This is a genomic window from Streptomyces syringium (genome assembly GCF_017876625.1).
Taxonomy (GTDB): Bacteria; Actinomycetota; Actinomycetes; order Streptomycetales; family Streptomycetaceae; genus Streptomyces; species Streptomyces syringius.
The window spans coordinates 3,846,087-4,754,344 of the sequence record NZ_JAGIOH010000001.1 but is presented as its reverse complement, the minus strand read 5'-3'; the positions used below and the strand labels follow the sequence as shown (position 1 = coordinate 4,754,344).

The following is a 908,258-nucleotide window of genomic DNA, read 5'->3' as shown; positions in this document are numbered from 1 at the left end:
TGCCGGGCCTGCGGCCGCTGCTGCTCTCGGAGTTCGGCGTCCCGGCGGAGATCGTGCCGGCCGAGGTCTTCACCAAGGTGCTGGCCGAGCTCTGTGACGCCACCCCGCTGGTCGAGGCCCCCGAGGGGGCCGCGCTGCTGCTCGGCCAGTACCTGTCGGCGATCGACATCCTCACCCCCGAGGAGGAGGAGCGGCTGCATGTGCGGATGCTGCGCGGCGCGGCCGCCCTCGGCCACCGCGAGCTGGTGTTCAAGCCGCACCCGAGCGCCCCGGCCCGCTGGTCGCGGATGCTGGAGACGGAGGCCGGACGGCTCGGTGTCGCGCTGACGGTCCTGGGCACCCCCGTCCTGGCCGAGGTGGTCTTCCGCCGGTCGCGCCCCGCCCTCGTCGTCGGCTGCTTCTCCACCGCGCTGCTCACCGCGAGCACCTTCTACGGGCTGCCCGTGGCGCGGGTCGGCACGGATCTGCTGCTGGAGCGGCTCAGCCCGTACCAGAACAGCAACCGTGTGCCCGTCACGCTCGTCGACGCGCTGCTGCCCGACCTCGAACGGCCCGAGACGGTGGCGGGCTGGACGCCGGGCAAGCTGCCGGGCGAGCGGCTGTCGGGGCTGCTGGCCGCCGTGGGCTTCGCGATGCAGCCGCAGATCCACCCGGCGCTGCGCCCGGCCGCCGAGCGCTATCTCGCGGACCACCTCGACGCCGGCACCCGGCGCTACTTCAAGCGCCGCCGGCTGACCGCCCTCGCCCTGCCGGGCGCCGTCCCCTCCCAACTGGCCTTCCTCCCGCGCAATCCCACCGTGCGGAAGGTGGCCCGCCGGGCGCGGTCCGTGCAGCGGCGCCTCGCGCTGCGGCTGCCCGGACAGCGTGCTGCCGTGGCGGGCCGGACCCGGAACGGAAACGGGCGGTGACGTCCGAAGCGGTGCTGCCCGCCGCACCGCCGGACGCCCGGACGGCCCGCCCGGCCCCACCGGCAACCGCCTCCCCGCCCGCTCGCGGCAAGGGCCGCCTCCGGGCCCTGGACGGTCTGCGGCTGCTCGCCGCCCTGATGGTGGCGCTGTACCACTACGGCGGCCGGGGCGGGGAGGTCGAGCAGGCGTGGGGGGCGTCGCCGCGCCGGGAGTTCCCGACGCTGTCGGGCGTCTTCGCGTACGGCTGTCTCGGGGTGCAGATCTTCTTCGTCATCAGTGGCTTCGTGATCTGCATGAGCGGCTGGGGGCGCCCGCTGCGCTCCTTCTTCGCCTCGCGGGTCTCTCGGCTCTACCCCGCGTACTGGGCGGCGATCGCGCTCGTCACGCTGGCCTTCGCGCTGCCGTGGGTCGCGTACCGGACGGTCTCCCCGAGCGACCTCCTGGTGAACCTCACCATGCTGCAACAGCCGGTCGGCGCGCAGCGGGTGCTCGGGGTGTGCTGGACGCTCTGGGCGGAGCTGCGTTTCTACGCGCTCTTCGCGCTCTTCGTGGTGCTGCCGGGCGCGACCCGCCGCCGGGTGGTGCTCTTCTGCGCGGTGTGGACGCTGGCGACGGTCGTCACGACCGCTTCGCACGTGGAGGTGCTCCGGGTCGTCGTCATGCCCGAGCACTCGTCGTTCTTCATCGGCGGCATCGGACTGTATCTGATCCACCGGTTCGGGCACGACGCCCTCGCCTGGGGCATCGTGGCGGTCAGTTTCCTGATCGGCCAGCACTACGCGGTCACCGGCCTGTGGCATCCGCCGGGCCCGCAGTACTTCTCCTACCGCTCCCCGTACGTCATCATCGCCGTCGTCGCCGTCGGCTACGCGGCCGTCGCCGCCGTCGCCGTGGGCAGGCTGCACTGGGCCAACTGGCGCTGGCTGACCGTCGCGGGCGCGCTGACGTACCCCTTCTACCTCGTGCACGAGCACCTGGGGTGGGTGGTGATCGGCGGCCTCCACCGGGGCCTGCGGATCCCCTCCTACGCGGCCTTCCCGCTGACGATCGCGCTGATGCTGCTGGTGGCGTGGGTGCTGCACCGCTGGGTGGAACAGCGGCTCACACCCCTGCTGCGCGGCTCACTCCTGCCCGGCCGGAGCCGGTAGCAGCGTCACCCCGACGCCCGCGATGACGGCGCGCAGCCCGTCGTCGAACCCCGCTTCGAGGTCGTCGAAGAACTCGTGCCCCGCCTCGACGGCGAGCGGGGAGTCGCCGAGGCGGCCCTCCCGCAGCGCCTGGTCGTAGGCGGGGTCGCGCTCCCCCGGCACGGGGTGGACGGACTGCTCCTCGATGACGTAGCCCATCGTGTAGGTGTTCACCGTGAACCAGGCGCGGGCGGCGCCCCGTGAGGTGAAGCCCGCGTCGAGGCAGGCCTGGAGGAACGACTCCAGGGTCCCGGCGTAGGAGTCGTCGGTGAAGCGCGTGCCGCCGAAGACCTTCGCGCCGTCGCGGTAGCCGAGCAGCTCACGGCGCAGCACGTGGGCGGCGTGCGCCATGCCCTCCTGCCAGGGCGCCCCTTCGGGCAGCGCCAGCTTCGGGAGCATCCGACGGAACATCTCCGTCGCCATCTCGTCCAGCAGCTCCTGCTTGTTCTTGAAGTGCCAGTAGAGGGCGGGAGCCTGGACGTTCAGATCCTTGGCGATCCTGCGCAGCGTAAGCCCTTCGAGGCCCACCTCGTTCAGCAGGCGCAGAGCGGTGTCCGCCACCAGGGCGCGGTCGATTCGAGTTGCCACCTTGACAGCTTAACGCCGTTCAGTTCAGGCTTGGGGAACAGCGAACTTAACGACGTTAAGGAGGCTCTCATGGGCCTGCCCCCGACCAGCCCCGCCACCGAGGTCCTGATCTCCGGTGCCGGGCCGACCGGTCTCGTTCTCGCCATCGACCTCGCCCGGCGCGGCGTCCGGCACCGCATCGTCGACCGCTCCGAGCGCGGCTTCCCCGGTTCGCGCGGCACCGGCATCCAGCCGCGCAGCCAGGAGGTGCTCGACGACCTGGGCGCGATCGACGCTCTGTGGGCCGCCGGGGGCCCGTGCCCGATCGTGCGGATCTGGGACGGCACCACCCGCGTCGGAGAGCAGCGGATCGTCGAGCCGGCCGAGCCGTCGCCCGGCGTGCCCTACGGCGAGATCCTGATGATCCCCCAGTGGCGCACGGTGGAGATCCTCACCGCGCGGCTCGAAGAGCTGGGCGGCCGGGTGGAGTTCGGCACCGAGCTGACCGGCTTCGAGCACGACGCGGACGGCGTCACGGCCACCCTGCGGGACGCGGGCGGCGCCGAGCAGACCGTACGGGCGGAGTATCTGGTCGCGGCCGACGGCGGGCGCAGCACCGTCCGCAAGGCGCTCGGCATCGCCTTCACCGGCGAGCAGGTCGACGCGCGCGCGGTGCTGATCGCCGACGTGATGGTGGAAGGGGAGCTGCTGGACCGCGACCACTGGCACATGTGGCCCCGCGCCGAGGGCGGCATCCTCGCCCTGCGCCCGCTGGAGAACGTGGAGACCTGGCAGGTCATGGCCGGCTTCAATGACACCTCCCACGAGCCCGACCCGTCCCGCGACGCCACTCCCGAGGCCCTGGCCCGCCTGATCACCGAGCGCACCGGGCATCCGGGAGTGCGCACCGGCGAGGTGCGGTGGGCCTCCGCCTTCCGGGCGCGGGCCGCCATGGCCGAGCGGTTCCGCACCGGCCGGGTCCTGCTCGCCGGGGACGCGGCGCACGTCCACTCCCCGGCGGGCGGCCAGGGCCTGAACACCAGCGTCCAGGACGCGTACAACCTCGGCTGGAAGCTGGGCGCGGTGCTGCGGCTCGGCGCGCCCGACGCGCTGCTCGACACCTACGACACCGAGCGGACGCGGGTCGCCGCCGACGTGCTCCGCCTGTCCACCAGCGTCCACCAGGCCGACCAGACCGGCGGCGGCCCGAGCCTGCGCGGCCGCGAGACCCACCAGCTGACCCTCAACTACCGCGAGAGCCCCCTCACCCGGGAGTTGCGCCGGGGCCTGCCCGAGGGCGCCCTGCGGGCGGGTGACCGCGCCCCCGACGCGCCCTGCGTGGACGCCTCGGGCACGGCCGTCCGCCTCTTCGATGCCTTCCGGGGCCCGCACTTCACGCTGCTGGCGGTGGGTGACGTGGAATGTGCGGCGCCGGACGCCGCGTGGATACGCACGTACCGCGTGAGCGGCGGCCCGGCGGCGGACCTGCTGGACACGGAGGGGCACGCCAAGGCGGCCTACGGCTCGGGGCTGTTCCTGATCCGCCCGGACGGCTACGTGGGCCTGGCGACGGACGACCCGGCGGACGTCGCGCCGTACCTGGCGCAGGTGTCGGAGGTGTCGGGCTAGGCGACACACCCAGCCCGTCCGGCGCCTGGGGACACGGCACACCCAGCCCGTCCGGCGCTTGGGGACACGGCACACCCAGCCCGTCCGGCGCTTGAGGACAAGAATCGGGAAGGGGCGGGGAGGGGCAATCCCCCCCGCCACCTACCCCCTACAACACCAGCGACAGCAGCATCACGAAGCCGATCCCGACGACCGAGATGATCGTCTCCATCACCGACCACGTCTTGATCGTCTGGCCGATGTCCATGCCGAAGTACTCCTTCACCAGCCAGAATCCGGCGTCGTTGACGTGGCTGAAGAACAGCGAGCCCGCGCCGACGGCCAGGACGAGGAGGGCGGAGTGGGTCGTGCTCATGTCGGCGGCGAGCGGGGCGACCAGTCCCGCGGCGGAGATCGTGGCCACCGTCGCCGAGCCGGTCGCCAGCCGGATGCCGACCGCGATCAGCCAGGCCAGCAGCAGCGCGGAGACGGACCAGTCCTCGGAGAAGTCCAGGATCATCTGCCCGACGCCCACGTCGATCAGGGTCTGCTTGAATCCGCCGCCCGCGCCGACGATCAGCAGGATGCCGGCGATGGGCACCAGCGACTTCTCGACGGTCCCGGCCAGCCGGTCACGGCCGAAGCCCGCGGCCCGGCCGAGGGTGAACATGCCGACGAGAACGGCGGCGAGCAGCGCGATCATCGGTGATCCGATGACGTCGGTGACCCGCTGGACGTGGTTCTTCGGGTCGTCGACGACGATGTCGACGAGCGCCTTGGCCAGCATCAGCACCACCGGCAGCAGCACGGTCGCGACGGTGGCCGCGAAGCCCGGGCGGCGTTCGAGGTCCTCCGAGGGCCGCTGGGGTATCAGCTTCTCGGGCGGGGTGATGTCGACCCAGCGGGCGGCGACGCGGGAGAACAGCGGGCCCGCGATGACCGCGGTCGGCACGGCGACGAGCACGCCGAGCGCGAGCGTCACCCCGAGGTTCGCGCCGATCGCGTCGATGGCGACGAGCGGGCCGGGGTGCGGCGGCACGAGGCCGTGCATCACGGACAGCCCGGCGAGCGCGGGGATGCCGATGCGCATCAGCGAGTAGTTGCCGCGCTTGGCGACCAGCAGCACCACCGGGATCAGCAGCACGATGCCGACCTCGAAGAAGAGCGGCAGCCCGATGACGGACGCGATCAGCACCATCGCCCACGGCATCGAGCGGCGGCCCGCCTTGGCCAGGATCGTGTCCACGATCTGGTCGGCGCCGCCGGAGTCGGCGAGCAGCTTGCCCAGGATCGCGCCGAGCGCGATCAGCACGCCGACTCCCGCGACCGTGGCGCCGAGCCCGGTCGTGAAGCCCGTGATGACCTTGTCGAGCGGTGCGCCCGCGACGGCGCCGAGCACCAGCGATCCGATGGTCAGCGACAGAAAGGCGTGCAGCTTGAAGCGGGTGATGAGGAGGACGATGACGGCGATGCCGACGAGGACGGCGATGCCCAGCTGTGCGTGACCTGCCGAAGTGATCGGTTCGGCGGGGGCCGCGGCCAGCATCTCGACGCTGAGAGTGCTCACGGGGCTTCCTGAAGAGGTGGGAGGGGAAGGGGGGCCGAAAAAGATGTCAGAGGTGCCGCAGTGCGGCCGTCGCCCGGCGGGCGATGGCGTCCGGGTCGGGCGCGACGTCGACCGCGACGCCCACCTCGTCCGCGTCCAGCGGCTCCAGGGCCGCGAACTGCGATTCCAGCAGCCGGGTGGTCATGAAGTGCCCCTTGCGGGCCTCCATCCGCTCGGCGATCAGTGCCCGGTCGCCGGTGAGGTGGAGGAAGACGATGCCGGGGGCCGCGGCACGCAGCCGGTCGCGATAGGCGCGCTTGAGGGCCGAGCAGCTCACCACTCCCCCTCGTCCGGCGCGCCCGTGCGCCCAGGCGCCGATGGCGTCGAGCCAGGGGGCGCGGTCGGCGTCGTCCAGCGGGGTGCCGGCGCTCATCTTGGCGATGTTCGCGGGCGGGTGGAAGTCGTCGCCCTCGGCGTAGGGGACGCCGAGGGCGTCCGCCACCAGCGGGCCGACCGTGGTCTTGCCCGTGCCGGACACGCCCATGACGGCCACGACAGGGGGATGGGGGGCCTGCATCGCTACCTCGCTGTCCTCGTTGACCTCGACGCCTTTGGCGATGCGGACACTCAAGCCCATAAGTACGACGTATTCAAGACCCCGTGACTTAAAAGTCATACTTAATTGGCTCTCGCGATATCGCACGCGCGGCCGGGGCCGGCCGGCGGAAACCGTAGGCTGAGCGCATGGAGAACCAGGGGCAGGGGTTGCACGCGCGCGTGCTGCAATCCCTCGGGCCCGCGATCACGGCCGGCGAGTACCCGCCCGGCAGCGTGCTGCGCACCGACGAGCTGGAGCAGCGCTTCGACGTCTCGCGCACGGTCATCCGCGAGGCGATACGCGTGCTGGAGTCCATGCGGCTGGTCGCCTCCCGGCGCCGGGTCGGGGTGACGGTCCTGCCCACCGAGGAGTGGAACGTCTACGACCCGCAGGTCATCCGCTGGCGCCTCGCGGGCGCCGACCGCCCGCGCCAGCTGCGCTCGCTGACCGTGCTGCGCTCGGCCGTGGAACCCGTCGCGGCGGGCCTCGCCGCCCACCTCGCGACGCCCGGGCAGTGCGCCGAGCTGACGGACCACGCCCTGGGCATGGTCGCCACCTCGCGCGGCCAGCAGCTGGACGCCTATCTGGTCCACGACATCGCCTTCCACCGCGTCATCCTGCGCGCCTCCGGCAATGAGATGTTCGCCCGGCTCGGCGACGTCGTCGCCGAGGTACTGACCGGCCGCACCCATCACCAGGTGATGTTCACCGACCCCGACCCGGCCGCCGTCACCCTGCACGTCCGCGTCGCCGAGGCCGTACGGGAACGGGACGCGGCCCGCGCCGAGGCCCTGACCCGCGAGATCGCCAGCGGAGCGATGGCCGAACTGGACATCCTCGCGCCGTAGTCGGCCACGCGCGGGGCGCCCGCGCATGATGGCGCTGTCCCCGCTCCGTGACGGCCTTGCCACAAGCCACCGGCCCGGCCGTAAAACTGACGCATCATCGAACAGGCGTCCGTAGGCTGATCCCATGAGTCGCCTGAGTCGCCACCACGACAGCGAACCGCTCCTGGTCCGCCAGCGGTACGGAAACCGCTGGGTCTACCACCACCGCAATCCCGGGGGCCTCGCGCTCGTCGTCATCACCCCGATCGTCGCCGTCCTCACGCTGTGGGCCCTGTCGAGCGGCATCCCGCGCTGAGCGGAGCGCTCCGCCCGGCCACGTCCGGCCACCGCTCGTACCACCGCTGGTCCGCCTCCAGTTGCGCGGCGAGCGAGATCAGCAGCGGCTCGCTGTTCGCCGGGCCGAGGAGCTGTACGCCCAGCGGCAGCCCGTCGGGGGTGAAGCCCGCGGGGACGTTCACCCCCGGCCAGCCCAGCACGTTCCAGGGCCAGGTGTAGGGGCAGGCCGCGATCATCGTCGCGTCCGTCCGGTGGCTGGACAGCTCCGCCAGCTCCCCGGTCCGCGGCGGCGGCACCGCCGTGGTGGGGGTCAGGACCACGTCGAACCGGCCGAAGAGCTCCCCCGCCCGCCGCCGCAGCGGCCCCTCCGCGGCCCTCGCCACACGCAGCACCCCGCCGCCGAGCAGCAGCCCGCCGCGCGCGTTCACCCGCGTACGGGGATCCAGCAGCGACGGATCGGGCACCCGCCCGACCCAGTCCCGGATGCCGGCCATCGACCGCGGCACGAACGACAGCCCGATCAGCCCGTAGCGCGGCTCCTCCTCCACGACCTCGTGCCCGAGCGCCGCCAGCCGCTCCCCGGTCCGTACCGTCGCTGCCCGGACGACCGGGTCGAGCCGCTGCCGGACCACCGCGAAGGCGGGCCGCAGCGAGAGCGCGATCCGCAGCCGCCGCGGCTCGCGGCCCGCCGCCGTCAGCAGGTCGACGGCCGGCGGCCGGTGCAGATCACCGGCGTGCGAGCCGCTCGCCGAGTGCAGCAGGAGCGCCGCGTCGGCGACCGTCCGGGCCAGCGGACCGTCACAGGTGATGCCCCGGAACGCCTCCGCGTCCGGCCAGGTGGAGATCCGGCCCCGCTGCGGCTTGATGCCCACCAGAAGCGTCCAGGCGGCGGGGATACGGATCGATCCCGCCCCGTCCGACCCCAGCGCGGCCGGTACGAGCCCGGCGGCGACGGCCGCGGCGGAGCCGCCCGACGACCCGCCGGGGGTGTGCTCCAGTTGCCACGGGTTGCGCGTCACCCCGAAGGCCGGCCCCTCGGTGACCGGCCACTGCCCCAGCTCGGGAGTGTTCGTCTTGCCGACGATCACCGCGCCCGCGGCCCGCAGCCGCCGCACCGCCTCACTGTCGGCCCGCTTCGGCGGAAACCGCCCGGGGCACCCGAACGCGGTCGGCTCGCCCGCCACGTCCATGTCGTCCTTGACCGCCACCGGCACGCCCAGCAGCGGCAGCCGCTCCCCCGCCGCCAGCCGCCGGTCGGCCGCGTCGGCCTCCGCCAGTGCGGCCTCGGCCCGCACCCTGCGGAAGGCGTTCACCGTCGCCCGCGTCCGCTCGATCCGCTCCAGCGCCCGCTCGACGAGCATCCGCGAGGACACCTCCCCGTCGGCCAGCGCACGGGCTTGATCCGCCAGCCCGTCGGTCATGAACCCGGTCACCCGATCCCCCTCCCGTCGGTCGAATACACGGTAGGGGAACGCGAGTTGGTCGCACATCCGTCTTGAGACGGTGGGGGGTCCGGAGACCGACGGGCACCGGGGGCTACCCCCACCCCCAGGGGAACGGCTGGCCGGATGGGCAGGGCGCCGGGCGTCAACCACCCTTTCCCCATGCCACTTTCGAACCGGACGCGCCGCAAGGCCCTCCTGCTGACTCTCGCCACCACGGCGGTCACCGCGACGCTCACCGCCCCCGTGCAGGCAGCCCCCGCCGCACGTCCCGCCGCACCCGCCCTCACCTGGAAGCCGTGCCCGAGCCCGGCCGGCGCCACCGAGTGCGCGACGCTCTCCGTCCCGATGGACTACCGCGACCCGGGCGGCCAGCGGGTCGACCTCGCCGTCTCCCGGCTGCGCGGCGCCGACTCCCCCGCCAGGCGCGGCACCTTGCTGGCCATCCCGGGCGGCCCCGGCGGTTCGGGCGTGGCCCGCCTGGCCGCCAAGGGCGCCGAGCTGCGGAAGCAGACGGCCGGGGCGTACGACCTCGTCGCCTTCGACCCGCGCGGCGTCGGCGGCAGCACCCCGGCCGACTGCGGCGTCTCCGAAGACGACCGCGAGCTCACCCACCTCCGCCCCTGGCCGGGCCCCGACGGCGACATCACCGCGAACGTCGCCCGCGCCCGCCGCGTGGCCGCCGCCTGCCAGACCAACGGCGGGGCCATGCTGCGCAACATCTCCACCGCCAACGAGGTCCGCGACATCGAGAGCCTCCGCCGGGCCCTCGGCGAGGAGAAACTGTCGGCGTGGGCCACCTCCTACGGCACGTACGTGGCGGCGACGTACGCGCAGAAGTACCCGCACCGCACCGACCGCCTGGTGCTGGACAGCAACGGCGACCCCGACCCGGAGCGGGTCGCCCGGGGCTGGTCGGCGAACATGTCCGTCGGCACGGACGACCGCTTCCCCGACTTCGCCGCCTGGGCGGCCGACCCGGCCCGCGACCGCGCACACCGCCTGGCCGAGCGCCCCGAGGACGTCCGCCCGATGTTCCTGAAGCTGGCGGCCGAACTGGACGCGGCGCCCCGGAAGTTCAGCGATCCGGCGCACTTCCCGCTCACCGGCAACCGCCTGCGCCAGGCCCTGCAGCAGACGCTCTACAGCAAGAACGCCTTCGAGCCCCTCGCCGAACTCATCCTGGCCGCCCGTGACACGGCCGGCCCCCTGACGGTCCGCGACGTCCTGCCCGGCGGCCCGATCAGCGGGCGTGAGACGGCGGTCATGGTCGGCACCATCTGCAACGACGTCAGCTGGCCCCACGACCTCCGCACCTACGCCCGCGCCGTCACCGCCGACCGCGCCCGCCACCCCCTCACGGCGGGCATGCCGGCGGGCGTCATGCCCTGCGCCTTCTGGAAGACCGCCCCCGCCGACAAACCCGTTCGCATCACCCCCCGCGGCCCCTCGAACATCCTCATGATCCAAAACCTCCGCGACCCCGCCACGCCCCACCACGGCGCCCTCAAAATGCGCGAGGCCTTCGGCGACCGCGCCCGCCTCGTCACCGTCGACTCCGGCGGCCACGGCGCCTACTTGGCAAACGGCAACACCTGCGGCGACCGCACGGTCACCGACTTCCTGACAACGGGCCGCCGCCCGACGGGGGACGTGGTCTGCCCGAAGGAGTGACGTGATCTTCCCGGTTGCGGCTGCGAAATCGCGCGTGCGAGCATCCCGGTCATGACCATGACGGGGGATCAGACGGCAACGCGGACCGACGAGGGGGGCGCGGCGGCGTTCGACGCGGCCCGCCGCGAGTTCGCGGCAGCGCTGGGCGGCTTCCGCCGCTCCCCCGTGCTGGTCCCGCTCGACGACCGGGGCGGGCTGTGGACCACGTCGTACGGGGGCGTGTGGTGGATCCACGCCTTCTCCGACGAGGAGGCCCTGGCCGACTTCGCCCAGGCGCTGGACGAGTACGCCGGGCGGCAGTGGGACTACGTCACCGTCCTCGGCGCACGGCTGCTGGACGTGGTGATTCCCGGCATGGGAGAACCCGCGGGCATCGCCCTCGACCCGGGAGGGGACCACCCGGCGCTGTTCCCGCCGCTCGTGGGGGTCGTACCGGACCGTGCCGCGGTCGACGGCGACGCGCACGCGCATGAGGAGGGGGCGCGGTGAGCGACCAGCCGGACCTGAAGGCCCACGCGCACGACCTGTCCCTGATCGCGAAGGGGCTGACGGACGCGCTCTCCGAGCTGGGCGAACTCAGTCCCATGGGCGGGGCCGCCGCGGGCCGCGGCTTCGAGGACATCGCCCTGACCGGCCTGGAGCTCGGACACACAGGCCTCGCGGCGCAGTTCAAGGAGTTCTGCGAGCGGTGGGAATGGGGGGTACGCACCCTCGTCCAGGACGGGAACGAGTTCGCCCGGCGGGTGGGACTGTCGGCCGGCACGTACTACGAGCAGGACAAATACGCTGAGGGAACGATGAAGGTGGCCGGTGCCGCGTTCGGCGCGAACCCGAACCTCAAGGACGAGGACGTCGAGAACATGTCCTGGGACGAGGTGAAGGCGAACGGGAACTTCGCGGGCGTCGACTACAGCGGGAAGTCGTTCGAGAAGGCGTGGGACCACGGCAAGGAGACGTGGGACGGCGTCACCAAGGACATGGAAGCCACCCGGAACGAAAGGCTCCGGATGTTGCTGGAGCAGGCCGGGCAGCACGCGCCGCGATCGGCCGGCCGGCAGCCGGGTGACCACTGATGGGCACCTACGACATGTTCAAGGACGTCGTCAACGCGGCGGCCGACAAAGCCGGCGACCTGGTCGACAAGGGCAAGGAGAAAGCCGGCGAGGCCGTCGACTGGGGCACCGAGCAGCTCGCTGCCGGCCTGGACCGGGTGGGCCTGCACGACGCGGCCGACGTGATCGAGGACGCCGGTGACTTCCTCGCGGACCGGATGGGCGCGAAGGTCGCCGAGCAGCAGCTCGGGCAGACCGAGCAGGCCTCCGAGCTCATCCACGGGTCGCCGGGGAGGATCCGGGCCGCGGCACTGCACCTGAAGGATTTCCACGCCGCGTTCGACCGCGTCGGACAGGGGATGAAGGGCCTGGACTCCGGCAACTGGCGCGGGGAGGGCGCGGACGCGTTCCGCAAGAAGTTCGCCATGCACCCCCAGCAGTGGCTGAAGGCGGCGGACGCGTGTGAGGAGGCCTGCAAGGCCCTGGAGTCCTACGCGGAGACCGTGACCTGGGCCCAGGGCCAGGCGAAGGAGGCCATCGCCGCGTACAGGGCCGGCAAGGAGGCCACCAAGAAGGCCGTCGCCGCGCACAACGCGGCCGTCCACGCCTACAACGCGGCCGTCGACGCCTACAACGCCCGGCTGGGGGCGGGCAAGGACCCCGGCGCGAAGCCGACGGGCGCGCCCGGGGCGTCAGCGACCCCGGCACGGCCAAGATCAAGGAAGCGCGGGAGATCCTCGCCCGGGCCCGTTCGCAACGCGATTCCGCCGCCGAGAAGGCGCGGGAGACGGTCGGCGGGGCACTGGCCCACGCCCCGGGGAAACCCGAGTTCACCGACCGTGTGCCGGACGACTTCGCCGACTTCCGCACGGCGTCCGCCGACACCGGCCTCCATGTGGTGGGAGGCGCGACCAAGGGGGCCGCGGGCGTGGTGAAGTTCGCCCGCGGCGTCTTCCCCCTCGACCCGTACAACGTGACCCACCCCGCCCTCTATCTGGACCACCTCAACTCCAGCGTGGCGGGTCTGGTCACGCTGGCGAACCATCCGGACCGGGCGCCGCAGGCACTGCTCGGCGACGGCTGGGGCAAGGACCCGAGGGAGGCGACCGGACGCCTCGGCTTCGACCTGACCTCGGCACTCGCGACCGGCGGCACGAGCGCGGCGGGCAGTGCGGGACGGCGGGCCGTCGCCGCCGGGGCCAGGGAGACGGGCAAGGAGGGCGCGGAGAGCCTGGCCCGCAGGGAGCTGGGCGGGGACGCGCGCGAACCCGCGCGCACGGACGGCACGAAGTCGACCTGTGAGACCGACCCGGTGGACCTGGCGACCGGCAAGATGTTCCTCTCCCAGACCGATGTCGCGCTGCCCGGCACGCTGCCCCTGGTGTTCCGCCGGCGGGTCCAGTCGGGGTACCGGCTGGGGCGGTGGTTCGGCCCCTCCTGGTCGAGCACGGTCGACCAGCGGCTGGAGATCGACGCGGCCGGTGTGGTCTTCGTCCACCAGGACGGCCTGCTGCTGGACTATCCGCACCCGGCGCCCGGTGTCCCCACCCTGCCGGTCGAAGGCCCTCGGTGGCCCCTGGAGAACGCGGCGGACGGCGGGTACGTCGTCACCGATCCGGTCGGCGGTCGCACCTGGCACTTCACACCCCACGGCGACGGACTGGCGCTGCTGGACCAGATATCCGACCGCGGTGGCCACTGGATCACCGTCGAACACGACACCGACGGCACCCCCACGGCCCTCGTGCACGACGGCGGTTACCGCGTCCGCGTCTCCACCGAAGCCGGTCGCGTCACCGCCCTGCACCTCGTCGGCGCGGGGCCGGGCGGCACCGACACGGAGATCGTCCGCTACGGCTACACCGACGGTGATCTGACCGAGGTCACCAACTCCTCGGCTCTGCCACTGCGGTTCACGTACGACGAGCACGGCCGGGTCACCTCCTGGACGGACCGCAACGACAGCCGCTACGACTACGCCTACGACCACGAGGACCGATGCGTCCACCAGACCGGCGTCGCGGGCCATATGCGCAGCACGGTGGAGTACGGGCCGCGCGACCCGGCGAGCGGACTGCGGGTCACCCGCGTGACGAACTCGCTGGGCCACACCAGCCGTCTCACCTTCAACGCGGCCCATCAACTCCTCGCCGAGACCGACCCGACCGGTGCGACCACCCGCTACCGGTGGGACCGCTACGACCGCCTCCTGTCGCGCACCGACCCGCTCGGCCGCACCACGCGCTTCCGCCACGACGAGGACGGGCGGCTGGTCGCGGTGGTCCGCCCCGACGGGCGCGAGGCGACGACCACCTACAACGCGCTGAGCCGGCCGGAGACGGTGACGCACGCGGACGGCACGACCTGGCGGCAGACCTTCGACGACGCCGGCCGCCGGACATCGGTGACCGATCCCTCGGGTGCGACCACCCGCTACGCCTACGACGCGCTCGGCCATCCGGCCTCGGTCACGGACGCCCTGGGCAGCACCACCCGCGTGCGGTGCGACCGGGCGGGGCTGCCCGTCGAGACCACCGACCCCCTGGGCGGCGTGACCACCTACCTCCGTGACGCCTTCGGCCGCGTCACCACCGTCGTCGATCCGCTCGGGGCGACGACGAGGCTGTCGTGGTCGGTGGAGGGCAAGCTGGTCCGCCACGTCGCTCCGGACGGTTCGGAGCAGTCCTGGACGTACGACGGCGAGGGCAACTGCACCACGCACACCGACGCCCTCGGCGGCGTCACCCGCTCCGAGTACACCCACTTCGACCTGCTCAGCGCCCGGACGGGCCCCGACGGCGTACGTCACGAATTCACCCACGACACCCGGCTGCAACTGGTGGAGGTCACGAACCCCCAGGGCCTGAAGTGGAGTTACACCTACGACCCGGCGGGCCGCCTCGCCGCCGAGACCGACTTCGACGGACGCACGCTCACCTACGCGCACGACGACGCGGGCCGGCTCACCGCCCGTACCGACGCGTCGGGGCGGACCATCGCCTACGAGCACGACGAACTCGGGCGGGTGGTCGCCAAGGACGCGGACGGCCAGGTCACGACGTATGCGCACGATCCGGTGGGCAGACTGCTGGAGGCGTCGGGGCCGGACACGACACTGCTGTACAGCCGTGACCGCCTGGGCCGCATCACGTCCGAGACGGCAGGCGGCCGCACGACCGTCTTCACCCACGACGCGCTGGGCCGCCGCACGCGCCGTGTCACCCCCACGGGCGCCGTCAGCACCTGGACCTACGACGCCGCGGGCCGCCGCACCTCACTCACCGCTTCCGGCCGCGCCTTCACCATGGAGCACGACGCGGCGGGCCGCGAGATCGCCCGCCACTTCGGTGAAGCGCTCACGCTGTCGCACGGCTGGGACGCGACGGGACGCCTCAACTCGCAGACGCTGACGGGCGAGGGCGTGGGAACGGTCCAGTCCCGGACCTACACCTACCGCCGCGACGGCAATCTCACGGCCGTGCACGACCACCTCTCCGGCCTCCATGCCTTCGACGTGGACGCGGCCGGTCGCGTCACCGCCGTATCGGCACCCGGCTGGTCCGAGCGCTACGCCTACGACGAGGCGGGCAACCAGACCGAGGCCACCTGGCCTGCCGGACACACGGGCCCGGAGGCCCTCGGCTCCCGCTCGTACACCGGCACCCGCATCCACCAAGCGGGGCGCGTCCGCTACGAACACGACGACCTCGGCCGTGTCATCCTGCGCCAAAGGCCCCGCCTTTCCCGCAAGCCGGACACCTGGCGCTACGCATGGGACGCGGAGGACCGTCTCATCGCCGTCGTGACCCCGGACGGCACGCGCTGGCAGTACCTGTACGACCCGCTGGGCCGCCGCATCGCCAAACAGCGCCTGACCGACGCCGGGGACGTCGCCGAGCGGGTGGACTTCACCTGGGACGGCCCGACGCTGATCGAACAGACCACGACGACGTCGGGCCTGCCGAACCCGGTCACGCTCACCTGGGACCACGACGGCCTGCGCCCGGTCTCCCAGTCGGAACGCATAACGACTGCGGACGCGCCCCAGACGGAGATCGACAGCCGCTTCTTCGCCATCGTCACCGACTTGGTCGGCACGCCCAGCGAACTCGTCGACGAATCCGGGACGATCGCGTGGCGAAGCCGCGCGACGCTGTGGGGCACGACCACGTGGGCGGCGGACAGCACGGCCTACACGCCCCTGCGTTTCCCGGGCCAATACTTCGACCCGGAATCGGGCCTCCACTACAATTTCCACCGCCACTACGACCCGGAAACGGCGCGCTACGCATCGCCGGACCCGCTGGGCTTGGCGCCGTCGCCGAACCCGTCGGCGTATGTCCATAATCCGCTGACGTGGGCGGATCCGCTGGGGTTGGCGCCGTGCAAACCTGGGATCGTTGATCGCCTGAAGGGCATTTTCAACAGGCAATCAACAACAAGCCCGTCCTTCCCGGAATCGACGAACACCCAAAGTCCGCTGGCGCTAGGAGCTGCCCCGCCCGGAATCGGCGATATCGCACAGCTTCATGGCCCATTCCATAGGCTGGGGTCACCAACTCAAACAAGCGGCGTGACGGAGCAAGTGATGAGTTCAGGGGAGCTGTGGGGACGCGAGTCACGCTGGGGCGGAGATCCGATGGTGCAGGCACACCGTGGACCGATTCCCAGTACCGCAACGCCCGGTAGCTTCGAGTTCTACACATCCATCGAGCCCAAACCAGCAAGGAACACACCGCCCGGATACGCGGCATGGGAGTTGGGTCAACAGCCGGGCGTCAGAGGTTTCAATCAAGGCGGCGACGAATTCGCCTCGATTCCCGTATTCGTAACGGAGGTAAGGTAATTGTGAGGCGTATCCAGGCATCCGACTTCCATGGACGCCCACAGAAGTACGTGGCACAACTCGACATCACCACCGAGTATGCCGAGTCCCTGTGGGGCGAACATGAACTGTCCACAGACGACCTCGGACCGTGGCTGACTTTCGCATTCACCCTTGAGGACGGAACCCTGGCAGCCTTGGTTCGCGAGGTCCACAACGCGCCGAACCCGGGCTACATCCTGACAGTGATCGGCCCCAAGGAGTCGCGCGACGCTCTGACAGAATTCCTTACGGAATCAGGGCTCAGCCCAGAACGCGTGCTACATGAAGGATTCGACTGATCCTCACGCCCCATACAGCGCCCGCGCCCGATCCCCGTCCACAAACCCGTCGTCCCCCGGTACAGAAAGGAAGTACCGCGTCTGCCACCTCTGCGTGCCGCCCGCCTGGCGGTTCGTCGTTGTGACCCACGGCGGGTAGACGCGGAACGCGCGCTTCCCGCCGGCGCCGTCCGTCGATACGATGTCGCGCTCGCGCAGCACCTCCCGCGGGAAGACGAACTGCCCGAAGCGGTCGCCGTCCCGCACGCTGATGACGAAGAGGTCGACCGGGTCCGCCGCGTCGAAGGGCTGGATCGGGCCGCCTCCGATGCGCTTCCACACCGTGACGAACTGGCCCACCTTCGTGGGCGTCGTCTTCGCCACCCGGAATCTGACCGACCGGCCGCCGACCGTGAATGCGTGCGCCGCGTACTCGGCGCTCTCCGCTTCGGGTACCGGCTCCGAGCAGGTGAGCCCGTTCGGGTGGTACACCAGCGTCTTCGCCGCGAGCAGCTCGTCGTGGGGCGTCGTCATCACCTCATCCTGTCATCCCGCCGAAAGCGCGAAAACGCGCAAGCGCGCAAACGCGAGATGCGGCCCGTGGCCCGTCGTGTCAGCCTTTCCGCGAGACCGATCCGCGTCACCCGTCAGGGAGTGATCGAGCATGGGCAATGAAGAGAATGCGCGGGACAAGGCGCGGCAGACGTCCGACGACGCCACGTCCAAGGCTTCCAAGACCTCCAAGGCCAAGGAGCAGGCCGAGGAGCGGGCCCGCAAGGCCAAGCTGAAGGCCGACGAGGAGGACCAGCGGGCCCGGGAGACGTTCGACCGGGACTACGACGCCTGATACGGCGCCCGCACCCCCCTTATGCGACCGTTCGGGTCGATTTTATGTAAAGAATCCCGCCCGGCCGCGTGCCCCGCCCCGCATTCGCCACGATCCCTGGCGCCCTTTTCTCAACAGGAGCGTCAAGAAGGGGCTGATCGCAGTGTTGATGTACAAGGTCAGGATCGCCGTCGCCGACATCAACGAGGCCGGCACCGACGAGAAGGTGCAGGCGCGCCTGGTCTTCCGGGACGGCTGCTCGACGGTGTGGACCATGCTCGGTACGTTCCAGCGCGGTACCAGCCCCGCCTTCGACATCGTCCTCGAGCAGGACCTCGGCACGCCGACGGGGATCGAGCTGATGAAGAACGGCCCGGACAACCTCTGTCTGACGGCGATCGAGGTGATCTGCCCCGGCGGGGCCGTCGCCCGGTGGATCGGGGACGGCGGGGCCCGCGAGTGGCTGGCCCACGAGACCAGCGACCGCTACGACACGTACTTCGGCGTCCGGAGCCTGTTCGACCTCAGCCCGCCGGACGCGACGACCGCCATCGCCCGGCCGGCGGCACAGCCCGTCGCACAACCCGTCGCACAACCGGCCACCCCACCGGCCGTGCGGCCCGCCGCGCGCGCCGCCGCCGTGCACGCCGTGCTGCCCGTCCCCGACCATCAGCGCGTCGACGGCAGGAGCCGCTTCTGGGCGTTCAACGGCGACCACTACCGGCTGATCGAGATCTCCGACGGCCCCGACCGCACCGCCACCATCGTGGCCCGCGACCGGCCGATCTCGCAGTGTCCGGCGCTCGTCGGGCTCCCCGCCCTCGACACCATCTGGCCCGTCCCCGACCGCCAGCGCATCGGGCCCCTGGACGGCGGGGAGGGCACGGAACCCACGAGCGAGTTCTGGGTCTTCTCCGGCGACCGGTACCGGAAGATCTCCATCGAGGACGGGCCCGCCCACACCAACCGGGCGCTCGGCGAGGACCACCCGATCCGTGACTGGTCGGCCCTCGACGGGTTCTCGTTCCTGGACGCCGTCCTGCCCGTCCCCGGTCACCAGCGCGTCAACGGCACCAGCCGCTACTGGGTGTTCTGCGGCGACCGCTACCGGCTCATCGAGATCGAGGACGGCCCCGCCCACACGAACACCATCATCACGCCCGACCGCGCGGTCTCGCAGTGGGCGGCGTTCGAGGGCTGGACCCACGTGGACACCTTCCTGCCCGTCCCCGACCACCAGGGCGTGGACGACAAGAGCCGCTTCTGGGCGTTCAGCGGCGACCATTTCCGGATCATCGAGATCGACCACGGCGTGGGACACGCCGACAACCTCGTCTCCGGCGACCGGCCCGTCTCCCAGTGGGCGACGCTCACCTGATGGACGGCGTGGGGGCGAGCCACCCGCGCTCGCCCCCCCCTCACCCCTCCAGTACCGCCCTGAGCTGGTCCAGCCCCCAGTCCAGGTCCTCCTTGCTGATCATCAGCGGCGGCGCGATCCGGATCGTCGAGCCGTGGGTGTCCTTGACCAGCACGCCCCGGTCCATCAGCCGCTCCGAGATCTGCCGGCCCGTGCCGTGGGAGGGGGCGATGTCGACGCCCGCCCACAGGCCCCGGCCGCGGACCGCCTCGACCGCGCCGGTCCCCGCCAACAGGCCCAGTTCGTGGTGGAGGTGCTCGCCCAGCTCCGTCGCCCGCTGCTGGAACTCGCCGGACTTGAGGATCGCCACGACCTCCAGGGCCACCGCGCACGCCAGCGGGTTTCCGCCGAAGGTCGAGCCGTGCTCGCCCGGGCGGTAGACGCCCAGGACCTCCCGGGAGGCCGCCACGGCCGAGACCGGCACCACGCCGCCGCCGAGCGCCTTGCCGAGGATGTAGACGTCGGGCACCACGTCCTCGTGCTCGCACGCGAAGGTCTTCCCGGTGCGCCCCAGCCCCGACTGGATCTCATCGGCCATGAACAGCACGTTCCGCTCGGCGGTCAGCCGTCGTACGCCCGCGAGATAGCCGGCCGGCGGTACGAGCACCCCGGCCTCGCCCTGGATCGGCTCCAGCAGCACGGCGACGGTGTTCTCGTCCACCGCGGCCTCCAGCGCCGCCAGGTCACCGTAGGGGACGATCTCGAAGCCGGGGGTGTACGGGCCGTAGTCCGCGCGGGCCTCGGGGTCGGTGGAGAAGCTGACGATCGTGGTCGTGCGGCCGTGGAAGTTGTTGTCGGCCACGACGATCTTCGCTCGGCCGTCCGGCACGCCCTTGACGCGGTAGCCCCACTTACGGGCGGTCTTCACGGCCGTCTCGACCGCCTCCGCCCCGGTGTTCATCGGCAGCACCATGTCCTTGCCGCACAGCGCGGCCAGCTCGGTGCAGAATTCGGCGAACCGGTCGTGGTGGAAGGCGCGCGAGGTGAGCGTCACCCGTTCCAGTTGTGCCTTCGCCGCATCGATCAGCCGGCGGTTGCCATGGCCGAAGTTGAGCGCCGAGTAGCCGGCGAGCATGTCCAGATAGCGACGCCCCTCGACGTCGGTCATCCACGCGCCCTCCGCGGTCGCCACGACGACCGGCAGCGGGTGGTAGTTGTGGGCGCTGTGTTCCTCGGCGGCCGCGATGCTGTCTTGCGTGAAGGTCAACGTGTGCTCCGTTCGGTGTCGGGGCATGCTGCTCCTCACTTTCTACACCCCCACCCGTACCGCCGGACCGAGTCCGGTTCCGCACCTGAGAGAATGTGTGCATGGCCCTTGATCGTCCGCGCGCTCTCTCCGGTATCCAGCCCACCGCAGGCTCGTTCCACCTCGGGAACTACCTCGGTGCCGTCCGGCAGTACGTGGCGCTGCAAGAGACCCACGACGCCTTCTACATGGTCGTCGACCTGCACGCGATCACCGTGCCGCAGGATCCGAAGGAGCTGCGGGCCAACACCCGCATCGCCGCCGCCCAGCTGCTGGCCGCCGGCCTCGACCCGGACCGCTGCACCCTCTTCGTCCAGAGCCACGTGCCCGAGCACGCCCAGCTCGGCTGGGTGATGAACTGCCTCACCGGCTTCGGCGAGGCCTCGCGCATGACGCAGTTCAAGGACAAGTCCGCGAAGCAGGGCGCCGACCGCACCACCGTCGGCCTGTTCACCTACCCCGTGCTCCAGGTCGCCGACATCCTGCTCTACCAGGCCGACTCCGTGCCGGTGGGCGAGGACCAGCGGCAGCACATCGAGCTGACCCGCGACCTGGCCGAGCGCTTCAACACCACCTTCGGCGAGACGTTCACGATGCCGTCGGCGCACATCGTCCGCGAGACCGCGAAGATCTACGACCTCCAGGACCCGACGGCGAAGATGAGCAAGTCGGCGTCGAGCACCAAGGGTCTGATCAACCTGCTCGACGAGCCCAAGGTCTCCGCCAAGAAGATCAAGAGCGCGGTCACCGACACCGACACCGTGATCCGCTTCGACGCGCAGAACAAGCCGGGCATCAGCAACCTGCTCACGATCTACTCCACGCTCACCGGAACGGGTGTAGCGGAATTGGAGCAGAAGTACGAGGGCAAGGGTTACGGTGCGCTGAAGGTGGATCTGGCCGAGGCCATGGTGGAGTGGGTCACCCCGTTCCGGGCCCGCACCCAGGAATATCTGGACGACCCCGAGACGCTGGACTCTGTCCTGGCCAAGGGCGCCGAGAAGGCCCGCGCGGTGGCGGGCGAGACCCTCGCCCGGGTCTACGACATGGTGGGTTTCCTGCCCGCCAAGCACTGACAGCACCGGTCAGCGGGCCGGTGGTGACCGGCCCGTACCACCGGTGACGGGACGGTCACGGAGCGCGCGGGGTCTTCCGGTCCCGCGCGCGAAGGACCGAGTGACCTGGCGACAGGTGTGGCTCAGCCGCCACACTGGCCACGGGGACGTACAGGCTGCACAGGAGGGAGAACGCAATGGGGACCGTAACGCTCGGCGTTTCGATCGCGGTCCCGGAGCCGTACGGCAGCTTCCTCCAGAAGCGGCGCGAGGGCTTCGGCGACCCGCACGCACACGGCATCCCCACGCACGTCACCCTGCTGCCGCCCACCGAGGCCGACGACTCCTGCCTGCCCGCCATCGAGGCCCATCTGGCCGAGGTCGCGGCCGCGGGCCGGCCCTTCCCGATGCGGCTGTCCGGGACCGGTACGTTCCGCCCCCTGTCGCCCGTCGTCTTCGTCAACGTGGTCGAGGGCTCCGCCGCCTGCGCCTGGCTGCAGAAGCGGATCCGGGACACCGCCGGCCCCGTCGCCCGCGAGCTGCTCTTCCCCTACCACCCCCACGTCACCATCGCGCACGGCATCGCCGAGGAGGCGATGGACCGGGCCTTCGAGGAGCTGGCGGACTTCGAGGCCGCCTGGGCCGTGGGCGGCTTCGCGCTCTACGAGCAGGGCACGGACGGCGTATGGCGGCTGGAGCGTGAATACCCTTTCGGGCAGAGTGAGCAGGACGCGCCGCCCATGGCCACCGGCGTACCTCATCAGGGTGTGGTGCGCCCTTCCGCGCCCTCCCACTGACGGCGCCCTCCCACTGACGCGACGCCGACGCACCCGCCCGGACTCCGGCCCGCGCTTCTTCCCGCCCCTCCCCCGCGCCCCGCTCCACCGTCACACCCCCGGGATGCTGCCCGCTCACGCTTTCGGGGGACAGGGGTGTCCGGCCGTGAAGTGGTTAGGTGTCGTCCATGGACTGGTTGACCCGGCTGCCGTGGATCGGACCCCTGATCGTCCGGCTGATGCGCACCCATGTGTGGCGCTCCTACGAGACCCTCGACCGGGCGAATTGGGCCCGGCTGGCCGCCGCGATCACCTACACCAGTTTCCTCGCGCTGTTCCCTCTGATCACCGTCGGCGCGGCGATCGGCGCGGCCGTCCTCGACGACGCGCAGTTGAAGAAGCTGGAGGACAAGGCCGCCGAGCAGGTGCCCGGCATCTCCGGCCAGCTCGATCTCAGCACCCTCGTCGACAACGCGGGCACGGTCGGTCTCGTCGCCGGTGCCCTGCTGCTGGTCACCGGCGTCAACTGGATCGGGACCCTGCGCGAGTGCCTGCGCGCCGTCTGGGAGCTGGAGGAGGCCCCCGGCAACCCCTTCCTGCTCAAGGGCAAGGACGCGGCCGTGCTCGTCGGCCTCGGCGGGGTGGCGCTGCTGTCGCTCGGCTGCTCGGCGTTCGCGTCGGCGGCGGTGGGCTGGGTCGTCGAGAAGACCGGGCTCGCCGACGGCGGGGCCGGTGCGCCGCTGCTGACGGCGGCGGGCTTCGGCGCCGCCGTGCTCGCCGACTTCGTGATGATGCTCTACGTCCTGTCGCGGCTGCCCGGCGTCCTGCCCGAGCGGCGCCGGCTGCTCGTCGCCGCGCTGCTCGGCGCGGTCGGCTTCGAGCTGCTCAAGCTGCTGCTGAGCGGCTATCTGCAAGGGGTGGCCGCGAAGAGCATGTACGGGGCGTTCGGCACCCCGGTCGCGCTGCTGCTGTGGATCAACTTCACGGCCCGGCTGGCGCTCTTCTGCGCCGCCTGGACGGCCACCCCGCACGGCGAGGTGCCCGCGGCGCAGGACGGGGCCGAAGAGGTCTCCCCCTCCGGCCCCGGCTCCTCCCGCCCCGACTCCGACAGGAAGGTCAGCCCTGGCGCCGGCTCCGGTCCGGCAGCGGCCAGCGACGGTGCACGGCGAACCCCGCAACCGCCACCGCCACCAGCGAGGCCAGCGTAATCCCGACCGCCGTCCACATTCCGCCGCCCGATCCGGCGACCGAGGCCTGCGAGCTGTCCGCCGTGCCGGGGACACCGCTCCGGCCGGTCTTGTCGGCCACGCCCGGCGGCGGCACCAGATGGCCCACCGGCTTGACGTGCCCGGCCGCCTCGAAGCCCCAGTCCAGCAGGCGCGCGGTCTCCTTGTAGACCTCGTTGGCCTCCCGGTTCTCCGGGTTCATGACGGTGACCAGCAGCTTGCGGCCGTCGTGCTGGGCGACGCCGGTGAAGGTGTTTCCGGCGTTGGTGGTGCTGCCGTTCTTGACGCCCGCCATGCCCTTGTAGGCGGCCATCCCGTTCGCACCGGTCAGCAGCCGGTTGGTGTTCATGATGTCGAACGTGTCCCGCTTGCCGTCCTTCTTCGTCTCGCCGGGGAACTTCGCGTACGCCGTGGCGCAGTACTCGCGGAAGTCCGCCTTCTGGAGCCCGGAGCGGGCGAAGAGGGTCAGGTCGTACGCGCTGGAGACCTGGCCCTCCGCGTCATAGCCGTCGGGGCTGACGACGTGGGTGTCCTTCGCCTGGAGCGCCTCGGCGTGCGCCTGCATGTCCTTGACGGTCTGCGGGATGCCGCCGTTCATGGAGGCCAGCACGCGCACCGCGTCGTTGCCCGAGCGCAGGAAGACACCGAGCCACAGATCGCGGACGGAGTACGTCTGGTTCTCCTTGACCCCGACCAGGCTGCTGCCCTCGCCCATGCCCTCCAGGTCGGCGGGCTTGACCTTGTACTGCCGGTTCTTGGGGAACTTCGGCAGCACGGTGTCCGCGAAGAGCATCTTCAGGGTCGAGGCGGGCGGCAGCTGCCAGTGGGCGTTGTGCGCGGCGAGCACTTCGCCGGACTCGGCGTCCGCGACCAGCCACGAGCGGCCGGTGAGCTCCTTGGGCAGGGCGGGCGCCCCGGGGCCCAGCCGCACCTGGGTGCCCGGCTTGCCGAGCAGCTCACCGCCGACGGTGGACATCCGGGCGGGCGGCTGGGCGGGCGGGCGGCCCTTGTCGTCCTTCTTCTCGTCGGCCAGGGCCGGGGTGGCGGTGAGTGCGGGGAGCAACAGGGCTGCGACCAGAGCGGCGGCGCGGCGGCGCGGCGTGGCGCACCGCGGGGAGTGTGATGTCGTCGTCGGCACGTTCGTGAACGTACCTCCAGGTCCACGCCCACAGGAGGGCGCCTCACCGGCGCGTGCCCCCGGCGTGGACCCGATAGGACTATTGCGCGGGGCCGAACGCATACTGAAACCCATGCCGAACTCTTCCGAGGACTCCCCGCGCGCGGGTTTCACCCTCTCGCGCCCCGTGGCCTGGTTCCTGCTCGCCTTCGGGGTGTGGAGCTGGTTCATCTGGATCACTTTCGTCAAGAACCTCTGGAAGGACGGCAGCGGGCTCGCCTTTGACGACGCGGGCGATCCGACCGCGTACTTCTGGGTCCATCTGCTGCTCGCGATCACCTCGTTTCTTCTGGGGACGGCTGTCGGGGTCATCGGGTTGCGTGGCGTCAGGGCGTTGCGGCGCAGCTCATAGCCGACCGCCCGGGAGCACTTGACGATCACTTGGCCGATTCCCGGGACGTACGTCCGTTCGTGTGTTTAGGTGATGCGCATCACTGGGCGGAGGGGGCACGGGGTGCGCGGGGTCCGGGTTCGGACGGCTACAACGAGTGCGGTGGGCGTTTTACTGCTGGCGGTCGGCCTCGGAGGCTGCTCGCTCTTATCGCCGGAGGCGAAGAAACAGGAGCCGATCTCGGTCGGCACGACCGACACGGTCAGCTCGCTGGACCCGGCGGGAGCATACGACGCGGGCTCATGGGCGCTGTACAGCAACGTGTATCAGTCACTGTTGACCTTCTCGGCGGGCTCCAGCTCCCCGGTGCCGGACGCGGCGGAGCGCTGCGGCTTCAAGGACCAGTTACGCACGTACGAGTGCGTGCTGCGGCCCGGGCTGAAGTTCTCGAACGGGCGGGGGCTGACGGCGAAGGACGTGAAGTTCTCCTTCGACCGCATCCTGCGCATCAAGTCGGACCAGGGTCCCCGGTCGCTGCTGGAGACCCTCCGGTCGGTCGAGACCTCGGGCGACGCCCGGGTGACCTTCCGGCTGAAGGTGCCGGACGCCACCTTCCCGTTCAAGATAGCCACGGGCGGCGGGGCGATCGTCGACAGCACCCGCTACCCCGCCGACCGGCTCCGCACGGGTGACGAGGTGGACGGCTCGGGCCCGTACGTCCTCAAGAAGTACCGGCCGGGCGCGAGCGCCGAGCTGGCCCCCGCCGAGCACTACCGGGGCGGCATGAAACGCAAGGGCTCCCCTGTCGTCGTGCGCTACTTCGCCGATGCGGAGCGGATGAGCCAGGCGTGGCAGCGGCGGTCCATCGAGGTCGCCACGCGCTCGATGCCGCCGACGGACATCGCGGCGCTCTCCCCCGCCGACTCGGACGTGAAGGTCATGGAGTCCGCCGCGGCCAGCACCCGGAACCTGGTCTTCAATCTGCGGGACGGCTCGCCCGTGAAGGACGTCGCGGTACGCCGGGCCGTCGCCTCGGTCGTCAATCGCGAGGCCCTCGCCCGTGACGTCCACCGCCGGACGGTCGAGCCGCTGTACTCCCTCGTCCCCACGGGCCTCACGGGCCACACCACGTCCTTCTACGACCGCTATCCCCGGCCCGACGCGGCCAAGGCCCGGCAGTTGCTGCGGGAGGCCGGGATCAAGGTCCCCGTCCGCTTCGACCTCGCCTATTCGCAGGGCGCCGCCACGGACCAGGAGGCGACGCTGCTGAAGAAGCAGCTGGAGGCGAGCGGACTGTTCGAGGTGACCACCCGGCGCGTGGGGTGGGCGGAGTTCCAGAAGGGCTATGCCCGTGGGGCGTACGACGCGTACTGCGTCAGCTGGGTCGCCGACTTCCCCGACCCGGACACCTTCACCAGCCCCCTGGTCGGTGCGGGCAACGCCCTGCACTCGGGCTACTCCAGCCCCCGCGTCGACCGGCTGATCGAGGCGGGCCAGCGGAACGAGCAGCGCGGCCGGGTCGCGGGCACCTTCCGCGACATCCAGAAGATCATCGCCGAGGACGTGCCCCTCCTGCCGCTGTGGCAGAAGAAGGACTACGCCCTCAGCGACTCCGCCATCTCCGGCACGCAGTACCTCTCGGACGGCACGGGAACGTGGCGGCTGTGGCAGCTGGGACGCATCTGACGCACCTGAACGGCCGTCAGAGCGCCTGTCACAGGCCGTGCTTGTCCAGGAAGCTCGTGATGAGCTGCTGCCACTCCTCGGGCCGCTCGGCCATGGGGATGTGCCCGGTCTCGATCTCGGCGTACTCGGCGCCGGGGATCCGCTCGGCGAGCACCCGGGAGTTGGCGGGCGAGACCAGCGTGTCCAGGGTGGTGGCGATGACGAGGGTGGGGACGGAGATCCCGGCGAGGTCCCCCGTGGTGTCGGCGACCTGTACGACGCCCGCCTGGTCGGCGGCACCGTCCGGGACGCCGGCGGCGAGCATCCCGTAGAAGGAGTCGAGCTGCTCGGTGGGCACGGCGTTGAAGAACGGCTCACCGAAGCCGCTGAGGGCGACGAAGCGCGCGAACGTCTCCCGGTCCCCGTCGGCCAGCAGCTTCCGCCAGATGTCCAGGGAGGCCAGCAGCCGGTTGTCGGCCTTGGCCGTACCGGCCGTCAGGACCAGTCCGCGCACCCGGTCCGGGTACCGGGCGGCCGCCCGCACCGACACCAGGGTGCCCAGCGAGTAGCCGACCAGGGTGAAGGTCTCCAGGCCCGCCTCGGTGGCGGAGGCGACCACGGCGTCGGCGAGGCCGTCGAGGGTCAGCGGCTCGCTCGCGCGGGGCGTGCCGCCGGAGCCGGGGTAGTCGGGGGCCACCACGGTGTGCCGCTCGGCGAGGGCCGGGATGATCGGCAGGTAGTTGCCCTCGATGCTGCCGCCCGCGCCGTGCGCGAGCAGGAGGCCGGGGCCGGATCCGTGGACGGTGGTGGCGAGGGGCGTGAGAATCTGTGTCTGTGTCATGGGCGAGAGGTTGCCGTATGACATCAGTGTCAAGGTCAAACGCGGTGGGGGAAGTCGCACGATGCGGATCGGTGAACTGTCACGGCGTACCGGGGTGAGCCCCCGGCTGCTGCGCTATTACGAGGGCCAGGGCCTGCTCGTCTCCGAGCGGGACTCCAACGACTACCGGCGCTACGGGCCCGACGCGGTCGAGCGGGTGACCCGCGTCCGTGAGCTCCTCGCCGGCGGCCTGACGACGGAGGCCATCCGGGACCTGCTGCCCTGCACGCAGGGCGGGCCGGGCCTGCTCGCCTGCGAGCACTCTGTGCAGGTGCTGGATGGGCAGCTGTCGCGTGTGGAGGAACAGATGGCGGAGCTGTTGCGTAAGCGCGAGGCGCTGCAGGGGGTGGCGTCGGCCATGCGGCCGGAGTAACCGGGGCTCCGCCCCGGACCCCGGTCCTCAATCGCCGGACGGGCTGCTGTGCCTTGTCCTCAATCGCCGGACGGGCTCAAAAGTTGAGGGCCCCGCTCCAAGGATGGAGCGGGGCCCTCGTCTACAGCGGACCGCAGGTCGGAGGTCAGAACCGGCGCGTGATCAGCGCGCGCTTGACCTCCTGGATCGCCTTCGTGACCTCGATGCCACGCGGGCAGGCGTCCGTGCAGTTGAACGTCGTGCGGCAGCGCCACACGCCGTCCTTGTCGTTCAGGATCTCCAGCCGCTGCTCGCCGGCCTCGTCGCGCGAGTCGAAGATGAAGCGGTGGGCGTTGACGATGGCCGCCGGGCCGAAGTACTGGCCGTCGTTCCAGAACACCGGGCAGGACGACGTGCACGCGGCGCACAGGATGCACTTGGTGGTGTCGTCGAACCGCTCGCGGTCCTCCGCCGTCTGCAGGCGCTCACGCGTCGGCTCGTTCCCCTTGGTGATGAGGAACGGCATGACGTCGCGGTACGCCTGGAAGAACGGCTCCATGTCGACCACGAGGTCCTTCAGGACCGTGAGGCCCTTTATGGGCTCGACCGTGATCGGCTTGGCGGGGTTGATGTCCTTGATCAGGGTCTTGCACGCCAGGCGGTTCTTGCCGTTGATGCGCATCGCGTCGGAGCCGCAGATGCCGTGCGCGCAGGAACGCCGGAACGTCAGCGTGCCGTCGTGGTCCCACTTGATCTTGTGGAGACCGTCGAGGACCCGCTCCTTGGGGTCGATCTCCAGCTGGAAGTCCTGCCAGGTCGCCTGGTCGGAGATCTCCGGGTTGAACCGGCGGATCCGGAAGGTGACCGTGATCAGGTGCGCGGGGGCCTCGGACTCGGCCGAGGCCGCGCTCTTCTCGAGCGTCGTGGTGCTCATCAGTACTTACGCTCCATCGGCTGGTAGCGGGTCTGGACGACCGGCTTGTAGTCGAGGCGGATCGAGTCCTTGCCGTCCGCGTCGACCTCGCGGTACGCCATGGTGTGCCGCATGAAGTTGACGTCGTCGCGGTTGGGGAAGTCCTCGCGGTAGTGACCGCCGCGGGACTCCTTGCGCGCCAGCGCGGACACGGCCATGACCTCGGCCAGGTCGAGCAGGTTGCCCAGCTCGATGGCCTCCAGCAGGTCGGTGTTGAACCGCTTGCCCTTGTCCTGGACGGAGACGTTGAGGTACCGCTCGCGCAGCTCAGCGATCTTCTCGACGGCCGTCTTGATGGTCTGCTCGGTGCGGAACACCATCACGTTGGCGTCCATGGTCTCCTGCAGCTCCTTGCGGAGCTCGGCGACCCGCTCGTTGCCGGTGGAGTTGCGCAGCCGCTCGACCTGGTCGGCGACGAGCTGCGCCGGGTTCTCCGGCAGCTCGACGTAGTCGGCCTTCGCGGAGTACTCGGCGGCCGCGATGCCCGCCCGCTTGCCGAAGACGTTGATGTCCAGCAGCGAGTTGGTGCCGAGGCGGTTGGCGCCGTGCACGGAGACACAGGCGACCTCGCCGGCGGCGTACAGGCCGGGGACGACGGTGTCGTTGTCGGCCAGCACCTCACCCGCGACGTTGGTCGGGATGCCGCCCATGGCGTAGTGCGCGGTGGGCTGGATCGGGATCGGGTCCGTGTAGGGCTCGATGCCGAGGTACGTGCGCGCGAACTCGGTGATGTCCGGGAGCTTGGCGTCGAGCTGCTCCGGCGGCAGGTGGGTGAGGTCGAGGTAGACGTGGTCGCCCTCGGGACCGCAGCCACGGCCCTCGCGGATCTCCGTGTAGATGGAGCGCGAGACGACGTCTCGCGAGGCGAGGTCCTTCATGACGGGCGCGTACTTCTCCATGAAGCGCTCGCCGTCCTTGTTGCGGAGGATGCCGCCCTCACCGCGGGCGCCCTCCGTCAGCAGGATGCCCATGCGCCAGATGCCCGTCGGGTGGAACTGGAAGAACTCCATGTCCTCCAGGGGCAGACCGCGGCGGTAGCAGGCGGCCTGGCCGTCACCGGTCAGGGTGTGGGCGTTGGAGGTCACCTTGAAGAACTTGCCGGTGCCGCCGGAGGCGTAGATGACGGCCTTCGCCTGGAAGACGTGGATCTCGCCGGTGGCGAGCTCGTAGGCCACCACGCCGGCCGACTTCTTGACGCCGTCGACCTCGGTGATCAGCTGGTCGAGGACGTAGAACTCGTTGAAGAACTCCACGCCCTCCTTGACGCAGTTCTGGTACAGCGTCTGGAGGATCATGTGGCCGGTGCGGTCCGCGGCGTAGCAGGACCGGCGGACCGGGGCCTCGCCGTGGTTACGGCTGTGACCGCCGAAGCGGCGCTGGTCGATGGTGCCGTCCGGGGTGCGGTTGAACGGCAGGCCCATCTTCTCCAGGTCGAGGACCGCGTCGATGGCCTCCTTCGCCAGGATCTCGGCGGCGTCCTGGTCGACCAGGTAGTCACCGCCCTTGATCGTGTCGAAGGTGTGCCACTCCCAGTTGTCCTCTTCCACGTTGGCCAGCGCGGCGGCCATGCCGCCCTGCGCGGCACCCGTGTGGGAGCGGGTCGGGTAGAGCTTCGTCAGGACCGCGGTGCGGCTGCGCTTGGTCGACTCGATGGCCGCGCGCATGCCGGCGCCACCGGCGCCGACGATGACGGTGTCGTACTTGTGGATCTTCATGGTCGCGTCAGCCCCGGGCTCTAGCGGATGTTCGGGTCGAAGGTGAAGATCACCAGCGTGCCCAGCAGGACGGTGAACACCGTGGCCGCGTACAGCAGGTTCTTCAGCCAGAAGCGGGTCTTGGGCCGCTCCGCGTAGTCGTTGATGACCGTGCGCAGGCCGTTGGCGCCGTGCAGCATGGCCAGCCACAGCATGAGCAGGTCCCAGCCCTGCCAGAACGGCGAGGCCCAGCGGCCGGCCACGAAGGCGAAGCCGACCTTGCTGACGCCGCCGTCGAGGACGAGCTGGATCAGCAGATGGCCCAGGACCAGGACGACCAGCACGACGCCGGACAGCCGCATGAACAGCCAGCCGTACAGCTCGAAGTTGGTGCGGGTCGCCTTCGGGGTCTTCTTGGTGCGCTTGCGGGGCGGCTCGATGACCGGCGCCGGATTGTCCACGTCGTACAGGCTCACGCCCTCGACGGGATCGACCGCGGAAGAGGTGTCAGCGGACATCAGACGTCAGCTCCCGAACAGTTCGCGTGCGGCGTGCCCGAGGACGGGGTAAATAGCCCCGACCATCAGCACGATCCAGATGGCCATGACGGACCAGAGCATCTGCTTCTGGTACTTCGGGCCCTTGGACCAGAAGTCCACGGCGACGACGCGGAGGCCGTTGAGCGCGTGGAAGAGGATGGCGGCGACGAGGCCGTATTCCATCACGGCGACGATCGGTGTCTTGTACGTCGCGACTACCTCGTCGTAGGCCTCGGGAGAGACACGGACGAGGGCGGTGTCGAGGACGTGCACGAACAGGAAGAAGAAAATGAGGACGCCGGTGACTCGATGAGCCACCCAGGACCACATGCCTTCCCGGCCGCGGTACAGCGTTCCAGCCGGCACGGAAAACCCTCCGGGAGCGGGGATTGGGGCCTGCCGGCTTCACTGTCAGCGGGCCCGGCCGGGTACGGTCCACCGGCCCTGGCCATCGTAGCGACGCCTTGTCGGTTCGGTCTCGCGGGGTATGTCAGGTGTGATCAAACAGGCACGTACGGCCTAGCTACCGGGGGGCCGATGCCTCGTCGAGGCGTCCGGTCCGTCCCAGCGTGTCCGATACGGGTGGGGCTTTTGTCAGGATAGATGCGACTTCCGTCTTCCGCTCATACGAGTCCGATCTTGCGGCCAAAACGTCACTGACGGCTCCCCTGACACTCCCGTAGATCCCAGGCCGGTCCCCCGCAGCCGGGCACGAGGGTGCCTTCGGCCAGTCGGGTGAGGCGGCCGCGGGCGATGCGGCGGAGCTCTTCGCAGGCCGTGGCGTGCTCCTCGGGGAGGGTGCCGGCGAGACGGGCGGCCAGGGCCGGAAGCAGTCGGCCGAGGGCGTCCTCGGGGCGGCAGCCGTCCAGACAGATCACGAAAACGTGGCCGAATCTGCGCTCGTAAGCGGCGTGCGCGGCTCGTAACGCACCGGCGGCGCGCGCCTGCGAGGGGGTGAATGCCGCGGCGGCCTCCGCGGCGAAGGCCTCACAGAGGTCGGCGCGGCCGAGGGCGCGGGCCGCGGTGTCGGCGGCGGCCAGCAGGGCGTCCGGGGCGGGGTAGGGGCGGTGGGCCGCGACCCGCCTGGCCCAGCGGCGACTGCCGCAGCAGGCGAGGAGGGCGGCCTCGGCGTCGTCCGGGTCCGCGGCGTTGAGCCGGTCGAGTCCGTCGAGCCGGTCGAAGCGGTCGGGGTCGTCGTGCAGCGTGGGCTCCTCGAAGGACACGGGCGAAGAGGGGACAGGCGGGGCACACGGACAGCGGAGGGCTGGCGAGAGGCGGCGCAGAGGAGTAACGAGAAGGGGGCAGATAACGACAGGACCGGGCAGTACGGGGCGGGAGTGACGAACTGCGGCGGGAGCGACGGCCGGGACGCCAATCTGAGACGCCATCGACGCCAACCCGAGACGTCACGACGTCAAGGTTTACGCCACGGTAACGATGCATCTCAGCCACTGTCCGACGGATGCGCGAATTTCATTCGGACGAGAGGGGTTTCGGGCGCGTAGTCGACGCCGGGAGGGGCAAAGGGCAATACCTTCGCCCCAGAGTCGCACCAAATAGGAGATTTGCTCCATGGGACTACCTGGCAGGATCACCCGCGCTCAGCTCATCCGCACTCCGATCGCCCGCACTGCCCTCGCACGGGGATTCGTGGCGAGCCTCTCCCTCATCGCCACCCTGAGCCTCATGGGCTGCCCGGGGAACGGCGGCGGCGCGAAGGACGTCCCGACCAGGCTCGACTCCCGCTCCCCCGCCGGCACGGCGAGCTCCCCCGGCACCTCCGCCGCCGCGACCTCCTCCGCCCCGGCCTTCGCCGCCGTCCCGGCCGGGCCCCCGCGCACCATTCCCTCCGTGCGGTCCTTCACCGCGGGCAGCGGCCCCGGCTGGCGGCCCACGACCGGCGCCCGGGTCGTCACCGACCCCGGCGGCCCGCTCGCCGACGAGGGCCGCCGGCTCGCCCAGGACCTCAATCTCGCCTCCTCCGGCGGCCCCGCCCGCCCGGGTGACGTCGAGCTGGCCCTGCGCCCGGGCCAGAGCGGCGGCTCGGAGGGGTACGAGCTGACCACCCGTGACCGCAAGGTCCTGATCACCGGTGCGGCCGAGGCGGGCGTCTTCTACGGCACCCGGACCGTCGTCCAGGCCGTGCGCTCCGGCGGCGGGGTCCCCGAGGGCGTCGTGCGCGACAGCCCCGACCGGCCGCAGCGCGGCCTCAACCTCGACACCGCGCGCAAGCACTTCCCCGCCGAGTGGATCGAGGCCCGGCTGCGCGAGATGGCCGACCTCAAGCTCAACATGCTCGGTCTGCACTTCTCCGACGACCAGGGCTTCCGCATCGCGAGCGAGTCCCACCCCGAGGTCGTCTCCGCGCAGCACCTCACCAAGACCGAGGTCCGACGGATCGTCGCGCTCGCCGGTGAGCTGCACATCACCGTCGTCCCCGAGCTGGACTCCCCCGGCCACCTGGGCGCGGTGACGGACGCCCACCCCGCCCTGGAGCTGCGCAACCGGGCCGGGACGCCCGCCGAGGGCGCGGTCGACGTCACCAAGCCCGAGGCCGCGCGCATCGTGGACGACCTGCTGCGCGAGTACGCGCCGCTCTTCCCCGGCCCCTACTGGCACCTGGGGGCCGACGAGTACCGCGCGCTGCTCGCGAAGGACCCGCAGGCCTCCTATCCCGGCCTGGCCGAGCGGGCACGGGCGAAGTACGGCCCCCAGGGCCGCGTCCAGGACCTGGCCACCGGCTGGCTGAACGACCGGGCCGCCGTGCTGCGCTCGCTGGGCAAGAAGGCCAAGGCCTGGAACGACGGCTTCTTCCGCGGCGGCGTGGTCACCGCCGACAAGGGCATCGAGGTCGAGTACTGGACCGGCAAGGAGCTGGGGGCCCGCGAGCCGCTGGAGTACCTGAACGAGGGACGGCCGGTGGTCAACCTCAACGACGAGTACCTCTATTACGTCCTCGGCGAGCCCAATGAGTTCCGCTACCCCACCGGCGAGCGGATCTACGAGCAGTGGTCCCCGGCGGTGCTGCGCGGCACGGCCGCCGTACCGGCGAACCTCGCCGGGCCCTCGCGGATCCTCGGCGGCCGGCTCGCCGTCTGGTGCGACCGGGCGGGCGCGCAGACCCCGCAGCAGGTGGCGAACGGCATCCGGCTGCCGCTGGCGGCGCTCGCCCAGCGGCTGTGGGACCCGCGCCCGCCGACCCTGCCGTGGAGGGACTTCTCGGCACTCGCCGGGCGTGTCCGGGCACCGGGGGCTTAGCCTCCGGGGGTGAACCACGTGGGCCGTCCCTTCGTCGCACGGATACGGAAGGACAGATTCGGGATGCCCGCGTACTCTCCACGGCGGAGTGCGCGCACGCGCGCCCGCGCATCTGAACGAGGGCCCGATGAAGATCGAATTCCTGCTTCACAACGCGTACGGGATCGGCGGCACGATCCGCTCGACCGTCAACCTCGCAGCCGCCCTCGCGGACCGGCACGAGGTGCGGATCGTCAGCGTCAACCGCCCCGTGGACGACCCAGAGCTGGCCATCGATCCACGGGTGCGTCTGACTCCCCTCGTGGATCTGCGCGAAGGCACCGAGGGCGACGAGTACGCGGCCCCGCGGAACCAGCTGCCGAGCGAGATCTTCCGTGACGAGCGCATCGACAACGGCCGGATGGCCGCGACCGCCCTCACCGACGAGCGCGTCGCCGCCCACCTCGCCGCCACCGACGCCGACGTCGTCATCGCCACCCGGCCCAAGCTCATCGGCTACCTCGCGAAGTACGGCAGCGACCGCTATCTGCGCCTGGGCCAGGAGCACCTGACCCACGAGGCGCACGTCCCCGAGCTGCACGCCGTGATGGACCCGGCGATCGCCGCGCTGGACGCCTTCGCCACCGTCTCCGAGGCCGACGCCGGGCACTACCGGGACGCCCTCCCCGGCGCCCACGCGAAGATCCTCTCCATCCCCAACGCCGTGCCGGCCCCGGCCGCCGAGCCCTCCACCGGCGACTCCAACACGATCGTCTCGGCCGGCCGCCTCGTGGGCGTCAAGCGCTACGACCGGCTCATCGCCGCCTTCGCGAAGATCGCCGCCGAGCGCCCCGAGTGGAATCTGCGGATCTACGGCCGCGGCCCCGCCAAGGCCAAGCTGCGCAAGCAGATCGAGGAGCTGGGCCTGTACGAGCGGATCACGCTCATGGGCGCCCGGTCGCCCATCGAGACCGAGTGGTCCAAGGGTTCCGTCGCCGCCGTCGCCTCCGACGCCGAGTCCTTCGGGATGACCATCGTCGAGGCCATGCACGCGGGCCTGCCCGTCATCGCCACCGACTGCCCCTACGGCCCGCGCGAGATCCTCACCGACGGCACCGACGGCGTGCTCGTCCCGCTCGACGACGCGGACGCCGTCGACGCCTACGCGGGCGCCCTGCTGAAGCTCACCGGCGACGCCGGGCAGCGCCGCCGCCTGGGCGCCGCCGCGCGCGAGACCGCCCACCGCTACGAGCCCTCGCGGATCGCCCAGCGCTACGAGGACCTCTTCGAGGAGCTGCGCCCGGGGTCGACGGCCGAGAAGAAGAAGGGGCTGCTGCGCGGGCTCTTCGGCGGCGGACGCCCCAAGGCCGCCCCGGCCCCCGCGCCGCAGGCCGACATCGCCCACCCCGTGGCCCGCTGCGCCGTGGAGGCCGACGGCACCCTGACCGTCCGGCTGCGCGCCGAGCAGCTCACCGCCGCCGACACCCATGTGCTGCTCCGGCACCGCGGCACCAAGGGCAAGGAGAGCGTGCGCGCGGAGCTGTCGGGCCGCCGTGAGCCGGGCGGCTGGGCCGAGGCCCGCTTCGCGTGCGCGCCCCTGGCCGAGGGCCGCTGGGACAGCTACGTCGAGCGGCCGGGCGACAAGTCCCGCCGCCGGCTGGCCGCCGGGCTCGTCGAGCAGAAGGCGCTGCTGACGCTGCCGCTGGCGGCGACGGCGGACGGCGTCGCCGCGCGCGTCCCGTACGAGACGAGCGACGGCTTCCTCGCCGTGCGCACCTGGCTGCGTCCCGAACACGCCGAGGTCACCGAGGTGCGGGTCGGTGAGGACGGCGTCACGCTCACCCTCGCCGCCCATGGCACGACGTTCGGCGAGGGCGCCGAGATCGTCGCCCGGCTGCGCGGCGGCGACGGTTCGGTGGGGGACGTGCGTGCGCCGCTCACGGGCGGCACGGGCTGCCTGCCGTACGGGCCGATGGAGACGCGGCGCGGTGCCGAGCAGGACCTGTGGGACCTGTGGGTGCGCCCGGCGGCGGGGGCCGCGCTGGTGCGCGTCGGCCGGATCGGCGGGGACTTCGCGGACCGCAAGGGGATCGACACCTTCCCGGCGGCGACCCGCGGCGCAGCGGGCGGGGTGCGCCTGCGCCCGTACTTCACGGTGACCAACGACCTGACGATCACCGTCAAGGACGTCACCGACGAAGCGGCCGAATAGCGCGGGGGCGGCTCCGGACGGAGGACGGCCGGAGCCGCCACCCCCCACAGGAGAGGCTCCGGCCGCCGTCCGGTGCGAACCATGGAGTGGCCCGCACTACCTACAGCGCCACGACCCGCGATTTCGTCACACCCGCCGTCGGAATCGGTCGCGCCGGGGAGGCGGGGGGCGGTGTGGACGCGGCCGGGCCCCAGCCCGTAACGTGCCCTTTTCCGCGCCTGGTGGGCGCGATCGTCACTGCCTTTTCCCGGTGGCCGGGGTCACGGCCACATCCCCTGGGGGCTGAAGAAGATGTATCCGTGCGGTCACTGCCGCGCTGTCGCCGTGGGTCCGGACGGCCGCTGCGCGGCGTGCGGCTCCTTCCAGCAGGCGCAGCCGATGGGCATGCCGGCCCAGCCGTACCCGTACGCCGGGGCGCTGCCCGTCGGCGGCGTGGACCTGCGCCGCGGGGTGCGTACCGCGCTGACCGTGCTGCTGTGGGTGAACGTGCCGATGCTGATGCTGGTCATCGGGGCGCGCGGCAAGCACCGGGCGGCGATGCAGGACTTCCTCGACTCGGGCCTGTCGATGTCGGCCGGGCGCGAGCTCGACGACGCGGAGGCCTTCGCCGTCGGCATGGACCTCCTGTACCTCCTGGTGTTCGCCGCCACGGCGGTGCTCTGGGTGATCTGGTTCCGGCGGGCGCGGCTGAACGCGGAGTACTTCGCACCGGGCACGCACCGGTTCTCCTCCGGCTGGGCGGTGGGTGCGTGGTTCACGCCGGTCGTCAATCTCTGGTTCCCCAAGCAGATCGCCAATGACATCTACCGGGCGAGCTCCCCGGCGGGCCCGCAGAACGTCCGCAAGGGGCTGCTCAACTCCTGGTGGACCCTGTGGATCGCGACCATGGTGATCAGCGTCATGGGGTCCGTCACCTACTCGGGCGCCGAGGCGAAGATCCGGGCCCGGGGCTACGACGCCTCCGATGTCGAGGGCGATGTCCACACCCTGATGACGGGCGTCTCCCTCCACGTCCTCTCCCGGCTGCTGCTCCTCGTCGCCACGGTGCTCGCGGTGCTGCTCGTGCGGCAGCTGACGAAGATGCAGGAGCAGCGCGCGCTGGCCGGGCCGCAGGCCGGGTTCCCCCAGCCCGGATACCCGCAGGCCGGTTTCGCGCAGCCCGCCTTCCCGCAGGCCGGTTTCCCGCCCGCGGGCCCGCCCGCCGGCGCCCCGCAGCCCGGATTCCCCGGTTACCCGCCCGCACAGCCCGGTCCGCAGCCTGGTTCCCCGTACGGCCCCGGCGGCCCTGCGCAGAATCCTTTCGGCAGCGGTCCGGCGGGCTACTGAAGTTCGGTTTCCGCCAGTGGGGCAGGATGAGGGCGTGCAGGGGGACGACGCTGAGCTGACCGTCGCGGTGCGTGCGGCGCAGGACGGGGACGAGACGGCATTCCGTACCGTCTACCGGTCCGTGCACCCGCGGCTGCTCGGATACGTGCGATCGCTCGTCGGTGACGCGGACGCCGAGGACGTGGCGTCCGAGGCGTGGTTGCAGATAGCCCGGGACCTCGCCCGGTTCTCCGGGGACGCCGACCGCTTCCGCGGCTGGGCGGCCAGGATCGCCCGCAACCGTGCCCTCGACCACATCCGGATGCGCGGCCGGCGCCCGGCCGTCGGCGGCGACGAGAGCGAGCTCGCGGCCCGTCCCGCCGACGCGGACACCGCGGGCGAGGCCCTGGAGTCCCTCGGCACCGGCCGCACCCTCGCGCTGATCGCCCAGCTCCCGCAGGACCAGGCCGAGGCCGTCGTGCTGCGCGTCGTCGTCGGACTCGACGCGAAGAGCGCGGCGGGCGTGCTCGGCAAGCGCCCCGGCGCGGTGCGCACCGCCGCGCACCGGGGCCTGCGACGGCTGGCCGAGCTGGTCACGGCCGGTCCCGGCCAGCAGTCGGCCGACCAGATCCCCGGACAGCGGCAGTCGTCCCCCGGAGCCAACGGTTCTGCGGGTGTGACGCAATTGCGGCCGCGGACGCAGAAGGACATGTGATGGCGGACGACCACCGGTACGACTGGCTGGATGACGACGCCGTGGAGCGGTTGCTGCGCGGCGGAACGGTCGACTCCGCAGCTCTGGACGAAGACACCCGGCCCGCCGCCGAGCGGCTGGCCGCGAGCCTCGCCGACCTGCGGACCCCGGTGCTGCCGGAAGCCGGGGCCGACGGGCCGCTGCCCGGCGAGGAGGCGGCGCTCGCCGCGTTCCGCGCGGCCCGGGCCGAAGGCGCCCCGGGCATACGGGCGACGCCCCTGCGCGCGGTGCGCGGCGGTGCGTCCGGTGCTGCCGCGGAGAACGACGAGCCCGTCGTGCGGCTCGCCACCCCTGCCCGGAACCGGTCGTTCCTGCGCCGCCCCGTCAAGGGCGCGCTCGCCCTGGCCCTGGCCGGGTGCGCGCTCGGCGGGGTCGCGGTCGCCGCCGGAACGGGCGTGCTGCCGGGCCCCTTCGGGAGCGCGGGCGGCGCACCGGCACCCGCCACCAGCGTCTCGGCGGCCGAGGACCGTGACACCCGGACCCTGGCCCCCGGCATCGGCGATCACGGCGCCACGCCCTCGCCCGGCGCCACCGGCACCCTGCGGCCGAGCGAGAGACCCTCGGCGTCCGGCTCCGCGACGCCGGGCCACGGTTCGCCCACCGGGCGGGACGGCAGGCACGACGGCCCCGGCGAGAGCCCCTCGGCCACGACCGGGCCGGGCGACGACCGGGCCGGGACCGGCAAGGACGGCGGCGCCGAGCAGGACCCCAAGGCGTACGCCCGGGTGTGCCGCCTGCTGCTGGCCCGTCAGCGCGTCGACGAGGACGAGGTCCGCACCCTGGAGCGCGCCGAGGGCGGCGCGGCGCAGTTGCGCGCCCTGTGCGAGCGGATCCTGAAGAGCGGCACCGTGCCCGACTGGGACGAGGTCCGCCGCACCTCACGGCCGGTGCCGCACTCGCGCAGCGGCTCGCACACCCGGCCGCCGACGCTTCCGGTGCCCCTGCCGCCGGCGCTCCCGGCGCCCACCGCGGCGACGCCGGTGCTCGACCTCCTGGCCCGCTGACGGACCCCGCCTCCCCACGGATTCGCCGGATTCTTCCGACGGTGTGACGTTCGGTGTGACGTTTTTCGACCCGGTGGCGCAGTAGGAAGTGGGCCGACTGGTCATCGGCCGCGCATGAGCTGGAGTTCCCCCAACAGCTGGCTCTGCGCACCCGGCGCGGGCGGGGCTCTTTCCCCCGGCCCTGCCCGCGCCCCCCTCCCTCCCCCGGGCGGGGTGCCGTGCGCGCCCCCGCCCCCGCCCGCTCCCCCGCCGCTACAGTCGCGTTGCACAGGCTCTGGTGGTTGCCGGTGAAGCGGCGGGAGGCGTGAAGACATGGCACGCGAGTCGGACGGCACGTGGCGGACCGAGTCCCGATTGCCGGTGGAGCCGGTCTACGGGCCGGGGGCGCTGGACGGCTGGGACCCCGCCGAGAAGCTGGGCGAGCCCGGGGCGTTCCCCTACACCCGCGGCGTCTACCCGACGATGTACACCGGCCGCCCGTGGACCATGCGGCAGTACGCGGGCTTCGGCACGGCCGCCGAGTCCAACGCCCGCTACCGGCAGCTCATCGACCACGGCACGACGGGCCTGTCGGTCGCCTTCGACCTGCCCACCCAGATGGGCCACGACTCGGACGCCCCGCTCGCGAGCGGCGAGGTCGGCAAGGTCGGGGTCGCGATCGACTCCCTCGAGGACATGCGGACGCTGTTCGACGGCATCCCGCTCGACAAGGTCTCCACGTCGATGACGATCAACGCCCCGGCGGCCCTGCTCCTGCTGCTCTACCAACTCGTCGGCGAGGAACAGGGCGTCCCGGCCGAGCGGCTGAACGGCACCATCCAGAACGACGTCCTGAAGGAGTACATCGCGCGCGGGACGTACATCTTCCCGCCCAAGCCGTCGCTGCGGCTGACCTCGGACATCTTCCGGTACTGCGGTGCGGAGATCCCCCGGTGGAACACGATCTCGATCTCCGGTTACCACATGGCCGAAGCGGGTGCCTCGCCCGCGCAGGAGATCGCCTTCACCCTGGCCGACGGCATCGAGTACGTCCGCACCGCCGTGGCGGCGGGCATGGACGTCGATGACTTCGGCCCGCGGCTGAGCTTCTTCTTCGTGTCGCGGACGACGCTGCTGGAGGAGGTCGCGAAGTTCCGGGCGGCCCGGCGGATCTGGGCGCGGGTGATGCGCGAGGAGTTCGGCGCGCGCGACCCCAAGTCGCTGATGCTGCGCTTCCACACCCAGACGGCCGGGGTGCAACTGACCGCGCAGCAGCCCGAGCTGAATCTGGTGCGGGTGGCCGTCCAGGGCCTCGCCGCCGTCCTCGGCGGCACGCAGTCCCTGCACACCAACTCCTTCGACGAGGCCATCGCCCTGCCCACCGACAAGTCCGCCCGCCTCGCCCTGCGCACCCAGCAGGTCCTCGCCCACGAGACCGACGTCACGGCGACGGTCGACCCCTTCGCGGGCTCGTACGCGGTCGAATCGCTGACCGACGACGTCGAGCGGGCGGCGCTGGGCCTGATGACCCGCGTCGAGGACCTCGGCGGGGCCGTCGCCGCCATCGAGCACGGCTTCCAGAAGGGCGAGATCGAGCGCAACGCCTACCGCATCGCCCGGGAGACCGACAGCGGCGAGCGGGTGGTCGTGGGCGTCAACCGCTTCCAGCTCGCGGAGGAGGAGCCGTACGAGCCGCTCCGCGTGGACCCGGCGATCGAGGCCCGCCAGGCCCGGCGTCTGGCGGAGCTGCGCGCGGGGCGGGACGGCGGGGCGGTCCGGACGGCACTGGCGGACCTCCAGCGCGCGGCACAGGGCACGGACAACGTCCTCTACCCGATGAAGGAGGCCCTGCGCGCGCGGGCGACGGTCGGCGAGGTGTGCGGCGCGCTCCGCGAGGTGTGGGGCACCCACGTGCCGACGGAGTCGTTCTGACGCGCCCGCGCGCCGGTGGCGGCCGGGCGTCGGCTCGCGGGGGCGTGGCCGTGCTGCGTCACACTGGTGGCATGTCCTCTCCCCGCCGTACGTGTCCCGTCTGTGCCCGTGAGATCGCCGTCGTCGGCGGTCGCTTCGCGCGGCACGATCCGCCGGGCCGTCGTTCCTCCTTCGAGCTCATCTCCTGTCCGGGGTCGCGGAAGTCCGCGCCCCTGCTGTCGACGGCCCCCCGGCTCTTCGACCCGGACGAGCCGCCGACGCCGGGGCAGCAGCAGCTGTTCTGACGCCGCGGGCGGCCAGGGCGACCGGGGCGGTCAGAGGATCACGTGGGGCAGGAAGCGCGCGTAGCCGTCCGTGACCAGGCCCGAGGACTCCCGGATGCCGAGGCCGGCCGCCTCGTCCTCGACGACCCACGCGCCGAGCACCACGCGGTTGCCGTCGAAGTCGGGCAGCGGCGCCAACTCCTGGTAGCAGCACGCCTCGTCGCGGGCGGGCGCGGCGGAGCCCGGTTCGTGGACCGTGACGCCCGCGCCCTCGCGGCCCAGCAGCGGCTTGGCGACGTAGCCGCGGCCGTGGGCCAGCTCGCGGGGGCCGTCGAGGTAGGCGGGCAGCAGATTCGGGTGGCCGGGGAACAGCTCCCACAGGACCGCGAGCAGGGCCTTGTTGGACAGCAGCATCTTCCAGGCGGGTTCGATCCACAGGGTGGAACCGGTGCCGCCACCGTTGTCGAGGGTGTCCAGGACGTGCGGGCCGAAGCGGTCCGTGGCCAGCCACTCCCACGGATACAGCTTGAAGCAGGCCCGTACGAAGCCGTACCGCTCGTCGACGAAGCGGCCGGAGAGCCGGTCCCAGCCGATGTCCTCCATGGAGATGGCCCGCGTGTCCAGGCCCGCCTGTTCGGCCGTCTCGCGCAGATAGGCGACCGTCATCAGGTCCTCGCCCAGCTCGTCGTCGGCCGAGTGCGCGAAGTACAGCGGCGCGCCGGGCGGCAGCAGCGGGGCCTGGCGCTTCCAGGAGTCGACGAGCCGCTCGTGGAGGGAGTTCCACTGGTCGGCGTCGGGGAAGCGGTCCTCCATCCAGAACCACTGCGGGCTCGCGGCCTCCACGAGCGAGGTGGGGGTGTCGGCGTTGTACTCCAGCACCTTGGCCGGGCCGTCGCCGTCGTAGCGCAGGTCGAACCGGCCGTAGAGGGACGGCAGTTCGGCGCGCCGACGCCAGGACTCGGCGATCAGGGCCGCGAGGCGCTGGTCGGTGACGCCGAGGTCGGCGAAGCGGCCGGTGTCCACGATGTGCGCGGCGGCCGTCAGGCACATGCCGTGCAGCTCCTCGACGACCTCTTCGAGCTCTTCTATCTCCGCCAGGTCGAAGGAGTAGTACGCGCTCTCGTCCCAGTACGGGCGCAGGGAGCCGTCCGGGTAGCGGGTGAGGGGATAGATGAGCCCCTGCTCCTCGACGGTGGCCTGCCAGCCGGGCCGGGGCTCTGTGCGATGGCGGCGCATGCTCGCTCAGCCACCGCCCGAGCCGGAACCGGAGCAGCCGAAGCCGCCGCGGTCGACGGCCTGGCTCTTGCTGAACGTGCCGCGGTCGGAGAACCCGCCGGACTTGTTGCCGTCGTAGTACCAGCGCCCGGACGAGGAGCCGCCGCTGCTTCCGCTGCCGCCGCCCTTGCCGCACGCCTTGGAGTCGACGACCTTGTAGCCGCGCGAGACGTCGTAGCTGTTCGGGTCGACGCAGCGCTTGTCGGGTTCGGAGCCGCAGGAGGTCAGGGCGGTGGCGAGGACGCCCATTCCGCCCAATACGACCGTACTGGACCGCAGTCGCCGTCGTTCCTTCGCTGCCATGTGGCTGACCCCCGTCAACTCGGACCGATTGAAGTCCGTTCACCCTAAGGGGCGCGTCCCGGCTGCGGAACTCAGGGCGTTCTACAGTCGGTATGTGCTTTTGGGGATGATCTGCGCACTTGGTTCGGCGGTCTGCTTCGGCACCGCGTCCGTCCTCCAGGCCGTCGCGGCCCGAGCCGTCGCGCCCGGCAGCGGCTCGGGCGTGGACACGGCACTGCTGATGCGCGCGCTGCGCCAGTGGCGGTATCTGGCGGGTCTGGCCCTCGACGCCCTCGGCTTCGCGCTGGAGCTGTTCGCCCTGCGCCACCTGCCCCTCTACGCCGTCGGCGCCGCGCTCGCCGCGAGCCTCGCGGTGACGGCCGTGGTGGCCTCGTGGATGCTGCGGGTGCGGCTCAGCGGCGTGGAGTGGGCGGCGGTGGGCGTGGTGTGCGGGGGCCTCGCGATGCTGGGCCTGGCCTCCGGTGCGGAGGGGGCCGAGACGGGCTCCCTCGCCCTGCGCCTGGGCACCCTGGGTGTCGCGGCCGGGGTGCTGGGCCTGGGCGCACTGGCCGGACGGCTTCCCGGCCGGGCCCGGGCGGCGGCCCTCGGCCTCGGCGCGGGCATCGGCTTCGGGGTGGTGGAGGTCGCGGTCCGGCTGACCGACGACATCTCGCCGGGCGCGCTGGTCACCGACCCCGCCGCCTATGCCGTACTGCTCGGCGGCGGCGCGGCGTTCCTGCTGCTGACGTCGGCGCTCCAGCGCGGTTCGGTGACGGCGGCCACCGCCGGCATGGTCATCGGGGAGACGGTCGGCCCGGCGCTGGTGGGCGTGGTCTGGCTCGGCGACCGCACCAGGCCGGGCCTCGCCCCGCTGGCGGTGGCGGGCTTCTTCCTGGCGGTGCTGGGCGCGCTCGCGCTGGCGCGGTTCGGCGAGGCACCGGTGGTCGAGGAGCCCGGGCCGTAACGGGGGCTCACATCATTTCGGCGAAGGTCTCCACGACCTGCGTCCGGCCGGTGACGATGATGATGTCCCCGGGCCGTACGACCGTCTCGGCCGTGGCGTAGGTGAAGTCCTCACCGGCCCGCTTGATGCCGACCACCGTGATCCCGTACGTGGAGCGGACCTTGAGTTCGCCGAGCGGCCGTCCGGTGGCGCACGCGGGGGCGACGGTCTTGGCCAGGGCGTAGTCGTCGTCGAACTCGATGAAGTCGAGCATCCGCCCGGTGACGAGGTGGGCCACCCGCTCCCCCATGTCCTGTTCGGGCAGCACCACGTGGTGGGCGCCGACCCGCTCCAGGATCCTGCCGTGCTGACGGCTGACCGCCTTGGCCCAGATGCGCGGGACGCCCGCGTCGGCGAGGTTGGAGGTGATCAGGATGCTGGCCTCCAGGGCGTCGCCGATGCCCACCACGGCCCTCGGGAACTCCGGCACCCCGAGCTGCGCCAGGGCCTCGGGGTCGGTGCAGTCCGCGGCGGCCGCGTGCGTCAGCTCGTCGCGCAGCCGCTGCACGAGGGCGGCGTCGCTGTCCACGCCCAGGACGTCCCAGCCGCGGCGCATCAGTTCGGTGCCGAGCGAGATCCCGAAGCGTCCGAGCCCGATGACCGCGACCCGCAGGTCACCGGCGCCGGAGCCGTCGGCGGCGCCCCGGCGGTGCGTACGGCGGAGGCGGCGCGGGCCGCGGCGCGGTCGGTCCATGTGACTAGCCAATGACGGGTCGCTCCTCGGGCAGCTGGTAACGGCGGCCGCGCACGCGCAGCGCGAGCGCGGAGGCGAGGGTGATCGGGCCGAGGCGGCCGAGGAACATCAGCGCGATCAGGATCAGCTGCCCGGCGGCCGGCAGCTCGCCGGTGATGCCCGTGCTGAGCCCGCAGGTGCCGAACGCCGAGGTGGCCTCGAAGAGGACGGCTTCCAGGGGCTCGTCGGTGATGGTCAGCAGGACGATGGTGGCGAGCATGACCGCGCCCACGCCCAGCAGTGCGACGGTCAGCGCCTGGCGCAGGACCGAGGGCGCGATCCGGCGGCCCATCACCTCCGCCGCGAGGTCGCCGCGCGCCTCGGCGAGGATCGCCACGGCCAGCACGGCGAAGGTGGTGACCTTGATGCCGCCCGCAGTGCTCGCGCTGCCGCCGCCGATGAACATCAGCACGGTGGTGCCGAGCAGGGTCGCGGGCTCCATCTCCCCGACGTCGACGCTGTTGAAGCCCGCCGTGCGGGCGGTGAGGGCGTTGAAGAAGCCGTTGGTGAGCTTGTCGGGCCAGGACAGCGGGCCGAGGGTGCCGGGGTTGCCCCACTCCAGCAGCAGGGTGAAGGCGCCTCCGGCGGCGAGCAGCACGGCGGTGGTGAGGAGGGTGAGCCGGGTGTGCAGCGACCAGCGGCGGGCGGACCGCAGGAAAGCGCCCGAGCGGGCACCGCGCAGCAGTTCGAGGAGCACCGGGAAGCCGATGCTGCCGAGGAAGCAGGCCAGGGCGATCGGCAGCATGATCCAGAGGTCCGTGGCATGGCCGACGAGATTGTCGGAGCGCAGCCCGAAGCCGGCGTTGTTGAACGCCGACACCGCGTGGAACAGCCCGTGGTACGCCGCTTCCCCGAGGGGCCGCCCGAGGCCGAAATGGAAGCGCAGCGTCAGCCAGAGGCCGATCGTGATCTCCACGGCGGCGGTGATGACGGCCACCCCGCGCAGGACCGTGCGGACGTCCCCGATGCCGAGGCTCTGCGTCTCGGCCTGGGCGGTCAGCTGGAGGCCCAGCCGGAGCCTGCCGGAGACCAGAAGCCCCAGGAGGGAGGCGAGGGTCATGATGCCGAAGCCGCCGAGCTGGATCATTCCCAGCACCACGACCTCGCCGAAGACGCTCCAGTACCGGCCGGTGTCGACGATGGGCAGTCCGCCGGACACCGCGCCGGTCGCGGCGAAAAGGGCCGTCAGCGCGCTCGTGGCGCGGCCGCTCTCGGCCGACACGGGCAGCATGAGCAGCCCGGCCCCGAGCGCGATGACCACGACGAAGGCACCGACCAGCACCCGCGCCGGATGGGCCAGCAGCGCTGCCCACCGCGTGCGGTCCATGCCGTGCCCCTTCGCCTCCGACGCCGCGCACCAAGGTACTGGCATGACGGGGCGAAAGGGGCATATGACGCCGTCGCGTCAGGGGAACATCACGGGGGCGCCACGGGGACGCCGCGAGGGCTCCCCGCGGCGGACGACAAGGGGCCCGAAGGAGGGCCGGCCGCCGCCCATTACCCGGATACGCCTTTCCGAATGAAGACTATTTCAGCAGCCACGCAATCGGCTGCACGGCTTCATTGCCGCGCATAAGCGTTGAATAAAGGGCCCACTCATAACGTATCACCAGGACGTCCCGACACATAATCAAGTTCGTTGCACCAGACGGAATTTCACCTTCCATATTTAGCCGGTTGACGGCCCCTCACCAGCGCTTATGCTCAGCCAGCCATACATGGCATCTCACAGCACGTTGGAAAGGCCGACTCGGTGAAGAGAAGTGTCTACTCCGCGAGAGCGAGAAGACAGACGAATACCGGCATGCGCGGTGCGTGCCTGACCGTGGTGTCCCTGGCCCTTGTCGCGGGATTGCTCGGTACGAGCCCCGCGGCGGCCGACGCGGCGGATGACGTCACCATCGTCAATCCCGTCCCGGCGACCGAACGCGGCCGAATAGTCGACCTGTGGAAGACCGGCGGTCCGGGCGTCAAGGCGGCCGCCGAAGCGGCCCTGTTGGGCAGTGACGCGGATGTCCGTCGCTTCCTCGACAGCGAGAAGGAACTCGCCGAGCTGCACGACGACCGCGTGGCCTCCGTCCAGGTGTTCACCCTGGGCGGCCGCGGGGTGCGCGAGGCCGCGAAGCAGGCCCTCGCCGGCACCCGCGAGGAGCTGCGGACGTTCCTGCGGAGCGGCTGGCAGGCTCCGATGGAGCAGGACCAGCGGGTCCGGGTCATGCAGATCGTCAGCGCGGGCGGCAGCGGCGTCCAGGAAGCCGGCAAGGCCGCGCTGGGCGGCACGCCGGAGGACGTCCGCAGGTTCCTCGACGAGGGCCAGTACCCGGCCCGGGAGGCCGACGACCGGGTACGGCTCATGCAGATCATGAGCTCCGGCGGCCCCGCGACGAAGGAAGCCGCCAAGGTCGCACTCGCCGGCTCCATCGACGACGTCCGGGAGTTCCTGGAGGTCGGGCAGAACGTCGCCCGCGCCCGGGACGAGGAGCGCGCCACGGTCGCCCAGCTGGCCGAGCGCGCCAAGGAGGCCGGGAAGCTCGCCAAGCGGGAGACCGAAGCCGCCAAGGAGGCCTCCGAGCGCGCGGTGATGGCCGCGAAGCTGGCCAAGGAAGCCGCCCAGAAGGCGGCCAAGGAGACCGACGAGGCCCGTAAGGACTCCAAGCGGGCGGCGAACGCGGCGGGCCGGGCGGCGGAGGCCGCGACCGGTGCCGCCGAGGCCGCCCAGGAGGCCATCGGCGCGGCCCGCGCGGCCAACTCCTCGGCCCGCATCGCGGCGAGCGCCGCCTCGCAGGCCGCCGAGGCCGCCGCGGGTGCCGCCCAGGCCGCCGCCCGCGCACGGGGCGCCGCGGCGAACGCGGCGACCGACGCGGGCCAGGCCGCGGCCGCCCGCAAGGCCGCCGAGGACGCCCGCAACGCCGCCAAGGGCGCACGGCTCGCGGCCGACGCCGCCGTGGCGGCGGGCGAAGCGGCGACCCAGGCCGGTGAGGCGGCGGCAGCCGCGGCCGGTGCGGGCGCCAACGCCACCGCCGCCGCGGACGCGGCCGACGAGGCCGGCAACTACGCCGACGCCGCCGGTGCGCAGTCCGCCGTCGCCAGGTCGGCCGCGGCAGCGGCCCGCCGCCACGCGCGCGAGGCGACCCGCGCGGCCAACGCCGCCCAGTCGCTCGCCCAGCAGGCCGCGGGCGCCGCCTACCAGGCGCGCGACGCCGCCATGTCGGCTGCCGAGCACGCGGAGAAGGCGGCGGCAGCCGCCGAGGAGGCCGCGAAGCACGCCGGTGAGGCGGCGAAGGCCGCCAAGGAGTCCACCGCCCACGCGGAGGCCGCCAAGAAGGCCGCCGACGTGGCGTCCGGCGCCGTGGACAAGGCCCGTACCGTCCAGGAGATCGCCCGCAAGGTCGAGGACGAGGAGCTCAAGTCCCGTACCGCCGGGGCGATCGAGCAGGCCAAGGACCTCAAGGCCGCCGACAACGAGCGCAAGGCCAAGGCCGCCGAAGGCGTCAAGGAGGCCAAGGCGCTCGACGAGGAGGCGACCCGTCTCGCCGCCGAGGCCGCCAAGCCCGGCACGGACACCAAGCAGGTGGCCGAGAAGGGCCGCCGGGTCGCGCTGCTGGCGATGAAGACCCGTGGCCCCTGGAGCCGCACCGCCGCCGAGGCGGCGCTCGCCGCGTCCGACGACGCGGTCCGCGCCTACGTACGGTCGGGCTGGAGGACGGCGGCGCAGCAGGACGAGCGCGCCCGTGTCGAGCGCCTGGTCGACGAGGCCGACTCGGAGTCCGTGCGCAAGGCCGCGGCGGAGGCCCTCAAGGGCGACGCCGCGAAGATCAGCGAGTTCCTGCGGACCGGCCAGCACCAGGCGGCGGTCGACGACTACCGCGTGAGCGTGGTCCAGATCGCCAACAACAGCAAGCGGGGCATCCAGGAGGCGGCCAAGGCGGCGCTGAAGGACGGCTCCCCGGCGAAGCTGCGCGAGTTCCTGGGCGAGGGCCAGTACGCGGCCCGCGAGGCCGACGAGCGGGTCGAGGCCGTACAGCTGCTGAGCACCGGTGGCGCCGAGGTCAAGGCGGCCGCCCGGGTCGCCCTGGAGTCCCCGCCGCTGCTGCTGCACGCGTTCATCCAGAACGGCCAGTTCAAGGCCGCGCGCAAGGACCAGCTCACCGCCACCCACGTGGCCGAGGTCAAGAGCCTCATCGCCGGGGCCTCCGTGGTCGCCGCGACGGCCCAGCAGAACGCGGCGGAGGCGGCGCGCGTCGCGGCCCTCGCCCGTAAGGCGTCCGCCGAGGCCGACGGCTGGGCCAGGCAGGCCGCGGACTCCGCCAAGCAGGCCAAGGGCTACGCGGTGGACGCGCTGAACTCCGCCAAGCAGGCGGCCGCCTCGGCCGCCGACGCCGCCAAGTCCGCCAAGGTCGCCCGGGACGCCGAGGCCGCCGCCAAGCGCGACGCACGTGACGCGGAGAACTCCGCCGCCCGCGCGGCCGTCTCCGCTTCCTGGGCCCGCGGGTCGGCCGACGAGGCCTACGCCGCCGCCGACGAGGCCCGCGCCTCCGCCACGGCGGCGGGCAAGGACTCCGACGCCGCGAACAAGGCGGCGGAGGAGGCCTACGAGGTCGCCGTCGCCAAGCAGCGCGCCGAGGACGAGGCCCGCCGCCGCGAGGAGCAGCTCCGCAAGGAGCGCGAGGAGGAGCTCCGCAGGCAGGCCGAGAAGGAGGAGGACGACGGCTGGGGCTGGGGCGACTGGGGTCACCTCGCGCTCGACGTCGTGGGCGCCGTGCCCGGCATCGGCACCATCGCCAACGGCGTCAACTGCGCCTGGTACGGCGCCGAGGGCGACTACGGCAACGCCGCCCTCTCCTGCGCGGCCGCCATTCCGATCGCCGGTGAGGCCGCCACGGCGGCCAAGCTCGCCAAGTACGGCGACAAGGGCCTCGGATTCATCAACGGCCTGCGGAAGGCCTGCAAGAACAGCTTCACGCCGGGCACGCCCGTGCTGATGGCCGACGGTTCCGTCAAGCCCATCAAGGACGTACGGACCGGCGAGAACGTCCTGTCGACCGACCCTGCGACGGGCCGGACGGAATCACAGCCCGTCGACGGCGTCATCGTCGGCAATGGTGTGAAGCAGCTGGTCAACCTCACCGTCGACACCGACGGCGACAAGGGGGACGCCACCGGCACGGTCACCGCGACCGCGGGCCACCCCTTCTGGCTCGCCGACAAGCGTGCCTGGGTCAAGGCCGGCGACATCGAGCCGGGCGGCATGCTGCGGACGGCGACGGGTGCGACGGTCGAGGTCACGGGCACCGACGCGCGGACGGCGACGCAGCAGGTCTTCAACCTCACCGTCAATTCCATCCACACGTACTACGTGCTCGCGGGCCGGACCCCGGTCCTCGCCCACAACGCCGAATGCAAGATCGACACCATCGCCAACGACTGGGCCGCCAAGGGCTTCCACGTGAAGCTGCCGGGCAAGGGCAGCGCGGGCGAGGTCTCCGTCGCCGCCGACAAGTCCGGGGCGATCACCTACCGGTCCACGTTCTCCGGCAAGGCGGGCAAGGAAGCACTGGCCGCGGCCAAGAAGAGCTTCGCGAACGCCGCGTTCCAGAAGAAGGCCCTGGAGGCGGCCGAGAAGGGGCTGAAGTACCTCAAGGAGAATCACAGCTTCAGCAATGAGATCCCCGGCCTGGAGCGCCTGGTGGAGACACTGAAGAAGCTCACTACTCCGTGAGCGGGGACCGATGAGTTCCGACGAGTTCCGACGAGTGAGGAGCGACCCTGATGAATGCCCTCCTGCGCTTCATGCGCACGGGAGAGCTGGGCGCCGCCGTCCCCGGCACCGACTACCGCGACATCGTCGCGGCCTGGGGCGAGCCGGACGGCCTCGCCAGCGAGGACCCGGTCTTCTGCCTGTACGGAGACGTACAGCTGGGGTTCTCCACCGAGGGCTCGCTCACCCACATCGCGGTCGAGCCCGACGGGGACACGGTCTCCGTCCCCGGTGACGGGGACACGTTCTCCGACGAGCGGGTCCCCCGCCTGTCGGAGGCGCTGTCCCGGCTGGCCGAGGACGGCTACGGCGCGACGAAGTGCGCGCCGTTCGTCCCGGACGAGACGTGGTGGCGGATCGACCGCTCGGGCGTCCTCGTCCCGGACGACCCGGACGACCGCCTGACAGCGATCCACCGGACGCTGCCGTAAGTCTGTCGTCTGTCCCGTATCTCACCCCGCAGGCCCTGCCGGTTTTTCCGGCAGGGCCTGCGGCCTGCCCGCCTGGCCGTCAGCTCGTCGATCATCCCGTCGGGGTGACCAGGACCAGGGGGATCTCCCGGGTCGTCGCGGTGCGGTAGTCCGCGTATGAGGGCATCGCGGCCACCACCGCCGGCCACAGGCGGGCCGACTCAGCCGCCGTGGCCGGGCGGGCCGTCGCCGGGAGGGTGGCCGCGCCGACCTGGAGGGTGACCTCCGGGGTGACCAGCAGGTTCAGGTACCAGGCCGGGTGACGGTCCGCGCCCGCGTTGGACGCCGTCAGGACGTACGCGTCCCCGTCCCGGACGTACGCCAGCGCCGTGCGGCGCAGCAGGCCGGACCTGCGGCCCCGGGTGGTCAGGAGCAGGTCGGCCACCCCGGGGCGGGGGCGGCCGCCGGTCTCCTCGAAGCGGCGGATGTGGTCGGCGACCCAGGGGGTCGGGTTGTCGTGGATCGTGTCGGTCATGCGGCGGACACTCCCGCGTGGGTCCGGTGCAGCGTCGGGGCCTCGGCCTCGTCCAGCAGCGCGCGGGCGAAGTCTCCGGGCGTGATCCGGCTGTCGGCGGCCGCCGGGGCGGGCACGTACCCGCCCGTGGGCTCGCCCTCGTGGTCGAAGTCCCCCGCCGGGCTCAGCACCACCCAGTCCAGCGCCTCCGGTGCGGCCGCCCGCAGGGCCTCGGTGCCGGCGCCGTGGCCGACGTAGAACTCCCGCCACTCCTGCGGGTACCCGGGGACGTCCATCAGCAAGTCACCGGACTCGGTCGGCAGTACGGACGCCAGCCCGACCGACACCAGCCGCTTCACCCCGGCCGCCGGGAGCCCCTCCGCGAGGGCGCGGGCGACGGCGGGGAAGAACTCGCCGGGCCGCGCCCCGGGGTCGTACACGGCGACGATCGCCGCATCGTGCCCGGCCGCGAGCCGTGCCACGGCCGCCGGGTCCGTCACGTCCCCGTCGGCCCGCCCGGCCGTCGTGACCTCGTGGCCCCGCCTCCGGGCCTCCGCCACGGCCGCCCGGCCGACCCGGCCACCCGCCCCGAACACGATGATTTTGCTGCTCTTGGCTTCCATGGGCCGGAGCGTAGGGCGAGGGCTGGTTTCCGATCGGATACCGCCCTACGGTGTGGATCATGACGAAACCGCAGGCCGGACGGGCCGAACGGGTCCCCCTGGACCCCGAGATGTTCGACCCCGTCTGCCCGTCCCCGCTGGTGCCGTTCCGCGTGGGCGACAAGTGGGCCACGCTGATCCTGCGCTGCCTGCAGGACGGCCCACGCCGGTTCTCGGAGCTCAAGGTCCCGCTGCGCGGCATCACCGCCAAGTCACTGAGCCAGTCCCTGCGCAGGCTGGAACGGGACGGTTTCGTCGTCCGGGCGGAGTACGAGGGCGCGGAGCGCCGCGTCGAGTACGCCCTGACCCCGCTCGGCCGGGGCCTGCTGGGCCCACTGGACGCGGCCTGCGAGTGGACGCGGGAACACTGGGACGAGCTGATCGACGCGCAGGAGGCGGGGCTTGCGGGGGCGGCGGATCCGGGGGACTAGGGCCTGTCCGACGGGTCAGCACAGGCCCTGCGGACGCTCCCCGGCTACCGCTGGGAGTGTCTCAACACCGGACACCGCAGGTCCCGCACGGGGGCATCATGCATGCCCTACCCGAGACCGAGGAGAGCCGCCACGGTGCTGACGATGCCGTTCAACGGAAGAAGGACGGGGCGAGAAGCATGAAGCCACCTATCTTGGGCAACAGTTGTCAGCCGCAGGATGCCCAGGCGCAGAGTCAGTACTCGCCGTGTCCCTCGGACGAGGCCAGGCGTATCGATTCCCCGCCTCCTCGTTCGGAGACGATGACCGCCGCAGCTGTGTGCAGCCGACGTCAGGGATCGGTCTGCTCCGGTTGCTGTTCGTGCTCCGCACCTCGCCCCATGCGGGTGGCCGCGATCAGAGTCGTCACGATGCCCGCGCCGCAAGCGACGCCTTGGACGAACCCGGAGGGCAACGCAAAGCTCAGTACCAGGAGCGCAAGGCCGACGGTCAGATAGCCGGCTGCGGTGTTGAGTGTCGAAAGTCCCCGATGCATGCCCTTAGCGTAAAAGGGCGACAAACCATCATGATCAGCGGGTATCCGTACGAGGCCGGCCGGAGTACGAGGGCGCGGAGCGCCGCATCGAGTACGCCCTGACCCCCGCAGAGAGAGGGATTTTCATGGAGATTGCCGATATTTCGCACAATCTATCCGCGTCGGGGTTGCGGCTGTGCGGGATAGAAGGCCCGGGCACGCACCTGCCCACATGGGGCGCGTTCGTCGCCACCGGCTGCCGCCCCGACGAGGGGAGGCATGGCGTCACCGTCACCAAGGACGACCCCGACTTCCTGAACTCCGCGAATTCTGCGTGGTTTCACCTGGCGGAAGACGAGGGGTTGTTCGACGAGAACGGCGAGTTCCTCCTCGCGGTCCCGGGCGGACCGGGAGACAAAGCGTCCAGAACGCAATGGGCGAGGGTAAGCCTCATGGACAGCTGGGACATATTTCGCAACCACTCCGCTGCCGGGTCTGAAATCTTCGGCCCGGAAGGGTTTCCAGAATTCGTCATGATGTCCATTGACGGGACCTTCGTCCTGCGGGCAACCGTCTGGGGCAACGGCTCCATCGGCCTAGTGGCGCTGCCGAATCCTCGGCGCGTGGAGACGATCAGTCGTTACGTCGAGCGTCGCAGCGTCAACCCGAAGACGCCTCCGCACGAGCGCGCTGAGGGTATGAACTGGCTGAGTTCGCCGGGGCTGCTCGCTGCCCCACAACCAGTGCCCACGGGAAGGGACTCCGTGAAGTTCATCGTCGTCTCATATCTGAAGGACTCCGATCGTCCGGATGGCGAGACGGATGTGTCGGAGGTCGGGGTCGAAGCTCTCGCCGACCTGGTCGGTATCCCGGCCGTCAACCTCGTCGACGTCTACCCCCTGAGCGAGGGCCAACTGGCCGCCCTTCACCGGATCACCGGGCTCAGTTTCGATCTGAGTTCCCACGAATACTTCCTGGAATCGCAGGCTTCTGGGGGGAGAAGACGCCCAGCAGTCACTTGGCTGGCCGACGGGTGCCATGGCCGCCGGCACTCGCGTCACGGTCATCCGAGACAGCTCTTGGGACGGGCCGTGGCAGGCTGCATTCCAAGGGACGATTGACGACCTCCACGCCCCCGAACCTGTGCGGCATTCCATGGCGCGGGAAGGCGAGTTGGCGTACTGGGTCGTGTTCGACGAGCCGCAGTACGACAGCAGTGGGGACGGCCCGTACCGAGGGGCACAGATCTGGGACCGCTACCTGAAGCGGGCTCCCGAGGCGTAGCCGCTGCCGTTCCGGACGGCGGTGACGAAGCGTTGCCACGCGGTGGGGTGGAATATGAGAGCGGGGCGGTGTGGGTGCTTGCTGTCGCGGACAGCCACGATGCCGGTGGGTATGTTGTCGGCGACTTCGAGACAGTCTTCCTGGTCGTCGCTGTACGTCGATTTACGCCACTGGACGTTGCTTAGGCTCACTCGTATGGCTGGCATGTTCCGATCTCCTCCATTGCCTTCTCGATCCATCTGACAGAGGCGGCTGGCGAGAGCGCCATGGCGTGCACCCGATCGTACATGTGGGAATACCGAGCCACCCGTTTGCGATCCTTCACCAGGTCCGTCAAGGCACCACCTTCGAGGTAGACCAGGTTCGGACCGGTATCGAAGGACAACACGGTCACCGAACTACCCATGGCGGCATGGCTGCCAGCAGCGAAGGGCAGAACCTGCACCTCGATGTTCGGAGCGGCTGACGCCTCCAACAGGTACGCCAACTGTTCACACATGATTGACGGGCCACCCACCGGCCGCCGAATGACCGCCTCGTCCAACACCACCCACAGCAGCGGCGGAACGGATTTCGCCAGCACGTCCCTCCGGGCGAGTCGTGCGGCTACCTTCTCCTCGATTTCGTCCGCAGTGCACCATGGCAACGCGTGGCTCATCATCTCGCGCGCATACGCCTCTGTCTGCAACAGACCCGGCACGGAGTGCGCCAGGTACTTGTGCATAGCAGCAGCCTTGGCCTCGAGCTCCTTGAACTTGAGGTATGCGTCCGTGTGCGGGAACCGCTCCACATGGACCCACAGGTCCGACAGGTCACCGTCCGCACCCAGGAGCTTGTCCATGAGGTCAGAGATGTCCTTGGACGGCGTCTCGTTGCCGAGTTCGTACTTGGCGATCTGGCTGTGGTGGACCGGGATCTGGTCTCCCAGCTCCCGCTGGGTCCAACCGGCCCGGATGCGCAGCTTGCGGAGCTTCACGCCGTAGAGGGCGGCCAGTGAGGCCGAGGGGTCAAGTTCCTTTGGTGGAGGCACCGTTGTCACCAGGTTTCACTTTGACGCGCCGAAATCAGCTACTCCTGGCGAGCGTAGCTCTGCCGTCCGAAGCCCGTAACCGAAAACGGGACAACCACCCTGAACGAGTGTTGGAGCCCCGAATCCGCCTTCCCGGGCCCGCCCGCACGGCTAGCGTGCCGTAAACGAAGCGACCCCCGACGGTGCTACGAACACCGACCGGGGGTCTACATCCCCCAGGAGAAAAGGGCTCCCCGAGAATGCTCAGGCATGTTATCGCTCCCACGCGCTTCTTCACCCAGGTATCGAACGAGATCATCCGTCACCCCCGCCTGTCGGCCGAAGCCGTACGCCTGCTGACCTGGCAGATCTCCTTCCCCGACAGCGTGGATGAACCCCTGGGCGCAACGGCCGACCGAGCCGAGATCAAGAAGACGGCGTTCACCCGCGCCAAGGCCGAGCTGGTCGCCGAGGGGTACCTGCACGAGTGGAGCGAGCAGGTCGAGAAGGGGCGGTGGGTGACCATCCAGCTCATCTCGAACGTACCGCTGACGGCGGAGCAAGCAACGGCCGTGCGGAACCCGGGCGTTTCACCGACTGTCGCCGAACCAACCGTCGACGAACCGGCCGTCGACGCACCGACTGCCGCCGAACCGACTGTCGGCGAACCGACCGTCGGTGAGCCGACCCCTCGGTCCGTCGGCCGCTACCAAGAGAAAACAACGGGGGCTAACACGCCCCACCCTCCCCACCCGCTGGCTGAACGGGGCGCTCAAGCCCTCGCCGCCGTCTCGCGCGGCGAACGCAAACTGCGGCTGGCTCCTCGCGACATCGCTCAACTCGCGCCGCTGGCAGCGGAATGGCTGCTGCGCGGGGCCACCTTGCGGGAGCTGCGCGAGGCGCTGACCTCCGGGCTTCCGGACCGGATCAACTCACCGGCGGGCCTGACGCGTGACCGGCTGGTGCGCAAGATGCCCGACCCGCCGTCGTTCGCGGATCAGCGGGCCGTAGAGCCCGTAGAGCCCACCACGCCCCGTGTGGCAGGCATGCGGGAGTGCCGGGGTGATCACATGCATCCGTACCTGTTCCGGCCGGTGGACGGGGAGACACTGTGCCGCGACTGCCGCCAGGAACAGGCAGCCGAAGCCCAGAACGACGCCTCCGGCGCCATCGGCGCCGCGCTGCGCGGCGGCAGCCTCGTACGGGCGGCACTACGCGGCGGGCAGCGGTAGCCCTCGCGGCCCACAGGCGCAGCCGGACCGCTCGCCGCGCGACCGAGGTGGCACAGGCCTAGCCTGGTCCTGATGCGTGCTGATGCACTGGTTCCTCGTACGGCAGGAGGCCATGCCGTGAAACCGTCCCGCATTCGGCTGCGCCGGTCCTGCGTGGCCGTTGCCGCCGCAGGTGCGCTCATCGCCCCGGTGGCCGCCGGGGGCGCCGCGTCCGGGGCGACCGCTCCGGCGCTGATCGTCCCCGCAGCCGCCGCCACGGACCATGACAAGGACTTCCGGCACCTCACCCCGGCCGTCGCGGCCAGGCTGGACGCGGCCGTGCGCGACCTGATGCGCGAGACGCAGGTGCCGGGCGTGACCGTGGGGCTGTGGACGCCCGGCAAGGGCAGTTACGTGCGCACCTTCGGCCTTGCGGACAAGGCGACCGGCGCGCCCATGGCGACCGATCTCTACACGCGCATCGGCAGCGAGACCAAGACGTTCACGGTCACCGCCCTGCTTCGGCTGGTCGACCAGCGGAAACTCGGCCTGGACGACCCCATCGGCAAGTACGTCAAGGGCGTTCCGAACGGCGACCGCATCACCCTGCGCGAACTCGCGGGCATGCGCAGCGGGCTCTTCAACTACAGCGAGGACGAGGACTTCATCAAGGCGCTCGAAGCCGATCCCAGACGCCCGTTCCCGCCGCAGGAGTTGCTCGACTACTCCTTCAAGCACCCCGTGCAGTTCGAGCCGGGGGCACAGTTCGCGTACTGCAATACCAATCTGATCCTGCTCGGCCTGGTGGTGGAGAAGGTCACCGGGCGTCCGCTGCACGAGGTCGTCAAGCAGGACGTCCTGAAGCCGGCCGAGCTGCATCGGACGATTTTCCCCACGGGGGCGGAGATCCCGGATCCGCACGCGCACGGGTACACGAACCAGACGCCCTCGGGCAAGATCGAGGACGCGACGGACTGGAACCCCACCTGGGCCTGGGCGGCCGGGGCGATGATCTCCGACCTTCAGGATCTGCGCCGCTGGGCCCGCATCCTCGCCACCGGGGCGCTGCTGTCGCCCGCGACCCAGGCGGAGCGCCTGAAGACCACCCCGATGGACATCCCGGGTGACGGCTACGGGCTGGGCATCTTCAACATCCAGGGCTGGATCGGCCACAACGGCTCGCTGCCCGGCTACGAATCGCTGACCGTCTACCTGCCGGAGGCGCGGGCGACCCTGGTCATTGTCATCAACACCGACGTCCTGCACGACGGGCAGGAGCCCAGCACGCTCTTCGGCGAGGCAGTCACCCGCATCGTGAGCCCCGACCACGTGTACCCCGGCCACAAACCGGTCGCACCCCGGCAGGGCTGACGACTTCGCCCGCCCCCCAAGGAGTGATCCCTGATGAAGCCTCCCGCCATCGCGCCGTGCCTGGGCGTTCCCGACACCCAGGCGACCGTCGACTTCTACGAGAAGCTCGGCTTCAGCGCCCTGCCCGCCGGTGACGACCCCGACGACGACCTGCGCATCCTCCTCTTCGAGGGCGACTTCGCGCTGATGGTCTACCGCGACGAGCACCTGCGGGGCTGGCTGCCCGTGCTCAAGGACACCCCGGTCGGCGCGTTCGGCATGTTCTACCTGGCCGTCGACGACTTCGACACCTATGTCGAACGCATCAGGCCCCTGGTCACCGTTCAGAAGGAAGTGGAGCACCACGGAGACAAGATCTTCTACTTCACCGACCTGAACGGTTACGTCATCGGCGTGAACCAGAAGCGGACCCGGTGACCGCCATGGCGAAGAGCAGCAGCAAGGCCACCGTGGGCGGTGTGAAGTGCGCGGCCTTCTGGGGTCACGACGGCAAGGCGCTCGCCGACTTCTACGCCGCCGCCCTGGGCTGGGAGGTCACCCAGACCTTCGGCGACGCGGCAGCGATGATCAGTGACGGCACGACGGCGTACGTCTTCTACACGGCCGAGTCCTTCAAGGCCCCGAACTGGCCGGACGACGAGCTCGTCTTCCACCTCGATCTCGTCTTCGACGACGTCGAAGACGCCGAGCAGCGCCTCATCGGCCTCGGCGCCACCAAGCCCGCCCACCAGCCCGGCGGCAAGCACTGGACCGTTCTGCTGGACCCCTCCGAACAGCCCTTCTGTATCAGCGCCAGGGGCTAGAAGGGGTGACCATGCGGGCCTCGACAGGCACTGCCTTCCGAGGTCGCTACCCGGCGGCGGCGAACGCCCCGTTCGTCAGGACGGGGACCGCCCCGCAGGCATCCAGCTCCGTCGCGATGGCGACATCGTCGGCATAGCCGTCGTCGATGAGTTCCCGGCCCGAGGCGCTGGTCGCGACGGTCGTGCCGACGTCCGTGACACCTGCGAAGGCTGCCGCTGCCACCGTCGCCTCGGGCGAGAGCCGGTCTCTGCCGTGGCGGCACAGTGAGGCGATCACCGCTCCGGCTCCGAGGAGATCCTCGAGCGCCGGCCTGAGACTGCCGTCGGGCCAGCGCTCGCCCGAGGCGATCACGGCGACGGGCCGCTCGGACGTTCCGTAGCCCCGATCCACCAGCCACCGGCCCACGGCGGTCGCGTTCCGCAGGGATGCGGCGACCACGGTGGATTCCCTGGCAGCGGCGGCGATGGTGGATCCGTTGGGCGAGGGCAGCACCAGACGCGGAGTGAAAGGCGCCCGCCGCAACGCGGCGGGCGACAGCGACCACGGGGATGTCGTGGTGGCCATGCGCCGCCCTACGGCCAGCTCGGCGCCCATCTGCTCGGCGAAGGTCGCGGCTGTCTCATCACGCCAGCGGTAGGGAATGACGTGGGTCCCCGCCTCCACCGCCACCGTCACGGACGTGGTGAACGAGAGCACATCGACGACGACAAGACAGGCGACGTCTTCCGCGAGACGCGCCGCGCCGACGGGGCCCCACTCGAACCGCACTCCGTGGTCTGTCTGCATGAACCAATCCCCCATGACCGGTGATCATGCCATCAGTCGCATCGGGTCCGCCTCCAGAACTGTCCGAGTTGTCACGGCACATGACTTGCTTCTGCCTTAGCGCCACGGCGTCGGGCGCATAGCCTGACACATCGTCACTGCCCGGCTTTGCCTTGGAGGCCTTGGTGCGAAACTTCATGTCCGGCTCCTCCCTACGTCGCGTCGGAGCACTGACCGCCATCGCGGCCACCATCGGCCTGGGCCTCGCCGCCCCGGCCCAGGCAAATCCCGGGCCCATCCCGCCACTGACCGCATCCGAGCAGGCTCTGCTCAACTCCAGCGCCCCCAAGGCCGTCGAGCTGGACCCGGCCACCGGCCGGATCCTCTCCGTCAAGCCGCAGTCGACCGACCAGGGCATCAGCCAGCGCAGCGGCTGCAACTCGGGTGACGGCTGCTACCTCAGCGGGCGCGTCCCCTACGCCCACCGGGGCTTCTACGGCTCACGGGGCACCGCGCGCGGCAGTTGGCCCTACCGCAGCGCCTACGACACCGGCCGGTACACCGCGTCCGCCTGCTGGACGCAGGCCTGTTCCCAGCGTTCGTTCCCCCCGAACACCTATGTGGGCTTCAACGGCGCGCTCGTGACCGGGACGTCCTTCCGCATCCACTGAGACACGATCCGCTGAGACACGCCCGAAGGCCCTCCAGACCAGGCGGCACACGGGGGCCGTCACCCGGATGGCGTAGCCGACATGCCGAATGGAGTAGACCACCCTACGGTTGTGGGTCCAGATGTCCGATCCATCGAACGTCTGGTCCCCCTCGTGGAGGTGACCATGAACCGTCTTCGTACCCACGCCATCGCCCTCGCGGCGGCCCCCATCGCCCTGGTGATCGGCCTGGCGGGCCCAGCGGCAGCTGCGGACGACCCGGCGGCGACCACGCCCACGGCCCCGCGCGCGGTCTGCGACACACCCGCAACCGACGCCGTCCTCACCAGCCAGGAAGGCATCGAGCTCAGGAAGTGCACCACCTCGAAGGCCGCCCAGCCCAAGACCTGGCACTGGATGGGCAACTACGGATCGGTCTACGACGTGGCCAACGCCGCCAACGGCGGTGGAATCGGAGCCGGTGAGGTCATCACGCAGTACCTCAACGGGCTGTACCCGACGTTCATGTTCTACTGACCGACAGTGGAACACGGACGGGCCCGACCGCCCTCCCGTACGACCGGGCAACGCTCGTCACCCGCACGCCGGCATGGCGTGCGGGTGACGGCGGTCGCGGCCCCGCGTTCACACTCGCGGGAGCCCGGCCTTGAGCGCGGGGTCGGCGCGGCGGGCTCGGCGGGCGCCGATCAGCAGCAGGGCGCACGCGAGCACGAAGAGCGGCCAGGGCGTGAACGGGAGGACCACGGCGTCGACGACGGTCCACACCCCCAGCGTCCAGGCGATGAACGCCGGCGGGGTGATGCCGCGGCGGGGCCGGGCCCGTCGACCCGGCGATGGCCCACCTGCTGCTGCTCGGCTCCCTGGCGTCCGCCCTGTACATCCTCAACCTGCCGGTCGATGACGCGATGGTCACCGACCTCGCCACCGCTGCCGCGGCAGGAATCACCGCCCTGGCCGACCGGTCGGATCCGATGCGCTGAGCCGTTGCCAACCTTGCGATCAGTGGTTAACGAAGCATGACGCGCATTTCGATTTTCCGGACGGCCAAGAGCAGCCGTCCCTTTCGTCGGGCCGTGCGGTCACTGGCGGCGCAGTGGCATCGCGTCGTCGACCGCCCGGTGGCCGACATCCGCGCGCGGCGGATCGCGGCCGTGCCGCTGACGTTCGTCTCGCTGCTGCTGCTCGCCTTCTTCCACGCGGCGGCGCTGCACCACGCGGGGGCGCGGCTCGTCTGGCTGGTCGGAGGCATCCGGGCCGACGTGCCGCCGGCCCTGGCCGCGGCACGGCTGCCCCTGTCGATGTTCGTCCCGGCTCCGGACCTCCCCTTCCTGGGAGCGCTGGTGCAGGTCGCCGTGGTCTTCGCGCTCGCCGAACGGATCCTCGGCGCGGGGCACACCGCCGCGGTCGCACTGCTCACCACCCTCGCGGCGAGCCTTGCCGTCCGTGTCATGAGCCGCCTCGGGCCCGGCCACCCCCTGGGCCTCCCCGCCGACGAGACACTCGCCCTGGACACCGGGCCGTCGGCCGCCGTGGTGGGGCTGCTCATCTGCATCGCGTGGAAGTGCCGGTCCCCGGTCCTGCTGACCGGCACGGTGGCGGCCATGATCCTCGAAGTCGTCACCGTCCCCAACATCGCCAGCCGCGGACACCTGGTGGGCATCACGGCGGCACTCGCCTACGCCGCGGCGGTGTTCAGCCTGGCTGAGGGCGCCCGAAGAACAGGTCATAGCCCGGCGGAAGCTGGAACAGGATGCGATTCATCAGGTCCTCGCCCGCGAGGTCGGCCACGACGCTGAGCACGGCGCTGACGTCCCATGTCGCGGTCTTCTCGGTGGCGCCTTCGATCCAGGCCGCGGTGGCCCGGATGAATCTCTCGGGCGCGAGCGGCTCATGCGCCTGGAGGGGGTTGAGCAGCACCAGTGCCAGCGCTTCGGGCAGCCGGGCGGCGAGCTCGGACCGTACCCCGCCCACCAGATGAGCGCCCAGCAGGGCGAGAACGACGCGGGCGGATCGTTCGGCCTCCGCGGGTGAGGCGTATTCACCGCGTTCCTGCACCGCGTCGAGGAACGCGGACCACTGCATACGCATGACGTCCTCCGAATGCCTGCCGCCCGGCCGCCGCCGAGGCGGGCCGCCACGCGGGCGGGAGCCCGCCCGGGCTCCCGCCCTCTTCGGCCGCGGACTCAGCCGCTGATCTGCTTGCGCGCGTCGCCGCCACTGATGGCGATCTTGCGGGGCTTGGCCTGCTCGGCGACCGGGATGCGCAACCGCAGCACACCTGCCTCGTAGGAGGCGTCGATGCGCTCGGTGTCCAGGGTCTCACCGAGGAAGAGCTGGCGGCTGAAGGACCCGGTGGGCCGCTCCGCGATCACCACCTCGCTGTCCTCGCCGACGCTCGACCGGCGTTCCGCCTTGACCGTCAGCACGTTGCGCTCGGCGTCGAGGTCGATCGACTCCGGGGCCACCCCGGGCAGGTCCAGTTCGACGATGAAGGTGTCACCGTCGCGGAAGGCGTCCATCGGCATGGCCGCAGGCCTCGTCGCAGTGCCGAAGACCTGTTGGGTGAGCCGGTCCAGCTCGCGGAAGGGGTCAGTTCGCATGAGCATCATCGGTCACTCCTCTCCCGAAGACGGGATGCACATGTCGCCGACAACTCCTATATACCTCGCCTCAGTAAAGTTGACAAGAGGCGGCTCACCCCTGGTGGGGGCGGCGGAACGGCCACCCGACGAGCCCCCGGTACACGACGTAGAATTACTGCACGGTGTTCAGTGGCAACGCGGCGGAGAGCAGCTCAACGCTGTAAGGAGCCCACCGTGGAAGACCAGACGCAGAACCGACGGGCCAGGCTCCGGACGGAAACCGCCCAGGAGATCAAGACGATCGCGCTGCGGCTCATGGCGGAGGGCGGGCCGGACGCGATCTCGCTGCGCGCCATCGCCCGCGAGATGGGCATGACGGCCGGGGCCATCTACGGCTACTACCCGACCCGGGACGACCTGGTCACGACGCTGATCTCCGACGTCTACACCTCACTCGTCGACCGGGCGGAGGCAGCCGTCGCGCCCCTGCCCGCCGCCGACGTGGCCGCCCGCACCCTCGCCTGGGCGCAGGCCTTCCGTGCCTGGTCCGTGGCCAACCCCGAGGGTTTCCGGCTCATTTACGGCGACCCCGTCACCGGCTACCAGCCCCCCGAGGGCGGCCCCGCCGCCGAAGCCGCGCAGCGCGCGTGCGCGGGGCTGACCGCCCTCGTCGCCGGGGCCTGGCCCCGCGCCGAGAGCCTGGAGGCGGCGGACGGCCACCTGTGGTCCGACTTCCAGCCCGCCTTCGCCGCCGACATCCGGGAGCGCTTCCCCGAACTCCCGCCCGCCGGGGTCGCGCTCGCGATCCGCGTCTGGGGCCGGATGCACGGCCTGGTGGCCCTGGAGATCTACGGCCACCTCCGCCCCCTGACCCACGACCCGGCGAAGCTCTACCGCGCCGAAATGCTCGACCTGGTGCGGTCGTTGGGGCTCACCCCGCACTCATAGGGCCGGCATCCGTCACTGCTTGCCCGTCCGCACCGCGCCCACGCTCGCCGCGACCACCATCGCGATCGCGACGCACTGCGACAGCGACAGCCCCTGGTCCAGCACCAGGTAGCCCGCCGTCGCGGCAAGGGCCGGTGACAGGCTCGTCAGCACCGCGAACGTCGCCGTGGGCAGCCGTCGCAGGGCGAGCAGTTCCAGGGTGTAGGGCACGCCCGAGCTCATCACCGCGATCGCGAGTCCCAGAACGAGCACTCGCGACTCCAGCAGCGTCCCGCCCGCCGCCCCGACGCCCAGGGGCAGGCTGACCAGCGCGGCGACGGACATCGCGACGGCCAGGCCGTCCAGCCGGGGGAAACGGGCGCCCGCGCGGGCGTTCAGCACGATGTACGCCGCCCACATCGCCCCGGCGCCCAGCGCGAAGGCCACACCCGCGACGTTGAGTTCACCGAAGCCGCCGCGGCCCAGCAGGAAGACCCCGGCCAGCGCGAGGGCCGCCCACAGCAGTCCGGCGGCGCGGCGCGCGGCGACGACCGACAGCAGCAGCGGGCCGAGCACCTCGATGGCGACCGCCGCCCCCAGCGGTATGCGGTCGATCGCCTGGTAGAAGAGGAGGTTCATGCCGCCGAGCGCCAGGCCGAACCCGCCGGCCACCGCCCAGTCGGCGCGCGTGTACCCGCGCAGCCGGGGCCGGGCGACGACGAGCAGCAGCACCGCGGCGAACGTGACGCGCAGCGCGACCGTGCCGAGCGCACCGGCCCGGGGGAACAGCAGTGCCGCGAAGGCCGACCCGAACTGGACGGACACCGCCCCGGCCAGCACCAGGCCGACGCCACCGAGGGTGCCGCGCCCCGGGGCGCGGCGGAGGAGAACGGGTGCGGCCGTCGTCGTGGACGATTCGTGCACCGTGGATGTCATGCGGAATGTCATGCGCTTTACGCTAGGCAGCCGACTACGCCCTGTGAAATGCCGATCGCGGCACGGTTATGCTCCCAAGGCATGACCATCGAGCTGCGGCACCTGCGCGCTTTCCTCGCCATCGCCGACGCCGGCAACGTCACCCGCGCCGCGGCCCGCCTCCACCTGAGCCAGCCCGCCCTCTCCCGCACCCTGCGCCAGCTCGAGGACCACCTCGGTGCCCGCCTCGTGGACCGCTCCACCCATCACCTCGCACTCACCACCGAGGGCCACACCTTCCGCGACAAGGCCGCCGCCGCCCTCGCCGCCGTCGAGACCGCCCTCGACCCCCGAGGCCTGCGCGGCTGGCCGCTGCGGCTCGGCCACACCTGGGCCGCGCTCGGCGACCACACCATCCCCCTGCTGCGCCGCTGGGACGAGACCCACCCCGGCACCCCGCTGGAGCTGCTCCGCGTCGACGACCGCACGGCGGGACTCACGCGGGGCAGGGTCGACGCGGCCCTGCTGCGCGGCGCGGTCACCTCGCCCGGACTCCGCACGGAGCCGCTGCTGTCGGAGACGAGGGTGGTGGTCATGCCGGCGGACAGCCCCCTGGCGGCGCTCCCCCGGGTCACCCTCGCGGACCTCGCCGGCCACCCGATCGCCGTCAACACCGTCTCCGGCACCACGACAATGGACCTCTGGCCGCCGGCCGCCCGGCCCGTCGCGACCATCGAGGTGACCAACACCGACGAGTGGCTCATGGCCATCGCCGCGGGCCGCGCCCTGGGGGTCTCCACCTCGGCCACCCCCAGCAACCACGCCCACCCCGCCCTGGTCTACCGCCCGCTCGCCGACGCACCGGCCGTTCCCGTCGTCCTCGCCTGGCGCGAGGGACCGGGGCACCCGGCCATCCCCGACCTGGTGGCCCTCGCGCACGAGGTCCTCGCGAGCAAAAAAGCCCGAACCGCGCCGTGCCCCTCACGGCCGGCCGGCTCGTCACCCTGACGCACCAAACCTCCAGCGGGGCTCGTCCCCACCGGTCGGGCACGATGTGGGTTCACGCAGTCGACCGGCCGTCAGGATCCCCGGCGAGGAGGACGACCGATGGACACGGAAGAGGGACCCCTGCCGCCTCGCGGGCCGGACTGGCGGATGTTCGACCCCGCCCCCGTCGCGGTGGCCGTCACCCGCGGACCGCGGCACACCCTGGCCTACACCAACCGCACCTACGGCGAGCTGTTCGGTGACCGGCCCGTCGGGCTACCGGTCTCCGAGGCCTTCCCCGACCTCCGGGAACGCGAGTACTTCGACCTCTTCGACCAGGTCCTGCGCACCGGTGAGGCGGTGACCATCACCGCCGCGCCCGTACGGATCGGCTCCCCGGACCCCGGCGAGACCCGCTTCTTCACCTTCAGCCTCTCCGCGACCCCCGGCGACGCGGACGAATCCGGCGTTCTGGTCGTGGCCGTCGAGGTGACCGAACAGGTCAAGGCCGCCGAACGGGCGCGGCTGCTGTCGGAGGAGCGGCTGCGGGCCCTGCGCCGCTACGAGAGCCTCGCCGCCACCGGCCCCCGGATGATGTGGGTCACCGCCGCCAAGGGCGGAACCATCGAACCGAGCCCGGGATGGGAGGAGGTGACGGGCCAGACCTGGGAGGAGTTCCGCGGTGACGGCTGGCTCGACGCCCTCCACCCCCACGACCGCGCCCCGATGATGACCGCCTGGCGGCGCGCCCTCGACGAGGTGCCCGACCAGTTCGAGTACGTCTACCGGCTGCGCACCCGCGACGGCGGCTACCGGCACTACGACGTCAAGGCCGTACCGGTCCGTGAACACGGCACCGTCGTGGAGTGGGTGGGCACCTGCACCGACATCGAGCAGCAGTGGCTGGAGCAGCGCCGCAAGGACCTCCTGGCGCGCGCCGCGGCCGTCCTCGCGGAGGCCACCAAGCCGCGCGCCGCGCTCGCCGCGCTCGGTGACGTGATCGTTCCCGCGCTGGCCGACAAGTGCGGGATCTACCTCCTGCCGGCCACGGACGGCCACGTCGCCACCGACGGGCCGATCACCGTCGAGCGGATCTCCTCCCGCATCCGTGAGGGCCTCCCGTCCGACCTTCCGGCGCGCCGTGAGGAGCTTCTCGAAGCGGGCAGCGCGCTCGCGGCGGCCGTCCGGGAACGGCGCGTCATCCACGCCACCTTCACCCCCGACACCATTCCCCCGGACACCGCCCCGGCCGCCACCCTCTCCTGGCTCCGCCGGGCCGGCGCCCACAGCATGGTGATCGTGCCCATCGTCATCGACGGCACCCTCGCCGCCGTCGTGGACGCCTTCGCGTGCGGGGACCGCGAGCCGATCGGCCCGGCCGACGTGGCCCTGATGCACGAGTTCGTCGAGCAGGCGCACGAACCCCTGCGGCACATCGCCGAGTTCCAGCGCACCCGGCGCGTCGCCCTCGCCCTGCAGCACAGCCTGCTCACCGACCCGCCGAAGTACGACGGGCTGCGCATCGTCGCCCGCTATCTGCCGAGCCCCACCGCCGCCGAGGTCGGCGGGGACTGGTACGACTCCTTCGTCCTGCCCGACGGCGCCCTCATCCTCGTCATCGGTGACGTCGCCGGCCATGACATCGCCGCCGCCGTGACCATGAGCAAGATGCGCAACATGATGCGCGGCCTGGCCGCCGACCGCCAGGAACCGCCCGGCGACATCATCCGACGCCTGGACGTGGCCACCCAGACCCTCAACCCCGAGGAGGGCACGGCCACCTGCGTCATCGCCCGCCTGGAGAAGGGCGACGACGGCGGCTGGCAGACCCACTACAGCGTCGCGGGCCACCCGCCGCCCCTGCTCGTCACGGAGGACGGCTCGACCCGCTTCCTCGACCGGGCCGCGTCACCGATGCTGGGCCTGCCCATGCAGGACGACTGGCGCGACAGCGCCGTCGACCCCCTGCCCGCCGGGAGCACCCTGCTGCTCTACACCGACGGCCTGGTCGAGCGCCCCGACGAGGACATCGACCAGGGCCTCGACCGCCTCTGCCGCACCGCCGCCGTCCTCGCCCGGGAACCGCTCGACGTCTTCTGCGACACCCTCCTCGCCGAACCCGCCGCCACCGGCCGCGACGACATCTGCCTCATCGCCCTGCGCGTCCCCGCGACGGAACCGGCGGGCGGCTGACGGACCCGGGAGCTCACGCCGGTGGCAGCGCGCGCAGGAGGGCTTCCAGGACGGACGGGAAGGCGTGGTCCGCAGCGGTCCCGTAGGCGACGACCAGGGCGTCGGGGGCCCCGGGCGCGCCGGTGGCGTCGGGGTGGCGGAAGCGGCTCAGGCCCTCCAGGGCGAGGCCGTCCCACGCGGCGGCCTGCAGGGCCGTGCGTTCCGTGCCCGGCGGGAGTTCGAGCACGGCGTGCAGTCCGGCGGCGATGCCGGTGACACGGACGTGCGGGGCGTGTTCGGCGAGGGCGGCCACGATCTGGTCGCGGCGGCGGCGGTAGCGCAGCCGCATCGCGCGGACGTGACGGTCGTACGCGCCCGAGGTGATGAACTCCGCGAGCGTGAGCTGGTCGAGGACGCCCGATCCCCACTCGCCCGTGCGCTTGAGTTCCAGCACGTCACCGACGAGGTGTTCCGGCAGCACCAGCCAGCCGAGTCGCAGGCCCGGGGCGAGGGACTTGCTCACCGTGCCGCAGTAGACGATGTGTTCGGGGGCGAGGCCCTGGAGGGAGCCGACCGGCTGTCTGTCGTAGCGGAACTCGCCGTCGTAGTCGTCCTCCAGGATCAGCCCGCCGGTGCGCGAGGCCCAGTCGACGACGGCGGCCCGGCGGTCGGGGTGGAGCGGCGCCCCCGTGGGGAACTGGTGGGCCGGGGTGAGGAGCACCGCCCGGACGTTCCTGTGAGCGTCCAACTCCCCGACGTCCGCCCCGCGTTCGTCGACCGGCAGCGGCCGGCCCCGCAGTCCGGCGCGGGCGATGACATCACGGTGGAACCACAATCCGTACTCCTCGACACCCAGCTCGCGGATGCCGCGCTGCCGCAGCACCCTGCCGAGCAGGGCGAGCCCCTGCATATAGCCCGCGCACACCACGATCCGGGCGGGGTCCGCGCGGACGCCCCGGGCCCGCGCGAGGTAGTCCGCGAGTGCGGCCCGCAGTTCGGGCCGGCCCATGCCGTCGCTGTAGCCGAGCGCCTCGTTCGGCGCCTTGGCCAGGGCGCGGCGGGCGGCGGAGAGCCAGGCCGCGCGGGGGAAGGCGGAGACGTCGGCCGAGTTGGTGCGCAGGTCGTACGTGGGGCGGGCGGCCGGCCGGGGCGGGGTGGTGCGGCGCTCGGGGGCGCGGGGCGCGGCGCGCCGGGCGACGCGGGTGCCGGAGCCCTGGCGGGCGGTGAGCCAGCCCTCGGCGACGAGCTCGCCGTACGCGTCGGCGACGGTGTTGCGGGCCAGCCCCAGGTCGACGGCGAGCGAGCGGGAGGAGGGCAGCCGGGTGCCGGGCGCGAGACGGCCCGTACGGACGGCGTCGCGCAGGGCGCGGATCAGATTGGCCCGTACGCCGCCCGGCCCGGTGAGGTCCAGATGCAGATCGGCGCCGGCACCGTCCGGTGTGGCGTCCGGTGTGCCGTCCTGAGAAGTGGCCCATGATTCCCGCATGGAAATGGACCATACCCGTGGGCTATCCCGACCGTAGTGTCATGGGTATGACGAACAACGCCGCTCCCCACAGCCACGGTCCCCGGATGCACTTCCACAAGCTCGCGCCCGAGGTCCAGAAGGCGATGTACGGCCTGGAAATGGCCTCCCGCAAGGGCCTCGAACCGACCCTGATCGAGCTGGTCAAGATCCGCGCCTCGCAGCTCAACCACTGCGCGTTCTGTCTCGACATGCACATCAAGGACGCCCGCAAGGCGGGCGAGACGGAGGAGCGCATCTACCTCCTGAGCGCCTGGGAGGAGGCGGCCGGCTACTACACGGAGAAGGAGCAGGCGGCCATCGCCCTCACCGAGGCCGTCACGGTCCTCACCGACGGCTTCGTCCCGGACGCGGTCTACGACCGGGCCGCCGCGCAGTTCGAGGAGCAGGAGCTGGCCCAGCTCATCGCCCTCATCACCACCATCAACGCCTGGAACCGCATCGGCGTCACCACCCGCATGACACCGGGCCTGTACGAGGCCTGACGGCACCGAACGAGGACGGCCCCGGCCGCCCCGACACGCGAGTGTCCGGTGGGCCGGGGGTTCGTCTTTTGGAGTGAAGGCGACCTCTTCCCAAAGGGGCGCGCGCGACGGCCGCTCACCATGTGGACTGTGCCTCGACCACTCAACCGGACCCGTCGTCGGACCGTCCGGAACACCTTGCTCGCCGGCCTGGTCACGCTGTGCGTGGCCGGAGGCGTATGGGTCTGCACGGCGGCCGACGACGGCAGCCGGTTCATGGCCGTGTGCGGCTTCTTCGTCAGCGTCGCGGCGCTCGCCGTGGCGGTCGCCGACTACTTCCGGCCGGAGGACGAGCCGACCGATCCGGGCGCCCTCGCGGACGACCTGGCCGGCACGGTCGAGGACCAGTGGTCGGAGGAAGCCGTCGCCCGCAGCCTGCGCGATCCACGGGTTCTCCCACTGAGCTGGTCGGCCAGCACCCGTCCGGTCGGGGACGCCCCCGAGCAGGTGACGTCGGCGGCGGGCCAGATCATCCGGCTACGGCTCGACGGCCGGCTGGCCGACCGGTTCGACGACGCCATCACCCAGCTGGCCGAGGGATACGGCCGAGCGCCCAGTGGCCGGCTGGTCGTGCTCGGCGAGCCGGGCGCGGGCAAGACGGTCCTGGCCATCCTCCTCGCCCTGGGCCTGCTCAAAGGGCGTTCCCGGAGAGGCCCGGTGCCGGTGCTCCTGGCAGCCTCGTCCTGGGACCCCGTGTCCGAATTGCTGGACGACTGGATCGTGCACACCCTGGCGTCCTCCTACTACAGCGGCCGCCACGACATTCCGCGCAAGCTCCTGGACCGTGGGCTGCTGCTGCCGATCCTGGACGGGCTCGACGAGATCCCGGAATCGGCCCGGCGCGCCGCGATCCACGCCATCAACCGGGCGCTCGGCGGAGACCGCCCGATCGTGGTGACCTGCCGCTCGGCCGAGTACGAGGACGTCATCGAAGGCGGCGCCCCGGTACTGCGACGGTCACCGGTGGTGGAGGTCGAGCCGGTGGCGGTCGATGACGTCATCGCGTATCTGGGGGATATCGACTGGCCGGAGGGCACCGACTGGAGCCCGGTCTTCGCTCATCTGCGGGCCCCCGGCAACGGGAACAGCGCCGTGACGACCGCGCTGTCCACACCCCTGGTGGTGTCCCTGACCCGCTTGGTCTACCGGCGAAGTGGCGGGAACCCCGGCGACTTGCTCGATTCCGGGCGGTTCGACTGCCGACACGCGGTCGAAAACCATCTGCTGGCGCGGGTGATCGATGCCGCGTACTCGCCGGAGCTCCTGCCTTCGGGGCGTCCCGTAGCGGGCGACGAGCCGCGCTGGGACGCGGACAAGGCCCGGCGTTGGCTGACCTTCCTGGCCACGTACCTGCACCAGCACCGCGAGCGGGACCTCGCGTGGTGGCTGATGAGCCAGCGGCTGCTGTCGCCCTGGATCGCCCCCGGCATCGGCATGGGGATCGGCACGGTGCTGATGATGACCGCTGTCGGATGGGTGTCCGCCGCCGGCCGGCCTGACAACGACCCCGAGGATGCACTGCTCTTCGCCACCGTGATCGGCATCGGTTTCGCCATCGTCGCGATGGTCATCTGGTATGCCACCGCGGGCCGTTCGCCAGGACGGCTGTCACTGACGCTCCGGGGGTCGGCCCAGCGGCTGCGCCGCGGATTCCTCCTCGGTCTGGCTCTTGTCATGGTCCCGGCCGCACCGTTCCTCGCTGCCGCGTACTTCTACATCCCGCAAGCCGACATCGACAGGTACGGACGGCCCTACGACTGGTCACTCCCGGAGGTCAAGGACTACGCGATTCTCCTGGCGACCAGCATCACGCTGGCCATGGTGATCGGCCTCGCGGTGGCGGTGCACAACTGGCTGGACGCTCCTCCGAGCCGTTCCGCCCAGGCCAGCCCGCCGGCCTTCGTACGACAGGACCGTCAGTCCTCGCTGGCCGGGGCACTCGGAGCCGGGGTCGTGGTGAGCGCGACGTTCGCTCCCGCGCTCGCGATGGGCAGCTTTCTGGCGCTCTTCGGCATGCAGTCCATTGCCCGGTGGGAGCACGGGAATTGGTTCAGCATCGCCGCCACGGCAAGCATCGCGGCGGCCGGCTACCAGGACATCAGCGGCTTCTCACCCGGGTCACCCACCTTGCTGATCGGGGCACTCTACGTCCTGCCCGGGGTGACGGTGGCCCTCCTGGTGCTGCTGAGCAGGGCCTGGACGCGCTTCCTGATCGTCCGTGCCGTGATGGCCCTGCGGGGACAATTGCCCTGGCAGTTGCTGGCGTTCCTCTCCGACGCCAGGGATCGCGGCCTGTTGCGTCAGTCCGGTGGCACGTACCAGTTCCGGCATATCCGCCTTCAGGAGCAGCTCGCCCGGCAAGGTTCCGCCATTGCGTCACCTGCGCACCTGCCGCATGTGGGTGCCGTCGGCACGACACGGCGACGGGTCGTTCTGGGGGCCTCGGCGACAGTCGTACTCGGGGTCGTGGGACGGTCGGCCACCGACCTGCCGGACGATCTCTCGCGTGTCGTGCTCAACGACGTCGATCCCCGAGGGCGCGACCGCATGTACGCCGCGACGTGCATGGCGTTCAGCCATGACAACAGGCTCGTCGCCACCACCAGGAACGACGGAACCCTCCGCGTCCATGAATGGCGCCGGGAGGAACTCATCGGGGACTTCGCCCTGCCCGACTTCGAGCACTGCTGGGAAATCACCTTCAGCGCCGACAACCGCGGTCTGGGTCTCAATCGCGCCTCCGCCGGCGGCAGGCGGAGGGCCTTCGAGCGACGGGACATCGACAGCGGACGCGTCCTCCCCCTCCCCCACCTGGAAGAACGCTGCTGCGTGGCAGCCAGTGGCGACGGCCGCGTTCTGGCCGCGGCCGAACCCGCCGGGCCGGTCCGCCTCTGGGACCGCACCGGGCTTCGCCGGCTCCCCGACCTGGCCAACGGCGGCCCGGTATGGGGCATCGCGGAACTCCATACGCTGGCCTTCAGCCACAGCGGCCGCTACCTGGCGGCGGGCGACAGGAGCAGAACGGTCTGCCTCTGGGACAGGGAGAAGCACACCCGCGTAGGCACCACGTTGCCGACCGTCGTGCACGTGGTGTCGGTCAGCGAGCTCGGCTCTGTCGTGAGCATCACGCCCGGCCTGGTGGCCATGTGCCATCTGTGGAACGCCAAGACACATATGCACAAGGAGATCCCGCTCTCCCATCACTGGGCGGTCAGCGGCGACGGAACAGTGCTGGCGACCGCCGAAGAGGAGTCCGACGACCAGTACGTGGTCCGGCTGTGGGACACCCGCACCGGCCGGCCGCGCGCCCGCACCACCGGCCGCTCCATGCATCCGAACGCCGTCCTGGCCCTCAGTCACAACGGCGGTGTACTCGCCACCACGTCCATCGACGGCAAGCTGGAGCTATGGGCCGCACGTGACGGCAGGCTGCGCGGTCACTCCGCCCCGGGGCACATCGGTGCGGTGTCCAGCGCCGCGTTCACCCGTAACGGCCGCTTCCTCGCCACAGGCGGCGATGACGGCACCGTCCGCATCTGGGACGTGCCCCGGATCCTGTGAGGACACCCGATCCAACGCGTCGACACCCGACAAGCACACTGTGTGACCAATCGCCTTCCCGCTCGCCGTTCCGCGCGGGGGGCGATTTCTCATGTCCGGCACTGGTACGTGGCGCATCATGGTGACAAGCCCCTCATGGCAGTCCGGCACATGTACCCAAGGCCAGAGAAGGGGGCCCGACATGGGAGGTCTCGCGATGACGGCGCCGCTGCCCGACCACGAGCTGGCACACCTGCTCGAGGCCTACGAGCACCTTGAGGTGCCCGAAGGCCACCGAGCGGAACTCATCGGGGGGGAGATCGTCATCTCACCGTCACCCACGAACTTCCACAACTGGCTGTACGGCAAGCTGCACCGCCTGATCGACCGGGCCACGCCGGACGACTGGGCAGTCACCAACACCACCACCGTCTTCCTCCCCGCCACCGACGAGAGGTTCATCCCCGACCTCCTCGTCTGCCCCGCGGACGCGCTGCTCCGGGATCCCGATGAGTGGCGGTTCGCCGCCGAGGACGTACTGCTCGCCGCCGAGATCACGTCGCCGTCGACCGCCCGGCGCGACCGCGGGCCCAAGATCTGGGGCTTCGCCCACTCCCAGGTGCCCATTTATCTCCTCGTGGACCCGCACGACGGCGACGGGAACACCACGGTGCACTGGAACCCGGACGGTGAAGGCCGCTACCGGGACGTGCGCCGCGTGGGGTTCGGGGAGAAACTCCACCTCCCCGAACCCTTCAGCCTCGACCTGGACACCTCGGTCTTCCTCAAGCCGTAGGGATTTCCATCCCTACGGCAGCCACGCCTTCCAGACGTCCGGGTGCCGCTGCACCCACCGCTTCGCGGCCTCCTCCGCCGGGAGCTTCTCCTCGGCGATCATCTGCGAGACCTCGTTCTGGTCCTTCTTCGACCAGGTGAAGTTCTTCAGGAAACGGGCCGCCTTGCCGCCCTTCTCCGTGAACTCCGCGTTGAAGAACTTCTTCAGCGACGACGTCGGATAGGCGCAGTCGACCGTGTCCGGGTCGGCCGTGCCCTTCTCGGCGCACGCGTCCGTGTACTTCGGCAGCTTCACCTCGACCATCGGCACCTCGTTGAAGAGCCACTGGGGCTCGTACCAGTAGGTGAGGAAAGGCTGCTTCTTCTTGGCGAACTGCTTGATCTGCGTGATCTGCGCCGCCTCGGAGCCCGCGAAGACGACCTGGTAGTCCAGGTTCAGGTTCTTCACGAGCGCCTTGTCGTTGGTGACGTACGACGGGGAGCCGTCGAGCAGCTGGCCCTTGCCGCCGCTCTCGCCCGTGCGCAGCTGCGACGCGTACTTGTTGAGGTTCTTCCAGTCCAGGACGTCCGGGTGGGCGTCGGCGAAGTACTTGGGGACGAACCAGCCGATGTGCCCGGTGACCCCGAGGTCACCGCCGGGCGCGATCGTCTTCTTGTCCTTGACGTACCGCTGTTCCTGTTCCGGGTGGCCCCAGTCCTCCATGATCGCATCCACGCGGCCCTGGCTGAGCGCGTCCCAGGCGGGCACCTCGTCGACCTGGACGGTGTCGACGCGGTAGCCCAGCTCGTGCTCCAGCAGGTACTGGGCGACGGCCGTGTTGGCGCGGGCGCCCACCCACGACTGGACGGACAGGGTCACGGTCTTCGCCCCGGCCGCGTTGGCGTAGGGCGAGGCCTGCTTGGTCATGTCGGCCGCCCCGCAGCCGGTGGCGGCGAGGAGCCCGAGGCTGCCCGCCAGGGCGGCCCCGATGGTGATGACGCGTTTGCGAGCCATGTCAGGCCCCCTTTCCGGCACGGGCCTTCGTCGGCTGGGTGACCCTGTCGAGCATCAGGCCCAGGCAGGCGATGGCCACACCGGCCATGAGCCCGGTGGCCAGGTCGCCCTGGGCGAGGCCGAAGACGACCTCGTAGCCGAGCGCGCCGCCACCGACGAGACCGCCGATGATGACGACGGACAGCACCAGCACCACGGCCTGGTTGACGGCGAGCAGCAGCTCCGGGCGGGCCAGCGGGAACTGCACGTGCCGCAGCTGCTGGCCGCTGGTCGCGCCGAGCGAGCGGGCGGACTCCATCGCGCCCGGGTTCACCTGGCGCAGGCCCTGGCTGGTGATGCGGACGACGGCCGGCAGCGCGTAGACGATCGCGGCGGCCGCCGCCGGGGCCCGGCCCACGCCGAACAGGGCGACGACGGGGATCAGGTACACGAACTGCGGCATCGTCTGGAAGACGTCCAGGACCGGGCGCAGCAGCCGCTCCGTGCGGCGGCTGCGCGCGGCGCCGACGGCGATGGCGAAGCCGAGGACGAGTGTCACGGCGACGGCCGCGAGCACCTGCGAAAGGGTGTCCATGGAGCTTTCCCAGCGGCCGAGCACACCGATCGCGCCCATCGCGAGGACGGCCGTCAGTGCGGTCCGCCAGGTGCCGATCAGCCACGCGAGGGCGGCGACGATGACCAGTGCGCCCCACCAGGGCAGGCCCAGCAGACCGTCGCGCAGCGGGTCCAGGACCCAGCCGGTGTAGTGCGCGGCCCAGTCGGCGGTGCCGCCGATGCCGGGGATGCCGGAGTAGAGGTGGTCGACCATCCAGTCCTTGGCGTCGTTGACCGGCGCCGCGATGGCCACGGTCCAGCCGTCCGGCCAACTGAGGGCCCCCATGGCGCGGGTGATGACGGCGACGGCCGCGGTGGCCACGGCGACGAGCGCCCAGCGCTGTCCGCCCTTCCCCCGGGTCTCGGTGCCCATGCGCTCGCCCGCGGCGGCGGTCGTCCGGTCCAGCACGATCGCCAGCAGCACGATCGGGATGCCCGCGGCCAGGGCGCTGCCGACGTCCACGGTCGACAGGGCCTGGTAGACGCGGTCACCGAGGCCGTCGGCGCCGATGACGGAGGCGATGACGGCCATCGACAGGGCCATCATGATGGTCTGGTTGACGCCGAGCAGCAGCTCACGGCGCGCCAGCGGCAGCCGCGCGGTCAGCAGCCGCTGCCGCCCGGTGGCGCCGAGCGACGTCACGGCCTCCAGCACCCCCTTGTCGGTGCCGCGCAGCCCCAGCGCGGTGAGCCGCGCCATCGGCGGGGCCGCGTAGACGACCGTGGCCAGCACGGCCGGGGCCACACCGATGCCGAAGATCAGCACGATGGGCAGCAGATACGCGAAGGCGGGCAGCGCCTGCATGGTGTCGAGGACGGGCCGCAGTCCGCGGAACATCCGGTCCGACAGCCCGGCGGCGAGGCCCAGCAGCGCGCCGATGACGACGGACGCGGCGACGGCCACGGCCATCAGCGCGAGCGTCCGCATCGTCGGCACCCACATGTCCAGCAGCCCGCACACGGCGAGCGACGCCAGGGTGGTCGCGGCGACCTTGACCCCGGCGACCCGCCAGGCGAGCAGCGTCGCGGCGGCCGTCACACCCGCCCAGCCGAGGGCGAGCAGCACGACGTAGACGGCGTGCACGGAGGTGACGATGGCGTTGCTGATGTGGCCGAAGAAATACAGGAACACCCAGTGGCTGTCCCGGTTGTCGATGATCCAGTCGCTGACCTTGCCGAGCGGCTCGTCCAGGCCGACCGTCAGCGCGCCCGGCCAGCTTCCGCTGCCCCAGCGGGCGTGGGCGAGCGGCACGAGCACCGCCGCGGCGATCGCGAGCAGCAGGAGCTTGCGGACGACGGGGTGGGTGCTGAGGAAGCTCAGGACATTACGGCTGCCCGACGCCGCCGGAGCCTCGGCAGCGGTGGCTCTGCCGGGCGCGGGAGCGGAGGCGCGGCCGGCCTGGGCGGGCTTGGCCGTCGAGACCTTCGTGGCCTTCGTGGCCGGCTTCGCCGGAGAAGTGGCGGCACTCATGCGAGCCCCCCGTCCGGTCGGGCGGGACGGCCCGTGGGGCGCGCCACCGCGAGCGGGGCCGCGGGGGCCGTCGTGCGATACGTACCTGCGCTCATGCCGCCGCCCTCTCCACTCGGTCCAGCCCGGCGACGACGCGCAGCAGGCTCTTGTGGTCGACGACGCCCAGGCAGCGCCCGGCGTCGACGACGCGGGCCGGGGAGCCGGTGCGGGCCACGGCCTCGATCGCGTCGGCGACCGTCGTGGCGGGGGCCAGGGCGGGGCCCGACTCGGCCTCGCCGCCGGTGGCGGGGCGCATCGCGCGGCGGACGGTGATGACCTGCTCGCGGGGGACGTCCCGGACGAACTCGCGGACGTAGTCGTCGGCCGGGGAGCCGACGATCTCCTCGGGGGTGCCGCACTGCACGATCCGGCCGCCGCGCATCAGCGCGATGCGGTCGCCGACGCGCAGCGCCTCCGACAGGTCGTGGGTAATGAAGACCATGGTGCGGCCCTCGTCCTCGTGCAGCCGGACGACCTCTTCCTGCATGTCCCGGCGGATCATCGGGTCGAGCGCGCTGAACGGCTCGTCGAACAGCAGGACCTCGGGGTCGACGGCCAGGGCGCGGGCCAGGCCGACGCGCTGCTGCTGGCCGCCCGAGAGCTGGGTGGGGCGGCGGCCCTCCAGGCCGGCGAGGCCGACCTTCTCGACCATCTCCATGGCCTTGGCGCGGCGTTCGGCCTTGCCGACGCCCTGGATCTCCAGGCCGTAGGCGACGTTGTCGAGGACCGTGCGGTGCGGGAGGAGACCGAAGTGCTGGAAGACCATGGCGGCGCGGTGCCGGCGCAGATCGCGCAGTCGGCCGCGGTCCATGCCGACGACGTCCTCGCCGTCGATGGCGATGGCGCCGGAGGTCGGCTCGATGAGCCGGGTCAGACAGCGGACGAGGGTGGACTTGCCCGAGCCGGACAGGCCCATGACGACGAACACCTCGCCCTGCCGGACGTCGAAGGAGACGTCACGGACGGCGACCGTGCAGCCGGCCTCCCGGCGCAGGTCGTCGGGCGACAGCTCGGCCAGCGGGCCGTCCGGGACGCGGTCGGCCTTCGGACCGAAGACCTTCCACAGGTTGCGGACGGAGAAAACGGGCGGGGCCTCGGTACCGATGCCGGCCTCCATGGTCTGTATACCGTCGGCGCTCATCACGCATCACCACCTAGGCTCGTGGCCGCACCGAGCAGTTCGGCGCACTTCTCCCCCACCATCAGTACTCCGATCATCGGGTTCACCGCGGGCATCGTCGGGAAGACGGACGCGTCGGCTATGCGTACGCCGTCGAGGCCGCGAATCCTCAACTCGGGGTCTACCACGGCCAGTTCATCGGTGACAGCACCCATGCGGCAGGTGCCGGCCGGGTGGTAGACGGTGTGCGCGACCTTCCGCGCGTACTCACTGATCTCCTCGTCCGAGGTGATCTCCGGGCCGGGGCACACCTCGCGCTTGAGCCACTTCGCGAGCGGCTCGGCCTTGGCGATCTCCCGGGCGATCTTGATGCCGTCGACGAGCGTACGGGCGTCGTAGTCGTCCTCGTCCGTGAAGTACCGGAAGTCCAGGGCGGGCTTGACGGCCGGGTCGGCGCTGGTCAGGTACAGCCGGCCGCGGCTGTGCGGCTTGGGGATGTTCGGGGTCATCGACACGCCGTGCTCGGGCTTCTCGTAGCCCAGCCGCTCGGGGTTGTCGGTGAAGGGGATCTGGTAGAAGTGGAACATCAGATCGGGCCCGTTGGCCGCCGGGTCGCGGCGGATGAAGAGCCCCGCGTCGGAGTCCATCGCCGAGTTCTCGGGGATCGGCCCGTCGGTCTCCCAGACGATGACGGACTCGGGGTGGTCGAGCAGGTTCTCGCCCACGCCCGGCAGGTCGTGCCTGACGGGGATGCCCAGCGCCTCCAGATCGGCCTTGGGGCCGATGCCGGAGTGCAGCAGCAGCCGCGGGGTGTCCACCGCGCCGGCGCACAGCAGGACTTCCCGCTCCGCCTCGACGATCATCTCGGTGCCGTCCGCGGTGCGGACCCGCACGCCGGTCGCCCGGTTGCCGTCCAGCTGCAGCTCGTAGGCCCAGGTCTCCAGCAGGATGCGGAGGTTGGGGCGGTCACCGGCCTCCATGTGGGGGTGGAGGTAGGCGACGGACGCGGAGGAACGCTTGTTGTTCTCCGGGTGGTACGCGAGGTCGAAGAAGCCGACGCCCTCGTGGAAGGGCTTCTTGTTGAAGCCCTCCACGCGCGGCACGTCGACCGCCGCCTGGGCGGCCTCGACGAAGTCGCGGGCGATGGCGTTACGGTCCTTCTCGTCCACCGGCACGATGTTGTTGCGCAGCCGGGCGAAGTACGGGTCCATCGACTCCGCGTCCCAGCCCTCGGCCCCGGCGGTGGCCCACTCGTCCCAGTCGCCGGGCAGCGGCTTGAAGGAGATCAGGGTGTTGTGCGAGGAGCACCCGCCGAGCACCCGCGCCCGGCTGTGCCGGATGTGGGAGTTGCCGCGCGGCTGCTCGGTGGTCGGGTAGTCGTAGTCCAGCTCGCCGCCGAGCAGACCGAGCCAGCGGCGCAGGGTGAGCACCTCGGGACGGTCGACGTCGGACGGGCCGCCTTCGATCACGACCACGGACAGGCCCGGGTCCTCGGCGAGCCGGGAGGCGATCACCGATCCGGCGGTGCCTCCGCCGACGACGACATAGTCGGCGGTGATCTTCTCAACTGCGGGGGGCATGGGGGTACTCCTCGGGGGCGGGAAAGTTCTTCGCTCGTACGGCACCGGCCCCATCGGGCAGGTGGCCGCGGTCATCGGCCGTCGGTATCGGTCGACCGGCTGCGCGGGGCTCAGCCTCCGAACCAGCGCACCGGCTTCGGCGCGAGGTTCTGGTAGATGTGCTTGGCCTCGCGGTACTCGGCCAGTCCGGACGGCCCCAGCTCGCGCCCGATGCCGGACTTGCCGAAGCCGCCCCACTCCGCCTGCGGCAGGTAGGGGTGGTAGTCGTTGATCCATACGGTGCCGTGGCGCAGCCGGCCGGCGACGCGGCGCGCGCGGCCCGCGTCCTTCGTCCAGACGGCACCCGCGAGCCCGTACTCGGTGTCGTTGGCGAGGGCGACGGCCTCGTCCTCGGTGCGGAAGGTCTCCACGGTGAGGATGGGACCGAAGGTCTCCTCGCGGACGACCTTCATCGTGCGGTCGCAGCGGTCCAGGACGGTCGGCGAGTAGAAGTAACCGGCCGCCGGGCGGACGGCGTTCGGCTCGGGCTGGGATCCGCCGCAGCGCAGCGCGGCGCCCTCGGCCAGCGCGGAGGCGACGTACGCCTCGGTCTTGTCGAGCTGCTGCGCGGAGACGAGCGGGCCGCACTCGACGCCGTCCTCCGTGCCCCGGCCGAGCTTGATCTTCTCGGCGCGGCGGGCCAGTTCGGCGACGAAGCGCTCGCTGACGGACTCCTCGACGATGAGGCGGGAGCCGGCCGAGCAGACCTGGCCGCTGTGGATGAACGCGGCGTTGAGGGCCTGGTCGACGGCGGTGTCGAAGTCCTCGTCGGTGGCGCAGGCGTCGGCGAAGACGACGTTGGGGTTCTTGCCGCCGAGTTCGAGGGCGACCTTCTTCACGGTCGGCGCGGCGGCCTGCATGACCTTGGTGCCGCTGGCCAGTCCGCCGGTGAAGGAGACGAGGTCGACGTCGGGGTGCTCGGAGAGGCGGGCACCGACCGGGTCGCCCGCGCCGGTGACGAGGTTCGCGACGCCGTCGGGCAGGCCCGCCTCGACCAGCAGCCGGACCAGCTGCACGGTGGTCAGCGGGGTGACCTCGCTGGGCTTGATGACGAAGGTGTTGCCCGCGGCGAGCGCCGGGGCGATCTTCCAGCTGGCCTGGAGGAGCGGGTAGTTCCAGGGGGTGATCAGTGCACAGACGCCGACCGGCTCGTGCACGACGACGCTGTGGACGTCGGTGGTGCCCGCGTCGACGACGCGACCGGGGCCCTCGCCCACGACGAGGTCGGCGAAGTAGCGGAAGGCGTCGGCGACGCAGTCGACGTCGGTGCGGCCCTCTTCGAGGGTCTTGCCGGTGTCGCGGCTCTCGGTCAGCGCGATGGTCTCGCGGTCGCGCCGGAGGAGGTCGGCCACGCGGCGCAGCAGCGCGGCGCGCTCGGCGACGGGCGTGTGCGGCCAGGGGCCGAAGTCGAACGCGCGCCGGGCCGCGGCGACGGCGGCGTCGGTGTCCTCCGTGCCGCCCTCGGACACCACGGCGAGTGTCTTGGCGTCTGCGGGGTCGAGGACCTCCCGCTGCGCGCCGGACGCGGCGGCGCGCCACGCCCCGTCCACATGGATGGTCTCGACTGACGACATGTCTCTTCTGCCTTCCGATTTCCGAAACGTCCCGTTACCGACCGAGCAAAGTCGGACTCGGCAACGGGACGCCCCTAACCGGAAGGGGAAAACCTATGCCACTTCCTTCACAAAGAGTGACCCGAGTCACTCCGGTCGGGACTCTGTGTGATGACTGCGGGTCACTCCGTGAGCTACCGGCGCGAGCTACGACGAGCAGTAGCCGGCCGGGCAGAACGACCGCAGGACCACCTTGAAGATCTCCAGGTGCGCGTCCCAGACATGCACGGGCCCGGCGACCAGCAGCGCGTACTGCCGCCGGTCGGGCCCGGTGAAGGCGTGGACGATGATGTGCCGCACGCTGCCGTCGTCCCGCTCGTAGGTGTACTCCAGCTCCGCCGTGTCACCCACCCTTCCACTGACCCTTGCCAGGCTCAGCCGTCGGTAGTCCTTGTTCTTGGAGACCGTCTTCTCCGTCGCCACCAGCGATTCGTACGGAGTGCCCTCCGGGCCGTTCAGCGTGAAGACCTGGATCAGGCTCTTGGTGTCCGGCGTCTTGTAGAAGACGCTGGCGCCCTCCGTGCTGCGCCGCCAGTTCCGGGGCACGTCGAGACGGAACCCGGCCGGGTCGTCGGTGCGCAGATATCCCGGCGGCGCTCCGGGGGTGCCCGACAGGGTGCCGGGACTCGTGGGCGACGGGGTGTACGGATAGCCCCCGGTGCCGCCCGTCGTGGTGCCCCCCGAGGTGGTGCCCCCGGTCGTGGTGCCGCCGGTGGTGGTGCCCCCGGTCACACTCGAACCGTCGGACGTGGGGCCCGGGGTCGCCGGGGCGCTCAGGCTGGGCACGGACTCGCCGGTCGAGGAATCGCCGCCGTCGTCGTCCCGCAGGAGCGCCCAGGCCCCGATGCCGATCCCGCTCGCCAGCAGCACCCCGGCCATCACTCCGGCCAGGATCGACGCGTGGGAGGGGCCGTCGGGCAGGCCCTCCGGCTCGTCCGGGTAGTACGGCTCCTCCGGCGGCAGCCCGTCCGGGGGGAACCCGTCCGGGGGGACCGGGCCCATGCCGGTCTCGGTCTCGGCCTCCGGCGAGGGCCGGCGGGCAGGGCGGGCCGGCAGTGGTGTGGGCGGTAAGCCCTCGACCCATTGCTGCCGGTCCGCGTCCCAATAACTCATGTTCCCCGCCCCCTCACCCGAGCAGCCCGCTGATCGCCTGGACGACGGCTATGGCCGACGCCAGTCCCCCGGCGGTCGTGGCCCCGCCGGTCAGCAGCGCCCGCAGCCGCACCAGCCGCCCGCGCTCGGCCCGGCCGGTCCGCACCACCTCCTCCTCCAGCTCCGCCAACTGCCCGTCACAGCGGTCGAGCCCGTCACCCTCCGCCCGCGCGAGCAGCGGCAACTGCTGCCGCAGCATCCGCACGGCCGCCAGCAATTCAGGGGACGCGGACAGCAACTCCCGGGAGGCGTACACCGCTTCGGCATCGGTGCCCGTGGCGACGGCGCCGCCCGCCATCTCCCCGACGGCCACCCCGCCGTCCTCCGGCACCGACTGCGGTACGGCCACGGGACCGGTCTCCCGCTCGGCGCCCTGCCCGACGCGCTCCGACCGGTCCTCGGCACGGGAGCCGTGACCGGTGGTGATGGCACCGCCGGTGAACCGCCCCACGGCCACCCCGCCGACCTTCCCGCGCCCCTCGCGCCCCTCGCGTCCCTCGCGCTCGCGCTGTTCGCGCTGATCGCGCTGTTCGTCCGTCATTGGCCGACGCCTCCCGCCACGTGCTTGGCCTGCGCGCCACTGCCCGTGGCCACCGCACCGCCGCTCATCGAGCCGATGAAGACACCGCCCTCGCTGATCTGCACGATCTGCTGCTCGAACTGATCCGTCTCATATCCCTTGGAACGCAGCGCGTCCCGCACACCGCTCGCGATCCGGTCCTGGACCGTCTTCACGTAACGGCTGATGTCCATCTCCTGGAACAGCGAGACGGTGCGCACCCCGGCCAGCTCCCGCACCGACCCCGCCGGACCGTCCGGCACCGCGCGCCGCGGATCCGCCAGCCAGGTCCGGAAGAGGGTGATGCCCGTACGGACCGCCGAGACGGCCGCGGCGAACCCGGCGGCGGGACCGGTCAGCAGCGCCCGCGCGCCGTCGCGCAGGATGTCCTCCTCGCCGCGCGCCGCGATCACATCGACCGCGCGGAACTCCGGCCGGATCGGCGTCAGGACGTGCGGCACCACTTCCAGCACCAGCATCCCGCCCTGCGTGTGCACCCTGACCAGCACGGACACCACGATCTGCTCGTCCCACGCACCGACGCGCACCCGCAGGAAATGCCGCCGCGCCTCGCCGCCCTCGTCGACGGATTCACGCAGATGCGCCCGCACGGTCGGCTCGTCGTAGCGCACGGCGGGCCGCTGCGGGCCGACGGGCAGATAGACGAACTCCTCGATCTCCAGGTCCTTGAGCCGGTCGCGGCTGGTCTCGGCGGCCGAGTCGCGCAGCGCCTCCAGCCGGGGCCGGATCAGCTCCACGACGGTGCGGCCGGTGAACGGCTCGTCGTCGGACTTGGCGAGCCCCGAGCGCTTGAGCTCCAGGGCGAACGACCACGGCTCGTACGGCTGGCCCATGCCGATGAAGGGCCGGAAGGGGTCGTAGATGGTCAGCCCCGCGTACTGCTCGCGGTCGATGGAGACCCCGATCCGCCGATAGCGGCCGGCCGGCACGGCCCGGGGCCGGTGGTGGAAGGCCTCACGGCCCAGCTCCATCCGCATGACGGCCGCGACCCGCGAGCGGTGCAGCCACACCGGCAGGACCAGCAGCAGCGGGAAGAGCACGGCCACCCAGTCGTTGCCGCCCTGGAAGAGCGCTACGACGGCGAGCAGCCAATAACCGATCATGAGCACGGGCGGGGCGACGGGCAGCAGCCTCTTCAGACCGCCGCTGCCCTTGAGGGCCTGGCGGAGGGTCGACTTGTCGACGACGTACACCGCCGTCCCGCGCCCGGCGGCGGCCCGCGCGGACCAGGCGCCCAGGCAGACCACGGCGTACATGAACGCCCACACCCCCGGCACCCCCAGCACCCCGCCGGTGCCGGTGGACAGGTCGACGGCGAAGAAGGCGACCCACAGAGCGAGCAGAAGGAGCGCGGTCAGCACCTCCTGCCCGCGGGCTCTTAAGGCGTGGGCGAGCACCGGCACGACGTCGATGCCGAGCGACGGTGCGATGGGTCTTTCCTCGTGTTCCACCAGCTCTTCGATGACGCGGCGGCGGAAGTCCGCGTCGAGATAGACACCCGCGCACAGCAGCCGTGTGGCCTCCGTGCGGGAGTCATGTGGACCGGACTGGGTCATGCGTCCCCCGATCGTCGAACTCACCTGCGAAGGTGCAGGAGTTGACGGATTTTCGGAGAATCCAGAATAAGCCAGAAGGCCCGCCATCGACCCCCTGCCGGAGGCAAATGACGGGCCGAAAAGCACCCCGTACGGACGTACGTCAGTACGCCCGTACGAAAAGCGGGTTGATCAGATCAGGCGCGGCTCAGATGAGACCGAGACCGCGGACAGCGTCGCGCACTATGCCCGACGCTCCTCTCGCACCGCTCGGCCCCGGAGGGCCTCACGGGCTTCGAGAGAGCTGCGCCGGCCTCCGGCCGACGGAGTCGGCGTCAGATGAGGCCGAGACCGCGGACCGCGTCGCGCTCCTCCGCGAGCTCCTGCACCGAGGCGTCGATGCGGGCGCGGGAGAAGGCGTTGATGTCCAGGCCCTGGACGATCTCGTACTTGCCGTCCTTGCAGGTGACCGGGAAGGAGGAGATGAGACCCTCGGGCACGCCGTAGGAGCCGTCCGAGGGGATACCCATGGAGGTCCAGTCGCCGGCGGCGGTGCCGTTGACCCAGGTGTGGACGTGGTCGATGGCGGCGTTGGCGGCGGAGGCGGCCGAGGACGCGCCACGGGCCTCGATGATCGCGGCACCGCGCTTGGCGACGGTCGGGATGAAGGTCTCGCCCAGCCACTGCTCGTCGTTCACGACCTCGGCGGCGTTCTTGCCCGCGACCTCGGCGTGGAAGATGTCCGGGTACTGGGTGGCGGAGTGGTTGCCCCAGATCGTCAGCTTCTTGATCTCGGAGACCGGGACACCGGTCTTCTTCGAGAGCTGCGAGAGCGCGCGGTTGTGGTCCAGGCGGGTCATCGCGGTGAAGCGCTCGGCCGGTACGTCCGGGGCGGCGGCCTGCGCGATGAGCGCGTTGGTGTTGGCCGGGTTGCCGACGACGAGGACCTTGATGTCGTCCGCGGCGTGGTCGTTGATGGCCTTGCCCTGGGGCTTGAAGATGCCGCCGTTGGCCTCGAGCAGGTCGCCGCGCTCCATGCCCTTGGTGCGGGGGCGGGCGCCGACGAGGAGGGCCACGTTCGCACCGTCGAAGCCGACGTTCGGGTCGTCGGTGATCTCGATGCCCTGGAGGAGCGGGAAGGCGCAGTCGTCGAGCTCCATGGCGGTGCCCTCGGCGGCCTTGAGGCCCTGCGGGATCTCCAGCAGCCGCAGCTTGACCGGCACGTCCGCGCCGAGGAGGTGACCGGAGGCGATGCGGAAGAGCAGCGCGTAGCCGATCTGACCGGCCGCGCCGGTAACGGTGACATTGACGGGAGTGCGGGTCATGGCGGTCTCCTGCTGCGAACTGGGGTTGGGTGTCCCTGCCCATTTGTGGGGATCTCTCTCGGTGTCAAGAGACCCGGCGTCAGGCTATCCGACCGCGCCCCCCGTGAACCGCCGACCCTGTGTGGGACGCCTCACGAGTGCGTAATCCGGCGGATCTTTCGGTTAGGGGCCGTCCCGCGGGCCGCGGGTGCCGCCGGTGCCGCCTGCGGCGGCAAGCGCCCTGCGGGCGCGTCCTCAAACGCCGGACGGGCTGGAATCGGCTGAGCTCAGCCACATCAAGCCCGTCCGGCGTTTGAGGACACCACCGCGCAGCGGAGGTGCACCCACCACAACCCCCGAGGGGCAAGGTCGGCGTCCTAGCCGGCAGCGGACGCCGACCGCGGGACGGTGCACCCCTTGCGCCCCGTCGTCAGCGTCGCGCAGGCCGAGGCCCGCTCGGGGCCGGCGACCGTGACCATGCGGGTGTAGCCGTCGGCGTCCCGGTCGACCCGGCCGTCCTCCGAACGGGCCGCCACCCCACCGCCGGCCGCCGCGCTGACCCGCAGCGTGTCACCGGGGACGGCCTTGGTGATGCGGGCCCAGGCCGCGCCGCAGACCTTGCTGTAGCGGACCTCCAGATAGGAGGTCCCTATGGTCGCGGAGCCGGCCGTGGTGGCATGACGGCCGCCGCAGCCCATGGTCTCCGGGTCCTTGCCCGCGCAGTCCGCTCCCGAGCACTTCACCCCGGCGGGCAGCCCGACGACGCTGCCGCTCGGCGACGTGCCCGGCCCGGCCTGCCGGCCCGTGTCGTCGTCGTCCATACCGAAGAGCAGCAGCGCGGCGGCGACGACGAGCAGGGCGCCGAGGACACCGGTCAGGAACAGGGCGACATGGGCGCGCGGCCGCCGGTCGTCCGGGATGGCGGCCGAGCGCACGTCGGGCGACTGCCCGGCCCTCGCCGGAGGCAGCGCCGCGGCGGATCGTATCTGCTCCGGCCTGCCCTGCCGCGGCCCTATGTGCGGTTCTATCTGCGGGCCTATCGGGTCCGCGTGGTAACCGCCGGGCTCGCGGGGCACCGGGCTCGCGGCCGGCGGGCCGAACTCGCCCAGCGCGGCACGGGCCTGGGCGACCCGCATCCCGTCGAGGGTCGCGTCGTGCCGCAGCTCCGCACGGCTCCAGGAGCGCTCGGCCAGCTCCCACATCGTGCTCAGGTGGCCGACGTCGGTGCCCGTCGCCTCGGCCAGCGCCTCGGCCGCCGCGCGCGGCGGCAGCAGCCGCCCGTTCAGATAGCGCTCCCACGACGACTTGCTGTAGCCCGTGCGGTCCGCGACGGCGGCGACGCTCAGACCGCTGCGTTCGACGAGTCTGCGCAGCTGCTCGGCGAACTCGCGCACCTGCGGGTCGAGTTCCTCCGGTAGCGCCTTCCAGCGAGGCATTGCCCTCCCCTGTCCCCCGGTGTCTACGGTGAACCTTGCCCTGCCCTTCCGGTTACTTTTCCGTGCCCTTTCCTACCCCTTACGCGCCCACTCCACAGCTTCGGTGCTGACTGCCCACAGGGATGCCACGACTCGGCATATCAGTTCCCAACGCCGGGGCGCACGGGAGTATTTGCGGTTGATCACATGCGTCACGCGCACGGGCGCACGCCCCCTTGACGTCGCCGGAACACTCCGCCCCGGCGTGCGCCGCACTGCGCTTTCGTCACATCCCGCGGACATCCGGTACGCGATGGGGACCTCGTACCGAAACGGTCACCTCCGCGCCACAGAGCGCCATCGGACCTTGATCGGGACCGGCACGGTCATGATCCTCAAAAAAGGCGACGGCCGGTCCTCCCACGGGGGTGGAGGACCGGCCGTCGCCTTGCGCGCGTCTGCGGCTGTGCCTGCGTCTATGTCTGCGTCAGCGCACGGTGAAGTGCAGGATGTCGTCCAGGAACGGGATCTTCAGCCACGCCTTCGGCTGCGCCATCAGGGCGAGCAGCACGATGGACACGCCCAGGCCGCCGTACGTGAACATGTCGGTGAACCGCGACCGTACGGCCAGCATGCCCACGGACGGCAGCGCCCAGCGCAGGGCGGCGCCGCCGATCATCGCCAGGCCGATCAGGAGCGTGCCGACCCGGAACGCGTCGAACGCGACGAGCAGCAGCCCCAGTCCCGTCGCGCCCAGCACGGCGAGCAGCGGCCACTGCCGCGCCGGGGCGGGCGCGTCCCCGGGCGCGGCCCGGCCGCCGCCCTCGGGACGCGCGGTGTCCCGCGTGACCGCCTGGAAACGACGCGACTTCCCGGGCCCCGAGCCGTGGCCTTCGGCGGCCTCGGAGGACTTGCCCGACCCGGGTCGCCCACCGGGCCCGGTGCGCGTCGCGGCGACGGCACGGCCCGAAGCGGCGGCCTCTCCGGTCGCGGGACGCTTGGCGGACCCGGCGCCGTTCACGGCCCCGGCACCGTTCGCGGACGCAGCACCGTTGGCGGCCCCGGCGCCCTCTCCTGCCTCGGACCGCTTGCCGGGCTCCGGACGACGCTCGGGCCCGGACCGCTGCCCGTCCTCGGACCGCGCCCCGGACTCGGGGCGCCGTCCGGATCCGGAACCGTTCGCGGACTCAGGGCCGGGACGTGCCCCGCCCGCAGGGCGCGACCGCTTCCCGGAAGCCGAAGGCCCGGGGTGGTCACCCTCGGAACCACGTGCCGACCCGGAGGGTCCCCGCTCAGGACTCATCGGCGCTTCCGGCCGCGCGACCGGCGGCCTCGGCCGCCTCCGCGGCCTCCACCACGTTCACCAGCAGCTGCGCCCGCGTCATCGGGCCCACGCCGCCCGGGTTCGGGGAGATCCAGGCCGCGACCTCGGCCACGCCCGGGTGGACGTCACCGACGATCTTCCCGTGCTCGTCCCGGCTGACGCCGACGTCCAGGACTGCTGCGCCCGGCTTCACATCCTCCGGCTTGACCAGGTGCGGCACGCCCGCCGCGGCGACGATGATGTCGGCCTGGCGGAGCTGCGCGGACAGGTCACGGGTGCCGGTGTGGCAGAGGGTGACCGTGGCGTTCTCGGACTTGCGGGTCAGCAGCAGGCCGATCGAGCGGCCGACGGTGACACCGCGGCCGACGACCACGACGTGCGCGCCGTTGATCTCGACGCCGTGGTGGCGCAGCAGCTGGATGATGCCGTACGGGGTGCAGGGCAGCGGGCCCTTCTCGTTGAGCACGAGCCGGCCCAGGCTCATCGGGTGCAGCCCGTCCGCGTCCTTGGCCGGGTCCATGAGCTCCAGCACCCGGTTGGTGTCGATGCCCTTGGGGAGGGGGAGCTGGACGATGTAGCCCGTGCACTCGGGGTTGTCGTTCAGCTCGCGGACGACCGCCTCGATCTCCTCCTGCGTGGCGGTGTCGGGCAGCTCGCGCTGGATCGACCCGATGCCGACCTGCGCGCAGTCGCGGTGCTTGCCGGCCACGTACCACTTGCTGCCGGGGTCGTCGCCGACGAGGAGGGTGCCCAGGCCGGGCGTGACACCCCTGGCCTTCAGCGCCTCCACGCGGACGGTGAGTTCGGACTTGATCGCGGCGGCGGTGGCCTTGCCATCGAGAATCTGGGCGGTCATGGGTTCATCCTCCAGGATGGGGCGGCCCTCGTTCCAATCCGGGCGGGGCCCGCCCCGGTGATGTTCACGGTGGTTTTCACTGACCGTGGTCCTTGTACAACGCATACGGGTATCGGCTGGACAAATGTCAAGAGCCCAACAACGATGATCCGGCAGTGCCGCGGGCTGTGACGGGGGGCGGACCGCTCTGCAATCTCTCCTCCTGATGTCCGCGCCGTCCCCGCACGACTACGGAGGAACTCCCTCACCATGAGCTTCGGCGACCAGAACAACCCGTACGGGCAGCAGCCCCCGCAGGGCCAGCCCGGCTACGGCTACCCGCAGCAGGCCCCTCAGGGCATCCCGGGCCAGCCCGGCCAGCCGTACGCCCCCTTCCCGCAGGATCAGGGCGGCGGGTACAACGGCGCGCCCTACGGCCAGCCGTTCGCGATGCCCGGCCTCACCAAGGCCGCCCGCGTCCTGATGTACGTCATCGCCGGCGTCCACGTCGTGCTCGCGGGCCTCTTCGCCACCGCGATCGCCGCGATCGACGACGCGGTCGAGAAGGAAGGCTCGGGGGGCACCGTCCGCACCGCGAACGGCGAGGAGGTGGACGTGGACACGGTCATCGACGCCGGAAAGGGCGTCATCGCCTTCTTCGTCCTGCTGGCCGCCGTCTTCGCGATCATCGGCATCATCCTCGCCGCACGCTACGGCAAGGGCCGCAACGGCGTCCGCGTCGGCTCGATCGTCTACTCCTCGTTCGGCATCATCAGCGGTCTGATCACCTCGGTGATGTACGGGCTCGGCCTGGTGACCCTGGTCGCGTCGATCCTGGTGATCGTCTTCGCGGCCAAGCGCGCGTCGTCCGAGTGGTTCCAGCGTCCTCGCTACTGAGCGCCGCGGACCGCCGGAGCCGGAGGCCGCACCCCGCACGGGGTGCGGCCTCCGGTCGTATCGGCGGCTCTGCAAGCCGTGGCGCGATTGAGGACGCGCCCGCAGGGCGCCCGCCGACGCAGGCGGCAAGACGAACCACCGGAGGCCGTGGCGGCACACGCGAACCGCCGGAGGCCCTAGTGGAAGAAGTGGCGGGTACCGGTGAAGTACATCGTCACGCCCGCCGCCTTCGCGGCCTCCACGACCTGCTCGTCACGGACCGAACCGCCCGGCTGGACCACGGCCTTGATGCCGGCGGCGGTCAGCACCTCCAGCCCGTCCGGGAAGGGGAAGAAGGCGTCCGAGGCCGCGTACGCGCCCTGGGCGCGCTCCTCGCCCGCCCGCTGGACGGCCAGCTTCGCGGAGTCGACGCGGTTGACCTGGCCCATGCCGACGCCGACGGTCGCGCCGCCCTTGGCCAGCAGGATCGCGTTGGACTTCACCGCGCGGCAGGCGCGCCAGGCGAAGGCCAGCTCGGCGAGCCCGTCGGCGGACAGCGCCTCGCCCGTGGCGAGCGTCCAGTTGGCCGGGTCGTCGCCCTCGGCCTGGAGCCGGTCCTTGACCTGGACCAGGATGCCGCCCTCGACGGGGCGGGTCTCGCCGAGCGCCGCGGGGGCGTCGGCGCAGCGCAGCACGCGGATGTTCTTCTTGCGGGCGAGCACCTCGACGGCGCCGTCCTCGTAGGCCGGGGCGACGATGACCTCGGTGAAGATCTCGGCGACCTGCTCGGCCATGGCGACCGACACGGGGCTGTTGACGGCGATGACGCCGCCGAACGCGGACAGCGGGTCGCACTCGTGGGCCTTGCGGTGGGCCTCGGCGACGTCCGAACCGATGGCGATGCCGCACGGGTTGGCGTGCTTGATGATCGCGACGCAGGGGTCGGTGTGGTCGTACGCCGCCCGGCGCGCGGCCTCGGTGTCGACGTAGTTGTTGTAGGACATCTCCTTGCCGTGCAGCTGCTCCGCGTACGCGAGGCCCTTGCCCGTGCCGTCGGTGTAGAGCGCGGCGGGCTGGTGCGGGTTCTCGCCGTAGCGCAGGACCTGCTTGCGGGCGTAGGTGACGGCGGTGAAGTCCGGCCAGGGGCCCTCGTCGGCCGCGTAGTCGTCGGCGAACCAGTTCGCCACGGCCACGTCGTAGGCGGCCGTGTGCTGGAACGCCTCGGCGGCGAGCCGCTTGCGCTGCGTGAGGTCGAAGCCCCCGTCGGAGGCGGCCTTCAGCACATCGGCGTAGCGGTCGGGATTGACGACCACGGCGACGGAGGGGTGGTTCTTGGCGGCGGCGCGGACCATCGACGGGCCGCCGATGTCGATCTGCTCGACGCACTCGTCGGGGGCGGCGCCCGAGGCGACGGTCTCCCGGAACGGGTAGAGGTTGACGATCACCAGCTCGAAGGGCGCGATGTCCAGCTCGGCGAGCTGCTCACGGTGCGAGTCGAGCCGCTGGTCGGCGAGGATGCCGGCGTGCACGCGCGGGTGCAGGGTCTTGACCCGCCCGTCCAGGCACTCGGGGAAGCCCGTCAGCTCCTCGACCTTGGTGACCGGGACCCCGGCCGCCGCGATCCGGCCGGCCGTCGAGCCGGTCGAGACGAGCTGGACGCCCGCCGCGTGCAGCCCGCGGGCCAGCTCCTCCAGCCCCGTCTTGTCGTAGACGCTGACCAGCGCGCGCCGGATGGGCCGCTTCGTACCTTCGGCGGTCGTACCTTCGACGGTCACGGGATTCTTACCTTTCGTCCCTCTATGCGGTAGCCGTTACGGGCCAGGCGCCCCACGACATCGACGAGCAGCTCTCGCTCGACTTCCTTGATCCGCTCATGCAGCGCGGATTCGTCGTCCTCGTCCCGGACCTCGACCACGCCCTGGGCGATGATCGGTCCGGTGTCGACGCCGTCGTCGACGAAGTGGACGGTGCAGCCGGTGACCTTCGCGCCGTAGGCGAGCGCGTCGCGCACGCCGTGGGCGCCGGGAAAGCTCGGCAGCAGGGCCGGGTGGGTGTTGACCACGCGGCCCTCGAAGCGGGCGAGGAACTCCTTGCCCACGATCTTCATGAAACCGGCGGAGACGACGAGATCGGGCTCGTACGCCGCCGTCGCCTCGGTCAGCGCGCGGTCCCACGCGTCCCGCGTCGGGTGGTCCTTCACCCGGCAGACGAACGTGGGCAGCCCGGCGCGCTCGGCCCGCTCCAGCCCGGCGATGCCGTCCCGGTCGGCACCCACGGCCACCACCTCGGCGCCGTAGCCGGCCGGATCGGCGGCGATCGCGTCGAGCAGGGCCTGCAGATTCGTCCCCGAACCGGAGACGAGCACGACGAGACGGGCGGGTGCGGGGTGCCGCCGGGAGCCGGGAGACGCGGGAGGTGGGGAGGCCACAACGGGGCCCTTTCTCGCGGGTGATGCGGTTTGTATGGTCGTACGAGATGGAGGGGTCCCCGAATACGGGGGACTCTACGAAGCCGCCGACCGCCAGCAACGATACCGGCACTCCGAACGGCCCCCACGGGACGGGGGCGCGCGCGGAAGGTAGCGTCTGGAAGCAGCGCACGAAGTGATGTGCGGAGGCGATGTACGGATTCGGCACCACGCGGTCACCACGCGGTAAGGGCGTGCGGCCGCGACGCGCCGGGGCGACGCGCGGAATCCGGGCGCGGAATCCGGGCACGCCGCCGTACGTTCGATGTGCGGGAGTCGCGGGACCTGCGGTGTGCGGGGCTCGCGGAGCCCGCGGGGTCCGCCGGGACGTCGGCGGACGCCGAGGGATCCGACACATCCGACACCGCCGACGCAGAAGCCGACACGCCGACCGGCGCGACGGACGGCGACCGACCTCAAGCCGACCGACGCCGACACCGCCCGACACAAGGGGAAGACACACTCCACATGCCGGACCGACGCCGCCACGCGGCTCACCGCCTCTCGCTGCCCACCGCGTCACCCGCGTCCGCCGCGTCCATCGGAGGGCAGTGATGAGGAACGCCCGCATGTCGCACGAGCGCGATGCACAGCCGCCGTCCTCGCCGTCGCCGTCCGACGAGCAGCGGGACAACCCTTTCGCCGCGCCGCCGGAAGGCCGGCCGGACCGGCCGTGGCAGCCGCGGCGCGGGCCCGAGGGGGACTCCTCCGGGTCCGGGGAAGGATCCGGGTCCGGGGAAGGACCCGAGGAGGGCCGTGAGGACGGCCGTGAGGGTCAGGAGCCGCCCCCGGCCTGGGGCAGCGAGTGGAGCAGCCGCCAGCCGGGCCGCCAGGGCGGCGGCTTCGGCGGCGGCAAGGGCCAGGGCGGCCCGAACCCCTCCGGCGGCCCGGGCGGGGGCGGGCTCCGCTGGGACCCCACCGACCCGGCCCAGCGGCGGGCCCGCTACGCCCTGCTCGCCGGCATGTGGGGCTTCTTCTTCGCCCTGTTCAGCATCCCCCAGGTGGCCCTGCTCCTCGGCGCCCTCTCCCTCTACTGGGGCATCAGCGCCCTCCGCGCCAAGCCCAAGCCCCAGCGCACGGACCCGGACATCCCGCCCCCGCCGAACGGCGGCCCCACCGCGACCGCCTCCCGCCCGCAGACGACGGCGGCCGTGAGCGGCCTGGTCACGGGCGGCCTCGCACTGGCCATCGTGGCGGCGACGTTCACCTTCCAGTTCGTCTACAGCGACTACTACACCTGCGTCGACGACGCCCTCACTCAAACCTCCCGCCAGGCCTGCGAGAACCACCTCCCGAAGCAGTTGCGTCCGCTCCTGGGCGAGAAGGACTGACCGCCGCCGGCCCGGCGGGGCCGGGCGGGGCCGGGTCGGCCCGACCCGGCTTTCGGGCTGCCGCCGCGGTCCCGGCCGGAGCCGGGCGCAACCAGGCGCCGCGCCGGGCGCGGAGGCGAGCTCGGCGCGCGGGCCGCGCCGCGGGCTGCCCCGGAGGAGCCGGGCGGGTCGGCCCAGGGGCCCGGCCTTCGGGCTGCCGCCGCGTCGGCTGGAGCCGGGGCGTAGCCCGGCGCCGCGCCGGCGCGGAGGCGAGCTCGGCAGGGCATCGGCTCGCGCCGCCGCGTCGACTGCCCGGCTGGTGCCGGGGCGTAACGCGCCGCCGTGCCGGGCCGGAGGCACACTCGGCAGGGCGCCCACTCGCGTGGACGCGTCGGCTGCGGACAACGGCCACACCTGCCTGGACAGGCGGCTGCGGCGGGAGCCGGGCCGTAGCGGAGAGAGCCGGCCCGGCTGGGCGAGCCCGCGGCGCAGCCGCTTCGGCTACGGCCAACCAGCCGCCGACGCCCCGGCCGGAGCCCTGCCCCGAGCGGGGACAGGGCAGGGGCGACCGCGCGAGGCCAGGCCCGGGAGCCCGGCGTTCGGGCTGCTACCGATCCCTGCCCTGGGCGGCCACGGGACACCGGCCGTGCGAGGCCAGGGCGGGAGCCGGGCCGTGGTGTGGGCCGCGCCGGAGAGAGCCGGCCCGCCGGGCCGGTTGCGCCACCCGTGCCGCTCGCCGCAGGCGAACGTCACAGGCCGTCGGTCGGCTTCGTCAGGTCGCGGGGTTCGAAGTCGGGGACGAGGCCGCCGCCGGTGTCCTTGAGGGCGGCCCAGCGGCGTTGCCGGGCGCGGGTGTCGTGCCAGTCCGGGGTGCCCGGGTGCGTGGGGGAGAACGTCGGGGTGGGCGGCGCCGCGTGGCGGGGCCCGCGCTTCTTGCGGTCCCCCCGCCCCTTGCCGCCCTCCTCCTTGGTCTCGCGGTCTCCCCCGCCCCTGCGGTCCGCCCGGCTCCTGCGCCCGGCTCGGACCTCACGGCCCACGCGCTCGGCCGGATCCGCCCGGCCCGCCCGGACCTTGGCGTCCCCGGCGGCGGCGTCCTTGCCGCCTTCCCGCGTCTCGGGGCCCTTGCCGTTCCGGCGGCCGGTCCTGGCATCGCGGCCGAAGCGCTCGGCCAGACTGCCCCGAGGCGCCCGAGCCCTGTCGCCGTCCTTGGGAGACTTCCCTTCGGCCGCGTCCTTGCCGCCGTTCGCGCTGTCCTCGCCGCCCGCCGTCGTCTCCCCCTCCGTACGGACCCGCCGACGCTCACGGTCGGCCTGCTCACCGCGCTTGCGCTCCTTGCGGCTCGGGCGGCCCTTCCCCGGCAGCATGCCGGGCCACCACGACCGTTCGGCCGCCACCTGCTGCTCCGGTTCGCCTTCCGGTTCCGATCCGGGCCCGGCGGCGCGGGCCGGGCGTACCGGCAACGCCGCCACCAAGGCCTTCGGCTCCGCCGGCTTCGGTGGCGTACCCACCGCGGGGACCACAGGCGCCGCGTCCTCCCGGGCCGGCCTCACGCCCGGCAGGGCCAGCGCGGGCAGCCCGGGGCCGACGACAGGGGTGACGACGGGCTTGGCCTTCTTGCCGTCGCCGTCGACGTCGTCGCCGCCGCCGCCGGCAGGCTGCGCACCGAAGCCCAGCCAGCCCGCCGCACCCCGGACGAGCGCCCCTCCCGTCCACCACCGGGGCTTCGTCTCCGGGGCGGTCTCCTTGCCGGTCGCCGGCACGGGCCGGTCGGTGGTCGCCGGAACGGGCCGGTCGGCGGCCGGGGGGCGTGGCGGCCGGAGCCGCTGCGCCACCGCACCCCGCCGGAGCCAGCGCAGCACCAACGCCCCCGGGACGCCGATCAAGAAGGTCCAGGCCAGTGCCGCCCCGCCGGAGAGCCACCACGGCGGGCCGAAGGTCGCGAGCGTGGCCGCGCCGAGGGCGCCGGAGGCGGCGAAGGCCAGGGCGGCCGTCACCGCCGCGCAGACGACGGCGGCGAGGGCGGCGATCGCGGCCACCTCCCGCACGCCCACCACGGCGGGGGGCCGTGGGACGGTGAAGCGGGCGACCGCCGCGCCCGTCGCGACCGATAGCAACGCCGCCACCACCAGCATCAGCGGCCCCGCGTCCCCCGGCGACGGAACGGCCACGAGCAGCGGGAAGCTCGGCAGTGCGGGGTAGGCGACCGCCCCCAGCGGAGCGACCACGCTGCCCGCGCCGACCGTGAAGCCGGGTCCCAGCCCGTAGGCCGCCGCCCAGACGACCGCGTTCGGCAGCAGCGCCGCGCACAGCAGCAGCACCGCCACCCGCCCCGACCAGTCCTCGGTCAGATGGACCAACGCTTCCTGGGCCTCCGCCGCGTGCCACGCGAGCGAACCCGCCAGCAGCAGCGCGGCACCGCCGAACAGCACGGCCGTCGCGGCCGTTCCCGCCCGTACCGCCGCGACCGTCCGGCGACGGGTGAACCACCGGCGCAACCGCGCGGGCAGCACGTTCACCACCCGGCGCACGGGCCCCGACCGGGGCCAGCCGGGGCAGCCCGCAGCCGTCCACACACCCGCCGCGACGGTCACCACCGCGAACACCGGCAGATGCAGCAGCGCGCTCCAGGGCGCGACCCGCACGGTCCCCGAGGAGGCGAAGAGCACGGCACACGCGCCCACCAGCAGATAGCCGCCGGCCATGGCCAGGATCGCCGTGCGCGGTGTGAGCCCGGCGGACGGGCCCGGCCCGTCAGAGGCCTCCGAAGCATCCGAAGCATCAGAGGTGTCCGAGGCGTCCGAGGCGTCCGAGGCGTCCGAGGCGTCCGAGGCGTCCGGCGAGCCCGAGGCCCCGGGCTCGTCCACGAGCTCCGTCACGTCCGGCACCCCCGGCACCGTCGCCGCCCGCGCCTCGTCGTCCCCGCACGGGAGGTCCAGCGCGTGCCGCGCCGTTCGGTAGAGCAGCCAGCACGGCAGGGCCGTGAGCAGCAGCGGCGTCAGGCCGAGCGGCGCGGGCGCCCCGGAGAGCGTCTCGGTCCGTACGAGATCGGCGCCGTGCGCCAGCAGCCACAGGTCGGCGGCGATGCGCAGCGCCGCCGCGGGTCCGCCGTCGGGGTACGGCGACGAGATCCACAGCGCCAGGACGCCCACGGCGAACGCCCCGAGGCCCAGGCCCGCGGCGATCATCCCGTCGAAGAAGGCGGTGCCCACGACGGGCGGAACGCTTGCCGCGGGCCGGCCGCGCGTCGGCGACGACGTGCTGCGATCGGCATGTTGGGTCACGGTGCCATGCTGCCAACAACAGGGCTTTCGTCCTGGTAGCAGGCAAATAGCCGTCGTGTCGCCCAAGATACGCTTATGCACCTTTTCGAGCGGAAGAGCCGAAAAGTCGCTGTCTCTACGCCGTCAGCACACCGTCAGCGGCAGGGAAAACAGGCGTGGGCCCGCACCCCAAGGGGTGCGGGCCCACGGCCGGGGATCCGTGAGGATCAGGCGCTGAGCGCGGCGCGCGCGAGGCGAGCCGTCTCGGACGGGGTCTTGCCGACCTTCACGCCCGCGGCCTCGAGGGCCTCCTTCTTCGCCTGCGCGGTGCCGGACGAACCGGACACGATCGCGCCGGCGTGGCCCATCGTCTTGCCCTCGGGCGCGGTGAAACCGGCCACGTAGCCGACGACCGGCTTGGTGACGTTGGCCTTGATGAAGTCCGCGGCCCGCTCCTCCGCGTCGCCACCGATCTCGCCGATCATGACGATCAGGTCGGTGTCGGGGTCGGCCTCGAACGCGGCGAGCGCGTCGATGTGCGTGGTGCCGATGACCGGGTCGCCACCGATGCCGACGGCCGAGGAGAAGCCGATGTCACGGAGCTCGTACATCATCTGGTAGGTCAGCGTGCCGGACTTGGACACGAGACCGATGCGGCCGGGCTTGGTGATGTCGCCCGGGATGATGCCGGCGTTGGACTGGCCCGGGGTGATCAGACCGGGGCAGTTCGGGCCGATGATCCGGGTCTTGTTGCCCTTGGCCTTCGCGTACGCCCAGAAGGCGGCGGAGTCGTGGACCGCGATGCCCTCGGTGATCACGACGGCCAGCGGGATCTCGGCGTCGATCGCCTCGACGACGGCGGCCTTCGCGAAGGCCGGCGGCACGAAGAGCACCGACACGTCGGCACCGGTCTTCTCCATCGCCTCGGCGACGGAGCCGAAGACGGGCACCTGGGTGCCGTCGAAGTCGACACTCGTGCCGGCCTTGCGCGGGTTGACGCCACCGACGATGTTGGTGCCGTCGGCCAGCATGAGCTTGGTGTGCTTCATGCCCGTGGCGCCGGTCATCCCCTGGACGATGACCTTGCTGTCCTTGGTGAGGAAGATAGCCATGGTTGTGGAGTCCTCGTCCTTTACTTAGCCGCAGCCAGCTCGGCGGCCTTGTCGGCCGCGCCGTCCATGGTGTCCACGCGCTGCACCAGCGGGTGGTTGGCGTCGGAAAGGATCTTGCGACCCAGCTCCGCGTTGTTGCCGTCGAGGCGCACGACCAGCGGCTTGGTGACGGCCTCGCCCTTGGCCTTGAGCAGCTCCAGCGCCTGGACGATGCCCTTGGCGACCTCGTCGCACGCGGTGATGCCACCGAAGACGTTGACGAAGACGGACTTGACGTCCGGGTCGCCGAGGATGATCTCCAGGCCGTTCGCCATCACCTCGGCGGAGGCGCCGCCACCGATGTCGAGGAAGTTGGCGGGCTTGACGTTGTCGTGCTTCTCACCGGCGTACGCGACGACGTCGAGGGTGCTCATGACGAGACCCGCGCCGTTGCCGATGATGCCGACCTGGCCGTCGAGCTTGACGTAGTTCAGGCCCTTGGCCTTGGCGGCCGCCTCGAGGGGGTTGGCCGCGGCCTTGTCCTCGAGCGCCTCGTGCTCCGGCTGGCGGAAGTCGGCGTTCTCGTCGAGCGAGACCTTGCCGTCGAGGGCCAGGATGTCGCCGTTGGCGACCTTGGCCAGCGGGTTGACCTCGACGAGGAGCGCGTCCTCGGCGACGAAGGTCTTCCACAGGGTCACCATGACCTCGGCGACCTTCTCGGCAACCTCGGCCGGGAACTTCGCCTGGGCGACGATCTCGCGGGCCTTCTCGATGGTGACACCGGTGTTGGAGTCGACCGGGACCTTCGCGAGGGCCTCGGGGGTCTTCTCCGCGACCTCCTCGATGTCCATGCCGCCCTGCACCGAGGCCATGGCCAGGAAGGTGCGGTTGGTGCGGTCGAGGAGGTACGAGACGTAGTACTCCTCGAGGATCTCGGGAGCGGTCTCGGCGATCATCACCTTGTGGACCGTGTGGCCCTTGATGTCCATGCCGAGGATGTCCGTCGCGCGAGCGACGGCCTCGTCCGGGGTGGCAGCCAGCTTCACGCCGCCGGCCTTGCCGCGGCCGCCGACCTTCACCTGCGCCTTGACGACCGAACGGCCGCCCAGCTTCTCGGTGGCCTCGCGCGCCGCCTCAGGCGTGTCGATGACTTCACCGGCCAGCACCGGTACACCGTGCTTGGCGAAGAGGTCCCTCGCCTGGTACTCGAACAGGTCCACGCGCGTCAGTCCCTTTTCCATGGATATCGCGGTTCGTTGTCTGCGCGGGCGTGCCGCAGGCAGCGTGAGGACGCGATCTTTGACGAGGGCGGCACACGTTCACCGTTGACGCGGCATGTCCGTCTCGCAGGTTATCCCCGAGGGAGGGAGGTCCCTAAATCGCAGGTCACACTCGGGCCGTGATTACGCTCACAGATCGCGACAGCGCCCGTACTCATATGGGTATACAGGGGTCCGCCCGGCGGGGCCGCGTACCGCCCGCCGACACCGCGCGTCCTCGTCAGCCCGCCGCCCCCGATCCGCCGTGCGGGGCAAAGGATTCGGGCACGGGCAGGGGCCTCTTCTCCAGGGCCGCCGCCATGACCTCCGGGAAGAGATCGGGCGTACAGGCGAAGGCGGGCGCCCCGAGGGCGGCCAGCGCCGCCGCGTGATCACGGTCATAGGCGGGGGCGCCCTCGTCGGACAGCGCGAGCAGCGTGACGAACCGGACGCCCGACGCCTTCATGGCCGCGACCCGCTTGAGCATCTCGTTCCGGATGCCGCCCTCGTAGAGATCACTGATGAGGACGACGACGGTCTCGGCCGGCCGGGTGATCCGCGACTGGCAGTAGGCGAGCGCACGGTTGATGTCCGTGCCACCGCCGAGCTGGGTGCCGAACAGCACGTCCACGGGATCGGACAGCTGGTCGGTGAGGTCCACGACAGCGGTGTCGAAGACGACCAGACGGGTGTCGAGGGACCGCATCGAGGCGAGGACGGCGCCGAAGACCGAGGCGTAGACGACGGAGGCGGCCATCGACCCGGACTGGTCGATACAGAGGATCACCTCCTTCTTCACCGACTGCGCCGCCCGGCCGTAGCCGACCAGGCGCTCCGGCACGACGGTGCCGTACTCGGGCAGATAGTTCTTGAGGTTGGCCCGGATGGTGCGGTCCCAGTCGATGTCCCGGTGGCGGGGGCGGCTGATGCGCGCCGAGCGGTCGAGGGCGCCGGCCAGCGTGGCCCGGGTGCGGGCCGTGAGGCGCTTCTCCAGGTCCTCGACGACCTTGCGGACGACGGCCCGCGCCGTTTCCTTCGTGGTCTCGGGCATCACCTTGTTGAGGGACAGGAGCGTCCCCACCAGGTGGACGTCCGCCTCGACGGCTTCAAGCATCTCCGGCTCCAGCAGCAGGGCGGACAAACCCAGCCGGTCGATGGCGTCCCGCTGCATCACCTGAACGACGGACGTCGGGAAATACGTCCGGATGTCCCCCAGCCACCGTGCGATCTGCGGTGCCGACCCGCCGAGCCCGGCCGCGCGCCGGCCGCCGCCGGGGCCCCCGCCCGCGCCCTGGCCGGAGCCGGGTCCGGAGCCGGGACCCGAGCCGTAGAGGGCCTCCAAGGTGCGGTCCATGGCGGCGTCGGTGCCCCCGAGCGCGCACCCGGTGCCGTCACCGCCGCCCTCCCCGCCGAGCACGAGCCGCCATCGCCGCAAGCGCTCGGCGGCGGGGTCCGTGCTCTGGCTCTCCTGGGCCGCGTGGCTCGCGCCGGGCACCCCGGCCGTCCCGTTCGCCGGTGTCGCCGTCGTCGCTGCTGTCGCCGTTGTCGCCGTTGTCGCGGTCGTCATTGCCCAGCTCCCCCTGCCCGCGCCATGGCGGGCGTCAACGCGTCGATGTCCCTGCCCGTCACGGCGCCCGTGTCCCCTCCTGTCTCCAGCCCCAGCAGCAGACGCATCGTCGGCAGCACGGCCGCCGCCCGCTCGGGGTCGAGGTCCGGGCCGAAGCCGGGGGCGCCACGCGCACCCCGGGCCGCCGTGCCGTCGGCCGCGCCGCCCCTGCGGACGAGCTCACCCAGCGTGCGGCGCACACTCGCGTCGTACGCGGAGAAGGTGCGGCGCAGCAGGGGCAGGACGTCCGTGAACGCCTCGGCCGGCACCCGGACGAGCCAGTCGTCGACGAGGGCGAGCAGGCGCTCGTCATGGATCAGCAGCATGCCGCCGGAACCGCCGCTGCCGACGAATCCCTCGATCCAGGCCGCCGCCTCCGCCGGCTCGGTGCCGACCGACAGGGCGAGGCCCATGAGCCTGGCCGCCCGGTCCTCGGCGAGCCGCCCGTCGTCCAGCAGGAGCCGCGCGGCCCGCCCCCGGATCACCCCGGGCAGCCCCTCCCGCTCGGCGAGCACCCCGAGCACACCGGCCCAGCGCCCCCGTAGCCCGGAGGGGTCGGGCCCGGTGGGGCCGTTCGGGGCGATGGGGTCGTCGGTGGGGCCGGGCTCGTCGGTAGGGGCCTGCTCGTCGGTGGGGGCGGCCGGGGCCGTTTCCGTTTCCGTTTCCGTTTCCGTTTCCGTTTCCGTTTCCGCCAGAAGGGCCACGGATCGGTGCACAGCGTCCAGATGCCCCCGCATCTCCTCCGCCGCGTCCGTGTCGAGCCCGGCGCAGGCCGCCGGGAGGCCGACGAAGACGCGCTCCGCGAGGCCCGTGGCCACATCGCCGAGGGCGGCGGTGCCGGTACGGCGGACATCGCCGTAGCGCACGGAGCGGACCAGCGCGGGCAGGGCCTGCGCCAGGTGCGCCACGTCGGCGTCGAGGGCGGCGCGGTCGGCGAGAACGCGCATCACGACGGGGAGGGCGTCGGGCAGGTCGGCCAGCAGGCAGCGCTCGGCGAGGGTGGTGACCTCGGCGAGGGCCGAGGACCCGACGGCCTCGGACTCGGCCTTGGCCGTGGCCGCGCCGATCACGGTCGTGCCCCACACACCCGCCTCGGCGAGCCGGACGGACAGCTCCGGCTCCCAGCGGAGCCGCCATGTCTCCCGGAAGGTGCCCAGCCCGCCGCGCGAACGCACCGGTTCGCCCCAGTCGATGCCGAGCAGCCGCAGCCTGTGCAGCAGCCGGCTGCGCGCGGCGTCGGTGTCCTTGCGCAGATCGAGCTCCCAGTCCCGCTCCTGGCCCTCGGGTTTGAGGCGCAAGGTGCGCTGGAGGCGGGAGAAATCGCGCTGGAGGGGGGTGGCCGGCGCCGATTCGGGGACCTCGCCGAGCACGTCGCCGACGACGAGCCGGTCCCGGACGAGCGCGAGCGGCACGTCGGAGCCGTCGCACATCACCGCGCGGACCGCGTCGGTGGTCTCGGTGAGTCCGGCCAGGGGGCGGCCCCGCATGGCGGCGAGGGTGCCGGCGAGCCGGACGGCCTCGATGACGTGCGCCGAGGAGACGGGGTGGTCCTCCTCGCGCAGCAGCCGGGCGACGGTGGTCATCCACCGCTCGACGGGCCGGTCCGGGGCGCGGAAGAGATGGCCGTACCAACCCGGTGAGGCGATGCCCGCCCCGTATCCGCTGTGGCGGGAGAGCCGATGGTTGGTCCACGGCACCCAGCTGAGCTGCGCCTTGACCTTCGGCAGCCCCTTGAGGGCCTGCCGGTCGGCCGTGACGGTCCGCTTCTCGGTGAGGGCCGGCACGTGCCAGGCCCCGCAGACGACGGCGATCCCGTCCCCGAACTCGCGTCGGGCTTCGCGCAGCTTGAGCCGCATGTGCGCCTCGCGCGCGGCGTCGCTGCCACCTCCGCACCCGCCGTCGCAGCCACTGCCGCCGTCGCCGTCGCATCCGCCGTCACATCCGCTGTCGCTGTCGCCGAAGGTGGCGCGCAGCTCGCCCATGGCCTCGGCGACGGCCTGGAAGGGCGCGAGCGCGTCGCCGCCTGTCGGGCCCCCGGTGCGGCGGTGCTCGACGGCGTCCTCCCACCACAGCTCCGCGTCGTCGTATCCGGCGGCCGCCGCGAGTGCGGCCAGCGGATCGAGGCGGGGTGCCGGGCAGGGGCCGGGGGGCCGGTCCGGGGAGCCCGGGGCGTCGTCGGCGGGCACCGGCGAAGGGCCGCCCCGGCCCGCACGGTTCAGCGCGAGCGAATGCGCGGCGGGCAGGTCGATGAAGCGGACCGGCACGTCATGGGCCAGGGCCCACCGGATGGCCACCCACTCCGGGGAGAAGTCGGCGAACGGCCAGAACGCGGCCCGTCCGGGGTCGTCCGTGGCGTGGGCGAGGAGCGCGACGGGCGGGCGCATTCCGGCATCGGCCGCCAGGTGCACGATCGCGTCCGCCTCGGGCGGCCCCTCGATGAGCACCGCGCTCGGCGCGCACTGCTCGAGCGCCGCCATCACGGCCCGCGCGGAGCCCGGGCCGTGATGGCGCACGCCCAGCAGCGCCGGGGCGGTCCCGCTCATACGGAGACCTCGCGGCACGCGCGGTAGAAGTCCTTCCAGCCGTCCCGCTCGCGGACGACCGCCTCCAGGTACTCCTGCCAGACGAGCCGGTCCGCCGCCGGGTCGCGGACGACCGCGCCGAGGATCCCGGCCGCCACGTCGCCCGCGCGCAGCACGCCGTCGCCGAAGTGCACGGCGAGCGCCAGGCCACCGGTCACGACGGAGATCACCTCGGCGGTGGAGAGCGTGCCCGAGGGCGACTTGAGCTTCGTACGCCCGTCGGTGGTGACGCCGTCGCGCAGCTCGCGGAAGACGGTGACGACGCGCCGGATCTCGTCGAGCCCCTCGGGGCCGGCGGGCAGGTCCAGCGACCGGCCGATCTGGTCGACGCGGCGGGCGACGATGTCGACCTCGGCATCGGCGGTGGCGGGCAGGGGCAGAACGACGGTGTTGAAGCGGCGGCGCAGCGCGCTGGAGAGTTCGTTGACGCCGCGGTCCCGGTCGTTGGCCGTGGCGATCAGATTGAATCCGCGCACGGCCTGCACCTCCTGGCCCAGCTCGGGGATCGGCAGGGTCTTCTCGGACAGGATGGTGATGAGCGTGTCCTGCACGTCGGCCGGGATCCGGGTCAGCTCCTCGACGCGCGCCGTCCTGCCCTCGGCCATGGCGCGCATGACGGGGCTGGGCACGAGCGCGTCCCGGCTGGGGCCGTGGGCGAGGAGCCGGGCGTAGTTCCACCCGTAGCGGATCGCCTCCTCCGGTGTGCCCGCCGTGCCTTGGACGAGGAGGGTGGAGTCGCCGCTGACGGCGGCGGCCAGGTGCTCGGACACCCAGGTCTTGGCGGTGCCGGGCACGCCGAGCAGGAGCAGCGCCCGGTCGGTGGCGAGCGTGGTGACGGCGACTTCGACGATGCGGCGCGGGCCGACGTACTTCGGTGTGATGACGGTGCCGTCGGGCAATGTGCCGCCGAGCAGATACGTGGCGACGGCCCACGGCGACATCCGCCAACGCTCGGGCCGGGGCCGGTCGTCGGCCGCCGCCAGGGCCCTCAGCTCCTCGGCGAAGGCGTCCTCCGCGTGCGGTCGCAGGGCTTCGGTCTCAATTCCGGGCACGGTCACAAGTCCCCCTCGTCGTGCGGCTCCGGGATACGTGAACCACCTTGCACCCACCCACTGACAATCGGCCTCGGCAGCGGGAATCCGCTGGTCAGAGCGATTGTCAGTGGGTGGGCCTAGCGTCGTCGACATGAATCCGCAGGGGGAACGCTGGACGGCGGAACAGGTGCTCGCGCTGGCTCCTGACGCCGCATCACGCAAGGCAGGCGCCAAGCTCGCGGCGCCCGGCCCGTGGTCGGCCGCGGGGGCGCGCACGACAGGGGACGCGGGCGCGGTCTGGGGGGAGTGCGCGGGCAGTGGGAGCAAGCCGTACCGGACGGTCGTGGATCTGTCCGGGCACGGCGGGGGGCCCGGCTTCCACTGCTCGTGCCCGAGCCGGAAGTTCCCGTGCAAGCACGCGTTGGGCCTGCTGTTGCTGTGGACGGAGGGCGAGGACGCCGTCCCCGCCTCGGGCGCCGAGCCGCCCGCCTGGGCCGGGGAGTGGCTGGAGCGGCGGCGGCAGCGCGCGGAGCGTGCCGCCGAGCCACCGACACCGGCCGACGGCCCGGCGGCCGTGGACACCGAGGCGGCCCGCCGCCGCTCGGAGCGCCGCGCGCAGCGGATCGCCGCGGGGGCCACGGAGTTGGAGCAGCGGCTCACCGACCTGCTGCGGGGCGGCCTCGCCGCCGCTGACGGCGGCTCGTACGGGCCGTGGGAGGAGACGGCGGCCCGCATGGTCGACGCGCAGGCCCCGGGGCTGGCCGCGCGGGTACGGGAGTTGGCGTCCGTGACCGGTTCCGGTGCCGACCGGGCGGCGCGGTTGCTGGAGGAGTGCGCCTTGCTGCACACCCTCAATCAGGGGTATCTGCACCTCGACCGGCTGCCCGAGGCGCTGGCCGCGACGGTGCGCACCCGGGTCGGCATCACCTCGGACGCGGCGGCCCTGCTGGCCTCCGCCGCCCCTGTCCGCGATCTCTGGCTCGTTCTGGCGCAACAGGACAGCGACGACGGCCGGTTGATCACCCGGAAGATCTGGCTCCACGGCCGGTCCACGGGCCGGACGGCCCTGCTCCTGTCCTACGGGGCGGGCGGACGGGCACCCGAGCTGTCCCTGCCCACCGGGCTCGCTCTGGACGCGGACATCGCCTACTACCCGGCCGCGCGGCCCTTGCGTGCCGTGCTGGGCACCCGCCATGCGGCGCCCGCGCCCAGTCCGGAGGCGCCGGCGGGCGGCGACGCCGCGGCGGCCCTCCGCGCCTACGGCGAGGCCCTGCGGGACGATCCGTGGCTGGAGGCATGGCCCGCGATCGTCTCGGCCGTGACCCCGGTTCCGGGCCCCGAGCAGGGCTGGCAGTTGGCCGACGCGCACGGCGGATCGGCGCTGCCCGTCGACCCCCGGTGCGGTGACCGCATGGGCCTGTGGCGGCTCGCTGCGATATCCGGCGGCTCCCCGGTGACGGTCTTCGGCGAATGCGGCCACCGGGGCTTCACCCCCCTGACCACCTGGGCACCGGAGCCGGTCGCGCTCTGACGACGCCCCACCCGACCGGACCACCCGGCGGTCGGCGACATTCCAGGCGACATTCCACAGGAAGGGCAAGCTCATGATCAGCACCTGGGACGAGCTCGTCACCGCGGCCCTGCTCGGCACCGAGCGGCGCACTCCGCCCACCCGGCCGCGCCCCGGCCAGGACGCCGCCGCGGCGCTGCTGGACGCCGCCGCGCTGCGTACGGTGCAGCGGCGCGCCGGGCTGTTGCCGGTCGCCGCCAGGGAGCTCCCCGAGGCCGCGCCCGAGGACCCACGGCCGTCGCTGCCGCCCGCCGCCCGGCGGCGCCTGGAGCTGCTGCTCGCCGACCGGGCCGGACCCGGCGGCGGTGCCGGGCGGCGGGGCTCCGCGCCCGACCTCCTGGAGTTGCTGCCGCAGTGGCTGGCCGCCGCCAACGGCCACGGGTACCGGGCGCCCGCCGCGCTGCTGCCCGCCCTGCTCGACGCGGCCCGGGCCCGCTCGGACCTGCGCCCGCAGGCGCTCGTGCTCGCCGGGCCCCGCGCGCTGTGGCTGGCCCGGCTCAACCCGCAGTGGAAGTACGCGCTGCGCGGCGGCCCGGCGCCCGCACCCGGCACCCGCCCCTCCGACGTGGGGGCGGTGCAACGGGTCTGGCAGGAGGGGCTGTTCTCCGAGCGGGTCGCCCTCCTGTCGTCCGTACGGCGCCACGATCCGGCCGGTGCACGGGAGCTGCTCGCCACGACATGGCCGAGGGAGCGGGCCGAGGACCGGTTGATGTTCCTGGACTCCCTGCGCGAGGAACTGTCCCTCGCCGACGAACCCTTCCTCGAACAGGCCCTGTCCGACCGCAGCCGCAATGTGCGGGCCACCGCCGCCGAGCTGCTGTCCGCCCTCCCCGGCTCCGCGCTCGCGGCACGGATGGCCGAGCGGGCCCGCTCCTGCGTCGGCCTCGACCGCACGGGGGCCGACGCGCCGCGCATCGCCGTCGAGGCTCCGCACGAGTGCGACGGCGGTATGCAGCGGGACGGCATCGTCGCCAAACCGCCGTCGGGGCGGGGCGAGCGGTCGTGGTGGCTGAGCCAGCTGGTGGAGGCGACACCGCTGGACACGTGGTGCGAGCGGTTCGGGGTCACCGGCGCGGCCGAGGCCGTGGCGCTGCCCGTCGCCGACGGCTGGCAGCCGGACCTGCACGCCGCGTGGTGCCGGGCGGCGGTCCGGCAGCGGGACGGGGAATGGTCGCGGGCGCTGCTCGGCCCGGCGACGTCACCGCCCGCCCCCGAGGGCTCCTCGTGGCGGGACCCCGCGAAGCTGCTGTCCGCGCTGCCCCCGGCGGAACGGGCGGAGTGGGTGGCGGAGTTCATCGCCACCCACGGGCTGTCGGAGGCGTTCCGGCTGCTCGGGGTCTGCGCGGTGCCATGGGCGGAGCCACTGGGAAGGGCGGTCGTCGACGCCCTCGACATCGCCCGGGACGCGGGCAGCTACCCCTGGAGCTTCAGCGGCGTGATGGGCCTGGCCGAGCGCTGCCTCGACCCGGCCGAGGCCGACCGTCTGGAGGTCCTCACCGCCCTCCCCGACGACCCCGAGGACGGCACGGGCGCCCCCGGCGCCGTCGGCTACTGGGCCGAGGCCTTCCAACGCCTCGTCGGCACGCTGCGACTGCGCGCCACGATGCGGGCGGAGCTCGCGGGGTAGCGGGCTTGAGCGCCCGCCCCCGCCGCGCGGGGCCGGGCACCCGTCAAAGCCGAACGGTCCGGATGATCAGACCGGCTGGCGGACGTTCGCGTTGACCCACTCGACGATCGACGTCGTGGTCGCGCCGGGGGTGAAGATCTCCGCGACCCCCTGTGCCTTGAGCGGAGCGATGTCCGCCTCCGGAATGATGCCGCCGCCGAAGACCTTGATGTCCTCCGCTTCACGCTCCCGCAGCAGCTCGATCACCTTCGCGAACAGCGTGTTGTGCGCGCCGGAGAGGATGGACAGGCCGATCGCGTCGGCGTCCTCCTGGATCGCGGTGTCGACGATCTGCTCGGGCGTCTGGTGCAGCCCGGTGTAGATGACCTCCATGCCGGCGTCGCGCAGCGCACGCGCGATGACCTTGGCGCCGCGATCGTGGCCGTCGAGCCCCGGCTTGGCCACCACTACGCGGATCGGACCGGTCACTCCCATCACTGCCTCCATCTACGACTGCCGTCACCGGCCGAGGTCCCGGGCCCGGAGGCCGGGGAAGTGAACGAACGTTATCGCCAGCATCCCGCAACCCGCCGTTTCACGGAGGAGAGCGAGGGGGAAATCACACGTGGGACATCACGTTCGACAGTTCGACACGTTCGCTACGCACCGCGCCCGCGTCTCCGCGTCCGGTGGGCCGTCCGGCCGCACGGGTCGCCGGGACCGCCGGGCGCGGTGGTCGCGACGGTAGCCGCGGTGCGGTCGCAGTGGTATCCGCCCCGCCCGGCCGCACGGCGGGCGGTGCGACGAGCGGCGCCGCGCAGCCGCCAGGAGTGCACACGGGGGACGGAGCCGCCTGCTGTGCGCAGTTCAGGAGGTCGGCCATGGGGGCCCTGCCCTTTTTCTTCCCCACCCTCGTTCGCCCTTCGGCGGCGCTGGTGCGGTCCACGGTGTGGGAGCTGCTGATCCTCGCGGGTCATCTGCTGCTCTATCCGACCGGCCTGACGCAGGAGCGCCGCCCGCCTCCCCTGCCCGTACCGCCCGCGCCCCCACCCCCCGCACCACCCTCACCGGCACCCCCACCGACAACCGCACCGTCACCAGCGACCGCACCGGCCGAGCCGCACCACCCACCCGTGCTCCTTCTGCACGGCTTCATCGACAACCGCTCGGTCTTCGTCCTGCTGCGCCGTTCGCTGCGGCGGCACGGCTGGTCGCAGGTCTCCTCCCTCAACTACTCGCCCCTGACCGGCGACCTCCGCACGGCGGCCACGGTGCTCGGGGGGCACATCGAGGAGATCTGCGGGCGCACCGACCAGGAGCGGATCGACATCGTGGGGCACAGCCTCGGCGGTCTGATCGCCCGCTACTACGTCCAGCGGCTCGGCGGGGACACCCGGGTCCGCACCCTCGTCACGCTCGGCACTCCGCACCGCGGCACGACCGTGGCGCCTCTGATGTCCGCACACCCGCTCGTGCGGCAGATGCGGCCCGATTCGGAGGTCATCGCGGAGTTGTCCCGGCCCGCCCCCGATTGCGGTACGCATTTCATCGCCTTCTGGAGCGACCTGGACCAAATCATGGTCCCGGTGGAGACGGCGCGAATCGATCATCCGGACCTGTCGGCGCGCAATGTCCGGGTGAGCGGCGTCGGGCATCTCGCGCTGCCGGTCCACTGGGCGATCGCGGCCGGCATCCGGCAGGCGCTGGCCGCCGAGGAAGCGGTGGCCGACGCCACGGGAACGTCCTCGGTCGCCTGACCCCCTGACCCGGATCACCCGGCCGACCGGCAGTTTCCTCGCACAATCGGCCCATCATTTCGAACATATATCGAACGTCAAACCTATTACTCGGGGTTCAGTCCACCGAAAGGCGGCCAAATGCCCGGACCCCGAGGGATCGAAACGTGACGAAGATTGTCGCCGTCCCGTACCGCCGGGTACAGTCGCCGCTAATTCACCTGCTGCCGAGGCGAAATGGAAGTGGTGGTGAACGACCGTCACCCGTCGGCGGGCCCAACCCCGACCGTTCCCACTCCCGAGCCTTACGGGCATTACCCGGCGTATGAGCAGCAGGGCACCCAGCAGGGTTATGCCCCCTATGGCGGCTATGACACCGGGCAGTGGGACACCACAGGCCAATGGGACACCACCAGTCAGTGGGGGGTCACCGGCCAGACCCAGACCTGGGACTTCAGCGGCACCGCGCAGCAGACCGGGCAGTGGGACACCACCACGACCGGCCAGTGGGACGCGAACGCCTGGGGTGCGGGCAGCTCGTACGACACCTCGGGTCAGTGGGACACGGCCGGGCACACACAGGACCAGTTCCAGCCCCAGTCGGCGTTTCCGGGCCAGGAGCACCCCCAGACCCAGACGTGGGACACGTCCGGGCAGTTCCAGGGCTGGGACGCCTCCGGCCAATGGGACATGAGCGGTCAGACGCAGACGTGGGACACCAGCGCCTACACGAACCCTGACGCAACGCACGGAGCCGGCCTCGATCACGGCCACGAGGCCCCGCAGCAACAGCCGCACGAGACCCCGCACGACGCGACCGTCATGACCGACCTCGGTCTCGCGGACCTGACCGCGCCGGGCGCCGACAGCGGCTACGACACGGGCTTCGGCGACGGGTTCGACGAGGGCTTCGGCTCCGGCACCCCAGCGGGCACGGAGCCCGGGCCCCGCGTCGTCGCCGACGCCGAGACCCGGACCATGGAAGCGGTGACCGCACCGCCGCGCCGGGACGACCGGCCCGAGGACGCACCCGAGGAGACGCGGAGCGGCCAGGGCCGCAGCCGCCGCAAGGGCGCGCCCGCCAAGGCCGGTTACCGACCGCGCCGCAAGGCGCTGCTGACCGTCGCCGTGCCCTCGGTCGCCGTCATGGGCGTCGCGGGTATCGCCGCCGCCTCCGTCTCCACCGGCGGACAGAGCGACACCAAGCAGACCCAGGCGGCCACCGCCCCGGACCCCTCGGCCATCAAGCCCGCCATGGCCAACAACAAGCTGGACACCCAGCTCGCGAGCCTCAGCAAGGGCGCCGACGACTTCGCCAGCCGCGCAAGCCGCACCCAGGAGCGCATCGACCTCAAGGCCCGCCAGGAGGAAGAGCGCAAGCGCAAGGCGGCGGAGGCGGCCCGCAAGGAGGCCGAGCGCCCGAAGTTCGCACTGCCCGTGGCCCAGCACGGGCTCAGCGCCTACTACGGCCAGGCGGGCATCAACTGGATGTCGACGCACACCGGCATCGACTTCCCCGTCGGCTACGGCACCCCCGTCATGGCCGCCACCGACGGCACCGTCCGCACGCAGTACAACGTGGCCTACGGAAACATGGCCATAGTGACCTCACCCGAGGGCGTCGAGACCTGGTACTGCCACCTGAGCAGCACCAAGCTGCGGTCCGGCCCGGTCAAGGCCGGGGACGTCATCGCCTACTCCGGCAGCTCCGGCAACTCCACCGGGCCGCACCTGCACTTCGAGGTACGGCCGGGCGGCCACGCCGTCGACCCGCTGCCGTGGCTGCGCGGCCAGGGCCTCGACCCGACATAGCCGCGACAACCCGTCCGGCGTAACCGACACGCCCGGCCGGCCGACCGATTCCGTCGATCGATCAAGGGGCCCGTACGCACGTACGGGCCCCGTCATCGTGTGCCCCTCCGGGCCCGGAGTCCGTGGCTAGAGCTTCTCGACCGGTGCATAGCGCAGCAGGAGCCGCTTCGGCTTCTCCTCGCCGAAATCGACCGTCGCCTCGGCGTTGTCACCGCTGCCCTTCACACCGACGACCGTGCCGAGCCCGAACGAGTCGTGCGTGACCCGGTCCCCGATGGTGAGGGCCACCACCGGCCGGTCCTTGGTGCGCCGCGTCGCGAAACCGCTCGGGCCCGCCTTCGCACCACCGCCACCGCGCGAGGACGAGAACCCGGACGTCAGACCGGAGACCGCGCCCATCGACGCCGACGGTGTCGCCGGGCCGGTGCGGCGCCACTGCACGTACTGCTCCGGGATCTCCTCCAGGAAGCGCGACGGCGGGTTGTACGCGGGCTGGCCCCACGCGCTGCGCATGCTCGCCCGCGTCAGATACAGCCGCTCGCGCGCCCGCGTGATGCCGACGTAGGCCAGCCGCCGCTCCTCCTCCAGCTCCTTGGTCTGGCCGAGGGCCCGCATGTGCGGGAAGACGCCGTCCTCCATGCCGGTGAGGAAGACGCAGGGGAACTCCAGGCCCTTCGCCGTGTGCAGCGTCATCAGCGTGATGACGCCGGTGCCCTCGGTGTCCTCGTCGGGGATCTGGTCCGAGTCGGCGACCAGCGCGACCTTCTCCAGGAACTCCGCCAGCGTGCCCGGGCTCTCGGCGCCCTCGACGGACCGCTCCTGCTCGAACTCCAGGGCCACGGCGGCCAGCTCCTGGAGGTTCTCGATGCGGGTCTCGTCCTGCGGGTCGGTGGACGCCTGGAGCTCGGCGAGATAGCCCGTGCGCTCCAGGACCGCCTCCAGCACGGTCGCGGGACCGGCCCCGGACTCGACGATCGTGCGCAGCTCCTCCATCAGGACGTTGAAGCGCTTGACCGCGTTGGACGAGCGGGCGGCCATGCCGTACGCCTCGTCCACCCGCCGCAGCGCCTGCGCGAAGCTGATCTTCTCGCGCAGCGACAGCGCGTCGATCATGGCCTCGGCGCGGTCCCCGATGCCCCGCTTGGGCACATTGAGGATGCGGCGCAGCGGCACGGTGTCCTCGGGGTTGGCGAGCACCCGCAGGTAGGCCAGCACATCGCGGACCTCCTTGCGCTCGTAGAAGCGCACACCGCCGACGACCTTGTAGGGCAGGCCGACGCGGATGAAGATCTCTTCGAAGACACGGGACTGGGCGTTGGTCCGGTAGAAGACGGCGACGTCCCCGGCCTTGGCGTCCCCGGCGTCGGTCAGCCGGTCGATCTCGTCGGCGACGAACTGCGCCTCGTCGTGCTCGGTGTCGGCCACGTAGCCGGTGATGCCGGCGCCGGCGCCGGCCTCGGTCCACAGGTTCTTCGGGCGGCGGTTCTGGTTCCGCTCGATCACCGCGTTCGCCGCGGAGAGGATCGTCTGCGTGGAACGGTAGTTCTGCTCCAGCAGGATCGTGGTGGCGTCCGCGTAGTCCTCCTCGAACTGGAGGATGTTGCGGATCGTGGCGCCGCGGAAGGCGTAGATCGACTGGTCCGCGTCACCCACGACGCACAGCTCGGCGACGCCCTCCTCGGGGGCGTTCTCCGCGGTGCCCACCAGCTCGCGCACCAGGGTGTACTGCGCGTGGTTGGTGTCCTGGTACTCGTCGACCAGCACGTGCCGGAAGCGGCGGCGGTAGTGGTCGGCCACGTCCGGGAACGCCTGGAGGAGGTGGACGGTGGTCATGATGATGTCGTCGAAGTCGAGGGCGTTGGCCTCGCGGAGCCGCGACTGGTACATCGCGTACGCCTCGGCGAGCGTCTTCTCAAAACCGTCCGCGGCCTGCGCGGCGAAGTCCTCCTCGTCGATCAGCTCGTTCTTCAGGTTCGAGATCTTGGCGCTGAACGACTTCGGCGGGAACTTCTTCGGGTCGAGGTCCAGATCGCGGCAGACGAGCGCCATGAGGCGCTTCGAGTCGGCCGCGTCGTAGATCGAGAAGGAGGACGTGAAGCCCAGCTTCTTGCTCTCCCGGCGCAGGATCCGCACGCACGCGCTGTGGAAGGTCATGACCCACATGGCGTTGGCCCGCGGGCCCACGAGCTCCTCGACGCGCTCCTTCATCTCGCCCGCGGCCTTGTTGGTGAAGGTGATCGCGAGGATCTGCCCCGGGTGGACGTGGCGGGAGCCCAGCAGATGAGCGATGCGGTGCGTGAGCACCCGGGTCTTGCCGGACCCGGCACCCGCGACGATCAGCAGCGGCGAGCCGGTGTGCACCACGGCGGCACGCTGCTGGTCGTTCATCCCCTCCAGCAGGGCGACCGGGTCCACGACAGGCCGGGCCGCCCCGTCGCGGTAGTACGCGTCACGGGGTACGGGGGCGTCGAACGCGCCCCCGAAGAGGTCGTGCGGCACCGGCTCCGGGGCCGCTTCCTCCGGGGGCGGTGGGTGCTCCTCGCCCGAGGGGCCGAGATCCGCCAGGAAGCTGTCGTCAAAGAGGCTGCTCATCGCCTCCCGAGTCTAGGCCGCCCCACTGACAGCCGGTCCCGCTTCCGCCGAGCCGGGCGCCCCCGGGGCTGTGACGTACGTCTACGTCCGCCGCGTCCGGGGCCCGGCACCACGCGCCCGCGCCCGTGCCCAAGACCGCGTCGCTAGGTCCGTCCCTAGGTCCGTCCCTACGTCCGTCCCTACGTCCACAGCACGGCGACGAAGACGTTCGCCGTGGTCAGCGCGCCCACGGTGCCGAAGGCGGCCGCCGGGACCTTCTCGTCGTCGCGCTTGACGTAGACCAGGCCGAGGATCACGATCAGCAGCGCCAGCTTCACGCCGATCTTGACGGTGTTGACGGTGTTGTCGTCGGCCTGGTTGAGGCCGACCAGCGCGACACCGGTGACCAGCATGGTCAGCGCGCCGTGCAGCATCGCCGGAACCATGCGCGCCTCGCCCTTGCCCATGGCCTTCATCTGGGTCATGAAGCCACCGAGCAGGGCGGCGATGCCGATGATGTGCAGGCCGACGAAGGCGTGAATCAGTACGTCCATGGTGTCCGACCCTAGCTGCGGCCATAGCACCCGAGTGCAGCCAGGTAGGGCGCTATCGCCACATCGGTCACACGCTGGCCGCTTCCTTCCGTACGAGCCCGAGCCGCACGGTCACCGGCGGTCGCTGAATAGCTGATTCCGGGCATTACCGGTCAAGCCCGTATCCACGTGACCCCGCGGTTTAGCGTCCTCCTCCAGACGGCGGTGGTCCGCTCACTCTCCCCCCTCGCGCGGGCCACCGTCGTCCGGAACAGCGCACCGCAGGCTCCGGAAGGAAGTGACGACCGACGTGGCGTCGCACCGCAAGCCCAAGCAGCATCCGCTGGCCGGGAACACCGCCCGGACGGCAGCCACCCTCGCCCTCGCGGGCGTCGCCACCGCGACCGCACTCGACGGCACCGGCAACGCCACGCCACCACCCACCAAGGACCAGGTCAAGGCGCGGGTCGGCCAGTACTACCGGGAGGCCGAGGTGGCCACCGAGCGGTACAACGGCGTGCGGGAGAAGGCCGACCGGGCCCGGTCGGCACTGGACGGGCTGCAGGACGAGGCGGCCCGCAGGACCGAGCGGCTCACCGCCGCCCGCAACGCCCTGGGGTCCTTCGCCACCGCCCAGTACCGCGAGGGCGGCCTCCCGCCCGCCGTGCGACTCCTGCTGTCCTCCTCGCCGGACCGGTATCTGGAACGGGCGTCGCTGGCCGACCGCGCGGGCAGCCTCCAGGCCGTCGCGCTCACCCGGGTGCGGAGCGAGCTGCGGGGCGTGGAGCGGGTACGCACCACCGCGGCGGCCCGGCTCGCCGAGCTCAAGGACGAACAGGCCGCGCTGTCCCGGCACAAGCGGACCGTCGAGGCGAAGCTCGACGACGCCCGGCGGCTCCTGGACCGGCTCACGGCCGAGGAGCGCGCGGCGTTCCACGGCGGCGGCGAAGCGGCCGGCGCCCCGGCGGGCGGCTCCTCGGCGGGCGGAGCCGAGCGGGGCACCGCCGCGAGCACGGCGCCCCTGGGGGAACGGGCGGGCCGGTCGGCCCCCCGCGGCGGCGCGCAGGCCCCCACGGAGCGCGCCGCGCGGGCCGTGGCCTTCGCGTACTCCGCGCTCGGCAAGCCGTACGTATGGGGGGCGACCGGCCCGTCCGGATTCGACTGCTCGGGGCTGACGCAGGCGGCCTGGCGGTCGGCGGGAGTGTCGCTGCCGCGCACGACGTATACGCAGATCAATGCCGGGCGGCGGATCGGACGGTCCCAGCTGGCCCCCGGCGACCTGGTCTTCTTCTATTCGGGCGTCAGCCACGTCGGCCTGTACATCGGCGGCGGGAAGATGATCCACGCCCCGCACCCCGGGGCGCCGGTGCGCATCGCCCCCGTCGACCAGATGCCGTTCGCGGGCGCGGCCAGGCCGGTCTGACGGGCTACGGCAGCCGGATCTGCCGGGTGAGCCAGCGGAAGACGTCCGGGACCTGCCGCTTCCACACCGCCGTGCCGTGCCCGCCCGCGCCGGCGGGGATCATCGAGACGTGAACGGTCGTCGGCGCCTTCGCCGACTGCTTGATCGCCAGCCCGCCCTGGTAGCCGTCGCCCTCCGCGCCGGAGAGGAAGAGCGCGACGCGCGGCGGGGTCTTGGCACGCTGGAGCATCTTCCAGGGATTGTTCGCCTCGCGCAGCTCCGGGGTCTTCGCGGTGAGCGAGGCGGGCTCGCCGATCGGGTCGTTGTAGCCCGACAGGCTCACCCCCGCCCGGTAGCGGTCGGGGTGCGCGACGGCCAGCTTCGCCGCGCAGTGCGCACCGGCCGAGTAGCCGGCGACGGCCCAGCCGTCGGCCTTCTCCTCCGCCCGGAAGTTGTCGACGACCATCTTGCGGACGTCGACGCTCAGCCAGGTGTCGGCGTTGACCTTGCCGGGGATGTTGGCGCAGCCCGTGTCGACGTTCCCCAGGAGCGTGGTGCGCGGCGCGACGATGATGAAGGGGGCGACCTCGCCCTTCGCCATCATCGGCTTGAGCTGGGTATTGACGTTCAGGCTGCCGAACCACGCCTTCGCCGACCCGGGGAAGCCGGGCAGCACCTCGACCACCGGGAACTTCTTGTCCTTGTACGCCGGGTCGTCGTACTGCGGCGGCAGCCAGACGTAGACCTCGCCCTCCACGCCCGATATCCGGCCCTTGAGCTGCGTCTGTTGGACCCCGGGCCCCATCCGCCCGTCCGAGGCGGGTGTGAACTTCTGCAACACCTTCGGCTCACGGTCCAGCGACTTGCCGCCGGTGCCGTCCGGTCCGAGGTCGGCCGCCTCGGTCACGTGGTCGCCGGTGCCGAGCAGGTCGTCCCAGTTGTCGAAGAGCGCGTTGGAGTTGTTGACGATCACGAAGACCATGACGATCGCGGTCACCTGCGCGAAGAGGATCATGAACAACCGGGTGACCAGGCGTACGACCTTCGGGCCGCCGATCCTGCTCCACAGTGCGAGCGGCAGCACCAGGGCCACCACGACCAGGACGATCGTGGTCAGGAAGAAGGGCGTACCCGTCAGACTCATCGGGCTCTCGTTTCCGGATCGCGGGCCCGGCGGGCCCCGGCCCTGCGCAAGTGAGAGCCTCTCGTCCGTTCAAGATGCCATGCGCGGCGCGAAGGTTCCGCCGGTCCCGGGACCGGCCCGTCAGACCAGCCTGCGGGCCGTGGCCCACCGGGTCAGCTCGTGGCGGTTGGACAGCTGGAGCTTGCGCAGCACCGCCGAGACGTGCGACTCGACCGTCTTGACCGAGATGAAGAGCTGCTTGGCGATCTCCTTGTAGGCGTACCCGCGGGCGATCAGCCGCAGCACCTCGCGCTCGCGCTGCGTCAGCCGGTCGAGGTCCTCGTCGACCGGCGGGGCGTCCGTGGACGCGAACGCGTCCAGCACGAAGCCGGCCAGCCGGGGCGAGAAGACGGCGTCGCCGTCCTTGACCCGGAAGATCGCGTCGACCAGGTCCGTGCCGGTGATGGTCTTGGTGACGTAACCACGGGCGCCGCCGCGGATGACACCGATGACGTCCTCGGCGGCGTCGGAGACCGACAGGGCCAGGAAGCGGACCGGCGACTCGGGGTCGGCCATCATCGCCGCGCTGCGGCGCAGCACCTCCACCCCGCCGCCGCCGGGCAGATGGACGTCCAGCAGGACGACCTCGGGGCGGGTCGCCGTGATGACCGTCACCGCCTGGTCGACGTCGGCGGCCTCGCCCACGACCTCGACACCCGTCCGCTCGGTGGCCCCGATCTCGGCCTGCACCCCGGTGCGGAACATCCGGTGGTCGTCCACGAGCACGACCCTCGCATGGCGCTCCGTCACTTCTTCGGTCGTCATGACGCCTTCTCCGCCCTCTCCATTTCCAGCTCCACTTCGGTTCCCCCGTCGGGCGCGGAACGCAGTCTCGCCGTACCGCCGTTGCGCTGCATCCTGCCGATGATCGACTCGCGGACGCCCATCCGGTCCTCGGGAACGGCGTCCGGATCGAAGCCGGGCCCCCGGTCCCGTACGGAGATGAAGACCGTACGCCCCTCGACCTCGGCATAGACCTGGACGGCGCCGCCCTCGCCACCGTACTTGGCGGCGTTGACCATGGCTTCCCGGGCGGCCTGCTGCTGCGCGGCCAGCCGCTCGTCCAGCGGGCAGTCGCCGACGACGACGACCTCGATCGGCACCCCGTGGTAGTCCTCGACCTCGGCGGCCGTGGCCTTCACGGCCTCGGCCAGGGTGGTGGGCTCCTCGGACTCGTCCTTGCCGCGCCCCTCGGGCCTGTAGAGCCAGGCGCGCAGCTCCCGCTCCTGGGCGCGGGCGAGGCGGGCGACCTCGCGGGGGTCGTCGGCGTTGCGCTGGATGAGGGTGAGGGTGTGCAGGACGGAGTCGTGGACGTGCGCGGCGACCTCGGCGCGCTCCTGGGCGCGGATGCGCATCGTCCGTTCCGCCGAGAGGTCCTGCGTCATCCGGACGACCGAGGGGCCCGCCAGCAGCGCGATCCCCACCACGACGGCCAGCGAGGCCTGGAGGACCGTGCCCAGGTGCCGGGCCGAGCCCTGGAGGACGACCATGCCGGTGACCCCGGCGCCGACCAGCAGCACGCCCGCCGCGCCGCGCGCGAGCGGCAGGACCCGCTTGCGGCGGCTGACCTCCATCCAGTGGGCCCGCCGGGCGTTGTCGGCCTGCCGCCAGACGAGGGCGACCCCCGCGCCGATCAGCAGCAGCGGCCAGATGTAGGCGTTGGCACGGCCGAGCTGAAGGGTGTCGACGAAGATCGCGACGCCGATGATGACGGCGATGAGCGCGAAGACCTGGCCACGGTCGGGCTTACGGGCGAAGCGCCGTCTGCGCCCGTCCGGGAGGGCCTCGGTGGCGGTCGCCGCGCGCGGTGCCTCGACCCCGCCGACACCGAGCGGCACGACGAACCAGAACACCGCGTAGAGCACGGCCCCCATGCCCTGCACCATGAACAGCGCGCCGAACGCGACCCGCACCCACGACACCGGCATGCCCAGATGGCCCGCGAGCCCCCGGGCCACGCCGCCCAGCATCCGCCCCTCGGCGCTGCGGTACAGCTTGCGCAGCGGACGGACGTCGGGGTCGGGCGGCGCGTAGGCGCCCCCGGCACGGGGCGGCGTCGTCGATGCGCTGGTCATGCTCCGATCGTCACATGCCCGTGCCCGCAGGGGTATCAGGGTCGTCCCTGACCGGACCCGGGAAAGAACCCGCGGGGCGCCCGAGGAAGCGCCCGGGGAAGAGCCCGCCCCCTACGAGCCCGGTCCGCCCGGCCCCGGCCGGAAGCCGTCACGGAGCACGTTGAAGACGGAGACGTGCCGGTTCCACTCGTCCTTCGGCGCGGAGAGGTAGAGGGCGTACTCGTTGCCGCCCTCCCGGCCGAACCCGAGGTCGATGGCCCGGAACTCACGGACCCGGCCCTTGAAGGTGAACTCCCACACCGCCGCGGGCTCGCCCCGGAACTTGGTCTCCTGCATCCGGCCCAGCCGGTAACCGTCGACCTCCGTCTTGAGCTGCTCCTCGACCTCCTTCCAGTGCCGGAGGTGGTCGGGGCTCGCGAAGTCGAGGACGTTGACCTTGAGGCCGACGAGCCCGCCCGGGGCGATGTAGTCGACCTCGACGGGCGACTTCTCCTTACGGGTCCAGCCGTTGGGCACGGGGAAGGAGACGCCGAGCCGCTTCTCCTCCACCAGGTGGTAGCCCGCCGGGACGGGCGGTGGCTTCCAGGCGGCCGGAGACGGGTCGGCGGGCCGGCCGGTGCGCCGCTCACCGCCCTGGGAAGCGGCCGCCCTGGGGTCGGTGTCCTGGCCGGGTCCGGCGTCCCACGTCATGAAGAACGCGCCCGCCGCGAGCCCGGCGGCGACGACGGTGGCGGTCGCGCCCCACAGGAGCCTGCGGGTCCGGCGGCGGCCGTCTTCGCGCGCGGCACCCGCTGCCCGCTCCCCCGCCGTGCCAGAGGCTTTTGACGGAGCGACCGTCCCCGCTGTGTCCGCGGCCTCGCGCGGCTCCGGCGGCTCGGCCGACTCGTCGCGCCCGGAAGGCTCGACGGCCGTGGGCGCACAGGTGGTGACCGTCGTGCGCTCGCCCTGCTGCTCCGGTATGCGCAGATACGCCGTCTCCACCTCGGCCACCGGCTCGCGCAGGATCTGCTCGGCCAGCTCGGCCGGCGGGCGCAGGTCCGGTTCCTTGGCGAGCAGGGTCTCGATCAGCCGGGTCAGCGGCCCCGCCTGCAGGGGCGGTTCCAGCGGGTCCATGGCGATGGCGTAGGCCGTCTCGACGGCGGTGTCCTTGCGGAACGGCGGTCGCCCTTCCAGCGCCTGATACAGCGTCGCGCCGAGCGCCCACAGGTCGGACGCAGGGCCCGGCTTGGCTCCTTTGACCCGCTCGGGCGCGATGTAGTCGATCGAACCGACCATCTCGCCCGTCTTGGTCAGCGTCGACGTGCCGGTGGACTGGGCGATGCCGAAGTCCGTGAGCACGACCCGCCCGTCCTCGCCGAGCAGCACATTGCCGGGCTTGACGTCGCGGTGCAGCACCCCGGCCGCGTGGGCCGCCCGCAGCGCCGCGATCATGCCGCGCCCGATACGGGCCGCCTCGTCCGGCGAGACGGTGCCCTGCCGGAGCACGTCACCGAGCGTCCTCGACGGCACGTACTCCATCACGATGCACGGCAGTCCGTCGTGCTCGACCACATCGTGGACGACGACCACATTGGGGTGGTTGATACGGGCCGCGCTGCGCGCCTCGCGGCGGGTGCGCTCGTAGAGGGTGGCGAGCTCGTCCTCCTCCAGATACGGGGAGACGTGCAGCTGCTTGAGCGCCACCTGACGGTCCAGCAACTCGTCCTCGGCACGCCAGACGGTGCCCATGCCGCCGCGGCCCACACGCTCCAGGAGCCGGTACCGCCCGGCGATCAGCAGACCGCGGTCCGGCCGCGGTCCGGCCGCCTCGGGCCACCCGGACGCAGCCCCGGACACTGACTCAGACACCGTGCGCCCCTCCGGTTCCCCCATGCGTGTTCGATGCGCCACGATATCCGCCACCGTCTCAGGGGAAATCTCAGGGAACGAGCAGGGTCCCCACGGATGCCGTTCGCACCGCCCGGTTGACACCATGTCCGTATGACCGACGCACCAACCGCCCAGGGCTCCCGGCCCGCGGACCCGGCGGCCGACCCGCCGCCGGGCGCCAGGCCGCCCTTGCGGCGCAGCCGTGAGCACAAGGTGCTCTCCGGTGTCTGCGGGGGCCTCGGCCGCTGCTTCGACCTGGACCCGGTCGTCTTCCGGGTGGTGCTGGGCGTGCTCGGGGTCACCGGCGGGCTGGGCCTGATCGTCTACGGGCTGGCGTGGCTGCTCATCCCGCTGGAGGGCGAGGAGGAGAACGAGGCCCGCCGGATGCTGTCGGGCCGGGTCGAGGGCCCGGCCCTGACCGCGCTGCTCTGCGCACTGGTGGGCTGCGGCCTGTTCCTGTCGATGCTCAACAACAGCGGGGCGATGGCCTTCTCGCTGGCGCTGACCGTCGCGATCGTCGGCGCGGCCTATTGGTCGCAGCACCACCGGCCCGCCGACGGCGAGGAGGACGCACCCGCCACCCAGAAAACGGTGGAGGCCCCGCCGGAGACGAAGGCACCGCCCACGCCGGGCACGCCCTCCTGGTGGCGCGACCCGATCGTCAAGGACGGCATGACGGGCCCGGCCCCCACGAGCACGGGCTATTTGTGGGGTCCCGACGACGGCCCGGACACCGGCCCGGCCCCCGCCCGAAGCCACCGTCACGGCCTCGGCCTCGGCCACGGCCTGCACGGCGGCCACGGCCCGTTGGGCGGCCTGCACAAACCGAAGGCCGCGGCCGCCCGCCCGCCCTTCCCCCCGGCCTCCTCCGCGCCGCAGCCGGCCGGGCGGGCGCTGGGCGGCTGGGTCTTCCTGCTGGCGCTGGCCGCCTTCGCGCTCGGCACCGGGCTGACCCGGCACGACCGGGCGCTCGGCACCTCCCTGGAGATCGGCCTCGCGTGCGCGCTCGGCGTCTTCGGCCTCGGCATCGCGACGAGCGCGCTGTACGGGCGCACGGGCGGCGGGACCGTCTTCGCGGCCATGCTGACCGGGGTTCTGCTCACGGGCGCCGCAGCGCTGCCGGAGTCGGTGACGGCCGACTGGACCCACAGGACCTGGCGCCCGGCCGGCGCGGCGGAGGTCCGGGACCACTACGCGGTGGGCAGCGGCGTGGGCGTGCTCGACCTGTCGGGTGTCGCCTGGCCGAAGGACAAGGCGATCGGCACGAGCGCCGAGGCGGGCGCCGGGCAGCTCAAGGTCATCGTGCCCCCGGACGTCACGGCCCGGCTCGACGTCAAGGTCGGCCTCGGCGACATCCAGCTGCCCGGCGAGCAGCGCGACGACATCGACATCAGCCCCGGACAACGCAAACGGATCACCCTGCCGCCGCCCGCCGGACACACCTCGCGCGGCACGCTGGAGATCAGGCTCGAGGTCGGTATCGGCCAGGTGGAGGTGACCCGTGCGACGCCATGACTTCGAACCGGGCAAGCTCGTCATCGGACTCGTCCTCCTGGGCGGCTGCGCGGCCTATCTGGCCGCGGCCGCGGGCCGGTGGCACTTCCCCGCCTACGTGCTGCTGCCGGCCCTGGGCATCTCCCTCTGCGTCTCCGGCATGGTCTCCGCTCTCGCCGTCTCCGTGCGCCGCCGCCGTGAGCTCGGCGCGGAGCCTGGCGACCGGGAGCCCGGACGGTCGGGGTGACCGGGATTGAAGCGGTGGAGTGCGCACCTCCGCTGCGCGGCGGTGTCCTCAATCGCCGGACGGGCTGATTCGAGCCCGTCCGGCGATTGAGGACGCGCCCGCAGGGCGCTCTCCGCGCAGGCGGCAAGACAGCCGGATCAGGCCGGCAGCCCGCCATGCCGACCGCGCCGTCCCCGGAAGGCCCGGCGGCCCCGGCGACCGCGCAACGCGGCATCGGCGGAAAATATGGGCGCGCCCGCGAGGACCAGCGGCAGCCAGGCCATCAGATAGGCGAGGTCGTTGCCGTAGTAGTAGGGCGTGGTCGCCCAGCTCACCGTCAGCCACAGGCTGAGGGAAATGAGGGCGCCACCGACCGCCGCCACCCGGGCGAACAGCCCCAGCAGGGTGGCTATGCCGACCGCCAGCTCGCCGATGCCGATGGCGTAGCCGAAGCCGACGGGGTTCTTCAGCGCCAGGTCGACGAGGCCGGGGATCGCGGCGCTGCCCCGCACCGCGCGCATGAGCTCACCGAGGGAACCCGGGCCGCTGCTCGCCAGGAAGGCCGAGTCGGTGAGCTTGTCGAGCCCGGCGTAGACGAACGTGACGCCCAGGAAAATACGCAGCGGCAGCAGCGCGTACCGCGAGAGGGCGGACCGCCGGTCCGCGCCGCCGCCGACCGTGTCCGTACGGCCTGTGAACGCCATGCCACCCGCCACCTCTCCGCCCTCGCCCCGCCCATTGCCCTCGCCCCGACCATACGTACGTCGGGCGGAACGCGTTCAGCCCTGTGGACAACCACAGGGCTGTGGACAACCCCGTCACCCGTGTCAGGGACGACGAGCGGGCCGGTCAGCCGGTGCGGACGCCGAGCGCGCTGCCCTTCAGCCACTGCTCCCAGCTGAGGTTCCAGTCGCCGTAGCCGTTGCCGAAGGTGTCCATGGGCTTGCCGGAACTGCCCGTGACCTGCACGACGTCGCCCTTGAGGCTCAGCCCGTACAGCCACTTGGCGTCGGCCGTGGACATGCCGATGCAGCCGTGGCTGACGTTCTCCTTGCCGAAGGACTCGGCGTTGTCGGGCGCCGCGTGCACGTACTCGCCGCTGACCGTCTCGCGCATGCTGTAGTCGTACGAGCCGTAGAAGCCGTCGGGGTGGTTGCGCGGGATGCCGATGGAACGCGAGTCCATGACGACCCGGCCCTCCTTGGCGAGGATGGTCTTGATGCCGTCGCGGGTCTTGAACTTCTTCTCGTCGCCGCCGCTGACGGGGATGCTGCGCAGCGTCCTGCCGTCGCGGACGACGGTCATCCGGTGGGCCTTGAGGTCCACCGTGCTGATCATCGCGGCGCCGATGGTGAAGTTGATCTTCCGGTCGCGGTCGACGGCCGTGCCGGGGGCCAGCTTGACCTTGCCGAGACGGGCGTCGAGGGAGACCTCGGTCCCCGCCGGCCAGTACTTCTCGGGCCGGAAGTGGACGAGGGTGTCGCCCTTGGACTCCGCCCAGTGCCAGGCCCCGGCGGTCTTCGTCGAGGTCCGGACCTTCAGACGTCCCTCAATGCCCGCGCGCAGCTCGGGCGAGACCTTCTGCTGCTTGAAGACGATGGCGACGGGCTGGCCCACGCCGACCTTCTCGCCGTTCGCGGGGGCGATCTCGGGCCGTACGACCTTGGCGGCGCCCGGCAGCTCCACGGCGGGCGGGGCGGGCTTCTCCGGGGCGGCCACGGAAGCCGGCGCGGAGGGCCCTGACGAGGCCGCCGAGCCCGCCGAGGACGGCTTGCCGGAGCCGGGCCGCTCCCCGGTCTCGGCGCCGCATCCGGTGACGGCCAGGCCGGTCAGGGCCAGGGCGGCGGACAGCCCGATGCAGCGGGAGAGGCGCATGTTCCTACCAGTCTTCTTCCGAATCGTTTCTTCCGGGCGTGACAATGCCGAGGCGGCGAGGCCTCGGCACTCATTCATCGTAGGCAGCGCGAAAGCGCCGCGAAGGCGCCCGGAAGGACGAGCCACCCCCGCCTCCGGGCGGGGGTGAGGGCCCGGCTCGGGCGGGCCGGAAGTCACCCCGGCCCAGCCCGGGGCTCAGCCCAGCAGCTCCGGCTCGCTGCGGGTGATCTGCTGGTAGAGCGGCTGGTAGTTGATCCACGCCACCAGGTCGTTGCCGAGCTGCTCGCGGGTGTGCAGCGCGCTCTCGGGGTCGATGAGCACCGGCTTCCCGGCGGCCTTCGCGACCAGCTGCACCTGGCAGGAGCGCTCCATCGTGATGAACCACCACGCCGCCGCGTCGACGGAGTCCCCGACGGTCAACAGCCCGTGGTTGCGCAGGATCACGGCCTTGTGCGGTCCGAGGGAGGTCGCGATCCGCCGCCCCTCCTCCTCGTCGAGGACCACGCCCGTGTAGTCGTCGAAGACCGCGTGGTCCTGGTAGAAGGCGCAGACGTCCTGCGTGATCGGCTCCAGCGGCTCCCCCAGCGCGGCCAGCGCCCGCCCGTACGTGGAGTGGCTGTGCGCGGCGGCCACGACGTCCGGCCGGGCCCGGTGGACCTGCGAATGAATCGCGAACGCCGCCTGGTTGACGTGGTAGCGCCCCTCGACGACCTGCCCCTGGTGGTTCACCAGGATCAGGTCGGAGACGGTGACGTGCTTGAAGGACATCCCGAACGGGTTGACCCAGAAGCAGTCCGTGAACTCCGGGTCCCGCGCGGTGATATGACCCGCCACGCCCTCCTCGAACCCGAGCCGCCCGAACAGCCGCAGCGCGGCCGCGAGCCGCTCCTTGCGGTGCTGCCGCTCGTCCTCGACGGTCTCGTGCTGGGGCGGCATCGCGAAGTGGAGCCGGTCGGTGGGTACAGGCTCCGGCGGGGTCGGCTGCGGCATGACGGTCTCCTCGGGCTGTTCCGTGGCTACGCAACGGAAGCTACCGCCGGGTACCCGAGGAGAACAGGGGTGCGACGACTCAGTCGGCCTGAGCAGGCCCGCGGCGCCGCCGGTTGATCGCGGTCAGGTCGATGGAGACCGGGAACGGGTAGTCCACCTCCAGCACCTCCCTGTGGACACCGGTGGGCCCGTAGGAACGTGTCGCGGGATCGAGCTCATACGTGTAGACGACGGGGAGGCCGTCGCTCTGCTCCACGCGCCAGAAGTACTGCACACCGGCCGCCGCGTACTTGCGGGGCTTGACGTCGCGGTCCCGCGCCTCGGAATCCGGCGACACGACCTCGACGGCCAGGAGGACGTCCTTCGGTTCGTACCAGGTCTGGTCCGGCCCGGTATCGGCTTTCGCATGGACCACCAGCAGGTCGGGCTCGGGGCGATTCCACTTGTCCACCTTGATCGTCATCTCACGGTCGACATCCAGGTCGTCCGGCATGTGTGCCAAGAACGCGTTCTCCAGCAGCCACATGGTGCGCGTGTGGAATTTCCGCTGCGGACTCACGAAGACAAGGCTCCCGTCGATCAGCTCGGTATGCGCTGGGAGGCCCGGGATCCGATCGAGGTCGTCCGCCGTCCAACCGCCCGGGGGCGGGATCGGCCACGCGTACTGCTGCTGTTCGACCTCGTCCTCAGGTGCGGCGCTCATGATTGCTCCCATACGACGGAGTCTCGCCTGTACGGCCAGCGTACCCACCGCAAACGCCGATGCCGCCGCTCAAACGAATGAGCGACGGCATCGGCGTTGATCGCGCAAAAGGCCTATTGGAAGGCCGGTGGGATCACTCCCACTCGATCGTCCCCGGCGGCTTGCTCGTCACGTCGAGCACCACGCGGTTGACGTCCTTGACCTCGTTGGTGATGCGGGTCGAGATCTTCGCCAGCACCTCGTACGGCATCCGGGTCCAGTCCGCCGTCATGGCGTCCTCGGAGGAGACCGGGCGCAGCACGATCGGGTGACCGTAGGTGCGGCCGTCGCCCTGGACGCCGACGCTGCGGACGTCCGCCAGCAGGACCACCGGGCACTGCCAGATCTCGCTGTCCAGACCGGCGGCCGTCAGCTCCTCGCGGGCGATGGCGTCGGCCTCGCGCAGCAGGTCCAGGCGCTCCTTGGTGACCTCGCCGACGATGCGGATGCCGAGACCGGGGCCGGGGAAGGGCTGGCGCTGGACGATCTCGTCCGGCAGGCCCAGCTCGGCGCCGACCATGCGGACCTCGTCCTTGAACAGCTGGCGCAGCGGCTCGATGAGCTTGAACTCGAGGTCCTCGGGGAGGCCGCCCACGTTGTGGTGGGACTTGATGTTCGCGGTGCCGGTGCCGCCACCGGACTCGACCACGTCCGGGTAGAGCGTGCCCTGGACGAGGAACGCGACGTCCTCGCCGTCGGCCGCGCCCTCGGCGACGATCTCGGCCTGGGCCTGCTCGAAGACGCGGATGAACTCACGGCCGATGATCTTGCGCTTGGTCTCCGGGTCCGAGACGCCGGCGAGCGCGCTCAGGAAGCGCTCCTGCGCGTCGACGACCTTGAGCTGCACACCGGTCGCGGCGACGAAGTCCTTCTCGACCTGCTCGGTCTCGCCCTTGCGCATCAGGCCGTGGTCGACGTAGACGCAGGTGAGCTGGGAGCCGATGGCCTTCTGGACGAGGGCGGCGGCCACGGCGGAGTCGACGCCGCCGGACAGCCCGCAGATGGCGCGCTTGGTGCCGACCTGCTCACGGATCGAGGCGATCTGCTCCTCGATGACGTTGCCGGTGGTCCAGGTGGGCTCGATGCCGGCGCCGCGGTAGAGGAAGTGCTCCAGGACCTGCTGGCCGTGGGTGGAGTGCAGCACCTCGGGGTGGTACTGGACGCCGTAGAGCTTCTTCTCGTCGTTCTCGAAGGCGGCGACCGGCACGACGTCCGTGGACGCGGTGACGACGAAGCCCTCGGGGGCGGCGGAGCAGGCGTCGCCGTGCGACATCCACACCGACTGCTCGGCCGGGGTGCCCTCGAAGAGGGTGGAGCTGAGCTTGGAGACGGTCAGCGGGGTGCGGCCGTACTCGCGGGCGCCGTTGTCGTCGACGGTGCCGCCCAGGGTGGTGGCCATCAGCTGGAAGCCGTAGCACATACCGAAGACGGGAACGTCGGCTTCGAAGAGGGAGCGGTCGATGCTCGGGGCACCTTCCGCGTAGACCGACGACGGACCGCCGGAGAGGATGATCGCCTTCGGGTTCTTGGCGAGCATCTCCTCCACCGGCATGGTGGACGGGACGATCTCGCTGTAGACCCTGGCCTCGCGGACGCGGCGGGCGATGAGCTGGGCGTACTGCGCGCCGAAGTCGACAACGAGGACGGGGTCCGCGGCGTTGTCGTGGGCGGCAGCAGGGGACGCTGATGGCACTTCGGCGGCCTTCCGGCGGTGAAACGGGGGGTTGGACTTTCCATTCTAACGGGCTCATACTGAGCCCCATGTTTAAGCAGCTCACCTTCGCGTTTACCTATGGCACCGGCCCGACCGGCTGCCATGGTTGTGCTGCTTGAAACACTGATCAGCGACTTCCCAGGCGCCCCGGGCCGACAAGGCCCGGGGCGTCCTGCGTTTTCCGGGTCCGATGACCGGCCTGGGGGCTCCAGAACCCCCGAGACCCCCTCAGACCCCAGGAGACACGGACATGAGCACCCCGACCGCCGCACCCCTGACCGCCCCGGCCCCGACCGCCGCCGAGACCGGCGCCCGCACGGACGAGGCCGTCCATCTGATCACCGACGCGCGCGGACGGATCGATGATCTCGACGGGCGGATCATCGGGCTCGTCCAGGAGCGGATGGCCGTCTCGGCGGTGATCCAGCGCGAGCGGATCGCCTCGGGCGGCCCCCGGGTGAGCCTCGCCCGCGAGATGGAGATCCTCACCCACTTCAGCGACCAGCTCGGCAAGCCCGGCACCACGCTGGCCATGACCCTCCTGGAACTGTGCCGGGGACGGATCTGACGCGGACCTGACGCGGATCCGAGTTCGGGCGCCGTCACCCGTACGGCGCGTGACCGCGTCCCGACGCCCTTCGTTGGACTCGTTGTCCGCGCCAGCCAGGAGCGGCCCACTTGAAATCCACGCGTGGCTTCCGTCCCTGTTCACCTGGGCGCCCGGCAACGACAGGGCGGATCCACCGGAGTGTGAGACGTACGAGCACGTACGTCGTGGGACCTCACTCCGGTGACACGGCGACCGGTCAGCAGGGGACAGCAGCCCGGCCGCCACCCAAGATCGGTCGGTTCCAGGGACGCCTGGAACCGACCGTATCCGGTCGAAACGGTTGCGCCCGGCGAGGGACATCCCCCACGATGCCAGAGGGACACCAAATCCCTTGGCCCGCACCGTCATTGGTTGAACCAGTGACCCGGGCCGATACGACCTCACGAACCTGCGGCGCTTCCCCCGGCGCCGCTCCGCGGCACCGACCCTGCCCTGACTCCGGTGCCGGCAGTCAAGGGCCCCGTGACCGCCCGCGCCCCCCGCGGAGGCGGCCACGGGGCCCTTCGCCGATCTCCGCGCCCCCTGTGACATCAATCACGGGCGCCGGCCTGACAGGGTCGCGCAACCATTCGAGTCGATCACGGGTCATGTACATGCAATCGCACGGGCCATGACCGCGTTCCACCCCCCACCGCGACGGCCCCTTCACTTCGGACCCCGAAGAGGTCTCCATGAAGCTTCGCCGCGCTCTTGCGACCGCCGCCGCCACGGCTGTCATCGGCCCCACCGCACTGCTCGTCGCCCCGTACGCCTTCGCCACCGGCGAGTCACCCGCGCCGAGCGCCTCGCCGGATCCCTCGGTCACGCCGTCCGCGTCGTCGACCCCCAGCACCTCGCCCTCGCCCGTCGTGGAGCCGCCCGCCTCCTCCGCTCCCCCGAGCCCGGCCGCGCCGTCCTCGGCCACCACCTCGGCCACCACCTCCACCTCGACCGGCGAGCCGGGGCCGTCGGCCACCTCCGGCTCCCCGACCACAGGCCCTTCGAGCACGTCGACGAGCTCCCCGGACGCCTGCGAGGAGTACTCGGACGAGGCGCGGATCAGAACCGAGCTCCTCGGCCTCCCCAGCAAGATCGTGGCCGGCTCCGGCTGGCAGAACTTCACCTACCGGACGACCAACACCTCCGACAGGGAACTGCGTTCGGTCGTCGCCTACATGGACGTCTGGACCTGGGACGGCAGGGGCGAGGGGAAGGAGACCAGCCAGTACCTCACCGTGCAGTGGTACGACGCGCAGAAGCGGGCCTGGCAGCCCCTGCCCGAGGACTTCGGCGACTTCGCCGAGACGGAGAACCTCGGGCCCCGGCAGTACGCCGACGCCAAGCTCCGGCTGAAGATCGACGCCAAGGCCCCCTCCGGCTACGGCTCGGCCTTCCAGGCCGGGTCCTACACCGGTCACGACGGCAAGTGCGGCGACGCGGAAGGCTCGATCTTCTCCTTCGACGTCCTTCCCGTCGGCAGCAAGCCCGGCAAGGTCGACGACGCCAAGGGCACCACTGCCAGGCCGGGCCCGTCCCGGCACGCCAACAGGCCCGCCGCGCGGGGCAGTCTGTCCACCCTGCCCGTGACCGGTGAACTCGCCCGGACCGGTTCCTCGTCCGGGCTGCCGACGATCGCCGCGCTCAGCGGGGCGGCAGTGGCCGTGGGAGCGGGCGCGGTCTTCGTCGTGCGCCGCCGTAAGGCGGACTCCGCCGAATAAACCCGGGAACACAGACCCACGTGCGCGCGTGGGTCTACACCTGCTCGACACCCCGCTCGGCGCGCTTCGGCACCTCCGGCACCGCCAGGAACGGCAGCCGCAGCGCCCCGAAGGCGTCCTCCGGGACCACCGGGCTGCGGGGCTCGACGGCGGCCACGCGCGCGTACGCACTGCCCTGCTCGGGCCGGGGGTCCTCCTCGCCCTTGTTCGGCCAGAAGGACATCGCACGCTCCGCCTGGGCCGTGATGGTCAGCGACGGATTGACGCCCAGGTTCGCGGAGACGGCGGCGCCGTCGACGACGGAGATGCCCGGGTGCCCGTACAGCCGGTGGTACGGGTCGATGACCCCCTGCGTGGCGTCGGAGCCGATGGGGCAGCCGCCCAGGAAGTGGGCGGTCAGCGGGGTGCCGATCAGCTCGCCGACGTTGCTGCCCGCGAAGCCGTTGATCTCCCGCGCGATGAGCGTCGCCGCCTCGGCCGCCTCGGGGATCTGCTTCGGGTTGGGCGCGCCGTGCCCCTGCCGGGCGGTGAGCAGGCCCTTGCCCGGGCCGCTCCGCTTCCGGTACGTGGTCAGGGAGTTGTCCAGTGACTGCATGACCAGGCCGATGATGGTGCGCTCGGACCAGCGGCGGTTGGAGAGCGACCGCAGGGCCACCAGGGGATGCCGCGCACAGTGCGCCGCGAAGGCCACCACGCGGGGCGCGCGGGTGCCCACCGGCACCTGGCTGACCGACAGGAGGCCCATCGCGTTGGAGCCCTTGCCGTACCGCACGGGTTCGATGTGGGTGTCGGCGTTGGGGTGGACGGAGGACGTGATCGCGACGCCGCGCGTGAAGTCGACCTCCGGCACCCCGTGGGCCTTGCGGTAGCGCCGGTTGTCGGTCATGGCGCCGACGAGGGCCTCGGAGTTGGTACGGGTGAGGTGCCCGAGGCGGTCGGGGATCCGGGGCAGCAGGCCCTTGTCCTTCATCGTGTGCAGCAGCGTCTGGGTGCCGTACGTACCGGCGGCGACGACCACCCGCTCCGCGCGCAGCACCCTCGGCCGGGCCTTGCGCCGCTGATCGGTGGGCACGGTCACGACCCCGAACCCGCCGCCCGGGTGCTCGGTGACGGCCACGACCGTGGTCATCGGGTGGATGACGGCCCCGGCCCGCTCGGCGAGGTGGAGGTAGTTCTCGGTGAGGGAGTTCTTCGCGCCGTGCCGGCAGCCGGTCATGCACTCGCCGCACTCGGTGCACGCCCTGCGGGCCGGGCCCGCGCCACCGAAGTACGGGTCGGGCGCCTCGGCGCCCGGCTCGGTCCGCGCGGCGCCCGCCGTGCCCCCGGCGTCCTTCCCGTCCCCGAAGAACACACCGACCGGTGCCAGGTGGAAGGTGTCCCCCACGCCCATCTTCTCGGCCGCCGCCTTGAGGTGGACGTCCGAGGGCGTCATGGTCGGGTTGAGCCGGACGCCGAGCATGCGCCGGGCCTGGTCGTAGTACGGCTTCAGCTCCTCCTGCCAGTCGGTGATGTGCGCCCACTGCGGGTCGTCGAAGAACGGCTTCGGCGGCACGTACAGCGTGTTGGCGTAGTTGAGCGAGCCGCCGCCCACGCCGGCGCCCGCGAGCACCATCACATTGCCGAGGAGGTGGACGCGCTGGATGCCGTAGAGGCCGAGGGCCGGGGCCCAGAGGTAGTTGCGCAGGTCCCAGGAGTTCCTGGGCAGGGTGTCGCGGGTGAAGCGGCGGCCCGCCTCCAGCACGCCGACGCGGTACCCCTTCTCGGTCAGGCGCAGGGCGGACACCGAACCGCCGAAGCCCGAGCCGATGACGATCACGTCGTAGTCGAACTCTGCCACCGGTACCTCCGTAGGGGGGTGCGGACCGTGGACGCGGACCCGTGGAGGCGGACCCGTAGAGCGTTTGCGGGGTTCGGCGTTCAGCGCAGGCGCAGGGCCTTCATCGCGCGCAGCCCGTGGGACATGAGCGTCGCGTACTGCTCGTCGTCCAGCCCGAACGCCGGGGCGAGCGGCAGGATCCGCTGCTGGGCGACGGTCTGGGCCTCGGTGTATTTGAGGATGCCCTCGGAGCCGTGGCGGCGCCCCAGCCCCGAGTCGCCCATGCCGCCCATGGGTGCCCGCGCGCTGCCGTAGGCGGCCGCGTAGGCCTCGTTGACGTTGACGGTGCCCGCGCGCAGCCGGGCCGCGACCGCGCGGCCCCGCCGCCCGTCCCGGCTCCAGACGCTGGCGTTGAGCCCGTAGGGGGTGTCATTGGCCAGGGCGACGGCCTCGTCCTCGTCACGGAAGCGGTAGACGGAGACGACCGGGCCGAAGGTCTCCTCCGCGCACACCGCCATGGGCGCCTGGACGCCTTCGAGGACGGTCGGCTCGTGGAACAGCGGCCCGATGTCGGGCCGGGGGCGGCCGCCCGCGAGGACGGTGGCGCCCTTGGCGACGGCTTCCTCGACGTGCCGGGTCACGGTCTCCAACTGCCGGCCGGAGACGAGCGAGCCCATGTCGGCGCCGTAGGCGAGGCCCGTGCCCAGCCGCATCGCCTTCGTACGGGCGACGAACCGCCGGACGAAGTCGTCGGCGACCGACTCGTGGACGTACAGCCGCTCGATGGAGATGCACAGCTGGCCGGCGGAGGAGAAGCAGCCGCGGATCGCGCCCGCGGCGGCCTTCTCCACGTCGGCGTCGCGCAGGACCAGCATGGCGTTCTTGCCGCCGAGCTCCAGCGAGCAGCCGACCAGGCGGGCGGCGGCGCCCTGCGCGACCTCACGGCCGGTGCGGGTCGAGCCGGTGAAGGAGACGTAGTCGGCGTGGGCGACGACGGCCGGGCCGACGACCGGGCCCTCACCGAGCACGACCTGCCACACGTCCGCGGGCAGGCCCGCCTCGATCAGCAGCTCACGGGCCCACAAGGCGGTCAGCGCCGTCTCGGTGTCGGGCTTCATCACGACGGCGTTGCCCGCGACGAAGGCGGGGAGGGCGTCACCGACGGACAGTTCCAGGGGGTAGTTCCAGGGGGCGATCTGACCGACGACGCCACGCGGCCGGCGCAGCTCGGTCACCTTGGTGAGCGTCGGGATGACACCCGTGTGCCCCTTGGGCCGCAGATACGCCGGTGCCTTGCGCCCGTAGTGGCGGGCCGCGATGGCGACGGCCTGCACCTCCTCGTGCGCGTGCAGCCGGGCCTTGCCGGTCTCCAGCTGGATGAGGTCCAGGACCTCGGCCTGCCGCGCGAGCACCAGGTCGTGGAAGCGCAGCAGCACCGCCGCGCGCTGCCGGACGGGCACGGCGGCCCAGCGGCGCTGCGCCTCGCGGGCCCGGTCGAAGGCGGCGGCGACGTCCTGCGGGCTCGACTCGGGCAGATCGGCCAGCTTCTGCCCGGTGAACGGCGTGTGGTTGGCGGTCGTACCGCTGCCGACGACACCGGCGGTGAGCCGGGCGACGAGCGCGGGGGTGACGACGTCGGCGGCGGTACGGGCCCCCGCCGGGGCAACGGGGTTACCGTCGCGCCCAGTTGACACCGTTGACGCCACTGACTCCGTCGTCGCCTCTCCCGTCTCCGCTGTGCCTGCTATCTCTGCTACGCCGCGCCGCGAGTCCGTCATGAGGGCGAGCGTAGGCGTGGGCCGACACTTTGGGTACCCACAAGTAACCTGTTTTCACCCGCCCGGGGCGTTACTTCTCCTGGAGCTTCAAATACTGGCGGACGTTCTCGAAGAGCTTGTCGCCGTCCTTGCGGGACTCGCCCTTCTCCGGCATCCGCACTTCGAGCTGCCAGGAGACGTTCCTGTCCTTGTTGACGATGATCTGGGTCCGGATGAGCCGCTTGGGATCCGCCTCGTCGCTCCCGGACCTGCGGTAGACGGTCTGGACCTCCGCCGAGTCCATGCCCTGGTAGGCCGCCTTGTTCTTCTTCGCCACGGGGTCGTTGATCCCCGAGGCCGTACCGCCCTCGTAGTAGGCCTTGAGCTTGTCGGCTTCGGCGTCGGCCGAGCCGATGTCGGGCTTCTTCTCGGAGGATCCCGGCTTGGGTTCCTCCGACGCCCGGGTCAGATAGATGATGAATACGCCGCTGGGGTCGCTGAAGCCGACCCATCCCTTGTCGGCGTCCGTTGTCTTGATGTAGTCCTCGGGCACCGCCAGGGACGCCCGGACGATCTCCGGCTCCTCGCGCACCTTCCAGTGCAGGGGGATCGCCGGTCCGACCGCGAACGGGTTCACGATGAGGAGCGCCACCGCGACACCCAGGGCGAGCACGCCGCCGCCGAGCCCCCACTGTGCCTTGCGGTTGCCCTGGAGCACGGGCGGCACCCAGCGGCTGCCGGTGCCGGACGCCGCGGGCGGGGCGAACGCCGTCGGCTGCGGGGCCGTCGGACGGGCCACGGACTCCAGCGTCTGCCGGGCCTCGGCGCTCGTCGGGCGGGCCGCCGGGTCCTTGCGGAGCAGCTGCATGACGAGCGTTCCCAGCGCGCCCGAACCGCGTGAGGGGGTCTGCGGCTCGGCGGACAGGATGCTCTGGAGGGTGGCGGGGGTGTTGGTGCGCCGGAAGGGGGACACGCCCTCCACGGCCGCGTAGAGCACGACGCCCAGCGACCACAGGTCCGACTCGGGTCCGGGCACCTGGCCCAACACGCGCTCCGGGGCGACGAATTCGGGCGAGCCGACGAAGGCGCCCGTCTCGGTCAGGCCCTGCTCACCCTCGATCTGCGCGATGCCGAAGTCGGTGAGGACCACGCGCTCGTCGGGGCCGATCAGCACGTTGTCCGGCTTCACATCGCGGTGCAGGACGCCCGCCGCGTGGGCGGCGGACAGCGCGCCCAGGACCGAGAGTCCGATCCGGGCGGTCTCGCGCGGGTCCAGGGTGCCCTCGGCGAGCCGGTCAGCGAGGGAGCGCCCGCGCACCAGTTCCATGACGATCCACGGGCGGCCGTCCTCGATGACCACGTCGTGGACGGTGACGACCGAGGGGTGGTCGATACGGGCAGCGGCGCGGGCCTCGCGCTGCATGCGCTGGTAGACGGTCTGCCGCATGCTCTCCGGCAGGTGGTCGGGGACGCGCGGCTCCTTCACGGCGACGTCGCGGTCGACGACCTCGTCACGCGCCTTCCACACGGTGCCCATGCCGCCGTGGCCGAGGCGGGAGACGAGCCGGTAGCGGCCGCCGATCCTGCGGACGACGCCCGTCCCGTCCGTGCCCTGGGGGGACGCGGGCTGCGGAGGCGGGGGCGGGGTGTGATGGGCCGTCGGCTGATACGTGCTGTTCGCCCCGTTCACCCCGTTCATGCCGTTCGGTGCCGCGAATTGGCCGGAATAAGGATTGGTCGGCGCGCCGAACGCGGCCGGAGCACCCGGCGGCTGGAGCCCGTAGCTGGTGGGCTCGTCGGCCCGTCCCCCGTGGTTCGTCATGTACCAATCATTACCAACCGGGGGCCCGTGGGCGCACCTCGGCCACCACGGCCGGGCCCGGGGCGCCCCAGGTCAGGGCGACGAAACGGGCCGGGTCCGCACAAAGGTGTCCAGGGCGGTGTCGAAGTGCCGACGCCCCTCGACCGACTTGGCGGCCGGGCCCGACACCCACACGTCGTACATCTTCCCGGCCTCGTCCCAGCCGAGGTCGAAGGTGTGGCGGGGTCCCGCGTCCTGCTCGAAGCCGTTCCAGGTGAACTCCCACGACGCGGCCGGGTACCCCTTGTGGGTCGTCTTCTCGACGCGGCCGTCGCAGTAGCCGGGGTAGCGGTCCGGGGCCTGGGCGGCGGAGTCGCGCATCGCGCCGATCGGACCGCCGGGGCGGGCGTCCTGGATGAGGATGCCGATCCGGAACTCCTTGCCGGGCGAGTAGTAGAAGACGCGCGGCGGTTCGAAGGAGCGGGTGTAGCCGTCGGGCACGGCGAGCGCGAAGCCGGCCGGGTCCCGGACGACCTGATACCCGGCGGGTGCCTTGACGCGCGGCGTACTGGGCGGCGCGGAGGCCACGGCCTGGTTCGAGGGCACCGACGCGCGTCCCGGCTTCGCGTCCGCCGGCGTCGACTCCCGGTCCATCAGGACGACGGCGAGACCGGCACCCATGCCGGCCAGGGCGATGAGGGCGACGGTCGCCACCATGACGGTACGCACGCGCCCGCCCCGGGCGCTTCGGGGCGGGGGCGGGCAGGTGGGCGACGGATCACCGCTCGTACGCTGCGGCGTCTCGTCCGGGACCGGGGCGGGCGGGGGGACGGGCACGCTGCGCTGCGTCGGGGTGTAGCGGGCGGACGGCGCGAGCCGCCCGGTGTCGAGGTAGCCGCGCAGCAGCCGCTCCGCCTCGTCCGCGCTCATCCGGCGTGCCGGGTCCCGCTCCAGCAGGCCGCGTACGACCGGCAGCAGCGGGCCCGCGTCGGCGGGCGGCCGGATCTCGTCGTAGACGACGGCGTGCAGGATCCCGCCGAGGGAGTCACGGTGAAAGGGGGACGCACCACTGAGCGCGGTGCACAACAGCACCCCCAGGGACCACAGATCGGATTCCGGCCCGGCGTGGCCGCCCGACATCCGCTCCGGCGCGGTGTACTCGGGCGAGCCGACGAACGCCCCGGTCTCGGTGATCGTCGTCGCCCCCGACACCTGGGCGATGCCGAAGTCCGTCAGCACGACACGACCCGTGCCGGCCTCCAGGAGGACGTTCGCGGGCTTGATGTCCCGGTGCAGCACCCCGCGCGCGTGGGCGGCGCGCAGCGCCCCGAGCATCGCGACCCCGATCCGGGCCGCCTCCCGCGCCGGAACCGGCCCCTCGGCCGACAGCCGGTCGGACAGCGCCCGGCCGTCCACCAGCTCCATGACGATCCAGGGGCGCCCGTCCTGCTCGACGATGTCGTGCAGCACGATCACGTTCGGGTGCTTGATCTGCGCGACCGTACGGGCCTCGCGCAGCGTCCGGTCGCGGTGTGCCTGCGCCTCGGTGGCGCTCAGCTCGTCGTCGACGTGCAGTTCCTTGACCGCGACTTCACGGGCCAGCAGCTCGTCATTGGCACGCCAAACGGTGCCCATGCCGCCACGCCCGATCCTCGGCCCGAGCCGGTAGCGACCGGCGATCAACCCTTCGGGTGCAGCGAAGGTCCCCATGGCCCCATCTTGCCCCACGCCTCCGGCCCGATACCGGCGGCGTCCCCCATCCAACAGCCCGAATTCAACCGGCCCGGCCTCGTTCGATCACCACCAGCACCCCGTGACTCCCCCGTCGCACGGCATGCGAGGTATTGGGCGGTACGACATACAGCTCACCTGCCCGGACGGCCACGGGCACGCCTTCCACGGCGAGTTCGAGGCACCCGTCGAGCACGAACAGCGCCTCGGCTGTGTCGTGTGCCTCCTCCTCCAGCCCGCCGTCGTCCATCCGCAGCACCTTCACGCAGGCCCCGCCGGCCTGGCCGAGGATGCGTGAACTCCAGGCTCGGGGAAGGCCTGCGGCCACGTTTCGTACGTTGATCGTTTCCATGGACAGTGACGCTAGCGGCGCGGAGCGCCGGGTTGACTGACCGTTGGGTAAAGCTTCGCGGGGACCTGTCGCGAGTACCGCAGCAGCTCGTTCACGAGGCTCGCGAGCGGCCCTACGGGCACGCTGACCAGCGATTGCCACGCGCGTGCCCGCGCGATGGTTGCGTTCACGTACCGCCGGGCGGCATCACCGGGGGCGAGGCTGTCGCGGTGACGGGTGGCGCAGGGCAGCAGGGCGGCGACGGCGGCGCGCAAGGCGAGGCGGGTGGCGGGGGTGGGGGCCTGAGTGGGGTCCTGGGCGCGTCGGACGACTGCCTCGATGCGGGCGGGGTCGTAGGCGGGGGTCGCTGATGGGGTGGGCGTAGTCATGGCGCAACCTCCGGAAGTCGATGAGCGGAGGCCCCAAGAGCCCTGGCCGCAGCGCTCTCGAGGGCGCAGCGCAGAGCGTCAGGGCAGGTCAAAGTGTCGTCAGCGGGCAGTTCGCACCAACGGCCGAACCACTCGTGGGATCGGCAAGGGCTCGGCGCGACGAGCCACGAGCCCCTGCCCAGCACTCGTACGGGCAGGCCGTGCCACATATCCTCAGTGGCGGTTGGAACGGCGTAATACAGCTGCTGGCCTCGTCGGTCATGCAGGACGGGGCCGATCCTGTCTTCGGTCACCCGTAGCCGGTCCAGCGCCGGAAACCCGACCGCATTCGGTACGCGCACCACATCCCACCCCTCGCCTACGGCAAGCAGGTGTAGACCGGGAACGCCGCTGATGAATGGGGCACCACGCAGTGCTTGACGGACGGGCGTCGATTGTCTGCGGACATGGGTGCTGCTGACCGCGCTTCGATCCGGGAGGAGTCGCATACACCAACCGTCGCTGCGCCTGCTCGGCCGCGAAATGACCGGCTGTTGCACCTATGTTGCACTTCCCGGCCCATCGTCGGCACCGAGCGTGCTTCGATAGGTGACGGAGGGAGTACCGACTGTGGCCAGCGTTCATCATTGGACCGGCAGAGAAGCGAGCGCTCTGCGCACCGCACTCCGGATGAGCATGCGTGGATTCGCCGAACAGTTGGGTATCGCGCTCCGCACTGTGGCGAAGTGGGAGAAGCTGGGTTCGGCCACGCACCCGCGTCCCGACACCCAGGCCATCCTTGACACCGCGCTCGCCCGTGCCACCCCACAGGCGCAAGAACGCTTCGAGGCTCTCCTTTCCCGACCCGACCGGCGTACAGAAGCACGTACGCCGGACCACGAAACGTGGGCAGAGGACATCGACCGTGCCCTTGTCTGCCTCAGTCATCAGAACTTCACCTTCGCCCAGGACCTCCTGAACCGGTGGCTCAGCCGTCACGATCCGACCGGGATCGACGACAGAAGCCGGTATCTGTACGCTCGCTCGCTCGCGCTCTTTGGCGACCTGCAACGCGACCGAGGGACTGTGGTCGGCCCGCTGTCTGCACATCACTCGTACAACAAGGCTCGCCGACTATTCAACGAACTCGGTTTCTCTCGGCGGGTGGCACAGGTCGACTTATCCCTCGCAGTCATCACTGAGATGTCCGGGCAGCTCGGGAATTCCGCACGGCAGTACGAAGGGCTGGCTGCAGACCCACGCCTGAGTCTCCGGGACAGGGCACGCGCTCGACTGTGGGTCGGCACAGCGCTCAGCAAGGAGGGCAACAGCCACTACGCCACGCGTGTCATCACGATCGCAGCCCAAGAGTTCGAGGATCTCGGAGAGCCTGAAGACTGGTCGGTGGCCCACCAGAAGCTCGCTCTCGCACACCTGGGTACAGGCGACATCACCCGCGCCCTCCACTGCATCGATATCGCTCGCCAAAGCAGTACGGCCGACACCCCTATGCAACGAGTGCGGCTGGACACCGCCCACGGACACATCCTTCTGTCGGACCGGGGGACCCAGGACGACGGGATGTCCGTCCTCAAACAGGCTGCGCGGACAGCTGACCACTACGGCCTGAACCACCAGCTGCGCAGCATTGAACGGATCCGGCGAACGTACGGCGGTCCACCGGCCACTCGGTCGACGCGTGGAGGCCGACGAGGATGAAATCAGGGAGTGCCAGTGCAGAATCACGAGCGGCTCACGATCACCACTGGGCAGTGGGACGACGCCAAACTGATCTGGGACTACCACCAAATGGGACACGAGGTTCGCCCGTGCTCGGTGGCGATCGGTCTCGGCAGTCATGATCTCGGAGTGGCCGCAACCGGAGCCGAGCTGTATCACGCCGGACTCTTCCCCCTGATCGTCTTCAGCGGCGGAAACAGTGCGACCACCGCAGCCCGCTTTCCCCAAGGTGAGGCAGTCCATTTCCGCTCGCATGCACTCGACTTGGGCGTGCCTGACGAGGCGATCCTTCTCGAACCGAGCGCGCGCAACACCGGCCAGAACATCACGTTCTCACGCAAGGTATTGGCCAAGGCTGACGTCAAGGTCAGTTCCTTGCTCCTGATCTCAAAGCCCTACATGGAGCGCCGTTCGTACGCCACGTGCCGAATGGTCTGGCCGGAGGTCGATGTTGTCTGCGCCTCCGAGCCTCTCGAATTCGACGACTACATGAAGTCCATCGGGGACGAGAAGCTCGTTGTGGACATGCTCGTCGGCGACCTGCAACGGATCGTCGAGTACCCGAAGCACGGCTTCGCGATCGAGCAGGACGTCCCGGATGACGTCCACGTCGCCTACGAGCGCCTCGTGCGTTCCGGTTTCGACAGCCGACTTCTGCGCGCCTCGCAGTAAGGAGGGTGCTCCCTCCAGCCCCGAAGCGCGCGCGTCACCACGCGCCCCCCGAACGCGCTCTCGGCGCACGCAGTGAACTGGCTCCACACCAGCACCCCAGGCGCCCGGTCGTTCGCCCTGTGCACACGGGTGACGTGAATACACACTGAAAGCCGTAGGCCATTGGTTCACGCCCACAGCCGGGTGTGTACGCCGGGTGTGCACGGGGAGGGGTCCGCCATGCGGGTGAGTGAGGGCGACGTCGCCGGGCTGGTCCGGTCGCGGTGGGGTGGGCTGCTGGCGGAGATCGGGGGCGGGGCGGTCGAGCGGTACGCCGAGGGCGTTCCCGTGCCCAAGAAGTGGTTCGCCGACGCCGGCGCCTTGGGGCTGCAGGCCTTCCCGCTGCCCGCCGCCGTGGCCGGTGCGGACGCCGATGCCGTGACCTGGGGGCGGGCGCTGGAAGAGATCGGGTATCTGTGCGCCGACCCGGCGTTCCCGGTCGTGGTCAGCATTCACACCGGCATCGCGAGCCTGCTGTGTGCGACAGGGAACGCGCACCTCGTGCACACCTACGCGCTACCGATCAGCCGTGGGGCGTGCCTGCCCGCGCTCGCCTTCTCCGAGGGCACCGATCTGCTCTCCATGCGTACGGAACTCACCGCGACCGGAAGTGATTTCCGGCTGTCCGGCAGGAAGGAGTTCATCACCGGCGGGCTGCTCGCGGACGTCTTCCTCACCTACGCCTCCGACCGGCACGGCGACTTGGTGGCATGTCTGGTGCCGGCGCACGACGACGGTGTGGAGGTCGTCCCGGCGCGCAGTGCCGGCTTCCGGACGGCGGGCGCGGCGTCCGTCACGTTCAAGGACGTGCGCGTGCCGGCCGACCGCGTCATGACGTCGGCCGACGGGCTGAGCCATGCGCAGCAGTACCTGAACTCCCGTCGCGCCGTCATCGCGTCGTTCACGACCGGCCAGATGCGGAGACTGCTGGAGAGCACGGTGACACGGCTCCAGGACAGCGTTCGTTACGGACAGCGGCTCATGGACCTGCCCAATGTGCAGGCTGCCGTCGGCCGGATGTACGTCTCCGTCGAGGCCTCCCGCTCGATCGTCCACCGGGCACTGACCCGGCTCGACGCGGGAGACGGCGACCCCTTCTTCGATCCGGTGGTCTCCGCCGCCAAGCACCACGTCACCGAACAGGCGCTGGCCGTCCTGAACGAAGCGTTCCGCGTCCTGGGCGGGCACGCCTACTACGGCGACCCCCACTACGGCATGTTCCTCCGGGAGGCCTTCGGGCTGCTCGCGGGTGCGGGCACCCAGGACCTCCTTGAGATCAACCTCGGCATGTGTGCGGCACAGAAAGGCAAGAACCTCGCGTGATCCTCCGATTCAGCGGCATCATGCTGCGTCTGGTGAACTACGAGCGCACCGTCCAGGTAGAGGCCGACACCCTCGGCGCGGCCCTGGAGCAACTCGAGAGCCGTCACCCGCAATTACGGCACGTCCTGCGCGATGCGAACGGGCAAATCCGCCGGACCCACCAGCTCTTCCTCAACGGCGAACGGGTGGCCGCCCCGGATCTCGGCATGCCGCTGGAGGACTCCGACGAGGTGGAGTTCCTGACCGCCATCGCGGGTGGCTGACGTGATTCTTGACGCCGCCCGTGAGACCACCTTCCGCGAGCCCCTGTACACCACCCAGTTCAGCCCGCTGCAACTACGGCCACGCGCCCTGCTCGACCTGGCCGCCAACGGGTTCGCCCGCTGGCTCGCCGAGCATCTGACGCCGTTCCCGCATCTCCTGCACGAGCACCGGACCGCGGTCGTCGTCCGCATCGCCCGCATCGACTACGCAGCGCCCGACCTGCGCTTCGCGGACGCTTCCTGGCTCGACGTCCAGGTGCGCGTGACCACCGGCGGTTCCGGGGAGTGGCTCGTGCTGAGCATGGACTATGCGGCCGGGGGCCGCGTCGCCGCCCGGGTCCGTCTCGTCATGCGCGTGCTCAGCGTCGCCGAGCCCGAGAGCCTGGCCGCTCAGCCCGGCGTGCTGCCGCCGGCCCTCCTCGCGGAGTTCACCGGGGCCGAGCGCCTGCCGTCGGACGAGTTCCGGGAACAGTCCCGCATCCGACAGCCCTTCGATCTCGGGGCGGAGCTCATCACCCCGCAGGAGTGGGAGACCACCCTCTCCCGCAGCCAGTGCGAGGTGGCCGACCAGTGGTCGTTCGTCGAAATGATCGAACTCGCGACGAGCGCCCGTGAGCGTCTCTTCACCGCCGCCGATTCCGCCCTGCCCGCCGACACCGTGCGACCCGCCGTGCGAGCACCGGTCCGCAGCCTCGTCGCGTTCTTCCAGCGCCCCATGTTCGTCTTCGACGCCTGCCGCACGATCACCCGTGCCCATCACGCCCGGCAGGGTGGCGGGACGGTCTTCCGGCACGACATCGGCCACGCGGGGGCTGCCCGGACGGCGGGGCTGCGGGTGTGGGAGCTGCTCGACGCGACCTGAGGCCGACGCCCCCCTGCCGGATGCGGGCCGCGTTCGCGGGTGTGCGAATACCCGGAAAAAATCCTGTAAGGTTGCTCCCGCAACGCCCCGCACTCGTAGCTCAACGGATAGAGCACTTGACTACGGATCAAGAGGTTGCAGGTTCGAATCCTGCCGAGTGCACAGACCGAGAGGCCCCTTCCGACACCGGAAGGGGCCTCTCGCGTATGCCCGCCGGCCCCGCCCGGACGGGCTACGGCCGCCAGACGTAGCGGACGTCCGGCTCGCGCTCCTCGTTCGTCGTGCCGTCCGTGCGCTCCGCCTCGGTGAAGCCGTGGCGCTCGTAGAAACGGTGGGCCGGGGTGTTGATCTGGAAGGTCCACAGGTCCAGGCCGGACGGGGAGCGCTCCTTCGCCAGGGTCATCAGGCGGTCGCCCAGGCCCCGGCCCCGCCAGCCGGGGGCGAGGTAGAGCTGGTCAAGCCACTCCTCGTGCAGGACCATCATTCCGACGATCTCCCCGCCCGCCTCCGCGACCCAGGTCTCGCGCTCCGGGATCACCACATAGCGGAAGTAGTCGCGGACCTCGTCGTCCGTGTGCGCGCGGCGCACGGACGGCAGGGCCGCGTCGTACGAGCGGAGCCACGTTTCGGCTGTGCCGGCCGCGTCGGCGGGGGTGGCGCGGCGGATCAGAATCTCAACGGCAACGGCAGCGGCAGGGGTGTCCATGGCGCGCAACCTCTCAGCAAAGTGATCCCCCCGCACCCGAATATCGCCTCATCGAGGACAGGATTCGACCTACACCGCCCCTACCCTCTCCCCCATGAAGAGCCTCCGTATCAGCGACGAGCAGCGCCGCACCCGCCTCGGGCGGCGGCATCTGCTCGCCCCCGGCCATCGGGCGACGACCGTCGAGGACGTGGCGGACGCGCTCGTCGCCCTGCACGCCACCGACGCCGCGACCGTGTACCTGTCGGCGTGCGCGCGGCTCGCCGAGCCGTCGACGGCGGAGGTGGAGCGGGGGCTGTACGAGGACGTGACGTTGATCAAGCTGCTGTCCATGCGGCGCACCCTCTTCGCCGTGAGCCGGGAATTCGCCCCCTATGTCAGCTCCTCCACTGCGCGGGCCATCGCCGTGAAGGAGCGGGCCACGTTCGTGAAGTTCCTGCGGGACGGCACCGACGGGGGCTGGGACGAGGAGCGGCTCGCGCGGACCGAGGCCGAGGTGCTGGAGGCGCTCGACGCGCGGGGCGAGGCCACGACGGCCGAGCTGGCCAAGGACGTGCCCGCACTCCAAGAGACGATCGTGGTGTCGCCCGGCAAGCCCTACGAGGGGCGGCAGAGCGTCGGCAGCCGGCTGCTGCGGCTGCTGGCCTCGGACGGGCATGTGCGGCGCGCCCGGCCGCGCGGCTCGTGGACCAGCAGCCTCTACCCGTACGCGCGCGTGCCGCAGCTGCCGGAGATCGACGTCCGGGAGGCCAAGGCCGAGGTGGCACGGCGCTGGCTCGCCGCGTACGGGCCGGCCACGGAAGCGGATCTGAAGTGGTGGACCGGCTGGACGCTCGGCGATACGCGCAGGGCGCTGGCCGATGTGGGGGTGACGGGCGTCGAGTTGTCCCACGGGGCCGGGGTCGCCCTGCCGGACGATCTCGACGACGAACCCGCCGCCGAGCCCTGGGTCGCGCTCCTCCCCGGGCTGGACCCGACCTCCATGGGGTGGCGCGGCCGCGGCTGGTACCTCTCGCCCGATCACGTACCCGCCCTGTTCGACCGGGCGGGCAACGTCGGCCCGACCGTCTGGAGCGACGGGCGCGTCGTGGGCGGCTGGGCGCAGCGGGCGGACGGGGAGGTTCGCTGGCGTCCGCTCGCGGACGTGGGCCGCGAGACGGCCGCCGCGATCGACGCGGAGGCCGCCCGGCTGGCCGCCTGGCTGGGCGGGGTGCGGGTCACGCCCCGTTTCCGCACGCCCTTGGAGCGGGAGCTCAGCGCGTGAGCGTCACGCCGGCGTCGGCCGCGACTCCGGCACCTCGGCGTACGGCTTCGTCATGAACTCGATCGCGCAGGTGCCGCCCGGGTCCAGGAGGTAGATCGAGCGACCGCCGTAGGCGAGGTTGATCTGCCCCTCGGCCTTCATCGCCGGGTCGGCCCAGAAGCGCACCCCGCCCTTCTCGACCCGGCCGAAGATGGCGTCGAACTCCTCCTCGGTGACCAGGTACGCGAGGTGGCTGAGGTTGATGTCCTCCGGGGCCACCATGTGGTCCGCGAAGTCGACGCCGACGCCGTTGGACGACGTGAGCTGCGTGAAGTGCGCCCAGTCGACGGGTGCGTCGGCACCCAGCAGTCCGGCGAGGAACTCGGCACTCTCGTGCCGGTCCTTGACGTGGACGATGATGTGGTTCAACTCCAGTGCCATGACGTTCCTTCCTTGAGGACAGGACGAGCTCAGGATCGTTCCGTGCGGTTCCTGCCCGGCAGGGCCAGCGCCCCGAGCGCCGCGCACGCGGTGAACACGGCGGCGATCAGCAGCGCCCTGCCGTAGCCGTCGGTCAGCGCCACCCGCATGTCGTCGTGGGCGGCCAGCCGGGCGGCCGTGGTGTGGGAGGCGACGGTGGCCAGCAGGGCCAGGCCGATCGCGCCGCCCACCTGCCGCGAGGTGTTGACGAGGCCGGAGGCGAGGCCGGCCTGGGACCGGTCGGTGCCGCTCGTGGCGGCGACGGTGGCGGGCATCATCGCCAGGCCCGCGCCGAAGGTCGCCAGGGTGAACGGCACGACCACGTCGCTCGCGAAGCTCCCGTCCGCGCTCAGCCGGGAGAGCCAGACGAAGCCGACGGTGCTCAGCGCCATGCCGGTGACCAGCAGCGGCCGCGGTCCGGTGCGGGTGATGACCCGGGTGGCGACCTGCGCGCCCACGATGATCGCGATCGAGCCCGGCAGGAAGCACAGGCCGGCCTTCACGGCACTTTGACCGAGGATCTGCTGGAAGTAGAGGGAGAGCACGAACCACATCGAGAACGTGGCCGCGCCCATGCCCAGCACCACCAGGTTGGCGACGGCCAGGGTGCGGCGGCGCAGGATGCCGAGCGGTACGAGCGGGTGGGCCACCTTGGCCTCGATCACGAGGAAGGCGGCGAGCAGTACGGCCGCGGAGGCGAGCGGAGCCCAGACCGCGGCCTCGCCCCAGCCGTGGGTCTCGGAGGAGATGATCCCGTAGACGAGGGCGGTCAGGCCCCCGGTCACGGTCACGGCACCGGGCAGGTCGAGGCGGCGCAGCCCGCCCTCCCGGGCCGTCACCCGGGGGACGTAGACGAGGGCGGCGGCCAGCAGGGCGACGCCGATGGGGACGTTGACGAACAGCACCCAGCGCCAGCCCGCGTACTCGGTCAGCACTCCGCCGACGACGGCGCCCGCCGCGCCGCCGGCCGCCATGACGGCGCTCCAGGCGCCCATCGCCCGGGTACGGGCGGCGGGTTCGGTGAACGTCGTCATGATCAGCGTGAGGGTGGCGGGGGCGAGGATCGCGCCGCCCAGGCCCTGGACCGCGCGGGCGGCGATCAGCAGGGCACCGCCCTCGGCGAGGCCGCCCGCGAGGGAGGCCACGGTGAAGGCGGCGAGGCCGGTCAGAAACGCCCGCTTCGTGCCCACGAGGTCGGCGGCCCGGCCGCCGAGCAGCAGCAGCCCGGCGAAGGCGAGTGCGTAGGCGTTGACGATCCACTGCTGGCCGGCGGCGCTGAGGTGGAGCTCGGCGCGCATGGCCGGCAAAGCCACGTTCACGATCGACACGTCGAGAACGACCATGAACTGGGCCGCGCAGGCGATGACGAGGACCGCGGCGGCGGACCGCGGCGTGCGGGACGACGGGGGCGGGGCGTCGTCGGCGGCAGCGGGCGCGGGTATCGGATGCGGTGGTGGCTGGGCGGCGGCTGTGCGCATGGCGGGGCGTCCTCACAACGGATGGCGGCACCCGAAAGTAGAGGTGCTCTAAAAATGTAGCACCTCTAATTCTGTTGAGGGGGCGGTTATCCTGAACGCATGACGACGGCCCACCCCCACACCGCCACCGACGCCACGCCGTGCACCGCGCCCCCGGCCGGGCTGCGCGGCCGCAAGCGGGAGCGCACCCGGCGCGCGATCTCCGAGGCCGCCTTCCGGCTGTTCGCCGAGGAGGGGTTCGAGGCCGTCACCCTCACCCGCATCGCGGCGGCGGCCGACGTGGCCCCCGCCACCGTCTTCACGCACTTCGCCTCGAAGGAGGACATCTTCTTCGGGCGCGGCAGCGAGTTCGACGCGGCGCTGCCGGAGGCCGTCCTGCCGGCCGCCGACAGCACCGAACTCCTCGACCGGCTGCACCGGTTCTACGTCGACTGCTACGGGATGGTGCTGACCGAGGAGAACGACTCACTCGGCCAGGCCCGCGTCTTCGCCCGCATCCTCCTGGGCAGCCCGGCACTCCGCCGCAGCTATCTGCCCGTCTCCCGCGCGCGGCGGCGGCGCCTGCTGGAACTCCTCGTCGAACGCGCCGGGCGGAAGGCGGAACGCCCGGACGTCCGGGCCGAGCTGGAGCTGTTCGCGTCCTTCGCGAACGCCGTCCGGGAGCAGGCCTTCGAGGCCCTGCACGCTTCGCTGGCCGCGGGCGAGCCGGCGGAGCGGACGCATGAGGTGATCTCCACGGCGCTTGCCTGCGGCTTTGAGCGGCTCGCCCTTGCGTATGGCGGCTGCGCCGTCCTGGATGCGGGTTAGGGTCTGACCTGCCGATCTTCGACTGCGGCCCGTCTTTGCCGCCTGCGGCGGCGAGCGCCTCTCGCCTGGCCGGCGGATCTTCGGCTACCGGCCCGTCTTGCCGCCTGCGGCGGCGAGCGCCCTGCGGGCGCGTCCTCAACCGCCGGACGGGCTTGATTGGGCTGAGCTTCAGTTCAGCCTTCAGCCTTGACACCGTCCGGCGATTGAGGCCCCGGATCGGCCCTTAACCCGTCACCTTCCACGTCAGTGAGCCCGACAGCCGCTTGCGCAGCTCCGGGTCCACCACCGCGTCGGTGCGGTCGACGGCCTTGGCCGTCAGGGTGTGGGTCTTGCCGTCCGGCTTCACGCCCAGGGAGCGCGGCGTCACGCTCGTGCGGCCCCGGCCCGCCTGGACCTCGCGGCCGTCCACGTACCAGCGCACGGTCGTGGTCGCGGCGGGCAGCCGGACCGTGACCTTGTCACTGCTGCCGACCTTGCCGGACGTGCTCGTCGTGCTGGTCAGCACCTTCGCGTGGCGGTAGAAGCCCGCGATCATCGCCTCGCGGCCCGGGAGGTTGAACTCCCGCCCGAGCGAGCGCATGATCGAGTCGTCGGTGGGACGGTAGAGGCCCTTGGGGTAGTAGCCGGCGCCCTCGAACGCGCCGACCTTGCCGCCGTCCGGCGAGGTCTTGCCGATCCAGCGGTACCACTTCTTCTTCTGCGCGGAGAGCTGCGCGGCAGTCAGCTTGCTGGTGTTGACGCTGCCCGGCTCGGCGCCGGTGTACGTGCCGTACTCCTCGTACTGGTACTCGTCGGCGAGCTTGCCGAAGGAGTGACCCGTCTCGTGCACGGCGACCTGGTCGGAGTCGTCGTTGTCGGACGAGGCGGTGGCGATGCCGTCGTAACCGACCTTGGAGACGATGTCGTTGTAGCCCGCGCCGCCGTACTTGGTGGAGTTGGACAGCACCACGACCAGGTCCGCGGCGGGCGCCTTCGCGGCGTACGACTCGACGAGGCCGGTGTCGACGCACAGCAGCCGCTCGATGCCGTCGCAGAAGAAGCGGGACTTCAGCGCGGTGTCCTTGACGACGCCCTCGCCCGGGTCGCCGGAGACGCCGGACTGCCGCGAGACGGCGTCGACGGCCCAGACGTTGAAGAGCTTCTTGTACGAGGCGTAGGGCTCGACGGCCGACATCTTCGCCCACTTGGCGCGTACGTCTGCGTGGAAGTCGCCCTGCTGGGAGGCGGTGTAGCCATCGCCGATGAAGACGACGTCGACCTTGGAACGTACCGTTCCGTTGCCGATGACCTTGGTGACCGCACCGTCACCCGCGGCCGAGGGCCGGAGCGTCTGCGGCGGGGTCTTGGAGGCGGGGATCTTGGTGTGGCGGGGGTGGCCGCCGGGGCCGGTGAAGTACTCGACGTGCTGGGTACGTTCGCCCTTCGGCTCGGGTGCCGCCGCCTTCGCGGACGTCTTGGTGGACGTCGTCGTGGCCGTCGCGGTCACCGTCGTCGCCGTGGCGGCCAGCGCGGCCGTGAGGGCCGCACCGGCCGCGAGGGATATTCGTCTGCGCATGGGGGGTTCCTCCCTGAGCCCGCCACTTAAATGGCGGGTTAAGTCGCATTGAGGTGCGGCTCAACGTAGGGGCTCAGAGGGACCCAAAGCAATGGATGAGGCTGAAGTTACCAGTGTGACGAACTATGTGACGAACCGTGAAACCGACCGCGCGACGAATCACTTTCGGGCCGCCACACCCGCCCCGGACCGCGTCACACCTCGTCCCGCACCAGCCTCAACAGCCGGTCCAGCACCGCGCGTCCACCCGCCCGGACGCCGTCGTGTTCGTACTCGTCCGTGACCCACGTCCGCAGCCCCGCGATCGCCCGCGCGGTGCGCAGCGAGTGCGCGGTGTCGACGTAGAGGTCGTCGTGGTAGATCGCGGCCGCCACGGGAACGGTGTTGCGGGCGAGGCGCTCGGGGTCGTAGAGAGGGGTCCAGCCCCGGCGTTCGGCGAGCAGTTCGGCGGTGTGGCGCAGGGGGCGCAGGGCCGGGTGCGTCCGCAGCATCCAGGGGTGAACACTCTCCCCGGTGAAGAGGAAGCGCGCTCCTGGCTCGATCCCCCGTTCGAACTGCGGGTATTCGCCCCTCACCCGATCGGCTGACCAGTGCGTCGCGCGCTCGTCCTGGGCATAGATGGCCTCATGGAGGATGGCGTAAAGAGGGCAGTCGGCGTGGGAGAGGACCGCCGCGACCTGTTCGGCGAAGGCGTCGGACAGCCGCGGGCCCGCGACGGTGTCCACGAAGGCGTCCTCGAGGAGGTAGTGCAGTCGGTGGGAGCCGTCGCCGGTGCCGAGGAGGATGCCGAGTTGCTGGAAGGCTTGGACCGTCAGGAGGGTGCCGTCGGGCAGCACCTCCTCGTGGTCGGCGAGGTGGCGCGCGATGCGGCGGGCGGCGGCCTCGTCGCCGGGGTAACGGGCGTAGTGCGCCAGCGTCTTGCGTTCCATGCGCGGGTAGGCCGCGCGGTAGACGGTGTCCGCGTCGGCGTCCAGGGACGGCAGACCGCCGGTGATGAGGACCTCGGCGAGCCCCTCGGGCGCGTACGAGAGGTAGGTGACCGCGCAGAAGCCGCCGAAGCTCTGCCCGAGCACGGTCCACGGCCGGCCGCCGGTCAGCCGGGCGCGGATCAGCTCGCAGTCGCGGACTATGGAGTCGGCGCGGAAGTGCGCCAGATAGTCGGCCTGTTCGGCCGGGGTGCCGCGGAGCGGGAGGGTCTGCCGGGTGGCGGGCGTGGAGCGGCCGGTGCCGCGCTGGTCGAGGAGGAGGACGCGGTAGTCCTCCAGCGCCCGGTCGAGCCAGCCCTCCCGGCCCACGGGCCGCCCGGCGGAGCAGCCGGGTCCGCCCTGGAGATAGACCAGCCACGGCAGTTCGTCGTGCGCGCGGCGCGTGGCGACGACCTCGCGGGCGTAGACGCGTATGTGTTCGCCGTCGGGTATGCGGTGGTCGAGGGGGACGTCGAAGAAGTGGTCCGTCATGACGAGACCGGGCTGACGGATCACCCCCGTACCCGTGGTATCTATCGAATCCGCCGGTCGGACCGTCCGCGCGGCAGCAGCCGCCTTCCCCAGGGCTTCCGGCATCATCCGTCCTCACGTCAACTCAAACAGATTTAACTCACGACTTAAGTCACGGCGTAACTTACCGAGGGGCACAAGTGGCCGAGAACAGCACCCACGGCATACGGGCCGACGAACCCGCCGACATCGGCCGACGCGTGCTCCGGATGCGCACCGAACGTGGTCTGACCCAGAAGCAGCTGGCCGAGCCCGCCTACACCGCCGCGTACGTCTCGACCCTGGAGGCCGGGAAGGTACGCCCCTCCGAGACCGCCCTGCGGCATCTCGCCGGGCGTCTCGGCATCACCCTGGAGGAGCTGGCCACCGGCCGTCCCCCGCACCTGGCCACCGAGCTGCGGCTGCGGCTGACCGACGCCCGGCGCGTCCTGGCCACCGGCGAGGCCGAGGACGCGGCCGTGCGCTACCGCGCCCTGCGCGAGGAGGCCGCCGGGCACTCCCTGGTGTCCGAGGAGGCCACCGCCGTGCAGGGGCTCGGCGACTGCGCCCTGGAGACCGGCGATCTCGTCGCCGCCCGGGACCACTTCGCCGAGGTCGAGCGGCTGCTGGCCGACGAGCCGCTGCCGCGCCGCGTCCCCGCCGTCCGCGGCCGCGCCACCGCCCATCTGCTCGCGGGCGAGCTGCGCTACGCCTGCTATCTGCTGGAGTCGACCGTCGACGAGCTGAACGCCGCCGGACTGCACGACCCCGACGCGCTGCTGCTCCTCTACACCGCCGTCATCGCCCCCTATATGGACATGGGGGCGCACGCGCGGGCGGCACACGCCGCCGAGCTGGCGCTCGCGCTCGCTCCGAAGGTGGACAACCCGGCGCTCATCGCGAGCATGCACCGCGGGGTCGCCCGCACCCTCATCGCCGAGGGCAGGATCGCCGAGGCCGACGCCTCGCTCGCCAAGGCCCAGGAGCTGTACCAACAGCTCCACATCCGCACCGAGCTGGCGCACTGCCACTGGATGCGCGGCTACGTCTACGCGCAGGACGGCGATCTGCGGAAGGCCGAGAGCGAGCTGCGCATCGCCCGCGACATGCTGGCCTCCAAGAAGGCCCCGCTGTTCACCGTGCAGGTCGAGGTGGAGCTGGCGGACGTGCTGCGGCGGCGCGGCAAGGCGGCCGAGGCGGAAGAACTGCTGCGCCCGCTGCTGGCGCCCTCGGCGCTGGGCGCCGAGCGCGGCGCGGTCCACGCGGGCGGCGCGCACCGGCTGCTGGGGCTGATCGCCGAGGAGCGCTCCGACACCGAGGCCGCCGAGGAGCACTACTGCGCCGCGCTGTCCCTGCTGGAGCGCACGGGCGCCGCGGGCGATCTCGCCGATCTGTGCCGGCTGCTGGGCGACCTGCTGCGGCGCACCGGCCGTACGGACGCCGCCCTGGACGCGTACCGCACCGGCCTCGGACACCGCGCGGCGCCGGGGACGACGACGCTGGGCCCCGCCCCCGCCGCGCCGCCGCTGTGGCGGCCCTGATTCCGGCGCCGGGCCTTCGATCCCGCGCCGCTGACCGGCCCTCCCCTCCAGAGGCCGGTCAGCGGTCGGTCTTGTACGGCGCGAGGAGGCTGCCCCAGCCGCGCCGCAGATCCTGGTACTCGTCGGCGCACAGCTCGGCGCGCTCCTTGGTGAGCAGCGTGCCGTCGACGAGTTTCGCGCTCTTCTTGGGCGCGGCGCCGTAGAGGTAGCAGCGGTAGTTGGCCGAGCGGGTGGCCTCCGGGGGGTGCTCGGCGGAGAAGTCGATCTCCTGGGGGTCGGTCTCGCGCGCGTACTGGGCGTAGTTGTCGGCGGCGGCCAGCACCGCGGCCCGGCCCTTGGCGCCCTGCGGGATCAGGCTGTACGCCGCGAACTGGTCGGCGACGTCCTCCTCGCGGCCGGTGGTCGCGAGGCGCAGCGTGTCCTTCAGGGCGTGCGCGGCCTCGTGGTAGAGCGTCTCGGTGATCACGCCCGCGGTGTGCTCGTCCGGGTCCGGGCTCCTGGCGTCCTCGAACATCGACCGGACCTCGCCGACGAAGTCGTAGCAGAGCTCGATGCGCCGGGTCTCCTGGTCGTAGGCGGGGACGTCGTCCTTCTCGTCGCAGGTCCGGCCGACGACATCGATGGTCCTGGGCAGCCGCAGGGTGTCGTTCAAGTGCTCGGCGACCCGCTCCGGCAGCCGCCGGTCCTTCAGGAACGACCGCTCGTCGGCGCCGCCGCGCCGGGGAGCCTCGTAGGACACGGACAGGCCGCCGCTTGTGGGGGACGCGGCGGCCTGAGACCGGGTACAGCCGCACGTGGCCGCCAGGGCGACGCAGACGCCGGTCGCGACGAGGGCGCGGGCGCGCCACGCGCGATCGGGCGTCCGGGGGTGAGCCCCGGCATGGTGCAGCATGGACACACTCTGCCGGTCGGGGTAACCGGAACGGAATCCCCCGTGGGTCCCGGGCGACCCCCGCCGATCGGCGGGGGTGTCCCCTCCCGCAGGGTGGAGCGCCTGGCTCCGCTTTCGCCCGGGCCGTACGGCAGGCTGGAGGGCGCCGGGGGCCGACAGGTGGCACCCGGCTTTTGAACAGGGAAGAGGGAGCGGCCCGTGATCCGTGTTGCGGTGGTGGACGACGAGCAGCTCGTCCGGTCCGGGCTCCGGATGATCCTGGGCACGGCCCAGGACATCGAGGTGGTCGCGGACTGCGGGGGCGGCGCTGCCGTGGACACCGTGCGCGGCTGCGCACCCGACGTGGTGCTGCTCGACATCCGGATGCCGGACGTCGACGGGCTGACCGTCCTCCGCGCGCTCCGCCGCCTCCCGCACCCGCCCGCCGTCGCCATGCTCACCACCTTCGACGCCGACGAGTACCTCGCCGCGGCGCTGCGCGCCGGAGCCTCCGGGTTCCTGCTCAAGGACACCGACCCCGAGCAGCTCGTGCGGGCCGTGCGGACCCTCGCCGCCGGTGCCAGCGTGCTGGACCCGGGCGTCACCCGTGCGGTCATCGGCGGCTATCTCGCCGCCGAGGCCGAGACGACCGCCGCCTCGGCGGTCCAGGCGCTGACCCCCCGCGAGCGCGAGGTGCTGGCCCACCTCGGCGCGGGCCTCGCCAACCCCCAGATCGCCGAGCGCATGGGGCTGGCCCCCAGCACGGTCAAGGACCACGTCCGGGCCGTCCTCGGCAAACTCGGCGGCGTCAACCGCGTCCAGGCCGCCGTCGTCGCCGACCGCGCGGGTCTCGTCGCCACCCGCCGCCCCGCCGATGCCACCCCGCCGAACGGCGGCGCCCGATGAGCGTGACCCCCCGGCCCGCGCGCCGTTTCGCGGCCGTCCGGGCCGGCCGGCTGCCCGCGGCCCTGCCCGTCGTGGTGCCCGTGCTCTTCGCGGTCATGGACGCGCTGCTCGTCAACGGCACCGGGCTGGGGCTGGAGCTCGGGGTGTCGCTGCTCGCCGCGGTCGCGCTGCTGTGGCGCCGGCGGTTCCCGCTCACCGTCTTCGCGGCCACCCTGCCCGGCATCTACATCGGCTACATCTGGTTCGCCCCCATGGTCGCGCTCTACACGATCGCCGTCCGCCGGCCCGACCGGCGGCTGCTCGTCGTGTGCGGGGCGCTGCTGGCCACCGCGCACTTCCTGCCCTACCCGATCTCCGACCTGTCCTTCGACGACCGCCGCGAGACGGCCCTCTTCCTCGTCGACGCGCTCGTCACCGCGGCCACCCCCATCGCCGTCGGCCTGCTCACCCGTACCCGCCGCGAACTCGCCGCCCGCCTCGACGAGCTGACCCGCAGCCGCGCCCGCGAGGACCGGCTGCTGTCCGACCAGGTCCTCGCCACCGAGCGCGCCCGGCTCGCCCGCGAGATGCACGACGTCGTCGCCCACCAGGTCAGCCTCATCAGCCTGCAGGCCGGGGCCGTGCAGATCAGCACGGCCGACAACGAGGCCCGCGCCGGGGCCCGCACGATCCGCGAACTGTCCGTGCGCACCCTGGACGAGCTGCGCCACATGGTCGGCATCCTGCGCGCGGCGGGCGCCGACACCGAGGAGCTGACCCCCCAGCCGCGCCTGGCGGACCTGCCCCGGCTGATCGAGCTGAGCGCGCTGAACGTCGACTACGAGGACACCTCCGACCGCGGGGCCGAGCGCTCGGAGGCCGTGGAACGCGCCGCCTTCCGCACGGTGCAGGAGGCACTGACGAACGTGCGCAAGCACGCGCCCGGGGCGTGGGTGCGGGTCAGGGTCACCGAGGAGGCGGGACGGGGCCTGCGGGTCGAGATCCGCAACGGCCCGGCGGACGCGGCCGTACCGGCACCGGAACTGCCCGGCGGGGGCCACGGTCTGGTCGGGCTGCGGGAGCGGGCGCAGAGCCTGGGCGGGACGCTGACCGCGCACGGGACGGACGACGGCGGCTTCCTCGTACGGGCGGAATTCCCCTCGGCGGAGTTTCCCTCGGCGGGGTGACACCGGCCCGCCCGGCGCTCGAGGACACGCGCCCGCGGGGCGCTCGCCGCCGCGGGCGGCAACGACGGGCGCGCGGCGAGGATCCGCCTGCCGGGCCTACGCCGACAGCGGGTTCGCCCGTTCGTCGGTCGCGCTGTCCAGGTCGGGGAAGACCTCGAAGAGGCGGCGCACCCCGAGCGCGCCCAGCACGCGGTTGACGTGCGAGCCGTCCACCGCGCCCTGCGCGGGCAGGATCAGCCGCAGCCGCCCCTGGCAGGACCGCATCAGCCGCCGGGCGGCGATCAGCACGCCCACACCGCTGGAGTCGCAGAAGCGGACCTCACCGAGGTCGAGCACCAGGGAACGCCGCCCCTCGGCCACCGCGTCGTGCACATGCTGCCGGACCGCCGGCGAGGTCACGAGGTCCATCTCTCCGGAGACCCGGAGCACGGCCCAGTCGCCCCGCTCACCCTCCGTCACCTTCAGTGTCACGTGCCCGCAGCCCTTCACTCGGTCCCGCGCTCCCACGGACGTCTTCCTCGGTGGCCCCTGCCCGGCCGCTCCTGCGTGAAACACCACCTGGCATACGCCGACCGCCAAGGAGCCTATGCCCGGTCCGAAGCCGCCTCGCCCACAGATCCGGTCACACCCGCATAACACATCGGCACATTCGCGCACGTACGATCTGTACCGATCGGCGAAACATGCACAAAGTGAACGTACCCATATCATCCATGGCCGTTCCCGGACGGTGATTTGCCGCAAAGGCGACTGCGCCATCGGGCCCGGCCACTACATTCGACGAGTATGTGACGGTGGGCACAAGCAGTTTTGGGCAGCAGTACGACGTACGCGCGTACGGACACGTGAGTGAGGCGCCACCGGGGGCCACCTGCGTGGCGGTGCGCACGGAGGGGGCCGCATGACGAACGACGCACCACCCCGGTGGGACCGGAAGATGCAGCAGCGCCTCGCGAGCGGCGAGGCCGCCGCGCTCGGTGAGCTGTACGACCGCTTCGCCTCCCTCGTGCACGGCCTCGCCCACCGTGTCCTCGGTGACGAGGCGGGCGCCGACCGCGTCACCCGCGAGGTGTTCGGCTACGTCTGGGAGCACCCCGACGCCTACGACCCCAAGCAGGGCCCCTTGCGCTCCTGGATCGCGACGGTCACCCACCGGCAGGCCGTCAGCAGGCTGCGCCAGTCGGAGAGCGAACGGGAGAGCGCGCCCGAGGAGATCGAGGAGAAGGTCCGCGCCGCGTCCGCCGCCGCCCGCGCCGACTACATCGTCACGTCCATGCCCGCCCCGCTGCGCGCCGCCCTCGACCTCGCCTACATCCGCCGCCTCGACTACCGCAGGGCCGCCGCCGACCTCGGCGTCACCGAGGACGAGGCCCGCCGCCGGCTCCGCCTCGGCCTGCAACTGCTCTCCACGGCCCACCCCGGTCCCCGCGCGATGACGCCGCCCGCCGGCGGAAGCGGGAGGGCCGGCCGGTGAGCGGCACGAACGACCCCGCGGACCCCGGCCGCCGGCTGCCGGACGGCGGGAGCGGCCATCCGGGCAGCCCGCCGCGCATACCCCCGCCCCGCTCACCCGCCGAGGACGCGCCGCGCTGGCCGTACGCACCGGACCCGGCACCGCGGCCGTCGTCGCCACCGTCGTCACCGTCGTCACCGCCGGCCTCTCCCCCGGCCTCGCCGAAGGCCGATCCCGAGCCTCCCCCGCCACCGGCGCCGCCGATGTCCCACGGGTTGCTGAAGTCCCTGCTCGGCGCCTGGGCGTTGGCCGCCTGTTCCGCCGAGGAGACGGCGGCGGTCGAAGCGCATCTGACGGACTGCGCGAGCTGCGCGGAGGAAGCCGTCCGGCTGCGCGACGCGGTCGCGCTGCTGCACCCCGAGGACAATCTCGACCTCGACCCCACCCTGCGCTCCCGCACCCTCGCCACCTGCCTGACCCGCCGCCCCGCCCGTATCCCGGTGCCCGACTGGGCCGCCCCCTACGACGCGGAGACCGCCCGCCTCGACGCCCTGCTCCGCGACATCGGCGAGGCGGAATGGCGGGCCCCGGTCCGGCTGGGCTGGTTCGACGGCCGGCGCCCGGCCGGGCGGGACACCACCGTGGCCGAGGTCATCGGCCATCTGATGGCCGTGGACGGCATCGTCGCGGACGCACTCGGGCTGCCCACCCGACGGGGCTGCGAGGGACCGGGGACACCGGCGGAACGCACGGAGGCGTTCTGGGCGTCGGCCGCCGCGGAACAGGAGCCCGGGGAAACGCGGGCCGCCTGGCGCTCCCAGGGCCACTCGCTGATCAGGACCGTGTCCTTCGCGGGCGGCGGCGCCGCCGAACTGGACGTCCCGTACGGCCCGTTCACCCTGCCGCTGCGGGATTCCTTCCTCGACCGCGCCTTCGAGTGCTGGGTGCACGCCGGGGACATCGCGGAGGCCGTCCACTACCCCTACGCCCCACCGGCGGCCGGCCACCTCCACCACATGATCGACCTCGCGGCCCGGCACCTGCCCGCCACGATCGCGCGTGGACGGCATCGTCGCGGACGCACTCGGGCTGCCCACCCGACGGGGCTGCGAGGGACCGGGGACACCGGCGGAACGCACGGAGGCGTTCTGGGCGTCGGCCGCCGCGGAACAGGAGCCCGGGGAAACGCGGGCCGCCTGGCGCTCCCAGGGCCACTCGCTGATCAGGACCGTGTCCTTCGCGGGCGGCGGCGCCGCCGAACTGGACGTCCCGTACGGCCCGTTCACCCTGCCGCTGCGGGATTCCTTCCTCGACCGCGCCTTCGAGTGCTGGGTGCACGCCGGGGACATCGCGGAGGCCGTCCACTACCCCTACGCCCCACCGGCGGCCGGCCACCTCCACCACATGATCGACCTCGCGGCCCGGCACCTGCCCGCCACGATCGCGCACCGCCGCCGCACGGGCCTCTCGGGCCCGCCCCGCACCCTGGTCGCGGCGGGCACCCCGGGCCGCACCCTCCACCTGGAGATCGAGGGCGACGGCGGCGGCCACTGGCACATCCCCCTCGACTCCCCCGCGGCCCTGCCCTCACCGGACGAGGAGGTCGCCCACGTCGCACTGGACGCCCTGGAGTTCTGTCGCCTCGCGGCGGGACACGTGCCGCCGGAGGAAGCGGCGGCGGGGCAGCTCGGTGACCGTGAGGCGATCCGGGATGTGCTGCGCGCCACGGCGTCGCTTTCGCGGTTGTGACGACGTCGGGTTCATGTGACGTGGGGCCCCGCATCCTCGGATGCGGGGCCCCACGGGGATGAGAGGCCCGCGGCAACGGGTGGCTCCCGAAAGCTGCGACAGACCGTCCGGACAGAACAGGTATCTGGACCGCAGTTCTTGAATGAGTTCTCCCACGCGGCCGGGCGTTGCAGGAAGGGTTGCAACACCCGGCGGACGGATCCGGACGCCCACTGAACAACCCCATGGCGCTGATCAGGCATGAGACCGACGCGGCCGCCGTTGTTCACTCGCCTTCCGGAAACTCGGCAACAATCCGCGTCATTCCTTGCTCCCTGACAAGGGAGGAAGTCCCGGAATCCAGGAAACAACGAGACCTCCGGAGCGACTGACTTCTCGCCACGCGAGCTGGGACAGTGAAGCTGTGTCCCGGGCGGCAAACCGTGACACGCCGTCAATGACCGTCTGGACAAAGGGAAGTGGTATCAGTGGCGATCGATACGCACACACTGTGCGTCAGTCTGCCGGGAGGCAGGACCCTCACAGTGCCGCCGGTTGTTCCGGTGCTGGTGGTCGTCGTCGTGCTTGTCGCACTCGGCTACGACGAGACCGCCGCGCTCGCGACCATTCTGGCCGCCGGTACGGCGGCACGCGAGCTCCAGCGCACGTCCTGACCCCTGTCGGCAATCCAGGGGGTGCCGCGACAACGCGGCACCCCCTGGACCACCCGCAGGGAGGCGGGAGTGGCACGCCCGGAAAACCCCATCGATCCCACGGCCCCGTACGCGACGTTCGCCCGGCAACTGCGGAAGCTGCGACAGTCCTCCGGATCCCCGACCTATACGACACTCGCCCGGCGGGCGAAGTACTCGGTGTCCGCGCTGTCCCAGGCAGCGGCGGGCCGGAAGCTCCCGAGCCTCGAACTCACCCTCGCCTATGCCACGGCCTGTGGTGGCGGCCGCGAGCACTGGACCGAGCAATGGCTCATCGCCCAGCACCCGACCGGTCCGGGTCCACTCGACGGCCCGGCGGCCGCCGAGGTGCGCCCGTGGTCGACCGAACCACCCGTCCCCGCCTTGGCCGGGACCCCTCAGGAGTTCATCGCCTGCCTGCGGGAACTCAAGCTCTGGGCGGGCAATCCGTCCCTGTCCCGGCTCGAGGCCGTAGCGTTCGGCAGGGGCTGCCGGCTGCCCCGCAGCACCATCGGTGACGCCCTGAGCCGCAGCCGCGCCTCGCTGCCGAACGCGTTCGTCGTCAGATCGCTCGTGCTCGCCTGTCTGACCGTCGCCCAACGACAGAGCCGCATCCACGCGGAGGAAACCCGTCCGGTGGCCGAGGAGTGGCAGGAGCACTGGCTCCGCGTGCACAGGAACTGTCAGCGACCCCCACGGCCCGTATCCGCGCCCGCCGCCTCGCGGGTCCTCGCCGAAACCGTGCAGACCGTCGTCCTGCCCCCGCGCCAGGATCACGCCCTGAACCCCATCGGCGAGGTACCGCACGAGCAGCGCCTGCTGGCCCAAGCACTGCGGGAACTCTTCGACAAGCTCGGCGTCTCCCTGAGACGATTCGCCGCGCGTCACCACGTGAACCCGAGCACCCTCTCCCGGTATCTCTCGGGCAGCCGCATCCCACCGCGGGATTTTCTCCGGGTGCTGGTGCGGGAGGCGTCGCTGTGCCGAGGCCAGGAGCCGGCGCCGGAGGCGCTGCGGCGCCTCCAGGCATTGCATCTGGCCGCCCTGCGTGCCCGGCCCACGCTGCCCGCGCCACTGCCGGAGGCCGACCGGTTGGACGAACTGCGCCAGGCCCTCGACGACGCCCATGCCCAGCTACGCCGGAGCATCGAGCTGGAGGCAGCGCTGAAGGCGCAGCTGCGGGAGCTCCAGGGCCCCCGCAGCCCGCAACCAGCCTGACCTCGCGGGACGCGACTACGCGAAAACGACCGTCCGCCGCCCGTTCAGCAGCACCCGGTGCTCGCTGTGCCACTTCACCGCGCGCGCCAGCGCCTGGCACTCCACGTCGCGGCCGATCGCGACGAGCTGGTCGGGCGTGACGCCGTGGGCGACGCGCTCGACCTCCTGCTCGATGATCGGGCCCTCGTCGAGGTCGGCGGTCACGTAGTGCGCCGTGGCGCCGATCAGCTTCACGCCGCGCGCGTGCGCCTGGTGGTAGGGCTTGGCGCCCTTGAAGCTCGGCAGGAAGGAGTGGTGGATGTTGATGATCCGGCCCGACAGCGCCTTGCACAGGTCGTCGGAGAGCACCTGCATGTAGCGGGCCAGCACGACCAGCTCGACGCCCTCGGCGCGGACCAGCTCCAGCAGCTCCGCCTCCGCCTGCGGCTTGTTCTCCTTCGTCACCGGGATGTGGCGGAAGGGGATGCCGTAGGAGCCGACCAGCTCGGCGAAGTCGGTGTGGTTGGAGACGACCGCCGCGATCTCGACCGGCAGGGCGCCGATCCGGGAGCGGAAGAGCAGGTCGTTGAGGCAGTGCCCGAACTTGGACACCATCAGCACGACGCGCATCTTCTCGTCGGAGCGGTGGATCTGCCAGTCCATGTGGAAGGTGTCGCCGATGGCCGCGAAGCTGGCCCGCAGCTTCTCCACCGTCACCGGCGGGTCCGCGGTGAAGTGGACCCGCATGAAGAAGAGCCCGGTGTCGTGGTCGCCGAACTGCTGGCTGTCCTCGATGTTGCAACCGGTCATGAAGAGGTAGCTGGACACCGCGTGCACGATGCCCTGCTTGTCCGGGCAGGAGAGGGTGAGGACGTACTGTTCGGGGGCCCCTTCGGAGGCGGGGAGCTGCGAGGCGTTCATAGCCCAATAGCGTCGCATACCCGCCGGGCCCATCGGACCGCCCGCCTCCGCGAGACCCGGGGCGAGGCCCGGAGTGAGCCCCCGAACCGGGCTCCGCGCGCGTCAGGCGATGCGGGTGAGCTGCGCCAGCACGTCGAGCGGGCGGGGCGGTACGTCCGGTTCGTCCCCGTCGTTCGCCGCCAGCCGGACGTGTGCCTCGCGGGCAGCCCGTACGGCCTCGGGCCAGGCGTGGTGCTCCAGGTACGCCGAGACGGGCGCGTCGGCACCGACCTGGTGCATGATCCGCAGCACCCGCAGAACGGCGACGTCGACGAGATTGGCCTCGGCCGGGTCCCGGAAGATCGTCCCTATGTACTTCTCCGCCGACCAGTTGTCCAGCCAGGTGTCCTCGACGAGCCGGTAGACGGCGTCGGTCACATCCCCGTACCCCGGGAGCCCGGTCAGCCAGCACTCCCGCTGGAAGACGGGGTCCGAGAGCATGTGCAGCGCGGAGCGCACGTTCACGCGCCAGCGCCACCACGGCATGTCATTGAGCGGCATGCCGTCCATGGTGGTCGAGCGGCGGCCGCGACGGGAAGACTTCTCCGAACCTTGCACAGCACTCGATCGTACGTTCCCCATCGGCCGTCCACATCAGGCCCCCGCAATTCACTCCGGCGTCACCCGTCGTTGCGCCGCGATCACACATCTGTTCCCCGGCGGCCGGGAGAGTGCGGGCCATGACCGGACGGCGTCGCCTGACCACCCGCCCCTTACGGACCACCGCGGTGTCCGCGGTGTGCGTGGCGGTGAGCGCGGCACTGCTCGCCGGTTGTGATGGGCTCCCCGGGGCCAGGGGGGACTCCGGGGACCCCATCACCGTCATGACCTGGGCCCCGGAGGGGACCCGCGCCACCAACATGCCGGGCATGCCCGCGATGGCCGCGGCGTTCGCCCGCTGGGTCAACGCGCGGGGCGGCATCCACGGCCGCGACCTCAAGGTCATCACCTGCAACGAGCGCAATGAGTCCGTCACCGCCTCGCGCTGCGCGCGGCGCGCCGTCGAGGAGGGGGTCGTCGCGGTCGTCGGCTCCTACAGCCAGCACGGCCGCGCGATGATGTCGCCCCTGGAGGCGTCCGGCACCCCCTTCATCGGCGGCTACGGCCTGACCGACGAGGAGCTGAGCAGCCCGCTCTCCTACCCGGTCAACGGTGGCCAGGCCGCCCTGCTCGCGGGCAACGGCCGCCAGTTGGCGGGCGTCTGCAAGCGCGTCGCCCTCGTGCGGCCCGACACGATCTCCGGCGACCAGCTGCCCGGGCTGCTCGACGCGGGGCTCGCCGCCGCGGGCCGGCCGCCGGCCACCGACCTGCGCGCGCCGGAGGACGCCACCGACTACGAGCGGACGAGCACGGAGGCCCTGAAGGCCGCGGGCACCGACGGCGGGGGCTGTGTCACCGCGGCGCTCGGCGAGCGGACGGACACGTTCTTCGATTCCTTCCGGCGGCAGCCGGAGGCCGGTGCGAAGGTGCGGATCGCGTCCGTGCTCGGCAGCGTCAAGCAGTCCCTCGTCGACAGCACCGGCGGTGCGAAGAGCCCGCTGGAGGGCGCGTTCGCCACCGGCTGGTACCCCGCCGCGGACGATCGCCGCTGGACGTCCATGCGCGAGGTCATCGACCGGCACGCCTTCGGCGACAACCGGGTCGACCCCGCCGACCCCGGCGTCCAGACCACATGGGTCGCCTACACCGCCCTGCGGTCGGTGCTCATGGCGCTGGACGCCGACGACATCAGCGCCCACTCCGTCCGGACCGCGCTCGACCGGGGGCACCGCGTCGGCACGGGCGGGCTCACGCCGCCGCTCTCCTGGCGCTACCAGGACCTGCTGGCCGTGCCGGACTACCCGCGGATCGTCAACGCGAACGTCACCTATCAGGTGGTGCGGGACGGCCGGCTCGTGGCCGTGCGCGAGGGGTTCACCGACGTCACCAGGACGCTGGAGCACCGCCGCAAGCACCCGTGATCCGGGTGCCGCTCAGAGCTGGGACCAGGTGTGCTGGCTCAGCCCGTACTTCTTCGCGATCGGGTTCCACAGGGCCGCCGCCTTCTTCTTCGCGGCGGTCGCGTCGCCGCTCGCCCGGTCGCCGGCGGCGCTCTCACGGGTCGGGCGGGCGTGGCCCTTGATGCACCCGCGCTTGCTGTCGACCTGCTTGGCCCACTTCGCGTAGTGGCTGTCCGCCGAGGCGGACGACTGCCAGGCCTTCTTCAGCTGCGCCGACAGCTCCGCGTGGTCGGGGAGCTTGTCGATCGGCGTCCGGTCGAGGCGGGTCACCAGGCCGTTGCGCTGGGTCGCGGCGGCGCGCAGATCACTCGCGGAGGAGTCGAGGTTCTTGCAGCTCTTCGTGGAGTCCACGGCCTTGATGACCGACTCCCGGCTGTTGTTGCTGTCCTTGAGCAGCGCGTCCAGCGCCTTCGCCTGCGCCAGCGCCGGGTCGGCGGACGGGGACGGCGGCGGGCTCGTCTTCTTGTCGTCGTCCTTCGCCGGCTCGCTGGGGGCCGTGCTCGCGGAGGTGTTCTGCTTGTCGCTGTTGTCCTCGCCGCCTCCGCCGCTGAGCAGCGCGCCCGCGCCGAGGCCGGCGATCGCGCAGACCGCCACGACCGCGCCGATCAGGACGGCCGGGGACTTCTTGCGCCGGGCCGGCGGCTCGTACGGGTCGTACGGCTCGGGGGTGTGGGGCGCCCGCCGGCCGGGGCCGCCGGGGCCCTGGTGGGACGGCGCGGGCCCGTGGCCGGGCGGCGGTGTCTGCTTGCGGATGGGCGCCTGGACGGGCGGCAGTTGCGCCGTCGGCTCGGCCGCGCGGAAGAGCCCGTCGAACTCGGCCGGCGGCGGCCGCTCCGCCTGCCCCGGCCGCATCGCGAAGACCGGCGGGCCACCGGCGGCGGGCTCCTCGGGCCTGGCGGCCGGTGCCGGGGACTGCGCGGAAACGGGCGGCAGATGACGGGTGGCTTCGGCGTCCCCCGGGGCGGCCGGCTGCGGGGACAGCAACTGCGTGGCCTCGGCGGCCGATTCGGCCGCGTGCCGCCCGTAGGACTGATCGGCCCGGTCGGCGCCCGCTGGACCGGGGATGCCGGTGCCGGACGTGCCGCCGGGTATGCCGTCGGATATCCCGCCGACCGGCGGCAGGTACTGGGTCGCCTCGGACGGCGAGTCGGGCGAGCCTCCCGGCTCCAGGTACTCGGGGGTCACGGCCGACGGATCGGCCGCCCCGCGCGCGAAGGACGCGGTCGGCGTGGACGTGCCGGGCAGGGAGCCGGTGCCCATGGACGGCAGGTACTGCGTCGCCTCGGACACCGAGTCACCGGCACCGGGTGCGGGGCCGCTGGCGGCCACCGGCGGCAGGTACTGCGTGGCCTCGGACACCGGGTCGGAGGCCGGCTGCGCGAAAGGCGCGGGCGGGACCGGGGCGCCGGGGATGGGGCTGTTGCCCACGGGCGGCAGGTACTGCGTCGCCTCGGACGCCGAATCACCCCCGGGCATCGGGCCCGGCGGGACGGGCGGCAGGTACTGGGTGGCCTCGGAGCCCCCCTGACCGGGCGGGGTGCCCGGCGCGTGCGCGGGCGGCGGCGGCACGCTCACAAAGGCCTCGGTGATCTGCGTGACCGGCATGGGCGGCTGAACCGGCGGGGTCTGAGGTGCCGCCTGAGGTGCCTGCGGCGCGTGCTGAGGACGCTCCGGGGGCAGCGGCGCGCGCTGCCCCTCGGCACTCCAGGGCTCGCCCCAGGACTGGTCCGATGCCGCGTCCCGCTCCCGGTCGGCCGACCACGGCGCGCCGTGGCTCCTGCGTGAGGGCAGCACGACGCCCTCGTGCACGGGCTGCGCGGGCGGGGCCGCAGGGAACTGCGGCTCGTCCCCCTGTCCGCTCTGCGTCACCGGGACTCCTCAAGCTGTACGGGACTGACTCGAACCGGCGGCTCACGCTACCGGTTCGCACTGGCGGTCGGCCATGCACCGCCCGCCCAGCCCCGTACGACGCTCCTGTCACCCGGTCCGGTTCCGCGCCGCACCCCGCCCGTTCAGTGGGCGGGTTCCGTCGGTGCGGGCAGCGCGGACGCCTTCGTGTGCTGGGCGGGCAGCCGGGTGCCCAGTGCGGCGGCGGCGCGCCCGAGCGGCGAAGTCATGATCCCCGCGACGCTGGTACGGCCGGCGATGTAGGCGTCGAGCCGGCGCCACGCCGGGGGCAGACGGGTCAGAGCCGTGTGGACGAGGCCCGGGTTGCGGACGAAGACGTTCATCAGCGAGGCGCTGGCGCGCATTTCGACGCCGAGGATGTCATCGACCTGCTGCCGGTAACGGTCGGTGGCGGTGGCCGCTTCCTGCGCACCGGCGGCGGTGACGATGCGTGCGGCGGTGCGGCCCGCGAGGTCACCCGAGCGCAGGGCGTAGGAGATGCCCTCGCGGGACCAGTGGTCGACGAGGGCCGCGGCGTCACCGGCGACCAGGACGCGCCCGCGGGCCAGCGGCGAGTCGGGGTGGCGGCACCGGGTCAGATGACCGGTGTCGTGGAGGGGGCGGGGCGTGAGCAGCCCGTGCCGGGCCAGGAAGTCGTCCTTGTAGGCGCGCAGGGCGGCGGGGTTGCCGCGGGCGGCCACGACTCCGGCGGTGCAGACGTCCCCCTTGGGGAAGACCCAGCCGAAGGAGCCCGGCAGCGGCCCCCATTCCATCAGGACCCGGCCGCGCCACCGGTCGGCCGTGCGGGCGTCGACCGGCGTCTCGACCTCCAGTGCGAGGTCGACCTGCGCGCACCGCACTCCCACGTACCGGGCGACTCTGCTGGCGCTGCCGTCGGCGCCGATGACGACGCGGGCGCGCAGGGCCTCGCCGCGGTTGGTGCGCACGGTGACGGTGTCGCCCTCCTGCTCCAGGGCGGTCAGCGCGGTGCTGTCGCGGACGGTGGCGCCCGCGACGGCGGCGGCGTCGGCCAGTGCCGCGTCGAGTTCGCTGCGGTAGACCAGGGTGCAGGTCGGGGTCCGGGAGGCGAGGGTGCGTTCCCTGCGGCCGTTGAGAGCGAAGGTGAACTCCCCGGCCGTGTCGTAGACCTTCAGGGGCAGGCCGGGCGGCAGGGCGGCCAGCGACGCTCCAATGAGGCCGCCGCCGCAGGTCTTGTACCGGGGGATGGCGGCGCGCTCCAGCAGCAGCGTCTCGCAGCCGTGTTCGGCGGCGATCCGGGCGGCGGTGGTGCCGGCCGGACCGGCACCCACGACGATCACGTCCCAGGTACCGGGCGTGCGGATGGGAGCGGAAGGAGGTGGCATGAGGTGGTCACCTAGAGGTCGGGGAGGGCGGGTGGTGTCCGTCAGCTGACGGCGGGTGAGGTGGCCGCGGTGTCCGGCTCGGCGGGCGCGCCGTCCTGTTCCCGCGTGGCCTGCCCGGGGTCCAGCCGGGCCAGGAGGTAGCGGGTGAGCGCGGCGGCGGTCGGGTGGGTCCACATCACCGTGGTGGGGATGTCCAGGGCCAGTTCGCGCTGGAGGCGGTTGCGCAGGGCGATGGCCATGAGGGAGTCCAGGCCGAGCGTGACCAGGGACGTGTTGGCGTCGAACCGGTCGGTGCCCAGCCGCAGGACGGCGGCGATGTGCCCGACGACCTCGGATTGCAGCAGTTGCTGACGCAGTTGGGGGCTGTCGGCCTCCCGCAGGGACTCCAGCAGGGCGCTGCGGGTGCCGGTGGGGTGCGCGCCCGTGGCCGAGGCGGTCAGCTCGGCGAAGAAGGCGGTGCGGGCGGTGGCGGGGTAGGACTCCAGCCACCGGGACAGGTCGGCGGGCGTGTAGGCGGTGCGGTCGCGGTCGTGGGAGAGGAGGCGTTCCAGGGCGGCGATGCCCTCCGCGGGATCGATCATGGTGTAGCCGCGTTCCGCCATGCCGACGCCGCGGCCGACCTCCGCCCACGGCCCCCAGTTGATGCCGGTGGCCGGCAGGCCCTGGGCGCGGCGCCAGGAAGTGAACTCGTCCAGCCAGGCGTTGGCGGCCGCGTAGGCGCCCTGTCCGGGGTTGCCCAGCAGGGACGCGGCGGAGGAGAAGGTGACCCACCAGTCCAGGTCCTGGCCGTCGACGGCCCGGTGCAGCAGCCAGGCGCCCGTCACCTTGGGCCGCCAGACCTTCTCCAGGAGGGCGGCGGAGAGATGGGCGACGGTGGCGTCCTCGACCACGGCCGCGGCGTGGACGACACCGCGCAGCGGGTGGCCCGTACCGAGCGCGGCACGCACGAGGGCGTCGGCGGCGCCCGGCTCGGCGAGGTCCGCGTTGACGATCTCGACGCGGGTGCCGAAGTCGGCGGTGAGGGCGTCGAGGGCGGCACGGGCGGCCGCGGTGGGGGCGCTGCGGGAGGTGAGCACGACGGCTCCGGCGCCCCGTTCGGCCAGCCACCGGGCGACCAGCAGCCCCAGCCCGCCGAGCCCGCCGGTGACCAGGTAACTCGCGTCGGGCCGGACGACGGCGGCGTCCTCGGGCCGTACGGGCAGGGTGTCGGTGCCCTGGGTGGGCCAGGTGAGGACGAGTTTGCCCGTGTGCCGGGCGGAGGCCATGGTGTGGAAGGCCGATGCCGCCTCGGTGACGGGGTGCTCGGTGACGGGCAGCGGGGGCAGGGTGCCGTCCGCGAGCATGCCGGTGAGTTCGCGGTAGCCCTCGGCGAGCAGTTCCGGGTCCTGCCGCATCATCATCAGCACGTCGACGCCGGCGAAGGTGACGTTGCGGCGGAAGGGCAGCAGCCCCAGCCGGGTGTTGGCGTAGATGTCCCGCTTGCCGAGTTCGATGAACCGGCCCCGGTGGGCCAGCAGGCCGAGCCCGGCGGACTGCGCCGGACCGGGGAGCGAGTTGAGGACGACGTCGACGCCGCGGCCCCCGGTGAGGTCGCGCACGCACCTGGTCGGCGAAGTCCAGGGTGCGCGAGTCCATGACGTGGCGGACGCCCAGGCCGCGCAGGTACGCCCGCTTGGCCTCGCTGCCCGCGGTGGCCCAGACCTCCGCGCCGCACGCCCGGGCGAGGTACAGGGCGGCCAGACCGGTGCCGCCGCTCGCCGAGTGGATGAGCACCTTCTCCCCCGGCCGGAGCCGGGCCAGGTGCCGCAGGGCGTACCAGGCGGTCAGGTAGGCGCACGGCAGGGCGGCGGCGTCCTGCGTACGCATCCCGTCCGGCACCGGCAGCAGGCAGTCGGCGCGGACGGTCACGAAGGAGGACATGACGGCGGTCTGCCCCTCTTCCACGAACATCGCCGCCACGCGGTCCCCCGCCCGCACGTCCCGGACGCCCTCCCCGACGGTGGTGACGACGCCCGCGCCGTCGAACGCGCCGGCGCCCGGCTGCTCGTCACCGGTGCTGAAGCGCTGGTAGACGCCCATGGCCTGGAGCACGTTGATGAAGTTGACGCTGGTGGCGTCGAGGCGGACCTCGACCTCGCCCGGCCCCGGCCGACGGCGGGACTGGGCGACCAGCTCGAAGGAGTCCAGGTCGCCGGCGTGCGCGAGGTGCAGGGCGACCCGGTCGCGCCCGCGGTCGACGGTGACCCGGCGGCGCTCCTGCTGGTCCAGTGGTGTGTTGCGCAGCCGCGCCAGGTGCCGCGTCCCGTGCCGGTAGGCGACTTCGTCCTCCTCGTCGGGGCAGGACAGCAGCTCGGCGGCCACGTCCTCGACCGGCGTGGGCCGGTCGGTGTCCAGGACGCCGGGGCGCAGTTCGGGGTGCTCGTAGCTCAGCACCCGCATGAGCCCCCGCAGTCCGGCCTGCGCGAGGTCCGGCCCGTCCCCGGGCGTGACCTGCTGGGCGGTGCCGGTGACGGTCCACAGGCGCGGCCCCGCCGCGCCGTCCGCGGCCGCCGCCAGGGCGCGGGCCACCTCCACCAGGCGGGCGACGTGCTGCCGCGCCTGCCGGTCGGGGGACGCGCTGTCGCGTGCCGTGCCGGACGCCGGCAGGTACACCACGGCCTGCGGCGCCGGGCCGCCGTCCTCGGACGGTGTCAGCGGTACGCCGGTCCCCTCCGGGGAGAGTACGCGGATGTCCACCGTGGCGCCCCGCTGCTCCAGGGCCTCGCCCAGTGCGGCCGCGTACGCCTCCCTTCCGGGTTCCGCCAGGAGGGTCCACGGCCCGCTCGCCGTTTGCGTCGCGGGGCGTTCGCAGGGTTCCCAGGCCGCGTGGAGCAGACGGCGGTCGAAGCGCTCCTCCGCGGTTTCGGCGGGGACGTGGCGGAACTCCACCCCGGTGGCGTCCGCGGCCACGGCACCGTCGTCGGTCCACAGCCGGAAGTCCGCCGTCCAGCGGTCGTCGTCCACCGACTGGAGGGTGACCAGGCAGTACCCGCTGAGCGGGACCGTGCCGTACAGCCGCAGCGACTCGATGCGCCGCGGCAGGATCCCCCCGGCGGGCACGGCGTCGGTGCGCAGCACGGCGCCCGCGACGGCCTGGAGGCAGATGTCCAGCGCGACCGGATGACAGTGGAGCGCCGGCGCCCCGGCCCGGCCCTCGTCGGGTACGCGCACCCGTGCCAGGAGGCGGCTGCCGGCCGGGGGCACGGGCTGCTGCGGTGCGCTGTCGGTGTACAGGGCCTGGAGGCCGAGGAACGGCGGGCCGTGGTGCACGCCGCGCTCCTCGCGCATCTGCCGGTAGACGTCCGAGGCGTCCACGGCGTGCGGGAACCGGGCCAGCAGCCGCTGCGGGTCGCAGCCCTCGGGGAGGGGCTCTTCCGCCGGCGTGCGGTGCAGGCACGCCTGTGCGTGCGAAACGGACGTGCCGTCGGCCGCCGCGCTGACCACCCGCCAGCGGGCGGCGTCCGGGCCGGCCGCCTCGGCGGTGGCGGTGACGGACGTGCCGTCGGCCGCCGGCAGCAGCAGCCGGTGCAGGTCGATGCCGGTGAGGCGCACCCGCTCCGGCCCCGTGGCGTAGAGGTCGGTGGCCGCGGCGACGGCCATCTCGCACAGGGCGGCGCCGGGCACCACGACCACGTCGTCGACGCGGTGCCCGGCCAGCCAGGGCAGCGTCTCGGGGGTGATGCTGGTCTGCCACAGATGCCGTCCTTCACCGTCGGGATCGGCGGTGTGCGGTCCGGTGAGCGGGTGCTGGGCGGGGGACGCGTGGGCCCCGGCCGACTCCCGCAGGGGGGAGGGGTCGACGACGTACCGGGTGCGCTCCCAGGTGGTCGGCGGGACGTCGGCCAGCGAGCCGTCGTGGTAGCGGTCGGCCCAGTCCAGCGGGTGGCCGGCGCAGTGCAGGGCCGCCACGTGGGTGTGGAACGCCAGCGTGTCGTCGGTGTCGCGCAGCAGGGTGGGCACGACCGCGGTGTCGGTGTGGCCGTGCGCGGCGAGCGTGGCCTGCACCGGATGGGCCAGCACCGGGTGGGGGCCGATCTCCACGAACAGCCGGTGCCCGTCCTCGGCCGCGGCCCGTACCGCGTCGGCGAAGCGCACCACGCGGCGGAGGTTGTCCGACCAGTAGGCGGCGTCGAAGAGGGTGTGCTCGCGCGGGTCGTCGGTGACGGTGCTGTAGAAGGCCGTCGCCGGTGATCCGCCGGTGACGTCGGCGAGCGCGTCGGCGAGGTCGGACAGGATGGGGTCCATGTGGGCGGTGTGCGAAGCGACGTCCACCTCGATCACGCGGATGCCCACACCGCCCGCGTCCCACTCCCGGGCGAGACGGCGGACGCGGTCGGCGTCGCCGCCGATGACGGTGTTCTCCGGGGACGCGACGACCGCGACGGTCACCCCCCGCACGTCCTGTTCCGCCAGCAGCCGTTCGACCTCGGCACGTCCCAGGGCGACCGAGGCCATCAGGCCCTGCCCGGCGGTCCGCAGGATCAGACGCGACCGCCGGCAGATGACCCGTGCGCCGTCCCGCACGCTCAGCGCGCCCGATGCCACCGCGGCGGCCACCTCCCCCATGGAGTGGCCGATCACGGCCGCCGGCTCGACGCCGTGGGAGCGCCACATCGCGGCCAGACCCAACTGGATGGCGAAGATCACCGGCTGGACCCGGTCGAACCCGGTCACCACCTCGGGCCGGCCCAGGGTCTCCCGCAGGGAGAAGCCGGACTCCTCGGCGACCAGGGGTTCGAGTTCGTCGATGACGCGTGTGAACTCCTCGTCGCGGTCGAGCAGTTGCCGGCACATTCCCGCCCATTGCGAGCCGTGTCCCGAGAAGACCCACACCACGCCCTGCCCGGCGTCCGGCACCGCCCTGCCGGTCGCAGCTCCGGCGCCCGGCACGGTCCCGTCGGCCAGCTGTTCGAGCCGTGTCACCAGCTCCGGGCGGTCCAGGGCGACGACAGCGGCACGTTCCCGGGCGGGCGAGCGCCGCACGGCCAGCGTGTGCGCCACATCGGCCAGCGGGACCTGCGACCCTTCTCCCCGCAGCCAGCGGGCCAGTCGGGCGGCCGAGGACCGCAGCGCCACGGGCGTGCCGGCCGACAGCGGGAACACACGCGGCACTTCGTCGCCCCCGGCCGTGGGCAGGCCGCCCTGCGGCAGCGGACGGGCGGCACGCCGGGCGGGCGGAAGGGCGGGAGGCTGTTCGAGGACGACATGGGCGTTGGTGCCGCTGATGCCGAAGGAGGACACCGCGGCCAGCCGGGTGCCGCCCCGCACCGGCCACTCGGTGGTGTCGGTGGGCACGAAGAGCCGGGTGCCACTGGGGTCGATCTGCGGATTCCAGTCGTTGAAGTGCAGGCTGGCCGGCACCAGGCCGTGCCGCAGGGAGGCGATGGCCTTCAGCAGACCCGCCACACCCGACACCGGTTCGGTGTGGCCGATGTTGGTCTTCACCGAACCCAGCGCGCACCGGTCCCGGCCCTTGCCGTAGACCGCGGCCAGGGCGGCGAACTCGATGGGGTCGCCCACCGCCGTGCCCGGGCCGTGCGCCTCCACCATGCCGACGTCACCCGCCTCGACGCCGGCCCGCTCCAGCGCCAGGCGGTAGAGGTCGATCTGCGCGGGCTCCGAGGGCGCGCTCAGCCGCGTGCCCCGGCCGTTCTGGTTGACCGCCGTGCCGCGCAGTACCGCCAGCACCCGGTCCCCGTCCCGCATCGCGTCCGTCAGACGCTTGAGCACGACCACGCCGCAGCCCTCCCCGCGGACATATCCGTCGGCGGCGGCGTCGAAGGCGTGGCAGCGGCCGGTGGGGGAGAAAACGCCCCACAACGCGGGGGCGATGACCCCCTCGGGTCCCAGAGTCAGCATGGCCGCCCCGGCCAGGGCGACGTCCGTCTCCCCGGTCCGCAGGCTCTGGCAGGCGGTGTGCACGGCGACCAGTCCGGAGGCGCAAGCGCTCTCCATGACGACCTGAGGACCCTTCAGGTCGAGCATGAACCCCACCCGGCCGGGGCCGATGCTGTCGAAGCCGGTGTACATCGCGTAGGCGTTGACGTCTTCCAACGGCCGCTGCACGCGCAGCATGTAGTCCTTCTGGTAGATCCCGAAGAACATGCCCGTCGGTGTGCCCGACAGCCGTTGGGCCGGGATTCCGGCGTGCTCGACGGCCTCCCAGACCACCTCGGACAGCAACCGGTGCTCCGGGTCCACCCACGGCGCTTCCTGGGCGTTGATCCCGAAGAACTCCGGCTCGTAGGCGTAGACGTCGTCATCGAGGAAGCAGCCGTAGCGCAGCCGGGCCGCCACCCGGTCGGGCAGCCCGGCCAGCTCCGCCTGCTCCCACCGATCGGCGGGCACCTCCCGCACGGTGTCGCGGCGGGCCATCAGCAACCGCCACAACGAGGTGAGGGACCTGACCTCACCGGGAAAGCGGCAGGCGGCTCCTACGATCGCGACCGGTTCGTCCTGCCCCGCCCCGAGCCCCTCGATGCCGGGTTCTGCGTGCATGCGCTGTCCGTCCTTCACCACGAGCAAGCCGGGAGGCGGCAGGCCGCCGGCCCGCCCTCCGTCGTGCCTTCTGTTCGATCTTGAGAGGTACCGGACTATTTCGGCATATGCATGTGTAAATCCTGTGGAGGCAAGACGTGCGGACGGTCGCGTGTCGAGGACCTCGCATGCACCCGCGCACCGGAATCAGTCACTTGGGCGGGTTCTTAGCGGATCATCACCGTCCGGGCTCGCCCGGCCGCGCGACGCACACGAGGGTTGCGACCGCGACGACCAGGATGTCCTGATGCGTGACTTTTGCCCACTCGGGGGTGTTGTCTGGAAGCGACGGCCGTCATGCGCCCGCATGTTCATCCCGCGTCAGGGCCGCCGCCGTCCGCGGGTGGACTCTCCCGAGTGACATGAAGGTGGGGACGTGCAGCACCACGAGCACCACGCGGCACTCCCGGGCGATCTGCCCGCCGTGGCCGCTTACGGCCTGCAGGTGCAACGCGCGGGCCACACGCTGCTGGACCGCATCACCTTCACGGTGCCCCGCGGCGTGATCGTCGGGTTGCTGGGGCCCAGCGGCTGCGGCAAGACGACGCTGCTGCGCTCCATCGTGGGCGTCCAGAAGCCCACCGGCGGCCATATCCAGGTCCTCGGATACCCGGCCGGGGCGGCGCAGCTCGCCTCCCGCGTCGGTTACGTCACCCAGGCACCGTCCGTCTACGCCGATCTGACGGTGCTGGAGAACCTGCGCTACTTCTCCGCCGCCCTCGGCATGCGCGGCTGGCTGCGCGAGGACGCCGTCGTGCGCGTGATCAAGGAGGTCGACCTGTCCTCCTACGCCGACAAGATGGTCGCCAGCCTGTCCGGCGGCCAGTACTCACGGGTGTCCCTCGCCGTGGCGCTGCTGAACAAGCCGGAGCTCCTGGTGATGGACGAACCGACGGTGGGCCTGGACCCGATGGTGCGCCGCGAGCTGTGGGCGGCCTTCCAGCGCCTGGCCGGCGAAGGCACGACACTCCTGATCTCCAGTCACGTCATGGACGAGGCCGACCGCTGCGACCGGCTGCTGCTGATGCGCTCGGGCCGCCTCCTGGCGAGCACGGGCCGGATGGAGCTGCTCCAGCACACGGGCTGCGCGGATGCCGAAGGCGCCTTCATGCACCTGGTCACCGCGGCCGCCCGGGCCGAGGAACACGCCCGCCGCCGCGCCGCGCAGTCCTCCCCGGACACGATCCCCGGGTTGTTCGGGCAGGGGGCCGGCGCCCCGCTGGAAGCGGACTTCTTCGTGGACGGCCGCCAGTGAGTGCCACCGCGCGACTGACCGAGCGGTTGCCGTTCTCGCCGACCATCACCCTCGCCACCGCGGTGCGCGTGCTCCAGCAGATCGCCCGCGACCGCGGGAGCACCGCCCTGCTGCTCGGCATCCCCTGCATGCTCATGCTGCTGCTCAAGCTGATGTTCGACGACGCGGAAGCCACCTTCGAGCGGGTCGGCCCCCGGGTCTTCGGCATCTTCCCGGTCATCGTCATGTACCTGGTCGCGTCCGTTTCCACGCTGAGGGAGCGCACCTCGGGCACCGCGGAGCGCCTGCTGACGATGCCGGTGCGACGCCTGGACCTCATCCTCGGCTACAGCCTCGCGTTCGCCCTGCTGGCTCTGCTGCAGGCCGTTCTGTCGACGCTGCTGTCCATCGGGCCGCTGGGCCTGGACATCGAGGGCCCACCGTATCTGCTCATGATCATCGCCATGCTGGGCGCCCTGCTGGGCCTGGCCCTGGGGCTGCTCGTCAGCGCCTTCGCCCGCAACGAATTCCAGGCCGTGCAGTTCCTCCCCGCCGGAGTCCTGCCCCAGTTCCTGGTGTGCGGGCTTTTCGTCCCGCGCGAGGACATGCAGGGGGCGCTGGCGGCCGCCGCCAAGCTGATGCCGATGACCTACGCGGTGCAGGCGGCCGGTGAAGCCGCCGACCACTCCGGTGTCACCGGAATCTTCATTCGGGACGCTTTCCTCATTCTGCTCTGCGTCGTGCTGGTCCTGATTGCCGCCGCCACCACCCTCAAGCGTTGAACTCGGCAGACCTTCCGCAGCCGGTAAGTGAGGGGGCCGTCGCGACGACGGCCCCCTCACTTACCGGCAGGGCATTCTCAGTGCGGCAAGTTCCAGGCGAAACCGCCGGACACGCTGCCGAAGCGGGGAACCTCGAACGGCCCGAAGTGCACCGGCGGCCCACCATGGTGATGCCTTTCGCCCCACTCGTGACCGTCGTTGGACGGTTCCGCGGAAGCAGCGGTGGCCAGGGCACCGCCGCTCAGGCCCAACATGAGAGCGGTCAGTGCCACAACGGCGGCACGGCGGATCAAGGACGCCATGGAAAAGCCTCCAAACAGAGGAAAGGACGGGAAACTCCGTCAGCCTCTCATTCCCGGAGTATGGGGTGGGCCATACACTCCGGAATTCCCCCGAACGCCCCGCTTCCCGAACGGCCGGGAAAGATCCGGCAGCTATATGCGCATTCTTTGATCATCACACTCTTCGCCGCCAACCGATTCCGTCAGGACTTTTCCCCCGCCTGGGCCGGCAGAAAGGAAAAGGAGAAATACGTGAAGCTGCGCATCGCAACGGTGACAGCGATCGCCCTCGCCGTCCTCCCCACCGTGGCCGTCGGCTCCCCGTCGACGCCTGCCGATCCCCCCGTACCGAGCCCGCCCCCCTACTACCAGGCGCCGCCCTGGCCACTGCCCCCGGCCCCCGGCGCCAAGCCCGTCCGCCCCGCGCCACCGCGGATCCACAGGCCGCGCACCGGCCGGCCCCACGCGGCCCACGGCAGCCGGACCGTGCGCGTGGCCTCCGCCCGTGTCCACACCCTCAAGGCCGTCAACGACCGCCGCCGCGCAGCCGGCTGCCCGCCCGTACGCCTGCGGCGCGCGCTCAACCGGGCCGCCCAGCGCCACAGCGTCAGCATGGCCCGGCAGCACCGCCTCAGCCACAGCGAACCGGGCGGCAGCAGCCCGGCCCGCCGCATGCGTGCCGCCGGCTACCACCCCCGGTACGCCGCGGAGAACCTCAGCTCCGGGCACACCACCGCCCGGGAGGCCGTCGACGCCTGGATGCACAGCCCACGGCATCGCGACGTCATCCTCACCTGCCGCTACGCCCACGCCGGCGTGGGCGTAGCGGCAGGTGAGGGCGGCCCTTGGTGGACGCTCCTGCTGGGCAACGGCCACTGACCGCTCCCGCGCAGGTCGATGCCGGGCCCGCCGGTCACGTCCCCACGGCACCAGGCCCTCCCCGTGCCGGTGCCATGGGTCGTGACTCCCCTCCGATCGGCGGCGCCCGTACGACCGGGCAGCGGTCCCCTAGGCCGCCTGCACCTCCATCCTGGCCCCGAACTCCCGCACCACGGACTCCTCCCGGTACGGCGCCAGGCGCTGCTGGAAGTCCTCCAGGTACTCCGCGCCCCGGTTCGAACGCAGTGAGCCGAGGAGCTCCAGGGCACGGGTACCCGTGGCGCAGGCCTCTTCCACCTCGCGCTGCTGGACGTGGGCGGTGGCCAGCAGCAACAGACCGATGGCCCGGCGGCGGACGCGGCCCTCGGGGTGACCGGCGACGGCCGCCTCGGCCTGACGGCGGGCCGGCTCGGCCTGGCCGAGGTCGCGGTGGCAGTGCGCCAGCTCGTCCGCGAGATAGGCCTGGTCGAAGTGGCGGATCCACGGCGGGTCGTCCCCCGAGTCCCCGTCGCCCTCGGCCTGTTCGAGGCAGGTCACCGCCCGGGTCGCGACGGACTGGAAGGCCCGCGCGTCACCGAGCAGCGCGTGGCCGCGCGCCTCGGCCGCGCAGAACATCGCCTCGGCCCGCGGGGTGACCTGCCCCCGCGCCCCCTCCTGTGCGGCCTTCGCGAGCTGGGCGATCTCTCTGGGGTTGCCCAGCGACGCGGCGAGGTGACTCATGCTCGCGGCCAGGACGTAGCCGCCGTAGCCGCGGTCCCCGGCGGCCTGGGCCAGCCGCAGGGCCTGGATGTAATAGCGCTGGGCGAGGCCCGGCTGGCCGGTGTCGACCGCCATGTATCCGGCCAGCTCTGTCAACCTGGCGACCGCCGCGAACAGTTCACGGCCGACCACCTCGCGATACGAACCGGCCAGCAGCCCCGAGACGACGCTGTTGAGGTAGTGGACCACCACCGGCCGGACGTGCCCGCTGCCGTACCGGTGGTCGAGCTCCACCAGGGCATCGGTCGTGGCCCGTACGGCCTCGACGTCGGAGACCCCGACCCGGGCGCCCGCACTGCGCGCGACCTGCGCGTCCGCACTGGTGATCAGCCAGTCCCGGCTGGGCTCGACGAGCGCGGAGGACGCCACGGACGTGCCGCTGAGGAAGTCCCGGCGGCCCACGTCACTGCGCCACAGCTCACAGACCTGCTCGATGGCACCGAGCACGGTCGGGGAGAACTGGAGCCCGACGCCGGAGGCCAGGTTCTTGCCGTTGGCCATGCCGATCTCGTCGATCGTCACCGTGCGGCCCAGCTTGCGGCCGAGCGCCTCGGCGATGATCGCCGGGGCGCGGCCCCGCGGCTGCTGGCCGCGCAGCCAACGGGCTACGGACGTTTTGTCGTACCGAAGGTCGAGACCGTGCTCGGCGCCGCACATATTGACCCGGCGTGCCAGACCGGCGTTGGAACAGCCTGCTTCCTGAATGAGCGCCTGCAGCCGTTCGTTCGGCTGCCGCGCCACGAGTGGCCGTGCGGCCATGCTGTACCCCCTGAAACTGCTATGCCTTCGCGACGGCTGCCGCGAAGCGCGGAGAAGCTGAGCCAACTGTGAACGCGTTCTCCTGTGATCTTTGCCCCCTGGTGTCCGGAGAATGCGGGACTTGCCGGTAATGACCGGCAATTGCGGTCATGACGCGGTGACGTCTGCGGTACGTGAAGCGATGACGACCGTGTCCGCGACCGCCAGGCAGGTGGCTACCCCTTCGCGGCGGCGAACCCGCGCCTGCGCCCCCGTACATGCTCCCGTGCGCCCCATATGCATGGGCGGAGTCCGGCGAGGAGGCTGTGCCCGAGCCGTAACCCCTGGTGACAAGGGGAGTTGTGATGAACGTGGAAAAGACCATCGGAGTAGGAGCCCCGCTTATCCCCCAACAACGCGGCGAGCAGGTCCTCGACGCCGCGGTTCGGTACGCGGAAGAGCGGCACTGGGACGTATTCGCCGGGACCTGGCTGGAAGTCGACGCGGGCAGGGAACGCTGCTCGTGCGGCGACCTCGACTGCCCGTCGCCCGGCGCGCATCCGGCCCGTCCCGACTGGGCCACCCAGGCCACCGGCAGCGCGGTCGCCGCGCGCCGGATGTGGGCGAAACAGCCCAACTCCTCGGTTCTGCTCCCGACCGGCCGCACCTTCGACGCGCTCGACGTCCCCGAGAGCGCCGGCTGCCTGGCGCTCGCCCGCATGGAGCGGATGGAGATCCAGCTCGGGCCGATCACCTCCACCCCGCACCGCAGGATGCTGTTCTTCGTCCTGCCCGGCGGCGCCCTGAAGGTCGCCGACCTGGCCCGGAAGCTGGGCTGGCCGCCCTCCTCCCTCGACCTGGTCGCGCGCGGCGAGGGCGACTACGTGGTCGCGCCGCCGACCCGGATGGGCGCGCGCGGCGCGGTCCAGTGGGCCCGCCAGCCCACCGCCGCCAACCGCTGGCTCCCCGACGCGGAGGAGCTGGTCAGCGCGCTCGCCTACGCGTGCGGACGCGAGACCGCGGACGCCCGCGGGCGCTGACCGGACCGCTGACCGGTTCGCTGCGCGCGGGCGTAGCGACTGCGAACGGCTGGCCTTGCCGTGACCGGCACGTCAGGCGAACGCCCTTGCGGACCGCGTCCGCCGCCAGCCGGGCCGGCTCAGCCACGTCAAGCCCGCTGGGGGGGCACCTCCCAGCGGTAGCTGGGGGAGTTTGAGGACGCGCCCGCAGGCGCCTGCCCGCCGCGGGGGCCGGAAGCCTGGCCGGCCGAAGATCCGCCGGCCAGGCGAGAGGCGCCTGCCGCCGCAGGGGGAAGGGGCCGTCCCGGGTGTGTACCCCCGTCTCACACCCGGGACGGCGGGACGGCACCGGGCGGCGGCACGGCCCCGGTGGCGCCGTCGTCGGAAGCCCAGGCCACGTATCCGTCGGGCCGCACCAGCAGGCTCTGCTGCCGCGCGTCGGCGCGCGTGACGGTGATGACGTCCCTCTCGCGCTCCGCCACCGGATCCCCGGGAGCCGCACCGCGCGGCAGGACCTGGACGTAACGGCCCGCGCGCAGCGCCTCGTAGAGACGCGTGGGGCCGTCGGGGACCTCGACCAGGGGCAGGTCGGGGGCGCGGCTCCCGGTGAGGGAGTGGGCGCCGGGCGGCGCGGGGTAGCGGATGCCGAGGCCGGAGACGAGCAGCGCGGGACGGCGGGTCATCCGCGGCACGTACCGGAGGACGGCGGCCGCGCCCCGCCGCAGCCCCCGCACGACGGTCGAATCGGCCACCGCCACCCGCAGGAGGGCTCCGCTGAGGCGCACGACGAGGGCGCCCACCGGGTGCCGCTCGTCGTGGTAGGTGTCGAGGAGGGCGTCGTCGGCGCGCCCGGCCAGCACGGCGGCGAGCTTCCAGCCGAGGTTGGCGGCGTCCTGCAGGCCCGCGTTCATCCCCATGCCGCCGGCGGGCGAGTGGACGTGCGCGGCGTCGCCCGCGAGGAAGACCCGGCCGTCGCGGTAGCGCGGCGCCTGGCGTTCGTCGCTGTGGAAGCGCGAGGTCCAGCGGGCGTCGTGGGCCCCGAAGTCCGTACCGAACGCGGCCCGGGTGATGGCCCGCAGGTCCTCCAGCTCGACGGGCGCGTCGGCGGGCACGTCGCTGTGGCGCTCCCAGGCGATGATGCGGTACCAGCCGTCACCGAAGGGGAGGATGAGGCAGATGCCCTCGGCGACGTTGCCGAAGACGGGCATCTCGCGGGGAGGGGCGGCGAGGCGCACGTCGCCGAGCATGATGGACCGCAGGACGGACTTGCCGGGGAAGGGGATGCCGAGCGCCTGTCGCACGGTGCTGCGCACCCCGTCCGCTCCGACGACATAGCGGGCGCGGAGGGTCGCCGTCCCGCCGCTGCCGGAGGCGTCGCCGGAGGGCTCGTCGGTGGTGTCCGTCCGGACGTCCACGTCGACACCGTCCGCGTCCTGCCGCAGGCCGAGGACCTCGGTGCCGCGCCGGATCTCGGCACCGAGCTTGACGGCCCGCTCCTCCAGGACCCGCTCGGTCTCGTACTGCGGGGTGATGAGGACACCGGGGAAGCGGCTCGGCAGTCCGGACAGGTCGAGCCTGGCCTTGCCGAAGAGCCGCGCGGAGGAGACGAGCACACCGGTGGCGAGCAGCTGCTCGGCGACCGAGCGCATGTCCAGCATCTCCAGGGTCCGCGCGTGGACGGCGAAGGCCCGGGTGAGGTTCGACTCCCGCGCCCGGCGCTCCAGCAGCACGACCCGCACCCCGGCGGCGGCGAGATCGCCGGCCAGCAGAAGTCCAGTGGGTCCGGCGCCGATGACGAGGACGTCGGCGGTGGGATCGGTACGAGAAGTCATGGCAACTCCAGGTGTCTCGGTCCTTCCAGTGCACACCCGGTCCGGGGTTATGTCAACGGTCGTTGAATTAATTCGGGCCATGCCGATCCGCCGCGGGACGGCGGGGGCGGTGACCGGGAGGAGGCGCCGGCCGCCTGCGGTCAGACCGGCAGGACCGAGGCGAGGAACGGCTCGACCACGCGGCGCCAGCCGTCGGGCTGGTCGTAGTGGACGAGGTGACCCGCGTCCGGCACCTCGGCATAGACGCCGCGCGGCAGGACGCGGACCATCTCCTGGGCCTCGGCGCGGCCCAGCTCGCCGTCGAGACCGCGCACGACGAGGGCCGGGCACTCGACGAGGGCCAGCTCCTCCCAGTGCGCGTCATGGACGTAGGTCTCCCGGGCCAGCAGCATCTGGCGGCGGGAGAACAGCGGACGCCAGCCGTCCGCGCGCTCGGCCGCCACCTCGGCGTAGAAGTCGCCGCGGGCCGGGTTGGGCCGCTCCAGCGTGGGGTCGTCCTCGCCGAACCACTTCCGTACGTCCGCGAGCGTGGCGAACGGCACCGGCCAGGACCTGAACCACTCCCCCCACTCCCGCTGCGTCGCCGCGCCGAGCGCGGAGGCCCGCATGTCGCAGACGACCAGGGCGCGGACGAGGTCGGGGCGGCGGGCGGCCAGCTGCCAGGCCGTCAGGGCGCCCATGGCGTGCCCGACGAGGGTGACGGGACCCAGCCCCAGCTCCTCGACGGCCGCCTCCGCGTCGGCCACATAGGCCTCGCGGGTGTACGGGCCGTCGGCGGGCTTCTCGCTGCGCCCGTGCCCCCGCTGGTCGAGGGCGACCGCGCGGTGGCGCGTGGAGAGCCAGCGGGCGGTCGCCGCCCAGTGGGAGGCGCGGCCCATCAGCCCGTGGAGCAGCAGAACGCCGCTCGGGCCGCCGCCGGCGAACGGACCGCCGGCCTTCGGGGGGTCGGCGAACTCCCAGGCCGCCAGCCGCACTCCGCCGCTTCCGCTCACGTCGATACGCCGCACCATGAGTTCTGGCACCCCCACTTCTCCCCCGAGCAGCCCTACTTTATAGAACTTGCATTCGAACGAACCGCTTTCGCGCGCAACACCCCTCGTTCGAGTGACCATGCAGCAGGATTGGCCGCCCGCCCCCAGGGGAGACATCGATCTGGGCGCGGACCGCTCGGGGAAGAAGGTCCGCGAGGCGCACCCTGGGAGCTCGGGGCTCCGGGTCGCCGCGGGGGAGCACGGGGAGGTGGGGCCCCGGCGGTCCGAAAGGCCGCCGGGGCCCTTGTCATGGCCGTCGCGCCGGCTGACACCACGACAGGCGCCACGACGGGCACCGGGGTGCCACGTGGTGGCCGTGCGGCCCGCTGGCCCCATCGAGCCCCTCCCCAGGTCGGTGGCGCGTGGGCATATGCGTCAGCGCCAGCGTGGCACGCCGAGGGGCCGGGCGTATCGATTCCGCTAACTCCGGCCGGAACGGTGGGAGTTGCCACGGCCTGTCTTGCCGCCACTCGCCCGGCCGACGGGTTCTTCGCCTACCGGCCCGTCATGCCGCCTGCGGCGGCGAGCGCCCTGCGGGCGCGTCCTCAAGCGCCGGACGGGCTTGATATGGCTGGGCTCAGCCATATCAAGCCCGTCCGGGCACATGAGGTCACTGATCCGCCGGAAGGGCTACCTCTTCGCGACGAAGACGTGCGCCGCGATGTCCGCCTCGAGCTCCGCGGCCTCGCCGCCGCTGCCGACCAGGACTCCGCCGGCCGACTCGGTCACGCTGACCACCGCGCCCGGCTGGACGCCCGCGCGCCGCAGGGTGTACATCAGCTGGGCGTCCGTCTGGATCGGCTCGCCGATGCGCCGGACGACGACCGTCTTGCCCTCGGTGCCCGGCTCCAGGTCCATCAGGCTGACCATGCCGGCGTTGAGGAACGGATCGGCCTCGGACTTCTCGCCCAGCTCCTCCAGGCCCGGGATGGGGTTGCCGTAGGGCGACTCGGTGGGGTGGCGCAGCAGCTCCAGCACGCGGCGCTCCACCGCCTCGCTCATCACGTGCTCCCAGCGGCAGGCCTCGGCGTGCACCTGCTCCCACTCCAGGCCGATCACGTCGACCAGCAGGCACTCGGCCAGCCGGTGCTTGCGCATGACGCGGGTCGCCAGCCGGCGGCCCTCCTCGGTCAGCTCCAGGTGGCGGTCGCCGGCGACCGAGACCAGGCCGTCCCGCTCCATGCGGGCCACGGTCTGGCTCACCGTCGGGCCGCTCTGGTCGAGCCGCTCGGCGATGCGGGCGCGCATGGGGACCACGCCTTCCTCTTCCAGCTCGAGGATGGTGCGGAGATACATCTCCGTGGTGTCGATCAGTCCGGACATGTGTGCCCCTCGATATGTCGTGCGCTGGCCCTGGACTCAATTCTGACGCATACCACCGACAACGGTGCCGCGTGCGGCGTCGGCGCGGACGCCGTATTGACAGGGCGCTGGTCAAGACCGCAACGTGATCCGCGCCACGAGCGTACGCACCGACCGTGCGCACTCCCCCCGCACCACCGGATTCCGAGCTAAGGAGCCCCGCAGCGATGAGCGAGAACAAGCTGGCCGGGCAGTTCTTCGACGCCGCGATCGGGCTGCTCCAGCGGGCTCGCGACGAGGAGGCCGACCACATCACCGCCGCCGGGGCCATGCTCGCCGACACGGTGGTGGACGGCGGCCGGCTCTTCGTCTTCGGTGCCGGGCACTCCTCCCTCCCCGCCCAGGACGTCGTCTACCGGGCGGGCGGCCTCGCCCTGATGAACCTGCTCGCCGTCCCCGGCGCCGTCGGCATCGACGTCATGCCCGCCACCCTGGGCAGCGCGCTGGAGCGGGTGAACGGCCTGGCCGGCGCGGTCCTGGACTCCAGCCCGGTGCAGCCCGGTGACGTCCTGATCGTCATCTCGCTGTCCGGCCGTAACTCCCTGCCGGTGGAGATGGCCATGAACGCCCGGGCCCTCGGCCTGAAGGTCATCGGCGTCACGTCCCTCGCCTACGCCGAGCAGACCAGGTCACGGCACGTCTCGGGCACCTTCCTCAAGGACCACTGCGATCTGGTCATCGACAGCAAGATCCCGCCCGGGGACGCGGAGCTGACCGCCGACGGCATCGCCGCCCCCTTCGCCCCGGCGTCCACCGTCGTCACCAGCGCCCTGCTCCAGGCCGTCGTCGCGACGGCCGCCGGTGAGCTGGCCGCCCGGGGCATCGACCCGCCCATGCTCCGCTCCGGGAACGTGGACGGCGGCCACGAGTGGAACGGCCGGGTGATGGCCGAGTACGGGGACCGCATCTTCTTCCGTCACTAGGACAGGCCGCGGCCGTGAGGCGGGGACCGCGCCCCCGGCCCACCGGTCAGCCGACGGGCTTCCCGCACCAGCCGACCGTCCCGGCCTCCGCCTCCGCTTTCGCCGCCGCCTCGGCCGTCACCGCCAGATCGATCGACGCGGCCACCCGTGAGGCGACGTCCTCCGCGTAGGTCGCGTCCGCCCGGTCGAACGGGCGGCGGGAGGGCCCGCGCAGGAAGGTGACCGCCCCCAGCGTGCGGCCCCGGCTGCGCAGCACCGTGGCCAGGGCGTGCTCGGTGCCGTCCGGCCACTTGCGGGCCGGCGCCCAGTTGTCCGTACGGTCCGAGCCCGCCCGGACCGAACCGCAGCGCTCGACCGCCTGCAACGCCGGGTGGCCGTCCGCGTAGGGCACCGGCAGCCCGCTCAGCGCCGCCACCGGGCACGGTCCCGGCGCCCCGGCGGGCGTCGCGGCGGCCCGCAGCAGCCGGACGGGCCCCTCCGGGGCGGCCACCGGCGCCGGCAGCAGATCGATCACGGCGTGATCGGCGAAGCCCGCGAGGGCGAAGTCCATGTAGAGCGCCGCACCCTCCATCGGGTCCTCGCACTCCGCGACCGCCCGGCCCGCGCGGTGCAGCTGGTTGCCCCGGAACCGCAGCCGCGCGCTCTCCTGTTCGGCCAGCCGCGTCTTCGTCACGTCCAGGAACAGCCAGGCCACACCCAGCGGCACGGGCTCCTCCGCAAGAGGGGAGGCCAGCCGCAGGAAGCCGCTGCGCCAGCAGCGCCGCTCCGACGCCGCGCCGGTGGCGTCCCGCAGCGTCACCCACAGGTCGGTGGGCGCGGGCGGGGCACCGGCGGCCAGCACGTGCTGGAGGGCGCCCTCCAACTCCTCCACGCCCTGGTCCAGAAGATCGCCCAGCGGCCGGCCGAGGAGTGCCGTCCGGCCCGTGCGCAGCGCCCGCGCGGCGTGCGCGTTGGCGAGGGCCGGGCGCAGATCCGCGTCGACCAGCACCACACCCCAGGACGCGTCCCCGAACAGCCCTTCGCTCAGTGCGATCGACCGCTCCAGGTCGATCTGCGTGTGCACCTCGCTGAACGCGCAGTACGCGCCCGCCGGCCTGCCGTCCGGGCCGGGGACGGCCGAGGTCTGGATGCGGACGAGGACCCGGCCGCCGTCCTTGGTGAGCAGCGCGAACTCGTGCACCTGCCGTCCGGGCGTCTCCATCACGCCGAGCAGCCGCGCGGTGACCTCCTCGGCGTCGGCCGCGCGCACGGCCCAGCCGGCCAGCCCGTGCCGCCCGACGGCCTCCTCGGCCGACCAGCCCAGTATCCGCTCGGCCTCGCGGTTCCAGTGGGTCACCGTGCCGGCCGCGTCGAACGCGCACAGCGCGGCGTCCATACCGTCGAGGAGCGCCGCGAGGAGGCCGGAGTCGTCGCTGTCGGCGGCGGCCCCGTCCCCGGTGCGGGTTCCGCGACGGGCAGGGCCGGACGGGTGTGGAGCGGTCACGAGGTACCCCCTGCTGGACGCGTCTGCATGTCCTGCACGACGGGTCATTCAACTCGACCGTGCCCGGCACCACACCGTCTTCGGCGAAATCGGTGCCACGGGAAATTCGCTTGTCGTCCCGGGGACCGTTTTTTACGCTGGGGGTACACGAGAAGGGAGGTGGTTCGGGACATGATTTCAGTCCGGACGCGTGAGGTGACTGCGGGCTAGCGCCCGTCGTCGCGCACAGCGCAGCGCCGGCGTAGCCGGCCAATCCCAAGCAGTCACCCGATCCGTGGGCCGCCGAGTCGTCCGCTCGGCACCGCCGCGCCGCCAGGCGCGGCGGTAAAGGGCCCACGGATCGTCTGCGTTCTCCTGCCGCTACGGGCAGAGCCGCTCCACCCGCCAGCCCGGGCCCTGGGCGGCCCGCAGATACCGGAGCCGGTCGTGCAGCCGGTTCTCCCGGCCCTGCCAGAACTCCACGGCCTGCGGTGTCACCCGGAAACCGCCCCACCCCGTGGGCACCGGCACCGGCTCGCCCTCCGGGTAGCGGGCCGCCAGCCGCTCGTACACCTCGTCGATCTCGGCGCGCGAGGAGACCACCGTCGACTGCGCGCTGGCCAGGGCGCCGAGCTGCGAGCCGTGCGGGCGGGAGCGGAAGTAGGCGGCCGTCTCCTCCGGCCCGACCCGCTCGGCGGTGCCCGTGACGATGACCTGGCGGGCGATGGGATGCCAGGGGAAGAGCAGCGAGATGTTCGGGTTGACCGCCAGTTCGACGGCCTTGCGGGAGCCGTAGTTGGTGTAGAAGACGAAGCCGCGCTCGTCGTAGCTCTTCATCAGCACGGTCCGCGAGCTGGGCCGCCCGGCGGCGTCCGCGGTGGAGACGACCATCGCGTTCGGCTCGTGCAGCCCGGCGGCGACCGTCTCCGCGAACCAGCGTGCGAACTGCCCGTACGGGCTGTCGGCGAGGTCCGTCTCCAGCAGACCGCCGAAGCGGTACTGCGCGCGCATCGCGGCGGGGTCGAGATCATCGGCGTGGGACACGCGGCCATCTTGCAACACGGGCCGCCCGCGCGGATACGGCGCACGGGAGCGGAAGGCGCGGCCGAACCCGCTCATCCTCCCCCGCACCGGGGTTCCCTAACCCTGCGGCGGACGAAACCCGCACTGTGCCGGACATCACCCTTCCCCGCATCTGTTGAACCCACCAAAATCACTTCCCAGGAAGCTGTGGCGCCCACACACCACCGGCTATCGTGTCCGGCCTGAGCGGACCCCGGCTTCCCACCGAAGCCCGGTGCGCCGGCCGGGCGGGTACCGGGCGAAGAACCGGGCATCGAGCCGGGTGAAGAACAGCCGCACGGGGCATGACCGGGTTGACCGAATCGGACCGCGAGCCGCGCCGAGCAGCCGCGTAACCGCTTTCGGGGCCGCCAACAGCAGCCGTAGGAGCAGTGACGGTCACCACCGTGGCCGGCAGCCGCTTGTCACACATCATGAGGAGCCGCCTGATGTCCGACTTCGTACCCGGACTCGAGGGAGTCGTCGCGTTCGAGACGGAGATCGCCGAACCCGACAAGGAAGGCGGCTCTCTCCGCTACCGAGGCGTCGACATCGAGGACTTGGTGGGCCAGGTCTCCTTCGGGAACGTCTGGGGCCTGCTGGTCGACGGCTCGTTCAACCCCGGGCTGCCGCCCGCGGAGCCGTTCCCGATCCCCGTCCACTCCGGTGACATCCGGGTCGACGTCCAGTCGGCGCTCGCGATGCTCGCGCCCGTCTGGGGCCTGAAGCCGCTCCTCGACATCGACGAGGCCACCGCGCGCGACAACCTGGCGCGGGCCGCGGTGATGGCGCTGTCGTACGTCGCCCAGTCGGCGCGCGGCCAGGGCCTGCCGATGGTGCCGCAGAAGGAGATCGACAAGGCGGAGACCGTCGTCGAGCGCTTCATGAAGCGCTGGCGCGGCGAGCCGGACCCCAAGCACGTCAAGGCCGTCGACGCGTACTGGACCTCCGCCGCGGAGCACGGCATGAACGCCTCCACGTTCACCGCCCGCGTCATCGCCTCGACGGGCGCGGACGTGGCGGCGGCCCTGTCGGGCGCGGTCGGCGCGATGTCCGGACCGCTGCACGGCGGGGCGCCGTCCCGCGTCCTCGGCATGATCGAGGAGATCGAACGCACGGGCGACGCCACGGCCTATGTCAAGCAGGCCCTGGACCGCGGCGAGCGGCTCATGGGCTTCGGCCACCGCGTCTACCGCGCCGAGGACCCCCGCGCCCGCGTCCTGCGCCGCACGGCCAAGGAGCTCGCCGCACCGCGCTTCGAGGTCGCGGAGGCCTTGGAGAAGGCCGCCCTGGAAGAGCTCCACAACCGCCGCCCGGACCGGGTGCTGGCCACCAACGTCGAGTTCTGGGCGGCCATCGTCCTGGACTTCGCGGAGGTTCCGGCGCACATGTTCACGTCGATGTTCACCTGCGCCCGCACGGCGGGCTGGAGCGCCCACATCCTCGAACAGAAGCGCACGGGCCGCCTGGTCCGCCCGTCGGCCCGCTACGTGGGGCCGGGCACCCGGGACCCGCGCGAGGTCGCCGGCTACGAGGACATCAAGGGCTGACGCCACGGCCCGCTCCCCAGCCCGGGGAGCGGGCCCTTCGCGTCAGCGCAGGACACCGTCCAGGATCCGCGCCCACTGCTCCACCACCCGGTCCCGCCGCGCCGAGTCGTCCGTCAGCAGATTGGCGAGCCCGAGCCCCCGCGCCATGTCCAGCAGCCCCTGCACCGTCTCGCGCACCCCCGGGCGGCCCTCGTCCGCCCCCAGCAGCTCCACCGCCATCCGGTGCGACTCCCGCCCCACGCGCGCCTCCAGCGACGTCACCCGGGGCCGCAACTGCTCCTCGTGCGCGGCAGCCGCCCACAGTTGCAGCGCCGCACGGAACAGCGGGCCGGTGTAGAGGCCCACCAGTGCGGTGACGACCGCCCACGTACGGTCCGGTCCACCCCGCGGCATCAGCGTCCGCAGCGCCGCCGAACGCTCCTCCGCGACGTACTCCACCGCCGCCGTGAACAGGTCCTCACGGGTGGGGAAATGATGCTGCGCGGCGCCCCGCGACACCCCGGCCCGCTCGGCGACCACCGCCACCGTCGACCCCGCCCACCCGTACTCCGCCAGGCACGCGATGGCGGCCTCCAGCAGACGCTGCCGCGTGGCCCGGCTGCGGTCCTGCTTGGGCAGGCTCACCGTGCCCATACGGGGTCCCGCCGCTCCAGGAACGCCGTCACGCCCTCCCGCGCCTCCGCCGACGCGAACAACCGCGCCGACTGCTCGGCCAGAACCTCCGTGTCGCGGTCGAAGGCCCGCACCACCTCGGCCGTCACCAGCCGCTTGGACTCGGCGAGCCCCTGCGGCGAGGCCCGCCGCAGTCCGTCGAGCACCGGAACAAGGAGCTCGTCCGGGTCCCCGGCCAGGGTGATCAGCCCGATCCGGGCCGCTTCCCCGGCGTCGAACCGCTCGCCCGTCAGGTAGTACCGGGCGGCGGCCCGGGCGTCCAGGCGCGGCAGCAGCGGCAGCGAGATGACGGCGGGCGCGAGCCCCAGCCGCGCCTCGGTGAACGCGAACGACGCTCCCTGCCCCGCCGCCGCGATGTCGCACGCCCCCAACAGCCCGAGCCCTCCCGCCCGCACATGTCCCGTGACCCGGGCGACGACCGGCTTCGGCAGTTCGACCACCGCACGCAACAGCCGCGCGAGCCCCAGCGGGGCCGTCGCGTCCGACCCGGCCTCGCTGAGGTCCGCGCCGGCGCAGAAGGTGTTGCCGGTGTGCGTCAGGAGCACAGCACGGGTGTCCGCGTCGTCGGCCGCCCACGCGAGTCCCTCGTGCAGTTCGCTCACGAGCCGGGCCGAGAGAGCGTTCCGGTTGTGCGGGGAATCCAGGGTCAGGGTGGTGATGCCGTGCTCGTGCGAGCGGCGAACCAACATCCGTGAATCACCTTTTCCTCAGTACGACTTGGGCAGGCCCAGCGTCTGATGCGAGACGTAGTTGAGAATCATCTCCCGGCTGACGGGCGCCACCCGCGCCACCCGCGCCGCGGTGATCAGTGAGGCCAGTCCGTACTCCGACGTCAGCCCGTTGCCGCCGAGGGTGTGCACCGCCTGGTCCACGGCATGGACGGCGGCCTCCCCGGCCGCGTACTTCGCCATGTTGGCGGCCTCCCCCGCACCGGCGTCATCACCCGCGTCATAGAGCGCGGCGGCCTTCTGCGTCATCAACCGCGCCAGCTCCAGCTCGATATGTGCCTGCGCCAGCGGATGAGCGATCGCCTGATGCGCGCCGATCGGCCGGTCCCACACCTCACGGGTACGGGCGTAGTCGACGGCCCTCGCCACCGCGTACCGGCCCATCCCGATCGCGAACGCGGCCGTCATGACGCGCTCGGGGTTGAGCCCGGCGAACAACTGCAACAACCCCGCGTCCTCGTCACCGACGAGCGCGTCGGAGGGCAGCCGCACATCATCCAGCACCAGCTCGAACTGCTTCTCCGGGGCGGCGAGTTCCATGGCTATCCGCCGACGGGAGAACCCGGGCGTGTCACGCCCGACGATGAACAGACAGGGCTTGAGCCTGCCCGTCCGGGCATCCTCGGTCCGCCCGACGACAAGGGTCGCATCAGCGACATCCACACCGGAGACAAAGACCTTACGGCCGGTGAGAACCCAGTCGTCACCATCCCTACAGGCGGTCGTGGTCAGCCGGTGGGAGTTCGACCCGGCGTCGGGCTCGGTGATGCCGAAGGCCATCTTCGTCGTACCGGCCGCGAGCCCCGGCAGCCAGGCACGCTTCTGCGCGTCCGTACCGAACCGGGCGATCACCGTGCCGCAGATGGCGGGCGAGACGACCATCATCAACAACGGCGAGCCGGCGGCGCCCAGCTCCTCCAGCACGATGGCGAGTTCGGTGATGCCACCGCCACCACCCCCGTACTCCTCGGGCAGGTTCACCCCGAGATAACCGAGCTTGCCGGCCTCCGCCCACAGCTCGTCGGTGTGTTTGCCGTCGCGTACGACGGAGGTGAAGTACTCGCGCCCGTAGCGAGCGCCCAGGGCGGCGACGGCGGCGCGCAGATCGCGGTGTTGCTCGGTCTCGACGATGGCATGGCTCATGGCGTGGTCTCCTCGGTGGTGACGACGGCGAGCAGGGCTCCGACCTCGACCTGACGACCGGGGACGGCGTGCAGGGCGGTGAGCGTGCCGTCGGCGGGCGAGACGACGCGGTGCTCCATCTTCATCGCCTCCAACCACAGCAACGGCTGCCCGGCCTGTACGGGCTTCCCCACCGCGACCCCGTCCGCGACCCGCACGACGGTGCCGGGCATGGGGGCGAGCAGTGACCCGGGCGCGGTGCGGGTGGTGGGGTCGGGAAAGCGGGCCAGGGCGGTGAGGGCGAAGGCACCAACAGAGGAGTCGACGTAAACGTCTCCACCGGAGTGGACAGCCACCTCGAAGGCACGCCGAACCCCACCCACGTCGAGAACGACACACTCGGGCGCGGCGGCCACCAGCCGAACCCCGTCGAACCCGTCCGCGACGAGCCCGTCGCGCCCCAGGCGATACCGGATCTCGATCGCGTCATCGCCGACGCGATAGCGCTTGACCTGCGGCTGTGAGGGAACGTTGCGCCAGCCGCCGATGCGGTGCGGTACGGACGTCTCTCCCACCCACCCGCCCTTGTGATCCGGGGGTTGCACCCCCGGGCCCCCCACACGCCGCGCGGCCGCATCGGCGAGGGCAGCGGCCAGGGCGGCGAGCCGCCGGTCCGCCTGGCTGTCAGGCTCGGTCAGGGCCGGGAGATGCCGCTCGTAGAACCCGGTGTCCATCTCCCCCGCAAGGAACTCCGGGTGCCGGAGGGACCGCACGAGCAGCGAGCGGTTGGTCACGGGCCCATGAATACGGGCCCGCTCCAGCTCGTGGGCGAGACGCCGAACGGCTTCGTCCCGCGTGGGAGCCCAAGCAATGACCTTGGCGAGCATGGAGTCGTAGTGAACACCGACAACATCCCCGTCCTCGACACCGGAATCAACACGCAGACCAGTGGCGCCGCCAAGGGCCGAGGGAAGGCCCGTACGATCGATCTGGCCGTCCAAGCGGGGCTCCACGCCACCGGCAGTCGGGACACCACGGGAGGTGACGGGGTCGCAGGGGTGGGGGTCCGGGACGCTGACGTGTATTTGCGGGCCCAAGTGCGGGGTGCTCGACACATTTTGGCTCGCGGGCCCGTAAATATACGGTCCCGGACCCCCGCCCCGGAGGCCCCGGCGCCGGACCCCGGACGCACCGGCCCCCACCGACAGCCGGTGCACCACACCCGCCCAAGGCCGCCACGACCGCGCCGGATCCTCCGCGTACAGCCGAGCCGACACCGCATGTCCCACCGGCGAAGGCGGCGCACCCAGCGCGTACCCCTCCGCGACCCGGATCTGGAGCGCCACCAAGTCCACCCCGTACACGCATTCCGTCACTGGGTGCTCGACCTGAAGCCGGGTGTTCATCTCCAGAAAGAACGCCCGCCCACCCGGCGCCACAAGAAACTCAACCGTCCCGGCCCCCCGATAATCGACGGCCAAAGCCGCCGCAACAGCAGCCGAGCGCAAAGTCTCCCGCAGCCCCTCCGACAGCCCGGGCGCCGGCGCCTCCTCCACCACCTTCTGATGCCGGCGCTGAAGCGAGCAGTCACGCGTCCCCAACGTCCACACCGTCCCGTGCGCGTCGGCGAGGATCTGCACCTCCACATGCCGCCCGCCCTCGACGTACGGCTCGACGAAGACAGAACCGTCACCGAACGCAGCAGCAGCCTCGCCCCGAGCGGAGTCCAACTCACGCCCCAACTGACCGACTTCACGAACAACCCGCATCCCCCGCCCACCCCCACCGGCGGAGGCCTTCACCAGCAAAGGCAAATCCGCGGCGGAGACCGAAGCCGGATCCACGGACGAAAGCAACGGCACCCCCGCCGCCGCCATCAGCGACTTCGCCCGCGTCTTCGACGCCATCGCCGAGATCGCCGACGGCGGCGGCCCGATCCACACCAGCCCCGCGTCGGCCACCGCCGCCGCGAACCCCGCGTCCTCGGACAGGAACCCGTACCCGGGGTGCACCGCGTCCGCCCCCGCCGCGAGCGCGGCCCGTACCACCAGCTCGCCCCGCAGATACGTATCGGCCGGCGCCGCCCCCGGCAGCCGGACGGCGGCGTCCGCCTCGCGGACATGCGCGGCGGACGCGTCGGCGTCGGAGTACACGGCCACCGTGCCGATGCCGAGCGACCGGCAGGTACGGAAGACACGACGGGCGATCTCGCCACGGTTGGCGACGAGCACAGAGCGGATCACGGGCACGAAACCTCACATCCGGAAGACACCGAAGCCACCGCGCGCACCTTCGACGGGCGCCGTGTGGATCGCGGACAGGCACAGCCCCAGCACGGTCCGCGTATCACGCGGGTCGATGACCCCGTCGTCGTACAGCCGGCCGGAGAGGAACATCGGCAGGGACTCCGACTCGATCTGCGCCTCGACCACGGCCCGCAGCCCGGCGTCGGCCTCCTCGTCGTACGGCTGCCCCTTCGCGGCGGCGGACCCGCGCGCGACGATCGACAGCACCCCGGCGAGCTGCTGCGGTCCCATGACGGCGGACTTGGCGCTGGGCCAGGCGAAGAGGAAGCGCGGGTCGTAGGCCCGCCCGCACATCCCGTAGTGCCCGGCCCCGTAGGACGCGCCCATGAGGACGGACAGGTGCGGCACGCGCGAGTTCGACACCGCGTTGATCATCATCGCGCCGTGCTTGATGATGCCGCCCTGCTCGTAGTCGCGGCCGACCATGTAGCCGGTGGTGTTGTGGAGGAAGACCAGCGGAATGTCCCGCTGGTTGGCGAGCTGGATGAACTGCGCGGCCTTCTGCGACTCGGCGCTGAAGAGGACGCCCTGGGCGTTGGCCAGCACGCCCACCGGGTAGCCGTGCAGGCGAGCCCATCCGGTCGCCAGACTGGCTCCGTACAGGGGCTTGAACTCGTCGAAGTCCGAGCCGTCCACGATGCGGGCGACGACTTCGCGGGGGTCGAAGGGAACCTTCAGATCACCGGGCACGACACCAAGCAGCTCCTCCTCCTCGTACCGGGGAGGCTCGACAGGACAACCCGGATCAGGATGAGCCTTACGCCAGTTCAGCCTGGCCACCACCCGCCGGGCCTGCCGCAGCGCGTCACTCTCGTCGACGGCGAAGTAGTCGGCGAGGCCCGACACGCGCGCGTGCATGTCCGCTCCGCCGAGCGATTCGTCGTCGGACTCCTCGCCGGTCGCCATCTTCACCAGCGGCGGCCCGCCGAGGAAGACCTTCGCCCGGTCCTTGACCATGATCACGTGGTCGGACATCCCGGGAACGTACGCCCCGCCCGCCGTCGAGTTCCCGAAGACCACCGCGACGGTCGGGATCCCGGCGGCGGACAGCCGCGTCAGGTCCCGGAACAGCGCGCCACCGGGGATGAAGATCTCTTTCTGGCTGGGCAGATCCGCGCCGCCGGACTCGACGAGGCTGACGCACGGGAGCCGGTTGGCGTAGGCGATCTCGTTGGTGCGCAGGGCCTTCTTCAGCGTCCAGGGGTTGCTGGCGCCACCGCGTACGGTCGGGTCGTTGGCCGTGACGACGCACTCGACGCCTTCGATGACGCCGATGCCGGTGACGAGGGCCGCGCCGACGGCGTAGTCGCTGCCCCAGGCGGCGAGGGGCGACAGCTCGAGGAAGGGCGTGTCGGGGTCGAGGAGGAGCTCGATGCGTTCGCGCGCGAGGAGCTTGCCGCGCGCGCGGTGCCGGGCGGCGTACTTCTCACCTCCCCCGGCGACGGCCTGGGCGTGCGCGGCGTCGAGCTCGGCCAGTTTCGCCAGCATCGTCGTGCGGTTGGCCGTGTACTCGGGGCTCGACGGGTCGAGCCCCGACGCCAGCAGGGTCACAGCAGCACCTCCGGTATCTCCAGATGGCGGGAGCGCAGCCATTCGCCCACCGCTTTGGCCTGCGGGTCGAAGCGCGCCTGGGAGGCGACGCCGTCGCCGAGCAGCCCGTCGACGGTGAAGTTGAGCGCGCGGAGGTTCGGCAGCAGATGCCGCGTAACGGCGAACCGGCCCACTTCGGGGAGCAGTTCGACGAATCGCGGCACCGTCAGCTCGTGCACGAGCCACCGCCAGGCGTCGTCGGTGCGCACCCACACTCCGACGTTCGCGCTGCCGCCCTTGTCGCCGCTGCGGGCCCCGGCGACGAGCCCGAGGGGGGCACGGCGGGTGGGGCAGGCGGGAAGAGGAGGAGGAAGCGTCGCTTCACCCAGCACAGTGGCAGGAATGACGGCAGGCGCAGGCGGCAGAACGGGAACACACGTCCCGTCCGGAAGGACGGCGGTGTGCGGCACATCGCCCGCGTCCACGTACGCGGCCTCGAAGACGCCGTAGGGCGCGCCCTTGCCGGGCGGGGCGGTGAGGTGGAAGCCGGGGTAGCTGGAGAGGGCCAGTTCCACGGCGGCGGCGACGGCCCGGCCCACGGCCTCCGGGTCCCGGTCGCGTACGACGAGCCGCAGCAGCGCGCTCGCCTCCTCCTGTACGGGTGCGTCGGCCCGGTCCGTACGGGCGAGGGTCCACCGGGCCTCGGCGGGCCGGGCCTTCGCGAAGACGGCCTCGAACTGGTCGCGCACCAGCCGCGCCTTGGCCTCGATGCCGAGGCCGGTCAGCACGAAGACGACCTCGTTGCGGAAGCCGCCGACCCGGGTCAGCCCGGCCTTGAGTGTCGGCGGCGGTGCCTCGCCGCGCACCCCGCAGATCCGCACCCGGTCCGGGCCGTCGGGGGTCAGCCGGACGGTGTCCAGCCGGGCCGTGACGTCGGGCCCGAGGTAGCGGGGGCCGGACGTCTCGTACAGCAGTTGCTCGGTGACCGTGCCGACGGTGACGGCACCGCCGGTGCCGGGGTGCTTGGTGATGACGGCCGAGCCGTCGGCGTGGATCTCGGCGAGGGGGAAGCCGGGGCGGCGGCCGTCGTGCTCCTGGAAGAAGGAGTAGTTGCCGCCGGTGGCCTGCGCGCCGCACTCGAGTACGTGCCCGGCGACGACCGCGCCCGCGAGGGGGTCGAGGTCGGCGGCGGTCCAGCCGAAGTGGGCGGTGGCGGGCCCCGTGACCAGGGCGGCGTCGGTGACCCGGCCGGTCACGACGACATCCGCACCGGCCCGCAGACACGCGGCGATCCCGGCGCCGCCGAGGTAGGCGTTGGCGGTGAGCACACCCGTACCCCAGTCGCGCTCCCCCAGCAGATCGTCGCCGGTGACGTGCGCGACCCGGACGGGCACACCGACGCGTTCCGCCAGCTCGCCGATCCGCCGGGCGAGACCGGCGGGGTTGAGCCCGCCCGCGTTGGTGACGATCTTGACACCCCGGTCGGCGGCCAGCCCGAGCCCTTCCTCCAACTGTGCGAGGAAGGTCTTCGCGTACCCGAGGCCGGGGTCCTTCAGCCGGTCCCGGCCGAGGATGAGCATGGTGAGTTCGGCGAGGTAGTCACCGGTCAGCACGTCGAGCGGACCACCGGTCAGCATCTCGCGCAGGGCGTCGAAGCGGTCGCCGTAGAAGCCGGAGGCATTGCCGATGAGGAGGGGGCGCGGCACGATCACCGGCCGCCTCCCCCGGGCTCGCGGACAGCGGACTCGCGGCCCCCGGGCTCGCGGCCGGCGCCCGGCGGGCCCGCGAAGGCCTGGGCGATGTCCAGCCAGCGGTCCGCGTCGGGGCCGGTCGCCCGGAGGGCGAGGTCGGCGCGGTGGGCGCGCTGGGTGGCCAGCAGACAGAAGTCCAGGGCGGGGCCGGTGACGCGCTGGGCCGCGTCGCCCGGCCCGTACGTCCACAGGGTCCGCCCGTCGGGGGCGAGGAGTTCGACGCGGAATGCCTCCGTCGGCAGCGGGAGCCCGCGCACCGCGTACGCGTAGTCCCGGGCCCGCACTCCCATCCGCGCCACGTGCCGCAGCCGGTCCGTCGGGACGCGCCGGGCGCCCAGCGCGTCGGCGACGTCCTGGCCGTGCGCCCAGGTCTCCATCAGCCGGCCGGTCGCCATGGAGGTGGTGCTCATGGCCGTCCCGTACCAGGGCAGCTTGGCCCCCGTCGGCATCGCCGCCAGCGTCCGGGCCAGCTCGGCGCGCCCGGCGCGCCACCGCGCCAGCAGCTCGCCGGGCGGCGCCCCGGCCCCGGCCCGCGCGGCCTCGTCGACGAAGGTCTCCGGCGACGCGAGGGCCTTCTCGGCCTCCCGGGCGAAGCCCTCGGGGGCGGCGGCGGACCGTGCGGCCCGCTCGTCGGTCCACGCCAGGTGGGCGATCTGGTGCGCGACGGTCCATCCGGGGGCGGGCGTCGCCCGCTGCCAGTCCCCGGCGGCCAGCCCGCCCACCAGTGCGTCCAGCTCCTCGCCTTCCGCCCGCAGGTCCGCGAGTACGTCCGCGAGCACTTCCGCCGGGTCGACCACACCGCGCTCCCCTCGAAGGGCATGTTCGTGCGTTTGCCCTTGCGGGCAGGGCGAGTTGGCGGACCGGTAAACGATCCGGCGTGCCCGGTCAGAGCGTGGCAGCGGCCAGAGAAACAAGCAAGCGTGCTTGCATTATTTTCGGCCGCCCTCACCGTCGGTCGCGCCGAGCGCCTCCGCGAGGACCTCCGCCAGGTGACGTCCGCGCCGCCCGGCGAGCTGTTCGAGCTGGGTCCGGCAGGAGAACCCGTCCGCCAGCACCTCCGCCCCTTCCGGGGCCTCCCGCACCGAGGGCAGCAACTGCTCCTCCGCGCACGCGACCGACACCTCGTAGTGCCCCCGCTCGAAGCCGAAGTTCCCGGCCAGACCGCAGCAGCCGCCGCTCAACTCGCCGGTCAGGCCGGCGCGTTCCCGCAGTCGGCGCTCGGCAGCGTCGCCCAGGACCGCGTGCTGATGGCAGTGCGTCTGCCCGACCACGGGCCGGTCGAGACGCGGGGGCTCCCAGTCGGGTGTGTGTTCCTCCAGGTACTGGGCGAAGGTGCGGACGGACGCGGCGAGTTCGGCGGCGCGCGGGTCGTCGGGAAGCAGTTCCGGGAGGTCGGTGCGGAGAGTGGCCGCGCAGCTCGGTTCGAGGACGAGAAGGGGGAGCCCCAGGGCCGGTCCGACGCGGTCCAGAGTTCGGCGCATGACCTTGCGGGCGTGATCCAGCTGACCGGTGGAGACCCAGGTCAGCCCACAGCACAGCCCCTTGGATCCGGGCAGCACGATCTCCTTGCCCGCCGCCTCCAGCACCCGGACGGCGGCCCGCCCCACGGACGGGGTGAGGTGGTTGGTGAAGGTGTCCGGCCACAGGACGGCCACCTGATCGCTGGAGCGGGCCTCGGGCCGGTCGCCGTGCCGGGCCCGTACGCGCCCGGCCAGCCAGCGGATGAACGTCTCCGGAGCGAGTTCCGGCAGCTCCCGCTCCGCAGCGACACCCGCGACCCGCTTGGAAAGGGCAGCCAACGGGCCGACACGAAAACCCGCATTGATCACTGAACCGAGCCGGGCAGCCGCCACCGTCCGCAGCCACACCGGCAGCCACCCCATCGCATAGTGCCCGGCGGGCCGTAGCCGGCCCGCGTAGTGGTGGTGGAGGAACTCCGCCTTGTACGTGGCCATGTCCACCCCCACCGGGCAGTCGCTGCGGCACCCTTTGCACGACAGGCACAGGTCGAGCGCCTCCCGCACCTCCTCCGAGCGCCAGCCGTCCGTGATCACCCCGCCCCGCTCGCCCGCGAGCATTTCGTGCAGCAGGCGCGCGCGCCCGCGCGTGGAGTGCCGCTCCTCGCGCGTCGCGCGGTACGACGGGCACATCACCCCCGTACCGGCCGCCGACGTCTCCCTGCACTTGGCCACCCCCACGCACCGCCGCACGGCCGCCGTGAAGTCCCCGCCGTCGTGCGGATAGCCGAACTCCACCGGCACCGGCCGCCTGGGCAGCACCGCGAACCGCAGATTCTCGTCCAGGCGGTGCGGGCGGGCGAGGATGCCGGGGTTCAGACCGCCCGCCGGGTCCCACAGGTCCTTGACGCGCTCGAAGAGGGCCACCAGCTCCGGCCCGTACATCCGGGGCAGCAGTTCCGCCCGCGCCTGGCCGTCGCCGTGCTCGCCCGAGAGCGAGCCGCCGTGCGCGAGCACCAGATCGGCCAGGTCGCCGGAGAAGTCCCGGAAGCGGCGCACCCCCGCCTCGCCGAGCAGATCGAAGTCGATGCGTACGTGCACGCACCCGTCACCGAAGTGCCCGTACGGCGCACCCCGCAGCCCGTGCTGAGCCAACAGGGCCCTGAATTCCCGCAGATACGCGCCGAGCCGGGCGGGTGGTACCGCGCAGTCCTCCCAGCCCGGCCAGGCCTCGCTGCCGTCGGCCATCCGGGTCGCGATGCCGGCCGCGTCCTCCCGCACCCGCCACAGGGCGCGCTGCCCGCGCGGGTCCGTGACGACGGTGTGCCCGGCCGCGCCGTCCGCGACCGCCGCCCGGCTCAGCGCGGCTGCGTGGGCCGCCGCCTCGTCCGGCGTCGCCCCGCCGACCTCGACGAACAGCCACGCGCCGCCCTTCGGCAGCCCGGGGACGTCGCCCACCAGGTCGGCCGCCATGCCCTCGACGGTCAGCGGCCCGTACGGCAGCAGCAGGGGCGCCGCGTCGGCGGCGGCACTCTCGTCGGCGTACCCGAGCACCGCCAGCGCCCGCGCGCCGGGCGCCTCCACGAGCCGGAGCGTCGCTTCCGTCAGCACCCCGAGCGTGCCCTCGCTGCCGGTGAACGCCCGCGCCACGTCGGTGCCCCGCTCGGGCAGCAGCGCGTCCAGCGCGTACCCCGAGATGCGCCGGGGCAGCTCGGGAAAGCCGGTCCGCAGCCGTGCCAACCCGCCGTCCACCAGCGCCCGCAGGCCGTCGGCGAGCCGTGCCGGCAGGCCGTCCCACCCCTGCCCGAGCCGGACCCGTTCCCCGGCGTAGGTGAGCACGTCCAGCGCGCGTACGTTGTCGGCGGTGGTCCCCCATGCCACGGAATGGGCGCCGCACGCGTTGTTGCCGATCATGCCGCCGAGCGTGCAGCGGGCGTGCGTGGACGGGTCCGGCCCGAAGGTCAGCCCGTGCGCGCCCGCCGCCGTCCGCAGCGCGTCGAGAACCACGCCGGGCTGCACGACGGCCGTACGGGCGTCCGGATCGATACGGACGATCGCGTTCATGTGCCGGGTGAAGTCCAGCACCACCCCCACGCCCGTGGCCTGCCCGGCGATCGACGTCCCGCCGCCGCGCGCCACCACCGGCACCCCGTGCTCCCGGCACACGGCGAGGGCTGCGGCGACGTCGTCGGCGTCCTTCGGGGCGACGACGCCGAGCGGGACGCGGCGGTAGTTCGACGCGTCCATGGTGGTCAACGCACGCGCGGTGGTGCCGAAGTCGACGTGACCACGGACGGTGGCGCGGAGCGCGGCCGGCAGTCCTTCGTGATCAACCAGGGGATCAGCCATGGACTCAGCCTGCCCGAGAGGAACGCCGGGACACGGGAACGAACGCCCCGTCCGCCTCTCTGGCCCCCGCCGTTACCTGCGTCTCATCCGCCGGACAGCCTCCCGTGACCCGCGCCGCGACGGATTAGGCTGCCCCCGTGGCTGATATCCAGATCCCCGCTGACATCAAGCCCGCCGACGGTCGCTTCGGCGCGGGCCCGTCCAAGGTGCGTACGGAGGCGCTCAGCGCCCTGGCTGCCACCGGAACCTCTCTCCTCGGCACGTCCCACCGCCAGGCCCCGGTCAAGAACCTGGTCGGCAAGGTGCGCGACGGCGTCCGGGACCTCTTCTCCCTCCCCGAGGGCTACGAGGTGATCCTGGGCAACGGCGGCTCCACCGCCTTCTGGGACATCGCGACCCACGGACTCATCGAGTCCAAGTCGCAGCACCTCGCCTTCGGCGAGTTCTCGTCCAAGTTCGCCAAGGCTGCGAAGCTCGCCCCGTGGCTGGCCGAGCCGACCGTGATCTCCTCCGAGCCGGGTACGCACCCGGAGCCGGTGGCCGAGGCGGGCGTCGACGTCTACGCCTTCACCCACAACGAGACCTCCACCGGTGTCACCGCGCCCATCAAGCGCGTCGCGGGCGCCGACGAGGGCGCGCTCGTCCTGGTGGACGCGACGTCCGGCGCGGGCGGTCTGCCCGTGGACATCACCGAGAGCGACGTCTACTACTTCGCTCCCCAGAAGTCCTTCGCCTCCGACGGCGGCCTGTGGCTGGCGGCCTTCTCCCCGGCGGCCCTGGAGCGCGCGGCCCGCGTCCACGCGTCCGGCCGGCACATCCCGGAGTTCTTCTCGCTGCCCACCGCGATCGACAACTCCCTCAAGAACCAGACGTACAACACCCCGGCCCTCTCGACGCTCTTCCTGCTCAACGAGCAGCTCGAGTGGCTCAACGGCCAGGGCGGCCTGGACTTCGCGGTGCGCCGCACGGCGACGTCGGCGCGCACCCTCTACGGCTGGGCCGAGGCGTCCAAGCACGCGAACCCCTTCGTCGCCGACCCGGCGAAGCGCTCGGCCGTCATCGGCACGATCGACTTCTCCGACGACGTCGACGCGGCGGCGATCGCCAAGGTGCTGCGCGCCAACGGCATCGTCGACACCGAGCCCTACCGCAAGCTCGGCCGCAACCAGCTGCGCGTGGCGATGTTCCCGGCGATCGACCCGGCGGACGTCGAGGCGCTGACGGCGTGCGTCGACCATGTGATCGAGCGCCTGTAAGCAAGCACGACGTAGGCCCGGGCCCTGTGGACCCGGGCCTACGTGTCTCTCCCGGTGCCTACCGTCGGCGGAACACCCGCCGCAGGGCCAGGACCAGCAGCGTCGCGACCGCGAAGGTGCCGGCGCCGATGGCGAGGTTGCGGTTGCGGTCGTCACCTCCGCCGTCACCCAGACCGCTCTCGGTCCGGCCGTCGTTCTTGTCGTCGGCGGGCGCCTTCCCGGCGTGGTCGGGCAGCAGATCGCCCTCCAGCGGGACGGGCGAGACCTGGCTGCGGACGCCCTCCGTGCCGTACATCAGCGTCCGGCCGTCCGGAGTGAACGTGACGGACTCGCCCTGCCGTTGCAGCGGCACGTTCGGCCGCCCGATCTCCTTCGGCCGGCCGTCCTCCCAGCGGTACTCGCGCACGTCGAAGTAGCTGCGCACCACGAGCCGCGTACCGTCCGGCGAGAAGGCCCCGTCGGTCGCCCAGAGTTTGAGGTCGGCGACGCGCCGGAAGACGTTGGTCCCGGTCGCGGACAGCTTCTCGGGACCGGCGAAGAGCCCACCGCCCGAGCGGTGCTTGCCGGCGATGTAGACCCGCCCGGTCTTGGGGTGCACCATCAGCGATTCGGCGTCGCGCGGACCGCCCTCGTACTGGACCGCGTACCGGACCGGAGTGACGGTGACGTCCTTCAGCTCCTTCGGCTCGGCAAACCTGTAGATCCACACCTTGGGCCAACTGCCCCCGAGGTTGTCACCGATGTCGCCCACGTAGACGTTCCCGTCGGGCCCGATCGAGATGGCCTCCACGTCACGGGGGTCGATCCCGCTGAGCGTGACGGTCGCGACCGTACGTCCCGTCCGGCTGTCCACGGCGTAGACGTACGGGCCGTCGTCGCTGTCGTTGTGCGTCCAGTACACGCCGGGGTGCGCGCGGCTCGCCGCGAGACCGCTGGACTCCTTGATCCGCGGGTCCTGGACGGTGAACGCGGAGGGCGTGCCGCTGTCGGCCACGGCGGGCGTGGCGGCGGGCAGCACGGTGAGTGCGGCGAGCGCGGTCAGCGCGGCGATTCCGGGGGCACACAGGAGCGGACGCATGGCCCAAGCCTGCCATCACGGACGGCGGAGGTGGGGAGGGCACCCGGGGGCGAGCTCGTGGCTCCCGGAAAAACGATCGCGCGCCGGGCGGGCGGGTCGCTACGATCGCCGCCATGAAGCGCGCTGCTATGTGCATGACGACGACGCCGGAGAGTGTCCCGGCGCGCTGACAGCTGTTTTGTCCGAAGCCCCGGGGCGAGTGCCCCGGGGCTTCGCCGTGTGGTCACTCGCCTCACCGCTCGCGAGGAGATCACGATGCCCGACCGGATGCATGACCGGATGCACGACCACCGCAAGCTCGGCCGCGAGCTGGACCTGTTCGACACCGATCCGCTGATGGGCGCGGGCCTGCCGTACTGGCTGCCCGACGGCGCGGCAGTCCGCCACGCCCTGGAGGAGTACGTCCGCGACGCCGAGCGGCGCGCGGGCTACCGCCACGTGTACTCGCCGGTCCTGGGCAAACGGGAGCTGTACGAGATCTCGGGCCACTGGGCGCACTACAGCGACGACATGTTCCCCCCGATGGACCTCGGCGGCGAACAGGTCGTCCTCCGCCCGAGCCTGTGCCCCCACCACGCCCTGATCTACCGCTCCCGGGCCCACAGCTACCGCGAACTGCCCCTGCGAATGGCGGAGCTGGGCGGCATGTACCGCTCCGAACTCTCCGGCGTGCTCGGCGGGCTCACCCGCGTCCGGTCGATCCAGCTCAACGACGCGCACATCTTCTGCACCCCCGACCAGGCCGCCGACGAGGCACGGGCGGCCCTGGAACTGATCCGCGAGGCCTACGCCGCCCTCGGCATCCGCCCCACCCGCTACCGCCTCTCCCTCCCGGGCGCGGGCGGGAAGTACGTGGCCGACCCCGCGATGTGGCGCCGGGCCGCCGACCTGCTGACCGAGGTCCTCGGCGCCTCCGGCGTGCCGTACGAGGCCGCCGAGGGGGAGGCCGCGTTCTACGGCCCCAAGATCGACGTGCAGATCACCGACGGCGCCGGCCGTGAGTTCACCCTGTCCACCGTCCAGATCGACTTCCACCAGCCCGAACAGTTCGACCTGCACTACATCGGCCCGGACGGCGCCAAGCACCGGCCGGTGATGGTCCACCGCAGCGTCGTCGGCAGCGTGGAGCGGGCCGTGGCCCACCTCATCGAACTGCACGGCGGCGCCTTCCCCGCCTGGCTGGCCCCGACCCAGCTGGTGGCCGTCCCCCTCTCCGAGGCGGAGGTCCCGCAGGCAGCCGCACTCGTACAACGCTGCGTCGAGCAGGGCCTGCGCGCGGAGCTGGCAGGCCCGGAACACGGCACCCTGGGCGCCCGCATCCGCGCCGCCCGGCTCGTCCCCTACCAGGCGGTGATCGGCGCCCGGGAGGCAGCGGACGACCTGGTCGCCTTGCGGCTACGCGACGGGCGACGACTGGACGCGATGCGTGTGGCGGAGGCGCTGGCCGGGATCGGTGCGGTGGTCGCGGCCCGCAGCGACGAACTGTGGGGGGTGGGTGCGTAGGGCGCCCAGCTGGGTCGGCGGGGCGCAGGGGACCCGATCTTTACATCGTCACACGCTTGACCTCAATCATGCTTGAGGTGCGACGGTGGTCCACATGACCACGGAATCCACATCCCACGCGGCGGACATCGAAGCGATCAGCAGCCTCGTCGCCACCGTCGAGCACTCCCAGCAGAACAAGGACCCCGAAGAGTTCCTCGGCCTCTTCCACCCGGACGCGGTCTGGACGACAGCTCACGGCAAGGTCCTCATCGGCCTTGACGCGATCTCGGAGTTCACCCGCAAAGTCCTTCCCGCGGCGAGCTGGGACGGCAAGGTCACCTACGAGGTGGTCCACGTGCTCTTCATCCGCCCCGACGTCGCGGCGGTCAAGGTCCGTCAGCGTTACCTGTCTCCGGGCGAGGAGAGCGAGGGCGCCCCGCTGTACGTGGTCTCGAAGCAGGCCGACGGCCGGTGGCTGCTGACCGCCTGCCAGAACACGGCGGTCGTCGCCGACTAGCCTGCCCGTCAATCATGTTCGGAGCCAGATCGTGAGGGCTGCTGCGGTCGCGGTGCCGAGGAATACGTAGCCGCGCTTGTCGTATCCGGTGGCGATGGCCCGATGCTGCTTAGCCGGTTGATTGCACGTTCGACGGTGTCGCGCTTCTTGTACCGCTCCTCGTCGAAGCCGGGTGGCCGTCCGCCGCGTGAGCCTCGGCGCCCGTGAAACCGAGGTGCCTCGATTGGCATCGGTCGGATACCGTGCGGGGCATGTCGAGCCCCGAGTCGGACGCGGTGGGGGCTTTCGGTCACGCCGTCAGCCCCCTGAACCACTGAGTTCGTAGCCCTGCCGCCCCGCCGCGTTCCGCGGCCGGACGCGTGTGCCCCGGGTGCTGACCGCGGTGACGAGATGCCCTTCCTCGTGCTTCTCCTCGCCTCGGAGTCATTCGATGCCTCTTCCGCTGTACCTGCTCGCCATGGCGGTCTTCGCCATGGGCACCTCGGAATTCATGCTCGCCGGCCTCCTGCCGGACATCGCCTCGGACTTCGACGTCCCAGTCGGAGCGGCAGGCACGCTCACCCCGGCCTTCGCGATCGGAATGATCGTCGGCGCACCACTCATGGCCGGGCTCGCACGCAACTGGCCGGCGCGGACCAGCCTGTTGGGGTTCGTCTTCGTGTTCTCGGCTGCCCACGCCGTGGGCGCCGCCACCTCGGCCTTTCCAGTTCTGTTCGCCACCCGGGTGGTCGCGGCGCTCGCGAACGCGGGGTTCCTCGCCGTGGCTCTGACGACTGCGGCCACGCTGGTCACTCCCGACAAGAAGGGGCGCGCTCTCGCCGTGCTGCTGTCGGGCACCACGATGGCCACGATCGCCGGTGTCCCAGGGGGGTCGGTACTCGGCGCACTGCTCGGCTGGCGGGCCACTTTCTGGGCCGTCGCCGCGCTCTGCCTGCCCGCAGCCATGGGCGTCCTCAGGGGAATCCCGGCACGGCCCGCCAGGGGAGAAACACGTGGACCCGCCATGCGAGCAGAGCTCGCACAACTGAAACGTCCGCGGTTGCTCCTGGTCATGCTGCTCGGCGCACTGGTGAACGCGGCAACCTTCGCAAGCTTCACCTTCCTCGCCCCGGTCGTGACCGACGTCGCCGGGCTGGGCGAGCTGTGGATCTCCGTCGCTCTGGTGCTCTTCGGCGTCGGCTCCTTGGCCGGGGTCACCGTCGCCGGCCGGATGTCGGACCAGCAACCGGGCCGGGTGGTCGCAGTTGGCGGTCCGCTGCTGCTCATCGGCTGGCCGGCCCTGGCTGTGCTGGCCGACAAGCCGGTCGCTCTGCTCACCCTTGTCTTCATCCAGGGCGCGCTGTCGTTCGCGCTGGGCAGCACGCTGATCACACGGGTCCTCTACGAGGCAGCGGGAGCCCCCACCATGGCCGGCTCCTACGCGACCGTCGCCCTCAACGTCGGCGCCGCCGTCGGACCCCTCATCGCCGCGACCACCCTCAGTACGACGGCCCGGGACCTCGGGCCGCTCTGGGCAAGCGGACTCCTCATCGCGCTCGCACTGCTCGTCGCGTCCTGCTGGCGCGGTGTGCTCACAGCCGGACGGGGCAGCGAGGTGCTCCGGTGACACTCGCGCGAACGCCCTGTTGCCGGCGGCGCTCCGGGCCGCTGCCCTGGGTTTCGGCGCTTGCCGTCAAGGCGGTACTGGGAGCGCGCGTTCCGTGAGTTGGTGTCAGGTTCGTCGTTGCAGTGGTTCAGCGAGGGCGGCGCTGGGCGAGGCGGCGAACGAGCAGGGGCATGACGGTTCCTGCCAGGAGGGCGGCGAGCGGTACGGCGACATTCACCCAGGGGGCTCGGAGGGGTTTGTAGGTGGCGGTGCCGTCTTTGATCTCTATGTAACCGCGGGGGCGGGCGCCGACTCCGCCCCCTCCTGTGCCGGTGTCGGCGGCTTCGGGGCCCGCGCCCCCGGCGAACCCGAAGGCGACTTCGGCGACCGGAATGACGGTGATTCCGCCGCTGGTGACCGGTTCGCCGAAGACGGCTGACACCGAGGCCCGGCTACCGAGCTGTTCGGCCAGGCGTTCCATCAGGGCTATGGCCGTGCCGGCCTGTGGGACGGGCTGGTCCGGTGTGTCTGAGCCGGTCATCGGATACCTCCGGGCAGGCGGGTGCGGTGGTGCCGAGGATATCGGTGGTGCCTGGCATAGACCACGTGTGGATCGGTTGCCTGGCGGGGAGTTGGGCACACCCACGGCCCCTTCGAATGACCGGCACCGAGCCGGTGGACCTCGCCGTGTAAGGGCGGGCTACCAGGCCGGCCGACGCCCAGGACGGCTCCTGCGCCAGGAGGTCACCGGGTCCGCGTCGTCACTCCCCGGCGGGCCGGTAGTCGAGGATCAGGGCACCGGAAGCGAACGTGGTGGTGCCGTCCAGCTTCCACGTCGACGTCGGGGCGCCCTCCGGGAAGAGCCGCTTGCCCTTGCCGACGACGACCGGGTGCACCCACAGCTTCAGCTCGTCCACGAGGCCCTCGGTGATGAGCGAGCGGATCAGGGCACCGCTGCCGTATATGAGGATGTCCCGCTCGTACTTCTCCTTGAGCACGGTGACCTGCTCGCCCAGGTCTCCCTTGATGACCTCGGCGTTCCACTCGGCCGACTCCAGGGTGGCACTGGCGACGTGCTTGGGCATCGCGTTGATCCGGTCGGCGAAACCGTCCTCGTCCGTCATCCCCGGCCACGCCTGGGACATGCCCTCGTACGTCTCGCGGCCCAACAGCAGCGCGTCGGCGGCGAAGAGCGCCTGGTGCGCGTACTGCCCGTGCTCCTCGTCGAAGTAGGGGGCGGTCCAGGCCGGGGCCTCCATGACGCCGTCCAGCGACACATAGACCAGTGCGACGATCTTCCCCATGGCAACCCCCGTGGTGTCTGTTCCATCAACGCAACTTGAGCGCGGGCACGGCGACCTGGCAGGAGCCGTGCCGTGAAGGCGCCCTACTGCTGATGAACTTAGGGCACACCACTGACAACGGGCCGGGTCACGGTGCCGCGCAGGGGGCAGCCCTCGCTTCAGTGGGGCGCCAAGAGTGCGGAGCCACCCCACAGTTCATCTGAAAGGTGGGTTTGTCGCGCTGGGGCCCGGAGCGCCTGATGCCGCCGTCTAGGCTCTGAATGTGGCATAGCCGTGCGGCTGGTGACATCTCTCCCTGAGGAGGCACTGATGCTCGCGCAAGGAACCACCCGTTTCGCAACCCCGGCCGAGACGTCTGCGGTCGGGGACCTGATGGTGGAGCCGGAGGCCGCTGTCAGCGGTGCTCCCGTTCCTTCCCCGGAAGCTTCAATGATCTTGCTCGTCAGCCTCCTCCTGTCGCCCAAGGAGCCGAAGGAGCCCAAGGGCAAGTGAGCGCCCGGGCGGACTTCGCTGCTGCGGCGGATGATCTCGCGGGCCGTGTCCTCAGCGCCCTGCGCGGCGCTGAGGGTGTGGCGCTGGCTGCGTGGTCCGCCGACGGCACTCCCGATCCGATGACGTCCTTCGCTGCCGTCCGGGTCATCGGAGCGGATACCTTCGCTCCACAGGCCCTGGCCGGCGCTCCTTTCGACGCGGAGGGCGCGGCCGTCGTGGCCCGGTCCTTCGAGATGCTCCCGTTGCCGGGTGCTGGGCGTTCGGGGCGTCAGGACGAGCGGACCATGGCCTGGCGTGACTGGGCGACCGCGCAGTTCCTGGCCCGGTTCGGCGGGACGAGCGCCCCGGGCGTGAACGCCGCGCCTCCACAGGACGGTCTCGCCGACACCGTCAATTGGCAGCGGTGGTCGGTGCGGATGGCTCAGCTTGGGACCCTTGCCGCTCCTGGTCTGGACGGGCCGGTGCACGAGGCGGTCCGCAATGCGGCGCTGCCTCTGTGCCAGGGGGTCACCCGCTCGGTGCTGCGCCGTGACTTTCCTACGGCTGTGCGGCTGGCCCGCTGGCTGGCATGGCTTCACCGTGAGGGTGTCGCGCTGCCGCTGGACCCGGTGGCGGTGACGGAACATGTGCGGCTACTGGGTGGGGGTGGCCCGCGTGCCGCCCTCGATCTGGCCATTGCAGGCTGCTTGCTCGGCAGGAAGCCGGATGCGGAGGCAGCAGACGCATGACGGTCACCGATGCGGTGGTTGTGGCGGCGCGGAGCTTGGCAGACCGGGCGCTTTCCTGGTTGCACGCGAACCGCGCCCACGGCACCTTCCCCGGTGGTTCCCTGGAGACAGCCGCCGGTCTCGACGGTTTCTACAAGCCTCTGGGCGAGACCACGCTGGCCGCTTCGCTCATCCTGCGGGACGGCATCCTGGGCCCAGGGCAGCTTGCCGCGGCTCAGGACTTGGCAGACTTCGCCTGGGAGCAGTTCCGCCGCGGTGACGTGCTCTATGAGCGCCAGCTGAGACACATGCTGATGACCGATCCGCTGGAGACGTACGTATCCTTCGTGCGGTGCGGCTTCCGCCACGTCGGCTTGGACCGGTTGCTGACTCACTCTCTCCAGTTGCGCTCGGTGCACGGCGTCGAGCTGCTGCCGAACCGGCGGCTCGCCGTGGCGAATGCCGCCCGCGTCACCGGCCTGGACCGCTCGTTCGACTGGGCGGCACTCGCCCGCGCCACCTGGCTCGGCGCGGTCCCCGAGCCGTGGGCCATCGACTGGATGACCGCCTACTCGATGACCCACACCGTCTTCCACCTCACCGACTGGGGAGCGCGGCCGGGCGGCCTGGCGCCCGAGTACACCTCGTACCTGCGGGCCTGGCTGCCGGTGTGGATCGACATCTGGCGCGAGGTCGAGCAGTGGGACCTGGTCGGTGAACTGCTCATCGTCGGCGCCTGCCTGGACGAGCCCTACTGCGACCCCTCGGACTGGGACGCCATCGCCGCCCTGCAACACCCGGACGGTTTCATCCCGCGCGACGGCGACCCCGTCGACGACGATCCTGTCCAGCGTTTCAAGGACCACCAGCACACCGTCATCGTCACCGCTATCGCGGGCTCCATCGCGCTCGCACGGGCGGCACAGGCGCGGTGACGGGGGCGTCGCCCGGAGACCGCCTGTCGTCCCTGCTCCGCGCCCCCAAGGGAGCGACCGCGGTGGCCATCGCGGTCGTCCACGGAGATGAGCGCACTGTGCTGTGCGCGGGCACCGCCGAGCCAGGGACCCGGTTCGAAACCGGCTCCCTCACCAAGACGTTCACCGCCTTGCTCCTGGCCGAGCTCGCCGCACGCGGGGAGGTGGGCTATGACGACCCCCTCGACCGCTACCTCCCCCACCGACTCCCCGGCCCCCCGATCACCCTGCTCCACCTGGCCACCCACACCTCCGGCCTGCCCCGCATGCCCCTCGGGCTCATGCGCCGCTCGCCGATTCACAGCTGGTTCAGCAACCCCTACGCCACCTTCACCTCATCCGACGCCCTTGCGGCACTCACCCGCACCCGTCTGCACCACCGCCCCGGCACCCACGTCCGCTACTCCAACTACGGGGCCGGGCTCCTCGGTCACGCCCTGGCCCACGCCGCCGGAGGCCACGGCAGCGACTACGCCAACCTGCTGAACGAACGTGTCCTGGCCCCGCTCGGCCTGACCGACACCGACTGCGACCCGCACCGCCCCCAGGCAGTGGGCCACTGGCACGGCCGCCCACGCCCCGCCTTGCTGATCCCCGGCCTGCCCGCCGCGGGCGCCCTGCGCTCCAGCGCCCGCGATCTGCTCCACTACCTACAGGCCCTGCTGGTCCCGGACACCGCCGGGTCCCCCAGCCTGCGCGCCGCACTTGCCGACGTCCAACGCCCCCGGCTGGCCCTCCCCCGCACCGGCAACCGCCACTGCCTCCTCTGGAACCTCCGCCCCCGCAACGGCCGCCCCCTGCTCCACCACTCCGGCACCACCCGCGGATTCACCGCCTTCGCCGGCTTCCTCCCCCGCTCCGGCACAGCCCTCGCCGCCCTGGCCAACACCACCCCTGCCCCGACCGGCTCCTTCGTCCAGGCCGCCTACGAAACGCTGTGCTACTTGGAGAAGACAGCTCCCCGAAGTCATCACACCGGCATGTGCTGACTCGGCCGCCCTCCAGCGGGCTGGGCAGCTGGAGATGAGCGACTGAGCCGCCGAATGGCGGGGGCCTGCCTGTGCCGCTACGCGCATCCGAGGCGCGCTCTCGACGGCGGTGGGTCAGGACTGGGGAGCGACGAACGAACCCATGCCGTGGGTAGTGACGATCAGGCCCTCTTCGCGCAGCTTCGCTGTCACCTTGCGCACGGTCACTCGTGCGACGCCGAACTCCTGCTCCAGCTTCGTCTCCGAGATCAGGTGATTCACCGGGTACTCGCCGCTGGCGATGCGCTGCCGAATGACGTCGGCGATCTGGGTCCACTTGGGGAGCGTCGGGTCGAAATCCATCACGGCCGTGACTGTAGGTATTGACACCCACTCGAACATAGTAGCTGGCGTCAGCATACGCCTATAGACATGTGCAGCAGACCCGCTCTAATGTGGCGCTCAGCGCAAGACCCCCGCGACCGTGCGACCGGTCCGGGGGCATGGCCACCAGCCTCAGGAGCTGACGACATGAGGAACCCTATCCCCCGCCTCTTCGCATGGATGAGGGCACATTTCCCGTCCAGCGGCCACACGCCCCAAGCCGCCACCGCCCCCGCCCCGACGCCGTCGGAACCAAGACTCGACGGCTCCCTCACCGGCGGCGACGCCGCCCTCTGGGTCACCCCACACGGCATCGACATCCGCCCCCGGCATTCGCCCCGCCCCCAAGTGGCAGCGAACCCCAGGAAGGTGGTCGAGGCCGAAGCCTTCGACATCGCACCCGGGACCATGGTGGTCGACACCGTCACAGGCGGCATGGGCAGAGTCCGAACCGTCGGCGCCAACGGGATGATCAGCGTCGAGCACCCCAACGGATACACCTGGAAGACCTGCGCCGTCCGAGCCGCCAACTCCATCGAACGACTCAACCTCCTCGCCGCGGACGCCGCCCAAGCCAGCCGAACACACTGACGGGCGGATGCACCAACGGAACGGCGGACCGGCTGCGGCTTCAAACCCCCGCCCCGCCCGATCGACCCGATCGACGGAGGCTGCGACGATCCCGCCGTGGGCGCCCCTGCCGGGCGCGTAGCTTGCCCTTCACGGACCGCTGAGACGCGAAGAGGCGGAGGGAACATGGATGAAGCCGTGTCGACTTGGCGGGGAGTTCCACGCCGTGACGTGCTCCGTTACGGAGCTGCCGCAGCGGGTACGGCGGGGCTCGGGGTCGGCCTCGGCGTAGGCGTGGCCGGGCCCGCGGCGGCCCGTGGGGCCGGGCGCGGCAAGGGGCGGGGCGGGCGTCGGGTGGCCGTCCTCGGTGCGGGCGTCGGTGGCCTGACCGCCGCACACGAGCTCGCCGAGCGTGGCTTCGAGGTGACGGTCTACGAGCGCCGTTCCGTCGCCGGCGGCAAGGCGCGGTCCCTGTACGTCCCGCACAGCGGCACCGGCGGCCGACGCGATCTGCCGGGCGAGCACGGCCACCGGGGGGTGTTCGGTTTCTACCACAATCTGCCCGACACCCTGCGGCGCATCCCGCTGCCCGGCGGCGCCAGCGTCTTCGACAATCTCACGCCCGTGACCCGGATCGAGCTGGCCCGGGCCGGGAACCGCCCCGACATCCACCTCCCCGTCAGACCGGGGACTCTCTCCCTGTCGGGCGTGGAACTGCTGGTCGCCTCGGCCGCCGGGCTGCTGGCGGAGTCCCTGCGCCTGCCGTCGTGGGAGGCGGCCTTCTTCGCCAAGCAGGCGGTGATGCTGTTCACCAGCTGCACCGAGCGCCGGTTCGGCCAGTGGGAACACGTGAACTGGTGGGACTTCATCAGGGCCGACCGGATGTCGGAGGACTACCAACGGCTTCTCGGCGGCGGCGTCCAGCTCATCCAGGCCCTCAAACCCCCGACCGCCAGCGCCCGCACGTGCGGCCAGGGGCTGGAGGCCATCGTCTACGACCTCATCGGGCGCGGCAGCGACGGCCCCGCCGACCGCATCTTCAACGGCCCCACGAGCGAGATGTGGATCGACCCCTGGGTCGCACATCTGCGGACCCTTGGCGTCCGCTTCGCCTTCGACCGGCAGGTCGAGCATCTGGAGCTGCGCGCCGGCCGCCTCGAGTCGGCCCACGTCCGCACCCCGGGCGGCACGACGGACCGCATCGACGCCGACTGGTTCATCGCCGCGGTCCCCTCGGACCGCGCCGGCACGCTCTGGAACGGTGCGCTCCGCGCGGCCGATCCACGGCTCGCGGCCATGGACGGGCTCCAGCAGACCTGGTCCAACGGCATCCAGTACTTCCTGCGCCGCCCGGCTCCGGTCATCGCGGGCCACATCGTCCACGTCGACTCCCCCTGGAAGCTGGTGTCGATCAGCCAGTCCAAGCTCTGGCGCGCCCCGTTCTCCCGCACCTGGGGTGACGGCGGGGTACAGGAGTCGCTGTCCGTGGTCATCTCCGACTGGGAGACGCCGGGCATCCTCTACCGCAGACCCGCCAGACGGTGCACACGGGCCGAGGTCGCCCGCGAGGTCTGGGCACAGATGCAGGCCCACCTGGGGAGCGCGGGCCGGCACGGACTCGACGACGCGCTGCTGCACTCGTGGTACCTCGACGAGGCGATCGGCGAGGGCGCCGACGGACTGCACAACGACGACCCGTATCTGCTCAACTCGGTCGGCTCCTGGGAGCTGCGCCCGGACGCCTCGACCGCCGTCGGGAACCTCTTCCTCGCCGCCGACTACGTACGGACCTACAGCAACGTCGACTTCACCTCGATGGAGACCGCGAACGAGGCCGGGCGGCGGGCGGCGGCCTCGGTACTGGCGGCCGCCGGAGCTTCGGACGTCCCCGAGGTCCGGACGTTCAAGGGGTACGAGGCACCGGAGTTCGCCGCGGCCAAGGTCGAAGACCTGCGGCGCTGGCGGCGCGGTCTCCCCCACGTCCTGGACACCGAACGGCGGTGAGTTGGGGGCCGATCGGCGCCCCCGCCCACCCGGTCGGACGAACCAACCGGTTCGCAGCCCGGTTTTCCCTCCCCGAGGAAGAAAACTCGTACCGCGAGCGACCGACCGACAGCGGCACGAGCGACGGGAATCCGAACATGTTCACGAACACCAGGGCGTTCAGCAGCTTCGCGGTGGACGACATGCAGAAGGCCAAGGGCTTCTACGGGCAGACGCTCGGCCTGCGCCTCTCCGAGGAGTACGACATGCTGACGCTCCACCTCGAGGGCGGCGGGGAGATCCTCATCTACCCCAAGGCCGACCACGTACCCGCGTCGTTCACCGTGCTCAATTTTCCCGTGACCGACATCGACAAGGCCGTGGACGAGCTCGTCCAGCGCGGGATCACCTTCGAGCGGTATCCCGAATTCACCCAGGACGAGAAGGGCATCATGCGCCAGGAGGGCCCGTACATCGCCTGGTTCACGGACCCGGCGGGCAACACGCTGTCCGTGCTCCAGGAGCGATAGGAAACGCCCGACGCGCCGTTCAGCGCCGGGGCCCTTGCCTCGAGCGCGCTCCAGGGCCTTTGCTACGGGCATGGAGTACACGCAGCTCGGACGCACGGGACTCAAGGTCAGCCGGATCGTTCTCGGGACGATGAACTTCGGGCCTCAGACGGACGAGGCCGACAGTCACACCATCATGGACGTCGCGCTCGGCGCGGGCGTCAACTTCTTCGACACCGCCAATGTCTACGGCTGGGGCGAGAACAAGGGCCGTACCGAGGAGATCATCGGCACCTGGTTCGCCAAGGGCGGCGACCGGCGCGACAAGGTCGTCCTCGCCACCAAGGTCTTCGGCAACATGGGCAGCGACGGCGCCGACTGGCCCAACCAGGACCGGCTGTCCGCCCTCAACATCCGACGCTCCGTCGACGCCAGTCTCCGGCGGCTCCAGACGGACCACATCGATCTGTACCAGTTCCACCACGTCGACCGGACGACGCCGTGGGACGAGATCTGGCAGGCCGTCGACGTCCTCGTCCAGCAGGGCAAGATCCTCTACGCGGGCTCGTCCAACCACGCCGGCTGGCACATCGCCCAGGCCAACGAGGCCGCGCGCCGACGGGGCTCGTACGGGCTCGTCAGCGAGCAGTGTCTGTACAACCTCGCCGAGCGGCGCGCCGAGATGGAGGTCATCCCGGCGGCCGAGGCCTACGGGCTCGGGGTCATCCCCTGGTCGCCGCTTCAGGGCGGGCTGCTCGGCGGGGCGATCCGCAAGGAGCGGGAAGGCACGTCGGGGCGGTCGGTGGAGTCGCTCGCGAGCACGAAGGTCCGCGAGCAGGTCCAGGCGTACGAGGACCTGCTCGACAAGCACGGTCTCGCACCCGGCGAGGTCGCGCTGGCCTGGCTGCTGACCCGGCCCGGCGTGACCGGGCCGATCGTCGGACCACGGACCCCCGACCAGCTCGGGTCCGCGCTCCGCGCCGTCGAGCTGAAGCTGTCCGACGAGGTGCTGGCCGGGCTCGAAGGGATCTTCCCCGGGCCGGGGCCGTCCCCCGAGGCGTTCGCCTGGTAGGCCGGGAACGCGCGCGTCAGGGCGTCACTTCACCGCCGCGACGACAGCGATGACGACGAGCATGACGGCGAGCACACCGGACACGATCCGGTTTCTGGTCTTGGGGTCCACCCTTCGAGCGTAACCGGCCCCGAGGAGTGCGGACGCGACCGGATCAGTGGCCGAGCCCCCAGGACCGGATCACCTCGTAGCGCGGACGCTCTCCGGGGACGCCGGAGACCGGCGGGTGGCTGCGCATGAGCGCCAGCCGGTCCACCGTCCACGCCGTCCCGTGGAAGTCACCGAGGGCCGCCGCGTACGGCTTGAGGTCCACCCCGCCCGTGGCGCGGGCGAGGGTGAGATGGGCGTGGAAGGTGTGCGTGCCGTCCACGTCCACCCCGGCCCTGCGGGCCCCGGCCGCCGTCGAGCGGGCGAGGTCGCGCAGCGTGGCGCGGTCGCCTTCGGCGCCCACCCACAGGATGCGGTCGCCGAAGCGGCCGCCGCCCGCGAGCCGCAGCTCGTGCGGCGGGTGGCGGCGCGCGGCGCGCTCCAGCCGTTCGGACAGCTCGGGGAGCAGGCCATCGTCGACCTCGCCGAGGAAGGCGAGCGTGAAGTGCCATCCCTCGTGCTCGGTCCAGCGGAGCCGGTCCGCGCCCGGCAGGTGCCGTAGGGCGCCGACCACGGCCGTGAGTTCGACGAGGGCGGATTCCGGCGGAATGATCGCGGCGAACAGTCGCATGTGGCTAGTCTCACCCGGATGGAGACCAGCCGGTTGGAGATCAGGAAGGGCGGGGAGGACGACGTCCCCGCGATACTCGCCATGCTCGACGGCGCCGTCGAGTGGCTCGTCGCGCACGGGCGCACGGGGCAGTGGGGCACCGAGCCGTGGTCGGCCCGGCCCAAGGCCGTCGACCGGGTCGGGGAGATCGTCCGCTCGGGCACCCCGTGGCTCGCGATGATCGACGGCGTCGTGGCGGGCGCGGTGACGCTGACGCCGGACCCCGCGCCGTACGTCGCCCGGGCCGACGAACCCGAGGTGTACGTCCATCTGCTCGTCACCGACCGCCGCTTCGCGGGCCGGGGCGTCGGCGCGGCCCTGCTGGCCCACGCGGTCGAGGAGACCCGGCGCCAGGGCATCTCCCTGCTGCGCGTCGACTGCTACGCGGGCAGCGAGGGGCGGCTGGTGGACTACTACCGCCGCAACGGCTTCACACCCACGGAAACGTTTCTGGCGGGCCCGGAGGGCGACTGGCCGGGCCAGGTACTGGCCCGGCGGGTGTGACACCCGCCGGGTAGGCCCGGAATATCCGGCGGACCTTCCACTACCGCCCCGTCCTGCCGCCTGCGGCGGCGAGCGCCCTGCGGGCGCGTCGCGTCCGCAGGGCGCCGGACAGGCTTGACCGGGACGACGGCGGAGGGCGACGGGGTCGCAGGGGGCGTCCCGGAATGCTGCCGGATATTTGTGGGCGGAAGTGCCGGGCGCCGATGCGCTCGGGGGTTCCCGCCCGTAAATATCCGATTCCGGGATGCCCCCGGAGGCCCCGGCGCCCGGCCCGGACCCACCGGCCCGCGCCACCACGCCGGAGCCCCGGCCACCGGCCTCAGGCCGTAGCCGCCAGCTCCTCCCGCTGCGTCGCAGACTCACGCGCAGACTCACGCGGAACGAACTCCACCCGCCGGTGCCCACGCCGCAGGTCTATCCGCAGGCGCAAGCCACCCACCCGGGCCAGCGTGAAGCCGATCGCCGACGCCGCGAGCAGCGACACCACACCACCGGCGAGGAAGCCGACTCTCGCGCCGTAGACATCGGTGACCCAGCCCACCAGCGGCGCGCCCAGCGGCGTGCCGCCCATGAAGACCATCATGAACAGGCTCATGACCCGGCCACGCATCGCCTGGTCCGTCGCCAGCTGCACACTCGAGTTGGCGGTCACGTTGATCGTCAGGCCGAACATGCCGATCGGCACCAGCAGCGCCGCGAACACCCAGAACGTCGGCGCCAGCGCCGCCGTGATCTCCAGCAGGCCGAACAGCGCGGCCGCGCCGACCAGCAGCCGCAGCCGGGACGTGCCCCGGCGGGCGGCGAGCAGGGCGCCGATCAGGGAACCGGCCGCCATCAGGGTGTTGAGCAGGCCGTACGTGCCGGCGCCCGCGTGGAAGACGTCGTTGACGAACGCCGTCAGCCAGATGGGGAAGTTGAAGCCGAACGTGCCGATGAAGCCGACCAGCACGATCGGCCAGATCAGATCCGGCCGCCCGGCCACGTAGCGCAGGCCTTCCCGCAACTGGCCCTTGCCGCGCGGCGCCCGGTCGACCTTGTGCAGCTCGCTCGTGCGCATCATCAGCAGCCCCGCGAGAGGGGCGGCGTAGGAGAGTCCGTTGAGCAGGAACGCCCAGCCGCTGCCCACGGCAGTGATCAGCACGCCCGCGATGGCGGGGCCGACGAGCCGGGCCGACTGGAAGTTGGCGGAGTTGAGGCTGACGGCGTTGCGCAGGTCGGCCGGACCGACCATTTCGACGACGAACGCCTGGCGGACGGGGTTGTCCACGACCGTGACGAGGCCGAGGGCGAAGGCGGTGAGGTAGACGTGCCAGACCTGGACGTGACCGGAGAGGGTGAGGACCGCGAGCGCCAGGCCGGTGAGGCCCATGGCGAGCTGGGTGATCAGGAGCAGCCGCCGCTTGGGGTAGCGGTCGGCGATGACGCCGCCGTACAGCCCGAAGAGCAGCATGGGCAGGAACTGCAGCGCCGTCGTGATGCCGACGGCGGCGGAGGAGCCGGTCAGGCTGAGCACCAGCCAGTCCTGGGCGATGCGCTGCATCCAGGTGCCGGTGTTGGAGACCACCTGTCCGGTGGCGAAGAGCCGGTAATTACGGACCTTCAGTGAGCTGAAGGTGCCTCCCTTGGGCTTCAGGGAGGTGGTGCGTGCGTCGTCGTGGGTGTTCGGTGCGGGTGCGGAGTCTGCTCCGGGTCCCGAACTCAAAGTGCGTTCGCCTCCTTCTGGGCGGGCCTCAGGCCGTCCTTATGGCACCCACGGGCGACTGCGTATCCGCGTACGCCTACAGGTGCGCGAGTTTCTCCAGTACGGGCGCGGCGGCGCGGAGCGTCGCCCACTCGTCCTCGTCGAGCTGTTCCACCAGCTCGGCGAGCCAGACATTGCGCTTGCGCCGGCTCTCTTCGAGCATGGTCTCGGCCCGCTCGGTCTGGGTGACCACCTTCTGGCGGCGGTCCTCCGGGTGCGGTTCCAGCCGGACGAGGCCCTTGGCCTCCAACAGCGCGACGATGCGGGTCATCGACGGCGGCTGCACATGCTCCTTGCGAGCCAGCTCGCCGGGGGTGGCGGAGCCGCAGCGGGCGAGGGTGCCGAGCACCGACATCTCGGTCGGGCTGAGCGACTCGTCGACCCGCTGGTGCTTGAGCCGCCGTGACAGACGCATCACGCCGGACCGCAGAGAGTTCACGGCGGCTGTGTTGTCCGGGGTTTCCAGCATGTTAGTTAGTTTATCTTATTACCCGCGCTAAATAAAGTGGAGGGGTAGGACACGGACACCTGCCCCGCCAACGACGAAGCCGCCCACGCCGGGAAGGCATGAGCGGCTCGTCGAAGCCAGAAATCGGGGCCAGAAACCGGGGCCCTGCTACTTCACACCCAGCGCCTGCTCGATCGGGTCGAGCAGGAAGTAGACGAGGAAGCACAGCCCGACCACGTTGAGCAGCCAGGGGATCTCCCGGGCCCGCTTGTCCGCGATGCGCAGCAGGATGAAGGCGAGCACGCCGATGCCGATGCCGTTGGTGATGCTGTACGTGAACGGCATCGAGACGATCGTCAGGAACGCCGGGATCGCGATCGTGAAGTCGCTCCAGTCGATCTCCTTGACGTTGGCCGCCATGATCAGGAAGCCGACGACGAGCAGCGCGGGGGTGGCCGCCTGCGAGGGGACGATCTTCGCGAGCGGGGTGAAGACGAGGGCCAGCAGGAAGAGCCCGCCGGTCATCAGGTTCGCGAGGCCCGTACGGGCGCCCTCGCCGACACCTGCCGTGGACTCCACGAAGCAGGTGTTCGCGGAGGCCGAGCCGACGCCGCCCGCCGCGACGGCCACGCCGTCGACCATCAGGATCCGGCCCATGTTGGGCAGCTGGCCCTTGTCGTCGGTCAGCCCGGCCTCCTCGCCGACGCCGATGATGGTGCCCATCGCGTCGAAGAAGCCGGAGAGCAGCACGGTGAAGACGAAGAGGCAGCCGGTCAGCAGGCCGACCTCGTGGAAGCCGCCGAAGAGGCTGATGTCGCCGACGAGTCCGAAGTCGGGCGAGCCGACGATGCTGTCCGGCACCTGCGGGACGCTGAGGCCCCAGTTCGCGTCGGGGATGTCGGCGAGCGAGTTGATGACGATCGCGACGAAGGTCATCACGACGATGCCGATGAGGATCGCGCCCCGTGTCTTGCGTACGAGCAGGATGAAGGTGAGCGCGAGGCCGATCACGAAGATCAGCACCGGCCAGCCCTGGAGCTGGCCGCCCTGGCCGAGGCCGAGCGGGACGGTGGTGTGCGCGGCGTCGGGGTTGCGGGTGACGAAGCCGGCGTCGACCAGGCCGATCAGCGAGATGAACATGCCGATGCCGATCGCGATGGCACGGCGCAGTCCGCTCGGGATCGCGTCCATCACGCGCTGCCGCAGACCGGAGGCGACGAGCAGCATCAGCACCAGACCGGCGAGGACGACCATGCCCATCGCGTCCGGCCAGCTCATCTTGGGGGCGAGCTGGAGCGAGACGACGGCGTTGATGCCGAGGCCGGCGGCGCAGGCGATCGGCACATTGCCGATGACGCCCATGAGGACGGTGCTGAGGCCCGCCATCAGGGCGGTGGCCGTGACCAGCTGGCCGTTGTCCAGCTGGTGACCGAACTTGTCCTGGCCCGCGCCGAGGATGATCGGGTTCAGCACGATGATGTAGGCCATCGCAAAGAAGGTGGCCAGACCACCGCGCATCTCGCGGGAGACGGACGAGCCCCGCTCGGAGATCCGGAAGAACCGGTCGAGGGCGTTGCCGGGGGGCGGCGTGGGGGACGGCTGCTGGGCGTCGACCGGGGAGGTGGCCGAGGGGGGCATGCGGGACCTCAGTCGTACGGGCCTGCGGGAGGCGAGCGGGGGGTGCGGGGGGGCGATGCAGAGGGTCGGGATGACCGTCCGCGAGGGCCGTGCGGGTGATCGACGGTGATCGACAGGCCGGGACGCGGACGAACAGCTCATGAACGCTGGATCATGAACGCTGGCTCATGAACGACATGAAAGCGATCATGGACGGTGGATCATATTTGGATGATCAGACGAAACATCGCAGTCAGATCCGGTCGGTTTCAGTATGAATAAACAAGACGTGAATTGCTATCTCCGCGCGTAGACCCCTATGGGACAAGGGCCCCGACCGGGAACGCGGCACCGGGGGCGCACGGACTAGGCTTACGGCCATGACGAAGTGGACACCCCGACACGAGGCACCGGAGCCCCTGGAAGGCCCCGTCGTCGCCACCATCACCGGCGGCACGATCCTCTGGTTCGTCCTCTTCCTCGCGCAGCTCCCCTTCTACGGCTGGTTCGAGGACCACGGCCACGCGTGGTGGGTGTGGACCTGCCTGGCCGGGGCCGGTCTCGGTCTGATCGGCATCTGGTACGTCCGTGGGCGCGAAGCGGCCATCCGACGCCACGCGGCGAACGCCGGCGAACGCTGAAGCGTCATTTCGGAAGGTGAACCGGGCTGACCGCCCGTACCGTCGGAGGCATGAGCGATCCGGCGCACACCGCAGTCGAGGAGCCCGTACCGCCGGCCGCGCACTCCGGCCTGACCGCCCGCGAGGTCGCCGAGCGCGTGGCCCGGGGCGACGTCAACGATGTGCCCGTACGTTCCTCGCGCTCGATGACGGAAATCGTCCGGGCCAACGTCTTCACCCGCTTCAACGCCATCATCGGCGTGCTGTTCTGCATCATCCTGGTCGTCGGCCCCATCCAGGACGGCCTCTTCGGCTTCGTCATCGTCGCCAACACGGCGATCGGCATCATCCAGGAACTGCGCGCCAAGAAGACCCTCGACTCCCTCGCCGTCATCGGCGAGGCCAAGCCCACCGTCCGGCGCGACGGCGTCCCCACCGCCATCGCCACCGGCGAGATCGTCCTCGACGACGTCATCGAACTCGGCCCCGGCGACAAGTGCGTCGTCGACGGCGAGGTCCTGGAGGCCGACGGGCTGGAGATCGACGAGTCGCTGCTCACCGGCGAGGCCGACCCCGTCCTCAAACAGCCCGGCGACCCCGTCATGTCCGGCTCCTTCGTCGTCGCCGGCGGCGGCGCCTTCACCGCGACCAAGGTGGGCCGCGAGGCCTACGCCGCGCAGCTCGCCGAGGAGGCGTCCCGCTTCACGCTCGTCCACTCCGAGCTGCGCAGCGGCATCAGCCAGATCCTCAAGTACGTGACGTGGATGATGGTCCCGACCGCCATCGGCCTGATCATCAGCCAGCTCGTCGTCGAGAAGGACGACTGGAAGGAAGCGGTCCGGCGGATGGTCGCCGGCATCGTCCCGATGGTGCCCGAGGGCCTGGTGCTGCTCACCTCCGTCGCCTTCGCCATCGGCGTCATCCGGCTCGGCCGCAAGCAGTGCCTCGTCCAGGAACTGCCCGCGATCGAGGGCCTGGCCCGCGTCGACGTGGTCTGCCTCGACAAGACGGGCACGCTCACCGAGGGCGGGATGGACGTCAAGGAACTGCGGCTCCTCGACAGCGCGGACGAGAGCTACGTACGCCAGGTGCTCGGCGCCCTCGGCGAGTCCGACCCCCGGCCCAACGCCAGCCTCCAGGCCATCATCGCCGCCTACCCCGACAGCGCCGACTGGCGCTGCACGGAATCGCTGCCCTTCTCCTCCGCCCGCAAATACAGCGGCGCCGCCCTCAACGGCCCGGACGCCGAGAGCAGCCGCTGGCTGCTGGGCGCCCCCGACGTGCTGCTGGCCGAGGGCGACGCGGCGCTCGCCGAGGTCGAGGACCTCAACGCCCAGGGCCTGCGCGTCCTGCTCCTCGCCGGCGCCGACCGGGAGCTGGACGACCCGCGCGTCACGGACGGCGTCCGCCCCACGGCCCTCGTCGTCCTGGAACAGCGGCTGCGGTCCGACGCCGGTGACACCCTGCGCTACTTCGCCGAACAGAACGTCGCCGCGAAGGTCATCTCCGGCGACAACGCCGTCTCCGTCGGCGCGGTCGCCGGGAAACTCGGCCTGCCCGGCGCCGACGCCCCCGTCGACTCCCGCCGGCTGCCCGCCGAGCGGGACGCGATGGCCGAGGCCCTCGACCGTGGCGCGGTCTTCGGGCGGGTCACCCCGCAGCAGAAGCGGGACATGGTCGGCGCGCTCCAGTCGCGCGGCCACACCGTCGCGATGACCGGCGACGGCGTCAACGACGTCCTCGCCCTGAAGGACGCCGACATCGGCGTCTCCATGGGCTCCGGCTCCGAGGCCACCCGGGCCGTCGCCCAGATCGTGCTCCTGAACAACAGCTTCGCGTCACTGCCGTCGGTGGTAGCGGAGGGCCGCCGCGTCATCGGCAACATCACGCGCGTCGCCACCCTGTTCCTGACGAAGACCGTCTACTCCGTCCTGCTCGCCGTCCTCGTCGTCTGCTCCCAGGTGCCGTACCCGTTCCTGCCCCGCCATCTGACGCTGCTGTCGACCCTGACCATCGGCGTCCCCGCCTTCTTCCTCGCCCTGGCCCCCAACAAGGAGCGCGCCCGGCCGCACTTCGTGCGCCGCGTCATGCGGTACGCCGTCCCGGCGGGGGCCATCGCGGGCCTCGCCACGTTCGCGGCGTATCTGCTGGCCCGGCAGCACTACGGCGGGACGGGCGCGCTCGCGGCGGAGACGAGCGCGGCGACGCTGACCCTGTTCCTGATCTCCATGTGGGTGCTCGCGATCATCGCCCGGCCCTACACGTGGTGGCGGATCGCCCTGGTGCTCGCGATGGCGCTGGGCTTTGTGATCGTGCTCGTCACCCCCTGGCTCCAGCACTTCTTCGCCTTGAAACTGGTCGGCACGACGATGCCGTGGGCCGCCGTCGGCATCGCGGTGGCGGCCTCGGTCGCGCTGGAGCTGGTGTGGCGCTGGGTGGGACGCCGGTTCCCCGCGTGATCCCCGGCCGGGGGGCCGGGGTCAGGCGTTGGCCTTCTCGTCCTCGAGCATCTCGCGGATCTGCTCGCGCAGCGCCGGGCTGTCCATGTGGTTGTGGACGGAGACGGCGTGCTCGGTGGCGGCGCGGATGACTTCGTCCTCTTCACCGGTGATGGTGAGGGAGCAGTCGGTTTCGCTGGGGAACCGGCGGCAGTCGGCGACTTTCCTGGTCATGACGGCCTCCTCGCTTCCAGGATAAGGCGACCGGGTCCCTCGCCGGGCGGGATCGATGACCCCGCCCGGCGAAGGAACGGCTAATCGAACCAGCGGGCCCGCGCCAGCTCATCCGTGCGGGACGGGTCCTCCAGGAGGGCCGCCGCCTCGAAGCGGCGGGACCAGTGGCCCGCCGCCCAGGCCAGGCCCGCCGCCACGCCCTCCAGCGTCGTCGCGTGCAGCACGCCGTCCGGCCCGTAGCGCCAGTCCAGCTCGATGCCGCCGACGACGAGCTCGCCGTGTTCGACGTACGACGACGGCGCCCCCGGCAGCAGCACCCGCACCCCGTCCGGGACCTGCCGGACCTCGCCGTCACCGGCGGGCACGACCACCGGGAAGACCTCGCTGACCCGGCGGACCTGCAACAGCTCCGCCAGCTCCGCCGCCCGCTCCGGCCGTACCGGCAGCACCGGGTGGCCCTCGGCCAGCGGCATCAGGTCCGGCGCGTCGGCGACGAGCGCCTCCGCCGCGTCCACGACCGTCACCTCGCCGTCGACGACGGCCCGCAGCTCGTCGGGCAGCGTGACCTGGTCCGGATCGAGGTCGGCCAGGGCGCCGTACAGGGCGTGCAGCTGCGCCTCACCCACCGGCAGGCGGTCGTCGGCCAGCCGCGCGAGCAGCTCCGCGGCGCCGCCCGGCTCGTCCAGCAGGGCGGCCACGGACGTCCGTACGCCCAGCGCCCGCAGCACCTGCTCGTCCGCGAGCCCGGCCGCGTCGGCCGCCTCGTACAGGCCCGCCAGCAGCGGGTCCCCGCCCGCGGCACGCAGCCCGGCGGGGCGGCGGCCGCCCAGGACGGGGTGGCCGCGCAGCCACCAGGCGGTGTACGGGCGCACCGACTCCGTCGTGCCGTCCGGCAGCAGGATCCGTACGGGCGTGGTCAGCGCGTCGCGCAGCGGCGGGCGGGACAGCAGGGCGAGCGCCTGCGGCCAGGCGTCGTCGTCGACGAGGTCCAGGTCCCGTACGGCCACGATCTCGGTCGCGACCGGCGGCACGGGGGTGTCGGGCAGCTGGTCCAGCACGTCCTCGCACCACACGTCGACGGCGTCGAGCAGGCCGACGTCGTCGGGCTCGGCGTAGTCGCCCTCGCGCGGGTCGAGCTCCTCGGGGTCGAGGACGACGTCCGTGGCGCGGACGAGGGCGAAGTCGGCGAGGACGCCGCACGCGGTGAGGGGCTGCTCGCCCCAGTGGTCGGCGAGCGCGGCGTCGCAGGCGGCGAGTTCGCCGGGGCGGATGACGCGCTCGAAGGGACTGCCGGGCAGGACGAGTTCACCGGCCGGGGCGAGCTCGCCGTCCTCGTCGGGCAGCGCGAGCGCGCCGAGCCAGGGCTCGTCACCGGGCACCAGGCCGGCGTCCCGGACGAGCGTGAGGACGGTCTCGGCCAGGGCGTCGGCGTCGAGGGCGTCCTCGTCCCACACGTCCTCGGCGTCGAGGGAGTTCGCGACGGCGGCCCGCACCTGGGGGGTCGTCAGGATGGCGCGCGGCGAGGCCGGGGTGGCCCCGAGCTTCTCCAGCAGGGGGTGGGCGGCGTCGGGGTGGGCCACTTTCAGCCCAAGGCGGGAGAGCCGCTCGGTCTGCTCGGGGTCCGTGCCGTCCGGCGGCGGCAGCAGCACCTGCCGGGGGCCGATGGCCGTGCGCCCGTCCGCGAGCGGCACGGGCAGCCCGCTCAGCCGGTCCGGGTCGACACCGGCGAGGCTGTCGTAGAGGCGGTGCCACCACGCGGCGGACCGCTCGACGCCCGCCAGGCGGTCGATGGTCTCGCCCAGCGACACCCGGGCCACGCCGAGCGCGCGCAGCTCCTGGCGGCGCTCCAGCCCGGCGGGCAGCAGGCTCGGGAACAGCTCGCCCAGCACGGCGACGGTCTCCGCGCCCGCGCCCTCCACGATCTCGGCCTCGACGGGCCGCAGTGCGTGCGTCTCGCCGCCGGGGGCGGTCGCGAAGGCGTCGTCCCAGGTGTCGGCGGGGGCGCGGCCGGTGGCCGGGGCGGGCTGCGCGGTCTGGGTGGAGGCGTCGGGGCCCTGGGTCCAGGGGATGCCCTCGATGCCACCGGAGGGCGCGGGCTCTTCGGCGCCGCCGGTGGAAGCCGCGCTCGGGAGGAAGGGGACGCGGGGCAGCCGGTCGAGGACGAGCCTACGGAGCTCCGCGTCCAGGGCGCCCTGCGCCAGCGGGGCCGGGACCAGATCGAGGGTGCCGGTGCCGACGGGGTGCCAGTCGCGCAGCAGCGCGGTGTACGCCTCGGCCGCGCGCTCGACGAGGAAGTCCGTGAGGGGGCCGGGCGCGGCGTGCCGGCGGGTGGGTTCGAGCGGGAACGTGGCGATGAGCAGGGCCGGCAGGCCCAGCGGCTCGTCGGTGGGCGTCGGGGCGTGCACGACCGGCGCGGTCCGGGGCCGCTCGGGCGCGCCGTCCGTGCCCACCGGCACCGCCCACGTCACCGCCCACGCCGGGCGCAGCCGCTCCTCCACGGGCCGGTCGGCGAGCAGCGCGGCGTCCAGCCGGCCACCCGCGCGCTCGACGCGCCAGCGGGTGGCCGCCGCGCGCGCGGAGTCGTCGACGATGACGTACGGGCCTTCCTGGCGGCGCGTCAGGGTCCGTACGGTGCCGTCCGCCGTCTCGATGACGACCTCCGTCAGACCCGGCAGGGTCAGCAGCAACGCGTCGTCGACCCCGGCCAGCAGACGGGCGGTCAGGTCCTCGGCCGCGCCGTCGCGCAGCGGCAGCACGACGACGGTGTCGTAGCCGTCGGGTGCGCTGCCCTCGGCGGGCAGCGGGAGCCGCAGCAGCGGCACGTGACCCTCGCGGCGGCGGATCTCCTCGCCGAGCGCGGGGGCGGCTGCCGCCGTCTCTTCCGCGAGCGTCCGCGCCTCCGCGAGCGACCACCGGACGCCGCCGGTACGGGCGATGACGGCGGGTTCGTCACTCACGGCCAGCACGGCCGAGAAGCCGACGCCGAACCGGCCGACGGCACCGTCCCCGCCGTCCCCGCCGTCCGGTCCCCGTCGCGGCTCGTCGTCGCGCTTGGCGGAGGCACGCAGGGTGGCCAGGGACTCGACGCCCGCGGCGTCGAGGGGGGCGCCGGTGTTGGCGGCGGCCAGCACGGCGGGCTCACCGGCCCGCGCGGGGTGCAGGGTCAGCCGCAGCCGGCCGGGGACACCGGCGCGCGCGGCGGCGTCGGCGGCGTTCTGGGCCAGCTCGACGACGAGACGGTCGCGGTAGCCGCCGAGCGCGAGGTCCTCCTCGGCGTTGGCGTCCTCCCGGAACCGGGCGGGCGACGCCGCCCAGGCGTCGAGCACGCCGCGCCGCAACCGCGCGGTCCCGAACGGATCCGCCCCGTCGGCCGTGCCCCGCACCATTGCCGTGCCGCTCACGTGTGTCTCCCTGCGCTTTCGCCGGCCGCTGTGGCTTGGCCGTGTCACTCGCCTTGCCTTTGCGGCGAACGTACCCCCCTGTGGGGGCGCTCCGCGCCATGGGGTGCGTACCGGCGTCCGCCGGGGGCCGCGTTGCCGCCTGCGGCGGCGAGCGCCCTGCGGGCGCGTCCTCAAACGCCGGACGGGCTGCTGTGCTGTGTCCTCAAACGCCGGACGGGCTGCTGTGCTGTGTCCTCAAACGCCGGACGGGCTGGAATGAGCTGAGCTCAGCCCCGTCAAGCCCGTCCGGCGCTTGAGGACACCGAAAGATCAGGCGTGCCCGAGGTCGTCCTCCGACGACTCGTCCTCCGAGGACTCCGCCTGCCGCAAAGGCAACGGGTCCACCAGCGAATCGTCGATCACCGGCTCCGACGGCCGCGGCGGCTTCGGCATGACCGCGGCCTCGGAGTGGCCTCCGCAGCCGTAGGCGAGGGAGACGACGTGGCCGTCCGCCGGGCCGAATTCATTGGCGCAGACGCCGAACGCCTGGCCCAGGGAGCCGCCGATACGGGCCAGGAAGCCGCAGCTCTCGCAGGACGCGGGGGCCGCCTGGGCCATGGGGGTCTTGGCGCCGTGCGTCTCGTCCCAGCGGTCGGCCGCGGTGTGCAGGCCGTAGCGGGAGAGGACGCGGGCACGGCGCAGGCCGAGCTCCTCGGCGACCGACGCGATCGTGCCGCGCAGCGGCGTGGTGGGCTGCGCGGAGGGCGGGCCGGCCGTGACGTCGGCGTCCTCCGCCTCGGCGAGCTCGGCCATCTCCTCGGAGACGGCGGAGTTCGGCGGCGGGACGTCCTCACCGGTCCAGCCCGGCTCCAGGCGCAGATCGTCGGCCTCGGTGGGCAGCAGGTCGCCCGGTCCCATGTCGCCGGGGCGCAGCCGCTCGCTCCAGGGCACCCATTCGGGTGCCAGGAGGGCGTCGGGGCCCGGCAGCAGCACCGTCTCGTCGAGGGTGACGGCCTTGGCGCGGGAGGCCCGGGTCACGGTGACGGCCCAGCGCCAGCCGCGGTACCCGGGGTCCTTGCAGGCGAAGTAGTGGGTGACGACGCGGTCCCCGTCGGCGGCGACCTCGACGTGCTCGCCGACCATCCCGGGCAGCGCGGCCTCCTCGGCCGCCGTACGGGCGAGTTCGACCGCCTCGGCGCACAGGCGGTCCGGGGTACGGCTTCGCATCGCAGCACTCACAAGAATCTTGTCTCTCTTCCACGCCGTCTCACGAGTGCGCCAGCCGAACGGCCGGGTCGGCGGACGGAGCGGACCGCAGGACCGCGTCGACGTCCGCGCCCGAACGGCCTCGGGCGCACCTAGTCACTCCCATTCTGCGGGATCGAGACTCGGAGCGCGGCCAAGAACGACCGCCGGTGGCGCGCTACGCACGCTACCCCGCGCGGCCGTGCGGGGGATAGCCGGGCTGCGGCGAGCCTCGTGCCGGTCTGCCCGGAGGTCGGCCCGGCGGGGCCCGGAGGCGAGCCGTAGATGCGCCGAAAGTGCCATCGTCGGTGTGAGTTGGGGCAGTATGGCGTGGTGGGAGCCATCCGGTCAGCCGAAGGCGGTCCGCTCCGCCGTGCCGGCCGGGGCGTCGGCCGGGTGCTGCGCAGCCCTTTCACGGGGGCGGCCCGCGGGGTCCGTAAAGCCACGCACGCGCACGGCGCGGGCGAGTCCGGGCTCGGCAAACTGATCGAGCTGCACGCGGTGAACTCCGCCGGCGACATGATGATCACGATCGCGCTGGCGTCCACGGTCTTCTTCTCCGTCCCCACCGACCAGGCGCGCGGGCGGGTGGCGCTGTACCTGGCGGTCACCATGGCGCCGTTCGCGCTGCTCGCCCCGGTGATCGGGCCGCTGCTGGACCGCGTCCCGCACGGCCGCCGGGCGGCGATGGCGGGCGCGATGCTGACTCGGGCGCTGCTCGCGCTGACCATGTCGGGCGCGGTGGCGACGGGCGGTCTGGAGCTGTATCCGGCGGCGCTCGGCGTGCTGGTGGCCTCGAAGGCGTACGGGGTGGTGCGCTCGGCGGTGGTGCCCCGGCTGCTGCCACCGCGCATTTCGCTGGTCAAGGCGAATTCCCGGGTGACGCTCGGGGGCCTGCTGGCCACGGGACTGGCGGCCCCGCTGGGTGCGGGGCTGCATCAGCTGGGGCCGGAGTATCCGCTGTACGGGGCGTGCGCGGTGTTCGCGCTCGGCACCTTCCTCTCCTTCTCGCTGCCGCACAAGGTCGACTCGGCGAAGGGCGAGGCCCGGGCGCGTCTGGTGTCGGGCGAGCACCGGCCGATCTCGATCCGCCACCCGCGGGCCGGGAAGCCGGAGAAGAACGGGAAACAGGGGAGGAACGGGAACGGGAAGCAGACAAGGAAAGAGAAGAAGCCCGGGCTGCGCACGGTGGGCAGCTCGGTGCTGCACGGCCTCCAGGCGAACAGCGCGATGCGCATGCTGTCGGGCTTCCTCACCTTCTTCCTGGCCTTCATGCTCCGCGTTCACCCGCTCGGCGGCCTGAGCCCGGCCATGTCGCTGGGTGTCGTCGCGGTCGCGGCGGGCGGGGGGAACGCGCTGGGCACGGCCATCGGCGCGCTGCTGCGCTCGCGCGGGCCGGAGGCGATGATCGCGCTGGTGCTGTCCGTGTCCCTGGCGACGGCGGTCACCGCGGCCGTGCTCTACAGCCCGGTCGCGATCGGTGCCGTGGCGGCCGTCGCGGGCATCTCCCAGGCGCTCGGCAAGCAGTCGCTGGACTCGCTGATCCAGCGGGACGTGCCGGAGGAGGTGCGCACGTCGGCGTTCGCCCGTTCCGAGACGCTGCTGCAGATGTCCTGGGTGGTCGGCGGGGCGATCGGCATCCTGCTGCCGCTCAATGGCGTACTGGGCATGTCGGTCGCGGCGGGGTTCCTCGCGCTCGGCGTGGCGACCGCCGTGCGGGGCCTGCTGACGGCCGCCCGGCGCGGCTCGCCGCACCCGCGCGTGGCGTGAGCGGGCGGGCCCGATAGCCTGCCCGTATGACCGCTGCGTTTATCCGAGGCAAGCGCCGCCGTGCCGCTGCCGCCGTCGGTGCCGTGACCTTCGGGCTCGTCGCCCTCTCCGCCTGCGACAAGCCGACGCCGCTGGCGACCGTGACCGTGGGTACGAACACGGTGACCACCGAGGCCGTCTGCCTCGACGAGGGCACCAAGCTCGACGAGGCCGCGCTGAGCAAGTGCCTGGCGAGCAAGGCACCCAAGACCATCAAGGTGAAGCCGGGCGACAAGGTGCGCATCGGCGTCGAGCCGAAGATCGCCGACGAGGGCTGGATCGTGGCTGCGGGCGGTGCGCAGAAGACCGCGCAGACGAAGCAGACCTACACGTCCCTGGACGGCCAGTCGCTCTTCGTCAACCAGCAGGCCCGGCGCATGGAGGAGACCACCGTCCTCTCCGTGGTCACGAGCGACGGCGTGTGGAACGTCAAGCTCGAACTCGACAACGACTGAAGTCGCCGGGCCCGCTGATGCGCGTACTCGTGGTGACGGCCGTACCCGCCGAGCGTGACGCGGTGACGGCCGCTTCGCCACGCCACACGGAGGTCCCGCTGCCGGGCGGTGCGACCCTGCACCGCACGGCGCGCTTCGACGTGCTGGCCGCCGGTGTCGGTCCCGCCGCCGCGGCGGCGGGGGCCGCGACCGCGCTGACCGCCGCCGAGCTGGCCGGGGACCGCTACGACCTGGTGGTGTCCGCGGGCATCGCGGGCGGTTTCCAGCCCGGCGCGCCGCTGGCCTCCCTCGTCGTGTCCGAGGCGATCGTCGCCGCCGATCTGGGCGCGCAGACGGCCGAGGGCTTCCGGTCGACCGCCGAGCTGGGCTTCGGGGCGACCGGTCACCGGTCCCCCGAGGCGCTCGTACGGGCCGTGGCCGGGGCGACCGGGGCGGCGACCGGTGAGGTGCTGACCGTGTCCACGGCGACCGGGACCGCCGAGCGGGCCGCAGAGCTGACGGCACGCCATCCGCAGGCCCTCGCCGAGGCCATGGAGGGGTTCGGCGTCGCCGAGGCCGCCGCCGCGCACGGCGTGCCGGCGCTGGAGCTGCGTGCCGTCTCCAACGCGGTCGGGCCGCGCGACCGGGCCGCCTGGCGGATCGGGGACGCGCTGGCCGCGCTCACGGACGCGTTCCGGCGGCTCCCGTCCGCGCTGGACGTGCCACCCGTCGAGAAAGCCGAGGTCACCCGATGAGCGAGCCGCTGAAGATCGCGTATTCGCCCTGCCCGAACGACACCTTCGTCTTCGACGCCTGGGCGCACGGCCGGGTGCCGGGCGCACCCGCCCTGGACGTCACGTTCGCGGACATCGACATCACCAACGGCATGGCCGAGCGCGGCGAGTTCGACGTGCTGAAGGTGTCGTACGCGGTGCTGCCGTGGGTGCTGGAGGAGTACGCGCTGCTGCCGTGCGGCGGGGCGCTCGGCCGGGGCTGCGGGCCGCTGGTGCTCACGCGGGACGGCGGGAGCGCCGCCGATCTGGCCGGGAAGACCGTCGCCGTGCCGAGCGAGCGCTCGACCGCGTATCTGCTCTTCCGGCTGTGGGCCGCCACCGAGGTGCCCGGCGGTGTCGGCGAGGTCGTCGTGCTGCCGTTCCACGAGATCATGCCCGCGGTCCGGGACGGCAAGGTGGACGCGGGTCTCGTGATCCACGAGGCGCGGTTCACGTATCAGGACTACGGGCTGGCCTGCCTCGCCGACATGGGCGAGCACTGGGAGTCCACGACCGGGCTGCCCATCCCGCTCGGCGCGATCATCGCCAAGCGCTCGCTGGGTGCCGCGCGACTGCGCGAACTGGCCGAGGCGGCGCGGACGTCGGTGCGCATGGCCTGGGACGACCCGCTGGTCTCCCGGCCGTATGTGCTGGAGCACGCGCAGGAGATGGATCCGGCGGTCGCGGACCAGCACATCGGGCTGTACGTCAATGAATTCACGGCAGGCCTCGGCGAGGCCGGCTACGCGGCGGTGCGCGGACTGCTCACGCGTGCCGCGGCCGAGGGACTCGTACCGCCCCTCGGCCGTGACGCGCTCGCTTTTCCGTAAGCCTCTGTCCGTACCGCTCAGACGTCCATCTGGTCGGCGACGGCGCGCAGCATGCCCGCGATCTTGGCGCCGTGCGCCTTGTCCGGGTAACGGCCGCGCTCCAGCTGCTGGGTGACGTTCTCCAGGAGGGTGGTGAGGTCCTGGACGATCGAGGCCAGTTCGTCGGGCTTGCGTCGCTGCGCGGCCGCTACCGAGGGGGCGGGGTCGAGGAGCGTCACGGTGAGCGCCTGGTCGCCGCGCTGTCCGGCCACGACACCGAACTCCACCCGCTGGCCGGGCTTGAGGGTGTCGACCCCGGCCGGGAGCACCGAGGAGTGGACGAAAACGTCCTCGCCGTCGTCACGGGAGAGAAAGCCGAAGCCCTTCTCACTGTTGAACCACTTGACCTTGCCGGTAGGCACGTCTGTCCTCGTCCTCGTATCTCGTCGGGAAACGCCGGAAACTGCAAAAAACAACGGCAAAACAGCTCTGGATAGCACGACAGCGGGTCGCAAGACCCGCTACCCCCAAGGCTAATGGTCCCGGGCCCGGTGACAAGACGTCCCCGGGTGGTACCTCTGCGCATCTGGCGTCTGTCCGGTGCGTACGGCGATGGAGTCCACGCCGACCGGTAGGGATCTACCCTGGTCGGGTGAGCAACGAAACGCCCCGAGCCGGGGATCTGCTGGTACGCGTCGGCGCCATCGTCTTCTTCGTGGGCGCGGTCGCCACGCTGGCGACGGTCGCGCCGCTCTTCCTGGGCGCCGATCCGCTGCCCCCGGCCGCGTACTTCGTGTGCATGCTGATGGGCGTCGGTTTCCTCGTCGCCGGGGCCGGGGTGCTGCGGTCGATCGCGGAGCAGCGCCGTCAGGCGCGGGAGGCCGCCGGGTCCGTCTCCGCCCGGTAGCCGCGCAGCCAGGCCGGGAAGGCCGTGAGATCGGCGAGCAGCACATCGGCACCCGCCGCGCGCAGTTCCTCCACGTCGCACGGCCCGGTCGCGACCGCCACGGACAGCGCACCGGCCGTACGCGCGCCGCGCACATCACCGACGTGGTCGCCGACGTAGACGCTCGCGCCGTGCTCGCGCAGCGCCAGCGCCTTGTCCTCGGCCCACAGGTCGCCTATGAGGACGTCGGGCGCGAGGCCCAGGTGGTCGAGGTGGAGCCGGGCGTTGACCGGGTACTTGGCGGTGACGACGATCGCCCGCCCGCCCAGCTCCTGGACCGCGGCGATGGCCTCGCGGGCGCCGGGCATGGCGGGTGACGGGACGATCCCGAGCTTCGGGTACGCGGTCCGGTAGATGTCGGCGGCCCAGTCGACCTTCTCCGCGGGGAACCAGTTGAGCAGCTCGTGCTCGAGCGGCGGACCGAGCCGGCCGCAGACGAGGTCGATGTCGATGGGCGTCCCGGTGGTGGCGACCAGGGATTCGTACGCGGCTCTGATGCCGGGCTTGGAGTCGACCAGCGTGAGATCGAGGTCGAAGCCGACCGTGAACCGATGCGTGCGCGGGAGCGAGGTCATGCCCCACATTCTGCCGCCGGCCCCACCCGTACACTAAGCCTCGCCTAAGTTGGGGCCTCGGTCCGCCCGCCCTCAGCGTTGTCGGCATGTACGACCGCGAAGTTCATGGACGACGCGAAGTTTTCGAGCGCGAAGTGGAAGCGATGTCAGCCGCCGTCCCGATCAGCAGCCCCGGATCTCCCATGATCCGCCGCCGCGTCGGCTGGACGGCGGCCGCGGCCGTCGCCCTGCTGGTCGCGGTGGCGCTCAGTCTCGCCGTGGGCGCCCGCCCGACCCCGCCGTCCGAGCTCCTCGACGTGCTGCTGCACGGCGGCTCGGACACCACGGCCACCGTCGTCCGGGAGATGCGGCTGCCCCGCACCCTCATCGGCCTGATGGTCGGCGCCGCGCTGGCCGTGGCGGGCACGGCCATGCAGGGCCTCACCCGCAACCCCATCGCCGACCCCGGCATCCTCGGCATCAGCCAGGGCGCCTCGGTGGGTGTCGTCCTGGCCCTCTCCGTCGCCGGGGTGCACTCCCTGACGGGCTTCGTGTGGTGGGCCTTCGCGGGCGCGGGCATCGCGGGCGTCGCCGTGTACGCCATCGCCTCCCGCGGCCGCGGCGGCGCCTCGCCGGTGAAGCTCGCACTCGCGGGCGCCGCGATCAACGCGCTGCTGGTCTCGGTCATCCACGCGATCCTCACCACCCACGCGCGCGTGCTGGACGACTTCCGCTTCTGGCAGGTCGGCTCGCTCGCCGGCCGTAAACCCGAGATCGTCGAACAGATCTGGCCGTTTCTGCTGGTGGGCCTGGTGATGGTGGTGTCCGTGGCGCGCGGGCTCGACGCCCTGGCGCTCGGCGAGGACGTCGCCAAGGGCCTCGGGCAGAACGTCGCGACCGTACGGATCGTCGGCGGTCTCGGCGCCACCGTCCTCACCGGCGTGGGCGTCGCCGCCGCCGGGCCGATCGCCTTCATCGGCCTGGCCGTGCCGCACATCGCCCGCGCGATCGTCGGCTCCGACCACCGCTGGGTGCTGCCCATGGCCGCGCTCATCGGCCCCGTCATGCTGCTCGTCGCCGACGTCATCGGCCGGATCCTCTTCCCGCCGAGCGAGGTCCCCTCGGGCGTCATGACGGCCCTGATCGGCGTGCCCTTCCTCGTCACGCTGGTGCGCCGCAAGGCGGTGGCGGCATGACGTACACCGTGTCCCCGGCACCGGCTCCGGCTCCGGCTCCGGCTCCGGCGAAGGCGGGACAGCGGCCCGCCGGCTATCTGCTCGTACGGGCCGGTCGTGGCTCGTTCCTCGTCCACCGGCGGGCCGCGGCCGTCGCGCTCGGCCTCGCGGCGCTGCTCGCCGCCGTGTGCGTCGCCTACCTCTGCGTCGGCAAGACCTTCGTCACCCCCCTGGAGGCCGTGAAGGTCGTCCTCGGGCAGCCGTCGTCCGACGAGCTGGTCGTGGGCACGCTGCGGCTGCCCCGGATGACCGTCGGCCTGCTGATCGGCGCGGCCTTCGGCATCGCCGGGGCACTCATCCAGACCGTCTCCCGCAACCCCCTGGCCAGCCCCGACATCATCGGCATCACCCAGGGCGCGAGCGCCCTGACGGTCGGCGCGATGACCTTCGGCGTCACCTCGTACGCCTTCCTGCCGTACCTGTCCGTCATCGGCGGGCTGCTCGCCGCCGCCCTCGTCTACGCCTTCGCGTGGCGGCGCGGGCTGCACGCCGCGCGTTTCGTGCTCATCGGCATCGGCTTCGCGGTCGCGCTGCGCTCGGTCACCCATCTGTTCATGACCAAGGGCGACTACCTCGTCGCCCAGCAGGCCCAGGTGTGGATGACCGGTTCGCTCAACGGGCGCGGCTGGGGCGAGGCCGCACCGCTGTCCTGGGCGCTGCTCGCGCTCGTCCCCTTCGTCCTCTGGGCGGCGCGGGCGCAGCGCACGGTGGCCATGGACGACGACACGGCCACCGCGCTGGGCGTACGGCTGGGCCGGGTGCGGTTCGGGCTGGTGCTGCTGGGCGTGGTGCTCGCCTCGATCGCGACGGGCGCGGCCGGTCCCGTGGACTTCGTGGCGCTGCTCGCCCCGCAGATCGCCCGCCGGATGACCCGTACCGCGCAGATCCCGCTGCTGTGCTCGGCGCTGCTGGGCGCGGTCGTCGTCGTCCTCGCGGACCTGCTGGCCCGCAAGCTCTTCGAGCCCACCGAACTGCCCGTGGGCGTGCTGACCGCCGCCGTCGGTGCCCCGTATCTGATCTGGCTGATCATTCGCAGCCGCACCGGAGGCAAAGCATGACGACCGAGAGCAGGAACGCGACGGAGAGCGTGGCCGGGAGCACGGGTGTGGCCGGGAGCAGGCTCACCGCCCGCGGGCTGACCCTCGCCTACGAGGACCGCACGGTCGTGGACACCCTCGACCTCGACGTCCCCGACGGCGAGGTGACGGTCGTCGTCGGCCCGAACGCGTGCGGGAAGTCGACGCTCCTGCGGGCGCTCGGCCGGCTGCTGAAGCCGAAGGGCGGGTCGGTGCTGCTGGACGGCGAGGAGCTGGCCCGCATCCCCACCCGGCGGATCGCCCAGTCGCTCGGGCTGCTGCCGCAGACGCCCGTGGCCCCCGAGGCCATCACCGTCGCGGACCTCGTCGCACGCGGCCGGCAGCCGCACCAGCGCTGGTGGCAGCAGTGGTCGGAGACGGACGAGCGCGCCGTCACGGACGCCATGGCCCGCACGGACGTGTCGGCCCTGGCCGAGCGGGCCGTCGACGAGCTGTCGGGCGGCCAGCGGCAGCGGGTGTGGATCGCGATGGCGCTGGCGCAGGAGACGGATCTGCTGCTGCTGGACGAGCCGACGACGTACCTCGACATCGCCCACCAGGTGGAGGTGCTGGACCTGGTCCGCCAGCTCAACCACGAACGCGGCCGCACGGTCGTCGCGGTGCTGCACGACCTGAACCAGGCGGCGCGCTACGCCGATCACCTGGTGGCGATGAAGGCGGGCCGCGTGATCGCGCGGGGGCGGCCGTCGGAGATCGTCACGACGGAGCTGGTGCGGGAGGTCTTCGGCCTGGACTCGGTGGTCGTACCGGATCCGGTGACGGGGAGCCCGCTGGTGATACCGGGCACTCCGTGGGCTCCCGGGGGAGCCGCCTCCGGCGGCGAGCGCCCTGCGGGCGCGTCCTCAAACGCCGGACGGGCTTGATTCGGCTGAGCCCGGCCCCATCAAGCCCGTCCGGCGATTGAGGACACCGCCGCGCAGCGGAGGTGCAGCCGACAAACACGGAACGCACCGGACAAGGCCTCAGGCAGAGCGTCTGGCCCGCCACACCACGAACAGCGCCGACGCGACGGCAGCGACCCGGACGACCACCGGCCAGGTGGCGGAGAGAGCCGTGCCCAGCTCGCCCGCCGGTATCGGGTCGCCCCAGCGGCCGTTCGCGCGGCCCCACAGCCAGGCGATGCCGCCGGCGACGGTGAGGCCGGGGACGACCATGACGGCCATCTGCGACTCGGTGTGCGAGAGCCGGCGGGTGACGTAGGCGAGCGCCCAGCCCGCGGCGAGCATGAGCCAGTTGCCGAGCATGGCCCCGACGAGCAGCAGCGCGGCGACGAGGATCAGCAACGGACTCATCGCGGTGCCGTCCCCGGCGCGCCACAGCCCGGGGCGGCCCGCCCCGGAACCCTCGCTCCCGTCCCCGTCCCTCCCGACGCCTTCCGTGTCCTGTTCCGCCCGCTCGACCGCCGGCCGGGCGGACGCGTCGCGCCGCGCCAGTTCGGCCGCGGTGGGCGGCGGCTTCAGCATCTCGGGGATCTCGATGCCGCCGACGAAGCCGTGCACCCGGTCCCCGGCCGTGAACGGCCCGGGGCCGGCCTGCTGCCACCCGTCGACCTGGTCGCCACCGGCACCGCGGCCCAGCTCCTCCTCGGTCGCCAGGTGCGGGGGCGCCGCGGCGGGGAACCGGACGGGCTCGCCCTCGCGGCGCGGCATCGGCACCCGGCCCTGGTCACCGGTACCGCCACCGGTACCGCCGCCGCCCGGGGCCTCCGCGTCGGCGACGGCCTCGTCGGGCGAGCCCAGATCGTCGAGGATCCGGCGCACGGCGGCCGGGGAGTCGGCCCCCTCGGCGGATCTGCGCCGCTCGATCTCCGTGCGCAGCCGGGAGACCAGCCGCATCCGCTCGCCGGAGGTGAGCGGTCTGCGCTGAGCGAGGTCCCCGACCTGGCTCAAGTAGTCGTAAACAAGCTGATCACTCTCGATCCCCACCGAATCCCCTAAAACCACCAGCCAAGACCCACCAGCCGTTACCCCCCGAAGGTACCGGTTCCGCACCGGGCCGACGGAGGGAACGCGATGAGGCACCCGACCGCGCCACGACCACCGGCGGAGCCCGGGGCCCACCCCCCGGGACCCGGTACCGTAAACAGAATGACCACTGCGCGGCGGGAGACAGGGAAGACGGGCAAAGCGCCCCGCGGAGGCGGCGCGCCCCGCAAGGGCGAAGCCGGCCGCGGAGCCCCCCGCACGCTCGCCGACGAGCTGCGCACCCGCCCCGACGAGGACCTCGCCGCGCTGCTGCGCGCCCGCCCCGACCTGCTCAACCCGGTGCCCGGCGACCTCACCCAGCTCGCCACCCGGGCCGGCACCCGCGCCTCCGTGGTGCGGACGCTGGAGCGGCTGGACCGCTTCGCCCTCCAGGTCGCCGAGGCGCTCGCCGTGGCGCCCGACCCGTGCCCGTACGACACGCTCCGCGCCCTGATGACCGGCGACGCGGACGACGACCCCCGCATCGGGCGCGAGCTGCCGCGCGCGGTGGCGACACTGCGGGAGCAGGCCCTCGTCTGGGGCGGCGAGGACCGGCTGCGGCTGGTGCGCACGGTCCGCGAGGTGCTGGCGCCGAGCGCCGCCCACCCCTCCCCCACCGGCCTCGGGCCGACGGTCGCGGAGACCACCGCCGGAATGTCGCCGGGCCGCATCCAGCAGATCGTCGCCGCGGCGGGGCTGCCCGCCACCCATGACCCGGTGACGGCCGTCGCCGCGCTCAGCGCGCTGTTCAGCGACCGCAAGAGGATGGCGGCGCTGCTCGCCGAGGCGCCCGCCGAGGCCACCGCCGTGCTCGGCAAGCTGCTCTGGGGGCCGCCGCACGGCACCGTGACCGCCGACCCCGCCTCCCATCTGCGCTGGCTGCTCGACCGCGGGCTGCTGCTGTCCACCGGCCCCGGTGGGGTGGTGCTGCCCCGCGAGGTGGCCCTGCACCTGCGCGCCGGGCGCGCCCACCGCGCGCCGGAGCCCGTCGCCCCGGAGCTGGCGCCCGTCACCGAGCACTCCCCGCGGGTGGTGGACGCGACGGCCGCCGGGCAGGCGTACACGGCGCTGACGGTCGTCGAGGACCTCCTCAAGGAGTGGGAGAGCGGCAGCCCGCTGGTCCTGCGGGCGGGCGGGCTGAGCGTCCGCGACCTCAAGCGCACCGCGGCCGCCCTGGACACCACCGAGTCCGCCACCGCGTTCTGGATCGAGCTGGCCTACGCGGCGGGGCTGCTGGCCTCCGACGGCGAGGTGGACGAGCGGTACGCCCCGACGCCCGCGTACGACGACTGGCTCCGGCTGCCCGCCGAGGAGCGCTGGACGCGGCTGGCCACGGCCTGGCTCGCGGCCACCCGCACCCCGGGCCTCGTCGGGGAGCGGGACGCCAAGGCCCGTACCCTCGCGGCCCTCGGCCCCGACCTGGACCGCAGCCCGGCTCCCGAGGTACGCCGCCGGGTGCTCGCCCTGCTCGCCACCCTGCCCCCGGGCGCCTCCGTCACCCCGGGGACGCTCCTGGACCGGCTGCACTGGGAACGTCCCCCGCGCACCTCCGCCGACCCGGGCGCCGAGGACCTCCGCACCCGGCTCGCCCGCTGGGCCCTGGCCGAGGCGGACCTGCTGGGCGTCACCAGCCGCGGCGCCCTCGCCGCCCACGGCCGCGCCCTGGCGGGCGCGGTGCCGGACGCGGCCGCCACGCCCGTCGAGACGGCCGCGGCCGCGCTCCTCGCGCCGCTGCTGCCCGAGCCGCTGGACCACGTGCTGCTCCAGGCCGATCTGACCGCCGTCGCGCCCGGCCCGCTGGAGCGGCCCCTGGCGCAGACGCTGGGGGTGCTCGCCGACATCGAGTCCAAGGGCGGGGCGACCGTCTACCGCTTCACCCCCGGTTCGGTGCGCCGCGCGCTGGACGCCGGGCAGACGGCCACGGACCTCAAGGCGTTCCTCACCACCCACTCGCGCACGCCCGTGCCGCAGCCGCTGGCGTATCTGATCGACGACGTGGCCCGCCGTCACGGCCATCTGCGGGTCGGCGCGGCCTCGTCCTACCTGCGCTGCGACGACGAGGCGGTCCTCGCGGAGATCCTCGCCGACCGCCGCTCCGCCCCCTTGCGGCTGCGCCGCCTCGCCCCGACGGTCCTGGCGGCGCAGATCGCCCCGGACGCCCTGCTCGACGGCCTGCGCGGCATGGGGTACGCGCCCGCCGCGGAGTCCGCGGAGGGCGACGTCGTCGTCACCCGCGCCGACGCCCGCCGCACCCCGCCCCGCACGGCCCCGGCCCCCGTCCAGGACGGCCCGCCCGCCCCGACCCCCACGCTGCTGGACGCCGCGGTACGGGCGATCCGCGCGGGCGACATGGCCGCCACGGCCGAGCGCAAGCCCACCGCCGCCGCCCCGGCCCCCGCCGACGGCGGTCTGCCGCGCACCTCCTCCGCCGACACCCTCGCCACCGTCCAGGCCGCCGTCATGACCGGCGCGGCCGTCTGGATCGGCTACGTCAACGCCGAGGGCGCCGCGAGCCAGCGGGTCATCGCTCCGATCCGGGTGGAGGGCGGCTTCGTCACGGCGTACGACCACACCGCCGACGAGGTCCGTACCTATCCCCTGCACCGCATCACCGGCGTGGCCGAACTCGTGGACGACTCCGTCTGATTCCTCACCCCTGCGGGTGATAAAGCGCATTGTCGCGCCGCGACAGGGGCAGCCATCCCGACGCCGCGTCACGGCACGTCATCGGACGACCGCAGAAAGTAGGTCCTATGGGTCGCGTCGCCACCGTCCTCTCCACCACCGCCCCGGCGGCCCCCGTCACCTTGTAGCCGCTCAGGCGGTCGGGGACGGGCCGGTACCAGCCGCACCGGCCCGCCCCCGACCGCCGCCCCGCCCGGCCCCCGCCCGCATTTCGCCGCATGCGGCACACTGGAGGTTTGGCCGTACGGTTCCGCCCGGACCCGCACCGGCCGACCGCTAGCGGAAAGGGCCCAGCGCGTGACCGGACCTCTGATCGTCCAGAGCGACAAGACACTCCTGCTCGAGGTGGACCACGAGCAGGCGGACGCCTGCCGCCGCGCCATCGCGCCCTTCGCGGAGCTGGAGCGGGCTCCCGAGCACATCCACACCTACCGCGTCACCCCCCTCGGCCTGTGGAACGCCCGTGCCGCGGGCCATGACGCCGAGCAGGTCGTCGACGCCCTCGTCGCCCACTCCCGCTACCCCGTGCCGCACGCCCTGCTCGTCGACATCGCCGAGACCATGGCCCGCTACGGCCGTCTGAAGCTCGTCAAGCACCCCATCCACGGGCTCGTCCTGGAGAGCACCGACCGGCCGGTGCTGGAGGAGATCCTGCGGTCGAAGAAGGTGCAGCCGCTGGTCGGCGCCCGGATCGACCCCGACACCGTCGCCGTGCACCCCTCCGAGCGCGGTCAGATCAAGCAGACCCTCCTCAAGCTCGGCTGGCCCGCCGAGGACCTCGCGGGCTATGTCGACGGCGAGGCGCACCCCATCGAGCTGGACGAGAGCGGCTGGTCGCTGCGCCCGTACCAGCGGCAGGCCGTCGAGGGCTTCTGGCACGGCGGCTCCGGCGTCGTCGTCCTGCCCTGCGGCGCGGGCAAGACGCTCGTCGGCGCGGGTGCCATGGCCGAGGCCAAGGCCACCACGCTGATCCTGGTGACCAACACCGTCTCGGCCCGCCAGTGGAAGCACGAGCTGGTCAAGCGCACCTCGCTGACCGAGGAGGAGATCGGCGAGTACTCCGGCACCCGCAAGGAGATCCGGCCGGTCACCATCGCCACGTACCAGGTCCTGACGACGAAGCGGAAGGGCATCTACCCGCACCTGGAGCTGTTCGACTCCCGCGACTGGGGCCTGGTCGTCTACGACGAGGTGCACCTGCTGCCCGCGCCCGTCTTCAAGTTCACCGCCGACCTCCAGGCCCGCCGCCGTCTCGGCCTGACCGCGACGCTCGTCCGCGAGGACGGCCGCGAGTCCGATGTCTTCTCCCTGATCGGGCCGAAGCGGTTCGACGCGCCGTGGAAGGAGATCGAGGCACAGGGCTATATCGCGCCCGCCGACTGTGTCGAGGTCCGCGTCAATCTGACCGACTCGGAGCGGCTCGCCTATGCGACGGCCGAGACGGAGGAGAAGTACCGCTACTGCGCGACGACCGCCACCAAGCGGAAGGTCACCGAGGCGCTGGTCGCCAAGCACCAAGGCGAGCAGACCCTGGTCATCGGCCAGTACATCGACCAGCTCGACGAGCTGGGCGAGCACCTGAACGCGCCCGTCATCAAGGGCGAGACGACCAACGCGCAGCGCGAGAAGCTCTTCGACGCGTTCCGGCAGGGCGAGATCTCGGTGCTGGTCGTCTCGAAGGTGGCGAACTTTTCCATCGACCTCCCCGAGGCCACCGTCGCCATCCAGGTCTCGGGCACGTTCGGCTCCCGCCAGGAGGAGGCCCAGCGCCTCGGCCGGGTCCTGCGTCCGAAGGCCGACGGCCACGAGGCGCGCTTCTACTCCGTCGTCGCGCGCGACACGGTCGACCAGGACTTCGCGGCGCACCGCCAGCGGTTCCTGGCGGAGCAGGGCTACGCGTACCGGATCGTCGACGCGGATTCGCTGCTCACGGGCGAGGACGCGTAGGGCAGCCCCACGGCCCCGGCGGGGGCGTCACCGCCTGCCGTTGTGCTCCCCGAGGAGGACGACGCTGACGGCCGTCCCCGCGAAGACCTTGATCGCGCGGATCGTGCTGCCCAGCAGATGACGCTGGTGGCCGGGGGACGGGTGGAGGGCGGTGGCGTCCTGCCGGGCGCCCTCGGCGGTGGGGGTGAAGGTCGCGGTGGTCATGTGTCCATGATGGTTTTCCCGACCGGGCCGGACATCGTTCTGCCGGTGTAATCGCCCCTGCCCGCCCCTAGGACTCCAGGCCCATGCCGTCCCCTACGGGAGGAGGACGGCGACCCTGAGAAGGCACGGAAAACCATTCGCGCCCCGATTCCGTGCTGACTACAATCGCCCGTCCTGCCGCCTCCCGAGTCCTGGGAGCGCCGCCGTCCGGACGGAAACCGGCCGGCCTCCCGCTCGCCCCTCGCACCCACCCCCGGAGGCACCGCCGTGTCCGCGCCCGTCCCGCACACCGCCCCTGACCCCCTTGAGCGCGAGCGCGCCCACCTCTCCTCCTCCCGGTCCGCGCTGCGCGCCATGCGCGCCGACGTGGAGTCCCTCGACATCAAGGACGTGACCGCGAACTGGGTCAACGCCGCTGTGCTGCAAAGCCAGATCGAGGACCGCATCACCGCCCTCGCCGACCTGGCGCACACCCCGCTGTTCTTCGGGCGCCTGGACTATCTGCACGCGCCCGGCGCCGAACAGGCCGAGGGTGCCGAGGGAGAGCAGTTCTATATCGGCCGCCGCCATGTGCACGACGCCGACGGCGACCCGATGGTCATCGACTGGCGCGCGCCCGTCTCCCAGCCGTTCTACCGGGCGTCCAAGAAGCAGCCGATGGACGTGCGGCTGCGCCGCCGCTTCGGCTACACGGGCGGCGAGTTGACGGCGTACGAGGACGAGGACCTGACCGACGCCGCCGGTGACGAGCACGCCAGCCGGCTCCTCCAGAGCGAGATCGAGCGGCCGCGCGTCGGCCCCATGCGGGACATCGTGGCCACGATCCAGCCGGAGCAGGACGAGATCGTCCGCGCCGGGATCGGCGGCTCGGTGTGCGTCCAGGGCGCCCCCGGCACCGGCAAGACCGCCGTCGGCCTGCACCGCGTCGCCTATCTGCTGTACGCCCACCGCGAGCGGCTCGCCCGCACCGGCACGCTCGTCATCGGCCCGAACCGGTCCTTCCTCCAGTACATCGAGCAAGTCCTCCCCGCCCTCGGTGAGTTGAACGTCGCCCAGGCCACGGTCGACGATCTCGTCGCCCACGTCGAGGTGCGCGGCACGGACACCGCCGCCGCGGCCCGCGTCAAGGGCGACGCCCGGATGGCGGAGGTGCTGCGGCGCGCGGTGCGGTCGGGGGTGACGATGCCGGTGGATCCGGTGGTCGTCGTGCGCGGCTCGCGCCGCTGGCGGGTCCCGGCGTACGAGATCGAGGAGATGGTCCGCGAGCTGCTGGCCCGCGACATCCGCTACGGCGCGGCCCGCGACGCGCTCCCGCAGCGCATCGCGCACGCCGTGCTCGTACGGATGGAGGAGGCCGGCGAGGCCCCCGACGACCGGGTGCAGGACGCGGTGGCGCGCAACGCCGCCGTGAAGTCGGCGGTCAAGTCGGTCTGGCCGCAGGTGGATCCGGCGAAGCTGGTCCTGCGGCTGCTGTCCGACGCGGAGTTCCTGGCGGCGCACGCCGAGGGGATCCTGGACGCCGAGGAGCAGGCTGAGATCCTCTGGGACAAGCCGGCCCGCGGCGTGAAGTCCGCCAAGTGGTCGGCGGCCGACGCGGTGCTCGTCGACGAGGCGGCGGACCTCGTCGCCCGCACGCCCTCGCTCGGCCATGTGGTCCTGGACGAGGCGCAGGACCTGTCCCCCATGCAGTACCGCGCGGTGGGCCGCCGCTGCACGACCGGCTCGGCGACGATCCTCGGCGACCTGGCCCAGGGCACGACCCCCTGGGCCACGAGCAGTTGGCCGGAGGCCCTGACCCACCTCGGCAAGCCCGAGGCCACGGTGGAGGAGCTGACGATGGGGTTCCGCGTGCCGCGCGAGGTCATCGCGTACGCGTCCCGGCTGCTGCCCACCATCGCCCCTGGCCTGGCCGAGGCGACCTCGGTCCGTGAGGCGGCGGGCGACTTCACGGTACGGGCGGTTCAGCCGTCGGAGCTCGACGCGGCGGTGCTGGACGCCTGCGTGTCGGCTCTCGCCAAGGAGGGGTCGATCGGGCTGATCGCGGCCGACGCGCGGATCGCCGCGCTGGCGGACGTGCTGACGGCGGCGGGTCTGCCGTTCCTGTCCCCCGGCGAGGAAACCTCCGCCGAGGCCCGCCTCACCCTCGTCCCGGCCACGCTGGCCAAGGGCCTGGAGTACGACTACGTGGTCCTGGACGAGCCGAGCGCCGTCGTGTCCGGCGAACCGGACGAGCGCACGGGGCTGCGCCGGCTGTACGTGGCCCTGACCCGGGCGGTATCGGGACTGACGGTGGTGCATGCGGCGCCCTTGCCGGGGCAGTTGGGGTAACGGGCCATTTGGGGGTTCCCCGCCGCCCCCTCCCCTGGGGGTGGCGGAAAAACCCGTGACCTACCGCCCCATCGCCGTCAGCAACGCGTCCGTGAGGCCGGGGAACCTCGCGTCGAGGTCGGCCTTGCGGAGCTGTACGAGGCGGTTGCGGCCGGCCACGCGCGTGGCGGTCACACCCGCTTCGCGCAGCACCCGCATGTGGTGCGACACGGTCGACTTGTGCAAGTGGTCGAGCCCGAGGCCCTCGAGGCCGCAGCCGTGCTCCTTGCCGTCCAGAAAGACCGACAACAGCTGCATCCGCACCGGGTCGCCCAGCGCGTGCATGACCTTGACCAGCTCGATCTCGTCGGTCGCAGGCTGCGGAAGCCACTCGTCCACCACGTTTCCCTCTTCCTTCGCACCCCACCCGGATTTGTTTGACAATCATCCACCCTTCCCTATTGTTTGACGAGCATCAAACGATGATCATGGGAAGGGAACCCGTGCGTCTCCGCCTGCTCCTGCTCGCTCTCGGCACGTTCGCCGTCGGCACCGACACGATGGTCATGGCCGGCATCCTCGGCCGGGTCGCCGACGACCTCGACGTCTCCGTCGCGGCCGCCGGCCAGATGGTGTCCGTCTTCGCGCTCGCCTACGCCCTGCTCGCGCCCGTGCTCGCGACACTGACCGCCCGTTGGCGCCGTCGTCGGCTGCTGCTCACCGCGCTCGCGGTCTTCACGGCGGCCAACGCGCTCAGCGCGCTCGCCCCCGACTACCCGACGCTGCTGGCCACCCGGGTGCTCGCCGCGGCCGGTGCCGCGCTCTACACGCCCACCGCCAACGCCGTCGCCACCGCGCTCGTACCGCCGGAGCGGCGCGGCCGGGCGATCGCGACCGTCCTCGGCGGGATGACCGTCGCCACGGCCCTGGGCGTGCCGCTCGGCACGTACGTCGGCCGCGCCGACTGGCGGCTCACGATGTGGCTGGTCGTCGTGCTCGGCGCCGTGGCCCTGCTGGGCCTGGCCGTCTTCCTGCGCGAACTCCCCGCTCCCGCCCCGGCCGTGGGGCTGCGCGAGCGGCTGGCGCCGCTGCGCGAGGGACGGATCGTGGCCGCGGTGGCGACGACCTTCGTCTTCTTCGTCGCCTTCCAGGCCGTCTACATCTACCTGGCTGTCGCGGTGCGCCCCGCGACCGACGGCGAGGCGGGCCGGCTCACTCTGATCCTGCTGGTCACGGGCATCGCCTCGGTCGGGGGCAGCTGGCTCGGCGGTCGCGCGGTGGACCGCTGGGGCGTGCGGGCCGTCCTGCTCGTCGCCGGCTCGGTGGCGGCGCTCGCCTTCGGCGCCCTGCCCTGGCTCGGCCTGACCATGAGGGGCGCCCTGCTCTACGCCACGGTCTCCCCGCTCGCCGGCTGGGCCATCTCCGTCGCCCAGCCCCACCGACTGGCCTCCCTCAGCCCGGCCCACGCACCGCTACTGATCTCCCTCAACAGCAGCGCCCTCTACCTGGGCATGGCCGCGGGCGGCGGCGCGGGCAGCCTGGCGATGACCCTGCTGGGCGAGCGCTGGTTCCCCCTGGCCTCCACAGCCCTGGCCCTGGCGGTCCTGGCACTGGTGGCAACCACGACCTCCCACCCCCAACGAGAGGTGGCGGGTCGGAGCGGGCCTCTTGTCGGGCGTAAAGCGAAGCAGCCCGGCAAGAGGCCCGCGGAGGCCCGACACCGCACCACATCAAGCCCGTCCGGCGATTGAGGACGCCCGCGCAGCGGCAACGGCGGGAAACCCGGGAGACGACCGAACGCCCGCGCAGCGGACTACCCCCCGAGGGCCTCCCGCCAAACCCCCACCGCACCCGCCGAGACGGGCGCAGCCCACCCCGCAGGGCGAGCCGCTCCGCCGATGTGAAACGCGGAAATACCCGCATCGAGCAGCACCGGCACATGCTTCAACTGGAGCCCGCCGCCCACGAGGATCCGCGGCTCGTACCCCGGCTCGTCCCCGCGTGCCGCTTCCGTGACGAGCGTCGCGAGGCCGTCGTCGACACCCGAAGGGGATCCCGCGGTGAGGTAGGTGTCCAGACCGGGCTGGTCGGCGAGCTGCTTGCGCACGGCGTCGCGGTCGGCGGCCCGGTCGATGGCGCGGTGGAACGTCCACCGGGCGCGGGGGCCGACGGCCTCGGCGAGGCGGGCGACGGCCGGCAGGTCGGCCCGGCCGTCGTCGGTCAGGAAGCCGAGCACGAACTCGTCCGCGCCTTCGGCGGCCAGCGCCCTGGCGTCGTCACACAGCGCGTCGAGCGCCGCGGCGCCACCCGCGGAGAAACCGTCGGTGGCACGCAGCATGACGCGCACAGGGATGTCGACGGCGGCCCGTACCGCCGTGAAGGTCTCGAGGGCTGGCGTGAGGCCGTCGGCGGCCATGTCACTGACCAGTTCGAGGCGGTCAGCCCCTCCGGCCTGCGCCGCCACCGCGTCCTCGACGTCGAGCGCGATCACCTCAAGAATTGGTCTAGACATGTAGGACAGCCTGCCATATCCGCCGTGCACGTCGAAAGCCGTGCTCCACAATTGGCCTATGTCAGCTACGCCCGTACACCCGTCCGGCCCCGCCCTGCGTGTCCGCTGGCGACAGACGGTGGCGAGAGCCCGCGCCACGGTGGGCCCGCACACAGCGACCCCGCACGTGGCACACCCCGACCCCGACCCGTACGCCGACGACCTCCTGGCGCGCTGGTCCGAGCCGCAGCGCCGCTATCACACGGTCGACCACCTGCTGGCGGTCCTCGACCGCGTCGACGAGCTGGCCGAGCACGCCGACGACGCCGACGCCGTCCGCTTCGCCGCCTGGTTCCACGACGCGGTCTACCGCCCCGACCGCTCCGAGAACGAGGAGCGCAGCGCCCATCTCGTCGAGCGCGCGCTGCCCGAGCTGGGCATCGACCAGGCCCGCACGGCGGAGGTCGCCCGGCTCGTACGGCTCACCGTCGGCCACGACCCGGCCCCCGGCGACTGGAACGGCGAGGTGCTGTGCGACGCGGACCTCGCCGTCCTGGCAGGGTCGCCGGAGGACTACGCGGCCTACGCGGCGGCCGTCCGCGAGGAGTACGGCTTTGTGCCCGACGACGCCTTCCACGAAGGCCGCGCCGCGGTACTGCGACAGCTACTGGAGCTGCCGCGGCTGTTCCGCACCCCGCACGGGCAGGCCCACTGGGAGCCGGTCGCGCGCCGGAATCTCACCACCGAACTCGGATTGCTGGGCACAGCATCCGAGGGGCGCTAGGACGTGTGCCGGGAGCGCAGGACCGCGAGCATCCAGGCACGGATGCTGCGCACCAGCTCCCGGCCCGGGGCTATGGGCGCCGATTGCAGCACCTTGGAGAAATACTCGTCACTGGACGCTTCACCGGCCATCCAGCGCCGCCCCGACTCAATGATCTCGCCTTCGCGCACGATCATGCCAACCCCCACCTATGCGTAGCCGTACGTCGACGATAGGGACACCGCCCTCCGCGGCGTCCGTTTCGCCCACAACTTCACTGCTTCTACCCGGTACTTGCGGTAGTTTCACCTGGACGAATGCCGTAATCCCCCGGCAGCACCCGTTCAGGAGTCGTCAGGACTCCATCGCCCGACGCGCCAGGGCGTGCGCGGTGCCGAGCATTCCGGTAATGACCAGTACATATGGCTTGCGCACTTTCACCTCGGGCAGATCCCCCGCCTTGGGTGCGTCGATGATCAGCACGCCCTGAGGTTCACTCCCGGCGCACACCGGAGCGACGATGGCGGACTGGTAGTCGTCCCCCAGGTTGATTTTCAGATTTCCGTTCGTATGCCGGTTGTCGTGGATATAGATGATCTGCCCCTGGTTCAGGACGTTGAGCAGGGCCTGTTCGGTCCTCGTGTCGAATTGCACCGGAGGCGTCGCCTGCCCATGGGTCACCTCCAGCCTGAAGTGCTCGCCCTCCAGCCCGTAAAAGGCGGACCGCGCCTTGGGGCTCGCACCGTTGGCCACCACGGTGATGAGCCGGTCGTGAATCTGCCCCGAGATCTTGAGCACCTGGGTGGGCGTGGCACCCACCAGAGTTCCCATGTGGTCGACGATCGCCGACATGGCCGCCTCGAATTTAATGCCCGCAATACGTCGATAGCGCTTCCGCAACAGGGACGAGAGGAAGGGAGCCGACATCGCCGAGAGTGCCGCCGCGACAAAGAGGAGAATTTTGGCGGAACCGGCGGACGCATTGGCCCAGGCGCCGAAGCCGATGGTCAATCCGGGAGAAAGGACGGGCATCACATAAAAGGCGAAATCCTGCAATTTCTTTTTCAAAGACATGGCACCTGCTTTCGACGGACCGAAACGCACCGTGACAGCAGCGATTATCCCGGCGTTCACCCCGGCGTCGACCCACTCGGACCACACGTTCCCCACGAACCCCGAGCGCATCGGAGCAGGCTGCGGGGCAACTCACGGCCGGGGCGCCGCCACCGCGACTCAATACGCCCCTCGACAGATGTATCCGCGCTTTTATCCGGGCGGCCAGCAAGGGCAGGAATCGGCAATATAGCCCCCATCGTCCCGCCGCCGGACGGTAATCGGCGGACTTCCCGCCGAAAGCGTGCGGAACAACGCCGCAAATCCGGATATCGCGGACCCGGCGACGGCACGCACCGCCTCCCACCACCGTCTTCCGCTCCGTGAGACGGGCCCCGCCCGCGGGAATACCGTGGCCGGAATGCGCGCTGGCACCGGACATGCCCTCCGCCAGCCCGAACCGCATGCCAGTCGCCGTCTACGTCCTCGGTTTGTCTGTATTCGCCCTCGGAACATCCGAATTCATGCTGTCGGGGCTGCTGCAGCCCCTCGCCCGCGACATGGGCGTCTCCATACCCAAGGCCGGGCTGCTGGTGTCCGCCTTCGCGATCGGCATGGTGGTCGGCGCACCCCTGCTCGCCGCCGCGACGCTGAAGCTGCCGCGCCGTACGACCCTCGTCGCCCTGCTCGCCGTCTTCGGGCTCGGTCAGGTGGCGGGGGCGCTCGCCCCGTCGTACGGGGTGCTGTTCGCCTCCCGGGTGGTGAGCGCGCTGGCGTGCGCCGGGTTCTGGGCGGTCGGCGCGGCGGTGGCCGTGTCGCTGGTGCCGGTGACCGCGCGGGCGCGGGCCATGGCGGTGATGGTCGGCGGGCTGTCCATCGCCAACATCGCGGGCGTGCCCGCCGGGGCGTTCCTCGGGCAGCACGCGGGCTGGCGGGCGGCCTTCTGGGCGGTGGCCGGGCTGTCGGCGCTGGGCCTGGTCGGCGTGCTCGCGCTCGTCCCCGGCACCAAGCCGCCGACCGGCGCCGACGCACCCCGGCTCCGCACCGAGCTGGGCATCTACCGCGACCGGCAGGTCTGGCTCGCGCTCGTGACCACCGCGCTGAACGGCGCCGCCGTCTTCTGTCTGTTCTCCTACCTCGCCCCGCTGCTCACCGACACCGCCGGGCTCGACGAGGGCTGGGTGCCGACCGTGCTGGGGCTGTTCGGCGTGGGGGCGCTGATCGGCACGGCCATCGGCGGCCGGATCGCGGACGCCCATCTCTTCGCCACGATGTACGGCGGCATCGCCGCCTCGGCCACCGTGCTCGCCGTGCTGGCGCTGACCGCGCACACCCCGGCCGCCGCCGTGGGCATGGCACTGCTGCTGGGCGTCACGGCCTTCGCGACGGCACCGGCGCTGAACGCCCGGATGTTCAACGTCGCGAACGCCGCGCCGACGCTGGCGGGTGCCACGACGACGGCCGCGTTCAACATCGGCAACACGGTCGGCCCCTGGCTCGGCGGACTCGTCATCGGAGCCGGCTGGGGCTATCCGGCGGTCGCCTGGACGAGTGCGGGCCTCGCGGCCCTGGCCGTGGGCACCACCGCGATCGCCTCCCGGCTGCACCACGCGACGGCCGGCTCGCGGGTGATCGCGGGGTCCAGCGGGGCCGTGCCGACGGCGTCGGCGTCGGCCGAGGCACCGGCGCGCGCCGAGAGCTGAACGCCTCGGCGCCCGGCCTTTCCGCGCGCCGGTGGGCGCACCGATCCGCCCCGGCGCGCTGCCTTCAGTAAGCGCCCTACGGGCGCGTCCTCAATCGCCGGACGGGCTGCAAATGCAGCCCGTCCGGCGATTGAGGACACCACCGCGCAGCGGAGGTGCACCCACCACGGCCCGCAGGATCCTAGACGCCGCCAGGCCGCTCATGCTTTGGCCGACGCAGTCCCGCCGACGTCAGCAGCCGCACCAGCTCCTTGGTACCCACCTCCACCGCCCCCAGCCGGACGGCTTCCCCGTACGACGACGACGGCACGTCGTAGTGGTCCCGGTCGAAGGCGCGCGCCGGAGCGCCCAGCCGGGCCGCGAAGGCGTGCAGTTCCTGGTAGCTGACGTCGCTGACCAGGTGCGACCACATCCGCCCGTGTCCCGGCCAGGTGGGCGGGTCGATATAGAGGGTCATCGCAGCGCCGTCGCCAGGGATCCCACCGGGGCCAGCAGCACCGCCTGCTTCGCGCACGCCCAGTGCGGGTCCGGGCCCAGCTCCGGCTCGACCTCCAGGGCGTGCGGGTCGCCTTCGCCCGTGCACAGCGGGCACAGCGGCCAGCGGCCGTGCCGCTCCAGCAGCGCGTCCTGGACGTCCTGGGCGACGAGACCGGGCAGGAAGGCGGCACCCTGCGGCCACTGCTCGACCCACCACCGCCGGTGGGTGACCGCGTCCTCGACCAGCGAGACGACCTCCGCCTCCGCCACGTCCCCCGCCGCCAGATCGGCGAGGACGAGCGCGCGTGCGATGTGCAGTGCCTGTTCGAGCTCCATACGGTCCATTGTCGGGGACCGTGAGGGTTGACGGTTCACCGGACCGAAAATACCTTTCAAAAGGTGAGCAGCAAACTGAAGGAAACTTTCGACGCCGCGTCATCGCCCGTCACCCCGGTTCCTCCCGCTCCCGCGGCCCTCGCAGCCAAGGTCCGCACCCTCGCCCCCTCCATGACCCGTTCGATGCAGCGCGTCGCAGAGGCCGTGGCGGGCGACCCGGCGGGTTCCGCCGCGCTCACCGTCACCGGACTCGCGGAGCGCACGGGCACGAGCGAGGCCACCGTCGTGCGCACCGCCCGCATCCTCGGCTACCCCGGATACCGCGATCTGCGGATCGCGCTGGCCACGCTGGCCGCGCAGCAGGCGGCGGGCGCGGCCCCCGCCGTCACCGCCGACATCGCCGTGGACGACCCGCTGCCGAGCGTCGTCGCCAAGCTCGCCCAGGAGGAGGCGCAGTGCCTGGCGGACACGGCCGCCGCCCTCGACACCGCCCAGCTGGAGGCCGCCGTCGCCGCGCTGGCTTCGGCCCGGCGCATCGATGTGTACGGCATCGGCGCCTCGCACCTCGTCGGCCAGGACCTCGTCCAGAAGCTGCTGCGCATCGGCCTGATCGCCCACGCCCCCGGCGACCCGCACCTGGCCGTCACCAACGCCGTCCAGCTGCGCGCCGGCGATGTGGCGATCGCCATCAGCCATTCGGGGCGGACCACCGACGTCATCGAGCCGCTGCGGGTCGCCTTCGAGCACGGCGCCACGACGCTCGCGATCACCGGCCGCCCCGACGGCGAGCTCGTCCAGTACGCGGACCACGTCCTGACCACGTCCTCCGCCCGGGAGAGCGAGCTGCGCCCGGCGGCCATGTCCAGCCGCACCAGCCAACTGCTCGTCGTGGACTGCCTCTTCATCGGCGTCGCGCAGCGCACGTACGACAGGGCCGCCCCCGCGCTGTCCGCCTCCTACGAGGCGCTCGCCCACCGGCACACCCCGCGGAGCCGGCGCTGACCGCCCAGCCGCACGGAAGGAGCCGCCCGCCCATGACCTCGTACGCCGCCTACGCCGCGCTCCGCGCCCAGCTCGCGACCCTGACCACCGAGGCCTTCCGCCCCGAGCTCGCGGACATAGACCGGCTGCCCACCCTCGACCTCGCCCGGCTCATGAACGACGAGGACGCCACCGTTCCCGCCGCCGTCGCCACCCGGCTCCCGGAGATCGCCGCCGCCATCGACGCGGCGGCCGCCCGGATGGCGGGCGGGGGCCGCCTGGTCTACGCCGGCGCGGGCACCGCCGGCCGGCTCGGGGTGCTCGACGCCAGCGAGTGCCCGCCAACGTTCAACACCGACCCCGCCGAGGTCGTCGGGCTGATCGCGGGCGGCCCGTCCGCCCTCGTCCGGGCCGTCGAAGGGGCCGAGGACAGCGCGGAGCTGGCCGCCGCGGACCTCGCCGCGCTCGGCATCGGGCCGGCCGACACGGTCGTCGGCGTCTCCGCCTCCGGCCGCACGCCGTACGCGATCGGGGCCGTCGAGTACGCGCGGCGGGCCGGGGCGCTCACCGTCGGCCTGGCCTGCAACGCGGACTCGGCGCTCGGCGCGGCCGCCGAGCACGCCGTCGAGATCGTCGTCGGGCCGGAACTGCTCACCGGCTCGACGCGGCTGAAGGCCGGCACCGCCCAGAAGCTGGTGCTCAACATGTTCTCGACCATCACGATGATCCGGCTCGGCAAGACGTACGGGAATCTGATGGTCGACGTCCGCGCCTCGAACGAGAAGCTGCGGGCCCGTTCCCGGCACATCGTCGCGCTCGCCACGGGGGCGTCCGACGAGGAGATCGAGGCGGCGCTCGGCGCGACCGACGGCGAGGTGAAGAACGCGATCCTCGTCCTCCTCGGCCGCGTCGACGGCCCCACGGCCGCCCGCCTGCTGGCGGAGTCCAAGGGCCACTTGCGCGCCGCGCTCGACGCGACGCGGGGCTGACGTCGCCCGCTGCCGGAAAACGCCCGAGGGCGGCACCCCCGCGATGGGGGTGCCGCCCTCGGCACGTACTGCTGGAACAGCTGATCCTCGAAAGGATCAGAAGTCCATGTCACCGCCCGGCATGCCGCCCGGAGCGGCCGCGGCGGCCTTCTCCGGCTTGTCGGCGATGACGGCCTCGGTGGTGAGGAACAGCGCGGCGATGGACGCGGCGTTCTGCAGGGCGGAACGCGTGACCTTCGCCGGGTCGATGATGCCCTCGGCGATCATGTCCACGTACTCACCGGTCGCGGCGTTCAGACCGTGGCCGACGGGGAGGTTGCGGACCTTCTCGACGATGACGCCACCCTCGAGACCACCGTTGACGGCGATCTGCTTGAGCGGGGCCTCCAGGGCGAGCTTCACGGCGTTGGCGCCGGTCGCCTCGTCACCCTCGAGCTCGAGCTTCTCGAAGACCGCGGAGGCCTGGAGCAGGGCCACGCCACCACCGGCGACGATGCCCTCCTCGACGGCCGCCTTCGCGTTGCGAACGGCGTCCTCGATGCGGTGCTTGCGCTCCTTGAGCTCGACCTCGGTCGCGGCACCGGCCTTGATGACGGCCACGCCGCCGGCCAGCTTCGCGAGGCGCTCCTGGAGCTTCTCGCGGTCGTAGTCCGAGTCGCTGTTGTCGATCTCGGCGCGGATCTGGTTGACGCGGCCCTGGACCTGGTCGCTGTCACCGGCACCGTCGACGATGGTCGTCTCGTCCTTGGTGATGACGACCTTGCGGGCGCGGCCGAGCAGGTCGAGACCGGCGTTCTCCAGCTTGAGGCCGACCTCCTCGGAGATGACGGTGCCACCGGTGAGGATGGCGATGTCGCCGAGCATGGCCTTGCGGCGGTCACCGAAGCCCGGGGCCTTGACGGCGACGGACTTGAAGGTGCCACGGATCTTGTTGACGACCAGGGTCGACAGGGCCTCGCCCTCGACGTCCTCGGCGATGATCAGCAGCGGCTTGCCGGACTGCATGACCTTCTCGAGGAGCGGCAGCAGGTCCTTGACCGAGCCGATCTTCGAGTTGACGATCAGGATGTACGGGTCGTCGAGCGACGCCTCCATACGCTCCATGTCGGTGGCGAAGTACGCCGAGATGTAGCCCTTGTCGAAGCGCATGCCCTCGGTGAGCTCGAGCTCGAGCCCGAAGGTCTGCGACTCCTCGACGGTGATGACGCCTTCCTTGCCGACCTTGTCCATCGCCTCGGCGATGAGCTCGCCGATCTGGGTGTCGGCGGCGGAGATGGAGGCGGTGGAGGCGATCTGCTCCTTGGTCTCCACGTCCTTGGCCTGCTCGAGCAGGGCGGCGGAGACGGCCTCGACGGCCTTCTCGATGCCACGCTTCAGCGCCATCGGGTTGGCACCGGCGGCCACGTTGCGCAGACCCTCACGGACCAGCGCCTGGGCGAGGACGGTCGCGGTCGTCGTGCCGTCACCGGCGACGTCGTCCGTCTTCTTCGCGACCTCCTTGACCAGCTCGGCGCCGATCTTCTCGTACGGGTCCTCGAGCTCGATCTCCTTGGCGATGGAAACACCATCGTTGGTGATCGTGGGGGCGCCCCACTTCTTCTCGAGGACGACGTTACGGCCCTTGGGGCCGAGGGTGACCTTGACGGCGTCGGCGAGCTGGTTCATCCCGCGCTCGAGACCGCGCCGTGCCTCCTCGTCGAACGCGATGATCTTGGCCATGTGAAGTGGTCCTCCCAGGACGGGGTGGATTGCTCCGGACCGCGCTGGCGCCCGCGACGGACGGCCTGCACACCTGGCGGTTCCTTGCCCCGCCTGGCCTGCGGACCTCACCGACGGTCCAAATCTGTCACTCTCACTCGGAGAGTGCTAAGCCCAATGATTAGCACTCGACCCCCCCGAGTGCAAGCGCCCCGGGCCAAGAGCTACCCACACGAGCGGCGGTCACACACGGGGCTCGGCCACGCCCCCGGGACGGGTGCGCCCGGGGAGCACGAAGGGTCCGTACCTCCCCCTGGAGGTACGGACCCTTCGGCGAGCCGATTGAGCCTAGGTGGTCGATGCGCCGAGATCAGCCGACCGCCAGCTTGACCATGTCCGCCTGCGGACCCTTCTGACCCTGCGAGATCTCGAACTCGACTCGCTGCCCCTCCTCGAGGGTGCGGTAGCCGTCCATCTGAATCGCGCTGTAGTGGACGAAAACATCCGCACCACCGTCGACCGCGATGAAGCCGTACCCCTTCTCCGCGTTGAACCACTTGACGGTGCCCTGAGCCATGCCTAACTCCCCTATTACTGGCCCTTGCGCAGGACCGCACTTCGCGGACCCGGGTCAGACCTCACCCCCCGGCAGTCCCCTGATCTTCGACATGGGGAACCCCGGAAGATGTGCGCCGGAACGCGTCGACCGCGGCTGAATGTATCTGCACGGATGCCGTCTGCAACAGGTCACTCGGACGAGAATTCCGGGCGCGGCCGATTGGCGATAAGCGGTGAATTCCGGGGATTCCCGGGCAAGTCGGGCCGGACATAACGCAACCAACCCGACAATTCGTGCACACGCTCGGCACGCAACTTGACGGGTTCTCATATGCGTACGGCACTGACGCAGGAGGGGGAACGCCCCAACTGTATCGCGGTTCAACAGACGGAATCGCCCCGTCCGTTTTCCGGCCGGGGCGATTCACGGGACTTCCGCAGGAAACCTTCGAAAGGGTCAGCCGCCGGCGACCGCAGGAATGATCGAGACACCGGCGCCGTCGGGCGTCACCGCATTCAGGCCGCCTTCGAAGCGCACGTCGTCGTCATTGACGTACACATTCACGAAGCGGCGCAGCTTGCCGCTCTCGTCCAGCACGCGGGCGGCGATGCCGGGGTGGTTCTTCTCCAGGTCGGCGATCACCTCGGCGAGGGTCCCGCCCTCGGCGGGGACCTCCGCCCGGCCGCCGGTGTAGGTGCGCAGGATGGTGGGGATGCGAACGTTGATGCTCATGCGAATGCGCCTTCCGGCTAGAGAGACGTGAGGGGCCGGCACCGGCCGTCGAGGTGCCGGGGGCAGGGGCCTGAGGGGCAGGGGCGGCAGGCTCAGTTGCCGGCCAGGCCCGCCGCACGGAACGCGTCGAGGCTCGGGCGGATGGTCGCGGAGGGACCGGTGGTCGGGGCCACGGCGTCCAGCGTCTTCAGCCCGTCGCCCGTGTTGAGCACGACCGTCGTCAGGGACGGATCCAGCACTCCCGCTTCGATCAGCTTCTTCGTGACGCCGACCGTCACCCCGCCCGCGGTCTCCGCGAAGATCCCCTCCGTACGGGCCAGCAGCTTGATCGCGTCGACGATCTGCGCGTCGGTGACATCCTCCACCGCACCGCCCGTCCGCCGCGCGATGTCGAGCACGTACGGCCCGTCGGCCGGGTTGCCGATCGCGAGGGACTTCGCGATCGTGTCCGGCTTCACCGGCCGCACCACGTCGTGGCCGTCCTTGAAGGCGCGCGAGACCGGCGAGCAGCCCTCGGCCTGGGCGCCGAAGATCTTGTACGGCCGGTCCTCGACCAGACCGAGCGCGATCAGCTCCTTGAGCCCCTTGTCGATCTTCGTGAGCTGCGAGCCGGACGCGATGGGGACGACGATCTGGTCCGGCAGCCGCCAGCCGAGCTGCTCGCAGATCTCGTACGCGAGGGTCTTGGAACCCTCCCCGTAGTACGGGCGCAGATTGACGTTGACGAAGCCCCAGCCCTCGCCGAGCGGATCGCCGATCAGCTCGGAGCAGAAGCGGTTCACGTCGTCGTAGGTGCCCTCGATGCCGACGAGGTCGCCGCCGTAGACGGCGGCCATGACGACCTTGCCCGCCTCCAGGTCGTGCGGGATGAACACGCAGGACGCAAGGCCCGCGCGGGCGGCCGCGGCGCCGACCGCGCCCGCCAGGTTGCCCGTGGAGGAGCAGGAGAGGGTGGTGAAGCCGAAGGCGCGGGCGGCCTCGACGGCGATGGCGACGACGCGGTCCTTGAAGGAGTGCGTGGGGTTGCCTGAGTCGTCCTTGACGTACAGACCGCCGCTCACGCCCAGCTCGCGGGCGAGGTTGTCGGCCTTGACGAGCTTGGTGAAGCCGGGGTTGAGGCTCGGCTTGTCCGCGACGTCGGCGGGGACGGGCAGCAGCGGGGCGTAGCGCCAGATGTTCTCCGGACCGGCCTCGATGCGGCGGCGCAGCGCCTCGGGGTCGCCGGTGGGCAGCTCGTAGGCGACTTCGAGCGGTCCGAAGCAGACGGCGCAGGCGAAGATCGGTCCGAGGTCGAAGCGCTCACCGCACTCGCGGCACGAGAGGCCGACGGCGGGTCCGAGAGCGACAGTGGTGGCGACGGTGTGCACAGCCATGAGGCGAGGCCCTTTCTCCTCATCTTCCCCGCGGCGAACGTCGCCACGGGACGGAATTGGCACCTTCCCCACCGGGAGCCTCGCGGTGTACGCAAGACCGGCGGGAGGGTTGCCGGGGCTTCAACGGGCCGTATCCCTCTGCCCCTCTGGATGAGCGGTATGGCACTGGGCACAGCCCAGGCGTTTGTTCGCGCGACGACCCCGACATGCGATGGCCGTCCGCGTTGTTCAAGACTGTAACGGAAGGCATGGGCGCCGGAACCAGGCGTCCGTACCGCGAGATGGGTCACATCCCCCGAGCCCGCTGAAGGAGTCGTACACGTGCTGGAAGAGGTGGAGCGCTGGCTGGCCCGGCGGTCCTGGTCCGCCGCAGACCGTCCGCTCGACCGGATTCTCGCCGCCAAGCGCGGCGCCGGCACCACCGTCAGTGTCGTCCTGCCGGCGCTGAACGAGGAGGCGACGGTCGGCGCGATCGTGGCGACGATCCGCCGGGAGCTGATGACCGAGGCGGTGCCGCTGGTGGATGAACTGGTGGTGCTGGACTCCGGTTCCACCGACCGCACGGCGGTGGTCGCGGCCGCGGCCGGGGCGCGGGTCGTGCACCGGGACGAGGTGCTGCCGCGGCTGCCCGCGCTGCCCGGCAAGGGCGAGGTGCTGTGGCGGTCGCTGCTGGTGACCGAGGGCGATGTCGTCTGCTTCGTCGACGCCGATCTGCGGGACTTCTCGGCCGACTTCGTCTCCGGCATCGTCGGGCCGCTGCTGACCGAGCCGGACGTGCACTTCGTCAAGGCGATGTACGACCGCCCGCTCGGCGAGGCCGTCGGCCAGGGCGGCCGGGTGACCGAGCTGGTGGCCCGTCCGCTGCTGAATCTGCACTGGCCGCAGCTGGCCGGTTTCGTCCAGCCGCTGGGCGGTGAGTACGCGGCCCGCCGCTCGCTGCTGGAGCGGCTGCCGTTCCCCGTCGGCTACGGCGTCGAGCTCGGGCTGCTGGTGGACGCGCTGCACACGGTGGGCCTCGACGCGCTGGCCCAGGTCGACGTGGGGGTGCGCAAGCACCGGCACCAGGACGGCCGGGCGCTGGGCCGGATGGCCGCCGCGATCTACCGGACCGCGCACCTCCGACTGGCTCGCGGCCATCTGGTGCGTCCGTCGCTGACCCAGTTCGAGCGCACCCCGGAGGGCTTCGTTCCGCGGACGTACGCGGTGGACACCGAGGAGCGGCCGCCGATGGCCGGGATACCCGAGTACGCACAGAGGCACGCCGCGTAACCGTCCCTCGTGCGTACGTTTGAGTGCTTCCCGCACTGGCAAGGCTGGCGACATGGTCGCTGAGCACGCCGCCCCGATTCTCGTCGCCTCCAACCGCGGACCCGTCTCCTACAAGCGACGCGAGGACGGCTCGCTCGCGGCGGGCCGGGGCGGGGGCGGGCTGGTGTCGGGGCTGAGTGCGATCGGCACCGGCTCCGGGGCCCTGTGGGTGTGCTCCGCCCTCGGCGACGGCGACCGTGAGGCCGTCCGGCGTACCGGCGGCAGGCTGGATCCGGCCGACACCGGCGGGATGAGCGTGCGGATGCTCGACATCGCCCCCGAGATCTTCACCGCGGCGTACAACGGCATCGCCAATTCCGTGCTGTGGTTCGTCCACCACCTGCTGTACCAGACCCCCCTGGAGCCGGATTTCGACGCGGACTTCCGCGCCCAGTGGGCGGCCTACGAGGCGTACAACGCCGCCTTCGCGGATGCCCTCGCCGAGGAGGCCGCTCCGGGTGCCGTGGTCCTCGTCCAGGACTACCACCTGACCCTGGTACCGGGCCTGCTCCGCGAGCGGCGCCCGGACCTGCGCGTCGGTCACTTCTCGCACACTCCCTGGGCCCCGCCGGACTACTTCCGGATGCTGCCGGACGACGTGGCCGGGCAGGTGCTGCGCGGCGTGCTGGGCAGCGACCGCGCCGCCTTCCTCACCCGCCGCTGGGCCGAGGCGTTCGCCGCGTGCTGCGCGGACGTGCTGGGCGCGGAGGTCGTGCGCGAGGGTGGCGGGGCCGACGGGACCGACGGCGCGCTGTCGGTGCTCTTCGAGGGCCGGACGACCCGGCTCGGTGTGCACGGGCTCGGCGCCGACGCCGACTTCCTGCGCGAGCGGGCGCACCGCGCGGACGTCGAGGAGCGGATGGCCGCGCTGCGCGAGCAGATCGGCCCGGACCGCAAGGCGATCGTCCGCGTCGACCGCACCGAGCTGTCCAAGAACATCGTGCGCGGTCTGCGTGCCTACCGCAGGCTGCTGGAGGACCGGCCGCAGTGGCGGGGCAAGGTGGTGCACATCGCCTTCGCCTACCCCTCACGGCAGGACCTGGCGGTCTACCGCGACTACACGGCCGCGGTGGAGCGGGTCGCCCAGGAGATCAACTCCGCCTTCGGCACGGAGGATTGGCTGCCGGTCGTCCTGCACGTCAAGGACGACTTCGCCCGCTCGCTCGCCGCCTACCGCCTCGCCGACGTGGCCCTGGTCAACCCCATCCGCGACGGGATGAACCTCGTCGCCAAGGAGGTGCCCGTCGTCTCCGACCGCGGCTGCGCGCTGGTGCTGTCCCGGGAGGCCGGGGCGTTCGCGGAGCTGGGCGAGGACGCGATCACCGTCAATCCTTTCGACGTGGAGGCCACGGCCCGGGCGTTGCACGAGGCCCTGCTCATGGAGCCCGCCGAGCGCGCGGAGCGCACCAAGCGGCTGGCCTCGGCGGCGACGGCGCTGCCGCCCGCGCGCTGGTTCCTGGACCAGCTGCGAGCTCTGGAGGTGTAACGGGGGCACAGCGGAGGCGCGGCGGCGTACGCCGGAGCACACGCTCCGCGCGGGGGACCGGCCGGACGACGCGGCGCGCTTCCGCACCCCGGCGGGAAGGGTAACGGAAGTGGGTATGGCTCCGGCATGCCGATCGCCCACCGCTGGGCCGCACTTGTGCTGACCACCGCCGCTCTCGCCGCCACGGCCACCGGCCCCGCGCACGCCCTCTCGTCGGCTATAGGCAGCTCACCCGCCCGGCACCCCCACGGCCTGCCCCTGCGCCTCTGACGACCCGAGGCATCTGCGGCACTCGATCACCCACAAGCGGCACCGGCGGTGAGCCGGTCCGGTGGGCTCAGGAGGCCCGGCCGTCCAGGCGGTCCGCGAGGGCGCCGAGCAGCTCCACGACACCGCTCGGGCCGTCGACGACGAGGTCCGCGCGCTCGGCGAGCTCGGCGACCTCCGAGCTGCCGCTGCACACGAGCGTCCCCGGCAGCCCCTCGGAGCGGAGCTTCTCGACCGCCGCGAAGGCCGCGAGGTCACCGAGGTCGTCACCCGCGTAGAGCACGGCGGACGCGTCGACCTCCCGGAGGTACTCGGCGAGGGCGACGCCCTTGTCCATGCCCGGCGGGCGCAGCTCCAGGACCATCCGGCCCGGCTCGAGGATCAGCCCGTGCCGCTCCGCGAGCTCTTCGAGCGGCCCGCGCAGCGCGTCGAAGGCGGCCTGCGGGTCGGGGGCACGGCGGGTGTGGACGGCGATCGCGCGGCCGCCCTTGTTCTCGATGTGCGCGGTCTCGACCCAGGTGCCCCGCCAGCCACCGGACCGGTCCAGCACGCCGGGCAGCTCCGCCTGCACGGCAGCGACGCCCGGGTGCGGCGCGGGGGCGTGCACGGTCCCGGTGACCGCGTCCCAGCGCTCGGCGCCGTAGTGGCCCAGCACGACGAGACGCTCCAGACCGGGCACCCCGGCGAAGCCGCCGTAGCGGACCGCGACCCCGGCCGGGCGGCCGGTGACCACGGCGACGGAGCCGAGGACGGGAGCGAGCCGGGCGAGGGCGGGCACGGCACCGGGGTGGGCGCGGGCCTGCTCGGGGTCCGGCACGATGTCGGCGAGCGTGCCGTCGAAGTCGAGCGCGACGACCGCGCGGCCGGGCCGCGCCAGCAGCGCGGCCAGTCCGTCGCGGCCGGCGGGCGTCACGGGATCGGGAAGGGGACCCATACGACCGACCCTATCGGTGCGACCGCCGCGGGGTGGTCAGTTGTACGGTCCCGGGGGGCCCGGAGGCCGACCCCGCCAGGGCCGGTCCGGCGGATCTTCGTGGATCAGCGAGCCCGGTCGCACTCGGGCGGCTTCTCCCCACGCCGCGAGCGCGCGTACCGGGCGTCGGGAGCCCACACGAATCGCCGGACAGGCCCTAACGCCGCCCCCGGCGGGCGTCCCGGACGCGGCGCAGCCGGTTGACGGTGACGGGGTCGTGGGCGAGGGCCCGCGGGTCGTCGAGGAGGGCGTTGAGGAGCTGGTAGTAGCGGGTGGGGGTGATCCCCAGCTGCTCCCGCACGGCCCGCTCCTTCGCGCCGGGGCCGGGCCAGGTCCGTCGCTCCAGCGCGAGCAGGGCGCGGTCCCGGTCGGAGAGCCCGGCGGCTTCCGGCGCGGGCTCCGGACCGTCGTCCGGGGTCGGCTCCTCCGGCGGGCTCACGTGCTCCAACCTAACGACCCGCGTTCTCCGTCGCCATGGCCTCGCGCTGGATCTCGCCGAGCACCGCGGCCGGGTCGCCGCCCTTCTGCACGGTCGAGCCGATCTTCTCCTTGATCGACTTGCTGACCTTCGCCCAGGACGTCTTGTCCGCCGGGTAGAACTCGGCGTTCGGCAGCTCCTTCAGGAACGGCCGGAGCTGCTTGTGCTCCTCGTCCTTGGCCATCGCCGCGGACGCGGGCGTGGTCACCGGCAGCAGGTCGTACTGGCTGGTGAAGTCCAGCACGTTCTCCTTGCTGTAGACGAAGTCGAGGAAGGCACCGATCTGATCGCGGTGGCCGTTCTGCTTGAAGCCCATCATCCAGTCGGCGACGCCCATGGTCGCCCTGGCCTTGCCGCTCACGCCGGGCAGCGGAACCATCGTGTACTTGATGCCCTTGGCATCGGCCTGCTGCATCAGCGTCGGGTGGCCGTTGAGCATGCCCACCTCGCCGCGCGTGAACGCGTCGAAGACTTCCTGCCGGTTGGTGCGGGCGGGATCGCCGCTGCCGGTGAGGCCCTTGCCGACGAGCTCGTCGCGCAGCCACTCGAACGTCTTGATGTTCTCGGGCGAATCGATGGTGTACACACCGATGTTGTTGGTGTAGCTGCCGCCGCCGCTGAGCATCCACATCATGGTCTCGGCCGGTGCCTCCTCCGGGCCGAGCGGCAGCCCGTAGGGCATCTTCACGCCGGAGGCCTGGAGCTTCTTCGCGGCGGCCTGGAGCTCGGACCAGCTCTCGGGGGCCTTCGCGATGCCGGCCTTGTCGAAGAGCTTCTGGTTGCAGAAGAGCAGGCGCGTGCTGGAGACGAACGGCAGGCCGTACTGCACCCGGTGCACCTCGCCCGCCTTGGCGATCGAGGATATGAAGTCGGCCTGGGTGGGGATGGAGAGCAGCTGCTCGGCGCTGTAGAGCTTGCCGACCGCGGCGAAGTCGGCGTACGCGCCGATCTGGGCCAGGTCGGGGGCCTTGCCGGCCGCGACCAGGTCGGCGACCTTCTTGTCGACCTCGGTCCAGCTGTAGACGCTGACGTCGACCTTGATGCCCTTGTTCTTGGACTCGAACTCGCGGGCCAGGGAATCCCAGTACTTCTTGGAGCTGTTGGTCGGCTTGTCGCCGTAGTCCGCCGCGATCAGCCGGATCTTCTTGTCACCGCCGGTCGCTTCGCTACCGCATGCCGTCAGTGCGGGCGCCAACGCCGCCGTGGCGGCACCTGCCGCCGTCAGACCCAAGAAACGCCGCCGCTGCACTACTGCTTCCCACCCTTGAGGTTGGTGATTTGTCCGCTGGAGACCGTGAGTCTCTCCCGCTCGCCACCTTACGGTCTACCCGACCGGCATCTCGCTTCGGTATCGCCCTTCCCCCCATGTCACAGGGGGTGCTATCCACGGTGCTGACCGTTACCCGCACACACCTCGCAAGGAGCACCCGCGCATGGAACAGTCCGCTCGCAGTACCTCCCGCACCGCCGTGGAGATCGCCACCCAGCCCGACTGCTGGCGCCGCGCGGCCGGGGCCGCGGCCGGGGCGCCGGGACTGCCGCTGCCCGGCGAGCGGGTGGCCGTCACGGGCTGCGGCACGTCCTGGTTCATGGCCCAGGCCTACGCGGCGCTGCGGGAGGCCGCCGGGCAGGGCGAGACGGACGCCTTCGCGTCGTCGGAATTCCCCGCGGCCCGCGCCTACGACCGGGTCGTGGCGATCACCCGCTCCGGCACCACGACCGAGGTGCTGGCCCTGTTGACCGCGCTGCGCGGCCGGACGCCGACGCTGGCGCTGACCGCCGACCCGAAGACGCCCGTGATGGAGGCGGCGGACACGGTGGCGGTGCTGGACTGGGCGGACGAGGAGTCCGTCGTCCAGACGCGCTTCGCGACGACGGCCCTGGCGTACCTGCGCTCCGGCCTCCAGACGCACGGCCCGCTGCCGGCCGGGGTGCGCACGGTCGCCGAGGCGGCGGCGGACGCGGAGACGGCCGTCGCCGAGCCGCTGCCGCCGGCGGTGCTCGCAGCGGAGCAGTGGACATTCCTGGGGCGCGGCTGGGCGTACGGGCTGGCGCAGGAGGCGGCCCTGAAGATGCGGGAGGCGGCGTGCGCCTGGACGGAGGCGTACCCGGCGATGGAGTACCGCCACGGCCCGGTCGCGATCACGGCCCCGGGCCGGGTGGCGTGGATCTTCGGCCCCCGCCCGGAGGGCCTGGCGGCCGACATCACCGCGACGGGCGGCACGCTGATAGCGGACGGCTCCCGACTGGACCCGATGGCGGACCTGATCCGCGCGCAACGCCTGGCGGTAGCGGTGGCCGAGTCCAAGAACCACAACCCGGACGACCCCCGAAACCTCACGCGCAGCGTGATCCTTCCGTCCTGACCCCCAGGGGCGGAGGCGCCGCAGGCCCACCGGCGTGAGGGCCCGGGACGCGCAGGTGGGTCGCGGGGCGTAAAGCGAATGCCTTGGGCGGCGGGCATGACCGTCCACTGACGTGATGGCGTGCCGGGTAACCAGCCCCTCCCCCCAGGGGCGGAGGCGCCGCAGGCCCACCGGCGTGAGGGCTCGGGACGCGCAGGTGGGTCGCGGGGCGTAAAGCGAAGCGGCCCCGGGACCCACCGGAGCGGCACGGGCCCGCCCCCAACCAACCCGCGGCGGCGCCGACGGCCCGAACCCCACCAGCCCGCCGCAGGCGAACCCGCACCCGGCAACGAACAAGAGCCACGACACGCAGGGGCAGCAGCCTGCCCACGAGTGGACTAGACCTTTCACACGCAATCGCGCGAGACTGTTCCCGTGAGACACGTCATCGCGCTCGATGTAGGCGGCACCGGCATGAAGGCCGCCCTGGTCGGACCGGACCACGAGCTTCTGTACGAGGCCAGGCGGCCCACCGGTCGTGACCGGGGGCCGGACGCCGTCGTCGCCGGGATCCTCGACTTCGCCGCCGAGCTGCGCGCCCTCGGGTCGGAGCGGTACGGGCGGCAGGCCGAGGCGGCGGGGGTCGCCGTGCCGGGGATCGTCGACGACGCGAACGGCATCGCCGTCTACGCCGCGAACCTCGGCTGGCGCGACGTCCCACTACGCGACCGCTTGAGCGAGCGCCTCGGCCACGTACCGGTCGCCCTCGGCCATGACGTACGGACCGGCGGTCTCGCCGAGGGCCGGATCGGGGCCGGGCGGGGTGCCGACCGGTTCCTGTTCGTGCCGCTCGGCACGGGCATCGCCGGGGCGATCGGCATGGACGGGCGGATCGAGGCCGGGGCCCACGGCTACGCGGGCGAGATCGGGCACATCGTCGTCCGGCCCGGCGGTCCGGTCTGCGGGTGCGGCGGGCGCGGGTGTCTGGAGACCATCGCCTCCGCCTCGGCCGTCAGCCGCGCCTGGGCCGAGGCGTCCGGCGACGCGGACGCCGACGCCGCGGACTGCGCGCGGGCCGTCGCGGCCGGGGACGCCACCGCCCGCGCGGTGTGGCAGGAGGCGGTCGACGCGCTCGCCGACGGCCTCGTCACCGGCCTCACCCTGCTGGATCCCCGTACGTTGATCATCGGTGGCGGGCTCGCGGAGGCGGGGGAAACCTTGTTCACACCGCTGCGCGCGGCCGTCGCCGAGCGGATCACGTTCCAGAGGCTTCCCGGCATCGTCCCCGCGGCGCTCGGGGACACCGCCGGGTGCCTGGGCGCCGGCCTGCTCGCCTGGGACCTGCTCACCGCCGAAGCAGCCGGAACGGCCGCGAGGACCCCCGCGCCCCGCCCCACCCCGTCCCCCGAAACCCCGTCCCCCGAAACCACGGAGGTATCCGCCTGATGGTCGAACGAACGGTTCTCACCGGCGCCCGCGTGGTGCTGCCGACCGGCGTGGTCGACAACGGCCGCGTCACGGTCGAGGGTCGGCGCATCGTGAACGACGTGGCGCGGGAGGAGCCGTCCGTCGATCTCACCGGTCACTGGATCGTCCCCGGCTTCGTGGACGTCCACGTGCACGGCGGCGGCGGCGCGTCGTTCTCCGCCGGCAGCGCCGAGGAGGCGCTCACCGCCATCGCGACGCACCGCGCGCACGGCACGACGACCATGGTCGCCTCGACCGTCACCGGGGACCTGGACGACCTCGCCCGGCAGGCGGCCGTCCTGGCCGAGCTGACCGAGCAGGGCGACCTGGCGGGCATCCACTTCGAGGGCCCGTTCATCTCCCCGCACCGCTGCGGCGCGCACCAGCCGGGGCTGCTGCGCGACCCCGACCCGGCGGACGTGCGCAAGCTGGTCGACGCCGCGCACGGCGCGGCCCGCATGATGACGCTGGCGCCGGAGCTGCCCGGCGGCCTGGACTCCGTGCGGATGCTCGCCGACAGCGGCGTCATCGCGGCGGTGGGGCACACCGACTCCACGTACGAGGCCGCGCTGGAGGCCATCGACGCGGGCGCGACGGTCGCCACCCACCTCTTCAACGCCATGCCGGGGCTGCTGCACCGCGAACCCGGCCCGATCGCCGCGCTGCTGGAGGACGAGCGGGTCACCGTCGAGCTGATCAACGACGGCACGCATCTGCACCCCGCCGTGCTGGAGCTGGCCTTCGCCCGGGCGGGCGCGGACCGGGTCGCGTTCATCACCGACGCGATGGGCGCCGCCGGCATGACCGACGGCATGTTCCCGCTCGGGCCGATGCGGGTCGAGGTCAAGGACGGTGTCGCGCGGATCGCCGACGGGCCCACGGCGGGCTCGATCGCGGGGTCGACGCTCACGCTGGACACGGCGTTCAAGCGCGCGGTGACCGTCGACGGACTGCCCGTCGAGGACGTCGTGCGGGCGCTGTCGGTGAACCCGGCCCGGCTGCTGGGCCTCGCCGACCGGGTCGGCTCGCTGGAGCCCGGCAAGGACGCGGACCTGGTCGTGCTGAACGGTTCGTACGACCTGGTCGGCGTCATGCGCAAGGGCGAATGGCTGATCCATCCCGAAGTGAAGTAATTTGCACCGCCCTTGAGCGGTGGCGGAACAGCGGCGGCGGGTCCCCAGGTCTGGGCCTGCCGTCGCTGTTTTGGCATGATCGCTCGCGCCGGGCGTCCACGAACCCCCGGTACGGACAGCAGGGTTGCCGTCACACGGTCCCGCACGACGTTCCCGTACGACGGCCCCGGGAGGGAGACGCCGGTGATCCTCACCGTCACGCTCAACGCCGCGCTCGATCTGACCTACCGCGTCCCACGGCTGCGTCCGCACACCTCGCACCGCGTCACCCACGCCGCGGAACGCCCGGGCGGCAAGGGGATCAACGTCGCCCGGGTGCTGGCCGCGCTGGGTCACGACACCGTCGTGACGGGCTTCGCGGGCGGCGCGACGGGCGACGTCCTGCGGCGGCACCTCGCGGACGGCTCGGCGAGGATCACCGACGCCCTCGTCACGCTCGCCGGCGACACCCGCCGCACGGTCGGCATCGTCGACGAGTCCACCGGCGACTCGACGCAGCTCAACGAGCCGGGACCGGACGTCGCTCCCGAGGAGTGGGCCGCGTTCGGCGATGCCTACGGCCGGCTGCTGCGCGACGCCCGGGCCGTCGCGCTGTGCGGGAGCCTGCCGCCGGGCGTGCCGGTGGGGGCGTACGCGCAGCTCGTACGGGCCGCGCGGGCGGCCGGGGTGCCCGTGCTGCTGGACACCGGCGGGGAGCCGCTGCGCCGCGGCATCGCCGCCCGGCCGGACGTGGTCAAGCCCAACGCCGCGGAACTCGCCGCGCTCACCGGCTCCACCGAGCCGCTGCGCGCGGCGCACGACGCCCGCCGGCGCGGCGCCCACGCCGTCGCCGCGTCCCTCGGCCCGGACGGGCTGCTGGCGCTCACCCCGGACGGCGCCTGGCGTGCCGCGCCGCCCCGCCGGCTGACGGGCAATCCGACGGGCGCCGGCGACTCCGCCGTCGCGGGCCTGCTGTCCGGCTGGGCCGAGGGCCTGTCCTGGCCGGACCGCATCGCCCGCGCGGTGGCCCTCTCGGCCGCGACCGTACGGGCCACCGCGGCGGGCGAGTTCGACCGCGCGACGTACGAGGGCCTGCTGCCGCAGGTGAAGGTCACCCCGGCGTGACGGCACGGGCGGCACAGGCGGCACGGCGGGCCGGGGCCGGGCGGGCGCGGCCGCCCGCCACCATGGGCCCGCGGCGCGGCACCACCCGGCGGACGCCGCCGGCACCGGACCGGCCCCGCCGCCGCGCGGGGTCACGAGGGCCGTTACGGCCGGAGGGTTGAGGCAGCCATGCCACTCGTCAGCACCGCCGAACTCGTCACCGCAGCCCGCGCCGCCGCCCGCGCGGTCGCCGCCTTCAACGTCATCACCGTGGAGCACGCCGAGGCCATCGCGGCGGGCGCCGAGGCCGCGGGCACGGGCGCGGTGCTGCAAGTCTCCGAGAACGCGGTGAGGTTCCACGGCGGCGACCTCGCGCCCATCGCCGCCGCCACGGCCGCCGTCGCCCGCGCCTCGACCGCACGGCTCTCGCTCCACCTCGACCACGTCGAGGACGTGGCGCTCCTGCACGCCGCGCACGCGCACGGCTTCGGCTCGGTGATGTTCGACGCGTCCCGGCGCGGCTACGGCGAGAACGTCAAGGCGACGGCGGAGGCCGTGCGTTGGGGCCACGAGCGCGGCATGTGGGTGGAGGCGGAGCTGGGCCGGGTGGGCGGCAAGGCGGGCGAGCCACCACCGGACGCGCACACCCCGGGCGTACGCACCGACCCGGCCGAGGCGGCCGCCTACGTGGGTGACACCGGCGTCGACGCCCTCGCCGTGGCCGTCGGCAGCTCCCACGCGATGACCGAACGCACGGCGGCCCTCGACCACGCCCTGATCGCCCGGCTCCGGGACGCCGTGCCCGTGCCCCTGGTCCTGCACGGCTCGTCGGGCGTCCCGGACGCGGAACTGCGCCGCGCGGTCGCCGCCGGCATGGTGAAGATCAATGTGGGCACGGCCCTGAACACGGCGTTCACGGGCGCGGTCCGTGCCTTCCTCGAAGCCCACCCGTCCACCGTCGACCCGCGCAGGTACCTGGCACCGGCGCGGGAGGCGATGGCCCGGACGGTGGCGGGCTTCCTACGGACCGTCAGCGGCTGACAAGGCGGCCAGCCGCACGCTGACCGCCGCGAGACGTCAGCCGGTCTTGGGCGAGATCCACAGCTGGTCGAGGTGCACGTCACAGGAATTGCCGGCCTCGCAGGACAGCCTGAGGATGTTGGTGCCCTTGTTGAGCTTGACCAGGGACCAGGTGGTCTTCCACCCGTTCTCCCAGTCCTTCGTGCCACCGAAGTTCTTCATGTTGATGGCCCGGGAGTCGGCCTTGCCGTTGGCGGAGATCGTGAGGGCGGCGTCCGTGCCGGGCACGCCGTAGCGCGCGTTCAGCCGGTAGTCGCCCGCCTTCTCGACGTCGACCTTCCACTCGACACCGGCGCCCTGCTTGTTCATGCCGGCGATGTAGAGACCACCGTCGCCCTGCGCGCCCGGCACGGTCTTCTCCGTGACGGCACCGCCGCTGAGCCGCAGGCTCGCCGCGTCCTCCTTGGGCAGCTTGGCGGGCTTGCGCTTCTCCGGCTCGTCCTTCTTCGGCTCGGTGGGCTTGTCGTCCTCCGCCGGGGCCGGCTTTTCCTCGCCGCCGCCGTTCGCGGTGTTCTGCTGTTCCTTCTTCTCGTCCGAGCCGTTGGCGAAGATCGCCGCGCCGATGCCGGCCACGACGACCGCGACGACGGCCACGGCGGCGATGAGCGGCCCGCGCCGCTTGGACCGGGCGCCGCCGCGCCCGCCCGGGGCGGGGTGCTGGGGGGCGCCGCCGGGGAGGGTCTCGGGGGCGGCGTAGTGCGGCGCCGGACCGGTGCCCGGGGCCTGCTGGCCGTAGGTGACCTGCTGCTGGGGCTGCTGGCCGTACTGGCGCGAGCCGACCGGGCGGACCTGGTTGTACGACGTACGGGGGACGCCGGGCTGGTGCGCCGGCTGACCGCCGTCGGTGTTCCCGTCGCCGCCTTCCGAGCGGTACAGGTAGCCGAACGGGTCGTCGCCCTCCGGCGTGCCCTGGCCGTTATTACCCGCCGTCATCCCCTGTCACTCCCAACATGGTGTTGCCCATCGGCGCCCACCTGCGTACGCGCCTGAACCCGCGGCCGTGGAGGCCGGGGCGGCCCGGCCGGCTACCGCGGGTTCGGATGGCCAAAATTCATGATCGATTCACGGTCGGCGTCGGTGCCGCATCGGCGCAGCCTACCCCGATCGGGGGAGACCACGCCGTGGTCTGGACCTCAGCAGGCGCGCCGCCCGGCCTTGGACCGGGACCGCTTCTCGACGTACATCCGCTGGTCGGCGGAGGCGAGAACTTCCTCCGCGGACATTCCGCACGCGGCCCAGCCGATACCGAAACTGGCCCCGACGCGGACCGCCCGGCCTTCCACCCTTATGGGCGGAATGATGGCATTGCGCAGCCGGACGGCCAGATCCTCCGCATCCGCCAGCCCCAGCCCGTCGGCCAGGACGACGAACTCGTCACCCCCGAGGCGGGCCACCGTGTCGCCGTCGCGCACGCCGTTGCTCAGCCGGCGGGCGACCTCGATCAGCACGGCGTCCCCGGTGTGGTGGCCGAACCGGTCGTTGATCGACTTGAAGCCGTCGAGGTCGCAGAAGAGGACGGCCAGGCCCTTGATGCCGTCGTCGGTCTCCTCGTCGGGCGCGATGGTGTGCACATGGTGGTCGTAGCCCGCCTCCGGCCCGCCGCGGTACTCGTCGGGGGCGCTCTCGCCGCCGCGCTCCGGCGCGTAGTCCGGGCCGACGTCGGCGCCGAAGCCGTGCCCGTAGGCAGCGCTCTCGACCTCGGCGAAGCCGTCGAGACAGCCGTACGGCCCGACGGCCGCCGCCGCGTGGGTCTCGCTGCCCGCCGGGCGGTCGCAGAGCCGGCTGCCGAGGCGGGCTCTCAGCTCGGCGCTGTTGGGCAGCCCGGTCAGCGAGTCGTGGCTGGCGCGGTGGGCGAGCTGCAGCTCGTGGCGCTTGCGCTCCTCGATGTCCTCGACGTGGGTGAGCAGGAAGCGCGGCCCGTCGGCGGCGTCGGCCACCACGGAATTGCGCAGCGATACCCAGACGTAGGTGCCGTCGCGGCGGCCGAGGCGCAGCTCGGCCCGGCCGCCCTCGGCGGAGGTGCGCAGCAGGGTGCCGACGTCCTCGGGGTGCACGAGGTCGGAGAAGGAGTAGCGGCGCATCTGCGAGGCGGACCGGCCGAGCAGCCGGCACAGGGCGTCGTTGGTGCGGTGCAGCCGGCCGTGCTGGTCGCCGCCCATCTCGGCGATGGCCATGCCGCTGGGCGCGTACTCGAAGGCCTGGCGGAAGCTTTCCTCACTGGCGCGGAGCGCTTGCTGTTCGCGCTCCAGTCTGACCAGGGCGCGCTGCATGTTTGCGCGCAGACGAGCGTTACTGATCGCAATCGCGGCTTGGAAGGCGTACATCTGGAGCGCCTCGCGTCCCCAGGCGCCGGGGCGGCGGCCGTTGCGCGGTTTGTCGACCGAGATGACGCCGAGGAGCTCGCCGCCCGAGGCCCCCGCGGTGTACATCGGGGCGAAGAGGCGGTCCATGGGGTGCCACTCGTCGGCGAAGCGCGGGGCGGGTCCGGTGGTGTGCCACTGCGGGACGTCGTCGTCGTCGAGGACCCAGCCCTCGGTGTACGGGATGAAGCGCAGATCGCCCCAGTGGTCGCCCATCGCGAGCCGGCGCTCCCAGGACACCCGTGAGCCGACCCGGCCCGCCATCAGGGCCTCCGCCCCGGCGCTGCCCGCGACGGCGGCCACCACGAGGTCCCCGTCGGGGCGTACGAGATTGACGGCCGAGAGCTCGTAGCCGAGCCCGGCGATGATGCCGTCCGCCACGGTCTGCAACGTGTCCGCGAGGCTGCGCGCGGTGTTCAGATCAGCGACTACTTGATGCAACTGCCTCAAGGTCGCCAGGCGGACATACGGCTCCGACTCGGTCTCCATAGCTCGCTCTCCCCCGAGACCCCGACAGCAACTCCAGGCTTCTTGTCGTCCGCTTACCCCGGCCACTGAATCACAGCGAGCTGACCACTCGGTACACAGGGTCAACAATTACCGCCCTCTGTGACCCATGTCACAGAGGGCGATGGAGTCCTACTACTGGCGTTCGAAGGCGTTCTTATGCTTCCTGAACGCAAATACGGAACCCTCACGACCTAGGACCCCCGATCGGCCCGGACTGGTTCCCCGGTCCGATGCGGCACGCCGGACGGGACGGCTAGCGTGCGGAGTGTGTTGCAGACGACTACGCCCCTCGAGACCGCCATAGCCCATCCTGATGGGGTGAGCGCCGACGAATTCCGTGCCGCCCTCGCCCGCCTCGCCGCCGGCGTGGTGCTGGTGACCGCGCACGACCCGGAGGACGGCCCACGCGGCGAGGACGTCGGCATGACGGCGACGGCCTTCCTGTCCGTCTCCCTCGATCCGCCGCTGGTCATGGTGAGCGTTCGCAACGGCTCACGGATGGACGATCTGCTGGCGGAGCAGCCGCTGTGGGCGGTGTCCGTACTCGCCGAGAGCCAGCGGCACGTCGCGGGGCGTTTCGCCATGAAGGGGCGCATCAGCGACCGGCTGCTCTTCGAGGACATCGCCTACACCCGCGGGGAGGCCTCGGGCGCGCCGCTGGTCGGGGGCGCACTGGCGGTGCTGGAGTGCCGGACCGAGCAGCGGGTCGTGGCCGGGGACCACACGCTGGTCATCGGCCGGGTGCTGACGGCATCGGCCCCGACGTCGTCGGAAGCCGGGCCCCTGACGTACTTCCGGGGCCGGTACCGGACGCTGGCCTGAACCGGACGCCGCCCCGGGCCCGGCCGTGGCCGGAACCGGATGCCGGCCCGGACCGCCACCCCGTCCGCCCGGCGCGGCGCTCAGGACCAGTCGCGTCCGGAGCGGCCGCGCTTGGTGTCGCTCCGCTGCTTCTTGTTCCGCAGCCGCCGCTCGTTGATCCCGCGCGGGATCTTCGTCGCGCGCCGGGGCCGGGGCGGCGGCGCGGTCGCCTCGGCCAGCAGCGCGGCGAGCCGCACGGCGGCCGTCTCGCGGTTGCGCCACTGCGAGCGGTGCTCCGAGGCCCGCACGGTCACGACGCCGCCGACCAGCCGGCTCTCCAGCCGGGCCAGCGCGCGCTCCTTCCACACCGGCGGCAGCGCCTCGGTGCGGGCGAGGTCGAACCTCAGCTCGACCTGACTGTCGCTGGTATTGACGTGCTGGCCCCCCGGGCCGGAGGAGCGCGAGAAACGCCACATCAGCTCGGCCTCCGGCAGGGAGACCGAACCGCGGATGACGTGTGGACCGGACATGACACCCATGATCCCGTGCCGGAGCCGGGTGCGTCACCTCGTTTTGCGCCTGCCCTCACGACGCCCGCATCAGGAATTGGCAAAGAAAGTAAAGAGGGCTGGAACCCTTCGGTCCCCTGCTCGCGTTAACGGGGGTGACGGTAGCTTCGTGCGCGGACCTTCGTTCGTACCTCGCGAGGCCCGACGAATCGATAGAAAGGGACCTATCCCATGGCTGTAAGCCTGTCCAAGGGCGGCAACGTCTCCCTCACCAAGGAGGCCCCGGGCCTGACGGCCGTCACGGTCGGCCTCGGCTGGGACGTCCGCACCACCACCGGCACGGACTTCGACCTCGACGCGAGCGCCATCGCGGTGAACCCGACGGGCAAGGTCTACTCCGACGCCCACTTCGTGTTCTTCAATAACAAGTCCACCCCGGACCAGACCATCGTGCACACCGGTGACAACACCACCGGCGTGGGCGAGGGCGACGACGAGCAGATCAACGTCAACCTGGCGGGCCTGCCGGCCGACGTCGAGAAGATCGTCTTCCCGGTCTCCATCTACGACGCCGAGTCCCGCAGCCAGAACTTCGGCCAGGTGCGCAACGCCTACATCCGCATCCTCAACCAGGCCGGCGGCGCCGAGGTGGCCCGCTACGACCTGAGCGAGGACGCGGCCACCGAGACCGCCATGGTCTTCGGCGAGCTGTACCGCAACGGCGCGGAGTGGAAGTTCCGCGCGGTCGGCCAGGGCTACGCCTCGGGCCTCGCGGGCATCGCGTCGGACTTCGGCGTCAACGTCTGAGACCGCCGTAGCGCGCGGCCGCCGAGCGGCTGAGCGCAGGGCCTGTCCGGCGGACAGGCCCTGGAGAGGGTCACCCCGCCGCGGGTGACCCTCTCTTCGTACCCTTTCGCGGCCGCGTCCCCACCGCGGCCGCCCGGGTGCGTCCATCCGGCGCATTTCCCCTATTGCCGCGCGCCGCCCGGCCCGTACCATCAGAGCCGCCGGGGGGCGTGGAACGCCCGACTGTTGATGGGTGAACGGCCACTACCGGTGTCGGCAACCGGCTGACATCATCGCTCGGGAGACGCACATGACCTGTCCCGCATGTGAATCTGCAGACATGAGGCAACTCAACAATGGAAACTGGCAGTGCGGAAACTGCGGCGCAGTCACGTCTGGATAGAGCGGCGTGGGATGCGCTGGACCCCGAGACACGGGAACGGCTGGCGGCGTTCATGTCGCCCGAGGAGTTCACGGTGACGGCCGGCAGTGCGGAGTCCGCCGAGAGCTTCCAGCGCTTCATGGACACTTTGGACCGGGCCGAGCAGCACACGATCCTCTAGCCCCGGGGGCGGCTACTGCCGCAGGACGAGCGAGAGCACCTCGGAACCGATGCGCGCGCTGTCCAGAAAACGTTCCACCACGACGGGCTCGTCCTTGAGCCGCATACGGCCGGTGATGCACTCCGCGGCCGTCGCCTTGCGGAAGACGATGACGTAGTTCCACGCCTGCTCGTCGCCGTACGAGGGCTCCTCGTCCTGACCGGACCTCAGCGCCTCGGTGAGTTTCGCCCGGTGCTCCTTCAGCAGCCCGCGGCGCCAGTAGTAGCAGGGCGGCGGCTTGCCGCCCTCGTCCTCGTCCTCCGGATCCGGTGGGATCGTCAACCCGTGCTGAATGACGTCAAACAGGCTTTCTACGAGCACTCGGCCGCAACCATAGAGATCCTCGCAGGCATTGATGCTGAGTAAGTAGGGTCGCTGCACCGCTCTTTTATAGCGCAGCGCCCCGCACGCCTCAGGCGTACTTTCAAGGCGTCAATCCCAGGTGACGGCGGGCGGTATCAGGATCCAGCAGGGTCCTGCTGCCGTCGTCATCGGGCAACGGCGCACGTCCGGCGATGCTTTGGATCGCCGCGTCGATGGTGACGTCCTCCAGTGGAGCGATCGCGGCGAGGAACTTGCCGTGCCGAGTGATGAGCGCAGGCTGACCCGATTGGCAGATCTCCTGGACCACCTGGGACGTCCGCTGCGACAGCTCACGCATCGTGACGATCCGGGCCTCACTCAAGCTGACCTTGGTCATACGTCTCTCCTCATACCTCGGGTGCGCCCGCCCCAGTGTGCCGCAACTTGTCCATCAAGATGTAGTACATCTGTGGAGCGAAGATGCTGCAAGTTGGATACCCGCCAAAGGGTGGGCGCATCCTCGAACTGCGCCAGAACACCTTCCCCGTACGGTAATTGAGCCTGTTGAACACTGCGCTGGAGAGAAGAGGCCAGGTGTCGCTGCCCCAGGGCACACCCCCTGTCACAGAGACCACGCCCGACCGCGGTACCTCCATCCGCGAGGCCGCCCGCTGGCTGACCACGGCGTTCGCCGCCGTCGGCACGGTGCTCGTGGCCGGGCTGCAGCTGGGGTCGCTGGGCGGGCTGGGCACCGAGGAGCCCTGGCGGCTGCCGCTGGCACTGGGGGCCGTGTTCGTCGCCCTCCTCGGCACCGGCTGGATGATCGTGCGAGCCGCTCATGTGCTGATCACACCCGACCTGACCTGGACCGACATCTTCGTCAACCACGAGATACCCGCGATCAGACGCCGCGGCAGGGCACAGCCGCTGCTGTCCGCCGGCCGCAGCCACCTCTCCTACGACGCGCTGCTGCAACTGCTCAAGGAGGCCAGCTCCACCGAGGCCGTGCCGTTCGAGGGCACCGCCGCCATTCGCCGGAAGCTCGAGAGCGCCCGCGCGCGGGCGGCGCACACCCCGACGGACACCGAGGCCCAGGAGCACGTCGCCGCCCTGGAACACGCCGTCACTCTCTGTCTCACCCGGGCCAACGCCTGGCAGTCCCAGCAGCTCTATCGCGCCCTGATCCGCACGCTGTTGCGCACCGGCGTCCTCACCGCGGCCTGCCTCGTCGTCTACGCCTGGGCGGCCAACCCGCCACCGGAGAAGTCACCGCAGGTCAAGCAGCCCGTACCGGTGGAGATCCATCTGCGCGCCACCGCCGACAAGCTGCCCGGCACGGAACTGGGCAAGCAGTGCCACCGTCGCACGATCACCGGCGTCGCCGTCGGCGGGCGGCTCGACGAGCCCGTCGTCGCCGTCCCCGCCACCGAGGACTGCGCGGCCGCCCGGTTCACGGTCACCCCCGAGCTGGGCGTGGCCGTCCCCCTCAGGAAACCCTGAGCCGGGGCTTCCGCACGCCGCCCGAGGGCCCCCGCGCGCCCTCCCCCGCGGATGCGGGCCGGGCCGAATGCGGAGATGCTGAGGTACGTCAGACATCCCACGAGGAGGACCACCATGTCCATGCTCGACAAGCTCAAAGGTCTGATCAAGGGGCACCCGGACCAGACACGCCAAGGCGTCGAGAAGGCCGGTGACGCCTTCGACGCGAAGACGCAGAACAAGTACCAGAGCCAGGTGGACACGGCCCAGCAGAAGCTCAACGACCAGCTGGGCAACCGGCCGACCGACGAACCGAAGTAGACGCCAGTCACCAGAGCGGGTCGATCTCGCCCGGGTAGAGCCCGATGCGGCAGTGCCGGAAGGCCGCCGCGTCGCGCTTGCCCCGCGCCGGCCCTCGTGTACCCGGCCCTTCGGCCGATCAGCCCAGTGCGGCGACGCCCGCCTGGGCGAACTTCTCGTCCAGGTCACCGCTCGGCGCCCCCGCGACCCCGATGCCCGCGACCGGCGCGCCCTGCGCCTGGACCGGGGCGCCGCCCGGCAGGAACAGCGTGCCGGGGATGTCCTTGAGGTTCGGCGCGCTCTGGAGGCGCTTGACCAGCTCCGAGGTGGGCGCGTTCCAGGACACCGCAGTGAAGCCCTTGCGCACGGCGGACTCGTACGACTGCGGGCCCGCGCCGTCGCCGCGCAGCGTGACGAGCGTGTTGCCGTTGCGGTCGACCACGGCGACCGAGACCTTCTGCCCCTCCTTCTGCGCGGCGGCGAGCGCGCCCTGCGCGGCCTTGGTGGCGGCGGCCAGCGACAGGTGCGTCGACTGGTTGAGGCTCTTGCCGACGACAGCGCGCACCGGGGTCTGCTGCCCGGCGGCGGGCGAGGCGGTCGCGGAAACGGCACCGAACGCACCGGCCGCGACGGCGGCGGCAGCCGCGGCACCGGTGAGTACGCGGGCCCGCTTGGACAGGGTGGGGATCTGCATCATGCGCTCCTCGTGAGATGAACCGTGTCTCCATCCTCGAGCCGCCACGCCCCCCGGACATCGCCGTCCCGGCTGTCCCCCGTGTCAACCGATCGGCCGATGCGGGGTGCGCTCCGCGCGGGTTAGAAGTGTGGTGGCCGTCGGCGCCGACGGCCCGATCCCCACCAGCCCGCCCGCAGGCGAAACGGCAAACTGAGGCCCGCCCGCAAGCGAAAACTACAGACGGCAAGGAGAAGCGTGCAGCACCAGCCACAAGCCGCGCCCGACCCGGACGCCCCCTGGCTGGAAGCCGTCATGCACGCGGCCTTCTTCCTCCTCCTCGGCGCGTCCCTCGTCCGCTTCCTCATCCGCCACCCCGGCGAACCCCGCACCCCCTGGATCATCGCGTTCAGCGTGGCCCTCGCCCTCCTCTATGTACTCGGGCCCGTGCTGGGGGGACCCGGCACGGGCCGGCGGTTCACCTGGCTGGGGGCCGTCGTCGCGTCATGGGTCGTGCTGGTCGTCCTCGCGCCGAGCTTCGCGTGGTGCGCGGTTCCCCTCTTCTACACGGGCCTGCGCACCCTCCCCGCCCGCGCGTCGCTCGTGCTGGTCGCCCTGCTCACCACCCTGGTGGTCGCCGCGCAGCTGCGCCTCGCCGAGGGCTTCGACCCCAACCTCGTGTTCGCCCCGCCCGCCGTCGCCGCGATCGCCACCGCCGTCTTCGTCCACACCCAGCGCCAGGCGGCCCGGCAGCGCGCGCTGATCGACGATCTGCTCCGTACGCGGCGCGAACTCGCCGCCACCGAACGGCGCGAGGGCACCCTCGCCGAGCGGCAGCGGCTCTCCATGGAGATCCACGACACCTTGGCCCAGGGCCTGTCCAGCCAGCAGATGCTGCTCCAGGCAGCGGACCGCACCTGGGATTCGGATGCGGAAGCGGCGCGTCGGCATGTGCGTACGGCGGCGGACATCGCCGCCCGCGGGCTGGCCGAGGCACGGCGGTTCGTGCACGATCTGGCGCCGCCGCAGTTCGACGGGGGCGCGGGGCTGGAGGACGCGCTACGGGCGCTCGCCGCGCCGGAGTCGACCACCGTCTCCGTGCGCTTCCACGTCGAGGGCGTCCCCGTCCCGCTGCCCGACCGGGTGCGGTCGGCCCTGCTGCGCATCGCCCAGGGCGCGCTGGCGAACGTGACCGAACACGCCGCCGCGACGACGGTCGCCCTGACCCTCAGCTATCTCGGCGACCAGGTGGTCCTGGACATCGCCGACGACGGGCGCGGCTTCGACCCCGGCGCCGCCCCGCCCGGCGGGGCCCGCGGCCACGGGCTGCCCGCGATGCGCGCCCGCGTCCGCCAGCTCGGCGGCACCCTGACGATCGAATCGGCGCCCGGCGAGGGCACCGTACTGTCCGCGTCCGTTCCCCTGGAGACCCCGTGACCCCGACCGATCCCACCGGACCGGCCCCCGTCCGCATCCTGCTCTGCGACGACCACGCCGTCGTACGGGCCGGACTGCTCGCGCTGCTGGGCAGCGCACCCGGCATCGAGGTCGTCGGGGAGGCGGGCGGCGGCGAGGAGGCGGTCGCGCTGGCGGCACGGCTGCGGCCCGACGTGGTGCTGATGGACCTTCAACTCGGCGCGGGAATGGACGGGATCGAGGCGACCCGCCGCATCGTCGCGGACGCGGCGGCGGTCACGGAGACCGGCGGCGGAAGAAGCGCGCACGGCCCGTACGTTCTCGTCCTCACCACCTATGACACCGACGCCGACATCACCCGCGCCATCGAGGCCGGGGCGACCGGCTATCTGCTGAAGGCCGAGCGGCCGGAGGAGTTGTTCTCCGCGATCCGCGCCGCCGCCGAGGGGCGCACCGCGCTGTCGCCGCCCGTCGCGGGCCGCGTGATGGCCCGGATGCGCGGTGCGGGCCGGCCCGCGCTCACCGAGCGGGAGCGGGACATCCTCGGTCAACTCGCCCGCGGGCTGGGCAATCGTGAGATCGCACGGGCGCTGTTCATCAGCGAGGCCACGGTGAAGACGCATTTGGGTCGGATCTACGACAAGCTCGGCGTCGACACGCGCGCGGGCGCCGTGGCGGTGGCGAAGGAACAGCGGTTGCTCAGTTGAACGCTCCGGTAGGCCGTCAAGTGCAGACCAATCGGGCGCAGTTCACCGCATAGCGGATCCAATCAACCGCTGTTAAGAAAACGCTAGATCAAATCCTTGTTGCGCCCCTGTCAATGACAGGGAAGTGATGGCACTCTCTCCTCAATTCGCTCTTGCACCACTCCTGCACCAAACGGGCGGTCTCCACCGGCTGCCCGAACCCCCCTCATTCGGCCGCGTGTTCGCGGCCATGCATTAGGAGCAGAGTTGAGACTCATCACCTCCACCTCCCGCAAGCACACCCTGCGCGCCGCAGCGCTGGTCGCCTCCGCCGCCATGGTCGCCGTCGGCGTCCAGACCGGCTCCGCGACCGCCGCGGCCGACCGCGAGAACGGCGCCACGGCGCTGGCGCTCTCCGCCGGTCAGCGGGTGTCCGCGCTCAAGGACGCGCAGGCGGGAGCCTCCTCCACCGCTGCCAAGCTGGGCCTCGGTGGCAAGGAGAAGCTCGTCGTCCGGGACGTCGTCAAGGACGCGAACGGCACGGTGCATACGCGCTACGAGCGCACCTACGACGGCCTGCCGGTGCTCGGCGGCGACCTGGTCGTGCACCAGGCGAAGAGCGGCTCGCGCAGCGTCACCAAGGCGACCGAGGCCGACATATCCGTGCCCACGACGTCCGCTTCCCTCGCGCCCGCCGCGGCGAAGCAGAAGGCGCTCGGCGTGGCCGCCGCGGAGAAGACCGCCAAGGCCGACGGCCAGGCCCCGCGCAAGGTCGTCTGGGCCGCGGGCGGCAAGGCCGTCCTCGCGTACGAGACCGTCGTCAAGGGCGTCCAGAAGGACGGCACCCCGAGCAAGCTGCACGTGGTCACCGACGCGGCCAGCGGCAAGACGCTGTTCCAGCGCGAGGCCATCGAGACCGGCAGCGGCACCAGCACCTACAGCGGCACGGTCCCGGTGACCACCACCAAGACGTCCTCCGGCTACTCCCTCACCGACGGTGAGCGCGGCGGCCACAAGACGTACGACCTGAAGCAGGGCACGTCCGGCACGGGCACGCTCTTCACCAACTCCAGCGACGTCTGGGGCGCCGCCCGCCAGGCCGCCGCCGTCGACGCGCACTACGGTGCGGCGGTCACCTGGGACTTCTACAAGAACGTCCTGGGCCGCAGCGGCATCAAGGGCGACGGTGTCGGCGCCTACTCCCGCGTCCACTACGGCAACGGCTACGTCAACGCCTTCTGGGACGACGACTGCTTCTGCATGACCTACGGCGACGGCGAGAACAACGCCAACCCGCTGACCTCCCTCGACGTGGCCGCCCACGAGATGACGCACGGCGTCACCTCGGCCACCGCCGGGCTGAACTACAGCGGCGAGTCCGGTGGCCTCAACGAGGCGACCAGCGACATCTTCGGCACCGCCTCGGAGTTCTACGCCAAGAACTCCACGGACGCCGGTGACTACCTCATCGGCGAGAAGATCGACATCAACGGCGACGGCACCCCGCTGCGCTACATGGACAAGCCGAGCAAGGACGGCGCCTCGAAGGACTACTGGTCCTCGAACCTCGGCAACTCCGACGTCCACTACTCGTCGGGCCCGGCCAACCACTTCTTCTACCTGCTGTCCGAGGGCAGCGGCGCGAAGACCATCAACGGTGTGAGCTACAACAGCCCCACCTACAACAACTCCAAGGTCACCGGGATCGGCCGGGACAAGGCCACCAAGATCTGGTACAAGGCCCTGACCACGTACTTCACCTCCACCACCAACTACAAGGCGGCCCGCGCCGGCACCCTGAAGGCCACCGCGGACCTCTACGGCTCCACCAGCACGGAGTACAAGACGGTCGCCGCCGCCTGGACCGCCATCAACGTGAAGTGACCCCCCTCGTGACGTGACCGGGCCCCGGCCCGGGACACGGCACGGCGGACGTCCCGGAAGTGATCACCGCACCCGTAGTGCTCACACACCCACGCGGTGATCACCCTCCGGTGACCGGCCCGTGCCCTTGCCACCGACGGTGGCGGGGGCACGGGCAGGCGCGTTTACGCACCCGGCCGACGCCCGTGACACCATCGAGGCGTGATCGACCTCGGCTATTCGCTTTCGCACCGCTTCCCCGACCCGCCGCAGACGGACTACCGCACGGCGGATGTACGGGCGCTGCGGCACGACCTCTTCTGCGGTGACGTCTATCTCGCCGACGTGAAGACGGACCGGGAGCTGTCCACAGGCTGGGGATGGGTTCCCGTGCTCGACTTCGCGTGGGCGCTGTGCGACGTCCTGGAGCAGGTCGACCGCGACCCCCGGGGCAATCGCGCGTCCATCCCGCAGTACGCGGAGCTGGACTTCACGGAGTCGACCGACCGGCTGATGTTCGAGCGCCGCTTCGGCTGGGTGGAGGTCACCGCCGACTGGCAGCCGGCGGACGAGCCCCCGCTCAGCTTCAACCACAGGGCACTGCGCCGCGAGGCGCGGGACTTCCTCCACGACCTGATCGCGGACCTCTCCGACATGCACGAGGGTCTCGCCGACAACCCGGTCGTATGGAACCTGCAGAGCCGCTTCCCGCGGGTCTGACATCGCCGGGCGCCCTGCGGGCGCGTCCTCAAGCGCCGGACGGGCTGGATTCGGCTGAGCTCAGCCAAACCAGCCCGTCCGGCGCTTGAGGACACAGCACAGCAGCCCGTCCGGCGCTTGAGGACACAGCACAGCAGCCCGTCCGGCGCTTGAGGACACAGCACAGCAGCCCGTCCGGCGCTTGAGGACACCGCCGCGCAGCGGAGGTGCGTACGTCACAGCTCGCGGCCGGCGACCCGTACGCCGATCTGCGCAGCAAACACGGGGGCCAGGTCCAGCAGTTGGGGCGGGCTGATCACCGCGCCCGCCAGCTGATCGATCCCCCGGGCGATGTCCAGCTCGGTCACCGCCCGTAGATCCACGTCCTTCATCCGCACGGCGGTGAAGTCGACCCGGCGCAGCACGCAGTCCCGGAAGACGACCCGCTCCAGCCGCGCCCCGCCGAAGTCGGCCTCGGCGAGCACACAGCCCTCGAAGGTGACGTCCTTGAGCGTGGCCGTGCGCAGATTCAGATAGTCGATCTTCCCGCCGCGCACCAGGACCCGCTCCAGCACCGCGCCGTGCAACTGGGTGCCGCCCAGGCGCGCGTCCCGCAGCTCCACGTCGCGCAGCGTCGCCTCCGCCAGATCCGTGCCCACCCCGTGCACCCCGTCGAGCACGCAGTCCAGGAGCCGGGCCCGGGTCAGCCGCGTCTCGTCCAGCGCGCAGCGCGAGATCCCGCAGTCCATGAAACGGGCGCCGGAGGCGGTCTGACCGGCGAGATCGGCCCCGGTGAAATCGACGCCGTCGTAATCCCCCTCCCGCTCCAGCTCCGCCCCCTCCCACGGCCGCAGCGGCGGCAGCCGTACCTCCGGGAGCCGGGCCGTCGGCTGGTCCTTGCCTGGCTTCTGCCTGCCGCGCGTCGTCATACCGCCACCGTGGCACACGGCACTGACAACGCCCCTCGGCACGCACCGCCGCAGCCCTTGACCTCAACCATGGTTGAGATTGAAGACTCAAGGAGTCCACCGGAACATCGCTCGAGGAGAACCCATGCACGCCGTCCGGCTGCACGCCTTCGGTCCCGCCGAGAACCTCACCTACGAGAGGACCGACGACCCCGAGCCCGGCCCCGGGCAGGTCCGGGTCGCCGTCGCCGCCGCCGGTGTGCACCTCGTCGACACCACTCTGCGCGCCGGCGACCCGAACGGCCCGTACCCGCTGCCGGAGCTGCCCAGCGTCCCCGGCCGTGAGATCGCGGGCACCGTCGACGCCCTCGGGGCGGGCACCGACCCCCGCTGGCTCGGCCGCCGTGTCGTCGGGCACCTCGGCACCGCCCCCGGCGGCTACGCCGAGCTGGCCGTCATCGACGCGGAGAAGCTGCACGAGATACCGGCCGGGCTGCGCGAGGACCAGGCCATTGCCATGATCGGCACCGGCCGCACCGCACTCGGCGTTCTCGGCTACACCGAGCTGACCGGCAAGGACGTCGTGATCGTGACGGCGGCGGCCGGGGGCATCGGCTCACTGCTCACGCAGTACGCCAAGAACGCGGGCGCGAAGGTCGTCGGCCTCGCCGGCGGCCCGGCCAAGGTCCGGCGGGTGCGCGAGCTGGGCGCGGACCTCGCCTTCGACTACACCGCCGAGGACTGGGCCGAGGCGGCCCGGACCGCCCTCGGCGGGCGCACCGCCACGGTCGTCTTCGACTCCGTGGGCGGCCCCGCCGCCCGCGCCGCCGTCGACCTGCTCGGCCCCGGCGGCACGCACCTCGTCCACGGCTGGTCCTCCGGCGGCCCGCTCACCCTGGACCCCGAGGAGCTCGCCGAGCGGTCCCTCACCTCGCAGTCGGCCCTCGGCCCGCCGATGCTGGCCCGGTTCGGCGGCGGGCAGGTGGGGCTGCGCAGGCTGGAGGAGGAGTCGCTGGCCCAGGCCGCGGCGGGCAACGTCGTCCCCACCGTGCACCGCTTCCCGCTCGCCGACGCCGCCGCCGCGCACGTGGCACTGACCTCGCGCGCCACGATGGGCAAGGTCGTCCTCGTCCCCTGAGGCGCCCGGCTCGAGAAGCGGCCCCGCGCCATCGCACCTACGCTGGACGGGCGCATCAGACGCCGTCGTCGGCCGTCGGAAAACCGGCCGCGAAAGGCAGGTTCCGATGAGTTCGAGTCCGACGAGCCCGGATGGCACGCGGGCGCCGGCCGAGCCGCCCGACTCCCGCCGCCGCTGGTGGGGCCTGGTCGTCATCGCGCTCGCCCAGCTGATGGTGGTCCTCGACGCGACGGTCGTGAACATCGCCCTCCCCTCCGCCCAGCGCGAGCTCCACATGTCCGACGGCGACCGCCAATGGGTGATCACCGCCTACACCCTCGCCTTCGGCGGTCTGCTGCTGCTCGGCGGCAAGGTCGCGGACCTGGTCGGCCGGAAACGCACCTTCACGGTCGGGCTCGTCGGCTTCGCGGCGGCGTCCGCGCTGGGCGGCGCCGCCCACACCTCGACGCTGCTGTTCGCCGCCCGCGCCCTCCAGGGCGTCTTCGCCGCGCTGCTGGCGCCCTCCGCGCTCTCTCTCCTGACCACGACGTTCACGGACGTGCGGGAGCGCAGCAAGGCCTTCGGCATCTACGGCGCCATCGCGGGCGGCGGCTCCGCGATCGGACTGATCGCGGGCGGGCTGCTGACGGAGTACCTGAACTGGCGCTGGTGTCTCTACGTGAACATCCCGATCGCGCTGGGCGCCCTCGCCGGTGCCCTGTGGCTGCTGTACGACCACCGCCCCGCCCACCGCCCGCGCCTGGACATCCCCGGCGTGCTGCTCGGCTGCGGAGGTCTGGTCGCCGTGGTCTACGGCTGCAGCGAGGCCGAGCCGCGCGGCTGGGGCGATCCGCTCGTCCTCGCCCTGCTGACCGGCGGGGTGGCGCTGCTCGCGGTCTTCACGTGGTGGCAGACCCGGGCCCGCAGCCCGCTGCTGCCCCCGCACATCATTCGCGACCGCAACCGTGGCGGTGCGTTCCTGACGATGGGGCTCGCCGTCGTCGCCATGTTCGGAATGTTCCTGTTCATGACGTACTACCTCCAGGTCGTGCTCGGCTACTCCCCCGTGCGGACCGGCATGGCGTTCCTGCCGCTGACCGCCACGATCATCCTCACCTCGACCCAGATCTCGGCCCGGCTCATGACCCATGTGCCGCCGCGCACCCTGATGGTGCCCGGGGCGCTGCTGGCCGCCGTCGGGCTGTTCCTGCTGACCTTCCTGACCGTCGAGCCCGCCTACGTCTCGCACGTCCTGCCCGCCGAGATCCTCGTCGGGCTCGGCATGGGCCTGATCTTCATGCCCGTCATGGCCACCGCGACGGCGGGGGTCGCCCCGACCGAGTCCGGTGTCACCTCCGCCACGGTCAACACGGCCCAGCAGGTCGGCGGCTCCGTCGGCACCGCGCTCCTCAACACCATCGCCACCACCACCAGCGCCGGCTACATCGCCGCGCACCTCGAGTCCGCCGCCGACGACGGCCCGCTGACGCCCGCCGTCCGGGACGCCGTCACCAAGGAAGGCGTCGTCCACGGCTTCCACGTCGCGATCGGCTGGGGCTCGGGCATCATGCTGCTCGCCGCCGTCTCGAGCGGCCTCCTCGTCACCGCGCGGGCGCCCAAGCACGGCACGCCCGCGGGCGACCCCACCCGGGCCGCCGAGGCCGTCGCCCGACGCCAGGCCTGACGCCTTCGTCCGACGTCATCGCCCGCCCCCCGGGAGCGGCGGGAGGGCCCCTCCCGCCGTCCGCCGAGCGCCGTCCAGCGAGGCCGGATCAGCCGCCGAGCACGCTCAGATCGATCCGCGCGAGACGCTCGGGGTCGGTGAGGATGTCGAGCGTGGTGATCCTGTCGCCCTGGACGGTGAACGCCATGACCGAGATCGCCCGGCCCTCCGCCACCGCGACCACGCCGGGGGTGCCGTTGACCAGCGCCGGGTGGGCGGCTTCCGCGAACCGGGCGAAGGTGATCGCCTGCGAGGCGACATCGGCCGCGCCGCGGCGGATCACGCCCGGACGCAGCGTCCCACCGTCGGAGCGCGCCACGATCTCCGGATCGAGCACGGAGACGAGGGCGTCGAAGTCCCCGCCGCGCGCGGCCGCGAGGAAGGCGTCCACGATGCGGCGCCGGTGGGCCAGACCGGTGTCGGGAGCGGGCGCCGCGCCCTGGACCCGGCGGCGGGCGCGGCTGGCGAGCTGCCTGGTCGAGGCGGCGGTGCGGCCGAGCACGGGGGCGATCTCGTCGAAGGGCACGGCGAACATGTCGTGCAGGACGAAGGCGAGACGCTCGGCGGGAGCGAGGGTCTCCAGGACCACCAGCAGGGCGAGGCCGACCGAGTCGGCCAGAAGTATCTCCTGTTCGGGGTCGAGGCCGTCCGGACCGCTGACGACCGGGTCGGGAAGACGGATCTGCCCGTCGTCGTCGTGCAGCGGGCTCTCGCGCCGCGTGGTGCGCGAGCGCAGCATGTCCAGGCACACCCGGCCGGTCACCGTGGTCAGCCAGCCGCCCAGGTTCTCCACCCCGGTGACGTCCGAACGGCTCAGCTTGAGCCAGGTCTCCTGGACGGCGTCGTCCACGTCACCGAGCGAGCCCAGCATCCGGTAGGCCACCGCCCGCAGATGGGGCCGGTGTTCCTCGAACCGTCGCGCCAGCAAATCCTTCTCGCTCACCCGTCACATCCCCGTCCGCTGGTCCGTCAGTGCAGTGCAGGACGATATCCGGCCGGTGCAACCGGCAACGGCAGCACGCGAGATGGTGGCGAGGACCCTGGAGGACCCTGAACGCGGCACCGCGCGGTGCCGCCGCCACCGCCACGAAAACCTGTCGCGCGCGCCCGCCCGGGCGGTCATGCTGGGGCCCATGAAGATCGGAGTCGCCGAGGCTGCCGATTGGCCCGCCATCTGGCCCATCGTCCGCACCGTGGCCTCGGCGGGCGAGAGCTTCACGTTTCCGCGCGACATCGGCGAGGACTTCGCCCGTGAGTGCTGGATGCTGACCGCGCCCGGCCGGACGGTCGTCGCGGTCGACGACGCGGGAACCGTGCTCGGCACGGCCAAGATGAACCCCAACCACATGGGCCCGGCCGCCCACATCGCCAGCGCCAGCTACATGGTCGCCCCCGAGCACGCGGGCCACGGCATCGGCCGCGCGCTCGGTGAGTACACCATCGAATGGGCCCGCGCCGAGGGCTACCGCGCCATGCAGTTCAACGCCGTCGTCGAGACCAACGTCCGCGCCGTCGCCCTCTGGCGCTCACTCGGCTTCACCGTCATCGGCACGCTCCCCGAGGGCTACCGCCTGCCCGGCGGCACGTACACCGGGCTGCACATCATGCACCGCCCGCTGTAGCGCGGGCCCCCGGGCCAGGGGGCCAAGAGGGCCGTCAGGCCACCACGCGCAGCTCGCGGTCCGTGTTGTTCAGCCGTCGGCCGCCCGTCTCCGTGCAGGTCACGATGTCCTCGATACGGACGCCGAACCGGCCCGGGAGATAGATCCCCGGCTCGATCGAGAAACACATCCCCGGCACCAGCGGCAGGTGCTCCCCTTCGACCAGATACGGCGGCTCGTGCGTGGTCACCCCGATGCCGTGCCCGGTGCGGTGGATGAAGTACTCGCCGTACCCGGCCCGCCGGATGACCTGCCGCGCCACCCGGTCGATCTCCTGGCACGCCACCCCCGGCCGCACCGCCTCGAAGGCCGCCTGCTGCGCCTCGCGCACCAGGTCGTGCACGGCCCGCTCCTCGCGCGTCGGCTCCCCCACATGGACCGTGCGGGTCGTGTCCGAGCCGTATCCGTCCTTCAGTCCGCCGAAGTCCAGGACGACCATGTCGCCGTCCTCGATCACCCGCTCCCCCGCCTCGTGATGCGGGTTGGCGCCGTTCGGCCCGGAGCCGACGATCGTGAAATCGACCTGGCTGTGGCCGTGTTCGCGCAACAGCCGCGCCAGGTCCGCCGCCACCTCGTGCTCCCGGCGCCCGGCGAAGCGCAGGCCCACGATCTGCTCGTACGTGGCGTCCGCGGCGGCCCCCGCCGCGGCGAGCCGCTCCACCTCGTAGGCGTCCTTGACCGCGCGCAGCATCGGCAGCACCTCCGTGAGGGCGCCGTACGCCACCTCCGGGCGGTTGCGCTGCAAAGCCAGCAGATGCAACGCCCAGGCATTGTCGGAGACCCCGTAACGGCCCTTCGGCTCCAGGAGCTTGGCCATCAGCGCGTACGGGTCCTCGCCGTCCGTCCAGCCGCTGACCGCCAACGCTCGAGCTCCCGGGGCACGTTCGGCATCAGGCCGCTCAAGGGCGGGCACCAGCAGCTGCGGCCGGCGTCCCGGAGCCAGCAGCAGCACCGTCAGCCGCTCGGTGGTGGGCGGCCGATAGCCGGTCAGCCACACCAGATCCGGGCCCGGTGTGACGATCAGTCCGGCCAGTCCGGCATCGGCGGCCGACAGCGCGGCACGCTCCATCCGGGCGGCGTAATCCTTCGGGTCCACCGGGTCATCGGACGACCCCGGGGCGACAGCGGCGGCATCGGTCATGGGGGCAGCGTAATCCGGACGAAGGCGGTCGGCAGGAACTTCTCTACCTCACGGGTGAGAGCCCCTCCTACCGGCGGATGAGTCCTACCCCGACCCAGGACCGATTTCCCCCTGAATCCGTTGTGCGCAGGCAACCCCGCTGCCTAGCGTGTTCATGCCCGTACACACACTCGGCCATACAAACACGCGACAGGTCGGCGGGCCGCGCAAGATTAAACCTTTTAAAGGAGCACCATGTTCCGACGAGTAGGTCGGTTCGCCGTCCACCGCCCCTGGCTCACCATCGGGGGCTGGATCATAGCCGCCGTCCTCCTGGCCGTGTTCGCGCCCGGGCTGAAGTCCACCACCGATGAAACGGAGTTCCTCCCTTCGCACTATGAGTCGGTCCGGGTCGGCAAGCTCCAGGAGGAGGCCTTCCCCAAGACCGAGCAGCCCGCGGCCATCGTGGTCTTCCAACGCAAGGACGGCGGCAAACTCACCGCCGCCGACCGCGCCGACGTGATCAAGGTGTCGGCCGGTCTCGAGGGCAAGCACCGCGAGAAGATCGCCAAGGTGGTCACCGGACCCCAGGCCGTCTCCCCCAACGGTGAGGTGGCCCTGGCCAATATCATCGCCACCACCAAGAACGCCTTCGACGAGAAGCTGCCCAAGTCCGTCAAGGACCTGCGCAACGACGGCAAGTCGCTGCTCGACGGCACCCAGCTGAAGATGGGCATCACCGGTCAGGCGGCCAGCGCCCTCGACTCCCAGGAGTCCTCCGGCGACACCGACGCGATGATCATGATGGCGACCCTGGTCCTCATCATCGTGCTGCTGCTCGTCATCTTCCGCAGCCCGCTCATCGCGATCCTGCCGGTCCTCATCATCCTCGTGGTCGCCGCGGTCGCCAACGGCCTCATCGGCACCGCCGCCGAGCTCGGCGGGCTGAAGGCGGACGCCTCCATCTCCGCGATCCTCATCGTCGTCCTCTTCGGCGTCGGCACCGACTACATCCTCTTCCTGCTCTTCCGCTACCGCGAGCACCTGCGGCAGGGCCAGGAGCCGAAGGAGGCGCTGTCCGACGCCGTCGCCAAGGTCGGCGAGACCATCGCCTCCGCCGCCGGCGCCGTCATCGTCGCCTTCCTCGCCCTGCTGCTCTCCACCATGGGCATGATGCGGGCGATGGGCCCCTCGCTCGCGATCTCCGTCGCCGTGACGCTGGTGGCCGCGCTCACCCTCGTCCCCGCCGTGTTCTCGCTGCTGGGCACCAAGGCCTTCTGGCCGTCCAAGGCGTGGAAGAAGACCCCGAAGAACCGGTTCGCCAACGGCGTCGGCAACCTCGTCGCCCGTCGCCCCGGCATCGTCGCCTGCCTGTCCACCGTGGTCCTCGCCGTCCTCGCCGTCGGCGCGTTCAGCTTCAAGGCCGAGTTCGACACCTCCAGCCAGATGCCGCAGAAGCTCGAGTCGGTCCAGGCGATGAAGGACATGCAGCGCGGCTTCTCCGCCGGCCAGTCCGACCCCGCCATGGTCTACCTGAAGTCCAAGGACGGCGCCAAGCTCAACCAGGCCGACCTCGCCGCCTTCCGCACGAAGCTGGCCGGCATCGAGGGCGTCGGCCAGGTGGCCCCCGCCGTCGGCAACCCGGACGGGACCGTCGCCCAGTACGCGGTCGTGCTCAAGTACCGGCCCACCGAGGACAAGTCCATCGAGCTGGCCGGCGGCGACCTGCGCGACACCGCGCACGCCTCCGCGCCCCAGGGCACCGAGGCCCTCGTCGGCGGCACCTCCGCGGTGCTCTCCGACATCCAGAAGGCCGTCAGCCACGACTACAAGCTGGTCTTCCCGGTCGCCGGTCTCGCCATCATGGTCATCCTGGGCCTGCTGCTGCGCAGCCTCGTCGCCCCGGTGTACCTGATGATCGCGGTCGCGCTCGGCTTCAGCGCCACGCTCGGCGCGACGGTCTGGCTCTTCCAGGACATCAAGGGCGAGTCCGGGCTGCTGTTCATGCTGCCGGTGATCGTCTATCTCTTCGTGGTCGCCATCGGCACCGACTACAACATCCTCATGGTCGCCCGGCTCCGCGAGGAGGTCCGCCGCGGCGTCCCGCCGAAGGAGGCGATCCGCACCGCGGTCGCCCAGTCGACCCCGACCATCACCTCAGCGGCGATCATCCTCGCGGGCACCTTCGGCGTCCTGATGCTCGCCGAGAACTCCATGCTCCAGCAGATGGGCTTCGCGGTCGCCTTCGGCATCCTCCTCACGGCCTTCGTGATGGCCATGCTGCTCGTCCCGACCGTGACCTCCCTGCTGGGCCACAAGGCCTGGTGGCCGGGCCACCAGGACTCCCCCACGGAGCCCGCCCTGGCCCACCACGACGACACGGGCACGGCCCCGCAGTGGTCGGCGGGTGAGGGTGCCCGCCGGTAGGTAACCGGCCGGCACACGTCCCACCACAGACGAAAGGCCCTCCGGGAAGCTTCCCGGAGGGCCTTTCGTCTGCGCTGACCAGCGCTTTCCTTGAGCCGCCTGTCGGATTCGAACCGACGACCCTCGCTTTACAAGAGCGACGCTCTGGCCAACTGAGCTAAGGCGGCAGCCGTTGCGGGACCTCGCCCGCGAACGCGGCACCACTCTACACAGCGCCCTGTTCCGACAGCCACAAACGCCGGGGGCTGACAACCGCCCCCCGCCCGGGTACCGTCACCCGCAACCCCGTCCAATTGGACTGGACCACTCCTTTTACTCGGATCGTCCGGCACGTTCCTGCCGGTGAAGGGACCGCATCACCATGGCCACGGTCACGTACGACAAGGCGACCCGCATCTACCCGGGGTCCGACAAGCCCGCCGTCGATCAGCTCGACATCTCCATCGAGGACGGTGAATTCCTCGTCCTCGTCGGCCCTTCCGGCTGCGGGAAGTCCACCTCGCTGCGGATGCTCGCGGGGCTGGAGGACGTCAACGGCGGCTCCATCAGGATCGGCGACCGCGACGTCACGCACCTGCCGCCCAAGGACCGGGACATCGCGATGGTGTTCCAGAACTACGCGCTGTACCCGCACATGACCGTCGCCGACAACATGGGCTTCGCCCTGAAGATCGCCGGGGTCAACAAGACGGAGATCCGGCAGAAGGTCGAGGACGCGGCGCGGATCCTCGACCTCACCGAGTACCTGGGGCGCAAGCCCAAGGCCCTGTCCGGCGGGCAGCGGCAGCGGGTGGCGATGGGGCGCGCGATCGTGCGCGAGCCGCAGGTGTTCCTCATGGACGAGCCGTTGTCGAACCTCGACGCCAAGCTGCGCGTGCAGACCCGCACCCAGATCGCGGGCCTCCAGCGCCGCCTGGGCATCACCACCGTCTACGTCACGCACGACCAGGTCGAGGCCATGACCATGGGCGACCGGGTCGCGGTGCTCAAGGACGGGCTGCTCCAGCAGGTCGACTCCCCGCGCAACATGTACGACCGCCCCGCCAACCTCTTCGTCGCCGGCTTCATCGGCTCGCCGGCCATGAACCTGGTCGAGGTGCCGATCACCGACGGCGGCGTGAAGTTCGGCAACAGCGTCGTGCCCGTCTCGCGCCAGGCGCTGACCGCCGCCGCCGACCGGGGCGACCGCACGGTCACCGTCGGCGTGCGGCCGGAGCACTTCGACGTGGTCGAGCAGAACGGCGCCACCGCCAAGACGCTCTCCAAGGCGGCCGACGACGCCCCGGCCGGCCTCGCCGTCACGGTCAACGTGGTCGAGGAGCTCGGCGCGGACGGATACGTCTACGGCACCGCCGAGGTCGGGACCGAGCAGAAGGACCTCGTGGTGCGCGTCAACGGCCGCCGGGTGCCGGAGAAGGGGTCGATCCTGCACGTAGTGCCGCGCCCCGGCGAGCTGCACGTCTTCTCCACCTCCTCGGGCGAGCGCCTCAGCGACTGACGCCCCGCCCCGCGCACGACCACGGCCCCGCACCGAGCACCACCGGTGCGGGGCCCGGTCGTCCCCGCGCCCCCGGTGAGCGCATTGCACAAGTGGACATCCGCTTCGCACCCGCTGCCGATAAATACCCGCCCAGACCGTGCTTTTCGAGCCCCGTGCGTCAACATCGATACCGCATTCACGCGCTGTCGCGTCGCTCAACCGGGTGACTAAATGTCGCCATATCATTACCCCTCGCTACCATCTGCGACATGAACCAGGCCGCCCGCCACATCGGCAGAACTCTCGCCTTCGTCCTCCCCGTCGTTCTCGTGCTCTCCGGGACCCTCGCGGTCACCCGCGTCCCGTGGGCGGCGCCGAGCGACCGGACGCAGGTGCTCACCGCTTCCTCCCATACCGCCTCCACTCAGGCCAAGGCCGCGCGCGCCCCGCACGAGGTGCTCCGCGACCGGCTGCTCACCGAGCTCCAGGAGAAGAACCCGGGCGTCGCGCTCACGCACCTCCAGCAGGCCGCCGAGGGACGCCCCTCACTGGCCCGCCACTGTGCCGACATCGCGCGCGCCCTCGGACGGGCCGCGGTCGCCAAGTACGGCTCCGTGAGGCAGGCCCAGGCCTTCTCCCGGCCCGTCTGTGACACGTCCTTCGCCACCGGCGTCGCCCAGAACCACTGACCGCCCCCCGCGGGCGTTGCCGTGGCACCGGTCGCCGGGCGACCGGTGCCACGGCATATCGTCGTACGCATGACCGGCATCCACGCCCATCCGCACCCCACGCAGGCCGTCGTCCTGGCCGGCGGCCAGGGGTCGCGGCTGCGCCCGTACACCGACGACCGTCCCAAGCCGATGGTCGAGATCCCCGGCACGGGGACCCCGATCATCGGCCATCAACTCGCCTGGCTGGCCGCCGAGGGCGTCACCGATGCCGTGGTCTCCTGCGGCCATCTGGCCGAGGTGCTCCAGGACTGGCTCGTGTCGGCCGACCTGCCGCTCCGGGTGACCACCGTGGTCGAGAAGGAGCCCCTCGGCCGAGGCGGCGGCCTCAAGCACGCCGCGGCGTCGCTGCCCCACCCGGACCAGCCCTGGTACGCCACCAACGGCGACATCTGGACCCGCTTCTCGCTCCGCGAGATGGCCGCCTTCCACCATGAGCGCGACGCCACGGCGACCCTGGCGCTGGCCCGCCCGCGCATCCCGTGGGGCGCGGTGGAGACCGACGAGTTCGGGCACGTCCTCGACTTCATCGAGTCGCCGCCCTCGCCCTATCTGATCAACGCCGGTGTGTACGTCTTCTCCGCCGGCTTCGCGGATCTGCTGCCCGAGCGCGGCGACCACGAGCGCACCACCTTCCCGAGGCTCGCCCGCGAGCGCCTGCTGGCCGGCTTCCCGCTCCCGCACGGCGCGTACTGGCGCGCCATCGACACGGCCAAGGACCTGACCGAGGCGGCCAAGGAGCTTGCCGCTCAGCGCGGTTCCTAGGGCGTGTCCCTAAGAAACGCCGAACGGGCTGGATGTGGCTGAGCTCAGCCGCATCCAGCCCGTCCACCGCCGGTGGGTGTCAGCCCAGCAGGCCGCCCAGGGCGCCTCCGCCGCGGGAGCTGCCGCCGGTCGAGCCGCCGGACGAAGTGCCCGTGCCGCCCGTCGTGCCACCGGTGGTACCGCCCGTGGCCGAAGAGGGACTGCGCGGGGCGGCGGGGGCCGCCGGCTGGCGCGGGCTCTGCGGTGCGGGACGGACGCCGCCCGGGGTGTTGCCGGGCTGCCCCGCGGTGCCCGCCGAACTCGTCGGCGTACGGACGCCGCCCGGCGCGGCCGGGCCGGTGGGGGTGGGGGTCGCCGTCTTCCGGCCGGGCGCGGTGGGCTTGGGGGTGCCGGGCGGCACCGCGCTCTGGGAGCCGCGCGGGCTGGCCGGGGCTCCCGGCTTCCGCGGCAGCGGCGAGCCGGGGAGGTGGTTGGTGGGCGGGTCGGCCGGGCCGGGCATCCGGGCGACCTCGGAGGAGCGTACGGCCCCGCCGAGCGTCGAGCCGATCAGCAGCGAGAGGCCGATCAGGACGGTCGCCATGATCGTGCCGCGGCGCAGTACGCGCCGTCGCAGCTCCCACAGTTCGGCGCGCGGGCCGAGCCGCCGCCAGGCCTCGCTCGCGAGCCGGCCGTCGATGGAGTAGAAGGGGGCGCCGGCGATGACCAGGGGGCTCCACGCGGCGAGGTAGATGATGTCGGGGGCGTCGTACGCCGGAACGCTCCGCCAGCTCACCGTGACCAGCAGGGTCGCGGACAGCAGGACGCCGATGGAGGCGGCGACGCGCTGCCAGAGGCCGAAGATGGTGAGCACGCCGACGACGACCTGGAGGAAGGCGACGGTCAGACCGGCGCCGACGGGGTGGCTGAGCGCCAGGTCCCGCAGCGGCGAGGCGACGGGCCAGGGGTGCAGGGAGGTCAGCCAGGTGACCATGGAGCCGCGGCGGCCGCCGTCGAAGTAGACGGGGTCGCAGAGCTTGCCCATGCCGGCGTAGATGGAGATGAAGCCGAGGAAGACGCGCAGGGGGAGCAGGACGACGCCGAGGTTCATCCGGCGGCCGGGGTAGTAGGCGTGCCGGACGGAGTCGCCGGGGCGGCGGGGTGTGCCGTCCTCGTCGTACGTCTCGTCGCGGCCGTCCCGGCCGTCGAACTCGGAGTGGTCGTACGCCTCTTCGTCGTACGCACTGTGGGTCGGGCGTACGCCGTGCAGCAGTTGGGTCCCGGGTCCGGTGGGACTGCGGGTGCCGGTGTGGCCCGTGGGCTCGGCGGGTCCACGGGGGCCGATGACGGTGGTCGGGGCGTCGTCGACGCGGACGCGCGGCAGCACCTGGGTGGAGCCCGCGTCATGGCCCCCGGCGGTCACCGGATCCGGGCCGGCCGCGCCGGAGTCTCTTATGGCTTGGAGGAGTTGGGTGGGCGCGGACTCGCCGGGCTCGGTCCGCCCGCTCCACACCACCGGGGCGCGCCGCTTGGCCGCGCTCCTGACGGTCGGCAGCTGCGCCGTGTCGGCGATCCCGGCGAACTGCCGGGCGGCGCGCGGGGGCCGGGCGAGCTGCACGCGGAAACTCACATGGTTGACGACGACCTGCGCGGGGTCGGACGGAACTTTCACCGTACTCAGCGCGGGCTGGTCGTCGTACCCCGAAGAGCTTCCCCCCGTAGGTGTGCGGGGTGTTCTGGTGTCCACACTCATCTAACCGAGTGACCGGAGATTAGGACACTGCCTTGACCGACCCGAACTGTCCGAGACCCGTCAAGATCACCAACTGCCCCGCAGGGGCACGCCGGAATGATCCACCACCGCCCCGGAATGACCTGGTGGCGACGGTTTCGTCCGGCCCGGCGGGAAGAGCCCGGCGGGCCGGGGCGGGGGCGGCGGCGGATGCCCCCGCGGTCCGTCCCGGCCCGCCGGTCACGGCTTACGCGCGGCGGCGGGAGGCCTCGTAGAGCACGACACCGGCCGCGACACCGGCGTTCAGCGACTCGGCGCCACCGGGCATCGGGATGCGGACGCGGAAGTCGCAGGTCTCGCCCACGAGGCGGGACAGGCCCTTGCCCTCGCTGCCGACGACGATGACGACGGGACCGGCGAGGGCCTCCAGCTCGTGCAGCTCGACGTCGCCGTCCGCGGCGAGGCCGACGACCGTCAGACCGGCCTTCTGGTACGACTCCAGCAGCCGGGTCATGTTGGTCGCGCGGGCCACCGGGGTGCGGGCGGCGGTGCCGGCGGAGGTCTTCCAGGCGCTGGCGGTCATGCCGGCCGCGCGGCGCTCGGGGACGACGACGCCGTGGCCGCCGAAGGCGGAGGCCGAACGGACGACGGCGCCGAGGTTGCGCGGGTCGGTGATGCCGTCGAGCGCGACGATCAGCGGGTCCTCGCCGGCGTCGAAGGCGGCGGCCGTGAGGTCGTCCGGGTGGGCGTAGTCGTACGGCGGCACCTGGAGCACGAGGCCCTGGTGGTTGAGGCCGTTCGTCATCCGGTCCAGCTCCGGGCGGGGCGCCTCCATGAGGTTCAGGCCCTTTTCGGAGGCGAGCTGGATGGCCTCGCGGACGCGCTCGTCGTTGTCCAGGTACTGCTGGACGTAGAGCGTGTTCGCGGGGACGCCCTCGCGCAGCGCCTCGACGACCGAGTTACGGCCGACGACCAGCTCGTTGGTGCCCTTGGGGCCGCCGCGGCGCGGGGCCGGACGCTTGGTCTCGTGCCGCGCCTTGGCACTGGCGAGGCGGTTCTTCTTGTGTCCCTTGCGCTCGGACGCGGGCGGGGTCGGGCCCTTGCCCTCCAGGGCCTTACGTCGCTGGCCTCCGCTGCCGACCTGCATGCCCTTCTTGTTGGACGTGCGGCGGTTCCTGCGCTGAGTGTTGCCGGCCATGGGTCACCTTGTTTCTTCTACTGCTCAGGGCCGATGGGGACGGCTCAGAAAACGTACGTACGAAAAGTGTCTCTCAGGACGCCCGGCGGTGCCGGGCGTCACTGATCAGGACAGCGACCAGCGGGGGCCGGACGGGGTGTCCTCGATGGCGAGACCGGACTGCTGGAGCTGGTCGCGGATGGCGTCGGCCGTGGCGTAGTCCTTGCGCCCCCGGGCCGCCTGCCGCTGCTCGAGCACCAGCCTGACCAGCGAGTCCACGACGCCGTGCAGATCGTCACCGCGGTCCGCGCCGGAGCCGGCCCACTGCTCGTCCAGCGGGTCGAGGCCCAGCACGCCGAGCATGGCGCGCACCTCGGCCACCCGGGCGACGGCGGAGTCCTTGTCGTCGGCGGTCAGCGCGGAATTGCCCTGCCGGACCGTGGTGTGGACGATGGCGAGCGCCTGCGGGACGCCCAGGTCGTCGTCCATCGCCTCGGCGAAGGCGGGCGGCACCTCGGCGGCGGGCTCGATCTGCTGGCCGGCCAGCTCGCAGGCCCGCTGGATGAAGCCCTCGATCCGCGCGAACGCGGACTCGGCCTCACGCAGCGCTTCCTCGCTGTACTCGATCATCGAGCGGTAGTGCGGGGTGCCGAGGTAGTAGCGCAGCACGATCGGGCGCCAGTGCTTGACCATCTCGGAGACGAGCACCGAGTTGCCGAGCGACTTGCTCATCTTCTCGCCGCTCATGGTGACCCAGGCGTTGTGCGCCCAGAAGGCGGCGAAGTCGTCGCCGAAGGCCTTGGCCTGGGCGATCTCGTTCTCGTGGTGCGGGAAGATCAGGTCGAGGCCGCCGCCGTGGATGTCGAAGGACTCGCCCAGGTACTTGTGCGCCATGGCCGAGCACTCCAGGTGCCAGCCCGGACGGCCGCGGCCCCAGGGCGTCTCCCAGCTGGGCTCGCCCGGCTTGGACGCCTTCCACATGGCGAAGTCGCGCGGGTCGCGCTTGCCGGCCTCGACGTCGCCCGCCGCGCGGAGGTCGTCCAGCTGCTGGTTGGAGAGGGCGAGGTAGCCGGGGTAGGAGCGCACGTCGAAGTAGACGTTGCCCTCGGCGGCGTAGGCGTGGCCGCGCTCGATCAGGCCGCGCATCATCTCGATCATCTCGGGCACGTGGCCGGTGGCGCGCGGCTCGTAGGTCGGGCGCAGGCAGCCGAGCGCGTCGTACCCCGCGTTGAAGGCGCACTCGTTCTCGTAGCCGATCGACCACCAGGGGCGGCCCTGCTCGGCAGCCTTGGCGATGATCTTGTCGTCGATGTCCGTGACGTTGCGGATGAAGGTCACGTCGTAGCCGCGGTAGGTGAACCAGCGGCGCATGATGTCGAAGTTCAGGCCCGAGCGGATGTGGCCGATGTGCGGTGCGGCCTGCACGGTGGCACCGCAGAGGTAGATCGAGACACAGCCCGGTGTGAGCGGGGAGAAATCACGGATCTGCCGGGCGCTGGTGTCGTACAGGCGAATGGTCACGGAACCAGGGTAGTGGGCGTGAGGGAGTGCCCCGGGCAGTAGGTGCTTTCCGGCCGGGGGGAAGACCGCGTCCGGACAGAGATTACGCCTGTCAGCGGGGTGGCGGAGGCACTCGTACCGGTTTCGCCGGGTGCCGGATCCGGACCCTCGCGGCACGTTTTGCCCGTTATTTGCCTTTTGCGTCAAAAATACAAATACCCGTGGTAGCTTCCCCGGCACACCTCATCATCTTCTCGGTGAGGTGCCGCGGAACCCAGGAGGGGCGTTGCACTCCACTCTGCCGGTACAGCAGGAGCATCCGGAACCCCCGGCCCCGGTCCGGCCCCTGCCGGAGCCGGACCGGGCACCCGGCAGGCTGGCCGCGCTGGACGGGCTGCGGCTGCTGGCGGCGCTGATGGTGGTGGCGTACCACTACATCGCGTTCGGCAGCGGCGCGTGGGAGGGGCCGTCGCGGTCGCTCTTCCCGACGGCCTATCTGCCGGCCTCGTACGGCTGGCTGGGTGTTCAGCTGTTCTTTCTGATCAGCGGCTTCGTGATCTGCATGAGCTGCTGGGGCAAGAGTGTCGGACGCTTCGCCGCCTCGCGGGTGACCCGGCTCTACCCCGCGTACTGGTTCGCGGTGCTGGCCGTTTCGCTCGTCCTCTATCTCTGGCCGGTGGTCAATGAGACGCCCAGGCCGCAGGACGTCGCCGTCAACCTCACGATGCTCCAGGACCCCCTGGGGGTGGCTCCCGTCGACGGCGTCTACTGGACGCTGTGGATCGAGATGCGCTTCTACCTGCTCTTCGCGCTCGTCGCCTGGAAGGGGCTGACCTACCGGCGGGCGGTGGGCTTCTGCGTCCTGTGGGCCGTCGCGGCGGTGATCGCCAGGGGTGTGGACGACCGGACGCTCAGCGAGATCCTGCTGCCGCAGGACTGCTGGTACTTCATCGCCGGAATCGCCTTTTATCTGATGTACCGATTCCGACCGAATCTGGTGCTCTGGCTGATCGTCTCGGGCAGCTTCCTGATCGTGCAGCACGATCTGTTCGCCGCCCACGCCCGAGCGGAGAGCCATATGGGGCACAGCGTCCCGCAGTGGCCGACCCTGCTGCTGATGGCCGTGTTCTTCGCCGCGGTCATGGCCGTCGCGCTCGGCTGGACACGGCGCCTCGACTGGCGCTGGCTGGCCACGGCCGGGGTGCTGACCTACCCCCTCTATCTGCTCCACGAGCGCATCGGCTGGGTGGTCATCAAGCACGCCGACGGACATGTGCCGCGCTATGTCCTGTTGCCCGCGCTGGTCCTCGGGATGCTCCAGGCCGCCTGGCTGACGCACCGCTATGTGGAACGACCGCTGGCACGGGCGATCAAGCGCGGTCTCGAACGCGCGATGACGGACATCCGAGGAGGTCAGGCGACCATCTTGGGGAATTCAAGTGTGCAGAAGTGAAGGAAGTGAAGAGAGTGATCGCGAGAGAACCGTCACGGCGACGCGGACAGGTCCCTATGTCAACATGCCTGCGAATAGCCCCTGCATACTATGAACCGACTGCACAACGGGAGAGGACGACATGCGTTTCGCCAGCCGAGGTGATCTCGATGGCGGCCGGGTAGCCGTCCGGCGCTCCACACCCAGGCTCTACGTCCTGGACGGGCTCCGTCTGATAGCCGCCCTCATGGTGGTGCTGTTCCATCTCGTCTCACTGCGCGGCGGCTGGGACCGGCCCGCGGCCGAGATATTTCCCGCCGCGGAACCCATCGCCCGCTACGGCTGGCTCGGCGTCGAGGTCTTCTTCCTGATCAGCGGCTTCGTGATCTGCATGAGCACCTGGGGGCGCTCCCTGGGTGATTTCGTGGTCTCCCGGGTCTCGCGGATCTATCCCGCCTACTGGGTCGCGATATTCCTGACCGCCGGCGTCATCACCATGTGGCCGCAGGTCCGCGACGTGAAGAACTGGGACGTCGTCCTCACCAACCTGACGATGCTCCAGCAGGGGATGGGGGTCTGGGATGTCGACGGCGTCTACTGGACGCTCTTCATCGAGCTGAAGTTCTACGTACTCTTCGCGATCGTCGTCGCCACCGGTGTCACCTACCGCAAATGCGTGCTTTTCTGCGGAATCTGGACGGTGCTCTCGATCACCGCCCCCACGGTCGACAACAAACTCCTCGACATGTGGGCGATGCCGATCTATTCGCCCTATTTCATCGCGGGCATCGCGTTCTATCTCATGCACCGCTTCAAGCCCACGGCAGTGCTCTGGGGCATCGTGGTCATGTCCCTGCTGCTCGCGCTGCACCAGGTGCCCCGGCGGGTCTCGGACAACTCCAGCGAGGTGATTCCGACCTGGCCGGCCACGCTGATCGTCTTTATCGCCTTCGTCCTGATGGCGCTCATCTCGCTGGGGTACTGCGACCGGTTGCAGTGGCGCTGGCTCGCGACGGCGGGCGCGCTGACCTACCCGCTCTATCTGATCCACCAGTACATCGGCATGACGCTGACCTACTGGCTGCGCCATACGGTCCCCGCGCCGCTGCTCGTCCTCGGGATCATCGTGCTCATGCTGGGCGCCGCCTGGGTCCTGCACCGCTGTGTGGAGCGCCCGCTGGGCAAGTGGCTGCGCCGCGTGCTGCAGAACGGCATGGAGGAGATGCGCCGGCAGTCGGCGCCCGACGCCGACCGGCGCGAGCCGGCACCGGAGGCACCCCTGCGCAGCACGGTGGACGTTCCTCCGGCGGCGCGAGCGCAGCGCCCGTACGAGCAGAAGGAGCCCGACCGCGTCGGCGTGGGAGCTCCGGGCGCGCCCGACGGCCCCTGACGGCCCGTCCCGCCGCTGCGGTTCCGGAGCGGCGGGACGGCCTCGGCTCAGAGCGAGCCCACGACCTTGCGCGGGGTCACCCGGACGACGACGCGCTCGGCGTCGTCCTTCGCGGCCGGGTTGAAGTCCGCGTAGGCCTTCCCGGTGTACTTCCGCGACAGCTCATTGATCAGCTCCTGGCCGCCCTCGGTCGTGAGGGTGGCGCTGCCGCGGACCTCGGCGTAGGTGTAGGGCGCGTTGGACGGGTTGATCATGACGGTCACCCGGGGGTCGCGGCGGAGGTTCTTCTCCTTGCGGCGGCCGACGGTCGTCGAGATCAGCAGGTCGTCACCGTCGCGCTTGACCCAGGTGACCGTCAGCTGAGGGCTGCCGTCGGGCTGGACGGTCGCCACGGTCGCGAAGACGGGGCTGTCGTCGATGAGCTTCTTCAGGTCGTCGGAGAGTGCGGCTGACACGGTGGGGTCCTTCCCTCGGTGACGGCGTCGATTTCACCGTATTCGCACCGGGCCCCTGCGGGGGCGCAACGGGCGACGGCCGGCCCGGCGGGTCTCCGGCTGCGGGCCGGTTCTGCCGCCTGCGGCGGCGAGCGCCCTGCGGGCGCGTCCTCAAACGCCGGACGGGCTGGTTGTGGCTGAGCGCCCGGCCGACATCAGCCCGTGTGGGCTGGAAACAGCTGAGCTCGGCCAAATCAAGCCCGTCCGGCGATTGAGGACACCACCGCGCAGCGGGGGTGCGGAGGAGACGGCCTCAGGCCGAAGAGGGATTCCGGACCACCAAGGCCGTGGCAATGGCCGCCAGGCCCTCCGCCCGGCCCGTGAGCCCCAGACCGTCGGTGGTCGTGCCGGAGACGGACACCGGGGCGCCGATCGCCGCCGAGAGGGCCTTCTGTGCCTCCTCGCGCCGCTTGCCGATCTTCGGCCGGACGCCGATCACCTGGATGGCGACGTTGCCGATCTCGAAACCGGCCGCCCGTACGATCCGGGCGGCCTCCGCCAGCAGGGTGACACCGGCCGCGCCGGACCACTCGGGGCGGTCGGTGCCGAAGTGGGCGCCGAGGTCGCCGACACCGGCCGCGGAGAACAGCGCGTCGCACGCGGCGTGGGCGGCGACGTCACCGTCGGAGTGCCCGGCGAGGCCGTGGGTGGCGTCCTCCCAGAGCAGGCCCGCGCACCACAGCTCGCGGCCCTCCTCGAAGGCGTGCACGTCGGTGCCGATGCCCACCAGGGGCAGCAGCAGGGGCTCAGAAGCCATCGTTGGCCCTCCTGCGGGCGAGTACGGCCTCGGCCAGGACCAGGTCCAGCGGCCGGGTCACCTTGAAGGCCTCTTCGTGGCCGGGCACGACGACGACCTCGGTGCCGAGCCGCTCGACCAGGCCGGCGTCGTCCGTGGCGCCCTCGCCCTCGCGGGCGGCGGCGGCGAACTTCTCGTGGGCGGCCACCAGCGTGGCGCGGTCGAAGCCCTGCGGGGTCTGCACGGCCCGCAGGAGCGCCCGCTCGGGCGTGCCGACGACCGGCTCGGGCTCGCCCGCGGCGTCGCCGGTGCGGGGTTCGACCTGCTTGACGGTGTCCGCGAGGGGCAGCGCGGGGACGACGGCGGGCGCGCCGTCGTGGACGGCCGCGACGACGGCGTCGACCGTGTCGACGGGCACCAGGGGGCGCGCGGCGTCGTGGACGAGGACGGTGGTGATGTCGTCGGTGAGGGCCCGCAGGCCGAGCCGCACGGACTCCTGACGGGTCCCGCCACCGGGGACGACCAGCACCTCGGTGGGGTCGTGGTCCGCGAGGGGGTGCTCGTCGAGGAGGGTGCGGACCTCGGCGGCGCCGTCCGGCGGGGCGACCACGACGACGAGCGAGACGGCACGGGAGGCCGCCATCGCGCGGACCGCGTGGATCAGCATGGGCGTGCCGTTGAGGGCGCGCAGCGCCTTGGGCGTGCCGGGGCCGAGCCGCACCCCGCGACCGGCCGCCGGAATGACGGCGGCGGTGCGTCCGGATGCGCCGGCGGTGACTCGATCGGACATTGCGTTGGCGTTCAGGTTTGCTTCCTCGGCCGAATTGGGTATGGCCTCAGCGTGCCGGGCACGATGCCCCGACCAGCCCCTTCCGTGACGACTGGTCGGGCCGGCTGCCCGGGCCCGGCACACCAAGTACGGCGTGAACGTACGGCGCGAACGACGTCTGCGCCATAAAAAACGCCGCCGGAGCAGAGATGCCGCAGCGCCCGGCGGATGACTTTCGTCATCACGCGGGCACCGCGGCACTTCTTTACGTCCAGCACCTGCTGTGGATCCAGCGCGCGGATCCCGCACTACGTCAGGACGCGAGAACCTCGTCGAGCAGGGCCTCGGCCTTGTCTTCGTTGGTGTTCTCCGCGAGGGCGAGCTCGCTCACCAGGATCTGGCGCGCCTTGGCGAGCATGCGCTTCTCTCCGGCGGAGAGTCCGCGCTCGCGCTCGCGACGCCACAGGTCGCGCACTACCTCGGCGACCTTGATCACGTCACCCGACGCGAGCTTCTCGAGATTTGCCTTGTAGCGACGGGACCAGTTCGTCGGCTCTTCCGCATACGGTGCGCGGAGCACCTCGAAGACCCGGTCCAGCCCGTCCTGGCCGACCACATCGCGCACGCCGACGAACTCCGCATTGTCCGCTGGCACGCGAACCGTCAGGTCACCCTGGGCAACCTTCAGCACCAAGTAGGTCTTGTCCACGCCTTTGATCTGGCGAGTTTCGATGGCCTCGATCAGCGCGGCCCCGTGATGGGGATAGACCACGGTGTCGCCAACCTTGAACGTCATGTGACAGGTACCCCTTCCGTGACTATCCAGTCTAACACGAGAAGAGGGCGTTCTGAATGGCGTTTTCGCAGGTCAGGGCATATCTCGGGGCTTGACAACAGCAACCGGAACGTGCTGCGGGAGGCTTCCGGAAGCGGGTATTCGCAGGTCGGAGCGGTTGTCCGGGCGGGGCGAAACGGGCACGTTACACCCGTCCGGCAGGCCCCGCGAGCGACTGAACGTCCCGGTTTGCCGGGGTCCGGTCGGCGGACTTCCCCTACTCCGTTCGGGGTGCACCCACCTTCTGTGCGCGTAATCCCGAATTGATCACTTGGAACTTGATCAATTAGGGAACGCCTTCCGCGACCCCTCGCATTCCTTAACCGATAATCCTCCGTACCGCTCCGAAGCCGGTTCCGGACGCGCGCACGGGCGATATTCGGCCGGTCACACAGAGAGTGCGTGATCGACTACGACGACCGGGTGAGTGACGGCGGGTAACGACGCGTAACGGGCCCCGTGACCCGGTCGAGTGGACCAGCCGAGTGGCACCGAGTTGACCATGGGGGCGGGTCGGGTGCGGAGGCTCTCCGACGGCTCGGTAACCTAAGGCCCGCTGACACATCCTTTACTTCGTCCAAGGAGATGCCGCCGCCGTGAGCAGCAGCCTTCGACGCGGCGCTCTCGCCGCTACCGCCCTCGTGCTCTCGATCGCCTCGCTCTCCGCCTGCGCGGCGGGCAACGATGCCCAGACGCTCGAGGTGAAGCCGGACAACGCCGCCACCTCGGTGGGTGACATCAAGCTTCAGAACATCAACGTCATCACCCAGCCGAAGCAGGAGGCCACCGGCCCCGCCGTCATCACCGGCAAGGTCTTCAACAACGGCCGCAAGGACCAGACGCTGACCGCGATCTCGCTGCCCGGCAAGGGCGCGACCGTGAAGCTCTCCCCCGCCAAGGGCACGGGTCCGCTCGTCATCCCGGCCGGCGGCTCCGTGACGCTCGGCGGCCAGGGCAACCCCTCCGCCGTCCTGCCGAACGGCCGCGAGGCGCTGAAGGACGGCGACTCGCAGCCGCTCACGTTCGACTTCAGCTCGACCGGTGACGTGAAGATCTCCGCGTTCGTCTTCCCGGCAAAGAGCTACTTCAAGGAGTGGGGCCCCGCCGAGCCCGCCCCGGCGAAGCCCGGCAAGCCGGCGCCGGGGAAGCCGAGCGGCACCCCGAGCGGGACGCCGTCCGGCGTCCCGTCCGGTACCGGCACCCCGGGCACGCCCGGCACGGACGCCGGCCAGCAGTCCGGCCAGCAGTCCGGCGGCAACACCCCGCCCGCGGGCCAGCCGACGCGGCCCGACGGCCAGCAGCAGCACGGCACGGGGCACTGAGTCGCTGAGACGTGTGACATACGCCGAGGGCCCGGAAGCGTGAAGCTTCCGGGCCCTCGGCGTATGCGAGCGCCGTGCGGGCGCGTCCTCAAACGCCGGACGGGCTTGATTGGGCTGAGCTCAGCCACAACCAGCCCGTCCGGCGTTGGAGGACACCGCCGCGCAGCGGGGGTGCACACGCCACGGCCCGCAGGGGCCGGCGCATGACCGTGAAGATCTGCCCGACAGGGCCTACGGCTCGAACTTGTAGCCCAGACCCCGGACCGTCACCAGATAGCGCGGCGCGCCCGGGTCCGGTTCGATCTTGGCGCGCAGACGCTTGACGTGGACGTCGAGCGTCTTGGTGTCGCCGACGTAGTCCGCGCCCCAGACGCGGTCGATGAGCTGCATACGGGTGAGGACCCGGCCCGCGTTGCGGAGCAGCATCTCCAGGAGGTCGAACTCCTTCAGCGGCAGGTCGACCTTGCCGCCGGAGACGGTGACGACGTGCCGGTCGACGTCCATCCGGACCGGGCCGGCCTCCAGCGCCGCCGGGGTGACCTCCTCCGGCTCGCCCCGGCGCCGCAGCACGGCCCGGATCCGGGCCACCAGCTCGCGCGAGGAGAAGGGCTTGGTGACGTAGTCGTCGGCTCCTATTTCCAGACCGACGACCTTGTCGATCTCGCTGTCCTTGGCTGTCACCATGATGACGGGCACATTGGAGCGCCCCCGCAGCTGCCGGCAGACCTCCGTGCCGGGCAGGCCCGGCAGCATCAGGTCGAGCAGGACCAGGTCGGCGCCATTGCGCTCGAACTCGTCCAGCCCGTCGGGCCCGGTGGCGGCGATGGCCACCTCGAAGCCTTCCTTGCGGAGCATGTAGGACAACGCGTCGCTGAACGATTCTTCGTCCTCGACGACGAGCACACGGGTCACGGATGGACCTCCGGTCGGGTCTCTTGGTCGCTCGGGGCGGAGTGGCACGGGCTGGTGGGGGTCACGGAAGGACCTCCGGGGTGGAAAGGCGGTCGTCGGTGTAGGAGTCCTCGGCACGGACGTCGTCGTGGGCGGCCGTGCCGCCGGTGCGCTCGATCAGTGTGCGCCCCCGGTCGCGGTCGCGGACCGCACCCGCCTCGGGGAGCCGCAGGGTGAACGTCGAGCCCTGGCCCTCGGCGCTCCAGACCGTGACCTCGCCGCCGTGCGAGGCGGCCACGTGCTTGACGATCGCGAGGCCCAGGCCCGTACCACCGGTGGCGCGGGAGCGGGCGGGGTCGACGCGGTAGAAGCGCTCGAAGACCCGCTCGCGGTCCTTCTCGGAGATGCCGATGCCCTGGTCGGTGACGGCGATCTCGATGAGGTCGCCGCCGGGGGCGGTGATGTGGCGGGCGGCGATCCCGACGCGGGTGCGGGCCGGGCTGTAGTTGACGGCGTTCTCCACGAGGTTGCCGAGGGCCGCGGCGAGCTGGCCGCGGTTTCCCCAGACGTGCAGGTCGGCGGTGCCGCCCGCGGCCATCGTGATCTGCTTGGTGCCGGCCTGGTGGCGGCAGCGGTCGATCGCCTCGGCGACCAGTTCGTCCACCCGGACGGGCTCGGAGTCCTCCAGCGGGTCGTCGTTCTGCACCCGGGAGAGGTCGATGAGCTCCTGGACGAGATTGGTGAGCCGGGTCGCCTCGATCTGCATGCGGCCCGCGAAGCGGGTGACGGCCTCGGGGTCCTCCGAGGCGTCCATGACGGCCTCCGAGAGCAGGGACAGCGCGCCGACCGGGGTCTTGAGCTCATGGCTGACGTTGGCGACGAAGTCACGTCGCACGGCCTCGATGCGGCGGGCCTCGGTGAGGTCCTCCACCAGGAGCAGCACCAGCCGGGAGCCGAGCGGCGCGACCCGGGCGGAGACCGCGAGGGCGTCGCCGCGGCCGGTGCCCCGGCGTGGCAGGTCGAGCTCGACCTGGCGTATCTCGCCGTCGCGGCGGGTGTCGCGGGCCATCTGGAGCATCGGTTCGACGGCGAGCTTGCCGCCCCGGACCAGCCCGAGGGCGTACGCGGCGGAGCTGGCCTTGACGACGGCGTCGCCCTCGTCGAGGACGACGGCGGAGGAGCGCAGGACCGACAGCACGGTGTCCACACCGGGTGGGAGTACGGCGTCGGTGTGCAGGGAGCTGCGGCTCGGGCGGGCCTGGTCGCGTTCGCTCCAGCGGAACGCCAGCATGGCGATCACCCCGGTACAGACCCCGGCGATGGCTGCCGCTGCGGCGACGGCCGCGTCCACGTTCATGAGTCAAGGTTATGCGCGTCCCACGGCCGTTCCACAGCCAAATGGGGGGCGCCTCGAACACACGTTGCCGAGAGTTCACCTTCATGTCGGTGCCGGTTCACTCCGGAGGCCGTTCGCCGTCGCGTTCCGGCCCGAACGTGGGACCGTGGGCGGGCGGAGAATCCCCCCGGCCAGCGTTACTCGGAGTGAGAGAAGGTCAGGCAATGCGGGACGCGTACCACGAGGAGCTCGATTCGATCGGCGAAGGACTCGTCGAGATGGCCCGGCTTGTCGGCTCCGCGGTCGGGCGCGCCACCACGGCGATCCTGGACGCGGACCTCAAGCTCGCGGAGTCCGTCATCGCGGCGGACGCCAAGGTGGACGACCTCCAGCGCGACCTGGAGGCGCGGGCCATCGCCCTGCTCGCCCGCCAGCAGCCGGTCGCCACCGATCTGCGGATCGTCGTCACCTCCCTGCGCATGAGCGCGGACCTGGAGCGCTCGGGCGATCTCGCCCAGCACGTGGCGAAGCTGGCCCGGTTGCGCTTCCCGGAGACGGCGGTCCCGCGCGATCTGCACTCCACGGTCCTGGAGATGGGCCAGCTGGCTCAGCGGCTGATGGCCAAGGCGGCCGAGGTGATCATCACCAAGGACGTCGACCTCGCGCTCCAGCTGGAGCACGACGACGACGCGATGGACCTGCTGCACCGCGCGCTCTTCCAGCACCTGATGGACGACCGCTGGAAGCACGGCATCGAGACGGCCGTCGACGTGACCCTGCTGGGCCGCTACTACGAGCGCTTCGCGGACCACGCCGTGTCCGTCGCCAAGCGCGTGGTCTATCTGGTGACCGGTGAGCACGCCGACGAGCTGACCCAGGCCAACACCCAGTCCGGCCCGGTCGAGGGCGCGTAAGCCCCGGCGCGTGCGTCCGTACGTGCTTCCGCGCGCCCTCGATGCGCCCGTACACCTGTGCGCCCCGGCATTGACGGCCGGTGCGCCCGGTCCTTGACTGGGGGCAGGCAGACCAACCTTCGAGGAGGTACCGCATGGCAGACGCTTTTGAGACCCCTCCTGCGAACTTCGCCGAACGCGCGTCCGCGCCCGCGCTGAGCGGTTGTCAGTGCGGCCCCGGGTGCTCGTGCGGTTGCCAAAGCGGCGGATCGTGCCAGTGCGGCGGCGGTTGCGGCTGATTGACTCACGCGCGTCACTCACAGGAAGGGCCCCCGACCGGTCACCGGTCGGGGGCCCTTTCGTGGGTGCCGCATGTGGGGGTGCCGCATGCGGGGGTGCTCACGTCGCCTTGCCGGTCAGATAGGCGGAGACGACGACGTTGGCGGTGTACGTGCGCTTCTCGCGGTCGTAGGTGCCGCCGCAGGTGATCAGGCGGAGCTCGGCACGGTCCTTCTCGCGGGGCTCGTAGACCTTCGCGGCGTCGAAGCGGTCGTTCTCGACGACGGCGACGTCCTCGACGGTGAACTCGGCGGTGGAACCGTCCGTGCGGGAGACCCTGACCGTCTCGCCCCGTTTGAGGGTGCTGAGGTCGTAGAACACGGCCCGCGTCTGCGGGGTGTCGACGTGCCCCACGAGGACGGCGGCCCCGGCGCTGCCGGGCTGGGGGCCCTCCATGTACCAGGCGACCGCGTTGGGCCGCTCGTACGGGGGCGGTTCGACGCCGCCCGCCTGGTCGAGCCCGTGGCCCTCGATCGGGGCCTTCAGGCCCCGGTCCTTGATGACCAGTTCCTTGGGGCCTGCCCCCGGCAGTGGTTCATGTGCCGGGGGCAGGCCGTGCGCAGGGGGGCGGCCTGCGGCGACGCCCTTCTTCGGAGCCTTGGCTGCCGGCTCCTCGATGGTGTCGCTGCCGCACAGGCACAGGGCCAGCAGCAACGCCACCCAGGCCACCCCTGTCAGCAGACGGCCGAGGCCACCTCTGCGCTTGTCTGACATGACGCCCGTTCTCTTCCCGTCACTGCTTCACGGTGCGGCGGCGGTACCAGAACATTCCACCGGCCAGGCCGGCCGTGGCACCCGCGGCGAGGAGAATGATCGGGACGTCGGACGAGGACTCCGTCGAGGACGAGGCCAGCTGCGCGGTGGCGCCACCGCCCGCGTGCGCGGGAGCGTGCGGCTTGCCGTGCCCGTCGTGACGGCCGTCGTGGTCCTTCTTGTGGCCGTCGTGACGCCCGTCGTGGTCGTGACGGCCGTGGTCCTTCTTGCCGTCGTGGTCGTGGCGGCCCTCGTGGTCGTCGCGACCGTCGTGGTCGTGGCGGCCGTCGTGGTCGTGACGCCCGTCGTGGTCCTTCTTGTGACCGTCGTGACGCCCGTCGTGGTCGCCGCGGCCGTCGTGGTCGTCGCGCCAGTCGTCGTCGCGCCAGTCGTCGTCGTGGTCACCACGGCCGTCGTGGTCCTTCTTGTGGCCGTCGTGGTCACCGCGGCCGTCGTGGTCCTTCTTGTGACCGTCGTGGTCCTTGCGACCGTCGTGGTCGTCCCGGCCGTCGTGGTCCTTCTTGTCGTGGTCCTTCTTGTAGCCGTCGTGGTCACCACGGCCGTCGTGGTCCTTCTTGCCGTCGTGATCCTTCTTGTGACCGTCGTGGTCGTTGTGACCACCGTGGTCCTTACGCCCGTCGTGGTCGTGGCGGCCGTCGTTGTCGCAGTCGTCACGGCCGTCGTGATGCTTGCCGTGATCGTCGTGGTCGTCGTGGTCGGTGGCCGGGTTCTCGCCGGTGGCCACGACGGGGGCCGTGACGGGGCTGTCGACGGCGTAGGCGGGGACTGCGGAGACGCCGCAGACGGCGACTACGGTGGCTGCGCCGCATATGACGGAGCGGATTGAGTGCATGGTGTTACCTCCTTGCTTCGAGGCTGACCCGCACATCCGTTCCTCGCATCCGGAGCGTATTCGCACTACTCCATTCGGTGACCGATCCACTGCGCCCACCGGGCCCGCCAGGGCCTTTCCCGGGGCAGCACAAAGCCCCCTGGCCGCGGCAAAAGCGCAGGCAGGGGGCTTGGCGGTGCGTGAGGGGCGTTACTTCTTCTTGCCCTGGTTCTTCACGGCCTCGATGGCGGCCTTGGCGGCCTCCGGGTCGAGGTAGGTGCCACCGGGCTTGACCGGGTTGAAGTCGGCGTCGAGCTCGTAGAAGAGCGGGATGCCGGTCGGGATGTTCAGACCCGTGATGTCCGCGTCGGAGATGCCGTCCAGGTGCTTGACCAGGCCGCGCAGGCTGTTGCCGTGGGCGGCGACCAGGACGGTACGGCCGGCCAGCAGGTCCGGGACGATGCCGTCGTACCAGTACGGCAGCATCCGCTCGACGACGTCCTTGAGGCACTCGGTGCGCGGACGCAGCTCGCTCGGGATCGTCGCGTAGCGCGGGTCCTCGCTCTGCGAGAACTCCGTGCCGTCCTCGAGGACCGGCGGCGGGGTGTCGTACGAACGGCGCCAGAGCATGAACTGCTCCTCGCCGAACTCGGCGAGGGTCTGCGCCTTGTCCTTGCCCTGCAGAGCGCCGTAGTGACGCTCGTTCAGCCGCCAGGAGCGGTGGACCGGGATCCAGTGACGGTCCGCGGACTCCAGCGCCAGCTGCGCCGTGCGGATGGCGCGCTTCTGGAGCGAGGTGTGCAGTACGTCGGGGAGCAGGCCGGCGTCCTTCAGCAGCTCACCGCCGCGGACTGCCTCCTTCTCGCCCTTCTCCGTCAGGTTCACGTCCACCCAGCCGGTGAACAGGTTCTTCGCGTTCCAGTCGCTCTCGCCGTGGCGGAGGAGGATCAGCTTGTACGGTGCGTCGGCCATGCCCAAGAGCGTAATCGACGCCCGAGACCGCCCGGACCCCCGCCGCGCCTGGCCGCCCGGACGCCCCGGAGGCGGTGGACGGTTGACGATGATCGTCAATTCAATGGCGCGGACACGCCAAGCGTGTGTAAGTTGCGTCGACGGATTAAGACACTTACACATCGGGGGTCGCGGGATGTCGGTAGCGAGCATGAGGCGGGCGGCGAGAGACAGCGTCTCGGGCCTGCCCCGGGAGTTCTGGTGGCTGTGGACATCCACCCTCGTCAACCGGCTCGGCGCCTTCGTCGCGACGTTTTTGGCCCTCTATCTCACCCTCGAACGCGGCTACTCGGCCTCCTACGCCGGTCTCGTCGCCGCCCTGCACGGGCTCGGCGGCGTGGTCTCCTCGATCGGCGCGGGCGTGATGACCGACCGGCTCGGCCGGCGTCCCACCCTCCTCATCGCGCAGACCTCGACCGCCGCGTCGGTGGCGGTGCTCGGCTTTATGCAGCACCCGGTGGCCATCGCGGGCGTCGCGTCCGTGGTCGGCATGGCGAGCAACGCCTCCCGGCCCGCGGTGCAGGCGATGATGGCGGACATCGTGGCCCCGGAGGACCGGGTGCGGGCGTTCGCGCTCAACTACTGGGCCATCAACCTCGGCTTCGCCTTCTCCTCGCTCGCCGCCGGACTCATCGCCGAGCACAGCTATCTGATCGGCTTCCTCGGCGAGGCGGCCATGACGCTGGCGTGCGCGATCCTCGTCTTCCGCAAGATCCCCGAGTCCCGGCCCACGGTGGCGCCGGGCGCGGCCGGCGCGGCCGAGACCGAGATCGGCATGGGGACGGTGCTGCGCGACCGGCGCTTCATGGGCGTCGTCGGGCTGTCCTTCCTGATCGCCCTGCTCTTCATGCAGAGTTCGGTGTCCCTGCCGGTGGCCATGGGCGCGGACGGCTTCTCCAGCAGTGACTTCGGCATGGCCATCGCCGTCAACGGCGTACTGATCGTGGCGCTGCAGATCCCCGTGACCCGCTTCATCGAGCACCGCGACCCGCAGCGGCTGCTGGTGATCTCCGCGCTGCTGGCCGGCTACGGCTTCGGGCTCACCGCCTTCGCCGGGTCGATCGCCGTCTACATGCTGACGGTCTGCGTGTGGACCCTGGCGGAGATCATCAATTCCCCCACCCAGATGGGCCTCGTCGTCCGCCTCTCCCCCACCCACGGCCGCGGCCGCTACCAGGGCGTCTACACCCTGTCGTGGTCGGCGGCCGCGCTGGTCGCCCCGCTGGCGGGCGGCGCCGTGATCGACCACTACGGGGCGGACACGCTGTGGGCCGGGTGCGCGGTGATCGGCACGATCGCTGCCGCGGGGTACTGGCTGCTGATGCGGAATCTGCCGGCGGCGGAGCGGGGGGAGACGGCGGGGGTGTCTTCGGCGTCTCCGGCGGGCGCGGCCCCGGCGGGCGCGGCCCCGGCGGGCGCGTCTTCAGCGGGCGCCCCGGAGGCCGAGCCGACGGCGGCTGCCTGACCGGTCGTCACGCGGGCGCCGGCTCCGGCCCGGCCTCCCACCCTGTTCGCCGTAGCCCGCCTGCCGCTCTCTCTGTGGCAGGCGGGTGCGCCTACGAGGTCAGCACCGGCGCGGGAGGTATTTCCCCCTCCTTTCTGCCGTCCGACCGGGTACGGGAGGACGACCGGGGCCGCACGCGATGACGGACGGTGGCCCTCACCGAGGGCTGAGCGTGTTGGCCGGACGGCAGCTGAACCACCGCGTCGCGCGGGACGACCAACACCTCGATCGGTTCGTTGTGGCACCAGCAGCGGTACCTGACCCCGGGGACATCGGTCGGGGGCGGCATCAGCGCTCGGTGGGGGTTGGGCGTCGACCACCACATGGAGAGCAGGCCCAGCCCGGAAACAATGAGCGCCAGGACCAAGGCGCCGATCACCACGGGCCACGCGTCACCGACGAGCACGGGAGGACCTCCGTCCGGAGAAGGTGTCGCAGGCGGTAGTGCGCAAGCGCCACGGAATCCGCGCGGGCTCGATCATCCGCGCACCGCCTTCGCGTCACGAAGCTCGAACCACACGCGCGTGGCGATACGGCTGTTGTGCCACGTTCTCGTCACACCCGCCGCGTAGGTCAGTCGGCAGAGAAGCCGCAGCCCGGCCTCCGTGTCCATCTCGCGCCGCATCGTGCGGTGTGACGAGCGGCTGTCGCTGCCCTCGTCCCCCACCGCGATGATCACGCGCGCCGGGTGCACGGATACGGCAACGGCCAAGGACGGTCCGGACATGAGGGGAAGGACATGCGCCACCGCGTCGGACACGCAGATGCGTGCGGGGTCGATCAGGTGGGGATGGCCGGTCACGGCCAGTACCGCCCGCACGGAGTCGCGGGCGAGTCTCGCCGTCGAGGGGATGGCCGGGCCGGTGATCCGGTAGCGCTCGGCCTGTACGTAGTCGTTGGTGCGGGGACTGTTGAGCGTGGCTGTACTCATGGGTCGTCTCCCATCGGTCGTAGCCGCGCACCTCACGTCGTCCGTGGCTCGGCCGCCCCCGGGCGGCCCAACTGGGCGCGCGGCGGCTGCACTTCGGGTCTTCCCGGCGTGCTGCGCGGTGCTGACAGGACCATAGAGGTGGCGGATGCACCAGTGCAACCACTTCCGGAACACTGCTGCAACTGGTGGACCCGCAAGAAGGACCACGAGAGACTGTGCGTAACGACCAGGGGAGGACGGTATATGCCACCTAGAGCGGCGCCCACGGCTCGACAGCGCCGATTGGGGGCAGAGCTCCGCAAAATGCGCGAACACTGCGGTCTCACTGTCGCTGATGCCGGCAAAGAGTTTGGTGCGGATCGCACCCGCATCAGCAACATCGAAGCGGGCCGTATCGGCATCAGCGCGGAGCGACTGAGAACGCTTGCCAATATCTACGCATGTCCAGACCCGGAATGTGTAGACGCGCTGGCGCGCATGACCGAGGAGCGCGGGAAGGGATGGTGGGAAGAGTACCGCGAAACGCTATCAGCCGGGGCTCTCGACCTAGCCGAGCTTGAGCACCACGCCGTACGCCTAACGGTTCTGCAAGTCGTCTACATCCCCGGCCTGCTTCAGACTGAGGAATACGCGCGGTCCCTGTTCGGGCAGACCGTACCGGAGCTGTCACCCATGGACGTACAGCGTCGCGTCTCATTCCGAATGCAGCGCAAGCGAGTAATAGAGCGCGACCCTGCAACTCCCTGCACCTTCGTGATCCACGAAGCGGCTCTGCGCATGCTCTTCCCAGGGGCCGAAGGCCAGCGGCGCCAGCTGGAAAGACTGGCGGAGATGGGCGATCACGACGCCATTTCCGTCCGCATCATTCCGTTCGCCGCAGGCGCGTTCCCAGGCGCTAACAGCTCCCTCACATATGCGGCGGGGCCTGTTCCGAAACTGGATACGGTGTCGCTGGACACGGCACACGGGTCGGTGCCCCTGGATGCTGAATCGCACCTGGAGAATTACCGGAGCATCCTCCTCCGCACAATCAAGACATCCCTCGCTCCGAAAGAGTCGCGGGATTTCATCCATAAGATCGCTAAACAACTGTGAAGGCATAGCATGTCTCAGATTGCGTGGCAGAAGTCCTCTTTCTCTGGCGATAGAGACGACTGCATTGAACTGGGCCGATCCGAAGACGCGATCCTGGTGCGCGAGAGCGACGACCCGGGCGTAATTGTCACCACAAGCCCGGACAAGCTGCGCGCATTCCTGCTCGGCGTCAAGGCGGGGGAGTTCGACCACCTCATTTGAGCGATCTCGCGCGCGACCAGCCCCCCATCCTCGCAGGTGGGGGGCTTTTGGCATATGCCGTTACACAGGTTCAACGTTGCACCCTTGTAACCACCGGGTGAGCGGCGCTACCTTCCCTTTCAGTGCCGCTCCGGGTGGATCGCCAGGCAGGACCACGCCCGGATCGGCGCGCAACTCCCCCTGCCACCAGGAAGGTTGCCGGGGGAGGCTCCCCCGAGGAAGCCCTCTGCCGCCCACGCTCCAGGGCGGGTGAGGGTGCCACCGGCTCACGGAACGTTGGGTTGACGCAATGGAAACGGCGTGGTTGGGATCAACGGCGGTTCTTCACACGGGCCTCGCCCGCATCACCGATGAGTCCGGGCGGATTCTCCTTCTGCTGACCGGCACGGACGTCAAGTGGTGCCTGCCAGGCGGCATTTGCATCCCGGGAGAACCGCCCATAGACGCCGCCGCGTATCAGATCCGGCGGACCATGCGCATCGATGTAGCCCCTCAGCGCGTGGTCGGATACGCCCCAGGCGCAGCGGACCGTCACCCCGTCGCGCAAGGCCCCCCGGGGGACGCCTACTTGATGGAATGCAACCCCCTGAGCCCGTCGCAGATCAAGCGCATCACCCTCCCCGAGGCGCCACCCCGGGAAAGGCCGGAATTCCTGAAAGTCGCCTTCTGGGACCCGTTCAACCTTCCCCCGGGCATGCGCCCCCGCGACCTGCGACTGCTCGGCCGCGAGGCTCGTGTCGAGCCCCCCGTTCCCATCCCTCACCTGTCGCGCAGGGAATTCTTCCGCCTGACCGGATGAGACCCAGCGAGCAGCTCCAGACCATCGGGAGAACGCATGCACTCTGTCATCGCGAGTCCCCAAGAAGCCAAGTACGTCATCGTCCGCCCCGGCGCACGGGCTGGCATGCAGATCCCTAGCACCCACTACCGCGAGTTCGCCGACGCGGTCGACGCCGCCCTCGCGGTCCCGTCGTGGCTCGTCGAGGCCGCACAACAGGCATGGGGGCTCAACCTCGCCAGCGAGCGCAGCGACCGAGCCGTGCTCGTCCGACCCGTGACAACCCTCGCCTTCAGCCGCGCCACCTGGGAAATCAACCTCGGCTGCAACTTCAACTGTGAGCACTGCCATCTCACCGGGGGCGAGCCCCTCATCGATCCGCACTTCTCCGACGCCTACCGCCACGCCTACGGCATGGGCATGCTGCTCGAGATCCTCACCAACGGCTCACGCCTGCACCAACACGTCGAACTACTGGTCGAGATGCCGCCACACAAGGTCACCATCTCTCTCTACGGCGCCACGGCTGACACCTTCGAGAGCCTCACCCGCACCGGAGAGACAGGGAAGGGGGAAAGGAAGGTGTTCAGGTGGTCTTGATCGCTCCGCCGTCGATGACGTGGTCGGCGCCGGTGGTCGCGGCGGCGAGCGGCGAAGCGAGGTATGCGACGAGGGTCGCGACCTCGTCCGGTTCGACGAGCCGGTCGATGAGCATGCCCATCGCCGTAGGCAGACCGGCCAGGAGGTCGGCTTGCGGGATGCCCATGGATGCGGCCAGCTCAGCGCCGTAGCCGGTCGGGCTCTCCCACATGTCGGTGCGGACCGGACCGGGCGAGACGGTGTTTACTCGCACCCCCTTCGGGCCGAACTCGTGGACGAGGGCCTTGCTGAACGCGGTCAGTGCGGCCTTGGCTGTCGTGTAGGCGATGGGGCCGCCGTGCGGGACGCGGGCGCCTATGGAGGACACGTTGACGATCGCGCCGCGAGCGGCCAGCAGGGCGGGCATAGCCGCGCGGGTAACACGGATGGCCGCGAAGAAGTTCAGGTCCACCACCTGCGCCCACTGCGCGTCCGTCAGGTCGAGGAAGCCGCCGCTCAGACCGCCGTCACCACCGCCGACGTTGTTGACCAGGATGTCGATGCCGCCCAACTCGGCCATGGCCTGGGTGACGAGGCGCTCGGCTCCGGCGGGATCGGACAGGTCCACCGCTACCGGCGTCGCGCCGGCCGCCTCCAGTTCCGGGGTGGGAGTGCGGGCTGCCGCGATGACCCGGACGCCCTCGGCGGTCAGGGCCCGGACGATGGCCAGCCCGATGCCGCGGCTGGCGCCCGTGACCAGGGCGGTCTTGCCGTTCAGTCGCAGATCCATGGTGTCCCTCCACAAATAACAGCATCTTGCATGTCGCATAGAACGTAGAACATGCAACTCTGCTGTTGCAACTTGCTGGCGAGTCGACACATGGACGTACCATCGTCGGGCCGTCCGCCGAACCAGAAGGGCCCGTACTCCCATGGCGCTGCCTGCCTCCGCCAAACCGCTCCGCGCCGACGCCGAGCGAACGGTCCGCGCGATCCTCGAAGCCGCAGAGCGGGTACTGTCCACGAACCCGGCGGCGCCGATGGAGCAGATCGCCGAGGCCGCCGGGGTCGCCCGGACCACCGTGCACCGGCGGTTCGCCTCACGGGAGTCCCTGATCGCAGCACTGGCCGCATGGGCAACACAGCGGTTCCACGACGCCGTCGAAGCTGCCCGGCCGGACACCGCCCCGCCTGCCGTCGCGCTCTACCAGGTCACCGCGAACGTGCTGCACGTGAAGATCGGATGGGGCTTTGCCATGGGCGCCCTCCCCACCGACGCGCCCGAGGTCGCGCGCGTGCACGCCGCGGTGCTGGCCCAGTGCGAGCGGCTGTTCACCCGGCTTCGCGACGCTGGTCTGCTGCGGCCCGACACCGATCTGGACTGGGCGCGGCGCGTGTACTACGCGCTCATCCACGAGGCAGCGGCCGAAGCACCGGACACGGACGCCGCCGTGGACACCCTCGCCACGCGGGTGGTCGACACCCTGCTGCACGGCATCGGCACGTCGGCCACCCCCTGATACCAGGCCCTCGGCCCGCGGTCCGACACGGGAAATACAGTCTGGGCACGATGAGGCCGCCGCCCGCCCGGCCGGGGTGATGATCGGCTATCCCGGGCTGGACGAGATCGTGGTGGGCGGCCGGGGCCTGTGGCGGGTCACCATCACGGTCCGCGCCCCTTCAGGGCACTCCGGGTCGAGCAAGGCGGTGGCAGGCGCCATTTCCCGGGCCGCTCACCTCGTACGCCTGCTGGATGCCGCCGAGCTGCCCGGCGTGGACGGCGACTCCGGGTCGGTGACCTCCTTTCACGGCGGCCAGGGCTTCTCCGTCACCCCCGACCGGTGCGACCTCAACCTCGACGTTCGCACCACCCCCGGCTTCGACGCGCACGATGCGGAGGCCCCCTTGTCCGCAAGGCCGTCGCCGAACTCGACGCGGACCTCCCCGCGCCTCAGCCGACACAGGTCACCCCTGTCGCGATCTGGCCGCCCTTCCGCCTGGCCGAGGACGAGCAGCCCGCTGCCGCCCTGCTGGGTGCTGCCGCCGAGGCGGGCCTCACGGTGCGGGCGAAGACCGCTGGCCCGTCGAACATCGGCAATCTGCTGGCTGGGGAAGGCATCCCGGCCACGGCCGGTTTCGGGGTGCCGTACCGGGGGCTGCACGGCATCGACGAGCGCGCCCGCCTCGCCGAGCTGCCCACGGTGTACGCCGTCTACCAGCGGGCCGTACTCGACCTCCTGGGGACTGACGTCCCGGGCCGTCCAACTTCCTGCGGAAAGTGGAGCGCCCAGCTCTAGCTGCCCACCGGCTTCAGGCCGGGGCTCCGCCCCCGGCACCGGGCTCGCCGGGCTCCCCGGACGGGCTCGGAGTCCCCGTCTCGTCCCGCGTCAGGTTCGCGAACGCGTCCAGATTGCGTGTCGACTCGCCCCGCGACGTGCGCCACGCGTACTCCTTGCGGATCGCGCTCGCGAAGCCCATCTCCAGCAGGGTGTTGAAGCTGCCGTCGGCGTTCTCCAGCACCGTGCCGAGGATGCGGTCGATCTCCTCGGGGGTCACGGCGGCCAGCGGCAGGCGGCCGACGAGGTAGATGTCGCCGAGCTGGTCGATGGCGTAACCCAGCCCGTACAGGCGGGTGTTCCGCTCCAGGAGCCAGCGGTGCACCGCCTCGTGGTTCTCGTCGGGGCGGCGCACGACGAAGGCGTTGACCGAGAGGGAGTGCTTGCCGACGATCAGCGAGACGGTCGTCGACAGCTTGCGGGTGCCGGGGAGCTTCACGACGTACGTACCGTCGCTCGGGCTCTCCCATTCGAGGTCGGCGTCGCTGAGCGTCCGCTCGAGGGTGGAGTTCGCGTCAGACATGCGTCGAGCGTAGGCGACGGCGCCGCTCGTGGATCGCCGCCGCGTAGACGTCGGCCGTGGCGGCGGCCGCGGTGTCCCAGCCGAAGGACCGTGCGTGCGTGGCCGCGGCCGCGCCCATCCGGTCCGCGAGCGTGGCGTCGTCGGCGAAGCGGTTCAGCGTCCGGGCGTAGTCGGCGGGGTCGTGGCCGTCGACGAGGAAGCCGCTGACGCCGTCCCGCACGGCCACCGGCAGGCCGCCCACGGCGGCCGCGACGACCGGGGTGCCGCAGGCCTGGGCCTCGGCGGCCACCAGGCCGAAGGACTCGCTGTAGGAGGGCATGACCAGCACGGACGCGGCGCGGTACCAGTCGGCGAGCTGCTCCTGGCCGACCGGCGGGCGGAAGCGGACGACATCGGCGATGCCGAGCCGGGCGGCGAGCTTCTGCAGGCCCTCGGGCTTGGCGAGGCCGCTGCCGCTGGGGCCGCCGACGACGGGGACGACGATCCGCGAGCGCAGCTCGGGCCGCTGGTCGAGGAGGTGGCCGACGGCGCGCAGCAGGATGTCGGGGGCCTTGAGCGGCTGGATCCGTCCGGCGAAGAGGGGGACGAGCGCGTCGGCGGGCAGGCCCAGCCGGGCGCGGGCGGCGGCGCGTCCGTCGGCGGGGGTGAAGCGGTCGAGGTTCACGCCCGGGTGGACGACGGCGACCTGGGCGGGGTCGGCCTCGTAGTGCCGCACCAGCTCCTCGGCCTCGCCGTCGGTGTTGGCGATGAGCCGGTCGGCGGCGCGGACGATCTGCGTCTCGCCGATCACCCGCGCGGCCGGCTCGGGGGTGTCGCCCTCGGCGAGGGCGGCGTTCTTGACCTTGGCCATGGTGTGCATGGCGTGCACCAGGGGGACGCCCCAGCGCTCGGCGGCGAGCCAGCCGACGTGGCCGGAGAGCCAGTAGTGGGAGTGGACGAGGTCGTAGTGGCCGGGCCGGTGACCCGCCCAGGTCTGCATCACACCGTGGGTGAAGGCACAGAGCTGGGCGGGCAGCTCTTCCTTGGCGAGCCCTTCGTAGGGGCCCGCGTCGATGTGCCGGACGAGCACGCCGGGGGCCAGCTCGACGGCGGGCGGGAGGGTGCCGGTGGTGGCACGGGTGAATATCTCGACCTCGATGTTGATCGCGGCGAGTCGCTTGGCCAGCTCCACGATGTAGACGTTCATGCCGCCCGCGTCGCCGGTGCCCGGCTGGTGGAGCGGGGAGGTGTGGACGCTGAGCATGGCGATGCGGCGGGGTCTGCGGACTCCCCCGAGCCGTCTGCGCGGGGCGCCCGTGAACGGGCCGAGTGTGCGGCCGCGGCGGTTGCCGAGCCGGGCTGCGTACTGGCTCACCGTGCGGGTCCTCCGTCCACCTTGTAGGGCGCCTTGGCAGGGCGCCTCGGGAGCGCGCCTTGGAGGGCGTCCACCACCTGTCAACGGAGTGCAACGCTACGGAGGACGCCTCCCATTCCCTGTTCCTGCGCGTGAATTATCACCGGATGTATACCCGTATAAGGCCTTTGTGGTGGCGCACGAGCGGAGGAGCGCGGTCCGGTGGCTGTGATAGACGTGCGGTGTGTGCGGGGAGCCCGCTTGCACCGGGCTCCCCGCACACACCTGCTCTCATTCCCCGACGGTCACGTCCCCGGCGGGTTACTCCCCGGCGGCGCGGGCGTCGAGGCGGCGACGGCGGATCGAGGCGGCGTAGGTGGCCAGGCCACCGCAGACCAGGGCGACGCTCGCGGCCAGGATCAGCTGCGAGGTGGACGACGATCCGGTGGCCGCGAGGGTGGCGCCACCCGTCACGACGCCCGCGGCGCCGCCGGCGGTGTAGTTCATTTTCGTTCCCCTTCTCTATTTCCAGGCGCTGACGCGCGTGGAGTAGGACTTGATGACAGAGGTGATCAGCCAGTAGTTGCGCACGGTGGCGAACACCAGCCCCGGGAGCATCAGGACCTCGACCACCACGGCCTTCCAGCCGAGGTGGCGCACCCTGAGTCCTGCGAACACTGACCAGAAAGCGATCAGTGAGAACCAGATCGGGTCGAAGAGGAACCCGTGCCGGGCCATCACGCCCAGCCAGACGGCGAGCCAGCCGACGGTGTAGAGGAATCCGGCGAAGCCCAGCACCATCGTGACGATCGAGAACCACGTGTACCGGGTCCAGCCCCGGCGCCGGAGGGTGTCCACGGTGCCGCGCCCCCACCGCTCGCGCTGCTGGATCAGCTCGCGCAGGGTGGGCATCAGATCGGTGTAGGCGATGCAGAGCTGGTTGGCCGTGACCTTCCAGCCCGCCTCCTTGAGGGCGATCGTCGTCTCGTAGTCCTCGACGAGGTTGGCGTGGTCCTCCCAGAACACGTCGCCCCGCCAACGGACCACGCTGAGCAGCGCCTCGGTGCGGTAGAAGGAGCCGGCGCCCGACATGCTGTGGATGCTGCCGCGGTACCGGCTGCGCGCGTAGCGCCCGTACTCGATGATCTGCATGCCCGTCAGATACCGCTGCCAGGGGCTCTTCCAGAGGTCCGTGCGGCCCAGGCAGGTGGCGCTGAGGCCGCCGATCTTCGGATCGGACCGCATGACGTGCCGCGCGCGGGCGAGGAACTGGTGGTGCAGGCTCGTGTCCGCGTCCATGACCAGCAGATGCCGGGCGGCGGCGGTCAGCCCGCCCTCGACCTGGCTCAGCCACTGGATGCCGTGGTTGAGGGCGCCCGCCTTCTTGTGCGGGTTGTCCGGGAGATTGAGCACGACCGTGTACGGCGCCTCTGGGCGGCTCGCGAACTCCCGGGCGATGGACTCGGTCCGGTCGGTGGAGTTGTTGACCACGACCACGATGAGATCGGGCCGGTAGGTCTGGGCCGCCAGCGAGTCCAGGGCCATCAGGACCCCGACTTCCTCATTGCGCGCCGGCACGACCACCACGGTGTCGAACATGACGGAGGACGGGGTCGCCAGCACCCGCCGTCTGCGGTGGCCCTGCCCCCGCCTGCGCTTTCCCCCCGTACTGCGACGTCCCGAACGGTCCGACCGTCCTGAACGTCTTGATGCGCGCGCGTCTAACGCGTCCACAGGTGACCCCCCGCCCCCTTTGCGCACCGCCCGACGCCCTGCCCCCCATGGCGTTCATCGGACATATCAGTGCACATGTGTTCGAGGTGATCTTTACATCCCTTGGTCCGTACTTGCAAGCAAACAATGAGGTTTTTGTGAAGGCGACGTAAGTGCCGGCTCCGGCGTACCGGGCGTAACGGCGCCCGTCGGCGCGCCCCGCACCGCTTAGGCTCTGTGGCATGCCGCCCCGCACCGCCCCGCACAGCCGTCCCGTCGGTTCGGCGACCCGTGGGACGACCAATCCGAACCGGCTCCGGCGCATGGACCGCTGGATCGCCGACGCGCACGGCGCCGCGCTGCGCCGCAGCGCCGACCCCGTCGCCGTCGACCTCGGGTACGGGGCGGCCCCCTGGACCGCGGTGGAGCTGCTGGACCGGCTGCGGACGGTGCGCGACGCGGCAGAGGTCGTCGGCGTCGAGATCGATCCGGCGCGGGTCGCGGCGGCGAAGCCGTACGAGCGGGAGGGGCTGTCCTTCGCGCACGGCGGGTTCGAGGTGCCGCTCGGTGCCGGGCGGCGGCCCGCTCTGATCCGGGCCGCGAACGTGCTGCGGCAGTACGACGAGGACGAGGTGGCCGCCGTGTGGGCCCGGCTGTGCGCCCGGCTCGCGCCCGACGGGCTGCTCGTCGAGGGCACGTGCGATGAGATCGGCCGTCGGCACGTATGGGTCGCGCTCGGCCCGGAGGGCCCCCGTACGGTCACCTTCGCGACCCGGCTCGGCTCCCTGGCCACCCCCTCCGACCTGGCCGAACGACTGCCGAAGGCGCTCATCCACCGCAATGTGCCGGGCGAGCCGGTGCACGCGTTCCTGCGCGACTTCGACCGCGCGTGGGCGGCCGCGGCGCCGTACGCTGCGCTGAGCTCGCGGCAGCGGTGGATCCGTACGGCGTCGGCGCTCAAGGCCGACTGGCCCCTGACGGACGGGCCCCGGCGGTGGCGGCAGGGTGAGGTCACGGTGCGGTGGGAGGCGGTGGCGCCTCGCGGCTAGGCGGTGCGGGTCCGTACGCCGCGGGCGCGTCCTCGGCTGAGCTCAGCCGAAACCAGCCCGTCCGGCGATTGAGGACACCGCCGCGCAGCGGGGGTGCAGGCACACGGCCCGCAGCGCCCCGGCCGCAGGCCGTCCGTGCCGCCTGCGGCGGCGAGCGCCCTGCGGGCGCGTCCTCAAGCGCCGGACGGGCTTGATTGGCTCAGCCCGCAAGCTGCCTGCGGCCGCCGCCGCCCGAGATCGTGATCTTGCGCGGCTTGGCCTCTTCCGCGACCGGGATGCGCAGCGTCAGCACTCCCAGGTCGTAGGAGGCGTCGATGCGGTCGGTCTCCAGCGTGTCGCCCAGGAACAGCTGTCGGCTGAACGTGCCCGTGGGCCGCTCCTCGACGATCAGCTCGGCGCCCTCGGGGGCCGTCTTGCGGCGCTCGGCGTGGATCGAGAGGACGTTGCGCTCGATGTCCAGGTCGATCGTTTCGGGGTCGACGCCGGGGAGGTCGAACTGGACCACGAATTCGTCGCCGACGCGGTAGGCGTCCATCGGCATGGCCGCGGGGCGGGCCTCGGTACCGAAAACCTGACGGGTGAGGCGGTCGAGGTCCCTGAACGGGTCGGTCCGCATGAGCATCACAGGTCACTCCTTTTCTCTGGCACTCGGTGGGATGCCCTCGCCCTTCTTATATAGCGCGCAAGAGAAAAGTTGACAAGCCTGGGCTCAAGCTTCGTGCGCCCCCGCCCGCAGGACGGCCAGCAGCGCGTCGACGAGCCGCCGGTCGCGGTCGTGGGTGAGGCGGTTGCGGGCCGCCGCCGGGGGCAGCCACAGGATGCGGTCCACCTCGCGGTTCGGCGCGAACGCGCCGCCCGTCGCCCGCGCCGCCCAGTACCGCACCTCCTTGGGCCGGCCCTCCGCCAGATAGTGCGCGGTGGGCAGGGCCGGGCCCGGCTCGCACGTCATGCCGGTCTCCTCCAGCACCTCCCGCAGGGCGCCGGCCAGGGCGTCCTCGCCGCGCTTGAGCTTGCCCTTCGGCCAGGACCAGTCGTCGTACTTCGGGCGGTGGACGAGGCCGAGCTCCAGCCGCCCGTCGTAGGGGGACCGCCGCCACAGCGCGCAGCCCGCCGCCAGGACCGGCGGCGACGCATCTGCATCGCCGGGGCCGGTCACGGCGTCGTCACCGCCAGCCGCTGCCAGAGCCGGCCGAAGGCGAAGCGGGCGGCCTCCACGTCATGGCGCTGATCGGCGTGCAGCACCCCCAGCGCGTACGCCGTGGCGGGTGCGATGCGGGGCGTGCGGGCCGCGGCCGCGGCGGCCGCCGCGGCCTCCGCCGCGTCACGGTGCCGGTCCAGGGCCTGGCTCGCCCCCAGCAGCCGCACGGACAGCGCCGGTTCCACCTCGGTCTGCTCCTGCTCGTCCAGCACCTCCTGGCCGTACCGTCGCAGCCGCACCAGCCGCCGGACCTGGTGCCAGGGGGCGTCCTGCCGCCCCTCGGCGGGCGGGGCGTCGGCCGCCGGGGTCGCGGCGAGACCGTGGGCCAGGGCCTCGGCGTTGTACGGATGGCCGGCCACCGACAGCGGCAGCGTCTCGACGGCCTCGGCCAGCCGGCGGTGCGCCTGGTCGACGAAGTGCGCCAGCGCCTGGCGGGCCAGGAGGTCGTGGGCCGCGGGGTCCAGCGGGACCTCCGAGGCGAGCACCGCGACATGGTCGGCGAGGGCGTGGAAGCGCGAGGAGCCCAGCGCCTGCAGGGCCGCCGAGTGCGCCCGCGTCCGCGCCAGGGTCAGCCGCCGCTCCAGCAGCGCCCCCGCCCGGGCCGCGCCGACGGTCAGCCCGCCGCCGGGCGTCTCCCGCGTCCGCGCCCGGGCGCCCGCACCGGACTCGCCGCGCGGCGCGACGACCGCCGTGTCCGGCTCGGCCTCCCCGGTGCCCGCGCCCGACAGCCGGTGCAGTGCCCCGCGCAGCCGGGCCAGCCGGGCCGCGTAGGCGTGCTCGCGGGCGAGGATCTCCGACAACCACACCAGCTCGGAGCGGAGTTGGTCCGTCCACGCGGTGTCGGTCAGCGGGCGGTAGACGTGCAGGACACCGGAGAGGCGCCGGGCCGACCGGCGCAGCAGCCGCGCGGCCTCGGTCGCGTCCTCGGCGTCGGCGCCGCTCTCGCCGTGCGACCGCAGGCTGCGCAGGAACTCAGTGGCCTGGGTGTGCAGATAGCCCGCGAGCACCTCGCCCGCCGTCGCGTCCCCCGCACGCGGGGCAGCCGGCCCGGAAGCAGATCCGGAAGCAGTTCCGGAAGCAGGAGGCGGGGTTCCCGGGGCCCGGGTTGCCGCAGGGGAATTCGTCGTCATCGTGTCCCGCCCGCAGGGAGCGCCGACCGTAATCGGCGGATCATGTCGCTGAACCACGCCGGCGCCTCCGGGCGTCTATGAGCATCTCCTGAACGTTCCGCAGCGGCTGCCCGTCGGCATCCGTCGCGCGCCGGGTCCAGCCGCCGTCCCCGCCGAGGTGCCAGGACTCGGTGGTGTCCGACATCCCCAGCTCCAGCAGCCTGCCGAGCGAGGCCCGGTGCCCGGGGTCGGTGACCCGCACCAGCGCCTCTATGCGCCGGTCGAGGTTGCGGTGCATCATGTCGGCGCTGCCGAGCCACACCTCGGGTTCGCCGCCGTTGCCGAAGGCGAACACCCGGGAGTGCTCCAGGAAGCGGCCGAGGACGCTGCGCACCCGGATGTTCTCCGAGAGCCCGGCGACCCCCGGCCGCAGGGCGCAGATGCCGCGCACCCACACGTCCACCGGCACCCCGGCCATCGACGCCCGGTACAGGGCGTCGATGACGGTCTCGTCGACCATCGAGTTGACCTTGATGCGGACGTACGCGGGCCGCCCGGCGCGGTGGTGCGCGGTCTCCTTCGTGATGCGCGCGACCAGCCCGTCGCGCAGGGATCTGGGGGCCACCAGCAGCCGTCGGTAGGTCTCGCGGCGCGAGTATCCGGACAGCCGGTTGAAGAGGTCGGAGAGGTCGGCCCCCACCTGCGGGTCCGCGGTGAGCAGGCCGAGGTCCTCGTACAGCCGGGCGGTCTTGGGGTGGTAGTTGCCCGTGCCCACGTGGGAGTAGCGGCGCAGTGTCTCGCCCTCCTGGCGGACCACCAGCGACAGCTTGCAGTGCGTCTTGAGCCCGACGAGCCCGTAGACGACGTGGCAGCCCGCCTCCTCCAGCTTCCGCGCCCATTTGATGTTGGCCTGCTCGTCGAAGCGGGCCTTGATCTCCACGAGGACGAGGACCTGCTTGCCGGACTCGGCGGCGTCTATCAACGCGTCCACGATGGGCGAGTCACCCGACGTGCGGTACAGCGTCTGCTTGATGGCCAGCACGTCCGGGTCGGCCGCGGCCTGCTCCAGGAAGGCCTGCACGGAGGTGGAGAAGGAGTCGTAGGGGTGGTGCAGCAGCACGTCCCGCTCGCGCAGGGCCGCGAAGATGTCGGGGGCGGACGCGGACTCGACCTCGGCGAGGTCGCGGTGGGTGCCCGCCACGAACTTGGGGAACTTCAGCTCGGGCCGGTCCAGGGCGGCGATCCGGAACAGCGCGGTGAGGTCGAGCGGGCCGGGCAGCGGATAGACCTCGGCATCGGTGATCTTGAGCTCGCGGACCAGCAGATCGAGGACGTACGGGTCGATGGTCTCCTCGACCTCCAGCCGCACGGGCGGGCCGAAGCGCCGCCGCATCAGCTCCTTCTCCAGGGCCTGGAGCAGATTCTCCGCGTCGTCCTCCTCGACTTCGAGGTCCTCGTTGCGGGTCACCCGGAACATGTGGTGCGCGAGCACCTCCATGCCGGGGAACAGCTCCTCCAGGTGGGCCGCGATGACGTCCTCCAGGGGGACGTACCGCTGCGGGGACGCCTCCAGGAACCGCGACAGCAGCGGCGGCACCTTCACCCGGGCGAAGTGCTGGTGCCCGCTGACGGGGTTGCGGACGACCACGGCGAGGTTGAGCGACAGCCCGGAGATGTACGGGAAGGGGTGCGCGGGGTCGACGGCGAGGGGCGTCAGCACGGGGAAGATCTGCTGCCTGAACAGGGTGAACAGCCGCCCCTGCTCCTTCTCCGACAGCTCCGCCCAGCGGATCAGATGGATGCCGCGCTCGGCCAGCTCGGGGGCGACGTCCTGCTGGTAGCAGGCCGCGTGCCGGGCCATGAGCTCGCGCGAGCGGGTCCAGATCAGCTCCAGGACCTCGCGGGGCTGGAGGCCGGACGCGGAGCGGGTCGCGACACCGGTGGCGATGCGCCGCTTGAGGCCGGCGACCCGGACCATGAAGAACTCGTCGAGGTTGCCGGCGAAGATCGCCAGGTAGTTGGCCCGCTCCAGGAGGGGCGTCGCCGGGTCCTCCGCCAGCTCCAGCACCCGCTCGTTGAAGGCCAGCCAGCTGCGTTCCCGGTCCAGGAAGCGCCCCTGGGGCAGCTCCGCGGTGTCCTCACCGGCCCCGGCGCCCTCACCGCCGTACTCCCCCGCCGCCTGGCCGCGCTCGTAGCCGTCTCCCCGGCCCGCCGCGGGCTCAGTGCCGTACCCGTCGAGCCCGGCGTCCAGGTCGGGCTCCAGTCCGGGCCCGTCCGGGGAGGCGGTCGTGCGCGGCCGGTGCGCCGTGAGGGAACCCACGGAGGGCTGCGGCCGGGGCGTTCCCCATGGGTCCAGGGACCGGTCCGGATGCGGATCGTCGGCTGCCTGAGCGCTGGGAGGCCGGTTCATACGTCCATGGTGCCGCGCCGCGGGCACGGGGGGCTCGTCGGAGACGGGTGCCGGGGCGGCGCGTAGTCTCCGGCCGGGGGTTTGTGGCACGGCGGGCTGCATTCGGCAAGGTTCGCAACCGCGGTTGAATCATGGGTAACGCGCACATGACGCGCAGGAAAGCGGGACCCTACCCCGCGGGGTCGTCCGGCCCGCGCGGGGCGGCCGGACGGGCCCGGACAAGACCGTACGCCCGCACCAGGAGATGTACGGGCGTACGGCAGGGGCGCTCGGTCAGGAGTGCGTGCGCCGCATCCACCACAACGCGCCGGCCGCGAGAAGCACGGCGAGCACGGTGACCCCGCCCGCCTGGATCCACTGCATGGGCCAGAGGTGCGCGTACGGGTGGGACTCGATGTACCAACCGCTCGCGCCGCGGTCGAGGAGGCACTGGGCGGGCGAGACACCGACACCGCAGTCGGGCTCCACGATGTGCCCGCCGCTGGGCCCGACCATGCCGCGCTCGAACCACCAGGTGCGGCCCCCGAGCAGGCCCGGCATGTCGGCGGACAGCGTCGTCACCGGGGTGACCAGGTGCTGCCGCAGGGCCGCGGTCACCGTCGACACCAGGCCGATGCCCGACAGGGCGATGATCATCGCCGGGAGCGTGCGCTTGACCAGCAGGCCGACGAGCGCGCCGACGGCCACCCCGGCCAGGGCGAGGACGACGGGCGCGGGCCCGAGCGCGTTGAACGACTGGTGCCAGACCTGGCCGGGCAGCAGCACGTCACCGCCCTCGCGGTCACCCACGACCCGCCAGCACCAGGTGTAGAGCGCCGCGAGCACCGAGACCCCGGCGAGCGCCGCCACGGCGGGCAGCGCGAGCTTCGCCGCGAACCAGCGCATCGGCGAGGCCGACTGCGACCACGCGACCTTGTACGTACCGCTCTCCAGCTCGCGCGCCACCATGGGGCCCGCGACGAACGCCGCGAGCAGCGCCGGCAGGAACTCCAGCAGGAGGCCCATGTAGTGCAGGTAATCGCCGTACGAGGACCGGAAGTCGGCGACCTTCCCGGGCGGGCCCTCGCAGTCGACGTCGTCACAGGCGGCCAGCAGCCGGTGCGTGTCGATGAAGTCGCTCATGGCACCGTGCAGCCACACCAGCGATCCGGCACAGGCGAGGAACAGCGCCAGCGCGATCCACGCCGTGGTGCGGTGCTGACGGACGATCATCCGGCCGAGGGCGCGCACGCCGGGTGCGCCCGGGGTGGCGGCAGGTGTTCCGCCAGGGGTCGCCGTACGGGTCGGGGGTATCGACGTCATGGTCATGCCGCCGCCTTCCGTGAGTGCGAGGTGGCCGCCGGGGCCTGGGAACGGTGGCGCAGCAGCCAGACGGCAGCGGCGGCCAGGACCACGGCGACGCCGACGAGGATGCCGGTCTCGGCCCACTGCATCGGCCACAGGTGCGAGCGCGGGTGGAGCTCCGCGTACCAGTCGGTCGCGCCGTTCTTGGCCAGGCACTGCCGGTCGGAGATGTCCATGTCGCACCAGAGCGACTTGATGCGGCCGACGCCGGGGCCGATGCCCCCGCGCTCGACGACCCAGGCGCTGTCGGGGGGATTCGGACGCCCGGGGTAGAACGTCATCACCGGGCTGATCACATACGGCCGGAACACGTCGAGTGCCCAGATCACCAGGGCGGTGAGGGCCACGGTGACGCCCATGGCCACGATCGTGCGCATCACCAGCAGTCCGACGAGCGTACCGAGGGCGATGGCCAGCAGGGCGTGCGCGACGGGGACGGGGCCGATCATGTCGAACGCGTACTGCCATTGCTGGACCATCAGCACGTCGGCGGGAAAGGACTGCCAGGTCCAGGTGTAGACCGCCGACAGCAGCGAGAACCCGGCGAGCACCGCCACGGCGGGTATCGCGAGCTTCGCCGCGAGCCAGCGCAGGGGCGAGGCCGACTGCGACCACGCGAGCTTGTACGTACCGCTCTCCAGCTCGCGCGCCACCATCGGGCCGGCCACGAACAGACCGACCACCCAGGGCAGATACTGCGTCAACCAGCCTATTTCGTAAAGAGTCTCGCCGTAGCGGGCGCGGAAGAAGGCGAGCGCCTGCCAGTCGGCCTCCCCGCAGGTGTCGTCCCCCTCGCACCCGGCGCGCAGGCCGTGGTCGTCGAGGTAGGCGTGGCCCGCGAACTTCAGCCACACCAGCGCGCCGACGAGCACGACGAGCAGGCCCAGCGCGATCCACGCGGTGGTCCGGTGCTGCCGCCAGACCAGCCAGGTCATCCCGCGCAGCCGGGACCGCGGGACGGCCCCGCCCGCCGCCGTGGCGGTGCTCACGCCGCCGCCTTCGCCGTGGCGCGCGGCTCCGCGCTGGGCGTGAGCAGCGCCGGGGCGCCGGGCGAGCGCAGATGCGCGAGGAGCAGCTCCTCCAGACTCGGCTCGGCGGCCTCCCAGCGGCCCGCGACCGGGCCGTCGGTGCGGACGAGCGCGCTGAACTGACGTCCGGTGGTACGGGACTCCACCACCGTGTGTCCCGCCAGTTCCGGCGGCAGCCCCGGGCCTTCGTGGCGGCCGACGAGCAGGGTGTGGGCGGCGGTCAGGTCCTCGACCTCGCCCGCGAGCCGGACCTGGCCGTCGGCGATGAGCAGCAGGTAGTCGCAGACGCCGTCGAGTTCGGCGAGGACGTGCGAGGCCATCACGACGGTGGTGGCGTGCTCGGCGGCCTCGGTCATGAGGGCGGCCATCATCTGGTGGCGGACGAGCGGGTCGAGGTCGCTCATCGGCTCGTCCAGCAACAGGAGTTCGGGCTTCTTGCCGAAGGCGAGGGCGAGGGCGACGCGGGTGCGCTGACCGCCGGAGAGCGAGCCGACCCGGGCGCCGAGGGGCAGGTTCCCGTCCCGTACGAGCCGCTCGGCCGCGGCCTGGTCCCAGCAGCCGGGGTTCAGCTCGCGGCCCAGGCGCAGCGTGTCGGCGATGGTGAAGTGGGGGTACAGCGGCTTCTCCTGGGCGACGAACGCCACCCGGGGCCGGACCGCCGGGTCGGTGGGCCCGGCGCCGAAGGCGGTGAGCGAGCCGGTGGTGGGCCGCCGCAGGCCCGCCGCGAGGGAGAGCAGGGTGGACTTGCCGGCGCCGTTCGGTCCGACGAGGGCGCAGATCCGCCCGGCGGGCAGTCGGAAGGAGCAGTCGCGCAGCGCCCAGCCGCGGCGGTGCTTCACTCCGAGGCCGACCGCCTGGAGGGCGGTCCGGTCGGGATGGAAGGTCAGGTCGGTCATGCGGTCCCCTTGTTCCCCTTGTTCACGTCGTGCGCTGCCGGTCGCGCGTGGTCGCCGAAGCTCTCGTCCAGCACGGAGGCGACCAGCGCGGCCACGTCCTCACGGTCGAGCCCGGCCGCGCGCGCCCGGCCCGCCCAGTCGGCCAGCTCGGCGCGCAGCGGCGAATCCGCGGCGGCCCCGGGTCGCGCCAGCGACCGCCGCACGAAGGTCCCGAGCCCCGGTCGCGGCTCGACCAGGCCTTCGCGGTCGAGTTCGCGGTAGGCCTTCAGGACGGTGTTCGGGTTGATGGCCGTGGCCGCGACGACCTCCTTGGCCGTCGGCAGCTTGTCGCCGGGAGCGAGCAGACCCAGCCGGAGTGCCTGCTTCACCTGCACGACGATCTGCAGATAGGTGGCGACTCCGCTGCGCCGGTCGATGCGGAATTCGACCACGCGCATCACCCTTTCACTACTTGATTAGTGAAAGGGTGATGGGAGGGGGGACCCGCTGTCAACCGCCGTCGGCCGGGCGGGCATGCGAAACCGCCCCCCGGGGCGACCCTGGAGGGCGGTTCGTGTGCTGCTGCGGAGCCGGTCGGTCAGCTCTCCGACCGGTACATCAGATCCGTCTCGTAGACCTGGAAGCCGAGCCGCTCGTAGACGGTGACGGCGGGCTTGTTGTCCGCGTCGACGTAGAGCATGGCCGTGGGCAGGCCCTGGCCCGCCAGGTGCCGCAGCCCGATCGTGGTCAGCGCCCGGCCGAGGCCGCCGCCCTGCGCACCGGGCCGCACGCCCACCACGTACACCTCGCCGATCCCCTGGTCGGCGTGCACCTTCGTCCAGTGGAAGCCGACGATCCGGCCGTCCTTCTCCGCGAGGAAGAAGCCCTCCGGGTCGAACCAGCTCTGCGCCTTGCGGTCGTCCAGGTCCCGCTGGGTGAGGGAGCCCTGCTCGGGGTGGTGCGCGAACGCCGCGGCGTTCACCGCCAGCCACTGCTCGTCGTCCTCACCGGGCCGGAAGGTCCGCACGCTCACGCCTTCGGGCAGTACGGGCTCCGCGAGGTCGAGGCCGGCCAGCGGCCTGCGCATCTGGCGCAGCTCGCGGAAGAGGCTCAGCCCGAGCACCTGCGCGAGGTGCCGGGCGGCCGGGTGCCCGCCGTGCGCCCAGACCCGCAGCCGCTTGCCCGACTCGGCCAGCAGCGCCGTCCCGAGCGCCCGGCCGTGCCCGCGACCGCGCCGGCCGGGACGGACGACCAGCTCGCCCGCCGGGGCCTCCACGGGGTCGCTGTCCTCCAGTTGGGCGTAGCCGACGAGTTCGTCGTCGGCGTCCCGCAGCAGCAGGTGCCGCACCCCCGGCCGCGCCCCTTCCAGCTGGAGCCGGCCCTGCTCGGAGACGGCCGGCTGGCCGTCGGCGTCGGCGGCCTCCGCCACCAACGACAGCACGTCCCGGACCAGCTCGGGCGTCAGCTCGACAAGGACCTCGACCGACCGGGGTCCGCCCGCGTCGTACACCACCACGTCACTCATGCTCCTGAGCCTACGACCCGGACGGGGGGCTACCGGGGGTACGCCGTGGCGTGCCCGTCGGCCGGTGGCGAACCGACGCCCGAAGCTACCAATTCGTCACCTCAACCCTCCTGACGTGCTACGCGCGTTGACCGTAAGCTGCCGCCGACCCGCCTGACGCGACATCAACGCGACACAGCACCACATCATTACAAAGGGGAACAAATGCCCGCGACGCCTCACGCGACGCCGCCACGGAAGCGCCTCGCCAGACGGCTGACCGCCACCGCGGCCGCGCTCGCCGCCACCGCCGGAGTGCTCTCCGCCGCCGCCCCGGCGGGCGCGGACAGCGCGGTGGCCGCCGACAGCGCGCAGAGCGGCAAGCAGCGCCACGGCCGCACGGTCGACGTGCAGCTGCTCTCCTTCAACGACCTGCACGGCAACCTGGAGGCCCCGCAGGGCTCCTCCGGCACCGTCACCGAGACGCAGCCCGACGGCACGAAGAAGGTCATACCGGCGGGCGGCGTCGAGTACCTCGCCAACTCGCTGCGCACGGCCCGCAAGGGCCACGAGTACTCGATCACCGCGGCCGCCGGCGACATGATCGGCGCGAGCCCGCTGATGACCGGCCTCTTCCACGACGAGCCGACCATCGAGGCGCTCAACAAGATCAAGCTGGACGCCACCTCGGTGGGCAACCACGAGTTCGACGAGGGCCGCGCCGAGCTGCTGCGCATGCAGCGCGGCGGCTGCCACCCCAAGGAGGGCTGCTTCGAGAAGGGCAAGAAGTTCCGCGGCGCGGACTTCCCCTACCTCGCGGCGAACGTCACCGACGAGAAGACCGGCAAGCCGATCCTGAAGCCCTACACGGTGTGGAAGCACAAGGGCGTGAAGATCGGCATCATCGGTCTCACCCTCGAGGGCACCCCCGACGTCGTGACGGCCGAGGGCGTCAAGGGCCTCAAGTTCCGCGACGAGGTCGAGACGATCAACAAGTACGCCAAGGAGCTCGACCGCCAGGGCGTGAAGTCCATCGTCACCCTCATCCACGAGGGCGGCATGCCGGCGTCCGGCTCGTACAACTACGACTGCGACACCCCGGGCGCGGGCGCGGGCATCTCCGGCCCCATCGTCGAGATCGCCAAGAAGGTGACCCCGAAGGTCGACGCCCTCGTCACCGGCCACACCCACCAGGCGTACGCCTGCACCATCCCCGACCCCTCGGGCGCGCCCCGCACGGTCACCTCGGCCGCCTCCTTCGGCCGGGTCTACACCGACACGACGCTGACCTACGACCGGCGGACGAAGGACATCGTCCGTACGAGCGTCAAGGGCCCCCGCGCCACGAACCACGTCGTGGACCGCGAGCAGCCCAAGGCCGCGGACATGACCCGGCTCATCGACCGCTGGAAGACCCTGGCGGCGCCGGTCGCCAACAAGCCGGTCGGCTACATCTCCGGTGACATCAACGGCCGCGGCTCGGAGGCGTACGAGAAGCCGCTCGGCGACCTGCTCACGGACGCCCAGCTGGAGGCGCTCGCCCCGGCCGACAAGGGCGGCGCGCAGATCGCGTTCATGAACCCCGGCGGCATCCGCTCGGACCTCGCCTTCAAGGCGTCCGGCGCCGAGGGCGACGGCGTCGTGACCTACGGCGAGGCGTTCACGGTCCAGCCGTTCACCAACATGATGAACGTCGTCGACCTCACCGGCGCGCAGGTCATCGCTGCCCTCCAGCAGCAGGTCAGCGGCCCGAACGAGCCGCAGCCGAAGATCTTGCAGGTGAGCCGGGGCCTGACCTACACGCTCGACCTCACCAAGCAGGGCGCGGACCGCGTCGTCGCGTCGTCGGTGAAGCTGAACGGCACCGCGATCGACCCGGGCAAGACGTACCGCGTCGCGATGAACGAGTTCCTCGCGGGCGGCGGCGACGGCTTCCCCGCGTTCAAGGAGGGCAAGAACAAGCTGGTGGGCGCGTCCGATCTCGACGCCTTCACGTCGTACCTGACCGCGCGCTCCTCGGCGGCCTCGCCCCTGGCCCCGCCGAAGGCGGACCGCATCACGGTCGTGAAGTGACCTGCGCCTGCGGCGAGCCCAGCCGATGACAGCCTGTCCGGCGCTCCGGCGCCGGGCCGTCTGTGCCGCCTGCGGCGGCGAGCGCCCTGCGGGCGCGTCCTCAAACGCCGGACGGGCTTGATTCGGCTGAGCTCAGCCACAACCAGCCCGTCCGGCGTTTGAGGACACCACCGCGCAGCGGAGGTGCACACACGCCACGCCTAGCGCAACGTCTTCGCCTCCGCGTTGCCCTTGGCCGTGAGCTGCTGGGCGATGTCCATCAGCGCGCGGCCGCCCGCGAGCTCCTCGCCGATCCGGCGTTCGTCCGGGTCCGCGGGGTTGCGCGTGGCGTGGCCCTTGCCCCGCAGTTCCGTGTCGTCCCGCAGCCGCAGCAGCGCTGCCGCCCGGGTGTGCGTCTCGTCCTCGTCGAACTCGACCTCGACATGCCAGCCCGCAACCTGCATGACCACTACCTCCGCGACGATGTCCGACCGGGCGCAAATCAGCCCGTATCCCCTTCCTTCCTCGTCCGGACCGAACACCAGCGCGCCCGCATCGAAGATCACCCATCCGGGGTCTGTCGCTTTTGTGAGGATGTTGTGGCCATGGCCGGAAAGGAGCCAGGGGCTCTTGTCCGCGCCGGGTGCGGCTGCGACGGTTCGGGTCGGTTCGGCGCAGCCGACCGTCACAGCGAGGGAGAGTCGACCGTGTCGAAGAGGCTTTACGTGGGCAACTTGAGCTATCAGACGACGGAGGGCGATCTGACCGCACTCTTCCAGGAGGCGGGCTCGGTGCAGAGCGTCAGCATCGTCACCGACCGCGACACGGGTCGCTCCAAGGGCTTCGCCTTCGTCGAGATGAGCGACACCGACGCGGTCAGGGCCGTCGAGCAGTTCAACGGCACGGAGCTCAACGGACGCAATCTCAACGTCAATGAGGCCCGGCCCCGTGAGGAGCGCCCGGGTGGTCGCGGCGGGTACGGCGGCGGTGGCGGCCGCCGCGGTTGATCCCTCGTCGCCCGGCCGGGCCCGGCGCCTCCAAGTCGGCCGGAAATCATGCCCCTTCGCCTTCCCGACGTGAGACGGTGATCTCCGATCGCACCAACAGGAGGAATCGCGATGGCGAAGATCCAGGGCCAGGTCAAGTGGTTCAACGAGTCGAAGGGGTTCGACTTCATCACCCCCGCCGACGGGTCCAAGGACGTCTTCGTCCACTTCTCGGCGATCCAGGGCAACGGCTTCAAGACACTCGCCGAGGGTCAGAACGTCGAGTTCGAGATCGAGAGCGGCCAGAAGGGCCCCTCCGCCGCGAACGTCACCGCGATCTGACTCCGGCGAACACGCCGGACGGTCCCGGGCGGCCCCGCGAGGCCGCCCGGAGGGCCGTCACCGGAAGTCGGCCACGTGGTCCCGCGCCCACTGCTCGAAGGAACGGGCGGGGTGGCCCGTCACCTGCTGGACGGCGTCCGTGACCGGCGCCTCCTGGCCGACCGAGGCCCCGAAATACCGGATGATGTCCTCGGCGGCGACCCTCGGGGCACCGGCCCGCTCCATGGCGGCGACGGCCTCCTCGAAGGAGACCTCCTCGAAACGCACCTCCGGGCGGCCGAGGGCCCGCCCGATGGCGTCGACCTGCTCCGCGATCGTCAAGCCTGCCGGGCCGGTCACCACATAGGCCTGGCCGAGGTGCGCACCCGTCGTGTCCAGCAGGGCCGCGGCGGCGATGTCCGCGAGGTCCGCCTCGTGCACGGGGGATCCGACGGCTTCCGCATAGGCACCGCGCACGACTCCCTCCGTACGGATCTGCTCCGCCCACTGCAAGGCGTTCGTGGCGTACATGCCGCCGCGCACGAAGGTCCACTCCAGCCCCGAATCGCGGATCGCGCGCTCGGCCGCCGCGTGGGCGCGTGCGATGAAACCCTCCTCGTCGGCGGGCGTACCGGTCACGGACATCGAGGAATTGAAGACGATCCGCCGCACTCCGGCCTTCGCCGCCGCCTCGATCAGGCCGCCCGCCTCCAGCCCCGTGGCGGCGATGTTGAGGTACAGCGCCCGCGCCCCCGTGAAGAGCCCGTCCGGCCCGGCCCCACCGGTCAGATCGGCCCGCACCACCTCGACGCCCGCCGGCAGCCCCGCCCGCTCGGGGTCACGGCTCACCGCCCGTACGCCGACGCCTGCCGCCACCAGCCGGTCCACCAGCTCGCGGCCGATGTTCCCGGTCGCTCCCGTTACCACGATCATGGGTACGTACTCCCATCAGGTCGGTGCTGAGATAAACGGAACTCGCCGGTCGGGCGCGTGCCATACGGTCACGCTAATCGGCTGGATCACCGTGGGCGAAAACACATCGGCCCAACGGCCGGAAATAGCGCAGGATTTACGCGTAACCGGCAGTAGGCCTTGCGTCCGAGGGCCTCATGCGTGGTGGGATGTAGTGATGCGAACCCCCACGCGCATACCCGCCAGTCCCCCCAATCCATATGACGAACTCGCCTCCCTGGCCGACCCGGAAGAGACGCTGGAAGAGATTCCGGTCCCGGTCGGTGTCCCCCACGACCCGGCCGCCGGGACCGACGCCGACACCTGTGCCACCCCCGGCCCGGACGAGGACGACCCCCTCGGCCTGGGGCTGAAGTACGACGACCCGGAGGGGCAACCCGGCGAGGCAGCCGGCGAGGAAGAGGCCTGGTCGCCGCCCGACCACCGCCGCGCCAGGCGCTCCCGCTCCCGCCGTCGCCGCCGTCGGTTCTCCGCCGTGCCCCGCACCGCCAAGCTGCTGTTCGGCGTCGTGGCCTGCGCGGCCTTCCTGGCGCTCGCCGACCGCTGCGCGGTGATGTACGCGGAGAAGAAGGCGCAGCAGACGCTTCAGCGCCAACTCCATCTGGAAGCCGCTCCCCAGGTCGACATCCACGGCTTTCCCTTTCTCACCCAGGTCTTCGCCAAACGGCTCTCGCGGGTCGATGTGACCGTGCCGGATGTCGCGGCGGACCGGGTGTCGCTGGCGAAAGTGAAGGCGAGCGCCCGGGACGTCCGGCTGACCGGGAATCTCCCCACCGATGTGCGCGGTGCCGTCATCGGGAATCTGGACGGCGAGGTGCTGCTGGCCTTCGACGACCTGAACCGGGAACTCGGCGCCTCGCAGGTCAGATTCAGCGACCACGGCGACAATTCGATTCGCGCGGTCGGCAAGTTGTCCGTCGCCGGTGAGGAGTTGCGCGTACGGGCGCAGGCGCGGCTGCGGCGGGACGGCGACCGTGGGATCTCCACCGACATCGACGGCATGAGCGTCGACATTCCCCGGGTCGCCACCTACCGCCCGGGCAAGGACAAGGGGCTCGTCCTGCACCGCGAGACCGCCGAGCGCATCAGCCGGGACGCCGCCCGGGCGAAGGCGCTGCTGTCGGTGCCCGCCGTGGCCGAGCGGCTCGGGGTGCCGAAGAAGGCCGTCGCCCTCGCGCTGCGCGACGAGGACCGGCTGCACGAGATCACGGGCGCGCCCCGGTTCGTGGAGCGGCTGATGGGGGTGAACCTGGTCGACGTCGTGGTCGACCACCCCTGGCTGCTGAAGCGGATCGGCATCGACCCGAAGCTGGTCACGGCCCTGATGGGGCTGCGGCCGCCCGAGCTGTCCGATCGTCTCTCGCTCTCCTTCCAGCTGCCGAAGCAGGCGAAGGACCTGCATCTGCGGCATGTGACGGTCGAGCGGGACGGCATCCGGGCGGATCTGACCGGCGTGGAACTGCCCATCGGCAAGGGCCGGTAGCGGCCCGGCCGCCAGGACCGGTCAGTCACTTTTTACCCCGGGGACCGATCATGTAATATTCATTTCGCGCCGCTAGCTCAGTTGGTTAGAGCGGCTGACTCTTAATCAGCAGGTCCGGGGTTCGAGTCCCTGGTGGCGCACGGAACGAGGAAGGCCCCCACCGATGGTGGGGGCCTTCCTCGCGTTACCGCCCTGGGCCGCGGCCCCTTACGGATACACCGGCGGGGGCGCCGTCGGCGCGCCCGGCAGCCGTACGGACGCCACCGTGCCGCCGCCCTCCGCCGCGCGCAGCGTCACCTCGCCGCCCGCCTGCCGCACGGTGCGGGCCACGATCGACAGGCCCAGGCCGCTGCCCGGCAGGCTGCGGGCGGTGGGCGAGCGCCAGAAGCGGTCGAAGACGTGCGGCAGTTCCTCGGGCGCGATGCCCGGACCGTGGTCGCGCACGGTCAGCTCGCCGTCGGCCAGCCGGACGTCGATCCCGCCGCCCGGCGGGCTGAACTTGACCGCGTTGTCGAGCAGATTGACCAGCGCCCGCTCCAGCGCGGCGGGCTCCGCGCGCACGAACCACGGATCCAGCTCGGCCGTGATCGTCAGGCCCGACCCGCGCAGCCGGGCCCGGCCGACCGCCCGCCCGGCGATGTCGTGCAGGGCCAGCACCTGCACCGGGCCGCCCGGGGCGCCGTCCGGGCGGGACAGCTCCTGGAGGTCGCCGATCAGCGCGGCCAGCTCCGTCATCTGCGCCTTCACGCTCGCCAGCAGTTCCTTGCGGTCCTCCGGCGGGATCGCCCGGCCCGTCTCCTCGCTGCGCGCGAGCAGATCGATGTTGGTACGCAGCGAGGTCAGCGGCGTGCGCAGCTCGTGCCCGGCATCCGCGATCAGCTGCTGCTGGCGGTCGCGGGAGGAGGCGAGGGCCGCGGTCATGGAGTTGAAGGAGCGCGAGAGACGGGCGATCTCGTCCTCCCCCTCGACGGGAATGCGCACCGCCAGGTCCTCGGTGCGGGCGATGTGCTCGACCGCGCCCGTCAGCCGGTCCACGGGCCGCAGCCCGGCGCGGGCGATCCACAGCCCGGCCGTCGCCGCGCCCAGCACTCCCACCCCGGCGGTGATCACCAGCAACAGCGCGAGGGTGTTGAGCGGCTTCTCGGTCTCGCTCAGCGGCTGGGCGATGGACACGGCGGTGTTCGGCAGCGGGCCCGCGGAGGTCGCGACGCGCATCCGCGTGCCGTCCTTGGCCGTCGCGTTGTGCAGGGTGTCCGACAGCTGTCCCCGGGCGACCGCCAGATCGGCGTCGTCGACCTGGACCGGGGACTTGCCGAGCGTGGTGCAGACCAGACCGCCGGCGGTGACGATCTGCACGGTGTACGAACCGGGCGGCGGCGGCACACCGGTGGGGTTGGCGTCGCAGGTGCGCAGCAGTCCGCTGAGGTAGTCCTTGTCGGCCCGCGCGCTGGTCAGCGTCTCGTCGCGCTGGTGCCCGAGCTGCTGCTTGGTCACCAGCCAGCACGCGCCCGCGGCGAGGGCCACGGCGACGGCGACGGCCACCGCCGTCAGCAGCGCGAGCCGGGAGCGCAGGGGCAGCCGGCCGAACCTTCGGATCACTCGGCGCCGCCGTCGGCCCGCAGGACGTACCCGACGCCCCGCACGGTGTGCACGAGGCGCGGCTCGCCGCCGGCCTCGGTCTTGCGGCGCAGATACATCACGTACACGTCCAGGGAGTTGGAGCTCGGTTCGAACTCGAAGCCCCACACCGACTTGAGGATCTGCTCACGGGTGAGCACCTGCCGGGGGTGGGTGAGGAACAGCTCCAGCAGCGTGAATTCCGTCCGGGTCAGCTCCACCGCCCGCCCGCCCCGGGTCACCTCGCGGGTCGCGAGGTCCATCCGCAGGTCGGCGAAGGTGAGGGCGTGCTCGTCGGCCGGCGCCGGGCCGGTGGCGGCCGCGTAGGAGCTGCGGCGCAGCAGGGCCCGGATACGGGCCAGCAGCTCGTCCAGCTCGAAGGGTTTGACGAGGTAGTCGTCAGCGCCCGCGTCGAGGCCGGTGACGCGGTCGCCGATGGTGTCCCGGGCGGTGAGCATCAGGATCGGCACGGTGGTCCCGGCGGCGCGCAGCCGCCGGGCGGCCGTCAGCCCGTCCATGCGGGGCATGAGGACGTCCAGCACGATCAGCTCGGGGTCGTACGCGTCGACCTTGTCGAGGGCGTCGAGGCCGTCGACGGCGAGCTCGGTGCCGTAGCCCTCGAAGGCGAGGCTGCGGCGCAGCGCCTCACGGACGGCGGGTTCGTCGTCCACGATCAGGATGCGGGCGGGCTGGTCGCCGTGCTCGGCGGGGCTCATCGCGGGTACCTCACGGGGTTCACGGGTCACTGAGGGATGCGGAACGGGGGGTGTGCCGCACCCTCAGCGTGGCACGGTGGCGACGGCACGGCCGTCACGCGGCGCCGTCACGTGGTGGTGCCGCCGGCGCGCAGCTTCGCGAGGTCCGCCTTGACGTCGTTGATGGGGATGGCGAAGCCGAGGCCGACGCTGCCGGCGGAGTCACCGCCGCCGGAGCCCGACCCGGAGGCGTACATCGCGGAGTTGATGCCGATGATCTGACCGCTCATGTTGATGAGGGCGCCGCCGGAGTTGCCGGGGTTGAGCGAGGCGTCCGTCTGGATGGCCTTGTACGTGGTCTTGGACGAGCCCGTGTCGCCGTTGTACTCGTTGCCGCCGAACTCGAAGGGCCACTGGGGGATGCCGCGGTTCTGCCCGTCCTGGCCGCCCTGCCCCTGGCCCTGCTCCTTCGAGACGGTGACGTCGCGGTTCAGGGCGGAGACGATGCCGCTGGTGACCGTGCCGGTCAGGCCCTCGGGCGAGCCGATGGCGACGACCTCGTCGCCGACCTGCACCTTGCCGGAGTCGCCGAGCTGGGCGGCCTTCAGACCGCTGGCGCCGTCGACCTTGATGAGGGCGAGGTCCTTGCCGGGGTCGGTGCCGACGACCTTGGCGGTCCTGGTGGTGCCGTCGCTGAGGTTGACCTTCACGGTGTCGGAGCCGGCGACGACGTGGTTGTTGGTGACGATCTCACCGTCACTCGTGATGATCACGCCGGATCCGGTGGACTGGCCGGAGGAGGTGGCGGCCTTGATCTCCACGATGCTGGGCTTCAGGGCCTTGGCGACGGCGGAGACGCCGCTGCTCTTGGAGGCCACGTTCCGCACGGGGGTCGACTGACCGGCGCTGCCCGACCCGTCGGTCAGCTCCCCGACGAGCGCGGCCGAGCCGCCGCCGACGACCGCCGCGACGATGGCGCAGGCGGCGAGCAGCGCCACGGGCCGGCGGGCACGCGGGGCGGCGTGCCCGGCGGACGGACCACCGGCGGGGGCGGGCGCCGCGAAGCCGGCGTAGCCGCCACCGCTGCCACCGCCGTACGCGGCCCCTGCTTCCGGGCCGTACGAGTCGTACGAGCCGTAGGGGTCGCCGCCGCCCGGCCGGACGGTGACGCCGCTCGCGGTGACGGCCGGCGGCTGCGGCGCGTACGCCGGAGGGGTCGGGTAGGCCCCGGGCTGCTGCTCGGTGCGGGGGTCAGGGTCCTGGTCGCCGCTGCGGCGGTGCGTCTCCGTCATGGGTACGACTCTCCTCCGCCTTCATGAGAACTGTCTGAGGGCGACGTAAGAAGCCCGACAGAAGCGGGTATGCCCGGTATAAAGGCGCACCGGCACCCGGCAGGGATCCTCAGCCGCCGCAGCCGCACGAGCGTCGGACGACCAGCGCCGACGGGAACTGCTTGAGCCGCTCGCGGCGGGATCCGGCGACCCGCAGGGCGTCGTCCAGGACCAGGTCCACGGCCGAGCGGGCCATGGCGATGCGGTCGGAGGCGACGGTGGTCAGCGGCGGGTCCGTGAGGGCCGCTTCCTTCACGTCGTCGAAACCGGCGACGGCCAGCTCGCCGGGGACGTCGATGCGCAGCTCGCGCGCGGCCCGCAGGACGCCGATCGCCTGGTCGTCGGTGGCGCAGATGATGGCCGGCGGACGGTCGGGGCCGGACAGCAGCCCGAGGGCGACCTTGTAGGCGTCGTAGCGGTTGTAGGGGGCCTGGAAGAGCCGGCCCTCCAGCGACTTCCCGGCCTCGCGCATGGCCCGCCGCCAGCCTTCGACGTGGTCGGTGACCGGGTCGCCGATCACCGGCGTCTCCTCGGTCCCGCCGAGACAGGCCACGTAGGGGTGGCCGTGCTCCAGCAGATGGCGGGTGGCGAGCTGGGCGCCGCCGACGTCGTCGGTCACGACGGCGACATCGTCGATCGCGTCCGGTCTGCGGTGCATCAGCACCACGCGGGCGTCCCACGCGTCGATCTCCGTCGCGGCGTGCTCGCTGGGTCCCTGGCTGATCAGGATGAGCCCGGAGACCCGCATGCCCAAGAAGGCCCGCAGATAGTGCACTTCGCGCTCGTCGAGATAGTCGGAGTTCCCGACGAGCACCATCTTGCCCCGCTCGGCCGCGGCCTGCTCGACCGCGTGCGCCATCTCCGCGAAGAAGGGCTGGCGCGCGTCCGGGACGATCAGGCCTATGAGGTCCGTCCGTCGGGACGCCATGGCCTGGGCGACCCGGTCGGGCCGGTACCCCAGCTCCTTGATCGCGGCCAGCACCCGGTCCCGCGTGGCCGGGGCGACCGGCCTCGGCCCGTTGTTGATGACATAGCTGACCACCGCGGTCGACGTCCCCGCCAGTCTCGCCACATCGTCCCGCGTCACCTTGGCCACGGGCGGCAGTCTACGCGGGTCCACTCACCTCTTCGCCGGGCGTGCGGCCTGCGGTCGGACGGCCTCCGGCTTCTCCGTTCGTGGGGTGTCCGCGGGGCCTTCTCGCTGGGCATCCTCGGTCTGGCGACCGTCCTTCTCCGGCTTCTCCGGGACCACGAAGCGGTACCCGACGTTCCGCACGGTGCCGATCAAGGACTCGTGCTCGGGACCGAGCTTGGCGCGCAGCCGCCGCACGTGCACGTCGACCGTGCGGGTACCGCCGAAGTAGTCGTAGCCCCAGACCTCCTGGAGCAGCTGGGCGCGGGTGAAGACCCGGCCCGGATGCTGGGCGAGGTACTTCAGCAGCTCGAATTCCTTGAAGGTCAGATCCAGTATCCGGCCCTTGAGCTTCGCGCTGTACGTCGCCTCGTCCACGGAGAGGTCGCCCGTGCGGATCTCCATCGGGGAGTCGTCCATCGAGATCTGCCGGCGCCCCATCGACAGCCGCAGCCGCGCCTCCACCTCGGCGGGCCCCGCGGTGTCCAGCAGGACGTCGTCGACGCCCCAGTCCGCGGTGACCGCGGCCAGACCGCCCTCGGTGACCACGAGGATCAACGGACAGCCGGGGCCGGTGGACCGGAGCAACTGACACAGACTGCGCACATGGGGCAGATCACGGCGGCCGTCGATCAGTATGACGTCGGCCCCCGGGGTGTCCACGAGGGCCGGGCCCTCGGCGGGAGCCACCCGCACGCTGTGCAGCAGCAGACCCAGCGCGGGAAGCACCTCCGTCGACGGCTGGAGGGCATTGGTCAGGAGCAGCAGAGAACTCATCGGCTGCCACCCGCTTCGGTCGAACTACGGTCGTCCTTGCTGTCCTGCACGCTTCGCTCGCCCATAACGTCGGTTCCTCCTCGGTCCCTGCGAGGACGTTGCGGCACTCATTCGTACGGTTTGCGGTCTCCGCGCCCTAGGAGCACGCGCGCTCTCAGCCGCGGGTGACGCGTCTGAATGCACAAAAGGACCCGGGGGCGACTCTGCCCGGATCCTCTCTGCCCAGCAGAATAACCCACATGACTTTCGGAGGTACGGACGATTTTGCACGACCTTGTGTTTCGTCGCTCACTTCGAGTGGTCATCACGGCGCGCTCTTGACAGCCGACGGAGTGCGGGTGGAGGCCCGTTACGAGCCCGGCCCGGACCCCGCGCGGCGGGCCGCCGACCATCCGGTCGTCGTGCTCGCGCACGGCTTCACCGGCGCGCTGGAGCGCCCCGGTCTGCGACGGGCCGCGCGGGTGTTCGCGCAGCACACCGCCGTGATCACGTTCTCCTTCCGGGGCCACGGCGGCTCCGGCGGCCGCTCCACGCTCGGCGACCGCGAGGTACTGGACCTGGCGGCCGCGGTGGGCTGGGCCCGCTCGCTCGGCCACCGCCGGGTGGCGACCGTCGGCTTCTCCATGGGCGGCTCCGTGGTGCTGCGACACGGCGCGTTGTACCTGCCGCCGAACGGGGGAGGGCACGGGGGGCGCACCGACGCACACGCCGACACGATCGTCTCGGTGAGCGCGCCGGCGCGCTGGTACTACCGGGGCACGGCCCCCATGCGCCGTCTGCACTGGGCGATCTCCGGCCGCACGGGGCGCGCGATCACCCGGTGGGGGCTGGGCACGCGCATCCATCCGGAGGACTGGGACCCGGTCCCGCTCTCCCCGACGGAATCGGTGCCCTTGATCGCGCCGCGGCCGCTGCTGATCGTGCACGGCGACAGGGACACGTACTTTCCTCTGGACCACCCGCGGATGCTGTCCGCCGCCGCGGATCCGTCTTCGACGGAGCTGTGGATCGAGCGGGGCTTCGCCCATGCCGAGACCTCGGCCGGTGGGGAACTGTTGACCCGCGTCGCCCGGTGGGTGGTGTCCTCAATCGCCGGACGGGCTTGATTTGGCCGGCCTCAGCCGTTGGCTTACCGCCTGATTTGGCTGCTCCCAGCCATTTTGGCCCGCCCGTCGACAACCCCTCCCTGAGGGGAGGCGTCGGGACGCGCAGGGTTGTTGCGGGGCGTAAAGCGAAGCAGCCCCGCAACAACCCGGAGCGGCCCGGCGCCGCACCACCACCGGCGGGCGGCCAAAGCGCGCCGCGCCCACCACCGGCGGTCAGCCGAACCGCGGGGCCGGGCCCAAAACCGGCTACGCGCCGCCAGGCACAGCCGCGGCAGCGAACTGCGCTGAGTACAGCCCCGCGTACGCCCCCCGCGCCGCCAGGAGCGACTCGTGCGTGCCCTGTTCCACGATGCGGCCCGACTCCATCACCAGGATCACGTCCGCGTCGCGGATCGTGGACAGCCGGTGGGCGATGACGAAGCTGGTGCGGCCCGTGCGGAGCTGGGCCATCGCGTGCTGGATCAGCACCTCCGTGCGGGTGTCGACCGAGCTGGTGGCCTCGTCCAGGACGAGGATCTCCGGCTCCGCCAGGAACGCCCGTGCGATCGTGATGAGCTGCTTCTCGCCGACGGAGACGTTGGCCCCCTCCTCGTCGATCACCGTGTCGTAGCCGTCGGGCAGCGTACGGACGAAGCGGTCGACGTGGGTGGCCTTCGCGGCCTCGACGATCTTGTCCATGGAGGTGCCGGCAGGCGCCCCGTACGCGATGTTCTCCGCGATCGTGCCGCCGAAGAGCCAGGTGTCCTGGAGGACCATGCCGATGTGGCCGCGCAGCTCCTCGCGCGACATCTCGGCGACGTCCGTGCCGTCCAGCGTGATGCGGCCGCCACTGACCTCGTAGAACCGCATCAGGAGATTGACCAGGGTGGTCTTGCCCGCGCCGGTCGGGCCGACGATGGCGACGGTCTGGCCCGGGCGCACGGTCAGGGAGAGGCCCTCGATCAGCGGGGTGTCCGGCTCGTAGCGGAAGGAGACGTCCTCGAAGACGACCTCGCCGCGCACGCGCTCGGGGCCCACCGCCGCCGTGGCGTCCGGCGACTGCTCCTCCGCGTCCAGCAGCTCGAAGACCCGCTCGGCGGAGGCCACGCCGGACTGGACGAGGTTGGCCATGGAGGCGACCTGGGTGAGCGGCTGGCTGAACTGCCGTGAGTACTGGACGAACGCCTGGACGTCACCGATGGACAGCGCGCCCGAGGCGACCCGCAGTCCGCCGACGACGGCGACGAGGACGTAGTTGAGGTTGCCGATGAACATCATCGCGGGCTGGATGACGCCGGAGATGAACTGCGCCTTGAAGCCCGCCTCGTAAAGGTCCTCGTTCTCCTTGCGGAAGGTCTCCGCGGACTCCTTCTGGCGGCCGAAGACCTTCACCAGGGAGTGCCCGGTGTACATCTCCTCGATGTGGGCGTTGAGCGTGCCGGTGGTCTTCCACTGGGCGACGAACTGCGGCTGCGCCCGCTTGCCGATCTTCGTGGCGACGACGATGGAGACGGGCACGGTCACCAGCGCGACCAGGGCCAGCAGCCAGGAGATCCAGAACATCATCGCCAGCACGCCGACGATCGTCAGGGCCGAGGAGACGATCTGGCTCAGGGTCTGCTGGAGGGTCTGCTGGATGTTGTCGATGTCGTTGGTGGCACGGGAGAGGACCTCGCCGCGCTGCTGCTTGTCGAAGTAGCCGAGCGGCAGCCGGCCGAGCTTCTCCTCGACCTGTTCGCGCAGCCGGAAGACCGCCCGCTGGACGACAGCCGTGGCGATCCGCGCCTGGACGAGCATCAGGAGGGACATGCAGAGGTAGATCAGCGCCACCCAGAGCAGCACCACCCCGATGGCGTCGAAGTCGATGCCCCGGCCGGGGGTGAAGTCCATCGCGCCCAGCATGTCGGCGAGCTTGCCGTCGCCGTCGCTCCGCAGCCGGGCGATGACCTCGGCCTTGGTCTGGCCGCCGGGGAACTGCCGGCCGACCACACCGGAGAAGATCAGGTCCGTGGCGTGGCCGAGGATCTTCGGCCCGATGACGGACAGCGCCACGGCGGCGACGCTGAAGAAGAGCGCGACGGCGATGACCGCCCGCTCCGGGCGGAGCGTGGCCAGCAGGCGGCGGCTGGAGCCCGCGAAGTCCATGGACCGCTCGGTGGGCTGGCCGCCCATGTGGCGTGCCATCCCGGCGGCCGGCGCCGGGCCCCTGCGGGGAACAGCGGGGGCGGCGTCCGGCTTCGGCGTACCGGAGGACGGCTTCTCGGTGGACGTCACGCTGCCTCCTCCTCGGTGAGCTGGGAGAGGACGATCTCCCGGTAGGTGTCGTTGGACGCCATCAGTTCGGTGTGGGTACCGCTGCCGACGACCCGTCCCTCGTCGAGGACGAGGATCCGGTCGGCGTCGCGGATGGTGGACACCCGCTGGGCGACGATGACGACCGTCGCGTCACCCGTCTCCTGGGCCAGCGCGGCCCGCAGCCGTGCGTCGGTGGCGTAGTCGAGCGCGGAGAAGGAGTCGTCGAAGAGATAGATGCCCGGTCTGCGGACCAGGGCCCGAGCGATGGCGAGGCGCTGCCGCTGCCCGCCGGAGACATTGGAGCCGCCCTGCGCGACGGGCGCGGCCAGCCCCAGCTCCATCCGCTCCACGAACTCCCGGGCCTGCGCGGTCTCCAGCGCCTGCCACAGCTCCTCGTCGCTCGCGTCCGGCCGTCCGTAGCGCAGGTTGGAGGCGATGGTGCCGGAGAAGAGGTACGGCTTCTGGGGGACGAGCCCGACGCTCTCGGCCATCAGGGCCGGGTCCAGGTCCCGTACGTCCACGCCGTCGAGCAGAACCGATCCGCCGGTCGCGTCGAACAGGCGCGGGATCAGGCCCAGCAGCGTGGACTTGCCGCTGCCCGTGGAGCCGATGACGGCCGTGGTCTCGCCGGGCCGGGCGGTCAGGGAGACGTCCTTGAGGACCGGCTCCTCGGCGCCCGGGAAGCGGAACTCCACCCCGCGCAGCTCCAGATGGCCGGCGCGGCGCAGCTCGGTGACCGGCTCGGCCGGGGGCACCACGCTGGAGTCGGTGCTCAGGACCTCCTGGATGCGCTCGGCGCACACCTCGGCGCGGGGCACCATCATGAACATGAAGGTCGCCATCATCACGGCCATCAGGATCTGCATGAGATAGGCGAGGAACGCGGTGAGCGCCCCGATCTCCATCTGCCCGTCGTCGATGCGGTGCCCGCCGAACCACAGGACGGCGACCGAGGACAGATTCACCACCAGCATCGTCGAGGGGAACATCAGCGACATCAGCCGGCCGGCGCGCACGGAGACGTCCATGAGGTCGGTGTTGGCGCGCGCGAAGCGCTTCCGCTCGTGGGTGTCGCGGACGAAGGCACGGATGACCCGGATGCCGGTGATCTGCTCGCGCAGCACGCGGTTGACGGTGTCGATGCGCTCCTGCATGCCGCGGAAGAGCGGCCGCATCCGCCAGATGATCAGCGAGACCACGGCACCGAGCACCGGCACGATGATCAGCAGCAGTGCGGACAGCGGCACGTCCTGGTGCAGGGCCATCGCGATGCCGCCGACGCACATGATCGGCGCGGAGACCATGAGGGTGAAGGACATCAGGACCAGCATCTGGACCTGCTGCACGTCATTGGTGGTGCGGGTGATGAGCGACGGTGCCCCGAAGTGGCCCAGCTCGCGCGCCGAGAAGGACTGCACCCGGTCGAAGACCGTGGCGCGCAGATCGCGGCCGACCGCCATGGCCGTGCGGGCGCCGTAATAGACGGCCCCGATGGCGCAGACGATCTGGCCGACCGTGACGGCCAGCATCCAGCCGCCGATTTCGAGGATGTACCCCGTGTCCCCCTTCACCACGCCGTTGTCGATGATGTCCGCGTTCAGCGTGGGGAGGTAGAGCGTGGCCAGCGTCTGTATGAGCTGGAGCAACACCACGAGCGCGATCGGTTTCGAATAGGGCCTCAAGTACGCCCGTAGAAGTCGTACCAACACATAGGCAGCGTAAGTGACCGCACTGACAGCGGGCCTCTGGTTTTGGCGGGTGGCGGACGGGGGAGCCCGCGACACCCGTCATCATGGAGGCGCAGGAAGAAGGAAAGGGGTCGCCGTGGCGACGACAGACTCGGCACGTCCGGCACTGCCGGAGCAGCCGGCCCGGCCGGAACCGGAAGGCACGATCCGGTACTGGGCCGCGGCGAAGGCCGCGGCCGGCACGGCCGAGGAGCCGTACGCGGCGCGGACGCTGCAGGACGCGCTCGACGCGGCCCGGCGCCGGCACGCGACCCGTCCGGAGTTCGCGCGGGTCCTGCTGCGCTGCTCCTTCCTCGTGGACGGCGATCCCGTCGGCACACGCGACCACACGACGGTCCAACTGGCCGAGGGCGGCACTGTCGAGGTGCTCCCGCCCTTCGCAGGAGGGTGACCCCGACAGCATGAGCAATCAGCACCGCAATCCGTATGAGCCGCATGAGGCTCATGAGACGTACGAGTCGTACGACGAGCGCTACGCGTCCCAGCCGTACGAGCAGCGCGAGGGCTACGGGGCGTACCAGCCCCGGGCCGCCGCGCAGCCCGACCGGCCGCAGGCCGCCCCGGGCCCCTACGACGCCTACGAGCCGTACGCGCAGCAGCAGCCGCAGCAGTCGCAGCAGCAGCCCACGGCGTGGCCCTCGCACACGGACCAGCAGGGTTACCAGCCCCAGCAGGACCCGGCCACCCAGACCTGGGACACCCGGTCCTGGGAGCAGCGCGGCTGGGAGGCGTCCCCGGCGGCGGAGCCCGCGTACCGCACGCCGTGGCCCGGCGAGCCCCTGCCGCAGCAGACGCTGGGCCACGCGGAGGCCCCCGCCGAGCACGACACGCCGCGGCACACGGGCAACGGCGACACCGGCGCGGGCCGGTACGGCGACTCCTCGTACGGGGACTCCTCGTACGGGAGCACCGTCGGACGGCACACCGCGGCCTCCGGCACGGGCCCGGCGCCCTGGCCCGCGGCGCTCGACGAGCCGGGACCGGGTCCCGGCGCCGGCTCGGTCCACGACGCCGACGGGCCGGCCGGGGAGCCGGCGACCGGCGACCGGCCGATGACCGCGGCCGAGAAGGCGAAGGCCGAGGGCCGGCCGCAGATCCTCTCGCCCGGCTTCAAGCCCGCCCTGGTCACCGCCGTCCTCGCGGCGCTGCTGGCGCTCGCCGCGCCGCTGGGGCAGTTCGCGCTGGTCGTGCCCGTGGTGCTCCTGCAGGCGGTCACGGCGGCCGGATGGTTCCGGCTGAACGGCATGTGGCCCGCCCGGCAGGGCATCGCGCTCGCGTTCCTCGGCGGCGTGGCCGCCGACATCGGGCTGCTGGCCACGGACGCCCTCGACGCGCCGACGGTCCTGATCGGCACCCTCGGCGTGTGGGTCCTGCTGACGCTCGTGCTCCAGCTGCGCAGCCACGCCGCCCCCGACGAGCGGCTGTACGGGCTCACCGCCGCCGTCGCCTCGGCCGGTGTCACGGTGCTGGCGGCCGGGCACCTGGCCGCCGCCGACGACGCCGTCGTGGTGGGCGGGGCCGCCGTCGCCGTGACGGTCCTGGCCCGCGCGCTGCCGCTGCCGTCCGTGGCTTCCCCCGTGATCGCCCTGATCGCGGCGGCCGGCTCCGGCGTCGCCACCGGCGGGCTGACCGGCATCGGCCCGTCCGCGGCCCTGCTGGGCCTGGCGGCGGGCGCCTGCGCCCTGATCGGGCTGCGGGTCGCGAGCTACGACTACCCCTCCCGGTTCGTGCACATGACGGCCGGCGTGGCGCTGCCGCTGGCGGCCGCCGGACCGGTGGTCTACGTGATCGGCCGGGCGCTGGTCTGACGGCCGCGCCCTACGCGGACGGGACGCCGGACGACGTCGGACGGGACGTCGGCCCGGCGTCCCGTTCGACCGGTCCGGTTAGGCTCCCCTGGAACCCGACAGGGAGCCCGATCGAAAGCTGGGGGAACGACAGCAGATGCGTGCCATACGAATACTCCTGATCGTCGCCGTGGTTCTGGGGGCCCTCTTCACGGCCGCCGACCGCGCGGCGGTCTGGTTCGCCGAGAACGAGGCCGCGGAGAAGATCCGCAGCAGCCAGGGCCTCTCCGGCACCCCCGAGGTCTCCATCAAGGGCTTCCCGTTCCTCACCCAGGTCGCGGGCTCCAGCCTCGACGAGGTCGAGATCAAGCTGGACGGTGTCACCGCCAACGCGGGCGACCGCTCGATCCGCGTGACGAACTTCAAGGCGAAGCTGAACGACGTCGAGATCGACAGCAGCTTCTCCTCCGCCGTCGCCCAGCGCGCGACCGGCACCGCGCACATCTCGTACGAGGACCTGACCAAGGCCGCCCAGGACCCCGGGGTGAGTGTCGGCCACGCCAATGCGGGCAGTAACAAGGTCAAGGTCACCGGGAAGGTCTCGGTGTTCGGCCAGGTCGTGGAGCGCAGTGTGGTGTCCACGGTCACGGTGGTGGGCAAGGACACCATCCGGGTGCGCGCGGACCAGATCCCCGCCACCGGCTTCCCGGGGGCGGAGGAGATGATCCGTGCGAAGACCGACTTCGACCGGCAGCTCAGCGGGCTGCCCAAGGGCGTCAAGCTCGAGAAGGTCGTCGCGGGAGCCGACGGCGTGGACATCACGTTCAGCGGCGAGAAGGTCAACCTCGCGGGCTGAGCGGGCAATCGGCGGACGGGCGGGCCTCGGCGCCCGCCTTCCGCGACGCTTCGCGTCCACGCTGCGAGACATCCCCGTCCGCAGAGCAGAATCCCGGGCCACGCAGGGACTTCCGGGTCTCCGGGGTGGCCGGATCCCGGCGTTACCGTCCCACTCTCCGGACGATCCTGTCTCATCATTCGACATACCGGTGACACGCCCGCCTGTCCGTCCCTACGATCGGACGCATGAAGCGACAGGCGGATCTCACGAAGCGGCGGGCAGTCGACCTGTGCCGCGTCGCCGCCATGCTCTGTCGCCGTGTCTGACGGGGACCGCTCCCCCGGTTTCCCTCCCGGCCGTCTCAAGGCCGCATCGAACTCCCCGCATCACACGCTGCGCAGCGCCGCGCACCCATGCCGCCGCGCACCCCGCACAGCACGCGTACATTCCGCAACTGCCCCGGAGGAGAACAGCATGAGCCGCCGCAGCGAGGTCCTGGTCGACGCCGACTGGGTCCAGGCCCGTATCGACGACCCCAAGACCGTCATCGTCGAGGTCGACGAGGACACGTCCGCGTACGACAAGAACCACATCAAGAACGCCGTCCGGATCGACTGGAAGCAGGACCTCCAGGACCCGGTCCGCCGCGACTTCGTCGACCAGGCCGGCTTCGAGAAGCTGCTGTCCGCCAAGGGCATCGCCAACGACGACACCGTCGTCCTCTACGGCGGCAACAACAACTGGTTCGCCGCGTACGCCTATTGGTACTTCAAGCTCTACGGCCACCAGGACGTCAAGCTCCTCGACGGCGGCCGCAAGAAGTGGGAGCTCGACTCCCGCGACCTGGTCGCCGAGGTGCCGCAGCGGGCCGCGACCACGTACAAGGCCAAGCCGCAGGACCTCTCGCTGCGCGCCTTCCGCGACGACGCCGTCAAGGCGATCGGCTCCCTGAACCTGGTCGACGTGCGCTCCCCCGACGAGTTCAGCGGCAAGCTGCTCGCCCCGGCGCACCTCCCGCAGGAGCAGTCGCAGCGCCCCGGCCACATCCCGAGCGCGCGCAACATCCCCTGGTCGAAGTCGGCCAATGACGACGGCACCTTCAAGTCCGACGACGAGCTCAAGGAGATCTACGAGAGCGCGGGCGTGGACCTGGCCAAGGACACCATCGCCTACTGCCGCATCGGCGAGCGCTCCGCGCACACGTGGTTCGTGCTGCACGAGCTGCTCGGCCAGCAGAACGTCAAGAACTACGACGGTTCCTGGACCGAGTACGGCTCGCTCGTCGGCGTGCCGATCGAGCTCGGCGCCAACTGACCCTCCCCCGCTCGCGACCCGAAGGAAGAATCATGTGTGGAGCAAAGGCAGGCGGCCCCGACGCCTCGACCGCCAAGCCCGGTGAGACCACGATCCAGGGCTCGGTGACCCGGGACGGCCACCCGGTCACCGGTTACGTGCGCCTCCTGGACAGCACCGGCGAGTTCACCGCCGAGGTGCCCACGTCCGCGACCGGGCAGTTCCGCTTCTACGCGGCCGAGGGCACCTGGACCGTACGGGCCCTCGTGCCCGGCGCGACCGCCGACCGCACGGTCGTGGCCCAGAAGGGCGGCCTGGCAGAGGTCGCCATCGCCGTCTGACGGCGGACACGAACGGCCGGAGGGCCGCACCCAGGGGTTGGACGCCTTGATGGGGGTGCGGCCCTTCGCGCTGCGCGGAGGCCGGTCGTACGGTGGAGCTATGTACGCGCGGAGGCGCCATGTCTACTTCGCCATGATGGGCACGTGCATCGGCCTGTTCATCCTGGCGTGGTCCGTGGTGCGGCTGTGGTCCGTTCCCGTCGCCGTGGGCATGTGCGTCGTGGCCATGCTGATCCCGCCGGTCGCGGCGATCATGGCCAACCGCCGGGGGCCGGACGACCGCTGGTGGGACGATCCGTCCGGCGACCCGAAGTCGGACGAGTGGTGGGACGAGCTAGACGGCAAACGGTAGGAAACAGCCCGTCCGGCGTTTGAGGACGCGCCCGCAGGGCGCTACCGCCGCAGGCGGCGGCCGACAGCCAGGCAAAGATCCGCCGGACAGGCCTCAGTACACGAGCGCCTGCACGCCGTCCCCCATCGCCTCCGAGACGAACACCTGCGCCCCCGCAATCCGCGCGCCCTCGATCAGATCCTTCTCCTCGATGTCCCGCCGCGCCGCGCACTGCGTGCAGACCGTGATCGTCCCGCCGCCCGCCTTGATGCCGTCGATCAGGTCCGGCAGCGGCGCCGCGTGCGGCAGGTCGAACTCCGCCGCCCGGCCCGGCAGCGCGAACCACGACGACTCACCGGTCAGCCACAACGACACCTCGACACCGCTCGCGACGGCGACCGCCGCCACCGTGAACGCCTGCGAGCACCGCTCGGGCGCGTCCGCGCCCGCCGTCACCTTGATCACGAGCTTCTTCGCCATGCGGCACACCCTATGCGCGGGGCGGCCGACCTCACAGCGCCTCCCGCGAGGCGTCCGACTAGACTCGAAGCGGTCCGTACACCCTCACTCCGACCGAGGAGCGCGCTCGTGCTTGAGGCATTCTTCACCGCCCTGCTGGTTCTGGTCGCCGTCGGCATCACCGCATTCGCCGGGCTGACCTGGAAGAAGCTGTACCAGGGCCAGCGCTGACCGCAGGTCTCCCCGCGCCTCCTTCCTCGTTCTCCTACAGATCGCCTGAGCCCATGATCGAGATTCCGTCCGACCTTCACCCGAGCCTCGTGCCCCTCGTCTTCCTCCTCGGCAAGTGGGAGGGCGCGGGTGTCGCCGACTTCCCCGGTGCCGAGAAGTGCAACTTCGGGCAGGAAGTCACCTTCACGCACGACGGCCGTGACTTCCTCGAGTACACCTCGCACAGCTGGGTGCTCGACGAGGAGGGCAAGATGGTCCGCCCCCTGGAGACCGAGAGCGGCTACTGGCGGATCGACAAGGACCGCAAGCTCGAGGTCGTCATGATCCGCGACCAGGGTGTCGCCGAGGTCTGGTACGGCGAGCTGGCCGACAAGAAGCCGCAGATCGACCTGGCCACGGACGCCGTCGCCCGGACCGCGGCCTCCGGCCCGTACACCGGTGGCAAGCGCCTCTACGGCTACGTCAAGAGCGACCTGATGTGGGTCGGCGAGAAGGCCACCCCCGAGGTGCCGCTGCGCCCCTACATGTCGGCGCACCTGAAGAAGGTCGCCGACCTGGCGGAGTGGGCGAAGAACCTGCCCGACGACATGCCGGACGGCGTCGCCTTCTTCAACCAGGACGGCACGCCCTACACCGGCTGAGCGCACGACCCACGAGAGCTTCGCTCTCACCACGCCCCGCGGGGGAAGTCCGGTCGAATTCCGGCGCTGACCCGCAACGGTAGGCGGGAGGACCTGCACGGTCCTCCCGCGAGCCCGATCACCCGCGGCGGCGTCAGCTCCTGACAACTCGCCGTGGACTGCGAGGGGACGCCCCCGCGGAACGCGCTCGGGGCCGCTCCTTGGGACGCAAGGACGCGGCCCGAGCCGAAGGCGTCACCCCATGGGGATCCCCTCCCAGCTCACCTCTCCGAGCACGACGGGCCCGCCCGGCAGACCGCCGGCCCCGCCCGGCAGACCGCCGGCTCCGCGCAGGCTGCCGCTGCCGCCCCTGCTGGCCGGGCTCGGGGCCGCCCTGATCGGCTCGCTCCTGTGCTGCGTCGGCCTCGGCTCCTCCGGGGTGACCTGGTCGCAGACGCTGCGCTATCTGTGGGCGGGGCTCAGCGGCGGGGCCATCGCGCCCGAAGAGTTCTCCGCCTACACCATCATCTGGGAGCTGCGCTTCCCGCGCGCCCTGCTCGCCGCCGTCGTCGGCGCCGGGCTCTCCGCGATCGGCGTCGCCGTCCAGGCCATGGTCCGCAACGCCCTCGCCGACCCCTTCGTCCTCGGGATCTCCTCCGGTGCCGCCGTCGGGGCAAACGCCGTGCTGCTCTTCGGGGCGCTGGGCTCGCTCGGCGTGTGGGCGCTGTCCGGGGCGGCCTTCGCCTCCGCGCTCGCCGCCATGCTGCTCGTCTACGCGGCGGCCCGCACCCCCTACGGGCTGACCCCGCTGCGGCTGGTGCTCACCGGCACCGCCATGTACTACGGCTTCTCGGCCGTCACCACCTTGATGGTCTTCAGCGCCGACCGCGGCGAGTCCGCCCGCTCGGCCATGATGTGGCTGCTCGGCAGCCTGGGCGGGGCCACCTGGGCGTCCGTGCCCATCGCGGCGGCCGCCGTGGCGGGCGGGCTCGGCTATCTGCTCTGGTCGGCACGGAACCTCAACGCCCTCGCCATGGGCGACGAGACCGCGGCCGCGCTCGGTGTGGACCCCGACCGGATGCGCCGACGGCTCTTCGTCGTCGCGGCGGCCGTCACCGGCGCCGTCGTCGCCGTCAGCGGTGCGATCGGCTTCGTCGGCCTGATGGTCCCGCACGTCACCCGCATACTCGTGGGCGCCGACCACCGCCGGGTCCTGGCCGTCGCACCGCTGCTGGGCGCGGTGCTGCTGCTGTGGGTCGACATCGTCTCCCGGCTGCTGCTGGCACCCGTGGAACTGCCCGTCGGTGCCATTACGGCCGTCATCGGCGTGCCCTGCTTCGTGCTGCTCATGCGGCGCCGCGGCTACACCTTCGGAGGGTCTTAGAGCATGCGCGTCGACATCGAGGACCTGTCGGTCGAGATCGCGGGCGCCCGGCTCGTCACGGACATCGCGCTCCGGGCGGACAGCGGACAGTTCGTCGGCCTGGTCGGGCCCAATGGCAGCGGCAAGTCCACCCTGCTGCGCTGCGTCTACCGCGCCCTGCGGCCGGCCGCGGGCAGCGTCCGCCTCGGCGGTGACGACCTGCACGCGCTGAGCCCCCGGGAGGGCGCCCGCAGGCTGGCGGCGCTGCCGCAGGAGTCGGCGAGCGAGTTCGACTTCACCGTCGGCGAGATCGTCGCCATGGGGCGGCTGCCGCACCAGAGCGCCGCCGGGCGCGTCACGGCGGCCGACACCGAGGTCTGCGCGGACGTCCTGGAGCGGGTCGGCGCGACCCACCTCGCCGACCGGGGCTTTCTGACCCTGTCGGGCGGCGAGAAGCAGCGGGTGCTGATCGCGCGGGCCCTGGCGCAGCAGCCGAAGGTGCTGGTCCTGGACGAGCCGACGAACCATCTGGACATCGCCCAGCAGCTGGAGGTCCTGGCACTGGTGCGCGGCTCCGGGCTGACGGTCCTGGCCGCGCTGCACGACCTCAATCTGGCCGCCACCCACTGCGACGCCCTGTACGTCATCGCCGACGGCCGCATCGTCGCCTCCGGGCCGCCGCACGACGTGCTGACCGCCGAGCTGCTCGCCGACGTCTTCGGCGTACGGGCGCACCGGGTGCCGCACCCCGAGTCCGGCGCCCCGCAACTGCTCTTCGACCGCCTTCCCGCCCGCTGAGGCTTTCCCCAGTTCAGGCTTCCCTCCGTTTGAGGCCTCCCTCCCTTTAAGGACGTGCCATGGCCACCGCCGCCGCCCGTACCGCCCGCACCCTGACCGCCCTCGTCGCCGCCGTCGCCCTCGCGGGCTGCGGCGCGAAGGTCGACGACTCCTCGGAGGGGAAGACGACCCAGTCCAAGGGGGACGGGGTCAGGAGGGGCGCTGCGGCGCACTACCCCGTGACCATCGAGAACTGCGGGGTGAAGACGACGTACGACAAGGCGCCGCAGCGGGTGGTGACCAACGACGTCGGCATCGCGGAGATCATGTTCGCGCTCGGCCTGGAGGACCACATGGCGGGGTATGTGGCGCCGGACTACAAGGGCGACCGGGACGACCGGGCGGCGGCCGCCTGGACGGACGGCTACAAGAAGGTGAAGTGGCTGTCCAAGAAGGAGATCACCAAGGAGATCGTCCTCGACGCCAAGGCCGATCTCGTCTTCGCGGGCTGGAACTACGGCTTCGGCGAGGGCAACGGCTTCACCCCCGCGTCCCTGAAGAAGCTGGGCATCGGCTCGTACGTGCTGACCGAGTCCTGCCGCAACAACGGTGACGCCAAGTCCCGCGGGGTGATGCCGCCGCTGGAGGCGCTCTACACCGACCTGGAGACGCTGGGGAAGGTCTTCGACGTCGAGGACCGGGCGGCGAAGCTCATCGCCGGGTTCAAGAAGCAGGTCGCCGACGCACAGGCGCAGCTCCCGAAGGACGGCGAGCGGCCCAGCGTCTTCCTCTACGACGACGGCCGGGACAAGCCGCTGACGTCCGGGATGTACGCCGGACCGCACGACATCATCACCAAGGCCGGCGGCGACCACGTGATGAAGGACCTCAAGGACTCCTGGGTGTCGGTCAGCTGGGAGGCGGTCGTGGAGCGCAACCCGGACGTCATCGTGATCAACAACTACGGCGATGTCACGGCGCAGCAGAAGAAGGAGTTCCTGAAGTCCTACGCCCCGCTCGCGGGCGTCTCGGCCATCAAGAACGACCGCATTTTCGTCCTCGACTACGTCGATCTCGTCGAGAGCCCCCGCAACCCGGCGGCCATCGTCGCGCTGTCCCAGTACCTGAAGGGGGTCCGCAAGGGCTGAGCCTGCCTAGACTGGGGGCGTGGTGGACACCGACTGGCAGAGCGATCTCCGTAAGCGCGGCTACCGGCTGACCCCGCAGCGCCAGCTCGTGCTGGAGGCGGTGGACCGGCTGGAGCACGCGACGCCGGACGACATCCTCACCGAGGTCCGCAAGACCGCGGGCGGGGTCAACATCTCCACGGTCTACCGGACACTGGAGCTGCTGGAGGAGCTGGGGCTGGTCAGCCACGCCCACCTCGGCCACGGTGCGCCCACGTACCACCTGGCCGACCGGCACCACCACATACACCTGGTCTGCCGGGACTGCACGGACGTGATCGAGGCCGATCTGTCGGTGGCGGAGCCCTTCACGGCGACGCTGCGCGAGACGTTCGGCTTCGAGACGGACATGAAGCACTTCGCGATCTTCGGGCAGTGCGCCAAGTGCTCCGCGAAAGCGCCGTCCGCCGGGTCGTAGGCTTGTCCGCATGCTGCGTCATACGAAAGCCAGCCCCCTGCTGTCGCTGCCCGGTGCCGTGCCCGCCGAGGGCCCGGACGAGGGCGTCGCCGCGCACTACGGCGACCTGTTCCGCGAGCAGCGCGCGCTCGCCGGCGGGTCCGGATTCGTGGACCTCTCGCACCGCGGAGTGGTCACCGTCACCGGCGCCGACCGGCTGAGCTGGCTGCACCTGCTGATCACCCAGCACGTGAGCGACCTCCCGGCCGGGCAGGCCACGGAGGCACTCGTCCTCTCCGCCAACGGCCACATCGAGCACGCGCTGTACCTGGTGGACGACGGGGAGACGACCTGGGCCCATGTGGAGCCCGGCACCCAGGGCGATCTGATCGCCTACCTGGAGAGCATGAAGTTCTTCTACCGGGTCGAGGTCGCCGACCGTACGGACGACTTCGCCGTGGTCCACCTCCCGGCGGGCTCGATCGCCGAGTCCCCCGAGGGCGTCGTGGTGCGCGAGACGCCGCACGGCCGGGACCTGTTCCTGCCGCGCGCGGAGCTGACGGCGTTCGCGGGCTCGCACGGCCCCGCGGCGGGCTCCCTCGCCCACGAGGCGCTGCGCGTCGAGGCGCACCGTCCGCGGCTGGGCCTGGAGACCGACCACCGCACCATCCCGCACGAGCTGGGCTGGCTCGGCACGGCGGTCCATCTGCAGAAGGGCTGCTACCGCGGCCAGGAGACCGTCGCCCGTGTCCACAACCTGGGGAAGCCGCCGCGCCGGCTGGTCTTCCTGCACCTGGACGGCAGCGACGTGAAGCTGCCCGGCCACGGTGCGCCCGTCCGCCTCGCGGCGGACGGCGCGGAGGGCCGCCAGCTGGGCTTCGTCACCACCTCGGCCCGCCACCACGAGCTGGGCCCGATCGCCCTGGCCCTGGTGAAGCGGAACGTACCCCTGGACGCGGCGCTGGTGGTCGGCGAGGGGACGGCGGCAGCGCAGGAGGTCGTGGTCGAGCCGTAGCGTCTGCCACTGGGCTTGTCGGGACACGGCGGCCCGCCGCGGGCCTTTCAGCCTTCGGCTGGGGGTGACGTCGGTCCGGCACCGCCGGGATGCGCCGTCGGGGTGCTGCGCCGTCGCGGCGGAATGGAGGGGCTGGGCCCCTCCGGCCCCTGGCGGCACGCCACAGGCAACAGACACCCCGCCGGGATGGCTTACACCTCCAGCAGGACCGTGAACGGGCCGTTGTTCGTCAGGGAGACCTTCATGTCCGCGCCGAAGCGGCCCGTTGCCACTTCGGCGCCCAGGGCGCGTAGCCGGGTGACCACCTCGTCGACCAAGGGTTCCGCCACGGGGCCCGGCGCCGCGGCGTTCCACGTGGGGCGGCGGCCCTTGCGGGCGTCACCGTAGAGAGTGAACTGGGAGATCACCAGCAGGGGTGCGCCCACGTCCGAGCAGGACTTCTCCTCGTCGAGGATCCGCAGCGACCACAGCTTGCGCGCCAGCTGCGCGGCCTTCGCCTCAGTGTCCTCGTGCGTCACTCCGACAAGCACGCACAACCCCTCGCCGAGGATCTCGCCGACCACCGCACCGTCCACGACGACGCTCGCGCCGTCCACTCTCTGCACCACTGCACGCATACGGACCATGATGCCCTGCGTCCATCCAGGGCTGTTCGGGTGCGGAGGCCCTGCGGGCGGGGCGGACACAGTGGCACGATGCGTACAGGCGGTGCGCATGCGGGCAACGTGATGTGACCGCACACCGCCCGAGGGGACGGATACGCATGCCCACACCCACCGAGGACGGCCCCATGCTCAAGGCAGTGGACAGTCTCAACCCCCGCCCGCCGAGCCAGCGTTCCGGCAGGCTCGCGGACGTCCCCGTGCGGCGGCTGGGCGATCTGCGGCTCGCGGAGCTGCGCGCGGTGCGCCGGGACGCGCAGCGCGACGAGGCGGACCTCAGCTATGTGCGGCGGCTGCTCCAGGGCCGCATCGACATCCTGCGGGCCGAGCTGGCCCGTCGCGCGGCCCCGGGCTCGCCCCTCATGGAGCGGCTCGTCGTCGACCGGCTGTCGGAGATCCTCGCGGACGTGCCGTCCGCCCACCGCTCCTCCGCCCGCCATGTGACGCTCGGAACACCGCACAGCGAGGAGTTCCGCCGGCTGGCCGAGGACATGCTCTCCGAGGTGGAGCTGTCCGACCTGGCCGCCCGGACGGACCACGAGCTGCACGAGGGGATGGCCCGCCTCGTGGCCTACGAGCGGCAGGTCTCCGGCCGCCGCCAGCAGCTGCAGCGCACGACCGACGATTGCAGTGCCGAGATCGCCCGCAGGTACCGTGAAGGGGAAGCACAAGTAGACGACCTCCTCTCGTGAGACCTCCGGGGGCGGTCCGCACCACCTCCCCCCGGAAAGTCGACGATGACCTCCTCGCTCCTCGCGCCCCCGCCCGCCGCCGCCCACGGCATACCCCCGGTCCTCGCCGAGGTCGTGCGTTCCGGCTTCGTCGAAGGCCACCACCGGGGCTCGCTGGTGCTGCTGGCCGCCGACGGAAGCGTCGAGCTGGCGCTCGGCGACCCGGCGGCCCCGGTCTACCCGCGCTCGGCCAACAAGCCCATGCAGGCCGCCGCCATGCTGCGGGCCGGGCTGGAGCTGTCCGGCGAGCGCCTGGCCCTGGCGGCCGCCAGCCACTCCGGCGAGGGCTTCCACCTGGAGCTGGTGCGCACGATGCTCACCGAGTTCGGCCTTCAGGAGAGCGCTCTGCAGACCCCGGCCGACCTGCCGCTGGACCCGGTCGAGGCCGAGTCCTACCTGGCGGCGGGCCGGGTCCGCGACCGCGTCACGATGAACTGCTCCGGCAAGCACGCGGCCATGATCGCCACCAGCGCCGCCAACGGCTGGCCGCTGGACTCCTACCTCGACCCCGTGCACCCGCTCCAGCGCCTGGTGCTGGAGGTCGTGCAGGAGGCGAGCGGCGAGCGCGTCGCCCACGTCGGTACGGACGGCTGCGGGGCCCCGCTGATGGCCTTGACCCTCACCGGGCTGGCCCGGGCCTTCCGCACCTTCGTCCTGGCCGCTCCGGGCACCCCCGAGCGCCGGGTGGCGGACGCGATGCGCGCCCACCCGGAGTACGTGGCCGGCACCCGCCGCCCCGACACCTGGCTGATGCGCGAGGTGCCCGGCGTGCTGTCGAAGATGGGCGCCGAGTCCGTCCAGGCCGTGGCCCTCCCGGACGGCCGCGCCCTCGCCTTCAAGATCGACGACGGCGCCCCGCGCGCCATGGGCCCCGTCCTGGCCCGCGCCCTGGAGCTGCTCGGCGTCGACTCCCCCGTCGTGGCCCGCATCGGCGAGATGCCGCTGCTGGGCGGCGCGGAGCGGGTGGGCTCGATACGAGCGGCGTTCTGAGGCCGTCCGACGACCGGACGCCCCGGACGCCGCGGGCCGCACGGAAAAATCGTGTGCGGCCCGCACCACCGCTTGCCTAGCGTGACGGCATGAGCCTCGAAGTCCGCGCGATCGACGAATCCGAACTCACCGACTGGAGCCGCGCCCTGCGCACCGGCTTCCTCATGCCCCCCGCGGTGACCAAGAAGGAGGTCGAGTTCCGCCGCGCGGGCAGCGATATCGAGCGCATCCAGGGCGCCTTCGACGACGGGCGCTGCGTCGCCACCTTCCGCAGCTTCGCGCAGCGGATCACCGTGCCCGGCGGCGCCGCGGTGACGGCGTCCGCGGTCTCCAACGTCACCGTCTCCCCGACGCACCGCCGGCGCGGGCTGCTCAGCCGCATGATGGACCGCGATCTGCGGGCCGCCAAGGAGCGCGGCGAGGTCGCCTCGACGCTGATCTCCGCCGAGTACCCGATCTACGGCCGGTACGGCTACGGCCCGGCCGTCTGGACCACCGAGTGGGAGATCGACGTCCCCCGCGCCGGGCTCGACCGGCGCTACACGGGCCCTGCGGACGGCGGGCGCGTCGACCTCGTCGACGGCGCCGACGCCCGGCGCCTCGGCCCCGGACTGCACGAGCGGCTGCGGGCCGTACGGCACGGTGTCGTCGACCGCGACACGCAGTGGTGGCAGACCCGCACGGGCGAGCCGCCGCACCCCAGCTACCCCTGGACGGAGCCCTTCTACGCGGTCCACCGCTCTGCCTCCGGCAGCGTCGACGGCCTCCTCGTCTACACCGCCGACGATGTGTGGGAGGCCAAGACGTCGCAGACCACGGCCACCGTCCGTGACTGCTTCGCGGTCACCCCCGAGGCCGAACGCGCCCTGTGGCACTTCCTGTTGTCGGTCGACTGGATCATCAAGATCCGCACCGGCCTCCGCGCGCCCGACGATCTGCTGCCGCTCCTGCTGCCCGACCCCCGCGCGGCCCGGACGCTCACGCACGCCGACTTCCTGTGGCTGCGCCCCCTCGACGTGCCGGCGCTGCTGGAGGCCCGTACGTACGCCACCTCGGGTTCCCTCGTGCTCGACATCGCCGACCCGGCCGGGCTCGCCGCCGGCCGCTATCTCCTGGAGGCCGGACCGGACGGCGCCTCCTGCACCGCCACCACGCGCCCGGCCGATCTCTCGCTGCCCGTCGGCGAATTGGGCACCCTGTACCTCGGCGACGAGTCGTCCACCCGGCTCGCCGCCCTGGGCCGGGTCACCGAGGAACGCCCCGGCGCGCTCACCCTCGCGGACGCGCTGCTGCGCACGGCGCGCCGGCCGTGGTGCCCGGACATCTTCTGATTCCGGCCCTCCGGACCGGCTCACCGGCCTCAAGTGCCCCGGGAAATACCGGACTTCCCGGGGCACTTGCCATGAGTGGATGAACGATCCACCAATGACGCTTGACCTCAACCATGCTTGAGGTTGGAAGCTTCTTCTCAGCGGCCCCACCGGCCGCCTCACGATCCCGAGATTTCCGTAGCCAGGGGGGACCCCATGTCCGACAGCCCGTACCGCCTCGCCGTCGTCGTCGCCTCCACCCGCGAAGGCCGCTTCGGCCCCACGGTGGCCGGCTGGTTCGCCGAGCAGACCGCCCAGCGCACCGACATCGACGTGGACGTCATAGACCTCGCCGACCACCCGCTGCCGGTGAACCTGTCCAGCGACCCCGGCCCGGAGGCTGCCGCCCTTCTCGCCGAGGTCTCCCCGCGCCTCGCCGAGGCCGACGCCTTCGTCGTCATCACCCCCGAGTACAACCACAGCTACCCGGCCTCGGTGAAGAACCTCATCGACTGGCACTACACCCAGTGGCAGGCCAAGCCGGTCGGCTTCATCTCCTACGGCGGCCTCTCCGGCGGTCTGCGCGCCGTCGAGCACCTGCGCCCGGTCTTCGCCGAGCTGCACGCGGTGACCATCCGCGAGACGATCAGCTTCCACAGCCCGTGGGGCAAGTTCGACGACAACGGCCGCCACCTGGACGAGGAGGCCGGCACGGCCGCCGCCGGTGCTGCGAAGGTCATGCTCGACCAGCTCACCTGGTGGGCGCTGGCCCTGCGCGAGGCGCGTGCCGCGCGCCCGTACGGCAACTGAGTCCGTGCCGGCTTCGACGTTGTCCGCGCGGGTACGGGGGTCCCGCGCGGACGGCGTCCGTCCTGCCGCCTGCTGCGGCGGGCGCCCTGCGGGCGCGTCCTCAATCGCCGGACGGGCTGCATTTTGCAGCCCGTCCGGCGATTGAGGACACCGCCGCGCAGCGGAGGTGCACTGGGTCACCCCTGCGGGACGGCAACATGCTGGCCGATGCCGCCGTCGACGTACAGCCTCTCGCCCGTGGTGAACGTCGCGTCCACGGCCAGGAACAGCGCGGCACGGGCCACCTCGTCGGCCGTACCGTGCCGCCGCATCGGGGTGGCGGTGTCACCCCACTGCTGCATGGCCTCGAACTCCTCGGGGGTCAGGCCCTGCACGCCCCCACCGGGGGTGTCGATGAAGCCGGGCGACACCGCGTTGACGCGGATGCCCTGCCCCACCAGCTCCGAGGCGAGCGTCTGGGCGAAGGACCACAGGGCCGACTTCGTACCGGAGTAGACGCTCATGCCGGGCGGCGCCGTGATGTCGGCGACCGAGGTGGTGAAGACGATCGATCCGCCCTCCGCGATCAGCGGCAGCAGGCGCTGCACGGTGAAGAACGCGCCCTTGGTGTTCACCGCGAACTGCTTGTCGTAACTCTCCTCGGTGACCTGCGCGACCGGGGCCAGCTCCGAGATGCCCGCGTTGACGAAGAGGTGGTCGATCCGCCCGAGCTTCTCCTCCACCGTGTCACCGAGCGCCGCGATGGCGGCCATGTCGGAGATGTCGGAGGCGACCACATGGGCCGACGAGCCGAGCTCGGTCCGCGCGTCCTGGAGGTTCCGGGGGTTGCGGCCGGTCAGCAGGACCTCCGCGCCGCCCTCGACGAGCCGCTTGCCGATGGCCAGTCCCATGCCCATCGTCCCACCGATGATGACGGCCTTCTTGCCCGCATACGTGGTCATGTCCCGCTGCTCCCTGGGGTGTTCCGGCGGCTTCCGCGCGCCGCCGGGTTCGTGGTGCCCACTGTGCCGAGGGGCGCTGTGGGTTTCCTGACGGTCCGCTGTCGGTGGGTCGGGTTACGGTTTCGGCATGGGGTTCGGGGGACGGTTCGGGGTGCTGGGCCCGCTGGTGGTCCGGGACGGCGCGGGGAAGACGGTCAGGGTGCCGGAGGCCAAGGTCCGGGCGCTGCTGGCCGACCTGCTGGTGCACGAGGGACGGCCGGTCTCCGCCGACCGGCTGATCGACGATCTGTGGGCCGCGGATCTCCCGGCCCACCCCGCCAACGCCCTGCAGAACAAGGTCTCCCAGCTGCGCCGCGTCCTCGGCCGTGACAGCGTGCTGCGCCAGCCCCCCGGATACCGGCTGCGGATCGACGACGGCGACGTGGACGCGGACCGCTTCCAGGCCCTGGTGGCCCGCGCCCGCGCCACCGACGACCCGCGGGCGCGGGCGGCCCTGCTGACCGATGCGCTCGGACTGTGGCGCGGCCCGGCCTACGCCGACTTCGCCGACGAGGAGTTCGCCCGCACGGCGGCGCTGCGCCTGGAGGAGCAGCGGCTGACCGTCCTGGAGGAGCAGGCCGAGGCCCGGCTGGCGGCGGGCGAGCACGGCGCGCTCGTCGGGGAGCTCACCGCGCTCGTGGCCCGCCACCCGCTGCGCGAGCGGCTGCGCGCCGCCCAGCTGCGGGCGCTGTACCGCGCGGGGCGGCAGAGCGAGGCCCTCGCCTCGTACGACGAGCTGCGCGTCCGGCTGGCCGAGGAGCTGGGCCTGGACCCGGGACCCGAACTGGCCGCGCTCCACCGGTCGATCCTCGGCCAGGACCAGGCGATCCTCGGCCAGGATCCGGGGCAGGCCCCCACCCCGCCCCTCACGTCGGCCCCCGCCGCCGTCCCGCGCGCACAGCTGCCCACCCCGCTCACCCCCTTGATCGGCCGGGAGCGGGCGGTGGCCGAGGCGAGCGCCCTGCTCGGGGCCGGGCGCCTGGTGACGCTCACCGGCCCCGGCGGGGTCGGCAAGACCCGGCTCGCGATCGAGACCGCCGCCCGGCACGCCGACGCCTTCCCCGACGGTGTCCACCTCGTCGAGCTCGCCGGGCAGCGCGGTTCCGTCGCCGGCCTCACCGAAGTGATCGCCACCGAGCTGGGCCTCCGCGACGACGGGGCCTCGGGCATGCCCATGCCCGCCGCGGCCACCACGCCCGCCGACCGGCTGGCGGCGGCCCTCCGCGACCGCCGCACCCTGCTCGTCCTCGACAACTGCGAGCACGTCGTCGAGCACGTCGCACACCTCACGGCCCTGCTGCTGCGGGCCGCGCCCGGACTGCGCGTCCTGGCCACCAGCCAGGAGCCGCTGGGGCTCGCGGGCGAGACCGTGCGGGCGGTGGAGCCGCTGCCCGCCGCCGAAGCGGTGCGCCTCTTCGCGGCCCGCGCGGCGGCCGCCGCCCCCGGCTTCGTGCTCGACGCCACGACCGGCGGGGCCGTCGAGGAGATCTGCCGACGGCTCGACGGCCTGCCCCTCGCCCTGGAACTCGCGGCCACGCGCGTGCGCGCGCTGGGCGTCCGCGAGCTGGCCGACCGCCTCGACGACCGCTTCCGCGTCCTGACGGGCACCCACCGCGGCGCCCCGCCCCGCCAGCAGACCCTCCGCGCGGTGATCGACTGGAGCTGGGAGCTGCTGACGGCCCCCGAGCGCATCGTGCTGCGCCGTCTCGCCGCGCACACCGACGGCTGCACGCTCCGGGCCGCGGAGGCGGTCTGCGCGGGCGACGGCGTACGGGCCGAGGAGGTCCTCGATCTGCTGGCCCGCCTGGTCGACCGCTCCCTGGTGGTCATGACGGACGGCCCCCGGGGCCCGCGCTACCGCCTCCTCGAATCGGTCGCCGCGTACGGCACGGAACGCCTGCGGGACATGGCGGACCTCGAGCCCGTACGCGCCCGCCACCTGCACCACTACACCGAACTGGCCGAGCGCGCCGCGCCCCGCCTCCGCGGCCCCGAGCAGGACCACTGGCTCGCCGTCCTCGACGCCGAGACCGCCAACCTGCGCACGGCCCTCGACACCGCGCTCCGGCAGGGCCCGCCGCAATCGGCGCTGCGGCTGACCGCCGCCCTGTCGTGGTACTGGCTGCTGCGCGGCCGGCTGGGCGAGGCACGGCGGTCGCTGGAGAGCGCGCTGAAGTCGGCGGCCCCTTCTCCCACGGAAGACGGCGCTCTCCCCCTTCGGGCCGAAGTCCATGCACTGTGGGGCAGCTTCGCGTTGCTGTCGGGCGCCCGGCGGCCACTGTCCCCGGCGGAGGAGACAGCGGACGCGGGGCCCTGTCCCCAGGCCCAGTGGTTCCGCTCGTACGCCCTGGCCAACGCGGGCGACCAGGCGGGCGCGGAAGCGCTCGTCGGGCTCGCCCTGGCCGGCTTCCGCGAGCGGGACGACCGGTGGGGCGTCGCGGCGGCGCTCGGCCGACGGGCGGTGGACGCCCTGATCCGCGGCGACATGGCGACGCTGAAGCACGACGGCGAGCGCAGCGCGGAGCTGTTCGGGGAACTGGGCGACCGTTGGGGCCAGTTGCAGAGCGTCTCCCCGCTGGCCGCGCTCGCCGAGATCGGCGGCGACTACGAGCGGGCCGGGGTCATCCAGCGGGACGGGCTGCGCCTGGCCGAGGAACTCGGCCTGCGGGCCGAGGTCTCCTCCCGGCTGTCGGGCCTCGGCCGGCTCGCCCTGCTGGCCGGGGACCTGGACGGGGCACGCGAGCTGCACGAGCGGGCCCGGCGGATCGCCGCCGAGCAGAGCTTCAAGTTCGGTGAGATATACGCCGAGATGGGCCTCGCCCTGGGAGCCCGCCGGGAGGGCGACCTGCCCACCGCCGAGAGGTACCTCCGCCGCATCCGGGAGTGGTACGAGCAGGTGGCGCCGGAGCCCTCGGGCAACGCGCTGATCCTCGCCGAACTGGGCTTCGTCGCCGAACAACGCGGCGACGCGGAGGGGGCGCGGTCCCTGCACCTCCAAGGCCTGGAGGCCGCCCGCCTCAACGGCGGTCCGCGTGCCATCGCCCTGGCCCTGGAGGGGCTTTCCGGGGTGGAGGTCCTGTCCGGGCAGTTCGAGCGGGCGGCCTGCCTCCTCGGCGCGGCGGCGGCCGGCCGGGAGTCGGCGGGCACGCCCCTGCCGCCCGCCGAACGCGGCGACGTCGACCGGATCACGACGGCGGCCGAGGCCGCCATGGGAAAAACGGCCTTCGCGGAAGCGTTCGCCCGGGGCGGTTCCCTGTCGGGGACCGGCCCGCTTCTGCTGGCCCAGGGCCAGTAGCCCTCCCGGCGGTGGCCGGGGGACGAACCGGATCCCGTCGCGATGCGCGAAGGTCCGCGAAGGCCGGCCGGACAGGCACTAGTCGACGAGTGCCAGTTCCGCGACGACCGCGCGGTGGTCGGAGCCCCGCAGGGTGTGTTCGCTGACCGAGACCGCCGCCAGGCCGCTGCCGTGCAGGACGTGGTCGAGCTGGAGCAGTGACGGCACGCCCGAGGCGTCGGCCGGCCAGGTCGGGGCCCAGCCACGGCCGAGCTCCGCGTGGGAGTCGGTGAGTCCCGCGGACAGCAGCCTCCGCATGGGCGCGTGGTCGAGGGTCGCGTTGAAGTCCCCGAGGAACACCGTGTCCCGCCCCGAGTCCACCGCCTCTTCCCGCAGCTCCCGCATGTCCCGCGCCCAGCGCCGGGCGTCCCCCAGCGGGTAGAGCGTATGCACCGCCACCAGCCGCACCGTGCGCCCGCCGACCTTGACGGCGGCCGTCGTCTGCGGCCACACCGTGGCCCGGCCGCGCAGCAGACCCCCGCCCGTCAACGGCAGCCGGGAGTAGAGCGAGGAATCCGACTCCGGGTGCAGCTCCCGGTGCGGCATCAACTCCGCCATGCCCGCCTTGTCGAGCGCCGCGATCGCCTTCGGCGTCATCTCCTCCATGGCCAGCACGTCCAGCCGCTCGGCACGGACGAGCCGGACGAGCGCCTCGGGATCGACCGCGCCCACATGCGCGTTGCTGGTGGCCACCCGCAACCGCGGCGCGCCCGCCGGCACGGGTTCCCTGTCGGGAACGAACCGGGGCACCGTCCAGGCCAGCTCCGTCACGACCAGCACAGCCGCCACCGCCGCGCCCCACCACGACCGCAGTGCCAGCAACACCACCAGGACGACCACGGTGCCGACCACGGCGTACGGGAACCCCGCCATCGGCATGGCGAGCCAGGTCCCGTCGTCCCACGATGTGGCTCGCGCCGCGACGAGGGTGGCTGCGCCGGCCAGGGCTGTCGCGCAGACGATCTGTATGGCTTTCCTTATGGGGGCTCGCATCCGGCCATTTTGCGGGGTCCACTGCCTGGGGCTTTGAATCTTTGCGGGTGGCCCGCCGTTTCCCGCTGCGCGGGGCGGTCAGTACCCCGCCGTGAAACGAACCCGCACATGCCGCGGCCGCTCCACCTCGTCCAGGAGGACGACCGCCAAGTCCTCCATGGAAATGGAAGAGTTCCCCTCCGCATCCACCACCAGCTCATCGCCGCCCAGACGATACGTACCGGTCCGCACACCCGGCTCCAGGACCGCCGCCGGGCTCAGATAAGCCCAGTCCACCTCGGTCTCCGCGCGGCAAGCGGCAAGTTGCGCGTTGCAGGCCAGAGCGATGCCCCGCCAGTCCGCGGGGAAGCCGGGGGCGTCGATCACCGTGGTGCCACCGGTGCCGGGGACCATCAGGCTGCCCGCGCCGCCGACGACCATGAGCCGCACACCGGTGTGGGCGAGGCCGGTGAGCAGCCCTTCCGTGGCTTTGACGAGTTCGCCCTCGCTGCCCGGCGCCGGGCGGGTCGCGCCGATCACGACGTCCCGGCCGGCGCTCAGCCGGGCCACGTCCTCGGGGTTCGAGGCGTCGCCGACGCGCGCCTCGGCCCCGGCGGGCAGCTGGGGGAAGCGGGCGGGGTTCCGTACGACGGCGGTGACCTCGTGCCCCCGGGACAACGCTTCGGCCACCACTCGGCTGCCGACGTTGCCCGCTGCTCCGAAAACGGTGATGCGCATGATGCTCAAGCTCCTTGTGAAGAGGTGATTCGGATCAGCGGGAGGACGGGACGGACGGGGCCTGCTCAGAGGCCTGCCCAGAGGCCTGTTCAGGGGCCCCCACCGGGGCCACCGCCCGCCCCCGCGAGGGCAGTTGCGCCACGACGAGGGCGCCGAGGACGACGAGCCCGCCCAGTGACTGGCCGACGGAGAGTTCCTGGTCGAGCGCGAGCCAGCCGAGCGTGGTGGCGACGAGGGGGCTGAGCAGTCCGAGGAAGGTCACGTTCGTCGGGGACAGGGCGCGGATGCCCCGGAACCACAGGACGTAGGCGAGGGCCGCGCCGATGATCGCGAGGTAGCCGTAACCGGCCAGGTTGGCGGCGCTGAGCGTCGTCGGCGGGGGGCCTTCCACGGCGAGGGCGACCGGGAGCAGCAGCAGGCCGCCCGCGACGAGCTGCCAGCCGGTGGTCGCGAGCAGGGGTGCGGGAGAGGTCCACCGCTTGCTGAGGACGATCCCGGTGGCCATGACCACCGCACTGGCGACGGCGGCCGCGACGCCGATGCCGTCCAGCCCGGCGTCGGCCCGCAGGACGAGCAGGCTGACGCCGCCGACCCCCGCGACACCGGCGAGCGCGGTACGCATGGACACCCGCTCACCGAGCAGTCCGGCGGACAGGCCGACGACCAGCAGGGGCTGCAGGGAGCCGATGGTGGCGGCGACCCCGCCGGGCAGCCGGTAGGCGGCGACGAACAGGAGGGCGAAGAACGCCCCGATGTTGAGGGCGCCGAGCACCAGCGAGCGCCACCACCACACGCCTCGCGGCAGCCGCCTGGTGATCGCCACGAGCAGGAGGCCCGCCGGAAGGGCGCGCACCACGCCCGCCAGCAGAGGGCGGTCCGGCGGCAGCAGTTCGGTGGTGACGAGGTAGGTGGTGCCCCAGATGGCGGGCGCCAGCGCGGTCACGAAGATGATGGCGATCCGATTGCTTAGCACTAAGACAATGTATCTCACCGCTAAGGGACTGGCTAGAGTGGAGTCATGGCAGACCATGTGGACCGAGTGCTGGAACAGTGGGCCGAGCGCCGCCCCGACCTGGACGTATCGCCGATGGCGGTGATCGGACGGCTGTCGCGGCTGCACCGGCTGATCGACACGGAGCTGGGCCGCACCTTCGCCGCGCACGGCCTGGACAAGGCGTCCTTCGACGTTCTGGCCACCCTGCGCCGCAGCGGACCGCCGCCGTATTCACTGACCCCGGCCGGGCTGATGCGTTCGTCCATGGTCACTTCGGGGGCCATCACCCAGCGCCTCGACCGGCTGGAGGCCCGGGGCCTGGTGACCCGCACGCCGAGCGCCTCGGACGGGCGCGTCGTGCACGTCACCCTCACCGAGGAGGGCCTCGCCCTGATCGACCGGGCCCTGCCCGACCACGTCGCCACCGAGGAGCGCATCCTCGCCGCGCTCTCGCGCCCCCAGCGGGACGCACTCGCCGGGGGACTCCGCGATCTCCTGGAGTCCCTCGACGGCACCGTGTGACCCGGCGTCCCCCGGGGCGGATCAAGCGGCGATGACGTGCCGCTCCGCAGGGACCTCCCGCGGAGCGGAAGGCCGCACCGTGAGGGCGACCGCGAAGGCGACAACGAGCAGCCCGGCGCCCACGGCGAAGGCCAGGTGGTAGCCGCCGGTCAGGGCCTCGGCCCGGCTCCGCCCGTCCGCGAGGAGGGCGTCGGTGCGGGAGGCGGCCAGCGTGGAGAGCACCGCGACACCCAGGGCCATTCCGATCTGCTGGGTGGTGTTGAAGAGCCCGGAGGCGAGCCCGGCGTCCTCGCCTCCCGCGTCCGACATGCCGAGGGTGGTCAGCGCCGGGAGCGCGAGCCCGAAGCCGGCGGCGAGCAGCATGACCGGGAGCAGGTCGACGAGGTAGTTCGCGTGGACCGGGAGGCGGGTGAGCCACCCGAGGACCCCGATCAGGAGGGCGAGGCCGGCCAGCAGGACGTTGCGCTCGCCGAAGCGGGCGTTCAGGCGGGCGGAGACGCCCAGTGACACCGCGCCGATGACCGCCGCCGCGGGGAGCATCGCCAGGCCCGTCCTGGCAGCGCCGTATCCGAGGACCTTCTGCAGGTAGAGGGCGACGAGGATCTGGAAGGAGAAGAGGGCGGCCACCATGAGGACCTGGACCAGGTTGGCGCCCGCGACGCTCCGCGAGCGGAGGATCCGCAGCGGCATGAGCGGCGCGGCGGCGGTGGCCTGTCGGGCGACGAACGCGGCGAGCAGTACGGCGGCGAGGGCGCCGAGGACGAGCGTGTGCGCCGACGTCCAGCCGTGCTCCTCCACCTTGACGACGGTGTAGATCCCGAGCATCAGGCCGGCGGTGACGAGGACGGCGCCGAGGACATCGGCCCCGGCCTTGCGCCCGGCCCCACGGTCGGCGGGCAGCGCGGGCACGGCGAGGGCGAGGGCCGCGAGCCCGATCGGCAGGTTGATGAAGAAGATCCAGTGCCAGTCGAGCGCGTCGGTCAGGACACCGCCGAGCACCTGGCCGAGCGAGGCACCGGCCGCGCCGGTGAAGCTGAACACGGCGATCGCCCTGGCGCGTTCGGCGGGCTCGGTGAACAGCGTGACGAGGATGCCCAGGCTGACCGCGGAGGACATCGCGCTCCCGACCCCCTGGAGGAACCGGGCTGCTATCAGCATCGCGGGGGACGCGGCCATGCCCGCCAGCAGCGAGGCCGCGGTGAACACGGCGGTACCGGCCAGGAACATGCGCTTGCGGCCGATCAGGTCACCGAGCCGCCCGGCGAGCAGCAGCAGGCCGCCGAACGCGATCAGGTAGGCGTTGACGGTCCAGCTGAGGCCGGCGGGCGAGAAGCCCAGATCGGCCTGGATGGCCGGCATCGCCACCGTCACGATGCTGCCGTCGAGGACCGTCATCAGCATCCCCGCGGCGAGGACGCCGAGGGCCGGCCGACGCGACCGCCCTCGCTCTCGCGGGCGGGGAGCGGTGGAGGGAAGAGCGGGTGCGGCGGGCATGGCGGCCTCTCCTGTCAGTCGTGGCGACAGGAGGGACCGTAGCAGATAGTTCTGTTGTAGACGATCTATTTCAGAGCGACCCGGGGGTCCCCGGGTACGGCCCCGACGGACCTTCGTGACCCGGCCCAGGGGCCACCGCTCCTCACTTCTCGCGCTGGCGCGCGCGCCGAGCCGTCCGGGGCCCCTCGACGGGGACGGCGAGATGCCCGTCGACCAGGAGCTTCAGGGCCTTCAGCAGGGCCTTTCGGTCACCCTCGGGGAGCGCCGAGAGCGCCCCCTCGTGCACCCGGTCGACGATCTCCTGACTGCGCGCGGCGACCCGGGCACCCTCCTCGGTGACCGCGATGATCCGGGCCCGCCGGTCCCGGGCCGACGGCCGCCGCTCGGCGAGCCCGGCCTCCTCCAGGGCGTCCACGGTCACCACCATCGTGGTCTTGTCCATGTCCCCGAGCTCGGCGAGCTGCGCCTGGGTGCGCTCCTCCTCCAGGGCATGGACCAGCACGCAGTGCATGCGCGCGGTCAGCCCGATCTCCGCCAGCGCCGCCGCCATCCGCGTGCGCAGCACGTGACTGGTGTGGTCGAGCAGGAAGGAGAGGTCGGGTTCGGTGCGGGCGGGCGCCATGGCAGTCATGCGCACCAGCGTAACAATTCGATCCGTGGCGGATGATCTGGAAATTGACGTTCTCGTCGGCGATCAGTGACACCGGAGCCGGCCGTGAATGGGGAAAGCACGCGACCCCGCCCCGGCAAACGCCGGGGCGGGGTCGTGGTGTCAGTCCGGGAGCTGCGGTATCAGCCCGGGAAGGTTCAGCCGAGCTTGCCCAGCTGCGCGTCGGCGACAGCCTTCGGCTGCTCCGCCTTGCCGGCGAGGCTCATGGCGAAGAGGGTCGCGAGCGTGCTGCCCTTGCGCGACGCCACCACGTGGGTCGCGTTGGTCGCGCCCTCCGCGTCGAGCGTCAACGTGAAGGCGACCGCCTCGTCGCCGCCGCTGAAGGTGGCCGGCTCCACCTTCTTGATCTTCGTCTTGTCCGAGCCGACGATCATGGTGAAACCGCCGGTGCAGGCCTTGCCCGCCGCGCTCAGCTCGGCGAGGGCCTCCTGGGCGCCCTTGCCCTCGTAGGAGCCGAGGACGTCGGAGGTGATCGTCGCGCCGAGGGCGCTCAGACCGGCCTTCGCCTTCTCCTCGGGGGAAGCGTTCTCGGCCGGCTTCGTCGGCATCGCCATGATCTTGCGCACCGAGGTCGCGGCGGGCTTGCCACCGGACTGGAGCGTCATGGCGTCGAGGAGCGGCTTGCACTCGGCCTTGTCGGTGGTGGCGGCCTTCACGGAGGCGAGGTCCGCCTCGCTCGCGTTGGTGACCTTGTGGCCCTTCAGGTCGGCATCGACCAGCATGAGCTTGTCCAGCTCGGCCTTGGTGAGGACCTTGCCCGCGGGCGCGTTCTCCTTGCCCTTCTCCTTGCCCTCGGAGGAGGAGTCGGCGGCAGGCTTGTCGGACGACCCGCAGGCACCGACGAGCAGCGCGAGCGAAACGGCCGAGGCGGCGACGGCGGTACGGCGAACGATGGTGCGGCGCATGAAACGGCTTTCCTTCTGTCTCGGTGAACAACGCTCCCCACGCGAAGTTCACTCGACCGGTGACACGCGGAATTTGTTGTGGACACTGAAAATAAGGCCTGTTCCCGCCTTGCGATCAGGGGAATGCCCCCTACCTTCGCAATCGTGACGCCCACGCAATCCCAGGGCCATCCAATCGAGACGCATTCGCGTACAACCTTTGCGGGCGTGACCGACGCCACTCCGGGCGGACCGCCGGCCCAGCCGTAACTGGACTGCCGGCCGTCAGGCGGCAGCCTCGGCGGCGGCCAGTACGGGGTAGTCGGTGTACCCGGCCTCTCCGCCGACGTACATCAGGCCCCCGTCCCCCACCGGGTTGAGCGGCGCGCCGACGCGCAGCCGTTCGACGAGGTCGGGGTTGGCCAGGAACGCGCGACCCAGCGAGATCAGGTCGGCTCCCGCGGCCAGCAGCCGCTCGCCCGCCGACCGGCCGCCGTCGGCGGGCAGCGGCCCTCCCCACCCCAGCGCGGGATTGGCCATCAGGGTGCCCGGCCAGGCCTTCCGGATGTCCTGGAAGAGGGGCTCTTCCGGGTCGGCGAAGACGACGTGCAGATAGGCCAGGTCCGCGTCCGCCAGCGCCTCGACGAAGGCCGGGTAAATGCTCGCGGTGTCGCCCTCGTCGATGCCGTTGACGGTCACTCCCGGCGAAATGCGCACGCCCACCCGCTCGGGGCCGATGGCCTCGGCGACGGCCCGGACCACCTCGACGGCGAACCGGATGCGGCCGGCGACCGAGCCGCCGTAGGCGTCGGTGCGGCGGTTGGTGCCCCGCGCCATGAACTGGTGCAGCAGATGACCGTTGGCGGCGTGCACCTCCACCCCGGCGAAGCCGGCGTCCACGGCATTGCGGGCGGCGGCGGCGAAATCGGCCACGGTGGAGCGGATGTCCTCAAGGGACATCTCCCGGGGCACGACGGCTTCCTGGCGGCCACTGGGCGTGTGGATCGTCTCCGGGAGCGGTATCGGCGACGGCGCGAGGGGTGTCAGCCCGCTGTTGTCGGGGTGGCCGACCCGGCCGCCGTGCTGGAGTTGCAGGAACATCCGGCCGCCCGCGGCACGCACCGCGCCGGTGACGTTCCGCCATCCCGCCACGTGCGCGTCGTTGTGGATGGCGGGAATGTTGGGATACGTCTGCCCCACCGCGTTCGGCGTGGCGGCCTCGGCGATGATCAGCCCCGCGGAGGCGCGCTGCGCGTAGTACGTGGCCATGATCGGCGTGGGGACGCCGTCGGCACCGGCGCGGTTGCGGGTCAGCGGCGCCATCACCAGACGGTTCGGCAGCGCCAGAGCGCCGAGGCGGAAGGGCTCGAAGAGGCGGGAGTCAACTCGTGTGTTCGTCATGGCCGTACGGTAAAAGTTGACACTGGTGTCAGGTTCAAATGAGCACATCGGCGGACGGGGTGGGGAATGCGGATCGGTGAACTGGCTCGGCGCACCGGCGTGAGCGAGCGGTCGTTGCGCTACTACGAGACGCAGGGCCTGCTGAGGGTCGAGCGCACCCCCAGCGGCCACCGCGTCTACGGCGACTGGGCGGTCGACCGGGTCATCCGGATCCAGGCGCTCTACGCCGCGGGACTGAACAGCAAGAAGATCGCACTGCTGCTCCCCTGCATGCGGGACACCGACGGCGGCCCGTCCGAGATCGCCACCCCGCAGCTGGTCACCGAACTCGCCACGGAACGGGACCGCATCAACCGCATGATCGGCGACCTGGTCCGCTCCCGCGACGTCCTGGACGAGGTGATCGACACGGCCTCGGACCGCCTCCGGCCCACCCCGGTCGAACCCTAGGGCGTGTCCACGACCGGTCCGGCGCCGTCGGCCCGCACGTCGGCGATCACGCAGCTGACGTTGTCGGGCCCGCCGGACTCGTTGGCCAGGGCGACCAGTCGGCGTACCGCCTCCTCCGGGTCGACGACCGTGGTGAGGACCTTGCGCACTTCCTCCGTCGGCACCACGGCGGACAGGCCGTCGGAGCAGAGCAGATAGCGGTCCCGGTGCCGGGCGTCGTGCAGCCGCAGGTCCGGGGTGGCGCCGCCGCCCCCGGCCAGGGCCCGTATCAGCAGCGACCGCTGCGGATGGGACGCAGCTTCCTCCGGGGTGATGCGTCCCTCGTCGACCAGTGACTGCACCATGGTGTGGTCGTGGGTGATCTGGAACAGCTCCCCGTCACGCAGCAGGTAGGCCCGGGAGTCGCCGATGTGGACGAGGGCCAGCTGCGATCCGGTCCAGAGCATCGCGGTGAGCGTGGTGCCGACCTCTTCCGGAGAAGGGTCGGTCACGGCGACGCCGCGCACGGCCCGGTCGGCCTGTTCGATGGCGTCCTCGAGGACGTTCAGGAGGTTGCCCGCCGCGATGCCCTCGGTTTCGAGGTACTTGAGGGCGTCGATGGCCGCGGCGCCGGCGGGGGCTCCGCCACGGCCGTACCCGTCGGCGACGGCGAGCAGCCGGGATCCGGCGTAGACGGAGTCCTGGTTGCTCTCGCGAACCAGGCCCGCGTCGGAGAGCGCCGCGTAACGGATGCCGAGGGGCTGGGCGGTCGGGGTCATGGCAGGGTCCTTCCAGGACAGATGGCCGATGAGGAAGGTGGCCAGATCCCGCCGTGCGGCGGTGTCGGCCTCGACCTCGGCCCAGAACGCGCGGACCTCCTGCGCCGCCGTGTCGCCCACCAGCCCGCAGACGTGCTGGATGCGGGCCAGGGGCATGCCCAAACGGCGGAGCCAGGCGACCAGACGGGCCTGGTCCAGCTGTTCCGGGGCGTAGAGGCGGTAGCCGGTCACCGGGTCGACGCGGGCGGGGGTCAGCAGGCCCAGTTCGTCGTAGAGACGCAGTGCCTTCGGTGACAGCCGGGACGCTTTCGCGAACGCCCCGATGGTCAGCAACCCCATGCTCGCTCCTCCTCATGCCGGGCACCTCGCCCGGCTCCTGTGATGCTGTGGCCTCCCCCAAGGTGAAGGTCAACCGGCTTCCCGGGCCGTCCGCCCGGCACCGGCTCGATGCGCCGACTAGGGGCGCCGGGCCAGTGCGGCGTCGGCAGCGGCGAGGATATTGCCGAAGGTGCGGGTGATGATCGGCCGCGCGACGCGCCGGGTGAGGAAGGGGCCGATCAACGGGACGGGGATCTCGGCGCGGGTCGTCCAGCACACCCGGGTGCCGCCGTCGGTCTCGGTGAACGTCATACGGCCGACTTCGTGCCTGGCCGGCGGCAGGCTGCGCTCGACGACGTACTCGGTGGCGTACGGCGGGTCGTAGTGGCTGATGCGCTCCCGGAACCAGCCGATCATCCAGAGGTGACTGCGCACCGCGCCGAGGCCGTACGGCGCGGTCTCACCCTGCCGGGTCAGACGGCATCGCAACACCAAAGGCGAGGCGGTGTAGTTGGTGGTCGTGGTGAGCCAGGCGAAGACGTCGTCGATCGGTGCGTCGATGGTGCGCTCGACGATCATGGTTTCCATGGCTGGCGTTCTCCCCTGTTGAGTAGGCGCACCGCATCGGCGCGGTGCAGCTTGTCCGGGTTGCGCATGACGTAGAGGCCGGTGATCTGTCCGTCGTGGATCTCGAAGGCGAGCAGCCAGTCGAGTTCACCGTCGGTGAGGGAGCGTGCCGCGGGCATGCCGTTGTAGGTGGCGTGCTCGATGCGGGTCGTCGCGGTGACGCTGGTGCGGGCCACGCCGAGCACGAACCGGGCGACGTCGGCACGGCCCGTGATGGGGTGACGGGCGGCGGACACCTTCCCGCCGCCGTCGGAGACCTGCACGACGTCGGGCGCCAGCAGGTCCATCAGCGCCTGCACTTCGCCGGTCGTCGTGGCGTGCAGGAACCGCTGGACGATCTCCCGGGTGGCCGCGGAGTCGGGCTCGAAGCGGCGGCGCCGCGCGTGGACGTGCCGGCGTGCGCGGTGGGCGATCTGCCGGACGGTGACCTCGGTCTTCCCGATCGAGGCGGCGATCTCGCCGTGGGTGTAGCCGAACACGTCGTGCAGCACGAACACCGCGCGCTCGGCCGGGTTCAGCGTCTCCAGGACGAGCATCATGGCCATCGACACCGACTCGCTGAGGATCACGTCCTCGCTCACCTCGGGCGCGGTGCGGATCGGCTCGGGCAGCCACGTGCCGACGTACTCCTCGCGCCGCGCCTTGACCGCGCGCAGATGGTTGAGGGCCTGCCGGGTCACCACGCGGACCAGATAGGCACGCGGATGCCCGACCGCGGCCTGATCGACCGCGCTCCACCGCAGATAGCTCTCCTGCAGCACGTCCTCGGCGTCGGTGGCACTGCCCAGCATCTCGTAGGCAATGGTGAACAACAGCGGACGGTGCTCGGTGAAGGCGTCCACCACACTCGGCTCCTCTCTTCGGCCACCCACGAGACACCACGCACCGGCGAACCGTGACAGCCCGCCGCTGTGATCCGCTTCACAGCGGCGTGGTGCCATGGACGCGGCTACCGTTTTGGCCATGCCCGAACTGAAAGCGCGGAATGTCGGCCCGTCCGGTATCGAGATCGCCTACGAACGTTTCGGCGCACCCGGCGCACCGCCGGTCCTCCTGATCACGGGGGCCGGCGCACAGATGATCAATTGGCCGGAGGGCTTCTGCCAGGCGCTGGTGGATCGCGGCCTGCACGTGATCCGGTTCGACACCCGCGACAGCGGCCGGTCGACGCACTTCCCCGACGCGCCCGTGCCGGACTTCCCGGCGGCCCTGGCCGGTGACCTCTCGACGGCGTCCTACTCGCTCTCCGACCTGGCGGCCGACACCGTCGGCCTGCTCGACGCGCTCGGCCTGGACGGCGTGCACCTCGTCGGCACCTCGATGGGCGCGATGATCGCCCAGATGGTCGCGATCGAGTATCCGGACCGGGCGCTCTCGCTGACCTCGATGATGTCCACGACCGGTGAACCCGGCGTGGGGGAGGCCGACTTCTCGGTGTTCGCCGGGCTGGGAGGGCCACCGCAGGACCGGGAGGCGTTCGTCGAGTGGCAGGTGCGCGCCCTGCGCCTCGCCGCGGCAGCGGGATCCGCGTTCGACGCGGCCGCCGCGGCCGAACGGTCCGGGCGGGTCTTCGACCGCGGTTACGACGCCCTCGGCATGCAACGCCAGGCACTCGCGGTCATAGCGACGGGCGACCGCACCGCACGGCTGCGCTCCCTGCGACTGCCCACCCTGGTGATGCACGGCGCCGCCGACGTCGTGTGCGATGCCAGTGGCGGCCGGGCCACGGCCGCCGCCGTTCCGGGTGCCGAACTGGTGATCCTGGAGGGGATGGGCCACGCGCTGCCCCAGGAGTTGTGGCCCGAACTCGCCACCCGCATCGCCGCACTCGTCCACCGCGCCGAGGGCTGCCCGTCCCGCTGAAGCTGCGGCGGCCGGGCCGGCCACGCCCCGGGCACGGCACCTGACGTCGGACACCTGAGTCGCTCGTCCTCGCCTCCCTCGTCCCGGAATGGTGCGCCCACCGGCCGTGCGGGGGCGGGGCCGTCCCCTTTCGGCGTTCCAGGCGGCGCGTATCGTCGCTGGTCAAGGTGGGTGCCACCGTTCTACCGTCCCGAAGTGGGGGAGAGTTCTGGCGATTGGGACGCTCTCGTCCTTACGTTCGGGACGTCAAGGCGCCGCCCCGCCGGTTCCGACCGAACCAGCGGGTGAGCGGGCCGAAGTCTCAGAACCAGGGAGGTCGCCTTGCGTCGTCTCGCGCGCACACTCGGCGTACTCGGCGGGAGCACTCTGCTCACGCTCGGTCTCACTCAGTCAGCCAATGCCGCAGTCGGGAATTTGCACCTCGGGCAACGTGTCATCACCGATCCCGCCCGGTGGTCGTGCCATACCGCACCTGCGTTGAACCTGGTGGTGAACAACTACACCAACTCCCCGGTGGCGGTCTTCGACCAGCCGGGATGCGGAGGCAACCTCGTCGGCATGGTGTGGCCGGTCAACAACGGCTTCTTCCCCAGGGGATGGAGCGTCCGCGTCATGCAGTAAGCACCATCGCGGCGGACCTTGCACCCGCTCCAGCCAGTCCGACAGGACCAGCGCCTCGCTCGACCTTCCTGCCCCGCAGGCTTGCCGAAATGGCAACGCCGATAGCGCCAGGTGACTTTCGCGCCGCATGATCGATCGGTGCCCGCCGACCGCCCGCGAACCGAGGAGAAGCCCATGCCACCCGAGCCGACCGCCGCGCTCCGCCACCGCACCGTCGAAGCCCCCGCCGGGCGCCTGCACTGGGCCGAGCAGGGCACCGGCCCGCTGGTCCTGCTCGTGCACGGCTTCCCCGAGTCCTGGTACTCCTGGCGCCGCCAACTCCCGGCCCTCGCCGCGGCCGGGTACCGGGCAGTGGCGATCGACGTACGCGGCTACGGCCGCTCCTCCAAGCCCGCCGCGACCGACGCCTACCGCATGCTCGACCTGGTGGAGGACAACGTCGCCGTCGTGCGCGCCCTCGGTGAGGAAAGCGCGGTGGTCGTCGGCCACGACTGGGGCTCCAACATCGCCGCCGCCTCCGCCCTGCTCCACCCGGAGGTCTTCCGCGCGGTCGGCTTGCTGAGCGTCCCGTACGCGCCGCCCGGCGGCCCCCGCCCCACCGACGTCTTCGGCCGGATCGGCGGCCCCGAGCAGGAGTTCTACGTCTCCTACTTCCAGGAGCCCGGCCGCGCCGAGGCGGAGATCGAGCCCGACGTACGGGGCTGGCTCGCGGGTTTCTACGCGGCACTGTCCGCCGACACCATGCCGGCCGAGGGCGAACCCGACCCGCACTTCGTCGCCCTGGGCCGTCAGCTGCGCGACCGTTTCCCCGCCGGCCCGCTCCCGGCCTGGCTGACCGAGGACGACCTCGACGTCTACGCCGGGGAGTTCGAACGCACCGGCCTGACCGGCGCCCTCAACCGCTACCGCAACATGGACCGCGACTGGGAAGACCTCGCTCCCCACCGCGGCGCCCCGATCACACAGCCCGCCTTGTTCATCGGCGGCGCACTGGACGCCTCCACCACCTGGATGGCCGACGCCATCGACGCCTACCCCACCACCCTCCCCGCCCTGTCCGCCTCCCACCTCCTGGACGGCTGCGGCCACTGGATCCAGCAGGAACGCCCCGACGAGGTCAACAGCCTGCTGACCGGCTGGCTCGCCACCATCCAGGCATGAACCAGGCGGGCCGCCTGTCAGCGCTCTGGTTGCACTCGCGGGCATTTCCAGGCCGAGTTGTCACCCGTCGCGGTTCGGAGCCGCGGAAGAACCATGCGGGCGATCCTGTGCACCGCTCCGCAAGTCACAGCCGTGGCAACAGGCGCTGAAGTGAGGCTCGACAGACGACGGCGCAGGAACATGCTGGGGGGCGTCAGGTCTCGAAACGGCGGCGGGCGGCCTCGATGTGACCGAGGTAGGTGTGGGTCCAGTCGCACATTCCATCGACCGTGGCGCGCAGTCCCCGGCCCGGCTCGGTGAGGGTGTACTCGACCCGGGGTGGCACCGTGGGATGCACGGTGCGCACGACCAAGCCGTTGCGCTCCAGCATGCGCAGGTTCTGGGTGAGCATCTTGTGGCTGATGCCCTCGATCTCATTCCGCAGTTCACTGAAGCGCAGGGTGCGTTCGCCGAGATTCTCGATGATGAGAAACGCCCACTTGTTGGCGACGTCGGAGAAGATCTCCCGTGCCAAGGAGTCCGCGCGCCTCAGGTCCGCTTCCTCGGGTGATCCCCTGAACTGCTTGGTCACCATAAGGTTCCCCAGTCACTGAAAAGTGCGTTCTTCCACGTCAGCGGTCACTCTCCTACGGTTCCTCAGTAACCACAAGAGAGCAGAGCGTCTTGGTCGCATGGCCGCGAGCCCGCGGGCGCTCAGGAGAAGGAGGCAGGCAACATGGCCCTCACCTTGGTGAACCCCAGCGGATTGCCGGAAATCGATGTCTACCGACAGGTGTCGATCGCGTCCGGGTCGAAGCTGGTCTTTGTCGCGGGGCAGGTGGCCTGGGATGCCGAGGGAGTCACGGTTGGCGAAGGTGACCTCGCCGCCCAGGTCGAGCAGTGCTACCTCAACATCTGCACCGCCCTGGCCGCAGTCGGCGGCTCCTTCGACGACGTGGCGAAACTGACCTTCTACGCCGTCGACTGGACCCCCGACAAGATGCCCCTGCTCCTGGAGGGCATCTCCCGGGCCGCAGCGAAGCTGGGGGTCGCCCCGGTTCCGCCGTCCACGCTGATAGGCGTTGCGGCACTCGACGTCCCCGAGCACCTGGTCGAGATCGAAGCCACCGCGATCCTCGACTGAACAAGTGCTCTCCGCCCGCCGAGCACCGAAGTGGCCGACTACGGCGCTCAGCGGCCAGGCCGGCTGGCGCCCTCAGCCGCACCGGGCCCGGACGCACTTTTGCAAGCAGTTGCTTGCAAAAGTTAGCAAGATGCGGCAGCATCGGCTCCATGGCATCACTCAACGTCGGCAACCTCGGTGAGTACCTGCGGGAACAACGCCGCAGCGCGCAGCTGACCCTGCGCCAGCTCGCCGATGCCGCGGGAGTGTCCAACCCGTATCTCAGCCAGATCGAGCGCGGCCTGCGCAAGCCGAGCGCCGAGATCCTCCAGCAGCTGGCCAAGGCGCTGCGGATCTCCGCCGAGACCTTGTACGTACAGGCCGGGATCCTCGACGAACGGGACAGGGAAGAGGCGGAGGTCCGCAGTGTGATCCTCGCCGACCCCTCGATCAACGAGCGGCAGAAGCAAGTGCTGCTCCAGATCTACGAGTCCTTCCGCAAGGAGAACGGGCTCGCGACGGACGACGACGGCAAAGACGCCGGCACACCTTCGAGCTGATCCGGGAGATCATCGCCATGGCCATCGCCCAAGACATCCGCAAGGCCGCCACCGACACCGCCTACGCCGCGGCCGGCGCGGCCGATCTGACCGCCGAGAAGATCGGGCAGCTCGTCACCGAGGCGCCCGAGCGCATCGAGAAGCTGCGCAAGACCGACCCCAAGGCCGTCCAGGAAAAGGTGACGCAGCAGGCCAAGGAGGTGCAGACCACGGTGAGCACCAAGTTCACCGAGATCATCGGCACCCTCGACACCGATGTGAAGAAGCTGGGGCAGACGGCGCAGGACCTGGCGCTCCAGGGCGTCGGGCAGGCCGTCGGCCTCGCGGCCGCCGCCGGTGAGAAGTTCGAGCAGCTGGCCGACCGCGGCCGCGGTGCCGTGAAGACCTGGCGCGGCGAGGCCGCCGAGGAGGTCGCGGAGATCGCCGTGGCCATCGAGCCGGACAGCGAGCCGCAGACGGACGGCCAGGCCGCCAAGGGCGAGCAGTCCGAGGCCGCGCAGGACTCCGACGCCGCGGCCCAGGACGACACCAAGCCCGCCGCGAAGAAGACCACCGCCCGCAAGCCCGCCGCGAAGAAGACCGACCCGAAGCCCGGCGAGTAACCACTCCTCAGCGGTCCGGGGGCGCGTGCCGCGTGCCCGGACCGCTGTTGCGGGTACGGTGGCGCGCAAGCGTCCGCGATGAATCGACCTTGAGGTGAGCCGCGTGTTGGTGGACGGGTTCGGCAGCGCCCTGGACTGGCTCGGGGAATGGCTCCCCCGCGTGCTATGCCTGTTCGCCCTGGCCGCGGTCGTCGACGCCGCGACCACCCGCGAGGACGCCTTCCGGGCGATCGGCAAGCAGACCAAGCGGTTCTGGATCGTCGTCACGGCCCTCGCCGCCCTTGTCTCCGGGCTGCCCTCCGCCCGCTATCTGGGCGGCGGCTGGGCCTCGCTGGCGGGGATCTTCGGCGGGCTGGGATTCCTCCTCATCCTCGCCGCCCTCATCGCCACGATCGTCTACTACGTGGACGTCCGCGCGTCCCTCAAGCAGATCAACGGCCGTCGCAGCTGGCCCAAGCCGCGTCGCTAACCGCCTCGCCGGCCGCTGAGCGTGTCCGGCGGCCGGCCAGGGCCTAGCCCCAGTCGAGCAGCAGAACGGCCAGGTCGTCCGTCAACTCGCCGCCGTTCAGCGCCCGGACCTCCGTCACGGCCGCGTCCAGCAGGTCCTCGCCGCGCAGCCCCTCCTTGACCTGGCGGGTGATCAACTCCACCACGCCCTCCTGGCCGAGCCGCTGCGTGCCCTCACCGATCCGGCCCTCGATCAGGCCGTCGGTGTACATCATCAGGCTCCAGGCGCCGCCGAGTTCGATCTGACGGCGAGGCCAGCGGGCGTGCGGCAGCAGACCGAGCGCCGGGCCGCCGTCCTCCTGCGGAAGCAGATAAGGGGCCTGCCCGGAGCGGACCACCAACGGGGCCGGGTGCCCGGCCAGGCACAACCCCGCCCGTCGGCCGTCCGGCGCTATGTCGACCGTGCACAGCGTCGCGAAGATCTCCTCGTCGGCACGCTCGTACTCCAGCACCTGCTGGAGCGTGGACAGCAGTTCGTCGCCCGACAGTCCGGCCAGCGTCAACGCACGCCACGCGATGCGGAGTTCCACACCGAGCGCCGCCTCGTCCGGGCCGTGGCCGCAGACATCGCCGATCATCGCGTGCACCGTGCCGTCGGGGGTACGGACCGTGTCGTAGAAGTCACCACCGAGCAGCGCCCGGCTGCGACCCGGCCGGTAGCGGGCGGCGAACCGCAGATCGGAACCCGCCAGCAGCGGCGTCGGCAACAGGCCGCGCTCGAGCCGGGCGTTCTCCTGCGCGGTCAGCCTCGACTGGGTGAGCTGCCACTGCGCGAGGTCCGCGCGCTTGCGCTCCACGGCGTAACGAATGGCCCGGCTGAGTACCCGCGCGTCGAGCTCGTCGCGGAAGAGATAGTCCTGCGCCCCGACCCGCACGGCCTCCGCCGCACGCTCGGCGTCCCCCTCGGGGACGAGCGCGAGCACGGCCTGACGCGGCGCGAGCCGCAGCACGGCGCGCAGCGTCTCGAACCCGTCGTCCGTCTCCCCCGGCAGGCACTCCACGCCCGCCAGGTCCAGATCGAGCAGGATGCACTGCACGTCATCGGTGAGCAGCCGCTCACCTTCGGTGAGATTACGGGCCGTACGGACCCGGACCGGCTTGCCCGCCGTGCCCCGCAGCTCGGAGAACGACAGCGATCCGCCGGGATCGTCCTCGATCACCAGCAGGGTCAGCCCGCCGTCGGGCAGCACGGCGGGCTGCTCCGCCGGGCTCGGCGCGGGTACGGCCATCGTTTCGGCTTCCTTCCCACCCCCCGAGGCACAGCACCCACCGACCGGCAGGCGCCGAACGCGACACTAGCGGCAAGGCTTGGGCCAACGGAATGGTGTGACGCCAAGCACCACTGTCATATGCCCTTTGCCTGACGGCATTTGGCGCGGGCGGGGCGAAATGACCAATGACAAACATCACGGGGGGACCGGCCGTCCGTTCGCTTGAACGTGGCCCCGGTCACGCTTTCCGCTGCGCGGGGGGCTTCGATCGTTGCCGGGTTCCCCGCGGTTTCCGCTGGCGCGGTGCCGTTGCCGCTGCGCGGGGCTGGTTCGGTGCGGTGTTCGGGCCTCCGCGGGCCTGTTGTACTACCCCGGCCGCACCACACCCAGAATCGGCATCGACCCCGCCCCGGCCAACGTCACCTGCCGGCCGGGCCTCGGCGCGTGGACCATCGTGCCGTCGCCCACGTACATGGCCACATGGCTGGCGTCCTTGAAGTAGATGACCAGGTCACCGGGGCGCATGTCCTTGACGTCGACCTTCGGGAGCAGGCGCCACTGCTCCTGGGACGTGCGGGGGATCGCGCGGCCGGCGGCTTCCCAAGCCCTGAGGGTCAGGCCGGAGCAGTCGAAGGTGTCGGGGCCCATCGCGCCCCAGACGTAGTTCTTGCCGATCTGCGCCGTCGCGAAGGCGACCGCCCGGCCACCCTCCGTGGTCGAGGCAGAGGAGCCAGAGCCAGAGGCATTCGCCCCCGCCCCCGCCTCCTTCAGCGTGACCGTCTTCACGGCCTCCGTGGCGAGCCACGCCCGCTGGGCCTCCCGGGCGCGTTCCTCCTCGATCCGGCGCAGCCGCTCCCGTTCCTTCTCCTCCAGCCGCTCCTCGAGCCGCTTGGCGTCCTTCAGCCGGGTCTCGATCTCCTTCTTCGCGTCCTCTTTCTTCTTCCGCTCGCCGTCGAGCTTCTTCCAGCGCTCGTCGGCGGCCTTCGCGTAGCCGTCGAGCTTCTTCTGGGTGGCCGCGACCTGGGCGAGCAGCCCGCGGGTGGCCTGTTCGCCCTTGTGGGCGAGGGAGACGCCGTCGAGGAAGGAGTCGGGTGCGGCGTCGAAGAAGAGCCGGGCGCCGTCCGGCATGCCGCCGGCGCGGTACCGGGAGCGGGCCAGGGCTCCGGCCTGGTTCTTGAGGCGGGTCATGCGTGCCTGGGCCGCGGTCACCGAGCGGGCGATCTCCACGATCGACTTCTCCTGGCGGGACTGCGCCTCGCTCGCCGCGTTGTAGGCATCCGTGGCTGATTCCGCCTTGCGGTAGAGGTCTTCCACTTCCCTGTGGACATCCTCCAGGCTCCGCTGCGGCGGGCTGGGATCCGCGTAGGCCACGCCCGGTGTGACGATCACCCCCGTCACGACCGCACAGACGAGCGCGGTCGCCACGGCCGTACGTCTGCCCCGGGTGTGGCCGAAACCCCTCACAGGCCCCGTACGGCCCACCGCCGCATCCGCGATCACGCCGCCGTTCCGCCTCACAGGACACCTCCGCGACTTCCGCCCCCACGCCTGACATGCCGTCACACGAGGAACGGATGGTGCCACGGAGGATCGAAAACCGGTAGGGATCTCTCACGGACTCGGCTGGAAACCGGCCCTTGGTCAGGGCCACCACACTGACGGCCGAGGTTCACCTTCCGTTCACTCTTCCCCATCGACCGCTTCACCTGTTCTGCCTAATTTCGACCGTGGAAGGTGCGAGCCGATCGGCCGAACAGGCCCCGCCCCCGTGCCGCCGACACTATGAATCAGCAGGTCAGCCCGTGTGATCAAGCGCGGCGCAGGCCGGCTGGCCGCTCAGCGGAACAGCACCACCGACCTCTCGCACGCCGCCTCGCGGCGGCTCCCGAAAGGAACACCCGAAAGTGAAGCTTCAGCGTAAGAACCGACTCCGCGCAGTCGCCCTCGGCGCCATCGCCGTTTCCGGTGCCCTGGTCCTCACCGCGTGCGGCTCGGACGACAACAGCGGCGGCGGCTCCACCGGCGGGGGCTCCACCCAGGGTGCCGGCAAGATCAAGTGCGAGGGCAAGGGCCAGCTGCTGGCCTCGGGCTCGTCCGCGCAGAAGAACGCCATGGACCTGTGGGTCAAGAACTACATGGCGGCCTGCAAGGACGTGCAGATCAACTACAAGCCCACCGGCTCCGGCGCGGGCATCCAGGAGTTCCTCCAGGGCAAGACCGCCTTCGCGGGCTCCGACTCGGCGCTCAAGCCGGAGGAGGTCGCGAAGTCCAAGCAGGTCGTCAAGGGCGGCCAGGGCATCAACCTCCCGCTGCTCGGCGGCCCGATCGCCATCGGCTACCACGTCCCCGGCGTGGACAACCTGGTCCTGGACGCGGACACCCTCGCCAAGATCTTCGACGCGAAGATCGAGAAGTGGAACGACGAGGCGATCAAGAAGCTCAACCCGGGCGCCAAGCTCCCCGACCTCAAGATCCAGGCGTTCCACCGCTCGGACGAGTCGGGCACCACCGACAACTTCACCAAGTACCTCAAGGCCGCCGCCGACAAGTCGTGGCCGTACGAGCCCGCCAAGGCGTGGAAGGCCAAGGGCGGCCAGTCCGCCGACGGCTCGGCCGGTGTGTCCTCGCAGGTCAAGCAGACCGCGGGCGCGATCTCGTACTTCGAGCTCTCCTACGCCACCGCCAACACGATCAAGACGGTGAAGCTCAACACCGGAGCCTCCGCCCCGGTCGAGGCCACCCCCGACAACGCGTCCAAGGCCATCGCCGAGGCGAAGATCGTCGGCACCGGCAAGGACCTCGCGCTCAAGCTCAACTACGCCACCAAGGCCGACGGCGCCTACCCGATCACCCTGGTGACGTACCAGGTCGTCGGTGACAAGGGCAACAAGGCCGAGACCCTGCCCGCCACCAAGTCCTTCCTGACCTACATCGCGAGCGAGGACGGCCAGGCAGTCCTCAAGGAGATGGGCTACGCCCCGCTGCCCGCCGAGATCGCGACGAAGGTCCGCGAGAACATCGCGAGCCTCTCCTGACCTTGTGCGGCCGGCCCCCGCTCACGGGAGCCGGCCGCACCATCCGGTGCACCGCCGCGCCAGGAGCCGAAGCCGGCTCCGCAGACCGGAGACCCGTGGATACCCAATGGACATAACCCCCGCAACTTCAGCAGCCCCGCCGCCCTTGTCGGGCGCCCCGGCCCCGGCCGAGCAGGCGAAGTCGGCCACCCGACCCGGTGACCGGATCTTCCTCGGACTCTCCCGCGGCTCCGGCATCCTGCTCCTGGTGATCATGGCTGCGATCGCCGTCTTCCTCGCCGTGCGGGCCGTGAACGCCCTCTCGCACAACGAGGGCAACTTCTTCACCACCTTCGAATGGAGCGCCAACTCCACCCCGCCGGTCTTCGGCATCGCGGTGCTGGCCTTCGGCACCGTGGTCAGCTCGCTGATCGCGATGCTGATCGCCGTGCCCGTCGCCATCGGGGTCGCGCTCTTCGTCTCGCACTACGCACCGCGCAAGCTCGCCACACCGCTGAGCTACGTGATCGACCTGCTGGCCGCCGTTCCGTCCATCGTCTACGGCCTGTGGGGCGCCCTGTTCCTGGTGCCGCACCTCGGCGGCCTCTACAGCTGGCTGAACGACTACCTCGGCTGGACCGGCATCTTCGAGTACCACGACGGTGCCGCCCGCTCGCTCTTCACCATCGGCATCCTGCTGGCGATCATGATTCTGCCGATCGTCACCAGCGTCAGCCGCGAGGTCTTCCTGCAGACCCCGAAGATGAACGAGGAGGCGGCGCTCGCGCTCGGCGCGACCCGCTGGGAAGTCATCCGGATGTCGGTCCTGCCGTTCGGCCGCTCGGGTGTCATCAGTGCCTCGATGCTCGGCCTCGGCCGCGCCCTCGGCGAGACCATGGCCGTGGCGACGGTGCTGTCCCCGAGCTTCCTGATCGGCAAGAGCCTGCTCGACCCGGGCGGCGGAACGTTTGCTCAGAACATCGCGAGCAGCTTCAAGGAGTCCGGTGAGATCGGCAAGGACGCCCTGATCGCCTCGGGTCTGGTGCTGTTCGTACTGACCCTGCTGGTCAACGGCGCCGCCCGAATGATCATCGCGCGCCGCAAGGAGTACACGGCATGAGCGTGACCATGGACAAGCCGCCGGTCGCCGACGGCGCCCCGCGCCCGTACACCCTGCACCAGCCCAGGCTGCCGCGCTGGACCCCGCCGGCCCTCGCGCTCGGCGCGGCCGCCGTGGCCGTCGGCATCGGCCTCGGCGCCGGGCTCGGCAGCCGGATCCAGTGGGGCCTGATAGCCGGCCTGCTCTTCGTCATCGGGATGTACGCCCTCGCCACCCGCGTCGAGGGCCGCCGGCAGGCCAAGGACCGCCTCGCCACCAGCCTGGTGTGGGTCTGCTTCCTGTGTGCCGTCGTCCCGCTGATCTCCCTGGTCTGGGAGACCGTCGCCCGGGGGGCCAAGGTCCTCGACGGCGGCTTCCTCACCCACTCGATGTCCGGTGTCCTGACCATCCAGCCCGGTGGCGGCGTCTACCACGCGATCATCGGCACCCTGGAGCAGGTCGGCATCGCCACCGCCATCTCGGCCCCGATCGGCCTGCTGACCGCCATCTACCTGGTGGAGTACGGGCGCGGCCGGCTCGCGAAGGCCGTCACGTTCTTCGTGGACGTCATGACGGGCATCCCGTCGATCGTCGCGGGTCTGTTCATCCTCAGCTTCTGGATCATCATGCTCGACTTCGGCTACTCCGGCTTCGCCGGTTCGATGGCCCTGTCGATCCTGATGATGCCCGTGGTGGTCCGCTCCACCGAGGAGATGCTCAAGCTCGTCCCCAACGAGCTGCGCGAGGCCTCCCTCGCCCTGGGCGTACCCAAGTGGCGCACGATCCTCAAGGTGGTCCTGCCCACCGCCATCGGCGGCATCGCCACCGGTGTGATGCTGGCGGTCGCGCGCATCGCCGGTGAGACCGCCCCGATCGTGCTCCTGGTGTTCGGCTCCCAGGTCATCAACAACAACCCCTTCGACGGAGCCCAGTCCTCCCTGCCGTACTACATCTACGAGCAGTGGGCGGCCGGCAACGAGGCCAGCTACGACCGCGCCTGGGCAGCGGCCCTGGTCCTCATCGCCTTCGTCATGATCCTGAACCTGGTGGCCCGCGGCATCGCCCGCTGGAAGGCCCCGAAGACCAGCCGCTGACGCGGCCACGAAAGAAGTTGATTCACATGGCCAAGCGCATCGACGTCGGCGGCCTGAACGCCTACTACGGCAGCCACAAGGCCATCGAGGACATCTCGATGACCGTCGAACCCCGCTCCGTGACCGCCTTCATCGGCCCCTCCGGCTGCGGCAAGTCCACCTTCCTGCGCACCCTGAACCGGATGCACGAGGTCACCCCCGGCGGCCGCGTCGAGGGCAAGGTGATGCTGGACGACGAGAACCTGTACGGCCCCGGCGTGGACCCGGTCTCCGTGCGCCGCACGGTCGGCATGGTCTTCCAGCGGCCGAACCCCTTCCCGACCATGTCGATCTACGACAACGTCGCCGCGGGCGTCCGGCTCAACGGCGGCCGCGTCCGCAAGGCCGAGCTGGACGGCATCGTCGAGAAGTCCCTCCAGGGCGCCAACCTCTGGAAGGAGGTCAAGGACCGGCTGAACAAGCCGGGAGCGGGCCTCTCCGGCGGTCAGCAGCAGCGTCTGTGCATCGCCCGCGCGATCGCCGTCGAGCCGCAGGTCCTGCTCATGGACGAGCCCTGCTCGGCGCTGGACCCGATCTCCACCCTCGCCATCGAGGATCTGATCGGGGAGCTGAAGGAGCGCTTCACGATCGTCATAGTGACGCACAACATGCAGCAGGCGGCCCGCGTCTCGGACCGTACGGCGTTCTTCAACCTCGCGGGCGTCGGCCAGCCGGGCAAGCTCGTCGAGATCGACGACACCGAGCGGATCTTCTCCAACCCGTCGGTGCAGGCCACGGAGGACTACATCTCCGGCCGCTTCGGATAGACCGGCCGCCTCCCCCAGGCGCCTTGCGGCGCTGCATGGCGGTGCCGCCGCAAGGCAACGGGCCCGCCCCCTGTGACTACCAGGGGGCGGGCCCGTGTCCTTCCCGCGCCGCTCACGCGCGGGACCGGCTCAGCCGAAGGCGAGATACACGATCCAGTAGCTGAACGCGGCGACCGCCGCGGCAGCCGGCATGGTGATGAACCAGCCGAGCACGATGTTCTTCGCGACACCCCAGCGCACCGCGCGCGAGCCCTTGGTCGAGCCCACGCCCATGATCGCGGAGGTGATGACGTGCGTGGTCGAGATCGGCGCGTGGAACATGAACGACGCCGTGTACATGACCGATGCCGCCGTCGTCTCGGCCGCGAAGCCCTGCGGCGGGTCCAGCTCGATGATCCGACGGCCCAGCGTCCGCATGATCCGCCAGCCGCCCGCGTAGGTGCCGAGCGACAGCGTCAGCGCACAGGCCACCTTGACCCAGACCGGAATCGCGGCGCCCGCGTCCTGGACGTCGGCGATGACCAGTGCCATCACCACGATGCCCATGGTCTTCTGCGCGTCCTGGAGACCGTGGCCGAGCGCCATGCCCGCCGCCGAGACCGTCTGCGCGATCCGGAAACCGCGCTTGGCCTTGTGCGGGTTGGCCTTCCGGAACATCCACATGATCACGACCATCACCAGATAGCCGAGGATCAGCCCGACGAAGGGCGACAGGAACATCGGGATGACGACCTTCTCGAGGACACCCGACCAGATGACGGTCGTGCCTCCCGCGAGAGCCGCGCCGACCATGCCGCCGAACAGCGCGTGCGAGGACGACGAGGGCAGCCCGAAGTACCAGGTGATGAGGTTCCAGGCGATCGCGCCGATCAGCGCGGCGAAGAGGATGCCCATCCCCTTGTCGCCCACCGGCGTCTCGATCAGGCCCTTACTGACGGTCTTGGCGACCCCGCTGCCCAGGAAGGCACCGGCGAGGTTCATCACCGCCGCCATCGCGAGGGCCGCGCGCGGGGTCAGCGCCCGCGTGGAGACCGAGGTCGCGATGGCGTTCGCGGAGTCGTGGAAGCCGTTGGTATACGTGAAGCCGAGCGCGACCGCGATGGTCACGACGAGTGCGAACGTGTCCACCGGGGGTCAGGACTCCTTGACCGCGATGGTCTCGACGGTGTTGGCGACGTGCTCGAACGCGTCGGCCGCCTCCTCCAGCACATCGACGATCTGCTTGAGCTTCAGCACCTCGATGGCGTCGTACTTGCCGTTGAAGAGCTGGGCGAGGAGCTTGCGGTGAATCTGGTCCGCCTGGTTCTCCAGCCGGTTCACCTCGATCCAGTACTCCGTGAGGTTGGTCATGGTCCGCAGGTTCGGCATCGCCTCGGCGGTGAGCTCCGCGGCCCGCGCGAGGACCTCGATCTGCTGCTCGACGCCCTTCGGCAATTCCTCGACCTGGTAGAGGACGACCAGGTCGACCGCCTCTTCCATGAAGTCCATGATGTCGTCGAGCGAGCCGGCGAGGGTGTAGATGTCCTCGCGGTCGAACGGCGTGATGAAGGAGGAGTTCAGCTGGTGGAAGATCGCGTGCGTCGCGTCGTCACCCGCGTGCTCCGCTGCCCGCATCCGCTCGGCGATCTCGGCCCGGGCGGAGGTGTCCGCTCCGAGCAGTTCCATGAGGAGCTTGGAGCCCGTGACGATGTTGTCCGCGGACGCGGCGAACATGTCGTAGAAGCTCGTCTCCCTGGGGGTCAGACGAAAGCGCACGTGGGATCCTCGGGGTGCAGCGGATTCGGTCTCGTTGATGCTAGGCGCATCATCCGGCCACAGCTAACTGGCATTCCCTCAGTGTCGCCCATCGGGCAGAGTGCTCGCCCAGGCGGTACCGCCTCCTGGCCGTCTTCCGGCCGTCTTCGGCGATAAATTTCGGTACCATATACCCGTCGGGGGTATGCATCGGGGTATACGAACCGTTATACGCACCGCACGGTCGCCGCATACCGACGTATAGGCGAGCGCTTGCACCGTGCGTAAGCGCCGCACAGCGCTCCGCGACACCTATATCCACGACCGGATATCCGCGACGGGCAGAACGACGGAGGACGCCATGACGACCACGGAAGCCGCAGTGACCGGCACCACCGAACCGTCGGGCGCGGCGCCCTGCCACGGCGCTCCCGCCGCCGACGCGCCCGCCGCGGCCTCCGAGCAGCACCTCGGCCCCCACGGCTACAGCAAGCAGAAGGACCAGCACCTCAAGCGCCTGCGCCGGATCGAGGGCCAGATCCGCGGCCTCCAGCGCATGGTCGAGGAGGACGTCTACTGCATCGACATACTCACGCAGGTCTCGGCCGGCACCAAGGCCCTGCAGTCGTTCGCCCTCCAGCTGCTGGAGGAGCACCTGCGGCACTGCGTCGCCGACGCGGCCCTCAAGGGCGGCGCGGAGATCGACGCCAAGGTCGCCGAGGCCAGCGCGGCCATCGCCCGCCTGCTGCGCACGTAGCGCAAATCAAGGCCGTCCGGCGTTTGAGGACCGGGATCCGGCGGAGCCCCGGGAAATACCCGCCCTGGGGCGGAGCCCCGACGCGACGCGCTCACCCCCGGTCCGTATCCCCGCGAGCCCCCCGGGGGACGACGCGGAGCACTTCATCGATACGGTCCGGACTGAGCCGCTCCTCATCCACGCTCGATGCGGCGATCATGAGCTCACCGTAGAGATCGATCTCGATGAGGGCCACGGGATCCTGCCCGCCGGACGAACCGGGTTGCGAAACCACGTGTTCACCTCCTCGGGTCGTCGGTCTTCCGCTCTGCTCTTCGTTGGTCTCTTTACATATTCTTTACTTGAAGCCCAGCACTCGGTTTACCAGCGTAGTGATCGGTGCACACTCCGCGCATGGCACAGATGGACCATTTCCATGGCCAACTACGCCCTGCCGCACTATTTCTGCGGCGAACCGACCTTCCCCGCATAGATATCGCCGGGCACCGGCAGTACGACCCTGACCCCCGTACCGAAGGCGGAGAGCCGGACGGTCGAAACGACGACCATCGGGGTCGCGGCGGGCGAAGGCCGCACCGCCGTGGCCGTGGCAGCGGCGATCGCCGTGGCCGTCGTGGCCCCGCCGCCGGTATCGCCGCTGCCGCCCTCGACGCTGAACCGGTAGCGCAGCTCGCGCGGCCTGCCCTGTTCGTCGATGAGGACATCGAACGCCACTGTGCCGCTGGAGAACCCTTTCGCCGCCGCAGCGAGTGGTCCCCGGTCGCGAGCCGGTGCCGCGCGCGCGGCGCGGCCGAGATCGATCGTTCCCCAGTAGTGACCCACACGCACCCCGCCTACCCGCTCGTCCCGCATGTACGTCACCTCGCGCGCGCCTCCGAGCAATTCGGCCGCGGCGAGCGGGTCGGTGGCCCCGCTCGTGAGGAGATTCCCGTCGGGGAGGGCCGCCGTGTCCAGCCGCACCCACTTGTCGGCGGGCACCCCCGCGCCGCGGTTCTTCATGTACAGCCCGCCGGGGGTGAAGACCTCGGTGATCGGCCGGTGTTCGGCGGCCCCGGCCACGTCCTCGGGCAGCAGCACCGTCAACTCGCCGACGGGCCGGGCGAAGTCGTAGACGCCCGAGCCCTGGATCGTCAGCCGGGTGCCGCCGCTGACGGTCTCCATGGACGTGACGACCTTCGCGCCGCCCTCCTTGGCCAGGGCGGCGGCGGCCCCGCGCACGGTGGCGAGCGCGCGGCCCGGGTCGATCACGGCGCCCGTCCCGTGGACCGGCCGGGCGGAGTGGGGCCGGCCGCCCCGGCCGCCCTGTGGCTCGTAGGCCGCGGTCATCGGGGAGCAGCCGGACACCAGCAGGGCGACGGCGACGCCGCCCGCGACCGCGGTGGCGACGACCGCGCCCCTGCGTCCTTGCCCTCGCACCACCATGACCGCCAGCCCCCTACCGAAAACGCTGTGGACCCCGATCGTTCAACGACTACGCGGGTGTCACCGTCACGGCCGGGTAGCGTGGTCACGTGTCCGACGCAGCCCCCGTGAACCAGTCCTCGCTGCCGCCCGCCCGGCGAGCGGCACGGCACCCCGCCGAGCACCACATCAGCACGACCGAGAGAGGGTCGTTCTGCACGGCCCGCTGCAGCTGCGGCTGGTCCGGTCCCGCCCGCCGTGCCCGCTCCCTCGCCCGCGAGGACGGCGCCGGCCACCTCGCGGCCACGGGCGACCAATAGCTGACCGATAGCCGGCCAATAGCTGCCGCCTACAGGGAACCGCCCACCCATGTGCGTCATCTGTCCAAGCAGGTACAGCGCGCATCACGTACCGCGCGAAGCACGTACAGGGCGACAAGGGGCGGGCAGGCGACATGGCCATGAACAGGCGCAAGCTGTTGGCGACGGGGACGGGACTGGCCGCGGCCGGCGTATGGGGGGCGTCGTGCGCCGACGACACCTCCCAGGCGACCCCGGCCCGGATGACCAACGCGAGCCGGTCCACCTCGGTGACCGCCGCCTCCAAGGCCAAGCCGGCCGACTGGACCGCCCTCGGCAAGGGCCTCTCCGGCGGCATCGTCCGTCCCGGTGACGCCGACTACACGGCCGCCCGCCAGCTCTACAACACCCGCTTCGACAGCCAGCGCCCCGCCGGTGTCGCCTATGTCGCCGGAAACGGCGACATAACGCAGTGCCTCGCGTTCGCCCGCCGCCACTCCATACCCGTCTCCATACGCAACGGCGGGCACAGCTACGCGGGTTGGTCCAGCGGCACGGACCGCCTCGTCATCGATGTCTCCCGACTGAAGTCGGTCCGCACCCCCACCGCCTCAACCGCCGTCATCGGCGCGGGCGCCAAGCTCATCGACGTCTACACCGGCCTCGCCGCGCACGGCGCCACCATCCCGGCCGGCTCCTGCCCCACCGTCGGCGTCTCCGGCCTCACCCTCGGCGGCGGCCACGGTGTGCTCTCCCGGGCCTACGGCCTGACGTGCGACAGCCTCACCGGCGCCACCCTCGTCACGGCCGACGGCAAGACCGTCGAGTGCGACTCCTCCCGCAACACGGATCTCTTCTGGGCGCTGCGCGGCGCGGGCAACGGCAACTTCGGCGTCGTGACCGAGCTCCGTTTCCGCACCCGCAAGGCGTCGGACTGCGTGACCGGCTACGTCTCCTGGCCCTGGGCGAAGGCCGCCGACGTGATCCGCGCCTGGCAGGAGTGGGGCCCGACCCGGCCGGACGAGATCTGGTCCGCGTGCGACCTGGCCGTGGCGGCGGGCGGCACCCCCCGCGTCTCCGTCGTCGCGTACTCCCTGGGCACGTACGGCGATCTGGAGAACGCCCTCGACGAGCTGGTGCGCAAGGTGGGCAGCGCCCCGAAGAAGGGCCTCGGGCTGCGCCGCCGCGGCTACCTCGACTCGATGCGCGCCTACGCGGGCTGCGGCGACAAGACCCAGACGCAGTGCCACCTGCCGGGCAAGACCCCCGGACGGGAGTCCTCCGGTGCGCTCCAGCGGGAGACGTACGCGGCCCGCTCCGACTTCTACGACCGCTCGCTCCCGGCGGCTGGCATCCGTGCGCTGCTCGACCAGGCGGAACGATTCGGCAAGAGCGGTGGCAGCGGCGGCGGTTCGATCCAGCTGACGGCGCTGGGCGGCGCGGTCAACCGCGTAGAGCCCCTGTCGACGGCCTTCGTGCACCGTCGGTCGCGTTTCCTCGCGCAGTACCTGACCTCGTGGGCGGCGGGCGGCTCGGGCACGAAGCAGACCACGTGGCTGGACGGCACGCACACGGCGATGCGCCGCTTCGCCTCGGGTGCCGCGTACCAGAACTACACGGACGCGAGCCTGAAGGACTGGCGCAAGGCGTACTACGGGGACGCGGCGGACCGGCTGACGAAGATCAAGGGGAAGTACGACGCGGGAAGGCTTTTCACCTTCCCGCAGGCACTGTGACGGCGTTGCCGTAAGCCGCAGCAAGTCGCCGGAAAGGGCCTCAGGCCGCGAGGTCCTTGTCCCGGTGCCGGGGGTGCTCGGGGAATCCCGCGTCGGCCCCGGCACCGCTCCCGGCCCGTGTCATCACGGGCCGGGGCGCCTTGGCCGACCGCACGAGCCAACCGGCCCGCGAACCGGCGACCGTCCTGGCCAGCGGCGTGAGCAGCATCATCGCGAGCGGGGCGAGCAGCAGGGCGACGGCCGTGCCGAGGGCGAGTCCGCCGACGACGTCGGTCGGGTAGTGCACGCCCATGTAGACGCGGCAGAAGCCTTCGAGGAGTGCGAGGCCGATCCCGAGAAGCCCGTACTTCCGGTGGGCGACGAAGAGGCCGACGCCCAGCGCCATGGTCAGCGTGGCGTGGTCGCTGACGAAGGAGAAGTCGGTCTTGCCCTTGACCAGTACGTCGAGACCGCCGTGATCCACGAACGGGCGTGGTCTTTTGACGAACCCTCGGATCGGGATGTTCACGAGCAGCGCGATCCCGGCGGCGAGCGGGGCCCACACCAGCGCGGCGACCCCGGCGGGCGCGTCCTCGCTCTTACGGACGCTCCACCAGGCGAAGAGCATGAGCACACCGAGGCCCAGGACGATGCCGAACTCGCCGATGAACTCCATCGTCCGGTCGAGCCAGTTGGGCGCGTCCTTGGCGATGCCGTTGATGTCGTAGAGCAGGCTGACGTCGGGGTTCGATCCACCCCTGGCCTCTGGCATGGGGTGCCCCATCACGAGTCCAGCCATGTCCCACGGCCCCTATCTGTCGCCTGTTTCCACGTCCAGCTGCCGACCCCCGTGGTCCGTGCGCCCAGCCCCGGCGCTGCTTCCCCACTCCCCATGGAACGCCTCGATCCGGCCAGGCGTTCCACCCTCAACCCAAAGATCACCAGGACGTTATCGAAGGGTGACCCGCCGTCGCAGCTCAGGGTGCGGCGTTCATGCGTTGTTCGTACGAGGCAACGCTTTGGCGCCGTCTTCGGTCACTCTCGTGGCACCGATGTAATCCGGTGTGTCGATTTTGTCGAACCGGATCACGGCCCCCGTATACGGCGCGTTGATCATGTATCCGCCGCCCACATACAGCCCCACGTGGTGGATGCTGCGCGGATCCTGGAGGTTGTGCGCGAAGAAGACCAGGTCACCGGGGAGCAGCTCGTCCCGCTTGGGGTGGGCTCCCGCGTTCCACTGGTCGTTCGCCACGCGCGGCAGCTCGATCCCCACCGACTCGTAGGCCGCCTTCGTCAGCCCTGAGCAGTCGAAGCGCCCGTTGTCCTCCTTCGTGCCGTTGCCGCCCCAGAGATAGGGCGTTCCGAGCTTCTCCTGCGCGAAGTAGATCGCCCCGGCCGCCCGCTGCGAGGGCGCCACCCGCCCGACGGGGCGCGCGAAGCTCTTCGACAGATCGCGGATCGCCTTCACATAGCCCTGGGTCTCGTTGTACGGCGGCACCCCGGAGTGCTTGATCACGGCATAGGAACCCGCGTTGTACGAAGCGAGCATGTTGTCGGTGAGGTCGCCGGGGACGTTCTTGACGTACTTGGCGAGGTCGCAGTCGTACGCGGCCGCCGAGGGGATCGCGTCCTGCGGATCCCAGATGTCCCGCTTTCCGTCCCCGTTCCCGTCGAGCCCGTGCGCGGCCCACGTTCCGGGGATGAACTGCGCTATCCCGCGGGCGTCCGCGGGACTCACGGCCCGGGGGTTCCAGTTGCTCTCGGTGTAGAGCTGCGCGGCGAGGATCGCGGGGTTGAGGGCGGGGCAGAGATTGCCCCACTTCGCCACGAGGGCCTGGTACTGATCGGGCACGGCCCCCTTGGCCAGCCCGACCGCCCCCTTGCCCCCGCCTCCGATGAGGTTCGAGGCGGCGGAGTACACCCCGATGACGAGCAGCCCGATGAAACACAGGGACATCCCGATCCCGACACCCACGCCCACCCAGAGCTTCCGCACCCCGCAATCCTCCCCCACGGGCCCGTCGCGTATCCGTCATTCATACGGCCCGGCTGGTTTCGTACCAGCGCACTCGCGCACCGGACGCCCCGTCACTCCCCGGCAGGCGACCGGAAGTCCACGCCCGGCCTCCGGCTCACGCCGGCACACTCCCGGCGGTCCGATGCCGGCGCTAATACCAACCGACCCGGCGACGCCGGTGGACGAGGACGTCCCCGACGCGGAGGACGATCGTCACGGCGAGGCCGATGCCGCAGACCCACCGGGCCGTACCACCGTCGGAGACCTCACCCCCCGGGCTCGGCCCCACCCGCCCGTCGGGGTCGTAGGCGACGGTGAGCCGTTCTCCCTTGTCCGCGATGTGCCGGCTCGTGGTCATGGCCCGGGGCCGGCCGCCGGCACAGTCCAGGCGGTGGTCGTAGGACGTCGTGGTGGTCGTGCTCGAGAAACCCTGGGCATCGGTCGTCGTGTGCCTCTCCACGCGCTTGTCGACGTCGAGAACCGCGCACTGGGCCCGCACCCCCCGCGAATGCAGCACCCATTTGTCGACGCCTGTGTACGCGCCGCCGAGGGCAATGGCGAGCGTGACGGCCGACATGAAGAACACCACCCCGCTCTCGGACAGCGAGGGCGAGAACACCCAGATGGCCATCGCGGCGAGAACCATCAGCACGCCCAGCACGCCCGCGATCACCCCGCCGGCCCCATAGGCGTTGAGCCACCGGGCCCCGATCACGAGCCCCACCGCCGATACCGGCAGGCCCACAGCCGCGGCCAGTCGCAGAGAGGAGATACGTCCTGCCACCACTCCCCCGTCCCCCTTCACGGGCGGCGGGACATGGGCCGCCCGAAATCCATCGCACACGGGAGCATTCACCCACCCCAGGCTTGGGTATCGCTCGGGCGTTTCGCGTGCATTCGCTCGGGCGGGCTACATTTCGACGAGGAATTCGCGTACGTGTTCGTTTGTCGAGGTGCGCCAGATATGCGCCGACAAGGCGGGGACGCTCATCGACAAGGCGACGCGACAAGGCGACGCGGAGATCGCCGTGACCGCCGGCCCCGGGCGGGACAGGTCCGCACCCTCCGTCGAAGGGACCGACCGGCGGGCTGCGGAGGCAGCGGAGCCCGCCACAGCCCGTCCCGCGATTCAGTCGTCGTCGCCCTCGTCGCCGACCTCGGCGATGTCGTGGTCGTCGTGCCCCGACTGCTGCTTCGGCTTCTCCGTCCTGGACTGCGCCTTGGGCGTCCCTGCCGTCGCACTCGGCTTCGGGTCCTCGGACCTCTTGGGCTTGGCCTGCTTCGACGGTGCCTTCGGCTTCACCGGTGAGGGCGCCGCGGGGGTCGCCTCCGCCGGGACCACGTTCGGCGCGTCGCGCGTATGGCCCGGGTCCGGACCGCCCGGCTGCTGCTGGGCCGACTCCGAGGGCTGCGCCTCGGGCTTCTGGGACCCCTGGCCACCGTCCGACGGGCCGAACACCGACGACCCGATCAAGGCGGCCACCACGAAGACCGCCGCCCCGGCGACCACGCCGATCAGCACCTTCGGGCTGCGCCCGCCCCTGCCGCTCCCGCCGTCCCCGTTCCGCCGTCTGCCGGCAGCCGCCGCGGGCGGCGCCGACGAGTGCACCGGCGCGTACGCCGCAGTCGGCGCGGGCCCGGGAACGGCCGCCGGCGCGCGCATCGGCTCCGGAGCACGCATCGGCGCGGTCGGCGGTGCGGGCATCGGCATCGGCTGCGCGACGTCCCGCCAGGAATTGCCGGCGAACCAGTCCGCCGCTTCCTCCGCCGAGGGCCGGTCCTCCGGCTCCTTGGCCAGCATGCGCAGCAGATAGGCCTCGAAGGCGTACGGCATGTCGACGCCGTGCCGACGCGGTGGCACGGGCTCCGCGTCCACGTGCAGATAGAGCAGTGCGGTGGGGCTGTCCGCCCAGAACGGCGGCTGGCCGACGAGCAGCTGGTAGAGAACGCACCCCAGCGCGTAGACGTCCGAACCCGGGCCCGCCATCCGGCCCAGGGCCCGCTCCGGCGCGAGATACGTGCTCGTTCCGACGATCTGGCCCGCCCGGGTCAGGGCGGCCGAGGTCTCGTCCACGAAGCGGGCGATGCCGAAGTCGCCGATCTTCAAGGTGCCGTCGGCGTCCAGCATCAGGTTTCCGGGCTTGACGTCCCGGTGGACCACTCCCTGCCGGTGGGCGGCGGCCAGCCCGGAGGCCGCCTGCGCGGCGATGTCGGCGACGCGCTCCGGGGCGAACGCGCCCCGCGCGGAGAGGTCCGCCAGGCTCGGCCCCTGGACCAGCTCCATGACCAGATAGAAGCGCCCCTCCCAGGCGCCGAAGTCGTACACCGCGACGACCTGAGGGTGATTCAGGCGCGCCGCCGTCTGGGCCTCCATCCGGAACCGGGCCGCCGACGACTCGTCGCCGTCGTCGCCCAGCAACAGCTTCACCGCGACCTGACGCCCCAGCACCTCGTCGTGTGCACGCCAGACTTCGCCCATCCCGCCACGGCCGAGCAGATCCCCCAGCCGGTACCGATCGGCAACCAGCACCCGTACCACCCTTGTTTTCGACGCACCCGAAGCAGGTGACGAGTGCGATGCGTGCAATGAACGCGAGGAAAGCGATGAACCGGCCCGGCGGCCACGAAGTGCGGCGAACGCGAGGACGGCCGCCCCAGCGTACCGACCGAACACATTGTCGTTTGAGCATCCTCGGGCCCCCCGCCCTCGCCAATCATTGCTCGGCGTCCATACGCGTGATACACAGAGTCACCATAGGGCCCCCCACTGACAACGGACCGCGCCGCAGGTCAGGGCGGTACCGCCGACGGCGCATACGGGTTCCGGCAAAAAATGCCGCCAAGTCGACATGCTGAGCGGCAACGTCAGCGAAGATAGGTCCTGACCTTTGCCATGCGGCGGAGGCGACGCAACTACCCATAAGGGGCGGTGAGTTACAAATGTTTTTGGCAGCCGGCGACAAGGGTGACATCAACACCATCATTGGCGGAATCGCCCCGAAATGGGGGCCGTTCGGTAGCCTGGGCACGGAAGCTCGAGTGATGGTCGAGGTCATCATGGCCGTGGCCATTCTCCTGTGCCTCGCCATCGCGATCTGGGGCGCGGCGAAGCAGCGGATCGGCGCCACGGCCCTGCGGGACACCTTCAGCGCGGAGCAGGGCAAGGGATTGATCGTCGCCGGCCTCACCGGCGTGTTCATCATCGGCTCGCTGGGCACTCTCTTCACGATCGTCTACGGCATGGCCGTCTGAGCCGTTCGGTCACGCCCGACGCCCACGCGCCCCCCAGCCGCCCCCACCCGTCACCCGTTCCACCGCGCATCGAACCGCGCAGACCCTCTCGTCCCCGAGTCCCCCCGCACCGAGGCTGCCACCTGATGCCCCCTCACACCCCCTTGTCCTCCCCCCTGAAACCGTTCACACCGCTACCGTCATATACGGGCGGCAAGCCAGCGACGACGCATGAAACGGATGAGGGGACGGACGCGCGATGAGCCTCGGCGACGACGGCTACGGCGGCGGGCACGACTCGGGCCGCGCGGCCGGTGACCCCGGCGGCTACGACGACCGCCACCTGACCCGCACCCGGCTGCCGGAGGGCGAGGGCGACGCGTACGGCCCCTACGGCCAGCCCCGCCGCGGCGGCCGCCCGGGCGGCGGCAGACCGGGGATGTCCAGCCGGAACCTGATGACGGTCGTCGGGGTCGTGGTCCTCCTCCTCGCCGCGATCGCCTTCGCCAACAGGGGCGGTGACGACTCGTCGTCCGACGGCGCCGACACGAACACCGACAAGGCGGCGAGCAGCGGGGCTACGGCGGCGTCCGGAACGAGGCCCGTGACCGGGAAGACCGGCGGTATCGCTTCGGGGTTCGCACATTCGGAGCAGGGGGCGCAGTCGGCCGCGGCGAATTTCGCGGTGGCGCTGGGTGGTGACGGGATGTTCAAGGCGGATACCCGTCGGGAGATCGTGGATGCCACCCACACGGCGGACGCCGCGCCCGCGCTCAAAGAGGACCTGGACAAGGCCTACTCCGCAGGCTTCCTGAAGAACCTGGGACTCAACCCGGACGGCACCGCCCCCAAGGGGCAGACCTTTGTCTCACGCACCGTTCCCGTCGGAACGAAGAGCACCTCGTACGGCGGCGACGAGGCCACCGTCGAAGTCTGGTGCACGGGCCTCGTCGGCCTCGCCGGGGAAGGCTCCACCAAGCCGGTCGCCCAGACCTGGTTCACCATCACCGAGAAACTCCGCTGGGTGGACAACGACTGGAAGGTCTCCTCATCCAGCCAGAAGCAGGGCCCAGCACCTGTCAGCAGCGACGTCCGCGCATCAGGAGCCGACGAGATCGCGAATGCGATCAGCGGGTACGGAGGGTTCACATATGCCAGGTAACCGCCGTCACCGCGCCCTGTCCGTAGCCGCGGTCGTCGCATACGCCCACGTGGCCGTCCTCTCGCTGGCCACGCGTGCCACCGCGGCCCCTACCCCTACCCCCACACCCAACCCCTCGGCGTCGGGCGCCACACCGACGCCGACGCCGACGCCGTCGCCGTCGCCGAGTGCCAGCAAGGGCAACGACCCCTGCGATCTCATCGTCGGGCTGGCCAAGGACTACTGCAAGGGCAAGGACGACAAGGGCGCCTCCGCACCGTCCCCCAACGACCCCCAAACCGCCCTGGACCCCCTGGCTTCCCTCTCCAAAGGTTGTGCCGACGCCGCCGCCTGGATCGTCGGCAAGCTCTCCGAAGCCGTCAAAGCCACCGGCACCGTCGACTTCACCAATTCCACTTTCCTCCACCAGTACGCCGTCGTCTTCGCCGCCTCGACCGTCCTCACCCTCGTCCTGTGGCTGCTGGCCGTCGCCAAGCGGGCCGTGCGGGGGGTGCCGTTCACGGAGGCGTTCACCGAGGCCGTGGGGTTCCTCTGGCTGACCGTGCTGGCGTCCGCGTTCACGCCGTTGATCCTCTATACGGTCGTCTCGGCCACCGACGCCGTCACCGAAGCCATCGCCTCCGGTACGAATTCGAACAACGATGCCTTCTTCGGCGGATTCGCGGACGCCCTCAAGAAGGGTGACGGCATCGGCGGCGGGCCGATCATGCTGATCGTCGTGTCGCTCGTTTCCGTGCTCGCCGCAGGCGTGCTGTGGCTGGAGCTGGTGATCCGGGCCGCTCTGCTCTACGTGGGGGCCCTGCTCGGCACCGCCGTCTACGCGGGGCTGGTCGACAAGAACATGTGGGGGCACGTCCGGCGCTGGGCGGGGATCATGATCGCGGTGATCCTGATCAAACCGATCATCGTGGTCGTCCTCGGGCTCGCCGGAGCGCTGTCGGCCGACAAGGGGCCGAACGCGTTCTCGGCGGTCGTGTCCGGCCTCGCCATCATCATTCTTGCCATTTTCGCCAGTGCGATGATCTACCGGTTCGTTCCCGGCTTCGGCGACGAGATCGTCAGCACCCGCAGTGCCAGCAAGGACGCGGCGTCCCGCCAGGCCGCCGCCGTGATCTCCTCGCCCGCCGCGCTCGTCAAGCAGGGCATCAACACGCACAGCGCCCGCGGTTCCGATGGCGGTGGCGGGCAGCAGGCCCGGCCCGCCAGTGCCGTGTCGGGCGGGGTCGCCGCCCACAGTTCCCGGCCCGCCGACCGCAACGGCGGCGGCACGGGCGGCGGAGGCTTCTCCGGGCACTCCGGCCCGGGCGGCTCCCCCGGCTCCTCGGCGTCCCGCGCACAGAACCGCAGCAATACCCGAGGAGGTGAGCGGAGTTGACGATCCAGGCCCAGTCCCAGCCGGTCGCGGCCCGCCGTACGTATCTGATCGGCCGTGCGCGTCCCAACGCGGTCGTCGGCAAGAACCGGGAGACCGGCGAGATCGCGCTGATCATCGCGGGCGCGTTCCTCGGCATGATGTGCGGGCTCCTGGTGCCGAACCTGCCGCTGCGGATCCTCACCCTCGCCGGGTTCCCCGTGCTCGCGCTGGCCGCCGTGTACGTGCCGTACAAGCACCGCACGTTCTACAAGTGGTTTGAAATCAATCGCTCGTATAAAAGGACGCTCCGGCGCGGCACCACCTACCGCTCCTCCGTCGTCGAGGCCGGCACCCGCCTGGACGGGCGGGAGGTCGAGGTCGGGCCGCCGCCGGGCATCGGGCGGATCAACTGGCTGGCCGCGCCCTTCGGGCCCGACGAGATCGCCGTCCTGCTGCACGCCGACCGTCGTACCGTCACCGCCGCGATCGAGATCGAGGGACCGGGCGTCGGTCTGCGCGACTCGGAGGACCAGGAGGCGCTGGTCGACCGGTTCGGGACGCTGCTCAAGCACGTCGCCAACGGCGACGGGTACGTCACCCGCATCCAGATGCTGGCCCGTACGCTCCCCGCCGACCCCGACGCGCACGCCAAGGACGTCGAGCGGCGCGGTGACGAGAAGGCGCCCGCGTGGCTCAAGGAGTCCTACGAGCAGCTCCAGTCGATGGTCTCGACCTCGTCCGAGCAGCACCGGGCATATCTCGTCGCCTGTATGCACTACACCCGCGAGCTGGCCGCCGAGGCGCAGGCCATCGCCCGCGCCTCGCGTCACGAGGCCGGCAAGCGGAGGCTGGACCGGGACGCCGGGCTGGCCGTCGTCATGGCGCGTGAGCTGACCGACATCTGCGCGCGGCTCGCCGAGGCCGACATCCGGGTCCGGCAGCCGCTCGGGCAGGGCCGGCTGGCCTCGCTCGTGCACTCCATGTACGACCCGGACCACCCGATCGACCACCTCCAGGCGATGACGAAGCGGAACGCCTGGCCGGCCGAGCTGGACGCGATGGAGCCGACGTACCTCCAGGCCAAGACCCGCGAGTCCAGCACCCGCGAGCCCTGGTGCCACTCCACCGCGTGGGTGAAGGAATGGCCGATGACGCCCGTCGGCGTCAACTTCCTCGCCCCGCTGCTCGTCCACACCCCCGACGTGATCCGCACGGTCGCTGTCTGCATGGACCTCGAGCCCACCGACGTGGCCATCGAGCGCATGCTGACCGAGAAGACCAACGACGACGCGGACGCCTCCCGCGCCGCCAAGATGAACCGGGTCGTCGACCCGCGCGACGTCGCCCACCACTCCCGCGTCGACCAGCGCGGCGAGGACCTGGCCAGTGGCGCGGCCGGGGTGAACCTCGTCGGGTACATCACCGTGTCCTCGCGCTCCCCAAAGGCGCTGGCGCGCGACAAGCGGACCATAAGAGCCTCGGCCGGCAAGAGCTACCTGAAACTGGAGTGGTGCGACCGCGAGCACCACCGGGCCTTCGTCAACACACTGCCGTTCGCGACCGGCATTCGACGATAGGGGCAGTGCCGTGCTCGACCCGCTCGCCGCAGTGACCGATGCCTTCACCAGCTTCGTCTTCGGGAAGGTGGAGACCACCCGGCTGCCCGTACGGACCTCCACCGGCCAGGCGCAGGCCGTCTACCTCCCCACCGCCGCGCCCGGCCTCGGCGACTCGGGCGTGATCATCGGACGCGAGGTGTACTCCGGCAAGGGCTACATCTACGACCCGTTCCAGCTCTACGGGCAGCAGCTGCCGGCCCCGCACTGGCTCGTCCTCGGCGAGTCGGGCAACGGCAAGTCGGCGCTGGAGAAGACCTACGTCCTGCGCCAGCTGCGCTTCCGCGACCGCCAGGTCGTCGTCCTGGACGCCCAGGGCGAGGACGGGGTCGGCGAGTGGAACCTCATCGCGCAGCAGCTGGGGATAACCCCCATCCGGCTCGACCCGACCGCCGCCATGAACGGCGGCATCCGGCTCAACCCGCTCGACCCGTCGATCACGACGACCGGGCAGCTCGCCCTGCTGCGCACGATCATCGAGGTCGCGATGGGGCGCGGCCTGGACGAGCGGGCGGGCTTCGCGCTCAAGGTCGCGCACGCGTACGTCAACGAGACGATTCTCGACCGGCAGCCGGTGCTGACCGACATCGTCGAGCAGCTGCGCCACCCGGAGGCCGAGTCCGCGGAGTCGATGAACGTCGACATAGACGATGTACGGGCCTGGGGCCTGGACGTCGCGCTGGTGCTGGACCGATTGGTCGACGGTGACCTGCGGGGCATGTTCGACGGGCCGACGTCGGCCGGGATCGACCTCGACTCCCCCTTGATCGTCTTCGACCTCTCCCACATCGACCGCAACTCCATCGCGATGCCCATCCTGATGGCCATCGTCGGGGTCTGGCTCGAACACACCTGGATCCGCCCGGACCGCAAGAAGCGGATCTTCCTGGTGGAAGAGGCCTGGCACATCATCAATTCGCCGTTCGTGGCCCAGCTGTTCCAGCGGCTGCTGAAGTTCGGGCGCCGGCTCGGCCTGTCGTTCGTGGCGGTGGTCCATCACCTGTCCGACGTGGTCGACGGCGCGGCGGCCCGGGAGGCCGCCGCGATCCTCAAGATGGCCTCCACCCGGACGATCTACGCGCAGAAGTCCGACGAGGCGCGGGCCACGGGGCTGGTCCTCGGCCTGCCCCGGTGGGCTGTCGAGATCATCCCGACCCTCACCCCCGGCATCGCCGTCTGGGACGTCAACGGCAACGTCCAAGTCGTCAAGCACCTCATCACGGAGGCCGAGCGGCCGCTGGTCTACACCGACCGCGCCATGACCGAGGACGGGGACGTGGCCCGCGAGCTGGCGGCGGAGGCGGCGGCCGCGAAGCGGGCCGCCGCGGCGATGGAGGCGCACCTCGCCGACGAGGCCTACGGTTCCTCCGAGCCGACGGTGGCCTGACGTGACAGGCGGGGCGAGACCCATGCGCGGCGGACGACCGGACGGCAGGCTTCCCGAAGGCGGAATTCCGGATGGCCTGCTGGTCGGTGTCCTCGCGTTTCTGCTGGGGCTGGCCGGGCTGGTGTGGTCGGCGACGGGTCTCGCGGCCCTCTTCACCCACGGCGCCTGGCCGGAAGGCGTGACGTTCCTGCGGACCCCTCTGGCTCTACGGCACCTGCTGAGCCGGCCACAGGACCTGCCCGCCGCCTGGCCCGACACCCCACCGGACACCCTCCCGGGCTACGGGCTCTTCTGGGGCATCCTGGTCAGCCAGCTCCTGGTCCTCATCGTCCTCACCGTCTTCGTCCTCGGCACGCTCGCCCGCTGGCGCGCGGTCCGGGCACAGCGCAGGGAGCAGGACCGCCCGGCTACGGACATGGCTACGGCCACGAGCACGGCTACGGATACGGCCCCACCGGGTCCCGCGCCCGCCCCGTCAGCAATTCCCGCCGCCTCCACCGTTTCGGCTCCCGCTGCGGCTCCCCCCACCCCGGCCGTGGCCGTGGCCATGGAACACGCCACAACAGGGGTAGCCACCCCGCGCTCCCCCGCCCCTCAGCGCGTCCACTACGGCGCCGACCGGCGGGACAGCGCGGCCCGCGTCCTCCTGGAGGCCGCCGGGCCCGCGCTCGTCACCACCAGCGACCCCGGCCTGTGGGCGGACACCAAGGACTCCCGCGCCAAGCTCGGACCCGTCCATGTCTTCGACCCGGGCCATCTCCTCGACACCCCAGCCCGCCTGCGCTGGAACCCCACCACGGGCTGCGAGGCCCGCGACACCGCCGCCGCCCGCGCCGCCGCGCTCCTCGCGCCCGTACGGCCCATGAGCGCGCTCGACTCGGCCACCGCCGACACCGCGGAAACGCTGCTGCGCTGCTGGCTGCACGCTGCCGCCGTGGACGGGCGCCCCTTCCGCCAGGTGCACCGCTGGGCCCAGGGCGCCTCGGCGCACGAGCCCGTGCGGATCCTGCGTACGAACACCAAAGCGGTCGGCGGCACGGCGGGCGAGCTGGAGTCGGCGCTGACCGGCCACCCCGAACGACGCGACATGGCCCAGGAACTGACGGCCCGTGCCCTGGAGGCGCTGTCCTCCATTCACATGCGCGACGCCTGTAACCCCAATCGAGCCGATTCGCTCGCGTGGGAATCATTCATCGCCGAGGGGGGAACGCTGTACGTGGTGGGTGAGGCGATTGAGGATCCTCGCACCCGCCCGGGTGCGATGCCGCTACTGACCGCACTCGTCGCAAACGTGGTCGAGCGCGGCCGGGGCATGGCCGAACGGTCATCTTCCGGTCGGCTCGACCCACCACTGACGCTGGTGCTGGACGACGTGGCCGCCGTCGCGCCCCTCCCGGCCCTGCCGGACCTCCTCGCGGACGGCGAGCGGTACGGCCTGCCCACCCTCGCGCTGATGCGCTCCGAGGAACAGGCCCGTGCCCGCTGGCCCCACCGCCCCCTCGTCGGCCAGCCCGCACACACCCGCCCTACCGGCCGAAACCCGCTTCGATGATCCTGCCGACGACGGGGCTCGGGGTCTCGCTCTTCGCGTCCGTGGCATTGACCGAGTAGACGAGCGTGCGGGAGCGGTCGGGGGTGGCGCCGAACCCGCTCAGATACCCGTACCGTCCGCCCGTCTTGCCGTAGACGACGGTCCTGCCGACCTCGACGCGCGTCAGACCGCTGGTGTACGTGGCCTTCCTGTCCTCGGCCGGGTCCCCGCCGGGGTTGTAGGCGGGGACGTCGGGGACGGTGAACATCAGCTTCAGCTCGGGCTTCGGCACCACGCGGCCCCGGAAGAGGGCCGACGAGAACCGCTCGAGGTCCGCCGTGGTGGTGATCAGATCACCGGAGGCCCAGGTGATGGACTGGTTCCACTCGGACACGTCGACCAACCGCGACGAACCGTCCTTCGCCTTCACCGCCTGGTACCCGCGCGTGTGCCGCCCCTGGATCCTGGGGTCGTTTCCGGCGCTGTACGTGTCCTTGAGGCCGGCCGGGATGATCACCCGGTCCCGTACCTCACGCTCGTAGGACCGGCCGGTCACCTTCTCGACGATGAGGCCCAGCACGTTGTAACCGATGTTGGAGTAGTGCTGCTTCGTGCCCGGCGCGAACTCCATGGGCCTGCTGACGGCCCTGCTGACCAGCTCCTTGTGGTCCCACGTCGTGAAGCGGTGCGCGTACTGCCAGGCGAAGTCGGCCGGGAAGTCGGCGCTCGGCAGACCGCTGGTGTAGTTCAGCAACTGGCTGACCCGGATCTCCGGGTAGTGGGCGGGCAGCAGGCCGGGCAGGTAGTGCTGAACGGTTCCGTCCAGTCTCACCTTGCCCTCGTGCACCAGCTGAAGCACGACCGCGGCCGTGAACGTCTTGGTGATACTCCCTGCCCGGAAACGCTCGTCGCCCTTCGGCGCCCGGCGCGTACGGATGTCGGCCTCCCCCGACGTGCCCAGCCACCGGCCGTCCGCGCCACCCAGCCGGACCTGGGCGGCAGTGGCGTCCGCCGACGGCAGCCCGGCTATCGCCCGACGCATCGCCTCGGCGTTCGACGGCACCCGCTCGGCGACCGCCGCGGCCGACGGGGCCGACGGGGCCGACGGGGCCGGGGAGGACGAGGACGCGAGAGCGGGCGGGATCGTGACGGTGACGCTCATGGCGGCGACCGCGGTCGCGAGGACGGCAATTCCCTTACGGCGCATGGTGAGACTTCCCCAGGTGATCGACAGACGACAGGTGACGCATCGGACGCGTCCCACCCATCCTGGAGATCGGCGCGCCCCCGCGAATCGCCGACGCGAGCGGTCTCGCACCCCCGCGCCCTCCCCCGCGCGAGGGAGAAGACTCCGCCCCGCCCTCAGCCACCGCGGGCGATCAACCCCGTCTCGTACGCGCAGATGACCGCCTGGATCCGGTCCCGCAGTCCCAGCTTCGACAGCACATTGCTCACATGCGTCTTCACCGTGTGCTCGCTCACCACCAACTCGGCCGCGATCTCCGCGTTCGACAGCCCCCGCCCCAGCAGGACGAGCGTCTCCCGCTCCCGCGTCGTGAGCGCCCCCAGCTCCTCCGACGGACCGGCGGCCGGCACCGGGTCCGCCACCGCCCGCCGCGTGAAGTCGGCGACCAGCCGACGGGCGACCGACGGGGCCAGCAGCGAGTCACCGGCCACGACCACCCGCACCGCGTGCACGAGATCGTCACGGCGTACGTCCTTGAGCAGGAACCCGCTCGCGCCCGCGTGCAACGCCTCGTACACGTAATCGTCCTGATCGAAGGTCGTGAGCATGACGACCTTGCAGTCCGACTCCGCACAGACCGTCCGCGCGGCCTCGATGCCGTCCACGCGCGGCATCCGGATGTCGAGCAGCACCACATCGGGGGCGTGCCGCCGCACGGCCTCGACCGCCTCCGCCCCGTCGCCGGCCTCGGCGACCACCTCGATGTCCGGCTGCGCCTGCAGGATCATCGCGAAACCGCTGCGCACCAGTTCCTGGTCGTCGGCCACCACCACACGGATCGTCACTTGCCCACCTCCGCACCGGAGGAGATCACGAGCGGCAGCCGTACGGCAACGCGGAACCCCACCCCGTGCGGTCCGGGCCCGGAGACAGTCGTTCCGCCGTGTGCGGCGGCCCGCTCGCGGATACCGATCAGCCCGCGCCCGCTCCCCGCGCAGGGGCGCGGCACCGCCCCACGCGCACCATCGTTCTCCACCGTTACGGAGAGGGTTGCGACCTCCCACGCCAGGCGCACGGTCACGGACCGGGCATCGGCGTGCTTGAGGACATTGGTCAGCGCCTCCTGCACCACCCGGTACACCGTCACCTGCACATCGGCCGCGGCCTCCTGAGGCTCGCCCGATACCGACAGGCTCACCTCCAGCCCCGTCCGCCGCACCTCCTCCACGAGCGCGCCGAGCCCCGCCAGCGTCGGCTGTGGGCTGCGCCCGGCATCCGGGTCGTCCTTCAGCACCCCGAGCATCCGGCGCAGCTGCGCCATGGCGTCCCTCCCTGCTCCCGAGATCGCGTCGAAGGCCGCCTCCGCGCGGTCGGGGTCGGACCGTACGACCAGGGGCCCGGCCTCCGCCTGAACGATCATCAGGCTCACCGCGTGGGACAGGATGTCGTGCATCTCCCGCGCGATCCTGGCGCGTTCCCGCTCGGCCGCCCGCTCGGCCTCCACCACTCGCGCCCGTTCCAGTTCGGCCGCGCGCGCCTCCACCGCCCGGGTGTAGGCCTGCCGGGTACGCGCCAGCACTCCGAGCGCGTACACCATGCTGAACAGGAACATGGAAAAGAGGTGCTCGCGGGCCGTGTTGTCCCGCAGGGCCACGCCGAGAGCGATCAACGGCAGTCCCAGGACGATCGTGGCCCGCCGCTGCCACAGCCCGGCCTGGGCAGCGACCGTGAAGATCGCGACGATCGGACTGTAGGGCAACGGCTGGCCGGGCCCGTCCACGATCAGATATCCGAAGCCCGCCACGGTGATGGCCAGCAGCGACGTGAGCGGCGCCCGGGTGCGCCACAGCAGCGGCAGCACCTGGAGCGACGTCAGCCCGTACATGGCCCACGTGGCGGGCGGCAGGTCCGCCGGGCGCGGCACGATGAAGGGGATCGTCACCGCCGCCTGGACGACGACAGTGATCACAGCGTCGACGGCCCAGGGGCTGGCCCTGCTCAGCCGACCGCCCAGAGCGCGTCTCAGCACGCCGGACGAGCCATGGCCAGCTCGTACTCTTTCGCCGAGGAATCGCCGGGCATGAGGACGACCACACCGGTCCGCTCGAAGCCCAGCTTGCGGTAGAGCGCCTGGGCGCGGGCGTTCGCCTCGTGCACGTACAGCCGCACACGCTCCGCCCGGGGCTCGGACAGCGCCCACGACCAGTCGAGCGCGGCACCGAAGAGCGCCTGCGTGAGGCCGGTGCCGCGGTGTTCGGGCCGCACGAAGACACCGACGATGTGGGTCTGCGGCACGGTGGCGCCGCCGCCGAAAACGCCGTCCTCTCCGGGAAGTTCGACCAGGACCGTCACCGTCCCCGCCCACTCGCCGTCCGGGCCCTCGGCGACAAAGCCGCACACGGACTTTCCCTGGGCCGCGGTGTCCGTACGGTCCTTCCAGTACGCGTCGGGCTGGGCGACTGCGCGGTCGTAGGTGTCGAGGAAGGCGATCGGGGCGACGGGGTCGGCGAGCGCGGCCAGCCGCAGTTCCTTGACCTTCGCCCATTCACCGGCCCGTACGGTTCTGATGAGGTGCTCCATCCGCCGATGTTCGCCCGTACGAACGACACGGTCAACGAACTTCCGCCCGAATCGGTGTACGCGTTGACGTGCCGGAAGGCCGGTTCTAGCGTCCGTCCGGAAGGAAAGGCGGGGTTGTCTGCCATGAACGATCGTCCAGGGAATCCATCGCCGTTCCCGGCACGGCCGACCGTCGTCGTCGCCATGGGAGCGGACGAGGCCGCGGCGTCTTTGCCCGCGGACCTTCGCGCCGGGCTCGGCACCATGGCGAGGCTGACGCCCGGGGTACTGACGGGCGATCTCACCGCACCGGAGGAACGTACGGCTCTGGCCGACGCCGATGTGCTGATCACCGGTTGGGGGACCCCGCCACTCACCGAGGACGTGCTGGCGTCCGCGCCTCGACTGCGTGCGGTGGTCCATGCCGCGGGGTCCGTCAGGGAGCTGGTCAGCTCCGTGGTCTGGAATCGGGGCATCGTCGTTTCCTCGGCCGCCGAGGCGAACGCCGGCCCCGTGGCGGACTACACGTGCGCCGCCGTTGTCTTCGCCGCGAAGAAGGCGATTCCCGCAGCCGCCGCGTACGCCACGGGCCCCAAGCCGGCGTTTCTCGACCGTGAAGGTGCTGACGGCCGCACGGTCGGGGTGATCGGTGCCTCCCGTATCGGCCGCCGGGTCCTCACACGGCTGCGCGCCTCGGACGCGGAATTCCGCATCCTGCTGTACGACCCGTATGTGACCGCTGAGGAAGCGGCCGGACTGGGCGTCGAGATGGCGGGGGTGGACGATCTGTGCCGTGCCAGTTCCATCGTGACGGTCCATGCGCCGCTGCTGCCGGAAACGCATCGACTGCTGAGCGCGGAGCGTCTCGCGCTCATCCCGGACGGCGGCACTGTCGTCAATACGGCACGGGGGGCTCTCGTCGATACGGAGGCCCTCACCCGGGAATGTCTCTCGGGTCGCTTGGACGCCATTCTCGACGTCACCGACCCGGAGCCACTCCCCGAGGGGCACCCGCTGCGCAAGCTGCCGAATGTCCTGCTCACCCCGCATATCGCGGGAGCACAGGGCAGCGAGGTCCGCCGTCTCGGGGCGTACGCCGTCGAGGAAATCGGACGGTTGGTGCGGGGGGAACCGCTGCGCGGCCGGGTACTTAAAGAGGACCTGGGCCGGCTGGCCTGACGAATTCGGCCGGAAACGCAGAATAGCCCCCGCAGGAACCAAATGGCTCCCACAGGGGCTACTCTCAAAAATTGTTCGGCGGCGTCCTACTCTCCCACACGGTCCCCCATGCAGTACCATCGGCGCTGAAAGGCTTAGCTTCCGGGTTCGGAATGTAACCGGGCGTTTCCCTAACGCAATGACCACCGAAACTCTATGAAATTAACCAACCGGAACACAACACGGTCGTTACTTCAGAACCTACACAGTGGACGCGAGCAACTGAGGACAAGCCCTCGGCCTATTAGTACCAGTCAGCTCCAACCGTTACCGGTCTTCCACACCTGGCCTATCAACCCAGTCGTCTACTGGGAGCCTTAACCCCTCAAAGGGGGTGGGAATACTCATCTCGAAGCAGGCTTCCCGCTTAGATGCTTTCAGCGGTTATCCCTCCCGAACGTAGCCAACCAGCCATGCCCTTGGCAGGACAACTGGCACACCAGAGGTTCGTCCGTCCCGGTCCTCTCGTACTAGGGACAGCCCTTCTCAATATTCCTACGCGCACAGCGGATAGGGACCGAACTGTCTCACGACGTTCTAAACCCAGCTCGCGTACCGCTTTAATGGGCGAACAGCCCAACCCTTGGGACCGACTCCAGCCCCAGGATGCGACGAGCCGACATCGAGGTGCCAAACCATCCCGTCGATATGGACTCTTGGGGAAGATCAGCCTGTTATCCCCGGGGTACCTTTTATCCGTTGAGCGACGGCGCTTCCACAAGCCACCGCCGGATCACTAGTCCCGACTTTCGTCCCTGCTCGACCCGTCGGTCTCACAGTCAAGCTCCCTTGTGCACTTACACTCAACACCTGATTGCCAACCAGGCTGAGGGAACCTTTGGGCGCCTCCGTTACTCTTTAGGAGGCAACCGCCCCAGTTAAACTACCCACCAGACACTGTCCCTGATCCGGATCACGGACCCAGGTTAGACATCCAGCACGACCAGAGTGGTATTTCAACGACGACTCCACACACACTGGCGTGCATGCTTCACAGTCTCCCACCTATCCTACACAAGCCGAACCGAACACCAATATCAAGCTATAGTAAAGGTCCCGGGGTCTTTCCGTCCTGCTGCGCGAAACGAGCATCTTTACTCGTAGTGCAATTTCACCGGGCCTATGGTTGAGACAGTCGAGAAGTCGTTACGCCATTCGTGCAGGTCGGAACTTACCCGACAAGGAATTTCGCTACCTTAGGATGGTTATAGTTACCACCGCCGTTTACTGGCGCTTAAGTTCTCAGCTTCGCCCTGTCGAAACAGAGCTAACCGGTCCCCTTAACGTTCCAGCACCGGGCAGGCGTCAGTCCGTATACATCGCCTTACGGCTTCGCACGGACCTGTGTTTTTAGTAAACAGTCGCTTCTCGCTGGTCTCTGCGGCCACACCCAGCTCAGGAAGCAAGTTCCATCACCGGACATGGCCCCCCTTCTCCCGAAGTTACGGGGGCATTTTGCCGAGTTCCTTAACCATAGTTCACCCGAACGCCTCGGTATTCTCTACCTGACCACCTGAGTCGGTTTAGGGTACGGGCCGCCATGAAACTCGCTAGAGGCTTTTCTCGACAGCATAGGATCATCCACTTCACCACAATCGGCTCGGCATCAGGTCTCAGCCTTAATGTGTGACGGATTTGCCTATCACACGGCCTACACCCTTACCCCGGGACTACCACCGCCCGGGCTGGACTACCTTCCTGCGTCACCCCATCGCTTACCTACTACAGATCCGGGTCACCGGCTCCACCACTTCCCTTCACCCGAAGGATCCAGGACGGCTTCACGGGCTTAGCATCGTCTGATTCGATATTGGGCGTTTCAAAGCGGGTACCGGAATATCAACCGGTTGTCCATCGACTACGCCTGTCGGCCTCGCCTTAGGTCCCGACTTACCCTGGGCAGATCAGCTTGACCCAGGAACCCTTAGTCAATCGGCGCACACGTTTCCCACGTGTGTATCGCTACTCATGCCTGCATTCTCACTCGTGAACCGTCCACAACTCGCTTCCGCGGCTGCTTCACCCGGCACACGACGCTCCCCTACCCATCCACACGGCCGTTGGACCTATTGTGTGAATGACACGACTTCGGCGGTACGCTTGAGCCCCGCTACATTGTCGGCGCGGAATCACTTGACCAGTGAGCTATTACGCACTCTTTCAAGGGTGGCTGCTTCTAAGCCAACCTCCTGGTTGTCTCTGCGACTCCACATCCTTTCCCACTTAGCGTACGCTTAGGGGCCTTAGTCGATGCTCTGGGCTGTTTCCCTCTCGACCATGGAGCTTATCCCCCACAGTCTCACTGCCGCGCTCTCACTTACCGGCATTCGGAGTTTGGCTAAGGTCAGTAACCCGGTAGGGCCCATCGCCTATCCAGTGCTCTACCTCCGGCAAGAAACACACGACGCTGCACCTAAATGCATTTCGGGGAGAACCAGCTATCACGGAGTTTGATTGGCCTTTCACCCCTAACCACAGGTCATCCCCCAGGTTTTCAACCCTGGTGGGTTCGGTCCTCCACGAAGTCTTACCTCCGCTTCAACCTGCCCATGGCTAGATCACTCCGCTTCGGGTCTTGGGCGCGCTACTCAATCGCCCTATTCGGACTCGCTTTCGCTACGGCTTCCCCACACGGGTTAACCTCGCAACACACCGCAAACTCGCAGGCTCATTCTTCAAAAGGCACGCAGTCACGACTGCATGTGCAAGCACATACAGCGACGCTCCCACGGCTTGTAGGCACACGGTTTCAGGTACTATTTCACTCCGCTCCCGCGGTACTTTTCACCATTCCCTCACGGTACTATCCGCTATCGGTCACCAGGGAATATTTAGGCTTAACGGGTGGTCCCGCCAGATTCACACGGGATTTCTCGGGCCCCGTGCTACTTGGGTGGTTCTCAAGCGAGCCGTACAGATTTCAGCTACGGGGGTCTTACCCTCTACGCCGGACCTTTCGCATGTCCTTCGCCTACCTGTACGGTTTCTGACTCGCCGACCAGCCGGCAGACTGATCAAGAGAACTCCCACAACCCCGCACACGCAACCCCTGCCGGGTATCACACGCATACGGTTTGGCCTCATCCGGTTTCGCTCGCCACTACTCCCGGAATCACGGTTGTTTTCTCTTCCTGCGGGTACTGAGATGTTTCACTTCCCCGCGTTCCCTCCACACTGCCTATGTGTTCAGCAGCGGGTGACAGCCCATGACGACTGCCGGGTTTCCCCATTCGGACACCCCCGGATCAAAGCTCGGTTGACAGCTCCCCGGGGCCTATCGTGGCCTCCCACGTCCTTCATCGGTTCCTGGTGCCAAGGCATCCACCGTGCGCCCTTAAAAACTTGGCCACAGATGCTCGCGTCCACTGTGCAGTTCTCAAGCAACGACCAGCCACCCACCACCCCAACACCAAAGTGTCGAGTTCACTGGGGCCGGCATCGCGAAGGCTCGAAACTTACGTTCCGTACCCTCAGATACCCAACAGCGTGCCCGACCCGACCCATCCAGTATCACGTTCCACGCCGAAGCAGTACTAGTGAACCAAACCGATCGTGCCGAATAGTCAACGTTCCACCCATGAGCAACCGTGCAGAACGTTTGTCTGCAGTCGGCTATGTGCTCCTTAGAAAGGAGGTGATCCAGCCGCACCTTCCGGTACGGCTACCTTGTTACGACTTCGTCCCAATCGCCAGTCCCACCTTCGACGGCTCCCTCCACAAGGGTTGGGCCACCGGCTTCGGGTGTTACCGACTTTCGTGACGTGACGGGCGGTGTGTACAAGGCCCGGGAACGTATTCACCGCAGCAATGCTGATCTGCGATTACTAGCAACTCCAACTTCATGGGGTCGAGTTGCAGACCCCAATCCGAACTGAGACCGGCTTTTTGAGATTCGCTCCACCTCACGGTATCGCAGCTCATTGTACCGGCCATTGTAGCACGTGTGCAGCCCAAGACATAAGGGGCATGATGACTTGACGTCGTCCCCACCTTCCTCCGAGTTGACCCCGGCAGTCTCCTGTGAGTCCCCATCACCCCGAAAGGCATGCTGGCAACACAGAACAAGGGTTGCGCTCGTTGCGGGACTTAACCCAACATCTCACGACACGAGCTGACGACAGCCATGCACCACCTGTATACCGACCACAAGGGGGCGACCATCTCTGGCCGTTTCCGGTATATGTCAAGCCTTGGTAAGGTTCTTCGCGTTGCGTCGAATTAAGCCACATGCTCCGCTGCTTGTGCGGGCCCCCGTCAATTCCTTTGAGTTTTAGCCTTGCGGCCGTACTCCCCAGGCGGGGAACTTAATGCGTTAGCTGCGGCACCGACGACGTGGAATGTCGCCAACACCTAGTTCCCAACGTTTACGGCGTGGACTACCAGGGTATCTAATCCTGTTCGCTCCCCACGCTTTCGCTCCTCAGCGTCAGTAATGGCCCAGAGATCCGCCTTCGCCACCGGTGTTCCTCCTGATATCTGCGCATTTCACCGCTACACCAGGAATTCCGATCTCCCCTACCACACTCTAGCCTGCCCGTATCGAATGCAGACCCGGGGTTAAGCCCCGGGCTTTCACATCCGACGCAACAAGCCGCCTACGAGCTCTTTACGCCCAATAATTCCGGACAACGCTTGCGCCCTACGTATTACCGCGGCTGCTGGCACGTAGTTAGCCGGCGCTTCTTCTGCAGGTACCGTCACTCTCGCTTCTTCCCTGCTGAAAGAGGTTTACAACCCGAAGGCCGTCATCCCTCACGCGGCGTCGCTGCATCAGGCTTTCGCCCATTGTGCAATATTCCCCACTGCTGCCTCCCGTAGGAGTCTGGGCCGTGTCTCAGTCCCAGTGTGGCCGGTCGCCCTCTCAGGCCGGCTACCCGTCGTCGCCTTGGTAGGCCATTACCCCACCAACAAGCTGATAGGCCGCGGGCTCATCCTTCACCGCCGGAGCTTTCCACCCACCCCCATGCGGAGGCAGGTCGTATCCGGTATTAGACCCCGTTTCCAGGGCTTGTCCCAGAGTGAAGGGCAGATTGCCCACGTGTTACTCACCCGTTCGCCACTAATCCACCCCGAAAGGCTTCATCGTTCGACTTGCATGTGTTAAGCACGCCGCCAGCGTTCGTCCTGAGCCAGGATCAAACTCTCCGTGAATGTTTACCCGTAATCGGGTGACACTCGCGTTGAGCGGCACAACCAGACGGAATAAGTCCGGTCGTGCACAGCGTCCTCGCTGTGTTGTTGCCCACCAGACCCCAAAGGGACCGGCAGGACTTTCAAAGGAACCGCGTCCCGATCGCAGAGCGACCGGAGACGGGGTATTTTATAGTCTGGCGTTGACTTTTGGCACGCTGTTGAGTTCTCAAGGAACGGACGCTTCCTTTGTACTCACCCTCTCGGGCTTTCCTCCGGGCGCTTCCCTTCGGTATTTCGTGTTTCCAACCTTACCAGATCCGTTTCCGGCCCTGGCCCCCTGCTGGAGCGGGGTCCCACCGTTTCGCTTTCGCTTTCCGGCGGTTCCGACTCTATCAGATCCTTTTCCGTGCCGTTCCCGGCTCGAATTCGTTTCCGATTCCCCGTCGGCGGGGATTTGTTTCGCGCCTTTCGGCGTGATCACTACTTTACCGGATTCCCCCGGCAGTTCCTAATCGGAACCCGGTCCCGAATTCCGGCATGCCGAAATCGATCCCGTTCAAGGGCCGTGCAGTAGAGATTGCCGCCAGTGAGGCGTGAAGTGCCGCCTCACCGTCCTCGCGGACGCCGTGGCAACTCGGAGAACTCTACACGAGCCCCGGGGGTGCTCCACCCCGGGTGCGCCCGCTCGTGAGCCTGATCCTTGAGTCTGGTCCCAGAGCCCGATCCCTGGCCTAGCTCTTGCGCTTCTTCTTCCGCGCCGCCGGGTTGCCCGTACGGGTCGTGCGGCGGCGGTCGTACCGGGTGCGCGCCTCCTCGTACTCCTCGCGGTGGAGCCGCTCGCCCGGCGCCTCGCGCAGGGCTCGGAAGAAGTAGGCGAGCAGCGACCCGATGAAGCCGATCATGAGGATGCTCCGCATCGACTTCTCGGCCGCCGGGTCGGCCGCCGGGTCCGGGCGGCGCTGGAAGCCCTCCCAGGTCCGGCGGAAGGCGAGGGCGCTGCACACGGCGAAGGCGACGACCACCAGCATGTTGACCAGGTTGCCGACCTCGGCGACGGCCAGGCCCTCGTATCCGAAGCGGAGGACGAACGCGCCGGCCGCCGCCGCGGCGAGCGCGCCCACGGCGACGCCCGCCCTGCGCAGTGCGTAACCGCCGTCGTGCTCGACCCAGGTCGTCCCGAAGAACCGGATCGGCTCCGGCTGCGGACCCGCTGCCTCGTGCTCATCGCTCATATGTCGATTATCGCCGTCGACCGGAAACCCGGGCCCGGAGGATCGGGCCGGAGGGGCGGAGCCGGTGGCGTCAGCCCGAGCAGCGGACCGCCACGAAGCCGCTGCTGCCCGTCTTCACATACGCGTCCGACACGTACTGTCCCGGCGCGATGCTGTCCCAGATGTCCGTGGTGCCGCACGGGCCGGAGACCGTCTCGCCGCGGGTCTGGCAGCGGATCGGCACGCTGGAGCCCTGCGGGAGGACCTTGATGAGCTGGCTGGTCGAGCTCGGGCCCCGGCGGACGTTGACCTGGTACCCCGGGGCGAGCGGGTAGTAGGCCACGGCCGTGGCGGCCTGGACCGAGAGCGCCGCGCTCTCGTCGTTGCCGCTGGTCTCGGTGAATTCCTCGGTGGCCATCCGGCCCTCCCCCGTGCACGCGTCGAAAGTCGTCGGACAGTCGTCGGAAATCTGGGTCCGTCTGTATGTCATGTGCAGGCTAGCAAGACCGCTCGGCATGGCTTCCGGGTCTGTGAGGTGCCATCGACTAGGCTCCGGCACGCCGCCTGACGCGGCCGAAATACAACGGGGGTGGGGGAATGCCGCCGCTGCGCATGTCCGGGACGGGCCCGGAAGCGGAGGAGCCGGAGTATGCCGGCCGGTACCGGTTGGAAGGGCGTCTCGGCTCCGGTGGCATGGGCGTGGTGCACCTGGCGCGCTCCGCGTCGGGGCTGCCTCTCGCGGTCAAGGTGGTGCACGCCGAGTACGCGGTGGATCCGGAGTTCAGAGCGCGGTTCCGGCAGGAGGTCGCGGCCGCCCGGCGGGTGAGCGGAGCGTTCACCGCGCCGGTCGTGGACGCGGATCCGGACGATGAGCGGCCCTGGATGGCCACCCTCTGCATTCCCGGCCCCACCCTTGCCGAGCGGGTGAAGCGGAACGGTCCGTTGAGCCCCGACGAGGTGCGCAGGCTGGCTGCGGGGCTCGCGGAGGCGCTGCGCGACATCCATCGCGCGGGAGTCGTGCACCGGGACCTCAAGCCGAGCAATGTGCTGCTCGCCGAGGACGGGCCGAAGGTGATCGACTTCGGTATCTCGCGGCCGTACGACAGTGAATTGCGCACCGAGACCGGGAAGCTGATCGGGACCCCGCCGTTCATGGCGCCCGAGCAGTTCCAGCGGCCGCGGGAGGTCGGGCCCGCGGCGGATGTGTTCGCGCTGGCCTCGCTGCTGGTCCACGCGGCGACCGGGCGGGGGCCGTTCGAGTCGGAGAGCCCGTACATCGTCGCGTACCAGGTGGTGCACAACGAGCCGGAGCTGGCCGGTGTGCCGGAGGATCTCGTTCCGCTGATCCTCGCGTGCCTGGCGAAGGAGCCCGCGGACCGGCCGACGCCCGACGCGATCATGGCCATGCTGCCGCACACGTCCCCCTCCTCCCCTCTTACTCCTCCTGCTGCCCCCACTGCCTCCGCACCGTTCCCGCCTCAGGTCCCCGAGCAGCGGAACAGCAGCACCCCCGCCCCGGCCGCAGGGCCCGTTACCTCCGGGCGCACCGGCTCCGCGGAGCCCGCCGAGGCGCCCCTCCCCCGTAAGGCCCGGCTCCGGCGGCGGAACCGGTGGATCGCCGCTGCCGCCGTGGCCGTCGTGGCGCTGGCCGTCGCCGGCGGGTACTGGGCGCTGCACGAGGTGGACGGGCTGCACCGGCCGTCAGGGGCCCGCCCCACGCCGATGGGTGCCGCCTGGCAGCCGTGGGAGACGTCCGTGCGGGAGGACGCGGCGGGCGACGGCGAGGTGCGGGCCGGGTTCTGTGCGTACGGGAAATCGGCCCTGTACTGCTCCGCGCGCGGGGTGTCGGCGGCCCGGATCCGGCCCGGTGACGGCGAGGTGGCCTGGCGGCGGCAGGTGGCGGGCGGGTCGGCGCGGCCCGGTGACGGCGCGCCGAGCGCGCCCGTCGTCTCCGGCGGCCTGGTGCACGTACTGGCGCCGGACGGTCGGCGGCTGTCGGCCCTCGACCCGGCGTCGGGCGAGCCGCGCTGGACGCGGGACGTGTCGGCGTTCCGGGGCCGGGTGTTCCACGCGGGCGACACCGTGCTGCTGGTCGCGGCGGACGGAGTGGTCACCGCCGTCGACGCGGCCACGAACAAGCAGCGGTGGCGCCACGGGCTGCCCGGTCACGCCAAGCCCGTCTTCTCCTCGTACGGGACCGGGCCCGCCTATGCGGTCACCCCGTCCCCCGACGGGCGCCGCACGCAGATCGTCGCGCTCGACCCGGTGCGCGGCACGACGCTGTGGCAGCGGACGGCCGACGGCAATCTGACCTCCGTGGGGGCCGGACCGGGCGGCGTCCTCCATCTCAGCGCCGCCGACGCGGACACGCGGATCTCCACGATCGTCAGCTATGACCCTGCCGCCAAGCGCGAGCACCGGGTGCCGCTCGGTACGCCGGTGGCCGCCACGAGCGTCGTCGCGCACGGCGGTTCGGTCTATGTGCTGTCCTCGGACGGCGGGCTCACCGCCTTCACCACCACCGTGGGATCCAAACCCTCGGCCCGGCTCTGGCGGCTGGACACCTCCGTCGCCAACGCCTCTGCGCTCGTCGCCGCCGACGACCGGCTGTACTTCTCGGCGGCCGACGGGCGGCTGCTGGCCGTGGACACCGTGCACGGCACGCTGCTCGGGCAGACGTCACCCCGCCTGGCCAGGGCCGGGCGGGGTTATCTGGAGCTGCTCCCGGCGCCGGTCGCGGCGGACGGGAAGGTGTTCGGCGCGGCGCCGGACGGGACGGTGTTCGCGGTGGACGCGGGGTCACCGTCCCGGTGGCGTTAGCGGGGCGCAGTGCCCTTTCCGGCCCGCCGGCTAGCCCAGTCGGGAGACGTCCCGGACGGCGCCCTTGTCCGCGCTGGTGGCCATGGCCGCGTAGGCCCGCAGCGCCGCCGAGACCTGGCGCTCGCGGTTCTTGGGGGCGTACGTGCCGCCGAGCGCCTCGCGGCGGGCCGTCAGTTCCTCGTCGTCGACGAGGAGTTCGATCGAGCGGGCCGGGATGTCGATGCGGATCCGGTCGCCGTCGGCGACCAGGGCGATCGTGCCGCCGGAGGCCGCCTCGGGTGAGGCGTGGCCGATGGACAGGCCCGAGGTGCCGCCGGAGAAGCGGCCGTCGGTGATCAGGGCGCAGGACTTGCCGAGGCCGCGGCCCTTGAGGAAGGACGTGGGGTAGAGCATCTCCTGCATGCCGGGGCCGCCCTTGGGGCCCTCGTAGCGGATGACGACGACGTCGCCCTCCTTGATCTCCTTGCGGAGGATCTTGTCGACGGCGTCTTCCTGGGACTCGCAGACGACGGCCGGGCCCTCGAACGTCCAGATCGACTCGTCGACGCCGGCCGTCTTCACGACACAGCCGTCGACGGCCAGGTTGCCCTTGAGGACGGCGAGTCCGCCGTCCTTGGAGTAGGCGTGCTGCGCGTCACGGATGCAGCCGCCGGCGGCGTCGGTGTCCAGGGAGTCCCAGCGCTCGGACTGCGAGAAGGCGGTCGCGGAGCGGACGCAGCCGGGTGCGGCGTGCCACAGCTCGACGGCCTCGGCGGAGGGCGAGCCGCCGCGCACGTCCCAGGTGCCGAGCCAGTCCTTGATGTCGGGCGAGTGGACGGTGTGCACGTCCTCGTTCAGCAGGCCGGCGCGGTAGAGCTCGCCGAGGATCGCGGGGATGCCGCCGGCGCGGTGCACGTCCTCCATGTAGTACGTGCCGCCGGGGGCGACGTTGGGCGCGACCTTGGCGAGGCAGGGCACCCGGCGCGAGACCGCGTCGATGTCCTTGAGGTCGTAGTCGAGCCCGGCCTCCTGGGCGGCGGCGAGCAGGTGCAGGATCGTGTTGGTCGAGCCGCCCATGGCGATGTCGAGGGCCATGGCGTTGTCGAAGGCGGCGCGGGTGGCGATGTTGCGCGGCAGGACCGACGCGTCGTCCTGCTCGTAGTAGCGCTTGGTGATCTCGACGACCGTGCGGGCGGCGTTCTCGTACAGCGCCTTGCGGGCGGTGTGGGTGGCGAGGACGGAGCCGTTGCCCGGGAGGGAGAGGCCGATGGCCTCGGTCAGGCAGTTCATGGAGTTGGCCGTGAACATGCCGGAACAGGAGCCGCAGGTCGGGCAGGCGTTCTCCTCGATGCGCAGGACGTCCTCGTCGGAGACGTTCTCGTCGACCGCGTCCACGATGGCGTTGATCAGGTCGAGCTTGCGGACCGTGCCGTCGACGAGGGTGGCCTGGCCGGCCTCCATCGGGCCGCCGGAGACGAAGACGACGGGGATGTTGAGGCGCAGGGCGGCCATCAGCATGCCGGGCGTGATCTTGTCGCAGTTGGAGATGCAGATCAGTGCGTCGGCGCAGTGCGCCTCGACCATGTACTCGACGGAGTCGGCGATCAGGTCGCGGGAGGGCAGGCTGTAGAGCATGCCGGCGTGGCCCATCGCGATGCCGTCGTCGACCGCGATCGTGTTGAACTCGCGGGGCACCGCGCCCGCCGCCAGGATCGCCTCGGAGACGATCCGGCCGACCGGGGCGAGGTGGGTGTGGCCGGGGACGAACTCGGTGAAGGAGTTGGCGACCGCGATGATCGGCTTGCCGATGTCCTCGCTCGCTACGCCCGACGCCCGCATGAGCGCTCGGGCACCCGCCATGTTGCGGCCGTGGGTGACGGTGCGGGACCTCAGCTCGGGCATCCTGCTCCACTCCTCGAAGTGCGTCGGCGCGCGGCGGTGCCGGCGCCGGGTCGGCGTCTTCCGAGCCTACGCCCGTGATCCAAGATCCGGACAGGATCTCCGCGATATGAGACGCAGGGCTCAGCCCCCGGGCAGCTTCGGGCCGCGCCCGGCCCTGGGTCAGTCCTCGGTCAGATGTCGCTGGACGACCGGGGCCACCATGGCGATGACCTCGTCGAGGTCCGCCGAGGCCAGGGGCTCGACCTTGATCACATGGCGCAGCAGGGTGACGCCCACCAGCTGGGCGGCGGCGAGCTCCGAGCGCAGCCGCGGCTCCGGGACGTCCAACTCGCCGGCCACGCGGACCATGAGCCGCATGGTGACGAGGTCGCGGAAGACGGCGGCGGCGGTCTCGTTGGCGACCGCGGACCGGACGATCGCGAGGAGCGGCTCCCGGGTGACGGGGTCCTCCCACACGCCGAGGATGAAGCGGGTCAGCCGCTCCCCGATGGTCTCCAGCCCGCCGACCGAGACGATGTCCTGCGCCTCGAGCGCCGGCGCGAAGGCCACTTCGACGGCCGCGCCGAAGATCTTCTCCTTGGGGCCGAAGTAGTGGTGGACGAGCGCCGGGTCGACGCCCGCGCCCTTGGCGATGCCCCGGATGGACGCCTTGTCGTAGCCGTGCTCGGCGAACTCGGCGCGGGCGGCGGTGAGGATCCGCTCGCGGGCGCCGGGGCCGTCGCCCGCGTCCGTACGGGCGGGTCTGCCGCGCTTCCTCGGGGCGCCCTCCCGTGCGTCGCTCACAGGCGGGGCACGCGGGTCGGGGAGGCGAGGTGCAAGCGGGTGAAGGCCAGGGCCTCGGCGAGGTCGGCCTCGCGCTCCGCGCTGGACATCGCGCGGCGGGTGTTGACCTCGATCACCACGTGCCCGTCGAAGCCGCTGACCGCGAGCCGTTCCAGCAGCTCGGCGCAGGGCTGCTTGCCGCGGCCGGGCACCAGGTGCTCGTCCTTGGCGGAGCCGTTGCCGTCGGCCAGATGGACGTGGGCGAGCCGGTCGCCCATCCGGTCGATCATCTGGAGGGCGTCCGTGCGGGCGGTCGACGTGTGCGAGAGGTCGACGGTGAAGTGGCGGTAGTCGTCCTTGGTGACGTCCCAGTCGGGCGCGTAGGCGAGCATCTCGCGGTCGCGGTAGCGCCAGGGGTACATGTTCTCGACGGCGAAGCGGACGTCGGTCTCGTCCGCCATCCGCCAGATCCCGCGCACGAAGTCACGCGCGTACGAGCGCTGCCAGCGGAACGGCGGGTGGACGACCACGGTGGTGGCGCCCAGCTTCTCGGCCGCCGCCCGGGCGCGCTGGAGCTTGACCCACGGGTCCGTCGACCAGACGCGCTGGGTGATCAGCAGACAGGGCGCGTGGACGGCCAGGATCGGGACCTGGTGGTAGTCGGAGAGGCGGCGCAGCGCCTCGATGTCCTGGCTGACCGGGTCGGTCCAGACCATGACCTCGACACCGTCGTACCCGACGCGGGCGGCGATCTCGAAGGCCGTCGCCGTCGACTCGGGATAGACCGAGGCCGTGGACAGCGCGACCTTCGCATCCGGGATGCGCACCACTGGCTCTGTCACGGGGAACAGCGTACGACCGCCTCTCACGGGACGGGCAGGTGGTCCAGCCGCCGGAGGATCACTCCTTCGCGCAATGCCCACGGGCAGAGCACCAGCTCTTCCACTCCGAACAGGTCCATCGCCGCCTCGGCGACGAGCGCGCCCGCCAGCAGCTGGGGCGCCCGGCCCTCCGACACGCCGGGCAGCGCGGCGCGCTGTTCGACGGTCATCGCGGCGAGCTTGGGCACCCACTGCTCCAGGGCGCGGCGGCTCAGCGTGCGCTTGACGTAGAGGCCCTCGGTGGAGCGGGCGGCGCCGGCGATGCGGGCGAGCTGTTTGAAGGTCTTGGAGGTGGCGACGATGTGGTCGGGCGCGCCGCGGCGGGAGAAATCGCCGACGATGCGGGCGATCTGGGCCCGTACGTGGCGGCGCAGCGCGCGGACGTCGGTGGGGTCCGGCGGGTCGCCCGGGAGCCAGCCGGCCGTCAGCCGACCGGCGCCCAGCGGCAGCGAGACGGCCGCGTCGGGCTCCTCGTCCAGGCCCAGTGCTATCTCCAGGGAGCCGCCGCCGATGTCGAGGACGAGGAGCTTGCCCGACGACCAGCCGAACCAGCGGCGGGCGGCGAGGAAGGTCAGCCGGGCCTCCTCGTCGCCGGTCATGACGGGCAGCGTGATGCCGGTCTCTTTCGTCACGCGCGCGAGGACGGCGTCGGCGTTGGCCGCCTCGCGGACCGCGGAGGTGGCGAACGGCAGGACCTCCTCGACGCCCTTGTCCTCGGCGGCCTGCAGGGCATCCTGGATGACGGCGATCAGGCGGTCTATCCCGGCGTCGCTGATCGCGCCGTGGTCGTCGAGGAGTTCGGCGAGCCGCAGCTCGGTCTTGTGCGAGTGGGCGGGCAGGGGGCGGGCGCCCGGATGCGCGTCCACCACCAGCAGGTGGACCGTATTCGAGCCCACGTCGAGGACACCGAGTCTCATGGCGTGAACGCTACTGCCGCTCTCGGGGCGCTTAGGCTTGAGGGGTGGCGAAGACGAAGAAGGCGAAGCAGGGCAAAGCGCAGGACAAAGCCTCCAAGAAGACCAAGGTCATCGATGTGAAGGCCGAGATCTCCGACGAGGTGGGGCTTGATTTCGCCCGTGCCTGGGTCGAATTCCCCGACCCGGCCGACGAGGAGCAGCTCTTCCGGTGCGATCTGACCTGGCTCACCTCTCGCTGGAGCTGCATCTTCGGCAGCGGCTGCCAGGGCATCCAGGCGGGACGCGCCGCCGACGGCTGCTGCTCGCTGGGCGCGCACTTCTCCGACGAGGACGACGAGAAGCGGGTCGCGGGCCATGTGGCGCGGCTGACGCCGGACATCTGGCAGTTCCACGACGTGGGCACCGACAGTGGCTGGACGCAGCTCGACGAGGACGACGGCGAGCGGCAGACCCGGCGCTGGAACGGCTCGTGCATCTTCCAGAACCGGCCGGGCTTCGCGGGCGGTGCGGGGTGCTCGCTGCACATCCTCGCCCTGAAGGAGGGCCGCGAGCCGCTGGAGACCAAGCCGGACGTGTGCTGGCAGCTGCCCATCCGGCGTACGTACGACTGGATCGACCGGCCGGACGACACGCAGGTGCTCCAGGTCACGATCGGCGAGTACGACCGCCGCGGCTGGGGTCCGGGCGGCCACGACCTGCACTGGTGGTGCACGTCGGCGACGTCCGCGCACGGCGCGGGTGACCCGGTGTACGTGAGCTACGCGCCGGAGCTGACCGAGCTGATGGGCAAGGAGGGCTACGCGCGGCTGGTGGAGCTGTGCGAGGAGCGGCTGTCCTCGCTGCTGCCGATGGCTCCGCACCCGGCGGACGGCGGGCGGACGGCGAAGCTGCCGGATCGTCGCTGACGCGGTTCGCTACGGCGTTCGCTACGCGGTTTTCGCGCGGGGCGGCGCGGGGGTGACCTTCGCAGGTCGGGCCGCCGGTGTCCGCGCGGCGGCTCGCAGGCGCCTTCGGTGGACAGCCGGCAAGGGCGGCTCGCGGGCCGGCTCGCCGATCAGTTCCCACGACAGGGCCGCAGATGCGTTTCACCCAGCGGACCGCAGGTCGGTTCGTGGGGCTCGGAGACGGCGCCGGGGCGGGTCGGTCGGGCTCCGGGGCGCTTCACCCAGCGGGCCGCAGGTCAGTTCGTAGCGCTCGGGGACGGTGCCGGGGGCGGGGCGGTCGGGCTCGGGGGTGGCTGGGTCGCGGCGGGGGTCGGCTCGGGGGCCGCGCCGCGACCTTCGATCGTCACCACGGAACCGCCCGGCGCGACGGCCACCCGCGCCGTCCAGTGCCCCACCGGCTCCCGGTCCTGGTCGACGTAGACCGTGACGGTCACCGACTGGCCCGGGGTGAGGACTCCGCCCACCCGGTTCAGCCGCAGCCACGGCGCGTCGGCCGTCATCGACCAGCGCACCGGCTGCCCGCCGTCGGCGGTCAGCGTGATCAGCGTGGTGCCCCCGCTGGGCTGCGCCTCGACCGTCAGCCGACCGGGTCCGTGGCCCGGTCCGGACGGGGCCGGCAGCGGCCGGGTGCTGTCGCCCGGGGCGGGCGATGCGGTGGCGGCGGCCGCCACCGGCACGGGTCTGCCGTCCGGGCCGAGCACGGCGACCGAGACGTCGGAGGGCCGGCGGCGCACGGCCGAGCGCGCGTCGGTGGAGGTGTGGGACCGGCCGACCTCCTCGTACGGGATCCGGCCGAGTCCGTCCGTCTCGCGGGCGGAGACCGACGCCGTGTCCTGGCCCTCCCCGATGCCCGGCCCCCCTCGGTAGGCGGCCCACAGGGCCAGCACGGGGGCGGCCACGACCGTCGCGACGACCGTCGTCGTCACGGCTCTGCTGCGCAGCCTGCCGCGCCGCGCGGCACGGTCCTTGGGGGCCAGCGGGAAGCCCTTGCGGTCGAACCGGGGCATCACCCCGGCCGGCGCCGCGCGCTGCGGGCGTGCGGCCAGGGCGCACAGCATGGCGGCGTGCGCCGCCGCGCGCGGTGCCTCGAGCACGGGCAGCGCGGCGGTGGACGCCGACGTCCCGGGCCAGGGGTCGCCCGCGTTGGCCCGCTCGGCCGTCCGCCGGCAGTCGGCGCAGTCATCGACGTGCCGCACGAGCTCGCGCCGCAGCGCGGCCCCCAGCAGCATCTCCGTGTCCCCCGCGAACCGTGCGACGACCGGGCAGCGGCCGGACTCCACGACGGCCAGGGCGGTCCGGGTCCGCTCCACCTCGCACGCGGCGCTGGACAGCAGCGCCCGGGTGGCGTCGGGGTCCAGCCGCAGCACCACGCCGACCTCGTGGGGGGTGAGGCCGTGGCGGACGGCCAGCTCGAGGGCCTCGCGCTGCTCGGGGGTGGTGCCGGCGGCCTCCGGCCAGGCCAGCAGGGACAGCTCCGCGCGGCGGTGGGCGGCCAGCGACCCGGTCGGGACCGGATCGGCGACCTTGGCGCCGCGCTCCGCGAGCCTGCGCAGACACGCCCAACGGGCCAGGGCGTACATCCAGGGGCGGCGCATCTCCTCGTCGGCGGGGGCCCGGTCGGCACGCCGCTCGGCGAGGGCGAGCGCCTCGCCGAGCACGGAGGTGGCGGAGTCGTGCTCGCACAGCACGGACAGGCAGTAGGTGAACAACCCGTCCAGGAACGGCTCGTACCGCACGGGCGGCCGCTGCACGAGGGTGTCGTCGACCGCGCGCGGCGCACGGCGGTGTGGATGAAACGCGCCGGTGGCGTACGTAGGGTGCTCGGGGCCGCTGCTTGTCATCCCGGCGACGGTAGGCGGATGACGCACCCTCCCTCGTCCTGCTCGCACAGGTTTAACCCGTTCGGGTGACCATCTCCCTCGAAGGGGGACAGGAACTGTACGTTCCGGCCGGAGTGGCGGAGGGGGAGAGGCCGGGGTGGGTCGGGGTGGCGATCGGCTGCGTCCGTCCTCACGGGCGCTGTCGGGAGCACTGGCAAGGGCACTGCCAGGGCCACTGTCGGGGGCCTGTCAGTGGGCACCGCTACGGTGACCCCATGGCTGCCCGTACCGCTCGCTCGTCCGCCAAGGACCGGCCCTCCTACCGCTGCACCGAGTGCGGCTGGACCACTGCCAAGTGGCTCGGCCGCTGCCCGGAGTGCCAGGCATGGGGCACGGTCGAGGAGTACGGCGCGCCCGCCGTGCGCACGACGGCGCCCGGCCGGGTGACCTCAGCCGCGCTGCCCATCGGCCAGGTCGACGGCCGGCAGGCCACCGCGCGCAGCACCGGCGTGGACGAGCTGGACCGCGTGCTGGGCGGCGGGCTGGTGCCCGGCGCGGTGGTGCTGCTCGCGGGCGAGCCCGGTGTCGGCAAGTCCACCCTGCTGCTGGACGTCGCGGCGAAGGCCGCGTCCGACGAGCACCGCACGCTGTATGTGACGGGCGAGGAGTCCGCGAGCCAGGTGCGGATGCGCGCCGACCGCATCGGCGCGCTCTCCGACCACCTCTACCTCGCCGCCGAGACCGATCTGTCCGCCGTCCTCGGCCATCTCGACTCCGTGAAGCCCTCCCTCCTGATCATGGACTCGGTGCAGACCGTGGCCTCCCCCGAGATCGACGGGGCGCCGGGCGGGATGGCCCAGGTGCGCGAGGTGGCGGGCGCCCTGATCCGGGCCTCCAAGGAGCGCGGCATGGCCACCCTCCTGGTCGGCCACGTCACCAAGGACGGCGCGATCGCGGGCCCCCGGCTGCTGGAGCACCTGGTCGACGTCGTACTGAGCTTCGAGGGCGACCGGCACGCCCGGCTGCGCCTGGTCCGCGGCGTGAAGAACCGCTACGGCGCCACCGACGAGGTCGGCTGCTTCGAGCTGCACGACGAGGGCATCACCGGCCTCGCCGACCCCAGCGGCCTCTTCCTGACCCGGCGCGCCGAGCCCGTTCCCGGCACGTGCCTGACGGTCACCCTGGAGGGCCGCCGCCCGCTGGTGGCCGAGGTGCAGGCCCTGACGGTCGACTCGCAGATCCCCTCGCCCCGCCGCACCACCTCCGGTCTGGAGACCTCGCGGGTGTCGATGATGCTGGCCGTGCTGGAGCAGCGCGGCCGGATCAGCGCCCTGGGCAAGCGGGACATCTACAGCGCCACCGTCGGCGGTGTGAAGCTCTCCGAGCCCGCCGCCGACCTCGCCATCGCGCTCGCCCTCGCCAGCGCCGCCAGCGACTCCCCGCTGCCGAAGAATTTGGTGGCCATCGGTGAAGTGGGGCTCGCGGGCGAGGTCCGGCGCGTCACGGGCGTGCAGCGCCGCCTGGCCGAAGCCGCCCGCCTCGGTTTCACCCATGCCCTCGTGCCCTCCGACCCGGGGAAGATCCCGGCCGGTATGAAGGTTCTGGAGGTCGCGGACATAGGCGACGCGCTTCGGGTGCTACCCAAGCGGGTACGCCGGGAGAGCCGGCGGGAGGCCGAAGCGGACGCCTGACCGGAGGAGCCCTCTCTAATAGGCTGGGCGCCAGTAGACTTTGCCCTGGTCTCGCCCGTACGTACGCACGTACGCGACAGCCAGGGCGGCCTGCGGCACCGATGACCTTGCGACCGGAGGAGTGCAGTGGCAGCCAACGACCGGGCATCGGGCCCCGGCAAGGCCGGGGGGAGCTCCGGTGCTGACGGTCTGATGCGCGCTTCGCTGAGCGCCGTCGCGCCCGGCACGCCCCTTCGGGACGGCCTGGAGCGCATTCTCCGCGGCAATACCGGCGGGCTCCTCGTCCTGGGCATGGACAAGACCGTCGAATCGATGTGTACGGGCGGATTCGTCCTCGATGTGGAGTTCTCCGCCACCCGGCTGCGCGAGCTGTGCAAGCTGGACGGCGCGCTGATCGTCGACAAGGACATCACCAAGATCGTGCGGGCGGGCGTGCAGCTCGTCCCCGACGCCTCGATCCCCACCGAGGAGACCGGCACCCGGCACCGCACCGCGCAGCGCGTGTCCATCCAGTGCGGTTATCCCGTCATCTCGGTCAGCCAGTCGATGCGGCTGATCGCGCTGTACGTGGGCGGTGAGCGCCGGGTCCTGGAGGAGTCGGGCGCGATCCTCTCCCGCGCCAACCAGGCGCTGGCCACCCTGGAGCGCTACAAGCTCCGTCTCGACGAGGTCGCCGGCACGCTCTCCGCCCTGGAGATCGAGGATCTGGTCACCGTCCGCGATGTCACGGCGGTCTCCCAGCGGCTGGAGCTGGTCCGCCGTATCGCCACGGAGATCGCGGAGTATGTGATCGAGCTGGGCACCGACGGCCGTCTGCTCTCGCTCCAGCTGGAGGAGTTGATCGCGGGCGTCGAGCCGGAGCGCGACCTGGTCGTGCGGGACTACGTCCCGGAGCCGACCGCCAAGCGCACCCGCACGGTCCCGGAGGCGCTCTCCGAGCTGGACTCCCTCAGCCACGCCGAGCTGCTCGAACTGCCCATCGTCGCGCGCGCCCTGGGTTACAGCGGCTCCCCCGAGACGCTGGACTCCGCGGTCTCCCCGCGCGGCTACCGGCTGCTGGCCAAGGTGCCGCGGCTGCCCGGCGCGATCATCGACCGGCTCGTCGAGCACTTCGGCGGTCTCCAGAAGCTGCTCGCCGCGAGCGTGGACGACCTCCAGACCGTCGACGGCGTCGGCGAGGCCCGCGCCCGCTCGGTCCGCGAGGGGCTCTCCCGGCTCGCGGAGTCCTCGATCCTCGAGCGCTACGTATAGCGGTCGCGTCCGGATCATCTGACGGCTACGGCCGGGCCCCTCTTCGCGAGGGCCCGGCCGTAGCCGTCTGTGCGCGTCTCGGATCAGGCGTTCCGATCAAGCCTTCCGATCAGGCCTTCTCCAGCGTGAAGTTCACCGTCTCGGTGACCCCCGCGATCTTGACCTCGACCTTGTAGACACCGGGTTCGGCGGTCGCGGCTCCCGATGGTGTCGCGCAGCGTGGGGCGCTGCGCGTGCGGTCCCACTCCAGCGTGCTCTTGATCTCGCCCGAGCCGGGGAGCTCCAGCAGCACGGGAGCACCGTTCCTGGCGCAGTCGTCGGACGCCCACACGTGCTCGCTGCCCTCGGACTTCACAATCTTGAGGCCGGCCGCGGCCGATCCGAAGTCGACCTTGCAGGCGCTGCTGCCGGAGTTCTTCACGACGAACTCGAACTTCGGCTTCTCATCGGGCTTGTAGGCGTCCTTCACGCTGCGCACGCTCACCTGTACGGATCCTGACGCACAGTCGGGCAGCTTGGAGCCGGCCGGAACGGCCTTGCCGTCGCCCGTGCCCAGACCGCCACCGCCACCGGAGGCGCCGCCGGAGCCTCCCGCACCGCCGCCGGTGCCCGCACCGGCACTGCCGGAACTTCCCGCTCCGCCATGGTCGCCGCCGCCGGAGCCGCCGTTGCCCGATTCATCGCGACCACCCGGCCGTTGGCTGATATGCGGCCCCGAGGGGGTGGGTCCGGGCGTGATGGTGGTGTCGCCGGGACCCTTGCCGTTCGATCCATTGGACCGGTCGCCGTCGGAGCCGCCACCACCCCCGAGGACGGCCCACAGCACCAGCAGCACGAGAAGGCCGAGCAGGCCAAGCGCAACTGCCCTCCGCCGCCAGTAGATGGAGGAGGGAAGCGGCCCGATCGGATTGCGCAGAGATCCCACGCGAAGACTCTACGAGAGATCGGCCAGGGCACCAGCCAGTACCCGCCGTAGGAGTGCAGACTTTTCTCATCATCTACCCGGTTCCGGGCACCGCCATACGCGCCTCGGGGCCCCGCGCACATCGGAGAACGGCGTCATGCGCACACCGGAGAACGGCCGCGCCATCCGACGAAGGTCAGGTCATGGCCCTGCCGATGGGCCGATGTGCCGTGTACCTGACGCTTCATAACGTCCCCACCATGGACAACGATCTCTATCGCGATATCACCGAGCACGCCCGCAGCACCCCGGAGTGGGTCCGCTCCCTCGCGGAAGTCGGCACGGAGGCCGGACTGTTGCTGCTGATGGCGGTGGCCGTCGGCATCTGGTGGCGGGCCAGGCGGGGCGGGGCGCGCGGGGTGGCGCTCGCGGCACTCGTGCCGGTCACCACGGCGGTCGCGTACGCCGTGAGCGAGGTCGTGAAGAGCCTCGTCGAGGAGGTCAGGCCGTGCCGGGCGGTGACCGGAGCCGCCGCGTCCCTCGCCACCTGCCCGGCGCCCGACGACTGGTCGTTCCCCAGCAACCACGCCACTCTCGCGGCCGCCCTGGCCACCGGGATCGCGGTCGCCCGCCGGGTGATGGCGTGGCTGGTGCTGCCGCTGGCAGTGCTGGTCGCCTTCTCCCGGGTCTTCCTCGGTGTGCACTACCCGCACGACGTGGCGGTGGGCCTCGCGCTCGGCGCCGCCGTCGCGCTGCTGGGCGCCCGGCTGCTCACGCGCCGGGGCACGGCCCTGGTGGAACGGGCCCGGGCGGGAACGGGCCCATGGAGCGTCCTGGTCAAGGGGTGACAGGGGCGCCATACGGTGCTCCGGGGTGACGGACGCCGCCCGACCGGACGTGTCGTCAGGCGGCGGCGGGCGGCGGCCACTCCGTCTTGTGGCCGAAGCCCTGACCGTTGTCGATCAGCCGCAGCCAGTCGGGGCGCAGCTCCCACAGGTCCTCACGCTCCATCGCCTGCCGGAGCTGCTCGGTCTGCTCGACGTACGGGAAGCGGTTCCTGAACGACTGCCACGCGGCCTCGCGCTCCGCGCCCTCCAGGCGGCGGCAGACGCCCCGGCCCTGAATGCCGGTCAGGGCCACCCAGTCCTGGTGGTCACGCTGGGCGGTGAAGGCGACGCGCGTCTCGCCGTCGCGCAGGGCACGGCCGTGACGGGTGGTGGCGGAGGTGACGAAGACCAGCGCGGGCGCGGACTCCTCGGCGGGCGCGTAGAGCACGGCGCAGGCCTGCGGGCCGTCCTCATCGGTGTACGCCAGGGTCATGGTCGTGTGGGCGTCGAGCGCGGCGAGGAGCTCCAGCGGGGGGCGGGAGTGAGTTTCGGTCATGATCCCCATTCCACCCCGATCGGCCCGGGGGTACCAGCCGGGTACCGGCCAGGAGCCGATCGATGGGGCCGCAGGAGTGTGCCGGTGCCGGTCAGCCCTCGGTCACCAGCCCGGCCTCGTAGGCGACGATCGCCGCCTGGACGCGGTTGCCGACCTCCAGGTGGTTCAGGATCGCGCTCACGTACCCCTTGACCGTGCCCTCGACGAGGTGCAGCCGCCGGGCGATGCCGGCGTTGGACAGCCCGGCCCCCACCAGGGCGAGGACGTCCCGCTCGCGGGCGGTGAGCCCGGCGGTCCGGGCGCGGGCGGCGGCGCCGCGCGTCAGCCGTTCGCCGCCCAGCTCGGCGATGACGTGCCGGGCCACCTTCGGGGAGAGGTACGCGCCGCCGTCGGCGACGGCGCGGACGCCGGCCATCAGTTCGTACGGGTCGCCGGACTTGAGGAGGAATCCGGTGGCCCCGCCGCCGAGGGCGCGGGAGACGTACGCGTCCTCGGAGAAGGTGGTGAGGATGGCGACGGCGGTGCCGGGGGTGGTGCGGCGGATCTCCTCGCACGCGGCGAGCCCGTCCAGGCGCGGCATCCGGATATCGAGGAGCGCCACGTCGGGCCGGTGCGCGCGGACCGCCTCGACGGCCTCGCGGCCGTCCGCCGCCTCGGCGACCACGTCGATGCCCGGGTCGGCGGCGAGGATGGCCCGTACGCCCGCCCGGATCATGGTCTCGTCGTCCGCGAGCAGCACCCTGATCGCCGTCACCGCACCCACTCCTTCTGTTCCTGCTGTACGACTTCCTGCGGTGCGGCTTTCCGCTGTGCGGCTTCCTGCTGTGCGGGTTTCCGCTGCACGGCACCGGGCCCTCCGGCCCGGGGAACGGCGTGCTTCGCCACGAGGCGGCCGTCGCGGAAGCAGAGCCGGAAGTGGTCGACGCTGACGAAGAGCTCGCCGGTCGCCCGGTAGTAACGGCACTCGGCACCGGGTGGCGGGGGCACGGGGGCCCGATCGGCCGGTGGATCGGTGACGGTCAGATCCGGCAGGACGGGCTCGACAGCCGCGTAGGGCGCGCCGACGCGCAGGCCCGCGTAGGCGGCGGGGGTCAGCACGGAGTGCGTCTTGATGTAGGCGTACCAGCCGAAGGCGCCCGCCACGAACAGGGCGGCGCCGGCGCCCGCGACGGCGAAGGGCACGACGACACGTCGGCGTGCGGCTCGGCGGGCACGGGCGAACGCGTGGCCGTCGCCGGTGTCCCCGAAGACGGCGGCCTCCCCGCCCCCGGCCGCCGCGTGAGGCAGCCGCGCCACCACCCGGAAGCCGCCCTCGTACGGCCCCGCCACGCACTCGCCTCCGGCGAGGGCGGCTCGTTCCCGCAGGCCGAGCAACCCTGTGCCGGTGCCTGCGCCTGTGCCTGACGGCGTCGTGGCGGGGTTTTCCCGGGTGTGCGCCCGGATGCGGCCGGGAGCGGCCACCGGGCCGGCGGCGGTGCGTGCCAAGGGCCTGCGCGCCGGGCCGTCCGAGGCAGCCGGTCCGTTCACGACCGTCACCACGGTCTCGTGCGGGCCACGCTCGACCGTCACCTCGACCTCCGCGCCCGGCGCGTGCTTGGCCGCGTTGGTCAGGGCCTCCTGCACCACCCGGTAGGCGGCGCGCTCCGCCATGGTCGGGGCACCGGAAGTGCCCGGCCGTGCGCCTGCCGGTACCGCTCCGGCGGAGTCGTCGGTCTCCGGCACCGTCTGCCGGGCGCCGCCCGCGGCGGGACCGGCAGGACCGGCAGGAGCACCCTGCCGCACGGCCCCGCCGTCCCCGGGGGCCGCGCGCACGCGCACCGGCCGACCGGTCACGGCCGGGCCGGCCTCGGTGGGGCCACCGTGCCGCACGGGCTTGTCCGGGCCGGCCCCGGCCACCGACACCCCGCCGTCCCCGGAAACCGCGCGCAAGGTGACGCGCAGGCCCGAGGTCGCCGCCCGCTCGACGAGGGCGGGGATCGTCTCGTCCGCCGGGACGAGCGGGGCCGTGGGCGGCCTGGGGCCGGGGCCCGGGCCGGGTTCGGGGTCGCGGAGGACGCCGATGATGTCGTGGAGGCGGTCCGTCGCGGCGGCAGCCGCTTCGCGGAGGTCCGCGGCCGCCGTGCGGTGGGCGGGGTCGAGGCCCGGGGCGACCTGGAGGGCGCCGGCCCGCAGGGCGATCAGGCTCAGCTCGTGGCCGAGGGAGTCGTGCATGTCCCGGGCGATCCGGGCCCGCTCGCGCAGCCGGGCGCGGTCCGCGACGATCTCCTGCTCGCGTTCGAGCTGTGCCGCGCGGCTCCAGCCCGCGGCCACCAGTTCGCGGTACTGGCGCCGGTAGCGGCCGGTCAGCCAGGGGAAGACCCCGCCGAACAGCAGCGTGCCGATCAGAACCAGCCATTCGATCACCGGGTCCGTGCCCCGGAGGAGCACGAGCGCCGTGCCCACCGCGGCGATGCCCGCGAAGGCCGACCGGGCCGGGCGGGGCGCCGCCGAGCGACGGCCCAGCAGATAGCCGAGGACCGACAGCGCGGGCCCGTACGAGAGCGTGAAGAGGGACGGCGAGGCGGCGAGGCCCAGGCCCGCGGCGAGGAGGAGGGCCGGAACGGGCCGTTTCCGCGACACGGCGGCGGCCACGGCGAGCACGACCGACGCGCCCGCATGCCGCCACCAGGGCTGCGGCTCGGTCAGGCCGAGCCAGGCGGTGCCGAGCGCGGGCACGGCGAGCACCGCCCACAGCAGGGCGCCCCGCAGGGCCCGCCCGGCCGGGACGGCCCGCGCCGATGCCGAAAGCCGCCCGCCCGCCATCGGAAACCGCCCCGTCAGCGGGGTCGTCGCGCCTCTCACCGCCTCGACGGTACAAGCGTCCGCCCGGCCCTCGCCCCTGTCGAAAGTCAGGTGTTCGGGGCCCGGCGCGTTTCCCCGTCGTACGCGCCCGTGCCAGGATCGGTGACGCCATGACTGCCATGCCCCAGACGCCCACCGTCCTGCACGCCCCCGTCATCGACTGGTTCGACGAGCACGCCCGCGATCTGCCGTGGCGCCGCCCGGAGGCCGGGCCGTGGGGGGTGATGGTCAGCGAGTTCATGCTCCAGCAGACCCCCGTCAGCCGGGTCCTGCCGGTCTACGAGCAGTGGCTCGCCCGCTGGCCGCGCCCCGCCGACCTGGCCGCCGAGCCGCCCGGTGAGGCGGTGCGCGCCTGGGGCCGGCTCGGCTACCCCCGGCGCGCGCTGCGGCTGCACGGCGCGGCGGCGGCCATCACGGAGCGGCACGGCGGTGAGGTGCCGCGCGATCACGCCAAGCTGCTGGCGCTGCCGGGCGTCGGCGAGTACACGGCGGCCGCCGTGGCGTCCTTCGCGTACGGGCAGCGGCACGCGGTCCTCGACACCAACGTCCGCCGGGTCTTCGCCCGTGCGGTGAGCGGCGCGCAGTACCCGCCGAACGCCACCACGGCCGCCGAGCGCAAGCTCGCCCGCACGCTGCTCCCCGAGGAGGAGCCCGTCGCCGCGCGCTGGGCCGCCGCGACGATGGAGCTGGGGGCGCTCGTCTGCACCGCCCGTACGCCGTCCTGCGCCCGCTGCCCGATTGCCGGGCGCTGCGCCTGGAAGGCCGCGGGTTCGCCCGCCCACGACGGCCCGCCGCGGCGCGGCCAGACCTACGCCGGTACGGACCGGCAGGTGCGCGGCAAGCTGCTGGCGGTGCTGCGGGAGGCGGTCGGGCCGGTGCCGCAGTCGGCGCTGGACGCGGTGTGGGAGGAGCCCGTGCAGCGGGCCCGCGCGCTGGACGGTCTCGTCGCCGACGGCCTGGTCGAGCCGCTCGCCGACGGGACCTACCGGCTGCCGCTGACGTAGCCGGACCCACAGCCCGCCGGTTGCCTTTGTTTCGACGCTGTGTGTTCGTTTCGCCCTGCGAAACGGACAGAGCCGCTCTTTCCTCCCCGCTGTTACACAACCTATGGGTAGCTGTGCACCAGTCGAAGGGCTGCTGCACATCACGCCGCAACAGCGTCTCCGTAGCGTCCTACTCGTGCTGGAGGACCACCAGCGTGACGTGGGGACGCAAGCGGAATGGAGGCTGCGAGATGGCCAGCAGCGGCAAGGTTCTGGACTTCGAAGAGTACGTGCGCAATCGTCAGGACGCCCTCCTGCGCAGCGCCCGCCGTCTCGTGCCGGACCCCATCGACGCGCAGGACCTCCTCCAGACCGCCCTGGTGCGCACCTACGGCCGCTGGGAAGGCATAGCGGACAAGTCGCTGGCCGACGCCTACCTGCGACGTGTCATGATCAACACTCGTACGGAGTGGTGGCGCGCCCGGAAGCTCGACGAGGTGCCCACGGAGCAGCTCCCCGACGCCCGCGTCGAGGACGGCACCGAGCAGCACGCCGATCGCGCCCTGCTGATGGACATCCTCGGAGTCCTGGCACCCAAGCAGCGCAGTGTGGTCGTGCTGCGACACTGGGAGCAGATGAGCACCGAGGAGACCGCGGAGGCGCTCGGCATGTCGACCGGCACGGTCAAGAGCACGCTGCACCGGGCCCTGGCGCGACTGCGCCAGGAGCTGGAGAGCCGTGACCTGGACTTCCACGCCCTCGAACGCAGCGAGCGGGGGCAGGAACGGTGCGCGGCCTGAAAAAGGCGGCTCCCCTCAAGCCGGCACTGATCACCGGCGGCGCGGTCGCGGGAATGGCCGCCGTCGCCGGTCTTCTGCTTGCCGGCTGCGACGCGAGCAGTCAGGGCGTACGGAAAGAGGGACCGGCCCAGAGCCAGTCCGCGGCGAAAGCCACCCGTATGCCTCCGGCGTCGGCCACTCCCACCCAGGAGAAGGTCGACGCCGTCAAGCTGATCAAGGGCGATCCCAAGGTCGGCGACCAGATCAAGAAGAACCTCAAGCCGTGCGTGAAGAACCAGTACCCGGTCGACGTGACCTACGGGAAACTGACCGACGGCTCCCGTTCCGATCTCGTGGTGAACATCCTGACCTGCGGTGACGGCATCGGCATCGGTTCGTATGTGTACCGTGCCAAGGGCGACGGGTACGAGAACGTGTTCGTGGCCGAGCAGCCGCCCGTCTACGCCGAGATCGACCGCCGTGACCTCCGGGTCACCAAGCAGGTCTACGGCCCCGGTGACGCGGTGTGCTGCGCGTCCGGCGAAGATGTCGTGACGTACCACTGGTCGGGCAAGGAGTTCCGCGAGACGGGCCGCACGCACACCGACTACAGCAAGACGGGGAACGACGGCAAGGCCGATCTCCCGAGCGAAGGAACGGAGGGCTGAGAGCGGCGTGGGCGATACGCATGTGCTCTTCGTCGAGGACGACGACGTCATCCGCGAAGCCACCCAGCTGGCGCTGGAGCGCGACGGCTTCGAGGTGACCGCGGTACCGGACGGGCTGACGGGGCTGGAGAGATTCCGGGAGCGTCAGCCGGACATCGCGTTGCTGGACGTCATGGTCCCGGGCCTGGACGGCGTGAGCCTGTGCCGCCGGATCCGTGACGAGTCCACCGTGCCCGTGATCATGCTCTCCGCCCGCGCGGACTCCATCGACGTGGTGCTCGGCCTGGAGGCCGGCGCCGACGACTATGTGACCAAGCCCTTCGACGGTGCCGTGCTCGTCGCCCGGATACGGGCCGTGCTGCGCCGCTTCGGCCACGCCAGCGGCCCGAACGGCAGCGCCTCGGCCGAGACCCCCGACTCCATCGAGGGCGGCGTGCTGCGCTTCGGCGACCTGGAGGTCGACACCGAGGGCATGGAGGTCCGCAAGGCCGGTCTGCCCGTCGCGCTGACCCCGACCGAGATGCGGCTGCTGCTGGAGTTCTCGGCCGCGCCCGGCACCGTGCTCTCCCGGGACCGGCTGCTGGAGCGGGTCTGGGACTACGGCTGGGGCGGGGACACCCGCGTGGTGGACGTGCACGTGCAGCGGCTGCGGGGCAAGATCGGCCAGGACCGGATCGAGACGGTCCGTGGTTTCGGCTACAAGCTCAGAGGCTGAGCGCCAGGTGGTGAACCCCCGCATGGCGAAGGGCATGATCGCGCGCCCCGCGCCCCCTCGCGCGACCGGCAAGGACACGGTCGCGCCGTGGTGAAGCTCGCCCTCCGCAGCGGGCTGCGCTGGAAGGTCAGCCTGGCCATCGCCGGTGTCGGCGCCCTGGTGGCCGTCGCGCTGAGCCTCGTCGTGCACAACGCGGCCCGCGTCTCCATGCTCGACAACAGCCGCGACGTGATGGACGAGCGGGTCCAGGTCGCCCAGCGCTTCTACGAGACCACCGGCCGGCTGATGCTCCGCGCGAAGCTGGACGACCCCGCGCTCCCGAAGCAGCTGCGCGACGCCGCCGACATCGGGCTGCGCGCCACCTACCTCCAGGACTCCGGCGACGGCGCGCCCGAGGTGTGGGCCTCCGTGCCGCTGCGCAACGGCAAGGTCCTCTCGATACACACCCGCTTCAAGGACCGCTTCGACATCCTCGACGACCTCGACAAGGCGCTGATCGTCGGCTCGGTCTCCGTCGTCCTCGGCGGCTGCGCGCTGGGCATCCTCGTGGGCGGCCAGCTCTCGCGACGGCTGCGCAAGGCCGCGACCGCCGCCCGCAAGCTCGCCGACGGCGACCCGGACGTGCGCGTCCGCGAGGCCATCGGCGGCCGGGTGCGCGACGAGACCGACGACCTCGCCCGCGCGGTCGACGGAATGGCCGAGGCCCTCCAGGACCGGCTGGAGGCCGAGCGGCGGGTCACCGCCGACATCGCGCACGAGCTGCGCACCCCCGTCACCGGCCTGCTCACGGCGGCCGAGCTGCTGCCGCCGGGCCGCCCCACCGAGCTCGTACGGGACCGGGCCCAGGCCATGCGCACGCTGGTGGAGGACGTCCTGGAGGTCGCCCGGCTGGACGGCTTCGCGGAGCGGGCGGAGATGCAGGAGATCGAGCTCGGCGAGTTCGTGCTCCGGCGGGTGCGGGCCGCGGCCCCGGACGCGACGGTCAAGGTCGTCCGCGACGCCTACGTCTCCACCGACCCGCGCCGTCTGGAGCGGATCCTCGGCAATCTGCTGGCCAACGCCGCCAAGCACGGCAAGGCGCCCTTCGAGGTCACGGTCGAGGGCCGCGTCCTGCGGGTCCGCGACCACGGCCCCGGCTTTCCCGAGGAACTGCTGCGGGAGGGACCGAGCCGCTTCCGCACGGGCAGCAAGGACCGCGCGGGCAAGGGCCACGGCCTGGGCCTGACCATCGCGGCCGGCCAGGCCCGCGTCCTCGGCGCGCGCCTCACCTTCCGCAACGCGGACCCCACGGCGGAGGGCGACGGGGGCGCGGTCGCCGTGCTCTGGCTGCCCGAGTCGTCGCCGACGGCGACCGGCAGCTTCCCGATCATCCAGGTCCCGGACTAGGGCGTGTCCGAGTGTGTGGACCCGCTACATCGGGTCCACACACTCGCCCCAGTCCTTGTCGAGGTCCAGCCGCTCACTGCGCTCGGTCAGGGAGAACCAATTGCCCGAGTCGTCCCGCAGGATCGCCTCGGTGCCGTACGGGCGTACCTGCGGCTCCTGCAGGAACTCCACGCCCTTGGCCTGGAACGCCTTGTAGTCGCGCCGGATGTCGTCGGTACTCAGCACCCCCGCGCCCAGGACCCCCTTGGAGACCAGCGCCTTCAGCGCCTCCGCCGACTCGGCGTCCATGACGGGCGGCCCGGGGACCATCAGCGTCAGCTCCACGTCGGGCTGGTCCTGCGCGCCGACCGTGAGCCAGCGCATGCCCTTGTCGCCGCCCATGGTCATATCGGTACGGACCTCGAGGCCGAGCTTGTCCGTGTAGAACTCCTTCGCCCGGTCCTGGTCGAGGACCCAGACGGTGGTGATGGCAATTCCCTTGATCATTGCGAGCTCCCGGGGTCTGCGTCCTTCCCCAACACCGTAGGCACGGGTGGCGGCGGTCTGCTTCCCCAGAATTGCGAAGGAATTTCGGCGACCGCGTGTCCGGGCTATCGGCGTCCGGGGTATCAGCGGACACGGCACGGGCCCCCGAGCCGGTGGTGTCCGGCTCGGGGGCCCGTGGTCCCCGCAGTTTGTGGTTATGCGATATCCGCCTGGATCAGAGGTTCCCGCCGTGGGCCTTGAGGAAGGCCACCGGCTCGACGGCGGTGCCGTAGTTCGGGGTCGTACGGATCTCGAAGTGCAGGTGCGGGCCGGACGAATTGCCGGTGGAGCCCGACAGACCGATCTGCTGGCCGGTGGTCACGGTCTGACCGACCGAGACCTTCACCTGCGAGAGGTGCGCGTACTGCGAGTACGTGTTGTTGTCGTGCTTGATCACGATGGCGTTGCCGTACGCCGGGCCGTCACCGCCGCCGTTCGGGCCGGCCTTCACGACCGTACCGCCGTGCACGGCCATCACGGACGTACCGGTGCCGACGACCAGGTCCTGGCCGCTGTGCTTGTTGGCCCACATGCTGCCGGCCTTGCCGAACGGCTGGCCGACCTGGTAGCTGGCGACCGGCGCGACCCAGGCGTCGATGCTCTTACGGGCGGCCTCGGCCTGCTTACGGGAAGCCTCCGCCTTCTTACGGGCGTCGGCAGCGCGCTGGGCGGCGTCCTGCTGGGCCTTCGCCTTCTCCTTGGCGGCGACCTTCAGCTGCGTCTCGGCCTGCGCGTTCAGCGCGTCGTCCAGGGCCGCGACGGAGGCGAAGGCCGGAAGCTGTGCCTGAGCGGAGGTGGTGTCCGCGGCGAGCGCCGCGCCGGTGCCCAGTGCGACCGAGGCACCGAGACCGACAGCCACGACGACGGCGGTACGGGCACGGAGACGGGTCTTACTGGAATTACGGAAAGTGGTGTGCTTCGACATGGGAAACCTCCAGGCATGAATAGGTCCCGGCTGCGGACCGGGATCGCCATACCTTGGTAACCCGCATTCGCCGTCCAGCCAAGGGTGGCCTCTACTAGCGAATGCCGTAGCGGGGCGGCGCGTGATCTCCGCCTTGTGCGGGGCCATGTCGAGCAGAAATAGAGGATTTCGGGGGGCGGTATTTCTACTAACCGGCTCAGTATGTGACCCACGCCCTATGGGCCGTATCACCGTGAATGGACTTACGGCCTTACCGGTTTTGGGACCTAGGTCCCGGTGCCATTCCGCGTTTTTGCACGCACCAATAGCACCAGGGGCTCCACGGTTCACTCATGTCACAGGCCCGCCCGTTCCCGGGGGCCGGTCCCCGCCCCGGCGGTACGCTCCCGGGCAGCGGCCGCGGCACGCGCGGCCCATCTGCCGGGGGGCACGACGATGAACGACGACATCGAGCTGGCGGACGCGGTCGAGGCGGTCCGCAACGGCCTCACCGAGGCCGCCGCCCGGGGCACGGGCCGGGACCTGGGCTTCGACGTCGGCGAGATCTCGATGGAATTCACCGTCGAGATCCGCAAGGACGCCAAGGGAAAGGGCGGCGTGAAGGCCTGGGTGGTCAGCGCGGACGCGGAGGCGTCCCGCGGCTCGACCCGCACCCACAAGGTCGCCTTCACCCTGACCCCGAAGGACAGACGGACGGGCGAGGGCTGGAAGGTCGGCAACGACCGCCCGGCCGGGGTGTCGCGGTTCGGCTCCGCCGACGGGTGACGGGCGTGCGCTTACGGTCCGTGGAGGACCGCCTCGTGGCGGTGCTGGCCGAGTCCCAGGGCAGCGGGGTGCTGCTGACACCCGACCTCGTTCTCACCAGCGCTCACCTCCTCAGCGTCGGCTGTCTCCCTAATGTCAGCCGCCCCCAGGCAGTGGTCATCGCCCCTGGTGGGAGAACCGTCCCGGCGCGCTGCGACGTCGTGTGGGCCGGCCACCCGAGCCGCTGCGACGCCGCTCTTCTGCGGGCACGGCACGCCCTGATCCCCGAAGAAGGCCTCGCGCCGCTCCGCTGGGGCGCCATCGCCACCGGGCAGCCCGTACAGGCGTGCCAGGTGCTGGGCTTCCCACAGGTCCAGCGATACGGCGAGGACGAACTGGAAGCGGTGCAGGTCGCGGGCACCCTCCTGCCGCTGTCAGGCCTGCTGCGGGGCCGCTCCGTTCTGCGTTGCGACCATCACCCGCCCGCGCCCGGACCGGACGGCGGCTCGCCTTGGGCAGGACTGTCCGGTGGACCGCTCTTCACCGGACCGGTTCTGTGCGGCATTGCCTCTTCGGACCCGATGGGCTGGGACCACTCCTCGATCGACGCCATCCCGCTCGCCTCGATCGCGGAAGATGCCGGGTTTGCATCCGCTCTCCGGCATCACTGGCCGGACGCGCCGCCCTTCGAAGAGGTCCGTTCCTCCCACCCCGAGGACATCGCCTACGAGGAGCGGTACGCCAAGGCGGTCAAGGCCCGCTACAGCCGCCTGGAGATCTTCGGCCTGGACGACCTCGGCAGCAATGAGAACAGCTGGGACCTGGACACCGCCTATCTGAGCCTGGAGGCCCGGGCGCCCCGGCACACGGCCGACCACGGCGAGCACCACACCCGCCCCGAGACCCAGCGCGTCGAGGACCTCCTTGCTTCCAGGCCCCGGACCGTCCTGCGCGGCGAGGCGGGCGCCGGGAAGACGACCCTGGTGTGGTGGCTGGCCTCCCACGCCGCCTGCCGCACCCTGCCGGCGAAGCTGAGCGCGCTCAACGGCCTGGTCCCCTTCGTCGTCCCCATGCGCAGCCTCGCGGCGCAGGGCATCGTGACGCCCACCCCGGACCGGCTGCCCACCATCGCCCAGCTCCCCGTGGAGGACCCGCCGAGCGGCTGGGCCGGACGCGTGCTGGAGTCAGGCCGGGCCCTCCTGCTCGTCGACGGCCTGGACGAGCTTCCCCAGCCCGACCGCGCCCCCGCCCGCAGATGGCTTGCCGAGCTGTTGCGCCTCCACCCCAGGACCCGCTGTCTGGTCACCGTGCGACCGCTCGCCGTCGCGGACTCCTGGCTGGAGTCGGAGGGCTTCGAGGAGCTCTTGCTGCTCCCGATGAGCGACACCGATATCCAGGCCTTCGTCGGTGCCTGGCACCGGGCCGCCAGGCTGGAGTGCGAGCGCTTCACCGACGCGCCGCACGCCCGGCGGCAACGCGGCCGGCTCGATTCCCTGGAGCGCGACCTCGCCCAGGAATTCGAGCGCAACGCCACTCTGCGCGACCTGGCCCGTACGCCCTTGCTGTGCGCCGTCATCTGCGCCCTGCATCGCCGCCGCAGCGGTCTGCTGCCCCGCACCCGGTGGGACCTCTACCGTGCGGCACTGGCCATGCTGCTCGGCGGTCGCGACGACTACCGCCGCATCCACAAACCGGAAGGCATCACCCTCGACGTCGACGACGGCCAGCAGCTGCTCCAGCGCATCGCCGTGTGGCTCGTCCGCAACGGTCGGGTGGAACTCTCCCGCGAGCAGGCGGTACGCCAGCTGGGGCTGGCCATGGGCGGTCTACGTCACGTGCGTGAGCAGGGTTCGGCGGACCAGGTGCTGACGCATCTGCTCAACCGCAGTGGGCTGCTCCAGGAGCGTTCCACGGACGTCATTCAATTCATTCATCGGACGTTCCAGGACTATCTCGCGGCGAAGGAGTTCCGGGACAACGACAGCCTGGACGAATTGCTGGGCCATGCGGCCGAGGAACAGTGGCAGGACGTCATCCGGCTCGTGATCGGGCACTGCGGGCGAAGCGAAGCCCGGCGGGTCATCTCGGGGCTGCTGAAGGCGGCGGACGAGGCATCCGATCCGGAGGCGGAATGGCCGCTCCGCACGCTCGCCGCCGCCTGTGCGATCGGCTCGGCGTATGTGGACGACGAGCTGTATGACGCGGTGTGGAACGGGCTCAAGGCACTGGGGCCGCCGCGTGATGGGCGAGAGAGCGGCTTTCTGGCCTCTCTGGGGCCGGACGTGCTGCCGATTCTCCCGGAGCCGGAGGGACTGGACGCCGATCAAGGAGACAGGGTCGCGAGACTGCTGGGCTCGCTAGGGGACTCGGCTCTCCCGCTGCTGGGGCGCTACGGGAAACACAGCTCGCCGCAAGTCCGGAATTCGGTCGCCAGCGGATGGGGGTTCCAGCACCCCGGGCGATACGCGACAGAAGTCCTTGCCACGATGCGGCTCGATGACGTGGGGCTGCACCTCTCCCTCCCGGAACAGGTTTCCGAGCTGCGCCGCCTCGGTCCGATCAGATCGCTCTATATCGAGCAGAACCACAGCTCAGCCGACCTACGCCGGGGCCTGGAAGGACGTGAGGTGCGTGAGCTGTGGCTGAGCGGGAACTCCGCCCTGTGTGACTTGGACTTCCTTCGAGACCACCCGGAGGTCGAGCACCTGTTCGTCATCGGCTGTCCCCGGTTGGCGGACACCTCGGCGCTGTCGGCGTTGGCATCTCCATCGCTGCGGCTGGTTATGGACAGCACTGGCCTGGGTGCCGTCGTCTCAGAGGCGGAGGCACTGCCACAGGTCACCGAACTCGGTCTCAGCCTCCTCGACCATTCCACGGTGAACAAGCAAATCCTCCGGTTCTTCCCCAACCTGGCCTTGCTGCGCCTGATAGCGGACGAATCACTGGACCTCTCCCCCTTACGAGAGGCGCAGACGCTGCAGCTGGAGGTGGCACCCCCCGCTCCTGGCGGCAAGCTGGAAGTGCTCGGTGCCGAGCATTTCGGCGACCGGCTGCAGATCATCCCCTGACCACCCCAAAACAAAACCGGCCCCGGAACCGATCGAACGGTTCCGGGGCCGGCCCTGCTGTTCACGCTGCCTCAAGGGCAGGTACCACTTACGCGTCCTTCGAGAGGTTCGGACCCGCACCACCGGTGGCGGACTCGATCGGCGGGGTGTCCGGCAGGGCTGCCTTCTCCTCGCCACGGAAGGTGAACTTCTTCTCTTCACCCTCGCCCTCGGTGCCGACGACCACGATGTGGCCGGGGCGCAGCTCACCGAAGAGGATCTTCTCCGAGAGGATGTCCTCGATCTCGCGCTGGATCGTGCGGCGCAGCGGGCGGGCGCCCAGGATCGGGTCGTAGCCCTTCTTCGCCAGCAGCGACTTGGCTTCGGAGCTGAGCTCGATGCCCATGTCGCGGTCGCGGAGACGCTCGTCCACCTTGGCGACCATCAGGTCGACGATCTGGATGATGTCTTCCTCGGTCAGCTGGTGGAAGACCACCGTGTCGTCGACACGGTTGAGGAACTCGGGCCGGAAGTGCTGCTTGAGCTCTTCGTTGACCTTGGCCTTCATCCGCTCGTACCCGGTCTTGACGTCGCCCTGGGCGGCGAAGCCCAGGTTGAAGCCCTTGGAGATGTCCCGGGTGCCGAGGTTCGTCGTCATGATGATGACGGTGTTCTTGAAGTCGACCACGCGGCCCTGGGAATCGGTCAGGCGACCGTCCTCCAGGATCTGCAGCAGCGAGTTGAAGATATCCGGGTGGGCCTTCTCGACCTCGTCGAAGAGGACGACGGAGAACGGCTTGCGGCGCACCTTCTCGGTGAGCTGGCCGCCCTCTTCGTAACCCACGTATCCGGGCGGGGAGCCGAAGAGCCGGGAGACGGTGTGCTTCTCGCTGAACTCCGACATGTCGAGGGAGATCAGCGCGTCCTCGTCGCCGAAGAGGAATTCGGCGAGCGTCTTGGACAGCTCCGTCTTACCGACACCGGACGGGCCCGCGAAGATGAACGAGCCGCCGGGGCGCTTCGGGTCCTTGAGGCCCGCACGCGTGCGTCGGATGGCCTGGGAGAGCGCCTTGATGGCGTCCTTCTGGCCGATGACGCGCTTGTGCAGCTCGTCCTCCATGCGCAGCAGGCGGGAGGACTCCTCCTCCGTGAGCTTGAAGACCGGGATGCCGGTGGCCGTGGCCAGGACCTCGGCGATCAGCTCGCCGTCGACCTCGGCGACGACGTCCATGTCGCCGGCCTTCCACTCCTTCTCGCGCTTCGCCTTCGCGGCGAGGAGCTGCTTCTCCTTGTCGCGGAGGGAGGCGGCCTTCTCGAAGTCCTGCGAGTCGATCGCGGACTCCTTGTCCCGGCGCACGTCGGCGATCTTCTCGTCGAACTCGCGGAGGTCCGGCGGCGCGGTCATCCGGCGGATGCGCATCCGGGAGCCGGCCTCGTCGATCAGGTCGATCGCCTTGTCCGGCAGGAAGCGGTCGGAGATGTAGCGGTCGGCCAGCTGGGCGGCCTGGACCAGGGCCTCGTCCGTGATGGAGACGCGGTGGTGCGCCTCGTAGCGGTCGCGGAGGCCCTTGAGGATCTCGATCGTGTGCGGCAGCGACGGCTCCGCGACCTGGATGGGCTGGAAGCGGCGCTCGAGGGCCGCGTCCTTCTCCAGGTGCTTGCGGTACTCGTCGAGCGTGGTGGCACCGATGGTCTGCAGCTCACCCCGTGCCAGCATCGGCTTGAGGATGCTCGCGGCGTCGATCGCGCCCTCGGCGGCGCCCGCACCCACCAGGGTGTGGAGCTCGTCGATGAACAGGATGATGTCGCCGCGGGTGCGGATCTCCTTGAGGACCTTCTTCAGGCGCTCTTCGAAGTCACCGCGGTAGCGGGAGCCGGCGACCAGGGCGCCGAGGTCGAGGGTGTAGAGGTGCTTGTCCTTGAGGGTCTCGGGCACCTCGCCCTTGACGATGGCCTGGGCCAGGCCTTCGACGACCGCCGTCTTGCCGACGCCGGGCTCGCCGATGAGGACCGGGTTGTTCTTCGTACGGCGGGAGAGCACCTGCATGACCCGCTCGATCTCCTTCTCGCGCCCGATGACCGGGTCGAGCTTGGATTCGCGAGCGGCCTGCGTCAGGTTGCGGCCGAACTGGTCCAGGACGAGCGAGGTCGAGGGCGTGCCCTCGGCCGGGCCGCCGGCAGTGGCGGCTTCCTTGCCCTGGTAGCCGGAGAGCAGCTGGATGACCTGCTGCCGCACCCGGTTCAGATCGGCGCCCAGCTTGACCAGGACCTGGGCGGCGACGCCCTCGCCCTCACGGATCAGGCCGAGCAGGATGTGCTCCGTACCGATGTAGTTGTGGCCGAGCTGAAGGGCCTCGCGGAGCGAGAGCTCCAGGACCTTCTTGGCACGGGGAGTGAAGGGAATGTGACCGGACGGAGCCTGCTGGCCCTGCCCGATGATCTCCTCCACCTGCTGGCGGACCGCCTCGAGCGAAATCCCGAGGCTCTCCAGGGCCTTAGCGGCGACACCCTCACCCTCGTGGATCAGGCCCAGGAGGATGTGCTCGGTGCCGATGTAGTTGTGGTTGAGCATCCGGGCTTCTTCCTGAGCCAGGACGACAACCCGCCGCGCGCGGTCGGTGAACCTCTCGAACATCGTTAATCGCTCCTCAGAGCGGTCAGGCAGTTAGGGGTCGGTCCCCTCCCTGTCCTTCCGCATGCTAGTCCCGCAGGACGGGACAGCTCATTCCAACTGCCGACATCCGTCCGGATCACCCCGCGTCGGCGGGGAAACCTGCTGCCGAACAGCCGACAACTCCTCCAACCCGATGGTGGGAGACGATGTTCCCGCAGGCCAGGCATATACGCCCACCATCACTACGCCGATGGCGAACGCGTGCCCGGGCCGACACGCCCGCCCGCAGCCCGACCGCCACCCCGGCGACCCGCTCCGCGCGCCGTTATATCGCCTCTCCCCACGGGGAATGTCTTACCCGCGGGCACGGACACTCCATGCCGCACGGGCCCATCCCATCCGCTACGGGCGAACACCCTCGCACCGTGCGGGGCCTTTATGCGCCCCGCCGGCCCTATACGCAGCGTGCCCAACTATCCACCCTGCGTAACCTCTTGGGGTTTCCGCAGTTGCTTCAGTCATGACCGTTGTCCTCCCGCGCCCCTGCGGATCCCTGGACGCCTCGCACCAGGTGGAGGCCTCCTACCCATGGTGCCAGTGGCGCCATTGGTACGAGCACCGGATGGGCTGGCCCACGCTGGGCGGGCGGCCCCTGGAATTGCTCACCGGGGTGCGCTTCGACGTGCTCGAGCTGCCCGCCGACGCCGGTTTCGCGGTGCTCGGCCGGGTGCCGCGCACCGGGCCGGTCGCGTACGACGGACAGGCCCGCAGGATGCGGTTCCTGATCGCCGCGGGCAGTGCGGACGAATTGCCGGCGCTGCTCGACTGGCTGGAGTGGGGCGGGGTGACCCTGGAGCTGACCGCGCTGGGGCCGGGCGGCCGGATGGCCGCGCCGGCGCCCGTCGGCGGTGGCCGGGGGCGCTGCGGACGGCTGGGGCCGTCCGGCTCGCGGGAGGCCGTTTGGGTACGGCCTCCCGAGCCGGGGTGCGAGGTCGAGCCGACGCTGCCGGTGACCGGCCTCGGGGGCGATGGGGGCGCCCCCGATCTCGTACGGCTCGTGAGCGCGGCGGCCACGGAGTGCCACCGGACCCGATTGCTGCGTGCCGGAAAGGCGCGCAGGGATCAGCCGACGGGAAATCAGCCGTTGGCCTTCTCGTACGCCTCACGGATGTCGGCGGGGACACGGCCGCGGTCGTTGACGTTGTAGCCGTTCTCCTTGGCCCACGCGCGGATCTTCGCGGTGTCCTGGCTGCCACCGGCGGCACCGGCGCGCACCTTGCTGCGACCGGCCGCGGCGCGGCCACCCGTGCGACGACCGCTCTTGGTGAACGGCTCCAGCAGCCCACGGAGCTTGTCCGCGTTCGCAGTCGTGAGGTCGATCTCGTAGGTCTTGCCGTCGAGCGCGAACGTCACGGTCTCGTCCGCCTCGCCACCGTCGAGGTCATCAACAAGAAGGACCTGAACCTTCTGTGCCACGGGGAATCCTTTCAGCAGTGGAAAAGGGATTACGAGGGAATAGCAAACCGCCTTTCTCGAAAAAACACAAACCCCCCGGGAAGGTTCAGCCCGCCTTCCGCGTGGGAACCATGGCTTCCGGAGGCATGTGATAGGGGCGCGATTCGGACATAGGGCCCGCGATCACAGATGCAGAAGCATCCGGCTGTTGCCAAGGGTGTTCGGCTTCACCCGTTCGAGACCCAGGAACTCGGCAACGCCCTCGTCATAGGAACGCAGCAGCTCGCTGTAGACATCACCGTCCACCGGAGTCTCACCGATCTCCACGAAGCCGTGCTTCGTGAAGAAGTCGACTTCGAAGGTGAGGCAGAAAATGCGGCGCACGCCCAGCCAGCGCGCCGTCTGCAGGAGCTTGTCCAGAACGAAGTGCCCTACTCCCCCGCCTCTGACCGTCGGATCCACGGCGAGAGTGCGGACCTCGGCGAGGTCTTCCCACATCACATGCAGCGCACCGCAGCCGATGACCGTGCCGTCCTCGTCGCGCTCCGCGACCCAGAACTCCTGGATGTCCTCGTAAAGCGTCACCGTGGCTTTGTCGAGCAGGATGCGCTCACGGGCGTAGAGGTTGATGAGCCGGCGCACGGCCGGGACATCGCTGGTCCGGGCCCGGCGGACGGTGACGACTTTAGATAGGGCGGCCTTGGCCGAAGGAGTAGACACAGCCGGACGCTATCGCTCCTCGGCCGTCGGTCCGTCCCCGGGCCCGTCCAGTTGCACGATGCGGATGGCGTCCCGCAGTGCTTCGCGTTGTTCGGCCGACATCATGCCGAAGAAGGCAACGAGAGCGGCCGCGGGGTTGTCGCTGACGGACCACGCTTCGTTCATCAGTGCGGCCGAGTAGGCGGCGCGGTTGGAGACCGCCTCATATCGATAGGCGCGCCCTTCGGCTTCCCGGCGCACCCAGCCCTTCTGATACAGGTTGTCCATTACGGTCATCACCGTCGTGTAGGCGATGGACCGTTCCTGCCGAAGGTCTTCCAGGACTTCTCGAACAGTGACCGGTCGGTTCCACTCCCACACGCGCGTCATGACGGCGTCTTCCAGATCACCCAGGCGTCGAACCACAAGTGAATAATAGTGGCAGATGTCTTGAATGCCGGTTTATCTGGGCGGCGCGAAGGCAGCAAAAAGGGCGTGCGGCCCGAGAATTGTCCTCTCGGGCCGCACGCCCCTCACGAGTGCGGCGGTCGCTCTCGGCGGCCGGTCAGACGCCGGGGCCCTCGGGCGCCTGTCGAACACCTTCGGCGCGGGCGAGCGCGGCGTCGACGAGAGCGTCTTCCTTGCCCTTGTTCGCCCCGCCCTGACTCTTGATGATCGTCATGATCAGCGCGGTGAAAGCCACCGCCATCACCACGGGCGGGACCAGCGCGGACACATAGTCCATGGCCGTCGGCTCCTTCTGAATCCGGATTCTGCGGTTGCTGAACGACGGATCCAGATTACGCGCGCGTCAGGCGGGCCGGGCCTCCGGGGCCGGTGCCGCGGCCGGCGGGGCGGGCTTGCGGCGCGGCGGGAACACCTCGCCGGGGGTCGGCACCGGGCGGTCGGGCCGGGGGCCGGTGGGCGGCTTGCCGGGCGGCGTGGCCGGCGCGGGCTTCCGGTCGGGCTTGGCGGCGGGCTTCGGTTTGGGCTCCGGCGCGTCGGCCCCCGCGGACCGGCCCCCGGCGACGGCGAGCAGGCGGATGCGCCCGCGCGAGGGCTCCGGGGCCCGCTGCGCGGGTGCCGAGGCGGCCGCGCGGCCTGCCAGCCGTTCCCGCACGGACAGCTCGGCGAGGCGCTCGCAGCGGTGCAGCAGGGCGCGGCGGCGGTCGGTCTCGGCGTCCCCGGACGGGACCGCGCACAGGGCGCGGAGTGCCGCGAGGTCTTCAGCGCCGGGCCGGTAGCCCGCCGAGAGGGCGTCCTGGAGCCGCTCCGCGTAACCGGGCGCGGCGCCCGGCAGGGCGGCGCGGTAGCGGGCGAGGTCGGCGAGGAGGAAGGCGCGCAGCCTGCCGCCTTCCCGGGCCGCCTCGTCCACGGCTTCCACGAGGCGGAGGCAGTCGCGCACCTCCTCGTCCCGCTCGGGGCCGGGGCGCCGGGGTGCGGACTGGGGCTGGAGGGCGATGGCGAGGGCACGGCGCAGCACGCGCAGCTCGTCCGCGCTGAACGCCATGCCGCCGCGGGTTCCATAGGGCGTGGGCATGCGCCGACTTTAAGTGCTAAGCGGACAATTTTCGCTTAGCTTAATATTCCGGGCGTGGCACGGTGTGGCTGGGCGCCGCCTGCGTGGGATGGGTGGGCACCAGAACTGGGGGCGAGCCCCCAGGCCCCCTTCGTCCTCAAGCGCCGGCGCGCGGTACGGCGGGGTCAGCGGCGGCGGCGAGCCACGCCCAGGGCGATGACGGCCGCGGAAAAGGCGGTGCCGGAGGTGGTGGCGAGGAGCAGGGTCCTGGAGGGGGCCGCGTCGGACGTGGGCGCCGGGGCGGGGTCCGCCACCTCGACCCGGATGGGTGCGGAGTCGTTCTGCGGGTCCGGGTCGCGGGGCGGGCACCCGTCGCGGTCGACGATCTCCACGCGGCCCTCGGCGCCCTCGACCTTCTTGTCGATGCGGACGTGGAAGCGCAGCGTCTCGCGGTCCCCCGCCGGGAAGTCGTCGCCTATCGCGCAGACGTAACTGGGGCCGCCCTCGGACCGGGCCTTCGCCGTGCACGGGTGCGCGCCGCCGTCGGCCGGCGTGGCCAGCGCGGTGATGGTGGTGCCTTCCGGGGCCGTCACCTCGTACGCCCCCGGGTCGTGCCCGGCGCGCCCGTCGGTGTCCCGGGCGGCCGGGCCGCCGTTGCGCACGCCCAGTTCGACCTCGACGGTCTGGCCGACCCGGCCCGCGACGGGCTGGGCGATGGCCTGGTAGTCGACGAGGCGCGTCGCCTCCCCGGCCTGGGCCCGGGCGGCGGCCAGCCCGAGGCCGGCCGTCAGCACTGCGGCGGCCGCCACCGTCCGCCGCAGTGTCCGTTTCGAGCCCATACGCCCTCGCCCATCCCTGTCGCACGATCATGTTCCGTGCCTGTCAGGACAGTTGGGGCGACCGGTTGGTTGCCTCGGATCGTGTGGTGTGCAACTTACCGGGCCGGCAGCCTTCAAGGGGGCCAGATGGCCCATGGGTCCAGGGCCTGTCCGGCGGTCTTCGCCCGCGGGCCCGTCTTGCCGCGTGCGGCGGCGAGCGCCCTGCGGGCGCGTCCTCCAACGCCGGACGGGCTGATGGCAGCCCGTCCGGGCCTACGCGCGGGAGACGTTGCGCTCGTACACCAGCCGCAGGCCGATGAGCGTGAGCCACGGCTCGTGTTCGTCGATGACGGACGCCTCGCCGAGCACCAGGGGCGCCAGCCCGCCGGTGGCGATGACGGTGACGTCGTCCGGGTCGTCGGCCAGCTCGCGCGCCATGCGGTTGACGACGCCGTCGACCTGGCCCGCGAAGCCGTAGAGGATGCCGGACTGCATGGCCTCGACGGTGTTCTTGCCGATGATGTTGCGCGGCCGGGCCAGCTCGATCTTGCGGAGCTGGGCGCCCTTGACGCCCAGCGCCTCGACGGAGATCTCGATGCCCGGGGCGATCACCCCGCCCACGTACTCGCCGCGCGCACTGACCGCGTCGAACGTGGTGGCCGTGCCGAAGTCGACGACGACACAGGGGCCGCCGTACAGCTCGACGGCGGCGACCGCGTTGACGATGCGGTCCGCGCCGACCTCCTTGGGGTGGTCCATCAGGATCGGCACACCGGTCTTCACGCCCGGCTCGACCAGGATGGCGGGCACGTCGCCGTAGTAGCGGCGGGTCACCTCGCGCAGCTCGTGCAGGACGGAGGGGACCGTGGAGCAGATGGCGATGCCCTCGATCCCGTCGCCCAGCTCCTCGCCGAGCAGCGGGTGCATCCCCATCAATCCCTGGAGCAGCACCGCCAGTTCGTCCGCGGTGCGCCGGGCGTCGGTGGAGATGCGCCAGTGCTCGACGATGTCCTCACCGTCGAACAGGCCGAGGACCGTGTGGGAGTTGCCCGCGTCGATGGTGAGGAGCATCAGACGGCTTCTTCCCGGAGGTCCAGGCCGATGTCGAGGATCGGCGAGGAGTGGGTGAGCGCACCGACGGCGAGGTAGTCGACGCCGGTCCCGGCGTACGCGCGGGCGTTGTCGAGCGTGAGACGGCCGGAGGACTCCAGCTTCGCCCGGCCGGCGACGAGTTCGACGGCCTCACGGGTCTGCTCGGGGGTGAAGTTGTCGAGCAGGATCAGGTCCGCGCCCTCGGCGAGGACCGGCGGGATCTGGTCGAGGCGGTCCACCTCGACCTCGATCGGCACGTCGGGGAACTCGGCCCGGACGGCCCGGAACGCCTCGGCGATCCCGCCCGCGGCGACGACGTGGTTGTCCTTGACGAGGGCCGCGTCCGACAGCGACATGCGGTGGTTGACGCCGCCGCCGCAGCGCACCGCGTACTTCTCCAGGGCGCGCAGGCCGACGGTGGTCTTGCGGGTGTCGCGGACGGCGGCGCCGGTGCCCTCCAGGGCGTCGGCCCACGCGCGGGTCGCGGTGGCGATGCCGGACAGCCGGCACATGAGGTTGAGCGCGCTGCGCTCGCCGGTGAGCAGGTCGCGGGTGCGGGTGCGCACGCTCAGCAGCTTCTGGCCCGCCGTCACCCGGTCGCCGTCCTCGACGTGCCGCTCGACCTCGAACTCATCGGTGCAGACCACGGAGAGGATCGCCTCGGCGATGCGCAGTCCGGCGACCGTGCCGGGCTCGCGGGCGGTGAAGTCGCCGGTGGCGACGGCTTCGGCGGGGACGGTCGCGAAGGTCGTGACGTCCTTGCCGCCGTCGAGGTCCTCCTCGATGGCCAGGTGGGCGATGTCCTCGATCTGCAGCGGGTTCAGACCCGCGTCGGCGAGGAGCTGCGCGAGCTGCGGGTCGAGACCGCACTCCATGGGGTCGCCGTCGTACTCCTCGCCGCCGCAGCCGCAGGCGTCCCCGCAGCCGCCGCCGGTGGGCGCCGCGGACTCCTCGCCGGGCCGGCCGATCTGGTGCAGGGGGGTGTCGGGGGTGCTCACGCGGTTCTCCTTGGGGCAGCGGGCGTGACAAGCGGGCTGACGGGCGGGAAGGCGGCCGTTTCCGTCGTGGAGACCGCCAGGGTACGGTCCGGGCGCAGTGTCACCAGGAGGTGGCGGGACCAGCCGCTGTCGTCGCGGTCGGGGCGGTCCTCGCGCCAGTGGCAGCCGCGGGTCTCCTCGCGGCGCAGGGCGGCGGCGACCAGGACACGGGCGACGAGCAGCAGATTGGTGGTCTCCCAGGCCTCGGTGCCGGGCACGTCCTGCCCGCTGACCTCGGTGTCGATCCGTGCCAGCCGGGTGGCGGCCTGCTTCAGGCTGTCGGCGGAGCGGAGGACTCCGGCGCCCGCGGTCATGATGCGCTGGATCTCGATACGGGCGGAGGGGTCCACGAGGAACGTCGCCGGGCTCTCGGCCGCCGCCGTCCGCGCGTCCCAGTGGGGCAGGGCGTCCGGCGCCGTCGCGGCGATGTCCGCGGCGATGCGCTCCGCGAAGACCAGCCCTTCCAGCAGGGAGTTGGACGCCAGCCGGTTCGCGCCGTGCACGCCGGTGCAGGCGACCTCGCCGCAGGCGTAGAGGCCCTCGATCGTGGTGCGGCCGCGCAGGTCGGTGCGGACGCCGCCGGAGGCGTAGTGCGCGGCGGGGGCGACCGGGATCGGCTCGGTCACCGGGTCGATGCCGTGGGCGCGGCAGGCGGCGAGGATGGTGGGGAAGCGGCTCGCCCACATCTCGGCGCCGAAGTGCCGGCCGTCGAGGTACATGTGCTCGGCGCCCGTCTCCTGCATCCGGCGCGTGATGCCCTTGGCGACGATGTCGCGGGGGGCCAGCTCGGCCAGCTCGTGGGCGCCGACCATGAAGCGGTGGCCGTCCGCGTCCACGAGGTGGGCGCCCTCGCCGCGCACGGCCTCGGAGACCAGGGGCTGCTGGCCCTCGGCGTGGGGGCCGAGCCAGAGCACGGTGGGGTGGAACTGGACGAACTCGAGGTCGGAGACCTCGGCACCGGCGCGCAGGGCGAGCGCGACGCCGTCGCCGGTGGAGACGGCGGGGTTGGTGGTCGCGGAGAACACCTGGCCCATGCCACCGGTGGCGAGGACCACGGCCTTGGCCCGGACGGCGCCGACGCCGTCGTGCCGGCCCTCGCCCATGACGTGCAGCGAGACGCCCGCCGCCCGGCCCTCGGGGTCCTTGAGGAGATCGAGGACGAGGGCGTTCTCGACGGTCTCTATCCCGGCGTCCCGGACGGCCTGGACGAGTGCGCGGGAGATCTCGGCGCCGGTCGCGTCGCCACCTGCGTGGGCGATGCGGCGGCGGTGGTGGCCGCCCTCGCGGGTCAGCAGGATCTCGCCGGTGTCGTCGTCGGTGTCGAAGGTGGCGCCGGTGGCGATGAGGCGGCGCACGGCGTCGGGGCCTTCGGTGACCAGGGTCCGTACGGCCTCCTCGGAGCAGAGCCCGGCGCCGGCGACGAGCGTGTCGTCGAGGTGCTGCTCGGGGGTGTCCCCCTCGCCGAGGGCGGCCGCGATGCCGCCCTGCGCCCAGCGCGTGGAGCCGTCGTCGAGACGGGCCTTGGTGACGACGGTGACTTTCGCGCCGGCGGCGGCGCAGCGCAGCGCGACGGTGAGCCCGGCGACGCCGGAGCCGATGACGACGACGTCGGCGTCGACCGCCCAGCCGGGGCCGGGCGCGTGGAGTCGTATGCCGGTCATCGCTGCGCTCCGAGGTACAGAGGGATGTTGTCGATCAGGCGGGTGGTGCCGACGCGGGCGGCGACGGCGAGGACGGCCTCGCCCGTGTGGTCGTCGGGGACCTCGGTGAAGTCCGAGGGGTCGACGAGGGCGAGGTAGTCGAGGAGCAGCGGCGGCTGCGAGCGGGCGGCCTTGTCGAGGATGGCCCTGGCGGCGTCCCGGACGGCCGCCGGGCCGGCTCCCACGGCCTCGGCGCCCGTGAGCAGGGCGCGGGAGAGCTCCAGCGCCGTGGCGCGGTCGGCCTCGGACAGATAGCGATTGCGGCTGGACAGCGCGAGGTTGTCGTCCTCGCGGACCGTGGGCACGCCGACGATCTCGACGGGGAAGTTGAGGTCGCGCGCCATGCGGCGGATCAGCGCGAGCTGCTGGGCGTCCTTCTGCCCGAAGAGCGCGACGTCCGGCCCGGTCAGGTGCAGGAGCTTGGCGACGACGGTGAGCATGCCGTCGAAGTGGCCGGGGCGCGAGGCGCCTTCGAGGCGCTCGCCCATGGGTCCGGCGGTGATCCGCACCTGGGGTTCGCCGCCGGGGTAGACCTCTTCGACGGCAGGGGCGAAGACGGCGTCGGCGCCGGCCCGCCCGGCGAGCTCGACATCGGCGGCCAGGGTGCGCGGGTAGCGGTCGAGGTCCTCTCCGGCGCCGAACTGCAGCGGATTGACGAAGACCGTGACGACGACCTGCCCCGCCGGGCCCACCAGCTCGCGGGCCGAACGGATCAGGGTGGCGTGGCCTTCGTGCAGGGCGCCCATCGTCATGACGACGGCGCGGCGGCCGTCGCGCGGGAGAGCGTGCAGCTCCTCGGCGGTGCGCGGGATTCGGGTGGTCACTGCTTGCCTCCGTCCGCGAGGACGCCGAGCAGGTCCTCCGCCAGCTCCGGCTTGAGCAGGCCGTGCGCGAGGGCACGGTCCGCGGTCGTACGGGCCATGGCCAGGTATCCGGCGACGGCCTGCGGCGCGTGCGCGCGCAATTCCGCCACGTGGGCGGCGACGGTGCCCGCGTCGCCGCGCGCCACCGGGCCGGTGAGCGCGGCGTCGCCGCTGCGCAGGGCATTGTCGAGGGCGGCGCCGAGCAGCGGGCCCAGCATCCGGGCGGGGGCCGCGACCCCGGCGGTGCCCAGCAGCTCCATGGACTGGGCCACGAGGGTGACGAGGTGGTTCGCGCCGATCGCGAGGGCCGCGTGATAGAGCGGGCGGGCGGCCTCCTCGATCCATTCGGGCTCGCCGCCCATCTCGATGACCAGCGCTTCGGCGGCCAGCCGCAGCTCCGCGGGCGCGGTGACGCCGAAGGAGCAGCCGGCGAGGCGCTCGACGTCGACCGGGGTGCCGGTGAAGGTCATGGCCGGGTGCAGGGCGAGCGGCAGGGCGCCGGCCCGCCGGGCCGGGTCGAGGACGGCGACGCCGTGCCGGCCGGAGGTGTGCACGATCAGCTGCCCGGGACGGACGGCCCCGGTCTCGGCGAGGCCGGAGACCAGGCCGGGGAGCGCGTCGTCCGGCACGGTGAGCAGCACCAGCTCCGCGCGCGCGAGGACTTCGGCGGGCGGCACCAGCGGCACGTCGGGCAGCAGGGCGGCGGCCCGGCGCACGGAGGCGTCGGAGACTCCGGAGACGGCGACCGGGCGGTGCCCGGCGAGCCGGAGCGCGGCGGCGAGAGCGGGGCCGACCCGGCCCGCGCCGACGACGCCGACGGTGAGCCGGGCGGGGCGGTCCTGCGGGCTCTGGTGCTCCGAGGAGTGGTGTGCGTTCACGCGGCGGTGGCCTTCCGTTCCAGTCCGCGGGGGGTACCGGACGATTCTTTCGTCATGCTACGCGAGACTGCGGGGGCGTCTTCTGGGCGTCGCGAGGCCTGTGGACAAGGTGGCGGACGGCGTCCGCACCCTGTGGATAACTCATGGCCGGTGTCGGGCCCGTGCGTCATGATCGGGGCATGGCTGACGAGAGCGATCACACGGACGGCGCCCGCGACGACGGTGTGCGGGAGATGAGCCGCGGCCGCAGGCTGGCGGCGCTGCGCGGCTCCGAGCGGGTCCTGTCGGACAACCCCTTCGCCCGCACGATCGGCGAGCGGCTGGCCGGGCTGACCGCCGAGGCGCCGGGCGCGTACGACCTGGACGGCTGGCTGGACGTCTACGGCGACGGGATCGTCGCCCATCTGGAGGCGCGGACCGCGGAGCTGCTCGGCATGGAGGCCGCGGCGTTCTTCCCCACCGGGACGATGGCCCAGCAGGTGGCGCTGCGGTGCTGGGCGGGCCGCACGGGCAACGACGCCGTGGCGCTGCACCCGCTGTCGCACTTGGAGAAGCACGAGCGGAAGGCGTACATGGTGCTGGGCGGTCTGCGCCCGGTGCACCCCACGGACGAGCCGCGGACACCGACGGCCGAGGAGATCCGCGAGCTGGACGAGCCCTTCGGGACGCTCGCCCTGGAACTGCCGCTGCGCGAGCCGGGCTTCGTGCTCCCCACGTGGGAAGAGCTGACGGAGGTGGTCGAGGCCGCCCGCGAGCGGGACGCGGTGGTCCACTTCGACGGGGCCCGGCTGTGGGAGTGCGCTCCGCACTTCGGCGTCGGCCTGGCGGACATCGCCGCTCTCGCGGACTCGGTGTACGTGTCGTTCTACAAGTCGCTCGACGGCATCGCCGGGGCGGCCCTGGCGGGGCCCGCGTCGATGATCGAGGAGGCGAAGGCGTGGCGGCACCGGTACGGCGGCCAGGTCTCCCAGCAGTGGCCGACGGTCCTCTCCGCGCTGGCCGGGCTGGACCGCGAGCTGCCGCGGCTGCCGTCGTATGTGGCACACGCGAAAATCGTCGCGAAGGCGCTGGGCGAGGCGTTCGCCGCGGCGGGGGTGCCGTGGTTCCGCATCAATCCGGGGGTGCCGCACACCCATCAGTTCCAGGTGTGGCTGCCGTATCCGCCGGAGGTCCTGGAAGAGGCGGGGGTGCGGCTCGCGGAGGAGACCCGCACCACCCTTTTCAACCGCTGGTTCCCGGGTGAGATACCCGGCCTGTCCGTCACCGAGGTCACCGTCGCCTCATCCGCACTGAGCTGGACGGCCGACGACGTCGGCGCGGCTGCCGGCGCTCTCCTGGACCGCGTCACGGCGGGCGGCTGACGGGGAAGGCGCGGGGGTACGAGCGGGGACGGCTCCGATGGTGCGCGTGGCGGGCCGCAGCCGCGTGGCGGGCCGCAGCAATCGGAGCAGTGCCGCCCAACGGGTGCGGCGGGTCGCGGTGTTCTCGTCGACGACGGCCCGGAACTCCCGCCAGGTGCGGAATTCGCGGACGGCCTGCCAGTCGCCGCGGCCCGGGGCCGGCGGTGCGGGCTCGCCGAGCTGGGCGGCGCGGAAGAGGTCGAGCATGTGCTGCTGGTCGGCGTTCATGAGCATCACCTTTGCGCCGGTCCCCGGCCCCCGCCGCATGGATTGACGAGGACCGTCAATCGACGGCCCGACCTGCGAGAAGAGAGGCACGATGAGCGCATGAGCGTGGACATCGACATCACCGGCCTGCCCACCGAGCGCATTCGGTTCAGCCCGTCTCCGCTGGCGGAGCTGGGCGCGATGCTCCACGCCCTGTCCGAGCCCGGCCACCACCCCGGGCTGCACCCCTGGGCCACCGCCACGGCCTCCTCCCTCAAGCCGGATCTCGCCGACCGGCTGACCGAAGCCGACTTCCTGTGGCGCTCCTCGCGTTCGGACATCCTGCTGCCGGCCGTTCCCCGGGCCACGCTCGCCGAGGAGCTGGACGACCTCGACCGGATGGACGACGAGACGTTCACGTCCGCGGCGTTCGAGATCACCTGCACGACCGGTTACGAGCGGGGCCTGCCCTCCCCGCTGGTCGACGCGGGACAGCGGGCGCGGGTCCGCGAGCTCTCCGCGGCCCGGGGGCCGCGCCAGGCGGAGTTCACCGACCGGATGCTGGAGAACCCACGCGCCCTGCGCGCCTGGCTGCGGCGCCTGCTGGAGGACTGCGAGCAGGCCTTCTTCGGCGACAACTGGCAGCGCGTCCGGGTCCAGCTCGCGGCCGACGCCCGCCACAAGGCGGACCTGCTGCAACGCAAGGGCCTGGCGGAAGCCCTGGCCGCGGTGTCCCCTGCGGTCTCGCTCTCCGTCGGCGAGGACCAGACGCGCATCGTCGTCGACAAGCTGGCGAGCGGCCGGACGACGGCCTACGGGCAGGGGGTGACGTTCCTGCCGACGGCCTTCGGCTGGCCGCACCTGTTCGTCGTGCACCGCTCCGGCTGGCAGCCGGTGATCCAGTACCCCGTGGCCGGCACGGAGCTGCCCCAGCTGACAGCCCCGCAGCTGGTCCAGGAACGCCTGGAGGCCCTCGCCCACCCGGTACGGATGCGCCTGTGCCGCACGCTGGCCCGCGGCCCGCACACCACGGGGGAGCTGGCCGCTGCGTATGGGCTGACACCGCCCGAGGTGTCTCGGCACATAGCGGTATTGAAGAAGGCGGGGCTGCTGACTACGCGGCGGCGGGGGCGGTATGTGTTGCATCAGTTGGACTTGACGCTGGTTGCCCGGCTGGGCAGCGACTTCTTGGAGACGGTTCTCCGCTGATCCGCTGCGCGGAGCTTTGACCTTTGCCGGGTGCGGCGCGGTTTCCGCTGGCGCTTGTGCCGTTGCCGCTGCGCGCAGCGGGACACGGCGGGGAACCCTAAGAGTCAAAGCCCCAGGCAGTGGATCTTGTATCGAAGGGCAGCCCTCCGATAGTCTCGCGGGAGTAGATCGGAGGGTACCCCTCCGATGCTTTCCCTACCGCGCACGCGAACGCGCGAACCCACCCAGGAGCACCAACCATGAGCAACCGCCTCCTCGAAGGCCGCACAGCGCTCGTCACCGGCGCCAGCCGCGGGATCGGCGCCGCGTGCGCCCTCGCGCTCGGCCACAGCGGAGCGTCTGTCGTCGTCAACTACCTCCGCAACGAGCAGGCGGCGTCGGACGTGGTCCAGCTGATCGAGGCCGAGGGCTCGAAGGCCGTCGCCGTGCAGGGCGACGTCTGTGACCCCGAGGGCGCGATCCACGTGGCCGACCAGGCCGCCGCGATGCTCGGCGACATCGACATCCTCGTGTGCAACGCCGCCGGACCCGGCGCCGTGACCCACGGGTCGACCATCGAGTCCGCCGCCCAGATCGAGGAGCGCGTCCGGACACAGTTACGCGCCACCCTCCAGATGTGCCGCCTGGTCGTGCCCGGCATGCGCGAACGCGGCGCGGGCAGCATCGTGTTCATCGGTTCCACCGAGTCCCGCAGCAGCGCGCCCGCGATCCCCGAGATCGCCATCGCCAAGGCCGCGCAGGACGCGCTGATGCGCTCGCTCGCCGCCGAGGTCGGGCCCTACGGCATCCGCGTGAACACCATCGCCCCCGGCCTCGTCCCCACCGACGGCAGCGCCGAGGCGATGCGGCCCGAGCTCGTCGCGGCCATCGAGAGCAACACCGCCCTGCGCCGGCTCGCGCAGCCCGGGGACGTGGGCGACGCGGTCGTGGCGTTCGCCAGCGATCTGACCCGGCACATCACCGGCGCCTATGTGCCGGTGGACGGCGGCCAGGCCTCGCACTGACCCGGCACGCCGGGCGCCCACGGCGCCCATGGCACCCACGGTAGAGTCGATGATCGGAGGAAGTCCCTCCGAAGTTCGACCAGGGGGTGCACGCGCGATGGCCACGGCGCACGGCTCGGAGACGGCACAGCAGAGCGGCCCGCGGTTCCGCGCGGAGGCGCGGCGGCGGATCATCGACGCCGCGAAGCAGGTCTTCCAGGAAAAGGGCCCCGAGGCGCCGCTGGAGATGGTGGCCCGGCGCGGCGGCGTCGGCATCGCCACGCTCTACCGGCGCTTCGCCACCCGTGAGGACCTGCTGCGCGAGGTCTGCCTCGACGTCATGCGCGAGGTGACGCACGAGGTGGCCGAGGCCACGGAGCAGGAACCGGACGCCTGGGGAGCGCTGACCCGGGTCCTGCACCACTGCGTCACCACGCACGCGGCCGGCATGCTGCCCGTCGCCGCGGGCCGGTTCGTGAAGACCGACGAGGTACTGCGCACCAGGACCGAGTACGTGGACGCGCTGAACGGCCTGCTCGACCGCGCCCGCGCCGAGGGCTCGCTGCGGGCGGAGGTCAACCACGTCGACATCCTGCTCGTCCTCTCGCTGATCTCCCGGCCGTTGCCGGGCATCGAGGCCGAGCTGGGGCAGCAGCTCGCCCACCGGTATCTGCGGCTGCTCATCCAGGGGCTCGCGGCCCCGGAGTCGGGCCGGGCGGCGGGCCCCCGGCTCGACCAGCAGGCACTGGACGCCCTGTGGAACGGCGGCGACATCAGTGGCGCGCCGGAGGACGGCGGGCGCGGCTGAAAGGCCCCCGGCACACACCCGGACCCCCGGCACGCGCCCGCACTCCCCGGCCTCGACGCCGGGCACGCGAGCCGTCACGCCTCTCGGGGAGCGGGAGCGCCCTCCACCGGCGCCGTCACCCACCAGCGCGCCAGTTCGTCGACGCTGCGCAGCAGCTCGCGGCCGCGCCGGGTGAGGCCGTAGCGCACCCGCACCGGTGAGCGTTCGGTGTCGACCATGCGGTCGACCAGCCGCGCGCCCTCCAGGCGGCGCAGGACGCGCGTGAGCTGCTTGCGCTCCACGCCCGTGGCGCGTCCCAGCTCCGCGTGCCCCCGGCCCTGCGACCAGAGTTCGACCAGGACCGTCAGGTCCCACTTCCCCGAGATGATGCCGATGACGGCCCGGGCGGACGACACGTCCGGTAAGCCGACATCCCCGGAGGCCGCTTCCGTCCCGCCGCGCCGCGGTCCCTCACCGCGCCACGGCGCCTCCCCCGTGTCCCCCGTGCCGGTCATGGTCGCCCCTCCCGCCTCGACAGGTTGCGTGATCGAGATTGCCTGTTCGTGTCGCATTCTGATCATTCAACACGTCAGGAACGCCCGGTTACCGCTGGCGTCGGTTTTGCCAACTCTTGATGCATCAGTACTGGTCAGAGCCATTTTTCAAGCCAGATAGGCGCAGACTCCCCTTGTTCGGAGGGTTTTCCTCCGATACTGTGAGGGCATGGTTCGGAGGGATGCCCTCCGATCAGTTCAGGACTCGTGAATGAGGAAAAGGTCATGGTGGCGTTAGGCACCGGTGTCGTGCGGCGAGAGGTCTTCTCCTGCGCGCAGCCGGTTCGGTTGGATGTCGAGCTGGGCTCGGGCGGGATCCGCGCCCGGCTGGCCGACGGGCCGGAGCTCGTCGTCGAGGTGCGGCCGGAGCCCGGTGGGTACGGGTACCGGGCATGGCCCGCCGAGCCCGATGGCTCGCCGCGCGGTGACGCCTGGGGCTGGCAGCCCGAATACGACTGGCAGCCGGGCCGGATGCCGCAGGTCCCGCCCGTGCCCGGAGTACCGCCCGTACCCGGAGTGCCGCCCGTGCCGTCGCCGTTCGGTCACGGGTGGGGCGCGGGTCAGGGCCCGCACGGTCCGATACCGCCCGGCCACGGCTATGCGCCCGGCTTCGGCACCGTGCCGCCCGGACACGGCTATGTCCCCGGGCACGGCCTCGTCCCCAGCGCCCCCGGGACGACACCCACCGCCGAAGCGGTGCCCGCCGTCGGAGCGCCCGCGTTCACCGCACCCGGTCTCGACGACATCGAGATCTCCTTCTCCCCCGAAGCCGGGCTGCGCATCGCGCTCCCCCACGGCCACCCGCTGTGGACCACCGCGCTCACCGTCGACATCACCGCCCCCGCGCTCTCCCGGCCGCACCTGCGCACCGGCAGCGGCTTCGTCTCCGTCACGGGCACCGCCGCCACCGCTCACCTGCACACCGGCGCCGGCTCCCTCGATCTGGAGCGGGCCGAGGGCGAGGCCGAGTTGGACACCGGCACCGGCAGCGTCCGCGCCGGACGGCTGGCGGGCCCCGCGCGCCTGCGTACCGGCAGCGGTTCGATCGATGTGGGCACCGTCGAGGGCGAGGTCTCCGCGCACACCGGCACGGGGATGGTCTCGGTCGGCTCCCTGGCCGCGGGAAGCCTCGAAGCCGTCACCACCTCCGGCGAGATCCGCGTCGGCGTACGCGACGGCGTGATCCCCGATGTGGACGCCCACTCCGGGGCCGGCGGGGTGCGCGACGACCTGGCGGCCGGCTCCGCGCCACGGGCGGGCGCGCCGCGCGTTCGGCTGCGGGCCCGCACCGGGTCCGGCCGGGTCTGGATCACCCGCGCCGTCTGACGCCCCACAGGCGCCCCTTCCCGCCCGCCCCTCAGGCCCTTCCCCAGGGCCAGGAGATCAGGAGTCCTCACGTGAACACAGATGCCGGCCGCCTCCTGGCGGGTCGCACCGCGCTGGTGACCGGCGGCAGCCGCGGCATCGGGGCCGCCACGGCCCGGGCCCTCGGCCGCGCCGGTGCCTCGGTGGCCGTCAACTACCTCCGCAACGAACAGGCCGCCCGGGACGTCGTCCGGGACATCGAGCAGGAGAACGCCAAGGCCGTCGCCGTGCAGGGCGACGTCTGCGACCCGGACGCCGCCGCGGAGCTCGTCTGGCAGGCCACCGAGCTGCTCGGCGACATCGACATCCTCGTGTGCAACGCCATCGGCGGCGGACCGGTCTTCCGGGGCACCGCCCTCGACTCCGGCTTCGAGATCCAGTCCCGGGTGGACGGCCAGCTGCGCGCCACCTTGAACGTGTGCCGGCTGGTCGGCGCCGCCATGCGGCAGCGCCGCGGCGGCAGCATCGTCTTCGTCGGCTCCAGCGAATCCCGCAGCGGCGCGCCCGAGGTGGCGGACATCGCCGTGGCCAAGGCCGCACAGGACGCGCTGATGCGGGTTCTCGCCGCCGAACTGGGCCCCGACGGCGTGCGGGTGAACACCGTCGCCCCCGGGCTGGTGCCCACCGACGGCAGCGCGCCGACCCGGCGTCTGCCCGCCGTCGCCGCCATCGAGGCCGTCACCCCGCTGCGCCGGATCGCCCAGGCCGAGGACGTGGCCGACGCCATCGTCGCCCTGTCCAGCGATCTGTGCCGGCACATCACCGGCGCCCATCTGCCCGTGGACGGGGGCCAGATCATGCACTGACCCGAGCACGGGCCGGACCACGAACCGCCCCTGCCGCGCGTGCCGCCCCCGTGCGCCGCGGCAGGGGCTCCTCCCGCACCCCTCATCCGTCACCCCACTCACGAAAGCCGACGAGCACCGCGACCGAGGGGCCGAGCACCGGGCGCGATATCGCCATGCCCATTTCCGGGAAGGAAATCCAAACAACGACCTGAAAACGCTGACGCAGTCTTTATGCAGCCGGACGCAGCCCCACCGGAAGGGGGCAGTCCGTGCCACGTAGGGGCATCATCTCCCCTCTTGCGGCGCCCGTTTGGCATTTGTTTGCATGCTGCACGTGCTCACCGCACCTCACCCCGGTGAGGTGTCATCCGTGCGCTCGTCACAACGGGTTAAGGAGACTGCCTTGGCAACCATCTGCCGTCCGGCGATCGCGGTTCCGGAAAACGTCATCACCATGGACGAGACTCTCGACATGGCACGGCGCGTGTATTCCGGAAGCCCGCATCTGCCGCTCGCGCTACGTCTCATCACCAACACCGGCGTACGCAAACGCCACATCGTCCAGCCGCTCGAACGCACCCTTCAGCACCCCGGGTTCGAGACACGCAACAAAATCTACGAACGCGAGGCCAAACGCCGCGTCCCGCCAGTCGTCCAGCAGGCCCTCGCCAATGCCGAGCTGACCGCCCGCGACGTCGACGCGATCATCTATGTATCGTGCACGGGCTTCATGATGCCCTCGATGACGGCCTGGCTGATCAACTCCATGGGGTTCCGCTCCGACACCCGCCAGATCCCGATCGCCCAGCTCGGCTGCGCGGCCGGCGCCGCCGCCATCAACCGCGCGCACGACTTCTGCGTCGCCCATCCGCAGGCGAACGTCCTCATCGTGGCCTGCGAGTTCTGCTCCCTGTGCTACCAGCCGTCGGACGGCGACGTCGGCTCCCTGCTCTCCGACGGTCTGTTCGGCGACGCCGTGGCGGCGACCGTGGTCCGCGGCGAGGGCGGCACCGGCGTGCGGCTGCAGCGCAACGCCGCCTATCTCATCCCGGACACCGAGGACTGGATCTCCTACGACGTGAAGGACACGGGCTTCCACTTCCGGCTCGACAAGCGCGTGCCCGGCACGATGGAGCCGCTCGCCCCCGTCCTCCGCGAGATCTCCGGGCAGCACGGCTGGGACGTCCAGGGCCTCGACTTCTACATCATCCACGCGGGCGGCCCGCGCATCCTGGACGACCTCTGCAAATACCTCGGCGTCGCTCCCGAGGAATTCAGGTTCAGCCGGAGCACCCTCACCGAATACGGGAACATCGCCAGTGCGGTGGTCCTGGACTCGCTGGCCCGCATGTTCGACGAGAACGAAGTGACGGACGGCGCGCGCGGCATGATCGCCGGCTTCGGCCCGGGCATCACGGCCGAGGTGTCGCTGGGCCAATGGACCGCGAGCGCAGCGGAATTCGAGTTCGAGGAAGCCTTCTCCGAGGTGGTACCGGCCTGAGCGCCGGGCGTTTCCCGAAATTCCGCCGCCGTACCGCCGATATCCGACGGACGACCGCCCACCGGGCACGGTCCGGCCCGCGATATCCACCGGCGTACGGCCGGCGTGCAAGGACACCACCGCACGGAAAGGCCGCCGCATGTCCCGCATCCTCGCCATTTCCGGGTCCCTGCGCCGGGGCTCGTACAACACCCGTCTGCTGGGGGCCCTCCAGCCGCTGGCCCCCGAGGGCATGGAGCTGGAGATCTTCGACGGGCTCGCCGACGTCCCGGTCTACAACGAGGACCTGGACGTCGACCCGGCGCCGCCGGCCGTGACCCGGCTGCGCGAGGCGATCCGGCAGGCCGACGGCATCGTCATCGCCACCCCCGAGTACAACAACACCATCCCCGGCGTGCTCAAGAACGCCATCGACTGGGCCTCCCGCCCGCATGCCCGGGGCCCGCTCCGCGGCAAGGCCGTCTGTGTCCTCGTCGCCACCCTCGGCCGTCTCAACGGCTTCCGCTGCCTCAGCGACACCAACCGGATCCTGAGCGGCATGGGCAATCTGGTCATCTCCGAGCCGGAGGCCGTGGTCTCCTCCGCGCCCAGCACGCTCGTCGTCGAACCCGACGGTTCGGTGCGGCTCACCGACCCGATGGCCGCCGCGCTCATCACCATCCAGCTCGAAGCACTGGCCGACGCCGTCAAGACGGACGCGGCCGGCCAGCTGCGCGACGCGGTGCTGCGCAACCAACCGATGCTGAACCGGGTGCAGTTCTACCCCTTCGTCGTGCGCGCGCTCGGCGAGGGAGCCACCGACGAGGCCATCGTCGAGCGCCTCGCCGGAGCCAATATCGACGCCCGGACCGCGACCGCCTGGATCACCGAGGCACGCGCGGCGTAACGGCCCCGCCGGCGCCCGCACCCCTCACCCGCCACCCCCACCACTTTTCGAAGGGCTCTTTTCCCATGCCGAACACGGCACAGCTCCCCGGCCTGTCCGACCCCGCCGTCCGCACGGTCCTGGACCGGCTGTTCACCGAGGCGTCGGGGGACGACGCCAAGACCCCCCGCGTGGCCGGCACCCTCACCGGCTGGCAGGGCCTGCCCTCGGACGACGAGCTGCGGCAGCTCACCGACCTGGCCGGCGACGCCCTGCTGCCGGTGCCGCCGGAGGTCGGGACGTTCCTCTACCAGCTGGTCCGCGCCACCGGTGCCACCACCGTCGTCGAGTACGGCACCTCCTACGGCATCTCCACCATCCACCTGGCGGCGGCCGTCCGCGACAACGGCGGCGGCAAGGTCTACGGCTCGGAGCTCAGCGAGGCCAAGGCCGCGATCGCCACCGCGAACATCGCCGAGGCCGGGCTGTCGGAGTACGCGGAGGTCCGCGTCGGCGACGCCCGCGAGACCCTGCCCTCCGTCCCCGGCCAAGTCGGTCTGCTCCTCCTCGACGGCTGGACACCGCTGTTCCTCGACGTGCTGCGCCTGCTGGAGCCGAAGCTGACCACCGGCTCGGTCGTCGTCGCCGACGACACGAACCTCTTCCCGGAGAAGCTCGAGGAGTTCTTCGGCCACGTGCGCACCGCCGGGAACGGCTACACCTCCCTGCCGCTGCCCCTCGGCGACGGGCTCGAGATCTCCGTCCGTACGCACTGACGGACGGCAGCCCGCCGGAGAGCTCCGCGGGCCCCCATCCGCGGAGCTCTCCGGCCCCGCGCCGAACCCACCCACACCACCGCCACGGGGCCCCGATGCGTACCGCCGTCACCGGCTCGATCGCCACCGACCACCTGATGACCTTCCCGGGCCGGATCACCGAGCAGCTGCTGCCCGACGCGCTCGCCAGCGTCTCGCTGTCGTTCCTCGTCGACACGCTCGACGTCCGCTACGGCGGGGTCGCCGCCAACATCGCGTACGGGCTGGCCCTGCTGGGCCGTACTCCCGCGCTCGTCGGCGCCGCGGGCGCCGACGACTTCGAGGAGTACGGCGCCCGGCTGCGCGCGGTGGGCGTCGACACCGCTTCCGTGCGGCTGTCCGCCACCCGGCACACCTCCCGCTTCCTGTGCACCACCGACCTGGACGGCAACCAGATCGCCGCCTTCTACGCGGGCGCGATGACCGAGGCCGCCGACATCGAACTGGCCGCGACCGTCCGCAGGCTGGGCGGCCTGGACCTCGTCCTCGTCGGGGCCGACGACCCACGGGCCATGCTGCGGCACACCCGCGCCTGCCGCACGCTGGGCATCCGCCACGCCGCCGACCCCTCCCAGCAGCTCGCCCGCCTCGACGGCCACGAGGTCCGTGAACTGATCGACGGCGCGGCCTATTTGTTCACCAACGCCTACGAACACGCCCTGCTGCTGGAGAAGTCCGGCTGGACCCACGACCAGGTCCTCGGCCGCGTCGGCACCTGGATCACCACCCTCGGCGAGCAGGGCAGCCGCGTCGAGCGCCACGGCGAGGCGGCGGTCGCGGTCGCGGCCGTGCCGGCCGCGCGCGTCGCCGACCCGACCGGGGCGGGCGACGCCTACCGCGCCGGCTTCCTCGCGGCCCTGACCACCGGCGGCGCCCCCGTACGGGCCGCGCGGGCCGGATCCGCGCTGGCGTCCCTCGCCCTGACCGAGGTGGGGACGCAGACGTACGCGTTCGACCCGGCCCGCTGCGCGGAGGCCCTCACCGCCGCCTACGGGCCGCTGACCGCCGCGTCCGTGCTCACCGCCCTGACCGGCCGCTGACCGCGGGGCACGCGCGCCGCACCCCCGACAGACCAGGAGAGACACCCGATGAACACCGCGTACGACATCCACAACGTCCACGAAACGGACCTGTCCGTCGCGGCCCACAAGGCACGGGACATCGCCGCGGCCCACGCCGAGGCCGCCGACACCGAGCGCGAGCTGCGGCCGGAGGTACTGCGCGCCCTCGTCACGGCCGGCTTCCCCCGGCACTTCGTGCCGCGCCGGTGGGGCGGCGGCGGGGGCGGGTTCCTGGAGATCACCGACGCGATCATGACGGTGGGAGAGGGCTGCGCCTCCGCCGGCTGGTGCGCCTCGATCCTCGCCTACGGGAGCCGGGTCGCCGCCTTCCTGCCCGAGGAGGGGCAGCGCGATCTGTGGTCGGACGGCCCGGACACCGTCATCGCGTCGTCCATGCTGCCGGTCGGCCGCCCCGAGGCCGTGCCCGGCGGCTGGCGGCTGTCCGGGCGCTGGCCGTACACCAGCGCGACCGGTCACGCCGAGTGGGCCCTGGTGGCGGGCCCGGCCGCATCCCCGGAGCCGGACGGCACCGCCGAGAACCTGTTCTTCGCGCTGCCGCGCGAGGCGTTCACCGTGGAGACCACGTGGGACACGCTCGGCATGCGCGGTACCGGCAGCCACACGCTCGTCGCGGACGACGTCTTCGTGCCCGACCACCGCACCTTCCCCATGAGCGACGTCAGCACCACGTCCCTGGAGGGCCGCCCCGTCGTCCCGCTGCGCTCCATCGCGGGAATGACGTTCGCACCGCCCGTCCTCGGGGCCGCGCAGGGCGCGATGGAGCTCGCCGGCCGGCAACTCCTCGGCGAGGACGACACGGTGACGCCCGACCGGCTCGCCCTGGTGCGGGCCGCGGGTGACGTGGAGCTGGCCCGGCTGCTGGTGGAGCGCGTCGCCCGGGACGCCGACGGCACGGCGGCCGTCCCGCGCCCCGACTGGCCGTCCTGGTCCCCGTGGGACTGCGCCCGGGCGGCGGAACTCGCGACCGAGGCCGTGGACCGCCTCATGTCCGCCGCCGGCACCCGCGGCTTCTCACAGAGCCACCCGCTCCAGCGCGCCTGGCGGGACGTCCATACCGCCGCCAGCCACGTACGCCTGCGGCCCGAACCGGCGGCGGCGGCCTGGCTCGCCGGCAGGCGGGCCGGCGGCGGCGGGCTCTGAAGACCGCGGGCCGTCTCGAGCGGGCTTGATGTGGCCGAGCTCAGCCACATCAAGCCCGTCCGGCGATTGAGGACACCGCCGCGCAGCGGAGGTGCGCCCGACACCGCCCCGGCGTCGCTACTGCGCGCCCCCACCAGCCCGTACGAGCCCGCTCTCATACGCCAGCACCACCACCTGCACCCGGTCCCGCAGCCCCAGCTTCGTGAGGATGCGCCCCACATGCGTCTTCACCGTGGCCTCGGAGAGGACCAGCCGCGCCGCGATCTCGCCGTTGGACAGCCCCTGGGCCACCAGCAGCATCACCTCGCGCTCGCGGCCCGTCAGACGGTCCAGCTCGGCGCTCGACGGCTCGCCCACCGCGCTCGGCAGCATCGGCGTGAAGCGGTCCAGCAGCCGTCGCGTGGTGCTGGGCGCGACGACCGCGTCCCCGCTGTGCACCGCGCGGATCGCGCCCAGCAGTTCGGCCGGCGGCACGTCCTTGAGCATGAAGCCGCTGGCGCCGACCTTGAGCGCGGAGAAGGCGTACTCGTCGAGGTCGAAGGTCGTCAGGATCAGCACCTTCGGCGCCCCCTCCTGCCCGCAGATGCGGCGGGTCGCCTCCACCCCGTCCATGCGCGGCATGCGCACGTCCATCAGCACCACGTCGACATCGGTCCCGCGCAGCACCTCCAGGGCCTCGGCGCCGTCCCCGGCCTCGGCGACGACGTCCATGTCCGGCTGGGCTGCCAGCACCATGCGGAATCCGGTGCGCAGCAGCACCTGATCGTCGACGAGCATCACGCGGATCGACATGCGGGGGTCCCTTTCCTCGGCGCGCGTACGAGCGGCACGCGCGTCCTTCCATACTCCGTGAACGCCACGGCCGCTGATCAGCGGCCCGCCCTGATCGGCAGCAGCACACTGATCCGGAAGCCGCCGCCCGCCCGCGGGCCCGCGTCCAGCGTGCCCCCGACCATGCCGACGCGCTCGCGCATGCCGATCATCCCGTGCCCCATGCCGTCCGCGCCGCCCTCCTCGTACAGCTCGTGCTGCGCGCCGCGGCCGTCGTCCTCGACGAGCAGGCCCAGCCCGTCGTCGAAGTACGTGAGCCGCACGCTCGCGGCCGCGTCGGGGCCGCCGTGCTTACGGGTGTTGGTGAGCGCTTCCTGCACGATGCGGTACGCGGTGAGCTCCACGCCGCTGGGCAGCGGCCGGGGGGAGCCCTCGATCCGGAAGTCCACCGGCAGGCCCGCGCTGCGCACCTGCTCGACGAGGTCGCCGATCTGCTCCACGTCCGGCTGCGGGACGTACTCGCCGCCCTCGCCGCCCTCGTCGGTGCGCAGCACGCCCAGCAGCCGGCGCATCTCCGCCAGGGCCTGGCGGCCGGTGCCGGAGATCGTCTCCAGCGCCTGCTTGGCCTGCTCCGGCGAGGCGTCCAGGACGTAGGCGGCGCCGTCCGCCTGGACGACCATCACCGAGACGTTGTGCGCCACGACGTCGTGCAGTTCGCGCGCGATCCGCGCCCGCTCGGCGACCACGGCCATCCGCGACTGCTGCTCGCGTTCCTTCTCCAGGCGCGCGGCGCGCTCCTCGAGCTGGGCCCAGTAGGCGCGGCGGGTGCGGATCGAGTCGCCCAGCACCCAGGCGAGAACGAAGGGGACGGTGAGGAACACCGTCTGGATGACCTCGCTCGACAGGCTCCCCTCGTAGGTGCTCCAGCGGATCGTGGCGAGCGCGGGGGCGACGAGGGCGCCGACGAGGGCGTACCGGGAAGCCCAGCGGGTGTTGCCGGACGCGACCGTGTAGATGATCACGAGCATGGCGAAGTCGGCCGGGTGCTGGGAGACGTCCAGGGCGAGCTGGGCCACCCCGGCGGCCGTGGCCAGGAGGAGCATCTTCTCCGGCGCGCGGCGGCGCAGCGCGATCACGAGGCACAGCGCGGCATAGATGAGGATCTCCGCGATCACGGGGCCCCGGCCCGGCCCGTCCGACGAGGACGAGAGCACGATCAGGCCGAGCAGCAGGACGGCCCAGAAGCTGTCCACACCCGTCGGGTGCCTGCGGAGGAAGTCGTAGAGGCGCTGCACGTCACCCAGCGTAGGCACCAGGAGTACGTGCCGGGGTCAACCGGACGATCGATCCCTGTACGCCCCGCCTACTCCGCAAGGTGGAGGCGAGGTGACCGCCGGGGACGCATAGCGTGTGCGTATGGCACAGGGAACGAGAACCTGGCGGACGGCGGCGGAGACCGCCCTGTACGGGCCCGGCGGCTTCTACCGGCGCCCCGAGGGCCCCGCCGGGCACTTCCGTACCTCCGTCCACGCCTCCCCGCTCTACGCGGGGGCCGTCGCCCGGCTGCTGGGCCGGGTCGACGCGGCGCTCGGGCGTCCGGCGGAGCTGGCGCTGACCGATGTCGGGGCCGGGCGCGGCGAGCTGCTCACCGGGGTGCTGGCGCAGGTGCCGCCGGAACTCGCGGCGCGGCTGCGCCCGTACGCCGTCGAACGGGCGGCACGACCGCCGGGACTCGACGAGCGGATCACCTGGCTGGGTGACCTCCCGGAGGACGTGGAGGGCCTGCTGTTCGCCAACGAGTGGCTGGACAACGTGCCGCTCGACATCGCCGAGGCGGACGCCGAGGGCACACCGCGCCAGGTGCTCGTGCAGCCGGACGGCGAGGAGCTGCTCGGCGACCCCGTCCAGGGCGAGGACGCCGCCTGGCTCGCCCGCTGGTGGCCGCTGGAGGGCGCGCCCCCCGGCTCCCGCGCGGAGATCGGCCACCCGCGCGACGCCGCCTGGGCGCGCGCGGTCGGCAGCCTGCGGGCCGGGCTGGCGGTGGCGGTGGACTACACGCACGGCCGGGACCACCGGCCGCCCTTCGGCACGCTCGCGGGCTTCCGCGAGGGCCGCGAGGTGCGGCCGGTGCCGGACGGCTCCTGCGACATCACCGCGCACGTCGCGCTGGACGCCTGCGCGGGCGAGGGCGGCTCGCTGCTGACCCAGCGCCAGGCCCTGACGGCGCTCGGCGTCGACGGCCGCAGGCCGCCGCTGGCGCTCGCCTCCACCGACCCGGCGGCGTACGTCCGGGCGCTGGGCGCGGCGGGCGAGGCGGCGGAGCTGCTGGCCCCGGCGGGGCTGGGCGCCTTCGGCTGGCTGCTGCACCCGGTGGGCGGGGCCTGCGCGGGGCTGCCGGCGGAGCTGGCGGCGGGGTGAGCGGCGGCGTCCGCGGCGAGGGGTGCGGCGGGGCGTGCGGCCGGCCTCTTCGGGCGCCCCGGACCGCCTCACGCGCGCGTGACTGACAAACTACTCCCCATGGCCCCAACCTCTGAGACCACAGTCGGCATCGGCGGCGCGGCGGAAAGCACCGACATGGTGCTCAACATCGGCCCGCAGCACCCGTCCACGCACGGCGTGCTGCGGCTGCGGCTCGTCCTCGACGGGGAGCGGATCCAGCACGCCGAACCGGTCATCGGCTATATGCACCGGGGCGCGGAGAAACTGTTCGAGGCGCGCGACTACCGGCAGATCATCATGCTGGCCAACCGCCACGACTGGCTGTCGGCCTTCTCCAACGAGCTCGGGGTCGTCCTCGCCGTCGAGCGGATGCTCGGCATGGAGGTGCCCGAGCGGGCGGTGTGGACGCGCACGCTGCTCGCCGAGCTGAACCGGGTCCTCAACCATCTGATGTTCCTCGGCTCCTACCCCCTGGAGCTGGGCGGCATCACGCCCGTCTTCCACGCCTTCCGCGAGCGCGAGGAGCTCCAGACGGTGATGGAGGAGGTCTCGGGCGGCCGGATGCACTACATGTTCAACCGCGTCGGCGGCCTGAAGGAGGACCTGCCCGCGGGCTGGCTCGGCCGGGCCCGGCACGCGGTCGCCGAGGTCCGCTCGCGGATGGACGTCTACGACCGGCTGGTGCTCGGCAACGAGATCTTCCGGGCCCGTACCCGCGGTGTCGGCGTCCTGTCGCGCGAGGCCGTGCACGCGTACGGGGTCAGCGGGCCCATCGCCCGCGCCTCCGGCGTCGACTTCGATCTGCGGCGCGACGAGCCGTACCTCGCCTACGGGGAGCTCCAGGACACGCTGAAGGTCGTCACGCGCCAGGACGGCGACTGCCTGGCCCGCTTCGAGTGCCTGCTGGAGCAGACCCACAACTCGCTGGACCTGGCGGACGCCTGCCTGGACCGGATGGAGGGGCTGCCGCCGGGTCCGATCAACCAGCGGCTGCCCAAGGTGCTCAAGGCACCGGAGGGCTCGACCTACGCGTGGACCGAGAACCCGCTCGGGCTCAACGGCTACTACCTGGTGTCCAAGGGCGAGAAGACGCCGTACCGGCTCAAGCTGCGCTCGGCCTCGTTCAACAACATCCAGGCGCTGGTGGAGCTGCTGCCGGGCACGCTGGTCGCCGACATGGTCGCGATCCTGGGCTCGCTGTTCTTCGTGGTGGGAGACATCGATAAATAGCGCCGAGCAGCAGCAAGAAGGGCGGGGCCCCTGACATGCCGTTCGGCATGTCAGGGGCCCCGCCCTTCTTGTCCGTCGCTCGCGCCGCCGCTAGATCGCGCTGCGCAGTCCGGCGACGTCGATCTGCTCGGTCTCGTCGTGCGCGGTCAGGTCGATGACCGAACCGTCGGCCGCGGTCCGCGGCTCGTCGTCCTCGGCCCCGTCCTCGGCGTCGTCGGTGTCCTCGATGTCGGTGTCGGTGTCGTCGATGTCGGTGTCGAGATCCGGCACGGCCGCCGCCTCGGCCGTCTGGGCGCGTTCCCGCTCGGCGAGGGCCTCCTCGCCGACGACGTCCGCGAGGTCCTCCTCCTCGACAGGGCGCGCGGGCAGGGCCGGCGTCCCCTGGGTGCCGAAGAAGTCGAAGCCGCCCTGCGCCCGGGACGCGGTGCGCGCGGGCGCCTGGGGCAGCACGGCCGCCGCGGCGGGCACCGTGCGCTGGTCGCGCACGACACCACCCGTGCCGGGCCTGGGGGCGGGCATGAGGCCGGGCGTGCCGGGCCCGGGCTTCCCCGGGCCGCCGGGCTTCCGCGGGGGCTGGGGGGCCTTGACCGCCTCGGGGTCCGCGGCGTTCGCCGGCCTTTCGGCCTTCTCCAGGGCCTTGGGCGCGGGGACCGCGGCCGCGGGCACGTCCGGGGTCTCGGCGGCGGCCCGCTGCGCGGCGCCGTTGCGCTCCAGGTTGCGCAGCGCGTCGGCGGCCTTGACGTAGGCGGCGGCAGCGTTCTGCCGGGCCGACGCCGCGGCCTCCAGCTCCTTGGCGGCCGGTGCGGCGGAGTTCTTGGTGAGCAGCCGCTGGCGCTCCAGGACTCCGGCCCGCTCGGTCTCGGCGGTGGCGTACCGGCGCAGCAGGTCCGCGTGCTCGGTGCGCAGTCGTGCCAGCTCGGAGCGCTTGGCGCGGAGCTTGGTCTCCAGCCTGGTGCGCAGGAGGCGCGACTCCTCGAGATCCGTCTCCAGCTCGGCTATGCGCTCCTCGGTCTTCCACTCGTCGCGCACCCGGGCCGCGGTGAGCTGGGCGACGCGCTTGCCGGCGGAACGGTCCCAGCGGCGCATCAGTACGGCGCCGACCACAGAGGCGGCGGCCGCGGCCGCCGCGAGACTGCGGATGAGGACCGTTTCTCCGACCACCCAGGCACCGGCGGCGCAGGCGACCGATGTCGCGGCGACCGTCGATGAGGGAAGGAGCCTGTGCAGGGGCGGCGAATGGCGGTGGCGTCCTCGTGGCATGGCCTGAAACTTACCGTGCGACGCCCGAAGAGTGTGACCCCACCACCAAACTCTTCCCTTGATCTTACTTCGCCCCTACTTCCCGGCTACTTCGTGAGCAGGCCCTTGTCCTTGAGGTAGCGCGCGGCGACATCCGCGGGCTTCAGCCGCTCCGCGTCGACCTTCTTGTTGAGTTCGGTGAGATCGGCCGTGGTCAGCACCCTGCTGAGCTTCCCGAGCGCGTCCGCGATCTTCTGCGAACCGGCCTTCTCCGCATTCACCACCGGCAGTACGTTGTCGGCGTTCTGGAGCTTCTTGTCGTCCTCGAGGAGAACAAGGCCGAACTGTTCGAGGGTGGCGTCCGTGGTGGTGGTGAGGACCATCTGGTCCTTGCCGTCCTTGACCGCCTGCTTGGCCTGGGTGCTGCCGACCTCCAGCGGGTCGATACCGGTGACGTCGATGCCGTAGGTCTTCTCCAGACCCGGCTGGCAGAAGGGCCGCTGTGAGCATTCGTCGCCCGCCGCGAGCTTGATCTTCTGCTTCGATTTCCCCAGGTCGGAAAGGGTTTTGAGGTGGTGCTCGGCGGCAAAGTCCCGGCTGACGGCGAAGGCGTTCTGATCGACCGCCCGACCGGGGTCGAGCACCTTCAGTCCGCGCGGCTCGGCGAGTTTCCGAAGGGCCTTCACGGTGGCGTCGGCATCGGCCGAGGCGACCGGGGCGGCGTCCTTACCGTTCTGCTTCTTGTTCAGGAATTCGGCGAGCGTCGCCGCATACTCCGGGACCACATCGATCTGGCCCTTCTCCAGGGCCGGTTCATACAGCTCACGGGCGTCGACCGTCTTGATGCGCGTCGAATATCCGGCGTCCTTGAGCAGCCCCGCGTATATCTCCGCGAGCAGCTTGGACTCGGTGAAGGACGCGGATCCGATCACCAGTGAGCCCTGGCCCGGCTTGGCCGAACCACCACCACCGCCGGACTTCTCCAGACTGTCGCCGCCACAGGCCGTCAGGCCCGCGGCCAGGGCGGTGGCGCCGGCCACGGCCAGCAGGGCGCGGGTGGTCCGCGCGGGGCGCGAGGTCCAGCTCATGGGGCACTCCATCCACTTCGGCCGAACGTCCGCCGGGGCGGACGCGCGGGTGATCAGACGTCAAAACGGCAGCATCGCAGGGACACGGCGCCGTGTCAGGCGGGGCTTCCCACCGGGGCCGGCGCCTCGGCGGGGGCCGCCGGGCCACGGCCGCCGGTCTTCCGGTCCGCTATGCGCGTACGGCGGCGGCGCGGGTCCAGCAGCCGCTCCACGGCCACGAACGCCCCCTCGACCAGCAGGGCGAGCGCGGCCACCAGCAGGGCCCCGGACACCACCTGCGCGGTGTCGGTGAGCCGGAAACCGGCGGTGATGATCCGGCCGAGACCGCCGCCGCCGGGCAGTGCGGCCAGCGTGGTGGTGGCCACGACCTGTACGGCCGCGGTCCGGACGCCGGTGAGGATCAGCGGGAAGGCGAGCGGCAGCTCGACCCGGCCGATGAGCTGGCGGCCCGTCATGCCCATTCCGCGGGCTGCCTCGACCACGTCCCGGTCGACCTCGCGCATGCCCACGTACGCGTTGGTCAGCAGTGGTGGGATGGCGAACAGCACCAGCGCGATGATGGTCGGCCAGGACCCGTGCGTACCGAGCGGGCTGAGGAGCAGCAGCACCAGCACGGCGAAGGTGGGCACGGCGCGGCCCGCGTTGGAGATGTTCACCGCGAGCGCGCCGCCCTTGCCCACATGGCCCAGCAGCACGGCGACGGGCAGGGCGATGGCGCAGGAGATCGCCAGGCACACCACGGTCAGGAACAGGTGCTCGCCGAGGCGGTGCCAGACGCCGTCCGCGCCGGACCAGTGCGCGCCGGTGGTCAGCCACGTCCAGGTGTTCGCGATGACGCTCATCAGGCCGCCGCCTTCTTCCGCTTGCCGGCCCGCGCCCAGGGCGTCAGCAGCCGCTGCACGAGCAGCAGGGCGAGGTCCGCGAGGACCGCGAGGGCCACGCACAGCGCCGAGGCGGTGAGCACCTGCGCCTTGAAGAAGCTGTGCATGCCCTCGTAGATGAGATTGCCCAGACCGCCGTAGCCGATGATCGCGCCGACGGTGGTGAGGGAGACCGTGGAGACCGTAGTGATCCGCAGGCCCGCCATCAGGGCGGGCAGCGCGAGGGGGAGCTCGACGCCGAACAGCAGCCGCACCGGCCCGTACCCCATGCCGCGGGCGGCCTCCCGGGCCTCCTCGGGCACCGAGGCGAGCCCGGCCAGGATGTTCCGCACGAGGATCGTCAGCGAATAGAGCACCAGGCCCGTGACCACGACCGCCACCGACAGCCCGAAGACCGGCACCAGCAGCGAGAACATCGCCAGCGAGGGGACGGTGTAGAGAATCGTGGTCAGCCCGAGCACCGGTCCCGCCACGCCGCGCCATCTGCGGGCCAGCAGGGCCAGCGGAAAGGCGACGAGCAGCCCGATGGCGACCGACGCGAGCGTGATCCCGACGTGCTGGAGAGTGGCGTCGGTCAACTCCTGACCGCGCGTGCGCACATATTCGCCGCAGATCCACTCATTGGTGATCAGACAGTTCTGGCCCGCCATCCGCCCTCACCTCCCCCTGGCCCTTGACCCTCGGTTACTGGCGACCCTAACCCCGCGCACTGACATTCGACTGCGGCCGCCACACAACGGCAACAATGTCCGTCAGGAGTACGGCCAGAATGGGGAAGCATGATCCGCTTCGAGCACGTCACCAAGCGCTACGCCGATGGCACGACCGCCGTGGACGACCTGTCGTTCGAGGTGGCGGAGGGTGAGCTGGTCACGCTCGTCGGGCCCTCCGGCTGCGGCAAGACCACCACGATGAAGATGGTCAACCGGCTGATCGAGCCGACCAGCGGCCACATCCACCTCGACGGCGAGGACATCGCCACGGTCGATCCCGTGGAGCTGCGCCGCCGCATCGGCTACGTCATCCAGCAGGTCGGCCTCTTCCCGCACAAGACCGTGCTGGACAACACCGCGACCGTCCCGCATCTGCTGGGCTGGCAGCGCAAGAAGGCCCGCGCCCGCGCGGCCGAGCTGCTGGACCTCGTCGGCCTCGACCCGTCCGTCTACGGCGACCGCTACCCCGATCAGCTCTCCGGCGGGCAGCGGCAGCGGGTCGGTGTGGCGCGCGCCCTGGCCGCCGACCCGCCCGTGCTCCTGATGGACGAACCCTTCGGCGCGGTCGACCCCGTCGTCCGCGAGCACCTCCAGAACGAGTTCCTGCGGCTGCAGTCCCAGGTCCGCAAGACCGTCCTGTTCGTCACGCACGACATCGAGGAGGCCGTCCGCCTCGGTGACCGCATCGCGGTCTACGGCAACGGACGCATCGAGCAGTTCGACCCGCCGGCGGCGGTCCTCGGCGCCCCCGCCACGCCCTACGTCGCCGACTTCGTCGGGGCCGACCGCGGCCTCAAGCGCCTGTCGGTGACCTCCATCGAGCCCGGCGACCTGGAACAGCCCCCGGTCGTCCACCTCGACGACCGGATCGTCACGGCCGCCGCCCGGCTGGCCGCGGAGGGCGCGCGCTGGGCCGTCGTCCTGGACGACGCGGACCATCTGCACGGCTGGGTCTCCGCCGACGCGCTGACCGGCCCCGCCGACGGCACCGTCCGGCAGCACTCGCGGCGCATGGACGCCTGGCTGCCCGTGGGGGCGTCGCTCAAGCAGGCGTTCAGCACGATGCTCCAGCACGACGCCGGATGGATCGCCGTCCTCGACGGCGAGGACGCCGACCACTTCGTGGGCGTCCTCACCCCGGCGCGTCTCCACGAGGCGCTGCGACGCTCGATCGATGCGGATGCGCGGGGGGCCGCGCGGGGGGACGTGGAGCTGGAGACGATCCCCGGTCTGTGACGCCCGCACCACCGCTGCGCGGCGGTGTCCGCAGGGCGCCGGACGGGCTGCACGTGCAGCCCGTCCGGCGCTTGAGGACGCGCCCGCAGGGCGCCTACAGGCCTACGCCGCCTTGGCCGCCGTGCCGCCGTTTTCCTCGTCGTCCTCCGGAAGCTTGCAGACGCGCTCCAGGAAGAACGCCGCGGCCACCACGCACGCGCCCGCGAGCACGGACGCGCCCGCGTAGATCGCCTGGTCCCGGCGGGCCGGGACGTCCAGGCCGTCGATGAGCAGGAAGACGCCCACCCCGCCGTACATGCCCGCGACCAGCGACGCGACCAGCGCGCTCGCCTGGCCGAAGACGACCGCGCGGGCGGCCAGCAGCGGGTCGACGCCCTTGGCGCCGGGCCGCCGCTCACGCTGGGCCCGTAGCCGGGAGCGCAGCGAGAAGGCGGTCGCGGCCAGGACGACGGCGATGACCGCCAGCACGATGGGCGCCGCCACCGGCACGCTCGGCAGGGTGCCGACCGAGTCCCACAGCCGGGCGCCCGCCCAGGACAGGATCCCGGCCACCGCGAACAGCCCCACCAGCACACTGACCCGCAGTTGCTTCACTGGGTCGCTCCTCCATGATTCCTCGGCGCACCGGAACTACATGGGCCCAACGGCTACTCGGGCAGTCGAAGTTCCAGGTCGACGCGCGGATTGACGCCGTCCGTGCCGACGCCGGACAGCAGCTCGACGACCGGGCCGCGACCGGGCACCACGGCCTCCGGGTCAACGTCGTACCACGGCACCAGGACAAAAGCGCGCTCATGGACGCGCGGGTGGGGCAGCGTCAGCAGCGGGTCGTCCGACAGAACATCCTGATAGGTGACGATATCGACATCAAGGGTGCGGGGGCCCCAACGCTCGTCCCGCACACGCTCGAAGGCCTCCTCGATGGCGTGCCCGCGCTCCAGCAGCGACGCCGGCGGAAGCGTGGTCTTCACCAGCACCACCGCGTTGTAATACGTCGGCTGCGAGCCGGCGTCGACGCCCCAGGGCTGGGTCTCGTACACCGGGGAGACCGCCTTGACCCGCAGGCCCGGGGTGTCCTCCAGTGCGTCGATCGCGCCCTGCAGGGTCTCCAGGCGGTTGCCCAGGTTGCTGCCGAGCGAGATCACCGCCCGCTTGGGGTTGCTCAACGTCACATCGGCGGCGTCCACCTGCTCCACCACGGAGGCGGGCACCGGCTGCACGGTCGGGTCGCTGCTGCTCATACTCGGCTCCGGGTAATCGTGATCGTCACATCGTCGAACGGCACGGTGATCGGGGCGTCGGGCTTGTGCACGACGACCTCCACCTCCCGTACCGCTTCGTGCTTGAGGCACTGCTGGGCGATTCGCTCGGCCAGCGTCTCGATCAGGTCGACCGGCTCACCCTGCACCACGCCGACGACCTCCTCGGCCACCACGCCGTAGTGCACGGTCTTCGCGAGGTCGTCCGCGTCCGCGGCGGGCCGGGTGTCCAGACTCAGCACCAGGTCCACGATGAAGGTCTGGCCCTCCTCGCGCTCCCGGGGGAACACCCCGTGGTGCCCGCGAGCCTTCAAGCCGCGCAGCGCGACACGATCCACACGAATCACTCCTGCTGGTTGTCGGTGTGCGGGAGCGCGCCGGCCACTGCCGGCACATCGCCCGTCCCCCTGCCTTCGGCCGGGTTACCCATCTTCGAATCTACCTGCGCGCACCGACAGTGCCCGCCCACGGGTGCTATGGACAAGGAGCGCAAGCGGTGCTAGACGGGCTCCCGCCGCGCTTACCCGATGCCCTCGCGCTCCACCCCTACCCCGCCCGCAAGCAGCTCGAACGAGTGATCACATTCCCCTCACACTGACGTGCCGCCGTGACGGACCCCACGCCCCGCACGTGACGCATGCCACTGGCGCGGCACCCTCCTCGCACGCACCGGCGGCCGGATCACGCCCGCTCCGGACCGCCCGGCTCCTCGTCCTCGTCCTCCTCGTCCTCCCGGCCCGCGAGCACCGGCGAACCGTGGTGGGACCAGACCTTCCAGTCCTCCCCCACCCGCCGGAAGACGTTCGTCGCCACGACCAGCTGGCCCACCAGCGGCCCCAGCTCGCCCTCGGTCTCCGCCGGACCACCGCTGAGGATGTTCTCCGTGCAGGTCACCAGCGCCGTGTCACCGGCCACCGCCACCTCGACATCGGTGAGGAAGAACTGGATGTAGTCGGTACTCGCCATGATCAGCGCATACGAGCGGAGCACCTCGCCCCGCCCCCGCAGCACCGGCCACCCCGGGTGCACGCACGAGACGTCGACATCGGGGCTGTCCACCCACAGTTGCTCCATGGCCACCGTGTCGCCGCGCTCCACCGCCTCGTACAGCGCGGTGTTCGCCAGCTCGACCCGCTCGCTGTCCGTACGCGCTGTGCTCACCAGGCCCCCTCGGCGCCGGCCGCGGCCGCTGCGCCCTCTACGGCTCTCGCGACACGGACGGCGTCCGCGCTCGCGCCCACTTCGTGCACCCGTACCGCCCACGCGCCCTCGCGCGCCGCGAGGGCGGAGACGGCGGCCGTCGCCGCATCCCGCTCGCGGGCCGGCGGCGGGCTGCCCTCGTCCCCGGCCAGCACCCGGCCGAGGAACCGCTTCCGGGACGCGGCCACCAGCATCGGCAGCTCCAGCTCCCGGCGCAGGTGTGCCAGCCGGGCGACCAGCGCGAGATCGTGCTCGGCGTTCTTCGCGAAGCCCAGCCCCGGGTCCACCACGATCCGCCGGGGGTCGACGCCCCCGTCGACGACGGCCTCCACCCGCTCCCGCAGCTCGGCGAGCACCTCGGCGACCACGTCCCCGTAGACGGCGCGGCTGTTCATGTCTGCGCTGAAGCCGCGCCAGTGCATCACCACGAAGGGCACCTGGGCCGCGGCCACCACGGGCACCATCTGCGGATCGGCGAGTCCGCCGCTCACGTCGTTGACCAGCACCGCACCGGCCGTGACCGCCGCCTCCGCGACCGAGGCCCGCATGGTGTCCACGGACACCACCACGCCCTCGCCCGCCAGGCCGCGCACCACCGGGATCACCCGGCGCAGCTCCTCCGCCTCGTCCACCCGCGACGCCCCGGGCCGGGTGGACTCGCCGCCCACATCGACCAGGTCGGCGCCGCCCGTGACCAGGTCCAGGCCCCGCTTGACCGCCGCGGCGGTATCGAACCAGTGGCCGCCGTCGGAGAACGAATCGGGCGTGACGTTGACCACGCCCATCACCGCACAGCGGTCCCACTCCGGCAGCCCGACAGGTCCGAAACGACCGCGCAACGTACTCATGCCACCAGCCTAGGGCGTGCGGCAAAGAGAACGCCCCCTGCCCGAAAGGTCGGACAGGGGGCGTTTTCACGCACTTTTCATTCGGCGCTCACGCGGTCAGGCCGCGCGGGTGACCTCGTTCTGCGCGGGGGCGCTGTCCTCGTCCTGCTCGAAGGGCTTCGGCGGCGCCGGGCGGCGGCGCAGCAGCCGCGGCAGTTCCAGGAAGCCCTCCGCCTGCATCATCGCGAAGCCGATGCGGGGCAGATCGCGGCTGGTCGGGAAGACGATGAAGCGCGGCTCCCAGCGCGGCCGGAACTTCTCGTTGAACTTGTACAGCGACTCGATCTGGAACCAGCGCGAGAGGAAGATCAGCACCGTGCGCTGGATGCGCACCACCGGGCCCGCGCCGAGCTTGCCGCCGCGCTCCAGGGCGGAGCGGAAGAACGCGAAGTTCAGCGACATGCGCTTGATCTTGAGCTCGGGCGCCGCCTGGAGGAAGGCGACGATCAGCAGCTCGTTCATGCCCGGGTCGGCGCTGCGGTCGCGGCGCATGAGCTCCAGCGAGCTGCCCTCCGGGCCCCACGGCACGTAGTGCTGCATGGCCTTGAGGTCACCGAAGGAGACGTCCTCGCCCTCCTCCGGGTCCTTGTGGGCGGTGGCGATGACGGCGTCCAGGTCCTTCGGGTCGCCGATCCGGCCCAGCGCCATGGAGAAGCCGCGCTCGTCCTCGGTGTCGCGCCAGGCGTTGGCGGCCTTCTGGACGACCTCGAGCTCCTCGGGGCTCAGGTCCCCGACCCGGCGCACCTTGGTGCTGTAGCCGTTGCGCTCGATGCGCTTGACCATCTGGCGGACGTTGCGCATGGAGCGTCCGGAGAGGCTGAAGTCGGCCACGTCGACGATGGCCTCGTCGCCCATCTCCAGGGCGTCCAGACCGGTCTCACGGGTCCACACCTCGCCACCGGTCTCGCTGCAGCCGGCGACCGCGGGGGTCCAGGAGTGGCGCTTGGCCAGCTCCATGAACTGCTCTATCGCGCCCGGCCAGGCCTCGACGTCACCGATGGGGTCACCACTGGCGAGCATCACGCCGGAGACGACGCGGTAGGAGACGGCGGCCTTGCCGGAGGGCGAGAAGACGACGCTCTTGTCGCGGCGGAGCGCGAAGTGGCCGAGCGAGTCGCGCTCACCGTGCTTGGCGAGCAGCTCGCGCAGCCGGTCCTCGTCCTCCTCGGTGAGGACGGGCGCCGGGTACGCCGGGCGGAACGCCAGGTAGGCCGTGGTGGCCACGGTCAGCAGACCGAGGGCACCGAGGGAGTAGCCGACGGTGTAGTCGACGCCGCCGGTGTAGCGGATCGATCCTTCAAAGCCGAAGAGGCCCCAGATGACGTGCTCGATCTGCTCCAGCACCGGCGGGTCGCCGACCATCTGGTCGGGGTGCGAGCCGACGATCACCCAGCCGAGGCCGAAGCTGGCCCCGCCCATGAGGACGAAGTTGGCCACGGCCTTCCAGCGGCTGCGCGGGTCCGGCAGCGCGTTGAAGGAGCTCCGGTGGCGCAGCAGGTACGCGAAGAGCAGCAGCGAGAGGATCGTGCCGGTCGGCGAGTGGCGGTAGATCAGCTGCGCGGCGGCACCGACCGGCAGCACCACGACGGCGGCCAGCCAGGCCCGCTGCTTGGCCCGCTTGAGGCCGTGGGCCAGCATCAGCAGCAGGATGCCGACGACGATGGAACCCGCCGCGGCCAGCTGCGTCACCGTGCCGGGCAGCACCTCGGCGAGGGCGTGCACCTTGCTGATGCGGAACCGGGGGATGACCCCGGCCGCGATGTCCGCCAGGCCGATGAGGGCGCCGACCGTACCCACGACGACGGGGACATTCTCGGGCTTGGGCCCTCTGAGGATGCGCGCGAGCCCCGACAGTCGCTTGGCCCCCTCGGGAACCCCATCGGACTTTTTGCCATCTACCCTGACAGACATCTCTTCCCGTCGTCCTGTCGAGTGGACCTGCGCCGTCTGGCGGCAGCGCCCGGACTTTATGCGCCCTGTAGGACGACGGTTTCGGGGTTGAGGTTCCGCCGGGGGCCAAGCCCGGAAAGAAGTAACCATTCCGCGACTCGGGCTTCCGGTCGCTCTGGCAGAAAGCACCTCATGGGTCTCACCAGCATGGCGGTACTGCTGCTGGCCATCTCGGCCGCGGTAGTGCTCTTCGCGTTGACCATTTGGCTCTGGCCCCGTCTGGGCAAGAAGAGCATCGGATCGATCCTCGGCCGCGTCGGCATGATGCTCGCCACGCAGCTCACGCTGTTCGCGGCGATAGGCCTGTGGGCGAACCAGTCCTTCGGCTTCTACGGCTCCTGGGCCGACCTCTTCGGTCAGGTCAAGGAGGAGGGCGTCGTCGTCGACCACAGCGCCACCGGCAAGCGGGTGCAGGTCATCGGCACCCAGGCGGTGAAGGTGCCGCGCGGCGATGTGCCGCGGGTCGGCGGCAAGATCGAGAAGATCAATGTCGCGGGCGTGGACTCGAAGATCAACGGTCCGGCCTACGTCTACCTGCCGCCGGAGTACTTCCAGCCGGAGTACGCGAAGAAGAACTTTCCGGCCTCGGTCGTCCTGACCGGCTACCCGGGCACCTCCGAGGCCCTCATCAAGGGCCTGGACTACCCGGTGCGCGCGCACAAGCTCGCCAAGGCGAAGAAGATGCAGCCGACCATCCTGGTCATGCTGCGGCCGTCCGTGGTGGGCCAGCGCGACACCGAGTGCATCGACATACCCAACGGCCCCCAGGCCGAGACCTTCTTCACGAAGGACCTCCGCAAGGCGGTCTCCCAGCGTTACCGCGTCGGCGACAAGGCCGCGAACTGGGGCATCATCGGCAACTCGACCGGCGGCTACTGCGCGCTCAAGATAGCCATGCGCCACCCCGAGGCCTACAGCGCCGCCGCCTCGCTCTCCGGCTACTACAAGGCCCTCCAGGACCCCACCACCGGTTCCCTCTTCGGCGGCAGCAAGAAGCTGGAGAACGAGAACAACGTGATGTGGCGGCTGAAGAACACCAAGACCCCGCCGATCTCCATCCTGGTGACCAGCAGCGAGCAGGGCGAGCACAACTACAAGGACACCCTGAAGTTCATCAAGATGGCCAAGGACGACGCCCGCGTCTCCTCGATCATCCTCGACAGCGGCGGCCACAACTTCAACACGTGGCGCCGTGAGCTGAACCCCACCCTCCAGTGGATGGGCAGCCGCCTCAGCGCGTAGCGCCCCCGGCCCGCCTAGCGGGCCATGATCAGGCTCATCGCCTCCGCGCGGGTCGCGGGGTCACGCAGCTGGCCCCGCACCGCCGACGTCAGCGTTTTGGCACCGGGCTTCCGGATGCCCCGCATTGACATGCACATGTGCTCGCACTCGATGACCACGACCACGCCGCGCGGCTCGAGGATCTCCATCAGCGAGTCGGCGATCTGCGTCGTGAGCCGCTCCTGCACCTGCGGGCGGCGGGCGTAGACGTCCACCAGGCGGGCCAGCTTCGACAGGCCCGTTATCTTCCCGCTCGTCGCCGGGATGTAGCCGACGTGCGCCACCCCGTGGAACGGCACCAGGTGGTGCTCACAGGTGCTGTAGACCTCGATGTCCCGCACCAGCACCATCTCGTCGTGGCCGATGTCGAACGTCGTCGTCAGGACGTCCTCCGGCTCCTGCCACAGCCCCGCGAAGATCTCCTTGTACGCCCGCGCGACGCGCGCCGGCGTCTCCCGCAGACCCTCCCGGTCCGGGTCCTCCCCGACCGCGATGAGCAGCTCGCGGACCGCGTTCTCGGCCCGCTTCTCGTCGAATTCGCCGACGGGGCCCTCGATGTCCAGCGTCACCGGGTCGGTCATGGGAGTTGCCTCGTTCTCTCGTACGTTCGCACTGCGCGGCCCGGACATGCGAGATGCCGCACCTCCAGGCTAATAACCTGGGAGGTGCGGCATCCATTCCGGGCCCGTGGGGCGCCGGTCACATCCTGCTGGTCAGCTCTCCGGGGTGATGTTCCCGCCGCCGTAGGAGCGCGGGGCCTCCTCGGGGAGGTCGACCGAATCCACCGGCTGGACGCCGTTGCTCGGTGCCAGCTCCTTGGGGGAGAGCACCGGCGGGCGGGTCGACGGCGTACGACGCGAGGAACCGGTCCACGCCGGGCGGGCCGGGCGCTTCACGATGTGCTTGAAGACCTCGGCGATCTCCTCCTTGTTCAGCGTCTCCTTCTCCAGGAGGGCCAGAACCAGGTTGTCGAGAACGTCGCGGTTCTCGACGAGGATCTCCCACGCCTCGTTGTGCGCGGTCTCGATGAGCTTCTTGACCTCTTCGTCGACCAGCGCGGCGACCTCTTCCGAGTAGTCGCGCTGGTGCGCCATCTCACGGCCCAGGAACGGCTCGCTGTTGTCCGAGCCGAACTTGATCGCGCCGAGCCGCTCGGTCATGCCGTACTGCGTGACCATCGCGCGGGCCGTGGCGGTGGCCTTCTCGATGTCGTTGGCCGCACCGGTGGTCGGGTCGTGGAAGACCAGCTCCTCCGCCGCGCGGCCGCCCAGCATGTACGCCAGCTGGTCGAGCATCTCGTTGCGCGTGGTGGAGTACTTGTCCTCGTCGGGGAGGACCATGGTGTAGCCGAGCGCGCGGCCGCGGGACAGGATCGTGATCTTGTGCACCGGGTCGGAGTTCGGAGACGCCGCCGCGACCAGGGCGTGACCGCCCTCGTGGTACGCGGTGATCTTCTTCTCCTTGTCACTCATGATCCGGGTCCGCTTCTGCGGTCCGGCCACGACACGGTCGATCGCCTCGTCCAGCGAGTGGTTGTCGATCAGCTTCTTGTCGCTGCGGGCCGTGAGCAGCGCCGCCTCGTTCAGCACGTTCGACAGGTCGGCGCCGGTGAAGCCGGGCGTACGACGGGCGACCGCGCCCAGGTCGACGTCCGGGGCGACCGGCTTGCCCTTCTGGTGGACCTTGAGGATCTCCAGACGGCCCTGCATGTCCGGACGGTCGACGGCGATCTGCCGGTCGAAGCGGCCGGGGCGCAGCAGCGCGGGGTCGAGGATGTCGGGGCGGTTCGTGGCGGCGATCAGGATGACGCCGCCCTTCACGTCGAAGCCGTCCATCTCGACCAGGAGCTGGTTGAGGGTCTGCTCGCGCTCGTCGTGACCGCCGCCGAGGCCCGCGCCACGGTGCCGGCCGACGGCGTCGATCTCGTCGACGAAGACGATGGCCGGGGCGTTGGCCTTGGCCTGCTCGAACAGGTCACGGACCCGGGAGGCACCCACACCGACGAACATCTCGACGAAGTCGGAACCGGAGATCGAGTAGAACGGCACGCCCGCCTCGCCGGCGACGGCGCGCGCGAGCAGCGTCTTGCCCGTACCGGGCGGGCCGTAGAGCAGCACACCCTTGGGGATCTTGGCGCCGACGGCCTGGAACTTCGCCGGCTCCTGGAGGAACTCCTTGATCTCGTGGAGCTCCTCGACCGCCTCGTCGGACCCGGCCACATCGGCGAAGGTCGTCTTCGGGGTGTCCTTGGTGATGAGCTTGGCCTTGGACTTCCCGAAGTTCATGACCCGGGAGCCGCCGCCCTGCATCTGGTTCATCAGGAACAGGAAGACCACGACGATGAGGACGAAGGGCAGCAGCGAGAGCAGCACCCCGATGAAGGGGTTCTGCTTCGACGTGGCGATGTTGTACCCGTCGGGCAGCGTGTCCTTGTTGTCGTCGTCGGCCTTGGCCTGGAGATCCTTGGAGATCTCGACGCCCTGGTCGCCGATGTAGTTCGCCTGGATCTTGGAACTGCCCTTGACCTTCTGTCCGGGCTTGAGTTCGACCTTGACCTTGTTCTCGTCACCGGTCGTCAGCTCGGCCGATTTCACCAGGTTCTTGTCGATCGCGTTGACGACCTGACTGGTGTCCACCGACTTGTAGCCGCCGGACGAGCCGACGACCTGCATCAACACGACCACGGCGAGGACGGCCAGCACGATCCACATGACCGGCCCACGGAAGTAGCGCTTCACGTCCATCCATACGGGGCGCAAGCGCCCCGTCCCTCCTGCCACAGTGAGGCACGGCTGCCCCTGATCGGGGTGCCTGTGCGTACGGTGTTCTGCTCGACCTTGCAGTGCTTGAAAAAAATGCTTGAAACTTACTGACCTTCGGACGGTACCCCAGCATTGTCACCCGACGCTGCCGGAGACGGTCAACCAAACCGTCTTCGCATGCTCCAACGGCGGGAACCGTCGGTCGGTTCCCGCCCGTCGGACAGGGGCCCGGCCCGGGGCCGGATGGCTCAGCCGCCGTAGACGTGCGGCGCGAGCGTGCCCACGAAGGGCAGGTTGCGGTACTTCTCCGCGAAGTCGAGGCCGTAACCGACGACGAACTCGTTGGGAATGTCGAAGCCGACCCACTTGACGTCGATGGCGACCTTGGCCGCCTCCGGCTTGCGCAGCAGGGTGACGACCTTGAGGGACGCCGGCTCGCGCGAGCCCAGGTTCGACAGCAGCCACGACAGCGTCAGGCCGGAGTCGATGATGTCCTCGACGATCAGGACGTGCTTGCCCTTGATGTCGGTGTCGAGGTCCTTGAGGATCCGGACCACGCCGGAGGACTGCGTGCCCGCGCCGTACGAGGACACGGCCATCCAGTCCATGGTCACGGGCGTCGACAGCGCACGCGCCAGGTCCGCCATGACCATCACGGCGCCCTTGAGGACACCGACGATCAGCAGGTCCTTGCCCGCGTACTCCGCGTCGATCTCCGCCGCCAGCTCGGCCAGCTTCGCGTCGATCTCTTCCTTGGTGATGAGCACCGACTTGAGGTCGGTGCCCATGTCCTTGTCGTCCACCCGCGCCACTCCGCTTGTTTAAGGCTCATCCGGCTCATCCGAGGCGAGCCGAGGCTCGTTCGCTGCTCGTTCGAATCAGCCCTGCCGGAGCACCAGTCTGCCACCCTGCCTGCGAACCGCGACGCGCCCGGGCAGGTTGATGGCCCCCTGGCCGCGCCAACCGGTGATCAGCCGGTCGACTTCCTCGATGTGCCGGGCGAAGAGCGAACCGGCCGGGGAGCCCGCCGAAATGGCCGCGCGGCGCAGCACACGGCGGCGGACCGCGGGGGGCAGCCGGTAGAGCTTCGCGGCCTCCAGGGCGCCCGTCTCGTCGCGCACGGAGGGCTCGACGTCGGCGGCCCAGGCGTCGAGGGCGTCCGCGTCGTCCCGGGAGAGCCGGGCGGTGCGGGCGAGGGCCTCGACGACGCCCTTGCCGAGCGCCTTCTCCAGGACGGGCAGCGCCTCGTGCCGGACGCGGGAGCGGGTGTAGGCCGGGTCCTCGTTGTGCGGGTCGTCCCAGACGGGGAGCGACTGGACCATGCAGGCCTTGCGGGCGGTCTGCCGGTCCAGACCGAGGAAGGGCCTGCGGTAGCGGCCGCCGGCGCCGGAGGCGACGGCCATGCCGGACAGCGAGCGGATGCCCGAGCCGCGGGCGAGCCCGAGCAGCACGGTCTCCGCCTGGTCGTCCCGGGTGTGGCCGAGGAGCACCGCGGCGGCGCCGTGGCGCTCGGCGACGGCGTCCAGGGCGGCGTAGCGGGCGTCACGGGCGGCGGCCTCGGGGCCGCCCTCCCTGCCCACGGTGACCGTCACGGCCTCGACGGGGTCGAGACCGAAGGCGGCGAGACGGCTGACGACCTCCGCGGCGCGGAGGTCCGAGCCGTGCTGGAGGCCGTGGTCGACGGTGACCCCGCCGGCCCGGACCCCGAGCCTCGGGGCCTCGAAGGCGAGGGCGGAGGCGAGCGCCATGGAGTCGGCGCCGCCGGAGCAGGCGACGAGGACGAGCGGCCGGCGGTCCCCGGAGGGCACGGCGGCGGGCGGAGCGAGGGTGAGGACGTCGTGGAGTACGCGGCGGACCGCCAGGCGTATCGCGGCGACCGCGGGATGTGGACCCATGTCCCTGTGTCCAATCGTTCCAATGGAGGGGGTTCGGAGCTGTACGAGCTTCGAGCATCAGTCACGCTGTGTGCGTCGATGGTGACAGAAGCGAGCCTTTACCCGAGCATCGCACGCCCACCCTTGGCTCACGGTCCCTCGGACGGGTGATTACGGGGGCGTTCATCCCACAGGGGGCGTGTTCGAATTACTTCTCGGATTTGCGGTGCACTCGCGTGACCCAGTCCGCGGGTTTGGCGATCTCCGCCTTGGTCGGGAGCGTGTTGGGCGAAGTCCATACGCGGTTGAACCCGTCCATACCGACCTCGTCGACCACGGCGCGCACAAATCGCTCGCCGTCGCGGTACTGCCGGAGTTTCGCATCCAGCCCGAGCAGCTTGCGAAGCGCCGCGTCCAGCCGGCCGGCGCCGCGCGCCCGCCGCTGCTGGAACTTCTCCCGGATCTCCGTCACCGACGGCACGACCTGCGGCCCCACGCCGTCCATCACGTAGTCGGCGTGCCCCTCCAGCAGCGACATCACGGCCGTCAGCCGGGCCAGGATCTCCCGCTGCGCGGGCGTCTGGACCAGATCCACGATGCTGGGCGCCCCGCTGTCCTCGCCCTCCGGCCGCCCGCCCGCCAGCGACTGGGCGGCCTCGCGCAGCCGCTCCAGCAGCGTCGCCGGGTCGACCTCGGTCTCCCCCAGGAACGACTGGATCTCGCCCTCGATGTGGGCGCGCAGCCAGGGCACGGCCGTGAACTGCGTCCGGTGCGTCTCCTCGTGCAGGCACACCCACAGCCGGAAGTCGTGCGGGTCCACTTCGAGCTCGCGCTCCACGTGGACGATGTTCGGCGCGACGAGCAGCAGCCGGCCGCCGGCCGCGCCGGGGAGATCACCGGTGCCCGGGGCGAACGTCTCGTACTGGCCGAGCACCCTGGACGCCAGGAACGACAGCAGCATCCCCAGCTCGACACCGGTCACCTTGCCGCCGACGGCACCGAGCACGGCCGTGCCCGTACCGCTGCGGCGGTCCTGCATCTTCTCCAGCAGCGGCCCGAGGATCGCCCGGAACCCCTCGACGTTCGCCTTGATCCACCCGGCCCGGTCCACGACGAGCACGGGGGTGTCACCCGCGAAGGCGTCACCGTCCTTGACCGGCGGTGCCATTCGCGTGAACGCGCGAACGTGCCCCTCCGACGCCTTCGCGTGCCGCCGCAGCTCGGCGACGATCGCCCGCGCCTCGTCCCGGCTCACGTCCGGCCCCGGCCGCACGAGCCGGGTCGCGGTCGCCACCGCGAGCTTCCAGTCGACCATCTCCGCACCACCGAGGCTTGTCATGTCTTTCACGGTACGGGTTACGCGCGGCTGGCGGTTAGGGGTTCGGGCCTTGGCCCCGTGACCACCTCCCGTGGTGGGTGGGAAAAAACAAACCCGCTGTGGCCCGGCGCCGACCTGACAGCGCCCCGCGCAGCGGACACCGCAGCGGGAAACGGTCAACGGCAGCCGCAGCCGCAGCCGGCCACCGCGGTCGCCAGCCGGTCCAAGGCCCGCTGCGCCCCGTCAGGGTCACCCGTGCCGGAGGTCAGGAACGCGAAGGCCAGCAGCCGGCCGTCCGCGTCCACCGCCGTGCCCGCCAGGGAGTTCACCCCCGTCAGCGTGCCCGTCTTGGCGCGGACGAGGCCTCGCCCGGCCTCGTCCGCGTAACGCGCGCGCAGCGTTCCGCTGAAGCCAGCCACCGGCAGGCCCGTCAGGACCGGGCGCAGCTCCGGATGATTGGGGTCCGCCGCGCGGGCGAGGAGTTGGGAGAGGAGCGCCGCCGAGACCTGGTCGGCGCGGTCGAGGCCGCTGCCGTCGGCGATGCGGGCCCCGGACATGGGGAGGCCGAGCTTGGTCAGGCGGTCGGTGACGGCCTTCGCGGCGCCCTCGAAGCTCGCCGGTTGGCCGGAGGCGAGCGCGGTCTGTCGGGCGAGGGCCTCGGCGATGTCGTTGTCGCTGTTGGTGAGGGCCCGCTCGACCAGGGCGGACAGCGGTGGGGAGGAGACCACGGCAAGACGTTCAGCCTTCGCCGGTGCCGAGCCGCCGGACGGGTCGCCGTCGATCCCGACGCCCCGCTCGCGCAGCAGGGAGGCGAACTCACCCGCCGCGTCGGCGGCCGGGTCGGCGCTGCGCTCGGCGGGGCCGCGGTCGGAGTCGTCCTGCCGACCCTCGTCGATCATGAGCGCGCTCATGGGGGCGATGTTCTCGTTCGGACCGATGACGTGCTGCGCGGGCCCGGAGTAGCGGGAGGTGTCGTACGTGAGCTTGGTGCGGGTGGTGCCGCGTGCCTTCAGGGCGCGGGCCGTGGCGTCCGCCAGCGTCCGCAGGCTCGCGTCCGCCGTGCCCTGCCGGGCCGTGAGCGTCGGGTCGCCGCCGCCGACGAGCACGATGCCGTCCTTGCCCGTCACCACGGTCGTGTCGATGCGGTGGTCGGGGCCGAGCGCGGAGAGCGCGGCGGCCGCCGTGGCCAGCTTGACCGTGGAGGCGGGGGTGTAGGCGGTGTCCTGGTCGGCGCCGTAGAGCTGTTCGCCGGTGGCGACGTCGACCACGGAGGCCGAGCGGTCGGGGCCCAGACCGCCGTCTTCGAGCAGCGGCTTCAGCGTGCCGGTCAGACCGTCCCGGGTGGGTGCCGGGGCGGCGGCGCGGCCGGACTTTCCGCCCGGGGCGCCGGGCTGCCCGCCGAGGGGGGCGAGGACGGGGGCCGCGAGGGGGTGGCGGGGCCCGGCGTGACGCTCGCCACCCGTCGCCGGTACCGCGGCGGCGCGGGCGCGCTCGGCCTTACGCTGACCCGAGTCCCAGGGACCGGCGGCCGCCACCGCGCCGGTCGCGACCACGAGGCCCGTCACGGCGGAAGCCGCGACGAACCGCACGGTCCGGCGCTGCTCCCGTGGGGCGTTCCGCCACCACCTGAACTGCCACGTTCTGGCCTCAGGCACGACGGACCAGCCCCTTTCGCCACCACACACCTGCGTGAGGGACACTTAATCACTGCGCTTCACCGAGAGCACGGCACCCGCACCCGGTAGCGCGAAGCACCCAGACGCATGTGTTGATCATGAAGGAGCCACCCGTGGAGTTCGACGTCACCATCGAGATCCCGAAGGGTTCGCGGAACAAGTACGAGGTGGACCACGAGACCGGTCGCATCCGTCTGGACCGCCGACTCTTCACCTCGACCAGCTACCCGGCCGACTACGGCTTCGTCGAGAACACCCTCGGTGAGGACGGCGACCCGCTGGACGCCCTCGTCATCCTGGACGAGCCCACCTTCCCGGGCTGCCTCATCAAGTGCCGCGCCATCGGCATGTTCCGCATGACGGACGAGGCCGGCGGCGACGACAAGCTGCTCTGCGTCCCCGCGTCGGACCCGCGCGTGGAGCACCTGCGCGACATCCACCACGTGTCGGAGTTCGACCGCCTCGAGATCCAGCACTTCTTCGAGGTCTACAAGGACCTCGAGCCCGGCAAGTCCGTCGAGGGCGCCGACTGGGTCGGCCGCGCCGAGGCCGAGGCGGAGATCGAGGCCTCGTACAAGCGCCTCGAGGCCGCGGGCGGCTCGCACCACTGAGTGCACTGTCCTCAAGCGCCGGACGGGCTGAATGCAGCCCGTCCGGCGCTTGAGGACCGGGGTCCGGGGGCGGAGCCCCGCCTAGAATCCTCTCGTCCGCTTAGCCGCACGGCGCCCCGGCGCAGGCGGGCCCGGGACCTTGAGGAAGAGCCGGGCGATCTCGGAGCCCAGGTTCACCCCGATGGCGATGGCCAGGGCCAGCGCGGCGGCCTTCGTGAGGCTCGCGATGCCGGCGTTCAGTTCGTTCTTCGCGAAGTTCAGCAGCGCGAAGTACGTGGCACTACCGGGCAGCAGCGGGCCGATGGCCGCCGTCACGTACGGCAGCGCGGACGCGTACCGGTAGCGGGACAGCAGCTGGCCGAAGAGGCCGACGACCCCGGCGGCGATGGCCGTGGCGGGCACCGGGTCCATCTCGGCCGTGTCGGCGAGGGCCGCGTAGATGACCCAGGCGACGCCGCCGTTGACCGTGGCCCACAGCACGGTGTGACGTTCCTGCTGGAGCAGTACCGCGAAGGCCAGGGCCAGCAGCATGGCCGCGATGATCTGGATGAGGGGCCGCTCCACGTGCTCCAGCGCGGCCTCGGGGTCGAGCGTCCCCGCGCCGCCGATGTGCACGCCCCCGTAGAGGACCATCAGCACGCCGCAGACGATGCCCGCGATGAGGTAGCCGACCTCCAGGAGCCGGGCGGCGGCGGTGATGTAGTAGCCGGTCAGGCCGTCCTGGACGCCCGCGACGAGGGCCCGCCCGGGGATCAGGGCGAACAGCCCGCCGGTGATCACCGCGGACGCCTGGACGTCCGGGTGGCTGGCGCTGATCGCGACACCCATCGCGGCGGGCGGCATCGCCGCCGCGACGAATTGATAGAACTCCGGCAGTCCGCGCCCCGAGGCCAGCCAGGCCAGCCGGTCGCCGAGCACCGCTCCGGCCGCCGCCGCGAGGAAGACCACGAGCCCGCCGCCGACGAGCATCGACGCGGCGCCCGCGAGCAGCCCGGAGGAGACGGTGAGCCCCCAGCCCGGGTAGGGGTGGCGGTTACGGCGGATCTCGGCGAGGCGGCCGTAGGACTCCTCCAGGGTGAGCCCCTGGGACGTGATGTCGTGGACGAGCCGGAAGACGGCGGAGAGCCGGTTGTAGTCGGTGCCGCGGCGGCGGACCGTGCGGTTGGCGGTGACCGGGTCGTCGACGAGGGACGGCTGGTAGCTCACGGTCAGCAGGGTGAACGTGACGGTCGGCTCGCAGCGGTCGAGCCCGTAGGCGTGCGCGACGCCGAACATCGCGGCCTCGACGTCCTCGGCGCCCTCACCCCCGGCGAGCAGCAGCTCGCCGATGCGCAGGGTCAGGTCGAGCACGCGGGGGACGGCGGGGCCCGCCTCGTCGGGCTTCCCGGGCCGCTCGGGGGCCGGCCGCTCCCCCACCGGCATGCGCAGCATGGTGCGCATGCGGTCCTGCCAGGGCACTTCCTTCGTGAGGTTGACCTTGGGTATGCCGTAGGGCGGCGTGAAGGCGGCGTACGGCGTCCCCTGGGTCGTGCTCGGCCCGGCGGTGCCCGGGGGCAGGGTGAAGGCCGAGCCCTCGGGCTCGGTCTCAGGCTCGGGGGCGACGCCCTCGGGCACGGCGAACTCGGAGGTGGGGTGCTCGTCCTCCGGCGGTGCCGGCAGGGGCACGCCCAGCGGCGGGGTGAAGGCGCTGTGCGCCTCGTCGGACTGCGGCTTGCGGTCCTCGCCCGCCTCCGCGTCCGAGGCGCTGCCGCCCCACTGCCGATCCGCCACCACACTGCTCCTCGTACGCCCGCCCTGTTTACGGCCACCATGCACGATCAGTGGCGCGTGTGCCCAGTGGGGGTCCGCACATGCGGACGAAAGCGCCCCGCTTCGGTCGCGACTGGGTCGGGACCGCAGCGGGGCGCTGTCGGCGAAGCGGTGCGGCGAGCGCTCAGCGCTTGGCGTGCCGGCCGCGCTGGGCCGGCGGACGACCGTCCTCGGGGCCGCCGCCGAGGGCCGGGGCGGCCTTCTTCGCCTGGGAGCGGGCGCGCAGGAACTCGATGGCGATCGGGACGACCGAGATCAGCACGATCGCGATCAGGATCGCCTCGATGTTCGTCTTGACGAACGCGACGTTGCCGAGCGCGGCGCCCAGCAGCGTGACGCCGGCGCCCCACAGGCAGCCGCCGATGATGTTGAAGATCAGGAAGGACCGGTAGTTCATCCGGACGACGCCCGCGATGATCGGCGTGAACGTCCGGATCACCGGCACGAAGCGGGCCAGCACCAGGGACTTCGGCCCGTACTTCTCGAAGAAGTCGTGGGCCTTCTCGACGTTCTCCTGTTTGAAGATCTTCGAGTCGGGGCGCTTGAAGAGCGCCGGGCCGACCTTCCGGCCGAAGAGATAGCCGGCCTGGTCACCGAGCACGGCGGCGAGCACGATGAGCAGACAGACCAGCCACAGCGGCTTGTCCAGCGTGCCCGCCGTGACCAGCAGGCCGGTCGTGAACAGGAGCGAGTCTCCCGGCAGGAAGAAGCCGATGAGCAGGCCCGACTCGGCGAAGACGATGGCCAGCACGCCGTAGAGGCCGAACTCACCGATCAGGTAGTCCGGGTCCAGCCACTGGGGGCCGAGCGCGAGGGTGGTCATGGGGGTCACGGGGACAGGCTCCTGGGTCGAGGCGCAGGCTCGTGCGAGGCCCGGGCACAGGCGGGGGGAGGCGTGTGTGCGGCCCCAAGTTATCAACGCGACCGCCCACCTCCTGGTTCCAGAGGGTTGCCGGGGCCGTACACCCGGTCGGCGCAACGTTCCGGGCCCGGCGTGCGTCTCGGTCGACATCCGGCAAAACTGCACAACACGGAGGTGCAAGCGATGGGCATCGAGGAATTCGGTGGCGGTCAGAGCCAGTCCGATGTGCTGGTGGTCACGACGAACGATGTGCCCGGCTACCGGGTCGACAAGGTCATCGGCGAGGTCTTCGGCCTCACGGTCCGCTCCCGGCACGTCGGCAGCCAGATCGGCGCGGGCCTGAAGTCCCTGATCGGCGGCGAGCTCAAGGGCCTGACCAAGACCCTGGTCGAGACCCGTAACCAGGCAATGGAGCGCCTGGTCGAGCAGGCCAGGGCCCGCGGCGCCAACGCGGTGCTGATGTTCCGCTTCGACGTGACGGAGGCGGCGGACGTCGGCACGGAGGTCTGCGCGTACGGCACGGCAGTGGTGATCTCTCAGCATTAACGATCCAGCCCGTCCGGCGATGGAGGACCGGGGCCCGGGGCGGAGCCCCGGGTCTTGACCGCGACAGTGAGGGGCACGCGCAGACCATGGCACTGCACAAAGGAACCGACAACCGGACGGACACCTCCGCACGCGGCTTCGCCGTCAACCCCTTCTACGGCGAAGCCGACCCCCTCGCCGGCATGGCGTCGGAGCCACCGCGCGACGCCCTGCCCGACGGGCCGATGCCCCCGCACGCCGCCTATCAGTTCGTCCACGACGAGCTGATGCTCGACGGCAATGCCCGGCTCAATCTGGCGACCTTCGTCACCACCTGGATGGAGCCCCAGGCCGGTGTGCTGATGGCCGAGTGCCGGGACAAGAACATGATCGACAAGGACGAGTACCCGCGCACCGCGGAGCTGGAGAAGCGCTGTGTGCGGATGCTCGCCGACCTCTGGCACGCGCCGGACCCGGCATCGGCCGTCGGCTGCTCGACCACCGGGTCGAGCGAGGCGTGCATGCTCGCCGGGATGGCCTTCAAGCGGCGCTGGGCGCTCGCGAACGCGGACCGCTATCCGTCGGGCGGCGCCCGGCCCAATCTGGTGATGGGCGCGAACGTCCAGGTCTGCTGGGAGAAGTTCTGCAATTTCTGGGAGGTCGAGGCCCGGCTGCTGCCCATGGAGGGCGACCGCTTCCACCTCGACCCCGCCGGGGCCGCGGCGCTCTGCGACGAGAACACCATCGGGGTCGTCGCCGTGCTCGGCTCGACCTTCGACGGGTCCTACGAGCCGGTGGCCGACATCTGCGCGGCGCTGGACGATCTCCAGGAGCGCACGGGCCTGGACATCCCGGTCCATGTGGACGGCGCGTCGGGCGCGATGGTCGCGCCGTTCCTCGACGAGGAGCTGGTGTGGGACTTCCGGCTGCCGCGCGTCGCGTCGATCAACACCTCCGGGCACAAGTACGGGCTGGTCTACCCGGGCGTGGGCTGGGCGCTGTGGCGGGACGCCGCCGCGCTGCCCGAGGAGCTGGTGTTCCGGGTCAATTACCTGGGCGGGGACATGCCGACCTTCGCGCTGAACTTCTCCCGGCCGGGCGCGCAGGTCGCCGCGCAGTACTACACCTTCGTGCGGCTGGGCCGGGAGGGCTACCGGGCGGTGCAGCGCAACACCCGTGACGTGGCCCGCACCCTGGCCGACGGGATCGAGGCGTTCGGTGACTTCCGGCTGCTGACACGCGGCGACGAACTGCCCGTCTTCGCGTTCACGACGGCCGACTCCGTCACGGACTACGACGTGTTCGACGTGTCGCGGCGGCTGCGGGAGCACGGCTGGCTGGTGCCCGCGTACACCTTCCCGCCGAACCGGGAGGATCTGTCGGTGCTGCGCGTCGTCTGCCGCAACGGCTTCTCGCGCGACCTCGCCGAGCTGTTCCTCGCCGACCTGGGCGCTCTCCTGCCGGAGCTGCGGCGACAGCCGGGACCGCTGGACCGGCCCCAGGCCGTCGCCACCGCCTTCCATCACTGAGCAGCGCGACCTTCCCTTACTGAGCGGCGCGGCCGCCTGCCCGGCTCACCGTCCCAGCCCCCGGTAGCGCCGCAGGGCGAGCGGCAGGAAGACCGCGAGCAGGAGCAGCGGCCAGGCCACCGCCATCGACAGGGCGTGCTGGGCCGCCCAGGAGCCGCCGTCCGCGCCGGGGCTGCCGAAGAGCTCCCGGACGGCGGCCGCCGTGGCCGACATCGGGTTCCACTCGGCGATGGCGCCGAGCCAGCCGGGCATGGTCTCGGCGGACGCGAAGACGTTGGAGAGGAAGCCGACGGGCCAGATGAGGATCTGCACGGCCTGGACGAGTTCGGGCTTGCCCGCCACCATCGCCAGATAGATACCGAGCCACAGCATCGCGAACCGCAGCAGGAGCAGCAGCCCCACCGCGTGGAGGGCGTTGCCGAGGCCGTCGTGCCAGCGCCAGCCCATCAGCAGCCCGACGCCGATCATCGCGAGCAGACTGAGCACCGACTGGAGCATGTCCAGGGCGCTGCGGCCGACGAGGACGGCGGAGGGGGCCATCGGCAGGGACCGGAAGCGGTCGATGACGCCCTTGTTGAGGTCCTGGGTGACGGCGACCATCGTGCCTTCCAGGCCGAAGGCCATGGTCAGCGCGAGCATGCCGGGGACGAGGAAGTCCTTGTAGTCGCCGCCGCCCGGGACGGTCATGCCGCCGCCGAGGAAGTAGGCGAACATCAGCAGCATCATGACCGGGAAGGCGAGGCCGACGAGCACCTGGACGGGCTGCCGGGCCCAGTGCGCGAGGCCGCGCCGGGTCATGGTCCAGGAGTCGGCGAGCACCCATGCCGAGGGGTGTGCCGGTGCGGGGACATGCGCGGGGGCACGGCTCATGCGGCCGCTCCTTCCTTGGCGGCGGCGTCGGCCGGTGCGGCGCCCGTGACGTGCAGGAACACCTCGTCGAGCGTCGGCCGGCGCAGCGCGATGTCCGCCGCCTCGATGCCGGACGCCGCCAGGGCCCGGACGGTCTCGGTCAGGGCGGCCATCCGGTCGGTGACCGGCGCGCTGACCATCCGGCGGTCGGGGTCGGTGGTGACCGCGGCCGCGCGGGCGGCCATGGCCACGACGGATCCGGCGGCGGCCAGTTGGCCGGCGTCGCGCACGACGACGTCGATGCGGTCGCCGCCGAGCCGGGCCTTGAGCTCGTCGGGGGAGCCCGCCGCGATGACCTTGCCGGTGTCGACGACGGAGATCCGGTCGGCGAGCTGGTCGGCCTCCTCCAGGTACTGGGTGGTCAGCAGCACGGTCGTGCCGCCGCCGACCAGGGAGCGCACCGATTCCCACACCTCGTTGCGGCCGCGCGGGTCGAGGCCGGTGGTGGGCTCGTCGAGGAAGAGCACCTCGGGGGCCAGGATCAGCGCGGCGGCGAGGTCGAGGCGGCGGCGCATGCCGCCGCTGTAGCGGCCGACGGGCTTGCGCCCGGTGTCGGCCAGGTCGAACCGCTCCAGCAGCTCCCCGGCGCGGGCGGCGGCCCGGCGGGGGCCGAGGTGATAGAGCCTGCCGAACATGTCGAGGTTCTGACGGCCGCTCAACTCCTCGTCCACGGCGGCGTGCTGGCCGAGCAGGCCGATGCGCCGACGGACCTCGTCGGGGTGGCGCAGTACGTCGCGTCCGGCCACCTCGGCCCGCCCGGCGTCGGGTCGCAGCAGGGTGGCGAGGACGCGGACGGCCGTGGTCTTACCGGCCCCGTTGGGGCCGAGCAGCCCGTGGACGGTGCCGCGCGGGACGGTGAGGTCCAGGCCGTCCAGTGCTTGTTTCTTTCCGTAGGTCTTCCGCAGTCCTTCGACAACGATCGCGTGATCGGTGTCAGTCAATGCGCCCTCCTCCGTTCGGTAGTCAAACTTGACTACGCCCTGACGAAACTACTCCGCGCCTCGGAGCTAGTCAAACTTGATTACTATGCACTGCCAGTGGGCCCGGACCCCGCGTCGGCGCTCAGTGCGCCCCCGACCGCCCGGCCCTTACTCCCCGCTGGTGACGATGCCCTTCCACTGATCACCCTCGTCCGCCATGACGTAGGCCCCGCCCTCCAGGCGCTCGATCAGTCCGCGGGTCCACTGCGCCCCGCTCTGGGCGGTGTGCACCCACATGCCCATGATCTCGCCGATGTGGCCCCAGTCCTGGCCCACGTCCGGGGTCCAGTGCCGGCCGATCTCGGACCGCCACGCCTCCAGCGACTCCACCCGCTGCTTCAGCAGCGCGATGGCCTCGGCGCGCGGCAGGTCGACGATGAAGCCAACTCCCGCGCTGAGGACGTCCACCTTCTGGTCGTGGGAGGAGAGGGCCTCCCGCAGCAGCGTGAAGTACTCCTCCTCGCCCTTCCCCGTCAGCTCGTACTCCGTCCGCGGGGGCCCGCCGGCCTCGCTCGGGGCGACGTCGTGTGCGATCAACAGCCCTTGCTTGGCCATCTGCTTGAGCGCGTGGTAGATCGATCCGGGCTTGGCGCTGGACCACTCGTGCGCGCCCCAGAACTCCAGGTCGTTGCGCACCTGATAGCCGTGGGCGCGCCCGTGCTGGCGCACCGCCCCCAGCACCAACAGCCGGATCGCCGACATCGTCTTTCCTCATTCCACCTGGTCGTGCCCGTACCGCGGCACACCCGCGCGGCCCTGGAGCCAGACTAGGCGGAACGGGTCCCCCGCCCGGCTCAGCCCTGGCCCGCCGCCCCCTGCGCCTCGGCCACCAGCTCGAAGGCGGTCTTGCCGTCGAGGGACTCGCGGATGACGTCCGCGTGGCCCGCGTGCCGGCCGATCTCCTCCACCAGGTGGAGCAGCAGCCACCGCAGCGACACCCGCGACGACGGCGGGTACCAGGGGGCGTCCGGCAGCGCGAAGGTTTGCTCCAGGCTGTCGGACGAACGGATGACCCGCTCGGTCTCCTCGGCGACCCTGTCCCAGTAGGCGAGCGTTCCCGCGACGCTCTCGCCCTCGGTCAGCCGGAAGCTGTCCGACCAGGTCGACTCGTCCCGCTGGATCTCGGGCGGCAGCTGCTGCGCCATCCGGACCCAGTGGTGCTCGGTCTCGGCGACGTGCTTGAGCAGGCCGCCGAGCGACAGCTCGCTCGCGCTGGGCGTGGCCGCCGCCTGCTCCTCGCTCAGGCCGAGGAGCGCCCGGCGCAGACCGCCGCGCTGGGCCTCCACGAACGCCAGCAGGGTGCCGCGCTCGTCGGAGGGGTTCTTCTCGATCACGTGCGTAACCATGGGGTCCTGCCTTTCGGGCCGTCGTCTCGCGCCGCTCTCTCGCGATGCCTCAAAAGTAGGACCCCATGCGGTCAACTTCTGTCCTCAACCCGCACGCGTCCGGAAACGGCTTTGGACGCCCCACGGACCGGAACGGTCAGAAGGGGATCGGAAGGGCATCAGAAGGGGAATCGACTGCGCCCGTGCTGGACCGAGATCCACTTGGTGGTGGTGAAGGCATCGACCACCGCCTCACCGTTCAGCCGCCCGACACCCGAGTGCTTCTCGCCGCCGAAGGGCACGATCGGCTCGTCGTGGACCGTGCCGTCGTTGACGTGGACCATGCCGCTGTCGATGCGCTTGGCCACCCGCACACCCCGCTCGATGTCACCGGTGTGCACGGCGCCGCTCAGCCCGTACGGGGTGTCGTTGGCGATCCGGATGGCCTCTTCCTCGCCGTCGAACGGGATGATCAGCACGACGGGGCCGAAGATCTCCTGCCCCAGGACCGGGGAGTCGGCCGCGAGGCCGGTCAGCACCGACGGCGCGACGAGCGTGCCGTCGGACGTGCCGTGCAGCAGGGCGGTGGCCCCGTCGGCGATGGTCTGCTCCACGAGGGTGGTGATGCCCTCGGCCTGGCCGGCGTTGATGAGCGGGCCGATGTGGGTGGCCGGGTCGGCGGGGTCGCCGACCTTGAGGGTCCTGACCTTGGCGACGAACTTCTCGGTGAACTCGGCCTCGACCGACCGGTCCACCAGCACCCGGTTGGCGGCCATGCAGACCTGCCCCTGGTGGATGAAGCGGCTGAAGACGGCCGCGTCGACGGCGTAGTCGAGGTCGGCGTCGTCGAGGACGATCAGGGCGCTGTTGCCGCCGAGTTCGAGGATCGTGCGCTTGAAGTGCGAGGCGGCCACGGTGGCGACGTGCCGGCCCACCCGGTCGGAGCCGGTGAAGGAGATGACCTTCGGCACGGGGTGCTCGATGAGCGCGTCGCCGATCTCGGCGATGTCGGTGACGACGACGTTGAGCAGACCGGGCGGCAGCCCGGCCTCCTCGAAGACCTTGGCGACCAGTCCGCCGCCGCATATGGGGGTGTTCTGGTGCGGCTTGAGGACGACGGCGTTGCCGAGCGCGAGCGCCGGGGCGACGGACTTGATCGACAGTAAGAAGGGGAAGTTGAACGGGCTGATCACCCCGACCACGCCGACCGGCACCCGGTAGAGACGGTTCTCCTTGGTGTCGTCCGGGGAGGGCAGGACGCGCCCCTCGGGCAGCAGCGCGAGGTGCAGCGACTCGCGCAGGAACTCCCGGACCAGCCGCAGCTCGAAGGCCACCTTGACGGCCGTGCCGCCGACCTCGGCCGTGATCGCCTCGGTCAGCGACTCCTCGCGCTCGTCGATGATCCGCAGCGCCCGCTCGAAGACGAGCCGGCGGGTGTACGGGTTGGTGGCCGCCCAGGCGGGCTGGGCGCGCTCGGCGGCACGGTACGCCTGGTCGATCTCGGTCACGCTGGCGACGGCGATGGAGGCGAGCTTCTCGCCGTCGTACGGATTGAAGTCGACGATGTCCCATGAGCCACTGCCGGCCCGCCACTCGCCGTCGATGTACTGGAACGCCAACTCGTCGAAGTAGGACATGCGCCATCCTGTCTGCGGACCGGGGCGCCCGTGACGCCCGTTCGAGGTGCGGACTCCTGATGGAACGTCATCGTACTGATGTGTCAGAAGAGTTGAAGGAGCCGCCTCAAATGGTCCCTGCTGTGGGAGGGGGAGAGGCTGTCGTCGTGCAGCCGCTCCATCACCCGCGTGTACTGCGCCACTTCCTCGGCCTTGTCGACATAGAGCGCACTGGTGAGCTGCTCCAGATACACCACGTCCGACAGGTCCGACTCCGGGAAGCGCAGCATGGTGAAGGCGCCGCTCTCCCCCGCGTGCCCGCCGTGCGCGAAGGGCATCACCTGGAGCGTGACGTTGGCCTGCTCGGATATGTCGATGAGGTGCTGCAGCTGCTCGCGCATGACCTCCGGGCCGCCGTACGGGCGGCGCAGCGCCGCCTCGTCCAGCACGGCGTGGAAGACGGGGGCGCGCTCGGAGAAGAGGAGCTTCTGGCGCTCCATGCGCAGCGAGACGCGGCGCTCGACCTCCGCCTCGTGGGCCTCGGGCTGGCCGCGCACGACGACGGCGTGGGCGTAGCCCTCGGTCTGGAGCAGGCCGTGCACGAACTGCACCTCGTAGATCCCTATGTACGAGGCAGCGCCCTCCAGCCCGACGTACGTCTGGAACCAGCCGGGGAGCACATCGCCGTAGCTGTGCCACCACCCGGCGACATTGGCCTCGCGGGCGAGGCCCAGCAGGGCCTCGCGCTCCGCGTCGTCCGTGACCCCGTAGAGCGTGAGGAGGTCCTCCACGTCACGCGCCTTGAAGCTCACCCGGCCCAACTCCATACGGCTGATCTTCGACTCGGACGCACGGATCGAGTACCCGGCTGCCTCGCGCGTGATGCCACGCGACTCGCGCAGCCTCCTGAGCTGTGAGCCCAGGAGTATGCGGCGCACCACGGAACCGCTCGACTCGCTCGTGGCCATCTCTGCGACCCTTCCTGTCCCGGCCTGACGCTTCCGCACCCTTCTGAGGGCGACCCCCGTTCCCCCGGCGCCGAAGTCTGCCACCTTCAGGCTCCGTTGAGTGCACATCCGGTTACCGAGACCGGACTCGTACCGGAGTCGGCCAGTACACATCGCCTGGAGGGCGCAGGGAAATTGGGTACCAAACCCCCTGTGCGCCCCCAAAACCCCCGCGTGCACGTGCATCTGCCCTTGCATCCGCCGTGCGCATTGGGAACGATGGGCCTCGCACACGTGCACGTCACGTCCACGATTGCCAGGAGTGCCTCGGATGGGTACCGAAGGATCGGCTGTGCTCTCTCCGCTGCGGCGAGGGCTTCCCACGATCGACTCATCCGCCGTCTCCGATTCGGCGTCATGTGCGCTGCCACCACGGTTCGAAGCGGTCAGAACGGCCCGGAAGTTCACCAGGACCACGCTGCACCAGTGGGATCTGCACGGACTGTTCGACGATGTCGCGCTGGTCGTCTCGGAGTTGGTGACCAACTCCATGCGGTACGCCCTGCCGGACGACCGGGGCCACGGGGCGTACGAACCGCCGGTGCGGCTGCATCTGATGCGCTGGACGTCGCGGCTGGTGTGCGCGGTGCGCGACCCCAGCGAGGAGGGTCCGGTCGCCAGCCAGGCCGAGGCCGCCGACGAGCGCGGCCGGGGTCTTTTCCTGGTGGAGTCCTTCAGTGACGGCTGGGGCTGGCACCCATTGGCCGGCGCCCTGCACGGCAAGGTCGTGTGGGCGCTGTTCCGCCTGCCACGCGACTGACGCGTGCGACCGGGCCCGGAGCCCGGTCGTACACGAGGGGCGTCAGTCGCGTGCCAGGTGGTCGAATTCGCCGTCCTTGACCCCCAGCAGCATGGCCTCGATCTCGGCCGGCGTATAGACGAGCGCGGGGCCGTCCGGGAAGCGGGAGTTCCGCATGGCGATACCGCCCTCCGGCAGCTTCGCGAACTCCACGCAGGACCCCTGGGAGTTGGAATGCCGGCTCTTCTGCCAGACGACATCTTCGATGTCCGACGCGGCCATGCCGTTGTACGCCTGGGGCACTGGACTCTCCCGGAGAGTTGCAGGGGCATCCCCGGCCGCGGATTCGGGGATGACAACTGCTCCGGATCATAGCTGCGTTCATGTGCTTCTGCATGAGCCGATGCACGTGCACGCAGGGTGTTCCCGCCGCTACTTCCCGGCAGAGCCCGCCGCTACTTCCCGCCGGAGGAAGAGGAATACGGCAGCAGGGCCATCTCGCGGGCGTTTTTGATCGCCCGGGACAGTTGCCGCTGCTGCTGGGCGGTGACACGGCTCACGCGCCGGCTGCGGATCTTCCCGCGGTCCGAAATGAACTTCCGCAGCAGATCGACGTCCTTGTAGTCGATGTACGTGATTCCCGCGGCGTCCAGGGGATTGGGCCGGGGCTTGAGGTTCTTGCGGTGCTCGGGACGGCGAGCCATGGGCGATGTCCCTTTCTTGGGGTTCGGAAATGGGCGGGGCGGGGGAAAGAGTCCGCTCGGCGAAGCGGATCAACGGATCAGCGGGGCAGCGGTTCGACTCAGCAGACCGGGTCGAGGAGTTCGTCGAAAGCGTGCGACAGCCGTCGCCACTCCTCCGGTCCCGCCTCGTATTCCGCGTCCGTGAGCAGGCACGACTCCAGCAGGGACGTCAGCCCGTCGGCGTCGAGCCCCGGCGAGGTGAAGGTGAGGTGCTGGGTGCGGTCGCCGTGCTCGGGGTGCCAGTCCAGCGAGGCGGCCACCCGGCGGGTGGCGGGCACCATCTCCCAGGCGGCGTCCGGCAGGGCGGCGAGCCACGGCCCGACGTCCTCCACCAGCAGCGCACCGCCCGCCGCCTCCCACGACAGCAGCGTGTCGGGCCGGTCGGCGAGCCAGAACCGGCCCCGGCTGCGGGCCGCGGCGCAGCTGAGGTCCTCCAGCGCCGCGTACAGCCGCCCGGGGTGGAAGGGCCTGCGCCGCTGCCATACGAGCGTGGCGACCCCGTCCGCGTCGGCGGTCTGCGGCAGCAGCGCGCACGCCGGGTGCTGCCGGGCGGCGGCCGCCTCCACGTCGAAGCCGGCGACGGCGGCGGCCGCCAGCTCCACCGAGTCGATCTGTATCTGCCGGGCGGCCGGGGCGAGTTGGGTGAGGAGCGCGAAGTCGGCGGCGTCGGCGGGCCCGACGTCCTCCCCTTCCGTGACCCCGTTCGCGTCGGCGGCCGGAGCCTTGGGCTCCCCCTCGCCGTCCTCCGTCAGCGCGAGCACGGAGACGTATTCCAGCTGGCGCGCGAAGGTGTCGGCCACCGTGCGCTGGTCGCTCGCGGCGGCCGCGAGCCCGAATTCGGCGAGGTCGTCACCGCAGCCCAGGTAGGGCAGGACGAGGGCGGGGTCGACGGCCGTGAACACTCCGGTCAGCCGGACGTCCTCGCCGCCGCAGGCCACGACGACCTCGGCCATGGCCCTGGGTTCGACGGAGTCCCACAGCTCGACGACGGCGAGCCGGCAGTCCCCGGCGCGGGCGAGCCGCTCCAGCTCCGGCATCAGGTCCTCGCGCAGGGCACAGCACGCGCAGTCGTTGACCAGCGGTGTCTCGCCCTCGTCCCGGATTCCGGAGCCGTCCCGGACCGTGCGGCGGACCGTCCCCTCCGCGGCCGTCGCCAGGTCGTGGTGGAGCGCGACACTGCCCGGCGCGGTGCGCAGGAGCCGGTCGACGGTGGCCCGCCGGGCGTCGGCGTGCAGTCCGCCGACCAGCACCACGGGCAGCGGATGCGGCGCGGTCATCGGCGGCCCTCGCGCTTGCCGTAGCGCCGCTCGAAGCGCTCCACGCGGCCGGCGGTGTCCATCACCCGGGCGGTGCCGGTGTAGAAGGGGTGGCTCGCCGAGGAGATCTCGACGTCGATGACGGGGTAGGTGTTGCCGTCCTCCCACTCGACCGTCTTGTCGCTGGTGGCGGTGGAACGGGTGAGGAAGGCGTAGTTCGCGGCCCGGTCGCGGAAGACGACGGGCCCGTAGGCGGGGTGGATTCCGGGCTTCATGGCGCTCAGCGCTCCTCTCGGAAGGTGACGTGCCGGCCGACGACCGGGTCGTACTTCCGCAGTTCCAGGCGGTCGGGGTCGTTACGGCGGTTCTTGCGGGTGACGTAGGTGAATCCGGTACCGGCGGTGGACCGGAGCTTGATGACGGGGCGTAGCTCGTTGCGGGCCATACGGGCTACTATACAGAAATGGTTTCCATTTTCATTAGGCCCGAGGGGGCCACCCGAGGACCGGAGGTCTGACCCACATGTCCGCCCACTGCCAACTCACCGGCCGCAAGCCCGGCTTCGGCAACTCCATCTCCCACTCCCACCGGCGCACCAGCCGCCGCTTCGACCCCAACATCCAGCGCAAGCGCTACTGGCTCGCGAGCGAGGGCCGCCATGTGCGGCTCACGCTCAGTGCGAAGGGCCTCAAGACCGTCGACGTGATCGGCATCGAAGCCGCCGTCGCCCGCATCCGTGCCCGTGGGGGTCGTGTCTGATGGCGAAGAAGAGCAAGATCGCAAAGAACGAACAGCGCCGTCTGACGGTCGCCCGCTACGCGGCCCGTCGAGCCCTGCTCAAGACGGTCATCCGCAATCCGCACACGCCGGAGGAGGAGCGGCTGGCGGCCCAGGGCGAGCTGCGGCGTCAGCCGCGCGACGCGAGTGCCACGCGCGTACGGAACAGGGACTCGGTTGACGGACGTCCGCGCGGTTACCTGCGCACGTTCGGGCTGTCCCGGGTGAATCTGCGCGAGCAGGCCCACGCGGGGTACCTGCCGGGAGTCCGCAAGTCGAGCTGGTAGCGGAGCCGCCGGGGGGCGGCCGTGCCCACGCACGGCGCCCCGGGGGACAGTCGGCCCCGTCCCGGTGACCGCTCCGCACGCGAACTGACGGCCTGCCCGCCTCGGCGGAGGCGGGGGGCCGGTGCCCGTGTGGCGTCGTCGGGCAGTCGGGCCCGACGACGCCAGGGTCACGAGAGACCGGCGCCGGACGGCGGCGGCCGGGCCGCCGACGTCCTCGCCGCACTCGCGATGGGCGAAATCCCGGTCCGGGACGGCGAAAACCTCGCACGGCGGGGCGGGCCGGCCTCTGGTCCTGGCGGGCTCAGGGACGCGAGCCTCACTCCTCAGGCGGCAGCCGCCTGCGCCCTGCGGATCTCGACCATGAAGCACCCGAACTCCACCGCGCGGACGTGCACCAGCGCCACCTCGGGATCCGCGAGGACCTCGCGGAGGATGTCGTCCACCTCCGCCGCCCGCTCCCGGGGGATCTCGACCAGCGTCCCGCCGAGGATGCGGCCGTCCCGGCCGTACGCGCGCAGCACCCGGCGCGCGCCGTGCATCGCGGCCGGATAGCCGGGGCCCGAGGTCTGCCCGGCGCAGTCCTCGGCGTGGATGAAGACGGGCCCGCGCTCGTCGTACGGGCCGGGCTCGGCGCCCGTTTCGGCTGCCCAGCGGCGCAGGGGCGCGTAGGAGACCAGCAGGATCCGCTCGCCCGGCTCGCTGTGCCGCAGACAGCAGCGCAAGGGGGCGCCGCCTTCCGGATCGGTCAGGGGCCGCCTGGTCTCACCCGCGTCGTCCCGTTCCCGGAGCTGTCGCAGGACGGCCGGGGCAATGGCCCGGGCCTCATAGGTCGTGTCCATGGGCTCAGCATCCGCAGGCCCCCCGGCCGGTCGCTGGCGGTCATCGGACGTCGAGGTCAGCGACCGCCGCCCGTCGGCAGCAGCAAGAGCTGGTCGGCGTAGCACCACGCCCATTCCTCGCCCGGTTCGAAGGAACGGGCGACATCGTGGCCGCTCTCCCCACGCGCGTGCGCGCTCGCGTGCCGGTTGGGGGAGCTGTCGCAGCAGCCCACGTGGCCGCAGGCGAGGCACTCGCGCAGATGCAGCCAGCTGCTCCCGGTGCGCAGACAGTCCTCACAGCCCTCCGTGCTGCTCGGCGTCACCTCGCGGACCTCGCCCAGATGGGCGCAGTCCCGCTGGGTGGGTTTCCCCTCGACGTCGGCGGCGACCTGCCAGTCCTTCGCCCCACTCGGCTCGCTCATGGTTTCGAGCGTAGGCCGGACGGCGGGTCGTCGCACGGCGGAGCACGAGGACAACGGCCGTTGTCAGACCCCCCTGGCAGACTCACGGACGTGAGATGGGCGGTGGCAGAGGCGGGCGACGGGGGTGTTCGTCTCTGCCCGCTCGACCCTGCGGGCGGGCCGGCCGGACCCGTGGAATCCGCCCCCGACCTGGCCGCCGCCGTGCGCGCCCGGCCGGAGGTGGAGCGGTGGGTGTGGCGGTCCACGGCCGAGATGTATCCGCGCTTGCTCGCCGCGGGCGTCCGCGTCCCGCGGTGCTATGACGTGGAGGCCGCCGAGGCGCTGCTGACCGGCCATGCCGAAGGCCAGTCGGGCCAGCCCCGCTCGCTGGCGGCGGCCTGGGCGCGGCTGCGCGGCCTGCCCGTGCCCGCCGATCCGCCCGCCCGCGCGGCCGGTGGCCAGCCGTCCCTCTTCGAGCCGGGCCCGGTCCCGCTGCCCGCGGGCATCGGGCACCTGGACGCGCTCCTGGAGGTCTACGCCGGGCAGCTGGCCCGCACGGACGCCACCGGGCACTCCGGCAGGATGCGGCTGCTGATCGCAGCCGAGTCCGCGGGGACGCTGGTCGCCGCCGAGATGAACCGCACGGGAGTGCCCTGGCGGGCCGATGTGCACCGCGCGCTGCTGACGGAGCTGCTCGGCGAGCGCCTGCCCGGCGGCCTGGAGCCGCGGCGGCTGACCGAGCTGGCGGAGGAGGTCTCGCGGGCCTTCGGGGGCGGCGTGCGCGTCAGGCCCGATCTGCCGGCCGACATCGTCAAGGCCTTCGCCCGCGAGGGGATCGCCCTGTCCTCCACCCGCGCCTGGGAGCTCAAGGGGATCGACCACCCGGCCGTCGAGCCGCTGCTGCGGTACAAGAAGCTCTACCGCCTGCACACCGCCCACGGCTGGTCCTGGCTCCAGACGTGGGTGCGCGAGGGGCGGTTCCGCGCCGAGTACATCCCGAGCGGCACGGTCTCCGGCCGCTGGACCACGAACGGCGGGGGCGCGCTCCAGATCCCGAAGGTCATCCGGCGCGCGGTCGTCGCCGACCCCGGCTGGCGGCTCGTCGTCGCCGACGCCGACCAGATGGAGCCGCGGATCCTGGCCGCCGTCTCCCGCGACCCGGGGCTGATGGAGGTCGCGGCCGACGAGCGGGATCTGTACGCCGCCCTGTCCGACCGGGCGTTCTCCGGCGACCGCGAGCGGGCCAAGCTCGCCCTGCTCGGCGCGGTCTACGGCCAGACCTCGGGCGACGGCCTCAAGCACCTCGCCGATCTGCGCCGCCGCTTCCCCGCCGCCGTCGCGTACGTCGACGACGCGGCGAGGGCGGGCGAGGCGGGCCGGCTCGTACGGACCTGGCTCGGCCGCACCTGCCCGCCCGCCTCGTCGGCCGCGCCCGAGGAGGCGGGGCTCCCCCAGGAGAGCGCCGACGCGGGGGAGGGCGGCGGCTACGGCAGCACCCCGGCCAGCCGCGCCCGGGGCCGCTTCACCCGTAACTTCGTCGTCCAGGGCAGCGCCGCCGACTGGGCCCTCGTCCTGCTCGCCGCGCTCCGCCAAGAGCTCATGGACCTCCGTGCCGAACTGGTGTTCTTCCAGCACGACGAGGTCATCGTGCACTGCCCCGAGGAGGAAGCGGAGGCCGTCACCGCGGCCATCCGCACCGCCTCCGAACGCGCCGGGGACGCGGTCTTCGACGGCACCCCGGTCCGCTTCCCCTTCACCACGGCGGTCGTGGAGTGCTACGCGGACGCGAAGGGCTAGCCGCCCGCTCGGGCCGGCCGAAGGCCGCCGGGCCGCTTTGGCACCTGCGGCGGCGGGCCGTCTTGCCGCCTGCGGCGGCGGGCGCCCTGCGGGCGCGTCCTCAAGCGCCGGACGGGCTGGATGTGGCGGAGCTCAGCCAAAACCAGCCCGTCCGGCGATTGAGGACACCACCGCGCAGCGGGGGTGCACCCTGACAAGGCGTCAACCCATGCGGCGCATCCCAGCGGGCACATCCGCGCCATGCCGCGCACGATGACGGCAGAGCCCGCCGTGCGCGGCGGCACGCAACCCGTCGGCCCCTTGGGGAGGACCTGCCATGACGCTCGGCCTTGAGCAGCTGCGCCGCTGCAACGTCGCCGTCGACCTCGGTGCGGCCAGAACGCGCGTCTATCTCAAGGACACCGGCCTGGTCGTGGACGAGCCGAGCATCGTCGCGCTCAACACCCACACGGGCTCGCTGATCGCGGTCGGCTCCCTCGCCGACGGCATGGCGGGCCGCACCCCCAAGCACATCCGCGTCGTGCGGCCCATCTCGGGCGGCACGGTCGTCGACATCGACATGGCCCAGCGGATGCTGCGCCACCTCGTGAGCCAGAAGCTGCGCAAGGCCTGGCGGCGCAGCCCCGTGCTGCGGGCCGCCGTCTGCATTCCGCACGACTCCGAGCCGATCGCGCAGCGCGCGGCCGTCGAGACGCTGACGGGCCTCGGCGCGCGCCGGGTCGAGCTGGTCGACACCCTCATCGCCGCCGCCGTCGGCTGCGGGCTGCCGGTCGAGCAGCCCGAGGCGTCGATGATCGTGGTGTGCGGGGCGGCGTCGACGCAGGTGGCGGTGTTGTCGCTGGGGTCGATCGTGGCCGCCGAGAAGGTGCTCGTGGGCGGGGACGCCATCGACTACGCGGTGGTCCAGCACGTACGCAACCAGCACGAGCTGATGCTGCCGACCCAGGGTCTGCACCCGCTGCACCTGGCGCTGCGCGCGGTCCCGTCGCCGGAGAGCACGGAGGTGCGGGGCCGGGACGTGGCCACGGGGCTGTCCCGGACGGTCCGGGTGAGCACCGCCCATGTCCGCGAGGCGATCAATACCCCGCTCACCGCCGTGCTCGACGCCATCGGCCGGGTCCTGCGCGAGTGCCCGCCGGACCTGGTGGCGGACCTCGGGGTGCGGGGCCTGACGCTCGCGGGCGGCAGCGCGGTGCTGCCCGGCCTGGACTCCATGATCAGGACCGGCACCGGGATGCCCGTGCAGATCGCGAAGGACCCCGACGTGTGCGCGGTGGTCGGTCTGGGCGCGATGATGGAGGGCAAGGTCGAGCCGCTGCACCTGGATCCGCTGGAAGTCGACCCCTCCTGATTGCCCTGACCCTTCCCGGCCCCTCCCGATCCCTCCTGATTCTCCCTGGCCCCGCCCCTTCCCCGAAGGGGAGTTGGCTGTAAATCGACGGTGCCATAAATCCAAAGCGCCACATTGGGAACTTCTTTACCCCCCGGAACAGTTCTCACCTGTGCACCCCTATTTGTTCACGAGGAGATGGCACATGGCGCTCTGGGACCGGCTCAAGGACTCGGCCACCACGATGCAGGGCCAGCTGATGGCGAAGAAGAACGACCTCAAGAGCGGGGCGTTCCGTGACGCGAGCATGGCGATGTGCGCACTGGTGGCGGCCGCTGACGGTTCGATCGACGCGTCCGAGCGGCAGCGGGTCGCAGCACTCATCGCCACCAACGACGTGCTGAAGAACTTCCCGGCCGACGATTTGCAGGCGCGTTTCAACGACTACTGCCAGAAGCTGACGGTCGATTTCGACTTCGGCAAGGTCAGCGTCATGCAGACCATCGGCAAGGTGCAGAAGAAGCCGGTGGAGGCGCGCGCCGTCGTCCAGATCGGCATTGTCATCGGCGGTGCCGACGGCGACTTCGACAAGACCGAGCAGGCCGTTGTCCGCGAGGTCTGCTTCGCGCTCGGCATCAACCCGGCGGAGTTCGATCTCTAAAGAATCCCGCTGAGGAATCCCGCCGAGGAATCCTCCGGTATACGCGTGCGCGCTGGGGACCGGGCCGGGCCCGGTCCCCTGGCGGACGTCGTGACTACACCGGCATCGTCACTGCCTCGCGCACCGAAGACTCCCGCTCCTTGCCCCGGTCGGACCAGGTCCCCAGGGCGATCTCGGCGGTGATGCCGGGGCCGAAGCCCGCGATGATGCCCCGGGCGTCGTGGTCGGCTCCGCCGTCCTCGAAGAGCCGGTCGAGGGCGTCGAAGATGACCGCGCTGGCGATATTGCCGCGCTCGGTCAGCGTGGCCCGGCTGTAGCGGAACATCGTCGGCTCCAGGTCCAGGATCTTGCACAGGTCGTCCAGGATCCGGGGGCCGCCCGCGTGCACGATGTAGAAGTCGAGCCCGGAGACGTCCCAGTCGTAGGGCGCCGCCATGTCCCGCATCGCCGGGGCGAGCATGGACATCGTGCCGGGCACGCGCTTGTCCAGCAGGAAGTGGAAGCCGGTGTCCCGGACCCCGTAGGAGATCCACTCCTCGGTGTCGGGCACCAGGTGCGAGCCGTTGCACTCCAGGCTCACTCCCGTGCCGCCACGGCCGCGCACCACGGCGGCGGCGATGCCGTCCCCGAAGAGCCCGTTCGACAGCAGGGTCCCGACCGCGAGGTCCGTCGGCTGATAGCAGAGCGAGCAGAACTCACAGCAGACGATCAGCACGTTCGCCTCGGGATAGGCGATGCAGAAGTCATGGGCGCGGTTGATGGCCGCCCCGCCGGCGGCACAGCCCAGCTGGGCGATGGGGAGCTGGCGGGTGTCGGTGCGGAAGTCCATGTTGTTGATGAGCCAGGCGGTCATCGACGGCATCATGAAGCCGGTGCACGATACGTACGCGATCATGTCGATGTCGCGGACGTCGAGCTCGGCGTTGGCCAACGCCCGTCGGACGACCTCGGGGACACGCGCCTTCGCCTCCTCCTCGTAGAGGGCGTTGCGCGCGGTGAAACCCGGATGTTTCAGGGTTTCCTCAATCGGCTGCACGAGATGGCGGGTTTGCACGCCGGTATTGCCGATGAGTCTCAGGGCGAGATCGAGCTGGGGGTGGCCCGCGTGCAGCGTACGGGCCAGCTCCAGGGTCTCGTCCCTGGTGATCACATGCTCCGGAACGGCGATGGCCGGTCTGCAGAGGGTTGCCACGGAGATCCTCCTACCAGGCGACCGGCGGGGTGAGCGTGAGCGGACGACGCCGGATCGATACGGGAATCCACTGCACCTCCCCCACCGGCACGACCAGCCGCGGTTCAGGGGAACGGGTGAGCGGTGTGTCACCGGCGGCCTGACGGGGCGGGGAGAAAGGGGTGCGCACGACGTCCGTAATGGTCATCGCAGTACTCCCCTCACGCCCAGGGCCCCGCCGATGGCGCGCCAGCCTATTTCTGACCATCCCGCAATGAACGCCGCGCCACACATGAGAAGGCGCAGTTCACCCGGATAGTGGATTTTTCGGAAAGGTTCGAGCAGGGAGCGCCAGATCGTCGTACGAAGTGCTGTGCGATGCGGGGCGGTGACGGGCGTGGGGCCGCTCCCCCGATCGCCTCGGGGTGCCGCTCCCCCGGCCGCCTCGGGGTGCCGCCCGCCCTACCCCCGCGCGAGGAAGCGGTCGATGTCCGCCGCCTCCGCCGCGACCCCGTCCTCGACCCCGGCGGAGAGTGCGCCGAACGGGCTGACCATCACCCCGGCCGACCCCTTCACACCACAGCTCCAGGTGCCTACGGCCCAGCCGTCGACGACGATGGACGCACGGATCTGCCCGCCGCCGGGCCACACCTGCCGCTCGTGCGCGGCCGGCACGGACAGCTCCCTGCTCCGATAGGCCGTCAGGTAGTTGTCGTACGCGGGCAGCAGCCGCACGTCGCCCGCCTCGGCCGCGTCCTCGCCTTCCGCGTCGGGCAGGTCGGAGTTTGCCGCCGCCCACGCGCGCTTGGCCGCCGACATCGGCAGCCCGGACCACGTGGCGAAGTCCTGGGCTTCGGACGGCCCGTACCCCGCCCGGTAGCGGCGGGCCAGTTCGACGACGGCGGTCTCGCCCTCCCAGGGCAGCCGCCCGTCGGCGGGCAGCCACGCGTCGAGCAGCGCGAAGCGGGCCCGGGCGGCCGGGCCGTCGCCTTCCGGGCCGTAACAGATCTGCCCGGCGAGCGCGGACCGGCGGATGAGGTGGAAGGCCGCCTGTCCTTCCGTGGGGACGCCGAGCGTCCCGAGCCGCTCGGTGAGTTCGGCCCGGGTGAGCGGGCCGTCGGCGGCGATCGCGAGGCCGATGAGGCGCTCGGCGCGGGCGCACAGCTTCGGGTCGAGGCCGAGCTCGCGCAGTCGCCGTTCCCCCGACCGGAGGAACACCGGGCCGAGCAGATCCAGCAGCCAGCGCACGTCGGAGGCGGCGACGAGGTGCAGCGTGCCGCGCATGAACCAGCCGCGCACCGCCACCCGGTTCTCCACCGCCCACCGCACGTCCCCGGCGGCCAGCCCCACCGACCGGGCCCGCACCCCGAGCGCGGCCGACGCCGGGTCCTGGGCCTGCACGCCGACGACCCGCGCCAGCACTTCGGCCACACCGCCGCAGCGGACACCACCCCCGATGGCCTGGGCTCGGGCTCGCTGCACGCGGATGTGTCGCTGTTCTGCCACGACTCGGCAGACTAGACCGGATCGCGCCCAACCCCTACGCACCCGACACTACGGAGGGATAACCTCCGTTACTGTCACGCCCTGTACCTGTATGGATTCGCACCCGGACGACCGACCGAGCGAGGACGACAGCCATGAGCAACGAGAGCACGCAGAGCGGCCCGGACACGACGGCCGCCGCCACGGCCGCCGAAGCGGCCCGCCGCTATTACGACACCGGGGACGTCGACGCCTTCTACGACGCGGTCTGGGGCGGCGAGGACATCCACACCGGCATCTACGCCCACGAGCACGAACCGGTGGCGAAGGCCTCCCGGCGTACGGTCGAGAAGGCGGCCGACAAGGTCGCCGACCGCCTGGGCCCGGGCAGCACGGTTCTGGACCTGGGCTCCGGGTACGGCGGAGCCACCCGCTACCTGGCGGAGCGCTTCCGGGGCCAGGTCGTGGCCCTCAACATCAGCGAGAGCCAGAACGAACGCCACCGGCGGACCAACGCCGAGCGCGGCCTCGACAACCTCATCCAGGTCGTCACCGGCTCCTTCCAGGACATCCCGTTTCCCGACGCCCACTTCGACGTCGTGTGGTCCCAGGAAGCCTTCTGCCACAGCGGAGACCGGGAAACGCTCCTGAGGGAGGCCACCCGCGTCCTCAAGCCGGGTGGCGACCTGGTGTTCACGGACATCATGGCGGTGGAGGACACCCCTACGGAGGCGCTGCGACCGGTCGTGGCCCGTCTGGAGGTGTCCGCCCTCGCGACTCCGTCCTTTTACCTCGAGCAGCTTCGTGAACTCGGCTTCCGGGGCGTCGAGTTCGACGACCGGAGCGAGCAGTTGCTCACCCACTATGTGCGCCTGACCGAAGAGACCAGCCGCCGGGCGGCGGAGCTCCAGGACGCGATCAGCCCCGCGTATGTGAAGAGCCTCCTGGAAAACCTGCCCCTGTGGGTCGACGCCTGCCGGAACAACCACCTCCGCTGGGGCATCTTCCACGCCCACCGCCCGGAGTCGTGAACGCGGGCGGGGCCTGCCTCTCCGGGCAGGCCCCGCTGTCACTCATATCCGGGAGCGAAAGGGTCAGTTGGTGACCGGCCACTCCAGCGGCGCCTTGTAGTAGCCCTGGCTCAGCTCCACTGCGGCGGCCTTCTGGCCCTCCGGGATGAGGAATGCGGTGCAGACCTTCTCGGACTGGCCGGGGCTCAGCTTCTTGGACGAGTCCGGCTCCGGGCAGTTGGGCCACTTCGCCGCACCCATCAGAACGATGAGGGCACGGGTGCGCCCACCTGCGTTGGTCTTCATGACCAGCTTGTCGTCCATGTCGCCGACCTCCATGGCCGTGCCGCTCTTGTGGGTGAGCGTCGACCAGACGTAGACGGGGATCTTCGGCCCGTTCTTGTCGTCCTTCTTCAGCCCGGAGTTCTCCATGTCGGCCTTGGTGCCGGTCTCCACCTTGGTCGGCGTGACCGTGTACTTGCCGTCCTTCGACGTCGTCTTGCTGCTTTCCTGCTCCGGGCTCTCCTCACCCAGACGGTAGGTCTTCTTCTCGTCCGACCCACCGGAGGCGGAGGAGTGGGAGCCGGAGCCGCCCTTGCCCCTCTTCCCCGAACCCGAGTCGTCGCAGCCGGTCACCGCCAAAGCCAGGGCAAGAGCCCCCACTGTCGCCGGCACGGCACGAGTCCACGTACGCATCTCGTCTCACTTCCCCGTTGAATGTCCCCGTTTGCCCGGCAGGGGGCGGCTCGCCCGCACCACCGGGATCTCGATCAGCCGCCGATCCTGCCAGAGGGGGGTTGCTTACGCGCGCAGCAGATCCGCTGCCGTGGCGACATATCGGGCGGTTTCCGCGTCACTGCTGACACGCCGCAGCCCGGCCTTCTCCAGCACCCGGCCCGAGGCCGGGTTCGGGAGTTCGATGTCGGCGTACACGGTGTCCACGCCGGGCGCGGTCAGAACGAACCCCGCCAGGGCCCGGGTGGCCTCGGTGGCGTACCCGCGACCACGCCGGGACGGGACGATCCCGTACCCGATCTCGACGGCCCGGTCGGCGGGCGGCCAGAACAGCCCTATGGCACCGACCACCAGGCCGGTCTCCCGCTCGACGATCTGCCGCTGGCCGTACGTCTCCCGCAGGCATTCCGGCTGCTCGGCGATGAAGCCGGCGATGGCACGGTCGCCCTCGGCGGGGAAGTCCTCCGCCCAGTGGGCGAGCCGGCGGGCGTCGATGACGGCGGCCAGCTCGTCGGGGGACCACTGCGTCAGTACGAGGCGCTCAGTGGTGAGACCCTGATCGGTCAGTGAGAAAGAAAAAGACACGCGACACTCCTGTTGGGTTCAAGGGCATGCTGATGACGGTCGGCTCGGCGCCAGCCATATTCATCAACCTCCCTTGCCGCAGCAGTTGGTCACGCACGTCACGTGCGGTCGAACTCTAAGGGCTGCCCCTGGCGTACTCCACAGGTTTTCACCGCATCAGCCCAAGTAAGGCTGCGGGCGCCGCTCAAGGAAGTGTGTGAGTCGCAGCCGCTGCGTGTGGTGCATGGGCAGCTCGGCAAGCTCTTCAGGGGCGACGAACCTGAGCTCCGTGGACTCGTCGGAGATGGCGAGCCGACCGCCGATGACAACAGCGGTGAAGCAGACGTTGAACTGGCGGCGCACCTCGCCGTCCGAGTAGGCAATGACATGGCGAGGGTCGGTATAGGTCCCGACGAGACCCGTGATCTCTACGTCCAGCCCGGTCTCTTCCTTCACCTCCCGCACCGCCGCGCCCGGTAGTGAGTCAGCCATGTCCATGCCGCCACCGGGGAGGGCCCAGAGATCGTTGTCCCGGCGGCGCTGAAGCAGGATGCGCTTGTGGTCGTCGACGACCACAGCGGATGCGGCGACGACCATGCTGTTCGGATTCGGTGCGTCCGGGTCGTCGTAGTACTCAGTTCGCATCGCTGACCTTCCCTAGCAAGACCCCCAGTTCGAACCACACGGTTTTTCCGATGCCGTAAGCCCGGGGATGCACGTCCCAAGCATCCGCCAGCGACGCCACGAGCACGAGACCACGGCCGGCCTCGTCGTCCCGCGAAGCGAGCTTCAGACGCGGCAGGTCGCGGCTCGCGTCGGACACCTCGACGCGCAGCCTGTCCGCGAGCAGCACACAGCGCGTACCGATCACTCGGCCGGGCGGCACGCGCGCGTGGACGCAGGCATTCGTCATCAGCTCACTGAGCAGCAGCACAGCCGTCCATGTCGTCTCGTCCGGGATCCCCCACGAACGGGACTGTTCCCGCAGGAGCACCCGGGAATGCCCGACGCTGCGCGGCGTGCGCGGCAACAGCCATTCGGTGTCCTTCGGTGTGACGGTACGGGCGGTCGGTGGCACGGCCATGGGTGAGGGGTCCTTGCTGTCTCACTCGGGAGCGGGAGAGTTCTGCGGTATTGGCTCAAACCCTCCTGGCCCCGCCATAACCTCGTGCAGTAGCGGCTTAGGTACTCACAGTTGTGTACCTGGTCGCTCACATAGAAGGGCGGGGCACCAATGACTGGTGAGACCTCTCAGCCGCCGACGGCTTGGCGGTACTGCGGAAATCAGATCAAGCTCTGGCGGACGCAAGCCGGCATCAGCCGCGAGGAGCTCGGTAGGGAAGCGGGGTACGAGTACGAGAGCGTGAAGTCGATGGAGCAGGGTCGGCGGCGGCCGGCGGTGAGGCTGCTCGAGGTCGCGGATGAGATGTGCGGGGCGCGGGGGTTGTTGCTTGCGGCGCGCGACTACTTGCAGCCGGAGAAAGTCCTCTCCTACGTCCACGACTACATGCGGTACGAGGCCGAGGCGATCGCCTACTGCGCGTACCACCCTCTGCTCATACCAGGCCTGCTCCAGACCGAGAAGACGATGCGGGCACTGTTCAACTGCCACTGGCCCCCCGTGGATGACGAGACAGTTGAGCAGCGGGTCGCGGAGCGTCAGGAGCGCCAGTCGATGCTGGGCATGCCGACGAAAACATTCGACTTCATCATCGGCGAATCCGCCGTGCGGAACACGCTCGACAACCGCGCGGCACACAAACGTCAGCTGCGTCATCTGCTTGAGGTGAGCGAGCAGCGCAATGTGACCATCCTGGTCATGCCGACAGAGGGGGCCCATCCTGGGCTGAACGGCTCGTTCGTCCTACTGGAGACAGCCGAGCACGAGCGTCTCGCCTATGAGGAGGCTCAGCGAACGAAGACCTTGTACGCAGACCCGCAGAGAGTCAGTGCCGTCACCAAGACTTACGCATTGATCGCCGCACGATCGCTTCACACCGAGGAGTCGGCGCGTTTCATCGCAAAGGTCGCCGCCGAGATATGAGCACCGAGCTGGCGTGGTTCAAGTCCAGCTACAGCGGCGGCGCTGGTGGCGACTGCATAGAGGTCGCCACCGGTTGCTCCACCGTCCACGTCCGCGACTCCAAGCACACAGACGGGCCCCAACTCTCCGTCCACGCCGCCCCCTGGGCGGCGTTCGTCGTTTACGACTCAGGTCACTGATCCCGACGCTTGAGCGTCGGGATTCGGGGGTCGGGATCCGAGCTCCCTATCTGTGGAATGGGTGGTGGGTGATACCCCACCACCCTCCCAACTGCCGTCCCCGCACGCATGGATGACAATTTGTGACCGAGTCGCCACGGGCCGCTGTCGCCGTGTAGCGTCCCTCACAACAAGCAACCCCCGCCGGTGCTAGCAACACCAGACGGGGGTCTGACCAATCAAGATCTGTAGGGGATCTCCTTGGCTACCGCCAACCCTATCGGCGCACCGCGCCCGCCCGCCATGGCATCACCCGGTTACGGCAAACGTTCCGCGCCGGACCAAGCACCCCGCCGCCGCGATGACTTCGCACACTTGCCCGAACGCGAAGCGTGCATCGCCTCGCACATCGACCGATTGCCGGACGGCGCCGCCATCGACACGAAGACCCTCGCGGCTACTCTGCCCGCCTACGGCCAGCAGGCCGTACGGTCCGGGCTCAACGCCCTCTCGCAGGCGGGGCACCTGCGGCGGGTGCGGGAGCAGGTCGGCGAGGGGCGTACGCAGTGGGTGTTCCGTACGTACTTCTCGCGCACCCCGCGCGGTGACGCCTGGCGGGCGACGTCCCGAACGATGCGCCGGACGACGTCGTCGATTCGCCCGTAGCGGCGGCACCGCGCCAACCGGTCGAGGTTCACCCGGACGAGGACCGGCCCCGCCCTGCGCGCACCGCGCGAGCAGCTCGCTCCGCCGCGTACGAGGCCCTCGCCACCCTCGGCCGCACCGACGTCCGCCTGACCCTCTCGGCCGCCGAGTGCGCTGCCCTGGAGGACCAGGCCGCCGAGTGGCTGGCGCGTGGGGTGACGCCGTCGGACTTCGCGCGGATCCTCACGGCCGGACTGCCGGACGTCGTCCACTCACCGGGCGCGCTGACCCGTAAACGGCTGATCGACAAGCTCCCGCCCGAACCGGTCCGCACCCCACAGGCCGCAGCCCCCGCCGCACCCCGCCGCCTCATGGAATGCACCGGCTGCCGCACCCCGGGCCGCCCGGAGGCCCTGCCGGGCGGCCTCTGCCGCCCCTGCCGTGGCGATCTGTCCGACGAACCGCCCGGCCCGACGGAAGCCGAGATCCACTCCCGGGTCGAGCGGCTGCGCGCCGCCGTCCGCGCAGTCCGTTAGGAGCCCGGATCAGCCGCACCGACCCGGGCTCGGTCAAACCATCGTCCACCTACTTCCGCAACAACTCCGCCGCAATGAACGACAGTTCCAACGCCTGGCTCCGGTTCAGGCGCGGGTCGCAAGCCGTCTCGTAGCGGTCCGACAGGTTTTCCTCCAGGACCTCCGACGCGGTGCCGCCCAGGCACTCCGTGACGTCCTCGCCGGTGAGCTCCAGGTGCACGCCGCCCGGGTGCGTGCCCGCCTGGCGGTGGACCTCGATGAAACCGCGCAGTTCGTCGACGATGTCGTTGAAACGTCGCGTTTTCAGGCCGCCGGAACCGGCGATCGTGTTGCCGTGCATCGGGTCGCAGACCCACAGCACCGGGTAGCCCGCGTCCCGGACCGCGCGCACCAGAGGCGGCAGGGCCTCGCGGATGCGGCCCGCGCCCATGCGGGTGATCAGCGTGAGGCGGCCCGGGTCGCGGGTCGGGTCGAGGCGGCGGCAGAGGGCGAGGAGCTCCTCGGGCTCCATGGTCGGGCCGACCTTCACGCCGACCGGGTTGTCGATACCGGCGGCGAATTCCACGTGCGCGCCGTCCAGTTGGCGGGTGCGTTCGCCGATCCACGCCATGTGGGCCGAGGCGTCGTGCCAGGCCGATCCGCTGTGGTCCCAGCGGGTCAGGGCCTGCTCGTAGGGAAGGATCAAGGCTTCGTGCGAGGTGAAGAAGTCGAAACCCTGCTGCTCCGGCGCACCGGGCTGGGTGCCGGGGCGCGAGGCCAGGTAGCGCAGGACGTGGTCCATGTCGTCGAGCAGCGCGGCGTGACGCGGGTCGGCGGACGCTGCCACGTGCTCGCGGTTCCAGGCGTGCACCTCGTCCAGCGTCGCGAAGCCGTCCGCGGTGAACATGCGCAGCAGGTTCAAGCTGGAAGCGGACCGGTAGTAGGCGTACAGCAGACGGTCGGGGTCGGGGCGGCGCGCCTCGGGCGTGGGCGCGCTGCCGTTGACCATCTCGCCGCGGTAGCTGGGCAGGAGCAGAGGGCCGGACGGGCCGTCGACGGGCTCGACCGGGTTGGAGCGCGGCTTGGCCATCTGGCCGGCGATGCGGCCCACCTTGACCACGGGCAGGCCGCTGCCGAAGGCGAGGACGCTGGACATCTGGAGGATGACCTTGACCTTGTTGTACACGGCGTCGGCATGGAAGGAGCCGGTGGACTCCGCACAGTCACCGGCCTGGAGGAGAAAACCGTCGCCCAGGGCTGCCGCGCCGAGGGCGGCGCGTAACCGGGCACTCTCCGCCGCGCTGACCAGCGGCGGGAGGAGGGCGAGCTGATCGATGACGGTATCGAGGGCGGCGGTGTCGGGCCATGGGGGTTGCTGGGCGGCGGGGTGTTCCTGCCAGGAGCCGGGGTTCCAGCCGTCCTGGGTGGTGGGGGTGGACGGGGTGCCGAAAGGGTTCGATACGAAGGTGAACGCGGTCATGTTCCGGTATCCGTTTCCTGTGGGGCAGTTGCCATGTCCGTCGGCCCGGCCCGCCGTCAGCGTTTCCGGTCGGCGCCGCGCGCGACGATCCTCATGCGCACGGTGACGACGTGCTCCCCGTCCGCGTCGATCACATCGCCGCGCACCCCGAGGGTGTCGCTGCCGCCCAGTGACCGGACCGACTCGACGGTGGTGACGACCGATACCCGGTCGCCCGCCCGCAGCGGACGGGTGTAGTTGAACTGCTGGTCGCTGTGGACCACACGGCTGTAGTCCAGACCGAGCTCCGGGTCCTTGACCACTTGGTCGGCGGCCCGGTGGGCGATGGTGAAGGGGAAGGTGGGCGGCGCGATCACGTCGTCGTGGCCGAGGGCGCGGGCGGCGGCGGGGTCGGTGTAGGCGGGGTGGGCGTCGCCCACGGCCTCGGCGAACTCGCGGATCTTCTCGCGGCTCACCTCGTACGGCGCGGTGGGCGGGTAGGAGCGGCCGACGAAGACCGGGTCCAGGGGCATGTCAGGCGCTCCGGTGATCGAGGCGGGGCTGTGGGACGGCCCCGGACGGTGGGGTGGCCCCGGACGGTGGGGTGCCCCCGGACAGCGGGGCGGTCGCGGCCAGCGGAGTCGCGGCCAGTGGAGTCGCCGCGGCCAGCCACTCCGCCTGCCATGCGGCGGCCAGCCGAGGCGCGCCGGGCCGGATGTCGGAACCCACCCACGCGGTGACCGGGCGGATGCCGTGCAGGGCGTTGGTGAACCACGCCTCGCGGCCGGCCAGGTCGGCCGGCACGGCACGGCGCAGGCGCACCGGGATGCCCCGCTCGGTGGCCAGCCTCAGCACCCAGGCGCTGGTGACGCCGGGCAGGACGCGCAGCGTGGGATCGACGGCGCAGAGCGCGTCGCCGTCCCACCACAGGAGATTGGCGGTGGCGCCCTCCAGGACCAGGCCGGAGGGGGTGGTCAGCAGTGCCTCGTTCGCCCCGGCCGCGATCGCGGCGGCCCGCAGCTCGCCGAGGTGGTCCAGGTCGGGGCCCTTGCGGCGGGGCAGCGTCCGCTGATCGCTCCGCCCGGAGACCCACACCTGCACGGAGCTGGTGCGGGCGGGGGCGGGGCGGAGCCGGAACTGGAGCCGTGCCCCGGCTCCGTCCGCCACCAGCTCCGCCCTGGGAAACCACTCCCCCGTGGCGGGCAGCCTGCTCAGCGCCGCCTCCCAGAACGCGTCCACCTGCTCGGCGGGCGGGCCGCCGGCCTCGGCACAGGCGGCCGCGAACCGCCGCCGGTGACCCTCGACGGCACGGGCCGCGCCCTCCTGGACGAGCCAGGAGTCGGCGGCCAGCAGCCGGGTGGCGACAGGGGTCCTCTCCTCCGTCAGCCGCCCCGAGGGCCCGGCCACGAATACGGTCGGCGTCGCTGTCGTGGTCATCGCAGACCGGGCGTCTCGAGGGCGCGCTCGGGGAAGGTCGCCCCGAGCAGCCGCAGGATGGGAGTGGCTTTGACGGCGGTCTCCTCGTACTCCTCCTCGGGGTCGGACAGCGCGGTGATCGCGCCGCCGACGCCGTAGCGGACCCGGTCGGGGGTGATGACGGTGGTGCGGATGGCGATGCTCAGATCGGCGGCGCCGTTGAGGGAGAAGTAGCCGATCGCGCCGGAGTAGACGCCACGCGGGCCCGCCTCCAGCTCGTCGATGATCTGCATGGTGCGGATCTTGGGGGCGCCGGTCATCGAGCCGCCGGGGAAGGCGTTGCGCACGCAGTCCACCGCCGAACCGGCGGCCTTGAGCCGGGCGCGGACGGTGCTGACGAGCTGGTGCACGGTCGCGTAGCTCTCGATGTCGAACATCTTGTGCACCGAGACCGAGCCGACCTCCGCGCACCGGCCGAGGTCGTTGCGGACCAGGTCGACGATCATGAGGTTCTCGGCGCGGTCCTTCTCGCTGGCCCGCAGGTCCTCGGTCAGGGCCCGGTCCTCGGCGGGCGTGACGCCGCGCGGGCGGGTGCCCTTGATGGGCTTGGACTCGGCGACCTTGTGCCGGTCGATGCGCAGGAACCGCTCGGGCGAGGTGCTCAGCACGGACAGCGCGCCGAAGTTCAGCAGCGCGGCGAAGGGCGCCGGGGACGTGCGGCGCAGGAAGCGGTAGCTGTCCCAGGGGTCGATCGAGCCCTCGGCGTCGATCATGTTGGTGAGGCAGACCTCGTACGTCTCGCCGGCGTTGATCGCCTCGTGACAGGCACCGATCAGATCGAGGTAGGCGCGCCGGTCGTGGCGCAGGCTCACCTCCAGCGACGCGCCCGGCTCGGCCGCCGTGGCATCGGCGCTCAGCCCCTTGAGACGGCCCAGCCGCTCGGCGGTGGCGTCCAGCCAGGTACGGGCCTGGGAGTCGTCGTCGGCGGGGGCGAGGGCGAGCAGGTGGGTGGTGGAGGTGGCGTGGTCGAACACCACCGCGCGGTCGGCGAAGATCAGGGCGCCGTCGGGATTGGGCGAGGCGTGGGCGGCCCTGCCGCCGCACTCGGCCTTCAGCTCGTAGCCCAGATAGCCGACCCAGCCGAGGGCGAACTCGAAGGGCAGCTCGGGGACCTCGACGTGCCGTGCGCGCAGATCGGCGTCCAGCCAGTCCAGGAACGGGGTGTTCAGGACCTCGGTGGTGCCGTCGGACTTCTGCCGGGTCACGGTGCAGTTCCCGACGTCGGCGAGCACCACCTCGGCCAGCGGGCCGGTGGCATCACCCATGACGGAGAACCGGCCGAGCCGCTCGTCGGGGCGGCTGCTGTCGAGCCAGTAGGCGTGCGGGGCGGCACGGAAGAGGTGGTCGTAGGCCACCTCGGGGTCCCACTGGGTGGGCAGCGCGGTGGCGTGCACCCGCAGCCGCGGCCCGGACACCGGTGCGGCCTCCGGGGCGTGGGCGACGGGCGCGGTGGTGTGACCCAGGGGCGCGGCCGACTGGACACGGCGGCGCCCCGGGCGTCCATGGCGCGCGGACAACTGCGCGAAGTTGGCGAGCAGTTGATGGCCGTGCTCGGTGCATATGGACTCGGGGTGGAACTGCACGCCCCACTGCGGGCGGGTGCGGTGCCGCAGCCCCATCAGGATGCCGTCCGGCGTCCAGGCCGTCGCCTCCAGCTCGTCGGGCAGGGCGCTGACGGCCAGCGAGTGGTAGCGCACCACCTCGAACGGCGAGGGCAGCCCGGCGAACAGGTCCGTACCGTCGTGCAGCACCGGAGAGGACCTGCCGTGCCGGGGCTCGGGCGCCCGCTCCACCGTGCCGCCGTGTACGTGGGCCAGGCCCTGGTGCCCCAGGCAGACGCCGAGCAGCGGCACTTCGGAGTCACGGATGATGTCGTGGCAGATCCCGAAGTCCCCCTCCCGCTCGGGGGTGCCCGGCCCCGGGGAGATGATGACGCTGTCGAACTCCGCCAGGTGCTCAGGCCGCCAGAGCGGGTCGTCGTTGGTGACCACGACGGGTTCGTAACCCGTGGCCTGCGCCACGTAGTGGGCAAGGTTGTAGGTGAACGAGTCGTAATTGTCCACGATGAGCGTACGCATACAAGGACTCTCCCTGGATGAATCAGCGGGCCGAATCGAGGCCGAAAATGTCAATGGCGGAGCCGACCTTCGGCCGACTATTCCCAGCGCAGAAAATAATTCACACGAAATTAACGACGGCGACCATGGCGCCGAATGGGACGGACGCACGGAAGACGACCATCCGGTGAAGTGACGGACCACGGCCAAATGGATGGGAAGATCACATCCAGGGGAAACCGGAAGCCATACATTCCGCTTCGACGACCCGGATGATCTTCGCGGCCCGGCGCGTCTCCCCCACCCGCCGGCCCCGCACTTCTCGCTGCTCGCTACTCGTGAACATGGCCCTCATACCCCCGTACCACGGCACTGTCCAAGCGGAGTTGACCCCTCGACCGCCCACCTCCCATGACGGGGCCCGGCGGTGACGGGAAATCAACCTAGCAACATCCGCAGGAAGTTTGCCCTAATGTGACGCACGTCATTTGATCCATTCCGCCAGGTCCGCAACGATGGCATGTTTCCAGTCGGAGCGGCCAAATCCGTACGTATTACGGACAGGTAACGGTGGGTTACATCGAGTGCTCTCGGACAGTTGTTGCGCACTCGCGAGGCCGCGTCTACGGTTGCTTTCGGGTACGGGGGCAACCATGGCCGGGGGACACGGCGTCATGGATCGAGACGGGGGAAGACGGCTCGATCCCGCAAGACGCAGGCGCACCTTCGATAATTCACTCGCGTAAGTCGCCAGCCTCCGTGCAACCTTCTGTGCGGCCCGGAAACGGGCGCCCGCCGCCGCGGGCTTCACACTCTGGAGCATCGATGTATCACGGGGCAGCAACGCAGTTACCCGGCGCCGCAACCGGTGCCGACTGGGTCGACGACACCTTATTGAGCGGCTCCTCGGACGACGTCTGCATCGTCCTCGACCGCGAGATCGACCGCGGCACCCTCCGACGGGCCGTGCGTGACTGCGAAGCCACCCTCACCGAGGCGGGGTTGAGGCCCGGCGGCACGGCCGCACTGCGGCTGCCGCCCTCGCTGGCGTACGTGGTCCATCTCCTCGCCGTCTGGCGGCTCGGCGCCCAGGCGGTGCTGCTGGACCACCGGCTCACCGTCCCCGAGACCGATCGCGCGCTGGACACCGCGGCGCCCCAACTCCTCATTTCCACCACGAAATCCGGTGGTGCGCTGCGCGGCTTCCACCAGGTGGACGTGGACCTCACGCCGTACCCGGGCCGGCCCGCCGCGACCGGTCATCTGCTCCTTCAGCTCAGCTCCGGGACGACCGGCCCGTCGAAGGCCATCGGCCGCACGGCCGCGAGCCTGACCGCCGAGCTCGACAGCTACGCGCGGATCGACGGCATGCCGGGCCCCGGCGGACGACTGATCGCGCTCACCTCACTCACCCACACCTACGGCCTCATGGGCGGGCTGCTGCACAGCCTTCACAACAACGTCCGCTTCACCCTCCCGGCCCGCACGACCCCTGCCGGGGTCATGGACACCGTCCTCGCGCACTCCGCGCCGACCATGCTCATGGGCGTGCCCGCGCAGTTCACCCTGCTGGGGTCGGTGGCCGAGCCGCCGCGCATGCCCCAGCTCGTCCAGGCGCTGTCGGGCGGCGGCCGGACCCGCCCGGAGCTCGCCGCCACCTTCGCCGACCGCTTCGACGCCCCGCTCGGCGACTGCTACGGCATGACCGAGACGGGCGTCATCGCCACCGACATGAGCGGCGCGATGCGCCCGGCGACCGGCTGGGCCGCCCCGGGGGTGCGCGTCCGCGTCGACGAGGGCGAACTCCTTGTCGCCACACCCGAATCGCCCTACCTCAGCGACCACATCGGTGACCTGCCGTCGGGCCGCTGGGCCGACGGCTGGCTGCGCACCCGCGACGCCGGAGCGATGGACGACATCACCGGCCTGATCACCGTGCGCGGCCGGCTCGACTCCCAGGTCTCCGTCCGGGGCCTGAAGGTCGACCTGAGCGAGGTCGAGGACGCCCTCACCGCCCTGCCGGGCGTGCGGGAGGCGGTCGTCCTGTTCGGGGACGGGATCAACGCCTACGTCGAGCTGGAGGACGCCACCACGCTCGACGGGATCGAGGAGACGCTCGGCAGGCAGCTCGCCGACTTCAAGCTGCCGCGCCGCTGGTACGTCATGCCGAAGCTGCCCCGGACGGCGACGGGCAAGCCACTGCACGACCAGGACGCCCTGCGGGCAGCCGCGGAGCGGGACGGGTACACGCGATGAATCACACGGGGGGCAAGGCGTGTTCGGGGGGATGCACGAGCTCAGGTGTCACGGGCTCACCGCGACGGGGCGGGGCCCGTCAGCACGACCGGCGCGCCCGTCGCGGCGGGTCCGGCGGCGGCGACGGCCAGCAGGTACCCGCCGGGTACCCGGGGGGCGGCCGTACTCATTCCCGGATCGCCCGGCACGGGTTCCAGCACGACCTGTGCGGGGTGGGGGGCGTCCGTGGGCGCATGCGTCCAACGCCCGTCCGGGTACGGCACAGGACGGCGCAGTCCGCCTTCGGATAGCCCGAGGCCGCGCACCTTCCCGATGGCCTCCTTGTGCGTCCACAGCCACAGGAAGGCGGCGGGCTGCTCCTCGGCCGCCCGGTCCGCGAGCCACCGGGCCTCGGCCGCCGAGAACCAGCGGCGTCCCAGTGCCACGGCCGGCAGCGGACGCAGGCGTTCCACGTCCACTCCCACCGGGCCCAGCCGGCTCAGCACCACCGCCACCGCACCGGCGCAATGGCTGACGCTCACGTGCACCCCCTCGGCCGCGCCGCCCAGCCGGGGACGGCCACCGGGCTCCCGCCCGATCCGTATCTCCCCCGGCGGCACCCGCAGGGCGTCCGCCGCCGCCTCCCGCACCAGCGGCGCGCTGTCCGGCCTCCGCTCCCGGCTGGGAGTCAGCCGGACGACGACCGCGGTGTCCGGGCCGACCGGCTCCGGGGCACCCGGTACCGCACTCGACACGACCTCACCCATACGTCACCCACCCACACGTGAACACACGCCCATAGGTCAGGAGTCAATCAAGTGAGCACCGAAACCCGCGAATTCGTTCTGGACGTGCTGCGCGAGCTGAACTACGAGGTCGACGGCGTCACCGACGCGACCCCGCTCGGCGACGAGGGCCTGGAGCTGGAGTCGCTCACCCTCGCCGAGGTCACGATGCGGCTGGAGGAGAAGTACGACGTCCAGTTCACCGACGAGGAGCTGGAGGGGCTGGCCAAGGTGACCCTCGGCGACTTCGTCTCCCAGATAGTCGACCGCGCGACCGCGGGCCAGAGCCGATGACCACCGCACCCGCCCTGACCAAGGAACTGCTGGTCGAGATCCTCGCCGAGTACGGGGAGCGGGAGGCCGACGACATCGCCGAGCGCGTGGACTCGCTGGAGCTGGCGTGGCTCGTCCACTCGCTGGAGGAGCGGTACGGCCTGGAGCTGGACCTCGACGACGTCCAGCTCGCCCGGATGACGACGCTGGACGCCGCGCTGGCCGTCCTCGGCGAGGTTCTTCCCTCCCCGGAGATTCCCTCTCCGGAGAGCGGTTCGGGCGACGGAGCCGAGACAGGGGGTGAGGGGAGTGACCGTAAGGCAGCGCAAGCCGCGTAAACCCGTCGTCGTCACCGGGCTTTCCGTGACCACGGCCTTCGGGCGCGGCCTCGAAGCACTGCGGCAGGGCCTCGCCGCCGGGCAGCCGGCCTTCGGGCCGGTCACCCGCTTCGACGTGGCCAAGCGGCGCGTGGACCGGGCCGCCACCCTGCCCGGCGACCCGAACCTCATCGACGAGATCACCGACGCGGTCACCCAGGCGATCGGCCAGGCCGGTCTGGGGGCCGATACGACGGCCCGCACGCCCCTGCTCTTCGCCCGGCACGCCGACCAGGTGCCGCCCAGGCTGGCACTGCCCGAGCACCACGCACAGGCGCAGCACACCAGCGGCACCGAGATCGCCGAGCGGTGCGGGCTGCGTGACGCGGCCCGTACGTACACCAACGCCTGTGTCGCGGCGAGCACCGCGATCGCGGACGCGGCGGCCCTGATCTCGGCGGGGCGCGAGGAGCGGGTCGTGGTGGCGGCGGGCTATTTCGTCGACGCCGACGCCTACGCGCTCTTCGACGCCGGACGGGCCCTGGCGGCGGACGGGCACCTGCGCTCGTTCAGCCAGGACCGCAAGGGGCTGCTGCTCGGCGACGGCCTCGGCGCAGTGGTCCTGGAGTCAGCCGAGGCGGCCGCCGCCCGGGGAGCCACCCCGATCGCCGGGCTCCTGGGCTGGGGACGGGCCGGGGACGCGTTCCACGTGTGCCAGCCGCACCCCGAGGGGCTCGGCATGGCCGCCGCCATCGAGGCGGCGCTCGGCCGTGCGGAGCTGGCCCCCGACCACATCGACTACATCAACGCGCACGGCACCGGCACCCCCCTCAACGACTCCGCCGAGACGGCCGCGATCCGGCGGGCGTTCGGCGAGGCGGCGGGGAAGGTGCCGGTCAGCTCCACGAAGTCGCTGCACGGCCACACCCTGGAGGCCTCCGGGGTCGTCGAGTTCGCGGTGTCCGTGCTGACGCTCCAGGAAGGAACCCTCCCGGTGAACGCGGGCTACCTCGGGCCGGATCCGGCCTGTGAGCTGAACCTGGTGGTGGACGCCCCCCAGCGGGTGGCGCCCCGGGCTGTGCTCTCCCTCAACGCCGCCTTCGGCGGTGCCAACACGGCACTGGTGCTCGGGGCGGTGGCGGCATGACGGAACTGTCGGTAACGGAACTGTCGGCAGCAGGGATCTCGGTCCTGTCCCGGGCCGAGTGGCCGGAGGCCGGGGACGACCCGGTCAAGGGGCCGCCGAAGCTGGCCGGGTTCGTGGTGTCGTCGTTCGCCCCGCTGGCCGCCGAGGCAGCCGAGCGCTGCCTCAGGCGCGCCTACGGCGAGCCGCCCGCGCAGCCCGGACGGGACCGGCGCACGGCCGTGCTCGTCGTGAGCAAGGCCGGTGACACCGCCACCGACCGGGCCGTCGCCAAGGCCGTGGACGCCGGCCGGTCCGTCCAGCCGCTGCTGTTCTTCCAGTCCGTGCCCAACGCCGTGATCGGTTACGTGGCCAAGCGCTGGGGCCTGGTGGGCCCCGTGGTGTGCCTCAGCCCGGCGGGCGACCCCGAACAGGAAGCGCTGGCGACGGCCGACCTGCTCCTGCTGGACGACGCGGCCGACGACGCGCTGATCGTGCTGCTGGAGCTGGCGTCGGAGGACGGCGCGCACGACACGGCCACGGCCCTGCTGGTCGGGCCGGGCCGAGCGAACGAGGTGGAAGCGTGAGTGACGACGGCAAGGAGGCCCCGGACAGGCTCCCGGGCAAGCTCCCGGACCTCAAGAGCGTCCGGGACCTCTCCGAGAACGAACTGACGGTGGCGCTGCGGCAGTTCTGGTGGCTGCACGACGCCCGCTGGTACCAGGGCGTGAAGAAGCGCTTCGGGCAGGAGGTCGCCAACGAGATCAACGCCGAGGCGCTGCGGTTCGTCGGCCGGCGCGTCGGCACCTGGTACGCCAACACCCACGGCGTACCGGACGGCTCCTCGCCCGCCGAGCTGGCGGAGGCGGTGGCGGGACTGACCCGCACGATGACGACCGAGCAGATGATGCGCAGCCACGTCGAGGAGATCGGCGAGGAGAGCCTGGAGACGGTCGTCACCGAGTTCTTCGCGCTGCGGATGCTCAAGGCCGCCCGCTCCCTGGAGGGCTACGAATGCCCCTGCCTGGACATGCGGGGCGGCTGGTTCGAGGGCCTCGGGGTGAAGGTCGAGGAGACCACCGTGGAATGCATGCGCACCGGGGGCAGCGCGTGCCGGTTCCACACGGAGGTCCGCAGAGAGCCGCACACCGAGGCACAGGCGACGGCACACGCCGAGGTTTCAGCAGAGCTTCCCGCAGAACAGGCGAGTTGACGCGTACCGGCCCACCGGGCCGGGACGCGAGGTACAGGTCAAGAAAGGTCGCAAGAGTTCCATGTCCGGTTCGGATGCCGCCGCCCAGCTAGTCCCCCCGAAGACCACCGCCCCGCCACCGGACACCGGACAGGACGCCGCCTACGCGCGCGGCGGGCTGACGCTGCTCATGGCGTGCGGCGCGACGTTCGTCGCGTTCCTCGATGTCTCGGTCACCTACGTCGCGTTCCCCAGCCTGCACAAGAGCTTCCCCGACGCCTCCCTGTCGGCGCTCTCCTGGGTCGTCAGCAGCTACACCGTCGTCTTCGCCGCCGTCCTCGCGCCCGCCGGGCGGCTGGCCGACGTCATGGGGCGGCGGGCGCTGTTCCTGTGGTCCGTCGCCGGATTCACCCTGGCCTCAGGTCTGTGCGCGATCGCGCCCACGGTGGAGTTCCTGGTCGGCATGCGGGTGCTCCAGGGCATCTCCGCCGCCGGGATGATCCCGTCCGCACTGAGCCTGGTGCTGTCCTCGCGCCCGCCGGAGCACAGGTCGAGCGCCATCGGCCTGTGGGGCGCCAGCAGCTCGGCCGCGGCGGCCGTCGGCCCGCCGCTGGGCGGCCTGCTGGTCGACAGCTTCGGCTGGCCGTCGGTGTTCCTGATCAACGTGCCGCTGGGTGTGATGCTGGTCGTGGCCTCGTACCGGATCCTGCCGCCCCGGACGGGCCCGGCCGGCCGGATGCCCGACCTGATCGGCACCCTCGCGGTGGCGCTCGGCGTGGGCGGCGTGGTCGCCGCCCTGACGGAGGGCAGCAGCTGGGGCTGGACCTCCCCCGCCTTCCTCGGAGCACTGCTGGGCGGCGCCGTACTGCTGGCCCTGGCTCTCCTGCGCTCCCGCCGCCACCCGGCGCCGGCCGTGGAGATCTCGCTGTGGCGCAGCCGTAAGTTCCGGGTCGCCAACATCGCGTTCGTGCTGTTCGGCGGCTCGATGTACTGCTGGCTGCTGGCCGCGCCGCTGTTCGCCACCGAGATCTGGGGCTATTCCGAGGTGCAGGCCGGGCTGGCGCTCGCGCCCGGCGCGGTGATGTCCGTGATCGCCTCGGTGCTGGCGGGCCGCTACGCCCGCGCCCACCAGCGGGTGGCGGTCGTCGTGGGCGGCATCCTGTTCGCCGTCCAGTGCGGGATCTGGATGATCGGCCTGGAGTCGAAGCCGGACTTCCTGGTGATCTGGCTGCCCGCCACCCTGATCGGCGGTGTGGGCATCGGCGCGGTGATGACGGGCCTGTCCAGCGCCTCGGCCACCGCCCTGCCGCCCCGCCTGTTCGCGGCGGGCGCGGGCCTGGCGACGACGGCGCGGCAAGTGGGCGCGGCCCTGGGCACGGCCGCCTTCGCGGCGCTCATGGCCGTGCTGGGCGGCGAGAGCGGCAAGACCCTCGACGGCTTCCGGCAGGTGTTCGTGATGTGCACGGTCCTCGCGGCCCTGGCGGCCGTGGCGGCGCTGTGGCTGACGGACCCGAAGCGGGAAGCGGAGCACTGATTCGCAACGGAGGAGTGACATGAAGAGCGACAACCCGAAGCGGCCGGACGGTGTGACGGCAGGCATCCCGGCCGGCATTCCGGACGGCGTTCCGGACGGTGTTCCGGACCACGACGAGAACGACCCGGCGGAGCACGCGGTCATCGTCCGCCTGGCGGGCAACTGGCACCGCAGGGCGGCGGTGAAGCGCGAGGAACCTGAGCTGGACGAGCTGTTCGACGTCGACAAGCTCGACTACCCCGAGCGCATCTTGCCGTTCCGCGAACACCCCACGTACCTGGCCCTGGGCCCGGAGGAGCGCTCCCGGCTGCTCAGCTGGGCGTGGGTCGCCTACAACCGCACGACGGTGCTGCTGGAGGGCCAGGTCGTCAACCCGGCCTTCCAACTGGCCCTGGACGGGTGGTTCCCCAGCCTGGGCGGGGAGAAGCTGCAGCGCTCGGTGGCCCAGGCGATGGTCGACGAGCAGTACCACACCCTCATGCACATGAACGCGAGCGCGGTCACCCGCCGCCGACGGCGCGAGGCGTTCCCGGACGCCGCGCTGCCCCTGCCGCGCGTCGCCCGCGAACACGCGCGGCTGCGCGACTCCTGGCCGGAGCAGTGGCAGCGCTCGCTGACCACCCTGGGCTTCGCGACGGTCGCGGAGATCTCCATCAACGCGTATCTGAACCTGATCGCGGACGACACGGAGATACAGCCGGTGAACAGCGCCACCGTCCGCATACACAACCGCGACGAGTACTGCCACGCGTCGATATCCACCGTCCTCGCCGAGCAGGTCTACGGCGACCTGGACGAGAAGGGCCGCCGGTTCTTCCTGGACTCCCTGGTGGCGGGGCTGGACGGCTTCGTGGCCAACGACTTCGCCACCTGGCACCGGATCATGGACCAGACCGGTCTGCCGGGCGGCCACGAGATGCTCCACGACATCGAGAGCGCCACGGGCAAGCGGCCGCTGATCCACGACTACAGCGGGCTGCGGGGCCTGGCGGAGCGGCTGGGCGTGGAGGACGACCTGGAGTTCGACTGGTCGCGGACGATCACGGATTCGGAGCCGGCGCCACTGACGTAGTGGTGGGAGCGGCACGAAAGCGAAAGGAACCCCATGGAAGAACGGGAACCCCGCACGGTGCTGATCACCGGCGGCAACCGGGGCATAGGCGCGGAGATAGCCCGGGCCTTCGTGGCCCTGGGCGACCGGGTGGCGGTCACCCACCGCGGCAGCGAGACCCCCGAGGGCACGTTCGGCGTCGAGTGCGACGTCACGGAAACGGCGTCGGTGGACAAGGCCTTCACCACGGTGGAACGGGAGTTGGGCCCGGTCGGGGTGCTGGTGTCGAACGCGGGGATGACCGCGGACGGCCTGCTGATCCGGATGAAGGAGGAACAGTTCCTGCGCGTCCTCGACACCAACCTCGCGGGCGCATGGCGCTGTTCGAAGCGCGCCGTCCCCCAGATGCTGCGGCAGCGGGGCGGCCGCATCATCCTGATCTCCTCGGTCGCGGGCCTCCTCGGCAGCGCGGGCCAGACCAACTACGCCTCCAGCAAGGCGGGCCTGGTGGGCCTGGCCCGCTCCCTCACCCGCGAGTACGGCGCCCGCAACATCGCCGCGAACGTGGTGGCCCCCGGACTCATCGAGACGGACATGACCGCCGGCCTCTCCGAGGCCCACCTCGCCGAACAGCGCGCCCAGATCCCGCTCGGCCGCACGGCCACGGCCGACGAGGTCAGCGGCGCGGTGACCTGGCTGGCGAGCGACGCGGCCGCGTATGTGGCGGGCGCGGTGATCCCGGTGGACGGAGGGCTGGGCATGGGCCACTGAGAACCGCGCCCGACCCGTCACGCCCCGGTGAGCACCCTGACCGGCGACCCGCCGAGGTAGGCGTTGACGGCCTCGACGGAATCGCCGTAGACGAGCGCGAAGTTGTCGCCGGTCACATAGCCGATGTGCGGGGTCAGCACGGTGTTGGGGGCATCGAGCAGCCGGTGCCCGGCGGGGAGCGGCTCCTCCTCGTACACATCGAGCCCCGCACCGGCTATCCAGCCTTCGCCGAGGGCCTTGTTCAACGCATCCTCGTCGACGATCTGCGCGCGAGAGGTGTTGACCAGGAACGCGGTGCGCCGCATCCGCCGCAGATCGTCCTCGGCGACGAGCCCGGTCGTCGCCGAGGACAGCCGCAGATGCAAGCTGACGACGTCGGACGAGGAGAACAACTCCTCCTTACCGACGGCCCGCACCCCGACGGCTTCCGCCCGCTCAGCGGTCATATGAGGACTCCAGGCAACAACATCCATCCCGAACGCGGCCCCCACGGCAGCAACCCGCGTGCCGAGCTTCCCCAACCCGACCACCCCGAGCGTCCCCCCGGCCAGCCCGGTCCCCACCCCACTCTGCCAACTCCCGCCCCGCACCCCCGCATCCTGCGCCCCGGCCCGACGGCTCAGCTCCAGAATCAACGCCCAGGTCAGCTCGGCCGCCGGGAACGGCGTCATACGCGTCCCACACACGACAACGCCATGCCGCGCGGCGGCGGAGAGATCGATCGCGGCATTGTGCATCCCGGCGGTAACGAGCAACCTCAACCGCGGAAGCCGGGCAAACACCTCCGCCCCGAAGGCCGTCCGCTCCCGCATGGCAACGACGGCGTCGAATTCCGCGAGCCGCTCGACCAGGGCAGCGGGATCGCCAACATGATCGGAGAAGAACCGAACGTCAGCCCCGCCGGGCAACCCCGCCCAGCAGGGAAGAGCGGCGGCGGCGCTGTTGTAGTCGTCGATGACGGCGATACGCATAACGAAGATCCCCTGTTCGAACGATCCGACGTCGGCGCCGCGTACGGGCGTGGTGATCATTCTGCCCCCGCCAAATAACAATAATTTTGTTAAACTCCTCACATGGCTGATACCCCCGTCCCCGGCGAAGGCCCCATCCGGCCGGTGTCCGTCTCCCTCCACGAGGGCACGATCGCAGCCCTCAAGGAGCGCACCGGCAGGCGTGGCATGTCCGCGTATGTGGAAGCCCTCATCCAGCGCCAGCTGGAGCGCGACCGACTGCGCGAACTGATCGAGGCCGCCGAGGCCGAGCACGGCCCGGTCGACCCGGCCGCGGTCGAGGCGAAGCGGGCCGTCCTGCGCGGTGAGGCACGCAACTCGGCAGACGCCGCGTGAGCGGGACGCTCGTCCTCGATTGCGAAGGGCTGTCCAAGCTCGTACAGCGCTCGCCCGAACTCTCCGAGTGGCTGTCCGCAGCCGAGGCAGAGGACATCCGCGTAGTCATCAGCTCCGTCACGCTCGTGGAAGCGCGCGACCCGAGAGTGAACCAGGCGCGATTCGACTACGCCGTCTCACGCGTGACCATCATCCCGCCCACGGAAGCCATCGCCCGGCACGCGAGCAAACTCCTCGCCGCAGCGGCCCTGCACGGCCACAAGTACGCACTCGACTCGATCGTGGCGGCTACCGCACTGGCCTCACCGCCCCCGGTCACCGTACTGACCTCCGACCCCGAGGACCTTGAGATGCTGTGCGGCCCGGGCGTCCACGTCATCAAGGTCTGAGCGGGCGGAGCCGGCCGAACGACACGAGGCATCACGGCGGAGGCCAGGCAAAGCAAAAGCCCCAGGTCACGGCGAGTGAGTCCTGAGGCTTCTACAGAGCCGCCTTCGGGATTCGAACCCGAGACCTACGCATTACGAGTGCGTTGCTCTGGCCAACTGAGCTAAGGCGGCAAGCTGCCGGACACCTGACTGGCATCAGCAGCGCGGCCTAGTCTACACAGTTTCCAGGGGTGCCCCGTACCGCGTAGGTGCGAGGGGGAAGCGCAGGTCAGGTGCACTTCCGGGCGGCGGGGGGCGGGGTGGTGGTGAGGAGGTAGTCGTTGATCGTCGTGTCGACGCACTCGCTGCCCCGGGTGTAGGCCGTGTGGCCGTCGCCCTCGTAGGTCAGGAGGTGGCCCGAGGAGAGCTGGGAGGCGAGGGCGCGGGCCCAGGCGTAGGGGGTGGCGGGGTCGCGGGTGGTGCCGACAACGAGGATGGGGGCGGCGCCCTGGGCCTCGATGCGGTGGGGGCGGCCCGTGGCGGGTACGGACCAGTAGGCGCAGCTCAGAGCCGCCCAGGCCAGGCTCTCGCCGAAGACCGGGGAGGCCTCCTTGAAGTCGGCGACGGCGCTGTGGACCTCGGCCGGGTTGCGGAAGGCCGGGGGGAGGTCCAGACAGTTGACGGCCGAGTTGGCGTACATGAGGTTGGCATAGGAGCCGCGCTGATCACGCTCGTAGTAGGCGTCGGACAGCTTGAGCAGCGTGCTGCCGTCGTTGTTCCGGGCGGCGCGCAAAGCGGCGCGGAGGAGGGGCCAGGCGCGCTCGTCGTACATGGCGGAGATCACACCCGTGGTCGCGAGGCTCTCGGTGAGCTCGCGCGGGGTGCCGGTCGGCAAAGGGTGGGTGTCGATCCGCTGGAAGAGATCCTTGAGGCGGTCGCCGGCGGCGGCGGTGCTTCCGGTGCCCAGGGGGCAGTCCGCGCGCCCGACGCAGTCCTTCGCGAAGGACTCGAAGGCCGTCTGGAAGCCGGCCGTCTGGTCGCGGTTCACCCGCTGGGCGTCGAGGGACGGATCCAGCGCGCCGTCGAGCACGAGGCGCCCGACGCGGGACGGGAAGAGTCCGGCGTAGGTGGCACCGAGGAAGGTGCCGTACGAGGCGCCGACGTAGTGGAGCTTGTCGTCGCCCAGAGCGGCACGCAGGACGTCCATGTCGCGGGCCGCCTCGACGGTCGAGACATGGCCGAGGACCTTGCCGGAGCGTTTGGCGCAGCCGTCGGCGAAGGCCCGGTACGCGTCGGTGAGTTCGCCGACTTCCGACGGGCTGTCCGGGCTCATGTCGACCCGGGTGTACGCGTCCATGTCCGCGTCGGACAGGCAACTGACGGGCTCGCTGCCTGCCACGCCGCGCGGATCCACCGCGATCATGTCGTACCGGGCACGGACGGCGGCCGGGTAGCGGGTGCCCGCGTACGCCTGGAGGTAGCCGACGGCCGAACCGCCCGGGCCGCCGGGGTTGACCAGCAGGGAGCCCAGCCGCTTGCCGGGGTCGGTGGCCTTCTTGCGGGAGACCGCGAGCTTGAGGTCGCCGCCCGCCCGGGGCCGGTCGTAGTCCAGCGGCGCCCGCAGCGTGGCGCACTCGAAGCGGTCGCCCGCGCAGGAGCGCCAGGTGAGCTTCTGCGCGTAATACGGCCGGAGCTCGACGGGCAGATCGGTGGGCAGCGGCGCGAACCGCTGCTCCGGGCCGGCGGCGTCCCCCGTATCCGCCGGGCTCTGCGATCTCACCGACGCGGCCGCCCTCGGCGTCGCGGTCCCCGAAGCGCACCCGGAGATCAGCAGGGCCGCCGTCACGACGACGGTGGAGGAGGTGCGGAGCAGACGGCTGGTGTCCAAAGCTGTTCCCTCGGGGTGGGGGCGGGTGGACAGATACGCACAGGACATACGCAGGGCCATTGCAGGCATACGGAGCGTATCCGCAGGAATGCCCAAGGTGGCTCATCCCGAGGCCCACTAGTCCTCGTACGAGTGAGGTACGCGCCAGTACGGAGCGATCCGCCGCCGGATGCCGTACACCCCGCCCCTACCGGGCCCCGCTCACCCCGCCCGCAGTGCCACCGTCATCGCCTCGACCGCCAGCAGCGGCGACACGTTCCTGTCGAGTGCGCGGCGGCACTCGATGATCGCCTCGATGCGCCGCAGCGTCCGCTCCGGCCTGGAGGCCGACGCTATGCGCTCCAGCGCGTCCCGCGCGTCGATATTGGCGATCTCCACCCGGGAGCCGAGCTGGAGTGCCAGCACATCGCGGTAGAAACCGGTCAGATCGATCAGGGCGAGATCGAGGCTGTCGCGCTGCGTGCGGGTGGCGCGGCGCTTCTGCCGGTCCTGGAGCTCCTTCATCGCGCCGGCCGTGCCGCGCGGGAGCCGGCCCCCGGTGCCGGCGGCGGCGCCGAGTGCCGCGCGCAGCTCCTCGGTCTCCTTGGTGTCGACCTCCTCGGCGACCTGCTTCGCGTCCTCCCCCGCCGCGTCGATCAGCTCCTGCGCGGCCTTGAGGCAGCCGCCGATGTCGTCCACGCGCAGCGGCACCTTGAGGACGGCGGCACGACGGGCGCGGGCCCGCTCGTCCGTGGCGAGCCGACGGGCCCTGCCGATGTGGCCCTGGGTGGCGCGGGCCGCCTGCGTGGCCAGCTCGGGCTCGATGCCGTCGCGGCGGACGAGGAGGTCGGCCACCGCGGCAGGGGGCGGGGTGCGCAGGGTCAGGAGGCGGCAGCGGGACCGGATCGTCGGCAGCACGTCCTCCAGGGAGGGCGCGCACAGCAGCCACACCGTGCGCGGGGCGGGCTCCTCCACGGCCTTGAGGAGGACGTTGCCCGCGCCCTCGGTCAGCCGGTCCGCGTCCTCCAGGACGATCACCTGCCAGCGGCCGGTGGCAGGCGACAGCTGGGCCCGGCGGACCAGGTCACGGGTTTCCTTGACGCCGATCGACAGCTGGTCCGTACGGACGATCTCGACGTCCGCGTGCGTCCCCACGAGCGAGGTGTGGCAGCCGTCGCAGAAGCCGCAGCCGGGGCCGTTGAAAGCCCGGTCGGGGCTGACGCACTGAAGTGCCGCGGCGAAGGCCCGCGCCGCGGTGGACCGGCCCGAGCCCGGGGGGCCGGTGAACAGCCACGCGTGCGTCATGGAACCGCCGCTGCTCGCGGGGCCGGGCGCCGGGGACGAGGCGGTGGCCGACGCGACGCCCGTGACGAGGGCGTCCGCGTCCCGCGCGGCAGCGGCGAGCTGCTCCTGCACCCGGTCCTGGCCGACCAGGTCGTCCCACACCGCCATGGCTGTCCTCCGCGCTGTTGGTCCTGCGGTTACCCATTGTGGGACACGGCACTGACAACGATCCCCGCGTCGGCCGGGCAGCCAGGGCCGGCAGCGGGTCCCACCGGCCGACTGCCCCGTCCTACCTGCCCTTGCGCCGGCGGCGGCCCTCGTCCTCCTCGTCGCGGTCGCCGAAGAGCTCGTCCGCGAGCGTGGGGGCGTCCTTCTTCGGAGTCCGGCCGGCCCACCCCGGGCGCCGCTGGTCGGTGCGCGTGTGCTCCGCGCGGCCGTCCGGCTCGTCGGCATCGGTCCGGCTCTCGCCGACCTGCGGCAGCTCGCGCGTACGCTCGCTGTCCGATTCCGCCGGGGCCTGGCCCCGCTCGTCGTCCTCGGGCCGGAAGAGCCACGTCGGCACCCGGTCCGCCGGGTCCGCCGGACGCTCGACGCGCTCGGGTCGCGTGGACCGCGTGGACCGTTCGGACCGCTCGCGCCGCTCGGGCTTCACGGGCGGCAGCACCGCCGTGTCGTCCATCGCGCCGGGCGGTACGGACGGCTTCGGCGGGGTGGCGTCGGCGTCGGGCTGCGGAAGGACCGCGGTCTCCTCGGATTCCGACTCGGGCCGGGCCGCCTTGGGCTTACCGGCCGCTCGCCCGCCGCGTCCCCCCACGCCCCACGTGATCCGCTGGTCGTCCGGTCCGCCATCACTCGCCGCAGGCGGAGTCGTGGGCGGAGCAGGCGGCGCGGGAGGTACGGGCGGGACGGGCGGGACAGCCGGCATCACCGCCGTATCGGCGTTCCGCGACCAGTCCTTCTCACGCGGGTCGGCGGGACGGACCGCCGGCGTCTGAACGGTCTGCGTCTCGTCCGAGGCACGCCGCGCGTCCGCACTCCGACGTCCGTCAGCGCCCCGACGGGTGTCCGCGCCCCGACGGGTGTCCGCGCCCCGACGGGTGTCCGCGCCCTTGCGCGCGTCGGACGGCCGGAACGCCGGCCGCTCGACCGTCGGCGCCTCGGAATCGTCCGCCCCGGAAAGACCCCTACCGGAACGATCCGCCTCGGCGACGGCGGCAGCCTCCGCGGCGACCCGCGCGGCCTCGGCCTCGGCCGCCGCGTCGGCCGCGGCCTTCGCCTCGGCCTCGGCCCTGGCCTGCTCGGCCAGGCGCGCCTGCTCAGCGACCCGTGCCCGCTCGGCCGCCCGCTCCTCCTCGGCGACCCGCGCCCGCTCAGCCGCTCGCTCCTCCTCGGCCAGCCGCTCCCGCTCGGCCGCCCGTTCCTGCTCGGCGATCCGCGCCTGCTCGGCCCTCAGCAGGGCCTCTTCCGCCTTGCGCTGCTTCTCCAGGCGCCGTTCGGCGGCCTCCGCGCGCAGTCGCGCCTCTTCCTCGGCCTGCTTGCGCAGCCGCTCCTGCTCGGCGGCGTGGGCGCGCTCCTCCGCCTCGCGGCGCTTGCGCTCCTCCTCCGCCAGGCGCCGGGCTTCCTCGGCCGCCTGCCGGGCCTCTTCGGCCAGCCGCTCCTCCTCGCGCCGCCGGGCCTCTTCCAGCTCGCGGCGCTGGCGCTCCTCTTCCTCCGCGCGCTCGCGGCGCTGCCGCTCTTCCTCCTCGGCGCGGAGCTTGGCGAGCTGGGCCTGGCGCTCGCGCTCCAGCCGCTCCTCCTCCGCCTTGCGGGCGGCCTCTTCCTCGGCCTTGCGGCGGGCTTCCTCCTCCGCCGCCTTCCGCGCCGCCTCCAGGGCCTTGATCTCGGCCTCGGAGAGGGGCAGCACCTGGTCGAGGCGGTGGCGTACGACCGTGGAGATGGCCGCGGGCTCCTGGCCCGCGTCGATGACCAGATAGCGCGCCGGGTCGGCGGCGGCGAGGGTCAGGAAGCCGGTCCGTACCCGCTGGTGGAACTCCATCGGCTCCGACTCCAGCCGGTCCGGGGCCTCGGTGAAGCGTTCGCGGGCGGTCTCGGGCGAGACGTCCAGCAGGACCGTCAGATTCGGCACCAGCCCGTTCGTGGCCCAGCGCGAGATACGGGCGATCTCGGTCGGCGAGAGATCGCGCCCGGCGCCCTGGTAGGCGACGGAGGAGTCGATGTAGCGGTCGGAGATGACGACCGCGCCGCGCTCCAGGGCGGGCCGGACGACGGAGGCGACGTGCTCGGCGCGGTCGGCCGCGTACATCAGGGCCTCGGAGCGGTCCGATAGGCCCGCCGACGAGACGTCGAGGAGGATCGCGCGCAGCCGCTTGCCGATCGAGGTGGCGCCGGGTTCACGGGTGACGACCACCTCGTGGCCCTTGCCGCGGATCCACTCGGCGACCGCTTCGACCTGGGTCGACTTGCCCGCGCCGTCGCCGCCCTCGAAGGCGATGAAGAAGCCGGTGCCCGAGGGCGTCTGGTCCGGGTCGCCGCCGCGCACCACGTCCAGCAGGTCGCGCCGGAACGGCACCCCGTCCCGGTCGTCGATCTTGCCGAGCACCAGCGCGGCCACGGGCAGCAGCAGCGCGCCGACGAGCATCAGCGTGAAGGCCGCCCCGCCGTGCGCGAAGACGAAGCTGCCGCTGGCCAGCCGGTGCGGCCCGATGGCCGCGGCGAGCAGGGGCGCCACGACCGCGCTCAGCGCGACGGCGACGCGGACGACGGCGTGCAGGTGCTCGGTCGTGCGGGCCCGGCGGGCTTCCTCGGTCTCCTGGTCGAGCAGGGAGTGGCCGGTGTTGGCGGCGACGCCCGCGGACACGCCCGCGAGCAGGACGAGCAGCAACACCGTCGTGGGGTCGGGCACCAGGCCCGCGGCCAGCAGCGCCACGCCCGTCACCGCGATGGCCAGCACCAGCAGACGGCGGCGCGAGAAGCCGGGCAGCACCTTACGGGCCGTGCGGATGCCGATGACCGGGCCGCCGCCGAGCGCGAGGACGAGCAGCGCGAAGCCGACCGGGCCCCCGCCGAGATCGACGGCCTGGAGGGCGGCGACGCCGACGGCCGCGGCGATCGCGCCCGCGACGGCCGCGCAGGCCGGGACGAGCACCGGGATCGCGCCCGTGCGGCCCTTGTCGGGGCCCTGGGCGGTCTTGGGACGGCGCAGCCCCTCGAGCGGGGAACGTGTGCGGGGCGTCTGCGTGGCCGGGAGTTCGAGGGCCTGGAGGAGCGCGATCGACGTCGCGAACAGCCCGGCCGCGACGAACGAGCCGAGGGCCGCCTGGTGCAGATGGAACCAGTCGATCCCCGAGCCGAGCAGATTGCCGACGAGCGTGACGACGACGAGCACGGCCGCGGCGACGGGCAGGGCGACGAAGTTCGTACGGATCGAGAGCCGCCGCAGGGCGTCACAGTGGTCCGGCAGCGGCCGCACGGCCGCGCCTTCGGCAGGCGGCGCGGGCAGCAGTGCGGGGGCCGCGCTCTCCCGGGCGACGGTCCAGAAGCGCTCGGCGACGCCGACGACGAAGGCCGAGACCAGCAGCCAGCCGAGCGCCCGGCCCTCGGTCCAGTCGATCCACAGCGGTGCGACGGCGAGCAGCGCGAGCCGCACCCCGTCCGCGCCGATCATGGTCCAGCGGCGGTCGAGGGGACCGGCCGGGGCGATGAGGGAGGAGAGCGGGCCGAGCAGGACCGCGCCGAAGAGCAGGGTCGCGAGCAACCGCGCGCCGAGGACCGCCGCGACGGCGAATGCGGCACCTCGGTAGCCGCCCCCGAACGAACCCGCCGCGACCGCCGCTTGCAGCGACAGCAGCATCAGGACGAGGAGGGCGAGGGAGTCCCCGATCCCGCCGACGGCCTGGGCGCGCCACAACCGCCGGAGCGGCGGGAAGCGCAGCAGGGCCCGTACGGCGCGCTCGCGGGAATCCGCGGCTAGGGCGCCGGATGTGGGGGTCACCACTGTTGGCTGCTCGGCTCGCGTCATCCTGCCAGCCTATCCGGACGGACCGAATCACAATCCTCTGCCCGAAGGCACCCATATGACCGGGCGATGACCGGGCTCCACGTTGACTCCACACGCCACCGGGGCCCTTCCGGCGGATCATGTGCCGGGCTGCGGTCCCGTGGCGTCCGCACCACCGCTGCGCGGCGGTGTCCTCAATCGCCGGACGGGCTGATTTCAGCCCGTCCGGCGATTGAGGACGCGCTCACCGGGCGCCCGACCGGCTGACGTCGCTACTCGTCCGAAGCCGACCCCGCCGAAGCGGCAGCGGTGGTCTTCTTCGCCGCGGCCTTCTTCGTCGTGGCCTTCTTGGCCGTCGTCGTCTTCTTCGCCGTCGTGGTCTTCTTGGCGGCCGTCTTCTTCGCGGCGGTCTTCTTGGCCGTCGTGGTCTTCTTGGCCGCCGTCTTCTTCGCCGGGGCCTTCTTGGCCGTCTTCTTGGCCGGGCCCTTGGCGCGCTTCTCCGCGAGGAGCTCGTAACCGCGCTCCGGCGTGATCGTCTCGACGTCGTCGTCACGGCGCAGCGTGGCGTTGGTCTCGCCGTCGGTCACGTACGGGCCGAACCGGCCGTCCTTGACCACGACCGGACGCTCGCTGACCGGGTCGGTGCCCAGCTCCTTCAGCGGCGGCTTGGCCGCGGCCCGCCCGCGCTGCTTGGGCTGGGCGTAGATGGCGAGGGCCTCGTCGAGGGTGATCGTGAAGAGCTGGTCCTCGGTCTCCAGCGACCGCGAGTCCGTGCCCTTCTTCAGGTACGGGCCGTAGCGGCCGTTCTGCGCGGTGATCTCCACGCCTTCGGCGTCCTTGCCGACGACGCGCGGCAGCGACATCAGCTTGAGGGCGTCGTCGAGGGTGACCGTGTCGAGGGACATGGACTTGAAGAGCGACGCGGTGCGCGGCTTGACCGCGTTCTTGCCGGTCTTCGGGGTGCCCTCGGGCAGGACCTCGGTGACGTACGGGCCGTAGCGGCCGTCGCGGGCGATGATCTGGTGCCCGCTGACCGGGTCGGTACCCAGCTCGAAGTCGCCGCTCGGCTTGGCGAGCAGCTCCTCGGCGTACGCCACGGTCAGCTCGTCCGGCGCCAGGTCCTCCGGGACATCGGCGCGCTGGTGGCCCTCGGAGTCCTTCTCGCCGCGCTCCACGTACGGGCCGTAGCGGCCGACGCGCAGCACGATGCCCTCACCGACGGGGAACGAGGACACCTCACGGGCGTCGATCGCGCCGAGGTCGGTGACCAGCTCCTTGAGGCCGCCGAGGTGGTCGCCGTCGCCGTTGCCGGCGTCGGCGGCGGAGGCGACCTGGCTCTCCTCGGTCCCGCCCTCGGAACCGAAGTAGAAGCGGCGCAGCCACGGCACGGCCTGGGCCTCGCCGCGGGCGATGCGGTCGAGGTCGTCCTCCATGGAGGCGGTGAAGTCGTAGTCGACCAGCCGGCCGAAGTGCTTCTCCAGCAGATTGACGACGGCGAAGGACAGGAAGGACGGGACGAGCGCCGTGCCCTTCTTGAAGACGTAGCCGCGGTCGAGGATCGTGCCGATGATCGACGCGTAGGTCGACGGGCGGCCGATCTCGCGCTCTTCGAGCTCCTTGACCAGCGAGGCCTCGGTGTAGCGGGCCGGGGGCTTGGTCGCGTGACCGTCGGCGGAGATCTCCTCGGCGGTCAGCGGGTCGCCCTCGGTGACCTGCGGGAGCCGGCGCTCGCGGTCGTCCAGCTCGGCGTTCGGGTCGTCGGCGCCTTCGACGTAGGCCTTCATGAAGCCGTGGAAGGTGATCGTCTTGCCGGACGCGCTGAACTCGGCGTCCCGGCCGTCGCTCGCGCGACCGGCGATCTTGACGGTGACGGAATTGCCGACCGCGTCCTTCATCTGGGAGGCGACGGTCCGCTTCCAGATCAGCTCGTACAGACGGAACTGGTCACCGGTCAGGCCGGTCTCGGCGGGCGTGCGGAAACGATCACCCGACGGCCGGATCGCCTCGTGGGCCTCCTGCGCGTTCTTGACCTTGCCGGCGTACGTGCGCGGCTTCTCCGGCAGGTAGTCGGCGCCGTAGAGCTGCGTGACCTGCGCCCGGGCGGCCTGGACGGCCGTCTCGGAGAGGGTGGTGGAGTCCGTACGCATATAGGTGATGAAGCCGTTTTCGTACAGCTTCTGGGCGACCTGCATGGTCGCCTTCGCACCGAAGCCCAGCTTGCGCGAGGCCTCCTGCTGGAGCGTGGTCGTACGGAACGGCGCGTACGGCGAGCGGCGGTACGGCTTGGACTCGACCGACCGGACGGAGAACCGGGTCTCGGCGAGGGCCGCGGCGAGCGCGCGGGCATTCGCCTCGTCCAGGTGGAGGACGGTGGAGCCCTCCTTGATCACGCCGGTCGAGCCGAAGTCACGGCCCTGGGCGACGCGGCGGCCGTCGACGGAGGTCAGACGGGCGCCGAAGGTGCCGGGGTCGGAGGCGTCGCCGCCACGGCCCGTCGCGAAGGTGCCGGTGAGGTCCCAGTACTCGGCGGAGCGGAAGGCGATGCGCTCGCGCTCGCGCTCGACGACGAGGCGGGTCGCCACGGACTGCACCCGGCCGGCGGACAGCCGGGGCATGACCTTCTTCCACAGGACCGGCGAGACCTCGTAGCCGTAGAGGCGGTCGAGGATGCGGCGCGTCTCCTGGGCGTCGACGAGCTTCTTGTTCAGCTCGCGCGGGTTGGCCACGGCCTCGCGGATCGCGTCCTTGGTGATCTCGTGGAAGACCATCCGGCGGACCGGGACCTTGGGCTTGAGGACTTCCTGGAGGTGCCACGCGATGGCTTCGCCCTCGCGGTCCTCATCGGTGGCGAGGAAGAGTTCGTCGGACTCGGCCAGCAGGTCCTTGAGCTTCTTGACCTGGTCCTTCTTGTCGTGGTTGACGACATAGATGGGCTGGAAGTCGGCGTCGACGTTCACGCCGAGGCGGGCCCAGGGCTCGCCCTTGTACTTGGCCGGGACCTCGGCGGCCCCGTTCGGCAGGTCACGGATGTGCCCGACGCTCGCCTCGACGACGTATCCGGGGCCGAGGTAGCCCTTGATCGTCTTCGCCTTGGCAGGCGACTCGACGATGACGAGTCGGCGGCCGCCCTGTGCGGTCTCGCTGGTCGGGGACAACTTCGCTCTTCTTCCGGTCGGCACTCGGTGTGGGCGCTGCGGTGACGCTGCGGAGTGTGACGGTACATCCCGCCCCCGTGTCAAACGGAAAAAGCCCGCAACGCCACTCGAACGGTAACCCGACAAGCGTCCTGTCTGCCGCCCGGACCGGCACACCGCCGGTGCGAAGGGGGCGTCGGAGGCCACCTCGGGACCGTGTGGAAAGCGGTGCGTACGGGGGTTTCCGGCGGTAAGCGACACGTTTTATATCGGGTGTACCGGCTCGTGGCGCGTTGCGTGTCGACGGTCGGCGGAACCTTGCCCTCCGGGGCAGGCGCCGCCCGCGCGGCAGGGGCGCGCCAGGGCTCAGACGCCGAGCAGCAGCCAAAGGCCGGTGGCGAGTGCGCCCGCGCCGAAGAGGAAGGAGAGGGGCACGGCGACGCGTGGGCTCGCCCCTTCCACCACAGGTGCCCCCAGCACCGCACGCGCTCCCGTCCACAGCAGCAGCGCCCCGCCGAACAGCGTGAAGGCCGTACCGGCGAAGCCCGCGGGCGCACTCTCCATGCCGCGCAGCCTGGCACCCGCACACGGCATCCAGGCGAACCTGATGTGAACCCGTCGAACATGACGGGAACCCGCCCCCTCCTTTTCCACCCCTCATGAGTCGGGGCGACGCCGGATGCCCGTCGGCGGCGAGGCCGACCGACCGACGCTCGCGCGTTCGGCCGATCAGCCCCCACGGGCATCGATCAGTCGCCCACCGGCGTGAGGAAACCCTGTTCGACCAGGAGCCGGATCGAGTCGGGCGTACGGTCGCGCAGCAGCACCGCGTCCTCCCCGACGAGCTGGGCGATGGCGTCCAGGATCCGGCCCGCGCTGAGTGAGCCGTCACACACGCCCGCGAAGCCCGCGCCGACCGTGTCCACCTTGGTCGCCCGGCGCATGCCGCGGTTCTGGCGGAGCACGACGTGCTCCGGATCCTCCGCGCCCGGCAGCCCGACCTGCTCCTGCACGACCTCGTCGGCCAGCTTGAAGCGGGCGGCGAGCAGCGACGCGTCGTCGTGCGCGCGCAGGAAGTCCTGCCGCTCGAAATGGGCCCGCACGGACGCGCCGAGCGGCTGCTCGACGGGGTGCGGCCACTCCTCCGCCATCACGGACGGCCGGTCCGAGCCGGATTTACGCAGCGTGATCCAGCCAAATCCGATGCCCTTGGTCTTGCGGGCCTCGAATTCGTCCAGCCACGCGTCGTAGCGGGCCGCGTACTCGGCCGGAGCCGTGCGGTGGTCGCCGGCGTCGCGCAGCCACAGCTCTGCGTACTGGGCGACGTCCTGCACCTCGCGCTGGACGATCCACGCGTCACAGCCCCGGGGCACCCAGGACGTCAGCCGCTCGCGCCAGTCCTCGCCCTCCACGTGCTGCCAATTGGCGAGCAGCTGGCAGTAACCGCCGTCGTTGAGCCGGGCGGCGGACTGCTGGACGAGGGTGCGGCAGAGGTCGTCGCCGCCCATGCCGCCGTCGCGGTAGGTGAGCCGGGCGCCGGGGGAGATCACGAAGGGCGGGTTGGAGACGATCAGGTCGTACGTCTCATCGGCGACCGGCTCGAACAGCGAGCCCTCGCGCAGATCCGCCTCGGGCGCTCCGGACAGCGCGAGGGTCAGCCGCGTCATGTGCAGGGCACGCGGATTGAGGTCGGTGGCCGTGACCCGGGTGGCGTGCTGGGCCGCGTGCAGCGCCTGGATGCCGGAACCGGTGCCCAGGTCGAGGGCGCTGGCCACGGGCGTACGGACGGTGATCCCGGCGAGGGTCGTGGACGCGCCGCCGACGCCCAGGACCAGCTCCGAACGGGCCGCCCCGCCCGGGGCGTCCGCGCCCCCGGCGATGCCGCCGGCGCCGCCGACCGCGCAGCCGAGGTCGGAGACGATCCACCAGTCCTGCCCCTCGGGGCCGCCGAACGGGCGGACGTCCACGGTCGCCCGTACGAGGTCACCGGCCTCGCGGACCAGCCAGCCGTCGGCGAGGCAGTCGTCCATCGGGAGCGCGGCGGCGGCCCGCCCGTACTCGACCGGCCGCTGCAGCAGGAAGAGCCGGATAAGCGTCTCCAGCGGGCTGTCGCCACGCGTGGCGCGCAGGGCGGGGACGGTCTCGCTGCGGGCGAGCGCGGCGTAGGCGGGGGCGCCGAGCAGGTCGAGGAGGCCGTCGGCGGTGAAGGCGGCGGCGAGCAGGGCATCGCGCAACCGGGCGGTGCGCGCGCGGTCGGAGGCGGCGGGCAGGTTCGTACTCACGGGACCATTGTCGGGGGCACCACTGACAAAAGGCGAAAGCCCGGCGCCGCGCCCTGCCGGGGCGTGGCGCCGGGCGGAACCAACCGCGGCTGCCTCCCGTGCACTTCGGACCCGAACCGTTCCTGCTGCCCGGCCGGGCCACGCGTGCGTCGGAGCTGCTTGTACCGGTGGCTGCCTGTGCGGCTACTTCTTCGTCGGCGTGGCCGAGGTCGACGTCTTCTGGCAACCGGGCTGCTTCGCCATCGCCTTGCCGACATCGCCGGACTGCAGCTTCTTGAGGGCCTCGTCGCTCTGGCTGCTGAGCTTGCCGATGTCGCCCGCGATGCTCTTGAGCCCCGCGGCGAACTTGCCCTTGTCCCCGGTGTCCAGACCGTCCATCCGCTTCTTCAGGTTGGTGTAGGCCGCGGAGAGGTCGTTGAGCGCCTTGACGGCGTTCTGCTGGCTGGTCTCGCCGTCCTTGACGGGCGGCGCGCCCGCGTTCTGCACGGCCGAGCCCAGCGCCTTGTAGGCGTCGGCGTTGGCCTGGAAGGCCTTGGAGTCGGTCTGCTGGATCTTCTTCGAGTCCTCCTCGTTCTGGACGGAGGCGATCGAGGAGTTGGCGTCCTGGATCTTCTTCACCTGGGGCTGCATCTGGTCGCAGACCTTCTTGGCCCAGTCGTCGAGCTTCTTGTCACCGTTGTCGCTGTCGCTGCAACCGGTCAGCGCCATAACGAGCGCCGCACCGCCGGACAGTGCAGCCACAAGCTTCTTGTTCACCGGATTGGTCCCTTCGATGGCTCTCGGCCCGGAACTTACACGTCCGAGCCGTGCGGCCCATGAGCCGAGCACACCATGCGCCCCCTTTTGAAGCCATTTGCACCAAACTCGGCGTGGCGTTCACCGCACCCCGGACGGCTCACGCGCCACTCGCACGAACGGGCGGACGGCGTGCCCCGCGCACGCCGTCCGCCCCCGTTGTCTGCTGCCGTCTCCGGCTTTGTCTCTGCTGTCCTCCGGCTTTGTCTCCTGCCGTCCGGCGCTCTCTCCTGCCCGGGCGCTTAGGACACCACCGCCCGGTCGACGGGTTTCGCCGCCGGACCGGGGCTCTCCTCGTCGTCGCCCACGACGACTCCGCGCCGCTTGGAGACGTAGACCGCGGCCACGATGACGACGATGGCGAGCACCGCGACGCCGATCCGCAGCCCGCTGTTGGCGTCGTCGCCGTAGGAGAACTTCACCACCGCGGGAGCGATCAGCAGCGCCACCAGGTTCATCACCTTCAGCAGCGGGTTGATCGCCGGACCGGCGGTGTCCTTGAAGGGGTCGCCGACCGTGTCGCCGATGACCGTCGCGGCATGTGCCTCACTGCCCTTGCCGCCGTGGTGCCCGTCCTCCACGAGCTTCTTGGCGTTGTCCCAGGCACCGCCGGAGTTGGCGAGGAACACCGCCATCAGGGTGCCGGTACCGATCGCGCCGGCGAGATACGAGCCGAGGGCACCGACCCCGAGCGAGAAGCCGACGGCGATGGGCGCCATCACGGCGAGCAGGCCGGGGGTGGCGAGTTCGCGCAGCGCGTCCTTGGTGCAGATGTCCACCACGCGCCCGTACTCCGGCTTCTCGCTGTAGTCCATGATCCCGGGGTGCTCGCGGAACTGCCGCCGCACCTCGTAGACCACCGCACCCGCCGACCGCGACACCGCGTTGATCGCCAGCCCCGAGAAGAGGAAGACGACGGCGGCGCCGAGGATCAGCCCGACCAGGTTGTTGGGCTGCGAGATGTCCAGGCTCAGCCCCAACTCCCCGGACTTGGCATGCACATCCGCCACGGCCGTGGCGATCGCGTCCCGGTACGAACCGAACAGGGCCGACGCGGCGAGCACCGCCGTGGCGATGGCTATGCCCTTGGTGATGGCCTTGGTCGTGTTGCCCACGGCGTCGAGGTCGGTCAGCACCTGCGCGCCCGCGCCCGTGACGTCACCGGACATCTCGGCGATGCCCTGCGCGTTGTCGGAGACGGGTCCGAAGGTGTCCATGGCGACGATCACGCCGACGGTCGTCAGCAGGCCCGTACCGGCGAGGGCGACGGCGAACAGCGCCAGCATGATCGACGTGCCGCCGAGCAGGAACGCCCCGTAGACGCCGAGCCCGATCAGCAGCGCCGTGTAGACCGCCGACTCCAGGCCGATGGAGATGCCGGCGAGGACGACGGTGGCGGGGCCGGTCAGGGACGACTTGCCGATGTCCCGCACGGGCCGCCGCGTGGTCTCCGTGAAGTAGCCCGTGAGCTGCTGGATGAGCGCCGCGAGCACGATGCCGATGGCCACGGCGACGAGCGCGAGGACGCGCGGGTCCCCGTCGTGGCCGCTGATGGCGTTGTCCCCGATGCCCTTCAAGTCCGCGTAGCTCGACGGGAGATACACGAACACCGCCACGGCCACCAGGACCAGTGAGATGACGGCCGAGATGAAGAAGCCGCGGTTGATGGCGGTCATGCCGCTGCGGTCGGTGCGGCGGGGCGCGACCGCGAAGATGCCGATCATCGCGGTGACCACACCGATGGCGGGAACGAGCAGCGGGAAGGCGAGGCCCGCGTCGCCGAAGGCGGCCTTGCCGAGAATCAGCGCGGCGACGAGGGTCACGGCGTAGGACTCGAAGAGGTCCGCCGCCATGCCCGCGCAGTCGCCGACGTTGTCGCCCACGTTGTCCGCGATGGTGGCGGCATTGCGCGGGTCGTCCTCGGGGATGCCCTGCTCGACCTTGCCGACCAGGTCGGCGCCGACGTCCGCGGCCTTGGTGAAGATGCCGCCGCCGACCCTCATGAACATGGCGATGAGCGCCGCGCCGAGGCCGAATCCCTCCAGCACCTTGGGCGCGTCGGCCGCGTACACCAGCACCACGCAGGAGGCGCCCAGCAGACCGAGGCCCACCGTGAACATGCCGACGACACCGCCCGTACGGAACGCGATCTTCATGGCCTTGTGCGACACGGCCGTCAGATCTTTCTGCGGCTCGCCCTCGGCGGGAGTGGCCTCACGAGCGGCGGCGGCGACCCGCACATTGGCGCGCACCGCGAGCCACATGCCGATATAACCGGTGGCCGCGGAGAAGAGCGCGCCGATCAGAAAGAAGGCCGAACGCCCGAGGCGCTGTGACCAGTCGTCGGCGGGCAGCAGCATGAGCAGGAAGAAGACGACCACGGCGAAAACGCCGAGCGTCCGCAACTGCCGGGCAAGATAGGCATTCGCGCCTTCCTGCACCGCCGCGGCGATCTTTTTCATGCTGTCGGTGCCTTCGCCTGCCGCAAGCACCTGACGCACCAGCACCACGGCCACCGCGAGTGCCGCGATCGCGACGGCCGCGATCACCAGCACCAGCGTGCGGTTGCCCTCGGTCAGCTCGACCGCGAGGTTCTGAGTGAAGTCCACCTGTTCAGGGGTAAGGGGCCCCGCCATTCGTCCTCCTTGACGTTTGGCACATGGGCGCGCGGCTGACCCGCGACCGCGGAGCAGCCGCCACGCTCAGGCGTCCTGAGCTCAAGATGGACGGATTGTAGGGAGCATGGCGAGATCAAAACAGAGCGCGGCAAACGGAATGAGCCTGCGCAAGTGAAGGGCGGATGGATGATCCGCCGGATTCCCGATCTACGGGTGAAGATCCGAAGAAGAGATCGACGAAGGAGATCGTCGAGCGGAGGCGCGGCGGAAGCGCGGCGGTAAAGATCTGCGGCGCTGGGAGGAATCCGCGCGATGCCGTCCCGGAGAAGATCGACGGCTGAAACCGCACCCTGACGGGGGGAGGAATTCGGCCATCGGCAGCGGCAGTGAAGGAGATTTACCGGCCCGGGTGGTGATGACGTCGATTCAGGCCGAATCGAGGAGCCCTGACTACGACAAACGGGTGACGCGGGGCTACGGCGGTGGTGAACGTGAGCCGGAATCGGGCAGCGGAACGGGGCAGCCGGCCTACGCCGACGGCAGGGGCAGGGACGCCGAGGGACGCCGGGAACCCAGGCGCCGGGGCGCCGGGGCCTCGGGGTGCAGGGCTAGGGCAGCACGGGGGCGGGGATCGTCGGCCAGCTCATCCGAATGAGGCCGCCGGATTCGTCCGCGGTCACCTCGACGTCGTCGACCAGCCCGCTGATGACGGCGAGGCCCATGTCGTCCTCGCCCTCTTCCGGCGCGCCGGAAGCCTCGCCCGGGCCGCCCGCGGCGGCATCGGCGGCGGACAGATGGGGGGCGTCGTCGCCGACCTCGATGGAGAACTTCTTCTCGTCCTCGATCAGCACGACCCGCACCGGGGTGGTCACACCGTGACCGGCGTGCAGCCCCACCGCGCGCGTGCACGCCTCACCCACGGCCAGGCGCACCTCGTCCAGCACGGCCTCGTCGACCCCGGCCCGGCGAGCCACCGCGGCGGCTACCAACCGGGCGGTGCGGACATGCTCGGGAAGGGCACTGAACAGCAGTTCGACGGTGGCCATGCCATCCCCCTCGGTCGCACGTGCCCTCTTCCCCGGTCCTGGAACAGGGCGAACTCACGGAGGGGCCGGGCCCTCACAGCCCGGTGCCCCCCGCGCGGCAGTGTCGTCCGGCGACCGTCAGTCGGTCGCCTGCACCGCGTCCTCGACCGAGGTGTGAATCGGGAACACCTTGGTCAGGCCGGTGATACGGAAAATCTTGAGAATGCGCTCCTGGTTGCAGACCAGGCGCAGCGAGCCCTCATGGGCACGCACACGCTTGAGCCCGCCGACCAGCACGCCGAGCCCGGTGGAGTCGAGGAAGTCGACGCCCTCCATGTCCACGACGAGGTGATAGCTGCCGTCGTTGACAAGCTCGACCAGCTGCTCACGCAGCTTGGGCGCGGTATACACATCAATCTCGCCACCGACCTCGACGACCGTACGGTCGCCTACGGTCCGGGTCGACAGGGACAGGTCCACGGATCCTCCAGCACCTTGCATCGAGCGGTCGCCCCCCATGGATCGGCAGCCGCGATGGCATTCAATCACTTACCGGCAGGCGCGCACGACGCCTTGAGTCCATTGTCCGTCACGCCAATGACACACTCGATGTCGATGGCCCACGATCAACTCCCGCCGGAGGCGGGCGTACATCCCGCTCCCCGGGTGGTCCTCGACAGACTCGCCACCGGGGCAGGCCGGGCTGCACGCATCACTCATACGGAGCACTTGCCCCCTCGTCCGGGACGTCATGCCCCCTGGCCCGAGAAGATCCGGCCGGAAGTGATCGGCGCGATCCGTGCCGCCGGAATCGACCGTCCGTGGGCGCACCAGGCTCTGACGGCCGAGCACGCCCTGCGCGGCGAGTCGGTGGTGGTGGCCACGGGCACCGCGTCCGGCAAGTCGCTCGCGTACCTCGCCCCGGTCCTCAGCGCGCTCCTGGACGGCTCCGAGGCGCCCAACGGGCGCGGAGCGACCGCCCTGTACCTGGCCCCCACCAAGGCCCTGGCAGCCGACCAGCGGCGCGCCGTACGGGCCCTCGCCGCCCCGCTCGGCAAGGGCATCCGGCCGGCCGTCTACGACGGCGACACGCCCGTCGAGGAGCGCGAGTGGGTGCGTCAGTACGCCAATTACGCGCTCACCAACCCGGACATGCTGCACCGCTCGATCCTGCCCGCCCACCCCAAGTGGGCCTCCTTCCTGCGCACCCTGCGCTACGTCGTCATCGACGAGTGCCACACCTACCGCGGCGTCTTCGGTTCACATGTCGCCCAAGTGCTGCGACGGCTTCGGCGTGTCTGCGCCCGTTACGGCGCCGATCCCGTCTTCCTCCTCGCCTCCGCCACCGCCTCCGACCCGGCCACCGCCGCGACCCGGCTGACCGGGCTGCCGGTGGTGGAGGTCACCGAGGACGCCTCCCCGCGCGGCGAAGTCGTCTTCGCCCTCTGGGAGCCCCCGCTCACCGAGCTCCACGGCGAGCGCGGCGCCCCCGTCCGCCGTACGGCCACCGCCGAGACCGCGGACCTCCTCACCGACCTCGCCGTCCAGGGCGTCCGGACCGTCGCCTTCGTGCGCTCACGGCGCGGCGCCGAGCTCGTGGCCCTGATCACCCAGGAACGCCTGGCAGCGGTGGACCGCTCCCTCCCCTCCCGGGTCGCCGCCTACCGCGGCGGCTACCTCCCGGAGGAGCGCCGCGCCATCGAGCGCGCCCTGCACACCGGCGAACTGCTGGGCCTGGCCGCCACCACCGCCCTGGAACTCGGCGTGGACGTCGCCGGCCTCGACGCCGTCCTCATCTGCGGCTACCCCGGCACCCGCGCCTCCCTGTGGCAGCAGGCCGGCCGCGCGGGCCGTACGGGCCGGGGCGCTCTCGCGGTCCTCATCGCCCGCGACGACCCTCTGGACACCTACCTCGTCCACCACCCCGAGGCCCTTTTCCGGCAGCCTGTGGAGTCCACCGTCCTCGACCCGGACAATCCGTACGTCCTCGCCCCCCATCTGTGTGCCGCGGCCGCCGAGCTGCCGCTCACCGAATCCGACCTGTCACTCTTCGGCCCCGAGACGCCGGGCCTGCTGTCCCGGCTCGAAGGCCGGAAACTGCTCCGCCGCAGGGGCTCCGCCTGGCACTGGACCCGCCGCGAGCGCGCCGTCGACCTGGCCGACATCCGGGGCGGCGGCGGCCGCCCCGTCCAGGTCGTGGAGGAGGGCACGGGCCGGCTGCTGGGCACCGTGGACGCGTCCGCCGCCCACACGGCCGTCCACGAGGGCGCCGTCCACCTCCATCAGGGCCGCACCTACCTTGTCCGCCACCTCGACTTGGAGGATTCCGTCGCCCTCGTCGAGGAGGCCGCCCCGCCGTACTCGACGACGGCCCGCGACACCACGGCCATCTCCATCCTGGAGACGAGCGCCGAGATCCCCTGGGGGGAGGCGCGGCTGTGCTTCGGCTCCGTCGAGGTCACCAATCAAGTCGTCTCCTTCCTCCGCCGCAAACTCATCACCGGCGAGGTCCTCGGCGAGTCCAAGCTGGACCTCCCGCCCCGTACGCTGCGCACCCGCGCCGTGTGGTGGACGATCACGGAGGACCACCTCGACGAGGCCCGTGTCCACCCCGAGGCCGTCGGCGGCGCCCTGCACGCCGCGGAACACGCCTCGATCGGCATGCTCCCGCTCTTCGCCACCTGCGACCGCTGGGACATCGGCGGCGTCTCGGTGCCCCTCCACCCCGACACGGCCCTGCCGACCGTCTTCGTCTACGACGGCCACCCCGGCGGCGCCGGCTTCGCCGAGCGCGCCTTCCACACCGCCGCGAGCTGGCTCACCGCCACCCGCGAGGCGATCGCCGCCTGCGAGTGCGAGACGGGCTGCCCCTCGTGCATCCAGTCCCCCAAGTGCGGCAACGGCAACGACCCACTCGACAAGCGAGCCGCCATCCGCCTCCTGACCCGCCTTCTCGCCGACGCCCCCACCGAGAAGGAGCCGGGCGCCCCGCTTCCGTAGCACCCACGGCCGGTCGTACGGCGGAGTGTTGTTTGCCGGTGGAGGAGCAGGCCCCGGACCGTCAGGGCCCGACCCCGTGGTGGCCCGGACCGTCGCCGCCCGCCGGCTCAGGTGCGACGAGCGGGCCCGTGAGGCCCGGAGGGCCGGCGCGGGAACTCACCCGGACGGTGTACGGCCCGGCCCGTGCCTCGGCCGCCACTTCGGCGATCTCACCGCTCACGGCGCACCGCACCACCCGCGCCGCCTGGGCGGCGGCCACCTTCCGGGCCAAGCCGCACGCCGTCCGGTGTCCCGACAAGGCGTGGTCGGCCGCCGCCAGCACCGCCAGGTCCGCGGCGCCGCCCGCCCGGTGGCGGGCGGCCACGGCCTGTCCCATGGCCAGCGTCGCCGCGAACACCGCGCAGAAAGCCGCCGCGGCGATCGCCACCCACGCCGACGCCATGCCCCCGTCACCCCACCGTCTCCTCAGCAAGGGCCACCGCCTCCCCGCCCAGCCGCACCGTCAGCGGTCCCGGGCCCACGGTCCGGGCATCGACCCGCACCCGCACCAGGTCGCCCTCCCTTGCCACCGCGATCCGGGCCCCGGCCGGAGCGGCCGATCTGGCGGCGGCGACCGCCGCCGACGCAGGCTCCGACCGGGCCGCCGCCCGAGCGCCCGCCCGGGCCGCGTCCACACACTGGATCTGTGCGGACGCCGCCATCAGCCCCCAGAGCAGTGCCATGCCGAACAGCGTCAGCGTCGGGAGGACCAACGCGGCTTCCGCCGTCACATAGCCGCCGTCAGAACGAGGCATGGAGGGCCTTCACGATCAGCGACTGCAACGCCGAGCCGACCGCCCCACCGGTGACCACCTTGTAGAGCACCGCCGCGAGCGCGCATGCCGCCAGCGTCCCCACGGCGTACTCCGCCGTCGTCATTCCGTCCTCGCCGGCCACCCTCAGCCGGGCCCAACGCTTCGACCACCACTGCACGACCATCACTTGATCCCCCTGTCCTTTGTTCTTTGCCTCGTGCGCCTCATGCGCCGCATGTGCCTCACTCACCGTCAATTGCCTTTCAGGAGCCCGCTCGCCAGGCCGATGACCACCGGCACCACACCGACCGTCAAGAACGCGGGCAGGAAGCACAGCCCCAGCGGGGCCGTCGCCAGGACTCCGGCGCGCCGGGCCCGTATGCCCGCCGTCCGCCCTCGGGTGGCGCGCAACTGTCCCGCCAGCCGCGACATGGGCTCCACCGCCGGCACGCCCGTCGCCTGGGCCCGTTCCAGACAGCGCGCGAGCCCGCGGGCGCCGGGAAGGCTTCCCAGCCGGCCCCAGGCCGTGCCCGGCTCCCCGCCGAGCCGTACCTCGGCAGCGGCTTGGGCGAGTCGCTCGCCCACGGGTCCGCCCAACGAGGCGCCCACCGCCGCGGCGGCTTCCCGGGGACCGGCCCCCGCGGCCATGCAGGCCGCCAAGAGATCCGCCGCGAACGGAAGTTGGACTTCCGATCCCTTCACTACCGGCTCACCACGAGTACGCTTGTCGCGTCGCTGCCGCCGCCACACGCCGTACGCGACCCCGAGCCCCGCCACCCACCCGGCGATCCCCCCGACGAGGAGGAGACCGGCGAGCCCCGCCCCGACGGCCGGGAGTCCGGCCCGCGCCACCGCCGCCCGCCCCGACCACCTCCGCAGTCGACCCACCGGACCGGCCGATCCACTCTCCCTGAGCAGTGACGCCGCCCGTCGGCGAACCGAGCGGGCCCCGCGCGCCCGGCCCGCCCAGCCCAGGACAATCACCAGGCCCACACCTGCGATGACGATCGAAATAAATATCCCCAGGCTGTGGATAACTTTTTCGCTCACGCCCTCCCACCCCCGTCCGCTCCCACGGCACCCCGTACGATCCGAGCGGTCCACGCGAGCCCCGCGCACTCCAGAGCACCACCGAGCGCCAGGCAGCCCAGCCCGGCGGAGGTGTGCAGCAACACCCGCAACGGGGCCGCCCCGAGCGCGCTGCCCATCAGCAGGGCGAGCACCGGAAGCACGGCGAGCATCACGCCGGTGGACCTCGTTCCCGCCAACTGGGCGTGCAGGTCCTCCCGTTGGTCCCGCTCGGCGCTGAGCGCCGCCGCCACCCGTTCGAGTCCGGCGGCGAGCCCCGCCCCGCCGTCGACCGAGACCTGCCAGCAGGCGGCCACCCCGCTCAGCCCCTCGGCCCCCGGCTGCCGCGCCACCTTTCGCAAGGCTTCGGGCACATCGCCGCCGAACCTCGCCGCTGCCGGAACGGCCGACCATGCCGCCCCGAGATCCACCACCAGCCCCACCAGTGCCTCGCCGGGCTGTCGCCCGGCGCGCAGATCGCCCGCGACGGCCCCGCACAGGTCGATCACGGCCGCCTCCCGCCGATCCCGCTCGCGCTTGCGTCGCCGTGTGGCGAGACCACGTCTCACGAGGGGGACAGCGGCCACCGCGCCGATCAACGGCAGCATCGACTCGCCCAGCAGCGCTACGGCACAACCGAGCGGAAGGCAGAGCAGCTCACGCCTCTCCCGCCCCCATCGACGCCATCGGCCGACGCGCTCTCCGACCCACGAAAGCGACGCTCCACCGGACAGCCCTCCTCCACAGCCGGCGAACAGGGCTCTGGCCCGGCGCGATTCCCGCCCCGGCCACATCGAGCCCCAGAGCGAGGCCACCGCGCACAACGCCGCCCCGAACACCGGGGCCACGGCCCGGGACGCCGCTACGGAACCGATCACAGCGCACCACCGCCCCGCTCGCACAGCTTGGCCAGCCGGTCCCAGCCTCGCGCCCGCTCGAAGCCGCTCCCGCCCCACACGGCCGCCGGTACGGTCGTCACGAAGCCTCCGGGATCGCGGTCCAGGACGTGGAGTTCCGCGATCCGCCGCCGCCCGCCCCGGTCCCGCGCCAGGTGGACCACGACCGACAGCGCGGCCGCCAACTGGCTGTGCAGCGCCCCTCGGTCGAGCCCCGCCGTCGAACCCAGCGCTTCCAGCCGCGCGGGCACATCCGCCGCCGCGTTGGCGTGGACCGTGCCGCACCCGCCCTCATGCCCGGTGTTGAGGGCGGCCAACAGATCGGTGACCTCCGGGCCGCGCACCTCGCCGACGACCAGCCGGTCCGGCCGCATCCGCAGCGCCTGCCGGACCAGGTCCCGCAGGGTGACCAGGCCCGTGCCCTCCTGATTCGCGGGCCGCGTCTCCAGGCGCACCACATGCGGGTGCTCGGGGCGCAGCTCGGCCGAGTCCTCGGCCAGCACGATCCGCTCGTCCGGCGCGACCAGCCCGAGCAGGGTGGACAGCAGAGTCGTCTTTCCCGTCCCCGTGCCGCCGCTGATGAGGAAGGAGAGCCGGGCGTCCACCACGGCCCGCAGCAGGCGCTGCCCGCCGGGCGGCACGGTACCGGCGGAGACCAGCTCGTCCAGCGCGAAGGCCCGGCGTCGCACCACGCGCAGCGAGAGACAGGTCGAGCCGACGGCCACCGGGGGCAGCACGGCGTGCAAACGCGTCCCGTCCGGCAGCCGGGCGTCCACCCAGGGCCGGGCGTCGTCGAGTCGTCGTCCGGCGATCGCGGCGAGCCGCTGCGCGAGTCTGCGCACCGCCGCCGCGTCGGGGAAGGACACATCAGCGCGCTCCAGGCCCGCTCCGCGGTCCACCCATACCTGGTCGGGCGCGGTGACCAGGACGTCGGTGACCTCGGGTGCGGAGAGCAGGGGCTCGAGCGGCCCGGTGCCGATCAGCTCGGACCGCAGCCGGGACGCGACGCCGAGCACTTCGGCGTCGCCGAGCAGCCGGCCTTCCCGGCGCAACGCCTCCGCGACCCGCGCGGGTGTCGGCTCCACCCCGCTCTCCGCCAGCCGCAGGCGCACCGCGTCCAGCAGGTCGGCGCTCATGCCGGCACGCCCGTGCCGTCGGCCGACGTCCGCGCCCAGAATTCCGCGCAGAAGCGCGCCAGCGGCCCGCGCTCACCGCTCCCCGGTGGCCGGCCGGTGAGCAGGGCGTCCGACAGGCCGGGCTCCGGTGGGAGTTCGCCCGCCAGGGGCAGGCCGAGGAGGTTCGAGATCTCTTCGCCCCGCAGCCCCGAGCCGGCCTGCGCACGCGTCACCAGCCGGAGATCGCTCAGGACCATGCCGACCAATGAGGCCACCCGGTGGGCGGCCGCGACGGCCCGCAGCTCGGCGGGCACGACCAACAGCCCCACGTCCAACTGTTCGAGGGCTTCCACTGCCGCGTCGTCGAGCCGGCGCGGCAGGTCCACGACCACCGCCCCGCCCCGCCTGCGGGCCGCTGCCAGCACGGCCCGCATGGCGTCGGACGAGACCGCGAGACAGTCGCCCCGGTCCCAGCTGAGGACCCGCAGCGAATGCAGCTCGGGCAGCGCTTCCTCCAGCGCCCGCCCGGCCACCCGGCCCCGCGAGTCGGCGAAGGCCGGCCATCGCAGCCCCTCGGCCTTCTCTCCACCGAGCAGCACATCGAGGCCACCGCCCAGCGGATCGCCGTCGATCAGCATCGTGCGCTGCCCCGCGCGGGCGGCGCCGACCGCCAGCGCGCAGGCGAGCGTGCTCGCCCCGGCGCCGCCCCGTCCGCCGATCACCCCAACCGTGAGCGCCGGGCGGCCCACGCCTTCCACGGCGTCGGCGATCCTGTCGACCAGCCAGCTCTCGCCGTCGGGCAGCAGTGCCACATTGCGGGCTCCGATGCCCACCGCGCGCTGCCAGACCCCGGGGTCGTCCTGGTCCCTGCCGACCAGCACCACCCCCTCCCTGCGCATGGCGCCCCCGAGGCGGGCCGCGCAGTCGTCGCCGACCAGGACCAGCGGCGCGCTTTCCCAGCTCCCCCTGCGCGCGGGCATTCCCTGAGCGACTTCGGGCACGGCCCCGGCGGCGGCGCACAGCCGCAGCAGGTCATCCAGCAGCCCCTCGTCCTCCGTGACGACCAGCGGTCCGCCCGGCCTTCCGGCAACGGCGTCCGTCCGCCAATCGGATGTGATGGATCCGGTCACGGTCTCCCCCTCCCACTACGCGCTCTCTTCCGCGAACATCGCGGAACTCGCGGGGAATCACCGTGCATCGAACTGGAAAACCTTGTGGATCTTGGACAAAAACTGTGGACAACTCAACGGTTGTGAATATCCCGCTCACCTATACCGGTGACTTCCGGAGAGCAGCACGCCGATTACGCTGCGTGACGTGTATGAAGGAGGAGAGACCACGGCCGGATGGGCCGAACCAGAGGGAGGAACGCGGGATGAGGGCGCTCAAAATGCATCCGGACATGCGACGACCCCCGCCGGGGGGGAGAGCGGGGGTCGTCCCCACGGCCGACTCGGGGGGGGAGGAGTCGGACCGGGTTAGACACGGTCGCGAACGATCCGTGACTTCCATGGTGTACCCGAGAGCCTTCTCAGGCAAACCCACACGCCTCAGCTTACGCCGAATGGAGGGCGGCCTATGCTCGGCGACGTGGAAAACCACTCGCTCCCTCGGACAGCCGCGTTCTTTGATCTGGACAAGACGGTCATTGCGAAGTCGAGCACGCTCACCTTCAGCAAGTCCTTCTACCAAGGCGGCTTGATCAACAGGCGCGCCGTGTTGCGCACCGCGTACATCCAGTTCGTCTTCCTGGTCGGTGGAGCCGACCACGACCAGATGGAGCGGATGCGTCAGTATCTCTCCGAACTGTGCCGTGGCTGGAATGTCCGCCAGGTGCGGGAGATCGTCGCCGAGACCCTGCACGAACTCATCGATCCGATCATTTACGACGAAGCCGCTTCCCTCATCGAGGAGCACCACACAGCCGGGCGCGACGTGGTGATCGTCAGCACCTCCGGCGCCGAGGTGGTCGAGCCGATCGGCGAGCTGCTGGGCGCCGACCGCGTCGTCGCCACCCGCATGGTCGTCAAGGACGGCGCCTTCACCGGCGAGGTGGAGTACTACGCCTATGGCCCGACCAAGGCCGAAGCCATCCGCGAGCTCGCGGAGTCGGAGGGCTACGACCTGGCGCGCTGCTATGCCTACAGCGACTCCGCGACCGACATCCCGATGCTGGAATCGATCGGCCACCCGCACGCGGTCAACCCGGACCGCGCACTGCGCCGCGAGGCGATCGCCCGCGACTGGCCGATCCTCACCTTCACCCGCCCGGTGCGACTCAAGCAGCGCGTGTCGACCCTGCCGATGCCCTCACGCCCGGCCTTGGTGGCTGCGGCCGCGGTCGGCGCGGCCGCGACGGCCGGCCTGGTCTGGTTCGCCAGCCGACGACGGCCGCCCCACGTCCGCCTTGACCGGTTTTCGCGCTAAAAGTAAAGAAACCATGGCTTGGGCTTCCGCTTCCACCACGACAGGAGTAGAAAGGAGTTGACGGCCCGCGAGACCAGGGACATCCGAGAGGATGCCTTCAACGCAGTAGGCCCCACGGACCGAAGCACGGAAGCCGAGCACCCACGCGACGCCGACCCGTCGATTACGGGCCAGCCGCACCAGGTAACGGGCGAAGATCCCGGCCTGATGGGCAAATCTCGTGCACGCATGGTAACTCGGCCGACGTGCCAGCGGCGGTACCAGAGCTTGATGGGTACCGCCGCAACCCTGTCCGCCTCCTGCCGACGCCCGAGGGCCGCCCCCCGAGCACCGCTGCGACGGAGAACCGTCAGGCCGCGCCGCGTTGGAGCGCCTCGCACACGGCCGTACTCTCCCGCACACCCAGCTCGACAGCACGGGCGCAGTGCGTGATCCAGGCCGCCATACCCTCCGGGGTCCCGGACGCGTAGCCGTCGAGCGCGCCCAGATAGGCCGCACGCCCCAACTCCGCGTGCCCCACCTCCGACGGACAGATCGACTTGGGATCCAGCCCACTGCCGATCAACACGATCCTCTCGGCGGCCCGCGCGACCAGGCCGTTGCACGAGCCGAACGGGCGCAGCGCGAGCAGCTCGCCGTGCACCACCGCCGCCGTCACCAGCGCGGGCGCCTCACTGCCCGCGATCAGCAGCCCGGCCAGCCCTTCGAGCCGACCCGCCACCTCATCCGCGCCCGGCAGCGCCAGCTCGATCAGCGGCTCGTCCACCGGCTCACCCGCCAGCCGGGGGCGTCCCACGGTGTCGTCCGGCCGGGCGCCACCCGCGGCCACCAGGTGCAGCCTGGCCAGCACGCGCAGCGGCGACTGCCGCCACACACTCAGCAGTTGCCCCGACTCGGCGGTCAGCCGCAGTGCCGCGCCCACCGTGCGCGGCTCGCCCTCGACACCGAAGTCGGACCGCCGGCGCACCTCCTCGAGCGCCCAGTCGGCCCCCGACAGGGCGGCCGACCCCCGGGCGCCGCGCAGCGCCGCCTCGGCGGTGACCTCGTTGCTGCGGCGGCGCATCACCCGGTGGCCGTACACGCGGTCCACCGCCTTGCGCACGGAGTCCACGGAGTCGGCAACGCCAGGAAGCGAGCCCAGGGCGGCGAGCGGATCGGCTGTCGTACTCATGGGTAAGACAGTACGCACTTCGGCCTCACACCCCTCGAAGGAGTGGTTTTCTTCACTCACATCTCTCACTTTCCGCGCTTGCGCACCTACGCTTGGTGAACATGAAGATCGCTTTCGTAGGGAAGGGCGGCAGCGGCAAGACCACGCTGTCCTCACTGTTCATCCGCCATCTCGCCGCCGACCGGGTCCCCGTGATCGCGGTGGACGCCGACATCAATCAGCACCTGGGCGCGGCGCTCGGTCTGGACGAGGCGGAGACGGCCGCACTCCCCGCGATGGGCGCACACCTGCCGCTGATCAAGGAGTACCTGCGGGGCACGAACCCGCGCATCGCCTCCGCCGAAACCATGATCAAGACAACGCCGCCGGGTGAGGGCTCGCGGCTGCTGCGGATCGGCGAGGAAAACCCGATCCTCGAGACCTGTGCCAGAACCGTCCGGCTGGACGAAGATGCCGCCGTCCGGCTGATGGCGACCGGCCCCTTCACCGAGTCCGACCTCGGCGTCGCCTGCTACCACTCCAAGGTCGGCGCGGTCGAGCTGTGCCTCAATCACCTTGTCGACGGGCCCGGTGAGTACGTCGTCGTCGACATGACGGCAGGCAGCGACTCCTTCGCCTCCGGGATGTTCACCCGCTTCGACATGACGTTCCTGGTCGCCGAACCCACCCGTAAGGGCGTCTCGGTCTACCGCCAGTACAAGGAGTACGCCCGCGACTTCGGCGTCTGCCTGAAGGTGGTCGGCAACAAGGTGCAGGGCGCCGACGACCTGGACTTCCTGCGCGAGGAGGTCGGCGAGGACCTGCTCACCACGCTGGCCCACTCCGACTGGGTGCGCGCCATGGAGAAGGGCCGGCCACCTCTCTTCGAACTCCTCGAGGGGCCCAACCGTGAGGCGCTGCGCACGCTGCGCGAGGCGGCGGACGGCGCGTACGAGCGTCGCGACTGGCAGCGCTACACACGCCAGATGGTGCACTTCCACCTGAAGAACGCGGAGAGTTGGGGCAACGCCAAGACAGGAGCCGACCTGGCGGCTCAGGTCGACCCCAGTTTTGTGCTGGACGAGCGGCTGTTGGCCGCTCCGCAGCCCGCCTGAACTCACCGATCAACCTCCTGCCGAGGGCAATTGAGGAACTCGTCGCAGCGGGGGCCCACGAGAGGGGCCCGGCCGCCGGAATAGCGCTTCCGGCGGCCTTCCGGGGCGATGACGCAACCCGGCGAGCGGATTTCTCACCGTTCAAGGAACGACCAGGGGTGGCCCGTCCCCGAAAGCGGTGCCGACGCTTCCGCCCTTGGCCGACGGAGCCGCATTCCGGATTTATCCCGTCCACTTCTCGGTCGGCCAGCCGGCCGGCCCGCCTACGGGCCCACGGAAGCAAGGGCTGAAATGGGTCCCGTTTTCATCGACTTTCAGCCCCACCCCAGTCGATTCAGCCACGGACTCGCACTCCTCGGCGTCGCTGAGAGCGGCCCGCGACCAAGAGCATGTACACGCCATTCACTCGCCCGTAACCCCTTCGCCGCACCGGGGTGCTGGATGTTCGGTTTTATGCCGACCAAGGGTGAATTCCGATCGCGTACAGCAAACCCGCGCACCGGCGGGCGGGCCAACTCCGAATCCCTCCCCCTACACCTCGAACCACCCGGGGCCTCCCCCACTCTCGCCCCGACGCCCGACCCTGTCCGGCCCCACTCAACGCCAGTACGCCATGAGACCGATAGAGGTATGGAACGACAAGCAGATAGGCGTACGGATTCACTCGTTGGAAGGAAGTCACCTTCCGCCAGCCCTGGCGAACTTCCCCGTCTCTTTACTCTCCATTACGATTCGTTTACTCAGAGTTGAGAAAAGCCCGCCATCGCAGCCGCTCCCGCCGCTGCACGCCGTGACCCCGGCCGCGCCCCCACCGCGGCCGCGCCGCCCCGACGAAGACGGGAACGCCCATGCACGCTCAGCCGACGCAGACGAATCCCACACCCCCGGCCCAGCCGGGCGGCCAGGACCTGCCGGCCCGGCGCCCGCGCAGTTGGCGCCAGGACCTCTCCGCCTCCGTGGTCATCTTTCTGATCGCGATCCCGCTCTCGCTCGGCATCGCGCTCGCGACGGGCGCGCCGCTCCAGGCGGGGCTGGTCGCGGCGGCGGTCGGCGGGATCGTCGCCGGTCTGCTGGGTGGGGCCCCGCTCCAGGTCAGCGGCGCTGCCACCGGCCTGGTGGTCGTCACTGCCGAGCTGGTGCAGCGCTACGGCTGGCGGGCGACGTGCGCGATCACCGCGCTCGCGGGGCTGGCTCAACTCGCCCTCGGCGCCGCCCGCGTGGCCCGTAGCGCGCTGGCCGTCAGCCCGGCCATCGTGCACGGCATGCTCGCCGGCATCGGCGTCACGATCGCGCTCGGCCAGTTGCCCGTCGTGCTGGGCGACAGCCCCAATATCTCCGCGCTGGAAAACCTCGCGGCGCTGCCCTCGCGGCTGGCGGACCCGCACCCGGCCGCGCTGCTGGTCGGCGGGATCACGGTGGCCGTGGTGGCGGGCTGGCCGAAGCTGCCCGGCCGGGCCGGGCGGTGGGCCCGTACGCTTCCGGCGCCGCTCGCCGCCGTCGCAGCCGCCACCGCGGCCGGCGTCGGCATGGATCTGCCCCGGGTCAATCTTCCCCAGTGGGAATTGCGCGTGCTGCCCGCGCTGCCGGACGGCCCGGTGCTCGGGGTGTTCGCGGCCGTCCTCACCGTCACCCTCGTGGCCAGCATGGAGTCGCTGCTGTCCGCCGTCGCGGTGGACCGCCTGCGCGCCGCGCGGACGGGCGGAGAGCACCCTCCCGCCTCACTGGATCGCGAACTCGCGGGCCAGGGGGCGGCGAACGTGGTGTCCGGGCTGCTCGGCGGGCTGCCGATCGCGGGCGGCGCGATCCGCGGCACGGCCAACGTCAGGGCGGGCGCCGCCACACGGAAGGCCACGGTCCTGCACGGCGTGTGGGTGCTGGTGTGCGCCGCGCTGCTCAGCACCGTGCTCGAGCTGATCCCGCTCGCCGCGCTGGCCGCGTTGGTGATGGCCGTCGGCGTGCGGATGGTGAGCTTCGCGCACATCAAGCACGTACAGCGGCACCGCGAATTCCCGATGTACGCGGCCACGCTCGGATCCGTGGTGCTCCTGGGCGTGCTGCAAGGAGTCGCCGTCGGCATCGCGATCGCGGCCTTCCTCTCCCTGCGGCGCCTCGCCCACACCCGTATTACCGTGGACGCGGACAGGGACTGCCACCGGGTGCGCGTCAATGGCCAGTTGACGTTCCTCGCGGTCCCCCGGCTGTCCCGGGCACTCGCCCAGGTGCCCGCCGAGGCCAACGCGGTGGTCGAGCTGGGTGGCTCCTTCATGGACCACGCGGCGTACGACGCGCTGCAGACCTGGTCCAATGCCCATCGGGCGGGTGGCGGCTGGGTCACGCTGCGGGGCCGTCACGGCCGGCCCATCTCGGAGCCCGCCAGCACGCACGTGTGCCGCCCCTGGACCCCCTGGCACAACCACCACTGCACCCGCACCCCCGCAGTCGTGAAGCCCGGCGTCAAGCACAGCGGCGATCAGCAACTCCTCGGCGGTGTGAGCGCGTTCCAGCGCAATACGGCACCCCTCGTGCGGGACGAGCTGGCGCGGCTCGCCCGCGAGGGGCAGACCCCCAGCCAGCTCTTTCTGACCTGCGCCGACTCCCGGCTGGTGACCAGCATGATCACCTCCAGCGGCCCCGGTGATCTCTTCACCGTGCGCAACGTCGGCAATCTGATGCCGCCGCCCGGCAGCGACGGCACATGCGACTCGGTCGGGGCCGCGGTGGAGTACGCGGTCGAGGTGCTGAAGGTCGGCAGCATCACGGTGTGCGGGCACTCGGGGTGCGGCGCGATGCAGGCGCTCCTCGACACCTCCGCCCCCCAGCCCGGCGCACCGACCCCGCTCGGCCGCTGGCTCCGGCACGGCCGGCCGAGCGTGGCCCGTATGCAGCGCATCGGACGGCTCGGACGCGGGGAAGTCGCACTCGCCGACCGGCCCGTGTCCGATGACGTCGAACGGCTCGCCCTCGTCAACGTCCTCCAGCAGCTCGACCACCTGAGGGCCCACGCCTGCGTGGCCCGGCGGGTGGCCGAGGGTGCGCTGCGTCTGCAGGGCATGTACTTCCATGTGGCCGAAGCGCAGGCGTATGTGCTGGACGAGCGGTCGCGCACCTTCACCGCGGTCCGCCCGGAGGTGCTGGACGCCGTGTGACGCTGCGCTGCCGGGCGACGCGGAAGCAAGGCCCCGCGCGTGTCCCCGTGCCCCGCCGACCCGTCTGACCTCGTGGAACCCCAACAAAGGACAGGTCTAAACCAATTTTTGTCCACACCCCTTGTCAGGGTGTGCCCCGGGCTGATGAGCTATGGCCGGGACGCAACGGGCACCCTGGGAAAGGGAGATGTCGTGAGCAACGAAAGCCTGGCCAACCTCTTGAAGGAGGAGCGCCGCTTCGCACCGCCTGCCGACCTGGCCGCGAAGGCCAATGTCTCGGCGGAGGCGTACGAGGAGGCGAAGGCTGATCGGCTGGGCTTCTGGGCCGCACAGGCCCGCCGCCTGAGCTGGGAGACCGAGCCGACCGAGACCCTGGACTGGTCGAACCCGCCGTTCGCCAAGTGGTTCGCCGACGGCAAGCTCAACGTGGCGTACAACTGCGTGGACCGCCATGTGGAGAACGGCCTCGGCGACCGCGTGGCCATCCACTTCGAGGGCGAGCCGGGCGACACCCGTTCGATCACCTATGCCGAGCTGCAGCGTGAGGTCTCCAAGGCCGCCAACGCCCTGACCGAGCTCGGCGTCCAGACCGGGGACCGGGTCGCCATCTATCTCCCGATGATCCCCGAAGCGGTCGTCTCGATGCTGGCGTGTGCCCGCATCGGCGCCCCGCACTCGCTCGTCTTCGGCGGCTTCTCGGCGGACGCCCTCGCGACCCGCATCCAGGACGCGGATGCCCGCGTCGTCATCACCGCCGACGGTGGCTACCGGCGCGGCAAGGCCTCCGCCCTCAAGCCCGCCGTCGACGAGGCCCTGACCCGCCCCGGCACGGAGGACGTCCGCAGCGTCCTCGTCGTCCGTCGCACCGGCCAGGAGGACGTCGCCTGGACCGAGGGCCGTGACGTCTGGTGGCACGATCTGGTCGAGCGCCAGTCCGATCAGCACACGCCTCAGGCGTTCGACGCCGAGCACCCGCTGTTCATCCTCTACACCTCGGGCACCACCGGTAAGCCCAAGGGCATCCTGCACACCACCGGTGGCTATCTCACCCAGGTGTCGTACACCCACCACGCCGTCTTCGACCTCAAGCCGGAGACGGACGTCTTCTGGTGCACGGCCGATGTCGGCTGGGTGACCGGCCACTCCTACATCGTCTACGGACCGCTGAGCAACGGCGCGACCGAGGTCCTCTACGAGGGCACCCCGGACAGCCCGCACCAGGGGCGCTGGTGGGAGATCGTCCAGAAGTACGGCGTGACGATCCTCTACACCGCCCCCACCGCGATCCGCGCCGCCATGAAGTGGGGCGACGACATCCCGGCCAAGTTCGACCTGAGCAGCCTGCGGATCCTCGGCTCGGTCGGCGAGCCCATCAACCCCGAGGCCTGGGTCTGGTACCGCAAGCACATCGGTGCCGACCGGACGCCCGTGGTCGACACCTGGTGGCAGACCGAGACCGGCGCCATGATGATCAGCCCGCTGCCGGGGGTCACCGAGACCAAGCCCGGTTCGGCGCAGGTGCCCCTGCCCGGCATCGCGGCGACCGTCGTGGACGACGACGCCAACGAGGTGCCCGACGGGGCCGGCGGCTATCTCGTCCTCACCGAGCCATGGCCGTCGATGCTCCGCACCATCTGGGGCGACGACCAGCGCTACATCGACACCTACTGGTCGCGCTTCGAGCACCGGTACTTCGCGGGTGACGGCGCAAAGAAGGACGACGACGGCGACATCTGGCTGCTCGGCCGGGTGGACGACGTGATGCTGGTCTCGGGCCACAACATCTCCACCACCGAGGTCGAGTCCGCGCTCGTCTCGCACCCCAAGGTCGCCGAAGCCGCCGTGGTCGGTGCGAACGACCCGCAGACCACCCAGGCCATCTGCGCCTTCGTCATCCTGCGGGGCAACGCCGACGCCGAGGAAGCGGGTCTGGTCGAGGAGCTGCGGGCGCACGTCGCCAAGCAGCTCGGCCCGATCGCCAAGCCCAAGCGGATCCTGCCGGTCGCCGAGCTGCCCAAGACCCGCTCGGGCAAGATCATGCGCCGTCTGCTGCGTGACGTCGCCGAGAACCGCACGCTCGGCGATGTGACCACGCTGACCGACTCCTCGGTCATGAGCCTGATCCAGTCGCAGCTCCCCGCCGCGAGCAGCGAGGACTGACCCGGCCGAGCCACGCGGCCGCCGCCCGAAGTCGGGCACACGGAAGGCACGCGGAAGCAGGCGATCCGATGAAGGGCACCCGGCGCGACCGGGTGCCCTTCACTCGTTCCGGTTAAGGTAAGTACTCATCGCGTAAAAATCGCGACAAGAATCAAAGGCGCGCCGGGAAGTCTGGTCGGCACACAGCACACGTGTATCCAGTCGCCCCAGGAGGTCCACCGTCGTGGCCGCGCCCAAGAACCGCCGTTCCGTCTTCCTCGGACGGCTGCCGCTGCCCGAGCGCAACTACCTGGCGGAGGCCCTCCGCACCGAGACCGTCGGCGGCGTGCTGCTGCTCGTCGCGGCCGTGGCCGCGCTGATCTGGGCGAACACCCCGCTGCGCGACAGCTACGAGACCATACGCGGCTTCCACCTCGGCCCCGGCTCCCTCGGCCTCGACCTCTCGGTGCAGCACTGGGCCGCCGACGGTTTGCTGGCCGTCTTCTTCTTCGTCGCGGGCATCGAGCTCAAGCGCGAGCTGGTCGCCGGCGAACTGCGCGACCCGAAAGCGGCCGCCCTTCCCGTCATCGCCGCGATCTGCGGCATGGCCGCCCCCGCGCTGGTCTACTTCACCGTCGCGAAGACGGGCGGCGGCGCGCTGGACGGCTGGGCCGTGCCCACCGCCACGGACATCGCCTTCGCACTCGCCGTACTGGCGGTGATCGGCACGGCCCTGCCCTCGGCACTGCGCGCGTTCCTGCTAACCCTCGCCGTCGTCGACGACCTCTTCGCGATTCTGATCATCGCGGTCTTCTTCACCTCGGAGCTCAATTTCGCCGCTCTCGGCTTCGCCGTGCTGGGCCTGGCCGTCTTCTGGCTGCTGCTGCGCAAGGGCGTCCGGGGTTGGTACGTCTACGTGCCGCTGGCGATCGTCAACTGGGCACTGATGTACAACAGCGGCGTGCACGCGACCATCGCGGGCGTCGCCATGGGCCTGATGCTGCGCTGCACACGTCACGAGGGCGAGCGGTACTCCCCCGGTGAGCACATCGAGCACATGGTCCGCCCCCTGTCCGCCGGGCTGGCCGTGCCGCTGTTCGCGCTGTTCTCAGCGGGCGTCGCCCTCTCCGGCGGCGCGCTGTCGGACGTCTTCCGCAAGCCCGAGACGCTCGGGGTCGTCCTCGGCCTGGTCGTCGGCAAGGCGATAGGCGTGTTCGGCGGCACCTGGCTGGCGGCGCGTTTCACGAAGGCCGAGCTGAACCCCGACCTCGAGTGGCCGGACGTACTGGCCGTCGCCTCACTGGCCGGTATCGGCTTCACCGTGTCCCTGCTGATCGGCGAGCTGGCCTTCGCCGGCGACCAACTTCTGACCGATGAGGTGAAGGCAGCCGTACTCATCGGTTCGCTGATAGCCGCCGTCATCGCGGGCACACTGCTCAAGCTGCGCGACAACAAGTACAAGAAGCTGTGCGCGGATGAGGATCGGGACGAGGACCAGGACGGCATACCGGACATTTACGAGCAGGGCAACCCGGATTACCACCTTCGGATGGCGGCCATCCACGAAGCGAAGGCCGCAGAACACCGCAGGCTGGCCGAAGTCGCCTCCGGGCACACCACCGGCGACGATGGTCCGGCATGATCTAAGGGTCTTTACATCCGCTGAAGACGCGCCCAAGACCCGCAGATGACGAAGCTGATGAAGATGAGGGAGCAGCCGATGAGCGCAGCCGACGACGGTGCCAACCGCAGCCTCGGCCAGCTGGTGGCGACGGCCACCACCGAGCTGTCCGCGCTGGTGCACGACGAGATCGCACTGGCCAAGGCCGAGCTGCGGCAGGACGCCAAGCGCGTCGGCATCGGCGGCGGTGCGATCGCCGCGGCCGGCACCCTGGCGCTCTTCTCGCTGCCGGTGCTGAGCTTCGCGGCGGCGTACGGGATCCACAACCTGGGCCTCGGGCTCGCCTGGTCCTTCCTGATCGTCGGTGGCGCCTTCCTGGTGATCGCGGCGATTCTCGGGCTGCTGGCGGTGGCCAAGTTCAAGAAGGTCAGCAAGCCGGAGAAGAGCATCGCCTCCGCCAAGGAGACGGCGGCCGTGCTGGGCACGGTCAAGCCGCACCCGCGTCCGCTGGTCGGCACGAGCCAGGCGGACGCATCTGTGACACGCTCGTCCGTATGACGGTGCCCGATACTTCCGCAGCGCCCGCGTCCCCCGAACCCGACTCACCGGCCGTCCCGCCCGCGCCCACCGGCTCCGCGTCCTCGCCCACGGCGGTCGTACGCCCCGACGGGCCCTGGACCCACCGGGAGGTCGCGGCCAACGGTGCGCGGTTCCATATCGCCGAGATGGGCGAGGGGCCGCTGGTGCTGCTGTTGCACGGCTTTCCGCAGTTCTGGTGGACGTGGCGGCACCAGTTGCCGGCGCTCGCGGACGCGGGGTTCCGGGCGGTGGCGATGGATCTGCGCGGCGTGGGGGGCAGCGACCGGACACCCCGGGGCTACGACCCGGCGAACCTCGCCCTCGACATCACCGGCGTGATCCGTTCCCTCGGCGAGCCGGACGCCGCGCTCGTCGGCCATGATCTGGGCGGCTATCTGGCGTGGACGGCGGCCGTGATGCGGCCGAAGCTGGTACGGCGGCTCGTGGTGTCCTCGATGCCGCATCCGCGCCGCTGGCGCTCGTCGATGCTCGCCGACCTCAAGCAGAGCGCGGCAGGCTCGTACATCTGGGGATTCCAGCGCCCCTGGCTTCCGGAGCGCCAGCTCATCGCGGACGACGCCGCGCTGGTGGGCCGGCTGATCCGCGAGTGGTCGGGGCCCCGGCTGCCGGACGACGAAGCGGTCGACACCTACCGGCGGGCCATGTCGATCCCCTCGACGGCCCACTGCTCGATCGAGCCGTACCGGTGGATGGTGCGGTCGATGGCACGCCCGGACGGCATCCAGTTCAACCGCCGGATGAAGCGGCCGGTGCGGGTACCGACGCTGCACCTGCACGGGTCCCTCGATCCGGTGATGCGCACCCGCAGCGCGGCGGGCTCCGGGGAGTACGTGGAGGCGCCGTACCGCTGGCGGCTGTTCGACGGACTCGGGCACTTCCCGCATGAGGAGGACCCGGTGGCGTACTCGACCGAGCTGGTCAACTGGCTGAAGGACCCGGAACCGGACCGCTAGCCACCACGACAGAGGGCCGGGCCGGGGGGCCAGGGGCACCCCCCGAGGGGAACGGCACCCCGTCCCCCGGAGCCGCACCGTCGGCCCCTCTCACCTCCGGCTCACCCTCGAACACACGGGAACATCCGTCCGCCGAATGGCCAATTGCCTGGCGCATAGGCCAATTGACGGACCCCCAGGCGATTACGGACCTTTGGGGCCGGGCACAGACCTCGGTATGGGCTGGACGCACGACTACCGTGATGTGACGCAGCAGCGCGGCGCCGAGGGCGATGCCGCGCTGGCCGTGACGGAGGTATCCGAGAGCGCGATGCGGGGTGATCACGGGCCGGAGGCCGGTCACGACCCCCACATCGGCATTCCGCGCATCATCCGCCGCCGCGCCCGATGGGTGTCGGCGCGGCTGCGCCATCCACGCGGCCGCTGACCACCCCCGGACCGCTCCGGACCGGCAACCACCACCTCAGAGCGCGCAGCCCTGGCTGTCCGCCCTGCCCGTGGCCGTGCTGCCGACGACGGCGTCCTCACGCACCTCGTCCGCCGTCAGGGCGTAGCCGGTGTCCGCGTCGTCCAGGGACTTCGCGAAGACCACGCCGTAGACCCTGCCGTCCGGGGTGAGCAGCGGGCCGCCGGAGTTGCCCTGGCGGACCGTGGTGAAGAGGGAGTACACATCGCGCCGGACATTGCCACGGTGGTAGATGTCCGGGCCGTTGGCCTGGACGCGGCTGCGGACGCGGGCGGCGCGCACGTCGTACGAGCCGTTCTCGGGGAAGCCCGCGACGATGGCGCTCTTGCCGCTCTCCGCATCGTCCCGGGCGAAGCGCAGCACGGGCGCGTCGAGTGACGGCACGTCCAGGACGGCGATGTCGCGCTTCCAGTCGTAGAGGACGACGGTCGCGTCATAGCGCCGGCCCTGGCCGCCGATCTGCACGGTCGGCTCGTCGACGCCGCCGACGACGTGGGCGTTGGTCATCACCCGGTGCGGTGCGAAGACGAAGCCGGTGCCCTCGAGGACCTTGCCGCAGCTGGGCGCGGTGCCCACGACCTTGACGATGCTGCGCTGGGCAGCGGTGGCGACGGGGCTGCCGGCGAGCCTGGGGTCGGGCGCGGGGACGGAGGTGATGGGCTCGTTGGAGAACGGCGCGAAGACCTGCGGGAAGCCGTTCTGGGAGAGGGCCGTGCTGAAGTCCGCGAACCAGGTGTTGGCCTGGGCCGGAACCACCCGGGCGACGCCGAGCAGCACCTTGGAGTTGCGGACCTCCTTGCCGAGCGTGGGCAGGGAGGTGCCGGCGAGGGCGGAGCCGATCAGCCAGGCCACCAGCAGCATCGCGGCGACATTGACGAGTGCGCCGCCCGCCGCGTCCAGGGCGCGCGCCGGCGACCAGGTGATGTGGCGGCGGAGCCTACTGCCGAGGTGGGTGGTGGCGGCCTGGCCCACCGAGGCACAGACGATGACGATCACGACGGCCGCGACGGCCGCCAGCGTGCCCGGGGTGGCCTCGTCGGTGGCGCTGTCCCAGATCACCGGGAGGATGTAGACGGCGACCAGGCCACCGCCGAGGAAGCCGATCACCGACAGCACGCCGACGACGAAGCCCTGGCGGTAGCCGACGACCGCGAACCACACGGCGGCGAGCAGCAGCACGATGTCCAGCACGTTCACCGAAAAATGCCTCGCATTGAAGGGGCCGGCGCGGTCGTCGGCCTCGGGTCGGGTGGCTCGCAGGCCACCGTCTCACGCGGATCAGCCCTGCCAGTCCAAGGAGACCTGGCGCTCGCGGTCCCACGGGCGCTCCCAGCCCGCGAAGTGCAGGATCCGGTCGATCACCCCGGCGGTGAACCCCCAGACCATCGCGCCGCCGACGCGGAAGGCCGGACCCCGGTGACCGCTCGGGTGGACGGCCATCGCCCGGTTCCCCGGGTCGGTGAGCTCGGTGACCGGGACCGTGAACACTCTGGCCGTCTCGGCCTCGTCGACCGCGCCGACCGGGCTGGGCTCGCGCCACCAGCCGAGCACCGGCGTCACGACAAAACCACTCACAGGGATGTAGAGCTGCGGCAGGACACCGAAGATCTGCACGCCGGACGCGTCGAGCCCGGTCTCCTCCTCGGCCTCGCGCAGCGCGGCCCGCAGCAGCCCGTCACCGGCCGGATCGCCGTCCTGCGGATCGAGCGCGCCGCCGGGGAACGACGGCTGGCCCGCGTGCGAGCGCAGCGTCCCTGCCCGCTCCAGGAGCAGCAGCTCGGGCCCCTGCTCGCCCTCGCCGAAGAGCACCAGCACGGCGGACTGCCGACCGCCCGTCTCCGGCGGCAGGAATCGGCTCAGCTGGTGCGGCTCGATCGTTCTCGCAGCCTGGGCCACGGGCGCGAGCCACTCGGGCAGCCCCTCGGAGGTGATGGCGGTCCCACCGCCGTACGTGCTCGTCATGCGTGTCCCCTCGGCGTGTGTGCGGTCACGGGCGGGCGTGCGGTCACTCGGCTCCCAGCGGACGGGCCGGCAGGCCCGGGTAGTCGGGCGGGGGCTTGAGCCGCTGACCGGGCTGGCCGCCCTTCTCGTACTTGAGCAGCTTCCGCGCCTTCTCGGGGTCCGTCTCACCCTCCCCGTAGGACGGGCACAGCGGCGCGATCGGGCAGGCACCGCAGGCGGGCCTGCGGGAGTGGCAGATGCGCCGGCCGTGGAAGATCACGCGGTGCGAGAGCATCGTCCAGTCGCTCTTCGGGAAGAGCGAGCCGATTTCCTCCTCGACCTTCTCCGGGTCCTGCTGGTCCGTCCACTTCCAGCGCCGGACGAGTCGCCCGAAGTGCGTGTCGACGGTGATTCCTGGCCGCCCGAAGGCGTTGCCCAACACCACATGGGCGGTTTTCCGGCCCACGCCGGGCAGGGACACCAGGTCTTCTATGCGCCCCGGCACCTCGTCGTCGAAGCGCTCGTGCAGCGCGGCGGAGATGCCGAGCAGCGATCTGGCCTTCGCGCGGAAGAAGCCCGTCGGCCGGATGAGCTGCTCCAGCGTCTCCGGGTCGGCCGCCGCCATGTCCTCCGGCGTGGGGTAGGCCGCGAAGAGGGCGGGGGTGGTCTGGTTGACCCGCAGATCCGTGGTCTGGGCGGAGAGCACGGTGGCGACCAGCAGCTGGAAGGGGTTCTCGAAGTCCAGCTCGGGGTGGGCGTACGGATAGACCTCGGCGAGCTCGCGATTGATACGACGCGCCCGGCGGACGAGCGCGGTCCGGGACTCGGGCTTCGCCGGTTTGGCGGCAGCGGCCTTCACTGATCTCCTGGAGGTGGGCCCGGCGCCGGATCCACTGACGGAACCGGTCGGTCCGGAGGCGGAGCCCGGGGCGGGAGCGGCGAGTGGTCCGTCGGCCTCGCCGATCTTCGCGGCCGCTGCGCCACCCGGCGGTTTGGGCCCGGTCGCGGCATTCGTCTTCTTCACGGACACGCGTTCGCCCACAGCGGAATCGCGGGCCGGGATCACCCTCCCGGCCCCCCTGCCCTGTGCTCTCACCGGCGTATTGGACACCCGGCCAGACTAGAGCCCAGCACTGACATCCGCCCCGGCCGCAGGAAAACCGCAGCCCAATCGGACCCCTGCCGTAGGGCTTCGGTCGACGATGCGCCACACTTGTGTTTGATCACACAGTTTTACCGACGGGCATCATGGGGACCACGGTCCTCTGTGCATGTCGACAAGGAGAGAACTCGTGGACGACGTTCTGCGGCGCGCCCCGCTTTTCGCGGCGCTCGATGACGAGCAGGCCGCTGAGCTGCGCGCCTCCATGGGCGAGGTCACCCTCGCGAGGGGCGACGCCCTGTTCCACGAAGGGGACCCCGGTGACCGGCTCTACGTGGTGACCGAGGGCAAGGTGAAGCTCCACCGCACCTCCCCCGACGGCCGCGAGAACATGCTGGCCGTCCTGGGCCCGGGCGAGCTGATCGGCGAGCTGTCGCTCTTCGACCCCGGCCCGCGCACGGCCACGGCCACCGCCCTCACCGAGGTCAAGCTCCTCGGCCTCGGCCACGGTGACCTCCAGCCCTGGCTCAATGCCCGCCCGGAGGTGGCCACCGCCCTGCTGCGCGCGGTCGCCCGCCGACTGCGCCGCACCAACGACTCGATGTCGGACCTGGTCTTCTCCGACGTCCCCGGCCGTGTCGCGAAGGCCCTCCTCGACCTGTCCCGCCGTTTCGGCGTCCAGTCCGAAGAGGGCATCCACGTCGTGCACGACCTCACCCAGGAGGAGCTGGCCCAGCTGGTCGGCGCTTCCCGGGAGACCGTCAACAAGGCGCTCGCGGACTTCGCGGGCCGCGGCTGGCTCCGCCTGGAGGCCCGCGCGGTGATCCTCCTGGACGTGGAGCGGCTCGCCAAGCGCTCCCGCTGACCCGGGGGCGTACGTACGCGCGTACGCCCGCTCGTAAAAGCCCCTGCCGCCCGCTCAGGCGCGCGGCAGGGGCTTTCGCGCACCCAGGGCCGGGAGGCGCCCGCCGTGCCCTCAGATCAACCTGTGCGCCGCCGGAGCGCTGCCCTGGGGTTCATCAGCGGGTCCGACAGCGCGTTCGACTGCGGCCCCGTCAGATCAGCCCGTGCTCGCCGAGGTAGTCCAACTGCGCCCGCACCGAGAGTTCCGCCGCGGGCCACAGCGAGCGGTCGACGTCCGCGTAGACGTGGGCGACGACCTCCTCCGGGGTGCCGTGGCCGTTCTCGACGGCGGTCTCGACCTGGGCGAGGCGCTTGGCGCGGTGGGCCAGGTAGTACTCGATGGCTCCCCGGGCGTCGTCGAGCACGGGCCCGTGGCCGGGAAGCACCGTGACGACGTCCTCGTCGACCGCGAGCGAGCGCAGCCGGCGCAGCGAGTCCAGGTAGTCGCCGAGCCGCCCGTCGGGGTGGGCGACGACCGTGGTGCCGCGCCCCAGGACGGTGTCCCCGGTGAGGACCGCCCGGTCGGCGGGCAGGTGGAAGCACAGGGAGTCGGCGGTGTGCCCGGGAGTGGACAGGACGTGCAGCTCCAGGCCGCCGGTGGTGATCACGTCACCCACGCCGAGCCCCTCGCCGCCGAGCCGCAGAGCGGGGTCCAGTGCCCGTACGGACGTACCGGTCAGCTCGGCGAAGCGCCCGGCGCCGTCCGAGTGGTCGGGGTGGCCGTGGCTGAGCAGCGTCAGCGCGACGCGCTTGCCCGCCGACTCGGCCGTGGCGATGACGGCCCGCAGATGGGTGTCGTCCAGCGGCCCCGGGTCGATGACGACGGCCAGGTCGGAGTCGGGCTCGGAGACGATCCAGGTATTGGTGCCGTCGAGCGTCATGGCGGAGGGGTTGGAAGCCAGCACGCAGACGGCGCGGGCGGTCGCGGGGCCGCCGATGGCACCCTCGCGCGGCTTGCCGGGAAGAGCTGCTGCGAACGTCATGCGTCGGCCCCTGAGGAGATGTGTTTGGTGAATTCGTCGTGTCCCGGCCAGCTCAGCACGATCTCGCCCGCGACGAGGCGGGCTTGCGCGAGCACGGGTGTGAGGTCCGCCTCGCGCGCGGCCGCCAGGACCTCGGCGACGGTCCCGTACGGCAGGAGCGCGCGCAGCGTGGAGATGGTCGGCGGCATCATCAGCAGCTCGCCCCGGTCGTAGCCGGCGGCCGCGTCGGCGGGCGCGGCCCAGACCGTGTGGTCCGCCTCCGTGGAGGCGTTGCGGGTGCGCTGGCCCTCGGGGAGCGCCGCGACGAAGAACCAGGTGTCATAGCGGCGCGGTTCGAATTCCGGGGTGATCCAGCGCGCCCAGCCACCGAGGAGATCGCTGCGCAGCACCAGACCGCGCCGGTCGAGGAAGTCCGCGAAGGACAGCTCGCGGGTGACGAGCGCCGCGCGGTCGGTTTCCCAGTCGGCGCCGGTGGTGTCCGCGACGACCGACTCCGGTGTCGGGCCCGCCAGCAGCACGCCCGCCTCTTCGAAGGTCTCGCGGACGGCGGCGCAGACGATGGCCTGGGCGCCGGCGGCATCGACACCGAGGCGGCGGGCCCACTCGGTGCGCGAGGGCCCGGCCCAGGGCACGTCCCGCTCGTCACGGGGGTCCACGGAGCCCCCCGGATACGCGTACGCGCCTCCGGCGAAAGCCATGGAGGCGCGTCTGCGCAGCATATGAACGGTGGGGCCGCCGGTGGTGTCACGCATCAGCAGTACGGTCGCGGCGCGACGGGGCGCGGCGGGCCGGAGCTCCCCGCGGGTGAGCGCTCTGATCCGGTCCGGCCACTCCGGCGGGTACCACTGGCCGTTCGAAGTCGACATGGCCGGATGCTATGCGCTCACGCGCTGATGTTCGAGGGGGCCGCTCGGGGCCCCTCCTGCGGTCAGTCCTGTACTTCCACCAGGATCTCGACCTCGACCGGCGCGTCCAGCGGCAGCACCGTGACGCCCACGGCGGAGCGCGCGTGCACGCCCTTGTCGCCCAGGACCTCGCCCAGCAGCTCGCTGGCGCCGTTGAGGACGCCCGGCTGTGCGGTGAAGTCGGGGGCGGAGGCGATGAAGCCCACGACCTTGACCACACGCACGATCTTGTCGAGGTCGCCGACGACCGACTTCACGGCGGCCAGGGCATTGAGCGCGCAGACGGCCGCCAGCTCCTTGGCCTGCTCCGCGCTGACCTCGGCGCCGACCTTGCCGGTCGCGGGCACGGAGCCCTTGACCATGGGCAGCTGGCCGGCGGTGTAGACGTAATCGCCGGTCCGCACGGCCGGCTGGTACGCGGCCAGCGGCGGCACGACGTCCGGCAGGGTCAGGCCCAGCTCGGCGAGCCGCTTCTCTACGGCGCTCACGCCTTTTCCCGCTTGAGGTAGGCCACCAGCTGCTCGGGGTTGTTCGGCCCCGGCACGACCTGGACGAGCTCCCAGCCGTCCTCGCCCCAGGTGTCCAGAATCTGCTTGGTCGCATGGACGAGCAGCGGCACAGTCGCGTATTCCCACTTGGTCATGGGCCCGACTGTAATGCCTCCCACCGACAGCCTCGTGCGTAGCCCGCTCCGGGACTCGTTAGGCTCCGAATCATGAGCAGGCTCCATGTCGTAAGCGGCAAGGGCGGCACCGGCAAGACCACGGTCGCCGCCGCCCTCGCGCTCGCCCTCGCCGCCGAGGGCAAGCGCACCCTGCTGGTCGAGGTCGAGGGCAGACAGGGCATCGCGCAGCTCTTCGAGACGGAGGCGCTGCCCTATGAGGAACGCAAGATCGCGGTCGCGCCGGGTGGCGGGGGCGAGGTCTTCGCGCTCGCCATCGACGCCGAGCGCGCGCTCCTGGACTACCTCCAGATGTTCTACAAGCTCGGCAGCGCCGGGCGGGCGCTGAAGAAGCTCGGCGCCATCGACTTCGCGACAACCATCGCGCCCGGACTGCGGGACGTCCTGCTGACGGGCAAGGCGTGCGAGGCGGTGCGCCGCAAGGACCGCCTGGGCAATTTCGTCTACGACCACGTCGTCATGGACGCCCCGCCCACCGGCCGCATCACCCGCTTCCTCAACGTCAACGACGAGGTGGCGGGGCTGGCCCGGATCGGCCCCATCCACCATCAGGCGCAGGCCGTCATGCGGGTGCTCAAGTCCCCCGAGACGGCGGTGCACCTGGTGACGCTGCTGGAGGAGATGCCCGTCCAGGAGACCGTCGACGGCATCGCCGAACTGCGTGCCGCGAAGCTGCCGGTGGGCAGCGTGGTCATCAACATGGTGCGGCCGGAAATACTCGACGCGGCAGCCGTCGACGTCGCCGCCAACGGTCGCCGGGCGGCCGTGGCGCGGGCGCTGTCGGACGCCCTGGCCCAGACCGGATTCGCCGGGGCGGACCGCGCCGGCCTCGTCGAGCAGCTGGTCGACCCTCTGGTCGAGCAGGCCCGCGAGCACACCGAGCGGGTCGCCCTGGAGCGTCGCGGCCGCGCCGAGATATCCGGGCTCGGCCTGCCCACGTACGAACTGGAACTGCTCGGCGACGGCGTGCACCTGGCGGGTTTGTACCGCATGGCGCGCGAACTGCGAAAGCAAGGAGTGGCTCGGTGAGTGTCACCGCAGAGGACGCGGCCACGGCGGGCGCCGCCGGCGCCTGGACGAACGGCCTCGACGCGGCGTCCGCCCTCGACATCGACCCGGTCCTGGACAACCCCCGCACCCGCATCGTGGTGTGCTGCGGTTCGGGCGGGGTCGGCAAGACCACGACCGCCGCCGCGCTGGGCCTGCGGGCTGCCGAGCGCGGCCGGAAGGTCGTCGTCCTCACTATCGACCCGGCCCGTCGGCTGGCCCAGTCGATGGGCATCGACGAACTCGACAACGTGCCCCGCCCAGTAACCGGAATTGATAAATCCGCCGGTGGCGAACTGCACGCCATGATGCTCGACATGAAGCGGACGTTCGACGAGATCGTCGAGACGCACGCCGACAAGGAGCGCGCCCGGGCGATCCTGGAGAACCCCTTCTACCAGTCGCTGTCGGCCGGCTTCGCCGGTACGCAGGAGTACATGGCCATGGAGAAACTCGGCCAACTCCGCGCCCGTGACGAGTGGGATCTGATCGTCGTCGACACCCCGCCGAGCCGCTCCGCGCTCGACTTCCTCGACGCGCCGAGCCGCCTGGGCTCCTTCCTGGACGGGAAGTTCATCAAGGTCCTGATGACGCCGGCGAAGATCGGCGGCCGGGCCGGGATGAAGTTCCTGGGCGTCGGCATGTCGATGATGAGCGGGCCGCTCAACAAGCTGATGGGCGGACAGCTCCTGCGGGACGTACAGACCTTCGTCTCCGCCATGGACACCATGTTCGGCGGGTTCCGTACCCGCGCCGACGCCACCTACCGGCTGCTCCAGGCCCCCGGTACGGCCTTCCTGGTCGTCGCCGCTCCGGAGCGGGACGCCCTGCGGGAAGCGGCCTACTTCGTCGAACGGCTGGCCGCCGAACGGATGCCGCTGGCCGGGCTCGTACTGAACCGGGTCCACGGCAGCGGGGCGGCACGCCTCTCGGCCGAACGGGCCCTCGCCGCGGCGCAGGCCCTGGCGGACGGCTCGGGAGTCCCGCGCACCCCGGATTCCTCAGAAAATCTTGATGGCGTCGGCATTGTGGATCGAGACAGCGGGCAGACTGGGTCACGTACCGCCGACGACCCCGGCACCCGCACTCCCTCCGACACGTCCTCTCCCAGGAGCGGCTCCCCCCAGCCCGCGCCCTCAGGAGAACCCGCACCATCCGCGCCGTCCAAGGACTCCACCGCGCGCCTCACCGCGGGACTGCTGCGCCTGCACGCCGAGCGCATGCAGGTCCTCGCCCGTGAGCGTCGTACGCGCGACCGCTTCACTTCGCTGCACCCCGAGGTCCCTGTGGCCGAGGTGGCCGCCCTGCCCGGAGATGTACACGATCTGGCAGGCCTGCGGGCGATCGGTGAACGTCTCGCGGTCCAGTCGGCCCGGCACGACACCGCCTCCGCGGAAGCCACCGCGGACGGCAAGGGCGCCGAGAGCCCGTAGAAGACACAAGCCCGTAGGGAGAGGGCCCGCAGAGCACGGCAATGGGCGCTCAGGGCGCCGCGAGAAGCACGCAGCGAGAAGCACGGACGCGCCCCGGCACCGAGTCGGCACGGAACCGGAATCGTGGGCACCGGCATCGTCGTCACCATCGGACGACTGCTCGGGTGCCACCACGCGCGTCGTCACCGCTTGACGACCGCCCGCCGTCACCGCTCGACGTCACTGAAGGACGTCGGCCGGCGCTGAAGGACGTCGGTATGCGCGCAACCGCGACCGACGCCGGTACCGACAGGGGCACGGGCACCGGCACGGGCGCCCTCGGCTACCCGCCGTCCACCACTCGCCGGCTACCCGACGGCGGCGTACTCGTCGTACTCCTCGTCGCCCAGCGGCAGGATCCCGGAACCGCGCTCGTACTCCGTACGGGCCGTCTCCAAGAGCCTGCGCCAGGACGTGACCGTGGGCCGACGGCGCAGCAGCGCCCGCCGCTCGCGCTCGGTCATCCCACCCCACACGCCGAACTCCACACGGTTGTCCAGCGCGTCGGCCAGACACTCCGTACGCACCGGGCACCCGGTGCAGACCGCCTTGGCCCTGTTCTGCGCTGCGCCCTGAACGAATAGTTCATCCGGATCGGTAGTGCGGCAGGCTGCCTGCGCACTCCAGTCGGTTACCCAGCTCATGCTGGCGCCGTCCTCTCCCGAATCGAGGCTCCCCCACGGCGGCAGCGGCATATTCACCGTTGCCAGTTGAGGACGTTACGGAAGGCAGGCAGGGGGCAACACCCCCTTCGGGCCCAATCTTGAATGGCCCGAACGGACTATGCGTACGCGGCAGATCACCCAACGGAGTGACCTGGCGACATCAGCGACCAACCACCGCATAGCGGGACGGTCCGCCCTTGTCGTGGCGGGCACCCGGTAACACAGGCGGCAATACGGACACGTCTCATCACTCACAAGAGTGAGAGCGGCGGTGATGCGGAACCGCACCACAGTTACTGGCGTGAAACAGCGTAGGCGAACACACGGGCGTCTGTCCGCCGAATGAGAACGTAGGCTTCCTCCTATGGCTAAGAAGCGCTCGGGCGAGGGTCCCACCGTGACCCGGCAGGCCGCGAAATTCCTAGGCGTCAGCGTGCTCTCCGGAGCGGTCCTGGCGGGTCTGGCCCTGCCGGCGATCGGGGCGATGGGGCTGGCGGCCAAGGAGTCCGTCGAAGGATTCGACGAGATCCCGGCCAATCTCAAAACCCCGCCCCTGAGCCAGCGCACCACCATCCTCGACGCCCAGGGCGGCGAGATAGCAAAGGTGTACTCCCGCGACCGCACGGTCGTGCCGCTGAATCAGATCTCTCCGTACATGCGGAAGGCGATCGTCGCGATCGAGGACGCCCGCTTCTACGAGCACGGCGCGGTGGACCTCAAGGGCGTGCTCCGCGCGCTCAACAAGAACGCCCAGTCGGGCGGCGTCTCCGAGGGCGCCTCGACGCTCACCCAGCAGTACGTCAAGAACGTCTTCGTCGAGGAGGCGGGCGACGACCCGGCCAAGGTCGCCGTCGCCACTCAGCAGACCATCGGCCGCAAGGTCAAGGAGCTGAAGTACGCCATCCAGGTCGAGAAGGAACTCGGCAAGGAGCGCATCCTCAACAACTACCTGAACATCACCTTCTTCGGGCAGCAGTCCTACGGCGTGGAGGCCGCCGCCCAGCGCTACTTCAGCAAGCGGGCCAAGGACCTCAGCCTCGACGAGTCCGCGCTGCTGGCCGGCATCGTCCAGTCGCCGAGCCGCTTCGACCCGGTCAACGCCCCGAAGGAAGCCACCAAGCGCCGCAACATCGTGCTGCAGCGCATGGCCGAGACGAAGAACATCACCCCGGCCGAGGCAGCCGCCGCCCAGGCCAAGCCGCTCAAGCTGAAGGTCAGCCGCCCCAAGAGCGGCTGCATCACCGCCGTCAACGGCGCCGGCTTCTTCTGCGACTACGTGCGCGAGGTGTTCCTCCAGGACCCCGTCTTCGGCAAGACGAAGGAGGCGCGGGCCAAGCGGTGGAACCAGGGCGGCATGACGATCCGGACCACCCTGGACCCGCAGACCCAGAAGTCCGTGCAGAAGTCGATCACCGACCACGTCTACCAGTCGGACCCGGTGGCCACCGCCGTCTCCATCGTCGAGCCCGGCACCGGCAAGGTGCTCGGCATGGGGCAGTCCCGCCCGTACGGCTTCGGCGAGTACCAGACGCAGATCAACCTCTCGGCCGACAAGGCCATGAGCGGGTCGAACTTCGGTTTCCAGACCGGCTCGACCTTCAAGCCGATCCTCGCGGCGGCCGCCCTGGAAGAGGGCATCTCGCCCAACAAGGTCTACTCGTCGCCGTACCAGATGCCCTACCCGGACGAGGTCGAGACCTGCGGCCGCCCCTGGAAGAACGGCGGGGGTGACATGGTCAGCAACGAGAACCGCAGTGAGGTCGGCCCGTACGGGATGCGGGAGGCGACGGGGAAGTCGGTCAACACCTACTTCATCCAGATGATCGGCGACATCGGCGTCTGCCCGGTGACGAAGATGGCGACGAAGCTGGGCCTGAAGCCCGCGTCCGGCGCGAAGATCGACCAGGTGCCGTCGATCGCCCTCGGTACGCAGGGCATGTCCCCGCTCAAGATGGCCGCCGCCTACGCCGCGTTCGCCAATGGCGGCAAGTACTGCACCCCCGTCCTCATCGGCTCCGCCACCGGTCCGAACGGCAAGAGCCTGAACGTGCCGAAGTCGCACTGCTCCCGGGCCATGTCCGAGGAGACCGCCGACACCGTCAACACCCTGCTCAAGGGCGTGGTCGAGGACGGCACGGGCAAGGAGGCCGGGCTCAGCGGCCGGGACAGCGCCGGCAAGACCGGTACGACGGACGAGCGCAAGGCCGCCTGGTTCGTCGGCTACACCCCGAACATGGCCGGTGCGGTCTGGGTCGGCGGCTCGGGCAAGGACGTCGAGATGGAGGGCATCACCATCGGCGGCCAGTACCACGACAAGGTCTACGGCGGTGACACCCCGGGCCCCATCTGGCGTGATGCCATGGCCGGGGCGCTGGAGGGCAAGCCCGCGCCGACCTTCGACACCGTCGCGATCGCCGAGCCGGAGAAGCCCAAGGGCTCGGACAAGGGCGGCCGGGGCAAGCCCAACAAGCCGAACAAGCCCGGCAAGAACAAGCCGTGGCCCCGGTTCTCCATCCCGCCGGGCGTCATCGGCGGCAACGACGGGCGATAGCCCGCGGGAGCCTCGATGTGCGGAGGGGCGCCCGGACCGATACGGTCCGGGCGCCCCTCCGTCGTAGGTATCCGGTGATCAGCCCGCGAGCAGCTTCTTCACCTGGGCCGCGACCCGGCCGCCCTCGGCGCGGCCCGCCACCTGGGGGTTCACGATCTTCATGACCGCGCCCATCGCACGGGGCCCCTCGGCGCCGCCGGCCCGGGCCTCCGCCACCGCGGCCGCCACGATCGAGGCCAGCTCCTCGTCCGTCAGCTGCTGGGGAAGGTACTCGGCGAGCACCTCGCCCTCCGCGCGCTCCCGCTCGGCCGACTCGGCCCGGCCGCCCTTGTCGAAGGCCTCGGCCGCCTCGCGACGCTTCTTGGCCTCGCGCGTGATCACCTTCTGCACCTCGTCGTCGGAGAGCTCACGGGCGGACTTGCCCGCGGTCTCCTCGTACGCGATCGCGGAGAGGGTGAGGCGGAGCGTCGAGGAGCGCAGCTCGTCGCGCGCCTTGATGGCGGTCGTGAGGTCATCGTGGAGCTTGGACTTGAGGGTGGTCATGGCGCAATCTTCGCACCCGGCCCACGCGTGCGCTCCGCATTAACGGCCCGGACGGCCGATGAGAACGCCCGTGCAGGAGCCTGAAGGCGCCCGGTCCAGGCCACCCAGCCGCCCGGTGGCCCGCCCTCGCCGCAGGCAACTCCCGCCTTGGCCCCGGCCCGTGACCCGGCGGCCCCCGCGGTCTGCGACCATGGGCAGCATGCGCGCGCGATACGGAGTACCCCTGGGAATCACGGCCGTCGGCGCCGCCGGCATTGCCTATGCCGCCGGCTTCGAAGTCCGCTCCTTCCGGCTGCGGCGGGTCACCGTGCCCGTGCTGCCGCGAGGCATGCGGCCGCTGCGGGTCCTCCAGGTCTCCGACATCCACATGGTCGGCGGGCAGCGCAAGAAGCAGCGCTGGCTCCAGTCCCTGGCCGGGCTCCGCCCCGACTTCGTCATCAACACCGGAGACAACCTCTCCGACCCGGAGGGCGTGCCCGAGACGCTCGACGCCCTCGGTCCGCTGATGGAGTTTCCCGGCGCCTACGTCTTCGGCTCCAACGACTACTACGGCCCCAAGCTGCGCAATCCCGCCCGCTACCTGCTGGAGAAGGCCAGCGGCCGGCACGGGCTGAACGGCAACGCCCCGGCGGTCGCCGCGATCCACAACCCGTGGGAGGACCTGCGCGACGGCTTCGACTGCGCGGGCTGGGTCAACCTCACCAACGCCCGGGGCAGCCTCAAGATCGACGGTTACGAGATCGCCCTGACCGGCCTCGACGACCCGCACATCAAGCGCGACCGGTACGCACACGTCACGGGCGGCCCGCGCGAGGACGCCGACTTCTCGCTCGCCGTCGTCCACGCCCCGTACCTGCGGGTGCTCGACGCCTTCACCGCCGACCGCTACCCGCTGATCCTCGCCGGGCACACCCACGGCGGCCAGCTCTGCATCCCCTTCTACGGCGCTCTCGTCACCAACTGCGACATCGACACGAAGCGCGTGAAGGGCCTCTCCACCCACCGGGCCGGCGGCAACCGCTCCTACCTCCATGTCTCCGCGGGCTGCGGCACGAACCGCTACACCCCGGTCCGCTTCGCGTGTCCGCCCGAGGCCACCCTGCTCACCCTGACCGCGCGCGACTGAGCCCCGCGCGAGCGGCCCCGGGAATCGGATTTCGTCTCCGGGCCCGGGTCCGCTAAAGTAGAGCTCGTTGCGCCGGGGAGCTGCGAAAGCGGAAACTCGGGGGCACATCGGGGTGTAGCGCAGCTTGGCAGCGCGCTTCGTTCGGGACGAAGAGGTCGTGGGTTCAAATCCCGCCACCCCGACAGCTGAAACACCAGGTCAGGGGCCTGACTCTCATCGAGAGTCGGGCCCCTGATCCGTTTCCGGAAGGCCTTGGGAGAAACCGGGAGATGATCTTGGGATCGTCTCCCAGAGGTCGCGCATGGCCTGCGTCACATGGGAATGGCGAGCCGAGACCGAACCGTCGATGTGACCCATGCGCTCATCCATGAGCACCTTCTCCGTCCCCAGCTCCTCCATCCATGTCCGGTCGGCGTGCCGGAGCCCGTACGGGTGATTCCCTTCGCGATACGGAGCCGGCACGCTTCGGCTCCGTAGCCGGAACACGCATCCCCTGGGGGGCAGGCCCTGAGGTCGTCATGGGGTGCACTTCGGTGCGGACCCCGCACGCCGTGCAGGTCATGCGAAGGCCGTAAGACCTGAAGTGCGGTTGAGGACCAGCGAGTGATCCTCCGGGTACGGACCTCGGTGGCGCCTGATTGTCAGCGGGGCGTGGAGAATTGGCCGGTGCCAACGACCTTCAGCAGGGCGAGGCGTTCGGCGGTGTCGCTGCCGACGGGCGGGGTGTGGAGGACCACCCGCTGGTCGCCCTCCGGCGCGAACAGCACCTGGCAGTCCAAGTCGACGGGGCCGATCAGCGGGTGCACGATGCGCATGCGCGATGCTCTGCGCACCGCGACCTCGTGCAGCTCCCACAAGCCGGAGAACTCCTCACTCGCCTTCCTCAGCCGCTCCACCAGGCGCGTCACGGCAGGGTCGCCCACGCGGCGGCCCGCGGCCGCCCGCAGATCGGCCACGTGGAGCCGGCTGTAGTGGTCGTGCTCGTCGGCCGGGTACGCGGTGCGCTGCGCCGGGTCGGTGAACCAGCGCCAGACCACGTTGCGCCCGTGCTCGGACACAGTGCACACCCCGCCCAGGAGCGCTTCGGCCATAGCGTTCTGAGCCAGGACGTCACCGAGGTCGCCGAGTACCTGGACCGGGGTGGTGGGCAGCTGGTCCAGCAGGTGGAGCAGTCCCGGACTCACGTGGTCGCCGGAGATGCGGCCGGCGGGCGGGCGCCGGCCGGCGAGGAGGTGGAGGTGGTCGCGTTCGTCGTCGGACAGGCGCAGGGCGCGGGCCAGTGCGGCGAGCATCTCAGGGGAGGGCTGCGGGCCACGGCCCTGTTCGAGACGGATGTAGTAGTCGACCGACATCGCGGCAAGCTGGGCGATCTCCTCGCGACGGAGGCCCGGGGTACGGCGCCGCGTGCCGACGGGAAGCCCCACGTCCTGCGGGCGCACACGGTCGCGGGAGCGGCGCAGGAAGTCGGCGAGTCCGTCACGGTCGATCGTCATGGTGATCATCCTGCTACACCCTCGACGGCTCAACCAGGGACCCCCGATCCCAGGGTGAAGAGGCCTCTCCCGGCCCGTCCGCCACGGCGGCAGTGTGAGTCGGGGCCCGGGAGCACCGTGCCCCGACCACCACACAGGGAGCGTTCCATGGCCACCATTACCGTCGGCGGCGCACAGGTTCACTACGAGAAGACCGGCACCGGCCCCGCGCTCGTCCTGGTGCACGGCACCGGATCAGCAGGCGCCGCCGTCAACTGGGGTCGGACCAAGCCCCGGTTCACCGCCCACCGCACGGTGATCACACCCGACCTGTCGGGCACCGAAAACACCCTCGATGATGGTGCCCCACTGACCGCCGAAGGGCTCGCCGCCCAGGTCATCGCCGTCATCGAGGACGTGGCCGACGGACCGGTCGACCTGCTCGGCTTCTCCATGGGTTCCACCGTCACCGCCACCGTCGCCGCCCTGCGCCCCGACCTCGTACGACGGCTGATCCTGGTGGCCGGTTGGGCCCACACCGACAGTGACGAGTACCTGACCAGCCTCTTCACCCTGTGGCAGAACCTGGGAACCAGTGACCCTGCGTCGTTCGGCCGCGCCGTAGCGATGACCGGCTTCAGCCGTGGCTTCCTCAACACCATCGGCCGTGAACAGTTCGAGGCCCTGATCCCCAACATGCCACCCACCAAGGGCACCCTGCGCCACATCGCTTACGACTTGCAGGTCGACATCCGCCACCTGCTGCCCCGTATCCAGGCCCCCACCCTCGTCCTCGGCGGCAGCCAGGACATCACGGTCCCCGTCGAGCACAGCCGCGCCCTGCACGCCGCAATCCCGCACAGCAGCTACGCCGAGCTCGACGCGGGTCACGTGATGTTCTTCGAGCAGGAGGACGCTTTCGTCAAGCTCGTGACCGACTTCATCGAAACCCACGCCACGCCCACGGCGTGAGCGGTATGACAGCACCTCATCAATGTGGAACCAGACGGCGACCCGCCGAGCTCCGGCACGGGCACCGCGGCCCGTGCCGGACGCAACGCGACCTGCAACTCGCCAAGGCATCAGGGCGACAGGTAACCCCGCCACCCCTTCTTCGTAAGGCCCCTGAATGGTTTCCGGGGTGCTTTGTGAACCTCATCGGGGGCTCTTTGGGGAAGAGGGCATGTCACGGGCCTCGTCCATGAGGTGGCGGGCTTCGTCCGGTGGTGACTCGGGCGGCACGACCAGCAGGTCGCAACGGCCGACGCCGTAGGACAGCAGACAGATCTTGTGCCGGCCGGCCGGGGTACCGCAGCGGCTCAGATGCACCATCCGGCCCGCGAGAGTCATCCGGCGGGGACTGACGGGCCACATGCCGCTGTCGACCGTGATCCGGGTGATGCGGCCCCACCGCGCGTTCAGCGCCATGAGCAGAGCGGGCAGTTCGCCCGCCAGGTCGTGCGAGCGGGGCCACCAGGCTCCGTCGGTCCGGCGGAGTCCGGTGTCCGGCCCCGCCAGGACCAATCGGGCCGGTAGGAGTGCCTGCTGCGGGGCGATGGTCGGTTCGCTCGTGGTGCCGGTCACGTGGTGAGCCTTTCAGATGTCGTCGCGAGGTCGGCGGGGCAGCGTCTGCCCCTGGCTGTGTGCGCTGTCGGACTCCCCTGTCGTCTCCCTCGTTCAGTCGTCCTGCGCCGCGGCCATGAGGCCGCTCGCCTTGAGCCGGTTGTGGGGGTCGCCGGCGGCGGCCATCAGGCGGGCGGCGGTCTCGGGGGCGGTCTCCGGAGGGATCACCAGCAGGTCCCAGCGACCGACACGGAAGGAGAGCAGCAGCAGATCGTGGGGGTCCTGCTCAACGAACCAGCCCACGTGCACCACCCGTGTGCCCACGGGGACTTTGCCGGGGATGACGGGCCAGTGGGCGGGGTTCACCGCGACCCGGGTGATGCGCCCCCAGGGGAGCTCCAACGCCGCGGCCAGGGCGGGGAGTTCCTCGGTGAGATCGCGGGAGTAGGGCCACCAGGCACCGTCCACCGGCCCCGTCCCGGTGGGGGCGGTATTGAGGAAAAAGCGCACCGGCAGCGACGGCGCGCCATCGATCAGGGGCGTCGTCGAGGTATGGGTCGTCATCATGACGCGGGCCCGTCTCCGGGCGCGTCTCCGCCTGCCCGGACTGATGGCTCGCCGAGAACGGCACCTGCGTGAAGCCGGTGCGCGAAGAATTCCCGGTGAGCCGAGCCTACTCCGCCGCACCTCCGAATGGATGCCCGCTGCGGGCATCGGTTCTCACCGTCGGCAGGGTGGATTCCCCGGGGGTTCCGGAGGCGGGATTGGTGCCGGTGCCGATGAGGATCTGCCGGGCCCGGTTGGCCGGTCCGCCTCCGGGTCCTGGCAGTTGGCGTCGGCGACGGGGGAGTTATCCACAGGCTGAGGCAGCTCCGAGCACGTTGTCGCCCGTTCGGCGCAGAATGGGGGGCATGACTGAGAGCAACGGGCCCCAGCGGGGCGACGGGTCCATGGGGGCCGACGGGTCCATGCCGGATTGGGAGAGGCGCTTCCGGGCGCCGCGGGTAGGGCTGCCGAGGTGGGCGGAGGACGCCCCGGACCGGTCGCTCTTCACGTCGAACGTGACGGGCACCTTCGAGCTGTACGCATGGGACCGGGCGACGGGCGCGCAGCGGCAGGCGACCGACCGGCCGAACGGGACGACGGGCGGCCTGCTGTCCCCGGACGGCGAGTGGATCTGGTGGTTCTCGGACAAGGACGGCGACGAGTTCGGCGTCTGGATGCGGCAGCCCTTCCACGGCGGGGAGGACGAGCCCGCGACGCCCGGACTCGATCCCTCCTACCCCGACGGGCTGGCCCTCGGCCGGGACGGCACGGCCGTCGTAGGGCGGTCCACGGACGAGGGCGGCTCGACGATCCACGTCGTGCGGCCCGGGGCCGAGCCCGTGGAGATCTACCGCCACGCGGAGTCGGCGGGCGTCGGCGACCTCTCCCACGACGGCACGCTGATCGCGATCGAGCACACCGAGCACGGCGACGCCATGCACTCGGCGATCCGTGTCGTCCGGGCGGACGGCACGCCCGTCGCCGAGCTGGACGACACCCGGGGCGGCACCGAGGAACTGGGGCTGTCCGTCATGGGCTTCGCGCCCGTCGACGGGGACTCCCGGCTGCTCGTCGGGCACCAGCGACGCGGCCGCTGGGAGCCCCTGCTGTGGGACCCGGTGACGGGCGAGGAGACGACGCTCTCCGTCGAGCTGCCCGGTGACCTGGGCGCGGACTGGTATCCGGACGGCTCCGCCCTGCTGATCGAGCACAGCTACCAGGCGCGCAGCGAGCTGTGGCGGTACGACCTGGCAGGCGGCGGGCTGACCCGGCTGGAGACGCCGGAGGGCACGGTGTCCGGGGCCCTGCCGCGTCCGGACGGGACCGTGGAGTTCCTCTGGTCCTCGGCCGCGAAGCCGCCGGTGGTGCGGTCCACGAGCGGGCGGGTCGTGCTGGACCCGCCGACGCCGGCCCACGGGGTCGGCAGCGCCCCGGACTCGGTGCCGGTCAGCGACGCGTGGGTGCCGGGGCCGGGCGGCGATGTGCACGCGCTGGTGCAGAAGCCCGCGGGCGAGGGGCCGTTCCCGACCGTCTTCGACATCCACGGCGGTCCGACCTGGCACGACAGCGATGCCTTCGCCGCCGGCCCGGCGGCCTGGGTGGATCACGGCTTCGCGGTCGTGCGGGTCAACTACCGCGGCTCTACCGGCTACGGCCGGGCGTGGACGGACGCGCTCAAGCACCGGGTGGGGCTGATCGAGCTGGAGGACATCGCGGCAGTGCGGGACTGGGCCGTGGCGAGCGGGCTCGCCGACCCGGACCGGCTGGTCCTGGCGGGCGGCTCGTGGGGCGGGTACCTGACCCTGCTGGGCCTCGGCACCCAGCCGGACGCCTGGGCGCTGGGTCTCGCGGCGGTCCCCGTGGCGGATTATGTGACGGCCTATCACGACGAGATGGAGGCGCTGAAGGCCCTGGACCGTACGTTGCTGGGCGGCACCCCGGAGGAGGTTCCGGAGCGCTACGCCGCGTCGTCACCGCTGACGTACGTCGACGACGTCCGGGCCCCGGTCTATATCTCCGCCGGCATGAATGACCCGCGCTGCCCGATCCGGCAGGTCGAGAACTACGTGGACCGGCTCGCGGAGCGGGGCCATCCGCACGAGGTGTACCGCTATGACGCGGGGCACGGCTCGCTGGTGGTGGAGGAGCGGATCAAGCAGCTTCGGCTGGAGATCGCTTTTGCGGAGCGCCATCTGAGCCGCCCGGACCGTCCGGGTGCTCGGGGGTGATGCCGAGCGCCAGGTCCCGGGCGGCTTCCGTCTCCCGGCGGAACAGCCGGAACCACATGAAGACGATGAAGCCGGCGACGGCGAACCACTCGCCCGTGTAGCCGAGGTTCTGGAAGGCCTTGAGGTCGAGGCCACTGCCGGGGGCCGCCGACGGGGGCACCGGGACCATGGCGCCCGATGCCTCGGGGGCAGTGATCCACGCGTCGTACACCTGGTACGGCACGAGGTTGACCAGCGAAGCCGCGCTGATCACACCGAGCTGCCCCTGGGGCAGGCCACCGCCGGCCCGTACGCCCTTGGAGCCGACGTTCTCCGAGGCCTGGAGCGCGCCGGTCACGGTGACGTGGCCGGCGGGCGGGGCGGGCACCTTGGCGGCGTCGGCCCGGGAGCTCGCGTCGCCGGGCAGCCAGCCCCGTACGACGGGCAGGGCCTTGCCACCGTCGGTCCGGAGGAGGGTCAGGACGTAGAAGCCCTTGCGGTCCTCGAGGTCACGGTCCGGTACGAGCAGCTGGTGCGCGGCGTCGTAGCGGCCGGTCGCGGTGGCCTGGCGGCCGGAGGTCTCGGTGCTCACCGGCAGCAGATCGCGCAGCGGCTCGGCAGCGGCGGTGCGGGCGCTGTCGGCCTGCGTCTGCTGTTCGCGGTGCGAGTCGACGCGCGACTCGAAGCGGCCGAGCTGCCAGCTGCCCATGAACAGACACACGGGGATGGCCAGCACGGCGAAGACGTTGATCCCCCACCAGCGGGGAGTCAGCAGGAACCGATACACACCACCACGGTACGGGCACGGATCCACCGGGTGGCACCGGCCCCTCCCGTTCCGGGCGGCCGGGCCGCTCCGCCGGGCTCCGCTCCCGTTCCCCGGTCCGGCCCAGCCGACCCGGCCCGACCTGACGCAGCCGATCCGGCGCAGCCCCACCAGGGCCGGTCCGGCCGGGAGGCCCGGAGGAGCCGCACGCTCGCACCGGCCCCGCAGGGCCGCGCGCTACGGCTTGGTGGCGAGCGGACCGGTGCGGTAGACCGTGCCGGCGCAGGCGTCGTTGATCTTCGCGTCCGCGGCGGTGGGCTCGCCGGTGTCCGGGGTGTGGCTGATGACGACGCTCGCCGGCGGCTTCGGCTCAGGGGTGTCCTGGCCCGTCGGCTGGTCCATGGCCGTGGTGCCGGAGGCCGGGGGCGTGCTCGCGACGGGCGACGGGGAGGCGCCGCCTCCGCCCTCGCTGGCGCAGCCGCTCGGCCCGCCGCCGGACGCCGGGACCCAGGCGAACTTGACCTCATAGGCCTGTCCGGGCTGGAGGATCACTTCGCTGGGCTCGGTGGACGGGTCGGGCAGCCCGGTCGCGGCGTCACCGGCGGTGTGGTCCACGACGGAGACGCGGGAGGTGTCGGCGCTGCCCTGGCCTGCGACGTCGACGGCGCCCGGGCCACCCACCGTGCACACGGCGTGGGAGACGTTGACGACGCGGAAGGAGCCGTAGACACGGCCTTCACGGTCGGCCACGCCGACGCTGCCCGCGCCGTTGCCGAGCTGGTTGCGGTCACAGGTCGGCGAGGTCGCGGCGAGGGTGCTGGTGGGGCCGGGAAGGGGGCCGCCCGTGGCGCCGCCCGCGTGACTCTCGGGGCGGGCGTCCTCTCCCTTGCGCTCCTCCTTGTGCTCCTCGTCCTTGCGGTCGGCCGGGTGGGAAGAGCCCTTCTCGGGCTCCTCGCCCTCACCGCCGCTGCGCCGCCCCTCGGCGGCACCCGCCTCGGTCTGCTGGCTGCTCGCGGCGTTGGCCGGATGGTCGTCGGCGGTGCCGCCGGTGGTGGCGACGCGCAGCAGCGCGGGCATGGCCGTACCGCCGAGGATCACGGCCGCCGCCACGCCGACGACGACCTGGCGACGCCGCGTGCGCCGGGCGGGGACGGCACGCCGCAGGTGCTCCAGCGCGTCGGCGGAGGGCTCGAGGTCGCCGACGGCGCCGTGCAGCAGCCGGCGCAGCGCCTGCTCGTCGACATCACTCACATCGATATCAGTCACATCGGCATCGCCCACGCCGACATCACTCACGCCGCCGCCGTTCACGCCGCCGCCGGCCGTCGTACCCCTACCGAAGCCCTGTCCGACGTGACCGCCCTGACCGACCTGACCGACCTGATCGATGGGACAGTCCTGGCCAGGCTCCTGATCCTTACGGACGTCCTGGTTCCGGCGACCGCCCGGGAAGTGGTGGTTCATGCCGGGGCCTCCATGGCCACGCGCAGCGCCGCGATGCCCCGCGAGCCGTACGCCTTGACCGAGCCGAGCGAAAGGCCCAGCGTCTCGGCGACCTGCACCTCGGTCATGTCGGCGAAATAGCGCAGGACCAGGACCTCGCGCTGGCGGCGCTGCAGTCCACGCATCGCTTGAATCAATTGGTCGCGCTCCAGCTGTTCGTACGCGCCCTCTTCCGCGCTCGCCATATCGGGCATCGGCTTGGAGAGAAGCTTCAGCCCGAGAATGCGGCGGCGAAGCGCGGAGCGGGACAGATTGACGACAGTCTGCCGCAAATAGGCGAGGGTCTTTTCCGGGTCACGGACCCGATTGCGTGCGGAATGCACCCGTATGAAGGCTTCCTGCACCACGTCCTCACAGGAGGCGGTGTCGTCCAGGAGCAGGGCGGCGAGGCCGAGCAGCGACCGGTAATGGGCGCGGTAGGTCTCGGTGAGGTGGTCGACTGTGGTGCCCGCAGCCATCGCCTCGTCAGCGTCCCCACGCTGCGGGGGAATCTGCGCGGGGCGGGTGGCGGACCAGGGGGCGATCACCGGCATGCCGCCCGACGTGCGCGAACGCGGGCGCGCCGCGGCGCTGCTCCGCCTCGGGGCGGTTGCGATGCTGATGACCTCTGCCACGCCTGTTGGACACGCTTCCCCCCGTCAGGGTTGTACGCGCAAGGCACCGCGTTTGTCGACGCGCCGAATGACGATGCGTCATATGCCCTCATGCGTACCAGCTCTTCCCGAATACCCCGATTTTGGTACCGCCGCGAGAGACGGCAACAAAGACGCTCCCCGCCCTGCTGTGGTTGCAGTGGGCGGGGAGCGAATCGTCGAACAGATCGTCTGCCCAGTTCAAGAGGTCCGGACCAACGACTTGATCACAGGACCTTCACACGTCCCCCAAGTATTACGGGGCCGTCAGCTCCGCCGCCACGACTTCTGCGATCTGGGCGGTATTGAGGGCCGCGCCCTTGCGCAGGTTGTCGCCGCAGACGAAGAGTTCGAGCGCCTTCGGATCGTCCAGCGAGCGCCGCACCCGGCCGACCCATGTCGGGTCGGTGCCCACGACATCGGCGGGCGTGGGGAATTCGCCCTCGGCCGGATCGTCGAAGAGCACGACCCCCGGCGCGTTGGAGAGGATCTCGTGCGCCTGGGCGACCGTCACCTCGTTCTCGAACCGCGCGTGCACGGTCAGCGAGTGCGTGGTGATCACCGGAACCCGGACACAGGTCGCGGTGACCCGCAGGTCCGGCAGCCCGAGGATCTTGCGGGATTCGTTGCGGACCTTGAGCTCCTCGGAGGACCAGCCGTCCTCCTTGAGCGAACCGGCCCACGGCACGACGTTCAGCGCCAGCGGAGCCGGGAACGGCCCCGTCGTGTCCCCGACCGCGCGCCGCACATCGCCGGGCTGCGTGCCCAGCTCCGTGCCGACGACGGCCGCGAGCTGCGCGCGCAGGGTGTCGACGCCGTCCTTGCCCGCGCCGGAAGCCGCCTGGTACGAGGAGACGATCAGCTCGCTCAGGCCGAACTCGGCGTGCAGGGCCCCCATCGCGACGATCATCGACAGGGTGGTGCAGTTGGGATTGGAGATGATCCCGCGCGGCCGCATCCGGGCCGCGTGCGCGTTCACCTCGGGCACCACCAGCGGCACGTCCGGATCCATCCGGAAGGCGCCGGAGTTGTCCACGGCGACCGCGCCCTTGGCGGCCGCGATCGGCGCCCAGCGCGCGGAGACCTCGTCGGGCACGTCGAACATCGCGACGTCGACGCCCTCGAAGGCCTCCTCGCTCAGCGCGACGACCTCGACCTCCTCGCCCCGGACGGTCAGCTTCCGGCCCGCCGAGCGCGGGGACGCGACGAGACGGATCTCGCCCCAGACGTCCTCGCGCTGCGACAGGATCTCGAGCATGACCGTCCCGACGGCGCCGGTCGCGCCGACGACGGCGAGGGTGGGCTTACGGCCCGTACGCGCGGTACGGGCCGCATGGCCGTCGGTCATCGACCGGTGCCCCCGTAGACGACCGCCTCGTCGCTCTCGGTGTCCAGGCCGAAGGCCGTGTGCACGGCACGCACCGCTTCGTTCACATCGTCGGCGCGGGTGACGACCGAGATGCGGATCTCGGAGGTCGAGATCAGCTCGATGTTCACGCCGGCGTTCGACAGCGCCTCGAAGAACGTCGCGGTGACCCCGGGGTTGGTCTTCATACCGGCGCCGACCAGCGAGATCTTGGCGATCTGGTCGTCGTAGCGCAGCGAGTCGAAGCCGATGCTGTCCTTCGTCTTCTCCAGCGCCGCGATGGCCTTGCGGCCCTCGGTCTTCGGCAGCGTGAAGGAGATGTCGGTCAGACCGGTGGACGCGGCCGAGACGTTCTGCACGACCATGTCGATGTTGATCTCGGCGTCCGCGATCGCGCGGAAGATCGTCGCGGCCTCGCCCGGCTTGTCCGGCACCCCGACGACCGTGACCTTCGCCTCGGACGTGTCGTGGGCAACCCCCGAGATGATCGCCTGCTCCATCGGCTGGTCCCCTTGCGGTTCGTTGCTGACCCATGTGCCCTTGAGCCCCGAGAAGGACGAGCGCACGTGGATCGGGATGTTGTAACGGCGTGCGTACTCGACGCAGCGGTGCAGCAGCACCTTGGACCCGGAGCTCGCCAGCTCCAGCATGTCCTCGAACGAGATCCACTCGATCTTCCGGGCCTTCTTCACGACCCGCGGATCGGCGGTGAAGACCCCGTCGACGTCGGTGTAGATCTCGCACACCTCGGCGTTCAGCGCGGCGGCCAGCGCGACGGCGGTGGTGTCACTACCGCCGCGGCCCAGGGTGGTGATGTCCTTCTTGTCCTGGGACACACCCTGGAAACCGGCCACGATCGCGATGTTGCCCGCGTCGACGGACTGCTGGATGCGGCCCGGCGTGACATCAATGATCCGCGCCTTGTTGTGGACCGAGTCGGTGATGACTCCGGCCTGGCTGCCGGTGAACGACTGTGCCTCGTGACCGAGGTTTTTGATCGCCATCGCCAGCAGCGCCATGGAGATTCGCTCTCCGGCGGTCAGCAGCATGTCGAACTCGCGCCCGGCAGGGATCGGCGAAACCTGCGCGGCGAGATCGATCAACTCGTCCGTCGTGTCACCCATCGCGGAAACCACGACGACCACCTGGTGGCCGTTCTTCTTGGCTTCCACGATTCGCTTGGCAACCCGCTTGATGCCTTCGGCATCGGCAACGGAGGAGCCTCCGTACTTCTGCACGACAAGGCCCACGTGCGCTCCTCGCAGCTATATGTAATGAGGTCGACCCAGTCTAACGAGCAGGCCGAATCCACCTCGCCAATATCACATGGTGAGACACCATGCTCACCACATGACCGGCGCGGCAGCGCGTGCGACGTCCCTGTCACACCCGGCCGCGCCCGTCCGCGACGGTCCCTGCCCGTATCGCCGGAGCGCACACGGGAACGTAAGCCAGCTCACACGGCTCAGATCGAGCGCAGTCCCAGTGGGCCCGCGATCTCGGCCGCCATGACCTTGCCCGCCTCCTCGGCCAGCTGCTCCTCCGCCGCGGCGTCGTCCGTGTCCAGCCCGCCCAGCTCGTCCAGCGGCTGGTCCAGGCGTACGTGCGCGACGAGCGACTGCAGCGCCCGCAGCGCGGCGGAGGCGGTCGGGCCCCAGTTGGAGAGGTAGGAGAACTGCCACCACCACAGCGCCTCGCTGACGCGGCCGTCGCGGTAGTGCGCCATGCCGTGCCGCAGGTCGGTGATGATGTCGGCCAGGTCGTCCGAGATCCGGCACGCGACGGGCATGCTGCGCGGCACGTACGGGTCGAAGACCTCCGAATAGACGTCGACCGGGTCCAGCAGCCGCGCGAACCGCTCGCGCAGCTCGTCGACGTCCGGCTCCGGGCCCACGTCCGGTTCGTACCGCTCGTCCGGCAGGAAGTCCTCGTGGGCGCCCAGCCGACCACCGGTCAGGATGAGCTGGGAGACCTCCAGCAGCAGGAAGGGAACAGCACTGTCGGGCTCGTCGCCTCGGGACACCTCGGCGACCGCCACGATGAAGCTCTCGATCGAGTCCGCGATCTGGACCGCGAAATCATCCGGATCGCGCTTGGCGTCGTGAAGCGTTGCGTCAGACATCGAGAAGTCGTCTCCCTTCGAAGGCACGCCCGAGCGTGACCTCGTCGGCATATTCCAGATCTCCACCCACAGGCAGACCACTGGCCAGCCTCGTGACCTTCAAACCCATGGGCTTCACCATGCGCGCGAGGTACGTGGCCGTGGCCTCACCCTCAAGATTGGGGTCGGTGGCCAGAATCAGCTCGGTGACCGTGCCGTCCGCGAGCCGCGCCAGCAGCTCACGGATCCGCAGGTCGTCCGGGCCCACGCCCTCGATGGGGCTGATCGCCCCGCCGAGCACGTGATAGCGACCGCGGAATTCCCGCGTCCGCTCGATCGCGACGACGTCCTTGGACTCCTCCACGACACAGATCACCGCGAGATCGCGGCGCGGGTCGGAGCAGACCCGGCACCGCTCCTCCTGCGCCACATTGCCGCAGACCACGCAGAACCGGACCTTCGCCTTGACCTCGGTCAGTGCGTGGGCGAGCCGGCGGACGTCGGCCGGCTCGGCCTGGAGGATGTGGAAGGCGATCCGCTGCGCGCTCTTGGGACCGACGCCGGGCAGCCTGCCCAACTCGTCGATGAGGTCCTGGACCACGCCTTCATACACGGATCGGATTCTCCTTCTTCGATTCTTCGCTTCTTCGGTTTACGGATGTTTCAGCGGTCGCGGACCGCCGGTCGGACGGCCCGCTGCCGCCCGGGACCGGAACGGCGGACCGGCCGGAACGGCAGACCGGTCAGAACGGCAGACCGGGGATGCCGCCGCCGCCCAGGCCCTGTGCCAGCGGGCCCAGCTTCTGCTGCTGCAACTGCTGTGCGGTGGCGTTGGCGTCGCGCACCGCGGCGAGGACGAGGTCCGCGAGGGTCTCGGTGTCCTCGGGGTCCACGGCCTTGGGGTCGATGACCAGGGCCTGGAGCTCGCCGGCACCGGTGACCGTGGCCTTCACCAGGCCACCGCCCGCCGTGCCCTCGACCGGGGTCCGAGCCAGCTCCTCCTGGGCCGCGGCGAGGTCCTGCTGCATCTTCTGGGCCTGCTGGAGCAGCTGCTGCATGTTCGGCTGGCCACCACCGGGAATCACGGGTTAGCTCCTGGCTGTCGACGACGATTTGCTTCGGTAGCCCGAGCCTACGTGCTCGTCGCGCGCCGCGCCCTACGCCGTCGGAAGAAGTCCGGGAGCGCCCGGGGGCGCGGGCGGCGCCCTCGCGTCGCCCGCGGTCCGTGGCCCCGGGCTCCCACGCGCCGCCTACTCGTTGGCGATCTCCTCGATGACGGTCGCGCCCAGCTCGCGCACGATCAGATCGTGGCCGGTCAGCGCGGTGTCATCAAGATCCGGGTCGTCCTCGGCGGGCATGTCGTCCTCGATCGCGACATGCCGCGGCTCGGGCTCCCGGGGCGGCTGGGACGGCTGGTACTGCCCGGCCGAGGGCGCCGCCGGGGCCTGCCGCGCCTGCGGAGCGGGGGCGGCGGGCGGGGCCGCGGGCGCCGCGGTGGCGGCCTGTGCCGGCCGGGGCGCGGCGGGGGCGCCGCCGCCCTGGCCTCCGGAGAAGCCGCCCGGGGCACCCGGTGCGGCTTGGCCGAAGCCGCCCCCGCCGCCGGAGGACCCGCCGAAGCCGCCCGCACCACCGGCCGGGCCGCCTCCGAAGCCACCGCCGGGCGCGCTGCCGCCGCCGGAGGGGTCGACGACCAGCTCGACCTTCCACTGCACGCCGAGCGCGTCGCTGAGCGCCTGGCGCAGGACGTCCTCGCTGCCGCTGTTGGCGAAGCTGTCACGCGCTCCGGCGTTGGAGAAGCCGACCTGGACCGTGCTGCCGTCGAAGCCGACGACCTGGGCGTTCTGGCTGAGCAGGATCCACGTGAAACGGCGGCGGTTCTTGACCGCCTCCAGGATGTCCGGCCACATCTGCCGCACCTGGGACGGGTCACCGCCGCTCTGCGGCTGCTGCTGGCCGTACGAGCCACCGGGCGCGGCCGGGGCCGCCGCCGGGGCGGGCGCGGGCGGTGCCTGACCGGGAGCCGCGGCGGAGGGCCAGGCTCCGGCCTGAGGCGCCGGGGCGGGCGCGGCCGGTGGTGCGGCCGGGGCGGGCGCGCCGGGCGCGGCAGCGGACGGCCAGGCGCCGGGCCTGCTGCCGCTCGCCGGGGCGCTCGCCGTGCCACCTGCTGCGGTGCCGCCCGCTGCGCCGTTCTCGGGACTGCCGGCCGCGGTGGGCCAGGCGCCGGCCGCGGCCTGGGGCTGGGCCTGAGGCTGGGGCTGTACGGGCTGCGGCTCGGCGGCCGGGGCCGGGGCGACGGGCGCGGCCGGAGCCGCGGCGGGTGCGCCCGAGACCGCCGCGCGGGCGGCGGCGGGGCCGGTGAGACCCGCGGCGGCCGCCGGGTCGTGGGCCTGCGGCCCCGGGGCGTAGCCCATCGCGGGGGCACCCTGCGGCGCGCTCACGAAGGCACCGGCGAGGGCGCCGCGCTCCAGCTTGTCGAGCCGGGCCCGTACGGACCGCTCGTCGTCGAAGGCGGCGGGCAGCAGCACCCGCGCGCAGATCAGCTCCAGCTGGAGCCGCGGGGACGTCGCCCCGCGCATCTCCGTGAGGCCCTCGTTGACCAGGTCGGCGGCGCGGCTCAGCTCGGCGGCGCCGAAGACGGACGCCTGCGCCTGCATGCGCTCCACGACGTCGACGGGGGCGTCGATGAGCCCCTTCTCCACGGCGTCGGGCACGGCGGCGAGGATCACGAGATCGCGCAGCCGCTCCAGCAGGTCCGCGACGAAGCGGCGGGGGTCGTTGCCGCCCTCGATGACGCGGTCGACGACCTCGAAGGCCGCGGCGCCGTCGGCGGCCGCGAAGGCGTCGATCACCGCGTCGAGCAGCGAGCCCTCCGTGTAGCCGAGGAGGGACGTCGCCATGGCGTATGTCACACCGTCCTCGGCGGCACCGGCCAGCAGCTGGTCCATCACGGACATCGAGTCACGCACGGACCCGGCACCGGCCCGCACGACCAGCGGCAGCACGCCGTCCTCGACGGGGATCGCCTCGCGGCCGCAGACCTCGCCCAGGTATTCGCGCAGCGTGCCCGGCGGGACGAGCCGGAAGGGGTAGTGGTGCGTACGCGACCGGATCGTGCCGATGACCTTCTCGGGCTCGGTGGTCGCGAAGATGAACTTGAGGTGCTCCGGCGGCTCCTCGACCACCTTCAGCAGGGCGTTGAAGCCCGCCGAGGTGACCATGTGCGCCTCATCGATGATGTAGATCTTGTAGCGGCTGGAGGCGGGCCCGAAGAAGGCCTTCTCGCGCAGCTCACGGGCGTCGTCCACGCCACCGTGGGACGCGGCGTCGATCTCGATGACATCGATGGAACCGCGGCCGTTGCGCGCGAGGTCCTGGCAGGACTGGCACTCGCCGCACGGCGTGGGCGTGGGGCCCTGCTCGCAGTTCAGACAGCGGGCGAGGATGCGCGCGCTGGTCGTCTTGCCACAGCCGCGCGGACCGCTGAACAGATACGCGTGATTGACCCGGTTGTTGCGCAGCGCCTGCTGCAACGGGGTGGTGACATGCTCCTGCCCGATGACCTCTGCGAAGGACTCGGGGCGGTAGCGGCGGTATAGCGCGAGGGACGACACACCTACGACGATATCGGGCCGCACTGACAAGTGGTCTCGATCACAGCCCGGGCCCCCGCCGGGAGCCCGCTGCGGCCCCCGGGAAACGCAAGGGCCCCCCACGCACCCGCCAGAGCCCACTTACCCTTGCTGCCTTCCGGCCCTGGGGGAGTTAGGTGAGATAGCGCCACGTGAGGGGCTTGCCCTCAGCCTAGCCGATCCCGGGCGATGCTCGCGCCCTCCCCTCCCCCGGAACCTCTCCCGAACCTCCCTCGACCTCTCCCCGGCACCCACCTCCGAGGGAGGTGTTCGCGAGCACCCCTCAACGTCTTGTATTGTTTGCGGCGGAGGATTCGCCTAGTGGCCTAGGGCGCACGCTTGGAAAGCGTGTTGGGGGCAACCCCTCACGAGTTCGAATCTCGTATCCTCCGCCAGTGCCTCACCGGGCACGATGTCGAAGGGCCCCACCGCTTGCGGTGGGGCCCTTCAACGTGTGTGGTCTCAGTTTTGGTCTCAGTTGCCGCTAAGCCCAATCTCCCTCGGTCCGTGATCGCTTGATCGTGGTACTGATCGCCACGTCGTCTACCTGCCGGGCGTGTTCATGCCGAGATGCGAACCAGGGAGCGAGAGCCGTACCGCAGCGACTTGTCGGACAAGCAGTCGGTGTTGATCGATCCGATGATCACTGCCTGGAGGCAGGACCGGGTGGCGCGGTCGGCGACCGGGGACCCGGGGCCTGCGACCTGCGGGAGGCCGTGAACGCGATCTTCTACCAGAGCCGAACGGGGTGCCAGTGGCGCTATCCGCCCAATGACTTCCCGGCCTGGTCGGCGGTCTTCTACTACCACGCTCTGGCGCCAGGACGGGCTGGATCAGCGGATCCGGGAACTCCTGCGCTGCTAGGTGCGGGAGAGAGCCCGTCCCTCATGATCGTCGACACCCAGTCCGTGCGCGCGGCTGCGGGTGTCCCGAAGACTACGACGGGACTGGACGCCGACAAGAAGATGTCGGGCATCAAGCGGGTACTGGACGTCGACGTTCTGGGGCTGATCGGCGTCGCGGTCCTGGCCGCCTCCACGCACGACATTGCCGCCGGCACCGCCCTGCTCGACCAGGCCGCCGAGCGGTGCGACAACCGCCTGGAGAAGGTCCTGACGGATCAGGGCTTCAAGGACGAGGTCACCGTCCACGGGGTCCTGCTGGACAGCGACATCGAGGTCGTCCGCTGCAACCCTGAAGACCAGGACAAGGGCTTCGTCCCGCAGCCCAAGCGGTGGATCGCGGAGCAGGTCAACGGCACGTTGGTGCTGCACCGCCGCCCGGCCCGCGAGTACGACCACCACCCCGACACCTCCGCCTCTCGCGTCCACTGGCCTCCATCGCGAACGTGGCCCGCCGCCTCGCCACACCGAGTCCCGCCTGGCGCAACGCCCTCGGACTGGCCGGGTGGACGTCATCGAGCCCCTGGCGGACTCCAGGCCCAGCATGACGAGACCACAGCCCGGGCCAGTGAACTGCGCGATCAGATCGAGCACTCGACCGCGCTCCTGGCCGAGACCGAGGCGCGACTCTCGGACCTGGCCACCACCCGGAAGGTCATCGCCGAACCCGAACCGCCCGAGACGAACACCGCCTACCAGGCCATCGTGAACGCTTCAACCAGCACCTCGGCCAGGCGTTCCGAGCTCGTAAGCTGCACCAACTCCTCGGCATGCCCACCGACGAGGCATCCGTCAGCATCACCCGCAGCCGTCTCGGATGCCTCACCCGCCAGGGCTTCCTCACCCAGTCAGGACGAGGCCACTACCAGAAACGGACTTAATGTCCGCTAACGCCAAGCAGGACCATCGTTGCCTCAGAACCACGTAAATGACACGTTCCTGATACAGCGCTCATGTAATGTTTCTGATACATCAGATGGCGGTGACGAGTAGGAACGAGCAGGCATGGTAGATCACACGATGTCATCCAGGAGCATGACGGCGCGCATCGTCTGGGATACGGCGGACAAGTACCTGCGCAACATCGTTGACGAGGAAGACTACGGCGACTACATCCTGCCGTTCACGGTCCTCCGGCGACTAGAGTGCATGCTCGCCGACTCGAAGGAGGAAGTGGCGAAGTTCGTCGCCTCGCTCGGCTCGCTGCCCCCGCATCTGATCGACATCGCGGTCAAGGACAAGTTCGGGCTGGGCTTCTACAACGTCTCGCCGCTCGACCTCGCCGCGATCGCTTCGGTCGATGACAACGTGGACAAGTCCCTCAAGAGCTACGTTGACGGGTTCTCGCACAACATCGCTGACATTTGGGTCTCGTTCGACTTTAACCGGCGCGCGAAGGTCCTCGCCGACGCCAACCGCCTGCACGCCGTCGTCAAGCACTTCTCCACACTCGACCTCAGCCCGAACAGGCTCAGCAACATGGGGATGGGTGACGTCTTCGAGGACGTCATGTACCGGGCCTTCAATAAGAAGGGCAAGGCAGCCGGCAACTTCTACACGCCGCGAGACGCCATCCGGCTCATGGTCGACGTGTTGATCAGCAACGACGACGACACGATTGCGTCCGACCATGCCGCGCGCTCGGTCTACGACCCGACGGCTGGCTCCGGCGGCATGCTGCTGATCGCGCAGGAGGCGCTGAAACGCACCAACGAGAAGGTCGACGTCACTCTCTACGGCCAGGAACTCATGCCGTCCGCGTTCGCGCTCGGTAAGGCAGACCTGCTCATCCAGGGCGGCCGTCCCGACGCGATCAAGAAGGGCAACACCCTCGTGGAGGATCTCTACGAGGGGCAAACCTTCGACTACGTGCTTTCGAACCCTCCGTTCGGCATCGACTGGGAGGTTGAGGAGGAGTCGGTGCGGAAGCAGGCGAAGGTGCACGGTTCCCGCTTCAGCCACGGTCTTCCCAGCACATCCGACGGACAGATGCTCTTCCTGGCTCACTGCGCCTCGAAACTTAGCCCTGCGACCAAGAACGGTCAGGGCGGGCGAGCTGCAGTGGTCTCGAACCAGTCGCCGCTGTTCAATAGCGACAACGGCCCGAACGCAATCCGTCAGTGGCTCCTCGAAGAGGACCTCATTGACACCATCATCGCGCTACCCACGAGCATGTTCTACGGCACGGGCATCGCAACCTATGTCTGGATCCTCGACACGAACAAGGAATCCGAGCGCAAGGGCAAGATCCAGCTCATCGACGGCTCCGACCAGTGGGACTCGCTGCGGAAGCCCATGGGCGAGAAGCGCCGCGAGATGGGGAAGGACCATCGAGCCCGGCTGCTTGAAGCTTACAAGGCGTTCGAGTACGCCGATCCTGCGATCTCTCGTGTAATGGCTCGTGAAGACTTCATGTTCCGTGACGTGCCGGTGTACAAGCAGGCGCGCTTCACAACGCGCTTCAGCGATACAGCAGTCGAGGCGCTGCGCAGTCGCCGAGACTTCACCGAAGACCACGTCGCGGTCCTGCGCTCTCTTGACGACATGCCGTGGAACGACCTCCCGAAGACATTCCCTCAAGCCGCGAAGGCAGCTGGGCTGAAAGCCCCCGTGGGCCTCGTTGACGCGGTCATGAAGGCCATGGGCGTGCCTGATGACTCCGCGCCGCTCGCTGTCGACCGAAAGGGCAAGCCTGTAATCGTCCCGGGCTGGAAGCTCACGGAGCGTGTGCCCCTGAGCGAAGACTTGGACGACCACATGGCACGCAAAGTGCTGCCGTACGCTCCCGGCGCGAAGTGGGACGAGAGCAAGGCGAAGCAGGGTACCGATATTCCGTTCACGCGGCTCTTCTACGTTCCGAAGGAACCTCGCCCTCTCGCAGAGATCGACTCCGACGTGGAAAAGATCATGGGCGAGCTGGGAGATATGTTCCGGGCGGTGAGCGCGGAGTGAAATCATTTGCCCCGGTTTGGAAGTTTGCAGAAGTCAATCCCGTAACTGCTGACTTCAAGTCCATGGCTGACGGCACCGTCGTCACTTTCATGCCGCTGGAGGCGATTTGGCCTGGCGCAAAGTGCGATTACAGCCGCACCTTGCCATGGTCGTCGAAGTTGAGCTACACGCAGTTCCGACGAGGGGATATCCTCGTTCCGAAGATCACGCCGACGTTCGAAGCTGGACGCACGATCATCGCGGATATCCCCTCTACCTGTGGTCTCGCCTCTACCGAGGTTCACGTCGTTAGAGCGAACGATGAAACCGATCCGAGGTTCCTGCAGTATTCATTTCAGAGTCAGCCCTTCCTGAACGAAGGAGCGCATTCGCTGCAAGGCGTGGGGAACCTCCGGCGAATTACACCGCGCTTTGTGCAGGAGTACAAGGTGCTCGATGTGTCGCGCGATGTTCAGACCATCATTAGCAAATACCTTGATCGAGAGACGGGTGAGATCGAGGAGACAATCAGCAGGCTCGATGATCTGGCAAGCGTGCTGCGACACCGCGACGCTGTGGTTCGCACTGGCATGGTCTGCGGCCTTTTGGGGGGGCATAGCAATGCTCCTCTGGATGCTCATTCGCCCACCTCGAGCATTCCCGACCATTGGGAGCGCACGAAGTTCGGATACGACTTCTTCGAGAGCACCGAGCGGAACGGCGATGACCCGCCGGGTCCGCTCCTCTCTATCTCGGAGTACCGAGGAGTCGAACTGAACACCCGCACCGACGGGCAGCAGGCATCTCTCGACGTCTCGAAGTACCGCGTCGTGAGGCCCGGCCAGCTCGCCGCGAACATGATGTGGCTCAATCATGGCGGGCTCGGCGTGTCGTCTCTGACGGGCTACATCAGCCCGGACTACAAGGCGTTCTGGATCTCGAAGAGGTTCGAGCCGCGCTACGTGCACCACCTTTTCCGCAGCTCCCGGTACATCGACTACTTCGCAGCCATCGCAACTGGTGTCCGCCCCAATGCTCAGCGGGTCACTAAGACAGTGCTCGACGCGACGCCCGTCCCATTGCCGCCGCTTAACGAACAGATTCGTATCGCGGACGAGCTTGACGCGGCTACTGCCAAAACCGATGCAATGCTGGCGAAGGTTGCTGAGCTGAAGGAACTGCTCATCGAGCGCCGCACCGCGCTCATCACCGATGTGGTGACCGGACGGAAGGAAGTCGTATGAGCCACGCGCAGCTGATGGAGCTGGAGTTCGAGAGCAACCTCTGCGCCGAGCTCGCCGAGCGGGGTTGGCTCTACGAGGGCGATGGCAAGCCGACCAGCTGGGACGTCGGACTCGCGATGATTCCCAGCGACGTGTTGCACTGGCTCAGCACCCAGTACCCGGACGAGTACGAGAAGGCGGTGCCCGGCGACCTGGTCGAGGGTCAGAAGACCGACGCCGAGCGCAAGCTGCTCCAGCACATCACCAAAGAGCTTGCCAAGGTCACGAGGATGGACCCGACCACGGGGCATCCGGTGGGCGGGCTGCTCGGCGTGCTGCGCAAGGGCTTCACCTACGCCCAGGTCGGACGGCCCACCGCGAAGTTCGGGCCGATGATGGCGTTCCCGCCGGCGAACCCTAACCTCACCGAGGTAGTCGAGGCCGCTGCCGCCGTGCGCCTGCGGATCCTTCGCCAGGTCCGCTTCGACACCACGACCACCGAGACCCTTGACGTCGTGCTCACCGCGAACGGTCTGCCTGTAGCGACGCTGGAGCTGAAGACCGACAACACGCAGACGGTCAACCACGCGATCCGGCAGTACAAGGAGGACCGCAAGCCCGGGAAGAACCGTCCGCTGCTCGCGCCCGGCCGAGCTCTCGTGCACTTCGCGGTGTCCAACGACCTCGTCTACATGACCACGAAGCTCGAGGCCGGGGACACGATGTTCCTGCCCTTCAACCAGGGCAATGAGGGCCATGAGGGCAACCCGCCGTCGGGCACCGGCTCGTCGACGAACTATCTGTGGCGCGAGATCCTCGCCCGCCCGATGTTCATGCGCATCCTCAAGGACTTCGCGCTCTTCGAGCCGAGCAAGTCCGGCAAGAGGGGCGATGGCCGTCTGGTCTTCCCCCGCTTCCACCAGCTGCGCGCCGTCGAGCGGGTTGTGGCCGACATCGAGGAAAACGGCACGGGCAAGCGCTACCTGATCTGGCACTCGGCCGGTTCGGGGAAGACGAAAACGATCGCGTGGCTCAGCCACAGGCTGATCCGCCACATGAGCGCCGACTCGAAGTCGACCTTTGATTCTGTCATCGTCGTCACCGACCGCACCGTCCTCGATGAGAACATCCGCGACGACATGAGCCTCGTGCAGTCGAGCAAGGGGCTGGTCGTCACCGTCGGCGAGAAGTCCGGTGCGAAGTCGCCGCAGCTGAAGAAGGCGCTCGTCGAGGGCGACCACATCATCACCTGCACCCTGCAGACCTTCCCCGAGGTCATGAAGCTGATCGAGGACACTCAGGAGCTGCGCGGCAGGCGCTGGGCCGTGGTCGCGGACGAGGCGCACTCCTCTCAGTCGGGCTCCACCGCTCGTCAGCTCAAGGAGCTGCTCGCCGACATCGAGCTCGACGTGGATGAAGACGACATCGGTGCTGACGACCTGCTGTTGGCCAAGGACTCGGCCATTGCCGCCTCCAGCAACATCACTTTCATCGCGCTCACCGCGACGCCTAAGGCGAAAACACTGCGCCTGTTCGGTACTGAACGCGACGGTCGCTGGGAGGCCTTCGACACTTACACGATGGCGCAGGCGATCGAGGAGGGCTTCATCCTCGACGTGCTCACGAACTACTCGACCTACGACATGTTCCTCCGGGTGAAGAAGACCCTTGACGGGGAGGAAGGCGAAACCGAAATCCATGTCAACACCGGTGAGGCTGTCTCCAACATCGTGCGCTATGCCCGCCTCCACCCGACCGCGATCGCGCAGAAGGTCCGCGTCGTGATCGAGCATTTCCGCCGAAACGTGATGCACATGCTCGACGGTGAAGCGAAGGCGATGGTCGTGACGAGCTCGCGCATCGAGGCGCTCAGCTGGTCGAGGAAGATGGACGACTACATCGCGGCCCAGGGCTACACCGACATGAGCACGTTGGTCGCGTTCTCCGGTTCGCTCACCGACGAGGCTGGCGATACGGTCACCGAAGTCTCGCTCAACGGCCGCGGCGATGTCGCCAAGGCATTCCGCGAGGAGGGGATCTATCGGGTCCTCATCGTCGCCAACAAGTTCCAGACCGGCTTCGACGAGCCGCGCCTCATGGCCATGTACGTTGACAAGAAGCTCTCCGGCGTCGCCACGGTCCAGACGCTTTCGCGGCTGAACCGCATCTACCCTGGCAAGACCGCCCCGATGGTCGTCGACTTCCGCAACACTCCGGCGAGCATCCAAAAAGACTTCAAGCTCTACTACTCCGATGCGCACGTCGACGGCGACGTCGATCCCAATGCACTGGTCACGATTGGCGAGCGGCTCGACACTGCGGGGCTCTACTCCCACGAGGAGATGGACGCGGTCGCTGACGCCTTCTTGGACGATGCCGGCGGAGAGGCCATTGCCAAGGCTCTTTCGCCGATCAAGAACCGTTGGACTGGGCAGTGGCGGCAAGCCGTACTGTCCAAGGACAAGGCCCGGAAGGAGGCGCTGCAGGGCTTCCGCGTGGATGTGCTCGGCTACCGCAATGCCTGGCAGTTCCTCAGCCAGATCGTCGACTACCAGGACCCCGAGCTGCACCGCCGCGCGATCCTCGCGACGCTGCTGGCCCGCAATCTCCACACCAACGGGAACAACTACGACGACAGCTACCTCGAAGGAGTGCAGCTCTCGGGGGTCAAGCTCGTTCCGTCCGCCATCAACGAGGACCACTCGCTGAGCGAGGGCAGCGGTGATGCCATCAAGCTCCCGAGCTTCGACGGCGAGTACAAGGGCGAGGCCGCGCCGAAGCGCGGTCCGCTAGACGAGGCCATAGACAAGGTCAACGAGATGTTCCGGGCCAAGGGCGTCGACGTGAGCCCGGAGAGCGTTTCTGGATTCATTACGACGTTCTGGGGATTCCTCGACGCAAACGAGGAGGCCGTGGCGATGGCAAAGAACAACACCATCGCACAACTCAAAGCGTCCGAGGGATTCAGCGGAGCCGTCGGGCTCGCCGTGCTGAAGACGGTCAGCGAGTCGCAGGAGATCCAGTCGTACATGACTGACCCGGCATTCCTTGAGCAGATCGCGGATATCGCTGCGGACGCACTTCACGCCCAGCACCGCTCCGTCCCGAATGCGAAGTCCGGCAGCGAGGAGCCGGGGGCATGAGCGAGCCCGAGCAGGTGAACTTCGGCGACACCATCCGCGAGACTCGAAGGAAGCACGGGTGGTCGCAGGCGGAACTCGGTGAAAAATCGGGCGTCTCCCGCCCGACCATCGCTCGAGTCGAGGCGAACCATGACGTCACAACCGCGACCATCGCGAAGATCGCCCAGGCTCTCGGGCTCACGCTCGAACTGAGGAACCGCGACAAGGCCGTCTAGCCAGTGGCCATGTTCACCACCCCGTACCCGGGGACCGACGCGCGGCGCTGATGACGTTGTGGTCCCCGACCGGGTTCGTGAGGACCTCCGGGGTGGTCGTGGACTGACGAATGCGCGAAGGCCCGGCAACCTGTGGCGGTTGCCGGGCCTCTTCGTGCTGCGGGCCTGACGCGCGCCCTGGCCACCTGGCCGACGCTCCAGTGGGGTTCGCTGCGGTGGGCGGCGTTCCGGAGCACTACCAGTCGTCGGTGTCGCCGTACTTTCCCGGGTTCTGAGCGCGGTCCCCAGTCTCGCGACGCCAGCTGTGGAGATGCCGCTCAGCACCTGACACTCAGACAGGTGGGGGTCGGGAATGTCAGCGTTCCGCTTGTGAGCGCTCGGTGGGGCCGGTACGACGGTCACCATGTACCGATGGTCGCCGCTCAACGATCGACAGTTAGCCACGCTCACCCGGATCGAAGAGGGAACGGATCCCGTTACTTCCGCGAGCCCGGAACTTGCCGTCACCGCCCGCGCCCTCAAGAGCCGGGGCCTCATCACCATGCCCAAGCACGGTGGGAGGTGGCAGGCGGAGATCACCGATGACGGTCGCTTCTACCTGGAACACGGCCACCACCCGGACCGGCCCGAGCCAGCCCCGCGCAAGCAACGACCGGCAGCCGCCAAGCCGAAGCCGGAGGCCGCGACGCCTCCCCGTCAGCGGGTGGCACCCCCGCCTGAGACAAAGCTGGCGCCAGCGCGCCCTGCGAAGCCGCCACTCCGGTCACCGGCGGAAGTCGGCGCGGCCTTGATCGCGGAGGTGCAGAAGGCCGGCCGATTCCTTCGGATCCCCGATCCAAGTGCCGAAGAGCGGGCCCGCTATCGCCGGGCCTTCGACGCCGCGCGGCAGTGTGCCCCGGACGGTTTCCACCTAAAGTACAGCGGGCGGGCAAAGGGAGACTTCTTCCTCGGACTACTCCGGGTGACGGGCGAGGACGACGCCGAGTGGAACCGGATCCGCCTGGCACGCAGCCGCGTGATCACCGACGTCGAGGACGTGATCGCGGCGGTCACCGCGGACCACAGCGCCTTCGAGATCTCGGATGAGGTACTGCCACGGGTGCTTGCCCTCCTTCGACTCCTCGCCGAGCAGGCTCTGGCACGGCACGGTGATATCGCGGTGTCGAAGAAGCGTAGGCAGGTGCGGCCGCTGCTCACGGTCCACGGCAGGACGTACGAGATCAGCTTCAAAGAACGGCAGAAGCAGGTCCGATACGTGCCCACGCAGCCAGGCCGGCGGACGTACGACTGGCAGCGGGTCACCCCGGCCCACCGGCTCGAACCGTCCGGCGAGCTGGAGCTGCAGGTGGCCCAGCAATCGGGGTACAGCTACGGCTACCGCTACGGCTGGAAGAAGGAATGGTCCGACACCGCCAAGAAGCCGTTGGAGGACCAGATCGATGCCGTCCTCCGAGCACTGAAGGCCCGCGCGGAGGAAGAGGAGCAGGCCCGGCTGGCGCGGGAGGCGGAACAGCAGCGTCAGCGTGAGGAGCGGGAGCGGCAGGAGGAGGAACGCCGCCTGCGAGAGGCCAAGGAAGAAGAGGAACACCGCCGGCGGGAGGCGGAGAAGAAGGAGCGCACGCAGCGGAAGTGGGAAGCGGCGGTCAGCGTCGCGACGATCAAGGCGGTGAACGCCGTACGGGTCGACCGGTTCGGCGCCGCGCTGGCGCAGTGGCGGACCGCAGGGGAGATGCGGGCCTTCTGCGCCGCGCTCGACGAGGCTGCCTCCGCCTCGGACGACGCCCACGAAGCCGAGCGGCTGCGCGAGTGGTCTACGTGGGGGAAGACGGAGGCCGACCGGCTCGACCCGACCGTGGCCGGCAGGAGCCTGACCGGCCACAGCCTCCACGCGGAACCCACGGACGACCAGCTAAGGCCCTTCCTCGACGGCTGGCACCCGCAGCGGCCAGAGAAAGAGAAGCCTCCGCAGCAGGAAGAACCCAAGGCAGAGGCCGAACCGCCCAAGCCGGAGCCGGAGCCGTGGCGTGGCTTCACCGACGAACGTCTGGACCAAGGCTGGAGATATGGACCCCAAGGTCGCGCTCAATGGTGGAGGCGATGACGCCGTGCCCGCGGTCACGTAGGGCCTTCACCGACTTCTCCACGAGTTTCCCGAGCCGGACGACCTCCTCGCGCAGAGCGACCAGCTCGTCGTAGCGCTCGGCCTTGTCCTGACCACACCACTCCCGGACGGTCCGCAGGACGGCCGCTTCCGTGTCCAGCTTGCGGTCGTCCCGGCGGCTGTAGCAGTACCAGGAGGACTGCGTGCGCTCCTGATCGATGGCCTGCTGCCTGCGGTCCACCTCTGGAAGGATGTCCTCGGCGAGGCGGCCAGCCACGAGGCGCGCGATGCGCTCCGTGACCGGCCACCCTGCCAGGCAGAGCCCCTCGCGGTTCTCGTGGACCATCGGATCGCCCCGCAGCTCATCGGGTTCCACCCCGACAAGCCTGGCGCCTTCGTCGAGACGGCTCATTTCCAAGATTCCGGCGTCAGCGGCGCCGCGCCGCAGGCGCAGCTTGCTCTTCGGGCGAACGAATCCAAGGACGAACCGCGCCGCCTCAAAGTCGACACTTCCTCGGACGCCCCGCGACACCTCGGCCAGCCCGAGCTCGCTCCCGTCGTCCGCTCGGAATGCCTCGACGTCCTCCCAGCGTGCCACGAGAGAACTCGGGTTGACCCACTCCTGCAGCCCGGCGTCGTCCCCCTTGAGGAACCGCACGTGGAGCCACCCGGACCTGCCGCTCCCGCCCACGCGAACGATCTCAACCCGGCGAACCGAGGCACCCAGCTCCTTCGGCCTGGCGCGATAGGCCCAGTGCTCACCAATCTCCATGTGTCTATTCAGCCAGCTCGGTTCACACCATCGCCCAGCCATTGCAAAAACAGGCGCTGGATGGCAGCGCTTGCTGGGGTTCCCCAGCCAGGACAGCTCCTCCGTGACAGTTGGCCGAATGGTGCTCACGGCAGCAGCCGTCCAAGCAGTCCAATAGCCCAGTCACGTGATCGCACCGACCGCAACATCGTGAGACGTGCGCGCCAGGCATCTCCCCCAGGCAGTCACCCTGTTCACCGAAGGATTCCGCTTTGACGCCCGCGACACAGAGCTTCCCGATCGGCTCGATCGTCCTGTACCTGGGAAACCGCGCCAACGTCACCGGCTACACAGCCGACGGCGACGTCGAGATACGCATGCTCAACACGGGAAGCGAGCTCTCCGTCCCTCCAAGCAGGCTGTCATCCCTGACGACCCCCGCCCCACCAAGGCCCTCCCGGACCGGACTGATCTTCGTCGGCGTCGGGGTAGCCGGTGTACTCGCCCTGGCGGTGATTTACGGGCTCTTCGACACCGATAGCAGCGAGCCCGCATCGGCAGCCCCACAGACATCACCGACGGTGGAAGTACCCGCTCCCTCTTCGGAGGCAGTGCCAACAGCCACGGCAGACCTCGGCGGCTCCGGTGACGCCACTCCATCCGTGGCCCCCAGCTATGGAGCTGGGGTGCCCGCATGGGTCAGGCACCTCCAGGACGTGAAGGCGGCGTACATCCAGCCCGGTAACCCCGAGGAAGCGAACCCAGCTGACCGCCGCGACTCGATTCAGATCGAGTTCACCGGCGGCGACGCCGGCCAACACTGCACCGCCGCGAGAGCACTGGCCGGGACCGAATACGGCATCATCGTCACCACTCCGACTAGCATGGCGGTGGACTCAAACGACTGCCTCAGCGTGAGCATCGATTCACCCTGAGGGCCACCTCCCGGCTCAATTCTGGTCTCACTTACATCAGTCCGGGCCCGTGCGGACCTGGATATGCCGGAACCGCTTCGGGAGGCTGTGAGGCCAACTTAAGGTGGGATCCGTTACCAAACGAGGGAGTCCCCAGCATGGACCCGATCACCGCAGCGGCCCTCGCCGCGCTGGCCGGCGGGCTCGGCGGCGAAGCCGGTCGTCAGGCGTGGCAAGGACTTACCGCACTGGTGCGGCGTCCGTTCGGGCGAGCCGCGGCACAGGGAACGCAAGAAGACGGGACACCGCAGGTCAGCTCCGGCGAACTGGAAGTCGCCGCGCTGGAGGGAGACCCTGTCGACCCGATGCGCGCGCAGGCACTGGCCACTGCCCTCGGCGTACGAGCGGCCCTGGATGGAGAGTTCCGCGTACTGCTCGAGGAGTGGTGGCAGCGAGCACAGCCCAGCTCATCGAGTGGCGATGTCCACAACAGCATCAGCGGCGGCACCCAGAACGGTCCGGTGCTTCAAGGGCGGGACTTCTCAAGCCTCACCTTCAACATGACACGCACCACAGGCTCACCCAACAGGGACTGATCGGCAGGGGCTCGTCAAACTCGCAGCGTCCCGGTCGTAGGCCAGACGACCGGGAGATTTGGCGGTGCACATTGGTTGGAGTGCCATGTACGTGGCAACTACTTGTCCGTTTCTTGAAGCCGATGTCGTAATCGCGTCAGCTTCACTCGGTCCTGAACCTAAGCTCTGACACACGACCCCGCTACAGCAGAGCGCTCCTGATCGATCACTCCGAGGGAATCATTCAGACTGCGAATTCAGCCAAGCCTGGATAAGAATCGATGCATCCCTTTCCTCGGCTGCAGACTGTTCCAGATCTTCTTCCCATGCCACGGTGCGAAACAGCCCCCTCTCCCGCCATTCATTCAACGGTTCTTCGAGGTCCTCGCCATTAGCCTCATCCTGAAGCCGCCTTGCCGCGCTATAAACCAGCCGCAATTCCGCACCGGCAACATGATAATCGTCATACGGCGGCAACAGCTGATCATGCAGGGGCAGGCTTCTATCCACCTCAACACAGCCGAGATAGCTGGAAACCGTTTCACGCATCGCCGCGTCTAGGTCCGCCGCCTGCTCCTCGCTGAGCCCAGAAACGGTAGAGACAGCGATGTTGAAGGACTTGATCAGAGTGGTAAGCCCAGGAACCGTGAGGGTCTTCCAGAGTGCGGGTTCCCGGGCTAGGAAATGAGCAGCGAGGTCAGCAACCGCAACCCCGTTGTCGTTGAAGAGCAGACTCGCGACGGCCACACCCAGATCACGCCGATACTCGGGGACAACCCGCGAGACCTGCGTCAACACGTCTCGGTCGATCTGCCCAGGCAGTACCTCATCCTCATCAAACAGTAGAGCGATACTCTTGCGGCTCACAGTTTCCCTTTCCCGGGATTGACCCAAATGGAGCTGCGAGAGCTCCGACTTTGACAGTTCGTTACGGAAGTCCATCCACGTCAACCCGGGCGGCTCCGGAACAAGAGACTGCTTTGCGTACTCCAACTGAGCCTGTGCCAGAGTTTCCGGCTGCCCGAACGCAAGCGCGGAGATTCGAATCCTCCCTCCTTCCGATACCGATGCCACAGTGCCGATACCCGAGAAGACCAGCGGCTCCTGAGCAGCTTCATGGAGCGTCGTAGTCGCCGTCGCCGTCGTTAGCCAACGTGGGTCGAAGGTGACGACCACCCTCCTCGCCCCAATAGAGAAGGCAAGGTGAGGATCCTTGGTCAGCACTCCAGTCGGTTCCTTAAGCGGAGGCTCGGGCGGGTTGTTGCAACGCATAGCCCCTTCAAAACAGACCAGAAGGCCACGATGCACCTTCTCTGCCGTGCCTTCGCTGAGCGTCACCGCCTCCGCGTCCCACGTCTCGAACAACGGGCGAACGATCCGGACGAACTCTCCAGGCGCCATCCCCTGCCCGGCAAATGGCCTCGTGCCGTCGAGTCCGGCTCTTCTTGCTGCGGTCGCCACCGCGTTGGTCTGCGCGAGCATCGCCATCCTTGGCAGGTTGACCAAGTCGACACTGGCGAACCGGGCCCTCCAGATCTGTGATGCTCTGCGCAACTCCTCAGCGAGGGCCTCGTCAGTAACCTCGGCTACTGACGGTGGTCCTGTCATCGTGATGTTCACGTCGCCGTGAATATCCCTTGCCTGGACGGCAGGCCCATCTACCTGCCCGGAGAGCTCATTGCTGACATGAGGCGGTTTCCGGAGAGCACCCTCTCCGCCCCCGACCTGCTCCACTACTGCCTCCCGATCTCTCTCACCCCGTGTGATCGGCTACCTGGCAGACAGTCAACACCATCTTTCGTATCTGCAAAGGGTGTTCAAGGCGACCTATGGCTGCCGGCCTGAAGGCAAGGCCGGACCGCTCACCGCGGCTGCGGAGCAGCAGGATGTTTCCAGCTCAGCGCCCCAGATAGAGTCGGTTAACAGGAACAGCTCGCCGAGTTCGCGCCGGCAGGGACAGGCAGCAGTCCCGGTCTCAGTTCTGGTCTCATTCGCCCCCGTCCGGGCCCGTCCGCACGAGGTCACCCCGAACGCTCCGCCGCAGGTCAGGACGCCCACGGCCCCCTCCGGACCCCCGTACGAACATTTGGAAAGCGTGTTGGGGGCAACCCCTCACGAGTTCGAATCTCGTATCCTCCGCACAGTGCCTCACCGGGCACTAACGAAGGCCCCGACCGGGAAACCGGCCGGGGCCTTCGTGTTTTCCGGTTCCGCTCAGCCCGCGGCCCGACCGGCCGCCCCCGTCGTGACGGGTTCTTCCGGTGCCGATGGTGCCGTCGGCAGGCCGGCGAGCCGGCTGACCGGGGACAGGAAGAGCGCGATCAGTACGGCGGCGGAGCCGATGGCCGCCACGGTCAGCGCGCCATGGGCGCCGATCCGGCCGGACAGCAGACCCGCGGACAGGCCGCCGAGGGCGCCTCCGCCGAACAGCAGGGTGCGGAAGACCGCCGTCATCCGGCCCATCATCGACTGCGGGGTACTCGCCTGGCGCAGGCTGACGATGACGACGCCCGCGACGCCGAGCCCGAGGTAGGTGGTGAAGAAGGAGAGGACGAACATCCCCACCATCACCGGCCGGGGGCCGGCCGCCAGGACGATCAGCGTCGGGCCGGTGAGAAGGACCGCCTGGGCGACGAAGTAGACCGGTCCGAGCCGGAAGCGCCGGATGACCTTCCGGGAGACCGCCGCACCGATCAGCCCGCCCACGGAGGCGGTGGCGAAGATGGTGCCGAGGGTCGTCGGACCCAGGTGCAGGTCGTGGGTTCCGTACAGCAGGAACATCGTCCATACGGTGACCATGGAGAAGTTGCAGCAGAAGCCGATCAGGGCCAGCGACCGCAGGACCGGGTTCTTCAGCACCCAGCGCAGGCCGTCCCGGAGTTCGGTCGGCAGGTGCCGTCGTGCGGAAGGCGGTCGGGGGCGGGGCTCGGGGGTGCGGATGAGCAGCAGCGAGATCAGGGACACCAGGTAGGAGAAGGCGTCGACGATCAGCGCCACGGGCGCGGTCAGGGCGCCGACCAGCACACCCGCGAGTCCGGGCCCGGCCACATCGGCGGCCGATGAGCTCATCCCCGTCTTGGCGCCGGCTTCGACGTAGTGCGCGGGGTCGCGTACGAGCGTGGGCACGTACGCCATCCAGCTCACGTCGAACAGCACCGAGGCGACGCCGACGGCACAGGCGATCACCAGCAGCGAGGCCGTGCTGAGCGCGTCCGTCCAGTACAGGACGGGTACGAGCGCCAGCAGCAGCATCCGGGCGAAGTTGGCGCCGAGCATGATCGGACGCCGCCGGGCCCGGTCCGCCCACACCCCGAAGACCAGGGCGAGGCCGAGGTACGGGACGAGCTGCAGGAAGCGCAGCAGACCGACCTGCTCGTCGGTGGCGTGGAAAGAGGTGATCGCGGTCAGCGGCAGGGCGAGGTTCGTGACCTGGGTGCCGAGGAGCGAGAGGGTCTCGCCGAGCCAGAACGTGAGGAAGTCACGGTTGCGCCAGAGGCTTTCCTCGGGTGGTTCCACGGTGCGTGTCGGCGCCGCGGTCATCGCCGTCCCTGGCCGACGAGGTCCGCGACCGCCTCGGCGACGTGGTCCACCTCCTCCTCGGTGTTGTAGTAGTGCGGCGACAGACGCAGGCACCATTCGACTCCCTTGTCTGTGAAGTCGAGCTGCGCGAACTCACGGAAGCTGAGTGCCGAGTTGATGCCGCGGGCGTCCAGGGCCGCCTTGAACGGCTGGGGCTGCCATCCCTCCACGGCGAAGGTGACGAGCGCCGCGAGGCGCGGGCCGCGGTCCAGCACGCGCACCCCGGACAGGGGTGCGAGCCGCTCGCGCAGCCGGGCCGCGAGCGCCGGTGTGCGCTGCTCGATGGCCTCGATGCCGACCTTGCGGGCGTAGCGCGTCGCGGCGGCGCTGCCGAGCACCGTGGCGTAGGGGAACTCCCACTCCTCGAAGCGGGCCGCCGTCCCGACGGGCTCGTAGCCGCCCGGCTCGGTCCAGCGGGCGCCGTGCATGTCGATGAACAGCGGTTCGCAGCCCGCGCGCAGGACGCGGTCGGAGACGTAGAGGAAGCCGGAACCGCGCGGGCCGCGGAGGAATTTGCGGCAGGTGGCGGTGAGGAAGTCACAGCCGATCCCTTCCACGTCGATGACGAACTGGCCCACCGACTGGCAGGCGTCGACGAGGTAGAGCAGGTCCAGCTCGCGGCAGTGCCGGCCGATTTCGGCGACCGGCGAGACCAGACCCGAGTTGGTGGGGACATGGGTGGCGGACACCAGGCGCGGGCGGAGGGTCCGCATCAGCGCGGCCATCGCCTCCACATCGACCCCGCCCTCGGGGGTGTCGGGCGCGTGGACGATGCGTACGCCGAACCGCTTGCGCAGGGACAGAAAGGCGATCTGGTTGGAGACGAAGTCGTCGCGGGTGGTGAGGATGACATCGCCGGCCTCGAACGGGATCGACGACAGGGCGTTGGCGTAGGCGTGGGTGGCGCTGCCCGCGAAGGCGATGTTGTCGGGCGTGGTGTTGATGAGGGCGGCGATCTCCGTGTAGAAACCGCGGACTTCGGCTGCCTGCGCGGCCGACGCCTCGTAACCACCGATCCGCGCCTCGAGGTTCAGATGGCCGACCATCGCGTCGAGGACCGGGGCCGCCAGCAGGCCACAGCCCGCGTTGTTGAAGTGGATGACCCGTCGGCACCCCGGGGTGTCGGCCCGCAGAGCGGCGACGTCCAGCTGAAGTGCTTCCCGAGCAGAACTAATAGCGCTACTGTTGTCTCTCATGAATGACGGTAGCACTTCTGGGGAGTTGGCCAATAGTCTCCGGGCGCTGCTCGCCCGCCTTGCGCCCGGCGACCGGCTGCCGAGCAGCCGGGAGCTGATCAAGGAGTACCGGGTCGGTCCGGCGACCGTGGCCCGGGCCATCGCCGCACTGGCCGCCGAGGGCGCGGTGGTCACCCGCCCGGGCAGTGGGACGTACGTGGCGCAGCGCACCCGGCTCGACGCGGAAGCCCCCGCCGCCGACACGTCCTGGCAGACGGTCGCCCTCACCGACCGCACCGTCGACACCCACCTGATCGCCGACCCGCTCGGCCCGCCGCCGGCCGGGACGATTCCCCTGGACGGCGGCTATGTGCACCGCTCGCTCCAGCCCGCCCGGGCCCTGAGCACGGCGCTGGCACGGGCGGCACGCCGTCCCGACGCCTGGGACCGCGCCCCGGCCGGCGGCCTGCCGGAGCTGCGCACCGTCTTCGCCCACATCGTCGGCGGCAGTGTGGCGGCGGAGGACGTGCTCATCACCGCGGGCGGGCAGAGCGCGCTGTCGATCGCGTTCCGGGCCATCGCCGGGCCCGGCAGCCCGGTCCTCGTGGAGTCACCCACCTATCCCCGGGCCCTGGCCGCGGCCCGCGCCGCGGGGCTGCGGCCGGTGCCGGTACCGCTCGACGCGGACGGCGTACGGCCCGACCTGCTGGCCGACGCCTTCGCGATGACCGGCGCACGGCTGCTGTACTGCCAGCCGACGTACCAGAATCCGACCGGCACCGTGCTGGCTCCCGAGCGTCGCCGCCAGGTCCTCGATGTGGCGCGCGCCTCGGGCGCGTTCGTGATCGAGGACGATTTCGCGCGGCACCTGGGACACGGCGGCCCGGTGCCGCGGCCCCTGGTGGCCGACGACCGCGACGGCACGGTCGTCCACGTGACCTCACTGACCAAGCCCGCGGCACCGAGCCTGCGGATCGGGGCCCTGGTGGCCCGCGGGCCGGTGATGGAGCGCATGCGGGCGGTGCGCCTGGTCGACGACTTCTTCGTCTCCCGCCCGCTGCAGGAGGCCGCGCTGGAGGTGATCGGCTCCCCGTCCTGGGACCGGCACGTCCGGTCCCTCGGCGCGGCGCTCCGGGAGCGGTGCGCCGTGCTGGCCGCCGCGGTCGCCCGGGACATCCCCGGCGCGACCCTGGCCACGCTGCCCACGGGCGGACTCCACCTGTGGCTTCGCCTGCCGCCCGGTGCGGACGACGCCGTACTGACGAGCGCCGCCCGGCAGCGCGGCGTCGCCGTGAGCGCCGGCAGCCGCTATTTCGCCACCGAGCCGCCGGCGGCGCACCTGCGGATCGGGTTCGCCGCCACGGCCGGCCTCGGCGAACTGGCCGAGGGGGCAAGGCGATTGGGAGCCGCGCTCGCGGACCTCGGCCCCGGGGAGGGGCTCGCGGATCGCGGCCCCGGGCGGGAGTGATGCCTGGAGCCCGCGTGAGGCCTGGAGCTCAGCCAGGATCCGCCGGGCAGGCCTACGCGGCCACCGTGACGCGGCTGAAGAGCCGGCCGGCGAGGTCGGCGCCGGTGATCGCGCCGCTCTCGTCACGGGTGAAGTAGCCGCACTGCCCCTTCAGGCCGCCGTTGGTGACGATGTAGCCGTCCGCGTCGCCGGGCAGCAGGCCGAGGTCGGCCGGGGGGAGGTCCGGGGGCAGTTCGGTGTCCGCCGCCGCGCGGATCTCCGGTTTGATCGCGCACTCGATCGTCAGTCCGGTCCCGGCGTCGGCGATGGTGAGCGTCATGACCTCGTTCTCATAGCTCCCGGCGGCCTCCCCGGCCCGTGCCGCGTCGTAGGGAAGCGGGTCCGGGTCCCGGTGGGCCACTCCCAGGTGGTGTTCGAGGGCCCACTCGACGACGGACTGGTTGAAGGCGAGGCCGCTGTCCGGGCCCGCGTTGGACAGTGCGACGACGGCGAAGTCGCGTTCGGGCACGATGAGCAGTTCGGCGAACTGGCCGTTGGCCGACCCGCCGTGGCCGACGGTGCGGACGCCGTCCACGTCACGCAGGAACCAGCTGATGCCGAAGGCGTCGCAGAGCGAGCTGCCCCGCAGCGCGACCGTCTGCTCCCGCATCCGCCGCAGGAGTTCGGCGGGCAGCACCCGGGTGCCGTCCTGGGCGCGTCCGTCGCCGAGATGGAACCGGGCCCAGCGCAGCATGTCCGCCACACAGGACGCGCCGCCCCCGCCGGGGTTGTTGGCACGGCTGTCCTTCCACCGCCGCGCGGTGACGAGCGTTCCGTCCGCCGTGAGGTTGTGCCCCACCGCGAACCGCCCGGTCAGGGTGTCCGCGGTCGAGAAGGTGGTGTGCGACAGACCCAGCGGTTCGAGCACGAGCGAGGCGACGGCCTGCTCGTAGGTCAGACCCGTGACCTTTTCCAGGATCCGGCCCGCCAGGTTGAAGCCGATCTGACTGTAGGAGGCCCGGATGCCGGGCGGCGCGATCTGCTCCGTGCCGGACATCTCCGCCACGTACGCGGCCAGGGCGTCGTCGCCCTCGCCGGTGTCGACACTCATCCTCCAGTCGAGCCCCGCGGTGTGGTTGAGCAGTTGCAGCACGGTGATCTCCGCCGCGGCCCGCTCGTCCCGGAGCACCAGCTCGGGGACGTACCGGCGCACCGGCGCGTCCAGCTCGACGCGCCCGTCGGCGACCAGGCGCATCAGCGCCGTCGCCGTGAAGGGCTTGGTGACCGAGCCCAGCGTGTACAGCGTGGCCTGGTCGACGGGCAGCGGGCTGTCGACGTTCGTCACGCCGTGGCACGCGTAGAGCTCCCGGCCCCCGGCCCACACTCCGACGGCGACCCCGGGCACCCCGAACTTCCCGGCCGCCGCCTCGACGAACTCCGACAGCGTCTGCTGTGTCTCCTGCGCCATCCCGCTCTCCCCCTCCGCGCCCACGACTTGCACTAAGTACAAGCAGGACGTTAGAGGAAGGATTGAACGCTGTGCAAGTACTTTCTTGAACACTGTGCAAGAAGTCCTGTCGGGCCCCCGACCGCAGGCCCCGGGGCGCCCGCGTCAGGCGGTCGCGCCGGGCAGGCGGGCCTCCAGGCCGTCGAGGAGGGACTGGAGGCCGAAGTCGAAGGTGTCCTCCGGGGCCTCGGCGTAGTCGGTGGAGTCGATACGGGTCCGCAGGCGCGGGAAACGGGAGGCGACCTCGGCCGCCTCCTTCATCGTGGCACCGAAGACCTCCCCGGCGTCGCCGCCCTCGCGCTCGATCCGCCGGGTCAGCGAGGCCGTGGCGGCGGCGCCCGAGGCGTTGCCGAGGACGTAGGTGAAGACGGCGGCGGCGGCCCGGTCGGCCTCCGGGCCGACGAAGCCGGCCTTCTCGTAGACGGCGAGATTGTGGTCGTCGTGGCGGGCCTTGCCCTCGCCGTGGAAGAGGTGGGTCGCGAAGGCCTGCACGAGCCAGGGGTGGCGGGTGAACATCGCGTACAGGTCGGCGGCCATGGCGGTGGCCGCCGTCCGCCAGTCGACGGCATCGAGATCGGGCAGCCGGATCTCGTCCCAGACCTGGTCGCCGGCGAGCGTGACGAGGTTGTCCTTGTTCTTGACGTGCCAGTAGACGGCGGTGGCGGCCGAGCGCAGGCGCTGGCCGAGGCTGCGCATGTTGAGGCCTTCCAGTCCGTCCGAGTCGAGCAGCTCGACGGCGGTTCGGACGATCTGTTCCCGGGTCAGCGTGTCGCGTGGCATGCGCTCACGATAAGTCACCCACGGCGGGACTTGCACAAAGTTCAGGAGGAGACTTGCACACCGTTCAAGTCGGCCCCTACAGTTCTTCTCGTCGGGACTTGAACTAAGTTCAAGTCCTCGGTGGAACCCCACCGCGCCGAGAAGGAGAAGCCCCGTGAACACGCTCACCGCCGTCGCCCAGATCCTCGTCGCCGCCGCCTTCGCCTCCATCCCGCTCCTGCGGCACCGCTTCGGCGGCGTCGCCAAGGCGGCGGCCGTCGCGGAGCTGGAGCGCCAGGGCATCCGCCCGGCCGTCCTGGAGGAGAACAGGCTGCGCTTCGACGCGAGCGGCCACGAGTGGTGGGCGCCCGGGAGCTTCGCTGCCGCCGCGCTCACCACCGCCGTCCTCAACCTGGCCGGCAACCCCTGGGGCACGACCCTGACCTGGGTCTTCTCCTCGATCGCGCTCCTGGCGAACCTCGCCATCCTGCAGAGCCAGCTCGGCGCCGTGAAGTCCGTCCAGGCCGCCTTCCGCCGCAAGGGCGACCCCGAGCTGCTGCGGGTCGACGTCGCGGCCTTCCTCAAGGCCGCGGAGGGCGCCTTCCCCGCCTGGACCCGCGTCCTGCAGAACGTCCGTCACACGGTCGTCTTCGCCGGCTCCGCCCTCGCACTGACCGGCGCGGCCCTTGTCTGACACCGCCGCCCGCTGCCGCAGCGACCGACCTCGGGCCCTGACCGGAAACCCGGCCGGGGCCTTCGTGCTTGCCCTGCTTGCCCGTTCCCGGGCAGCCGCCGTCAGGCCGTCGCGGCGGGGAAGTCGCCGAGGGAGCCGGCGAGGAGGTCGAAGACGTGCGCCGCCTCCGGGGCCACCGTGGCGGCGATGCTGTCGTTGGAGTGGCCGGCCAGGGTGAGCTCCTGGATGCGCTGGAACAGCAGACGCTGAGCGGCCGCGAGAAGGGCCGCGGCGGCGCGGGCGGCGATGGCCGAGCCCGCGTCGGGAGCGGCCTCCGCGAGGATGGCGGCGAGGGCCTCCTCCCGCTGGTCGTGGAGGTCGCGCAGCCGGGCGGTGAGGGTGGGACTGTCGGCGATCATGCGGGCGAACTCCGGGCCGGCGAAGCCCGCGACGGGGTCGCGCCGGCCGAGCGCGGCGTCGAACTCCCGGCGCAGCGCGGCGAGGGCGGACTCGCCGTCGGCTCGGCCGGCGACGGCGCGGGCCAGGCTCGCGGTGAATTCCTCGTGGTGGTCGAGAGCCAGGTCCTCCTTGCGCGGGAAGTAGTTGGTGACCGTCTTCTTGGCGACCCGGGCCGCAGCGGCGATCTCGGCGATGGTCGTCCGCTCGAAGCCCTCCTCGATGAAGAGCCGCGTGGCGTGGTCGGAGATCAGCTGCCTGGTCTCCTGCTTCTTGGACTCACGGAGCCCCGGTGTCTCGATACCCATGGGGCAATCTTACCCCCGTAGCAAATTTATGCTTGACGGATCTTCTGCGCCGTGCGTAAAGTTACGTCCGTTGCAAAAATCGCCTCGGCGAAATCCTCACGGAAGAGAGTCCGTATGCGAAAGACCGACACCGCCAAGCTCGCCGCCGCCCAGGGCGCCGGCCCGAACTCCGCCACCACCCGCCGCCCGACCCGCGAGCTGCCCCGCACCGGCCGCCGGACGGTCGTCCGTACGCAGCACCAGGCACCGCGCCGCACCTACTGACGCCCCCGCCCCCGCCCCCGCACTTTCCCAAACCCCGCCGAGGAGCTGCCGTGAACGTCTCCGTCTCCACCCTTTCCCTGACCGTCGCCGATGTGGACGCCTCCCGTGACTTCTTCACCACCCACCTCGGCTACCGGGTGGCCATGGCCGACGACGGCTTCGCGTCCCTGACCCGTGACGACGCGGCCGTCGACATCGTCCTGCTCCGCCGGGGCACGGAGGTCCTCCCGGCCGAGCAGCGCGACCAGCACGCGTCCGGGCTGATCGTCGCCTTCACGGTCACCGGTCTCGCGGCGGAGGAGGAGCGCCTGCGGAGCGAGGGCGCGCCCATCACCATGCCGCTGCGCGAAGAGCCGTGGGGCGAGCGCCTGTTCCAGATGACCGACCCCAACGGCGTCGTCATTCAGCTCGTCGAATGGGTCCAGGCCTCCCCCGACGCCTGAGGCACCGGGGGCCCGGCCCGGGTCCGGGCCCCCGCGCTACGCCCCCGTCACCGCCTTCAGCGCCGCTCGGGCGAAGGCCCGGACCGCGGTCGTATGGTCCGCGGCCCGCCACACCAGGCCGTAGCCGATGGGCTCGGCGTCCGCGAACGGGACGTAGGCGACGCCGGGCCGGGCGTGGTACGTGGCGGTGTGTGCCGCCGCCAGCAGGGCGCCCTTGCCGCCCGCGACGAGCGTGAGCGCTTCCTGCATGTTGGTGACGGCCGGGCCACGGGCGATCGGCCGGCCGCCGGGCGTGTGCGTCGGGGCGTGCTGTTCCAGCCAGTAGTCCGGGACTTCGCCGGCGACGGTCAGCAGCGGCACGGCGGACAGGTCCTCCAGCGACACCGCCGCGCGCGCGGACAGCGGGTGGCCCGCGGCGATCGCGAGCACGCGCTCCTCCGTGAGCAGGGCGGGCCCCTCCCCCAGGTCGTGCTCGCGCACCGGGAACTCGGTGAGCTGCACGTCGAACTCGCCCTTTCGCAGCTGCCCGTACGGGTCCGACAGCGGCACTTCGCAGATCTCCACGGCCAGCCCGGGGTGGCTTGTGTGCAGTGCCTCCGCCGCCTTCAGCACGATCTCCCCGGCCGGCGGGGTGGAGAAACCGACGTGCAGCACCCCGTCGATGCCGCGTGCGGTCGCGGTGGCGCGGGAGACGGCGGCCTCGATCGCGCGGTGGTGCGGTTCGAGGTCGTCGCGCAGTTGCCGACCGAGGACGGTGAGGGCCACGCGGCGGCTCGTGCGGTCGAACAGCAGGGCGCCGACGCGGCGTTCCAAGCGCTGGACGAGCTGGCTCACCCTGGCCCGGGACAGCCGCATACGGTCGGCCGTGCGGCCGAAGTGCAGCTCCTCGGCGAGGATCAGAAAGCACTCGAGTTCATCGCGTTCCACGGCCGCCCCCTCCGGCCTACGGATCGGTAAGCCCGGCTGAACGAACGTTGCGATCTTCGCCGTTGTTCCCCCGTGGCGCCTGGTCGAGGGTGGTGGAACCGACCGCTTCCCCACACCACCGAGGAATTCAGATGAGTGCGCTGAGCCCGCGCAGCCGGGGCGTGCTGTTCGTCCTGTGCGGCGCCATCTTTCTGGAGGGCATCGACGTGGCCATGCTCAATGTGGCCCTGCCGTCCATCCGTGCCGATCTCGGCATGTCCACCGGCGAGCTCCAGTGGGTCATGAGCGCCTACGTCCTCGGTTACGGCGGCTTCATGCTGCTGGGCGGCCGGGCGGCGGATCTCTTCGGCCGCCGCCGGATGTTCGTCCTCTGGCTCACCGTCTTCCTGCTGTTCTCCGGGCTCGGCGGGCTCGCCACCGAGGGCTGGATGCTGATCGTCGCCCGGTTCGTCACCGGCGTCGCCGCCGCCTTCATGACCCCGGCCGGGCTGTCCGTCATCACCACGAGCTTCGAGGAGGGGCCGCAGCGCAACAGGGCCCTGTTCATCTACTCCGGCACCGCGGCGGGCGGCTTCTCGATCGGCCTGGTCGTCGGCGGGCTGCTCACCTCCGTCGGGTGGCGGTGGGTCTTCTTCGCACCGGTCGCACTGTCCTTCCTGATCCTCGTCACCGCGCTCGCGCTCGTACCGAAGTCACCGCGCCCCGAGCGGACCGGGCAGGGCGTCGACCTGCTGGGCGGGGCCACCGTCACGGCCGCCGTCGTGCTGCTCGTCCTCGGCGTCGAGCGGGCCACCCACACCGGTGTCGGCTGGACCCTCGGCACGCTCGGTGCGGGCCTGGTCTCCCTGGCCGCCTTCGTTGCCGTCGAACGGCGCTCGTCCTCACCGCTCGTACGCCTCGGTGTGTTCCGCTCCGGCTCCCTGGTCCGCGCCAACCTCGTCGGGCTGCTCTTCGCCGCCGGGTTCTTCGGCTTCCAGTTCCTGGTGGTGCTGTATCTGCGGGAGCTGCGCGGCTGGTCGACGCTTCAAACGAGCTTCGCGATGATCATCATCGGCATCGACGCGGTCCTCTCGCCCACCCTCACGCCCAAGCTGGTCGACCGGTTCGGCAACGCCCGGGTGATCTTCGGCGGGCTGCTGCTGGCGGCGCTGTCGTACGCGCTGTTCCTGCCGGTCGGCGCCGACTGGACGTATCCGGCGATGTTCCCGAGCCTGATCGTCCTCGGGCTGGCCTTCGCGCTGACGTACGGGCCACTGACCATCGTGGCCACCGATGGCGTCAAGGAGGAGGAACAGGGGCTGGCCGGCGGTCTGCTCTACACCTCCTTCCAGTTCGGCGCGGCGCTGGGCCTCTCCGCCGTCACCGCGGTGAACGTCGCCGCCACCGACTCGGACGCGCCCGCGGCCCTGCTCGACGGCTATCACGCCGCGCTCGTCGTCCCGCTCGCCGCGGCCCTGCTGGCCGCGCTCGTCGGCGCCTTCGGGCTGCGGTCCCGGGCGGGCGGCCGGGAGGTCGCGTCCGGCACCACCACCGAGCGCGCCGAGGTGTCCGTGGCACGGTGAACACCGCTGCCGGGCAGCACGCTTCGGCGCGGGGGACCCTCCGCGCTAAGCGCCCTATACAGTGTTGAGACAGTCGAGTTCGATAAATGGGGGGCCGACATGGGTCTGTTCGGAAACGCGCACACCGTCGATCCGGTGTCGGCGCAGCAGGACTACGCGCGGCTGCTGGGGCACGGCGAGCAGGTGCACGCCGCCTACCTGCTGATTCGCGACACCATGCTCTTCACCGACCGCCGGCTCGTCCTCGTCGACAAGCAGGGGATCACCGGCAAGAAGGTGGAGTACCACTCCATCCCGTACCGGAGCATCACGCACTTCGCGGTGGAGACCGCCGGTCACTTCGATCTCGACGCGGAGCTCAAGATCTGGCTCTCCGGCAGCCCCACGCCGATCCAGAAGACCTTCACCAAGGGCGTCGACATCTACGAGGTGCAGGCCATCCTGACGCAGTTCGTGGCGCGGTAGCCGGGTGGGTGGTGTCGAGCCGCGGGGCTCGACACCACCAGTCGCTCAGCGCCTCCCAACCACTCAGCGCCGTCTCGCCGCGTTCCGCTGGAGGTACGCGGCGATGTCGGCCATGTCGTTCAGGATGCCCAGGAGGCCCTGGATGTCGCGGGCCGAGGCGCCGTTCGCCCCGACGAAGAACACGTCGTAGTGCCCCGGGCTCGTCTCTAGATACCCGGCAAGGGTGTCCCCGCCCACGGCCAGGCGGTTGTTCAGCTCGTCGGCGCCCGCGAAGGTGCCCGGCTTGGCGAAGACCTTGCCCCGGGCGGGGCAGCGCCGGCAGTTGTCCGCGAGGGACCCGTCGACGCCCAGGACGGGCAGCGCCTCGCGGAACCGCCTCGCTTGGGACGTGTGCTGCCAGTACGTCAGGATCTGCGCGAGCGCGCGGGGCGTGGCGCGGTCGTTGGGGTTTCCGCCCCGGCCGTCGGCCAGTTGCACCGCCTTGCGGTCCACGTGGGCGCGGTCCAGGAACTTCGCGAGGACGGGGAATCCGTCCTGGCAGTCGCGGCTTCCCGCGTGGACGGCCATCAGACAGATCCCGAGGTTTGCCCCGAGGTTGTGGCTGACCTTGAAGATGAGCCTGGCGTACTGCGCGAAGGGCGGGGAGGTGTACCGGGCCACCTTGGGCGCGCCCCGGTAGGAGTGCGGCAGTCTGCCCGTCGGGTTGGGCCCGACGGTCTTCGCGCGGACCTGCACCCCGGCCCTCTCCAGCGCCTGGATCAGGGCGGTCCGGCCGAAGGCGTTCGGGTCCTCGATGTCCGACACCCGCAGGACCGGGGCGGAGCGGGCGGCGATGGTGCCGGACAGCCGGATGCGGGTGCCGTCGGCGGAGGTCCGCACCTTGATGTCGGTGGGTTTACCCGCCGCCACCGTCCTGACGGTGGACGTCACGCGGTAGGGCGCGACCTTCGGACGCCAGTCGAGACGGGCGGGCTGACCGGCGCGGCGGCCCGGAGTGGTCAGCAGATCGATGACGTTGTCATTGATGATCAGCGGCCTGGGCGTCGGGTCGAGCGTGGCATCGGGGCGGAACAGCCGGGGATCGACGACCACATCGCCGTCGACGTGCCTGATGCCCGAGGCGCGCACCTGACGGGCCAGTCGGTTGATGCCGGCCAGCGGATTCTGCGGGGTGAGCGTCGCGCCGGGAACGTCATTGGCGTAGGTGTGGTCGATGTCGGTGTAGGCGACGCTGCCGTTCGCGCGCGTTCTGCCGCCGAGGGTCAGATCGCCCTGGGCGACCAGGTCCAGGTCGCCCTTGAGGGTCGATCCCCGGCGTTTGCCGACGGCGCGCACCGGTGTGACGAAGCGGTGACCGCCGCCGAGGGTGCTCCAGGCGCCGCTGACGCTGAAGAGCTTGGCGGCGGAGCCGGGGATGAAGAACTGGTCGGCGTTGCGGGAGTGCGTCACCTCGCCGCTCTCCGGGTCCTGCTGGAACAGCCCCCACCGGGCGTGCCGGTACGCGGGCTTGTCCATGATCGAGGAGATGCGGGGGTCGAGGTCGTGGTGCTTCCCCGACGGGGCGGGCGTCGCCTGGGCGAGGCCGGTCGCGGTGATGCTGCCGGCCAGCAGGAGGCTCAGGGTGCTGAGGACGCGCCGTCGGCTCCGGCGTCGCGTGGCGGCTGGTGACATACGGACTCCACCGGTGGTGTGGTGATGCGCGAGGGCCCGAAATGGGCGCTTTGAGGGTATGGCTCGCGATCACCGGCGGGGCGCGGCGCGGCGGCCGTATCCCCCGGACGCCCCAACTCCCTGGCCGGGGGCCTCAGCGCGGCGACGGCCGGGGCCGCGCGCCGCGACGACCGGCCGTCAGCCGCCGTGGGGCTTCGCGCGGACGTGCATCCGTTCGCCCTGCGGCCCGAACAGGCTGATGATCTCCACCGGCGCCTCCCCGGCGCTCCCGAACCAGTGCGGCAGCCGGGTGTCGAACTCCGCGACCTCCCCCGCCGTGAGCACGGTGTCGTGCTCGGCGAGCACGAGCCGCAGCTTCCCGCTGAGTACGTAGAGCCATTCGTACCCCTCGTGCGTGCGCGGCTCGGGCGTGCTGCGGGTGGCGGCGATGACCATCTTGAACGCCTGGAGCCCGCCCGGCTGCCGGGTCAGCGGCACCACGGTCGAGTCACCGCGCCGGATCGGCTTCAGCCTCACGCGCGGGTCGCCGACGGGCGGCGCGCCGACCAGCTCGTCCAGCGGCACCTGGTGGGCGTGCGCGATCGGCAGCAGCAGCTCCAGGCTCGGCTTCCGCTGCCCGGACTCCAGCCGGGACAGGGTGCTGACGGAGATGCCGGTGGTCTGCGACAGCGCCGCGAGGGTGCAGTTGCGCTGCCGGCGGATGTGTTTGAGCCGCGTACCAACGGCGGCGAGCACGTCTTCCATTCCCCTATTGCAGGAATGGCAACAAGGTTTGTCAATCGCGCGGGACGGGGCGCAGAGTCGGTCGCGAGCCGGACATGACCGAGGAAGAGCTGAGGAGTACGCGCGATGAGCGACAAGGACTTCGACTGGGCCGCGATGGCCGATCTGCTGGAACTCGAGGGCGAGACCCACAGCCCCTACGTACGCCAGGCCCTGGAGGAGCTGGGGGACCTCGCGCCTCGGCGGATCCTGGACATCGGCAGCGGCCCCGGGGTCGCGGCCTGCCGGATGGCCGCACGCTTCCCGCAGGCCGAGGTCACCGCCGTGGACGGGTCACCGGAGCTGCTGGCCCGCGCCGGGGAACGGGCCGAGCGGCTCGGGGTCCGGCTGCGCACACAGGTGGCCGACTTCCCGGAGGGCCTCGCCGACCTGGGCACGGCGGACCTGGTGTGGTCGGGGCAGGTCGTGCACCACGTCGGTGACCAGCAGGGCGCGCTGGACCGGCTGGCCGGGCTCCTCGAGCCCGGTGGTGTGCTGGCCGTCGTCGAGGGCGGCCTGCCGGCCCGCCAGCTCCCCCGCGACCTGGGCTTCGGCCGTCCCGGGCTGCAGACCCGGCTGGACGTGATGATGGCCGAACGGTACAACCGGATGCGCGACGAGCTGCCCGGATCGGTGGCGGTGGTCGAGGACTGGCCCGGCATGCTGCGGGCCGCGGGGCTGACCGGGGTCCGCAGCCGGACGTTCCTCGTGGACCACCCCGCGCCGCTGGCCGACGGGCCGCGGCAGTCGGTGCGGAGCACGCTGGAGCGGCAGCGCAAGATGCTCGACGAGCTCTTGGACGCGGAGGACCTGGCGACGCTGGACCGGCTGCTCGACCCGGCCGACCCGGCGGGTATCGAGAAGCGCGAGGACCTGTTCCTGCTGACCGCGAAGACCGTGCACTTCGGGCGGCGGTCCTAGCGGCGGGCCCAGGGGGCAACCGGGACTCCGCCAGGAGCCCCTCCTCCATCGCCCGACGGGCCACCGAGCCTTGCCCTCAACCGCCCGACGCGCTGCCGCGAGCCGGCGTGCAGGTGGCCGTGGCCGTCCTGCCGGGGTCGCTCTCCGAACGGGCGGTGAGGACGACCTTGCCGTTCCGTTCGGCCCCCGGCTTCGCGGTCACGGCGACGCCGACGGGGACGGTGGTCCCGGACGCGGCGGCGGTGAGCCGGTTGGGGAGCCAGGCGGACCAGCCGCGCCCGGAGGCCGTGGCCGACAGCCGGTAGACGTCGGACGACAGCCGGGGGTCGGCGGAGGTGGCGCGCCCGGTGTTGCGGAGGTCGAAGACGCACAGGGCCCGGCCGTTCGCGGGATCGCCCTTCGCCGTGCCCCGGCCGAGCGCGAGCCCGCGCTTCTGCGGTCCCGCGCCGTCCAGGGACTTCACGCCGACGTCGTAGGAGAGCACGCCGGAGGCGTCGCGCCGCACGTCGAGGATGTAGAAGTGCAGCCGGTTGGCCTCGTCGACGTACTCGTAGGAGCTGCCGGAGTCCGCTCCCGCGTGGAAGAGCGCGTCGCTGAGCTGCCGGTAGTCGCCCATGGTGATCTTCTGTGGGGTGCCGTCGGGGCGGGTGAAGTCCACCAGGTCGATGTCCTCCGGATGCGCGTCGACCGCCCAGACGAACGGGGCCCGGTCCGCGTTCTTGGTCTTGCTCAGCAGCACCCCGCTGTCGGGGGTGAACGAGTCCATGCCCATGCGGTCGACGACTTCGACGGTGTAGTTCTCGTAACCGCCGCCGTCGCACAGCGGGTCGGTGGCCCGGTCGCACGTCGGGGAGAGGTCGCGGCGCATGGTGATGTTGACGCCGGTGAGCCCCTTCTCGCCGGGTGGCGCGGAGCGGGCGGTGACGCGGGCGACGACGAGGCCGGAGTTCTTCAGGGCGTCGCGGTCGAGACGCAGGACGTTCTTCTCGTCGACGATGCCGAGCTTGAGCTTGTCGCGCAGGACGTGCTGGGCGCCCATCGAGCCGCCGGCCGCGGCGGGCACCTGCCAGCGGGTGTGCGGGCCCCCGGGGCCGTTGAAGGAGCCGCGCGAGAGCATGCCCCAGATGCCGGTGTAGGCACGGCTCAAGGGCTGGCCGTAGGGGTTGTTGTAGTTGTCCCCTATGCCCAGGATGTGGCTGAGTTCATGGGCGAACGTGGCCATGCCGGAGCTCTCGGCCTGGGTGGACGATCCGTTCGCCGCGTTGGGCCAGATGCGGGCGGCCGCCTGCCAGGACGTCCACGGCACGTAGCGGGTCCTGGCCGCGTTCCCGCCGCCGGGGATGGGGGACGGCGGCCCCCAGGCGGCCGGCACGTCCTGCGGGGAGGCGAACTTCATCTGGCCGAACTCCTGCCAGGCGGAGGACTCGTCGACCCCGGCGGTGAGGTAGAAGACGAAGTCGAAGTCGTCGACCCGGTCGGCGCCCACGTCGGCGGTCCACAGGCGCTTGCCGTCGGCGCGGATGTCCTTGCCGCAGGTGTCCCCCACCGGGCAGGCGCCGGGGTTCATCCCGGGCTCGATGCCGTACTGGTAGGACTTCCACGGCATGCGGTACACGCCGAAGGCGGTCAGGTCGACGCCGACGCGGCCGCCGGAGTCCTCCATCCAGTACTCGTTGATGGTGTGACCGCGGTTGAGCGTGCCGGGCTTGTTCAGGAAGTCCTGGTAGAACCCGGGCACCTGCGCCCGGGGGATGTTGGAGGCGGCGGGCAGCGGATTGCCGAAGATGCCGGACCCGGGCGGCCTGCTGACCGAGAACTCCTCATCGGGGTAGTCCAGGAGCACCAGGGCGCCCTTGAACGTGCGCTGTGTGGGCTTGACGTCGGGGTTGGCCCAGTCGGTGCCGGGGACCGGGCGGTACTCGGCCCAGGTCATGTCGTCGGGGTTGCGCCAGCGCTGTGGGTCGATCGGCTGGACGAGGGGCGGGCGCGGCCGGGGGCCGGTGTCGGGTACCGCCCGTGCGGGCCCGGCGGCGACGACGGCCAGGACACCGAGGAGCGGAGCGACAACGCTGAGCGCGCGTAACCGACGTGAGCGACGGACGCGTCTGCGGCGGAGGAACAAGACTCACCTCTTGTCTGAAGTCATCGGACGAGGAGATGGCAAGCCGTTCGATGGGAGTGCCCCACCGCGGTCAAGGTAGAGCTGAGGGAGACGTGACGCCAGAGTGCCCGCGTGACGTTTGTGAGGACGGCGAAGGGCCCCGGCCGGTGGAACCGGCCGGGGCCCTCAGGGTCCTGTCGGCATCGGACATGCCGCTGCCCGGGGGCGGCGTGCCGCTTCCCCGGGCTGTGAACTAGCGGAGCTCCTCCGCGAGTTCTCCTTCACCCCGTGCTCACCCCGTGCGGGCCGGGGCGATGAGGAGTCCGGCCGTCAGACGACCGGCGGCGCTCCGAGCAGGGCCGACGCCGTCTCGAACGGGGTCGGGGCGGCGGCGGGCACCGGCGCGGGGACATCGTGGCAGGTGAAGCCCAGACGGGTCAGCGCCCGGGTCACCTCGCCCGCGGTGAAGTCACGCCGGTCCTGCCGGGTGATCACTTCCCCCACCTGCTTGACGGGGTAGGTGCGGCGGCCGATGGTCACGGACGGGCCCGTGACGGGTTCGGGCTTGACGCCCTTCATCGAATGCTCGACCTCACTCTTGACCAGGTCGAAGGGGAAGCGGGCGATGACGCAGCGCATAGTGCCTCAACAGGGTGGGAGGGAAGACCGGTAGCGGATGCGGACCGGGGGGATCAGGCGGCGTTACGGGGCGGGGTGCGGCGCTGGGCGGCGCCGCCGGACCGCTCCCGCGCGGAGGCGGAGGCGGCGGAGCGGCGCGCCTGCGCCGGACGGCTGCGCTGGCCGCGCGCCGAGGAGCCGCGCCTGGGGCGCTCGGCCACCGGCGCGGAGATGGTGACGGGGACACCCGAGGGCGCCTGCGCACCGGTGATGCGGCTCAGCTCCGCCTCGCCCGAGCGGACCTGGGCGATGTGCGGGGTGATCCCGGCGTCGGCCATGAGGCGGACCATGTCCCGGCGCTGGTTGGGCAGCACCAGGGTGACGACGCTGCCGGACTCGCCGGCGCGGGCGGTACGGCCGCCGCGGTGCAGGTAGTCCTTGTGGTCGCTCGGCGGGTCGACGTTGACGACGAGGTCGAGGTTGTCGACGTGGATGCCTCGGGCGGCGACATTGGTGGCCACCAGCGCCGTGACATGCCCGGTCTTGAACTGGGCGAGGGTCCGGGTGCGCTGGGGCTGGGACTTGCCCCCGTGCAGCGCCGCCGCCCGCACCCCGGAGTTCAGGAGGTGGGTGGTGAGCTGGTCCACGGCGTGCTTGGTGTCCAGGAACATGATCACCCGCCCGTCGCGGGCGGCGATCTCCGTGGTGGTGGCGTACTTGTCCGCGCCGTGCACGTGCAGGACGTGGTGTTCCATCGTCGTCACCGCACCGGCGGAGGGGTCGACGGAGTGGACCACCGGGTCGTGGAGGTAGCGGCGGACCAGGAGATCGACGTTGCGGTCCAGGGTGGCGGAGAACAGCATCCGCTGGCCCTCGGGGCGCACGAGGTCGAGGAGCTCGGTGACCTGGGGCATGAAGCCCATGTCGGCCATCTGGTCGGCCTCGTCCAGAACGGTGATGTTCACCCGGTCCAGCCGGCAGTCGCCGCGCTCGATGAGGTCCTTGAGCCGGCCCGGTGTCGCGACGACGACCTCGGTGCCGCCGCGCAGCGCGCTGGCCTGGCGGCCGATCGACATGCCGCCGACCACGGTGGCCATGCGCAGCTTCAGCGCCCGGGCGTACGGGGTGAGCGCGTCGGTGACCTGCTGGGCCAGCTCGCGGGTGGGTACGAGCACCAGGGCGACCGGCTGCCTGGGCTCGGCGCGCAGCCCGGCCGTACGGGCCAGCAGCGCCAGCCCGAACGCCAGCGTCTTGCCGGAACCGGTGCGGCCACGGCCCAGGACGTCCCGGCCGGCCAGCGAGTTCGGCAGCGTCGCCGCCTGGATGGGGAAGGGCTCGGTCACGCCGAGGCCGGTGAGCGTCGTCAGCAGCTCGGCGGGCAGGCCGAGCTCGGCGAACGCCTCGACGGGGGGCAGCGCCGGGGTGATGGTCACCGGCAGGGCGAACTCTCCCTGCCGTGCGGCGGGGCGCCGCCCGTAGCCACCGGAGCGGCCGGAGGACTGCGAGCGGCCCTGGCCGCCCGACCGGCCCTGGGCCTGCTCGCGGAAACCGCGGCCGGAGCCTGCGGAGCCGCCCTTGCCGGAGCGGGCGTAACGGTCGTTCGAACGGGTTGTGCGGTTCAAGTGGAACCTTCCTCGATACGGCACGTATCGAGGAATTCCCGGCGGCCTGCGATGAGCCGCTCAGAGATCGCAAGAACGAACCGAAGAAAAGACGAAATCGAAGCCGGTCGCCTCGATCGGGACCGGCGTGCGCCCGGCTGTGCGCCGTACGGCGAAACCATGGGCGGGCTGTGCGGCCGGAGTCACGGGCGGTTTGTCCGCCATGATCCGGGAAAAGGGGATTTCCCGTGCGGCGCACCGCGGGCGAACCCCTGAAAAAGCAACGAGCTGGGGCCCGCACCCAAGGTGCGGGCCCCAGCTACGTCATGCGTCCGGGCGCTTAGGCGGGGACGATGTTCTCCGCCTGCGGGCCCTTCTGGCCCTGCGTGACGTCGAAGTTCACCTTCTGGCCTTCCTGGAGCTCACGGAAGCCCTGGGTGGCGATGTTCGAGTAGTGGGCGAACACGTCCGGGCCGCCACCCTCCTGCTCGATGAAGCCGAAGCCCTTTTCCGCGTTGAACCACTTCACGGTGCCAGTAGCCATGTCATATCTCCTTCGGGGCATTGCCCGAGACCCGCACTGTGCGGATCTCGCGTCGCTGTGATGATCGCCCCGGCCGGAAAGCACCGGAAATACGAAAGAGCACTCTCCGGCATGGAATGCCGGGAAGCGCACTTGAAGTCCTTGGGTAACCACAACTGCAACTGGAATCCAGAGTAGCACGGCGCGAGCGGCCGGGCACGGGAAGTAATTTCACTCCGCCCGCTGTGCCATAAATCCTTACCGCGCATTGCACTGATTTCTGTGGCTGCGGCAATAGATATTCGGCGTCCCGGCCGTTCGTGTCGGCGCCCGGCCGTTCGCGTGTGCGGGCGCCGGACGCCCTGCGTCGGGCGTCCCGCGTCAGCCGCCGCCGGCCTTCCGCGGGCCCTCGGGGTCGGTCCGGCGCAGCTCCTCATTGATCCGGAGGGCGTCCTCGAGCTGATCCTCGAGGATCACGATGCGGCAGGCGGCCTCGATCGGCGTGCCGCTGTCGACGAGCTCCCGGGCCCGGGCGGCGACACGTAGCTGATAGCGGGAGTAGCGGCGGTGGCCGCCCTCGGAGCGCAGCGGAGTGATCAGCCCGACCTCCCCGATGGCCCGGAGGAAGCCGGGCGTGGCCCCGATCATCTCCGCGGCACGCCCCATCGTGTAGGCGGGGTAGTCGTCGTCGTCGAGTCGATCGGTGGCGGACGGTTGATTCTCTGGGGGCATTCGCACCTTTTCTGGGACGCGTCGAAGCCCCCGGCGCCTTGCGGCACCGGGATCCCGAGGCGTTTTTGAGCACCATCCGCGTCGGCAGTGTGCGCCGAATTCCACCGATTTGTGTCGGCCCAGGAGGGCGGCGTATGTCCCGCCTCCGGCGCTTCACTGCCGGTGCCGGTGATGCTCACACCGGTTACGGGAAAAAGCCTAGCCCCGCGCAAAGTCCATGTCTACTGTCACCATGACAGGTTTTCGCGCTCCCCCGGCGGAATTTCTTTGCAATTGCCCTGGACATCGGGCCGGACAAGCACGAGCGGCGCCCGGCGCCGCTCGTCAGCCACTCCTCGGCAGCCCGTCAGCCGCCCGTCACCCGGTCGCGGCGAGCTCGCCGCTGAGCGTGCCGTGGAGCCGGGCACTGTGTTCGTCGAGGCCGGTGATCCGGACGGTCTTGCCCCGCTGCGCGTACTTGGCGGTGACGGCGTCCAGCGCGGCCACGGAGGAGGCGTCCCATATGCGGGCGCCGGTGAGGTCGATGACGACCTCGTCCGGGTCGCCGGCGTAGTCGAAGCGGGCCGCCAGGTCGTTCGCGGAGGCGAAGAACAGCGCGCCCGTCACGGCGTGGACGACCCGGCCGCCGTCGGGGTCGGTGACCGAGGTGACGTCCGCGACGTGGGCGACGCGCTTGGCGAAGATGACCATGGCGGTGATCGAGCCGACGACCACACCGACGGCGAGGTTGTGGGTGGCGACCACACAGCCGACGGTGATCACCATGACGGCGATCTCCCCGGCGGGCATGCGCCGCAGGGTCCGCGGCGCGATGGAGTGCCAGTCGAACGCGGCGACCGACACCATGATCATGACGGCGACGAGAGCGGCCATGGGGATGTCGGAGACGACCGGGCCGAAGACGACGCACAGCACCAGCAGGAACGCGCCCGCGAGGAACGTCGACAGCCGGGTGCGGGCACCGGACACCCGTACGTTGATCATCGTCTGGCCGATCACCGCGCAGCCGCCCATGCCGCCGAACAGACCGGTGACGATATTGGCGATGCCCTGGCCGATCGATTCGCGCTTCTTGTCGGAGCGGGTGTCGGTGATGTCGTCGACGAGCTTCGCGGTCAGCAGCGACTCCATCAGCCCGACCAGCGCCATCGCCAGCGCGTAGGGAGCGACGGTCGTCAGGGTCTCCAGCGTGAACGGCACGTCGGGCAGGCCCGGCACCGGCAGCGAGGAGGGCAGGTCACCCCGGTCGCCCACGGTCGGCACCGCGATCCCCGCGGCCACGGTGACGACGGTGAGGATGACGACGGACACCAGCGGCGCGGGCACCGACCGGGTGATCCTCGGGAAGCACACCATCAGCGCGATACCGGCCACGACCAGCGGATAGACGGCCCACGGCACGTCCCGCAGCTCGGGCACCTGGGCCAGGAAGACCAGGATCGCGAGGGCGTTGACGAAGCCGACCATCACGCTGCGCGGCACGAACCGCATCAGCTTCGCGACCCCGAGCGCGCCGAGCGCGATCTGGAAGACACCGGCGAGGATCACACAGGCGATCAGGTACCCGAGACCGTGCTCGCGGTTGAGCGGGGCTATGACCAGGGCGACGGCCCCGGTCGCCGCCGAGATCATCGCGGGCCGCCCGCCGACCACCGCCGTGGTGACGGCCATGGTGAACGAGGCGAACAGCCCGACGCTCGGATCGACCCCGGCGATCACCGAGAACGAGATCGCCTCGGGGATCAGCGCCAGCGCGACCACAAGTCCGGCCAGCACCTCGGTACGCAGGAGCTTCGGGGACAGCCGGGGCGGGCGGACGGCGCGCAGCCGCGCGACGGGGGACAGTGCGGGAGAGGGCAAGGGAGGAGGAACCTCATCGTGCTCGGGCGCACCCCGTCGGCGGGGCCGGGGCGGGCGGGAGGGGAAGCCGTGCGAGGCCCGGCACGCGGCCGGGCGGGAGGCGCTCGAAGAACGGACCGGCCGTCGGCGCCCGTCAACTCTACCCACCGGGCCTTCCGAGCCGTCCGGACCGAGGCGGCAGCGGCCGGCCCCTGCGTACCGCGCGGTAGTCCCGGAGAGTGATTCCGGGGAAATTTTCCGCGAGGTGGCGAGCGAGGTGTCGAGAACGCGTCGTCGGCCACGACGTCCCCTGTGAGAGTCGCCCGCACGAGGTGACGAGGCAGCCGAGGGAGCGAAGTCATGAAGTATCTGGTGATGGTGCAGGGAACCCAGGCCGACTACGAGGCGATGCGCGGCCAGGAGTCCGCGCACAGCCCGGCCTGGAGCGAGAAGGACGTGCAGACGATGTTCGCCTTCATGGGACAGCTCAATGACGAGCTCGCCGAATCCGGCGAGCTCGTGGACGCCCAGGGCCTGGTCGAGCCGGCCCGGACCCGCACGGTGAGCGCGGGCGAGGACGGCCGCCCGGTGATCTCCGACGGCCCCTACGGTGAGACCAAGGAATTGCTCGCCGGGTACTGGGTGCTCGACTGCGCGAGCCTGGACCGGGTCACCGAGATCGCCGCACGCGTCACCCAGTGCCCGGCCCCGGCGGGCGCCCCCGTGTACCCGGTGGTGATCCGTCCCATCGACGAAAGCGGTTGCTAGGGGTGAGACGTACGACCGAGGTCGAGGACCTGCTGCGCCTGCACGCGCCGCAGGTCCTCGGCGCGGTGGTGCGTCGCTACGGTCACTTCGGGCCGGCCGAGGACGCCGTACAGGAGGCGCTGCTCGCCGCCGCGCGGCAGTGGCCGGAGACCGGCCCGCCGGACAACCCGCGCGGCTGGCTGATCAGGGTCGCCTCCCGGCGCCTCATGGACGCGCTGCGCTCCGAGGAGGCCCGGCGCAGACGCGAGGAGAGCGCCGCGGCGCTCATGCCCCGGGACGCCTTCACCGCCCCGCCGCCCGGTGAGGGCCGCGCCCCGTCCGAGGACGACACGCTCACCCTGCTGTTCCTGTGCTGCCACCCCGCGCTCACCCCACCCGCGCAGATCGCCCTGACGCTGCGCGCCGTCGGGGGCCTGACCACGGCCGAGATCGCCCGCGCGCTGCTGGTGCCGGAGGCGACGACGGCACAGAGGATCAGCAGGGCGAAGCAGAAGATCAAGGGCCAGCCCTTCCGGCAGCCGGGTCCGGAGGGCCGCGACCGGCGCCTCGCCGCCGTGCTCCAGGTCCTCTACCTGATCTTCAACGAGGGCTATACGGCGACCTCCGGCACCGCGCTGCACCGCGCGGACCTCGCCCATGAGGCGATCCGGCTGACCAGAGCCGTACGCCGGCTGCTGCCCCGGGAGGGCGCGGTCTCCGGGCTGCTGGCGCTCATGCTGCTCACCGAAGCCCGCAGCCGGGCCCGCACCGGACCGCACGGCGAGCTGATCCCGCTGGACGAGCAGGACCGCACCCGCTGGGACCGGCGCGCCATCGCCGAGGGCACCGCCCTGGTCGAGGAAGCCCTGGCCCAGGGCCCCGCGGGCGCCTATCAGCTACAGGCGGCCATCGCGGCGCTGCACGACGAGGCGGCCCGCGCCGAGGACACCGACTGGCCGCAGATCCTCGCCCTCTACGACGTCCTCGTGCGCCGCTCCCCCGAGCCCATGGCCGAACTCGGCAGGGCCGTGGCCGTCGCCATGGTGCACGGCCCCCGGGCCGGGCTCGCCGAAGTCGACGCGCTGGAGGACCGCTTGGCGGGCCACCACCGGCTCGACGCCGTCCGCGCCCATCTGCTGGAGAAGGCGGGGGACGCCGAAGGCGCCAGGGCCGCCTACCGACGGGCGGCCGGGCACACCCTCAGCGTCCCCGAGACCCGCTACCTCCGCGCCCGCGCGGCCCGGCTGACGCCCCCGCCGCCGTGAGCGCCACCGCGCCGCGCGCGTGCGACGGCCCGGGGCACGGGGGATCATCGACCTATGTCTCCTTCGCTCCGGCTCGCGCAGCAGCCCGAAGCCGACGAGCTGCTCTCCCGCAGCCCGCTGGCCGCCCTGGTCGGGATGCTCCTGGACCAGCAGGTCCCCATGGAGTGGGCCTTCACCGGGCCGTACACCGTGGCGCGGCGGCTGGGCCACGACGACCTGGACGCGCGGGAGATCGCCGCCAAGGACCCCGAGGAGCTGGAGGCGCTGTTCGCGGAGAAACCGGCCGTGCACCGCTATCCGGCCTCCATGGCCAAGCGGGTCCAGCAGCTGTGCCAGTACCTCGTCGAGCACTACGACGGGGACGCGAGCGCGGTCTGGCGCGACGCCGCCACCGGCCGGGAACTGCTGGAGCGGCTCAACGAGCTGCCCGGTTTCGGCAAGCAGAAGTCCCAGATCTTCCTGGCGCTGCTGGGCAAGCAGTTCACGGTGACGCCGGACGGCTGGCGGGAGGCGGCGGGCCCGTACGGCGAGGACGGCTCGCACCGCTCGGTGGCCGACATCACCGGCCCGGAGTCGCTGGAGAAGGTCCGCGCCCACAAGCAGCAGATGAAACGGGCCGCGGCCGCGAAGAAGACGTGAGGCCCGTAAAGGCCCCTCCCCCCGGCGCCGCGATCCGTCATCCACAGCCTGTGCATAACGTTCCGGCGCGCCGAATCCGAGGAAAAAGGGCTGTCAGTCACACAAGCGGGCCCATACACACTCCCGGTATGCGGCTGATTGTCGCCTTCGCACTACCGCGCCATGGCTGCGCTCGGAGCCTGTCGCCCGGTAGGCTTTCCGTGTGATCTTCAAGCGCATCGGAAACGGGCGGCCGTACCCCGACCACGGCCGGGAAAGCACCCGGCAGTGGGCGGACGTCGCCCCCCGCCCGGTGCGCCTCGACCAGTTGGTGACCACGAAGCAGCAGCTCGACCTCGAGACGCTGCTCGCGGAGGACTCGACGTTCTACGGCGACCTCTTCGCCCACGTCGTGAAGTGGCAGGGCGACCTCTACCTCGAGGACGGTCTGCACCGCGCGGTGCGGGCGGCGCTCCAGCAGCGCCAGGTCCTGCACGCCCGCGTACTCGAACTGGGCTGAGCACCGGCCGCGATACCCCCGCGCCACCACCCGCCCCCGGCCGATATTGGCCCTTTTGGGTTGGGGTGCCCGCAACCCGTTGATCATCTAGTAGGCAGCGGCTCCGGCCCGCACTACGCTGCGCCCATGAGCATGCTCACCCCTCCCGGCATGGGCGGAAAGTACCGCATCACGGGCAGCCGGTTCCCGCACATGCGCCGCCCTCGAAGCCGCCGCAGGATCGTGCTCGCCGCGGTCGCCGCGACCGTCGCGCTCGGTCTGGGCGGGTGGGGGACGGTCCAGCTCGTCGACGTCTTCTCCGGCGGCGGCAGCACCGAGACCCGCGCGGCCCCCAAGGGCGGCGAGGGCGACTGCAAGCCCGCCGACGGCGGGACGGCGGGACGGGCGGCCACCGCCCCCGCGGCCCCGAAGCCACTCCCCAAGCCCTCCGACATCACCGTCAACGTCTACAACGCCACGCCGCGCGGCGGTCTCGCCAAGACCACGGCGGACGAGCTGGTGAAGCGCGGCTTCAAGATCGGCAAGGTGGGGAACGCCCCGGCCGCGTACGACAAGAAGGTCGCGAAGGCCGGGCTGCTGCTCGGCGGACCGGAATCCGACGGCGCGCTGAAGCTCGTGGGCGCCCAGCTCACCGACACGGAGGCGCAGGCCGGCCGGCACGACGACGCGGACATCGATCTGATCCTGGGCACGGCCTTCAAGCAGCTGTCGTCGCCGGCGGACGCCGAGCGGGCCGTGGCCGAGCTGACCGCGCCGCCGAAGCCGTCGCCGTCCGCGCGGAAGTGCTGAGCGCCGGACGGGCTGCTGTGCTGTGTCCTCAAGCGCCGGACAGGCATTGAGCCCGTCCGGCGCTTGAGGACGCGCCCGCAGGGCGCTCGCCGCCGCAGGGGGCAACGAGAACGGCCCGGGGCACGGAAAAGTCAGACCTGAGCGGCCCGGTGAACCGCTCAGCCCGCGGCGGTCCCGTACATGCGGTCGCCCGCGTCACCGAGGCCGGGGACGATGTAACCCGCCTCGTTGAGCCGCTCGTCCACCGATGCCGTGACGACGGTGACGGGCGCGCCCGCCAGATCGCGCTGCATGACCTCGACGCCCTCGGGCGCGGCCAGCAGCGTGATCGCGGTGACGTCGTCCGCGCCGCGCTCGATCAGCTCATTGATCGCGGCGACGAGCGTGCCGCCGGTGGCGAGCATCGGGTCGAGCACGTACACCTGGCGACCCGAGAGGTCGTCGGGCATCCGCGTCGCGTACGTCTCCGCCTTGAGGGTCTCCTCATTGCGGATCATGCCCAGGAAGCCGACCTCGGCCGTGGGCAGCAGCCGCACCATGCCGTCGAGCATGCCGAGCCCGGCACGCAGGATCGGCACCACGAGCGGGCGCGGGTGGGACAGCTTGACGCCGGTGGTGGCGCAGACCGGGGACTCGATGTCGACCTGCTCGGTGCGCACGTCGCGCGTCGCCTCGTAGGCGAGCAGGGTGACCAGCTCGTCACTGAGACGCCGGAAGGTGGGGGAGTCGGTGCGCTTGTCGCGCAGCGTGGTGAGTTTGTGCGCCACCAGCGGGTGGTCGACGACGTGGATCCGCATGACATCGACATTAACCGAGCTTTCGGGCATCAGCGTCCGCCCGGTGCCCGACGACGGTCTGTCGCCTCAGTGGCATCAAACCACCACTAAGGGGGAAAGTGGGCACGTACGCCTGGACTGACGCTCCGGGCGAGGACCTCGGCGCGAGGTGGTGCTGCCCATGGCTGACCGTGACAAGCGCGGAACCGATCCGGACCCGGAGGCCCGGGAGGCGGGGAGACCGACAGAGCCCCTGGACCGGGCGGAGGGCTCGGAGACCGAAGGGGAACGCAGGCGCAGACGCGCCCAGTTCCTCCGCGAGCTGAACGAGGCCAAGGAGCTGCGGGACCGGGTGCAGCCGCGCCGGGCCCGGGCGGCGCGGATGCGCCAGCAGATGCGCATGCGGACGTTCCGCTGGTGACGGGGAGGGCCCCGGACGGCCCGCGACACGGGCGGGCGGCTCACCCGACACGTCCGGGCTGCCAGGTGAGGCGTACGGGCGACGCACCGGCGCCCGTACGGGCCACGTGAGCCACATCTCTTCGGACTGCTGCACGACGCAGCGCGGAAGACCTCTCGCAACGGCCGGGTTTCTGCCACGATTCCGAGTGGGCGGGGTGGTGTCCCCGTCCGGCCCGGCACCGCCTATGACCAGTGGGAGAGTCACGGTGTACTTCGCCGCACTGCTCGCGCGCACCGAAGACGGGTGGCAAGCGAGCGACACAGACCTCGACAACGTGGAAACCTTGTCGGACTTCGCCGACCTGGCCCGGGAGTCCTCGGTCGACGACGACACGGTCCTGGTGTTCATCGAGCAGGAGGACGCCTGGTTCGGTCTCGTCCGGGTGGATGGCGAGGAGGACCCGCGCATCTACCTCTCGGACGCCGTCGCGGCCAGCCGCAGCTCGTACGGCGCGATGCTCGCCGATGAACTGCTGGGCCGTGAGGAGAGCGAGAGCGACCTCGACAGCCTGGTCGATCTCGACGGCACGGAGGACGGCGAGCCGGAGGGCACGGCCGACGACGCCTCGGGCGACGCCGAGCCGGTGCCGGCCGGTCCGCTGGGCGACCCGGAGATCATGGCCGATCTCGGGATGAGCGAGAAGGAGCTGAAGGCCCTCGGCGGGGACGCGCTCGGCGACATCGCGGACATGCTCGGCTGCACGGATGTCCTGGAGGCCGTCCGCTGACGGCCCCCGGGGCGCGCTCGCTCACACTGGTGCCATGAGCGCAGCCGCCGAGAACACTCCGCACGACCCCGTACGCGACCCGTGGCGCGGCCCCATGCGGGTCGCGCTGGCGGAGGCCGTCCAGGCCCCGGCCACCGGCGATGTGCCGGTCGGCGCCATCGTGCTGGACCCGGACGGCGCCGTCATCGGCCGCGGCCGCAACGAGCGCGAGGCCACCGGCGATCCGACGGGCCACGCGGAGGTCCTCGCCATCCGCGAGGCCGCGGCCGCCGTCGGCGAGTGGCGCCTGTCCGGCTGCACGCTCGTGGTCACCCTGGAGCCGTGCACGATGTGCGCGGGCGCGATCGTCCTCTCCCGGCTGGACCGGGTCGTCTACGGCGCGGTCGACGAGAAGGCGGGCGCGGCCGGCTCCCTCTGGGACGTCGTCCGCGACCGCCGGCTGAACCACCGCCCCGAGGTCGTCACCGGCGTCCTCGCCGACGAGTGCGCGACGCTCCTGACGGACTTCTTCCGCACCCGCTGACCCCGCCCCGGGCCCCCTGACGGAGGCCGATTACAAAGCACGGCCAACTGTCCGCTAAGCTTCCTCTCGGTAGCGTGTCCGAGCGGCCTAAGGAGCACGCCTCGAAAGCGTGTGTGGGGGCAACTCCACCGTGGGTTCAAATCCCACCGCTACCGCCATGAACACCCCTCGACCTGCGGAAACGCGGTCGGGGGGTGTTTTGTTCGCCCAACGGCCGACACGTCGGCGGAACGGGCGTCGGCCGCCCGGCACCCGGACGGCCCTGCCCTGCGGAGTGGTCCGGAACCGCCCGGCAGGAGGCCCGTCAGCGGTCGGCAGAGCCGCGCGCCCCCGTCGCTACCGCTTTCCGCTCCGCAGTCTCGACAGCGGCATCCCCCTCCGCAGCCGTGCCCGTGGACGGACCGCCGCAGGCGACCGCCCGGGACGGCGTCCCGGGTGCCGGGCGGCGGAAGGCGGCCAGGGCCACTCCGGCCAGGACGATCAGGCCGCCCACGCCGGACATGAGGCCCGGGACGGCGCCGAGGAGGGCCGCGTCCAGGGCGAGGGCCGCCACGGGGACCGCGTAGAGGACGAGGGAGCTGGTCGACGCCGTGGCCGCCGCGAGGACGCGGGACCAGGTGCAGAAGGCCAGGACCGTGCAGGCGAGGCCGAGCCAGACGACGGCGGCGGTCTGCTGCCAGTCGGCCGCGATCAGCTGGGTGGCCGCGCCCGGGGTGAAGGTGAGCAGGGGGACGAGGCCGAAGAGGCTGCCGTAGAAGATGCAGTCCATGCCCGAGTACCGGCGCAGCAGGGGCTTTTGCAGGATGAAGGACGTGGCCTGGGCCGCCGCCGCCAGGACGATCATCGCCATGCCGGAGTACGAGCCGCCGCCGTCGCCGCCGGCCGTCGCCACCACGAGCGCGCCGGACAGCGCCACCACGAGCCCGGCGACGCCCCAGGCGCCGGGGCGCTCCCGCAGGACGAGCATGCCCAGCGCCGTGGCGAAGACGGGGGAGGTGGCCACGAGCATCGCCGCCGTGCCGCCCTCGACGTGCCGTTCACCGGCGTAGAGGAGCAGCTGATAGGCCGTCATGCCGGTGACGCCGAAGCCGGCCATGCGCACCAGGTCGCCCCGGCGCAGTCGGCTGATGCGGCCGGTGAACACGCACGGCAGCAGGAGTACGAGCGCGAAGACGAGGCGCAGAACCGCCATGGCCGTCGGGGAGTACCCCTCCAGCGCGACGCGGATGGCCGGGAAGGCCGATCCCCACAACAGGGCCGTCGCGGCCATGAACTTCCACGGAGTCACTGCTCGGCGCTCGCCCGGCATGGTGTTACCGCCTCACGGTCGGCCGGATTCGGACGCTCCCGAAGCTACCGAGACCCGCTCCATAAGTCGAATAACAGATTCAGACATCGAACCAAAGGATGCCTTTGAGATGGACTCGCGCCCAACCGGCAACTTCCGTTCGGAGGACCGTCGAGTACGACCGCTCCACGGTCGAAATCCACCACAAGGGCGGGGATTCTACTGCCGGGACCGGCACGCCTGACGGTAAATTCCGGCTTTCCCCCATGCCAGGCGCGATTGTGGTGAAATCGCCCCAGGTCAAAAAGCGGCCTTCTCCGGGTCAGAACCAGCACCCTGAAGAGGACCTCATGCAGGTGCCCACCCAGATCATCTCCGCCCATTGCGTGGTGGCCTTCCCCGACGTGGTCGACATCGAGAACGCCCCCGGTCTCCGCACCGCACTGCAAAGGATCATCGAGGCCCATGCGCATACCTGCGACGCGCTGATCGCCGATCTGTCGGCCTCCCGCTTCGCCACCGCGACCGCGTTGTCGGTCCTGGTGGAGGCCCGGCGGCGGACGCGGCGCAAGGGGATGGATCTGTACGTGGTGGCGCCGGCGCCACTCGCCCGCAAGTCCTTCGTCATCACCGGGCTCAACGAATCGATTCCGCTGTACGCGACCCTCGGCGAGGTCCCCGGCCGCACGGCACCACCCGTCCCGGTCGCCGCTCCCGTGCCGGCTCCCTCCGCGCGGATGCCCCGTCAGCCGGACGGCGGACAGCGGGGCGAGTGCCGCACCGAGGGCGGCGGCGCGGCAGGAGGAGAGGACCTGCCGACCCCGTAACCGCCCACCTCAGGCCAGCCCGTGGCCGTCGCGCTCCCCCCGCGCCCGCGCGCGCGGCGCACGGGCACCGAAAAGCCCCGGCTCCGAACCCGTGATCGAACGGGCTCGAAGCCGGGGCTCCGGCGTTTGGTACGGGGGAAGCGGCGATCGGGGGGACAAGCCGCTTCCCCCGACGAGGACACGGTCTCCAAGTACGGGCCGCAGTCAGGGGAAAGCGCGGCCCGGACCCCGCAGCGAGGCCATGTCCCTCACCCTCCGGATTCCTGCCAGACCCGTTGGGCGTACGGTCCATCCTCCGCCCACCCGGAGGCTCGACAGGCGGGCGAACGGCCCTGCTTACCGGGCCTTTGGTCCCTAAAGATGACGTGAGTACCGCGCGCGCTCCCGATCTTCGACCGTACGTACGGATAGACTCTCGCGACCGCACAGGGGAGCAGCCGGGGAGGCAGCGCGTCATGGCGCAAGCGAGGAAGATCGCCACCTACGTCGTCATCATTTTCGTGGGGTACACGATCATCACCTCCCCCGCACGGTCGGCCGAGCTCGTCCAGCTAGGCTTCGAGGGGATCTCGGACGCCGCCAAGAGCATCGGCGAGTTCATGACCCAGCTGATCAACTGACCGACGCCGCGTCGCTCGTACGGAGGGCAGCCCCGTGATTCGCCATCTCGTCCTGTTCAAGCTCAACGAGGGCGTCGAGCGCGACGACCCACGCGTCGTCGCCGGTGTGCAGGCGTTCGAGAAGCTGGGCGGTCTCGTGCCCGAGCTGCGCTCCTGGGAGTGCGCGTGGAACATCACGGACCGGCCGATCGCCTACGACTACGCGATCAACTCCTCCGTCGAGGACACCGCCGCGCTCCAGCGCTACCTCGACCACCCCGAGCACCAGGCGGGCGTCGCGCTGTGGCGTGAGTTCGCCACTTGGGTGATCGCCGACTACGCGTTCTGAGCGGTTCGTACGGGCCGTTCGCGCCGTAGGCACCGCAAGACCCCTCACCACCACGGTGAGGGGTCATTTTTGCGTTCAACACGGTGTTATGGGGTGCTTGCACACAGTGCACATGTCTTGTGATGCTATGACCGCTTTTCCCGGATGAGTTGAGTGAATTGAATGCGTCGACGTGAAGGGGTGGCGTGACCGTGTCGGCCCGTACCGTGCCCGAAGCCCCCCATCAACGCGACAACCCCGGCAACGCCGCCGGGCCCGCCGGACCCCGTGCCGCCGGTTCCCCGGCCACCGGCCCCGGCGACGCTCCCGCCTCCCCCGGCACTCCCGCCGGCCCCGGCCCGGCTCCCGGCCCCGGTGCCGACGCCGGCCCGAGCCCCGCCCCCGACGCCGGCTCCGCCCCCGACCCCGGCTCCGAGACCCAGAGCGCCCCGCGCACCCGGGAGAGCCGGGGCGCGGACGCCAGGGCGCTGACCCAGGTGCTCTTCAAGGAGATCTCCACCCTGGAGCCCGGCACCCCCGAGCACGCCCGGGTCCGTGCCGCCCTGATCGAGGCCAACCTCCCGCTCGTGCGCTACGCGGCGGCCCGCTTCCGCAGCCGGAACGAGCCGATGGAGGACGTCGTCCAGGTCGGCACGATCGGGCTCATCAACGCCATCGACCGCTTCGACCCCGACCGCGGGGTGCAGTTCCCGACCTTCGCGATGCCGACCGTCGTGGGCGAGATCAAGCGCTACTTCCGGGACAACGTCCGCACCGTCCATGTGCCGCGCCGCCTCCACGAGCTGTGGGTGCAGGTCAACGGCGCCAGCGAGGACCTGACGGTGCTGCACGGCCGCTCCCCCACCACGGCCGAGATCGCCGAGCGGCTCAAGATCGGCGAGGACGAGGTGCTGGCGTGCATCGAGGCCGGCCGCTCGTACCACGCCACCTCGCTGGAGGCGGCGCAGGAGGGCGACGGGCTGCCGGGGCTGCTCGACCGGCTCGGCTACGAGGATCCGGCGCTCGCCGGGGTCGAGCACCGGGATCTCGTGCGCCATCTGCTCGTGCAGCTGCCGGAGCGCGAGCAGCGCATTCTGCTGCTGCGCTACTACAGCAATCTGACGCAGTCGCAGATCAGCGCCGAGCTGGGCGTCTCGCAGATGCATGTGTCCCGGCTGCTCTCGCGGAGCTTCGCCCGACTGCGATCCGCAAATCGAATCGACGCCTAACCCTCACGGGTGACACCTTCCTGCGGTGATGGGGCAGATATATCGACTTGACGCTACAGCGTGTTGCCGACATGTGACATTCTGCAGGAACTGCGTTTGCCACAGCGCGGCCTCCGGTATTCAGGTGGAGGTTGAACCCCTCGTCCGTACCCTCGGCAGGGGCACCGCTGTGACCCGTCCGCGACCTCAAGGGGGTGGCATGTCCGTAGACCTGGGCAGCGCGAAGGTGCTCGCCAATGACGCACCGCACGCCGTGCTCGACGACTGCGAAGCCATCGACACCCGCACCCTCTCCCGATCGCTCTTCCTGCGACTGGCCACGCTGGAGCGGGACAGCGCGGAGCGTACGTACGTCCGCGACACCCTGATCGAGCTCAACCTCCCCCTCGTGCGCTACGCGGCGGCCCGCTTCCGCAGCCGCAACGAGCCGATGGAGGACATCGTCCAGGTCGGCACGATCGGCCTGATCAAGGCGATCGACCGCTTCGACTGCGAACGGGGCGTGGAGTTCCCCACGTTCGCGATGCCGACGGTCGTGGGCGAGATCAAGCGCTTCTTCCGGGACACCAGCTGGTCCGTACGGGTACCGCGCCGCCTGCAGGAGCTGCGGCTGGCCCTCACCAAGGCCAGTGACGAGCTCGCGCAGAAGCTGGACCGGTCGCCGACCGTTCCCGAACTGGCCCTGTGCCTCGGGGTGTCCGAGGAGGACGTCGTAGACGGCCTGGCCGTCGGCAATGCCTACACCGCCAGCTCGCTCGACTCCCCCTCCCCCGAGGACGACGGCGGCGAGGGCTCGCTCGCCGACCGCCTGGGCTACGAGGACACCGCGCTGGAGGGCGTGGAGTACCGCGAGTCGCTCAAGCCCCTGCTGGCCAAACTGCCGCCCCGCGAGCGGCAGATCATCATGTTGCGGTTCTTCGCCAATATGACCCAGTCGCAGATCGGCGAGGAGGTCGGCATCTCGCAGATGCACGTCTCCCGGCTGCTCACGCGGACGCTGTCGCAGCTGCGCGAGGGGCTCATCGCCGACTGATCCTGCCCTTCCGCTTCCCGGGCATGTACTCCTGACGGTACGTCAGCCACACTGAGCCGATGCGACGGAAGACGATCGTCTCCGCTTCGGCTGCCGCGCGCTGGCTGGCGGGCCTCGGTTGCCTGGGAGCGCTTCTCACGGGTTGCGGCGGTAGTGACCGCGACGGCTATGTCGCGACGGGGGCCGCCGGGCCCGGCACATCCCGCTCCGGGGTCGTGCCGCCGACGGGCGGTGTGCGGCTGATGCCGCTGGACGGCGAGACGGGCAAGCCGTCGTCCCACGGGCCGCGCCGGAGCCCTTCCGGAACACCGGGTCCGTCGCGTTCACCGGGTTCACCGGGTTCACCGGGTTCTGCGCAGGAGACATCCCGGGGCGCGCCCTCGATCAGTGTCGCTACGGGCGGCGCCTGGCCCGGCCCGATGACGGTCCCGGGGAATCCCGGCCCTCCCGGCGGTGCGGGCCCGGCGAGTAGCGGTGAACGCAGCGACTCCCCCGCCCCTCCCGCGCCCCCTTCGAGCACTCCGCCGACGTCCCGTCCGCGCCCTTCGCCCTCCACCGGCACCCCGCCCGGCACCCCGGCGGTGCTCGACATCGGCACCCCGCGCCGCGAGCCGGACGACGAACGCCGCTGGTGCGAGAAGGTGACCGTGACCTTCACCAACACCGGCGGACGGCCCGTGACGGACGGCACCGTCACCTTCGGCACCCACATCATCGGCCCGCTCGGCACCGACTGGGCGACGCTCACCTCGTCGGAGCCGCTGCCCGTGCCGATCGATCCGGGGCGGGCGCGGGAGAAGACCTGGACGGTGTGCGTCGATGCCTGGCGGGTGCCGCCGGGCATGCGCGTCGAGACCCGGGACGTCTCGGTGAAGTGGACGTGAGCCACGGCGGGTCCACCGGGCCGGCCGGCCCGCCCTGACATGGGCTCAGCGAAGCGCGAGCCAGGCCACGCCGGCCACGACCGCGATCGCGACGATCACACCGACGATGACGCCGACGCCCGGACCGGAGCGCCTGGCGGCGGCGGGCGCGGCGGCACGACCGCCGGACTGGCCCTCGTCGACGAAGGCACGGAACATCTGGGTGCTGCCCGCGGGGTCGTAGTTGCCCTCGGGGCCCTGCTGACGGTGATTGGCCATAGGCCAGGACCCTAGCGAAACGGTTGCGCTTCGCGCGCGCGGGGTGGTGTCCGCGGCGGATCTTCGGCTGCCGCCTGCGGCGGCGAGCGCCCTGCGGGCGCGTCCTCAAACGCCGGACGGGCTTGACGAACCCTTGGGGTGAGCTTTACCCGAAACGACCCCATTTTCATTTGCCTGCGGCAACCAACCACCTCTATCGTTGCCCTAAGCAACCGATGGCAGCGAGGGGTCGATGGCCGCACAGGAACAGTACGAGGAGCTCGCCCGGCAGCTCAGCGCCGTCGGCGCGGTGAAGCGCGATCTGGCGCGGGTACTTCCGCACGACTGTTCGCCCGCTTCGGCCATCGTGCTCACCCTGCTCCACCGGTACGGCGAGATGCGGATGAGCAAGCTCGCCGAGCTGCTCGCCATCGACATGTCGGTGACCAGCCGGCACGTGTCCTACGCGGCCGAGCGCGGCTGGATCGACCGGCAGCCGGATCCCGCCGACAAGAGGTCCCGGCTGCTGCGGCTGCTCCCCGCCGGGGAGGCGCTGCTGGAGGAGGTGTCGGCGCGGTACACCCAAGCGCTCGCCTCCTGCCTGGAGGACTGGTCCGACGACGACGTCGGCCGTCTCGTGGAGCTGCTCGGACGCCTGCGCCGGAGCTTCGGCGACTGCCGGGCGCGCGCTCCCCAGCACGCGTCCGCGCCGCACCCGGCCGACTCCCTCACCCATACGTCCGCGTAACCCGCACCACCCGCACCACCCTCAGACAGAGAAAAGGAAGTTCATGGCTAAGACCACACCAGCCGGTGTGCGGGGCGGCCACGCCAAGCCCGGGGACCCGCAGGGCTCCGACGCCCCCATGACCCACCGGCAGATCATGGAGGCACTGTCCGGGCTGCTGCTCGGCATGTTCGTCGCGATCCTGTCGTCGACGATCGTCTCCAACGCCCTGCCCGAGATCATCTCCGACCTCCACGGCAGCCAGTCCTCTTACACCTGGGTCGTCACGGCCTCGCTCCTCGCGATGACCGCGTCCACCCCGCTGTGGGGCAAGCTCTCCGATCTCTTCAGCAAGAAGCTGCTGGTCCAGATAGCCCTGGTCGTCTACGTCCTGGGCTCGGCCGCCGCCGGTCTGTCGCAGAACAGCGGCATGCTCATCGCCTGCCGTGTCGTGCAGGGCATCGGCGTCGGCGGTCTGTCGGCCCTCGCCCAGATCGTCATGGCCGCGATGATCTCCCCGCGTGAGCGCGGGCGCTACAGCGGCTACCTCGGTGCGACCTTCGCCGTCGCGACCGTCGGCGGTCCGCTGCTCGGCGGTGTCATCACGGACACCAGCTGGCTCGGCTGGCGCTGGTGCTTCTACGTGGGTGTGCCGTTCGCGGTCATCGCGCTGATCGTCCTGCAGAAGACCCTGAAGCTGCCGGTGGTGAAGCGGAACGTCAAGGTCGACTGGCTGGGCGCGTTCTTCATCAGCGCCGCCGTCACGCTGCTGCTGGTCTGGGTGACGCTGGCCGGGAAGAACTACGACTGGATCTCGTGGCAGACCTACGCCATGGTCGGCGGCTCGGTGCTGCTGGGCGCGGTCTTCGTGTACGTCGAGTCCAAGGCGGCCGAGCCGATCATCCCGCTGCGGCTGTTCCGCAACAAGACGATCACCCTGTCCTCCCTCGCGAGCCTCTTCGTCGGTATCGCGATGTTCAGCGGCACGGTCTTCTTCTCGCAGTACTTCCAGCTGGCGCGCGGCGAGTCGCCGACGATGTCCGGTGTGATGACGATCCCGATGATCGGCGGTCTGTTCGTCTCGTCGACCGTCTCCGGGCAGATCATCACCAAGACCGGCCGCTGGAAGAACTGGGTCGTCGTCGGTGGTGTGCTGCTCACCGCGGGTCTCGGGCTGCTCGGCACGATGCGGTACGACACCCCGTACTGGCACCTGGCCGTCTACATGGTCCTCATGGGCCTCGGCATCGGCATGATGATGCAGAACCTCGTGCTCGCCGCCCAGAACCAGGTGGCCCCCGAGGACCTCGGCGCCGCCAGCTCCGTCGTCACCTTCTTCCGGTCGCTCGGTGGCGCGGTGGGCGTCTCGGCGCTCGGCGCGGTGCTCGGCAACCGGGTCACGGACTACGTCAAGGACGGCATGGCCGCCCTCGGCCCCAAGGCCGCCGCGGCGATGGGCCACGGCGGTACGGGCGGCGGGGGCATCCCCGACCTGGACAAGCTTCCGCCCCCGGTCCGCACGGTGATCGAGAGCGCCTACGGGCACGGCGTCGGCGACGTCTTCCTCTACGCCGCGCCCTGCGCCCTGCTGGCCTTCATCCTGACCCTCTTCATCAAGGAGGTCGCGCTCAAGAGCCGGCCCGGCGGGCACCCGTCGGCCGAACCGGCACCGGCCGACGCCGCGCCCGCGACGGCGGCGGCCCGCGACTGACAGACCCCGGCGGCGGGGGCGCGGCTCGAGCGGATACGCGCCCCCGGACGCCGGCACCGGGACCTGAACGGCATGGACGGTCCCGGACGACGGGCCCCGGTGGGGGTGTGCGCACAGGCAGGGGACGGCCTGCACGCCACCCATCGGGGCCCCTCGGCGTATGTGGCAGATCTTCGGCTACCGGCCCGTTCTGCCACCTGCGCCGACAAGCACCCTGCGGGTGCGTCCTCAAACGCCGGACGGGCTGGAAGGGGCTGAGGTCAGCCCCACCCAGCCCGTCCTTCAGGAACGCCCCGAACCCGCCCGGTCGCTCATGGCAGCCGCCCGGTCCCGCATGACCTCGATGCCCGCGATGACCGTGTCCAGGGCGAAGCCGAAGTCCCGCTCCCGCGCCTCGGCGAGCGTCGTCCCGGCCATTTCCTCGGTCATCGCCAGCGCCTCGGGGTGCTGCTCAGCGAAGTCCGGGCGGTCCTTCACCGTGGTGATGACCTGGCGGTAGTACTCGTCCTCGGTCAGCCCCGTGCCCCGGCAGCGCTCCTTGAACTGTCCCTCGATGGCGCTGAAGCCGTAGACGAACTGGAAGACCGCCGAGAGGGCGCCGGTCATGCCCTCCCTCGGCACCCCGCTGTGCCGCATCACCGCGAGGATGGCGTCGGAGAAGGCCATCGAACGCGGGCCGATGTTGAGGTAGCTGCCCAGCAGGGAGGGCATCCACGGGTGGGCGACGAGCATGTTGCGGTACTCGACGGCGAGCGCGCGCAGCTGATCGCGCCAGTCCCCGCCCTCGGCGGCCGGATCGGGGACGACCATCTCGCCGCACACCTCGTCGAGGGCGTACTCGAGAAGGTCGTCCTTGCTGTCGACGTACCAGTAGACCGACATGGCGGTCACGTCCAGCTCGTCCGCCAGCCGCCGCATGGAGAACTTGGCCAGCCCGTCGGCGTCCAGCAGCCGGACCGTGGCCTCGACGATGCGCTGCCGGTCGAGCGCCCCGGGCCGCTGCTCATGGCCCTCGCCCTGCTTGCGCTCCGCCTGCTCCGCCTTGCGCTTCGGGGCCGGCTCCGCCGCCAGCCAGACACTGGCCCGGGGGCTTCCGGCGCGCTTCCCGCTCGTCATGACGCGCTCTCCTTTTCCTGCGCCGGTGGTACGTAACCGATGCTATGCCCAGGCCAGGGACCCGGCCGCGACGTGGGGGCGGCCTACGCGGCCGCGCCCGCCCCGGCCGCGGCGGCGTCCGGCGTGGCCCGCTCCGCGCGGCGCAGCAGCACCGCCGCGACGATGCCGCCCGCGAGCACCGCGGCCGCGCCGACCAGCTGGCTGGTCTGCACACCGCCCGCGAAGGCGTCCTCGATCGCGGTCCGCTCCGCGTCCGTACGGGCCGAGGCCAGCGCGGCGGGCAGCGAGCCCGCCCCGGCGGCGACGGCCGGGACGAGGGCCGCGAAGCGCGAGTTGAGGACCGCACCGAGCACCGCGACGCCCAGGCCGTTGCCGCACTCCTGGAGCGTGCCGTTGACGCCCGCGCCGACGCCCGCCTTCTCCGGCGGGATCGCGGACATGATCGCGTTTGCCATGGCGGGCATCGAAAACGCGATGCCGGTGCCCATCATGACCAGACCGAGCAGCATGCCCCCGTAGCCGTGCGCGCCGAGGACCGCGATGGCCGCGAGCCCGGCGGACAGCATGCTCATGCCGCCGATGATCAGCGTCGGGGTGCCGAGCCTGGGCAGCAGCCGGGCGCCCACGCCGGTGAGGTTGAGGGCGACGATGACCAGCGCCAGCGGCGACATCCGCAGGCCCGTGGCCAAGGGGTCGTAGCCGAGGACGAGTTGCAGGTGCTGGGTGAGCAGGAAGAGCGAGCCGCCCATGCCGAAGGCGACGAGGATGCCGCCCGCGACGGCGCCCACGAAGCGGCGGTTGCGGAAGAAGTGCATGTCCAGCATGGGGAAGGGGACGCGCCGCTCCCACAGGGCGAAGAGGGCGAGCGCGATCACGCCGATGCCCGCCGAGAGCAGCACCCGCCCGGACGTCCAGCCGTGCTCCGGGCCGGAGATGATCGCGAAGACGACGCAGGTCATACCGATGGTGGAGAGCAGCGCGCCGAGCAGGTCCGGGCGGTCCCCGGTGGGGTTCTTGGACTCCGGTACGAGCTTGAGCACGGCGACGAGCCCCAGCAGCGCCACCGGCACGTTGATCAGGAAGATCGAGCCCCACCAGAAGTGGTTGAGCATCGCCCCGCCGACGAGCGGCCCGGCGGCGAAGCCGAGCGAACTCACCGCGCCCCACAGGCCGATGGCCTTGGCTCGCTCGTCCTCGTCGAAGACCTGGACGATGACGGCCAGCGTGGTGGTCATCAGCAGTGCGCCGCCGACGCCCATGCCCGCGCGGGCGGCGATCAGCTGTCCGGTGGTCTCGGCCAGCCCGGCGAGCAGCGAGCCGATCCCGAAGAGGGCGAGGCCGAGCGCGAGCAGCTTCTTGCGCCCGTAGCGGTCGGCGGCGCTGCCCGCGGTGAGCAGCAGACCGGCCTGGACCAGCGAGTAGGCGTTGATCATCCACTGGATGTCGGAGGTCGCGGCGCCCATCTCCTCGGTGAGGGAGGGGATCGCGACATTGAGGACGGTGTTGTCGAGGAGGACGGTGAGCTGGGCGAGGCAGATGACGCCGAGAATCACCCAACGGGTGGGATGACGCTGCGGTTTCCGGTCTCCGGCGTCGCGCTGGGCGGCGGTCGTCGCCGTCATGACGGGCTCCCTTGGTGCGGTGTGCGACTAGTAGCGTCATACACCGTACAAGAGCCCTTCTACGCCGTACAAGGAATTATTTCGGTGCGGCCTCGGCGAGCGCGGGCGCGGGCTTGATCAGATAGCCGACGCCGCGCCGGGTGTGGATCATCGGCTCGCGGCCGGCGTCGATCTTCCGGCGCAGATAGGAGATGTAGAGCTCCACAACATTGGCCCGGCCGCCGAACTCGTAGGACCACACCCGGTCGAGGATCTGCGGCTTGCTGAGCACCCGCCGCGGGTTGCGCATCAGGAACCGCAGCAGCTCGAACTCGGTGGCCGTCAGCCGGATCTCCGTGCCGCCCCGGGTCACCTCGTGACTGTCCTCGTCCAGCACCAGGTCCCCGACGGTCAGCACGGAATCGCTGTGCGGCGCGGCGGCCCGCGACCGGCGGAGCAGTCCGCGCAGCCGGGCGACGACGTCCTCCAGGCCGAAGGGCTTGGTGACGTAGTCGTCGCCGCCCGCCGTGAGCCCGGCGACGCGGTCCGCGGAGCCCTTCGCCGTCAGGAAGAGCACGGGCAGGTCGGGGTGTTCGCGCCGCAGCCGCCCCAGGAGGGACAGCCCGTCGGCGTCGGGCGGCATCGCGTCCAGCACGACGGCGTCCGGCCGGAACTCCCGGGCGCGGCGCAGCGCCGTCGCCCCGTCGGCCGCGGTCCGCACGTCCCAGCCCTCGTAGCGCAGGGCCATGGTCAGCAGCTCCGTCAGCGGCGCCTCGTCGTCGACGACCAGCACCCGTACGGCACTTCCGTCGTCGTGCGTCAGCTCGGCCCGCCCGTGCGGTGTGGTGGTGGTCATGGGTCCCGAGAGTGGCCCCGGCCCGTGAGAGGCCCCTTTCCGTCCTCTGTGAATCGTCTGAGAATCCCGGGAATAACCGGATGACACCTCCGGTTGACGGGCGCATGGCACTCACCACGGATCTTGGCAGGATCGGCATCTGGAGCACCGCGCTCCGCTCGGACGACGCGGAGAAGTCCGCAGAAGTACACGAGACGGCAGCCGAGTTGGACGAGCTGGGCTACGGCACGATCTGGCTCGGCGGCAACGCCCGCGTGGACGAGGCGGCGCAACTGCTGGCCGCCACGAAGCGGGTGGGCGTCGGCACCAGCATCCTGTCGATCTGGCAGCACGAGGCGACGGACGTCGCCGCGCAGTACGCGGCGCTCGCCCCCGCCGACCGGGAGCGCTTCGTCCTCGGCCTGGGTGTCAGCCACGGCCACATGGTCGACGGGTACAAGAAGCCGTACTCCGCGATGAAGGAGTACCTGGACGCGCTGGACGCCGCCCCCGTGCCGCTGCCCGCCGGGCGGCGCATGCTGGCGGCCCTCGGGCCGAAGATGGTCCGCCTCGCCCGCGACCGCGCGGCGGGCGCCCTGCCGTATCTCGTCACCGCCGAGCACACCGCCCGGGCCCGCGAGGCCCTGGGCGAGGGCGTGCTCCTCGCGCCGGAGCTGAAGGTGGTCCTCGACGACGACCTCACCCGCGCCCGCGAGACCGCCCGCGCCTATCTCGCCTTCTATCTGCCGATGCCGAACTACACCAACAACCTGCTGCGGCTCGGCTTCACCGAGGAGGACTTCGCGGGCAACGGCAGCGACCGGCTGCTCGACGCGGTCTTCGCCCTCGGCGACGCCGCGGCGGTGCGGGCGAAGGCGGACGAGTTCTTCGCGGCCGGCGCCGACCACCTCGCCGTCCAGGTCGTCCGCCCCGAGTCCCAGGGCGGCATGACCGCCCTGCCGCGCCCCGAGTGGCGAACACTCGCCGAGGCGCTGCCGCTAGGCCGCTAGGCCGAGTCCGGCGGGCTGGATACGCACCCGCATCGGCCACATCGAGCCCGTCCGGCGCTCGAGGACGCGCCCGCAGGGCGCCACCGCCGCCGGCGCCGGCCGGGCAGCGGCAACCAGGCACCGACCGCCGGGTGCGCCCTAGGAGCCCGCCCGCGGCAGGCGGCCCGGCAGACCGAACAGCCGCGCAGCGTTGTCGTGGCACACGCCGCGCAGCCAGCCGTCGTCCTGGCCCAGGCCGGTCAGGACGTCGAGCGCGTGCGCGTAGCCGTAGGGGATGTTGGGGAAGTCGCTGCCGAAGAGGATCCGGTCGCCGAGCGCCGCCAGCCGCGGCCGCTCGGCGGACGGGAAGGGCGCGGTGCTCTCGGAGAAGTCCGTGAACGCCATCGTCGTGTCCAGGTGGACGCCCTCGTACCGCTCGGCCAGGTCCAGGAAGTCCGTGTACTCCGGCATCCCCATGTGCGCGATCACCAACCGCAGCCGCGGATGCCGGGCCAGCAGCCGGGCCACGGGCTCCGGCCCGGTGTGCGGGCCGGGCACCGGGCCGGAGCCGCAGTGCGTGACCACGGGCGTCCCGGCGTCGGCGAGCTGCCCCCAGGCGTCGTCCAGCAGCGGGTCGCCCGGGTCGTAGGCGCCCACTTGCACATGCGACTTGAAGATCCGCGCGCCCGCGTCCAGGGCCTCGGCCGTATAGCGGCCGGCGCCGGGCTCGGGGAAGAACGTCGCGGTGTGCAGGCAGTCGGGGACGCGGGCTGCGAAGTCCGCCGCCCAGCCGTTCAGCCAGGCGGCCATGCCCGGCTTATGGGGATAGATCATCGAGGTGAAGGCCCGTACGCCGAAGCCGCGCAGCACCGCGAGCCGCTCGCTCTCCGCGTGCCGGTAGGCGATGGGCCAGGGGCGGCCTGTGAGCGGGCCGGCGGCGTCGAAGTAGGCCCATACCTTCGCGAGCACCCGCTCGGGCATGAAGTGCGTATGGATGTCGATCAGGCCCGGCAGCCCCAGCTCCCGCCAGAAGCGGGCCACGTTCTCGTCATCCGCCACGTCCACTCCGGCCGCCCCCGTCCGTCCCCGGAAATGCCACAGGTCCGGCACCCTGAGGTGCCGGACCTGTGATCAAAGTAGCGGGGACAGGATTTGAACCTGCGACCTCTGGGTTATGAGCCCAGCGAGCTACCGAGCTGCTCCACCCCGCGACGGTCGAAAGACCGGATCCAACAAGTGGGTACCGGTCCCTCGGCTGTGCGCTCGGCAGGATTCGAACCTGCAACCTCTTGATCCGTAGTCAAGTGCTCTATCCGTTAAGCTACGAGCGCTCGGCTTCCCGGCGGTTTTTCTTGCCGGTCGGCGTTGCGTGGACAACATTACATGAACTGCGCCGCGACGTGAAATCCATTCCCCTCACCCCGCCTGACCTGCGCAAACACCCCTGGAAGCACCGGCGGAGCGCCCTCCCGTGGCGACCGGTGAGAGGCGGGGACGGCCGCCCGCCGTCCGCACGCACATACGCATACGCAAGAGCCCCGGCCGTCTCTTCCGAGACGACCGGGGCTCTTGAAGCGAGCGGAGGCTCCGGGATTTGAACCCGGGATGGGGGGTTACCCCAAACCGCATTAGCAGTGCGGCGCCATAGACCAGACTAGGCGAAGCCTCCAGCACACCCCGCGCATGCGTGAGGTGGTGCGTGCCGATGATGACACAGCCCAGCGGCTCGCCACCAATCGTGGTCTACGGTACCGGGCTTCCCGACTCCTGGGCAAAGCAATTCCCCCTGGCAATTTCCCCGCCCCTCTCCCTCCCCCCTCCCCCGCTCTCCCCTCTCCCTCTTCACTTGGTGCTCTTTCGTGCGCAACGCCCGGCCCTCCGGCGCGTTAGTCAGGAGTGAGGGCCCGGCGGACCACGCCGCGGCCCCAGCCCCGTCCGCACCTCTGGAGTACCGCGATGCCGCTCCGCCGTCTCACCCTCGCCGCCGTCGCCGCGCTGGCCCCGGCCCTGTTCGCCGTCCCCGCCGTGGCCGCCCCCATGCCGCTGCCCCTCCCGCACGAGCACGGCGACCACCTCACCGTCACGGTGACCGACAGCGGCTCCTTCGACGGCACGTACGACCTGTACTGCCACCCGGCGGGCGGCACGCACCCGCGCGCGAAGAAGGCGTGCGCCCAGCTCGACGGGCAGACGCGGTGGGGCAAGGACACCTTCGCGCCCGTACCCGCCGACGCGATGTGCACGATGATCTACGGGGGCGACCAGAAGGCACGGGTGACGGGCACCTGGGCAGGCCGCCCGGTTAATGCCGAATTCAACCGGACGAACGGGTGCGAAATCGCCCGGTGGAACAAGTTCTCCGAGCTGCTCGGCGACCTCAGGAGCACCCCCAAGGACTGACACGGGGGGCATGTCGGGCCTGCGCCGAGACGCCCCGGAGGTGCCCGGAGACGTATCCCACCGCACCCGCCATCCGCCGTCGCGCCCGCCTCCACAGCCCGTAGACTCCCCTCAGTGACACGCCAGCGGGCAGCGCCGAGCCGCCCGAGCGGGTCGGCAAGGTGCGGTAACCCAGGGAGGAAGCGTCGTCGTGAGCAGCAGGCCATCCCGAGGCGCTGCTCGCCTCGCAGCCATACTCGACGCCCTGCCCGACGCCCTGTTGCTCGTCAATTGCAACGGCACGGTCGTCAACGCCAATCACATCGCGCTCGAGACCTTCGAGGTGCCCGGCACCGGGCTCGTCGGGCGCGGACTGCTCTCCCTGCTGCCCGAATTCGACTCCCGGCGCATCCCCGGTTCGATGCGGCTGCCGGACACCGCCGACGCGCGCACCAAGCCGACCCGGATGGTCGCGCACCGCACGGACGGCACCGAGTTCCCCGTCGAGGTCACGAGCGCCAACCTCGAGGACGGCCGCACCCCGTACGCGGACCACGCCAGTTACACCGGCGACGAACTGCTGATGATCGTCGTGCGGGACCTGACCGGCACGGTGGACACCGAGGCCGAACTGGCCCGCCAGCAGCGCCAGACCGAGATGATCCTGCGCGCGGCCGCCGAGGGCGTCGTCGGCGTCGACATCGCCGGCAAGGTCGTCCTCGTCAACCCCTCCGCCGCGCAGATCCTCGGCTACCGCGCCAGCGATCTCGGCGGCCAGGAGCTGCACCCCCTGATCCAGCACTCCCGCGCCGACGGCACCCCGTTCCCGTACGAGGAGTCGCCGATCTCCGACACGCTGCGCTCCGGTCGCAAGCACCGGGTGCGCGGGCAGGTGCTGTGGGCCAAGGACGGCCGCTCGGTGCCCGTCGACCTCACCACGGCGCCCGTGCGGGACGGCGAGCAGCTCGTCGGCGCGGTGATGACGTTCACCGACCGCCGCGCGTACGACGCCCTCGCCGCCCGGCACGCGCAGCTCCTGGCGGTGCTGGGCGACTCGCTGCGCGGCCCGCTGGAGCGGCTGCGCGGCGAGCTGGGCACGCTGGCCGCCGACCCGGCCGGACAGCTGTGGCCCGAGGCCAATCAGATCCTGCATCACCTGTCCGCCGGGTACGCGCGGATGGCGACGCTTGTCGACAATGTCCTGGCCTATCAGGAGTTGGACGCGGGCGAGAGCAAGCTCGTGCGGGAGAAGGTCGCGCTCGACACGGTCGTGGCGGCGGGCGTCGAGGGTGCGATCGAGCTGATCGGGCCGGGGCGCGCGCAGTTCGCGGTGCACGCGCCGCCGATCGAGGCCGAGGTCGACGCGGAGCGGTTCGCGCAGGCGCTCGCGCACCTGATCGCGGACGTGGCGGGTGTCGACGCGACGGGCGGCACGACCGGTGCCGCCGGTGACTCCACGATCGTGGTGGCGGCGGCGCAGCGCGGCGAGGTCGTCCGCGTCGAGGTCCGGGGGCCGTTCCCCGGTGGCGACCCGGTCCACACCCCCCTGGTCGAGGGCATCGTGCGCCGCCACGGCGGCGTGCTGCAGACGCATGAGGTGCCGGGTGCGGCGGGCGGGCACGCGTACGTCCTGGAGGTGCCGGTCGCCGCGGAGGGCGGCCCGGTGCCGGAGTCCACGGAGCGGTCGACGGCCGGGGACACGCAGAACGCGACGACGGTCATGCCGCTGCCCGCGCAGCGCGCGCGGGGCACGGCGGAGGCTCCCGCCGAGGAGCCTGCCGCCGACCGGCCTTCCGGGCGGCGGGCCCGCCGGGACGCGGGTGCGCCCGCGACGGACGGCAGGGGGCAGTCGCGGACCGACGCGTTCCTGGCTCCCGCCGAGAAGCCCGGCGGGCCGGCGGAGCCGCAAGGCGGCGGCGAGCCGGCCGCCCCGCAGCCCACCGGGCGGCGACGGGCGCGGCGCAGCTCCGAGGAGGAGCAGCCGCCCGTGGCGGCGGACGCCGAGGCGCAGCAAGCCGCGCGGGCCAACCGGCACGGTCGCGGCGGCGGTTCGGAAACGGCGGACCAGGGCACCGACGGTGCCGGGCTGGTGCCCCCGCAGGCGACGGCGTCGACCGGGCGCCGGGCGCGGCGGGAGCCCGCGCAGGCTGCGCAGGCCCCGCAGGCCGAGGGGCCCCGGACGGCGTTCGCGCTGCCGCCCGCCGAGGCCGACCGGACGCCCGAGTCCGATGCCCCGGACGGTTCCGGCGCGGCCGGCGCCCCCACGGGCCGCCGTGCCCGCCGCGCTCTCGCGGAGGCCCCGAGCCGTCCGATCCCCGGCCAGACGAGCGCCGAACCGGACGCCCCGCGCGCCGCGTTCGCCCTCCCCCCGGCCGACGCCGACCGCAAGCCCGTTCCCGAGCGGGAAGCCCACGCCGACGCGCGTCGGCGGACCGGGAACGGGCCGGACGCTCACACCGACCCGCACGCGGGCCCCGGCGGCTCTCCCCGGGCCGGCGCCGCGCCGCACCCGGGCGTCTCCCGGCGCCCGGGCACCGCAGCCGGTGCCGCCTCTTCTCCGGGCGGCCCGTTCACCATGGGCGGGGCGCCCGGTCAGGCCGACCCGGCGGACACCGGCGAAAGCGCGGCACTTCGCCCCGGCCAGGGGAGCCCGGCTCCGGTCGGACCCGTGCCGTTCGGCCTCGCGGGCATCGCGGGCGTCGCCCCGGCACGCCCGCCCGGGACAACACGAGGCGGCGTGGCGGGCGCGCCGGGTGACTCCAGGCCTCCGCGACGCCCCGGCACCACGGCCCCCGGCGGCCCGCCCGCCACGGGTGCGGCCGGCCTCGCGGCGCATCCGCACGGGGCGACACCTGACGCGTCCGAGGCGGGCGCGCCTTCCCGGCCCCACGCCGGACCGACCGCCCCGCAGGGGACCGCGGGCCCCAGCGGGCCCGTCCCCTTCGGCCTCGGCGGCATCGCCCCGACGCAGCCCCCCGGACCGACACCGGGGACACCGGGGACACCGGGTGCCCCCACGCCCCCGCAGCGGCCTTCCGCGGCGCCCGGCGCCGGGCAGTCGGGCGCGCGCCCGCACGGGGCGGCACCTGACGCGTCCGGGGCCGGTACGCCTTCCCGGCCCCACACGGGCCCGCAGGGTGCCACAGGCCCCGACAGTCCCGCCCCGTTCGCCCTCCCGGGCGCGAACTCCGCGCATCCGCACGGGTCGACGCCCGACACGGCCGGAACGGGCACGCCTTCCCGGCCCCACACGGGCCCGCAGGGTGCCGCAGGCCCCGAACGTCCGGCACCGTTCAGCCTCCCGGGCGCGGACTCCGCACCTCCACAAGCGACGGCACCCGACACCGCCCGGACAGCCACACCTCCCCGGCCCCACGCCGACCCGGCCACCCCGCAGGGGACCACCGGCCCGGACGGGCCCGCACCCTTCGGCCTCGGCGGCATCGCCCCGACGCACACCCCCGGGACGGCACCGGGGGCGGGCCCCGACAGTCCCGCCCCGTTCGCCCTCCCGGGCGCGAACTCCGCGCATCCGCACGGGTCGACACCTGACGCGTCCGGGGCCGGTACGTCTCCCCGGCCCCACGCGGGTCCGCAGGGTGCCGCAGACCCCGACGGTCCGGCACCGTTCGGCCGCGCGGGCGTCGCCCCGCCGCACACCCCCGGGACGACGCCGGGCGCGGGCCCCGACAGTCCCGCCCCGTTCGCCCTCCCGGGCGCCAACCCCGCGCATCCGCGCGGGACCGCGTCTGACGCGGCTGCCCCGCAAGGGGCTGCGCGCACCGAGGCGGCCGACGCGGCCGTTCCTCCCCAGCAACCCGGAGCGAACGCCCCGGCAGGTCCCCCGGCCTTCGCCCGCCCGGGCACGGGCGCACCCGCGCAGTCCGGCCCCGGCCAGGACGTATCGGGCGCGCCCGCACCCGGCGCGGGCGCCGCAGCCGAACCGCAGGCCGTCGCCGACGCCACGCCGCCCACCGGCCGCCGCCGCGCGCGGCGCGCGCTCGCCGAGGAGCCGGGAGCGGCAGCCCAGCAGGCGCAGCAGCCGCACGGCGCCGACGCCTCGCGGGGGTTCAGCGTGCGGACGCTGGGGCAGGGCGTGCCGTTCGGCGGGACGCCCGCCGCGGGGACGCCCGCCGGAGGGTCCGGGCGGCGGCGCAAGCTCGGGAATCCGGCCGAGGGCGAGCGGGAGCCCGCGCAGGGCAACGCGCAGGCCGCCGACGCGCAGGGCGCTCCGGCGCCCGCCGCGCGGCCACGGCTGCGCGACGCCTCCGAGGGCCGGGCCTTCGCCATAGGAGCACCGGACGAGGGCGCCGCCGAGGGGCCCGAGCTGCTCGACGGACCCAACGGCGCCGTGGAGGTCACCGAGGCCGCCCCGGCCGGACGGCCGCCGATGGACGACGAGTTGCCGCCGGAGCCCTTGGACAACCCGCGGCGCCTCCTCGTGTGGCCGGCGCCCGACGACTCGACGCAGGCGGCGCTGACCGAGCGCGGCTACCGCCCGGTGATCGTGCAGTCGCGCGAGGAGGTGGACGCGCAGATCGCGGCGTACCCGGCCGCGCTGTTCGTCGACCCGCTGACCGGGCCGATCACCCGTACCGCGCTGCAGTCGCTGCGCGAGGCCGCCGTGGCGGCCGAGGTGCCGGTGCTGGTGACGGCGGGGCTCGGGCAGGCCACGGCGGAGGCGGCGTACGGTGCCGACCCGGCCGTCCTGCTGAAGGCGCTGACCCCGCGCGACAGCGAGATGCACCCGCCGCGCGTGCTGCTGATCGAGGAGCACGAGCCGATCGCCGACGCCCTGACGGCGACGCTGGAGCGGCGCGGCATGCAGGTGGCGCGGGCGGCGACGGACGCGGACGCGGTGGCGCTCGCGGCGCAGACGCACCCGAATCTGGTGGTCATGGACCTGATGCAGGTGCGGCGCCGCCGCGCGGGCATCGTCGACTGGCTGCGCGGCAACGGCCTGCTGAACCGCACGCCGCTCGTCGTCTACACCTCCGCCGACACCGACCCGGCCCAACTGTCGAGGCTGGCCTCGGGCGAGACTGTCCTCTTCCTCGCGGAGCGGTCGACGAGCACGGAGGTGCAGGGGCGCATCGTGGACCTGCTGGCGAAGATAGGGACCAACTGACGGACGGCGCGGGCGCCGACGCCCGCGCACGGCACGACGACGCTCACCGCGTTCCGAGGTCGTGGGCGGCGCCGTCGGCGACGGCCTGGAGTTTGTCCGGGTTGGCCACATTGTGGATGGCGGTGATGCGACCGTCGGCGTCGAAGTCGAAGGTGACGGTGGCGATCACGCGTCCCGGCCCGCGGAACACGATGCCCGGCCCCCCGTTGATCCCGACGAGTTCGGCCTTCATGTCGGCGGGCTCGACGCCCTGGTAGGTGACGGTGCCGATGGCCGCGAACCATGCCGCCACCGTGGCCGCGCCCACCACCGGACGCAGGGCCTGGCGGACCTTGCCGCCGCCGTCGGTCCACAGCGTGACGTCCGGGGAGAGCAGTTCCATCAGGGCGTTGACGTCCCCGCCGGTCGCGGCGGCGAAGAACCGCTCGGTGGCTTGGCGCTGCCGCGACCGGTCGGCGGTGAAGCGCGGTCGCCGGGCCCGCACGTGCTCGCGGGCCCGGTGCGCGGCCTGCCGCACCGCGGCCTCGGAACGCTCCACCGCCTCGGCGATCTCGGCGTGGCTGAAGCCGAAGACCTCTTTCAGCACGAACACCGCGCGCTCCAGCGGGCTGAGCGTCTCCAGCACCACCAGCATGGCCATCGACACGGACTCGGCGTCCGTGACGATCTCGGAGGCGTCCCCGCCGGTGAGGACGGGTTCCGGCAGCCACGGCCCCACGTAGGTCTCCCGCTTGTGCCGGGTGGAGCGCAGCCGTTCCAGTGCCAGGTTCGAGACGATGCGCGTCAGGTACGCCTTGGGGTCGGCCACCTGCGAGCGGTCCCCGGCGGACCACTTGATCCAGGCGTCCTGGACCACGTCCTCGGCATCGGCCGCGCTGCCGAGGAGGCGGTAGGCGACGGAGAACAGCAGCCGCCGGTGCTCGTGGAAGACCTGCTGGCCGAGGTGGGCGGACAGATCGGTCACTTGGTCCCCCGGGCCCGGGTGAAGCGGCCCCCGCGGGGCCAGAACGCGCCCGAGGCGGGCATTTTCTTCATACGGCCGTACGTCGGCCAAGGGGAGGCGGTCACCGTCTCCTTGTACCGGACGGCCATGCGGCCGACCAGGCAGAACCGGCGGGGGCTGTCATCGGGCCGGGTGAACTGCACCACGGCGTCACCGCGTCCCAGACTCACCGGCGTGTGGTAGTAGCCGAAGCGGAACGGCTTGGGCTGCCTGCCCCTGAGCATCCGGTCGATCGACAGCGCGGCGTGCACCCCGGTCGGCATGCCGCCCTGGCAGGTGCCGTGCATGACGCCGTACCCCTGGCGGATCGCGGCCGCGTCGCCGATCGCGTACACCTCGGGGTGGGACACCGACCGCAGCGCGGCATCGGTGACGACGCGTCCGCGCTCGTCGACGGCCAGCCCGGCGGCGGCCGCCAGCGGCGACACCCGCGTGCCGCCCGTCCACAGGACCGCGTCGGTCTCGATGCTCTCCCCGTCCGCCAGCTCCACCGCGCCGGGCAGCACCTTCACCACCTCGGCGCCGGCCCGCACCCGGACGCCCAGCCGGTCGAGTGCGGCCTGCACATACGCCCTGGCCTTCGGGTTCATGGCCGCACCGGGCTCCTGCCCGCCCAGCAGCACCACGCTCAGCCGCGGGTGCCGCTCGGCGATCTCCGCGGCCGACTCGACGCCGGTCAGCCCGCTGCCCGCGACCACCACCGTGCCGCTCCTGAGCCCCGCCAGCCGGTCGGCCAGCAACTCGGCGTCCTGAGCGCTGCTCAGGGTGTACGCGTGGTCCTCGGCCCCCGGCACCGCCGAGGTGTCGGTGACCCCGCCCAGCCCGTACACCAGCGTGTCGTAGGGCAGCACCCGGTCGTCGTCGATCCGCACCGTCTTCGCGTCCGCGTCCACCGCCGTGACCCAGCCGCGCACGAACCGCGCGCCCGTGCCCTCCAGCAGCTCCGGGACGCTCAGCTCGGCGAGCGGCTGCCCGGTCGCCGTCATGTGCAGCCGCATGCGCTCGGTGAACCGCTCCTGCGCGTTCACCACCGTCACCCGCACCTCTTCGCACCCCTTCACCCTGGCCGCGAGCTGAACGGCCGCGGCCATGCCCGCGTATCCCGCCCCCAGGATCACCACGCGGTGCGCGGTCGCCGTACCGGTCTCCTGCTGTGCGCTCATCGTTCCGTCTCCTCGGCTCGCTTGCTGACGCCCACCAGATGGGAGCAGGCGGCCCGGATGTGACACGGGCCGGATGTGATGCGCGCCACAGGACGCCGGGCCACCTGCCGTTCCCCGGCGACCGTCCGGCCCCGGCGCAGGTCATTTCCCGGCCCACTGACCGATGCGATGACAGATTCCCGAATCAGCCGTTCTCCGTAGCGTCGGATCCCGTCAGGCCGACCCCGGTCGGCGAGGACGACGGAGGAGAGACGTCATGAGTGACCGCACCTACGACACGATCATCGTCGGCGGCGGTTCCGCCGGAGCCGTGCTCGCCACTCGTCTCTCCGAGGACCCCTCCCGGGTGGTGCTGCTGCTGGAGGCCGGTCCCGTCTACGGGCCGCACGCCTATCCCGAGGCCGTCGCCTCCAGCAATGTGTTCGGCGGTGCCACCGGTCACGACTGGGGCTACCGCTCCGAGCCGGGCTCCATCGGCCACCCCATCGACGCCTCCCGGGGCAAGGTGCTGGGCGGCAGCTCCGCGACGGGCGGTGCGGTCGCCGTCCGCGCGCTGCCCTCGGACTTCGCCCGCTGGACCGAGGCCGGGCTCAAGGGCTGGTCGTACGAGGAGGTGCTGCCCGCCTTCATCGCCCTGGAGTCCACGGACGGCGGCGACGAGGCGCTCCACGGCCGCACGGGCCCGCTGCCCGTCGAGCAGTTCGGTCTCGACGACGTCAGCCCCATGCAGCGCGCCTTCGTGGAGGCGGCCCGGTCGGTGGGCATCCGGGCCTGCCACGACTTCAACGGCGCGGATCCCGAGGGCGTCGGCCCGTATCCGATGAACGTGCGCGACGGCGTGCGCGTCAACACCGGCATGGCCTATCTGACGCCGGCCGTCCGCTCCCGGGGCAATCTCATCGTCCGGGGCGAGTCCCTCGTGGACCGGGTCCTCTTCCGGGGCTCCCGCGCGCGGGGCGTCGTCCTCGCCGACGGCACGGAGCTGCGCGCCGCGGAGGTGATCCTCTCGGCGGGTACGTACGGCAGCGCCGCCGTCCTGCTGCGCTCGGGGATCGGCCCGGCGGACGACCTGGCCGCCCTCGGCATCCCGCTCGTCGCCGATCTGCCCGTGGGGCGGCGGCTGCAGGACCACCCCTTCTCCGGCAACGCCTACGCCGCCGACCCGGAGAGGTTCGGGGCGAGCATCCCCGTGATCGGCGCGAAGGTATGGACGGCGAGTTCCGAGGCGGGCGAGGGGGAGCTGGATCTGCACATCACCGCGACGCACCTGTACGACCACGATCAGAGCCCGACGGGCATCGGCTTCGTCCTCGCCGTGGCGCTCGTACGGCCCGGCTCCCGGGGGACGTTGACGCTGACCGGCCGCGACCCCGGGGCGCCGCCGCGCATCGACCTGAACTTCCTCGCCGAGCCCGCCGACCGGCGGCGGCTGCTGGAGGGGGTGCGGCTCGCCCGCCGGATCGGCGCCGCGGAACCGCTCGCGGGCCTGATCACCGAGGAGATCAGCCCGGGTGCGGGCGCGCGGGGCGACGAGGAGATCGAACGCTCGGTCCTCGCGACCCTCGACACGTACCACCACCCCACGTCGACCGCCCCGATGGGCGCCGACGACGACCCGACCGCCGTCACCGACCGGCTCGGCGCGGTACGCGAGGTCGAGGGACTGCGCGTCGTGGACGCGTCGATCTTCCCGGACGTGCCCTCGGCCGCCACCAACCTCACGGTGATCGCCGCGGCGGAGCACATCGCCCGCCAGATCTGATCCGTACGCACCCCCACAGACCCCGCGCCCGGCCGACCCCCGCGGCAGGCGGCGCGGCCCTGGCAGGGGCCCTGGGCACATCGGTAACCCAGGGCCCCTGCCCACACGACCACCAGGCGAGGACGGTGACGTCCGACTCGCCCTCGGCATCCTCCCCGGCCCCGGTGAAACCGGAAGGGCGTGGGTGAGATATCGCGTTGCACGGACGCCGGAGGGGCGTTTAGCCTGCTTGAGTTCCGTCTGTGCCCGTTCCGGGGCCCGGCGCTGTGTTTCGAGGTGACGACTTATCTCCCAGGCCAAGTAGCCGTCCGCAGTTCCCCACGTTCCGATGCTTCGAACGTGTCCGGGGGCGGACGTCGCACCGGCCTGAGTTGCGTCACCCACCCCCGCATTTCCCTGTCATTTTCCGGGTGCAGCTCTGCCGACTGCCCCGGGTTCTGCGTTTCTCGACCCCTGCGCGGCTGACGGCAGGGCTCCCCGATCCCTTGAATCAGGAGCCCCACAGTGCCTTCCCCCGCGCTCGGCAACGAGCCGCAGCACACCCCCGAGCATCAGGCTCATGACATACCGGACCGGTCGTCGAAGATGACCCGCGCCGCCCGGATCGCCCTCGTGGTGCTCCTGGTCGCCGAGCTCATGGACATCCTCGACCAGTCGGTCGTCCTCACCGTCCTGCCCGCCGTCCAGGAGTCGACCGGCGCCGGACCGGCGGCAGTGCAGTGGCTGACCGCCGGCTACTCGCTGACCGTCGCCGTCGGGCTGATCACGGGCGGACGGCTCGGTGACATCCACGGCCGGCGCAAGGTCCTTCTCATCGGCACCGTCGTGTTCACCCTGGCGTCGCTGCTGTGCGGCATCGCCACCGGCCCCGGTGTGCTGATCACCGCCCGCGTCATCCAGGGCGCCGGCGTCGCCGTGATGATCCCCCAGGTCCTGGCCACCCTCCACGTCACCTTCGACGGCGAGAACCGCAGCAGGGCCTTCGGCCTCTACGGGGCCGTCCTGTCGCTCGCGGGCGTCCTGGGCCCGGTCCTGGGCGGCGTGCTCACCGAGGCCGACCTGTTCGGACTGGGCTGGCGGCCGATCTTCCTGATCAATGTGCCCGTCGGCCTCGCCGTGATCGTCCTCGGACGCACGTTCATCCCCGAGTCGACCGCGCAGAAGGCCGACCGGCTCGACCTGACCGGCATGCTCCTGTCCGCAGTGGCCGTGGTCCTGGTCCTCTTCCCGCTCACCGAGGGTCACACCCACCACTGGCCGCTGTGGTGCTTCGCCATGCTCGCCGCAGGTCTCCTCGTGCTCGGCGTCTTCCTGCGCCATCAGCAGCGCAGGCAGGACAACTCCCCGCTCGTGGCACTTGCCCTCTTCCGGGGCAAGCAGTTCTCCGGCGGCCTGTCCGCGCAGCTGATGCTCGGCCTGCTGTGCGGCCTGTTCTTCATGACCTGGACGCTGTACCTCCAGCGCGGCCTGGGCATGAATCCGCTGATGGCGGCCGCGGCCTTCGTGCTGCTCGCTCTCGGCGAGCTGGCCGGTGCGACGACCGCGATGAAGACCGCCGGGCGCTTCGGGCGCCGCCTGCCCCAGGCCGGAGCCCTGATCACACTCGCCTCGATGGCGGCCTACGGACTCCGGATCAGCAGCCGACAGGCCGACCTGAACCTCCTCGCGATGGCCATCCCGGTCGTGCTGATCGGCTTCGGCCTCGGCATGGTCGGCGGCCCGCTCGCCGACATGTCCCTCGCCAAGGTGCCGCACGAGAGTGCCGGTTCCGCCTCGGGCCTGTTCAACACCGCGATGCACCTGGGCATCGCCCTCGGCACCGCGCTGACCGCCCTGGTGTTCTTCGCCGCCACCGGCGGCTCACCCGACGGCGCGATCAACCGCGACGCGTTCACCGGCGTCCTCTGGTGGGTCGGTGGCATCCTCGCGTTGATGTGGGCCCTGATGTTCTGCCTGCCCAGGCACACCAAGAGCCGGGCCGGGTAAGCCGGTTCCCCGGGCGGCGGCACCCGCCCAGTGCCGCCGCCTCCTCCCCTCCCCGTACACCTCACACAGTCGGGCCCCCGGCGGCTGCCGGGGGCTCCGTGCGGGGCTCAGGCGAGGACAGTGACGTCCAACTCGCCCTCCGCGTACTGCTTGCGCAGCACCTTCTTGTCGAACTTGCCCACCGACGTCTTCGGCACCGAGGGGATCAGCACCCAGCGCTCCGGGAGCTGCCACCGCGCGACCCGCTCGCCGAGGAACGACCGCAGCGCGGCGTACTCGACGACCGAGCCGTCCTTCAACACCACGGCCGCCAGCGGGCGTTCGCCCCACTTGTCGTCCGGGACGGCCACGACGGCGGCCTCGGCGACCTCCGGGTGGGCCATCAGGTGGTTCTCCAGCTCGACCGAGGAGATCCATTCGCCGCCCGACTTGATGACGTCCTTCGCCCGGTCGGTGAGGGTCAGGAAGCCGTCGGGGGTCATCGTGCCGACGTCGCCCGTGCGCAGCCAGCCATCGGGGCTGAACTTGTCGTCGGGGCGGAACGGCTCGTCCGCCGCGCCGCCGTAGTAGGAGCCCGCGATCCACGGGCCGCGGACCTCCAGCTCACCGGCCGAGGTGCCGTCCCAGGGCAGGTAGCCGCCGCCGGGCCCGGCCAGCCGGAACTCCACCGAGGCGGGCAGCCGGCCCTGGGTGACGCGGTACGGCCACGCCTCGTCCTCGCTCAGGCCGGCCGGCGGGCGGGCGACGGAGCCCAGCGGCGAGGTCTCGGTCATGCCCCAGGCCTGGATGAGCCGCAGCCCGTGCCGCTCCTCGAACGCCTTCATCAGGGCGGGCGGGCAGGCGGAACCGCCGCTGATCACGGTGTGCAGGGAGGAGACGTCCTGCTTGTTGGTGTCGAGTTCGGCGAGCAGCCCCTGCCAGATGGTGGGGACGCCGGCGGTGACCGTGGGGCGCTCGCTCTGGATCATCGCGGCGAGCGGCGCGGGCTGCAGGAAGCGGTCGGGCATCAGCAGCGAGGTGCCCGCCATGAACGCGGCGTACGGCAGGCCCCACGCGTTGACGTGGAACATCGGCACGACCGGCAGACAGATCTCGGCCGGGGTCAGCCCGAAGGACGCGGCGGCGTTGACCTCCATGGCGTGCAGGTAGATCGACCGGTGGCTGTAGAGGACGCCCTTGGGCTCGCCCGTCGTCCCGGAGGTGTAGCAGAGGGCGGCGGCCTGGCGCTCGTCCAGCTCCGGCCAGTCGTAGCCCTCGGTGGGGCGGCCCGCGATCAGCTCGTCGTAGTCGTGCACGCGGGGGCGGCAGCCCTCCAGCACGGACCGGTCTCCGGGGCCCGAGACGACGACGTGCTCGACGGAGTCGAGGTGCGGCAGCAGGGGGGCGAGCAGCGGCAGCAGCGTGCCGTTGACGATCACGACCCGGTCGGCGGCGTGCCGCACGATCCAGACCAGCTGCTCGGGAGGCAGCCGCAGGTTCAGGGTGTGCAGGATCGCGCCCATGGCGGGGATCGCGAGATACGCCTCGAGGTGGTCGCTGTTGTTCCACATCAGCGTCGCGACCCGCTCGTCGGCCGTCACGCCCAGCTCGTCGCGGAGGGCGTGGGCGAGCTGCGAGGACCGATCGCCGACCTCCCGGAAGGTCCGGCGGTGCGGCTCGCCGTCCCCGGTCCAGGTCGTGACCTTCGCGTCCCCGTGCACCAGCGCACCGTGGACGAGAATGCGGGTCACTGTCAGCGGTACGTCCTGCATCGTGCTCAGCACCGGGGGCCTCCCGAAAGACCGGGTTACGGACGGGTATTTGTCCGCTGATTGTGCTGTGGTGTCTCCCGGTAAGTCACTACCCGCGGGGTGACGGACGCATCACGCCGCATGGCTCAGTTCGGGGTCCTCGCGCAGCTTGCCGAGGGCGCGCGAGACGGCGCTCTTGACCGTGCCGACGGAGACGCCGAGCAGCTCGGCGGTCTGCACCTCGGTGAGGTCCTCGTAGTACCTGAGGACGACCATGGCCCGCTGCCGCTCCGGGAGCCGGCGCACCGCGCGCCACATGGCGTCGCGCAGCACCTGCTGCTCGGCGGGGTCGGCCTGGGGGGCCGCCTCACGCTCGGGGAGCTCCTCGCAGGGGTACTCGTCGACCCGGCGTTTGCGCCACTGCGAGGTGCGGGTGTTGACCAGCGCCCGGCGTACGTAGCCGTCGAGGGCGCGGTGGTCCTCGATGCGTTCCCAGGCCAGGTACGTCTTGGTGAGAGCCGTCTGCAGCAGATCCTCGGCGTCGCACGGGTTCGAGGTGAGCGCGCGGGCGGTGCGCTGGAGGACCGGTCCACGCGCCCGTACGTACGACGAGAACGACGGGTACACGGCGGTGGATGCGCTGGTGCACACGGACGTGTTCATGTCTTCAACGCTAGGAGTGCGCCCGTCCGCGCGGATCGGCCGCAGGTGCCGAAGAACGGTCAGCCTCAGGTCGTAGTGGTGGGGCTGTCCCCACCTCCTGGAGGGGGATGGGGGTCAGGGTCGGTATTGGGGTACGTCACGGAGCGGGTGACCTCATCTGATGATGGCGACGGGTGCGTCGATCTGATTCCGGTCGATGGTCAGCGTGCGCCCGCCGTACGTCTCGGTGACGTTTCCCGCGTACTGGTGGATGCGCCGGTGCGGGGTCCAGGCCCGGGATCCCAGGTTCGGCTCTCCGGCGGTCGAGGGGGAGCCGCCCCAGCGGGCGAACCACATCACCTCCGGCAGGGACGTGCGCCCGTCCCGCCGCGCGAGGTCCATGTGCCGTACGCCGGCGTTGGCGCTGCTGTAGAAGCCGGGGATGTAGCCCAGGTGGTCGACCGCGCGGGTCCAGCCGCGGATGAAGGACAGGGTGACCCGGGCGCAGTCGGCGTTGCGGTAGTTGTAGGCCTCCATGTCGAGGTAGAGGGGGCTGTGGCGGCCGATGCCGTAGGCGGAGGCCCGGCGCACGGCGTCCTCGCCCTCCTCGATGCCCTGGTCCCAGGGCTCGTCGTCGCTGATCGCGTAGCCACGCTTGTGGACGGCGGAGGCGCACGGGGACTGGGAGCCGACGTAGACGGGCAGGACCCGCCAGCCCAGGTCCTTGGCGCCGGTCAGCCACCTCCGGCTGAGGTAGCGCTGGTTCGGGCAGGCGCGGGCGCGGCCCCCGAAGTAGACGCCCACCGCCGCGTAGGGGGAGCTCTGCCAGGCGCTGAGGGTGTTCAGTGACGGGGCCTGGCAGGCGTCGATGCCCTTGCCACGGAAGATCACCGCCCCCTCGTTCCGGGGGTCGCCGCGATCGCCCGCCGACGCCGGTCCGGCCCCGCCGACCACCTGGGCCGCCGCCGCCGTCAGGGCGACGAGATATCCGATGATCTTTCTTCGTCGGTCCATAACCGCGAGTGAAGGTGCCCGGCTCCGGCCACCCGTGCCGACACGCCCTCCGTGTCATCCGTCTGCGCGGAGAATCAGCCCGGACGTGGGGACGCCCGTGCCCGCCGTGACGAACACATGCCGCGCGCTACGCGTCCGCGCGTTAGGCGTCCGCCCGGAGCACCAGCCCCGACGTGGGGACGCCCGTCCCCGCCGTGACGAGCGCGTGCCGCGCCCCCGCGACCTGGTTGACCGCGGTGCCGCGCAGTTGCCGCACGGCCTCGGCCACGCCGTTCATGCCGTGCAGGTACGCCTCGCCGAGCTGCCCGCCGTGGGTGTTGAGCGGCAGCGCCCCGGACGCCACGAAGGCGGCCCCCTCGCCGGGCGGGCAGAACCCGAACTCCTCCAGCTGTGTCAGCACGAACGGCGTGAAGTGGTCGTAGACGATGCCGACGTCGATGTCGTCCGGCGTCAGCCCGCTCGTGCGCCACAGCTGCCGGGCCACCACGCCCATCTCGGGCAGCCCGGTGAGGTCGTCGCGGTAGAAGCTCGTCATCTGCTCCTGCGCCCGGCCGGCGCCCTGCGCGGCAGCGGCGATCATGGCGGGCGGATGCCGCAGGGTACGGGCCCGCTCGACGGAGGTGACGACGAGCGCCTGGCCGCCGTCAGTCTCCTGGCAGCAGTCCAGCAGGCGCAGCGGTTCGGCGATCCAGCGGGACGCGGCGTGATCGGCGAGCGTGATCGGCCGGCCGTGGAAGTGCGCGGCGGGGTTGGTGGCCGCGTGGCGGCGGGCGGTGACGGCGACGTGCCCGAAGACCTCGGGCTCCAGGCCGTACGTGTGCAGATAGCGGCGGGCCGCCATGGCCACCCAGGACGCGGGCGTGAGCAGCCCGAACGGCAGCGCCCAGCCGAGCGCCACCCCCTCGGCGGACGGTTCGCGCCGCTGGACCCCGGCGCCGAAGCGACGGCCGGAGCGCTCGTTGAACGCGCGGTAGCAGACGACGACCTCCGCGAGCCCGCTCGCGACGGCCAGCGCGGCCTGCTGCACGGTGGCGCAGGCGGCCCCGCCGCCGTAGTGCACGCGGGAGAAGAACGACAGCTCGCCGATGCCGGTCGCCTGGGCGACGGTGATCTCGGGGCTGGTGTCCATGGTGAAGGTGACCATGCCGTCGACGTCGGCGGCCGTGAGACCGGCGTCGGCGAGCGCGGCCCGCACGGCCTCGGCGGCGAGGGCCAGCTCACTGCGCCCGGAGTCCTTGGAGAAGTCCGTCGCGCCGATCCCTACGACGGCCGCCCTGCCGCCGAGGGTGTCGGCCCGCCGGGCGCTCACGCGGTGGCCTCCGGCTCGGTCTCGGCCTCGGGCTCCGGGAGGGTGACGGTGACCGTTCCCGTCACGTGGCGCCCGAGGCTGTTGGCCCCGACGACCGCGACCTCGGCGGTCCGCCCGCGTACGGAGGTGACCGTCCCGGTCAGGGCCATCGCGTCACCGGGGTGGTTGGGCGCCCCGAGCCGGATGGCGACCTTGCGGAGGACGGCCCCGGGGCCGAGGTGATCGGTGATGTAGCGGCCGACGAGGCCGTTGGTGGTAAGGATGTTCATGAAGATGTCCGGGGACCCGGCGGCCCGCGCGGCTTCGGGGTCGTGGTGGACGTCCTTGTAGTCCCGGGAGGCGATGGCGCCCGTGATGATCAGGGTCCGGGTGATGGGGACGGTGAGCGGCGGGAGGGTGTCGCCCGGCTTCATGACGTCTCCACCTCCATGGGGGCGGGCCGGAAGACGGGCAGCTCCTGGTCCGGGGCCACCCGCAGGAATTCCAGCGTGACCGGCATCCCCACCCGCACCCGGTCGGCGGCGACCCCGGTGATGTTGCTGATCATCCGTATCCCCTCGGCGAGTTCGACCAGGGCGACCGCGTACGGCGGGTCGAAGGCGGGGAAGGGCGGGTGGTGCATGACCACGTACGAGTAGACCGTCCCTGCACCGGACGCCTCGACCGCCGTCCACTCCGGCGAACCACAGCTCCCGCACCCCGGCAGCCACGGGAAGCGTGGCGTCCCGCACGCGTCGCACCGCTGGAAGAGCAGCCGGTGGGCGGCGACGCCCTCCCAGAACCCGGCGTTGTCCCGGTTGATCACGGGCCGGGGCCGCTCGGCCGCCTGTGCCTTGGCGGCATTGTCGGCATTGTCGGCATTGTCGGCATTGGCAGTCTTGGCGGTCTTGCGCGGCGCGTATTTGAGGACGCGGAAGCGGTGCGTACCGGCGGGCTCGCCGTCGGCCCGGATCTCCATGCGTGTGGTGACGAAGTGCCCGGCCCCCAGCCGGGTGGTCTTGCGGGGCGAGACCGCCTCGATGACGGAATCGAAGGTGATCGTCTGGCCGGGCCGCAGCGCCTGTAGGTACTCCTGCTCGCAGTCGGTGGCGACCACGGCGGTGTACCCCGCGTCGTCGAGCAGCGCGAACAGCTCGTCGACGGCGGGCGAGCGGCTCCGGGAACCGGAGAGTCCGCCCATGGTCCACGCCTGGAGCATGGTGGCGGGGGCGACGGGATCCTTGCCGGTGTAGGCGGGCCCGGTGTCACCGAGGGCCTCGCACCAGTGCCTGATCATCGAGACGTTGACGGGCTCCCGGCCCTCCCCGGAAACGGTGGCCGGGCGGCCCTCGAAGGCGCGCAGCCGTCGGTACAGGTCGCTCACGGTGGCTCCCTCCGGTCGCGCCGCCCACGTAACTGACTGTCCGTCAGATGAGCGTCAACGTCAAGAGCTTGCCCTGACGACGGCGGGCCGTCCGTGCCGCGTGCGGCGGCAGGCGCCCTGCGGGCGCGTCCTCAATCGCCGGACGGGCTGGATGTGGCTGAGCCCAGCCGAAACCAGCCCGTCCGGCGATTGAGGACACCGCCGCGCAGCGGAGGTGCACACACAAACAGAAGCGCAGCGGCACACCGTGCCGCCACGCTTCCGGACCCTGTCCACTCTCTCCCCATGGAGCGGCGCCACCCCGGGGTCACCCCTGCCCCCGGCGGCGCCTCGGGTTCAATCAGTCAGCGAAGATCACCTCGATGTTCTGCTGACGGATCTCGGTGGGGCCGGAGCTGATCACGCTGGCCGTGTTGTTCTGGTTCGAGGCTCCGGTGCCCGTGGCCTGCTGCTGGCCGGTGGTGGAGTTTCCCTCGTTGTCGTCACCGACACCGCTGCCCACGATCGCGGCGGCTGCGGCATTCGACCCCCGGTTCGCCACCTGGTTGCCGTCGTCGGCCTGGGCGACACCGGAGAACAGCACGGCGGCCATCGGCAGGGCCGCTACAGCGGCGGCGACGCGGGCGGCGGTACGGGTACTTGCCATGTCAATTTCCTCCAGAGCAGAACTACTGCTTACTGCCGGGCAGTTGGCCGACCGCCAGGCGATGGTTCGACGTCGCGCTCCAAGAGTTGCCCACCGAATCCCCACTGAATCACCCGTCCTTCACCATTCCCTCTCAAGCATGAGCACTCAGGAATAAACCCCGACCACTCCCTCAAGCCCCCGCCCGAGCCCCTCACCCTGCCCACGGAGCCCGTACACCCCAGTCACTGAAACGTTTCGGCATGATTGTGGCCAATCTTGGACAAGGCCCCGGGCGCTCCCCGCGCAGGTCGAACGATGGGATGGTCCACGCCGCCCGCCCCAGGGCCCATGGCCCTGCGCCGCCCGCCCGGGAGATCCGCGCCGCCGCCCCCGCTCCCTCGCGCTCCCTCACCGCGGAAACGGGGGACGTCCAGCATGGGCGGCCCGTCATCGACCGGCCCGCCCGCCGCCGGGATCAGCACGTCGACTCGTACTTCGGACGCGCGCCCGACACACGCACCACGCGCTCCAGCGACGGTCGAGACGCGCTCGACCGCCGTTCGGCCCGCTTCGCGCAGACTCCATGCCGTCGGCGCCGCCGTCGGCCGCCTCCAGGAAGGTGTCAGATGAACCTCATACTCCAGGCCTTACCGATCGCCGCGCCGTCCATAGGCTGGGCCGTCCACGCCTGCTTCCTGGTCCGTCGGCTGCGCAGCGCCCGCAGGGACCCGCTGACCGGCCTGATGTGCCGCGAGGAATTCACCACCCGCTCTCTGCGTGCCATCCGGCACCCGCAGGCGGCCGTGCTGCTCCTCGACCTCAATGGCTTCAAGCAGATCAACGACACCCACGGTCACGCCGTCGGCGACCAGGTCCTCGCGGCGGTCGCGAAGCGGCTGAGCGCGTGGTGCCAAGCGCGGGGCGGCTTCGCGGCCCGCCTCGGCGGCGACGAGTTCACCGCCCTGGTCCGTCTCGCCCCGGACGCGGACGTCGACGCGGAGATGACGTACAGCCTCTCCGCCGCCCTGTCCGCCCCGCTCGACACCGGCGGCGTCACGCTCTCGCCCCGGGCCTCGATCGGCGTGTGCCGCACGGCCGACCGGCCGGGCGCCGGGCTGTCGGATCTGCTGCGCGGCGCGGACGAGGCCATGTACACCGCCAAGCGGCTCGGCCGGCACTGGCAGCCCGCCGGCCCGGCCGATGTCTACGGCACCACGAACGGCCGCCGGTCCGGCCGTCCCGGCACGCATCTGACCCTGCTGGCCCCGACGGCCCGCAGGACCGCTTCATGACGAACGCCGCGTGGCGGCCCGCCGACGGAAGTTCCGTACGACGGGCCGCCACGGGATGCGTGACCGCTGGGACCACGGGTCGGACGGCGCCCTGACGACACGGCGGCCGGACCGGGCAGCGGACGCGGGCTGACGGTCGGCCGACGAACGCCAGTTGGCGGTTCTGTCACTTTTCCGAGCGGTTTGGACGGCCGCACGACTACGCTGCGCACATCGACCATTCACTCGTTGTGAGGATAGAGACCGCTTCCGCGCCGCATGGCGTGGGGGCTCGCCTTCCGGACTCGTGGTTCCGGCATTCACTCGGGAGATGCCTTGCAACGATCCGCACCACTCCGCCGCGCCGCCGCCCTGGCAGCCACCGCACTCGCCTTACTGGCCGCCGCCACCCTCACTCCGTACAGCGCCGACGCCTCGGCCGCCCAGCCCCGGGCCGCCCGCTTCGCGGACGACACGCTGGCCGCCACCATGGCGACCCTGAACTCCAGTGAGCAGATCCCCGGCACCGCGTGGGTCTCGGACCCGAAGAGCAACAAGATCGTCGTCACCGCCGACCCCACGGTCACGGGCGAGAAGCTGACCAGCCTCAACGCGGTCCTCAAGCCCCTCGGCGACACGGTGGAGCTGCAGAGAACCACCACGGAGCTCAAGCTGTTCGTCCGGGGCGGCGACGCGATCTACGGTTCCAGCACCTCCAGCCTCCGGGGACGCTGCTCGCTCGGTTTCAACGTCAAGCGGGCGGGCCTGCCGGACGCCTTCCTCACGGCCGGGCACTGCGGCGGCCCGATCAAGAGCTGGGCGGAGACCGACGGCGGCACGGAGATCGCGCTCGTCCCCGCCAACGGGTCGAGCTTCCCCGGCGACGACTACGCCATCGCGGCCTACCCCGCCGCCGGAGCGGTCGCCCACCCGAGCGAGGTGAACCTCTACAACGGCACGCAGGCCATCACCGGCGCCCGGGACGCCGTCATCGACGAACCCGTCCAGCGCAGCGGCATCACCACCGGCCTGCACGGCGGCACGGTCACCGGACTCAACGCATCGGTGACCTACAAGGAAGGCCGCGTCACCGGCCTGATCCAGACCAACGTCTGCGCCGAGCCCGGCGACAGCGGCGGCGCCCTCTTCGCCGGCAACCAGGCCCTGGGCCTCACTTCGGGCGGCAGCGGCGACTGCGGCGGCGGACCGGCCGTCACGTACTACCAGCCGGTCACGGAGGCGCTTTCCGCCTTCGGCGCGACCATCGGGTAAGCGCTTCGCCCCGAGACGGCGGCCCCCGGACACACCTCCACGGTGTCCGGGGGCCGCCCCACGCGCACCCCCGGGAAAACCTGGCGACAACGAAAGATGCCGCCTCTATGGTGGGCCGATGGCGTCGATCAAGCAGGTACAGATCACCTTCGACTGCGCGAACCCCGAGCGCGTCGCCCGTTTCTGGTGCGAGGTGTTGGGGTACGTCGTACCGCCGCCGCCGGAGGGGTTCGCCACGTGGGACGACTTCGATCGCACTCTGCCGCCCGAGCGTCAGGGATCGGCGTTCGCATGCGTCGATCCCACCGGTGCGGGCCCGCGACTGTTCTTCCAGCGCGTCCCCGAAGGCAAGGTCGCCAAGAATCGGGTGCACCTTGATGTGCGGGCCGGCACCGGGCTCGTGGGTGACGAGCGCCTGGCCGCGCTCGAGGCCGAATGCGAACGGCTGGTCGCGCTCGGCGCGGTACGCATGTACGTCCTGCATGCCGATGGTGTGAACGAGTCCTGCATCGCGATGCAGGACATCGAGGGCAACGAGTTCTGTCTCGACTGAGCAGCCGTGAACGGGCACCGTGGCGAGCCGACTGATGCAGCTCGCCATGGTCGCCCCCTCCCTGGGCATGCCAACGGCCACGTAATCGCGAGTGAACCGCTGCGCCGCGTTCCATGACGGCCTCCACTGGTACGAGCGCAGCAGCGGCCCCGTACCGCTCAGCCCTCCCAGTCCTCGTCCTCGCCGCCGCGCATGGTGCGCCATCCCTCAAGGTTTTCCAACGCCGCCCGCGTCAACTGGGCGTACTGCACCGGGCACTCCCACAGTTCGCGGGCCGAGAGCTCGGCGGGCACGGGGGTGTCGGGGTGGTCTTGCGGCGCGTACAGGTGAAGCACCGCGCGGTACCGGGACTCCACGGTGGAATCGGCAGTGGACCAGGGATGCTGCGGATGCTCGCAGGAGACGTCCAGGTCAATGGTGGCGAGCGCGGCGGCCAAGTCGCGTGCGTACGAGGGCGGCAGGCCTTCGTACGTCTGGGCGATGCCCATCCACAGGCACAGGAACAGGCCGATCCGCTCCTCTTCCCGCCCCTGCCCGGTGAGCCAACGGCGGGCGGACCACAAGGCGACCGGGCCGGTGTTGTTCTCCCACGTACGGCGGATCGCCGCCTGCATGGCGACGATGTCGAGGCGGCCGTCGTCCGCGACGAACCGCGCGTCCAGGTGGGAGACGTCGATGCCGCCGAAGAGCTCCCGGTGCGCCTCGCGCAAGCGGCCCAGGGCCTCATCAGCGAGGTCCGCGAGGAACCCCTCGCAGTCGAAAACCGCCGACTCCTCCTCGTCGAGACCGTAGTCCTCGGCGAATGCGGCCCGTCCGGCCTCGCTCAGCATGCTCACCCCGGCCTCGACCTGGTACTCCGAGTCCAGCTGCATGGGGTGGGCGCCGGCCGGGCAGGCGCAGGAGGCCCGGTCCAACTGCGCACGGAACCCTTCCAGGGCCCGTATGTACGACGCGAACACCGACTTACTGAAGACACGTGCGGAGACGTACCAGCAGGTGGCATGCAGGAGGATCGTGTACCCGGCCCGCTCCCGGCGGCCCTCCGGGGTGGCGTCGCGGCCGAGCGCCTCCGCCGCGTCGTCCGCGAGGCCTGCGAGGGTCGATTCGGGGTCAACGTAGGGGTAGTCGCTGACAATCCCGGACAGGTCGGAGATCAGTTCGCGGAGGTCGGCAGGCAGCGTGGGCGTCACTTCAGTCACATCCGTAACCGACGTTTGCGCAGGTCGGACGGTTCCCCCGGCGCCTGTCCCCGATGGCCCGGTCGGCCCGCCCTGACCCCCGGGACTGCGGGCAAGGCGGTGAAGATGCACCGTTCTTCGTGACGGATCACGGCGTGCCGAACGGCGGCGGGGCGGCTACGCCAGCAGCCGTTGTCTGATCAGCTCCATCACTTCCGCCCGGCTGCGCTTGCCGTTGTCGGCCGCGTTGAAGTGATGGCCGATGCGCACCGAGACGGCGAGCAGGCAGCGGACCTCGACCTCGTCCTCGTCGGGGCAGAAGGCGGAGAACAGGGAACGGAGGTAGTCCATACGGCGGTTGTCGACGCGGCGCAGCCGCTCGGCGACCGCCGCGTCGCGGCGGGCCCAGTCGCGGATCGCCAAATCGGCGGTGACGCCCCGCACCGGCCCGTCGGTGGCGGCGGAGGCGATGGCGAACAGCCGCTCCAGCTTGGCCCTGGCGTCTCCGCCACCGCTCTCGACCTGCTCGATCACGCTCTCGGCGACCTCGTACTCCCAGGTGTCGAGCATTTCGGTGAGCAGCGCGTCCCGGTTGCGGAAGTACCCGTAGAAGCCGCCCTTGGTGACGCCGAGCGCCTGCGCCAGTGCCTCGATCCGGACGGCTTCGGGGCCGCCCGCGACCAGGGCCCGCAGGCCTTCCTCGATCCACTTGCCGCGCGGCGTGCGGGTCGCTCCCATGGCGTGTGCCTCCTCACAACCCTGCCGAGTATACGGGGGCGTATAGACGCGCCTAGACTCGATCTATACGCCACCGTATAGATATGGGGCCTGCTCATGCGACTTCCCCGAACCGCCCACACCGACCGCCCCTGGCGGATCCACGAGATCGCCTATGACTTCACGGTCGAGGATGTGTGGGCACTGCCCACCCCCGGCGGACCCGATGACCTGGTGTGGCTGGTGCGCCAGTTCGCCGAAGGCATGAAAGACGGAGTGAGCGGAGACGGTCTCGTCTCCCGCGCGCTCTTCGCCATCCGCTGGAAGCTCGGAGCACTGCTGGGCTGGGACAAGCCCGATGCCGGCATCGGCGCCCGGCGGCCTTCCCTGCGTGACCGGTTGCCGGCCGACCTTCGCGAGGGCCCGCAGGGCCCCGACCTCGGCTCGTCCCCGTTCAAGCCCCTCTACGAGAGGGACGACGAGTGGGCGGCCGAGATGGGCAACAAGACCGTGCACGGGGTGATGCACATCGGCTGGGTCCCGGACGGATCAGGCGGCTACCGCGGCCAGATGGCCGTCCTGGTGAAGCCGAACGGGCTGTTCGGCACGCTCTACATGGCCGCCATCAAGCCCTTCCGGTACGTGGGCGTATACCCGGCGCTCATGCGGTCCATCGGCCGCGAGTGGCAGGCGAACGCCGCCGCGCGGAGCGTGCGCTGACCGGATCCCACAAGGCGCGGCCGCCGAGCGGACCGTCAGTCGGTCAGCGCCCGCACGACACCGCGCAGGCCGCGCCATATCCAGCTCACCGCGCCGAACTCGACGGCCGCGTCCGCCGCGTCCCCGACGAGATCTCCCCGGTCCCCGCGCGACCTCCGGCACAACGTGCACTCACGCCGCCAGAACCGTCGCTCTCCCCCGCAGCGCCTACAGGCGCCCCTACGACTAGCCATGGGTCCAATAATCGCAGGTGAACGGCCGCGCGGGGGCCTCGGCCCGGCAACGCGTGACGAGCAAAAGGGGAGCCCGCTCGTCCATGCCTGACGGGCGGGGCGTGAGCCGGTCCGAGGGTGGGCGGACAAGCAGGTGGCCCGTGTTCCCACCGGAGCACGGGCCACTTGCCGTGGGCCACGTGGCGATCGAGCTCCGCTCAACCGCCTTCGGCGGCCGCCTCGGGAACGATGAACCCCCGAACGGGCCGGCCGGAGTCATCAGCCGAGCCCGCCGCCTCCGCAGCGGCCTCGTACTGACGGACTACGTCCTCGTACTCCGGATTGATCCACTCCATGAGCCCACCTCCTGGCCCGGCAGCGTAGGGCACGCGACGTCCGCGGTCTGGCACACGATGTGCCTGCCCGGCTCCGAGCCGGGGTTGACCCTGCCGTTGCGTCAGGGTTGGAGCGTTGTCGCATGACGAACGACAACACGTCCTCAGCGCCGCTCGCCCCTCCCGTCGGAGGGTTCCAGGAGATCGACGGCCGCCGCGTTTTCGTGCATCGGGTGGGACACGGCGGACCGGCCGTCGTGTTCCTGCCGGGCGCCAGCGCGGTCGGTCTGGACTACTTCGGCGTCCAGCAAGGCGTTTCGCAGTTCTCCACCGCCGTCGTGTACGACCGCGGCGGCACCGGCTACAGCGATGACGTCCCGCTGCCGTGCACCGCCGCAGCAGTCGCGGCAGAGCTGCACGATCTGCTGCACGCCCAGGGCATCCCCGGACCGTACGTTCTGGTGCCGCACTCCCTCGGTGGCGCCTACGCGCATCGGTTCGCGCAGCTGTACCCGCAGGAGGTCGCCGGGCTGGTCTGGCTGGACGCCTTCCACCGCGACTGGGACGACTTCATGCCTCCCGAGGCGCGACTGGCCGAGAGCGTGCGGCTGTCGCCTACGGAAGAACAGCTCCGGCAGGGACTCCCGGCCATACGCGAGATGTGCGCCCAGCTGCTCACGGACTTCCCGGAGGACGTGCGGGAAGCAGTGATCGATTACCACGTGAGCGACAGGTGGATCCACGCCGGCATGGCCGAGCGCAGCACGCTGGCCGAGCTCGCCACCGAGCTGCGGGCCGGGCCGGGCATCCCCGACGTCCCGTTGATCGCGGTCACCCCCTTGGGCATCGACCCCGGCCAGCAGGCGCTGATGTCGGAGAAGACGTTGCAGGCCATGCACGACGGCAAGACGAAGCTGTACGCGGCCATGGCGGCCTCGGTCTCGCACGGGGAACAGCGCGTCCTCTCCGACACCGGCCACAGCCAGCTCGTCTACGAGCGCTCCGAAGCCGTGGTCCAGGCGGTCCGCGACGTCGTCGACCGGGCGGACCGCCCCTAGGCTCGGCAGGACCAGGCCCAACGATCCGAGGTGAACGGTGCTCACGATCAGCCAACTCGCGGCGACCGCAGGCGTGACCGTGCGCACCGTTCGCCACTACCACCACGTCGGCCTGTTACCCGAGCCCGAGCGTGATGCCTCCGGCTACCGCCGCTACAGCGCGCAAGCGGCGGTGGACCTCATCCGCATCAGGACCCTCGCCGACGCCGGGGTGCCCCTGGCCCGTATCGACGCACTGCTGCACGCACAGCCGGACGAGTTCGCCGCCGCCATCACCGACATCGACGCCGCGTTGCAGCGCAAGATCGACCAGCTCACCGAACACCGCCGTCGGATCGCTGAACTGGCCGGCGGTGAAAGCCTCGTGCTGCCTCCCGGTGCGGTCGCCAACCTGAATCGCATGCGCAGTCTCGGGGTCAGCGAACGAACGGTCCGGCTCGAACGCGACGTGTGGATCCTGATGCAGGCACTGGAGCCGCAATCCATGCCGCAGGCCATACAGGACAAGGCCGCCAGCTTCGACGACCCGGAGACGACGCGCCTCTATCTCGCCTGCGATCAGTCCCTCGACTGGAACCCGCACGATCCACGCGTGGACCAGCTCATCGATGACCTGGACGCATGGGAGATCGAACACGATCAGGACAGCGACCGGGCGACAAGCGCGGCACTCGTCTTCTCCCGGATCACTGAGACATCACCGACGTGGCAACGCATCCTCGCTGTGCTCGCCCAGCGCGCCAAGCAGCGCAGGAACCGCGACTCCGTGAAGCCTTCCCCATCTGATGGACGGTGACCCGGTGCGAGCCCTGGGTGGGGTCGCACCGGGGCAGCGGGTCTCAGCTGTGGTGGTAGTAGAAGGAGCGGAACTTCAGGTTCACTCCGCCTTTCGCGCCCGCCTTCAAGATGGTCCGGTCGCCCTCGCAGTCGCGGTCCGGGAAGATCCAGACGGTCGTGTCGGTGTTGTTGTACGGCGAATGCGCGGGCTTGGTGTCATCACCCTGCGCTTGCTTGACGTCGAGGCATTCACTGGAGGGCAGGTCGGGGTCCGACAGCTTCTCCCTCTGCTCGGTGCCCTGAGCGTCGGTGTAGGTGTAGTGGAGGTCGCCGATCGCCTCGGCGGAGGCGGTACCCGGGGTGGCAATGACCAGTGCCAAGGCACAGGCGGCGGCAGTGGCGATGGCGCGTAGGCGCGTCAAGGTGTGGTCCTCACGTGGAGTGGGTGGGGCTTGGCTCAGGCGCTCACGTGCCGGGGCGGCTACGCGCCGCTGGTGACGTTGTCGAGAGTGACCTCGACGCCCGTGATCGCGTTGCGGGCCACGTCGACGAGGTTGGCGGCAGCGGTTTCGACGGTGCCGCCCGAGGGGGCGGCGGAGGCGGGGGTGGCGAGAGCGCCGAGGAGCGCGGCGGTTCCCAGGAATACGGCAGCGATGCGACGCATGGCGATGTGCCCTTCGAGGCGGGGTAGTTGGCGCTCGACTCGGCAGTCGCGGTCGTCGAGTTCCTCTCGAATGCCCAAGCCGATGACCGTGTATGCGGCACTCACCCGAATGAGCACAGTTCACGAAGAAAACCGAACAGAAGGTGCGCCAGGAACGTCGTTCGAAGGCAAGGGAGTTGAGCGCCCCTGGCGGCCCTGGAGATTGCGGTACGGTGACCGGCAATCGGCTGCTTCGTCATGAAAACGAAGCGGCCCTCGGCAGGTGCAGCGAACACCGGCCGAGGGCCTACACCCACGAGGACTTACACAAGGAGTCCCAGGATGCTTCGGCATGTTATCGCCCCTGAGCGTTTCTTCACGCAGGTATCGAACGAGATCATCCGCCACCCGCGCCTGTCGGCGAACGCCGTACGGCTGCTGATCTGGCAGCTGTCCCTCCCGGCCAGTGTGGACGCACCCCTGTGCGAAGCGGGGAAGGCCGCAGGGATCACGAAGGGCGCCTTCACCCGCGCGAAGCGGGAACTGAAGGCCGAGGGCTACGTCCACGAGTGGCGGCTCCAGGTCGAGCGCGGCAAGTGGAGGACCACCCAGCTGGTCTCGCCCGTGGTCCTCACGGACACCGAAGCAGTGGCGGTGCGGGACGGATTCCCGCAGGTCACACCGACTGCCCAGAAACCGGCCACCGGCGAACCGACAGACCGGTCCATCGGCCGTCACCCAACAAACACAGAGGGAAAGAAAGACAACCCTCCCTCCCAGCCCTCCCAGCCTTCCCACGTCCCCACCCCGCTCATCGAGCGAGGAGGCCTCATCCTCGCCTCCGTCTCCCACCAGGAACACCGGCTGCGCTTCACCGGCCGCGACATCCAACAACTCGCCGCCCTCGCAGGCGAATGGCTCCTGCGCGGCGCCACAGCCAAGGACCTCCGCGAAGCCCTGACGGACGGCCTTCCGGCCCGCGTCCACTCCCCCGCCGCGCTGGCCCACAACCGCCTCACCCGCAAGATGCCGGAGATCCCGCCCTTCACAGCCCCCGTGACCGCCCCACAGCCGCTGCGCTCCTGCGCAGGCACCTGCGACCGCGTCTTCCGCCCGGTGGCGGACGAGACCAAATGCCGCGACTGCCGCCAGGAAGCGGCGACGCTCAGCGCTGGCGGCGTGGGAGGAATGACTGCTCAACCGGCATTCTGAGCAGCCGATATGACGAGTACCGCTCGACACCACACCTCTTACAAGTGGCTTTGTCGGCTGTGCGCGTCCACTCGGCGTGATGCGAGCAGGCGGAGACGACACGGCCCACCACGCGCGTCACGGGTGGGCCTCGCGTTGGTGGCGCCCCATGAGCACGGCAGCGTCGGTCATCGCCGACTTGTCGCCACGTGCCTCGGCGGCCCGCCGCCCGTCCCTGATCCCCTCGCATTCATCACACCGGTCGGCAGGATCGGCCGCCCGGCACTCCTCGAACGTAGCCAGCCGCAAGGCCGTGGGTGGTACTTCCCACTCCCGCCCGCCCCCGGGCCGGCGCACCTGCACCCGGGGCCCGATCCTGCCCATGACCTGCGCGAACGTCCCGTTGCGCGTATCGACCACGTACGCACCTTCCCGGTACGTCATCACATCCTGCCTCCGCACGCCCTGACCCGACTTTTCCTTACGAGCATCGGGCCGTAGCGGTACGGTGACCAGGGGTAATGGCTTGGGACGCTTTTTATCGAAAACGAGAGGAACGATGCCCGCACCCAAGGAACTTGATCCGTCGACCTCCCTCGCCGCGCTCTACGGCAAGAAGGTCCGCAAGCTGCGCATCCAAGCCGGATGGACGCAGCGCGAGCTGGGCGAAAAAGTTCACGTCACACACAGCCGCATCGCGAAGATCGAGCTGGGGACAGAGTCGCTGCCGAGGCAGTTGTCCAACGCCCTGGACGAAGTCCTAGGGGCAGACGGCGACCTGTGCGATCTCTGGGAGCACATCGGCTACACGCCGCCGTTTCCCTTCTGGTCCCGGCGCTTCTTCGAGTACGAAACCAAGGCGACGAGGATGCACAAGTTCTCGCAGGTGATTCCAGGGCTGGCCCAGACAGAGGAGTTCATGCGGGCGCTGTTCCAGGCTGGGGAGAACTACGGCGCGTCGAATCTGGAGGAGAAGGTCTCGATTCGCCTGAGCCGACAAGCGCGGCTCGATACGCCTGAGCCCCCATGGCTGTGGATCATCCTGGATCAGGCGGTTCTCTACCGAATCGTGGGCGGGCGCGACGTCATGCGGGGCCAACTGGCCCACCTGCTGGCTCTGGCAGAACGACCGCGCGTCCACGTCCAGATCCTCCCGTATGAGAGTCCCGACCCGGTCGCGATGGGCGGTTCACTGACCATCCTGACACTCCCGAAGAAGGGCGAGGTCGTCTACATGGAGGGGATCCGATCCGGTGGGATCATCGAAGAGCCGGAGGAGGTTGCAAAGTATGCGGCTGCCTACGACCGCATGCAGGCCAACGCACTCTCGCCAGCGGCATCCGAAGACTTCATCCGCAAGGTAATGGAGGCGCACTACCCATGCGCACCGTACGACCCGACCTGAGCGCTGCCAGGTGGCACAAGAGCAGCCACAGCAGCGAACTCGGCGACGACTGCGTCGAGATCGCCGACAACATACCCGGCATCGTCCCGGTCCGGGACTCCAAAAACCCCGACGGCCCAGTCCTGGCGATCCCCGCCACGGCCTGGGCCGTCTTCGTAGCCACGCTACGAACGTAAAAGTCAGTTCCCCGCCGCCGGACCGATCTCGCGCACGACCGTGTACGTCGGGGCCCCCGCCATGCGGGGCTCGGCCTTGCCGGAGAGCCCGGCCAGTGCCTTCTCGATGGCCGCCATGCGGCCCTCCATGTCGGACGTCTCGATGAAGTTGCGGTAGTCCGCCTCGGTCGCCCAGTGCACGACGGTGTACACGCGAGTGCCGTCCGTGCTCACGTGGAACCGGGCCGAGAGGTAGCCCGGGTAGAAACTCACCCACTGCTCCTGGATCTTGGCGAACGCGCTCACGAGCTCGGACTGAGTCGCGGGGCCGTCGACGGCGTACTCGATGATCGAGCTGAAACCGAGGTCGTTCGACATGAGTGATTCTCCTGGTGTGATCGGCACGGCCGGGAGGAGTGGATCTCCTGAGCGAAAGTCTGGTACCTCAACAGAACTCGAGGTCAAGAGCTGCTCGGGCCTCGGGCCCGGCGGCACAGGGCCCCCGGGAGGGCGGTACCGCCCTCCCGCCCCTCGGTACGTCGACGTGAGCTGGGTCAGGCCCCGCGGCGCAGGCAAGTGTCTGACGCACTGGCCGGCACCCTGCCCGTGCCCTTCACCTGCAAGGTTCGTTGGCAGATCATGAAGAAAATCATTTCAGCTGCCGCGCTTGCCGCCGCCAGCCTCTGCCTGGCCACCCCTGCCGCCCACGCCGCACCCGCCCCTAACCCCGCCGAGGCCCTGACAACAGCGGAGAACGCCGTGGCAGGATTTACCGCCGTGCTCCCCGATCCTCCGAAGTCCCAGTTCGACACTGCCACCGGCATCTTCTTCGGTCTCGCCAAAGGCCCCCTGAAGTAGGTCGTCCGGCTCCTTCGACGCCCCGCTGCCGGCACTCGGCACCGGGGCGTCGGACTCCTGGACGCCCTGGTCGCCGCCGACCCGGTCGCCATCGACCTCGGCTCCGAGGACACCATCCACGGCAGCCCTGACCTCGCTCCGCACCTGGAGCAGTTGGGCAGCCGCCTGCTGCGCGCCGCCCACGCCCTCACCCGGCAGCACGAGAACCACGGCGACGACGGCGACGACGGGATCAGCAAGAACGGCGCCGGGGACCAGTGAGCACTGGTCCCCGGCGCCGCAGGCGGCCGGGCAAGCCGGGTTACTTCTTGGGCGGAAGCTCCGCCGTGACCTCCATGGCCCACTTCAGCCAGTCGTCCAGAACGTCGTCGTCGAGGGTGTCCTCCGCGAGGACCACCCAGCCGTTCTGCTCCTTGCCCCTGAACACCAGCTGCTTGGTGCCGGGCCGGGCCAGGGCCTCATCCATCCCGTCCGGCCCGACGCGCACCATCAGGCCCTCTTCGTACAGATTGGCCAGCGCATTGCCCTGTAGGAGGAAGGTGATCCCGCCGAACATCTTCTTCGCGGTCACGCCCTCGGGCTCAAGACGTTCCTTGATCCGCTCCGCCAGCACTTCGTCGTATGCCATGACGCCACGCTAACCGCGCGTTCCGGCACCCGCGCGCCGTGGAGCGGCAACCGTCAGGACGCGGGAATCGGCCCCGAAATCTGCTCGCTGATCCACTGGATGGGCCCGAGGCCCAGGTTCGGCGCGTAGGAAGCGCCATCGTGCCGGCCGCCCTCGATGGGCCGCAGGTAGGTGTGGACCGGGCCCTTGCCGGACTGGGCCATGAAGTCCTTCACGCCCTTCATGGTCGCCGCACCCTCCCGCGTACCGACCTGGAAGGCGAGGTAGACGTCCGGGCCCTTGGTGTCGATCAGCTGCTTGGCGAGGACCGAGGGGGTGTTCTCCCGCTGCTCCTTCTCGTGGCCGCGCCACAGGAGGGAGTCCGGGACGAAGTCCGGACCGTTCGCGATGGCTGCCTTGAACTTGTCCGGGTGCTTCAGAACGGCCTTCAGGCCCGCGAACCCGCCGGTGGAAGAGCCCATGAACGCCCAGCCGTCACGTGACTTGATCGTGCGGAAGTTGGCCTTCATCAGGTCCGGGACGTCCTCCGTCAGCCAGGTGCCCATCTTCGGCTGGCCGGGGATGTCACTGCCGTCCCAGTAGGTGCCCTTGTCGTCCGGGCCGGGGTTCAGGACCGGCATGGCCAGCAGGAAGGGCTTGCTCTTGCCCTCCTTGTACCACTTGGCCATGTTCTCCTGGAAGTTGAAGCCGGCCCACCAGTAGTTGGTGCCGAAGCCGGGGCCGCCGGGCAGGGCGATCATGACGGGGAAGCCGTGCGTGGCGTACTTCGGGTCGTCCGTGTACTCCTTGGGCGCCCAGACCCAGACCTTGCCCTTGAAGCCGGACTTCTTGCCGTCCAGGGTGACGACGCTGACGTGGGTGCCGTCCTTGAGGGTCCGGGCGTTCTTGAAGGCGGCCTTCGGTCCGGTCGGCATCAGGACCTTGGAGTCGACGACCTCCTGCTTTCCACCGCCGGCGGGAGGCTGCGGGTCGACGTCGCCGTAGCTGACGGGGTCGCCCTTGTCCGTGAAAGGAGGTATCTCGTAGTGAGTCATCACGGGCCAGGCGATCAGCCCGAGCGTGACTATGGACGCCACGACGATGATCCACCGCCTGGCGCGGGACGGCTGGCGACGCCCGTGGGGCGGGTGGTGGCCAGAAGGTGAATACGTCATCCGCGTCGCTCCGCATGGTTCGGCTGCCCCCGAGGGAGGGCACATGACAACCTGATGTGCCCTAGGGGATGGCCGAATCGGGCCGTCGCGTTCCCGATCCGGTGATGAAAAATTCCACGGGCATACAAACCAACCCAAAACGTTCGCCTGCCGTCCGTCGTCCGGACGGCGGGTTCAGTGATGGTTTGTGCCGATGTCGGGTTCAAATGCCAAATCCCCAGGTCAGAGGCACATCGGTGGGGCGACTTCGGCTCCCCGGCTCGCCCGAACGGGGCCTGTGCCGAGTTGCGGGGTGCGTGAGGCCACCGCAGGTTGAGCGGACAGCCAACCGAGCACACCGAACCGATGGGGAGCGCCCAGCATGCGCATCACGCTCGCATCCACTGCCATGGCCGCTGTCTGCGGCTCGCTTGCCCTGGGCGTCACCGCCCCGGCACTGGCCGCAGCGCCGGAGACCGGCCGCGCGACCGTGGCCCACGCACCGAGCGCCCTGGCGGAGACCGTCTCCGTGGGCCACCGGATCGTCCGGGAAGCGCGGTCCGCGTCTCCCGACGCGGCGAAGCTCACCGCCCTCCAGCAGCAGCTGCGGGCATCAGCAGGACCACTGCTCGCCCCTTCCGACCCGGACCCCCTCGACGAGCTCAGGCAGGCGCTGGACAAGCTGATCAAGGACGTCACCAAGATCATCGATGAGGTGGCGCAGAGGGACGCTGCCGGGACCACGGTCGCGGCCAACCAGTTCGCCACGGACCTCAAGGGCGTGGCGGCGAAGGTGCCCACCGCGCAGAAGGGCCCGGGACCGCTCGCCGTACCCGTCCCGATCCCGTAACGGCCGTGGGGGCGTGGCTCAGCGCGCGGGAAGCGTACGAGCGCCGGTGTGGAGCGATGAGCACCGGCGCTCTCCCGCGTGCGGGTGCGGGCCACGCACCACCGCACCCCCGGGGAGCGCCGTTTGTCGGACAACCTGGCGGAAAGGACTCGTCCACCCGCCACGCGTGATCGACAAAGGAGAGCCCCCCATGACCCCCTTCAAGCGCGCTGCCGTCGCCTTCGCCACCGGCATCCTGCTCACCGTCGGGTCGGCTGCCCTGGCGGCACCGGCCCACGCGGACGTCCACCTCGATGTTGCGAACCTGGTCGGCGCGGACTCGAACGGCACCGTCGACATCTCCGGGCCCGGAGGCGGAGTCCTCCTCTCCGTGCCGAATGTCGCCCCAGACATCCTCTGACCCACGCGGCTCCACCGGGGTGGTGCCGGTCGGGCATCCGGCACCACCCCCTACTGACGCGGTCGCTCGCGGACAAGAGAATGGCGTCGTGAGCAGCGCTACCGAAGACACCAACCGCCGCATGCTGCGGGCCCGGGACGCGATGGACCGCGCGTACGCGCAGCCCCTGGACGTGCCGGCCCTGGCGCGGATCGCCCATGTGTCGCAGGCGCACTTCACGCGCACGTTCCGCGCCACGTTCGGCGAGACGCCGCACCGCTATCTCCAGCGCCGCCGGGTCGAGCGGGCGATGTTCCTGCTGCGCGAGACCGACCGCAGTGTGACGGACATCTGCTTCGAGGTCGGCTTCGGCAGCCCGGGGACGTTCAGCCGTACGTTCAGCGACATCGTCGGCCGGTCGCCGAGGGCCTACCGCAAGGAGGCCGCTCCCACGGGCGTACCGACGTGCTTCACGATGGCGTGGACGCGGCCGAGCGCCTGACACGCGGGTGCTACGCGGCGGTGAAGACCCAGGTCCAGCTGTCGTCCTCGGCCGAGCCGTGCAGCCCCTTCAGCGGCTTACCGGAGGCGGCCGCCTCCGGTGCGATGCGCCGCAGTGTCCCGTTGGCGATGTGGTAGCCGCCCTTCACCTGGCGCAACCACCACTTCTGGGAGCGGTCGTTGTCGACGACGGCGGCCTGGGTCACGGGAGCGCCATCGGTGCCATCGGCCAGAGTCAGGCACAGCCCGCTGTGCACATTGACGAGGTGGAACCACCCGTAGCGGTCGGGCTGATGGATCCTCCACCGCTGGTTGTCCCCACGGTGGAGCTTCCACAGGATGACCGGGGCGCCCGCCTCCTTCGAAGCGCCCGCCACGTCGAAGGTGAGGTCGGGGTGTCCCGCAAGCGTGATGACCGCTTCGTCCGGCACCTCCACCTCGATGTACTCGTCACCCTCCACGTGGGCTCGCAGCTTGGGCACGAAGCCCCCCTTTCCTGATCACGGCCGGTGAACTCCCGACCGTAGGCCCGGACAAGAAACGTGATCAAGAAGGGAAACCGGCCACCCGCCGCCGGGCGGCGGCGCTCTGCCCCTGACGGGCAAGCTGAGCAGTTTTGGATAAGTTTCCGGTCGGCCTGCGCCGTAGCGTGATCCACATGTTCAACGCCATCACGCACTCGCAGATATACGTCCTCGACCAGGACGAGGCCTTCGACTTCTACGTAAACAAGCTGGGCTTGCAGGTCGCCGCCGATGTCGACATGGGCTTCATGCGCTGGCTGACCGTCAGCGTCCCCGGCCACCCGGAGCGCGAGATCCTGCTGGAGCGGCCGGGCGTGCCGGCGATGTCCGAGGAGACCGCGCAGCAGGTCCGTGAGTTGGTGACCAAGGGCGCCATGGGCGGCTGGCTCATCTTCGCCACGGACGACTGCCGCAAGACGTACGAGACGCTGCTGTCCAGGGGGGTCGAGTTCACCGAGGAGCCCACCGAGCGGCCCCACGGCATCGACTGCGGCCTCCGCGACCCCTTCGGCAACCGCATCCGCTTCACCCAGCCGAAGGGCTAGCCGCCCTCGCCGGGCGGTGTGCCGCAGCTCGGGCCGCCCGGCCCGTCGAACTGCACCGAGCTGAAGAAGTCCTGGTAGGTGGGGAAGAAGTTGCCCTTGCCGGTCGGGCCGGAGGACGTGACGGCAGTGCAGCCGGTGTAATGGGCGCCCGACCAGAGGTAGATGGTCGAAGCGGTCCGGTTCCAGTCCGACTTGGCCCGGTCGTTCATGCCGAGCGCCGCGAGGTCCGGCGTGTTCGTCCTCAGCGCGATCATGTCGCCGGTGCCGTCGAGGCCCGAGAACATGCAGTAGTAGCCGTCAGGGCACCGGTCGTACCCGTCGGCCGCACTGGCCGTGGAGACCGGCAGGACGGTGGCCGCCGCGACGGCCACCGTCGAGAGCAGGGTGCGCAAGATATTCCTCATCCACCGATGCTTCCCCGTCACTGCATCGGGCTCACACGGCCCCCAGGTGGTGCGGAAGCTGTCAGGAGCGCGAGCAACTCCCAGCACTCCCTCACGTCCCGGCCTCGGGTCATACGGCCTCGGCTTCGATGACCGAAGTCAGCGCCGGGGTCGGCAGGACGCGGTTCAGGCGGAACCCGGAGCGGGTGAGCAGGTCCTCGAACTCGGCGGCCCTGCGCTCGCGGCCCTGGAGGGTCATCAGCATGACGATGTCCAGGGCGACGGCCGGGTGCGGGGTGCCGTCGCCGGGCAGCACGGCATCGATCACCAGCAGGCGGGTTCCGGCATCCATGGCCCGGCGGACGGTGGTCAGAATGCGCAGGCAGTCCTCGTCGGGCCAGTCGTGGAGGATGTTCTTCAGCAGATATACGTCCCCGCCCCGGGGCACTGCGGCGAAGATGTCCCCGCCCTCCGTCTCCCAACGGCCCTTCAGTTCCTCGGTGTCGAGCAGGTGGCCGGCGACCGTCTCGGGCCGGTCGAAGAGGACCCCGCGCAGGCCGGGGAAGCGGGTGAGGATCTCCCGGAGCAGCCCGCCCCGGCCTCCGGCCACGTCGACGACGGTGCCGCTGTCCGGGAACGGGTAGCTGCGGGTGATCTGTTCGTTCACTCCGGAGGTGAGCGAGCTCATGGCGGTGTCGAAGAGACGGCTCTCGTCGGGCTCGGTGCCCAGGTGATCGAAGAACGGGACCGCGTAGGCGGCGTCGAAGCCGGTCTGCCCCGTACGCAAGGTGCCCGTGAGGCCGTCGGCGGAACGGCGGAACATCTCGCCGGTGAACAGTAGAACCGCTGCCCGCTGCGAGCCGGGGACGTCCGCGCGCAGCACCTCTCCGCTCCCGGTGAGGGCGAAGGTGCCGTCCTGGGCCTCGCGGAACAGTCCGCGCATGGCGAGCAGCCGCATCACGCGGCGCAGGGGGCCGGCCTGGGTGCCGGACCGGGCGGCCAGGTCCTCGGCGGTGAGCGGCCCGTCGGCCAGGAGATCGGGTATGCCGTGCAGCACGATCGCGCGCAGGGCGGACGCGTGGATGTGCCCGTACATGAGGTCGTGCAGGGGCGAGGCCGAGCGGTGGCTGTTGAGGTCGGACGGGGTGGGGTCGGGGGTGCCGGGGGTGCCGGTCAAGGGATCGCTCCTGTCGTCGTACGGGCGCGTTCGGACGTTCCTATTATTGGCTATTTATGCAGGTCAGGGCGGGTTTGGCGGGCCCTGCGGAACGCCCTGCGGGGCGGCTGGCCGCCGATCGCGGCGGACCCGACCCGACCCCCTCGGCGACGGCTGAGGACGCCGTGCGAGCCGCTCTCCGTGGCCGTAAGGGCCCTTTCTCCCGGCCGCCGCCCGCGTTTTCTGGACTCCTGGTCGGAAAAAACTGCCGCCATCGGTCACATTCCTTCGACGCGATCCGTCAGGGCAGTGACAGCAACGCACCAGCCCGATGGGAGACAACAATGACCGCGCGTTCGATCACTGCCGAGGTTCCGATGACCCCCCGGATGTCCGAGGACCCGGCGCAGCTCGTCCCCGAGGTGGCGGAGGTCTCGGCGGCCCTCTTCAAGGCCACCGGCAACCGCTCGGTGCCGCGCACCACGATCAGCCTGGTCCAGCTGCGCGCCGGCCAGATCGTCGGCAGCACGTACCTGACCGTTCTGCACACGGGTTTCCTGCGCAAGGCCGGGGAGACGGACGAGCGCATCACCTCGGTGGCGTCCTGGCAGGACTCGCCGTACTTCACCCCGGCCGAGCGCGCCGCGCTGGCTCTGGTGGAAGCCGTGCTCCAGCCCTCCGCGCACGGTGAGCGGGTCTCCGACGAGCTCTACGCCGAGGTGGCCGAACACTACGACGCCAAGGCGCTCGCCACCCTGACGATCGCGATCGGGCAGGTCAACTTCTTCATCCCGATCGCCCTCATAGCCAAGCCGGTCCCCGGCCGTTCCTTCACCGACCCCTGGAACTGAGCGCATTCCGACACGGCGTCACCTGCCCGGCGGCAGCCTGAAGTGCAGTCCACCGCCCAGCAAGCGGTGGACTGCACTGCTGCTTATGACAGACCGGGCTCACGCCCCCGCTTCCTGAACGGGAATGCGGGACGGATGACTACCAGTCGAGGATGACGGCGCCGTTGCTCCCCGAGTCGCCCGTCGAGCCACCCACGCCTGGCCCTCCGTTGCTACCGGTCGAGCCGGAGTTCGCTCCATGGCCGCCGTCGATGCCCCCGCCGGAGAGTGCCCCTCTCCCCCCGCTGCCGAAACTGAAGTCGAACGGGGCCAGGTTCGGATACAGCGCGTAGCCCCGGCCACCGCCACCGCCGGACAGCTGCCGGGCTCCTCCCTTCCCTGCCTGCCCGCCACCGCTGCGCGCCGCTGCACGCGTTCCTTGTGCGCCCGTAGCTCCCGCGTTTCCGGTCTTGCCCAGGGCTGCCGTGTACGTTCCGTTCCGGGCAGCGCACTTGGTGCCCAAAGACGCCCTGTCGGCCCCGGCCGGTGCGCCTCCGCGCCCGCCGGCGCCACCTGCCCCGCCGTCTTCACCAGCACTTCCGCCGGAGCCGCCCATACCGCCTGCGCCGGGCCCCCGGCCACCGTCGGCCCAGACAAGGCTGCCGAGGCTGCTGCGTCCGCCTGGCTTGCCCGGAGCACCAGCCGTACCGTTGCCCCCATTTTCCTCAAAATAGGAAGTGTGCGCAGAGGTGGCCACGCGGCGTCCGCCCCTCGGACCTCCATCGCCGGGGCTCCCGCCCTTGCCGCCCTTGCCTACCTTGATGGCAAGAACCTGGTGTGGCTTGACCTTCAGGACACACCGAACGAAGGCCCCACTGCTGCCGCCTCCACCCACCCCGCCGGAACCGCCGCCACCACCGCCCCTGCTCGGGTCGGCCTCAGCCTGTCCCCTTCCGCCGCCGCCACCTCCGCCACCGCCCCCGCCACCGGCTCCGGCCCCCCATACGAAGGCGGTGATCTGAGTGACCCCCTTCGGGACCCTGAACTTGGTGTCCTTCTTGAAGATCGTGAACGGCTCGGGCGCCTTCGATGCCGCCTGCGCCGCGGGCACGGTCAGAACCGGGACGGCCGACGCGAGCAGTACCGCAGCGGACAAGGTTGCCGCCTGAGAGCGGACAGCGCAAGATCCTTGTAGGCGGACGGGACGGCCCCCGCTGGGCGGACAGCTGATCTCCCTCTCCGTGGACCCATTCGTGTCGGTTCCGAACAGACGATCCCTCCGGGGGTTGGCTCAGTGCTGCCTGGCATTGAGACCGACCACCCGGAGGGACGTTGAAGAAGTCTGACAGGGAGATCATGGAAATCTTCGAGGCCCTGGACGCCACTGAATGTGCGCATTCCGCGGCTGCGCTGGCGGGGGTCGATCCCAAGACCGTGCGACGTTACGCACGGATGAGGGACACCGGTCGGCCAACCGGTCTCGTCCGCCGGCCGAAGATGATCGACCCGTTCATGCCGAAGATCGAGGAGTGGGTCGACCGATCGCAGGGCAGGGTGCGGGCCGACAAGCTCCACGACCGCCTGGTCCTGCTGGGGTTCACCGGTGATGAGCGCACGACCCGGCGGGCGGTGGCGAAGGCGAAGGAAGCCTGGCGGGCCGGGAACCAGCGGACCTATCGGCCCTGGATCACCGAGCCGGGGCTGTGGTTGCAGTTCGACTGGGGCTGGGGGCCGAAGGTCCCGGGCCCGGGCGGCGGTGAGCCCCGCGTGACGCTGTTGTTCTGCGCGTGGCTGGCCTGGTCGCGGTTCCGGGTGGTGATCCCGACCTGGGACCGGACTCTGCCGACGCTGGTGACCTGCATCGACTCGACCTTGCGGGCGATCGGCGGGGCGCCGACCTATGCGCTGACCGACAACGAGAAGACGGTCACGATCGACCGGGTCGCCGGCATCGCGGTCCGTCATCCCCAAGTCGTCGCGACGGGGCGGCATTACGGGATGCAGGTTCACACGTGTGTCCCCTTCGATCCCGAGTCCAAAGGCGGGTCGGAGGCGACGGTCCGCATCGCGAAGGCGGATCTGGTGCCCACGACGGCGAATCTCCGCAAGGAGTACGACTCGTTCGCCGAGCTCCGCGGCGAGTGCGCGATCTTCTGCCAGACGGTGAACAACCGGACCCACCGCGAGACGGGCAAGGCTCCGTCCTCGATGCTCGACGTCGAGCGGACCAGGCTGCATCCGCTGCCGCCGGCGCCTCACACGCTCGCGCTGGGCGAGTCGAGACAGGTGCTGCGGGACCAGACCGTCCGTTTCGGGTCCGTGCGCTATTCGACGCCGTCCGGGCTGGTCGGCCAGGAAGCCTGGGTGAGGGTCGACGGCGACGAGCTGGTCGTCGTGGCCGACCTGTCGAAGCTGGCTCACCGGCCGGAATGGATGCAGGGCCCGGCCGGCCTGGCGGAAGTCGCCCGGCACGAGATCGCTCTGCCCGGCCGTCCGGTCATCCTCGCCGAGCACTATCCCAACCACCCGCAGGAGATGGACGGTTCACCGAAGCCGCCGCGGCCCCGGCCCGTCGATGCCGCCGAGGAAGCCTTCCTCGCGCTCGGTCCCGGGGCGAAGTCCTGGCTGATCGAGGCCGCTGCGGCGGGGACCACCCGGATGCGGGTGAAGATGGCCGCCGCCGTCGAGCTCGCGGCCCTGGTCAGTGTCGCCGAGGTCGACATGTCGCTGGGGCTTGCCGCGACCGCGGGCCGATTCGCCGAGGACGACCTGCTCTCCATCGTCCAGCATCGCAAGTCCGGCGTCCGTCCCGCCGACCTCGTCGTCGCCGACGAGGCCCACTCCGTTCAGCCCGGCACTTCCGCCTGGGCTGACTTCGGCCGCAACGGCGGCCCGGCAGAAAGGAATCTTCCATGACCGGCATCGCGTTGCTGGACCCGGAAACCGACCAGCCCGTCCCGGCCCCGTCTCCGGTCCCCTCCTCACCGGCCCCGCCGCCGATCCCGGCCGATCTGGAATCCGTCCTGAAGCGGATGCGGTTCCCCTACTTGCGCAAGGCGGCCCCGGACGTGCTGGCCACCGCCCGGTCGCAACGCTGGGACCCGGCCGAAGTGCTGCGGATCCTGCTGGAAGAGGAGATCAAGGGCCGGGAGGCGGCGACCCGCCGCAGCCACCGCAAGCAGGCGAACCTGCCCACCGGCAAGACGTTCAGCTCCTGGCGGGAGGAGGACTCCTCCATCCCCGCTCCGACCCAGCAGGCCCTGATGACGCTGGAATGGGTCGGCCGGTCGGAGAACCTCGCCATCGCCGGCCCGTCGGGCACCGGCAAGAGCCACTTCGCCGAGGCCCTGGCCCACAAGGCCATCGACCGGGGCATGCAAGTCGCCTGGTTCAGCCTCGAATCGCTGACCGCCCACGTCGGCCGGGCCACCGTCGACAACTCCGTCGCGAAGGCGATCGCGAAGATCACCCGGGCCAACCTCATCATCCTGGACGACATCGGGATGCTGCCGTCCGGCCAGGCCGCCGCCGAGGCGTTCTACCGGGTGATCGATGCCGCCTACGAACGCAGGTCCGTGATCGTGACCTCGAACCTGCATCCGTCGGGATTCGACTCGATCATGCCCAAGACGCTCGCCACGGCAGCAGTCGACCGGCTGTTGCATCACGCGCACATCGTCCTGACCGAGGGCAGCAGCCTCCGGCTCACCCAGGCAACCACGGGCAAGGGCGTCAAGCCACTGCACTGAGCCAGTCGAGGGACGAAAAGTCACACCGCACAAGGAGATGAACTGTCCGCCCACAAAGAGGTGCAATGTCCGCTCACCCGGATGACCGCGTGTCCGTGGACACCGCCCGCCTGGACAGGCGCTGCCCAACCCTCATGAGCCGTTGCTGTCGTTGTCGGCACCGTTCAGCCCGGAGTTCGCCTGCCCTGCGGTGCACGTCGCGGTGTCCAGGAGGGTGCCCGTCAACTTGTTGGACTGCTGCGGGACATCGTTGGCCGGGTTGCCGTTCGTGTGCGCCGGAACGGTGTCCGAGCAGACGCTCGTGTCCGCCACAGCCGTACCCGACGCGGCCAGCCCCAGCGCACCGGCAAGGCCCCCCACAGCCGCAACGAGCCCAACAACACCGGAAAGCTTCTTCATGACCACTCGACCTCCAGCCGTCGATCACCCCCGGACAACCCGAGAGCGACACCCCTGTAACCAGGGACGACCGGAAGTAGTTATGTGTGATTACCAGTACGTGTGATGACTTTCCGCCGCTCACCCATCACCCTTGCGGGCTCCCGTGGCCGGCCGGGCCGGGACCCGAACCCGGCACTCTCACGTCACCGGGTGGCGGGCTGCGGTTGTGACCTGCCGGCGCGGAGGGTGGCGAGGCCGAAGGCCAGTCCACCGACGATGAACCAGGGGTTCCAGAGGGCCAGCGTCCAGGCCCGCTGCCCCTCGCTCACGGAGGCGTCCAGCGGCGTGGCGTTGGTCAGCAACAGCACCTCGACACCGATGCCACGGGCCAGCAGAAGCGCACTGACGCCCCACCCCAGCCACCTCGCCGGCACGGACCGGGGCAGCAGCCACGCCAGCAGGGCACCGAGGAGACACAGCGCCCCCACACCCCACAGACCGGCCACGACGAACCACAGCGGGCGCTCGGCGGCCAGCGGACCGGCGGAGACGCTCAGCCCCACGTCACCGCCGAGGGCCCAGTAGAAGTGCAACCCGGCGAAGGCGACCGCCCAGCCGCCTGCGACGCGCCCCCACAACGCGGGCTGCCCCGCGTCCGTTCCCCCTGGCTCGCGCTTCACCGTCGGCAACACAAACGACCGCCCCGTACGCCTGCGCAGCCACGGCATCAAGCGCACCAACGACACGGCCCACATCGCCACGGCTGACCCCCGTCACCCTCAACACAGTTGACGGTCGGGAAACGGCGGAGGGGCCGGCGTCGTTCCCTCGGATGCGCGGGCCGGGAGAACTCGGGACGTCGCGGCGCCTGCCGAGCTCACTGCCCGACCTCATGCGAAAGGGGTGCGCCCGGACTCGGGGCACCCCTTCTCACCTGGCCGGACGGCCACACGGCGGAGAGTGTGGGATTTGAACCCACGGTGACATCGCTGCCACGACGGTTTTCAAGACCGTTCCCTTAGGCCGCTCGGGCAACTCTCCCCACGCCACCCACTGGGCGACGCGGGGACAGCCTACCGGGTGGACGAATCCGCTGTGCGGCCCTGGTCGAGGGATGGGACGGAAGGTCAGCGCGTAGCCGTCCCCGTGCCGCAGGAACACCGTGGCCTGCCCCGGCTTCCCGTCCGGGCCGATCACCCACATGGGGGAAGTCTTGGATGACCGTCTCTAAGCGGCAACCGTGTGGGCATTGTGGGCTGAAGGCCGCAAAAAGGGGGCGGGGTCGTGGCGGTTGTTCGCGGCAGGGGCGGGCCCAAGGTCTCGGGCAGGGCAGGTGAGGCCGTCCCGTCGCTGGGCTATGCCCTCTTCGCGACCCGCTGGCTGCAGGCTCCTCTGTACTTCGGGCTCGTGGCCGCGCAGGCCGTGTATGTCTACGAGTTCTTCGGCGAGCTGTGGAGTTTGATCCACGGGGTGGTGACGGGGCACGCGGACGAGGACATGGTGATGCTCAACGTGCTCAAGCTCGTCGACGTCGTCATGATCGCCAACCTTCTGATCATGGTGATCGTCGGCGGCTACGAGACGTTCGTCTCGCGCATCGGCCTGCACGGTCACAGGGACCAGCCCGAATGGCTGTCGCACGTCAACTCCAACGTGCTGAAGGTCAAGCTCGCCATGGCGATCGTCGGGATCTCCTCGATCCACCTGCTGCAGATGTTCGTCAGCATCCACGACGCCTCCCAGCGTGAGCTCATCTGGGGGACCACGATCCACATGGCCTTCATCTTCTCGGCGTGCATCCTCGCCTACATGGCAGGACCGATGGAGGCCAGAGCCCAGTCCCTCGGGCTCAACTCCCGCCATGTCCCGCCCCAGCCCTGCGCTTGCGCCGCTGACGGCGAAGCGCATCACGGTTGATGAGCGAGTGATCATGCCGGTGGAACGCATCGTGCCGGACTTTTATCTACCCCGTTGCGCACCCCCTGGCGGTGCGTCCGGGCGGTGACGCCCGGGACGAGGTCCGGCAGGGAGTTTTCTGAACCATGGGAATGACAAGTACCAGCGCTGTGGTGGTGGCCGTGCTCGGCACGGTGCTGTTATTCGCTCTCACCGTCTGGTGCTGGCCACGCCTGGCACGGCGGGGGTGGCGACCGGTCCTGAGCCGGGTCGGACTGGTCTGCGCGATTCAGGCGCTGCTGTTCTCCTCGATCGGCCTCGCGGTGAACAGGGACATGCTCATCTACGGGTCCTGGGACGAGCTCTTCGGCTGGGAGAAGGGCGTGGACTTCGACGAGAAGTCGGCCGGCGGCTCGGGCGTGCAGCTGATCGGGAAGCAGAAACCCGATGTACCCGGCGCCGGAAAGCCCCACATCAGCGGCGAGATACAGAAAATCAACGTGCAGGGAGAGCGGTCCCGGATCGCCACCCCCGCTTATGTCTATCTGCCGCCGGAGTACTTCCAGAAGGCATACGAGAAGAAGACGTTTCCCGCCGCGGTGGTACTGACCGGATTCCCCGGCACCGCCGAGAACCTGCTCAAGGGGCTGCGGTACCCGAAGACGGCGTGGACGCAGGTCAAGCAGAAGAAGATGCAGCCGATGATCCTCGTCATGATGCGGCCCACCGTCGCACCGCCGCGCAACACCCAGTGCGTCGACATTCCCGGCGGTCCGCAGACGGAGACGTTCTTCGGCAAGGACCTCACGAAGGCGCTCTCCGGCACCTACCGCACCGGCACCAAGGCGCGTAACTGGGGCTTCATCGGTGATTCCACCGGCGGCTACTGCGCACTGAAGATCGGCCTGGAGCACCCGGAGACCTATGCGGCCAGCGTGGGCCTGTCAGCCGACTACAAGCCCGAGATAGACAAGGACTCCGGCGACCTCTTCCACGGCAACAAGCGCGAGGAGAAGCGGGCCGACCTGCTGTGGAGCCTGGACCACTTGCCGCAGGGCAACTCGTCCTTCCTGGTCACCACGTCCAAGCAGGGGGAGTCCAACTTCAAGGCCACCCAGCGGTTCATCTCGAAGGTGAAAGCGCCCGCACGCGTCTCATCGATCACGCTCGACAGCGGCGGTCACAACTTCAAGACCTGGAACCGCGAGATACCGCCCTCGCTGCGGTGGCTCAGCAGCCGGCTCTCCGCGGAGTGAGCGACCGGAGTGAATGTGCGGGGTGAGTGATATGCCTCCCCGCGCCGTCCGTTGGCCGGCGCGGGGAGGCATGGAGACTCAGTTGTCGCCGTCGCGCTCGCCCAGGGTGATCTCCACCGTGGACGACTTGCCGTCGCGGGTGTAGGTCAGCTGGACCTTGTCACCCGGCTTGTGGGTCCAGATCTCGCTGATCAGGGTCGGGCCGCTGTCGATCGTCGTGTCGTCGAGCTTGGTGATCACGTCGCCCGGCTTGAGGCCCGCCTTGTCGGCCGGGCCGCCGGGGGTGACGGCCGGGGTGTTCTTGGCACCGGTGGGGGCGATCTTGGCGCCCGCGCCGGTGTCCTTCATGTTCACCGTGGCGGCGATGACCGGGTAGACCGGCTTGCCGGTCTTGATGAGCGTGTCCGCGACGTTCTTGGCCTGGTTGATCGGGATCGCGAAGCCCAGGCCGATGCTGCCGGACTGCTGCTGTCCGCCGCCGAAGCCGCCGCCGGAACCGGCGGACTGGATCGCGGAGTTGATGCCGATCACCGCGCCCTGGGCGTTGAGCAGCGGACCGCCGGAGTTGCCCGGGTTGATCGAGGCGTCCGTCTGGAGCGCGCTCATGTACGACGCGTTTCCGCTGCCGCCACCATCGCTGGAGGCCACCGGGCGCTTCTTCGCGCTCACGATGCCCGTGGTGACCGTGCCGGACAGACCGAAGGGCGCGCCGATCGCGACCGTCGCGTCACCGACCGCCGTCCGCTCGGAGTCACCCAGCGGCAGCGGCTTGAGGGTGCCCGCGGGGGCGTCCTTCAGCTTGAGGACCGCGACGTCGTAGCCCTGAGCGCGGCCGACCACCTCGGCCTCGTACTTCTTGCCGTTCGAGAACGTGGCACGGAGCTTGCCGCCCTCGGCCGCCGACGCGACGACGTGGTTGTTGGTGAGGATGTGGCCTTCCTTGTCGTACACGAAGCCGGTGCCCGTGCCGCCCTCGCCACTGCTGCTCTGCGCCTCGATGGTGACGACGCTCGGCAGCGCCTTGTTCGCGATGGCCGCCACCGAACCCGGGGAGCGGCTCTCCACCTTGGGGTCGCCGGATGCGGAGATCGTCGTCGAGTCACCCGACTCATTGCGGTCGGCCGCCCAGTAGCCGATGCCGCCGCCGACACCGCCCGCGACGAGCGCCGCCGCGAGCACGGCCGCCACGAGGCCGCCGGAGCGCTTGCGCGCCGGCGGGGGCGGCGGGGCGCCCCACGCCATGCCCGGACCCACGGGTCCGGCGCCACCGGCTCCGCCGTACGGCTGCTGCGGCGCGCCGCCACCGCCGTACCAGCCGCCACCGCCCTGGCCGGCGGCTCCGGCTCCGGCGCCCGCGTACATGGGCTGCGGGTGGGCCTGCGGCTGCTGCTGGTGGTGCGTCTGGGGCTCAGGGGCAGCTGGAGCTGCCGGCGCCGCCGGTGCGGACGACGGGCCCGTCATCGGCTTCGGCTCGACGGCCGGGAGCTGCGACGTCCGCTCGGCCGCCGGGAGCTGCGTCGTCTGCTCCACGGGCGGAAGCTGCGACGTCTGCTCGGCCGCCGGGAGCTGCGTGGTCCGCTCCTCCGGCGGGAGCTGTGTCGTCCGCTCGGCCTGCCCGTGATCCGCGTCAGCGGGGACCGCGTCCCGCACCGGCTCCGCCGTGGGCGGCTCCGTGGGGACGGGCGGAACCGGAGGAGCCTCGGGAGCGGCCGGAGTGGGGCGCTCCGCTTCGGCGGCCGGCGTCGAAGACTCCGCATCCCGCCCAGCCGCATGCGGAACGGCGGCGCCCTCGTTCTCGGTGCTCACAGCTGTCTCCTCAATCAACAACAGAAAGTTTTCCGCTAACAGCTTTTCCCATGGCACGTCAGACCGCCGTAAGCGGAGACTGTGCCCTCGTCCATCGTCCTTTACCTCGGACAAAATGGACCGCATGCGCGATTGTGCCAGGCGGTGGCACGATAACGCGGTGACCCATGCGCACCCGGCCCGGGACTTTCCTTCCGAGCGCCAGCCCCCCGCCGTCATCGCCCACCGCGGGGCCTCCGAGGATGCCCCGGAACACACCCTGGCCGCCTACCGCAAAGCCATCGAGGACGGCGCCGACGCGCTGGAGTGCGATGTGCGGCTGACCGCCGACGGGCATCTCGTCTGCGTCCACGACCGCCGCGTCAATCGCACCTCCAACGGGCGCGGGGCCGTCTCCACCATGGAGCTGTCCAAGCTCTCGGCCCTCGACTTCGGATCCTGGAAGGGCCAGGCCACCGACGCCGAGGCGCCCGACCGTGACAGTACGTCCGTCCTCACCCTCGAGCGCCTCCTCGAACTCGTCGCCGACTCCGGGCGCCGGGTCGAGCTCGCCATCGAGACCAAGCACCCGACCCGCTGGGCGGGCCAGGTCGAGGAGCGGCTGCTCGACCTCCTCGGCCGCTTCGGGCTCGCCGCCCCGGCCGTGGGGCAGCCCTCGCCCGTCCGGGTGATGAGCTTCTCGGCCCGGTCCCTGCACCGGGTGCGGGCGGCCGCGCCCGCCATTCCGACCGTCTATCTGATGCAGTTCGTCTCACCGCGCCTCCGCGACGGACGGCTGCCCCCCGGGGTGCGCATCGCGGGCCCGAGCATCCGGATCATCCGCAACAACCCCGGCTACGTGGCGCGGCTGCACCGCGCTGGCCACCAGGTGCACGTCTGGACCGTGAACGATCAGGCCGACGTCGAGCTGTGCGCCCGGCTCGGGGTCGACGCGGTGATCACAAACCGGCCCAAGGCGGTACTTTCCCAACTCGGGCGCCCCTAGTGCCCATTACATGGAGTGCACCGGCGCGTTCGGTGCGTATCCGGCCGCCACAAGTGCCTCACCCCGTCCAGGATGGCCGGTTTCCGGTCCAGGCCATTGGGGCATCCATCCCCTGACGTGGGGCAAAGGAGGTCTCGGGGGTGGCGTTGATGGTGGCACAGGAGGTGGCCACGTCGTCGATCATGGCCGTACCCCATGGTCCCGCCGGCGTGGGTGAGGCGAGACACCGGATGCGGAGGGACCTGCGCGTCAGCGGGGTGCCGGATTCGGTCATCGACGACGCGGTGCTGGTCCTTTCGGAGTTGCTCAGCAACGCGTACCGGCACGGACGACCGCTCAGCCTGTCGAACGGCGAGTGCGACGGCGCGGAGAACGGCGGCATACGCGCCGCCTGGCACATGGACCGGCGCGGCCGGCTGACCGTCGAGGTCACGGACGGTGGCGGCCCGACCCGGCCCTTTCCGGCCACCCCTTCGGTGACCGCGCGCGGCGGCCGGGGTCTGAACATCATCAGCGCGATCTCCCAGGACTGGGGCGTCCGGGACGCCGGTGCATCCGGCGAGGTGACCGTCTGGGCCGCGCTCTCCGCTACCGCGCATGCCGCGCATGAGTTTCCTTCTTCGCGCATCCCCCTCGACCCGGAGCTCGCTTTCTCGGATCTCGACGGTCTGACGTAGAACCGCGACGCGCGTAGACGGCGGTAGCCGTTTGCCGTTTGCCTGACCGGCGGTCGCGTCCCTCGGCGGGATCGCCGACCGTCCCCCGGGCCATGACGGCCTTCGGCTGCGGGCCGTCGTTGCCGCCTGCGGCGGCGAGCGCCCTGCGGGCGCGTCCTCAAACGCCGGACGGGCTGCTATGTGCCTCAGCAAGCCCACCCGTCGGCTGCCGCTGAGCGCGAGCGACCCCGCGCTAGGCTCGCGCTCGTACGCGCCGGCCCGTACGAGCCGGTAGGACCGATACGGGAGATGCACAGCCATGGCCAAGAAGCGCCGCCCTCAGAACAAGGCCGCCACGCCGCAGGCCGGCGACGGCACCATCCCCGTCGTCGGTGCCCGTGAGCCCTGCCCCTGCGGCTCGGGCCGTCGCTACAAGGCCTGCCACGGGCGCGAGGCCTCGCACGCCGTCGTCGAGCTCGTGCAGCGGCCCTTCGAGGGGCTGCCCGGGGAGGCCGACTGGGTCGCGCTGCGCGAGCTGGTGCCCGCCGCGACCGTGGAGCTCAAGCTCAAGGGCGGGCTGCCCGAGGGCGTGCCGTCGGTGACGCTGGCCACCGTGCTGCCGATGGCCTGGCCCGCGCTGCGCCGCGACAACGGCGCCGTGCTGCTGGGTCTGCAGAACGACACCCCGTCCGGCGACCTGAGCCGCGACCTCGCCGCCACCCTCCAGCGCGCCCTGGAGGCCGCCCCCGGCAGCCCCGTCGCCGCCGAGCGCACCGGGGCGGAGGGCCCGCGCCTCCAGGACCTGCTGGACCCGGAGGGCCCGTTCGAGCCGGCCGTCCACACGGGCTTCGAGTTCTGGGTCGAGAACGCCGAGAACGCCACCGGTGACGTCGCCGCGTCGCTGGAGCGGGCCAACGCCGCCGCGATCCCGACCGTCCGGCTGTCCGGGGTCGACGCCGCGTACTGGTGCGAGGTTCCGGACAAGAACCACCTGCGCTGGGTCATGACCGTCCCGGAGGAGAAGCTGCTGGACGCCCTCGCCCGGCTGCACGTCACCGGCGCGACCTCGCTCGGCGAGGGAACGCGCCTGGTCGGGTCGTTCCGCGCGCACGGGCTGATCGTCCCCGTCTGGGACCTGCCGAGCGAGATGGGCGCCCAGGACGTCGAGAAGCCGGCGGCGGCCTTCGCGGAGCGGCTGGCCGAGGCGCTCGCCGACGAGTCCCCGCTGACCGCGGAGGAGCGGCGCGCCCGCGGCGGCCTCACCAGCCGTCAGGTGACCTTGAACTGACGGCTTGGGGGCCGTGGCCTCCGGCGGTCACACCGGAAGCCCTGCCCGCGCCTGCCGGAAGCCCCGGTGAACCCACCGGGGACCGTCGGCGGTTCCCCTCGAACGGCCGACGGTCCCCAGCGAGCCCGGTGGTTCCCTCCGGAAGCCCCGGACTCCCCCACCGGGGAAGCCGGTGGCCTCCACCCGTGAGCCCCGGGCGTCGCCGGTGGCCCCCGTTGATGCCCGCCGGAGCCCCCGGGCGGTCTCCGCCGGGGGCCCCAGCCGTCCCCACCGGGGAGCCCAGCCGTCCGCACCGAGGACCCCGCCGAGCCCTCAGGAGGATCCGTATCCGCTTCCGGAGGGCGTCATTCACGTGACTCCTGTCACAACTCCCGCTGTCAGCCCGGAAATCGGCGTCCGGAAATCCGCGATCGAATTTGCGAACCGCCGATCTCTTGTTACGGTTCTAGGAGCCCGGTCGCTGGTGCATCCCCCGTCGCCAGCGACCGGGCGTTTCCATGCCCGGAATCCGGCCCGCCGATCGGCCGGGTCCCCGGCCCGGCCGTCGAGCGGCCGCACCGCGTCCCACGTGCCTGTTCACATGGCCTTCCATGACGCCTTCCAGCCCCCGCGAGGCCCCCCGCCGCAGCCCTGGCCCGGGCACCGGACGCCCGTACGTCCGCGGGCCGCTAATCCTCCTCGGGCTCCGGCGAGTTGCTCCCGGACCGGAGCATGAGGTTCCCCTTCGTTGAAGCGATCTCCGCGACCGCCGTATACGAGCCATGTCCCCGAACCGTCGGTTCGCGGGGCGTCTCGCAGGCGTCGGGATCATCGGAGGCGCTCAGCCGGCAGTGCACCTGGACCGTCCGCCCGTCCGGCGCCATGAGGGTCAGCACGGCCGTCAGGGGCTCGCCCGTGGCATTGCGGTAGTACGTGCGGGCCCAGGTCTCGCTCCCCTGCGTCAGGACGCAGGTCTGTGCCTCGGCGCCGTCGGGCGAGGAGAGTTCGGGGCCGCACTGGGCCGAGCTGCGGGCCGGGAGGACCGCCACCGCGTCATCGGGATCGGTCGACGACGGTCCGCCCTCCGGACGGCCGTCCCGGGCCTTGCCGTCGGCGTTCTCCGGAAGCGCGGCGCTCCCGGCAGCCTCACTGGCCCCACCGGCCTCAGAAGGCCCTCCAGGCGCGAGAGGCTCCTCCGCCTCACCCGCACCGCGCGCCGCGTCCCTGGAGGTGCCCCGGGCCTCGTCACGGGTCATGTCCTGGGCCTTGTCCGGGCCCTGCGCGCCCGCGCTGCCCGCCGGGCCCGCCGTCGCGGCGGCCAGCGGCAGGACGACGGCCAGGGCCACCGCGCTCGCGAGCGCGACCATCCGCAGATTCGCCGCCCGTTGCTGAGCCGCGCTGGGCTCTCCGGGCAGACGGGACGCACGCTCCATGGGGACCACCTGCAACTCGCCGCGGACGCTGGATCGCGGGGGCGGATTCGACCCACACCCCCGCCGGACCGACGGCGCCCGGCACGGCATCCGACGCAGGCCCTCATCCGCAAGATAGCGGGCACGGTAGGGCTCGCAGGGCGACCGCGCGGCCGTTGCTGTGGTTCTTCTGTCGGCTTTCACTCCAAGGAGTGAGAGCGCGTGCGTCTCCCGTCCGTACGCGCTCTCGTCCGCCCACAGGACCCACCCCGGCACACCGGCGACACGCGGCATCCACTGCTCCGCGCCCCGTCAACCCCGTCGGCCCCACCGGACTGTGTGATCAGTACGCGAGCTTGCTGCCGCCCCCGGGCGTGCCCGCGCTCTCCTCCACCAGGACGTCGACCACCGTGGCCACGTCGGGCAGCCACGGCCGCGCCGTGGGCTGTCCGGTCGTCCGGCCCACGCGGAGCGCCACGGCCGCGCCGACCCTGCCGCCGAAAGCCGTGCGGCCCTCCGTGCCGTCCTGGCCCGGCTGCACCGGCGGCCGCTCCCAGCGGACCCGGCCCGTGGCGGTGGGCGACGGCGGCAGGACCACATAGCCGCCCTCGCCGTGGAAGCGCAGCGACCCGGGCACCCAGTCCTGGCTGTGCAGCAGCTCGCCGAGGACTTCGAGGGAGTAGGGGGCCACCAGCAGGGACCAGCGGGTGGGGGTCGCGATCACGGGGCCGATCCGCACGCCCGCGCGGTCGAACGCCGCCAGGGCCCGGGCCCCGGCGACGGCCGGCAGGCTCACCGCGCACGGCGCCTTGCCGCCCGTGGCGAGCACGACGGGGGCGTCGGGCCGGTTGGTCCACCACCAGCGGACCATCCGCGCGTCCGTGGTCGCGGCCAGCAGGCCCGGGTCGAACGGGTGGGCGCCGGGGACCACGCAGTCCGGCTGGGGGCAGCCGCACTCGCGCGGCCGGCCGCCCGGCCGCAGCCCGACGCCGGGGAGTACGGGCCATTGCCACTCCGTGGCGTAGGCCAGGGCCGCGGTGAGTACCGCCGACCGGCCACCGCGCCGAAGCGAGAGCTTGCGTCGCCTTCCGAGGATCTCGCGCATGAGCGCTCGTTCCTTTCCGTAAACGCCGAAGGTGGGGCCCCGGTCCTGGACAGGGGCCGTATCGCACTACCTGAATCGCACTACTTGAATCGCACTGCCTGAATCGCACTACACGGCACTTCGCACGGTCCGCATGGGAACTGAACGGGAACCGCTGGGGAACTGCTGGGGAACTCCGTGGGCCTTCGTGGGACTACGTCTTCCGTGAACTGCGTCTTCGTGAAACTGCGTCTTCATGGGACTACATGGCACTACGGGCACTACGTGGCGCGTCGCGCGACGCGCCGTGGCCCTTTCGAGGCCTGCACACCACATGGATCACGAGTCACTGCGCGTACGACGCAGCGCATCACGCCGCGGGCCGAGCGTGAAACCTGGCGAGGGGTGGCGCGCGCATGGCGCTTCGTGCTGGCCGTGCACCCCTCGCCCGCGGCGTGGGTTGCCCCTCGCCATGAGGGACGGGCGTGACCGTTGACGGTAAAGACGCCAGGGCCCGCCGCCGGGTTGCGGGGCGGCCCCAACTACCCCTGGCCTTCACCGAGTACGTACCCGCCGCGGTCGGCATGACGCACTGTTGAACAACGCCAGTCGACCGCAAATCACAGGCCTCAGGACTATTTTCCGGCCAACTTGGAAACCTCCCAGACACCACCAATCCCACTGGTCCAATGCTGGACATCCCCTTACTCGGGCGTGTACATGTGGAGGCATTGATAGCGCGCAACACGACAGGGGGTTTGCGATGCTATTGAGCAGCACGCACAGGCCGCTGGGCTGGTCACGATGGCTTGGCCGGGTGCCCCGAACCGTCCCCCGCCGCCCCTTCTCTCGCACTGGCGTACGCCTTGCACCGGGCAGCAGGCCATGACTGCCCCCCACCTGCCGAAAGTGGCCGGAATCGACTCCCCGGTCCCCGCACCCGCGCACACTTCCGCCCCTGTCGCGCCTTCGGCCCTCGCCGGTGAGAACACCGGCCCGGCCCCCACCACGGCCGCCCTCCCCGCGCCCGCCACCGGCCCGCCCGGCGAGCCCCCGCTCTCCCCCCTCGCGCTGAACGCCCTGGTCCAGGACCGCCTCGCCGGCTGGATCTACGACCTGACCACGCTCCAGGAGCTGACCGAGCGGCTCGCCCGCACCGGCACGCTGGACGACGCCCTGCACGAACTCCTGCGCGCCGGGTCCACGCTCGTCGGCGCCCGCCGCGGCCTCGTCACCCTGCGGCCCGACGACGGGCTCGCCCCTCCCGTGACCGTCGGCCTCGGCCTCGGCCGCTCCGACCTCGGCCACATCGAGACGATCCCGCGGCCCGCCTCCTCCGCGCCCCCCTCCCCCGGCGCGCCCCCCTCCTACGGGCAACTGCTCGACGACCTCCCGCCCGTCGGCAACCGGTCCGGCACCGCCCACCCCGACATCGCGGGCGAGGACGGTCTCGACCCGCGTTACCGCGAGGTCGCGGCCCGCCTGGGCTACGCCGCCAGCTACGCGGTACCGCTGGAGTCCGACCCGCCGGGCCCGTCGGCCGGTCCGGAGGACGCCACGGGCAGGCTCGGCGCGGCCGTCTGGCTCTACGACGAGCCGGCCGAACCCACCGAGCGCCAGCGGCACCTGATCGGCCTCTACTGCGGCTACGCCACCGAGCACCTCGCCCGTCTCGTCGAGCTGACCCGCGCCCGCGAGACCATCGCCACCCTCCGCGAGGAGCTGCTCCCCAGCCGTCTCCCCCGGGTCGCCGGGGTCCGGCTCGCCGTCCGGCACCGGCCCGGGCCGCGCGGCGGCGGTGCCTGGTACGACGCGCTGCCGCTGCCCGAGGGCGCGCTCGGCCTCGCCGTGGGCGGAATTACTGGTTCCGGTCCGAGTGCCGTCGCCGCGATGGGCCGGCTGCGGGCCTCCCTGCGCGCGTACGCCGTCATGGAGGGCGAGGACCCGGTCGCCGTCCTCTCCGACCTCGAACTCCTGCTGCGGCTGACCGAGCCCGCCCGCGCGGCCACCGCGCTCTTCGCCTACTGCGAGACCGTGGAGGACCCCCTGACCGGGGACCGGGCGCGCAAGGTCGTCCTGGCCGGGGCCGGGCACTGTCCGCCGCTGATCATCGGCGACCACCGCACCGAGTACGTGGAGACCTCGCTGTCCGCGCCGCTGGGCATGCTCGCCTGCTGGGAGGCCCCCAGCGTGGAGATCGAGCCCGCGCCGGGAGAGACGCTCCTCTTCTACAGCGACGGGCTGCTGCACCGCACCGGCGAGGCCATGGACCGCGCCTTCACCCGGCTGCACAAGGCGGCGGCGAGCGTGCCGCGGGCCCTGCGGCACGACCCGGACGCCATCGCCGACCACGTCCTGCGGGCCGTGCTGCCGCCGGAGCGCCCCGCGGAGCCCCTCGCGGGGACCGCCGGGGCCGACGCGGAGCGCGACCGGGCCGCCGCCGGGGCGCTGGCCGCCGCCGCGGCGGCGACGGCCGGGGACAGCGGCGAGGACGTGATCCTGCTCGTCGCCCACTTCGAGTGACGTCGCCGTCGCCGTACGGGAAGCCCCACTGCACGCGTCCGAAAACCACTGATCCGTACCGCTGATCCCCACCGCCGAACCGCACGGCTGATCCATATGACAGTCAGTACGGCCTTCCTTCCGACGTAACCTTCTCCGCCGCTTTCCTCCGCACTTACGATGGGTAGCGGCCCCGTCCGAGGAGGAATGCAGTGACCGAGCAGCAGCCCGCGCCCGAGAACCCCGAGGGTGACGAGCCGATCAAGCAGCGGAAGAACGGTCTGTATCCGGCCGTCTCCGACGAGCTTGCCGAGAACATGAAGTCCGGCTGGGCCGACACCGAGCTGCGCGATCTGCGGCCGATAGCCCAGGCGCCGGACACCGCCCGCCGCCGTGCGGACCTCTCCGCGCGTTTCCCCGGTGAGCGTCTGGTGATCCCCGCGGGCAATCTGAAGACCCGCTCGAACGACACCGAGTACAGCTTCCGCGCCTCCACCGAGTACGTGTACCTCACCGGCGACCAGACCCAGGACGGCGTCCTGGTCCTGGAGCCGACGGGTGAGAGCGGGCACGAGGCGACGCTGTACCTGCTGCCCCGCTCGGACCGCGAGAACGGCGAGTTCTGGCTCGACGGCATGGGCGAGCTGTGGGTCGGCCGCCGCCACAGCCTCTCCGAGGCCGAGCGGCTCTACGGCATGCCCTGCCAGGACGTCCGCGAGCTGGCCGACGCCCTGCGCGACGCCTCCGGCCCGGTCCGGGCCGTCCGCGGCCACGACGCGGGCGTCGAAGCGGCCCTGACCGACAAGGTCACCGCCGAGCGCGACGAGGAGCTGCGGGTCTTCATCAGCGAGCAGCGGCTCGTGAAGGACGCCTTCGAGATAGCCGAGCTGCAGAAGGCGGTGGACTCCACGGTCCGCGGCTTCGAGGACGTGGTGAAGGTTCTCGACAAGGCCGAGGCCACCTCGGAGCGCTACATCGAAGGAACGTTCTTCCTGCGCGCCCGGGTCGAGGGCAACGACATCGGCTACGGCTCCATCTGCGCCGCCGGTCCGCACGCCACCACCCTGCACTGGGTGCGCAACGACGGCCCGGTCCGCTCCGGCGAGCTGCTGCTCCTCGACGCCGGCGTCGAGACGCACACCCTCTACACCGCGGACGTCACGCGCACGCTGCCGATCAACGGCACGTACACCGACCTCCAGCGGAAGATCTACGACGCGGTGTACGAGGCCCAGGAGGCCGGTATCGCGGCGGTCCGGCCCGGCGCGAAGTACCGCGACTTCCACGACGCCGCCCAGCGCGTCCTCGCCGAGCGGCTCGTCGAGTGGGGCCTGGTCGAGGGCCCGGTCGAGCGCGTCCTGGAGCTCGGCCTCCAGCGCCGCTGGACCCTGCACGGCACCGGCCACATGCTCGGCCTGGACGTCCACGACTGCGCGGTCGCCCGCACGGAGACCTACGTGGACGGCGTCCTGGAGCCCGGCATGGTGCTGACCGTCGAGCCCGGCCTGTACTTCCAGGCCGACGACGTGTCCGTGCCCGAGGAGTACCGCGGCATCGGCGTCCGGATCGAGGACGACATCCTCGTCACCGAGGACGGCAACCGGAACCTCTCCGACGGTCTGCCCCGGACGTCCGCCGACGTCGAGGCGTGGATGGCCGGCCTCAAGGGCTGATCCCAAGACACATCGGAGCCGCGTCCCGCTTCGTGCGGGGCGCGGCTCTTCGGCTTGTCGTGGGGTATCGCGGGGACAGGACCACTCCCGTCCCACGTCAGGCTTTCGTCACAAGGTGCCGGCCATGAGCAGGGACGAGTACGGGGTGTCGGCCACGGTCAGGGCCGCCCCCATGTGCGTGAACTCCGCGCTGAGCAGGGCCCGCTCGTGGTCGGGCTCCCCGAGCCAGTCCGCGAAGACCTTCTCGGGGTCGTCGAAGCAACCGCCGGTGTTCTCCGCGATGCCGGCGACCGGGTATCCGTACCGGTCGGCCGCGGCCCGCAGCGGGACGTAGTGACCCTGGCGCCGGCGACGGGCCTGCTCCCGGCTGCTCGTCGCGGCGGCCCCGGCCAGCCGGTCGTCGGGGCGGAGGGGGGAAAGGCCCCGGGCGGCGCGGTGGTCGTTCACCAACGCGTAGATGCGCGCCTGCCAGAGCCCGCCGTCGCCCGCGCCGGCCGCCGTTAAGCAGGAGCCGCCGGTGTCCTCCCGTACGGCCCGGGCACCCACCCGGCCGTGGGCGGTGTCCTCCTGAGCGCGGGCGAAGGGCTCGACGGGGATCTGTGCGTCCTGCGGAAACGTGATCACTTCGTACCTCTGCTTCGCTGAACCACGCGCGAGTCCGGTGCGCCCGCGCCGACGGCCCCACCCTCGCGCAGTGCCGTCAAGGAGTGATCAACCGCCGGTCAACGTCCGCCGGGACGCGGATCCGGAAGTGGCCGAATGATCATGCGTCACAACCGCGTCACAACCGTACTTTCGCCCCTGACCTGGGACTTTGCCTCGGCATTACCATCCTTGAAGTGACCGGAAGCAGCGGTCACTCATGCCGTGCCCGCCTGACCCGCGCGCACGGTGCTCAACAAGGGGGAGGGCGGACATGTGCGGCACCAGTCTGGCCGTATTCGGGATCTCGGCCATGGAGGAAAGTCTCTACCGACATTTCCTGCGAAATCCTGATACGGCGCCCGACGATATCCATCTGCGTCTCCACGTCGAACAGGACCGGGCCCAGGAGGCCGTGACCCGGCTCTCCGACCTCGGCGTGCTGCGCCGCACGGAACGCGGGACCATCGCCCCGGCCGACCCGGAAGTGGCCGTGGACCGGCTCACCGAGGTGCGGATGGCGGAGCTGTACCGCCAGCTCCAGGAAGTCACCCGGTCCAGGGCCGTGATCGCGGACCTGCGGGCGGAACAGGGCGCCAGAACGCTGCCCCCGCAGGGGGTCGAGCGGATGGAGAACGTCGCCGAGATCCGTGACCGCATCGACGACCTCGCGTTCTTCGCGCGGGAGGAGATCCTGTCGGTCGAGCCGTACGCCGCGCTCACCCCCGCCAACATCGAGCACGCCCGGCCGCTCGACCGGCGGTGCCTCCGGCGCGGTGTGCGGGTGCGCAGCGTCGTGCTGAAGGAGGCGCTCACCGACCCGCCGACCGTCCGCTATCTCCTCGAACTCGCCGCGCAGGGCGCCGAGATCAGGGTGGCGGACGACATCTCCGAGCGGATCCTCGTCTACGACCGGCGCACGGCGCTGGTCCCCGTCGATCCGGCGGACACCTCGCGCGGCGCGCTGGTCGCCCAGGAGGAGGGCCTCGTCGCCAACATCCTGGCGCTCTTCGAGAAGATCTGGAACGAGGCGGCGGATCTTGCCGCGCTGGTCGACCGCGAGGTGACGGGCGACGTCGGCGAGGGCGGGCTCTCGGAGATCGAGCAGCAGGTGCTCGAATCGATGTGCAAGGTCGGCAAGGACGAGATCGGCGCCCGCGACCTGGGGATCTCCGTACGGACGTACCGCCGGCACGTCGCCGACCTGTTGAAGATCCTCGATGCGAGCAGCCGGCCGCACGCGGCGCTGCTGGCCCGCGAGCGGGGCTGGATCTGACGCGAGACGCGCCGATGGCGCCGGGCCCGGGCTCCGGGCCCGGCCGTCCCGCGTTCCGTCCCGGCCGTCCTGCCTCGCGCCCCGGCCGCCCCGTGTACCGCCATGCCGTTCAGCCTGTCCGTCGCCAGCCGCGCAGCGCCGGGTCCTCGAAGACACGGGCCACGCACGCTCTCACGGCCTCGGCCTCCTCCGCCTCCGCCGCGCCCTGAAGCCGGACGCGCAGCTCGAAGCCGTCCTGGTCCGCCACCGGCGTGCACACCCAGTGGGCGGGCAGCATGCTCAGCACCCTGATCACCGTGGTCTGGCCCGGCGCCGCACCGGGATCGTGCCGGACCGCGGTGATCACCACCTGCGGGTCATGACGGTCATTCATCTCGCTCAACTCCCTTGCGCCCTTCTCACTATGACTTCTCACCCGACACCCTCCACACACTTGCCATGGTGGAAAGTCGCCGCTACGCTTTCCATCATGGAAAACGACAAGACGTACTCCGCGACCGCCGCCCAAGCCGCCCTCGACAGCGTCTCCGCCACTCGCGCCCAGGTCGCGAGCCGGGTCGAGAGCCCCTGGTGGTACCACGTCGGGCTCGGCGCGTCCGTCGCGCTCGCCTTCACCTCGATCGACGTGGGCGGCAGCATGATGCCCTCCGGCCTGATCGTCGGCGCCGTACTGGCCCCGCCCGCGCTGGCCTGGTCCGCGGCCCGCTCCCGGGGTGTCGCGATCGCCAATCCGCTGAACACCCCTGGCGCGCGCGGCCTTTACGGCTTCTACCTGCTGCTGCTCGGCGTCCTCGCCGCCGTCGGGCTGGTGCTCCAGATCGGCTTCGGCCTGGACGGACCGATGAGCGTCGCCGGGGTGCTCGCCTTCGTCCTCACCACCGTGGTCAGCCGTCGAGCCGACGACGCGCTGACCCAGGACGTCCGGGCCGGGGTCTGACCGCCGTGGCATTCGACGAGATCATCCATCCCACCAACCGGCTGCAGATCTGCGCGAGCCTGGCATCCGTCGACGCACTCGAGTTCTCGGTGGTCCGGGACACCCTCGGGGTGAGCGACTCCGTACTCAGCAAGCAGGTCAAGGTACTTCAGACCGCCGGGTACGTGGCGGTCAAGAAGGCACCGCTGAAGTCCCGTACGCACACATGGCTTTCGCTCACCCCGGCCGGCCGCGAGGCCCTGGCCGGACACCTCGCCGAGCTGCGGCGGATCGCGAACCTGGCCGGTGGGGCCGAGGGCGCCGGGTTCTGACCCGGCCTGCCCCACCCACCCGAGCACCACAGGTCCCGCCCGGACGGCCCCCTCGCCCGTCACAGCCGGACCGGCACGACGGCCGGAGCACCGGCCGCATCCCCCGCCGCGCGCAACGCGCCGACCGGGAAGAGCTCCACCGCCGCCTTCGCGACCTCATCGGCCGACACGGTCCGCAGCCGCTCCGGAAGCCCGTACAGCTCCAGCGGATTCCCGCCCGCCCCGACGGCCCGCCGCAACAGATCGGCGTGCGCCTCGGGAGAGTCGAAAGCACCCAGCAGTTGTGCGGCGCAGAAGTCCCGCGCCGGGTCCAACTCGGCCGCACCGATGGGCTCCTCGGCCAGTCGGGCCAGCTCCGCGTGGATTCCGGAGAGCGTCTCTTCCTCCAGGCCCCGCGGAACCTTCCCCCGGACATAGGCGCGCGGTATGCCGACGACGGTGTCGCGGCCCGCGTACAGCTCGAAGCCCGCGTCGGCCCGGCGCGCGAAGCGCTCCGCGAGACGGGCCCGGAACCAGCCACCGAGCACGGCCGTCGCGAGGAAGCGCGCGGCTTCCTCACCGGCTCCCGCCGGTTCGGCCGTGCCCACGATCAGCTGGACGTCCGGCTGATGGTCGTCGCGCAGGACCAGCGGCTCCCCCGGGGCCGGCGGAGTGCCGGGGCGGGTCGGCCACGCGACGTCGGACAGGTGCGCGAAGCCGTCCTGCCAGGAGGACAGCGCCCGGGCCGCGAGGTCGGCGAACCCTTCGGGGTCGAGGTCGCCGACGGCCACCAGCGAGCCGCCCGCCGGTGGCAGGAAAGCGGCGTCCGGGGCGGGTGCCTGGAGCCATCGGGACCGTACCGCGTCGTCCAGTGCCTGATCGGGGGTGCGCGCCATGGCGGCGGGCCAGGACGGCACCTCGCGGGCGCCGGTGAGGATCTCGGCGAGGAGTTCCAGCCAGCTCTCGGTGCCGGCGGCGGGGACGTAGCCGGTGGCGTCGGCCCACTCGCCGTCCGTGGACAGCTCGAAGCTGCCGCCGAGCGCCGCCGCCCGGACCGCCGCCCGGGAGCGCGTGGCGAGCGCGCGCAGCAGCGCGGCGCTCTGCCCGGGCCGGCTCCAGCCCGCGGGGCCGAGCGGCAGCCGCAGCCGCAGCTCCACCAAGGGGGCCCGTCGGTCGGCCACCGCGACGACCCGCAGGCCGCCGGGGACGACGGTGTCGCGCAGCCCGGCGTGGGCGGGCGCCGGCTGGGGGCCGGGGCCGGGCACGGGGCGGGAGCCTTCCGCCGCGCTGGGAGCCCGGACGCCCGCGGCCGCCGGGCGGGCGGCGGACCCGGCCTCGGTCCGCCGGGGCCGGGTACGGACCTCGCCCGGCTCCATGACCAGCACGGCCTTGGGCGCGGAAGACAGCGAACGGGCCGCCTCGGCGACCCGTCGGGGATCCAGTCCAGCGAGCAGGACCGGTAGTTCGTCCAGGAGTTCGGCGCGGCCGAAGAGGATCTCCAGCCGGCCGAGCGCGCGGGATCTGGTCTGGATGTCGGCGTGGGCGCGATGGTGCTCGGAGACCAGGGCCGTGGCGGTACGGGCGACCGCGTCCGGCAGGCCCGGGTCCGCGGCCCAGGCCGCCCACTGCCCGGCCACGGCCCCCACGGCGTCCTCGGGCCGGGTGCCGGCGGGCAGCACGGCCGTGACGACCAGCGCGTCGGGGTCCTTGGCGTCCAGCGGGCCGAAGAAGCCACAGCCGGCGCTGACGGCGGGCATGCGCAGTGCCGCGCCTCCGTGCCGGCTCATCAGCCGGGCCAGCACCGTGTGCGCCAGATAGCCGGGCAGGTCCTGCTCGGGGTCGGGGAGGCGGTAGCCGAGGGCCAGGGCCGTGCCCGGCACGCCGGGCTCGGTGCAGGCGGCCCAGCGGTCGGCGGTCGGCAGCGGCTCCTCGCGGGAGGGGACGGGCGCCACGGGCCGGGCGGGGATGTCACCGAAGTGCCGCTCGATCAGGGCCCGCGTGTGCACGGGGTCGACCGAACCGACCACGGTCAGCACGGCGTTGGCGGGCGCGTAGTACGCGTCGAAGAACTCGGCGCAGTCCGCCGGGGTGGTCCGCCGCAGCCGTTCCGCGTCGCCGTACCCGTCATGGGCGTTGGCGAAGGAACGGAAGAGGACGCCCGGCAGCAGCGGCCAGGGGAAACCGCCGTACGGGCGCCCGGCCACGGCCTGGTGGATCTCCTCCGCGACCCCGTCGAGCTGCTCGGCGAGCGCCTCGGGGGTGAAGGTCGGCGCGCGCATCCGGTCGGCCTCGGCGAACAGCGCCTGCTCCAGGGCGGAGGCCGGGGCGACCTGGTAGTAGTCGGTGTACTCCTGGTGGGTGGTGCCGTTGGCCTGGCCGCCGAGGCGGTGCACATGGTCGTAGAAGCGCCCGTCGGGCAGGCTCGCGCTGCCGCGGAACATCAAGTGCTCGAAGAGGTGGGCGAATCCCTCACGGCCCGGCGGCTCGGAGCGGAACCCCACCCCGTAGTGCACGGAGACGGCAGCGCGCGGCACCCCGGGCTGCGGCTCGAGAAGGACACGCAGACCGTTGGGCAGCGTGAATCGGCACAGCGCGGAGTGTCCGCGGCTTTCCGTCATGGTGGAGAGGTCCTCCGCATCGGGGGTCGGGCGTGACGAAGTCTTTGAAAGGGCCGAGGCGTCACAGGTCGGTCAGGAACTTCAGGAACGAGGAGTAGTGGTCGAACCCGCCCTGGTGGTCGTCGAGATAGGCCGCGATGTCGTGGACGTGCAGCAGCACGCGCAGCGCCGCCAGCTTCCGCCAGTCGGTGCCGAGGTCGCGTCCGTAGCCGTCGAAGAGCGCGTCGATGAGCAACTGCCAGGTGGCCGGGTCGCCACCGAGCTGCCACTTGAGTTCCACGAGCTCGCCGACGACCCAGCCGAGGTCGACGTACCAGGGGGCGGCGCACACGTCCTCGCCGGTCAGCAGCGCGGCGGTGCCGGGCGGCCCGCCGATCACCAGGGAGCCGAGGCCCGCCGCGCCGTGCGCGAACACGACCCGGTCGTCGCCCGTGACCTCCTCGGCCCAGCCGCGCACCCGCGCCCAGCGCCCGGGGCCCAGCGCCCGGCGGACCTGCGCCTGGGCATGGGCCGCGCGCGGGCTCGGGGTGTGCCCGTCGAGCCAGGTGACGAGCCGGTCCAGGCCGCGGGAGCGGCGGCCGGCCGGCAGCTCGTCCAGGGGCGTTTCGTGGAGGGTCCGCAGCGCCCGGCCCAGGCCGCGCAGCGGGCCGTGCAGGGCGGGCGTGACCCCGGTGGTGAGGAGGACGAACGCCACGGACTCGGCTCCGGCGACCCGGTAGGTCCGGGCCTCGCCGTCCGGGCGGGCCGGGGCGAGGAGGACCTGGCCCGGCGCCGGCCGCCCGGCCGCGTCCGCGAGGCGGGCGACGGCCTCCGGGGACAGCCGGACGAAGGGGGCGGGGGCGAGCGGGCCCGGGGCCCGGCGCCACTCGTAGGTGCCGTCGGGCAGCGGCAGGACGGTGGTGCGCAGCAGGCCGGTGCCGTACTCCGTCAGCGGCGGGGCCTGGGTGTCCTCCGCCTCCGGCTCGGTGCGGACGGTCGTGACGGTCACAGCAGGGCCCTTTCCGCGGGGTGGGCGGAGCGGTCCGCCGCGAGTTCGGCGCGGCGCTGCTCCAGCGCCTCGATGACGTCGGGCATCGGCGGCGGGACCCACGCCTCCATCCGCCCGGTCGTCGCGCTGCGGCCCGGCTCCGGCGCCGTCATCACGACGTTCGGTCGGGCGGACAGCGTGGCCCAGTGCTTCTGGAAGGCGGCGCTGTCCAGCCCGCCCGGCGGCAGCGACGGGGCCAGCGCGATGGGAGCCTTGGTGACCTGGGCGGCGAGCAGCGACGGGCTGTCGGCGAGGCCGAGGGCGAGCCGGGCGGTGTAGTGCAGGGTCGCCGGATAGACGACGAAGGCCTGTGCCCACTCGGCGAGTTCGACGTGCCGGGCGCGGGCCTCCTCCTCCGGCCAGACGTCGGTGAGCACTTCGCCGCCGACCCGGTGGGCCAGGGCCTGCCGGGTGACGAAGCGCTGGGCGCTGCGGGTGAGCACCACGGACGTCTCCAGGTGCGGATAGGACATCCGCAGCCAGTCGGCCCAGAACGGCAGGCCGGTGGCGAAGGTCGAGCCGGTGACCACCAACAGCAGTCGGTCCACGCCGAGTTCGGGCACGTGGACGAGGGGGTACGGGGGTTCGGTCATTTACGCCACCTCTCTCAGGACTTCTTCGAGCTCCTTCAGCGCGACGCGCGGCCCCTGGGTGAGGTGCACTCCGGTGACGTTGATGACGATCTCGTCGACGCCCGCCTCCCAGTAGCGCTCCAGCCCGGCGGAGATCTCCGCGGGGCCGCCGCTGAGGAAGCCGCCGCCCGCGATGAGGGCCTTGGCGCTGGCCATCGGGTCGGCCTTCATGTCGACCTCGATGCCCGAGCGGCGGAGCATGTCGGTGTAGTGCGGCATGCTCATGTGGCCGGAGTTGCTGGCGAGGGCCACGGCGGCGGGGTCCCGGCCGGGCTTGTCGAGCGCCACCGGCACGATGGCCACCAGGCGGGGCACGGGCCGCCCGGCGGCGGCCGCGCCCTCGCGCATCGCGGGGACGACGACGTCCCGCAGATAGGGGGCCGGGGTCAGCCAGGTGATGGCCGTGTCGGCGACCTCGCCCGCCAGGCGGGCCATGCCCGGGCGCAGCACGCCGAGGCCGATCTCGATCCCCGGGCGGGGCAGGGTGGGGAGGCTGCCGCGGCAGCGGAAGAACTCGCCGTCCAGGTCGACCTCCTCGCCGTCGAGCAGGCCGCGGACGGCGGTGACGTACTCCCGGCAGGCGCCGAGCTGGCTGCGGTAGGGGGCGCCGAGCATGTTGCGCTGGAAGACGGCGGCGCCCGGGCCGAAGCCGGCCACCACGGGATGGCCCATGGCGACGGCCAGGGCCTGTGCCTGGAGGGCGGCCTCGAAGGGGTGGCGCAGCGGCATCACGGTCACCCCGGTGCCGACGGGGACGTGGAAGCCGGAGGCCGCCGCGTAGGCGAAGGTCTGGTGCGGGTCGCCCACCGAGGACTGGCCCTGCCAGAGGCGGTGGGCGGCGCTCCACTGGGTGAGTGCCGCGAAGGGCAGGATCTGCTCGTGCCGGGCGGGGGTGAAGGGCATCAGCACGGAGTAGCCGGTGCGCGGGGTGACGGAAGCGGAGGGTACGGACGGTACGGACACGGTGGTGCTCTCCTCGTCGGTCACGCGAGCGCGGGGGCGGGGGCGGGGGTGCCGGTGCTGAGCACCTGGCCGCTCACCAGCTCGGCGTAGGCGGGGCAGCGGCGCAGCAGGGCGTCGTGGTCGCCCTGGTCCACGACCCGGCCGGCGTCCATGACGATCACGTGGTCGGCGTGCTGGATGGTGGAGATCCGGTGGGCGACGACGAGCACGGCGCGGTCGGCGGCGAGGGAGTCGACGACGTTCCTCAGCCTTTGCTCGTTGATGCTGTCCAGGTGCGAGGACGGCTCGTCGAGCAGGACCAGGCGGGTGTCGGAGAGGGTGGCGCGGGCGAGGGCGAGCCGCTGGCGCTGGCCGCCGGAGAGGTTGTCGGCGCCGCCGAGCACGGTGTCCAGGCCGTCGGGCAGGGAGCGGATCTCCTCGGCGAGGCCGACGCTCTCCAGTGCGGCGTACAGCTCCTCGTCGTCGGCGGGGCGGCTCTCGTCGCGGCCGAGGGTGAGATTGCCGCGCACGGAGTCCTGGAGCAGGGTGTTGGACTGGTCGACGTAGCCGATCTGGCCGCGCAGCTCGCCGAGCGGCCACTCGGCGACGTCCCGCCCGTAGACGGAGACGCGGCCGGACTCCGGCTCCACGAACCGCTCGATGAGCGCGAGCGAGGTGCTCTTGCCCGAACCGGAGAGGCCGACCATGGCGGTCAGTCCGCGGGCGGGGACGGTGAGGTCGGCGCCGCGCAGGACGGGCCGGTCGTCGCCGTAGCCGAAGGTGACGTTCTCGAAGCGGACGGCGGGGGCGTTGCGCAGGGGCGCGGCGTTCTCGGGGGCGGGGGCCTCGACGTCCTCGGTGGGCAGGGCGAAGACGTCCTCGAAGCGCTTGCGGGCGACGAGGCCGGTCTGGAGTCCGCTGACGCCCGAGGCGGCCATGATCAGGGGGGCGGTGAGCTGGAGGAGGTAGAGCAGGAAGGCGACGAAGTCGGCGAGGGTGAGGTGCCCGTCGAGCATCCGGGCGCCGCCGCCGACGACCACGGCGACCAGGGCGATCTGCTGGCCCAGGTTGATCACCGGGACCATCAGGGACTCCATCTTGGCGGCCTCGATCTCCAGGTCCGCGAGCTTGCGCGCGCGGCCGGCGAGGGCGCGGGAGGTCCTGCGCTCGGCGCGGTAGGCCTTGATGACGGTCAGGGACTCCATCGCGGAGACGAAGTTCTGGGCCATGCCGCCGAGTTCGTCCTGGAGGGCCGCGTACTTGCGGCGCAGCCCCTTGATGACGACGGTGATGACGCCGACGGCTATGAGGAACGCGCCGACGGTGATGAGCAGCAGCACCCAGTCCAGCAGGCCCATGATGACGAGGGTGCCGACGACGGTGACGCCCGCCATGGGGAGCTGGATCGGGCCGATGTCGATGAGGCTCTTCACCCGGGCGGCGTCGGCGGTGATGCGGGCGGTCAGATTGCCGCCGCCCTCCCGCTGCGCGTCGGCGAGCCGCAGTCCGAGGGCGTGGTCCATCGTGCGGACCCGGAGCCGGTAGATCAGCTCCTGGCCCATCCGGCCGAGGAGGAAGGCGGCGAGCGCGCCGGCGGCGGCGGAGCCGAAGCCGACACCCACCATCACCGCGGCCCACAGGGCCAGCCCCTCGTCGTTCTGGATGGCGGCCAGCAGCTTGCCGACCACCATCGGCAGGGCCAGGGTGGCCGCCGTGGACAGCACGGCGAGCACCCCGACGAGGACGAGCGCCGGGCCGTTGCCCCGGGACAGCTCGGTGAGGATCCGCAGCTTCGGGTCAGGGCCCGCGGCCGCTGTCCCGCTCTTCAGTACGCCACTCATGGCGCCCCAACTCCCTTGCCTGGAATGGAAATTACGAATGGTTCGACCGGGACCGCGGTGCGGGCGGTGTCACTGCCGCGCGCCCGCCAGGGCGTCCTTGACCTTGACGATGCCGCCGTACTGGAGCAGCCCGCCGGTGTAGACGCGGCTGCCGACGCGGACCAGGACGGCGATCGCCAGGGCCATGAGCCCGAAGGCGGCACCGATCTCCCACCACGCCACGTCCTCGTACGCCATGCGGACCGGCATCGACGCCCAGGACGTCCCGGGGACCATCGAGAGGATCCGGAGGGTGGACGAGTCGGTGCTGCCCGACACCGCCAGCACGGGGCCGATGAGGCCGACCATCTGGAGCGCGTTGACCGGGCCGACGACGTGGTTGACGTCCTCGGGGCGCGAGACCAGCGAGCCGGCCACCGCGTAGAGCGTGATGAAGAGGAGGTAGCCGGGGACGAACCACAGCAGCAGATTGGCGCCGGTACCGAGCGCGTCGGACGGCGTCTCGAAGACACCGAAGCCGATCGCCGCGCTCAGGGTCGCGGTCGCCAGCGCCAGCATCTGCACGAGGGCCGCCGCGCCGAGTCCGGTGATCTTCCCGGCGAGCAGGTGCCAGGGCCGGACCTTCGCGAGCAGCACCTCCACGATGCGGCTGGCCTTCTCCTCCGCGACGCCCTGCGCCACGGCCAGGCCGGAGACGAGCATCAGCATGAAGAGCAGGAAGACGCCCGTGCCCGCGGCGATGGTCCGCTGCTGGACCCGCTCGGCGTCGGGGTCGAGGGTGGTGACCTTCAGCGGCTCGACGGTGAGCAGACCGGGAACGTCCTTGGCCGGTACTCCGTGCTCCGCCAGCCGGTCGGCCTGACCGGCCGCGCGGTGCGCCTCCTGGAGGGCCCGGCCCAGGTCCTCGGGCAGTTCCCGCAGGACCGCGATCCGGTCGCTGCTGAGGACCGCGGCGTCGGCCTTGCCGTCGCGCACCGCCTGCCGTGCGGCCTCGTCGTTGTCGTAGCGGCTGACCTCGGCCCGGTCGCCCAGGGCGGGCGTCAGGGCGGCCTGCCGGCCGACCACACCGACCGTGGACCTGCCTTCGCCGCCGCCCTGGAAGAGCGTGGTGGCCCCGAAGGACAGGGCCAGCATCAGCGCCGTCACCGCCACCGAGATCCAAAAGGCCTTGCTGCGCATCTGCTGAGTGATCTCGCGGGCTGCGACGACCTTGATCAGCGCGGCGTTTCCCATCGCCGTCCCTCCCCCTGCCGTGCCGGTCACCGGGCGCTCCCGGCGACCGACTCCCGGAAGATGTCGGCGAGCGCGGGGTCGCGCCGGCCGAAGTGCTCCAGCCGGCCCAGCTCCTGGGCGGCGGCCAGGATCCGCTGGGCCGGGACGCCGTCCTCGACCTCCAGCGTGACCTTCGCGCCCGTCGTGGCGACGACCCGCACGCCGGGGACGGAAGCCGCCCAGTCGTCGGGTGCGCCGGAGAGGGCGATCTCCAGCTGACCGCTGCCCGCGCTGCGGCGCAGGTGGTCGACCGTTCCCTCGGCGACCAGGGCGCCGTCGCGGATGATGCCGACCCGGTCGCACAGCCGCTCGACCAGGTCGAGCTGGTGGCTGGAGAAGAGGGTCGGTACGCCCTTGCGGGCGAATTCCAGGAGGACCTCCGCCATGGCGTCCACGGCCACCGGGTCGAGCCCGGAGAAGGGCTCGTCGAGGACGAGAACGTCAGGGTCGTGGATCAGGGAGGCGATGAGCTGGACCTTCTGCTGGTTGCCCAGCGACAGCTTCTCGAGCATGTCCTTGGGGCCGAGGACGACACCGAGCCGCTCGATCCACTCGTCCGCGCGCCGGCGGGCGGTGGCCGGGGCCACCCCGCTGAGGCCGGCGAAGAAGACGAGCTGGTCGCGGGGCGTCATCTTGGCGTAGAGGCCGCGCTCCTCGGGCATGTAGCCGAACCGGCGGCGGGAATCGGCGTCCACGGGCCGGCCCTGCCAGCGCACGTCGCCGGAGTCGGCGGTCAGCACCCCGAGGGCGATGCGCATCGCGGTGGTCTTGCCCGCGCCGTTGGCGCCGCAGAAGCCGTACAGCTCGCCCGGCTTCACGACGAGGGACAGCTCGCGCAGGACGCGCTTGTCGCCGAAGCTCTTGGCCACGGAGTCGAACTCAAGCATTGCGGAACTCCAGCAGCGTCCTGACCGGGGTGACGGGCCCCTCCCAGGAGACCGTGAGCCCGGCGGCGGCGCCCAGCGCCTTGATCTCCTCCACCGTGCGCACGGGCTTGGGCATGACGACCCGGAGGTAGAGCTCCATCGCGGCGGACGCGGTCCCGGCGCTGTGGACGGGGATGTTCACGTCGGCGATCAGGATCCGGCCGTCGGCACCGGCCGCCTCGGCGACGCGGCGGAGGAGGGCGACGGCCTTCTCGTCGTCCCAGTCGGCGAGGATCGCGGAGAGCAGATAGACGTCGAACCCGGGGGTGATCGGGTCGAAGAAGCTGCCGACGACGGCGGTGCAGCGGTCGGCGAGGCCGCTCTCCTCGAAACGGCGCCCGGCGAGCTCGGCGACGTTCTTCAGGTCCAGCACCGCGCCCCGCAGATGGGGGTGGTGCAGGGCGAGCTCCATGAGCAGCGTGCCGTTGTGGCCGCCGATGTCCATGACGCTGCCGGCCGTCGACCAGTCGTAGCCGTCGCGGACGAGTTCGGCGTCCCAGCCGAGCTCCCTGGGGCTCTCCTCGCTCAGCGCCTGGGCGAACTGCGGATCTTCGTTGACGGTTTCCCAGTAGCCGCGCCCGAAGAGGGAGGCGTGGGCGGGCTCACCGGTCCGTACGGTGTGCAGCAGGTTGACCAAGGCCAGGTCGGTCCTGCCGAAGAGGCCGTCCATGCTGAGGTGGCGGCGTACCCCGGCCGGGTCCGAGTCCCGCAGGGGCGCGCCCAGTTCGGTGACTTCGTGGCTCCCGGCGTCGTCCCGGCGCAGAAGGCCGAGGTGCACGAGGTGGCGCAGCAGCATGTCGAGCAGGTCGGGGTGGGTGTCCGTGCGGGCCGCGAGGTCGGCGGCGGTGGTCGATCCGGCTTCGATGTGGTCCACCAGACGCAGGGTGGCCGCGGCGCGGATCGTGGCCGGCTGGAGGAGATCGGCCATTCTCACGAGGTCTTCATGGAGTGCTGTCGTAGCCATGGCGCGATCGCCGGCCTTTCTCGCAACGGTGGGTCGTGCGACGGAGTTTCGTACGTGGGGTGTTGCCGTTCCGGCGGGGCCGGGCGGGGTTCCGCGGGGGACGGAACCGCGCCCGGCTCCCGGCAAGACCGCTGAGATCAGCAGCCGTCCTTGTACGTCTTCACCGTCAGCTGGCTACCGAGCCAGCTCATCGTGGCGGCGGCACATGCCGGAGTGGACGCGGGGGCCTCGGCGGCCGCCGTCGTGTTGAGCTCGTCGGCCGAGCTGTAGGCGTCGTAGCCCGCCATCAGGTCGATGATCGCCTCGGACTTCTCCATGATCAGCACCCATCCTTGTAGGTCTTGACGGTGAACTGGCTGGCGAGCCAGCTGACGGTTGCCGCACCACAGGGCGCGGTGGTGGCGGGGGCGTCGGCGGCCGCGGTGGTGTTCAGCTCGTCGACCGTGCTGTAGGCGTCGTAGCCCGCCATCAGATCCATGATCGCCTCGGACTTCTCCATCGCGATCTCCCTTCTGTTTGCGCTGAGTCGGACACAGTGGGTGCGGGGCACCCGGGGTGTGAGGTGGGTCAGCAACCGGCTTCGTACGTGGCGCCGGAGATTGCGGAGGCACCGGCGGCGCACCAGCCGGAGCTGGCGAGGGTGGCGGCGCAGACCGGGGTGGTGGCCGGGGCGTCGGCGGCGGCGGTCACGTTGAGCTCGGCCACGTCGGCGTAGGCGTCGTAGTTCGAGACGAGGTCCATGATCGCGTCGGTCTTGTCCATGATTTTTCTCCTTGTTGAGTAAGGCCTTGTCGAGAAGGCCTTGTTGAGTAAGGACTGAACTGAAAGCAGGGAGTGCGCAGGGTCACTCCCTGCAATCACTTCAGGCTCGGGGCCCGGAATTCCGGGCGGGGCTGGCCGGGTCGACACCGGCCTCGACGAAGGCCGCGGTGAGCAGGGCCTCGACGGGCTCTCCGCTTTTGGCGGCGTCGAGCAGCGCGTGGGCCGTGATGCTGGCCCGGTGCTGGCCGAAGCTGAGGCCGGTCATGCCGGGGCGGCGGTCGTCCGGCTCCCAGGCGGTGGCCACACCAGGGGCCAGCTCCTCGGTGTAGACCGAGGTCTCGTGTCCGACGCCGGGGGTCGTGGCGACGGCGTCGGCGATGCCGCGGGCGGCGTGTGCGGTGTCCCCGGCGAGATAGACCACGAGGGAGTCGCGGCGGGGGTACAGCGGCTTGGCGGAGAGGACCTTCGCCCGGTACGCCGTCCCGGTGTCCTCCAGGTGGCCGAGGACCGTCGCCCAGACCGCGGGCGCCTCCTGCCACGAGGTGATGTTGACGTACACCCGCAGCACGTCCCGGCCGGGCGGCCGGGGGCGGGAGCCGTCGACCATGAAGAAGCCGGGCGACAGCGCGGGGCGCAGCGCGGCGGTGCGCAGGGTGACGACCGCGCCGGGGGTCCCGGAGTCCCCGTCGACGACGAGGGCGCGCGGTACCCACACCCGCACCCCGTCCCGCTCGACGAGCAGCGGTGCGGACTCGGTCCCGCCGTGTCCCTCGGCCGCGCACACCCGTGCCCGGGTGGTGGTCTCGCGGTGCGGTACGCCGTGGGCGAGTTCGCGCTCGAACTCCTCGTCCCGCATCCGGAACGAGATGGTCCCCTTCTCCAGCGTCCGGCCGGCGTGCAGCACGTCGTACAGCGCCTCGGAGAGCAGTCTGCGCATCTCACGGGGGTTGTCGGAGGTCACCTCCCGGCCGTGGACGACGGCTTCGGAGCCGTCCGGCGATACCTGGACGTCCTTCAGCGCGTCCGTGAGCCGGGACGGCAGCGTGGTGGTGCCGGTGCTCATGTCGTCTCCTCGAATCCCAAAGTCGTGGCGAACCTGTGCGGGGCCAGCAGGGCCGCCCGGCCGATGCCGGCGGCGGCGCGCTCGATGCCCGACAGCCGGGCGCTCTTCTGCGAGCTCGCCATCAGCCGGTCCAGCAGGTGCCAGCCGGCGAACGCGGTGGCCCGGTGGGCGAGCCCTTCGTCCACGACGGGGCGCACCTCGCGATATCCCCGCCAGAATTCCCGGACCAGCGGCAGCAGTCGCTGCATCTTCTCGACGCCGCGCTCGATGACGAGCTCATGGGTGAGTTCGACGTCGAGGAAGACGGTGTCGCCGCGGTCGGTGACGATGTCGAGCACGGAACGGTAGAGCCATTCACCGGCGAAGGCACCCACATCGCGGGCCGGGTCCGCCAGCCGGAATTCCTCCCAGTCCGTGACATGGAATTCGTCATCGCTCACCAGGAACTGGTCGACCCGCAGATCGCAGTGCGAGGGCACCTTCGGCGCCGCCCGCTCCTTTTCCCGGAGCGCCTCGACGGCCTTGACCAGCTGCTCGTCCTGCTGCATGAGCTGCCAGCTCTGGACCTCGCCGAAGCTGAAATTCTCGAACATCGGCAGCGGAATTCCGTGCAGCAGTCGCACGGACGGCTGGGACGGCGGTGAGTCGTCGAAGTCCTCCCAGCCCGGCGGACGTGCCTCGTGCAGCAGCCCGATCGCCCGGCCGACCCGGTGTGCGAGGGCGCCGTCGAAGGTCTCGTCGACCATCAGCTGAGCGCCGTTGCGCGCGCCTTCGACGTACTCGAAGGCCACCAGATCCGCTTCCTCGTCGAAGCCGAGGAACCGCGGGCCCCGCAGCGCCGAGCTGGGCATCGCCGCCGAGCACTGCTCGAACGCCTTCAGCCGCCGCATCCGCGCCTTCACATCCGGCTCGGGCCCGACCAGGTGCTTGACGAAGGCCTTGCCCCCGCCGGCCGTCTCGCCGGCCCAGCAGTCGTTGCGCCCGACGGGTGCCGAGAGCGTGTCCCGGAGGTAGGGCCCGAGGCCCAGTCTCTCCAGGAGGGCGTCGACCGCCGGATATTCATCGAGATCGCGCGGCTTGTACGCGGGTACGTCCGCCGCCGCTTCCTTCACTGCCATGACTTTTCGTAACCCTCAGAGAATGCGGGGCGCGAAATGGATTGCGCACCGGGTGGATATCGCCGTCGGCCCATCGCCTTTCGGGCGATGCCTACTGCCAGCCGTTGACCTGCCAGCCATTGACCTGCCAGCCGTTGACCGGCTTGATGTCGGCGACAATCTTCTTGACCTGGTGCAGCGTCTCCCCGGCAGGGGTCTGCTCAGCGGGAATCGATGAAGCGGCAGTGTGATGAGCGGTGCTCGCGGCGGCGATCCCGGTCGTTCCCGCGGTGATTCCCGCGGTGAGGACGAGAGCGACGGTCGCGTTGCGGATTACCTTCTTCATGATTCCCCCTGGCTGTTTTTCCCCGACCCGTTTTCTGGGTACGAGAAAAGATTGCCAGCGGGCGCGGCCGCTCTCCATGGACTTTGATGTCAGCTTGCTGCAGCCTTCGCCGCGGAGCGGTGCAGCTTGATGCAGGGCCCTGGCCGGGCGGGGGCTCGACACGGCTCGGCTGTCGCCGGGACCACGCCTCAACCGCCGGGCGGGCTGGATCTCAGAGGGCGGGGACGGTTACGACGCCTGGAGGAGCGCCGCGCCCTCTCTCCACTTGAGGATCTTGTCGAAGCTCACCACGGCGCCCTGCCGGCCCGGCCGGTTGCGCACGCGGACGTGGTCGGTGAGGGACTCGATCAGGAAGAGACCCCGGCCGTGCTCCTCGTGAGCCGAAACCGGGGTCTTCGTCTGCGGTGGGGGGAGGTGCCGCTTCGTGCGGCGGGGTTCGCGAGGGCGGTCGGCGAAGCCGGGGCCCGAATCGGTCACCTCGATGCGGCAGGTGTCACCATCGATGAAGGCGGTGACGCGGTAGTCCGTGGAAGCATCACCGCCGTGCTCGACGGCATTCGCACACGCTTCACTCAGGGCAACCGAGAGGTCGTACGAGATTTCGGGATCGACCCCGGCCGTCTCCATGGTGCCGATCAGAAGCCGCCGGGCGAGCGGAACGCTCGCAGCTTCGCGCCGCAAGTGGAGTGACCACCAAATGCTCATGCTCAGCCTCCTGGCTGCGGCTCGACATACCGATACGTATAGCCAGGGGTGGGGGCTCGTAAGCCTCCGGAGTGTGTGAGTCCGCTCATTCGGACGACGCGGCGTGGCGGTGCACCGGTGTATATGAGACGAACACCGGCGCACGCGGGCGCGCGTTCGCAGCGCGAAAGGGCCGACCCCTGCCGTAGGTAGGGGGTAAGGGCGGTGGGATGATGGCGCAGCCATGCCTCACCCCGTCGCGCGCGTCGGCGCCGATCTGCGACTGCTCCGGGCCGCGGTGTTCACCGCGGTCTGTGTTCTGCTGTCCGCGGGCGGGCATGTGCTGGCCTCCTGTGCGAGCGTGCCGCTGTGGACGCTGGGCGCGGGATTCCTCGTCGTCCTCGCGATCGCCGTGCCCCTGGCCGGGCGGGAGCGTTCGCTGCCGGGTATCGCGGCCGGGCTGGCCGTCGGCCAGCTCGCCCTGCACACCCTCTTCGGGCTCGGCCAGCTGGGCGCGCTCGGACGGCAGGGCGCCGCGGTCACCCGCGAGCAGGCGGGCGGTGAGGGGCGGCTGATCAACTTCGCCGCCCAGCTGATCTGCAATCAGTCCCATCCGCTGTCCGGCGCCGACGCGCGCCGCGTCATCACCGACGCCGGGCTCGACCCCGCCGTCCACCCGTCGCGCATGGTCATGACCGCGCCGATGGACTCCCCCGCCACCGGCGGCTCCCCGCTCTCGCACCTGCTGCCGCCCTCGCTGCCGATGCTGCTCGGCCACCTGCTCGCGGCGCTGGCCGCGGGCTGGCTGCTGCGCCGCGGCGACCAGGCGCTGTGGCGCCTGGTGCGGCTGTCGCAGCGGTCGGCGCGGGAGGTCGCGGAGATCACGCTCGTCGGGGCGCTGCGCGCCGCGCTCGTGCTCGTACGGGCCATGGGCGCCCAGGCGGTCCACCATCCGGTGACGGCCGTCCGGCGGGCGGCCGGGGACGAGGAGCGTCCGGCGACCGAGCCCGCGCTCCAGCACTTCGTGATCAGGCGGGGACCGCCGCGCTTCGACCTCGCGGCCTGACCACGCGACGCACTCCGGCATTCGGACGGGAGGGCGGTCGTGTTGTCACCGCACGCGCGCCATCACCCTCTTCGTCCCCTCCTGCCTGTGGAGTACCCCCATGAACACCAATAGCGCTCGTCTGCGCCGTCTCTCCGTCATCGGCTCCCTCGCCGCCGGCACCGTCGTGCTGCTCGCCGGTCCCGCCTCCGCGCACGTGAGCATCCCGGGCACCGCCGAGAAGGGCGGCTACGGCACCATCGCCCTCAAGGTGCCGAACGAGAAGGACGACGCCTCCACGGTCAAGCTGGAGGTCACCCTCGACCCGAAGCACCCGCTGTCGTCCGTGATGCCGCAGCCCGTCCCGGGCTGGGACGTGAAGGTCGAGAAGTCCAAGCTCGACAAGCCGCTCAAGACGCACGGCAAGACGATCACCGAGGCCGTCACCAAGATCACCTGGTCCGGCGGCAAGATCGAGCCGGGCCAGTTCCAGCAGTTCCCGCTGTCGGTCGGCCAGCTGCCCACCGACGCCGACGAGCTGGTCTTCAAGGCGCTCCAGACCTACTCCGACGACGAGGTCGTGCGCTGGATCGACCCGTCCAAGCCGGGCGGGCACGAGGCCGAGCACCCGGCGCCGACCCTCAAGCTCGTCGAGAAGACGTCGCCCGACCACCACGACAAGAACGCCAAGAGCGACAAGAACAGCGACGCCGAGGACAACAAGGGCGAGGCCACCGCCTCCGACTCCGGTGACAAGGACGCGTCCGACACCACCGCCCGGGTGCTCGGCATCGTCGGCATCGTCGTCGGCGTGGCCGGTGCCGCCTTCGGCATCGTCGCCGGGCGCCGCCGCAACGCCTGAGCCGGGCCCACCCACCACGTGACCGCCTGACGTCCGACGTCCGACGTCCGAATCCGACATCGACATCTGACGCCCGGCGGAACGACCGGGGCGGCGGGGGCCCGTACCGCCCGCCGCCCCGCACCTCGGACCGACCACGGAGAAGAACTCCATGCGCACCAAGATCCTGGGCGCGGCACTGGCAACCGCCGCCGCGCTCACCCTGACCGCCTGTGACGGTGGCGGGGAAGCCGACAACAGCGACAAGCCCGCGGCCGACGTGTCCGCGGAGCCCAAGAAGGCCGCCATCGTCCTCGACAACCCGAAGGACAAGCCGGACCTGGTCCTCGACGACACGGCGGGCAAGAAGTACGAGCTGGTCAAGGAGACCAAGGGCAGGCCCGTACTCCTCTACTTCGGCTACACCTACTGCCCCGACGTCTGCTCGACCGTGGTCGCCGACATCGCCGCCGCCGAGAAGAAGCTGCCCAAGGCCGACCAGGAGAAGCTCCAGGTCGTCTTCGTCACCACCGACCCCGAGCGCGACACCCCCAAGCGGATGCGCGAGTGGCTCGACGCGCAGGGCGGGCAGGACATCGTCGGCCTGACCGGCGGCTTCGACACGATCCAGGCGGCGGCCAAACCGCTCGGCATCCTGGTCGAGAAGCCGAAGAAGGAGAAGGACGGCTCCATCACCGTCAACCACGGCGCCCAGGTCATCGGCTTCTCGCCGAAGGACGACGCCGCGCACTGGGTCTACACGACCACGACCACAGCAGCCGAATACTCCAAGGATCTTCCCAAGATCATCAAGGGGGAGAACCCGTGATCACCAAGTCCACCGCCACCACCGCCGCCGTCCTGCCCCTCGTGCTCGCCGGGGGTCTGCTGCTGGTCACCGGCTGCCAGTCGGAGAAGAACGCCCTGGGCCGCGACAAGGCGCAGCTGTCCGTCAGCGGCGCCTACCTGCCGCAGCCCGCCATGACCGACATGGCCGCCGCCTACCTCACCGTCACCAACGACGGCGGCAAGGCCGACCAACTCACGTCCGTCACCAGCCCGCTCTCGCGCGACATCACCATGCACACCACCGAGGGCACGGCGATGAAGCACGCGGCGAAGCTGGACGTGCCCGCGAAGGGCAAGCTGACGCTCGCCCGCGGCGGCACCCACCTCATGCTCGGCAAGCTCGACCACAAGCCCAAGGTGGGCGAGCGGATCGAATTCACCCTGCACTTCGCCACGTCGGCACCCGTCAAGATCAAGGTGCCGGTCGAGACCGCGACCTTCCGTCCCAAGGACTGACGTGCGATGACGACCCCGACCGCCCTGCCCACCCCGACCGCCAGGCGGGTGCTGTCCGTCCTGGGCACCCTGCTCGCCGCACTGTTGTGCGCGCTCGGCCTCGGCGCCACCCCCGCGTCGGCGCACGCCGCGCTCACCTCCACCGACCCCGCCAACGGTTCGGTGGTGCAGACGGCGCCACAGCGGATCACGCTCCGCTTCTCCGAGGGGGTCATGCTCAACGCCGACTCGATACGGGTCCTGGACCCGGGCGGCGAGCGGGTCGAGCAGGGCGGTCCCGAGCACGTGGACGGCAAGTCCGACTCCGCGGCCGTCGCGCTGCGCGCCGGGCTCGCGAGAGGCACGTACACCGTGGCGTGGCAGGCCGTCTCGGCCGACAGCCACCCCGTGGCCGGGGCCTTCACCTTCTCCATCGGGGCGCCGTCGAAGACGACGGTGAAGGCCACGGCCACCGTCACCGAGGTCGATCCGGCGGTCGAGGTCCTCTACGACGCGGGCCGGTACGCGGCCTACGCCGGCTTCGTGCTGCTCGTCGGCGGCTGCGTCTTCGCGGGCGTGTGCCGCTCCTCGCGGTCCGTGCAGCGGATCGCGGTCGGCGGGTGGATCACCCTCTTCGCGTCGACGGCGGCGCTGTTGCTGCTGCGGGGCGCGTACACGAGCGGCAAGGGGACAGGGGACGTCCTCGATCTCGCGCTGCTCGGTGACGTGCTGGCCACCAAGCCGGGGGCGGCACTGCTGTCGCGGCTGCTGCTGCTGAGCGCCGCGGCCGTCTTCCTCGCCGTGCTGTTCGGTTCGTACGCCCGCGAGGACGACGACCGCACGCGCGGCGAACGCCGGGACGTCGCCTACGGGCTCGGGATCGGCGGCACCGTCGTCGCGGTCGGGCTGGCGGCGACGTGGGCGATGGCCGAGCACGCGTCGGTCGGCATACAGGCGTGGCTGGCGATGCCGGTCGACGTGGTGCACCTGGTGGCCGTCGCGGTGTGGCTCGGCGGGCTGGCCGCGCTGCTGGCCGCCCTGCGCTCCGGGGAACCGCTCAAGCGCGCGGCCGTGGTCCGCTTCTCGCGGCTCGCGTTCGCGTCGGTGTGCGCGCTGGTCGCGACCGGGCTCTACCAGTCCTGGCGGCAGGTCGGCTCGTGGGACGCCCTCACCGGTACCTCCTACGGCCGGTGGCTGCTGGTCAAGGCCGGGCTGGTGATCGTCCTCGTCGGCGTCGCGTACTTCTCGCGGCGCTGGACGGCCCGGCTCACGGACGGCCCGGAGCCGAAGAGGACCAAGTCGGCCAAGCCGGCCGCGCAGAAGGTCACGGCCGCCGCGAAGGGCGGCGGCGCCGACTCCGCCGAGCGGGCCGCCCAGCTCGCCCGGCAGCGGGCCGCGCTGGAGAAGGCCGCCGGGAAGCGGGAGCGCGACGCGGACGAGAACCGCAGCGGGCTGCGGCGCTCGGTCGGCGCCGAGGCCGCCGTGGCGGTCGTGCTGCTGGCCGTCACCACCGTGCTCACCGGCACGCAGCCCGGCCGCGCCGAGGCCGAGCAGCAGCGGGCCGCGTCCGGCGCGGCGGCCCCGGCCGCGACCGGCCCGGCCGAGGCGCGCATCCCCTACGACACCGGCGGGACGAACGGGCGCGGCACGGCCCGCATCACCCTCGACCCCGGGCGCTCCGGCCGCAACACCCTCGACGTCGCCGTCACCGACGCCGCCGGGCGGCCGGTGGACGTACCCGAGCTGGAGGTGTCCTTCACCGAGAAGGCGAAGGAGATCGGCCCGCTGCGCGCCACGCTGGAACGCCGCCCCGGCGGCCGCTGGCAGGCCACCGGCTTCCAGCTGCCCATGGCCGGCGAATGGCAGCTGTCCCTGACCGTACGGACCTCCGACATCGACCAGGTCACCGAGATCAAGAACGTGAAGATCAACTGATGGCTGAACAGGCGAAGCAGGCCGGGCAGACGAAGCTGGCTGGACAGGCCGGACCGGGCAAGCAGGCCGGGCAGGCTGAGAAGAGCCCGCGGGCCGGGCAGGCCGGGGAGAGTACGCGGGCCGAGCAGCACCACGGCATCAGCCGCCGTCGTCTGCTGGGCACCGCCGGGGCCGCGGGCGCGGCCGGGCTCGTCGCGGGCGGCGCGGCCGGCGCGTTCGGGGCCGAGGCCGTACGGGACGCACCGGCCGCGCTGGCCGGCGTCGGCTCCGCGACCCTGCCCTTCCACGGCACCCACCAGGCCGGCATCGCCGAGCCCGCGCAGGCGCACGGCCACCTCGTCGCCTTCGACCTCGCCCCGGGAGCCGACCGCAAGGCCGCCGCCGCGCTGCTGCGCCGCTGGTCGGCGACGGCGGCGGAGCTGGCGGCGGGCGAGGCGCCGAAGGGCGACGACACGGGCATCGCCCTGGACGCGGGCCCGTCCTCGCTGACCGTCACCTTCGGCTTCGGCCGCAGCTTCTTCGACCGCACCGGGCTGACCGCGAAGCGGCCGGCGGCCCTGGAGCCGCTGCCCGACTTCACCGCCGACGCGCTCGACCGCAAGCGCAGCGACGGCGACCTGTGGGTACAGATCGGCGCCGACGACTCGCTCGTCGCCTTCCACGCGCTGCGCCTGCTCCAGAAGCAGGCCGCCGGCACGGCACGCGTCCGCTGGCAGATGAACGGCTTCAACCGGTCGCCCGGCGCGACCGCGCGACCGCTGACCGGCCGCAATCTGATGGGCCAGATGGACGGCACCAACAACCCCAAGCCGTCGGACCCCGACTTCGCCTCCCGGGTCTTCGTGCCGGACCGCGACGGCGACTGGATGGCGGGCGGCTCGTACGCCGTCGTCCGGCGCATCCGCATGCTGCTCGACAGCTGGGACCACCTGTCGCTGGAACGCCAGGAGAAGGTCATCGGCCGCCGCAAGTCGGACGGCGCCCCGCTGTCCGGCGGCACGGAGACGACGCCGGTCGACCTGACCAAGATCGAGAAGGACGGCTCGCTCGCCATCGCGGGCGACGCGCACATCCGCGTGGCGGCACCGGAGTCCAACCGGGGCGCGGCCATGCTGCGCCGGGCGTTCTCCTACCACGACGGCTTCCTGGACGACGGCGCCCCGGACGCGGGGCTGCTGTTCGTCGCCTGGCAGGCGGACCCCCTGAAGGGCTTCGTCCCCGTGCAACGGAAGCTGGACCGGGGGGACGGGCTGTCGCGGTTCCTGCGGCACGAGGCGAGTGGGTTGTACGCGGTGCCGGGTGGCTGCGCGCCGGGCGAGTATGTGGGGCAGCGGTTGCTGGAGGGGTGAGGCTTCTTCCCCAGTCCCGCCCCTTCCCGAAACCGGGGCTCCGCCCCGGGCCCCTGGGCGCAGGCCTTGTCGGCTGCGTGCCGGCCGGCTTCGCGGTCCTCGAGCCCCGGTACGAACCGACCGTCCCGGCCGGAAGATATCGTGACGACGCTGCCCCCAAACCACCCGCGAGGAGCGCACATGTCCCCCAGCCGCTATGCCTATCTCGGCCCCGAGGGCACCTTCACCGAGGCCGCGCTCCGTACGCTCCCCGAGGCCGCGACCCGCGAACTCGTGCCCATGGTCTCCGTGCCGACCGCGCTCGACGCCGTGCGCAACGGCGAGGCCGCCGCCGCGCTCGTGCCGATCGAGAATTCCGTGGAGGGCGGCGTCACCGCGACGCTCGACGAACTCGCCACCGGCGCACCGCTGATGATCTACCGAGAGGTGCTGCTCCAGATCGCCTTCGCGCTGCTCGTCCGCCCCGGCACCCGGCTCGCGGACATCAAGACCGTCACCGGTCACCCCGTCGCACAGCCGCAGGTGCGCAACTGGCTGGCGCAGCACCTGCCGGACGCGCTGTGGGAGTCGTCGGCGTCCAACGCGGACGGGGCGCGGCTGGTGCAGGAGGGGCGCTACGACGCCGCGTTCGCCGGGGAGTTCGCGGCGGCGACGTACGGGCTCGAGGCGCTGTACACCGACATCCACGACGCGCAGAACGCGCAGACCCGCTTCGTGCTGGCCGGCCGTCCGGCGCGGCCCGCGGCGCGCACGGGTGCCGACCGGACGTCGTTCGTCGTCTGGCTGCGCGACAACCACCCGGGCGCGCTGCTGGAGCTGCTGCAGGAGTTCGCCTCGCGCGGGGTGAACCTGATGCGGATCGAATCGCGGCCCACGGGCGAGGGCATGGGGCAGTACTGCTTCTCCATCGACTGTGAGGGGCACATCACCGACCGCCGGGTGGGCGAGGCGCTGATGGGGCTGAAGCGGACGTGCCCGAAGGTGCGGTTCCTCGGCTCGTACCCGCAGGCGGGGGTGGACGCCGGCGTTCCGCCGCGGCCGGGGACGTCGGACGACGACTTCGTGGCCGCCGCGGACTGGCTGACGCGCTGCCAGGACGGCCGGGCCTGATCGGCGGGCGGGCACTGCTCCGAGGCAGCGCAACGCAGCGGCGTGGCGTGGCGTGGCCTTCCACACAGCGGTGGTGTGGATAGTCGACGAAGTTATCCACAGGGCGCGACTCGACCTGGGGATAAGTCGACACGGTCACCCCTCTCCGCATCAGACGAATCGGTCAAGGTCGACAAATCTCTCTAGCTATGAGGCGGCCGTCCACAGGGCGACCGTCCGCACTCACGCCCGCCCCGAGCCCCCTTCGTCACCTGAACGCCTTCGAATAACCCTTTAGGGCGAGCAATTACCACCCGAATGAGCACTCGCGCGACGTTTACCCGGAGAAACTGCGGCACAGGACAGTAGAGGCGGAACGATCCCTTCCGGCATCCACAGATTCCACGCACAGCCTGTGGATAAAGAATCGGAACCCCTCACCCCTGTGGACAACGGGCCGCCAACTCCCGCCCGCCGCAAGGGGTGTCAGCGTCAGGTGCCGCCCCTATGCCCCTTTTCAGCAAATGCGCGCGAATTCCCCGGCACCCGCGCGCCCTCCTTATTCACAGCGTTTTCCACCCGCCTCAATATGGGACATATCGACACGAAGAGGAATATCGCGTGCGGCAGGCGCAGCCCGCAACGGTAGCCTGGAGGGGTGATTGACCTTCGCCTGCTTCGTGAGGACCCCGACCGTGTGCGCGCCTCCCAGCGCGCCCGTGGAGAGGACGTCGACATCGTCGACGCGCTGCTCTCCGCCGACGAACGACGCAGGTCGTCCAGCGTCCGCTTCGACGAACTCCGCTCCGAGCAGAAGGCGCTCGGCAAGCTCATCCCCAAGGCCGCCGGTGACGAGAAGGCCGGGCTGCTGAAGAAGGCGGGCGAGCTGTCCGCGGCCGTCAAGGCCGCCGACGCCGAGCAGGACGAGGCCGCGGCCGAGACGCAGCGCCTGCTGCTCCAGATCGGCAACCTCGTCCACCCGGACGTGCCGCGCGGCGGCGAGGACGACTTCGTCGTCCTGGAGACCGTCGGCACCCCCCGTGACTTCGCCGCCGAGGGCTTCGAGCCCAAGGACCACCTGGAGCTCGGCCAGTCGCTCGGCGCGATCGACGTCGAGCGCGGCGCCAAGGTCTCCGGCTCCCGCTTCTACTACCTGACGGGCGTCGGCGCCCTGCTCGAGCTCGCGCTTGTCAACGCCGCCATCGCCCAGGCCACCGCCGCCGGCTTCATCCCGATGCTGACGCCCGCGCTGGTCAAGCCGCGCGCCATGGAGGGCACCGGCTTCCTCGGCCAGGCCGCCCAGGACGTCTACCACCTGGAGAAGGACGACTTCTACCTGGTCGGCACGTCCGAGGTGCCGCTCGCCGCGTACCACATGGACGAGATCATCGAGGCGGAGAAGCTGCCGCTGCGCTACGCGGGCTTCTCGCCGTGCTTCCGCCGCGAGGCCGGTACGTACGGCAAGGACACCCGGGGCATCTTCCGCGTCCACCAGTTCGACAAGGTGGAGATGTTCTCCTACGTCGACCCGGAGGACGCCGAGGCCGAGCACGCGCGTCTCCTGGAGTGGGAGAAGCAGTGGCTCACCAGCCTGGAGCTGCCCTACCAGGTCATCGACGTGGCCACGGGCGACCTCGGTTCGTCCGCCTCGCGCAAGTTCGACTGCGAGGCGTGGATCCCCACCCAGGGCAAGTACCGCGAGCTGACCTCCACCTCGAACTGCGACGAGTTCCAGTCCCGCCGCCTCTCCGTGCGCATGCGCGACGGGAAGCACGTCAAGCCGCTGGCCACGCTCAACGGCACGCTGTGCGCGGTGCCGCGCACGATCGTGGCGCTGCTGGAGAACCACCAGCAGGCCGACGGCACGGTGCGCGTCCCCGAGGTGCTGCGCCCGTACCTGGGCGGTCGCGAGTTCCTGGAGCCGGTCGCCAAGTGAGGCGTACGGGCGGCTCGCGCGCGGCCTCCGGGTCGCCGCGCGGGCTGCCCACGACCACCCTGCCCGCGCCGCCACGGTGCCGCGCGGGCGGAGAAACGAAGAGGAAGACGCCGTGAGCGCCGCCCCGCCGCCGTACCGCCTTGTCGCGACCGACCTCGACGGCACGCTGCTGCGACCCGACGACACCGTCTCGGAGCGCACCCGCGCCGCCCTCGCCCAGGCCACGGCGGCCGGTGCCGCGCACATCATCGTCACCGGCCGGTCCGTCCCGTGGACCCGGGCGATACTCGAGGCCCTGGACTACCGGGGCCTCGCGGTCTGCGGCCAGGGCGCGCAGGTCTACCACGCGGGCGAGCACCGGCTGCTGACGTCGGTGACGCTGGACCGGCAGCTCGCCGCGCTGGCCGTCGCCAAGGTCGAGGCCGAGATCGGCCCCCTCTACCTCGCCGCCAGCCGTGACGGCATGGACGGCGACGTCCTGATCGGCCCCGGCTACCGCATCCAGGACGGCCCGCTGCCGGCCGTCCCGATCACGGACCCGGCCGAGCTGTGGCTCACCCCGCTCAACAAGCTCTACCTCCAGCACCCCGACCTCGGCGACGACGAGCTGGTCGAGGTGGCCCGCCGGGTCGCCGGTGACCTCGTGGGCGTGACGATGGCGGGCGCAGGCATCGTCGAGCTGCTGCCCCTGGGCCTGAGCAAGGCCACGGGTCTGTCGCTGGCCGCGCGCCGCCTGGGTGTGAAGGCCGCCGACACCATCGCCTTCGGTGACATGCCCAACGACATCCCGATGTTCGGCTGGGCCGCGCACGGGGTGGCCATGGCCAACGCCCATCCGGAACTGCGGGCCGTCGCGGACGAGATCACGGACTCGAACGAGAACGACGGGATCGCGGCCGTTCTGGAGCGGCTGTTCGGCTGACGCCGACCGGCTGTCCTCTCGGCCACCGCACCGGCCCCCAGGTGCCCCGGCCGCGCGTCAACGGCCAGCAGGCCAGCCCCACGGCCACGGAGATCGCGTGGCCGAGGTCGGTGTACGTCGTCCCCCCGGTGACGAGCGGCAGCCCGAAGAACAGCGTGACCGCCGGCAGATACGCCCAGCGCCAGGGCCGGGCCAGGCGGTAGGCCAGCACCCCGGCGGAAGCGGCGAGCCCGTACGAGACCCCTATGTCGACAACGTGCTTCATCGACCGGGGCACCGCGTGCTCCTGGATCGACAGCAGCAGCACCTCCTGGCTGATCAGCGTGGCCGCGACATGGGCGACGGCCACCGTGACCAGCCAGCGCAGGGTGCCGAGCCAGCGTTCGACGTTGGCGTGGAAGACCTCGAAGAGCACGGCGTAGAGCAGGAACGAGGACGGGCTCTCGATCCAGAACCCACTGATGAGCAGCGACTGCAACGGGTGCTTGGTGAGTGCGTGGATGTTGCTGCTGGTGCGGTGGAGAAGGAACGTCTCCAGCCCCTCGCTGGCCGCCGCGATGACGAGGCTGGTGATGCCGATGATCAGCAGCCAGATGTGCGTACCGGGTGACGAGCAGACCCAGCGGCGTATCCGATCGGCGGCTGTCACCATTCGAAGGTAGCCGCGGCTCCAGAACTCCGCGCGCCGACGAATCCAGCCACCTCAAGCCCGTCCGGCGATTGAGCGGCCCAGTTGTAGGATGACTGGGCAACCGGGCAAACCCCGTCCAGACCCCCCGTCCGGAGGACGAAATGACCTTGAGAGCAGCCGGACGCCAGTCCCTGGTGGACACCGTCGTCGACCAGCTCCGAGCCCAGGTCACCGCCGGCGAATGGGCCGTGGGCGGCCGTATCCCCACCGAGCACGCGCTCGCCGAGCAGCTTCAGGTCGGACGCAACACCGTCCGCGAAGCCGTCCGCGTCCTCGTGCACGCCGGAATGCTGCGCTCCAGGCAGGGCGAGGGCACGTTCGTCGTCTCCACCGCCGACCCCGGCGAGATCATGCGCGGTCTGCAGCGCGCCGGCGTGCGGGACGTGCTGGAGCTGCGCATCGCGCTGGAGGCCGAGGCCGCGCGGCTCGCGGCGGTCCGGCACGAGCCCGCCGACCTGGAGCGGATGCGCGCCGCGCTGGACGCGCAGACGGCGTTCGAGGACCCCGACGGCCAGCCCGACTCCGGGAATCTGGAGCTGTACGCCGATCACGACATCGCGTTCCACAAGGCCGTCGTCGAGGCCGCGCACAACAGCGCGCTGACCGCCACCTACGGCTGGTTCAGCAGCTCGGTGCGCGAGTCGCTGGTCACCGCGCTCGGCGACCGCGAGATGCCGCGCATCGTCCACGGCGACCACCACGCGCTCATGGACGCCATCGCCTCCGGTGACCCCGACGCCGCCGCCCGCGCCGCCCGGGCGCTGCTCGACCGCCCGAAGCAGGCCGTCGAGTCCCTGCTGGCCGAGCGCTGACCCGACGGCCCGGCCGCCCCCCGCACCACCGCACCACCTTTGGGAAAGGCACCACCATGTCCGAGACGAGGTCCGAAGCACCATTGATCGACGCGGAGGAGGCCCTGGCGCCCACCGCGCCCGTGGCCGCCGCGAGACGGCGGCTGCGTGCCCATCCCGCGCTCGTGATGCTCGGCATCGTCCTCGCCTCGCTCAATATGCGGGCCGCGCTCGCCGGGGTCTCGCCGCTCCTCGGCGAGATCGGCGACCACTTCCACCTGGCCGCCGCCGCGAGCAGCCTGGTGACGACCATTCCGCTCGTCTTCATGGGGCTCGGCTCGATCGTCGCGCCGAAGCTCGCCCGGCGCTGGGGCACCGAGGCCGTGCTCTGCGGCGCGCTCGTGCTGCTGTGCGGCGGCATCGTGCTGCGCGTCGCGCCGCCCGTCGTGGCGCTCTTCGTCGGCTGTGCGCTCGTCGGCACCGCGATAGCCCTGCTCAACGTCCTCATGCCGGGTCTGATCAAGCGGGACTTCCCGGACCGGGCCGCGAGCATGACCGCGCTCTACTCGACCGCGATGATCCTCGGCGCCACCGTCTCCGCGGCCTCCGCCGTGCCGCTGGAGAACGCCCTCGGCGGCTGGCAGGGCTCCCTCGCCTCCTGGGCGCTGCTCGCGGCGCTCGCCGCGGCGGTGTGGATCCCGCAGGTGGTCATCTCGCGCCGGGGCACCGGGCACGGGCAGCCCTCGGCGAAGCCCGTGCCCAGTGCCGGCACCGACCTCGTCCGTACGCCGCTGGCCTGGCAGATCACCCTCTTCATGGGGTCGCAGTCGCTCGTGGCCTACGTCTGCATCGCCTGGCTGCCGACGATCTTCACGGACCACGGCATGAGCAAGGCCGAGGCCGGTCTCGTCTTCGCGTTCAGCACCCTGGTGCAGATGGCCGGTTCGTTCGTCGTGCCGATGCTGGCCGGGCGGATGCGCTCGCAGCGCCTGCTGGCGGTCTCCGTGGTGCTGTTCATGGCGGCGGGCATCACCGGGCTGCTCGTGGCCCCGGTCGCCGGTGCGTGGCTGTGGGCGGTGCTGCTCGGCATCGGCCAGGGCGGTGCGCTGGGCCTCGCACTGACGATGATGGTGCTGCGCACCCGCGACGCCCACACCGCCGCCCGGCTCTCCGGCATGGCGCAGACGTGGGGCTATCTGCTGGCGGCCGTCGGGCCGTTCGCGCTGGGCGCCGTCCACCAGGCGACCGGCGGCTGGAACATCCCGATCATCCTGCTCCTGGTGGTGTGCGCGGGCTTGGTGATGCTCGGGCTCGGCGCCGGGCGCGATCGGAAGATCTGAGACGTTGAACAGGGTGGTGGTTCCCGGTGGTGGCTCCCCCCACGACCGGGAACCACCACTTTGTCCCGAACCCGCACCCGCACCCGTGTCGAGGAGACCGACCGCCGTGTTCGACGCTTCCCGGATCACCGTCCCCGCCGAACTGGCGGAGTACCACGAGTCGTACGAGGACGAGGAGGGCCGCGCCTGGATCGCCGGGCTGCCCGGGCTGGCCGCCGGTTTCCTGGACCGCTGGGAGCTGCGGCTCGACGGTCCCCCGGCGCACGGGGCGGTGGCGCTCGTCCTGCCCGTGCGCCGCGCGGACGACACCCCGGCCGTGCTCAAGCTCCAGCCGGTCGACGAGGAGACCGAGGGGGAGCCCGCCGCGCTGCGCGCGTGGGGCGGCGGCGGCGCGGTCCGGCTCCTCGGCCACGACGACGCCTCCGGCACGATGCTGCTGGAGCGGCTGGACGCCGGGCGCTCGCTGGCCTCGGTGGAGTACGACGAGGCCGCGCTGCTGACGCTCACCGAACTGCTGGCCCGCCTGGTTTCGGCCCCCGCACCGGCCGGTCTGCGGACCCTCGCCGAGCTCGCGGCCGACATGCTCGCCGAGGTGCCGGACGCGCTCCCGGCCCTGGCCGACCCGGCCGAACGGGAGCTGCTGCGCTCCTGCGCGGCCGCCGTGCGGGACGTGGCCGGCGAGGCGGGTGACCGGCTGCTGCACTGGGATCTGCACTACGAGAACGTGCTGGCGCCGTTGCCGGATAGCGGCCGCGAGCCGTGGCTCGCCATCGACCCGAAGCCGCTCGCGGGCGACCCCGGCTTCGAGCTGCTGCCCGCGCTCCGCAACCGCTGGGACGACGTCGTCCGGACCGGTGACGTGGAACGCGCGGTGCGCCGCCGCTTCGATCTGATGACCGAGACCATGGGTTTGGACCGGCGGCGCGCGGTGAACTGGACGCTGGCCCGCGTGCTGCAGAACGCCCTGTGGGACGTGGAGGACTGCGAGGAGGGCGAGGAAACCCTCGCACCCGAGCAGGTCCTGATCGCCCGGGTGCTGTTGGGCTACTGAACGCCTGCGGCGGCGGACAGCTGAAGGCTGAGCTCAGCCCATCCAGCCCGTCCGGCGATTGAGGACACCACCGCGCAGCGGGGGTCCGAACGACACGGGCTCGCAGCGGCTGAGGTCAGCCCCATCCAGCCCGTCCGGCGATTGAGGACACCACCGCGCAGCGGGGGTGCGCCCAACACCGGCCCGCAGCCCAGCTCACTCCTCCCCGGCGAGGGTCAGCGTTCGCAGCTTGCGCCCCGCAAACCACGTAGCCGCCACCGTGACGCCGATCAGCAGGACGAGCGCCAGCGGCAGGCCGACGTCCGAGCTGATCGCGCCCTCCGCGCCGATCTTCTGGGCGAGCGCCAGGGACCACTGCTGGACGCTGAGGGTGCGGGCGCCCGGGATGAGGTTGCCGAAGAGCGACTCCCACACCAGGGCGTAGACGAGGCCGGCGACGACCGCGTGCCGGGTGACGGTGCCCAGCAGCAGGAAGACCGCGCTGTAGGCGATGGAGGCGACGGCAGCGGCGGCGGCGTAGGCCACGGCGATCTGCTGGCTGTTGCCGTTGAGGATGTAGCCCGCGACGAGCGTGGGGACCGCCGAGAAGGCGACGGTGACCCCGATCGCGACGATCAGCTTGGTGAAGATGATCGTGGGCCGCTTGATCGGCTTGGCCAGGAGGTAGACCACCGAGCCGTCGTCGATCTCCGGGCCGATCGCGCCCGTACCGGCGACGACGCCGATGAGCGGGACCATCGTGGCGAGCGCGAAGCCGCCGAGGACGGTGGTGGCCGTCTCGTCGTCGGCACCGGTCATGACGCGGATCACCGCAGAGATGATCAGCAGCAGGGCGGGCAGGGCGAAGAGGATCGCGGCCCGGCGGCGGCCGAGGAGGGCCCGGTAGGTGAGCCGGGCGACGGTGGGGTGGTACAGCCCGGAGGACGCTGACATCGCTGAGGGCTCCTTTCAGGCCGCGACGAGGTAGGAGAAGACCGATTCCAGCGACTCGTCGGAGGGCGAGACCGTCAGGAGGCGGATGCCCTGCGCGCGGGCGACGCGCGGCAGAAGCTCGGTGAAGCGGCCGAAGTCGACGGCCTGGACGCGCAGGGCGCCCTCCTGGACGTCCACTTCGATGCCCGACGTGGACGGGTCCGCGATGAGCGCGGCGGCGAGCGCCCGGTCGTCGCTGGAGCGCACGAGATAGCGGTGCGGGCGGTCCGTCATCAGCCGGCGGATCTTGCGGAAGTCACCGGACGCGGCGTGCCGGCCCGCGACGACGACCTCGATGTGGGCCGCCAACTGCTCGACCTCCTCCAGGATGTGCGAGGAGAACAGGACCGTGCGGCCCTGCGCGCCCATCTGCCGCAGCAGCTCCATGAGCTGCATGCGCTGCCGCGGGTCCATGCCGTTGAACGGCTCGTCGAGGAGGAGCACCGACGGGTCGTGGACGAGGGCGGACGCCATCTTCACGCGCTGGCGCATGCCCTTGCTGTACGTGGCGATCTTGCGGTCCTGGGCGTACTCCATCTCGACCGTGGCGAGCGCCCGTTGCGCCTCCTTGGCGCCCAGGCCGTGCAACTCGGCGTTGGCACGCACGAATTCCAGGCCGGTCAAGAAGTCGTACATGGCTTCCCGCTCGGGGACGATGCCGATGTGGCGGTAGATCTGCTCGTTGCGCCAGATCGCCGTTCCGTCGAGGGTGACCGTGCCGGTGGAGGGGGCCAGGAAGCCGCCCATCATGTTGATGAGGGTGGACTTCCCGGCGCCGTTGGGGCCGAGCAGGCCGGTGACACCGGGGCCGATGACCATGGAGACGTCATTGACGGCCACCACATTGCCGAACCAGCGCGAGACGTTGTCGATGCGAAGAGTGCTCATGGGCGCAGCCCATTCCGTGAGGGGTGGTGGTCGGGCGACGGGTGGGCTGTCACAGCCCGACCTTTCGGTAGCGGCGCATCAGCAGCCCGTACGAGCCGGCGACCAGGGCGAGAAGGACGAGGAGATAGACGACGCCGGTGCCGGCCGACGGGCCGTGGCCGCCGGGGAAGGCGGAGGTGGCGGAGAGGAACGCCGTCTGCACCCCGTCGACGAGCGTGATCGGCGAGAAGAGGCCGATCCAGCTGACCGCCTCGGTGTTGTCCTGGGACAGCGCGATGCCCTGGATGGTGGACACGGCCCCGTAGGAGATCGTCAGCACGGCGATCACGGCGGCCACGCCGAAGCCGCGGCGCGGGGTGAGGGCCGCGACCACCAGGCCGATCCCGGCGAAGAGGAGGGAAAGCAGGGTCACGGAGACCAGTCCTTGCGCGAAGCCCTTCGTCTGGTCGGCGAAGTCGAGCTTGGCGAGCAGTGCGCCCACATAGAGCAGCAGCAGGGGCGTGGCGGTCAGGATGAAGAGGGCGGACGCCATCGCCGCGAACTTCGCGGCCACGTAGTCGACGCGCTCGATGGGGCGGGAGAAGTACAGCGGGACCGTCTTGAAGCGCAGGTCGCGGGAGACGGACTGCGGCGCCTGGGAGGCGACGTACAGGCCGATGACGGCCTGGAGGAGGATCGCGTACCGCGTGTACTCCAGCGGCAGCTTGTCCATCTTCGTCGCCACGCTGACCGCCACGATGATCGCGGCGGGCAGCACCATGACACCGAACAGGATCATCGGCAGGACCTTGGACTTCGCCGAGCGGCCGAGGCCGTACGCGCCGCGCAGGCTCTGCGAGAACAGCGAGCGGCGGGCGTAGGCGCGGCCGAGCCGGGGGCCCGCGTAATTACGGTAGCCGATGTTGTGAATGACGTCCTGCGCCGGGGCGGCGGTGGTCTCAGGCGGCATCGGGGGCGCCTCCGTTCTGCTCGTCGCGGAAGACCTCCGCGATGCGGTGGCGCCGCTGTTCCATGCGGACCAGGCCGAGGCCGAGCTCGGCGACGGCGTCGCGGACCGTGTCGTAGGTGCCCTCGTCGACGACGTCCACGAGGAGCACCCGCCCGGAGGCGGGCGAGCCGTCCGGGGCCCGGCCCGCGGGCTGGACCGTCAGCCGCGCCCCGGCGAGGGCGGCGCGCAGCGCGGCCACGCCGTCCGGGCAGGCGTCGGTGTCCGTGACCTCCACGGCGAGGGAGCCGGTGGCCTGGGTGAAGTCGCTGGTGGAGGAGGACCTCAGCAGCGAGCCGCCGTCGATGACCACGACGTGGTCACAGGTGCGCTCCAGCTCGCCGAGCAGGTGCGAGGTGACCAGGACCGAAATGCCGAAGTCGGTGTGGACCCGGCGGATCAGGCCGAGCATCTCGTCGCGGCCGACGGGGTCGAGGCCGTTGGTCGGCTCGTCCAGCAGGACCAGCTGGGGGTCGTGGACGAGCGCCTGGGCCAGCTTGACCCGCTGCTTCATGCCCGTCGAATAGCCGCCCATGGGGCGGTACCGCTCCTCGTAGAGCCCCACGTGGCGCAGGGTGTCGGCGGTGCGCTCGCGGGCGGCGGTGGCCGGCAGGCCGGACATGCGCGCCATGTGGACGACGAACTCGGTCGCCGACACGTCGGGCGGCAGGCAGTCGTGCTCGGGCATATAGCCGACCCGCTCGCGGATCGCGCTGCCCTCGGTCGCGACGTCGAGGCCGAGCACGGCGGCGCGGCCCTCGGTGGCCGGGGAGAGCCCGAGCAGAATCTTGATCAGCGTGGACTTGCCGGCTCCGTTGGCGCCCACCAGGCCGGTCACTCCCGGGGCGATGTCGACGGAGAGCCGGTCAAGAGCGGTCACCCGGGGGAACCGCTTGCTGAGGCTTTCGGTGGCGATCACAGTCACGTGTTCGACGTTAGTGGCGCGCGCCACAGGAGTCGTCAGACCAGATGGCTGGATGCGCCTAGTCCTCGGGTCTGACGTGCCCGTAGGGGTGCGGTACCCCTGGAGGGGGCGGTCTCCGGGTGACGGGAGGGGCGCGGGAGGCGGGACGGCAGGGGCCGGGCGGGTCGTGCGCGGGTTTTCCACAGGTGCGGGCGAGCCCCTTGACGCAGCCGCCGGACATTGTCACATTCATCATTGTCAACTTTCGTACGTGGTCAACTCGCGGGCAGGTCCCCGGATTTCACCGTCCGGGGCCCCTGCCCCGGCACAGGGACGGACGGGTGGGCATGGCGGCTGTCGTGGCGGGACGGGTCGAGAGGCGGGGGCACGGCCCCGGACGGCCGGCGGGCATCGGGGCCGACGGGTTGCGCGGGTTCCGGGCGGTGCAGCGCCTGGCGTACACCTGCGCGGAGGAGGTCGCCGCGCAGCTCGCACCGGGGATGACCGAGCGGGACGCCACCCGGATGCAGCGGGAGTGGCTGCGCGGGCACGGCGTGCGGGACTGGTTCCATCTGCCCTTCGCCTGGTTCGGGGACCGCACGGCCTTCACCGGCTTCCGGGTGCCGCTCCAGTTCTTCCCCACCGGGCGGCGGCTGGAGCCGGGCATGCCGTTCATCCTCGACATGGCACCCATCCACCAGGGCTTCACCGCCGACATCGGCTATTCGGGCTGCCTCGGCCTCAACCCGCTGCACGACCGGCTGCTGGCGGATCTCGGGCCCCACCGCGAGCTGATCCTGCGCGAGGTGCGCGAGCGGCGCCCGCTGCGCGAGATCTATGAGGACGTCGACCGGCTCATGGCCCGCCAGGGCTACGCCAACCGGCACCGCGCGTACCCCTTCGGCGTGATCGCGCACAAGGTGGACCGGGTGCGGCAGCGCCGCTGGTCGCCGCACGTGCTCGGCTTCGGCACCCAGTCGCTCAAGGGGCTGGCGTCCGACGCCGTCCACGGGCACCGCGAGGGCTGGTCGCCGCTGTGGAGCCCGTACCGCTTCTCCGACCACCCGCCGAGGCCCGGCCTGTGGGCGGTCGAACCCCACCTCGGATTCCGGGGCACGGGCGCGAAGTTCGAGGAGCTCCTGGTGGTCACCGACTCCCGGGACCCCGAGGAGAGCGCCTTCTGGCTCGACGACGATCTGCCGCACGTGCGGCGCCGGCAGGAGGAGAAGGCCGCATGAGCAGCAGCACGGACGGCACGGGTGGCGCGGGCCTCGACGGCGCGCGCGAGCGGTGGGTGCGGACGGGCGGCATCGAGCTGTGCGTCGCGGAGCTGGGTGACACCTCACGGCCCACGGTCGTGCTGGTGCACGGCTATCCCGACAGCAAGGAGGTGTGGGCCGAGGTGGCCGGCCGGCTGCGCGACCGCTTCCACGTCGTGCTGTACGACGTGCGCGGCCACGGCAGGTCCACGGCGCCGCGGCCGCTGCGCGGCGGCTTCACGCTGGAGAAGCTCACCGATGACTTCCTGGCCGTCGCGGACGCGGTGAGCCCGGACGCGCCGGTGCATCTCGTGGGGCACGACTGGGGTTCCGTGCAGGGCTGGGAGTTCGTGACCGTCCCGCGCACCGAGGGGCGCGTCGCCTCCTTCACCACCATCTCCGGGCCGTCGCTGGACCACTTCGGTCACTGGATCAACGACCGCGTCGCCCGGCCCACCCCGCGCCGGGTGGCCCAGCTCCTCGGCCAGGGCACCCGGTCCTGGTACGTGGGGGCGCTGCACACCCCGGCGCTGCCCGAAGCGCTCTGGCGCGGGCCGCTCGGCAAGCGCTGGCCGAAGATGGTGGCACGGCTGGAGAAGCTGCCCAGCGGCCCGTACCCCACGGCCTCGCTGCAGGTCGACGCGGCCCACGGCGCCTGGCTCTACCGCGACAACGTGCTGCCCCGGATGCGCCGCCCCCGCGCGGACGCCTTCGCCCATGTGCCGGTGCAGCTGATCACCCCGACCGGTGACGCCTACCTGTCCGAGCGGCTCTACGACGACCTGGAGCGCTGGGCACCACGGCTCGTGCGGCACACCCTGGCCGCCAAGCACTGGGTGCAGCGCACCCGGCCCGACCAGGTGTCCTCCTGGATCGCGGAATTCGTCACCGCCCAGGAGGAGGGCGCCCCCGCCCGCCGCCCCGCACCCTCCGGGCCGTACGCGCAGCGCTTCGGCGGGCACCTGGTGCTGGTGACGGGCGCGGCGAGCGGCATCGGCCGGGCCACGGCCTTCGCGTTCGCCGAGGCGGGCGCGCGGGTCGTCGCCGTCGACCGGGACGGGGCGGGCGCCGCCCGGACGGCCGAGATGGCGCGGCTGCTCGGCGCGGCCGAGGCGTGGAGCGAGGTCGTCGACGTCTCGGACGAGCAGGCGATGGAGAAGCTGGCCGCCAAGGTCGCCGCCGAGCACGGCGTGGTGGACGTCCTGGTCAACAACGCCGGGATCGGGCTTTCCGGCTCCTTCATGGACACCAGCACCGAGGACTGGAAGAAGGTCCTCGACGTCAATCTGTGGGGCGTCATCCACGGCTGCCGGGCCTTCGGCAGGCAGATGGCCGAGCGCGGCCAGGGCGGCCACATCGTCAACACCGCCTCCGCCGCCGCCTTCCAGCCCTCCCGGGCCCTGCCCGCCTACTGCACGTCCAAGGCCGCCGTCCTGATGCTGAGTGAATGCCTGCGGGCCGAGCTGGCCGGGCAGGGCATCGGGGTCTCCGCGATCTGCCCCGGCATCGTCAACACCAACATCACCGCGACGGCCCGCTTCACCGGCGTCCCGGAGGAGGAGCAGCAGCGCCTCCGGGACAGCACCGCGCGGGCGTACGGCAAGCGGAACTACCCCCCGGAGAAGGTCGCGGACGCCATCCTGCGGGCCGTGTTCCACGACCAGGCCGTGGTGGCGGTCACCCCGGAGGCCCGGGGCCTGAAGCTGCTGTCCCGGCTCTCGCCCCGGGCGCTGCGCGCCCTCGCCCGGATCGAGCCCCGGCTGTGACGGGCCCGCACCCCCACCAGGGCCCCCACCCAAGGAGAGGACCGAGATGAGCCACCCCCACCAGCTCGGCAGCCATCGGATAGCCCCCAGACGGGTCTCGTTCGACTGGCGGGAGACCCCGCTGCACTGGATACCGGACGAGCCCACCGCCACCCACGTCATGAACGTCCTGCATCTGCTGCTCCCCGCGGGCGAGCGGTGGTTCGTCAAGGTCTTCAAGGAGGCCCTGCCGCTCGTCCGGGACGAGGCCCTGCTGAGGGACGTCAAGGGCTTCATGGGCCAGGAGGCCACGCACAGCGTCCAGCACGCGTACGTCCTCGACCACCTCGCCGAGCAGGGCCTGGACACCACGCCGTACACCCGTCACATCGACTTCTTCTTCGACTCGCTGCTCGGCGACACCCCGCCCTTCGGCCTGCCGCTCTCCCAGCGGGAGTGGCTGCGCTTCCGGCTCTCGCTGATCGCGGCCGTCGAGCAGTTCACGGCCGTCATGGGCAATTGGATCCTGCACGCCGACGGGCTGGACCGGGCCGGCCCGGACCCGGTGATGCTGGACCTGCTGCGCTGGCACGGTGCGGAGGAGGTCGAGCACCGCGCGGTGGCCTTCGACATGTACGAGCACTGCGGCGGCGAGGGCGCGGGGCGCTACGCCCGCCGGGTACTGGGCATGGCGGTCACCGCGCCCGTGCTGTTCTACCTGTGGGGGTGGGGCACCCGCTATCTCATACGCAACGACCCGCCGCTCGCGGGCCGGCTGCGATACACGCTCCGCCACCACAACCGTGCTGTGGCCAAGGGCCTGTTGCCGCGGTGGGGGGAACTGGGCTCGGCCGTCCCCCGCTACCTCAGACGGTCGTACCATCCCTCGAAGGAGGGGTCGCTGCGCAGGGCCGTCGACTACCTGGCGACCTCACCCGCGGCACGGTCCGCGGCGGGCGCGATCGGACGCGCCGCCCTGGCCTGAGGAGTTCGTAAGGAGCCAGCCCCCTTGAGCAAGCAGCCCCAGCAGCGCCGGCAGTCTCCGCAGCCTCATCCTGGGCAGTCGGACGTTCCGGAACGTCCCGGGCCGTCGCGGCCCGCCGAGTACCGGATCGAGGACCTGGCCCGGCACAGCGGTGCCACGGTCCGCACCATCCGCGGCTACCAGGACCGCGGGCTGCTGCCGAGGCCGGAGCGGCGCGGCCGGGCGAACGTCTACCGCGACACCCACCTGTCGCGGCTCGGCCAGATCGCGGGCCTCCTCGACCGGGGCTACACCCTGGCCAGCATCAAGGAACTGCTGGAGGCCTGGGACGCGGGCCGCGGCCTCGGCGGCGTCCTGGGCCTGGTCGCCGAGGTCGAGCGGCCCTGGTCCGACGAGGAGGCCGCGCGGATGACGCGGGCCGAGCTGAACGAGAAGTTCGGCGGCACCCGGGACGACGCGGCCGTCGAGGACGCGGTGGAGCTCGGGGTGCTGGTCCGTCTGCCGGAGACCCCGGACGAATTCCTCGTCCCCAGCCCGCAGGAGCTGGCCGTCGCCGCCGAGCTGCACGCCGCCGGGGTACCGCTGCTCGCCATCTCGGGCCATCTGCGGGAGCTGCGCGCGCAGGTCGAGCACATCGCCGGCCGGTTCCTCGACTTCACCACCGAGTACGTCTTCCAGCAGTACCTCGACCACCCTCCGACCGACGCGGAGGCCACGGAAGCCGCCTCGCTCGTGCGCCGGTTGCGTCCCCTCGCCCAGCAGACCGTCGACGCCGAACTCGCCCGCGCCATGCGGGCCCTGGCCACCCGCTATCTCCGCCGGCACCTGGGAGAGACGGCAATATCCGCACCCGCGGACGCACCCCCCGCGACCACCTCGCCCGCCCCCGCCGCTGACGCCGCCGAGCCGGTGCCGCTGCCGGCCGCGACCGTGCGGGCCGTCCGCGAGCTGGTCGGCGCGGAGCACACCGCCGCGTTCATCGCCGCGGCCGCCGAACGCGAGGTCCGGGCCCGCACCATGGACGCCCTCGCCACCCGCCGCTGAGCAGGGCGTTCCCCACCCGGCGGGCGGATATGGGTATGGACGCGCAGGGCTGGGCGTCGATCGATGTCTGCACGGGCTCACAGCCCGGGCGCGCCCCACACCGGGAACCAGCGGCTCAGGTCCTCCTCGGTCCGCAGGTCGTCAACCAGCAGCGCCCGGGCCCGCAACTCCAGGGCGTTGTCCCGTCGTTCACCCCCGCCCGGCAGCGGTGCGAAGGGATAGAACGTCCCCCGCTTGTAGAGGTAGACGAGCGCGAGCGGGCGTTGCTCCGCGTCGCGGAAGCCCACCAGCGAGCAGAGCAACTGCGGGCCGAAGCCGCCCTCCTGGAGCAGCGTATTGACCGCGTGCAGGTCGTTGACCAGGGCGGCGATGCCCTCCTGCCCCCCCTCCTGCCGCGCGAGCAGCCAGGTGTAGCCGTAGCCGTCCTGACGGAACTCCACCGGGACCCCGCCGCGCCCCGTGTCGGCGTCCAGCAGGGCCCGTACGTCCTGCTGGAGCCGCTGGAACGCCCCGCCTTCCACGCTCGCGAAGCACACCGAGCCCAGGCCGGTCGGGGTGAACCCGGCGCCGGCCTGGAGGGTGACGGCGGCGGACGGCAGGGCGAAGAGCCGGTCGAGGTCGGGGCGGACGGGTTTGCTGCGGCCGAGGAGGGTGTCCAGGAATCCCACGGGCGCTCCTTCCGGACTGATGCGGGTTGTCAGGCCCGGCCGAGCTGGGCCGAGATCCGGCCGAGCTGGTCCAGCCGCTGCTCCAGCGTCGGATGGCTGGACAGCAGCCGGCTCATGCCCTCCTTCGAGAAGGCGGGCGCGAAGTAGAAGGCGTTGAAGGGCTCGGCCTTGCGCAGGTCCCGCGTCGGGATCCGGGCCATCTGCCCGGTGACCTTGGTGAGCGCCGACGCGAGCGCGGAGGGGCGGCCGGTCAGCAGTGCGGCGGCCCGGTCGGCGGACAGCTCGCGGTAGCGGGACAGCATCCGGGTGAGCAGATAGCTGATGGCGTAGACGACGGCGCTGATCAGCGGGATCAGCACCACCAGGATGGCGGCGCTGCTGTCGCGGCCGCCGGACTGACGGAAGCCGCCCCACAGCCCGATCCGGGTCACGATCCCGGCCAGGACGCCCAGGAAGGAGGCGATGGTCATGACGGCCACGTCGCGGTGCGCGACATGGGACAGCTCGTGCGCCAGGACGCCCTCCAGCTCCTCGGGCTCGAGTCTGCGCAGCAGCCCGGTCGTGGCGCACACCAGCGCGTTCTTCTGATTGCGGCCGGTGGCGAAGGCGTTCGGCACATCGCTGTCGGCGATGGCCACCCGGGGCTTGGGCATGTCCGCGAGCGCGCACAGCCGGTCCACGGCCCCGTGCAGCTCGGGGGCCTGCTGCGGGGTGACCTCGCGGGCGCCCATGCCGAAGGCGGCGATCCGGTCGCTGAACCAGAACTGCGCGATGAACAGCCCGCCGGCCAGGAGCAGGATGATCGGCCACGCCCCGCGCAGCAGCGCCAGCAGCACGCCGACGAAGACCACGTAGAGCAGCCCGATGAGGAACATCGTGCTCACCATGCGGGTGGTCAGCCCGCGGTCGGGGGCGAATCGGGTGCCTGGCATGGGACCTCCAGGGCTCTGCGGGCGGGTGCCCGCGGAAACAGCCTCTGACCCGATTCTCCCTCTTTGCCGGATATCGGCGGAGTAAAGGCGCCCGGAGCGGGCCGAAACCCGCCCCAAAACGCCCCCGGCCCCCGTCAGCCCAACTGAGCGAGCCCCTCGGTGGCGATCTTCTCGAAGACGGCGACGTCCGCCGCGAAGAGCGAGTCCGCGATCGGCCAGTGCACCACGATCTCGTCGAAGCCCAGCTCGGCGTGCCGGCCGGCGAAGTCGACAAAGGCATCGAAGGAGGCCAGCGGCCGGTCCGGGGTGAAGCCCGTGAGCAGCACCTTCTCCAGCTCCGCGACGTCGCGGCCCTCGGCGGCGCAGGCCGCGCCGAGCTTCTCGATCTGCCCGGCGATGGCCTCCAGGGACTGGTCGGGCGTGCCCGTCTCCGACAGCTTCGGGTCACCCGTGGTCACCCACGCCTGACCGTGCCGGGCCGCGAGCTTCAGGCCGCGCGGGCCGGTCGCGGCGACCGCGAAGGGCAGCCGGGGCCGCTGCACGCAGCCGGGGATGTTGCGGACCTCGAAGGCGGAGTAGTGCTCGCCCGGGGCCGTGACGACGTCCTCGGAGAGCAGCCGGTCCAGCAGCGGCACGAACTCCGCGAAGCGGTCGGCGCGCTCGCGGGGCGTCCACGCGCCCTCGCCGTCCTTGGACAGGGCCGTCGCGTCGAAGCCCGAGCCGCCCGCGCCGATGCCGAGCGTGATGCGGCCGCCCGAGATGTCGTCCAGGGAGATGAGCTCCTTGGCGAGCGTCACCGGGTGCCGGAAGTTGGGGGAGGTGACGAGCGTGCCGAGGCGCAACCGCGAGGTCGCGGTCGCGGCGGCCGTCAGGGTCGGTATCGCGCCGAACCAGGGCCCGTCACGGAACGTGCGCCAGGACAGGTGGTCGTAGGTGTAAGCGGTGTGGAAGCCCAGTTCCTCGGCTCGCTGCCAGGTCTCGCGGCCGCCCTCGGACCAGCGGCGGTCGGGAAGGATCACGGTGCTCAGTCGCATGAACCGAGCCTACGGCCTGGCCGGCCGCCCTTGGATGCGGGGCCTGACCCGCCGGCCCTCCGCAAGCGCACCGCAGCCCACCGGGCCAAACGCACACTTGTGCGCCATCGCGCCCGTCTGTCAACGAGAATGGGACCGTGACTTCAGCGACCGAGCAGCCCGAGACCCCGGCCCTCCGCCGGCCAGCCGCCACGCCCCGGCTGATCGCCACCGACCTCGACGGCACCCTGCTGCGCGACGACAAAACGGTCTCCGACCGCACCGTCGCCGCCCTGGCCGCCGCCGAGGCGGCAGGCATAGACGTCTTCTTCGTCACCGGCCGCCCGGCCCGCTGGATGGACGTCGTCAGCGACCACGTGCACGGCCACGGCCTGGCCATCTGCGCCAACGGCGCCGCGGTCGTCGATCTGCACGACGGGGGCCGCTTCGTCGAGGTCCGCCCGCTGGACCGGGCCGCCGCCCTGGCCGCCGTGGAGAGCGTGCGCGCCGCCGTCCCCGGCGTGTCCTTCGCCGTGGAGCACACCACCGGCATCCTCTACGAGACGCGGTACCCGCCCTTCTACCTCGACCCTGGCGCGGTCATCGACTCCGCCGAGCACCTGCTGGCCAACGGCTCCTCGGCCGACACCCCCGACGGCCCGATCCTCAAGCTGCTCGCCCACCACCCCGACCTCTGCCCCGACGACTTCCTCGCCCGGGCCCGGTCGGCGGGCGGCGCGCACGGCTCGTTCACCCGGTCCAGCCCCACCGCCCTGCTGGAGATCAGCGGCCTCGGCGTCAGCAAGGCCAGCACCCTGGCCCAGTGCTGCGCCGAGCGCGGCATATCCCCCGAGGAGGTCGTGGCGTTCGGCGACATGCCGAACGACCTGGAGATGCTCAGCTGGGCGGGCACCTCGTACGCGATGGCCAACGCCCACCCCGAGGTGCTCGCGTCCACCACGAACCGCACGGCGGCCAACACGGAGGACGGCGTCGCGGCGGTCATCGAACAGATCCTGCACGGTCTCCCCTAGCGGGCGCGGGCTCAAGCACCGGCCGGGCTCAACGGGCTGAGCTCAGCCGAATCAAGCCCGTCCGGCGCTTGAGGACGCGCCCGCAGGCCGCCCGCCGCGGCCCGCCCTACAACCGGACACCCCGGGCTCGCAGCCACGCCACCGGATCAACGGCAGACCCGTACCCCGGCTTCGTACGGATCTCGAAGTGCAGATGCGGCCCGGTGGAGTTCCCAGTGTTCCCGGACAGCCCGATCCACTGGCCCGCGAGCACCGGCTCCCCCGGCACCACGAAGGACGCCGACAGGTGCGCGTACTGCGAGTACCAGCCCTCGGCGTGGCGGATCACCAGGCTGATGCCGAACGGTCCGCCGCAGCCTGCGGAGACCACCGTCCCCGCCCCGACCGACCGCACGGGGGTGCCGATCGGGACCGCGAAATCCTGCCCGGTGTGCCCGCGCGCCCAGCTCGCGCCCGAGTCGCCGTACCCGGCCGACAGCTCGTACGCCAGCACCGGGCGCGCCCATTCCGCCTCCTCGGCCGCCCCCGCCGTGTCCACGGCGGCCGGGCCGTAGGCGCCCGCCGCGGCGGTGAACCTCTCACGGTCGAGCGGCTCGCACCGCCCCCGGGCGATGGCGGCCCGGGCCATGGCGTCCAGCCTGCCGCGCGCCGCCGCCAGCCGCCGGTCGGCCACCCGGCGCTCCGCGCGCAGCCGCGCGAGGTCCTCCTCGGCGGCGGGCCAGGAGGCCGCCGCCGCCTGCTCCCGGGCCGCCAGCTCCCGGCTCTTGCGGTCGGTCTCCCCCAGCGACGCCGCCAGCAGCTCCCGGCGGCGCTCGGCGGTCGACTGGCGGTCCAGCAGGTCCACCGGGTCGTCCGAGGCCGCGACGGGGGCTTCGGCGGCCGTGAACCCGCCCGTGCGGTACTGGGCGCGGGCGGCCGCCCCGGCGTCCTCGCGCAGCGCCGAGGAGACGATCCGCTGCTGACGCAGCTGCCGGGCGACCCGGCGGACGCCCGCCGTCTGCTCCTTCGCCTCCCGCACCCGGGTCTCGTACCGCTGCCGGGCCCGCCCCGCCTCCTCCGCCAGCCGGAACACCTCCGAGCTGACGCGTACGAGGCGGTCCGGTGCCCTGGCGGCGGCCGAGGCGTCCGGAACCACCGGCGTCCCCAGCGGACAGACCGCCACGCAGAATGCGCACAGCACCGCGCGACGGGTCCAACAGCTCCAACGGTTCCAACGGGGCCGGTGAGGCCGACGGGAAGGGCGATACGGGCGTCGCATGAACGAGATCGTTTCCCGCACGCCACCGGTACGCCCCCGCACAGGCCCGTTCGGGGGAGCCGATACCGCTACAAGGGCGGCACCTGCCGCGAGAACGGCCTACAGCGGCGCCTCCCACACCACCCGCGTGCCGCGCCCGTCCTCGCCGATCCCCGGACCGTACGTACTGGAGCCGCCCAGCGACTCGGCCCGCTTCGCGAGGTTGCGCAGCCCGCTGCGCCGCCCGCCCTCCGGAATGCCGACCCCGTCGTCGGCGACGGTCAGCCGGACCGCGCCCCGCCCGTCCGGCAGGGTGACCGTCGCGTCGACGACCACTTCGATACGGGAGGCCCCGGCGTGCCGGAAGGCGTTGGAGAGGGCCTCGCGCAGCGCCGCGATGAGGTTCTTGCCGGTGAGCTCGCCGACCTTCGCGTCGACCGGGCCGATGAAATTCGCGGACGGCTGGAAGCCGAGCGGCACGGCCGCCGTGCCGATCTCCCGCAGCACCCGGGTGCGCAGCCCGGCGGGCGCCTCACCGGGGCCCTGCTGGAGGGCGAAGATCGCGGTACGGATCTCCTGGATGGTCACGTCCAGCTCGTCGACCGCCTGCCCGATCCGCTCCCGCACCTCCGGGACGACGGCCTTGCGCGCGGCGCCCTCCAGCATCAGCCCGGTGGCGAACAGCCGTTGGATGACCAGGTCGTGCAGGTCCCTGGCGATCCGGTCGCGGTCCTCGAAGACGGCGAGCCGCTCCCGGTCGCGCTGCGCCTCGGCCATGACGAGCGCGAGGGCCGCCTGCGCGGCGAACTGTCCGGCCAGGGTGCGCTCGGCGTCGGTGAACTTCCGCTGGCCACGCGCGCGTGGCGTCGCGAGCGTGCCGAGGACCCGGTCGCCGCTCTTGAGCGGCAGCAGCATGCTCGGCCCGAACCGGGGCGCGACCTCGGTGATCATGCGCGGGTCGGTGGCCGAGTCGTCGATGAAGACCGGCTCGCCCGCGAGGAGCTGGGAGGCGACCGGGCTGTGCGGCGGTATCACCGTGCCCAGCAGCCCGGCCGGTTCGTCGGCGGAGACCGCCACCATCTCCAGTCCGCCCTCGCCGTCCGGCAGCAGCACGATGCCCGCCGCCGAGTCCGCGAGCCGGCGGGCCTGTTCGGCGACGACCGCGAGCGCGTCCTCCGCGTCGTTGCCCGCCAGCAGGGCCGTGGTGACGGCCACCGAACCGTCGATCCAGCGCATCCGCTGACGGCCCTGTTCGTACACGCGCGCGTTGCCGATCGCGATGCCCGCCTCGGTCGCCAGGATCTTCACCATGTGCAGGTCCGCGATGCTGAACTCGCGGCCGCCGCGCTTCTCGGTGAGATAGAGGTTGCCGAAGATCTCGTCCTCGACGCGGATCGGAACGCCCAGGAAGTTGCGCATCGGCGGGTGTTCCGGTGGGAAGCCCGCCGAGCGCGGGTCGTTGGCCAGGTCCTGGAGCATGACGGGCGCGGGCTGGTGGATGAGCGCGCCGAGCAGCCCGTGGTGGCCGTCGGGCAGGGCGCCGATGCGCTCATGCTGCTCCTCGGTGACGCCGTAGGTGATGAAGTCGGCCAGCCCCTCGCCGGTGGAGTCGATGACCCCGATGGCGGCGTACTCGGCGTCGGCCAGGTCGGCGGCGGTCGCGGCGATCCGGTCGAGGACGCTGTGCAGCTCCAGCCCGGTGCCCACCGAGCGCATGGCCTCCAGCAGCTGCGGCACGCGCGCGCTCAGCTCCGTGGACATGCCCTGGAGACTGCGGGTGGCCTCGGTGGCGATCTCCAGGGGGTCCATGCGCCGCGGCACCTCCCCGCCGCCGGGGGTACCCGCGGAGCCCGTGGACTCCGCGGGGGGTTCTTCCGTCGCTGCCATGCCCCTGAGCCTAGTAAGTCCCATTTGTCAGGGAAAGAGCGTTGCCGCTGGTGTCCGCCACCAGTTCCCGCTCCAGCATCCGGCGGAACGGGCCGTCGAATGCCGCCAGCTCCTCGTACGTCCCCCGCTGCACCGCCCGGCCCCGCTCCAGCACGATCACCTCGTCGACCGCCGCCAGCCCGGCCAGCCGGTGCGTGATCAGCACCGTCGTACGCCCCTCGGTGGCCGCCAGCAGATCGGCGGTCAGCGCGTCGGCGGTCGGCAGGTCGAGGTGCTCGGCGGGCTCGTCCAGCACCAGCACGGGGAAGTCCGCGAGCAGCGCCCGGGCCAGCGCGAGCCGCTGCCGCTGGCCGCCGGACATCCGCGCCCCGTGCTCGCCGACGAGGGTGTCGAGCCCCTGCGGCAGCGAGTCCACCCACTCCAGCAGCCGCGCTGCCCGCAGCGCGGCGCGCAGCTCCGCCTCGTCCGCGTCCGGCCGCGCGAGCCGCAGGTTCTCCCGCACCGAGCTGTCGAAGAGGTGCGCGTCCTGCGCGCACAGCCCCACCAGACGCCGCAGGGCGTCGCCGTCCATGGCGGCCGCGTCCTCGCCCGCGAGGGTGTACGCGCCGGACTCGGCGTCCAGGAAGCGCAGCAGCACCTGGGCGAGCGTGGTCTTGCCCGAACCGGACCGGCCCACGACCGCGACCCGGCGGCCCGGCACCAGCTCCATCGACAGCCCGTCCAGGGCCGGCACGTCCTGCCCCGGGTAGCGCGCGGTCAACTCCGTGACGCGCAGCGGGAACGGGGACCGCGGCGCGGGCCGCGAGCCGTCCCGTACGGGCAGGGGGGCGTCCAGCACCTCGTACACCCGCTCGGCGGAGCGGCGCACACGCTGCCGGTGGCGCACCGCGAGCGGCAGCGCCGACACCGCCTCGAAGGCCGCCAGCGGCATCAGCACGACGACCGCCAGCCACAGCCCGCCGAGCCGGCCGTCGTGCACGGCCTCCACACCCGCCCAGGCCGCGGCGGCCACGGTCAGCCCGCAGGCGAGGGCGGACAGCCCCGCGCCGAGCGCCCCCGCCGCCGATGCGCGCCGGGCGATGCCGGTGAGCACCCCGTCGGCGCGCCCCGCCTCGGCCAGCCGGGCCGGCATCGCTCCCGCCGCCGTCAACTCCGGTGCCCCGGCCAGCAGATCGACCACCTGCGTCGCCAGCGCGCCGCGCGCGGGCGCCAGCCGCCGCTCGGCACGCCGGGCGACCGCCGCCGACAGCGCGGGCACGGCCACCCCGGCGGCCAGCAGCCCGACGGCGAGCACCGCGCCCGCCTCCGGCAGCAGCCACGCGGTGAACCCCACCGAGGCGGCACCGACGACGACGGCCGCCCCGAGCGGCAGCAGCCAGCGCAGGAAGTAGTCCTGCAACTCGTCCACGTCCGCGACGAGCCGCGACAGCAGATCACCGCGGCGCGTCTCCCGCAGCCCCGCCGGGGCCAGCCGCTCCAGGCGCCGGTACACCGCGACCCGCAGCCCCGCGAGGGCGCGCAGCACGGCGTCGTGCGAGACCAGGCGCTCGGCGTAGCGGAAGACGGCCCGGCCGATCCCGAACGCGCGGGTCGCGGTGACGGCGACCATCAGATAGAGCACCGGCGGCTGCTCGGAGGCCCGCGAGATCAGCCACCCGGACACCCCCATCAGCCCGACGGCACTCCCGAGCGCGAGGCTCCCGAGCAACAACGCCAGCCCGAACCGCCCCCACCAGGGCCTGCCGGCGGCCCGCACCCGAACGAGGGGCCGGTGCCCGGCGGGCGCGGCCGCCCGGTCGCCGTCGGCGGGGGCCACGCCGCCACCGTGGCCGGCCGGTGTGGCCGGACCCACCACTGCCGGGCGGTCGGCCACCGCGCCGGGCTCGCCGGGAGCCGCGTCCTCGCCCCGTTCGGCCGACGCGGCGGACAGGTTGTCGACAAGGCCACCCTCGGGGCGGGAAACCGGGCCGGAGGCCAACGGCAGTCGGACCACCCGGTCCGCGACCGACAGCAGCGCCGGCCGGTGGGCGACCAGCAGCACCGTGCGGCCTTCGGCCAGCCGGCGCACGGCCTCCACCACGGCGGCTTCCGTCTCGCCGTCCAGGCTCGCCGTCGGTTCGTCGAGCAGCAGCACGGGACGGTCCGCGAGGAACGCCCGGGCCAGCGCGAGGCGTTGGCGCTGACCGGCGGAGAGCCCGGCGCCGTCCTCGCCGAGGCGGGTGTCAGTGCCCTGGTGCAGCATGGAGACGAAGTCGAGCGCACCGGCCGCCCGCAGTGCGTCCCGCACCTGCGCGTCCGTGGCGTCCGGCCGCGCCAGCCGGACGTTCTCGGCGACCGTTCCGGCGAACAGACGGGGCCGTTGCGGGACCCAGGCCACCTGGTCCCGCCAGCTTTCGGGGGAGAGCGATGACAGATCCGCACCGCCCACGCACACCCGCCCGGCCGTGGGCCGCGCGAAGCCCAGCAGCACGTTCAGCAGGGTCGTCTTGCCGGCGCCGCTCGGCCCCACGAGCGCGACCGTCTCCCCGGGCCGCACCTCGAACGAGACCTCGGGCAGCGACGGTTCGGCCCGCCCCGCGTGCCGCACCACGAGTCCCTCGACGCTCAGCGCCGCGCTCCGGGCGTCCGGCGCGGACCGGGTCCCGGCCGGGGCGGGCTCGGTCTCCAGGACGGCGAAGACCTCGTCGGCGGCGGCCAGCCCCTCCGCCGCCGCGTGGTACTGCGCGCCCACCTGCCGCAGCGGCAGATACGCCTCGGGCGCCAGGACCAGCACCATCAGACCGGTGTAGAGGTCGAGTTCGCCGTGCACGAGCCGCATGCCGATCCCGACCGCGACGAGCGCGACCGACACCGTGGCCAGCAGTTCCAGGGCGAAGGAGGAGAGGAAGGCGAGGCGCAGCGTGCGCAGCGTCGCGCGCCGGTAGTCGGCGGTGATGGCGCGGATCGACTCGGCCTGCGCCTTGGCCCGCCCGAAGACCTTCAGGGTGGGCAGCCCGGCGACGACGTCGAGAAAGTGCCCGGAGAGCCGGGACAGCAGCCGCCACTGCTTGTCCATCCGGGACTGGGTGGCCCACCCGATGAGGACCATGAAGAGGGGGATCAGCGGCAGCGTGAGGACGATGACGAGCGCCGAGACCCAGTCGGCGGTGACGACACGGGCGAGCACCGCGACGGGCACCACGACCGCGAGGCCGAGCTGGGGCAGATAGCGGGCGAAGTAGTCGTCGAGGGCGTCGACTCCGCGCGTGGCGAGCGCGGTCAGCTCCCCGGTGCGCCGCGTGGCGATCCAGGAGGGCCCGAGCCGGGTCGCGTGCGCGAGCAGCCGCCCGCGCAGCTCGGACTTGACCGCCGCGCTCGCGCGGTGCGCGGCCAGCTCGGTGAGCCAGGACACGGCCGCCCGGCCGACGGCCACGGCCGCCAGCAGGACGAGCGGCGTGGCCAGGTCAGCGGTGGTGCGCCCGTGCTGGAAGGCCCCGGTCACCACCTCGGCGACCAGCATCGCCTGGGCGATGACCAGACCGGCCCCCGCCAGTCCGAGCACGACGGAGGCAGCCAGGAAGAAGCGGGTCGCGGCGGCGTACCTGAGCAGTCGTGGGTCGACGGGCTTCATGCGCGATCAGTCCTCACTGCGGGATCGGTGGCCCCGGTGGCTCATCTGTCGGTTCTTCGGCTGCGGGCCGTCTTGCCGCCTGCGGCGGCGGGCGCCTCTCGCCTGGCCGGCGGGTCCTCGACTACCGGCCGTCTTACCCGCCTGCGGCGGGCGCCCTGCGGGCGCGTCCTCAATCGCCGGACGGGCTTGTTGTGGCCGGCCTCAGCCGCCAAGCCGGTCCGGCGATTGTGGACACAGCACAGCAGCCCGTCCGGCGATTGAGGACACCAGCGCGCAGCGGGGGTGCGGCCGGACACGGCCTACGCCGCGGCAGCGGGGATGTGCTGGGTGCCGATCCGCTTCCGGAAGACCCAGTACGTCCACGCCTGATAGCCGATGATCAGCGGCGTCATCGGCACCGCGACCCACGACATGATCTTCAACGTGTACGGGCTGGAGGACGCGTTCGCCGCCGTGAGGTTCCAGGCCGGGTCCAGCGACGACGGCATGACGTCGGGGAAGAGCGCGAGGAAGAGCAGCGCGAAGACGGCCGCAACGGTCACCCCGGAGAAGGCGAAGGTCCAGCCCTCCCGCCCGAAGTGGTTCATGGCCAGCGCCGCGATCAGGGCCGCCCCGGCGACGATCAGCGCGACGAGGCTGCGGCCGTTGCCGGACTCGATCTGCGTCCAGCCGAGGAAGGTCACGGCGAGGACGCCGGAGGTCATGCCGAGGACGGTCGCCCGGGACCGCGCCCGGTGCCGGATGTCGCCGACCGTCTTCAGCGTCGCGAAGACCGCGCCGTGGAAGGTGAAGAGCACGAGCGTGAGGGCACCGCCCAGCAGGGCGTAGGGGTTCAGCAGGTCGAGCACGTCACCGGCGAAGTTCTTGTCCCGCCCGATCGGCACCCCGCGCACGATGTTGGCGAAGAGGACGCCCCACACGAAGGCGGGCAGCAGCGAGCACCAGAAGATCGCGTGCTCCCAGTTCAGCTGCCAGCGCTCGCCCGTGCGCTTGTGGCGGTACTCGAAGGCGACGCCGCGCAGGATCAGACAGACCAGGATGAGCAGGAACGGCAGGTAGAAGCTGCTGAAGAGGGTGGCGTACCAGTCGGGGAAGGCGGCGAAGGTCGCGCCGACCGCGGTGATCAGCCAGACCTCGTTGCCGTCCCAGACGGGCCCGATGGTGTTGATCAGTACCCGGCGTTCCGTGCGGTCCCGGGCGAGGAGCTTGGTCAGGACGCCGATGCCGAAGTCGAAGCCCTCGAGGAAGAAGTAGCCCGTCCACAGGACGGCGATCAGCAGGAACCAGAGGTCGTGGAGGTGCATGGTCGGTGTCTCCGTTCCGCCGCGTCAGTACGCGAAGGTCATCGGCTTGTCGGCGTCCTCGGGCTCGCCGGCCCCCGGCGAGGGGAGCCGCAGCCTCGGGTCCTTCGTGGGCGGCTTCTCATCGGTGTCCGGGCCGGCCGTGGCGTACTTCACCAGCAGCTTCACCTCGACGACGGCGAGGATCCCGTACAGCAGCGTGAAGATGCCCATGGAGACGAGGACCTCGGTCTGGCTGACGCCGGGCGAGACCGCGGTGCCGGTCTTCATCAGCCCGTAGACGGCCCACGGCTGGCGGCCCATCTCGGTGAAGATCCAGCCGAAGGAGTTGGCGATCAGCGGGAAGCCCATGGTGAGGATGCCGATGCGCCAGGACCAGGTGGTGAAGAACGGGCTCATCTCGCGGGTCCGCGTCAGCATCAGCCGCGGGACCTCGTTCTCGCCCGTGCGGAACCGCGGCGCGAGCCAGAACTTCTTGCGCGTGGTCCACAGCCCGATGAGCGCGGCCACGAACGACGTCATCCCGAAGCCGATCATGAGGCGGAAGCCCCAGAAGGTCATGAAGATGCTGGGGATGTAGTCCTCGGGCTCGCCGCCGTAGAGGGCGGCCTCCCGTGCGGCGATGTCGTTGATGCCGGGGACCGGGTCGGTGAAGTTGCTGTGGGAGAGGAAGGAGAGCAGGCCGGGGATCTCTATCTCGACGCTGTTGTGGCCCTTGGAGACATCGCCGACCGCGAACACCGAGAACGGCGCCGGTGCCTTGGTCTCCCACAGGGCCTCGGCGGCGGCCATCTTCATCGGCTGCTGCTCGAACATCACCTTGCCGAGGCTGTCACCGCTGATGGCGGTGCCGAGCCCGGCGATGACCGCGACGACGAGCCCGACGCGCAGCGAGGCCCGCATCGCGCCGATCTGGTGCCGCTGCTTCTCGCCCAGCTCCTCGCCGCGCAGCTGCTTGCGCTTGGCGCGCCACAGATGGAGCGAGGCGATGCCGACCACGAACGCGCCGCCGGTGAGGAAGGCGGCGGTGAGGGTGTGGAAGACCACGACGAGAGTGGTGTTCTGCGTCATCACCGCCCAGATGTCGGTGAGCTGGGCCTTGCCGGTCGCCTTGTCTATGACGTAGCCGACGGGGTGCTGCATCCAGGAGTTCGCGGCCAGGATGAAGTACGAGGAGAGGATCGTGCCGACGGCGACGATCCAGATGCACGCGCAGTGGATCTTCTTCGGCAGCTTGTCCCAGCCGAAGATCCACAGCCCGATGAAGGTGGACTCGAAGAAGAAGGCCAGCAGGGCCTCCATCGCGAGCGGCGCCCCGAAGACATCACCGACGAACCGGGAGTAGTCCGACCAGTTCATGCCGAACTGGAACTCCTGCACGATGCCGGTGACCACGCCCATCGCGATGTTGATGAGGAAGAGCTTTCCCCAGAACTTCGTGGCGTGGAAGTACTTCTCCTTGCCGGTGCGCACCCACGCCGTCTCCAGCCCGGCGGTCATGGCCGCCAGGCTGATCGTGAGCGGTACGAAGAGGTAGTGGTAAACGGTGGTGATACCGAATTGCCAGCGCGCCAGCGTTTCCGGCGCCAGAGCCAGGTCCACGTGGTCTCTCCTTGCCTCTTGCGACACCGGCGACTCACGCCACCGGTGGTTTGCACCCCTTTGCCCCAGTGAAAGCAGGGCATAAGAGACGAGCTTGTGAACGCGTTCACATTCACAAGCATTATGGCGCACCCGCTTTTCGGACAATCACCGGGGGGTACCGTTCGGCCCTAGCGGGCCGGGGGGGCGGCCCACGCCGCCCCGCACCACCGCTGCGCGGCGGTGTCCTCAAACGCCGGACGGGCTGGTGGTGGCTGAGCTCAGCCACCACCAGCCCGTCCGGTCGGGAGGGCTAAAGCTCCTTGCGGAACGCCTCGGCCGTCTGCACGAAGAGATCGTTCGCCTCGGTCTCGCCGATCGTCACCCGGACGCCCTCCGGGAACGGCCGTACGACCACACCCGCGCGCTCGCACGCGGCCGCGAAGTCCTGCGACCGCTCCCCCAGCGGCAGCCAGACGAAGTTGGCCTGCGACTCCGGCAGCGTCCAGCCCTGCGCGGTCAGCGCGCCGACCACCCGTGCCCGCTCACCCACCAGCGCGTCCACCCGCTCGCGCAGCGCGTCCTCGCTGCGCAGCGAGGCGACCGCCGCGTCCTGCGCCAGCTGGGTCACCCCGAACGGCACGGCCGTCTTGCGCAGCGCCGCCGCGACCGGCTCATGGGCGATCGCGAAACCGACGCGCAGCCCGGCCAGCCCGTACGCCTTCGAGAAGGTGCGCAGCACGCAGACGTTCGGCCGGTCCCGGTAGAGGTCGATGCCGTTGGGGACGTTCTCGTCGCGGATGAACTCGATGTACGCCTCGTCGAGCACCACCAGGATGTCGGCGGGCACCCGGTCCAGGAAGGACTCCAGCTCGGCCCGCCGCACGACCGTGCCGGTGGGGTTGTTGGGGTTGCAGACGAAGATCAGCCGAGTCCGGTCGGTGATCGCCGCGAGCATCGCGTCCAGGTCGTGCACATCGCCGTCGGTCAGCGGCACCGGCACGGGCGTGGCGCCCGAGACCTGCGTGATGATCGGGTACGCCTCGAAGGAGCGCCAGGCGTAGATGACCTCGTCGCCGGGGCCCGCCGTCGACTGGATCAACTGCTGTGCGACGCCGACCGAGCCGGTGCCGGTGGCGATGTGCGTGACGGGCACCCCGAAACGTTCCGCCAGCTCCAGCATCAGGCCCGTGCAGGCCATGTCGGGGTAGCGGTTGAGGGAACCCGCGGCCTCGATCGCGGTCTCCAGCACACCGGGCAGCGGCGGGTAGGGGTTCTCGTTGGAGGACAGCTTGTACGCGACGGGGCCGTCGGCGGCGGCCGGCTTGCCCGGCTTGTAGGTGGGAACGCCGTCCAGCGCTGCGCGCAGCTTCGGGGTCTTCTCGGTCACCGCAGGTCCTCCTCGACATCCCGTGCGCGCGGGCGCGCCGCACGGGGAAAGCGCACACGAATAGCGGACATGAATACTGCACACCTTAAGAGGATTGCCCCGGGCGGCGTCCAGCATCGCGTGCGAGTGCCGCACTCGGCGGCCACGGCCCGCCCGAATCCGTGACCGCCCGCTCGAATCCGCGCGGCACGGCTCCGCGCGGCACGGCTTCACGCGCCGGGGGAGCGCTCCCCTTTTCCCCGTGCGCCGGTGGCGGGCGCCGTGGCGCGCATCCCCCGTGAAGGTGAGTTGAGACCTCTTCGAGACCTGAACCATTCATGAGAGGCGGAGAGACCAGAGGAGCGCGGCCCCTTATGCACACCACCAACTGGCTTTGTTTCCATGGTCATTACAGGGAATCGGTCGTGCAGAAACGTGCCTGTCAACAGTGAAAACCGGATCCCCGCCAACGGACCAACCGAGCCCTACTATCGGCTCGCCATGACAGCAGCAGGGAAGCACCAGGTGAGCCGCACTGACCTCTCCCGCAGAGGCAGCCGGCAAGGCCGTGCGGGTATCCGGGACGTGGCCGCCGCCGCCGGGGTGTCGATCACGACCGTCTCCGACGCGCTCAACGGCAAGGGCCGGCTACCGGACGCGACCCGACGCCATGTCCGCGAGGTCGCCGACCGGCTGGGCTACCGCCCGTCGGCCGCGGCCCGCACCCTCCGCACGGGCAAGTCCGGTCTCATCGGCCTGACCGTGACCACGTACGGGGATGAACCTTTCACCTTCACCGAGTTCGCCTACTTCGCCGAGATGGCCAGGGCCGCCACCTCCGCCGCCCTCGCCCGCGGCTACGCCCTGGTCATCCTCCCCGCGACCTCCCGTCACGACGTGTGGTCCAACGTCGCCCTCGACGGCACCGTCGTCGTCGACCCCTCCGACCACGATCCCGTGGTCACCGACCTGGTCCGCCAGGGCATCCCCGTCGTCTCCGACGGCCGCCCCGCCGGCACCCTCCCCGTCACCGCCTGGGTGGACAACGACCACGAGGCGGCCGTCCTCGGCATCCTCGACCACCTGGCCGCCGCCGGCGCCCGGCGCATCGGGCTGCTCACCGGCACCACCACCGACACCTACACCCGGCTCTCCACCACCGCCTATCTGCACTGGTGCGAGCGGGTCGGCCAGGACCCGGTCTACGAGGAGTACCCCGCCCACGACCCCTGCGCCGGGGCGGTGGCCGCCGACCGGCTGCTCGCCCGCCCCGACCGGCCCGACGCCGTGTACGGACTGTTCGACCCCAACGGCACCGATCTGCTCGCCGCCGCCCGCCGCTACGGCCTGCGGGTACCGGACGACCTGCTGCTCGTCTGCTGCAGCGAGTCCACGGTCTACGCCACCACCGAGCCGCCCGTCACCACCCTCTCCCTCAAGCCGCGGCGCATCGGCACGGCCGTCGTCCAGCTCCTCATCGACGCCATCGAGGGGCTCGACACCGGGCGGCCGGTGGAGCAGGTCATACCGACGGAGCTGATCGTGCGCACGTCCTCCGAGCGCCGCCCGCCGCGCACCACCGTCAGCCCCCCGCGCGGCCCCGCCACGCCCTGACCGCAGCCGGTCAACCCAGAGCACGAGCCGGTCACCCGAAGCCCTGAACGGTCAACCCGAGCACCGGGGCCGAACCACCGGACCACGGACGAAAATGGAGCCACGCGAGCCGAGCGGACCGCCGTGACAACGGCGTATATCGGCCACGGCAGAAATCCATCAGCCACAGGAGAGGTCCGTCACCAACCCCAGGACGGCTTCTCCGGGCCCCCGCCAGGGGGAGCGAACGACTCAATTGGGGAGAAATGACCGGCGTCCTCGTACGCCCTCCTCGATTGACAGCCCCTGGTGCGTGCACAAGCCACGACGGTCATTCCTATGATGGGCGCACGACACCACGGACCGCCGTCGACCAGGCAAGGTCCACAAGGTGCACGGCGGCGCGATGGTGGAGGGGTCGATGACTCAGGGGGCCGGTCAGGGACCCGTACGGACCACGGCGGCGGTGCCGCCCTTCCCCGGGTACGCCGCGCCGCCTCCCATGCCCGCGTACGCCCACGCGGAGCCGCCCTCGGAGTACCCCCCGGGCTACACCCCGACCGCCCGTGACCTGCCGGTCATCAGCCGGAGTGCCGCCCCGCGGGACGTGCCGACCGTCAAGCTGACGCCGATCGCCGACCCGCAGGCGGCGGCGCCCGTGCCCGGCGGTCCCGGTCCGCTCTTCGTCGTCGGCGACGTCCACGGCTACCTCGACGAGCTCTACGCGGCGCTCGCCGCCGAGGGCCTCATCGACGCGAACGGCCAGTGGGCCGCGGGCAACGCCCGGCTGTGGTTCCTCGGCGACTTCACCGACCGCGGCCCGGACGGCGTCGGGGTCATCGACCTCGTCATGCGGCTGTCCGCCGAGGCCGCGGCCGCCGGCGGCTACTGCAAGGCCCTCATGGGCAACCACGAGCTGCTGCTCATCGGCGCCAAGCGGTTCGCCGACACCCCCGTCCAGTCCGGTGCCGGCACCGCCTCCTTCCAGGCGGCCTGGCTGCTCAACGGCGGCCAGCGCACCGACATGGAGCGGCTCGAGGACCACCACATGCAGTGGATGTCCCGGCTCGACGCGATGGCCGAGGAGGACGGGCACCTGCTCGTGCACTCCGACACCACCGCCTACCTCGACTACGGCGACTCCATCGAGGCCGTCAACGACGCCGTCACCGAGGCCCTGCAGCGCAACGACCCGGACGAGGTCTGGGACCTGTTCCGCAAGTTCACCAAGCGGTTCGCCTTCCGCGACGACGAGGCCGGCCCGATGGCCGTGCGGGAGCTGCTCGACACCTACGGCGGCGGCCGCATCGTGCACGGCCACAGCCCCATCCCCTATCTGCTCGGCGAGGTCGGCACCGAGGAGGAGGACGGCGACGAGGGCGGCGGCCCGCTCGTCGACGGCCCGCACCTGTACGCGGACGGGCTCGCGGTCGCGATGGACGGCGGCGTCACAATGGCCGGAAAGCTACTGGTGGTGCAACTCCCGCTGGGTGCCTGAGGGTTCAGTGGGCAGGTGCACGGGCAGGTAGGGGGTTCCACTGGCGCGGGGTAATTCGGCAAACTCTCTGTCACCTCGCGACAGAACGGCTCTACCATCGGCTTATCCGTAGCAGGCTCTCCTCCGTTTCCGCCCACAGCCGGTGCCAAGCCGGCGACGAGGCCCTACGGAGCATCGGGGGATGCACATGAACAGCGCTCCGCACCTGCTGGCCGAGGACCGCCCGGAATTCGAGCGCGTCCTCGACCAAGCGTTGCGTACCGCAGACCATGACCCGGAACTGGCCGCCGCGATAGGACAGCGGCTCGACGCAGAACAGCTCCGCACGATGGCGCGGAGCGCCATGGCCGCGATCGCGGCCTGTGCGGCGAGCGAATACCAGAGCTTTCTGAAGGCGCGCGAAGAACTGCGCGCGCCCTCCAATGCCGCCCAGCCCCAGCCGGTCGGCACCGTCCCGCGCGGCACCGACGGCGGCGGTGGCGGGGTCGCGCCCCTCACCGTCGTCGGCGAGGTGTCCGAAGCGGCGGGCGCGGGCGCCGGCGCGGTGCTCGCCGTACTCGCCCCGGTCCTCGCCGGGATCGCGGCGCTGCTCTTCCTCCTCGTCGGCTATGTCCTGCGCACGGTCGCGTCGAACGAGGCCGTGGCGGACCCGATGGTCACCGTCGGCTGGTGGTTCGCCGGCCTCACCGTCGCCGGGGTGTTCGTCGCCATGGCCGCCATGCTGGTCACCGCCCTGCGCAACGGCTCGGGCCTGGCCCAGGACGCGCGCGGCCTCCGGCTGAGCGAGGACGCCGAGCGGGCGCGCGATGCCTGGCGGCAGGCGCTGCTGGAGCGCGGCATGCTGCCGTTCCTGCGCGAATCCCTCGCCAACGCCCCGTTGGCACCACCCACACCGCCCGCCCCTTCGCCCACTCCGCCGACACCCCCTCCCCGGGCCCGCGACCCCCACAGCCGTACGCCGAACCTCGGCTACTCCCGCCCCGGCTTCTCCAGCCCGGACGACGAGTCCTCCCCCAGCCCCCGCCCGGGCTACTCCCGCCCCGACTTCACCAGCCCCGACTACGGCGGTCCGGACCACCGGCCGGACTGACCCGGGGCGCAGGGGTGACCCGCACCGTTACGACGTCCGGGACCACCGGGGGTTTCCTTCCCCCCACCACGGGAGGGTGCGGGACGTGGAAGAGCCACCGCACGGCGCGCGGTGGCTCTCCCCCAGGAGGTCCGTGGCGAGGTCAGTCGGCCAGCGGCAGATAGACCCGGTTGCCACTCGCGGCGAACTCCTTGGACTTCTCCGCCATGCCCGCCTCCGGGTCGACGGCCAGATCCCCGCCGTGCTCACGCCGGATGTCCTGCGAGATCTTCATCGAACAGAACTTCAACAGACCTCACACACGCTAGCGTCGTTCCACCAGCCCGTTTCCACACGGACCTGAGGAGGACTACGTGGGCAAGCGCGAAGAGGTCATCAGCAAGCTTCGGGGCACGCCTGAAGGCCTACCGTCCGTCGAGGAAGTGCGGGCCATGCTGGCCGCAGATCCGTCCCTCAAATGCGTGGTGTGCTACGCCCGCATCTCCTTCGATGGGCGGGCCAAGGACGCCCACGGCATCGAAGATCAGCACCGCGAGATGACCGACAACTCCCGAAAGTTCGGGTGGCTGATCGTCTACCGCTACACCGACAACGACAAGAGCGCCAGCAAGGAGGAGGTGATCCGAGACGACTTCGAGCAGATGATCAACGACCTCACGACTGGGCAGACGCCCGAGGGTTACCCCATTCATGGCGTGATGGCCGTCAACGATGACCGCCTCTACCGGCGGCCCGGGGACTGGGAACGCTACCTAAGCGCGTTCACCGCCCATGAAGATCGCGTCTATCACGACTCGAACGGCATGCAAGATCTCTACGCCGAGGGGTTCGAGATCAAGGGCCTTGTAGGCGTGGCCATGTCCCTAGCCGAGACCAGGAAGAAGCAGCGTCGGGCCCGCAACAGCCACCGCAACCGGGCGATCCGTGGCCAGTCCACAGCCGCATGGCGCCCCTTCGGCTGGGATGACGACAAGGTCACTCTCCGCCCCGCCGAAGCAGCGGCCATCCGGCAAGCCGTGCGCGACGTAATCGCCGGGGCATCCGTTTCGGAGATCACCAAGCAGTGGAAGGAAATCGGCTTCATCACGAGCCGTGGCAACCCCTTCCAGTACCAGACCGTCAAGCAAGTGCTCTTGAACGCCCGCCTGTGCGGCTACCGAGAGGTCAAGGGAGAGCTGGTGCGCGACGGCGACGACCAACCGATCGTGGGCGAGTGGGCGTCGATCATCACGCCCAAGGAGTGGTACGCCGTCACAGCGGCGATCCACGATCGCGGGCACGGTGCCGGGATCCCTCTCGGGGGAGTCGTACACAAGTACCTGCTCACGGGGATCTTGCGGTGCGGCAACACCCTTGAGGATGGCAGCGTCTGCAACAACAAGATGATCGGCATTAAGGCGAACACCTGGCTCAAGTACGAGCACGCCTACATGTGCAAGAAGACCGTAGACGGCGGATGCAACAAGACCTACAAGCGCGGCGACAAGACCGACAAGCACGTCGAGGATCTAGTTATCGCCAAACTTGAAGCTCAAGCAGCCAGCAGCAACCGGGACATCCCCGACTGGGGCAAGGCCGAGGATCTTGAGCGGGCGATTCAGAGCCGCAAGCAGCTTGAGAACCGCTGGCAGAACGGCGACCCCGACGTTGATGACGAGACGTTCTTCCGCAACCTCCCGGCGCTCGAAGCCCGGGTCAAGAAGCTGCGCGCCGAGCAGGCAGAGCACTTGGCGATGAAGGCAGCAGCCGAAGCCGCAGAGGCCGACATCGTCACGTCGTGGAAGTCCCGCACCCTCACACAGAAGCGAGAGTTGATCAAGAAGGCGCTGCACGCCGTCACTGCCATGCCTGGAGGCAAGGGAAACAAGGCCTTTGACCTTGACCTGCTCAAGCCGGTGTGGCGCTCCTCCGAGTGAGCCTCAGCCCCAAAATCTCCCCCATGCTGCGTAATTGATCTTCCGAGAAGGGCGGGGATTCGCGCACGTGCCGCTCAATCCATGCCCGTGCCGCCGCTTCCTCGTCCTTCTCCCGCTCTGTTTTTAACCTTCCAGTGCTGGCATGGCTCACTCCACCTCACCACCAGGCGCCCTCAGGTCTTCACGCGCAAGCTCGCGGTTGAGGACGAGGTCGTCGGCGATTCCGGCAGCTATGAGGGTCGCGCCGGGGGTGTGGCCGGAGCCGACGTAACGCCACTGGGAATCGGTGGCCACTTCGGGGCCGTCAGGTACGCGCGTCTCCGTGGAGCGTTGATGCTCAGCACGTTGGGTGCGTAGTGCGGTGTAGGAGGTCGAGTAGGCGCGGGATTTGGTGAGGATGTGGCCTCGGTATCCGAGGGTGTGGGCCCAGGCTCGTAGCCGGAGGGGGGCGTACTCGGGTAGGCCGCCGAGGTGCCAGCAGGTGCGCATGAGGGCCCGGATATGCGGGGACACCGCTGCCGCGTCTATGTCGTCCCGGGTCAGGAGCCGGTAGTCGGTGCCGGCTGCTGTGTCGGTGGCGCCTTTGGTGACGTACTTCGCGACGTAGGCGGCGACGGCGTCGTCGGCCAGGCCGTCGGTGTCGCCGAAGGCCCGCAGGGGCCGGGCGTCGAGCTGGGTGCCCCAGCGGAGTTCGAGTTCCCCGATGGACGGGCTGTAGGGGCTGCGCACGAGGACCGACCGTGCCGCCGTGTGAACCGCGCTGGTCAGCAGTTCGGGGGTTGCCCAGGCCGGGGGCGGGGTGTGGGGTCCGTCGGGGCCGTCGAGGCGTACAACGGCGTGGACGTGGACGGCGGCGCGCTTCTGGTACTCCGCGACCTTAGCGAAGGAGAGCCGGGCATGGTCGCGGAACCGGGCCTGCGCCAGGCCGACGGCCGAGGCCAGGGTACGGCGGGTGGCGCGGGTGAAGCGGTCCCACAGTTGTCCGGCGTGGGCGTGCCACAGGACGTGCGCCGGGTAGTCGTAGCACCCCGGACACAGCGGCTGGCCGACGACCGATTCGGTGACGTCGTGGACGGCTCCGCAGCTCACCGGGCGGTTGTGCTCGCAGGTCCCGGCATTGCGTCGGGGGCGACAGCGTTGCCCGTCGGTGGTGGCGCGGTGGACGGGGCCGAAGGACGGCGCGGTGAGGGTGACAAAGAGCCGGGGCCGCTCCCGCACCTGCACCGGGACGCTCTTGCCGCCGGTGAGTCCGGCGCGGACGAGGTGGAAGGTGTCTCCGGCGTAGAGGCGCGAGCACGGTGCGCAGACCGACGCTCGGCGGTTGCGGCAGCGGACGAAGAGCCGCTCACCCGGTTCGGTGCGAGTGTCGTAGTGGTGCAGCACCTCCCCCGTGGCGACGTCGCGCGTGGTGGTCGAGCCGGAGAGGTGGACGGGGTGGGCGCAACCGCCGGTGGCGGCGATCTGTTCCAGGAAGCGGGGGAACAACGGGTCCTGGGCGAGGCGGATGACGTCCTGGTCGACGTCGGAGAGATGACGCAGGCGCGCCGCGCGGTCGAGGGCGGCGCGCCTGTCAGCCGGGTTGCTGGTGGGGATGGTGGGGACCTCCCGGGGTGGGCCGCCGAAGCGGCACAGGTGGTGGTTGGTGGGCCGGTGTCGTCCATGGCGCTCACTCCTTGTGCGGTCGGGGGTGGGGTTAGCGGATGGTGCCGGTGCCCCGGCAGCAGCGGCAGCGGTGCCAGCGGCCGGAACGGGTCTTCCTGGTGCGTCGTTCGCCCTTGCAGATCGGGCAGCGCACACGGCGCATGGGCATGGCAGGGCCTCCGGTGCCTAGCTGTTGGGGAAGAGGGAGAGGAACCAGGCCACAAGGCCGTGGATGGTGAAGAGGACGGGGGTCTGGCCGATGTAGACGCCGAACAGAGCGACCAGCACGGCTTGCCACCAGCGGACATCGCGGGAGCGGACCAGGAGGACGGTGATGATCCCGAAGACCAGCACCAGCGGGAATGCCGCGTTCTCTGTCATGCGCCTGCCTCCTTGGTGAGGGTCTCCAGGGCGCGGGTAACGCCGGGGAGTTCGGGGGGCAGGTGCTCATGCCTGGCGGCAGCGTCCCGGGCCTCCGTGGTGAACGTCAGATGCGAACGCGCCCGCACCCAGCCACCGTCCGGCCCGGTGCAGACAGCGACACCCTTCTCCGCCTCCGTGATCGACAGGGCCACCGCCACGGCGTCCTTGTTGAGATCACCGAGCGCCATTTCCGCTGTGCCGGAGTCATGCACCCGGTGGCAGATCCGGCCGCCGAGCTGCGCCCGCAGGGCGGTGACACCGGGACCGAGGTCGGAGCCGACGCGCTGTCCGGCGATGACCAGGTGGAGGCCCAGGGCGCCGCCGAGCTGCGCGAGGCGCAGGAGGAACGTGGAGCACTGCTCGGCCTCCGCCTTTGCCGCCCGGGTGCCGTCCGTGAGGTAGAGCTCTGCTAGTTCGTCGACGATCACCACGACCGGGACCGGGCGGAGCTTCTCCGGCAGTTCCCAGATCGACCGGGCTCCGGCGTCGCGGCAGGTGCGCATGCGGTCCTGCATGTCGGCGACCAGGGCGCCGAGGGTGGCGACGGCTTCGGGGCGGGTGGTCGCCAGCGCGGACAAGCGCCGGGCGAACAAGTTCAGCTCCATGCCGCCCTTGCAGTCGATCCCGACCAGCGCCACCGGTTGCCGGGCGAGTTCTTTCACCAGCCGGGCGAGCAGCGCGGACTTCCCGGACCGGGTGGCGCCGACGATCAGCCAGTGGGGCACGTGGCGAAGGTTCATCACCCACGCCCCGCCGCTCTCCAGGATCCCGACCACAGCCGACAGCAGCACCACCGGCGCTACCGCGATCCCGGGCCGCTCCAACGGGTCCGTGACAGTGGCCGTCAGGCGGACCAGGCCGCGATGCGGAGAGGTCACCCGCACCGCGTGGACCCTCCAGGCGTGGGACAGGGCGTCGGCGGCCTGGATGAAGGGGGCGGGTGTCTGGCCGGGGTGCAGGCGCACGACCAGGGTTAACCCCGTACGCGTCGCCCTGGGGAAGGAAATGCGGGGTGCGATGGGCCGCAGTGCTTGCCCTTTCACCACCAGGTCCCCGACGAGGCCGCGTGCCGGACGGCGCGAGACCGACAGGTCATGCAGGTGCGCGACCTTCCGCCACGTGGTCAGCACCCGGACGGCCACGACCGGGTAGCCGGTCAGGTACCAGAACCACACCGGGTTCTGATCCCTCAGTCGGGCGCCGGCCACCAGGACCCAGGCCAGGGCCGCCAGGAGGAACGCGAAGGTGATCGGTCCCATCACGCACCACCCGCCTTGCCCGCCGGAGCAGCGGCCGGTGCGGGGGTGATGGCGGCGGCGCGGAAGCTGATTCCGTGCCGGTCGCCCATGGCCCAGGAGAACGCCTCCAGGCCCGTCACCCGGACCTCAGCGCCCTCCACGACGCCTTTCGGTTCGCCGGTCACCGAGATCTCGATGACCGAGACCCGCCGACCGTCCTGCCGGACCATCACGGCAACGGTGTAGATCGTGTTGCCGTCCCGGTCCGTCTTCACCTCCTTCGTCTCAAAGCCAGACATCTTCGGTTCCGGCGCGACAGCGCACCGCAGTACGCCGAGCCGGGTTGTGTCCACAGGGATGGACTGCATGGGGTGTGGGCCTCCCTTGGCCTCAGACGCCAAACCACCCGGCTGACGTCACTCGTCCTTACGAGTTGAGACTATGAGGCCCTGTCGGGCTGGAGCGCAAGTGCTTATGCTGACGAGTTATGAGCGACGAGTGACATGGTCACCGCCGACCACCGCCGAAGCGAAGGACCCAGGCATGACGGAGATCAAGCGCCCCGGAGCGCTGTACCAGCAGGTCGCGGCCGCAATCCGGGACGCGATTCTGTCCGGCGAGTTCGCCCCCGGAGCCCCGTTGCCGTCCGAGGCGCAGCTCATCGAGCGCTACAAGGTTTCCCGCCCGACCGTGCGCAACGCGGTCGCCGCGCTTCGCGCCGAGGGGCTGATCGATGTCCAGCACGGCAAGGGCAGCTTCGTCCGCACCTCCGGTCTGCCGCCGGTCACCGTCGACCGCCGCATCACCCGCACCGGATCAGGCCCGTTCGTCACCCACGACGGCATCGCCTGGGAACAGCCCGGCGAACCGAAGATCTACCGCACCGAGACAACCGCGATCACCGGCCCGCCGCTGGGACTGGGCGAGGGGGAAGCGCTCTTCGGCTGCGAACGACTGCTCACGGATCCGGCGACCGGCACCAGGGCCCTGCACCGCACGCTCATCCCCTTCGCCACCGCCGAGGACACCGAACTCGCCCAGGCCCCGGACACCGAACCCACAGCGATCTACGAGCTGCTCAGCAAGACCGGGCACAAGCTGTGGTGGGCCGAGACGGTACAAGCCCGCATGCCGCTCCCTGCCGAACGTGGCGCCTTGCAGATCCCCGACGCCACCCCCGTCCTCCACACCGCCCGCATCACCCACGGCACCAACGACCAGCCCCTGATCCTCGAAGAACTGCGCATCAGCGCCGAACGCGCCCAGCTCGCCTACCGCATCACCGCCGAGAAGCCCCCCACCGCACGCCGCACCCGCGCCTGAAAGCGGGATCGGTCGAAACCTTCTTCACTTACTCAAGGGCGCGCCTGCGGCGCGCCGGGCGGTCCGGCCGCCCCGGCGGGCTGCGGCCTGACGGCCGGTCCCGCCGGACGCCCACCGCCCACATCCCGACACGCCCTCAACTCCGAAGGCGGCCGACCGGCGACGGTCCGGGGCGGCAGCGCTGAGCGGTACATATGGCGGGTGCCTGCCGACCCGCCGCATCGTCGTTGCGCACGCCCAGACAGCTGGCAGCGAGTGGACAGGTGGGGGGGGCGGGGCCGGAGCCCAGAAAGCATGCGTCGTGGGGTCAGGCGCCGTACTCGCGCCGTCATGGATGCGGGAGCGTGAGGAGACCGCACGGCCTGGCCGTGGCTGAGGGGGAGCGGGCAGCTGCCGCGCTGCGGCTGAGCCCGCCATGGGCGCTCCGCTTGGCTAGCCACCGTCACGGCTGAGCGTCCGGCCGCCCCATCCTGGTGAACTGAGCGAAACGAGCCACCCGGGCACCGGCTCCCTGTAGGGCAAGAGCGTTAGAGATCGAACCTATGCTCGATCTCTCGCACGCGGGCGGTGATAAGCGGGTGGCCCGCCATCACATCTGGCAGTCGGGTGGACGATGTGATGACGGCTTTCCATACCTGCGTAGGTGTTAATCCCAGGGCGTTACTCAAGTCCGCTCCGCCGAGATAGGCCCCGTCAAGCCGAGCCGCAGTGAGATCAGCCCCGTTGAAATCAGCTGAGTCGAGCCGAGCCCGGGTTAGGTTCGCTTCGTCGAGGTGGGCCTGGGTGAGGTTTGCCTCCTCTAGGTGGGCCGCTGTGAGGTCGGCCTTCTCAAGGCGGGTCCGGATGAGGGTCGCATCCTCTAGGTGGGCCGCCGTGAGGTCGGCCTTCCTGAGGCAGGCTGCCGTGAGGTCCGCCTCCTCAAGCCAAGCCCCAGTCAGGTTCGCCCCGTCGAGAATGACGCCCGTGAGGGTCGCATCGGTTAGGCGAGCCCCACTAAGGTTCGCTCCGTCGAGCCTGGCGTGGGTGAGGTCTGTATGAACGAGCCAGGCGCCGGTGAGGATCGTCTTGCTGAGCCAAGCGCCGCTGAGGTTCGCCCTGCTGAGCCAGGCATTGGAGAGGTTCGCCTTGTTGAGCCAGATGTAGGAAAGGTTCGCCCCGGTGAGCTTGACGCCGGCAAGGTTGAGTTCGTCGAGGACGAGCTCTTGCTCTGGGGCGACGTTTTTGCGGATCGAGGGGTGAGTGAGTGCGGTCAGCGCGTGTTGCACGTCGGCTTCGGGGCTGCTCGGTGAAGGGCTAGGCAACCTTGGGGGTGGCTCAGTTCCGCGTAGGGCTGATCGGCGGGCAGCGGCGATGCGGTCCCGTCGGGCTGAAGCTGGTGCCGTCGGCGTCTGTCCAGGAGCGCGGCGCCGGAGGAAGGCGCTCAAAACTTGTGCCGCATGGGTGGCCTGGTCGGGGGCGTCCTGGACGATCTGTTCCAAAGCTAGTACGCCGCCGAGCCGGACGTAGAGTTCTTCGGAATCGAGGCGTTCCAGGGCCTTGATGAAACGATCAGTTACCTGTCCGCGCCGGGTCAGCCGGTAGTTGAACGCGGTGAAGATCAGGGCAATGCCGGCTCCGAGGACCGCGAGTAGCTGCACCACAGTGGTGCGGAACCCCGTGACCAGAGCGGCCGAGCCCGAGCGTAGGTGCTCGGTACTCAGATACTGGCCATCCAGCCACCATGGCCCTCGCCAAACCAGCAGTACCGCTCCGGCCGTTACGCATACGCCTCCACAGCACCCAAGAACTACGAGGAATCGTCTGACCACCTGATGCGGGCGCATGGCTCATCACACCGCATCTACCCGCCGCCAGTCAGCTAATCGAGGTCGAGAACGAAGTTTCAGCTCGCTCCGCCAAGGCGCACCCCTGCCATTCGGGCCAGCTTTGTCACTTCGCGTGCCGCCGACACAGCCAACTCCAGTCGCACCACGCCCGAACCATCTTCTTGCGCCCCCGCACGCATCCGCACAGCGGCCTCAGCCACCCCAGCAGCCGCCAGTGCCTCCGTGAGTTCTACTACAGCTTCCGTAGCCTCACGCCAGCCCGCCACGTAGTCCACGCCGCGCACCCACGCTCCCACCGTGTCCGGGGCCAACTCCCCAGCCCCCGACCCTCCGACGCCACCCTCCAACGCCTCACGCTCAGGCCCCGACATCAACTTGCCACCCCTCAAAGTCCTTGACTGATCTGGATCTTCTTGGGCTATCGCACGGACGCACGACGAGAGCCCCGGTACCATCGGCACCGGGGTCCTCGCGATCCCTTCCGGACCACCCCTCTTGCTTCCAGGCCTGGGGGTGGTCCGGTCTTGCTTCTGCGGATGTTGTGCGCGGTCCGGCCTCTCACGCGGGGGATCAGGGCCGGACCGCTGACGACGGGGTGAACGGAGCCCGCCGCCCCCTCATATGCGGCACGCGGGATGAGCGTCCGCTCCCACGGCACGGCGGGAGGAACGGCCCGCCGCGCCACGGTCTACGCACTGAGGGAGTTGAAGGATGAGGGCCGCTTGATCTATCCCCAGGGCACGGCCCTCACCCGGTCTAGGGGGTGCCCGCCGAGCGCGAGGCCCGCGAGAAGCGCGTGAGGATGTTCCGGTAGCCGGTGTGGCCGGTCCGGTCCGCGTGCTCAAGGGCCCACGCGTCCGGCCCTGCACTACCCTCCGACGCCTCCGAGGATCTCCCGCAGGTCGTGCACTCAACCTCGTATATCGGCCCGCTCCCCGACATGTCCCATTCCAGCGCCCACCGGCCCTTCTGGGCGTCGGAACTGAGCGCCGCCCTACCGCGCACGGGAACGCCTCTCGTCGCGATCCACTACGAGGCATGCCGTCGCGGCGACGCACTGGTGGGCGCCGCCGTCCTTGAAGACAAGCACGGTCTCACCCCGCCCGTTCCGGCGCACGGCCTTGACCTCACGCCCACGACCCCTGTCGATCACCACGTCACCGCGTTCCACTTGCTGTGACCACACTCGGAATTTCACGTCTGCCACCCTTCATCTGGCGCGAGGTCGATCGAACGAATGTGTCTAGGCGGGACCGTCGGCGCAGCGTTCGCCGAGGTCGAAACGGCAGAAGATCGTCTTACCGCCGCTTTCCTCCGGGGCCCACCACAGGGCGTCGGCCAGCCGGTGAATGATCAACAGCCCACGGCCCGAATCGGGAAGAACTGCCTCCGGCAGGCCGTGCGCGAGCTCAGGCGAGAAGGACTCACCAAGAGGGAAGGTCGGCGGACTGGAGTCCTCGTCAGCCACACCGAGGAACAGCCACTTCGGCCACATCGTCAGCGTGACATCGATCCGACGAGGAGCACCCGGACAAGCCAAACGATCGTCAGGAACCGCGTGCTGCACCACATTGCCAACCAGCTCCGAGACGACTAACCGCACGTCGTCCACCAGGGCGTGCAAGCCCCAGTCTTCGAGGGCGGACCCAGCCAGATTACGAGCAGCCCACACCGTGTCCTGCCACTCCGCAAAGAGCGTCATCGACCGGAAACGCTGCACAGGCGGACTGGATGCTGTCGCTCCAGGGGGAAGCGCCCTACGCAGCTCAGTCCGCGCCAGGCCGCCAGAACGGGGACGGCGAGACCAACGCCGCGCCCCCTCCCGCCCGTTCGCACCTTCCCGTCTTCTCTCCATGCCCCTCAGCTTCACGGGCAGAGTGGCAAGGCATAAGGCCCAACGGCTTACCCAGAGTGGGTAGCATCACGTCAGGTAGGACCGCCGCAATGATCAGCGCAAGCCAACCGCGAGCTGGAGCGCCGTGCATGCCGAACCCATCACATATCCCTGAGTTGCCCGCCAGGTTGTTGGCAGACCCCGAGATGATCACAGCGTGCCGTGATCGCGACTTCTCGAAAATCTTCACCCTTGTGCGGCGCGCGGGCCTCTACCCGTACCTGATCGCCCAGCGGACGGGACTGACGCCGAGCCGCGTCGGGGAAGTGATCTCCAAAAAGCGCAAGCTCAGGGACATGCAAGTCATCGAACGGGTTTCCGACGGCCTACGGGTTCCCGGGCACATGCTTGGCTTAGCGAGGAGACCATGGGAGGCGCCGGCCGCCGGGTCCCCTGCCGCCAAGCCGGAGGCCGTCGTGCCCGCGTCGTCCCTCCACACGGTGCAGCCCGTGAGTGCCATCCCCGGCACGGACCTGGACAGCATTTTGACCGCCGCCACCGGACCACGGTTAAGCCCTTCCACGCTGCGTGCGCTGCACTCGTCCATTGAGGATTACTGGCGGAGGGACGACGAACACGGCGGCGAGGTCCTCCGCCCTGCCGTGGTAGGCCAACTCCGCTACGTGGTAGATCTGATCAAGGAAGCCAGCGAGGGCGCGTACCGGGACAGCCTCTTCGGGATCGCCGCCGAACTGGCCCGGCTCACCGGCTGGATCTACTTCGACGCCCGGCAGTACAGCCAGGCTCGCACCTACTTTGCCGAGTCCTTGCAGCTGGCGAAGGCGATCAACGATCGCCCATTCATGGCCAACGTTTTGGCGTGCATGAGCTTGCAGGCCACCTACGAGGACAAGCTGGCGGACGCCGTAGCACTGTCCACCGCCGCTCAGGACACAGCGCGCGAGCACGGCGCCACGCCCCGCGTGATGTCCATGCTGTCGATGCGCGAAGCGTTCGCACACGCTTCCATGAGTAGCCATGGAGCCAGGCTCGCCGCGCACGCCTCGCTCGCCGAAGCCCATCGTCAGTTTGAGCGAATCTCTCCGGAGGACCCGGACCCAGCGTGGGTCACCTACTTCGATGAGCCCAAGTTGATCGTGGACACCGGGATCGCTCACGGCCGACTGGGCGAGGCCCAAGTCGCGGAACCTCTGATCGCGGACGCCCTACAGCGCGAGGATGCCCGCAACCAGCGTGGACGCGCGTTCCATGCTTTCTGGTTAGCCACCACACAGCTTCAACGCGGCAACGTCGATCAAGCGTGCAGCACAGCCACCCTTTCCCTGGAGACAGCCTCGTCCGTCGGCTCCGAGAGGGTCATGGGGCATCTGCGAGATTTCCAATCGCAGCTCGCCCCTTACAGCCAACAGCCCGAAGCTGTGGCCTTCAGGACACGGCTCCGGGCTGCTCTTCAATGATCAGCGGATCGCTTCGTCCATGAGCACGTAGAGCACACCCACAAGTGATCCGCTGCTGACGATCTCGCGTCGGTCGACCATGCCCCGGACCTTGTCCAGGGGCACCCACTCGATCCGATCGGATTCGTTCTTCTCGGTCGGAGGACCTATGTAGGTGGCGCTGTCGGCCCTGAACACGTAGTGCTGCGAGTCTGTGATGCCGTTCGCAGGCTCCGCGTACACCAACGGTCTCACCGAGTCAGGACGCCAGCCCGTCTCTTCCTCAACCTCTCGAACGGCAGCCTCTTCGGGAGTCTCGTCCAATTCGATCAGACCCATGGGAAGTTCCCAAGCCCAGGAATCCGTGATGAACCGGTGGCGCCACATCATCAATATCTCGCGGCGTTCGTTGACTACCGCCGCCACGGCGAGGTGACGAAGCCGAACAACGTGGTGCTCCCACCGTCGGCCATCCGGCTGCTCAACATCGACCAGGCACAAGTTCACCCACTTGTTCGTGTAGATCTGACGCTCGCCATGGGTCGTCCACTGCATGTGCGTTGCCCTCCCTAGCCAACTGGATCCAGCATCCCAGAGGGGTACCCCAAGTGGGTAACGTCCGATCAAGCGATCTGTTGGTCGTGGACTGGGCGCCGAACGAGGCCGAAGGAGACAAGGTGCTGCACGTCTTCGACGGCAGCGAGCAACAGCAGGAAGACGTCAGCGTGATCAAGCTGGATGCGGACGAGCTGCTTACCGCCGAGTTTCACCCGACAGAGGCGGTCGACCAGCTACTGATCCCGAGGCTCGCACGCCGGGTCAAGTGTGCGATCACTGCCCGACGGGAGTCCCATCCGCAGTACCTCGAACACGGGGAGCCGCTGACTTCCTGAGGGCCTTAGCCCTCCGCGCCGGTGCTTAGGGCGCGGTGCAGCAGGGGGCTCGTGTCGCGAGCTGAGCCCCCTGCCTCCACTTCGATCAATCGGCCAACGGAAGGTAGACCCGGTTGCCGCTCGCCGCGAACTCCTTCGACTTCTCCAGCATCCCCGCTTCGACCTCCTCATCAGTGGCCGAAACGGCCAAATCTGGGGCGAACTGCTCTGTGATGCTTCGGCTAATTTTCATCGAGCAGAACTTCGGCCCGCACATGGAACAGAAGTGCGCGGTCTTCGCCGGTTCCGCCGGCAGCGTCTCGTCGTGGAAGGCACGGGCGGTGTCCGGGTCGAGGGCCAGGTTGAACTGGTCCTCCCAGCGGAATTCGAAGCGCGCGTCGGACAGCGCGTCGTCCCACTCCTGCGCGCCCGGGTGCCCCTTGGCGAGGTCCGCCGCATGCGCGGCGATCTTGTACGTGATGACGCCGGTCTTCACGTCGTCGCGGTCCGGCAGGCCCAGGTGCTCCTTCGGCGTGACGTAGCAGAGCATCGCCGTGCCCCACCACGCGATCATCGCCGCGCCGATCCCCGAGGTGATGTGGTCGTACGCGGGCGCGACGTCGGTCGTCAGCGGGCCGAGCGTGTAGAACGGCGCCTCCTCGCAGATCTCCTGCTGGAGGTCGATGTTCTCCTTGATCTTGTGCATCGGGACGTGCCCGGGGCCCTCGATCATCGTCTGCACGTTGTGCCGCTTGGCGATCGTGTTCAGCTCGCCGAGCGTCTTCAGCTCCGCGAACTGCGCCTCGTCGTTGGCGTCCGCGATCGAGCCGGGGCGCAGCCCGTCGCCGAGGGAGTACGTCACGTCGTAGGAGGCGAGGATCTCGCAGAGCTCCTCGAAGTTCTCGTACAGGAACGACTCCTTGTGGTGCGCCAGGCACCACGCGGCCATGATCGAACCACCGCGCGAGACGATGCCGGTCTTGCGACGGGCGGTCAGCGGGACGTAGCGCAGCAGCACGCCCGCGTGGACGGTCATGTAGTCCACGCCCTGCTCGGCCTGCTCGATGACCGTGTCCTTGTAGATCTCCCAGGTCAGCTCCTCGGCCTTGCCGTCGACCTTCTCCAGCGCCTGGTAGAGCGGCACGGTGCCGATCGGCACGGGGGAGTTGCGCAGCACCCACTCACGCGTGGTGTGGATGTTGCGGCCGGTGGAGAGGTCCATGACCGTGTCGGCGCCCCAGCGGGTCGCCCAGGTCATCTTCTCGACCTCCTCCTCGATGGAGGAGGTGACGGCGGAGTTGCCGATGTTGGCGTTGACCTTCACCAGGAACTTCTTACCGATGATCATCGGCTCGATCTCCGGGTGGTTCACATTGGCCGGAAGCACGGCCCGGCCCGCCGCGATCTCCTCGCGAACGGTCTCGGGAGAAACGTTCTCCCGGAGCGCCACGTACTCCATCTCCTCGGTGATCTCACCGCGGCGGGCGTACGCGAGCTGGGTCACGGCGGCGCCCGACCGGCCGCGGCGGGGCAGCCGGGGGCGGCCGGGGAAGACCGCGTCGAGGTTCTTCAGACCCCCGCGCGGCGAGGTGTGCTTGAGCCCGTCGTCCTCCGGACGCATCGGGCGGCCCGCGTACTCCTCGGTGTCGCCGCGGCCGACGATCCAGTTCTCCCGCAGCGGCAGGAGACCGCGCCGGACATCGGTCTCGACGGACGGATCGGTGTACGGACCGGACGTGTCGTACAGCCGTACGTCCTGGCCGTTGGTGAGGTGGACCCGCCGTACCGGGACCCGAAGGTCCGGCCGCGAGCCGGTCACGTAGTCCTTGTGCCAGCCGATCTGGCCGGTTTCGGACGTGCGTGCATCCTGCGAGGTCATGAGACCAGACTCCCTACGCCGGCATTACCCGGTAACAGGTTCGGCGGTCGGCGCAGCGGCTTCCGTACGACGTACGTACGGAGGTCAGCGCCCTCTCAGCCCGGTGCTCCGAGCTCCCGCGATTGCAAAGGTGGCACCACGCTAGCGCTTCCCCCGTCCGGAGGACCAGTGGGGCTTGCGATGATGCGTGGCGTGACCAGCTCAGACCGCAGTCCCCAGTCCCACTCGCATTCCCACGCGCACAGCCACGGCCCGGCCGCCCCCGTCTCCGCCCATCTGCGGAAGGTGATCGCGGCGGTGCTGATCCCCTTCGCCGTCGCGGTGGTGGCCGGTCTGATCGTGCTCTGGCCCGGCGGCGCGCCCTCGCACAAGCCCTCCGGGCTGGGCCTCGACCAGCAGACCCGGGCGGGCCGGGTCGTCAAGATCGAGGAGGTCGATTGCGCCAAGGTGGGCGCCCTGCCGCAGCAGCAGAAGCCCGGCGGCCAGGGCGGCCCCGGCGCGCCCGCGCCCCCGCCGGGGTCCTGCGAGACCGCGACCATCGAGGTCTCCGAGGGCCCGGACAAGGGCAAGACCTTCACCGAGATCGTGCGGCCGGACTCCTCCCGCCGCTACTCCGTGGGCCAGAAGGTGGTGCTCGCCCACGCGCCGAAGGCCCCGGAGAATCTGCGCTATTCGGTCACGGACGTGGACCGGACGATGCCGATGGTCATCCTCGCCGCGCTGTTCGCCCTCGCGGTCGTGGTCGTCGGACGGCTGCGCGGCCTCTTCGCGCTGATCGCGCTGGTCATCAGCTTCGGCGTGCTGACGATGTTCATCCTCCCCGCGATCCTCCAGGGCTCGAACCCGCTGCTGGTCGCCGTGGTCGGCGGCAGCGCGATCATGCTCATCGCGCTCTACATGTGCCACGGCCTCTCCGCCCGGACATCCGTGGCGGTACTGGGGACGCTGACGTCGCTGGTGGTCATCGGGCTGCTCGGCTCCCTGTTCATGGACTGGGCGCATCTGACGGGCAACACGGACGACCAGACCGCCCTGGTGCACGGCCTCTATCCGCAGATCGAGATCCAGGGTCTGCTGCTGGCGGGGATCATCATCGGTTCGCTGGGTGTGCTCGACGACGTGACGGTGACGCAGACGTCGGCGGTGTGGGAGCTGAAGGAAGCCGACCCGAGCGCGAGTTGGCGCAAACTGTATGGATCCGCCATGCGGATCGGCCGGGACCACATCGCTTCGGTGGTCAATACGCTGGTACTGGCGTACGCGGGTGCGTCGCTGCCGCTGCTGCTGTTGTTCACGATCGCGGACGCCGGAGTGGGGGCCGTCGCGACCAGTGAGCTCGTCGCGGAGGAGATCGTACGGACGCTGGTGGGCAGCATCGGGCTGGTGGCCTCGGTCCCGGTGACGACGGCCTTGGCGGCGCTCGTCGTCAGCGCCGACCGGCAGTCGGCGAAGGGCAAGGGGAAGCCCGGCGCGCGCACCGGGGGCAAGGGCGGCAGGCGCCGCCGCGCGAAGTGAGAGCGCGGGACGGGGCGGGACGAGGACGGGGCGGATCCCTGCCACCGGGCCTGTCCCGGTGACCGAGCCGACCTCGATGAGCCTGGCGACCCACGAGGGGCCTGGCCGACCCCGGGCCCGACCGGCCTCGATGACCTGACCGACCCGCCGGGAGGGCGAGCGGTCCCGCCGGCAGGGCGACCGACCGGGGCCACTAACCGGCGTTCTGCCCCTCGGGGTTGCCGGCGAGGATGCTGTCGAGGGCGGCGGCCAGCTCGTAGTCGAAGTCGGCGACGGAACGCTCCTCACCGAGCGGGGCGATGCGGTCGGTCCGGTCGAGGAAGGCCACGAGGGCGGCGGCCCCGGCCCGGAACAGCGCGCCTTCGCCGCCCACTTGCAGCCGGATGAAGACGTCGGACAGGTGCTCGGCGGAGGCGGGGGAGATATGCACATCGCCTTCGCCGGATGGCTGGCTCAGCCCGTCGAGCAGCAACTCCCGTGCGAACGCCCAGGTCACAGGCGCGTCGCCGGGAAGGTGGAAGGTGAACTTCACCGCGTAGGGGTCGCTGCTGTCGTAATCCAGCGCCACCGGGATCCGGAAGGACAGCTCCTCGGAGACGAGGAACGTCATGATCACTTCCGCCTGAACTGTTTCGCGCATCGCCCAATGTCCCGTCTATGTCGGTTTTGGCCGGGATTGGATCCCCATGAACCTATTGGCGCCATAGTCTGACAACAACGCCTACCAGACCACAAGGAGTGATTTTTCAGATACTGATAGAGATCGTGAGTGAGCATACGAGCTTCCTGACTCTGGAGCGTAGCGACTCGACTACAGGGAGGAGTCGATCCCGGAGATTCCACAGTTGAGAAATCGCCAGAGTCGCCGGATCCATTGACGCCGAACCGGGACGGGTCCGGGTAGTCGACAAAGGCGGCGGCAAGCGCGTGACGAGGGCGTATTCCCTTGCCCCGCGCTCCGGTTGACATCACAACGGGGTGGGTCCGCGACGGAGCAGAGGGTGCTTCTCACCCACACTGTGCCGCATGGAGGGATATACCGGGAAGAGGGAGGGATGATCCCGCTAGTCCGCTTCGTCGAGTTGACTCCGTGTGACGGATGGGTCGCGTCGGGCGCAAGGCCCGAAGCGGCGCGCGGCAGATGGGCGTAAGCCAGAAAACGGAAAAACCCGCCTCGCGGGTTAATCGCGCGGCGGGATTGCCGTGGGTTGCGGGCCGGGCCGGCGCCGACCCGGGCGGGAGTGCCGGGCCGGGCGGCGGGCGGCGTGGGGCCGGGTGCCTACCAGTCGCCCTTCGAGGACGACGACGTGAACTTCTTGACGAGGATGACCAGACCGCCGATCAGCGCCGCGAGCAGCAGCAGCTTGAAGGCAAAGGTGAGCACGAAGCCCAGCACGCTGACGATCAGGCTGCCGAACACGGCGAGCACGAGGACCGGCACGGCGATCCACTTCACCCACCAGGGCAGTCCTTCGAATATCCCCTTCTCGGCCATGTCGTCCCTGCTTTCCGCTCACGAGTCCGCACGGTTCACGAGTCCGTCCGGAGCCGGCTGATCCGGCCTGCTTTCGATGCTAGGACGGACCGGTGGGTCCGCGGGGCCCCCACAGCCCCCGTCCATCCCTGAACGTCCCCCTACGGGTAGGCGGGGGAAGGGGTCAGCTCTCAGGCGGAGAGAAGACGACGACGACCCGGAGATCCTCGCTGATGTGGTGGAACTTGTGCGCCACCCCGGCCGGTACGTAGACGACGCTGCCCCGCGCGACCTCCGTGGTCTCCAGCCCCACCGTGATCGAGGCCCGGCCGCTCACCACCAGGTACACCTCATCCTGGGCGTGCGGGCTCTGCGGGTCCGCGTCGCCCGCGTCCAGCGCGTACAGCCCGACCGACATGTTCCGTTCGCGCAGGAACTGGAGATAAGCGCCCTCGTTGGCGGCCCGCTCCGCTTCCAGCTCGTCCAGCCGGAACGCCTTCATCCGTCGTTCACCCCTTGCAGTGCCGATCCTCGCCGGGCCGATCCCGTCTGCAACGATCTCATCATGAAGAATTTCGTAGTCAAGACGATTGCCAATGCGGCGGCCCTGGCGGTCGCGATCTGGCTGCTCAAGGGCATCACCCTGTCCGGGGAGAACACCGCCCGCAAGGTGCTGACGCTGATGGCCGTCGCGCTCCTCTTCGGCGTGGTCAACTTCGTGGTCAAGCCGATCGTGAAGCTGCTGTCCTTCCCGCTCTTCATCCTCACCCTCGGCCTGATCACCTTGGTGATCAACGCGTTGATGCTGCTGCTGACCTCATGGCTCGCGGGCCAACTGGATCTGGCGTTCCACATCGAGGGCTTCTGGACCTCGCTGATCGGTGGTCTGATCATCTCGATCGTGGCGTGGGCGATGCATGTGATCCTGCCGGACGAACAGGACTGACGGAGAGGGGCTGCGGCAATGACCGGAGACGGGACGAGAGCCGTACGGGCGGGCCTGCCGGAGCCACGGGCGAACGAGCCGGCGCTCCCGGGCCCGGCCTTCGCCGCCCACTACCACCTGCCGGGCGAGGTCGCGGGCCCGTACACGTACGGCCGCGAGGGGAACCCGACGTGGACGGCGCTGGAGCGGGCGATCAGCGAGCTGGAGTACCCGGGGGATCCGGCGGCCGAAACGATCACGTTCCCGTCCGGCATGGCGGCGATCTCCGCCGTGCTCTTCTCCCAGCTGCGGCCGGGGGACACCGCGCTCCTGCCCGCTGACGGCTACCAACTGCTGCCCGCGCTGCGCGAGCGCCTGGAGGACTTCGGCGTCACGGTCCGCACCGCGCCGACCGGTGACGACGCGCAACTGGGCGCCCTGGACGGCGTGCGCCTGCTGTGGATCGAGACGCCCTCGAACCCCGGCCTCGACGTGTGCGACATCCGCCGCCTCACCGACGCCGCCCACAGCCGTGGCGCGGTGGTCGCCGTCGACAACACCCTCGCCACGCCGCTCGCACAGCGCCCGCTGGAGCTGGGCGCCGACTTCTCCGTCGCCAGCGGCACCAAGGCCCTCACCGGCCACGGTGACGTACTCCTGGGCTATGTGACCACTCCGGACCCCGAGCTGGCAGCGGCCGTACGCGCCTGGCGCAAGACCACAGGAGCCATCCCGGGCCCCATGGAGGCCTGGCTCGCCCACCGCTCCCTCGCCACCCTCCAGCTCCGCGTAGACCGGCAGGCGGCCACCGCCCTCGCTCTCGCACGCGCCCTGCACGACCGGCGCGAAGTGACGGCCGTGCGCCACCCGGGCTTGCCGGACGACCCCGCGCACGCGGTCGCCCTGCGCCAGATGCACGGCGGCCGGTTCGGCTGCGTGGTCTCCTTCGTCCTCCCGGACCGGGCCCACGCGGAGCGATTTCTGGCCGCGCTGCGGCTTGTCGACGAAGCGACGAGCTTCGGCGGCGTGCGCTCGACGGCGGAGCGCCGGGGACGGTGGGGCGGGGACGCGGTGCCGGACGGTTTCATCCGCTTCTCGGTGGGCGTCGAGGACACGGAGGATCTGGTCGCTGACGTACTGACGGCCCTCAACCTCGCACAAACGAACGGGGTTTGAAGCCGCACGCGGGACGGCCGGCTCGCGATACGGTGACGGTAATTGAGCCACTTCGTCACGGAACGAAGTCGGCCCTCGGCGGTGCGCCAACACCGGTCGAGGGCCTACACCCGCAAGGACTTGTAAGGAGTCCCAGGATGCTTCGGCATGTTATCGCCCCTGAGCGTTTCTTCACGCAGGTATCGAACGAGATCATCCGCCACCCGCGCCTGTCGGCGAACGCCGTACGGCTGCTGATGTGGCAGCTGTCGCTTCCCGAGAGCGTGGACGGGCCGCAGTGGGAGGAGGCGCGCGGGCACGCGCTCAACGGGGACGCCGACGCGTCCCACCGGCTCCTGGACGAGGCCCGGACCCTCATCAGCCGGGCCGCCGAGCACCCCGAGGACGAGCCGGCGTGGAGGTACTTCTACGACGAGACGTGGTTCGCCCTGCAACGCGGCATGGCGGAAATGCACCTCGGCGCCTGGCCGGCCGCCATCGATCACCTCACCAGCGGACTGGCCGCCCTGCCCGACGACTACCGGCGCGACAAGGCCTGGTACCGCGCCTGCCTGGCGCACGCGGCGGCCGGTGCGGGAGAGGCGGAGCAATCCGTGGCGGTCGCGCTGCACGCCATCCCGGACGCGGCCGTCGTGGGTCGTCCGCACGCGTGGAACGAACTCCACGTGACAGCAGCCGCGTTGCTGCGACAAGGAGCACCGGAGGGACAGCACCTCGTGGCAGCACTCAAGACGCACGACTGATGCGTGCCAACGGCCCGGCCCTGACGATCTCCGTCAGAGCCTGGGCCGCGTTCACGGCCGCGCTGTAGCGGGCCCGCAGGTTGTGGATCAACAGCGACAGGTCAGCCGCAGAATTCCGCTTCGATGGCCGACTGCTCCAGTGCCTGATCGCCCCAGTCACCGTTCCGGTTGATCGTCATGACGTGCCTGCCGTCGGCGGTGGCCGCCGTGCGGGTCAGGGAGCCGGTGATATCGCTGCTGTGCCCCCAGACCTTCACGCCGCACGCCTTGAGCGTCTGCGACCTGATCCCGAGGCCGTAGGACCTGCCGTCACCCAGGTCGCGGCCCGTGAACATCTGTTTCTGCTGGGCGGGAGGAAGAAGTTCGCCGCGCAGGAGGGCCCGGATGAAGACGTTCAGGTCGCGGCTGGTCGAGATCATCTCGCCGGAGGCGCCGGAGACCGAGGGGTTGAAGTCGGTGGCATCGTGGATCCGGGCGGCCGGGTCGGCGACGTAGAGCTTGGAGTAGTGGCGGCCGTGCGGGCCGGGGACCGAGGACGACGTGCCGGGGACCGTGGTTCCGCGCAGGCCGAGGGGTCTGATGATGCGCCGTTCCACTTCCGAGGCGTAGCTGTTTCCCGTGGCCTTCTCGATGACCATGCCGGCCAGGATGTAGTTGGTGTTGGAGTAGGACCAGCCCTCGCCGGGGGCGAACTCCGGCTTGTGGGCGAGGCCGATCCGCACCAACTCCTCCGGCGCGGCGCCGTCGTACCGGTGGGTGAAGAACGCCTTGCCGGTGAACCTGGCGCGGAACCCCTCGTCGCGGATGTAGTCGTAGAGGCCACTGGTGTGCTGGAGCAGCTGACGCAGGGTGATCCGACGCCCGTCGTTGTCGTTGCCGCGCACCAGGCCGGGCAGCCACCCCTCCACCGTGTCGTCGATCGACAGGCCGTACCGGGGCTCGGCGGCGAGTTGCAGCACGACGGTGGCGATGAAGGGCTTGGTCAGGCTGCCGATGCGGAACCGGTCGTGCGGAAGGCGGGGGCGGCCGGTGCGGAGGTCCGCCACGCCGGAAGTGCCGTGCCAGACCTCGCCCGCACGGTCCGCTCGGGCCAGGGCACCGGGGGTCCCCCCGTCGGTGATCGCGTCGAGGGCTTGCTGCGTCGCGGAGTGATCGGCGTGGCGTGGCGCAACACGCGGTGCGGCGGCCGCCGGGGCGACCGTAGCCGTAGCGACCGATCCCGCCAGTGCCAGGGCGGCCAGAGCACGGGGTAAGGCGTACGTAGCCATGTGGGAGCTTCTCCGTCCCTCGGTGAATTCGGCTACCGAGGAGGACCCACGCCCGCAGCAGCGGGGTTGACGGCCTGCCGTCACTCTCCCCCTGAAGGCACCCGGAGCAGCCCCCGAGAGGCAAGGAGACGGCTCGAGCCTCCCCCCTCTTGGCTCGAGCCGTCGCGGTTCCGACGCGCGAGGAACCGCGCGACCAAGGCTAGTTGACTCTGCGTCAGTGTCCAATCACGCTAGCGACACAGCCCTATCGACTTATTTATAGTTCCGATACGAGCGGTTGGCGGCGAGCCGGGGAGAAGACATGGATCTGGCCCTCTTACGCACGTTCGTCACGGTGCACCGGGCCGGGTCGTTCACCCGCGCCGCCACACTGCTCGGGCTGTCCCAGCCCGCCGTGACCGGGCAGATCCGTTCGCTGGAGAGGCAGTTGGGGCGGCCGCTGTTCGTCCGGCAGGCGCGGGGCGTGAGCCCCACGAGCATCGGGGACGAGCTCGCCCACAAGATCGCGCCGCATGTGGACGCGCTGCTGGAGATCACCGAGGCCGACCTGGACGAGCAGTGGGCCCATCGCACCCTGCATCTGGCCGGGCCGCCGGAGTTCATCGCCGTGCGCGCGCTGCCCGCGCTGACGCCGCTCGTGGCGCAGGGGATGACCGTGCGGGCGGCGCAGGGCATCGCGGAGGATCTCTTCGAGGCGCTCGCGGCGGGCCATCACGACCTCGCCATCACCACCTCACGACCGCGCGGCCGGCTGCTCACGGCCACCCCGCTCTGCGACGAGGAGCACGTGCTGGTGGCGGCGCCGCGCTGGGCGGCCAGGCTCGGCGGGGCGGCGGTCGTGCGGGACAAGGGGGTGCGGGCGCTGGAGCATCTGCCGGTGGTGGAGGTGCACGAGTGCCTGCCGTTCGTGGCGCGCTACTGGGCCGCCGTCTTCGACAGCAAGCCCGTCACCGCCGGCACCGTCGTCGTCCCCGATCTGCGGGCCGTGCTCGCCTGTGTGGCCGCCGGGGCCGGGCTCGGGGTCCTGCCCAGGTATCTGTGTGCCGACGCCCTCGACACGGGCGAGATCGTGGCCCTGCTCGACCCGCCCGTACCGCCGCTGCGCACGTATTTCCTGGTCGTACGGACCGGCACCCTCGCCCACCCCCACCTGGCCCGCGTCCACGAGTGGCTGCTGCGTGCCGCCGTCTCCTGGTGAGAGTCAGCGAGAGTCAGCGAGAGTCAGTGAGCGCCGACAGGGAAACCGGTGGGAAAGGGGAGGCCGGGAAAGGGTTTCGCGGGGGGTTCCACGCGGCAGATGTCCCGTATGACCGAACGTCCAGTGGTCAAACGCACCGCCCGCGCCATCCTGCTCGACGGCGACATCGGCACCACCACGTCCCGTTCCGACCTTCAGATGATCCTGATCAAACGCACGAAGCCCGGCGAGGATCCGTATTGGATCACCCCGGGCGGCGGCGTGGAGCCGGAGGACGCCACCGTCGTCGCCGCTCTGCACCGCGAGGTCGACGAGGAGCTCGGCGCGAAGGTCTTCGACGTCGTTCCCGCCTTTGTCGACACCGTCTCGCACTCCCTCCACCACGCCGCGCACGGCGTGAAGGTGCAGCACTTCTTCGTCTGCCGCCTGGCGTCGATGGACCTCTCCCGGCGGCACGGCCCGGAGGTGGACGAGCCGTGCGGGACGTACGAGGTGGTGCGCGTCCCCTTCACCAGGGAAGGCGTCACCTCCGTGGACATGGTGCCGCCGTCGCTGCGCGCGTATCTCGAAGCGAACATCGAGGGCGTACGGGCGCTGCTCGCGGACGACCTCGGCTGAGGCAGCGCCGTCCTACCCCCGGCCCGTCGACGACGTCGTCAGCTCTTCGATCCCGTCGTGCCTTATTCGGTGCGACGGTATGCCGATGCCGACAAGGGTGTCCACACCGCTGCGGATCATCCCCGGCGGGCCGGAGAGATAGGCGTCGTAGGCGGGCCAGGGACCGTATTCGCGCACTATGTGGGTGAGTTGGCCGCTCAGGCGGCGCGTGGGCCCGTCGGAGACGACGGGCCGCACCGACAGCCACGGGTGCGACCGCTGGAGGCCGAGCATGGTGTCGATGTCGTAGAGGTCGTCGTCGTGCCGGGCGCCGTAGAAGACCTCGACCGGACGGCGGCGGCCGTGCTCCGCGACGTCCTCCACGAGCGCCTTGATCGGTGCGATGCCGGTACCGCCTCCCAGGCACAACAGCCCGTTGTCAGTGGTGTGGTCGACAATCATGGAACCGGCAGGGGGCCCGAGGCGCAGGACGTCACCGGGGCGGGCGTGATGGACCAGTGCGTTGGACACCCAGCCGGCCGGTATGGCCTTCACGTGGAAGGAGAGCAGACCGTCCGAGCGGGGTGCGGACGAGAAGGAGTAGTTGCGCCAGATACGCGGCCACCAGGGCGTTTCCAGGCTGGTGTACTGCCCGGCGAGGAAGGGGTAGGGCTCCTCGGGCCGTACGGTCACGACGGCGATGTCCCGCGTGCGCAGCTCATGACCGACGACCTCGGCCTGCCACCAGGCGGGCGAGCTCCGCTCATCCTCGGCGGCCGCGTCGATCATGATCTGGGAGACGGTCGTGTAGACGCGCACCCAGGCGGCCTCCGTGGCCTCGCTCCAGGTGTCCGACGCGAAGCGGGTGAGGGCGGCGATCAGGCACTCGCCGACGGCCGGGTAGTGCTCGGGCAGCGTGCCGTATTTACGGTGTCCACGGCCGAGGTGGGAGAGGTATTCGGTGAGCGTCGCGGTGTCGTCGGCGTGCTCGGCGGCGGTCAGCAGCGCCTTGAACAGGCGGTCGCGCTGGACGTCCATCGCGACGGGGAACAGGGACCGCAGATCGGGGTGGCGGATGAAGAGCAGCGCGTAGAAGTACGACGTGGTCTTGTCGGCGACGGGCGCGATCTCGGCCAGCGTGCGGCGGATCAGCAGGGTGTCGGGGGACGCACCCGATCTCGTCGGCCGGATGGGCAGTTGATCGCGAGCCGGGGCAGCGGAGCCCGGGGCCGGGGGCTGTGTTTCTACGGGGCGCCGGTGGCGAGTGCCTCGCGACGGTGGTGGGGCCTGTTGCCCGGGGTGGACCTGCTGATCGGGCGGCGCCGTCCGATCCGGTGGCGCGTAGCGATCCCGCCGTTCCGGCGGCGCGTACGGCTCCCGCCGATCCGGCGGCTCCGGCGGCTCCGGCGGCGCTGACTGCACACCGCCGCCGTACCCCGAGTGGTACAGCGGCGCCCACCGGCTCGAAGGTGCCGGCGGCGGTGGCTCCGTCTGCCATACCGCGCTGATCGGCAGCCCGGAGCCGTACCCGGGGTCCCGCTCCGTCTCCGGCACCACCGCGCGGGCGACGGGCTCCCACCCGGGCGGCCGGTCCCGGCTGCCTCCGGTGTCCCCGGCCGTCACCTCCCCCGACGGCTCCGGGGCCACCGCCGGGGTGTCCGGCACGGGACGCGGTGGGGTGAACCAGCCCCGCTCACCCGCGGTGCCGAACGAGCCTCCATCGGCCGACGTTGGGGTCGGAGCATCCATCAGTGCCTCGCCTCGAACATCTCTCGGTCGGTGTGCGCACTCCCGCCGGAACCGGAAAGTGCCGCGATTCCCCGATTTGCCTCGGGCCGCTGTACCAGTCCGCGTAGCATTCCACCGTCTGACCCGACTACGGGCGATTAGCCGGAAATTCAAGTGGCAGCAGGCCCGTTGAGGTTAAACTGAACCATTTCCCGGACAGTCGACCGTCAAGTGACGCACACTCCGGCGGCGTTGACCCTACAGGGCGCGACCGGTTCCACAAGGGCCCCACCAATTACCCCTGGCAACCGACCAGTTCGTAGGCCTCACGGAGGTCCCGTCCGCTATACGCGTGCACGGCGACGTCGCGTACGTGATGGTCCGCGTTGACCGCCACGGACACCGGGACCACCTCGAACAGGCGGACGTCCGACATCGAATCCCCGTAGGCCACACAGTCGCCCCGGCTCAGACCGAACTTCTCGCAGAGTTCGTCCGCGATCCGCACCTTTGCCGCCGCGTCGAGGATGCCCGCCGGGTTCACCGGCTCGCGGAAGGGCACCGCGGGCCAGAGCGAGCCGTGGGCCGCGTCCGCACCCCAGGTGAGCAGGCGTTCCACGAAGAAGCCGGGCGAGAGGGAGATCACCGCGCAGCGTTCGCCCCGCGCCTGGATGTCCGCCCAGACCTCCCGGATGCCCGCGAGCCAGGGCGCCCCCTCGAAGGCCGCAGCCACCTGCGCCTCGGTCAGGTCCGCCCACAGCTCGACGGCCAGCGCCGCGAAGCGCGGCGGCGTCAGCTTCCCCGACGCGAATCCCCGCTCCAGCTCGTCGATCTCCCGCTCCACCCCGAGCTGCCGGGATATCTCGATCGCCGCCGCCGATCCGTACATCAGCGTGCCGTCGAGATCGAACAAATGCAGTCTGGTCATGAGACCCGAGGGTAGGCGTACGCGCCGCCGATTACGCCTGAATACTTCCCTGGTCGGACAGGGGAGAGACAGGGGACAGACAGGGGACAGACAGGGAAGCGGACGCGCGTCGGCGCGGCCGGGGCGGAATCCCACGGCCGCGCCGACGTCCGATCCCGGCGGTCAGCCGCCCAGCACGTCCTCGATCGCCGACACCGCGAGGCGGTGATCCTGCTCCGGCGCGCCGCCGCCCACCCCGATCGCACCGACGAGGCGCCCGTCGCGGTGCAGGGGCACGCCCCCGGCGATGAAGAGGAGCGGGCGGTCGAGTGCGGTCGGCAGGGTGTGGAAGGGGCCGCCGGGCTGGACGGCGTCGACCACGTCGGCGGTCGGGGCGTCCAGCTGCAGGGCGGTGAACGCCTTCCGGGTGCTGGTCTCCCCCGCGATCAGCACGGCCCGGTCGTCCCGGCGGAAGGCCAGCGGGTGGCCGCCCGCGTCGAGCACGCTGACGGCGACCCGTACGCCCTGCTCGTCGGCGGCCCGGCGCACGGCGGCGACGAGAGCTTCCGCGTCGTGCGTGGTGAGCGGGCGGACGGGGGTCACGGTCTCGGTGACGGTGGCGGTCATGGGGGGTGCTCCTTGCAGTGGTGCGGTGATACGGGGGTGCGGTGGTTCGGCGGGTGGGGCTTCGGCGGGCTCAGTGCCCGGCCGTCACGGCCTCACGCTCGGCGGAGAGGGGGGTGGCCCCGGCGGCGATGCGTCCGCTCCGGGCGCCCGTACGCCGCTCCAGCGAGGCCGACATGAGGGCCAGGACCAGCGCGGAGGCGGCCATCAGTGCGCCGACCCAGTTGGGCGCGGTGTAGCCGAAGCCGGCGGAGATGACGAGGCCGCCGAGCCAGGCCGCGATCGCGTTGCCGAGGTTGAACGCGCCGATGTTGACGGCGGAGGCCAGGGTCGGGGCGTCGGCGGTGTGGTCCAGGACGCGCTTCTGGAGCGGCGGTACGGAGGCGAAGCCGAAGGCGCCGATCAGCGGGATGGCCACGGCGGCCGCGATCTTGTTGTGCGCGGCCAGCGGCAGCAGGGCGAGGACGATGGCGAGCGCGCTCAGCGTCACGTACAGCAGGGGCATCAGCGCCCGGTCCGCGTACCGCCCGCCGACGAGGTTGCCGATCAGCATGCCCACGCCGAAGAGGACGAGCAGCCAGGTGACGGAACCGGGCGCGTAGCCGGCGACCTCGGTCATCATCGGCGTGACGTAGGTGCTCATGGTGAAGACGCCGCCGAAGCCGAGGACGGTCATGGCCATCGCGAGCAGCACCTGCGGGTTGCGGAACGCGGCCAACTCGCCGCCGATGCGGCCCGCTTCGGGCTTCGGCTGCTGCGGGACGAGCGCGGCGACACCGGCCAGGCCCAGGACGCCGAGGCCGGCGATGACGAAGAAGGTGACGCGCCAGCCCGCGTGCTGGCCGATCAGCGTGGACATGGGCACACCCACGACCGTGGCGGCGGTCAGACCGGTGAACATCATCGCGATCGCGCCGGCCTTCTTCTCCGGGGCGACGAGCCCGGCGGCCACGATCGAACCGATGCCGAAGAACGCTCCGTGGGCGAGCGAGGCGACGATCCGGCCGGCCAGCATCAGCCCGAAGACGGGGGCGACGGCGGAGAGCAGATTGCCCGCGATGAACAGCCCCATCAGGACCATCAGCATCCGCTTGCGCGAGACGCGCCTGCCGACGATGGCCAGCAGCGGCGCCCCGACGACGACGCCGAGGGCGTATCCGGTGGTCAGGTAGCCGGCCATGGGGATGGAGACGCCGAAGTCCGCGGCGATGTCGGGCAGCAGGCCCGTGATCACGAATTCGGTGGTGCCGATACCGAAGGCGCCGATCGCGAGCGCCAGCAGAGCGAGAGGCATGACGGGGGTGTCCTTCGAGCGGTGGGGAGGAAGGGAAGGGGGCGCGGCCCGCTGCGAGCAGGCTTTCGTTGCAGGCGAACCTTACGAGCGTCGACAATAATTGCAGACGCGGGTTAATTGCAAGCGCGGGCTATTGCGCCGGCGAGCTATCCTGTTCCCGAAGACGACGCGGCCGCGCGACGGCCGAACGGACGCCGCACGCGTACGACGCGACGCAGAAGGCGAAGGAGGGCCCACCTCATGTCCCGCACCCCGGACCCCGCTCTGGTCGGCCTGGCACAGGGCTGGTGTGCGCTCTCCGCGCTGCACGGCCGGATCGAATCGCACATCGAGCGCGCGCTGCAGGCCGGGCACGAGCTGAGCGTGCGCGAGTTCTCCGTGCTGGACGTGCTCAGCCGCCAGCACGACGGCGAGGGCGGCCACCTGCGGATGAACGAGGTCGCCGACGCGGTCGTCCTCAGCCAGAGCGCGACGACCCGCCTGGTCAACCGCCTGGAGGACCGCGGCCTGCTCACCCGCTACCTCTGCCTCACCGACCGCCGCGGCATCTACACCGACGTCACCGACGCCGGCCGCGCCCTCCTCGACGAGGCCCGGCCGACCAACGACGCCGCGCTGAGCGAGGCGCTGCGGGAGGCGTCGAAGCGCGCGGAGCTGGCACCGCTGGTCGCAGCCGTGGAATCGCTCTCGCCGGTCGCGTAGCGGGCAGGGGCCTCCGGGTTCCGTTCTTGATCGACTAAGACCGGATCCCGAGCGCTATGGTCCGGATCATGAGCGACATAGAGATCCGGCCCGCGACCGCCGACGACATCCCCGCCATCGTGGCGCTGCTGGCCGATGACGCCCTCGGCGCCGAGCGCGAGTCCCCCGACGACCTGACGCCCTACCGCACGGCCTTCGCCCGCCTCGTCGACGACCCCAACCAGCACCTGGTCGTCGCCGTCCGCGACGGCCGCACGATCGGCACGCTCCAGCTCACGATCATCCCGGGACTCTCCCGGCGCGGGGCGACGCGGTCGGTCATCGAGGGCGTACGCGTCCACAGCGACGAGCGCGGCAGCGGGCTGGGCACGCGCTTCATCGAGTGGGCCATCGACGCGTCGCGCCGCGAGGGGTGCCAGTTGGTGCAGCTCACCTCGGACGCCACCAGGATCGACGCCCACCGCTTCTACGAGCGGCTCGGCTTCGAGGCGTCGCACCTCGGCTTCAAGTACCAGCTCTGACCAGGTCTGAAGGTCAGGCTTCGGCGCTACGGGCCCGGGCCCGCTCGCGGTGGGCCCGCTGACGGCAGGCACCCCCGCAGTACCGGGCGGGCCTGCCCGTACGCGCGGCAGGGACAGGACCCCCGCACACCGCGCATACCCCCGCAATTCCGGTTTCGTTACGGCCGGGCGGGGTCGGTGACGGTAGTTTCGTCACACCTCGCCCCGGGCGGAGGCTGTCGCACACCAGTGCCGTGATCCTCCCGGGCTGCCCGTCCGGGCCCCGGCGCAGCTCCATCGACAGGCATCCGACGAGCAGCGTCATCACGTCGCCGATCAGCACGTCTTTCCGTACAGCGCCCACTTTTTGAGCACGCGTCAGCAGCACTTCCAAGGCCTCGCGGAAGTCCCGCTCCACGCCCGGCGTCGGCTCGAAGCGCCCCTCGGCGCTCGCCTCCAGCGCGTCACAGAGCGCCTTGTTCCGGGCCGACAGCCGCACCACCGACGCCAGGTAGCGAAAGAACACCGCTCCCGGGTCGGCCGCGTCCGCCAACTCCCTTGCGGTATCGGTGAACAGCCGGATCCGGTCCACCACCGTCGCCCTGAACAGGGCTTCCTTCGACGGGAAATGGCGGTAGACGGTCCCGGCCCCGACCCCCGCGCGACGGGCGATCGCACCGAGCGGCACCGCCAACCCGGCCTCCTCGAAGGCGGATCGGGCCGCCTCCAGGACGAGGGCCCTGTTGCGACGGGCGTCCGCCCTGCGCCGCGGAGCGGGCACCGCCGGCGGTGTCGGCGGCTGCCTTCGCTGTGCCATCGGGGAGCTCCACGTGCGGAATGACGAAACGGGATCAGGGTTCCGATTCTATCGGCCCATCTGGACAAGGAGCCGCGAGCCACGAACGGAACGGGAAAAAGGGATGAGGAAACGCAAAAGGCCGCCGTCGGCGCGGAAGCGCGGACGGCGGCCTCGGAAGAACCGCTGCGTGATCAGCCGGCGATCACGGCGTCCCACGCCGCACCGGCGGCCTCCAGGGCCTCGTCCACAGCCACTGTCCCGACGCCCAGCCCGCGCAGGCCCTCGCCCAGCGCCGTCAGCGAGGCCAGCACGACGGCGCGGTCCGCCGCGAGACCGTAGTGGTTGACGCGGATCATCTCCTTGGCGAGCGTGCCCGCCGCCGCCTGCACGGGCACGGCGGCATCGGCCGCGAGGGCCTTCGTGACGAGCTCGCGGGCGTCGATCCCGTCGGGGGCGCGCAGCGTCGTGGCGGCCGGGGCGGCGTCCTCGTCGCGGATGACGTAGGGCGTGAGGGGGACGAGGGCCCGTACGCCGGCGCGGGTGGCCGCGGCGGCGGCGCGGTGCCGGGCGATGACGGAGTCCAGGCCGTCCGCCTCGATGCGGTCGACGGCCTGCTCCAGGGCGAGCATCTCCAGCTGCGCGGGAGCGTGCGGCAGGGCCGTCCGGCCGCCGTCGATCCACCGCTCCTTCCAGTCCAGGAGGGAGAGGTAGGAGCGGCGGGGCGCCTGCTCGTTGGCGGCTATCCGCTCCCATGCGCGGGCGCTGACCGACACGGCCGACACGCCCGCCGGTCCCGCCATCGCCTTCTGCGCGCCGATGACGCACAGGTCGACGCCCCACTCGTCGGTGAGCAGCGGCTCGGCCGCGACGGAGGCCACGGCGTCGAGCATCAGCAGCGCGCCGTGCTCACGGACGACCGCGCCGATCTCGGCGACGGGGTTGGTGTTGCCGGTGGCCGCCTCCGCGTGGACGAGGCTGACGAAGTCGATGGCCGGGTGGGCACGCAGCGCGTCGGCGACCTGGGCGGCGTCGACGGCGCCGCTGAAGGGTGCGTCCACGGTGATCACCTCGGCACCGCAGGAGCGCAGCCAGCCGCCGAACGTCTCGCCGTACGGGCCGGTGATGATGTTCAGCGCGGTGCTGCCGGGACGTACGGCCGAGCGGATGCACGCCTCCAGCGGCAACAGGGCCTCGCCCTGCATCGCGACGACGCTCTCGCGCGTGCGCATCAGCGCGGCGACCTTGTCCTCGATGCGCGCGAAGTGCCCGGCGCCGAGCGGCGCGAGGTCGAGCAGGACCGGTGCGGTGTTCGCAGTCACGGTGGCCTTCCGGGGTCTGTAGCGCCGTGTCCCGGCGCCCGCCAATCTCCCCACGACCCTACGTCCGCGCGGCCGGCGGCGCAGAGGCCGCCGACCGCTCGTCCGCGCGTTCCGGCGGGCGCTCGCGCCCGGCCCGCCGGACAGGCCTACCGCCAGCCGCCCTTGTCGACACCGCCCGGCACGGCGTCGCCCGGCTCGTAGGGTTCGCGGGTGAAGACGAAGGTGCCGATGTCGAGGTGGCTCAGCGCCCCGGCAGGCGTCCGGACGGCGCGCAGGGTCTCCCCCGCGTAGTACCCGTCGAGCCCCGTCCAGGTGGCATCCGCCTCCGCGCGGAACCGCGCCCCCCGGCCGCCGCCGGCGAGCGGCGACAGCTCCAGCCCGCGCTCGGCGCCCAGCCGCAGCGCGAAGGGGGTGGCGCCCCAGTACCAGGGGCCGGTCAGCTCCAGCAGTTCCGGAGCGACCTCGTCCAGCGGCCGCCAGGGCGCCGGGATCCGGGGCTCGTGCTCGGCGACGGTGCTGACCAGGTCGGACGCCAGGGCGGCGACCTCGAAGCCGTTGGTGAGGTTGGCGAGCGCTACGCCGGCCAGGGACTCGTCCGGGCTCACCCACAGCGCCGACACGAAGCCCGGCATGGAGCCGCAGTGACCGAAGAGGATCCGGCCGTTCTGGCGGGTCACCTGCACCCCGAGCCCGTAGCCCCGCACCCACTCCGGGTCCTGCGGCCCGACCGCCGGGACGCGCATCTCCGCGAGGGACTGCTCACCGAGAACGCGGCCGTCACCGTTCAGGAGGAAGGCCGCGAAGCGGCACAGATCCGCTGCCGTGGACCACAACTCCCCGGCGGGCGCCATCAGCCCGGTGTGCACAGCGGGCTCCGGCAGCAGCGCGTCCGCCCACGGGTGCACGGCCCAGCCCGTCGCGAACGGCGCCTCGGGGCCGAGCGTCGTACGGTCCATCCCCAGCGGCTCCAGCACCTCCCGGCGCAGCACCGTGCTCCAGTCGTCCCCGCGCAACCGCTCGACGAGCGCGCCGAGCAGCGCGAAACCGGGGTTGGAGTGGTGGTGCTGCCTGCCCACCGGGTGGCGCTGGGGGCGCTCGCCGAAGATGTCGGCCAGCTCGGGGCGCAGTGCCCCGTCCGTGCGCTCCCACCAGGGGCCGCGCGCCTCGGCAGCGAGCCCGGAGGTGTGGGCGAGGAGCTGGGCGATGGTGGCGTCGCCGCCCTCTGGGGTGTCCAGGTGCTTGCCCAGCGGGTCGCCGAGGTCGATCAGGCCCTCGTCGCGCAGCCGCAGGACCAGCACGGCGACGAACGTCTTGGTGAGCGAGCCGATCCGGTACTGCGTATCGGCGCCCGGCACCTGCCCTTCGACCGCGCCGTACCCCTCGGCCCACACCATGCGCCCCTCACGCATCACCGCGCCCACCATGGAGGGCGCGCGGCCGGCGTTCTGACCGACGGCGAGGCGGTGCAGGAGGGCGCGGCGCGTGGCGGGGAGCAGCTCGGCGAACTGCTCCTTCGAGGCTGGTACTTCGTACGGGGAGATCATGTCCCGCACCCTAGCCAGGGCCCGCCGGGCCGCCCAAAGGGGTTTCGTACGGACGCCGTGGCGGCCGCGTCCGGGCCTCCTGCCGCACGCTGGCCTTGACGCCGACGTCAAGGTCTACGGTCGTGCCATGCGCATCGGGGAACTGGCCCAACAGGCGGGCATCACCACCCGCACCCTGCGGCACTACGAGTCCCTGGGACTCCTGCCCGCTCGCCGCACCGGCAACGGCTACCGCACCTACGACGAGGAGGATCTGCGCCTTCTGCGGCAGATCCGCACGCTGGCGGACTTCGGCTTCGGCCTGGAGGAGACCCGCCCGTTCGTGGAATGCCTACGGGCCGGTCACCCGGCCGGCGACTCCTGCCCGGCCTCGCTGGAGGTCTACCGACGCAAGCTCGCGGAACTCGACGACTGCATCGAGAACCTCCAGCGCGTACGGGCCGAGGTGGGCGCCCAGCTGGCACGCGCCGAACGGTCCCGTGCCGAGCGGACCCGCGCCGCACTGCAAGCGGAAGCTGATATTCCGGGTGGCCCGCCGCCCCGCTGCGCCTTCACCCCACCGGACACCGAACCAGGGAGCAGCACGCCATGACCAGCACGGCAACACACCCGCCCGTCACTTCGGTCACCGACGCCACGTTCGCGGCCGAGGTGCTGGCCTCCGAACTGCCCGTACTCGTCGATTTCACCGCCGCCTGGTGCGGGCCCTGCCGCATGATCGCGCCCGTACTCGCGGAGCTGGCGGCGGAGGAGGCCGGGCGCCTGAAGATCGTGAAGCTCGACGTGGACGCCAACCCGGCCACCCAGGCCGCCTACGGCGTCCTGTCCATGCCCACCCTCGTCCTCTTCCGCGCGGGCGAGCCCGTGAGGTCCGTCGTGGGAGCCCGCCCCAAGCGCCGTCTGCGCCAGGACCTGGCGGAGGAACTCCCCTGGCTCGCACCCCGCTGACGGAGCTCAGCGCCGACGGGCGGGGCCGGTCACCCGGCTACGGCCGGGCGGGCGCCGCAGCGGCCGGGGCCAGCCGGGCGAGGGCGGCGGCCTCCGGGCTGCCCTCCTCGGCGCTGAACACGTGCACCACCAGGCCCGTCTCGCCGGGCGCGGCGGGCACGTGCAGCGTCTCGAAGTCCAGGGTGAGCAGCCCGGCCACCGGGTGCCGCAGCCGCTTGCGGCCCGCCGCGCACATCACGATCTCGCCGCTGTCCCAGATCCGCCGGAACTCGGCACTGCCGGCACCCAATTCGGCGATGAGCCCGGCCAGTTCCACGTCGTCGGGGTAGCGGCCCGCGGCGACCCGCAGCTGGCCCACGGCCTCCGCCGCCCTGGCCTCCCACTCGGGATGGACGAGACGGGAGGCGGGGTCGAGGAAGAGGAACCTGGCGTTGTTCCGGTCGCGGTGGCCCGGACCGGCCAGGCCACCGATCAGTTCGGAGCCCAGGTCGTTCCAGGCCACCACGTCGAGGCGGTGGTCCGTCGCGAAGGCCGGCAGTCCGGTCATGCCGTCCAGGATCCGCCGCAGCAGGGGGCTGACCCGGGCCCGGGGCGCGGGACCGCGCCGGGCGCCGGTCAGAGTGGCGAGGTGCCCGCGCTCCGCCGCGTCGAGGCCGAGCGCCCCGGCGAGCGCGTCGAGCACCTCGGGGGACGGCTGGGTGGCCCGGCCCTGTTCGAGCCGCACGTAGTAGTCCACGCTGATCCCCGCGAGCTGGGCCAACTCCTCGCGGCGCAGCCCGCGCACCCGGCGGCGACGGCCGCCGGTGAGCCCGACGTGCTCCGGCGCGACGCGCCCCCGGCGGGCGCGCAGAAAGTCGCCGAGCGCCCGCCCGGTGTCACCGGTCCCGTCGGTCCCGCCGCCGCTGTCGACGCGGTTGTCCAAGCCGTCCATGCGCTCAAGTATGGGTGGCCCTCGCAGTACCAGGACTGCCGTTCCGCCGCCCGTCAGGGTGCTGGCTGCCCCGCCGTGCCCGGGAGAACGTGGGGGCATGAACGAAGCCACGCCGCAGCAGCAGAAGAAGATCCTCGTCGTCAGCGCCCACCCCGACCCCCGTTCGCTCAACGCCGCTCTCACCACCTTCGCGGCCCGGCACCTGCGCGCGGCGGGGCACGAGGTGCGGGTGTCGGACCTCTACGCGATGAAGTGGAAGGCGACGGTGGACGCCGACGACTTCCCCGACCACACGGCGGACGGGCGGTTGAACGTGATGGCCGCCTCCGAGCGGGCCACCCTGGCGGACCGGCTGTCGCCCGACATCGCGGCGGAGCAGGAGAAGGTGCGCTGGTCGGACGCGGTGATCCTGCAGTTCCCGCTGTGGTGGTTCTCCACGCCCGCGATACTCAAGGGCTGGATCGACCGGGTCTTCACCAGCGGCTTCGCTTATGGCCCGAAGGTACCGCCGCCCTACAGCGAAGGCGCCCTGGGGGGACGGCGTGCGCTGGTGTCGGTGACTGCCGGTGCGCGGGAGTCGTCGTTCTCCGACCGGGGCATCCACGGGCGGCCGGCGGACGTCCTCCACCCGGTGCAGCACGGCCTGTTCTGGTTCACCGGCATGACGCCGCTCGAACCCTTCGCGGTGTACGGCGCCAACGAGCTGCCCCAGGAGCGGTTCGAGGCGGCGAAGCGGGAGTACGGGCGCCGGCTCGACGGGCTCTTCACGGATGCGCCGGTCCCGTTCCGTTCGCTCGTCGGCGGCGACTACGACCACGACATGCGGTTGCTGCCGGGCGTCGAGGCCGAGGGGACGCGCGGGCTGGAGCTCCACACCCACCCGCGCGGCTGAACGGCCGGGCTACCGGCCCGTCTCGTCCGCCGTGTCGGGCAGCAGCGGGAACAACCGGGTGATGAGGGCCACCGGCCGGGCGTCGTCAGGCCGGGCCAAGGGGCGCTGCTCGCGGTCCCGGTAGGGGGCGAGCGCCCGTCGGACGGCGTCCGCGACCCGGCTCATTTCTTCGGGGGTCAGATAGGCGACGGCGCTGAAGGCCTCGTCGTGGCGCCATGCGGCCGGCGCCTGGTCGCGACGGGAGAGCCAGCGCTGCCAGCTCTCGTCCTCCAGCCCCCGGGCCAAGTCGCCGAACCCGTCCTCCGCGGGCCCGTCGGCGCCAGGGTCGTGCTGCCTCAGCCGCCAGGGCCGGGCCCGCCCCCCGCTGTGCGGGGCTTCCTCGATGTGTCCGTGGCGCGCGAGCTGCCGGAGGTGGAACGAGCAGAGCCCGGAGCTGTAGCCGAGCCGGGCGGCGGCTTCGGTCGCCGTGACGGTGCCGACTTCGGCCAGCAGGTCCAGCAGGGCCGTGCGGACGTCGTGCTCGCGCAGTGCGTCGCCGGTGTCCCGGGGCTGTCCGGACGGGGAGTCGAGGTCGTCTTCGGTCACTTTGCAAAGTCTGCTACTTTGCAAAGGACTTGGCAAGGGGGGCTTGCTGGTGGCGTGCGCAGAAGGGGAGACAGCGATGCCTGTTCGTCACGTTCCGTCCCGTCCCGTGGACCGGCGGGTCCGAGTGCAGGGGCGGCCCGTCGACTCGTATCCCGAGCTGCCGCCGGAGGCGGAGCGGGGTGCGGTGCGCCGCATCACGGTGGTGGGTGAGGAGGTCCTGGGCCGGCCGTGCCGGGAGGCGACCGAGTTCGGGACTCCGGAACTGTCGGCGCTGATCGACGACATGTTCCTGACCATGCGCGTGGCCGACGGTGCCGGCCTGGCCGCCAACCAAGTGGGGGTCGACCTGCGGCTGTTCGTGTACGACTGCCCGGACGACGAGGGGGTCCGGCATGTCGGCCACATCATCAACCCCGTTCTCGACCTGCCCGGTCCCGGCAGCCGCCGACTCGTCGACGACTTCGAGGGCTGTCTGTCCGTGCCCGGTGCCACCATGACGGTCCCCCGCACCGATCGTGCCGTCGTCCGCGGGCTCGACAAGGACGGCAACTCTCTCGTCATCGAGGGGACGGGTTACTTCGCGCGGTGCTTGCAGCACGAGACCGACCACCTCTTCGGTCACACGTATCTCGACCGGCTGTCCCAGCGGGACCGCAAGGACGCCCTGCGGCAGATGGCGGACCGTCGCGATGAGGTCTTCGCTCAACGCGCGGCCAGGGCCGCCCGGCTGAGCCGGTGAGACGCTCGGTCACGTGCCGGTGAGACGGCCGGTTCACTTGCCGGTGGGACGCCCGGTTCACTTCGGGTCGCGGTTGAACTTCGCCGCCGACCAGAAGTAACCGAGCACCGCGAGGCCCAGGCACCAGGCGACCGCGAGCCACCCGTTGTGGCCGATCTCGGTGCCGAGCAGCAGCCCGCGCAGGGTCTCGATGGCGGGTGTGAAGGGCTGGTACTCGGCGATCGGCCGGAACCAGCCCGGCATTCCGTCGACCGGGACGAAGGCGCTGGACAGGAGCGGCAGCAGGATCAGCGGAAGTGCGTTGTTGCTCGCGGCCTCGGCGTTCGGGCTGATCAGCCCCATGCCGACCGCGATCCAGGTGAGCGCCACGGCGAAGAGCACGAGCAGCCCGAAGGCCGCGAGCCACTCCAGGGGCGTGGCGTCGGTGGACCGGAAGCCGATGGCCACGGCCACGGCGCCCACGAGGACCACGCTCACGATCGATTGCAGCACGCTGCCGATGACGTGCCCGATGAGCACCGAGCCGCGGTGGATCGCCATGGTGCGGAAGCGGGCGATGATGCCCTCGGTCATGTCGTTGGAGACGGACACCGCGGTGCCGATCGTGGTGCTGCCGATGGTCATCAGCAGCAGACCCGGCACCAGGTAGGCAATGTATTCGGAGCGGCCACCTCCCCCTATGCCCGCGCTCATCACGTCACCGAAGACGTAGACGAAGAGCAGCAGCAGCATGATCGGTGTGAGCAGGAGGTTGAGGGTGAGGGAGGGGTAGCGGCGCGCGTGCAGGAGGTTGCGCCGCAGCATCGTGGACGAGTCGCGCAGGGCGAGGGAGAGGGAGCTCATCGGACTGCCTCCTTGGGCTGGTCGGTGGCGGTGAGGGCGAAGAAGACGTCGTCGAGGTCGGGGGTGTGGACGGTGAGTTCGTCGGCCTCGATGCCGGCGGAGTCCAGCCAGTCGAGGAGGGAGCGCAGTTCGCGCTGGCTGCCGTCGCTGGGGATCTGCAGCGCCAGGGCCTCGTCGTCGCGGGTGACCTCGCGCAGGGCGGTGGCGGCGGAGCGGTAGGCGGCCGGGTCGGCGAACCGCAGCCGCACGTGCCCGCCGGGAATCAGGCGCTTGAGCTCGTCGGCGGTGCCCTCGGCGGCGATCCGGCCGCCGTTCAGCACCGCGATCCGGTCGGCGAGTTCATCGGCCTCCTCCAGATACTGGGTGGTGAGGAAGACGGTGACGCCGTCGGAGACCAGCTCGCGGATGATCTGCCACATGTTGTGGCGCGAGCGCGGGTCGAGGCCGGTGGTCGGCTCGTCGAGGAAAATGATCCGCGGATCACCGACCAGCGTCATCGCGATGTCCAGGCGGCGCTTCATACCGCCGGAGTAGGTGGAGGCGGGCTTCTTCGCCGCCTCCACCAGGTCGAAGCGCTCCAGCAGTTCAGCGGCGACCCGCCGCCCTTCCCGCTTCGACAGATGGTGCAGATCCGCCATGAGGAGCATGTTCTCCTCCCCCGTGATCAGCCCGTCCACCGCCGAGAACTGACCGGTGACACCGATCGCGGCACGCACTGCCTGGGGGTCGGCGGCCAGGTCGTGGCCGCCGATGTGGATGCCGCCGGTGCCCGGATCGGCGGAGACGAGGGTGGAGAGGATCTTCACGGCGGTGGTCTTGCCGGCGCCGTTCGGGCCGAGCAGGGAGAAGATCGTTCCTTCGGGGACGGCCAGGTCGACACCGTCGAGGACGGTCTTGTCGCCGTAGGACTTGCGCAGCCCGTTCGCCGCGATGGCCAGCTTGGTGGTCATGAGAGGTGCGTTCCTTTACAGGCTGCGGGCGGCGATGTCGCCGTGGGCGGTGGTGGCGTGGATGTTCAGGCCGACGGTGCCTTCGGCGTTCTTGAGGGAGTTGTGGATCCGGCCGTAGCCGGTGCCGGCGTCCAGGGAGGCCGGGACACCGCGGGCGGCGCCGACCGAGATGTCGCCCTGCTGGGTGCTCAGGGTGACCGTGCCGCTCAGGGCCTCGGCGATGTGGATGTCACCCCGCTGGGTGCTGATCTCCGCGGGACCGCCCAGGCGGCCGACCGAGACGTCACCGTCGAGGACGGTGAGGCGGACGCTCGCGGCCTCGTCGAGCTTGACCGGACCCTGCGCGCCCTCGAAGACGACGTCGCCGAGCCGTCCGACACCCCGGAACTCGGCGGCGGCCGCCTTCGCCTCGACGCGGGAACCGGCGGGCAGCTGGACCGTCACCTCGACGGATCCGGAGGGGCCGAAGTACTGGTTCTTCGCCGCGGGGGCCGCGATCCGCAGGACGCCGTCGGCGTATTCGACCGTGATCCCCTCGGCCGCCTTCACATCGCGGCCCTTCGCGGCGTTGGCGGGCAGGACCTCGACCGTGGTGTCGGCCCGGTGGGCGGCGATGAAGCGGACGCTCCCGGCGGGGATGTCGAGGACGGCGGCGATCGGGGCGGCGGTGTCGAACTTCTGCATGATGTCTTCCTTCGGCTCGTTGTTTCCGTCGTTGTTTCCGACATGAGAAAAGCTACGTTGCGTTCGGGGATCGCGCAACGACTTCGTTGCACGCAAACATCATCGATGCAGGTCAGAGGTGTAAAGTTGTTGCAATGCTCATGCGCGGTAATGCAACGCCAGGCATTCACGCGTTGCAATGAAGTGCAAGTGAACGCTATACTGGAGGAGCCGGGGCGCATGAAGGACCACGAAGGAGACCGCGATGCCGGGAGGCAGACTCACCCAGCAGGAACGTCAGCAGATCGCGCTGGGGCTGGCCGACGGCCTTGCCTACGCGGAGATCGCCAGACGGCTCGATCGTCCGACCTCGACCATCACGCGCGAGGTCATGCGCAACGGCGGCCCCACGGCCTACCGCGCCGACCTGGCCCACCGCGCCACGGAACGCCGCAGCCAACGGCGCAGGCAGGCCGCCCCCCGGGAGGCCGAGGCGCTACCGCAGGCCTACGGGCGCGATGCGGAGGCGGTGCGCGAGTACGAGGAGGTGTTCACCACCGTCATGATGGGGTCGGGCCTGCCCACGATGATGTCGAGGGTGCTGGCCTGTCTCACCCTCACCGACGCGGGCAGTCTCAACGCCTCCGAACTCGCCCAGCGCCTCCAGGTCAGCCCCGCGTCCGTCTCCAAGGCGATCACGTACCTCGAGAGCCAGGGCCTCGTCCGCCGGGAGCGCGATGAGCGTCGCCGCGAGCGCTACGTCGTCGACGACGACGTCTGGTACCAGTCGATGATGGCCAGCGCCCGGTCCATCGCCAAGATCGTCGAGATCGCACGGGAGGGCGTCCCCGTCCTCGGCCCCGGCACCCCGGCCGGCGCCCGCCTGGAGAACATCGCCCGCTTCCTCGACTTCGTCAGCGAAAGCACCGCCCGCGCCGCGCAGCAGGCCCGCGAGATCCTCCACGCGGAACCGCGAACGCTTTCGGACGGCGCTGCCGAGCCGAGTTAGACCGCGGAGAAATCACGATGCCGCGGGGCGGGCGGCCTCGGTCAGGCGCCCGCCATGTCCACGAAGCGGGAGTAGTGGCCCTGGAAGGCCACCGTGATCGTGGCCGTCGGGCCGTTTCGGTGCTTGCCGACGATGATGTCCGCCTCACCGGCGCGCGGTGACTCCTTCTCGTACGCGTCCTCGCGGTGGAGAAGGATGACCATGTCGGCGTCCTGCTCGATGGAGCCCGACTCACGGAGGTCGGAGACCATCGGCTTTTTGTCCGTGCGCTGTTCGGGACCACGGTTCAGCTGGGACAGCGCGATGACCGGCAGCTCCAGCTCCTTGGCCAGCAGCTTGAGGTTTCGCGACATGTCCGAGACCTCTTGCTGGCGGCTCTCGGCGCGCTTCGCGCCACCGGCCTGCATCAGCTGCAGATAGTCGATGATCACGAGCTTGATGCCGGCGCGCTGCTTCAGCCGGCGGCACTTGGCCCGGATCTCCATCATCGACAGGTTCGGGGAGTCGTCGATGTAGAGCGGCGCGGTGGAGACGTCCGGCATACGGCGGGCGAGACGCGTCCAGTCCTCGTCGGTCATGGAGCCGGAGCGCATGTGGTGCAGGGCCACCCGGGCCTCGGCGGACAGCAGACGCATCGCGATCTCGTTGCGCCCCATTTCGAGCGAGAAGATCACGCTCGGCAGGTTGTTCTTGATCGAGCAGGCGCGGGCGAAGTCCAGCGCGAGGGTGGACTTACCCATGGCGGGACGTGCGGCGATGACGATCATCTGGCCGGGGTGCAGGCCGTTCGTCAGGGAGTCGAGGTCGGTGAAGCCGGTGGGGACGCCGGACATCTGGCCGCTGCGCGAGCCGATCGCCTCGATCTCGTCGAGCGCGCCCTCCATGATGTCGCCGAGCGGCAGATAGTCCTCGCTGGTGCGCTGCTCGGTGACCGCGTAGACCTCGGCCTGGGCCTTGTTGACGATGTCGTCGACGTCGCCGTCGGCCGCGTATCCCATCTGCGTGATCCGCGTGCCCGCCTCGACCAGGCGGCGCAGCACGGCCCGCTCGTGGACGATCTCGGCGTAGTACTCGGCGTTGGCCGCGGTCGGGACGGACTGGACCAGGGTGTGCAGATACGCGGCACCGCCGACGCGCGTGATCTCGCCGCGCTTGGTCAGCTCCGCCGCGACGGTGATGGGGTCGGCGGGCTCGCCCTTGGCGTAGAGGTCGAGGATGGCCTGGTAGACGGTCTCGTGGGCCGGGCGGTAGAAGTCGTTGCCCTTGAGGACCTCGACGACGTCGGCGATGGCGTCCTTGGAGAGCAGCATGCCGCCGAGGACGGACTGCTCGGCGTCGAGGTCCTGCGGGGGGACGCGCTCGAAGCCGCCCTGGGAGGAGGACCAGGAGCCGCTGTCGTCGCCACCGCGGTCGTGCTGCGCGGACTGGTCACGGCGGCCGCCGCCGTCGCCGCGGCGGGGGCGGGAGACCGGGAGCCGGTCGCCGGGGCCGGCGTCCGCCCAGGGGTCGTCCATGGGCTCGGGGATGCTCACCCTGCCACCTCCTCCCGTCCGCGACGCGGACCTCGCCGTGCCACTCTTTCTTACGGCACGGCTCTGACAATTAGGACGCCCGACTCCGGTAATGCCGCGTCGAGTTCATGCCGGTCTCGCGGGGCTTCCGAGGCAGGAACAGACGCTGGGCGCCGGTCCACGGTAGGCCCGCGGGCACCGTCAGCCAATCTGGTTATCCACAGGGCATGTGGATGAAGGCCCCCATCCTGTGGAGAAGTCCGTGGAACCTGTGCACGGGACGGGGGAAACCACTGTGGACAAACACACAATCACTTGGCGTTCACCCCTCTGACCTGCACGTTTACCGTCCACTGGCTGTTGAGGAGAAAAACTTTCCCAGCTGGCCGAAGATCACGACAAACGACGCAGAGAAGATCACCCACAGCAGCGAACGGTAAGGGTCGCAGAACAGTTGCACCGATTACCTGTGGAAGATTACATTGGAGCCCATGACCCAGGCCCACATACGCGACCGGCGCGGCCTCCGCCGGCACGACCGCGAGATCGTCGCCCTGGCCGTGCCGGCCTTCGCCGCCCTCGTCGCGGAGCCCCTCTTCCTGATGGCCGACAGCGCCGTCGTGGGCCACCTGGGCACCCCGCAGCTCGCCGGCCTCGGCGTCGCCGCGGCACTGCTGACGACGGCCGTCAGCGTCTTCGTCTTCCTCGCGTACGCCACCACCGCCGCCGTCGCCCGCCGGGTCGGCGCCGGGGACCTCCCGGCCGCCATCCGCCAGGGCATGGACGGCATCTGGCTCGCCCTCCTGCTCGGCGCCGCGGTCATCGCCGTCGTCCTGCCCGGCGCCCCCGCGCTGGTGGACCTCTTCGGCGCCTCGCCGACCGCCGCCCCCTACGCCACGACCTATCTGCGCGTGAGCTCGCTCGGCATCCCCGCCATGCTCGTCGTGCTCGCCGCCACCGGCGTGCTGCGCGGCCTCCAGGACACCAGGACCCCGCTCTACGTCGCGGTCGGCGGCTTCACCGCCAACGCCGCGCTCAACGTCCTCCTCGTCCACGGCGTCGGCCTCGGCATCGCCGGCTCCGCCTGGGGAACGGTCATCGCCCAGTGCGCGATGGCCGCCGTCTACCTCGCCGTCGTCGTACGCGGCGCACGACGCCACGGCGCTTCGCTGCGCCCCGACGCCGCCGGCATACGGGCCTGCGCCCAGGCCGGGGTGCCGCTGCTCGTCCGCACCCTGTCGCTGCGCGCGGTCCTCATGATCGCCACGGCGGTCGCGGCCCGGCTGGGCGACACCGACATCGCCGCCCACCAGATCGTGCTGACCCTGTGGAGCCTGCTCGCCTTCGCGCTGGACGCCATCGCCATCGCGGGGCAAGCGATCATCGGCCGCTATCTGGGGGCGGACGACCCCGACGGGGCGCGCGCCGTGTGCCGCCGCATGGTCCAGTGGGGCATCGGCGCGGGGGTGGTGCTCGGCCTGCTGGTCGTGGTCTCACGGCCGGCGTTCGTCCCGCTGTTCACCTCCGACCCGGCCGTACGGGAGGCGCTGCTTCCCGCGCTCCTGGTGGTGGCGATCGGCCAGCCCATCGCGGGCGTGGTCTTCATCCTGGACGGCGTCCTGATGGGCGCCGGTGACGGCCCCTACCTCGCCCGGGCGATGCTGCTGGTCCTCGCCACGTTCGCGCCCGTCGCACTGCTCGTCCCCACGTTCGGCGGCGGTCTGACGGCACTGTGGTGGGCGATGACGCTGATGATGACGGTCCGCATGCTGACCCTGTGGACCCGCACCCGCTCCGGCCGCTGGCTCGTCACGGGCGCGGTGCGGTAGCGCTGCGCTGAAGCGGTAATGCTGCGCGGCAGCCCTGAGAAACGGCGCGGCAGCCCTGAGAAACGGCGAAGGGCCGCACCCCCGAGGGGGTGCGGCCCTTCACATCGACTCAGTCGAGCGCAGCGATCAGGCGGCGACGACGTCGATGTTGACCTTGGCGACAACGTCGGCGTGCAGACGCACGGTCACCTGGTGCGAGCCCAGGGTCTTGATGGGCGAGCCCACCTCGACACGACGCTTGTCGACCTTCGGGCCACCCGAAGCCTCGATCGCCGCAGCGATGTCGGCGGGGGTGACGGAGCCGAACAGACGGCCGGCGTCGCCGGCGCGGGTACCAAGGTTGACCTTGATGCCCTCGAGCTGACCCTTGACCTCGTTGGCCTGCTCGATCGTCGCGATCTCGCGGATCTTGCGACCACGACGGATCTGCGCGACGTCCTTCTCGCCACCCTTGGTCCAGCGGATCGCGAAACCACGCGGGACCAGGTAGTTGCGAGCGTAGCCGTCCTTGACGTCAACGACGTCACCGGCGGTGCCGAGGCCGGAGACCTCGTGGGTGAGGATGATCTTCATTTTTCGGTCACCCTTCCCTTATCGCGCGGACGAGGTGTAGGGCAGCAGCGCCATCTCACGGCTGTTCTTCACGGCCGTGGCGACGTCACGCTGGTGCTGAGTGCAGTTGCCGGTCACGCGACGGGCACGGATCTTGCCGCGGTCGGAAATGAACTTCCGCAGCATGTTCGTGTCCTTGTAGTCCACGTAAGCGGTCTTGTCCTTGCAGAACGCGCAGACCTTCTTCTTAGGCTTGCGCGGAGGCGGCTTCGCCATTGTCTCTCTCCTGTGTGATCAAGAAGTTTTTGTGCTGTCGCCCTCGGACCACAAAGGGTCCGGGCCCTTGCGGACCTAGAAGGGCGGCTCGTCCGAGTAGCCGCCGCCGGAGTTGCCGGAGCCGCCGCCCCAGCCACCGCCGCCGCCGCCCTGCTGGCTGCCGGACGGAGCACTGGTCGCCCACGGGTCGTCGGCGGGAGCCCCGCCGCCGCCCTGCTGGCCGCCGCCGGAGCTGTTGCCCCAGCCGCCGCCCTGCTGGCCACCACCGCCGCCGCCGCCGAAGCCACCCTGGCCACCGCGACCCGCGGTCTTGGTGACCTTCGCCGTGGCGTTCTTCAGGCTGGCGCCGACCTCTTCGACGTCGAGCTCGTAGACCGTGCGCTTGACGCCCTCGCGGTCCTCGTAGGACCGCTGCTTGAGCCGGCCCTGCACGATGACGCGCATGCCGCGCTGAAGCGACTCGGCGACGTTCTCCGCCGCCTGCCGCCACACCGAGCACGTGAGGAAGAGGCTCTCGCCGTCCTTCCACTCGTTGGTCTGGCGGTCGAAGGTGCGGGGAGTGGACGCGACGCGGAACTTCGCGACCGCCGCACCGGACGGGGTGAAGCGCAGCTCGGGGTCGTCGACGAGATTGCCGACGACCGTGATGACGGTCTCGCCTGCCATGGATGAACCTCTCGGCGGGTGTGCTGCTGGCTGCTTGCTACTCGTTGCGATGCAGCCCGATTACCTCTGAACCGCTGGGGTTCAGTGGGTCTCGGGACGGAGGACCTTGGTCCGGAGGACCGACTCGTTCAGGTTCATCTGGCGGTCGAGCTCCTTGACGACCGCAGGCGTGGCCTGCAGGTCGATGACCGAGTAGATGCCCTCGGGCTTCTTCTTGATCTCGTACGAGAGACGACGACGGCCCCAGGTGTCGACCTTCTCGACCTTTCCGTTGCCCTCACGGACGACGGAGAGGAAGTTCTCGATCAGCGGGGAGACAGCGCGCTCCTCGAGATCGGGGTCGAGGATGACCATCACCTCGTAGTGACGCATGTGGAACCCACCTCCTTTGGACTCAGCGGCCACGGTCGTTCCGTGGCAGGAGGGTCGTGATGCGTGAACAACGGTATCGGCCGACACTGACAATCAGCGGAAGTCCCTGGGTCGCCCCAGGAGACCGAAGCTGGTCTGGGCAGACACCGGTGCAGACGGTACACAGTACCCGCACTCCGGCTTCCGGTTGAAATCCAGGCGCCCGGCACCGCAATCTGGACCCATCGGGTGTGACCGGCGCTACAGTGCGCCGCCTGCCTACAGGAGGTATCCCCATGGCACAGGATGCTCGACCGCAACAAGGCCCCCGCTCGCTGCTCGCCGTGCTGAACAGCGACGGCAAGGCCCACCCCGTCGAGAACACCTTGGTCGCCGTGACGATCGTGCTCGGCGCGATCGCCTTCGTCTCATCGGCCTTCCACCATCTGCACCTGCTCAGCTCCTGGTCCGGCCTGGCCGGCATCCTCACCGGGGCCTGGGGCCAGTTCATCTCGGCCACGACGGGCGAGCGCTTCCTGTTGATCATCGGGCTCGGCGCCGCTGCCATCGGCTTCTTCCTGGGCATGGCACACGGCGGGCTCTTCGGCGGTGTCCTCGGATAGCCGCAGGGCCGCGCCGGCCCCTGTGGGTCCCGCCCCGTCCGTACCCGCACTCCGGGTACAGGCGCGGGCGCACAGAGCCATGCGGCAGTACGCCCAACCGGGGCGCTCCCCTGTCGCAGTAGGCTTCGGCGCGAGAGCCGGAGCCCCGACCCTGGGGACACACCTGCCGAGGAGCGCCCCGCATGAGCCTGACCCTGAGGACCATTAGCCGTGAGCAGCATCTGGCGTACATCCAGAGCCTGCCCGCGGCGAGCCACATGCAGGTCCCGGCCTGGGCGGACGTAAAGGCGGAGTGGCGCTCGGAGAGCCTGGGCTGGTTCGACAAGACCGGCCGGCTCGTCGGCGCCGGTCTTGTCCTGTACCGCCAGCTGCCCAAGATCAAGCGATACCTGGCCTATCTGCCCGAGGGCCCGGTCATCAACTGGTTCTCCCCGCACCTCGACGACTGGCTGCGGCCCATGCTGGCCCACCTGAAGCAGCAGGGTGCCTTCTCCGTGAAGATGGGCCCGCCCGTCGTCATCCGGCGCTGGGACTCCAATGCCATCAAGTCCGGCATCGCCGACCCCGACGTCAAGCGTCTGCGGGACGTCGAGGCCACCCACATCGAGCCCCGCGCCTTCGAGGTCGCCGACCAGCTGCGCCGCATGGGCTGGCAGCAGGGCGAGGACGGCGGCGCCGGCTTCGGTGACGTCCAGCCGCGCTACGTCTTCCAGGTGCCACTGGAGAACCGCTCGCTGGAGGACGTCCACAAGGGCTTCAACCAGCTGTGGCGCCGCAACATCAAGAAGGCCGAGAAGGCCGGCGTCGAGGTCGTCCAGGGCGGTTACGAGGACCTGGCGACCTGGCAGCACCTGTACGAGATCACGGCCGAGCGCGACAAGTTCCGCCCGCGCCCGCTCAGCTACTTCCAGCGCATGTGGACCGCCCTCAACACCGAGGACCCCAACCGCATGCGGCTGTACTTCGCCGTGCACGAGGGCGAGGCGGTCGCCGCGGCGACGATGCTGATCGTCGGCGGCCACGTCTGGTACTCCTACGGTGCCTCCGCCAACCACAAGCGCGAGGTCCGCCCGTCGAACGCGATGCAGTGGCGCATGCTGCGCGACGCCTACGCCCTGGGGGCGAGCGTCTACGACCTGCGCGGCATCGGTGACTCCCTCGACGAGAGCGACCACCTCTTCGGCCTCATCCAGTTCAAGGTCGGCACGGGCGGGCAGGCGGCGGAGTACCTCGGCGAGTGGGACTTCCCGCTCAACAAGCTGCTGCACAAGGCCCTCGACATGTACATGTCGCGTCGCTGATCCTTCGGCCCGGCCGTCCGCCGGGCCACGGGGCAACGCCGTCAGACACACGACCACGTCACACAGCAGACTCAGCGAAAGGTTCCGGGACCGGCCATGGCGCTCACGCTCTACGTCGACACCGCGCGTTGGCGGGCACACCAGCAGACCGTCCTTCAGCAGTTCCCGGGGATAGTCCCGGTCTGCAAGGGCAACGGCTACGGCTTCGGCCACGAGCGGCTGGCCGACGAGGCCGCCCGCTTCGGGACGGACATACTCGCCGTCGGCACGACCTACGAAGCGGCCCGCATCAAGGACTTCTTCAGCGGTGATCTGCTGGTGCTGACGCCGTTCCGCCTCGGCGAGGAGCCGGTGCCGCTGCCCGACCGGGCCATCCGGTCGGTCTCCTCCGTCGACGGCGTGCGCGGCCTGGTGGGCGCCCGCGTCGTGGTCGAGGTCATGAGCAGCATGAAGCGCCACGGCATCAGCGAGGAGGACCTCCCCAAGCTGTACGCCGCCATCGAGGACGTGCGCCTGGAGGGCTTCGCCATCCACCTCCCGCTGGACCGCACCGACGGCACCGACGCCGTCGGCGAGGTCATAGGCTGGATGGAGCGGCTGCGCAACGCGCGGCTGCCGCTGCACACCATGTTCGTCAGCCACCTCAAGGCCGATGAACTCGCCCATCTGCAGCAGCAGTTCCCCCAGACGCGCTTCCGCGCCCGCATCGGCACCCGGCTCTGGCTCGGCGACCACGACGCCACCCAGTACCGGGGCGCCGTCCTGGACGTCACGCCCGTCGCCAAGGGCGACCGCTTCGGCTACCGCCAGCAGAAGGCGGCCGGCGACGGCTACCTCGTCGTGGTGGCCGGCGGCACCTCGCACGGCGTCGGCCTGGAGGCCCCGAAGGCACTGCACGGCATGATGCCGCGCGCCAAGGGCGTCGCCAGGGCCGGACTCGCGACGATGAACCGCAACCTCTCGCCCTTCGTCTGGGCGGGAAAGCAGCGCTGGTTCGCGGAGCCCCCGCACATGCAGGTCTCCATCCTGTTCGTGCCCGGCGACGTCCCCGCCCCCCAGGTCGGCGACGAACTGGTGGCCCACCTGCGGCACACCACCACCCAGTTCGACCGGCTGCTCGATCACTGATCCACCCCCCTGATGCGGGGGCCGGAGCCGCGTGACTACGGTTCGCGGCTCTCGGCACCCCATTGGACACGTGTGCCTTCGCGCGTCTCCGCGTGCCGGGCCCGGCGCGCGGAGCCGAGGACGAATATGTCCGGGGCCCCGTCCAGCACACCGCCCGAGGGGTCGTCCGAGCCGTCCCGCCGGACGACGTCCCGCTCCGGCAGCAGGATGTCGCGCACGACGCCGGCGCAGAGATACAGCGTGCCCAACAGATGGAGCACGATCGCCAGTTGGTAGCCCTCCAGGGGCAGGCCCTGGTGCTTGTCGCCGCTTCCCGTGTAGGCCAGGTAGAACCAGATGCCGAGGAAGTACAGGACCTCGCACGCCTGCCAGATGAGGAAGTCACGCCACTTCGGGCGGGCCAGCGCGGCGAGCGGGATCAGCCACAGCACGTACTGCGGCGAATAGACCTTGTTGGTCAGGATGAAGAGCGCCACCACCAGGAAGACCAGCTGTGCGAAGCGCGGCCTCCTGGGCGCGTACAGCCCGAGGGCCCCGAGGCCCAGACAGCCGATGATCATCAGCAGCGTCGCGTAGGTGTTGGCGTCATCCAGCGGATTCCCGGTGCGCTGGGAGATGAAGAGCCAGACCGAGCCGAAGTCGACCGGCCGCTCCTGGCTGAAGGTGTAGAACTTCGCCCAGCCCTCGCGGATATGGAAACCGCTCGCGTCGTGCGTCAGCATGACCGGCAGATTCACCACCAGCCAGGCCCCGACCGCGCCGGAGATGGCTCCGAGGAACGCCCGGTGGCGCCCGGCCCGCCAGCACAGGATGAACAGCGGCCCGAGCAGCAACGCCGGATACAGCTTCGCCGCGGCGGCCAGACCGATCAGGAGGCCCGCCCCGAGAGCCCGGCCGCGTGACCACATGAGCATCGCGGCGGCCGTGAGGGCGACCGCGAACAGATCCCAGTTGATGGTGGCCGTGAGGGCGAAGGCCGGCGCGAGGGCGACCAGGAGCGCGTCCCAGGGGCGGCGGCGGTGCGTCCGGGTCACACAGAGGGCGATCACCGCGGTGCAGGCCATCAGCATGCCGGCGTTGACCAGCCAGTAGAGCTGCTCGCGGTGCTGGATGCTCCCGCCCCCCGGCGTGAGCCGGGCGGCGATCTCCATGAACAACCCGGTGAGGACCGGGTACTCCAGATAGTCCATGCCACCGGAGACGGTCTGCGGGATCTTGTCGAAATACGGGATGAGACCGAGATCGAAGCCGCGACCGCTGTAGAGGTGGGGGATGTCGGAGTAGCAGGCGTGGGTGTACTGGGTGGTGGCGCCGTAGAACCAGCCGTAGTTGTAGCAGGGCAGCTTCTGCACCATGCCGAGCGCGAACATGCCCAGCGCGACCAGCGCGATCACCCGGACCGGCGTCCACCAGCCCAGGCCGGTCAGGGCACGCCGCCCGGCCGGCCCGCCGATGAGCTCACTGCCGGCGGCGGCCACCTCGTCCTCGACGGTGGGCCGTACCTGATCGTCGTCCCGCACGCTCCTCATGCGGACATCCTGCCGTAAGAGCCTGTGACCCGTCGGAGCCTGTGGATAACCTCGAGGGCCGCCCCGCGCGAACGCGGGACGGCCCTCGAAAAGGATCACTCCGGACGGGTGTACCGGCAGGTCGGCCTAATCGCCCGGACCGCCGAACAGCCCGCCCGGCCGGCCCCCTGTCGGATCCGGCTCCGGGGACTCACCCGGAGTACCCGTGCCGCCCGTACCACCGGGACCGCCCGACGCGCCGCCCTTGCCGCCTCCCGGACCGCCGGAGCCACCGGGCTTGCACCGCGGGTCGAGCGGGTGGCAGGTCCTGCTCGGCGACGGGGACTTGCTCGGGGTCTTCGACGGGCTCGGCGACGCCGACTTCGACGGCGTCGGCGACGCGGCCGTCGACGGGGTCGGGCTGGGGGAGGGGCTCGCGCCGTCTCCGTAGATCTTCTTGCCGATCGGCTGCGCCGGTTCGAACTGCTCGATCGGCTTCCCCTTCAGCGCCTTGCCCATGTAATCGGCCCAGATCTCGGCCGGGAACGAGGCGCCGTGAATGGTCGGCTTGCCACCCACACCGCGCATCGACAGGAATTCCTGCTTCTTCGCGTTGGGGTCGACGCGATACATGCCGATCGCTGTGGACAGCTGCGGGGTGTAGCCCGCGAACCAGGCCGACCGGTTCTCATCGGTCGTACCGGTCTTGCCCGCCACCGGGCGGTCACCGAGCTGCGCCGCGGTACCCGTGCCGTCCTGCACGACCGTCCTCAGCACGTCCGTGACGTTGTTCGCCACATTCGCGTCGAAGGCCTGCGCGCTCTCCGTCTCGTGCTTGTAGAGCGGCTTGCCGTCCTTCTCCACCTTCTCGACCGAATACGGGTCGATCTGCTTCCCGCTCGCGGCGAAAGTCGCGTACGAGCCCGCCAGCCGGATCGCACTGGGCGCCGACGTACCGAGGGAGAAGGTCGGGGAAAGGGAGGCCAGCTGGTCCTCGTCCAGCCCCGCCTTGACCGCCGACTCCTTCACCAGGTCGGTGCCGACGTCCATGCCCAGCTGAATGAAGGGCGTATTCACCGAGTACTGCATGGCGGTACGCAGCGTGACGAGTCCCTTGTCCTCGTCACCGTCGTTCCTCTGGTGCCACTCGCTGCCGTTCTGGTCGTGCCAGACCTGGCCGTTGTAGTCCCGCAGGGTCAGCTTGTTGTCACCGTTGTAGATGCTGTCCGGCGAGACGACCGTGCGCTGGGAATCGGTCTGGTGCGAACCGAGACCCGGATTGCGCTTTCCGTGTGTCATCGCGGCGGCCAGGACGAAGGGCTTGAACGTCGAACCCACCTGGACACCGGTGTAGTCGGCGTTGTTGGTGAAGTGCTCGAGCGCGTTCTCACCGCCGTAAATGGCGACGATCTTGCCCGTCTTGGGCTCCACGGACGCCCCGCCGAACTGCACGTGCTTGTCGACCTCGCGCGCGTTCGGCTTGATGTTGGCCTTGCGGACGTCCGCCACCGACTTGGCCAGCGCGTTCACCTTTTTCTTGTCGAACGTGGTGTGGATCTGGAATCCACCCTTGTCCAACTGGGCCTTGCTGAGATTGGAATGGGCGACGATGTAATTGTCGGCGAGGCTGGTCAGATAGCCGATCTGCCCGGCCCGGTTGGTCGCCGGCTTGGGCGGCTGGGGCTTCGGGAAGCCCTTCGCGACCCACTTGTCGCGCTCTTCCGGCGACAGGTACTTGTGGCTGACCTCGACCTCTCGGTCCAGCGTCCACTTCCAGCGGTCCGTGGCCCGCTTCGTGTTCTTCTCCGGAGTGGCCGCGGGCCCCTGACCGCCGTACGGGTCGTACAGGTTCGGGCCGTTCAAGGTGGCCGCCAGGAACGCGCTCTCGCTCGCGTTCAGCTCCGTGCAGTCCTTGTTGTAGTAGGCCCGCGCGGCGGCCTGGATACCGTAGGCACCACGCCCGTAGTAGGCCGTGTTGAGGTAACCCTCGAGGATCTTGCTCTTGTCCTCGGTCGCCCCCACCTTTATCGAGATCAGCAGCTCGGTGGCCTTACGCGTCAGCGTCTGGTCCTGGCTGAGATAGGTGTTCTTCACGAACTGCTGGGTGATGGTCGAACCACTCTGCGTCTCACCGCCCTGAGCCATCTTGACCACGGCTCGGGCGATACCCATCGGGTCGACGCCCTGGTCCTCCCAGAACGTGGCGTTCTCGGCCGAGACCACCGCGTTCTGCATCGCCTCGGGAATCTTGGCGATCGGCACGATCTGGCGGTTGAGCTCACCACCACCGGCCACGACCATCTGGTCGCCGTCCGCCCAGTAATAGACGTTCTTCTGGACGGTCGAGGCGGCCCGGGCCGTCGGCACCTGCACGATCAGCAGCGCGATGCCGACCACACCGATGATCAGTCCGAGAAAACCGATGCACAGCCCGGTGACCAGCTTCCAGGACGGCAACCAGCGCCGCGCCCCGACCTTGCCCGCACGCGGGTAGTCGATGAAGCGCTTCTTGGCCGGGCGGCCGCCGTCCCGCCGCCCCCGGCCCGCTCCGCCGGCCCCCGGGGCGGGGCGTCTGCGCCCGGTGGCGCCGTCACCCCGCTGCGCCCCGCGCCGGGCTCCGGACCTGCTTGTGTACTGCGACTCGGCCATGCGGCCATGGCCGGGCTCGGCCGCGCCCCCCGGCGGTGCGGCGCGGCGGCCGGCACCCGGCTGCTGCGCCGCGCGCCGGGACGCGGCCCGTCCGCCGCCCTGGGACTGCGGCGGCTTGCGACGATGCTCGCTCATCGAACGACTACTCCTCGGGCAGGCGCTATCGCCTGAAAGCGGCAGGTGGCTTCCGTTCCCCCCGATGCGCGATCCGGGCCCCCCTGAGCGACCGGGCGCACTGCATCCAGGACGAGGACGTCTGACGACGTCACTCGGTTCCCGGTGGTCTGCATGGCGCACAGACTACGCACGGCCAAATCCCGCCCACTGGGGATGTTCACTCCAAATCAGGCGGGTTCTGTCCCACGAATCAGTGATGTGACCTCGTTCACCGTGCCCCCTCTTGTCGCAACAGGACGCTCGTTCTATCGTCTGGATGTATCGAGTCGATACATCAGCTCGGCATAAGGGACGTAGAGGACCAAGGAGGCGAGAAGTGAGCAGACGCTCCGGCATCCTTGAGTTCGCCGTCCTCGGCCTGCTCCGCGAGTCTCCGATGCACGGCTATGAGCTGCGCAAACGCCTCAACACCTCGCTCGGGGTGTTCCGTGCGTTCAGCTACGGCACCCTCTACCCCTGCCTGAAGACTCTGGTCGCCAACGGATGGTTGATCGAGGAGCCCGGCAGCGCTCCGGAGGATGCCCGCGCGGCATCACTGGCCGGTCGCCGGGCAAAGATCGTCTACCGCCTGACGGCGGAGGGCAAGGAGCACTTCGAAGAGCTCCTCGCCCACACCGGCCCGGACGCGTGGGAGGACGAGCACTTCGCCGCCCGCTTCGCGTTCTTCGGGCAGACCTCGCGGGACGTGCGCATGCGGGTGCTGGAAGGCCGCCGCAGCCGGCTGGAGGAGCGCCTCGAGAAGATGCGCGCCTCCTTGGCCCGTACCCGCGAGCGGCTGGACGACTACACCCTCGAGCTCCAGCGTCACGGCATGGAGTCGGTGGAGCGTGAGGTCCGCTGGCTGAACGAGCTGATCGAGAGCGAGCGGGCCGGGCGCGACCAGCGCAACGGCTCCGCCGCGCAGGACACAACCGGGGATACGGACGGCCTGCCCCGGCACCGGGGTTCCTCCCGGCCGGATCCGTCCGATGACACCGCCAAGTGAGCTCTGCACTCCGCAGGGCTTTGTCGAGTACAAACAGGGAGCAACCGGAATGGGTTCGGTTCGCGTAGCCATCGTAGGCGTGGGCAACTGCGCCGCCTCGCTGGTTCAGGGCGTCGAGTACTACAAGGACGCCGACCCGAACGGCCGCGTGCCGGGTCTGATGCACGTGCAGTTCGGCGACTACCACGTCGGTGATGTGGAGTTCGTGGCCGCGTTCGACGTCGACGCGAAGAAGGTCGGCCTCGACCTCGCGGACGCCATCGGCGCCAGCGAGAACAACACCATCAAGATCTGCGACGTGCCGTCCTCGGGTGTCACCGTCCAGCGCGGCCACACCTACGACGGTCTGGGCAAGTACTACCGCCAGACCATCGAGGAGTCCGCCGAGGCCCCGGTCGACATCGTCCAGGTCCTCAAGGACAAGCAGGTCGACGTCCTGGTCTGCTACCTGCCGGTCGGCTCCGAGGACGCGGCGAAGTTCTACGCGCAGTGCGCCATCGACGCCAAGGTCGCCTTCGTCAACGCTCTTCCGGTCTTCATCGCCGGTACCAAGGAGTGGGCGGACAAGTTCACCGAGGCGGGCGTGCCGATCGTCGGCGACGACATCAAGTCGCAGGTCGGCGCCACCATCACGCACCGTGTGATGGCGAAGCTCTTCGAAGACCGCGGTGTCCGCCTCGAGCGCACCATGCAGCTGAACGTCGGCGGCAACATGGACTTCAAGAACATGCTCGAGCGTGACCGCCTGGAGTCCAAGAAGATCTCCAAGACGCAGTCCGTCACCTCGCAGATCCGCGACCGTGAGCTGGGCGACGACAACGTCCACATCGGCCCGTCGGACTACGTGGCCTGGCTGGACGACCGCAAGTGGGCGTACGTGCGTCTCGAGGGCCGTGCCTTCGGTGACGTCCCGCTGAACCTGGAGTACAAGCTCGAGGTGTGGGACTCCCCGAACTCCGCGGGTGTCATCATCGACGCCGTGCGCGCCGCGAAGATCGCCAAGGACCGCGGTATCGGTGGCCCGATCCTCTCCGCGTCCTCGTACTTCATGAAGTCCCCGCCGGTGCAGTACTTCGACGACGAGGCTCTGGAGAACGTCGAGAAGTTCATCAAGGGCGAGGTCGAGCGCTGAGCGAGGCCTGACACGGCGCGCTGAGCGCCGTGGCCGCACTCCGCTTCCCCGCAGGCCCCCGGGTAATCCACCCGGGGGCCTGTGTGGTGTGTGAGGCTGTTCGGCATGCCTGTTGTGCGTGATCTGCGCGTCCTGCTGCGTCTGCGCGATTTCCGCCGTCTGCTGGCCGTTCGGCTGCTGTCCCAGTCGGCCGACGGTGTCTATCAGGTCGCGCTCGCCACGTACGTGGTCTTCTCACCCGAGAAGCAGGCCTCACCGGCGGCCATCGCCTCCGCCATGGCCGTCCTCCTGCTGCCCTATTCGCTGTTGGGCCCGTTCGCCGGCGTCCTGCTGGACCGCTGGCGACGACGCCAGGTGCTGCTCCACGGCAATCTCCTGCGAGCCGCTCTGGCCATCGGCACGGCACTGCTCATGGTCGCCCGCGTCCCCGACTGGCTCTTCTACGTCTCCGCGCTGTCGGTCACCGCCGTCAACCGCTTCGTCCTCGCCGGGCTCTCGGCCGCCCTGCCGCGCGTCGTCGACTCGCGCGAGCGCCTGGTCATGGCCAACTCCCTCTCCCCGACCGCCGGCACGCTCGCCGCCACCGCGGGCGGCGGCCTCGCCTTCGCCGTACGCCTGGCCTCCCCCGAAGGCCACGCGTCCGACGCGCTGGTCGTCCTGCTGGGCGCGGCACTGTACTTGTGCGCCGCGCTCTCCTCGCTGCGCATGCCTGTGGGCCTGCTGGGGCCCGACACACCGTCGGTCCGGACTCCCCTGGGCACCACGGTGCTGGCCACCGTGACGGGCCTGACCGCAGGGCTGCGCCACCTGGCCGAGCGCCCCACCGCCTCCCGGGCGCTGGGCGCGATGACCCTGATGCGGTTCTGCTACGGCGCGCTGACGGTCACTTTGCTGATGCTCTGCCGGTACGCGTGGACCGACGACGACTCCGAAGGACTCGCCCTGTTGGGCCTCGCCGTCGCCGTGTCCGGCGCGGGATTCTTCGCCGCGGCCGTCATCACCCCCTGGGCGACCGCCCGGTTCGGCCCGCTCGGCTGGATCGTGGTCTGCGCGGCGGCCGCGGCGCTCCTCGAACCCGCTCTGGGTCTGCCCTTCGAGCGCGTCCCGACGCTGATCGGTGCCTTCGTTCTCGGGCTCGTCACCCAGGGCGCGAAAATCTCCACGGACACAGTGGTCCAGTCGTCCGTCGACGACGCCTTCCGCGGCCGGGTCTTCTCGCTCTACGACGTGCTGTTCAACGTCGCGTTCGTGGGAGCGGCCGGAGTGGCCGCCCTGATGCTGCCGCCTGACGGCCGGTCGGCCGTGCTGGTGATAACGGTGGCCGTGATCTACGCGGCAATTGCTGTGGCTATGACAGGTTTTCGTCGCCGTTAAGTGTCACATCAAGGCTACAGCCGCCCGCTGAGCTGCGGATATGTCCGAGTGGCCGGTTTCTTTACAGGTACCTTACGGGCTGCACTCCGACCGGATCAGGCTTCAGCCCGAGGGAATTCACGTGACCACTCCGCCGCCGCAGAACCAGAACCCGTTCGCCCAGCAGGGTGGAAACGCATACGGCCAGCAGCCGCAGGCTCCCTACGGCCAGCAGCCCGGTCCGTACGGCCAGCCGCAGGGCTTCCCCGGCGCCCCGGTGCCGCCGCCGGCCCCGCGTCGCTCCAAGCTCAAGAAGATTCGCATGATCGGTCTGCCGGTCGTCTTCGTCGTCATCGCGGTGGGCGGCTACATAGCCTCGCGTGACGACGCGGACACCGCAGCCGTCGGTGACTGCGTCATGAACTCCGGCACCACCACCAAGCCGGACGTCGAGGTCGTCGACTGCAAGGACGCCAAGGCGAAGTACAAGGTCATCAAGAAGGTCGACGGGGCGAAGTCGGCCATGGCCACCTGCTCCTCCGTGGAAGGCGCCACGGGCGGCTACGAGCAGTCGCGCGGCAGCGAGTCCTTCGTTCTGTGCTTCAGCGACAACAAGGAAGCCGGCACCAAGTAGCCGGATATGACGGAGCCGGGTGATGTTTCACGTGAAACGTCACCCGGCTCCGTCATGTTTCACGTGAAACACGAGCCGCCGCTCAGGCCTCCTGTGCGGCCCACCACTCCTTGAGCGCCGCGGCCGCCGCGTCGTGTCCCATCGGGCCGTGCTCCAGGCGCAGCTCCAGCAGGTGCTTGTAGGCCTTGCCGACCTGCGGGCCGGGGCCGACGGCGAGGATCTCCATGATCTGGTTGCCGTCCAGGTCCGGCCGGATCGAGTCCAGCTCTTCCTGCTCCTGCAGCCGGGCGATGCGCTCCTCGAGCCCGTCGTAGGCGCGCGAGAGCGCATTCGCCTTCCGCTTGTTCCGCGTCGTGCAGTCGGACCTCGTGAGCTTGTGCAGCCGCTCCAGCATCGGGCCGGCGTCGCGGACGTAGCGGCGCACGGCCGAGTCGGTCCACTCGCCCGTGCCGTAGCCGTGGAAGCGCAGGTGCAGCTCGACGAGCTGGGAGACGTCCTTGATCAGCTCATTGGAGTACTTGAGCTTCGTCATCCGGGCCTTGGTCATCTTCGCGCCCACCACCTCGTGGTGGTGGAAGGAGACCCGGCCGTCCTTCTCGAAGCGGCGCGTCCTCGGCTTGCCGATGTCGTGCAGCAGCGCGGCGAGGCGCAGCACGAGGTCGGGGCCGTTCTCTTCGAGGTCGATGGCCTGCTCCAGGACGGTCAGCGAGTGCTCGTAGACGTCCTTGTGCCGGTGGTGCTCGTCGCTCTCCAGCCGCAGGGCCGGCAGTTCCGGCAGCACGAGGTCGGCCATGCCGGTGTCGACCAGCAGCCGCAGGCCCTTACGGGGGTTCTCGGAGAGGAGCAGCTTGTTCAGCTCGTCACGGACCCGCTCGGCCGAGACGATCTGCAGACGGTCGGCCATGGCCGTCATCGCCTCGACGACCTCGGGCGCGACCTCGAAGTCCAGCTGCGCGGCGAAGCGCGCGGCCCGCATCATGCGCAGCGGGTCATCGGAGAAGGAGTCCTCCGGGGTGCCCGGGGTACGCAGGACACGCGCGGCAAGGTCCTCCAGGCCGTTGTGCGGGTCGATGAACTCCTTCTCCGGGAGCGCCACGGCCATCGCGTTGACGGTGAAGTCACGGCGGACGAGGTCCTGCTCGATGGAGTCGCCGTAGGAGACCTCGGGCTTTCGCGACGTCCGGTCGTACGCTTCCGACCGGTATGTCGTGATCTCAATCTCAAAGTCTGATTTGCGGCAGCCCACGGTCCCGAAGGCGATGCCCACCTCCCAGACCGCGTCGGCCCAGGGGCGGACGATCTTCAGCACATCGTCCGGGCGGGCGTCCGTCGTGAAGTCCAGGTCATTGCCGAGCCGGCCGAGCAGCGCGTCCCGCACCGATCCGCCGACCAGGGCAAGAGTGAACCCGGCCTCCTGAAATCGGCGGGCGAGGTCGTCGGCTACGGGGGATACCCGCAGGAGCTCACTCACGGCACGTCGCTGCACCTGGCTGAGCTCGTTCGTCGACGGCGGGGTGAGGCTGTCATTGTTGGCATTCGACACAACAGAAGAGGGTACGTGGCCGCGCGCGCGAGGGCCTCTTCGTTCCCGGGCACCGGCCGTCGGCCCCCGCAAACCAGGCGCAGCCAGGACATCGGGCCATGACAGCGATCTTGTACAGCGGTCCGCAGCACTTCGTCACAGCGGGCCTCGTTACCATTCGTGGACGCACAACCGACGACCACTGACGACGACGAGGGACGGGCGAGCGCGTGGCCGAGGCGGCAGAGTTCCAGGGGACGAGGTCCGCTCCTGCCTGCCGGTGGTTCCGGCACACCGCGACACTGCTGCTGGGAGTGCTGCTGGTCCTCGGGCTCGTACAGCTGCCGACGGCCCCCGCCGCGCACGCGGACAACGGCGGTTCCCGCACGGTCGGCGTGGCCGTGGACTCGATGACCCCCGTGGCCCCGAAGCAGGGCGACACGCTCACCATCTCCGGCACGGTCACCAACCACGGCAAGTCGACGATCTTCGGCGCGCATGTGGCCCTGCGGGTGGGCCCGCAGATCAGCGGCCGCAGCGACATCGACGATCTCGGCCAGCGGACCGGGTACTCACCGGGCACCGACGGCAATGAGGTCGGCGGCAACCACCGGCAGAAGATCGACAAGCTGCTCCCCGGGGTCAGCCGGGACTTCACCCTCTCCGTGCCGGCGAAGGATCTGGACCTCGGCCGCGACGGCGTCTACCAGCTCGGTGTCTCCCTCTCCGGACAGTCCAAGGACCAGCCGTACGAGCGGGTGCTGGGGATACAGCGGACCGTGCTCCCCTGGCAGCCGTCCGCCACCGAGGGCAAGAAGACGCAGGTCACGTTCATGTGGCCGCTCATCTCCGCCACCCGTCTGACCGCGCGCACCGAGTCGGACCAGCAGCAGACCCCCATCTTCCCCAACGACGACCTCGCGGCGGAGCTGGCGCCGGGCGGCCGGCTGTACCAGCTCGTCACGCTGGGCAAGAGCCTGCCGATCACCTGGGTGATCGACCCGGATCTGCTCGCCACGGTCGAGGCCATGACGAAGAACTACGAGATCGACGCTCCGGAGGGCAAGAGCACCCCCGGCAAGGGGCAGGCGGTCGCCAAGCAGTGGCTCAACCAGCTGCAGGGCGCGGTGGCGGGCCACCAGGTGGTGGCGCTGCCCTTCGGTGACCCGGACCTCGCCTCCCTCGCCCACCGCGGCAAGGACGTCTCGGGCATCCTGAGCCATCTCCAGTCCGCCACCGAGCTGGCCTCGACCACCGTGGAGACCATCCTCGGCGTGAAGCCGCGCACGGACTTCGCCTGGCCCGTCGACGGCGCGGTCGACACCTCGATCGTCGACGTCGCCACCTCGGCCGGTGCCCACAACGTCATCGCCCGCAGCGACAGCCTCCGCGACCCCGCCGGAACCCCCTACACCCCCTCGGCCGCCCGGCAGATCGGCAGCGGCAATACGGCCGTCGTCGCGGACGCGCGGCTCTCCACCGTCTTCCAGGGCGACATGCTCCGGGCCCACGACGCCTCACTCGCCGTACAGCGGTTCCTCGCCCAGAGCCTTCTGATCAACAAGCAGGCCCCCGACGACGAGCGCAGCATCGTCGTGGCGCCGCAGCGGATGCCCACAACCAGCCAGGCACAGGCGATGGCCACCGCGATCGGCGCGCTGTCCGACGGCCGCTGGACGCAGCCCCGCGACCTCGGGGACGCCGCGAAGGCCAAGCCGGACGCGTCCGCGAACCAGCAGGTGCCCGGCCCCGGCTCGTACCCGGGCTCGCTGCGCTCGCAGGAGCTGACCACCGAGGCGTTCCAGGAGATCCAGCGGACCCAGAACGCCCTGGACAGCTTCAAGGTGATCCTGACGTCCCAGGACCGGGTGGTCACCCCGTTCGGCAGCGCGATCATGCGGGAGATGTCCACGTCCTGGCGCGGCGACCGGCGGGGCGCCGCGGACTTCCGCAACGCCGTGCAGTCCTATCTGGCCCAGCTGACCCGCACGGTCAACCTCATCAGCAAGTCCGACATGACCCTCTCCGGACGCAGCGCGACGATCCCGGTGTCGGTCCACAACGGTCTGCTGCAACGGATCGACGGCCTGAACCTGGTCCTCAAGTCCAGCCAGCCCAATCGCCTCAAGGTCGACGAGTCCCAGGACGTCAAGATCGAGGGCGGGCGCAGCCAGACCGTCAAATTCGAGACGCGCGCGAACGCCAACGGTCCCGTCCAGGTCACCGCCCAGCTCTACACGGACGACGGTGAGCCCTACGGCGACCCGGTGAAGTTCACTGTGCATGTCACGTCCATCACCCCTATGGTGCTCCTGGTCATTGCCGGTGGTGTGCTCCTTCTGGTTCTCGCCGGGCTCCGTATCTACCTCCAGCGCCGCAAGCGGTCCGCCGCTCGCGGTGCCGAGGGCGACGGACCGGACGGTGACGCGGGAGACACCGGGGACAGCGGGCCGGACGACGGCCGTCCCGAGCAGCCGGGTGACCCGGACCCGGACACCGGATCGCAGAACAGTGACCCATCCGGCTCAGGTGAGAAAGTGGACCGTTGACGTGTAGTGGGGCCGGACGGCCGCGGACGATGAGGTGGGGTAGCGATGAACGCGCCGTACGACGGTGACCGCGGTCAGGGCGCGGGCGGTGAGCAGCGGGACCCGTACCCGCCGCGCCAGCCTGCCCCAGGCCGCCAGGGGCGGCCGTACGCCCAGGACCCCTACCTCCAGGACGCGTACTCCTCCAACCCCTACCCGGAGCACGACCCGGCCGCGCAGGACCCGTTGACCGACGCGCTCTACGACCGCGCCGCGAACCCCCCGGCGCCCGGTCCCTACCAGCCCACCCAGCCGCTCTACCCGCAGCCGCCCGCGTCCCAGCAGGGCCCCGACCCCCGACAGTGGGCACCCGCGCCCCCGCACCAGCCGGAGGCTCCCGCGCGGCCGTACGGCGACGAGCCCACCACCCAGTTCGCCGGAGTGGGCGGCCTCGTCGGCCAGGCCTCGGACGAGCGCCCCGAGCGCGACGCCTTCGCGCACCTGTACCGCGACCAGCAGCAGCCGTACGAACCGCCGCGGCCGCCGGGCCAGCAGATCCCCGCCCCCGGCCAGTACCCGCCCGCGGCAGCGCAGCTCCCCACCCCGGACCCCGAGCCGGAACCGGCGGCGCCCGCGGCCAAGCCCAAGGGCGGCGGCAAGGCGTCCAGCCTGCTGAAGTCGAGCGCCCTGATGGCGGCGGGCAGCCTGGTCTCCCGCATCCTCGGCTTCGTCCGCAACCTCGTCATGGCGGCCGCGATCGGCGTGGCCACCCTCAGCGACACCTACCAGGTCGCCAACACCCTGCCGACGATGATCTACATCCTCGTCGGCGGCGGCGCGCTGAACGCGGTCTTCATCCCGCAGCTCGTGCGGGCGATGAAGAACGACGAGGACGGCGGCGAGGCCTACGCCAACCGTCTCCTCACCCTGGTCGTGGTCCTCCTGGGTGCCGTGACCACCGTCTGTGTCCTCGGCGCACCGCTCTTCATCCGGATGATGTCGCCGAGCATCGCGTCCCACCCGGACCAGATGGACGTCGCCGTGGCGTTCGCCCGCTACTGCCTGCCGACCATGTTCTTCATGGGCCTGCACGTGGTCCTGGGCCAGATCCTCAACGCGCGCGGCCACTTCGGCGCGATGATGTGGACCCCGGTCCTCAACAACATCGTCATCATCGCCACCTTCGGATCCTTCATCTGGGTCTTCGGCACCGCCTCCGCCAGCGGCGTCGGCACCGCCTCCATCACCCCCGAGGCCGTACGGCTGATCGGCATCGGCACGCTGCTGGGCCTCGCCGTCCAGGCCCTGGCGATGATCCCGTACCTGCGTGACGCGGGATTCCGGATCCGGCCCCGCTTCGACTGGCGCGGCCACGGCCTCGGCAAGGCCGCGGGCCTCGCCAAGTGGACGTTCTTCTTCGTCCTCGCCAACCAGCTCGGCATGGTGGTCGTCACCCAGCTCGCCACCCGCGCCGGTGACATCGCCGACAAGGCCGGCCACCCCGGCACCGGCATCACCGCGTACAACTTCGCCCTGCAGCTCTGGCAGATGCCGCAGGCCATCATCACGGTCTCGGTGATGACCGCGGTCCTGCCCCGGATCTCCCGCGCCGCGCACGACGGGGAGGTCAGCGCCGTCCGCGACGACATCTCCTACGGCCTGCGTACCTCGGCCGTCGCCATCGTGCCCTGCGCGTTCGCGTTCCTCGCGCTCGGCCTCCCCATGGCCACGCTGATGTTCTCCGGCTCCGGATCGGACGGCGCCACCAACATCGGCTATGTGCTGATGGCCTTCGGCCTCGGGCTCATCCCGTACTCGATCCAGTACGTGATCCTGCGCGGCTTCTACGCCTACGAGGACACCCGGACCCCCTTCTACAACACGGTCATCGTCGCCGCCGTCAACGCCGCGGCCTCGACCCTGGCCTACTTCGCACTGCCCGCCCGCTGGGCCGTGGCCGGCATGGCCGCGTCCTACGGCCTGGGGTACGCCATCGGTGTCGGTGTCGCCTGGCGCCGGCTGCGTACCCGCCTGGGCGGCGACCTGGACGGCTCGCACGTCGTCCGTACCTACGCCCGGCTCATCGGCGCGTGCATCCCCGCCGCGCTCATCGGCGGAGCCATCTCGTACGGAATCGGTCAGGTTCTCGGCAGCGGTGCTCTCGGATCGCTCGCCGCCTTGGCCGGTGGTGGTCTCATCCTGATCATCGTGTTCTACATCGCCGCGAAGCGGATGCGCATCGAGGAGCTGACTGCCATGGTCGGTATGGTCCGTGGACGGCTCGGCCGCTGACGGGAGCACAACCATCGCCCGCCGCCGCGTGTCGTGCATAGCGCCGGACTGTGGGCACAATTGTCGTGGCTGTGGACGGCGTGCAACGGATGGGGAGGCAGGAACGACGGTGGCGGAACGGAGCACGGCTGCCGTCGACGTGGCTGACAACAGCGGCGACAAGCCGCTGACCGCCAAGGCGGACAAGGCCACGACCGACGGGGTGGAGGCCGAGAACAAGGTCGGCACACACAAGGACACCGAGCGCGCGGAGCCCGAAAGCCCCGCGCGCGCCGCACAACCGCCCGAGCTGCACAGCGGTCACAAGCTCGCCAAGCGGTACCGCCTGGAGGAGTGCGTCACCCGTCTGGAGGGATTCAGCAGCTGGCGTGCGGTCGACGAGAAGCTGCGCCGCGCCGTCGGCGTCCACCTGCTGCCGGCGGACCACCCGCGAGCCCGCCCGGTGCTCGCAGCGGCCCGCTCGGCCGCACTGCTCGGCGACCCGCGCTTCGTGCAGGTCCTCGACGCCGTCGAGGAGAACGACCTCGTCTACGTCGTCCACGAGTGGCTGCCCGACGCCACCGAGCTGACTCCCCTCCTCGCCGCGGGCCCGATGGAGCCGCACGACGCCTACCAGCTCGTCAGCCAGGTGTCCCAGGCCATGGCGGCCGCCCACCGCGAGGGCCTCGCCCATCTGCGTCTCCACCCCGGCTCCGTACTGCGTACCGAGTCCGGCCAGTACCGGATCCGCGGTCTCGCCGTCATGGCCGCCCTCCGGGGGATCACCTCCGAGCACCCCCAGCGCACCGACACCGAGGCCATCGGCGCACTGCTGTACGCCGCCCTCACCCAGCGCTGGCCCTACGAGAGCAACGCCCACGGGCTGTCCGGGCTGCCCAAGGGCGTCGGCCTCATCGCCCCCGACCAAGTCCGCGCCGGCGTCCACCGCGGCCTCTCCGAGCTCGCGATGCGCGCACTCGTCAATGACGGGGCCACGGCGTCACGGCAGGAACAGCCGTGCACGACTCCGGAAGAACTGGCCAAGGCGGTGGCCGCGATGCCGCGCATCCGGCCGCCGGAATCGGCCTTCGCCACTCCTCCGGCGTATCAGCGCACGAACTATCAGCGCGGCACGTACGGTCAGCCTCCGCAGCACCCCGGCCGCGCCACCCAGCCCGTCCCCGTCCCCCCGCCCCCGCTCCAGAGCCGCACGGGCAGGGCGCTCAAGTGGAGCGTCTCGGCCCTCCTCATCGCGGCCCTGGGCCTCGGCAGTTGGCAGCTCGCGGACACGCTCCTGAAGGACGGAAACCAGTCGAAGGACGACCAGCACTCGCAGTCGACCGGTGACGGTCTGCCCAAGAAGGGTCCGCTCAAGCGGCTTCCGATTGCGGCCGGCACGGAGTTCTCACCCCTGACGGCTCCGTTCTCCGGGGACAAAGCGTCCATGGCTGTGGACAAGAACCCCAACAGCGCTTGGATCACGGGCGCTTTCTACGGTCATGCGAACTTCGGCAACCTCAGCAACCGCGCGGACGGCAGCGGCATCGTCGTCGACCTCGGTAGTGTCAAGGACGTCTCGCGCATCGAGGTGACCATGTTCCGGCAGGGCCAGACCGCGGAGATCCTCGCAGCCGACCCGTCGACGGACTCGACTCCGACCGCCCTCAGCGGTTTCCCACAGCGTGTGACCAAGCTCGACACGGTCGGCCAGCACATCAAGGTAGACATCAAGAAGTCCTTGAAGACGCGCTACGTACTGATCCACATCACCGAACTGCCACCGGACATCAACGGCAACGGGTACCGCGGCGGCATTTCGGAGATCAAGGTTTCCGGGTAGCGCGTTCCGGGGTCAGGGGGAGGGACTCGACGTTGGACGACGTCACACGTGGCGGTGCGAGCGACGCCGATCTCCTCACCATGCACGTCAAAGGTGACCCGGACGCCTTCAGCGAGATAGTGCGGCGCCACCGCGACCGGCTCTGGGCGGTGGCGCTGCGTACGCTCGGCGACCGGGAAGAGGCCGCTGACGCCGTCCAGGACGCGCTGGTGTCCGCCTACCGGGCCGCGCACACCTTCCGTGGGCAGTCCGCCGTGACCACCTGGCTGCACCGCATCACCGTCAACGCCTGCCTGGACCGGGCCCGCAAGGCTGCCTCGCGACGTACCGCGCCGCTCGCCGAGACCGAGCGGCTCGAGCAACTCCTCGAACCCCATGAATCCGCGGCCGCGCCCGCTGAGCGCGGTGATCTCCACCGTGAACTGTTGCAGGCCCTGGCCACGCTGCCCCCAGAGCAGCGTGCCGCCCTCGTTCTCGTCGATATGCAGGGCTATCCCGTCGCCGAGGCGGCGAAGGTCCTGGACGTCCCCACCGGCACGGTGAAGAGCAGATGCGCCCGGGGACGGGCCCGGTTGTTGCCGATGCTCACCCATCTGCGCCCCGGTGGCAGGGGTAGCCCACCCATCGAGGGGGGAAGGAACCGGTCGCAGGGGACGTCCGTCCCACCACCGGCAGGACAGAAGAACGACGCGGATCCAGTGAAGGGCGGAGGTGGGCGAGCGTGACTTCAACGACCGGCACGGATGAGCACCCGGAGGTCGCGGAGATCTCCGCACTCGCCGAGGGTGTCCTCTCCCCCTCACGAACCGCTGATGTGCGGGAGCACTTGGCCGACTGCGAGCTGTGCGACGACGTACGGAACTCGCTGGACGAGATCCGCGGGCTGCTCGGAACCCTTCCCGGACCGCTCCGGATGCCGACGGATGTCGCCGGCCGGATCGACGCGGCACTCGCGGCCGAAGCGCTCCTCTCGGCCACCGCTCCCGCGACCACGTCCACCGCGCAGGGCACGGCAGCTGCGGAGAACACGGAGAGCTCGGCGGACCTCGTTTCACGTGAAACCGTGCTGAGTGATCCTGTGTCCACTGACCCCGTGTCCGTTGGTCCCTCGTCCGTTTCACGTGAAACCGGCGACCGCCCCCCGGCCCGGCCTCGCGCCACCACCGGCCCCGGCCGGCAGACAACCGGCTCCTCCGGGCCGCGCGGTCGTCGGGCCCGCCGCTGGCCGAAGGTGCTGCTCGGCTCCGCCTGTGCGGCGGCCGTGCTCGGCGCAGGCAGCTTCTTCCTGCTGAACAGTGGCAGCGACGATCAAACGGGCACCCCCCAGGCCGCGCCGTCCTCGACGGCGATCGTCCTCGGCTCCGGTGAACTGAAGACGCGCGTCCATGAGCTGCTGGAGAAGCAGCAGGGCGTGGAGAACGCCGAGACGCGGGGGATGAGCGCTCCGAACTCCCCCAACACCACGCTGTTCGGTACGGGCACCACCGCCCCCGCCTGCATCCAGCAGGGCACCAAGCGCTCGGACGCGATCATCGCCGCGCACCCGGAGCGGTACAAGGGCGAGGAGGCGTACCTCGTCGTCCTCCCGCACCCGGGGAACGAGGCACTCGTCGACGCTTATGTGGTCTCCGCCACCTGCGTCACCGCCTCGCCCTCGTCACCCGGAAAGGTACTGGCGGACCAGACCGTGCCGCGTGGTTAAGCCGTCTCTCCATGTGAGCTGTCACCTGTCGGGAATGCTCGCCCCGTAGGATCCGTTGGGTGGGGTGAACCCCATCAGGACCCCAGACAGCAGTCGGCAGAGACAAGGAAGACACCCGTGAGCGACGTCCGCAACGTGATCATCATCGGCTCCGGGCCTGCGGGCTATACGGCCGCGCTCTACACCGCCCGTGCCTCTCTGAAGCCGCTGGTCTTCGAGGGCGCCGTGACGGCCGGTGGCGCGCTGATGAACACGACCGATGTGGAGAACTTCCCCGGCTTCCGTGACGGCATCATGGGCCCCGACCTGATGGACAACATGCGGGCCCAGGCCGAGCGCTTTGGCGCCGAGCTGATCCCGGACGACGTCATCGCGGTCGACCTCAGCGACGAGATCAAGACGGTCACCGACTCCGCCGGCACCGTCCACCGCGCCAAGGCCGTGATCGTCACCACCGGCTCGCAGCACCGCAAGCTCGGCCTGCCCCGCGAGGACGAGCTCTCCGGCCGCGGTGTCTCCTGGTGCGCCACCTGTGACGGGTTCTTCTTCAAGGACCAGGACATCGCCGTCATCGGCGGCGGCGACACGGCGATGGAGGAGGCCACCTTCCTCTCCCGCTTCGCCAAGTCCGTCACCGTCGTGCACCGCCGTGACACCCTGCGCGCCAGCAAGGCGATGCAGGAGCGTGCCTTCGCAGACCCCAAGATCTCCTTCGTCTGGGACAGTGAGGTCGCGGAGATCCACGGCGAGAACAAGCTCTCCGGGCTCACCCTGCGCAACCTCAAGACCGGCGAGACCTCCGAGCTGCCGGTGACCGGTCTGTTCATCGCGATCGGCCACGACCCGCGCACCGAGCTCTTCAAGGGCCAGCTGGACCTGGACGACGAGGGCTACCTCAAGGTCGCGGCCCCCTCGACCCGCACGAACCTCACCGGTGTGTTCGCCGCGGGCGACGTCGTGGACCACACCTACCGCCAGGCGATCACCGCCGCCGGCACGGGCTGCTCCTCCGCCCTGGACGCCGAGCGCTACCTCGCCTCCCTCTCGGACAGCGACAGCGTCCGGGAGCCCGAGCAGACCCCCTGACCCCCCTCTCTTCCTCCTCCCCCCGCCCCACGCAGAGAAGATGTAAGGAGACCTCCGTGGCTCTCAAGACCGTTACCGACGCCACCTTCGACGAGGACGTCCTCAAGAGCGACAAGCCCGTCCTCGTGGACTTCTGGGCCGAGTGGTGCGGCCCGTGCCGCCAGATCGCCCCGTCCCTGGAGGCGATTGCCGCCGAGCACGGCGACAAGATCGAGATCGTCAAGCTGAACATCGACCAGAACCCGGCCACGGCCGCGAAGTACGGCGTCATGTCGATCCCGACGCTCAACGTCTACCAGGGCGGCGAGGTCGTCCAGACGATCGTCGGTGCCAAGCCGAAGGTTGCCCTCGAGCGCGAGCTCGACCCCTTCCTCAGCGTCTGAGCAGGCGGTCCTGTTTCACGTGAAACAGGCCGCAGCACGCCGATGGGCCCGCATCTCCTTCGAGGTGCGGGCCCATCGGCGTCTTCGCGGGCTCGGGCGATCAGCTCTAGAGCGGCCGCAGTGCGGGTTCCTTCTGCACCGCCCCGAGCAGCCGGTCGAGTGCCAGCTCGACGTCCTCCTTCCAGGAGAGCGCCGTTCGTAGCTCCAGCCGCAGCCGGGGATAGCGCGGGTGCGGCCGTACCGTCTTGAAGCCCACGGCCAGCAGATGATCGGCGGGCAGCACACACGCCGGCTCCGACCAGTGGGCGTCACCGAACGCCTCGATCGCCTTGAAGCCTCGCCTCAGCGCGTCCTTGGCCGCAGTCTGCACCATCACGCGTCCGAGCCCCTGCCCCTGATAACCCGGCATCAGCCACGCGGTCATCAGCTGAACGGCGTCCGCCGCGACCGGGCTCGTGGGGAAGGCGGTCGATCTCGGCACATAGGCCGGCGGTGCGTAGAGGACAAAGCCCACGGCCACATCGTCGACGTACACCACCCGACCGCAGGAGCCCCACTCCAGCAGCACGGCGGAGATCCAGGCTTCCTTCTCCAGCTCCGGCCGTCCGGCCCTCAGCGCGGCTTCGCCGCTGACAGGGTCCAACTCCCAGAAGACACAGGCGCGACAGCGCTTGGGGAGATCCGGGAGATTGTCCAGCGTGAGCGGTACGAGCCGACGCCCCATGGAGCCAGAACCTCACTTCCTTCGCGAGCCATACCCCGGGCTGCGTGCAACGCATTGCGTTCCCAGAGGAAGCTGCCGACGAAGCCGCCGACTGCCCCCAGGCCCAATCCTGTTGCCACCAGTCCGGCCCGGTTCACCGTTCGCATGGCGCCGTCCCTCCGTGAACTGTGTCCAACGTGGATGTGCCATACCTCAACGCATGGTATCCGCGCGGCGATTGACCGGATAGCCGGACATGGCAAAGGGCGGGTCGTGTTCCACGTGAAACACGACCCGCCCCTGAGACGACGGTCGAAGCGACGCCCGCGAAACGGCCCTACTCCGCGTCGTCCTCTTCCGCGCCCGTGAGCTTCTGCTCCAGGACGCGCCCCTCACCGGGGGCCAGCGTGCCGAGGATCCGCTCCAGATCGTCCATCGAGGCGAACTCGACGACGATCTTCCCCTTCTTCTGCCCGAGGTCGACCTTCACCCGGGTCTCGAAGCGGTCCGACAGCCGCGAGGCCAGATCGGTCAGCGCCGGGGAAACCCGGCCCCCTGCTCGGGGTCCCTTCGCCTTCGTGGAGCTCTTCGAACGGGAGCCCATCAGCGTCACGATCTCCTCGACCGCGCGGACCGACAGCCCTTCGGCAACGATGCGGTGCGCGAGCCGGTCCTGCTCCTCCGAGTCATCGACCGAGAGGAGCGCCCGGGCGTGCCCGGCGGACAGCACCCCGGCCGCGACCCGACGCTGCACGGCCGGCGACAGCCGCAGCAGTCGCAGCGTGTTGGAGACCTGCGGACGCGAGCGACCGATCCGGTCCGCCAGCTGGTCATGGGTGCAGTTGAAGTCCTTGAGCAGCTGGTCGTAGGCGGCGGCCTCTTCCAGCGGGTTCAGCTGGGCCCGGTGCAGATTCTCCAGGAGGGCGTCGAGCAGCAGCTTCTCGTCGTCGGTCGCCCGGATGATGGAGGGGATCTTCTCCAGCCCGGCCTCGCGGCAGGCGCGCCATCGGCGCTCACCCATGATGAGCTCATAGCGCTCCGGGGCCAGCTGTCGTACGACCACCGGCTGGAGGAGCCCGACCTCACGGATCGAGGTGACCAGTTCGGCGAGAGCGTCCTCGTCGAAGACCTCCCTGGGCTGCCGGGGGTTCGGCGTGATGGAGTCGAGAGGCAGCTCGGCGAAGTGCGCGCCGGCCGCTTCCTCCACCGAGGGCACCTCGGCTGTCGCGGGGGCCCGATTCTCCGTTTCACGTGAAACGGACGCACCCCTCGGTGACCCGCCGGAGACCTCGTCCATCGGCAGCGTGGTCACCTTCGCGGCGGCCACTCCTCGCTCGGCCGTCAGCACCGGCACCGCGGTCGGCGACGTCGTGCCGGGCACCACGGCCGGACCGCCGTTGTCCGATCCCTTCGGCGCCGGCGGAATCAAGGCACCGAGCCCTCTGCCCAGTCCCCTACGTCGCTCACTCACTGAAGCCCCTCCGACATGCTGTGCTGGTCTTGCTGATGTTGGCGGCCCACCAGATGGGCCCTGCTGCCGTCGTAGTGCACGCCGATCCCCCGCAGCGCGATCTCCCGGGCCGCCTCCAGATAGGACAGCGCACCACTGGAACCCGGGTCATACGTAAGAACCGTCTGCCCATAGCTGGGCGCCTCGGAGATACGGACCGAGCGCGGGATGCTCGTCCGCAGCACCTCCTTGCCGAAGTGGGTCCGCACCTCGTCGGCCACCTGCGAGGCAAGCCTCGTCCGGCCGTCATACATGGTGAGCAGGATCGTCGACACATGGAGCTTGGGGTTGAGATGCCCTCGCACCAGCTCGACGTTGCGCAGCAGCTGGCCCAGGCCCTCCAGTGCGTAGTACTCGCACTGGATCGGGATCAGTACCTCGGCCCCGGCGACCAGCGCGTTGACCGTCAGCAGACCCAGCGAGGGCGGGCAGTCGATCAGGATGTAGTCCAGCGGCTGCTCATAGGCCTTGATCGCCCGGTCAAGCCGGCTCTCCCGGGCGACGAGCGAGACGAGCTCGATCTCGGCACCGGCGAGGTCGATCGTGGCGGGCGCGCAGAACAGGCCCTCCACATCGGCGACCGGCTGCACCACATCGGAGAGTGCCTTGCTGTCCACGAGGACGTCGTAGATCGAGGGCACATCGGCATGGTGGTCGATCCCCAGCGCCGTGGAGGCATTCCCCTGGGGGTCCAGGTCGACGACCAGCACCCGATTGCCGTGCAGCGCCAGAGAGGCCGCCAGATTGACGGTGGTGGTGGTCTTGCCCACCCCGCCCTTCTGGTTGGCGACCACCATCACCCGGGTCTGCTCCGGCCTGGGCATCGGGGGAGGTGGCGTTTCACGTGAAACGACCTCCCCGGCAGCCAGGGGACCGGGGGTACCCACTGGCTCGGAGTCGGCAGGACGGGGACCGGGGACCGGGTCGGCCATCGGCCCCGCGATGTTGGCGTCGGACCGCAAGGATTCACTCTCCTCGACATCAGGCTCGCAATGCACAGAGCCTGCCATGCTTTCGGGGTCGTGAACCAGCGAGGCCCGTTCTCCTGTGGATGAATCCACGTCACCTGTGGACAAACCCGTGTCGTGGGCCGGACGACGGTCGCGCGGGGCGGCCGCACGGCCACGGCCGATGATTCCTTGCAGCAGGGAGCGGCGTTTCACGTGAAACACGATGCACCGCACACGGCGCCACCCTGTGACGACACTCCGTTATGCGTAGTTTTGGCAGCTTGTATGGAGCATTGCCGGGGTCGCCGCATGGCGACCCCGGCAACCGGCCCCCGGATCAGCGACGGCGACGCGTCCGGCTGACCCGTGCCGCCTTGGCACGCTTGGCCGCGAAGCGCACACCGCCGGGGCTCTCCCCGACCTCGACCCGCACCACGGTGGACAGCGGATCCACGATGCCCTCACCGACCTGAAGCACCGACGTACGGACGACGCCGAGCTTGCTCAGCGCCGCACGGGCACCCTTGAGCTCCTCCTCGGCCGTATCGCCCTTGAGGGCGAGCATCTCGCCGTAGGGGCGCAGCAGCGGTACTCCCCAGCCGGCCAGCCGGTCCAGCGGGGCCACGGCCCGCGCCGTCACCACATGCACCGGCTGCACCTTGCCGAGCATCTCCTCGGCCCGGCCCCGCACGACCGTGACGTGGTCCAGGCCCAGCAGCTCGACAACCTCCTGGAGGAAGGTCGTACGGCGGAGCAGCGGCTCCAGAAGCGTGATCTGGAGGTCGGGGCGGACCAGCGCCAGCGGGATGCCCGGCAGCCCGGCACCCGAGCCCACGTCGCACACCGAGACACCGTCCGGCACGGCCTCGGAGAGCACCGCGCAGTTCAGCAGGTGCCGCTCCCAGAGCCGCGGGACCTCGCGAGGGCCGATCAAGCCGCGCTTCACGCCCGCGTCGGCAAGCAGTTCCGCGTAGCGGACGGCCTCCGGGAAGCGGTCGCCGAATACCGCCTGCGCCTCGGGGGGCGCGGGGGGGAGCTCCGCTGCCTCTTCCACGGGGAACCGTCCTTCCGTACGACGTTGTCTAAGAGGCCCCGCACACGGTCGGGAAGCCCCTGCACACCAAAAGCTGCCGCACACCCATGATGGCTGCGCAGCGAAAGTCTCTGAAGATCAGTGTCTTCTGAAGGTCAGTGTCTGATGAGAAGACCGGAGTCCGACCATCAGCCTGACAAGGATCGGCCCCGCCTGCGAGCAGACGGGGCCGTACACACCTGGAAGTGGGACCTGGTCAGGCCGGGAGTACGACCACTCGGCGCTGGGGCTCCTCGCCCTCGGACTCGCTGCGCAGTCCGGCGGCGGCCACGGCGTCGTGGACGACCTTGCGCTCGAAAGGAGTCATCGGGTCGAGCTTCACCGGCTGACCGGTGCTCTTGGCCTCGTCGGCGGCCTTGGCACCCAGCGCTGTGAGTTCCTCGCGCTTACGGGCGCGGAAGCCCCCGATGTCGAGCATGAGGCGGCTGCGGTCACCGGTCTCCCGGTTCACCGCGAGCCGGGTCAGCTCCTGGAGCGCCTCCAGCACCTCACCGTCACGGCCCACCAGCTTCTGGAGGTCACGGCTGGTCGAGTCGCTGATGATCGACACCGAGGCACGGTCGGCCTCGACGTCCATGTCGATGTCACCGTCGAGGTCGGCGATGTCCAGCAGACCCTCGAGGTAATCGGCCGCGATCTCGCCTTCCTGCTCCAGGCGGGACAAGGTGTCGGTGCCCTCAGCAGCGGCCGCACCGGTCTCACGCTGTGTGTCCGTCACAGTGGACTCCTTCATCACTTCTTGGTCGGGTGCTTGGGCCGCTGCGGGCCGCCCTTGCGCTGCCCGGACTTGGCGCTGCGCGAGCCGCCGGCCGGCTTGGGCTTGGTGCCCTCGGGCTGCTTCTTCTCCAGCGAAGTCTTCTCGGCTCCGCCGGACGTCTGCGTACCGGTCTGGCCCGCGAGCTGGCGCTTGGCCTTCGGCTGCCGCTTGGGCTGCTGGCGGTTGGCGCGCGCGGCCTCGGCGGCCTTCTTCGCCTCGATCTCCTCCGGGGCCTCAACGATCTTGCCCTTGGCCCGCAGCCGCTCCTGGCGCTGGGTGAAGGCGATGCTGCCCGGGGTGGGGTTACGGCGGATGATGAACATCTGCTGGCCCAGCGTCCACACGTTGGTGGTCAGCCAGTAGACCAGGACACCGACGGGGAAGTTGATACCGAAGACGGCGAACATGATCGGGAAGACGTACATCAGCATCTTCTGCTGCTGCATGAACGGCGTCTTCACCGTGAGGTCGACGTTCTTCGTCATCAGCTGGCGCTGGGTGAAGAACTGCGAGGCCGACATCAGCACGATCATGATGACCGTGACCACGCGGACATCCGTGAGGGAGGCACCGAGAGCCTCGACCTTGGCCGCGCTGTCCATGAACTTCACGGAGAGCGGGGCACCGAAGATGTGCGCGTTACGGGCGCTCTCCAGCAGGTCGGCGTTGATGACACCGACGACCTTGCCCTGGGCGATGTGGTTCAGCACCTGGTACAGCGCGATGAAGAAGGGCGACTGGGCCAGAATCGGGAGACAGCTCGAGAGCGGGTTGGTACCCGTCTCCTTGTAGAGCTTCATCATCTCTTCGGACTGGCGCTGCTTGTCGCTCTTGTAGCGCTCCTGGATCGCCTTCATCTTCGGCTGGAGCGCCTGCATGTTCCGCGTCGCCTTGATCTGCTTCACGAAGAGCGGGATCAGGCAGATACGGATCAGTACCACCAGCGAGACGATGGACAGACCCCACGCCCAGCCGCTGTCCTTGTCGAAGACAAGGCTGTACAGCGAGTGGAACTGGACGATGATCCAGGAAACAACGTAATAAAGAGGACCGAGGATCGTGTCCAACATTCAGGCTCCTTGGGCGTTGGGCTGAGTCTCGGGCTGTGCGGCGGGATCCACGACGGGATGCCCACCCAGGCGGCCCCTCAGCCGCTGATGCCAGACCGGACGCTTCCGGGGAGGGACGTGGTCGACGCCACCGAGCGACCACGGGTTGCAGCGCAGGATGCGCCAGGCCGTCAGCACCGTCCCTTTGACCGCGCCATGCACGTCGATGGCCGTATAGCCGTAGTGCGAGCACGATGGGTAGTACTTGCAGACCGGGCCCAGCAGCGGGCTGATGGTCCACTGGTAAATCTTGATCAACCAGAGCAGCGGGTATTTCACTGTGCGCTCCCTCCCGGTTCTGATCCGGGGCTCCGGGGGTCGCCCCCCGGGGGATTGCTTCGCGGTGCCCCTCCCAGCAGCCGCTGCAGCGCAGTGTCGAGATCACGGGCCAATTGGCTGTGGTCCGCTTCACCCGCACCTGGCAGAGCCCGCACCACCACCAGGCTACCGGCGGGCAAAAGATCCAGCCGGTCACGCATGAGGTGGCGCAGACGCCGCTTGACCAGATTGCGGACGACGGCACCGCCGACGGCCTTGCTCACGACGAAACCCGCACGCGCCTGAGGAGCGTTCTCCTCAGGCGGGTGCGGGTCCGTTGTACCGCTACGAAGGTGGACGACGAGGAGCGGGCGCCCGGCCCTGCGTCCTCGGCGAACCGCGGTCGCAAAGTCCTCGCGCCGCCTCAGCCGAGACTCGGAAGGCAGCACGTCATGGACCTTGACGTCAGGCTGATCAGGCCGACAGGCTTGCGCGACCCTTGCCACGGCGAGCCGCGAGGATCGCGCGGCCGGCACGGGTACGCATGCGCAGGCGGAAACCGTGGGTCTTCGCGCGGCGGCGGTTGTTCGGCTGGAAGGTGCGCTTGCTCACTCGGGGGCTCCAGAAATGAATCGTGTGATGGCGGGACACCGCCTGGCTGTCACCGTGCGCCCACGAGAAGCTCGCAATACGCCCAAGTGCACCGCTTCATGACCACGATCCCGATAAGAACGCGGCCCTTGCCCATCGGAGGCAGGCGGCAGCAGCCATCGACAACTCGACCTGGTCACGGTACGCGCGGTTACGCCATCCGGTCAAACCGGCAGCGCACCAGGGATACACCGTAGCCTCCCGCGGGCCGGATGCCCGCCAGACAGGCCACATGCCGCGCGAGGCCCCTCCTCATGGCACATTTGTACACACCCTGTGGACAACGACTTGAACCACGCACCTCGCCCTGACTACCGTGACTGAACTCCGAATCCTTCCCGCCCGTCCCGAGAACCACACATTCGTGGGACTCCAGGGGCGCCCCCAGTGACTGAGAGAGCGTGCCCTGTGGCTGACCTGCCTGCCGATCTTGCCGCAGTGTGGCCGCGCGTGCTCGAACAGCTCCTCGGTGAGGGGCGGGGCCAAGGCGGCCAGGGAGGCGTGGAGAGCAAGGACGAGCACTGGATCAAGCGGTGCCAGCCGCTCGCGCTGGTGGCCGACACCGCGCTGCTCGCCGTGCCCAATGAATTCGCCAAGGGCGTCCTCGAGGGCCGTCTCGCCCCGATCGTCAGCGAGACCCTCAGCCGTGAGTGCGGCCGTCCCATCCGGATCGCGATCACGGTCGACGACTCCGCCGGCGAGCCGCCCGCCCAGGCACCGGCCCCCCAGCACCAGCAGCACCAGGACCGGCAGGACCGGCAGGACCGGCAGGACCGGCAGGACCGGCAGCAGTCGCGCTACGACGACTCCGCGGACCGCGTCCGCGACGCGTACGACGGCCGGGACACCCGTGATGGACGGGACGGTCGTGACAGCCGTGACAGCCGTGACGGTCGTGATTCCTACGAGAACTACGACAACCATGGCGGCGGCTACGACGGCCGGGAGAGCTACGGCCGTCAGTCCCCCGCCGATGAGCTGCCGTCCGTCCGGCCCGCCTACCCGGACTACCAGCAGCAGCGGAGCGACCCGGGCGCCTGGCCGCGCCACTCGGCCCCGCCCGGCCCGCCGGCGCAGGACCGCGGCGACTACGGCTGGCAGCAGCCGCGGCTCGGCGGTTTCCAGGAGGCCGAGCGCGACCCGTACGCCTCGCAGCACGGCCAGCAGCACTCCCCGTCCCCCTACGAGCAGCAGCAGTCGTCGTACGAGCAGCAGTCGGACTACCGCTCCGGCGCGCCCGAGCGCCCGTACGAGCCGCAGCGCCGTGAGCTGCCCGACAGCCACTCCCGCGGCGGCCAGGGCGGCCCGCCCAAGCCCGGTCCGCTCTCCGCCCAGCCCGCGCCCGCGTCGGGCTCCGGCGAGCCGACCGCGCGGCTGAATCCGAAGTACCTCTTCGACACCTTCGTCATCGGCGCGTCCAACCGCTTCGCGCACGCGGCCGCGGTGGCCGTGGCCGAGGCGCCGGCCAAGGCGTACAACCCCCTGTTCATCTACGGGGAGTCCGGGCTGGGCAAGACCCACCTGCTGCACGCCATCGGGCACTACGCGCGCAGCCTCTACCCGGGCACGCGGGTGCGCTATGTGAGCTCCGAGGAGTTCACCAACGAGTTCATCAACTCCATCCGCGACGGCAAGGCGGACGCGTTCCGCAAGCGCTACCGCGACATGGACATCCTGCTGGTCGACGACATCCAGTTCCTCGCGAGCAAGGAGTCGACGCAGGAGGAGTTCTTCCACACCTTCAACACCCTCCACAACGCCAACAAGCAGATCGTGCTGTCCTCGGACCGGCCGCCCAAGCAGCTGGTGACCCTGGAGGACCGGCTCCGCAACCGCTTCGAGTGGGGCCTGATCACGGACGTCCAGCCCCCCGAGCTGGAGACCCGGATCGCGATCCTCCGCAAGAAGGCCGTGCAGGAGCAGCTGAACGCCCCGCCGGAGGTGCTGGAGTTCATCGCCTCCCGGATCTCGCGCAACATCCGGGAGCTGGAGGGGGCGCTGATCCGCGTCACCGCCTTCGCGAGCCTCAACCGGCAGCCCGTCGACCTGGGGCTCACCGAGATCGTCCTCAAGGACCTGATCCCGGGCGGCGAGGACGCCTCACCGGAGATCACGGCCCCCGCCATCATGGCCGCGACCGCCGATTACTTCGGGCACACGGTCGAGGACCTGTGCGGAGCCTCGCGCAGCCGGGTGCTGGTGACGGCGCGGCAGATCGCGATGTACCTCTGCCGGGAGCTGACGGATCTGTCGCTGCCGAAGATCGGCGCGCAGTTCGGCGGCCGTGACCACACGACCGTGATGCACGCGGACCGCAAGATCCGCGCGCTCATGGCCGAGCGGCGCTCGATCTACAACCAGGTCACCGAGCTGACCAACCGCATCAAGAACGGCTGACCGACAGCCACAGCCGCAACGAGGGCCCGCTGACGTGCCCGTAGGCATCTACGGGGCCGTCAGCGGGCCCTTCGCGCTGTCGCGGGCGTCGGGGAGCGGTCGGAAGCACGTGAGCCGAGGGGGCCCACCGGGTGCCAGTCGGGCGCCCAGCGGTGAAGGTTCTGTGCGGAAGTGCGGTGAGGAGTTCTGTCAGACGCCCTCAGCCGAACGCCGACGCACCCGGAAATCGCCTCCCAGGACCCCGTCGCGCGGTGCCCGGAGCGCCGTTTCGCCGTGCCGGAAGCCCTTCGGAGGCCTTGTGGACGGCGTCCGGGGACGGCCCGGGCCGCTCGATCTGTTCGAATACGGACTCCCGGGTGCCGGTTCTCCACAGATTCGCCCCCGACCCGGCGTCCACACCCTGGGGACTCATGAGTTATCCAGATGATGTCCACAGGCAGCCCTGTTGATAGGCCATCAGGGGAGGTCAGAGGGGTGTGGATTTGTGGCCGACGGGATTCCACAGCCTGTGGACGACGAGATCACCCACAGGGACCCGGTTCGTTGTCCACCGGCCGCCCACAGGAAGATCAATGTTGTACACAGGGTTTCCACACCCCTGTCCACTGTTCGGCAACGAAACGCCCGAGGTCACCGCGCCGAGTGAAAGGCGTCACACCAAGGTGCCGGGTTGGGCTGTGGGGAACGTGGGTAAAACTGGGGACGGCCCTGGGGAGAAGTGGGCCCTGCCTGTGCACCGGGTGTGCAGAACTTTCCGCGGTCCACAGATGACCCCGTTTATCCACCGCCTCCACCCACAGGCCCGGTGGACAAAAAATCGGTGCTGACCTGCGCAAAGGCAGTTTTCCACCGTTTCCACAGGCCCTACTACTACGACCACAGAGATCTAGCGGGGAACTGGTTTCGAAGTGGGTCCTGTGCACAACTCGGCCGCGGACCGTGGCACGGCCCTCGGCTCGACTTGACCCCGAGCCGCACCGACTGTCGGTGGCGTGCGTCAGACTGGTCTCCGGCAACTCAGCCGACGAACGACGCCAGCAGGGCGAGCCAGCAACAAGCAGGAGGCGGTTCCGGTGAAGATCCGGGTGGAGCGCGATGTACTCGCGGAGGCAGTGGCCTGGGCGGCCCGCAGCCTCCCGGCCCGTCCGCCGGTGCCCGTCCTCGCGGGCCTGCTGCTGAAGGCGGAGGAGGGCTCCCTGAGCCTCTCCGGCTTCGACTACGAGGTCTCGGCCCGCGTCTCGGTCGAGGCGGATGTGGAGGAGGACGGCACCGTCCTCGTCTCCGGCCGGCTGCTCGCCGACATCTGCCGCGCACTTCCCAACAGGCCTGTGGAGATCTCCACCGACGGCGTGCGGGTCACCGTCGTCTGCGGCTCCTCGCGATTCACACTCCACACCCTGCCTGTGGAGGAATACCCGGCGCTGCCGCAGATGCCGACCGCCACGGGCACCGTCCCGGGTGAGGTCTTCGCCTCCGCCGCCGCCCAGGTCGCCATCGCGGCCGGCCGTGACGACACCCTGCCGGTGCTCACGGGTGTGCGGATCGAGATCGAGGGCGACACCGTCACCCTGGCCTCCACCGACCGCTACCGCTTCGCGGTCCGCGAGTTCATGTGGAAGCCCGAGACCCCGGACATCTCCGCCGTCGCCCTGGTGCCCGCCAAGACGCTGCTCGACACCGCCAAGTCCCTCAGCGGCGGCGACACGGTCTCGATCGCCCTGTCCGGCTCCGGCGCGGGCGAGGGCCTCATCGGCTTCGAGGGCGCCGGTCGCCGTACGACCACGCGGCTGCTCGAGGGCGACCTGCCGAAGTACCGCACGCTCTTCCCGACCGAGTTCAACTCCGTCGCGGTGATCGAGACGGCGCCCTTCGTCGAGGCCGTCAAGCGCGTGGCCCTCGTCGCCGAGCGGAACACCCCGGTGCGGCTCAGCTTCGAGCAGGGCGTACTGATCCTGGAAGCCGGTTCCAGCGACGATGCACAGGCTGTGGAGCGGGTCGACGCACAGCTCGACGGCGACGACATCTCGATCGCCTTCAACCCGGGCTTCCTGCTCGAAGGCCTGTCCGCGATCGACTCCCCGGTCGCCCAGCTGTCCTTCACCACCTCCACCAAGCCGGCGCTGCTCAGCGGCAAGCCCGCGCTGGACGCCGAGGCGGACGAGGCGTACAAGTACCTGATCATGCCGGTGCGGCTTTCCGGCTGAGCCGGATCAGCCGGCTGACGGGCCCGGCGCAGTGGCCCACGCCGGCGGCACGCCGGGGCGGCTGAGCGGATGCTTTTCGGGCCGGTGGCGACGGGTCTGCCGTCGCCACCGGCCCGCTTCATCCGGTGAGCGGCTGAGCCCACAGGTGTGCACGGACCCTCGGGCGTAGGCTCGGGCTCAGGTCAGGTACGAAACGCAACGACTACGGCATAGAGGATCATGATGGAGCTCGGTCTCGTCGGTCTCGGCAAGATGGGCGGCAACATGCGCGAGCGCATTCGCCGCGCAGGCCACACCGTCATCGGATACGACCGCAACGCGGACCTCGCGGATGTCCACAGCCTCAAGGAGCTTGTGGATTCGCTGAAGGGTCCCCGCGTCGTCTGGGTCATGGTGCCGGCCGGTGCCGCGACCCAGTCCACCATCGATGAGCTCGGCGAGCTGCTGTCGCCCGGCGACGTCGTCATCGACGGCGGGAACTCCCGCTGGACGGACGACGAGAAGCACGCCGAGGAGCTCCGCGCCAAGGGCATCGGCTTCCTGGACTGCGGCGTCTCCGGCGGTGTCTGGGGTCTGGAGAACGGCTACGCCCTGATGTACGGCGGCGACGCCGAGGACGTGGCGAAGGCCCAGCCGATCTTCGACGCGCTCAAGCCGGCGGGCGACCTCGGCGCCGTCCACGCGGGCAAGGTCGGCGCTGGCCACTTCGCCAAGATGGTCCACAACGGCATCGAGTACGCGATGATGCAGGCCTTCGCCGAGGGCTGGGAGCTGCTGGAGGCGGTGGACTCCGTCACCGACGTGCGCGAGGTCTTCCGCAACTGGCAGGAGGGCACGGTCATCCGCTCCTGGCTGCTCGACCTGGCCGTCCGCGCCCTGGACGACGACGAGCACCTGGACCAGCTGCGCGGCTTCGCGCAGGACTCCGGCGAGGGCCGCTGGACGGTGGAGGCCGCGATCGACAACGCGGTGCCGCTGCCCGCGATCACCGCGTCGCTCTTCGCCCGTTTCGCGTCCCGCCAGGACGACTCCCCGCAGATGAAGATGATCGCCGCGCTGCGCAACCAGTTCGGCGGCCACGCGGTCGAGAACAAGAAGTAAGCGGTAGCCGGGGGAGGTCGGCACGCCACCATGCACGTATCGCATCTGTCGCTGGCCGACTTCCGCTCGTACGCCCGGGTCGAGGTCCCGCTCGACCCGGGCGTCACCGCTTTCGTGGGGCCCAACGGTCAGGGCAAGACGAATCTCGTCGAGGCCGTCGGCTATCTGGCGACCCTCGGCAGCCACCGGGTCTCCTCCGACGCGCCGCTGGTGCGGATGGGGGCCGAGCGGGCCATCATCCGGGCCGCCGTCACCCAGGGCGAGCGGCAGCAGCTGATCGAGCTGGAGCTGAACCCGGGCAAGGCCAACCGCGCCCGCATCAATCGATCCTCGCAGGTCAGACCCCGTGACGTGCTCGGCATTGTGCGCACGGTGCTGTTCGCGCCCGAGGACCTCGCCCTGGTCAAGGGCGACCCCGGCGAGCGCCGCCGCTTCCTCGACGAGCTGATCACCGCGCGCTCCCCGCGCATGGCGGGCGTGCGCTCCGACTACGAGCGCGTCCTCAAGCAGCGCAACACCCTGCTGAAGTCCGCGGCCATGGCCCGCCGGCACGGCGGCCGCGGGCTGGACCTCTCCACGCTCGACATCTGGGACCAGCACCTCGCCCGGGTCGGCGGGGAACTGCTGGCCCAGCGGTTCGACCTGATCACCACCCTGCGCCCGCTCGCCGACAAGGCGTACGAGCAGCTGGCGCCCGGTGGCGGACCGGTCGCGTTCGACTACCGCGGCCCGGCCGGCGGCGAGGGCGCGCACACCCGCGAGGAGCTGTACGAGGTGCTGCTCGCCGCGCTCGCCGAGTCCCGCAAGCAGGAGATAGAGCGCGGCGTGACGCTCGTCGGCCCGCATCGCGACGATCTGCTGCTGCGCCTGGGGCAGCTGCCCGCCAAGGGCTACGCGAGCCACGGCGAATCCTGGTCGTACGCGCTGGCGCTGCGGCTGGCCTCGTACGAGCTGCTGCGCTCCGAGGGCAATGAGCCCATCCTGGTACTGGACGACGTCTTCGCGGAGCTGGACTCCAGACGCCGGGAGCGGCTGGCCGAGCTGGTCGCCCAGGGCGAGCAGGTGCTGGTGACGGCAGCGGTGGACGACGACGTGCCGGGTGTCCTGGTGGGCGCGCGGTACGCGGTCTCGGAAGGTTCGGTCGAGCGGGTATGAGCGAGCAGCAGCCCCGGACGCCGGGAACGGCGGGGGAAGCGGCACCGGGGCAGCCGAAGACACCCGAGCACTCCGGCGTCGATCTGGCGCGGGTGGCGCTGCGCGCCGCCAAGGAGCAGGCCCGGGCCCGGGGCAACGCGGCCCAGCAGAAGAAGCAGGCGCGCCGCGGGGGCCTGCGCTCCGGCGCCCGCGCCGACGGGCGGGACCCGCTGTCGCTGGGCGCCGCCATCAACCGGCTGATCACCGAGCGGGGCTGGGAGACGCCCGCGGCGGTGGGCGGGGTGATGGGCCGCTGGCCGCAGATGGTCGGCCCGGAGGTGGCCCTGCACTGCGAGCCGCAGAAGTACGACGAGGACGCCCGGGTGCTGACCGTGCAGTGCGACTCGACGGCCTGGGCGACGCAGCTGCGGCTGCTGGCCCCGCAGCTGGTGGCCCGGCTCAACGCCGATCTGGGACAGGGCACGGTCAAAATGATCAAGGTTCTGGGGCCGGGCGGCCCCGCTCGCCGGTACGGGCCGCTGCGCGCCCCCGGGAGCACCGGCCCGGGCGACACGTACGGCTGACCGGACCGCTGACGGGACCCGTCGAACCGCAGCCGAACCGCTGCCGAACCCCTGTCCGGCCACTGCCGGACCCGCTGGATTCCAGCCGCCGACCGCCGCCGCCCGGACGGGTGGGGCGGCGAGCCGCATTGACGTCCGCGTTGACGCTTGAGGCCCCTGATATCGGGCGGGACGAGCGGTGTCCAGGGGATGCCGTCCCCGCCGGTCCACGGCCCAACCGCCGCACCCCCACCTGAGACTGCGCTCACGGTAGCGGGTGGTTGACACTCGGAAGCGCTGAGTGCCGCCGTGAGCCTCTTGGAGCCCCAGGGCCCATATAGGGAGTCGGCTGATGCCGGTTCAGGGCGGCACATGCGGACTCAGGCACCGCCAAACCCCCATTCATGTCAGCGCTACCGGTAGACTGGTAGCAATCCCGCCGGCTCGCGGGACATGCCGACCAACGCAGAACGACGCAGCCTCTCCTGCCTGCCCAGGGTGGGGTCTCCCCGCCGCAGGCAGGGGAAGGCCTGTGCTGTGCCAGAAAGGGCGCTTCGTGGCCGATTCCGGCAACCCCAACGAGAACACCACCCCTTCTCAGAACGAGGGCGCCCCAGCGGGCGCCCCCGGCGGTGAGACGGTGTCGTACGACGCCAGCGCGATCACCGTTCTGGAGGGCTTGGACGCGGTCCGCAAGCGGCCCGGTATGTACATCGGCTCCACCGGTGAGCGCGGTCTCCACCACCTTGTGTACGAGGTCGTGGACAACTCGGTCGACGAGGCGCTCGCCGGTCACGCGGACACCATCGACGTGACGATCCTGCCCGACGGCGGCGTGCGCGTCGTCGACAACGGCCGTGGCATCCCGGTGGGCATCGTCCCCTCCGAGGGGAAGCCGGCCGTCGAGGTCGTACTGACGGTGCTGCACGCGGGCGGCAAGTTCGGCGGCGGCGGTTACGCGGTCTCCGGTGGTCTGCACGGCGTCGGCGTCTCCGTCGTCAACGCCCTGTCGACGCGCGTCGCCGTCGAGGTCAAGACCGACGGCTACCGCTGGACGCAGGACTACAAGCTGGGCGTCCCGACGGCTCCGCTGGCCCAGCACGAGGCCACGGACGAGCACGGCACCTCCGTCACCTTCTGGGCCGACGGCGACATCTTCGAGACCACCGAGTACTCCTTCGAGACGCTCTCGCGGCGCTTCCAGGAGATGGCGTTCCTCAACAAGGGCCTGCGCATCTCGCTGACGGACACCCGCGCGGACCACGTCGACGAAGAGGGCAAGCCGCTGGCGGTGGACTACCACTACGAGGGCGGCATCGTCGACTTCGTGAAGTACCTCAACTCGCGCAAGGGCGAGCTGATCCACCCCACCGTCATCGACATCGAGGCCGAGGACAAGGAGCGCATGCTCTCCCTCGAGATCGCGATGCAGTGGAACAGCCAGTACAGCGAGGGTGTCTACAGCTTCGCGAACACCATCCACACCCACGAGGGCGGCACCCACGAGGAGGGCTTCCGCGCCGCGCTGACCGGTCTGATCAACCGGTACGCCCGCGAGAAGAAGCTGCTCCGCGAGAAGGACGACAACCTCACGGGTGAGGACATCCGCGAGGGTCTGACCGCGATCATCTCGATCAAGCTCGGCGAGCCGCAGTTCGAGGGCCAGACGAAGACGAAGCTCGGCAACACCGAGGCGAAGACCTTCGTCCAGAAGGTCGCCCACGAGCACCTCACGGACTGGCTCGACCGCAACCCCAACGAGGCCGCGGACATCATCCGCAAGTCGATCCAGGCCGCGACCGCCCGTGTGGCGGCCCGCAAGGCCCGTGATCTGACCCGCCGCAAGGGGCTGCTGGAGTCGGCGTCGCTGCCGGGCAAGCTCAGCGACTGCCAGTCCAACGACCCGACCAAGTGCGAGATCTTCATCGTCGAGGGTGACTCCGCCGGCGGCTCGGCCAAGTCCGGCCGCAACCCGCAGTACCAGGCGATCCTCCCGATCCGCGGCAAGATCCTCAACGTGGAGAAGGCACGGATCGACAAGATCCTGCAGAACACCGAGGTCCAGGCGCTGATCTCCGCCTTCGGCACCGGTGTGCACGAGGACTTCGACATCTCGAAGCTCCGCTATCACAAGATCATTCTGATGGCGGACGCCGACGTCGACGGCCAGCACATCAACACCCTGCTGCTCACCTTCCTCTTCCGCTTCATGCGGCCGCTGGTCGAGGCCGGGCACGTCTATCTCTCGCGCCCCCCGCTGTACAAGATCAAGTGGGGCCGGGACGACTTCGAGTACGCCTACTCCGACCGCGAGCGCGACGCGCTCATCCAGCTCGGCCGGGAGAACGGCAAGCGGATCAAGGACGACTCGGTCCAGCGCTTCAAGGGTCTCGGCGAGATGAACGCCGAGGAGCTGCGCATCACCACCATGGACGTCGACCACCGCGTGCTCGGCCAGGTCACCCTGGACGACGCGGCCCAGGCGGACGACCTGTTCTCGGTGCTCATGGGCGAGGACGTCGAGGCACGGCGCTCCTTCATCCAGCGCAACGCCAAGGACGTCCGCTTCCTCGACATCTGAGCCTGTCGGCCCACGAGAAACAGCCGCAGCGCGAAAGGACTTTGAACAGCAATGGCCGACGAGACTCCCGATACCCCTGCCTCCCCTGCCCCCGCCCCCGTGATCCCCGAGGTGACGCCCGAGGGCGCTGCCGCCCCCCTGGAGGGCGTGGGGATGCGCGTCGAGCCCGTCGGGCTCGAGACGGAGATGCAGCGCTCGTACCTCGACTACGCGATGAGCGTGATCGTCTCGCGTGCGCTCCCCGATGTGCGGGACGGCCTCAAGCCGGTCCACCGCCGGGTGCTCTACGCGATGTACGACGGCGGCTACCGGCCCGAGAAGGGCTTCTACAAGTGCGCCCGCGTCGTCGGTGACGTCATGGGTACGTACCACCCGCACGGCGACTCCTCGATCTACGACGCCCTCGTGCGCCTCGCCCAGCACTGGTCGATGCGCATGCCGCTGGTGGACTCCAACGGCAACTTCGGTTCCCCGGGCAACGACCCGGCCGCCGCCATGCGGTACACCGAGTGCAAGATGATGCCGCTGTCGATGGAGATGCTCCGGGACATCGACGAGGAGACCGTCGACTTCCAGGACAACTACGACGGCCGCAACCAGGAGCCGACGGTCCTGCCGGCCCGCTTCCCGAACCTGCTGATCAACGGCTCGGCGGGCATCGCGGTCGGTATGGCCACCAACATCCCGCCGCACAACCTGCGCGAGGTGGCCGAGGGCGCCCAGTGGTTCCTGGCGAACCCCGAGGCGACCTCCGAGGAGCTGCTCGAGGCGCTCATCGAGCGGATCAAGGGCCCCGACTTCCCGACCGGCGCCCTCGTGGTCGGCCGCAAGGGCATCGAGGAGGCCTACCGCACCGGCCGTGGCTCGATCACCATGCGCGCGGTCGTCGCCGTCGAGGAGATCCAGGGCCGTCAGTGCCTGGTCGTCACCGAGCTGCCCTACCAGGTCAACCCGGACAACCTCGCGCAGAAGATCGCCGACCTGGTGAAGGACGGCAAGGTCGGCGGCATCGCCGACGTCCGCGACGAGACGTCCTCCCGTACGGGTCAGCGTCTGGTCGTCGTGCTCAAGCGCGACGCCGTCGCCAAGGTCGTGCTCAACAACCTCTACAAGCACACCGACCTCCAGACGAACTTCGGCGCGAACATGCTGGCGCTCGTCGACGGGGTGCCGCGCACCCTCTCGATCGACGCCTTCATCCGCAACTGGGTCACCCACCAGGTCGAGGTCATCGTCCGGCGCACCCGCTTCCGGCTGCGCAAGGCCGAGGAGCGCGCCCACATCCTGCGCGGTCTGCTCAAGGCGCTCGACGCGATCGACGAGGTCATCGCGCTGATCCGGCGCAGCAACACGGTCGAGATCGCGCGCGAGGGCCTGATGGGCCTGCTGGAGATCGACGAGATCCAGGCGAACGCGATCCTGGAGATGCAGCTGCGTCGTCTGGCGGCCCTGGAGCACCAGAAGATCACCGCCGAGCACGACGAGCTCCAGGCGAAGATCAACGAGTACAACGCGATCCTCGCCTCGCCCGAGCGGCAGCGGATGATCATCAGCGAGGAACTCAACGCGATCGTCGAGAAGTTCGGCGACGACCGGCGCTCCAAGCTGATCCCCTTCGACGGTGACATGTCCATCGAGGACCTGATCGCCGAGGAGGACATCGTCGTCACCATCACCAACGGTGGCTACGTCAAGCGCACCAAGACCGAGGACTACCGCTCGCAGAAGCGCGGCGGCAAGGGCGTCCGGGGCACGAAGCTGAAGCAGGACGACATCGTCGACCACTTCTTCGTCTCCACCACGCACCACTGGCTGCTCTTCTTCACCAACAAGGGCCGGGTCTACCGCGCCAAGGCGTACGAGCTGCCGGACGCCGGCCGGGACGCGCGCGGTCAGCACGTGGCGAACCTGCTGGCCTTCCAGCCGGACGAGAAGATCGCCCAGATCCTCGCCGTCCGCGACTACGACGTCGCGCCGTACCTGGTGCTGGCCACCAAGTCCGGTCTGGTGAAGAAGACCCCGCTCAAGGACTACGACTCGCCCCGCTCCGGCGGTGTCATCGCGATCAACCTCCGGGAGACGGACAGCGGCGTCGAGGACGAGCTGATCGGCGCGGAGCTGGTCTCCGCCGAGGACGATCTGCTGCTGGTCAGCAAGAAGGCCCAGTCGATCCGCTTCACCGCCACGGACGAGGCGCTGCGCCCGATGGGCCGTGCCACCTCCGGCGTCAAGGGCATGAGCTTCCGTGAGGGTGACGAGCTGCTCTCGATGAACGTCGTCCGTGCCGGTACTTTCGTCTTCACCGCCACCGACGGTGGATACGCGAAGCGGACGAACGTCGACGAGTACCGCGTTCAGGGTCGAGGTGGCCTCGGTATCAAGGCCGCCAAGATCGTGGAGGATCGTGGCTCGCTGGTCGGCGCCCTGGTGGTCGAGGAGACCGACGAGATCCTGGCCATCACGCTCGGGGGCGGTGTCATCCGCACCCGGGTCAACGAGGTCAGGGAAACGGGCCGTGACACCATGGGCGTCCAGCTGATCAACTTGGGCAAGCGCGATGCCGTCGTGGGTATCGCCAGGAACGCCGAGGCCGGTCGCGAGGCTGAAGAGGTCGAAGAGTTGGCCGACGCAGCCGCAGGCGACGGGCCCGAGGTGGCCGAGGGCACGGAGCCCCCGGCCGAGGACACCGAGGAGTAATTCGTGAGTCGAGCCACGGGCGCCGCGGCAGGCGGTGCGGGTGCCAAGCGGCGCAGTCCCGCCGGACCCGCAACCGATAAAGCCGGCGCCCGTGGCTCCGGCGTATCCGCGGAAACCTCCGGGGCCAAGGGCAAGACCGTCCCCGCCCCCAAGGACGCGAGCACCGCGGCCAAGGGGGCTGACACCGCCCCCAAGGGCGCTGATGCCGCGGCCAAGAAGGGTGCCGACGCCGCCGAGGCCGCGAGCAAGGGTGCCGAAGCGGCCACCAAGCCTGCTGACACCACCGCTGACACCGCTGCCAAGGACGCCGGCACCGCCGCCAAGGCCGGGGAGACGCCTGCTGCCGAGGGCGGCACCATCGCCGAGGCCGAGGGGGGCCCTGTGACGGACACCAAGGAGCCGAAGCCCTACCACCCGCCGAAGGCCTACGAGCCTCCCGCGGAGCGTTCTGCTTCTGCTTCCGTTTCTGCTTCCGCTTCTGCCCCGGGCGCCGCTGCGGGCTCCGAAGGGGCCGCGCCGGCCCCCAAGGGCTCCGCTTCCCGGGGCGCCGCCCCCAAGGGCGCCGGCAAGGCCGCCAGAGCCGCTGTGAAGGCCGAGCGGCCCGCCGGGCCGCAGGCCGGCGCTTCGGTGCCGCAGCAGCGCTCCGCGCCCCGTCCGGCGCCGCGTACGCGCAAGGCACGGCTGCGGGTGGCCAAGGCCGACCCGTGGTCGGTGATGAAGGTCAGCTTCCTGCTCTCGATCGCGCTGGGCATCTGCACGATCGTGGCGGCCGGGGTGCTGTGGGGCGTCATGGACGCCATGGGCGTCTTCTCGGCCGTCGGCGGCACGATCAGCGACGCCACGGACTCCAGCGAGGGCGGCGGCTTCGACCTCCAGTCCTTCCTGTCGCTGCCTCGCGTCCTGCTCTTCACCTCCGTGATCGCGGTCATCAACGTGGTCCTGGCGACCGCCCTGGCGACGCTGGGCGCCTTTATCTACAACCTCTCCGCCGGCTTCGTCGGCGGCGTGGAGCTGACGCTCGCGGACGACGAATAACGTCCGCCCGGACCTGGGCCCGGCCGATTTTGGGACTGGGCCCAAGGTGCGCTAATCTTTCGGTGCAGCGCGGGGCTATAGCTCAGACGGTTAGAGCGCTTCCCTGATAAGGAAGAGGCCACAGGTTCAAGTCCTGTTAGCCCCACCGGCACGATCGGCCCGGACGGAGAATTCTCCGCCCGGGCCGATCTGTTTTCCCCGGAGGGGGAGTTGAGGCCGTCCGGCCCCGGTGCGGGGGATGGTGTTTCAGGTCACAACGGACCCGGCAAGGCTTCGGCACAGGTAACCGATCGGTATCGGCCGGTGTGTATCATCGGCCCCCAGAGGTCCCCTTACGTCAAGGAAAGACGAGGTCGCGCGGTGAAGAAGCTGCTCCTGGTCGCACTGGCCGCCATCGGCGGACTCCTCGTGTACCGCCAGATCCAGGCGGATCGCGCCGAGCAGGATCTGTGGACGGAGGCGACCGACTCCGTGCCCGCAGGTTCGGGTGTGTGAGACAAACGAGTCCTCAACGGGGCCCGGCCGCTGAAGCGGCCGGGCCCCGTTGTCTTTCGCCGTCCTCCCCGCGACCCGCCAGATATTCGCTATCGCAAATAAAATGATTGCGAAAGTGAATCAGCTGACCATGAGCGCCCAGATGCCGACCGCCAGGCAGAGCAGCGCGAAGACCACCACCGGGACCGCCACCTTCGGGGGCGGTCCCGATCGCTTCGGCCGCCCTGCTGCGGGTGCGGGGGCCGCCCCGCCGCCGGGGCGGCCGGCAGGCGGGGGAACGGGCCGCGGGAGCGGCTGCGGGGCGGTGTAGGGCCGGGTGGGGGGATAGGCGGGCGGAGGGGGCGCCAGGGCCGCGGGGCGCGGCTCCGAGCGGGGCTCGGAAAGGGGCTGCGGCCGGGATGCCGCATCCGATCCCGCGCCGGGGCCCGGGCCGGATTCCTGCCTGGCTTCCGGACCGGCCTCCGCACCGGATTCCGGATCGGGCTCCGCAGGGGCTGCCGCGGGTCCTTCCCCGTCGGCGTCGGGGGCCGGATCCCGGCCCGGGCAGGGCCCGTTCGGGCCGAAGCCCGGCGGCAGCGGGCCGAGCTGGTCGAAGACCTCGATGGGCTCTTCGTCGGGTCCGGGTTCGGGCAGCAGCTCCACCGCGGCCGCGAGGGCCTTCCGGGCCCCCGTGGCGGTGCGGAAGCGCGCGTACGGATCGGGTTGCAGCAGATTCGCGACCACCTGCCAGAGCGGCTCCGGCACGTCCTCGGGCGCGTTCGGCGTGCCGTGCTCGGTGAAGCGTCGTACGAGCGCCTCGGCGTCGGGTTTGCGGCCCGTGATGAGATACAGGGTCACCAGGCCGACGGCGAAGAGGTCGGCCGGGAAATCCGGCTCCTCGCCGAGCATTTGCTCCGGCGCGAAGTAACCGGGCGTGCCCATCACATAGTTGGTGTCCGTCAGCCGCGGCTCACCCTTGCGCATGGCGATCCCGAAATCGGAGAGCCGCAAATGCGGACGTCCCGTCCCGGTCGCCTCCAGGAGGATATTGGCCGGTTTGATGTCCCGGTGCACCACGCCCTCCGCGTGCACCGCCGTCAGCCCGGACAGCAATTGGTCGAGCAGTACGCACACGAACCGCGGCGGCAACGGGCCGTAATCACCGATGAGATGGGCGAGCGAGCCACCGCTCACCACGTCCATGGTGAACAGCACCTTGTCGTCGTCCGCCGCCCAGCTCATCGGCGCCAGCACATGGGGATGGTCGATCCGCAGCGCCTGTTCCCGGACGAATCTCAGCAGCGTGTGGGCGTCGCTCTGCTGAAGTACCTTCGCCGCCACATACCGCCGTCGTCGCTGGTCCCACGCCCGCCACACGGCCCCCACACCGCCGCGTCCGATCGGGTCCACCAGCTCGTACCGACCGGCGAAGACCTCACCCATCGCGCCGTTTCGCCCCCGCCCCAGCCCCGATCGGTCCCACCCCCGGCACGGTCAGCTCTGGTGGGCCTCGTAGTGGGCGACGGCTTCGGCGGTCCGTCCCGCGCCGTAGACGCGGAGGAACTCGGCGAGTTCGGGGTGGGTGGGGGCGAGCGTGCCGGCGGCGTCGATGATGTCCCCGGCGCCGGCCACGGAGCGCAGCAGCGACTGGATCTCGCGCACCACCCGGCGGACGGTCGGCGCACCGCTGCTGGCCGTCGTCTGGGTGGAGTTGAGGACCGATCCGCCGGAGGTCTTCTTGACCTCCTCCATGCGCTCGGCGGCCTCGGCGGCGCTCACGCTGCCGTCCGCGACCTGGCTGGAGAGCTCCTGCAGCGCCTGCACCCGCTGGACCACCGCGGGGTTGCCGATCTTCGCCCGCTGACCGCTCATCAGCTGCGAGAGCATGGGCGCGGACAGGCCGAGGACGGACGCGAGGCGGGCCTGGTTCAGGCCGAGATCGTCGATGAGACGGCGGAAGAGCGCCCCCAAAGGCTCCCCGTACCAGCTGCGCTGTAGCTCCCGTGCACGGGCGGTGGCTTCCTGCTGTGCTGCGTCCATCTGCGCTCTCCCCTTCGCTTCGCTGCCGCGAATCTTGCGGTGCATCCTACGGAGACCGGTAGGCCCCGGCGATACCCGGTCGGGAAAGAGCGCCGGCACCGGGTATCCTGATCGGCGAAGGGGCCTTAGCTCAGTTGGTAGAGCGCCGTCTTTGCATGGCGGATGTCAGGAGTTCGACTCTCCTAGGCTCCACTCGATAAACCCCCTGGCCTGCGGAAACGCGGCCAGGGGGTCTTTTTGTGCCGTTTTCGGCGTGCTGTCGGGCCCAGCGTGGGCCCCTCGTGGGCCCATCGGCCAGGGAGACGGCCTCCGCGCCCCGATAGCCGCCGGATAGCCGGCCGGGCAGGGGCCGATAGACGGCCCGGGAAGAGTGGTTCTCGCCAGGCAACCCCGTTGGAATGGTGAGGACTCGAAATGATCACAGCCCGTTCGCGCCCGGTGTCCGAGGAGGTGACGTCCCCGGATGCCGTCCGGCTCAGCTCGGTCGTGAAGCGGTTCACCGATGCCAAGGGAGAACGTTTCAGCGCCGTCGACGGCATCGATCTGCGCATCCGGCGCGGCGAGATCGTGGCGTTCCTCGGACCGAACGGCGCCGGCAAGACGACCACCATCGACATGCTGCTCGGGCTGACCCGGCCCGACGAGGGCTCGGTGGAGCTGTTCGGGCGCGAGCCGCAGCAGGCGGTGCGCTCCGGGCAGGTCGCCGCGGTGCTCCAGACGGGCGGGCTGCTGCCCGATCTGACCGTCGAGGCCACCGTGCGGATGCTCGGTTCGCTGCACCCGGGCTCCGACGCGGACGCGGTGCTGGTGCGGGCCGGACTCGACGGGCTGCGCGGCCGCCGCGTCGTGGAGTGCTCCGGCGGTGAGCAGCAGCGGCTGCGGTTCGCCCTCGCCCTGCTCTCCGGGCCCGAGCTGCTGGTCCTCGACGAGCCGACGGCCGGCATGGACGTCGTCGCACGCCGGGATTTCTGGGCCACGGTCCGCGAGGACGCCGGGCGCGGGATGACGGTCATGTTCGCCACGCACTACATGGAGGAGGCGGACCGGTTCGCCGACCGGGTGGTGATGATCGACCGCGGTCGCGTCGTCGCCGACGGATCGGTGTCCGAGGTGCGGTCCGCGCTCAGCGGGCGCACGGTGTCGGCGCGGATCGACGAGCCGACCGCCACCGCCCTCGCCCAGTCACCGCTGGTGCGGTCGTGCGCGCTGCGCGGCGGCCGGTACCACTTCGACACCACCGACTCCGACGCGCTGCTGCGCCTGCTGGTCGAGCGGACCTCCGCCGCCGAGATCGAGGTCACCCCGCGCAGCCTCGAAGAGGCCTTCATGACCATCACCCACCAGAGCCGTACCGTCGAGGAGGGCACCCGATGAGCGCCGCCTCCACCACCCACGGGGCACGGACCTCGCCGTTCAGCGGCGTCAACGCCGTCTTCATCGGCTACGAACTGCGCCGCCGCTTCAACCGGCAGACCACGATCTTCACGCTGCTGCTGCCGGCCGTGCTGTACCTGGCGCTGTTCCGCACCGCGCCCGATCAGGCCACGCTGCCGCACGGCAACTTCGCGGCCTGGATGATGACCGGCATCGCCGTGTACGGAGCGGCGACCGCGGCCGTCAGCTCCGCGGCCACCATCTCCGTGGAGAAGGCGTCCGGCTGGATGCGCACGATGGCGCTCACCCCGCTCGCGCCGCCCGGCTACCTCTTCGTGAAGGTGCTGTGCTCCGTGCTGATGGCGGCGGTGCCCGTGAGTATCGTCGGCGTGCTCGGCGCGTTCACCGGCGTGGAGGCCACCGCCACGGTGTGGGTGACGTCGCTGCTGGTGGCGTGGCTCGGCGCCGCCGTCTTCGCCGCGCTCGGCATCACACTGGGGCTCGCCCTCAAGCCCGAGACCGTGATGCACATGCCGGGCCTGACCATGACGGCGCTCGCGTTCCTCGGCAACCTCTTCATCCCGCTGTCCGGGACCATGCTGGAGATCTCCCGCTACTCGCCGATGTTCGGCGTCTCCACGCTCGCCCGCTACAGCCTGACCGAGGGCTACTCCTTCAGCGGCGAGCACTCCAGCCTCGCGATGGCCGTGGTCAACACCGTCGCCTGGTTCGCGGCCTTCTCCTTCATGGCCGTCCGCCGGTTCCGCAAGAGCACCGGCCGCAACTAGCGCCTGTCCGGCGGCTCTTCGCGGCTCACGCGCTCGCTGATCCACGAGGATCCGCCGGACCGGCCTCACCCCCCTCTTCGCCCCTCTTCGCCCCTCTTCGCCCCCTCTTCGCCCTTCCCGTTCCCCGACACCGGGCCCCCGCACCGGTCGATGACACCTGACACAAGGAGGTTCGAACTCATGTACGCATTCGTGGTGCCGGGGCAGGGCTCCCAGACCCCGGGCATGCTGGCCGGCTGGCTGCGCGACCCGGCGCACGCCGAGCGGCTGCGGGCCTGGTCCGAGGCCGCCGACGTGGATCTCGCGCACCTCGGCAGCAAGGCGCCGGCCGCCGAGATCGCCCGTACCGAAAACGCCCAGCCGCTGCTGGTCGCCGCCGGGCTCCTCGCCCACGAGGCGCTCAGCTCGGCCGAGGGCGCCGGGCCGGTGGTGGCCGCCGGGCACTCCGTCGGGGAGCTGACCGCAGCGGTGTACGCCGGGGCGCTCGACCCCGCCGACGCCGTGCGCCTCGCCGCGGTGCGGGGCCGGGCCATGGCCGCCGCCTGCGCCGAGGCCCCCACCTCGATGGCGGCCGTGGTCGGCGGCGACGAGGCGGCCGTCCTCGACCGCATCGCCGAACTCGGCCTGTACGCGGCCACCTTCAACGGCCCCGGCCAGATCGTCGCGGCCGGAGCCGTGACGGACCTGGAGCGGCTCGCCGCCGCCCCGCCGCCCTCCGCCACGGTCAAGCCGCTCCCGGTCGCGGGCGCCTTCCACACCCCGTACATGGAGTCCGCGCGGCAGGCCGTCGCGGTGGCGGCCGAGCGGATCCCGTTCCTGCGGCCGGCCGGGGTGCTCCTGTCGAACGCCGACGGCACCGTCGTCAGCGAGCCGGACGACATCGGCCGCCGCCTCGTCGAGCAGGTGGTCAGGCCGGTGCGCTGGGACCTGTGCCTGGACACGCTCGGCAGGATCGCGCCCGAGGTGACGGTCTGTCTGCCGCCCGCCCGCACCCTCGCGGGCATCCTCAAGCGCCAACTGCCCCAGCTCGCCGTCGTCTGCGTCACCGCGCCCCGCGACCTCGACAGGACGCGCGCCCGGCTCGACGCCGCCGCCCCCCGGAAGGAGGACCTCGTCCATGCAGGTGTCTGACCTGTTCGCACGGGCCCGCGCCGAGCGCCCCGGGCACGTCGCGCTCATCGACGCCGACGGGCCGCTGACCTACGCCGAGCTGGGTGACCGGGCCGACCGGGCCGCCGGCTGGCTGCGCAGCCAGGGGGTGTGCGCGGGGGACCGGATCGTCCACGCGGGCCCCGGCGACCGCACCTTCCTCGCCCTGCTGTGGGCCGCGTTCCGCATCGGGGCCGTGTTCGTCCCCGTCCACCCCGACCTGACCGATGACCAGGTAGAGCACATCGTGCGGGACTGCACGGCCGCCCTCGCGATCTGCCCGCCCGCCGCGGGCGCGGCCGCCCGGGCCACCGTCGAGGTGGAACGGGCCGCGCGGGAAATCGAGCAGGCACCCGCCGACTGTGCCGCCGCCGAGGTGGCGGACGACGCGGTCGCCCTGCTGATCTACACCTCCGGCACCACCGGCCGCCCCAAGGGCGTCGTCTGCCCCCACCGGCAGATCCTCGCGGCCGTCCGCGCCGTCAACGACCGCCTCGGCTACCGCGCCGACGACGTGGTGCTCTGCCGGCTGCCGCTCTCCTTCGACTACGGGCTCTACCAGGCCCTGCTGTGCGCGCTCACCGGCTCCACCCTGGTCCTCGCCGACCGGGGCGGCGACCTCGCCCTGATGCGGGCCGTCGATCGCCACGGCGTCACCGTCGTCCCGCTCGTGCCCTCGCTCGCGCAGATCCTCACGCTGCTCCAGAAGAAGCTGCGCCGTCCCACGAAGGTCCGGCTGTTCACCAACACCGGCGCCCGGCCCAGCCGCGCCGTGATGGGCGAACTGCTCGACGCCTTCCCCGGCTCCGTCTTCGCCTCCATGTACGGAATGACCGAGTGCAAGCGGATCTCGGTGCTCGACCCCGCCCTGTACGCGGACCACCCCGACTCGGTGGGCCGGGCCATCCCCGGTGACCACATACGGATCATCGGGCCGGACCGGCGGACCCTGCCGCCGGGCGAGGTCGGCGAGATCGTCGTATGGGGCGAGACCGTGATGGCCGGGTACTGGGGGATCCCGCTGGAGCGGCAGGACCGGTACGTGCGCCGCGCGGACGGCTCGCTGGAACTGCACACCGGCGACCATGGCCGGCTCGACGCCGACGGGCTGCTGTACTTCGTCGGCCGCGACGACGACATGATCAAGCGGCGCGGCGTACGGATGGGCCTGTCCGAGCTCGAGCACGCCGCCGAGCGCGTCCCCGGCGTGTACGCCGCCGTCGCCCCCCGCCCCGCCGGGGAGGACGAGCCGCTGCTGCTCGCCGTGCAGACGGCCCTCAGCCCGCACGAGGTACGCACCGCCCTCGCCCGGCACCTGGACGCGGCCCGCCTCCCCGACTCGATCGTCCCGCTCGACACCGTGCCGCTGACGGCCAACGGCAAGCCCGACCGCGCGGCCGTCGCCCGGCTGCTCATCGCCGAGGCCCACGCCGACCGGGCCACCGCCGACCAGGCCACCGACACCACCGCACCCACGAGGAACGCCCATGAACCAGTCGCAGTTTGACCAGCTCGTCGAGGAGATCTGCGCCGTGCGGGTCATCGACTCCGAAGCGCCGCTCGTGGACCTCGGCGTGGACTCGCTGCACACCGTCGCCCTGGTGATGGCCGTCGAGGACCGGTTCGGCATCGAGCTGGACCCCGACGCGCTCGCCGACTTCTCGCTCACCTCGTCGGCCGGTCTGCTGAAGATCGTGCACGAGCACCTGTCGGCCAAGGCGTCCGACACGGCGGGGAGTTGACCGCCATGTGGACCGACGTCCGACCCGCGGCCGAGATGCCGCAGCTCTTCGAGCGGGGCGGTGACCTGATCTCGTTCGCCGGCGGCCTGCCGGACCTGGACCTGCTGCCCCTGAAGGAACTCTCCGAGCAGATGGGCCGGCTGATGCGGCTCGGCGGGCGGATCGCGCTCCAGTACAGCACCCCGCACGTGGCCAAGGCCCTCGTCCCCGCGATCACCGACCTGATGGCCCGTGAGGGCGGCCGCACCGACGCCGGCAACCTCGTGCCGACCGCGGGCTCCCAGATGGGGCTGCTCGCCATCGGCCTCGGCGTCGCCGTACCGGGTGAGACCGTGCTCTGCCAGACCCCCGCCTACCCCGGCGCGGCCGCCGCCTTCCGCACGGCGGGACTGCGGCTGCACGGCGCCCCCGAGGACGCCGGGGGACTCGACCCGCAGGCGCTGCCCGCGACCGTGGCACGGCTGCGTGCCGAGGGGCAGCGGGTGCGGATGCTGTACTGCAACCCGACCTTCCAGAACCCCACCGGCGCCACGCTGTCCGTGGAGCGTCGCCACCAGCTCCTCGACGCCGCACGGGAAGCGGACCTGCTGATCGTCGAGGACAACCCGTACGGGCTGCTCGGCTTCGACGGGCGTACCGTCCAGACCCTCCAGGGCCTCGACCCGGAGAACGTCATCCATCTCGGGACGTTCTCCAAGGTCTTCGCCCCCGGCCTGCGCTGCGGCTGGATCGCCGCGCCCGCGCCGCTCGCCGAGCGACTGCGCCGCACCACTGAGGTCATGGCGCTGTCCCCGTCGGCGTTCACCCAGGCCGCGCTGGCCGCTTTCCACGCCCGCAGCGGGTGGGATGCGCTGATCGACGCCTACCGGGAGCGCTACCGGGAGCGGTGCGGCCTGATGGCCGACGCGCTCGAGGACGAGCTGGGCACGGACGGGCCCTGGCAGTGGCGGCGGCCGGACGGCGGCTTCTACCTGTGGCTGCGGCACACGGCCGGCGCCGACACCCGGCGCCTGGCGCTCGCCGCCGCGGAACAGGGCGTCTCCTTCGTGCCGGGCACCCACTTCGGACTCGACGGGGAGGGCGGCGACGCGCTCCGGCTCGCCTTCAGCAACGTCCCCCGCGGCCGCATCGCCGAGGGCGTCTCCCGTCTCGCGGCCGTGCTGCGCGGCGCGGAAGCGGACGCGGGAGCCGACGTCGAGGGGCGGACCGTATGACCGGCACCCGTACTGCACTGCGCGCGCACGACTGGGCCGACTTCCGGCCCACCCGGCGCCTCGGTGACAGCGAGTGGCACATGTGGGGCGTCGGGCTGCTGCGCAGCGCCGGGTTCCCCGCCTCGGGTCTCGCCCTGCTCGGCGGGCCGGGCGCCGCCGCCGCTGCCGACCGCGGCGACCGGGACGCCTTCGCCGCCGCCTACCGCGCCGACAGCGAGGCCGAGGCATGCCGCCTGGCCGTCCTCGCCCGCGACGAGAAGGTCCGTACGGCCATCGCCTGGCAGAACCGGACCGTCTACCGCGTCCTCGACGCGCTCGCCGCGGGGACCGGCAAGGACTCCAAGCGCAAGCAGCGCGAACGCACCCTCGCCATGTACTGGCTGCGCTACTGCGCCAAGGCCGAGACAATCGGCTTCTTCGGCCCGGCCGCCTGGATCTCCGTCGGACGCTCGCGTGAGGCGCTCGCGGTGGACCACGGCGAGCGGCTCGTCGCACGGAGCCGTACGTTCTTCGAGCGCTGGGCGCTGGCCGCCCTCGCGGACTGGATGGTCGCCCAGCCCGGTGCCCGCTGGTGGTTCCCGCCGCTGCCGCGCCCCGACGTCCACCTCGACGGCGACCGGCTGCTCCTGCCGGGCGGCCGCGTCATGCGGCTGCGCCCGGAGGACCGCCAGGTCCTCGCGTACGCGGACGGCGAGCGCAACGGCGCGGCGATCACCGAGGCCCTCCTCCGTGAGGACGGCCGGCCGGCGGACGGGGCGCGGGACCGCGTCGAGAAGATCCTGACGCGGCTGCTCAAGCAGCGCGTGCTGACCTGGGACGCCAACATCCCGGTCGACGTGCGGGCCGAGCGGATCCTGCGGCGGCGCGTGGCCGCCGTCGCCGACCCCGAGCTGTTCGTGCGCTTCGAGGCGGTCCTCACCGAGCTCGACCGGCACCGTAACGCCGTCGACGCGGCCGGCTCCGCCGACGAGCTCGCCGAGTGCCTCGACGCGCTGGACACCTTCTTCGTCCGTACGACCGGACTCGACGCGTCCCGCGACGAGGGCAAGGCGTACGCGGGCCGCACCCTCTGCTACCAGGACGCGGTGCGCGACTGCCGGGTCGAGCTCGGCACCGACTTCCTGGACGCCGTCGCCCGCCCGCTCGCCCTGGTGGCGGACGCGGCGGACTGGTTCGGCAACCGGCTCGTGGAACTGGTCGAGACGGAGGTCGCCGCTCTCGTACGGGCCGCCGCCGCGCGGCGCGCGACCGTCACGCTGGCCGACGTGTGGCCGCAGGTGCTCGGCCTGTTCTGGGGCGACGGCGCCGCACCGGTGCACACCGCGACCCGGGAACTGGCCGAGAAGTGGCGCCAGGTGCTGGACCCGGTGGGCGCCGCGCGGGTCGATCTGCGGGTCGATCTGCGGGTCGAGGACGTCGAGGAGAGGGTGCGTGCCGCCTTCGCCACCGGTCCGGTCCGCTCGCCCCATCTCGCCCTGCACAGCCCGGACCTGCAAGTGGCCCAGGGGGCGGACGGGGACCTGACCGTCGTCCTCGGCGAGCTGCACGCCTGTCTCGCCACCTGTGACCTGCCGTTCCTCGACTGGACCGGCGACACGGGCTCCCTGCGCGACAAGGTGAACGCCGCGATCGACGCCCCGCGCCTGGTGCCGCTGCTCCCGGTCGACTGGAAGCGCAACAGCGGCCGTATGGTGCCCGCGCCCATCGGCGCGGGTGACCGGCTCATCGGCTTCACCCGGGCTCCTTTCGACGACCGCTCCCGCATCGACGCGGCCGTCGCGATCACCCTGGCCGACCGGGACGGCACGGTCACCGCCACCACGCCCGACGGGCGCGAGTGGAGCATGGCCGAGCTGCTCGCCGTACCGGTGTCGATCATCGCCGCGGACGCCTTCAAGATCGGGCTCGACCGGCCGCACGCCCCGCGCGTCACCCTCGACGGGCTGGTCCTGTTCCGGGAGACCTGGCGGGTGCCGGCCGGGGAGATCCCGCTGGCCGCCAAGCCCGACCGGGAGGGCGACTACCTCGCCGTACGGCGATGGCTGCGCGAACGCGGGCTGCCCGACCAGGCGTTCGTGAAGTTCCCGCAGGAGACGAAGCCGTCCCTGGTCGACTTCACCAGCCCCACCCTCGTGCTCTCCTTCGCCAACCTCGTCCGCCGCGCCCGGCGTCTCGACGCGGACGCCACGGTGATCCTCAGCGAGCCGCTGCCCCACCCGGAGGACTCCTGGCTGACGGACGCCGAGGGCGAGCGCTACGTCAGCGAACTCCGGGTCCAGATCAGCAGAAAGGTACCGGCATGACCGTGGTCTCCTCCGCCGCGGCGATCAGCGCCGTCACCGCGGCCCGTCCCGGCCGTCCGGACATCCTCGCGACGATCGGCGCCACTCCCCTGGTCGCCCTCGACCGGCTCTTCCCGCCGACGCGCTTCCAGGTGTGGGGCAAGTGCGAGCGGTTCAACCCCGGCGGGTCCATCAAGGACCGCGCCGCCCGCTCCATGATCGAACACGCCCTGTCCACGGGGGAGCTGGTGCCCGGCGTCTCCACCGTCGTGGAGTCCTCCTCCGGGAACCTGGGCATCGCCCTCGCCCAGCTGTGCAACTTCTACCGGCTCGAACTGATCTGTGTCGTCGACCCGCGGACGACCACCCAGAACGTCGCGATCATGCGGGCGTACGGGGCGACGGTCGAGGTGGTGGACCGGGATCCGGAGACCGGCGAGTACCTGCCCTCCCGGCTCCGGCGGGTGCGCGAACTCCTGCGTACGGTGCCCGACGCCTACTGGCCCGACCAGTACGGCAACGAGTACAACGCCCGCGCCCACCACCACACCATGCGCGAGATCCACCAAGCGCTCCCGCAGGCCCCCGACTACCTCTTCGTCGCCGCCGGGACCACCGGCACGCTGCGCGGCTGCGCCGAGTACATCGCCGCCGAGGGCCTGCCCACCCGGCTGGTGGCGGTGGACGCGGTGGGCAGCGTGATCTTCGGCCCGCCCGAGCCCTGGGAACGCGCACACCGCCGCACCATCCCCGGCCACGGCGCGGCCGTGGTCCCGCCGCTGCTGCGCCCCGGGCTCGCGGACCGGGTGGTGAAGGTGACCGACCTGGACTGCGTACGCGGCTGCCGGAGCCTCCTGGCGAAGGAGTCGATCCTCGCGGGCGGCTCGTCCGGCGCGGTCACGGCGGCCCTGCTGGACGCCGAGTCCTGGATCGAACCCGGCGCCACCTGCGTCGCGATCCTTCCCGACGGCGGCGACCGCTACCTCGACACGATCTACAGCGACGCCTGGGTGGAGTCCCGCCTCGGCTGACCGCCGCCCTCCCCCGCACCGCCGCATCCACTCACCTTTCGTACGAAGGAATCGACCAGTCATGAGAATCCTCGGTCGCGAGGACGTCGCCGCCGCGCTCGCCGGCCTCGACGCCACCGTGCTCGACGCGGTCCGCGCCGCGTATGTGCTGCACGGCCAGGGCAGCTCGGAGGTGCCGTTCTCCGGCTTCCTGCGCCCGCCCGGCAACTCCGGCTCCCGCGTGATCTCCCTGCCCGCCTACCTGGGCGGCCCCGAGCCCGTCATGGGCCTGAAGTGGATCTCGTCCTTCCCCGCCAACGTCGAGCGGGGCCTTCAGCGCGCCTCCTCGGTGCAGATCCTCAACGACCTCGACACCGGCTACCCGACCGCCGTCCTGGAGGCCAGCCAGATATCGGCGTCGCGCACCGCGGCGTCGGCGGCGCTCGCCAGCCGGGCGCTGCACGGTGACCGTCCGGTCAGTACCCTCGGCCTGATCGGCTGCGGCACCATCAACCGGCGCGTGCTGGACTTCCTCGCGCTGGTCCACCCCGAACTGCGGACCGTCACCCTCCAGGACGCGGTGCCGGGCCGCGCCGAGACCCTCGCCGCCCAGCTCTCCGCCGAGCGGCCCGCGTTGACGTTCCTCGCGGGTGACCTGGACGACGCGCTGCGCGCCGACACCGTCTCCCTCGCGACCACCGACTCCACGTACTGGCTCGACCTCGCCGCCCACCCCGACCGCCCCGGGCACCAGGTGATCCTGCACCTGTCGCTGCGCGACCTCAGCACGGCCTCCGTCCTGAACGCGTACAACGTGGTCGACGACAGCGACCACGTGCTGCGCGAGCAGACCTCGCTGCACCGTGCCGAGCAGGAGACGGGGCACCGCCGCTTCGTGGACGCCGAGATCGCCACCGTCCTCGGCCGGGGCGAGGCATCGAGTGCGGCCCCGGTGACGGAGAAGACCGTCGTCTTCTCGCCGTTCGGCCTCGGCATCCTCGACCTGGCCGTCGCCCGGGCGGTCCTGGAGGCCGCCACCCGCCACGGCATCGGCAGCGAGGCCGAAGGCTTCGATCCCGGCCGGCACCACGTCACCGCGGCCATGGCAGGAGGCACGGCATGAGCTTCCTGTTCCCCGAGGGCACCCGGGCCCTGGTCACCGGGGCCTCGCGCGGCATCGGCGCGGCCACCGCGCTCGCGCTCGCCGAGCACGGCTGCGACGTCGCCCTGAACTACCGGTCCAGTGCCGGCAAGGCGGAGCAGGTCGCGGAGCGGATCCGCGCCCTGGGCCGCGAGGCGCTCCTCGTCCAGGCCGATGTGGCGGACGAGGAGCAGGTCACCGCCATGTTCAAGCGGATCCGCACCGAATGGGGGCCGGTCCAGGTCGCCGTCCTGAACTCCGGGGTGACCGCCGACGGCCATCTCGCCGCCATGAGCAGCGGCAAGTGGCGGGAGGTCATCGACACCAACCTCACCGGCGCCTTCCTCACCGCCCGCGAGGCAACCAAGCAGATGTACGCGGACGGCGGCTCCATTGTCCTGATCGCCTCCACCAGCGGCATCGCGGGGCGGGCCGGGCAGGCCAATTACGCCGCCAGCAAGGGCGGAGTGATCTCGCTGGCCAAGACCCTCTCGCTCGAAGTGGCGCCGCGCGGTATCCGGGTCAACGTCGTGGCCCCCGGGTTCATCGACACCGACATGGTCAAGAAGGTCCCCCCGGCCCGTCTGAAGGAAGCGCTCCAGGCGATCCCCCTCGGCCGCACCGGAACCCCCGCCGAGGTCGCCCAGGCCACCGTCTTCATGGCCTCTCCCGCCGCCTCGTACATCACCGGGAAGGTGCTCACCGTCGACGGCGGAATGATCCCCAACTGATCTTGTCCATCACGCACTTGCACGCACTGAGGAGAACACCCATATGTCCACTGCCACCTTCGAAGACGTCCGCACCCGGGGCGAGGCCCGTCTCGCCAAGAACATGAAGATCAAGTCGATGATCATCGACCGGCTCGGGCTCGATGTCGAGCCGGCGGTCGTCTCCGACAACCAGCCGCTGTTCGGCCGGGGCCTGGAGATGGACTCGCTGGACACGCTGGAGATCGTCGTCATGGTCAACAACGAGTACGACGTGCTGATCAGCGACGACGACTTCGAGGCCTTCGGCTCCATCAACGCCCTGGTCGACTTCATCGAGGACCGCGAGGCCGCCGCGTGAGCCCGGCCCCCGGCCTCCTCGACGCCCCGGACAAGGACAAGGCGCGCAAGGGCCTGAGCTACTCGTCCGACGACATCAAGCGGATGCTGCCGCACCGCTGGCCGATGCTGATGATCGACCGCGCCTACGACGTCGTACCGGGCGTCTCGGGACGCGGGGTCAAGAGCGTCTCCGTCAACGAGCCGTTCTTCGCCGGGCACTACCCCGACCACTCGATCATGCCGGGCGTGCTGATCGTCGAGGCGATGGCCCAGCTCGTGGCCGTCGTCTACGTCGCGGAGATCCTCGAGAACACCGCGGACAGCGGGAGCACCGCGGAGAGCGACGCCTCGCGGAGCGTCGGCTACCTGGGCTCCATCAGCAACATGAAGTTCTCCCGGCTCGTCGTCCCCGGCGACCAACTCACCCTCGACGCCAAGCTCGGGCAGCGGCTCGGCGGCCTGCGCCAGGTGAAGGTGCGGGCGAGCGTCGGCTCCGAACTCGCCGCCGCCGGGACCCTCGTCGTCACCACCGGCCGCAAGGGCTGAACCCCACCACACCAGCGACAGACAGAAGGAGGTGTGTCCATGTCCCTCACGATCCGCCCGTACCAGGAGGGCGACGCGCACGTCATCGCGGAGCTGTACAACCGCCACCGCGACAACCCCAACCCGGTCGCCGGGGGCATCACCGGCGCCGACCTCGCCCGGGAACTGGCCGAGCGGGAGACGGCGATGTTCCTCGTGGCCATGGACGACGAGCGGCTCGTGGGCACGTTCGGCCTGTTCCACAACACCGGCCGGCGCTCGGCCCGGGCCGGTGAACTCATCGCGGACATGTTCTTCGTCCACCCCGCCCACCGGGGCGGCATGGTCACGGGCCGGCTGTTCACCGAGGCCGTCGAGTGGATGATGCGCTCCGGCTGCCTGGTGCTGCGGCTGACCGTCAACCCGGCGAACACCGTGGCGTTCCGGCTCTACCGGCGCGTCGGCTGCGTCTCGGTGGGCCGGGCCGTCCCCGGCGAGGACGGCAACGTCGAATTGCACAACTACATCCCCCTCGTGCTGCGCAGCGTCTTCGCGGACCTGGGGGAGCGGGCCACGGCCGCCCTCGGCAGCCTGACCAGCTTCGCCTCCGTCAGCGAGTCCCGCGACGACGAGCTCAGCTCCGACGTACGGGTGGTGGACGGGGTCCGCACCATCGACTACTGCCTGGCGCTCGGCGAGTTCCGGATCGACGCCACCGTGGACGTGGACCGGGGGGCCGTGCGCGAGGCCCGTCTCACCGAGCCCGGCGGCGAGGTGCGTGCGCTGCGGATCACACCGGCGCCGTACCGGGTGCGCGACGTGCGCGGCGTCGCGCCGTACCGCTTCACCGAGGGCGCCCTCACCTGTGAGGTGGACGGCGAGGACGGCACGGTGCGCGTCCTGGCCGACGGGCACCTGGGCCCGGTGTTCGTCTCGACCTGGCCCAGCTGCCGCGCCGACCGCCCGGCCGGCTGGCGCGAGGGCGAGCCGCGCGACCTCACCCTGGAGCCGGCCTGTGGCGGGGTCCGGGTCACCGAGCGGCACGGCGACGACACGGTCACCGGCACCTTCACCCTCGACGGCACGGCCCTGCTCCAGGAGTTCACCCGCACCGGGTCCGCCACCGGCCGCGTCTTCCAGACCGTCGGCCTGCGCCAGGGCGTCTTCACCGACGCCGAAGGACAGGCACACCCGATCGGCCTCGGCCTGGGGGTGCGCGACGCCTCCGAGGTCGTCGCCGCCTCCCGCACCGCCCCGGTCGGCGGCGTGCTGACGTGGCAGGGGAGCGACGTACGACTCTCGCTGCCGGTCGACGGCCGGGTCCGGCTCGTCCACAGCACCCTCCTGGAGCGCGGTCTCACCCCCGGTCCGGACGGCGTCGCCCGGATGCGCACCGAGATCCGTCCGGGCCGTGCGGTCCCCGCGCGCGACCTGGAGGTGCACGCCGGTGCGGGCGGCGTCACCGTCTGGCGGGAGGGCACCACCAAGGTGCTGCGCAGCCCCTACCCCCGCACTCGCTCCTACGGCTATCACCCCCACTGGTCCGCGGGCCTGTGGGTCACCCGGGAGAACAGCCGGCACGACCGGGCCGCCGGGCTCGGCTGGGGGGTGCCGGACACCGGCGCCTGGGAGGAGAAGCACCCGCTCGGCCTGTACGCCCCGGGCACCGGCCTCGGCTGGGAGATCACCCCCGCCGACGGCGGCCTCCGCGTCGACGTCCGCGCCCCCGGCACGGACCGCGAGAGCGTCCTGTGGCTCACCCCGTACGCCCCCCTCACCACGTCCGTCGTCCTCGAATCGGCCGGGGAGCGCTGGGAGCTGAGCTCCGGTGACTTCCGCCAGGTGTGGGCGCGGCGGGCCTCGGTCCGGCTCTCCGACGGGCGCTGGCTGCACTGCGCGCCCGCCGCCTCCCCGGGCGACGAACTCGTGCTGCGCTCCACCTCCTCCGGCCTGCTCGTCGGCGGGGTCTCCGCCGCCGAGGAGAGCGCCTGGCTGCTCTCCGTGCACGACGGCCCCTTTTCTTCCTGAACCGTTCATCCGAAAGGCACCACAGATCATGACCGCCACCACCCTCGCCCCGGCCGACCGCACCGCCACCGACGACTACGCCACCCTGCGCACCGCCGTCGGCGCCTACCGCGTCACCGCCCCGCTGGTCCGGCTGACCGGTGACGACCGGCTGACCTTCCTGGACGGCTTCCTCGCCAAGTCCGCCGACTACGTGGAGCCGGACACGGTCCGCGAGGTGCTGGCGCTGAACGCCGACGGGACGCCGTTCGCGATCCTGCTGCACTTCGAGATCGGCGACGAGTCGTGGCTGCTGCCGCGCACCGCCGCGACGGCCGACGAACTCGGCGCTTACCTCGCGCAGTTCGAGCCTTCCGGTGTCACCGTCGAGGTTTCCCCCGAGGGCTGGGGCGCCACCGCCTTCGAGGGCCCCACCGCCTGGTCGGTCGCGGCCGCCTTCGTGGACTTCGACATCTCCGGCCTGACCCTGCACGCCGTCACCGAGTCCACGGATGCCGCTCCCGGCGCCACCGCCCACCTGGCCCGCGTCGGCTCCACCGGTGAGTACGGCTACCTGCTGCTGTCCGACGCCCCGCAGGCCGTCCACGAGGCGGTGCTCGCCGCCGTCGCCGAGCAGGGCGGTGCCGAGGTCGGCACCGACGCCCTGGCCCGGATGCAGGCCGAGGCCGGGATGGGCCTGTACGACGCCGGATTCGGCGGCCTGACCGTCGGCCGGGCCGACGTGGCCTGGATGATCGACTGGAACCGGATCGGTGAGTTCCATGGCTCCGACGGCCTGGTCGCGCCGACCGAGTCGGACGCCCGCCTGACCGCTCTCGTCGCCCCGGTCGGCAGCCGCTTCACGCCGGGCACGCCGCTGACCGCGGCCGGCCGGCAGGTCGGCACCGTCCTGCACCAGGCGCCCGCCGCCAACCCGGAGGAGGAGCTGGTCCTGACGCTGCTCGACGCCCCCTTCTGGGTGCCCGGCCTGGAGCTGACGGCCGAGGACGAGGCGGGCGACGCGCGACCGCTGCGCACCGCGACGCTGCCCCGGGTCATCGCCCGCTCCCTCACCAGCAAGATCGCCTGAGGCAGCGGCCATGACACCACCGCGTATCGCCCTGACCGGGCTCGGACTGATCACCGGAGCCGGTGACGACCTGGAGAAGGGCTGGTCGTCCATCGCGGCCGGAACCACCGGCATCCGCACCAACACCCTCTTCGACACCTCCGAGCTGCTCACCGACTGGGCCGGGATGGTCACCGCCGAGCAGCCCGCCGACCTGGACCGCTGCTACGCCCTCGCGGCCACCGCGATCCGCGAGGCCCTGCACGGCAGCGGCCTCGACCTCGACACCGTGGACCGCGACCGGGTGGCCGTGGTGGTGGGCTCCAGCCTCGGCGCCATGCCGACCCTGGAGGCCACCCACCGCACCCTCGTCCGGGAGGGAAGACTGGACGCCGACCGGGCGGTGGCCTCCCAACTGCCCTGCGTGGGCGACTACATCGCGGCCGAGTTCGACCTGCGCGGCCCGCGCGTGGTCCTCTCCAACGCCTGCGCGGCCAGCGCCGTGGCGCTCGGCTACGCCGCCGAGCTGCTGTGGAAGGGCGACGTCGACCTTGTCGTGTGCGGCGGCGTCGACCCCCTGGCGGAGCTGTCCGCGTACGGCTTCAGCGCGCTCGGCGCCCTGGATGCCGAGCCGTGCTCGCCGCTGTCCGCCTCCACCGGCCTCACCCTCGGGGAGGGCGCCGGGTTCATGGTCCTGGAGTCGGCGGAGCGGGCCGCCGCGCGCGGCGCCCGCGTCCTCGCGGAGCTGGGCGGATACGGCCTGTCCTGCGACGGCTACCACCAGACCGCGCCCGACCCCAGTGGCAAGGGTGCCTCCGCCGCCATGGCCCAGGCCCTCGACACGGCGGGCCTCACCCCGGCCGACGTGGACTACCTCAACCTGCACGGCACCGGTACTCCCGCCAACGACGCCTCCGAACCGAAGGCGCTCAAGCAGCTGTTCGGCCAGGACATCCCGCCGGCCAGCTCCACCAAGTCGATCCTCGGCCACACCCTCGGCGCGGCCGGCGCGGTGGAGGCCGTGGTGAGCACCCTCGCCATCGACCGGGGCACGCTGCCGCCCACCATCAACACCCGGGGCGCCGGCTCACCGTTCGGCCTGGACATCATCCCGGACACCGGCCGCGAGGCGCGCCCCGACGTGGTGGTGTCGAACTCCTTCGCGTTCGGCGGCAACAACGCCTCCGTCGTCCTCAACCGGTCCGGCCTCACCGGCTCCCGGCCCCCGCGCCGCGAGGCCGCCTGGGAGGTCGTCGTCACCGGCATCGCGGGCCTGGCCGGATCCGCGGGCGGCACCGACGCGCTCACCGCGGCCTTCGCCGACGGGCGGCCCTGCTTCGAGACATTCGAGGAGGTCGCGGGCATCGGGCAGGTGCCCGTCGGCCGGGCCGACATCAAGGCGGCCGCACGCGGTACGAACCCCAGCCGGGCCCGCCGCATGGACCCGCTGAGCCTGCTCGCCGCGTCCGCCGTGGGCGACCTGTACGCGCGCCACGGCAAGCCCTCGCGGGCCGAGGCCGAGGCGACCGGCATCGTCTTCGCCACCGGCTACGGTCCGGTGACCTCGGTCCTCCAGTTCCACGAGGGTGTGGTGCGGTCGGGCATCACCGGGGCCAATCCGTCCCTGTTCGCCAACACCGTGGTCAACGCCGCCGCCGGCCACGTCGCGATGCTGCACCGCTACCGCGGCTACACCGCGACCATCGCCAACGGCGGCACCAGCTCCGTGCTCGCGCTCCAGCTCGCCGCCCGCGTCATCGCCCGCGGCGCCGCCGAGCGGATCATGGTCGTGGTCGCCGACGAGTTCCCCGAGCAGGCCCTCGCCACCCAGGCGGCGCTGCCCGGCTACGCCCGGTCCGCGCACATCGTGCCCGGCGGGCGCACCGGCACCGTCCTCAGCGAGGGCGCCGCCGCGATCCTGCTGGAGAGCCGGGACGCCGCCCGGGCCCGCGGCGCCGACGTCCTGGCGCGGGTCCGCGGCTTCGGAGCCGGTGGCGAGGCGGCGGGCATCGGCCGTATCGCCCGGGACGGCGCGGCCTGGGGTCGCTCCCTGCGCACCGCGCTCGCCGACGCGGACCTCGACCCGGCGCGCATCGCCACGGTCGTCTCGGCCGCGTCCGGCCACCCGCTGGTCGACCTGGCACAGCAGGCGGCCCTGCGCCTCTCCGGCCTCGCCGGCCGCCCGGTGCTCGCCCCGAAGGCCCTGCTCGGCGAGACCTACGGCAGCGCGGGCGCCCTCGGCCTGGTCGCCGCCCTCACCGGCGCCCACACCCCCGGCCCCGTGCTGCTGTCCAGCTTCGCGTACGGCGGCAGCTACGCGGCGGCCGTCCTCGACACGGAGGCGTGATGGGCGCCGCGATGGGCTTGCTCCTCGACCCCGGCCTGACCGGGTACACGCTGGCGCCCGACGGCCCCGCGGCGCCGGGAGAGGCGGTGAACGTCCTGGTCTCCCGGCACCGCCGGCTGCCCCGTGACCGGATGGGGCAGCGGCTCAGCGCCTCGGGCCGCTCCCTGATCGTCCGGGCGCTCGCCGCGACGTACGGGGTCCGGATCACCCCCGGCGACCTGGTCCGGGACGCCCACAAACGCTGGTTCGTGCCCGCCCTGGAGGTGACCGCGTCGGTCACCCACTGCGGCGAGTTCAGCGCCGTGGCCTTCGCGCCCGCCGCCCGCGCGATCGGCGTGGACCTCCAGGACGAGCGCGACCGGCCGCACGCGCTGCGCTGGCTCGGCGATCTGCTGGGCCGCCAGGAGCGGGCCACCATCCGGGACTTCGCCGAGTGCGAGTCGCTCATCAAGGCCTCGCACCTGACCAAGGAGACCTTCGCCGGAACCCGGCTGCCCGAGTGGCGGCCGGGCTGGCGGCCCCTGGGCACCGGCACCTACCAGGTGCGCTCCCTCGTCCTGCGGGCCGAGGGCGCCGAGCCCCTGCACCTCGCCCTCACCTGCGACGCACCCGCCCCGGTGCGCTTCCACCACCTGGAGCAGGAATGACCCGCACCGCCGTACGGCCGTACACCCGCCGCATCTCCCCGATCGAACGCGGCTACCTCAACGCCGCCGCCACCGGCACCCCCCAGCTGATCCAGATGGTGCTGGAGGGGGAGGGCACGCTGGAGGCGGACGCGCTGCGGGAGGCGGCGCGCGCGGCGACCCTCGCGAGCCCCGGGCTCGCGGTACGCCGCGGCGGTGCCCTGTGGCGCGCCACCGGCACCGTCCCCGAGGTCGTGGAACTGCCTACCGGCACCACTTCCGACGACCCGTTCTTCCACCGGGACCTGTCCGTGGTCACCGGTCCCGTCTGCGAGGTGGGCCTGATCCCGGGCGAGCGGCCCCAGCTGATCGTCCGGGCCAGCCACATCGTCACCGACGGGCGCGGCCTGCGGCAGTGGATCGCGGACCTCTTCCGGGCGCTGCGCGGTGAGGACCCCGTCGGCTGCCCGGACACGGTGGACGACGGCCACTTCCGCGCGGCGGCGGGCGACGTCCCCCCGTCCCCCGCAGCCACCCGCCTCACCGGACTGCCCACGATCATCGGCCGGGGCCCCGCGGGGACGCGTCCCCTGTGGCTGCGCCACCGGGTGACCGCCGGCCCGTCCGGCGTCACGGCCCGCGCCGCCGCCGCGCTCTCCCGCCACCTCGCCACGGACACCGGCCGTCTGATCGTCCCCGTGGACCTGCGCCGCCACGACCCGGCGGTGCGCTCCACCGCCAATCTCACCTCGCAGATGGTCCTCGACCTGCGGCGCGACGACAGCTGGAAACGCGTCCACTCCACGCTGGTCCGCGCCCTGATCGCCAAGGCCGAGGTAGCCGTCCTCGACCGGGACTTCCTGCGCGACAACCCCTTCGCCAACAACCTGAGCGAGGCCCGGGAACTCGACGGCAGCCGCTTCCCCTGCACGGCGATCATCTCCGACCACGGCGAGGTGGACGCGCGGACCTACTCGACGCCAGCCTTCCGCCTCACCTCCTTCTCCACGCTGCCGATGCTCGTCCCGTACGCCGAGATGTTCCTGAGCGCCTGCCGCGTCGGCGACACCACGGAACTGACCCTCTCCTGCCGCGACCGCCCCGGCGCGCGGGAGACGGCCGGCTCCCTCCTGACCGACGTCGCCGAGGCACTCCAATCCCGCTAGGGCGGGACGGGCTCCCGGGCCACCACCGACACCGACGGCGCCACCCACCCGAAGGACGACCCCGCATGACCCTGACCCAGCAGACCGAGCCCCCGGCCCCGTCGGCCGGCCCCACCCCCGCGGCGGCGAAAGCCACCCGCACAGCCGTGTTCACCATCGCCGTGTCCATAGGCGGGGCCTTCCTCGCCCAGCTGGACACCACCATCGTCAACGTCTCCCTGGCCGACACCTCCGCCCGGTTCGGCGCCATCACCCAGGTCCAGTGGGTCGTCACGGCCTATCTGCTGGCCCTGGTCGCCCTGATGCCGGCCGCGGGCCGGCTGGCCGCCCGCTTCGGCCCCCGCCGCACGTTCATCGCGTCCCTCGCCGTGTTCACCGTCGGCTCGGCGGCCTGTGCCGTCAGCCGGACGCTCCCCGAACTGATCGCCGCGCGCGGCCTGTCCGGCGCGGCCGCGGGCGTGCTCACCCCCGTCGCCACGATCCTGCTCACCAGCGGCATGCCGCGCGAACGCCTGGGCCAGGTGCAGGCGCTGAACGGCAGCGTCATGCTGATCAGCCCCCTGCTCGGCCCCACCGTCGGCGGACTCCTCGTCAACGCCTGGGGTTGGTGGGCCGTCTACGCCGTCAACATCCCGCTGTGCGCCGTGCTGCTCCTGGCCGCCGTCCGACTCGTGCGCAAGGACACCCCGGCCGGGGAGCCGGCCGACGGCCGCTCCTTCGACTTCCTGGGCCTGGTGACCGCCGCCGCCTGCACGGTCTGCGTCGTGCTCGCCGTCCACGCCTTCGCCGATACGGGCCTGTCCGCCCAGCCCGCGTTCCTGGTGCCGCTGGTCCTGGCCGTGCTGAGCGGCGTCGTGTTCGTCCGGCACCAGCTCCGCAGCAGCGCACCGCTGCTGGACCTGCGCCTGTTCACGCACCGCGTCTACCGCACGGCCGCGACCAACATCTTCTGCCTCGGCTTCGTCCTCTTCTCGCCGATGATGCTGATCCCGCTGTACTTCCAGTCGGCCCGCGGCGAGAGCGCGGTCACCACGGGCCTGCTGATGTCGGCCGGCGGCATCGGCGTCGTCGTCGCGGGCCTGGCCTGCCGCCCGATCATGAAGAAGATCGGCGGCGGCACCACCGTCGTCATCGGCATCGTCCTCACGATGCTGGCGACCGTGCCGCTGACGATGCTCTCGTCCACCACGTCGTACGCGCTGCTCTGCGCCGGCCTCGCCGTCCGGGGCCTGGGCACGGGCCTGACCATCGTGCCGGCCATGACCCGGGCCTTCCAATCGATCGAACCCCGCTCCATCCCGGACGCCTCGGCGCAGCTCAACCTGATCCAGCGGATCGGCGGCACCGTCGCCCTCGCCGTGGTCACGGTCGTCCTCGACCGGTCCGCCGAGGCCCACCACGGGCTCGTACCGGCCGCGTTCGCCGACTCCTTCGGCTGGCTGCTCGCCGTCTACGCGCTCACCCTCGTGCCGGCGATCGCCCTGCTGGTCGCCGACCGCCGCGAACGGGCCGCCCGGGCGGCAGCGGCTCAGTAGCGGCGCGGGCGGTCAGTAGCGGCGCGGCGGGTGCATCCGGTTGACCGCGTCGAGCCGGGAGGTGGCGCCGAGCTTGTCGAAGATGTTCCGCAGATGGCGCTTGACCGTGCCCTCGGTGATGCCGAGGCGGCTGCCGATCTGCCGGTTGCTCAGCCCCTGCGCGACCAGCTCCATCAGCTCCCGCTCGCGGAGGGTGAGGGTGTCGGCGGGGTCCGGCTCCCGGCCCCGGTCCGGCCCGGAGCCCGACGTACGCGGCAGGAACATCATCGTGCCGCCCGCCATGGCGCTGCGGATCGCGGCGACGAGGACCTCCCGGTCGGTCTCCTTGTGCAGATAGCCCATCGCCCCCGCGGACAGCAGCGAGTCGATGAGCCTGCGGTCGTCGTGCATCGTCAGCATGATGATCCGGGCCCCGGGCGCCGCCTGCCGGATCCCCCGCAGGTTGGCGAGCGGGCCGGGCCCCGGCATCTCCACGTCGAGCAGCACCACGTCCGGCCGGTGCAGGCCCGCCATGCGGACCCCGCCGGGCCCGTCGTCGGCCTGGGCGACCACGGTCAGCCCCTCGTAGAGCTCCAGGAGCTCGCACAGGGCCTCGCGCAGCAGCCGGTGGTCGTCCACGGCGAGTATCCGGATGTCGCCGCCGGTGTCCGCTCCCGCGCTCATCACGCACCCGCCTCGGTCCCGTCGAGCGGGATCCGCAGCCGCACCCGGGTCCCCCGGCCGGGCTCGCCGGTCAGCTCCAGCGTCCCGCCGAGGGCACTCACCCGCTGCCGCATGGCCCTCAGGCCGGTGCCCTCGCCGTCGCGCCGCTCCGGCAGCCCGACCCCGTCGTCGGTGACGGTGGCGTGCACGGCGTCGGGGTAGATCCGCACGGCGACGTCGATCCGGTCCGCCTTCGCATGGGTGAACGCGTTGCGCAGGGCTTCCCGCACGACGAGGAACAGCTCCTGGCGGGTCTGCTCCGGCAGCCACGACTCGTCGCCGTCGATACGGGAGCGGACCTCGGCGGGGCGGTCGGAGGAGGCGGCGCTGTAGGCGTCGATCTCCTCCTTGAGACCGTCGTGCAGCTCGTTGACCCGCAGTCCGCTGACCATGGAGCGGGTGAAGCCGAACACGTCGCGCAGCGCCTGCCGCGCGTCCGCGAGCCGGTCGCGCGGCGGGGTCGCCCCGCTCGCCTGCTCCATGGCGTACAGGTCGAGGCAGCGCAGCGCCAGGCTGATGCTGCTGCCGATGTGGTCGTGCAGATCGCGGGCGATCCGGTGGCGGCGGGCGGTGCTGGCCTGCCCCACGTCGCGCAGGGTCGCCGACTCGTAGCCGATGGCGGCGGCGCTGACCCGCGTGAAGATCGCGTCGTGCAGCATCCGTACGGCGGTCAGGCTCCGGGACAGGGCGAGCTCGGCGGGGAGGTGCGCGGCGGCCTCGGTCAGCGTCCCGACGCCCACGTCGAACAGCAGCCGCGCCGCGTGCACCGAGTCGATCGGCGGGACCTTCTCGAAGGAGCGCTGCACGCCGAGTGCCATCGAGGCGAGTTCGGCCTCCTCGGCGACCCGCACCTGGGTGCCGTGCAGGGTGTCGATGCACTCACCGAAGATCTGCCGGGCCTGTCTCTCGCACGTGACCCACAGTTCCGGGCGGAGCGCGAGCGGATTGCCGGCCTCCCGCAAGCCGTCGGCATAGCGGGCGACAGCGGCTTCGATGAGACAGGTCCGGTCGGTCGCCGAGTCGGCTGAATGTCCCACAGCGTGCCCCCACGTGGGGAAAAGTCGAGATCGGGGCGGCGTGATTCCCCACACTCACCCGCTCAGCGGATCATAACAACGGGCGTCAAATATGCCATCGAGAATGGACAAGGGGGTCCATAGCGGGCTCACGCCCACGCGAGCGCGGCCAGCGCGGCCAGATGGACGGCGTACTGGGTGACCATCCAGGCCCGGTACGGGGCCCGGGGCCGCTCCCGCTCCTCCCGGGCCGGCAGACAGCGCCCCGCCACGCACAGGGCGCCCACGGCGAAGACGGCGGCGGCCGCCTCCAGCGGTAGCTGGTGCACCCACACGGCACCGGCCGTGAGGGCCACGGTCAGGGCCACCCCGGACAGGGCGCAGAACCGCCGTGCGCTGCGTTCGCCACGGACGACGGCCAGGGTGCGCCGGCCCGCGAGGGCGTCGCCCCGGGTGCTGCCCAGGTCCTTGGCGACGGCGGCTATCAGCCCCACGCCGAGCGAGAGCACCACGGCGAAGACGGCGGCCTCGGCGGTGAGCCCGCTGCCGGAGGCCGCGACCCCGGCGAAATACGTCGCCCCCGCGGCGGCGCAGGTGACCGCGGAGGCGGACCAGGAACGGCACTTCGCCGCGATCGACGGCGCGGAGTAGGCGTACCCCAGGGCGAGGAAGACGGCGGTGGACTCGGCCACCTCCCACCCCGCTGCGCAGCCGAACAGCAGCCCGGCCAGGGCGGTCACGGCCACGGCCCGCCGGGCCGCCGACTCGGTCAACCGGCCGCTGGCGAGCGGCCTGGCGGACTGGTTGGCGCGGTCCTCGCACAGGTCGCTGACCCCGTTGAAGACATAGACGCTGACGGTCGCCGCCCACCAGGCGACCGCGCCGAGCAGCAGGTGCGGGGCGTCGGGCCGGTGGTGCGCGGCGGAGGCCGTCAACAGCGCACCCGTGACGAACCGCAGCACGAACATGACCTGCACCAGCGGGCGCGCCTCGCGCAGACAATGCCCGACCGTGCGCGCGGCGATACGAATTCCGGAATTCGGGTCCTTGAAAGCCGCGGTGGCAGGATGGGGTGAATCAGGGAGAGGCGCAAGTGCCAGGGTCATGTTGCGAACCTATGGCTGGAATACGCGGTTCCGGTGTGTGTCTTTCGAGGTACGGCATGTCCCGTCAGGGGTACGCGCGTTGAATAGGTGCACCCCCCGCCCCTAGCGTCAGCAGCATCGTCATCACGCTGCACAGTGCGGAACGTCGGGGGTGAAGGGCAATGGAGTTTCTGGTTCTGGGCCCGGTGGAGGTACGCGAGTCAGGAATACCGCTCCGACTCAGAGGAATGCGTCAACGGCGACTTCTGGCCCTTCTTCTGCTCAACGCCCGGCGCACGGTGGCGATGGACACTCTGGTGGACGGGTTGTGGCAGGACCCGCCCGCCTCCGCCCGCCATCAGGTGCACAACGCGATCCGTGATCTGCGCGCCGCCCTCGCCCCCTCCGACGGCGGCGGTCTGATCACCATGGACATCGGCTACCGCCTGGACGTACCGCCCGACGCCGTCGACGCGCACCGCTTCACCGAGTGGACCCGCGCCGCCCGTGCCGCCCGCCGCGAGGGCCGTGACGCCGAGGCGATGCGGCTGCTCCAGTCGGCGGTGAACCTGTGGCGCGGCGACGCCTTCACGGGCATCGACTGCCCGGCGGTGACCACCGCGGCGGCGGGGCTGGACGAGCAGCGGCTCACCGCGGTCGAGGAGTTGATGGAGCTCCGCCTCGCGGCGGGCGAGGCCGCGTCCCTGGTGGCCGAGCTGTCCGAGCTGACCGCCGGCTACCCGCTGCGCGACGCGCTGCGCGGCAGCCTGATGCTCGCCCTGTACCGCAGCGGCCGGCAGGCCGACGCGCTCGCGGTCTACGACGAGGGCCGCCGTCTGCTCGCCGACGAGCTGGGCCTCGAGCCCGGCCCCCGTCTGCGACGCCTGCACGGCGAGATCCTCGCGGACGCCCCGCAGGCGCAGCGCGAAGAGCCCGAGCCCGACCGGCCCGCCACCCATCGCTCCGCCACCACCCGCTCCGCCCACGGCAATTACCTTCCGCGCGACCTGCCCGACTTCACCGGCCGCACCGCCGAACTCGCCCTGCTGGAGCGGGCCGTGGACGACCGGCACCCCAACTCCCCCCGTACGGTCACGATCGACGGCATGGGCGGCATCGGCAAGACGGCCCTCGCCGTCCACTTCGCCCACCGCCGCACCGCTGACCACCCGGACGGCCAGTACTACATCGACCTGCACGGCTTCAGCACGGCACGCGCGCCGCTCGCCCCCGAGGACGCGCTGGGCGTCCTGCTGCGCTCCGACGGCGCGGCGCCCGAGGCCATTCCCACGGGCCTGGCCGAGCGCAGCGCGGTCTGGCGCTCCCGCCTCGCGGGCCGCCGCGCCCTGCTCGTCCTCGACAACGCGGCCGACGCGGCCCAGGTGGCCCCGCTCCTGCCCGGCACCGGCGACACCCTCACCCTGATCACCACCCGCCACAAGCCGACCGCCCCGGACGGCGCCCGCTCCCTGCCGCTCGGAGCGTTGACCCCCGCGGACGCGGAAACCCTGTTCCGCCGCGTCGCGGGCGACACCTGCGCGGACTCGCCCCTGACCCAGGCGGTCACCCTGTGCGGCCACCACCCGCTGGCTCTGCGCCTCGCGGCGACCCGGCTGCGCGACCGCCCCTCGTGGACCGTGCCGGACGTGACGGCGCGGCTGCTGACGACCGCGGGCCGCGCCGCGTTCCTGCGCACGGCGGACCGCGACCTGATGTCCGTCCTGGCGCTGTCCCACGACCGGTTGCCGTCCGACGCCCGGCAGTTCCACCGCACCCTGGCCCGCCACCCGGCGACCACCTACGACGTCCCCCAGGCCTGCGCCGCCACCGGCCTCGCCGCCTCGGCCGTGGAGCGGCTCTTCGACACCCTCCTCGACCACAACCTCGCCCACGAACCGAGCCCCGCCCACCTCAGCATCCCGCTGCTGCTGCGGGACTGCGCCCACACCCTCACGCCACCGGCCCCCGACGCAGTCCGTCACCTGACAGCAGTGGCCTGAGGCACCACAAGCCGCGAGGCGGAAGACCCCTACGGTCTTCCGCCTCGCGGCTTGTCAGTGATCTGGCGGGCAGGTCAGTGCTGGTCGCCGCGCTCCTCGGACGGGCTGTTGCCCGCCTCGGCCTCGGCCTGCTTGGCCTGTACCTCGGGGTCCAGGACCGCGCCGCTGCCGTCGACGGAGCTCAGCGGGGCACGGTCGGCGACCTCGGTGGGGGCCGGCGGCTCGACCAGCCAGTCGGGGTTGGCCTGCTTGTCCCACCACTTCCATACGGCGAAGGCGCCGCCCGCGAGCAGCCCGAGCACCGCGAGCCGCTTGGCCGCCCGGCCCATCCGGCAACGCCGGTCACGCCGCTTCACGAGCCGCTCGACCTCGGCCGCCGAGACCTGGCCGCGCAGCGCGGCGAGGGTGGCCGCGCCCCGGGAGACCGCCTCCTCCCGGACCGGCTCGGCGGCGGCGCGGGCGCGCACGGCGGCCTGGTCCACCTTCGGCGGAAGGGAGCCACGGGCATGTTCGAGGCGCGGTGCGAGGTGGGCGTGGTACTGCTCACCGGCGCTGATCCTGGCCTGCCGGGCGGCGGCCTCCATCTTCGGCGCGAGCTGGGCACGAGCTTCGTGCGCGAAGTGCACGGCCGCGTCCTTGGCCGTGCCGGCGTAGGGCGCCACCACCTCCGCGGCGTGCCGCACGCTGTCCTTCGCCGTGCTGGTCGCGGCGAGCACGCTGTCCTTGCGGGTCACGAGAACCTCCTCCTCGGTGGCGTACGGTTTTTCGCCTTTCCACCCAGTGGAAAATCATGCCTGGCCGTCCGCGGTCCGGCATGTGAGGGCGGGCATTCGGGTCATGGGGGAGCTTCGTTCGACAATGCCACCTTTTGCCGCCGCGCGCGGCGCTTTGGTGGCTACTCGCCGCGATCCCGTCCGTGCGAGGATCGGTGGCTGTCAGCGAAGCCTATGGAAGGTAGATCGTGGCCGAGCAGCTCTACGCCACCTTGAAGACCAACAACGGGGACATCGAGGTGCGGCTCCTGCCGAACCACGCCCCGAAGACGGTCAAGAACTTCGTCGAGCTCGCCCAGGGCGAGCGCGAGTGGGTGAACCCGGAGACGGGTCAGAAGACCACGGACAGGCTGTACGACGGCACGGTCTTCCACCGGGTCATCGAGGGCTTCATGATCCAGGGCGGTGACCCGCTCGGCAACGGCACCGGCGGCCCCGGCTACAAGTTCGCCGACGAGTTCCACCCCGACCTGGCCTTCACCAGGCCGTACCTGCTGGCCATGGCCAACGCCGGTCCGGGCACCAACGGCTCGCAGTTCTTCATCACCGTCTCGCCCACCACGTGGCTCACCGGCAAGCACACCATCTTCGGCGAGGTCACCAGCGACGCCGGCAAGAAGGTCGTGGACGCGATCGCCGGCGCCCAGACCAACCCGCGCACCGACCGCCCGGTCAACGACGTCGTCATCGAGTCGGTCGTGATCGAGACCCGCGAGGGTTAGTAGCGACGACGCGCTCCCGTACGGGAACCCCGTGTCCCGCCCGTCCGTATGACGGGCGGGGCCGCGTCTCGCATACCGGTCCGCCGACCGGGGCAAGGGGAGAGCATGAACGACCAGGTTGTCGGTTGTTACCGGCATCCGGACCGGGAGACCGGTATCCGCTGCACCCGCTGTGAGCGGCCGATCTGCCCGGAGTGCATGGTCAGCGCCTCGGTGGGGTTCCAGTGCCCGGAGTGTGTGGCCGCAGGTTCCGGCACCGGCCACCACCCGCGGGCGACGACGCCGCGCACGATCACCGGCGCCACGCACGTCGCGGATCCGCGCCTGGTGACCAAGGTCCTGCTGGGGATGAACGTCGCCCTGTGGATCGTGGTGCTGGCCGTCGGCGACCGGGTCGTCGACGACCTGGAGCTCTTCGGCCGGGCGGCGCTCACGCCGTTCAGCCCGCTGGAAGGGGTCGCCGAGGGGCAGTGGTACCGCCTGCTGACGGCGACGTTCCTGCACCAGGAACCGATGCACCTCGCCTTCAACATGCTCTCGCTGTGGTTCCTCGGCCCGCCGCTGGAGGTCGCGCTCGGCCGGATCCGCTATCTGGCGCTGTACGTCCTGTCCGGTCTGGGCGGCAGCGCGCTGGCCTATTTCGTCGCCGCGCCGAACCAGCCCTCGCTCGGCGCTTCCGGTGCGATCTTCGGTCTGCTGGGTGCGACGGCCGTGCTGCTGCGGCGGCTGAACTACGACATGCGCCCGGTCGTCGCGCTGCTCGTGCTCAACCTGATCTTCACGTTCACCTGGTCGAACATCTCCTGGGAAGCGCACGTCGGCGGCCTGGTGGTGGGCACGGCGGTGGCCTTCGGCCTGGTGCACGCCCCCCGGGACAAACGGGCGCTGGTGCAGTACGCGACGTGCGGAGCGGCGCTGCTGGTGATCGTCGCGGCGGTGGCCGTACGGACCCTCCAGCTCGCGAGCTGAGCGGGCCCCGACCACCGGGAACGGGCCGTGGCCTCACAGATGAGCGACGGTTGTCCACAGCGAGCGTCGGATCTTGTGCACGATGTGGGGAACGCGTGTTCCCCACTGCTCCGAGCCGCGTTTCCGCTGGAAGACGCCGGTGCGACGACGGTACGCAGTGCGCGCGATCAGTCACACCGGCGTCAACGCCGGGGAAGTTATCCACAGATCTTCTGAGTTTTTCCCCACTGTGGACGAGGGTGTGGATAACTCGCTGGAAGGCTCAGGGGAGGGCTTGCGCCAGGGCGTCCCGAGGGGTCACGCCACGGGCTCCCCCGGGGAGCCGTTCCGGCGCTACTTCCACTGCGTGGAGACCACGAACCCCGCCGCGATGAAGCCGAAGCCCACCACGATGTTCCAGTTGCGCAGCGACTCGATGGGCATATCGCCGCTCGTCACGTAGAAGAGCACGATCCAGGCCAGCCCGATCAGGAACATGGCCAGCATCAGGGGCGCGACCCAGCCGCGTCCGCTGGTGCCCAGCTTCAGATTCTGTGTCTTCACCGGCGGTGGAGTGAAGTCGTCCTTCTTGCGGATCCGTGACTTCGGCACGAGGAACTCTCCTGTCGATGCGCTGCGTAACCGCGCTGGGGATACAAGGCTGGCTGCCGGGGCGGGAGCGACGGGAGCTCTTCGTTCCCCCGGGCGTCCGTTAGCGTAGTGCTTCCGCGGCGTCGGAGAGGATAAGGGTACGTTGAGTAATTCTGCGGACTCCACCAGCACGCCTTCCCGGCGTTTCCGACCGGTGCGGCTGCTGACCGCCGGGGTCTTCGCGCTGGCCGGTCTTCTCTTCTTCACCAGCTTCAATACGGCCCGAGGCACCGACATCCGCACCGACGACTCGATGCTGCGGCTCTCCGACCTCATCCAGGAACGCAGCCGCAAGAACGCCGACCTCGACGAGAGCGCCGCGGGCATGCGGTCCAAGGTCGACGCGCTCGCCCGGCGCGACAACGGCAACACCGCCGCCCAGGACAAGAAGCTCAATGCCCTGGCGCGGGCCGCCGGCACCACCGAGCTCAGCGGTACGGGCCTGACGGTGACGCTCACCGACGCGCCGCCCAACGCCACGGCCCGCATCCCCGGCGTCCCCCAGCCCCAGCCCAACGACCTGGTGATCCATCAGCAGGACCTCCAGGCCGTCGTCAACGCCCTGTGGCGCGGCGGCGCCAAGGGCATCGAGGTCATGGACCAGCGGCTGATCTCCACCAGCGCGGTCCGCTGCGTCGGCAACACCCTGATCCTCCAGGGCCGCGTCTACTCCCCGCCGTACAAGGTGACGGCCGTCGGCGACCGCGGACTGCTGCGCAAGGCGCTCGACACCTCCCCCACGATCCAGAACTACCTCCAGTACGTGAACGCCTACGGGCTCGGCTGGAAAGTCGACCAGCACGACGCGGTGACTCTTCCCGGCTACTCGGGCACAGTGGATCTCCACTACGCGAAGCCCATGGGGTGACCCGGGAGGGGGCCGGCCGGTGAGGGTACGCCTGGTCGTCCGCACGCTCAGCGAGCTCTGCGTCACCGTCGGCACGGTGATCGTCCTCTTCGTCGTCTACGTCCTGTACTGGACCGGTGTCCGGGCCGACAGCGCCATGAACGACGAGATCGGCCGGCTCCAGGACGAGTGGTCGACGGGCCCGGTCGACGGGCCCGGGGAGGGGGCCGGGCACGGTGACGGGGACGGGGGCACGAGCGGGGGCAGGGCCGCCGCCGGAGCGCCGCGACCCCCGGCGAAGGCTCCCACGCCCGGCAAGTCCTTCGCCGTCATGTACATCCCGCGCTTCGGCGCCGGCTGGGCCAAGCCCGTCCTGGAGGGCACCGGGCCCGAGCTGCTCAAGAAGGGCCTCGGGCACTACGCGGGCACCGCGCGCCCGGGCGCGACGGGCAACTTCGCCGTCGCCGGCCACCGCCGGACCCACGGCGACCCCTTCAAGGACATCCCCCGGCTGCGCCCCGGCGACGCGGTGGTGCTCAACGACGGGACCACCTGGTTCACCTATCGCGTCGACCGCCCCCCGTACCGCACCCGGCCCGACGACCTCGGCGTCATCGACCCGGTCCCGGCGAAGGCCGGCTACCGCGGACCGGGCCGCTATCTGACCCTCACCACCTGTGAACCCGAGTGGGGACACAGCCACCGGCTGATCGTCTGGGCGCACTTGGACGCCACCGCGCCCGTCGCCGACGGCAGGCCCGCGGCTTTGTCCGGCTGACCACCCACCGGTGGTGCCGCCCTTTAGTCTGGTGCTGCAATCGACTCGTCATCGGCAAGTAGGGACAGCATGTACGTCTGGATCTGGCGTCATCTGCCGGGCAACGCATGGGTGCGGGCGCTGATCTCGCTGCTCCTCGTGCTGGCGATCGTGTACGTCCTCTTCCAGTACGTCTTCCCCTGGGCGGAACCGCTGCTGCCGTTCAACGATGTGACGGTCGACAACGGAATGGCGGTGAACCGATGAGCGCGCGCATCCTCGTCGTGGACAACTACGACAGCTTCGTCTTCAACCTCGTCCAGTACCTCTATCAACTGGGCGCCGAATGCGAGGTGCTGCGCAACGACGAGGTCGAGCTGCGCCACGCGCAGGACGGCTTCGACGGGGTGCTGCTGTCCCCCGGCCCGGGCGCGCCGGAGCAGGCGGGCGTCTGCATCGACATGGTGCGGCACTGCGCGGGGACCGGAGTGCCGGTCTTCGGGGTGTGCCTGGGGATGCAGTCGATGGCGGTCGCGTACGGCGGGGTGGT

The 908,258-nt window shown here is 71.3% G+C and carries 838 protein-coding genes, 13 tRNA genes, 3 rRNA genes, 1 other RNA gene, 14 pseudogenes and 1 riboswitch (2 of these 870 cut by a window edge); of the genes and pseudogenes, 420 read left to right on the top strand and 449 right to left on the bottom strand.

Going from position 1 to position 908,258, the window contains the following annotated elements; genetic code table 11:
- Positions 1-908, top strand: the 3' portion of a protein-coding gene (locus tag JO379_RS21240) for a polysialyltransferase family glycosyltransferase (protein WP_209516426.1). The gene continues 499 nt to the left of window position 1, outside the view; 908 of the gene's 1,407 nt are visible here — the last part of the coding sequence; its start codon lies off the left edge, out of view; the stop codon is at positions 906-908.
- Positions 905-2,056 carry an acyltransferase family protein gene (locus JO379_RS21235; protein ID WP_209516424.1) on the top strand — a complete coding sequence of 384 codons (1,152 nt, stop codon included), beginning with the start codon at positions 905-907 and terminating at the stop codon, positions 2,054-2,056. Before JO379_RS21240 ends, JO379_RS21235 begins: the two co-directional genes overlap by 4 nt.
- On the opposite strand, the gene JO379_RS21230 is transcribed toward JO379_RS21235, so the two are convergent.
- Positions 2,030-2,683, bottom strand: coding sequence for a TetR/AcrR family transcriptional regulator C-terminal domain-containing protein (locus JO379_RS21230; protein ID WP_130879547.1), 654 nt, complete (start codon positions 2,681-2,683; stop codon positions 2,030-2,032). The genes JO379_RS21235 and JO379_RS21230 overlap by 27 nt on opposite strands.
- A 69-nt stretch (positions 2,684-2,752) precedes the next feature.
- On the opposite strand from JO379_RS21230, the gene JO379_RS21225 reads away from it, so the two are divergent.
- Positions 2,753-4,291, top strand: coding sequence for an FAD-dependent monooxygenase (locus tag JO379_RS21225; RefSeq protein WP_209516421.1), 1,539 nt, complete (start codon positions 2,753-2,755; stop codon positions 4,289-4,291).
- Between the two features lie 148 nt (positions 4,292-4,439).
- Here JO379_RS21225 and JO379_RS21220 read toward each other — a convergent pair whose 3' ends face one another.
- Positions 4,440-5,837, bottom strand: coding sequence for a GntP family permease (locus JO379_RS21220; protein ID WP_130879545.1), 1,398 nt, complete (start codon positions 5,835-5,837; stop codon positions 4,440-4,442).
- Between the two features lie 46 nt (positions 5,838-5,883).
- Entirely contained in the window at positions 5,884-6,393 is a 510-nt protein-coding gene (locus JO379_RS21215) for a gluconokinase (protein WP_209518785.1), read from the bottom strand.
- Between the two features lie 167 nt (positions 6,394-6,560).
- Between JO379_RS21215 and JO379_RS21210 the strand changes: the two genes are divergently transcribed.
- The gene (locus tag JO379_RS21210; RefSeq protein ID WP_209516418.1) at positions 6,561-7,262 is read left to right on the top strand and encodes a FadR/GntR family transcriptional regulator; all 702 of its coding nucleotides are present in this window, start codon (positions 6,561-6,563) and stop codon (positions 7,260-7,262) included.
- A 124-nt stretch (positions 7,263-7,386) separates the two neighbouring features.
- The gene (locus JO379_RS21205) at positions 7,387-7,557 is read left to right on the top strand and encodes a hypothetical protein (RefSeq protein ID WP_165451596.1); all 171 of its coding nucleotides are present in this window, start codon (positions 7,387-7,389) and stop codon (positions 7,555-7,557) included.
- Here the strand turns inward: JO379_RS21205 and JO379_RS21200 are convergent.
- The gene (locus JO379_RS21200; protein WP_209518783.1) at positions 7,520-8,959 is read right to left on the bottom strand and encodes an amidase; all 1,440 of its coding nucleotides are present in this window, start codon (positions 8,957-8,959) and stop codon (positions 7,520-7,522) included. The two genes, JO379_RS21205 and JO379_RS21200, sit on opposite strands and share 38 nt — an antisense overlap.
- Before the next feature lie 183 nt (positions 8,960-9,142).
- Here JO379_RS21200 and JO379_RS21195 point away from each other — a divergent pair, with 183 nt between their 5' ends.
- The 7 genes and pseudogenes from JO379_RS21195 (at position 9,143) to JO379_RS21175 (ending at position 16,872) form a co-directional block, all read left to right on the top strand.
- Positions 9,143-10,654 carry an alpha/beta hydrolase gene (locus tag JO379_RS21195; RefSeq protein ID WP_245381512.1) on the top strand — a complete coding sequence of 504 codons (1,512 nt, stop codon included), beginning with the start codon at positions 9,143-9,145 and terminating at the stop codon, positions 10,652-10,654.
- 51 nt (positions 10,655-10,705) lie between these two features.
- Positions 10,706-11,143 (top strand): SseB family protein, encoded by a 438-nt coding sequence (locus tag JO379_RS21190; RefSeq protein WP_209516412.1) that lies wholly within the window; start codon positions 10,706-10,708, stop codon positions 11,141-11,143.
- Positions 11,140-11,727, top strand: coding sequence for a hypothetical protein (locus JO379_RS21185; protein WP_209516409.1), 588 nt, complete (start codon positions 11,140-11,142; stop codon positions 11,725-11,727). The genes JO379_RS21190 and JO379_RS21185 overlap by 4 nt, the downstream gene beginning before the upstream one ends.
- Positions 11,727-12,326: pseudogene (locus JO379_RS33385) on the top strand (putative T7SS-secreted protein); the annotation flags it as partial. The gene JO379_RS21185 and the pseudogene JO379_RS33385, both read left to right, overlap by 1 nt.
- Positions 12,215-12,472 (top strand): annotated as a pseudogene (locus JO379_RS34185) (hypothetical protein); the annotation flags it as partial. The pseudogenes JO379_RS33385 and JO379_RS34185, both read left to right, overlap by 112 nt.
- A gap of 75 nt (positions 12,473-12,547) precedes the next feature.
- On the top strand, positions 12,548-16,552 hold the full coding sequence (locus JO379_RS21180; protein ID WP_307842093.1) for a DUF6531 domain-containing protein: 4,005 nt from the start codon (positions 12,548-12,550) through the stop codon (positions 16,550-16,552).
- Between the two features lie 50 nt (positions 16,553-16,602).
- A complete protein-coding gene (locus JO379_RS21175) occupies positions 16,603-16,872 on the top strand; it encodes a hypothetical protein (protein ID WP_307842092.1) in 270 nt (89 codons plus the stop codon).
- 3 nt (positions 16,873-16,875) lie between these two features.
- On the opposite strand, the gene JO379_RS21170 is transcribed toward JO379_RS21175, so the two are convergent.
- A complete protein-coding gene (locus JO379_RS21170; RefSeq protein ID WP_209516404.1) occupies positions 16,876-17,385 on the bottom strand; it encodes a MepB family protein in 510 nt (169 codons plus the stop codon).
- Positions 17,386-17,515: 130 nt separating this feature from the next.
- Between JO379_RS21170 and JO379_RS21165 the strand changes: the two genes are divergently transcribed.
- Positions 17,516-17,698 carry a hypothetical protein gene (locus JO379_RS21165; protein WP_130879541.1) on the top strand — a complete coding sequence of 61 codons (183 nt, stop codon included), beginning with the start codon at positions 17,516-17,518 and terminating at the stop codon, positions 17,696-17,698.
- Between the two features lie 148 nt (positions 17,699-17,846).
- Entirely contained in the window at positions 17,847-19,055 is a 1,209-nt protein-coding gene (locus JO379_RS21160; RefSeq protein ID WP_242626282.1) for a PLAT/LH2 domain-containing protein, read from the top strand.
- A 40-nt stretch (positions 19,056-19,095) separates the two neighbouring features.
- On the opposite strand, the gene rocD is transcribed toward JO379_RS21160, so the two are convergent.
- A complete protein-coding gene (gene rocD, locus JO379_RS21155; protein ID WP_130879539.1) occupies positions 19,096-20,301 on the bottom strand; it encodes an ornithine--oxo-acid transaminase in 1,206 nt (401 codons plus the stop codon).
- Between the two features lie 101 nt (positions 20,302-20,402).
- On the opposite strand from rocD, the gene trpS reads away from it, so the two are divergent.
- The 3 genes from trpS to JO379_RS21140 all read left to right on the top strand — a co-directional run bounded on the left by trpS (position 20,403) and on the right by JO379_RS21140 (position 23,379).
- Positions 20,403-21,416 (top strand): tryptophan--tRNA ligase, encoded by a 1,014-nt coding sequence (trpS, locus tag JO379_RS21150; RefSeq protein WP_165451595.1) that lies wholly within the window; start codon positions 20,403-20,405, stop codon positions 21,414-21,416.
- 176 nt (positions 21,417-21,592) lie between these two features.
- Positions 21,593-22,192 carry a 2'-5' RNA ligase family protein gene (locus JO379_RS21145; protein ID WP_130879537.1) on the top strand — a complete coding sequence of 200 codons (600 nt, stop codon included), beginning with the start codon at positions 21,593-21,595 and terminating at the stop codon, positions 22,190-22,192.
- A gap of 167 nt (positions 22,193-22,359) precedes the next feature.
- Positions 22,360-23,379 carry a YihY/virulence factor BrkB family protein gene (locus JO379_RS21140; protein ID WP_130879536.1) on the top strand — a complete coding sequence of 340 codons (1,020 nt, stop codon included), beginning with the start codon at positions 22,360-22,362 and terminating at the stop codon, positions 23,377-23,379.
- On the opposite strand, the gene JO379_RS21135 is transcribed toward JO379_RS21140, so the two are convergent.
- Positions 23,288-24,535 carry a D-alanyl-D-alanine carboxypeptidase family protein gene (locus JO379_RS21135; RefSeq protein WP_307842091.1) on the bottom strand — a complete coding sequence of 416 codons (1,248 nt, stop codon included), beginning with the start codon at positions 24,533-24,535 and terminating at the stop codon, positions 23,288-23,290. The two genes, JO379_RS21140 and JO379_RS21135, sit on opposite strands and share 92 nt — an antisense overlap.
- A gap of 112 nt (positions 24,536-24,647) precedes the next feature.
- Between JO379_RS21135 and JO379_RS33380 the strand changes: the two genes are divergently transcribed.
- Together JO379_RS33380 and JO379_RS21130 are read left to right on the top strand one after the other, a co-directional pair.
- Entirely contained in the window at positions 24,648-24,926 is a 279-nt protein-coding gene (locus tag JO379_RS33380; RefSeq protein WP_229822222.1) for an SCO4848 family membrane protein, read from the top strand.
- Positions 24,927-25,028: 102 nt separating this feature from the next.
- A complete protein-coding gene (locus JO379_RS21130) occupies positions 25,029-26,591 on the top strand; it encodes an ABC transporter substrate-binding protein (protein WP_372449100.1) in 1,563 nt (520 codons plus the stop codon).
- A gap of 28 nt (positions 26,592-26,619) precedes the next feature.
- On the opposite strand, the gene JO379_RS21125 is transcribed toward JO379_RS21130, so the two are convergent.
- Positions 26,620-27,411, bottom strand: a complete 792-nt coding sequence (locus tag JO379_RS21125; RefSeq protein WP_209516401.1) for an alpha/beta fold hydrolase — start codon at positions 27,409-27,411, stop codon at positions 26,620-26,622.
- Positions 27,412-27,472: 61 nt separating this feature from the next.
- Here JO379_RS21125 and JO379_RS21120 point away from each other — a divergent pair, with 61 nt between their 5' ends.
- A complete protein-coding gene (locus tag JO379_RS21120) occupies positions 27,473-27,823 on the top strand; it encodes a MerR family transcriptional regulator (protein ID WP_130879533.1) in 351 nt (116 codons plus the stop codon).
- 145 nt (positions 27,824-27,968) lie between these two features.
- Here JO379_RS21120 and JO379_RS21115 read toward each other — a convergent pair whose 3' ends face one another.
- From JO379_RS21115 to JO379_RS21095, 5 genes are all read right to left on the bottom strand, one after another.
- The gene (locus tag JO379_RS21115) at positions 27,969-28,736 is read right to left on the bottom strand and encodes a succinate dehydrogenase iron-sulfur subunit (protein ID WP_130879532.1); all 768 of its coding nucleotides are present in this window, start codon (positions 28,734-28,736) and stop codon (positions 27,969-27,971) included.
- Positions 28,736-30,490: a succinate dehydrogenase flavoprotein subunit gene (gene sdhA / locus JO379_RS21110; protein WP_130879531.1), complete on the bottom strand. Its 1,755-nt coding sequence runs from the start codon at positions 30,488-30,490 to the stop codon at positions 28,736-28,738. Before sdhA ends, JO379_RS21115 begins: the two co-directional genes overlap by 1 nt.
- Positions 30,491-30,510: 20 nt before the next feature.
- Positions 30,511-30,987, bottom strand: a complete 477-nt coding sequence (locus JO379_RS21105; protein WP_130879530.1) for a succinate dehydrogenase hydrophobic membrane anchor subunit — start codon at positions 30,985-30,987, stop codon at positions 30,511-30,513.
- A 6-nt stretch (positions 30,988-30,993) separates the two neighbouring features.
- On the bottom strand, positions 30,994-31,374 hold the full coding sequence (sdhC, locus tag JO379_RS21100; RefSeq protein WP_130879529.1) for a succinate dehydrogenase, cytochrome b556 subunit: 381 nt from the start codon (positions 31,372-31,374) through the stop codon (positions 30,994-30,996).
- A gap of 287 nt (positions 31,375-31,661) precedes the next feature.
- Positions 31,662-32,231, bottom strand: coding sequence for a 2-oxo-4-hydroxy-4-carboxy-5-ureidoimidazoline decarboxylase (locus JO379_RS21095; protein ID WP_242626221.1), 570 nt, complete (start codon positions 32,229-32,231; stop codon positions 31,662-31,664).
- A 349-nt stretch (positions 32,232-32,580) separates the two neighbouring features.
- On the opposite strand from JO379_RS21095, the gene JO379_RS21090 reads away from it, so the two are divergent.
- The 7 genes from JO379_RS21090 to JO379_RS21060 all read left to right on the top strand — a co-directional run bounded on the left by JO379_RS21090 (position 32,581) and on the right by JO379_RS21060 (position 41,715).
- Positions 32,581-34,266 (top strand): beta-N-acetylhexosaminidase, encoded by a 1,686-nt coding sequence (locus tag JO379_RS21090; RefSeq protein ID WP_242626220.1) that lies wholly within the window; start codon positions 32,581-32,583, stop codon positions 34,264-34,266.
- A 127-nt stretch (positions 34,267-34,393) separates the two neighbouring features.
- Positions 34,394-36,457 carry a glycosyltransferase gene (locus JO379_RS21085; protein WP_130879527.1) on the top strand — a complete coding sequence of 688 codons (2,064 nt, stop codon included), beginning with the start codon at positions 34,394-34,396 and terminating at the stop codon, positions 36,455-36,457.
- Positions 36,458-36,781: 324 nt separating this feature from the next.
- Positions 36,782-37,783 carry a DUF4328 domain-containing protein gene (locus tag JO379_RS21080; RefSeq protein ID WP_165451594.1) on the top strand — a complete coding sequence of 334 codons (1,002 nt, stop codon included), beginning with the start codon at positions 36,782-36,784 and terminating at the stop codon, positions 37,781-37,783.
- 34 nt (positions 37,784-37,817) lie between these two features.
- The gene (locus JO379_RS21075; RefSeq protein ID WP_130879525.1) at positions 37,818-38,477 is read left to right on the top strand and encodes an RNA polymerase sigma factor; all 660 of its coding nucleotides are present in this window, start codon (positions 37,818-37,820) and stop codon (positions 38,475-38,477) included.
- Positions 38,477-39,520 carry a hypothetical protein gene (locus tag JO379_RS21070; protein WP_130879524.1) on the top strand — a complete coding sequence of 348 codons (1,044 nt, stop codon included), beginning with the start codon at positions 38,477-38,479 and terminating at the stop codon, positions 39,518-39,520. The genes JO379_RS21075 and JO379_RS21070 overlap by 1 nt, the downstream gene beginning before the upstream one ends.
- A gap of 312 nt (positions 39,521-39,832) precedes the next feature.
- Complete coding sequence (locus JO379_RS21065; RefSeq protein WP_130879523.1) at positions 39,833-41,431, top strand: acyl-CoA mutase large subunit family protein; 1,599 nt, start codon at positions 39,833-39,835, stop codon at positions 41,429-41,431.
- 71 nt (positions 41,432-41,502) lie between these two features.
- Positions 41,503-41,715 carry a hypothetical protein gene (locus JO379_RS21060; RefSeq protein ID WP_130879522.1) on the top strand — a complete coding sequence of 71 codons (213 nt, stop codon included), beginning with the start codon at positions 41,503-41,505 and terminating at the stop codon, positions 41,713-41,715.
- Between the two features lie 30 nt (positions 41,716-41,745).
- On the opposite strand, the gene JO379_RS21055 is transcribed toward JO379_RS21060, so the two are convergent.
- On the bottom strand, positions 41,746-42,930 hold the full coding sequence (locus JO379_RS21055; RefSeq protein WP_209516398.1) for a glutathionylspermidine synthase family protein: 1,185 nt from the start codon (positions 42,928-42,930) through the stop codon (positions 41,746-41,748).
- A gap of 6 nt (positions 42,931-42,936) precedes the next feature.
- A complete protein-coding gene (locus JO379_RS21050) occupies positions 42,937-43,272 on the bottom strand; it encodes a hypothetical protein (protein WP_209516394.1) in 336 nt (111 codons plus the stop codon).
- 106 nt (positions 43,273-43,378) lie between these two features.
- Here JO379_RS21050 and JO379_RS21045 point away from each other — a divergent pair, with 106 nt between their 5' ends.
- Positions 43,379-44,215: a DMT family protein gene (locus JO379_RS21045; RefSeq protein ID WP_130880261.1), complete on the top strand. Its 837-nt coding sequence runs from the start codon at positions 43,379-43,381 to the stop codon at positions 44,213-44,215.
- A gap of 7 nt (positions 44,216-44,222) precedes the next feature.
- Here JO379_RS21045 and JO379_RS21040 read toward each other — a convergent pair whose 3' ends face one another.
- Together JO379_RS21040 and JO379_RS21035 are read right to left on the bottom strand one after the other, a co-directional pair.
- Positions 44,223-44,948: a potassium channel family protein gene (locus JO379_RS21040; RefSeq protein WP_130879519.1), complete on the bottom strand. Its 726-nt coding sequence runs from the start codon at positions 44,946-44,948 to the stop codon at positions 44,223-44,225.
- 4 nt (positions 44,949-44,952) lie between these two features.
- Positions 44,953-46,314, bottom strand: a complete 1,362-nt coding sequence (locus JO379_RS21035; protein WP_209516391.1) for a TrkH family potassium uptake protein — start codon at positions 46,312-46,314, stop codon at positions 44,953-44,955.
- A gap of 477 nt (positions 46,315-46,791) precedes the next feature.
- Here JO379_RS21035 and JO379_RS21030 point away from each other — a divergent pair, with 477 nt between their 5' ends.
- Both JO379_RS21030 and JO379_RS21025 read left to right on the top strand, forming a co-directional pair.
- Positions 46,792-50,706, top strand: coding sequence for a polymorphic toxin-type HINT domain-containing protein (locus JO379_RS21030; protein ID WP_130879517.1), 3,915 nt, complete (start codon positions 46,792-46,794; stop codon positions 50,704-50,706).
- Between the two features lie 50 nt (positions 50,707-50,756).
- On the top strand, positions 50,757-51,176 hold the full coding sequence (locus JO379_RS21025) for a hypothetical protein (protein WP_209516388.1): 420 nt from the start codon (positions 50,757-50,759) through the stop codon (positions 51,174-51,176).
- A gap of 91 nt (positions 51,177-51,267) precedes the next feature.
- On the opposite strand, the gene JO379_RS21020 is transcribed toward JO379_RS21025, so the two are convergent.
- Complete coding sequence (locus tag JO379_RS21020; protein WP_209516385.1) at positions 51,268-51,690, bottom strand: nitroreductase/quinone reductase family protein; 423 nt, start codon at positions 51,688-51,690, stop codon at positions 51,268-51,270.
- Complete coding sequence (locus JO379_RS21015) at positions 51,687-52,292, bottom strand: NAD(P)-dependent oxidoreductase (protein WP_209516382.1); 606 nt, start codon at positions 52,290-52,292, stop codon at positions 51,687-51,689. Before JO379_RS21015 ends, JO379_RS21020 begins: the two co-directional genes overlap by 4 nt.
- A gap of 59 nt (positions 52,293-52,351) precedes the next feature.
- Here JO379_RS21015 and JO379_RS21010 point away from each other — a divergent pair, with 59 nt between their 5' ends.
- On the top strand, positions 52,352-52,762 hold the full coding sequence (locus JO379_RS21010; protein ID WP_209516379.1) for a winged helix-turn-helix transcriptional regulator: 411 nt from the start codon (positions 52,352-52,354) through the stop codon (positions 52,760-52,762).
- Positions 52,763-53,093: 331 nt separating this feature from the next.
- Here JO379_RS21010 and JO379_RS21005 read toward each other — a convergent pair whose 3' ends face one another.
- Complete coding sequence (locus tag JO379_RS21005; protein WP_209516376.1) at positions 53,094-53,297, bottom strand: PTS sugar transporter subunit IIB; 204 nt, start codon at positions 53,295-53,297, stop codon at positions 53,094-53,096.
- A gap of 125 nt (positions 53,298-53,422) precedes the next feature.
- On the opposite strand from JO379_RS21005, the gene JO379_RS21000 reads away from it, so the two are divergent.
- Both JO379_RS21000 and JO379_RS33735 read left to right on the top strand, forming a co-directional pair.
- Complete coding sequence (locus JO379_RS21000) at positions 53,423-54,397, top strand: DUF7683 domain-containing protein (protein WP_209516374.1); 975 nt, start codon at positions 53,423-53,425, stop codon at positions 54,395-54,397.
- A gap of 34 nt (positions 54,398-54,431) precedes the next feature.
- Positions 54,432-54,560: a hypothetical protein gene (locus JO379_RS33735; protein WP_281066752.1), complete on the top strand. Its 129-nt coding sequence runs from the start codon at positions 54,432-54,434 to the stop codon at positions 54,558-54,560.
- On the opposite strand, the gene JO379_RS20990 is transcribed toward JO379_RS33735, so the two are convergent.
- Both JO379_RS20990 and JO379_RS20985 read right to left on the bottom strand, forming a co-directional pair.
- Positions 54,533-54,766 carry a DUF397 domain-containing protein gene (locus tag JO379_RS20990; protein WP_209516370.1) on the bottom strand — a complete coding sequence of 78 codons (234 nt, stop codon included), beginning with the start codon at positions 54,764-54,766 and terminating at the stop codon, positions 54,533-54,535. The genes JO379_RS33735 and JO379_RS20990 overlap by 28 nt on opposite strands.
- Positions 54,748-55,536, bottom strand: coding sequence for a helix-turn-helix domain-containing protein (locus tag JO379_RS20985; protein WP_307842088.1), 789 nt, complete (start codon positions 55,534-55,536; stop codon positions 54,748-54,750). Before JO379_RS20985 ends, JO379_RS20990 begins: the two co-directional genes overlap by 19 nt.
- A gap of 293 nt (positions 55,537-55,829) precedes the next feature.
- Between JO379_RS20985 and JO379_RS20980 the strand changes: the two genes are divergently transcribed.
- The 4 genes from JO379_RS20980 to JO379_RS20965 all read left to right on the top strand — a co-directional run bounded on the left by JO379_RS20980 (position 55,830) and on the right by JO379_RS20965 (position 58,954).
- Positions 55,830-56,801, top strand: a complete 972-nt coding sequence (locus tag JO379_RS20980; RefSeq protein ID WP_209516368.1) for a hypothetical protein — start codon at positions 55,830-55,832, stop codon at positions 56,799-56,801.
- 117 nt (positions 56,802-56,918) lie between these two features.
- A complete protein-coding gene (locus JO379_RS20975; RefSeq protein WP_307842087.1) occupies positions 56,919-58,151 on the top strand; it encodes a serine hydrolase domain-containing protein in 1,233 nt (410 codons plus the stop codon).
- 33 nt (positions 58,152-58,184) lie between these two features.
- Entirely contained in the window at positions 58,185-58,568 is a 384-nt protein-coding gene (locus JO379_RS20970) for a VOC family protein (protein WP_209516363.1), read from the top strand.
- Between the two features lie 5 nt (positions 58,569-58,573).
- Entirely contained in the window at positions 58,574-58,954 is a 381-nt protein-coding gene (locus tag JO379_RS20965; protein WP_209518778.1) for a VOC family protein, read from the top strand.
- 46 nt (positions 58,955-59,000) lie between these two features.
- On the opposite strand, the gene JO379_RS20960 is transcribed toward JO379_RS20965, so the two are convergent.
- Positions 59,001-59,741, bottom strand: a complete 741-nt coding sequence (locus JO379_RS20960) for a 2-phosphosulfolactate phosphatase (RefSeq protein WP_245381509.1) — start codon at positions 59,739-59,741, stop codon at positions 59,001-59,003.
- Between the two features lie 176 nt (positions 59,742-59,917).
- On the opposite strand from JO379_RS20960, the gene JO379_RS20955 reads away from it, so the two are divergent.
- A complete protein-coding gene (locus JO379_RS20955; RefSeq protein ID WP_209516359.1) occupies positions 59,918-60,391 on the top strand; it encodes a hypothetical protein in 474 nt (157 codons plus the stop codon).
- Positions 60,392-60,556: 165 nt separating this feature from the next.
- Positions 60,557-60,907 (top strand): hypothetical protein, encoded by a 351-nt coding sequence (locus JO379_RS20950; protein WP_130879493.1) that lies wholly within the window; start codon positions 60,557-60,559, stop codon positions 60,905-60,907.
- A gap of 108 nt (positions 60,908-61,015) precedes the next feature.
- On the opposite strand, the gene JO379_RS20945 is transcribed toward JO379_RS20950, so the two are convergent.
- Positions 61,016-61,156 carry a hypothetical protein gene (locus tag JO379_RS20945; RefSeq protein WP_209516357.1) on the bottom strand — a complete coding sequence of 47 codons (141 nt, stop codon included), beginning with the start codon at positions 61,154-61,156 and terminating at the stop codon, positions 61,016-61,018.
- Positions 61,157-61,224: 68 nt separating this feature from the next.
- Here JO379_RS20945 and JO379_RS20940 point away from each other — a divergent pair, with 68 nt between their 5' ends.
- Together JO379_RS20940 and JO379_RS20935 are read left to right on the top strand one after the other, a co-directional pair.
- A complete protein-coding gene (locus JO379_RS20940; protein WP_245381508.1) occupies positions 61,225-61,371 on the top strand; it encodes a hypothetical protein in 147 nt (48 codons plus the stop codon).
- 93 nt (positions 61,372-61,464) lie between these two features.
- Positions 61,465-62,187, top strand: a complete 723-nt coding sequence (locus tag JO379_RS20935; protein WP_209516355.1) for a hypothetical protein — start codon at positions 61,465-61,467, stop codon at positions 62,185-62,187.
- Here the strand turns inward: JO379_RS20935 and JO379_RS20930 are convergent.
- Together JO379_RS20930 and JO379_RS20925 are read right to left on the bottom strand one after the other, a co-directional pair.
- Entirely contained in the window at positions 62,084-62,479 is a 396-nt protein-coding gene (locus JO379_RS20930) for a DUF2267 domain-containing protein (protein WP_209516353.1), read from the bottom strand. The genes JO379_RS20935 and JO379_RS20930 overlap by 104 nt on opposite strands.
- A 95-nt stretch (positions 62,480-62,574) precedes the next feature.
- On the bottom strand, positions 62,575-62,997 hold the full coding sequence (locus tag JO379_RS20925; protein WP_130879490.1) for an Hsp20/alpha crystallin family protein: 423 nt from the start codon (positions 62,995-62,997) through the stop codon (positions 62,575-62,577).
- A 210-nt stretch (positions 62,998-63,207) separates the two neighbouring features.
- Between JO379_RS20925 and JO379_RS20920 the strand changes: the two genes are divergently transcribed.
- Positions 63,208-63,921 carry a TetR/AcrR family transcriptional regulator gene (locus JO379_RS20920; protein WP_242626216.1) on the top strand — a complete coding sequence of 238 codons (714 nt, stop codon included), beginning with the start codon at positions 63,208-63,210 and terminating at the stop codon, positions 63,919-63,921.
- Between the two features lie 12 nt (positions 63,922-63,933).
- On the opposite strand, the gene JO379_RS20915 is transcribed toward JO379_RS20920, so the two are convergent.
- A complete protein-coding gene (locus JO379_RS20915; RefSeq protein ID WP_245381507.1) occupies positions 63,934-64,848 on the bottom strand; it encodes an EamA family transporter in 915 nt (304 codons plus the stop codon).
- A gap of 69 nt (positions 64,849-64,917) precedes the next feature.
- Between JO379_RS20915 and JO379_RS20910 the strand changes: the two genes are divergently transcribed.
- Together JO379_RS20910 and JO379_RS20905 are read left to right on the top strand one after the other, a co-directional pair.
- Positions 64,918-65,823 (top strand): LysR family transcriptional regulator, encoded by a 906-nt coding sequence (locus JO379_RS20910; RefSeq protein WP_130879488.1) that lies wholly within the window; start codon positions 64,918-64,920, stop codon positions 65,821-65,823.
- A 99-nt stretch (positions 65,824-65,922) separates the two neighbouring features.
- Positions 65,923-67,995, top strand: coding sequence for a SpoIIE family protein phosphatase (locus tag JO379_RS20905; protein ID WP_245381506.1), 2,073 nt, complete (start codon positions 65,923-65,925; stop codon positions 67,993-67,995).
- A gap of 13 nt (positions 67,996-68,008) precedes the next feature.
- Here JO379_RS20905 and pdxR read toward each other — a convergent pair whose 3' ends face one another.
- Positions 68,009-69,460 (bottom strand): MocR-like pyridoxine biosynthesis transcription factor PdxR, encoded by a 1,452-nt coding sequence (gene pdxR / locus JO379_RS20900; RefSeq protein WP_209516351.1) that lies wholly within the window; start codon positions 69,458-69,460, stop codon positions 68,009-68,011.
- 47 nt (positions 69,461-69,507) lie between these two features.
- Between pdxR and JO379_RS20895 the strand changes: the two genes are divergently transcribed.
- The 3 genes from JO379_RS20895 to JO379_RS20885 all read left to right on the top strand — a co-directional run bounded on the left by JO379_RS20895 (position 69,508) and on the right by JO379_RS20885 (position 74,359).
- A complete protein-coding gene (locus tag JO379_RS20895) occupies positions 69,508-69,984 on the top strand; it encodes a carboxymuconolactone decarboxylase family protein (protein WP_130879486.1) in 477 nt (158 codons plus the stop codon).
- A gap of 129 nt (positions 69,985-70,113) precedes the next feature.
- A complete protein-coding gene (locus JO379_RS33970; protein ID WP_209516349.1) occupies positions 70,114-73,584 on the top strand; it encodes a hypothetical protein in 3,471 nt (1,156 codons plus the stop codon).
- Between the two features lie 181 nt (positions 73,585-73,765).
- Entirely contained in the window at positions 73,766-74,359 is a 594-nt protein-coding gene (locus JO379_RS20885; RefSeq protein WP_209516346.1) for a Uma2 family endonuclease, read from the top strand.
- Between the two features lie 12 nt (positions 74,360-74,371).
- Here the strand turns inward: JO379_RS20885 and JO379_RS20880 are convergent, their stop codons facing one another.
- The 12 genes from JO379_RS20880 to JO379_RS20825 form a co-directional block, all read right to left on the bottom strand.
- Positions 74,372-75,352: an ABC transporter substrate-binding protein gene (locus tag JO379_RS20880; RefSeq protein ID WP_130879483.1), complete on the bottom strand. Its 981-nt coding sequence runs from the start codon at positions 75,350-75,352 to the stop codon at positions 74,372-74,374.
- Position 75,353: 1 nt separating this feature from the next.
- A complete protein-coding gene (locus JO379_RS20875; RefSeq protein WP_130879482.1) occupies positions 75,354-77,417 on the bottom strand; it encodes an ABC transporter permease in 2,064 nt (687 codons plus the stop codon).
- 91 nt (positions 77,418-77,508) lie between these two features.
- A complete protein-coding gene (locus JO379_RS20870; RefSeq protein WP_209516343.1) occupies positions 77,509-78,597 on the bottom strand; it encodes a quaternary amine ABC transporter ATP-binding protein in 1,089 nt (362 codons plus the stop codon).
- Positions 78,597-80,156 (bottom strand): GMC family oxidoreductase, encoded by a 1,560-nt coding sequence (locus JO379_RS20865; protein WP_209516340.1) that lies wholly within the window; start codon positions 80,154-80,156, stop codon positions 78,597-78,599. The genes JO379_RS20870 and JO379_RS20865 overlap by 1 nt, the downstream gene beginning before the upstream one ends.
- A 110-nt stretch (positions 80,157-80,266) precedes the next feature.
- The gene (locus JO379_RS20860; RefSeq protein WP_130879479.1) at positions 80,267-81,769 is read right to left on the bottom strand and encodes an aldehyde dehydrogenase family protein; all 1,503 of its coding nucleotides are present in this window, start codon (positions 81,767-81,769) and stop codon (positions 80,267-80,269) included.
- Between the two features lie 186 nt (positions 81,770-81,955).
- Positions 81,956-82,921: a serine/threonine kinase C-terminal domain-containing protein gene (locus JO379_RS20855; RefSeq protein ID WP_130879478.1), complete on the bottom strand. Its 966-nt coding sequence runs from the start codon at positions 82,919-82,921 to the stop codon at positions 81,956-81,958.
- A gap of 13 nt (positions 82,922-82,934) precedes the next feature.
- Positions 82,935-83,501, bottom strand: a complete 567-nt coding sequence (locus JO379_RS20850; RefSeq protein ID WP_209516337.1) for a hypothetical protein — start codon at positions 83,499-83,501, stop codon at positions 82,935-82,937.
- The gene (locus tag JO379_RS20845; RefSeq protein WP_130879476.1) at positions 83,498-85,096 is read right to left on the bottom strand and encodes an AbeC-like domain-containing protein; all 1,599 of its coding nucleotides are present in this window, start codon (positions 85,094-85,096) and stop codon (positions 83,498-83,500) included. Before JO379_RS20845 ends, JO379_RS20850 begins: the two co-directional genes overlap by 4 nt.
- Before the next feature lie 314 nt (positions 85,097-85,410).
- Positions 85,411-86,400 carry a malate dehydrogenase gene (locus JO379_RS20840; RefSeq protein ID WP_130879475.1) on the bottom strand — a complete coding sequence of 330 codons (990 nt, stop codon included), beginning with the start codon at positions 86,398-86,400 and terminating at the stop codon, positions 85,411-85,413.
- A 356-nt stretch (positions 86,401-86,756) separates the two neighbouring features.
- Positions 86,757-87,815, bottom strand: coding sequence for a helix-turn-helix domain-containing protein (locus JO379_RS20835; protein WP_130879474.1), 1,059 nt, complete (start codon positions 87,813-87,815; stop codon positions 86,757-86,759).
- 466 nt (positions 87,816-88,281) lie between these two features.
- A complete protein-coding gene (locus JO379_RS20830) occupies positions 88,282-88,815 on the bottom strand; it encodes a DUF3017 domain-containing protein (RefSeq protein WP_130879473.1) in 534 nt (177 codons plus the stop codon).
- A 271-nt stretch (positions 88,816-89,086) separates the two neighbouring features.
- On the bottom strand, positions 89,087-89,974 hold the full coding sequence (locus tag JO379_RS20825; RefSeq protein WP_130879472.1) for a bifunctional methylenetetrahydrofolate dehydrogenase/methenyltetrahydrofolate cyclohydrolase: 888 nt from the start codon (positions 89,972-89,974) through the stop codon (positions 89,087-89,089).
- A gap of 249 nt (positions 89,975-90,223) precedes the next feature.
- On the opposite strand from JO379_RS20825, the gene JO379_RS20820 reads away from it, so the two are divergent.
- Entirely contained in the window at positions 90,224-90,850 is a 627-nt protein-coding gene (locus JO379_RS20820; protein WP_130879471.1) for a hypothetical protein, read from the top strand.
- A 176-nt stretch (positions 90,851-91,026) separates the two neighbouring features.
- On the opposite strand, the gene purH is transcribed toward JO379_RS20820, so the two are convergent.
- Both purH and purN read right to left on the bottom strand, forming a co-directional pair.
- Positions 91,027-92,604 carry a bifunctional phosphoribosylaminoimidazolecarboxamide formyltransferase/IMP cyclohydrolase gene (gene purH / locus JO379_RS20815; protein ID WP_130879470.1) on the bottom strand — a complete coding sequence of 526 codons (1,578 nt, stop codon included), beginning with the start codon at positions 92,602-92,604 and terminating at the stop codon, positions 91,027-91,029.
- Positions 92,601-93,257, bottom strand: a complete 657-nt coding sequence (purN, locus tag JO379_RS20810) for a phosphoribosylglycinamide formyltransferase (protein ID WP_130879469.1) — start codon at positions 93,255-93,257, stop codon at positions 92,601-92,603. The genes purH and purN overlap by 4 nt, the downstream gene beginning before the upstream one ends.
- Positions 93,258-93,865: 608 nt before the next feature.
- On the opposite strand from purN, the gene JO379_RS20805 reads away from it, so the two are divergent.
- A complete protein-coding gene (locus JO379_RS20805) occupies positions 93,866-94,627 on the top strand; it encodes a hypothetical protein (RefSeq protein WP_209516334.1) in 762 nt (253 codons plus the stop codon).
- A gap of 728 nt (positions 94,628-95,355) precedes the next feature.
- Here JO379_RS20805 and JO379_RS33370 read toward each other — a convergent pair.
- From JO379_RS33370 to JO379_RS20775, 6 genes are all read right to left on the bottom strand, one after another.
- The gene (locus tag JO379_RS33370) at positions 95,356-97,887 is read right to left on the bottom strand and encodes a cell division protein PerM (protein WP_443742801.1); all 2,532 of its coding nucleotides are present in this window, start codon (positions 97,885-97,887) and stop codon (positions 95,356-95,358) included.
- Positions 97,888-98,093: 206 nt separating this feature from the next.
- On the bottom strand, positions 98,094-98,978 hold the full coding sequence (sucD, locus tag JO379_RS20795; protein ID WP_130879468.1) for a succinate--CoA ligase subunit alpha: 885 nt from the start codon (positions 98,976-98,978) through the stop codon (positions 98,094-98,096).
- A 20-nt stretch (positions 98,979-98,998) separates the two neighbouring features.
- Complete coding sequence (sucC, locus tag JO379_RS20790) at positions 98,999-100,177, bottom strand: ADP-forming succinate--CoA ligase subunit beta (RefSeq protein ID WP_130880256.1); 1,179 nt, start codon at positions 100,175-100,177, stop codon at positions 98,999-99,001.
- A 280-nt stretch (positions 100,178-100,457) separates the two neighbouring features.
- Complete coding sequence (locus JO379_RS20785; RefSeq protein ID WP_209516331.1) at positions 100,458-101,783, bottom strand: VWA domain-containing protein; 1,326 nt, start codon at positions 101,781-101,783, stop codon at positions 100,458-100,460.
- Positions 101,780-104,365 (bottom strand): DUF5682 family protein, encoded by a 2,586-nt coding sequence (locus JO379_RS20780; RefSeq protein WP_245381505.1) that lies wholly within the window; start codon positions 104,363-104,365, stop codon positions 101,780-101,782. The genes JO379_RS20785 and JO379_RS20780 overlap by 4 nt, the downstream gene beginning before the upstream one ends.
- Positions 104,362-105,456, bottom strand: a complete 1,095-nt coding sequence (locus tag JO379_RS20775) for an ATP-binding protein (RefSeq protein ID WP_372449099.1) — start codon at positions 105,454-105,456, stop codon at positions 104,362-104,364. The genes JO379_RS20780 and JO379_RS20775 overlap by 4 nt, the downstream gene beginning before the upstream one ends.
- 133 nt (positions 105,457-105,589) lie before the next feature.
- Between JO379_RS20775 and JO379_RS20770 the strand changes: the two genes are divergently transcribed.
- Together JO379_RS20770 and JO379_RS20765 are read left to right on the top strand one after the other, a co-directional pair.
- A complete protein-coding gene (locus JO379_RS20770) occupies positions 105,590-106,969 on the top strand; it encodes an SWIM zinc finger family protein (RefSeq protein WP_209516328.1) in 1,380 nt (459 codons plus the stop codon).
- 73 nt (positions 106,970-107,042) lie between these two features.
- The gene (locus JO379_RS20765; protein WP_209516325.1) at positions 107,043-108,635 is read left to right on the top strand and encodes a DUF5691 domain-containing protein; all 1,593 of its coding nucleotides are present in this window, start codon (positions 107,043-107,045) and stop codon (positions 108,633-108,635) included.
- 66 nt (positions 108,636-108,701) lie between these two features.
- Here the strand turns inward: JO379_RS20765 and icmB are convergent, their stop codons facing one another.
- Positions 108,702-109,109 (bottom strand): coenzyme B12-dependent isobutyryl CoA mutase small subunit, encoded by a 408-nt coding sequence (gene icmB, locus JO379_RS20760; protein ID WP_130879464.1) that lies wholly within the window; start codon positions 109,107-109,109, stop codon positions 108,702-108,704.
- Positions 109,110-109,495: 386 nt separating this feature from the next.
- Here icmB and JO379_RS20755 point away from each other — a divergent pair, with 386 nt between their 5' ends.
- Positions 109,496-110,371 carry an esterase/lipase family protein gene (locus tag JO379_RS20755; protein ID WP_130879463.1) on the top strand — a complete coding sequence of 292 codons (876 nt, stop codon included), beginning with the start codon at positions 109,496-109,498 and terminating at the stop codon, positions 110,369-110,371.
- A gap of 228 nt (positions 110,372-110,599) precedes the next feature.
- Positions 110,600-112,162: a M23 family metallopeptidase gene (locus JO379_RS20750; RefSeq protein WP_307842084.1), complete on the top strand. Its 1,563-nt coding sequence runs from the start codon at positions 110,600-110,602 to the stop codon at positions 112,160-112,162.
- Between the two features lie 126 nt (positions 112,163-112,288).
- Here the strand turns inward: JO379_RS20750 and pcrA are convergent, their stop codons facing one another.
- The gene (gene pcrA / locus JO379_RS20745) at positions 112,289-114,754 is read right to left on the bottom strand and encodes a DNA helicase PcrA (RefSeq protein ID WP_130879461.1); all 2,466 of its coding nucleotides are present in this window, start codon (positions 114,752-114,754) and stop codon (positions 112,289-112,291) included.
- Positions 114,755-114,933: 179 nt separating this feature from the next.
- Positions 114,934-115,287 (bottom strand): hypothetical protein, encoded by a 354-nt coding sequence (locus tag JO379_RS20740; protein WP_130879460.1) that lies wholly within the window; start codon positions 115,285-115,287, stop codon positions 114,934-114,936.
- 277 nt (positions 115,288-115,564) lie between these two features.
- Here JO379_RS20740 and JO379_RS20735 point away from each other — a divergent pair, with 277 nt between their 5' ends.
- On the top strand, positions 115,565-116,689 hold the full coding sequence (locus tag JO379_RS20735; protein ID WP_242626210.1) for a C40 family peptidase: 1,125 nt from the start codon (positions 115,565-115,567) through the stop codon (positions 116,687-116,689).
- 4 nt (positions 116,690-116,693) lie between these two features.
- On the opposite strand, the gene JO379_RS20730 is transcribed toward JO379_RS20735, so the two are convergent.
- From JO379_RS20730 to JO379_RS20715, 4 genes are all read right to left on the bottom strand, one after another.
- On the bottom strand, positions 116,694-117,812 hold the full coding sequence (locus JO379_RS20730; protein ID WP_130879459.1) for an alpha/beta hydrolase: 1,119 nt from the start codon (positions 117,810-117,812) through the stop codon (positions 116,694-116,696).
- A gap of 120 nt (positions 117,813-117,932) precedes the next feature.
- Positions 117,933-118,616, bottom strand: coding sequence for a LuxR C-terminal-related transcriptional regulator (locus JO379_RS20725; RefSeq protein WP_130879458.1), 684 nt, complete (start codon positions 118,614-118,616; stop codon positions 117,933-117,935).
- Complete coding sequence (locus JO379_RS20720) at positions 118,613-119,926, bottom strand: ATP-binding protein (RefSeq protein WP_207303960.1); 1,314 nt, start codon at positions 119,924-119,926, stop codon at positions 118,613-118,615. Before JO379_RS20720 ends, JO379_RS20725 begins: the two co-directional genes overlap by 4 nt.
- A 111-nt stretch (positions 119,927-120,037) precedes the next feature.
- Positions 120,038-121,774, bottom strand: coding sequence for a serine/threonine-protein kinase (locus tag JO379_RS20715; protein ID WP_307842083.1), 1,737 nt, complete (start codon positions 121,772-121,774; stop codon positions 120,038-120,040).
- 132 nt (positions 121,775-121,906) lie between these two features.
- On the opposite strand from JO379_RS20715, the gene JO379_RS20710 reads away from it, so the two are divergent.
- Positions 121,907-123,310, top strand: a complete 1,404-nt coding sequence (locus tag JO379_RS20710; RefSeq protein ID WP_209516317.1) for a PspC domain-containing protein — start codon at positions 121,907-121,909, stop codon at positions 123,308-123,310.
- Positions 123,297-123,536, top strand: coding sequence for a hypothetical protein (locus JO379_RS20705; protein WP_209516315.1), 240 nt, complete (start codon positions 123,297-123,299; stop codon positions 123,534-123,536). Before JO379_RS20710 ends, JO379_RS20705 begins: the two co-directional genes overlap by 14 nt.
- Positions 123,537-123,673: 137 nt before the next feature.
- Here JO379_RS20705 and JO379_RS20700 read toward each other — a convergent pair whose 3' ends face one another.
- The 5 genes from JO379_RS20700 to guaA all read right to left on the bottom strand — a co-directional run bounded on the left by JO379_RS20700 (position 123,674) and on the right by guaA (position 128,815).
- Positions 123,674-124,219, bottom strand: coding sequence for a DoxX family protein (locus tag JO379_RS20700; protein WP_130879454.1), 546 nt, complete (start codon positions 124,217-124,219; stop codon positions 123,674-123,676).
- 145 nt (positions 124,220-124,364) lie between these two features.
- A complete protein-coding gene (locus tag JO379_RS20695; protein ID WP_130879453.1) occupies positions 124,365-125,390 on the bottom strand; it encodes a L,D-transpeptidase in 1,026 nt (341 codons plus the stop codon).
- Between the two features lie 195 nt (positions 125,391-125,585).
- On the bottom strand, positions 125,586-126,380 hold the full coding sequence (locus JO379_RS20690) for a class II aldolase/adducin family protein (protein ID WP_209516312.1): 795 nt from the start codon (positions 126,378-126,380) through the stop codon (positions 125,586-125,588).
- Between the two features lie 79 nt (positions 126,381-126,459).
- Complete coding sequence (locus JO379_RS20685) at positions 126,460-127,083, bottom strand: Uma2 family endonuclease (RefSeq protein WP_130879451.1); 624 nt, start codon at positions 127,081-127,083, stop codon at positions 126,460-126,462.
- Between the two features lie 133 nt (positions 127,084-127,216).
- Positions 127,217-128,815, bottom strand: a complete 1,599-nt coding sequence (gene guaA, locus JO379_RS20680; protein ID WP_209516310.1) for a glutamine-hydrolyzing GMP synthase — start codon at positions 128,813-128,815, stop codon at positions 127,217-127,219.
- 271 nt (positions 128,816-129,086) lie between these two features.
- Between guaA and JO379_RS20675 the strand changes: the two genes are divergently transcribed.
- Together JO379_RS20675 and JO379_RS20670 are read left to right on the top strand one after the other, a co-directional pair.
- Positions 129,087-129,404, top strand: coding sequence for a chorismate mutase (locus tag JO379_RS20675; protein WP_130879449.1), 318 nt, complete (start codon positions 129,087-129,089; stop codon positions 129,402-129,404).
- A gap of 713 nt (positions 129,405-130,117) precedes the next feature.
- On the top strand, positions 130,118-131,143 hold the full coding sequence (locus tag JO379_RS20670) for an LAETG motif-containing sortase-dependent surface protein (protein ID WP_209516308.1): 1,026 nt from the start codon (positions 130,118-130,120) through the stop codon (positions 131,141-131,143).
- 34 nt (positions 131,144-131,177) lie between these two features.
- Here JO379_RS20670 and JO379_RS20665 read toward each other — a convergent pair whose 3' ends face one another.
- The 6 genes from JO379_RS20665 to JO379_RS20640 form a co-directional block, all read right to left on the bottom strand.
- Positions 131,178-132,980: a GMC family oxidoreductase N-terminal domain-containing protein gene (locus JO379_RS20665; protein WP_165451590.1), complete on the bottom strand. Its 1,803-nt coding sequence runs from the start codon at positions 132,978-132,980 to the stop codon at positions 131,178-131,180.
- A gap of 80 nt (positions 132,981-133,060) precedes the next feature.
- Positions 133,061-134,737, bottom strand: coding sequence for a succinic semialdehyde dehydrogenase (locus JO379_RS20660; protein WP_130879446.1), 1,677 nt, complete (start codon positions 134,735-134,737; stop codon positions 133,061-133,063).
- A 70-nt stretch (positions 134,738-134,807) separates the two neighbouring features.
- Positions 134,808-136,538, bottom strand: a complete 1,731-nt coding sequence (locus tag JO379_RS20655) for a serine/threonine-protein kinase (protein WP_209516306.1) — start codon at positions 136,536-136,538, stop codon at positions 134,808-134,810.
- 72 nt (positions 136,539-136,610) lie between these two features.
- Positions 136,611-138,227 carry a serine/threonine-protein kinase gene (locus JO379_RS20650; protein ID WP_209516304.1) on the bottom strand — a complete coding sequence of 539 codons (1,617 nt, stop codon included), beginning with the start codon at positions 138,225-138,227 and terminating at the stop codon, positions 136,611-136,613.
- 64 nt (positions 138,228-138,291) lie between these two features.
- Complete coding sequence (locus JO379_RS20645) at positions 138,292-138,600, bottom strand: cupin domain-containing protein (protein ID WP_209516301.1); 309 nt, start codon at positions 138,598-138,600, stop codon at positions 138,292-138,294.
- Positions 138,601-138,611: 11 nt separating this feature from the next.
- Positions 138,612-138,968: a hypothetical protein gene (locus JO379_RS20640; protein WP_209516298.1), complete on the bottom strand. Its 357-nt coding sequence runs from the start codon at positions 138,966-138,968 to the stop codon at positions 138,612-138,614.
- Positions 138,969-139,577: 609 nt separating this feature from the next.
- On the opposite strand from JO379_RS20640, the gene JO379_RS20635 reads away from it, so the two are divergent.
- From JO379_RS20635 to JO379_RS20610, 6 genes are all read left to right on the top strand, one after another.
- Positions 139,578-140,666, top strand: coding sequence for a helix-turn-helix domain-containing protein (locus JO379_RS20635; protein ID WP_209516296.1), 1,089 nt, complete (start codon positions 139,578-139,580; stop codon positions 140,664-140,666).
- 15 nt (positions 140,667-140,681) lie between these two features.
- On the top strand, positions 140,682-141,359 hold the full coding sequence (locus JO379_RS20630; RefSeq protein WP_242626209.1) for a YdcF family protein: 678 nt from the start codon (positions 140,682-140,684) through the stop codon (positions 141,357-141,359).
- A 219-nt stretch (positions 141,360-141,578) separates the two neighbouring features.
- Positions 141,579-142,721, top strand: coding sequence for an acyl-CoA dehydrogenase family protein (locus tag JO379_RS20625; protein ID WP_209516293.1), 1,143 nt, complete (start codon positions 141,579-141,581; stop codon positions 142,719-142,721).
- The gene (locus JO379_RS20620; RefSeq protein WP_242626208.1) at positions 142,718-142,984 is read left to right on the top strand and encodes a MoaD/ThiS family protein; all 267 of its coding nucleotides are present in this window, start codon (positions 142,718-142,720) and stop codon (positions 142,982-142,984) included. Before JO379_RS20625 ends, JO379_RS20620 begins: the two co-directional genes overlap by 4 nt.
- Position 142,985: 1 nt before the next feature.
- Entirely contained in the window at positions 142,986-143,846 is an 861-nt protein-coding gene (locus tag JO379_RS20615) for a hypothetical protein (protein WP_209516290.1), read from the top strand.
- Between the two features lie 89 nt (positions 143,847-143,935).
- Positions 143,936-144,008 (top strand) — tRNA-Arg (locus JO379_RS20610).
- A gap of 70 nt (positions 144,009-144,078) precedes the next feature.
- Here the strand turns inward: JO379_RS20610 and JO379_RS20605 are convergent.
- A complete protein-coding gene (locus JO379_RS20605; RefSeq protein WP_209516286.1) occupies positions 144,079-144,552 on the bottom strand; it encodes a GNAT family N-acetyltransferase in 474 nt (157 codons plus the stop codon).
- A gap of 94 nt (positions 144,553-144,646) precedes the next feature.
- Here JO379_RS20605 and JO379_RS20600 point away from each other — a divergent pair, with 94 nt between their 5' ends.
- Positions 144,647-145,816 (top strand): winged helix DNA-binding domain-containing protein, encoded by a 1,170-nt coding sequence (locus tag JO379_RS20600; RefSeq protein ID WP_209516283.1) that lies wholly within the window; start codon positions 144,647-144,649, stop codon positions 145,814-145,816.
- Between the two features lie 3 nt (positions 145,817-145,819).
- Here the strand turns inward: JO379_RS20600 and JO379_RS20595 are convergent, their stop codons facing one another.
- Both JO379_RS20595 and JO379_RS20590 read right to left on the bottom strand, forming a co-directional pair.
- Complete coding sequence (locus JO379_RS20595; RefSeq protein WP_209516281.1) at positions 145,820-146,236, bottom strand: VOC family protein; 417 nt, start codon at positions 146,234-146,236, stop codon at positions 145,820-145,822.
- 29 nt (positions 146,237-146,265) lie between these two features.
- Positions 146,266-147,753: an MFS transporter gene (locus JO379_RS20590; RefSeq protein ID WP_209516279.1), complete on the bottom strand. Its 1,488-nt coding sequence runs from the start codon at positions 147,751-147,753 to the stop codon at positions 146,266-146,268.
- 99 nt (positions 147,754-147,852) lie between these two features.
- Here JO379_RS20590 and JO379_RS20585 point away from each other — a divergent pair, with 99 nt between their 5' ends.
- Complete coding sequence (locus JO379_RS20585) at positions 147,853-148,560, top strand: TetR/AcrR family transcriptional regulator (RefSeq protein ID WP_209516276.1); 708 nt, start codon at positions 147,853-147,855, stop codon at positions 148,558-148,560.
- Between the two features lie 223 nt (positions 148,561-148,783).
- Here JO379_RS20585 and JO379_RS20580 read toward each other — a convergent pair whose 3' ends face one another.
- Both JO379_RS20580 and JO379_RS20575 read right to left on the bottom strand, forming a co-directional pair.
- The gene (locus JO379_RS20580) at positions 148,784-150,115 is read right to left on the bottom strand and encodes a M64 family metallopeptidase (RefSeq protein WP_130879435.1); all 1,332 of its coding nucleotides are present in this window, start codon (positions 150,113-150,115) and stop codon (positions 148,784-148,786) included.
- A 194-nt stretch (positions 150,116-150,309) separates the two neighbouring features.
- Positions 150,310-151,572 carry an alpha/beta fold hydrolase gene (locus tag JO379_RS20575; RefSeq protein ID WP_245381504.1) on the bottom strand — a complete coding sequence of 421 codons (1,263 nt, stop codon included), beginning with the start codon at positions 151,570-151,572 and terminating at the stop codon, positions 150,310-150,312.
- Between the two features lie 248 nt (positions 151,573-151,820).
- Here JO379_RS20575 and JO379_RS20570 point away from each other — a divergent pair, with 248 nt between their 5' ends.
- On the top strand, positions 151,821-153,131 hold the full coding sequence (locus JO379_RS20570) for a helix-turn-helix domain-containing protein (RefSeq protein ID WP_242626278.1): 1,311 nt from the start codon (positions 151,821-151,823) through the stop codon (positions 153,129-153,131).
- Positions 153,132-153,189: 58 nt separating this feature from the next.
- On the opposite strand, the gene JO379_RS20565 is transcribed toward JO379_RS20570, so the two are convergent.
- Positions 153,190-154,023 (bottom strand): DUF4344 domain-containing metallopeptidase, encoded by an 834-nt coding sequence (locus JO379_RS20565; protein ID WP_209516271.1) that lies wholly within the window; start codon positions 154,021-154,023, stop codon positions 153,190-153,192.
- A gap of 198 nt (positions 154,024-154,221) precedes the next feature.
- Here JO379_RS20565 and JO379_RS20560 point away from each other — a divergent pair, with 198 nt between their 5' ends.
- The gene (locus tag JO379_RS20560; RefSeq protein WP_130879431.1) at positions 154,222-154,908 is read left to right on the top strand and encodes a response regulator; all 687 of its coding nucleotides are present in this window, start codon (positions 154,222-154,224) and stop codon (positions 154,906-154,908) included.
- Entirely contained in the window at positions 154,905-156,074 is a 1,170-nt protein-coding gene (locus JO379_RS20555) for a sensor histidine kinase (protein ID WP_130879430.1), read from the top strand. The genes JO379_RS20560 and JO379_RS20555 overlap by 4 nt, the downstream gene beginning before the upstream one ends.
- A gap of 96 nt (positions 156,075-156,170) precedes the next feature.
- On the opposite strand, the gene JO379_RS20550 is transcribed toward JO379_RS20555, so the two are convergent.
- Entirely contained in the window at positions 156,171-156,545 is a 375-nt protein-coding gene (locus JO379_RS20550; RefSeq protein WP_130879429.1) for an STAS domain-containing protein, read from the bottom strand.
- Between the two features lie 430 nt (positions 156,546-156,975).
- On the opposite strand from JO379_RS20550, the gene JO379_RS20545 reads away from it, so the two are divergent.
- The 5 genes and pseudogenes from JO379_RS20545 (at position 156,976) to JO379_RS20535 (ending at position 161,165) form a co-directional block, all read left to right on the top strand.
- Positions 156,976-157,548, top strand: coding sequence for a sigma-70 family RNA polymerase sigma factor (locus JO379_RS20545; RefSeq protein ID WP_130879428.1), 573 nt, complete (start codon positions 156,976-156,978; stop codon positions 157,546-157,548).
- 35 nt (positions 157,549-157,583) lie between these two features.
- A pseudogene (locus JO379_RS34310) lies at positions 157,584-158,618 on the top strand (maleylpyruvate isomerase N-terminal domain-containing protein); the annotation flags it as partial.
- A pseudogene (locus JO379_RS33360) lies at positions 158,587-159,276 on the top strand (hypothetical protein); the annotation flags it as partial. The pseudogenes JO379_RS34310 and JO379_RS33360, both read left to right, overlap by 32 nt.
- A gap of 524 nt (positions 159,277-159,800) precedes the next feature.
- Positions 159,801-159,929: a hypothetical protein gene (locus JO379_RS33730; protein WP_278046334.1), complete on the top strand. Its 129-nt coding sequence runs from the start codon at positions 159,801-159,803 to the stop codon at positions 159,927-159,929.
- Positions 159,930-159,998: 69 nt separating this feature from the next.
- The gene (locus tag JO379_RS20535; RefSeq protein ID WP_209516268.1) at positions 159,999-161,165 is read left to right on the top strand and encodes a helix-turn-helix domain-containing protein; all 1,167 of its coding nucleotides are present in this window, start codon (positions 159,999-160,001) and stop codon (positions 161,163-161,165) included.
- A gap of 15 nt (positions 161,166-161,180) precedes the next feature.
- On the opposite strand, the gene purU is transcribed toward JO379_RS20535, so the two are convergent.
- Together purU and JO379_RS20525 are read right to left on the bottom strand one after the other, a co-directional pair.
- Positions 161,181-162,065, bottom strand: a complete 885-nt coding sequence (gene purU / locus JO379_RS20530; RefSeq protein ID WP_130879426.1) for a formyltetrahydrofolate deformylase — start codon at positions 162,063-162,065, stop codon at positions 161,181-161,183.
- Between the two features lie 102 nt (positions 162,066-162,167).
- Positions 162,168-162,686: an SCO4402 family protein gene (locus JO379_RS20525; RefSeq protein ID WP_130879425.1), complete on the bottom strand. Its 519-nt coding sequence runs from the start codon at positions 162,684-162,686 to the stop codon at positions 162,168-162,170.
- Positions 162,687-162,784: 98 nt separating this feature from the next.
- Between JO379_RS20525 and JO379_RS20520 the strand changes: the two genes are divergently transcribed.
- Positions 162,785-164,065 (top strand): ABC transporter substrate-binding protein, encoded by a 1,281-nt coding sequence (locus JO379_RS20520; protein WP_130879424.1) that lies wholly within the window; start codon positions 162,785-162,787, stop codon positions 164,063-164,065.
- 12 nt (positions 164,066-164,077) lie between these two features.
- Here JO379_RS20520 and JO379_RS20515 read toward each other — a convergent pair whose 3' ends face one another.
- The 4 genes and pseudogenes from JO379_RS20515 to JO379_RS34165 all read right to left on the bottom strand — a co-directional run.
- Entirely contained in the window at positions 164,078-165,973 is a 1,896-nt protein-coding gene (locus JO379_RS20515) for a hypothetical protein (protein ID WP_130879423.1), read from the bottom strand.
- A 143-nt stretch (positions 165,974-166,116) separates the two neighbouring features.
- Positions 166,117-167,304: pseudogene (locus JO379_RS34175) on the bottom strand (geranylgeranyl reductase family protein); the annotation flags it as partial.
- A 92-nt stretch (positions 167,305-167,396) separates the two neighbouring features.
- A complete protein-coding gene (locus JO379_RS34170; RefSeq protein ID WP_372449145.1) occupies positions 167,397-168,953 on the bottom strand; it encodes an SDR family NAD(P)-dependent oxidoreductase in 1,557 nt (518 codons plus the stop codon).
- Between the two features lies 1 nt (position 168,954).
- Positions 168,955-173,892, bottom strand: a pseudogene (locus tag JO379_RS34165) (acyltransferase domain-containing protein); the annotation flags it as partial.
- 415 nt (positions 173,893-174,307) lie between these two features.
- Here JO379_RS34165 and JO379_RS20505 point away from each other — a divergent pair.
- The 3 genes from JO379_RS20505 (at position 174,308) to JO379_RS20495 (ending at position 177,107) form a co-directional block, all read left to right on the top strand.
- A complete protein-coding gene (locus JO379_RS20505; RefSeq protein WP_242626206.1) occupies positions 174,308-175,186 on the top strand; it encodes an ABC transporter ATP-binding protein in 879 nt (292 codons plus the stop codon).
- Positions 175,183-175,947 (top strand): ABC transporter permease, encoded by a 765-nt coding sequence (locus tag JO379_RS20500; RefSeq protein ID WP_242626205.1) that lies wholly within the window; start codon positions 175,183-175,185, stop codon positions 175,945-175,947. The genes JO379_RS20505 and JO379_RS20500 overlap by 4 nt, the downstream gene beginning before the upstream one ends.
- A 533-nt stretch (positions 175,948-176,480) precedes the next feature.
- Positions 176,481-177,107: a CAP domain-containing protein gene (locus tag JO379_RS20495; protein WP_165451588.1), complete on the top strand. Its 627-nt coding sequence runs from the start codon at positions 176,481-176,483 to the stop codon at positions 177,105-177,107.
- 129 nt (positions 177,108-177,236) lie between these two features.
- Here JO379_RS20495 and JO379_RS20490 read toward each other — a convergent pair whose 3' ends face one another.
- On the bottom strand, positions 177,237-178,625 hold the full coding sequence (locus tag JO379_RS20490; RefSeq protein WP_130879419.1) for an NsdA family TPR-like regulatory protein: 1,389 nt from the start codon (positions 178,623-178,625) through the stop codon (positions 177,237-177,239).
- Between the two features lie 344 nt (positions 178,626-178,969).
- On the opposite strand from JO379_RS20490, the gene JO379_RS20485 reads away from it, so the two are divergent.
- Complete coding sequence (locus tag JO379_RS20485) at positions 178,970-179,644, top strand: bifunctional DNA primase/polymerase (RefSeq protein WP_130879418.1); 675 nt, start codon at positions 178,970-178,972, stop codon at positions 179,642-179,644.
- A gap of 302 nt (positions 179,645-179,946) precedes the next feature.
- Here JO379_RS20485 and JO379_RS20480 read toward each other — a convergent pair whose 3' ends face one another.
- The 3 genes from JO379_RS20480 to JO379_RS20470 all read right to left on the bottom strand — a co-directional run bounded on the left by JO379_RS20480 (position 179,947) and on the right by JO379_RS20470 (position 183,809).
- Positions 179,947-181,455: an FAD-dependent monooxygenase gene (locus JO379_RS20480; protein WP_209516262.1), complete on the bottom strand. Its 1,509-nt coding sequence runs from the start codon at positions 181,453-181,455 to the stop codon at positions 179,947-179,949.
- A gap of 140 nt (positions 181,456-181,595) precedes the next feature.
- Positions 181,596-182,465 (bottom strand): alpha/beta fold hydrolase, encoded by an 870-nt coding sequence (locus tag JO379_RS20475; RefSeq protein ID WP_130880247.1) that lies wholly within the window; start codon positions 182,463-182,465, stop codon positions 181,596-181,598.
- A gap of 651 nt (positions 182,466-183,116) precedes the next feature.
- Entirely contained in the window at positions 183,117-183,809 is a 693-nt protein-coding gene (locus JO379_RS20470; protein WP_130879416.1) for an iron-dependent transcriptional repressor DtxR, read from the bottom strand.
- A 206-nt stretch (positions 183,810-184,015) separates the two neighbouring features.
- On the opposite strand from JO379_RS20470, the gene JO379_RS20465 reads away from it, so the two are divergent.
- On the top strand, positions 184,016-184,771 hold the full coding sequence (locus JO379_RS20465) for an SIS domain-containing protein (RefSeq protein ID WP_130879415.1): 756 nt from the start codon (positions 184,016-184,018) through the stop codon (positions 184,769-184,771).
- 46 nt (positions 184,772-184,817) lie between these two features.
- Here the strand turns inward: JO379_RS20465 and JO379_RS20460 are convergent, their stop codons facing one another.
- Positions 184,818-186,302 (bottom strand): PAS domain-containing protein, encoded by a 1,485-nt coding sequence (locus JO379_RS20460; protein ID WP_130879414.1) that lies wholly within the window; start codon positions 186,300-186,302, stop codon positions 184,818-184,820.
- A 312-nt stretch (positions 186,303-186,614) separates the two neighbouring features.
- Positions 186,615-187,244, bottom strand: coding sequence for a pyridoxamine 5'-phosphate oxidase (gene pdxH, locus JO379_RS20455; RefSeq protein WP_242626277.1), 630 nt, complete (start codon positions 187,242-187,244; stop codon positions 186,615-186,617).
- A 500-nt stretch (positions 187,245-187,744) separates the two neighbouring features.
- On the opposite strand from pdxH, the gene JO379_RS20450 reads away from it, so the two are divergent.
- Positions 187,745-188,845 carry a citrate synthase 2 gene (locus JO379_RS20450; RefSeq protein ID WP_130879412.1) on the top strand — a complete coding sequence of 367 codons (1,101 nt, stop codon included), beginning with the start codon at positions 187,745-187,747 and terminating at the stop codon, positions 188,843-188,845.
- Positions 188,846-188,887: 42 nt separating this feature from the next.
- On the opposite strand, the gene JO379_RS20445 is transcribed toward JO379_RS20450, so the two are convergent.
- From JO379_RS20445 to JO379_RS20410, 8 genes are all read right to left on the bottom strand, one after another.
- A complete protein-coding gene (locus JO379_RS20445) occupies positions 188,888-189,478 on the bottom strand; it encodes a TetR/AcrR family transcriptional regulator (RefSeq protein ID WP_209516259.1) in 591 nt (196 codons plus the stop codon).
- On the bottom strand, positions 189,466-190,206 hold the full coding sequence (locus JO379_RS20440) for an enoyl-CoA hydratase family protein (protein ID WP_209516256.1): 741 nt from the start codon (positions 190,204-190,206) through the stop codon (positions 189,466-189,468). The genes JO379_RS20445 and JO379_RS20440 overlap by 13 nt, the downstream gene beginning before the upstream one ends.
- 18 nt (positions 190,207-190,224) lie before the next feature.
- Entirely contained in the window at positions 190,225-191,388 is a 1,164-nt protein-coding gene (locus JO379_RS20435) for an acyl-CoA dehydrogenase family protein (RefSeq protein WP_209516253.1), read from the bottom strand.
- On the bottom strand, positions 191,385-193,610 hold the full coding sequence (locus JO379_RS20430; protein ID WP_209516250.1) for an acetyl/propionyl/methylcrotonyl-CoA carboxylase subunit alpha: 2,226 nt from the start codon (positions 193,608-193,610) through the stop codon (positions 191,385-191,387). Before JO379_RS20430 ends, JO379_RS20435 begins: the two co-directional genes overlap by 4 nt.
- A 12-nt stretch (positions 193,611-193,622) precedes the next feature.
- A complete protein-coding gene (locus tag JO379_RS20425; RefSeq protein ID WP_209516247.1) occupies positions 193,623-195,224 on the bottom strand; it encodes an acyl-CoA carboxylase subunit beta in 1,602 nt (533 codons plus the stop codon).
- Positions 195,221-196,909 (bottom strand): acyclic terpene utilization AtuA family protein, encoded by a 1,689-nt coding sequence (locus tag JO379_RS20420; protein ID WP_209518770.1) that lies wholly within the window; start codon positions 196,907-196,909, stop codon positions 195,221-195,223. The genes JO379_RS20425 and JO379_RS20420 overlap by 4 nt, the downstream gene beginning before the upstream one ends.
- 2 nt (positions 196,910-196,911) lie before the next feature.
- On the bottom strand, positions 196,912-197,751 hold the full coding sequence (locus tag JO379_RS20415; RefSeq protein ID WP_130879406.1) for a TIGR03084 family metal-binding protein: 840 nt from the start codon (positions 197,749-197,751) through the stop codon (positions 196,912-196,914).
- Between the two features lie 132 nt (positions 197,752-197,883).
- Positions 197,884-200,760, bottom strand: coding sequence for an FAD-binding and (Fe-S)-binding domain-containing protein (locus JO379_RS20410; protein WP_209516244.1), 2,877 nt, complete (start codon positions 200,758-200,760; stop codon positions 197,884-197,886).
- 137 nt (positions 200,761-200,897) lie between these two features.
- Between JO379_RS20410 and serC the strand changes: the two genes are divergently transcribed.
- Positions 200,898-202,016 carry a phosphoserine transaminase gene (serC, locus tag JO379_RS20405; RefSeq protein ID WP_209516241.1) on the top strand — a complete coding sequence of 373 codons (1,119 nt, stop codon included), beginning with the start codon at positions 200,898-200,900 and terminating at the stop codon, positions 202,014-202,016.
- A 58-nt stretch (positions 202,017-202,074) separates the two neighbouring features.
- Here serC and JO379_RS20400 read toward each other — a convergent pair whose 3' ends face one another.
- Positions 202,075-203,094, bottom strand: coding sequence for an esterase-like activity of phytase family protein (locus JO379_RS20400; RefSeq protein WP_130879403.1), 1,020 nt, complete (start codon positions 203,092-203,094; stop codon positions 202,075-202,077).
- 279 nt (positions 203,095-203,373) lie between these two features.
- Between JO379_RS20400 and thrS the strand changes: the two genes are divergently transcribed.
- The 3 genes from thrS (at position 203,374) to JO379_RS20385 (ending at position 206,702) form a co-directional block, all read left to right on the top strand.
- Entirely contained in the window at positions 203,374-204,597 is a 1,224-nt protein-coding gene (gene thrS / locus JO379_RS20395; protein ID WP_130880245.1) for a threonine--tRNA ligase, read from the top strand.
- A 94-nt stretch (positions 204,598-204,691) separates the two neighbouring features.
- Entirely contained in the window at positions 204,692-205,096 is a 405-nt protein-coding gene (locus tag JO379_RS20390) for an SgcJ/EcaC family oxidoreductase (RefSeq protein ID WP_209516238.1), read from the top strand.
- Between the two features lie 430 nt (positions 205,097-205,526).
- Complete coding sequence (locus JO379_RS20385) at positions 205,527-206,702, top strand: Cmx/CmrA family chloramphenicol efflux MFS transporter (protein WP_209516235.1); 1,176 nt, start codon at positions 205,527-205,529, stop codon at positions 206,700-206,702.
- A gap of 127 nt (positions 206,703-206,829) precedes the next feature.
- Here the strand turns inward: JO379_RS20385 and JO379_RS20380 are convergent, their stop codons facing one another.
- Together JO379_RS20380 and JO379_RS20375 are read right to left on the bottom strand one after the other, a co-directional pair.
- Positions 206,830-207,222, bottom strand: a complete 393-nt coding sequence (locus tag JO379_RS20380) for a GerW family sporulation protein (RefSeq protein WP_130879400.1) — start codon at positions 207,220-207,222, stop codon at positions 206,830-206,832.
- A gap of 220 nt (positions 207,223-207,442) precedes the next feature.
- Entirely contained in the window at positions 207,443-207,985 is a 543-nt protein-coding gene (locus JO379_RS20375; protein WP_130879399.1) for a dihydrofolate reductase family protein, read from the bottom strand.
- 309 nt (positions 207,986-208,294) lie between these two features.
- Between JO379_RS20375 and JO379_RS20370 the strand changes: the two genes are divergently transcribed.
- The 4 genes from JO379_RS20370 (at position 208,295) to JO379_RS20355 (ending at position 211,147) form a co-directional block, all read left to right on the top strand.
- Complete coding sequence (locus tag JO379_RS20370) at positions 208,295-208,477, top strand: hypothetical protein (RefSeq protein ID WP_130879398.1); 183 nt, start codon at positions 208,295-208,297, stop codon at positions 208,475-208,477.
- The gene (locus JO379_RS20365; RefSeq protein WP_209516231.1) at positions 208,474-209,205 is read left to right on the top strand and encodes a hypothetical protein; all 732 of its coding nucleotides are present in this window, start codon (positions 208,474-208,476) and stop codon (positions 209,203-209,205) included. The genes JO379_RS20370 and JO379_RS20365 overlap by 4 nt, the downstream gene beginning before the upstream one ends.
- Positions 209,202-210,119 carry a DUF6895 family protein gene (locus JO379_RS20360; RefSeq protein WP_130879396.1) on the top strand — a complete coding sequence of 306 codons (918 nt, stop codon included), beginning with the start codon at positions 209,202-209,204 and terminating at the stop codon, positions 210,117-210,119. Before JO379_RS20365 ends, JO379_RS20360 begins: the two co-directional genes overlap by 4 nt.
- Before the next feature lie 62 nt (positions 210,120-210,181).
- Positions 210,182-211,147 carry a serine hydrolase domain-containing protein gene (locus JO379_RS20355; protein WP_307842081.1) on the top strand — a complete coding sequence of 322 codons (966 nt, stop codon included), beginning with the start codon at positions 210,182-210,184 and terminating at the stop codon, positions 211,145-211,147.
- A 114-nt stretch (positions 211,148-211,261) separates the two neighbouring features.
- Here the strand turns inward: JO379_RS20355 and JO379_RS20350 are convergent, their stop codons facing one another.
- A complete protein-coding gene (locus JO379_RS20350; RefSeq protein WP_245382318.1) occupies positions 211,262-211,489 on the bottom strand; it encodes a GntR family transcriptional regulator in 228 nt (75 codons plus the stop codon).
- Between the two features lie 168 nt (positions 211,490-211,657).
- Here JO379_RS20350 and JO379_RS20345 point away from each other — a divergent pair, with 168 nt between their 5' ends.
- From JO379_RS20345 to JO379_RS20330, 4 genes are all read left to right on the top strand, one after another.
- Positions 211,658-212,101 (top strand): hypothetical protein, encoded by a 444-nt coding sequence (locus JO379_RS20345; protein WP_209516222.1) that lies wholly within the window; start codon positions 211,658-211,660, stop codon positions 212,099-212,101.
- 210 nt (positions 212,102-212,311) lie between these two features.
- Positions 212,312-214,084, top strand: a complete 1,773-nt coding sequence (locus tag JO379_RS20340; RefSeq protein ID WP_209516219.1) for a hydroxysqualene dehydroxylase — start codon at positions 212,312-212,314, stop codon at positions 214,082-214,084.
- Between the two features lie 137 nt (positions 214,085-214,221).
- Positions 214,222-214,593 (top strand): VOC family protein, encoded by a 372-nt coding sequence (locus JO379_RS20335; RefSeq protein WP_130879392.1) that lies wholly within the window; start codon positions 214,222-214,224, stop codon positions 214,591-214,593.
- Between the two features lie 70 nt (positions 214,594-214,663).
- Positions 214,664-215,644 (top strand): aldo/keto reductase, encoded by a 981-nt coding sequence (locus tag JO379_RS20330; RefSeq protein ID WP_130879387.1) that lies wholly within the window; start codon positions 214,664-214,666, stop codon positions 215,642-215,644.
- Between the two features lie 154 nt (positions 215,645-215,798).
- Here JO379_RS20330 and thpR read toward each other — a convergent pair whose 3' ends face one another.
- Positions 215,799-216,362 carry an RNA 2',3'-cyclic phosphodiesterase gene (thpR, locus tag JO379_RS20325; protein WP_209516217.1) on the bottom strand — a complete coding sequence of 188 codons (564 nt, stop codon included), beginning with the start codon at positions 216,360-216,362 and terminating at the stop codon, positions 215,799-215,801.
- 18 nt (positions 216,363-216,380) lie between these two features.
- On the opposite strand from thpR, the gene JO379_RS20320 reads away from it, so the two are divergent.
- The gene (locus JO379_RS20320) at positions 216,381-216,905 is read left to right on the top strand and encodes a GNAT family N-acetyltransferase (RefSeq protein WP_209516215.1); all 525 of its coding nucleotides are present in this window, start codon (positions 216,381-216,383) and stop codon (positions 216,903-216,905) included.
- Between the two features lie 319 nt (positions 216,906-217,224).
- Here JO379_RS20320 and JO379_RS20315 read toward each other — a convergent pair whose 3' ends face one another.
- The 3 genes from JO379_RS20315 to JO379_RS20305 form a co-directional block, all read right to left on the bottom strand.
- Positions 217,225-218,607 carry an MFS transporter gene (locus JO379_RS20315; RefSeq protein WP_130879384.1) on the bottom strand — a complete coding sequence of 461 codons (1,383 nt, stop codon included), beginning with the start codon at positions 218,605-218,607 and terminating at the stop codon, positions 217,225-217,227.
- Positions 218,608-218,683: 76 nt separating this feature from the next.
- Complete coding sequence (locus JO379_RS20310; RefSeq protein WP_130879383.1) at positions 218,684-219,115, bottom strand: MarR family winged helix-turn-helix transcriptional regulator; 432 nt, start codon at positions 219,113-219,115, stop codon at positions 218,684-218,686.
- 147 nt (positions 219,116-219,262) lie between these two features.
- On the bottom strand, positions 219,263-220,732 hold the full coding sequence (locus JO379_RS20305) for an NCS2 family permease (protein ID WP_130879382.1): 1,470 nt from the start codon (positions 220,730-220,732) through the stop codon (positions 219,263-219,265).
- 359 nt (positions 220,733-221,091) lie between these two features.
- Here JO379_RS20305 and JO379_RS20300 point away from each other — a divergent pair, with 359 nt between their 5' ends.
- Positions 221,092-221,352 (top strand): DUF2530 domain-containing protein, encoded by a 261-nt coding sequence (locus JO379_RS20300; RefSeq protein ID WP_130879381.1) that lies wholly within the window; start codon positions 221,092-221,094, stop codon positions 221,350-221,352.
- Between the two features lie 50 nt (positions 221,353-221,402).
- Positions 221,403-223,790, top strand: a complete 2,388-nt coding sequence (locus tag JO379_RS20295) for a cation-translocating P-type ATPase (RefSeq protein ID WP_209516212.1) — start codon at positions 221,403-221,405, stop codon at positions 223,788-223,790.
- A gap of 21 nt (positions 223,791-223,811) precedes the next feature.
- Here JO379_RS20295 and JO379_RS20290 read toward each other — a convergent pair whose 3' ends face one another.
- The 3 genes from JO379_RS20290 to JO379_RS20280 all read right to left on the bottom strand — a co-directional run bounded on the left by JO379_RS20290 (position 223,812) and on the right by JO379_RS20280 (position 228,610).
- Positions 223,812-224,003, bottom strand: coding sequence for a DUF1059 domain-containing protein (locus JO379_RS20290; RefSeq protein ID WP_130879379.1), 192 nt, complete (start codon positions 224,001-224,003; stop codon positions 223,812-223,814).
- Positions 224,004-224,083: 80 nt separating this feature from the next.
- Positions 224,084-227,389, bottom strand: a complete 3,306-nt coding sequence (locus JO379_RS20285; RefSeq protein WP_209518768.1) for a sacsin N-terminal ATP-binding-like domain-containing protein — start codon at positions 227,387-227,389, stop codon at positions 224,084-224,086.
- 324 nt (positions 227,390-227,713) lie between these two features.
- On the bottom strand, positions 227,714-228,610 hold the full coding sequence (locus JO379_RS20280) for a DUF3027 domain-containing protein (protein ID WP_130879378.1): 897 nt from the start codon (positions 228,608-228,610) through the stop codon (positions 227,714-227,716).
- A 351-nt stretch (positions 228,611-228,961) separates the two neighbouring features.
- Between JO379_RS20280 and JO379_RS20275 the strand changes: the two genes are divergently transcribed.
- The 4 genes from JO379_RS20275 to JO379_RS20260 are packed head-to-tail and all read left to right on the top strand — an operon-like array spanning position 228,962 to position 232,474.
- Positions 228,962-230,398 (top strand): MFS transporter, encoded by a 1,437-nt coding sequence (locus tag JO379_RS20275; protein WP_130879377.1) that lies wholly within the window; start codon positions 228,962-228,964, stop codon positions 230,396-230,398.
- Between the two features lie 26 nt (positions 230,399-230,424).
- A complete protein-coding gene (locus tag JO379_RS20270; RefSeq protein WP_130879376.1) occupies positions 230,425-230,892 on the top strand; it encodes a DUF2771 family protein in 468 nt (155 codons plus the stop codon).
- A gap of 17 nt (positions 230,893-230,909) precedes the next feature.
- On the top strand, positions 230,910-231,626 hold the full coding sequence (locus JO379_RS20265; RefSeq protein WP_130879375.1) for a futalosine hydrolase: 717 nt from the start codon (positions 230,910-230,912) through the stop codon (positions 231,624-231,626).
- Positions 231,623-232,474 carry a 1,4-dihydroxy-6-naphtoate synthase gene (locus tag JO379_RS20260; protein ID WP_209516211.1) on the top strand — a complete coding sequence of 284 codons (852 nt, stop codon included), beginning with the start codon at positions 231,623-231,625 and terminating at the stop codon, positions 232,472-232,474. The genes JO379_RS20265 and JO379_RS20260 overlap by 4 nt, the downstream gene beginning before the upstream one ends.
- A 17-nt stretch (positions 232,475-232,491) precedes the next feature.
- Here JO379_RS20260 and JO379_RS33725 read toward each other — a convergent pair whose 3' ends face one another.
- Positions 232,492-232,875, bottom strand: coding sequence for a cold-shock protein (locus JO379_RS33725; RefSeq protein WP_130879373.1), 384 nt, complete (start codon positions 232,873-232,875; stop codon positions 232,492-232,494).
- 230 nt (positions 232,876-233,105) lie between these two features.
- On the opposite strand from JO379_RS33725, the gene JO379_RS20250 reads away from it, so the two are divergent.
- A complete protein-coding gene (locus tag JO379_RS20250) occupies positions 233,106-233,360 on the top strand; it encodes a hypothetical protein (RefSeq protein ID WP_130879372.1) in 255 nt (84 codons plus the stop codon).
- On the opposite strand, the gene JO379_RS20245 is transcribed toward JO379_RS20250, so the two are convergent.
- Positions 233,321-233,974: an HAD family hydrolase gene (locus JO379_RS20245; RefSeq protein WP_209516209.1), complete on the bottom strand. Its 654-nt coding sequence runs from the start codon at positions 233,972-233,974 to the stop codon at positions 233,321-233,323. The two genes, JO379_RS20250 and JO379_RS20245, sit on opposite strands and share 40 nt — an antisense overlap.
- 143 nt (positions 233,975-234,117) lie before the next feature.
- Between JO379_RS20245 and JO379_RS20240 the strand changes: the two genes are divergently transcribed.
- The 3 genes from JO379_RS20240 to JO379_RS20230 are packed head-to-tail and all read left to right on the top strand — an operon-like array spanning position 234,118 to position 237,148.
- A complete protein-coding gene (locus tag JO379_RS20240) occupies positions 234,118-235,149 on the top strand; it encodes a FecCD family ABC transporter permease (protein WP_130879370.1) in 1,032 nt (343 codons plus the stop codon).
- A complete protein-coding gene (locus JO379_RS20235) occupies positions 235,146-236,246 on the top strand; it encodes a FecCD family ABC transporter permease (protein ID WP_209516207.1) in 1,101 nt (366 codons plus the stop codon). The genes JO379_RS20240 and JO379_RS20235 overlap by 4 nt, the downstream gene beginning before the upstream one ends.
- Positions 236,243-237,148: an ABC transporter ATP-binding protein gene (locus JO379_RS20230; RefSeq protein ID WP_209516205.1), complete on the top strand. Its 906-nt coding sequence runs from the start codon at positions 236,243-236,245 to the stop codon at positions 237,146-237,148. Before JO379_RS20235 ends, JO379_RS20230 begins: the two co-directional genes overlap by 4 nt.
- Before the next feature lie 99 nt (positions 237,149-237,247).
- On the opposite strand, the gene JO379_RS20225 is transcribed toward JO379_RS20230, so the two are convergent.
- Entirely contained in the window at positions 237,248-238,210 is a 963-nt protein-coding gene (locus JO379_RS20225) for a hypothetical protein (protein ID WP_130879367.1), read from the bottom strand.
- 162 nt (positions 238,211-238,372) lie between these two features.
- Between JO379_RS20225 and JO379_RS20220 the strand changes: the two genes are divergently transcribed.
- The gene (locus JO379_RS20220; protein WP_209516202.1) at positions 238,373-240,895 is read left to right on the top strand and encodes a helicase-associated domain-containing protein; all 2,523 of its coding nucleotides are present in this window, start codon (positions 238,373-238,375) and stop codon (positions 240,893-240,895) included.
- Positions 240,896-241,231: 336 nt separating this feature from the next.
- On the top strand, positions 241,232-242,881 hold the full coding sequence (locus JO379_RS20215; protein ID WP_130879365.1) for a DNA repair helicase XPB: 1,650 nt from the start codon (positions 241,232-241,234) through the stop codon (positions 242,879-242,881).
- Positions 242,882-242,908: 27 nt separating this feature from the next.
- Here the strand turns inward: JO379_RS20215 and JO379_RS20210 are convergent, their stop codons facing one another.
- The gene (locus JO379_RS20210) at positions 242,909-243,085 is read right to left on the bottom strand and encodes a hypothetical protein (protein ID WP_165451586.1); all 177 of its coding nucleotides are present in this window, start codon (positions 243,083-243,085) and stop codon (positions 242,909-242,911) included.
- 267 nt (positions 243,086-243,352) lie between these two features.
- Here JO379_RS20210 and JO379_RS20205 point away from each other — a divergent pair, with 267 nt between their 5' ends.
- Positions 243,353-245,413 carry a HelD family protein gene (locus JO379_RS20205; RefSeq protein WP_307842078.1) on the top strand — a complete coding sequence of 687 codons (2,061 nt, stop codon included), beginning with the start codon at positions 243,353-243,355 and terminating at the stop codon, positions 245,411-245,413.
- A 60-nt stretch (positions 245,414-245,473) separates the two neighbouring features.
- On the opposite strand, the gene JO379_RS20200 is transcribed toward JO379_RS20205, so the two are convergent.
- Positions 245,474-245,791, bottom strand: coding sequence for an ArsR/SmtB family transcription factor (locus JO379_RS20200; RefSeq protein ID WP_307842076.1), 318 nt, complete (start codon positions 245,789-245,791; stop codon positions 245,474-245,476).
- 104 nt (positions 245,792-245,895) lie between these two features.
- Between JO379_RS20200 and JO379_RS20195 the strand changes: the two genes are divergently transcribed.
- Positions 245,896-247,143, top strand: coding sequence for an MFS transporter (locus JO379_RS20195; RefSeq protein WP_209516199.1), 1,248 nt, complete (start codon positions 245,896-245,898; stop codon positions 247,141-247,143).
- Between the two features lie 62 nt (positions 247,144-247,205).
- Here the strand turns inward: JO379_RS20195 and JO379_RS20190 are convergent, their stop codons facing one another.
- Entirely contained in the window at positions 247,206-247,904 is a 699-nt protein-coding gene (locus JO379_RS20190) for a copper homeostasis protein CutC (RefSeq protein WP_130879363.1), read from the bottom strand.
- A 58-nt stretch (positions 247,905-247,962) separates the two neighbouring features.
- Between JO379_RS20190 and JO379_RS20185 the strand changes: the two genes are divergently transcribed.
- Positions 247,963-248,667 carry an HD domain-containing protein gene (locus tag JO379_RS20185; protein ID WP_209516196.1) on the top strand — a complete coding sequence of 235 codons (705 nt, stop codon included), beginning with the start codon at positions 247,963-247,965 and terminating at the stop codon, positions 248,665-248,667.
- On the opposite strand, the gene JO379_RS20180 is transcribed toward JO379_RS20185, so the two are convergent.
- Complete coding sequence (locus JO379_RS20180; RefSeq protein WP_130879361.1) at positions 248,664-248,843, bottom strand: hypothetical protein; 180 nt, start codon at positions 248,841-248,843, stop codon at positions 248,664-248,666. The genes JO379_RS20185 and JO379_RS20180 overlap by 4 nt on opposite strands.
- Before the next feature lie 157 nt (positions 248,844-249,000).
- Positions 249,001-249,831, bottom strand: coding sequence for a hypothetical protein (locus JO379_RS20175; RefSeq protein WP_130879360.1), 831 nt, complete (start codon positions 249,829-249,831; stop codon positions 249,001-249,003).
- A gap of 332 nt (positions 249,832-250,163) precedes the next feature.
- On the opposite strand from JO379_RS20175, the gene JO379_RS20170 reads away from it, so the two are divergent.
- Positions 250,164-251,402 (top strand): Cmx/CmrA family chloramphenicol efflux MFS transporter, encoded by a 1,239-nt coding sequence (locus JO379_RS20170; RefSeq protein WP_242626199.1) that lies wholly within the window; start codon positions 250,164-250,166, stop codon positions 251,400-251,402.
- Positions 251,403-251,583: 181 nt separating this feature from the next.
- On the opposite strand, the gene JO379_RS20165 is transcribed toward JO379_RS20170, so the two are convergent.
- Together JO379_RS20165 and JO379_RS20160 are read right to left on the bottom strand one after the other, a co-directional pair.
- Positions 251,584-251,859 carry a DUF4031 domain-containing protein gene (locus JO379_RS20165; RefSeq protein WP_130879358.1) on the bottom strand — a complete coding sequence of 92 codons (276 nt, stop codon included), beginning with the start codon at positions 251,857-251,859 and terminating at the stop codon, positions 251,584-251,586.
- Positions 251,856-252,224 carry a DUF8819 family protein gene (locus JO379_RS20160; RefSeq protein WP_130879357.1) on the bottom strand — a complete coding sequence of 123 codons (369 nt, stop codon included), beginning with the start codon at positions 252,222-252,224 and terminating at the stop codon, positions 251,856-251,858. Before JO379_RS20160 ends, JO379_RS20165 begins: the two co-directional genes overlap by 4 nt.
- A 54-nt stretch (positions 252,225-252,278) precedes the next feature.
- Here JO379_RS20160 and JO379_RS20155 point away from each other — a divergent pair, with 54 nt between their 5' ends.
- Together JO379_RS20155 and murQ are read left to right on the top strand one after the other, a co-directional pair.
- Positions 252,279-253,217, top strand: a complete 939-nt coding sequence (locus tag JO379_RS20155) for a MurR/RpiR family transcriptional regulator (protein WP_130879356.1) — start codon at positions 252,279-252,281, stop codon at positions 253,215-253,217.
- 32 nt (positions 253,218-253,249) lie between these two features.
- Positions 253,250-254,185, top strand: a complete 936-nt coding sequence (murQ, locus tag JO379_RS20150) for an N-acetylmuramic acid 6-phosphate etherase (protein WP_130879355.1) — start codon at positions 253,250-253,252, stop codon at positions 254,183-254,185.
- Between the two features lie 96 nt (positions 254,186-254,281).
- Here the strand turns inward: murQ and groL are convergent, their stop codons facing one another.
- From groL to thrC, 4 genes are all read right to left on the bottom strand, one after another.
- Complete coding sequence (gene groL, locus JO379_RS20145) at positions 254,282-255,904, bottom strand: chaperonin GroEL (protein ID WP_130879354.1); 1,623 nt, start codon at positions 255,902-255,904, stop codon at positions 254,282-254,284.
- Between the two features lie 349 nt (positions 255,905-256,253).
- The gene (locus JO379_RS20140; RefSeq protein ID WP_003967346.1) at positions 256,254-256,460 is read right to left on the bottom strand and encodes a cold-shock protein; all 207 of its coding nucleotides are present in this window, start codon (positions 256,458-256,460) and stop codon (positions 256,254-256,256) included.
- 438 nt (positions 256,461-256,898) lie between these two features.
- Positions 256,899-257,174 carry a MoaD/ThiS family protein gene (locus tag JO379_RS20135; protein WP_130879353.1) on the bottom strand — a complete coding sequence of 92 codons (276 nt, stop codon included), beginning with the start codon at positions 257,172-257,174 and terminating at the stop codon, positions 256,899-256,901.
- Between the two features lie 92 nt (positions 257,175-257,266).
- Positions 257,267-258,547, bottom strand: a complete 1,281-nt coding sequence (thrC, locus tag JO379_RS20130; RefSeq protein ID WP_209516193.1) for a threonine synthase — start codon at positions 258,545-258,547, stop codon at positions 257,267-257,269.
- Between the two features lie 16 nt (positions 258,548-258,563).
- Positions 258,564-258,704, bottom strand: a riboswitch (SAM riboswitch).
- A 164-nt stretch (positions 258,705-258,868) separates the two neighbouring features.
- Here thrC and JO379_RS20125 point away from each other — a divergent pair.
- Together JO379_RS20125 and JO379_RS20120 are read left to right on the top strand one after the other, a co-directional pair.
- Positions 258,869-259,816 carry a glucosyl-3-phosphoglycerate synthase gene (locus JO379_RS20125; protein WP_209516190.1) on the top strand — a complete coding sequence of 316 codons (948 nt, stop codon included), beginning with the start codon at positions 258,869-258,871 and terminating at the stop codon, positions 259,814-259,816.
- Between the two features lie 52 nt (positions 259,817-259,868).
- Positions 259,869-261,341: an alpha,alpha-trehalose-phosphate synthase (UDP-forming) gene (locus JO379_RS20120; protein ID WP_209516187.1), complete on the top strand. Its 1,473-nt coding sequence runs from the start codon at positions 259,869-259,871 to the stop codon at positions 261,339-261,341.
- A gap of 337 nt (positions 261,342-261,678) precedes the next feature.
- On the opposite strand, the gene otsB is transcribed toward JO379_RS20120, so the two are convergent.
- From otsB to JO379_RS20105, 3 genes are all read right to left on the bottom strand, one after another.
- A complete protein-coding gene (otsB, locus tag JO379_RS20115) occupies positions 261,679-262,542 on the bottom strand; it encodes a trehalose-phosphatase (RefSeq protein ID WP_130879349.1) in 864 nt (287 codons plus the stop codon).
- Positions 262,543-262,738: 196 nt separating this feature from the next.
- Positions 262,739-263,020, bottom strand: coding sequence for a DUF3263 domain-containing protein (locus JO379_RS20110; RefSeq protein ID WP_130879348.1), 282 nt, complete (start codon positions 263,018-263,020; stop codon positions 262,739-262,741).
- A 10-nt stretch (positions 263,021-263,030) separates the two neighbouring features.
- A complete protein-coding gene (locus JO379_RS20105) occupies positions 263,031-264,308 on the bottom strand; it encodes an extracellular solute-binding protein (RefSeq protein WP_130879347.1) in 1,278 nt (425 codons plus the stop codon).
- Positions 264,309-264,492: 184 nt separating this feature from the next.
- Here JO379_RS20105 and JO379_RS20100 point away from each other — a divergent pair, with 184 nt between their 5' ends.
- The 5 genes from JO379_RS20100 to JO379_RS20080 all read left to right on the top strand — a co-directional run bounded on the left by JO379_RS20100 (position 264,493) and on the right by JO379_RS20080 (position 270,128).
- Positions 264,493-265,425, top strand: a complete 933-nt coding sequence (locus tag JO379_RS20100; protein ID WP_209516184.1) for an SIS domain-containing protein — start codon at positions 264,493-264,495, stop codon at positions 265,423-265,425.
- A 414-nt stretch (positions 265,426-265,839) separates the two neighbouring features.
- Positions 265,840-266,850: an ROK family protein gene (locus tag JO379_RS20095; RefSeq protein ID WP_209516181.1), complete on the top strand. Its 1,011-nt coding sequence runs from the start codon at positions 265,840-265,842 to the stop codon at positions 266,848-266,850.
- A complete protein-coding gene (gene nagA, locus JO379_RS20090; RefSeq protein WP_209516179.1) occupies positions 266,850-268,004 on the top strand; it encodes an N-acetylglucosamine-6-phosphate deacetylase in 1,155 nt (384 codons plus the stop codon). The genes JO379_RS20095 and nagA overlap by 1 nt, the downstream gene beginning before the upstream one ends.
- Positions 268,005-268,187: 183 nt before the next feature.
- Positions 268,188-269,108, top strand: a complete 921-nt coding sequence (locus JO379_RS20085) for a 1-phosphofructokinase family hexose kinase (protein ID WP_209516176.1) — start codon at positions 268,188-268,190, stop codon at positions 269,106-269,108.
- A gap of 168 nt (positions 269,109-269,276) precedes the next feature.
- On the top strand, positions 269,277-270,128 hold the full coding sequence (locus JO379_RS20080; protein WP_209516174.1) for a class II fructose-bisphosphate aldolase: 852 nt from the start codon (positions 269,277-269,279) through the stop codon (positions 270,126-270,128).
- Between the two features lie 36 nt (positions 270,129-270,164).
- Here the strand turns inward: JO379_RS20080 and JO379_RS20075 are convergent, their stop codons facing one another.
- Positions 270,165-271,100, bottom strand: a complete 936-nt coding sequence (locus JO379_RS20075; RefSeq protein ID WP_209516172.1) for a carbohydrate-binding protein — start codon at positions 271,098-271,100, stop codon at positions 270,165-270,167.
- A gap of 200 nt (positions 271,101-271,300) precedes the next feature.
- Entirely contained in the window at positions 271,301-273,016 is a 1,716-nt protein-coding gene (gene cdgB / locus JO379_RS20070; RefSeq protein WP_130879340.1) for a diguanylate cyclase CdgB, read from the bottom strand.
- Positions 273,017-273,295: 279 nt separating this feature from the next.
- Here cdgB and JO379_RS20065 point away from each other — a divergent pair, with 279 nt between their 5' ends.
- Positions 273,296-273,859, top strand: a complete 564-nt coding sequence (locus JO379_RS20065; RefSeq protein ID WP_242626198.1) for a flavin reductase family protein — start codon at positions 273,296-273,298, stop codon at positions 273,857-273,859.
- Between the two features lie 80 nt (positions 273,860-273,939).
- Here the strand turns inward: JO379_RS20065 and arfB are convergent, their stop codons facing one another.
- Positions 273,940-274,368 (bottom strand): alternative ribosome rescue aminoacyl-tRNA hydrolase ArfB, encoded by a 429-nt coding sequence (gene arfB / locus JO379_RS20060; RefSeq protein WP_130879338.1) that lies wholly within the window; start codon positions 274,366-274,368, stop codon positions 273,940-273,942.
- Positions 274,369-274,578: 210 nt separating this feature from the next.
- Here arfB and JO379_RS20055 point away from each other — a divergent pair, with 210 nt between their 5' ends.
- Positions 274,579-275,154 carry a TerD family protein gene (locus tag JO379_RS20055; protein WP_130879337.1) on the top strand — a complete coding sequence of 192 codons (576 nt, stop codon included), beginning with the start codon at positions 274,579-274,581 and terminating at the stop codon, positions 275,152-275,154.
- A gap of 335 nt (positions 275,155-275,489) precedes the next feature.
- Entirely contained in the window at positions 275,490-275,696 is a 207-nt protein-coding gene (locus tag JO379_RS20050) for a hypothetical protein (RefSeq protein WP_165451584.1), read from the top strand.
- 12 nt (positions 275,697-275,708) lie between these two features.
- Here JO379_RS20050 and JO379_RS20045 read toward each other — a convergent pair whose 3' ends face one another.
- Positions 275,709-276,017 (bottom strand): hypothetical protein, encoded by a 309-nt coding sequence (locus JO379_RS20045; protein WP_130879335.1) that lies wholly within the window; start codon positions 276,015-276,017, stop codon positions 275,709-275,711.
- Between the two features lie 142 nt (positions 276,018-276,159).
- Positions 276,160-276,435, bottom strand: a complete 276-nt coding sequence (locus tag JO379_RS20040) for a type II toxin-antitoxin system Phd/YefM family antitoxin (protein WP_130879334.1) — start codon at positions 276,433-276,435, stop codon at positions 276,160-276,162.
- Between the two features lie 197 nt (positions 276,436-276,632).
- Here JO379_RS20040 and JO379_RS20035 point away from each other — a divergent pair, with 197 nt between their 5' ends.
- Together JO379_RS20035 and JO379_RS20030 are read left to right on the top strand one after the other, a co-directional pair.
- Positions 276,633-277,538 carry a hypothetical protein gene (locus tag JO379_RS20035; RefSeq protein WP_130879333.1) on the top strand — a complete coding sequence of 302 codons (906 nt, stop codon included), beginning with the start codon at positions 276,633-276,635 and terminating at the stop codon, positions 277,536-277,538.
- Positions 277,539-277,652: 114 nt separating this feature from the next.
- Positions 277,653-277,838 (top strand): antitoxin, encoded by a 186-nt coding sequence (locus tag JO379_RS20030; RefSeq protein WP_130879332.1) that lies wholly within the window; start codon positions 277,653-277,655, stop codon positions 277,836-277,838.
- A gap of 118 nt (positions 277,839-277,956) precedes the next feature.
- On the opposite strand, the gene JO379_RS20025 is transcribed toward JO379_RS20030, so the two are convergent.
- Positions 277,957-278,505, bottom strand: coding sequence for a GlcG/HbpS family heme-binding protein (locus JO379_RS20025; protein ID WP_130880238.1), 549 nt, complete (start codon positions 278,503-278,505; stop codon positions 277,957-277,959).
- Positions 278,506-278,805: 300 nt separating this feature from the next.
- On the opposite strand from JO379_RS20025, the gene JO379_RS20020 reads away from it, so the two are divergent.
- From JO379_RS20020 to JO379_RS20005, 4 genes are all read left to right on the top strand, one after another.
- Positions 278,806-279,927: a sensor histidine kinase gene (locus tag JO379_RS20020; protein ID WP_130880237.1), complete on the top strand. Its 1,122-nt coding sequence runs from the start codon at positions 278,806-278,808 to the stop codon at positions 279,925-279,927.
- Entirely contained in the window at positions 279,924-280,613 is a 690-nt protein-coding gene (locus JO379_RS20015) for a response regulator (protein WP_209516169.1), read from the top strand. Before JO379_RS20020 ends, JO379_RS20015 begins: the two co-directional genes overlap by 4 nt.
- A 315-nt stretch (positions 280,614-280,928) precedes the next feature.
- Positions 280,929-282,476 carry a M4 family metallopeptidase gene (locus JO379_RS20010; protein ID WP_372449144.1) on the top strand — a complete coding sequence of 516 codons (1,548 nt, stop codon included), beginning with the start codon at positions 280,929-280,931 and terminating at the stop codon, positions 282,474-282,476.
- Positions 282,477-282,677: 201 nt separating this feature from the next.
- Positions 282,678-283,175, top strand: coding sequence for a hypothetical protein (locus JO379_RS20005; protein ID WP_130879329.1), 498 nt, complete (start codon positions 282,678-282,680; stop codon positions 283,173-283,175).
- Positions 283,176-283,390: 215 nt separating this feature from the next.
- Here JO379_RS20005 and JO379_RS20000 read toward each other — a convergent pair whose 3' ends face one another.
- Entirely contained in the window at positions 283,391-284,083 is a 693-nt protein-coding gene (locus JO379_RS20000) for a pentapeptide repeat-containing protein (protein ID WP_130879328.1), read from the bottom strand.
- Between the two features lie 124 nt (positions 284,084-284,207).
- On the opposite strand from JO379_RS20000, the gene JO379_RS19995 reads away from it, so the two are divergent.
- Positions 284,208-285,200, top strand: a complete 993-nt coding sequence (locus tag JO379_RS19995; protein WP_209516166.1) for a zinc-binding dehydrogenase — start codon at positions 284,208-284,210, stop codon at positions 285,198-285,200.
- Between the two features lie 106 nt (positions 285,201-285,306).
- Positions 285,307-286,863 (top strand): MFS transporter, encoded by a 1,557-nt coding sequence (locus JO379_RS19990; RefSeq protein WP_130879326.1) that lies wholly within the window; start codon positions 285,307-285,309, stop codon positions 286,861-286,863.
- Positions 286,864-286,951: 88 nt separating this feature from the next.
- Here the strand turns inward: JO379_RS19990 and JO379_RS19985 are convergent, their stop codons facing one another.
- A complete protein-coding gene (locus JO379_RS19985) occupies positions 286,952-287,845 on the bottom strand; it encodes a sigma-70 family RNA polymerase sigma factor (protein WP_209516163.1) in 894 nt (297 codons plus the stop codon).
- Between the two features lie 190 nt (positions 287,846-288,035).
- On the opposite strand from JO379_RS19985, the gene JO379_RS19980 reads away from it, so the two are divergent.
- Positions 288,036-288,524 carry a GNAT family N-acetyltransferase gene (locus tag JO379_RS19980; protein ID WP_245381498.1) on the top strand — a complete coding sequence of 163 codons (489 nt, stop codon included), beginning with the start codon at positions 288,036-288,038 and terminating at the stop codon, positions 288,522-288,524.
- A gap of 34 nt (positions 288,525-288,558) precedes the next feature.
- On the opposite strand, the gene JO379_RS19975 is transcribed toward JO379_RS19980, so the two are convergent.
- The gene (locus tag JO379_RS19975) at positions 288,559-289,704 is read right to left on the bottom strand and encodes an aminopeptidase P family protein (protein WP_209516160.1); all 1,146 of its coding nucleotides are present in this window, start codon (positions 289,702-289,704) and stop codon (positions 288,559-288,561) included.
- A 234-nt stretch (positions 289,705-289,938) separates the two neighbouring features.
- Between JO379_RS19975 and JO379_RS19970 the strand changes: the two genes are divergently transcribed.
- Positions 289,939-292,110 (top strand): MMPL family transporter, encoded by a 2,172-nt coding sequence (locus JO379_RS19970; protein ID WP_130879322.1) that lies wholly within the window; start codon positions 289,939-289,941, stop codon positions 292,108-292,110.
- A 93-nt stretch (positions 292,111-292,203) separates the two neighbouring features.
- Here JO379_RS19970 and JO379_RS19965 read toward each other — a convergent pair.
- Positions 292,204-292,277, bottom strand: a tRNA-Thr gene (locus JO379_RS19965).
- 194 nt (positions 292,278-292,471) lie between these two features.
- Here JO379_RS19965 and JO379_RS19960 point away from each other — a divergent pair.
- The 3 genes from JO379_RS19960 to JO379_RS19950 all read left to right on the top strand — a co-directional run bounded on the left by JO379_RS19960 (position 292,472) and on the right by JO379_RS19950 (position 295,083).
- The gene (locus JO379_RS19960) at positions 292,472-293,608 is read left to right on the top strand and encodes an ABC transporter ATP-binding protein (RefSeq protein ID WP_130879321.1); all 1,137 of its coding nucleotides are present in this window, start codon (positions 292,472-292,474) and stop codon (positions 293,606-293,608) included.
- 251 nt (positions 293,609-293,859) lie between these two features.
- On the top strand, positions 293,860-294,279 hold the full coding sequence (locus JO379_RS19955; protein ID WP_130879320.1) for a hypothetical protein: 420 nt from the start codon (positions 293,860-293,862) through the stop codon (positions 294,277-294,279).
- Between the two features lie 69 nt (positions 294,280-294,348).
- Positions 294,349-295,083 carry a nucleotidyltransferase family protein gene (locus tag JO379_RS19950; protein ID WP_207303957.1) on the top strand — a complete coding sequence of 245 codons (735 nt, stop codon included), beginning with the start codon at positions 294,349-294,351 and terminating at the stop codon, positions 295,081-295,083.
- Between the two features lie 79 nt (positions 295,084-295,162).
- Here the strand turns inward: JO379_RS19950 and JO379_RS19945 are convergent, their stop codons facing one another.
- From JO379_RS19945 to cysS, 3 genes are all read right to left on the bottom strand, one after another.
- Positions 295,163-296,812, bottom strand: a complete 1,650-nt coding sequence (locus JO379_RS19945) for a DoxX family protein (RefSeq protein ID WP_130879319.1) — start codon at positions 296,810-296,812, stop codon at positions 295,163-295,165.
- A 226-nt stretch (positions 296,813-297,038) separates the two neighbouring features.
- Positions 297,039-297,989 (bottom strand): 23S rRNA (guanosine(2251)-2'-O)-methyltransferase RlmB, encoded by a 951-nt coding sequence (gene rlmB, locus JO379_RS19940; protein WP_130879318.1) that lies wholly within the window; start codon positions 297,987-297,989, stop codon positions 297,039-297,041.
- A 105-nt stretch (positions 297,990-298,094) separates the two neighbouring features.
- A complete protein-coding gene (cysS, locus tag JO379_RS19935) occupies positions 298,095-299,489 on the bottom strand; it encodes a cysteine--tRNA ligase (protein ID WP_130879317.1) in 1,395 nt (464 codons plus the stop codon).
- 265 nt (positions 299,490-299,754) lie between these two features.
- Between cysS and JO379_RS19930 the strand changes: the two genes are divergently transcribed.
- Positions 299,755-300,921, top strand: a complete 1,167-nt coding sequence (locus JO379_RS19930) for an acyltransferase family protein (protein ID WP_130879316.1) — start codon at positions 299,755-299,757, stop codon at positions 300,919-300,921.
- A gap of 121 nt (positions 300,922-301,042) precedes the next feature.
- Positions 301,043-302,290, top strand: coding sequence for an acyltransferase family protein (locus JO379_RS19925; protein WP_130879315.1), 1,248 nt, complete (start codon positions 301,043-301,045; stop codon positions 302,288-302,290).
- Positions 302,291-302,337: 47 nt separating this feature from the next.
- On the opposite strand, the gene JO379_RS19920 is transcribed toward JO379_RS19925, so the two are convergent.
- The 4 genes from JO379_RS19920 to JO379_RS19905 form a co-directional block, all read right to left on the bottom strand.
- A complete protein-coding gene (locus JO379_RS19920; protein WP_130879314.1) occupies positions 302,338-302,745 on the bottom strand; it encodes a PPOX class F420-dependent oxidoreductase in 408 nt (135 codons plus the stop codon).
- A 292-nt stretch (positions 302,746-303,037) separates the two neighbouring features.
- The gene (gene ispF, locus JO379_RS19915; RefSeq protein ID WP_209516157.1) at positions 303,038-303,541 is read right to left on the bottom strand and encodes a 2-C-methyl-D-erythritol 2,4-cyclodiphosphate synthase; all 504 of its coding nucleotides are present in this window, start codon (positions 303,539-303,541) and stop codon (positions 303,038-303,040) included.
- Positions 303,531-304,310, bottom strand: coding sequence for a 2-C-methyl-D-erythritol 4-phosphate cytidylyltransferase (gene ispD / locus JO379_RS19910; protein WP_209516154.1), 780 nt, complete (start codon positions 304,308-304,310; stop codon positions 303,531-303,533). The genes ispF and ispD overlap by 11 nt, the downstream gene beginning before the upstream one ends.
- A gap of 292 nt (positions 304,311-304,602) precedes the next feature.
- Positions 304,603-305,085 (bottom strand): CarD family transcriptional regulator, encoded by a 483-nt coding sequence (locus JO379_RS19905; RefSeq protein WP_003953493.1) that lies wholly within the window; start codon positions 305,083-305,085, stop codon positions 304,603-304,605.
- A gap of 635 nt (positions 305,086-305,720) precedes the next feature.
- On the opposite strand from JO379_RS19905, the gene JO379_RS19900 reads away from it, so the two are divergent.
- A complete protein-coding gene (locus JO379_RS19900) occupies positions 305,721-306,446 on the top strand; it encodes a copper chaperone PCu(A)C domain-containing protein (RefSeq protein ID WP_130879311.1) in 726 nt (241 codons plus the stop codon).
- 231 nt (positions 306,447-306,677) lie between these two features.
- Here the strand turns inward: JO379_RS19900 and phoP are convergent, their stop codons facing one another.
- Complete coding sequence (phoP, locus tag JO379_RS19895; protein WP_465270536.1) at positions 306,678-307,349, bottom strand: two-component system response regulator PhoP; 672 nt, start codon at positions 307,347-307,349, stop codon at positions 306,678-306,680.
- 177 nt (positions 307,350-307,526) lie between these two features.
- Positions 307,527-308,694, bottom strand: a pseudogene (gene phoR / locus JO379_RS19890) (two-component system sensor histidine kinase PhoR); the annotation flags it as partial.
- 203 nt (positions 308,695-308,897) lie between these two features.
- Between phoR and phoU the strand changes: the two are divergent.
- Complete coding sequence (phoU, locus tag JO379_RS19885; RefSeq protein ID WP_130879309.1) at positions 308,898-309,587, top strand: phosphate signaling complex protein PhoU; 690 nt, start codon at positions 308,898-308,900, stop codon at positions 309,585-309,587.
- A gap of 378 nt (positions 309,588-309,965) precedes the next feature.
- Here phoU and JO379_RS19880 read toward each other — a convergent pair whose 3' ends face one another.
- The 3 genes from JO379_RS19880 to JO379_RS19870 all read right to left on the bottom strand — a co-directional run bounded on the left by JO379_RS19880 (position 309,966) and on the right by JO379_RS19870 (position 312,462).
- Positions 309,966-310,619, bottom strand: a complete 654-nt coding sequence (locus JO379_RS19880) for a class F sortase (RefSeq protein WP_130879308.1) — start codon at positions 310,617-310,619, stop codon at positions 309,966-309,968.
- Positions 310,620-310,638: 19 nt separating this feature from the next.
- Positions 310,639-311,511 carry a hypothetical protein gene (locus JO379_RS19875; RefSeq protein WP_207303956.1) on the bottom strand — a complete coding sequence of 291 codons (873 nt, stop codon included), beginning with the start codon at positions 311,509-311,511 and terminating at the stop codon, positions 310,639-310,641.
- 189 nt (positions 311,512-311,700) lie between these two features.
- Entirely contained in the window at positions 311,701-312,462 is a 762-nt protein-coding gene (locus JO379_RS19870) for a phosphoglyceromutase (RefSeq protein ID WP_130879307.1), read from the bottom strand.
- A gap of 175 nt (positions 312,463-312,637) precedes the next feature.
- On the opposite strand from JO379_RS19870, the gene JO379_RS19865 reads away from it, so the two are divergent.
- A complete protein-coding gene (locus tag JO379_RS19865) occupies positions 312,638-313,966 on the top strand; it encodes an MDR family MFS transporter (protein ID WP_209516148.1) in 1,329 nt (442 codons plus the stop codon).
- A gap of 517 nt (positions 313,967-314,483) precedes the next feature.
- Here JO379_RS19865 and JO379_RS19860 read toward each other — a convergent pair.
- Positions 314,484-314,936 (bottom strand): hypothetical protein, encoded by a 453-nt coding sequence (locus JO379_RS19860; protein WP_130879305.1) that lies wholly within the window; start codon positions 314,934-314,936, stop codon positions 314,484-314,486.
- Positions 314,937-315,179: 243 nt separating this feature from the next.
- On the opposite strand from JO379_RS19860, the gene JO379_RS19855 reads away from it, so the two are divergent.
- From JO379_RS19855 to JO379_RS19840, 4 genes are all read left to right on the top strand, one after another.
- Complete coding sequence (locus tag JO379_RS19855) at positions 315,180-316,031, top strand: Scr1 family TA system antitoxin-like transcriptional regulator (protein WP_130879304.1); 852 nt, start codon at positions 315,180-315,182, stop codon at positions 316,029-316,031.
- Positions 316,032-316,040: 9 nt separating this feature from the next.
- Positions 316,041-316,232: a DUF397 domain-containing protein gene (locus tag JO379_RS19850; protein ID WP_130879303.1), complete on the top strand. Its 192-nt coding sequence runs from the start codon at positions 316,041-316,043 to the stop codon at positions 316,230-316,232.
- A gap of 289 nt (positions 316,233-316,521) precedes the next feature.
- Positions 316,522-317,031, top strand: a complete 510-nt coding sequence (locus JO379_RS19845) for an NUDIX hydrolase (RefSeq protein WP_130879302.1) — start codon at positions 316,522-316,524, stop codon at positions 317,029-317,031.
- A gap of 36 nt (positions 317,032-317,067) precedes the next feature.
- The gene (locus JO379_RS19840; protein ID WP_209516146.1) at positions 317,068-317,610 is read left to right on the top strand and encodes a radical SAM protein; all 543 of its coding nucleotides are present in this window, start codon (positions 317,068-317,070) and stop codon (positions 317,608-317,610) included.
- On the opposite strand, the gene JO379_RS19835 is transcribed toward JO379_RS19840, so the two are convergent.
- On the bottom strand, positions 317,597-318,379 hold the full coding sequence (locus JO379_RS19835; RefSeq protein WP_130879300.1) for an oxidoreductase: 783 nt from the start codon (positions 318,377-318,379) through the stop codon (positions 317,597-317,599). The genes JO379_RS19840 and JO379_RS19835 overlap by 14 nt on opposite strands.
- A 142-nt stretch (positions 318,380-318,521) precedes the next feature.
- On the opposite strand from JO379_RS19835, the gene JO379_RS19830 reads away from it, so the two are divergent.
- The 3 genes and pseudogenes from JO379_RS19830 to JO379_RS34155 all read left to right on the top strand — a co-directional run bounded on the left by JO379_RS19830 (position 318,522) and on the right by JO379_RS34155 (position 319,886).
- Complete coding sequence (locus JO379_RS19830) at positions 318,522-319,109, top strand: TetR/AcrR family transcriptional regulator (protein ID WP_016645326.1); 588 nt, start codon at positions 318,522-318,524, stop codon at positions 319,107-319,109.
- Positions 319,110-319,188: 79 nt separating this feature from the next.
- Positions 319,189-319,431 (top strand): annotated as a pseudogene (locus tag JO379_RS34160) (peptidase dimerization domain-containing protein); the annotation flags it as partial.
- On the top strand, positions 319,431-319,886 hold the full coding sequence (locus tag JO379_RS34155) for a hypothetical protein (protein ID WP_372449097.1): 456 nt from the start codon (positions 319,431-319,433) through the stop codon (positions 319,884-319,886). The pseudogene JO379_RS34160 and the gene JO379_RS34155, both read left to right, overlap by 1 nt.
- A 13-nt stretch (positions 319,887-319,899) precedes the next feature.
- Here the strand turns inward: JO379_RS34155 and JO379_RS19820 are convergent, their stop codons facing one another.
- The 4 genes from JO379_RS19820 to JO379_RS19805 all read right to left on the bottom strand — a co-directional run bounded on the left by JO379_RS19820 (position 319,900) and on the right by JO379_RS19805 (position 323,380).
- Positions 319,900-320,448 (bottom strand): type III secretion system chaperone family protein, encoded by a 549-nt coding sequence (locus tag JO379_RS19820; protein WP_130879299.1) that lies wholly within the window; start codon positions 320,446-320,448, stop codon positions 319,900-319,902.
- Positions 320,441-321,802 (bottom strand): D-inositol-3-phosphate glycosyltransferase, encoded by a 1,362-nt coding sequence (gene mshA / locus JO379_RS19815; protein WP_307842069.1) that lies wholly within the window; start codon positions 321,800-321,802, stop codon positions 320,441-320,443. The genes JO379_RS19820 and mshA overlap by 8 nt, the downstream gene beginning before the upstream one ends.
- Before the next feature lie 300 nt (positions 321,803-322,102).
- A complete protein-coding gene (locus tag JO379_RS19810; protein ID WP_130879298.1) occupies positions 322,103-322,288 on the bottom strand; it encodes a hypothetical protein in 186 nt (61 codons plus the stop codon).
- A gap of 15 nt (positions 322,289-322,303) precedes the next feature.
- Positions 322,304-323,380 (bottom strand): glycosyltransferase family 2 protein, encoded by a 1,077-nt coding sequence (locus JO379_RS19805; protein WP_130879297.1) that lies wholly within the window; start codon positions 323,378-323,380, stop codon positions 322,304-322,306.
- Between the two features lie 356 nt (positions 323,381-323,736).
- On the opposite strand from JO379_RS19805, the gene JO379_RS19800 reads away from it, so the two are divergent.
- Positions 323,737-324,543, top strand: coding sequence for a class I SAM-dependent methyltransferase (locus JO379_RS19800; RefSeq protein WP_209516144.1), 807 nt, complete (start codon positions 323,737-323,739; stop codon positions 324,541-324,543).
- A gap of 199 nt (positions 324,544-324,742) precedes the next feature.
- On the opposite strand, the gene JO379_RS19795 is transcribed toward JO379_RS19800, so the two are convergent.
- From JO379_RS19795 to mshD, 9 genes are all read right to left on the bottom strand, one after another.
- Positions 324,743-325,165 carry an Hsp20/alpha crystallin family protein gene (locus JO379_RS19795; protein ID WP_130879295.1) on the bottom strand — a complete coding sequence of 141 codons (423 nt, stop codon included), beginning with the start codon at positions 325,163-325,165 and terminating at the stop codon, positions 324,743-324,745.
- Positions 325,166-325,252: 87 nt separating this feature from the next.
- Entirely contained in the window at positions 325,253-325,699 is a 447-nt protein-coding gene (locus JO379_RS19790; protein WP_130879294.1) for an NUDIX hydrolase, read from the bottom strand.
- Complete coding sequence (locus JO379_RS19785; RefSeq protein WP_209516142.1) at positions 325,696-326,871, bottom strand: CHAD domain-containing protein; 1,176 nt, start codon at positions 326,869-326,871, stop codon at positions 325,696-325,698. The genes JO379_RS19790 and JO379_RS19785 overlap by 4 nt, the downstream gene beginning before the upstream one ends.
- Before the next feature lie 40 nt (positions 326,872-326,911).
- The gene (locus tag JO379_RS19780; RefSeq protein ID WP_242626195.1) at positions 326,912-329,260 is read right to left on the bottom strand and encodes an RNA degradosome polyphosphate kinase; all 2,349 of its coding nucleotides are present in this window, start codon (positions 329,258-329,260) and stop codon (positions 326,912-326,914) included.
- 273 nt (positions 329,261-329,533) lie between these two features.
- Positions 329,534-330,568: an ABC-2 membrane transporter-related protein gene (locus JO379_RS19775; RefSeq protein ID WP_209516140.1), complete on the bottom strand. Its 1,035-nt coding sequence runs from the start codon at positions 330,566-330,568 to the stop codon at positions 329,534-329,536.
- Entirely contained in the window at positions 330,565-331,593 is a 1,029-nt protein-coding gene (locus tag JO379_RS19770) for an ABC-2 membrane transporter-related protein (RefSeq protein ID WP_209516137.1), read from the bottom strand. The genes JO379_RS19775 and JO379_RS19770 overlap by 4 nt, the downstream gene beginning before the upstream one ends.
- Positions 331,590-332,528: an ABC transporter ATP-binding protein gene (locus JO379_RS19765; RefSeq protein ID WP_130879289.1), complete on the bottom strand. Its 939-nt coding sequence runs from the start codon at positions 332,526-332,528 to the stop codon at positions 331,590-331,592. Before JO379_RS19765 ends, JO379_RS19770 begins: the two co-directional genes overlap by 4 nt.
- Complete coding sequence (locus JO379_RS19760) at positions 332,525-332,965, bottom strand: GntR family transcriptional regulator (RefSeq protein WP_165451583.1); 441 nt, start codon at positions 332,963-332,965, stop codon at positions 332,525-332,527. The genes JO379_RS19765 and JO379_RS19760 overlap by 4 nt, the downstream gene beginning before the upstream one ends.
- A 140-nt stretch (positions 332,966-333,105) precedes the next feature.
- The gene (gene mshD / locus JO379_RS19755; protein WP_130879288.1) at positions 333,106-334,032 is read right to left on the bottom strand and encodes a mycothiol synthase; all 927 of its coding nucleotides are present in this window, start codon (positions 334,030-334,032) and stop codon (positions 333,106-333,108) included.
- A 204-nt stretch (positions 334,033-334,236) separates the two neighbouring features.
- On the opposite strand from mshD, the gene JO379_RS19750 reads away from it, so the two are divergent.
- On the top strand, positions 334,237-336,084 hold the full coding sequence (locus tag JO379_RS19750) for a bifunctional metallophosphatase/5'-nucleotidase (RefSeq protein WP_130879287.1): 1,848 nt from the start codon (positions 334,237-334,239) through the stop codon (positions 336,082-336,084).
- Between the two features lie 200 nt (positions 336,085-336,284).
- On the opposite strand, the gene JO379_RS19745 is transcribed toward JO379_RS19750, so the two are convergent.
- A complete protein-coding gene (locus JO379_RS19745; RefSeq protein WP_242626194.1) occupies positions 336,285-336,629 on the bottom strand; it encodes a DUF1876 domain-containing protein in 345 nt (114 codons plus the stop codon).
- Between the two features lie 141 nt (positions 336,630-336,770).
- Between JO379_RS19745 and rbp the strand changes: the two genes are divergently transcribed.
- Positions 336,771-337,070 (top strand): RNA-binding regulator, encoded by a 300-nt coding sequence (gene rbp, locus JO379_RS19740; RefSeq protein WP_207303955.1) that lies wholly within the window; start codon positions 336,771-336,773, stop codon positions 337,068-337,070.
- Between the two features lie 111 nt (positions 337,071-337,181).
- On the top strand, positions 337,182-337,391 hold the full coding sequence (gene cspE / locus JO379_RS19735) for a transcription antiterminator/RNA stability regulator CspE (RefSeq protein ID WP_209516135.1): 210 nt from the start codon (positions 337,182-337,184) through the stop codon (positions 337,389-337,391).
- A gap of 57 nt (positions 337,392-337,448) precedes the next feature.
- On the opposite strand, the gene JO379_RS19730 is transcribed toward cspE, so the two are convergent.
- Positions 337,449-338,303, bottom strand: a complete 855-nt coding sequence (locus JO379_RS19730; RefSeq protein WP_130879284.1) for an NAD(P)H-binding protein — start codon at positions 338,301-338,303, stop codon at positions 337,449-337,451.
- A gap of 196 nt (positions 338,304-338,499) precedes the next feature.
- Here JO379_RS19730 and JO379_RS19725 point away from each other — a divergent pair, with 196 nt between their 5' ends.
- On the top strand, positions 338,500-339,825 hold the full coding sequence (locus tag JO379_RS19725) for an LmeA family phospholipid-binding protein (RefSeq protein WP_130879283.1): 1,326 nt from the start codon (positions 338,500-338,502) through the stop codon (positions 339,823-339,825).
- A gap of 66 nt (positions 339,826-339,891) precedes the next feature.
- Positions 339,892-339,965, top strand: a tRNA-Lys gene (locus tag JO379_RS19720).
- Between the two features lie 67 nt (positions 339,966-340,032).
- Here JO379_RS19720 and JO379_RS19715 read toward each other — a convergent pair.
- The 5 genes from JO379_RS19715 to JO379_RS19695 form a co-directional block, all read right to left on the bottom strand.
- Complete coding sequence (locus JO379_RS19715; RefSeq protein ID WP_209516132.1) at positions 340,033-341,424, bottom strand: sensor histidine kinase; 1,392 nt, start codon at positions 341,422-341,424, stop codon at positions 340,033-340,035.
- Complete coding sequence (locus tag JO379_RS19710; RefSeq protein WP_130879281.1) at positions 341,421-342,158, bottom strand: response regulator transcription factor; 738 nt, start codon at positions 342,156-342,158, stop codon at positions 341,421-341,423. The genes JO379_RS19715 and JO379_RS19710 overlap by 4 nt, the downstream gene beginning before the upstream one ends.
- A gap of 107 nt (positions 342,159-342,265) precedes the next feature.
- Entirely contained in the window at positions 342,266-343,429 is a 1,164-nt protein-coding gene (locus JO379_RS19705; RefSeq protein ID WP_130879280.1) for a S1C family serine protease, read from the bottom strand.
- A gap of 109 nt (positions 343,430-343,538) precedes the next feature.
- Positions 343,539-344,564: a LacI family DNA-binding transcriptional regulator gene (locus JO379_RS19700; RefSeq protein WP_130879279.1), complete on the bottom strand. Its 1,026-nt coding sequence runs from the start codon at positions 344,562-344,564 to the stop codon at positions 343,539-343,541.
- A gap of 24 nt (positions 344,565-344,588) precedes the next feature.
- Positions 344,589-345,377 (bottom strand): response regulator transcription factor, encoded by a 789-nt coding sequence (locus JO379_RS19695; protein WP_209516129.1) that lies wholly within the window; start codon positions 345,375-345,377, stop codon positions 344,589-344,591.
- Between the two features lie 239 nt (positions 345,378-345,616).
- On the opposite strand from JO379_RS19695, the gene JO379_RS19690 reads away from it, so the two are divergent.
- Entirely contained in the window at positions 345,617-346,483 is an 867-nt protein-coding gene (locus JO379_RS19690) for an alpha/beta hydrolase family protein (RefSeq protein WP_209516126.1), read from the top strand.
- Between the two features lie 246 nt (positions 346,484-346,729).
- Here the strand turns inward: JO379_RS19690 and JO379_RS19685 are convergent, their stop codons facing one another.
- On the bottom strand, positions 346,730-348,634 hold the full coding sequence (locus JO379_RS19685; RefSeq protein ID WP_209518759.1) for an ABC transporter ATP-binding protein: 1,905 nt from the start codon (positions 348,632-348,634) through the stop codon (positions 346,730-346,732).
- 98 nt (positions 348,635-348,732) lie between these two features.
- Entirely contained in the window at positions 348,733-350,466 is a 1,734-nt protein-coding gene (locus JO379_RS19680; protein ID WP_130879276.1) for an ABC transporter ATP-binding protein, read from the bottom strand.
- A 145-nt stretch (positions 350,467-350,611) separates the two neighbouring features.
- On the opposite strand from JO379_RS19680, the gene JO379_RS19675 reads away from it, so the two are divergent.
- The 7 genes from JO379_RS19675 to JO379_RS19650 all read left to right on the top strand — a co-directional run bounded on the left by JO379_RS19675 (position 350,612) and on the right by JO379_RS19650 (position 355,116).
- Positions 350,612-350,896, top strand: coding sequence for a MoaD/ThiS family protein (locus JO379_RS19675; protein WP_130880231.1), 285 nt, complete (start codon positions 350,612-350,614; stop codon positions 350,894-350,896).
- A gap of 10 nt (positions 350,897-350,906) precedes the next feature.
- Positions 350,907-352,313, top strand: a complete 1,407-nt coding sequence (locus tag JO379_RS19670; protein ID WP_209516122.1) for a hypothetical protein — start codon at positions 350,907-350,909, stop codon at positions 352,311-352,313.
- A 136-nt stretch (positions 352,314-352,449) separates the two neighbouring features.
- The gene (locus JO379_RS19665) at positions 352,450-353,148 is read left to right on the top strand and encodes an LmeA family phospholipid-binding protein (RefSeq protein ID WP_130879274.1); all 699 of its coding nucleotides are present in this window, start codon (positions 352,450-352,452) and stop codon (positions 353,146-353,148) included.
- 227 nt (positions 353,149-353,375) lie between these two features.
- Positions 353,376-353,456 (top strand): putative leader peptide, encoded by an 81-nt coding sequence (locus JO379_RS34150; RefSeq protein ID WP_356454418.1) that lies wholly within the window; start codon positions 353,376-353,378, stop codon positions 353,454-353,456.
- A gap of 148 nt (positions 353,457-353,604) precedes the next feature.
- Positions 353,605-354,444, top strand: coding sequence for a sulfurtransferase (locus tag JO379_RS19660; protein WP_130879273.1), 840 nt, complete (start codon positions 353,605-353,607; stop codon positions 354,442-354,444).
- A gap of 32 nt (positions 354,445-354,476) precedes the next feature.
- Positions 354,477-354,764: a DUF1416 domain-containing protein gene (locus JO379_RS19655; RefSeq protein WP_130879272.1), complete on the top strand. Its 288-nt coding sequence runs from the start codon at positions 354,477-354,479 to the stop codon at positions 354,762-354,764.
- A gap of 100 nt (positions 354,765-354,864) precedes the next feature.
- The gene (locus tag JO379_RS19650) at positions 354,865-355,116 is read left to right on the top strand and encodes a DUF3099 domain-containing protein (RefSeq protein WP_242626192.1); all 252 of its coding nucleotides are present in this window, start codon (positions 354,865-354,867) and stop codon (positions 355,114-355,116) included.
- Between the two features lie 93 nt (positions 355,117-355,209).
- Here the strand turns inward: JO379_RS19650 and JO379_RS19645 are convergent, their stop codons facing one another.
- A complete protein-coding gene (locus JO379_RS19645) occupies positions 355,210-355,575 on the bottom strand; it encodes a DsrE family protein (protein ID WP_130879270.1) in 366 nt (121 codons plus the stop codon).
- A gap of 263 nt (positions 355,576-355,838) precedes the next feature.
- Here JO379_RS19645 and JO379_RS19640 point away from each other — a divergent pair, with 263 nt between their 5' ends.
- The 6 genes from JO379_RS19640 to ygfZ all read left to right on the top strand — a co-directional run bounded on the left by JO379_RS19640 (position 355,839) and on the right by ygfZ (position 361,144).
- Positions 355,839-356,426, top strand: coding sequence for a heme-binding beta-barrel domain-containing protein (locus JO379_RS19640; RefSeq protein WP_130879268.1), 588 nt, complete (start codon positions 355,839-355,841; stop codon positions 356,424-356,426).
- Positions 356,427-356,667: 241 nt separating this feature from the next.
- The gene (locus JO379_RS19635; protein ID WP_209516119.1) at positions 356,668-357,789 is read left to right on the top strand and encodes a FecCD family ABC transporter permease; all 1,122 of its coding nucleotides are present in this window, start codon (positions 356,668-356,670) and stop codon (positions 357,787-357,789) included.
- A gap of 3 nt (positions 357,790-357,792) precedes the next feature.
- Positions 357,793-358,566 (top strand): ABC transporter ATP-binding protein, encoded by a 774-nt coding sequence (locus JO379_RS19630; protein ID WP_130879266.1) that lies wholly within the window; start codon positions 357,793-357,795, stop codon positions 358,564-358,566.
- A 59-nt stretch (positions 358,567-358,625) separates the two neighbouring features.
- Positions 358,626-359,693 (top strand): ABC transporter substrate-binding protein, encoded by a 1,068-nt coding sequence (locus JO379_RS19625; RefSeq protein WP_209516116.1) that lies wholly within the window; start codon positions 358,626-358,628, stop codon positions 359,691-359,693.
- A gap of 19 nt (positions 359,694-359,712) precedes the next feature.
- Positions 359,713-360,150, top strand: coding sequence for a Fur family transcriptional regulator (locus JO379_RS19620; protein ID WP_130879264.1), 438 nt, complete (start codon positions 359,713-359,715; stop codon positions 360,148-360,150).
- Positions 360,151-360,160: 10 nt separating this feature from the next.
- Entirely contained in the window at positions 360,161-361,144 is a 984-nt protein-coding gene (gene ygfZ, locus JO379_RS19615; protein ID WP_130879263.1) for a CAF17-like 4Fe-4S cluster assembly/insertion protein YgfZ, read from the top strand.
- 191 nt (positions 361,145-361,335) lie between these two features.
- Here the strand turns inward: ygfZ and dtd are convergent, their stop codons facing one another.
- A complete protein-coding gene (gene dtd / locus JO379_RS19610) occupies positions 361,336-361,761 on the bottom strand; it encodes a D-aminoacyl-tRNA deacylase (protein WP_130879262.1) in 426 nt (141 codons plus the stop codon).
- A 146-nt stretch (positions 361,762-361,907) separates the two neighbouring features.
- Between dtd and JO379_RS19605 the strand changes: the two genes are divergently transcribed.
- From JO379_RS19605 to JO379_RS19590, 4 genes are all read left to right on the top strand, one after another.
- Entirely contained in the window at positions 361,908-362,498 is a 591-nt protein-coding gene (locus tag JO379_RS19605; protein WP_242626191.1) for an RsiG family protein, read from the top strand.
- Positions 362,499-362,543: 45 nt separating this feature from the next.
- Complete coding sequence (locus JO379_RS19600) at positions 362,544-363,527, top strand: asparaginase (protein WP_209516114.1); 984 nt, start codon at positions 362,544-362,546, stop codon at positions 363,525-363,527.
- An 89-nt stretch (positions 363,528-363,616) separates the two neighbouring features.
- Entirely contained in the window at positions 363,617-364,858 is a 1,242-nt protein-coding gene (locus JO379_RS19595; RefSeq protein ID WP_209516111.1) for a GNAT family N-acetyltransferase, read from the top strand.
- Positions 364,859-365,053: 195 nt separating this feature from the next.
- Entirely contained in the window at positions 365,054-365,647 is a 594-nt protein-coding gene (locus JO379_RS19590; RefSeq protein WP_130879259.1) for an NADPH-dependent FMN reductase, read from the top strand.
- A gap of 176 nt (positions 365,648-365,823) precedes the next feature.
- Here JO379_RS19590 and JO379_RS19585 read toward each other — a convergent pair whose 3' ends face one another.
- A complete protein-coding gene (locus JO379_RS19585) occupies positions 365,824-366,588 on the bottom strand; it encodes an SDR family oxidoreductase (RefSeq protein ID WP_130879258.1) in 765 nt (254 codons plus the stop codon).
- 127 nt (positions 366,589-366,715) lie between these two features.
- On the opposite strand from JO379_RS19585, the gene JO379_RS19580 reads away from it, so the two are divergent.
- Entirely contained in the window at positions 366,716-369,922 is a 3,207-nt protein-coding gene (locus JO379_RS19580; RefSeq protein ID WP_209516107.1) for an AfsR/SARP family transcriptional regulator, read from the top strand.
- Between the two features lie 78 nt (positions 369,923-370,000).
- On the opposite strand, the gene JO379_RS19575 is transcribed toward JO379_RS19580, so the two are convergent.
- From JO379_RS19575 to JO379_RS19565, 3 genes are all read right to left on the bottom strand, one after another.
- Complete coding sequence (locus JO379_RS19575) at positions 370,001-370,954, bottom strand: endonuclease/exonuclease/phosphatase family protein (protein ID WP_242626190.1); 954 nt, start codon at positions 370,952-370,954, stop codon at positions 370,001-370,003.
- A 78-nt stretch (positions 370,955-371,032) separates the two neighbouring features.
- A complete protein-coding gene (locus JO379_RS19570; protein WP_209516105.1) occupies positions 371,033-371,671 on the bottom strand; it encodes an NAD(P)-dependent oxidoreductase in 639 nt (212 codons plus the stop codon).
- Between the two features lie 34 nt (positions 371,672-371,705).
- Complete coding sequence (locus tag JO379_RS19565) at positions 371,706-372,644, bottom strand: EamA family transporter (protein WP_242626189.1); 939 nt, start codon at positions 372,642-372,644, stop codon at positions 371,706-371,708.
- 45 nt (positions 372,645-372,689) lie between these two features.
- Here JO379_RS19565 and JO379_RS19560 point away from each other — a divergent pair, with 45 nt between their 5' ends.
- Positions 372,690-373,187: a MarR family winged helix-turn-helix transcriptional regulator gene (locus tag JO379_RS19560; RefSeq protein ID WP_209516101.1), complete on the top strand. Its 498-nt coding sequence runs from the start codon at positions 372,690-372,692 to the stop codon at positions 373,185-373,187.
- A 21-nt stretch (positions 373,188-373,208) separates the two neighbouring features.
- On the opposite strand, the gene JO379_RS19555 is transcribed toward JO379_RS19560, so the two are convergent.
- The 4 genes from JO379_RS19555 to JO379_RS19540 all read right to left on the bottom strand — a co-directional run bounded on the left by JO379_RS19555 (position 373,209) and on the right by JO379_RS19540 (position 377,636).
- On the bottom strand, positions 373,209-374,681 hold the full coding sequence (locus JO379_RS19555; RefSeq protein WP_209516098.1) for an MFS transporter: 1,473 nt from the start codon (positions 374,679-374,681) through the stop codon (positions 373,209-373,211).
- Positions 374,682-374,823: 142 nt separating this feature from the next.
- Positions 374,824-375,312, bottom strand: a complete 489-nt coding sequence (locus tag JO379_RS19550; RefSeq protein ID WP_209516095.1) for a MarR family winged helix-turn-helix transcriptional regulator — start codon at positions 375,310-375,312, stop codon at positions 374,824-374,826.
- 176 nt (positions 375,313-375,488) lie between these two features.
- Positions 375,489-376,256: a hypothetical protein gene (locus JO379_RS19545; protein WP_209516092.1), complete on the bottom strand. Its 768-nt coding sequence runs from the start codon at positions 376,254-376,256 to the stop codon at positions 375,489-375,491.
- Between the two features lie 264 nt (positions 376,257-376,520).
- A complete protein-coding gene (locus tag JO379_RS19540; protein ID WP_209516089.1) occupies positions 376,521-377,636 on the bottom strand; it encodes an alkene reductase in 1,116 nt (371 codons plus the stop codon).
- A gap of 66 nt (positions 377,637-377,702) precedes the next feature.
- On the opposite strand from JO379_RS19540, the gene JO379_RS19535 reads away from it, so the two are divergent.
- The gene (locus JO379_RS19535) at positions 377,703-378,086 is read left to right on the top strand and encodes a MerR family transcriptional regulator (protein ID WP_209516085.1); all 384 of its coding nucleotides are present in this window, start codon (positions 377,703-377,705) and stop codon (positions 378,084-378,086) included.
- On the opposite strand, the gene JO379_RS19530 is transcribed toward JO379_RS19535, so the two are convergent.
- From JO379_RS19530 to sigJ, 3 genes are all read right to left on the bottom strand, one after another.
- Complete coding sequence (locus JO379_RS19530) at positions 378,083-379,183, bottom strand: MerR family transcriptional regulator (RefSeq protein ID WP_130879249.1); 1,101 nt, start codon at positions 379,181-379,183, stop codon at positions 378,083-378,085. The genes JO379_RS19535 and JO379_RS19530 overlap by 4 nt on opposite strands.
- Before the next feature lie 117 nt (positions 379,184-379,300).
- The gene (locus tag JO379_RS19525) at positions 379,301-379,750 is read right to left on the bottom strand and encodes an SRPBCC family protein (RefSeq protein WP_130879248.1); all 450 of its coding nucleotides are present in this window, start codon (positions 379,748-379,750) and stop codon (positions 379,301-379,303) included.
- Positions 379,738-380,580, bottom strand: a complete 843-nt coding sequence (gene sigJ, locus JO379_RS19520; RefSeq protein ID WP_245382295.1) for an RNA polymerase sigma factor SigJ — start codon at positions 380,578-380,580, stop codon at positions 379,738-379,740. The genes JO379_RS19525 and sigJ overlap by 13 nt, the downstream gene beginning before the upstream one ends.
- 172 nt (positions 380,581-380,752) lie before the next feature.
- On the opposite strand from sigJ, the gene JO379_RS19515 reads away from it, so the two are divergent.
- The 3 genes from JO379_RS19515 to JO379_RS19505 all read left to right on the top strand — a co-directional run bounded on the left by JO379_RS19515 (position 380,753) and on the right by JO379_RS19505 (position 383,434).
- Entirely contained in the window at positions 380,753-381,652 is a 900-nt protein-coding gene (locus JO379_RS19515) for an alpha/beta fold hydrolase (RefSeq protein WP_209516082.1), read from the top strand.
- Positions 381,653-382,129: 477 nt separating this feature from the next.
- Positions 382,130-382,273: a hypothetical protein gene (locus JO379_RS19510; RefSeq protein ID WP_165451582.1), complete on the top strand. Its 144-nt coding sequence runs from the start codon at positions 382,130-382,132 to the stop codon at positions 382,271-382,273.
- Between the two features lie 174 nt (positions 382,274-382,447).
- Positions 382,448-383,434 carry an alpha/beta fold hydrolase gene (locus JO379_RS19505; RefSeq protein ID WP_209516078.1) on the top strand — a complete coding sequence of 329 codons (987 nt, stop codon included), beginning with the start codon at positions 382,448-382,450 and terminating at the stop codon, positions 383,432-383,434.
- A 193-nt stretch (positions 383,435-383,627) separates the two neighbouring features.
- On the opposite strand, the gene JO379_RS19500 is transcribed toward JO379_RS19505, so the two are convergent.
- The gene (locus JO379_RS19500) at positions 383,628-384,008 is read right to left on the bottom strand and encodes a winged helix-turn-helix transcriptional regulator (protein ID WP_130879245.1); all 381 of its coding nucleotides are present in this window, start codon (positions 384,006-384,008) and stop codon (positions 383,628-383,630) included.
- 141 nt (positions 384,009-384,149) lie between these two features.
- On the opposite strand from JO379_RS19500, the gene JO379_RS19495 reads away from it, so the two are divergent.
- The 4 genes from JO379_RS19495 (at position 384,150) to JO379_RS19480 (ending at position 386,167) form a co-directional block, all read left to right on the top strand.
- On the top strand, positions 384,150-384,557 hold the full coding sequence (locus JO379_RS19495; protein ID WP_130879244.1) for a RidA family protein: 408 nt from the start codon (positions 384,150-384,152) through the stop codon (positions 384,555-384,557).
- Between the two features lie 149 nt (positions 384,558-384,706).
- Complete coding sequence (locus JO379_RS19490) at positions 384,707-385,096, top strand: helix-turn-helix domain-containing protein (RefSeq protein ID WP_130879243.1); 390 nt, start codon at positions 384,707-384,709, stop codon at positions 385,094-385,096.
- A 17-nt stretch (positions 385,097-385,113) separates the two neighbouring features.
- On the top strand, positions 385,114-385,698 hold the full coding sequence (locus JO379_RS19485) for a hypothetical protein (RefSeq protein ID WP_130879242.1): 585 nt from the start codon (positions 385,114-385,116) through the stop codon (positions 385,696-385,698).
- Positions 385,699-385,801: 103 nt separating this feature from the next.
- A complete protein-coding gene (locus JO379_RS19480; RefSeq protein ID WP_209516076.1) occupies positions 385,802-386,167 on the top strand; it encodes a DUF2516 family protein in 366 nt (121 codons plus the stop codon).
- Positions 386,168-386,210: 43 nt separating this feature from the next.
- On the opposite strand, the gene JO379_RS19475 is transcribed toward JO379_RS19480, so the two are convergent.
- Together JO379_RS19475 and JO379_RS19470 are read right to left on the bottom strand one after the other, a co-directional pair.
- A complete protein-coding gene (locus tag JO379_RS19475; RefSeq protein ID WP_130879240.1) occupies positions 386,211-387,434 on the bottom strand; it encodes a PP2C family protein-serine/threonine phosphatase in 1,224 nt (407 codons plus the stop codon).
- A 348-nt stretch (positions 387,435-387,782) separates the two neighbouring features.
- The gene (locus JO379_RS19470; RefSeq protein ID WP_242626188.1) at positions 387,783-388,841 is read right to left on the bottom strand and encodes a C40 family peptidase; all 1,059 of its coding nucleotides are present in this window, start codon (positions 388,839-388,841) and stop codon (positions 387,783-387,785) included.
- 479 nt (positions 388,842-389,320) lie between these two features.
- Here JO379_RS19470 and pstS point away from each other — a divergent pair, with 479 nt between their 5' ends.
- The 4 genes from pstS to pstB all read left to right on the top strand — a co-directional run bounded on the left by pstS (position 389,321) and on the right by pstB (position 393,429).
- Positions 389,321-390,451 carry a phosphate ABC transporter substrate-binding protein PstS gene (gene pstS / locus JO379_RS19465; protein WP_130879239.1) on the top strand — a complete coding sequence of 377 codons (1,131 nt, stop codon included), beginning with the start codon at positions 389,321-389,323 and terminating at the stop codon, positions 390,449-390,451.
- 106 nt (positions 390,452-390,557) lie between these two features.
- Entirely contained in the window at positions 390,558-391,550 is a 993-nt protein-coding gene (pstC, locus tag JO379_RS19460) for a phosphate ABC transporter permease subunit PstC (protein ID WP_130879238.1), read from the top strand.
- On the top strand, positions 391,547-392,623 hold the full coding sequence (gene pstA, locus JO379_RS19455) for a phosphate ABC transporter permease PstA (protein ID WP_130879237.1): 1,077 nt from the start codon (positions 391,547-391,549) through the stop codon (positions 392,621-392,623). Before pstC ends, pstA begins: the two co-directional genes overlap by 4 nt.
- Positions 392,624-392,649: 26 nt before the next feature.
- Positions 392,650-393,429, top strand: a complete 780-nt coding sequence (gene pstB / locus JO379_RS19450) for a phosphate ABC transporter ATP-binding protein PstB (protein ID WP_130879236.1) — start codon at positions 392,650-392,652, stop codon at positions 393,427-393,429.
- A gap of 129 nt (positions 393,430-393,558) precedes the next feature.
- On the opposite strand, the gene JO379_RS19445 is transcribed toward pstB, so the two are convergent.
- On the bottom strand, positions 393,559-394,557 hold the full coding sequence (locus JO379_RS19445) for an inorganic phosphate transporter (RefSeq protein ID WP_209516074.1): 999 nt from the start codon (positions 394,555-394,557) through the stop codon (positions 393,559-393,561).
- A gap of 6 nt (positions 394,558-394,563) precedes the next feature.
- Positions 394,564-395,184, bottom strand: coding sequence for a DUF47 domain-containing protein (locus JO379_RS19440; protein ID WP_030367109.1), 621 nt, complete (start codon positions 395,182-395,184; stop codon positions 394,564-394,566).
- 340 nt (positions 395,185-395,524) lie between these two features.
- On the opposite strand from JO379_RS19440, the gene JO379_RS19435 reads away from it, so the two are divergent.
- On the top strand, positions 395,525-395,920 hold the full coding sequence (locus JO379_RS19435; RefSeq protein WP_130878226.1) for a metal-sensitive transcriptional regulator: 396 nt from the start codon (positions 395,525-395,527) through the stop codon (positions 395,918-395,920).
- Positions 395,921-396,011: 91 nt separating this feature from the next.
- Here the strand turns inward: JO379_RS19435 and JO379_RS19430 are convergent, their stop codons facing one another.
- Entirely contained in the window at positions 396,012-396,194 is a 183-nt protein-coding gene (locus tag JO379_RS19430; RefSeq protein ID WP_130878227.1) for a hypothetical protein, read from the bottom strand.
- A 164-nt stretch (positions 396,195-396,358) separates the two neighbouring features.
- A complete protein-coding gene (locus JO379_RS19425) occupies positions 396,359-397,342 on the bottom strand; it encodes a hypothetical protein (RefSeq protein WP_130878228.1) in 984 nt (327 codons plus the stop codon).
- 89 nt (positions 397,343-397,431) lie between these two features.
- Here JO379_RS19425 and JO379_RS19420 point away from each other — a divergent pair, with 89 nt between their 5' ends.
- A complete protein-coding gene (locus JO379_RS19420) occupies positions 397,432-397,641 on the top strand; it encodes a hypothetical protein (protein WP_130878229.1) in 210 nt (69 codons plus the stop codon).
- Between the two features lie 140 nt (positions 397,642-397,781).
- Positions 397,782-399,356 carry an FAD-binding oxidoreductase gene (locus JO379_RS19415; protein WP_209516071.1) on the top strand — a complete coding sequence of 525 codons (1,575 nt, stop codon included), beginning with the start codon at positions 397,782-397,784 and terminating at the stop codon, positions 399,354-399,356.
- A 40-nt stretch (positions 399,357-399,396) separates the two neighbouring features.
- Here JO379_RS19415 and JO379_RS19410 read toward each other — a convergent pair whose 3' ends face one another.
- The 4 genes from JO379_RS19410 to JO379_RS19395 form a co-directional block, all read right to left on the bottom strand.
- A complete protein-coding gene (locus JO379_RS19410) occupies positions 399,397-400,107 on the bottom strand; it encodes a phosphatase PAP2 family protein (protein WP_130878231.1) in 711 nt (236 codons plus the stop codon).
- A 219-nt stretch (positions 400,108-400,326) separates the two neighbouring features.
- Positions 400,327-401,334 (bottom strand): C40 family peptidase, encoded by a 1,008-nt coding sequence (locus tag JO379_RS19405; protein WP_278046319.1) that lies wholly within the window; start codon positions 401,332-401,334, stop codon positions 400,327-400,329.
- Positions 401,335-401,506: 172 nt separating this feature from the next.
- Positions 401,507-402,139: a hypothetical protein gene (locus tag JO379_RS19400; protein ID WP_209516068.1), complete on the bottom strand. Its 633-nt coding sequence runs from the start codon at positions 402,137-402,139 to the stop codon at positions 401,507-401,509.
- 345 nt (positions 402,140-402,484) lie between these two features.
- A complete protein-coding gene (locus tag JO379_RS19395; RefSeq protein WP_209516065.1) occupies positions 402,485-403,885 on the bottom strand; it encodes a serine/threonine-protein kinase in 1,401 nt (466 codons plus the stop codon).
- Between the two features lie 410 nt (positions 403,886-404,295).
- Between JO379_RS19395 and JO379_RS19390 the strand changes: the two genes are divergently transcribed.
- From JO379_RS19390 to JO379_RS19365, 6 genes are all read left to right on the top strand, one after another.
- Positions 404,296-404,607 (top strand): DUF8827 family protein, encoded by a 312-nt coding sequence (locus JO379_RS19390; protein ID WP_130878234.1) that lies wholly within the window; start codon positions 404,296-404,298, stop codon positions 404,605-404,607.
- 238 nt (positions 404,608-404,845) lie between these two features.
- Entirely contained in the window at positions 404,846-405,748 is a 903-nt protein-coding gene (locus JO379_RS19385) for a DUF8175 domain-containg protein (RefSeq protein ID WP_209516062.1), read from the top strand.
- Positions 405,738-407,123 (top strand): hypothetical protein, encoded by a 1,386-nt coding sequence (locus JO379_RS19380; RefSeq protein WP_209516059.1) that lies wholly within the window; start codon positions 405,738-405,740, stop codon positions 407,121-407,123. The genes JO379_RS19385 and JO379_RS19380 overlap by 11 nt, the downstream gene beginning before the upstream one ends.
- 2 nt (positions 407,124-407,125) lie before the next feature.
- Positions 407,126-408,679 carry an SCO6880 family protein gene (locus tag JO379_RS19375; protein WP_209518754.1) on the top strand — a complete coding sequence of 518 codons (1,554 nt, stop codon included), beginning with the start codon at positions 407,126-407,128 and terminating at the stop codon, positions 408,677-408,679.
- A 10-nt stretch (positions 408,680-408,689) separates the two neighbouring features.
- On the top strand, positions 408,690-410,105 hold the full coding sequence (locus JO379_RS19370; RefSeq protein ID WP_130878237.1) for an ATP-binding protein: 1,416 nt from the start codon (positions 408,690-408,692) through the stop codon (positions 410,103-410,105).
- A gap of 22 nt (positions 410,106-410,127) precedes the next feature.
- Positions 410,128-411,657 carry a type IV secretory system conjugative DNA transfer family protein gene (locus JO379_RS19365; RefSeq protein ID WP_209516056.1) on the top strand — a complete coding sequence of 510 codons (1,530 nt, stop codon included), beginning with the start codon at positions 410,128-410,130 and terminating at the stop codon, positions 411,655-411,657.
- Here JO379_RS19365 and JO379_RS19360 read toward each other — a convergent pair.
- From JO379_RS19360 to JO379_RS19345, 4 genes are all read right to left on the bottom strand, one after another.
- Positions 411,632-412,843 (bottom strand): serine hydrolase domain-containing protein, encoded by a 1,212-nt coding sequence (locus tag JO379_RS19360; protein ID WP_209516053.1) that lies wholly within the window; start codon positions 412,841-412,843, stop codon positions 411,632-411,634. The two genes, JO379_RS19365 and JO379_RS19360, sit on opposite strands and share 26 nt — an antisense overlap.
- A 155-nt stretch (positions 412,844-412,998) precedes the next feature.
- Positions 412,999-413,667 (bottom strand): response regulator, encoded by a 669-nt coding sequence (locus tag JO379_RS19355; RefSeq protein WP_209516050.1) that lies wholly within the window; start codon positions 413,665-413,667, stop codon positions 412,999-413,001.
- Entirely contained in the window at positions 413,664-414,851 is a 1,188-nt protein-coding gene (locus JO379_RS19350; protein ID WP_209516048.1) for a sensor histidine kinase, read from the bottom strand. The genes JO379_RS19355 and JO379_RS19350 overlap by 4 nt, the downstream gene beginning before the upstream one ends.
- Positions 414,845-415,402 (bottom strand): GNAT family N-acetyltransferase, encoded by a 558-nt coding sequence (locus JO379_RS19345; protein ID WP_130878241.1) that lies wholly within the window; start codon positions 415,400-415,402, stop codon positions 414,845-414,847. The genes JO379_RS19350 and JO379_RS19345 overlap by 7 nt, the downstream gene beginning before the upstream one ends.
- 123 nt (positions 415,403-415,525) lie before the next feature.
- Here JO379_RS19345 and JO379_RS19340 point away from each other — a divergent pair, with 123 nt between their 5' ends.
- A complete protein-coding gene (locus JO379_RS19340; RefSeq protein ID WP_245381495.1) occupies positions 415,526-416,560 on the top strand; it encodes a hydroxyacid dehydrogenase in 1,035 nt (344 codons plus the stop codon).
- 73 nt (positions 416,561-416,633) lie between these two features.
- Here the strand turns inward: JO379_RS19340 and rrf are convergent.
- From rrf to JO379_RS19315, 5 genes are all read right to left on the bottom strand, one after another.
- Positions 416,634-416,750: ribosomal RNA gene (rrf, locus tag JO379_RS19335) — 5S ribosomal RNA — on the bottom strand.
- Between the two features lie 73 nt (positions 416,751-416,823).
- Positions 416,824-419,947 (bottom strand): 23S ribosomal RNA (locus JO379_RS19330).
- A 279-nt stretch (positions 419,948-420,226) separates the two neighbouring features.
- Positions 420,227-421,750: ribosomal RNA gene (locus JO379_RS19325) — 16S ribosomal RNA — on the bottom strand.
- Together the 16S, 23S and 5S rRNA genes form the textbook arrangement of a ribosomal RNA operon.
- Before the next feature lie 713 nt (positions 421,751-422,463).
- Complete coding sequence (locus JO379_RS19320; RefSeq protein ID WP_130878246.1) at positions 422,464-422,964, bottom strand: hypothetical protein; 501 nt, start codon at positions 422,962-422,964, stop codon at positions 422,464-422,466.
- A gap of 70 nt (positions 422,965-423,034) precedes the next feature.
- Positions 423,035-423,361, bottom strand: coding sequence for an SH3 domain-containing protein (locus JO379_RS19315; protein ID WP_130878247.1), 327 nt, complete (start codon positions 423,359-423,361; stop codon positions 423,035-423,037).
- Positions 423,362-423,540: 179 nt separating this feature from the next.
- Here JO379_RS19315 and JO379_RS19310 point away from each other — a divergent pair, with 179 nt between their 5' ends.
- Positions 423,541-425,763 carry a serine/threonine-protein kinase gene (locus JO379_RS19310; RefSeq protein WP_130878248.1) on the top strand — a complete coding sequence of 741 codons (2,223 nt, stop codon included), beginning with the start codon at positions 423,541-423,543 and terminating at the stop codon, positions 425,761-425,763.
- A 30-nt stretch (positions 425,764-425,793) separates the two neighbouring features.
- Here the strand turns inward: JO379_RS19310 and ilvD are convergent, their stop codons facing one another.
- The 4 genes from ilvD to JO379_RS19290 form a co-directional block, all read right to left on the bottom strand.
- Complete coding sequence (ilvD, locus tag JO379_RS19305) at positions 425,794-427,644, bottom strand: dihydroxy-acid dehydratase (RefSeq protein WP_130878249.1); 1,851 nt, start codon at positions 427,642-427,644, stop codon at positions 425,794-425,796.
- A gap of 159 nt (positions 427,645-427,803) precedes the next feature.
- Entirely contained in the window at positions 427,804-428,427 is a 624-nt protein-coding gene (locus JO379_RS19300; protein ID WP_130878250.1) for a TetR/AcrR family transcriptional regulator, read from the bottom strand.
- Positions 428,424-429,248: a sugar phosphate isomerase/epimerase family protein gene (locus JO379_RS19295; RefSeq protein WP_130878251.1), complete on the bottom strand. Its 825-nt coding sequence runs from the start codon at positions 429,246-429,248 to the stop codon at positions 428,424-428,426. The genes JO379_RS19300 and JO379_RS19295 overlap by 4 nt, the downstream gene beginning before the upstream one ends.
- 23 nt (positions 429,249-429,271) lie before the next feature.
- Positions 429,272-430,204, bottom strand: a complete 933-nt coding sequence (locus tag JO379_RS19290; protein ID WP_130878252.1) for a Ppx/GppA family phosphatase — start codon at positions 430,202-430,204, stop codon at positions 429,272-429,274.
- Positions 430,205-430,248: 44 nt separating this feature from the next.
- Here JO379_RS19290 and JO379_RS19285 point away from each other — a divergent pair, with 44 nt between their 5' ends.
- The gene (locus JO379_RS19285; protein WP_130878253.1) at positions 430,249-431,109 is read left to right on the top strand and encodes a DUF3109 family protein; all 861 of its coding nucleotides are present in this window, start codon (positions 430,249-430,251) and stop codon (positions 431,107-431,109) included.
- 275 nt (positions 431,110-431,384) lie between these two features.
- Here the strand turns inward: JO379_RS19285 and JO379_RS19280 are convergent, their stop codons facing one another.
- Positions 431,385-432,989: a BACON domain-containing protein gene (locus JO379_RS19280; RefSeq protein ID WP_209516046.1), complete on the bottom strand. Its 1,605-nt coding sequence runs from the start codon at positions 432,987-432,989 to the stop codon at positions 431,385-431,387.
- Between the two features lie 254 nt (positions 432,990-433,243).
- Between JO379_RS19280 and radA the strand changes: the two genes are divergently transcribed.
- Both radA and disA read left to right on the top strand, forming a co-directional pair.
- Positions 433,244-434,659, top strand: coding sequence for a DNA repair protein RadA (radA, locus tag JO379_RS19275; protein ID WP_209516044.1), 1,416 nt, complete (start codon positions 433,244-433,246; stop codon positions 434,657-434,659).
- Positions 434,660-434,785: 126 nt separating this feature from the next.
- Positions 434,786-435,910 carry a DNA integrity scanning diadenylate cyclase DisA gene (gene disA / locus JO379_RS19270; RefSeq protein ID WP_130878256.1) on the top strand — a complete coding sequence of 375 codons (1,125 nt, stop codon included), beginning with the start codon at positions 434,786-434,788 and terminating at the stop codon, positions 435,908-435,910.
- Between the two features lie 109 nt (positions 435,911-436,019).
- Here disA and JO379_RS19265 read toward each other — a convergent pair whose 3' ends face one another.
- Positions 436,020-436,835, bottom strand: coding sequence for a hypothetical protein (locus JO379_RS19265; protein ID WP_209516042.1), 816 nt, complete (start codon positions 436,833-436,835; stop codon positions 436,020-436,022).
- 239 nt (positions 436,836-437,074) lie between these two features.
- Between JO379_RS19265 and JO379_RS19260 the strand changes: the two genes are divergently transcribed.
- Positions 437,075-437,662 (top strand): phosphatase PAP2 family protein, encoded by a 588-nt coding sequence (locus tag JO379_RS19260; protein WP_209516040.1) that lies wholly within the window; start codon positions 437,075-437,077, stop codon positions 437,660-437,662.
- Between the two features lie 55 nt (positions 437,663-437,717).
- Here JO379_RS19260 and JO379_RS19255 read toward each other — a convergent pair whose 3' ends face one another.
- The 3 genes from JO379_RS19255 to JO379_RS19245 form a co-directional block, all read right to left on the bottom strand.
- Complete coding sequence (locus tag JO379_RS19255; RefSeq protein WP_209516038.1) at positions 437,718-438,197, bottom strand: pyridoxamine 5'-phosphate oxidase family protein; 480 nt, start codon at positions 438,195-438,197, stop codon at positions 437,718-437,720.
- Positions 438,198-438,288: 91 nt separating this feature from the next.
- Positions 438,289-438,951: a response regulator transcription factor gene (locus JO379_RS19250; protein ID WP_278046320.1), complete on the bottom strand. Its 663-nt coding sequence runs from the start codon at positions 438,949-438,951 to the stop codon at positions 438,289-438,291.
- Positions 438,948-440,999, bottom strand: coding sequence for a sensor histidine kinase (locus tag JO379_RS19245; protein ID WP_209518750.1), 2,052 nt, complete (start codon positions 440,997-440,999; stop codon positions 438,948-438,950). The genes JO379_RS19250 and JO379_RS19245 overlap by 4 nt, the downstream gene beginning before the upstream one ends.
- A gap of 149 nt (positions 441,000-441,148) precedes the next feature.
- Between JO379_RS19245 and JO379_RS19240 the strand changes: the two genes are divergently transcribed.
- From JO379_RS19240 to cseC, 5 genes are all read left to right on the top strand, one after another.
- The gene (locus JO379_RS19240) at positions 441,149-442,042 is read left to right on the top strand and encodes an iron-sulfur binding domain-containing protein (RefSeq protein ID WP_130878260.1); all 894 of its coding nucleotides are present in this window, start codon (positions 441,149-441,151) and stop codon (positions 442,040-442,042) included.
- 230 nt (positions 442,043-442,272) lie between these two features.
- A complete protein-coding gene (locus JO379_RS19235) occupies positions 442,273-442,821 on the top strand; it encodes a SigE family RNA polymerase sigma factor (protein WP_130878261.1) in 549 nt (182 codons plus the stop codon).
- Complete coding sequence (locus JO379_RS19230; protein WP_307842063.1) at positions 442,809-443,468, top strand: hypothetical protein; 660 nt, start codon at positions 442,809-442,811, stop codon at positions 443,466-443,468. The genes JO379_RS19235 and JO379_RS19230 overlap by 13 nt, the downstream gene beginning before the upstream one ends.
- Positions 443,469-443,475: 7 nt before the next feature.
- Positions 443,476-444,183: a two-component system response regulator CseB gene (gene cseB / locus JO379_RS19225; RefSeq protein WP_209516035.1), complete on the top strand. Its 708-nt coding sequence runs from the start codon at positions 443,476-443,478 to the stop codon at positions 444,181-444,183.
- An 87-nt stretch (positions 444,184-444,270) separates the two neighbouring features.
- Positions 444,271-445,569 carry a two-component system sensor histidine kinase CseC gene (gene cseC, locus JO379_RS19220; RefSeq protein WP_130878263.1) on the top strand — a complete coding sequence of 433 codons (1,299 nt, stop codon included), beginning with the start codon at positions 444,271-444,273 and terminating at the stop codon, positions 445,567-445,569.
- 24 nt (positions 445,570-445,593) lie between these two features.
- On the opposite strand, the gene JO379_RS19215 is transcribed toward cseC, so the two are convergent.
- Positions 445,594-446,055, bottom strand: coding sequence for a VOC family protein (locus tag JO379_RS19215; RefSeq protein WP_130878264.1), 462 nt, complete (start codon positions 446,053-446,055; stop codon positions 445,594-445,596).
- 214 nt (positions 446,056-446,269) lie between these two features.
- On the bottom strand, positions 446,270-447,019 hold the full coding sequence (locus tag JO379_RS19210; RefSeq protein ID WP_130878265.1) for a M23 family metallopeptidase: 750 nt from the start codon (positions 447,017-447,019) through the stop codon (positions 446,270-446,272).
- A gap of 435 nt (positions 447,020-447,454) precedes the next feature.
- On the opposite strand from JO379_RS19210, the gene JO379_RS19205 reads away from it, so the two are divergent.
- Entirely contained in the window at positions 447,455-447,784 is a 330-nt protein-coding gene (locus tag JO379_RS19205) for a trypco2 family protein (protein ID WP_209516032.1), read from the top strand.
- A 5-nt stretch (positions 447,785-447,789) separates the two neighbouring features.
- The gene (locus tag JO379_RS19200; RefSeq protein WP_209516029.1) at positions 447,790-450,831 is read left to right on the top strand and encodes a serine protease; all 3,042 of its coding nucleotides are present in this window, start codon (positions 447,790-447,792) and stop codon (positions 450,829-450,831) included.
- 88 nt (positions 450,832-450,919) lie between these two features.
- Here JO379_RS19200 and JO379_RS19195 read toward each other — a convergent pair whose 3' ends face one another.
- Positions 450,920-453,445: an ATP-dependent Clp protease ATP-binding subunit gene (locus JO379_RS19195; RefSeq protein ID WP_130878268.1), complete on the bottom strand. Its 2,526-nt coding sequence runs from the start codon at positions 453,443-453,445 to the stop codon at positions 450,920-450,922.
- A gap of 499 nt (positions 453,446-453,944) precedes the next feature.
- Here JO379_RS19195 and JO379_RS19190 point away from each other — a divergent pair, with 499 nt between their 5' ends.
- On the top strand, positions 453,945-454,631 hold the full coding sequence (locus JO379_RS19190) for an SCO3374 family protein (RefSeq protein WP_209516027.1): 687 nt from the start codon (positions 453,945-453,947) through the stop codon (positions 454,629-454,631).
- Here the strand turns inward: JO379_RS19190 and JO379_RS19185 are convergent.
- The 11 genes and pseudogenes from JO379_RS19185 to JO379_RS19135 form a co-directional block, all read right to left on the bottom strand.
- Positions 454,562-454,900, bottom strand: coding sequence for a histone-like nucleoid-structuring protein Lsr2 (locus tag JO379_RS19185; protein WP_130878269.1), 339 nt, complete (start codon positions 454,898-454,900; stop codon positions 454,562-454,564). The two genes, JO379_RS19190 and JO379_RS19185, sit on opposite strands and share 70 nt — an antisense overlap.
- Positions 454,901-455,062: 162 nt before the next feature.
- Positions 455,063-455,599 (bottom strand): amino-acid N-acetyltransferase, encoded by a 537-nt coding sequence (locus JO379_RS19180; RefSeq protein ID WP_130878270.1) that lies wholly within the window; start codon positions 455,597-455,599, stop codon positions 455,063-455,065.
- 9 nt (positions 455,600-455,608) lie between these two features.
- Entirely contained in the window at positions 455,609-456,004 is a 396-nt protein-coding gene (locus JO379_RS19175) for a BlaI/MecI/CopY family transcriptional regulator (protein WP_130878271.1), read from the bottom strand.
- 139 nt (positions 456,005-456,143) lie between these two features.
- A complete protein-coding gene (locus tag JO379_RS19170; protein WP_130878272.1) occupies positions 456,144-456,323 on the bottom strand; it encodes a hypothetical protein in 180 nt (59 codons plus the stop codon).
- A 66-nt stretch (positions 456,324-456,389) separates the two neighbouring features.
- Entirely contained in the window at positions 456,390-457,118 is a 729-nt protein-coding gene (locus JO379_RS19165) for a hypothetical protein (protein WP_130878273.1), read from the bottom strand.
- Positions 457,119-457,282: 164 nt separating this feature from the next.
- Positions 457,283-457,906 carry a hypothetical protein gene (locus JO379_RS19160; RefSeq protein ID WP_209516025.1) on the bottom strand — a complete coding sequence of 208 codons (624 nt, stop codon included), beginning with the start codon at positions 457,904-457,906 and terminating at the stop codon, positions 457,283-457,285.
- A 282-nt stretch (positions 457,907-458,188) separates the two neighbouring features.
- Positions 458,189-458,986, bottom strand: coding sequence for a type III pantothenate kinase (locus tag JO379_RS19155; protein WP_130878275.1), 798 nt, complete (start codon positions 458,984-458,986; stop codon positions 458,189-458,191).
- The gene (gene nadC, locus JO379_RS19150) at positions 458,986-460,005 is read right to left on the bottom strand and encodes a carboxylating nicotinate-nucleotide diphosphorylase (RefSeq protein ID WP_130878276.1); all 1,020 of its coding nucleotides are present in this window, start codon (positions 460,003-460,005) and stop codon (positions 458,986-458,988) included. The genes JO379_RS19155 and nadC overlap by 1 nt, the downstream gene beginning before the upstream one ends.
- Complete coding sequence (locus JO379_RS19145; RefSeq protein ID WP_130878277.1) at positions 460,002-461,705, bottom strand: L-aspartate oxidase; 1,704 nt, start codon at positions 461,703-461,705, stop codon at positions 460,002-460,004. Before JO379_RS19145 ends, nadC begins: the two co-directional genes overlap by 4 nt.
- Positions 461,702-462,568: pseudogene (gene panC / locus JO379_RS19140) on the bottom strand (pantoate--beta-alanine ligase); the annotation flags it as partial. The gene JO379_RS19145 and the pseudogene panC, both read right to left, overlap by 4 nt.
- On the bottom strand, positions 462,565-463,485 hold the full coding sequence (locus JO379_RS19135) for a Rossmann-like and DUF2520 domain-containing protein (RefSeq protein ID WP_130878279.1): 921 nt from the start codon (positions 463,483-463,485) through the stop codon (positions 462,565-462,567). The gene JO379_RS19135 and the pseudogene panC, both read right to left, overlap by 4 nt.
- A gap of 179 nt (positions 463,486-463,664) precedes the next feature.
- On the opposite strand from JO379_RS19135, the gene JO379_RS19130 reads away from it, so the two are divergent.
- On the top strand, positions 463,665-464,846 hold the full coding sequence (locus tag JO379_RS19130) for a threonine aldolase family protein (RefSeq protein WP_130878280.1): 1,182 nt from the start codon (positions 463,665-463,667) through the stop codon (positions 464,844-464,846).
- On the opposite strand, the gene JO379_RS19125 is transcribed toward JO379_RS19130, so the two are convergent.
- Entirely contained in the window at positions 464,766-465,113 is a 348-nt protein-coding gene (locus JO379_RS19125; RefSeq protein WP_207303920.1) for a hypothetical protein, read from the bottom strand. The two genes, JO379_RS19130 and JO379_RS19125, sit on opposite strands and share 81 nt — an antisense overlap.
- A gap of 99 nt (positions 465,114-465,212) precedes the next feature.
- Here JO379_RS19125 and JO379_RS19120 point away from each other — a divergent pair, with 99 nt between their 5' ends.
- The 3 genes from JO379_RS19120 to JO379_RS19110 all read left to right on the top strand — a co-directional run bounded on the left by JO379_RS19120 (position 465,213) and on the right by JO379_RS19110 (position 468,092).
- On the top strand, positions 465,213-466,301 hold the full coding sequence (locus JO379_RS19120; protein ID WP_130878281.1) for a DUF5937 family protein: 1,089 nt from the start codon (positions 465,213-465,215) through the stop codon (positions 466,299-466,301).
- Between the two features lie 239 nt (positions 466,302-466,540).
- On the top strand, positions 466,541-467,305 hold the full coding sequence (locus tag JO379_RS19115; protein WP_130878282.1) for an SDR family NAD(P)-dependent oxidoreductase: 765 nt from the start codon (positions 466,541-466,543) through the stop codon (positions 467,303-467,305).
- Positions 467,306-467,402: 97 nt separating this feature from the next.
- The gene (locus JO379_RS19110) at positions 467,403-468,092 is read left to right on the top strand and encodes a TetR/AcrR family transcriptional regulator (protein WP_165451547.1); all 690 of its coding nucleotides are present in this window, start codon (positions 467,403-467,405) and stop codon (positions 468,090-468,092) included.
- A gap of 74 nt (positions 468,093-468,166) precedes the next feature.
- On the opposite strand, the gene JO379_RS19105 is transcribed toward JO379_RS19110, so the two are convergent.
- On the bottom strand, positions 468,167-468,586 hold the full coding sequence (locus JO379_RS19105) for a winged helix-turn-helix transcriptional regulator (protein WP_209516021.1): 420 nt from the start codon (positions 468,584-468,586) through the stop codon (positions 468,167-468,169).
- 264 nt (positions 468,587-468,850) lie between these two features.
- Between JO379_RS19105 and JO379_RS19100 the strand changes: the two genes are divergently transcribed.
- From JO379_RS19100 to JO379_RS19070, 7 genes are all read left to right on the top strand, one after another.
- Positions 468,851-469,951, top strand: coding sequence for a DUF4097 family beta strand repeat-containing protein (locus JO379_RS19100; protein WP_209516020.1), 1,101 nt, complete (start codon positions 468,851-468,853; stop codon positions 469,949-469,951).
- A 71-nt stretch (positions 469,952-470,022) separates the two neighbouring features.
- Complete coding sequence (locus JO379_RS19095; protein ID WP_209516017.1) at positions 470,023-470,796, top strand: SDR family NAD(P)-dependent oxidoreductase; 774 nt, start codon at positions 470,023-470,025, stop codon at positions 470,794-470,796.
- Between the two features lie 307 nt (positions 470,797-471,103).
- Complete coding sequence (locus tag JO379_RS19090) at positions 471,104-472,279, top strand: type III polyketide synthase (RefSeq protein WP_130878286.1); 1,176 nt, start codon at positions 471,104-471,106, stop codon at positions 472,277-472,279.
- 139 nt (positions 472,280-472,418) lie between these two features.
- Positions 472,419-473,165, top strand: coding sequence for an NADPH-dependent FMN reductase (locus JO379_RS19085; protein ID WP_130878287.1), 747 nt, complete (start codon positions 472,419-472,421; stop codon positions 473,163-473,165).
- Positions 473,166-473,230: 65 nt separating this feature from the next.
- The gene (locus JO379_RS19080; RefSeq protein ID WP_209516015.1) at positions 473,231-473,920 is read left to right on the top strand and encodes an O-methyltransferase; all 690 of its coding nucleotides are present in this window, start codon (positions 473,231-473,233) and stop codon (positions 473,918-473,920) included.
- 95 nt (positions 473,921-474,015) lie between these two features.
- Complete coding sequence (locus tag JO379_RS19075) at positions 474,016-474,999, top strand: carbohydrate kinase family protein (RefSeq protein WP_209516012.1); 984 nt, start codon at positions 474,016-474,018, stop codon at positions 474,997-474,999.
- 48 nt (positions 475,000-475,047) lie between these two features.
- A complete protein-coding gene (locus JO379_RS19070) occupies positions 475,048-476,181 on the top strand; it encodes an acyl-CoA dehydrogenase family protein (protein ID WP_130878290.1) in 1,134 nt (377 codons plus the stop codon).
- A gap of 117 nt (positions 476,182-476,298) precedes the next feature.
- Here the strand turns inward: JO379_RS19070 and JO379_RS19065 are convergent, their stop codons facing one another.
- Together JO379_RS19065 and JO379_RS19060 are read right to left on the bottom strand one after the other, a co-directional pair.
- Positions 476,299-476,973: a response regulator gene (locus JO379_RS19065; RefSeq protein ID WP_130878291.1), complete on the bottom strand. Its 675-nt coding sequence runs from the start codon at positions 476,971-476,973 to the stop codon at positions 476,299-476,301.
- Positions 476,974-477,050: 77 nt separating this feature from the next.
- Positions 477,051-478,247: a sensor histidine kinase gene (locus JO379_RS19060; RefSeq protein ID WP_130878292.1), complete on the bottom strand. Its 1,197-nt coding sequence runs from the start codon at positions 478,245-478,247 to the stop codon at positions 477,051-477,053.
- A gap of 121 nt (positions 478,248-478,368) precedes the next feature.
- Between JO379_RS19060 and JO379_RS19055 the strand changes: the two genes are divergently transcribed.
- Together JO379_RS19055 and JO379_RS19050 are read left to right on the top strand one after the other, a co-directional pair.
- A complete protein-coding gene (locus JO379_RS19055) occupies positions 478,369-479,370 on the top strand; it encodes an SAM-dependent methyltransferase (protein ID WP_130878293.1) in 1,002 nt (333 codons plus the stop codon).
- A 99-nt stretch (positions 479,371-479,469) separates the two neighbouring features.
- Positions 479,470-480,621 carry an NADH-quinone oxidoreductase subunit D gene (locus tag JO379_RS19050; protein ID WP_130878294.1) on the top strand — a complete coding sequence of 384 codons (1,152 nt, stop codon included), beginning with the start codon at positions 479,470-479,472 and terminating at the stop codon, positions 480,619-480,621.
- Between the two features lie 90 nt (positions 480,622-480,711).
- On the opposite strand, the gene JO379_RS19045 is transcribed toward JO379_RS19050, so the two are convergent.
- The 4 genes from JO379_RS19045 to JO379_RS19030 all read right to left on the bottom strand — a co-directional run bounded on the left by JO379_RS19045 (position 480,712) and on the right by JO379_RS19030 (position 484,479).
- Positions 480,712-481,881, bottom strand: a complete 1,170-nt coding sequence (locus JO379_RS19045) for a hypothetical protein (RefSeq protein WP_130878295.1) — start codon at positions 481,879-481,881, stop codon at positions 480,712-480,714.
- A gap of 86 nt (positions 481,882-481,967) precedes the next feature.
- Complete coding sequence (locus JO379_RS19040) at positions 481,968-482,948, bottom strand: ABC transporter substrate-binding protein (RefSeq protein WP_130878296.1); 981 nt, start codon at positions 482,946-482,948, stop codon at positions 481,968-481,970.
- Between the two features lie 95 nt (positions 482,949-483,043).
- Complete coding sequence (locus JO379_RS19035; RefSeq protein ID WP_130878297.1) at positions 483,044-483,790, bottom strand: ABC transporter permease; 747 nt, start codon at positions 483,788-483,790, stop codon at positions 483,044-483,046.
- Positions 483,790-484,479 carry an ABC transporter permease gene (locus JO379_RS19030; RefSeq protein WP_209516008.1) on the bottom strand — a complete coding sequence of 230 codons (690 nt, stop codon included), beginning with the start codon at positions 484,477-484,479 and terminating at the stop codon, positions 483,790-483,792. The genes JO379_RS19035 and JO379_RS19030 overlap by 1 nt, the downstream gene beginning before the upstream one ends.
- Positions 484,480-484,608: 129 nt before the next feature.
- Here JO379_RS19030 and JO379_RS19025 point away from each other — a divergent pair, with 129 nt between their 5' ends.
- Positions 484,609-485,778 (top strand): ABC transporter ATP-binding protein, encoded by a 1,170-nt coding sequence (locus tag JO379_RS19025; protein WP_130878299.1) that lies wholly within the window; start codon positions 484,609-484,611, stop codon positions 485,776-485,778.
- A 102-nt stretch (positions 485,779-485,880) separates the two neighbouring features.
- Here the strand turns inward: JO379_RS19025 and JO379_RS19020 are convergent, their stop codons facing one another.
- The 6 genes from JO379_RS19020 to JO379_RS18995 form a co-directional block, all read right to left on the bottom strand.
- On the bottom strand, positions 485,881-486,372 hold the full coding sequence (locus JO379_RS19020) for a DUF3180 domain-containing protein (protein WP_130878300.1): 492 nt from the start codon (positions 486,370-486,372) through the stop codon (positions 485,881-485,883).
- A gap of 53 nt (positions 486,373-486,425) precedes the next feature.
- The gene (gene folK / locus JO379_RS19015; protein WP_130878301.1) at positions 486,426-487,019 is read right to left on the bottom strand and encodes a 2-amino-4-hydroxy-6-hydroxymethyldihydropteridine diphosphokinase; all 594 of its coding nucleotides are present in this window, start codon (positions 487,017-487,019) and stop codon (positions 486,426-486,428) included.
- Positions 487,016-487,375: a dihydroneopterin aldolase gene (folB, locus tag JO379_RS19010; protein WP_130878302.1), complete on the bottom strand. Its 360-nt coding sequence runs from the start codon at positions 487,373-487,375 to the stop codon at positions 487,016-487,018. Before folB ends, folK begins: the two co-directional genes overlap by 4 nt.
- A gap of 343 nt (positions 487,376-487,718) precedes the next feature.
- Positions 487,719-488,198, bottom strand: a complete 480-nt coding sequence (locus tag JO379_RS19005; RefSeq protein WP_130878303.1) for a nuclear transport factor 2 family protein — start codon at positions 488,196-488,198, stop codon at positions 487,719-487,721.
- A complete protein-coding gene (gene folP, locus JO379_RS19000) occupies positions 488,195-489,085 on the bottom strand; it encodes a dihydropteroate synthase (RefSeq protein ID WP_130878304.1) in 891 nt (296 codons plus the stop codon). Before folP ends, JO379_RS19005 begins: the two co-directional genes overlap by 4 nt.
- A 96-nt stretch (positions 489,086-489,181) precedes the next feature.
- Entirely contained in the window at positions 489,182-491,035 is a 1,854-nt protein-coding gene (locus JO379_RS18995; RefSeq protein ID WP_130878305.1) for a phosphatidylglycerol lysyltransferase domain-containing protein, read from the bottom strand.
- Positions 491,036-491,206: 171 nt separating this feature from the next.
- Between JO379_RS18995 and JO379_RS18990 the strand changes: the two genes are divergently transcribed.
- Positions 491,207-492,316, top strand: coding sequence for an alpha/beta hydrolase (locus tag JO379_RS18990; protein ID WP_130878306.1), 1,110 nt, complete (start codon positions 491,207-491,209; stop codon positions 492,314-492,316).
- Between the two features lie 14 nt (positions 492,317-492,330).
- Here JO379_RS18990 and folE read toward each other — a convergent pair whose 3' ends face one another.
- The 6 genes from folE to dacB (JO379_RS18960) all read right to left on the bottom strand — a co-directional run bounded on the left by folE (position 492,331) and on the right by dacB (JO379_RS18960) (position 499,964).
- Entirely contained in the window at positions 492,331-492,936 is a 606-nt protein-coding gene (folE, locus tag JO379_RS18985; protein ID WP_130878307.1) for a GTP cyclohydrolase I FolE, read from the bottom strand.
- A gap of 132 nt (positions 492,937-493,068) precedes the next feature.
- Positions 493,069-495,099, bottom strand: a complete 2,031-nt coding sequence (gene ftsH / locus JO379_RS18980) for an ATP-dependent zinc metalloprotease FtsH (RefSeq protein WP_130878792.1) — start codon at positions 495,097-495,099, stop codon at positions 493,069-493,071.
- A gap of 266 nt (positions 495,100-495,365) precedes the next feature.
- Positions 495,366-495,905 (bottom strand): hypoxanthine phosphoribosyltransferase, encoded by a 540-nt coding sequence (hpt, locus tag JO379_RS18975; protein ID WP_130878793.1) that lies wholly within the window; start codon positions 495,903-495,905, stop codon positions 495,366-495,368.
- 90 nt (positions 495,906-495,995) lie between these two features.
- A complete protein-coding gene (gene tilS / locus JO379_RS18970) occupies positions 495,996-497,012 on the bottom strand; it encodes a tRNA lysidine(34) synthetase TilS (RefSeq protein WP_130878308.1) in 1,017 nt (338 codons plus the stop codon).
- Between the two features lie 187 nt (positions 497,013-497,199).
- Positions 497,200-498,330 (bottom strand): Rv3626c family coenzyme F420 biosynthesis-associated protein, encoded by a 1,131-nt coding sequence (locus JO379_RS18965; RefSeq protein ID WP_130878309.1) that lies wholly within the window; start codon positions 498,328-498,330, stop codon positions 497,200-497,202.
- Between the two features lie 155 nt (positions 498,331-498,485).
- A complete protein-coding gene (gene dacB / locus JO379_RS18960) occupies positions 498,486-499,964 on the bottom strand; it encodes a D-alanyl-D-alanine carboxypeptidase/D-alanyl-D-alanine endopeptidase (RefSeq protein WP_307842059.1) in 1,479 nt (492 codons plus the stop codon).
- A 134-nt stretch (positions 499,965-500,098) separates the two neighbouring features.
- Here dacB (JO379_RS18960) and JO379_RS18955 point away from each other — a divergent pair, with 134 nt between their 5' ends.
- Positions 500,099-500,596, top strand: coding sequence for an inorganic diphosphatase (locus JO379_RS18955; RefSeq protein WP_130878794.1), 498 nt, complete (start codon positions 500,099-500,101; stop codon positions 500,594-500,596).
- A gap of 81 nt (positions 500,597-500,677) precedes the next feature.
- Here the strand turns inward: JO379_RS18955 and JO379_RS18950 are convergent, their stop codons facing one another.
- Positions 500,678-502,366, bottom strand: a complete 1,689-nt coding sequence (locus tag JO379_RS18950; RefSeq protein WP_130878311.1) for a threonine/serine exporter family protein — start codon at positions 502,364-502,366, stop codon at positions 500,678-500,680.
- Positions 502,367-502,529: 163 nt separating this feature from the next.
- Positions 502,530-503,228 carry a DedA family protein gene (locus JO379_RS18945; protein ID WP_130878795.1) on the bottom strand — a complete coding sequence of 233 codons (699 nt, stop codon included), beginning with the start codon at positions 503,226-503,228 and terminating at the stop codon, positions 502,530-502,532.
- 222 nt (positions 503,229-503,450) lie between these two features.
- Between JO379_RS18945 and JO379_RS18940 the strand changes: the two genes are divergently transcribed.
- Positions 503,451-503,813 (top strand): YbjQ family protein, encoded by a 363-nt coding sequence (locus JO379_RS18940; RefSeq protein ID WP_130878312.1) that lies wholly within the window; start codon positions 503,451-503,453, stop codon positions 503,811-503,813.
- 86 nt (positions 503,814-503,899) lie between these two features.
- Positions 503,900-505,321 carry a glutamate decarboxylase gene (gene gad, locus JO379_RS18935; RefSeq protein ID WP_209516002.1) on the top strand — a complete coding sequence of 474 codons (1,422 nt, stop codon included), beginning with the start codon at positions 503,900-503,902 and terminating at the stop codon, positions 505,319-505,321.
- Positions 505,322-505,366: 45 nt separating this feature from the next.
- Here the strand turns inward: gad and JO379_RS18930 are convergent, their stop codons facing one another.
- The 6 genes from JO379_RS18930 to JO379_RS18905 form a co-directional block, all read right to left on the bottom strand.
- Entirely contained in the window at positions 505,367-506,191 is an 825-nt protein-coding gene (locus JO379_RS18930; RefSeq protein ID WP_209515999.1) for an ABC transporter permease, read from the bottom strand.
- A complete protein-coding gene (locus JO379_RS18925; RefSeq protein ID WP_209515996.1) occupies positions 506,188-507,171 on the bottom strand; it encodes an ATP-binding cassette domain-containing protein in 984 nt (327 codons plus the stop codon). The genes JO379_RS18930 and JO379_RS18925 overlap by 4 nt, the downstream gene beginning before the upstream one ends.
- A 147-nt stretch (positions 507,172-507,318) precedes the next feature.
- Positions 507,319-507,912, bottom strand: a complete 594-nt coding sequence (locus JO379_RS18920) for a PadR family transcriptional regulator (protein WP_130878316.1) — start codon at positions 507,910-507,912, stop codon at positions 507,319-507,321.
- Between the two features lie 92 nt (positions 507,913-508,004).
- Positions 508,005-508,556 carry a DinB family protein gene (locus JO379_RS18915; protein ID WP_209515993.1) on the bottom strand — a complete coding sequence of 184 codons (552 nt, stop codon included), beginning with the start codon at positions 508,554-508,556 and terminating at the stop codon, positions 508,005-508,007.
- 158 nt (positions 508,557-508,714) lie between these two features.
- Positions 508,715-510,172: an aldehyde dehydrogenase family protein gene (locus JO379_RS18910; protein WP_130878318.1), complete on the bottom strand. Its 1,458-nt coding sequence runs from the start codon at positions 510,170-510,172 to the stop codon at positions 508,715-508,717.
- A gap of 83 nt (positions 510,173-510,255) precedes the next feature.
- Positions 510,256-511,119, bottom strand: coding sequence for a Sco1979 family transcriptional regulator (locus JO379_RS18905; RefSeq protein WP_130878319.1), 864 nt, complete (start codon positions 511,117-511,119; stop codon positions 510,256-510,258).
- A gap of 310 nt (positions 511,120-511,429) precedes the next feature.
- Here JO379_RS18905 and JO379_RS18900 point away from each other — a divergent pair, with 310 nt between their 5' ends.
- Positions 511,430-511,918 (top strand): ATP-binding protein, encoded by a 489-nt coding sequence (locus JO379_RS18900; protein ID WP_207303921.1) that lies wholly within the window; start codon positions 511,430-511,432, stop codon positions 511,916-511,918.
- A gap of 42 nt (positions 511,919-511,960) precedes the next feature.
- Here the strand turns inward: JO379_RS18900 and JO379_RS18895 are convergent, their stop codons facing one another.
- The 5 genes from JO379_RS18895 to rpmG all read right to left on the bottom strand — a co-directional run bounded on the left by JO379_RS18895 (position 511,961) and on the right by rpmG (position 514,341).
- The gene (locus JO379_RS18895; protein WP_130878321.1) at positions 511,961-512,200 is read right to left on the bottom strand and encodes a DUF397 domain-containing protein; all 240 of its coding nucleotides are present in this window, start codon (positions 512,198-512,200) and stop codon (positions 511,961-511,963) included.
- Between the two features lie 152 nt (positions 512,201-512,352).
- Positions 512,353-512,601 (bottom strand): 30S ribosomal protein S18, encoded by a 249-nt coding sequence (gene rpsR / locus JO379_RS18890; protein WP_130878322.1) that lies wholly within the window; start codon positions 512,599-512,601, stop codon positions 512,353-512,355.
- Positions 512,602-512,699: 98 nt separating this feature from the next.
- Complete coding sequence (locus JO379_RS18885; protein WP_130878323.1) at positions 512,700-513,917, bottom strand: CobW family GTP-binding protein; 1,218 nt, start codon at positions 513,915-513,917, stop codon at positions 512,700-512,702.
- Positions 513,914-514,171 carry a type B 50S ribosomal protein L31 gene (locus JO379_RS18880; RefSeq protein ID WP_130878324.1) on the bottom strand — a complete coding sequence of 86 codons (258 nt, stop codon included), beginning with the start codon at positions 514,169-514,171 and terminating at the stop codon, positions 513,914-513,916. The genes JO379_RS18885 and JO379_RS18880 overlap by 4 nt, the downstream gene beginning before the upstream one ends.
- A gap of 5 nt (positions 514,172-514,176) precedes the next feature.
- On the bottom strand, positions 514,177-514,341 hold the full coding sequence (gene rpmG / locus JO379_RS18875) for a 50S ribosomal protein L33 (RefSeq protein ID WP_130878325.1): 165 nt from the start codon (positions 514,339-514,341) through the stop codon (positions 514,177-514,179).
- A 77-nt stretch (positions 514,342-514,418) separates the two neighbouring features.
- Here rpmG and rpmB point away from each other — a divergent pair, with 77 nt between their 5' ends.
- Positions 514,419-514,655, top strand: coding sequence for a 50S ribosomal protein L28 (rpmB, locus tag JO379_RS18870; RefSeq protein WP_130878326.1), 237 nt, complete (start codon positions 514,419-514,421; stop codon positions 514,653-514,655).
- Entirely contained in the window at positions 514,655-514,960 is a 306-nt protein-coding gene (gene rpsN, locus JO379_RS18865; protein WP_130878327.1) for a 30S ribosomal protein S14, read from the top strand. Before rpmB ends, rpsN begins: the two co-directional genes overlap by 1 nt.
- Before the next feature lie 323 nt (positions 514,961-515,283).
- Here rpsN and JO379_RS18860 read toward each other — a convergent pair whose 3' ends face one another.
- Complete coding sequence (locus tag JO379_RS18860; RefSeq protein WP_209515990.1) at positions 515,284-515,799, bottom strand: DUF1203 domain-containing protein; 516 nt, start codon at positions 515,797-515,799, stop codon at positions 515,284-515,286.
- Between the two features lie 56 nt (positions 515,800-515,855).
- Positions 515,856-516,200, bottom strand: a complete 345-nt coding sequence (locus JO379_RS18855; protein WP_209515987.1) for a UBP-type zinc finger domain-containing protein — start codon at positions 516,198-516,200, stop codon at positions 515,856-515,858.
- A 90-nt stretch (positions 516,201-516,290) separates the two neighbouring features.
- Here JO379_RS18855 and JO379_RS18850 point away from each other — a divergent pair, with 90 nt between their 5' ends.
- From JO379_RS18850 to JO379_RS18840, 3 genes are all read left to right on the top strand, one after another.
- Positions 516,291-517,976, top strand: coding sequence for a bifunctional 3'-5' exonuclease/DNA polymerase (locus JO379_RS18850; RefSeq protein ID WP_209515984.1), 1,686 nt, complete (start codon positions 516,291-516,293; stop codon positions 517,974-517,976).
- Between the two features lie 316 nt (positions 517,977-518,292).
- The gene (locus tag JO379_RS18845; RefSeq protein ID WP_130878331.1) at positions 518,293-519,327 is read left to right on the top strand and encodes a rod shape-determining protein; all 1,035 of its coding nucleotides are present in this window, start codon (positions 518,293-518,295) and stop codon (positions 519,325-519,327) included.
- 184 nt (positions 519,328-519,511) lie between these two features.
- Positions 519,512-519,967: a tellurite resistance TerB family protein gene (locus tag JO379_RS18840; RefSeq protein WP_130878332.1), complete on the top strand. Its 456-nt coding sequence runs from the start codon at positions 519,512-519,514 to the stop codon at positions 519,965-519,967.
- A 94-nt stretch (positions 519,968-520,061) separates the two neighbouring features.
- Here JO379_RS18840 and JO379_RS18835 read toward each other — a convergent pair whose 3' ends face one another.
- From JO379_RS18835 to JO379_RS18825, 3 genes are all read right to left on the bottom strand, one after another.
- Positions 520,062-521,159 carry a type III polyketide synthase gene (locus JO379_RS18835; protein ID WP_130878333.1) on the bottom strand — a complete coding sequence of 366 codons (1,098 nt, stop codon included), beginning with the start codon at positions 521,157-521,159 and terminating at the stop codon, positions 520,062-520,064.
- 10 nt (positions 521,160-521,169) lie between these two features.
- Entirely contained in the window at positions 521,170-521,346 is a 177-nt protein-coding gene (locus tag JO379_RS18830) for a hypothetical protein (RefSeq protein WP_165451551.1), read from the bottom strand.
- A 254-nt stretch (positions 521,347-521,600) separates the two neighbouring features.
- Positions 521,601-522,644, bottom strand: a complete 1,044-nt coding sequence (locus tag JO379_RS18825) for a winged helix DNA-binding domain-containing protein (protein ID WP_130878334.1) — start codon at positions 522,642-522,644, stop codon at positions 521,601-521,603.
- 134 nt (positions 522,645-522,778) lie between these two features.
- Between JO379_RS18825 and JO379_RS18820 the strand changes: the two genes are divergently transcribed.
- Positions 522,779-523,654, top strand: a complete 876-nt coding sequence (locus JO379_RS18820) for an SAM-dependent methyltransferase (protein WP_130878335.1) — start codon at positions 522,779-522,781, stop codon at positions 523,652-523,654.
- Between the two features lie 63 nt (positions 523,655-523,717).
- Here JO379_RS18820 and JO379_RS18815 read toward each other — a convergent pair whose 3' ends face one another.
- The 4 genes from JO379_RS18815 to JO379_RS18800 form a co-directional block, all read right to left on the bottom strand.
- Positions 523,718-524,308, bottom strand: coding sequence for a hypothetical protein (locus JO379_RS18815; protein WP_242626100.1), 591 nt, complete (start codon positions 524,306-524,308; stop codon positions 523,718-523,720).
- 126 nt (positions 524,309-524,434) lie between these two features.
- On the bottom strand, positions 524,435-524,953 hold the full coding sequence (locus JO379_RS18810) for a GNAT family N-acetyltransferase (protein ID WP_242626101.1): 519 nt from the start codon (positions 524,951-524,953) through the stop codon (positions 524,435-524,437).
- A 156-nt stretch (positions 524,954-525,109) separates the two neighbouring features.
- Entirely contained in the window at positions 525,110-525,577 is a 468-nt protein-coding gene (locus JO379_RS18805) for an NUDIX domain-containing protein (protein WP_130878337.1), read from the bottom strand.
- Complete coding sequence (locus tag JO379_RS18800; protein WP_130878338.1) at positions 525,567-526,016, bottom strand: ATP-binding protein; 450 nt, start codon at positions 526,014-526,016, stop codon at positions 525,567-525,569. Before JO379_RS18800 ends, JO379_RS18805 begins: the two co-directional genes overlap by 11 nt.
- Positions 526,017-526,166: 150 nt before the next feature.
- Here JO379_RS18800 and JO379_RS18795 point away from each other — a divergent pair, with 150 nt between their 5' ends.
- From JO379_RS18795 to JO379_RS33960, 4 genes are all read left to right on the top strand, one after another.
- Entirely contained in the window at positions 526,167-526,976 is an 810-nt protein-coding gene (locus tag JO379_RS18795; RefSeq protein ID WP_209515982.1) for a helix-turn-helix domain-containing protein, read from the top strand.
- Positions 526,973-527,155, top strand: a complete 183-nt coding sequence (locus JO379_RS18790) for a DUF397 domain-containing protein (protein WP_209515979.1) — start codon at positions 526,973-526,975, stop codon at positions 527,153-527,155. Before JO379_RS18795 ends, JO379_RS18790 begins: the two co-directional genes overlap by 4 nt.
- A 354-nt stretch (positions 527,156-527,509) precedes the next feature.
- The gene (locus JO379_RS33965) at positions 527,510-527,800 is read left to right on the top strand and encodes a hypothetical protein (protein ID WP_307842057.1); all 291 of its coding nucleotides are present in this window, start codon (positions 527,510-527,512) and stop codon (positions 527,798-527,800) included.
- Between the two features lie 194 nt (positions 527,801-527,994).
- Positions 527,995-528,315, top strand: a complete 321-nt coding sequence (locus JO379_RS33960) for a hypothetical protein (protein WP_307842056.1) — start codon at positions 527,995-527,997, stop codon at positions 528,313-528,315.
- 49 nt (positions 528,316-528,364) lie between these two features.
- Here the strand turns inward: JO379_RS33960 and JO379_RS18780 are convergent, their stop codons facing one another.
- From JO379_RS18780 to pabB, 4 genes are read right to left on the bottom strand one after another with little or no spacing between them, the layout of a single operon-like run.
- Positions 528,365-529,774: a class II 3-deoxy-7-phosphoheptulonate synthase gene (locus tag JO379_RS18780; protein WP_209515976.1), complete on the bottom strand. Its 1,410-nt coding sequence runs from the start codon at positions 529,772-529,774 to the stop codon at positions 528,365-528,367.
- Between the two features lie 56 nt (positions 529,775-529,830).
- Positions 529,831-530,286, bottom strand: coding sequence for a MaoC family dehydratase N-terminal domain-containing protein (locus JO379_RS18775; protein WP_209515973.1), 456 nt, complete (start codon positions 530,284-530,286; stop codon positions 529,831-529,833).
- A 1-nt stretch (position 530,287) separates the two neighbouring features.
- Complete coding sequence (locus tag JO379_RS18770) at positions 530,288-531,190, bottom strand: aminotransferase class IV (RefSeq protein WP_209515970.1); 903 nt, start codon at positions 531,188-531,190, stop codon at positions 530,288-530,290.
- Complete coding sequence (pabB, locus tag JO379_RS18765; protein WP_209515967.1) at positions 531,187-533,307, bottom strand: aminodeoxychorismate synthase component I; 2,121 nt, start codon at positions 533,305-533,307, stop codon at positions 531,187-531,189. Before pabB ends, JO379_RS18770 begins: the two co-directional genes overlap by 4 nt.
- A gap of 873 nt (positions 533,308-534,180) precedes the next feature.
- Between pabB and JO379_RS18760 the strand changes: the two genes are divergently transcribed.
- Positions 534,181-535,542: a class I adenylate-forming enzyme family protein gene (locus tag JO379_RS18760; RefSeq protein WP_245381493.1), complete on the top strand. Its 1,362-nt coding sequence runs from the start codon at positions 534,181-534,183 to the stop codon at positions 535,540-535,542.
- Positions 535,543-535,598: 56 nt separating this feature from the next.
- Here JO379_RS18760 and JO379_RS18755 read toward each other — a convergent pair whose 3' ends face one another.
- Positions 535,599-536,288: a 4'-phosphopantetheinyl transferase family protein gene (locus JO379_RS18755; RefSeq protein ID WP_209515961.1), complete on the bottom strand. Its 690-nt coding sequence runs from the start codon at positions 536,286-536,288 to the stop codon at positions 535,599-535,601.
- 51 nt (positions 536,289-536,339) lie between these two features.
- Between JO379_RS18755 and JO379_RS18750 the strand changes: the two genes are divergently transcribed.
- The 8 genes from JO379_RS18750 to fabG (JO379_RS18715) all read left to right on the top strand — a co-directional run bounded on the left by JO379_RS18750 (position 536,340) and on the right by fabG (JO379_RS18715) (position 542,567).
- Complete coding sequence (locus JO379_RS18750; protein WP_130878348.1) at positions 536,340-536,600, top strand: acyl carrier protein; 261 nt, start codon at positions 536,340-536,342, stop codon at positions 536,598-536,600.
- Positions 536,597-536,917 (top strand): acyl carrier protein, encoded by a 321-nt coding sequence (locus JO379_RS18745; RefSeq protein WP_209515959.1) that lies wholly within the window; start codon positions 536,597-536,599, stop codon positions 536,915-536,917. Before JO379_RS18750 ends, JO379_RS18745 begins: the two co-directional genes overlap by 4 nt.
- Positions 536,889-538,043, top strand: a complete 1,155-nt coding sequence (locus JO379_RS18740; RefSeq protein ID WP_209515956.1) for a beta-ketoacyl-[acyl-carrier-protein] synthase family protein — start codon at positions 536,889-536,891, stop codon at positions 538,041-538,043. Before JO379_RS18745 ends, JO379_RS18740 begins: the two co-directional genes overlap by 29 nt.
- The gene (locus tag JO379_RS18735) at positions 538,040-538,606 is read left to right on the top strand and encodes a hypothetical protein (protein ID WP_130878349.1); all 567 of its coding nucleotides are present in this window, start codon (positions 538,040-538,042) and stop codon (positions 538,604-538,606) included. Before JO379_RS18740 ends, JO379_RS18735 begins: the two co-directional genes overlap by 4 nt.
- Positions 538,603-539,232: a hypothetical protein gene (locus JO379_RS18730; RefSeq protein ID WP_209515953.1), complete on the top strand. Its 630-nt coding sequence runs from the start codon at positions 538,603-538,605 to the stop codon at positions 539,230-539,232. Before JO379_RS18735 ends, JO379_RS18730 begins: the two co-directional genes overlap by 4 nt.
- 61 nt (positions 539,233-539,293) lie before the next feature.
- A complete protein-coding gene (locus tag JO379_RS18725; RefSeq protein ID WP_209515949.1) occupies positions 539,294-540,745 on the top strand; it encodes a DHA2 family efflux MFS transporter permease subunit in 1,452 nt (483 codons plus the stop codon).
- Positions 540,746-540,764: 19 nt separating this feature from the next.
- On the top strand, positions 540,765-541,817 hold the full coding sequence (locus JO379_RS18720; RefSeq protein ID WP_130878351.1) for an AurF N-oxygenase family protein: 1,053 nt from the start codon (positions 540,765-540,767) through the stop codon (positions 541,815-541,817).
- Between the two features lie 33 nt (positions 541,818-541,850).
- Positions 541,851-542,567 carry a 3-oxoacyl-ACP reductase FabG gene (fabG, locus tag JO379_RS18715; protein WP_209515946.1) on the top strand — a complete coding sequence of 239 codons (717 nt, stop codon included), beginning with the start codon at positions 541,851-541,853 and terminating at the stop codon, positions 542,565-542,567.
- A 17-nt stretch (positions 542,568-542,584) separates the two neighbouring features.
- Here the strand turns inward: fabG (JO379_RS18715) and JO379_RS18710 are convergent, their stop codons facing one another.
- Complete coding sequence (locus JO379_RS18710) at positions 542,585-543,598, bottom strand: D-2-hydroxyacid dehydrogenase family protein (RefSeq protein WP_245381492.1); 1,014 nt, start codon at positions 543,596-543,598, stop codon at positions 542,585-542,587.
- A gap of 42 nt (positions 543,599-543,640) precedes the next feature.
- Here JO379_RS18710 and JO379_RS18705 point away from each other — a divergent pair, with 42 nt between their 5' ends.
- The gene (locus JO379_RS18705) at positions 543,641-543,913 is read left to right on the top strand and encodes a hypothetical protein (protein WP_130878353.1); all 273 of its coding nucleotides are present in this window, start codon (positions 543,641-543,643) and stop codon (positions 543,911-543,913) included.
- A complete protein-coding gene (locus tag JO379_RS18700; protein WP_209515944.1) occupies positions 543,910-544,302 on the top strand; it encodes a type II toxin-antitoxin system VapC family toxin in 393 nt (130 codons plus the stop codon). Before JO379_RS18705 ends, JO379_RS18700 begins: the two co-directional genes overlap by 4 nt.
- 97 nt (positions 544,303-544,399) lie before the next feature.
- Here the strand turns inward: JO379_RS18700 and JO379_RS18695 are convergent.
- From JO379_RS18695 to bldG, 11 genes are all read right to left on the bottom strand, one after another.
- Positions 544,400-544,473, bottom strand: a tRNA-Thr gene (locus JO379_RS18695).
- Positions 544,474-544,570: 97 nt separating this feature from the next.
- Entirely contained in the window at positions 544,571-546,169 is a 1,599-nt protein-coding gene (locus JO379_RS18690) for an alpha/beta hydrolase (protein ID WP_130878355.1), read from the bottom strand.
- 201 nt (positions 546,170-546,370) lie between these two features.
- Positions 546,371-547,600, bottom strand: coding sequence for a DNA polymerase III subunit delta' (locus JO379_RS18685; RefSeq protein WP_209515942.1), 1,230 nt, complete (start codon positions 547,598-547,600; stop codon positions 546,371-546,373).
- Positions 547,601-547,721: 121 nt separating this feature from the next.
- On the bottom strand, positions 547,722-551,450 hold the full coding sequence (gene tmk / locus JO379_RS18680) for a dTMP kinase (protein WP_209515940.1): 3,729 nt from the start codon (positions 551,448-551,450) through the stop codon (positions 547,722-547,724).
- Positions 551,451-551,701: 251 nt separating this feature from the next.
- Positions 551,702-554,584, bottom strand: a complete 2,883-nt coding sequence (gene topA, locus JO379_RS18675) for a type I DNA topoisomerase (protein ID WP_130878358.1) — start codon at positions 554,582-554,584, stop codon at positions 551,702-551,704.
- A gap of 345 nt (positions 554,585-554,929) precedes the next feature.
- Entirely contained in the window at positions 554,930-555,127 is a 198-nt protein-coding gene (locus tag JO379_RS18670; RefSeq protein WP_209515938.1) for a hypothetical protein, read from the bottom strand.
- A gap of 185 nt (positions 555,128-555,312) precedes the next feature.
- Positions 555,313-556,845 carry a DUF7059 domain-containing protein gene (locus tag JO379_RS18665; protein ID WP_130878360.1) on the bottom strand — a complete coding sequence of 511 codons (1,533 nt, stop codon included), beginning with the start codon at positions 556,843-556,845 and terminating at the stop codon, positions 555,313-555,315.
- Between the two features lie 183 nt (positions 556,846-557,028).
- Positions 557,029-557,601, bottom strand: coding sequence for a small secreted protein (locus tag JO379_RS18660; protein ID WP_130878361.1), 573 nt, complete (start codon positions 557,599-557,601; stop codon positions 557,029-557,031).
- Positions 557,602-557,882: 281 nt separating this feature from the next.
- Entirely contained in the window at positions 557,883-560,276 is a 2,394-nt protein-coding gene (locus JO379_RS18655; protein ID WP_130878362.1) for a sodium-translocating pyrophosphatase, read from the bottom strand.
- A 590-nt stretch (positions 560,277-560,866) separates the two neighbouring features.
- The gene (locus JO379_RS18650) at positions 560,867-561,304 is read right to left on the bottom strand and encodes an ATP-binding protein (protein WP_130878363.1); all 438 of its coding nucleotides are present in this window, start codon (positions 561,302-561,304) and stop codon (positions 560,867-560,869) included.
- A gap of 117 nt (positions 561,305-561,421) precedes the next feature.
- Entirely contained in the window at positions 561,422-561,763 is a 342-nt protein-coding gene (gene bldG / locus JO379_RS18645; RefSeq protein ID WP_030392670.1) for an anti-sigma factor antagonist BldG, read from the bottom strand.
- Positions 561,764-561,817: 54 nt separating this feature from the next.
- On the opposite strand from bldG, the gene sftH reads away from it, so the two are divergent.
- Positions 561,818-564,283 (top strand): DEAD/DEAH box helicase, encoded by a 2,466-nt coding sequence (gene sftH, locus JO379_RS18640; RefSeq protein ID WP_209515936.1) that lies wholly within the window; start codon positions 561,818-561,820, stop codon positions 564,281-564,283.
- Between the two features lie 61 nt (positions 564,284-564,344).
- Here sftH and JO379_RS18635 read toward each other — a convergent pair whose 3' ends face one another.
- The 7 genes from JO379_RS18635 to ssd all read right to left on the bottom strand — a co-directional run bounded on the left by JO379_RS18635 (position 564,345) and on the right by ssd (position 569,286).
- Positions 564,345-564,725: an Rv3654c family TadE-like protein gene (locus tag JO379_RS18635; protein WP_130878365.1), complete on the bottom strand. Its 381-nt coding sequence runs from the start codon at positions 564,723-564,725 to the stop codon at positions 564,345-564,347.
- A 7-nt stretch (positions 564,726-564,732) separates the two neighbouring features.
- Positions 564,733-565,077 (bottom strand): TadE family type IV pilus minor pilin, encoded by a 345-nt coding sequence (locus JO379_RS18630; protein ID WP_130878366.1) that lies wholly within the window; start codon positions 565,075-565,077, stop codon positions 564,733-564,735.
- A complete protein-coding gene (locus JO379_RS18625) occupies positions 565,064-565,261 on the bottom strand; it encodes a DUF4244 domain-containing protein (RefSeq protein WP_130878799.1) in 198 nt (65 codons plus the stop codon). Before JO379_RS18625 ends, JO379_RS18630 begins: the two co-directional genes overlap by 14 nt.
- 68 nt (positions 565,262-565,329) lie before the next feature.
- Positions 565,330-565,779, bottom strand: a complete 450-nt coding sequence (locus tag JO379_RS33955) for a type II secretion system F family protein (RefSeq protein WP_307842053.1) — start codon at positions 565,777-565,779, stop codon at positions 565,330-565,332.
- A gap of 344 nt (positions 565,780-566,123) precedes the next feature.
- Positions 566,124-566,939 (bottom strand): type II secretion system F family protein, encoded by an 816-nt coding sequence (locus JO379_RS18615; protein WP_209518746.1) that lies wholly within the window; start codon positions 566,937-566,939, stop codon positions 566,124-566,126.
- 80 nt (positions 566,940-567,019) lie between these two features.
- Positions 567,020-568,177, bottom strand: coding sequence for a TadA family conjugal transfer-associated ATPase (locus JO379_RS18610; protein ID WP_130878368.1), 1,158 nt, complete (start codon positions 568,175-568,177; stop codon positions 567,020-567,022).
- Positions 568,174-569,286: a septum site-determining protein Ssd gene (gene ssd / locus JO379_RS18605; RefSeq protein WP_130878369.1), complete on the bottom strand. Its 1,113-nt coding sequence runs from the start codon at positions 569,284-569,286 to the stop codon at positions 568,174-568,176. Before ssd ends, JO379_RS18610 begins: the two co-directional genes overlap by 4 nt.
- 448 nt (positions 569,287-569,734) lie before the next feature.
- Between ssd and JO379_RS18600 the strand changes: the two genes are divergently transcribed.
- Positions 569,735-570,583, top strand: a complete 849-nt coding sequence (locus JO379_RS18600) for an HAD family hydrolase (protein ID WP_130878370.1) — start codon at positions 569,735-569,737, stop codon at positions 570,581-570,583.
- 349 nt (positions 570,584-570,932) lie between these two features.
- Here the strand turns inward: JO379_RS18600 and JO379_RS18595 are convergent, their stop codons facing one another.
- A complete protein-coding gene (locus tag JO379_RS18595; RefSeq protein ID WP_130878371.1) occupies positions 570,933-571,754 on the bottom strand; it encodes a Fic family protein in 822 nt (273 codons plus the stop codon).
- 101 nt (positions 571,755-571,855) lie between these two features.
- On the opposite strand from JO379_RS18595, the gene JO379_RS18590 reads away from it, so the two are divergent.
- The 7 genes from JO379_RS18590 to JO379_RS18560 all read left to right on the top strand — a co-directional run bounded on the left by JO379_RS18590 (position 571,856) and on the right by JO379_RS18560 (position 581,734).
- Entirely contained in the window at positions 571,856-572,848 is a 993-nt protein-coding gene (locus JO379_RS18590) for an ATP-binding protein (RefSeq protein WP_130878372.1), read from the top strand.
- 848 nt (positions 572,849-573,696) lie between these two features.
- Positions 573,697-575,994 carry a SulP family inorganic anion transporter gene (locus tag JO379_RS18585; RefSeq protein WP_130878373.1) on the top strand — a complete coding sequence of 766 codons (2,298 nt, stop codon included), beginning with the start codon at positions 573,697-573,699 and terminating at the stop codon, positions 575,992-575,994.
- 192 nt (positions 575,995-576,186) lie between these two features.
- Entirely contained in the window at positions 576,187-578,154 is a 1,968-nt protein-coding gene (gene acs / locus JO379_RS18580; protein ID WP_130878374.1) for an acetate--CoA ligase, read from the top strand.
- Positions 578,155-578,377: 223 nt separating this feature from the next.
- Complete coding sequence (gene nhaA, locus JO379_RS18575) at positions 578,378-579,775, top strand: Na+/H+ antiporter NhaA (protein WP_130878375.1); 1,398 nt, start codon at positions 578,378-578,380, stop codon at positions 579,773-579,775.
- Positions 579,776-579,853: 78 nt separating this feature from the next.
- Entirely contained in the window at positions 579,854-580,312 is a 459-nt protein-coding gene (locus JO379_RS18570) for a phage holin family protein (RefSeq protein ID WP_130878376.1), read from the top strand.
- Positions 580,309-581,307, top strand: a complete 999-nt coding sequence (locus JO379_RS18565; RefSeq protein WP_209515932.1) for an alpha/beta fold hydrolase — start codon at positions 580,309-580,311, stop codon at positions 581,305-581,307. Before JO379_RS18570 ends, JO379_RS18565 begins: the two co-directional genes overlap by 4 nt.
- Before the next feature lie 217 nt (positions 581,308-581,524).
- Complete coding sequence (locus tag JO379_RS18560) at positions 581,525-581,734, top strand: hypothetical protein (RefSeq protein WP_130878378.1); 210 nt, start codon at positions 581,525-581,527, stop codon at positions 581,732-581,734.
- A gap of 36 nt (positions 581,735-581,770) precedes the next feature.
- Here the strand turns inward: JO379_RS18560 and JO379_RS18555 are convergent, their stop codons facing one another.
- The 3 genes from JO379_RS18555 to nth all read right to left on the bottom strand — a co-directional run bounded on the left by JO379_RS18555 (position 581,771) and on the right by nth (position 584,738).
- The gene (locus tag JO379_RS18555; protein WP_130878379.1) at positions 581,771-582,970 is read right to left on the bottom strand and encodes a MarP family serine protease; all 1,200 of its coding nucleotides are present in this window, start codon (positions 582,968-582,970) and stop codon (positions 581,771-581,773) included.
- Between the two features lie 81 nt (positions 582,971-583,051).
- Complete coding sequence (locus JO379_RS18550; RefSeq protein ID WP_209515930.1) at positions 583,052-583,735, bottom strand: NUDIX hydrolase; 684 nt, start codon at positions 583,733-583,735, stop codon at positions 583,052-583,054.
- Positions 583,736-583,778: 43 nt separating this feature from the next.
- Positions 583,779-584,738 (bottom strand): endonuclease III, encoded by a 960-nt coding sequence (nth, locus tag JO379_RS18545; protein ID WP_372449096.1) that lies wholly within the window; start codon positions 584,736-584,738, stop codon positions 583,779-583,781.
- A 268-nt stretch (positions 584,739-585,006) separates the two neighbouring features.
- Here nth and JO379_RS18540 point away from each other — a divergent pair, with 268 nt between their 5' ends.
- Complete coding sequence (locus tag JO379_RS18540) at positions 585,007-585,681, top strand: Crp/Fnr family transcriptional regulator (protein ID WP_004939715.1); 675 nt, start codon at positions 585,007-585,009, stop codon at positions 585,679-585,681.
- A gap of 190 nt (positions 585,682-585,871) precedes the next feature.
- Here the strand turns inward: JO379_RS18540 and JO379_RS18535 are convergent, their stop codons facing one another.
- The 4 genes from JO379_RS18535 to sp36 form a co-directional block, all read right to left on the bottom strand.
- Positions 585,872-586,702: an MBL fold metallo-hydrolase gene (locus tag JO379_RS18535; protein WP_130878381.1), complete on the bottom strand. Its 831-nt coding sequence runs from the start codon at positions 586,700-586,702 to the stop codon at positions 585,872-585,874.
- Positions 586,699-587,568, bottom strand: coding sequence for an NUDIX hydrolase (locus tag JO379_RS18530; RefSeq protein ID WP_209515927.1), 870 nt, complete (start codon positions 587,566-587,568; stop codon positions 586,699-586,701). The genes JO379_RS18535 and JO379_RS18530 overlap by 4 nt, the downstream gene beginning before the upstream one ends.
- Positions 587,569-587,630: 62 nt before the next feature.
- Entirely contained in the window at positions 587,631-588,095 is a 465-nt protein-coding gene (locus JO379_RS18525) for a RidA family protein (RefSeq protein ID WP_130878383.1), read from the bottom strand.
- Positions 588,092-588,250: a Sp36 family protein gene (gene sp36, locus JO379_RS18520; protein WP_003967454.1), complete on the bottom strand. Its 159-nt coding sequence runs from the start codon at positions 588,248-588,250 to the stop codon at positions 588,092-588,094. Before sp36 ends, JO379_RS18525 begins: the two co-directional genes overlap by 4 nt.
- A gap of 72 nt (positions 588,251-588,322) precedes the next feature.
- On the opposite strand from sp36, the gene bagA reads away from it, so the two are divergent.
- A complete protein-coding gene (gene bagA, locus JO379_RS18515; protein WP_130878384.1) occupies positions 588,323-589,318 on the top strand; it encodes an ATPase BagA in 996 nt (331 codons plus the stop codon).
- Positions 589,315-590,769 carry an ATPase BagB gene (bagB, locus tag JO379_RS18510; RefSeq protein ID WP_209515925.1) on the top strand — a complete coding sequence of 485 codons (1,455 nt, stop codon included), beginning with the start codon at positions 589,315-589,317 and terminating at the stop codon, positions 590,767-590,769. Before bagA ends, bagB begins: the two co-directional genes overlap by 4 nt.
- A gap of 347 nt (positions 590,770-591,116) precedes the next feature.
- On the opposite strand, the gene JO379_RS18505 is transcribed toward bagB, so the two are convergent.
- Positions 591,117-591,452: a WhiB family transcriptional regulator gene (locus tag JO379_RS18505; RefSeq protein WP_184739076.1), complete on the bottom strand. Its 336-nt coding sequence runs from the start codon at positions 591,450-591,452 to the stop codon at positions 591,117-591,119.
- A gap of 385 nt (positions 591,453-591,837) precedes the next feature.
- On the opposite strand from JO379_RS18505, the gene JO379_RS18500 reads away from it, so the two are divergent.
- Positions 591,838-594,024, top strand: a complete 2,187-nt coding sequence (locus JO379_RS18500; protein WP_130878388.1) for a transglycosylase domain-containing protein — start codon at positions 591,838-591,840, stop codon at positions 594,022-594,024.
- A gap of 78 nt (positions 594,025-594,102) precedes the next feature.
- Here JO379_RS18500 and JO379_RS18495 read toward each other — a convergent pair whose 3' ends face one another.
- Entirely contained in the window at positions 594,103-594,567 is a 465-nt protein-coding gene (locus JO379_RS18495) for a GatB/YqeY domain-containing protein (RefSeq protein ID WP_130878389.1), read from the bottom strand.
- Positions 594,568-594,766: 199 nt separating this feature from the next.
- Here JO379_RS18495 and JO379_RS18490 point away from each other — a divergent pair, with 199 nt between their 5' ends.
- Both JO379_RS18490 and JO379_RS18485 read left to right on the top strand, forming a co-directional pair.
- Positions 594,767-595,693 (top strand): metallophosphoesterase, encoded by a 927-nt coding sequence (locus JO379_RS18490; protein ID WP_130878390.1) that lies wholly within the window; start codon positions 594,767-594,769, stop codon positions 595,691-595,693.
- A gap of 108 nt (positions 595,694-595,801) precedes the next feature.
- Positions 595,802-595,875: transfer RNA gene (locus JO379_RS18485), tRNA-Pro, on the top strand.
- Between the two features lie 115 nt (positions 595,876-595,990).
- Here JO379_RS18485 and JO379_RS33340 read toward each other — a convergent pair.
- Positions 595,991-596,163, bottom strand: a pseudogene (locus JO379_RS33340) (LacI family transcriptional regulator); the annotation flags it as partial.
- 171 nt (positions 596,164-596,334) lie between these two features.
- Positions 596,335-597,195, bottom strand: coding sequence for a helix-turn-helix transcriptional regulator (locus JO379_RS18480; protein ID WP_130878391.1), 861 nt, complete (start codon positions 597,193-597,195; stop codon positions 596,335-596,337).
- Between the two features lie 138 nt (positions 597,196-597,333).
- Here JO379_RS18480 and JO379_RS18475 point away from each other — a divergent pair, with 138 nt between their 5' ends.
- Complete coding sequence (locus JO379_RS18475; RefSeq protein WP_209515922.1) at positions 597,334-598,137, top strand: alpha/beta fold hydrolase; 804 nt, start codon at positions 597,334-597,336, stop codon at positions 598,135-598,137.
- A 183-nt stretch (positions 598,138-598,320) separates the two neighbouring features.
- Here the strand turns inward: JO379_RS18475 and JO379_RS18470 are convergent, their stop codons facing one another.
- A complete protein-coding gene (locus tag JO379_RS18470) occupies positions 598,321-598,749 on the bottom strand; it encodes a DUF5994 family protein (RefSeq protein ID WP_130878393.1) in 429 nt (142 codons plus the stop codon).
- A gap of 93 nt (positions 598,750-598,842) precedes the next feature.
- Positions 598,843-599,295, bottom strand: a complete 453-nt coding sequence (locus tag JO379_RS18465; protein WP_209515919.1) for a DUF5994 family protein — start codon at positions 599,293-599,295, stop codon at positions 598,843-598,845.
- A gap of 344 nt (positions 599,296-599,639) precedes the next feature.
- On the opposite strand from JO379_RS18465, the gene JO379_RS18460 reads away from it, so the two are divergent.
- Complete coding sequence (locus tag JO379_RS18460) at positions 599,640-601,502, top strand: S9 family peptidase (RefSeq protein ID WP_372449095.1); 1,863 nt, start codon at positions 599,640-599,642, stop codon at positions 601,500-601,502.
- Here the strand turns inward: JO379_RS18460 and JO379_RS18455 are convergent.
- The 10 genes from JO379_RS18455 to ffs form a co-directional block, all read right to left on the bottom strand.
- Positions 601,426-602,268: an SURF1 family protein gene (locus tag JO379_RS18455; protein ID WP_209515916.1), complete on the bottom strand. Its 843-nt coding sequence runs from the start codon at positions 602,266-602,268 to the stop codon at positions 601,426-601,428. The genes JO379_RS18460 and JO379_RS18455 overlap by 77 nt on opposite strands.
- 216 nt (positions 602,269-602,484) lie before the next feature.
- On the bottom strand, positions 602,485-603,513 hold the full coding sequence (locus tag JO379_RS18450; protein ID WP_307842049.1) for a hypothetical protein: 1,029 nt from the start codon (positions 603,511-603,513) through the stop codon (positions 602,485-602,487).
- A gap of 194 nt (positions 603,514-603,707) precedes the next feature.
- Complete coding sequence (locus JO379_RS18445) at positions 603,708-604,283, bottom strand: SigE family RNA polymerase sigma factor (protein WP_242626134.1); 576 nt, start codon at positions 604,281-604,283, stop codon at positions 603,708-603,710.
- 355 nt (positions 604,284-604,638) lie between these two features.
- Positions 604,639-605,730, bottom strand: a complete 1,092-nt coding sequence (locus JO379_RS18440; protein WP_130878397.1) for an aspartate-semialdehyde dehydrogenase — start codon at positions 605,728-605,730, stop codon at positions 604,639-604,641.
- Positions 605,727-606,998: an aspartate kinase gene (locus tag JO379_RS18435; RefSeq protein WP_130878398.1), complete on the bottom strand. Its 1,272-nt coding sequence runs from the start codon at positions 606,996-606,998 to the stop codon at positions 605,727-605,729. Before JO379_RS18435 ends, JO379_RS18440 begins: the two co-directional genes overlap by 4 nt.
- 215 nt (positions 606,999-607,213) lie before the next feature.
- Positions 607,214-607,870: a DUF5063 domain-containing protein gene (locus JO379_RS18430; protein WP_130878399.1), complete on the bottom strand. Its 657-nt coding sequence runs from the start codon at positions 607,868-607,870 to the stop codon at positions 607,214-607,216.
- Positions 607,863-608,462: a recombination mediator RecR gene (gene recR / locus JO379_RS18425; RefSeq protein WP_130878400.1), complete on the bottom strand. Its 600-nt coding sequence runs from the start codon at positions 608,460-608,462 to the stop codon at positions 607,863-607,865. The genes JO379_RS18430 and recR overlap by 8 nt, the downstream gene beginning before the upstream one ends.
- 130 nt (positions 608,463-608,592) lie before the next feature.
- Complete coding sequence (locus JO379_RS18420; protein ID WP_130878401.1) at positions 608,593-608,934, bottom strand: YbaB/EbfC family nucleoid-associated protein; 342 nt, start codon at positions 608,932-608,934, stop codon at positions 608,593-608,595.
- A gap of 165 nt (positions 608,935-609,099) precedes the next feature.
- A complete protein-coding gene (locus JO379_RS18415; protein ID WP_209515909.1) occupies positions 609,100-611,460 on the bottom strand; it encodes a DNA polymerase III subunit gamma and tau in 2,361 nt (786 codons plus the stop codon).
- A gap of 87 nt (positions 611,461-611,547) precedes the next feature.
- Positions 611,548-611,642, bottom strand: an RNA gene (gene ffs, locus JO379_RS18410) — signal recognition particle sRNA small type.
- A 143-nt stretch (positions 611,643-611,785) separates the two neighbouring features.
- On the opposite strand from ffs, the gene JO379_RS18405 reads away from it, so the two are divergent.
- The 8 genes and pseudogenes from JO379_RS18405 (at position 611,786) to JO379_RS18370 (ending at position 621,993) form a co-directional block, all read left to right on the top strand.
- A tRNA-Ser gene (locus JO379_RS18405) sits at positions 611,786-611,873 on the top strand.
- Positions 611,874-611,999: 126 nt separating this feature from the next.
- Positions 612,000-612,230, top strand: a pseudogene (locus JO379_RS33335) (hypothetical protein); the annotation flags it as partial.
- Positions 612,231-612,365: 135 nt separating this feature from the next.
- Positions 612,366-613,271, top strand: coding sequence for a transposase (locus tag JO379_RS33330; RefSeq protein WP_245382258.1), 906 nt, complete (start codon positions 612,366-612,368; stop codon positions 613,269-613,271).
- 144 nt (positions 613,272-613,415) lie between these two features.
- Positions 613,416-615,332 carry a type I restriction-modification system subunit M gene (locus tag JO379_RS18390; RefSeq protein WP_209515906.1) on the top strand — a complete coding sequence of 639 codons (1,917 nt, stop codon included), beginning with the start codon at positions 613,416-613,418 and terminating at the stop codon, positions 615,330-615,332.
- 62 nt (positions 615,333-615,394) lie between these two features.
- Entirely contained in the window at positions 615,395-616,555 is a 1,161-nt protein-coding gene (locus JO379_RS18385; protein ID WP_209515904.1) for a restriction endonuclease subunit S, read from the top strand.
- On the top strand, positions 616,552-619,677 hold the full coding sequence (locus JO379_RS18380) for a type I restriction endonuclease subunit R (protein WP_209515901.1): 3,126 nt from the start codon (positions 616,552-616,554) through the stop codon (positions 619,675-619,677). Before JO379_RS18385 ends, JO379_RS18380 begins: the two co-directional genes overlap by 4 nt.
- On the top strand, positions 619,674-619,892 hold the full coding sequence (locus tag JO379_RS18375) for a helix-turn-helix transcriptional regulator (protein ID WP_209515898.1): 219 nt from the start codon (positions 619,674-619,676) through the stop codon (positions 619,890-619,892). The genes JO379_RS18380 and JO379_RS18375 overlap by 4 nt, the downstream gene beginning before the upstream one ends.
- Before the next feature lie 403 nt (positions 619,893-620,295).
- Positions 620,296-621,993 (top strand): PE-PGRS family protein, encoded by a 1,698-nt coding sequence (locus JO379_RS18370; RefSeq protein WP_209515894.1) that lies wholly within the window; start codon positions 620,296-620,298, stop codon positions 621,991-621,993.
- Here the strand turns inward: JO379_RS18370 and JO379_RS18365 are convergent.
- Complete coding sequence (locus JO379_RS18365) at positions 621,923-622,765, bottom strand: PE-PGRS family protein (protein ID WP_209515891.1); 843 nt, start codon at positions 622,763-622,765, stop codon at positions 621,923-621,925. The genes JO379_RS18370 and JO379_RS18365 overlap by 71 nt on opposite strands.
- A 251-nt stretch (positions 622,766-623,016) precedes the next feature.
- Between JO379_RS18365 and JO379_RS18360 the strand changes: the two genes are divergently transcribed.
- Positions 623,017-623,679, top strand: a complete 663-nt coding sequence (locus tag JO379_RS18360; protein WP_209515889.1) for a hypothetical protein — start codon at positions 623,017-623,019, stop codon at positions 623,677-623,679.
- A gap of 137 nt (positions 623,680-623,816) precedes the next feature.
- The gene (locus tag JO379_RS18355; protein WP_031128419.1) at positions 623,817-624,254 is read left to right on the top strand and encodes a hypothetical protein; all 438 of its coding nucleotides are present in this window, start codon (positions 623,817-623,819) and stop codon (positions 624,252-624,254) included.
- Between the two features lie 219 nt (positions 624,255-624,473).
- Here JO379_RS18355 and JO379_RS18350 read toward each other — a convergent pair whose 3' ends face one another.
- The 3 genes from JO379_RS18350 to JO379_RS18340 form a co-directional block, all read right to left on the bottom strand.
- Positions 624,474-625,967 carry a hypothetical protein gene (locus JO379_RS18350; RefSeq protein WP_209515887.1) on the bottom strand — a complete coding sequence of 498 codons (1,494 nt, stop codon included), beginning with the start codon at positions 625,965-625,967 and terminating at the stop codon, positions 624,474-624,476.
- A gap of 480 nt (positions 625,968-626,447) precedes the next feature.
- Complete coding sequence (locus tag JO379_RS18345) at positions 626,448-627,773, bottom strand: MFS transporter (protein ID WP_130878403.1); 1,326 nt, start codon at positions 627,771-627,773, stop codon at positions 626,448-626,450.
- Positions 627,770-629,008 (bottom strand): aminotransferase class V-fold PLP-dependent enzyme, encoded by a 1,239-nt coding sequence (locus JO379_RS18340; protein WP_209515885.1) that lies wholly within the window; start codon positions 629,006-629,008, stop codon positions 627,770-627,772. The genes JO379_RS18345 and JO379_RS18340 overlap by 4 nt, the downstream gene beginning before the upstream one ends.
- On the opposite strand from JO379_RS18340, the gene JO379_RS18335 reads away from it, so the two are divergent.
- The gene (locus JO379_RS18335; RefSeq protein ID WP_130878404.1) at positions 629,007-630,455 is read left to right on the top strand and encodes an aminotransferase-like domain-containing protein; all 1,449 of its coding nucleotides are present in this window, start codon (positions 629,007-629,009) and stop codon (positions 630,453-630,455) included. The two genes, JO379_RS18340 and JO379_RS18335, sit on opposite strands and share 2 nt — an antisense overlap.
- 52 nt (positions 630,456-630,507) lie before the next feature.
- Here the strand turns inward: JO379_RS18335 and JO379_RS18330 are convergent, their stop codons facing one another.
- Both JO379_RS18330 and JO379_RS18325 read right to left on the bottom strand, forming a co-directional pair.
- Positions 630,508-631,902: a serine hydrolase domain-containing protein gene (locus JO379_RS18330; RefSeq protein WP_209515883.1), complete on the bottom strand. Its 1,395-nt coding sequence runs from the start codon at positions 631,900-631,902 to the stop codon at positions 630,508-630,510.
- A gap of 144 nt (positions 631,903-632,046) precedes the next feature.
- Positions 632,047-632,721: a TetR/AcrR family transcriptional regulator C-terminal domain-containing protein gene (locus JO379_RS18325; protein WP_209515880.1), complete on the bottom strand. Its 675-nt coding sequence runs from the start codon at positions 632,719-632,721 to the stop codon at positions 632,047-632,049.
- Between the two features lie 154 nt (positions 632,722-632,875).
- Here JO379_RS18325 and JO379_RS18320 point away from each other — a divergent pair, with 154 nt between their 5' ends.
- Entirely contained in the window at positions 632,876-633,394 is a 519-nt protein-coding gene (locus JO379_RS18320; protein ID WP_130878407.1) for a hypothetical protein, read from the top strand.
- Positions 633,395-633,495: 101 nt separating this feature from the next.
- Here the strand turns inward: JO379_RS18320 and JO379_RS18315 are convergent, their stop codons facing one another.
- Positions 633,496-634,137 carry a TetR/AcrR family transcriptional regulator gene (locus JO379_RS18315; RefSeq protein WP_209515877.1) on the bottom strand — a complete coding sequence of 214 codons (642 nt, stop codon included), beginning with the start codon at positions 634,135-634,137 and terminating at the stop codon, positions 633,496-633,498.
- A 114-nt stretch (positions 634,138-634,251) separates the two neighbouring features.
- On the opposite strand from JO379_RS18315, the gene JO379_RS18310 reads away from it, so the two are divergent.
- Both JO379_RS18310 and JO379_RS18305 read left to right on the top strand, forming a co-directional pair.
- Complete coding sequence (locus JO379_RS18310; RefSeq protein ID WP_209515874.1) at positions 634,252-634,401, top strand: hypothetical protein; 150 nt, start codon at positions 634,252-634,254, stop codon at positions 634,399-634,401.
- Between the two features lie 50 nt (positions 634,402-634,451).
- Positions 634,452-634,844, top strand: a complete 393-nt coding sequence (locus tag JO379_RS18305; RefSeq protein WP_130878408.1) for a VOC family protein — start codon at positions 634,452-634,454, stop codon at positions 634,842-634,844.
- 36 nt (positions 634,845-634,880) lie between these two features.
- Here JO379_RS18305 and JO379_RS18300 read toward each other — a convergent pair whose 3' ends face one another.
- Positions 634,881-635,771 carry a LysR family transcriptional regulator gene (locus tag JO379_RS18300; RefSeq protein WP_130878409.1) on the bottom strand — a complete coding sequence of 297 codons (891 nt, stop codon included), beginning with the start codon at positions 635,769-635,771 and terminating at the stop codon, positions 634,881-634,883.
- Positions 635,772-635,902: 131 nt separating this feature from the next.
- Here JO379_RS18300 and JO379_RS18295 point away from each other — a divergent pair, with 131 nt between their 5' ends.
- The gene (locus JO379_RS18295; RefSeq protein WP_209515871.1) at positions 635,903-637,333 is read left to right on the top strand and encodes an MFS transporter; all 1,431 of its coding nucleotides are present in this window, start codon (positions 635,903-635,905) and stop codon (positions 637,331-637,333) included.
- Between the two features lie 99 nt (positions 637,334-637,432).
- Positions 637,433-637,798 carry a PH domain-containing protein gene (locus tag JO379_RS18290; protein ID WP_130878411.1) on the top strand — a complete coding sequence of 122 codons (366 nt, stop codon included), beginning with the start codon at positions 637,433-637,435 and terminating at the stop codon, positions 637,796-637,798.
- A gap of 63 nt (positions 637,799-637,861) precedes the next feature.
- On the opposite strand, the gene dacB (JO379_RS18285) is transcribed toward JO379_RS18290, so the two are convergent.
- Together dacB (JO379_RS18285) and JO379_RS18280 are read right to left on the bottom strand one after the other, a co-directional pair.
- Positions 637,862-639,469 carry a D-alanyl-D-alanine carboxypeptidase/D-alanyl-D-alanine endopeptidase gene (gene dacB, locus JO379_RS18285; protein ID WP_130878412.1) on the bottom strand — a complete coding sequence of 536 codons (1,608 nt, stop codon included), beginning with the start codon at positions 639,467-639,469 and terminating at the stop codon, positions 637,862-637,864.
- A 177-nt stretch (positions 639,470-639,646) separates the two neighbouring features.
- The gene (locus tag JO379_RS18280; RefSeq protein ID WP_130878413.1) at positions 639,647-640,213 is read right to left on the bottom strand and encodes a helix-turn-helix domain-containing protein; all 567 of its coding nucleotides are present in this window, start codon (positions 640,211-640,213) and stop codon (positions 639,647-639,649) included.
- A 105-nt stretch (positions 640,214-640,318) separates the two neighbouring features.
- On the opposite strand from JO379_RS18280, the gene JO379_RS18275 reads away from it, so the two are divergent.
- The gene (locus JO379_RS18275; RefSeq protein ID WP_209515869.1) at positions 640,319-641,152 is read left to right on the top strand and encodes a class I SAM-dependent methyltransferase; all 834 of its coding nucleotides are present in this window, start codon (positions 640,319-640,321) and stop codon (positions 641,150-641,152) included.
- A gap of 76 nt (positions 641,153-641,228) precedes the next feature.
- Here JO379_RS18275 and JO379_RS18270 read toward each other — a convergent pair whose 3' ends face one another.
- The 6 genes from JO379_RS18270 to JO379_RS18245 form a co-directional block, all read right to left on the bottom strand.
- Positions 641,229-643,274 carry a M6 family metalloprotease domain-containing protein gene (locus JO379_RS18270; protein ID WP_130878415.1) on the bottom strand — a complete coding sequence of 682 codons (2,046 nt, stop codon included), beginning with the start codon at positions 643,272-643,274 and terminating at the stop codon, positions 641,229-641,231.
- Positions 643,275-643,583: 309 nt separating this feature from the next.
- Positions 643,584-643,892 carry an SCO5918 family protein gene (locus tag JO379_RS18265; RefSeq protein WP_130878416.1) on the bottom strand — a complete coding sequence of 103 codons (309 nt, stop codon included), beginning with the start codon at positions 643,890-643,892 and terminating at the stop codon, positions 643,584-643,586.
- Positions 643,893-643,945: 53 nt separating this feature from the next.
- The gene (locus JO379_RS18260) at positions 643,946-645,493 is read right to left on the bottom strand and encodes a DEAD/DEAH box helicase (protein ID WP_209515866.1); all 1,548 of its coding nucleotides are present in this window, start codon (positions 645,491-645,493) and stop codon (positions 643,946-643,948) included.
- Between the two features lie 319 nt (positions 645,494-645,812).
- Complete coding sequence (locus JO379_RS18255; RefSeq protein WP_018536328.1) at positions 645,813-646,016, bottom strand: cold-shock protein; 204 nt, start codon at positions 646,014-646,016, stop codon at positions 645,813-645,815.
- A gap of 360 nt (positions 646,017-646,376) precedes the next feature.
- Positions 646,377-646,727 (bottom strand): MerR family transcriptional regulator, encoded by a 351-nt coding sequence (locus JO379_RS18250; protein WP_130878418.1) that lies wholly within the window; start codon positions 646,725-646,727, stop codon positions 646,377-646,379.
- A gap of 357 nt (positions 646,728-647,084) precedes the next feature.
- Positions 647,085-648,587, bottom strand: coding sequence for a SulP family inorganic anion transporter (locus JO379_RS18245; RefSeq protein WP_130878419.1), 1,503 nt, complete (start codon positions 648,585-648,587; stop codon positions 647,085-647,087).
- A 339-nt stretch (positions 648,588-648,926) separates the two neighbouring features.
- On the opposite strand from JO379_RS18245, the gene JO379_RS18240 reads away from it, so the two are divergent.
- The 5 genes from JO379_RS18240 (at position 648,927) to JO379_RS18220 (ending at position 652,505) form a co-directional block, all read left to right on the top strand.
- Entirely contained in the window at positions 648,927-649,334 is a 408-nt protein-coding gene (locus JO379_RS18240; protein WP_130878420.1) for a YciI family protein, read from the top strand.
- A gap of 2 nt (positions 649,335-649,336) precedes the next feature.
- Entirely contained in the window at positions 649,337-650,578 is a 1,242-nt protein-coding gene (locus JO379_RS18235; protein ID WP_209515863.1) for an RNA polymerase sigma factor, read from the top strand.
- 54 nt (positions 650,579-650,632) lie between these two features.
- Positions 650,633-651,217: an HhH-GPD-type base excision DNA repair protein gene (locus JO379_RS18230; protein WP_130878422.1), complete on the top strand. Its 585-nt coding sequence runs from the start codon at positions 650,633-650,635 to the stop codon at positions 651,215-651,217.
- Positions 651,218-651,419: 202 nt separating this feature from the next.
- The gene (locus tag JO379_RS18225; RefSeq protein WP_003986294.1) at positions 651,420-651,716 is read left to right on the top strand and encodes a type II toxin-antitoxin system VapB family antitoxin; all 297 of its coding nucleotides are present in this window, start codon (positions 651,420-651,422) and stop codon (positions 651,714-651,716) included.
- Between the two features lie 126 nt (positions 651,717-651,842).
- Complete coding sequence (locus JO379_RS18220) at positions 651,843-652,505, top strand: LytR C-terminal domain-containing protein (protein WP_209515860.1); 663 nt, start codon at positions 651,843-651,845, stop codon at positions 652,503-652,505.
- Between the two features lie 158 nt (positions 652,506-652,663).
- On the opposite strand, the gene upp is transcribed toward JO379_RS18220, so the two are convergent.
- Positions 652,664-653,302, bottom strand: coding sequence for a uracil phosphoribosyltransferase (upp, locus tag JO379_RS18215; RefSeq protein ID WP_130878424.1), 639 nt, complete (start codon positions 653,300-653,302; stop codon positions 652,664-652,666).
- A gap of 160 nt (positions 653,303-653,462) precedes the next feature.
- Here upp and JO379_RS18210 point away from each other — a divergent pair, with 160 nt between their 5' ends.
- The 4 genes from JO379_RS18210 (at position 653,463) to JO379_RS18195 (ending at position 655,152) form a co-directional block, all read left to right on the top strand.
- Positions 653,463-653,702 carry a hypothetical protein gene (locus JO379_RS18210; protein ID WP_130878425.1) on the top strand — a complete coding sequence of 80 codons (240 nt, stop codon included), beginning with the start codon at positions 653,463-653,465 and terminating at the stop codon, positions 653,700-653,702.
- Positions 653,703-653,949: 247 nt separating this feature from the next.
- Positions 653,950-654,471 carry a tRNA adenosine deaminase-associated protein gene (locus JO379_RS18205; protein WP_130878805.1) on the top strand — a complete coding sequence of 174 codons (522 nt, stop codon included), beginning with the start codon at positions 653,950-653,952 and terminating at the stop codon, positions 654,469-654,471.
- 34 nt (positions 654,472-654,505) lie between these two features.
- Entirely contained in the window at positions 654,506-654,994 is a 489-nt protein-coding gene (gene tadA, locus JO379_RS18200) for a tRNA adenosine(34) deaminase TadA (protein ID WP_130878426.1), read from the top strand.
- A gap of 68 nt (positions 654,995-655,062) precedes the next feature.
- Positions 655,063-655,152, top strand: a tRNA-Ser gene (locus JO379_RS18195).
- A gap of 146 nt (positions 655,153-655,298) precedes the next feature.
- Here the strand turns inward: JO379_RS18195 and JO379_RS18190 are convergent.
- Positions 655,299-656,264, bottom strand: coding sequence for a DMT family transporter (locus JO379_RS18190; RefSeq protein WP_209515857.1), 966 nt, complete (start codon positions 656,262-656,264; stop codon positions 655,299-655,301).
- A 368-nt stretch (positions 656,265-656,632) separates the two neighbouring features.
- Here JO379_RS18190 and JO379_RS18185 point away from each other — a divergent pair, with 368 nt between their 5' ends.
- From JO379_RS18185 to JO379_RS33950, 6 genes are all read left to right on the top strand, one after another.
- Positions 656,633-657,109, top strand: a complete 477-nt coding sequence (locus JO379_RS18185) for an STAS domain-containing protein (protein ID WP_209515854.1) — start codon at positions 656,633-656,635, stop codon at positions 657,107-657,109.
- Between the two features lie 455 nt (positions 657,110-657,564).
- Entirely contained in the window at positions 657,565-657,729 is a 165-nt protein-coding gene (locus JO379_RS18180; RefSeq protein ID WP_209515850.1) for a hypothetical protein, read from the top strand.
- 34 nt (positions 657,730-657,763) lie between these two features.
- Positions 657,764-658,057 (top strand): Dabb family protein, encoded by a 294-nt coding sequence (locus tag JO379_RS18175; protein ID WP_130878429.1) that lies wholly within the window; start codon positions 657,764-657,766, stop codon positions 658,055-658,057.
- A 191-nt stretch (positions 658,058-658,248) separates the two neighbouring features.
- Positions 658,249-659,265: an RNA polymerase sigma factor SigF gene (locus JO379_RS18170; protein WP_130878430.1), complete on the top strand. Its 1,017-nt coding sequence runs from the start codon at positions 658,249-658,251 to the stop codon at positions 659,263-659,265.
- Positions 659,266-659,464: 199 nt separating this feature from the next.
- Positions 659,465-660,298, top strand: coding sequence for an RNA polymerase sigma factor SigF (locus tag JO379_RS18165; RefSeq protein ID WP_130878431.1), 834 nt, complete (start codon positions 659,465-659,467; stop codon positions 660,296-660,298).
- A gap of 581 nt (positions 660,299-660,879) precedes the next feature.
- Positions 660,880-661,182: a hypothetical protein gene (locus tag JO379_RS33950; RefSeq protein WP_307842047.1), complete on the top strand. Its 303-nt coding sequence runs from the start codon at positions 660,880-660,882 to the stop codon at positions 661,180-661,182.
- 45 nt (positions 661,183-661,227) lie between these two features.
- Here JO379_RS33950 and JO379_RS18155 read toward each other — a convergent pair whose 3' ends face one another.
- Positions 661,228-661,440 carry a hypothetical protein gene (locus JO379_RS18155; RefSeq protein WP_209515844.1) on the bottom strand — a complete coding sequence of 71 codons (213 nt, stop codon included), beginning with the start codon at positions 661,438-661,440 and terminating at the stop codon, positions 661,228-661,230.
- Between the two features lie 232 nt (positions 661,441-661,672).
- Between JO379_RS18155 and JO379_RS18150 the strand changes: the two genes are divergently transcribed.
- Complete coding sequence (locus tag JO379_RS18150; RefSeq protein WP_130878434.1) at positions 661,673-662,167, top strand: MarR family winged helix-turn-helix transcriptional regulator; 495 nt, start codon at positions 661,673-661,675, stop codon at positions 662,165-662,167.
- Positions 662,168-662,285: 118 nt separating this feature from the next.
- Positions 662,286-663,848 (top strand): annotated as a pseudogene (locus JO379_RS18145) (MDR family MFS transporter); the annotation flags it as partial.
- Positions 663,849-664,139: 291 nt separating this feature from the next.
- Here the strand turns inward: JO379_RS18145 and JO379_RS18140 are convergent.
- From JO379_RS18140 to JO379_RS18130, 3 genes are all read right to left on the bottom strand, one after another.
- The gene (locus tag JO379_RS18140) at positions 664,140-664,973 is read right to left on the bottom strand and encodes a TetR/AcrR family transcriptional regulator (protein WP_130878436.1); all 834 of its coding nucleotides are present in this window, start codon (positions 664,971-664,973) and stop codon (positions 664,140-664,142) included.
- Between the two features lie 83 nt (positions 664,974-665,056).
- Entirely contained in the window at positions 665,057-666,595 is a 1,539-nt protein-coding gene (locus JO379_RS18135; protein ID WP_130878437.1) for an MFS transporter, read from the bottom strand.
- Between the two features lie 76 nt (positions 666,596-666,671).
- A complete protein-coding gene (locus JO379_RS18130; RefSeq protein WP_130878438.1) occupies positions 666,672-667,430 on the bottom strand; it encodes a response regulator transcription factor in 759 nt (252 codons plus the stop codon).
- A 104-nt stretch (positions 667,431-667,534) separates the two neighbouring features.
- Here JO379_RS18130 and JO379_RS18125 point away from each other — a divergent pair, with 104 nt between their 5' ends.
- A complete protein-coding gene (locus tag JO379_RS18125; protein ID WP_130878439.1) occupies positions 667,535-668,419 on the top strand; it encodes an LLM class F420-dependent oxidoreductase in 885 nt (294 codons plus the stop codon).
- 138 nt (positions 668,420-668,557) lie between these two features.
- Here JO379_RS18125 and JO379_RS18120 read toward each other — a convergent pair whose 3' ends face one another.
- From JO379_RS18120 to JO379_RS18105, 4 genes are all read right to left on the bottom strand, one after another.
- Entirely contained in the window at positions 668,558-669,457 is a 900-nt protein-coding gene (locus JO379_RS18120; RefSeq protein WP_209515841.1) for an amidohydrolase family protein, read from the bottom strand.
- Positions 669,458-669,535: 78 nt separating this feature from the next.
- Positions 669,536-669,609, bottom strand: a tRNA-Met gene (locus tag JO379_RS18115).
- Positions 669,610-669,656: 47 nt separating this feature from the next.
- Positions 669,657-669,729 (bottom strand) — tRNA-Arg (locus tag JO379_RS18110).
- Positions 669,730-669,977: 248 nt separating this feature from the next.
- Positions 669,978-670,067: transfer RNA gene (locus JO379_RS18105), tRNA-Ser, on the bottom strand.
- 287 nt (positions 670,068-670,354) lie between these two features.
- Here JO379_RS18105 and JO379_RS18100 point away from each other — a divergent pair.
- On the top strand, positions 670,355-670,798 hold the full coding sequence (locus tag JO379_RS18100; protein WP_130878441.1) for an SSI family serine proteinase inhibitor: 444 nt from the start codon (positions 670,355-670,357) through the stop codon (positions 670,796-670,798).
- 190 nt (positions 670,799-670,988) lie between these two features.
- The gene (locus JO379_RS18095) at positions 670,989-675,905 is read left to right on the top strand and encodes a PAS domain-containing protein (RefSeq protein WP_209515838.1); all 4,917 of its coding nucleotides are present in this window, start codon (positions 670,989-670,991) and stop codon (positions 675,903-675,905) included.
- Positions 675,906-675,948: 43 nt separating this feature from the next.
- Here JO379_RS18095 and JO379_RS18090 read toward each other — a convergent pair whose 3' ends face one another.
- Positions 675,949-676,869: an RNA polymerase sigma-70 factor gene (locus tag JO379_RS18090; RefSeq protein WP_209515835.1), complete on the bottom strand. Its 921-nt coding sequence runs from the start codon at positions 676,867-676,869 to the stop codon at positions 675,949-675,951.
- Positions 676,866-678,071 carry an NAD(P)/FAD-dependent oxidoreductase gene (locus tag JO379_RS18085; RefSeq protein ID WP_209515832.1) on the bottom strand — a complete coding sequence of 402 codons (1,206 nt, stop codon included), beginning with the start codon at positions 678,069-678,071 and terminating at the stop codon, positions 676,866-676,868. Before JO379_RS18085 ends, JO379_RS18090 begins: the two co-directional genes overlap by 4 nt.
- A gap of 256 nt (positions 678,072-678,327) precedes the next feature.
- On the opposite strand from JO379_RS18085, the gene JO379_RS18080 reads away from it, so the two are divergent.
- The gene (locus JO379_RS18080) at positions 678,328-679,833 is read left to right on the top strand and encodes a GMC family oxidoreductase (RefSeq protein ID WP_209515830.1); all 1,506 of its coding nucleotides are present in this window, start codon (positions 678,328-678,330) and stop codon (positions 679,831-679,833) included.
- Between the two features lie 504 nt (positions 679,834-680,337).
- On the top strand, positions 680,338-681,819 hold the full coding sequence (locus JO379_RS18075) for an MFS transporter (protein WP_307842046.1): 1,482 nt from the start codon (positions 680,338-680,340) through the stop codon (positions 681,817-681,819).
- A 107-nt stretch (positions 681,820-681,926) separates the two neighbouring features.
- Here the strand turns inward: JO379_RS18075 and JO379_RS18070 are convergent, their stop codons facing one another.
- The 7 genes from JO379_RS18070 to JO379_RS18040 form a co-directional block, all read right to left on the bottom strand.
- The gene (locus JO379_RS18070; RefSeq protein ID WP_209515827.1) at positions 681,927-683,582 is read right to left on the bottom strand and encodes a long-chain fatty acid--CoA ligase; all 1,656 of its coding nucleotides are present in this window, start codon (positions 683,580-683,582) and stop codon (positions 681,927-681,929) included.
- A 99-nt stretch (positions 683,583-683,681) separates the two neighbouring features.
- A complete protein-coding gene (locus JO379_RS18065; protein ID WP_130878446.1) occupies positions 683,682-684,212 on the bottom strand; it encodes a SigE family RNA polymerase sigma factor in 531 nt (176 codons plus the stop codon).
- Positions 684,213-684,365: 153 nt separating this feature from the next.
- Positions 684,366-685,205 (bottom strand): DUF1906 domain-containing protein, encoded by an 840-nt coding sequence (locus JO379_RS18060; RefSeq protein ID WP_130878447.1) that lies wholly within the window; start codon positions 685,203-685,205, stop codon positions 684,366-684,368.
- 142 nt (positions 685,206-685,347) lie between these two features.
- Entirely contained in the window at positions 685,348-686,514 is a 1,167-nt protein-coding gene (locus tag JO379_RS18055) for a lipid-transfer protein (protein WP_209515824.1), read from the bottom strand.
- Positions 686,511-686,927 carry a MaoC family dehydratase gene (locus JO379_RS18050; protein ID WP_130878449.1) on the bottom strand — a complete coding sequence of 139 codons (417 nt, stop codon included), beginning with the start codon at positions 686,925-686,927 and terminating at the stop codon, positions 686,511-686,513. Before JO379_RS18050 ends, JO379_RS18055 begins: the two co-directional genes overlap by 4 nt.
- The gene (locus JO379_RS18045; RefSeq protein ID WP_209515821.1) at positions 686,924-687,877 is read right to left on the bottom strand and encodes a bifunctional MaoC family dehydratase N-terminal/OB-fold nucleic acid binding domain-containing protein; all 954 of its coding nucleotides are present in this window, start codon (positions 687,875-687,877) and stop codon (positions 686,924-686,926) included. Before JO379_RS18045 ends, JO379_RS18050 begins: the two co-directional genes overlap by 4 nt.
- Before the next feature lie 340 nt (positions 687,878-688,217).
- Positions 688,218-688,523, bottom strand: a complete 306-nt coding sequence (locus JO379_RS18040; protein WP_130878451.1) for a hypothetical protein — start codon at positions 688,521-688,523, stop codon at positions 688,218-688,220.
- Positions 688,524-689,131: 608 nt separating this feature from the next.
- On the opposite strand from JO379_RS18040, the gene JO379_RS18035 reads away from it, so the two are divergent.
- The 3 genes from JO379_RS18035 (at position 689,132) to JO379_RS18025 (ending at position 691,601) form a co-directional block, all read left to right on the top strand.
- Positions 689,132-689,797, top strand: coding sequence for a GGDEF domain-containing protein (locus JO379_RS18035; RefSeq protein ID WP_130878452.1), 666 nt, complete (start codon positions 689,132-689,134; stop codon positions 689,795-689,797).
- Positions 689,798-690,112: 315 nt separating this feature from the next.
- A complete protein-coding gene (locus tag JO379_RS18030) occupies positions 690,113-691,048 on the top strand; it encodes a S1 family peptidase (RefSeq protein ID WP_245381488.1) in 936 nt (311 codons plus the stop codon).
- Positions 691,049-691,166: 118 nt separating this feature from the next.
- A complete protein-coding gene (locus tag JO379_RS18025; protein WP_209515813.1) occupies positions 691,167-691,601 on the top strand; it encodes a VOC family protein in 435 nt (144 codons plus the stop codon).
- Positions 691,602-691,759: 158 nt separating this feature from the next.
- On the opposite strand, the gene JO379_RS18020 is transcribed toward JO379_RS18025, so the two are convergent.
- A complete protein-coding gene (locus tag JO379_RS18020) occupies positions 691,760-692,791 on the bottom strand; it encodes a hypothetical protein (protein ID WP_209515810.1) in 1,032 nt (343 codons plus the stop codon).
- Between the two features lie 165 nt (positions 692,792-692,956).
- Positions 692,957-693,517 (bottom strand): TetR/AcrR family transcriptional regulator, encoded by a 561-nt coding sequence (locus JO379_RS18015; protein WP_209515807.1) that lies wholly within the window; start codon positions 693,515-693,517, stop codon positions 692,957-692,959.
- A 96-nt stretch (positions 693,518-693,613) separates the two neighbouring features.
- Here JO379_RS18015 and JO379_RS18010 point away from each other — a divergent pair, with 96 nt between their 5' ends.
- Positions 693,614-694,216 carry a DUF2867 domain-containing protein gene (locus JO379_RS18010; protein ID WP_209515803.1) on the top strand — a complete coding sequence of 201 codons (603 nt, stop codon included), beginning with the start codon at positions 693,614-693,616 and terminating at the stop codon, positions 694,214-694,216.
- A gap of 35 nt (positions 694,217-694,251) precedes the next feature.
- Here JO379_RS18010 and JO379_RS33715 read toward each other — a convergent pair whose 3' ends face one another.
- Positions 694,252-694,380 (bottom strand): hypothetical protein, encoded by a 129-nt coding sequence (locus JO379_RS33715; RefSeq protein WP_281066604.1) that lies wholly within the window; start codon positions 694,378-694,380, stop codon positions 694,252-694,254.
- 266 nt (positions 694,381-694,646) lie between these two features.
- On the bottom strand, positions 694,647-694,784 hold the full coding sequence (locus tag JO379_RS18005; protein WP_209515800.1) for a hypothetical protein: 138 nt from the start codon (positions 694,782-694,784) through the stop codon (positions 694,647-694,649).
- A gap of 122 nt (positions 694,785-694,906) precedes the next feature.
- Here JO379_RS18005 and JO379_RS18000 point away from each other — a divergent pair, with 122 nt between their 5' ends.
- Positions 694,907-695,821: an alpha/beta fold hydrolase gene (locus JO379_RS18000; protein WP_209515797.1), complete on the top strand. Its 915-nt coding sequence runs from the start codon at positions 694,907-694,909 to the stop codon at positions 695,819-695,821.
- Positions 695,822-695,858: 37 nt separating this feature from the next.
- On the top strand, positions 695,859-696,617 hold the full coding sequence (locus tag JO379_RS17995; protein ID WP_209515794.1) for a MerR family transcriptional regulator: 759 nt from the start codon (positions 695,859-695,861) through the stop codon (positions 696,615-696,617).
- A gap of 43 nt (positions 696,618-696,660) precedes the next feature.
- On the opposite strand, the gene JO379_RS17990 is transcribed toward JO379_RS17995, so the two are convergent.
- Complete coding sequence (locus JO379_RS17990; protein ID WP_209515790.1) at positions 696,661-697,020, bottom strand: hypothetical protein; 360 nt, start codon at positions 697,018-697,020, stop codon at positions 696,661-696,663.
- A 59-nt stretch (positions 697,021-697,079) separates the two neighbouring features.
- Positions 697,080-697,340 carry a hypothetical protein gene (locus tag JO379_RS17985; protein WP_209515787.1) on the bottom strand — a complete coding sequence of 87 codons (261 nt, stop codon included), beginning with the start codon at positions 697,338-697,340 and terminating at the stop codon, positions 697,080-697,082.
- Between the two features lie 243 nt (positions 697,341-697,583).
- Here JO379_RS17985 and JO379_RS17980 point away from each other — a divergent pair, with 243 nt between their 5' ends.
- A complete protein-coding gene (locus JO379_RS17980) occupies positions 697,584-698,453 on the top strand; it encodes a hypothetical protein (RefSeq protein ID WP_209515784.1) in 870 nt (289 codons plus the stop codon).
- On the opposite strand, the gene JO379_RS34145 is transcribed toward JO379_RS17980, so the two are convergent.
- Together JO379_RS34145 and JO379_RS17975 are read right to left on the bottom strand one after the other, a co-directional pair.
- A complete protein-coding gene (locus JO379_RS34145; protein WP_372449094.1) occupies positions 698,407-698,682 on the bottom strand; it encodes a DUF6255 family natural product biosynthesis protein in 276 nt (91 codons plus the stop codon). The genes JO379_RS17980 and JO379_RS34145 overlap by 47 nt on opposite strands.
- Positions 698,571-698,852 (bottom strand): hypothetical protein, encoded by a 282-nt coding sequence (locus JO379_RS17975; RefSeq protein WP_209515782.1) that lies wholly within the window; start codon positions 698,850-698,852, stop codon positions 698,571-698,573. Before JO379_RS17975 ends, JO379_RS34145 begins: the two co-directional genes overlap by 112 nt.
- A gap of 139 nt (positions 698,853-698,991) precedes the next feature.
- Here JO379_RS17975 and JO379_RS17970 point away from each other — a divergent pair, with 139 nt between their 5' ends.
- Both JO379_RS17970 and JO379_RS17965 read left to right on the top strand, forming a co-directional pair.
- A complete protein-coding gene (locus tag JO379_RS17970; RefSeq protein ID WP_130878463.1) occupies positions 698,992-699,837 on the top strand; it encodes a helix-turn-helix domain-containing protein in 846 nt (281 codons plus the stop codon).
- Positions 699,813-700,013: a DUF397 domain-containing protein gene (locus tag JO379_RS17965; RefSeq protein WP_130878464.1), complete on the top strand. Its 201-nt coding sequence runs from the start codon at positions 699,813-699,815 to the stop codon at positions 700,011-700,013. Before JO379_RS17970 ends, JO379_RS17965 begins: the two co-directional genes overlap by 25 nt.
- 3 nt (positions 700,014-700,016) lie before the next feature.
- Here JO379_RS17965 and JO379_RS17960 read toward each other — a convergent pair whose 3' ends face one another.
- Positions 700,017-700,370, bottom strand: a complete 354-nt coding sequence (locus tag JO379_RS17960) for an antibiotic biosynthesis monooxygenase family protein (protein ID WP_130878465.1) — start codon at positions 700,368-700,370, stop codon at positions 700,017-700,019.
- 198 nt (positions 700,371-700,568) lie between these two features.
- Between JO379_RS17960 and JO379_RS17955 the strand changes: the two genes are divergently transcribed.
- Positions 700,569-700,850 (top strand): hypothetical protein, encoded by a 282-nt coding sequence (locus JO379_RS17955; RefSeq protein WP_209515779.1) that lies wholly within the window; start codon positions 700,569-700,571, stop codon positions 700,848-700,850.
- A 301-nt stretch (positions 700,851-701,151) separates the two neighbouring features.
- Here the strand turns inward: JO379_RS17955 and JO379_RS17950 are convergent, their stop codons facing one another.
- Both JO379_RS17950 and JO379_RS17945 read right to left on the bottom strand, forming a co-directional pair.
- On the bottom strand, positions 701,152-701,478 hold the full coding sequence (locus JO379_RS17950; protein ID WP_130878467.1) for a TfoX/Sxy family protein: 327 nt from the start codon (positions 701,476-701,478) through the stop codon (positions 701,152-701,154).
- Positions 701,479-701,531: 53 nt separating this feature from the next.
- On the bottom strand, positions 701,532-702,554 hold the full coding sequence (locus JO379_RS17945; RefSeq protein ID WP_372449093.1) for an alpha/beta hydrolase: 1,023 nt from the start codon (positions 702,552-702,554) through the stop codon (positions 701,532-701,534).
- Positions 702,555-702,993: 439 nt separating this feature from the next.
- Here JO379_RS17945 and JO379_RS17940 point away from each other — a divergent pair, with 439 nt between their 5' ends.
- From JO379_RS17940 to JO379_RS17930, 3 genes are all read left to right on the top strand, one after another.
- On the top strand, positions 702,994-703,461 hold the full coding sequence (locus tag JO379_RS17940) for a hypothetical protein (protein WP_130878469.1): 468 nt from the start codon (positions 702,994-702,996) through the stop codon (positions 703,459-703,461).
- Positions 703,462-703,651: 190 nt separating this feature from the next.
- Positions 703,652-703,861 carry a hypothetical protein gene (locus JO379_RS17935; RefSeq protein ID WP_130878470.1) on the top strand — a complete coding sequence of 70 codons (210 nt, stop codon included), beginning with the start codon at positions 703,652-703,654 and terminating at the stop codon, positions 703,859-703,861.
- A 121-nt stretch (positions 703,862-703,982) separates the two neighbouring features.
- A complete protein-coding gene (locus tag JO379_RS17930) occupies positions 703,983-704,342 on the top strand; it encodes a helix-turn-helix domain-containing protein (RefSeq protein WP_245382246.1) in 360 nt (119 codons plus the stop codon).
- A 10-nt stretch (positions 704,343-704,352) separates the two neighbouring features.
- Here JO379_RS17930 and JO379_RS17925 read toward each other — a convergent pair whose 3' ends face one another.
- Positions 704,353-704,823 carry an RICIN domain-containing protein gene (locus tag JO379_RS17925; RefSeq protein WP_130878471.1) on the bottom strand — a complete coding sequence of 157 codons (471 nt, stop codon included), beginning with the start codon at positions 704,821-704,823 and terminating at the stop codon, positions 704,353-704,355.
- 176 nt (positions 704,824-704,999) lie between these two features.
- On the opposite strand from JO379_RS17925, the gene JO379_RS17920 reads away from it, so the two are divergent.
- Entirely contained in the window at positions 705,000-705,410 is a 411-nt protein-coding gene (locus tag JO379_RS17920; RefSeq protein WP_209515772.1) for a VOC family protein, read from the top strand.
- On the opposite strand, the gene JO379_RS17915 is transcribed toward JO379_RS17920, so the two are convergent.
- Entirely contained in the window at positions 705,407-705,814 is a 408-nt protein-coding gene (locus tag JO379_RS17915) for a peptidase inhibitor family I36 protein (protein WP_209515769.1), read from the bottom strand. The genes JO379_RS17920 and JO379_RS17915 overlap by 4 nt on opposite strands.
- 109 nt (positions 705,815-705,923) lie before the next feature.
- The gene (locus JO379_RS17910) at positions 705,924-706,970 is read right to left on the bottom strand and encodes a methyltransferase (RefSeq protein WP_245381487.1); all 1,047 of its coding nucleotides are present in this window, start codon (positions 706,968-706,970) and stop codon (positions 705,924-705,926) included.
- Positions 706,971-707,293: 323 nt separating this feature from the next.
- Between JO379_RS17910 and JO379_RS17905 the strand changes: the two genes are divergently transcribed.
- The 3 genes from JO379_RS17905 (at position 707,294) to istB (ending at position 711,528) form a co-directional block, all read left to right on the top strand.
- Positions 707,294-707,800: a carboxymuconolactone decarboxylase family protein gene (locus JO379_RS17905; protein ID WP_209515767.1), complete on the top strand. Its 507-nt coding sequence runs from the start codon at positions 707,294-707,296 to the stop codon at positions 707,798-707,800.
- Positions 707,801-709,135: 1,335 nt separating this feature from the next.
- Entirely contained in the window at positions 709,136-710,695 is a 1,560-nt protein-coding gene (gene istA / locus JO379_RS17900) for an IS21 family transposase (protein ID WP_209513316.1), read from the top strand.
- Positions 710,692-711,528, top strand: coding sequence for an IS21-like element helper ATPase IstB (gene istB / locus JO379_RS17895; protein ID WP_245381325.1), 837 nt, complete (start codon positions 710,692-710,694; stop codon positions 711,526-711,528). The genes istA and istB overlap by 4 nt, the downstream gene beginning before the upstream one ends.
- 132 nt (positions 711,529-711,660) lie before the next feature.
- Here the strand turns inward: istB and JO379_RS17890 are convergent, their stop codons facing one another.
- The 3 genes from JO379_RS17890 to JO379_RS17880 all read right to left on the bottom strand — a co-directional run bounded on the left by JO379_RS17890 (position 711,661) and on the right by JO379_RS17880 (position 712,950).
- A complete protein-coding gene (locus JO379_RS17890) occupies positions 711,661-711,927 on the bottom strand; it encodes a hypothetical protein (protein ID WP_130878475.1) in 267 nt (88 codons plus the stop codon).
- A 185-nt stretch (positions 711,928-712,112) separates the two neighbouring features.
- Complete coding sequence (locus JO379_RS17885) at positions 712,113-712,589, bottom strand: DUF3995 domain-containing protein (RefSeq protein WP_209515764.1); 477 nt, start codon at positions 712,587-712,589, stop codon at positions 712,113-712,115.
- Between the two features lie 274 nt (positions 712,590-712,863).
- Positions 712,864-712,950: transfer RNA gene (locus tag JO379_RS17880), tRNA-Ser, on the bottom strand.
- A gap of 243 nt (positions 712,951-713,193) precedes the next feature.
- On the opposite strand from JO379_RS17880, the gene JO379_RS17875 reads away from it, so the two are divergent.
- Both JO379_RS17875 and JO379_RS17870 read left to right on the top strand, forming a co-directional pair.
- Complete coding sequence (locus tag JO379_RS17875; RefSeq protein WP_130878476.1) at positions 713,194-713,826, top strand: TIGR00645 family protein; 633 nt, start codon at positions 713,194-713,196, stop codon at positions 713,824-713,826.
- Between the two features lie 125 nt (positions 713,827-713,951).
- The gene (locus JO379_RS17870) at positions 713,952-715,061 is read left to right on the top strand and encodes an alpha/beta hydrolase (protein ID WP_130878477.1); all 1,110 of its coding nucleotides are present in this window, start codon (positions 713,952-713,954) and stop codon (positions 715,059-715,061) included.
- Between the two features lie 78 nt (positions 715,062-715,139).
- Here the strand turns inward: JO379_RS17870 and JO379_RS17865 are convergent, their stop codons facing one another.
- Entirely contained in the window at positions 715,140-716,867 is a 1,728-nt protein-coding gene (locus tag JO379_RS17865) for a S1C family serine protease (protein WP_307842043.1), read from the bottom strand.
- A gap of 160 nt (positions 716,868-717,027) precedes the next feature.
- Between JO379_RS17865 and JO379_RS17860 the strand changes: the two genes are divergently transcribed.
- The 3 genes from JO379_RS17860 (at position 717,028) to JO379_RS17850 (ending at position 719,796) form a co-directional block, all read left to right on the top strand.
- Complete coding sequence (locus tag JO379_RS17860; protein WP_242626109.1) at positions 717,028-717,852, top strand: glycerophosphodiester phosphodiesterase; 825 nt, start codon at positions 717,028-717,030, stop codon at positions 717,850-717,852.
- A 149-nt stretch (positions 717,853-718,001) separates the two neighbouring features.
- Positions 718,002-718,529: an ATP-binding protein gene (locus JO379_RS17855; RefSeq protein WP_130878811.1), complete on the top strand. Its 528-nt coding sequence runs from the start codon at positions 718,002-718,004 to the stop codon at positions 718,527-718,529.
- A gap of 298 nt (positions 718,530-718,827) precedes the next feature.
- Positions 718,828-719,796, top strand: a complete 969-nt coding sequence (locus JO379_RS17850) for a DUF5926 family protein (RefSeq protein WP_209515759.1) — start codon at positions 718,828-718,830, stop codon at positions 719,794-719,796.
- Positions 719,797-720,464: 668 nt separating this feature from the next.
- Here JO379_RS17850 and JO379_RS17845 read toward each other — a convergent pair.
- Entirely contained in the window at positions 720,465-721,208 is a 744-nt protein-coding gene (locus JO379_RS17845; protein WP_130878481.1) for a hypothetical protein, read from the bottom strand.
- Between the two features lie 322 nt (positions 721,209-721,530).
- On the bottom strand, positions 721,531-722,292 hold the full coding sequence (locus JO379_RS17840; RefSeq protein ID WP_209515755.1) for a bifunctional DNA primase/polymerase: 762 nt from the start codon (positions 722,290-722,292) through the stop codon (positions 721,531-721,533).
- An 864-nt stretch (positions 722,293-723,156) separates the two neighbouring features.
- Here JO379_RS17840 and JO379_RS17835 point away from each other — a divergent pair.
- Both JO379_RS17835 and JO379_RS17830 read left to right on the top strand, forming a co-directional pair.
- On the top strand, positions 723,157-724,794 hold the full coding sequence (locus JO379_RS17835) for a SpoIIE family protein phosphatase (RefSeq protein WP_207303931.1): 1,638 nt from the start codon (positions 723,157-723,159) through the stop codon (positions 724,792-724,794).
- A gap of 191 nt (positions 724,795-724,985) precedes the next feature.
- Positions 724,986-726,446: an aminopeptidase P family protein gene (locus JO379_RS17830; RefSeq protein WP_130878483.1), complete on the top strand. Its 1,461-nt coding sequence runs from the start codon at positions 724,986-724,988 to the stop codon at positions 726,444-726,446.
- A 108-nt stretch (positions 726,447-726,554) separates the two neighbouring features.
- Here the strand turns inward: JO379_RS17830 and JO379_RS17825 are convergent, their stop codons facing one another.
- Complete coding sequence (locus tag JO379_RS17825) at positions 726,555-727,070, bottom strand: CAP domain-containing protein (RefSeq protein ID WP_209515752.1); 516 nt, start codon at positions 727,068-727,070, stop codon at positions 726,555-726,557.
- A gap of 292 nt (positions 727,071-727,362) precedes the next feature.
- Here JO379_RS17825 and JO379_RS17820 point away from each other — a divergent pair, with 292 nt between their 5' ends.
- Positions 727,363-728,364, top strand: a complete 1,002-nt coding sequence (locus tag JO379_RS17820; protein WP_130878485.1) for a helix-turn-helix domain-containing protein — start codon at positions 727,363-727,365, stop codon at positions 728,362-728,364.
- 109 nt (positions 728,365-728,473) lie between these two features.
- Here JO379_RS17820 and JO379_RS17815 read toward each other — a convergent pair whose 3' ends face one another.
- On the bottom strand, positions 728,474-728,737 hold the full coding sequence (locus JO379_RS17815; RefSeq protein ID WP_209515750.1) for a hypothetical protein: 264 nt from the start codon (positions 728,735-728,737) through the stop codon (positions 728,474-728,476).
- A 96-nt stretch (positions 728,738-728,833) separates the two neighbouring features.
- Between JO379_RS17815 and JO379_RS17810 the strand changes: the two genes are divergently transcribed.
- Entirely contained in the window at positions 728,834-729,301 is a 468-nt protein-coding gene (locus JO379_RS17810; protein WP_209515748.1) for a hypothetical protein, read from the top strand.
- A complete protein-coding gene (locus JO379_RS17805; RefSeq protein WP_130878813.1) occupies positions 729,298-729,612 on the top strand; it encodes a transcriptional regulator in 315 nt (104 codons plus the stop codon). The genes JO379_RS17810 and JO379_RS17805 overlap by 4 nt, the downstream gene beginning before the upstream one ends.
- Positions 729,613-729,671: 59 nt before the next feature.
- On the opposite strand, the gene JO379_RS33325 is transcribed toward JO379_RS17805, so the two are convergent.
- The 15 genes from JO379_RS33325 to JO379_RS17730 form a co-directional block, all read right to left on the bottom strand.
- Positions 729,672-732,209 (bottom strand): M16 family metallopeptidase, encoded by a 2,538-nt coding sequence (locus tag JO379_RS33325; RefSeq protein ID WP_245381485.1) that lies wholly within the window; start codon positions 732,207-732,209, stop codon positions 729,672-729,674.
- Positions 732,210-732,270: 61 nt separating this feature from the next.
- Positions 732,271-733,197, bottom strand: coding sequence for a hypothetical protein (locus JO379_RS17795; RefSeq protein ID WP_209515746.1), 927 nt, complete (start codon positions 733,195-733,197; stop codon positions 732,271-732,273).
- Positions 733,194-733,829 carry a flavoprotein gene (locus JO379_RS17790; protein ID WP_130878489.1) on the bottom strand — a complete coding sequence of 212 codons (636 nt, stop codon included), beginning with the start codon at positions 733,827-733,829 and terminating at the stop codon, positions 733,194-733,196. Before JO379_RS17790 ends, JO379_RS17795 begins: the two co-directional genes overlap by 4 nt.
- Positions 733,830-734,771, bottom strand: a complete 942-nt coding sequence (locus JO379_RS17785; RefSeq protein ID WP_209518739.1) for an LLM class flavin-dependent oxidoreductase — start codon at positions 734,769-734,771, stop codon at positions 733,830-733,832. It abuts the gene before it with no gap.
- Positions 734,772-734,851: 80 nt separating this feature from the next.
- The gene (locus tag JO379_RS17780) at positions 734,852-736,651 is read right to left on the bottom strand and encodes an ABC transporter ATP-binding protein (RefSeq protein WP_130878490.1); all 1,800 of its coding nucleotides are present in this window, start codon (positions 736,649-736,651) and stop codon (positions 734,852-734,854) included.
- Positions 736,652-736,720: 69 nt separating this feature from the next.
- Positions 736,721-737,884 carry an ABC transporter permease gene (locus JO379_RS17775; RefSeq protein WP_209515742.1) on the bottom strand — a complete coding sequence of 388 codons (1,164 nt, stop codon included), beginning with the start codon at positions 737,882-737,884 and terminating at the stop codon, positions 736,721-736,723.
- Between the two features lie 26 nt (positions 737,885-737,910).
- Positions 737,911-738,810 carry an ABC transporter ATP-binding protein gene (locus tag JO379_RS17770; RefSeq protein WP_130878492.1) on the bottom strand — a complete coding sequence of 300 codons (900 nt, stop codon included), beginning with the start codon at positions 738,808-738,810 and terminating at the stop codon, positions 737,911-737,913.
- Entirely contained in the window at positions 738,803-739,777 is a 975-nt protein-coding gene (locus JO379_RS17765) for a methyltransferase (RefSeq protein ID WP_245381484.1), read from the bottom strand. Before JO379_RS17765 ends, JO379_RS17770 begins: the two co-directional genes overlap by 8 nt.
- 173 nt (positions 739,778-739,950) lie before the next feature.
- Complete coding sequence (locus JO379_RS17760; protein WP_130878494.1) at positions 739,951-740,130, bottom strand: LxmA leader domain family RiPP; 180 nt, start codon at positions 740,128-740,130, stop codon at positions 739,951-739,953.
- A 2-nt stretch (positions 740,131-740,132) separates the two neighbouring features.
- Positions 740,133-740,312 carry an LxmA leader domain family RiPP gene (locus tag JO379_RS17755; RefSeq protein WP_130878495.1) on the bottom strand — a complete coding sequence of 60 codons (180 nt, stop codon included), beginning with the start codon at positions 740,310-740,312 and terminating at the stop codon, positions 740,133-740,135.
- A 68-nt stretch (positions 740,313-740,380) separates the two neighbouring features.
- Positions 740,381-740,575 (bottom strand): LxmA leader domain family RiPP, encoded by a 195-nt coding sequence (locus tag JO379_RS17750; RefSeq protein ID WP_165451546.1) that lies wholly within the window; start codon positions 740,573-740,575, stop codon positions 740,381-740,383.
- Positions 740,576-740,675: 100 nt separating this feature from the next.
- Positions 740,676-741,638 (bottom strand): T3SS effector HopA1 family protein, encoded by a 963-nt coding sequence (locus tag JO379_RS17745; protein ID WP_130878496.1) that lies wholly within the window; start codon positions 741,636-741,638, stop codon positions 740,676-740,678.
- Complete coding sequence (gene lxmK, locus JO379_RS17740; RefSeq protein ID WP_130878497.1) at positions 741,635-742,756, bottom strand: class V lanthionine synthetase subunit LxmK; 1,122 nt, start codon at positions 742,754-742,756, stop codon at positions 741,635-741,637. Before lxmK ends, JO379_RS17745 begins: the two co-directional genes overlap by 4 nt.
- A 91-nt stretch (positions 742,757-742,847) precedes the next feature.
- Positions 742,848-743,081: a hypothetical protein gene (locus JO379_RS17735; RefSeq protein WP_209515736.1), complete on the bottom strand. Its 234-nt coding sequence runs from the start codon at positions 743,079-743,081 to the stop codon at positions 742,848-742,850.
- A 228-nt stretch (positions 743,082-743,309) separates the two neighbouring features.
- The gene (locus tag JO379_RS17730) at positions 743,310-743,786 is read right to left on the bottom strand and encodes an ATP-binding protein (RefSeq protein WP_130878499.1); all 477 of its coding nucleotides are present in this window, start codon (positions 743,784-743,786) and stop codon (positions 743,310-743,312) included.
- A 223-nt stretch (positions 743,787-744,009) separates the two neighbouring features.
- On the opposite strand from JO379_RS17730, the gene JO379_RS17725 reads away from it, so the two are divergent.
- The 9 genes from JO379_RS17725 (at position 744,010) to JO379_RS17685 (ending at position 754,166) form a co-directional block, all read left to right on the top strand.
- A complete protein-coding gene (locus JO379_RS17725; protein WP_209515733.1) occupies positions 744,010-744,831 on the top strand; it encodes a hypothetical protein in 822 nt (273 codons plus the stop codon).
- Between the two features lie 100 nt (positions 744,832-744,931).
- Entirely contained in the window at positions 744,932-745,672 is a 741-nt protein-coding gene (locus tag JO379_RS17720) for a YcnI family copper-binding membrane protein (protein ID WP_130878501.1), read from the top strand.
- 151 nt (positions 745,673-745,823) lie between these two features.
- Complete coding sequence (locus tag JO379_RS17715; RefSeq protein ID WP_130878502.1) at positions 745,824-746,480, top strand: SCO family protein; 657 nt, start codon at positions 745,824-745,826, stop codon at positions 746,478-746,480.
- Positions 746,477-746,956: a copper chaperone PCu(A)C gene (locus JO379_RS17710; protein WP_242626112.1), complete on the top strand. Its 480-nt coding sequence runs from the start codon at positions 746,477-746,479 to the stop codon at positions 746,954-746,956. The genes JO379_RS17715 and JO379_RS17710 overlap by 4 nt, the downstream gene beginning before the upstream one ends.
- 6 nt (positions 746,957-746,962) lie before the next feature.
- Positions 746,963-748,870 carry a copper resistance CopC/CopD family protein gene (locus JO379_RS17705; RefSeq protein ID WP_130878503.1) on the top strand — a complete coding sequence of 636 codons (1,908 nt, stop codon included), beginning with the start codon at positions 746,963-746,965 and terminating at the stop codon, positions 748,868-748,870.
- Positions 748,870-750,219 carry an iron uptake transporter deferrochelatase/peroxidase subunit gene (gene efeB, locus JO379_RS17700; protein ID WP_209515730.1) on the top strand — a complete coding sequence of 450 codons (1,350 nt, stop codon included), beginning with the start codon at positions 748,870-748,872 and terminating at the stop codon, positions 750,217-750,219. The genes JO379_RS17705 and efeB overlap by 1 nt, the downstream gene beginning before the upstream one ends.
- A 180-nt stretch (positions 750,220-750,399) precedes the next feature.
- A complete protein-coding gene (gene pheA / locus JO379_RS17695) occupies positions 750,400-751,329 on the top strand; it encodes a prephenate dehydratase (RefSeq protein ID WP_130878505.1) in 930 nt (309 codons plus the stop codon).
- A gap of 637 nt (positions 751,330-751,966) precedes the next feature.
- Complete coding sequence (gene serS / locus JO379_RS17690; protein ID WP_209515727.1) at positions 751,967-753,244, top strand: serine--tRNA ligase; 1,278 nt, start codon at positions 751,967-751,969, stop codon at positions 753,242-753,244.
- Positions 753,245-753,356: 112 nt separating this feature from the next.
- Positions 753,357-754,166: an HAD family hydrolase gene (locus tag JO379_RS17685; protein ID WP_209515722.1), complete on the top strand. Its 810-nt coding sequence runs from the start codon at positions 753,357-753,359 to the stop codon at positions 754,164-754,166.
- Here JO379_RS17685 and JO379_RS17680 read toward each other — a convergent pair.
- Positions 754,108-754,815, bottom strand: a complete 708-nt coding sequence (locus tag JO379_RS17680) for a rhomboid-like protein (RefSeq protein ID WP_307842041.1) — start codon at positions 754,813-754,815, stop codon at positions 754,108-754,110. The genes JO379_RS17685 and JO379_RS17680 overlap by 59 nt on opposite strands.
- Positions 754,816-754,958: 143 nt before the next feature.
- Between JO379_RS17680 and JO379_RS17675 the strand changes: the two genes are divergently transcribed.
- The 3 genes from JO379_RS17675 (at position 754,959) to JO379_RS17665 (ending at position 758,039) form a co-directional block, all read left to right on the top strand.
- Positions 754,959-755,669: a FadR/GntR family transcriptional regulator gene (locus JO379_RS17675; protein ID WP_130878508.1), complete on the top strand. Its 711-nt coding sequence runs from the start codon at positions 754,959-754,961 to the stop codon at positions 755,667-755,669.
- Between the two features lie 56 nt (positions 755,670-755,725).
- Complete coding sequence (locus JO379_RS17670) at positions 755,726-756,988, top strand: CynX/NimT family MFS transporter (RefSeq protein WP_130878509.1); 1,263 nt, start codon at positions 755,726-755,728, stop codon at positions 756,986-756,988.
- 106 nt (positions 756,989-757,094) lie between these two features.
- Positions 757,095-758,039 (top strand): aminoglycoside phosphotransferase family protein, encoded by a 945-nt coding sequence (locus tag JO379_RS17665; RefSeq protein ID WP_209515720.1) that lies wholly within the window; start codon positions 757,095-757,097, stop codon positions 758,037-758,039.
- Between the two features lie 195 nt (positions 758,040-758,234).
- On the opposite strand, the gene JO379_RS17660 is transcribed toward JO379_RS17665, so the two are convergent.
- Genes JO379_RS17660 through JO379_RS17645 form a run of 4 tightly spaced genes read right to left on the bottom strand, consistent with a single transcriptional unit; the run spans position 758,235 to position 761,809 of the window.
- Complete coding sequence (locus tag JO379_RS17660) at positions 758,235-758,954, bottom strand: ABC transporter permease subunit (RefSeq protein WP_130878816.1); 720 nt, start codon at positions 758,952-758,954, stop codon at positions 758,235-758,237.
- A 33-nt stretch (positions 758,955-758,987) separates the two neighbouring features.
- Positions 758,988-759,899, bottom strand: a complete 912-nt coding sequence (locus tag JO379_RS17655; RefSeq protein ID WP_130878511.1) for an ABC transporter ATP-binding protein — start codon at positions 759,897-759,899, stop codon at positions 758,988-758,990.
- 49 nt (positions 759,900-759,948) lie between these two features.
- Positions 759,949-760,848, bottom strand: coding sequence for an ABC transporter permease subunit (locus JO379_RS17650; RefSeq protein WP_209515718.1), 900 nt, complete (start codon positions 760,846-760,848; stop codon positions 759,949-759,951).
- The gene (locus JO379_RS17645) at positions 760,838-761,809 is read right to left on the bottom strand and encodes an ABC transporter ATP-binding protein (protein WP_307842040.1); all 972 of its coding nucleotides are present in this window, start codon (positions 761,807-761,809) and stop codon (positions 760,838-760,840) included. Before JO379_RS17645 ends, JO379_RS17650 begins: the two co-directional genes overlap by 11 nt.
- Before the next feature lie 326 nt (positions 761,810-762,135).
- Between JO379_RS17645 and JO379_RS17640 the strand changes: the two genes are divergently transcribed.
- The 4 genes from JO379_RS17640 (at position 762,136) to JO379_RS17625 (ending at position 766,821) form a co-directional block, all read left to right on the top strand.
- The gene (locus JO379_RS17640) at positions 762,136-763,026 is read left to right on the top strand and encodes a M24 family metallopeptidase (protein WP_130878514.1); all 891 of its coding nucleotides are present in this window, start codon (positions 762,136-762,138) and stop codon (positions 763,024-763,026) included.
- Positions 763,023-764,813, top strand: a complete 1,791-nt coding sequence (locus JO379_RS17635; protein ID WP_209515713.1) for an SDR family oxidoreductase — start codon at positions 763,023-763,025, stop codon at positions 764,811-764,813. The genes JO379_RS17640 and JO379_RS17635 overlap by 4 nt, the downstream gene beginning before the upstream one ends.
- Before the next feature lie 46 nt (positions 764,814-764,859).
- Positions 764,860-765,777 (top strand): metal-dependent hydrolase, encoded by a 918-nt coding sequence (locus JO379_RS17630; protein WP_130878516.1) that lies wholly within the window; start codon positions 764,860-764,862, stop codon positions 765,775-765,777.
- A 126-nt stretch (positions 765,778-765,903) separates the two neighbouring features.
- Positions 765,904-766,821 carry a MerR family transcriptional regulator gene (locus JO379_RS17625; protein ID WP_242626138.1) on the top strand — a complete coding sequence of 306 codons (918 nt, stop codon included), beginning with the start codon at positions 765,904-765,906 and terminating at the stop codon, positions 766,819-766,821.
- Between the two features lie 77 nt (positions 766,822-766,898).
- On the opposite strand, the gene pspAB is transcribed toward JO379_RS17625, so the two are convergent.
- The 3 genes from pspAB to JO379_RS17610 form a co-directional block, all read right to left on the bottom strand.
- Positions 766,899-767,489, bottom strand: a complete 591-nt coding sequence (pspAB, locus tag JO379_RS17620) for a PspA-associated protein PspAB (RefSeq protein ID WP_209515707.1) — start codon at positions 767,487-767,489, stop codon at positions 766,899-766,901.
- A gap of 29 nt (positions 767,490-767,518) precedes the next feature.
- Positions 767,519-768,421 (bottom strand): zinc metalloprotease HtpX, encoded by a 903-nt coding sequence (htpX, locus tag JO379_RS17615; protein WP_130878519.1) that lies wholly within the window; start codon positions 768,419-768,421, stop codon positions 767,519-767,521.
- A gap of 134 nt (positions 768,422-768,555) precedes the next feature.
- Positions 768,556-769,455: an LLM class flavin-dependent oxidoreductase gene (locus JO379_RS17610; RefSeq protein ID WP_130878520.1), complete on the bottom strand. Its 900-nt coding sequence runs from the start codon at positions 769,453-769,455 to the stop codon at positions 768,556-768,558.
- A 137-nt stretch (positions 769,456-769,592) separates the two neighbouring features.
- Here JO379_RS17610 and JO379_RS17605 point away from each other — a divergent pair, with 137 nt between their 5' ends.
- Entirely contained in the window at positions 769,593-770,468 is an 876-nt protein-coding gene (locus JO379_RS17605) for a Cof-type HAD-IIB family hydrolase (protein WP_209515705.1), read from the top strand.
- Between the two features lie 106 nt (positions 770,469-770,574).
- On the opposite strand, the gene JO379_RS33945 is transcribed toward JO379_RS17605, so the two are convergent.
- The 6 genes from JO379_RS33945 to hisC all read right to left on the bottom strand — a co-directional run bounded on the left by JO379_RS33945 (position 770,575) and on the right by hisC (position 781,474).
- Positions 770,575-771,630 carry a M23 family metallopeptidase gene (locus tag JO379_RS33945; RefSeq protein WP_130878522.1) on the bottom strand — a complete coding sequence of 352 codons (1,056 nt, stop codon included), beginning with the start codon at positions 771,628-771,630 and terminating at the stop codon, positions 770,575-770,577.
- A 195-nt stretch (positions 771,631-771,825) separates the two neighbouring features.
- Complete coding sequence (locus JO379_RS17595; RefSeq protein WP_209518737.1) at positions 771,826-773,514, bottom strand: GAF domain-containing sensor histidine kinase; 1,689 nt, start codon at positions 773,512-773,514, stop codon at positions 771,826-771,828.
- 88 nt (positions 773,515-773,602) lie between these two features.
- Positions 773,603-777,202: a thiol reductant ABC exporter subunit CydD gene (gene cydD / locus JO379_RS17590; protein ID WP_209515702.1), complete on the bottom strand. Its 3,600-nt coding sequence runs from the start codon at positions 777,200-777,202 to the stop codon at positions 773,603-773,605.
- 299 nt (positions 777,203-777,501) lie between these two features.
- Positions 777,502-778,506, bottom strand: coding sequence for a cytochrome d ubiquinol oxidase subunit II (gene cydB / locus JO379_RS17585; protein ID WP_209515700.1), 1,005 nt, complete (start codon positions 778,504-778,506; stop codon positions 777,502-777,504).
- Between the two features lie 24 nt (positions 778,507-778,530).
- Entirely contained in the window at positions 778,531-780,105 is a 1,575-nt protein-coding gene (locus JO379_RS17580) for a cytochrome ubiquinol oxidase subunit I (RefSeq protein ID WP_130878525.1), read from the bottom strand.
- Positions 780,106-780,397: 292 nt separating this feature from the next.
- The gene (gene hisC, locus JO379_RS17575; protein WP_130878526.1) at positions 780,398-781,474 is read right to left on the bottom strand and encodes a histidinol-phosphate transaminase; all 1,077 of its coding nucleotides are present in this window, start codon (positions 781,472-781,474) and stop codon (positions 780,398-780,400) included.
- Between the two features lie 480 nt (positions 781,475-781,954).
- On the opposite strand from hisC, the gene JO379_RS17570 reads away from it, so the two are divergent.
- From JO379_RS17570 to JO379_RS17560, 3 genes are all read left to right on the top strand, one after another.
- Positions 781,955-783,067 (top strand): LacI family DNA-binding transcriptional regulator, encoded by a 1,113-nt coding sequence (locus JO379_RS17570; RefSeq protein ID WP_130878527.1) that lies wholly within the window; start codon positions 781,955-781,957, stop codon positions 783,065-783,067.
- A 400-nt stretch (positions 783,068-783,467) separates the two neighbouring features.
- The gene (locus JO379_RS17565; protein ID WP_130878528.1) at positions 783,468-784,544 is read left to right on the top strand and encodes a metallophosphoesterase; all 1,077 of its coding nucleotides are present in this window, start codon (positions 783,468-783,470) and stop codon (positions 784,542-784,544) included.
- Positions 784,545-784,725: 181 nt separating this feature from the next.
- Complete coding sequence (locus tag JO379_RS17560) at positions 784,726-785,634, top strand: hypothetical protein (RefSeq protein WP_130878529.1); 909 nt, start codon at positions 784,726-784,728, stop codon at positions 785,632-785,634.
- A 142-nt stretch (positions 785,635-785,776) separates the two neighbouring features.
- On the opposite strand, the gene JO379_RS17555 is transcribed toward JO379_RS17560, so the two are convergent.
- Positions 785,777-785,908 carry a thiamine biosynthesis protein ThiC gene (locus JO379_RS17555; RefSeq protein ID WP_209519044.1) on the bottom strand — a complete coding sequence of 44 codons (132 nt, stop codon included), beginning with the start codon at positions 785,906-785,908 and terminating at the stop codon, positions 785,777-785,779.
- A gap of 79 nt (positions 785,909-785,987) precedes the next feature.
- Here JO379_RS17555 and JO379_RS17550 point away from each other — a divergent pair, with 79 nt between their 5' ends.
- Complete coding sequence (locus JO379_RS17550; protein ID WP_307842037.1) at positions 785,988-787,550, top strand: recombinase family protein; 1,563 nt, start codon at positions 785,988-785,990, stop codon at positions 787,548-787,550.
- Between the two features lie 147 nt (positions 787,551-787,697).
- On the opposite strand, the gene JO379_RS17545 is transcribed toward JO379_RS17550, so the two are convergent.
- The 4 genes from JO379_RS17545 to JO379_RS17530 form a co-directional block, all read right to left on the bottom strand.
- On the bottom strand, positions 787,698-789,089 hold the full coding sequence (locus JO379_RS17545; protein ID WP_209518733.1) for a replication initiator: 1,392 nt from the start codon (positions 789,087-789,089) through the stop codon (positions 787,698-787,700).
- Between the two features lie 288 nt (positions 789,090-789,377).
- Entirely contained in the window at positions 789,378-789,572 is a 195-nt protein-coding gene (locus JO379_RS17540; protein ID WP_209515698.1) for a hypothetical protein, read from the bottom strand.
- A complete protein-coding gene (locus tag JO379_RS17535) occupies positions 789,569-790,873 on the bottom strand; it encodes an FtsK/SpoIIIE domain-containing protein (RefSeq protein WP_209515696.1) in 1,305 nt (434 codons plus the stop codon). The genes JO379_RS17540 and JO379_RS17535 overlap by 4 nt, the downstream gene beginning before the upstream one ends.
- Positions 790,873-791,220 carry an SCO3933 family regulatory protein gene (locus tag JO379_RS17530; protein WP_209515694.1) on the bottom strand — a complete coding sequence of 116 codons (348 nt, stop codon included), beginning with the start codon at positions 791,218-791,220 and terminating at the stop codon, positions 790,873-790,875. Before JO379_RS17530 ends, JO379_RS17535 begins: the two co-directional genes overlap by 1 nt.
- Positions 791,221-791,395: 175 nt before the next feature.
- Between JO379_RS17530 and JO379_RS17525 the strand changes: the two genes are divergently transcribed.
- Positions 791,396-792,175, top strand: a complete 780-nt coding sequence (locus tag JO379_RS17525; protein WP_209515692.1) for a GntR family transcriptional regulator — start codon at positions 791,396-791,398, stop codon at positions 792,173-792,175.
- A 527-nt stretch (positions 792,176-792,702) separates the two neighbouring features.
- Here the strand turns inward: JO379_RS17525 and JO379_RS17520 are convergent.
- Together JO379_RS17520 and JO379_RS34305 are read right to left on the bottom strand one after the other, a co-directional pair.
- A complete protein-coding gene (locus tag JO379_RS17520) occupies positions 792,703-793,815 on the bottom strand; it encodes a pentapeptide repeat-containing protein (protein ID WP_209515690.1) in 1,113 nt (370 codons plus the stop codon).
- 942 nt (positions 793,816-794,757) lie between these two features.
- On the bottom strand, positions 794,758-794,943 hold the full coding sequence (locus tag JO379_RS34305) for a DUF7848 domain-containing protein (RefSeq protein ID WP_443742800.1): 186 nt from the start codon (positions 794,941-794,943) through the stop codon (positions 794,758-794,760).
- Here JO379_RS34305 and JO379_RS17515 point away from each other — a divergent pair.
- Positions 794,942-795,181, top strand: coding sequence for a hypothetical protein (locus JO379_RS17515; protein WP_209515688.1), 240 nt, complete (start codon positions 794,942-794,944; stop codon positions 795,179-795,181). The two genes, JO379_RS34305 and JO379_RS17515, sit on opposite strands and share 2 nt — an antisense overlap.
- A 63-nt stretch (positions 795,182-795,244) precedes the next feature.
- Here the strand turns inward: JO379_RS17515 and JO379_RS17510 are convergent, their stop codons facing one another.
- Positions 795,245-795,721 carry an ATP-binding protein gene (locus tag JO379_RS17510; protein WP_372449092.1) on the bottom strand — a complete coding sequence of 159 codons (477 nt, stop codon included), beginning with the start codon at positions 795,719-795,721 and terminating at the stop codon, positions 795,245-795,247.
- Between the two features lie 263 nt (positions 795,722-795,984).
- Between JO379_RS17510 and JO379_RS17505 the strand changes: the two are divergent.
- A pseudogene (locus JO379_RS17505) lies at positions 795,985-797,336 on the top strand (NsdA family TPR-like regulatory protein).
- Here JO379_RS17505 and JO379_RS17500 read toward each other — a convergent pair.
- Entirely contained in the window at positions 797,314-797,847 is a 534-nt protein-coding gene (locus JO379_RS17500) for an NUDIX domain-containing protein (RefSeq protein WP_209515679.1), read from the bottom strand. The pseudogene JO379_RS17505 and the gene JO379_RS17500 overlap by 23 nt on opposite strands.
- Before the next feature lie 53 nt (positions 797,848-797,900).
- On the opposite strand from JO379_RS17500, the gene JO379_RS17495 reads away from it, so the two are divergent.
- Positions 797,901-798,185, top strand: a complete 285-nt coding sequence (locus JO379_RS17495; protein ID WP_209515677.1) for an NUDIX hydrolase — start codon at positions 797,901-797,903, stop codon at positions 798,183-798,185.
- 85 nt (positions 798,186-798,270) lie between these two features.
- On the opposite strand, the gene thiC is transcribed toward JO379_RS17495, so the two are convergent.
- Entirely contained in the window at positions 798,271-800,043 is a 1,773-nt protein-coding gene (gene thiC, locus JO379_RS17490; RefSeq protein ID WP_209515674.1) for a phosphomethylpyrimidine synthase ThiC, read from the bottom strand.
- Positions 800,044-800,226: 183 nt separating this feature from the next.
- Between thiC and JO379_RS17485 the strand changes: the two genes are divergently transcribed.
- Positions 800,227-801,558: a YibE/F family protein gene (locus tag JO379_RS17485; RefSeq protein ID WP_372449143.1), complete on the top strand. Its 1,332-nt coding sequence runs from the start codon at positions 800,227-800,229 to the stop codon at positions 801,556-801,558.
- A gap of 193 nt (positions 801,559-801,751) precedes the next feature.
- Here JO379_RS17485 and JO379_RS17480 read toward each other — a convergent pair whose 3' ends face one another.
- The 3 genes from JO379_RS17480 to JO379_RS17470 all read right to left on the bottom strand — a co-directional run bounded on the left by JO379_RS17480 (position 801,752) and on the right by JO379_RS17470 (position 803,534).
- Positions 801,752-802,198, bottom strand: a complete 447-nt coding sequence (locus JO379_RS17480; protein ID WP_130878532.1) for an SsgA family sporulation/cell division regulator — start codon at positions 802,196-802,198, stop codon at positions 801,752-801,754.
- A 639-nt stretch (positions 802,199-802,837) separates the two neighbouring features.
- A complete protein-coding gene (locus JO379_RS17475; RefSeq protein ID WP_209515672.1) occupies positions 802,838-803,053 on the bottom strand; it encodes a DUF5326 family protein in 216 nt (71 codons plus the stop codon).
- A 163-nt stretch (positions 803,054-803,216) separates the two neighbouring features.
- Entirely contained in the window at positions 803,217-803,534 is a 318-nt protein-coding gene (locus JO379_RS17470; protein WP_130878534.1) for a cupin domain-containing protein, read from the bottom strand.
- Between the two features lie 63 nt (positions 803,535-803,597).
- Here JO379_RS17470 and JO379_RS17465 point away from each other — a divergent pair, with 63 nt between their 5' ends.
- The 3 genes from JO379_RS17465 (at position 803,598) to JO379_RS17455 (ending at position 805,876) form a co-directional block, all read left to right on the top strand.
- Complete coding sequence (locus tag JO379_RS17465) at positions 803,598-803,978, top strand: phage holin family protein (protein WP_130878535.1); 381 nt, start codon at positions 803,598-803,600, stop codon at positions 803,976-803,978.
- Positions 803,979-803,996: 18 nt separating this feature from the next.
- Complete coding sequence (locus tag JO379_RS17460; RefSeq protein WP_130878536.1) at positions 803,997-805,133, top strand: cystathionine gamma-lyase; 1,137 nt, start codon at positions 803,997-803,999, stop codon at positions 805,131-805,133.
- Between the two features lie 137 nt (positions 805,134-805,270).
- Complete coding sequence (locus JO379_RS17455; protein ID WP_307842036.1) at positions 805,271-805,876, top strand: NsdA family TPR-like regulatory protein; 606 nt, start codon at positions 805,271-805,273, stop codon at positions 805,874-805,876.
- Between the two features lie 101 nt (positions 805,877-805,977).
- Here JO379_RS17455 and JO379_RS17450 read toward each other — a convergent pair whose 3' ends face one another.
- Complete coding sequence (locus JO379_RS17450) at positions 805,978-807,144, bottom strand: serine hydrolase domain-containing protein (protein ID WP_209515669.1); 1,167 nt, start codon at positions 807,142-807,144, stop codon at positions 805,978-805,980.
- A 301-nt stretch (positions 807,145-807,445) separates the two neighbouring features.
- Here JO379_RS17450 and JO379_RS17445 point away from each other — a divergent pair, with 301 nt between their 5' ends.
- Together JO379_RS17445 and JO379_RS17440 are read left to right on the top strand one after the other, a co-directional pair.
- Positions 807,446-808,342, top strand: a complete 897-nt coding sequence (locus tag JO379_RS17445; RefSeq protein ID WP_130878538.1) for a LysR family transcriptional regulator — start codon at positions 807,446-807,448, stop codon at positions 808,340-808,342.
- Positions 808,343-808,450: 108 nt separating this feature from the next.
- Positions 808,451-808,960: an NUDIX hydrolase gene (locus JO379_RS17440; RefSeq protein WP_130878539.1), complete on the top strand. Its 510-nt coding sequence runs from the start codon at positions 808,451-808,453 to the stop codon at positions 808,958-808,960.
- A gap of 12 nt (positions 808,961-808,972) precedes the next feature.
- Here the strand turns inward: JO379_RS17440 and JO379_RS17435 are convergent, their stop codons facing one another.
- The 4 genes from JO379_RS17435 to JO379_RS17420 form a co-directional block, all read right to left on the bottom strand.
- Positions 808,973-810,688, bottom strand: a complete 1,716-nt coding sequence (locus JO379_RS17435) for a globin domain-containing protein (protein ID WP_130878540.1) — start codon at positions 810,686-810,688, stop codon at positions 808,973-808,975.
- A 274-nt stretch (positions 810,689-810,962) separates the two neighbouring features.
- The gene (locus tag JO379_RS17430; protein WP_209515666.1) at positions 810,963-811,595 is read right to left on the bottom strand and encodes an HAD family hydrolase; all 633 of its coding nucleotides are present in this window, start codon (positions 811,593-811,595) and stop codon (positions 810,963-810,965) included.
- A gap of 162 nt (positions 811,596-811,757) precedes the next feature.
- On the bottom strand, positions 811,758-812,201 hold the full coding sequence (locus JO379_RS17425; protein WP_130878542.1) for a GlcG/HbpS family heme-binding protein: 444 nt from the start codon (positions 812,199-812,201) through the stop codon (positions 811,758-811,760).
- 70 nt (positions 812,202-812,271) lie between these two features.
- Positions 812,272-813,492, bottom strand: a complete 1,221-nt coding sequence (locus JO379_RS17420; protein WP_209515664.1) for an MFS transporter — start codon at positions 813,490-813,492, stop codon at positions 812,272-812,274.
- A gap of 240 nt (positions 813,493-813,732) precedes the next feature.
- Here JO379_RS17420 and JO379_RS17415 point away from each other — a divergent pair, with 240 nt between their 5' ends.
- Positions 813,733-814,194, top strand: coding sequence for a MarR family winged helix-turn-helix transcriptional regulator (locus JO379_RS17415; RefSeq protein WP_130878544.1), 462 nt, complete (start codon positions 813,733-813,735; stop codon positions 814,192-814,194).
- Between the two features lie 68 nt (positions 814,195-814,262).
- Positions 814,263-814,715, top strand: a complete 453-nt coding sequence (locus JO379_RS17410; protein ID WP_130878545.1) for a GNAT family N-acetyltransferase — start codon at positions 814,263-814,265, stop codon at positions 814,713-814,715.
- Between the two features lie 13 nt (positions 814,716-814,728).
- Here JO379_RS17410 and JO379_RS17405 read toward each other — a convergent pair whose 3' ends face one another.
- The 3 genes from JO379_RS17405 to JO379_RS17395 form a co-directional block, all read right to left on the bottom strand.
- Positions 814,729-815,511 (bottom strand): TetR/AcrR family transcriptional regulator, encoded by a 783-nt coding sequence (locus JO379_RS17405; protein WP_130878546.1) that lies wholly within the window; start codon positions 815,509-815,511, stop codon positions 814,729-814,731.
- A 173-nt stretch (positions 815,512-815,684) separates the two neighbouring features.
- On the bottom strand, positions 815,685-816,812 hold the full coding sequence (locus JO379_RS17400) for a pyridoxal-phosphate-dependent aminotransferase family protein (protein WP_209515661.1): 1,128 nt from the start codon (positions 816,810-816,812) through the stop codon (positions 815,685-815,687).
- Between the two features lie 146 nt (positions 816,813-816,958).
- Positions 816,959-818,356, bottom strand: coding sequence for a serine hydrolase domain-containing protein (locus tag JO379_RS17395; RefSeq protein ID WP_209515657.1), 1,398 nt, complete (start codon positions 818,354-818,356; stop codon positions 816,959-816,961).
- A 127-nt stretch (positions 818,357-818,483) separates the two neighbouring features.
- Here JO379_RS17395 and JO379_RS17390 point away from each other — a divergent pair, with 127 nt between their 5' ends.
- Together JO379_RS17390 and trxA (JO379_RS17385) are read left to right on the top strand one after the other, a co-directional pair.
- Positions 818,484-818,948, top strand: a complete 465-nt coding sequence (locus tag JO379_RS17390) for a MerR family transcriptional regulator (RefSeq protein ID WP_130878549.1) — start codon at positions 818,484-818,486, stop codon at positions 818,946-818,948.
- Entirely contained in the window at positions 818,945-819,304 is a 360-nt protein-coding gene (gene trxA / locus JO379_RS17385) for a thioredoxin (RefSeq protein WP_130878550.1), read from the top strand. The genes JO379_RS17390 and trxA (JO379_RS17385) overlap by 4 nt, the downstream gene beginning before the upstream one ends.
- Positions 819,305-819,341: 37 nt before the next feature.
- Here the strand turns inward: trxA (JO379_RS17385) and JO379_RS17380 are convergent, their stop codons facing one another.
- Entirely contained in the window at positions 819,342-820,235 is an 894-nt protein-coding gene (locus JO379_RS17380; protein WP_209515654.1) for a helix-turn-helix domain-containing protein, read from the bottom strand.
- A 97-nt stretch (positions 820,236-820,332) separates the two neighbouring features.
- Between JO379_RS17380 and JO379_RS17375 the strand changes: the two genes are divergently transcribed.
- Positions 820,333-821,127 (top strand): NAD(P)H-dependent oxidoreductase, encoded by a 795-nt coding sequence (locus JO379_RS17375; protein ID WP_209515652.1) that lies wholly within the window; start codon positions 820,333-820,335, stop codon positions 821,125-821,127.
- A 9-nt stretch (positions 821,128-821,136) separates the two neighbouring features.
- Here JO379_RS17375 and JO379_RS17370 read toward each other — a convergent pair whose 3' ends face one another.
- Entirely contained in the window at positions 821,137-821,712 is a 576-nt protein-coding gene (locus JO379_RS17370; protein ID WP_209515648.1) for a helix-turn-helix domain-containing protein, read from the bottom strand.
- A 76-nt stretch (positions 821,713-821,788) separates the two neighbouring features.
- On the opposite strand from JO379_RS17370, the gene def reads away from it, so the two are divergent.
- Complete coding sequence (gene def, locus JO379_RS17365) at positions 821,789-822,451, top strand: peptide deformylase (protein ID WP_209515645.1); 663 nt, start codon at positions 821,789-821,791, stop codon at positions 822,449-822,451.
- Positions 822,452-822,508: 57 nt separating this feature from the next.
- On the opposite strand, the gene JO379_RS17360 is transcribed toward def, so the two are convergent.
- Genes JO379_RS17360 through JO379_RS17350 form a run of 3 tightly spaced genes read right to left on the bottom strand, consistent with a single transcriptional unit; the run spans position 822,509 to position 824,928 of the window.
- Positions 822,509-823,294, bottom strand: coding sequence for an ABC transporter permease (locus tag JO379_RS17360; protein WP_130878555.1), 786 nt, complete (start codon positions 823,292-823,294; stop codon positions 822,509-822,511).
- The gene (locus tag JO379_RS17355; protein ID WP_209515642.1) at positions 823,291-824,244 is read right to left on the bottom strand and encodes an ATP-binding cassette domain-containing protein; all 954 of its coding nucleotides are present in this window, start codon (positions 824,242-824,244) and stop codon (positions 823,291-823,293) included. Before JO379_RS17355 ends, JO379_RS17360 begins: the two co-directional genes overlap by 4 nt.
- A gap of 15 nt (positions 824,245-824,259) precedes the next feature.
- The gene (locus JO379_RS17350; RefSeq protein WP_130878557.1) at positions 824,260-824,928 is read right to left on the bottom strand and encodes a DUF4097 family beta strand repeat-containing protein; all 669 of its coding nucleotides are present in this window, start codon (positions 824,926-824,928) and stop codon (positions 824,260-824,262) included.
- Between the two features lie 244 nt (positions 824,929-825,172).
- Between JO379_RS17350 and JO379_RS33710 the strand changes: the two genes are divergently transcribed.
- A complete protein-coding gene (locus tag JO379_RS33710; RefSeq protein ID WP_209515639.1) occupies positions 825,173-825,916 on the top strand; it encodes a GbsR/MarR family transcriptional regulator in 744 nt (247 codons plus the stop codon).
- Between the two features lie 41 nt (positions 825,917-825,957).
- Here the strand turns inward: JO379_RS33710 and dnaB are convergent, their stop codons facing one another.
- A complete protein-coding gene (gene dnaB / locus JO379_RS17340; protein WP_130878559.1) occupies positions 825,958-827,448 on the bottom strand; it encodes a replicative DNA helicase in 1,491 nt (496 codons plus the stop codon).
- Positions 827,449-827,918: 470 nt separating this feature from the next.
- Here dnaB and JO379_RS17335 point away from each other — a divergent pair, with 470 nt between their 5' ends.
- Positions 827,919-829,256: an MATE family efflux transporter gene (locus tag JO379_RS17335; protein WP_130878560.1), complete on the top strand. Its 1,338-nt coding sequence runs from the start codon at positions 827,919-827,921 to the stop codon at positions 829,254-829,256.
- Between the two features lie 126 nt (positions 829,257-829,382).
- On the opposite strand, the gene rplI is transcribed toward JO379_RS17335, so the two are convergent.
- The 4 genes from rplI to rpsF form a co-directional block, all read right to left on the bottom strand.
- Positions 829,383-829,829 (bottom strand): 50S ribosomal protein L9, encoded by a 447-nt coding sequence (gene rplI, locus JO379_RS17330; RefSeq protein WP_130878561.1) that lies wholly within the window; start codon positions 829,827-829,829, stop codon positions 829,383-829,385.
- Positions 829,830-829,847: 18 nt separating this feature from the next.
- Positions 829,848-830,084 (bottom strand): 30S ribosomal protein S18, encoded by a 237-nt coding sequence (rpsR, locus tag JO379_RS17325; protein ID WP_004950692.1) that lies wholly within the window; start codon positions 830,082-830,084, stop codon positions 829,848-829,850.
- 75 nt (positions 830,085-830,159) lie between these two features.
- Positions 830,160-830,750 (bottom strand): single-stranded DNA-binding protein, encoded by a 591-nt coding sequence (locus tag JO379_RS17320; protein ID WP_130878562.1) that lies wholly within the window; start codon positions 830,748-830,750, stop codon positions 830,160-830,162.
- 81 nt (positions 830,751-830,831) lie between these two features.
- The gene (gene rpsF / locus JO379_RS17315) at positions 830,832-831,122 is read right to left on the bottom strand and encodes a 30S ribosomal protein S6 (protein WP_058045341.1); all 291 of its coding nucleotides are present in this window, start codon (positions 831,120-831,122) and stop codon (positions 830,832-830,834) included.
- Positions 831,123-831,397: 275 nt separating this feature from the next.
- On the opposite strand from rpsF, the gene JO379_RS17310 reads away from it, so the two are divergent.
- The 3 genes from JO379_RS17310 (at position 831,398) to JO379_RS17300 (ending at position 834,153) form a co-directional block, all read left to right on the top strand.
- Positions 831,398-831,724, top strand: coding sequence for a hypothetical protein (locus tag JO379_RS17310; protein WP_130878563.1), 327 nt, complete (start codon positions 831,398-831,400; stop codon positions 831,722-831,724).
- 182 nt (positions 831,725-831,906) lie between these two features.
- Complete coding sequence (locus JO379_RS17305) at positions 831,907-833,025, top strand: lipid II:glycine glycyltransferase FemX (RefSeq protein ID WP_130878564.1); 1,119 nt, start codon at positions 831,907-831,909, stop codon at positions 833,023-833,025.
- A gap of 96 nt (positions 833,026-833,121) precedes the next feature.
- Positions 833,122-834,153, top strand: coding sequence for an alanine racemase (locus JO379_RS17300; protein WP_130878565.1), 1,032 nt, complete (start codon positions 833,122-833,124; stop codon positions 834,151-834,153).
- A gap of 35 nt (positions 834,154-834,188) precedes the next feature.
- Here JO379_RS17300 and JO379_RS17295 read toward each other — a convergent pair whose 3' ends face one another.
- Both JO379_RS17295 and JO379_RS17290 read right to left on the bottom strand, forming a co-directional pair.
- Positions 834,189-835,682, bottom strand: coding sequence for a glycosyltransferase family 87 protein (locus JO379_RS17295; protein WP_209515635.1), 1,494 nt, complete (start codon positions 835,680-835,682; stop codon positions 834,189-834,191).
- Positions 835,683-835,808: 126 nt separating this feature from the next.
- Complete coding sequence (locus tag JO379_RS17290) at positions 835,809-838,445, bottom strand: transglycosylase domain-containing protein (protein ID WP_209515632.1); 2,637 nt, start codon at positions 838,443-838,445, stop codon at positions 835,809-835,811.
- Positions 838,446-838,803: 358 nt separating this feature from the next.
- Between JO379_RS17290 and JO379_RS17285 the strand changes: the two genes are divergently transcribed.
- From JO379_RS17285 to JO379_RS17270, 4 genes are all read left to right on the top strand, one after another.
- Entirely contained in the window at positions 838,804-839,472 is a 669-nt protein-coding gene (locus tag JO379_RS17285) for a PadR family transcriptional regulator (RefSeq protein WP_130878568.1), read from the top strand.
- Between the two features lie 49 nt (positions 839,473-839,521).
- Positions 839,522-840,604, top strand: a complete 1,083-nt coding sequence (locus JO379_RS17280; RefSeq protein WP_130878569.1) for an inositol-3-phosphate synthase — start codon at positions 839,522-839,524, stop codon at positions 840,602-840,604.
- A gap of 105 nt (positions 840,605-840,709) precedes the next feature.
- A complete protein-coding gene (locus JO379_RS17275; protein WP_130878570.1) occupies positions 840,710-841,978 on the top strand; it encodes an MFS transporter in 1,269 nt (422 codons plus the stop codon).
- Positions 841,979-842,099: 121 nt separating this feature from the next.
- On the top strand, positions 842,100-842,591 hold the full coding sequence (locus JO379_RS17270) for an LppU/SCO3897 family protein (protein WP_130878571.1): 492 nt from the start codon (positions 842,100-842,102) through the stop codon (positions 842,589-842,591).
- An 82-nt stretch (positions 842,592-842,673) separates the two neighbouring features.
- Here the strand turns inward: JO379_RS17270 and JO379_RS17265 are convergent, their stop codons facing one another.
- On the bottom strand, positions 842,674-844,134 hold the full coding sequence (locus tag JO379_RS17265) for a CCA tRNA nucleotidyltransferase (protein WP_130878572.1): 1,461 nt from the start codon (positions 844,132-844,134) through the stop codon (positions 842,674-842,676).
- Between the two features lie 209 nt (positions 844,135-844,343).
- Between JO379_RS17265 and JO379_RS17260 the strand changes: the two genes are divergently transcribed.
- The 7 genes from JO379_RS17260 to trxA (JO379_RS17230) all read left to right on the top strand — a co-directional run bounded on the left by JO379_RS17260 (position 844,344) and on the right by trxA (JO379_RS17230) (position 853,923).
- Entirely contained in the window at positions 844,344-846,662 is a 2,319-nt protein-coding gene (locus JO379_RS17260) for a DUF6049 family protein (RefSeq protein ID WP_130878573.1), read from the top strand.
- Positions 846,663-846,707: 45 nt separating this feature from the next.
- Positions 846,708-848,933, top strand: coding sequence for a murein biosynthesis integral membrane protein MurJ (gene murJ, locus JO379_RS17255; protein WP_130878574.1), 2,226 nt, complete (start codon positions 846,708-846,710; stop codon positions 848,931-848,933).
- 109 nt (positions 848,934-849,042) lie between these two features.
- Positions 849,043-850,752, top strand: a complete 1,710-nt coding sequence (locus JO379_RS17250; protein WP_130878575.1) for a protein kinase family protein — start codon at positions 849,043-849,045, stop codon at positions 850,750-850,752.
- 32 nt (positions 850,753-850,784) lie between these two features.
- Positions 850,785-851,477 (top strand): RNA polymerase sigma factor SigM, encoded by a 693-nt coding sequence (gene sigM, locus JO379_RS17245; protein WP_209515629.1) that lies wholly within the window; start codon positions 850,785-850,787, stop codon positions 851,475-851,477.
- Positions 851,474-852,454, top strand: coding sequence for a zf-HC2 domain-containing protein (locus JO379_RS17240; protein WP_130878577.1), 981 nt, complete (start codon positions 851,474-851,476; stop codon positions 852,452-852,454). Before sigM ends, JO379_RS17240 begins: the two co-directional genes overlap by 4 nt.
- A gap of 117 nt (positions 852,455-852,571) precedes the next feature.
- Positions 852,572-853,540: a thioredoxin-disulfide reductase gene (gene trxB, locus JO379_RS17235; protein WP_130878578.1), complete on the top strand. Its 969-nt coding sequence runs from the start codon at positions 852,572-852,574 to the stop codon at positions 853,538-853,540.
- Between the two features lie 56 nt (positions 853,541-853,596).
- Entirely contained in the window at positions 853,597-853,923 is a 327-nt protein-coding gene (trxA, locus tag JO379_RS17230) for a thioredoxin (protein ID WP_130878579.1), read from the top strand.
- 106 nt (positions 853,924-854,029) lie between these two features.
- Here the strand turns inward: trxA (JO379_RS17230) and JO379_RS17225 are convergent, their stop codons facing one another.
- The 9 genes and pseudogenes from JO379_RS17225 to rpmH all read right to left on the bottom strand — a co-directional run bounded on the left by JO379_RS17225 (position 854,030) and on the right by rpmH (position 860,915).
- The gene (locus tag JO379_RS17225) at positions 854,030-854,647 is read right to left on the bottom strand and encodes a GNAT family N-acetyltransferase (protein ID WP_130878580.1); all 618 of its coding nucleotides are present in this window, start codon (positions 854,645-854,647) and stop codon (positions 854,030-854,032) included.
- A gap of 316 nt (positions 854,648-854,963) precedes the next feature.
- On the bottom strand, positions 854,964-856,097 hold the full coding sequence (locus JO379_RS17220; protein ID WP_130878581.1) for a ParB/RepB/Spo0J family partition protein: 1,134 nt from the start codon (positions 856,095-856,097) through the stop codon (positions 854,964-854,966).
- A complete protein-coding gene (locus JO379_RS17215; protein ID WP_130878582.1) occupies positions 856,094-857,146 on the bottom strand; it encodes a ParA family protein in 1,053 nt (350 codons plus the stop codon). The genes JO379_RS17220 and JO379_RS17215 overlap by 4 nt, the downstream gene beginning before the upstream one ends.
- A 277-nt stretch (positions 857,147-857,423) precedes the next feature.
- The gene (gene rsmG, locus JO379_RS17210) at positions 857,424-858,140 is read right to left on the bottom strand and encodes a 16S rRNA (guanine(527)-N(7))-methyltransferase RsmG (protein ID WP_130878583.1); all 717 of its coding nucleotides are present in this window, start codon (positions 858,138-858,140) and stop codon (positions 857,424-857,426) included.
- Positions 858,141-858,375: 235 nt separating this feature from the next.
- Positions 858,376-858,897, bottom strand: coding sequence for a Jag family protein (locus JO379_RS17205; RefSeq protein ID WP_242626116.1), 522 nt, complete (start codon positions 858,895-858,897; stop codon positions 858,376-858,378).
- A 14-nt stretch (positions 858,898-858,911) separates the two neighbouring features.
- On the bottom strand, positions 858,912-860,003 hold the full coding sequence (gene yidC / locus JO379_RS17200) for a membrane protein insertase YidC (RefSeq protein WP_130878819.1): 1,092 nt from the start codon (positions 860,001-860,003) through the stop codon (positions 858,912-858,914).
- 3 nt (positions 860,004-860,006) lie between these two features.
- Positions 860,007-860,324, bottom strand: coding sequence for a membrane protein insertion efficiency factor YidD (gene yidD / locus JO379_RS17195; protein WP_130878585.1), 318 nt, complete (start codon positions 860,322-860,324; stop codon positions 860,007-860,009).
- Positions 860,325-860,383: 59 nt separating this feature from the next.
- Positions 860,384-860,752 (bottom strand): annotated as a pseudogene (gene rnpA / locus JO379_RS17190) (ribonuclease P protein component); the annotation flags it as partial.
- A 25-nt stretch (positions 860,753-860,777) separates the two neighbouring features.
- Positions 860,778-860,915 carry a 50S ribosomal protein L34 gene (rpmH, locus tag JO379_RS17185; protein ID WP_030059672.1) on the bottom strand — a complete coding sequence of 46 codons (138 nt, stop codon included), beginning with the start codon at positions 860,913-860,915 and terminating at the stop codon, positions 860,778-860,780.
- Between the two features lie 447 nt (positions 860,916-861,362).
- On the opposite strand from rpmH, the gene dnaA reads away from it, so the two are divergent.
- The 10 genes from dnaA to JO379_RS17135 all read left to right on the top strand — a co-directional run bounded on the left by dnaA (position 861,363) and on the right by JO379_RS17135 (position 875,161).
- Positions 861,363-863,351 (top strand): chromosomal replication initiator protein DnaA, encoded by a 1,989-nt coding sequence (gene dnaA / locus JO379_RS17180; protein WP_209515627.1) that lies wholly within the window; start codon positions 861,363-861,365, stop codon positions 863,349-863,351.
- A gap of 1,073 nt (positions 863,352-864,424) precedes the next feature.
- Positions 864,425-865,555 (top strand): DNA polymerase III subunit beta, encoded by a 1,131-nt coding sequence (gene dnaN, locus JO379_RS17175; RefSeq protein WP_130878588.1) that lies wholly within the window; start codon positions 864,425-864,427, stop codon positions 865,553-865,555.
- Between the two features lie 222 nt (positions 865,556-865,777).
- Positions 865,778-866,656 (top strand): phosphogluconate dehydrogenase (NAD(+)-dependent, decarboxylating), encoded by an 879-nt coding sequence (gene gnd, locus JO379_RS17170; RefSeq protein ID WP_209518731.1) that lies wholly within the window; start codon positions 865,778-865,780, stop codon positions 866,654-866,656.
- 30 nt (positions 866,657-866,686) lie between these two features.
- Entirely contained in the window at positions 866,687-867,811 is a 1,125-nt protein-coding gene (gene recF / locus JO379_RS17165) for a DNA replication/repair protein RecF (protein ID WP_130878589.1), read from the top strand.
- Positions 867,808-868,374, top strand: coding sequence for a DciA family protein (locus JO379_RS17160; protein WP_130878590.1), 567 nt, complete (start codon positions 867,808-867,810; stop codon positions 868,372-868,374). The genes recF and JO379_RS17160 overlap by 4 nt, the downstream gene beginning before the upstream one ends.
- 535 nt (positions 868,375-868,909) lie before the next feature.
- A complete protein-coding gene (gyrB, locus tag JO379_RS17155; protein WP_495276342.1) occupies positions 868,910-870,934 on the top strand; it encodes a DNA topoisomerase (ATP-hydrolyzing) subunit B in 2,025 nt (674 codons plus the stop codon).
- 51 nt (positions 870,935-870,985) lie between these two features.
- Entirely contained in the window at positions 870,986-873,631 is a 2,646-nt protein-coding gene (gyrA, locus tag JO379_RS17150) for a DNA gyrase subunit A (protein ID WP_130878592.1), read from the top strand.
- Positions 873,632-874,012: 381 nt separating this feature from the next.
- Positions 874,013-874,666, top strand: coding sequence for a DUF3566 domain-containing protein (locus JO379_RS17145; protein ID WP_209518730.1), 654 nt, complete (start codon positions 874,013-874,015; stop codon positions 874,664-874,666).
- A 71-nt stretch (positions 874,667-874,737) separates the two neighbouring features.
- Positions 874,738-874,811, top strand: a tRNA-Ile gene (locus JO379_RS17140).
- 215 nt (positions 874,812-875,026) lie between these two features.
- Complete coding sequence (locus JO379_RS17135; protein ID WP_003958712.1) at positions 875,027-875,161, top strand: DLW-39 family protein; 135 nt, start codon at positions 875,027-875,029, stop codon at positions 875,159-875,161.
- A gap of 120 nt (positions 875,162-875,281) precedes the next feature.
- Here the strand turns inward: JO379_RS17135 and JO379_RS17130 are convergent, their stop codons facing one another.
- Positions 875,282-876,583 carry a serine/threonine-protein kinase gene (locus JO379_RS17130; protein ID WP_209515624.1) on the bottom strand — a complete coding sequence of 434 codons (1,302 nt, stop codon included), beginning with the start codon at positions 876,581-876,583 and terminating at the stop codon, positions 875,282-875,284.
- A gap of 51 nt (positions 876,584-876,634) precedes the next feature.
- The gene (locus JO379_RS17125) at positions 876,635-877,180 is read right to left on the bottom strand and encodes a helix-turn-helix domain-containing protein (RefSeq protein WP_130878594.1); all 546 of its coding nucleotides are present in this window, start codon (positions 877,178-877,180) and stop codon (positions 876,635-876,637) included.
- Positions 877,181-877,299: 119 nt separating this feature from the next.
- On the opposite strand from JO379_RS17125, the gene JO379_RS17120 reads away from it, so the two are divergent.
- The 19 genes from JO379_RS17120 to JO379_RS17030 all read left to right on the top strand — a co-directional run bounded on the left by JO379_RS17120 (position 877,300) and on the right by JO379_RS17030 (position 898,207).
- Positions 877,300-877,372, top strand: a tRNA-Ala gene (locus JO379_RS17120).
- Positions 877,373-877,594: 222 nt separating this feature from the next.
- Positions 877,595-878,554, top strand: a complete 960-nt coding sequence (locus JO379_RS17115) for an ABC transporter ATP-binding protein (RefSeq protein WP_130878595.1) — start codon at positions 877,595-877,597, stop codon at positions 878,552-878,554.
- On the top strand, positions 878,551-879,342 hold the full coding sequence (locus tag JO379_RS17110; protein ID WP_130878596.1) for an ABC transporter permease: 792 nt from the start codon (positions 878,551-878,553) through the stop codon (positions 879,340-879,342). Before JO379_RS17115 ends, JO379_RS17110 begins: the two co-directional genes overlap by 4 nt.
- A 180-nt stretch (positions 879,343-879,522) precedes the next feature.
- Positions 879,523-880,473, top strand: coding sequence for an ACP S-malonyltransferase (locus tag JO379_RS17105; protein WP_209515619.1), 951 nt, complete (start codon positions 879,523-879,525; stop codon positions 880,471-880,473).
- Entirely contained in the window at positions 880,460-881,998 is a 1,539-nt protein-coding gene (locus JO379_RS17100) for a class I adenylate-forming enzyme family protein (protein ID WP_209515616.1), read from the top strand. The genes JO379_RS17105 and JO379_RS17100 overlap by 14 nt, the downstream gene beginning before the upstream one ends.
- Positions 881,979-882,233 (top strand): acyl carrier protein, encoded by a 255-nt coding sequence (locus JO379_RS17095; RefSeq protein WP_130878599.1) that lies wholly within the window; start codon positions 881,979-881,981, stop codon positions 882,231-882,233. Before JO379_RS17100 ends, JO379_RS17095 begins: the two co-directional genes overlap by 20 nt.
- Positions 882,234-882,238: 5 nt before the next feature.
- Entirely contained in the window at positions 882,239-883,447 is a 1,209-nt protein-coding gene (locus JO379_RS17090; protein WP_209515613.1) for an aminotransferase-like domain-containing protein, read from the top strand.
- Complete coding sequence (locus JO379_RS17085) at positions 883,444-885,750, top strand: lantibiotic dehydratase (RefSeq protein WP_209515610.1); 2,307 nt, start codon at positions 883,444-883,446, stop codon at positions 885,748-885,750. The genes JO379_RS17090 and JO379_RS17085 overlap by 4 nt, the downstream gene beginning before the upstream one ends.
- Positions 885,747-886,760 (top strand): 2,3-diaminopropionate biosynthesis protein SbnA, encoded by a 1,014-nt coding sequence (sbnA, locus tag JO379_RS17080; protein ID WP_209515607.1) that lies wholly within the window; start codon positions 885,747-885,749, stop codon positions 886,758-886,760. The genes JO379_RS17085 and sbnA overlap by 4 nt, the downstream gene beginning before the upstream one ends.
- A 61-nt stretch (positions 886,761-886,821) precedes the next feature.
- Complete coding sequence (gene sbnB / locus JO379_RS17075; protein WP_130878602.1) at positions 886,822-887,862, top strand: 2,3-diaminopropionate biosynthesis protein SbnB; 1,041 nt, start codon at positions 886,822-886,824, stop codon at positions 887,860-887,862.
- Positions 887,859-888,611: a 3-oxoacyl-ACP reductase FabG gene (fabG, locus tag JO379_RS17070; protein WP_209515604.1), complete on the top strand. Its 753-nt coding sequence runs from the start codon at positions 887,859-887,861 to the stop codon at positions 888,609-888,611. Before sbnB ends, fabG (JO379_RS17070) begins: the two co-directional genes overlap by 4 nt.
- A gap of 43 nt (positions 888,612-888,654) precedes the next feature.
- Positions 888,655-888,951 (top strand): acyl carrier protein, encoded by a 297-nt coding sequence (locus JO379_RS17065; RefSeq protein WP_130878604.1) that lies wholly within the window; start codon positions 888,655-888,657, stop codon positions 888,949-888,951.
- Positions 888,948-889,478: a 3-hydroxyacyl-ACP dehydratase FabZ gene (gene fabZ / locus JO379_RS17060; RefSeq protein WP_130878605.1), complete on the top strand. Its 531-nt coding sequence runs from the start codon at positions 888,948-888,950 to the stop codon at positions 889,476-889,478. Before JO379_RS17065 ends, fabZ begins: the two co-directional genes overlap by 4 nt.
- 39 nt (positions 889,479-889,517) lie before the next feature.
- Positions 889,518-891,485 carry a GNAT family N-acetyltransferase gene (locus JO379_RS17055; protein ID WP_130878606.1) on the top strand — a complete coding sequence of 656 codons (1,968 nt, stop codon included), beginning with the start codon at positions 889,518-889,520 and terminating at the stop codon, positions 891,483-891,485.
- 28 nt (positions 891,486-891,513) lie between these two features.
- Positions 891,514-892,554 carry an aminomethyltransferase family protein gene (locus tag JO379_RS17050; protein ID WP_130878607.1) on the top strand — a complete coding sequence of 347 codons (1,041 nt, stop codon included), beginning with the start codon at positions 891,514-891,516 and terminating at the stop codon, positions 892,552-892,554.
- 10 nt (positions 892,555-892,564) lie between these two features.
- Positions 892,565-894,880 (top strand): beta-ketoacyl-[acyl-carrier-protein] synthase family protein, encoded by a 2,316-nt coding sequence (locus JO379_RS17045; RefSeq protein WP_209515601.1) that lies wholly within the window; start codon positions 892,565-892,567, stop codon positions 894,878-894,880.
- The gene (locus JO379_RS17040) at positions 894,880-895,527 is read left to right on the top strand and encodes a hypothetical protein (protein WP_130878609.1); all 648 of its coding nucleotides are present in this window, start codon (positions 894,880-894,882) and stop codon (positions 895,525-895,527) included. The genes JO379_RS17045 and JO379_RS17040 overlap by 1 nt, the downstream gene beginning before the upstream one ends.
- Positions 895,524-896,672, top strand: a complete 1,149-nt coding sequence (locus JO379_RS17035; RefSeq protein ID WP_209515599.1) for a hypothetical protein — start codon at positions 895,524-895,526, stop codon at positions 896,670-896,672. Before JO379_RS17040 ends, JO379_RS17035 begins: the two co-directional genes overlap by 4 nt.
- Positions 896,673-896,737: 65 nt before the next feature.
- Positions 896,738-898,207, top strand: coding sequence for a DHA2 family efflux MFS transporter permease subunit (locus tag JO379_RS17030; RefSeq protein WP_209515595.1), 1,470 nt, complete (start codon positions 896,738-896,740; stop codon positions 898,205-898,207).
- A gap of 12 nt (positions 898,208-898,219) precedes the next feature.
- Here JO379_RS17030 and JO379_RS17025 read toward each other — a convergent pair whose 3' ends face one another.
- From JO379_RS17025 to JO379_RS17015, 3 genes are all read right to left on the bottom strand, one after another.
- A complete protein-coding gene (locus JO379_RS17025; protein ID WP_209515591.1) occupies positions 898,220-898,870 on the bottom strand; it encodes a response regulator in 651 nt (216 codons plus the stop codon).
- On the bottom strand, positions 898,870-899,946 hold the full coding sequence (locus tag JO379_RS33940; protein WP_130878613.1) for a sensor histidine kinase: 1,077 nt from the start codon (positions 899,944-899,946) through the stop codon (positions 898,870-898,872). The genes JO379_RS17025 and JO379_RS33940 overlap by 1 nt, the downstream gene beginning before the upstream one ends.
- 128 nt (positions 899,947-900,074) lie before the next feature.
- Positions 900,075-900,893, bottom strand: a complete 819-nt coding sequence (locus JO379_RS17015) for a UbiA prenyltransferase family protein (protein WP_242626142.1) — start codon at positions 900,891-900,893, stop codon at positions 900,075-900,077.
- Positions 900,894-901,258: 365 nt separating this feature from the next.
- Here JO379_RS17015 and JO379_RS17010 point away from each other — a divergent pair, with 365 nt between their 5' ends.
- A complete protein-coding gene (locus JO379_RS17010; RefSeq protein WP_245381481.1) occupies positions 901,259-903,010 on the top strand; it encodes an AfsR/SARP family transcriptional regulator in 1,752 nt (583 codons plus the stop codon).
- 74 nt (positions 903,011-903,084) lie between these two features.
- On the opposite strand, the gene JO379_RS17005 is transcribed toward JO379_RS17010, so the two are convergent.
- The gene (locus JO379_RS17005; protein WP_130878616.1) at positions 903,085-903,744 is read right to left on the bottom strand and encodes a DUF5324 family protein; all 660 of its coding nucleotides are present in this window, start codon (positions 903,742-903,744) and stop codon (positions 903,085-903,087) included.
- 227 nt (positions 903,745-903,971) lie between these two features.
- Between JO379_RS17005 and JO379_RS17000 the strand changes: the two genes are divergently transcribed.
- Both JO379_RS17000 and JO379_RS16995 read left to right on the top strand, forming a co-directional pair.
- Complete coding sequence (locus tag JO379_RS17000; RefSeq protein WP_130878617.1) at positions 903,972-904,505, top strand: peptidylprolyl isomerase; 534 nt, start codon at positions 903,972-903,974, stop codon at positions 904,503-904,505.
- A 105-nt stretch (positions 904,506-904,610) separates the two neighbouring features.
- Positions 904,611-905,474, top strand: coding sequence for a rhomboid family intramembrane serine protease (locus JO379_RS16995; protein WP_209515587.1), 864 nt, complete (start codon positions 904,611-904,613; stop codon positions 905,472-905,474).
- 333 nt (positions 905,475-905,807) lie between these two features.
- On the opposite strand, the gene crgA is transcribed toward JO379_RS16995, so the two are convergent.
- Positions 905,808-906,065, bottom strand: a complete 258-nt coding sequence (gene crgA, locus JO379_RS16990) for a cell division protein CrgA (protein WP_130878619.1) — start codon at positions 906,063-906,065, stop codon at positions 905,808-905,810.
- Positions 906,066-906,207: 142 nt separating this feature from the next.
- On the opposite strand from crgA, the gene JO379_RS16985 reads away from it, so the two are divergent.
- The 4 genes from JO379_RS16985 to JO379_RS16970 form a co-directional block, all read left to right on the top strand.
- Positions 906,208-906,972 carry a DUF881 domain-containing protein gene (locus JO379_RS16985; protein WP_130878620.1) on the top strand — a complete coding sequence of 255 codons (765 nt, stop codon included), beginning with the start codon at positions 906,208-906,210 and terminating at the stop codon, positions 906,970-906,972.
- Positions 906,973-906,991: 19 nt separating this feature from the next.
- Complete coding sequence (locus tag JO379_RS16980) at positions 906,992-907,729, top strand: class E sortase (RefSeq protein ID WP_209515585.1); 738 nt, start codon at positions 906,992-906,994, stop codon at positions 907,727-907,729.
- 69 nt (positions 907,730-907,798) lie between these two features.
- Positions 907,799-907,975 (top strand): hypothetical protein, encoded by a 177-nt coding sequence (locus tag JO379_RS16975; RefSeq protein WP_165451561.1) that lies wholly within the window; start codon positions 907,799-907,801, stop codon positions 907,973-907,975.
- A protein-coding gene (locus JO379_RS16970; RefSeq protein ID WP_130878622.1) for an aminodeoxychorismate/anthranilate synthase component II crosses the window boundary here: on the top strand, positions 907,972-908,258 show its start. It continues 352 nt past the right edge of the window; 287 of the gene's 639 nt are visible here — the first part of the coding sequence; the start codon lies at positions 907,972-907,974; its stop codon lies beyond the right edge, outside the window. The genes JO379_RS16975 and JO379_RS16970 overlap by 4 nt, the downstream gene beginning before the upstream one ends.

Excerpts from the sequence above, each read along its gene's own strand:
- JO379_RS17085 (WP_209515610.1), top strand. The coding sequence starts at position 883,444 with ATGACCGGCACCCGTACTGCACTGCGCGCGCACGACTGGGCCGACTTC.
- JO379_RS19845 (WP_130879302.1), top strand. The coding sequence starts at position 316,522 with ATGGAAACGGCGTGGTTGGGATCAACGGCGGTTCTTCACACGGGCCTC.
- JO379_RS17610 (WP_130878520.1), bottom strand. The coding sequence starts at position 769,455 with ATGCGACTGAGCACCGTGATCCTTCCCGACCGCCGCTGGTCCGAGGGC.
- ilvD (WP_130878249.1), bottom strand. The coding sequence starts at position 427,644 with ATGCCCGAGCTGAGGTCCCGCACCGTCACCCACGGCCGCAACATGGCG.
- JO379_RS19855 (WP_130879304.1), top strand. The coding sequence starts at position 315,180 with ATGCCACCTAGAGCGGCGCCCACGGCTCGACAGCGCCGATTGGGGGCA.
- JO379_RS20190 (WP_130879363.1), bottom strand. The coding sequence starts at position 247,904 with ATGTCTAGACCAATTCTTGAGGTGATCGCGCTCGACGTCGAGGACGCG.
- JO379_RS19980 (WP_245381498.1), top strand. The coding sequence starts at position 288,036 with ATGAAGATCGGAGTCGCCGAGGCTGCCGATTGGCCCGCCATCTGGCCC.
- JO379_RS17635 (WP_209515713.1), top strand. The coding sequence starts at position 763,023 with ATGAGCAGCAGCACGGACGGCACGGGTGGCGCGGGCCTCGACGGCGCG.
- JO379_RS17850 (WP_209515759.1), top strand. The coding sequence starts at position 718,828 with ATGGCCAAGAAGCGCCGCCCTCAGAACAAGGCCGCCACGCCGCAGGCC.
- JO379_RS18755 (WP_209515961.1), bottom strand. The coding sequence starts at position 536,288 with ATGGGTGAGGTCGTGTCGAGTGCGGTACCGGGTGCCCCGGAGCCGGTC.
- JO379_RS21040 (WP_130879519.1), bottom strand. The coding sequence starts at position 44,948 with ATGGACCGACCGCGCCGCGGCCCGCGCCGCCTCCGCCGTACGCACCGC.
- JO379_RS20345 (WP_209516222.1), top strand. The coding sequence starts at position 211,658 with ATGAGGAACCCTATCCCCCGCCTCTTCGCATGGATGAGGGCACATTTC.
- JO379_RS18725 (WP_209515949.1), top strand. The coding sequence starts at position 539,294 with ATGTCCGGTTCGGATGCCGCCGCCCAGCTAGTCCCCCCGAAGACCACC.
- JO379_RS17765 (WP_245381484.1), bottom strand. The coding sequence starts at position 739,777 with ATGGCCGATCTCCTCCAGCCGGCCACGATCCGCGCCGCGGCCACCCTG.
- ispF (WP_209516157.1), bottom strand. The coding sequence starts at position 303,541 with ATGGCTTCTGAGCCCCTGCTGCTGCCCCTGGTGGGCATCGGCACCGAC.
- JO379_RS20040 (WP_130879334.1), bottom strand. The coding sequence starts at position 276,435 with ATGACCAAGGTCAGCTTGAGTGAGGCCCGGATCGTCACGATGCGTGAG.
- JO379_RS17970 (WP_130878463.1), top strand. The coding sequence starts at position 698,992 with ATGCCCGCACCCAAGGAACTTGATCCGTCGACCTCCCTCGCCGCGCTC.
- JO379_RS18745 (WP_209515959.1), top strand. The coding sequence starts at position 536,597 with ATGACCACCGCACCCGCCCTGACCAAGGAACTGCTGGTCGAGATCCTC.
- JO379_RS20595 (WP_209516281.1), bottom strand. The coding sequence starts at position 146,236 with ATGGCACTGGAGTTGAACCACATCATCGTCCACGTCAAGGACCGGCAC.
- JO379_RS17410 (WP_130878545.1), top strand. The coding sequence starts at position 814,263 with ATGAGCGACATAGAGATCCGGCCCGCGACCGCCGACGACATCCCCGCC.
- JO379_RS17915 (WP_209515769.1), bottom strand. The coding sequence starts at position 705,814 with ATGAGGAATATCTTGCGCACCCTGCTCTCGACGGTGGCCGTCGCGGCG.
- JO379_RS18720 (WP_130878351.1), top strand. The coding sequence starts at position 540,765 with ATGAAGAGCGACAACCCGAAGCGGCCGGACGGTGTGACGGCAGGCATC.
- JO379_RS17290 (WP_209515632.1), bottom strand. The coding sequence starts at position 838,445 with ATGAGCGAGCATCGTCGCAAGCCGCCGCAGTCCCAGGGCGGCGGACGG.
- JO379_RS17980 (WP_209515784.1), top strand. The coding sequence starts at position 697,584 with ATGCTTCGGCATGTTATCGCCCCTGAGCGTTTCTTCACGCAGGTATCG.
- JO379_RS18780 (WP_209515976.1), bottom strand. The coding sequence starts at position 529,774 with ATGACCGCGTTCACCTTCGTATCGAACCCTTTCGGCACCCCGTCCACC.
- JO379_RS19820 (WP_130879299.1), bottom strand. The coding sequence starts at position 320,448 with ATGTCTGACGCGAACTCCACCCTCGAGCGGACGCTCAGCGACGCCGAC.
- JO379_RS20490 (WP_130879419.1), bottom strand. The coding sequence starts at position 178,625 with ATGGCCGCACGGCCACTCGTGGCGCGGCAGCCGAACGAACGGCTGCAG.
- pdxR (WP_209516351.1), bottom strand. The coding sequence starts at position 69,460 with ATGCGGGAATCATGGGCCACTTCTCAGGACGGCACACCGGACGCCACA.
- JO379_RS19945 (WP_130879319.1), bottom strand. The coding sequence starts at position 296,812 with ATGAGTGTGGACACCAGAACACCCCGCACACCTACGGGGGGAAGCTCT.
- JO379_RS19490 (WP_130879243.1), top strand. The coding sequence starts at position 384,707 with ATGGCATCACTCAACGTCGGCAACCTCGGTGAGTACCTGCGGGAACAA.
- JO379_RS20410 (WP_209516244.1), bottom strand. The coding sequence starts at position 200,760 with ATGGCTGATCCCCTGGTTGATCACGAAGGACTGCCGGCCGCGCTCCGC.
- JO379_RS20520 (WP_130879424.1), top strand. The coding sequence starts at position 162,785 with ATGACCGGACGGCGTCGCCTGACCACCCGCCCCTTACGGACCACCGCG.
- JO379_RS17435 (WP_130878540.1), bottom strand. The coding sequence starts at position 810,688 with ATGGATGCTCCGACCCCAACGTCGGCCGATGGAGGCTCGTTCGGCACC.
- JO379_RS19805 (WP_130879297.1), bottom strand. The coding sequence starts at position 323,380 with ATGTTCGACACCGTGGTGGTCGTGCCGGCGCGCAATGAGGAAGTCGGG.
- rplI (WP_130878561.1), bottom strand. The coding sequence starts at position 829,829 with ATGAAGATCATCCTCACCCACGAGGTCTCCGGCCTCGGCACCGCCGGT.
- JO379_RS17855 (WP_130878811.1), top strand. The coding sequence starts at position 718,002 with ATGGTGGCACAGGAGGTGGCCACGTCGTCGATCATGGCCGTACCCCAT.
- JO379_RS18330 (WP_209515883.1), bottom strand. The coding sequence starts at position 631,902 with ATGGCGCAGGAGACACAGCAGACGCTGTCGGAGTTCGTCGAGGCGGCG.
- JO379_RS20650 (WP_209516304.1), bottom strand. The coding sequence starts at position 138,227 with ATGGGGACCTTCGCTGCACCCGAAGGGTTGATCGCCGGTCGCTACCGG.
- JO379_RS17595 (WP_209518737.1), bottom strand. The coding sequence starts at position 773,514 with ATGGACCCCCTGGAGATCGCCACCGAGGCCACCCGCAGTCTCCAGGGC.
- JO379_RS17100 (WP_209515616.1), top strand. The coding sequence starts at position 880,460 with ATGCAGGTGTCTGACCTGTTCGCACGGGCCCGCGCCGAGCGCCCCGGG.
- JO379_RS19290 (WP_130878252.1), bottom strand. The coding sequence starts at position 430,204 with ATGAGACTCGGTGTCCTCGACGTGGGCTCGAATACGGTCCACCTGCTG.
- JO379_RS17095 (WP_130878599.1), top strand. The coding sequence starts at position 881,979 with ATGAACCAGTCGCAGTTTGACCAGCTCGTCGAGGAGATCTGCGCCGTG.
- JO379_RS20645 (WP_209516301.1), bottom strand. The coding sequence starts at position 138,600 with ATGGAAACGATCAACGTACGAAACGTGGCCGCAGGCCTTCCCCGAGCC.
- JO379_RS17415 (WP_130878544.1), top strand. The coding sequence starts at position 813,733 with ATGTCCCGCACCCCGGACCCCGCTCTGGTCGGCCTGGCACAGGGCTGG.
- JO379_RS19100 (WP_209516020.1), top strand. The coding sequence starts at position 468,851 with ATGGTGGCGTTAGGCACCGGTGTCGTGCGGCGAGAGGTCTTCTCCTGC.
- JO379_RS17725 (WP_209515733.1), top strand. The coding sequence starts at position 744,010 with ATGCCTCACCCCGTCGCGCGCGTCGGCGCCGATCTGCGACTGCTCCGG.
- JO379_RS17375 (WP_209515652.1), top strand. The coding sequence starts at position 820,333 with ATGAACGAAGCCACGCCGCAGCAGCAGAAGAAGATCCTCGTCGTCAGC.
- JO379_RS20905 (WP_245381506.1), top strand. The coding sequence starts at position 65,923 with ATGGACACGGAAGAGGGACCCCTGCCGCCTCGCGGGCCGGACTGGCGG.
- JO379_RS19690 (WP_209516126.1), top strand. The coding sequence starts at position 345,617 with ATGACTTTCGGAGGTACGGACGATTTTGCACGACCTTGTGTTTCGTCG.
- JO379_RS17360 (WP_130878555.1), bottom strand. The coding sequence starts at position 823,294 with ATGAGCTCCCTCTCCCTCGCCCTGCGCGACTCGTCCACGATGCTGCGG.
- JO379_RS19385 (WP_209516062.1), top strand. The coding sequence starts at position 404,846 with ATGAGCCTCGGCGACGACGGCTACGGCGGCGGGCACGACTCGGGCCGC.
- JO379_RS20710 (WP_209516317.1), top strand. The coding sequence starts at position 121,907 with ATGACCGACGCACCAACCGCCCAGGGCTCCCGGCCCGCGGACCCGGCG.
- JO379_RS19870 (WP_130879307.1), bottom strand. The coding sequence starts at position 312,462 with ATGGCCGACGCACCGTACAAGCTGATCCTCCTCCGCCACGGCGAGAGC.
- JO379_RS21170 (WP_209516404.1), bottom strand. The coding sequence starts at position 17,385 with ATGACGACGCCCCACGACGAGCTGCTCGCGGCGAAGACGCTGGTGTAC.
- JO379_RS17935 (WP_130878470.1), top strand. The coding sequence starts at position 703,652 with ATGACCCCCTTCAAGCGCGCTGCCGTCGCCTTCGCCACCGGCATCCTG.
- JO379_RS20450 (WP_130879412.1), top strand. The coding sequence starts at position 187,745 with ATGTCCGACTTCGTACCCGGACTCGAGGGAGTCGTCGCGTTCGAGACG.
- JO379_RS18445 (WP_242626134.1), bottom strand. The coding sequence starts at position 604,283 with ATGCCGGTGATCGCCCCCTGGTCCGCCACCCGCCCCGCGCAGATTCCC.
- JO379_RS17630 (WP_130878516.1), top strand. The coding sequence starts at position 764,860 with ATGAGCCACCCCCACCAGCTCGGCAGCCATCGGATAGCCCCCAGACGG.
- JO379_RS20965 (WP_209518778.1), top strand. The coding sequence starts at position 58,574 with ATGGCGAAGAGCAGCAGCAAGGCCACCGTGGGCGGTGTGAAGTGCGCG.
- JO379_RS20970 (WP_209516363.1), top strand. The coding sequence starts at position 58,185 with ATGAAGCCTCCCGCCATCGCGCCGTGCCTGGGCGTTCCCGACACCCAG.
- JO379_RS18920 (WP_130878316.1), bottom strand. The coding sequence starts at position 507,912 with ATGTCGGCGATCCGGCTGTTGGTGCTGGGGGCGGTGCGCCAGCACGGG.
- thrS (WP_130880245.1), top strand. The coding sequence starts at position 203,374 with ATGCACGACCACCGCAAGCTCGGCCGCGAGCTGGACCTGTTCGACACC.
- JO379_RS17110 (WP_130878596.1), top strand. The coding sequence starts at position 878,551 with ATGAGCGCCGCCTCCACCACCCACGGGGCACGGACCTCGCCGTTCAGC.
- JO379_RS21090 (WP_242626220.1), top strand. The coding sequence starts at position 32,581 with ATGGGACTACCTGGCAGGATCACCCGCGCTCAGCTCATCCGCACTCCG.
- JO379_RS17335 (WP_130878560.1), top strand. The coding sequence starts at position 827,919 with ATGACCCAGGCCCACATACGCGACCGGCGCGGCCTCCGCCGGCACGAC.
- JO379_RS20165 (WP_130879358.1), bottom strand. The coding sequence starts at position 251,859 with ATGACCCTCTATATCGACCCGCCCACCTGGCCGGGACACGGGCGGATG.
- JO379_RS19485 (WP_130879242.1), top strand. The coding sequence starts at position 385,114 with ATGGCCATCGCCCAAGACATCCGCAAGGCCGCCACCGACACCGCCTAC.
- JO379_RS18560 (WP_130878378.1), top strand. The coding sequence starts at position 581,525 with ATGGGCTGGACGCACGACTACCGTGATGTGACGCAGCAGCGCGGCGCC.
- JO379_RS19415 (WP_209516071.1), top strand. The coding sequence starts at position 397,782 with ATGAACAGGCGCAAGCTGTTGGCGACGGGGACGGGACTGGCCGCGGCC.
- JO379_RS19990 (WP_130879326.1), top strand. The coding sequence starts at position 285,307 with ATGAGTTCGAGTCCGACGAGCCCGGATGGCACGCGGGCGCCGGCCGAG.
- JO379_RS18440 (WP_130878397.1), bottom strand. The coding sequence starts at position 605,730 with ATGACCGACGGCCATGCGGCCCGTACCGCGCGTACGGGCCGTAAGCCC.
- JO379_RS21030 (WP_130879517.1), top strand. The coding sequence starts at position 46,792 with ATGCGCGGTGCGTGCCTGACCGTGGTGTCCCTGGCCCTTGTCGCGGGA.
- JO379_RS19785 (WP_209516142.1), bottom strand. The coding sequence starts at position 326,871 with ATGACGACGAATTCCCCTGCGGCAACCCGGGCCCCGGGAACCCCGCCT.
- JO379_RS19550 (WP_209516095.1), bottom strand. The coding sequence starts at position 375,312 with ATGACTGCCATGGCGCCCGCCCGCACCGAACCCGACCTCTCCTTCCTG.
- murQ (WP_130879355.1), top strand. The coding sequence starts at position 253,250 with ATGACCTCGTACGCCGCCTACGCCGCGCTCCGCGCCCAGCTCGCGACC.
- JO379_RS20175 (WP_130879360.1), bottom strand. The coding sequence starts at position 249,831 with ATGCGCTCGGGGTTCGTGGGGAACGTGTGGTCCGAGTGGGTCGACGCC.
- arfB (WP_130879338.1), bottom strand. The coding sequence starts at position 274,368 with ATGTCCGGTCCACACGTCATCCGCGGTTCGGTCTCCCTGCCGGAGGCC.
- purU (WP_130879426.1), bottom strand. The coding sequence starts at position 162,065 with ATGAACGCCTCGCAGCTCCCCGCCTCCGAAGGGGCCCCCGAACAGTAC.
- JO379_RS17465 (WP_130878535.1), top strand. The coding sequence starts at position 803,598 with ATGAAGAATTTCGTAGTCAAGACGATTGCCAATGCGGCGGCCCTGGCG.
- JO379_RS18600 (WP_130878370.1), top strand. The coding sequence starts at position 569,735 with ATGCTCGGCGACGTGGAAAACCACTCGCTCCCTCGGACAGCCGCGTTC.
- JO379_RS18635 (WP_130878365.1), bottom strand. The coding sequence starts at position 564,725 with ATGGCGTCGGCGTGGGTGGCGATCGCCGCGGCGGCTTTCTGCGCGGTG.
- JO379_RS20960 (WP_245381509.1), bottom strand. The coding sequence starts at position 59,741 with ATGCAGACAGACCACGGAGTGCGGTTCGAGTGGGGCCCCGTCGGCGCG.
- dacB (WP_130878412.1), bottom strand. The coding sequence starts at position 639,469 with ATGTCACCAGCCGCCACGCGACGCCGGAGCCGACGGCGCGTCCTCAGC.
- JO379_RS19340 (WP_245381495.1), top strand. The coding sequence starts at position 415,526 with ATGAACGATCGTCCAGGGAATCCATCGCCGTTCCCGGCACGGCCGACC.
- JO379_RS18295 (WP_209515871.1), top strand. The coding sequence starts at position 635,903 with ATGAGTGCGCTGAGCCCGCGCAGCCGGGGCGTGCTGTTCGTCCTGTGC.
- JO379_RS19110 (WP_165451547.1), top strand. The coding sequence starts at position 467,403 with ATGGCCACGGCGCACGGCTCGGAGACGGCACAGCAGAGCGGCCCGCGG.
- JO379_RS17405 (WP_130878546.1), bottom strand. The coding sequence starts at position 815,511 with ATGGCACAGCGAAGGCAGCCGCCGACACCGCCGGCGGTGCCCGCTCCG.
- JO379_RS20320 (WP_209516215.1), top strand. The coding sequence starts at position 216,381 with ATGGAGACCAGCCGGTTGGAGATCAGGAAGGGCGGGGAGGACGACGTC.
- JO379_RS17730 (WP_130878499.1), bottom strand. The coding sequence starts at position 743,786 with ATGAGCATTTGGTGGTCACTCCACTTGCGGCGCGAAGCTGCGAGCGTT.
- JO379_RS18130 (WP_130878438.1), bottom strand. The coding sequence starts at position 667,430 with ATGACCACCACCACACCGCACGGGCGGGCCGAGCTGACGCACGACGAC.
- JO379_RS21025 (WP_209516388.1), top strand. The coding sequence starts at position 50,757 with ATGAATGCCCTCCTGCGCTTCATGCGCACGGGAGAGCTGGGCGCCGCC.
- JO379_RS20100 (WP_209516184.1), top strand. The coding sequence starts at position 264,493 with ATGGAACAGTCCGCTCGCAGTACCTCCCGCACCGCCGTGGAGATCGCC.
- JO379_RS17090 (WP_209515613.1), top strand. The coding sequence starts at position 882,239 with ATGTGGACCGACGTCCGACCCGCGGCCGAGATGCCGCAGCTCTTCGAG.
- JO379_RS18630 (WP_130878366.1), bottom strand. The coding sequence starts at position 565,077 with ATGCCTCGTTCTGACGGCGGCTATGTGACGGCGGAAGCCGCGTTGGTC.
- JO379_RS17750 (WP_165451546.1), bottom strand. The coding sequence starts at position 740,575 with ATGGACAAGACCGACGCGATCATGGACCTCGTCTCGAACTACGACGCC.
- JO379_RS19215 (WP_130878264.1), bottom strand. The coding sequence starts at position 446,055 with ATGATCAAGGGAATTGCCATCACCACCGTCTGGGTCCTCGACCAGGAC.
- JO379_RS18025 (WP_209515813.1), top strand. The coding sequence starts at position 691,167 with ATGGCGTCGATCAAGCAGGTACAGATCACCTTCGACTGCGCGAACCCC.
- pstA (WP_130879237.1), top strand. The coding sequence starts at position 391,547 with ATGAGCGTGACCATGGACAAGCCGCCGGTCGCCGACGGCGCCCCGCGC.
- JO379_RS18255 (WP_018536328.1), bottom strand. The coding sequence starts at position 646,016 with ATGGCTACTGGCACCGTGAAGTGGTTCAACGCGGAAAAGGGCTTCGGC.
- JO379_RS17475 (WP_209515672.1), bottom strand. The coding sequence starts at position 803,053 with ATGGCCGAGAAGGGGATATTCGAAGGACTGCCCTGGTGGGTGAAGTGG.
- JO379_RS17530 (WP_209515694.1), bottom strand. The coding sequence starts at position 791,220 with ATGCAGTCCATCCCTGTGGACACAACCCGGCTCGGCGTACTGCGGTGC.
- JO379_RS17480 (WP_130878532.1), bottom strand. The coding sequence starts at position 802,198 with ATGCGCGAAACAGTTCAGGCGGAAGTGATCATGACGTTCCTCGTCTCC.
- JO379_RS19970 (WP_130879322.1), top strand. The coding sequence starts at position 289,939 with ATGTTCCGACGAGTAGGTCGGTTCGCCGTCCACCGCCCCTGGCTCACC.
- pstB (WP_130879236.1), top strand. The coding sequence starts at position 392,650 with ATGGCCAAGCGCATCGACGTCGGCGGCCTGAACGCCTACTACGGCAGC.
- JO379_RS19125 (WP_207303920.1), bottom strand. The coding sequence starts at position 465,113 with ATGAACGCCGACCAGCAGCACATGCTCGACCTCTTCCGCGCCGCCCAG.
- JO379_RS18905 (WP_130878319.1), bottom strand. The coding sequence starts at position 511,119 with ATGGCCACGAGCGAGTCGAGCGGTTCCGTGGTGCGCCGCATACTCCTG.
- JO379_RS19315 (WP_130878247.1), bottom strand. The coding sequence starts at position 423,361 with ATGGCCACCGAGGAATTCACCGAGACCAGCGGCAACGACGAGAGCGCG.
- JO379_RS19195 (WP_130878268.1), bottom strand. The coding sequence starts at position 453,445 with ATGTTCGAGAGGTTCACCGACCGCGCGCGGCGGGTTGTCGTCCTGGCT.
- JO379_RS18965 (WP_130878309.1), bottom strand. The coding sequence starts at position 498,330 with ATGACAAGCCTCGGTGGTGCGGAGATGGTCGACTGGAAGCTCGCGGTG.
- JO379_RS19960 (WP_130879321.1), top strand. The coding sequence starts at position 292,472 with ATGGCCACGGTCACGTACGACAAGGCGACCCGCATCTACCCGGGGTCC.
- JO379_RS17380 (WP_209515654.1), bottom strand. The coding sequence starts at position 820,235 with ATGGACGGCTTGGACAACCGCGTCGACAGCGGCGGCGGGACCGACGGG.
- JO379_RS18900 (WP_207303921.1), top strand. The coding sequence starts at position 511,430 with ATGGGTACCGAAGGATCGGCTGTGCTCTCTCCGCTGCGGCGAGGGCTT.
- JO379_RS21115 (WP_130879532.1), bottom strand. The coding sequence starts at position 28,736 with ATGAGCACCACGACGCTCGAGAAGAGCGCGGCCTCGGCCGAGTCCGAG.
- JO379_RS18790 (WP_209515979.1), top strand. The coding sequence starts at position 526,973 with ATGAGCACCGAGCTGGCGTGGTTCAAGTCCAGCTACAGCGGCGGCGCT.
- JO379_RS17735 (WP_209515736.1), bottom strand. The coding sequence starts at position 743,081 with ATGAAGAAGGTAATCCGCAACGCGACCGTCGCTCTCGTCCTCACCGCG.
- JO379_RS19765 (WP_130879289.1), bottom strand. The coding sequence starts at position 332,528 with ATGACCGACCTGACCTTCCATCCCGACCGGACCGCCCTCCAGGCGGTC.
- JO379_RS19835 (WP_130879300.1), bottom strand. The coding sequence starts at position 318,379 with ATGGATCTGCGACTGAACGGCAAGACCGCCCTGGTCACGGGCGCCAGC.
- JO379_RS19380 (WP_209516059.1), top strand. The coding sequence starts at position 405,738 with ATGCCAGGTAACCGCCGTCACCGCGCCCTGTCCGTAGCCGCGGTCGTC.
- JO379_RS20185 (WP_209516196.1), top strand. The coding sequence starts at position 247,963 with ATGTCAGCTACGCCCGTACACCCGTCCGGCCCCGCCCTGCGTGTCCGC.
- JO379_RS20350 (WP_245382318.1), bottom strand. The coding sequence starts at position 211,489 with ATGGATTTCGACCCGACGCTCCCCAAGTGGACCCAGATCGCCGACGTC.
- JO379_RS20445 (WP_209516259.1), bottom strand. The coding sequence starts at position 189,478 with ATGGGCACGGTGAGCCTGCCCAAGCAGGACCGCAGCCGGGCCACGCGG.
- JO379_RS18655 (WP_130878362.1), bottom strand. The coding sequence starts at position 560,276 with ATGGCGGGGCCCCTTACCCCTGAACAGGTGGACTTCACTCAGAACCTC.
- JO379_RS19830 (WP_016645326.1), top strand. The coding sequence starts at position 318,522 with ATGGCGCTGCCTGCCTCCGCCAAACCGCTCCGCGCCGACGCCGAGCGA.
- JO379_RS18430 (WP_130878399.1), bottom strand. The coding sequence starts at position 607,870 with ATGTCTGACGCAACGCTTCACGACGCCAAGCGCGATCCGGATGATTTC.
- JO379_RS18490 (WP_130878390.1), top strand. The coding sequence starts at position 594,767 with ATGCGCGCGCGATACGGAGTACCCCTGGGAATCACGGCCGTCGGCGCC.
- JO379_RS18035 (WP_130878452.1), top strand. The coding sequence starts at position 689,132 with ATGAACCTCATACTCCAGGCCTTACCGATCGCCGCGCCGTCCATAGGC.
- JO379_RS17535 (WP_209515696.1), bottom strand. The coding sequence starts at position 790,873 with ATGGGACCGATCACCTTCGCGTTCCTCCTGGCGGCCCTGGCCTGGGTC.
- JO379_RS18065 (WP_130878446.1), bottom strand. The coding sequence starts at position 684,212 with ATGAACACGTCCGTGTGCACCAGCGCATCCACCGCCGTGTACCCGTCG.
- JO379_RS17050 (WP_130878607.1), top strand. The coding sequence starts at position 891,514 with ATGACCGCCACCACCCTCGCCCCGGCCGACCGCACCGCCACCGACGAC.
- JO379_RS17810 (WP_209515748.1), top strand. The coding sequence starts at position 728,834 with ATGGAAAACGACAAGACGTACTCCGCGACCGCCGCCCAAGCCGCCCTC.
- JO379_RS19205 (WP_209516032.1), top strand. The coding sequence starts at position 447,455 with ATGAACGACGACATCGAGCTGGCGGACGCGGTCGAGGCGGTCCGCAAC.
- JO379_RS19555 (WP_209516098.1), bottom strand. The coding sequence starts at position 374,681 with ATGCCCGCCGCACCCGCTCTTCCCTCCACCGCTCCCCGCCCGCGAGAG.
- JO379_RS21045 (WP_130880261.1), top strand. The coding sequence starts at position 43,379 with ATGATCTGCGCACTTGGTTCGGCGGTCTGCTTCGGCACCGCGTCCGTC.
- JO379_RS20160 (WP_130879357.1), bottom strand. The coding sequence starts at position 252,224 with ATGGACCGTATGGAGCTCGAACAGGCACTGCACATCGCACGCGCGCTC.
- JO379_RS19795 (WP_130879295.1), bottom strand. The coding sequence starts at position 325,165 with ATGCTCATGCGGACCGACCCGTTCAGGGACCTCGACCGCCTCACCCGT.
- sdhA (WP_130879531.1), bottom strand. The coding sequence starts at position 30,490 with ATGAAGATCCACAAGTACGACACCGTCATCGTCGGCGCCGGTGGCGCC.
- JO379_RS20855 (WP_130879478.1), bottom strand. The coding sequence starts at position 82,921 with ATGAGTTATTGGGACGCGGACCGGCAGCAATGGGTCGAGGGCTTACCG.
- JO379_RS18685 (WP_209515942.1), bottom strand. The coding sequence starts at position 547,600 with ATGGCGGTGTGGGACGACCTGGTCGGCCAGGACCGGGTGCAGGAGCAG.
- JO379_RS20955 (WP_209516359.1), top strand. The coding sequence starts at position 59,918 with ATGTCCGGCTCCTCCCTACGTCGCGTCGGAGCACTGACCGCCATCGCG.
- gyrA (WP_130878592.1), top strand. The coding sequence starts at position 870,986 with ATGGCCGACGAGACTCCCGATACCCCTGCCTCCCCTGCCCCCGCCCCC.
- JO379_RS20440 (WP_209516256.1), bottom strand. The coding sequence starts at position 190,206 with ATGTTGGTTCGCCGCTCGCACGAGCACGGCATCACCACCCTGACCCTG.
- JO379_RS19605 (WP_242626191.1), top strand. The coding sequence starts at position 361,908 with ATGCCCACACCCACCGAGGACGGCCCCATGCTCAAGGCAGTGGACAGT.
- JO379_RS20805 (WP_209516334.1), top strand. The coding sequence starts at position 93,866 with ATGTCGCACGAGCGCGATGCACAGCCGCCGTCCTCGCCGTCGCCGTCC.
- JO379_RS19145 (WP_130878277.1), bottom strand. The coding sequence starts at position 461,705 with ATGACCGGCATACGACTCCACGCGCCCGGCCCCGGCTGGGCGGTCGAC.
- JO379_RS17275 (WP_130878570.1), top strand. The coding sequence starts at position 840,710 with ATGCCTGTTGTGCGTGATCTGCGCGTCCTGCTGCGTCTGCGCGATTTC.
- JO379_RS19860 (WP_130879305.1), bottom strand. The coding sequence starts at position 314,936 with ATGAGTACAGCCACGCTCAACAGTCCCCGCACCAACGACTACGTACAG.
- JO379_RS19245 (WP_209518750.1), bottom strand. The coding sequence starts at position 440,999 with ATGGCGGGCGGGCGGCTTTCGGCATCGGCGCGGGCCGTCCCGGCCGGG.
- JO379_RS18050 (WP_130878449.1), bottom strand. The coding sequence starts at position 686,927 with ATGAAGCCGGGCGACACCCTCCCGCCGCTCACCGTCCCCATCACCCGG.
- JO379_RS18480 (WP_130878391.1), bottom strand. The coding sequence starts at position 597,195 with ATGATCACCATGACGATCGACCGTGACGGACTCGCCGACTTCCTGCGC.
- nagA (WP_209516179.1), top strand. The coding sequence starts at position 266,850 with ATGGTCGAACGAACGGTTCTCACCGGCGCCCGCGTGGTGCTGCCGACC.
- rpmG (WP_130878325.1), bottom strand. The coding sequence starts at position 514,341 with ATGGCCCGCAACGAGCTACGCCCCGTCATCAAGCTCCGGTCCACCGCC.
- lxmK (WP_130878497.1), bottom strand. The coding sequence starts at position 742,756 with ATGGCAGTGAAGGAAGCGGCGGCGGACGTACCCGCGTACAAGCCGCGC.
- JO379_RS20685 (WP_130879451.1), bottom strand. The coding sequence starts at position 127,083 with ATGAGCGCCGCACCTGAGGACGAGGTCGAACAGCAGCAGTACGCGTGG.
- sbnA (WP_209515607.1), top strand. The coding sequence starts at position 885,747 with ATGACCGTGGTCTCCTCCGCCGCGGCGATCAGCGCCGTCACCGCGGCC.
- sucD (WP_130879468.1), bottom strand. The coding sequence starts at position 98,978 with ATGGCTATCTTCCTCACCAAGGACAGCAAGGTCATCGTCCAGGGGATG.
- JO379_RS19050 (WP_130878294.1), top strand. The coding sequence starts at position 479,470 with ATGGCCCCAACCTCTGAGACCACAGTCGGCATCGGCGGCGCGGCGGAA.
- fabG (WP_209515946.1), top strand. The coding sequence starts at position 541,851 with ATGGAAGAACGGGAACCCCGCACGGTGCTGATCACCGGCGGCAACCGG.
- JO379_RS17705 (WP_130878503.1), top strand. The coding sequence starts at position 746,963 with ATGACGACCCCGACCGCCCTGCCCACCCCGACCGCCAGGCGGGTGCTG.
- JO379_RS20940 (WP_245381508.1), top strand. The coding sequence starts at position 61,225 with ATGGCCCACCTGCTGCTGCTCGGCTCCCTGGCGTCCGCCCTGTACATC.
- JO379_RS18100 (WP_130878441.1), top strand. The coding sequence starts at position 670,355 with ATGCCGCTCCGCCGTCTCACCCTCGCCGCCGTCGCCGCGCTGGCCCCG.
- JO379_RS20055 (WP_130879337.1), top strand. The coding sequence starts at position 274,579 with ATGGCTGTAAGCCTGTCCAAGGGCGGCAACGTCTCCCTCACCAAGGAG.
- JO379_RS17940 (WP_130878469.1), top strand. The coding sequence starts at position 702,994 with ATGCGCATCACGCTCGCATCCACTGCCATGGCCGCTGTCTGCGGCTCG.
- JO379_RS18840 (WP_130878332.1), top strand. The coding sequence starts at position 519,512 with ATGGCGCTCTGGGACCGGCTCAAGGACTCGGCCACCACGATGCAGGGC.
- JO379_RS20370 (WP_130879398.1), top strand. The coding sequence starts at position 208,295 with ATGCTCGCGCAAGGAACCACCCGTTTCGCAACCCCGGCCGAGACGTCT.
- folK (WP_130878301.1), bottom strand. The coding sequence starts at position 487,019 with ATGAGCAGCAGCGACCCGACCGTGCAGCCGGTGCCCGCCTCCGTGGTG.
- JO379_RS20335 (WP_130879392.1), top strand. The coding sequence starts at position 214,222 with ATGTTCACGAACACCAGGGCGTTCAGCAGCTTCGCGGTGGACGACATG.
- JO379_RS33710 (WP_209515639.1), top strand. The coding sequence starts at position 825,173 with ATGCCGGGAGGCAGACTCACCCAGCAGGAACGTCAGCAGATCGCGCTG.
- JO379_RS19090 (WP_130878286.1), top strand. The coding sequence starts at position 471,104 with ATGCTGCACGTGCTCACCGCACCTCACCCCGGTGAGGTGTCATCCGTG.
- JO379_RS20270 (WP_130879376.1), top strand. The coding sequence starts at position 230,425 with ATGACCGCTGCGTTTATCCGAGGCAAGCGCCGCCGTGCCGCTGCCGCC.
- JO379_RS21160 (WP_242626282.1), top strand. The coding sequence starts at position 17,847 with ATGTACAAGGTCAGGATCGCCGTCGCCGACATCAACGAGGCCGGCACC.
- JO379_RS18000 (WP_209515797.1), top strand. The coding sequence starts at position 694,907 with ATGACGAACGACAACACGTCCTCAGCGCCGCTCGCCCCTCCCGTCGGA.
- JO379_RS17640 (WP_130878514.1), top strand. The coding sequence starts at position 762,136 with ATGGCGGCTGTCGTGGCGGGACGGGTCGAGAGGCGGGGGCACGGCCCC.
- JO379_RS21120 (WP_130879533.1), top strand. The coding sequence starts at position 27,473 with ATGCGGATCGGTGAACTGTCACGGCGTACCGGGGTGAGCCCCCGGCTG.
- otsB (WP_130879349.1), bottom strand. The coding sequence starts at position 262,542 with ATGGGTCCCCTTCCCGATCCCGTGACGCCCGCCGGCCGCGACGGACTG.
- JO379_RS21020 (WP_209516385.1), bottom strand. The coding sequence starts at position 51,690 with ATGACCGACACGATCCACGACAACCCGACCCCCTGGGTCGCCGACCAC.
- JO379_RS19495 (WP_130879244.1), top strand. The coding sequence starts at position 384,150 with ATGGCCCTCACCTTGGTGAACCCCAGCGGATTGCCGGAAATCGATGTC.
- JO379_RS19235 (WP_130878261.1), top strand. The coding sequence starts at position 442,273 with ATGGCCAGCAGCGGCAAGGTTCTGGACTTCGAAGAGTACGTGCGCAAT.
- JO379_RS20950 (WP_130879493.1), top strand. The coding sequence starts at position 60,557 with ATGAACCGTCTTCGTACCCACGCCATCGCCCTCGCGGCGGCCCCCATC.
- JO379_RS17430 (WP_209515666.1), bottom strand. The coding sequence starts at position 811,595 with ATGACCAGACTGCATTTGTTCGATCTCGACGGCACGCTGATGTACGGA.
- JO379_RS21145 (WP_130879537.1), top strand. The coding sequence starts at position 21,593 with ATGGGGACCGTAACGCTCGGCGTTTCGATCGCGGTCCCGGAGCCGTAC.
- thpR (WP_209516217.1), bottom strand. The coding sequence starts at position 216,362 with ATGCGACTGTTCGCCGCGATCATTCCGCCGGAATCCGCCCTCGTCGAA.
- JO379_RS19875 (WP_207303956.1), bottom strand. The coding sequence starts at position 311,511 with ATGCACTCAATCCGCTCCGTCATATGCGGCGCAGCCACCGTAGTCGCC.
- thrC (WP_209516193.1), bottom strand. The coding sequence starts at position 258,547 with ATGGCTGTGCACACCGTCGCCACCACTGTCGCTCTCGGACCCGCCGTC.
- JO379_RS20210 (WP_165451586.1), bottom strand. The coding sequence starts at position 243,085 with ATGACCACCGCGACCTTCACCCCCACCGCCGAGGGCGCCCGGCAGGAC.
- JO379_RS17025 (WP_209515591.1), bottom strand. The coding sequence starts at position 898,870 with ATGAGCGCGGGAGCGGACACCGGCGGCGACATCCGGATACTCGCCGTG.
- JO379_RS33325 (WP_245381485.1), bottom strand. The coding sequence starts at position 732,209 with ATGACGGAAAGCCGCGGACACTCCGCGCTGTGCCGATTCACGCTGCCC.
- JO379_RS19365 (WP_209516056.1), top strand. The coding sequence starts at position 410,128 with ATGCGCGGCGGACGACCGGACGGCAGGCTTCCCGAAGGCGGAATTCCG.
- JO379_RS20925 (WP_130879490.1), bottom strand. The coding sequence starts at position 62,997 with ATGCTCATGCGAACTGACCCCTTCCGCGAGCTGGACCGGCTCACCCAA.
- JO379_RS19865 (WP_209516148.1), top strand. The coding sequence starts at position 312,638 with ATGTCGGTAGCGAGCATGAGGCGGGCGGCGAGAGACAGCGTCTCGGGC.
- JO379_RS20590 (WP_209516279.1), bottom strand. The coding sequence starts at position 147,753 with ATGCGCACAGCCGCCGCCCAGCCACCACCGCATCCGATACCCGCGCCC.
- JO379_RS18325 (WP_209515880.1), bottom strand. The coding sequence starts at position 632,721 with ATGCCACGCGACACGCTGACCCGGGAACAGATCGTCCGAACCGCCGTC.
- JO379_RS19425 (WP_130878228.1), bottom strand. The coding sequence starts at position 397,342 with ATGGTGGTGCGAGGGCAAGGACGCAGGGGCGCGGTCGTCGCCACCGCG.
- JO379_RS18945 (WP_130878795.1), bottom strand. The coding sequence starts at position 503,228 with ATGACCACCCTCGCGCTCGGCCCCCAGTGGCTGGACCCGGACTACCTG.
- JO379_RS17355 (WP_209515642.1), bottom strand. The coding sequence starts at position 824,244 with ATGACCACCAAGCTGGCCATCGCGGCGAACGGGCTGCGCAAGTCCTAC.
- JO379_RS17835 (WP_207303931.1), top strand. The coding sequence starts at position 723,157 with ATGACTGCCCCCCACCTGCCGAAAGTGGCCGGAATCGACTCCCCGGTC.
- JO379_RS21065 (WP_130879523.1), top strand. The coding sequence starts at position 39,833 with ATGGCACGCGAGTCGGACGGCACGTGGCGGACCGAGTCCCGATTGCCG.
- JO379_RS19810 (WP_130879298.1), bottom strand. The coding sequence starts at position 322,288 with ATGAACTACACCGCCGGCGGCGCCGCGGGCGTCGTGACGGGTGGCGCC.
- JO379_RS21205 (WP_165451596.1), top strand. The coding sequence starts at position 7,387 with ATGAGTCGCCTGAGTCGCCACCACGACAGCGAACCGCTCCTGGTCCGC.
- JO379_RS19585 (WP_130879258.1), bottom strand. The coding sequence starts at position 366,588 with ATGACCACGTATGCGGGCAAGAAGGCCGTCATCATCGGTGGGACGATG.
- JO379_RS19320 (WP_130878246.1), bottom strand. The coding sequence starts at position 422,964 with ATGAGCGATGAGCACGAGGCAGCGGGTCCGCAGCCGGAGCCGATCCGG.
- JO379_RS20700 (WP_130879454.1), bottom strand. The coding sequence starts at position 124,219 with ATGGCGTTCACAGGCCGTACGGACACGGTCGGCGGCGGCGCGGACCGG.
- JO379_RS18365 (WP_209515891.1), bottom strand. The coding sequence starts at position 622,765 with ATGGAGATTGGTGAGCACTGGGCCTATCGCGCCAGGCCGAAGGAGCTG.
- JO379_RS18005 (WP_209515800.1), bottom strand. The coding sequence starts at position 694,784 with ATGGAGTGGATCAATCCGGAGTACGAGGACGTAGTCCGTCAGTACGAG.
- JO379_RS21125 (WP_209516401.1), bottom strand. The coding sequence starts at position 27,411 with ATGACACAGACACAGATTCTCACGCCCCTCGCCACCACCGTCCACGGA.
- JO379_RS18380 (WP_209515901.1), top strand. The coding sequence starts at position 616,552 with ATGAGCCACGCGCAGCTGATGGAGCTGGAGTTCGAGAGCAACCTCTGC.
- JO379_RS20910 (WP_130879488.1), top strand. The coding sequence starts at position 64,918 with ATGACCATCGAGCTGCGGCACCTGCGCGCTTTCCTCGCCATCGCCGAC.
- JO379_RS18625 (WP_130878799.1), bottom strand. The coding sequence starts at position 565,261 with ATGGTCGTGCAGTGGTGGTCGAAGCGTTGGGCCCGGCTGAGGGTGGCC.
- JO379_RS19055 (WP_130878293.1), top strand. The coding sequence starts at position 478,369 with ATGGCACAGGGAACGAGAACCTGGCGGACGGCGGCGGAGACCGCCCTG.
- JO379_RS17840 (WP_209515755.1), bottom strand. The coding sequence starts at position 722,292 with ATGCGCGAGATCCTCGGAAGGCGACGCAAGCTCTCGCTTCGGCGCGGT.
- JO379_RS18465 (WP_209515919.1), bottom strand. The coding sequence starts at position 599,295 with ATGATGACGACCCATACCTCGACGACGCCCCTGATCGATGGCGCGCCG.
- JO379_RS20075 (WP_209516172.1), bottom strand. The coding sequence starts at position 271,100 with ATGACGGCGGGTAATAACGGCCAGGGCACGCCGGAGGGCGACGACCCG.
- JO379_RS18535 (WP_130878381.1), bottom strand. The coding sequence starts at position 586,702 with ATGACGTTCGCAGCAGCTCTTCCCGGCAAGCCGCGCGAGGGTGCCATC.
- JO379_RS19705 (WP_130879280.1), bottom strand. The coding sequence starts at position 343,429 with ATGACGGAGACGCACCGCCGCAGCGGCGACCAGGACCCTGACCCCCGC.
- thiC (WP_209515674.1), bottom strand. The coding sequence starts at position 800,043 with ATGACCTCGCAGGATGCACGCACGTCCGAAACCGGCCAGATCGGCTGG.
- JO379_RS20080 (WP_209516174.1), top strand. The coding sequence starts at position 269,277 with ATGCCACTCGTCAGCACCGCCGAACTCGTCACCGCAGCCCGCGCCGCC.
- JO379_RS17500 (WP_209515679.1), bottom strand. The coding sequence starts at position 797,847 with ATGCAGTGGACGACCCATGGCGAGCGTCAGATCTACACGAACAAGTGG.
- JO379_RS16975 (WP_165451561.1), top strand. The coding sequence starts at position 907,799 with ATGTACGTCTGGATCTGGCGTCATCTGCCGGGCAACGCATGGGTGCGG.
- JO379_RS19260 (WP_209516040.1), top strand. The coding sequence starts at position 437,075 with ATGGACAACGATCTCTATCGCGATATCACCGAGCACGCCCGCAGCACC.
- rpsR (WP_004950692.1), bottom strand. The coding sequence starts at position 830,084 with ATGGCGAAGCCGCCTCCGCGCAAGCCTAAGAAGAAGGTCTGCGCGTTC.
- cydB (WP_209515700.1), bottom strand. The coding sequence starts at position 778,506 with ATGCACCTCCACGACCTCTGGTTCCTGCTGATCGCCGTCCTGTGGACG.
- JO379_RS19360 (WP_209516053.1), bottom strand. The coding sequence starts at position 412,843 with ATGCGCCGTAAGGGAATTGCCGTCCTCGCGACCGCGGTCGCCGCCATG.
- JO379_RS18570 (WP_130878376.1), top strand. The coding sequence starts at position 579,854 with ATGAGCGCAGCCGACGACGGTGCCAACCGCAGCCTCGGCCAGCTGGTG.
- JO379_RS19085 (WP_130878287.1), top strand. The coding sequence starts at position 472,419 with ATGTCCCGCATCCTCGCCATTTCCGGGTCCCTGCGCCGGGGCTCGTAC.
- JO379_RS20880 (WP_130879483.1), bottom strand. The coding sequence starts at position 75,352 with ATGGCTCGCAAACGCGTCATCACCATCGGGGCCGCCCTGGCGGGCAGC.
- JO379_RS20435 (WP_209516253.1), bottom strand. The coding sequence starts at position 191,388 with ATGAGCCATGCCATCGTCGAGACCGAGCAACACCGCGATCTGCGCGCC.
- JO379_RS20230 (WP_209516205.1), top strand. The coding sequence starts at position 236,243 with ATGACGACCGAGAGCAGGAACGCGACGGAGAGCGTGGCCGGGAGCACG.
- JO379_RS18735 (WP_130878349.1), top strand. The coding sequence starts at position 538,040 with ATGACGGAACTGTCGGTAACGGAACTGTCGGCAGCAGGGATCTCGGTC.
- JO379_RS20860 (WP_130879479.1), bottom strand. The coding sequence starts at position 81,769 with ATGTCGTCAGTCGAGACCATCCATGTGGACGGGGCGTGGCGCGCCGCC.
- JO379_RS20580 (WP_130879435.1), bottom strand. The coding sequence starts at position 150,115 with ATGCGCAGACGAATATCCCTCGCGGCCGGTGCGGCCCTCACGGCCGCG.
- pheA (WP_130878505.1), top strand. The coding sequence starts at position 750,400 with ATGTCCCCCAGCCGCTATGCCTATCTCGGCCCCGAGGGCACCTTCACC.
- JO379_RS20120 (WP_209516187.1), top strand. The coding sequence starts at position 259,869 with ATGGTCGCTGAGCACGCCGCCCCGATTCTCGTCGCCTCCAACCGCGGA.
- sbnB (WP_130878602.1), top strand. The coding sequence starts at position 886,822 with ATGAGAATCCTCGGTCGCGAGGACGTCGCCGCCGCGCTCGCCGGCCTC.
- JO379_RS18550 (WP_209515930.1), bottom strand. The coding sequence starts at position 583,735 with ATGACGAGCACGTACGGCGGTGGGACCGCCATCACCTCCGAGGGGCTG.
- JO379_RS20380 (WP_130879400.1), bottom strand. The coding sequence starts at position 207,222 with ATGACCGGCTCAGACACACCGGACCAGCCCGTCCCACAGGCCGGCACG.
- JO379_RS18585 (WP_130878373.1), top strand. The coding sequence starts at position 573,697 with ATGCACGCTCAGCCGACGCAGACGAATCCCACACCCCCGGCCCAGCCG.
- JO379_RS18150 (WP_130878434.1), top strand. The coding sequence starts at position 661,673 with ATGGCCGCACAGGAACAGTACGAGGAGCTCGCCCGGCAGCTCAGCGCC.
- rlmB (WP_130879318.1), bottom strand. The coding sequence starts at position 297,989 with ATGGCCGGCAACACTCAGCGCAGGAACCGCCGCACGTCCAACAAGAAG.
- JO379_RS17470 (WP_130878534.1), bottom strand. The coding sequence starts at position 803,534 with ATGAAGGCGTTCCGGCTGGACGAGCTGGAAGCGGAGCGGGCCGCCAAC.
- JO379_RS19590 (WP_130879259.1), top strand. The coding sequence starts at position 365,054 with ATGTCCGACAGCCCGTACCGCCTCGCCGTCGTCGTCGCCTCCACCCGC.
- JO379_RS18040 (WP_130878451.1), bottom strand. The coding sequence starts at position 688,523 with ATGGCAAGTACCCGTACCGCCGCCCGCGTCGCCGCCGCTGTAGCGGCC.
- JO379_RS20280 (WP_130879378.1), bottom strand. The coding sequence starts at position 228,610 with ATGCGAAGCCGTACCCCGGACCGCCTGTGCGCCGAGGCGGTCGAACTC.
- JO379_RS18335 (WP_130878404.1), top strand. The coding sequence starts at position 629,007 with ATGAATGACGGTAGCACTTCTGGGGAGTTGGCCAATAGTCTCCGGGCG.
- JO379_RS18995 (WP_130878305.1), bottom strand. The coding sequence starts at position 491,035 with ATGTCTGTCAGGGTAGATGGCAAAAAGTCCGATGGGGTTCCCGAGGGG.
- JO379_RS17350 (WP_130878557.1), bottom strand. The coding sequence starts at position 824,928 with ATGCAGAAGTTCGACACCGCCGCCCCGATCGCCGCCGTCCTCGACATC.
- JO379_RS17040 (WP_130878609.1), top strand. The coding sequence starts at position 894,880 with ATGGGCGCCGCGATGGGCTTGCTCCTCGACCCCGGCCTGACCGGGTAC.
- JO379_RS19975 (WP_209516160.1), bottom strand. The coding sequence starts at position 289,704 with ATGACCGATGCCGCCGCTGTCGCCCCGGGGTCGTCCGATGACCCGGTG.
- JO379_RS19540 (WP_209516089.1), bottom strand. The coding sequence starts at position 377,636 with ATGACGAACACACGAGTTGACTCCCGCCTCTTCGAGCCCTTCCGCCTC.
- istA (WP_209513316.1), top strand. The coding sequence starts at position 709,136 with ATGGAAATCTTCGAGGCCCTGGACGCCACTGAATGTGCGCATTCCGCG.
- JO379_RS18845 (WP_130878331.1), top strand. The coding sequence starts at position 518,293 with ATGACGCTCGGCCTTGAGCAGCTGCGCCGCTGCAACGTCGCCGTCGAC.
- JO379_RS19725 (WP_130879283.1), top strand. The coding sequence starts at position 338,500 with ATGCGAACCCCCACGCGCATACCCGCCAGTCCCCCCAATCCATATGAC.
- JO379_RS20170 (WP_242626199.1), top strand. The coding sequence starts at position 250,164 with ATGCCAGTCGCCGTCTACGTCCTCGGTTTGTCTGTATTCGCCCTCGGA.
- JO379_RS20000 (WP_130879328.1), bottom strand. The coding sequence starts at position 284,083 with ATGACGACGCGCGGCAGGCAGAAGCCAGGCAAGGACCAGCCGACGGCC.
- JO379_RS17950 (WP_130878467.1), bottom strand. The coding sequence starts at position 701,478 with ATGGCATACGACGAAGTGCTGGCGGAGCGGATCAAGGAACGTCTTGAG.
- pabB (WP_209515967.1), bottom strand. The coding sequence starts at position 533,307 with ATGCGTACGCTCATCGTGGACAATTACGACTCGTTCACCTACAACCTT.
- gnd (WP_209518731.1), top strand. The coding sequence starts at position 865,778 with ATGGAGCTCGGTCTCGTCGGTCTCGGCAAGATGGGCGGCAACATGCGC.
- JO379_RS20545 (WP_130879428.1), top strand. The coding sequence starts at position 156,976 with ATGACGAACGACGCACCACCCCGGTGGGACCGGAAGATGCAGCAGCGC.
- JO379_RS19545 (WP_209516092.1), bottom strand. The coding sequence starts at position 376,256 with ATGCGCCGCACCATCGTTCGCCGTACCGCCGTCGCCGCCTCGGCCGTT.
- JO379_RS19710 (WP_130879281.1), bottom strand. The coding sequence starts at position 342,158 with ATGAGCCCCGCCGAGCACGGCGACCAGCCCGCCCGCATCCTGATCGTG.
- JO379_RS18315 (WP_209515877.1), bottom strand. The coding sequence starts at position 634,137 with ATGGGTATCGAGACACCGGGGCTCCGTGAGTCCAAGAAGCAGGAGACC.
- JO379_RS19560 (WP_209516101.1), top strand. The coding sequence starts at position 372,690 with ATGGCAGACCATGTGGACCGAGTGCTGGAACAGTGGGCCGAGCGCCGC.
- JO379_RS19190 (WP_209516027.1), top strand. The coding sequence starts at position 453,945 with ATGACCGTTGTCCTCCCGCGCCCCTGCGGATCCCTGGACGCCTCGCAC.
- JO379_RS18460 (WP_372449095.1), top strand. The coding sequence starts at position 599,640 with ATGACTGAGAGCAACGGGCCCCAGCGGGGCGACGGGTCCATGGGGGCC.
- JO379_RS18500 (WP_130878388.1), top strand. The coding sequence starts at position 591,838 with ATGGCTAAGAAGCGCTCGGGCGAGGGTCCCACCGTGACCCGGCAGGCC.
- JO379_RS19595 (WP_209516111.1), top strand. The coding sequence starts at position 363,617 with ATGAGCCTCGAAGTCCGCGCGATCGACGAATCCGAACTCACCGACTGG.
- phoU (WP_130879309.1), top strand. The coding sequence starts at position 308,898 with ATGCGGGACGCGTACCACGAGGAGCTCGATTCGATCGGCGAAGGACTC.
- JO379_RS17280 (WP_130878569.1), top strand. The coding sequence starts at position 839,522 with ATGGGTTCGGTTCGCGTAGCCATCGTAGGCGTGGGCAACTGCGCCGCC.
- JO379_RS19640 (WP_130879268.1), top strand. The coding sequence starts at position 355,839 with ATGATCGAGATTCCGTCCGACCTTCACCCGAGCCTCGTGCCCCTCGTC.
- JO379_RS19850 (WP_130879303.1), top strand. The coding sequence starts at position 316,041 with ATGTCTCAGATTGCGTGGCAGAAGTCCTCTTTCTCTGGCGATAGAGAC.
- JO379_RS18590 (WP_130878372.1), top strand. The coding sequence starts at position 571,856 with ATGAAGATCGCTTTCGTAGGGAAGGGCGGCAGCGGCAAGACCACGCTG.
- JO379_RS17565 (WP_130878528.1), top strand. The coding sequence starts at position 783,468 with ATGACTCAGGGGGCCGGTCAGGGACCCGTACGGACCACGGCGGCGGTG.
- JO379_RS20655 (WP_209516306.1), bottom strand. The coding sequence starts at position 136,538 with ATGACGAACCACGGGGGACGGGCCGACGAGCCCACCAGCTACGGGCTC.
- JO379_RS17450 (WP_209515669.1), bottom strand. The coding sequence starts at position 807,144 with ATGGCTACGTACGCCTTACCCCGTGCTCTGGCCGCCCTGGCACTGGCG.
- murJ (WP_130878574.1), top strand. The coding sequence starts at position 846,708 with ATGAACGCGCCGTACGACGGTGACCGCGGTCAGGGCGCGGGCGGTGAG.
- JO379_RS17460 (WP_130878536.1), top strand. The coding sequence starts at position 803,997 with ATGACCGGAGACGGGACGAGAGCCGTACGGGCGGGCCTGCCGGAGCCA.
- JO379_RS18610 (WP_130878368.1), bottom strand. The coding sequence starts at position 568,177 with ATGAGCGCCGACCTGCTGGACGCGGTGCGCCTGCGGCTGGCGGAGAGC.
- JO379_RS19070 (WP_130878290.1), top strand. The coding sequence starts at position 475,048 with ATGAACACCGCGTACGACATCCACAACGTCCACGAAACGGACCTGTCC.
- JO379_RS20785 (WP_209516331.1), bottom strand. The coding sequence starts at position 101,783 with ATGACGACCGCGACAACGGCGACAACGGCGACAGCAGCGACGACGGCG.
- JO379_RS18530 (WP_209515927.1), bottom strand. The coding sequence starts at position 587,568 with ATGTCGACTTCGAACGGCCAGTGGTACCCGCCGGAGTGGCCGGACCGG.
- JO379_RS17815 (WP_209515750.1), bottom strand. The coding sequence starts at position 728,737 with ATGAATGACCGTCATGACCCGCAGGTGGTGATCACCGCGGTCCGGCAC.
- rpsR (WP_130878322.1), bottom strand. The coding sequence starts at position 512,601 with ATGGCTCGCCGTCCCGAGCACCGCAAGAACCTCAAGCCCCGGCCCAAT.
- JO379_RS20525 (WP_130879425.1), bottom strand. The coding sequence starts at position 162,686 with ATGGGGAACGTACGATCGAGTGCTGTGCAAGGTTCGGAGAAGTCTTCC.
- tilS (WP_130878308.1), bottom strand. The coding sequence starts at position 497,012 with ATGGGTCCACATCCCGCGGTCGCCGCGATACGCCTGGCGGTCCGCCGC.
- sftH (WP_209515936.1), top strand. The coding sequence starts at position 561,818 with ATGGCATTCAATCACTTACCGGCAGGCGCGCACGACGCCTTGAGTCCA.
- JO379_RS20585 (WP_209516276.1), top strand. The coding sequence starts at position 147,853 with ATGACGACGGCCCACCCCCACACCGCCACCGACGCCACGCCGTGCACC.
- JO379_RS21070 (WP_130879524.1), top strand. The coding sequence starts at position 38,477 with ATGGCGGACGACCACCGGTACGACTGGCTGGATGACGACGCCGTGGAG.
- JO379_RS18375 (WP_209515898.1), top strand. The coding sequence starts at position 619,674 with ATGAGCGAGCCCGAGCAGGTGAACTTCGGCGACACCATCCGCGAGACT.
- JO379_RS19165 (WP_130878273.1), bottom strand. The coding sequence starts at position 457,118 with ATGCCCACGCCCTATGGAACCCGCGGCGGCATGGCGTTCAGCGCGGAC.
- JO379_RS18915 (WP_209515993.1), bottom strand. The coding sequence starts at position 508,556 with ATGGTTACGCACGTGATCGAGAAGAACCCCTCCGACGAGCGCGGCACC.
- JO379_RS19525 (WP_130879248.1), bottom strand. The coding sequence starts at position 379,750 with ATGGAAACCATGATCGTCGAGCGCACCATCGACGCACCGATCGACGAC.
- JO379_RS17225 (WP_130878580.1), bottom strand. The coding sequence starts at position 854,647 with ATGGGGCGTCGGCTCGTACCGCTCACGCTGGACAATCTCCCGGATCTC.
- JO379_RS17320 (WP_130878562.1), bottom strand. The coding sequence starts at position 830,750 with ATGGCAGGCGAGACCGTCATCACGGTCGTCGGCAATCTCGTCGACGAC.
- JO379_RS17655 (WP_130878511.1), bottom strand. The coding sequence starts at position 759,899 with ATGAGCACTCTTCGCATCGACAACGTCTCGCGCTGGTTCGGCAATGTG.
- def (WP_209515645.1), top strand. The coding sequence starts at position 821,789 with ATGCCTGTTCGTCACGTTCCGTCCCGTCCCGTGGACCGGCGGGTCCGA.
- JO379_RS19995 (WP_209516166.1), top strand. The coding sequence starts at position 284,208 with ATGCACGCCGTCCGGCTGCACGCCTTCGGTCCCGCCGAGAACCTCACC.
- JO379_RS18125 (WP_130878439.1), top strand. The coding sequence starts at position 667,535 with ATGGCACTCACCACGGATCTTGGCAGGATCGGCATCTGGAGCACCGCG.
- JO379_RS19410 (WP_130878231.1), bottom strand. The coding sequence starts at position 400,107 with ATGCCAGAGGCCAGGGGTGGATCGAACCCCGACGTCAGCCTGCTCTAC.
- JO379_RS19780 (WP_242626195.1), bottom strand. The coding sequence starts at position 329,260 with ATGAACCGGCCTCCCAGCGCTCAGGCAGCCGACGATCCGCATCCGGAC.
- JO379_RS17755 (WP_130878495.1), bottom strand. The coding sequence starts at position 740,312 with ATGGAGAAGTCCGAGGCGATCATGGATCTGATGGCGGGCTACGACGCC.
- JO379_RS17440 (WP_130878539.1), top strand. The coding sequence starts at position 808,451 with ATGACCGAACGTCCAGTGGTCAAACGCACCGCCCGCGCCATCCTGCTC.
- JO379_RS19775 (WP_209516140.1), bottom strand. The coding sequence starts at position 330,568 with ATGACCATGACGTCGATACCCCCGACCCGTACGGCGACCCCTGGCGGA.
- JO379_RS20640 (WP_209516298.1), bottom strand. The coding sequence starts at position 138,968 with ATGACTACGCCCACCCCATCAGCGACCCCCGCCTACGACCCCGCCCGC.
- JO379_RS20660 (WP_130879446.1), bottom strand. The coding sequence starts at position 134,737 with ATGACGGACTCGCGGCGCGGCGTAGCAGAGATAGCAGGCACAGCGGAG.
- JO379_RS19075 (WP_209516012.1), top strand. The coding sequence starts at position 474,016 with ATGCGTACCGCCGTCACCGGCTCGATCGCCACCGACCACCTGATGACC.
- JO379_RS21140 (WP_130879536.1), top strand. The coding sequence starts at position 22,360 with ATGGACTGGTTGACCCGGCTGCCGTGGATCGGACCCCTGATCGTCCGG.
- gad (WP_209516002.1), top strand. The coding sequence starts at position 503,900 with ATGGCACTGCACAAAGGAACCGACAACCGGACGGACACCTCCGCACGC.
- JO379_RS20030 (WP_130879332.1), top strand. The coding sequence starts at position 277,653 with ATGTCCATGCTCGACAAGCTCAAAGGTCTGATCAAGGGGCACCCGGAC.
- cydD (WP_209515702.1), bottom strand. The coding sequence starts at position 777,202 with ATGAAGCCCGTCGACCCACGACTGCTCAGGTACGCCGCCGCGACCCGC.
- JO379_RS20260 (WP_209516211.1), top strand. The coding sequence starts at position 231,623 with ATGAGCGAGCCGCTGAAGATCGCGTATTCGCCCTGCCCGAACGACACC.
- JO379_RS21060 (WP_130879522.1), top strand. The coding sequence starts at position 41,503 with ATGTCCTCTCCCCGCCGTACGTGTCCCGTCTGTGCCCGTGAGATCGCC.
- JO379_RS20770 (WP_209516328.1), top strand. The coding sequence starts at position 105,590 with ATGAATCCGCAGGGGGAACGCTGGACGGCGGAACAGGTGCTCGCGCTG.
- folE (WP_130878307.1), bottom strand. The coding sequence starts at position 492,936 with ATGACCGACCCGGTGACGCTGGACATCGAGGGCCCCGTCGGCGAATTC.
- JO379_RS17125 (WP_130878594.1), bottom strand. The coding sequence starts at position 877,180 with ATGGACGCAGCACAGCAGGAAGCCACCGCCCGTGCACGGGAGCTACAG.
- JO379_RS17390 (WP_130878549.1), top strand. The coding sequence starts at position 818,484 with ATGCGCATCGGGGAACTGGCCCAACAGGCGGGCATCACCACCCGCACC.
- JO379_RS19645 (WP_130879270.1), bottom strand. The coding sequence starts at position 355,575 with ATGGCGAAGAAGCTCGTGATCAAGGTGACGGCGGGCGCGGACGCGCCC.
- sigJ (WP_245382295.1), bottom strand. The coding sequence starts at position 380,580 with ATGCTGGGCAGTGCCACCGACGCCGAGGACGTGCTGCAGGAGAGCTAT.
- JO379_RS18060 (WP_130878447.1), bottom strand. The coding sequence starts at position 685,205 with ATGGACCGACGAAGAAAGATCATCGGATATCTCGTCGCCCTGACGGCG.
- JO379_RS20240 (WP_130879370.1), top strand. The coding sequence starts at position 234,118 with ATGTCAGCCGCCGTCCCGATCAGCAGCCCCGGATCTCCCATGATCCGC.
- JO379_RS19065 (WP_130878291.1), bottom strand. The coding sequence starts at position 476,973 with ATGTCGATCCGCGTGATGCTCGTCGACGATCAGGTGCTGCTGCGCACC.
- JO379_RS18910 (WP_130878318.1), bottom strand. The coding sequence starts at position 510,172 with ATGTCCTACTTCGACGAGTTGGCGTTCCAGTACATCGACGGCGAGTGG.
- JO379_RS20575 (WP_245381504.1), bottom strand. The coding sequence starts at position 151,572 with ATGACGGACCACTTCTTCGACGTCCCCCTCGACCACCGCATACCCGAC.
- trxA (WP_130878550.1), top strand. The coding sequence starts at position 818,945 with ATGACCAGCACGGCAACACACCCGCCCGTCACTTCGGTCACCGACGCC.
- JO379_RS20140 (WP_003967346.1), bottom strand. The coding sequence starts at position 256,460 with ATGGCTCAGGGCACCGTCAAGTGGTTCAACGCGGAGAAGGGGTACGGC.
- JO379_RS17160 (WP_130878590.1), top strand. The coding sequence starts at position 867,808 with ATGAGCGAGCAGCAGCCCCGGACGCCGGGAACGGCGGGGGAAGCGGCA.
- JO379_RS20485 (WP_130879418.1), top strand. The coding sequence starts at position 178,970 with ATGAACGTGGAAAAGACCATCGGAGTAGGAGCCCCGCTTATCCCCCAA.
- JO379_RS19030 (WP_209516008.1), bottom strand. The coding sequence starts at position 484,479 with ATGGCGGGCCAGAACTGTCTGATCACCAATGAGTGGATCTGCGGCGAA.
- JO379_RS20050 (WP_165451584.1), top strand. The coding sequence starts at position 275,490 with ATGGAAACTGGCAGTGCGGAAACTGCGGCGCAGTCACGTCTGGATAGA.
- JO379_RS18885 (WP_130878323.1), bottom strand. The coding sequence starts at position 513,917 with ATGACCGCGCCGCATCCGCTGCCCGTGGTGCTGGTCGGCGGACTGCAC.
- JO379_RS17930 (WP_245382246.1), top strand. The coding sequence starts at position 703,983 with ATGCTGCGGGCCCGGGACGCGATGGACCGCGCGTACGCGCAGCCCCTG.
- JO379_RS18670 (WP_209515938.1), bottom strand. The coding sequence starts at position 555,127 with ATGGAGAGTGCGCCCGCGGGCTTCGCCGGTACGGCCTTCACGCTGTTC.
- JO379_RS19600 (WP_209516114.1), top strand. The coding sequence starts at position 362,544 with ATGACCTCCTCGCTCCTCGCGCCCCCGCCCGCCGCCGCCCACGGCATA.
- JO379_RS18495 (WP_130878389.1), bottom strand. The coding sequence starts at position 594,567 with ATGACCACCCTCAAGTCCAAGCTCCACGATGACCTCACGACCGCCATC.
- JO379_RS18650 (WP_130878363.1), bottom strand. The coding sequence starts at position 561,304 with ATGGCCACCGTCGAACTGCTGTTCAGTGCCCTTCCCGAGCATGTCCGC.
- JO379_RS18710 (WP_245381492.1), bottom strand. The coding sequence starts at position 543,598 with ATGATCACCACGCCCGTACGCGGCGCCGACGTCGGATCGTTCGAACAG.
- tadA (WP_130878426.1), top strand. The coding sequence starts at position 654,506 with ATGAGCGCAGCCGCCGAGAACACTCCGCACGACCCCGTACGCGACCCG.
- JO379_RS20475 (WP_130880247.1), bottom strand. The coding sequence starts at position 182,465 with ATGGTGCGGCGTATCGACGTGAGCGGAAGCGGCGGAGTGCGGCTGGCG.
- JO379_RS19515 (WP_209516082.1), top strand. The coding sequence starts at position 380,753 with ATGCCCGAACTGAAAGCGCGGAATGTCGGCCCGTCCGGTATCGAGATC.
- JO379_RS17715 (WP_130878502.1), top strand. The coding sequence starts at position 745,824 with ATGCGCACCAAGATCCTGGGCGCGGCACTGGCAACCGCCGCCGCGCTC.
- JO379_RS20465 (WP_130879415.1), top strand. The coding sequence starts at position 184,016 with ATGAGCGAGAACAAGCTGGCCGGGCAGTTCTTCGACGCCGCGATCGGG.
- efeB (WP_209515730.1), top strand. The coding sequence starts at position 748,870 with ATGGCTGAACAGGCGAAGCAGGCCGGGCAGACGAAGCTGGCTGGACAG.
- JO379_RS20605 (WP_209516286.1), bottom strand. The coding sequence starts at position 144,552 with ATGGACACCCCTGCCGCTGCCGTTGCCGTTGAGATTCTGATCCGCCGC.
- trpS (WP_165451595.1), top strand. The coding sequence starts at position 20,403 with ATGGCCCTTGATCGTCCGCGCGCTCTCTCCGGTATCCAGCCCACCGCA.
- JO379_RS17745 (WP_130878496.1), bottom strand. The coding sequence starts at position 741,638 with ATGAGCACCGGCACCACCACGCTGCCGTCCCGGCTCACGGACGCGCTG.
- JO379_RS18280 (WP_130878413.1), bottom strand. The coding sequence starts at position 640,213 with ATGGAAGACGTGCTCGCCGCCGTTGGTACGCGGCTCAAACACATCCGC.
- JO379_RS19750 (WP_130879287.1), top strand. The coding sequence starts at position 334,237 with ATGCCCGCGACGCCTCACGCGACGCCGCCACGGAAGCGCCTCGCCAGA.
- JO379_RS20930 (WP_209516353.1), bottom strand. The coding sequence starts at position 62,479 with ATGCGTATGCAGTGGTCCGCGTTCCTCGACGCGGTGCAGGAACGCGGT.
- JO379_RS20265 (WP_130879375.1), top strand. The coding sequence starts at position 230,910 with ATGCGCGTACTCGTGGTGACGGCCGTACCCGCCGAGCGTGACGCGGTG.
- JO379_RS33735 (WP_281066752.1), top strand. The coding sequence starts at position 54,432 with ATGGCGCGGGAAGGCGAGTTGGCGTACTGGGTCGTGTTCGACGAGCCG.
- htpX (WP_130878519.1), bottom strand. The coding sequence starts at position 768,421 with ATGCCAGGCACCCGATTCGCCCCCGACCGCGGGCTGACCACCCGCATG.
- JO379_RS17010 (WP_245381481.1), top strand. The coding sequence starts at position 901,259 with ATGCGTCAACGGCGACTTCTGGCCCTTCTTCTGCTCAACGCCCGGCGC.
- JO379_RS17890 (WP_130878475.1), bottom strand. The coding sequence starts at position 711,927 with ATGAAGAAGCTTTCCGGTGTTGTTGGGCTCGTTGCGGCTGTGGGGGGC.
- JO379_RS17785 (WP_209518739.1), bottom strand. The coding sequence starts at position 734,771 with ATGCCCTTCACCCCCGCCCGGCACGAGCAGATCCTGCCCTTCGCGGCA.
- JO379_RS20990 (WP_209516370.1), bottom strand. The coding sequence starts at position 54,766 with ATGCCAGCCATACGAGTGAGCCTAAGCAACGTCCAGTGGCGTAAATCG.
- JO379_RS18775 (WP_209515973.1), bottom strand. The coding sequence starts at position 530,286 with ATGCCCCTGGACCCGGTCTTCGTCGGCCGCTCCTACCCGCCCACCGCG.
- JO379_RS20285 (WP_209518768.1), bottom strand. The coding sequence starts at position 227,389 with ATGGTGCGGGGCACGGCCGACGGGGCGGATCCGTTCGGGACCGCGCGG.
- rpsF (WP_058045341.1), bottom strand. The coding sequence starts at position 831,122 with ATGCGTCACTACGAGGTGATGGTCATCCTCGACCCCGATCTCGAGGAG.
- ftsH (WP_130878792.1), bottom strand. The coding sequence starts at position 495,099 with ATGGACGTGAAGCGCTACTTCCGTGGGCCGGTCATGTGGATCGTGCTG.
- JO379_RS18210 (WP_130878425.1), top strand. The coding sequence starts at position 653,463 with ATGGCTGACCGTGACAAGCGCGGAACCGATCCGGACCCGGAGGCCCGG.
- JO379_RS18190 (WP_209515857.1), bottom strand. The coding sequence starts at position 656,264 with ATGGCCGCGACGGCCCTGTTGTGGGGATCGGCCTTCCCGGCCATCCGC.
- JO379_RS20570 (WP_242626278.1), top strand. The coding sequence starts at position 151,821 with ATGCGCACCGAACGTGGTCTGACCCAGAAGCAGCTGGCCGAGCCCGCC.
- JO379_RS19240 (WP_130878260.1), top strand. The coding sequence starts at position 441,149 with ATGACTGCCATGCCCCAGACGCCCACCGTCCTGCACGCCCCCGTCATC.
- JO379_RS20295 (WP_209516212.1), top strand. The coding sequence starts at position 221,403 with ATGAGCGATCCGGCGCACACCGCAGTCGAGGAGCCCGTACCGCCGGCC.
- JO379_RS20875 (WP_130879482.1), bottom strand. The coding sequence starts at position 77,417 with ATGAGTGCCGCCACTTCTCCGGCGAAGCCGGCCACGAAGGCCACGAAG.
- JO379_RS19105 (WP_209516021.1), bottom strand. The coding sequence starts at position 468,586 with ATGACCGGCACGGGGGACACGGGGGAGGCGCCGTGGCGCGGTGAGGGA.
- JO379_RS18595 (WP_130878371.1), bottom strand. The coding sequence starts at position 571,754 with ATGAGTACGACAGCCGATCCGCTCGCCGCCCTGGGCTCGCTTCCTGGC.
- JO379_RS18220 (WP_209515860.1), top strand. The coding sequence starts at position 651,843 with ATGAGCATGCTCACCCCTCCCGGCATGGGCGGAAAGTACCGCATCACG.
- JO379_RS18770 (WP_209515970.1), bottom strand. The coding sequence starts at position 531,190 with ATGACCACGACAGCGACGCCGACCGTATTCGTGGCCGGGCCCTCGGGG.
- JO379_RS17065 (WP_130878604.1), top strand. The coding sequence starts at position 888,655 with ATGTCCACTGCCACCTTCGAAGACGTCCGCACCCGGGGCGAGGCCCGT.
- JO379_RS34305 (WP_443742800.1), bottom strand. The coding sequence starts at position 794,943 with ATGTCGGGGAGCGGGCCGATATACGAGGTTGAGTGCACGACCTGCGGG.
- JO379_RS21050 (WP_209516394.1), bottom strand. The coding sequence starts at position 43,272 with ATGGCAGCGAAGGAACGACGGCGACTGCGGTCCAGTACGGTCGTATTG.
- JO379_RS20845 (WP_130879476.1), bottom strand. The coding sequence starts at position 85,096 with ATGACCCAGTCCGGTCCACATGACTCCCGCACGGAGGCCACACGGCTG.
- JO379_RS18015 (WP_209515807.1), bottom strand. The coding sequence starts at position 693,517 with ATGGGAGCGACCCGCACGCCGCGCGGCAAGTGGATCGAGGAAGGCCTG.
- JO379_RS18155 (WP_209515844.1), bottom strand. The coding sequence starts at position 661,440 with ATGGCCAATCACCGTCAGCAGGGCCCCGAGGGCAACTACGACCCCGCG.
- JO379_RS18265 (WP_130878416.1), bottom strand. The coding sequence starts at position 643,892 with ATGCGCTGCGTCATCGCCCGCTTCCCCTTCGACCTGGTCAAGAGTGAG.
- JO379_RS18185 (WP_209515854.1), top strand. The coding sequence starts at position 656,633 with ATGCAGGTGCCCACCCAGATCATCTCCGCCCATTGCGTGGTGGCCTTC.
- JO379_RS19905 (WP_003953493.1), bottom strand. The coding sequence starts at position 305,085 with ATGACGTTCAAGGTTGGCGACACCGTGGTCTATCCCCATCACGGGGCC.
- hpt (WP_130878793.1), bottom strand. The coding sequence starts at position 495,905 with ATGGGCACCGACCTCAAGTCGGTGCTCATCACCAAGGAAGAGATCGAC.
- JO379_RS20300 (WP_130879381.1), top strand. The coding sequence starts at position 221,092 with ATGACGAAGTGGACACCCCGACACGAGGCACCGGAGCCCCTGGAAGGC.
- JO379_RS19040 (WP_130878296.1), bottom strand. The coding sequence starts at position 482,948 with ATGAGCTGGACCTCGCGCCCCGCGCGGACCACCCGCGCCCTGCTGGCC.
- bagA (WP_130878384.1), top strand. The coding sequence starts at position 588,323 with ATGAGCAGGCTCCATGTCGTAAGCGGCAAGGGCGGCACCGGCAAGACC.
- JO379_RS19880 (WP_130879308.1), bottom strand. The coding sequence starts at position 310,619 with ATGTCAGACAAGCGCAGAGGTGGCCTCGGCCGTCTGCTGACAGGGGTG.
- JO379_RS17540 (WP_209515698.1), bottom strand. The coding sequence starts at position 789,572 with ATGACAGAGAACGCGGCATTCCCGCTGGTGCTGGTCTTCGGGATCATC.
- JO379_RS20865 (WP_209516340.1), bottom strand. The coding sequence starts at position 80,156 with ATGCCCCCCGCAGTTGAGAAGATCACCGCCGACTATGTCGTCGTCGGC.
- JO379_RS17105 (WP_209515619.1), top strand. The coding sequence starts at position 879,523 with ATGTACGCATTCGTGGTGCCGGGGCAGGGCTCCCAGACCCCGGGCATG.
- JO379_RS19760 (WP_165451583.1), bottom strand. The coding sequence starts at position 332,965 with ATGCGCGTGGTCGAATTCCGCATCGACCGGCGCAGCGGAGTCGCCACC.
- JO379_RS17965 (WP_130878464.1), top strand. The coding sequence starts at position 699,813 with ATGCGCACCGTACGACCCGACCTGAGCGCTGCCAGGTGGCACAAGAGC.
- JO379_RS17525 (WP_209515692.1), top strand. The coding sequence starts at position 791,396 with ATGACGGAGATCAAGCGCCCCGGAGCGCTGTACCAGCAGGTCGCGGCC.
- JO379_RS19045 (WP_130878295.1), bottom strand. The coding sequence starts at position 481,881 with ATGCCACGAGGACGCCACCGCCATTCGCCGCCCCTGCACAGGCTCCTT.
- JO379_RS18940 (WP_130878312.1), top strand. The coding sequence starts at position 503,451 with ATGGGCATCGAGGAATTCGGTGGCGGTCAGAGCCAGTCCGATGTGCTG.
- JO379_RS19115 (WP_130878282.1), top strand. The coding sequence starts at position 466,541 with ATGAGCAACCGCCTCCTCGAAGGCCGCACAGCGCTCGTCACCGGCGCC.
- JO379_RS20755 (WP_130879463.1), top strand. The coding sequence starts at position 109,496 with ATGGGGGCCCTGCCCTTTTTCTTCCCCACCCTCGTTCGCCCTTCGGCG.
- JO379_RS17425 (WP_130878542.1), bottom strand. The coding sequence starts at position 812,201 with ATGACCGCCACCGTCACCGAGACCGTGACCCCCGTCCGCCCGCTCACC.
- JO379_RS18805 (WP_130878337.1), bottom strand. The coding sequence starts at position 525,577 with ATGCGAACTGAGTACTACGACGACCCGGACGCACCGAATCCGAACAGC.
- JO379_RS19955 (WP_130879320.1), top strand. The coding sequence starts at position 293,860 with ATGAACCAGGCCGCCCGCCACATCGGCAGAACTCTCGCCTTCGTCCTC.
- JO379_RS17115 (WP_130878595.1), top strand. The coding sequence starts at position 877,595 with ATGATCACAGCCCGTTCGCGCCCGGTGTCCGAGGAGGTGACGTCCCCG.
- JO379_RS18370 (WP_209515894.1), top strand. The coding sequence starts at position 620,296 with ATGTACCGATGGTCGCCGCTCAACGATCGACAGTTAGCCACGCTCACC.
- JO379_RS18830 (WP_165451551.1), bottom strand. The coding sequence starts at position 521,346 with ATGACCATTACGGACGTCGTGCGCACCCCTTTCTCCCCGCCCCGTCAG.
- pdxH (WP_242626277.1), bottom strand. The coding sequence starts at position 187,244 with ATGCGCGCGCAGTACCGCTTCGGCGGTCTGCTGGAGACGGACCTCGCC.
- JO379_RS18385 (WP_209515904.1), top strand. The coding sequence starts at position 615,395 with ATGGCTGACGGCACCGTCGTCACTTTCATGCCGCTGGAGGCGATTTGG.
- JO379_RS17310 (WP_130878563.1), top strand. The coding sequence starts at position 831,398 with ATGGCACAGGATGCTCGACCGCAACAAGGCCCCCGCTCGCTGCTCGCC.
- JO379_RS18085 (WP_209515832.1), bottom strand. The coding sequence starts at position 678,071 with ATGAGCGCACAGCAGGAGACCGGTACGGCGACCGCGCACCGCGTGGTG.
- JO379_RS20725 (WP_130879458.1), bottom strand. The coding sequence starts at position 118,616 with ATGACGACCGAAGAAGTGACGGAGCGCCATGCGAGGGTCGTGCTCGTG.
- recF (WP_130878589.1), top strand. The coding sequence starts at position 866,687 with ATGCACGTATCGCATCTGTCGCTGGCCGACTTCCGCTCGTACGCCCGG.
- JO379_RS19650 (WP_242626192.1), top strand. The coding sequence starts at position 354,865 with ATGTACGCGCGGAGGCGCCATGTCTACTTCGCCATGATGGGCACGTGC.
- JO379_RS18135 (WP_130878437.1), bottom strand. The coding sequence starts at position 666,595 with ATGACGGCGACGACCGCCGCCCAGCGCGACGCCGGAGACCGGAAACCG.
- JO379_RS20020 (WP_130880237.1), top strand. The coding sequence starts at position 278,806 with ATGCACGCGGCCTTCTTCCTCCTCCTCGGCGCGTCCCTCGTCCGCTTC.
- JO379_RS33380 (WP_229822222.1), top strand. The coding sequence starts at position 24,648 with ATGCCGAACTCTTCCGAGGACTCCCCGCGCGCGGGTTTCACCCTCTCG.
- JO379_RS20740 (WP_130879460.1), bottom strand. The coding sequence starts at position 115,287 with ATGGACGTACTGATTCACGCCTTCGTCGGCCTGCACATCATCGGCATC.
- JO379_RS21015 (WP_209516382.1), bottom strand. The coding sequence starts at position 52,292 with ATGGAAGCCAAGAGCAGCAAAATCATCGTGTTCGGGGCGGGTGGCCGG.
- JO379_RS17920 (WP_209515772.1), top strand. The coding sequence starts at position 705,000 with ATGTTCAACGCCATCACGCACTCGCAGATATACGTCCTCGACCAGGAC.
- icmB (WP_130879464.1), bottom strand. The coding sequence starts at position 109,109 with ATGGGAGTGACCGGTCCGATCCGCGTAGTGGTGGCCAAGCCGGGGCTC.
- JO379_RS18930 (WP_209515999.1), bottom strand. The coding sequence starts at position 506,191 with ATGAGCCGTGCCCCCGCGCATGTCCCCGCACCGGCACACCCCTCGGCA.
- groL (WP_130879354.1), bottom strand. The coding sequence starts at position 255,904 with ATGGCCAAGATCATCGCGTTCGACGAGGAGGCACGGCGCGGTCTCGAG.
- JO379_RS21105 (WP_130879530.1), bottom strand. The coding sequence starts at position 30,987 with ATGTCCGCTGACACCTCTTCCGCGGTCGATCCCGTCGAGGGCGTGAGC.
- JO379_RS21225 (WP_209516421.1), top strand. The coding sequence starts at position 2,753 with ATGGGCCTGCCCCCGACCAGCCCCGCCACCGAGGTCCTGATCTCCGGT.
- rpsN (WP_130878327.1), top strand. The coding sequence starts at position 514,655 with ATGGCGAAGAAGAGCAAGATCGCAAAGAACGAACAGCGCCGTCTGACG.
- JO379_RS18250 (WP_130878418.1), bottom strand. The coding sequence starts at position 646,727 with ATGCCCCCAGAGAATCAACCGTCCGCCACCGATCGACTCGACGACGAC.
- JO379_RS20180 (WP_130879361.1), bottom strand. The coding sequence starts at position 248,843 with ATGATCGTGCGCGAAGGCGAGATCATTGAGTCGGGGCGGCGCTGGATG.
- JO379_RS17775 (WP_209515742.1), bottom strand. The coding sequence starts at position 737,884 with ATGGGAAACGCCGCGCTGATCAAGGTCGTCGCAGCCCGCGAGATCACT.
- JO379_RS17455 (WP_307842036.1), top strand. The coding sequence starts at position 805,271 with ATGCTTCGGCATGTTATCGCCCCTGAGCGTTTCTTCACGCAGGTATCG.
- JO379_RS20895 (WP_130879486.1), top strand. The coding sequence starts at position 69,508 with ATGACGAACAACGCCGCTCCCCACAGCCACGGTCCCCGGATGCACTTC.
- JO379_RS34150 (WP_356454418.1), top strand. The coding sequence starts at position 353,376 with ATGAAGCGACAGGCGGATCTCACGAAGCGGCGGGCAGTCGACCTGTGC.
- JO379_RS20600 (WP_209516283.1), top strand. The coding sequence starts at position 144,647 with ATGAAGAGCCTCCGTATCAGCGACGAGCAGCGCCGCACCCGCCTCGGG.
- JO379_RS21010 (WP_209516379.1), top strand. The coding sequence starts at position 52,352 with ATGACGAAACCGCAGGCCGGACGGGCCGAACGGGTCCCCCTGGACCCC.
- JO379_RS17445 (WP_130878538.1), top strand. The coding sequence starts at position 807,446 with ATGGATCTGGCCCTCTTACGCACGTTCGTCACGGTGCACCGGGCCGGG.
- JO379_RS21000 (WP_209516374.1), top strand. The coding sequence starts at position 53,423 with ATGGAGATTGCCGATATTTCGCACAATCTATCCGCGTCGGGGTTGCGG.
- JO379_RS21210 (WP_209516418.1), top strand. The coding sequence starts at position 6,561 with ATGGAGAACCAGGGGCAGGGGTTGCACGCGCGCGTGCTGCAATCCCTC.
- JO379_RS18505 (WP_184739076.1), bottom strand. The coding sequence starts at position 591,452 with ATGAGCTGGGTAACCGACTGGAGTGCGCAGGCAGCCTGCCGCACTACC.
- JO379_RS18010 (WP_209515803.1), top strand. The coding sequence starts at position 693,614 with ATGCGACTTCCCCGAACCGCCCACACCGACCGCCCCTGGCGGATCCAC.
- JO379_RS20720 (WP_207303960.1), bottom strand. The coding sequence starts at position 119,926 with ATGACCAGCGCATCGACGACGCCGCCCCGTGCCGGGGGCGCCTACGCG.
- JO379_RS19660 (WP_130879273.1), top strand. The coding sequence starts at position 353,605 with ATGAGCCGCCGCAGCGAGGTCCTGGTCGACGCCGACTGGGTCCAGGCC.
- JO379_RS20730 (WP_130879459.1), bottom strand. The coding sequence starts at position 117,812 with ATGAGTCTGACGGGTACGCCCTTCTTCCTGACCACGATCGTCCTGGTC.
- JO379_RS19435 (WP_130878226.1), top strand. The coding sequence starts at position 395,525 with ATGACGACCACGGAAGCCGCAGTGACCGGCACCACCGAACCGTCGGGC.
- JO379_RS17035 (WP_209515599.1), top strand. The coding sequence starts at position 895,524 with ATGACCCGCACCGCCGTACGGCCGTACACCCGCCGCATCTCCCCGATC.
- JO379_RS20390 (WP_209516238.1), top strand. The coding sequence starts at position 204,692 with ATGACCACGGAATCCACATCCCACGCGGCGGACATCGAAGCGATCAGC.
- JO379_RS20135 (WP_130879353.1), bottom strand. The coding sequence starts at position 257,174 with ATGAGCATCAACGTTCGCATCCCCACCATCCTGCGCACCTACACCGGC.
- JO379_RS19570 (WP_209516105.1), bottom strand. The coding sequence starts at position 371,671 with ATGCGCATCACCGTTTTCGGAGCAGCGGGCAACGTCGGCAGCCGAGTG.
- JO379_RS20480 (WP_209516262.1), bottom strand. The coding sequence starts at position 181,455 with ATGACTTCTCGTACCGATCCCACCGCCGACGTCCTCGTCATCGGCGCC.
- JO379_RS20980 (WP_209516368.1), top strand. The coding sequence starts at position 55,830 with ATGCTCAGGCATGTTATCGCTCCCACGCGCTTCTTCACCCAGGTATCG.
- radA (WP_209516044.1), top strand. The coding sequence starts at position 433,244 with ATGGCTGCCCGTACCGCTCGCTCGTCCGCCAAGGACCGGCCCTCCTAC.
- JO379_RS17570 (WP_130878527.1), top strand. The coding sequence starts at position 781,955 with ATGACAGCAGCAGGGAAGCACCAGGTGAGCCGCACTGACCTCTCCCGC.
- JO379_RS20625 (WP_209516293.1), top strand. The coding sequence starts at position 141,579 with ATGCGGGTGAGTGAGGGCGACGTCGCCGGGCTGGTCCGGTCGCGGTGG.
- JO379_RS19255 (WP_209516038.1), bottom strand. The coding sequence starts at position 438,197 with ATGACCGAAACTCACTCCCGCCCCCCGCTGGAGCTCCTCGCCGCGCTC.
- JO379_RS19130 (WP_130878280.1), top strand. The coding sequence starts at position 463,665 with ATGGCTGACGAGAGCGATCACACGGACGGCGCCCGCGACGACGGTGTG.
- JO379_RS20010 (WP_372449144.1), top strand. The coding sequence starts at position 280,929 with ATGGTCGCCGTCGGCGTCCAGACCGGCTCCGCGACCGCCGCGGCCGAC.
- cspE (WP_209516135.1), top strand. The coding sequence starts at position 337,182 with ATGGCGAAGATCCAGGGCCAGGTCAAGTGGTTCAACGAGTCGAAGGGG.
- JO379_RS19025 (WP_130878299.1), top strand. The coding sequence starts at position 484,609 with ATGATCCGCTTCGAGCACGTCACCAAGCGCTACGCCGATGGCACGACC.
- JO379_RS18310 (WP_209515874.1), top strand. The coding sequence starts at position 634,252 with ATGCGAAAGACCGACACCGCCAAGCTCGCCGCCGCCCAGGGCGCCGGC.
- JO379_RS20695 (WP_130879453.1), bottom strand. The coding sequence starts at position 125,390 with ATGCGCCTCTCCCGCTGCATCGGGCTGTCCGCCGCCCTGGCCCTGACC.
- JO379_RS20765 (WP_209516325.1), top strand. The coding sequence starts at position 107,043 with ATGATCAGCACCTGGGACGAGCTCGTCACCGCGGCCCTGCTCGGCACC.
- JO379_RS18340 (WP_209515885.1), bottom strand. The coding sequence starts at position 629,008 with ATGAGAGACAACAGTAGCGCTATTAGTTCTGCTCGGGAAGCACTTCAG.
- JO379_RS17870 (WP_130878477.1), top strand. The coding sequence starts at position 713,952 with ATGGGAATGACAAGTACCAGCGCTGTGGTGGTGGCCGTGCTCGGCACG.
- JO379_RS17295 (WP_209515635.1), bottom strand. The coding sequence starts at position 835,682 with ATGAGGAGCGTGCGGGACGACGATCAGGTACGGCCCACCGTCGAGGAC.
- JO379_RS17560 (WP_130878529.1), top strand. The coding sequence starts at position 784,726 with ATGCACATGAACAGCGCTCCGCACCTGCTGGCCGAGGACCGCCCGGAA.
- JO379_RS20460 (WP_130879414.1), bottom strand. The coding sequence starts at position 186,302 with ATGACCCGTCGTGCAGGACATGCAGACGCGTCCAGCAGGGGGTACCTC.
- JO379_RS18615 (WP_209518746.1), bottom strand. The coding sequence starts at position 566,939 with ATGTGGCCGGGGCGGGAATCGCGCCGGGCCAGAGCCCTGTTCGCCGGC.
- JO379_RS19080 (WP_209516015.1), top strand. The coding sequence starts at position 473,231 with ATGCCGAACACGGCACAGCTCCCCGGCCTGTCCGACCCCGCCGTCCGC.
- JO379_RS19120 (WP_130878281.1), top strand. The coding sequence starts at position 465,213 with ATGAGCGTGGACATCGACATCACCGGCCTGCCCACCGAGCGCATTCGG.
- JO379_RS19665 (WP_130879274.1), top strand. The coding sequence starts at position 352,450 with ATGCGTGCCATACGAATACTCCTGATCGTCGCCGTGGTTCTGGGGGCC.
- JO379_RS21190 (WP_209516412.1), top strand. The coding sequence starts at position 10,706 with ATGACCATGACGGGGGATCAGACGGCAACGCGGACCGACGAGGGGGGC.
- JO379_RS20565 (WP_209516271.1), bottom strand. The coding sequence starts at position 154,023 with ATGCTGCACCATGCCGGGGCTCACCCCCGGACGCCCGATCGCGCGTGG.
- JO379_RS20220 (WP_209516202.1), top strand. The coding sequence starts at position 238,373 with ATGACCACTGCGCGGCGGGAGACAGGGAAGACGGGCAAAGCGCCCCGC.
- JO379_RS17515 (WP_209515688.1), top strand. The coding sequence starts at position 794,942 with ATGTCCCATTCCAGCGCCCACCGGCCCTTCTGGGCGTCGGAACTGAGC.
- JO379_RS18290 (WP_130878411.1), top strand. The coding sequence starts at position 637,433 with ATGGGTCTGTTCGGAAACGCGCACACCGTCGATCCGGTGTCGGCGCAG.
- JO379_RS19925 (WP_130879315.1), top strand. The coding sequence starts at position 301,043 with ATGCGTTTCGCCAGCCGAGGTGATCTCGATGGCGGCCGGGTAGCCGTC.
- JO379_RS21215 (WP_209518785.1), bottom strand. The coding sequence starts at position 6,393 with ATGCAGGCCCCCCATCCCCCTGTCGTGGCCGTCATGGGCGTGTCCGGC.
- JO379_RS19635 (WP_209516119.1), top strand. The coding sequence starts at position 356,668 with ATGGGGATCCCCTCCCAGCTCACCTCTCCGAGCACGACGGGCCCGCCC.
- JO379_RS20385 (WP_209516235.1), top strand. The coding sequence starts at position 205,527 with ATGCCTCTTCCGCTGTACCTGCTCGCCATGGCGGTCTTCGCCATGGGC.
- cdgB (WP_130879340.1), bottom strand. The coding sequence starts at position 273,016 with ATGGAGACCGAGTCGGAGCCGTATGTCCGCCTGGCGACCTTGAGGCAG.
- JO379_RS20915 (WP_245381507.1), bottom strand. The coding sequence starts at position 64,848 with ATGACATTCCGCATGACATCCACGGTGCACGAATCGTCCACGACGACG.
- JO379_RS17780 (WP_130878490.1), bottom strand. The coding sequence starts at position 736,651 with ATGAGTGGCGTACTGAAGAGCGGGACAGCGGCCGCGGGCCCTGACCCG.
- JO379_RS20360 (WP_130879396.1), top strand. The coding sequence starts at position 209,202 with ATGACGGTCACCGATGCGGTGGTTGTGGCGGCGCGGAGCTTGGCAGAC.
- JO379_RS20245 (WP_209516209.1), bottom strand. The coding sequence starts at position 233,974 with ATGACCTCGCTCCCGCGCACGCATCGGTTCACGGTCGGCTTCGACCTC.
- ispD (WP_209516154.1), bottom strand. The coding sequence starts at position 304,310 with ATGTCCGATCGAGTCACCGCCGGCGCATCCGGACGCACCGCCGCCGTC.
- JO379_RS20305 (WP_130879382.1), bottom strand. The coding sequence starts at position 220,732 with ATGCCCCCCTCGGCCACCTCCCCGGTCGACGCCCAGCAGCCGTCCCCC.
- istB (WP_245381325.1), top strand. The coding sequence starts at position 710,692 with ATGACCGGCATCGCGTTGCTGGACCCGGAAACCGACCAGCCCGTCCCG.
- rpmB (WP_130878326.1), top strand. The coding sequence starts at position 514,419 with ATGTCCGCCCACTGCCAACTCACCGGCCGCAAGCCCGGCTTCGGCAAC.
- fabG (WP_209515604.1), top strand. The coding sequence starts at position 887,859 with ATGAGCTTCCTGTTCCCCGAGGGCACCCGGGCCCTGGTCACCGGGGCC.
- JO379_RS19170 (WP_130878272.1), bottom strand. The coding sequence starts at position 456,323 with ATGGACTATGTGTCCGCGCTGGTCCCGCCCGTGGTGATGGCGGTGGCT.
- JO379_RS17300 (WP_130878565.1), top strand. The coding sequence starts at position 833,122 with ATGGCGCTCACGCTCTACGTCGACACCGCGCGTTGGCGGGCACACCAG.
- JO379_RS18275 (WP_209515869.1), top strand. The coding sequence starts at position 640,319 with ATGAGCGACAAGGACTTCGACTGGGCCGCGATGGCCGATCTGCTGGAA.
- JO379_RS19345 (WP_130878241.1), bottom strand. The coding sequence starts at position 415,402 with ATGGAGCACCTCATCAGAACCGTACGGGCCGGTGAATGGGCGAAGGTC.
- JO379_RS17015 (WP_242626142.1), bottom strand. The coding sequence starts at position 900,893 with ATGTTCGTGCTGCGGTTCGTCACGGGTGCGCTGTTGACGGCCTCCGCC.
- JO379_RS17555 (WP_209519044.1), bottom strand. The coding sequence starts at position 785,908 with ATGAAGATCTCGCAGGACATCCGGCGTGAGCACGGCGGGGATCTGGCC.
- JO379_RS19500 (WP_130879245.1), bottom strand. The coding sequence starts at position 384,008 with ATGGTGACCAAGCAGTTCAGGGGATCACCCGAGGAAGCGGACCTGAGG.
- JO379_RS17960 (WP_130878465.1), bottom strand. The coding sequence starts at position 700,370 with ATGTCGAACGACCTCGGTTTCAGCTCGATCATCGAGTACGCCGTCGAC.
- JO379_RS19535 (WP_209516085.1), top strand. The coding sequence starts at position 377,703 with ATGCGGATCGGTGAACTGGCTCGGCGCACCGGCGTGAGCGAGCGGTCG.
- JO379_RS20690 (WP_209516312.1), bottom strand. The coding sequence starts at position 126,380 with ATGCCGCAGCCGACCCCGCCGGAGCCTGTACCCACCGACCGGCTCCAC.
- JO379_RS19505 (WP_209516078.1), top strand. The coding sequence starts at position 382,448 with ATGCCACCCGAGCCGACCGCCGCGCTCCGCCACCGCACCGTCGAAGCC.
- JO379_RS19630 (WP_130879266.1), top strand. The coding sequence starts at position 357,793 with ATGCGCGTCGACATCGAGGACCTGTCGGTCGAGATCGCGGGCGCCCGG.
- JO379_RS19310 (WP_130878248.1), top strand. The coding sequence starts at position 423,541 with ATGCCGCCGCTGCGCATGTCCGGGACGGGCCCGGAAGCGGAGGAGCCG.
- JO379_RS20780 (WP_245381505.1), bottom strand. The coding sequence starts at position 104,365 with ATGAGCGGGACCGCCCCGGCGCTGCTGGGCGTGCGCCATCACGGCCCG.
- JO379_RS17675 (WP_130878508.1), top strand. The coding sequence starts at position 754,959 with ATGACCTTGAGAGCAGCCGGACGCCAGTCCCTGGTGGACACCGTCGTC.
- JO379_RS17845 (WP_130878481.1), bottom strand. The coding sequence starts at position 721,208 with ATGGAGCGTGCGTCCCGTCTGCCCGGAGAGCCCAGCGCGGCTCAGCAA.
- JO379_RS17770 (WP_130878492.1), bottom strand. The coding sequence starts at position 738,810 with ATGCTTGAGTTCGACTCCGTGGCCAAGAGCTTCGGCGACAAGCGCGTC.
- JO379_RS18165 (WP_130878431.1), top strand. The coding sequence starts at position 659,465 with ATGTCCGTAGACCTGGGCAGCGCGAAGGTGCTCGCCAATGACGCACCG.
- JO379_RS21165 (WP_130879541.1), top strand. The coding sequence starts at position 17,516 with ATGGGCAATGAAGAGAATGCGCGGGACAAGGCGCGGCAGACGTCCGAC.
- JO379_RS17720 (WP_130878501.1), top strand. The coding sequence starts at position 744,932 with ATGAACACCAATAGCGCTCGTCTGCGCCGTCTCTCCGTCATCGGCTCC.
- JO379_RS20290 (WP_130879379.1), bottom strand. The coding sequence starts at position 224,003 with ATGACCAGGAAAGTCGCCGACTGCCGCCGGTTCCCCAGCGAAACCGAC.
- tmk (WP_209515940.1), bottom strand. The coding sequence starts at position 551,450 with ATGACGCGAGCCGAGCAGCCAACAGTGGTGACCCCCACATCCGGCGCC.
- JO379_RS18990 (WP_130878306.1), top strand. The coding sequence starts at position 491,207 with ATGGGTCTCACCAGCATGGCGGTACTGCTGCTGGCCATCTCGGCCGCG.
- JO379_RS19840 (WP_209516146.1), top strand. The coding sequence starts at position 317,068 with ATGCACTCTGTCATCGCGAGTCCCCAAGAAGCCAAGTACGTCATCGTC.
- JO379_RS20310 (WP_130879383.1), bottom strand. The coding sequence starts at position 219,115 with ATGCTGGAAACCCCGGACAACACAGCCGCCGTGAACTCTCTGCGGTCC.
- JO379_RS18390 (WP_209515906.1), top strand. The coding sequence starts at position 613,416 with ATGACGGCGCGCATCGTCTGGGATACGGCGGACAAGTACCTGCGCAAC.
- JO379_RS19950 (WP_207303957.1), top strand. The coding sequence starts at position 294,349 with ATGACCGGCATCCACGCCCATCCGCACCCCACGCAGGCCGTCGTCCTG.
- JO379_RS19035 (WP_130878297.1), bottom strand. The coding sequence starts at position 483,790 with ATGAGCGTCATCGCGAACACCTGGACGTGGCTGACCACCGGCGCGCAC.
- JO379_RS20675 (WP_130879449.1), top strand. The coding sequence starts at position 129,087 with ATGAGCACCCCGACCGCCGCACCCCTGACCGCCCCGGCCCCGACCGCC.
- JO379_RS17650 (WP_209515718.1), bottom strand. The coding sequence starts at position 760,848 with ATGCCGCCTGAGACCACCGCCGCCCCGGCGCAGGACGTCATTCACAAC.
- JO379_RS20825 (WP_130879472.1), bottom strand. The coding sequence starts at position 89,974 with ATGACCGCCCAGATTCTCGATGGCAAGGCCACCGCCGCCGCGATCAAG.
- JO379_RS21085 (WP_130879527.1), top strand. The coding sequence starts at position 34,394 with ATGAAGATCGAATTCCTGCTTCACAACGCGTACGGGATCGGCGGCACG.
- JO379_RS17670 (WP_130878509.1), top strand. The coding sequence starts at position 755,726 with ATGTCCGAGACGAGGTCCGAAGCACCATTGATCGACGCGGAGGAGGCC.
- JO379_RS19575 (WP_242626190.1), bottom strand. The coding sequence starts at position 370,954 with ATGCGAGCCCCCATAAGGAAAGCCATACAGATCGTCTGCGCGACAGCC.
- JO379_RS18565 (WP_209515932.1), top strand. The coding sequence starts at position 580,309 with ATGACGGTGCCCGATACTTCCGCAGCGCCCGCGTCCCCCGAACCCGAC.
- JO379_RS19670 (WP_209516122.1), top strand. The coding sequence starts at position 350,907 with ATGAGCAATCAGCACCGCAATCCGTATGAGCCGCATGAGGCTCATGAG.
- JO379_RS20820 (WP_130879471.1), top strand. The coding sequence starts at position 90,224 with ATGAGCTTCGGCGACCAGAACAACCCGTACGGGCAGCAGCCCCCGCAG.
- JO379_RS19625 (WP_209516116.1), top strand. The coding sequence starts at position 358,626 with ATGGCCACCGCCGCCGCCCGTACCGCCCGCACCCTGACCGCCCTCGTC.
- JO379_RS21005 (WP_209516376.1), bottom strand. The coding sequence starts at position 53,297 with ATGCATCGGGGACTTTCGACACTCAACACCGCAGCCGGCTATCTGACC.
- JO379_RS16995 (WP_209515587.1), top strand. The coding sequence starts at position 904,611 with ATGAACGACCAGGTTGTCGGTTGTTACCGGCATCCGGACCGGGAGACC.
- JO379_RS18230 (WP_130878422.1), top strand. The coding sequence starts at position 650,633 with ATGTCTCCTTCGCTCCGGCTCGCGCAGCAGCCCGAAGCCGACGAGCTG.
- JO379_RS18795 (WP_209515982.1), top strand. The coding sequence starts at position 526,167 with ATGACTGGTGAGACCTCTCAGCCGCCGACGGCTTGGCGGTACTGCGGA.
- upp (WP_130878424.1), bottom strand. The coding sequence starts at position 653,302 with ATGCGGATCCACGTCGTCGACCACCCGCTGGTGGCGCACAAACTCACC.
- sp36 (WP_003967454.1), bottom strand. The coding sequence starts at position 588,250 with ATGACCAAGTGGGAATACGCGACTGTGCCGCTGCTCGTCCATGCGACC.
- JO379_RS20330 (WP_130879387.1), top strand. The coding sequence starts at position 214,664 with ATGGAGTACACGCAGCTCGGACGCACGGGACTCAAGGTCAGCCGGATC.
- JO379_RS20885 (WP_209516346.1), top strand. The coding sequence starts at position 73,766 with ATGGGAGGTCTCGCGATGACGGCGCCGCTGCCCGACCACGAGCTGGCA.
- JO379_RS18705 (WP_130878353.1), top strand. The coding sequence starts at position 543,641 with ATGGCTGATACCCCCGTCCCCGGCGAAGGCCCCATCCGGCCGGTGTCC.
- JO379_RS18855 (WP_209515987.1), bottom strand. The coding sequence starts at position 516,200 with ATGAGCGAGCCGAGTGGGGCGAAGGACTGGCAGGTCGCCGCCGACGTC.
- pstC (WP_130879238.1), top strand. The coding sequence starts at position 390,558 with ATGGACATAACCCCCGCAACTTCAGCAGCCCCGCCGCCCTTGTCGGGC.
- JO379_RS18475 (WP_209515922.1), top strand. The coding sequence starts at position 597,334 with ATGGCCACCATTACCGTCGGCGGCGCACAGGTTCACTACGAGAAGACC.
- JO379_RS17215 (WP_130878582.1), bottom strand. The coding sequence starts at position 857,146 with ATGGCAGGCTCTGTGCATTGCGAGCCTGATGTCGAGGAGAGTGAATCC.
- JO379_RS19800 (WP_209516144.1), top strand. The coding sequence starts at position 323,737 with ATGCCGCCCCGCACCGCCCCGCACAGCCGTCCCGTCGGTTCGGCGACC.
- JO379_RS33330 (WP_245382258.1), top strand. The coding sequence starts at position 612,366 with ATGATCGTCGACACCCAGTCCGTGCGCGCGGCTGCGGGTGTCCCGAAG.
- JO379_RS20870 (WP_209516343.1), bottom strand. The coding sequence starts at position 78,597 with ATGAGCGCCGACGGTATACAGACCATGGAGGCCGGCATCGGTACCGAG.
- pcrA (WP_130879461.1), bottom strand. The coding sequence starts at position 114,754 with ATGAGCAGCCTCTTTGACGACAGCTTCCTGGCGGATCTCGGCCCCTCG.
- JO379_RS19685 (WP_209518759.1), bottom strand. The coding sequence starts at position 348,634 with ATGGGCGGCCAGCCCACCGAGCGGTCCATGGACTTCGCGGGCTCCAGC.
- JO379_RS19210 (WP_130878265.1), bottom strand. The coding sequence starts at position 447,019 with ATGTCGAAGCACACCACTTTCCGTAATTCCAGTAAGACCCGTCTCCGT.
- JO379_RS18880 (WP_130878324.1), bottom strand. The coding sequence starts at position 514,171 with ATGAAGCCCGGAATCCACCCCGCCTACGGGCCCGTCGTCTTCCGCGAC.
- ygfZ (WP_130879263.1), top strand. The coding sequence starts at position 360,161 with ATGCTGCGTCATACGAAAGCCAGCCCCCTGCTGTCGCTGCCCGGTGCC.
- folP (WP_130878304.1), bottom strand. The coding sequence starts at position 489,085 with ATGAGTACGTTGCGCGGTCGTTTCGGACCTGTCGGGCTGCCGGAGTGG.
- JO379_RS18820 (WP_130878335.1), top strand. The coding sequence starts at position 522,779 with ATGAGCAACGAGAGCACGCAGAGCGGCCCGGACACGACGGCCGCCGCC.
- JO379_RS19155 (WP_130878275.1), bottom strand. The coding sequence starts at position 458,986 with ATGCTCCTCACCATCGACGCGGGCAACTCCCACACGGTCCTCGGCCTG.
- JO379_RS17030 (WP_209515595.1), top strand. The coding sequence starts at position 896,738 with ATGACCCTGACCCAGCAGACCGAGCCCCCGGCCCCGTCGGCCGGCCCC.
- JO379_RS18355 (WP_031128419.1), top strand. The coding sequence starts at position 623,817 with ATGGACCCGATCACCGCAGCGGCCCTCGCCGCGCTGGCCGGCGGGCTC.
- JO379_RS18345 (WP_130878403.1), bottom strand. The coding sequence starts at position 627,773 with ATGACCGCGGCGCCGACACGCACCGTGGAACCACCCGAGGAAAGCCTC.
- JO379_RS19730 (WP_130879284.1), bottom strand. The coding sequence starts at position 338,303 with ATGATCGTGGTAACGGGAGCGACCGGGAACATCGGCCGCGAGCTGGTG.
- JO379_RS19695 (WP_209516129.1), bottom strand. The coding sequence starts at position 345,377 with ATGAGTTCTCTGCTGCTCCTGACCAATGCCCTCCAGCCGTCGACGGAG.
- JO379_RS20555 (WP_130879430.1), top strand. The coding sequence starts at position 154,905 with ATGAGCGTGACCCCCCGGCCCGCGCGCCGTTTCGCGGCCGTCCGGGCC.
- JO379_RS17820 (WP_130878485.1), top strand. The coding sequence starts at position 727,363 with ATGTGCGGCACCAGTCTGGCCGTATTCGGGATCTCGGCCATGGAGGAA.
- JO379_RS19390 (WP_130878234.1), top strand. The coding sequence starts at position 404,296 with ATGTTTTTGGCAGCCGGCGACAAGGGTGACATCAACACCATCATTGGC.
- JO379_RS17905 (WP_209515767.1), top strand. The coding sequence starts at position 707,294 with ATGACCGCGCGTTCGATCACTGCCGAGGTTCCGATGACCCCCCGGATG.
- JO379_RS20400 (WP_130879403.1), bottom strand. The coding sequence starts at position 203,094 with ATGCGTCCGCTCCTGTGTGCCCCCGGAATCGCCGCGCTGACCGCGCTC.
- JO379_RS21195 (WP_245381512.1), top strand. The coding sequence starts at position 9,143 with ATGCCACTTTCGAACCGGACGCGCCGCAAGGCCCTCCTGCTGACTCTC.
- JO379_RS18080 (WP_209515830.1), top strand. The coding sequence starts at position 678,328 with ATGAGTGACCGCACCTACGACACGATCATCGTCGGCGGCGGTTCCGCC.
- JO379_RS19580 (WP_209516107.1), top strand. The coding sequence starts at position 366,716 with ATGGGGTTCGGGGGACGGTTCGGGGTGCTGGGCCCGCTGGTGGTCCGG.
- JO379_RS20235 (WP_209516207.1), top strand. The coding sequence starts at position 235,146 with ATGACGTACACCGTGTCCCCGGCACCGGCTCCGGCTCCGGCTCCGGCT.
- JO379_RS17790 (WP_130878489.1), bottom strand. The coding sequence starts at position 733,829 with ATGACCGAACCCCCGTACCCCCTCGTCCACGTGCCCGAACTCGGCGTG.
- JO379_RS18860 (WP_209515990.1), bottom strand. The coding sequence starts at position 515,799 with ATGGACACGACCTATGAGGCCCGGGCCATTGCCCCGGCCGTCCTGCGA.
- JO379_RS21200 (WP_209518783.1), bottom strand. The coding sequence starts at position 8,959 with ATGACCGACGGGCTGGCGGATCAAGCCCGTGCGCTGGCCGACGGGGAG.
- JO379_RS19530 (WP_130879249.1), bottom strand. The coding sequence starts at position 379,183 with ATGGGGTTGCTGACCATCGGGGCGTTCGCGAAAGCGTCCCGGCTGTCA.
- JO379_RS18240 (WP_130878420.1), top strand. The coding sequence starts at position 648,927 with ATGAAGTATCTGGTGATGGTGCAGGGAACCCAGGCCGACTACGAGGCG.
- JO379_RS19655 (WP_130879272.1), top strand. The coding sequence starts at position 354,477 with ATGTGTGGAGCAAAGGCAGGCGGCCCCGACGCCTCGACCGCCAAGCCC.
- JO379_RS18180 (WP_209515850.1), top strand. The coding sequence starts at position 657,565 with ATGGCGCAAGCGAGGAAGATCGCCACCTACGTCGTCATCATTTTCGTG.
- JO379_RS17395 (WP_209515657.1), bottom strand. The coding sequence starts at position 818,356 with ATGATCTCCCCGTACGAAGTACCAGCCTCGAAGGAGCAGTTCGCCGAG.
- JO379_RS20375 (WP_130879399.1), bottom strand. The coding sequence starts at position 207,985 with ATGGGGAAGATCGTCGCACTGGTCTATGTGTCGCTGGACGGCGTCATG.
- JO379_RS17055 (WP_130878606.1), top strand. The coding sequence starts at position 889,518 with ATGTCCCTCACGATCCGCCCGTACCAGGAGGGCGACGCGCACGTCATC.
- JO379_RS20850 (WP_209516337.1), bottom strand. The coding sequence starts at position 83,501 with ATGACGGACGAACAGCGCGATCAGCGCGAACAGCGCGAGCGCGAGGGA.
- JO379_RS20670 (WP_209516308.1), top strand. The coding sequence starts at position 130,118 with ATGAAGCTTCGCCGCGCTCTTGCGACCGCCGCCGCCACGGCTGTCATC.
- JO379_RS21055 (WP_209516398.1), bottom strand. The coding sequence starts at position 42,930 with ATGCGCCGCCATCGCACAGAGCCCCGGCCCGGCTGGCAGGCCACCGTC.
- JO379_RS18800 (WP_130878338.1), bottom strand. The coding sequence starts at position 526,016 with ATGGCCGTGCCACCGACCGCCCGTACCGTCACACCGAAGGACACCGAA.
- JO379_RS18140 (WP_130878436.1), bottom strand. The coding sequence starts at position 664,973 with ATGACGAGCGGGAAGCGCGCCGGAAGCCCCCGGGCCAGTGTCTGGCTG.
- JO379_RS19475 (WP_130879240.1), bottom strand. The coding sequence starts at position 387,434 with ATGGCCGTACCCGCGCCGAGCCCGGCGGAGCAGCCCGCCGTGCTGCCC.
- JO379_RS17760 (WP_130878494.1), bottom strand. The coding sequence starts at position 740,130 with ATGGAGAAGTCCGAGGCGATCATCGACCTGATGGCGGGCTACGACGCC.
- JO379_RS17485 (WP_372449143.1), top strand. The coding sequence starts at position 800,227 with ATGCGTGGCGTGACCAGCTCAGACCGCAGTCCCCAGTCCCACTCGCAT.
- JO379_RS17130 (WP_209515624.1), bottom strand. The coding sequence starts at position 876,583 with ATGGGTGAGGTCTTCGCCGGTCGGTACGAGCTGGTGGACCCGATCGGA.
- dtd (WP_130879262.1), bottom strand. The coding sequence starts at position 361,761 with ATGCGTGCAGTGGTGCAGAGAGTGGACGGCGCGAGCGTCGTCGTGGAC.
- mshD (WP_130879288.1), bottom strand. The coding sequence starts at position 334,032 with ATGAGTGACGTGGTGGTGTACGACGCGGGCGGACCCCGGTCGGTCGAG.
- JO379_RS17305 (WP_130878564.1), top strand. The coding sequence starts at position 831,907 with ATGAGCCTGACCCTGAGGACCATTAGCCGTGAGCAGCATCTGGCGTAC.
- JO379_RS17420 (WP_209515664.1), bottom strand. The coding sequence starts at position 813,492 with ATGCCTCTCGCTCTGCTGGCGCTCGCGATCGGCGCCTTCGGTATCGGC.
- JO379_RS19280 (WP_209516046.1), bottom strand. The coding sequence starts at position 432,989 with ATGACAAGCAGCGGCCCCGAGCACCCTACGTACGCCACCGGCGCGTTT.
- JO379_RS20470 (WP_130879416.1), bottom strand. The coding sequence starts at position 183,809 with ATGTCCGGACTGATCGACACCACGGAGATGTATCTCCGCACCATCCTC.
- JO379_RS20840 (WP_130879475.1), bottom strand. The coding sequence starts at position 86,400 with ATGACCCGCACTCCCGTCAATGTCACCGTTACCGGCGCGGCCGGTCAG.
- JO379_RS20835 (WP_130879474.1), bottom strand. The coding sequence starts at position 87,815 with ATGCCTCGCTGGAAGGCGCTACCGGAGGAACTCGACCCGCAGGTGCGC.
- JO379_RS34145 (WP_372449094.1), bottom strand. The coding sequence starts at position 698,682 with ATGCGAGGGGATCAGGGACGGGCGGCGGGCCGCCGAGGCACGTGGCGA.
- JO379_RS17045 (WP_209515601.1), top strand. The coding sequence starts at position 892,565 with ATGACACCACCGCGTATCGCCCTGACCGGGCTCGGACTGATCACCGGA.
- JO379_RS21035 (WP_209516391.1), bottom strand. The coding sequence starts at position 46,314 with ATGGACCGCACGCGGTGGGCAGCGCTGCTGGCCCATCCGGCGCGGGTG.